This is a genomic window from Nocardia sp. NPDC050717 (genome assembly GCF_040654275.1).
Taxonomy (GTDB): domain Bacteria; phylum Actinomycetota; class Actinomycetes; order Mycobacteriales; family Mycobacteriaceae; genus Nocardia.
The window spans coordinates 1-914032 of sequence record NZ_JBFAHR010000001.1; the positions used below are offsets into that span (position 1 = coordinate 1).

The window sequence follows — 914032 nt, forward strand, 5'->3', positions numbered from 1 at the left end:
CGGCGCATGTCGATGATGTGGTCGACGTGTTCGATGTCGACGGGGCACTGCTCGACGCAGGCGCCGCAGGTGGTGCACGACCACAGGACTTCGGGGTCGATGACGCCGTGGACGTCCTCGGCACCGATCAGGGGACGCTCCGCCTCGGCGCGAGCGGCCTCGGAGATCTTGGCCAGCTTCGCCTCGTCGGGCTTGCCGTCGGCGTCGACCAGACCGATTTCGTCGCCACCGGGATCCTTGCGGCCACCGGCCAGCAGGTACGGGGCGGCGGCGTAACCGTGGTCGCGCAGCGACATGATCAGCAGCTTGGGCGAGAGCGGCTTACCGGTGTTCCAGGCGGGGCACTGCGACTGGCAGCGACCGCACTCGGTGCAGGTGGAGAAGTCCAGCCAGCCCTTCCAGGAGAAGTCCTCCATGCGGCCGACGCCGAGGTTGTCGACATCGGGGTCGACGTTCTCCATGTCCAGGACCTTGCCGTTGGACATCATCGGCTTGGCCGCGCCGAGGGCGACGCCACCGTCGGCCTCGCGCTTGAAGTAGATGTTCGGGAAGGCCGAGAACCGGTGCCAGGCCACGCCCCAGGTGATGTTGCGGCCGACCACGAACAGCCAGACCATGCCGGACATCAGCTTCACGAACGCGAAGATCGAGATCAGCGTGACGTTGGCCGGGATGATCTTGGCGATCTGCCCGGTGATCGGGTCGGTCCAGGTGGAGTGCCCGGTCAGCGACAGCACACCGGCCTTCACCAGCACCATGCCGATGCCCTCGGTGAGCACGACCCACTCGACGAAGTACGCCGGACCGAACTTCGAGCCGCTGAAGCGCGACATGCGCGCGGGCAGGCGCGGGTGGTTCAGCTGGCGGATGATCATCAGCGTCACGATGCCGACGACGGTGCCGACGCCGAGGATCTCGTCACCGAGGTGGAACCACCAGGTGTCGCCGATGAACGGCCACGACCAGGTGGGGTCGAAGGTCTGCCCGTAGGCCATGAACCAGAACTGCGCACCGGCCAGGAAGCCGATCATGACCAGCCAGTGCGCCCAGCCGACGGTGCGGAACTTGTTCATCCGCGTGTGCGCGATGAACTCCACGATCATGGTCTTGAAGCGCGGGAAGAACGGTCGCCACCGGTCCGGCGCGGACTGGCCGATCGTCACGGCCTTGCCGATCTTCCACGCGCCGCTGAGGAACGACGCCCAACACAACAGGCTGAGCACTGCTCCAATCGTGCCCAACGTGATTGTCAGGGCATTCATGTCGCGACCTTTCTTTAGAGGCAACACGAGGGTCGTGGGCGAGAGGACTCACCCAGTTGGCTCGTATCGTAACCGGCGCTAAGTTACCGGCCAGTAACTACCGGTGTCCACCGTAGGATCGGCATTTGTGCTCTGACCTTGTTTACTGGCGCTTGACCTGGGTTTTGCCTGTGAGCAATATCACATAAATGTTTGCTCGAAGGTTCCCATGTCTGCTGGTGAACACCGTAAACCGCGCGTGATCTGCACCGAAGCTAAGGTCAGGCTTACTAGCTCGACCGAGATTCCTTCTGGTCACCCAGGTTTCGGTCCATTAGGCTCCAGCTGTTCTGTCTGCTGTGCCGGTCTTCACACTGCTCGGGGAGAAGTAAGGGACACCTCACGGTGTGTTCCTACTTGACGGGTCTCGCATGTCGAGGATCGCACGCCGCACCACACCTGATGGATTGGAACCCGAATGAACTTCCGTAGGACCACTGCGGCTGCCGCACTGGTTATCGGCGCGATGACCGTGTCGCTGGGGACTGCGCACGCTGAGCCTGTTCCCGCGGCTCAGGACATCAAGTACTCGGTGAAGCTGGTCGACAAGACCATCGTCGCCACCCTGCAGAACGGCACCTTCGCGATCGTCGAGCAGGACGGCGAGACCCCCGAGGCGCCGAAGACCAAGGTCGCCGAGATCAAGGACACCACGGGTGCGACCGTGGTCTCGCTGCCGATCGACTTCACCGTCAACGGCACCGACATCCCGACCAAGTCGGCGGTCACCAAGGACAACACCGTCCTCGAGCTGACCCCGGAGAAGCCGGAAGGCCTCCAGGTCGGCACCGAGCCGGTCGGCGTGAAGCCGGTCCTCAAGGCCGACCCGATCGCCTCCGCGCAGGAGAACCAGAAGGCGATCAACGACTTCTCCAGCAAGTTCAGCATCGGCACCGCCATCGGCACCTTCGTCGGCACCGCCATCGGCGCCGTGGTCGGCTGCGTCTTCGGCCTGCCGCTGTTCGGTGTCGGCTGCCTCGCCGGTCTGCCGCTGGGCGCCGCTGTCGGCGGCATCCTCGGCATGATCGCCATCGGCGGTCCGACCATGCTGGCCGCGGGCATCGAGCTGCTCAACGTCATGCAGGCGCCCGAGGGCACCACCGTGTGGGCCGAGAAGCCGAAGGCTGTCGCCTCGGCGCCGGCGGGTACCCCGGCCAACTGATCCACCACGAAAGGCCCCGCTCCGAGCACGGAGCGGGGCCTTTCGCGTTTCTCAGTCGAGGTCGACGACGCCGGACAGCGATTGCGACCCGCCCACGGCCCCGTACCGGCCGAAGGTGCGCTCGGCCATGGTGAAGTGACCGTCCTCCCGAATCAGTAGCACCGTGCTCGCTCGCGTGCCGTGCAGGTCGTGCGCGACGAAGCGCGCCGACACCGCCCGCTCGAACTCCAGCGGGATGCCGGTGCGCGGCAGGAGATCGTCGGGCGCCTCGGTCCGGTCGGCCAGCAGCGCGAAATAGTCGTCGACGGAATCCGGTGTGTTCGCGACGATCTCGCGTAGCCCGGCCAGCCCGCTCGACACCTTCGGCCACGGTGTCCCCACGCCGCTCGGCTGGGGACGGCTGTGCGCAGATCCCGCCCGCGAGGCCAGCTGCGCGCCGTTCGAGAGCCCGTGCAACCCGGGTGCCAGCTCGGTGGGCCCGACGCCACTGCGATTGGAATGCCACCACAGCGTGCGCAGATCGCTGACCAGCAGGTTGTAGCCGATGTAGGCGTCGGCCGCCGCGGCGGTCGCGGACAGATAGTCGCCTGGCGGCTCGGCGCCGCGGAGGTAGTCCATCAGCAGGGCGCCGCGTGAGCGCGGGTGGGGTGGATTGTCCTGGGGATCACGGACATTGGTGACGGCGGCGAAGCGCGGATCGTCGGTGCGCAAGCCGAGCCAGGTGCCGGGCGCGGCGGCGCCGAGATCGCGCCCGGCCAGCAGCATCTCCCCGGGCCAGGCCCGCAGCGACTCGGTCGCCCGGGTGTAGAACTCGTCCCGATTGGCGGCGACGATCAGCCGGTACTCGGGGTGCGCCCGCCAGGCGAGCAGAACCAAACACATGCCGTCCAGCATGCCCTGCGCACGAAAAAGGCCGGTAGCTCAGTGCTACCGGCCTTTTCCGTGGCTGCTCTGTGCCTGGGATACCGCGATCAGTTGGTGCGGACCGACAGTCCCGGGTTGTCCGACAGGACCACGCTCAGCGGCTGCGCGAACAGCTGCGGCACGTCACCGGTGATGGCGCCGATGATGTTCGGGATCTCGCAGATCGGGTAGTCGGCGACCGACGACGCGCTGGAGATGCCGAGGGCCTGGCGACCGGTCACGATCGCACCGCCCGAGTCGCCGGGCAGGGCGCAGATGTTGGCCGAGAAGCTCTGGGTGAGCTGACGGTCGCCGACCTGCACGGTCTGGTCGACGCCGTTGATGATGCCGCAGCTGAAACCGGTGCGCGAACCCGACTTGCAGACCGGGGCGCCGACCACCGGGGTGGCCACGCCGTCGACCGCGATCGGGGCGTTGCCGGGCACTCGCACCAGGTTGTTCTCGAAGCGGGCACGCGCGTTGTCGTTGACCCGGATGATCGAGTAGTCCTGCTCGCCGAGCACCGACTTCTGGAAGGTGCCGAGCTGCGCGCCCGCGCGGTCGCCGTTGAGCTCGTAGATCGCGGCCGCGTTGCCGGTACCGGCCGAGCCGAGATCCGGGTTGCAGTGACCGGCCGAGATGTTGATGACGTTGCCCGAGCGGTCGGTGCCGTTGAAGCCGAGCGAGCAGCGCAGCGAGCTGCGGCCCATCACCGAGGCGTAGCCGTCGCCACCGGCCAGCGCGCCGTTGCCGTCACCGGCGACGGGGGTGGCGGTCAGGTCGACGCGCTCGCCCGCGACGGGCGGTGCGGTGACGACCACGCGGGACGGGTCGATGAAGCTGGGCAGCGGCAGGCCGGCCTGCTCCACCCGCACGGCGATCGCGTTGTTCACCGGGTCGATGACGACGCCGCGCACGAGTGCGGAGACCTCGGCGGGCGCGGAATCGAGCCAGTTCTCGAACGCGGTCTTCTCGCCGCGCAGCGCGGATTCGCTCTTGGCGACGTTGCGGACCTCGAACCCGGCCGACTCGGCGGCGGTGGCGGCCTCGTCGGCGCCGGGGCCCTGCGCGAGCGCGACGACGGCGTTGCCCGCGTCGTTGAGCCAGGCGCCGGCGAAGGACTGCGGGAACTGGCGCTGCGCGGTGGTGGCGAACGCGGCGACCTGCTGGGCCACCTCGGCGCGGCGCAGGTACTCCTCGGGCGAGATCTTCAGATCGCGGGTGACGGCCTCGACCAGCTGGGCGGGCAGATCAACCGCGGGCGCCGGCTGCGCGTCGGCGACCGCCATCGTGGGGCCGAACAGCAGAATCGCCGCGGACGCGGCGATCACGGACTTCCGAGCTCTTCTCGAGCTTCGCGCGGACGGGGTGCGACCCATACGTGGCAGGAGCATGATCGAACTATATGGGCTCGGACCGGTTATGCCTACTCGTACCGGTCACGAGATTTCCCCCACTCGGCCCGTGCCGCGCGCCTCAGCCCGCGTTCGGCTTGGTGCGCACCGCGATTCCACTGCCGAGGCCCCCACCGGAGCTCGCCTCGATGTCGGCCAGGATGGGCCGGATCGGGACGCCGAGGGAGGCGGTGCCGCCGAACGGCGCCAGCTGGGTGTTGGCTTCGGTGCAGTTGGGCGCCTCGGCGGCGTTGGAGCCGCTGGTGATGCCGAGCGCCAGCGTGCCGGTGACGATTGCGCCGCCGCTGTCGCCGCCGAGGGTGCAGGCGGTGCTGGCGAAGCCGCGGATGGTCTTGCTGACGCCCTCCGCGGTGAACAGCTGGGTCTCCACCCGCTCCGCCGAGACGAAACCACAGGTGAACGTGGACGATTGACCGGTCTTGCACACCGGGGCGCCGGTGACCGGCTCCGCGGTGCCGGTGATGGCCAGCGTCGTGCCGTTGGCGCCACGCACCCGGGGCTGGTCCATGCCCGCGTTCACGGCGCGCTCGTTCAGCTTGATCACCGAGTAGTCCAGCGAGGCCGGACCGCCGAGCACGGCCTTGGCGAAGGACCCGACCTCGGGGCTGTTCGGGATGTCGCGCACGTTCGGCACGTACACCGGGGCGGTGCCGCCGTTGTCGATGTTCGGATTGCAGTGGCCCGCCGAGATGTTGAGCGCATTGCCGGCGGCGTCGGTGCTGTTGAAGCCGAACGAGCACACGTCGACGCCGCGCAGGGTGGTGTCGTGCAGGTCCTTGGTCGCGGTGATGTAGGTGTCGCCGCCCATCGGCTTGTACTCGACCGGACCGCCGCCGCCGGGGGAGAGCACCACCTTGATGGTGGCGATCAGGGTGGGCAGGTTCAGCAGGTGCCCGGTGCCGGTGTTGGCGATGTTGAGCACCAGCTGGCTGTTGAGCGCGTCGATGGCGACCGAGCTGATCGGCTCGGAGATCTCGCGCGGCAGGCTCGCGATCCACTGACTCAGCTGCACCAGCGCGCCTTCCAGGCCGCTGGCCGAGATCGGCGCGACGTGGGTCTGGTACCCGGCGGCCGCGGCGAGCTTGCCCGCCTCGGCGTCGGTGACGGCGACGACGGCCTTACCCTCCGGCGTCATCCACGCGCCGGCGAAGGTGTCGGGGTTCGCGGCGCGGAACTCGGTGGCGTAGTCACGCAGCTGCTGCGCGCGGGCGGCACGGTCGAGATATTCGCTCGGGGTCATGCCGAGGTCGCGCGAGATCGCGGTCGCGAGTTCTGCGGGGAGGGCGTCCGCCGAAAGCTGGGTGGGCGCAGCGGGTTCCGCCGAAGCGATGCCGGAGCCGAGCAGAGGGGCCAGAAGAACAGTCGCGGCAAAACCGGCGGAGGCAGCCTTGACTGCGGCGCGACGCGCCACCAACTTGCGCATGAAATCCCTTCGTCGGCACGAGTGATCGAGACCACCACCGGCGGCAGTGATGTCGGTCAGCGCATCACTCTAGGGCACAGTCGGGCAGCGGGCGCGGTTACCGTACCCCGCACCCGATCAGTTGTAGCCCGGAATGCGCATGGGGGAGGGCAGCGAGCCCGGCGGGACCGTCTGGAACGGCAACAGCGGACGGGTCGTGCTGCGGCCGGGCGTGGTCGGTTCCGGCGTCGGCGACGGTTCCGGCGTGGTCGTCGGCGGCGGTTCGGTGCTGGTCGTCGGCTCGGGTTCCGGTGTCGTGGTGACGACCGGCGGCGGCGTCGTGGTCTCGACGACCGGCGGCGGCGCCGGCACGAACGGCGACGGAGTCGGTGTCGGCGTGAGCGTTTCCGGGCGCGCGTCCGAGATCGGCGGCGGCGCGGTCGGTTCGTCGCCGCGCAGCGCGACCGAGACGCCGACGCCGCCCAGCAGCAGCCCGACCAATGCCGCGGCCGCGATCAGCAGCGGGGTGCGGCTGCGCTCCGGCTTCGGTGGGCCCGCGGGCGACACCACCGGGATCGCCGAGGTCGGGGTCGGTATCGCCTTCGTCGGCTGGACGGTCACCGGCATCGCCGCCGAATACGCCTGCGCGGTCACCGCCGGACGGGCCAGTGCCGGAATCACATCGGTGGCGATGAGGGAGTTCTCGGTGACGAGCGGATCGGGCGGCGTCGCGCCCGCTGGCGTCGCCAGCACCGCGACCAGCGCGGCCTCGGCGGCGGCCTTGGCGTACGCGCCGCCGGGCTCGACGCCGTCCTCGGGCTGGGGCAGTTCGTCCTCGCCGAGCAGCGCCACCGACTTCAGGCCCAGATAGTCCAGTGCCTCGCGCACGCCGCGCACGATCTCCGGGGTCCATCGCGCCGGATGCGTCGCGTAGAACTCGGCCGGGCCGCTGAGGTGCTCGGTGGTGAGGTCGATCAGGCAGAACATGGCGGTGGCCAGCAGGTCCTCGGCGCGGTAGGCCTCGCCGCCGTCGACGTCGACCCCGGACGGGTCGCCGACGGCGCGCACGAAACCGGAGATCGAGTGCGCGTGCCCGGTCGGCGCCGGGCCGCCGAGTGCGGCGTCACCGTCGTCGGACATGTGCAGCACCGCGTCGCGCGCGATGAGCCGCACCGCGCCGTCCTCGGTGACCACGGCGGCGATGCACTCGTCATCGGCCATCCGCAGGCCGACCCCAGTGGCCATCCGATTTACCTCGCTTCGGCGTCGACGTCAGGTTCGCGCCGAGTTACACCAGCAGCGAACCGTGTCCCATGGCGCGAAGCATTGACAATAATTCCGATCGGGACCGCGCGCCTATGCGACGCCGGATCCGCGCGACGTGATGCTCCACGGTCTTGGCGGAAATGTACAGCCGAGCGCCGATCTCCCGGTAGGTCAGACCGAGCAGCACCAGCTCGGCCACCTCGCGTTCGCGCTCGCTGAGGGTGGTGTTGTCGACGGCGCGCGGGGCGGGGTCCTCCCGCGCGGGCGACACCGGCGCGGCCGCGGGGCGTGGCTCGACGGGCTGGGCGCGAGCGCGCACCGAGCGGGCCAGCTTGAGCAGCACGGTCGCGGTCGCGGAATCGTCGACGGCGAGCGCGGCCTCACTGGCCAGCCGGGCGGCGTCCCAGGTGAGGCCGAGTTCCGCGAGCGCCGACACCGCCGCCTGCACGTCGGCCGCGACGACCTGGCCGCGCAGCACGAGCACCCAGGTGCGGCCCGCGTCGGCCAGCGCGGCGGCCTGCTGGTCGCCCGCTTCCGCCGCGGTCTTGAGCGCGTGGGCGTGCGGCAGGAGTTCGCGCGGTGATTCCTCGGCCAGCGCGGCCTGCACGCCGTACCAGTGGAAGGCGTTGGTCCACGCGGGCGCGCGACCCAGCTTGCGCAGCAGCGCGCGCGCCGCGTCGACCAGCGGCTGGATGCGGCGGACCTCGCCGAGCCGGATGCCGGCCAGCCAGAGTTCGCCGATCGGCAGCAGGCTCAGCAGGTCGGCTTCGAGCTCGTCGAACAGCGGGCAGGCGTCCTGCCACGCGTGCGCCAGGGCCGCGTGGTCACCGCCGCGGCGGGCGAGGCCGACGGCGAGGGCGTGCGCGAGCAGTTGGTCGCGGGCGTCGAGGGCGGCGATGTCGAGTTCGGCGAGCAGGCTCGCGGCTCGTCGCTCGTCGCCGCCGAGCAGCGCGGTCCAGGCGCGCAGGACCGCGAGCTGACGGCCGGTCTCGGTGGACCGGCGCAGCGCGTCCTCGGCGCGACGTGGGTCGCCGGTGCCGAGGCACAACAGCGTGGCGACCGAGACCGCGGCGCAGGGCAGGAACCGGCCGTCGCCGGCGTTGCCCGCCTGGATCAGGGCGGAGATCGCCGCGGCCGTGCCGGAGCCGTGCGGGTCGAGGGAGTCGCGCAGGGCGCCCGCGACGAGGCGTGCGCCCGCGTCGGCCTCGGTCGGCGGCCACTGCCGTGCGGTCTCGGACATGTCGGCGGCGCCGGTGATGTCGCCGGTGAGCAGCAGAACCATCGCCGCCGACGCCCAGTCGGCGCCGACCCGGCCGGGGCCGAGCCAGTCGTAGAGTCCGGCCGCCCTGCTCGCCAGGCCGCGCCGGGTGAGCACGCCTGCGCAGATGCGCACGGCGGCGACGAGTTCGGTGGGCTCGATCCCGTCCGCGGTCAGCAGGGGCTCGGCGAGGCGGACGGCGGTGTCGTTGTCGCCCTCGATCGCGGCGGCCTCGGCCCAGCGCACCGCGATCGACTCGACGGGTGCGCCCGCGGCCGCCGCGGCGGCGTAGTAGCGCGCCGCCGTCCCGGACTTGGGGGCGGTGTCGCAGAGGAAGTCGGCCAGACGGGCGTCGACGACACCCGACTCGGCCAGGATCAGCGCGGTGCGGTCACGCAGCAGTCCGGCGTCGATGCGGGCGGTGAGCAGTCCGCGCTGCACGGCGACGTAGCGACGCTCGCCGAGTAGTCGGCGCAGCGGTTCCACGGCGGGAGCCAGGAGCAGGTCGGCGTCGGTGACCAGCGCGCCCGCCCTGGCGCGATCGATCAGCGTGTGCGCGGTGTCGGCGTCGATGCCGAGCACCTCGGTGAGTTCGGTTGCGTCCAAACCGGTTCCGGTGGCCGCGATGACGAGCGTCTCGAGCAGGTCCGGCTCGATCGTGTCCAGCTGGGTGCGCGCCCACGTCGTCACGGCGTGCTCGACGGCGCTCGTGCACGCGTCCAGGGTCGTCGTGCGCGCCGCGCGCAGTGCCGCGACGACACCGCCCGGGATGCCCGCGGTGAGCTGATGGATGTGCAGCGCGAGTGGCTGCGACACCGCCATGCCCAGTTCCCTGGCGAAGGTGGTGATGTCGCCGCTGCCAAGCGCCCGCAGCTCCACCGTGCGGCCGCGCCTGGCCACCGCGTCGGTCAGCGCGCGGAGCCGGGGGTCGTGCGGGCGCGGCTGGGTGGCCAGCACGGCCGGGCGGCCGGATTCGATCGCGGCGCAGAGGGTTTCGAGTTCGGCGTCGCCGCAGCTGTGCACGTTGTCGGCGATGAGCACCGACTCGGTGTCGCCCGTCGCGTCGGCTACCGTGCGGCCCCGGCCGCGCAGATGCGCGCGAACGGCGTTGAGCAGCACCGTCTTCCCGGTTTCGGCGCGGCCGCGGATCAGCAGAACCGGTTGGCGGTCGATCGCGTCGAGCTCACGAAAGACGGTGCGAGCGTTGGGGAAGGTGTCGAGAGCGATCTCAGCCACCGTTTCCTCCGAGGATCTGCCCCGGCAACTGGGTGCCCGTCTCGAGGGTCTCGTCGACCACGCCGCCGAGGTCCTCGATCAGGCCGCCGGGGTTGACCGGGAGCTGCGGCCGCGGCGCGGGGGAGGGTGAGGGAGCCGGAGCAGGCGCTGGGGCGGGGGCGGGCGCCGGGGCTGGTGCGGGAGCCGGTGCCGGAGCGGGGGCCGGGGCCTGCGGTGCAGGCTGCTGGGGTGCGGGGGCCTGCGCGCCGCCCGCGGGTGCGGGGGTCCCACCCCTCGGCGTGTCGGCGGGGGCGGGCGAACCCGCGGTCGCCGTGCCGGGTGCTCCCGCCTCGGTCCCGACCGGTTGTCCATTGGTGGTGCCCGCGGGCTGCGAACCCGCCGGGGCGATCACTCCGGGCGTGCCCGGCTGTGCCGGATCCGCGACGCCCGAACCGGTGGCGGCCGCGGGCGCGGTCCCCTGTCCGGTCGAGGCGCCGTCGACCGCGGGCGCCGTGCTGGCCGGGTCCGGCTTGCTCGGCAGCGGCGACGTGACCCCGCCGATCGCCAGCGTTCCCGTGGCCAGTGCCGCCATCGCCACCGCCGCGACACCGACGAGCGCGGCCCGCTTCGCGGTGAACATCCGGGTCGGCGCGGGCTCCGACGACGACGGCAGCGCGCTCTCTGTGGCGGCCGCGGGCGGCGGCGCGACCACCACGGCGGGAATGGCCTCGGTGGGCACCGACACCGCGGCGACGTCGAGGGCGATCTCCGCCGCGCCGTGTGCCGCAGCGGTGGCCGGGTCGGCGCAGGCGGTGACCGCGAGTCCGAACTCGGTCGAGATCAGCTCGGCGACCAGCGGGATCGCGCCACCGCCGCCGGTGAGCAGGACCCGGCTGATGTCGCCGGTGCCGAGCCCGGCGCGGCGCACCGCGTCGCGGATCAGGTCCATGGAGTCGAGCAGGGCGGGGCGCAGCAGGTCTTCGAGCTCGCCGCGGGTCAGCCGCACCTGTTCGGTGCGGATGTCGGGATGGAGCCTGCCCACCGGAACCACGGTCGCGGTGGACCGGGACAGTTCTTCCTTCGCCGTCGCACTGCGGGCACGCAGTCTCGACAATTCCGCTTCGACGACCGGATCGAACGGATCGATATCGATATCCTCGAGCGCGTTTGCCAGGACGTAGCGCATTGTCAGCAGATCGAATTCCGCGCCTGCGACGGCGGTGCTGTGCAGCGCGGTCCCGAGCAGTCCGGCCTGTTCGCCGGTGCGCAGCACGGTGACGGTGAGCCCGCTCGCGCCGAGGTCGTAGACGACCAGGGCGCCGTCGTCGAGCAGGCCGTTCTCCATCTCGTAGCGGCGCAGGGCGGCCAGCGGCTCGGGGACCACGGTCACATCCGGCAGCCCCGCCCGCGTGAGCGCCGCCCTCGCGGTCTCGACCGTCTGCTCCGGCCACCACGCCGGGTAGCAGGCGACGATGGTGGATTCGGTTGCGGTACCGGACAGTTCGGTGACCAGTGCGTGGGTCGCGGCGGCCACGAGGTCGGCCGCGTCGTGCGTGGAACCGTCCGCTGCCAGCAGGTCTACCGGGTCGCCGACGCGGGACAGGTAGTCGTCGATGACGACGCCGTTGGTGTGGCGTGCGGTGTCGGCGAAGGTCACCGAGCCGTCGGCGTCGAGCAGCAGGGCGCTACGGTGGGTCGCGACGGTGGCATGGGCGCCGTCGGCCTCGGCGGCCGCGGCGACCGAATTCGCCGCGCCGACAGTGAGGCCGAGCGCCAGACGCTCTGTCATTGAACAACCCCGTTCGCAGTACTCCGATGGACCTTGTCGGAGACCGCCGGGTGACCCGGCGTCCCACCCGATCTGTCGGTAGCCAGGGGGCCGCTGTTACCCGCGGTAGGGCAAGTACGGGGAAATTCCCCTAATCGGCATCGAGCCCCTAACGGGGCGCCCCCGGCATGAACTAGGTATTTGCCCCGTTACCTGTAACGACCTGCGGACCTAGCGTGAAAGACATTCCAACGACAACGGATCGGGCGCCGAGCCCTTGATCTGGAGGAGCTGATCTCGATGACACCCAACGCGATTCTGGAGTTCATCCTCAATCTGTTGCGCGACAAGGACGCCGCCGCCACCTACTGCGCCAATCCGTGCGCCGCGCTGGCCGCCGCCGGGCTCGAGGTGACTCCGGAGGACATCTCCGCCTGCGCCCCCATGGTGGCGGAGTCCGCGCTGGTCACCGGCGGCTCCCACCTGCAGTCGATCGTCGCGGCCGGTGCCGCCGCCGGCGCGGGCGCGACCCTCGCCGCCACGGCGACCACCGCCGCCGCTGTCACCGCCGCGACCGAGGTGGACGCCGACATCGACCTCGGCCTCGGCGCCACCGCGTCCGCGGTCGCCGACGTCGCGGCCCAGGTGGGCGCCGCCGTCGACACCGCCATCACCGCGGTCACCAACACGAACATCGACCTCGACGCCGACCTCTCCACCGGCCTCAGCACCGCGATCGGCCTCGGCGGCGACCTGGCCGCCGGTCTCAACGGCGCGGTCGGAATCGGCGGCGATCTGGCAGCCGGTCTGGGTGGTGCGCTGAACGGCGCGGTCGGCGTCGGTGGCGACTTGGCGGCCGGTCTGGGTGGCGCTCTCAACGGCGCGGTCGGCGCCGGTGGCGATCTGGCCGCCGGGCTCGGCGGTGCGCTCAACGGCGCGGTCGGCGTCGGTGGTGACCTGGCCGCCGGGCTCGGCGGTGCGCTCAACGGCGCGGTCGGCGTCGGTGGTGACCTGGCCGCCGGACTCGGCGGTGCGCTGAACGGCGCGGTCGGCGCCGGCGGTGACCTGGCCGCGGGCCTGGACGGTGCGTTGAACGGCGCAGTTGGCCTCGGTGGCGACCTGGCAGCCGGCCTCGACGGCGCCCTGGACGGTGCCGCGGGTATCGGCGCGGGCCTCGATGGCGCCCTGTCCGGCGTCGTCGGTGCGGGCGGCGACCTGACGACCGGCCTCGAAGGCGCGCTGGATGGCGCTGCGGGTATCGGCGGCGCTCTGGATGGCGCGATCGGCGCGGGTGCCGGTCTCGGCGGCGCGCTGGAAGGCGCTGCGGGCATCGGCGCTGGTCTCGACGGCGCGCTGTCTGGTGCCGTGGGCGCGGGCGGCGACCTGGCTGCCGGTCTCGGCGGCGCGCTCGATGGTGCTGCGGGTATCGGCGCGGGCCTCGATGGAGCCCTGTCCGGCGTTGTCGGTGCGGGCGGCGACTTGACGACCGGTCTCGAAGGCGCGCTGGAGGGCGCTGCAGGTATCGGCGCTGGTCTCGACGGCGCGCTGTCCGGTGCCGTGGGTGCGGGCGGTGACTTGGCTGCCGGCCTCGACGGTGCGCTGGACGGCGCCGCCGGTATCGGTGCCGGTCTCGATGGCGCCCTGTCCGGCGCTGTGGGTGCGGGCGGCGACCTGGCTGCCGGCCTCGATGGTGCTCTGGACGGCGCGATCGACGCGGGCGCGGGCCTCGACGGCGCGTTGGACGGAGTCGCGGGCATCGGCGCTGGTCTCGACGGCGCCCTGTCCGGCGCGGTCGGTGCCGGTGGCGACCTGGCCGCCGGACTGGATGGCGCGCTGCACGGTGCCGCCGGTGTAGGCGCTGGTCTCGACGGTGCTCTGTCCGGCGCTGTCGAAGCCGGCACGGATCTCACGGCCGGTCTCGGCGGCGCGCTGGATGGTGCCGCCGGTGTCGGTGCCGGGCTCGAGGGTGCGGTGGATGCGGGCGCAGGCCTCTCCACCGAACTGGGCGGCGCTCTCGACGGTGCGATCGAAACGGGCGCCGGTCTCGGCGGAGCTCTGGGTGGTGCTGCGGGTGCAGGCCTGGACGGTGGGCTGTCCGGCGCTGTCGGAGCGGGAACTGATCTCACGGCCGGTCTCGACGGTGCCATCGGTGGCGCGGTCGACGCCGCTGCGGGTGTGGGCGGTGCGCTGGGCGGTGCCGCGGGCGCCACAGCGGGTCTCGGCGCCGGTCTCGATGGGGCCGTGAACGGTGCGGTAGGCGCCGGGGCCGGGCTGGACGGTGCTCTGACGGGTGCGGTCGGTGCGGGGGCCGGGCTGGGTGGCGATCTCGCCGCTGGTCTCGGTGGGGCTGTCGACGGTGCGGCGGGCCTCGGCCTCGATGGGGCCCTGAACGCGGGCGCCGATCTCACCGGCGGTCTCGGCGGCGCCCTCGACGGTGCGCTCGACGCCGGTGCGGGTCTCGATGGCGCGTTGTCGGGTGCCGCGGACGCGACGGCCGGTCTCGGCGGTGCACTGTCGGGTGCTGCCGGTGCGGCAGGTGGGATCGCGGCTGGTCTCGGCGGTGCGGTGGATGGTGCGGTCGGTGCGGGGGCCGGGCTCGAAGGTGCTGTCGGCGGGACTGCCGGGCTCACCTCGGAACTCGGCGGACAGCTCGGTGGCGGGCTCGAGGCCGGAGCGAACGGTGCGACCTCGGTCGGTGCCGGGCTGGGGGCGGCGGCGAATGCCGGGGCGCAGGCGGCAGGTGGGCTCGGTGCCGCGGTGACCACGACGGCGATCACCGGACTCGACGGTGCGGCCGGCGTCGGCGCCGAACTCGGCACCGGCCTGGAGACCGGGCTCGGCGGCGCGGCTGCCGCGGGCGCCGACCTCACCGGCGGCCTGGGTGGACTGTTCACCGGCGGCGGATCCGCGGAGGTCGGCACCGGTCTCGACACCGCGCTCTCCGGCGCGACCGGCATCGGTCTCGAGACCGGCCTCGCGGGTGACGCGCAGGCGGGCCTCGGTGGCGCGCTGGGCCTCGCAGGCTCGACGGTCGGCGGCGCCCAGGCGGGCCTCGGTGGCGCGGTCGACACCGGCCTCGGCCTGGCAGGCTCCGCCGCCGCAGGTGCCCAAGCGGGCCTCGGCGGTGCGGTGGAATCCGGTGTCGGCCTTGCTGGTTCGACGGCTGCGGGTGCGCAGGCGGGCCTGGGTGGCGCGCTCGACGCGGGCCTCGGCGCCACGGCAGGTGCCCAAGCCGGCCTCGGCGGCGCGGTGGAATCCGGTGTCGGCCTTGCCGGTTCGGCAGCAGGCGGCGCGGAGGCGGGCCTCGGCGGCGTCGCGGGCCTCGGCGGCTCCGCGGGCACCGGCCTCGAAACCGGCCTCGGCGGCGGCCTTTCCGGCGCGCTCACCGGCGAATCGGGCGTCACCGGCGGCACCGGCCTCACCGGTGACCTGGCGGGCACGACCCAAACCACCACCGCCGCGACCGGCGGCCTCACCGGCGACGTGGCGGGCACGACCCAGACCACCACCGCCGCGACCGGCGACCTCACCGGCGGCGCGACGACGCAGGGCGCGGTCACCACGGCCGCCGACACCTGGTCCTCGGTCGACGTGTCGAGCGCGTTCGGTTCCGGCCTGCACGGCTCGAGCCTCGGCGGCGACAGCTCGCTGTTCGGTGAATCGAGTACCGTCACCGGCGCCGGTGCCGATACGCACACCGACGGACTGTTCGACTGAGCGAAACGGACACTGGGATGGGGACTCTCGCACCGAACGCGGTGCCGCTGGCGACGGTGTTGGCCGACACCGTCGCGGCGGCCCGCGCCGCGGGCCGCGCGGACCTGGTCGGCCGCCTGGCGCAGGTCACCGAGCGGGTGCGTGATCCACGCCATCGGATCGTCGTCACGGGCCAGCTCAATCAGGGCAAGAGCCGCTTCGTGAACGCGCTGCTCGGGCTCGACGTGTGCCCGGTCGGCGACGACACCACCACGGTCCTCCCGCTCCACCTGTCCTACGGTGAGCAGCAGCGCGCCCACCTGGTGCTCACCGCTCCCGGCGCCGAGGAGTCGCGGGTGGAGATCCCGTTCGACGAGATCGGCACCATCGATCCGCGCAGCCCGCTGGCGCAGGGCAAGCAGATCGTCCGGATCGATGCCGAGGTGCCGAATCAGCTGCTGGCCGACGGCATCGTCCTGATCGACACCCCCGGTGTCGGCGGACACGGCGGCACCGGCACCGCGAGCATCCTCGGCATGGCCACGGCCGCCGACGCGGTGCTGGTCCTGTCCGACGCGTCCACCGAGCTCACCGAGCCCGAACTCACCTTCGTCCGGCAGGTCCGCGAGCTGTGCCCGGCGGTCGCGGTCCTGCTCACCAAGACGGATCTGTATCCGCACTGGCAGCAGGTGTTCGAGGCGAACCGTGGTCACCTCGGCACGCTCGACGTGGCGGCGATCCCCGTCTCGGCGCTGCTGCGCGCCCACGCGCTGCGCCTGCAGGACGCCGAACTCGGCAGGGAGTCCGGTTTCGGCGTGCTGTTCACCTTCCTCCGCGACCGGGTCGTCGCCCGCGACCACGCCGCGACGCGCCAGGCCGTCTCCCGTGAGTTGCATTCGGCGGCAGAGCATCTGGCGCTGGCATTGGGCAGCGAGCTGGTCGCGTTGCGCGATCCGGCGCTCGGCTCGGCCGCGATCACCGAACTGCAGACGGCGCGCACCGCCGCCGAGGAGCTGCAGCGTCGTACCGCGAGCTGGCAGCAGACCCTCGCCGACGGCATCACCGACCTGGTCGGCGATGTCGACCACGACCTGCGCGAGCGCCTGCGCGGGATCGCCCGAACCGGCCAGGAATGGATCGACGATCACGATCCAGGCCGGCACTGGGGCGCGATCGCCGAGTGGCTCTCCGACGCCGTCGACACCGCCCTCGGCGAGAACCTGCTGCTCACCCACCGCCGCACCGAACTGCTCGCCGAGCGGATCGCGGACCACTTCGCCGAGGTCGGCGCGGTGGAGCTGCCGGAGGTGGGCGACGACCGCGCGGTGACGAGCACCGGTTCACTGGCCGATCTGGAACCGGACATCGGTTTCACCAGCAAGATCCTCGTCGGCATGCGCGGCTCCTACGGCGGTGTGCTGATGGTCGGCCTGGCCACCACGTTCGCTGGTCTCGCGATGCTGAACCCGATCTCCCTCGGCGCCGGGCTGATCGTGGGCGGCAAGGCCTATCGCGACGACAAGACCGCCCGGCTGGCCCGCCGGCGGATCGAAGCGAACGCGGAGGTCCGCCGCTACCTCGACGACGTGGCGTTCCAGGCGGCCAAGGACACCAAGGACCGCCTGCACCGCATCCACCGCGCCCTGCGCGACCATTTCGCCGGCGTGGCCGACCGCAGTCTGCGCTCGATCGACGCGTCATTGCGCGCCGCCCAGGACGCGGCGACGATGGCGGCGACGCAGCGCGCCGAGCGGACCGCCGTGCTGGAACGTCAACTGCACGCCGTCGCCGAGCTGCGCCGGTACGCCGATTCGATGCTGGTCGAGCCGGGGGACAAGCCGTCCGGACGGCACGCGGCCGCCGGTACGGTATCTGGGTGACCTACCGCTTCGACACCGCTCCATCCGGCCACCGGCCCGCACAGGGGATTCTGGCCGAGGCGCGGCAGCTGGTCGGCGCGGCGGCGCGAGCGTTCGATCGCCAGCCGTACGCGCGCGCCGCGCTCGCCGACTGCGAGCACCGTTTACGTGAGCCGCTGCGGGTGGCGTTGGCCGGGTCGATCAAGGCGGGCAAGTCGACGCTGCTGAACGCGCTGGTCGGGCAGAGTGTGGCGCCGACCGACGCGACCGAGTGCACCCGGCTCGTCACCTGGTACCGCGACGGCGCGACACCGTCGGTCACCGCGTTCTCCCCGGAGGGCGCCCGGGCCAATGTGGTGGTGCGGCGCGGCGGCGGCGCGCACGGTCTGGCCTTCGACCTGGACGGCTTGCGCTGGGACGGGCCGCGCGCGAGCGGTGTCGACCATCTCGAGGTGAGCTGGCCGTCGGCGGCCCTTGCCCAGACCACCATCATCGATACGCCGGGCACTTCCTCGCTGTCGCGCGAGGTCTCGCAGCGCACGATCGAGCTGCTCACCCCGGGTGACGCCGCGTTCGACCAGCCCGCGCTGTCCTCGCCGGGCGCCGACGCCGTCGTCTATCTCCTGCGCCGCCTCGACGCCGCCGACGTGCACTTCCTCGAGCAGCTCGGCGCGGGTGGCGCGGACGGCGCGGGCCCGCTCGGTGTGGTCGGTGTGGTGTCCCGGGCCGACGAGATCGGGGCGGGCCGCATCGATGCGCTGCATTCCGCGCGTGACGTCGCCGCCCGTTTCGCGGGCGAGCTGGAGCGAACCGGCCTGTGCCAGGCGGTGATTCCGGTGGCGGGGCTGCTCGCGTTCGCCGCGGTGACGCTGCGTCAGCCCGAGTTCGCCGCCTTCCAGGCGCTGGCCGGTGTACCCGCCGACGACCTCGGCGTGGCGTTGCTGTCGGCGGATCGCTTCGCCCGCGCCGACATCCCGCTGCCGGTGGCGCCGGAGTTGCGCGCCCAGCTGGCCGATCGCTTCGGGTTGTTCGGTATTCGCATGGCCACCACGCTGATCCGGCTCGGCGTGCGCGATTCGGCGACGCTGTCGGCGGAACTGGCCGCGCGCAGCGGCATCGACGAGCTGCGTTCGGTGCTCGACGTCCAATTCGGCCAGCGGGCAGACCAATTGAAGGCCCACTCGGCGCTCACCACCCTGTCCAGGGTGATCGCCGCCCACCCCGGCACCGAGGCCGACCAACTCCTCCCGCGGGTCCGCGCCCGCCTCGCCGACGTGCACGGTTTCGCCGAGCTGCGCCTGCTGGGCCGCCTGCGCACCGACGAACTACCCCTCCCACCGGACGACCTCACCGAGCTCCACCGCCTCCTCGGCGGCGCGGGCATCGCCCCCCACCTCCGCCTCGGCCTCCCCGCCGACGCGCCCGCGCCGGCCATCCACGCCACCGCCCTCACCGCCGTCCGCAAGTGGCGAGCCCGCGCCACCCACCCCCTGGCAGACCAGTCCACCGCCACCGCCTGCCGCACCGCCGCCCGCAGCGCCGAAGGCATCATCGCCGAACTCGGCCCCTAGCCAGACCCGGCGACGTCTCGACCCACCCGGCCGCGCCCCCTGCGCGCGGCCGGAACCGCGATCAGAGGAAGTAGGCGGTGCCCGACGAGCTGCCCGTGCCGTAGCCAAGGCTCTTCGCGAACTCCTTGACGGCGATGAGCGCATGGCCGACCGGGCCCGGGTCGGAGCAGGATCCGCCGACCGAGGAGAAGGTGCAGCCGTCGTCGGCGATCGGCGCCGCCGAGGCGCTGGCCGCCGGTCCGGCGAGCACGGTGCCGAGGACGGCGCCCGCCAGGATCAGCCCGCTGAGCCCGCGTTTGTTCCTGATGCTGTTGTTCATCCCGCCACGGTAGCGGACCACTGCCCTGTTTGCGATACGGAAAGTTCCGTAACCAGGGCGGCGTCACGATGTGGCATCGAACGACACGGTTGAGCCGAGTCGTAGCAAGAATGGCGGCGGGGGTGGGAAATTTTTTCGCGGTCGGGAATGAATCATCGCAGGTGTTGGTTGTGCACATCGACAACCTTGAGCGTGGCTCACTCAAGTTCCAGTTGACTCCCGACGGAACTCGAGGGCAGGATTGAGCTGACCACGCTCAGCGTTGCTGAGGCTGTGCTCCGCGTGATGTGCCTGGGGTTCGGCCTGAGAGCACTCACATACATACGTCAAACAGGAGGAATCACTATGGCTCGTGCGGTCGGAATCGACCTCGGGACCACGAACTCGGTCGTCAGCGTTCTCGAAGGCGGCGAGCCGGTCGTCGTCGCGAACTCGGAAGGCTCGCGCACCACCCCCTCGATCGTCGCGTTCGCGAAGAACGGCGAGGTCCTCGTCGGCCAGCCTGCCAAGAACCAGGCCGTCACCAACGTCGACCGCACCATCCGCTCGGTCAAGCGCCACATCGGCACCGACTGGAACGTGGAGATCGACGGCAAGAAGTACACCCCGCAGGAAATCTCGGCGCGCACGCTGATGAAGCTGAAGCGCGACGCCGAGGCCTACCTCGGTGAGGAGATCACCGACGCGGTCATCACCGTCCCCGCCTACTTCGAGGACGCCCAGCGCCAGGCCACCAAGGAAGCCGGCCAGATCGCCGGCCTGAACGTGCTGCGCATCGTCAACGAGCCCACCGCGGCCGCGCTGGCGTACGGCTTGGACAAGGGCGACAAGGAACAGACCATCCTGGTCTTCGACCTCGGTGGCGGTACCTTCGACGTCTCGCTGCTGGAGATCGGCGAGGGCGTCGTCGAGGTCCGCGCGACCTCCGGTGACAACCACCTCGGTGGCGACGACTGGGACGAGCGCATCGTCACCTGGCTCGTCGACAAGTTCAAGGCCAGCTCGGGCATCGACCTGACCAAGGACAAGATGGCCATGCAGCGTCTGCGCGAGGCCGCCGAGAAGGCGAAGATCGAGCTGTCCTCCAGCCAGAGCACCTCGATCAACCTGCCCTACATCACCGTCGACGCGGACAAGAACCCGCTGTTCCTCGACGAGCAGCTGACCCGCGCCGAGTTCCAGAAGATCACCTCCGATCTGCTGGACCGCACCCGCGCGCCGTTCCAGTCCGTCATCAAGGACGCCGGCATCAACGTGGCCGACATCGACCACGTCGTGCTCGTCGGTGGCTCCACCCGTATGCCCGCCGTCTCCGAGCTGGTCAAGGAACTGACCGGCGGCCGTGAGCCGAACAAGGGCGTGAACCCGGACGAGGTCGTCGCCGTCGGCGCCGCCCTGCAGGCCGGTGTGCTCAAGGGTGAGGTCAAGGACGTCCTGCTGCTCGATGTCACCCCGCTGTCGCTGGGTATCGAGACCAAGGGTGGCGTGATGACCAAGCTCATCGAGCGCAACACCACCATCCCGACCAAGCGCTCGGAGACCTTCACCACGGCCGACGACAACCAGCCGTCGGTGCAGATCCAGGTGTTCCAGGGTGAGCGCGAGATCGCTTCGCACAACAAGCTGCTCGGCTCCTTCGAGCTGACCGGCCTGCCCCCGGCCCCGCGCGGCGTGCCGCAGATCGAGGTCACCTTCGACATCGACGCGAACGGCATCGTCCACGTCACCGCGAAGGACAAGGGCACCGGCAAGGAGAACAAGATCAAGATCCAGGACGGCTCCGGCCTGTCCAAGGAAGAGATCGACCGGATGGTCAAGGACGCCGAGGCGCACGCCGCCGAGGACAAGGCCCGCCGCGAGGAGGCCGAGACCCGCAACCAGGCCGAGTCGCTGGTGCACCAGACCGAGAAGTTCATCAAGGACAACGAGGACAAGGTGCCCGCGGACGTGAAGTCCAAGGTCGAGGCGGCCATCGCCGAGGCCAACACCGCCCTCGCCGGTACCGACATCGCCGCGGTGAAGACCGCCGTGGAGAAGCTGGCCACCGAGTCGCAGGCCCTGGGCCAGGCGCTCTACGAGGCGCAGGCCGCCGACGCCGCCGCCGATGGCAACGGTGCCGGTCCCGCGAACGACGACGACCAGGTCGTCGACGCCGAGGTCGTTGACGAGCCGGTCGACACGGAGAAGAAGTGACCGAGGCCAACTCCGAACAGGAGCTGATCGAGGACATCGTCGAAGACGCCGACTCCGCCGCGCAGGCGACGGAGCCGGACACCGACGGCGAGGCCGAGGCGCCGGTCAGCGACGAGCTGGCCGAGCGCACCGCCGACCTGCAGCGGTTGACCGCGGAATACGCGAACTACCGCCGCCGGGTCGAGCGGGATCGTCAGGCGAACATCGACGCGGCCAAGGCCGCCGTCGTCACCGAGTTGCTCGGTGTGCTCGATGATCTGGACCGGGCCAGGGCGCACGGCGACCTGGAGACCGGCCCGCTCAAGGCCGTCGCCGACAAGCTCGAGACCGCGCTGACCAAGCAGGGTCTCGTCGAGTTCGGTGCGATCGGTGATCCGTTCGACCCCACGCTGCACGAGGCCGTGCAGCACGAGGGCTCGGGCGCCGATCCGGTCATCGGCGTGGTGATGCGCAAGGGCTATCGGTTCGGCGAGCGGGTGCTTCGGCACGCGCTGGTCGGGGTAACCGATGCCGAGGCCACCGAGGCATCGGATCCGGATGCCGACGGCGACACTCAATAGGAACGCGAGAGGAGGAGATGCCCGGTGAGCCAACGGGAGTGGATCGAGAAGGACTTCTACAAGGAGCTGGGCGTCTCCTCCGGCGCCTCGCAGGACGAGATCAAGAAGGCCTACCGCAAGCTGGCCCGCGACCTGCACCCGGATTCCAATCCGGGTGACACCAAGGCCGAGGAGCGGTTCAAGGCGGTCAGCGAGGCCAACGCCGTGCTGTCCGACCCGGCCAAGCGCAAGGAGTACGACGAGACGCGTCGCCTGTTCGCGGGCGGCGGCGGTCGCGGCTACGGCGGTGGCGGGTTCAACCCCGGTGCCGCGGGCGGCTTCTCGCAGGACTTCAACATCGGCGACATCTTCGGTCAGGCCGGTGGCGCGGGCGCTCCCGGTGACGGCGGGCTCGGCGATCTGCTGGGTGGGCTGTTCAACCGGGGTGGCGCGCGCGGCGCGAGCCGTCCGCGCCGTGGCGCCGATGTGGAGACCGAGACGACGCTGGGCTTCCGCGAGGCGGCCCAGGGCGTCACCGTTCCGCTGCGGATGACCAGCCCCTCGCCGTGTACGACCTGTCACGGCAGCGGCGCCAAGCCGGGCACCAGCCCGCGGGTGTGCCCGCACTGCAACGGTTCCGGCGTGGTCAGCCGTAACCAGGGCGCGTTCGGTTTCAGCGAGCCCTGCGACGACTGCCGCGGTACCGGCTCGATCATCGACGACCCGTGCGTCGACTGCTCGGGCACCGGTATCCAGAACCGCACCCGCACCATCACCGTGCGCATCCCGCCCGGTGTCAGTGACGGGCAGAAGATCCGGCTGGCCGGGCAGGGCGAGGCGGGCCTGCGTGGGGCGCCTTCGGGCGATCTCTACGTGACCGTGCACGTCAGCCAGGACAAGGTCTTCGGCCGCCAGGGCGACGACCTCACCCTGGTGCTCCCGGTGAGCTACAGCGAATTGGTACTGGGGACAACTGTTTCCGTGCCGACGCTGGACGGCCGGGTCGGCGTGAAGGTGCCGCCGGGCACCGCCGACGGGCGTATCCTGCGGGTACGCGGTCGCGGTGTGCCCAAGCGCGGCGCGGCGGGCGGCGCCGGTGACCTGCTGGTCACGGTGAAGGTCGCGGTTCCGCAGAACCTGGACTCCGATGCCACCGACGCGCTCAAGCGCTATCAGGAGGCGGAGAAGGCGGGTGGCTTCGATCCGCGTGCGGGATGGGCGGGTGCTTGATGATGTCCGATGATCCGAAGTCCGCGTCGGGTGCGCGTGCCGAGTTCTTCATGATCTCGGTGGCGGCTCAGCTGGCGGGTATGCACGCGCAGACCCTGCGCACCTATGACCGGCTGGGTCTGGTCACCCCCCAACGCACTTCGGGTGGCGGACGCCGGTACTCGGCCCGCGATGTCGAGCTGCTGCGTGAAGTGCAGCGGCTGTCGCAGGACGAGGGTGTCAACCTCGCGGGAATCAAGCGCATCATCGAGCTGACCAACCAGGTCGAGGCGTTGCAGCAGCGCGTCGAGGAGATGAGTGCGGAGCTGGAGCGGTTGCGGGCGGGCTACCGGCCCGACCTGTCGCCGCCGCAGCGCAGTACCGCGCTCGTGGTGTGGCAGCCGAGGCATCGGCGCTAGATTCACGATGACGAGGGCCCCCGGCCCGCGCTCCGCCACGGCGGGCGCGACCGGGGGTTCGTTCGTGTTCGGTCAACCCCCGGCGACCGGCTGGTGATTCTCCAGCAACCTATTTATTCGTGATCTCGACCGCGAATCCCGCCGCCGCAACCCTGTGAGGTGCGGATATATCACAGGACCATCACGAAAGTTTGCTGGCTGGACGCTGAATTCGGGCCGGGCGGAGCCGAATTTCGCGTCCTGTACCAGGCTCTCCGGCGCCGCTTCCCCGCGTGTCGCGGCACGGCGCGTCGGCGGATGAGACGCCCCGCGCGTAGCGGAAAGGTCGCTCTACCAGGCAGGTTGGGTCACGATTGCCGGTTTTGCCGGATCGGCGATAGGGGACTGTGGTCACATTCTGCGGCTTTAGCAGGACTGGCGTATGTTTTCAGGGGGAACTGGCTACAAACCACCTGGTTTTTTCTGAATTACACGTGTGATGTTTAAGAGTACGATTCCTAAGCTGGCAAACCTCGCCTACACTTCTCGCATCGGCTGCTGACGAGTGTCCTCCCAGCCCGTCACTCGCCGGCGCGGCTAGCGTTCGATGGCGAAACGAGGTTGTGACACATATGGATTCGCGGACTGTCGCTTTGATCCGTACTACGTTCAAGGCGGTTGCTGCGGAAGACGGTGGGCCCGAGCGGTTAGCCAGATCGTTCTACTCGATCCTGTTCACGGACTACCCCGGTGTCCGTGACTACTTCCCGGCGGCCATGGACGCCCAGCGCGACCGGCTCGTCAAGGCCATCTCCTACGCACTCGACCGGCTCGAGGAGCCGGACAAGCTGCTGCCGTTCCTGGCTCAGCTCGGGCGCGATCACCGCAAGTACGGTGTGCAGCCCGCCCACTACGTCGCCGTGGCCAACTCGCTCAAGTCGGCCATGCGCCAATTCGCAGGCACCGAGATGTGGACCGACGAGGTCGCCACCGCCTGGGACGAGGGCCTGGCCACCATCAGCGGCGCGATGATCAGCGCCGCCGACAAGGAGACCACCCCGGCGGCCTGGAGCGCGACCGTGGTCGAACGTCGCGAGGTGCTGCGCAATCTCGCGGTCATCCGCGTCCAGCTCGATCAGCCCATGGAGTACGCGGCGGGCCAGTACCTCAGCGTCCAGGTGCCTGCGCGGCCGCGGATGTGGCGGTATCTGTCCCCGGCCAACCCGGCGAACGCCAACGGCGAGATCGAGTTCCACGTGCGCAGCGTGCTCGGCGGCTGGGTGAGCCCGGCCATGGTCTCGCACACCAACGTCGGTGACCAGTGGCTGCTCGGCTCGCCGCTCGGCGGCCTGGGCGTGCCGCGCAACACCAAGCGCAAGATGCTCATGGTCGGTTGCGGCACCGGGATCGCGCCGCTGCGGGCGCAGGTCATGGCGATGGCGCAACGCCGGGTCAACCCGAAGGTGCACCTGTTCGTCGGTGGTCACCACCCGTGCGACCTCTACGACCTGCAGGTTCTCAGCCAGCTCGCCGTCGCCAACAAATGGCTCACCGTCACCCCGGTCACCGAGAACGACGAGAACCCTTGGTGGTACTACGATTCCGGCGAACCGCAGGCCGAACTACCCGGCCTGGAGCCGCGGATGACCGGCCAGATCGGCAAGGTCGTCGCCGCCTACGGCCAGTGGGCCGACCGCGACGTCCAGATCGTCGGCTCCCCCTCGATGGTGCAGACCACCAAGTTCCGCCTGATGGCGGCCGGTACCCAGGCCAAGTCCATCCGCCACGATCCGCTGTTCTGAGCGCGCCGCCCGCTTAGAGTGGTCACGCGAGCGTGATCATGTGAGGGAGGGCGGATCGATGGATGGCGTTGTGCTGGTGATCAATTCCGGGGGTCGCGATGCCGAATGGCTCGACGAGATCACCGGTGAACTGCGGGCCGATCTGGCCGAGATCGGCGGACTGCGCGTCACCCCGGTGACGACGGCCGCGGCGGGCGGCGAGAAGTCCGGCGCGGTCGAACAGATCGGCCAGCTGCTGCTCTCGGGCGGGGCCCTCGGCACCGTGGTGTGGGCCATCCGGGACGTGAGCCTGAAGTTCCTGGAACGCTCGAAGGCGGAGTCGATCACGATCAAGCGGGGCGACCGCGAGGTCACCATCGTCCGGCCCGGCCTGGCCCAGGTGGACAATGTCGTCGAGAAGTTCGGCGACCTGCTGCGTGATGAGTAGCCCGACCGGACGGCGAATCGCGCTCTTCGTAGCCAACGACACCTACCACTTCGACGGCCTGTCGCGGCTCTACGCGCCCATCTCCGATGCCGAGCAGCTCCGGGAACTGCTGCGCGATCCCGAGATCGGTGGCTTCCGGCCGACCGAGCTGCTCATCAACGAGTCCAAGGCCGAGATCGAGCGCAGCATCGAGCGCGTCTTCCGCGGCGCCGAGCCCGACGACGTCATCCTGTTCTACTTCTCCGGCCACGGGCTGCGCACCCGGCAGAATCTGTATCTGGCCGTGGGCAATACCGATCCGCAGCTGCTGAGCAGCACGGCGGTGTCCTCCTCGTTCATCCGCGAGCTGATCCGCGAGTCCCCGGCGGCGGCGAAGATCATCGTGCTCGACTGCTGCTACAGCGGCGCGTTCCTCGGCTCCGAGGTGATCAAGTCCGCGCCCACCATCGACGATGTCGCCCAGCAGCTCGCCGCGGGCGACGGCATCTGCGTGCTCACGGCGTCGAGCGCGGTGGAGACCGCGTCCGAGGGCAGGGCCGACGGCGACTCGGCGCCCCTGTCGGTGTTCACCTCGGCGCTGGTCAAGGGCATCGGCACCGGCCAGGCCGACAACGGCAGCGGCCTGATCGGCACCCACGACCTGTGGACCTTCGTGCACGCCGAGGTGCGCGCCCGCACCACCAGGCAGACCCCGAACCACTACGGCGTCTTCAAGGACGAGGTCTACATCGCCAGGGTCCGGCGCAGGCAGTCCAACCTCATCGAGGTGGGCGACCGCGTGCAGCTCGGCTCGCTCATGGGCAGGCTCGAACAGACGCCCGAGGGTGGGCTGCGGGCCGCGAACTGGTGGGGCACCGGCAGATTGAAGGTGCCCATCGGGCAGGAGCGGCGCACCGACGGCGTGCCGGGGGAGACGGTGTGGCTCGACCTGTCCGGCGCGGATCGCAACCTGCTGATCGTCGGCCGCGCGGGCGCGGGCAAGAGCACCCTGCTGCGCACCCTCACCGGCTCTTTGGCGCTCACCCACTCACCCGACGAGGTGAAACTCTATGTGCTCGAATCGAGCAACCGCCTCGGTTCGATGAGCGCCCTGCCCCATATCGCCAGTGCAGTCGGCGACGACGAACTGGAGAAGGTGGACGCGGTCCTGGACCGGGTGGCCGCCGAGATCCGCGGCCGCAAGCGGCTGTACCGGGAATCCGGCATCGATTCACCGAGCAGCCTGCGCGCCGCGCGACCGACCCTGGCCGCGCCGGTGCCCGATATCTTCCTGCTCGTCGATCGGCTCGGCGATTTCCGCGAGCAGATCGCCGGTTTCGACGCCAGGATCAAGCAGATCGCCAGCGCGGGCCCGGAGTACGGCGTGCACCTGGTGGTGACCGCCCGCGACTGGAACGAGGCGCCCGGCGACCTGGTCGACCTGCTCGCGGCGCACATCGAATTGCGCCTGCACCGACCAGCGGATTCGCGGCTGCACCCCGAACGCGCCGCCCGCCTGCCCGACGGCCCCGGCTGGGCCCTGTTCGGCGAGCGGCCGTTCCGCGTCGCCATGCCGGACCTGCGTGAGCTGGAGCCCGAGTTGCTGAGCGCGGTGGAGATCTCCGACGGCGCCGCCGAACTGGTCGATCTAGTGCGCGGCAACCAGTACGTCCGCGCGCTCGACGGCACCGGCCGGTCACCGCTCGACGGCGAGATCGACCTGCCCGACCTGCTCGGCCTCGGCTCCCGCGATTTCGATGTCGAGGCGCTGTGGCGGGCCCGGGAGGGCCGCGACCGCCTGCGCGTGCCGATCGGGGTGAGCGCCACCGGCGATGTGGTCGAACTGGATCTGAAGGAGTCGGCCGAGCACGGCATGGGGCCGCACGGGCTGTGCATCGGCGCGACCGGATCGGGGAAGTCGGAATTCCTGCGCACCCTCATCCTCGCCCTCGCCACCACCCACTCCCCGGACGCGCTGAACCTGGTGCTGATCGATTTCAAGGGCGGCGCGACCTTCTTCGGCCTGGACTCGTTGCCGCACGTGTCCGCGGTCATCACCAATCTGGAAGAAGATCTCTCGCTGGTCGACCGGATGAAGGCCGCGCTGGCCGGCGAGATCGCCCGCAGACAGGACCTGCTCAGGGCGGGCGGCAATTTCGCCAATGTGGCCGACTACGAACGGGCCAGGGCGGCGGGCGCGCCGCTCGAACCGCTGCCCGCCTTGCTCATCGTGGTCGACGAGTTCTCCGAGTTGCTTTCCCAGAAACCGGATTTCCTCGACGTGTTCGTCATGATCGGCAGGCTCGGCCGCTCGATCCGGGTGCATCAGCTGCTGGCCTCGCAGCGGTTCGACGAGAACATGCTGCGCGGCCTGGAGACGCACCTGTCCTACCGGATCGGCCTGCGCACGTTCTCCGCCAACGAATCCCGAGCGGTCATCGGGACGCCCGACGCCTACCACCTGTCCAGCGATCCCGGCTCCGGCTACCTCCGTGTCGACGCCGCCGATCCGGTGCGGTTCAAGTCGGCCTACGTCGGCCGCAGTGACACCGCCTCGTCGGCCGACGGCGCCGCACAGCGCACGGTGCTGGAGGCGGTGGTGTCCAGGATCATCGGGCACGGCAGGCAGGCCTACCCGGTGTGGCTGCCGCCGCTGTCGGTCTCGCCGACGGTGGATCTGCTGTTGCCCGACCATGATCGGCGCTCGGAGCCCGGCTCGCCCGGCGAGTTGCGCCTGCCCATCGGCATGGTCGACGAACCGGCCGAGCATCGCCGCGGGACCTTCCTGCTCGATCTCACCGGCGCGGGCGGGCATGTCGCCGTGGTCGGTGGTCCGCGCGCGGGCAAGTCGACCACCCTGCAGACGATCGTGCTGGCCGCGGCGGTGACACACAGTCCTGACCAATTGCAGTTCTACTGCCTGGATTTCGGTGGCGGTGGTCTTCTCGGTGTGGCGGAGCTGCCCCATGTCGGCTCGGTGGCGGGCCGCCTCGACACCGATCGGGTCCGGCGCACCCTGGCCGAGCTCAGCACGCTGCTGCGCAGGCGCGAGCAGCGCTTCGCCGAACTGGGCGTCGAGTCGATGGCCGAGTACCGGCGTCGCGGTGCGGCCGAGGGCGAGCAGGCCAGTGCCTCGCCGTCGGACCGCTACGCGCACGTGGTGCTCGTCATCGACGGCTGGCGCGTGATCGCCGACGAGTTCGAGGCGCTCGAACCGCAGATCAACGCCATCGCGACCCGCGGCCTCGCCTACGGCATCCACCTGCTGATCACCGCCACACGCTGGGCCGAGATCCGGTCGATGACGCGGAGTCAGCTCGGTACCAAGATCGAACTGCGGCTCGGCGACCCGATCGAGTCGGAGATCGACCGCAGGGCCGCGAACCAGGTGCCGCCGGATCAGCCCGGTCGCGGGCTCACCGCCGACCACCTGCACATGCTGATCGCGCTGCCCCGCTTGGACTCCGACGCCGACCCCGCGACGCTCAGCCGCGGCCTGAGCACCGCGGTGGCCGAGGTCGCCGCGCAGTACGGCCCGCAGGGCGCGCCCGCCGTGCGCATGTTGCCGCTGGACATCTCCCGCCCCGCGCTGCTCGAGATCGCGAGCGAGCACGGCGTCCGGATGAGCCCGACGTCGGTGGTCGTCGGCCTCTGTGAATCCGAATTGCAGCCGCTGGTCCTGGATTTCGCCACCGAACCGCATTTCATGGCCTTCGCCGACATCGAGTGCGGGAAGACCACGCTGCTGCGCAACATCATCACCGGAATCGTCGAGAACGCCACCCCGGCCCAAGCCGCCATCGTGCTGATCGACTACCGGCGCGGCCTGCTCGGCGAGGTCGAGGGTGGCCACCTGGCGGGCTACGCCAGCTCCGCGACGGCGGCGGCGCCGATCATCGCCGAGGTGGCCAACGTGCTGGCCGGGCGTATCCCCGGCCCCGACACCACCCCGCAGCAGCTGCGCGATCGCGACTGGTGGTCGGGCCCGGAGATCTATGTCGTGGTCGACGACTACGACATCGTGGCCCCGAACTCGATGTCGAATCCCTTCATGGCGCTGGTGGAGTACTTCCCCCTGGCCCGCGACATCGGCCTGCACTTCCTCGTCGCCCGCCGCACCGGCGGAGTCGCGCGCGCACTGTACGACCCGGTGCTCGGCGCGTTGAAGAACCTGTCCGTGGAGACCCTGGTCATGAGCGGTTCCCGGGACGAGGGCCGGATCATCGGCGACGTCCGCCCGACGACCCTGCCACCCGGGCGCGGCATCATGGCCTCGCGCACCCGCGCACACGAGATGGTGCAGATCGCCAATCTGCCCGGCCGCCTGTGATTCAGGCGCCTTCGGCGGTGATGTTCGCCGGGGGAGTACCCGCTTCGACGAGCCGGTCCACGGTCGTGTGGACCATCGCGGGGGAACCGCACACCAGCACCTGGTGCTGGTCGAACGGGCCGTGGGCGGCGGCGACGTCGGCGAGGGTGCCGTGCAGCATCTCCGCGGGGGCGAAGCCGATGTCGACGCGGGAGTGTTCGTGCCACTCGTCACGAATCGACGGGTCGTCGGGGCTCTCGACCACCGGAATCACTGTCAGCCATGGCAATTCGCCCGAGAGCAGGTAGAGCATGTCGGAGGCGTAGAGGTCGCGCGGGGAGCGGCCGCCGAAGAACAGATAGGTGCGCGGCGGGTTCTCGCGGCGCGCCAGGTCGAGGATCTGGGCGCGCAGCGGCGCCAGCCCGGTGCCGCCGGCGATCATCACCACCTCGGTGGTCTCCGGCGCGATGTGGAAGACGCTGTGCGGCGCGTTGATCCGCCACTGGTCTCCGGCCTTGGTGTCGGCCACGATCGAGCTCGAGCACCAGCCACCGGGCACGGTGCGCACATGGAACTCCAGCTTGCCGTCCAGTGAGGGCGGCAGCGCGGGCGACAACCGCCGGCGCACGCCCGGATGCTGGGGCACCTCCACCTCCACCGAGCCGCCCGCCGCGAACGGCACGAAGTCACCGATCAGCCGGATCACGGCGATGTCGTTGCGCAGGCGGTGATGGCCGACGACGGTCGCCGTCCAGGCGGGATCGGGGTGTGCGCTGCTGCTCATCGGCCTCTTTCGTCAAGGGCGGGAAGGGTTCTCAGCTGACGGGGTCGGACGCGATGATCTCGGGCGGCGTGCCTGCCCTGATGAGGGTGCGCCGGGTCTCGGCGATCATCCGCGGCGAGCCCGCGATCTGGATCTGGCGGTCGGCCCACGCACCGAAGCTGGTCACCACCGCGCCCAGGTTACCGACGAGCCGCCGGTACATGCCCATCGGCGGTTCGGCCTGCTTCTGCGGGTACCACCACGGATCGGTGCGTTCCTCGCAGACCGGCACCACCGTCAGCCACGGGTTCGACTGCGAGAGCTGCCACATGTTGTCCACGTCGTAGAGGTCGCCGGGGTAGCGGCCGCCGATGAAGAAGTGCACCCTGGGGTTGATGCCGCGCTGGCTCATCTCGATCAGCTGCGCCCGCAGCGGCGCGATGCCGGTGCCGGAACCGATGAGCAGCACGTCGCGCCCGGATTCGCGATCGACGTGCAGGCCGCCGAGCGGTCCGGCGATCTTCCACCTGTCGCCGACCCTGGTGTCGTTGACGATCGCGGGGCTCACCCAGCCGCCGCTGATGCGCCGCACATGGAATTCGATCTCGCCGTAGGGGTTGGCGGGGATCGCGGGGGAGAAGTAGCGCCACATGTTCGGCCGCTGCGGCACCTGCACCGGCACGTACTGCCCGGCCTTGAACGGGATCGGCCCGTCGGCCTGCAGCCGCACGATGGCCAGGTCGTCGAGGACCTTGCGGTGCCCGACGACGGTCGCGCCCCAGAACGGCTGCGACTTGTCCTCGTTGGCGCCGATCGCCATCGACGCCGACACCAGGATGGTGACGTCGCTCCAGCCCTCGTGCAGTTCCCTGGTCCAGCGATTGCCGTGGAAGGTGCGCAGGGCGGCCAGCAGGGCGCGACCCGCCAGGTCGTAGTGGTCGGCCTCGACCCCGTACTTACGGTGGTCGCGGGCGAGTTGCTCGAGGAACTTCTGCGCGCGCTCGAAGTCCTCCAGGTTGTCCAGGACGTACTGCAGCGCCGTCACCAGACGCTTCGGCATCATGTCCATCGCGGGCGGGAAGAGCTCCCGCAACGCCGGGTTCTGCGCGAACAGGTGACCATAGAAAGCGCTGATCAGCCGCTCTGGACCACCGGGCGTCTCCGACACCCCGCGGAAATCGGCGCGGACCAGCGCAAGCGAACGCGCATCCACGTCGTCTAGCTCCCTTTCCCTGGAATTGCCGCAATGTGGCCCACTCGATGGCGGGCACCCTCTCAAGTATCCACCGAAAACCGCCGCTCGGTGCAGGGATGCTCATCACGCCTCGCCCTCGCCGGAGGGAGTGTATGCCGCCCGCGCCCGCTCGGCGCGCCCTCGCGCCCATCGATACGCGTCGGTGATCTTTCGCGCTCAGGCGGTCAGGATGGAGCGCACCGTCGCGATGACCACGCGGTCGGCGTCGGCGGCGGCCAGGCGGCCGGTGCGCAGGCCCTCGGCGGCGCCGTTGAGTACGTAGTAGACGGTGTCGACCAGCCAGTCCAGCGGCAGGTCGGTGCGGAACGCCCCTTCCTGCTGGCCGCGGTGGATCAGGTCGGCGACCCGGGCCGCCGGGGCGGCGTGCAGTTCGCGCAGGCGCCCGGCGGGTAGGACGCCATCGGCGGCGGCGCGCAGTTTGGCCGCCTCCGCGACCAGCGGCCAGGTCGCCGCGAGCAGCCGCGTCAGCGCGTCGCCCGCGTCGCCGGTGAGGTCGACCGCCGAGAGCGTGGTCTCGCCCTCCCGCAGCGCGTCGACCATCGCCGCCTCGACCAGCTCCGCGCGCGTACGGAAGTGCCCGTAGAGGGTCATCCGCCCGACGCCGGCGACCTTGGCGATCTCCTCGGTGGTGGCGTCGGGATTCGCGCCGAGCGTCGTGCGGGCCGCGGTGACGATGGCGGCGATGCTGCGTTCGGCATCGGCCCGTCGCCGAGGTGCGGGTGACATGGGAAAAGTCTATCTCGTACAAGTGTGTACGTGTTAGGCTGGCTCCACCTTCTCGCACCGACATTCTGAGATCGAGGCGATTCGCATGGGTGAGCTGCACGTCAATATGCACGCCACGCTCGACGGCGTGATCCAGGCCAACGGTGGTCCCACCGAATACGACGGTGACTTCGAGTACGCGGGCTGGGAGTGGCCGTTCAACGACGAGGAGTCCGGCAGGCAGGTGATCGAGGACGTCCGCGCCGCCGACGCGCTGCTCCTCGGCCACACGACCTACAAGATCTTCGCCGCGTACTGGCCGAACCAGTCCGACGAGATCGGTGAGGCGTTCAATCGAGTGCCCAAATACGTCGCGTCCCGGGGCACTCCCGATCTGTCCTGGGACGTGACCACCCAGCTCACCGATGTGGCCACCGAGGTGCGCGCCCTCCGGGAGCGTCATCGGCAGATCCACACCTGGGGCAGCGCCGATCTGCTGCGCACCCTGCTCCGCGAGGGCCTGGTCGACCAGCTGAACCTGTGGGTCTTTCCGATCGTGCTCGGCGTGGGCAAGAAGATCTTCCCCGAGGGCAGCGCGCCCACCCGCTTCGCGCAGATCGAACCCGCGAAGACCTTCCCGGCCGGCGTCCTGCTGACGCGTTACCGCCGCCTCGACGGCGTCCCGGAGACCGGCGGCCCGCCCGCCGCCTGAGTTCACGCGTACGGATCGGTGACGGCCCGCAAGGCCGTGAGCGCCTTGCGCAGTTCGCGCGCGCCGCGTGCGCCGAGGTGGTCGACCCACTCCGATTCCACCTGGGCCGCAGCGTGATTCGCCACCTCGACGGCGCGCTGTCCCTTCTCGGCCAGGCGCAGCAGCCGCGCCCGCCCGTCGGTGGGGTCGGGCTCGCGCCGCAGATACCCGGCGCGCACCAGCTGCTCGACGAGCACGCCCGCGGTCTGCTTGGTGACCTGCGCCTGGGCGGCCAGCTCGGTCAGCCGCGAGCCCTCCGGTCCGAGCCGGGCGACCAGCCGCGCCTGCGCCTGCGTGAGATCCTCGAATCCGGCTGCTGCCAGCGCGACCAGCACCCGCCGCTCCATCTCCCGATACGGGACGAACAGCAGCACGCCGAGGTTGAGTTCGTCGGCCATCCCACTCCTTGATTCGGTCAGCTTCACTGACTATATTAATCAGAAAGGCTGACGAATTGGAGCCGGGCCATGGATATCGATCAGCACTGGCGCACCATCGCTGAGCAGCGCCGCGCCATCGCCGACCTGCTCGCCACCCTCACCCCGGCCGAACTCGACAGTCCCTCCCTCTGCGAGGGTTGGCGCGTGCGCGATGTCGCCGCGCACGTGGCGCTGGCCGCGCAACCGCCGGGCCCCCTCGGCATGCTCCGCGAGGCCGCGCGCGCCCGCGGCAGCTTCCACCGCCTCAATCACGACATCGCCGTCCGCCACGCCGACGCCACCCCCGACCTCGTCGCCGACCTGCGCGCCGTCGCCGACTCGCGCCGCCTCCCCGCGGTCACCAACTACCGCAACATCCACTACGACGTGATCGTCCACGCCCAGGACATCGCCCGCCCACTCGGCCGCGTCATCACCGTCGCCCCCGAGTCGGCAGCCGTTGCGGCCCAACGGGTCTGGACCATGGGCTGGCCATTCTGGGCCAAGCGCCGCTTCGCCGAGGTCACCCTGGTCGCCGAGGATTCGGCCTGGACCGCGGGTTCCGGTCCCGAACTGCGCGGCAGCACCCTCGACCTGCTCATGCTCCTCACCGGCCGCCACCCGGCACTGACCGGGCCCGGCGTCGACCGCCTTTGAGGGGCCCGCGATCAGTTCACCAGCCGAGCTTCTACTCCCGGAAGTTCGTCGAACCTGGCACGTTTGTCCGTCGTCAAGACAGTTCGCCCGGTGGCGCGGGCGGTAGCCGCGATGATCAGGTCGTGCGCACCGCGGGGGGTACTGGTCGATCGGACATAGGTGAGTAGGTCCGCGTGGTGTTCGGCAACAGAATCGTCGTACGGAACGCTGGGGACGATCGCGCGGAACTCACTCAGGAATTTGCGCGCACTGGCCTGTTTCACGGAATTGGTCTGCGCGGCTACGCCGGTCAGGTATTCGGCGATCACGACCGCCGGAACGGCCACATTGTCGTCATCCGCGATCTCGTTCGAAAGATCGAGCGTGCCCCGGTCGATGGCGATCAGGACGCCGGTATCGAAGATCAGCTTTGCCACGGGTCGGTGTCTTCCTCGGCGCGTGCGTAGTCATCGATCGAATCGACAGCGGCTTCGAACTCGGCGTCCAGCCCGATATTGCCCGCCCATCGCCGGGCAAGCCGGTTGACTCCGGCGCCGTTGGATCGCGGAGCGGGGACCAGTCTCGCCACGCAAACGCCCTTGCGGGTGATGACGAACTCCTCGCCCGCTTCCGCCTCGTCCAGCACTCGCGCGAACGCGCGAGCGGCCTCGGTGGCGCTGATCTCCTTCATGAAATCAGATTATCAGATTACATGGCGATCGACTCTGATCAATCCTGACCGGTGATCAGCCGCACCGCCGCCTGCCGCGCCTGCTCGCCGACCTCCCCGATCACGAAGTTCTTGCCGATGATGTGCTGGACCAGTGCGGGTTCCGGCGCAACGCCGTACTTGCGCAGGTAGTGCGGAACCGCGCCGGGCCACACGAACACCCCGTCGGTGTGGAAGTTCATCGGCACATCCCGAACCGACGCGTCGAAGTCGTCGGCCGCGTAGCTGCGGGCGCTCAAAACCACCGGCGCGTGCGCGAGATAGTCGAGCACTCGCTCGCTGACGGCGGGCTCGAGCGCGGGCCGATTCACCACCGGTTTGCCCTCGGCGTCGCGCCCGTCGAACGGCGCCGAAAGTCGAAGTCCACTCATGGTCGACCAACCTACGCGGCCCCGTGCACGCCCGCGTTCCCGTGCTAATGTCCCTGGTCAGAGCAGTGGCCGGGCTGGAAGGGGCGGGATGAAACGCGCAGGTACAGCGTTGCTGGTGGCTGGGCTGGCGGTCGCCGGATTGGCGGGATGCGAGTCGGAACAGACCTCGTCGAAGGGCGCGACCACGACGGCCGCGCCGGCGCTGTGGAATCCGTGCACGGAGATTTCCGATGATGTGCTGCGGAGTGCGGGGGTGGATCCGGGGACGGAGGAGAAGGGTGTCGCGGGGGTGCCGCAGTCCGGGTGGGAGATCTGTGGCTGGGAGGGGCAAACGTACTCGCTCACGATCTACACGACCGACAAGTCCGTGGCCGACTTCGAGCAGAAGCCTGGCAATGTCGACTTCCGCGATGTCACCATCGCCGGTCGCTCCGGTCGAGAGTTCCGGGTGGCGGGGGCATCGAAAGAACTCGACTGTGACGTGGTTTTTCCTGCTGCGCAGGGCGTTGTCCAGTTGCAGGTCCTGAATCGCGCGAGCCTCGACAATCTGACAGATCCGTGCACGACATTGGCGCGGGTGGGGGAGAACCTCGTGCCGATCTTTCCGAGATGACGTGGGGGCGAGAACCATATGTCGGGAGCAACTCCGTACGGCCAGCTGCTCGGGCAGGCGCGAGCGGGCGAGGTTTATCTGAACGACGAGCAGGCCGCGTATCACATGTACAAAGCCTGCGACCAGCGGATTCTTGACCTCGACAACCTGCGCAATGTCACCCGGCGCGCGCAGGCTGTCAGCGGATTCGGCGACTTCCAGATGGGGAAGGATCTCGAGAAGAAATTCCTGCTGCAAGCGACGGGCGATGAGAATTCGATCGACAGCGTCATCATGAAGGACATCGAAGCCGTGAAACAGCTTCGCGAAGTCTTCGCACTGTCCTTCAAACGCATCACCGGCCAAGACATCGAAACCGCGAACGCCCTCGACTACACCTCCGAGCAGGTGAGCTGAGATGTCCGTCCCGAACCTCGCCGGCCTCGACCTCTTCGGCGGCCTGCGCGAACTCATCACCCCGTCCAAGGACCACAGCGAGCTCGATGGTTCCGATATCGCCGATATTCAGGACCAGTACAACACTCAGCGCGACGGCACTCGGCGCAAGGCGAACGAACTGGGTTTCGATGGCGACTACCGCCCGAAGATGGTGATGTCGACCGATCCGTTCACCGGAAGTGTCGCCGATCTGCGCGCCAAGGTCGACAAGATCGATCTCACCGCGGTGAACGATCTGATCAGCGCGTGGAACGAGATCGCCACTCGCAACAGCACTTCGCTCGACGAGTTCCGCAAGCAGATCACCCGCGGGATGTCGCCCGATGTCTGGTCCGGTGCCGCGGCCGCGGCGGCCGCCCAGACGATCGCCGCGTACGACACCACGGGTAAGCGAGTCAGCACCGCGGCGGCGCTCACCAAGACGAAGCTCGACGAACTCCGCACCGGCCTGGAGCCGACCAAGCGTCTCGTACCGTTCGCGCCGGAACACCGCAGCGCTCTGGACAACTTCGGTGGCCTCTTCCAGGGCCGCGCCTGGCGCAATGACGATGTGGCGCAGGAGAACGCGCGGGTCGAGGCGGTGCGCGTGCTGCAAACCGTCTACGCCCCGGTGATTCACGAATCCGACGACCGGGTTCCAGTCATCCCGATCCCGAAGAGTATCGACTCCGGCGACCCCGGCAGCACGGACGGTACAACGAGACCTGTTTCCGGCCAACCGAATTCGACCACACCGGACGCCGGTCAGCCCGCGGCGAATCCGGCGGCCACGGCACCGGCGTCGACCACACCCGCCGACGACGCCTCCACGGACGACACGTCCGACGATGACACGGCGTCCGATGACGACACAGGCACCGCGGACCCGACCACACCGCAGTCGGCCGATCCCGGTGCCACGACGCCCACCGCCGCCGCGCCGGGTTCCGCGGCTCCGGGTTCCGGATCGCCCGGTGGATCATCCGGTGGTGCGGGCGCTCCCGGCTCGGGTGGTGCGGGCACTCCGGCTCCTGGCGGCGCGGTGCCCGGCGGCGGCTCGACGGCGGGCACGTCCGCCGCGGGCGCGCGGGCTTCCGGCGCGACCGGTGGGGCCGCGGGCCGCGCGGGCATGGCGGGCATGGGCGCCCCTGGCGCGCGGGGCGGCGGCAAGGACGACGAGTCCACGAAGGGTGTCCCCGAGTACCTGATCACCCAGGAGCACGGTGACGAGCTCACCGGCCTGCACGACGTGCCCAAGGTCGTCCCGCCCGTTATCGGCGCCGACTGAAACGCCGAATCCGATGAAACAGAGTAGATTTCCCGTGCGTACCTGGCATCTCACCGCGCTCGACTTCCGCACGCTGTGGGAGGCAGCGGGCCGTGATGTGCTTCCCTATCCGCTGCGTCATCAGCACACGAATGTGGAATCGCAGGCGGAGATCCTGCGGCTGCGCCGCAAAGCCGCCGAGAACCTGATGGCCGAGTTCGACAGCGACCTCGACGCCGCGATGGCCGCCCTGCTGGCACCGCACGCCCGTGTGGAGGTGGCGGGCGGCTCCGGCGCCACCCGAACGATCCGCGCGCACGGTGGCACCCGAGAGTCGTACGCCGCCTTGGCCGTTCAAGCCCCCGACGACGGTGCCGAACCCGGCGACATCACGCTCCAATTGCTGCCGCCGGCCGCACTCGCCGCCGCGGTCCTGGCCACCCTCCCCGCCGTCGCCCCCGGCAAAGGCCGCGAAATCAAGGTCACCGCAGCCGAACTCGCGTCCCCCCGCCCGCACGTCCGCGACCCGTGGAATCCCACTCCGCGCGAACGACTCGAAACCTTCCTCGCCACACCCACCGACACCCTCACCCACATCGGCGTCTACGCCCACGCCAGCGTCGACAACCGACACACCGAAGGCCGCGACGACTTCCAGCTCCACGACCTCACCAACGACGGCCGCTACGTCTTCTACGGCGAAACCACCTTCATCGCCAAACCCACCACCCCCACCCGCCTCCGCACCACCCTCACCGACATGCTCACCACCACCGTCACCAAAGCCAAAAACGGCACCTACCGAGCACCCTGACCATCTCGGCGTGTGTTCGCTCAGACCGCCACTACGGTCGGCACGGGGTCGAGGCAATGCGTAGAAGATGTGTTCCACCTCCAACAACCGCTCAGTGCGCAGAGCCAGCCCGCGGCGTTCGCTCATCGGAGACAGTGTCCACTGATTCCTCGATCACTTCGCGGATGAGGATCGCGATGTCCCGCAACCACTCACCGGCGAGGACGTCGCAGGTTTCGTCTTCCAGCACCCAATTGCCGTAGATGGCCGCCATCCCCGACAACGTGCCGGCAGGCTGGGGTGTCTCCAGCAATGTCTCTATCGCTTCCGCATCGCGCCATACGGCTCGTCGATTTCGCGCAGCGAGCCGGGATAAGTGGCGGCGGACTTCGTCCATCCCTTCGCTGTCAGCGACATAGGCAACTAGGAAGAGGCGAACCTGCTCGATCGCCGCTGGCGACGGCTCAGTCATCCGATCCAACAGCGGTGCGGGAATGCGGTTCTCATCCGTTCGGTCGACGGAGAACTCAGACACGGTCGTCATCCGTGCCGGTGCGCAGTTCAATCTGCATCAGTCCAGCGCCTCGAAACCATCGGTCAGTGATGACAGCGGCTTCGGTCCGATCCTTCGAAACATCGCTATTCGACGACGAAACAGCTCCGGATCCGGAGCGATGGACCATTGCGAAACCGCGGGGCTGCAAAGAATCACCTCTTCTCCCTCGGTGATCGGCCATACGGGCGGATCGGGTCGATAGAGATCCGATCCATCGATGACCATATAGCTGTAGGCCTGATGATCGGCGGGTACAAGCATGCCCGACGGGTCGGTCATCTCGCTCTCGCGATTGCGCAAGCACGCGATCGCGCCTGCCTTGGATTCCGGCCGGACTTCCTCTGTGCCGAGTCGGGTGCCGCCTAGCCATGCGCCGTGACGCCTCCCGATCATCCGGAGGACTTCCTTCGCTGCGGCGGGAACCGTGTCAACACCTTGTCGGCCTGCCCAATCCATGATCTCAGCATCGGTGGCACCGACCACAGTGGCAGGTCTCCAGCCTTGCGCGATCACGCGCTGAAAGGTGTTCTGGACTGAGTCGATGGCACGAACCTCATCGGGTGTTCGCGCGACTTCGGTCCACGAGGGTAAGGCGTAGCCGTCCCCACTCATCGCTTGCGGGAATCCCCCCGGCCCGCGTTCCCCATTGGCCAGCGCCGGGCGGCCTCATAGCTGCGCTTGGTGCTCGACGACGGCGAATCCCGCGCTCTCCACCTGTCTGACGGCGCTGGTGATCGCCGAGGCAAGCGAGTCGGTGTGGTGGGGTGTCTCGCGGTAGGGGGTCAACAAGACGGTTGTAGTGCGATGGGTCTGCCGTCGCGGCGCGCGCGGCCGACCTCCAGAACGGCCATCGTCACGGTTGCATCCGATCGGCCCGTACGAGGGATCCTGCCGTGCCCGCCTTCGACGGTGAGCTCCTCCGCGGAGATGACCGTCAGGACGTCGCGCAGGAAGTCGGTGACGGATCCCCAGACTGCTTCTCGGTCGGAACAGCAATCGAAGTCGCAGAAGATGACCTGGCCAATGGCGCCTTTCGCGCCGGGGTGACAATCGACTGCAATCGCGTGCTCGGCTGTGGCGAGCAGGGGGCACCATCGGCGGTCCCACCACACCATGCGAACAGCGCCGTCGGACGAGCCGTCCAGTTCCTCGTACGGCACCCCGAGTCCGCTGGACTCGGCCTCGTCCGCGCGGGCCGCGCGCAGTTGGCCGGCCGATTGGGCGCCCTCGAAGCACATCCCGAGGATGTCGCGGCCACCTAAGACTGCCCACAGTTCGACGACCTCGGTTGGCGCGGGCACGCCGGCGAGTTCCTCATAGCGATCGGGTTTCTGCGATCCTCGCCGTAGGGTCGGCTCGAATCCTCTCGTCTTCAGTACATCCCAGATGCTCCGTGCTGAAGAAGTTACCCTGCCATTTGATGGTTCTTTCGGGTCGGTCACCTGTTGTCGACTATTTCTCCTGTGGCCGAAGAATGTCAACCAATTCGGCCGGCGTGAGTCCGCTGAAGGCCTGAGCGGCCCACTTTATGGCCTTGTCGATGTCGTATGAATACTCGATTCGGAAGGTCCCGGAGCGGGCCACCGTACATTTCATACCAGCCCATTCTGAGCCTTGCACCACGTACAGCTGGTCCGAATATTTGCAGATTCGTCGATCTATATCGGGGTGATCCCAGAGATCGACATCCTGGCCGTCATTTTCGCGATAAGCGACCACGCCCCACGTGCCCACCCCGCGTGCGGTTTGGACATTCGTCGATACCGCGTACGTCCAATCTGGATACACGAGGAATGCAGCCTCGCCGGTAGCCCGTACCAGTTCGGTGATGATCTCGGATTCGTCGATGTCGGTCATAGTTCTCCTGGATCAGGTATCGTCGTGTCGCCTGTAGTCGCCGAGTCGAATGCTGTAGTCCTTGCGGACGAAGGTGTTTCCACCTCGATTGCTGAAATATATTGGTAATTGCTGGAATACATTGCCGCGCGCATCAATCATCGACACCCTTCCGCGGACCGTATCGGGGGTGGCTTCGCCGGGTGGGTCTGTCTCGAACCTGATCCGTGTCTCTCGGCCCGGACCTGACCTCGGCCAGTCAGCAATGGCATTCTCCAAGACACGGAACTCTCGTTGATTGAACTGCCTCTCTTGCGCGAAGAGGTTCACAAGGCCTCTGTCGAGGGTGGTTCGGTAGCTGGATGCGTGTCCGCCATCGTAGTTCAGTCCGGTTCCTGTTGGGTCGACGCCCTCGTGGCCTGTGTTGGTGGCAGCGGTGCTTTCGGCGCTGTCATCGTCGCGCTTGATCTTGTCCGTACCGGAGAAGTCATGGCGGATGACGCCCTCGGTCGATGCATGGCGGCCATTGATGGACTCGGTACGAACCACATTGTCGCCGACTTGAGATCGTGACACCGATCGGACATTGCCGTCCGCGTCGGGCGGGTAGATGACGTGCTGCTCATGACGTAGTGCTGTGAATGTGCCACCTGTGCGGTCGGGGTAGTCCACAGCACGCGGATGATAGTCACGAACTGTTGTGTGATTCGGCGGGTCGCCATAAATGGTGTCTGTGAACGGTGCGCCAGTCGCGGTCGTTCCATGTATGAGTCCGGTGGGTTCCCCTTCTGGAGTTGGTAGCGGGTAGTCATCGGGCCGCAAGGTGCCGCGAATGTTCGCCTGGGTGGGATCGTTCGGATCGAGCAATGGCCCGTTGACAACGCGACGCGGTGGCGTGATTCGTTCGCGGACATCGTCACGGCGGTCGCCAAAAGGAATCTCCTGGCCTGGTTGAGAAGTTGTGGTGGGTACGTTCGGATTCTGGCTCGAAGGGTTCGCTTGCGCCGGTGTCGGTTCTGATCGGTCGACGGCGCTTTCCGCGTCGACCGCGTTCGCCGGTGTTGTTCCGGGGGGATGGTGATCGGTGCCGTGAGGGGTCGCTGTGCGGTCGGGATGGTGTGTCTGCCAGTGCCCATCCGGCGGGATGCGTGGGGTGCGGGTGCCGTCGGGGTTGGTGGTGGCGCTGGTGGAGAAGACGTTTCCGTTGGTGTCGGTCCAGGCGGCTTGGGTGGGGGCCAGGACTTCGACACCGAGGTGTTGGGCGAGGCGGTCGGCGAAGCCGTTGGTGGAGGCGTCGCAGCCGATGAGGCGGATGGGGGAGACGCCGTCCCAGCCGGAGCGGCGGAGAAGGTCGCCGTATTGCTCGGGGGTGAGGGTGTGGGGGCCGATTCGGGCTTGGCCGTCGGGGGTGATGTGGGTGTCGGCGGTGAAGCGGGTGGGGTCGGCGGGGACTCGGTGGGGGAGGTCGCCCATGGTGGGGTCGCCGCGGTGGTGGGAGACGCCGGCGGGGGTGTTCTCGGCGAATTCGTTGTGGATGGAATCGAGGTCGACTGTTGGGTCGGTGTCGGTCTCCGTCGTGGATTCGGTTTCGGGGGTCGGGTCCGTATTCGGTGTCGCGTCGAGTTCGGGGGTCGGGTCCGTGTCAGTGTCCAGCCCCGGCTCGTGGGTGGAGTCCGTGCTCGGCGTCGCGTCGAGTTCGGGAGTGAGAGCGGTGTTCGGCGGCGCGTCGAGTTCGGGAGTGGGAGTCGTATTCGGCGGCGCGTCGAGGTTCGGCGTTGTGTTCGGGTCGGGCGTGGTTTCCGTGTTGGGTGCTGCGTGTTGGGCTGTCCAGGGCGGAACGGTCGCGCGGGCGAGGTCGGCTCGGGAGATGTCGGAGCCGAGTTGCCGGATGTCGTCGGGGGTGAGGGTGGGGTCGGTGGCGGGGGAGAGGCCGAGGGTGGTGCGGACCGAATTGGCGAGGTCGGTGAGGGTGGGATCGGTGTCGGCGTCGATGGTCAGGTCGGCGGTGGTCGGGTCGGTGGTGGGGACCACGTCGACCATGAGCCAGTCGCCGAGGGGGAACTGGTTGCCCTGGTTGAAGGTTGCGTCGGTGGCCAGTTGGGCGCGGTCGGTGACGGTGTCGACGGTGGTGGGTGGGGTTGTGGGGGAGCCGGTTACGGCTGTGGTGATGCGGACGACTCGGACCGGCTCGCCGAGAGCGTTGGGGTAGCTGGCGCTCAGGTAGGGGCGGCCGGTCATCGGGTTGACCTGGAGCGCTTCGTTGTTGGCCGGGGGAACCGGGCGGAGGGATTCGCGGGCTTGGCGGGCGCGGGTGGCGTTGTCCAGCTGCTGGGGGGTGAGGGTGGGTTCCGAGGCCGGGCGAGGTTCGGTCGGCGGTGTGGACTGGCGAGCGGCCGAGTCTGTGGTGGTCGGAACGGTGATGTCGGAGGGCGGGGCCGAAGTGTCTGCGGGAGGGCCGGTCTCGGACGGTGCCTGCTGTGGAATGTGGTTTGAGGTGTTGTTCCTCGGCGTTGATGTGGGGACTGTCTGACCACGTGGGGCATTGCTCGGCTGGCTGCCTGTGGACGGCTGGGGAGAACTCGGTGCTACCTGGTTCGGAGGGGCGCCTGGTGTGGTCGCCGCGGGTCGGGGCGTGCCGATAGGGGTGGTCGTGGTCGGTGGGGCGGTGCCGATCGGGGTGGCCGTGGTCGGTGGGACGGAGCCAGCCGGGATGGTTGTGGTCGGTGGGACGGAGCCGGCCGGCGTGGGCCTGGCGGCTGGGACCGAGCCGATCGGTGTGGTGGCGATCGGCGGGATCGAGTTGTTCGGCGGGGTTGTGATCGGCGGAGTCGACGCCGCTGCGGTGGGGTTCGCCGAAAAAGGCACGGCCGTGGCCGGGGGCGCGGTCGTGGCGGCGGCCGCGGTGGCGCTGTCCTCAGGGGATTGGTTCTGCCGGTGCGTGTCGACAGGCGTCGTGTCTGTGGGGATGACCGGGTTGGCGGCGTGCTGCTGAGTGGGTCCCGGCACGGCCGTCGCCGGGTTGCTGCTCGTGGGATTCGTCTCGGCGGGTGTGTTCGTTGGCGCCGTGGTCTCGGGAGTCGAGTTCGGTCGGGACTCGGCAGGATTCGCCGGTGTGGCTGCGGGGGTTTCGACCGGTGGAAGGTCGAGGGTGGATGGGCTGGGCGTCGATGGATCGGGTCGGGCCGAACCGGGAGGCGAGGTGCCGGGCGCGGTCGCGGGGTTGGTCGGGTTGCCCTCGGTTTCGCTGCTGGGCGAGCTGGGGAGTCCGCTGCTCGGCGCCGACGGGTTCGCCGCTGGTGGAAGGGTGGTCTCCGGCGTGGTGTCGGTTGGTGCGGACGGGTTCGCCGCAGCTGGCGTTGAGCCCGGTGGGGCGGCGGGATCGATATCGCTCGGTGTGGACGGGTTCGTCGCGGCCGGGGTGGAATCCGTGGGTGCGCCTGCTGGGGCGGGCGCGGTCTCGCCGGGTGTGGAATTCGCCGGGGAAGCAGGCGAAGTGGGTCCGGAATCACTCGGCGTATCGGGTGAATTCGGCGCGGGATTGTTCTGAGTCGCGGTGTCAGGTGTTGCCGGTGTGGAATCGGGAGAGATATTCGGCGACGAGTTGGCGGGAGATTCGGCGGCGGGCGTGCTGGGGCTGCCTGTATCCGCGGGGGTGCTGGGACTTCCGGCGTCCGTAGTCGTGCTCGGACTCTCGGCGTCCGCGGGTGTATCGGGCGCGGCCGGACTGTCGGTGCCCGGCGAGTTGACGGCAGGCTGGATGGGCGACGCGGGACTCCCGTCTGATGGTGTCCCGCTGTCGGGGGCGGAAGGGGCTCCCGTATCCGCCGGTGCCTCTGCGCCATTCGCACCCGGCGAGCTGTCACCAGTCGACGCCGATCCTGGATCACCGGTACCGGCTGGGGAGTCAGGAGTATCCGGACTGCCGCTGGCGGCCGGAGCTGTCGGCGCTCCGGCTTCCGGCGTGCCTGTGCCGGCAGGCGTTGCCGGGTCCCCGGCGTCCGGCGCGTTACCGCTCGCAGGTGAGGACGGGTCTCCGGAGCTCGGCGCGTTCGTGCCGGCGGGCGAGGTCGGATTCCCCGAGCCCGGTGCATCCGTACTGGCAGGTGAGGTGGGATCTCCCGAACCCGGCGCATCGGTACTGGCAGGTGAGGTGGGATCCCCCGAACCCGGCGCATCCGCGCTGGCGGGTGAAGCCGGGTCTCCGGAGCTCGGCGCGTCGGTGCCGGCGGGCGAGGTCGGCGCATCATCTCCTCCCGGCGCATCGCCCAACTCGGGCACCGTCGGCGCGGGTGAATTGTGGTTACCACCACCGGATTCCAGCGCGCTCTGCACGCCACCCGCACCGGCGCTGGTGAACGTATCCACCCCGATCTCGAGATTGAAATCCTGACCCATCAGCAAGGACGACGCGCTCGCCGCAGCGACCTGCGCGGACAGATCGGCGCCGAGCTCGGTCGCCGCTCCGGTCGCAGACTTGGCGGCGAGTTTGCCCACCCCGGAGGAGATGTCGTCGCCGACGCCACCGAGTTTGTTGCCGAGCCCGCCGCCGACGGCACCACCCACCGCACCCGCGAAGGTCGCCAAACCCAGGTCGGACCAACCGAATTCGTCCATCGTGCGGTCGCCATTGGCGACCTGGATGGTGCGCGCGATGCCATCGATCCCGCCTTCTTCGAGCGCTTCGAACGCCGCGCCACGTAGGGCCGCGCGCGCCGCCGCCTTCGCGATACCGCGCGCGATCATGCGGGTGAGCAGCGACTTCATCGCGACCCGCACGGCGACCTGGGCGGCGACGCGCGCGGCAACGCCTGCGGCGGCGCCGATTCCGGTCCACGCGGTGGCCAGGGCGACGCCGATCTCGACGGCCGCCACGATCATCGTGCCGATGATCACGAGCTTGGTGTGTTCGATGTCGTTGGCGCCGTCGTCGAGCAGTTCGGCCTGCTTCTCACACCACTTGCGGATCGCGGTGAAGGCGGCTTCGTCGCCGGCGAGGAGCTTGTCGCGGTAGGCGGCGATCGCGTCGTGGGTGACGCCCTCGGAGAGCGCGGTCAGCGCGGAGTTGAGTGCCTTGGCGGCCTCGTCGTCGACCGTGTCGAGGGTTTGCGCCATGGCCGACCAGGCGTCGGCGGCGCGGCGCATCGCGGTCTCGTCGCCTTCGGGCCAATCGCCCGCGCCGAGAATGTATTTCGCGACCCACTGCAGTGAGTCGGGGATCTCGATACCCACCGGGTCAGAGGCCGGTCTGGTTCAGCTGGGCCGCGGTGGCCGTATCCTGCGTGGTGAGTTCGGTGGCGATGGTGACCATGTTCGCGCCGAGCTGGGTCATCGTCTTGGCGAGATTGCCGACGGAGGTCTTGCCCTGCTCCACGCCGGGTGTGTAGTTCTGCGCGAAGGCCTGCCCGATCTCGTCGTTGCCCCAGCATTCGCCCTCGGCGGCCAGCGCCGCGGCGAGCTGGTTGACCGCGGTGGTGAGGGTGGTGGCGATCGAGTCGAACACGGGTTGTGTGCCGCGCAGGGCTTCCGGATCGGCATTGAGTGAGCTCATCGCGCACGCTCGACATCGAGCGATAGGCAGACCGACTGCGCCGGCTGGACTTTCGTCTCCGAGGTCCCACCCCGCCCGTCGATCATCGTCGCGCCCCCACTCCCGGCAATAGTGCTGTCGGAGTATTGGACGATCGAAATCGGGCCGCGGCTCCCGATTGTGCGCTATGTCTCGTTTGCGCACAATCGGCTATCGAGGTGGCGGGATCAGCCCATCTGGATGTCGATGCTCTTGGTTCTGGCCAGTTCGTCGAAGGTCAGTTCGGCGGTGAAACCGGTTGTGGTGACGGTGGATCGGCTGTGGTCGGGCGACCAGGTGATGCCGAGCCCGCGATGGTTGGCGTAGGCGTGCAGCGCTCGGCGGTGGTCGGTCAGGGGGAATTGGGTGAGGCCCTGTTGCAGGACTCTGGCCAGGCGGGGCGCCGTGGGGGCGGGCAGCTGGAAGGACGGGTGTTCGATGAGGAAGGCGGCGCGGGTGCCGCCGCCGACGGGGCCGTTGTAGGCGGTCCAGCGTCCAGACACCGCTTTGCAGGCGTCCATGAAGGTGTTCACCGCGCCCTCGGCGACGGTGGGCGCGCCGGGGAGTGCGGCGAACGGAACCTCGACGTCGGCGAGTTCGCTGATGCGGTAATGGATGCCGAAGTCGCGGGCCGAGCTCGCCAGACCGGTCACGGTGTCGGGGTAGCCTGCCGGGTTGCCCCACGACCACAGCCACGATTGCGGGCCGGGAGCGGCCGAGCCGAGCAGGTGGACGGCGGTGCACTCGATGGGCTGATCGCCGGTGAAGGTGAACCGGCCCGCTCGCAGGTCCACACTCCACGGGCGATCCCCCACCACGTCCGCCAGCCGCAACTGATGCTCGAACGAGAACAACGCCGCGTCGTCGAGCAGATTCGCCAGGGTCACCTCAGACATGCCGGCGACCCTACCGGCCCGGATCAGATTGCCAGGACGGTCTTTCCGCGGGCGCTGCCGGCGCCGAGGACGGCGGGGGCGGCTTCGAGAGGGACGGTGGCTTCGATGGGGACGACGACGTCGCCGGCCGCGACGCGGGTGAGGAGCTGGGTCAGTTCCGGGCCGCGGCCCTTGGATTCGAAGTTGCCGCCGGTGATGTCGTGTTCGCGCAGGGTGATCTCGTCGGCGGCCCAGGTGGTGGAGTAGGCGCGGCCGCCGCGGCGGACGAGGGTGGCGTGCCTGGCGAAATCTATGGGGCCGCTGATCAGGTCGAACAGGACGTCGATGCCGTCGGGGTGGGTGAAGTGGACGGCGTCGGTGACGCTGGAGTCGCGGTAGGCGGCGGGATCCGGGTCGACGACGTTCGGGTCGGCGGGGCGCGGGCGGGTGTAGTCGACGATCTCGTCGGCGCCGAGGCGGGACACCTGATCGGCGGCGTCGCCGCGCGCGGTGGCGATCACGTGCGCGCCGGCGATCGCGGCCAGTTGCACGAGGAACGAGCCGACCCCGCCGGTCGCGCCGACGATCAGCACCGTCTGACCAGGCTGGAGTTCGGCGGCGGCGACGAGATCCTGCGCGGTGACGCCCGCGACGGGCAGGGCGGCCGCCGTCACCGAGGTGACGCCCTCGGGGATCGGCACCAGGGTCGCGTCCTCGGGCAGGGTCGCGTACTGCGCCCAGCTGCCGTGCCCGGCCGGCGCGGTGAGGAACTTGCCGACGACCCGGTCGCCGACGGCGAACGACCGCACGCCGGGGCCGACCGCCGACACGGTGCCCGCGCCGTCGACGCCGAGGATCATCGGGAAATCGGTGGGCATCTTGCCCTCGAGAATGCCGTCGGCCATCTTCAGGTCGAAGGGGTTCACGCCCGCGGCGTCCAGCGCGACCTGCACCTCACCGTGGCCGGGTTCGGGTACCGGCATGTCCGCCAGCTCGGGCGGGGCACCGAACTTCTGGACCACGATCGCGCGCATCGACTGGCTCCTCTTCTCGACTGGCTCGGGCATCGCAATCCTAGGCGGGCGGCCTTGCGACGTGCGGTGATTGATCGTCTTCGGTGGTGTCGCGGCGTAGCGTGAACACCGATTCGGAGGGCGCGGGGAAAATTCTAGAGTTGAGCGGAACAGACTCAAGTTTGTCAGCGTTGAACCAGTCGATACCGCCGAAACACCCGAAGGAGATCTGTGGACCCGATCAATCCCACCACCAAGACCCAAGCGGCGATCACCGCCGCCCTGCAGGCCGCCTCGGCGGCGGGCAATCCGGAGATCCGTCCGGCGCACTTGCTGGTGGCGTTGCTGGATCAGACCGATGGCATCGCCGCCCCGCTGCTCAAGGCCATCGGCATCGACCCGGCGACCGTCGAGCGCGAAGCGGGCGACCTGGTCGACCGTCTGCCGCGCGCGACCGGAGCGACCACCACACCCCAGCTCGGCCGCGAGGGCCTGGCCGCGCTCACCGCTGCCCAGCGCTTGGCCACCGAGCTCGGCGACGAGTACGTCTCGACCGAACACCTGCTGGTCGGCCTGGCCGACGGCGACTCCGAGGTGGCCAAGCTGCTGCGCAGGCACGGTGCCAGCCCGGAGGCGCTGCGCGAGGCGTTCACCAAGGTGCGCGGCAGCGCGCGCGTCACCACACCTGATCCGGAGTCGACCTACCAGGCGCTGGAGAAATACTCCACCGACCTCACCGCGGCCGCCCGCGCGGGCAAACTCGACCCGGTGATCGGTCGCGACACCGAGATCCGCCGCGTCGTGCAGGTGCTCTCGCGGCGCACCAAGAACAACCCGGTGCTCATCGGTGAGCCCGGCGTCGGCAAGACCGCCATCGTGGAGGGTCTGGCGCGCCGGATCGTCGAGGGCGACGTGCCGGAATCGTTGCGGGACAAGAAGGTCATCTCGCTCGACCTCGGTTCGATGGTCGCGGGCGCGAAGTACCGCGGTGAGTTCGAGGAGCGGCTCAAGGCCGTGCTCGACGACATCAAGAACAGCGCTGGCGAGATCATCACCTTCATCGACGAGCTGCACACCATCGTCGGTGCAGGCGCCACCGGCGACTCCGCGATGGACGCGGGCAACATGATCAAGCCGCTGCTCGCCCGCGGTGAGCTGCGACTGGTCGGCGCGACCACCCTCGACGAGTACCGCAAGTACATCGAGAAGGACGCCGCACTCGAGCGCCGCTTCCAGCAGGTTCTGGTCGGCGAGCCCTCGGTCGCCGACACCATCGGCATCCTGCGCGGCATCAAGGAGCGCTACGAGGTGCACCACGGCGTGCGGATCACCGACTCCGCGCTGGTGGCGGCCGCGACCCTGTCGGATCGCTACATCACCTCGCGGTTCCTGCCCGACAAGGCGATCGACCTGATCGACGAGTCGGCCTCGCGCCTGCGCATGGAGATCGACTCCAGGCCGGTCGAGATCGACGAGGTCGAGCGGGCCGTGCGGCGCCTCGAGATCGAGGAGGTCGCGCTGGCCAAGGAGACCGACGAGGGCTCCAAGCAGCGCCTGGAGAAGCTGCGCTCCGAACTGGCCGACGACCGCGAGAAGCTCAGCCAGCTCACCACCCGCTGGCAGAACGAGAAGAAGGCCATCGACTCCGTGCGCGGGCTCAAGGAACAGCTCGAAACCCTGCGCGGCGAGTCCGAGCGCGCCGAACGCGACGGTGATCTGGGCAAGGCCGCCGAGCTGCGGTACGGCCGGATTCCGGCGCTGGAGAAGGAACTCGCGGCGGCCGAGCACGCCAGCGGCGCGGCCGCCGACGGTGACGTGATGCTCAACGAGGAGGTCACCCCCGACGACATCGCCGACGTGGTGTCGTCGTGGACCGGTGTGCCGGTCGGCCGGATGCTCGAGGGCGAGACGGCCAAGCTGCTGCGAATGGAGACCGAGGTCGCCGGACGCGTCATCGGGCAGGAGGAGGCCGTGCGGGCCGTCTCGGACGCGGTGCGCCGCGCGCGGGCTGGCGTCGCCGATCCGAACCGGCCGACGGGATCGTTCATGTTCGTCGGCCCGACCGGCGTCGGCAAGACGGAGCTGGCGAAATCGCTGGCCGACTTCCTGTTCGCCGACGAGCGCGCCATCGTGCGCATCGACATGAGCGAGTACAGCGAGAAGCACTCGGTGGCTCGGCTGGTCGGCGCGCCGCCCGGATACGTCGGCTACGACCAGGGCGGACAGCTGACCGAGGCGGTGCGCAGGCGCCCGTACTCGGTGGTGCTGTTCGACGAGATCGAGAAGGCGCACCCGGACGTGTTCGACATCCTGCTGCAGGTGCTCGACGAGGGCAGGCTCACCGACAGCCAGGGTCGCACGGTCGACTTCCGCAACACCATCCTCATCCTCACCTCGAACCTCGGCGCCGGTGGCGACAAGGAACAGGTGATGGAGGCGGTGCGGCGGGCGTTCAAGCCGGAGTTCATCAACCGGCTCGACGACGTGGTGATGTTCCACGCGCTCGACGCGAAGCAGCTGGAATCCATCGTCGACATCAACCTGCGGCAGCTGCAGAAGCGGCTCGCGCAGCGGCGGCTCACGCTCGATGTCAGCGAGGAGGCCAAGCAGTGGCTGGCGGTGCGCGGCTACGACCCGGCCTACGGCGCGCGGCCGCTGCGCAGGCTGATCCAGCAGGCCATCGGCGACAGCCTGGCCAAGGAACTGCTCGCGGGCGCGGTCGTCGACGGCGACACGGTGCGCGTGCGCGTCGACGACGCCACCGACAAACTCGTCGTCGGGCGCGAGGCTGCGTGAATTGTCCACAGCGCGGTGCGTAGGGACCTCCCAACGCACCGCGCTGACCTACGCTGGGTCTCATGACGAACCCGAACGATCCGTGGGGGCAACGCCCGGAGGATTCGCCGACCGAACGGCTGGGTTCGCCGGGCATGGACTCGACCAAGCCGTACGGCGGCGGCGGGTTCGACGAGTGGGGGCAACCGTCGAACCCGACCATGGCGTTGCCGCCGCACGACGAGCAGTGGGGTGCCTACGAAAGTGGTTATCCCGCAGCGCAGCAGCCCCCACCGCAGCAACCACCGCCGGGGTACGGTGCGCCGCCGCCCGGCTATCCACCGCGTCCGCAGGACGGTGACCAGGGCGAACCGCCCAAACGGAACACCGGATTGTGGATCGCGCTCGGCCTCGGCGTCCTCGCGCTGGTCGCGGTCGGCGGCGTGCTCGCCGGGCTCGTCTTCAGCGGCGGCAAGTCCGGCGAGGACAACTCCGCGGCGGCCCCCACCTCCGAGTTCCTCGCACCACCGACCACCTCGCGGACCGCGCCGATCGTGCCACCGAGCGCGAGCGGTCTGCCCGGCCTGCCGGGCCTCGGCGGGGGCGACGAGGACCTCGGCGCCACCATGGGCAGCATCACCGCCAACACCGGCACCGAGATCACCATGAGCACCCTCGGCGGGTCGACCGTGCGGGTGCTGATCGACGATGCCACCCAGGTGATCTCGCTGACCAGCACGAAGGCGAGCGAGCTGCCCGTCGGCGACATGGTTATGGTGCAGGGCGACAAGAACCCAGACGGGTCGATCCACGCCAAGATCATCATCAGTACGGCGTTGCCAGGCGGCCCCCGATGAGCGACCCGCGCGTCGAAAGCCCGGCACTGCCGGGCGATCACGGCGACGGCTGGATAGGCTAGGCGACGATGACGGCTATGTGGTTCGGGTTGGCGGCGATCGCACTCGTGGGTGCGGTCGTACTGCTCTATTTCGATCGGGTCCAGCGACAGCGGACCGGGCACGCGCGCCAGGTCTGGGCGAAATCCCAGGGCTACACCTACGTCTCGGTCGAGCCGGCGCTCGCCTCGACGTGGCGTCGTGGCGCGCTGGCCAAGCTCGGTTATCTCTCCGCGGTCGACGTGGTCTCCGGCATCCGCAAGGGCGAGAAGTTCGTCCTGTTCGACCTGGAGGACGCGGCGACGCTGGTCGCGGTGCGCCGCCAGATCGGGTCCGAGATCGATGTCGACATGCGGCTCAAGACCGCGTCGCCGCCGAAGGATCACGATCTGGAGCTGCTCGGCGCGATCGGTGACCGGGTCGTGTTCGCGACCGATCCCGAGATCGCCAGGCACGCGGTCGATCAGCGGATGGTCGGCTTCATCGAGTCGCTGTCGGACACCGTGCAGATGCTGTGGAGCGAGGGCAACTGGACCCTCGGCATGCTGCCCGTCGGCAGCGGATCCAAGGACTGGGAGACCGCGATCGACGCGGTGCTGCGGCTGTCCGGGCTGCTGCACGTGCTGCCGCCGGTGGCCGAGCCGAGCGAGTTCACCCGGCCGCGCAGCAACGCCGACGAAACGCTGGCGGCCGCCGATTCGTTCGGCAGCGGCCGCGCCGAGCTCGACGACGATTTCGACGACTACGAGGAACCGGGCCGCGCCCGCTTCCCCGGTCCCGACGATCTCGACGACCACTACGGCACCCCGGCGGGCGACGAGGCGTTCCGCGCCCCGATCGCCGAGCAGCAGGCCCCCGAGCCCGACGACTACGGTCGCCGCGCGCCGGGCCGCCCGCAGGCCTACACCGGCGACGACTACGACCCCGACCTCGACGATCCCGATTTCGAGGACCAGCCGGCTCCCGGTCGTCGCCCGCTCGGCGAGCCGGCCAAGCGGCCGTCGCTGGCCGTCGTCCCCGAACCGCGCCCGCGCGTGGAACCGCCGCAGGGCGAGGGTGACGACGCCGAGCAGCCCGGCGGGCCGTTCCACCCGGGGTTCCGCCCGTACCAGGGGCCGGTACCCAAGTGACCATGGCCGCGGCGATCGGCGCCGCGGCTGCTCCACCCGCTCGACCGGAATCGACCAGCGATGACCGACAGTTCCGCGCGCCTGCCAGGCACGCACCGCCCCGTGGCCATGATCACCGGACCGACCTCCGGGATCGGGCACGGTTTCGCCCACCGCCTCGCCGCGCTCGGCTACGACCTCGTGCTCGTCGCGCGGAACGAGCAGCGGTTGCGGGCACTGGCCGACGAGCTCGGCCGCCGCTACGCCACCTCCGCGGAGGTGCTCGTCGCCGACCTCGCCGATGACGACGACCGCGCCCGGGTCGCCGAGCGCGCCGCCGCCGGGCTCGAATTCCTGGTCAACAACGCGGGATTCGCGCACTCGGGGGAGTTCTGGACGCTCGAACCCGCCGAACTGCAGGCCCAGCTGGATGTGAACGTCACCTCGGTGCTGCAGCTCACCAGGGCCGCGGTGCCCTCGATGATCGCGGCCGCCACCGGCTCGATCGTCAATGTGGCGAGCGTGGCGGGCTTGATCCCCGGACGGGGGTCGACCTACTCGGCCTCGAAGGCCTACGTCGTATCCTTCTCCGAGGGGTTGGCGAATGGACTGGCGGGCACCGGTGTCCGGGTCCAGGCGCTGTGCCCCGGGTTCGTGCGGACCGAGTTCCACGAGCGCGCGGGCATCGCGATGAGTTCGCTGCCGGAGCGGCTGTGGCTCGACGTCGACCAGGTCGTCGACGGCTGCTTGCGAGATCTGGAATCGGGCCGGGTGATCAGCGTGCCCGGTGTGCAGTACAAGGTGCTCACCACGGTGGCGGGTTTCGTCCCGCGCGGCCTGGTGACGCGCCTGAATCGCGGACTCTTCAACGCGCGCGGAAGGACCTAGGGCACGAGCATCGGGCCCGGACGCGACGCGTAGCGTTATCGCCCAGGGCTGCCCATGACCGAAAGGACACGCAAACGATGATCGACCAGGCACGTCAGGCGCTCACGGAGGCAGATCGCGACCGGCTGGCCGCGCTCGTGCGCGAGCTCGCGGTCGTGCACGGCAAGGTGACGCTGTCCTCGGGCAAGGAAGCCGACTACTACGTCGATCTGCGCCGCGCGACGCTGCACCACCAGGCCGCCCCGCTGATCGGTTCGCTGCTGCGTGAGCTGGTCGCGGACTGGGATTTCGCCGCGGTCGGTGGACTCACCATGGGCGCCGATCCGGTCGCGATGGCCGTGATGCACGCGCCGGGCCGCCCGATCGACGCGTTCGTCGTCCGCAAGGCCGCCAAGGCGCACGGCATGCAGCGCCAGATCGAGGGCCCCGACGTCGTCGGCAAGCGTGTGCTGGTCGTCGAGGACACCACCACCACCGGGAATTCGCCGCTCACCGCGGTGCGCGCGCTGCGCGACGCGGGCGCGATCGTGGTGGGCGTGGCCACCGTCGTCGACCGGGAAACCGGCGCTGACCAGGTGATCGCCGCGGAGGGGCTGGAGTATCGGTCCATCCTCGGACTCGGCGATCTTGCCCTGGGTTAGCCTGGACAACGCCGAACCCGGATGACGATGTGGTCGCCCGGAAAGTCTGAAGGACGTGTGAGTCACCTGTGGTGAGCATTGCTGTAAACAAGAGTCGTGACAACGTTGCGATGCTCGGGATCGGTGCGTACCGACCGCAGCGCATCGTCAGCAATGCCGAGGTGTGCGAATTGCTCGATTCGACACCGGAGTGGATCTACGAGCGCACCGGGATCAACAACCGGCGCTGGATCAGCGGCGACGAGACGATCCGTTCGATCGCCGCGGCCGCAGGCGAGCGCGCGCTGAACAACACGCCGATCGAGCGGACCGAGATCGGCGCCGTCATCCTGTGCACCTCGAGCTGGCTCAAGCTCACCCCGCACGGCGCGCCGTCGGTGGCCTCCGATCTGGGGCTCAACGGCGTCGCCGCCTTCGACCTGACCTCCGGCTGCGGTGGCTTCGGCTACGGCTTGGGCGTCGCCGCCGACCTGATCCGCGCGGGCTCGGCCGACTACGTGCTGGTGATCGGCGCCGAGACGATGACCGTCGGCCTCGACCCCACCGACCGCGGCACCGCGATGATCTTCGGTGACGGCGCGGGCGCCGTCGTCGTCGGCCCGGCCGAGGAGAACGGCATCTCGCCGACGGTGTGGGGCAGCGACGGCGAGAACGCCGAGGCCATCGCCCAGGACGTCGACTTCCTCGCCTACATGAACAAGGCCCAGGCCATGCAGGGCACCGACCCGGCGGTCGAGCCGATCGGCCGGATGTCGCTGCACATGGAGGGCCCGAAGGTCTTCCGCTGGGCCGCGGTGACGCTGCCACGCGCGCTGTCCGCGGCGCTCGACGTCTCCGGGGTGGCCAAGGAGGACATCGAGGTCTTCATCCCGCACCAGGCCAACGCGCGCATCAACGAACTGATGAAGAAGAACCTCGGCCTGGCCGAGGGCATCCCCATGGCCAACGACATCGAGAACACCGGCAACACTTCGGCCGCCTCGATCCCGCTGGCCATGGAGGAGATGCTGGTCACCGGCAAGGCGAAGGGTGGTCAGGTGGCGCTGCTGCTCGGCTTCGGCGCCGGGCTCAGCTACGCGGGCCAGGTCGTCGTCCTGCCGCCGGCGCCCAAGGAAGCGAGCTTCTGACGTGCGACCGCTGCGCGCCGGGTATCTCGCGGCGGCGGCGGTCACCGTCTTCGGTGCCGTCACCGGCCGCGAACGCCTGCAATGGCTGACCAAGCCGCTGCTGATGCCGCTGCTGGCGGCCGACACCGTCGCCCGCGACGAGCTCGATCCGGTGGAGCGCCGGATCCTGCTCGGCTCGCTCGCCGCGGCGACCGTCGGTGACGTCCTGCTGATCGACCCCGACGACGACCGGCGCCTGATCGCGGGCGCGTCGTCGTTCGCGGTGATGCAGACCGGTTACTCGGTGCTGTGGTGGCGGCGCGGCGCCCGGCCGCGCGCCGCGATCGCCGCTCCGCGCCTGCTGGCCTGGGCCGGCGCGGCCGGTCTGCTGCGCGCGAAGGCCCCGGTGCTCGCTGTGCCGCTGACCGCCTACGGCGCCACCCTCGGCACCGCGGCCACCCTCGCGTCCGACCCTGCCCTGGCCCCAGGGGCGAAAAACGTTGCGGGACTGAATATCCCGAACAGTGACCCGCGGAGCCGCTACGGCGTCGGCGCGCTGCTGTTCACGGTCTCGGACGGGCTGATCGTGCTGCGCAGGCTCTTCGCCCGCGACGAGCGCACCCGCCGCGTGAGCGAGGGCGTCATCCTCGCGACCTATGCCGCGGCACAGTATGTCCTGACGGAGCCGCCGGCGAAGAAGGCCGGCTGACCGGAACGCGGCCTATGCGCGGCGGACTCCCCGGGCGGAGCGGCCCCATCCGCGAACTCTCCGCACTACGCCGTCGGCACGCTCGAGTCCTGCCGGGCGCGACCCCTGGTCACGCAGCTCTTACCTGCGCGTCGTCCGGAGGCAACACCCGCCGCGCACGCTTCGAAGATGACCGGGCAGGTGCAGTTCATCGAGGTGCACGGGTACCGCCGTGCGTTCCGGATGGCGGGGTCGGGGCCGCCGCTGCTGCTCATCCACGGCATCTCCGACAGCTCGGCGACCTGGGCGCCGGTGTTCGACGCGCTGGCCGAGCACTACACCGTCGTCGCGCCCGACCTGCTCGGCCACGGCGAATCGGCCAAGCCGCGCGCCGACTACGCCATCGCCGCCTACGCGAACGGCATGCGGGACCTGCTCAGCGTGCTCGGGATCGAGCGGGCCACCCTGGTCGGGCATTCGCTCGGCGGCGGGATCGCCATGCAATTCGTCTACCAGTTCCCGGAGCGGGTGCAGCGGGTCGCGCTGGTCTGTCCGGCGGGCATGGGCGCCGGGGTGCACCCCGCGTTCCGGCTGGCCACGCTGCCCGGCGCCGGTCCGGGGCTGATGGCCGTCACCAGCTGGCCGGTGCGCACCGCGGTGCGTGCCGCCATTCCGGTGGTGCGCGAGCTCGGCGGCCTCGGGCTCGGCCCGGACTCCGACTATGTGCTCCGGCTCTACGGCGGACTCTCCGACACCGGCGCGCGCAATGCCTTCCTGCGCACGATCCGCGCCGCCGCCGATCGGCGCGGGCAATCCATCACCATGCTCGACCGCGGCTACCTCGCCGCGCACCTGCCGACGTTGATCGTCGGTGGGACTCGCGACACCGTCATCCCCTCGGTCCACGCCGAGCACGCCCACCGCGCGTTCCCCGGCTCGCTGCTCGAGATCTTCGAGGGCGCGGGCCACTTCCCGCACCACCACGACCCGGACCGCTTCGCGAAGCTGATCCACGCCTTCATCGAGCAGACCGAGCCGGCCGTCTTCGACGCCCAGCGCTGGCAGCGGACGCTGCGCCGCGGCCGTCCGATCGTCGGCCTGCCCGTCCTCGACGCGGCCTCGGCCGACGGTGCGTAGGCGCGGGGCCGCTCACGGGAGACTCCCCGCAAGACGCAGGTCCGCCGCACCGCGATCCCGGGTTCAGCCGGGCTCGCGGTGCGGCGGCATCACCATGATCCGGTCCCGATCGGTCGGGTCGACCCGGATCGGCAGGGTTTCGCCGATCACCATCCGCGGCTTGTCCACGGGCATCACGTCGACCACGATCGTGCCGTGGTAGCTGTCGGAACCGGGCACGGTCAGCTCCACGTCCAGTTCGGTGAGTTCGCTGGCATGGTCGGTGCGCGTCAGCGGCCGGACCCCGTCGATGCGTGCCCAGCCCTCCAGCCCGTGGCGCCGCAACTGCCGCTCGGCCCTGGTCGGCATCGAGGCGAGCGCCATCGCGATGCCGGAACCGGCACCGAACAACCCGACCATGATCAACACCTGATACGGCATCGTCCCCGGTGGCGCGTGCGGGACGAGCCAGCCGAGCCATACCGCGAGCGCGACCAGGTACAGCGCGACGACGCAGGCCATCGCCTGCAGAATGCGTGTGTGCTCCATACCGCAGACCACCCGTGAGCTCTACGTGTCCAGGATAGGTCCGGTGGTGCCCCGACCGCCCGCCGCGCGATTACGATTCGCGCATGAGCACTCCGCCGCCCCCTGGCTACCCCGGCTACGTCCCGCCGCGTGACCACCCGCAGGCGAACCTCGTGCTGATCCTCGGCATCCTCGGACTCGCCTTCTGCGGCCTGTGCGCGCCGTTCGCGTGGCTCAAGGGCCGCGCGGTGCTCGCCGAGATCGACGCCTCGCAGGGCCGCGTCGGCGGACGCTCGGCGGTCTACGCCGGCTACATCTGCGGGCTCATCGGTACGATCTTGCTGGCCGTGATGGTGCTCTTCGGCCTCGGCGGGCTCATCGTCTTCCTGATCGTGGGGGCGGCCGAGTCTTCGGCATGACCCGCCGCGGCCTAGCATTCTCCGGGTGAACGAGTCAGTGTCAGCGCCCGAGGTGGAGGTCGTCGGTCCGACCGAATGGGGCGAGCACCCGCACGGACTCGGCCCGTGGGAGCAGGAGTACGGCACCCCGGCGCCCACCGACCCGCGCTACGACCCGGTGCTGCTCGCCGAGGGCGACCGGCGCAATGTGGTCGACGCCTACCGTTACTGGACGCGCGAGGCCATCGTCGCCGACATCGACGCCCGCCGCTTCCCGTTCCACGTGGCGATCGAGAACTTCGGGCACGACGCCAACATCGGCACGGTGGTCCGCACGGCGAACGCCTTCGCCGCCGCGGCGGTGCACATCGTCGGGCGGCGGCGCTGGAACCGTCGCGGCGCCATGGTCACCGACCGCTACCAGCACCTGATGCACCACAGCGACCTCGCCGAACTGCGTGCCTACGCCGCCGAGGCGGGGCTGACCGTCGTCGCCGTCGACAATGTGCCCGGCGCGGTCCCGCTGGAGACGGCCCAGCTGCCGCGCGAGTGCCTGCTGCTGTTCGGCCAGGAGGGGCCCGGCGTCAGCGCGGACGCGAAAGAAGCTGCCGCCCTGACGGTTTCGATCGCTCAATTCGGTTCGACGCGCAGTATCAATGCCGGCGTCGCGGCCGGAATCGCGATGCATGCCTGGATCCGTCAGCACGCTGACCTGTCGAAAGCCTGGTAGGTAACAATTTGGGCGCGAAACCGGGGAGAAAACTGGCACCATGGTGCTATGACCTCGCGCAGCGGCCGGCGCCCGCAGCCCTCCGATCGCGCCGGAACCGTGCCGACACCGGCGCTGTGGTCCGAGCGTGCCGACATGGCCGAGTCCGCGATCGTCTCGCGGCACCTGCGCACGCTGTGGGGTTGCCCCGGAACGGAATTGGGCGTCGTCGGCTGGCCCGCGACGCGGCGTGAACGCACCTTCGTCGGGTGGCACTACTGGTGGCAGGCGCACCTGCTCGACATCGCGGTCGACGCCGCCAACCGGGTGCCCACCCCCGCGCGGCGCCGCCGGATCGCGGCGATCGCGCGCGGTATCCGCGTCCGCAACATCACCGGCTGGACCAACCGCTACTACGACGACATGGCCTGGCTGGCGATCGCGCTCGAGCGCGCCGAACGCACCCAGGACCTCACCTCGGCCCGCGGCGGTCTGGCCGCGCTCGAACAGCAGCTCTACGGTGCCTGGGAGCCGGAGACCGGCGGCGGCATCCCGTGGCGGCTGCGCTCGGACTTCTTCAACGCGCCAGCCAACGGCCCGGCGGGCATCGCGCTGCTGCGCCTCGGCCGGGTCGAGCGCGCCCAGCAGATGGCCGACTGGCTCGACGCCACCCTGCGCGATCCCGAATCCGGCCTGATCCTCGACGGCATCCACTTACCCTCCGGCGAGATCGAACGCCCGGTGTTCAGCTACTGCCAGGGCGTCGTCCTCGGTCTGGAGACCGAACTCGCCGTGCAGACCGACGACGACCGGCACGCCGAGCGGGTCTGCGCGCTGTTGAACGCGGTCGAGGAACACATGACCACCCGGCTGGTCATCTCCGGTGGCGGCGGTGGCGACGGTGGCCTGTTCAACGGCATCCTGGCCCGCTACCTCGCGGTGGTCGCGCTCATGCTGCCCGGCGAGGGCAAGCACGAGGAGGCCGCGCGGCGGATCGCGGCCGCCATCGTCAAGGCCTCGGCCACGGCCGCCTGGGCCAACCGGCTCGAGGTCGAGGGCGAGCCGCTGTTCGGGCACGACTGGAGCAAACCGGCCCGCCTACCCGGCGGCACGGCGGGCGCGGGCAAGTTCACGCCGGGCGGCTCGGTGACGGCGTCGACGGTGCCGGAGCGGGATCTGTCGGTGCAGCTGTCGGGCTGGATGCTGATGGAAGCGGCGTATCAGGTCACCGCGGCCGGGCTCTGAGCCTCAGCTGTCCAGGTCGGCGTGCTCGCGGTCGAGATCGAACTCCTCGACCGGCTTGGCCATCTCCTGGCGGTAGTGCCGCAGGCCGAGCAGCGTCCCGATGACCAGGCCGACGATCATGATCCCGATCACCGTCGGCATCAGCCACGGCACCTGCTCGAGGAACTCGCCCGCGTAGTAGCCGATCAGCAGCAGCACCGGCGCCCAGATGATCGCGCCGATGGTGCTCGCGATGGTGTAGCGGCGATGGTCCATGCCCGCGGCGCCCGCCACCATCGGGCACAGCGTGCGCACCCACGGAATCCAGCGCGCCACCAGCACGGCGAAGAACCCGTGTTTCTCCAGCAGCGCGGTGACCTTCTCCAGATTCCTGGTGTTGATGTAGCGGCCGTTCTTGCGCGCGACCAGGCGATGCCCGGTGCGCTGGCCGACGACATAGCCGACCTGATTGCCCGCGATCGCCGCGAGCATCGTGCCCAGCGACAACGCCCACACGTGGGCCTCGCCGTTGGCGTGCGAGGCCATCACGATGCCCGCGGTGATGAGCATGGAGTCACCGGGCAGGAACAGCCCGATGATGAACGCGCACTCCAGGAAGACGAAGACCAGGACCACCGTCCAGACCACGGCGGGCCCGGCCGAGATCAGCGGATCGAAGCTGCCCAGAGCGTGAATCGACGGTACCGCGGTCACAGGGATCAGTGCGTCTCGTTCGTCGAAGCTGCCAGCTCGGCGGCGGGCGCGGCCTCGGTGGGGGCCTTGCGGCGGTCGAGCAGCTTCTTACCGACGGTGATGATCGCGGGCAGGATCGAGACGAACACGATCAGCAGGAAGATGGCCTCGATGTGGTCGCGGATGAACGAGACGTTGCCGAGGAAGTAGCCGAGGATCGTGATGCCGCCGCCCCACAGCACGGCGCCGACGATGTCGAACGCCACGTACTTGCGGTAGCTCATCTTCGACACACCGGCCAGCACCGGCATGAAGGTGCGCACGATCGGCACGAACCTGGCCAGGATGATCGTCTTCGGGCCGTGCTTCTCGAAGAACTCGTGCGTCTCGGTGATGTACTGCTTCTTGAAGAAGCGGCTGTCCTCCTTGCGGAAGATGGCCGGACCGATCCGGCGGCCGATCCAGTACGCGCACTGGTCGCCGAGGAACGCGGTCAGCGTCACCAGCGGGACGAGCACCCAGATGTTCGGGCTGCCCTGGGCGGCCAGCATGCCACCGGTGAACAGCAGCGAGTCACCGGGCAGCAACGGGAACAGCAGGCCGGTTTCGATGAAGACGATCACCAGGATGGCAGGGAGAACCGCGTTCTTCAGCCAGGTGTCCTGGAGTAGATACATCGGGTCCAGCAACTGGGTCAACGCGAGGTTGTGCGTCATCACATCGGAAACCGCCAGCAAAGTCACGGCCCCCACAGTACCGGTCGAAACTGTGACACGAGTGTTGTGTAGTCATCGGCGATGGGACAAGCCGGTGAACCAGGCCATCCCTTCCTAACTTAGGGTGTGGCCTGACAGAATTGCTTTTTTTCGCTCCCCACACACGGAGGTCACTGCTGTGCCTATCGCGACTCCGGAGGTCTACGCCGAGATGCTCGGCCGGGCCAAGGCGCACTCGTTCGCATTCCCGGCTATCAACTGCACCTCGTCGGAGACGATCAACGCCGCCATCAAGGGCTTCGCGGAGGCGGGCAGCGACGGCATCATCCAGTTCTCGACCGGTGGTGCGGAATTCGGCTCGGGCCTGGGTGTGAAGGACATGGTCACCGGCGCGGTGGCGCTGGCGGAGTTCGCGCACGTGGTGGCGGCCAAGTACGACGTCACCATCGCGCTGCACACCGACCACTGCCCCAAGGACAAGCTGGACACCTACGTGCGTCCGCTGCTCGCGATCTCCCAGGAGCGCGTGAACAACGGCCGGAACCCGCTGTTCCAGTCGCACATGTGGGACGGCTCGGCCATCCCGATCGACGAGAACCTCGAGATCGGCAAGGAGCTGCTCAAGCTCGCCAAGGCCGCCAACATCATCCTCGAGGTCGAGATCGGTGTCGTCGGTGGTGAGGAAGACGGCGTCGAGGCCGAGATCAACGACAAGCTCTACACCTCACCCGAGGACTTCGAGAAGACCATCGACGCGCTCGGCGCAGGCGAGAACGGCAAGTACCTGCTCGCCGCCACCTTCGGCAACGTGCACGGCGTGTACAAGCCGGGCAACGTGGTGCTCAAGCCCGAGGTGCTGGCCGAGGGCCAGCGGGTCGCGGCCGCCAAGCTGGGCCTGGCCGCCGACGCGCAGCCGTTCGACTTCGTCTTCCACGGCGGTTCGGGCTCGCTGAAGTCCGAGATCGAGGACTCGCTGCGGTTCGGCGTGGTGAAGATGAACGTCGACACCGACACCCAGTACGCCTTCACCCGCCCGGTCGCCGGCCACATGTTCAGCAACTACGACGGTGTGCTGAAGATCGACGGCGAGGTCGGCAACAAGAAGGTCTACGACCCGCGCAGCTACCTGAAGAAGGCCGAGGCCTCGATGGCCGCGCGCGTCGTCGAGGCGTGCAACGACCTGAAGTCGGCCGGTCGGTCCGTCAGCGGTTCCTGATCGGCAGTTCGCAACAATCAAACGGGGCCCGAGCTCATGAGTCTTGATGTCCGTGTGCTCGGGCCCGTTCGACTGCTGGTCGGCGGTGAGCCGGTGGCGGTCGGCGGGCCCAAGCCGCGCGCCCTCCTCGCCGCGCTCACCGTCAACCGACGGCGCGCGGTGTCTTCCGCCGTGCTCGCGGAAATGGTGTGGAACGAGGATCCGCCGGATTCCTATGCCGCCAGCCTGCAGGTGTTCGTCTCCAACATCCGCAAGGCGCTGCGCAACGCCGGTATCGATCCGGCGCAGGTGCTGCGGACCGAGGGCGCGGGCTATCGGCTCGAGATCCCGGACACCGCCTGCGATCTCGGCCGGTTCGAGAACGCGCGCGAGGCGGGAACCCGCTGCCTCGAGGCCGGTGACCATCCGGGCGCGGCCAACCTCTTCGGCGCCGCGCTGCGCGAATGGACCGGCCGCGCCCTATCCGATCTGGCCGGGCTGCAATTCGCCGACGGCTTCGCCACCGCGATGGACGAGGAACGGCTGCTGGCCGTGTCGGCCCGCGTCGACGCCGAGATCGCCTGCGGGCGCGCCTCTTCGGTGATCGGTGAGCTGGTCGCGATGACCAACGAGCACCCGCTGCGCGAGCCGCTGTGGGGTCAGCTGATCACCGCGCTGTACCTGTCCGGCAGGCAGGCCGACGCGCTGGAGGCGTGCCGCCGGGTGCGCAGCGTGCTCGCCGAGGAACTCGGGATCGATCCCGGCGCCGCGCTGATCGACCTGGAACAGCGGGTGCTGCGCCAGGAACCGCTGAATGTGGTGGAGGCCAAGCGATCCGAGCAGCTCGCCGCGGCCATGACCGAGACCGTCACCGAGGTGCCGCGCTCGATCCGCAACGGCAACCTGCGCTTCGCCGACGGCCGCACCATCCCGATTCCGCACGGCGGCATCAGGATCGGCCGGATGACCGACAACGAGCTGGTGCTCGACGACCCGAAGGCCAGCCGCTACCACGCCCACATCATGCCCAGCCGCGCCGGACTGCTGATCAAGGACCTGCACTCGGCCAACGGGGTGTACGTCAACGAACTCCCCATCGACACCGGAGCGCTGCTCGCCGACGGCGACATGATCCGCATCGGGGCGACCGTGCTGACCTTCATCGCGGTCAGCTAGGCCCGGCGGAACAGCCGCCTCAGGTGAGGCGGATGTCTGCGACCGCGCGGCCGAATAGCTTGCGGCCCTCGGAAACTCCGCTCAGCAGCACGGTGGCCGCGCGCCGCTCCGGGTCGATCGACTTGATCTTGCCCGAGAACTCGATGACGCCCGGCTCGGTCGGCGGCACCGGAACGAAGCCGGAGAACCGCACGGCCAGCTTCTCGATCGCGGTGGGATCGCCGAGCCAGTCGGTGAGGTACTGCGCGGTCAGGCCCATGGTGAGCAGGCCGTGGGCCACCACCGTCGGCAGGCCGGCCAGTTCGGCGGCGCGGTCGCTGAAGTGGATCGGGTTCGGGTCACCGGAGACGCCCGCGTAGTTGGCGAGGTCGCCACGGGTCACCCTGGCGACTCCCGACGGGAGTTCGCCGCCCTTGACGAGCGAGTCGAATTCCGGGGTGGTGTTGACCGGCGCGAACTCGCGCTGCGCGGCCTCGGGGGCCGGGCCGGTGCGGCGGATCAGCAGATCGTCGGTGTCGAGGCCGGCCGTTTCGGCCGGACGCGGCTGCATGCTGATGTTCTCGACGGCCTCGACGATGTTCGGGTCCACCTCGACGCCGCGGCGCGCCACGATGGTGGTGGTGCCCTGCACGGCGGTCTGGCCGTCCTGGTTGATCAGCTTGAAGCCGACGTTGACGAAGTCGTTGTCGCCGAACTGGCGGATCGACTCGATCTCGATCTCGGTGCTGATCCGGTCGCCCGCCAGCATCGGGCGGTAGATCTCGAAGACCTGGTCGGTCTGCAGGACCTGCGACAGGTCGTACTCGGTGAGCACGCTGTCGAGCAGCGCCCTGGTGGCGCTCATGCCGATCACCGAGGCGAAGGTCGGCGGCGCGATGATGCCGTCGTAGCCGAGCTTGCGGGCGTCGACTTCCTGGTGATGGGCGGGGTGCAGATTCTGCACGGCCCTGGCGAATTCTCTGATCTTCTCGCGGCCGACTTCGTAGTGGTCGCGGAATCCGAAGCGCTGGCCTGCCAGCGTCGCACCCGGGACCACAGCTTCGGTGCCCGGCGACACTGTCTGTTCCCTGCTCATGATCCGAAAAATGATAATGGAGTACCCAAGTGAATGACCAGTTATGTGTGACCCGTCATAGCAGGCAGGAATGCCTGCTACGACGGGTCGACGGCCGGTTCACGGAGTCGCCGTGGGGTCGCACACCTTCCAGTCGCCATCGGTGAGCTGCAGGTCGAAGGTCCGCGCGGTCTTCTTCGCCGGGTCGGCCGAGGTGTACACGGTGGCCTCGGCGAGCGCGGTGTCACCGGTGATGCGGACCGCGTTCACGCTGTCGACCACCGGGATGGAACCGCGCTCGGTCGAGAGCTGATGCACGCCGGTGAACTGTTCGGCCGTGATGCCCTGATAGAACTCGTGCAGCTCGCCACAGGTGCTCGCGCGCAGGCCATCCAGGTCACCGCTGCGCAGCGCGTCGGCGTAGGTGCCGATCGCGGTCCGCACCTGTCCCTCCGGCGAATTGTCGCCCGACATCAGCGCCACCACGGTCGCGATCAGCGCCACCACCAGCACCGCGGCGCCCGCGGCGGCCAGCAGCCACTTCTTCGAACGGCCCGGAGCCTTGCCATCGGCGGGCTGCGGCGCCTCGATCCGCTGCGGCTGCGCGACCTGCCGTTGACCGTCGGGCGCGCCCTGCTGGGTGCCGCGGGGACCCTGCTGGTCGGCGCCGAGGAGTCCGGCTTGCTGTGCGCCGCCTGGACGGGGTCCGCCCTTCTGGAGGTCTGCGCGTTGGCCCTGCGGGCCTGGTCCGCCTTGCTGGCCCCCCTTGCCTGGTCCGGCCTGCGCCTGACCGGGGCCGCCCTGCTGGCCGGGACGACCGGGTCCGTCCTGTGGATGCCCCTGGCGGTTGCCGTCGGCGAGTTGCTGGGCGGGGCGGGTCGGCTGGATGTCGGCGGGCGAGGGGGCCGACGCCGGCTTGTTGGGCGCGCTCGGTCCACGCGGCGGCGACGGCTGCGTCTCCTCGACACCCGGGCCGTGCGGTCCGTGCTGCTGCCCCGCCTGTCGCGGCCCGGCGGGCCCGCGCGGCGTGTTCGGCGGCGGCGTCACCGCGCGTCCACCCGGCGGCGGCACGACCCGATCGGAGACCCGCTGGATCGGCATGGCGGTGGTCGGCGCGTCGGCCGGGTTCACCACCCGCATGGCGATCGTCTGATCGTCGGCCCCGGCGACCTCGCCCTCCTTCAGCGAAGCAGCGCCACCAGCCACGCCTGCACCATCGGCTCCAGCGTCACCCGGACCGCCGGTCCCGGTCGTGGTCGCACCGCCTGTTCCGGCTGTGCGCGCGTCGCCGGTCCCGGTCGTGGTCGCACCGCCTGTTCCGGCTGTGTGCGCGTCGCCGGTCCCGGTCGTGGTCGCACCGCCTGTTCCGGCTGTGTGCGCGTCGCCGGCTCCGGCTGTGCGCGCGTCGGTGGTTCCGGCCGTGCTCGCGTCGGCCGCTCCGGCTGTGTCTCGCTCCGTGGTGCGCGCCTCGGAGCGAGCGTCCGCGGACTGCGGGTCGGCGGCGTCGTCGGATCCCTTCGCCTGCCCGGCGTCGTCGCCACGCGTCCCGGCGCCGGAATTCCCGCCGCGACTGTCGCTCGCCGCCGCACCCACCGCGGCCGCGCCTACGCCTGCCGCGGCCGCAGCCGCAGCGGCCGCACCGGGGCGCCGCCCCGACCCGCCGGGTTCGCTCGCTTCCGCGGCGCCGGGAGCCTGAGAATCACCGCCACTGCGGTCGGCGGCGCCTGCTTCGCCATCGACGCTCTTCGTCGACTGCGATGTACCGCCGGTCTCGGCCGCGGTCTGGAACTTGTGGGTCGCCTCGACATCAGTGGATCGCGAAGTACCTTGGCCGACAACAGATCCGCTGACAGTGGGCGCGTCGTCGCCGGCGGTGTCCTCCGTGGCGACGGATGTGGTTGCGTCGGTGCCTTCCGACCGGGTGGACGCGCGGTCGCCTTCGGCAGCCGCACGATCCGTCGCCTCGGGCGAGGTCGCGGCGGCGTCAGCGTTCGGCTCACCTGCCGCGTCGTCCGAGCGATCGTCGCGATCCGCGCCCGCCGCCGCGGCGCCGACCACCGCGGCACCGGCTGCCGCCGCGCCCGCTGCCGATTTCGCGCCCGGCTTCGGGTCCGGCGAGGGGCGGTCGACCTCGCTCATGCCCGCGGTCGGCACGTCGGCCTGCGCGGCCTTCGACTGCGCGGTGGAGACCTTCACAGTGCGGTCGTCGACCGAACCACCTTGCGGGGTAGACGATTTCCCGCCCGGAATACGCATCGCCGTGGTCGGCGCGTCCGGACCGGCGAGATCGCCCTGCCGAGCGGCCCGGCCACCGTGGCGGACGGTGTCCTCCGCGTTGTCGCGCCCCGAGTCGCCGCCGGGCAAACCCTTCGACAGTCCAGCCAAAGGAGACGCGGCCGTCGAATCCTGTTCCTGCGCAGCCTGTCCGGTACCGGAATCATCGGGGCCCCGGCGTTCGCCGCCGGCAGCGCCCCCGGTAGGCGCCCCTCCGGTCCGATCCGGACTTTGGGCGGCAGGACGATGACCGCCAAGCTGATCCCGTTGACGCGCAACCCCTTCCGGCCCCTGCGGGCCCCGGGGCGTGTTGCCTGCACCTTCGGCCTGCAGCCCCCGGGGCGTGCCTGCATCTTCGCTCTGCGGACCTCGGGGCGTGTTGCCTGCACCTTCGGCCCGCAGTCCCCGGGGCGTGCCTACACCTTCGCTCTGCAGCCCCCGGGGCGCGTTGCCTGCGCCTTCGGCTTGGGGCTCGCGGGGCGGGTTGCCTGGGACGGTGCCCTGCCCGCCGCGCGGTGCGTTCCCCTGGCTGGAGGACTGGGAGCTTCCGGGTGTGTTGCCGACGCCGGCCGCGTTCGCGGGACCGCCAGGTCCCCCAGGGGCGTTTCCGGAACCGCCGTGTTGCGGCCGTCCGAACCCGCCGCCCTGGGGCCCGCCGGGCGCGTTGCCGGGTCCACCCGGCTGGGGGCGCCCGGGTGTGTGGGCGGGCCCGGCGTTTTCGGGTCCGCCGGACTGTGGGCGGCCGGGTGTGTAGGCGGGGCCGGCGTTTTCGGGACCGCCGGGCTGCGGATGGCTGGGTGTGTTCGCGGGTCCACCGGCACCGGGCGCGTGGCCTGGGCGCTGCGGGCCGGGCGGGTTGCCGCGGCCCGCGCCTCGCGGCGGGACGCCAGGTCCGCCTGGGCGCATGCCGCCGGGGGTGTTGCCGGGCGCGCCTGAAGGCTGTTGTCCGACAGAGCTGTTCCTGCGATTCACCGGCTGAGCGCGGCGAGGCTGCTGCCCCGCTGGGCCGGCGGGCGACGGCTGACCGGGACGGCCGCCGGGTGCATGCCGGCCCGGACCGCCGCCGGACACCTGCTGGCCCGGACCGGCCGGGGACTGCTGGCCATGACCGCCGGGTGCCTGCTGGCCTGGAGCACCGCCGGACACCTGCTGGCCGGGTCCGGCCGGAGACTGCTGGCGAGGGCCGCCGGGTGCCTGCCGACCGGGGCCGCCGGGTGCCTGCCGGCCGGGACCCTCAGGCGCGCCGGGTGCCTGCTGCCCGGAGCCGCCGGGCACCTGCTCACCAGCCGCACGCCCGGGCCCGCCCTGACCCTGCGGACCACCCTGATTCCCGGAGTTGCCGGGACCACGCCCGCCCTGGGCGGAAGGTCCACCGGCGGGGTTGGCGAACTGCGGTCCACCGGGCGGGTTTCCGGGACGTCCTGCGGTCGATCCGGGCCGGATGACCACCGTCTCCGCAGTCCCCTGCGGCACGGTCTCCCTGTCCGGTTCGGTGACCGCCCCCGGGGTCGACTTGGGTGTGGTCCCACCGGGTGCTGTCTTGTCGGTGCTCGACGAATCGGCGCCGCCCTGCCGGGGCGCGCCGGGGTCGGCAGGCCGGGCTGCCGGGTTGTTCTCGTCGGTCGGGTCGGACACCTAGTACCCCTCGCTCAGGCTTGAACGTTCCACTCGCACGTCAGCCTAATGCGCGCCGCGCGGCGGAGTTCGCCGATCGCCCCGTGGCGGGCCGGGCGACGGGCGTTGGCGGCGCGGTGCACAATGAATCCATGACCTCCTTCGGTGACCTGCTCGGACCGCAGCCGGTCCTCCTTCCGGAACTGATCGACGCCGAAGACGCCATCGCGGCGGGCACCGACCCGGTCGAGGTCGCCGCTGCGCACCCGGCCGCGTCGATCGCCTGGGCCCAGCTCGCCGAGAACTCCCTGCAGCGGGCCGACGGCGAGGTGAACCACGATGTGATCGCCGCGTACGCGTTCGCGCGCACCGGCTACCACCGCGGCCTGGACCTGCTGCGCCGCAACGGCTGGAAGGGTTTCGGCCCCGTCCCGTGGAACCACGAGCCCAACCAGGGCTTCCTGCGCAGCGTCGGCGCGCTGGCCAGGGCCGCGAAGGTGATCGGCGAGACCGAGGAATACGCCCGCTGCCTCGACCTGCTCGAGGACTGCGACCCGAGGGCCGCGACCGAACTCGGCCTGGACTGACCCGGCCGGATCCGAGTCGTAGGTGAGCGATTCCCACTCCGTCGTCGCCGCGGCCACCCCGGTAGTCACGGCCGCCAGGGACAGCACCGTCGACCGTTTCAAGCGGTCCTCGGTGCGTTTGCGGCTGTCGGCGATCCCGATCATCCAGTGTTCGCTCGGCGCGGCACTGGCCTGGTTCATCGCGCACAACGTGATCGGCCATCCCGATCCGTTCTTCGCGCCCACCGCCGCGATCGTCTCGATCGGCATCTCCTTCGGCGCCCGGCTGCGCCGCTCGGTGGAGCTGGTGGTCGGCGTCGCGGTCGGCATCGGCATCGGTGACCTGTTCATCGCGCAGGTCGGCACGGGTGTCTGGCAGGTGGGGCTGGTCGTCGCGGTCGCGATGGCGCTGGCGGTGTTCCTCGACGGCGGGTCGATCATCTCGATCCAGGCGGCGGGTTCGGCGGTGCTGGTGTCGACGCTGAGCCAGGCGTCGGCGGCGGGCCCGAGCCGCATGATCGACGCGCTGGTCGGTGGCCTGGTCGGGGTGCTGATGGTGGGCCTGATCCCGCTGCACCCGGTGCGCAGGGCCCGCGAACACGCGGCCGACGTGCTGTCGGTGATGAGCAAATCCATGATCACCTGCGCCGACGGTCTGCTCGAACAGAACTCGGACAAGGTGCACGAGGCGCTGTCCGCGGTGCGCGCGACGCAGTCGCAGATCGATTCGCTGCGCTCGGCGCTGGAGGGCGGACGCGAGGTCAGCCGGATCTCCCCGCTGTACTGGAATTCGCGCCAGCGCCTCGAACGCATCCGCTCGGCGGCCGATCCGCTCGACAACGCCGTCCGCAACACCCGTGTGCTGCTGCGTCGTTCGCTCACCCTGGTCCGTGACGACGAGGTCCTCGATCCGCGCCTGATCGACCTGGTCGACCAGCTCGGCAACGCCACCGACGTGGTCCGCCGGATGATGCTCGCCGATCCCGGCGAACAGCCGGATCAGGCCGAGGCCGCCCGCGCCCTGCGCAGCGTGGCGAAGAAGGCCAGTCCCGATCTGGTGGCGGGCGCAGGCCTTTCGGCGCACGTGGTGTTCGCGCAGATCCGGTCGATCGTGGTGGATCTGATGGTGGTGTGCGGGATGCAGCGCATCTCGGCGATCGCGCTGCTCCCGCCCACCGTGCCCAATCCGTATGTGACGCCGGAGGACTGACCGTCAGTCGCCGACGGGGGAGACCCGCGGCCTGCCCGGACGCAGCGAGAACCGCTTGCGGTCGAAGTCCCATGCCCGGTAGATCGGCCACTGGGAGGTGTGCATCAGCCACGCGCCGGTGATCACTGCCCGGTGGAACGGCACCACGTTGTAGCCCTGGTTGGCGATGGTCTGCAGCCCGCGCAGCTGGTACTTCCACCAGATCGTCGGCGGGGTCTGGCGGCGGCGCGCGGAGATCTCGGCGCGCAGCTGCGGGAGCTGATCGATGCGCAGCTTGGCCTTGGTCAGGCACAGCGCCAGGTCGAGGTCTTCGTGCAGATCGCGCCGGGTGGTGGTGGCCGGGAGCACCTGCTCCCACGCGGAACGGCGGATCGCCATATTGGCGCCGTGCACATTGCCGACGGGCTGGTTCTTGATCAACCCGAGCCGCTGCTGCCCGCCGATGGCCGCGGCGAGGAAGAACCCGATCGGGGAGTCGTGGTAGGTGCTGATGCCGGTGACCGCCACGGTGCCGGGGTGCGCGTCCAGGTGGGCGCGCACGGTGGCGCCCCAGTCGGGCGCGACGAGGGTGTCGGCGTCGATGCGGCCGAGGTAGTCGCCGCGCGCCTTGGCGAAGCCGGCGTTGCGCGCGTGCGCGACGCCGGGCTCGGGCTCGTCGATCAGTTCGATCTTCGGATGTCGGCTCGCCAGTTCGGCGACGATCTCTCTGGTGCCGTCGGTGCTGCCGTTGTCGACGACGATGATCTCGTCGATCGCGTCCTGACCGACCAGGCGCTCGAGGCAGGCGGTGATGCCGGCCGCTTCGTCGAGCGCCGGGATGATGACGGACAGGACAGGGGGCGAGTTTTCAGTGGTGCCCATGCGCGCTTCCGTTCCGGGGTCGTGAAATGCCCGGCTCAGGCTAGTGCACGTCGGGGTGGCTCGCGATGCGAGTCGTGCGGGTCAGCGCCAGAACCGGGTCAATTGGCTGCCGTACGCAGCCCAGACATCAGGTACCCCGGAAAGCCCGAACAATGCGTACACACCGTCGAAGAAAACCCTGCTCAACGGTGTGAAGAAGATGACGGCGAACAGGATCAGCATGCCGTAGGGCTTGATCTGGTCGAGCCCGCGCCGGGTCTCGTAGCTGAGCGAGGGCTCGATGATCCCGTATCCGTCCAGGCCGGGCACGGGCAGGATGTTCAGCAGGAACGCCGTGATCTGCAGGAATGCCAGGAAGCTGAGCCCGAGCCAGAACGCGCCGTGCTCCTGCACCGACCCGAACATCCGGATCACCACCAGCAGCACCACCGCGCACAGCCCGTTCGAGGCCGGTCCGACCGCGCTGACCAGCCGCTGCACCCCCGCGCTGAAGCGGGAGGTGTCCAGGTACACCGCGCCGCCGGGCAGGCCGATGCCGCCGAGCGCGATGAACACCAGCGGCAGCCCGATGGAGAGCACCGGATGGCTGTACTTCAGTGGGTTGAGTGTGAGATATCCCCGCATCTCCACTTCGTGGTCGCCCGCGCGCCACGCGACGTAGGCGTGCGCGAACTCGTGCAGACACAGGCTGACGACCCACCCGGCCACCACCAGGACGAACACGCCGATCTTGGCCCGCACCGAATCGAGGTCGGCGTCCCAGGCCAGGGCGCCACCGGCCACGGTGATCAGCACGATGAGCAGGAAGACCGGGCTCGGACGCACGGCGCTGTGGCCCGTCCGGCGGCCCGGGGTGAACGAGTAGGTCATCGCACCAGCAGCCAGGGTTGTTCGAATCGGTAGAAGGTCGAGCGCGGCACCTTGCGCTCGGTGGTGATGCCGTCGCGGGTGACGATGGCGCCGGGGGTGCCGAGCTGCGCGGCGCGCCCGGACACCCAGGTGCGCTTGCGCAAGCCCTTGCGCACCCGCGCGCGGACGCCGGGCATCGTCATCGTCGGCGAGATCAGCATCGTGTTGACGATGCCGCTGAACAGCAGCGTGTCGTCGACATAGGCCTCACCCTCGAGCTTGGCGCCCTCGAGCCCGGTGATGCTCGCGCGGCCGACCAGCACGGTGCCGGTGTCGTCGCGGATCAGCGGCGTCTCGATGGCGCGGCCTTCCAGCGCGATCTTGGCGGCGGCGTTGCCGGTGGCGGTCTGATAGACCCGCGAGGCGTAGGTCGTCTCGACCGGCACGAAACCCACCTCGACGTGCAGCCGCTCGGTGCGCATCAGATGGGTGAGCACGGCGGCGAGGCTGGCGTCGGAGCCGAGCACGATCAGCCGCGGCAGGCTGTCGGCCGCGAGTACCGGCAGCAGTTCGTCGATCACGGCGGTGTCGGGTAGCTGTTCGGTCTGGGTGGTCGGCACCGAACTGAGCGCGATCGGGACCGGCATGTCACCACATCGGAGAACGTGGGTACTCAAACTGCGGTACACCCTCCTCGGTTCGGCCGACGGTGTGTCGCCCACAAGCACACGGCAATACCCCCTGCCGACAGGTAACCGTAACCGATAGTGGCGTCCGGGGCGGGCGGGGGTGGCGCACCGGGCAGGGCAGGTCGGGTGGCTCTGAGCAGGCGTCGGCTAGAATGTGTCTCCGGCAACCGCCTCAGTGACTGGACGCGCTGCGTCCTACGGCAGGTAGCTGCAGTACGTAGCGTGCTGCCGTCGATCTGTAGGAGACTCCGAAATGCCGGCAATCGTCCTCATCGGTGCCCAATGGGGCGACGAGGGTAAGGGCAAAGCTACCGACCTGCTCGGCGAGCGGCTGCAGTGGGTGGTCCGCTACCAGGGCGGCAACAACGCCGGCCACACGGTCGTCCTCCCCAACGGCGACAAGTTCGCGCTGCACCTGATCCCCTCCGGCATCCTCACCCCCGGGGTGAAGAACGTCATCGGCAACGGTGTCGTGGTCGATCCCGGCGTGCTGCTCGACGAGCTCGCCGGACTGGAGGAGCGCGGTGTCGACACCACCGGCCTGCTGCTCTCCGCCGACGCGCACCTGATCATGCCGTACCACGTGGCCATCGACAAGGTCGCCGAGCGCTTCCTCGGCAGCCGCAAGATCGGCACCACCGGCCGCGGCATCGGCCCCTGCTACCAGGACAAGGTCGCCCGCGTCGGCGTCCGCGTGGCCGACGTGCTCGACGAGAAGATCCTCACCCAGAAGGTCGAGGCCGCCCTGGAGTTCAAGAACCAGGTGCTGGTGAAGATCTACAACCGCCGCGCGCTCGACCCGCAGCAGGTGGTGGACGAGGTGCTCGAGCAGGCCGAGTCGTTCAAGCACCGCATCGCCGACACCCGCCTGGAACTGAACCTGGCGCTCGAGCGTGGCGACACGATCCTGCTGGAGGGCTCGCAGGGCACCCTGCTCGACGTCGACCACGGCACCTACCCGTTCGTCACCTCGTCGAACCCCACCTCGGGTGGCGCGGCGGTCGGCTCCGGCATCGGCCCGAACAAGATCGACACGGTGCTCGGCATCCTCAAGTGCTACACCACCCGCGTCGGCTCCGGCCCCTTCCCGACCGAGCTGTTCGACAACTTCGGCGAGTTCCTGGCCAAGAACGGCGGCGAGGTCGGTGTCACCACCGGACGCGCCCGCCGCTGCGGCTGGTTCGACGCGGTCATCAGCCGCTACGCCACCCGCGTCAACGGCATCACCGACTACTTCCTCACCAAGCTCGACGTGCTCTCGGGTCTGGACACCGTGCCGATCTGCGTCGCCTACGAGATCGACGGCGAGCGGGTCGAGCAGATGCCGACCACCCAGACCGAGTTCCATCACGCCAAGCCCGTCTACGAGGAGATGCCCGGCTGGTGGGAGGACATCTCGCACGCCCGCACCTTCGAGGAGCTGCCTGCCAACGCGCAGGCGTACGTGCTCCGGCTGGAAGAGCTCTCGGGCGCGCGCATCTCGTGCATCGGCGTCGGCCCCGGCCGCGACCAGACCATCGTCCGGCACGACGTGCTCGGCTGAGTTTCCTTCGCGAACAGCCCCTTCCCGTTCTCGGGGAGGGGCTGTTTTCGCAGCTCACTCCCCGACACGCGCGAGTGATGTCGACTCGCTATCGATTTGACAGCATCCGCTCGGCAACCGCTATCGTCGCTGCGCGGCGCGCGGGGACGTGCCGCGTTTTCCTGAGCGTGTGAGTGGGTGTGTGCGGCGTGAACCGTCGGTCCGATGATGTGAACATTTCGACGGTGCGGCGCGTGGCCCGCCCCCTGGTGGGCGTTCTGCCGATGGCGTTGGCCGTCGCCTGCGCCGGTGTCGCGGTGGCGGTACCGCAGCCGGGAGTCACCCAGCCGCCCGTGCAGCCGGGCATCAACACGCCGGCACCGGCCGACGAGGGCCGTTCCGACCTCGGCGATTTCGATGGTCCCGAGACGCTGCAGAAGCTCGCGCCGGAGCGTCCCGAATCCCGCCCGGTGCCCGAGTACACCACCCCGCCCCCGCCGGTCGTCATCGAGGAACTGCACCTCCCCGAACCGGTCGAACCCGTGGCTCCGATCGCCCCGCCCCCGCGCACGCTGCGCGTCGGTGACTTCACCAGCCCGGTCCCGGACGAGGTGCCCGACGACATCCTCGCCGGCGTGAACACCACCGCCGCCGACGCCGAAGCCGCCATCGCGACCCAGGGTCGCTCCATCGGCATCAACCCCAGCCGCTCCGACAAGATCGCCGCCGCGACGGTCGGCGGCGCGCTGGCCGGTGCGGCGATCGCGGGTGTCCCGGCCGCCGCTGTCGGCGCCGTGGGCGGTGGCTTGATCGGCGCCGGAATCGGCGCGGGCGTCGGCTTTGCCGTCGGCGCGGCGGGCACCGCGGGCGCGACCGCGATCCTCGCCGGCGCGGCCGCGATTCCTACCGCGGGCGCCGGCGCCGTCGGCACCATCGTCGGCGGCTTCGTCGCGGCCTGGCCCATCGCCGCGGCGACCACCGGCGCTGGCGCCGCCATCGGCGCCGGAGTCGGCGCCGCCGCGGGAGCCGCGGCCCTCGGCATCCCCGCCGCCGCGGCGGGTGCCGTGGCCGGCGGTGTACTCGGCAGCGGTTACGGCGCAACCCTCTAGCCGCCGACCGGACTACAACCCGTGCAGCCAAGGTCACGCGCAGCCTCGATGCGGCGATCCCAGACGCTGGGAGCCGGCGTCGCTTCGGGAGCCGCTGCCGTGCGAGCCTGCGGCTGAGGCGTCATTCCGGGGCTGGCCGGGCGGTGCAGCAGGCAGTCCACGGCCGTGCGGCCCGAGGTGGCGATCCAGGTGCCCTTGCCGGCGCCGCTGGCCAGTCTCGGAAGCTGTGGGTGCGCTTGTGGCGTGCTCGTCAGTATGGGGGACTGTCGTGGTGAGCGAGGTCGCGGACGTCGTACAACCGCCATCGCCTGGCGGAGGCCGCCTTGTCAGTGGCGAGAACGAGCGAGGTGGATGGTCGACGGTGTGGTTGGCCAGGCGGGGTGCGCCAGGTGGTCGGGTGGCGTCGGGTCGGCGGTAGTAGCGTCGAGGCGGGTCGGGATGGAGGTGGCTGATGTCGGTGCGTGTGGGGTTCGCTCTCGCGGCGTTTGCTGCTGTCGCGGTGTTGCCGGGGTGCGGGGCTTCAGAGGAACCTGCTCCGCCGCCGAGCGCTTCGCCGGTGCGGACGGTGGCGCCGCCCGCGCAGACGCTCGTGCCCTCGCAGCAGCGCAACGAGCGGATCCGCGGGATGCTCTACACGGCGGGCTGCACCAGCAATGCCTGCGTGCAGACCTACTTCGCCTGCATGGACGGCTACCTCACCGGCGAACCGTGCCAGTTCTATCGGGACCATCCACCGCCTCCGTGAACGAACCGCCGAGCGGACCCGGCCGACCTTCCGCTCGGCAGGCGGGCTCAGTGACTCCGCCGCCCGATTGCCGCGTCAGTCGACTCATCGGCCCAGTGGCGAATCGCCTGACCTATCTTGTGCGCGTGAGGAATTCCCCGGCGGCGGGTGCGAGGACGGAGATCTTCGGGGTGTGGCTCATGCCCGGCAGCTCGACGAACTCGGCATTGGGCAGTGCTTCGGCGGCCGCCTTGGCGGCAGTGGCGAGGAGCAGGGCCGTGCGATCGCCCGCGAGGACGAGAACGGGCACTGTGACCCCACTCCAGTCGGCGGGGTCCAGTTTGCGGCCGCGCATGTAGGGCTTCATCACCGCCCAGTCGTGCGCGGTCGAATTCGACGTCGCGGCAAGGGATTTCCAGAACGGCGTGACCCGCATGGCGGTGACCATCAGCCACGGCATGCCCATGGCCTTGCTCATGTAGTACCGCACCGTCTTGTTCCGCTTGCCCGCGGCGATCATCGGATGCAGCTTGGCTTCCAGATCCTGCGGCGGCACATGATGTTTCGGGTCGACGACGAACGGCGGCTCGAACGCGACCACCGCGGTGACACCCGGCACGTTCGCCGCGGCGAGCAGTGCCAGCACGGCACCCGAGGACCAGCCGAACAGCGCCGCCTCGCCACTGGCCACCTCGACCAGCGCCGCGATATCGGCGATCTCGTTGGCCACGTTGTAGACGCCGGGCGAGTCCGCGCTGTCGCCGCGGCCACGCCGGTCGTAGTTGATGACCGTCAGGTCGAAGTCGGAGGCCAGGGTCTGCGCGAGCTCGACCATGGTCGGGAACTCGCGATGGCTGAAGGCGCCACCGATCAGGATGACCGTCCCCGCGGTGCCATCGCCGACCCGATCGTAGGCGATGGTGGTGCCGTCGGCCGACGTCACTGTCTGCATGGTGGTTCCTCTCGATGCCGGGTCAGCACTCGACGGTACGCGACGAGTCCCCGCAGATCAGAACAGCATCGGCTCGCCGAAGCCCGGTGTGCGCTCGATCTCCAGCAGCCGCGCCTTGGTCCCGATCCCGCCCGGCGCCGAGAACCCGTGCAGCGCGTGATCGGCGGCCAGGACCCGATGGCAGGGCACGATCAGGGGAATGGGATTGCGCCCCAGTGCCTGCCCGACGGCCTGGGCCGAGCCGGGCGCGCCGAGGCGGGTGGCGATGTCGCCGTAGCTGAGCGTTCGGCCGGGGTCGATGTCGCGGGTCACCGCGTAGACGGCGCGGTGGAACTCGGGCGTCTCGCGCAGGTCGATCGCGATCCAGCGCAGCGGGTCGAGCGAGCCGGCCAGGTGCGCCCGGATGCCGGCGATCGCGGTGGTGATCGCCGGACCCGGTTCGCCTTCGTCCACCGGCAGGCCGCCGAGTGGCCTGGTGATGCGCGCGAGGGTCTGTTCCTCACTGGCCTCGGGCAACTGGAACCGCACGACGGTGTCGCCGTGCCAGGCGATCGCGCACAGGCCGATCGCCGTGTCGAACAGCGCCGCGGCGACCGGTTCGGTCCTGGTTCCGGAACTCATGCAGGACAGTGTGCGCCGACCCGGTGACAGATTCACGCAGCGAGGGGTCCACGCCGACCGGCCTTGAGAGGTCCAGTTTTCGGCAACTGGACTGGACTGTCCGCGGTGGCCGCGCTCGGCGCGGTGTCGACCGCGCCCTCGTGCACGCGCATGGCATCCAGATCTCGATAAAGGCGCTGGTCATCATAGGTTCCGAAGGCGCGGTCGTGGGGCAGGTACTGGAACGGCCAGAACGGCAGTTCCCCGCGCTTCGGGGAGAAGTGATAGACCGCGAACCCGAAAGCAACGGCGACGGCGAGGGCGAGGAAAGTGGTCATAGCGCAAGAATCCTCCGACTGGCCTTGCCGATAAATATCCACTTACGGAATACTGGACTTCATGGCGACAAGAGTGATCGGCGCGTCGGGCCTGGCCCGCGACCTCGGCCGGTGGCGCGACCCCGAACCCGACGGCGATTCCCCGGAGCGCCGTCCACACCGGCCCGCCTATCTGGCGCTGGCCGAGGCCATCCGGCTGCTGATCCACGACGGTCGCGCCCCGCTCGGCGTCGCGCTGCCCAGCGAACGCGACCTGGCCGCGACGCTCGGTGTCAGCCGCACCACCATCACCTCCACGTACTCGCTGCTGCGCGAGCACGGCTACCTGATCAGCAGGCAGGGTTCGCGCAGCACGGTGGCGCTGCCGCCCGCGGTCGCGCACGACGGCGCCAAGCCGACGCGCGGAATCATGGCGCTGATGGCCCAGCCGGAACTGCCCACCATCGACATGACCTACGCCGCGATGTCGGCACCACCGGAACTGCACGACGCGTATTCCATGGCGCTGCAAGGCATTCCGGCCTACCTCGGCACTCATGGCATGGATCCCGTCGGCGTGCTCGCCCTGCGGGAGGCGCTGGCCCGCCGCTACACCGCGCGCGGCCTGCCCACCGAACCCGACCAGATCCTGGTGACGCTCGGCGCGCAGCACGGCCTGCGGCTGTTGCTCAATGTCCTCACCTCGCCGGCCGCGCGCGTGCTGATCGAGCACCCCAGCTACCCGAACGCCATCGAGGCGATCCGCGATGTCGGCGCCCGCCCGATCCCGGTGCCGCTGCGGCCCGAATTCCCGCAGGCCGGTTGGGATCTCGACGGGTTGCGCAGTACGGCGCGGCAGACCGCGGCGACACTGGCCTACCTCGTCCCCGACTTCAACAACCCGACCGGGCTGTTGCTCGGCGAGGAGGGGCGCGCCGAACTGGCCGCCATCGCCCGCGACACCAGGATGACCATCGTGGTCGACGAGTCGATGAGCGATCTGAACCTGTCCGACGTGCCGATGCCGCCGCCGGTCGCCGCGTTCGCCAAGGGCTCGGAGATCATCACGATCGGCTCGGCCTCGAAGTCGTTCTGGGGTGGTCTGCGGGTCGGCTGGATCCGCACCAATCAGGCGCTGATAACCAAGCTGCTCGGCATCCGCTCCACCGTCGACCTCGGCACGCCCGTGATGGACCAGCTGGCCACGATCCACCTGCTGGAGAACGCCGAACCGATCCTGGATCGGCGCCGCGAGCAACTGCGCGCCCAGCGCGCCACCCTGCTCGACGCCGTCGCCGAGGACCTCCCCGGCTGGCACATCGCGCCGGGCGCGGGCGGCATGTCGGTCTGGGCGCAGCTACCGAGCCCGGTCTCCACCGCGCTGGCGGCCACCGCCCCCAATCACGGCGTATTGCTCGCGGCCGGACCACGTTTCGGTGTCCAGGGCGCCTTCGAGCGGTTCCTGCGCCTGCCGTTCACCCACCCCGAACCCGACCTGCGCCTGGCCGTGAAATCCATCGCCGCGGCCTACGAGGCGCTGACTCCCCGCGCCGCCGACCCACTGCAACCGCTCACCTGCTACTGACCCGCGCGCAGCCTGCCGCGTCCGAGGCGGGCCGCACGCTCTCGTACCCGGCGCCGAGCATGAACAGCGTCGAGACCACGACGGCCACCGTGATCAGCGGGACCGCGACGGCACTGCGGGGCGACGGATGCCGGAACAGCAGCACCAGCAGGGTCAGCAGCGCGAGCGTGCAGGCCAGCAGCAGCCCGGCCGCGAGCCCGCTGAGCGCGCCGACCGCCGCCGGCACCGAGCCGCCGGCGTGACAGGGAGATTCGAGCATCGCCTCGGCCACGGCGAACAGGAGCAGCGCGGCGCCGAAGGTGGTGGCCGCGGTGATCGCGGCGAGCACCTTCGGTGGCCGGCGGCCGGTGCGGATCCGAGCCCTGTCGTCGATAGCTGGTGAGACTACCGACGACAGGTCGGGAAATCAGTCAGCCCAGACCGATTCGATCGGTGTCGTCTCCGACGGCGGCGGCGTCGGGGTGCCGCTCGGCGTGCGCGAGAAGCGCGGCGCGGGCGCGTGCTGGACGACGCCCTCGATGTCGATCAGGCCGGTGCGGGCCACGATGTGCGGGTTCTGCTCGGCCTCGGTGAACGTCAGCACCGGCGTGGTGCAGGCGTCGGTGCCTTCGAAGATCGCGGCCCACTCGTCGCGGGTCTTGGTCTTGAACTTGTCCGCGAACAGCTTGCGCAGCTGTTCCTGCCCGTTCGGGTCGAGCTGCATCGGCAGGCCATCGGGGTCGATCTCCAGACCCGCCAGCAGCTGGGCGTAGAACTGCGGCTCGATCGCGCCGACGGCCATGTACTTGCCGTCGGCGGTCTCGTAGGTGTCGTAGAAGGCCATGCCGGTGTCGAGCAGGTTGGTGCCGCGCTCGTCGGACCACAGGCCCACTCCGCGCATGCCCCAGATCATGTGCGAGAGGGCGAGCGCGCCATCGACCATCGCGGCGTCGATCACCTGACCCTTGCCCGAGGTCTGCCGCTCGACCAGCGCGGCGAGCACGCCGAACACCAGGAACATCGAGCCGCCACCGAAGTCGCCCACCATGTTCAGCGGCGGCACCGGGCGCTCACCCTTGCGGCCGATGGCGTTGAGCACACCGGTCAGCGAGATGTAGTTGATGTCGTGGCCGGCGCGATCGGCGAGCGGACCGTGCTGGCCCCAGCCGGTCATCCGGCCGTAGACCAGGCGCGGATTGCGGGCGAGCGCCTCGTCGGGGCCGAGGCCCATGCGCTCGGTGACGCCGGGGCGGAAGCCCTCGAGCAGCACGTCGGCCTTCTCGACCAGGTCGAGGATCTTGGCGACGTCGGCGGGGTCCTTCAGGTTGGCCTCGACAATGGTCCGGCCACGCCACTGCGGGCGTTCCATGAAGCCGGGCATCATGCCCGCGCGCTGCACGCGGACCACGTCGGCGCCGAGATCGGCCAGCAGCAGCGCGGCATGCGGGCCCGGCCCGATGCCGGCCAGCTCGATGACCTTGACGCCCGCGAGGGGCCCCGTCTTGTCGGTGGTGCTCACACCTGACCTCTGTTCCTCATCGAACGGTATTGACACTCTGACAATAGCGTCGGGATGGCGGGCCCGGTAGGGCATGGGCGAGAATTCCGGTGGCGCGACCCGGCGCCGTAATGGGAGGACCAAGTAGTGAGCGTGTGGGGTGAGGTCATCGTCGGCCTCGTCATTCTGGTCGGTCTCGTCGGCGTGATCGTGCCGATCCTGCCCGGCATCATCCTGATCTTCGCCGCGATCGCGGTGTGGGCCTTCCTGACCGGCGGCACGGCCGCGTGGACGGTGTTCGCGATCGCCACCATCGCGCTGGTCATCTCCGGCGTCGTGAAATACACCTGGCCGGGGCGGCGGATGCGCGAGGCGGGGGTGTCGAACCGGGCGTTGCTCGTCGGCGCGATCCTCGGCGTCGTCGGATTCTTCGTCATCCCGGTCGTCGGCCTGTTCATCGGCTTCGTGCTCGGCGTGTACCTGGCCGAGCTGTACCGCTTGAAGACCAACGAGCTGGCCTGGCCCGCGACGGTGCACGCGCTCAAGGGCGTCGGGCTGTCGATGCTGGTGGAACTGTTCGGCGCGCTGCTCGCGTCCGGCGTCTGGCTCACCGGCGCCATCCTGGCCTGATCACTCGATGATCGGCAGCGGGCGGGTCGGATCGCCCGCACCGGGCAGGTCACCGCGCGGAATCGGCACGGTCGGGTTGTCGGTGCGGGGGATCGGCATCGTCGGCAGCGGGTCGGCGGCCGAGCGCGCCACCGCGGGCAGGCGGTAGGCCGCGCGGGCGTTGTCCTCGAGCACCGCGTGCAGGTCGGCGCCGACGACCTGGCAGATCAGGTCGACGTCGGCGTCCTCGAACGGTCTGCCCGCGCGGGTGCCGGGCAGGTCGGTGCCGAACATGAGCGCACCGGGGTTGACGGCGTGGACGCGGCGCAGCGTCTCGGCCACGTCCATGTCGACCCGGCCGAACCCGGTCGCCTTCACCCTGGCCCCGCGATCGACCAGGTCGAGCAGATACGGCAGGCCCTCCTCGGACATGCCGAGGTGGTCGATGGAGAGCGCGGGCAGTTTCGAGATCACCGGCTGCAGCGAGGCCAGCATCTGGCCGTCGATGTAGAGCTCCACGTGCCAGCCCGCCAGCTCGTGCGCGCGCAGGGCCTGCACGGTCATCTGGGTGATGTCGGCGGCGGCGCGCTTGAGGTTGAACCGCAGCGCGCGCACCCCGGCCCGGTCCAGTTCGAGGATCTCCTCGTCGCTGGCGTCCAGGTCGAGCCGGGTGACCCCGACCCAGCCCTCGCCGAGCGCGGCCAGCGCGGCCTTCAGGTAACTCTGGTCTGTCCCCTGGAACGATGCGCTGACCACCGCACCACCGCGAACATCGAAGTGCGCCATGCGCTTTCGATAGTCCGCGATGGTGTAGGGGTCAGGCAGGTAGCCTTCGTTCTCGATCAGCGGGTACCGCGGATCGATGATGTGGACGTGCGCATCGAACACGTGTATCAGGATGCCTCACCCGACCCCGAACCGGCGAGTCAGGGAGTGCGTCAGACCTTGTTCGGCTCGGACGCGCGCAGCATGTCCTCGCGCTCCACGACCTTCACGCGCTCGCGGCCCTCGGGCTCGCCGAGTGCCCGCTCGTGCGCGTCGAGGCGGTACCAGCCCGCCCACGTGGTGAACGGGATGCCCTTGCCCTCGAGGAACTCGGTGACGGCCTCCGGCTCCGGCTTGGCGGCCGGGGTGAAGTCCTTGGCGTCGTCGAGCAGGCAGGCGATGGTCTCGTTGGCGTCGCCCTTGGTGTGGCCGATGAGGCCGACCGGGCCGCGCTTGATCCAGCCGGTCACGTAGGTGGCCGGCATGAAGCGGGCCGAGCCCTCGGCGGTCTCGTCGGCGAGCACGCGACCGGCCTCGTTCGGCACGGTGCCAGCCTGGTCGTCGAACGGCAGCTGGGTGATGTTCTGCGACAGGTAACCGACGGCGCGGTAGATCGCCTGCACGTCCCACTGCTTGAACTCGCCGGTGCCCTTGACGTTGCCGGAGCCGTCGAGCTGGGTGCGCTCGGTCTTGAGACCGACGACCTTGCCGTCCTCGCCGATGATCTCGGCCGGCGACTCGAAGAAGTGCAGGAACAGCTTGTGCGGGCGGTCGCCCTGGTCGCGGATGGCCCACTGCTCCAGGGTGTTGGCGACCATGTCGACCTGCTTGGAGTTGCGGCGCGCGGCCTCGGAGCCCTCGTCGTAGTCGATGTCCTCGGGATCGACGATGACCTCGATGGTCGGCGAGTGGTCGAGTTCGCGCAGCTCGAGCGGGGTGAACTTGGCCTGCGCCGGGCCACGACGGCCGAACACGTGCACCTCGACGGCCTTGTTGGCCTTGAGGCCCTTGTAGACGTTCGGCGGGATCTCGGTCGGCAGCAGCTCGTCACCGGTCTTGGCCAGCACGCGGGCCACGTCGAGGGCGACGTTGCCGACACCGAGGACGGCGACCTTCTCCGCGTCCAGCGGCCACGAGCGCGGCACGTCCGGGTGGCCGTCGTACCAGGAGACGAAGTCGGCGGCGCCGTAGGAACCGTCCAGGTCGATGCCCGGGATCGGCAGCGCGCGGTCGGCGTTGGCGCCGGTCGAGAAGATCACCGCGTCGTAGAACTGACGCAGGTCGTCGAGGGTGATGTCGGTGCCGTAGTCGATGTTGCCGAGCAGGCGCACCTGGTCCTTGTCGAGGACCTTGTGCAGGGCGGTGATGATGCCCTTGATGCGCGGGTGGTCGGGCGCGACACCGTAGCGGATCAGACCGAACGGGGCGGGCATGCGCTCGTAGAGGTCGATGCTCACGTCGGCATCGGACTTCATCAACGCGTCGGCGGCGTAGATACCGGCCGGTCCTGCGCCCACGATCGCAATGCGGAGCGGGCGGGTGGTCGCGGTGTTCGCGTCAGGCCCGGAGGCGGCAGCCTGCGTACCCACGGAGGGCTCGCGAACATCGCCGGTGGACTCAGCACTCTGTTCGGTCATTTTCTACGCGCACCCTTTGGTCGATAACGTTTGACGGCGTCAACTCAGCCTAGGCTAACTTGACGATCCGGCTGTCGGCAGCTGCCTTCTCCCCGGCAGCGAGCCACACTTCTGGCGATTCTATCTGCGGCATCGTGGCCGTCCGGCGTGCGGTGTGGTCGCCGGCGCCGGGTCTGTCAGGATTACAGCATGAACGAGGAGCAAAAAGGGTCGGACGACCAGCCCATCGTGGTGGATCAGACCGACAAGCGTTCCATCGTCCCGTTCGTCGCGGCCGCGGTGATCGCGATCCTCGTGCTCATCGGCATCGTGCTCGGCGGGCTGCTCTCGCCCGCTGAGAAAAATGTCACAGAGGCCGATCGGCTCACGGCCGCTGTCTCCAACTATATCGACGCGCGCTCGCGCAGCGAGCTGCGTCCGCCGCCCGGTGTCGCCTGCCCCGGCTTCGACGAGGTGAAATCCGGCCTGTCCGAGCGGCTCGGCGGCCCGAAATCGGAAGTGACGGTCGACAAGAAGGGCTTCGACAAGGCGACCGTCAACGGTGACCGCGCCAAGATCGACGCCACCGTCCGGATCGGTGACACGTCCTCGACCAGCACCTGGAACCTGACCCGGGTCGACGGCGCCTGGCTGGTCTGCACGCCGTGACCGTTTGACACGGTGACCTGTGCCGGGGCAATCTCAGATCGCAAGGTCATGAGTGCCAGCGCCAAGCCCCGGCTCGCTGGTCGGCAACCCTCCTCCGCGGTGGGGTGCTCCGGGTGACGACCTGGCCGTGTGCTGGAACAACCACCACGGCAAGAGCGGATTCACGCAGGAGGTTCGACATGACTTACGCCGGCGACATCACCCCTGAGAAGGCGTGGGAGATCCTGACCGAGCATCCCGGCGCGGTGCTCGTCGACGTGCGCACCGAAGGCGAGTGGGCACAGATCGGCATCCCCGACACCAGCTCCATCGAGCGCCCGGCCCACTTCATCGAGTGGGTCGACGGCACCGGCGCCCGCAATCCCGAGTTCGCCGCCCAGCTCGCGCAGGCGCTGGCCGGACGGCCGGACGACGCGCCCGTGGTGTTCCTGTGTCGCTCCGGTCAGCGCTCCATCGGCGCGGCGACCGTGGCGACGGCGGCGGGATTCACCCCGTCCTACAACGTCCTGGACGGTTTCGAGGGCGGCCCCGACGCGTTCGGGCAGCGCGGCAGCGTCGGCTGGCGCGCGGTCGGCCTGCCGTGGCGTCAGGCATAAGGAGAAACGCATGATCACCGGTGGTTCGTTCGACAAGCCACTGCCCGAGGGAGTCGGCCCCGCCACGCTCGGTGTGCGCGGCGGCCTGCGCCGCTCCGGCTTCGAGGAGACCTCCGAGGCGCTGTACCTCACCTCGGGTTTCGTCTACGAGAGCGCCGAGGCGGCCGAGGCGTCCTTCACCGGCGAGGTCGAGCACTTCGTCTACTCCCGCTACGGCAACCCGACGGTCGCCATGTTCGAGGAGCGCATCCGCCTGCTCGACGGTGCCGAGGCCGCGTTCGCGACCGCGTCGGGCATGTCCGCGGTGTTCACCGCGCTGGGCGCGCTGCTGAAGGCGGGCGACCGGCTGGTCGCGGCGCGCAGCCTGTTCGGCTCCTGCTTCGTGGTGTGCAACGAGATCCTGCCGCGCTGGGGCGTCGAGACCGTCTTCGTCGACGGCGACGACCTCGAGCAGTGGGAGCAGGCGCTCTCGGTGCCCACCCAGGCCGTGTTCTTCGAGACCCCGGCCAACCCGATGCAGACCCTGGTCGACGTCCGCAAGGTCACCGAGCTGGCCCATGCCGCGGGCGCGAAGGTGGTGCTGGACAACGTCTTCGCCACCCCGCTGCTGCAGCGCGGCTTCGAACTCGGCGCCGACGTGGTGGTCTACTCCGGCACCAAGCACATCGACGGCCAGGGCCGCGTGCTCGGCGGCGCGATCCTCGGCGCCCAGGACTACATCGACGGCCCGGTCAAGAACCTGATGCGCCACACCGGTCCCGCGCTGAGCCCGTTCAACGCGTGGACCCTGCTCAAGGGTCTCGAGACGATGCCGCTGCGCGTGCGTCAGTCCACCGAGTCGGCGCTGCGGGTCGCCCGGTTCCTCGAGACCAGCAAGTCCGTGAACTGGGTGAAATACCCGTTCCTGGAATCACATCCGCAGTACGACCTCGCCACCGCGCAGATGTCGGGCGGCGGTACGGTGGTCACCTTCGAGCTCGCGGGCGAGGACGGCAAGAAGCGCGCGTTCGAGGTGCTGAACCGCCTGCGCATCATCGACATCTCCAACAACCTCGGCGATGCCAAGACGCTGATCACCCACCCCGCCACCACCACGCACCGCGCGATGGGCCCCGAGGGTCGCGCCACCATCGGCCTGTCCGACGGTGTCGTGCGCATCTCGGTCGGCCTAGAGGACATCGAGGACCTCCTCGGCGATCTCGACCACGCGCTGAGCTAGCTCGCTGAACCGCCGGATGGACTGGCGTGCTGCTAGTTTCGGGTGATGGACGCCGAAGAACTCCGGGCCTACTACGCCGAGAACGATCGACGCAGGCAGCGGGCGAAGGAGCTCTTCGACGAGCGCCCCTGGCTCTTCCCGCTCGCGGGTCCGCTCGAAACCTGGTCCGAGCGGACCATCACCGGCCCCGCCACCACGCTGCCGCTGCGTGAACAACACCGCGGCGCGTGGTCGGCGGAGTTCGGTTTCGCCTCGGCCATCGGCCTGACCGGAATCATGGGCCAGATCCTCGATCGCGCGGCGGCCGACGGCATCATCACCCTGCCCGAACCCGGCCGCATCGACTCGGCCTACTCCACCAGGCACGAGTACTACGAGACCACCGACGGCATCGGCTACGGCTTCTATCCCGCCCGCACGGACGAGTTGATCGTCTACAGCGGTTCCGCGGTGAAGTTCGAGGACATCGAGCACTGGCCGGAAGTCGGCCCGGCAGCGGCCGCGCGGGTGGTACGCACCGTGCTCGCCACCTTCGACACCCCACGCCCAGGCTTCCGGCAGGCGCCGTCGAACTGGCGTGGCTGATCTTTGGGCGGTGAAAGTGGCTGGTGCCGCTCGGCGCGGTGGCCACCGGCCTCCGCGACCCGGAATCCTTCTACGCCCAGAGTTCCTGGTGGGCGCGCCAATTGGCCAAAGCCAACGCCCGCCTCGGCTACGGCGGCCTCAACCTCCCCGAATCCACTCTCGGCGCCTCCGCCGAACACATCCTCGAAGCCCTCCGCCACCACCACCCCGACCTGCCTGTCCATCCCTAGGGGACAGGGTCGAACACCGCGAAGCCGAGCTGCTCGGCCACCGTCGCCATATTTTTGTCATGGGTCACGATGGTGAGGTCTTCCAAACCGCTCCGTAGAGCGGAAGCCAAATGGATCGCATCCAGCGTACGGATGTGCGAAATGATGGCCTCTGCTTCGTTGAGAACAGCGTGATCGATCGGGATGATGTCGATGTAGTCGATGATCCGATCCCGCTCGAGAACCGGCAGCCCCTCGCGACGGAGCACTCTGGTCATCTCGGTACGCAGCAACCGCGAGGAGATCACTCGACTGCCCTCGCCTCCCGCGGCCTCATCGAACCACTCGGCGGCCTCGGGCGAGTGACCGAGAATGATCCGGATCGCCACCGAGGTGTCGAGGTAGAAGGACCTCACCACTCGCCCTTCTCCGACTCCAGCAACTCGTCGATCGAGGCGGCCGTTCGGAGCTCATGACGGCGAATCGCCCTGGTATCGGGCCGCCCTGCCGCCTTGCGCGGAATGATCTGTGTCGACGACACGGCGGGCACGATGTACCCCACCCGATGGTTGTGCCGCGTCAACTCGTAGACCTCGCCCGACTCCACGTCGGCAACCATGGCAGACGGGTTCTGACGCAGCTCGCCGACGCTGATGGACTTCATAGCGCCAGTGTAGGCAGAATTGTCTACTAATGTCTACGAGGTTGGGTCGGGCGCCCCGTAGCGCCCGACCCGATGGCTCAGGCCTTGTCGACCTCGCCGTTGGACAGGGCCTTCTGGAGGGAGTTGAAGACGGTCAGGCCCTGGCCGACCATGCCGTTGACGAGTTCGCCGACGCCGTCGGGGCCGTTCAGGACGGTGAGGTTGGCGTTGGCGAGGCCGGTGGAGGCCTGCTTGACGATCTCGGGCAGCTGCTCGATGAGGAGCTGGTCGAGGGCGATGCGGTTGTTGGAGGCGGCGGCCTCGGCCTGGATGCGGGTGCGGTCGGCTTCGGCCTCGGCGAGGATACGGACGCGTTCCGCTTCGGCCAGTGCGGGTTTCACGACCTCGGCCTGCAGTTCCTGCTCGCGCAGTTCGGCGTTCTTGCGGGCCTGCTCGGCCTGCGCGGTGAGCACCTCCTGGCGGGCGATGGCGTCGGCGAGCGGACCCGCCTGTGCCGCTTCGGCATTGGCCTTGTCGATGTCGCGCTGATACTGCGCCTTGAGGATCGAGGTCTCGCGCTCGTATTCGGCGCGGCGGCGCAGCGACTCCTGCTCGGCCTCGGCGGCGCGTTGCGCGGCCTGGGCCTGGGCGATCTGGGCGTCACGCTGCACGGCCGCATTGTGCGGCGCGGCAAGGGCATTGATGTAGCCGAGATTGCCGTCGTCGATGGACTGGATCTGGAAGGAGTCGACCCACAGGCCGATGTTGCTCATCTCCACCTTCGAGGCGATCAGCACCTCGTCGGCGAGCTTCTGCCGTTCGCGGATGATCTCCTCGACGGTCATCGAGCCGACGATCGAGCGCAGGTGGCCGGAGAAGATGCGGCCGGTGAGCACCGACATCTCCTGCTCCTGCTCGGACAGGAAGCGCTGTGCCGCATTGACGATCGACTGCGTGTCGTTGGCGACCTTGAACGCGATCACCGCGCGCACATCCAGCTGGATGGCCTGCTTGGTGACGCAGCGTTCCCTGATCTCGGACTCGAACATGGCCAGCGAGAGGTAGCGGACCTTGCGGAACAGCGGGATCACCCAGGTGCCGCGGCCGATGACCACCTTGAACGGCGCGTTGTCCTTGGTCTTGGCGCCGCTGACCAGCATCGCCTCGTCGGGATCGGGAACGTGATAGCCCAGCATGTTCAGTTCTCCTTTGTGAGCGGAATCCAGGCGACGACGTCGACCATCCGGCCCGGGTGGACCGCGATGATCAACACGGTGGCTCCGGCCTCGATCGGCTCGTCGGCGCGGGCGAGATAGGTCTCGGTGCCGCCGCGGATCGCGACGAGCACTTCGCCCAGCGCGCCCGCCGCCCGGATCGGCGACGTGATGGTTCCCGTCAGGCCCTGTACGGGGTCGGTCATCGCGCTGAGTCTCCTTGTCTCGCACCGAATGACGTCAGCGTACGGCGAAGGGGCTGTCGGCGGGTTTCGAAATTCTTATTGACAGTATGCTGTCGAACATGACAGCATACTGTCATGACGATGAAGACAGTCCACATGGCCGTGTACGACACCCTCGCCGACTGGGAGGTGGGCGCGGCCACCGCGCACCTCGCCAACAATGGCTGGCATCGCGAGCCGGGAACGTTCCAGGTCGCGACGGTCGGGCTGAGCGTCGAGCCGATCACCACGGCGGGCAGGTTGCGGGTGACGCCGGACCTCGCGCTCGCCGATCTCGACCCGGCCGACAGTGCGATGCTGATCCTGCCCGGCGCCGATCTGTGGGACGGTGACGCGCTGGTGCCGTTCGCGGAGACGGCGCGGCGGTTCGTCGACGCGGGTGTGCCGGTAGCCGCGATCTGTGGCGCCACCTTCGGATTGGCCCGCGCCGGTCTGCTCGACGACCGCGCACACACGTCCAATGCCGCGGAATATCTCACGTACAGCGGATATTCGGGTGGTGAGCACTACGTGGACGCGCCCGCCGTCACTGATCGCGACGTGATCACCGCCGACTCGATGTCGCCGTTCGAGTTCGCCAGGGAGGTCTTCACCCGACTCGAAGTGTCCGAGCCGCGCATCATCGAGGCCTGGTATCAGCTGTTCGCGCACCGCGATCCGGCGGCCTACGCGGTGCTCGCCGAGTACGAGGCCGCCAACGCGCGATGAATGATCAGGAGCTGTTCTCCACCGCCGCCATCACCTCGTTCCGCCTCAACGGCCAATTCCTCTCCATTGCCGAGGAATTGGCCGCGCCGGCCGGTCTCACGGCTGCCTGGTGGCAGGTGCTCGGTGCCGTGCTCGCCGAGCCCCTTCCGGTGGCGGGCATCGCCCGCGCGATGGGCATCACCCGGCAGAGCGTGCAGCGCATCGCCGACCTGCTGGTCGACAAGGGTCTGTGCGAATACCGCCCCAATCCGGCCCACAAACGCGCCAAACTCGTCGCGGCCACCGAGGCGGGGCTGGCGGCGGTGCACCAGATCGGCCCGCAACACGCCCGCTTCGCCCAGCGGCTGGCCGAGGAACTCGGTCCGGCGGAGTTCGCCGCCACCGTGGCCACGCTGACCCGGCTGTCCTCGGTCCTGGACAGGATCGGCGCCGAGGCCGCATCCGGTCAGTGAACTGTGCGGCGCAGGTCAGGGTCGGCCGGTGGTGCCTGTGAGGCGTTGGAGGCGACGGTTTTTGCTGGGGATGGAGAGTTCGAGTAGGAATCCCGCGCTGTCGCGGCTGCGTTCGTCGAGTTCCAGGGTGGCGGCTACCGTGTCGGCGCCCAGGATCTGCGACATGCGCTGGTCGACCCGATAGATGATTCTTCGCGTGTGAACCACGTAGGCGGTGAGAAAGAGGAGAACGCCTCCGATGGTCGCCAAGGTGGCCCGCAGCCACCAGGCCGACGCCGGCAGCAGGCCGGCTTCGGCGGCCTGTCCAGTGATCAGGTAGAGCGCTGCGGTCACCGTAAGGGTGATCATGGCCAACTTGAACTGGCCCGAGATCTGTAGTTTCGAAGACAGAACAGCCTCGGCGAGGGCTCCGCGCCGCTCATCGGGTGTGAGCGCGTCGAACGCCGGTCCGACGACGAGGACGATCTGTGTGTCGATCCACTGTGGATGCACCCCGTCCGCGCACCAGTCGGGTACCTCGCCGAGACGGACCGGTGGGGCTTGCACGTCGAACAGGTCGGCGAGTTCGTCGACCTGGGCCTTGATTCGATCTTGATCCACCGGCACATGATGGATCAAGTCACCGGGTTGTGCCTGTTGGAACGCCCCCGTCGCCAGGGCGACGGGGGCGTGGGAGGGGGTGGGTCAGCTCTGGAGGACGGTCTCGATCTCGAGGGTGAGGGTGATCTTGTCGCCGATGACGGCGCCGCCGTCGGGGAGCGGCATGTCGATGTCGAGGCCGAAGTCGCGGCGGGAGACGACGGTCTTGGCTTCGAAGCCGGCGACCGGGCCGTTGCCCATGCCCGGGTTGACGCCGAGGAACTCGACCTCGAGGGTGACCGGCTTGGTGTTGCCGCGCACGGTGAATTCGCCGTCGACGACGAAATCGTTGCCCTCGCCGCGGAATCCGGTGGACTTGAACGTCATCACCGGGAACTGCTCGGCGTGGAAGAAGTCGGCGGTGCGCAGGTGGCCGTCGCGCTGGGCGTTGTCGGTGGTGAGGGAGTCGACGCGGATCTCGGCGGTGGCCGAGGCGGTGCCGTCCTCGCCGATGACGAGCGCGCCGTCGAAGTCGGTGAAGCGGCCGCGGACCTTGCTCACCATCAGGTGGCGGACCGAGAAGCCGACAGTGGAGTGGCTGGGGTCGATGGCCCAGGTGCCTGCGGTGAGTCCGTTGGTCAGTGCGGTGGTCATGGGAACTCCTTGTGGGGGTCGAGGTTTCAGCGGGTCGAGCCGGCGGCGAGCAGATCTGCGAACGGAGTCGGCTCGTCGTAGGGGTCGGCGGGCACGGCGGTGGGCCTGCCGAGGATCTGGGTGGCGAATTCGCCTGCGGCGCGGTCGATCCGGTTGTTGAGGGACTGGTCGGCGCCGCGTGCGCCCCAGTCCGAGGAGGCGGCGTACACGGCGGTGGGTACGACGACGGAGCGCAGGTAGGCGAACAGCGGACGGACCGCGTGTTCCAGTGCCAGCGAATGGCGTTCGGTCCCGCCCGTGGCGCCGGCCAGGACCGGCTTGCCTGCGAGCGAATCCGGTTCCAGCACATCGAAGAAGGTCTTGAACAGACCGCTGTAGGACGCGCTGAAGATCGGGGTCACCGCGATCAGGCCGTCGGCGCCGACGACCTGGTCGATCGCGGTGCGCAGCGAGGGCGCCGGGAATCCGGTGAGCAGATTGTCGGCGAGGTCGCGGGCGTGGTCGCGCAGGTCGACGACGTCGAGTTCGACCTCGGCGCCCGCGGCGCGCAGTTCGCGGACGGTGGCGGTGGCCAGCCGGTCGGCCAGCAGCCGGGTCGACGAGGGCTGCGAGAGCCCTGCCGACACCACCGCGATGCGGATGGTCATGCGGTCACCTCCGTGGCGTTCTTGGCCGCGAGCAAGGATTCGTGCGTCGGGGCGTCGGGCACATGCGCCGGACGGCCTGCCGCGAACTCCTTGCGCAGCACCGGGACCACTTCCTCGCCGAGCAGGTCGAGCTGCTCGAGCACGGTCTTCAGCGGCAGGCCGGCGTGGTCCATCAGGAACAGCTGGCGCTGGTAGTCGCCGAAGTGCTCGCGGAAGGTGAGCGTCTTCTCGATCACCTGCTGCGGGCTGCCCACGGTGAGCGGGGTCTGCGCGGTGAATTCCTCCAGCGACGGGCCGTGTCCGTAGACGGGCGCGTTGTCGAAGTAGGGGCGGAATTCCCGGACGGCGTCCTGGGAGTTCTTGCGCATGAACACCTGGCCGCCGAGGCCGACGACGGCCTGGTCGGCACTGCCGTGGCCGTAGTGCTCGTAGCGGCGGCGGTACAGCTCGATCAGGCGCTGGAAGTGGTCGGTGGGCCAGAAGATGTGGTTGGCGAAGAAGCCGTCACCGTAGTAGGCGGCCTGCTCGGCGATCTCCGGGCTGCGGATGGAGCCGTGCCAGACGAACGGCGGTACGTCGTCGAGCGGGCGCGGTGTCGAGGTGAACGACTGCAGCGGAGTGCGGAACTTGCCCTCCCAGTCCACGACGTCCTCGCGCCAGAGCCGGTGCAGCAGGTGGTAGTTCTCGATCGCGAGCGGGATGCCGTCGCGGATGTCCTTGCCGAACCACGGGTAGACGGGGCCGGTGTTGCCGCGGCCGAGCATCAGGTCGACGCGGCCGTCGGCCAGGTGCTGCAGCATCGCGAAGTCCTCGGCGATCTTCACCGGGTCGTTCGTGGTGATCAGCGTGGTCGAGGTGGACAGCATGATCTTGTCCGTGCGGCCGGCGATGTAGCCGAGCATGGTGGTCGGCGAGCTCGGCACGAAGGGTGGATTGTGGTGCTCGCCCATCGCGAACACATCGAGCCCCACCTCCTCGGCCTTCTGCGCGATCGCGACCATCGCCTTGATCCGCTCGGCCTCGGTAGGGGTGCGGCCGGTGGTGGGATCGGTGGTCACATCACCGACGGTGAAGATTCCGAACTGCACGTGCCCTCCTTTGGTTGCCATGGCAACTATAACCTAGAGGGGTCGGGGTGTATTCCCGAACTTCGCTCAGGGACGCGCGGCGGGGTTGATCACCCGGTGGAGCGCCTGCAGATCGGACTCGAGGGCGTAGTAGACACGCAGGGCGAGGACGAAGGCGACGAGGCCGCCGACGCAGAGCGCGACGATCGAGGCGAGCACGGCCTGCTGCTGGACGGGGTCGAGGAACACCAGACCCACGGCGACGCCGAGCAGCGGGACCGACGCGGCGATGCCGAGATAGATCCGGCTGCGCCGGGCCAGGCGACGCAGCGGAACGGCTTCGGCCGGGGTTCGGTGCCCGGCGGCGATCAGCGCCGGGTAGTACCAGCGGAGCACGAAGAACGTCACCGGGAAATAGCTGTAGACGACGGCGATCGCCGCGGCGATCATCTGGGACGCGATCAGGTTGACATACAGCCCGGCTGACAGATCGGCGGTCTCACGCAACTGGATCAGGAAGACGACCATGGCGATCATCCACCCGGCGAACGCGACGACGGCGACCCGATCGCCGCACGCGAGCGTGTCCGCGCGAGCCTTGACGAGGGTTCGATCGTCGTAGTGTCTGCCACGCCGGAGTCCCTCGGGGACCAGGAACACCAGCCGACACCAGTACAGCAACAGCGCGACACCCAGTGGATAGCCGATGAGGGCGGCGATCACGGCGAGTCTGGTGATCTGGCTCTGCGCGTCCGCGTCGAGTTCGAGGGACAGCAGCTCGGTGTTGTGCGCCGAGAGGTACAGGGCGCCGAGCACCTGCCCGAGCACGCTCGACAGGGTCACCACCGGCAGCGGCCGGTTGTGCAGCCGTCCGCGCACGCTCTGGGCGGGCGGGTCGACGAGGTCGCGGGCCTTGCGGTCCAACGCGAGGTCGAGGTGCCGGGCGAGGTCGGCGCCGGAGGCGAAGCGGTCGTCGGGATCGGGCGACAGACAGGTCAGCAGGGCATGGCAGAGCACCTGCGGACAGTCCGGCGGCGCGGCGGCCTGCAGGCGCGCGTCGATCGGCTGGCGGCGGCGTTCGATCATCCTGGTGAGCACGCTGTCGGAGTCGCCCGTCGCGACCTCGTCGGCGAACGGATTCCGGCCGGTCAGCAGTTCCCACAGGACCACCGCGAGCGCGTAGAGGTCGCTGCGGGTGTCGAGGTCGGCGGCGGAGGTCGGCAGGCCGGGATCGCACGCTTCCAGCTGTTCCGGCGACATATAGGCCAGCGACCCACCGAAGTACGCGACGGGGCTGGCGCCGGGGATGTGGGTGCTGAAGCTGATGTTGAAGTCCGCGAGTTTCGGTTGGCAATCCGCGGTCAGCAGCACGTTGGCCGGTTTGACGTCGCGGTGCAGCACACCGCACCGGTTGGCGTAGTCCAGCGCGGTCGCGAGCCTGCTGCCCAGCCAGGCCACGGCCTCGGGCCAGCTCAGCCTCGCCAGGGCGGCGCGGGTCGGCGACGCGACCGGCGTGAGCACGCCGTCCGCGGCGATCGCGGCATCCACCGCGTCGAGCAGCAGCTGACCGGTGCGCCGTTCCACCGGCGTGGCCCGAACCAGGCGCAGCACGCCGAGCAGGGTGCCGCCGGGCACGTACTGCATGTACATCAGCTTCAGGTGCTCGTCCGCGCGCTGGCGCTGGTCGAACACGCGCACGATGTGCTCGTGATCGAGTTGGGCCAGGGTCTGCGGTTCGGTGCCGCGATCCTGCGAGATCTTCACCGCGACCAGTCGCTGCATGGACCGTTGCCGAGCGAGGAACACCCGCGCGAACGCACCCTGCCCGAGCCGGAGCAGCAGATCGAAGTCGTCGATGGTGCTGCCCGCGACCAGGTCGTCGAGCGCGTCGACGGTGGCCGGGTCGGCGATGAGCGTGGTCCGGAAGCTGTCGGAGGTGAGGGTCGCGGTGTCGAGCCGCGTCGCGATCTGCGCCATCTGCGGCGCGAACTCCTGCTCGTACTCGCTGAGATCGAGGTCCTGATCGTGCCCGCGGCTGCGCACACTGATCTCCTCGTAGATCAGGTCCGGTGGCAAGGGCGCCGCGTCCAGTTCCGGAAATTGCGCCCGATACTCCGCGAGTCGCTTCCGGGTCCCCGTGCCCCGCCACCGCCGCCGCAGATCAACCTTGATCAGCTCGATCAACGCCGAGCGCCGCAACCCCAGGTCCGCGGGCAGATGAGCGGCCAGATCCGGCGGCTCACCCGAACTCTCCCACGCGCTGTCGAAGCCCGCGACCAGCCGCGTCAACGCGCTCCGCGTCGCCGCTACTCGATCAACACCGCCGTCCGTGTCCATGTGGCCACCCGATCCCCATGCTGTGCCGCGCTCTCCGAGGATATGTGATCAGCATCTCACCGGCTGCCGAATTCTGGGGCGTGCCACCTGCCGCGGCGGCTATACCAGAAACGGCGTGCGGGTGCGATTGAGCAGGTCGGCGACCGAATCGACCACCAGCGTCGGACGGAACGGGTACTGCTCGACCGAACTCTTGGTGGAGATGCCCGAGGTGACCAGGATCGTGCGCATCCCGGCCTCGAGGCCCGAGATCACGTCGGTGTCCATGCGGTCGCCGATCATGACCGTGGACTGGGAGTGCGCGCCGATGCGGCGCAGGGCCGAGCGCATCATCAGCGGGTTCGGTTTGCCGACGTAGTACGGCTCCTTGCCGGTGGCGCGGGTGATGAGGGCGGCGACGGAGCCGGTGGCGGGCAGCACGCCGTCGCGGGACGGGCCGGTCGCGTCGGGGTTGGTGGCGATGAACTTGGCGCCACGGTCGACCAGCCGGATCGCGGTGGTGATCGCCTCGAAGGAGTACGTGCGGGTCTCGCCGAGCACCACGTAGTCGGGGTCGCTGTCGGTGAGCACGTAGCCGATCTCGTGCAGGGCGGTGGTGAGGCCGGACTCGCCCACGACGTACGCGGTGCCGTGCGGGCGCTGGTCGTCGAGGAAGGTGGCGGTGGCCAGCGCCGAGGTCCAGATGGATTCCTCGGGGATGTCCAGGCCGGTGTGGCGCAGGCGCGCCTGCAGGTCGCGCGGGGTGCGGATCGAGTTGTTGGTCAGGACGAGGAAGGGAATCTCGTTCTTCCGCAGCTCGGCCAGGAACTCGTCGGCGCCGGGGATCAGTTGATCCTCGTGCACCAGCACGCCGTCCATGTCGGTCAGATACGACAAGATCTGCTCATCCTTGGCGGTCACCAGCTAATCATCCGTTAAAACCGGCGACCGTGCGACCAGACAGTAGGGATCGGCGTTGGTTAGTGTCGAAGCGGCAGGGGCTGCGACGAAGCGAATGACAGGAGTGGCTGGGATGGTTGATCTCAAGCTCGGATACAAGGCGTCGGCGGAACAGTTCGGGCCGCGTGAGCTCGTCGAGCTGGCAGTGGCCGCCGAGGAGCACGGGCTCGACAGCGCGACCGTCAGCGATCACTTCCAGCCGTGGCGCCACAACGGCGGCCACGCGCCGTTCTCCCTGGCCTGGCTGGCCGCCGCCGGCGAGCGCACCGAACGCATCATGCTCGGCACCTCGGTGCTCACCCCGACCTTCCGCTACAACCCGGCCGTCATCGCGCAGGCCTTCGCCACCTTCGGCTGCCTGTACCCGGGACGGGTGATGCTCGGCGTCGGCACCGGCGAGGCGCTCAACGAGATCGCGACCGGATACAAGGGCGAATGGCCCGATTTCAAGGAGCGTTTCGCGCGCCTGCGCGAGGCGGTGAACCTGATGCGTGAGCTGTGGACCGGCGACCGCGTCGATTTCGACGGCGAGTACTACCACACCGTCGGCGCCTCCATCTACGACGTGCCCAAGGGCGGCATCCCGGTCTACATCGCCGCGGGCGGCCCGGTCGTCGCCCGCTACGCGGGCCGCGCCGGTGACGGCTTCATCTGCACCTCGGGCAAGGGCATGGACCTCTACACCGAAAAGCTGCTGCCCGCGGTCGCCGAGGGCGCCGAGAAGGTGGGCCGCGACGTCGCCGGCATCGACAAGATGATCGAGATCAAGATCTCCTACGACACCGATCCCGAACTGGCGCTGCAGAACACGCGCTTCTGGGCCCCGCTGTCGCTGACCGCGGAACAGAAGCACGACATCACCGACCCGATCGAGATGGAGGCCGCCGCCGACGCGCTGCCGATCGAGCAGGTGGCCAAGCGCTGGATCGTGGCCAGCGACCCGGACGAGGCCGTCGCCCAGATCAAGCCCTACCTGGACGCGGGCCTGAACCACCTGGTCTTCCACGCCCCCGGCCACGACCAGCTGCGCTTCCTGGACCTGTTCAAGCGCGACCTGGCTCCGCGCCTGCGCGCCCTGGGCTGACCGCGAGCACGAACCGCTCGGCGGGTTCCGACCTCTCGTCGAACCGCCGAGCGGCCCACCTCGTCCGGCGACGAAGCGGGCAACCCTTGGGCGACAAGTCCTTCCGGTCGTTTCCCGGCTACGCCCTGCGGAGGGCGAAGATGCGGAGGTCGCGGGTGGTGCGGTCGCGGTAGGCGGCGTAGGCGCCGGTGATCTCGACGAAGCGGGCGAAGACCGCGTCCTTCTCCGCGTCGGGGACGACGGTGGCGGTGACCGGGATGCGCTCGCCCGCGATGGCGACGGTGGCCGAGGGGTCGGCGAGCAGGTTGGCGGTCCACGCGGGGTGGTGGGCCTGGCCGAAGTTGGAGCCGACGACATAGAGGGTGTCGCCGTCGTGCACGTAGAGCAGCGGCTGGGTGCGCGCGACACCGGACTTGCGGCCGGTGGTGGTCAGCAGGATCACCGGCGCGCCGATCGGGCCGAGCACGGTGTACTTGGCGTCGGTGCGCTCGAGCAGGGCCCGGTCCAGCGGCGTCGCGGTGCGGATCAGCCAGGAACCCGGCTTGGTCGCGGCGAAACGATTGGCGGCGCGCGAGAGCAGGGTGGTGCGCGAACCCCACTGCCGATCCGGGAACTGCGATGTCATGGGCCGGACTATAACGCGGCCGATCGCGCCACACCGAACGCCCGAATCGCCGAGAATTCACTAAGCTCGCGGGCATGGTCGAACAAGCGCCGTCCACCGTGTACATCGCCTCACCGGAGGGTGACACCGGAAAATCCACGGTGGCGCTCGGCGTGCTGCAGATGCTGTGCGCGACCACCGCCCGCGTCGGGGTGTTCCGCCCGATCACCCGCTCCACCGACGAACCGGACTACATCCTGGAGCTGCTGCTCGAGCACAGCACCGCCGACATCGGCTACGAGCAGGCCGTCGGCGTCACCTACGAGGACGTGCACCGCGACCCCGACGCCGCGATCAGCGAGATCGTGATGCGGTTCCACGACGTGGCCAAGGCGTGCGACGCGGTGGTGATCGTCGGCAGCGACTACACCGACGTGGCCAGCCCGAGCGAGTTGCGTTTCAACGCTCGCATCGCGGTGAACCTGGGCGCTCCGGTGTTGCTGGTGATACGCGGGGCCGAGCGCAGCCCCGGTGAGGTGAAACAGCTGGCCGAGCTGTGTCGCGGCGAGCTGGTCGCCGAGCACGCGCAGCTGGTCGCGGTGGTGGTGAACCGCTGCGCGCCCGACGAGATCGACGAGATCGGGGCCGCCATCGCCGATTTCGAGGTGCCGTCCTGGACGCTGCCCGAGGTGCCGCTGCTGATGGCGCCAACGATGGGCGAGCTGTGCGCGGCCATCGACGGCGAGATCTACAGCGGCGACCCGGAACTGCTGCAGCGCGAGGCCCTGCGCATCATGGTCGGCGGCATGACGGCCGAGCACATCCTGGAGCGCCTGTCCGACGGTGTGGTCGTGATCGCACCCGGCGACCGCTCCGACGTGCTGCTCTCGGTGGTGAACGCCCATGAGGCGGCGGGCTTTCCGTCGCTGGCAGGCATCATCATGAACGGCGGCATCCGCCCGCACCCGGCGATCGCGCGGCTGATGGACGGCCTGCATCCGAAGCTGCCGATCCTCACCACCGAACTCGGCACCTACGACGCCGCCAGCGCCGTGCACCGCACCAGGGGCCGGATGTGGGCGGGCAGCCCGCTCAAGGTCGACACCGCGCTGGCCCTGATGGAGGAGCGCGTCGACGCGCCGGAGCTGCTCGAACGCATCCAGGTGCCACCGTCGCACGTGGTGACCCCGCAGATGTTCGAATACCAGCTGATCGAGCGGGCGCGCGGCGACCGCAAGCGGATCGTGCTGCCCGAGGGCGACGACGACCGCATACTGCGCGCCGCGGGCCGGGTACTGCAGCGCAAGATCGCCGACCTCACCATCCTCGGCGACGAGACCGCGGTCCGGGCACGCGCCGCCGAACTCGGCGTCGACATCGCCGCCGCGCAGGTGCTCGACCCGCGCACCTCCGGCTACCTCGACGACTTCGCCGCCGAGTACACCGAACTGCGCAAGCACAAGGGCATGACGCTCGAGCGCGCCCGCGAAACCATGGCCGACATCTCGTATTTCGGCACGATGATGGTCTACAAGGGGATCGCCGACGGCATGGTCTCCGGTGCGGCGCACACCACCGCGCACACCATCCGGCCCTCCTTCGAGATCATCAAGACGGTGCCGGGCGTGGCCACCGTCTCCAGCGTCTTCCTGATGTGCCTGGCCGACCGGGTGCTCGCCTACGGCGACTGCGCGGTGGTGCCCGATCCGACCTCGGAACAGCTGGCCGACATCGCCGTGTCCTCGGCGGGCACGGCCGCCAGGTTCGGCATCGAACCGCGGGTGGCGATGCTGTCGTACTCGACGGGCGAGTCGGGCAGCGGCGCCGATGTCGACAAGGTGCGTACCGCCACCGACCTGGTCCGCGAGCGCGCGCCGCAGCTGCCGGTGGAGGGGCCGATCCAGTACGACGCGGCCATCGAGCCCGCCGTGGCCAGCGCCAAGCTGCCCGATTCGGAGGTGGCAGGGCGCGCGACGGTGTTCGTGTTCCCCGACCTCAACACCGGCAACAACACCTACAAGGCGGTGCAGCGCAGCGCGGGCGCCGTCGCGATCGGCCCGGTGCTGCAGGGTCTGCGCAAGCCGGTCAACGATCTGTCGCGCGGCGCCTTGGTCGCCGACATCGTCAACACGGTGGCGATCACCGCCATCCAGGCGCAGGGGGAGCAGGCGTGAGTGACCTGGTACTGGTCCTGAACTGTGGGTCGTCCTCGATCAAATATCAGCTGCTGCACGCTGATTCGGCCGAGGTGCTGGCCTCGGGTCTGGTCGAGAAGATCGGTGAGGCGCACGGCGGCCGGATCGTGCACGAGTGCGGTGACCGGAAGCTGGTGCACGACGGCGAGATCGCCGATCACCGGGCTGGCCTGCGGCAGGCGTTCGAGATGTTCCGCGAGACCGGTATCGACCTCACCACCATCGGGGTCGGCGCGGTCGGGCACCGGGTGGTGCACGGCGGCGAGGTGTTCTGGCAGCCGACGCTGATCACCGACGAGGTCGTGCGCACCATCGACGAGCTGTCGGTCCTCGCGCCGCTGCACAATCCGGCCAATGTGATCGGCATCGAGTCGACCAGGGAACTGCTGCCCGGCATCCCCGAGGTCGCGGTGTTCGACACCGCCTTCTTCCACACCCTGCCCGAGGCGGCCAAGACCTACGCCATCGACGCGAAAATCGCGGCGGCGCACGGTGTTCGCAAGTACGGATTCCACGGCACGTCGCACCAGTACGTGTCGGAGAAGGCGGCGGAGTTCCTCGGCAGGCCGGCGAGCGAGCTCAATCAGATCGTCTTCCATCTGGGCAACGGCGCGTCGGCCTCGGCCGTGCGCGCTGGGGTGGCGGTGGACACCACCATGGGCATGACTCCGCTCGAGGGGCTGGTCATGGGCACGCGCCCCGGCGATCTCGATCCCGGCATCATGCCGCAGCTGATGAACGCCGCCGGGCTCGATCTGCCCGCGGTGGAGCAGCTGCTCAATCGCAATTCCGGGATCAAGGGCCTGTCGGGCGTGAACGACTTCCGCGAACTGCAGCAGCTCATCGACAACGGTGACGCGGCGGCGAAACTGGCCTACGACGTCTACATCCACCGCCTGCGCCGCTACCTCGGCGCCTACCTGGTGGAACTCGGGACCCTCGACACCGTCGTGTTCACCGCGGGCGTCGGCGAGAACAGTGCCGCGGTCCGTGCCGACGCCCTGGCGGGACTCGCCGGACTCGGCATCGAGGTCGACGCGGTGCGCAACGAGACCAGAACGCCTGGCGTGCGGGTGATCTCGCCGGAGTCCGCGCCGGTGACGGTGCTGGTGGTGCCGACCAACGAGGAACTCGCCATCGCGCGGGCCGCGCACCGGCTGGTCGGCACCTAGAACCAGGACTTCGCGCGCAGCGAGTTGGCCAGGTCGACCAGGGCGTAGCGGTGGACCCGGCCCGGGGCGTTGCGCGCGATCGAGCGCAGGCCCGATTCGGTGCCGTCGCGCAGGGACCGCTCGTCGAAGGGATGCCCGAACAGCTTGGCGTCCTTGCGTTTCGGGGTGTTGCCCGACCGCAGCCAGGCCAGCGCGGTGCCCTGGACGAGGGTGCGCATGAGGGTCGAGCGATGCTCGCCCGGCGGGATGGACTGGGCGCGGGAGGCGGCCAGGCGCAGGACCTGCTCGTCGAGGTCGGCGACGGGAGCGCTGGTGAGCAGCAACAGGATCGCGGTGGTCTGCGCGGTGGTGAAGTGCCGCGACGAGGCGGGTACGTCGTCGAGTGCGTGCACCGCCTCGCCGACGCGGCCCGCCACCGCCTGCTGTCTGGCCAGGCCGAAGGCGGCGCTCACCACGGCGCGGTCGGTGCGCCAGACAGTGCCGTAGTAGCGCTCGGCGAAGGCGCGCCACTGCTCGGGCGAATCGGTATCCCAGTGCTGCAGAATCAATTCCGCGGTCGCGGCCAGCGCCAGTTTGGGCGCGATCTCTCCGGGCAGCACCCGCAGCACCGCCTCGAACGCGGCGAAGGCGGACTCGTAGTCGAGCTCGAGCAGACAGGCTTGGCCGGTGAACCAGTCCGCGCGCCAATCGGATTCACCGGAGACGCGGTCGAGCAGGTGCAGCACGGCCGCCGATTCGCCGAGTTCGAGGCGGGCGCGTGCCTCGGCGAAGACCAGCTCACCGGCGAGGGTCTCCGGCGCGTTGTCCGGGTCGGCCTCGGCGCGCTCGCGGGCCTCGTGCAGCGCCTCCAGTACCCGCTCCGGCTCGAGATTGGCCGTGGCGGCCAGCAGCGGCGCCGAGGGATCGGCGGGATCGAGCAGCGGAACGGGCAGCGCGGCGACGACATCGCCGGAGTCGAGCAGCGGCGACCGGCCGACGCCGTCGAGGTAGGCGTCGGTCTGGCTGATCAGTTCCTCGGTACCGAAGCTGCCACGCTGTGGACTGAACACCGTGGACAGCTGGGGATGTTCGGTCTCGGTGTCGTAGGCGAGGATCTCCCGCAGCACGCCGGCGAGCTGGGCCGACATCGCCCGCGCCGACGGGAACCGCAGCGCCGGATCGGTGTCGGTGGCGGTGAGCAGGAACCGGTGGAAGAACTCGTAGCGGGCCAGCAGCGGTTCGGTGGCCGGGTCGGGAATGCCGTCGACGTAGCGGCCGTGCTCGGTGGGCAACGCCAGGGTGAGCGCCGCGAGGGTGCGCCCGACGGTGTACACGTCGGAGGCGGGGGTGGGGCCGGTCCTGGCGATCTCCGGAGCCTGGAAGCCCTTGGTGCCGTAGAGGTTTCCGTACGCCTCGATGGGTGCCACGGCGCCGAGGTCGATGAGCTTCACCTGGTCCTCGGTGACCATCACGTTGTCGGGCTTGAGGTCGTTGTAGGTCAGGCCGATCGAGTGCAGGTGTTCCAGCGCGGGCAGGATCTCCAGCACGTAGGCGATGGCCTCGGCCAGCGGCATCCGTTCGCCGGAGGGCCTGGCGTCGAGGATGTCGCGCAGCGAACGGCCGCCGACGTACTCCATCACGATGTAGCCGATGCTCGAGCCGTCCGGGGCGGTGTGCTCGACGAAGTTGTGGATCTTGACGATGCTCGGGTGCGTCACCTCGGCCAGGAACTGCCGCTCCGCCACGGCCACCGCCTGCGCCTCCGCGTCACCGGCGTGCAGCAGGCCCTTGAGCACCACCCACCGGTCGCTCACGTTGCGGTCGATCGCCAGGTAGATCCAGCCGAGCCCGCCGTGCGCGATACAGCCCTGGATCTCGTACTGCCCGGCGACCATGTCGCCCTCGTGTAGGGAGGGGCGGAAATCGTAGGCGGCGCCGCAGGTCTCGCACACACCGGCCGAGGACGCCGCGCGCGCTGGCGTCGACCGACCCACGGGATTCGCGCATCGCCAGCAGAACCGCCGCCCCTCCGAGACCACCGGATCCGACAGCACGGCCTCGCGCGGATCCGCCGGCGTGACGGTCGGAATCGGCACCAGTCCGGCGCCGAGCCGTCGCGTCGGCCGGGACCGTGCCGTCCGCACACTGCGTCCCGACCGGGCGGTGCTCGGGCCGGTGTGCGGGGTGGAGGTGCCGGGTTCGGCTGTGGTCGCGGAGGTGTCGGGCGGTTCGGTCACCCGCCACGGCGCGTCATCGGCCGGCGCTCCGGCGCGCTGGGTCGCGGGCGCGTCATCCAGCTGCGCCCCCAATGGCAGGTACGGGCGCTGGGCGGCCTGCGTCGCCGGTGGGAGGTCGGTCCGCGGCGTCATCTCGGTGGGCGGTGGAACGTGTGGATGCGGTGTGCCTTCGGCCACGTCGGGGCGGTGGGCAGCTTCGGTCGCCGGCGGCAGGCCGGGCCGCGGGGTCCCCGGTGGGACGTGCGGGTCGACGGGAACCGCGGCCGGGCGGTACGCGACCTGGGTGCCCCGCGGCTGATCTGGCTGCGCGCGCTCGGCGGCGTGGGGCAGCTCACCGGCGTCGGCGTGCGTGTGCGCGACGGGGTGGGGTGTCAGATGCGTGGCAGGCGGGTCTTCGGCCTTCGCGTCGACATCCTCTGCTGCGGTGGGGGTTCGCGAGGGCGCGCCCCATGGCGGGGGCCTGCCGGTGTCGGCTTGCGGTGCCGACTGTGTTGCAGGCGGAACATCTGGATGCGGGACTGCGCGGCTCGCATCGTCGGCAGGCCGGCCGGTCGCATCGGCTTCCGTTGTGGCGGCGCGGTCCTGCCCGTGTTCGGCGCGCGGCTGTTCCGCGCGGGCGCCGACGATGGGGAGGGGGAGGGTTTCGTCGTCGGCGGGGGCGGGGGGCAGGGTCCAGCCGCCGGGGAGCTCGCCTTCGGGGCGGTGGGACAGCTGGGTGCGCTGGGACTCCGGATCGGGCTGGGCCGGAGCGCCTTTCGGTGGCTTCTCGCTCATGGCATCAGTCCCGGTAGGTGGGGGCGGGCGGGCTCGGCGTCTCACCGAGGGAGGCGAGCCAGCGGCGGTGGATGCGGGTCCAGGTGCCGTCGTTGCGGATACGTTCGAGGGTGGCGTTGACGAAACGGACCAGGTCGTCGTCGCCCTTCGGGATGCCGATGCCGTACGGCTCGGCGCTGATGCTCGCGCCGACCACCTCGGTGTAGGGGTCCTGGGCGGCCAGTCCGGCGAGGATCGCGTCGTCGGTGCTCACGGCGTCGACCTGGCGTTGCTGCAGCACCACCAGGCAGTCGGCCCAGGTGGGTACGGTCAGGATGGTGGCGGCGGGCTGATCACGGCGGATGTGGTCGAGCGAGGTGGTGCCGCGCGCCACGCACACCCGCTTGCCCGCCAGGTCGGCCAGGCCGTTGATCCCGGAGTTCTTCACCGCGAGCACCCGCTGATCGGCGCGCAGGTACACGGTCGAGAACGACACCCGCTCCTTGCGTTCACAGGTGATCGTCATCGTCTTGGCGATCAGGTCGACGGTGTGGTCCTGCAGCGCCCGCTCGCGCTCTTCCGAAGCGAGACTGCGGTATTCGATCAGGTCGGGGTTGCCGAGCAGGTCGCGCGCGATCTCGCGGGCGATGTCGGCGTCGAAGCCGACGATCCGGCCGGTGAGCGGATCGCGGAAACTGAACAGGTTGCTCCCGGCGTCCAGTCCGACGATGAGCCTGCCGCGTGCGCGGATGGCGTCGATGGTCGGCCCGCGCGAGGTGCTCGGCCGCAGGCTGGCCGTCGGGTCGCCGCAGTCCACCTCGGTGTGCGCGGGCACCGGCGTATCGGTGCCGATCGGAATCGCCTTGGCGGGCAACGGCGGTTCGGAGTACACGGTGTGTTCGGCGGCGGTCGGGGTGCTGTCGGCACACCCTCCCGCCAGCGCGGCGACCGCGAGCACCAGCGCCGCCGTGGCGCGCCCGGGCCTCACCGGTACTCCCGCAGTCGCGGCCACAGTCCCAGCGCCACGCACACCGCGCCGATGACGCCGAGCACGAACGCGCCGGGCGCCAGGAACGCCAGCACGTCGATGGCCTGGGACACCTTGCTGCGCAGAGTGTCTCGCGCCGAGGCGGCCGCCTTGTCGAGGGCCTTGTCGATCGCGTCGACCTGGGCGGCCGAGTCGGCGACGCTCGCCCCGGTGGCCACCGCCGTCGCGCCGGAGAAATCGCCGCGGGCCAGGGTGTCGTTCATCCGCTGGTGGGCGGCCTGCCAGCGGGTCAGCGCGGCCCGCGCGTCGGCGACCTCGGCGCGGGCGGGCGCGTCCTGCGGGTAGCCGGTGAGCAGCTCGGTGAGCCGGGTGGTGTTGGCGTCGAAGGTGCGGTCGTAGTCGCCGGTGGCGTCGCGGCGCACCAGCTTCACCATCTCCGCTGACCTGGCCTGCTGCACCAGGATTCGGCTCTCGGCCAGCCGGGCCGCTGGCACCGCGCCCTGATCGCGGCAGCGGATCATCGCGACCGCCGACACCGAGCCGGCCGCCACCGTCCACACCAGGGTCAGTGCCAGCGCGCCGGTGCCGATCAGCAGGCCCATGTTGAACACCCGCCGCGAGCGGCGTGCCAGCTCCACCTGGACCCAGAGCAGGGCGCCCAACGTGAGCATCAGCAGCACGATCGCGGGCCACGGCGGCAGCACGTGCCGGTGCTGAGCGGCGGTCACCGCGTCGAGCCGGTGGTTCTCGAGCTCCTCGGCCATCGGCAGCAGCGTGGTCTGCATCTGATGTGAGGCCTCGCTGAGATAGGCCGCGCCGACGGGATAGCCGCTGCGATTGTTGGCGCGCGCGGTCTCGATCAGACCCGTGTAGACCGGCAACCCGGTGGCGATCCCGGTGCGGAGCTTGCGGTCGGTGCCCGAGGGGTCGGCCGCCTCCTCCTCGGACAGGTGGCCGGACTGGGTCACCAGCTCGGCCGCGGCCTCGCCGATCGCCTGGGTGTAGCGGTCGCGCACCGCCACCGGCTCGAGCCCGCCCGCGAGGAACGCGGTGCCCGCGGCGGCGTCGGCGATGGAGAGGGAGGTGTAGAGGTGATTGGCCGAGTGCGCGTCGGGCTCGGTGTCGTCGAGCAGGACGCCGAGAGCTTGCTGACGGTCGCTGACGGTCGTCGAAGTCACCGCGCCCGCCGTCACGCACAGCACCATGAGCACCAGCCCGGCGGCGACGAGCCGCCCCGGCGAGGACCGCACGAACCCGCGCAAACGGGCCGGATGCAGCTGGGCGCGCAGGGCCCGCACATCCGGCGCCGGCGGTCGTTCGGTGACGATCGCCGGGCGGCGCAGCGGCGTGCGCCTGCCCGTCAGCGGCTTGTTCGCGGCGGCGTCGGTGCTGGTGGCACCGGCCGTGGCCTGGGCCGACGAGGCCGAACGGACGGCCGCGACCTCGGTCGAGGCAGTTCTGTTCCCCGAGTCGACCATCGTTCACCTCCCGGTGCTGTCCGCGCACCCATCGTGGTGCGGAGTTTATTGTGGTCTTACTGGTGGCGCAGCCCCTCAGACACCCCCGAAGCGGTTGCTGCTCGGCTGCTACGGAGGAAAGAGTATTGGATGCGCGGTGACGGGGACGGCTGGTCCAACAGCCCGGGTGGTGTTCGGCACTGGGGGAAATTCGGTGCGGCGGGTCTGCTGCTGCGCGCACCGCTGCCCGGCGGCGGCTCGGCGGTGCTGTTGCAGCACCGCGCGCCGTGGAGTCATCAGGGCGGCACCTGGGCGATTCCCGGCGGCGCGCGCGATTCGCACGAGACCGCCGAACACGCCGCGGTGCGGGAAGCCTGGGAGGAAGCGGGCATCACCGCCGACGCGCTGTGCGTGCGAGCCGAACGACTCACGATGACAGCCCCGAGCGGCTGGACCTACACCACCGTCGTCGCCGACGCCGAGAGCCCGCTGGCGACCGTCGCGAACCGGGAGAGCTCCGAGCTGGTCTGGGTGCCGGAGAACGAGGTGAGCGACCTGCCGCTGCATCCCGGCTTCGCCACGGCCTGGCTCGAGCTGCGCGCGGTGCCGGTGCGGGTGCGGTTCGCCGCCGAGCCGACGGGGACGCTCCCACGCACGGTCGAACTTCCCGAGCGCGGCTTCTACTGGTTGCACACGGACGCCGGACCGGGCGACGAGGTGGTGATCGGGGGCGACCCGGCCGACGAGCTCGCCGCCGCCCTGGCTCGCGTGCTGATCTGACCCGGCCCGCGTGCGGCCTCGCGTCCTGCCCGTGCTCGCGCACGACTGGTGGTGAGCCGCCGCGTACGTGGTCTGGTCCCGGCACCCGCGCGCCCTCGTCCGGCCGCGCGACCGATCGAACGGACCGGTTCGTCTACCCGGCCGACGCGGCGACCAATGCCTGCTTGAGCTCCCGCGCCGCCGCCTCCGGATCGGCCGCCTCGGTGATCGCGCGCACCACGACCACCCGCCGCGCCCCCGCGCTCAACACCTCGGGCAGCCGCTCGGCGTCCACGCCGCCGATGGCGAACCACGGCATCGTCGGATGCGCCTCGGCGGTGGAACGCACCAGGTCGATCCCGGCCGCCTGGCGACCCGGCTTCGTCGGCGTGGTCCACACCGGGCCGGTGCAGAAGTAGTCGAGATGGCCCTCGATCGCGGCGAGCCCGGCCTGGGCGCGATTGTGCGTCGAGCGGCCGATCACCACGTCGGGGCCGAGTATGCGACGCGCGTAGGCGGGCGGCAGGTCGCCTTGGCCGAGATGCAGGACGTCGGCGCCCGCGGCCAGCGCGATGTCGGCGCGGTCGTTCACCGCGAGCAACGCGCCGTGCCTGCGGGTCGCGGCCTTGATCTCGGCGAGCGCGCCGAGCTCGGCCTTGGCCTCCAGCGGGCCGAACTCGGCCTCGCCGGGTGACCCCTTGTCTCTGAGCTGCACGATGTCGACACCACCCGCGAGCGCGGCGTCGACGAAGCGGGCCAGATCGCCCTTCTCCCGGCGCGCGTCGGTGCACAGATACAGCAGCGCGTCGGCCAGACGCTCCCTGGGCGGGACGGATCGGTTCGGATGGGAGGGCTGCACCTCCCAAACGGTAGTCGCGCTACCGTTGAGACGCGAACGCCGAGGCGCTCGGCAGGCGGAAAAAGACAGGTGGAACGGTGATGCGAACTCTGGCGGTCGTTGGCGGCGGCGCCGTCGGACTCGCCGTCGCCTGGCAGGCCGCCGAGGCGGGCTGGACCGTCACCGTCTTCGATCCCGCGCCCGGCTCCGGCGCGTCGTATGTGGCGGGCGGGATGCTCGCGCCCCTGTCGGAGGGCTGGCCGGGGGAGGACCGGGTCCTGGAATTCGGCGCCGCCGCGCTCGCCGCCTGGCCCGCGTTCGGCGCCCGGCTGCGCGCGGTGAGCGGTGAGTCGGTGTTCGTCGCCGACGAGACGCTGACCGTCGCCCTCGATGGCGCCGATGCCGCCGACCTGCGCACCGTCGCCGACTGGCTGGCCGGTTTCGGTCACGACCTTCGCGTGCTCGACCGCGCGGGGGTGCGCGCGCTGGAACCCGCGCTGACCCGCACCGTCCGGGCCGGTCTGCTCGCCGACACCGAACCCGCCGTCGACAACCGCCGCGTGCTGCGCGCGCTGCGTGCCTGCTGCGCCGCCGCCGGGGTGGAGATGCGCGCGGAAGCCGTCGCCGCGCTGGACGACCTGCCGCACGACCGGATCGTGCTCGCCGCGGGCGCGCGCTCGGCCGAGCTGTGGCCGGGACTGCCGGTGCGGCCGGTGAAGGGCGAGATCCTGCGGCTGCGGCACCGTCCCGGCGTGCGCCCGGCGCCGAGCCGGGTGATCCGGGCCAGGGTGCACGGCAGGCAGGTCTATCTGGTGCCGCGCGCGGACGGCATCGTCCTCGGCGCGACCCAGTACGAGGCGGGCTTCGACACCACGGTGACCGTCGGCGGGGTTCGCGACCTCATCGTCGACGCCGAGACGATCCTGCCCGGCATCGGCGAATACGAGCTGGCCGAGGCCAACGCGGGCTCGCGGCCAGGTACCCCCGACAACCTGCCGCTGCTCGGCCCGCTCGACGAGCGCGTCGTCGCCGCCACCGGGCACGGGCGCAACGGCATGCTCACCCTCGCCCTCACCGCGACCCTCGTGCCCGCACTGCTCGCCGACGAGGCGCCCGCGCTCGCGGAACTCGCCGCACCGCAACGCTTTCCGGCGTTGCGTCTGTCGTCCTCAGGAGGAGTTCGATGACCTCGACCAGTATTCCGATCGGTGTCACCGTCAACGGTGTCGACCACGAGTTCGCCGAGCCGCTCAGCGTCCGCGACCTGCTGACCAGGCTGGAACTGCCGTGCCAGGGCGTGGCGCTGGCCGTCGACGGCGCGGTGTTCCCGAAGTCGCGCTGGGACGAGCAGGTCGAGCGCGGCTGGACCATCGAGGTGCTGACGGCGGTGCAGGGTGGCTGAGCTCGCGCCGCTGCGGATCGCGGACAGGGAGTTCGGCTCGCGCCTGATCATGGGCACCGGCGGCGCCGAGAACCTGGCCGTGCTCGAGGACGCCCTGGTGGCCTCGGGGACCGAGCTCACCACCGTCGCCATGCGCCGCGTCGACGCGGCGGGCGGCACCGGTGTCCTCGATCTGCTCAAGCGCCTCGACATCACCCTGCTGCCCAACACCGCGGGCTGTCGCAACGCGGCCGAGGCCGTGCTCACCGCCCAGCTGGCGCGCGAGGCGCTCGACACCAACTGGGTCAAGCTCGAGGTCGTCGCCGACGAGCGCACCCTGCTGCCCGACCCGTTCGAGCTGCTCGACGCAGCCGAACAGCTGGTCGACGCCGGTTTCGTCGTGCTGCCCTACACCAACGACGACCCGGTGCTCGCCAAGCGCCTCGAGGACGCGGGCTGCGCCGCCGTGATGCCGCTCGGCGCGCCGATCGGTACGGGCCTCGGCATCGGCAACCCGCACAACATCGAGATGATCGTCGCCGCCGCGGGCGTGCCGGTGATCCTCGACGCGGGCATCGGCACGGCCAGCGACGCCGCCCTGGCGATGGAACTCGGCTGCTCGGCCGTCCTGCTCGCGACCGCCGTCACCAGGGCCCGCGAGCCCGAACTCATGGCCTCCGCCATGGCCGCCGCCGTCCGCGCGGGCCACCTCGCCCGCCAAGCAGGCCGCATCCCCAAACGCTTCTGGGCCCAAGCCTCCTCCCCGGCGAGGTAGTCCTCGTCTCAGGGTCGGGTCATCCTCGAGGATGACCCGACTCGCGACCTCACGGGGACGCGGGGACGGCGGTTCTGCGGCAAGCTGGGGGCATGATCGAGCTGAAGGGCCTGACCAAGCAATTCGGCCAGACCGTCGCGGTGCAGGACCTCACGTTCACCGTCCGTCCTGGACAGGTGACGGGATTCCTCGGCCCGAACGGCGCCGGTAAATCGACGACCATGCGGATGATCCTCGGCCTCGACCGGCCGACCTCGGGCACCGCGCTGATCGACGGCAAGAGCTACCAGGAGCTCGAGCGCCCGCTGACCCAGGTCGGCGCGCTGCTCGATGCCAAATGGGTGCATCCGAACCGGTCGGCGCGCGCGCACCTGGAGTGGCTCGCCGCCTCCAACGACCTGCCCAAGTCGCGGGTCGAGGAGGTGCTGCGCCTCGTCGGCCTCTCCGAGGTGGCGGGCAAGAACGCGGGCGGCTTCTCCCTCGGCATGTCCCAGCGGCTCGGCCTGGCCGGCGCGCTGCTCGGCGACCCGAAGGTGCTGCTGTTCGACGAGCCGGTGAACGGACTCGACCCCGAGGGCATCCTGTGGATCCGCCGCTTCATGCAGCGGCTGGCCGCGGAGGGCCGCACCGTGCTGGTGTCGAGCCACCTGCTCTCGGAGATGGCGCAGACCGCCGAGCACCTGATCGTGATCGGCCGGGGTCAGCTCATCGCCGACACCACCACCAAGGACTTCATCGACCGCGCCTCCGAGCAGTCGGTGCGTGTGCGCAGCCCCCAGCTCGACCAGCTGCGCAGCCTGCTCACCTCGCACGGCATGACCGTGCGCGAGGAGGGCGATTCCGCGCTCCTGGTCGCAGGCGTGTCCAGCGACGAGGTCGGCAAGGTGGCGGGAACCAACAACGTGACCCTCTACGAGCTGGCGCCGCAGCAGGCGTCGCTGGAAGAGGCGTTCATGCGGATGACCGGCGGCGCGGTGGAGTACCACGGCGCCGGCCTCGACCAGGTGATGGGAGGTGCGCTCTGATGGGCGTGCTCGCTGCGGAACGGATCAAGCTCACCTCGACCCGCTCACCCTGGTGGTGCTCGGCGATCGTGGTCCTGCTCAGTGTCGGCCTGGCCGCGCTGATGGCCCTGATCACCAATATCGACGCCGAGCCGGGGCAGGGGCCGCCGCCGCTCACCCCCGCGCTGGCCGCCTCCGGTGTGGCCGGGTTCGGCGTGATGGTGCTGATGATCATGGCCGCGCTCACGGTGACCAGCGAATACCGCTTCGGCGTCATCCGCTCCAGCTTCCTCGCGGTGCCGAACCGGTCGAAGGTGATCGTGTCCAAGGCGGGCCTGGTCGGCGTGTACGCCGCGGTGCTTACCGGGGTGCTGGCGCTGGTCGCCTTCGTGGTGGCCAAGGTGATCGTCGGCGACGAGGCCCCGATGCTGGTGCTCGACGGCAACTGGCGCGCGATCTACGGCATCCCGATCTACGCCTTCCTGTGCGTGCTGCTCGCCATCGGCGTCGGCGTGCTGGTGCGCCAGTCCGCGGCCGCGATCTCGCTGATCGTGCTGTGGCCGCTGCTCATCGAGGGCCTGCTCGGCGCGTTCGGTAGCTTCGGCCGCGCGGTGAACCCGTTCCTGCCCTTCGCCAACGCGAACCGCTTCCTCACCACCGAGGAGGTGTCGGGTAACTGGCACTGGGGCGTGTGGGGCAGCCTGATCTACTTCGCCGTCTTCGTGGCGATCGTGTTCGCGGGCGCGCTCGTGGTGGTCAACCGCCGCGACGCCTGACCTGAGCCAGCCCGGGCTGCCCTCGCAAGTGCCCGGGCCTCGAGGGCCGCGACCTTGTCGGGAGGTCGCGCGACCCGGCCTTCGGCTTCCGCTGCCCGGTCGCCGAAGGTGCAACCGCCGATCCGCTGGACACAAACAGCGGATCGGCGGTTGTCGTTGGATCGGCTAGTCTCGGAGCGTGAGTGAAACGCCTTCTGGCGGGATGGATCCGCGGCGGCGCGACAAGGCCGCGGAGGTGGTGATTCCCTTGGAGCCCACCGTGACCGAGCCCTCGGAGTCGACCTCCGAGGAGTCCGATGCGCGTCCTGGTCGGCGGCGCGCCCAGATCTCGTCGAAGCTGCAGGCGGCCAACCGCCGCGCCGACCTGATCGGCGCCGTGCGCAAGGCCAGGCAGCAGCTGCCCGGCGACCCGTCGTTCGGCGATCCGCTCTCGGTGACCGGCCCCGGTGGCGCCCGCGCCGTCGCCCGCGCCGCGGACAAGTTCGTCGGCGGCACTCCGAGCGCGGCCAGGGAGATCGGTTTCGGCGCGCTGCAGGTGTGGCAGGCCGCGCTGGAGCGGATCGGGCGTGGTCGTGGCACCGAGGAGGTGACCGTCGTGTTCACCGATCTGGTGTCGTTCTCGAGCTGGTCGCTCGCCGCGGGCGACGAACGCACCCTGGAGCTGCTGCGCAAGGTCGCCAGAGCGATCGAGCCGCCCATCGCCGAGCGCGGCGGTCAGGTGGTCAAGCGGATGGGTGACGGCCTGATGGCGGTCTTCTCCTCGCCCGACCGCGCGGTCCGGGCGGCCGTCGCCGCCCGCCGCAACCTCGCCACCGTCGAGGTCGACGGGTACCGGCCCCGCATGCGCGTCGGCCTGCACACCGGGACACCGCGCGAGATCGGCGGTGACTGGCTCGGCGTCGACGTCAACATCGCCGCCCGCATGATGGAGGCAGGCGGCAACGGCAACATGATGCTGTCCAGCACCACCCTCGCCGCGTTGCGCCCGGAAACCCTCGACGAGCTCGGCGCGATCGTCAAGCCCTACAAACGCAATTTCTGGGCCGCTCCACTCAGCGGCATCCCCGAGGACGTGCGCATCTTCAAACTCAGCGTGCCCAGCTGAGGGCCGCCGGGCCTATTGCAGCCAGAGCACCGCGCCAACGGCGGCCATGACGGCGGCCACGAGCAGGCCGATCGACATCGATCGGTTGGTCTTCCAGGTGGTGAAGGCGCCGCCGATGAGGAACCCGGCGAGGGCGAACAGCAGGATGACGGCGGTGGAGGACGACATGCCCCCATCTTGCCTGGTGAATTGCTCGCAATTAACAAGCACGCATGCTTGCTTTTTTCTTGACCCGGTGTGATCCTGGGGTTCATGAGTGCACTCTCGGCGAACCCGGACCTGATCCGGATCGGCAACTGCTCCGGGTTCTACGGCGACCGGCTCAGCGCGATGCGCGAAATGCTGGAAGGCGGCGAGCTCGACGTCCTGACCGGCGACTATCTCGCCGAACTCACCATGCTCATCCTCGGCCGCGACCGGATGAAGGACCCGAGCCTCGGCTACGCCAAGACCTTCGTCAAGCAGATCGAGGACTGCCTCGGCCTCGCGCTCGAGAAGAACGTGCAGATCGTCACCAACGCGGGCGGCCTGAACCCGGCCGGGCTCGCCGAGCGGCTGCGCAAGGTTGCCGCCGACCTGGGGCTGACCGCCAAGATCGCGCACGTCGAGGGTGACGACCTGGTCGCGCGGGCCGGCGAGCTCGGGCTCGGCCAGCCGCTCACCGCCAACGCCTACCTGGGCGCGTGGGGCATCGTCGAGTGCCTGAACTCCGGCGCCGACATCGTCGTCACCGGCCGCGTCACCGACGCCTCGGTGATCGTCGGCCCGGCCGCCGCGCACTTCGGCTGGGCCCGCACCGACTACGACGCGCTGGCAGGCGCCGTGGTGGCCGGGCACGTCATCGAGTGCAGCACCCAGGCCACCGGCGGCAACTTCGCCTTCTTCACCGAACTCGCCGACCTCGGCCGCCCCGGCTTCCCGATCGCCGAGATCCGCCGCGACGGGTCGAGCGTCATCACCAAGCACGACGGCACCGGCGGCGCGGTCACCGTCGACACGGTCGAAGCCCAGCTGATGTACGAGATCCAGAGCGCGCGCTACGCGGGCCCCGATGTCACCACCCGGCTCGACAGCATCACGCTCAGCCAGGAGGGCACGGATCGGGTGCTGATCAGCGGAGTCACCGGCGAGGCGCCGCCGCCGCAGCTCAAGGTCTCGCTGAACACCCTCGGCGGCTTCCGCAACGAGATGTCGTTCATCCTCACCGGCCTCGACATCGAAGCCAAAGCCGCACTGGCGCAACGTCAGCTGGAGGCCTGGCTGCCCGAGAAGCCGGCCGAGCTGAGCTGGACCCTGGCCCGGCTGGACCGGCCCGACGCCGAGACCGAGGAGCAGGCCAGCGCCATCCTGCGCTGCGTGGTCCGCGATGCCGATCCCAACAAGGTCGGGCGCGCGTTCTCCAGTGTCGCGGTGGAATTGGCGCTGGCCAGCTACCCCGGCGCGAGCTTCACCGCGCTGCCGGGCAACGGCTCGCCCTACGGCATCTTCACCCCCGGCTTCGTCGACGCCGACGAGGTGCCGCACACCGCCGTGCTGGCCGACGGCACCCGCGTCGCCATCGAGCCCGCCGCCGAGACCGCCTTCCTCGAACCGGTTTCCGAGCCCGAGCTGCCCGCCGACCTGCCGCCGTCGCCGACCACCCGCCTCCCGCTCGGCACCATCGCCCTGGCGCGCAGCGGCGACAAGGGCGGCGACGCGAACATCGGCGTCTGGGTGCGTACCGACGAGCAGTGGCGCTGGCTGGTGCACACCCTCACGGTCGAGAAGCTGCGCGAATTGCTGCCGGAGACAGCCGAACTCGACGTCACCCGGCATGTGCTGCCCAACCTGCGCGCGGTCAACTTCATCATTTCCGGTCTGCTCGGCAAGGGCGTCGCCTACCAGGCACGTTTCGACCCGCAGGCCAAGGGGCTCGGCGAATGGCTGCGCTCCCGCCACATCGACATGCCGACGGAGCTGCTCGCGTGATCGGTCAGCGCCCGGAGGCGGCAGCGGAGCGTAACCACGGAGGGCGCCCGAGCATGCGACAGGAGACACCAGCATGACATCTGTTTGGGATACGCCGGAACGAAAAGAGCTGCGCGCCACCGTGCGCGGGTTCGTCGAGCGGGAGATCCTGCCCGACCTGGACACCTGGGAGCGCGAGGGTGCCCTGCCGCGTGAGCTGCACAAGAAGGCCGGTGAACTCGGCCTGCTCGGCATCGAGTACCCCGAATTCGCCGGTGGCGAGGGCGGTTCCGCGATCGACGGGGTGATCGTCGGCGAGGAGTTCCACTACGCCGGAGCCTCCGGCGGCACCTGGGCCTCGCTGTTCACCTGCGGAATCTCGTTGCCGCACATCATCGCCTCGGGCAACACCGAGCAGATCGACCGCTGGGTGAAGCCGACCCTGGCCGGTGACCTGATCGGCTCGCTGGCCATCACCGAGCCCGGCGGCGGCTCCGACGTCGGCCACCTCACCACCTCGGCGGTGCGCGACGGCGACGACTTCATCATCAACGGCGCCAAGACCTTCATCACCTCGGCCTGTCGCGCCGACTTCATCGTCACCGCTGTGCGGACCGGCGGGCCCGGCGCCGCCGGTGTCTCGCTGATCATCGTGCCCACCGACACACCGGGTTTCGAGGTCACCCGCAAGCTGGAGAAGATGGGCTGGCTGGCCTCGGACACCGGTGAGCTGTCGTTCACCGATGTGCGGGTGCCCGCGACCAACCTCGTCGGCGCGGAGAACTCCGGGTTCGCGCAGATCGCCAGCGCGTTCGTCAGCGAGCGGGTCGGCCTTGCCGTGCAGGCGTACTCGATGGCCCAGCGCGCCCTCGACCTCACCCTCGAATGGTGCCGCAACCGGGAGACCTTCGGCCGCCCGCTGATCAGCCGCCAGTCGGTGCAGATGACGCTCACCGAGATGGCCCGCCGCATCGATACCTCTCGCGTGTACACCCGCTCGCTGGTCGAGCGCGTGGAGAACGGCGAGCAGGGCCTGATCGCCGAGGTCTGCTTCGCCAAGAACACCGCCGTCGAGACCGTGGAGTGGGTGGCCAACCAGGCCGTCCAGCTGCACGGCGGCATGGGCTACATGCGCGAGTCCGAGGTGGAGCGCATCTACCGCGACATCCGCATCATCGGCATCGGTGGCGGCACCAACGAGATCCTGACCATGCTGGCGTCGAAAGTATTGGGGTACCAGTCGTGACGACCTTCCGTTCCACCCTCGACACCGCGTCCCCGGAGTACACCGCGGCCGCGGAGGCGATGGCGACCAAGCTCACCGAGGTCGAGGCCGAGTTCGCCAAGGCCATCGCCGGTGGCGGCCCCGAGAAGGTGGCCCGTCATCACAAGCGCGGCAAGCTCACCGCGCGCGAGCGCATCGAGCTGCTCCTCGACGAGGACTCGCCGTTCCTCGAGCTGTGCCCGCTTGCGGCCTGGGGCAGTGACTTCCACGTCGGCGCGTCCACGATCGCCGGAATCGGGATCGTGGAGGGCGTCGAGTGCATGATCGTCGCGCCCGATCCGACCGTGCGCGGCGGCACGTCGAACCCGTGGACGTTGCGGAAGACGTTGCGGATCAACGACATCGTGCGGGAGAACCGGCTGCCGGTGATCTCGCTGGTAGAATCCGGCGGCGCGGATCTGCCGACGCAGAAGGAAGTCTTCATCCCGGGTGGCGCGATGTTCCGCGACCTCACCCAGGCCTCGGCCGCCGGAATCCCCACCATCTCCCTGGTTTTCGGCAACTCCACCGCCGGCGGCGCCTACATCCCCGGCATGTCCGACTACGTGGTGATGGTCAAGGAGGGCGCGAAGGTCTTCCTGGCCGGACCGCCGCTGGTGAAGATGGCCACCGGTGAGGACTCCGACGACGAGACCCTCGGCGGCGCCGAGATGCACGCCCGCACCTCGGGTCTGGCCGACTACATGGCAGCCGACGAGCAGGACGCCATCCGCATCGGCCGCGGCATCGTGCGCAGGCTGAACTGGAAGAAGCAGGGCCCCGAGCCGCGCGCGGAGGTCATCTCGCCGCTCTACGATCCCGAGGAACTGCTCGGCATCGTGCCCTCGGATCTGAAGATCCCGTTCGACCCGCGCGAGGTGATCGCCCGCGTCGTCGACGGTTCCGATTTCGACGAGTTCAAGCCGCTCTACGGCTCCAGCCTGGTCACCGGCTGGGCCGAGATCAACGGCTTCCCGATCGGCATCCTGGCCAACGCGCGCGGTGTGCTGTTCTCCGAGGAGTCGCAGAAGGCCACGCAGTTCATCCAGCTGGCGAACAAGAAGAACACGCCACTGCTGTTCCTGCACAACACCACCGGCTACATGGTCGGCAAGGACTACGAGCACGGCGGCATCATCAAGCACGGCGCGATGATGATCAACGCGGTGGCCAACTCGAAGGTCCCGCACATCTCGCTGCTGATCGGCGCGTCCTACGGCGCCGGGCACTACGGCATGTGCGGTCGTGCGTTCAACCCGCGCCTCCTGTTCGCCTGGCCGAGCGCGAAGTCGGCCGTGATGGGCGGCGCGCAGCTGGGCGGCGTGCTCACCATCGTGCAGCGCGGCGCGGCCGAGGCCAAGGGCCTGCCGTTCGACGAGGAGGCCGCTGCCGGTCTGGCCGCCATGGTCGAGGCGCAGATCGAGGCCGAGGCGATGCCGATGTTCCTGTCGGGCAGGCTCTTCGACGACGGCATCATCGACCCCCGTGACACCCGCACCGTGCTGGGGATGGCCCTGTCGGCCATCCACACGGCACCGATCCAGGGCGCCGAGGGCTTCGGCGTCTTCCGAATGTGAGGCGGCCCAACATGGCAATCACCAATGTTCTTGTCGCCAACCGGGGTGAGATCGCGCGCCGCGTGTTCGCCACCTGCCGCCGGATGGGTATCGGTACGACCGCGGTGTACTCGGACGCTGACGCGTCGGCCCCGCATGTGGCCGAGGCCGACGCTGCCGTCCGGCTGCCCGGCAACACCCCCGCCGAGACCTACCTCCGTGGTGAGCTGATCATCGAGGCCGCGCTGTCGGCCGGTGCCGACGCCATCCACCCCGGCTACGGATTCCTCTCCGAGAACGCGGAATTCGCGCGCTCGGTGCTCGACGCCGGCCTGGTGTGGATCGGGCCGCCGGTCGCGGCGATCGAGCAGATGGGCTCGAAGGTCGAGTCGAAGAAGATGATGGACGCCGCCGGTGTCCCCGTCCTCGCCGAGCTCGATCCCGCCGAGGTCACCGAGGCGCATCTGCCGGTGCTGATCAAGGCCTCCGCCGGTGGCGGCGGGCGCGGCATGCGGGTGGTGCGCGAGCTGGGCGAGCTGCAGGACCAGATCGCCGCCGCGCAGCGCGAGGCCGAATCGGCCTTCGGCGATCCGACGGTGTTCTGCGAGCGCTACCTCGAGACCGGCCGGCACATCGAAGTCCAGGTCATGTCCGATACTTTCGGCAAGACCTGGGCCGTCGGCGAGCGTGAGTGCTCCATTCAGCGCCGTCACCAGAAGGTCGTCGAGGAAGCTCCCTCGCCGCTGGTCGAGAAGATCGACGGCATGCGTGATCGGCTTTTCGAGGCCGCGCGCCTGGCCGCCGAGGCGATCGGGTACGAGGGCGCGGGCACCGTCGAGTTTCTCGCCGACGAGAAGGGTGACTTCTTCTTCCTGGAGATGAACACCCGTCTGCAGGTGGAACATCCGGTCACCGAGCAGACCACCGGCCTGGACCTGGTCCGGCTGCAGCTGCAGGTGGCTTCCGGCCTGCCGCTGCCCGCGAACCAGCCCGCCCAGCGCGGTCATTCGATCGAGGTCCGGCTCTACGCCGAGGACCCGGCGCAGGACTGGCAGCCGCAGAGCGGCCCGGTGCACAAGATCGAGATCCCGTTCACCGCAGGTGAGTTCACCGTGCTCGAGCAGTCCGGTGTGCGGCTGGACACCGGTGTGGTCGACGGTTCGGTCGTCGGTGTGCACTACGACCCGATGCTGGCCAAGGTGATCTCCTACGCCGAGACCAGGGCCGAGGCGGCGCATCTGCTCGCCACCGCGCTCCAGCGCGCCAAGCTGCACGGCCTGGTCACCAACCGCGACCTGCTCGTGCGCGTGCTGCGGCACCCCGCGTTCCTCGCCGGTGACACCGACACCGCCTTCTTCGCCACCCACGGACTCGACACGCTGTCCGCGCCGCTGGTGTCCGAGGACGACGAGGCGCTCTCGATCGTCGCCGCCGCCCTGGCGGATTCGGCCGCCAACCATGCCGCCAACCGCTTCGGCAGGCTGGCGCCGAGCGGCTGGCGCAACCTGGCCTCGGAGCCGCAGCGCAAGTCCTACGAGAGCCGCGTCAGCGGGACGCACGAGGTGCGTTACCGGTTCGACCGCGCCGGTGGCGTGACAGTCGAAGGCCATGACGGCCTCGCCCTGCTCTCGGCGACGCCCGAGCGGGTCGTGCTCGCGGTGCCGGGTGAGCGCGGGCCGGTGCGCCGCCAGTTCGAGATCGCCCGCTACGACGATCTGGTGGCTGTCGACTCGCCGCTCGGCCCGGTGACCGTGCGCAGGCTGCCGCGCTTCACCGACCCGTCCGAGCAGGTCGCGGCCGGTTCGCTACTCGCGCCCATGCCCGGCAGCGTGATCCGGCTCGGCGCCGCCGAGGGCGATCACGTCGAACAGGGCCAGCCGATCCTGTGGCTGGAAGCCATGAAGATGGAGCACACCATCGTCGCGCCGGCCACCGGCGTTCTCAGTGCGTTGAACGTGACCGTCGGCCAGCAGGTCGAGGTCGGAACCGTCCTCGCCGTCGTCGAGGAAGAAGAGCAGGAGCAGGCATGAGCTTCCACGAAACCGAAGAGCAGAAGGCGCTGCGCGGGGCGGTCGCGTCCCTGGCGGCCAAGTACAACTACCGCGACTACGTGCTGCCGCTCTCGCGCAAGAACGAGCCGCTGAGCGAACTGTGGGACGAGGCGGGCAAGCTCGGCTTCCTCGGCGTGAACCTGCCCGAGGAGTACGGCGGCGGTGGCGCGGGCATGTACGAGCTGGCGCTGGTGCAGGAGGAGCTCTCGGCGCAGGGCGCGGGCCTGCTGCTGATGGTGGTCTCCCCGGCGATCTGCGGCACCATCATCACCAAGTACGGCACCGACGCGCAGAAGCAGACCTGGCTGCCCAAGCTCGCCGACGGCTCGTCGAAGATGGTCTTCGCGATCACCGAACCCGACGCCGGTTCCAACTCGCACCAGATCACCACCACCGCCCGCCGCGACGGCTCGGACTGGATTCTCAACGGCCGCAAGATCTTCATCTCGGGCGTCGACCAGGCCGAGGCGATCCTGGTGGTCTCGCGCACCGAGGACCACAAGACCGGCAAGCTCAAGCCCGCGCTGTTCATCGTCCCGGTGGACGCGCCCGGCCTGGTGAAGAACGTCCAGGAGATGGATGTCATCGAGCCGGATCATCAGTACACCCTGTTCTTCGACGACGTGCGCTTGCCCGCCGACGCGCTCGTCGGCTCCGAGGACGCGGCCATCGCCCAGCTGTTCGCCGGCCTGAACCCCGAGCGCATCATGGGCTCGGCCATGGCCATCGGCCTCGGCCGCTACGCCATCGACCGCGCGGTGGAGTACGCCAAGGAACGCACCGTCTGGAAGACGCCGATCGGCGCGCACCAGGGCATTTCGCACCCACTGGCCCAGATCAAGATCGAGCTGGAACTGGCCAAGCTGATGATGCAGAAGGCCGCCACCCTCTACGACGCCGGTGACGAGTTCGGCGCCGCCGAAGCCGCGAACATGGCCAAGTACGCGGCCGCCGAGGCCAGCATCAAGGCGCTGGACCAGGCCATCCAGACCCACGGCGGGTCCGGCCTGACCAAGGAGGTCGGGCTGTCGGCAATGCTGCAGGCGGCACGCATCATGCGCATCGCCCCGGTCAGCCGCGAGATGATCCTGAACTTCGTGGCCCAGCACTCCCTCGGCCTTCCGCGCTCGTATTAGTCGGAGCGCTGGCGCGCTCGAGTCGCGACCCGGCCGTGACCGGCCACTTCGTGGCCGCCGCTCCTCGAGGTCGCGGGTGCGTGGCTGGGTGAGCGGGCAGAGTTGACATTCGAATTGAAAGGTTGAGGTGGGTTCGATGAGTGATTCCGAAGCGGGGCCCTATGTGCGTTACGAGGTCGTCGACGGGTTCGCGACGCTGACCTTCGATTCCCCGCACAACCGTAATGCGCTCTCGTCCAAGCTCGTTCGCGAGTTGCTGGCCGGGTTGGCGGCGGCGAACACCGATCCCGCCGTGCGCGGCATCGTGCTCACCCACACCGGTGACACCTTCTGCGCGGGCGCCGACCTGAAAGAGGCGAGCACCGCCGATCCGGCGACCGCGGCCGATCAGCGCACCCGCGTGATGATCGACGTGCTGCGCGGCATCCTCGCCTCGCCCAAGCCGGTCCTCGCGCGGATCGACGGCAATGTCCGCGCGGGCGGCATGGGCATCATCGGCGCCTGCGATCTCGTGGTCGCGGGACCGGAGAGCAGTTTCGCCCTCACCGAGGTGCGGATCGGGATGGCGCCGTTCATGATCTCGCTCACCCTGGTGCCCAGGATGGACCAGCGCTCGGCGAGCCGCTACTTCCTCACCGGCGAGAAGTTCAACGCGGTGACCGCGCAGGAGATCGGCCTGATCACCGTCGCCGCCGCCGACGTCGCCGCCGAGGTGAAACGCCTGTGTGGCGAGCTGCGCAAGGGTTCACCGCAGGGTCTGGCCGAGTCCAAGCGGCTGGTCAACGCCGCCCTGCTGGCCCGCTTCGACGCCGAGGCCGAGGAGCTCGCGCAGCGCTCGGCCGGGTTCTTCGGCACCCCCGAGGTGATCGAGGGCATGACCGCCTTCTTCCAGAAGCGTCCACCCAGCTGGGCACAATAGTCCGATGGCGACACCCCACGAACCCAAGCAGGACCGCAGCCGGGCCACCCGGCTGCGGCTGCTCGAGGCGACCATCGACTGCCTGGCCGAGACCGGCTGGGCCGCCGCCACCGTGTCGGTGGTCGCCGAACGGGCCGGGGTGTCGCGCGGTGCGGCCCAGCACCATTTCCCCACGCGCGAGGATCTGATCACCGCCGCGCTCGAGTACATGTTCGACGTGCGGATGGACCAGTCGACCGTCGAGGACGAGCTGGTGAACGAGGTCGCGCAGGGCGAAGGGCGTACGCGCGCGGTGGTGTCGGCGCTCGTGGAGTCCTACACCTCGCCGCTGTTCAAGGCGGCGCTGCAGGTCTGGACGCACGCCGCTGCCGACCCGGCGCTGCGCGAACGCATCGTCCCGCTGGAGGCCCGCTTCGGCCGCACCGCCCACCGGCGCGCGGTGCAGGCGCTCGGCGTCGACGATTCCGATCCGGTCGCCCATCACCTCGTGCAGGCGACCCTCGATCTGGCCCGCGGGCTCGGCCTCGCCGACGTCCTCACCGACGATTCGGCCCGCCGCAAACAGATCGTCGACCAGTGGGCGGCGACCCTGCACAAGGCCCTGCACGTAGCCGATCGACCCTTGTGACCAGCGCGTTCCCGGTATATATTCTTCGCACGGGGAGTATATCGAAGGGGGCTGTATGAGGGACTTCGAGATGACCAAGCGACTGATCGAGATCGAAGACGAACTACTCGAATCCGCCCGCGAGGCGCTCGGGACGTCGGGCGTCTCCGATACGGTGCGCGCCGCGCTGAATTCCGCGGTCGTGTCCCGCGCGCGGGCTCGCGAAGTCGAGTGGTTGGTCAACGGCGGAATGGCCGAGATGGCCGACAAGGAACGGCGCGATGACGTATGGCGGTGACCGCGCGCTACCTGCTCGATACGAGCGCGGCGGCGCGGATGCCGCACAAGCAGGTCGCCGCTGAACTCGCCCCGCTGATCACGGCGGGGTTGGTCGCCACCTGCGCCCCGCTGGATTCCGAGGCTCTCTACAGTGCTCGCAACCCCACCGAGTACGAGCAGATTCGCTCGCGTAGGCGGGAGGCCTACGAGTACCTCCCCACCAACGACGAGCATTGGCACAGCGCGTTCGTCATCCAACGTGAACTTGCCCGCTCCGGCCGACATCGTGCGGTGGGAATCCACGACCTCCTGGCCGCGGTCGTTGCGGTCGAACACCGCCTGGTGCTCGTCCACTACGACGCCGACTTCGAAGCCGTCGCGTCGATCGTCGATCTCAACCATCGCTGGATCGCACCCCGAGGCACCCTCGGCACCTCCTGATCGCATGCCGCTCTGCGGTGCGAATTCGTGGTGCTCGCCTCCGTTGTGACGGTCGTTCGTGGTGGGAGGATTGCGGCAGGTCGGGTCCCATCTTCCTGGTGAAGGGGTTGTCCATGCCGCAGACGCCGAGGTTGTCAGTCGTCGATTCCGGGCCGGGGAGCGGTCGTCGGAAGCGACTCCGGGTCGCCGCGGTGGCGGTGTTCGGCGTCGGGTGGGTGAAGGCGCAGAGCGTGGGCGCGGTGGCCATGGCCGCGACGACCGCGCTGATCGTGCCCGGCACCGGGACCAGCGATCCGAGCGTCGCGCACAATTTCGAGAGCAACGCCTACCAGCACTTCATCGCGCCCGGGGCGAGCGGCTGTACGGACAACGCGTGCCCCGGTGTCGATTTCGTCCCGGTGCCCTACGACGCCGCGCTGTGGCCGGTCATCTCGTCGAAGGGGCCGGAGGCGTCGTCGGCGAAGTGGGATGCGTCGGTGGCCGACGGGGTGGCCAGTCTGGGAGCGCTGCTCGGCGGGCAGTTGAGCGCGGGGCCGAGCGGCCCCGTTGTCGTCTTCGGCTACTCGCAGGGGTCGACGGTGGCGAGTGCGCAGAAGGTCGCCTCGGCCGGGTTGTCGCAGGCGGACAAGGACCGGCTCTCGTTCGTGCTGATCGCCAATCCCAACCGTCCGAACGGCGGGATCATCGAGCGGCCGGTGCGGTTCGGCGGAATCCCGGTCGCCGACATCACCTTCGGGCCGCCGACGCCCACAGACACCGGCATCGCCACGACCGATATCGCGATGCAGTACGACGGCATCTCCGACTTCCCGGCCTATCCGCTCAATCCGCTCGCGGTGTCGAACGCGCTGCTCGGCACCCTGCTGGTCCACCCCTCGTACCTGCAGCCCAAAGGCAACGGGGCAGGCGGCGAGCCCAAGCCCGGCGCCGCCGTCTACGGCTACCTGGACCCGGCCGACTACCTCGCCCAGCAGGACTGCGACCTGCACCCCGAGAACTGCCAAACGCTCGGCGACACCACCTACGTCACCATCCCGAACCCGGAAGCGACACTGCCCCTGCTGTATCCGCTGCGCGCGGTCGGCCAGCGCACGAACCACACCGTGCTGACCGAACCCGCCGCCGCCCTCGTGGAACCGGCCCTGCGCGTCCTCATCGAAACCGGCTACGACCGCGACAACTACGGCGAGCCGACCCCGCTGCGCTTCGACCAACCACTGAACCCCGAAAAGGTCGCCACCCTCCCTGTCGACCTGCCCACCGCCATCGACCAGGGCATCGCCGCCGCCCGCGCGGAACTCGATCGCCCCTCGGACAAACCCCACCGCATCCTCCCACCCGAAGCCGTCCTCGCGAACCTGGAAGACCTGCTCCCACCCGCACCGTGACACCGACGGTCGTCGACGTCCCCAACAGCACGCAGTTGGTCGCCATCGCCGGGGTGGCGGTGCGCCCGCCAGTGGCCTCGACCGTGAGCATCGAGCCAGGTGTGGTCGACGCCGCGACGGCGGACACCGCGCAGGCCCCGCCTCACCCGCCGTCGACCGCCGCGCGGTGGCGGATCACCAAACACGCGGCGGCCGGTGTCGGCAGCGGCGAGGCTGGAACCCTGAAGAGGTGACCGCGACTCCAGCCTGCGCGTGGTGACGCCGGAACCTGCGGGGCGACAGTCACTTCGGACCGCACGTGATTGAGCCCGGAGATCTAGTGGGTGATTGCGACTTCGGTCTGCGCGTGGTCGCGACTGGAGCCCTGTGGGTTGCTGCGACTTCGGCCCGGGCAGAGTCGCAGTCGGAACCTTGTGGGTGACTGCGACTTCGGTCCGGGCGTGGTCGGGACTGGAGCCTTGTTGGCGACTATGTCTTCGGTTGGGTGAGGTCGTACAGGGTGACGCCGTCGACAGTGGTCGCGGTGTAATTGGCCGTGACCCATGCGGTGATCGCCGAAGCGGTCGACTCGCTGCTGCCGCCGGGGCCACCTCGGCCGCCCGCCACGAAGTAGTGGATCTTGCCTTCGGTGACGTAGCGCTGGAACTGTTCGAGGGTGGGGGACGGGTCGCTGCCGTTGAAGCCGCCGATCGGCATCACCGGGAGTTCGGTGGCCAGTTGGTAGCCGGCGGCGCTGTTGGAGCCGATGGTGGCGGCGACCCAGGTGTAGGAGGTGCCGTTCTGTTCGAGCAGGCCGACGATTCGCTCGCTGGGCCGTGAACCGCTCAGCAGCCCACCGGCTCCGTCCATGGGGCCACCTCCGCGGCCGTCGGCCTGGGTGCGGCCCGCGGTCCCGCTGGAGCTGTCGCTCGCCGCGTTCCCCGTGGTCCCGTCCGTTGACGTGCCGTCCGGAGCGCCATCCACCTGCGCGCCGCCGCGAGTCCCGCCGTCGGGGCCGGAACCCGGTAGCGCGGCCGCGCCGTCGGCTCCCGGACCGCCCGGGATCGCACCCATCGGCCCGTCGCCGGGCCACCCGCCCGGTCCGCCCCTGCCGCGGACGTCCGGTCCGGCGGACGGGATCGCGCCCGCGTGGGCGGAGGCGAGGGTGTCGACGGAGTACGCGACCGGCCCGGCCAGGCCGACGAAGGCGGCGGCCAGCGCGGCGACCAGGGATCGCTTGCGTGCCAGGGGGAAGGCGAGCGCCGCCGTGGTGAGCACGCCGACGACCAGGATCGCCCACCGCAACCAGGGCTGGAAGGAAGCGTTGCGCGACAACAGGATCCACGCGGTGGCGGTGCTCAGCCCGAGGGCGAGGGCGCACGTCAGCCGCACCCACAGCCGGTCGCGCGCACCCCACAGCTGCACCGCGCCGATCCCGACGAGCGCGGCGACGGCGGGGGCCAGGGCCACGGTGTAGTACTGGTGGAAGATCCCGGCCATGTAGCTGAACACCAGGCCGGTGATGAGAAGCCAACCGCCCCAGAGGATCAGCGCGGCGCGACGCTCGTCGGTGCGCGGCGCGCGTCCGCGCAGCACGAGCCCGGCAGCCAGTGCGATCAGCGCGGCGGGCAGCAACCAGGCGATCTGTCCGCCCTGCGCCGGCTCGAACAGCCGGGTGATGCCGGTACTGCCCCATATCCCGTTGCCGCCGGCGGGCAGCTCGCCGCCCGGACCCACGCTGCCGGTCTCGTTGCCGTTCAACCGGCCGAGTCCGTTGTAGCCGAGGGTGAGCTCGATGATCGAATTGTTCTGCGACCCACCGATCCACGGCCGCTCGCCGGCGGGCCACAGCTCGACGGCCAGCAGCCACCAGCCCGCCGCGACGACCATCGCCGCACCGGCCGCGAACAGCTGCGCGATCCGCTTGCCGAGCTTCGGCGGCCCGGCGATCAGGTAGGCGAGTGCCAGCGCCGGGACGACGAGCAGCACCTGCAACTGCTTGGCGAGGAACCCGAAACCGATGAACCCGCCGGTGAGCAGCAGCCACCGCCACCTGCCGTCGGCGACGGCGCGGGTCATCGCCCAGGCGGCCGCCGTCATCAGCAGCACCAGCAGTGCGTCGGGGTTGTTGAACCGGAACATCAGCACCGCGACGGGCGTCACCGCGAGCACCGCGCCCGCGATCAGTCCGGCGGCCGGTCCGAATGCCCGGCGCACCGCCGCCCACAGCGCGGCCACGCTCGCGACGCCGAGCAGGACCTGTGGCACCAGCATGCCCCAGCTGTTGAGCCCGAACAGCCGCACCGACAGCTCCATCACCCACAGCGAGGCGGGCGGCTTGTCCACGGTGATCGAATTGGCCGCGTCGGAGGAGCCGAAGAAGAACGCCTTCCACGACTGCGAACCCGCTTGCACCGCGGCGGCGTAGAAGTCGTTGGCCCACCCGTTGGCGCTGAGATTGATCAGGTAGCAGACGAGGGTGCCGACCAGCAGAACCGCTAAGGCTGGTAGCTCCCAGTTCTTTCGGCGCGCTGCGGCATCGCGGGGCGCGACCGGAGCCGGTGGTGAGATGGTCGTGGTCATCGCGACACCTCCGTCGGCGTCGAGCGGGAGGGGTCCATGGGGGAGTCCGACGACCGCGAGTGGCCGCCGTGCGTGGGGAGGTCACCACCAGGCGTGTGCCGTGCGCCGGCATTGCGGAACACCCACCGCAGCCCGACGAACCGCGCCAGCGTCGCGACGAGATTCGCGGTGATCAGCACGGTCAGCTCCACCGCGACGGGCGCGTCGGGAGCCCAGCGGTGCAGCGCGAACAGCGATCCGCTGGTGACCGCCAGCCCGAAGGCGAAGATGGCCAGACCCTGGAACTGTTGCGCGACAACATCTTCGCGACCACGGACACCGAAGGTGAACGCGCGATTGGCCGCGGTATTGGCCACCGCGGTCACCAGCAGCGCCACCAGATTGGCGCCCTGCCCGCCGAACAGGGGTTGCAGCAGCAGATACAGCGCCACGTAGGCCAGCGTGGACAGCACGCCGACGATCGCGAACCGCACCACCTGGCCCACCATGCCCAGCGGCACCCCGGCGACGAGCGGTTCCCGGCCGACGGCGGCGCGCAGCTCCGGCAGCGGCAGGGCGCCTGTGGCCAAGGCCCTGGTCAGCCGCCAGATCCCGCGCAGATCCTTGCGCGCGGTATCGACGATGTCGACGCGGCTGTCGGGATCGTCGATCCAGTCGACGGGGACCTCGTGGATCCGCAGGCCAGCGCGCTCGGCCAGCACGAGCAGCTCGGTGTCGAAGAACCACTCGCCGTCGCGCACCAGCGGCAGCAGCTCGCGCGCCACCTCGGCGCGGATCGCCTTGAATCCGCACTGCGCGTCCGAGAAGTGCGCGCGCAGTGTGGTTTTCAGCAGCAGGTTGTAGCAGCGGGAGATGATCTCGCGTTTCGGTCCGCGCACCACCCTGGCCGCGGCGTCGAGCCGGGTGCCGATCGCGAGATCGGAATGCCCGGACACCAGCGGCGCGACCAGCGGCAGCAGCGCGTTCAGATCCGTCGAGAGGTCGACGTCCATGTAGGCGACCACCGGGGCGTCCGACTCGGTCCACGCGGTCCGCAGCGCCCGCCCGCGACCCTTGGCGTCCAGGTGCAGCACCCGGACGCCGTCGAGTTCGGCGGCGAGCACCTGCGCCACGGCGAAGGTGGCGTCGGTGCTCGCGTTGTCGGCGATCGTGATCCGGGCGGCGAAGGGGAACCCGGCGCGCAGGTGGGCGTGCAGACGCCGCACGCACAGCCCTAGATCGGTTTCTTCGTTGTAGACGGGGATCACCACGTCGAGCACCGGCGCGCGGGTGCTCGACGTGGGCTGTGGCTCGGTCTGGGTCATGGCACCCACCCTCGACGGCGGCGCTGCCACCGGGCTGGGACCGAGCTGGGAGGTTGCTGGGGATCGTCAGCCGCGGCGCACGCGCAGCACGCTGTCGGCGCGCTCGCCCTCGACGCCCTCGGGGCTGGTCGACGAGCTGTAGACGAGCTCGGCGGTCTCCACCTGCCACTCGGGGCCGAGGGCGAGCTGGTCGAGCACCTGCTCGATGGTGGGGAAGTCGACGTGCTGCGGCGGGGTGGTCACCCAGGTGGGCCAGCCGTGGTGGCCGCCGACCACCAGCACCCCGCCCGGCGCGACGGCGGCCGCGGCCTTGCGCAGGATGACCGCGCGCTCGTCGGGCTGCTCGACCGGCGAGTGCAGGAACTGCGCGGAGACCAGGTCGAAGGTGCCCGCGGGGAAGTCGGCGTGCAGGTCGTGGCGTGCCCAGGTGATCTCCACGCCCGCGGCGGCCGCGTGCTCGGCGCCGCGTGCCATGGCGGTGGTGGAAATGTCGACGGCGGTGACCTGCCAGCCGCGTGCGGCCAGCCAGATGGCGTCGCCGCCCTCGCCGCAGCCGAGGTCGAGCGCGGTGCCGGGGGTGAGCTCGCTGACCTCGCGGACCAGCGTCTTGTTCGGATTACCGGTCCAGACCTGGTCGCGTTCGCGGTAGAAGTCCTCCCAGAACTGCTCGGCGGTCGGTGCGGTCTCGGTCATCGGTACTCCTCGTGGATCGGCGGGATGATTCGATGGTGTGCCACCCCGGCGGAAATGCGCAAGAAAAATTGCCGTTCCGGCAAAGTCTGCCCCGGCAACACCCCAGGTCGACCGCGCCAATAAGCTTCTGGCCGTGACGCGCGGTTACCGGAAGGCAGACGAGGGCCGCCGGGTCGACGCGCGAACCGAACGGTGGCGCGAACACCGGGTGCGGGTTCGGACCGAATTCGTCGACGCCGCGTTCCGCGCGCTCGACCGGGTGGGGCCCGAGGTGAGCATGGGCGATATCGCCAAGGAGGCGGGCGCCGCCAAGCCGAAGCTCTACCGCCATTTCGAGGACAAGACCGACCTCTACAACGCGATCGTCGACCGCGTCCGCGACATGCTGTGGGAACGCATTCTCACCGGCGTGAACCTCACCGACGACTCCGTGGCCGATCTCGTGCACCGGGCCGCCGCCGAGTACGTGGCGGTGGTGTCGGAGCACCCGAACGTCTTCCGCTTCATGCTGCACAGTCATTTCAGCCAGCAGGCCAAGGAGACCGAGCGCGCGCTCGTCGCCGCCAGGCAGTCCGCGCGGCGCGCCGCCGAGTTCTTCGCCGGCCTGCTGCCGACCGAGTCGATCGACGTGGCCGGGATCGAACTGGTGAACTATTCGATTTTCGGCGCGGTGGCCTCGGCCACGGACTGGTGGCTCGGCGCCAATCAGCGCGAGGTCTCGGCGATGCCGGTGGAGCGGTTCATCGACTATCTCGCCGAGAGCATCTCGGCGCTGGCGCGGGCGCACGCGCGGTTCAACGGGGTCGCGATCGACCCGTCGCGGCCGCTGCGCGACGCTTTCGTTGTCGGCTGAAAAACCTCGCGCCCTGCGCGAACTCCGTTGTTCTCCCGGCTACGTCGTTGGAACCGGTGGGGTGCGATGAGTTCAGTATGAACCCGCCCACCGACAAGTTCGCGACGCCACGCTAGGCGTCGGCGCGCAACCGCCACAGCGGCGAAACCGGGCCGTGGCCCGCGCCCAGATCGTAGGAAGCGGCCAGGCAGCGGTAGGTCCACTCCTTGGCGAAGGCGACCGCGTCGGGCACCGAGTAGCCGTTGGCCAGCGCGCTGGCGATGGCCGCGGCGAGGGTGTCGCCGCCGCCGTGGTCGTTGCCGGTGGCGATGCGCGGCGCGGTGAACTCGCGGAAGGTGTCGCCGTCGTAGAGCAGGTCGGTGCTCACCTCCGAGGATCGCAGGTGCCCGCCCTTGACGATCGCCCACTGGGCGCCGAGCGCGTGCAGCGCCTCGGCCGCCTTGCGTGCGGTGGGGTCGTCGACGACCTCGATGCCGGTGATCAGCCGGACCTCGTCGAGATTGGGGGTCACCACCGTCGCCAGCGGGATGAGGGTGTTGCGGACCGCGTCGAGCGCCTCGGCGTGCAGCAGCGGGTCGCCGTGCATGGAGGCGGCGACCGGGTCGACCACGAGCGGCACCGCCGCGTCGCGCCCGATCCCCACCTCGCGGCACACGCCTGCCACGGCCTCGATGATCGCGGTGGAGGCGAGCATCCCGGTCTTGGCCGCCCCGATCCCGATATCGCGCACAACGACCCGCACCTGGTCGGCCACGATGTGCGGCGGGATCTCGTGAAAACCGCTGACGCCCACCGTGTTCTGCACGGTCACCGCGGCCACCGCCACGCACGCGTGCACGCCGCACAGCGCCATCGTGCGCGAGTCGGCCTGGATGCCCGCGCCGCCACCGGAGTCGGTACCCGCGATGGTGAGCGCGCGGACGGGGGTCTGGCCATCGGGGGTCAGCGGCAGCATCTTCACGCTCCAACCCTACGACCGCGTGTCCGATTTCGAGACCCCACCCGCCACTAGCAAATGAAAACCATTATCATTAGTGCGTGACCAACTCCGACGCTCCCGCGAACCTGCCCGTCACCGTGCTGTCCGGCTTCCTCGGCGCGGGCAAGACCACGCTGCTCAACCACATCCTCGCCAACCGGGACGGTCGCCGGGTCGCGGTGATCGTCAACGACATGAGCGAGGTGAACATCGACGCGGCGCTGGTCGCGGGGCAGGGCCACCTGGACCGGACCGAGGAGAAGCTCGTCGAGCTCACCAACGGTTGCATCTGCTGCACCCTGCGCGAGGACCTGATCGAGGCCGTCGCGCGGCTGGCCCGCGACGGCCGGTTCGACCAGCTGGTGATCGAGTCGACCGGGATCTCCGAGCCGATGCCGGTGGCCGCCACCTTCGACTGGGAGTTCGAGGACGGCTTCCGGCTCGGCGACATCGCCCGCCTCGACACCATGGTGACGGTCGTCGACGCCTCGACCTTCCTGGCCGAGCTGGTCAAGGGCCAGGCCCTGGCCGAGCGGGAACTCGAAGCGGGCGAAGGGGATTCGCGCACCATCGCCGACCTGCTGGTCGACCAGGTGGAGTTCGCCGACGTGCTGCTGATCAACAAGACCGACCTGGTGAGCGACAATGCCGCGGCCACCGTGGAGGCGACGATCCGCAGGCTCAATCCCCGCGCCCACATCCTGCGCACCGAACGCGGCGTCGTCGACCTGGGCGAGGTGCTCGGCACCGGCCGCTACAACCCCGTGGTCGCCGCCGAGGCGGAGGGCTGGGCCGAGGAGCTGGCGGGCGGACACACGCCCGAGACCGAGGAATACGGGATCAGCAGCCTCACCTACACCGCCGACCGGCCGTTCCATCCCGAGCGGCTCGGCGACGCGCTGTCCACCCTGCGGGGCATGCTGCGCAGCAAGGGGTTCTGCTGGATCGCCAGCCGTCCCGACCTGGCCGCGATCTGGTCGCAGGCCGGGCCGAATCTGACGTTCGAGCCGGGCGCGTGGTGGTCGTCGCTCGAGGTGCCCGCCGGACAGGAGATCGTGTTCATCGGCGTGCGCCTCGACGCGGCCGCGGTGCGCCGCGAACTCGACGCCGCGCTGCTCACCGACGCCGAGTTCGCCGCGGGGCCGGCGGGCTGGACGGCCTACGCCGATCCCTTCCCCGCCTGGGGTGACCTGCACGAACACCACTGATTGCCCCCTTTGGTGCGCGTATCACCCTGCGCTGGTGCATGATTCGAAAGGGCCGCGACCCACGCGCCGATGAGGGGAGCGTGGGCCGCGGCACCGAGGGCACGCTCAGCGCAGGGCGGCGAAGAACTGGCGGATGTCGCCGACGAGCACCTCGGGCGCCTCGTGCGCGGCGTAGTGCCCGGCCGCGTCGTTCGCGCCGCCGGCGGCCGCCGCGGTGTCGAAGGAATTCCAGCTGACGATATTGCTGTGGTCGCGCTCGGCGAAGCGGCGGATCGACTGGAAGTCGCCGGCGAACATCGCCAGCCCGGTGGGCACCACGGTCGGCTCGGTCGGATGCTCGGCGGCGTGCGCGTCCTCGTAGTAGAAGCGCAGCGAGGAGCCCGCGGTCCGGGTGAGCCAGTACAGCGCCACGTTCGCGACGACGAAGTGCGCGTCGAGCGACTCGCCGAAGAGCTGGGAATTCCAGCCGAGCAGGCCGACCGGCGAATCGGCGAGGGCGTAGGCCAGCGTCTGCGGCTGCTGGCTGTGCAGGGTGTTGAACGACATCTTGTTCTCGTGGAACCACTGCAGGTGCCCCAGCGCGGCCATGTCGGCCTCGGACAGGTTCTCGAATTCGGCCGGGTCGCCGGACGGGAACGAGAACAGCTGGGTGACGTGCACGCCGATCACGTGCTCCGGCGCGATCCGCCCGATCTCCGGCGAGACCATCGAGCCGCCGTCGTTGCCGATGGCGCCGTAGCGCTCATAGCCGAGGCGCGCCATCAGCTCGGCCCAGGCGCGGGCGGTGCGGTAGCGGTTCCAGCCGGTGCTGCGGGTGGGGCCGGAGAAGCCGAAGCCCGGCAGCGACGGGATGACCAGGTGGAAGGCCGGGGCCTCGGCCGATTCCGGCTCGGTCAGCGGGGCGATCACGTCGAGGTATTCCAGGATCGAGCCGGGCCAGCCGTGGGTGAGGATCACCGGCGTCGCGTCGGGGCGCGACGACCGGATGTGCAGGAAGTGGATGTCCTCACCCTCGATCTCGGTGGTGAACTGCGGGTAGGCGTTGAGCTCGGATTCCAGTGCGCGCCAGTCGAATTCCTCGAGCCAGTACTGCGCCAGCGCCCGCACCCGGCCCGCCGGGACGCCGTAGGCGTCGCCGACACCCGGCAGCTCGTCGGGGTAGAGCGCGCCGCGCAGCCGGGCGGCGAGATCGTCGAGCTGGGCCTGCGGGATGTCGATGCGGAAGGGGGTGATGGTGGCCGTGGCGGTCATGGCGAATCCTCTTCGTTGGAGCGGAATGTTTCGTTCTGTTTCAAACGTAGCAGAACGGATTATTCCGTTTCAAGTGGTAGGCTGATATTCATGCCGAACACAGCCGAAACCCCAGCTCAGCCCCGCCTGCCGGGCCGCAAGGCGCAGGCCGCGCGCAACGACGGCCTCATCCTGGAGGCCGCCCGGGCCGTCTTCCTCGACGATCCGGGCGCCCCGATCGCGGCCGTCGCGGCCAGGGCGGGCGTCGGGATCAGCGCCCTCTACCGCCGCTATCCGAGCAAGGAGGTGCTGCTGCGCACGCTGTGCCACGAGGGCCTGCGTCGCTACAACGCCGAAGCCGATGCGGCACTGGAGGACTCGGACGGCTGGCGCGGATTCGTCGGCTTCCTGCGGCGGGTCGTCGAGGCCGACGTGCACTCGCTGACGGTGAAACTCGCGGGAACCTTCCCGCCCGACGAGGCGATGCTGCCGGACGTCACACACTCCGGCGAGGTCACCGCGGAGCTGGTGCGCCGGGCCCACGCCAGCGGTCGGCTGCGGTCCGATGTCGGCCCGCAGGACCTCGGCCTGCTGCTGGAAGCCTGCGCCGCCGTCACCATGCCCGATCCCGCGCGCACCGCGCAGTTGCGTCAGCGGGTGCTGGCCCTGCTGCTCGACGGCATGACCGCCGAGGGCGAGTTACCCGGCCCGCCGCCCGCCGACGGCGAGTACGCGTGGCGGTGGGAATACCGCGGCTGAGCTGGCCGTTCGGCCGACGCGGCGGCCATGCCGGTGGCAGACTCGGACGCGTGAACTGGACCTTGGAAGTGGTGATCGTCCCGGTCTCCGACATCGACCGGGCCAAAGCGTTCTACGCCGACCAGCTCGGCTTCGCCGTCGACCACGACACCGTGCTCGGCGACGACATCCGCATCGTGCAGCTCACCCCGCCGGGGTCGGGCTGTTCGATCGTCATCGGCAAGGGCGCGGTGCCCGAGATGCCGCCCGGCTCGCTGAAGGGGCTGCAGCTGGTGGTCCCCGACATCGAACGGGCGCACGCGGAACTGACGGCGCGTGGCGTCGAGGTCTCCGAGGTGCGCGAGATGGGCGTGAACCCGCGGCCGACCCCGCATCCGCTCGACAATGTCGGCTTCGTGTTCTTCAGCGATCCCGACGGCAACGAGTGGGCGGTGCAGCAGATCTCGAGCCGGGCCGAGTAAGCCTCGAGCTGATTCGAACCCTGTCGGCGGGCGCGGCCGGGCGGGCACCATGCACGCATGCTGTTGGCGAAACCCACCGAAACCGGCGCGCGACGGACCCCGCTGTACCGTCGCGCGGGGTTCCTGCGTGCGATCTCGCCCGTCGCGCTGCTGCTCGTCTGGCAGATCGGCAGCACCAGCGGCTGGATACCGGCCAAGAAGCTGCCCGCACCGTCGGCCGTGTTCGACGCGGGCCTGGAGACCTACCGGTCCGGGCAACTCGGGGAGGCCCTGCTGGTCTCCGGGCAGCGCGCGCTGTACGGCTTCGTGCTCGGCGCGGTGCTCGCGCTCGCGCTCGGTGTGCTCGCCGGACTGAGCCGGATCGGCGAATACGCCGTCGACCCTCCGCTGCAGATGATCCGCACGATTCCGCTGTTCGGGCTGATCCCGCTGTTCATCATCTGGTTCGGGATCGGTGAGGAACCGAAGATCTTCCTCATCGCGCTCGGCGTCTTCTTCCCGCTGTACCTCAACACCTACTCGGGCATCCGCCAGCTCGATCCCAAACTGCTCGAGCTCAGCGACGCGCTGCACCTCGGCCTGGCCGAGCGGCTGCGGCTGCTGATCCTGCCCGGCGCGCTGCCGCAGATCCTGGTGGGCGCGCGGCAGAGCCTCGGCATCGCGTGGCTGTCGCTGATCGTGGCCGAACAGATCAACGCCAGTGCGGGTTTGGGCTTCGTGGTCAACAACGCGCGCGAGTTCCTGCGCACCGACATCGTGGTGTTCGGCCTGGTGATCTACAGCCTGCTCGGCCTGCTCACCGACTCGATCGTGCGCGTGCTCGAGCGCCGGGCACTGCGCTGGCGCCCGCCGGCACTGCGCTGATACCACCCCCGTACCGACTCCATCGAGCCCGGACACACCCCGTCCCGTGCTCGACCGAACAGCCACCCGCCGTCCGATCGTGAGGTCCACACCATGACCGCTGCCGCCGTCACCACCACCCAGACCGAGTCCGAAAGCCTGGCCGCTGCCCGGGTCACCGGTCTGCGCAAGAGCTTCGGTGAGCGCACCGTGCTCGACGGGATCGAGCTCGAGATCGGCGCCGGCGAGATCGTCGCCCTGGTCGGGCGCAGCGGATCCGGGAAGTCCACCCTGCTGCGCATCCTCGGCGGGCTCGACACCGCCACGCGCGGTGAGGTGTCCGTCGACGGCACGCCGACGATCGTCTTCCAGGAACCGCGCCTGATCCCGTGGCAGCCGGTGGCGCGCAATGTCGCTCTCGGCAGGCCGAAGCCGCGCAATCGGCGCGCCGACGACCAGGCCGCGCGCGAACTGCTCGCCGAGGTCGGCCTGGGTGAGCGCGCCGACGCGTGGCCGCTCACCCTCTCCGGCGGCGAGGCGCAGCGCGCGGCGTTGGCCCGCGCCCTGGTCGCCGAGCCGACCCTGCTGCTGCTCGACGAGCCCTTCGGCGCGCTCGACGCGCTGACCCGCCTGAGCATGCACGAGCTGCTGCTCGGCCTGCACGCTCAGCGCGCCTTCGGCGTGCTGCTGGTGACCCACGACGTGCTCGAGGCGATCACCCTGGCCGACCGCGTGCTGGTGCTCGACGACGGCCGCATCGCCGCCGACGTGTCCATCGATCTGCCGCGCCCGCGCACCGCCGCCTCGGGCGAGGTCGCCGGGTACGCGACCCGGCTGCTCGCCCTGCTCGGTGTCACGCACTGAGCGCTCCTGTCCTCCGCTCCGTCGCACGAAAGTTGTCACTGTGAACCGCTCTCCGAAGTCCCGTCTCGCCGGGCTCGCCCTCGCCGTCGTCGCCGCGCTGTCGCTGAGCGCCTGCGGCGACGACGCGGCCACCGAGGCCGCGCCGTCGGGGCCGGTCGACCTGAGCACCGTGACGCTGAAAGTCGGTGACCAGAAGGCGATCTCGATCGAAGTGCTGATGAAGGCCTCCGGCCAGCTGGAGAACCTGCCCTACAAGATCGAGTTCTCCACCTTCACCGCAGGCCTGCCGCTGGTCGAGGCGGCCAGCGCGGGCGGCATCGACATCGCCCAGACCGGCAACACCCCGGTGATCTTCGGCGCGGCGGCCGACGCCGACGTGAAGGTGGTCGGCGCGCTGGCGGCCACGGGCAAGGGTGACGCCATCCTGGTCGGCAAGGACTCGGCGATCGGCTCGGTCGCGGCGTTGAAGGGCAAGAAGGTCGCCGTCTACAAGGGCAGCTCGGCGAATGCGAACCTGCTGCTGCAGCTGCAGAAGGCGGGGCTGTCGCTGCGCGATGTCGAGCCCGTGTACCTCGCCCCCGCCGACGGCTACGCGGCGCTGACCCGCGGTGACGTGGACGCCTGGGCCACCTGGGATCCCTACACGGCCATCGCCGAGAAGGAGATCGGCGCCAAGTCGATCGCCACCGCCGACCAGGCCGCCAACGGCTACAACTTCTGGGCCGCCGGCAACAAGGCGCTCGGCGACGCGAGCAAGTCCGCCGCCATCGCCGACTTCTTCCAGCGCTACGCCGCCGCCACCCGGTGGTCGTCGGAGAATCTCGAGGTGTGGTCGACGAAGTACGCCGAGCTCACCCAGATCAGCGTCGACGCCTCCCGCACCACCTGGACCCGTTCCATCAAGGAGCCGATCAAGCTGGACGACAAGGTGATCGCCTCCGAGCAGCAGATCGCCGACGCGTTCACCGAGGCCAAGGCCATCCCGGGCAAGGTCGACTTCGAGTCCTTCGTCGACACCCGCTTCGACAAGTCCTGATTCACGCCCGGCCGAACGCGAGCGCCACGTTGTGCCCGCCGAAGCCGAAGGAGTTGTTGAGCGCGTAGTCGATGCGCTGCGCCCGCGCCGATCCGGCGACGACATCCAGGTCGATCGCCGGGTCGGCGTTGTCGTGATTCAGCGTCGGCGGCACGAGCTGTTCGCGCAGGCTCAGCACGGTGAGCACCGATTCCAGCGCGCCGACGGCGCCGATCGAATGGCCGAGCGCCGATTTGGGCGCGTAGACCGAGGCGCCAGGGGCGACCGCGGCGATGGCCGCGGCCTCGGAGGCGTCACCGATCGGGGTGGAGGTGGCGTGGGCGTTCACGTGATCGATGTCGGATTCCCGAAGACCCGCTGTGCGAACGGCTTTGCGCATCGCACGGGCCGCGCCGACACCCGCGGGGTCGGAGGCGACGATGTGGAAGGCGTCGGAGGTGATGCCCGCGCCGAGCACCCTGGCGTGCACCCGCGCGCCGCGCGCCCTGGCGTGCCGTTCGGATTCGAGCACGAGCAGCGCGCCCGCCTCGCCGAAGACGAAGCCGTCGCGGTCGCGATCGAAAGGCCGTGAGGCGCGGTCGGGTTCGTCGTTGCGGGTGCTCATCGCCCGCATCATGGCGAAGCCCGCGATCGGCACCGCGTGGATGTGGCCCTCCACGCCGCCGGTCACCACCACGTCGGCCTCGCCGGTGGCGATCAGCCGCCAGGCGTGCGCGATCGCCTCCGAGCCCGAGGAGCAGGCGGACACCGGCGCGAAAACCCCTGCCCGCGCGCCGAGTTCGAGTCCGACCGTGGCTGCGGGACCGTTCGGCATCACCATCGGGACGGCCAGGGGAGACACCTTGCGGTAGCCGCCCGCCCGCATCGCGTCGACCGCGTCGATCAGGGCGTCACCGCCGCCGAGGCCGGTCCCGATGGCGACCGCCAGCCGCTCCGGGTCGACCTCGGGTGCGCCCGCGGCCTGCCAGACGTGGCGGCCGAGCACGAGGGCCATGCGCTCGACGTAGGAGTGCCTGCGCTGTTCGACGCGGGTCAGTTCCGTGTCGGGCGAGCTGACCAGCGGGCCGCCGATCCGCACCGGCAGATCGTGTTCGGCGAAGAATTCCGGGGCCAGCGCACGGATTCCGTTCTCGCCGCGCAGCAGTCGCGTCCAGGTCTCGTCCATGGTGTCGGCCAGGGCGGTGGTCGCCGCGTAGCCCGTCACGACGACGGCGTCAGGCACCGTGCACACCGCCTCGGCCGCTGAGCGCCGGAGTTTCTGAAGCGATAGGTACAGTCATGCCGTCATGAATACCTGTAGCGATCGGTACAGTCAACCCATGGCCCGTCCTCTCGACCACCGAAAACGCGCCGAACTGCTGGCAGGCGTCGTGGCGTACATCGCCGCGCACGGCCTGGCCGAGCTGTCGTTGCGTCCGCTCGCGGCCGCGCTCGGCACCAGCTCGCGCATGCTCATCTACTACTTCGGCACCAAGGAGGAACTGCTGGTCCAGGCCCTGGCCACGCAGCGGCCCGACCTCGCCGCCGTCTTCGCCGACGTACGCGAGGCCGGGCAACTCCGCGAGCGGCTGATCGGCTTCTTCGACCTGAACTCCGTCGGCGTCGAGGCCGACAGCACACGGGTGCTGCTGCAGGTGATCGGCGCCGCGTGCGCCCCCGGCTCGCCGTATCAGGACTACGCGAACGCGGCGATCGCCACCTTCGTCGCCGAGCTCGCCGCGGCGCTGCGCCGCACCGGCCTGGCCGATGACCCCGAGGTGGTCGCCACCCTGCTCGTCTCCGGCCTGCGCGGGATCATCCAGGACCGGGTGATCACCGGCGACCGCGAACGCACGGGCCGGGCCGCGCGCACCCTCATCGACGCGGTGCTGCCCGGACGCTGACGCCACCAGCGACGCTGCCGTCCGAACCGTCCGCGACTGGGTAGGTTGAGCAGCGGATCGAGTGCCACGGATCCGGAAACCGGCCAGGACCAGGAATCGGCGGTGAGGCGACATGGTGGGTGAGACGACCGAGACCTATGGTGCGATCCGCTGGGTGATGCTCGGCGTGCTGTGCGCCAGCCTGTTGCTGGTGGCGATGGACGCCACCATCCTCAATGTCGCGCTGCCCTCGCTGATCGACGATCTCCAGGTGGGCCCGCTCGAGCAGCTGTGGATCATCGACATCTACGGGCTCGTGCTCGGCGGCCTGCTCATCACCACGGGCGCGCTCGGGGACCGGGTGGGGCGAAAGCTGTTGTTCCTGAGCGGTTTCGTGCTGTTCGGCATCGCTTCGGTGATCGCGGCGACGGCGGGCAGCGCGGCCCAGCTGATCGGCGGACGTGTCCTGCTCGGCATCGGCGGCGCGATGGTGATGCCCTCGACGCTCTCGCTGATCCGCAACATCTTCACCGATCCGCGCGAGCGCACCACGGCCATCGGGATCTGGGCGGCCGTGGCCGGTGTCGGCGCGACGGTCGGGCCGATCATCGGCGGATTCCTGGTGGAGCACTTCGGCTGGGCATCGGCGTTCTGGCTCAACGTGCCGGTGGTGCTGGTGACGGTGGTGGTCGGGCTGTGGGTGCTGCCGGAATACCGCGCGCCCCAGGCGGGCGGCCTCGACTGGTTCGCGGCGGTGCTCTCGGTGGCCGGCATCGTCTGCCTGGCCTGGGGCGTCAAGCATCTCGCGAAAGGCGAAGCGGGCGTGGCCGACTGGGTGATCCTGCTGGTCGGCCTCGGCGCGCTGGCCTGGTTCACCCGGCGTCAGCTCACCGCGGCCGACCCGCTGCTCGACGTGCGGCTGTTCCGCAACGGCGCGTTCACCGCGGCCGCCGTCGCGACGCTGCTGGCGATGATGGCTATCGGCGCGGCGATGTTCCTGATCTCGCTGTGGCTGCAGTACGTCCACGGGTACAGCCCGTCGCAGGCGGGCGTGCGGATGCTGCCGGCCGCCCTCACCCTGCTCACCGCCTCGCTGCTCACCCCGATGCTGATGGACAAGCTCGGCGTGCGCACGGTGCTCGGCGTCGGCCTCGGCGCGGTGGCACTGGGCTTTCTGCTGCTCGCGGTGAGCCCGGAGCCGACGACCTATCCGGTGATCGCGCTGGTGCTGGTGTCGTTCGGGATCGGGGACGGCATGGCGGTGACCGCTGCGGCCGCCGTCCTCGTCGGCGCCGTGCCCGCGGATCGGGCCGGGCAGGCCGGTGCGGTGGAGGAGACCAACTACGAGGTCGGCGTCGGGTTCGGGGTGGCGCTGCTCGGCAGCCTGCACGCCCGGATCTTCAGTCAGCACATGGTGGGGCTGCCGGTCCCCGCCGACAAGCTGGATCAGGCGGCGGGCTCCGTCGGCGGCGCGGCGGAGGTGGCCACCGAGCTGCCCGAACCGGCCCGCACGCAACTGCTCGACGCGTCCGAGCACGCCTTCGACACCGCCCTCACCGCGACGTCCTATCTCTCCGCCGCGGCGGTGGCGGTCGTCGCGGTCGGCGCGGTGTGGCTGGTCCCGCGCGGTTTCCGGGTCACCGGCGGACATTGATCCTTGACGCAACCAGTTGGTTGCCATACTGTGAGTTGCAACCAACTGGTTGCTATTAGAGGAGGCGTCATGGGATTCCCCGATCAGATCGTGCGCACCGTCGAGCTCGCGCATCCGCCCGCCAAGGTCTGGGCGGCGATCACCACGGCCGAGGGGCTGGCGAGCTGGTTCGGCAACACCGCGGAGATCGACCTGCGGCCCGGCGGCGACATGCGGATGACCTGGAAGGAAGGGTTCTCGGCCGACATGCGGGTGGAGCGGGTCGAGGAGCCGTCGGTGTTCGGCTACACCTGGCCGATCAACGGACTGCCCGAGGAGGACCCGCGCCGCACGTATGTGGAGTTCACCCTCGAGCCCGTCGGCGAGGGCACCCGGCTGACGGTCGTGGAGACCGGCTTCGCCCAGCTCCCCGAAGACCTGCACAAGGAGGCCTTCGAAGGCAATGTCGGCGGCTGGAAGAGCGAGCTGGGCGAGCTCGTCGAGTACCTCGATGCGGCCTGACCTGGAGGCCACCGCCGAACGGGTCTTCGTCGCGCTGGCCGATCCGAGCAGGCGATCGGTCCTGGCCGTGCTCGCCGCGCGCGGGCCCGCCACCGCGACCGACCTCGCCGATCGCCTGCCCATCAGCAGGCAGGCGATCGCCAAACACCTCGCCCTGCTCGCCGAGGCGGGCCTGGTGATCGCGGAACCGGGCGAACGGCGCCGGGTGCGCTACCGGCTCGATTCCGCGCCGATGCACGTGGCACAACAATTCCTGGCTGCCCTCTCGCGGGACTGGGACAGCCCCCTCGACGCGCTCCGCCGCCACCTGGACGGCTGAGCCGGAAGGACAAGCAATGGGCACCGACGATTACACCGTGACCATCACCGTCGACAAGCCGCCGCTGGAGGTGTTCGCCGCCGTCAACGACGTGTGGGCGTGGTGGTCGGAGACCATCGAAGGCAGCACCGGAAACGTGGGCGACAGTTACCTTTTCGAGGTCCCCGGCATCCACCGCTGCACGATGACGACCACCGAGTCGGTGCCGGGCCGGCGCCTGGTGTGGCACGTGTCCGACTCCTGGCTCTCGTTCGTCACCGACACCGCCGAATGGGAGGACACCGACATCGTCTTCGACCTCACCGAGACCGCCGACGGCACCGAAATGCGTTTCACCCACCGGGGATTGGTGCCCACCGGCGAGTGCTACGAGGTGTGCACCAACGCCTGGGGCGCCTACCTCACCACCAGTCTGCGCGGCCTGCTCACCACCGGCGTCGGTGATCCGTTCCGGCGCACCAGCACCGCCGAGTCCGAGTTGCGCAAGCACGGCAACGCCGACCTCGTCGACCTGGAGGCCATCGGCTGATCAGCCGCGCGGGGCGATCAGCAGGGTCTGGGTGCTGCGGCCGAGCGGGCCGGTCTCGTCGAACAGCGCCGATTCGGCGAGGCCGATGCCGTGCGGCTGCGGGTGGGTCACCGCGTCCAGGCACACCCACTCGCCGACCGGGTACCGGTGCAGGGTGACGGTGAGATCGGTGTTGATGAACAGGTATTTCGACCAGTCGAGCACGGCGCTGACGCCGTTGCCGGAGTCGGCGGCGGCCAGGGTGCGCTCCAGCGGGCTGGGCGTGGTGCCCGCGACGATCGGGTACTTCAGCCGGATCCAGCAGACGGCGGGCCCCGGCGCGGCGAAGGAGCCGCTGGCGAAGCGGTATTCGATGCCGGTGTGGAAGCCGATCTTCTGCTCGGAGGGGAATACCGACGGCTCCTGCGCGGCCGGCATCGTCCGCTCGCCGCTCGGCAGGAACTCCGGCGGAAGGTCCAGCCGCGGCTCGGCCAGCTTGAGCCGCCACGCGTTGGCCTGCATCACCGGCCCGCGCTCGGTGGACAGCGTCGCCTGGATCAGCTCGACACTGCGCCCCGACCGCACCACCCTGGCCTCGGCGGTCAGCGGTGCCAGCGGCACGGGCCCGAGGATCTCCACCGCGACCCGGCCGACCTGGAACCCCGCGCGCGGCTCGCACCGCTCGATGACATGGCCCAGCAGCGCCGACGGCGGCCCGGCATGCTGCGCGTCCGGCGACCACGGCCCCCGGGTCAGCTCGGTCGAGACGAAGCGATTCGGATCCGCCGGGTCGGGCACGTAGAAGGCATCGGTCACGCGCTCGACGGTACCCGGCAGCCATTCCGATCAACAGCGCCTGTGCCGCCGCTCGCCCGGCCCGCGGTCGGCGCTGTGCCGTGGTTCTGTTTGCCGACATCGGTCTTCGACCGGCCCACTCCGCGCGCCGGAAGCGTGCTCTGGGGCGAGACGCGAGGTGTGGGTACGTTGGGCGTATGTCCGACAATGCGGTGGCCACGTATGTCCAGGCGGTCGAGAGTTTCCGGGAGCTTGTTCGGGAGATCGCGCAGGATCGTTGGGACGGGCCGGGATTGGGGGAGTGGGATCTGCGCGCGTTGGTCGGGCACACCTCACGGTCGCTCACCACGGTGACGACCTATCTCGCCGACCCCGCCGAGACCGAGGACATCGCCAGCCCGCAGGAGTACTACGCCTATGTGAAGTCGTATACCGCGCAGGCCGGCGGTGCGGCTGTCGTCGCTCGCGGGCGCGCCGCGGGGCTGGAACTGGGGGCCGAGCCCGCGAAGGCGGTCGACGCCCTCGCGACCGCGGCGATCGGCGCGGTCGGCGCGGTCGGTGCCGCCGAGGATCCGCTGGTCACCGTGATCGGCGGGTTGGGGATGCGCCTGCACGCCTATCTGCCGACCCGCACCTTCGAACTGGCCGTCCACGGGCTGGACATCGCCGCCGCGACCGGCATCCCCTACACCCCGCCCGACGACGTGACCGCGGAAGCCGCCGTTCTGGCCGCGCGCATCGCCGCACGCCTCGGCACGGCTGTGCCGGTGCTCACTGCCCTCACCGGCAGAACCGCTCTGCCCCCTGGCTTCTCGGTGGTCTGATGCCCGGCGCCCGCCGTGACGGCGGGCGCCGGAGTGGTCAGGAGACGACCGGGAGGTAGACCTGGTTGCCGTGGTCGGCGAATTCGGCGGACTTCTCGGCCATGCCTGCTTCGATGGCGGCCACGTCGGTGAGGCCCTGCTTCTCGGCGTATTCGCGCACGTCGGCGGAGATGCGCATGGAGCAGAACTTCGGGCCGCACATGGAGCAGAAGTGGGCGGTCTTGGCGGGCTCGGCCGGCAGCGTCTCGTCGTGGTATTCGCGGGCGGTGTCCGGGTCGAGCGAGAGCGCGAACTGGTCGTGCCAGCGGAATTCGAAACGGGCCTTGGACAATTCGTTGTCGCGGTCCTGCGCGTGCGGGTGCCCCTTGGCGAGGTCGGCGGCGTGCGCGGCGATCTTGTAGGTGATCACGCCGACCTTCACGTCATCGCGGTTGGGCAGACCGAGGTGCTCCTTGGGTGTCACGTAGCAGAGCATCGCGGTGCCGGCCTGGGCGATGATCGCGGCGCCGATCGCGGAGGTGATGTGGTCGTAGGCGGGCGCGATATCGGTGGCCAGCGGGCCGAGGGTGTAGAACGGCGCCTCCTCGCACAGCTCCTCCTCGAGCCGGACGTTCTCGACGATCTTGTGCATCGGCACGTGGCCCGGACCCTCGATCATCACCTGCACGCCATAGGATTTCGCGATCTTGGTGAGCTCGCCGAGGGTGCGCAGCTCGGCGAACTGGGCCTCGTCGTTGGCGTCGGCGATGGAGCCGGGACGTAGGCCGTCGCCGAGGGAGAAGGTCACGTCGTACTTTGCCAGGATCTCGCACAGTTCCCGGAAGTGCGTGTACAGGAACGATTCCTGATGATGCGCCAGACACCACGCCGCCATGATGGACCCACCGCGCGAGACGATGCCGGTGACGCGCTTGGCGGTGAGCGGGATGTAGCGCAGCAGCACGCCGGCGTGCACGGTCATGTAGTCCACGCCCTGCTCGCACTGCTCGATCACGGTGTCGCGGTACAACTCCCAGGTGAGCTTGGTGGGATCGCCGTTGACCTTCTCCAGCGCCTGATAGATCGGCACGGTACCGATCGGCACCGGCGAGTTGCGCAGGATCCACTCGCGGGTCTCGTGGATGTTCTTGCCCGTCGACAGGTCCATGATGGTGTCGGCGCCCCAGCGTGAGGCCCACACCATCTTCTCGACCTCCTCGGCGATCGAGGACGAGACAGCCGAGTTACCGATATTGGCGTTGATCTTCACCAGGAACTTCTTGCCGATGATGGTCGGCTCGAGCTCCGGGTGGTGGTGGTTGGCGGGGATCACCGCCCGCCCGGCGGCGACCTCGTCGCGCACCAGCTCCGGCGCGACGCCTTCGCGGGCGGCGATGAACCGCATCTCTGCGGTGACGATGCCCTGGCGAGCCCAGTGCAGCTGCGTCCGCGGGCCGTCGACCTGCGGCTTCGCCCATTCGTCGCGCAGCTTCGGCAGCCCGGCCTCGAGGTCGATCACCGCGTTCTCGTCGGTGTACGGGCCGGAGGTGTCGTAGACGTCGAAGTGCTCGCCGTTGGTGAGATTGATCCGGCGCACCGGAATGCGCAGGCCGTCGACCTCGGTGTAGTGCTTGACGCTGCCCTCGATCGGGCCGGTGGTGACAGACGTGGCTGTGCCCATGGTGTTTCCTCCCTACGCCGGCATTACCCGGTCAGGTTCATACGGTCGACGGCCCTGATCGCCCATCGAATGGGCTAGCCGTCCTCTCAGCCCGCTGGTGCGAGCCCCCGTTGGCATGTGAAATTTTCCGTCGCCGACCCTACCCCGACACGACGGCGGCCCGCCCGGGAAGTCCGGACGGGCCGCGCGCGTGACTCAGGCCGAGGTGGCCGCGGGCTCCGGCTTCACCGGCTCGGCGGACTCCGGCTCGTCGGCCTCCTTGAGCCCGAACTTGTTGTGCAGCACCACCAGTGGCTTCGGTGACCACCAGTTCCAGGTGCCCATCATCCGCATCAGCGCCGGGGCGAGCAGCCCGCGGATGACGGTCGCGTCGCTGATCACCGCCAGCGCGCAGCCGAGACCGAACAGCTTCATCATCGACACCCCCGAGGTCGCCACGCCGAGGAAGACGATGCTCATGAGCAGCGCGGCGGCGGTGAAGATGCGGCCGGTGCGCGCCACCCCCATGGCGACTGCCTCGGTGTTGCCCGCTGCCGTCTTCGGCCCGGCCAGCCATTCCTCGCGGATGCGCGAGAGCAGGAAGACCTCGTAGTCCATGGACGCGCCGAACGCCAGGCTGAACATCAGGATGGGCATGGCCAGGTTGAGCGTGCCGGTGGCGGTGAAGCCGAGCAGCCCGGACAGGTGCCCGTCCTGGAAGATCCACACCATCGCGCCGAACGTCGCCGCCAGCGACAGCATGTTGAGGATCAGCGCCTTCACCGGCAGCACCACGCTGCCGGTGAACAGGAACAGCAGCACCAGGGTGGCGAGCGCGATCAGGGCGCCGGCCAGCGGTAGCTTGCCGGTGATCGCCTCGACCGAGTCCTGGTTGAGCGCGGCCGGGCCGGTGATCAGGGCCTCGGTGGGCGCGTCGACGGCGCGGATCGCGTCGAGCTGGGCGCGCCCGGCGTCGGAGTACGGATCCAGACTGGTCGCGACCGACAGGTACGCGCCCTTGGCCGGGTCCGACATCTCCGGCACGCCCGCCGCGACCCGCAGGCCGTTGCGGTAGACCGCGGCGCTGCTCAGCACGGCGGGCACATCGGGCACCGTGGACAGCTCACGCGCGTAGGCGTCCAGCTCGGCGGGGGCGCCGCGGAACTCCGGCAGCACGACCGTCGCGCTCGCGGCCATGTCGGCGTCGAATTCGGTGCGCAGCACGTCACCGACATCGCGGCTGGCCACACCGGTGGGCAGCGAGCGGTCGTCGGGGTAGCCGAACTGGACACCGAGGAACGGCGAGCCGAGCAGCAGCAGGAACGCCGTGGTGGCCAGGGCGATGGGCAGCGGCCGCTTCATCACCGCGGTGACGAGGCGATACCAGAACGTCTCGCGCGGTTGCTTCTCCGCGCGCGGCGCGAGCCGGAACAGCCTGCGCAGCGGGGCGCGCAGATCGCCGGCGTCGATCCGGTCGCCGACCAGGATCAGCAGCGCGGGCAGCACGATCACCGCGGCGCCGGCGGCGGCCGCGACCACGGCGATGCCCGCGTAGGCGAAGGACTTGAAGAAGTACTGCGGGAACACCAGCAGCGCCGACAGCGACAGGGCCACCACCAGCGCCGAGTAGACGACCGTGCGGCCTGCGGTCCGGATCGAGCGGTGCACCGCCGCGGCCGGGGTGGCGCCCGCCGCCAGTTCCTCGCGGTACCGGCTGACGATGAACAGGCTGTAGTCGATGGCCAGCGCCAGGCCGAGCGCGGTCGTCATGTTCAGCGCGAAGATCGACACATCGGTGACCGCGGTGAGTACCCGCAGGATGCCCAGCGCGGCGGCGATCGCGAACAGGCCGATGGCGATGGGCAGCGCGGCGGCGACCAGGCTGCCGAACACCAGCGCGAGCAGCAGGCCGGTGATCGGGATCGCGACGGCCTCGGCGATCACCAGGTCCTTGCTGATCTGGGTGTTGATGTCGGAGAAGGAGGCCGCGAGGCCGCCCGGCACGATCGTCACCGGGCCGCTGTCGACCTTCAGTTCCTCGCTGAGCGCGGCCGCGCGCACGGGCAATTCCGCGTCGTCGCCCTCGATGCTGGCCATGATGAGCGCGCGCTTGCCGTCCTTGCTGCGCAGGGCCTGCTTCAGATCGGGCCGCGAGGTCCAGTACGACTGCACGCCGCTGACGATGTCGGAATGGGTGCGCAGCTGGGCGATCGCGCTCTCCGCGGCCGCACGCGCCGCCGGGGAATCGGCGCCCTCGTCCGCGGTGACGAGCAGGACGTAGTTCGGCTCGCTACCGGGGAAGTTCTCGCTGAGGTACTGGCTCGCGCGCACCGAATCGAGGTCGTCGGTGACGAACCCACCCGACTTCATGTGTGAGTGCACCGTGGCGCCGACCGCGCCACACAGGATCATCAACAACAGGGCGACCGCGACCACCAACCGTGGTCTGCCCACGGCGGCGCGGGCGATTCTCGTCAACATCGTCGGGGGCTCTCTCTAGGAAACGTCGAAAGTCACCGTATCCCGCACAGAATCTGGTCGATACCCCCTCGGGGCGGAGATGAGACGAGTAGCATCTCCGCCCCTGGGCGGATGCCGGGACGCTGTCCTCTCACCCGCGCGCGGGCAGGATCCGGCCGCTGACCGAGCCGAGGCCGATCGGCCGTCCCGCGGTTCCCGGTGCGGTCGCGGTGATGGTGACCTCGTCGCCGTCGGCGAGGAAGGACCGCTCCGCGTCGCCGATGGTGATGGGTTCGGTTCCACCCCAGGACAATTCGATGAAGGACCCGCGCTGGTCGCGTTCCGGCCCGGAGATCGTGCCGGAGGCGAACAGATCGCCGGGACGGACCGAGGCGCCGTTGGCCGTGAGATGGGCCAGCATCTGCGCGGGCGACCAGTACATCCGCGCGTAGGGCGGCCGCGTGACCACCTCGCCGTTCCAGGCCACCGCCAGCTCGATGTCGAGGCCGTGATCGTCGGCGCCGCGCAGGTAGGGCAGTGGTTCGGGGGTCTGGACCGGCAGCGGAACCCGGGCCGCGGCCAGCGCGTCCAGCGGCGTGACCCAGGCCGCGAGCGAGGTGCCGAACGATTTCCCGAGGAACGGCCCGAGCGGCTGATACTCCCAGGCCTGGATGTCGCGGGCCGACCAGTCGTTCACCAGCGCGACGCCGAACACGTGCTCGGCGAATTCGTCGACCCCGACCGGCACGCCGAGCGGCGACCCGCCGCCCACCACGAAACCGAGCTCCGCCTCGATGTCCAGCCGCCGCGACGGACCGAAATCCGGTGTCCCCGACTCGGTTCGACGCTGGCCGCACGGCCGGAGCACCGGCGTCCCGGAGACGACGACCGTCCCGGCCCTGCCGTGATAGCCCACCGGCAGATGCCGCCAATTCGGCAGCAGCGGTTCACTGTCCGGCCGGAACAGGCGGCCGAGATTGGTGGCGTGATCGATGCTCGCGTAGAAGTCGACGTAGTCGCCGATGCGCACCGGCAAGGCCAGCTCGACCGCATTGATCGGATGCACCGCCTCAATCGGCAACTCCGCCTCGGCGAGTTCGCGCAGCCGCGCGCGCACGGTGCGCCAGCGGTCGGGTCCGGCGGCGAGCAGGCCGTTGAGATCGGGCCGCGCGAAGATCGGATCACCCAGCAGCGCGACCAGATCGAGCACGGTGTCACCGAGCCGGGTGCCCACCCGGAGCTCGCCACCGGGCGGCGCGAAGACGCCGTACGGCATGTTCTCGGGCCCGAACAGCGAGTCCGGCGCGACCTCGACGCGCAGCAGCCGCCCGCTCATCGCGGCCCCGGCCCGCGACCCGACCAGGTCCAGGCATAGGCCGGATCCTCGCAGGCCAGCGCACCCTCGCCGAGTTGCAGCGGCCGGAAGGTATCGACCATCACCGCCAGTTCGTCGAAGAACTCCGCGCCGATGCTGCGCTCGTAGGCGCCGGGTTGCGGGCCGTGCGCGTAGCCGCCGGGATGCACCGACACCGAACCCTGCGCGATCCCGGAACCCTTGCGCGCCTCGTAGTTTCCGCTGCAGTAGAACATGATCTCGTCGGAGTCCACGTTCGAGTGGTAGTACGGCACCGGGATCGACAGCGGGTGATAATCCACCTTGCGCGGGACGAAATTGCAGATCACGAAGTTGTTCGCCTCGAAGGCCTGATGCACCGGCGGTGGCTGGTGCACCCGGCCGGTGAGCGGCTCGAAGTCGGCGATGTTGAAGGTGTACGGATACAAGCAGCCGTCCCAGCCGACCACGTCGAACGGATGCGTCGCGTAGATCATCCTGGTGCCGACCACCTCGGCGCCGGGCCGGTGCTTCACCAGCACCTCCACCTCGGTGCCCTCGGCGAGCAACGGCGTGGCCGGGCCGTGCAGATCACGCTCGCAGTACGGCGAATTCTCCAGCAGCTGACCGAATTTGGAGAGATACCGCTTGGGCGGCGTGATGTGGCTGGACGCCTCGATCACGTACGCGCGCAACGGTTCCTCGCCCGTGGGCAGCCAGCGATGGGTGGTGGCCCGCGGCATGATCACCTGATCGCCCTGCCGCACCGGCAGCGTGCCGAACACGCTCTCCACCACGGCCGCACCGGATTCCACGTACACCAGCTCGTCGCCGATGGCATTGCGGTACAGGGGCGAGGCGCCCTTGGCGACGACGTAGGAGATCCGCACGTCGGGGTTGCCGAGCAGGAGCCTGCGCCCGGTCACCGGATCGGCCGCGGCCGGGGTGTCACCGGGGAACAGCTCGGGCAGGCGCAGATGCCGGTGGTGCAGTGGATGATTCGGCGTGAGCGTCTGGTCGGGCAGTTCCCAGACCGTCGCGTCGACAATGGCCGGTGGCATGCCGCGGTGATAGAGCAGCGAGGAATCGCCGGAGAACCCCTCCTCGCCCATCAGCTCCTCGTAGTAGAGCTGCCCGTGCTCGTCCCGATGTTGCGTATGCCGCTTCGGGGGCACATTCCCCACCTGCCGATAGAACGCCACAACCACACCTCCCGCTACGTCGCAGGCCGGATGGACCTGCTTCCACGGTACCGCCGACGGCGTGGTCAGTCGGTGAACTCCGCGATGACCGGGGCGTGGTCGCTGGCGCCCTTGCCCTTGCGTTCCTCGCGGTCGATGGACGCGTCCTTGACCTGGTCGGCGAGGGCGGGAGAGGCGAGGACGAAGTCGATGCGCATGCCCTCCTTGCGGGGGAAGCGCAGCTGGGTGTAGTCCCAGTAGGTGAAGGCGCCCGGGGTGAACGGGCGGACCACGTCGCGCAGGCCGGTGTCGAGCATCGCCTGGAAGGCGGCGCGCTCGGGGCCGGAGGTGTGGGTCTTGCCCGCGAAGAACGCCGGCGACCACACGTCCTCGTCGGTGGGGGCGATGTTCCAGTCGCCGACCAGCGCGATCTTGGCGGCCGGGTCCTGCGCCAGCCAGCGCGCGGTGCTGTCGCGCAGGGTCGACAGCCAGCTCAGCTTGTAGGCGTAGTGCGGGTCGTTCAGCGACCGGCCGTTGGGCACGTACAGGCTCCACACCCTGACCCCGCCGCAGGTGGCGCCGAGCGCCCTGGCCTCCACGACCGGCGTCTCGATCAGCGAATCGCCCGCGTTCTTGTCGAAACCGGGCTGATCCGGGAACCCGATCTCGACATCGGTGAGGCCGACCCTGGACACGATGGCCACGCCGTTCCACTGGTTGAGGCCCACGTGGGCGACCTCGTAGCCCGCCTCGTCGAACCGCTCGTACGGGAACTGGTCGTCACGGCACTTGGTCTCCTGCAGCGCCAGCACATCGATGTCGTGGCGGTCCAGGAAGGCGATCACCCGGTCGACGCGGGAGCGCACCGAGTTGACGTTCCAGGTGGCGAGACGCAACGGAGGTCCTTTCTAGACCGCGCTCGGCGGCGCGGCGTAGCGGTAGCTGTGGTGTTCGAGGAAACCGAGCTCGCGGTACAGCGCGAGACCGGCGGCATTACCCACCTCCACCTGCACGTAGGCGTGGGTGGCGCCGTGCTCGGCGCCCCAGCGGATCAGCTCGGCGCACAGCAGTGCGGCCAGTCCGTTGCGGCGGTGCGCGGTCGCGACCGCGACACAGGTCAGGCCGACCCAGCGGCGGCCGTCGGGCGCCGTGGTCACCGCGCCGCGGCCGATGGCCAGCGGGTCGGGCACGCCGAGCGAGGCGAAGCCGAGCGTGCCGTCCAGGACGGCGCCGAGCACGGTCCGGTCCGGCTCGCGCACACCGGGATCCAGCGGGATCTCGCCGCGGTAGCGGTGCACGGCCAGCCAGCCGTCGTCGGGTTCGGCCGCGATGCGCACCATCGACGGGCCCTGCGGCAGAACGAGATTGGTGATGTCGAGGCCGAGCACGACCGTCTCGTTCCAGGTGCTCCAGCCGGGCGGCACCGGGGCGAGCCGATCGGGCAGCTGCAACAGCAGCGGTAGTCCGCGCTCGGTGTACCAGTCCGCGATGCGGTGCATGGTGTCGATCGAAAGCACGGCGGGTGCGCCGGACTCGCCGAGCGGCACGGCGGAATTCGCGCGGCCGGTGTACCCGTTACCCGCGCGGGCCAGCCAGCCGTCGATCCACAGGTGCTCGGCACCCGGCCACGCGCCCGCCGCCGCCGTTTCCAGCGAGCGTATTTCCTTGGTGCGAATCGGCCTCGGCCCCAAAGCTTTCAGCGCGACGACGCGGTCCGGTGCCACCGAGACCAGCTCGCCCTCGGCGGTGCGCACCGACGGCGGATCCACCGAGACCAGCTCACCGATCACATCGGTGAGCGGCTGGGGATAACCCTCCGGCAGTTGGTACCGCATCACCACGCGGCGGCCGAGGGGGATCACAGTTCTCGGCCGCCTCGATCTGGACTGACCAGAGGGTGCGACGAAGGAGTGCCCGGCGGGAGGGAAGATCGAGGGAACAGGCCGAGAACTTGCGGCGCCAGCCGCCGTGATTCAGTCGTCATGGCCGAACGGGTCGGGCACGGTGCCCGGGATCCAGCTCAGACCCGGTGTGCCCCAACCGTTGCGCTTGATCGCCTTCTTCGCCGCGCGGGCGTTGCGGCCGATCAGTACGTCGACGTAGAGGAAGCCGTCGAGGTGGCCCACCTCGTGCTGCAGCATGCGGGCGAAGAAACCGGTGCCCTCGATGTCGACCGGCTCGCCGTGCTCGTCGGTGCCGGTGACCCTGGCCCAGTCGGCCCGGCCGGTCGGGAACTGCTCGCCCGGCACGGACAGGCAGCCCTCCTCGTCGTCATCGGGGTCGGGCATGGTCTCCGGGATCGCGGAGGTCTCCAGCACGGGGTTGATCACCGTGCCCTTGCGGCGCACCGGCTTGCCCGCGGCGTCGACATCGGGGCAGTCGTAGACGAACAGCCGCTTGCCGACGCCGACCTGGTTGGCCGCCAGGCCGACACCCTTGGACTCGGCGAGGGTGTCGTACATGTCCGCGATCAGCTCGGCCAGCTCGGCCGGCGTCTCCGTCACCGGTGCGGTGGGGGTGTGGAGGACGGGGTCGCCGACGATCACGATCGGGAGAATTGCCATGGCCGCCATTATCGCCGGACCCGCGCGCCGGGCAGCGGCGACCCCTGTGGCCGACACGACACCTACTGGCCTGTAGCCAACACGCCGAGACATGGCTCCTACGATCCGCCGCACCCGTGGTTCAATGATCCGCGACGTGCAAGCGTCATTTTCATCTCGTGATACTCGGCGAGGGAGCAAGATGGACGGCGCAGCAGCTCGCAACATCGAAGCTGGGAATTCGCACGACGCGACCATCGACGAGCCCGGCGGCCTGAGTCGCCGTGAGCTCGAGATCCTCGACTTCGAACGAAAATGGTGGAAGTACGCGGGCGCCAAGGAAGACGCGATCCGTGAACTGTTCGCCATGTCGGCCACCAGGTACTACCAGGTGCTCAACGCGGTCGTCGACAAGGAAGAAGCGCTGGCGGCCGACCCGATGCTGGTCAAACGCCTGCGCAGGCTGCGGGCCAGCAGGCAGAAGGCTCGCGCGGCCCGCCGACTCGGTTTCCAGGTCTGACACGCACATGAGAGCCACACTCGACTCGTTGCGACTAGGGTTGCGCGGGTGAGCAACCCGAATCCCACCCCCGGCGGCCCACCGCTGCGCGCGCTGGCGATGGTGTTGATCGCGCTGGCCATCGTCTTCGCCGGCCTGGGTGCGATGTCGCTGTCGAACTCCGGCGCCGAGGCGTCCGACCCGGCCGAACAGACCGAGACCACCAGCTCCAGCGCGGTCGCGCAGGCACCGGCCACCACCGCCGCGCCGACCACGACCAGCGCCGCCGCGGCGCCGACCACCACGACGGTCGCGCCGACCACCACGACCACCACCGCGCCGACGACGACCACCGCGTCCGCGGGCGCCGTGGATCAGAGTGTGCCGGTACGGGTGCTGAACAACAGCCTGGTCGCCGGGCTGGCCGCGCGCACCGCGAGCCAGCTGACCTCCTCGGGCTGGAGCAACGTCAGCACCGGCAACTACTCCGGCGCGAATCTCACCGCGACGACGGTGTTCTACGGCGGCGGCGCGGGCGACAAGGCCGCGGCCACCGAGATCGCCGCGGAGCTCGGCGCGACGGTCGCGCCGAAGACCGGTGACACCTCGCCGGGCGTCGTCGTCGTGCTGACCGGCAGCTGACAGCGGGCGCGGCACGCCGTGCCGTGCGCGGTGAACGCGCTGTGGCATCATCTTGAGCGGTACAGCCCCTGCACTGAAGGAGTTCCCTGATGGCCACGTCGACAACCCGTCGCCCGTCCTGGCGCACCGTCACCCCGGTGCTCGCGGTTGCCGTGTTCGGACTCGCTGCGTGCACCAACAGCCAGGAGTCGAGTGACGTCAAGGGGACCACGCCGCCGGTGTGGACCAGCTCGCCCGCGCCCGGTGGCGAAGGCCACGGTGGCAGCGGCGGCCACGGCGCGCCGACCACCGCCGACAGCCACGGCGGCAGTGGCGATCACGGTACCCCGGCGGCCGGCGGCCTGAAGGCGGAACTGAAGAACGGCTCCGGCGGCGGCGTCGGCACCGCGACCATCGTGTCCGAGGGCGGTCACCTGGTCGTCACCGTCGAGGCGCACGGCCTGACCCCCGGCTTCCACGGCCTGCACTTCCACCAGAACGGCACCTGTGAGGGCGATTTCGCCTCGGCGGGTGGCCACCTGCAGGTCGGTGCCGCCAACGCGCACCCGGCCAGCGGTGATCTCTCCTCGCTGCAGGTCGGCGCCGACGGCACCGCCAAGCTGGTCACCACGACCGACAGCGTGACCCTGGACCAGGTCAAGGGCAAGGCGCTGATCGTGCACTCCGGCGCCGACAACTTCGGCAACATCCCGCCCCGGTACTCGCGCGAGGGCGGCACCGGCCCCGACGAGGCCACGCTGTCCACGGGCGACGCGGGTAGCCGGGTCGCCTGCGGCGTGGTCGGTTAGCGAACGCGCATGGCCGGGGCAGCCCAGTCGGTTCCGTTCCCCGGCTCGCCGCGGCCGACCATCGGTATCGAATGGGAGATCGCGCTCGTCGACAAGGTGACGCGCGATCTCTCCAACACCGCCGCCGCGGTGTTCGACGCCGTCGGTGACCGGCGTGCCCACGACGGCACGCCGCAGGTCACCAAGGAATTGCTGCGCAACACCGTCGAATTGGTGACCGGTGTGCACGACACGGTCGGCGGCGCGGTCGAGGATCTGCGCGGCACCATGGACGCGGTGCGCCGCGCGGCCGATCCGCTCGGCGTCGACCTGTTCTGCGCGGGCACCCACCCGTTCGCCCAGTGGTCGGCCCAACAGCTCACGCGCTCACCGCATTACGACGAGCTGATCGAGCGCACCCAGTGGTGGGGCCGCCAGATGCTGATCTGGGGCGTGCACGTGCACGTCGGAGTCTCGCACCGGGACAAGGTCTTTCCGATCCTGAACTCGCTGCTGCTGTCGTACCCGCATCTGCTCGCGCTCTCGGCGTCCTCGCCGATGTGGTCCGGTGACGACACCGGCTACGCCAGCAACCGGGCGCTGATGTTCCAGCAGCTGCCGACCGCCGGTCTGCCGTTCCAGTTCGAGAACTGGGGCCAGTTCGAGGGTTTCGTGCACGATCAGCTCAAAACCGGTGTGTTCGAACAGCTCGGCGGCATGCACTGGGACATCCGGCCCGCGCCCAAGTGGGGCACGATCGAGATCAGGGTGTGCGACGGGCTGTCCAGCCGGGCCGAGCTGGCCGCGGTGGCCGCGCTGATCCACTGCCTGGTCGTCGACCTCGAACGCAGGCTCGACAACGGCGAGGAACTGCCGACGCTGCCCCCGTGGCACGTGCAGGAGAACAAGTGGCGGGCCGCGCGCTACGGGCTCGACGCGATCGTGATCGTCGACGATGCCAGCAATGAGCGTTTGGTCACAGACGATCTGATGGACCTGCTCAACCGATTGGAGCCGACGGCGGCGCGCCTCGGCTGCGCCGACGAGCTGGCCGCCGTCGCCGAGATTCCCCGGCACGGTGCCTCCTACCAGCGGCAACGCCGGGTGGCCGCGCAATCGCAGGGCGATCTCGTCGCCGTGGTCGACGCCCTGGTGCGCGAGCTGGATCAGTAGCGTTCAGCTGTCCGGCGGGGTGGCGTTCACCCGCCGTTTACGATGTTTGGATGCTTGTCGAACATCCGCGTTCAGCGGCGGGGGGTGTCGCCGTCAGGGACCGCCTCCGCGATCCACGCGTGCTCGCCGCCGTCGCGGTGTCGTCGGTGCTCGTGCTGCTCATCGGGTTGCAGGTGGCGGCCTCGCTCAACGGCTTCGACGGGCCGCTGGCGAGCCTGGCCCGCGACTACATCGGCACTCCGAAATCGATGTCGGTGCCGTGGGCCGGGCTGGTGCTGGCGCTGGTCGGCGTCAACGCGCGCAGGCGGGTGTACGCGGTGTCCGCGGCGGTGGCGATCGACGCGGTGTACGCCGCGCTGCGGATGCTCGACGGCAAGCCGTTCACGGTCGGCAACGGGCCGACGATCGTCCTGACCGCGCTGGCCGTCGTCGCGGTGATGCGCTGGCAGGGGCGCGAGCGCACCGATGCGCTGAAGGCGGCCGCGCTCGGCGCGCTGCTGATCCTGGCCACCAAGGTCGGCGACGTGTGGCTGCACGTCACCTCGGCGGTGCGGCCCGCGGTGTTCGACGAATACCTGCTGCTGGCCGATCACGCCCTCGGTGATCCGTCGTGGGTGCTCGGCCGGGTGGTCGACGCGCTCGGGCCCGAGGTGTACGCGGTGCTGCACTGGGTCTACATCGAACTGCCGGTGGCGGCGATCGTCGTCGCGGTGTGGCAGTTGCGCCGGGTGGTGCCGACCGGGCAGTGGCCCTCGCACTATCTGGTGCGCACCTTCCTGGTGCTCGGGCTGGTCGGGCCCGCCTTCTACGTGCTGTTCCCGGTAGTTGGGCCGATGTTCGCCTACGGCGCCGACGGACACGGCTTCCAGGTGGGCGACTTCTGGCCGATGGCCCTGCCGCCGCTGGACCACAGCCCGGCCGCGCTGCCCTTCGACGAATTCACCCCGCGCAACTGCATGCCCTCGATGCACACCGCGTGGGCGCTGTCGCTGTTCATCCACACCCGCCGCGACGTCGACGGGACGCGCGCGCCCGCGTGGCTGCGCTGGGGCGGCGCGTTCTGGCTGGCCGCGACCGTGGCCGCGACGCTCGGTTTCGGATACCACTACGGCGTCGACCTGCTCGCGGGCGCGGTGCTGTGCCTGACGGTGGAGTCGGCGCTGCGGGCGCCCGAGCGCGGCTGGGGCGCGTTCCGCTGGCGGATGGTCGGTTTCGGCGCGGCCGTGTTCGCCGGCCTGCTGCTCTCGTACCGGTATCTCGCGGTGCCGATGGCCGAGCATCCGGTGCTCGCCGGCGCGCTGCTGATCGGGGCGGCCGCCGGTGTCGCGATCGCGTTCCACGCCACCTGGTTCGCCGCGGCGCCCGCCCGTGTCGCAGCGCCGACGGCGGTCGCCGGTTAGTCGTCGCGGTCGAATTCGTTGACCCGCAGCAGGCCGTCGCGGTGGCGCTGCTCGCGGTAGGCGGTGCGGCCGAGCAGGTGCGCGATGACGGGCGCGGTGATGAGTGTGAACAGCCCGGTGAGCACCAGCATCCACACGTTGACGTCGTGCCTGATGTCGATGCCGGTGCCGATCAGCACCAGGATCAGCCCGACGACCTGCGGTTTGGTCGCCGCGTGCATGCGGGTCAGCGTGTCGGGGAAGCGGACGATGCCCAGCGACGCGGTCAGCGCCAGCGCGCAGCCGGTGAGGATGAGCACCGCGGACACCCACTCCCAGCCGGTCATCGGTCGTCCCGCACGCGGAACCGGGAGACCGCCGCCGAGCCGAGGAAGCCGACGAGGGCCAGCGCGACGATCGCCGGGATGACGGTGGTGTCGCCGCTGTAGGCGGCCCAGACCGCGAGGCCGGAGGCCGCGATGGCCATCAGCGAGTCGATGCCGACGACCCGGTCCAGGGTGCTCGGCCCGGCCAGCACCCGATAGCTGGTGATCACGGCCGCGGCGGTGAGCAGGATGCCGGCGATGACGGCGACGACGGTCACGACAGCGCCTCCGGTTCCCGGCCGAGGCGGCGGCGTTCACTGGGTCGTTCGAAGGCGTTGATCAGCAGGTGCTCCAATCGCCGGGTGGTGGAGTAGAACTTCACCACCGACTTCTCGCTGCCCACGTCGAGCACGTGGACGTAGATGACGCAGCGCGCCCGGTCCACCTCGAGCACCATGGTGCCGGGGATGAGGTTGAAGATGTCGGTCGCCACCACCAGCACCAGGTCGGACTGGATGGCCAGGTGCACCCGCAGCACGCCGGACACCGGCGGCCCGGCGGGCCGGATCGCGAACCAGGCCACCTGCAGACTCGACTCCAGCGCGTAATACGCGCTGGTCGCGATCAACTGGAGGAACGAGAGCGGGTGGAACCGTCCCGCCACCGGAACCAGCGGCAGCGGGAGCGCGAACACAACGATCAGGGCGACGGCGACACCGGCGAGCACGTTCGCGGCGCTGAGGTCACCCCACAGCGCCACCCAGACGGCGGTGAGCCAGCCGAGCACGCTGACCCGGAGCACGTTGTCGCGGTTCACCAGTCGGCTCATCGCGCCTCCGGACCGAGCACCGAGCCGATGTAGACCGCGGGGTCGTCGAGGTCGTCGGCCGCGCGCTCGGCGATCCCGAGGATGGGCCCGGCGAACACGGTGAGCACGAGGCCCGCGACGACGAGGCCGGTGGTGGCGAGCACCATCAGCACCGGCATGCGGCCGGGGTCGGTGCGGTCCTCGTAGTACACGTCGGTCGAATCCTCGACCAGGGTGGGCGGTTTCGCCGCGGTGAGATGGCCCTCCGGCGCGTCCTCGCGCGGCCGCCAGAACGCCTTGCTCCACACCCTGGCCACGGCGTAGAGCGTGAGCAGACTCGTCACCACCGAACCGCCGACGAGCACCCAGGCCAGCACACTGCCGTCCGCGGCGCCCGCCTCCAGCAGCGCGACCTTGCCGATGAAGCCCGAGAAGGGCGGGATGCCGCCGAGATTCAGGGCGGGGACGAGGAACAGGATGGCCAGCAGCGGGCTCGCGGCGGCCAGCCCGCCGAGGCGGCGCAGCGACACCGACCCGGCCTGGCGTTCGACGAGACCGACTGCGAGGAACAGCGCCGTCTGCACCAGGATGTGGTGGGCGACGTAGAAGATCGCGCCGGTGAGCCCCGCCGTGCTGGCCAGGCCGATGCCGAACACCATGTAGCCGATGTGGCTGACAAGGGTGAACGACAGCAGCCGCCGGATGTCGTTCTGCGCGATCGCGCCGAGGATGCCGATCAGCATCGTCGCCAGGCCCGCCACCAGCAGGATGTTGTCGAAGGCGCCGTCGGGGAACCACAGGGTGTGCGTGCGGATGATCGCGTACACGCCGACCTTGGTGAGCAGGCCGGCGAACACGGCCGTCACCGGCGCGGGCGCGGTGGGGTAGGAGTCGGGCAGCCAGCTCGACAGCGGGAAGACCGCCGCCTTGATGCCGAACGCCACCAGCAGCACCGCGTAGCAGGCCGTACGCACCCCACTCGGCGTGGCCTCGAGGCGCACCGCCAGTTGCGCGAGGTTCAGCGTGCCGGTGGCGGCGTAGGTGAGCCCGATGCCGATCAGGAAGATCAGCGACGACACCATCGACACCATCACGTAGGCGATGCCGGTGCGGATGCGTGCCTCGGTGGCGCCGACGGTGAGCAGCACGAACGAGGCGGCCAGCAGGATCTCGAACGCGACGAACAGGTTGAACAGGTCGCCGGCGAGAAACGCGGCCGAGACGCCCGCGGTGAGCACGAGGTAGGTGGGCCGGTAGATCGAGGTGGGCTGGTGCTCGTCGCCGTCGGAGATGTTCTGGCCCGCACCGTAGATCGAGACGACCAGCAGCACGAACGCCGAGACCAGTAGCATCGCGGCGGAGAGCCGGTCGACCACCAGGGTGATCCCGATCGGCGAGGGCCAGCCGCCGACCTGCACCGCGGTGGTGCCGTCGCGGTCGGCCAGGTAGAGCAGGAATCCGCTGATCACCAGCACGGCCGAGAGCGCGGTCAGCGAGATGATCGCCTGGACGCGCGGCCTGCGGCCGAACACCAGCGTGCCCGCGGCGCCGAGCAGCGGGACCAGCACCGGCAGGGCGGCGAGGGCGGGCAGCAGGTCGGGGGACAGGGTCATTCTTCCGGGTCCTCCTGTTCCCTGGTGGCCGCGATCTGCTCGTCCTCGGGGTCGTTGCGCACGTCCTCGGAGGTGGTCAGCATGTACGAGCGATAGGCCAGGGCGAGCACGAAGGCGGCCAGGCCCATGGTGATCACGATGGCCGTGAGCACCATCGCCTGGGCGAGCGGATCGGCCATGCCCTCGGGGGAGGTGTCGGAGCCGCCCAGGATCGGCGGCTTGCCGTCGGGGCCGCCGCCCACGGTGAGGATCAGCAGGTTCACCGCGTTGCTGAGCAGGATCATGCCGAGCAGCATCTTCGAGACGACCCGCTCGAGCAGCAGATACACCCCGCACGCGGTGAGCGCGCCGATGACGATCAACAGGATCAGGTTGGCGCTCATCCGAGTTCCTTGTCCAAGCGGGCGCCCAGGCTGCGCAGCACATCGAGGACCAGGCCGACGACGACCAGGTACACCCCCAGATCGAAGAACAGCGCGGTGACGAGCTTGATGTCGCCGAGGACCGGCAGGGTCACCTCGATGATCGCCGAGGACAGCGGCGGGGCGCCGAGCAGCAGCGAGGCCGTCGCGGTTCCGGCGGCGAGGGTGAGTCCGGCGCCGAGCAGATGTCCCGCGTCCACGGGCAGTGCCTCGCCGAGTTCGTAGCGGCCACCGGCCAGGTAGCGCAGGGTGAGCGCGAGTCCGGCGATCAGGCCTCCGGCGAAGCCGCCGCCGGGGGCGTTGTGGCCGGAGAAGAAGAAATACACCGACAGCATCATGACGGTGGGGAAGATCAGCCTGGTCGTGATCTGCAGGACCATCGAGCGCTCGCGGCGGTCGTCGAGCCGGGCCGCGGGCAGCCAGCTCACCTTGTCGGGGTCGTAGTCCGGCGCGTCGGCGGCCCTGGGCGCGCTGCCGAAGCGGCGACTGCGGAACACCAGCGAGGCGACGCCCGTCGCGGCGACGACGAGCACCGAGATCTCGCCGAGGGTGTCCCACGCGCGGATGTCGACGAGCAGCACGTTGACCGCGTTCTTGCCCGCGCCGATCGTGTAGGCCGCGTCGGGGATGGCCGTCCAGATCGGTTCGCTGTGCCGGGCGGCGCTCGCGAACGCGGCCAGCACCGCGACCGCGACACCGACGCCGACCGCGAGCAGGGCGCGCCGCACCTTGAACGCCGTCGCCTGGTTCTCCGCGATCTCGGCCGGGAAAGCCCGCAGCACCAGCACGAAGATCACCAGCGTCAAGGTCTCGACGAGGAACTGGGTGAGGGCGAGGTCGGGCGCGCCGTGCAGCGCGAAGATCACGCCGCAGCCGTAGCCGGTCACGCCGACGACGAGCACGCTGGCCAGGCGGTTGCGCAGCACCGTCGCCGCCAGCGCCATCGCGACCATGATCGCCCCGATCGCGGCCTGCAGCGGCGAATCCCACAGGCGCAGTTCCACGCCAGTGCGGGTGCCGAACGCGAGCATGACGGTCGGCAGCACGACCAGCGTGCCGAGGATCATGGCCTGGCTGACCGGCAGCGAACCGGACTGCACGGTGCCGGTGATGCGCAGCGAGAGCTTGTCCATCGCGCGCAGGGCCGCGTCGTAGTTGCGATCGGCGTTGCCGAGGCGCGGATGCACCGGCTCGCCGATCCGGCTGCGGATCAGGAACAGCGCGACACCGGCGGCGACGACGAACACGGTGAGCACGAGCGGGCCGTTGACGCCGTGCCAGAGCGCGAGATGGGTGTCCAGGACGCCGGGCAGGGTCGCGGCGTAGGGGCTGAGCCAGCCGTCGACCGACGACGCCCCGAGTCCGCCCGCGAGCCCGGCCACCGCGAGCACCGCGGGCGGCCCGAGCAGCAGCGGACCCGGCGCGTGCCAGCGCATCGACGGATCGGGATTAGCGGTGACGCCGAACGCGCCCCAGACGAAGCGGATGCTGTAGGCCACGGTGAACGCCGACCCGATCGCCACTGCGGCCAGCATCGCCACGCGCACCGGATCAGCGAGTACGTCGGCCGACCACAGCGCGCCCAGCGCCGACTCCTTGCCGACGAATCCGAGCAGCGGCGGCAGCCCGGCCATGCTCAGCGCGGCCGTCACCGCGATCGCGCACAGCCACGGCGCCCGGCGCCCGAGCCCGGACAGCCTGCGCAGGTCCCTGGTGCCTGCGCCGTGGTCGATGATGCCGACGACCATGAACAGGCTCGCCTTGAACAGGCCGTGCGCCACCAGCAGTGCCAACCCGGCCAGTGCCGCGTCCGGGGTGCCCACCGCCATCATCGTGATGAGCAGGCCCAGCTGGCTGACGGTGCCGAAGGCCAACACCAGCTTCAGATCGTGCACCTGCATCGCCCGCCATCCGGCGAGCAGCAGCGTCGCGAGGCCGAGGGGCAGCAGCACGAGGTGCCACGGCGGGGTCTGCGCGAACGCGGGCGCGAGCCGGGCCACCAGGTAGATGCCCGCCTTCACCATCGCTGCGGCGTGCAGGTACGCGCTGACCGGTGTCGGCGCGGCCATGGCGCCGGGGAGCCAGAAGTGCAGCGGCACGATGGCCGACTTGCTGATCGCCCCGACCAGCACGAGTGCGAGGCCGACCGAGACGGCGGTGCCGTCGGGGACCGGGGCAGCGAGGATGTCGGAGAGCAGGAAGCTGTCGTAGCGCAGTCCGAGCACGACGATGCCGACCAGCATCGTCAGCCCGCCCGCGCCGGTCACCAGCAGCGCCTGGATCGCGGCCCGCCTGCTGATCGCGCGCTCGGCGTAGTGCCCGACGAGCAGGAACGACAGCACCGTCGTGATCTCCCAGAACACGAAGAGCAGCAGCGTGTTGTCGCTGGTGACCAGGCCGAACATGGCGCCGGCGAAGGCGATCAGCTCGGCGGCGAAGACCCCGAGCCTGGCCTCACCGCGGTCGAAGTAGCGGCCGCAATAGGCCAGGATCAACGCGCCGACACCGAGGACCAGCACCGACATCACCGCAGCGAGGGAATCGAAACGCAGGTCGATGTCCATCGAGATCTGCGGCGCCCACGCGGTGTGCGAGCGCACGGTCGTGCCCCAGTGCGCGAGCACCCAGCCGAGACTGCCCAGCGGGACGAGCGCGAACAGGTAGAAGGCGTTGCGCCCGAGCAGCCGGACGCCGACGGGCGCCAGGGCGGCGGCCAGCGCGTGGGCGAGGAGGACGGCGAGCACGATCCTCCTTCGTCAGCGCGAGAGCGTTCCGGTCAGGCGCCTGCGATCCTACGGGCGTCGACGGCCCGTTCCCCGGTACCGAGGCTGTCGCGTCGGCCATGTCGACGGGGGCGCGGCTATTGTTCGGCGGCCGTGGCGCGCCGCGGGGGACGGATCCGGTAGAGCAGCGCCAGCGCGAGCGCGGCGCCGATCGTGACGGCCAGTCCGGCGCAGCCCGGCAGGCTTTCCGCCGCCGGGGTACCCGCCGTCGGCCAGTCCCGATGCCGCGTGGGAATCGACCACAGAACCGACGGCAGGTACAGCGCGCCGAGGGCGAACACGGCACTGGGCAGGTACTCGTACCGGATCGACCCGGCGGTGTACCCGGCGAGACAGGCCAGCGCGACGGCGCCGATCGGCCAGGCCAGCGACCACGGCAGGTGCGGCGCGAGCGCGGCGAACACGCACAGCGTGGCGACGGCGAGCATCGCGAGCAGCGGGCTCGACCGGCGCAGCCCGGCCAGGATCGCCACCGCGCCGAGGCCGAGGACCAGGAACAGGTACCAGCCCAGCCGGGCGGCGTCACCGAGCGCGTCACCCGCCGCGGCCACCCCCACCGCGACGAGCAGCCAGGCGCCGTCGCGGCCGGGCAGCAGGGTGGCGGCGACGAACGCCGCGATGACGGTGACGGCCACCGCCACGGCGATCTGCCAGGTACTCCCGTTCCGCCCGTCCCATTCCCGCGCGAGCCATTCGGTGGCGAGCAGCACCGACACCGACAGCACGGTGGCCGCCACGATCGGGCTGATCGGCAGGTCGGCGGCCAGGCGCGGCACCGCGGGCAGCATGATCCCGTGCCGGTGCCGCAGGGCGTTGACGGCCAGCAGGACGACCGCGGTGCCGACCAGCCAGGCGGGCGTGTAGGACGCCTCCAGGCTCGAATCGGTGGCACTGAACACCCCGACGACCTCGCCGTAGACGAACACCAGCACGGTGCCGAGCATGAACCCGACCGCCGACCAGCGCCGCCGCAGCGCGACGATCCCGAGCGCGCCGAACAGCACGCCGCCGCACAGCGAGTCGAGGTAGTTCTGGCTGGTGAGCACGTCGGCCGAACGCATCATGGTGCCGATGAAGTAGTTCAGCGCCAGCGCCGCCGCCCCGCCCGCCGCGGTGAGCCAGATCAGCCCGGGCCGGGTGATCGGCCTGGCCAGCACGGCGACGACCATGGCGACGATGAGCCCGAGCGCCGCCGCGCGCGGCACGCTGTTGAGCAGGCTGGTGACGTGGAACGCCGAATGGACCTCCGACCGAGCGCCGAAGGTGAACGGCAAGAACAGCGCGATCCCCGCCGAAGCGGCCCCGGCGAAGGCCGCGACCGCGTCCAGCAGATCATCGCCGATCCGGGGCACCCTGTCGACGATACTGTGTTTGTTGGAGCGCTGGCGCGACCGCCGCTGCGCGGCGGACCCTCCTCGAGGTCGGGTCGTGCGGGGCTGGGTTTGTTGTCGGGTCGCGTCTCGCGTGGTTCAGGCCCGGCTCTCGGCGTACCGGCGCAGCGACTCGACCTGGGCGGCGTCGAGCGAGGGGCGCACCGTCGCGCGGGCGGTGGCCACGTCGTCGGCGGTGACGTCGGCGGCCGCCATGTCGCGGCGCAGGGCCGTCAGCGCGGCCTCGCGCAGCAGTGCCGCGCAGTCGGCGGCGGAGTAGCCGTCGAGGTCGGCGGCCAGCGCGGCCAGGTCGACGTCATCGGCCAGCGGCACCGAACGGCCCGCCGTGCGCAGGATGTCGAGCCGGGCGTCGGCGTCCGGCGGCGGCACGAACACCAGCCGGTCGAGCCTGCCGGGGCGCAGCAGCGCCGGGTCGATCAGCTCGGGCCGGTTGGTGGCGCCGAGGACGACCACATCGCGCAGCGGCTCCACCCCGTCGAGCTCCGTGAGCAGCGCCGCGACCACGCGGTCCGAGACGCCGGAGTCGCTGCTCTGGCCGCGCCGCGGCGCCAGCGCGTCGACCTCGTCGAGGAAGATCAGCGACGGCGCCGAGTCGCGGGCCCGCTGGAACAGCTCGCGCACCGCCCGCTCGGAGGAGCCGACCCACTTGTCCATCAGCTCGGCGCCTTTCACCGCGTGCACGCTGAGCTGACCGGTGCCGGCGAGCGCGCGCACCAGGAAGGTCTTGCCGCAGCCGGGCGGCCCGTAGAGCAGCACGCCGCGCGGCGGATCGATGCCGAGGCGGGCGAAGGAGTCGGGGTGGCGCAGCGGCCACAGCACCGCCTCGGTGAGCGCCTGCTTGGTCTCCACCATGTCGCCGACATCGTCGAGGTCCAGCGAGCCGATCGCCAATTCCTCTGTCCCCGAACGCGACAGCGGCCGGATGACCTCCAGTGCCCCGACCAGATCGTCCTGGGTGAGCGCCGGCTCGCTCTGCTCGCGACTGGCCCGCCCCGCGGCCCTGACCGCCGCCTCCCGGCACAGCGCCGCGAGATCGGCGACCACGAATCCCGGTGTGCGCGCGGCGATCACGTCGAAGTCGAGCGGACCGGCTGGCACCTTGCGCAACAGCTGTTCCAGCAGGGCGCGCCGGATCGCGGCCGTCGGCAGCGGCAGCGCGAGTTCGCGGTCGCACAGGTCGGGCGCGCGCAGCCGCGAATCCACCTGTGCGGGATGGGCGGTCGTGGCCAGCAAGGCCACGCACGGCGCCTTCATCGCCGCGCGCAGCTGGTCGAGGATGAGGGTGGCCACCGGCTCGGCCTCGGCGGGCAGCAGCGCGTCGACATCGGTGATGAGCAGGACGCCGCCGCGTCCACCGGCCACGTCGCCCACCGCCTCGGCGACCTCGCGCAGCCGCGAACCGCTCTCCATCGCACCGACGCTCGGCCCGTCGAGCTCGACGATCCGGCGCGGCGCGGTCACCGCCCTGGCCATGGTCGTCTTGCCGACCCCGGCCGGTCCGGTGACCAGCACGCCCAGATGCGCGGGCGCGCCGAGGGTTTTCAGCAGCTCGGGTTCGTCGAGTGCCAGGCTCAGCCACTCCGCCAGCTTGGCGGCCTGGGCCTGCACACCCGCCAGGTCCTCGACGGGGATGGCCGCGCTGCCCGAGCTCACCGAGACCGCGCTCTCCGGCGCACCGTTGGCGCCCGCGTCGGTGTCGCGCTCCACCGCGTGCATGATCGCGGCGGGCCCGCGCCCCCAGCCGACGGCCGAATTCGGTTGCACGCTCACCGGTCCCGGCATCGGCTCGATCGCGGTGACGGTGAGCAGCTCGGTCGTCCAGGCGATGCCGAAGGCGCGCGAGAGCGCCTGGGTGGCCGCCGCGGAACTGATGTCGGGGCCGAGATCGCGCGGCAGTAGCGACACCGTGTCGCCGACGGTCACCACCTTGCCGAGCAGCGCCTGGCGCAGCGTGGCCGCGGGGATGCTGGCCGTCGCCTGCGCCGAACCGCTCAGCGAGATCTGCTTGGCGCCGTACACCGTCACCGGGGTGACGGTCACCGCCGCGTTCTCCCGCAGCCCGACATTGGACAGGGTCACGTCGTCGAGCAGGGCCACCCCGGGCGCCGTGCCCGCAGGCGCCTTCGCCACCACCGCGGCGGTGCGGCGCGCGCCGATCAGGGCGATGCCGTCCCATTCGCGCAGGCCGAGCGCGGTGAGCGTCTCGGGGTGCAGACGCACCACCCCGCGCCGGGCATCGGCTGCCGAGGGATTGAGCCGGGCGGTCAGGGAGAGTTCAGCCACCGTGCCATTCTGCCGCGCGTGGCGGCCGATCCGCTCGGGCGATCAGGAATCGTTTGGCGGGCCGCAAGCGCGCGCGGCCACAGTGACTGACATGACACTCCACCGCTACCTGCCGGTACGCTGCATCGGACGCGCCGGAGGTTCCGGCGCCGAGATCCACCGGGGAATGCTGCAGATGAATCGAATCTCCCTCGTCGTCCTGGCCGCCGGCGCGGTCTGCCTGACACTGGCCGGGTGCGGTTCCGACGAGTCCGCCGACGCCAGCGGGCTGCGCAAGGGCACGCCGTCGTCCAGCGCGAGCGCGAGCGCGACCACCACCAAGCCCGCGGCGAGCGCCACGCAGGCCCCGGCCGCCACCGGCGCCGACATCACCTGCGCGCAGTTCAAGACCCTCGACAGCGAGGGTGAGAAGAAGGCGATCGACGAGATCCTCGCGGCCCATCCCGGTGGCCCCTTCGAGGGCAGCCCGAACGTCGCGCTCGGCACCGCCAAGCTGGTGTGCCTCGCGCCGGGCAACGCCGACAAGCCCGTCGCCGAGGCCGCCGGGATCAAGCCGCAGGGCTGATCAGTGGATGTGTGACTGCCAGTCGGCGGGCACCCGGTCGGCCGGGCCCGGCACCGTCTGGCCGATCGGGTGACTCGTCGGCGCGGCGAGCTCGGGACCGCCGCTGTACATCTCCTCGGTCGAGAAGTTGTAGAACCAGTCCTCGCCGGGCTCGTAGCTCTGCATGAACGGGTGCCCGCTCGCCTTGAAGTGCTTCGTGGCGTGCTGGCTCGGCGAGCTGTCACAGCAGCCGATGTGCCCGCATTCGGCGCAGCGGCGCAGATGCACCCACCAGCCGCCCGCGGCGTCGCACTCCACACACCCGGCCCCGCTGGGTGGCACGCTCGGATCGATACCGTCGAACTCCTCCGACATCACTGATCTCCTCCCTGTGGGTCCAGCGGCAGCCGGACGATGAATCGGGTGTCACCAGGCACGGACTCGACCCGGATGTCGCCGTGGTGCTTGTTCACCACGATCCGGAACGAGATGTCGAGGCCGAGCCCGGTGCCGTCGCCGACCGGTTTGGTGGTGAAGAAGGGTTCGAAGATCCGGCCGATGGCCTCGGGCGCGATACCGGGCCCGGTGTCACCGATCTCGACGACGGCGCAGTCGTTCTCCTTGTAGGTCCGCACGGTCAGGGTGCCGGTGCCGCCCATCGCGTACACCGCATTGTCGATCAGATTGGTCCACACCTGGTTGAGCTCGGCCGCGAAACACGGCACCGGCGGCAGCGCGCGGTCGTAGTCCTTGACCACCTCGACGCCGTCGCCGAGCTTGCGGTTGAGCATCACCAGCGTGGAATCGAGCAGTTCGTGCAGGTCGACGACCTGATATGGCGCCCGGTCCATCTGCGAGTACTGCTTGGCCGCGCCGACGAGGGTGGAGATGCGGGTCGTCGAGTCGGCGACCTCGTTCATCAGCAACTCGGTCTCGATGGTGTAGTTCAGCCAGCGGATCGCGCCCTCGAAGACCTGCGCCTGGCACGCCTCCAGGGTGGCGTGCACGCCCTCGAGCCAGTCGACGTCGAGGCCGGCCTGCACGAAGGTCGGCGCGAGGTTCCAGCCGTCGGCCAGGCCGTGCTCGTCGAACCAGTCGGCCAGCGCGTCCTCCCGGTCGGCCGCCTCGAGCGGGGACAGGTCGGGCGCCTTGGCCACCTGCTCGGCGGCCTGTTCCTGCAGTTCCACCAGCTTCACGAACGCCTCGGGCTGGAACTTGCCCTCGGCCATCATCTTCAGCTTGTGCCGCATCCCGGCCACCCGCTCGCGCAGGCCCGCCGTGGCACGCACCGCGGCGGCGGCCGGGTTGTTGAGCTCGTGGGTGAGCCCCGCCGAGAGCGAGCCGAGCGCGAGCAGCCGCTCCCGCTCCGCGATCCGCTGACTCGACTTCTGCCCGCCGTAGAACGCGCCCTCGAGCAGGTGCACGGCCATCGGGAACCAGTCCTTGACCATCCGCGCGAAGTCGGCGGCGGCCAGCACCAGGAACCGGGACCGCCGCTCGACATACATCGACCCGGCGTAGTCCTGGCTCACCTTGTCGCCCAGGTAGGCCATCCAGGCGCCCGCGTAGACCCCGCGCTGGTCGGTGCGGTTGATCTCGATCTCCATCCCGCCCGAGAGCTTGGTGAGCCGCACCTCGCCGTCGATCAGGACGTAGAAGCAGGTCGCCGGATCACCCTCGCGATACACCTGGCCCGCGTCGATGTACTCGATCCGGCCGACCGCGCACAGCTGCGCGAGCTGGTCGTCGTCGAGTTTCTCGAACAGGAACAGCGTGCGCAGTTCGTTCGGATCGCAGATCAGTTCGCTCACAGCCACTCCTAGGACAGATACCGATGGACGAGCATGACGGCCATCGCGCCCTCACCGACCGCGGACGCCACCCGCTTGGCGGATTCGGCGTGCACGTCGCCCGCGACGAAGACGCCGGGGACGCTGGTCTCGAGATGGTGCGGCGGACGGGGCAGTTCCCAGCCCGGTGGCCGGTTGCCGTCCACCATCAGGTCCGGCCCCGCGACGACGTATCCGGCGTCGTCCCTGGTGACGACGCCGTCGAGCCAGCCGGTCTGCGGCGCGGCGCCGATGAACAGGAACAGCCGGTGCGCCTCGACCTTGTCCTCGGTGCCGGCCTTGTTGTCGCGCAGGATGATCCGCTCGAGGTGATCGTCACCGTCGACCCCGACCACCTCGGTCTCGGTGTGCACCACGATGTTCGGGATCTGCGCGATCTGCTGGATCAGGTAGTGCGACATGGACTTCGCCAGTGCGTCGGCCCGCACCACGATGTGCACCCGACGCGCGTTGCGCGACAGGAACACCGCCGCCTGGCCCGCCGAGTTGGCCCCGCCGACGATGTAGACGTCCTGGTCGGCGCACTCGGCCGCCTCGGTCATGGCCGAGCCGTAATACACGCCGCGCCCGGTGAACTCGTCCACGCCCGGCGCCGGATGACGTCGATAGTCCACGCCGGTCGCGATGAGCACGGTGTGCGCGCACAGCCTGCCGCCGTCGGCGAAGCGCACCGTGCGCGCCGAACCGTTGACCTCGAGGCCGACGACGTCGCGGGTGGTGATGATCTCGGCGCCGAACTTGGCCGCCTGCCTGCGCGCGCGGTCGGCCAGCTGCGCGCCGGACAGGCCGTCGGGGAAGCCGAGGTAGTTCTCGATGCGCGAACTCTGCCCGGCCTGGCCGCCGGTGGCGGTGCGCTCGACGAGCACCGTGCGCAAACCCTCCGACGCGCCGTACACGGCGGCGCCGAGTCCGGCCGGTCCGCCGCCGACCACGATCAGGTCGTAGAAGTCGCCGCTGGGTTCCACGGCGAGCCCCACGTTCTCGGCGAGCTCGCTGTCGCTGGGCTGGATCAGCGCCGAGCCCGCGGCGGTGATCACCACCGGACAGCGCAGCGGATCGGCGCCCGCCGCCTCGAGCAGTCGCGCGCCCTCCGGCTCGTCGACCGGGTACCAGCGATAGGGCAACTGGTTGCGCGCCAGGAACTCGCGCACCTGCGAGGACCGCGGCGACCACCGGTCACCGACGACCTTCGTCTCGTGCACGGGCCGGTGCTCGGCGCTGCGCCAGGCGGCGAGCAGCTCGTCCAGCACCGGGTAGAGCTTCTCCTCCGGCGGGTCCCACGGCTTGAGCAGGTAGTGATCGAGGTCGATGACGTTGATCGCGTCGATCGCGGCATTGGTGTCGGCGTAGGCGGTCAGCAGCACGCGCCGCGCGTAGGGGTGCAGGTCCATCGCCTGCTCGAGGAATTCGATGCCGTCCATGCCCGGCATCCGGTAATCGGCGATCAGCACCGCGACGGGCTGTCCGCGCAGCTTCATCTCCCGCAGCGCCTCGAGCGCCTGCTGGCCGGACTCGGCGCGCAGGATCCGGTAGTCGGCGCCGTAGCGGCGGCGCAGATCGCGTACCACGGCCCGGGAGACCCCGGGGTCGTCGTCAACGCTCAGAATGGCCGGTTTGGTTACCGCGGGTGTGCTCACCTGTCGAGTATCCCCCCTCGCCCCCGGTGCGCGCTCAGAGCTGGTTGTGCAGCACCAGGTCGAGTTCGCTGGGTGTCAGCAGGCGTTCGAGGCGTTCGTCGCGTTTGCGGCGGGTGAGGGCGGCGCGCAGTGCGGAGCTGTCGTCCGGCTCGATGGTGGGCAGCAGCGGGATGTCGTTGATGTTCCTGCGTGGCAGGAAGGAGCGCAGTTTCACGGCCGATCACCTCGGTTCGACGACAGGGACGCGGTGGCTGAGCTTCGTCGGTCAGCAACGTCGATTAGCGAAGAGTTTGCCAGCCTGTCCGAGTTGGTGCAAGTGGGACGAGGTGGACACGGCGAGCCCACCGCTCGGCGGTCCGCTCGGGGCGGGCCGCCGCCGCGGTGGGTGGATTTGCTGGCCGGTCAGCGCCAGGCCGGCATGGTGACAACCTGTGCGGCGTAGGAGAGTCCGGCGCCGAAGGCGATCAGCAGCGCGGTGTCGCCCGGCTTCGACTCGCCCTTGCGCAGCAGCGCCTCCATCGCCAGCGGGATCGACGCTGCCGAGGTGTTGCCTGCTTCCTCGATGTCGTTGGCCAGCGCGCAGTCCTCCGGGAGCTTCAGCACCCGCGCCATGATCTCGATGATCCGGCCGTTGGCCTGGTGCGGGACCATGGCGTCGAGGTCGTCGGTGGTGAGCCCGGCCTTGTCGATGGCCTCGCGGCACACCTTCTCCAGCGAATGCGCGGCCCAGCGGAACACCGCGGTGCCCTCCATCGCGAGGTAGGGGCGCACCGCGTCGGTGCCCTTCTCCTCGATCTCGGTGAAGAACTCCATCCAGTCCTTGCTCTGCCGGATGGCGTGGTGCTGGGTGCCGTCCGAACCCCACACGGTCGGGCCGATGCCCTGCTCCTCGGCCGGGCCGACGATCACCGCGCCCGCGCCGTCGGCGAACAGGAACGCCGTGGAGCGGTCGGTGAAGTCGACGGTGTCGGTGAGCTTCTCGACCCCGATCACCAGCACGTTCTTGGACGTGCCCGCCCGTACCAGATCCGAGGCCATGCCCAGGGCATGACAGAACCCGGCGCAGCCCGCCGAGATGTCGAACGCGGCGGCGCCGGTCATGCCGAGATCGGTGGCGATCTGCGGCCCGATGGCGGGAGTGAGCAGCAGGTGGGTCGACGTCGCCACGATGACGCAGTCGACCTGATCGGCGGCGACACCCGCCGAGGCCAACGCGCCCTCGGCGGCGGCGACGCTCATGCTCTTGACGGTCTCCTCGGCCGAGGCGAACCGGCGGGTGTTGATGCCCGATCTGGTGCGGATCCACTCGTCGCTCGAGTTGATCGGCCCAGCCACCTCGTCGTTCGTGACCACCCGGGCGGGGCGGTAGACGCCCAAACCGAGAATCGCGGTGTGCTCAGCCCCAGTCGTCTGGGCGATTCGAGCAGCCATTGTGCGTCTCCTATGTACCTGTCAACCTGCGGTCGCACCGCTGGGTGTACCTGAAGCATCGAAATCTGTCGCTCATCGCCCATGACCCCCGTATGGACAACATGTGAACGGGCAGACATGAGGCTTCCTCATATTAGCGCGTCCGGCCGGCGAATTCGTGGCTTCGGTCACATCGGCCGCGCACCGCCCATCGGGGGCGGACGGCGAGCTCGGCGTAAGGTGTGAACGCTTGTGTTGTCGTCACCCCACGAAAGAGGGAGCCCGTGGCCCGCCGCCCCACTCCGCCCGGCACGCCCGAAACCACCGGCATCGGCCATGTCGTCGACCTGGTCCGGGCCGCCGTCCCACCGCTGCACCCCGCCGGACTGCCGTTCGTCGCGGTCCCGCTGGCGGTCGCGGTCGTCGGCGGCCGGAACAAGTGGGTCCGCCGGGCCGGTCTCGGCGCCGCCGCGGCCTGCGCGGCCTTCTTCCGGCATCCGCATCGCGTGCCGCCGAACCGTCCCGGCATCGTCGTCGCGCCCGCCGACGGTGAGGTCGCCCTGGTCGACACCGCGGTGCCGCCCGCCGAGCTCGGCCTCGGCGATCAGCCGCTGCCGCGCGTCAGCATCTTCCTCTCGGTCCTCGACGTGCACGTGCAGCGCGTGCCCGTGTCCGGCACCGTGCGCGAGGTGCAGCACCAGCCCGGCAAGTTCCTCTCGGCCGACCTGCCCGAGGCCAGCGACGCCAACGAGCGCAACAGCATGGTCATCGACACCGCCGACGGCAAGCAGGTCGTCGTCGTGCAGATCGCCGGGCTGCTGGCGCGCCGCATCGTCTGCGACGCCCGCGCCGGTGACGTGCTCACCATCGGTGACACCTACGGCCTGATCCGCTTCGGCTCCCGCGTCGACACCTACTTCCCGGTCGGCACCGAACTGCTCGTCGCCCCGGGGCAGCGCACGATCGGCGCCGAAACCGTGCTGGCTGTGCTGGGATGATCGAACAGGCCGCCCGCCGCAAGCGCCCACGCTCGGTGCGGCTGCTGCCGAGCGTCGTCACCATCCTCGCCCTGTGCGCCGGCCTGTCCGCGGTGAAGTTCGGCCTCGACGGCGAGCTGGAAGTGGCGCTGGCCATGGTCGGCGCCGCCGCCGTGCTCGACACCCTCGACGGCCGCCTGGCCAGGATGCTCGACGCCACCAGCAAGATGGGCGCCGAACTGGACTCGCTCTCCGACGCGATCTCCTTCGGCGTCGCGCCCGCGCTGGTCCTCTACGTCACCCTGCTCGACGGCTACAGCGCCGGATGGATCGTGGCGCTGCTGTTCGCGGTGAGCCTGGTGCTGCGCCTGGCCAGGTTCAACACCCTGCTCGACGACGACTCCCGCCCGAACTGGGCCCGCGAGTATTTCGTCGGGGTGCCCGCACCCGCTGGCGCGCTGATCGCGCTGGTCCCGATCGCACTGCGGGTGCAATTCGGGGACGGCTGGTGGGACAGCTTCGCCTTCGTCGCCGCGTGGACGATCTTCGCCGCCCTGCTGTGCGTGAGCACCATCCCGACGCTGGCGATGAAGTCGGTGTCGGTGGCTCCCCAGGCGGCGGCCGGTCTGCTGGTGCTGGTGGCCCTGGCGGCGGCCCTGCTGGTGACCTACCCGATTGTCCTGCTACTGATCCTGGTCGGCCTGTACCTCGTGCACATCCCGTTCGCCTGGCGCTCGGCCCGCTGGGTGGCGGCCCGGCCGGAGACCTGGCAGCACAAGCCGTCCGAGCGCCGCGCGCAGCGGCGGGCCCAGCGCAAGATGCCGCAGATCCGCCGCCCGGCGATCCGCGGTTCGGCCCGGCTGCGGCTGCGTCGTCCGCGCGACTGAATCCCGGTTTCGTGAGCGGAGGGGGAGCGGTGGAGTCCGACGGGCTCACGGAGTTTCTCGGGCATCGGCCGCGATTGTTCGCGCTGGCGTATCGGATGTTCGGCGCGGCGAGCGAGGCCGAGGACATCGTCCAGGAGGCCTACCTGCGCTGGGCCGCGGCCGACCGCGCCACGATCGGCAATGCCGAGGCCTGGCTGACCACCGTCACCGTCAATCTCTGCCGCACGGCGCTGGTCTCGGCGCGGGCTCGCCGCGAGACCTATGTCGGGCCCTGGCTGCCCGAGCCGGTGCCGACCGGGGCGGGCGCGCTCGGTCCACTGGAGACCGTCGAGGAGCGCGAGTCGGTGTCGCTCGCGCTGCTCACCGCGATGGAGCGGCTCAATCCGGTGGAGCGCGCGGTCTTCGTGCTGCGCGAGGCGTTCGGGTATCCGCACGCCGAGATCGCCGCGATGCTCGAGCTCTCCGAGGCCAACTCGCAGCAGATCCTGCACCGGGCGAGCAGCCGGGTGCGCGCGGACACACCGCGCTTCACCGTGCCCGCCGACGAGGCGCGCACGCTGATCGAGCGGTTCCTGCTGGCGGCGGCCACCGGCGATCTCGCCGGTCTGCGCGCCCTGTTGGCCGACGACATCGTGTCGATGGCCGACGGCGGCGGCAAGGTCACCGCGGCGCGGCGGCCCGTCACCGGCGCCGACCAGGTGGCCCGCTACCTGCTCGGCCTCACCAAGTTCCTCACGCCGGCGAGCACGTTCGATTTCGCCGAGGTCAACGGTGAGCCGGCGCTGATCGTGCGCGCGGACGGCGTGGTCGCCAGCTCGGTGATGTTCTTCGATGTCGACGGCGCCGGGCTGGTCGACTCGGTGCGCATCGTGGTCAACCCAGACAAGCTCGGTTTCCTGGTCGCCACTGGCGTGTGAGCCGGATCACTCCGTCGCGCTGTCAGTAATCCGGCGGCTGCGCGGTCTGGTCGGTGTCGGCAACGTCGAGAGGAGCCACACATGACCGGGCAGCAGCGAATCGTCGTCCTCGGCGCCGGGTACGCGGGACTCAGCGCCGCACGCCGCTTGGCGAAGGCGCGCGACACCAGGATCACCGTGGTCGACACCCGCGCGGAATTCGTCGAACGGGTGCGCCTGCACCAGGCCGCGGCGGGCGGGCGGATCAGGCGCTGGGACCTGCGGGAGATGCTGGAGCGCAAGGGCATCGAGTACATCCGCGCGCGGGTCACGGCGATCGACCCGGACGCGAAGCGCGTCGACCTCGACGGTGAATGGTCCATCGGCTACGACACCTTGGTCTACGCGCTCGGCAGCGCGGCCGACCGGTCGAGCGTGCCCGGCATCGCAGAGTACGCGCACTCCGTCGCGACCCCCGAAGACCTGCGTGCGCTACCCACCGGCCGGGTGATCGTCGTCGGCGCCGGATCCACCGGCATCGAGCTGGCAGCGGAACTCGCTGAGGCACACAGGGGTTCGGCCGGACCGGCAGTTGGTGAGCGGTCGGCGGGGCGTGCTGCGGGGCGGCTGGGTGCGGCCGTGCCTGATGACGCCGGGCTGTCGGCGAGGCTCGCGGCGGCGGGCCGGGGGCCGGACGGGGTGGGTGATCGCGAGCGGATGGCGGAACACGCGGAGCGGCATCGTGATTCGGGTGGCGCCGACAAGTCGACCCAGGTCACCCTGCTCGGTTCGGAGGAGCCGGGTTCCTGGCTTTCCACGCGAGCCGTCGAGCACATCCGATCCACGTTGACCCGTCTCGGCGTCGAAATCCGGTCCGGAGTCAAGGTCGCCGAAGTGCTGTCCGACGGTGTTCGGCTCGTCGACGGCACCCTGTTGCCTGCCGCCGCTGTCGTCTGGACTGCCGGTTTCACCGTCCCGGACCTCGCCCGCAGCGCCGGTCTCGACGTGGACGAGCAGGGCCGCATCCGCACCGACGACACCCTGCGCTCGCTCTCGCACCCGGATATCTACGCCGCGGGCGACGCCGCCCTGATCGCCGGTCCCGGCGACCGCCCACTCCGAATGGCCTGCGCGACAGCCCTTCCCGCGGGCAGCTACGTCGCCAAGGCGATCCTGGCGCGGGCGACCGGCGCCGAACCGAAGCCGATGACCTTCCGCTACCACCTGCAATGCCTCAGCCTGGGCCGCCGCGACGCCGTCATCCAACTCCTCGACGCCGACGACACCCCGACCCACCGCGTGATCCGCGGCCGAACCGGCGCATGGGTGAAGGAGAACATCGTCCGCTTCGCGGGCAAGGCCGCCGGCCTGCGCTGAGCGGTCAGGTCGCCAGGATCAGGGCGACCAGCGAGCAGATCAGCGCGGCGGTGGTCGCGACGGCGCGCAGGTTGTTCATGGTGGTCCACTTGCTCTCGAAGCGGGCGCGCACCGCCGCCAGCTGATCGGGGATGGTGTCGGGGTGTCCGGCCGCGATGAGTTCGTTGTTCATCGGCACGTTGACGGCAAATGTGATCACCAAGGTGCTCACGTAGAGCAGGAGCGCGGCGCCGGTCGAGGCCAGGACGGCCGCCCCGAGCCCGGCCGGTATCGCCAGCGCCACCGCGGCGGCCGTGGCCAGCAGTGCGAGGTTCGACACGACCAGGAACAGCGGGTTGTCGATGGCGGTGTTGAGTCGTTGGCAGGCGTCGACGAAGGTGCGGTCGTCGGCGTGCCGCAGCCCCGGCATCACCGAGTTGCTGTATGCCAGAACGACCCCGGCGACCAGGCCGAGGGAGAAGACAGCGGCAGCGAGCGCCAGGATCGACAAGGTGTACATGGGTCGGGAATCGCCTTCCGAGAGTGTGTTCGTTCATGCCTGACAGCACGGAAACTCTCGGAAGCGGGCAGCCTGAGTGCCCGGCATCTCGGAATATCACCGTTGGTGAAAACCGACAGTACCCGATCGGCTACCCGCTGAGTGGCCTGCGGTGGCGGGGATCACGGAGGGTGACGAGTCGCCCGACCCACGGGGCAAGGGCGAGCAGGCCGAGCACGGCCAGCCACGGCGCCCGCCACCAGCGGGTCTCCCAGTCGCCCACGGCCGGTTCCGTGGTGAGGAGCCGGGCGGTCGACGACCACACCACGAACGCGTCGCCGATCGGGGCGAGGCCGAAGGCGTACCGCTTGGAACCGGGCAGGTCGACCGGTAGTCCGAGCAGTTCGCCTTCGGCGCCGATCGCCGCCGCCAGGCCGCTGTCGCCGTTCACCCGGGCGGCCCCCAGCCCGACGACCGTGGCCGACAGGCTGATTCCGGCGACCAGCGGCCCCGAATCCACATCGCCGACACCGTCGACACCGTGCGGATACTCGCGTAGCGCCGGTCCGAACCCGCCCGGGTAGGCGAGGTATCGGTCGCGGTACACGGCGTACTGCTCGCGCGCGAAGGCCGCGTCGATCTCCGGCAGGAACCGGTGGATCACCGACTGCGAGGTCGCTCGCGCGCCGTCGAGTTGCGTTCCATCCGGCGAAACCTCGTGCGGCAGTAGGCCAGTAGCCGGATCTAGGCGGGCACGCGCCGCGTCGAGCCACCTCGCTGTCACCGCGGCGTACCGGTCGTCGAGCAGGTGGTCGTGCAACCGCAGCGAGGCCATCGCGACAGTCGAATCGACCGGCCAGGCCTGCCCGCGATAGGCCTGCAGGAACGGTGTTTCCGACGCGGCGAAGGCCTGCGCGATCTCCGCGCTGTGCGCCGAAAACCGCTGTACCTCGGCCCGATCGGACGCGTCGAGCGACAGGATCGCGCCGCGTAACCAGTTGGTCCAGCCCGCCCAGAAGATTCCGTACGCGGGCCGCAAGGCCGGACTGAACGCGGCGCGACCCTGCTCGGACTCCAATCGGTCCAGCGCCCACCGTGATTCCCGCAGGGCCGTGTCCCGCAACGCGGGCTCGGTGTGCGCAGCCTGTACCCACGAGATGCCGTAGAGCGCGTTGAGGAAGAAATGTCCTTCCGGAAACTGCTGCTGGGCAGCGGTATCCGCGCCACTGTCGAGCGCGGCCCGCACGAAGGTCAGCTGTCGCTCGGTCGACCCCGGCTGCTCGGTGATCCCCGGCTGTGGCCACAGGAATCGGCCCGCGCCGACCAGGCACACCAGCGTCACGAAGACCCCCACGCCGCGCAGTGCCCACCGGCCCGCGCTCCGACCTCTCCCCATGCCGACAACTCTGCCACGACATGATCGTCAACTAATGGTTGACGATCATGCGACGTCAACTTAGAGTTGACGCCATGAGCACTCCGAACTTCCGCCTCGACGACCTGATCGACGGCATCAAGAAGGCCCGTCCCGACAATGTTCTCGACCAGCTCTCCGACGCGGTGGTCGCCGCCAACCACCTCGGCGAGACCGCCGACCATCTGATCGGCCACTTCGTCGACCAGGCCCGCCGCGCCGGCGCGTCCTGGACCGACATCGGCGCCAGCATGGGCGTCAGCAAGCAGGCCGTGCAGAAGCGGTTCGTGCCCAAGGGTCCGAGCGACACGGCCGCCATGGATCCGCAGGCCGGCTTCGCCAAGTTCACCCCCCGCGCCCGCCAGGTGGTCGTGGCCGCCCAGGAGGTGGCCCGCGAGGCGAACAACGCCCAGATCTCGCTCGGGCACCTGATCCTCGGGCTGATCGGCCAGGCGGAGGGGCTGGCGGCCCGTGAGATCGTCGCCAGGGGCGTCACGCTCGACGCGGTGCGCGACGCGGTCACCGCCTCGCTGCCCGCCGCCGATGCCGACATCCCCGCCCTGATCCCGTTCGACGGTGACACCAAGAAGGTCCTCGAGCTGACCTTTCGGGAGGCGCTGCGCCTCGGCCACAACTACATCGGCACCGAGCACATCCTGCTCGCGCTGCTGGAGCAGGAGAACGGTACGGGCGTGCTCAGTGGCCTCGGTCTGGACAAGGCTGTCGTAGAGGCCGAACTCGTCGAGTTGCTGAATCAGTTCCTGGCCGCCCAGGAGGAGCAGCCCTGAGGTCCGGGTCGCGCCCGGCCGTGCCGGGCGCGACCTTGCACTCTCACCACCCGAGTGCTAAAAATGGCTTGGCACTCGCATCTGTTGAGTGCCAGGTCGGGACGGTGAGACCGGGTTCCATCGACACCCTCGGTCGTCCGTCGCGGGCACCGCACCTGGCCAGCGTACTTTGGGGCGATCCAACCTGTGGTCGTCTCGTGTGTCAGCCATAGACATGTGGAGGATCTCAACGCAATGGCCAAGACAATTGCGTACGACGAAGAGGCCCGTCGCGGTCTCGAGCGGGGTCTGAACGCCCTCGCCGACGCTGTCAAGGTGACGCTGGGCCCGAAGGGTCGCAACGTCGTGCTCGAGAAGAAGTGGGGCGCCCCCACGATCACCAACGATGGTGTGTCCATCGCCAAGGAGATCGACCTCGAGGACCCGTACGAGAAGATCGGCGCCGAGCTGGTCAAGGAAGTCGCCAAGAAGACCGACGACGTCGCGGGCGACGGCACCACCACCGCCACCGTGCTCGCCCAGGCGCTCGTGCGTGAGGGCCTGCGCAACGTCGCCGCCGGCGCGAACCCGCTCGGCCTGAAGCGCGGCATCGAGAAGGCCGTCGAGGCCGTCACCGCCAAGCTGCTCGACACCGCCAAGGAGGTCGAGACCAAGGAGCAGATCGCCGCCACCGCCGGTATCTCGGCCGGCGACGCGTCCATCGGTGAGCTGATCGCCGAGGCCATGGACAAGGTCGGCAAGGAAGGCGTCATCACCGTCGAGGAGAGCAACACCTTCGGGCTCCAGCTGGAGCTCACCGAGGGCATGCGCTTCGACAAGGGCTACATCTCCGGTTACTTCGTGACCGACCCCGAGCGTCAGGAAGCGGTCCTCGAGGATCCGTACATCCTGCTGGTCTCGTCGAAGATCTCGACCGTCAAGGACCTGCTGCCGCTGCTGGAGAAGGTCATCCAGGCCGGTAAGCCGCTGCTGATCATCGCCGAGGACATCGAGGGCGAAGCCCTGTCGACCCTGGTCGTGAACAAGATCCGTGGCACCTTCAAGTCCGTCGCCGTCAAGGCCCCGGGCTTCGGTGACCGCCGCAAGGCCCAGCTCGCCGATATCGCCATCCTCACCGGTGGCGAGGTCATCAGCGAAGAGGTCGGCCTCTCGCTGGAGACCGCAGGCATCGAGCTGCTCGGCCAGGCGCGCAAGGTCGTCGTCACCAAGGACGAGACCACCATCGTCGAGGGCGCGGGCGACGCGGAGGCCATCAAGGGCCGCGTTGCGCAGATCCGCAGCGAGATCGAGAACTCGGACTCCGACTACGACCGTGAGAAGCTGCAGGAGCGTCTGGCCAAGCTGGCCGGCGGTGTCGCGGTGATCAAGGCGGGTGCGGCGACCGAGGTCGAGCTCAAGGAGCGCAAGCACCGCATCGAGGACGCCGTCCGCAACGCGAAGGCTGCCGTCGAAGAGGGCATCGTCGCCGGTGGTGGCGTGGCCCTGCTGCAGTCGGCCCCCGCGCTGGACGAGCTGAAGCTCGACGGTGACGAGGCCACCGGTGCCAACATCGTCCGCGTGGCGCTGTCGGCTCCGCTGAAGCAGATCGCCTTCAACGCCGGCCTCGAGCCCGGCGTCGTCGCCGAGAAGGTCGCCAACCTCCCCGCGGGCCAGGGCCTCAACGCCCAGACCAACGAGTACGAGGACCTGCTGGCCGCCGGCGTCGCCGACCCGGTCAAGGTCACCCGCTCGGCCCTGCAGAACGCGGCCTCCATCGCGGCCCTGTTCCTCACCACCGAGGCCGTCGTCGCCGACAAGCCGGAGAAGGCCGCCCCCGCGGGCGACCCCACCGGCGGCATGGGCGGCATGGACTTCTGATCCCCCGGATCAGCTAGTCACCCCGCAAGCCCCCGAAGGCCGGTCCACTCCCCGTGGACCGGCCTTCGGTCTATTCGGAATCTCTTGCTTGACCAGCGATCGGTGTCGATTCCCACTAGGTGTATGACATCTGTAAGACAGACTGCCGATGCGGCCGCGACCCGCAAACGGATGGCCGAGAAGAAGAAGGCGGCCGCACGCCGTGAATCGGCGGGATCGCTCGGCGCCAGCCGCCTGGCGCAGGTCCGGCTTCGCAACGACGAGGTGCTGGCTCTGCGGGAGGTCATGCGGACACTGCGCATCGACTCGACCTCTGATGCCCTTCGTGAAGGGCTGCGCCTCCTCGCGCGTGAAGCCGCGGAGGTTGGCGCGGCGGAGGAAATCCGCGCGTTCTACGAGGGCAGCCACGCCCCGCTCCCGGAGGGCGTCGTGGAGCCGGATGAGGACGAACTCGCTGCTGTGGACGAGATGCAGTGGTGAGCGTCGGGACGGCGCTCAGGGGAGAAGTCTGGTCCTGTGCGCTCCCGCAGCCGGTGGGGCCGCATCCCGCTGTCGTTTTGACGGTGAACCGCATCGCGGAACCACTGGCCGCCGTCACTGTGGTTCTGATCACCGGGACTTCTGGTCCCGAGGTGACCCACGTTCCGGTTGGTGCAGACTCGGGTTTGACGAAATGCGCAGAGTCGTATGTGAATTGCGCCGATCTCCACACCGTCGCCAAGGCGCGGCTGCGTCGCAAACTCGGGGTGCTCGCGCCAGGTGAACTTCGGCGAGTGGAGAGTTCGGTCCGGCTGATCCTCGGCCTCCAGCCTTGACCCGCTACCCCACCGGCGTCAACCGCAACCTCTCGGCGAGTTCGTTGAAGATGTAGAAGTTGGGGATGGTGCTCACGGGGGTGAGGGAGAGCCAGGTGCCCGCGTGTTTGACGCGGATGTGGCCGCTGCGGGCGTCGATGAGCTGGATGTTCTCCCAGGGGAAGGATTCGCCGCGCCAGGTGAGGGCGTCCAGGGAGAGGCCGAGGTCGCCGAAGGTGACGGTGTCGCCGTTGTCGATGGCGGCGACGGCGAGGGGGAGTTGTGTTGCGGTGACGGCGGATTGGATGGCCCGGGCCCATTCGCGGGCGCGGGCGAAGCCCTCTTCGTCGATGGTGGTCTCGGCGGTGCCGGGGCCGGTGAGTTCGAGCACGTAGGACACGGCCGCGGTGTCGTGGAAGGGAATCATCTGCTGACGCACTTCGGTGCTGTCCCAACGGAATCCGGCGACCCGCTGGCCGGAACGGTAGACCGTCACCCCGTGGTCGAACAGGTCGATTCGCGCGGCTCGGTTCTGCCGGTTGAGGATTCCGCGGCGCAGCGCGAGCAGGACGGGGACGGCGGCGATCACGAGCAGCGCCACACCGCCCTGCCAGGAGCCGACGGCGGCGGTGATCACGCCGATGGTCGCGATGGTGCCCGCGATGATGCCGCAGCCGCGCACGAAGGTGTCGTCGGCGGGCGTGGCGAGGAAGGTGTCACGGTGTGCGCCGAGCTGCTGATACTCCGCCATGAGGTGTATCAGCTGGGTCAATGGCACGGTATGCCGGGCGTCGGCCCCGTCCTCCGGCCTGTGCGGAGTGATCACTCGTCCCTCCATGAGGCGTCTTCATCCGCGGCGAAGCGTATTCGACGCGCCCCGTTACCGCTACTGCTAGGCGGCGAATGATACCTGCCCGCAGAATATTCGCAGTTGAGCGGCTGTCAATGGGTGTTCAACCGCCGACTGGCCGGCCTCGCCCACCGGCGGCTGGTGCCGCGCATGATGACTCGCGCGCGCCGCCGCATGGCCCGCTGACTCACCCCAGCGCGAAGGCGACGAAGAACCCCGCGGCCGTGGCCATGCCCACCCACCAGCCGCCCTCACGGTAGGCCTCGGGAATGAGCGAATCGGCCAGCACGGCGATGGTCGCCCCACCGGCGAAGGCTTGCACGGCGCCGATCGCGGTGGGCGAGATGTCTTCGGCGAGAACATGTCCGAGCACGGTGACCAGCACGAGCACCGCACCGGTGATCGCCCACAGCGCGAAGATGCGCCCGGTGCCGAAGGCGTGCCGGTCGCGCATCAGGGTGGCGCCGCTGAGCGCCTCGGGCACATTGCCCGCGGCGATCGCCACGACCAGCACCACCCCGCCGCCCTCGGCCAGCGAGACGCCGAGCGCGGTGTTCTCGGGGATCCCGTCGAGGACCGTGCCGAGCAGCAGCGCCCACCCGATCGCGGCGGCGCCGAGCTTCTCCTCGATGAAGTAGTTGGCGACGACGTACACCGCCGCGCCGAGGAACAGCGCGCCACCGGCGACGAGCGCGCCCTGTCCGCGGAAGGCGGGCTCGAACAGCTCCTCCGAGACCGCCGCGATCATCGTGCCCGCGCCGAACGCCATCAGCGCGCCGAGCACGGGTTTCGGCAACGACCACCGCAGACCGATCGCGACGCCGATCAGCAGGGGAACCACGGCACCGAGGCCGTACATCAGGGCGGTGACCATGAGCGACAGCCTAGATCCGGGCCGCGGCACCCACCCTCGGACGCGCGTTAGGGTGAATTGTGCTGTTTGTGGACGAAGGTGAACGGAGCGCTCCGGCGATCGTGTGCGTCCACGGCATCCCCGGCTCGGTCGACTGGTTCGCCGGCGTGGCCGAACGGCTCGCGCGCTCGTTCCGGGTGATCCGCGTCGATGTGCGCGACCAGGGCGCCGAGACGGGCCGGTTCGACGCCGCGTCCCGCAGTGCCCCGATCGCGGCACTGCTCGCCGAACTCGAGCTGACCGAGGTGACCGTTGTCGGTCATTCCTTCGGCGCCGAGATCGCGCTCGAACTCGCGAACACCACCTCGCGGGTGGGGCGGGTGGTCCTGGTCGGCCAGGCGCCGGACTATCGCGCCGCGAACATTCCCGGCGCCGCGCGCTGGGTGGTCCGCCCATCGACGGTGCGGCTGGCGCAGCGCTTCACTCCCGGTGTGCTGATCCGGCTGGCCAACCGCGGCGTCTTCGCGCCCCGTTTCCGCTACGACTCCGCGCCCGGCCTGGCGGAGGCGGTGGTCCGGGACTTCCGTGGCGCCGTGCCCGCCGCCATGGCCTACGCCGTCAGCGGCCGGGCCGACGACCTCGCCGCGCACCCGCTCGACGAGCGCGTCGCCGCCCTCGACCTGCCCGTGCTGGCGATACACGGCAGGCACGACCACCTCTACGACAGCACCGCGACGCTCGCCCGCTTCGCCGCGGCGGGGGCGCGGACCCATCTGGTCGAGCACGCGGGGCATTCCCCGCAGGTCGAGCAGCCGGACGAATTCGTCACGGTACTCGAGGATTTCGTGCGTTCAGAGTCCGTCGACCGCTGACACCACGAAGGTCCCCGGCTTCGCGTCCCCGCCCATCGGCCCGCCCTTGTCGAACTGGGACGACACGATCAGCGCGCGGTCTCCGCGGTGCGCCATCGTGGTGGGGATGCTCAGCGCGGGGTCGTGGAATTCGCGCTCCCGTGTGGCCGTGGCGCCGTCGTCGGTGACGTGCCAGCGGCTGACGGTGTTGTCGGTGTTGTGGACCACCCACAGGGTGTCGTCGCGCAGCTCCATGCCGTCGCCGTGGCGCACATCGCCGCCGTTCAGCGTGACCTTGCGGATCGGCTCGCCGCCCGTGAGGTCGATGCGGTACAGCTCGCCCGCCGACATCGCCACGACCAGCAGGTAGCGCCCGGCCTCGTCGGCCACGATCCCGTTGAGTTCGAAGACCTGCGGCGCGCGCGGGCCGAGCGTCGGCGCGAGGTCGAAGGCGACGCTCAATTCACCTCGGCCCGAGGCGATCCGGTCCGCGGCTGCCCGGTAGACGACATTGCGCACGCTGTCGGTGAGGTAGGCGCTGCCGTCGGCGCCGAAGGCGAGATCGTTGACGAAGCGCGGATCCGTTCCCGGCACGTCGAATCGGGCGAGCAGCGCGCGAGAGCCGGTGTCGTACACCGTGACTCCCGTGGTCGAGTCGATCACCCACAGCCTGCCCTCGCGGTCGACGCGCAGCCCGTTGGTGGTCTTGCGGCCGTCGGCTCCGGCGGGCAGGAACACCTCGGCGCGGGTCGCGGCACCGGCGGCGCGGTACACGGTGCCATCGGCGTAGGAGCCGACGTAGCTGTCGCCGGTGCGGGCGTCCACCGCGATGCCCTCGGGGTAGACGGCGGCGCCTGGGAGTTCGTAGGCGGTGCTCAGGGTGGGCGCGGCGGCGGGCGCGTCGGTGCCGCAGGCGGTGACGGCCAGGCAGGCGATGACTACCGCGACGGTCGTACCGGTCCTGATCATGATGAAGCCTCTCGTTCATGTAATGCCAGACATCATGCAACGAGCAGAAATGTAGATTAGAACCCTAATGATCGTCAAGAGCGTTACTTCGAGTCGGACGGATACCATGCCCCCATGACGTCCATGCCCTCGACCGAGAGGCTGGGCACGTTTCTCAAGCGTGCCGAGCAAGCGATGATCGCGGCGAAGACGGCCGCGCTCAAACCGGCCGGGCTGACGGTTCCGCAGTTCAGCGCGCTGATGTACCTGGCCGAGAACCCCGGCATCTCGGCCGCCGCCCTGGCGCGCCTGGCGGGCGTGACGCCGCCGACCATGAACACCGTCCTGACCAATCTGCAGGAGCGCGGCCTGGTCGAACGCTCACCGCACGAATGGCACAAGAACGTGCTCGAGACGCGGCTGACGGAGCGCGGCAAAGAGTTGACCGCGGCGGCCGACGCGCGCGCGATCGCGGTCGAGCGCGCCGTCGGCGACCGCTTCACCGCCGACGAGTTCGCCACCTTGACCGCGCTGCTGGCCCGGACCGCGCAGGCTTTCGAGGAGGTCAGGCAGGATCTGCTCTAGAAATGCCGAGAGCCCGCCGGAGGGGTCCGACGGGCTCTCGTAGGTCGCTGAGGTCAGCGCTCCGCGGCGGCCTTGACCTTGCGCAGCGTCTCCTGCATGCCCGCGACGAGGTCGGCCTCGAACTTCTCCTCGCCACCCATGGCTACCTTGATGGTCCCGCGCAGCCAGCCGGGCAGGCCCTTGGCGTCGACGGTGCGGGTCTCCACCACGCGGGTGCCGGTGGCGGTGGGCTCGAGGTCGTAGCGCCACACCGTGCGGTTCTCGTTCATCCGGAACGCGAAGGACCGGTTCGGCTCGAAGGTCACGATGCGCGAGGTGGTCGGGTAGACCTTCCAGCCCACCTTGTTGACGTTGACGGTGAACGCGCCGTCCCGGACGCCGCCGAGCGGGATCATCTTGAGCGTCGTCGGGCTGAGCTCGGAGACGCGACGGAGATCGGCCAGGATCGACCACACCTTCTCCGGCGCGGCGGCGATATCGATGCTGGCTTCGAGATTGTTAGGCAACGGTGCCTCCGGGATGTGTGTGACGGTCGGTCGCAGTCAGCATAGGCAGCGCGCCCACGCCCTTCCTCCCCCCAGGGTCGGATTTCATCCTCCCGTCAACCTCCGATCGCCCAGGTCGGCAACTCCTCGCGCGCCGTGAGCCATGCGCGCGGCACACCGCCGTCGCCGGTCCCGGTGCGGGCCGCCACGATCCCGCCGACGATGGCGGCCGTGGTGTCGGCGTCGCCACCGGCCTCGACGCACGCGGTGATCGCGCGCGGATAGTCGTCGAGAAAGCTCGCCGCCGCCCACAGGGTGAACGGGACCGTGTCCTGCGCACTGACCTGCGCGCCGTTGCCGAGTTCGTAGGCGGCCTCGGCCACCGACCGTCCCAGCAGGGTCCGGGCCCGCCGAATGCCGCGCGCGGTCCGTCCGTCGATCAGATAGGGCTCTACGACGTCGAACAGTTCCCCTGGCGCACAGGCGCGCCCGCGCGAATCCGCCGCGTGGCTCGCCGCGACGGCGACGACCATCGCCCCGACGATCGCCTCCGGGTGCGCGTGCGTCACCTCGGCCGACGCCGCTGCCTCCGCCGCCGCACGGTCGAGCTCGCCGGCGAAGAACGCGCCGAGTGGCGCCACGCGCATCGCGGCGCCGTTGCCCCACGAGCCGCGCCCGTCGAACAGGGCCGCGGCGGCCTCCGCCCACGGCCTGCCGTCGCGGATCTGGTGCAGCAGAGCGACTGTGCCACCGCTGTAGCCGCGGTAGGGCTCGCAGCGGTCGGCGAAGACGGCGGCCAGCGCTGTCGGATCGATCCGGCCGCGCGTGCGTAACTCGCTCAGCACCGAGCAGGCCATCTCGGTGTCGTCGGTCCATTCCCACGGACCGGCGGGTGGGCGGCCCGCCAGAAGTTCCGGCACGGAGCGGCCCGGAACGAAGAACTGTGCGCCCAATGCGTCCCCGACCGACAGTCCGTCGAGGCTGTCGTACGCGATATCGATCGTTGTCATGTGGCCGCCATCCTGCCAACCCGTGTCCGGGCCGCACAAGCGGCAAGAAAGTTCTAGGAAATTCCTTTAAAACGACCTCGCTTCACTTTATGGCTGAGTATCGTCCGAGATGGCAAATGGCCAGTGACGGTAACGTCACAAGCATCAACTGGAGTTGCACCATGCTTTACTACATCACCGAAAACAACAGTGGCAGCAGTGGCGACGGCGGCATCCTGAGCCTGCTGCTCGGCTTGCTCAGCAGCTCGATGAGCACCGGCTCGGCGCAGACCTCGGGCAACTGAGCAGACACCAGCCAACTTTCGGCTAACGCGCGGTAAGCCGGGAGGGCAGCCGAAGGGCCCGATCCATGACGAGGGGATCGGGCCCTTCGGTATTGTCAGCGACAATGTCACAGGATGCGAATACGGGACGAATGTATGCCGGGCAGCCCGTAGAGGACCGGCAACGCCAGCGGCGTGCGCGTTTTCTGGAGTCAGGCCTGACGGTCTTCGCGCGCGACGGGTACGCCAACAGTTCGGTCGGTGCCATCTGCAAGGACGCCGGGCTCTCGTCTCGGCAGTTCTACGAGGAGTTCACCGGCCGCGAATCGCTGCTGTTGGAACTGTACGAGCAGATCGATCGGCAATCGCGCGAAGCGGTCGCCACCGCCCTCGAGGCGAAGTCCGACGCCACCGTGCTCGAGTCGATCGACGCGGCCGTGCGCGCCTACGTCGAGACCATCGGCACCGATCCGCGTAAGGCGCGGGTGGCCCTGGTCGAGGTCGTCGGCGCCGGCCCCAAGGTGGAGAAGTACCGGCTCGAACTGCGCCGGGTGTGGGGCTCGCTACTGGCCAGCGCCGCCGAGGACGCGGCCATGCACGGCGAGATCCCCGCGGGCGACTACGAATTGCGGGTGCTCGCGATCATCGGCGCGGTGAACTACGTGGTCGACGGCTGGAGCGGCTCGGACCCGCGGCCGCCGCTCGACGATGTGATCCAGGTGCTGAGCCGGGTGATCCTCGGTGCGGTAGGGGCCTGATGCCCCGGGTCGAGCTCGTCCCGATCCAGGTCCCCGACGGCACGACCCTGCCGGTGCGGCTGATCCCCGCCCGCGGCCCGCATCGCCATACCGTCACCCCGGACGCGCCGCGGCCCGTGGTCGTGATCGTGCCCGGCCTCGCCGTGCCCGGTGAGTTCTACGAGTACTTCGGCGACCGCCTGGCCCAGCGCGGCTTCGACGTGGCCATCGGCGAACTGCGCGGCAACGGCGACAGCACCCACCGCCCCGGCGCCGAGAGCGCCTACGGCTACCACGAATTGGCCTCGGTCGACTTCCCCGCCATGCTCCAGGCGGTGCGTGACCGGTTCCCCGGCAGCACGCCCTACCTGCTCGGTCACAGCATGGGCGGCCAGCTCTCGGTGATGTACGCGGCACGGGCGCGCGGCCGGATCGCGGGGCTCATCCTGATCGCCTCCGGCACACCGTATTTCCGCGGCTACCGGGGCGTGCTCGCGCCGGGCGTGCTGGTCGGCACGGCGGCGGTGGCTGTCGCCTCCAACCTGGCCGGGTTCTGGCCGGGCGACATGCTCGGCCGCCGCGCGTTCGGCAGGCAGTCCAAGGTGCTCATGTCCGACTGGGCCCGCCTGGCAAGGACCGGGCGCTTCGTGCCGGTCGGCGCGGACATCGACTACGAGGAACGGATCTCGCGACTGAAGTTCCCGGTCCTGTCGATCACCATCGCCGGCGACGAGCTCGCGCCGCAGTCCTCGGCCGATCACCTGCTCGGCAAGCTGCCCGCCGCGCAGGTGACCAGGTGGTTCCAGCCGGAGGCCCTCGGGCACAACGGCTGGATCACCAACCCCGACACCAGCGTCGACGCGGTCGAGAAGTGGCTGCGCGACCGCTGAGCGGCTACGCCGAGCGGCGGCCCTCCATCAGCATCTGCGTGAAGAACTCGTAGACCAGCGCCGACAAGTGCGCGGCCTGCTTGTTGTCGGCCGCGCCGCCGTGCCCGCCTTCGATGTTCTCGTAGTACCAGACGGTGCGGTTCTCCGATTCCAGCAGCGCCGCCATCTTGCGCGCGTGCCCGGGGTGCACCCGGTCGTCACGGGTGGAGGTGGCGAGCAGGATCGGCGGGTACTGCCGACCGGGATCGGTGTTCTGATACGGCGAGTACTCGCTGATGTAGGCCCACTCCTCCGGCTTGTCCGGATCGCCGTACTCCGCGACCCAGGACGCGCCGGCCAGCAGCAGGTGGTAGCGCCGCATGTCCAGCAGCGGCACCTGGCAGACGATCGCGCCGAACAGTTCCGGGTAGCGGGTGAGCATCACGCCCATCAGCAGCCCGCCGTTGCTGCCGCCCTTGGCGCCGAGCCGGTCCGGCGTGGTGATCCCGCGGTCGACCAGGTCCCGCGCGACGGCGGCGAAATCCTCGAACGCCCGGTGCCGATGCTCTTTCAGTGCGGCCGTGTGCCATTCGGGCCCGTATTCACCGCCGCCGCGGATGTTGGCCATCACGAAGGTGCCGCCCTTCTCCAGCCAGGCCATGCCCGCCGCACCCAGATACGCCGGGGTGCGGGAGATCTCGAACCCGCCGTAGCCGTCCATGATCGTCGGTCCCGGCGTGCCGCGCCGGTCGCGGTGCCGGATCACGAAGTAGGGCACGGCCGTTCCGTCGTCCGAGGTGGCGAAGAACTGCTCGGCCTCGATGCCTTCGGCGTCGAAATAGCCGGGCGCCTGCTTGAGGATCGTGGCCGACTCGCCGATCGCACTGCTGAGCAGGGTCGTCGGGGTGGTGAAACCCGTGGTGGTGAGCATGAATTCGTCACCGCCCTCGAGCGGGTCCAGGTTGTTCACCGAGGTGCTCGACATGGCGGGGGAGTCGGCGAGTTCGCTGCTCGTCCAGCCGTCCGGGCCGGGGGTGAGCACGCGCAGCCCGGTCTGGACATCGCGCAGGGTGGTGAGGATCAGGTGGTTCTCGGTCCAGCCCCACGACTCCAGCGAGGTGTGTGGGTCGGGAGCGAACAGCACCTCGAATTCCCGCCCGCCGGCGAGGAAGTCGTTGATGTCGGTGACGAGCAGGCTGCCGGGCGCGAAGGTGGTCTGTGCCGGTGTCCACTCGGTCTTCAGGCGCACCAGCAGCCAGTCGCGATACCAGTCGACATCGGCGTCGGTGGGTGTCTCGAGCAGGCGCCACTCGCCGTTGTCGAGCAGGGAGACCTCGGAGTTGTAGAAGTCCGTCGAGCGATGCAGGTAGTGCCGCTCGAAGCCGGGGTGGCGGTCGTAGCCTGCGCCGATCGAGACGTCGCTCGGCTTGCCCTCGAACACGGTCTCCGCGGCGGCGAGCTCGGTGCCGCGCCGCCAGCGCTTGGCGATGCGCGGGTATCCGGAGTCGGTGAGCGAGCCCGGCCCGAAATCGGTGCCGACGTAGACGGTGTCGGCGTCGATCCACCCGATGCGCGACTTCGCCTCAGGCAGGAAGAACCCGCCGTCCTCGGGCGCGATGAATCGCCGTGTGGTCATGTCGAATTCGCGCTCCACGGTGGCATCGGCGCCGCCGCGCGAGAGATGGATGATCGCGCGTTCCTGCGAGGGCCGCAGCACCGCGGCCCCGGACCACACCCAGTTCTCGCCATCGGCCTCGGCGAGGGCGTCGACGTCGATCAGCACATCCCACTCGGGGTCGTCGGTGGCGTAGGACTCGAACGTGGTCCGCCGCCACAGCCCGCGCGGATGCTCGGCGTCGCGCCAGAAGTTGTAGAGCCACTGCCCGCGCCGCCCCGGGTAGGCGATCTTGGTGTCGTCGTCGAGCATCGCGAGGATGCGCCGCTCCAGGTCGGTGAACCGGTCGGTCGTCGCGAACCGGCGCCGCACCACGTCATTGCGGGCGCGCGCCCAGTCCAGCGCCGCCTCGGCGGTCACGTCCTCGAGCCAGAGATAGGGATCGGTCACGTTCTGCTCAACGCCGCTCATCCCCACATTGTTGCCGATGCGGGCGAACGACCGGTGGGCTCCCTCCGGCCGGAGATCGCTCCGGCCTCGATCGGCGCGCGCCCGAGTTCCAGTTCCGGCCCTACATCGTCTACCGCGCCCGCGACAGCGCCAGGGACGGCGAGCTGGTCGGTTCGCGGCCGCAGCGGCGGGGCTGGTGACGGCTCACCAGTGGTGCGCCACGTCGACGACCACGCGGGACGGGCTGTCGAGGGTGAACACCCGGAACGGCAGGCGGGCGCGGACGCCGAGGCCGAGGCTGGACTGACCTTCGAACGAGACCGCCCAGGCGACCTGGCGGAAGGTCCGGTAGCCGGTGACATCGACGAGTTCGGTGCGGTCGGATGGCCGGAAGGTCATGGCGCCCGCATCGTCGTAGGCCGGGGCGTTGACCGTCACCTGCAGGAACGCGCCGCCGCGCAGCGCGACAGGCTTCCCCGAGCCGTCCTCGGTGACAGTGTCGACATAGCGGACCAGATACCCGGCGGGCGCACCGGCGAGGTCGACGACCAGCCGGTCGAAGCAGTCGTGGCGTCCGGCGCGCACGTCGGTGACGGTGGCCCTGGAGTAGGTCGGGTCCTTCTCGTCGAGCGACCCCCAGGTGAGCTCGCAGGAGGACGGGGCGGCCGCGGCGGGGATCGTCCACAGGCCCGCGCAGGCCGCGATCGTGGTGAGGAGGATGAGGAAGCGACGCATGTCGCACCGCCTTACTGGCAGTGGGAGGAAGGTACTGAGTAATCGGGCGCCGTGCGCGCAGCGTTAGCGTCGCTGCGGTTCCGGTCGGGCCGCGAAACGTAGGATCGCAGGTCACGAACAATGACCGGAGGTGACCATGGCGCCGTTCCTGTGGGAGCAGCACTGCTGCCTGCCGTTGCATCACACCGCGCGGATCGACGAGCTCGCCCGGTATCCGCTCGGCTCGTACCTGTCGGTCAATGTCGGGTATTCGGCGCAGACCAAGGCGGATTCGCTGGCCCTGCTGCACCGCTTCCGCGCCGACGCGGCCGCCGACCCGCGCTTCCGGCTCGTCGCCGCGACGACGGATATCGGTGCGCCGGAGGTGATCTCGCTGGCCTTCGACCTGGAGGACTCCGCCCCGCTCGACGGCGACCTCGACAATGTCGAACTGTTCTACGACCTCGGCGTGCGCTCGCTGCTGCCCACCTACAACCACGCCAACCGCGCGGGCTGCGGCTGCCTCGACACCGACGACACCGGGCTCACCGGCTACGGAAAAGACCTGGTGCGCAAGCTGAACGAGGTCGGCATGTTCGCCGACGGCTCGCACTGCTCCCGGCGCACCGGTCTCGACATCGCCACCCACACCGGCGCCCCAATGATCTACAGCCACTCGAATTTCGCCGCGCTGTGGGACCATCCGCGCAACATCACCGACGAGCAGGCCCGCGCCTGCGCCGCGACGGGTGGCGTGATCGGCGTCAACGGCGTCGGAATCTTCCTGGGGCACAACGAGCCTGCCGCGCGCGCCGAACGCGTCGCGGCCATGGCCGACCACATCCGCTACGGCGTCGACCTGGTCGGCATCGAGCACATCGGTGTGAGCTCGGACTACTCGTTCGACGGCGACGAGTTCAACGAGGAGATCCGGGCCAATCCCGGCGCGTTCTCGGAGTCCTACACCAAGTGGGGTCCACTGCACTGGACACCGCCGGAGGACTTCCTCGGCGAATCCGACGTGCCCGGCCTGGACGACCTGCTCGCCGAGCGCGGGTTCACCCCCGACGAACGCGCCGCGATCTTCGGCGGCAACTTCGCCAGGGCGGCGGGCCAGGTCTGGCGTGCGTAGCCCGTTCAGCCGGGCGTGACCAGGCCCGATTCGTAGGCGAAGACGACCAGCTGCGCCCGGTCGCGGGCGTGCAGCTTGGTCATGGCCCGGTTGAGGTGGGTCTTGGCCGTGTGCGGGCTGATCACCATCCGCGCGGCGATCTCGTCGTTGGACAGGCCTCGCGCGGCGAGGGCGACGGCCTCGCGTTCCCGCGTGGTCAGCTCGTCGAGCCCGGGACCCGGCGCCCGCGCGGGCGGCTGGGTGACGAAGCGGGTGATCAGGCGGCGGGTGATCGACGGCGCGAGCAGGGCGTCACCGCGGGCCGCGACCCGGATGGCGTGCAGGAAGTCCTCGGCCTCGATGTCCTTGACCAGGAATCCCGCCGCACCGGCGCGCAGCGCGTCGAAGACGTACTCGTCCAGGCCGTAGTTGGTCAGGATGACGACGTGCACGTCGGCGAGTTCGGGGTCGGCGGCGATGCGGCGGGTCGCCTCGATGCCGTCGAGAACGGGCATCTGGATGTCGACCAGCGCGATGTCGGGCCGATGCCGCCGCGCCAGTTCCACACCGGCGCGACCGTCGGCGGCCTCGGCGACCACCTCGATGTCGTCCTCGATGTCGAGCAGGGCGCGGAACCCGCTGCGGATGAGCGGTTGATCGTCGACGAGGAGCACCCGAATCATGTTCGCTCCAGCGGTAATTCGGCATGCACCGCGAATCCGCCCGCGGCGCGCGGCGCGGCGCGCAGGTGGCCGCCGAGCGCGGTGACCCGTTCGCGCATGCCGAGCAGGCCGACGCCGGGAGCCGGCGCCGCGCCTGCGGTGGCCGTGCCGTCGTCCTCGACGTCGACGACGAGGGCGTCGCGCCCGCAGTCGATGCGCACCGTCGCGGTGGCGGCGCCGGCGTGCCTGGCGATATTGGTGAGCGATTCCTGCACGATGCGGTAGACGGTCCGGCTCACCGCGGCGGGCACATCGGCGCGGTCGCCCTCGATGGTCAGTGTGGTGTGGATGCCCGCGGCGGCGGCCTTGTCCACCAGGTCGGCCACGTGCGCGAGGCCGGGGCGTGGCGCCTCGTCGTCGCGCAGGGCGGCCAGTGTCGCCCGCAGATCGCGGGCGGCCTCGCGCCCCGCCTCCCGGATCGCCAGCAGTGCGGGCGGCACCTCCTCGCCCCGCCTGCGCGCGACGTGCACGGCAGCCTCGGACTGCACCTTGATCACCGAGATCTGATGGGTGAGCGAATCGTGCAGTTCCCTGGCGATGTGCAGGCGTTCCTCGTCGGCGCGGCGCCGCGCGACCTCCTCCCTGGTGCGCTCGGCCTCGTCGGCCCGCCGTTCGGCCTGCCGCAGCGCCTCCCCGGCCGCGCCCGCCGCGATCAGCCAGGCGAGTTCGAGCGCGTCGCGGCCGCGCGCCAGCGCCGCCCCGGTGTCGTCCAGGGTGACCAGCGCGGCGAGCGGGAGCGCGGCGATGAGTGCCACCGCGGCCAGGACGACGACCAGGTGATGTCCGGCCCGGACCGCGAAGTACACCGCGAACAGGAACGCGATGACGGGCACGTCGAAGCCGAGTGCCTGGTAACCCACCGCGCACAGCCCGGTGACCACCAGGACCGCGACCGGCGCCCGCCGTCGCGCGGCCAGGGCAAGGCCCCCGGCCACGAGCAGTGCGTAGCCGAGCCAGCCGGGCCCGATGTGCTCCCGGCCGAGCCCGGTGACCAGCAGGACCGCCGCCACGCCGACGGCGATCACCCAGTCGGTGATCCGTGCCCTGCTCATCTGTGCACAGTATCCCGCTCGGCGCGTGGCCGAATCCCGCACCGGGATGATCCGCCGACTACCACGAGCGCGGTACCTGGCCTCGTCCTACCGCGCCCGGAGTACCGGCTACTGCCGCCGTGTCAGCGCGAATTGTCCACCGGCGCACGATGTCCCGCGCGGTGTTCGCGCCGATGATCGAAAGCGCCAAGTCCTCCGATCTAGGAGCAAGCCATGACACTGCGCCTCCTCGCCCTCACGGAACCCGTCACCGCCGCGTCGGTCTCGACCGCCACCCCCATCGCCGCCGACGTCTACGACCTGAGCGCGGGCCGGCTCGGCGCCTCCTCGGCTGCCGTCCTCGGCCTCGCCGGGGTGGTCATCGGCGGCCTCGCCCTGGCTCGCGCGGGTAGCGCGGGCCGCGCCACCGTCGCGCTGGTCGCGGGCCTGCTCGCCCTGGCTGTCGGCGTCGTCGTCGCGGTCACCGCCGACGGCGGTCTCGGTACCGGCAACGGACTCGGCGGCGCGTTCGTCGCCATCCTGGTCGGCGCGATCGCCGCCGTCCTCGGGGCACTGGCCCTGCGCCGCGCCCGCCGCACCGGGTAGCCGGCTCGTCCGGACGGAATCGGCGGATTCGTCCCGCCGGGCGCGATCCCCGAGCCGCCGCCTGCGGGAGCAGTTCAGGCCAGGCGGACCAGCATCTTGCCCGTGTTGGCGCCGGTGAGGACACCGAGGAAGGCGGCGGGGGCCTGGTCGAGGCCCTCGTAGACCGTCTCGGTGGTGCGCAGGGTGCCGTCGGTGAGCCAAGCGGCGGCCTTGGCGATGTACTCGCCGAAGAGCGGGAAGTAGCTCGTCACGAGCATGCCGCGCAGAGTGAGTTCTTTTGTCGCGGCGAGGTAGAGGTCGGGGGTCTGCTGCGCGGTCGCGCCGTTGTAGCCGCTGATCGCGCCGACCAGGGCGATCCGGCCCTGTGGGTTCATCGTCTCGATCGCCACCTTCAGGTGTTCGCCGCCGACGCTGTCGAGGTACACGTCGATGCCCTCGGGCGCGGCGGCCGCGAGCTGCCCGCCGAGATCGCCGGCGCGGTAGTCGACGGCAGCGTCGAAACCGAACTCGTCGAGCAGCTTTCGCGTCTTCACCGGCCCACCCGCCGAGCCGATCACGCGTTTCGCGCCCAGCGCCTTGGCCAGCTGACCGGCCACGCTGCCGACCGCACCCGCGGCCGCCGACACGAACACGGTGTCGCCGGGGCGGACCGGCGCGATCTCGGTGAGCGCTGCGTAGGCGGTCAGGCCGGTGGTGCCGAGCGCGCCCAGGAAATGGTGCGGGGCAGCCAGTTCCGGGTCGATCGGCGTGGCGGTGGCGGCGTCGACGACCGCGTGCTCACGCCAGCCGGCGAAGTGGGAGACCGTGCTGCCGACAGGGATCTGTGCGGCGCGTGAGGCGATCACCTCACCGATCGCCGAACCGTCCAGTGCCGCACCGAGTTCGAACGGTGGGATGTAGGACTCCTTGTCGTCCATCCGGCCGCGCATGTACGGATCGACCGACATCCAGGTGTTGCGCACCAGGATCTGCCCCTCGGCGAGCTCGGGCAGCGCGCGCTCGACCAGGGCGAAATCGGTGGCGACGGGGGCGCCGTCCGGGCGCGCGGCCAGGTGGATCTCGCGGGTCTGGGTGGGCAGGGTGGTGATGGCCATGGTCACGCCTTCTTTCGAGGTCAACCGGTGTTTTCGCCGGTGATCACCACGTTATGGCCGCCGCGAGCGCGTTCCCAGGTCCGCGCACGCCACCGCCCGGTCCATGCACGACAGGACCGGGCGGCAGTGCCGCGAACTAGTCGGCGACGGGCACCGGCTGCGCCGGGCGCCTACGCGCCAGGAACTTCTCGTACAGGAAGAAGTACCCCTTCACGTACTGCCCGACGAGGATCGCGTTGATGATCGTGCCCTCGCGAATGAAATGCGGTGCGCCGAGGAAGAACAGCCCGATGCAGGCCGACAGCGCGAGCAGCGTGCAGTCGAACACCGTCTTGATGTTGCCCCACTTGCGCCCGGTCTTCTGCTGGATCGTGTTCACGAACAGATCGATCGGCATCAGGATCAGGTTCGCGCGGATCATCAGGAACAATCCGAGTGCCAGCATCGCGTCGGCGAAGACCAGCAACACCAGGTTGGCCGCGTACGGCTCCAGGTGGATCCAGTCGGTGACCCACAGGTTGAAGTCCAGCAGCAGAGCCAGGACCAGCGCCGGGATCATCGAGAGGAAATAGCTCGCCTTGAATGCCTTGGGCCGGACCAGAAAGGTCAGGCCGAGCATGATGACCTCGAGAATGAGGTTGTAATTGCCCTGACTGAGCGGGGTGAACACCAGCGTCATCGTGCGGGTGAGGCTGCTCTGCGGGGAGATCCCGATGCCCGCCCTGATGGCCAGGCTGAGGCCGAGGGTGAGGATGTAGATCCCGGCGACGTAGGTGATCCAGCGGCGCACCTTGTTTCCGTTGTCGATGACTGCCGCGTTCTTGTCGTGCTGCATAATGGTGGATCCCTTGTTCTGGGTAGCCGAGGCTATTTCATGAAGCCGAAGCGGTCGAGCGAGATGAACAGCGTCAGCAATTTGTTGACGACGGGCTCGCCTTCGTTGTGATGGCCCAGCTTCGCCAGGGCGTCGTCGATCGAACGCGTCGCCTCGACGAGCTCGGCCAGGTCCATATCGGCCATCACGCCGTAGAAATCCAGCGGCAGAGCCGCTCTCACCTCGCCGTCCTCGGTGACCACACAGCCGCCGACGAGGCCGTCGAGTTCGCGCAGGGCGGCGCACATCTCGGCACTGTCGGAGCCGACGACCACGAAGTAGGCCGAGGGCGCGGGCCAGAAGGTGGACACCGCGCCGCGATCGATCGAGACGCCCTTGAACAGCCCGTTCACCGTGTGCCGCGCCCCGTCGGCGTAGCGCTGCACGACCGAGATGCGGTTGAGCCGCACCCCGTCGAGCTCGGGGATCACCGCGCCGTCCCGGAACGGCACCCACACCTCCTGCGCGAACTTGAGATGGCCGCGCCCGTACACGTCGAAGAGCAGCACCTTGGCCCGGGTGCCGTCGGTGGAGATCTCGAGCGGGGTGAGGTCGAGCTGTGCGGGCCGCAGGTCACCGAGGCCGGGGCGGGGCTGCTTGGCCAGCACCGAATAGTCGATGCCGACCGGCTCGAGCAGCCGCCGATCCTTGGCAACCAGCTTGCCGCCCTTGAAGACATAGCGCGGGTTGATCTTCGAGAGACTGTCGGTGAGCACGATGTCGGCGAAGCGGCCGGGGCTCAGCGAGCCGAGGTCGCGGTCCTTGTGGAACGACCGCGCGGCGTAGAGGGTGCCCATCTTGATCGCCTGGATCGGCGGCATGCCCATCTCGACGGCCAGGGAGATCACCCAGTCGATGTGGCCCTGCCGCAACACCCGGTCCACCGAGATGTTGTCGGCGCAGAGCTGGAAGTTCTCGGCGGGCCAGCGTCGTTTCACGATGGCGCGCAACATCGTTCGGATCACCTCGGGACTGCCGACACCGAATTTGATCTGGGTGTTCAGCCCGTACCGGATGCTCTTCTCGATGTCGGCTTCGTTCCAGACGTCGTGGTTGTTGTCGACGCCGATCGCCGGCATGTAATTCAGCAGCATGTCCGACAGCGAGGTGACACCCCAGTGGCAGTTCACGAATCCCGCGTTGGCGCGGCCGAGCGCGGATTTGCGGAAATCGTCGGCATTGCCGGTCATGTAGGACAGGTGCGCGAGTTCGCCGAGACCGATCACCGGGTCCATGCCGAGCATCGCCTCGGTGACCTCGGGCGCGGACTTCTTGCCGGGAGCGAAGGCGTAGAGCCGGTACGGCAGTTTGTGGTGATCGGCGAACAGCGCCCGCGCGGCGTCGACGGCCTCCGCGCCCGCCGCGCTGGCGAAATCGAGGGTTTCGCCGAAGACGGTGGTGGTGCCGCTCGGCACGATCGCCTCGCCGAAGGCCGCGGGGTGCGCGAGCTGGGATTCGAAGTGCAGATGCGCGTCGATGAGGCCCGGAATCGCGTAAAGCCCGCCACCGTCGAAAGATTCGCGGTAGCGCACGATGGATTCCTCCGGGCTCAGCGCGATGATGCGCTCGTTGTGCACCAGCAGTGTTCCCGGATAAACGTTTTCGCTGTGCACATCGAGAATGTGCAGATTGCGCAGCAGCAGGTCGGCTTCCTGCTCGCCTTCCAGGATGGCGAAGATCGTGCGGACGTGCTCGTCCTGGGCGGAAACCTCGGTGGTGCCGGTCGTCGAATTCTGTGCGGGCATTGCGGTCCTCATCTCGATATGCGCTGTCGCTGAGCGTGTATCGATTGGACGCGATCCGCACCGTTGCCCACAAGCATTCGTTTTCGTACGAGGCGTGCGCAATTTGCGTACACTCTGCCGAGGAGGTGGCGCGGTGCTCCATTCACGATTGCTGCAGTACATCGACGAGGTGGCCCGCCTCGGGTCCATCCGCGCCGCGGGTGCCCGGCTGCATGTCGCGCCGTCGGCCATCAACCGGCAGATCCTGCTGCTCGAGGCCGAGCTCGACCAGCCGCTGTTCGAACGGCTGCCGCGGGGCATGCGCCTGACCCCGGCCGGTGAGGCGCTGGTCGCGCACATCCGCCAGACGCTGCGGCAGTACCGGGAGACGGTGTCCGACATCCGTGATCTGCGCGCGCTCGGCAGCGGCGAGGTCGTCATCGCCACCATGACCGGGCTGGCCAGCAGCGTCGTCGCCACCGCGGCGTCGACGTTCCGGGCCAGGCATCCCCAGGTGCGGATTTCGATTCGCACCATGTCGACCCTCGATATCGTCGCCGCGATCGAGAACAGCGAGGCCGATCTCGGGCTCGGCTTCAATATCCCGTCCTCGACACAACTCGAGGTGTGCTGGCAGATGAACACCCGGCTCGGAGTCGTTGTCGCCCCGCATCATCCGCTCGCGTCGATGGAGACTGTTCCGCTCACCCAGTGCACGCCGTTTCCGCTGATCTTCGCCGATCGCTCCATGGTGATCCACGGAATCGTGGCCGAGGCCTTCACCAAGGCCGGTCTCGATATCCAGCCGGCGTTCCACACCAATTCGATCGAGACGATGAAACGGCTCGCGATGTCCGGCGAGGCCATCGCCTTCCTCAGCGAATTCGACATCGCCGAGGAACTGCGCGACGGCCGCCTGGTGTTCCGGCCGGTGCGTGACGCGTTCAGCGTCAACATCATCTCCCTCGTGCGCCGCGAGAAGCACGCCCACGGCCTGGCCGGCCTCCTGCTCGCCGACGAGATCGGCACGACTCTGCGCCCCGCCGAGTCACGCCAGCCGCCCCGAGCCGAGGACCCGGGCAGCCGCGCGAACCGTTGAAAACCGCCTGCTCGTCGTGTGGTCGGCCGCGCCGAGGCCGGCCGGAGCGCGGTCGTGCGCTACCGGGTACTAGCCGCGGGCCGCGGTGGGTGGGGTGCCGGTCCAGCGGTGGAAGGCCTTGCGCAGGGCGCGGTCGTCGGTGAAGGCCAGGCGGTGCGCGATGGTCGAGGTGCTGTGGCCCTGGGCGAGCAGGTCTTTCGCGCGTTCGTAGCGGATGGCGTCGAGCTCCGCGCGCCACGTCGTGCCGTGCTCGGCGAGGTGGCGTTGCAAGGTGCGCTCGCTCATCGTCAACGTCTTGGCCACGCGGGCCAGGGCCGGGTCGCCCGCGTCGACGGCGGCGGTCAGCGCGAGGCGGAAGGGGTCGAGCGGGTCGGCGACCGGGCGCGCGGAGGCGAGGACCAACTCCGCGTGGCTGTGCATCAGCTTGGCCAGCACGGGGTCGGCGCGGGGGAGCGGGGCGCGGGCGTCGTCGGCGTGGAAGGTGATGGCATCGGCGGCGGCGTCGAATTCGATGCTGTCGGTACCGAATACGGCGATCAGGCCGCTGCGGTCGGCGGGCGCGGGGTGCCCGAATGTGACCCGCGTGGGCACCAGCGGGCGTCCGGTGGCCTCGCGGGCGCGGCGCAGGTAATAGGCGAGCACGTACTCGTTGACCACCGACGCGACGGCAGGATCGTCGGCCGTGGTGCGGTAGCCGATGGTCAGATCGCTCTCGCCGGACAGGTCGAAGCCCTCGGCGGCCGCGGTCACCAGCCGGTGATACGGCTGTGCCGCGCGCAGCGAGTCCGCCAGCGACGCGCCGGTGGTGACGAGATAGTCCCAGGTGTCGAGCGTGCCCAGCGGCGCGGCGGCGGCGATCGCTGCCCCCGAACCCGCGCCGGGCCGCGCCTGCGCGATCAACTCCCACAGCGTCAGCAGCGAGCGCATCGGCAACCGGTTCAGCTCGCCACCGAGCACCACCGCGTCGGTGCCGGGCACGCGCGCGAGCTGTGCCGGATCGACCCCGGCATCGTGTGCGGCGCGCACCAGCAGCCGCATCAGCTGGACCGAGACGGTGCCGTCGAGTCGTCGGCCGAGGCCCGGCTCCCCGCGCCCGACCGCGCCGGGCTCCGCAGTGCCTCGACCGCCGTGGTCGTCGACTGCCGCACCGGGCTCCCGCTCGCTCACGATCGGGTGCTTCGGCAGGACCCGTGCGCGCGGTGGGTCTCGGCGGGCGCTCACCCTTGGAGACACTACCGATCGGTCACTTCGGCGGCACCCGTCGCGCGGGCCGCGGACGGCCTCACCTATGTGGGGGACGGGTGGGTGAACTCCCCGAAACAGAGTTAGGCTCGGGGTCGTGACTTCCCACTACGATGTCGTCGTTCTCGGCGCTGGTCCCGGCGGATACGTCGCCGCGATCCGCGCCGCTCAACTCGGCCTGCGAACAGCGATTGTCGAGCAGAAATACTGGGGTGGCGTGTGCCTGAACGTGGGCTGCATCCCGTCCAAGGCACTGCTGCGCAACGCCGAGCTGGCCCATATCTTCCACAAGGAGGCCAAGACCTTCGGCATCTCCGGTGAGGTCAGCTTCGACTTCGGCGCCGCCTTCGATCGCAGCCGCAAGGTGGCCGACGGGCGCGTCAAGGGCGTGCACTTCCTGATGAAGAAGAACAAGATCGACGAGTTCGACGGTCTCGGCACCTTCACCGGCCCGAACGCCCTCGATGTGGCCCTCACCAAGGGCGGCACCGAGTCGATCACGTTCGACAACGTCATCATCGCCACGGGCACCACCACCAAGCTGCTGCCGAACACCCAGCTCTCGGCCAATGTGGTGACCTACGAGGAGCAGATCCTCACCCGCGACCTGCCCGGCTCGATCCTCATCGTCGGCGCGGGCGCCATCGGCATGGAGTTCGCCTACGTCCTCAAGAACTACGGCGTGGACGTGCGGATCGTGGAGTTCCTCGACCGCGCGCTGCCGAACGAGGACGTCGACGTCTCCAAGGAGATCACCAAGCAGTACAAGAAGCTCGGCATCACCATCACCACCGGTGCCGCCGTGCAGACGATCGACGACGACGGCTCCAAGGTCACCGTCCAGATCAAGGACAACAAGTCCGGTGCGGTCGAGACCGTCACCGTCGACAAGGTGCTGCAGGCCGTCGGCTTCGCGCCCCGCGTCGACGGCTACGGCCTGGAGAACACCGGTGTCGCGCTCACCGACCGCGGCGCCATCGCGATCGACGACTACATGCGCACCAACGTGCCGCACATCTACGCGATCGGTGACGTCACCGCCAAGCTGCAGCTGGCGCACGTGGCCGAGGCGCAGGGCGTCGTCGCCGCCGAGACGATCGGCGGCGCGGAGACCATGCCGCTGGGCGACTACCGGATGATGCCGCGCGCCACCTTCTGTCAGCCGCAGGTCGCCAGCTTCGGCCTCACCGAGCAGCAGGCCCGCGACGAGGGCTACGACGTGAAGGTCGCGACCTTCCCGTTCACGGCCAACGGCAAGGCGCACGGCCTGGCCGACCCCACCGGCTTCGTGAAGCTGATCTCCGACAACACCCACGGCGAACTGCTCGGCGGCCATCTCATCGGTCCCGACGTCTCCGAGCTGCTGCCGGAGCTGACCCTGGCCCAGAAGTGGGACCTCACGGTCAACGAGCTGGCCCGCAACGTGCACACCCACCCGACTCTGTCGGAGGCACTCCAGGAAGCGATCCACGGCCTCGCCGGCCACATGATCAACTTCTGATTCCACACGGACACGAGGGGCGGTCGCCGGGCGACCGCCCCTCGGTCGTGTCCGGGGCCGGAATTGCGTCTATTTCTTTTCGGCAAAATTCCGGGCGGTGATTTGGTGAATTGCGTTTGTGTGACAGATGATGCGTTGGCACCTCTGGTGACAGTTCTGGCTCGTGTTCGACATGTTTGTGTTCCATGAGATGGTCCCCTCGCCCGAATGCTCGCGGCGGCGGGCACGGTTGAGAGGCAGCGAACCTGTGAAGCGGATTCTCGGTTGGGCAGCACGCGTGACGGCGCTGGTGGCGGTGGCCGGATTCGGCACCATGGCCCCGGCGATGGCCGAACCCCTTTTCCCCGGTGGCCCCGACGTTCCCGGCGTCGGTTCGATCGTGCCGACGGCCTCGCCGTGCCCCGTGGTCGAGGCCAGGGCGTGCATGCGGCTGTCGACGAACGAGGCGTGGCTGGTCGACAACGGCCGCGTGATCTTCGGCCCTACCCCGATCTCGCACGGTATGCCCGGATACGAGACCCCGCCCGCGGTGACCAGGATTTCCTTCAAGCGGGAATTCCACTGGAGCACGATGCACGACGCGCCGATGCGCTGGGCCACCTTCTTCAATGGTGATATGGCATTCCACGTCGGCCCGGTGAACTCGCAGTCGCACGGTTGTGTGCGGATGACCGAGGACGGCGCGCACCGATTCTTCGATTACCTGAACCCGGGCGACATCACCCAGGTGATCGTGTAGGAATCACCGTGTGCGCAAGTGGTTGATCGGCGGGGCCGCTGTCCTCGCGACAGTGCTGGCAGTGGCCGCCGGGCTGTATGTCCTGATGAATTCGCGGACCTATCAGCTGGCGGGCACGCTCGTCGACCGGGTGGACACCGACGAGAAACTCGTGGCGCTCACCTTCGACGACGGCCCCACCGAACGCACCCCCGAGATCCTGCGCATGCTCGCCGAATTGCGGGTCACCGGCACCTTCTATCTGATCGGTGACGATCTGGCCGCCCGCCCGGAGCACGGCGCGGCGATCGCGGCCGCCGGACACGAGATCGGCAATCACACCTACACCCACCGCCGCATGGTGCTGATCTCCGGTGACACCGCGCGCGAAGAGGTCGAACGCACCGACGCCGAGATCCGCCGCACCGGCTACCAGGGCGAGATCACCTTTCGCCCGCCCTACGGCAAGAAGCTGTGGTCGCTGCCGCGCTATCTCTCCGAGCACGACCGCACCACCGTCATGTGGGACGTCGAGCCGGATTCCGCGGGCGGCGCCACCCGCGACGCCATCGTCGCCGACACCCTCGCCCAGACCCGGCCGGGCTCGATCGTCCTGCTGCACGTGATGCACGGCAGCGAATCCGCCGCTGCCTTGCCCGCCATCGTCACCGGCCTGCGCGCCGAGGGCTACCAGTTCACCACCGTCTCCGACCTGCTGAAACGCACGAAGTAGCCGACGCGCGCCGACGGCGCCCAACCTCCCCGATCCGCTGCTGTCAGGTCGTCGGTGTGGCCGCGCGGTGGTAACTCGCCTGGGCCGCGCGGACGGTGTCCATGTTGGTTTCCAGCACCACGATCAGTGATTCCAGGCGCTCGGCCACCTGGGCGCCGAGCTCGGTCAGCGTGTATTCCACGCGCGGCGGGATGGCTTCGAGGACCTCGCGATGGACCATGCCGTCGCGTTCGAGCGTCTGCAGGGTCTGCGACAGCATGCGCTCGCTCACGCCGTCGACGCGCCTGCGGAGCGCGCTGAACCGGTACGGCCCCTCCCGCAGCGCCACCAGCGCGAGCACGCCCCAGCGGCTGGCGACGTTCTGCAGGACCGGTCGCGAGGTGCAGTTCCGTGCGAAGACGTCGGCTTCCAGCGCCTGATCGTCGTCGGTCGACGGTGGCCGCGTGTTCATGCTGCCGATCGTACCCCCCTTGACCAGAGTGCCTACGGAATGCATAGTGCTTACGAATAGTTAGTGCTAGAAAATCGGTACGGACCCTGGAGGAAGAAATCATGACCGTCGCGGTGACCGGAGCGAGTGGACAACTGGGCAGGCTCGTCGTCGAGGCCCTGCTGACGGCCGGTGAGCGGCCGGTGGCGATCGTGCGCGATCCCGCCAAGGTGGCCGACCTGGCCGAACGGGGCGCGCTGGTGCGCCAGGCCTCCTACGACGACCCGGCCGCGCTCGACGCCGCGCTCGCGGGTGTCGACCGGGTGCTGCTGATCTCGGGCAACGAGTTCGGCGCCCGGGTCGCCCAGCACACGAATGTCATCCGGGCCGCCGAGCGCGCGGGCGTCGAACTGCTCGCCTACACCAGCATCCCGGCGGCACAGGACAATCGGATGATCCTGGCGGGCGAACACCGCGGCACCGAAGAGGTGCTCGCCACCGCGACGGTCCCGACGGTCCTGCTGCGCAACAGCTGGTACTGGGAGAACTACGCGGAGGGCGCGGCGCACGCCGTCGAGACCGGCGTGCTGGCGGGCGCCTCGGCCGACGGCAAGGTCTCCGGCGCCCCGCGCGCCGACTACGCCGCGGCGGCCGCCGCCGTGCTCACCACCGACGGCCATGCGGGCCGGGTCTACGAGCTCGGCGGCGACGACGCGCTCACCGGCGCCGGCATCGCCGCGGTGCTCGCCGAGGTCACCGGCAAGCCGGTGCGCTACGAGAACCTGGCCGAAGCCGACTACGCCGCCGTCCTCGGCCGGGCCGGCCTGCCGGAGCCGGTGGCGGCCGCGCTGGCCGACGCCGATTCCGGCATCGCCGAGGGCCTGCTCGAGGTGCGCACCGGCGACCTGGCCAAGCTCATCGGCCGCCCGGTGACCCCGCCCGCCGAGGCGTTCCGCGCGATTCTGGGCTGAGTTCGGGGTGGGTCGTCGGCCGGCGGTGTGGCAGAGTTCGGGTGTGGCTTCCGAAACTCCCCGCCGACGCGCGCACTCCTACCTGAGTGGGCTGCTGTTCGTGATGGGCGCTCTGCACTTCGTCGCGCCCAAGCCGTTCGACGGCATCGTGCCGCCGCAGCTGCCCGGCGACCCGCGGACCTACACCTACGGGTCCGGGGTCGCCGAGCTCGGCGTGGCGACGGCGCTGGCCGTGCCGCGCACCCGCCGTCTCGGCGGGTGGCTGGCGGCGGCGCTGTTCGTCGGGGTGTTCCCGGCGAACATCCAGATGGCGGTCGACGTCGTCAAGAACCCGAAGTCGCCGGGCCTGTTCAAGGCCGGTGTGCTGGCGCGCCTGCCGCTGCAGATCCCGCTGATCGTCGCGGCCCTGCGGATCGCGCGCCGCTGATCACACCCACTGGACGAGCTGGATGACGATTCCGTTCGGGTCGGTCATCTGGAAGTAGCGCTCGCCCCACTCCTCGGTCTCGATCTCGGTCTCGATCGGGACTCCGGCGGCGCGCAGGCGCTCGTACTCGGTGTCGATGTCGTCGACCGTGAACACCACGAGCGTGCCGTCGCCCGCGCTGCCCGCGATGCGCGCCGGTTTGAAGGTGCCGAGGCCGGTGCGCAGGAAGATGACGTTCATTCCGGCGTCCGGCCTGGCCAGGGAGACGAATCCGTCGGCGGCCATCTGCTCGGTGAAGCCGAGATGGTCGACGAGGAACTGTGCCGAGGCCGTCGGGTCGGCGACATTGAGCGAAATGGCTGAGCCGGTGATCTGCATGCGGTCTCCTCGCTGGCGTTAACTCCGTACTTTGTACGCTCTAAACGATGGCGCGAGAACGCCGGTTCCGCTCTATGACCTACGTCACTGAAAAGTGTCGCGGTCCACGCGCAGGGTGGTGATGGTGGCGGCCAGGCCCTCGTACTGGTTGATGAGCAGCACGATCTCGATCAGCAGCCGCTCGTCGAAATGCGCCGCGAGTTCGGCCCAGGCCGCGTCGTCGACGTCCCTGGTGCGCACGAGCTGATCGGTGACGGTGAGCAGGGCGCGCTGGCGCGGCGTCCAGCCCTCGGCCGCGGGCCCGGCGCCGACCCGGTCGATCTCCACCCCGGTGAGCCCGGCCTTGCGGCCGAGACGGCGATGGTGATCGGTCTCGTAGCCGCACTCGCGCAGGTGCGCGACGCGCAGGATCACCAGCTCGGCCTCGGTGCGCGGCAGCCGTCCGCCGGGCATGAGCTTGCCGGAGAAATGCAGCCAGCCGCGGAACAGTCCGCCCGTGCGGCCGAGTGTGCTGAAAAGCTGTGCGTCGGCGGTGCCGGACGCGCGGGAGAGCACCTGCCAGACAACCCAGTTGATCGGCCCGAGCTCGCCGAAGCGTCCCGGTGAAATACGTGGTCGGCCCGCGGACTCCATGCGTCGGAGCGTACTCGCCGGTATCGAATTTCGGAGCGGACTGCCGCAGTCGTGCCGGTTTTCTTGGTTTCCAGTGGTTTTCGCACCGCTGGGGCGTCATGATCGGTGGGTACCGCAGCGCGCAGCGGCGGTGTGAGGACGCAGCACTGGTAGGGGAACACAAGCACATGCTGGTTCGGATCAGGCCGGGGCCGGAGCTCACCGGTGCCGAGCGCGAGTTCGTCGATTGCCTGCGCGCGTATCCGAGCACGGGGCTCGCGCTGGTCGATTGCCGGGTGGGTGATCGGCGGCTCGGGGCGGTGGTGGTGACACCGCGGGGGATCACGGTCATCGAGGTGAAGGGGTTCCGGCGGCGGCAGAGCGGACTGCTCTCGCTGGCCGGGGGAGCGTGGACGATCAGCGACAATCCGCTGGAACTGGCCGGCGATCCGGCGGCCGGGCTCACCGACCAGGTCGAACACGGCGTGCACGCGGTGCGGGTGGCGCTGGAGCAGGCACTGCAGGACAGCAGGCACGTCAGCGGCGCGGTGGTGCTCGTGCCGTATCGGGGCGTGGTGGTGCGTCCGGCGCGCACGGCCCTGCGGCCCGGGCTCGACGTGCTGGTCGCCAACACCGTCGACGCGCACGAACTGCGGGTCTACCTGGAGGGATTCTCCGCGGGCCCGCGCGAATGGACCATCGACCGGGTGCTCAACACCTGCACCGCGCTGGGGGTCGCCGAGCTGGCGCCGTCGAAGGCCGAACTCGCCGAGGACGGATTCGACGGCAACCGCCCCGCCCGCGCGCCCGTCCCGGCGCAGCCGCGCAGGTTCACCGAACCGGTCGCGGCGCCGCCACCGGCCGAGCCGTCGCGGCGCGGGAAACTGGTCGGCCCTGTCGTGTTCGCCGCCGCCCTGCTCGGCGTGTTCGTGGTGTTCCTCGTGGTCGGCCAGGCCCTGCTGCGGGACGCGCCGACCCCGCGTTCCACCACCGAGACCACCACGACCACCCGCGTCATCGTGCCAACGACCCAGCGCCAGGTCGAGTGCTTCCCGTTCCAGACCCAGTGCTGATCAATCCCGCACGGCGCGACCGAGTTTGGTGAAGGCGATGGCCTGCTCCGCGCGGACCCGGACGTGCGCGCGGGAGGAGTCCAGGTGCGCGGTGAGGGTGCGCAGCGCCCGCTCGGGGTCCCCGGCGAGCAGGTGTTCGGCGATGGCGATGTGATCGGCGGTCATCACGGCGATCCGTTCGGCGTTCGCCACGTCCGTGGTGCGGACCGGGCGCACCCGCAGGTGGACCGCGGTCAGTGCCTCGGCGAGGGCTGAATTGCCCGCCGCGAGAAGCAGTTCGGTGTGGAAGCGCTCGTCCGCGGCCACCAGGTCGGGGCCGGGCTCCGGTGGGGTGGCCCGGTATCCGCGCCAGCGATCCAGTTCGGCGCGCACGGCGGACAGGTCGTGTGCGGGGCTCCGGTGAAAGCCGCGCGTTTCCAGGACTGTTCGCAACTCGAAGAGCTCGTCGAGTTCCGCGAGTCGCAGCCGGTAGGGGTAGAGGCCGTCGGTGTGGCGCTGGATCAGCCCGTCGGCCTGGAGCCGGGCCAGCGCCTCGCGCACGGGGGTGCGCGAGACGCCGTACCGCTGGGCCAGCCGCTCGGCGCGCAGCCGTTCGGTGGGCTGGAGCGTGCCGATCGCGAGGTCGTCCCGCAGCGCCAGATAGACGCGCTCGGTCAGTGACACCCGCCCCCGGCGCCTCCGCCCACCAGCGCCTTCGCCCGCCATGCGTCGGCTCGCGTTCAGATCGCCATCGCCGCGCGGACCGCGGATTCCGCGCCTGCACCGCCCTCGCCCGACGAGCCGAGATGGCCGGAGTGCAGCACGTAGTAGTGCTGGGCGGCCTGCAGCGCGAAGCCGATGTGCTGCTCGACCAGCAGCACGCTGAGTCCACCGCGCTTGGTGAGGTCGATGATCGTGCGCTCGATCTCGGCCACCACCGAGGGCTGGATGCCCTCGGTCGGCTCGTCCAGGATCAGCAGTTTCGGCTCGGTGATCAGGGCGCGTGCGATCGCGAGCTGTTGGCGCTGGCCGCCGGAGAGCAGCCCGGCCTTGCGGGTCAGCAGCTCCCGCAGCGCGGGGAAGAGCGTGAGCGATTCCTCGATCAGCGCCTTGCCGCGCTTGCGTCCGTCGGCGACCACCTGCAGGTTCTCTGCGGTGGTCAGCTGCGGGAAGCTCTGCTGCCCCTGCGGCACGTAGGCGATACCGCGCTTCACCCGTTGTGACGGGGCGAGTTTGGTGATGTCGTCGCCGTCGAAGGTGATCGTGCCCGACTTGGTCGGCAGCAGGCCGACCGCGGTGCGCAGCAGGGTGGTCTTGCCCGCGCCGTTGTGGCCCATGATGGCGACCACGCTGTCGTCGGGCACGGTCATGCTCAGCCCGTGGATCACCTCGGTGCGGCCGTAGCCGGACCGGACCTCGTGTAGTTCAAGCATCGGCCGACTCCCTGTCTGTCGTGTCTTCGGCCAGCGCGGCGGTGCCGAGGTAGACCTCCTGCACCTTCGGATCGGCCTGCACCTGTTCGACACTGCCCTCGCTGAGCACCTTGCCGCCCGCGAGGACCGTCACCGAGGTGGCGAACGAACGCATGAAGTCCATGTCGTGTTCCACCACCACGACCACGCGGTCACCGCCGATGCGGCGCAACAGGTTTCCGGTCTCCTCGCGCTCCTCGGCGCTCATGCCGGCGACCGGCTCGTCGAGCAGCAGCACCGAGGCGTTCTGCACCAGCAGCATGCCGATCTCGAGCCACTGCTTCTGTCCGTGCGCGAGCACACCGGCGGGCTTGTCGCGCAGGGCGGTGAGACCCGTTGTCTCCAGCGCCTCTTCGATCGCGGGCAGCACCGACTTGCGCTTGCGCAGCAGGGTCAGCGCCGAACGTCCGGCGCCGGCGGCGATATCGAGGTTCTGCAGCACGGTGAGCTGCTCGAACACGCTCGCCGTCTGGAAGGTGCGGCCCACGCCGAGGCGGGCGATCTGATGCACCTTCTTCCCGATCAGCTCGGTGCCCGACTTCTGCGCCGAGCCGGTGGCCGGGACCAGGCCGGTGATGGCGTCGATGAGCGTGGTCTTGCCCGCGCCGTTGGGACCGATGAGGAACCGCAGGTCGCCCTGCAGCACGGTCAGATCGACCTCGGTGACCGCCTTGAATCCGTCGAAACTGACCGAGAGGCCACGGATTTCGAGGTAGTCGCTGTCCATGCCCGCGTTGCCGCCCGCTTTGGGTTCGTGGGTCATCGCGCTTCCACCTTCTCCTCGAGGACGACCGGCTCCACCGGCGGCGCCGGGGGCGCCTGCTTGCGCCGGTCGTCGAGCCAGCCCTTCAGCAGCGGCCACAGTCCGGCCAGCCCGGCCGGAATGAAGCCGACGACGACGATGAACAGCACGCCCTGCAGGTAGGTCCAGCCCGACGGGAACGACTCCGACAGCGAGGTCTGCGCCCAGGCGACCCCGATCGCGCCGAGGACCGGACCGAGCAGCGTGGTCCGTCCACCGATCGCGACACCGATCAGGAACGCGATCGACGGGACGACGCCGATGTCGGCGGGCGAGATGATCCCGACGATCGGCGTGAACAGCGCCCCCGCGATGCCGGCCAGGAACGCCGCCACCACATACGCGACGATCTTGATATTGGCCGGGTCGTAGCCGAGGAAACGCACCCGCTCCTCCGCGTCCCGCACCGCGACCAGCAATTCGCCGTAGCGGCTGTTGTTGAGCTGGCGGATCAGCGCCACCACCACGAGCAGCGTGCCCGCCGCGATGAAGAACAGCATCTGCCGGTTGGCCGGGTCCGACAGCTTGAAGCCGAAGAACGACCGGAAGTCCGACAGGCCGGTGAAGCCGCCGATGGCCTGCTGACCGGTCAGCAGGATCGCCAGCGCGGCCGCCAGCGCCTGGCTCAGGATCGCGAAGTACGCGCCGCGCACCCGGCGCTTGAACACGCCGTACCCGAGCACCGCCGCGATCAGGCCGGGCAGCACCAGGATGCCGAGAATGGCCACCGGCGCCGAACCGAACGGCTGCCAGAAGGTCGGCAGCTCGCTGATGCCCGAGATCTCCATGAACTCGGGCACGTCGTTGCCGAGGCGGGCAGCGTCGGCGAGCTGCATGTGCATGGCCATGATGTAGGCGCCGATGCCGAAGAACACGCCCTGGCCGAGCGTGAGCATTCCGCCACGGCCCCAAGCCAATCCGATGCCGGCCGCCACGATGGCGAAGCACAGGAACTTGGCGAGCAGGTTGAGCCGGAAGTCGCTGAGTACGGTGGGCGCCACGGCGAACAGCAGGATCGCGGCCACGGCGAACCCGGCCAGCGGGGTCGCCCGCGGATGGGCGCGCAGACGTTCCATGAGTGCGGTCATGACAGTGTCCTTTCTGGCATGCCCGGGCGGCCTGCGTGGTTACGCTGCGCTGCCGCCTCCGGCCGCTGACCGTTCATGCCAAACTCCTCGTCCGCACGGTGAACAGGCCCTGCGGGCGGACCTGCAGGAAGATGACGATCAGCACGAACACGATCACCTTCGCGATGGACGCGGTGGTGGAGTATTCGATGAACGAGTTGAGCAGGCCGAGCGCGAACGCCGCGATCACCGTGCCCTTGATCTGGCCGAGCCCGCCGATCACGACCACCAGGAACGCGTCGATCAGGTAGCTCTGGCCGATGGTCGGGCTGGTCGAGCCGATCAGCGTCAGCGCCACCCCGGCGACGCCGGCGAGTCCGGAGCCGATGAAGAACGTGCTGATGTCGGTGAATCGGGAAGAGATGCCGGAGGTTTCGGCGAGGCCGCGGTTCTGCACGACGGCCCGGATGCGCCGCCCCATCGGGGTGGCCTTGAGCACGGCGGCCAGCGCGGTCACCGCGACCACGGCCAGCACCAGGATGAAGATGCGGGTCTTGGGCACCACCGCGCCCGCGATGGTGATTCCGCCACTGAGCCATTCGGGCACGAGCACGTTCTTGGCGGGCGCGCCGAAGATGTCACGCGCGGCCTGCTGCAGCACCAGCCCGACGCCGAAGGTGACCAGCAGCGTGTCCAGCGGCCGGTCGTACATGTACCGGATCAGCCCCATCTCCAGGGCCGCGCCGAGCAGGCCGCCGATCAGGAAGCCGAGAAGCAGCGAGACGACCAGCGAGACGCCCGCCGACGAGAAGACCTGCTGCACAACGTAGGTGGTGTAGCAACCGGCCATGATGAACTCGCCGTGCGCCATGTTGATGACGCCCATCTGACCGAACGTCAGCGCCAGGCCGAGCGCGGCGAGCAGAAGAATTGATCCGAGGCTCAACCCGGTGAAGAGCTGGCCGATGAGTACATCCATATGAGTTCCCTGCGATCGGTGACCACGAACGGCCGGCCTGGTGGCGGCCCGTTCGCGGCCGGCTCGCCGCCGACCGGCCGAGACGATGCGCTCTGGCGCGGGTATCGACCGGTCGGCGGTGAGCCTTGGGGGCCGCGAACACGTCGCGGCCACGCGACAGCTACTTCAAGCCCTTGGCCCAGTCGTAGGACTTCAGGTACGGGTCGGGGGTGATCGCCTTGCCGGAATCCCAGACCGTGTAGATCAGGCCGTCCGGACGGATCTCACCGATGCGGGCGGTCTTGGTGATGTGGTGGTTGCTGCCGTCGATGGTGACGGTGCCCTCCGGCGCGTCGAAGCTGACGCCGTCGGCCGCGGCCTGCACGTCGGCCACCGCGAACGACTTGGCCTTCTCGACGGTGTTCTTCCACAGGTAGACCGAGGCGTAAGCGGCCTCCATCGGGTCCGAGGTCGGCTTGTCGGCGCCGAAGGCGGCCTTGTAGTCGGCCACGAACTTCTTGTTCGCGGGGGAGTCGACGGTCTGGTAGTAGTTCCAGGCGGTCAGCTGGCCCGCGATGTTCTGCGCGCCGATGCCTGCGACCTCCTCCTCGGCGATCGACACCGAGACCACCGGCATCTCAGTGGCTTTCAGGCCCGCGTTGGTGTATTCGCGGAAGAAGGCCACGTTCGAGTCGCCGTTGAGGGTGTTGAACACCGCCCCCGCCTTGGCGGTACGGACCTTGTTGATGATGGTGGAGAAGTCGGTGGAGCCGAGCGGGGTGTAGTCCTCGCCCTTGATCTCGATGCCGTTGGCCGCGGCGTAGGCCTTGATCTCGCGGTTCGCGGTCTGCGGGAACACGTAGTCCGAGCCGACCAGGTAGAGGGAGGTGATCCCCTTCTGCTTCAGGTAGTCCAGCGCGGGCACGATCTGCTGGTTGGTGGTGGCGCCGGTGTAGAAGATGTTCTTCGAGTCCTCGAGGCCCTCGTACTGCACCGGGTAGTAGAGCAGCGAGTTCAGGCTCTCGAACTTGGGCTTCATCGCCTTGCGGCTCGACGAGGTCCAGCCGCCGAACACCGCGGCCACACAGTCGGAGCTGATCAGCTTCTCCGCCTTCTCGGCGAAGGTCTTCGGATCGGAAGCGCCGTCCTCCTTGATGATCTCGATCTTCTTGCCGAGCACCCCGCCGGCGGCGTTGATCTGGTCGATCGCCAGCTTGGTCGAATTGGCCACGGTCACTTCGGAAATGGCCATGGTGCCGGAGAACGAGTGCAGCGAACCGACCTTGATGGTGTCCTTGGAGGTGTCGAGGCAGGACGCGGCGGTCGAGCCGGACGACGCGTCGTCACGGGCACCGCAACCGGTGAGCAACAGGCCGGCGAGGGCCACCGCGGCGGGCGCGACGAGCGCCTTGACCACACGGGAATCAGACATGGGACGGTTCTCCTCATCAGGTGTTACGGCGGCGCCATGCGCGCCACAACGAACACCACCGCTGCGCCCGTGTACACCGGGTTGTATACAGCGGCTGTATTCGTGAGCGGAACAGTAGAGGGAACATGTTGCACCGGAATATCTCTCGGTCACGTGCCCGTTTCGTCTGTTTCGCCCGTGTGAACAATTGCTCAGCGCCGGGTCCGCCCGTCCGCGCGCCTACGCTTGCGTAGGGAGACCGCGGTGCGGCACGCTTCGAATTCGTACGACGTCGAACAGCCGAATCTCGCGGCGCTCGGGCCGCGGATGGTCAGTCGAGGAGGAGCCCAGTGGGGCACTACAAGGCGAACGTGCGTGACATCGAGTTCAATCTCTTCGAGGTACTGAGCCTGGACAAGCTCCTCGACACCGGCGCCTACGGCGACCTCGATTCCGACACCGTGCGGCAGATTCTCGACGAGGTGAAGCGGCTGGCCGAGGGACCCATCGCGGAGTCCTTCGCCGCCGCCGATCGCGAGCCGGTGGTCTATCGCCCCGACACCTTCGACATCTCGGTGCCGGAGCCGCTGCGCAAGACGGTGGCCGCGGTGCACGAGGCGGGCTGGTACCGGCTCGGCATGCCCGAGGGCATGGACGGCACCCCCGCGCCGAACGTGCTGATGTGGGCGCTCAACGAACTCGTCATCTGCGCCAACCCCTCGGCCAGCTTCTTCAACATGGGCCCGCTGATGGGCTCGGTCCTCTACGAGGTCGGCACCGAGGAGCAGAAGCGCTGGGCGCGCGGCGGTTTCGAGCGTGGCTGGCAGGGGACCATGGTGCTCACCGAGCCCGACGCGGGTTCCGACGTCGGCGCGGGCCGCACCAAGGCCGTGCCGCAGCCGGACGGGTCGTGGCACATCGAGGGCGTGAAGCGGTTCATCTCCGGTGGTGACGTGGGCGAGGTGGCCGAGAACGTCTTCCATCTCGTGCTGGCCAGGCCGGAAGGGGCCGGTCCCGGCACCAAGGGGCTGTCGCTGTTCTACGTGCCCAAGTTCCTCTTCGATCCCGAGACGATGGAGCTCGGCGACCGCAACGGCGTATACGTCACCGGGCTCGAGCACAAGATGGGCATCAAGTCCTCGCCGACCTGCGAGCTCACCTTCGGCGGCACCTCGGTCCCCGCCAAGGGCTGGCTGGTCGGTGACGTGCACAACGGCATCGCGCAGATGTTCAAGGTGATCGAGAACGCGCGCATGACCGTCGGCGTGAAGTCGTCGGGGACGCTCTCCACCGGGTACCTGAACGCGCTCGAATACGCCAAGACGCGGGTGCAGGGCGCGGATCTGACCCAGATGGCCGACAAGGCCGCGCCCCGGGTGACCATCACCCATCACCCCGATGTGCGCCGCTCGCTGGCCATGCAGAAGGCCTACGCCGAGGGGCTGCGCGCGGTGTATCTGTATACCGCCGCGCATCAGAACGCCGACGTGGCGCAGCTCGTGTCCGGCGCCGACGCGGAGCTGGCGCACCGCGTCGACGATCTGCTGCTGCCGATCGTCAAGGGCGTCGGTTCCGAGCGGGCCTACCAGCTGCTCACCGAGTCGCTGCAAACTTTCGGCGGCTCCGGGTATCTGCAGGACTATCCGATCGAGCAGTACATCCGCGACGCCAAGATCGACTCGCTCTACGAGGGCACCACCGCGATCCAGGCCCAGGACTTCTTCTTCCGCAAGATCATTCGTGATCGCGGAACGGCGCTGGCGCACGTCAACGCGCAGATCACCGCGTACCTGGACAACGACTCGGGCCGCTTCGCCACCGAACGCGCCCTGCTGCGCACCGCCCAGTCCGACGTCCAGGCGATGGCCGCCACCCTCACCGGCTACGCCATGGCGGGCCAGACCGACCCGACCGAGCTCTACAAGGTGGGCCTCGGCTCGGTGCGCTTCCTCATGGCGATGGGCGATCTGCTCATCGCCTGGCGCCTGCTCGTCCAGGCCGACGTCGCCGCCGCGGCCCTCACCGCCGAAGCCTCCCCCAAGGACCGCCCCTTCTACCAGGGCAAAGTAGCCGCAGCCACCTTCTTCGCCAAGAACGTCCTCCCCGAACTGTCGGCCACCAAAACCATCCTCGCCACCCTCGACAACGACATCATGTCCATCCCGGAGGAAGCCTTCTGACGGCCTACTTGATCAGGTAGGGGGAGACCGAGCTGCGGTGTTCGCTGATGTCGAGGGCCTTGCCGAGCGGGGGGAAGGCGCGCTGGGGGCAGTTGGAGCGGACGCAGACGCGGCAGCCGGCGCCGATGGGGGTGGCCGAGGCCTCGCCGAGGTCGATGCCGTCGGCGTAGACGACGCGGCCCGCGTGGCGCAGTTCGCAGCCGAGCCCGATGGCGAAGGTCTTGCTGGGCTGGCCGTAGCGGGTGGCGCGGCGTTCGACCGTGCGCGCCACCCAGAGGTATTTGCGGCCGTCGGGCATCTGCGCGATCTGGGTCATGATCTTGCCGGGGTAGGCGAAGGTCTCGTAGACGTTCCACAGCGGGCAGGTGCCGCCGCTGGCGGAGAAGTGGAAACCGGTGGCGGACTGGCGTTTCGACATGTTGCCCGCGCGATCGACACGCACGAACGAGAACGGCACCCCGCGCAGGCTCGGCCGCTGCAGGGTCGAGAGGCGATGGCAGATCGTCTCGTAGCTCTGTGAGAAGAACGCGGACAGCCGCTCGATGTCGTAGCGGAAGTCCTCGGCCACCTCGTGGAAGTGGTTGTAGGGCAACACCGTCGCCGCCGCGAAGTAGTTGGCCAGGCCGAGCATGGCGAGCTTGCGGGCCGCCTCGGAGGCGAAATTGCCCTCCTCGACCAGCTTTTCGAGCAGCGGCCCGCATTCCAGATAGGCGAGCTCGGCGGCCAGCTTGAACGTGCGCTGCCCACCGGAGAGGTGGGGCGAGATCTCGAGCTGCTTGGACTCGGGATCGTAGTGGTGCAGCACGCCCTCGCCGAGGTCGATCCGCTCGACGATCCGCACGTCGTGCGAGCGCAGCAGCCGCACGATCTCGGTGCTCACCTCGCCGCCGTGGAAACGGATGCGCGCGGTGAGTTCCTCGGCCGCGGTGTCGAGTTCGTGGATGTAGTTCTGCCGCTGATAGAAGTAGTCGCGCACCTCCTCGTGCGGCTTGGAGATCGCGGCGCTGCCGGAACCGTCGGAGAAGCGGTCCTCGGTGGCGGCGGCCAGCTGGGCGCTGGTGTTGCGGTACCGGTTGTGCATGGCGACCAGCGCGCGCGCCATGCTCGGATGCGCCGAGACCATGTCGGCGATCTCCTGGGTGTCGGCCTCGATGCCGAGCTCGGCGTCCATGACGACCTCCTGCAGCTCGGCGATGAGCCGGGTGTCGTCCTGGGCGGAGAAGAAGGCGGGGTCGACGCCGAAGACCTCGTTGATCCGCTTGAGCACGGGCACCGTCAGCGGCCGCACATCGTGCTCGATCTGGTTGAGGTAGCTGGCCGAGATCTCCAGTTTCTGGGCCAGGGCGACCTGGCTCAGACCGCGCTCGGTTCGCAGCTGGCGCAGCCGCGCACCGACATAGGTCTTGGCCATGTGTCCAGCTTATGGCCGCTTTCGCAGACTTGCCAACGGAACCTTAACAGCGTGGGGTGAGCGATGTGTCACACCGGCGCGCTACCGTCAGCGGGTGCTGTTCAGCGAAGTGGTCGCGGTCTCGGCGGCCGTGCGCGCGACCAGGTCACGCAAGGCGAAGATCGCCGCGCTGGCCGAGCTGCTCGCGTCCGCCGGGCCCGCGGAGATCGCGACGGTGGTGGCCTGGCTCTCCGGCGAACTGACGCAGGGCCGGATCGGGGCCGGGTGGCGCACGGTCACCGGCCTCGACACCCCGCCCAGCGCGGCGGCGAGCCTCACCGTCGAGGCAGTCGATGCCGTCTTCACGCAGCTCACCGGGCTCAGCGGCACCGGCTCCACCCTGCGCAGGCGCGCACTGCTGACCGAGCTGTTCACCGCCGCCACCGCCGACGAACAATCCTTCCTGTTACGCCTGCTCACCGGCGAACTCCGCCAGGGCGCGCTGACCGCGATCGTCGTCGAAGCACTCGCGCAAGCCACCGGCATCCCTGTCGAGGTGGTGCGCCGCGCGCACATGCTCTCGGGCCAGCTGCCCGCGACCGCCGTCGCCGCGATCACCGGCGGCGAGGCGGCGCTGCGCGCGTTCCGGCTCGAGGTGGGCAGGCCCGTCGCGCCGATGCTGGCCTCGCCGGGCGGCTCGCTCGACGAGGCACTGGCCGAACTCGGCTCGCGGGTGAGCGTGGAACACAAACTCGACGGCGCCCGCATCCAGGTGCACCGACAGGGCGAGCAGGTGTGGATCTTCACCAGGACCCTGCGCGACATCACCGCGGGTGTGCCCGAGCTGGTGCAACTCGTGCGCGGGCTCGCATGTACCAGCGTGGTGCTCGACGGTGAGACCCTCGCCCTCACCGACGCGGGCAGGCCGCGCCCGTTCCAGGAGACGATGAGCCGTTTCGCCACCGTCGCCGACACCACCGAACTGCTGCTGCACCCGTACTTCTTCGACTGCCTGCACCTGGACGGCCGCGACCTGCTCGACGAACCACTGCACGCGCGGCGCACCGCCCTGGAGCTGGTGGCGGGCGAACACGCCATCCCCGCGCTCATCGCCCCCGACGCGGAGGCCGCCGCCGAGTACTACGACGACGCGCTCGCCGTCGGCAACGAGGGCGTGATGATCAAATCGCTCGACGCGCCGTACGCCGCGGGCAGGCGCGGCAAATCCTGGCAGAAGATCAAACCCGCGCACACCCTCGACCTGCTCGTGATCGGCGCCGAATGGGGATACGGCCGCCGCACCGGCTTCCTGTCGAATCTGCACCTGGCCGCGCGCGACGAGGAGACCGGCGAACCGGTGATGGTCGGCAAGACGTTCAAGGGCCTCACCGACGAATTGCTGCGCTGGCAGACCGCGGAATTCCCGCGCTATCAAACCGGCACCGACGGGCACGCGGTATTCCTGCGCCCGGAACTCGTCGTCGAGATCGCGCTCGACGGGGTGCAGACGAGTACGCGATATCCCGGCGGCGTCGCCCTGCGATTCGCGCGGGTCGTGCGATATCGCCCGGACAAGGAGCCGCAGCAGGCCGACACCATCGCCACGGTCCGGGCTCTCGGCTGAACCGGGACCGGCATACGACACACTGTTCGGGTGAGCGCCGAACTAATGGTCCTGTTGATCGTCATCATCACAGCTCTCGTCTTCGACTTCACCAACGGCTTCCACGACGCGGCCAACGCCATGGCGACCTCCATCGCCACCGGTGCGCTGCGGCCGCGGGTGGCGGTGGCGCTGTCGGGCGTGCTGAACCTGATCGGCGCGTTCCTGTCGGTGGCGGTGGCGGCGACGGTCGCCAAGGGCATCGTGAAATTGGACGAAGTGACCGGCCACGACCTGCTGGTGATCGTGTTCGCCGGACTGGTCGGCGGCATTCTGTGGAATCTGCTCACCTGGTTGCTCGGACTGCCGTCGAGTTCCTCGCACGCCCTGTTCGGCGGCATCATCGGCTCGACGATCGCCGCGCTCGGCTGGAGCGGCGTGGTCTGGTCCTCGGATTCGGGCGGCGTGCTGGTCAAGATCGTGCTGCCCGCGCTGCTGGCCCCGGTGATCGCGGCGGGCGTCGCGGCCGTTGCCACTTTTCTCGTCTACCGCATCACCCGTGGCGTCGACACCGACAAGTCGACCCAGGGCTTCCGCTGGGGTCAGATCGGTTCGGCCTCGCTGGTCTCGCTCGCGCACGGCACCAACGACGCGCAGAAGACGATGGGCGTCATATTCCTCGCGCTGGTCGCCCACGGCTCGCTCGACAAGGACGACCACATGCCGCTGTGGGTGATGGCGGTCTGCGCGGTCGCGATCGCGCTGGGCACCTATCTCGGCGGCTGGCGGATCATCCGGACGATGGGCAAGGGGCTGGTCGAGATCGAGTCGCCGCAGGGCATGGCCGCCGAATCGACCTCGGCCGCGATCATCCTCACCTCGGCGCACTTCGGGCTGCCGCTGTCGACCACCCAGACCGCCACCGGCTCGATCCTGGGCACCGGCCTCGGCAAGGGCGCCGAGGTGCGCTGGAATGTGATGGGCCGGATGGCCGTCGCCTGGCTGCTGACCCTGCCGATGGCGGGCATCGTCGGCGCGATCTGCTGGGCCATCGCCCACTTCATCGGCGGCCTGCCCGGCGTGCTGGTGGTGTTCGCGATCCTGATCACCGGTGCGCTCGGCATCTACCTGTGGTCCCGGCGTGACCCGGTGGGGACCCACAATGTGAACGAGTGGCCCGGCGACGCGCCGCGGACCGCGTCCGAACCGAACCACGCCGGCTAGAAGGGAGCGATCGTGCAATCCGTGATCACGAATCTGAGTTCACTGTGGGAAGTGGTGCTGGCCGCCCTCGTCTTCGGCGCCGGGGTGCCCGCCGTGTTCGCCCTCGCGGTGCGCTGGTGGGCCAAGGCGGAAACGGTCGACGCCGACGGCCGCGTGCGCCGGAATTATCCGGCGCTCACCGGCGCGCTGCTGTGCCTGATTCTCATCATCGTGGTGGTGATCACCGGAATCCTGTTCACCGCCAAGGCATTCATCGCCCATCAGTTCGGCATCCAGCTGTTCGGCCAATCATGAGCGAGGAACCGATGACCGATCCGTCACCCACTCCGGCCGTTCGCCGCAATCTGCTCGCGCGCGTGCTCGGCTGGCTGCGCGCGGGATATCCGCAGGGCATTCCGCAGTCCGACTACGTCGCCCTGTACGCGGTGCTGCACCGCCATCTCACCGAGTACGAGGTGCGCGCGATCGGCGCCAGGCTGATCGAGGCCAATCCGGAGCGGGAAGCGATCAGCGAGGCCGAGATCGAAGCGGCCATCGCGGATTTCGCGAAGGAGCAACCGGCGCCCGCCGATGTCGCGCGGGTGGCGTCGCATCTGGCCGCGGGCGGCTGGCCATTGGCCGAACCGCTCGATGACAGTGAGCTTTAACAGTTTTCGATTCCCCGGGCTGTGCCGCGTTCGCGCGCTAGCATGCACGGGTGGTTCGGCGTGCGCAAGAAACCGATAGTGGTCGAAATTATGGTGGATTATCGCGGCAGCAGCGCGTGGCGCTGCGGCGTAATCGTTTGACCGACGCCGCGCTGGAACTATTCGGTACCCAGGGTTATTCGGCGACGTCGATCGAGCGCTTGTGCGCGACGGCGAATGTGTCCACCCGCAGTTTCTACGAGGACGTCGGCAGCCGCGAGGCGCTGCTGATCGCCCTGGTCGACCGGTTGAACACCGCCGCGCTGCGCCGTGTCGACGAGGCGCTGGCCCGCACCAGCGAGGAGCCGCTGGTGGTGCGCGTGGTGGAGAGTTTCCGCGCGTTTCTCGCGGTGACCTGCCGTGATCGCCGTGCCGCCCGCGTGTTCTATGTCGAGGTGGTCGGGGTGAGTCCGGCTGTCGAGGAATGGCGGCGCGCGCAACGTCGCTCGGTGTCCGGACTTCTCACCAGGGAAGCGCAGCGCGCCGCCGAACGCGGCGAAGCCGAATCGCGCAGCGTGCATCTGTTCACGCTCGCGCTGATCGGCGCGGTGAATTCGCTGGCGCAGGAGATGGTGCACGCCACCGTGCCCGGCGACGCGATTTCGGTCGATGAGATCTGTGACGAGATCGCCTATTTCATCCGGTCCGGGCTCTCGGTCCGGCCGAGCGCACTGCCGGGTTGAGCCGACGAAAAACGGGAGGCATCCATTCGGATGCCTCCCGTTTTCGGGTTCAGGTGGGGATCAGATACCCATGCCCTGGGCCAGCAGCGGCCAGGACTCGTGCAGGGCCTGCTCCCAGTACGGCCAGTAGTGGGTGCCCATCGGGGTGAACTGGTAGGTCGCGGGGATGCCCAGCGAGTCCAGCTTGGCCTTCAGGTTCTGGCTGCACGCGTTGGTCGCGGCCTCGATGCCGACACCGAGACCGAGGTTGACCACGCCCATCGGGCCGGGCGAGCCGTTGAGGTAGTAGGCCACGTCGGCGTTGGTGGGCATACCGCTACCGCTGGAGATGTAGAGGTTGGTGCCGCGCAGCTTCTCCGCGTTGATGACCGGGTCGTTCTCGACCCACGCCGGGTCGTTGTCGGCACCGTACATGTTGGCGGTCTTGCCGCCCGCCCAGGTCTCGACCGAGAACTTCACGGCCTGCTTGCCCATCGGGTCGGCGATCTGCGCGCAACCGGAGTAGGCGGCGACGGACTTGAACAGGCCCGGCTTGGCCTCGGCCAGCTGCAGCACCGAGGTGCCGGAGGTGGACAGGCCGGCCAGCGAGTTCAGGCCGGTCGAGCCGAGGGTGGCGTCGAGCAGCGGCGGCAGCTCCTGGGTGAAGAAGGTGGTCCACTTGTTCAGGCCGAGGCGCGGGTCCTCCTGCTTCCAGTCGGTGTAGTAGCTACCGCGACCACCGATCGGCTGGATGACATTGACCTGCTTGTCGGCGAGGAAGCCGAGCGCGTTGGTCTGCGCGGCCCAGCTGGCGGAGCCTTCGCCCGCGTCCAGGCCGTTGAGCATGTAGAAGTTCGGTGCAGGCTTGGACTCGTCGACCGGACGCTGCACGTCGATCGTGATGTCCTTCTTCATCGCCGCCGAGTACACCTTCAGATGCCAGGTGCGTCCGTCCTTGACGACCGATGTCACCGACGAGGACTTCTCGGGTTCGGCCGAGGCGGCGCCGCCACCGGCGATCACCGCCACGGACATCGCGGCGGTCAGAGCCACGGCGGTGGTTCGCAGGGCGGCCACGGTACGTAGTGCAGAGAGCTTCATCGAACAGTCGGTTCCAGTCCACGGGCCCTGTCGGCCCCGTCATCGAGTTGTTTTCCTCCCGCGGCACGAGCGTGCTCGCGGCGCGGAGCTGTCAGATCCTGTCGACACTCTATGTCCTCTCGCGGTCCCGATTCGTTACCGACTCGAAATTGGGGGTGACCTCGAGCACTTAACGACGGCGCAATACAGCCTCCGATTTCGGAAATGCCGCCGCAACCAGCCGCTCTTATGGTGACGAGCATGGCTAAGGGAATCCCCGGCGGCGCGGTGGCCGGGATCGCGATCAGCGGGTTGAGCAAGTCCTTCCGGGTCGGCCGCGGCACCGTCGAGGCGCTCGGTTCGGTCGACCTGAGTACCGGTGCCGGGACGTTCCTGTCGCTGCTCGGACCGTCTGGCTGCGGCAAATCGACGGTGCTGCGGATTCTGGCCGGACTGGAGACGCCGACCTCGGGGACCGCGACGATCAACGGGCAGACGCCGGAGCAGATGCGCAGCGGTCATCAGCTCGGCATCGCCTTCCAGGATTCGGCGCTGCTGCCGTGGCGCAGCGTCGAGTCGAACATCCGGCTGCCGCTGCAGGTGGCCGGGCTGCCCGCCGCGCCGGACCGGATCGCTGAACTCATCGCGCTCGTCGGCCTCGAGGGGTTCGAGAAGGCCAAGCCCGCGCAGCTGTCCGGTGGCATGCGGCAGCGGGTGTCGATCGCGCGGGCGCTGGTGGTACAGCCGTCGGTGCTGCTACTCGACGAACCGTTCGGCGCGCTCGACGACATGACCCGTCAGCGCCTCAACCTGGAGCTGCTGCGGATCTGGACCGAGAAGCCCGCCACCACGCTGATGGTGACCCATGGCATCAGCGAGGCGGTGTTCCTCTCCGATGTCGTCGCGGTGATGAGCCCGCGGCCGGGCCGGGTGGTCGAACTGGTGGAGATCGATCTGCCGCGCCCGCGCACGCCCGAGCTGATGCGGACCCCGGAATTCCACAAATACTGCGACTACCTGTCGGAGCTGCTGTTCGGCCGGGGCGTGGCGGCATGAGCGAGCTCGGGTCGGAGCCGTGGTCATGAGTAGTCAGCAGGCGGTCCTGCGCAGGCCGAGCTCGATGGCCGCAGCGCCGCGCGGTGCCCTGCGGGCGCCGGGCGCGCGGATGTCGGGTGCGCTCGGAATCGTGACGCTGGTGGCACTGTGGTGGGCGCTGGCCGCGGCCGGGGTGGCGGGTGGCACGATCCCGTCGCCCTGGCTGGTGCTGTCGACCATGTGGTCGGACGGTTGGGCGCTCTACGGCCCGAATGTCGAGGTGACGGCGGCGGGTGCGCTCCAGGGATTCCTGTGGGGCAATGGCGTGGCGCTCGCGCTCGCGGCGCTGATCATGCTCGTTCCCCGGATCGAGCCGCTGGCGACCCAGCTGGCGATCCTCAGCTACTGCACTCCGCTGGTGGCGCTCGGCCCGATCATCCTGGTGGTGTTCGGCGGCCGGACGCCGACGGTGTTCCTGGCTGCCATGTACTGCTTCTTCACCACCATGGTCGGTGCGGTCGCGGGCCTGCGCTCGGCGGACCCGACGAGCCTGGACCTGATCCGGGTCTACGGCGGCGGGCGCTGGCAGCAGCTGTACCGGGTGCGGGCCATTGCGGCACTGCCGAACACCTTCGCCGCCTTGAAGATCGCCGCGCCGTCGGCGGTACTCGGCGCGATCATCGGCGAGTACCTCGGTGGTGTCGACAGCGGGATCGGGGTGGCACTGACCGCGGCCCAGACCTCCTACAACGTGCCGCGCACCTGGGGCATGGCGCTGGCCGCGGCCGCGCTGGCCGGGCTCGGCTATCTGCTGGTGGCGCTCGCCGCGCGCGTGCTCACCCCGTGGACCGCGAAGGAGACGCGATGACCGCGCTGCGCCGCATCGGCGGATTCCTCCTGCCGCTTGCCATCTCGCTGGCTCTGCTGGTCGGCATCTGGGCCCTGTTCCTGCGGGCCTTCCCGCAGATCGGGCCCAGGGTCGGCAAGACCCCGTCGGACGTCTGGCGGTACCTGGTGACCGCGCCCGCAGCGCCCGCCGCGCGGCAGGAGATATTCGACGATCTGACGATCACCCTGCGCGACGCCGCGGCCGGCTTCACCGTCGGCATGCTCGGCGCGCTCGTGGTCGCGATGGTCTTCGTGTTGTATTCGACTGTGCGCCAGACCTTCATGCCGGTGGCATTGTTACTGCGTTCGGTTCCGCTGGTGGCGCTGAGCCCCATCGTGGTGCTGGTGTTCGGCCGGGGCACGGCGGGCGTGACCGTGCTGACCGCGATCGTCGTCTTCTTCCCCGCCCTGGTGATCGTGATGACCGGCCTGCGGGAAGCGCCGAGTCAGGCAACGGAAGTGGTGGCCGTCTACGGCGGCACGCGCTGGACCGCGTTGCGGCTGGTCGCGATCCCGGCCGCGCTGCCCGCGGTGTTCACCGCCGCCCGCATCTCGGTGCCCGGCGCGCTGATCGGCGCCCTGCTCGGTGAATGGCTCGGCAGCGGAACCGGATTGGGCGCCAGCCTGGTGCGGGCGATCCCGCTGTTCCAGTACAACCGGCTGTGGGCATCGATCGTGGTCGTCACCGCGGTGTCGGTGCTGCTGTACGCGCTGGTCGGGGTGATCGAGAAACTGGTGCTCACCGGATTCGCGGCAACTGAATAGTCGCGGAACGTCACGGCAAAGAGAACGAAACGCGGCGTATCTACCGTCAGCGCATGAACAGTATCGACCGCCGTTCCTTTCTCCGATATTCCGCGCTGACCGGCGCCGCGCTCGGCGGGGCCGGGCTGCTCGCCGCCTGCGGCAGTGGTTCGGGGAGTTCCGCGAACGGTTCCAGCGCGGACGGCTCGAAATACGGCCGGGTCGCGGTGCAGTTGTCCTGGCTGAAGAACATCGAATTCGCGGGTGAGTACTTCGCGGATTCCCGCGGATATTTCCGGGACGCGGGATTCGGCTCCGTGGATCTCATCGCGGGTGGCGCGGCGAGTACCTCGGTGGAGGCCGGTCTCGACACCGGAAAGGTGTGGATCGGGCTGTCGGCACCGCAGACCACCGCGCCCGCGATCCTGGAGGGCCTGCCCGCCAAGATCGTCGGCGCCACCTTCCAGAAGAATCCCTTCGCCATCGTCTCCTCGGCCGGGAAACCGATCACCTCACCGGCGGAGATGAAGGGCCGCAGGATCGGGGTGCAGGACACCAATCAGCTGATCTTCAACGCCCTGCTCACCGCCAACGGCATGGCCCCCGGCGAGGTGACCGTCGTGCCCGCCCAGTACGACCCGACCCCGCTGGCCAACGGCGAGGTCGACGGCTGGGTCAGCTATGTCACCAACGAGCCGATCACACTGGCCGCCAAGGGTTTCGCGAACAGGCACTTCCTGTTCGCCGATTTCGGGCTGCCGCTGGTCGCCGAGACGCTGACCGTCACCCAGTCGACCATCGACAACGAGCGCGACAAGCTCAAGGCCTTCCTGGTCGCCGAGATCAAGGGATGGCGAGACGCGGTCGCCGATCCGGCCGAGTCGGCGCGGCTCGCCGTCGAGGTGTACGGCAAGGACCAGGGCCTCGAAGTCGCCGAGCAGACCGAGGAGGCGATCGCGCAGAACGGACTGGTGGTCTCGGCCGAGACCGGGGCCAACGGGCTGCTGTCGATGAGCGACGCGCTGATCGAGCAGAACATCGCCGCGCTGCGCACCGCGAAGATCGACATCACCGCCGAGCAGCTGTTCGACCTGTCGATCCTGCGCGAGGTCTATGCCGAGAACCCCGGCTTGATCAGCGGCTAGATGGCCATGCCGACCGTCGCGGCCCCGAAGTCGCGGCGGGCGGCCAGGCGCAGGCCCGCCCGCCAGGCCAGGAAGTCGGCGGTGACGAAGACCGCGGTCTCGGCGGGCGTGCGCGGGCCGGACTCGAGGCCCGCAGGCACGTGCAGGCGGGCCAGGGTCGGCTCGTCGAAGCCGCCGGCGCGCAGGTCGTCGAGGCGACGGGCCTGGTCGGCGGGGGAGCCGAGCGCGGCAAGGTAGCCCAGTTCCGGCAACCGCAGGGCGACGGTGAGCAGCGGGATCTCGAAGCGCGGCTCGTTGGCCAGCACCACGATGCCGGTGCTGCTGTCGATCTCGCCGGCGGCCGAGAGGGTGTTGAGGTAGCGGTGCGGCCAGTCGACGACGACCTCGGCGCCGGGGAACGAGCCCGGGTCGGCGAACTCGGGCCGCGAATCGCAGATGCTGACGCGGTAGCCGATCATCCTGGCCTGCGCGGCGAGGGTGGCGGCGTAGGCGTTCGCGCCGAAGATGATCAGCCGCGGCGGCGGGCAGTAGGAGGCGACGAAGAGATCGGATTCGGGCAGGGCGACGAGTTCGGTGGCGTGCTTGCGATCGGTGACCAGATGCTGACCGATCACATCCGGGTCCTGATTCCACACGACCGTGAATACGGTGACCCGGCGATGGGCCTGGATATCGGCGGCGATGGCCGGGAATTCGGGGAAATCGCGGCAGGAGAACGGCTCGACGAAGATATCGACGAGTTCGCCTTCGTCGGATCCCGATTCCATTCCGGTGATCAGGCTGTAGCGACGTAGTTGCCGGATCCCGGTTTGCGCGGCCTCCATGGCGGCCGCGTACACGGTCTCCTCGAGACGCCCCGACGCGATCGAGCCGAAGACTCCGCCGTTGGGGGTGACCAGCATCCCCGACCCGATCGGCAGCGCGTTCGTGCCGATGGTACGGACCACGGTGGCGAGGCCGCCGGTACGGCCCGAATGCCACACTCGCAGAAGGTCATCAACGATATCGCGCATATCTCAAACTCCGATCACCGTGCGCCGTCTTCCGGGAAATCGCGATCGGTCCCTGTCGCCAAGTCGGCGCACGTGACGCACACCATATCCTGTCTGCTGCCCAAATAGGAACCGGCACCTGAATCCCCACCGACAACAGCGAAAACCGCTTTCCAGTGCTTGTTCTCGATCACAACGGGGTGCCCAGGTGTGTCGAGAAACACAGCACGTGCCAGTCCGCTCTCGCTCGTGACGGCCGCGTCGAGCACGCGGATGACGACCTCGGCGCCGATATCGGGAACGTCGACGGGCAGGAACGCCACATAGCGGGTGTCCGCCTCGGCGGCCGCGCGCAGCCCTTCGCGCACCGTCGCGGACAGGCCCGTCGCCCAGTCGGCGACCCAGCGCCACCGCGTGCCCGGCGGCAGCGCCACCGTCGCGGGATCGGGGCCCGTCGCGCCGAGCAGCGCGATCACCGGGTCGCATCCGCCGTCGCGCAGGGCGGTGACGGCCGCCCGCAGCCAGGCGCCGTCCGCGGCGAGTGCCTTGGGTTTGCCGAACCGTGTCCCAGCGCCCGCCGCCAGCACGATGCCCGTGCACGAGGCACGCGCGGGCGGTGGTGTGCGCGGGGACATGTTCGCGACGCTAATCAGCCCATGTTGCCGGTCGATTACGGCCGGGGAGCGCGAGGGCGACGACACGCCGACGTGACCGACCACACACGCTGGCGGGGCCCCCGAGATGGGGCGATGCTGGATCGATGACGAGCGAAGCGATCGGGCTCGCGGGTTTCAACGAGCTGCCCGCCGAGGCCGCGGAGGCGGCATTGCTTTCCTGTTGCTCGGCGCCACGCTGGGCGCGGGCGGTCGCCGCCGCGCGTCCCTACGCGAGTGCGGACGCCCTGCTGGTCGCCGCCGACGCGGCGCTGGCGGCGCTCGCCGAGGCCGAGATCGACGAGGCGCTGGCCGGGCACCCCCGGATCGGGGACCGGCCGACCTCGGCGGCATCGGCGCGCGAGCAGTCCGGGGTTTCCGGCGCCGCGGTGTTTGCCGCGCTGGCCGAGGGCAATCGCGCCTACGAGGCGAAGTTCGGCCATCTGTACCTGGTCTGCGCGGCGGGGCGAACCGGCGAGGAGTTGCTCGCCGTCCTGCGCGCGCGGCTGGACAACGATCCGACGACCGAGAGGCAGGTCATGCGTACCGAACTGGCGAAGATCAACCGTCTGCGGCTCACCCGGCTGGTGACATCGTGACCAGCCTGAGCACGCACGTCCTCGACGCGGTGCGCGGTGTGCCCGCCGCCGGCGTCGCCGTCTGGCTCACGCGCGGCGACCAGCGGCTCACCGAGGCGCTCACCGACGCCGACGGCCGGGTGAAAGAACTCGCCGCGGGCCTGAATCCCGGTGACTACCGCCTGTTCTTCGACACCGGCGGCTATTTCGCCGCCCAGGGTGTGGAGACCTTCTATCCCGAAATCTGCGTGACGTTCACGGTGGGTGCGCAGCCGCATCTGCATGTGCCGCTGCTGTTGTCGCCGTTCGCCTATTCCACCTACCGAGGAAGCTGAGGACACCGATGGCATTGAGTGGCCCGATCGTGTTGACCGACAATCGCTATGGCAAGGCCGAGAACCGGGTCGTGCGCTTCCACAAGGAGAGCGCGCGGCACGAGATCCGTGATGTGAATGTCTCCACCACGCTGCGTGGGGATTTCGCGGCGGCCTATACCGAGGGTGATCAGCGTCACGTGCTGCCCACCGATACGCAGAAGAACACGGCGTTCGCGTTCGCGAAGCAGCCGGGGCTCGACACCGTCGAGGAGTACGCGATCGCGCTGGCCGCCCATTTCGTCGACACCGTCGAGCCGGTGTCGAGCGCGCGTATCGACGTGGAGTCGTTCGGCTGGCAGCGGGTCTCGATCAACGGCTCCGAGCACGACCACACGTGGAAACGGCAGGGTCCCGAGGTACGCACGGCCGCGGTGACCGTGGCGGGGGCGGGGGCGGATCGGCGGACCTGGGTGCTCGGCGGGATCAAGGATCTCGTCGTCCTCAAGTCCACCGGTTCCGAATTCGCCGACTTCCTCACCGACGGCTACACGACGCTCGCGCCGACGCGCGATCGCGTGCTGGCGACGGAACTCGACGTGCGGTGGCGCTTCGCCGAGATCGCCGGCGTCGACTGGGACGCGGTGTACGCCGGCATCGAGGCCACCTTGCTCGAGCTGTTCGCCACCACCTATTCCAAGGCATTGCAGCAGACCCTGTATGCCATGGGAACCGCTGTGCTGGAACGCTTCCCGATGCTCGCTGAGATCCGGCTGACGGCGCCGAACAAGCATCATTTCGACTACGACCTGGCCAGATTCGGGGTGGAGAACGCCGGTGAGGTGTTCTGGGCGGCCGATCGCCCCTACGGTTCCATCCACGCGACGCTGCAGCGCGCGGACGCGCCGGAGGCGGGACTGGCATGGCTGCCGTGAGCGCGCCGGATCTGGTGATCGACGGGTGCGCGGTCGTGACCGTCGACGGTGCGGGAACCGAACACCGCACCGGCTGGGTCTCGGTGCGGGGCAACAGGATCGACGCGCTCGGCGCGGGCAGGGCGCCCGACTTCGGGCCGGGGGTTCGGCGGATCGACGGACGCGGCTGTCTGCTCACGCCGGGCCTGGTGAACACCCACCACCACCTCTATCAGTGGATCACCCGGGGGCTCGCCGCGGACAACACGCTGTTCGAGTGGTTGCGGAAGCTGTACCCGGTGTGGGCGCGGATCGACGAGAAGTCGGTGCGGGTGGCAGCGACCGGGGCGCTGGTCTCGCTGGCCCGCACCGGCTGCACGACCTCGTCGGATCATCACTACGTCTTTCCGCGCGGTGGCGGCGACCTGCTGGCCGCCGAGATCGGCGCGGCGGCGACGGTGGGGCTGCGGTTCCATCCGGCGCGCGGATCGATGGATCTGGGCCAGAGCCAGGGTGGGCTGCCGCCCGACGAGGTGGTCGAGTCGATCGACGACATCCTCGCCGCGAGCGCCGCCGCGATCGAGCAGTGGCACGATCCCTCGTTCGACGCGATGGTGCGGATCGCCCTCGCGCCGTGCTCGCCGTTCTCGGTGACCGGCGATCTGATGCGCGAATCCGCGGCGCTCGCCAGGTCGGCGGGGGTGCGGCTGCACACCCATCTGGCCGAGACCGTCGACGAGGCGGAGTTCTGCCAGGACAAGTTCGGCTGCACTCCCGCGGAGTACATGGAGCGGCTGGGCTGGCTGGGCGACGACGTCTGGTTCGCCCACGCCGTGCACCTCGACGATCCCGCGATCGCCGCCATGGCCCGCACCGGGACCGGCGTCGCGCACTGCCCGACCTCGAACGGCAGGCTGGGCGCCGGAATCGCGCGGACCGCGGACCTGGTGGCGGCCGGGGTGCCGGTCGGCCTCGGCGTCGACGGCGCCGCGAGCAACGAGTCCAGTTCGATGATCGAGGAGCCGCGCAACGCCCTGCTCTACGCCAGGGCCGCCGGCGGGCCGCGCGCGATGACCGTGCGGACCGCGCTGGAGCTGGCCACCATGGGCGGCGCGCGGGTCCTCGGCCGGGAGTCCGAGATCGGCTCGATCGAGCCGGGCAAGCTGGCCGACCTCGCCCTGTGGCGGCTCGACACCCCCGCGCACGCCGGAATCGACGACCCGGTGGTCGCCCTGATCCTCGGCTCGGCGCCGCCACTGGCCGCGCTGCTGGTGAACGGGCGTGAAGTGGTGCGTGACGGGGTGCTGACGACCGTCGACGAGGAATCCGTCGGTGCCGAGGTGGCCCAGGCGCAGGCCGCGCTGCTCGCGGGTGGGTGACGTTGTCCGTGGGCGCCCTGAGCTGCGGCGATGGCGCGATCGGCGCACACTGGATGGCGTACACCGGGTTAACCGCCCCGCAATCCGCGGCGGGTGTCGCGCAACATCGTGGCAACTCACGGCCCCTACTGTGGCTGGTGAGGTAAGCGAGGTGAACATGGATCTCGAGACAGTCCGGGAGGTGGTTCTCGCCCGCGACCGCGCCGATCTGGCGCAGCTCGACGCGGGCGGCGCCGTCCTGGCGGGCGGGACCTTCCTGTTCTCCGAACCGCACGACCACCTCGACCGCCTGATCGACATCACGACCCTCGGCTGGGCGCCACTGCGCGCACACGCCGACGGTCTCGAGATCGCCGCGACCTGCACCCTCGCCGAACTGGCCGGTGCCGCGCCCGGCCGTGAACTCGGCGCGGCGGTCCTGCGCCCGGAGTGGCCGGGCACCGCGCTGTTCGCGCAGGCCTGCCGGGCGTTGCTGGCCTCGCACAAGATCTGGCGCACCGCGACCGTCGGCGGAAACGTGTGCCTGTCGCTGCCCGCGGGCGCGGTCCTCGGCGCGCTCGTCGCCATGGACGCCACGGTCGTGATCTGGCCACGCGGTGGTGGTGAGCGACGAATCTCCCTGCGCGACTTCGTCACCGGACCCGGCGAGAACATTCTCGCCACCGGCGCGGTGGTCCGCTCGTTCCTGGTTCCCACGGCGAGCCTGCTGGCGCGCACCAGCTTCCGCAAGATCGCCCTGGCCCCCCTCGGCCGTTCCGGCGCGGTGGTGATGGGCCGTCGCACCGCCGACGGACGCTGCGCGATCACCGTGACAGCGGCGACCACCCGCCCCGTCGTGCTCGAATTCGACACCGTACCAACGCCGTTCGAGGTCGCCGCCGCGCTGGCCGATCTCGAGCCGGAACTGTGGTTCGACGACCCGCACGGCGCACCCGACTGGCGCGCGCACGTGACCGGACTGCTCGCCGCCGAGGTGGCGGCCGAACTCGGGGAGGCGGCGTGAACTCAGGCCTGCGCGTCGTAGGCGGCGCGAGCGCTCAGCACCTGGCCCATGTGCTGTTCGGCCCAGCTCTTGATGGCACACATCACCGGCAGCAGTTCCTCGCCCAGCGGGGTCAGCCGGTACTCGACGCGGACCGGGACCTCGGGCAGCACGGTGCGGGTGACCAGTCCGTCGCGTTCGAGATTGCGCAGGGTCTGGGTGAGCATCTTCTGGCTCACGCCGGGCAGCCGCTGGTTGAGCTCGCTGTAACGCAGCGGACCGTCGGCGAGCGCGTTGATCGCCAAGCTCACCCACTTGTCGCCGATGCGGTCGAGCAGTTGCCGTGCCGGGCATTCGGCCAGGTATGCGTTGTAGGCCGCGCCCGCCTCGGCGCGGCGCTCGGCGGCGGTGCGTGTGCTCATCGCTCTCCCTTGCGTGCGGTACGCACTTCACGGTGCGTACTTCCCGATAGAGAGTAGCTCTCCCTAGGTTCGGAAATACCTACGGAAGAGAGAGAAAGCATCATGCGCGCAGTGGTCGTCCACACCTTCGGCGGACCGGAAGCACTCGAGCTCGTCGACGTCGCCGTGCCCGCGCCGGGACCGGGGCAGGTCAGGATCCGGGTGTCGGCGGCGGCGGTGAACCCCGTCGACGCGGTGACCAGGACGGGCGCGCTGGTCGAGGCCGGGCTGATGGCGCCGCGCGCGGTGACCGGGATCGGCTGGGACGTGGCCGGTGAGATCGACGAGCTCGGCGCCGGAGTCGATCGATTCGCGGTGGGGCAGCGGGTGATCGGGCTGCGTGATCTGCTGGACCGGTCGCTCGGCAGCTACGCCGACTATCTGGTGCTCGACGCGTCGGCGGTGGCGCCGGCACCCGCCGGACGTACCGCCGTGGAAGCCGCGACCCTGCCGCTGAACGGGCTCACCGCGATGCAGGCGCTCGACCAGCTCGCGCTCGCCGAGGGCGACACCCTGCTGGTGACCGGCGCGGCGGGGGCGGTCGGCGGGTTCGCGGTCGAGATCGGCGCGCGGTGGCGTGGCCTGCGGGTGATCGCGCAGGCGGGTGCGGCCGATGCCGATCTCGTGCGGGCGCTCGGCGCCGAACGGGTGGTGCCGCGCGATGTCGTCGACCTGGCAGATGCCGTGCGCGCCATGGTGCCGGGTGGCGTCGACGCCGTGCTCGACACCGCCGGGCTCGGCGCCGGGGCGCTGGCGGCCGTGCGCAATCGGGGATCGTTCGTCACCGTCGTCGGCGGGACCGACCCGATCCCGTTGCGCGGCATCCGTGTTCACCACACCTGGATCAGCGCCGACGGCGACGCCCTCGCCACCCTCGCCGGCTACGACCTGACCCTGCGGGTGGCGGGCACCCTGCCCATCGAGCAGGCCGCCACGGCCCACACCCGGCTCGCCCGGGGTGGCCTGCGCGGACGGCTCGTCCTCACCACGGCCCCGGGAGGTGGTTCATGAGGCTCGTCGTCGACGGCCGCGCGGTCGAGGTGACCGCCCGCCCCGGACAGTGCCTGCGCACGCTGCTGCGGGAAGCGGGTGAGCTCGCGGTCAAGAAGGGCTGTGACTCCGGTGATTGCGGCGCCTGCTCGGTCCTGCTAGACGGTGCGCCGGTCCACTCCTGCCTGATCCCCGCCCACCGCGCCGACGGACACGCGGTGACGACCGCGGCCGGGCTCGGCGACGCGGACGGCCCGAACCCGGTGCAGCGAGGTTTCCTCGAACACGCGGGTTTCCAATGTGGTTTCTGCACAGCGGGAATGGTCGTCACCACGTCCGGGCTGGTGGCGGCGCGCACCGCCGAGGGCGGGGACGGCCGGCGGGCGCAGGCCGTCGCCGACGGGGAACTCGCCGAGCTGCTGAAGGGAAACCTCTGCCGCTGCACCGGCTACCGAGCCATCACCGATTCCTGTGCATCCCTGTGGACAACTCCTACCGCCACGAATGCCGATCCCCGGTCGGCGACAATCCCCGTGCCCGGTGACACGAACCCGCCTCGGCGGTGTTCAGGCTCGGTGAACACGGCATGCGGTTCGGCGGCGGACGACGCAGGCGACCGGCGAGGTCAGGCCGAATCGGTCCACGGCGGCGGGGAGGCCGCGGAGAAGCGGCGCCCGGCGAGCGCAGCCGCTTCCGGTGAGCCCGTCGACAGGCGCACGATTGCGGAAGGGCCGGGGGCCCAGTCGTATTCCGAGGGCGAACCCGAGCGGACGACAGTGTCGGTCGGCGACGGTCCCGCGGTGGGGGAGACGGCGCTGGCGACTGTCGCGGCGCGGGTCGCGCGGGACTACGGAATCGGGCAGGTAGGCGACGGTGTGCGTGCGCCCGCCGGTCCGCGGATCGTGCGCGGAGCCGAGCCGTTCACGCTCGATGTGGTGCCCGGTGCCGGTGCGCAGGAACCGCCGGTCGCGCCGTGGCACCTGGCCGTGCTCACCAGCCCGCATCCGCACGCGCGCATCGTGTCCATCGATACCGCTGCGGCACAGGCCGTTCCGGGCGTGCGGGCCGTCTTCACGCACGCCGACGTACCCACCACGGCCTTCTCGACCGCGCGCCACGAGCTGCGGGACGACGATCCGGACGACACCTTCGTCCTCGATCGAACGGTCCGTTTCGCCGGGCAGCGCGTGGCCGCCGTCGTGGGCGACTCCCTCACCGCCGCCCGGGCCGGTGTGCGTGCGCTGCGGATCGAATACCAGGTGCTTCCCGCTGTTTTCGAGCCGGCGGAGGCGCTCGCCGACAGCGCCCCCAAGCTGCACGCCGACAAGCGAACAGCCCGGATCGCCGATCCGGACCGCAACCTCGTCGCCGAGATCCACGGCGGTGTCGGCGAGTTCGACGCGGCGGTCGCGCAATCGGCCGAAGTGGTGCGCGGCGTGTGGCATTCGCCGCGCGTGCAGCACGTCCATCTGGAAACCCACGGCGGCGTCGGCTGGCTCGACGACGCGGGCAGGCTCGTCATCCGGTCGAGCACCCAGGTGCCGTTCCTCGTGCGCGACGAACTGTGTCACGTCTTCGGGCTGGCGCGCGAGCGGGTGCGGGTGTTCGCGACCAGGGTGGGCGGCGGCTTCGGCGCGAAGCAGGAGATGCTGGCCGAGGACCTGATCGCGCTGGCGGTGCTGCGGACCGGGCATCCGGTGCAGTACGAATTCACCCGCACCGACGAGTTCACCTCGGCGACCTGCCGTCACCCGATGCGGGTCGAGGTGACCGCGGCCGCCGACGCGTCGGGTGTACTGACCGCGCTCGGCGTCGACGTGCTCGCCGACGCCGGGGCCTACGGCAATCACAGCGCGGGTGTGCTGTTCCATGCCGTCGGCGAATCGGTGGCTGTCTACCGCTGTGCGAACAAGCGCGTCGACGCGAAAGCGGTGTACACCAACAACGTTCCGTCCGGCGCCTTCCGCGGGTACGGGCTCGGCCAGGTGATCTTCGGCGTCGAATCCGCCATCGACGAATTGGCCCGCAGGCTCGGCATCGATCCGTTCGAGTTCCGCCGCCGCAATGTCGTGGTGCCCGGCGACCGGTTCACCGGCGCCGAGGTCGACGAGAGCGACCTGACCTTCGGCAGCTACGGCCTCGACCAGTGCCTCGACACCGCGCAGCGGGCCCTGCGCCGCGGCAACGGCGCAGGCGCGCCCGGTCCGGATTGGCGGGTCGGCGAGGGCATGGCCGTCGCGATGATCGCCACCGTCCCGCCGCGCGGTCATCATGCCGACGCCACCGCCGCCCTCTGCGCGGACGGCAGCTACGAAATCGGTGTCGGTACAGCGGAATTCGGCAACGGCACCACCACAGTGCACGCGCAGCTGGCGGCGACCGCGCTCGCCACGACCGCGGGCCGGATCCGGATCCGGCAGTCCGACACCGACGTCGTCGGCCACGACACCGGCGCCTTCGGCTCCACCGGCACCATGGTCGCGGGCAAGGCCACCTACGCGGCCGCGCTGGAACTGCACGCCATGCTGCTGGCCAGGGCGGCCAAGGTCTCCGGTCATCCCGAACGCGACTGCGTGCTGGAGGACGCGGGCGTGCGCTGCGGCACCGCGCTGGTCACGCCGGCGCAGCTGCTCGCCGACGGTGAACTCCGCGCGCACGGCACCCACGCGGGCACCCCGAGATCGGTGAGCTTCAATGTGCACGCCTTCCGGGTCGCGGTGCGGCCGAGCACCGGCGAGGTGCGGGTGCTGCAGTCGATCCAGGTGGCCGACGCGGGCACCGTCGTGAACCCGGTGCAGCTGCGTGGCCAGGTGGAAGGCGGCGTCGCCCAGGCCATCGGCACCGCGCTCTATGAAGACATGCGCACCGAGCAGGGTGTGGTGACCACCAGGACCCTGCGCCACTATCACATCCCGCAGGTCGCGGATCTGCCCCGCACCGAGGTCTATTTCGCCGAAACCACTGACGAGTTGGGCCCGCTGGGTGCCAAATCGATGAGTGAGTCCCCGTACAACCCGGTGGCACCGGCACTGGCGAACGCGATCCGCGACGCCGTCGGCGCCCGACCGGACCGATTGCCGATGACCGCCGATCGCGTGTGGCGGCTCATCCAGGAAGGAACCGCCGGGTGAACGCCCATCTTCCCGCGCACATCCACGCCCGCATCGACGCCGTGCTCGACGCTGTCGACGCCGAACTGCGGACGCGCTATCCGGGCGCGGGCGAGCGGGTACAGCCCGTGCACACCGCCTACGTGGCCGCCGACCGCGCCACCGCCGCCACCCCCACCGACTGGGGCGCCGCCGCCCTCGACCTGCTCGACCGGCACGCCGAGTTCCTCGCCGGACTCGACGCGACCGGCAGCATGACCGCGGTCCGGCGCAGGCTCACCGAGCAGCCGATCCAGGACCTGCGCATCGACTTCGAGGACGGCTACGGCTTCCGTGCCGACGACGAGGAAGACGCGGCGGCCATCGCGGCGGGCAAGGTGCTGGCGGGCTGGGCCGGGCAATCGGGCGCGCCGTCCTCGTTCGGCATCCGCACCAAGGGGCTCGCGGCGAACGAGCGCAGGCGTGCCCTGCGCACGCTCGATCTCGTGCTCGACGCGGCGGGCGGCGTCCCGGACGGTTTCGTCTTTACCGTGCCGAAGATCCGTGCGGCTCAACAGGTCTCAGCGATCGTCGACCTGTGCTCCGGGTTGGAGAGCGGATACGGCCTGCCCGACCGGACCCTGCGCTTCGAACTGCAGATCGAGAGCCCGCAGGCGATCATCGCGCCCGACGGCACGGCGCCGATCGCGCGCATGATCCAGCTCGCCGACGGACGTTGCAGCGCACTGCATTTCGGCACCTACGACTACACGGCGGCCTGCGGTATCGCGGCCACCGATCAGGCGCTGGACCACCCGGCGGCCGATCACGCCAAGGCGGTCATGCAGGTCGCCGCCGCCCAGACCGGTGTGTGGATCTGCGACGGCTCCACCCAGATCGTCCCCGACGTCGACCCCGAGGCCGCGTTCGCCAACCATCATCGCCTGGTGGCGCGGGCCCTGCGCCGCGGCTACTACCAGGGCTGGGACATGCACCCAGGCCACCTGATCACTCGCTGGCTGGCGACCTACGACTTCTTCCGCACCGCCACCGACGTCGCGGTCCCGCGGCTGCTGGCGTATCTGGACCGGCGCTCCGGCGGTATGGTCGACGAACCGGCCACCGCCGAAGCGCTCGCCACCACCGTGCTGCGCGGGCTGCGCTGCGGCGCCGTCACCGCGGACGAACTCGCCACCGAACTCGATGTTCCCGTGCTCGAGGCGCTGGCCGCGCGCAAGCCCATGCCGTCGGACGCGCGATGACCCACCGGGGTGTGCCGGGACACCGGCAAGCCAATGCCATGCGGCTCGGTCGATGTCGCCCGCGGCAGACCGCAGCACAACCCCATGGCGGGGCGAGTACCCGCAGCACCTGAGGCATAGGAGACAACGGTGACCACACACCGCGGCGGCGACGATTTCACGCTGCTCCCCGATCTGGCCGTCCGATCGCTCGGCGGCTCGGTGATCTGGGCGAACGACGAGTTCTTCGCCGAGAAGGAGAACCTGATCAAGCCCGGTCCGTCCGAGTATCAGCCCTCGACCTTCGGGCACAAGGGCCAGGTCTACGACGGCTGGGAGACGCACAGACATCGCGGCAGGCCCGGCGACGACAGCGCCGTCGTGCGGCTCGGCGTGCCCGGCGTGATCAGGGGCGTGGTCGTGGACACGGCCTGGTTCAAGGGCAACTATCCGCCCGAGGTGTCGGTGGCTGCGCTGGCCGTCGAGGGCTACCCACCCGCCGAGGAGATCGTCGCGCGCACCGATTGGGTCACCCTGCTCGACCGGGTGAAGGTCGGCGGCGACAGCCGCAACCCCTTCGTCGTCGACGACGAGAACCGCTGGACCCACGTGAAACTCACCATGCACCCCGACGGTGGCGTCGCCCGGCTGCGGGTGCACGGCGAGGGCCGCCCCGACCCCGCCCTGCTCGGCCTCGGACCGCTCGACCTGGCCGCGCTGGAGAACGGCGCCCTCGTGCTCGACTGCTCCAACCGCTTCTACAGCTCACCCAATCAGCTGCTTTACCCCGGCCTGGCCAGGGTGATGGGTGACGGCTGGGAGACCGCGCGCCGCCGTGACGACGGAAACGATTGGGTCCGTATCAAATTGGCAGGTCCCGGCTCGATCCGGCTGGCTGAGATCGACACCTCCTGCTTCCTCGGCAACAGCCCCGGCGCCGCCTCGCTCACCGGATTCACCAGCGACGGAACCGAAGTCGAACTCCTGCCGCGCACCGATCTGCTGCCCGACACGAGGCATCGTTTCCCCCTTAACCCTGCCGCCGCTGCGGTCGAAGAGGTTCGTCTCGACATCTATCCCGACGGTGGCCTGGCCCGCCTGCGCCTCTATGGGGAGCTGCGGTGAAAGGCGCAGCACACGGCGATTCGGTGGGCGGTCGGGCGCCGGACGCGCGCGAGCTTCGCGACTTCGTCGGGTACGGACCGAACCCCCCGGACCCGCGGTGGCCCGGCAGCGCGCGCATCGCCGTGCAGTTCGTGCTGAATTACGAAGAGGGCGGGGAGAACAACGTCCTGGACGGGTCACCGCACTCTGAGACGTTCCTGTCCGAGATCACCCCCGCCGAGGCGTTCCCGAACCGGCACATGAGCATGGAATCGCTCTACGAGTACGGTTCCCGCGCCGGGCTGTGGCGGGTGCTGCGCGCCTTCGAACGCCGCGATCTGCCGCTCACCATCTTCGCGGTCGCCAGGGCGATGCAGCGCAATCCCGAAGCGGTGGCGGCCTTTTCCGAACTCGGCCACGAGATCGCCAGTCACGGGCTGCAATGGAAGTCGTATCAGCTCGTCGACCGCGAGACCGAAAGCGCCGACATGGCCGAGGCGGTCCGCGTCCTCACCGAGCTCACCGGCACCGCACCGCTGGGCTGGTACACCGGCCGCGACTCACCGAACACCCGCGAACTGGTCGTCGAGCACGGCGGTTTCGTCTACGACTCCGATTCCTACGCCGACGACCTGCCGTACTGGACCGAGGTACACGGCCAGAACCACCTGGTCGTGCCCTACACCCTCGACACCAACGACATGCGCTTCGCCTCGCCCGCAGGCTTCCCCAGCGGCGAACAGTTCTTCGCCCACCTCCGCGACGCCTTCGACGTCCTGTACCGCGAAGGCGCCGAAGGCAATCCGAAGATGCTCTCCATCGGCCTGCACTGCCGCCTCGCCGGCCGCCCCGCCCGCACCGCCGCCCTGGAACGCTTCCTCGACCACGTCCAAACCCACGAGGGCGTCTGGATCACCCGCCGCATCGACATCGCCGAACACTGGCGAAAAATGCACCCACCCCAGGTCTGACCCCCGACCGGCCGCGCACCCTGTGCGCGGCCGGTCCTCCGATCAGGCCAGCCCGCAGCGCTCGATATTGCTGATGACGCGACCACCAGCACAGCAGCAAAACGTGGGCGCGAGGCTATTTCGGCTGCGGCGTCAATCACCGCTGAACCACAGGTACCCGTGGCGATCGATTGAGTTGAACATTGTCTCCGCGTAGGCGTGAATCTCGCCGATCATGGTACCCGCCGGTGCTTCCAAGGCCATCTCCGACAGTGTGGTCGCGACTGGTCCGTGGAATACGCGCACCCGCTCATGGATCTGGTTCTGCACAGCGATGGATATTCCCATTCGCACCTCCTATGGAATCGGGAACATATCGACCACAGTTCCCCATTTATCGGTGATCACCTTGTACATGCTGGTTGCCCGCCCGCGGATCCCAGTGGATTTTTTGACCCCTATCGAATCGAAGGCCTGGTCAGGCGTCGATACTGCCACCTGATTCTGTCTGAACCCAAAGCAGATCGTCATTGAGATATACTGCCGCAGCAGCGTTCGTATAATGGGTTCTCGATATCAAACCCCAGCCGTTTGCGAACCAAACACGCAAAGTGCCCGACTTGAACCCGACGGAGGACACAATGCGATCCCGCAAGGCCTCGTCGGCCACGCTCCGCTCCCAGTCACCCAGCGGCTTGGCATCGCGATCGAACGTACTTCCGTTGCCGGGCGTCAGGTGCGCCCCGTAGCCGACCACGATCGTTGCCTGGCTGTCCAAGGTCAAACGAACATCCCGAGGGTCCCAGTCGATATCGACCACCGAGTCCCCCCGCAACGGCAGGATCCATCTATCCTCGAGCTCTCGCACGACCACAGCCCTCCTTCGCTCCCTTTCGCGATTCTCGAATATCAATCGGGCAGGTAATCACGCAAGTTTCCAATACTGTCTTCGGAGCTGACTTTGCCCACAAGGCTCCGTGACGATCAGTCGTCGGTGAGCACTATAACCGTGGCGATTCGGGCAGGTCGGTCGATTGCGATCAATTCATGGAACTCTATATGGAGATTTCCGTAGTCGTTGAAGGCGGATTCGTCAAGTTCTCTCAGTATGTAGACGGATTCGGAGGATGTAATAGGTTCGATGACGTGCGTTTCAAGTTCTGCTTCCAGATTCGCAGGGAGTCGACCGCAGTTGCGCAGCCATGTGTACAGAACTTCCAGCGCATCGCCGGCGCTGGTTGGATCGAAGGAGTCTGGTGAAAGGCTGTGAAGCCAATATGGCCCATGCCGGGAGCCGTCGGGATCTATGCCTCCGCCTACATAATCGTCCCGGTACTCGACTGAGTTGATGACTCGTGTGATCACTTCGGTATCAGAACTGGTGTGATTGGGAAGCTTGAACTTTCGCACGTCTACCCACTGGAAGCAGTGCCGACTGCCCGCTTCAAAATCATAATCCCGGAAGTTGATGAACTTCATACTTTCGAATTTCACGTAGCGTATATCCTTTCGACCGAATCCAGACGTCTAGATGTGCCATCGCTTGACCGATACTCCGGGCACGTTGTTGAAGTCGATTGTCGGGCCACCCGAACGGCTGAAGGGTCGATATGTGACAGTAGACGGCGGATTGCCAGGGATCGTCCAAACCTCAATGTCGCCTTTGGGGGTCGGCTTGACCTCCGGCGCTCCGAGTTTATCAGTGAGTTCTTGCCGAGCCTGTTCGAGTGCTGCTGCGGAGACAATCTGAACATTGGCAGCATCTTCGGTGCCGATCAGCTCCCCGGCTTCGTCAGTGACGACATCGAGCACCTCTGCGGCTTCCTCCGCGCCCTCGTCCGCAGCTTCGTCGACAAGCACCTTCATCGCGATGATCTCAGCGAGGGCGAGCGTCACCTGGCCGGTGTCAGGTACCTTGTCGAAGGCGGTGATGGCGGCGACGGCGCCGCCGAACGCTGCGGTGAAGCCGAGGATTTTGAGGAGCTTTTCGGCGTTGAGGGCGTTGCGGATGCCGGTCATGGCGTTGGTGACGCAGATGCCGATGCGGGCGGCGGCGATGGCGGTGGAGCCGCCCATCGTGAAGAGGAAGCCGACAGCGGCCGCGCCGATCGCTATCGCTACACCGGCGAGTGAGAGGGTGACCTCGCGGTTGATCGCGGCGTTGGTCTCGTGGATCCCGGTGTTGAACTCTGCGATCGGGGCGGCGATGTTCTGCCCCGCCAGGACGATGGTGTCGGCCGAGGTGCTGATCGTGTTGAGGTGTTGCTGGATCACGGCACGGTTTTCGATCCGGTCCAACTTGTCGAACATCTCGGAGATGGTGGTGATCCGGGCCTTCGCTCCCGATAGTGCTTCGCTGGCAGCGAAGGTCGACCATACGGTCGATACCTTGGACAGCGCATCGATGTCGGCGTTGGGGAGCTTCTTGAACTCCTTGGTGATTTCGTCGAGGAGTCTGTTGAAGAACTCCTCGTTTCCGTCGTTACGGACGCCCATGCTGGACGTTGTCGTGGTCGCCGAGGGAAAGTCGACCTTGTACTCGGTCATGGCGGTGATCGTCGGGTACGGCGGTGCGGGATCGCTGTTGTTGCTGATCCCGTAGTTGTAACCGGAGGCATACAGGACGTTGCCGAAGTTGGTGAGGGCGTCGGCCAGATTGGTGCATGCTTGCAGTGTCGAGCGTGCGACACCGTCGTAGGCCTGCGCCCATTCGACGCATCCTGGTGCGTCACCGGCCATTCCGGCGCCGTCACCCTCGAGTGCATCGTGCACGGGTTTGTCCGCGGCGCGGAGGTCGGCGGCTAGATCGTGGCATTTTTTCGCGGCGTCGTAATAAGAGACCCAGTCGACGTACATCGGCTCAGCCGCCTTGCAGCATGCGAAGGTTCAGGTCTGCCGCGTTGGTGTACCGGGTGTGTGCGGTCTTCGCGGCGGTGCTCATGTCGCGAATACCTTCGACGAAGTCGCGTGCGCCGGTCGACCACTGTTGGTGCGCCACTTGGTACGCATCCGCTGCGATGCCTTCCCACCCGGTTCCGACCAGGCCCGCGACGCGATCGTCGATCTCGTCGAGGTGATCGTTGATGAACCCGGCGAACCCGGCGAGCGCGGCAACGAGCTGTTCCAATTCGTCGAGATCGACCGTGAATTCAGAACCCATGACGCACCTACAGATCGAGGGTGTATTGGAGCGCTGCGGCGGTCGCGTCGTCGCGCTGGCTGTAGGTCTCCGCGGTGACGCCTAGCTTCTCCGCCATTTCTGTCAGGGCGGTGATGATCGCCTGCCCGCCGGTGCGGGTCTCGGCCCATCCTGATGCGAAAGCGTTCGCGTAGTCCCCGGTCCAGCTCGCCCCCGCGCAGGCGTCGACTTCTCGGGCAGCGGAGTCGAGTGCCTGGCGCAACGTGTCAGCTAGGCCGTAGACGTAATTGCCGGCATCTCGAACCTGTTCTGGGACAACAGTCAGCGACTGGTTCACACCCCCCGTGGTACTCACGGCGTCGAGCCCAAAGCACCTGGCGCGTCCTTTTTGAACCAGTGTGAGACGCCACAGGGTTCCGCCGAGCGGAGTGGTCCGAATCTCCACGTACCGGCCTGGTCCGAATGGTCTGCGCCTGGAGTTGTCGGATCGTTAGTTGGTAGTACGCAGCTGTGGGAGATAGCTTGTCGCTATGGGGGATTCGCTGCAGCATCCGCACGATGGTCTCGTCAAACACCGCCTCAGATCCGACTGCAACACACGTACTGCGGCCCCCGACTTGCAGAGGCTGGTCGACGACATCGGTCCCGAGGCAAAGGAGGCGTTCATGAGTACAGCGAGCCGGCTCCGCGCCGAAGGGCGTGCCGACGGTCAGGTCAAAGTCCTCCTGCGTTTGATGACGCAGAAGTTCGGCCCGATTCCCGCTCGGGTCGTGACTGCGATGCGTGGGGCGAGTGAGGATCAGATCGATGTCTGGGCCGGGCGCCTGTTGTCGGCCAAGTCTCTTGACGATCTCGGCATCGCCTGATTCATCTTCACCCCCCAACGCTCGCCCAGCACGAGGCGGGGCGAGCGTTGTGCTGTCAGGCGAACAGCCCCTGGACGAAGGGCAGGGAATCGGTGAGGGAGGCGTTGACGGCGCCGTCGTGGTCGGTGGGGTAGGTGTGCAGGGTGACCGGTTCACCGGTGGCGGTGAGGGTGGCCGCGTAGCGGAGGGTTTCGGGGGTGATGACGTCGGTGTCGTAGAGGCCCTGGCCGAGGAACAGGGGGCGGTCGAAGCCGGATTCGGGCAGGCCCATGTAGCGCGCGAGCAGGCCGTGCAGGTCGGGGATGCTCGACAGCGGGCGGGCGAACATGCTGCCGATCGAGGGCTTCGCGACGGCCAGTTCGTCGCCGAGGGAACCGATGCAGCCGGTGGTCGCGCGGTCGAGCCAGGTGCGGCCCGATGCGGTGAGCAGGCCCTCGATGTCCAGGTCGGGGAATGTGGTGCGCAGGCCGTTGAGGATGTAGAGCACATAGGCCGACAGGTGTGAGCTCAGCGCGATCGGCGGCATGCCGGGGCCGATGAGCTGGACGACGTCCTCGATGTAGGCGGGCACGCCGGTGCCGACCGCGCCACGGTAATCGAGGCCGGGACCACCGAATTCGGTGGCGTAGCGGGCGGTGAACACCGCGGCACCGCCGCCCTGCGACTGCCCGACCACGGCCCAGCGGTTGGACAGCTCGCCGTACTGCTCGGTGGCGGCGCGCACCCCGTCGACGACGTTGTGCGCCTCGACGACTCCGTTCAGATACGGATGCTCACCCGGGCCGCCGAGCCCGGCGTAGTCGGCCGCGACGACCGCGTAGCCCTGGCTCAGCCAGGTGCCCAGATAGGCCCAGTCGCGCTCGACGGCCGCCGGACCGGCCACGCTGTAGGCGCAGTCGTCGCCGAGGCCGACGGTGCCGTGCGCCCACGCGATCACCGGCCAGCCGCCCTCGGGCGCGGGTCCGGCCGGGAAGTACACGGCCGCGCTGGTGGTGGTCGGCTGGTCGCCGACGGTGGTCGAGCGGTAGATCAGCCGCTCGGCGCGGGCCGCGCCCGGCGGTGTGGCCACGGCGGCGAGCGCCTCGACGCCGACCACGCTGCCCGCCCCCGGCTGCGCGCTCGCGGCCGTCGGCACCAGACTCACCGCGGCCGTCGCCGCGACCACCGCCAGCGCGGCCTTCGACGTGGCCGCGATCTTCGAAATCCTCATGCGGTCACTTTCGCGCCTTCGCGGACGGGTGTCCAGAACAGCGGGCGCAGTGACGACACGCACACCATTCCCGCCCGGCGTGGTCTGTGAATCAGCTCACAGGGTGGAAGGGTTGGGCGTGTCGAGCGGTACCCGCCGGGTCGGCGTAAACAGTACGGGCGTTATGCTAAAACTCCTGGTCAGCGCTACCGGTCGGTAGGCTCGGTGCTTGCAATCGCAAGGCAAATTTCGCAAAGTTAGCAACAGCGGCGGCAAACCTAGCTGAGATTCACACAAGCAACAGGTAGACGGCTATTTCCAGGTGTGCCATCGTGTGGAAGTACACCCCTCAGGCATTGGCTAGTCCTAGCAAGCCTGCAAATTGCTCCAGCAGTACGAGCCGCGCAACCGAAAGCGTTCAGCCACCGGTTGATTCACGGCCCGCACCGCAGGGCACCGACCACACCGAGGAAGTGGAGTCAGAGATGTCGACTGTCGGCACCCCGAAGACCGCTGCGGAAATCCAGCAGGATTGGGACACCAACCCGCGCTGGAAGGGCATCACCCGCAACTACACCGCCGAGCAGGTCGTCGCCCTGCAGGGCAACGTTGTCGAGGAGCACACCCTCGCCCGTCGCGGCGCGGAGATCCTGTGGGACCTCGTGAACAACGAGGACTACATCAACTCCCTCGGCGCCCTCACCGGCAACCAGGCCGTGCAGCAGGTCCGCGCCGGCCTGAAGGCCATCTACCTGTCGGGTTGGCAGGTCGCCGGTGACGCGAACCTGTCCGGCCACACCTACCCCGACCAGTCGCTGTACCCGGCGAACTCGGTCCCGTCGGTGGTCCGTCGCATCAACAACGCGCTGCTGCGCGCCGACGAGATCTCCAAGGTCGAGGGTGACACCTCGGTCAAGAACTGGCTGGCCCCGATCGTGGCCGACGCCGAGGCCGGCTTCGGTGGCGCGCTGAACGCCTACGAGCTGCAGAAGGCGATGATCGCCGCTGGTGCCGCCGGTGTCCACTGGGAGGACCAGCTGGCCTCGGAGAAGAAGTGCGGCCACCTCGGTGGCAAGGTGCTGATCCCGACCCAGCAGCACATCCGCACCCTGACCTCCGCGCGTCTGGCCGCCGACGTCGCCGACGTGCCGTCGGTGATCATCGCCCGCACCGACGCCGAGGCCGCCACCCTGCTCACCACCGACGTGGACGAGCGCGACCGTGAGTTCCTGGACGGCACCCGTACCGCCGAGGGCTTCTTCGGTGTGAAGAACGGCATCGAGCCCTGCATCGCGCGTGCCAAGGCCTACGCCCCCTACGCCGACCTCATCTGGATGGAGACCGGCGTGCCGGACCTCGAGGTCGCGCGCAAGTTCGCCGAGGCCGTCCGCAGCGAGTTCCCGGACCAGCTGCTGGCCTACAACTGCTCGCCTTCGTTCAACTGGAAGGCGCACCTGGACGACGCGACCATCGCGAAGTTCCAGCGTGAGCTCGGCGCGATGGGCTTCAAGTTCCAGTTCATCACCCTGGCCGGCTTCCACTCGCTGAACTACGGCATGTTCGACCTGGCGCACGGCTACGCTCGCGAGGGCATGACCGCGTTCGTCGACCTGCAGGAGCGCGAGTTCAAGGCCGCCGCCGAGCGTGGCTTCACCGCCATCAAGCACCAGCGTGAGGTCGGTGCCGGCTACTTCGACACCATCGCCACCACCGTGGACCCGAACACCTCGACGGCTGCCCTGAAGGGCTCCACCGAAGAGGGTCAGTTCCACTGATCCCCAGGGGTTGCTTTGAGTAGCAACGTCTTTCCTCCTACCTCGGTAGGGGTGTACGCCCTCCCACGCCGAACAGCCCCGGCGTGGGAGGGCATCCCTATACTTTGGTCGTCATGACCTCCCCAGCCACCCCAGAGCCAGACACACAGCAGGAGCGGGACGTGAGCAGCGAGAAGATTCAGCGCGTCGGCATCATCGGCGCCGGACAGATGGGCGCGGGCATCGCGGAAGTGTGCGCACGCGCGCACGTCGACGTCCTCGTCTACGAGACCACCCGTGAACTCGCCGCCGCCGGTCGTGCGCGGATCCTGCGCTCGCTGGATCGTGGCGTGAGCAGCGGCAAGATCACCGAGCGTGAGCGGGAGCAGGCGGCCTGGCGGCTGCGCTTCACCTCCGACCTCAGTGATTTCGCCGATCGCCAGCTGGTCGTGGAGGCCGTTGTCGAGAACGAAGAGGTCAAGACGGCCATCTTCAGCGAGCTGGACAAGGTGGTCACCGACCCCGACGCCGTGCTCGCCTCCAACACCTCCTCCATCCCGATCATGAAGATCGCGGTGGCCACCGCCAACCCCGAGCGCGTGGTCGGCCTGCACTTCTTCAACCCGGTGCCGGTGCTGCCGCTGGTCGAGCTGGTCACCACGCTCAAGACCAGCGAGCCGGTCGCCCGCCGCGCCGAGCTGTTCGCCGCCGACGTGCTGGGCAAGCAGGTCGTGCGTTCGGCCGACCGCTCCGGTTTCGTCGTCAACGCGCTGCTGGTGCCGTACCTGCTCTCGGCCATCCGGATGGTCGAGTCCGGCTTCGCCACCAAGGAAGACGTCGACAAGGCCATGGTGCTCGGCTGTGCCCACCCGATGGGCCCGCTGGCGCTGACCGACCTCGTCGGCCTCGACACGGTGAAGTCCATCGCGGACTCGATGTACGCCGAGTTCAAGGAGCCGCTGTACTCGGCGCCGCCGCTGCTGATGCGCATGGTCGAGGCGGGCCTGCTCGGTAAGAAGACGGGCGCCGGCTTCTACCAGTACGGCAAATAGGTTTGCTCACCTGAGGCCACCGTCATCACCCCCAGCGCGATGACGGTGGCCTTCGGCCTTTTCGGGGGTGTTTGCAGGGGGAACGGCGAAGGGCCGTGCTCGCGGCCTAAGCTGCTGTAGCCGGAGCTGCTCGCGCGGCCCGGCGCTATGTCGAGCGCAGCGATGCGCGGCAACCGGGCGGAGTCCGGGCGACGCGCAGGTGATCGAAAGGGAGTATCGGCGGTCATGGTCAACGTCACCGATGGATTCGGGTCGAGCGTTCTCGGATACCCGAGGATCGGTCCGCACCGCGAGCTCAAGCGTGCGCTCGAGTCGTACTGGCGCGGGTCGCTCGAGCGCGAGGAACTGCTCGCGGTGGGCCGCGACATCCAGGAGCGCCAGTTCAGCGAGCTGGCCGCGACCGGGCTCACCCAGGTTCCCGGCAACACCTTCTCCTTCTACGACCACATCCTCGACAACGCGCTGCTCTTCGGCGCGATCCCGTCGCGGTTCGCCGAGTACCAGGCGGACATGGACCCGCTGGACTTCTACTTCCTGATGGCCCGCGGCAACCCCGACCTGCCGCCGCTCGAGCTGGTCCGGCTCTTCGGCTCCAACTACCACTATCGCCAGCCCGAACTCGACGCCGACACCACGTTCTCGCTGCACCCGGAGGCCCTGCTCGACGAGTGGGACCGCGCGATGGCGCGCGGCATCGAACTGCGTCCGGTCGTGCTCGGCCCGGTGTCGCTGCTGCTGCTGTCCAAGGCCGGGCACGTGCCCGGCGAGGCCGAATTCGACACGCTGAGCCTGCTCGACAAGCTGCTGCCGTTCTACGAGGAACTCTTCGAGATCCTCGCCAAGCGCGGCTCGACCTGCGTGCAGCTCGACGAGCCCTGCTTCACCGGTGAGCGTTCCGAGGCCGAGCTGGCCGCGTTCGCGAAGGCCTACCAGCGGCTGGCGAAGGCGCCACTGCGCCCGCGCATCCTGGTCACCGGCCAGTACGGCGACTTCGGTGAGGCGCTGCGCATCCTGGCCGCGAGCAATGTCGAGGCCATCGGGCTCGACCTGGCCTCCTACCGGATGACCCCGGAGGAGCTGGCCGCGATCCCCGGGATCAAGCGCAAGCGGATCTACGCAGGCGTCATCAGCGGCACCAATGTGTGGCGCGCGGATCGTTACGTGACGCTGAACTACCTGCACTCGATCGCCGAGGTGTGCCCCGACCTGGTCGTGTCCACCGGCACCACGCTGCTGCACGTGCCCTACGACGTGCTCGCCGAATACGACATCGACGGCAATGTCGCCGACCGGCTCGCCTTCGCCAAGCAGAAGGTGGGCGAGGTGGTCTCGCTGGCCAAGGCGCTCACCGAGGGCCCGTCGGAGAACTGGCGCAAGCGGCCGACCGAGGTGCACTTCAAGCAGAAGCACGCCGTGCGCCAGCGCGTGTACGCGATCACCCCCGACATGCGCGAGCGCGAACCGTACGTGGAGCGCCGCGCCGCGCAGCAGGAACGGCTGAACCTGCCGCTGGTGCCCGCCACCACGCTCGGCTCGTTCCCGCAGAGCGGCAAGCTGCGCCAGGCCCGCCACGAGGTGGACCAGGGCAGGCTGTCCGAGCAGGACTACCGCAAGCAGGTCGAGGCCGAGATCGAGGCGACGATCCGGCTGCAGGAGGACATCGGCCTCGATGTGTTCGTGCACGGCGAGCACGAGCGCAACGACATGATCCAGTTCTTCGCCGAGCAGCTCGACGGCTTCGCCACCACCCGCTTCGGCTGGGTGCAGGTCTACGGTTCGCGCTGTGTGCGGCCGCCGATCATCTACGGCGACGTGTCGCGGCCCGCGCCGATGTCGGTCGACTGGACCACCTACGCGCAGTCGCTCACCGATCGTCCGGTCAAGGGCATGGTCACCGGTCCGGTCACCATGCTGGCCCGCTCCTTCGTGCGCCAGGACCAGCCGCTCTACGAGACGGCCGATCAGGTGGCGCTGGCCATCCGCGACGAGGTGGTCGATCTGGAGAAGGCCGGGATCGCGATCATCCAGGTCGACGAGCCGGCCATCCGCGAGCTGCTCCCCGCCCGTCCGCAGGGACGCGAGGAGTACCTGCGCTGGGCGGTCGGCGCGTTCAAGCTGGCCACCTCCGGCGTGCGTGCCGACACCCAGATCCACACGCACATCGGCTATTCCGGCCGCACCGAGGTGGTCGACGCGATCGAACAGCTCGACGCCGACGTCACCGCGATCGTGGCGACGCGCTCGATCGAATGGGTCATGCAGGCACTCACCGAGGACGTCGCCACCGGCCACGGCCTCAGCCACGGTGTCGGCCCCGGCGTCTACGAGAGCCGCTCGGCCCGCATCCCCGACATCGACGAACTCGACGAACTCCTGACCCAGGCCGCCGAAGCCGTGACCCCCGAACGCCTCTGGGCCAACCCCGACGGCGGCCTCAAAACCCGCCACTACTGGCAGCTCGACCCGTCCCTGCGCAACATGGTCGCCGCCGCCCGCCGAATCCGCCGCCGAGCCCTGGCGGCCAAAGCCGAATCCGCCGCGGCGGAGTAGACCCTCGAACGAAGGGGCGCACCACCCCGGTGCGCCCCTTCGTCGTATCCGGCCCTATGCCGCTCGAATGCTCAACTCGACGTGCATCCCCGCCGCGACAACCATGTTCACCAAAGCGTCCAAGCTGAACAGATCGATCTTCCCGCGCATCAGATCGGAGATCCGCGGCTGCGTGACCCCGAGACGCTCGGCGGCGACAACCTGGGTCCACCCGGCGGCCTCTATGCGCTCGGTCAGCGCGCTCATGAGCCGTGACCGGAGCCGCATGTTCTCGGTCTCCTGCGGGGTGTCCTCGATCGCGTCCCACACACTGTCGAACACCTCGTCCGCCATCAGTGTTCTCCTTTCCTGCTTGCACCACCGAGTCGCTTCGCCGACCAGAATATACAAGTATTTGTATATTTGAGCAGCTTTAATTACGGTACGTACTGTACTGTTTAGGTATGGATGTGATGACGTGGCCGGGTTCGTTGCGGGTGGCGCAGGTTCGGGTGGCGCGGCCTACTGATCGGCTGGAGGAGGTGGTGCGGTTCTATGTCGAGGGGCTCGGGTTGCGGGAGCTTTATCGGTTCGAGAACCATGCTGGGTATGACGGGGTGATGGTCGGGTTGCCGGGGACCGACTATCACCTCGAGTTCACGACGCATGTCGACGGGAGTCCGGGGGCGGCGCCCAGTGCGGAGAATCTGCTCGTGCTGTATTTCGAGGGGGAAGCGGCGATGTTCGAGGTGGTGGGGCGGTTGGGGGAGTTCGGGGTGGAGCCGGTGGCGGCGGAGAATCCGTACTGGGCGGCCAACGGGGGCATGGCTTTTCCCGATCCGGACGGGTGGATCGTGATGCTCGTGCCGCGGCCGGTGTTCTGATGGCGGGACGGGTGCGGGAGGAGCGGATCGACGCGGCGGTGCTGGCCGCGGCGCGAGAAGTGCTCGACGACAACGGGTATGCGGAACTGTCGATCGGGGAGGTGGCCACGCGGTCGGGGGTGCACCGGCCCGCCATCTACCGGCGCTGGCCGTCGAAGCGGCACCTGGTGGTGGCGGTGGTCGCCGAGATGCTGGGAACGCGGCCGACGCCGGACACCGGCGACCTGCGTGCCGACCTCACCTCGGCCCTGCGCGAGCTGGTGGCGGCACTGCGCGACACCTCGCTCGATCGGGTGCTGCCCGCGCTGGTCGCCGATCTCGCCAGCGACCTCGAACTGCGCGAACACTTCCTCGCGAGCGTCTTCGAGCCGCGCAGGGATGCCACGGCGGCGGCGTTGCGGGCCGCGATGATTCGCGGCGAGGTCGACCCGGACGTCGACCTCGACTTCGTCCTGGACACGGTCGCGGCGCCGATCTACTTCCGCGCGCTGTTCGGGCATCTGCCGCTGGACGACGCGCTCGTCGACGCGTCGGTCGCGGCGGTGCTGCGGGTCGCCGCGCCCGTCAGTGGCTGATCGCGGCGACGACGAACATGGCGCACACGCCGAAGACGGTGAGTACCAGGGTAAGCCGCGACGGGTGTTCGGCGTGGGCCTCGGGCAGGATGTCGGCGGTGGCCAGGTAGAGCAGAAAACCGGCGAAATAGCCCAGGTACAGGCCGATCCACTGCTCCGGGACCTTGATGATCGTGCCGAGGATCGCGCCGACCACGGGAGCGATCGCGTCCAGGCCGAGCAGGGTGAAGGCGCGCTTGCGGGCACTGCCGTAGAGGGTGGGGATGGTGAAGGTGTTGAAGCCGTCGGCGAAGTCGTGGCAGATCACCGCGATCGCCACCGAGAGGCCGACGGTCGCGCCGGCCTGGTAGCCGAGGCCGATCCCGAAACCGTCGAGCGTGCTGTGGAAGATCAGACCCGCCGCCGCGAGCAGGCCGACGGACTCGAAACCGTGGTGGTGGGCGCCGAATTCCTGCTCGTGGCCGGTGTGGATGGCGACGGCCCGTTCGATGATGTGCAGGCTCATGAAGCCGACGACCGCCGCGATGAGCACCGCGGGCACCCCGTACACCTCGGCGCTGGACTGCTCGAGTGCCTCGGGGATCAGGTCGAACGCCACCAGGCCGAGCATCACGCCTGCGGCGAGGCCGAGCACCAGGTGCTTGCGGTCGCCGATGCGCATGGCGACGAACCCGCCGAGCAGCGTCGACAGCATCGAGACCAGCGACAGCACGATCGCCATCGGCGGCCTACTCGCTCGGCGATTCGGCGGCGGGCCGCTTGCGTTCCCTGCGCTTCTTCTTCGGCGGCGACTCGGCCTCCTCGGCGACCTCGTAGCGGCGAACATACGCGCCGGCGAAGCCCTGGATCGTGGCGGTGACCGGAATCGCCAGCAGCGCGCCCGTCGGCCCGAGCAGCGCCGCGCCCGCGATCACCGCGCCGAAGGCCACCGCCGGATGCATGTCCAGGGTGGTCGCGGTGATGCGCGGCTGCAGCACGTAGTTCTCGAACTGCTGGTAGGCAACGATGAACAGCAGGATCCACAGCGCCGAGATCGGGTCGTGCACCAGCGCGACCAGCACCGGCAGCGCCCCGGCCAGATAGGTGCCGACGGTCGGGATGAACTGGGAGACGACGCCCACCCACAGCGCCAGCGCGAACGCCGACGGCACGTCGAGCACCCGCAGCGCCACGTAGTGCGCGACCGCCGAACACAGCGCGAGCAGCGCCCGCGAATAGATGTAGCCACCGGTCTTCTCGACCGCGATGTCCCACGCCCGCAGGACGTGTTTCTGCTGCTTGGGCGGCAGCAACGAGCACACCCAGGTGCGGAAGCGCGGACCGTCGGCGGCGAAATAGAACGTGAACAGCAACACGCCGAGCATCTGGAAGATCGCGCCGATCGCGACGGTGCCGATGCCCCAGACGTTTCCGGCCAGGCCGACCAGATAGCCCTCGATCGTGGAACTCCACTCGGAGGCGTACTTGGTGAGGTCGTCGCCGGACAGGTCCTGGTGGAAGGTCGAATTGATCCAGTCGACCACGTCCTGGATGTAGTCCGGCGCGTTCTTCACCAGCATGGTCACCTGGCTGACCAGCAGCGCGCCCAGCGTCCACACGAACGCGACCATGACCACCAGCAGCACGCCGAACACCAGTCCGGTGCCGGCGCCGCGCCGGACACCCCGCGCCGCAAGCCAATTCACCGCCGGCTCGATCGCGAAAGCCAGGAACAGCGAGACCATCAGGACGGTGAGCAGTCCCTGCATCTTCGCCAGCATCCAGAACGCCGTGATCAGCCCGGCCGCCGCCAGTGCCACATAGAGCAGCGCGCGCGGCAGCCACCGCGGTGGCGTGCGCACCGACCAGGTGGGCGGCAGCGCGTTCGCCTGCGGTGCCGCGGGGCCAGAAGTCGATTCGTCGTCGGCAGCCACTCGTCAACGGTACCGAGATCACCCCGCGGAGGCCTTGCGGCGCGCACGATCATGCCTATCGTTGGCAGCGACGGAAGGACCGGCCATGGACCCGCGCCGCATCGCGCTCAACCGCACGCACAGCATCGAGATGGGCCGCCGCTTCGCGCAGTTCACCGACCTGCATCCCGAGATCGAATTCGAAGTCGACGACGCGTCGATGACGGCGGAGCAGGACGCCGCCTGGACCGCCTTCAGTGCCGACCTGCTGGCCAGGCACCAGGCGGAACGTGCGGCCCTGGCCGACGTGCTCGAAGCCGAGCGCGCCGCGGGCCGTCCGCGCGCCGAGGGTTAGATCGTCGCGGTGTCGATGACGAAGCGGTACTGGACGTCGCTGGCGACGACCCGGTCGTACGCGGCGTCGATCTCGTCGGCCGAGATGAGCTCGATCTCGGCGCCGATGCCGTTGGCGGCGCAGAAGTTCAGCATCTCCTGGGTCTGCGCGACGCCGCCGATCATCGAACCGGCCAGCGAGCGCCGGAACGCGGCCAGGTTGCGGCCGGTGACGCTGAGCGGCTGATCGGGCAGGCCGAGGATCACCAGGGTGCCGTCCAGCGCGAGCAGGCGCAGGTAGTTGTCGATCGGCAGGTTGGCCGAGACGGTGTTGATGATCAGGTCGAACGAGCCGCGCAGCTGCCGGAAGGTCTCCTTGTCGCTGGTGGCGTAGTAGTGGTGCGCGCCCATCCGCAGGCCGTCGTCGCGCTTGCGCAGCGACTGGCTGAGCACGGTCACCTCGGCGCCGAGCGCGGCGGCGATCTTCACCCCCACGTGCCCGAGCCCGCCCATCCCGATGATGGCGACCTTCTTGCCCGGCCCGGCGTTCCAGTGCCGCAGCGGCGAGTACAGGGTGATGCCCGCGCACAGCAGGGGCGCGGCGACATCGAGGCCGATGCCCTCGGGAATGGCGACGACGAAGCTCTCGGTCACCACGATCTGGGTGGCGTAGCCGCCCATCGTGTACCCGCCGGGCTGCACGGATTCGGGGACCGGGTTGTTGTAGGTCCAGGTGGCACCCCTGGTGCAGTACTGCTCCTCACCGGCCAGGCACGGCACGCACTTGCCGCACGAATCGACCAGGCAGCCGACGCCGACCCGGTCGCCGACCTGGTACTTGCGCACGTTCGACCCGACCGCCGCGACGAGGCCCGCGATCTCGTGACCGGGCACGCACGGGTATTTCGCGCCGCCCCACTCGTCGCGCGCGGTGTGGATGTCGGAGTGACAGATCCCCGCGTACTTGATGTCGATCAGGACATCGTCGGGACCGAGGTCCCTGCGCTCGATGGTGACCTTCTCGAAGGACCCGTCGGCGGCGGGGAGGGCGTAGGCGGCAGCGGTGCTCATGGAGTCATGCCTACCGTCGCATGCGTCGTTTGCCAACCGGCACGCCCGGAATCGGGACCGGACCGCCCGGATCACGGGTCACAATGGAGGAGTCGGCTCGCGAGAGAGGACTGGCGCGTGCACGCTGTGGGTCGGGTGTTCGTGACGCTCGTCGTCGCGCTGATCGGCGTGTGCGCGTTCCTGGGATATCGCGGCGAGCTGGTGCTGCCGTGGCAGCCGCGGGCCGAGGAGTACCTCGCCGTTGCCGAGCCACCGCCGCCGGTTCCGCTCGATCCGGTGCTGGTCGCGGCGCAGGTGGAGCCCGCGCTGGTCAACATCTCCGTCGACGCCACGCTGTTCGGGGCCGACGCCGCGGGCTCGGGGATCGTGCTCACCGCCGACGGGCAGATCCTGACCAGCCATCACGTGATCAAAGGCGCCGACGAGGTCTCGGTGACCGATGTCGGCAACGGCGCGGTCTACCCGGCCACCGTGCTCGGGTACGACTCGACCGCGGACATCGCCCTGCTGTCGCTGGCGGGCGCGAGCGGTTTGCCCACGGCTCGGCTCGGCACCTCGTCCGAGCTGCGGATCAGGCAGGACGTGCTGGCCATCGGGGACGCGGGCGGCGACGGCGGCGCACCGACCGCGGTCGCCGGGCCGATCACCGATCTGGACGCCAGCATCGTCGCCATGAACTCGGCCGACATGTCGAGGAAGTCGCTGCGCGGGATGGTGCAGATCGCCGCGCCGGTGGTGGGCGGACAGTCCGGTGGCGCCCTGGTCGACGGCGGCGGCGCGGTGGTCGGCGTGATCACCGCGGCCTCGGGGGAGCGGACCCAGGCTCGCCAGCGCGAGACCCCGGCCACCGGCTACGCGGTGCCCATCGACACCGCCATGCGGATCGTCACCCAGATCCGCTCCGGCGTGCCGACCGAGACCGTGCACATCGGCCCGACCGCCACGCTCGGCGTGCAGATCGTGGACGCGCGGCCCTCGGGCGCCGAGGTGAGCTGGGCACTGTACGGTCAGCCCGCCCGCGCGGCGGGGATCACCACCGGCGACGTGATCACCGCCGTCGACGGCGTCGCCATCACCACCGCGAAGGCCCTCAGCGCCGCGATCAACGTACGCAGGCCCGCCGACCGGATCCGGCTCGACATCACCGCCCCCGACGGCAGCACCCGCGTCGTCGAGGTGGTACTCGCCAGGGGCACGCCCAGCTAGACCAGGCTCAGCCAGTAGTCCTGGAACTTCAGGAAGACCAGTAGCAGGACGACTGCGTAGAAGACCACGACCAGGGTCCAGCGCCATTCGGCCAGGATGCCCATGATGCCGCGGGAACGGCCCCAGGTTTCCTGGGTGGTGACCGCGAACAGGATCGGTGTCGCCACCCACACCACCATGCAGTACGGGCACAGCGCGTTGATCCGGTAGAGGCTCTGGAAGATCAGCCAGCAGATCGCGGCGACGCCGAGCACGGTCCCCACCCACAGGCCGCCCCAGATCCAGCGCGGGAAGCCGACGTTGACGACGGCGAGCACGCCGAGCGTCACCACCACGGAGAACCCGACGATGCCGAACAGCGGATTCGGGAAGCCGAACACCGCCGCCTGATCGGTCTTCATGATCGACCCGCACGACAGCACCGAGTTGATGCTGCACGAGGTGACGTAATCCGGGTCCACGAACAGCTTGAACCGCTCGACCGTGAGCGTGAACGACGCCAGCCACCCCGCCAACCCGGCGATCAGCAGCAGCCACGCCGAGCGGGCGGGGGCGGTGATCACTTCGCCGCGTCAGCGATCACGGACGACAGACCGTCCTTGGTGAAGATCGCGTCGGTCTGGTTGAGCTGGCCGTTGATGAACACCGACGGCGTCGACTCCACACCGCTGCTCAGCGTCTGCTGGGTGACCTGGGTGATGTAGTCGTTGTACGGCTTGTCGTTGATGCAGGTGGCCACGGCCGGATCGGTGTAGCCGACCTCGGTCGCGATCTGCACGAGCTGCTCGTTGGACAGGCCGGCGCCGCCCTCCGCTGGCTGCTTGGCGAACATGGTCTGCAGCCAGGTCTGGTACTTGCTCGGATCCGACTTCGCGACACAGAACGAGGCGTTGGCCGCCCGCGAGGAGTACTGGTTCGTCGACGCCTTGTCCAGGAACGAGATCACCTGGTACTCGACGACCGCGGTGCCGTCGGCGGCGGCCTTCGCCAGCGCCTCGCCGTTGGCGGCCTCGAACTGCTTGCAGGCCGGGCACTGCAGGTCGGCGACGACGCGGACCTTCACCTTCGCGTCCGGATTGCCGATGCGGACCGTGCCGGTCTCGGTCACCGAGCCGCCCGTCGCGGGAAGCTGTGCCACCGAACTCGACCCCGACGAATCGTCGTCGGAGCGGTTGACCGCGATCCCGACGCCGATCGCGGCGACCAGCGCGACCAGCACACCGGCCACGCCGATCTGGATCGCGATCTTGCGCCGCTTGTCGGCCGCCTCGGCCGCGGCCAGTGGGTTCTGCTTCCCGGTGCTCACCGTTGTCACACGCCTTTCGTTCGTAGTCTCCCCACCTCGGACATCATGCGGGCCGAACCTGAGAGTTTCTTCAACGATCGAGATCAGGACTCGTCGAGTCGGCGCAGCTGCTCGGCGACGTCGAAATCGGCCTTCGGCCAGTCGAGATCGAGCCCGGTCAGGGCGTCGATCAGCAGTTCGGTGACGGCCAGGCGCGCGTACCACTTGCTGTCGGCGGGCAGCACGTACCAGGGCGCGTAGTCGGTGTTCGTGCGATCGAGCAGCACCTGGTACGCCTTCTGGTACTCGGGCCAGTGGGCGCGTTCGGTGATGTCGGCGGGATTGAACTTCCAGTGTTTGTCGGGGCGTTCCAGCCGTTCGCGCAGCCTGCGCTTCTGCTCGTCGAGGGAGACGAACATGGCGACCTTGATGATCGTGGTGCCCGCGTCGGCCACCTCGCGTTCGAAGGTGTTGATCAGGCCGTAGCGCTTCTCCCATTCCGACGGTGGCACGAGATTGTGCACCCGGACCACCAGCACGTCCTCGTAGTGCGAGCGGTCGAAGACGCCGATCTGGCCCGCCTCGGGCAGCCGCTTGCGGATGCGCCAGAGGAAATCGTGCTGCTTCTCCTCCTCGGTGGGCACGCCGAAGGACGCGTGGTCGACACCCTGCGGGTCGACCGAGCCGATGACGTGGCGCACGATGCCGCCCTTGCCCGCGGTGTCCATGCCCTGCAGCACCAGCAGCACGCTGCGCCGATCGCCGGTGCGCCCGTTCGCGAACAGCCGCTCCTGCAGGTCCGACAGCACCAGGCCGCGCTCGACGAGCAGCTGCTTGCCCAGCTGCTTGTCACCGGTGAAACCGGAGGTGGTCGACGGGTCGAGATCGACGACGCGCTGACCGTCGGCGCGCAGTACGGAGGTGACCGGTTCGGCCCAGTGTTTCGCCATTTCCCATGCCTACCACTAGCGCGTGCGATCGACCGGCAAGCTCGACGGAATCGTTGCCTGCCAGCACGCCACCCCGGCCGGATCGGCGATCTCGGCCCGGTGCACATAGACCGGATCGACGCCGGTGGCCCGCTGCGCGCGATAGTCGGCGAGCAGCCGGAACGCGACGGCGCCGAGCGGGATGATCGCGGCCAGATTCACCAGCGCCATCACGCCCATGAACACATCGGCCAGGTTCCAGATGAGGGCCACCGACCCGAGCGCGCCACCGAACACGGCCACCAGCACCAGCACCCGGAAAGCGGTGAGCGCCTGCGGCTTGTCGGTGATGAACTCGATGTTGGCGCGGCCGTAGTAGAAATTGCCGATCATCGAGCTGAACGCGAGCATGAACACCACCGCGGTGAGTACGTGGCCCGCCCAGGTGCCGAGTTCGGTCCGCAGCGCGGTCTGGGTGAGGTCGGCGCTGCGCCGCTCGGACAGGTCGGGATCGCTGGTCAGGATGATGAACGCGGTGATCGAGCAGATCAGCAGGGTGTCGAAGTACACGCCGAGCGACTGCACGAGGCCCTGCTTGACCGGATGTGAGACATCGGCGGAGGCCGCCGCGTTCGGTGAGGAACCGAGCCCGGCCTCGTTGGAGAACATGCCGCGCCGGATGCCCTGCGCGATGGCCGTGCCGATGCCGCCGCCGACCACCTCGCGCAGCCCGAACGCCCCGCCCACGATATCGGCGACCACGCGCGGGAGATCGCCGATGTTCAGCGCCACCACCGCGATCCCGAGCACCAGGTAGATCACGGCCATCACCGGGACGAGCACCTCGGTGATGTGGCTGATCCGGCGCACCCCGCCGAAGATCACCAGCCCCAGCAGGACGACGAGCCCGAGCCCGACGAGCGGGGCGAACCAGTCACCGTCCAGCGCCGACAGCGAGGCGCGCGAGGTGGCGATGATGGTGTTGGACTGCACCGCGTTGAAGACGAAACCGAACGTCACGGTGATGATGACGGCGAAGGTCAGACCCTGCCAGCGCCTGCGCAGGCCGTGCTCCATGTAGTAGGCGGGCCCGCCGCGGAAGGTGCCCGGTTCGTGTTCGGGACGCTTGTAGAGCTGGGCGAGGGTGGACTCGACGAACGCCGAGGCCGCTCCGACGGTCGCCATCGCCCACATCCAGAACACCGCGCCCGGTCCGCCGACGCTGATCGCGGTGGCGACGCCGGCGATGTTGCCGGTGCCGACCCGCGCCGCGGCCGAGATGCTGAACGCGCCGAACGCCGACACCGACTTCTTGCCGTCGGCGGCCGTCTTCCCCTTCTCGGTGACGGTGCGCACCATCTCCGGCAGCATCCGCAGCTGCACGACACCGCTGCGCACCGTGAAGTAGCACCCGGCGACGATCACCAGCGGGATCAGCAGCCAGTTCCAGAACACGTCGTTGATGTCGACGACCACCGAGTTCACCGCGTCCATGCCGCGAAGGCTACCGCCGGGCTACCCGGCTATCGCTCAGGCGGGCTTGGTGGCGTCGACGTATTGCATGAAACGGTGTACGCGCTGGTCGATCTCGACCAGCCCGGCCTCGGCGAACAGGCGCGGGAACGTGTCGCGATCGAACAGGCGCAGCCCGCTCAGCCCGGCGGCGGCGGTGCTCGCCTTGCCGAACAGGTTGTCCTCGCGGTAGCTGGTGGTGATGGCGATGCGGCCGCCCGGCGCGAGCACCCGGATCATCTCGCGGGTGGCCGCGATCGGATCGGGGATCAGGTACAGCGCGCCGAAACAGCAGACGGCGTCGAAGGTTCCGTCGGCGAAGGGCAGCGTGCGCGCGTCACCGCGGACGTAGCCGACGCGCGGGCCCGCGTTGTCGGCCACGGCCTTGGCCAGCATCGGCTCGGAGTAGTCCAGGCCGGTGACGAAACCGTCACCGGCGAGGAACTCGCTCAGATACCTGGTGAAATTGCCGGGGCCGCAAGCGAGGTCGAGCACCTTCTTGCCGCCACGCAGGCGCAGGGTGTCCACGGCCTCGCGGCGGTCGCTGCCGGTGGTGCGGCCGCTCGCGAGGTAGAACAGGGTGGGTCGCCAGGCGTGCTCGTACACCGCGGCCACCGCGGGCACGTTCATCGCGACACGGGCCAGGTTCACCGCCGCGCGACCTCGATGGTCATGCCTGCGGCGCGCAGCCGCTCGGTGAGCGCCTCGCCCATCGCCGAGGCGGGGGTGAGCACGCCCGCACGCGCGGGGAGTTCGTCGAAGGCCAGGCAGAGCCCGCTCTGGCCGAGCAGCACCGCGGTCGCCTGGTAGCCGGGGTCGCCGGTGCCAGAGAACGTGGCCTGGTACTTGGCGCCGGAACTGGTGCGCGCGAAGGTCTTCATGGTGAACCAGCCGCTGCGCCTGGCCGCTTCGCTGGGGCCCGTGCCCGGCTTGGGCAGGATGCGGTCGAGCAGCTTGCGGCCCAACGGAACTCGCGAGAGCACGGCGCCCGAGGCCATCCCGGCCACGATGCCGCCCGCGATACCCGCCGCGACCAGCGGCGCGGCCACCGAATTGCCCGCGTTCATCACCTCGCGGTAGCGGAACTGCTTGCCGTAGGCCCAGCCGAGCAGGCCGTTGGTACGGCGCACGACCTTGGTGTTGTGCGAGGCCATGATGAAGGTGGTGACCCAGCCGTCGAGGCTGGGATCGATGCTGTCGGCCCTGGCCAGCGCCTGATCGGACTGGCGGCCCACGTCGGGGTCCATGCTGCGGTCCGGGCTCAGCGAGTACGGGTGCGCCAGGATGCGGCCGCGGCTCGAGTCGGCGGCGACGTCCTCCATCATGGCCCGGCCGGAATCGATGGTGCCGCCGCTCATTCCGCCCTTGAGGTAGGCCACCAGAGTGGTGTCCTCGAGCTCGCCGGTGTTGTCGGCGACGCTCGCGCGGTAGAGCTCGTAGACGCTCAGGTCCGACGGGATCGAGTCGTAGCCACAGGAATTCACGATCTTGGCGCCGGTATCGATCGCGGTCTGCTCGTGCTGCTCGATCGCGTCGTGGATGAACAGCGGTTCGCCGGTGAGGTCGGCGTAGTGGGTGCCCGCCGCCGCGCACGCCGCGACCAGCGGCATGCCGTAGCGCAGGTACGGGCCGACGGTGGTGACGACCACCTTGGTGCGCTCGGCCATCGCCGCCAGCGCGGCCGGATCGGTCGAATCGGCCACGACCAGTTCCCAGTTCGCGGCGGCCGGGCCCAGCTCAGCGCGCACGGCGGCGAGCTTGTCGGCCGAGCGGCCCGCCAGCGCGATCCGCGCGTCGGCGGGTGCGGCGGTGAGCAGGTATTCGGCGGTGAGTTTGCCGACGAACCCGGTCGCGCCGAAGAGGGTCAGATCGAACTCACGGTCTTGCGGCATCGAAGCGCCTTTCATCGAGTGCTCGCCTTGCGGGCACGCGGTTTCTTCGCCGGTTTCGGCGGGTGGGTGGTGAGCCAGTCACGGTGGGCCAGGCCGAGTTCGGTGACGGGCGGCTCGTCGTAGAGCCATTCCCTGGCGATCAGGTGCCAGTTGGCGGTGCATTCGAGCTGGCCGAGCATGCCGAAGGTGAGGAAGTCGGCCCGGCGGGAGAACAGATGTTCCGGCGGCAGGTTCTGCTGCTTCATCCCGGTGAACTCGCTGGCCCTGGGGTCGACGGCGAGCAGGAACGCGCCGCTGGCCAGTTCCGGGGTGATCGTGAGGACCTCGTCCACCAGGCACCATTCCGAGGCGGAGAGCACGTACTCGAGACACTCCTCGGCGCCGATCTCCTCCGGCGAGTCGATCACGCCGCGCTCGATCATCAACTGGCGCAGGTCTTCCGCCCGGTCCTCCGCGGCGGCACGCAGGCACAGGATCTCGAAGTGCACCAGCTTGGGGTCCATGCGGTTGAACAGGCCGAAGTCGAGGAAGGCCACCCGGCCGTCGCGGGCAAGCAGCACATTGCCCGGATGCGGGTCGCCGCAGAACTCGTTGAAGGTGAACAGCGAGCCGACGTAGAACCGGTAGATGATCTCGCCGATGCGGTCGCGCTGTTCGGCGGGCAGCGTGCGCAGCTCGTCGAAGCCGGTGCCCTCGACGAACTCGGTGACCAGCACCCTGGTCGTCGACAGCTCGGGCACCGAGTCGGGCACCACGATGAACGGGTGGTCGCGATAGAGCCGGGCGATCTCGGCCTGCGTGACGGCCTCGGCCACGTAGTCGAGCTCGGCCTCCATGTTGAGTTTCAGCTCGTCGAGCACGGCGGGGGTGATCCACGGCATCGCCGAGGCCAGCACCCGGCGGAACATGGTGAGGTTCTTCAGGTCGGCGCGCACCGCGGCGTCGACGCCCGGATACTGCACCTTCACCGCGACCGCGCGGCCGTCGGGCAGCGCGGCCCGATAGACCTGGCCGATCGAGGCGGCCGCGATCGGCTCGGGATCGAACTCGGCGAACACCTCCGACAGCGGGCGGCCGAAGTCTTCCTCGATCACCGCGCGCATGGCCTCGAACGACACCGTCGGGGCGGCGTTGCGCAGCACGGCCAGGCGCTGCTGGAAACGGTCACGATGATCCGGCGGCACCAGGTCCAGATCGAGCACCGACATCATCTGGCCCAGCTTCATGGCCACGCCCTTCATGGTGCCGAGCACCATGACCACCTGTTCGGTGGTGCGGATCATCGACTCCTCGGCCATCTTCGCCCGGACCGCCTCGGACCGCCCGCGCATGGACAGCCTGGTCTTCTTCGAGCGGATCACCGAACTCGCCGCTACCGCCCCCAGCTTCGTCCCACGGGCAAGCCGGGATGTCGGCACGTTCTTCGCCATCGAGGTACCTCCGTTGGTGCCGACGGGCACGGCGGCACGCGGCCGCCCCCGGTGACGCGAGCCACAGCGTCACACTCGGTTCAGCGTAACCAACCGGCCGGTAATGTCGAGCCCGGCTCCACCTTCGGCGACGAAGCGCCAGCTCAGGACGGCAGCGTGGGGATCTCCGGCAGGGCGTGCGGCTGACCGCTGAAATACTCGGGCGAGCCGCCCGCACGGGCGACGCCCTCGATCGCCGACCACGCCATCATCGTGAGGTAGTCGATGACGTCCTGGCGCGGCATCGCCTTGTCGGTGGTCGTCCACCAGTGCGTGGCCAGCTGGATGCCGCCGACCAGCACGTAGGACCACAGCATCGCGCCGTCGGTCCGCACGCCCTTGGCGCCGGCCCGGTCGATGAGCACGGCCGTCACCACCTCGGCGAAGAGGCGCTCGAACTCGGCGAGCGAGGACTTGTCGCCCGCGGAGTTGCTCATGATGAACCGGTAGACCTCGGGATCGTCGTCGACGGTGCCCACGTATTCGGTCATCGCGGCGCGGACCAGCTGGTACTCGTCGGCGTCGAGGTTGATGGCGCCGTACACGCGGGGCAGCAGCGTGGTCTCGATGAACCGCTGCATGGTGGCGTGCACCAGGTCGTTCTTGTCGGCGAAGTAGCGGTACAGCACGGTCTTGGACACGCCGATCTCGGTGGCGATCTCGTCCATGCCCGCCTGGCTGCCGCGGGCGCGGATCGCGTTGAGCGTGCCGTCGACCAGCTCTTCGCGCCGGTCGATCTTGTGCTGCCGCCACCGCCGCTTGCGGCCGTCGACAGGACCGCCGCCGCGAACGCCGGCGGCGCGCCCGGTCTGCTCGCCGATCTCGACAAGGTCTTCGGTGGACAGAACAGCCCCCTTGGCATCGATGTGGCGTCTCTGGTCATACAGCTTAGGCGCGTGTCTGTGTGGTAGCGCTCGTTTGGTCGACGTTGCGGCATTTACCACACTCGCGGCGGCGCGGTCGTGGTACGCACAGCAGAATGGGGGCTATGGAGAAAGCTCCCGGCAACACGGCGGTTCTCGCGCCGCGCACCGAGCCCGCCGCGCAGCCCGCGGGCTTCGCGGTCATGACCGACGAGGCGGGCAAGAAACGTGACCTCTTCAAGATGAAAGCGCTGGCTACCGGGTTTCTGCTGGTGGCCAGCGTGGTGTACCTGCTGTGCCGGTGGCTCGAGTCGCGCGGTGGCGGCGGTGAGTGGGTCGGTTATGTGCGCGCCGCGTCCGAGGCGGGCATGGTCGGCGCGCTCGCCGACTGGTTCGCGGTCACCGCGCTGTTCAAGCACCCACTCGGCCTGCCGATCCCGCACACGGCGATCATCCGCAAGAAGAAGGATCAGCTCGGTTCGAGTCTGGGTGCCTTCGTCGGCACCAACTTCCTCGCGCCCGATGTGGTGTCGGCCCGGCTGGAGTCGGCGCAGATCTCGCTGCGGGTCGGCCGGTGGATGGCCGATCCCGGGCACGCGGCGCGGGTCGCGCAGGAGAGCGCGACCATCCTGACCGCGGTGGTCGGGGTGCTGCGCGACGAGGACGTCGAGCAGATCATCGACAACACGATCGTCAAGCGGATCGCCGAGCCGCTGTGGGGCCCGCCGATCGGGCGGGTGCTCTCGGAATTGATCGCCGACAACCGGCAGCTGCCGCTGATCGATCTGCTGGCCGAGCGCGCGCATCAGTGGGCGCTGGGTTCCCAGGAGACGATCGATCGGATTGTCATGCGCGACGCCCCGCAGTGGGCGCCGAAATTTGTCAACACTTTGCTCTCGGAGCGGATCTACCGGGAACTCGTGGAGTTCACCTGGAAGGTGCGTTCCAATCCCGATCACGAATTGCGCCAGGCCGCGGACCGGTTCCTGCAGGATTTCGCCGACGACCTGCAGCACGACGAGGCGATGATCGCCAAGGCCGAGAAGGTGAAGGCCGAGATCATGGGCCGCGAGCAGATCACCGGAATGGCCGAGGCCACCTGGCGCGCGGCCAAGCGGTTGATTCTCGAGTCGGCCGAGGACCCCGATTCCACGCTGCGCCGCAAGGTGGCCGAGAATGTGCAGCAGCTCGGTGAACGCTTGCGCGACGACCCGGCCATGCGGAGCAAGGTGGACGGGTGGATCGATCGCGGCGCCCGCTATCTGGTCGGTAACTACTCGGCCGAGATCACGACCCTGGTGACCGACACGGTCGCGCGCTGGGACGCGGACGAGGCGAGTAGGAAGATCGAACTGCAGGTCGGTCGCGATCTGCAGTTCATCAGGATCAACGGCACGGTCGTCGGCTCGCTGGCGGGCCTGGCCATCTACACGATCTCGCAGCTGCTGTTCCACTGAGCTGGGAGTGTTAGCCGAACCTGTGCTAACAGAAGTGCTTGCAATTGCTAGCACTCTGACTTAGTATTGACCGTACAACCGCCAGAAGGTGAGTGATGGCAGACCAACCCGAGGGACGTGTAGCGCACGCGGCACAAGACATCGGAGGGTTCATCAGGTCCCAGCGCGAAGCGGCGCAGGTGTCCTTACGTCAGCTCGCCGCACTGGCGGGGGTGAGTAATCCGTATCTCAGCCAGATCGAACGCGGATTGCGCAACCCCTCCGCCGAAGTACTCGCGCAGATCGCGAAGGCACTGCGCGTTTCCTCGGAGGTGTTGTATGTGCGGGCCGGATATCTCGAGCAGCGCCCGCACAGTCCGGTCCGGGACGCCCTGCTCGCTGACACTTCGGTGACCGAGCGGCAGAAACAGGTGTTGCTGGAAATCTATGAGTCGTTTCGCCGGGAAAACGGGGAAGAAGCCGGCTCAGGGGGGATCGAACGGGACAGCGACGTTTCGTTCACGACAACTGACACTCCGCCACACCAGGAGAACGAAGACTGATGACCGAGAAGACCGCTACCGTGACCAAGCCGCTGTTCGCCACCGTCGGCGCCGGTGACGCGATCTACACCGCCGTGAACGAGGTTGTCGCCGACGTCCGCGAGCGCGTCGCGACCGCCGATGCCAAGGCCCGCGTCGAAGAGGCCCGTGAGCGCTTCGCCAACGTGCCCGCCGACGTGCAGGCCCAGTTCGACACCCTGCGCGAGCGCATCGCCGGGCTGCCGTCGGAGCTGCCGGAGGACCTCGCCGAGCTGCGCGAGAAGTTCACCGCCGAGGAGCTGCGCAAGCTGGCCGAGCAGTACTACCGCCAGGCCCTCGACATCTACGCCGACCTCGCCGTCCGCGGTGAGGAGACCGTCGACCGCCTGCGCGCCAACCAGGCCGTCGACGAGCAGATCGGTCGCGTGGAGAGCCTGTACAAGGACGCCTCCGCCCGCGCCGAGGATGCCCTGGCCAAGGTCAACGACCTGCTGGGTCGTGGCAAGGCCGAGGCCGAGGCTGTCGCCGAGCAGGCCGCGGCCGTCGTCGACGCCGAGGTCGTCGCGGTGACCACCGACGAGCCCGCGCCCGCTCCGGCCGCCAAGGCCCCCGCCGCCAAGAAGGCCCCGGCCAAGAAGGCGCCGGCCAAGAAGGCTGCGCCGAAGAAGGCCTGACTTACCGAATAGTTCCCCCTGCAGGCAGCGGCTTCGCACATCTCTGGTGTGCGGAGCCGCTGTTCGTATGATGGGGGTGTGAATATGGTGAACGGTCTGACGTCGCTGATCCTGCTGGTCCTGTGGGTCGCGGCCTTCGGCGCGACGGTGTTCGCGCTCATCCACGCCGTGCGCCAGCGGGCGGAGGCGTTCACGGCCGTGGACAAGATGACCAAGCCGATCTGGCTCGCGATCCTCGGTGGCGCGATGGTGTTCCTGCTGCTCGGCATCGCCGGGTTCGGCATGCTGACCTCGTTCATCGCGATCATCGCGACCGGTGTCTACCTCGCGGACGTGCGGCCGAAGATCGACGAGGTGCAGCGCGGCCCGCGCTGGTAACACTCGCGTTCAGTGGTACACGGTGTTACTGTATCTAGCAGTAACACAAAGGAGTGTGCCGATGCGTGCAAAGTTGCCGACGGCTCTGATCGAACTGGTTGGCTCGGCGTCCACCACGGTCAAGACCGTACTGGCCGCCCACCGGGCCGATCTGCGGACCCGGACCCACGGCCTGGCGGCCTTCGATCCGCCGTCGATCCCCCACGAGGTGATCCCCGTGATCACCGCGGACGGCGCCCGGCTGCGCGTGCACGCCTACGGCCCGGTCGACGCGCCGGTGATCGTGTTCGCGCACGGCTGGACCTGCTCGATCGAATACTGGAACGCCCAGATCAACGCCTTCGCCGGCGAATACCGCGTCATCGCCTACGACCAGCGCGGCCACGGCGAGAGCACCAACGGCTACGCGCGCCCCAGCACCGATCTGCTCGCCGACGACCTGTGCGACGTGCTCGACGCGGCCCTGCTGCCCGGGCAGCGCGCGGTGCTGGTCGGCCACAGCATGGGCGGCATGACGCTCATCGCGTGGGCAGGCCGCTACCCCGAACGCGTCGCCGAACAGGCCGAGGCCGTGCTGCTCACCAACACCGGCGCGCACTCGCTGGTCGAGGTCTCGACCATGGTGCCCGGCCTGAACAAGCCGCTGAAGCTGCTACGCGGCCGCGCGCTGCCCTCGCCGGACTGGCTGGGCAAGCTCATCCTCGGTACGCCCGTCGTCTTCCCGCCGATCGCTCCGGTGCGCTGGATCTTCGCCCGTCAGGTGATGACGCTGGACACCACGCCGGAGAAGCTGAGCTACGCGCTCTCGGTGGTGCGCGGCTGTCCGATGATGACCAGGGCGCGCTACGGGCTGCTGCTCGCCGAACTGCACCTGGGCGATGCCGCGCGCAACTTCACCGTGCCCACCACCGTGCTGGCCGGTGACCGCGACGACATGACCCCGGCCGTACACGCCGAGCGGCTGGCCGAACTGCTGCGCCAGGCGGGCACGCTCGCCGGATTCAAGGTGCTGCCGACCGGGCACCTCGGCAATGTCGAGCGCTTCGACCTGTTCAACGCCGAACTGCGCAAGGTGCTGGCCGCCGTCCGTGAGCCCGCACGCGCGCTCGCTTAGCCGCCTGCGAGGATGGGCGGATGAGTTCCGCCCCGTTGACCTCGGATGACCGCCGGTTCGTGCTGACGCTCGGCTGCCCGGACCGGCCCGGCATCATCGCCAGGATCTCCTCGTTCATCGCCGATTTCGGCGGCTCGATCGTGGAGGCCGGATACCACTCCGACGGCGACACCGGCTGGTTCTTCACCCGGCAGGCGGTGAAGGCCTCGACGGTGCCGTTCGGCATCGACGAGCTGCGCTCCCGCTTCGCCGAGGTCGCCGCCGAATTCGGCCCGGAGACCGACTGGCAGCTGCACGACTCCGGCGCCCCGCGCCGGGCAGTGCTGCTGGTGAGCAAGGACGGGCACTGCCTGCACGACCTGCTCGGGCGCGCGGCGGCGGGCGAGCTGCCCGCCACCATCGAGGCCGTCATCGGCAATCACCCCGACCTGGCCGGGATGACCGAGGCGCACGGCGTGAAGTTCCACTACGTGCCGTTCCCGAAGGACCCGGCCGAACGTGGGCCCGCCTTCGCCCAGGTGCGCGAGCTGGTCGACGCCCACGATCCGCACGCCGTGGTCCTGGCCCGCTTCATGCAGGTGCTGCCCGCCGAGCTGTGCGAGCACTGGGCGGGCCGGGCCATCAACATCCACCACAGCTTCCTGCCCTCGTTCGTCGGCGCCCGCCCGTACCACCAGGCCTACGCGCGCGGCGTGAAGCTGATCGGCGCGACCTGTCACTACGTCACCGCCGAGCTGGACGCGGGACCGATCCTGGAGCAGGACGTGATCCGCGTGGATCACGCCGACGACGTGCGCGACATGGTGCGCCAGGGCCGCGACATCGAGCGCGTGGTGCTGGCCCGTGGCCTGCGCTGGCACCTCGAGGGCCGCATCCTCGTGCACGGCCGCCGCACGGTCGTCTTCGAGTAGCGCTACAGGTCGTAGAACGGCGTGGGATAGCGGAACTCGCCGGTGACGGCCGGGTCGTAGGCCGTCAACGCGCGGACCTGGAAGAACTCGGCCCACTCGGCCTGGTCCGGCACGATGCCGAGCCGGGCGCCCGGCACGAACCCGAAGCGGGAGTAGTACTCGGGGCTGCCCACCAGCCCCACCACCGATTCGTCCAGCGCGTCGGCGGCGCCGAGCGCCGCGTGCATCAGGGCCGAGCCGACACCGGTCTTCTGATGGTCCGGGTCGACCCCGAGTGGCCCGAGCGCCAGCACCGGGAACGGTCCGATGCCTGCTCTGGTGAGGCAGAGATGGCCGACGACGGTGTCGTATTCGAGCGCAACCAGCGACAGGGTCGGCATCCACGACTCGTCGGTGCGCAGCGTCTCGACCAGCGCCGGTTCCGGCGGCTCGGTGACGGCGGGGTCCTCGGCGTAGTGCGGGGCGAAGGCGGCTCGGTGGATCGCGGCGATCGCCGCGGCGTCCGCTGGGGTCTCGCGACGGATCAGCACAATCGTCTCCGTGTCTGTGGCGGCGGTCGGCGAACCACCATGCATAAGTCTCCCGGATATGGGTAGGGCGGCGCAACGATGATTCGGCGGCGGCCTGCGCGTCGGCGGGCGGCGCGCGGTGTGTCATGCTCGGGACCATGACCGTCTCGACGCCGCTGACCCGGGCCGATGTGGCCGCCATGATCGACCACACCCTGCTGGCCCCCGAGGCCACCCCGGCCGAGATCGAGGCCTTGATCGCGGAGGCGCGCCGGCTCGGCGTGTACGCGATCTGCGTGTCGCCGTCGATGCTGCCGGTGCGCGCGCCGGGTCTGGTCGTCGCGACCGTCGCCGGGTTCCCGTCGGGCAAGCACCACTCGCTGGTGAAGGGCGCCGAGGCCCGCCTTGCCGTCGATCAGGGCGCCGCCGAGGTCGACATGGTGATCGACGTGGGCGCCGCGCTGGCCGGCGACTTCAACGCCGTGCTCACCGAGGTCATCACGGTGCGCGAGGCCGTCGAGGACCGGGCGGTGCTCAAGGTGATCATCGAATCGGCCGCGCTCACCGACGAGGCGATCGTCGGCGCGTGCCGGGCCGCCGAACAGGGCGGCGCCGATTTCGTGAAGACCTCCACCGGTTTCCATCCGGCGGGCGGGGCCAGCGTGCACGCGGTGGCGCTGATGGCCAAGACTGTCGGCGGGCGGCTCGGGGTCAAGGCCAGCGGCGGCATCCGCACCGCCGAGGACGCCGCGGCGATGATCGAGGCTGGCGCCACCCGGCTCGGGCTCTCGAAGTCCGCGGCCGTGCTCGACGGCTTCGCCGAGTAGCCGCATCAGCAGGTGAGCTCGGCCTGCCGGCCCGTGGTGTCGGTGGTCTCCAGCGGGGTCTTGCCGCCTTCGAGCCGGACGATCACGCCGTCGTCGGTGACTTCGACCTCCTGCGCGCGCAGGCCGAGCGGGTAGCTCTGCAGGCTCTGGGTGAAGGTCTCCACGATGCCCTGCACCAGGTCGGTGGGCAGGCCGATGCCGAGCAGCTGCGCCGACTTGGTCTCCACGACCACATTGCCGCCGCGCACCATCGGCTGCACCTGCAGCTGCGCCAGCCCGCCGATCACGTCGAGGGTGAGCACGTCGCTGCCCGCCGAGGACTGCACGCCGCTGACCATGCCGCCCAGCGTCTGCTGGATACCGGCGTTGTTCCAGGTGACCTCGGCCGAGGAGCTGCCGATGGTGCCGCCGCCGCGCCCACGGTCGACCAGTTCGATGTCCTCGAACTCGGCGCGCACGTCCATGCCGACGGCGGGACCGAACTCGTTGTTCTCGCTCTCGATGCGCACCGAGCCGACCTTGCCGTCGACATAGGTGAGCAGCATCGGCTTCGGGCCGAAGCTCACGTCGATGCTCGAGCCCATCTGCTGCTCGAAGGAGCTGCTGATGCAGCGCGAGATCTGGTGGCGGGCATAGGCTTCGGTGCTCACGATCGCGGCCACGAGTAGCACGGCGACCACGACCACGGCGATCACCAGCGTGCGCCGACCGACCTTCGGGCGTTGGGGCGTCTGCGTGCTCATGGGTTCGGATTCTTCCGCACGTTTCTGTGTCTGCTCTGAGGACGGAATGAAAGCCGTCGCAGCAAAGTGTGACCTGACGCACTTTCGGCGGCGTAGCCTGAATCCATGACTGGCGAGGGTGTGCGCCGGGTGCAGGGGTCGGCGGACCATCGGTGGCGGGTGCTGCAGCGGCTCGCCGGCAGGCACGCGGGGTTCTTCACGACCCGTCAGGTGTTGCGGACCGGCTGCGAACCGCAGGTCAGGGCCGCGCTGGGGGACGGATCGGTGACCAGGGCCGGGGTCGGGATGATGCGGCTGGCCCGGTGGCGGGCCGGTCCGCTCGACGAGTACGCGATGTGGGCGGCCTGGTTCGACGGTGCCGCGGCGGTGTCGTATCAGAGCGCCGCCGAGCTGCACGGGATCGGCAGGCTGGCGCCGCGGTTCCTGCACCTGTCGGTCTCGGCGGGGCGCCCGCCGGTGACGCCGCGGCTGGTGCTCACCCGGCGCAGACTCGGCGGGCCCGATGTGGAATCGGCGGGACCGTTCCTGGTCACCACGCCGGTGCGGACGGTGCTCGATCTGGCCGAGGCCGAGATCTCGCAGTCGGCGCTGGACGAGGTGGTCGCCGACGCCGTCGCCATCCACCGCTGCGACACCGACGAGATCTGGTGGGGCGGACAGCAACTCGCCCCGCGCGCGGCCGAGCGCGTGCGCCGGGCGCTAACCGGCGTCTGACCAGCCGTTCGGCGCCACCACCCGCCACGGCACCGACAGCACGCAGTCGCGCATCCGGCGCCGGTACTCGCGCACCGGGAAACCGTTGGCGCGCAACATCTGCGCCGCGCCCCGCCAGCGCACCCGCGGCCCGAACGGCGCCAGCGCGGCCGAGCGGTCCCACGCGCGGTCGGCGGCGGTGAGCAGCGCGTGCACGCGCTCGCCCGGAATGTTGCGGTGGATCAACACCTTCGGAAGGCGCTCGGCGATGTCGGAGGGACGCTCGACGGTGAACGGATCCCAGGCCAGGGTCAGCGAGAGCGGGCGCTGCCGGTCCAGCAGCACCCAGGCGCAGCGGCGGCCGAGCTCGTCGCAGGTGCCGTCGACCAGCAGTCCGCCGGGGGCGAGATTGGCCTGGATGCGTGACCACGCGCCGGGCACCGCGTCCTCCGGGTACTGGCGCAGCACGTTGAACGCGCGGACCAGCACCGGGTGCAGCCCGGCCAGTTCGAAGCCGCCACGGGCGAAGCGCACACCGTCGCGGCCGTCGACGACTCTGGCCGGGTCGATCTCCAGGCCGACCACCCGCAGGTCGGGGCGCACGGTGCGCAGGCGGGCGGCGAGTTCGAAGGTGGTCCACGGCGCGGCGCCGTAGCCGAGGTCGACCACCAGCGGATCGGCGGCCTCGCGCAGGCGCGTGGTCACCAGCTCGTCATGGGTGAGCCAGCGGTCGCTGCGGCGCAGCCGGTTGACACCGGTCGTGCCACGGGTGATCGTGCCGACCGGGGTCTCGCGGCCGGCCCGAGGTTCCACCGCGCCGGGTCAGACGGTCTTCTTCGCGGCGGCTTCCTCGAGCCACCGCAGGGTCTCCTCCTGCTCGGCCCGGAACAGGTCGACCAGGTTCACCAGCATCAGCTGCTCGAGCCGGGGGCCGACCATCGGGATGAACACCTTGGCGGTCGGGGAGAAGCGCATGGTGGCGCCGGTCTCGGTGGGGAACAGGCGGATGGTGCCGTTGAGGCTGCCCGGCCCGGCCGGGATGGAGGCGGAGAAGCGGCCCTCGGTCTCGTCGTGGGCGAAGCGGCCCCACCTCTCCTTACGGGTGATGACCATGTCCTTGCGCATCACCGTCTGGGCGATCTCGGGCAGCATCTCCCGCGGCAGGGTGTGGGCCAGCACGACATCGATGCCGTCGTCGGTCACCTCGTGGCTGATCACCTCGTTGTGCGGGGCGTACTTCCGCATCTCGGCGACGCGCGCTTCCCAGTAATCCCTGCTCCGCAGCGCCGCGTAGAGCTCTTCGGTGGTGTGCAGCGGATACCGGGCGGAGTAGTCAAGTCGACGTGCCATGAGCGAACAGTGTATTTGGAGCGCTGGCGCGCTCGAGTCGGCGGCCCCTCCTCGAGGTCGGGCCGTGGGTCGGGAACGCGGTATCAGTGCGCCGCGAGCCACTGGTCGGTGAAGGTGGCCTCGTTGCCGAGCAGCTCGAGCAGGTGCTCGGAGATGGCGGCCTCGATCTTGCCGCCGAACAGCGGGATCTTCACCTCGATGGTGCCGCTGACGGTGGCGACCGAGCCGGTGCCCTCGTCGGTCATGGTGACGGTGGCGTTGACCTTGGCGGGCGCGCCGTCGACGTGCGCCTCCACGGTGCCGGTGGTGCCGCTGTAGGTCTCTGTGCGCGGAATGATCAGGTCACCGGGGCGCACGGCGGTGATGGCGGGCGGCAGCTGGTCGGCCGGGATGGACTGCACCATCTGCACGCGCACCGAGTCGGCGTCGGCGGCGAAGGAGTCGAGGCGGGCGCCGGGGCCGCCGACCTCTTCGATCCGAGCCTTCCAGTACTGCTCGTCGGCGAACGCCGCACGCACGGCCTCGACCGAATGGGAGTAGCGCGCCGTGAACGCCAGAGGTGTAGCCATGCGCGACACGCTACCGTCTCTACCCGTGCGTACAACACGGGTGGTGTCCTCCGATCAGCTGCATGACCTCCTCGCCGGGACCGGCGCGGTGGTGCGGGAATCGGTGCGTCTGGCCGAACTGACGACGCTGCGGGTCGGCGGGCCCGCGCTGGTCGCCGAATGCGGCAGCACCGAGGCGCTGATCGCCACGGTTTCGGCGCTGGACGCGGCGGATGTGCGGGTGTTGCTGATCGCGGGCGGGTCGAACCTGCTCATCGACGATGCCGGGTTCGACGGTGTCGTGGTGCGGGTGGCGAACACGGCCGTCGAGATCGGCGTCGACAGCGTGCACGCGGAAGCGGGCGCCGTGTGGGACGAGGTGGTCGCGGCGACCGTCGCCGCCGGTCTCGGCGGCCTGGAGTGCCTGTCCGGCATCCCCGGCTCGGCGGGGGCGACGCCGGTGCAGAACGTCGGCGCGTACGGCGTCGAGGTGGCCACGCTGCTGCGCCGGGTGCGGCTGCTCGACCGCGCGAGCGGCGAGGTGCGCTGGGCCGAACCGGCCGAACTCGGCTTCGGCTACCGGACCAGCGTGCTCAAGCACAGCGACGCCGCGGTGGTGCTCGCGGTCGAATTCGCGCTCGATCCCTCGGGGCAGAGCGCCCCGCTGCGCTACGGCGAGCTGGCCAGAGCGCTCGACGCCGCCGACGGCGAGACCCGTCCGGCCGCCGCGGTGCGGGCCGAGGTGCTGCGGCTGCGCGCGGGCAAGGGCATGGTGCTCGACCCCGCCGACCACGACACCTGGAGCGCGGGCTCGTTCTTCACCAACCCCGTGGTGAGCGCGGAGCGGCTGCCCGCCGTGCTCGCCGCCGTCACCGCGCACCTCGGCGAGGTGTCGGTGCCGACCTACCCCGCGCCCGACGGCACGAAGCTGTCGGCGGGCTGGTTGATCGAGCGGGCCGGGTTCGCGAAGGGCTTCCCCGGCGAGCAGGCCGCCGCGCGGCTCTCGACCAAGCACACCCTCGCCCTCACCAACCGCGGCGCGGCGAGCGCGACCGACATCGTCGAGCTGGCCCGCACGGTCCGCGCCGGTGTCGAGGAGCGGTTCGGCGTGCGGCTCGAACCGGAACCGGTGACCGTCGGCCTGACCCTGTGAGCCGGATCGGCCGGGCGGAGATCCCGGCGCCGAATGGCGGCGAGGTGGCGACACTGTTTGCGCTGAGTGCGGCTGCTCGACGGCGGCTCAGCGGCTCGGTCGGAACCAGCGCAGTGACAGTGAGCGCCCGCAAGACGCGTGAGTGGCGAGGTGCGCTCGTCGAAGCGGCCTGATTCGGCTTCGGCTACCGATCCGGCGTGGCACGGCGCGGCCGCGGTGGTGTTCGCACTCCGTCGGCGGCCCGCCGCACGGCGGCGCAGGGCACACGGCGGGGCCATTGCGGGGGACCGGTCCGGCGCTGTGAGCTGGGCAGTGGCGTGGGCAGGTCGGTTGCCCGGCGTACATTCGATGCCGTGAGCAAACTTTCGGTAACCACCTCGTTGCGTGCGCGCGGGGCGGCGGTAGGAGCTGTGCGGCGGCGGGTGTCCGCCGACGGGCGTGGCGTCGGTAATCGCCGCGGCCGGTCTGCGGTTGCGGTGATCTTGCTGGCAGTCCTCGTCGTGCTGACGGGCTGCACGATCGACCGCCCCGGCGGCGACGCCGAGCCCGCGGGCCCGGTGGCGCGGGTCGCCATCACCCCGGCGCCGGACGCGACCGAGGTCGCCCCCCGCGCTCCCGTCTCGGTGACGGTGAGCGACGGCCGGATCGACCAGATCGCGCTCACCAACGCCAACGGCAAACAGGTCACCGGCGAGTTCAGCCCCGATCGCGCGACCTACAAGATCACCGAGCCGCTCGGCTACGACGCGTCCTACACCTGGACCGGCACCGCCGTCGGCACCGACGGCAAGCCCGTGCCGATCGACGGCACCTTCACCACCCTGCGCCCGACTTCGACGACCCCGGCCACGCTCAACATCGGCGACGGCCAGGAGGTCGGCATCGCGGCGCCGATCATCCTGAAGTTCACCGGACCGGTGGCGAACAAGGCGGCGGTGGAGAAGGCGCTCACCGTCACCACCGACCCGCCGACCGAGGGCTCGTGGGCGTGGCTGCCCGACGACGGCGGGTCGCGGGCGCACTGGCGCCCGAAGAACTACTGGACGCCGGGCACCACCGTGCATGTCTCGGCCCCGCTGTACGGCGTCGACCTGGGCGGCGGCGCGTACGGCGACTCCGACCTCACCTCCGATTTCAGCATCGGCCGCAGCCAGATCGTGGTCGCGAACGCGCCGAGTCACCGGATGCAGGTCGTGCGGGACGGGGCGACGATCTTCGATTTCGCGGTCTCCTACGGCGAGGGCAACGAGCCGCGCAATGTCACCCGCTCGGGCGTGCACGTGGTCACCGAGAAGTACGAGGACTTCCTGATGTCGAATCCGCCGTACTACACCAATGTGCGCGAGCGCTGGGCCGTGCGCATCTCCAACAACGGCGAATTCATCCACGCCAACCCGGAATCGCTGTCCGCGCAGGGCGCGTCCAATGTCACCAACGGCTGCATCAACCTCTCCCCGTCCGATGCCCAGGCCTACTTCCCGACCGCGCTCTACGGCGACCCGGTCGAGGTCACCGGCACCTCCATCGAGCTCTCCCAGGCCGACGGCGACATCTACGACTGGGCCATCGACTGGCCCACCTGGCAGTCCATGTCGGCGCTGGCGGGTGCCACGACGCCGTCAGGGGCGGCGGCCGGTCCGCGCTAGTCCCTACGACCGGTCGCAGCGCCGCGGGTCGGGCTCGTGTGCCGACTTCGGCGGTCGGCCGGCGCGGTCGACGATTCACGACCACCGCATCGCGAGCCCCGGCGCCGTCGGTGGCGGGGCGTGGACAACCGAACGCCCCACACGGCGTGGACGTGTGGGGCGTTCGGTTGTGCCGATCAGACCAGGGCGGGGGTCCGGCTCGGCCAGCGGGGATGGTTGCGGTCGATGACGTAGGCGTGGGTGTGCTGGTAGAGGCCGGGGCCCACCTGGATCGCGTCGGCGAGGATGGCCGGGTCGACGCTGCCCAGTTCGTGCACGTGGGTGATCTCGGCGGGGTCCCGCCGCGGCCACAGCCGCACCGCCGCGACGACGCCGAGGCCGGCGATGACGGCCAGGGTGACCCAGGTGGTGGTGAAGCCCGCGGTGGTGGCCAGCCAGCCGGTGATCGGGTAGGTGATCAGCCAGGCCACGTGCGAGAGCGAGAACTGGGCGGCGAACAGGGCGGGCCGGTCCTCGGCGCGGGCCGAGCGGCGCAGCACCCGGCCGGTGGGGGTGAGCACCATGGCGGTGCCCGCACCGATGACGGTCCAGGTGGCGAGCGCGCCGGGCCAGCTCCAGGCGCCGGTGGGCGCGGTCGAGAGCGCGATCGCCGCGGCCAGGCCGAGCACCAGGACGGTGGCGCCGGTGAGCATCACCGAGCGCTCGTCGCGCCGGTCCAGGATCTTGGGCAGGGTCAGCGCGACGAACATGGTGCCGAGGCCGTTCGCGGCGAGTAGCACGGCGACGCCGGACTGGTTGCCGCCCAGCACATCCCGCGCGTAGTTGACGGTGTTGACCATGACCACCGAGCCGGCGGCGGCCACCACCAGGTTCAGGCCGAGCAGGCCGCGCAGTCGCGGGGTGGCGGCGAACAGGCGCAGTCCTGCGACCAGGCGTTCGCCGATGGCGCCGTCGCCAACGACCGCGTTCGGGATGCGCGCGGCCAGCACGAGCGCGACCGAGACCGCGAAACCGATGCCGGTGCCGACGAAGAGCCAGTGGAAGCTGAGCACGCTCAGTGCGAGGGCCGCCAGCATCGGGCTGAGCAGTGTCTCCATGGTCGCGGCGAGCTGGGCGGCGGAGAGCGCCTTCGTGTAGTCGCGTTCGTCGGGCAGGATGTCGGGCAGTACGGCCTGGTAGGTGGGGGTGTAGGCGGCCGAGGCGATCTGCAGCAGGGTGATCAGCACGTAGATCTGCCAGATCTGGTCGACGAAGGGCAGCGCGAGCACGATCGCGCCGCGGATTCCGTTGAGCGCCATCAGGAACTGCCTGCGCGGCAGCCGCCCGGCGTAGGCGCCCGCGATGGGGGCGACCGTCACGTAGGCGAGCATCTTCAGCGTCAGCGCGGTGCCGAGCACGATGGCCGCGTTCCCGCCGGCCAGCTCGTAGGCGAGCAGCCCCAGCGCGACGGTGGTGAGGCCGGTGCCGAACAGGGCCGCGACCTGGGCCGTGAACAGCAATCGGTAGTCACGGTGGGCGAACAGCGAGGTGGTCATGATGTCGGCCCTCCTGAGGCGAACTTTATCGCTTATCTGCGTATAGACGCAACTATATACCCCTAGGGGGTATTCCCGTCAAGCGGTCGATGGCGCCGACTTGACCTGAAGAATGGTTGAGGTAGCACCGTGGTGCGCAGCGGCGATCGAGGATCGCCACCGAAGCAAGGGGAAGCGCATGAGCGTCACGGTCGAGCACCGGAGCACCGAGGTCCGTCCGCTGCGGGTCGCCGTCGTCATCGGCAGCACCAGGGAGGGCCGCTTCGGCCCGACCGTCGCCGACTGGTTCATCCGCCAGGCGACACCGCGCGACGCGATCACCGTCGACATCGTCGACACCGGCACGGCCGAACTGCCGCACACGTTCGGCGCCCCCGCCCCCGCGGCGGCCGAGGCGACCGAAAAGCTCGCCGCGGCGGACGCTTTCGTCATCGTGACACCGGAGTACAACCACAGCTACCCGGGCTCGCTCAAGAACCTGATCGACAGCCACCACACCGAATGGCAGGCCAAACCGGTCGGCTTCGTCTCCTACGGCGGCATCTCCGGCGGGTTGCGCGCGGTCGAACACCTGCGCCCGGTCTTCGCCGAACTGCACGCGGTGACGGTGCGCGACTGCGTGGCCCTGCCCAACCCGTGGGGCAGATTCGACGACGCGGGCGCGCTGCGCGACGACTCCGCCGACACCGCCGCCGCGGCCCTGCTCGACCAGCTGATCTGGTGGGGCGAGGCGCTGCGCACCGCCCGCGCCGTCCGCCCGTACGGAAAGTGATCGCCGTGCTCACCCGGACACAGACTCCGCCGGTCACCACCCGGAACCCCATGCGCATCGCGCTGGTGCTGGTGGTCGGCATGATCATGGCGACCCTCGATCAGACGATCGTGAACGTCGCCATCAACAAGCTCTCGGTCGAATTCGACGCGGGCCTGAGCACGATCCAGTGGGTCGCCACCGGCTACTCGCTCGCCCTCGGCGCGGTGGTGCCGACCTCGGCCTGGCTGGTCGGCCGCTTCGGCGCGAAGCGGCTGTACCTGGCCGCGATCACGGCGTTCGCGTTCGGTTCGGTGCTGGCCGGGCTGGCCTGGAACATCGAGTCGCTCATCGCCTTTCGCCTGGTGCAGGGTGCCAGCGGCGGCCTGCTGATGCCCGTCGCCATGACGATCCTGCTGCGTGCGGCCGGACCGGAACGGCTGGGCCGGTTGATGAGCACGCTCGGGCTGGCGATCCTGGTCGGCCCACTGCTCGGCCCGGTGATCGGCGGCTACCTCATCGACGAGGTGTCGTGGCGGTGGATGTTCTTCCTGAACCTGCCGCTGGGCGCGCTGGTGCTGGTGCTGGCCGCGCGGGTGGTCCCCGACGACGCGCCGGAGCCGCCGCGCCCGCTCGACGTCGTCGGCCTGCTGCTCATGTCACCCGGGCTCGCGCTGGTGATCTACGGGGTGACGGCGGCGGGGGAGAGCGCGGGCTTCGCGACCCCGTCGGTGCTGGTGCCGCTGCTGGCAGGCGCCGGGCTCATCGTCGCCTTCGTGCTGCGTTCGCTGCGCACCCCGGTGCCGCTGCTGGACCTGCGGGTCCTCGGCAACCGGACCACAGGCATCTCGGCGGCACTGCTCGCGCTGTTCGCGAGCGGCTACTTCGGCTCGATGCTGTTGCTGCCGTTGTACTTCCAGGTGGTGCGCGGTGAATCCGCCCTGCTGGCGGGCGCGCTCGGCATTCCGTTCGCGCTGGCCTCCGGGGCGACCATGCAGGTGGCGGGCCGCTTGATCGACCGGATTCCGCCCGGTCGCTACCTGCCGGTCTCGATCACGGTGGCGCTCACCGGTTTCGTGTTGTTCGTGATCCAGCTCGACGCCGACGCGCCGTACTGGGCGCTGTGCCTGACCATGCTGCTGATGGGCGCGGGCGGCGGCGGCACGATGATGCCGGTGATCACCACAGCGACCCGTCCGCTGAGCCGCGAACAGCAGCCTGCCGGGTCGACGGTGCTGAACATGATCAGCACCACCGCCATGGCGATCGGCACCGCGGTGAGTTCGGTGACGCTGGGCGCCCTGCTCCCGGTGACGGGCGGGCTCCAGGCCCTGCACGGGTTGGACGCGGCGCAGCGCGCCGCGCTGGCCCCCGCCCTGGCCGAGGCCTTCCAGCACACCTACCTGATCGCGCCGGTCATGATCGCGCTGGCGATGATCCCGGCGCTGCTGTTGCCGCGGCGGTAGGCCAGAGCACGGCCTGGGCGACGATGACGTTCTCGCCGTTGAACGTGACGGCCGGGCCCTCGTGCAGCGTGTAGCCGAGGGCCAGTGCCGCGCTCACGCGGCGGCAGAACGTCTCGTCGTCCGGGCCGGTCAGCACGCGGTAGATCGGCAGGCCGTCGGGTGGTGTGCTCATACGGGCCAGTATCCGCTAGACCGACTCGGCGGCGCGTTCCTTGCTCAGCGTCTCGGCCTGCGCGGTGCTCAGGCCCTGCTGCTTGGCCAGCAGATCGCGGATCTCGATGAGCAGTTCGGTCTCGGTGGGCTCGGCGGCCTTGGTGGTGCCGAACTTGTTCTTCAGCGACTTCATCGGCAGCATCAGCACGAAGTACAGGACCGCCGCCACCATGAAGAAGTTGATGAACGCGGTGATGATCGGGCCGATCTGGATGAAGGTCGCCGGCTTGTCGGCGATCAGCTGGATGCCGAGGCCCAGCTCGTTGGTCGAGCCGAACACCGCGAGCAGCGGGTCGATGAGTCCCTTGGTGAACGAGCTGACGACGGCGGTGAACGCCGTGCCGATCACCACGGCGACCGCGAGGTCGACGACATTGCCTCGCATGAGGAAATCCTTGAACCCGCCGAACACGGACTTGATACTGCGCATCGGTGAACTACTCCTGAGACTGGCTATTGGCAAACGTGGTGATGCTATCGGCCGTCCCACCCGGTAGCGAATTATCGGCTACCTCGGTCGGTGGCTCGAACCGGCCACCGGCAGTATCAATTCCGCGCGCGGCGAGCGCCACCCGGACGTCGCGAGATCCCCGGATTCGGTTGTCCGCTCCGGGGATTGCCCGGCGCGGGTCAGGAGCGGCGCGCGAAGCTGCCCGGTCCGGCCTGGTCGCGGGGCTTGACCACGATCGTGTCCAGGTTCACGTGCGGCGGACGGCTGGCGACGAAACCGACGATCTCGGCGATGTCGGCGGCGTAGAGCGGATCGATGCCCTCGTACACCTTGGCGGCACGGTCGGCGTCACCGTCGAAGCGGACCAGCGAGAACTCCGTCTCCACCGCGCCCGGCGCGATCTCGGTGAGCCGCACCGGCTGACCGAGCAGCTCGTCGCGCAGGGTGCGGTGCAGCACCGCCTGGGCGTGCTTGGCCGAGGTGTAGCCGGAGCCGTTGGGGTAGGCGTGCATGGCGGCGATGGAGGTGACGGTGACGATCAGGCCGTCGCCGGAGGCGATCAGCTTGGGCAGCAGCGCCTTGGTGAGCCGCAGCGTGCCGAGCACGTTGGTCTCCCACATCCAGCGCCAGTCGTCGAGGTCGGCCTCGGCGACGGTGGCCAGGCCCTTGGCGCCGCCCGCGTTGTTCACCAGCACGTCGACGCGGTCGATGGCCTCGGTGAACGCGGCCACCGACTCCTCGGAGGTCACGTCGAGCTCCACGGCGGTGCCGCCGATCTCCTCGGCCAGGCGCTGGACCCGGTCGAACCGCCGGGCGCCCACGTACACGTGGTAGCCCTGCTTGGCGAGTTCCCTGGCGGTGGCTTCCCCGATGCCCGAGCTGGCTCCGGTGACGACAGCGATGCGAGTGCTCATGCGCACCGATCCTATTCGCCGCCGATTCGGCCTCGCCACGGCTCGGATCATCGTGAATCCGGCCGGCGCTAGCCTGTCGGCATGGCTATTCGTGACGCGGTCAGCGCTGAGGGAACCAGGATCGTCTACCGGGTGACCGGACCGGAGGACGGGCGGCCGCTGGTGCTGCTGCACGGCTGGGCAGGGAACCTGCGGTGCTGGGGCGCCGCCGCGGACGAGCTGGCCCAGCGCTACCGCGTGATCGCGGTCGATCTGCGCGGCCACGGCTATTCCGACGATCCCGGCGCGGGCTACGACGATCCGAAGGCCTGGGCCGCCGATGTCGCGGCCGTGCTCGCCGCCGAGCGCGTCGAGTCCGGCGCGGTCCTGCTCGGCTGGTCCTACGGCGGCATCGTCGCCACCGACTATCTCGCCACCGAGGGCACCGCGGCGATCGCGGGCGTCGTCTACTGCGGGGCGCCCGCCCACATCGGCAAGGATGTGCCCGGCGCCGCACCCGGTCCCGCCATGGCGAAGGCGATCCCCGGGGTCTTCGACGAGGCGGCAGGCCGCGCCGTCCGCGCGTTCGCCGTGTTCGGCAACGCCAACACCGGTCCGGGCGAGGACAAGGGCCCGGATGCCCAGCGCCTGTTCGGCGGCAGCCTCGCCACCGCGCCGTCGGTGCGCAAGGCCCTGTTCTATCGCACGGTCGACAACACCGAAACCCTGCGCGCCCTGGACATTCCGGTCCTCGTGCTGCACGGGACGGCGGATCCGGTTGTCCCGGTCGAGAACGGCCGCTACATCGTCGACAACGTTCCCGGCGCCCGCGCCTCCTACTGGGAAGGCGCCCAGCACGGCCTCTTCATCGAGGACCGCGCCCGCTTCGTCGCCGAGGTGGGCGCGTTCCTCGACGCGCTGGACTGAGCTGCGCTTTCGCGCCGAAAACGACCGGTCTATTTCGGTCGAATCAGAACATAATTAGTCGCCGAAGCCGGTGTGATATGACTGTGATTGTTCTCGAGAGCAACGAGCACAATTCACACAGGGCGGCCGAAAATCTTCTGGTAATTGTCACAATCTTTTCGTGAATACGTGTGTAGCGTGCGGGAATGCCGTTTGATGCGAAGGGAAGTGGGTTCGGCGTCGAGAGTGGAGTTCGATGATGTTCGGTCGGGCAGGTGGCGTTCGGATCGCGTTCCTGGCAGTCGCACTGCTGGTCGGCGCGGTGGTGGGAGCGCCATCGGCGAGCGCCGAACACGCGCGGATCGAAGATCAGCGCGTCGAGCCGGACAGCACCATCGATGTCGGCGTGTATTCACCGGCGATGGATATCGTCACCCGGGTGCGGGTGTTGCGGGCCGCCGATCCGGATTCTCCGGCGCCGACGCTGTATCTGCTGAACGGTGTCGGCGGCGGCAGCGACGGGAATTGGCTGGACCGCACCGATGTCGTCGAATTCTTCAAGAACAAGCAGGTGAACGTGGTGATCCCGTTCGGCGGCGCGGGTAGCTACTTCGCCGACTGGCGCGCCGTCGACCCGGTGCTCGGCAAACAGCGCTGGACCACGTTCCTCACCGAGGAACTGCCGCCGGTGATCGACGCCGAGTTCGGCGGCACCGGCGCGAACGCCATCGCGGGCCTGTCGATGGCGGGCACCTCGGTGTTCCAGCTCGCGCTCGCCGCGCCGGGCATGTACCGCGCGATCGGTTCCTACAGCGGCTGCGTGCGCACGAGTGACCCACGCGGACAAGCGATCGTGAGCGCGGTGGTGGGCAGCAGGCTCGGCAACGTGGCCAACATGTGGGGCCCGCCGAGCGATCCCGCGTGGTCGGCGCACGACCCCTATCTGCACGCCGAGGCATTCCGCGGCACCGAGGTGTACGTGTCCTCCGGCAACGGGATTCCGGGTCCGTACGACAATCTCGTGGCGGCGCAGGGCGATCCCGTCCAGCTCACCACCCAGTTGCTGTTCGGCGCCTCGCTCGAGGCCGTCACCGGGCTGTGTACCCGCCAGCTCAGCGACCGGCTGCAGTCGCTCGGCATCCCGGCGACGGTGGATCTGCGGCCCAACGGCACCCACTCGTGGGGCTACTGGGAGCAGGATCTGCACAAGTCGTGGCCGATGTTCGAGGCCGCCCTGGCGCGCGAACGGCAGTGACCGTGATGTCCGAAATTCGCTGGCGCCGCTCGCGCTGGTCCGGCAGGCTCGTCGTGAACTCACTCACGAATACCGTGTGACGACCGTCACCGATCCCGGTAGGGATGTCGGCGGCGGGGTCGCGGCGTGCACACTGGAGTGTGTGAGTCAGCGTCGCCCGGAAATTCTGCCCCACCGCATCGCGGTGCTGTCGGTGCATACCTCGCCGCTGGCGCAGCCCGGAACCGGAGACGCGGGCGGCATGAACGTCTATGTGCTGCAGACCGCCCTCGAGCTGGCCAAACGCGGCACCGAGGTGGAGATCTTCACGCGCGCGACGTCCTCGGATCTGCCGCCGGTGGCCGAGGCGGGGCCGGGCGTGCTGGTCCGCCACGTGGTCGCCGGGCCGTTCGAGGGACTGGACAAGAACGACCTGCCCACCCAGCTCTGTCCGTTCACCGCCGAGGTGCTGCGCCAGGAGGCGCGGCACCTGCCCGGCCACTACGACCTCGTGCACTCGCACTACTGGCTCTCCGGCCAGGTCGGCTGGCTGGCGCGCGACCGCTGGCGGGTGCCGCTGGTGCACACCGCGCACACGCTGGCCGCGGTGAAGAACGCCGCGCTGGCCGAGGGTGACGCCCCCGAACCCGAGACCAGGGTGATCGGCGAGAAGCAGGTGATCGCCGAGTCCGACCGGCTCGTCGCCAACACCGGTGACGAGGCCCGCCAGCTCGTCGACCTCTACGGTGCCGCCCCCGAGCGCATCGACGTGGTGCCGCCCGGCGCCGACCTGACCCGCTACCGGCCTGGCGACAAGCTCGCCGCTCGCGCCGAACTCGGCCTGCGCGCCGACGAGCAGATCGTCGCGTTCGTCGGCCGCATCCAGCCGCTCAAGGCGCCCGACGTGCTCGTCCGCGCCGCCGCCGAGCTGCTGCGCCGCGATCGAAGCCGCAGACTGCGCGTGCTGATCGTCGGCGGCCCCTCCGGCACCGGCCTGGCGCGGCCTGACGCGCTCATCGAGCTGGCCGCCGACCTCGGGATCACCGAGCAGGTCACCTTCCTGCCGCCGCAGCCCGCGGACCGGCTGGTCCAGGTGTATCGCGCGGCCGACGTGGTCGCCGTGCCCAGCTACAACGAATCCTTCGGCCTGGTCGCCATCGAGGCGCAGGCCAGCGGCACCCCGGTGCTCGCCGCCGATGTCGGCGGACTCGGCACGGCCGTGCGGCACCGCGAATCCGGTCTGCTGGTGCCGGGACACCGCACCCCCGACTGGGCCGACGCGCTCGCCGCGCTGCTCGACGACCCCGCGCGGCTGGCCCGGATGGGCGCCACCGCGGTCGAGCACGCGAGCCGGTTCTCCTGGGCGCACACCGCCGAGGGGCTGCTCGACAGCTACGCTGCCGCGATGGCCGGGTTCCGTGCCGAACGCGGCCGGATCGCCCTGCTCGCGGGGGAGACCAGTCAGGCCAGATCGCGGGCGCTGTGGCGGCGCCGGACAGGAGCACGCAGGTGAACGCCGTATCGCAGCTCATCGACGAGACCCTGCGCGATCGCGAGATCGAATACACCCGCCACGCCGAGGACACCTTCATCGTGGTGCTGCCCGGCGAGCGCAAGCTCAAGACGACGGTGATGCTCACCGTCGGCAAGCACGGTGTGCGCATCGAATCGTTCGTCTGCCGCAAGCCCGACGAGAACTTCGAGGGCGTCTACAAGTACCTGCTGCGCCGCAACCGGCGCCTCTACGGCGTGGCCTACACCCTCGACAACGTCGGCGACATCTACCTCGTCGGCCGCACCTCCGTCGAGTCGGTGACCCCCGACGAGCTCGACCGCGTCTTCGGCCAGATCCTCGAGGCCGTCGACACCGACTTCAACGTCCTGCTCGAACTCGGCTTCGCCGAATCCATCCGCAAGGAATGGAAGTGGCGGGTCTCCCGCGGCGAATCCCTCAAGAACCTGCGTGCCTTCGAGCACCTCATCGACGAAGACGACAAGGTCTGACGCCCGGTCGGAACACCACGATCGCCGGACCTCTCGCTCGTCCGCCGATCTTCCCACCTTCCACAACGCACCGCGCGTTTGCCCAGCGCTGTGGGTGGGTAGCCGGTGCCGGGCGAGGGAGCCCGGCACCGGGGTCAGGTCAGCAGTTCGAGGGGACCGGTTCGTTGCGGAAGCGGGACTCGACGTAGTTCCAGGCGTCGACGAAACCGGCGACGGCGGCCGTCATGTGCTCGGAGATCTCGATCGTCGACAGTTGCACCGGGGAACCGGCCGAGCACCAGTGGCCGATGGTCTCGGCGACCGGGCCGTACGGGGTCAGGGTGTCGTACTTGCCCTGCCAGATGTAGGTGGGCGCGGTGGGGGCACCCTGGTAGTGGACGATGCTGTTCTCCCGCAGCACGCCGCGCGCGACCTGGCTCGACATCAGGTCCTTGGAAGCGGCCATCTGCTCGGCGTTGCGGAAGATGCCGTGGAACAGCAGGAAGCGGCGGCACGCGTCCTTGGTGAATTCGCGGAACCACAGGCCGTTCTCGTTGAGCTGATCCGACACCGGCACCTGCTCGGGGTACTCGCGCTCGATGCCCATCGCGGCCGCGAAGGCCAGGCCGAAGCCGGGGTGCGGGGCGAAACCGAGGGCGTCGGCCATCAGCTCGAGATCGGCGGGGATGCCGCCGGAGACCACCGCGGCCAGCTTCAGGTCGGGTGCGTAGGTGGGCTGCAGCGCACCGGCCCACGCGGTGGCCATGCCGCCGCCGGAGTACCCGGCCAGCGCGACCGGCGAATTGCCGACACCCAGCTCGGCGACCTTCTGCACGGCGCGCACGCTGTCCAGGGTGACCATGCCGCTCATCTTTGCCGCGCCGTAGGCGACGGTCGGGCCGAGATAGTCGGGCACCGAGACGGCCCAGCCGCGCCCGATCGGCAGCATCGCGCCGGGCGCGTCCTGCAGCTCGCCGTTGAACAGCGACTTCGACGGATTGCACTGGGTGCCGATGGAGTTGATCAGCGCCTGGTACGACACCAGCGGCGGGTTCTTCACCCCGATCGGCAACAGCACCGTGGTGACGCCCATGATCGGGTTGCCCGCGGAGTTGGTGGAGCGGAACGCGACCTGCCAGCCCTCGGTACCGGGGTAGAGGACGGTGTCGATGCGCCGGCTCCGGACGACGTCACCGGGCGCGAGCGCGCCGATGTCGCTCGGGGCGTGGAAGAACGGGTCCGGATCCGGGGTCGGATACAGCGGGTTCGCGCCCGCCGGCGCGGCGAGGAAGCCCACCGACAGCAGACTCAACACCAGAACAACGAATTTCGACACAGCTATCCTTCATCAGAGTTGTGCTGCCCAACTGACAATCACCCGACCCGGGGTGAAGTATCCAACGAAAATGGGCCACGCGTACCACTCAGTACTCAAAGTGTCGAGTGCCACACTTTGTGAGACCTCACATCGGCGGACCCTGGGCTGGGCCGATGCCGCGAGCAGGGGAGGAGCAGCCGCGATGACGATGCTCGCGCTGGACATCGGAGCGACGAAATTCGCTGCGGGAGTGGTCGATCCGGACTACACCCTGCGCGGCGTGCGGCGCGTGCCCGCGGCGGCCGACGACCCGTGGGCGGCGTGCCGGGAGTTGCTGCGCGCTGTGGCGGCCGACAGCGCGGTGACCGCCGTCGGCATCGGCTCGGCCGGCCCGGTCGACGTGCCCGCGGGCAGCATCGCGCCGCTGAACCTGCCGCCGTGGCGCGATGGGTTCGCGATCGTCGAGCGGGTCCGCGACCTGTTCCCGGGGGCCGTGGTCGACCTGGCGATCGACGGCGCCTGCCTGGTACTGGCCGAGCATCGAATCGGCGGACTACGCGGGGTGGACAACGGGTTGGCGCTGACCGTGTCGTCGGGGGTCGGCGGCGGCATCATCGCCGACGGGCGGGTCGTGATGGGGCGTACCGGCAACGGCGGCCACATCGGCCACCTCGTGGTGCCCGGCGACGAGACGCCCTGCGGCTGCGGCGGATTCGGCTGCGTGGAGGCGGTGGCCAGCGGGATGTCGTCGGTGCGCTGGGCGCGGGCGCGGGGCTGGACCGGCGAGACCGGCATCGAACTGGCCGAGGCGGCACGACAGGGCGAGGCGGTGGCCGTCGCCGCGCTGGCCAGGGCGGGAACCGCACTCGGCCAGGCGGTCTCGTCGGCGGCCGCGCTGCTCGATGTGAACAAGGTCGTGATCGGCGGCGGCTTCGCGCATGCGGGCGAACCACTGTGGGGGCCGCTGCGCGCGGCCGTCGCCCGGCACGCGCGGCTGTCCTTCCTCGACGGTCTCACCGTGGGGCTGTCCACACTGACCGACGGCGCGACTCTGGTCGGTGCGGGCGTGCTCGCGCTCGAAGCCGCGGAGTCCCGATAACGGGCGAACCGGACGCCTCGCCCGGCTGCCGGGCGAGGACAACGGTCGGGGTCGTCGCCGCGCGGGTTCGGCGAGGTGGCGTCCCCGTGCGCGTGGCCCTGATGCCAGAATGACCCCATGACCTACACCCTCGTGCTGCTGCGCCACGGCGAGAGCGAATGGAATGCCCTCAATCTGTTCACCGGCTGGGTGGACGTCCACCTGACCGACAAGGGCATCGCCGAGGGCAAGCGGGCCGGCGAGCTGCTCGCCGAGCACGACGTACTGCCCGACATCGTCTACACCTCGCTGCTGCGTCGCGCGATCAGCACCGCGAACAACGCGCTCGACGCCGCCGACCGGCACTGGATCCCGGTCGTGCGCGACTGGCGCCTCAACGAGCGCCACTACGGCGACCTGCAGGGCAAGAACAAGGAGCAGGTCCGCGAGCAGTACGGCCAGGACCAGTTCATGCTGTGGCGGCGCAGCTACGACACCCCGCCGCCGCCGATCGCCGACGACAACGAGTACAGCCAGGAAGGCGACCCGCGCTACGCGGGCATCGAGGTCCCCAAGACCGAGTGCCTGAAGGATGTCGTCGCCCGGATGATCCCGTACTGGGAGAACACCATCGCCCCGGAGCTGAAGACCGGCAAGACCGTGCTGGTCGCCGCGCACGGCAACTCCCTGCGCGCGCTGGTGAAGCACCTCGACAACATCTCCGACGAGGACATCTCCGGCCTGAACATCCCCACCGGCATCCCGCTGCGCTACGAGCTCGACGAGAACCTGCGCCCGGTCAAGGCCGCCGAGTACCTGGACCCGGAGGCCGCCGCCGCGGGCGCCGCCGCCGTCGCGAACCAGGGCGGCAAGTAGTCGTTGCCGCAGTGCGGCCCCGCATCGTCACCGGCGGTGCGGGGCCGCACCGTCAGATCGACATGTGCGCGGCGAGCATGATGACGCCGTAGTAGACCGGCGCGACACCGACACCGGCCGTGAACAGGCTGTGCCTGGGGTCGCGGGGCTTCCCGTGTGTGCGGAGCACGTAGATCGACGCGCCGACCAGCCAGAGGGTCATCGCCAGGATCGGACCGTAGACCACGGCCCACATCGCCAACGGCCAGAGCGCGAACACGCCGGCGACCAGCAGAACGCACCCGGCCAGCAGACCCGCGGCCAACCAGCCGAGACCATGGAGCCATTGCCCCGGGGTGCAGCGCGAACGCTCGACAGTGGTCATGACTCCCACCCTTTCCGCCGGGTCCGAGCTCAGTGTATGCCGCCGACAGGGCCGCGAACCTGTGATGTCACACTCCCCGGCGCCACGTCGTCACCTCGGCAGAAGCCGCGAGAAGCGCGGCCGCCGAAGGAGACTCGTCATGCACACCGCCTACGTCATCGTCACCGTCGTCGCCGCGCTCTGGGTCGGCTTCTCGGCCGTTTCCCTGCTGCGCCGCGCCCCGTTCGTCGTCGACCCGCTGGTGGACTACGGCGTCCCGACGACCTGGTGGACCCCCCTCGGCCTCGCCAAGGCGGCCGGCGCCCTCGGCCTGCTCCTCGGCCTGTGGATCCCCGCCATCGGCGTAGCCGCCGCGATCGCCCTCATCCTGTACTTCACCGGCGCGGTGGTCACGGTCCTACGCGCCCGCTCCTACAAAACCGTCGCCTTCCCGATCCTCTACCTGACCCCGGTCGCCCTCGCCCTCGGCCTCGGATTCGCGGCCTGACCGCACCCCACCGAACCTCACGATCGCCGCCACCGCGATCCGGGGAGACCTGCCGTTGGTCACTGAAATGGCCGGCTCGCTCCTCCTCCCCGCAGGGAAGATGCGGCCTCTGGCAGGGTGGGGCCATGGGGTTCGAGGAGTTGGTGGAGGAGGCGGCCGCGGTGTCGGTGGCCGGGTGGGATTTCTCGTGGCTCGACGGGCGGGCGAGTGAGGCGCGGCCGTCGTGGGGGTATCAGCGGCTGCTCGGGGAGCGGTTGCGGGGTGTGGGGGCCGCCCTGGATCTGCAGACCGGTGGGGGTGAGGTGCTCGCGGGGGTGCCGGAGTTTCCGCCGACCATGGTCGCCACCGAATCGTGGCCGCCGAATGTCGCGGCCGCGACCGCGCTGCTGCATCCGCGCGGGGCCGTGGTGGTCGCGACGGCCGACGAGCCGCCGTTTCCCTTCGGCGACAACGCCTTCGACCTGGTGACCGCACGGCATCCGGCCACCATCTGGTGGGACGAGATCGCCCGGGTGCTGCGGCCGGGCGGTACCTATTTCGCCCAGCACGTCGGGCCCGCGAGCGTGTTCGAGCTGGTCGAATACTTCCTCGGGCCGCAACCGGAGGCCCGCCGTGGCAGGCACCCCGACGACGAGGCCGCCGCCGCGCGGGCCGCGGGCCTGACGATCGTCGACCTGCGAACCGAGCGGCTGCGGATGGAATTCGGCGACATCGGCGCCGTCGTCTACTTCCTGCGCAAGGTGATCTGGCTGGTCCCCGGCTTCACCGTCGACGCCTACCGGGACCGGCTCCGCGACCTGCACCGGCGCATCGAGTCGGACGGACCCTTCGTCGCCTACTCCTCGCGCACACTCATCGACGCCGTCAAATCCTGACGGCTCCGCGATGCGCCGTCGCTGCGGTGTGCGGATTCCGTTCCGGCGCCACGATTTTCGGGCGGGGTGCTCGGCATCGCCGCGCTGACCAGTCCGAGCACGCAGATCGCGGCGGCGATCACGAACGGGAGCGCCGCCGCGCCGCCGCTGTCTCGCTGGGTCAGCGCGACGCAGGCGACCGCCGCGGCGAGGGTGGCGCCGACCTGACGGGTGGCGTTGAGCACGCCGCCGACCGCGCCCGCGGCCGCGACACCGGCGTGGTCCACCGCGTACCCGACCAGCGCGGGCAGCGTCCAGGACACCCCGAGGCCACACGCCAGCAGTCCGAGACCGAGGACGATCGGCTGTTCCGCTCCCACGGTCGCGACGGCGACCAGGAGCAGGCCGGCCGGGAAGGCGACTAAGCCCATACGGATCGGCAGCAGCGGACCACGGGCGGCGACGAGCCGTCCGGTGACCAGGGGATTCAGCGCGACCAGCACTGTCATCGGCAGCAGCGTCAGGCCCGCTCGCTCGGCGGTCGTGTCGAGCAGCAGCGGAAGGGCGAAGATGACGGTCGTCAGGCCGTAGTTGACCGCCGCGCCCCATCCGAAGGCTTTCCACACGGCGCGCTGACGCCGCACGGCGGCCGGGACGATCGGTGCGGGCGAACCGCGCTCCGCCACGGCCGTGCCGCACCCGCATACCAGGGCGACGAGCCCGCACAGCGCGGCCGACGGCCAGCTCCCCTGACCTGCCTCGGTGATCGCGACAGTGGCCGTGGCCAGCGTCGCCGCCAGCCCGAGGTGCGGCAGCCAGGAGATCCGGCGGGCGTGGCGCGCGCTCACGATCGGGGTCCGGCACAGCAGGAGAACGAGGACTGCCACCGGGACGTTGACGACGAACACCGCGCGCCAGTCGTAGCGGACGATGAGGAACCCGCCGAGTACCGGACCGGCGGCCAGCGCCGCGCCGCTGATCGCCGCCCAGGCGCTGATGGCGCGCCCGCGCGCCCTCGGCTCGGCGTAGAGGGCGGCGATCAGGCCCAGCGAACTGGGCACGATCGCCGCGGCGAAGAGGCCGAGCAGCGCCCGGAACACGAGCAACGATCCCAGGCCGGGCGAGACGGCGCACCCGAGGGACGCGGCCGCGAAGCCGATCACGCCGACGAGGAAGACCGGGTAGGCACCGAGCCGGTCGGCGAGGCTGCCGCCGAGTACCAGCGCCGCCGCCAGCGTCATCGTGTAGATCGTGGTCGTCCAGCCGACGGCGACCACGCCGATCCGGAGCGAGGCCATCAGGCTCGGCTCGGCCACGGCGAGGGCCGTGATGTCGAGCAGCACCATGAAGTAGGCCAGCGAGATGCCGATCAGTTGTGCGGTCGGCCGACGACCGGCCGGGACGGATTGTTCCGCGGACATGAATCTCCTTGGCGCGGAGGGACGGGGACGCCCACAGATTCCGTCGCGAGCCGCCCGGACTCGACCGGGCCCGTCGAACAAGGTATTCGGAATGTCCGAACACCGGCCTAGGGTGAGCGGGTGGACACCGATCAACTGCGGACCGCGATCGCGCTGGTGCGGCATCGGACCGTCAACAACACCGCGGCGGCTCAGGGCCTCGCACCGTCCTCGGTCTCCGATCGGATACGCAGGCTGGAAACCGAGCTCGGCGCACCGCTGTTCACCCGCAGTCGCGCCGGTATGCGCCCCACGGCGGCGGGTCGCGCCTATCTCACCGCCGCGGCCGCCGCGCTGGCGGCGCTCGACGACGCGGCCGAACAGCTCAGCGCGACACCGGATCTCACCGTCGGCGCGCAGGCGTCGATCGTGGCGGAACTGCTCCCGGCCGTCCTGGACGACCTGCATCGCGCGCACCCCGTTCTCCGCGTCCAGTTGCGCCCGGAGGCCGACCGCGATCGTCTCCTCGCCGCGCTCGAACACGGCGAGACCGACGCTGTCGTCCTCCTCGACGCGGGGGAACACGTCGGCGACCTCGGATTCGCCGGCCCCGCACCGGAGCTCGCGCACCTCGACCTGCGCGCGGTCGCCATGGTGGTCGTCGCCCCACCGCGGCATCCGCTGCTCGGGCGCCGGGTGACCATGGCGCAGATCCAGCGCACGGGCGGTCTGATCGGCCGGGAACCGCGGTGTTCCTTCTGGATGGCCACCCGGCGATGGCTCGGACCCGATGTCGATCTCACCGCCGTCGGTGGCCTGGCCCAGGTGCGCGAATGGGTCGCCACGGGCCGCGGCCTCGCGCTGCTGCCCGAGTTCGCGGTGCGGGCCGATCTCGAATCGGGCAGGCTGGCGGCCGTCGACGTCGAGGTGCCGCCCCTGCGATTGCGGCTGCTCTGGCGCGAAGACCAGGACACTTCCGGCAGGCTGCGCCCGCTGCTCTATGCCCTCACCCAGGCCTGATCGGCGCCGTTCAGTCTTCGACGGCGAACGCGGCCGACAGCGGCGGCAGCATCGCGCGGGCATCGGCCCCGGCGAACCACAGGCCGACGGCGAACACCGAGGTGGCTTCCAGATACTTCGCACGGTGCAGCCCGCCCGCCGGGAAGGGTTGTAGCGCAAGGTCTTCGGCGAGCGCAGCGACGGTTCGCACGGCGGCCGGATCGTCGCCGCAGATCGGTACGGCGAGCCGGGCGCCGTCGAAGACGCGGTCCGTCCCGGCCCAGACCTCGGCGGCGAGCAGGTTGAAGGCCTTGACCACGTGCGCTGTCGGCGCGCCCGCCGCGATGCGCTCGGCCACCGCGTCCTCGCTCAGCACGAACGCGGTCGTGCCGTCGGGCGCCGATTCATCGGGCAGGAACGCGTTGGTGCAGTCGATGAGGATCTTGCCCGCCAAGGCCGTGCCGTGCTCGCTCAGCAATTCGGTCAGCGCACCGACCGGGACTGCCATGAGCACGACCTCGGCCCACTCGATCGCCGCACCGATACCGGCCGCGCGCACCGTCCGCGACGCGGTGATTCGATCGGCGAGCACCCGCGCGGCTTCTCCCGAACGCGCCCCGATCTGCACCTCGTGCCCCGCCGAAGCCCAACCGCCGCCCAGCGCGGCCGCCATCGCACCCGCGCCGATGATTCCGATTCGCATGTCAACTCCTGAGTCGCTGTGTGCCGACGATCGCGGCACCACAGACGCTAGGAATTCCGAGAGGCACTCGCGGGTGCCTCACGCCGGTGTCAGGCTGGTCGCATGACCGCCGCACCGGCCGAACGTTCCGAATATCCGCCCTACGGCGACTACGAGGCCGACTGTCCGGCCAGGATGGGCGTCGACTTGTTCGGAAATTCCTGGCTACCCGTGATCGTGTACATGCTGCGGGATGGTCCGCTTCGTCACAGTGACCTTCTGACGGCCATCGGCGGCATCAGCCAGAAGATGCTCACCCAGACGTTGCGCCGCATGGAACGGATGACGCTCGTACGCAGGCGCCGCTACGCCGAAGCGCCGCCGCGGGTGGAATACGAACTCACCGAAGCAGGCCGCGATCTGCTGGGGCCGATTTATGCGCTCGGCGCATGGGTCGAGCGGCACGGGGCCGCCGTGACCACCGCGATGTACGGCGACCCGCCGGATTGACACGCCCGGGACGGCGCCAGGTGCCTACCGGGTGAACGGCGCGAGAACACCACGCCAAGTGCCTGTGACCTGCGCGAAACTTCGCCGACCCGCCACCGTGATGTCCCCGGGCACTCGTACGATCAAAGGCGTGAGTGTTCCGCAGGCCGTGCTGTTGGCAGTCCTCGCGGCTGTCGTCGGACTGGCAGTCGGAGGCCTGCTGATCCCGTTCGTCAACGCCAGGCAGGCCGCCCGCACGCAGGAAGACACCGGACTGACGATGTCGCAGGTGCTCGACCTGATCGTGCTCGCGTCCGAGAGCGGCATCGCCGTCGTCGACGAATACCGCGACGTGGTGCTGGTGAACCCGCGCGCCGAGGAACTCGGCCTCGTCCGCAACCGGTTGCTCGACGAACGCGCGTGGGCGGCGGTGGAGAAGGTGCTGGCGACCGGCGAATCCGCCGAATACGACCTCACCGCCAAGAACCCGCTGCCGGGGCGCGGCCGGATCGCCGTGCGCGGCGTCGCCCGCAAGCTCTCCCGCGAGGAGACCAGCTTCGTCGTGCTGTTCGCCGACGACGACTCCGAGCAGGCGCGCATGGAGGCGACCAGGCGCGATTTCGTCGCCAACGTCAGCCACGAACTCAAGACCCCCGTCGGCGCGATGAGCCTGCTGGCCGAGGCCATGCTGGAATCCGCCGACGATCCCGAGGCCGTCCGCCACTTCGGCTCCCGCGTGCTGGCCGAATCCCGGCGCCTCGGCAAGATGGTGACCGAGCTGATCGCGCTCTCGCGCCTGCAGGGCGCCGAGAAGCTGCCGGATCTGGCCGTCGTCGACGTCGACACCGTGGTGCAGCAGGCCGTCGACCGGTCGCGCACCGCCGCCGAGGCCGCCGGGATCACCGTCAGCACCGACCGGCCGAGCGGGCTGGAAGTGCTCGGCGACGAGACCCTACTGGTCACCGCGCTGTCGAACCTGGTCGAGAACGCCATCGCGTACTCGCCGCAGGGCTCGCACGTGTCGGTGAGCCGGTCGCTGCGCGGCGATCACGTCGCGATGGCCGTCACCGACCGCGGCATCGGCATCGCCAAGGAAGACCAGGTGCGGGTGTTCGAGCGGTTCTTCCGCTCCGACAAGGCCCGCTCCCGCTCGACCGGCGGCACCGGGCTCGGCCTGGCCATCGTGAAACACGTGGCCGCCAACCACAACGGTGAGATCACCCTGTGGAGCAAACTGGGCACCGGCTCGACGTTCACGCTCCGCATCCCCGCCCATCTGGAAGCCGATGGGGACGAGGACGCGGAACCGACCGAGCTCACGACGAGGGAAACCATCGTCCAGCGTCCCCCCGCTGGACGAGCGAACGGTGTGGAGGCACGCAGATGACGAGTGTTCTGATCGTCGAGGACGAGGATTCGCTGGCCGAGCCGCTCGCGTTCCTGCTGCGCAAGGAGGGCTTCGACGTCACCGTCGTCGGTGACGGCCCGTCCGCGCTGGCCGAGTTCGATCGCTCCGGCGCCGACATCGTCCTGCTCGACCTGATGCTGCCCGGCATGAGCGGCACCGATGTGTGCAAGCAGCTGCGCACCCGCAGCGGCGTGCCGGTGATCATGGTGACCGCGCGCGACAGCGAGATCGACAAGGTCGTCGGCCTGGAACTGGGCGCCGACGACTACGTCACCAAGCCGTACTCGGCCCGCGAGCTGATCGCCCGCATCCGCGCCGTGCTGCGCCGCGGCGCGGGCGACGAGCTGGACTCCGGTAGCGAGAACGGCGTGCTCGAGGCCGGCCCGGTGCGGATGGATGTGGACCGGCACACGGTGCACGTCAACGGCGGGCAGGTCACCCTGCCGCTCAAGGAGTTCGACCTGCTCGAGTACCTGCTGCGCAACTCCGGCCGCGTGCTCACCCGCGGTCAGCTGATCGACCGGGTCTGGGGCGCCGACTACGTCGGCGACACGAAGACCCTCGACGTGCATGTCAAGCGGCTGCGCTCCAAGATCGAGGCCGACCCGGCCAAGCCGGAGCACCTGGTCACCGTGCGCGGCCTCGGCTACAAGCTCGAGGCGTAACCGGCGAACAGAAACCCGGCGCCACCGCGAGGGTGGCGCCGGGTTCGCTCGTTCGGGGGGAAACTCAGATCGCGCTCCACGCGGTGCCGAGCGGGGTCTCGATCTTCTTCAGCGAGACCCAGCCGTAGGCGTCTTCCTGCATGCAGTCGTAGATCGGCACGTCGGTGCCGGTGCCGCGGCAGGCGATGGTCGAGGAGGTGCCCATCGTGCTGACGATGATGTACTTGCCGTTCTTGGCCGCATCGATCGCCGCGGGGTCGGTGTAGTTCACGAATTCGGCCGTGAAGTCCGCGAACCGCGTCGGGTCGCCGTTCGGTTCGGCGTTCGCCAGGCCGGTCATGGAGAGGGTGGCGCCGATCACGAGGGTCGCCAGGGAGATCGCTTTCTTGGACATGGTCAGCGATCAAACCGCACGCGGATGACATTTGCACTACCTACGTATGAACGGGCAGGTGGCGAGGATTTCACGCCGACTGATCCGAAATGCGATCCTCGGCACCGATACGCTCGGCCTCCACCGTCGCCGGATGCACCGCGATCAGGCCGAGGCCTTCGCGGCGCCTGCACAGCCGGGCCAGCTCCTCGTAGGCGGGCGCGCCGAGCAGTTCGCGCAGCTCGGGGCCGTAGGACTGCCAGACCGGCCGGGCGCCGACATGCGCGTCGGGCGAGCCGGTGCAGTACCAGTCCAGGTCGAGGCCGCCCGGTCCCCAGCCGCGACGGTCGTACTCGGTCACCACGGTGCGCAGGATCTGCTCGCCGTCGGGCCGCTCCACCCAGTCCTGGGTGCGGCGGATCGGCAGCTGCCAGCACACGTCCGGCTTCACCTCGAGCGGTTCGATGCCCTTGCGCACGGCCATGATGTGCAGCGCGCAGCCGGGGCCGGCGGCGAAGCCGGGCCGGTTGAGGAAGATGCAGGCGCCGTCGAAGCGGCGGGTGCGCAGGGCCGGTTCGTCCTCGAGCTCGTCGAGTTCGAGGTAACCCTTCTTGACCACCTTGCCCTTCTCGGTGGCCTCGCCCATCAGTTGCCAGTCCTCGGCTGTGAGCATCTTCACAGCACCCGCCAGGCGCTTGCGGTCGTCCTTGTCGGCCAGGAAGGCGCCGTGCGAGCAGCAGCCGTCGTCGGGGCGCTCGGCGATGATCCCCTGACAGGCGGGCGTGCCGAACACGCAGGACCACCGCGAGAGCAGCCAGGTCATATCGGCGACGATCTGGTGCTCGTCGTTTGCTGGATCGGTGAACTCGATCCATTCGCGCGGGAAGTCGAGTTCGACCTCGGGGCTCGGATCGATCTTTCGCCCAGGTCGGAGCCCGGTCTCCGGGGCGCCGGATGCGGCTTCGGTCACAACTTGTGACGCTAACAGTTCAGTCGCCTGGCCTGTAGTACCGGATCACCAAGTAACGTATTCGTGTGCGGCTTGGTGTTCTCGATGTCGGAAGCAATACCGTTCACCTGCTCGTGGTGGACGCGCATCGTGGTGGTCACCCGATGCCGATGAGTTCGACGAAGTCGGCGTTACGGCTCTCCGAGAACATGGATGAGCAGGGCCGGATCACCGAGGAGGGCGAGGCGCGGCTGATCGCGACCATCGCCGAATTCGCCGATCTGGCGCGTAATTCCCGCTGCGTGGAGCTGATGCCGTTCGCGACCTCGGCGCTGCGCGAGGCGACCAACTCCGACGAGGTGCTCGCCCGGGTACGCACGATCACCGGCGTCGATCTGCAGGTGCTCTCCGGTGACGACGAGGCCAGGCTGACGTTCCTCGCGGTGCGCCGCTGGTTCGGCTGGAGCGCGGGCCGGATCATCAACCTCGACATCGGCGGCGGGTCGCTGGAACTGTCCAACGGTGGCGACGAGGAGCCCGATGTCGCGCTCTCGCTGCAGCTCGGCGCGGGCAGGCTCACCAGGGAATGGCTGCGCGACGACCCGCCGGGCAAGCGCAAGATCGCGGTGCTGCGGGACTGGCTCGACGCCGAACTGGTCGCCCCGAGCAGGACCATCATCGAAGCGGGCAAACCGGACCTGGCTGTCGGTACGTCGAAGACCTTCCGCTCGCTGGCCAGGCTCACCGGGGCGGCACCCTCGGCCGCGGGCCTGCGGGTGCGCCGTACACTGACCAGCTCCGGTCTGCGCCAGCTGATCGCGTTCATCTCCCGGATGACCGCGGCCGACCGCGCGGAGCTGGAAGGCGTGAGTTCGGACCGGTCCCAGCAGTTGGTGGCCGGCGCACTGGTCGCGGAGGCGAGTATGCGGGCGTTGTCGCTCGACAGCATCGAGATCTGCCCATGGGCGCTGCGCGAAGGCCTGATCCTGCGCAAGCTGGACGCCGAACCCAACGGGAGCTCGACCGCCGTGCCACCGGTCGAGCCGGTGGTGAGAGCGGAGTCGGCATGAGTGGTGAGGATTCCAAGCAGCTATCGGTCGCCGAACTGCTCGCGCGCAACGCCGCGCAGGGCGCCGCGCCGCCGTCCGGTGGCGGTGGCCGCCGCAGACGCAGCGGGCGAGGTCTCTCGGTCACCGATCTGACCGGGGAGAACGCCGCCGTCCGGCCCGCGAGTTCGCACGCGGCCCCCGCGCCGGAGCCGCAGGAGCCGAGCCCCAGCTACGAACCACCCGCGAGTTATGAGCCGGCGCCCTATCCGCCGCCCGGCCCCGCCGAGCCCGCGTACTCGCCGATGTCAGGGCCCATCACCCGCTTCGATCCCCATTCGGGCTTCTCCGCCCCCGATCCGAACGATCCGCTCGGTGTGGCGGGTTCGCGTCCGTCGTCCGATCCGTTCGGCCCGTTCCGGGCCGAGGCCCGCGACACCGCCGCGCCCACCAACGGCCGCGGTCCCGGCAGGCTCGGGGCGCCCGGTCCCGCGCAGCCGGTCGACCCGGGAATCGCCGAGCTGTTCGGCTCCGGCGCGCTGCCCGAGGTGCCGAGCACCGGTGGCGGCCGTCGTCGCAGGGCCGATCCGGAGGAGGCGCAGGAGCCGCCGCAGCCGCCGCCCGTCGCCGGTGGCAGGGCCGCGCGCAGGCGCGCGGCCGAGGCCGCCGAGGAAGCGGCCGCCCCCGCGGCACCGGCAGCCTGGTCGCCGTCGCCGGAGCCGACGGGCTACGCGCCGCCGTCCTTCGAGGCACCGTACGGGCCGGGACCCCAGGCTCCCGCTGCGTTCGGGCAGGAACCGTTCAACCCGGGCTTCGGCACCGGTTTCGACGGTCGGCCCGACGCCGGGTTCGGCGTGCCGCCGGGCTTCAACGACTATCAGGACGGCGGGTTCAAGGGCTACCAGCCGCAGGCCCCGGCCTTCGGCGCGCAGCCGCCGGAACCGGCCCAGGCCTTCGGCTCGGCGCCCGCGGAGGCCACCCAGGCCTTCACCCCCGAGGCCCCGCCCGCGTGGCCGCAGGAGCCCGATCAGCGGCCACAACTGGACCGCCGCCGCGGCGCGCCCGAGGCGGGCAAGTCCGGTGGGCTGCCGTCGTGGTCGGCGCGCCGTCATCGCCCGGATCCGGCGCCGGAGAGCGGTGGATTCCCGACGGCCGCGTGGTCGCCGGTGAGTCAGGAGCAGCCGCTCGTCGCCGGGCAGTCGGTGGCCGGTGACCTGCTGCGTCAGCAGGCCGACCAGGACGCCGACGCGCGCACCGAGGTCTACCGGCTCGGGCCCCACCGTCCCGGCGCCGAGCCGGACACCGACGACTACGCCGAATCCGACTACGTCGACCGCGACTACGCCGACAACGACTACTCCGACGCCGACTACGCCGACGGCGAGTACGACGACGACTACGACGACGACTACGAGCCGGAACCGAAGCGTGCCAAGGGCGGACGGCGGGCGGCCGCCAAGGCGCGGGCTGCCGAAGTGGCCAGCCGGGCCAAGTCCCGCGCGACCAGCCGGATGGCCGCGACCAGGGCCGGCTCGCGCGCGGCGAGCCGGGTCCCCGCGGGCCGGGCGGGCTCGCGCGCTGCCCGCAGCGCCGAGGACGAGAACCGCCGCCAGTGGCTGATCCTGGGCGGACAGAGCCTCGGCGCCGCGGTCGCCGGAATGTTGCTGTTCAAGGGTTTCGAGACGCTGTGGGAGACCATGCACTGGGTGGCACTGGCCCTGGCGATGGTCGTGATCCTCGGTCTCGTCGCGCTGGTCCGGATCCTGCGCCGCACCGACGACATCTACAGCACTGTGATCGCCGTCGTCGTGGGCGTCTTCGTGACGCTGGGACCGCTAGCCTTTCTCCTCAGTACCAGCTGATCGCAGGGAGTGGGCTGTGGGGAACGTGCGGGCGGACATCGGAATCGGGCTCTCGACGGCGTCGGTGTATCCGGAGAACACGCAGGCGGCGTTCCGCTACGCGGCCGAATTGGGTTACGACGGCGTCGAATTGATGGTGTGGGCCGAACCGGCCAGCCAGGACATCGCGACCGTGCAGTCCTACGTCAAGCGCTACGGCGTTCCGGTGCTGGCCGTGCACGCGCCGTGCCTGCTCATCTCGCAGCGGGTGTGGGGCGCCGACCCGGTGGCCAAGCTGGAACGCAGCGTCCGCACCGCGCAGGCGCTCGGTGCCGACACCGTCGTGGTGCACCCGCCGTTCCGCTGGCAGCGTCGCTACGCGCGCGGTTTCGCCGACCAGGTGGGGGAGCTGGAGGCGCACTACCCGGTCAAGGTCGCGGTCGAGAACATGTTCCCGATGCGGGCCGACACCCTGTTCCGCGAGGGCGCGGTCCGCAGGCTGGAGCGCCGGTCCGGGCCTGGCCCGGCGGTGAGCGCGTTCAGCCCCTCGTTCGATCCGACCGACACCGGATTCGAGCACTACACCCTCGACCTGTCGCACACCGCGACCGCGGGCACCGACGCCATCGAGCTGGCGCGCCGGATGGGCGAGGGGCTGGTGCACCTGCATCTGGCCGACGGTCGCGGCGCCGCCCACGACGAGCACCTCGTCCCCGGTGACGGCACCCAGCCGTGCGCGCAGCTGTGCGAGCACCTGGTGCACAGCGGTTTCCAGGGGCACGCGGTCGCCGAGATCAACACCCAGACCGCGCGGACGACGGCGCAGCGCTCGGCGATGCTGGCCCGCACCCTCGATTTCGCCCGCAGACACCTCACCGGCGCGACCCACGCCGACCGCTCCTGAGATCACGCGCACACGGAATAGTTCAGGCCGCTCGCTGCTTGTACGCTGTACGAATTGCTGTGCACCTCGACCAGGAGTGACGATGACGCGAGAACTCGCGACCGACGCGCCGTTCAGTCAGGTCTGCGACCTGACCGAGCTGCCCACCACCACGACCGAGACCGGACGCTACGTCGGCGTCATCGCGCCCACCTGGACCATCGGCCCCAAGGTGCACGGCGGCACCATGGTCGCCGCCAGCGCCGCCGCGGCCACCCGCTGGCTCACCGAGGCCGACGACTCGCTGGCCGGGATGGCGCCGATCGCGGGCAGCTCCGACTTCCTCGGCGCGCCGGAGCCGGGCGAGGTCGAGTACGCGGTGCACATCCGCAAGAAGGGCCGCCAGATCTGCCTGGCCGACGCCGAGCTCATCCAGAACGGCCGCACGCTGGTGCGCACCGCCTTCACCTTCGGCCACCTCGACACCGAGGGCACCCGCTGGAGCGACACCGCGACCGACATGCCCGCCGAGCCCGACGCCACCGCGCACGAATACACCCCCGATTCGCCGATGGGCAAGGTCGTCCACGTCGGCGAGGTGGCCAGGGTCTTCCTCGACGGGAAATGGGCCGACTTCGCGCGCGGCGAGACCGGCGAGCCGAGGGCCCGGCTGTGGATCCGCCCGCTCGACGGCGACGAAGCAGACCCGCGCGTGCGCGCCGCCTTCGCCATGATGGCCGCCGACATGAGCCCGCCGGTGCCGATCAATCTCGGCCACTTCGGCTGGTCGCCGACCGTCCAGATGACCACCTACCTGCGCCGGATCCCCGCGCCGGGCTGGCTGCGCGTCATCGCGACCGCCCGCGAGGTCGGTGAGCGGATGTTCGACGAGGATCAGCTGGTCATCGACTCCACCGGCGCCGTCGTCGCGCAGAGCAGGCAGCTGGCGCTGATACCGGCGGCGCGCTGACCGACCGCGCACCCTAACCTGGACCCATGACGAGAATCGCGGTTGTCGGTGGTGGGCGGATCGGTGAGGCGCTGATCGCCGGGTTGTTGGAATCCGGCCGCGCGACCAAGGATCTCGTGGTCGCCGAGCCGGTGGCCCCGCGCGCGGCGCAGCTGGCCGAGCGGTTCAAGATCCGCGCCACCGGGTCGATCGCGGACGCGGTCGTCGGCGCAGACATCGTGGTGCTCGCGGTCAAGCCGGGCGATGTCGACTCGGTGCTCACCGACCTGTCCAAGGCCGACCTCGAGTCCGGGCACGAACAGGTGCTGGTCTCCCTGGCCGCCGGTGTCACCACCGCGCACCTGGAGTCCCGGCTGCCCGCCGGTTTCGCCGTCGTCCGGGTCATGCCGAACACGCCGATGCTGGTCGGGCAGGGCATGAGCGCCATCGCGCCGGGCCGCTACACCGACGCCGAGCAGCTCGAGCTCGTCGGCGAGATGCTCGAAGCCGTCGGTAAGGTGGTGACGGTGGCCGAATCCCAGATGGATGCGGTCACCGCGGTGTCGGGCTCAGGGCCGGCGTATTTCTTCCTCGTCGTCGAGGCGATGATCGACGCCGGCGTGAGCCTGGGGCTGACGCGCGAGGTGGCCACTCAGCTGGTCGTGCAGACCATGATCGGCTCGGCTGCGCTGCTGGACGAGACCGGCCAGAACGCGGTCGATCTGCGGGCCGCGGTCACCTCTCCCGGTGGGACGACGGCGGCCGCGCTGCGGGTGCTCGAGCGCCATGCGCTGCGCTCGGCGTTCACCGAGGCGCTGCACGCGTCCAAGCAACGCTCCGCCGAACAGGGCGCGTCGAACGAATGACAACCGGGTACCCGGGATGAAAACCGATTTCTCACACCCGTCGCAGTAATCCCACTGGTCCCGCTAAGCTCGTAGAAGCACGTGCGTGTCTGTTCCGCCGGTGGGGAAGCCGGCGGCGCGGACGTGCCGGAGGTCAATGGTGCCATGATGTCTGCGAACAGAATGTCTGCAAGCAATTCACCGGCGTCGGGCGGTGGATCGGGTTCATCCGGTCCACGGGCCACGCAGGGACAACCGGTGATCGGCGGTGGCACTCAATTTCTCACCGTCGCCGAAGTCGCCGATCTCATGCGGGTGTCGAAGATGACGGTCTATCGGCTCGTGCACTCGGGTGAACTGCCCGCGGTGCGGGTCGGTCGCTCGTTCCGGGTGCACGCGAAAGCCGTGCACGATTACCTGGAAACGTCGTACTTCGACGCCGGCTGAGATAGTCAGCCAGGTACAAGGGCGGTTTCGTCGCTGCTCTGGTGTCCCGGTAGGATGAACCCTCGGTTCGTGTCCGCCTGCCGGTGGCACCGCTTCGTGGTGTCCGGTGCGCCCCGGCGGCGCGGATGCCAGACGACGCACGCGACACCGCGTGTGCATGCCGAGTAGAGAAACGCGAGGAAACCCTATGGGTTCTGTGATCAAGAAGCGCCGCAAGCGCATGTCGAAGAAGAAGCACCGCAAGCTGCTTCGCCGCACGCGTGTTCAGCGGCGCAAACTCGGCAAGTAAGCCTGCGTGCCCGCGCGAGCCCGTCACCGTTTCGGTGGCGGGCTCGTGTGTTCTCACAGCGGCCACGTTAAAAGCTTGTTGATCGTGGCGGTGGGTGGCGCGAATGCGGCTACTCTGGTACGCGGAAACATGAGAAGCAGGGGGCTTTGAGTGGGGTCTGGTCCGAGTTCCGACACACGGGAGCGACACGAACCGAAGGTAGTGCTGGTGACCGGAGCCAGCCGCTTCTTCGGTGGCAACGTCGCGTCCCGGCTCGCCGCGGAACCCGGCGTCGAGCGGGTCATCGCCGTCGACACGATGAACCCGAGCCGGGAGCTGCGCCGCCGGATGGGCCGCGCCGAGTTCGTGCGCGCCGACATCAGGAACCCGCTGATCCGCAAGGTCGTCGAGAACAACGGCGTCGACACCGTCGTGCATCCCGCCGTGCTCACCCGCCCGCCCGCCGGTGGCGGCCGCGCGGTGATGAAGGATCTCAACGTGCTCGGCGCGATGCAGTTGCTCGCGGTGTGTCAGAAGGCGCCGTCGGTGCGGCGCGTTGTCGTCCGGTCGTCCTCGGCGGTGTACGGCTGCAGCGCCAAGGACCCGGCGAAATTCACCGAGGAGATGGGCGCGCGCACCCCGCCGAACGGCTGGTTCGCCCGCGACATGATCGATATCGAGGCGCTGGTGCGCGCGATGGCGCGGCGCAGGCCCGACATCTCCGCGTCGATCCTGCGATTCGCGCCGATCGTCGGTCCGCGCCTGGCCGATCGCGGCATGCAGTACCTGCGCTCGCCGATCACCCCGACCGTGCTCGGCCGCGAGGCGCGAATGCAGTTGCTGCACGAGGAAGACGCCGTGGCCGTGCTGGTCCAGGCGGCCTTCCGGGTACACGGTGGCACGGTCAACGTGGCCGGAGACGGCGCGCTGGCCATGTCGCAGGCCATCCGGCGGGCCGGGCGCTTCGCCGCACCGGTGCCGCTGTTCTTCTTCCGCACCATCGGGCGCACACTGATGGGACCGGTGATGCGCGGATTCAGCAGTGAACAACCCGACTACTTCCACTTCGGTTGCGGGCTCGACACCACCCGCATGCGAACCGAACTGGGTTTCACCCCACGCTGGACCACGGTCCAGGCTTTCGACGATTACATCGCGGGCGCAGCGTTGCGGCCCGTCGTCGATCCGGCATGGATCGACGCCGCGGAAACCAAACTGCTCGGCCTCATCAAGGCCGATTCGGGAGCGCACACATGAACGAGGGAGCGAAAGTCATTCGTCTCGACGTGAATGTCGAGGCCCGTCAACGACCTGCGGCCCGCCGCTGGCCGGAGCAGCCGACCCCGGCCACTCCGGTCACGTCGCTGAGCGACCGCAGGCCGGGCATTCCCGCGAAGCCACCGAAGACCCTGGGCGACATCGTCCGCGACGCCGTCGCCGATCAGATCGAGAACGCCGCGGAGTTCGCGCGCCGCCGGCTCACCGGCGACTACCAGATCGACGAGTTCGGCTACGACGAGCACCTGCTCGAGTCGCTCATCCTGCCCGCGCTGCGCCCGCTCTCGGACTACTGGTTCCGGGTGGAGGTCGCCGGGATCGAGAACATCCCGGCCGCGGGCGGCGCCCTCATCGTCGCCAACCACGCGGGCACCGTCCCGCTCGACGGCCTGATGCTTCAGCTGGCCATCCACGACAAGCACCCCCAGCACCGGGCGCTGCGCCTGCTGGCCGCCGACCTGATCTTCGAACTGCCGATGCTCGGCGCCCTGGCACGTAAGGCCGGACACACCCTGGCCTGCCACCCCGACGCCGAACGGCTGCTGCGGTCGGGCCAGATCGCCGGCGTGTTCCCCGAGGGCTTCAAGGGCGTCGGCAAGAACTACGCCGACCGCTACAAGCTGCAGCGATTCGGTCGCGGTGGCTTCGTGTCGGCGGCGGTGCGCACCGGCGTGCCGATCATCCCGTGCTCGATCGTCGGCTCGGAGGAGATCTACCCGAAGCTGGCCGACATCAAGCCGCTGGCCCGCCTGCTCGGCCTGCCGTACTTCCCGGTGACCCCGCTGTTCCCGCATCTGGGCCCGCTGGGCGCCATCCCGATGCCGTCCAAGTGGTACATCGAATTCGGCGAGCCCATCCCTACCTCGGCCTTCGAGCCCGAGGACGCCGACGACCCGATGACCATGTTCGAGGTCACCGACCAGGTCCGCGAGACCATCCAGCAGACGCTCTACAAGCTGCTGGCCAAGCGCCGCAACACCGTCCTGGGCTGAGGACTCAGCCCCGCTTGCGGGTGATGGCGGCGGCCACCGCGCCACCGGCGGCGCCCAGCGCCAGCGCCGTCGGCACGCCGATCTTGGCGGCCTTGCGGCCGGTGCGGAAATCGCGGATCTCCCAGCCCCGGTTCTTGGCCACTTCGCGCAGGTCGGAGTCGGGGTTGATGGCGACCGCGGTGCCGACAAGCGAGAGCATGGGCACGTCGTTGTGGCTGTCGGAGTAGGCCGTGCAGCGCTTGAGGTTGAGGCCCTCGCGAATGGCCAGGGTGCGCACCGCGTGCGCCTTGCCGAGGCCGTGCAGGATGTCGCCGACCAGGCGGCCGGTGAACCTGCCGTCGACGCTCTCGGCGACGGTGCCGAGCGCACCGGTGAGCCCGAGGCGCTTGGCGATCACGTTGGCCAGCTCCACCGGCGTCGCGGTGACCAGCCAGACCTGCTGGCCCGCGTCCAGGTGCATCTGCGCGAGCGCGCGGGTGCCCGGCCAGATCTTGTCGGCGATGATCTCGTCGTAGATCTCCTCGCCGAGCGCGGCCAGTTCGGCGGTGGGGCGGCCCGCGATGAAGCTGAGTGCCTTCTCCCGGCCCGAGGCCATGTCGGAGGAGTTCTCCTTGCCGGTGACCCGGAACTTCACCTGCTTCCAGGCGACATCGACCAGGTCGGAGGTCTTGAAGTACTTGCGTGCGGCCAGCCCGCGGGCGAAGTGCACGATCGAGGCACCCTGGACCAGGGTGTTGTCGACATCGAAGAACGCCGCCGCCGTCAGGTCGCGGGGGACCTCGGGACCGGTGGTCTCGCGCTGTTCGGCGAGTTCGGCGTCGTGCAGGGTGAGCGCGGCGTCGGCGCTGGCCTCACCGGCCAGGTTGGCGCGCAGCTCCTCCTCGCTCGGCCCGAACGGACTGCGCGGCAGCCGTGCGAACTGTTCCTGCAGTTCCTGGCCGAGGCGGCTGGGCTGCCACCGCGCAGGGAACTCCCCGAATCGCCCTGCGACGAATCCGGCCCTAGCCACCTTCGAACGTTCCGGCACCAGTACCCTCCGCTAGTCGCGCGAACCATGTCCACAGTAACCGGATTCACCGACAAGCCGCGGCGGGCTCGGGGATTAAATAGGGCTCATGACCAATCCCACACCCACCGTGACCCTGTTGACTCGCGCCGGCTGCCACCTGTGCACCGTGGCACTGGCGCAATTGGAGACCATTTGTGGTGATTTCGGTCTCCCGGTGGCCACCGTCGACGTCGACGAAGCCGCGGCGACCGACCCCGGATTGCGGGCCGAATACGGCGATCGGCTGCCCGTGGTCCTGTTGGACGGCCGTGAACACAGCTATTTCGACGTCGACGAGCCACGTTTGCGGGCCGACCTGAGCCGTTTCGCTGGTCGCGGCGGAAAATGAGGCCAATTTCACCGACTTTGTGAACGCCTGCACAAGCGGTTACGGTGGTGGCACGCAATCCGCACCGCCGCACCGAGCAGCGGCGGTGACCGGGTTTGTACAGCCCACATGGCACACCGGTCGCTCTCTCGCAACGCGGCGACCCACACCGGTGAACGAACGACAGGAACCGGACCGCGATCAGGCCCGGCACGAGGAGCCGACGACGTGACAGAGCAGCATGAGACGCCAGGTGGCGTCTCCGGCAAGGCTCTTCAGCGGGACATCCCCCAGGCCACGGTGACTCGTCTCGCTACCTATCTCCGGGTTCTCGCCGGGTTGGCCGACGAGGGTGTAGCCATCGTATCGAGTGAGGAACTGGCTGTCGCGGCGGGTGTCAATTCGGCGAAGCTGCGCAAGGATCTTTCCTTCCTCGGACCCAATGGTGTGCGGGGTGTCGGCTATGACGTAGCCAAGTTGCGCACCAGGATCGAAGACGTGCTCGGTCTGTCGCAGGGACATCGGGTGGTGCTGATCGGTGCGGGCAATCTGGGCCGCGCACTGGTCGGCTACGGCGGTTTCGGGGTACGCGGCTTCACCGTGGTCGGGATCTTCGACAACGACCCCGCGGTGATCGGTCAGTCGTACGCCGGACTCGTCGTGCGCGATGTCGACCAGCTCACCGCGCAGATTCCCGCGCTCGCGCCGACCATCGCGGTCCTGGCCGTGCCCGACGAGGCCGCCCAGGAGGTGTGCGACCGTCTCGTCGCCGCCGGGCTGCCGTCGATCCTGAGCTTCGCCCCGTGCGAGCTGGCCGCGCCCGCCCATGTCGAGGTCCGCCGGGTCGACCTGGCGATGGAGCTGCAGATGCTCTCCTTCGACGCCGCGCGCAACGACGCGCCCGCGCTGCCCGAGGTCGCCCAGGCCGGGTCCGGCCGGATCGCGCGCCGGGTGCCGTCGCAGAACCATCCCGCCCTCACGCACCCCGCGCCGGTCGAACCGGCGCGCGGCAGGCCTGCGCGACGCACCGCGCCGCATACGGCCACCCCGCATTCGGCAACGGAGCCAAGCACCAAGGGATCGGTGATCACACCATGAGTGTTCTTCTGGTCGGAATCTCGCACCGGAGTGCACCGGTCTCGGTGCTGGAGAAGATCGCGATCAGCGAGGCCGACCGGCCGAAGCTGGTCGACCGGCTGCTGGCCTCCAGCCACGTCTCCGAAGCGATGATCGTCTCCACCTGCAACCGCGTCGAGGTCTACGCCGTGGTCGACGCCTTCCACGGCGGGCTCGGCGAGGTCAGCGACCTGCTCACCAAGCATTCGGGGCTCCCGCTCGGTGATCTCACCCGACACGCGTACGTGCGCTACAGCGAGGCCGCCGCCGAGCACCTGTTCGCCGTCGCCAGCGGCCTGGACTCGATGGTCGTCGGCGAACAGCAGGTCCTCAGCCAGATCCGCGGCGCCTACGCCAGCGCCGACGGACAGCAGGCGGTCGGGCGCACGCTGCACGAGCTGGCCCAGCACAGTCTGCGGGTCGGCAAACGGGTGCACTCCGAGACCGGCATCGACCGGGCCGGTGCCTCGGTCGTGTCGGTCGCGCTGGATCGGGCGCGCGGCGTGGTCGGTGATCTCGCGGGCCGCTCGGCCGTGGTGCTCGGCGCCGGGGCGATGGGTGGCCTTGCGGTGGCCCATCTTTCGCGCGCCGGAATCGGCAAGATCACCGTCGTCAACCGCACCCTCGACCGCGCGCAGCGCCTCGCCGAGACCGGCCGCACCATGCACGGTGTCGACGCCGAGGCCGTGGAGATGTCGAGTCTCACCGCGGCGATGGCGAGCGCGGACGTGGTGATCACCTGTACCGGCGCGGTCGGTGCGGTCGTCACGCTGGCCGACACCCACCGCGCACTCGCCGACCGCACCCGGACCGAGGCCGCCGAACGGCCGCTGGTCTTCTGCGATCTCGGCCTGCCCCGCGACGTGGAGCACGCCGTGGCCGGTCTGCCCGGCGTCGCCGTCATCGACATCGAGTCGCTGCAGCGCGATCCGGCCGCGGGCGCCGCGGCCGACGACACCGCCGCCGCGCGCCAGATCGTCGCCGACGAACTCGCCAAATACCTTGCCGGGCAACGCATGGCCGAGGTCACGCCCACCGTGGCCGCCCTGCGTCAGCGGGCCGCCGAGGTGGTGGAGGCCGAACTGCTCCGCCTCGATTCCCGCCTGCCCGACCTGGCCGACCCGGCCCGCGACGAGGTGGCGCGCACGGTGCGCCGCGTCGTCGACAAGCTGCTGCACGCGCCCACCGTGCGCGTCAAACAGCTGGCCTCGACGCCGGGTGGCGACAGCTACGCCGAGGCGCTGCGTGAGCTGTTCGAACTGAAACCCGGTGCGGTGCAGGCGGTTGCCGCGCCCATGGAGGTCGCCGCGGCCGAGTCCGCGCTGGCCGACGACTTCACCGCAGGACACCTCGGCGATGCGCAGGTCCGCATGACCGAGTCGAAGCCCGGACCACTCGGGCGTGCGCAGGAGGAATCCGCATGACCACGACAGTGCAGGAAGAGGACACCGTGACCGCAGGCAGCATTCGTGCGCCGTGGCGGATCGGCACACGCGGCAGCCTGCTCGCGCTGACGCAGGCCGGCACCGTCCGTGACTCGCTGATCGCCGCGGGTCAGCCGGCCGAGCTGGTCGTCATCAAGACGCCGGGCGACCTGTCGTCGGATCCCGTGCAGAAGATCGGCGTCGGCGTGTTCACCTCGGCGCTGCGCGACGAGCTGGCCGCGGGCACCATCGACATCGCGGTGCACTCCTACAAGGACCTCCCCACCGCGCAGGACCCGCGCTTCGTCATCCCGGCCATCCCGCCCCGCGAGGACCCGCGCGACGCGCTGGTGGCCCGCGACGGTCTGGTGCTCGGCGAGCTGCCCGCGGGGGCCAAGGTCGGCACCTCGGCCCCGCGCCGCGCCGCCCAGCTGCGCGCCCTCGGCCTCGGCCTCGACATCGTCCCGCTGCGCGGCAACATCGACTCGCGTCTGCGCAAGGTGAGCGAGGGCGAACTCGACGCCATCGTCATCGCCCGCGCCGGGCTGTCCCGCATCGGCCGCACGGACGCGATCACCGAATCGCTCGAGCCGGTGCAGATGCTGCCAGCCCCCTCGCAGGGCGCCCTCGCGGTGGAATGCCGCAGCGACGACCCGGAGCTGATCGAGATCCTCGCCGGTCTCGACGACGCCGCGACCAGGGCCGCGGTCCTGGCCGAGCGCGCGCTGCTCGGCGAGCTCGAGGCGGGCTGCACCGCCCCGATCGGCGCGATCGCCGAGGTCGTCGAGTCGATCGACGAGGACGGGCGGATCTTCGAGGAGCTGTCGCTGCGGGCCTGTGCCGCCGCGATCGACGGCTCCGACGTGCTGCGCGCCTCGATCGTCGGCGCGCCGCGCGATGCCGAGGAGCTCGGCGTCGCCCTCGCGCGCGATCTGCTGGATCTGGGCGCTCGCGCTTTGCTGAGCGTCACGGACGAGCCGGAACCGGAGGTCGGTTCCCCCACACAGGCGGTGAACACCCCCGCCGCAGACTTCACCAATTCCAGCCCGATGGAGAACAACCGATGAGCAGCCGAGCCACCAAGAAGCAACCAGGGCGGATCCTTTTCGTCGGATCCGGCCCCGGCGACCCGGCCCTGCTGACCGTGCGCGCCCGCGAGGTGCTCGAACGGGCGACGCTGGCGTTCACCGACCCCGATGTCGACAAGGGCGTGCTGGCCCTGATCGGCCTCGCCGTCGAGCCGGGCGAGGACGGCGAGCGCGCCGTCGACGTGCGTCCGGCGCTGGGCGAGCCCGCCGAGGTGGCCAAGACGCTGATCGCCGAGGCCCGTGGCGGCCACGATGTGGTGCGCGTCGTCGCCGGCGACCCGTTGACCACCGATTCGGTGATCAACGAGGTCAACGCGGTGACCCGCTCGCACATGGTGTTCGAGGTGCTGCCCGGCCTGCCCAACGGTTCCGCGGTGCCGAGCTACGCGGGCATCGCGCTCGGCTCCGGACACACCGAGGCCGATGTGCGCGGCGAGGTCGACTGGGCGGCGCTGGCCGCCGCTCCCGGCCCGCTGGTGCTCAGCGCCACCTCCGGGCACCTGGCCGAGACCGCGAGCGCGCTCGTCGAGCACGGACTCGCCCCGCAGACCCCGGTCGCGGTGACCGTGCGCGGCACCACCCGCCAGCAGCGCACCATCGAGGCCACTCTCGCCACCTTGAACAACGCGGCCTCGGAGCTGGTCGGCCCGCTGATCGTGACGGTCGGCAAGGAGGTCGACAAGCGGTCGAAGATGTCGTGGTGGGAATCGCGCGCCCTCTACGGCTGGACCGTGCTGGTGCCGCGCACCAAGGACCAGGCCGGCGAGATGAGCGAGCGGCTGGTGACCCACGGCGCCATCCCGATGGAGGTGCCGACCATCGCAGTCGAGCCGCCGCGCAGCCCCGCGCAGATGGAGCGCGCGGTGAAGGGCCTGGTGGACGGCCGCTACCAGTGGGTGGTCTTCACCTCCACCAACGCTGTGCGCGCGGTGTGGGAGAAGTTCGCCGAGTTCGGTCTGGACGCGCGGGCGTTCTCCGGCGTGAAGATCGCCTGCGTCGGCGAGGCCACCGCGGAGAAGGTGCGTTCCTTCGGCATCAACCCCGAACTCGTGCCCAGCGGTGAGCAGTCCTCCGAGGGCCTGCTCGCCGACTTCCCGCCCTACGACGACGTGTTCGACCCGGTGAACCGGGTGCTGCTGCCGCGCGCCGACATCGCCACCGAGACCCTCGCCGAGGGCCTGCGCGAGCGCGGCTGGGAGATCGACGACGTCACCGCCTACCGCACCGTGCGCGCTTCGCCGCCGCCCGCGGAGACCCGCGAGATGATCAAGACCGGCGGTTTCGACGCGGTCCTGTTCACCTCGTCCTCCACGGTCCGCAACCTGGTCGGCATCGCGGGCAAGCCGCACGCGCGCACCATCGTGGCCTGCATCGGCCCGAAGACGGCCGAGACCGCGATCGAGTTCGGCCTGCGCGTGGACGTGCAGCCCGAGACCGCGCAGGTGGGCCCCCTGGTGGAGGCGCTGGCCGAGCACGCCTCGCGTCTGCGGGCCGAGGGCCTGCTGCCGCCGCCGCGGAAGAAGAGCCGCCGCAGCAGCAGCCGCTAGGCGCAGGAGGTACCCCGAAGGCCCGCCCGCCGTGGCGGGCCTTCGGCGTTCCCGAGTCATCGGCTGTAGCGCAGCAGGGTGCGGACCAGCCTGCACGTGGCATCCGACGGCGGGCGCAGTTCGATCTGCTCGGCGGTGCGCCGGATGGTCTCGTTGGTGGCCTGATTCGGCAGGTACACACCGGAATCCAGCAGCGCGATCGTCAACCGCATGGCCTTGAGCCTGCGGTTGTGCGCCACGTACCAGCGCCGCGGCCTGCCCGCGGGCAGCCGCTTCTTCTCCAGTGGCACATACGGTCCCGTGATGAACGTGGACTTCGGTGCGGTGGCAGTGGCGTGCATGGCGTCCTCCCGTCGCGAAGGGGTTCCGTCCCCGGTCGTCGGAACCCTCGAACACGCTTTCGATTGTAGCGAGGGGGTCCGACAAGTTTCGGCGATCTCTCGCGGAAGCCATTGAGCTCCAGTGGGATTCGATGTTATCCACAGGCTGCCCGCGGCCTGTCGCCGGGCACCTGTCGGACCACTGTGATCTAGTGGGCGTCGATGACACGGGAGGAGTCACGATGACGGCGGACGAGATCGGCACGCGCCTCGGCGCTCACGTGGAGGCCGACGAACTGCTCGGCCTGGTCTGGCTCGTCGCGCACGGCGACGAGGTGGCCACGGGCGCGATCGGCCATCGCGACGACGGGCGCGCCACGCCGGTGCGCACCGACACGATCTTCCGCATCTCCTCGATGACCAAGCCGCTCACCGCGGTCGCGGCGGCGATCCTGATCGACGACGGCGTCCTCGACCCCGCCGAGCCCGTCGACCGCCTGCTGCCCGAACTCGCGGGCCTGCGCGTGCTCGCGCACCCGGCCGCCGAGATCACCGACACCGTGCCAGCCCGGCGCTCGATCACGGTCGAGGACCTGCTCACCTTCCGTCTCGGCTGGGGCATGGACTTCGCCGACTTCACGCCGAAGCCGCTCGATGCCGCGTGGAGCGAGCTCGGCCTCGGCTGGGGCCCGCCGACGCCGGCCGAGCTGCCCGATCCGGACACCTGGCTGGCCCGGCTCGGCACCCTGCCGCTGCAGTATCAGCCGGGGGAGCGGTGGCTCTATCACGTGGGCGCGCCGATCCTGGGGTTCCTGGTCGCCCGGGCCGCCGGGAAGCCGCTCTCGGAATTCCTGGCCGAACGAGTCCTGCGGCCGCTCGGCATGGTCGACACCGGCTTTTCCGTCCCCGCGGCCAAGCTCGACCGCTTCGGCCCGCACTATTCCGACAGGGACGGCGCGCGCGTGGTCTTCGATCCGGTCGACGGCCAGTGGAGCACGCCACCGGTGTTCGAGGGCGGCGGCGACGGGCTCGTCTCCACCCTCGCCGACTACCACCGGTTCGCCCGTATGTTGCGCGCGGGCGGTGCGTTCGACGGTGTCCGGATCCTGAGCGAGCGCGCGGTCGCCGCCCTGTCGACGAATCACCTCACCGCCGAGCAGCTCGCCGCGGGCGGGCCGAACGGGGACGGCAGCGCGGGCTGGGGCCACGGCGTCGGTGTGCTGCTCAGCGACCTGCCGGACGGCCCGCGGGCCGGCTCCTACGGGTGGTCGGGCGGGCTCGGGTCCACCTGGTCCAACGACGGCGAGGTGACCGGCATCCTGCTCACCAATCAGACGTGGAGCTCGTCCGGACCGCTCCCGGTGTTTGCCACGTTCGAGTCGATCTTGGGCGAGATCGCCCGCCGCGGCCAGGGCGTGTAGGCGCCGGAGCGAGGCTCCGCGCACAGGCGTATTCTGCGGGCTATGACCGCTTTCGACCGCCCGCGGCGGTTGCGCAGGACCCCCGCGTTACGTCGGCTCGTCGCCGAAACGACCCTGGAGCCGCGCCAGCTGGTACTGCCGATGTTCGTCGCCGACGGCATCGACGAACCGCGCGAGATCAGCTCGATGCCCGGCGTGTACCAGCACTCGCTGGATTCGCTGCGCAAGGCGTCGGTGGAGGCGGCGACCGCCGGTGTCGGCGGCCTGATGCTCTTCGGCGTGCCGCTGCCCGAGGACAAGGACGCCAGCGGCAGCCAGGCCAGCGATCCGAACGGCATCCTCAACCGCGGCCTGCGCGCGCTGGCCGAGGAGGTCGGTGACGCAACGGTCGTGATGGCCGACACCTGCCTCGACGAGTTCACCGATCACGGCCACTGCGGCGTGCTCGGTACCGACGGCGCGGTCGACAACGACGCCACCCTGCACCGCTATGTCGAAATGGCGCTGGCCCAGGCCGAGGCGGGCGCCGACCTGCTCGGCACCAGCGGCATGATGGACGGCCAGGTCGGCGCGATCCGGCGCGGCCTGGACGCGGTCGGGCGCAGCGACACCGCCATCCTCGCCTACGCCGCCAAGTACGCCTCCGCCTTCTACGGCCCGTTCCGGGAGGCCGTCGGCTCCTCACTAGAGGGCGATCGCCGCACGTACCAGCAGGATCCGGCCAACCGTCGCGAATCGCTGCGCGAACTCGACCTTGACCTGGCCGAGGGCGCCGACATCGTGATGGTGAAGCCCGCGATGTCCTACCTCGACATCCTGCGCGATGTCGCCGACCGGTCCACCGTCCCGGTGGCCGCGTACCAGATCTCCGGCGAATACGCGATGATCACCGCCGCCGCCGAGCGCGGCTGGATCGACCGCAGGGCCGCGATCCTGGAGTCGCTGATCGGCATCCGGCGGGCAGGCGCGGACATCGTGCTCACCTACTGGGCGACCGAGGCGGCACACTGGCTGTCGTGATCGTTCCACCGCACAAGCCCGAGACCCCGCCCATGCCCGAAGACGTCGGTACCGCGCGCCAGCTGTGGTGGGCGGTGGCCGGGCTCGGCGTCGTGTACGCCATCGCCACCCTCGTCTCGATGACCGGTCAGCGCGCCGAGTTGAGCAAGCAGTTCCTCGACGAGATGCGCAAGACGGATCCAACCGTCACCGCCGCGACCGTCGACGCGATCGTGTTGGTGGCGTTCGTGTTCACCGCGTTCCTCGCCGTGGTGCTCGCCGGTGTGACGGTGCTGATCGCCCGGCAGCTCGGTCGCGGCAAGCAGTGGGCTCGGACGGTGCTCATGGTCGTCGCCGTCTGGTTGGGGATGGGCGCGATCGCGACGATGTTCTCCTTCTCCGGCGAGGCGGGCGTCGCGACGATGATCGCCGGCGGCACCTCGATCGTGCAGGGCGTGCTCGCGGTCGGCGCCGCGTATCTGAGTTACCGCCCGGAATCGACGAAATACTTCCAGCTGAACCGCCGGTGAACGGGAGGTTGAACGCCGCCGTTTTGGGGGCTCGACCGGCCAGAGTGTATGGTGAGCATGGTCACAGTGATTTTGGGGTACTCACTGTGATGTAGCCGGTAGGGAACCGGTGGAGCGGAGGCAAAGATGCGCGTGGTGATCGAGCAGCCACACAGCCTGCGGCGCGATCTGCTGGTCATCGGTTTGATGGTCCTGCTCGCGCTCGTCACCATCGCACTGGTTCTGCTGCCGAGTCTGGTCGGCTGATCCGCAGGCGCCGAGGCGCCGCGGTATCGCACGCACATGGTGTTGTTCTCCGAGCCCGGCGCGCGCTGGCGCGCGGTCGCCTACGGTCCGCTGCTCTGCGCGGGCATGTTGCTGATCGAATGGCTCTTCGGGAGCACCCTGCACGGGTTCGCGCTCGGCTTCTGCGCCGTGGCCATCGGAGGTTTCACCGTCCTGCAGGTGATCGCCGGACGCACCCACGCCCGGGTGGAGCTGACCGACTCGACCCTGCGTCAAGGCGTGGAGACACTCCCGCTCGCCGACATCGCCGAGGTGCTGGCGCCCGATGACGACGACGTCGCCCAGGCCAGGCCGCTCGGCGCGCTCACCGGGGTCCCGCGCCGCCGCCGCGGCATCGGGCTGCGCCTGGCCGACGGTCGGATCGTGCGGGCATGGGCGATCGACCACGCGGGTCTGCGCGCCGCATTGACCGGGGCCCTGGCAGGATCGCGGGAATGAGACGCTGGATCGCCGCGGCGCTGATCGAACTCGGCCTGGCCGCGCTCTGCCTGGCCGGAGCGGTCTACAGCTGGAGTCACGCGCGCCGCACCACCGAGTTCGTCACCGCCGACGACCATCCCGCTTTCGAGGCCGTGCGTTACGCGCCGCCGATGCTGGTGCTGGCCACGGTGCTGGTGATCGTCGCCGGGGTGCTGGCGATCGACGCGATCGCCCGGATCGTGACCCGATCTGTAGCGCCGGACGCCGTTCGAGCGATGCACTGAGGGAAGTCGAATCTCGATGTGCACGTTGGGATTCGGGACATCTGGACCGGCATCTCACGAAGGAAGACCCGTATGACCAGACTCACCGCTGGATTGTTCACCGCGGTCGCCGCGATCGCGCTCGCCGCAGGCCCCGCCCAGGCCGCGACCGGCCTGCCCCTGACCCCCTACGCCGAGCCGGCCGCCGGTGGCTTCGCCCCGGAGACCGGCTCGAGCGGCATCTACAACGGCATCATGTGTCAGCTGCACACGATCTCGGCCGAAGTCCCCTGCATGTACACCTAACCGGCCCACTGCTGGTAGACGTCGACGACGCGGCCGCCGCGCGCGCCCGGCGCGTTCAGGTAGACGGTGACGGTGCCGTCGGGATGACTCGCCGCCTCCGTCACCACCTGGCGCAGGGTGGCGCGGATGCCGCCGTCGGCGTCGCGGTGCAGATTCGTGTCGCTGTGCAGCCCGGCGCCGATCCGGTTGGCAGGCACGAACATCGCGGTGAGCGCCGGAATCGGCCCGGCGCCGAGCGCGACGGTCTCCTCGTGGTTGAGCTGGGCGCCGATCCGATCCGGCTGCGCCTGGGGCGCGAACGCGGCGGCCGAGCCGGCGCCGAGGATCACTCCGGCGGCGACGAACCCGGTACCGAGGGCAGTGCTGGTGACGCCGAAACGCATGAAATACCCTTCCGCTGATTGCTGATGACGTGCGCGAGCAGCCCGCAGCGTAGCCGCAGGCCAGCGCACCCGGATCGACATCATCGGCCCGCGCGGGCGGCGTGTCGGGCGTGTCGCCGGTGGGTCGCTGCGGTCTGGGTCACTGTGCCCCACCCTGTCGTCCGGCGCGCCGAGGCGAGCTGAGAGACTGGAATCCGTGAGTTCTTCCGCGCGCGCGACCAGGTCATCGGTGCCGGTTTCCGCCCAGCTCTTCGAGCGGGCCGCTTCGGTGATCCCAGGTGGTGTCAATTCCCCGGTCCGCGCGTTCAACTCGGTCGGCGGAACGCCCCGCTTCATGGCCTCGGCCAACGGCTACACCCTCGTCGACGCCGACGGCCACGAGTACGTGGACCTGGTGTGTTCGTGGGGTCCGATGATCCTGGGCCACGCCCATCCCGCCGTCGTCGAGGCGGTGCAGCGGGCCGCCACCGGTGGACTGTCCTTCGGCGCGCCGACCGAGGCCGAGATCGAGCTGGCCGAGGCGATCGCCGCCAGGGTCGAGCCGGTCGACCGGGTGCGCCTGGTCAACTCCGGCACCGAGGCCACCATGAGCGCCGTGCGGCTGGCCCGCGGGTTCACCGGCCGGTCCAAGATCATCAAGTTCTCCGGCTGCTACCACGGCCATGTCGACGCGCTGCTGGCCGACGCGGGTTCCGGTGTCGCCACCCTCGGCCTGCCGACCTCGCCGGGTGTCACGGGCGCGCAGGCCGCCGACACCATCGTGCTGCCCTACAACGATCTGGCCGCCGTGGCCGCCGCGTTCGAGGCGCATCCGGGCCAGATCGCGTGCGTCATCACCGAGGCCGCCGCGGGCAACATGGGCGCGGTCGCGCCGCTGCCCGGGTTCAACGAGGGTCTGCGCACGCTCGCGCACGACAACGGCGCGCTGCTGATCATGGACGAGGTGATGACCGGGTTCCGCGTGAGCGCGGCCGGTTGGTACGGCCGCGAGGGCGTCGCCGGTGACCTCTACACCTTCGGCAAGGTGATGAGCGGTGGCCTGCCCGCCGCCGCGTTCGGCGGCCGCGCCGAGATCATGAACAACCTCGCGCCGCTGGGCCCGGTCTACCAGGCGGGCACGCTCTCGGGGAACCCCGTCGCCGTCGCGGCCGGGCTGGCGACCCTGCGCGCGGCCGACGCCGAGGTGTACGCGGCACTGGACCGCAACGCCGATCGGCTCGGCGCGCTGTTCGCGAAAGCCCTGACAGAAGCGGGTGTCGAGCACCAGGTCCAGTTCGCAGGCAATATGGTGAGCGTGTTCTTCGCCGACCGCCCGGTGACCGACTATGCCGCCGCCAAGGCGAGCCAGACCTGGCGCTACCCAGCCTTCTTCCATGCCCTGCTCGACGCGGGCGTGTACGCGCCGCCGAGCGCGTTCGAGGCCTGGTTCGTCTCCGCGGCGCTCGACGAGGACGCGTTCGACCGTATCGCCGCCGCTCTGCCCGCCGCCGCCCTCGCGGCCGCGGCCGCAACCCCCGAAGGATCCAAAGCGTGAGCTCCGACCAGCCCGACGCAGAACTCGCCGTCGACGAGGCGCCGCATCCGGCGCCCGCCGCCGCACCGCCCGCTCTCGACGACGACCCAGCGACCGTGGAAACCATCGTGCACGTGCTGCGCCACGGCGAGGTGCACAATCCGAACGGCATCCTCTACGGCCGCCTGCCCGGTTTCAGTCTGTCGGTGGCCGGGCGTTCGCAGGCCGCCGCCGTCGCCCGTTCGCTGGCCGACCACGACATCTCCCTGGTGATCGCCTCCCCGCTGCAGCGCGCCCAGGAGACCGCGGCCCCGATCGCCGCCGCCCACGACGTCACCGTGCGCACCGACGAGAACCTGATCGAGGCGGGCAACACCTTCGAGGGCCTGCGCGTCTCGGTGGGCGACGGCGCGCTGCGCAAGCCACGGCACTGGTGGAAGCTGCGCGACCCGTTCACCCCGTCCTGGGGCGAGCCGTACCTGCAGATCGCCCACCGGATGCTGGCCGCGGTCAACAAGGCGCGAGTCGAGGGCGCCGGGCACGAGGTAGTGCTGGTCTCGCATCAGCTGCCCGTGTGGACGCTGCGCCGGTTCCTGCAGGGCCAGCGGCTCTGGCACGACCCGCGCAACCGCCAGTGCTCGCTGGCCTCGCTGACCTCGCTGGTCTACCACGGGGATACGCTGGTCGACATCGTGTACTCCGAGCCGGCAGGCGCCTCCGACCCCTCGGTCCACGGCGCATGACACGCTCCACCGCTTCGGCATCCGTCCGCAGTCACCGGCTGCGGACGGTGACCGCCGTCGTCTCCGCCCTGTTCGTGATCGTCGCGGCCGCGGGCTGTTCGACCGGTACCGACGCGGTGGCCACGGGCGGCGGCACCTTCGAGTTCGTCTCGCCCGGTGGTAAAACCGACATCTTCTACGATCCGCCCGCCCAGCGCGGCACGATCGGCAAGCTGTCCGGACCCGATCTGATGAACGAGGGGAAGACCGTCTCCGTCGCGGATTTCCCGGACCAGATCGTGGTCGTCAATCTGTGGGGGCAATGGTGCGGCCCGTGCCGCGCCGAGGCCCCCGCGCTCGAAAAGGTCTACGCGGCGACCAAAGACAAGGGCGTCGCGTTCCTGGGCATCAACGTCCGCGACCACCAGCGCGACAAAGCTCAGGACTTCGTGGTGGACAACAAGGTCGAGTACCCGTCCATCTACGACCCGTCGATGCGAACTCTGCTCGCACTCGGCGGAAACTTTCCCACCAGTGTCATTCCGACCACGTTGATCCTGGATCGTCAGCACCGGGTCGCCGCGGTCTTCCTTCGCTCGCTACTGGCAGAGGATCTGCAGCCCGTGGTCGAGCGCATCGCCGCCGAGGAGAAGCAGTGAGCCGTCGTCGTCCCGGAAATCTGACCGCGTGTCGCCCCCGCCAGGGTGCCCGCCGCATGGGAGCGGGGTGGACCGTCGATGATCGCTGGGCGGGCATCGCGACCGTCCCGCGCAGCGTGGCCGGTGCGGGCCTGTTCGATTTCGGTCCGGCCGAGCCGGCCGAGACCGAGCGCACCCTGTCGTTGCCCCGCGACGAGCAGCGTGACGAGGACACCACCGAGTGATGGTGCTCGCCGCAGTCGGGGATTCGTTCCAGCAGACCGCGGCATCGGGTCCGTTGCTGTTGGCGCTGGGTGCCTGCCTGCTCGCGGGCCTGGTGTCGTTCGCTTCACCGTGTGTCGTGCCGTTGGTGCCGGGGTATCTGTCGTATCTGGCCGGGCTGGTCGGTGCCGAGGCGCCGCCGGCCTCCGTCGCCCAGGTCGGCACGCTCACCGCGCAGCGCCGTAGCGCCAAGCTGCGGGTCGCCGGTGCCGCCGGACTGTTCGTCGCCGGGTTCACGGTGGTGTTCGTGTTGGCCACGGCCACCGTGTTCGGCCTGATTCAGACCCTCAACGTCAACCGGGAGTTGCTGCAGCGCGTCGGCGGTGTGGTGACGATCCTGATGGGTCTGGTGTTCATCGGCCTGGTGCCCGCGCTGCAGCGCGACACCAGGATGGAGCCGCGCCGGTTCACCAGCATCGTCGGCGCCCCGCTGCTCGGCGGGGTGTTCGCGCTGGGCTGGACGCCGTGCCTGGGCCCCACGCTGTCGGGCGTGATGGCCGTGTCGGCGGGAACCGACGGCACCACCGCGGCGCGTGGCGTCGCCCTGATCGTGGCGTACTGCCTCGGGCTCGGCCTGCCCTTCGTGGTGCTGGCGTTCGGGTCGGCGGGTGCGTTGCGCGGGGTCGGATGGTTGCGGCGCAACTCGCGCACCATCCAGGTAATCGGGGGTGTTCTGCTCGTCGTCGTCGGCATCGCTCTGGTCACGGGGGCCTGGGACCAGTTCGTCAGCTGGGTGCGCGACGGCTTCGTCTCCGAGGTGACTCTCCCGATCTGATGACTGACACACTGACTCCCCCCACCATCCCCGCCCCGCCCGCTCGGCAGTCGCTGCCGGGCCGGGCCTGGGCGCTGGTCCGCAACACCTGGCGCGGGCTCACCAGCATGCGCACCGCGCTGGTGCTGTTGTTCCTGCTGGCCCTGGCCGCGATCCCGGGCGCCCTGTTGCCGCAGCGCAGCCTGAACACGCAGAAGGTCGAGCAGTACATCGCCGACCGGCCGACGCTCGGCCCGTGGATGGACCGATTCGAACTGTTCGACGTGTTCGGCAGCTTCTGGTTCACCGCCATCTACGTGCTGCTGTTCATCTCGCTGGTCGGCTGCATCCTGCCGCGCTGCTGGGACCACTACAGGGCCCTGCGCACGCCGCCCGTCGCGGCGCCGCGCAACCTCGGCCGGTTGCCGCACCACTCCAGCGAGACCGTCGACGGCGACGCGCCGGAGATCGTCGACCGGGTGCGCGGGCAGCTGCGCGGCTGGCGCACCGAGGTGCGCCCCGGCAAGCGCGACGGCGAGGTGACGCTGTCGGCGGAGAAGGGTTACCTGCGCGAGTTCGGCAACCTGGTGTTCCACCTGTCGCTGGTGGGGCTGCTCGCCTCCATCGCGCTCGGCAAGCTGTTCGGCTACGAGGGCAACGTCATCGTGATCGCCGACAGCGGGCCGGGCTTCTGCACCACCTCGCCGGCGGTGTTCGACTCGTTCCGCGCGGGCAATGTCAACGACGGTACCGGGATGACGCCGCTGTGCGTGCGCGTCAAGGACTTCAAGGCCGACTACCTGCCCACCGGCCAGGCCGAGATGTTCACCTCCAACATCGAGTACCAGGCGGGCGAGGACCTCACCACCGACACCTGGCGCGACACCGAGCTGCGCGTCAACCACCCGCTGCGCGTCGAGGGTGACCGCGTCTACCTGCAGGGCCACGGTTTCGCGCCGACCTTCACCGTCACCTTCCCGAACGGCGAGACCCGCACCGAGACCATCCAGTGGCGCCCCGACGACGCCCAGACCTTCCTGTCCAGCGGCGTGCTGCGGATCGACCCGCCCGGCGGCATGTACGCCACCGACGAGGAGCGCCGCCAGAACCAGATCGCCATCGAGGGCCTGTTCGCGCCGACCGCGATGTTCCACGGCAGCCTGCTCACCTCGTCGTTCCCGCGGATGGACGATCCGGCCGTCGCCGTCGACATCTATCGCGGCAACACCGGCCTCGACACCGGTCGCTCGCAGTCGCTGTTCGCGCTGGACTCGGAGATGATCAAGCAGGGCCGCCTCACCAAGGAGGCCCGCGTGAACCTGCGCCCCGGTGAGTCGACGACGCTGCCCAGCGGCGCGAAGGTCACCTTCGACGGCGCGAAGGAATTCGTGAACCTGCAGGTCTCGCACGACCCCGCCCAGCAGTGGGTGCTGGTCTCCGCGCTGACGATGATGGCCGGTCTGCTGGTCTCGCTGCTGGTGAAGCGGCGCCGGATCTGGGTGCGGGCGTATCCGGCCGAGACAGCGGCGGGTACCGTGGATCAACGACGGACCGTAGTAGAGATGGGCGGTCTGGCCAGAAGCGATCAGGCGGGCTGGGGCGGCGAATTCGACCGGCTGCGGGCGCGCCTGCTGGGAACGGAGAACTGATGCCGATCGACGAAACGGTGGCGCGCTACAGCGACTTCGCCTTCATGTCGGCCATGGCGATCTACGCCCTGGCGCTGGTGCTGCTGCTCGTGCAGTACGCCTCGGCGCGGGCCAAGCAGGTCGCGGCGCGCGAGCTCGTGACCGCAGGCGCGCCCGCCGACCCGTCGCTGCCCGGCCGCATCGAGACGCCGGCCAAGCCGACCGCCGACCGGCTCGGCAACATGGCGTTCTCGGTGCTGGTGGTCGGCGCGGTGCTGCACGTCGTCTCGATCGTGCTGCGCGGCTTCGCGACCAATCGTTTCCCGCTGGGCAACATGTACGAGTTCACCACCATGGCCACCGCGGCCGCCGTGGTGATCGGCCTGTGGTTCCTGCGTGAGCAGCGCTACCGGTCCATGTGGGTGTTCCTGCTGGTCCCGGTGCTGATCCTGATGTTCCTGGCAGGCACGGTCCTCTATGCCGACGCCGCGCCCGTGGTGCCCGCGCTGCGCTCGTTCTGGCTGCCGATCCACGTCACCATCGTCAGCGTCGGCAGCGGCGTCTTCCTGGTCTCCGGCGTCGCCAGCCTGCTGTACCTGTACCGCATGCGCCAGCCCGCGGGCGAGGAGTCCAACAGCATCTTCGGCGTCATCGCCCGCCGCCTCCCCGACGCCCGCACCCTCGACCAGCTCGCCTACAAGACCACCATCATCGGCTTCCCCCTCTTCGGCGCAGGCGTCATCCTCGGCGCCATCTGGGCCGAAGCCGCCTGGGGTCGCTTCTGGGGCTGGGACCCCAAGGAAACCTGCTCCTTCATCGCCTGGGTCCTCTACGCGGCCTACCTGCACGCCCGAGCCACCTCGGGGTGGCGCGACACCAAGGCCGCCTGGATCAACATCGCCGGCTTCGTCGCCATGCTCTTCAACCTCTTCATCATCAACATGGTGATCTCGGGGTTGCACAGCTACGCCGGACTGAATTAGCGGTTCCCGCCTAGCCGCCGAGCTTGAGATCTGCGGTCAGGACCGCGCTCCGGTTGGCGATTTCGACGGCTTCGGCCTCGAAATCGAAGTAGGTGTGGAGAGTGGCCGTGATTCTGTTGTCGGAGACGGCCGCGAATTCGATGCGCGTCACGTCGATCGGGCAGTGTCCGCCGCCTAGGTAGATGCTGGCGTCGATGTAGCCGGCTTGCGGGTTGACAGGGAAGTCGAATACGCGTCGGCCCAGGTTGTTCAGGGGCGGGCCCGGCAGTTCGATGAAATCGAGCCGCAGTTCGGTGTCGATGGTTTCCGGGCCGCCCGAGCCCAACCGGAACGTCCGCGGGTCGTACTCGTCGGTTGCGGAGAAGGTCGCCAAAGGGACGGTGATGCTCCAGGTTTCGGCTGCCGTTCCGGTGTGCGAGTACCGGATGGTTCCCGGCCGCGGCACGAGGAAGTCGTCGGAGAATGCGAACACGCTTCTGACATTAGGCCGAGCGATGCGGGCGGGTTCGTAGGAGACTTCCGGTGTGATGATGTTGGGGACAGCCGTGCGTTGGGTGGCGGCTGACAGCACCGCCGGGGGATTGATCGAGGTCCAGTTCACCGATGCCGCCGGGGTCGTGCATTCCATCGTCGACAAGGCGCCGATTTTCGGTGTGCCGGTTGGCGGTCCGTTCCGGCCCGATTCGGCGTACCCGGTTTCGTGCCCGATCGAGGTCGTCATCGTGGAGCAGCTCACCGGGCGGACGGTCGTGGATCTGCGGTGGTCGGTTTCGACCACCGACGAGCGCCGGTTCGTGGTGCCGGCGGCCGCCATCCCGGCCCTGCGGGCCTGGCGGTCCGATTTCCCTGTGATGCCGTGGGAGCAGGTTGCCGGTGCCTGCCGCCGGATGTCGGACCGGTACCCCGAATTCCAGCACATGACCGACATCGTCGACAGCGTGCTGCGTTCGGGCTGTGATCACCTGCTCGTCGGGTCGCTGTCCATGCACGATGTGCTGGTCGCGGCCCGGCCGGTGGCGCGCGGTCCGATCGAAGAGGTCGTGGTGCGCGCGCCGTCGTCGTTGGTACCGGTCGCCGAGGGGACCGTGGTGATCGACTGTCTGTCGGACGTTCGTCCCGACCGTCTCGTGGCTCCGGTTCGCGAGGCCGTTCCGCTGTTCTGGCGGTGTGTGGACCGGATCTTCTCGATCAGCAGTAGTAGCAGATCTTGTTGGCCGGGAGTTCCACGTGGCAGTTGAGGCAGACGGGCTTGCGGACCGGTTCCGGCTTGGGGACGGTGACGCGGGGGGAGGAGGCGGAGGTGCGCTTGGGCTTGGTGGCGGCTTCCGCGGCTTCGGCGGTGGCCAGGGCCTGGGTGGTCTGCTGGCGCAGGGCCGCGACCTTGGGGGTGAGGGTGGGCAGGCCGCCGTCGGCGGGCAGATCGGTGGCGTAGTGCTGGTAGCACTGCCAGCGGGCGGCGGCGGCGTGCATCTCGAGGTCGTCGGGGATGGGGAGGCCGGCGAGTTCGAGGATGTAGCGGTAGCCGGTGCCGACGGTCTGGTTCTTGCGCACGCACAGCGCGCTCAGCGGCGGCTCGTTGTTCTTGTGACAGTGCTCGGCGACCCGGTCGAGCACGACGGGCAGCCAGTGCTGCCACTTGACCTGCGTGCGGATCCCGGATTCCTCCTGGACCAGCTCGGCCAACTCGGTGTTGACGATGAAGTTGTTGAATCGGGTGGCGGTGTCGGCGAGCACCTCGTGTGCCGCGCGAGTCCACGCCGACCTGGCCTCGGTGAACGTCACGGCGCTGCCGTCGGCCGCGCGCCAAGTGGTCGGAATGGAACCCTGCTGCACATCGATCACCGGAATACGTTATCTATTCACGTTTTTCACGGTGCACCGGGGGGTATGTGCCAGAGCTCACGCCTCAGTGGTCGCCGGAGTCGTCCCGGTGCTGCTTGCCGAGGCGCCAGAGGAATTCCGGGTCGTCGTCGGGACCGAGGATGGGTCTGCGGCCGGGGCCGGAATACGGGCGGGGCTTCTCGGGGCCGAACGCCTTCCAGCACAGCACCGCTACGGCCACGATCGCGATGAGTGCCAACAGGTACGTCACGTCGCTCACCTCCTGCTATCGAGGGTAGCCGTGTCCGCGCCGTGTGCACATGAGCAACGGAAGGGAAATTTCCGGCGAACGCGAGCCCATGCGGACTCGCGTCGGCCGGAGGGAGTCAGCGGGGCGCTGCCTCGGTGGTGAGCGATTTGAGCAACTGCAGAACCTCGGACTCACGGAATCGGCGATGTCCGCCCGGCGTGCGCAGCGAACCGAGCCTGCCCGCATGGGCCCACCGAGTGACGGTCTTCGGGTCTACATGGAACATTGCGGCCACTTGGCCTGGTGTCAGCAGAGTGTCCTGGCCGCCGACGGTGATCGCAGTCATAGCTAACCTCTCCCGTTCTCGACAGTTCCCTCATCAGATGGCGTCATCGTCGCACTGCGACCCCCACCTAGTCGAACCACCTACTGTTGGTAAAGGGGAAGTAATAGACAAAAGCCGCGAACAGGGCCTCATCAGTCCAGCTGTGCTGGGGTTAGGCTGTTCTGGTGAGTGAAGCAACTGGTCAGCAAGGTTCTGGCGCGGGGAAGCGGCTGGTCCGCAATCTGGCCCTCTACACGCTGGCCCGGCTCGGGCTCGTCGTGCTGATCGCCGCTGCCATCATGGGTGTGGCGTACCTCATCGGGGTCGAGGTGCCGATCATCGTAGCGGCGTTGTTCGCGTTGCTGGTCGCGATGCCGCTGTCGCTGACTCTGTTCAAGAAGCTGCGCACGCGCGTGAACGAGGACATCGCGATCGTCGACGCGCGCCGCCGTCAGGACAAGGCGCAGCTGCGGGCCCGGCTGCGGGGTGACGACGAGGCGTGAAGTACCTCGACCGCAGCGCGCCGCGGGACTGGGTCGACAACGCCGTGCGGCTGATCGACGCCGACTCCCAACGCTCCGCCGACACCCATCTGCTGCGCTACCCCCTGCCCGCCGACTGGCCGGTGCAGCTGTACCTGAAGGACGAGTCCACCCACATCACCGGCAGCCTCAAGCACCGGCTGGCGCGGTCGCTGTTCCTGTACGCGATCTGCAACGGCTGGGTCACCGAGGGCACGACCGTGGTGGAGGCCTCGTCGGGGTCGACGGCGGTGAGCGAGGCGTACTTCGCCAAGCTGCTCGGCCTGGATTTCGTCGCGGTGATGCCGGCGAGCACCTCGCCGCAGAAGGTCGCCCTGATCGAAGCGCAGGGTGGCCGTTGCCATTTCGTCGAGCGCGCGCCGGAGATGTACACCGAGGCCAAGCGCCTGGCCGCCGAGACCGGCGGGCACTTCATGGACCAGTTCACCCACGCCGAGCGGGCCACCGACTGGCGCGGCAACAACAACATCGCCGAGTCGATCTTCCAGCAGCTGGCGCTGGAGACCCATCCCGTGCCGGAGTGGATCGTGGTCGGCGCGGGCACGGGCGGCACGAGCGCCACGATCGGCCGCTACATCCGCTACCGCAGGCACGCGACCAGGCTGGCCGTCGTCGACCCCGAGCACTCGGCGTTCTTCGGCGGTTTCGAGACCGGTGACGCAGGCTACGAGACGGGCATGCCGTCGCGGATCGAGGGCATCGGCAGGCCCCGGGTCGAGCCGTCGTTCGTCGGCCAGGTGGTCGACCGGATGATCGTGGTGCCGGACGCGGCGTCGGTCGCGACCGCGCGCCACGCCAGCGCCGTCCTCGGCAGGCGCGTCGGCGGGTCGACCGGCACGAATCTGTGGGGCGCGTTCCACCTGGTGTCGGAGCTGCTGCGGGACGGGCGCAGCGGCAGCATCGTCACCCTGCTGTGTGACGGTGGGGATCGCTACGCGGGCACCTATTTCGACGACGCCTGGGTCGAGAGCCAGCAGCTGGATCTCACCGGCCCCACCGCCGTTCTCGCCGAGTTCGCCGCGTCTGGTCGCTGGAAGGGCTGATCTCGCTGCGGAAACCTGACAGTCGGTGTCAGGTTCGGTTGTCAGGATCGTTGCATGACGACTACCTACTACACCGCCACCAGCCTCGACGGTTACATCGCCGATCCTGACAATTCGCTGGACTGGCTGATGGCCGTCCCCGAGGCCGACGGCGCCACCGGCGATGTCGACGAATTCCTGCGCGATGTCGGTGCGATCTGCATGGGGGCGACGACCTACGAGTGGATGGTGGCGAACCACCCGCCGGAGGTCTGGCACGAGCACTACGGCGACCGCCCGGCGTGGGTGTTCACACATCGCAAGCTGCCCGAGATCCCCGGTGCGAACCTGCGTTTCGTGGCGGGCGCGGTCGAGCCGGTGCACCAGCAGATGAGCGCGGCCGCGGGGGATCGCGGTGTGTGGATCGTCGGCGGCGGCGAGCTCGCCGGGCAGTTCGCCGATGCCGGCCTGCTCGACGAGGTGATTCTCGGCGTGGCGCCGGTCGCTCTCGGCGGTGGCGCGCCCGTGTTCCCGCGCCGGATTCTCGCGGACCGCCTGCGGCTGGTGGACGTGGTCCGGTTCGGTCAGTTCGCCAAGCTGGTGTACCACCTGAGCTGAGGTCGTCAATTTTTGTTGACACACATCGGATCGTCAATCAAAATTGACGCCATGACCGATGCAACCACTCTCGCCTCGGCGGCGGGCAATCCCGATCCGGCGGTCGGCCTGCGGGCCGTCCTCGCGCTGCGCAGGCTGGCCGACCGGCTCGAAGCCATCCAGGTCGCCAATGCCAGGGCCAACGGTTGGTCCTGGCAGGCGATCGCGGAGGCGCTCGAGGTGAGCAAGCAGGCGGTCCATCAGAAACACAACCGGAAAGGTGGGACCCGCTGATGTTCGAGAGGTTCGGGCAGCACGCCCGCACGGCCGTGGCGATGGCGCAGGAGGAGGCAAGGGAACTCGGCGCCAAGCGGATCGGGCCGGAGCATCTGCTGATCAGTCTCGTCGGCAACGCCGACCCCGGGCTGGCCGCCGTGCTCGACGCGCGCGGCATCACCGCCGCACAGGTGCGCGCCGGCGTCGCCGAACGCGCGCAGGCCGATCCGCTCGGTATCGACGATGCCGAAGCCCTGCGCTCGATCGGCATCGATCTCGCCGCCGTCCAGGCCAGTGTCGCCGAGAACTTCGGCCCCGACGCCTGGGACAACGCCGAACCCGAGCCGAAGCGCGGCATCCTCGGCCGGTTGCTCGGCGGCAACTGGGGGCACATCCCGTTCACCACCGCCGCCAAGAAGTCACTCGAACTGGCGCTACGGGAGGCCGTGCACCGCAAGGACCGCGAGATCGTCTCGGCGCATTTGGTGCTCGGTGTGCTGCGCGCCGACGAGACCACCACCGAACTGCTCGGCGGCCGTGACGCGGTGACGGCCCTGCGCGCCGACATCACCGGAATGCTCGACCGCGCGGCGTGAATTCTTGCCGCCGGTGTGTGTCACACCCGGTGTGATGTCCGATTTCCGGCCTAGCATGGCTGTATGCAGCTAGCCATTCGATTGGTCATCAACGCCATTGCCATCTGGGCAGCGGTCGCGTGGATCGACAAGATCGACATCCTGACCCCGGCGGACTCGGGAAACTGGGGCAAGGCCCTGGTGATCCTGATCGTCGCGGCGGTGTTCACCGCGGTGAACGCCGTCATCAAGCCGATCGTGAAGCTCCTGTCCCTTCCGTTCGTGATCCTCACGCTCGGCCTGTTCCTGCTGATCGTGAACGCGGGCATGCTCTGGCTGACCGCGAAGATCACCGAACTGTCCGACTACGGCCTTCGCGTCGACGGATTCTGGGCGGCCCTGTGGGGTGGCGTGATCATCTCGCTGGTCAACTGGGTCCTCGGCATCATCGTCCCGGACGGCGACGACTAGCCGAAACCGACGGCCAGCGCGCTGAGCACCGACCACGCCAGCATCGCCAGGCCGCAATCACGCAGGGCGGGAATCAGTTCCAGCCCGCCCTTGCCCGTGCGCACGGGGGCGTTGGCCCGGATCGCGAGCGGTAGCGCGAGCAATCCGGCCAGCGCCAACGGCGTGCGCGCGATCAGCGCGAGACTGATCACGAACGGCACCGCGAGCAGCACCAGGTGCAGGGTGCGGGTGCGCGCGTCGCCGAGTTTCACCGCGAGCGTGACCTTCCCGGCCTCGGTGTCGGTCGGGATGTCGCGCAGATTGTTGGCGACCAGCACTGCGCTGGAGAACGATCCGACGGCGATCGCCAGCAGCAGCCCGACCCAGTCGACGCGCAGCGCCTGCACGTACTGGGTGCCGAGCACGGCGATGAGCCCGAAGAACACGAAGACCGCGATCTCACCGAAACCGCTGTAGCCGTAGGGCTTGCTGCCGCCGGTGTAGAACCAGGCGCCCGCCAGGCACAGGGCGCCGATCAGGACCAGCCACCAGGCGGTTGTCACGGCGAGCACCAGTCCGGCGACGGCGCCGACCGCCAGGCTGAGCACGGCGGCGGTGCGGACGGCGGTGGGGGAGGCCAGCTTCGACCCGACCAGGCGCAGCGGGCCGACGCGCACGTCGTCGGTCCCGCGGATGCCGTCGGAGTAGTCGTTGGCGTAGTTCACCCCGACGATCAGCGCCAGCGAAACCAGCAGCGCCAGCGCCGCTTTCCACCAGACGGCGCCGTCGATGGACGCGGCCGCGCCGGTGCCGGCGATGACCGGCGCGATCGCGTTGGGCAGCGTCCGCGGCCGGGCGCCCTCGATCCATTCCGCAGCTGTAGCCATGGATCGAAGCCTAGCCCCGGCGTCAGGAACCGGCTGCCTCGGCGATGGTCTTGAGCCGGGCCAGGCCCTTGTCGAAGTCCTTGCCGATCATGTTGTCGATCGGGAACACCTTGCCGAGCACGCCCATCAGGCCCGAGTGGGTGCCGGTCATCCGCCAGGTGACCTCGGTGCCGCTACCGCTCGGGGCGAGGGTGAAGGTGACGAAGTTGGTGGCCTTGAACGGCTTCTCGAAAGCCAACTCGATACCGATCTCACGCTCGGCGTCGGCCTTGATCTCCATCGCGCCGGCGCCTGCCTTGCGGTTGCCGCGCCAGGTGTAGCGGGCGCCGACACCGGATTCCGGCCCGGTGTAGGTGCGCGCGAGTTGCGGGTCGGCGTCCTCCCAGGGCGACCACAGGCGCCACTGGCGGAAGTTGTCGATGAAACCGTGGATGCGTGCGGGTTCGGCGGCAATGATCGTGCGCCGGGTCACTTCGAAGTCGCCCATGCGCGACAGCCTAAGCCGCTGCGGTGACAACTTCGCGGTGACGCGGGTGGTGTCGCGGACTCGCCTACGATGTCATTCGGCATGTCTGCACCTCATTCGGGCCCCGACGGGTCCTCGCCCGCCGGACCGGCGACCGCCTCCCGCGTCGTCGTCGGGCTGCTCGGCGTGATCGCGATCCGGCGCGACGACACACTCGTCGCGTTGCCCGGCGCCCGTGCCAGATCCCTGCTCGCCGCGCTCGCGATCCGCCCCGGCCGCGCCCGTGGCGCCCAGGCCCTCGTCGACGACGTCTGGGGCGAGCAGCCCCCGCGCGCCCCGATGAACGCCCTGCACACCCAGGTCTCCCGGTTGCGCGCGCTGCTGCCGGAGGGTGCGCTGGAGATCGGTCCCGCCGGCTACCGGCTGACGCTGCCGGCCGATGCGGTCGACCTCACCGCCGCCGCCGACCTGGCCCGCCGCGCCGACGAGCACCTGATGGCGGGTGACGCTGCCGCGAGCCTCGCCGCGATCACCGCCGCCCGTGCGCTGTGGCGCGGCGAACCCGGCGCCGACCTGCCCGCTTCGGACCAGGCCGAGGACCTGCGCGCCGCCGCCGAACACGTGCTCGGCGACCTGAACCGCATCGAGGTGGCGACCCGTATCGCCCAGGGGGATCCGGCCGCCGCGATCCCCGTCGCCCGCGCGGCCGCCGCAGCGAACCCCCTCGACGAGGGCGCCCACACCACTCTGGTCCGCGTCCTCGCGCTCGCCGACCGCGCCACCGAGGCGCTCGAGGTCTTCGCGGCCTATCGCCTTCGTCTCATCGAGGAATTCGGCGCCGAGCCGGGCCCCACGCTGCTGGCGCTGAACGCGGCGATCCTGCGCGGTGAGCCCATCGCCCCGTCGGGTTACCGGCGCACGCTCGGCACCCGCGCCGCGAGCACCGCCGCGCCCGGCTCGACGACACTGCGCGGCCCGAGCTCCGACAGTCATCCGGCCGCTGCCCCGACCCGACCACACGGCACCGAGGCACCGATCCCCGGCGAACCCCTCGACCCGGCAGCCCCGGACCCGGCCATGGCTGATCATCCGCGCCAACCGGGCCACGCCCCCGCCGCGGCGCCCGGCTCGACGACTCTCCGCGGCTCGGGGTCCGGCGGGCATCCGGCCGCCGCCTCGACCCCACCGCACGGCACCGAGACACAGAGCCCGGGCGAATCACGCGAGGCGACAGCACGGGAAACGGCCGATGATCCGCACCGGCCCGACCACGCGGCCGCAGCGCCTGGCACCGACGAGACAGGTGCCGGGGTAGTGGATGCCGTCCACCGTGGAGCCCGGGATCGAACCGCGACGCTGCCCGGCGATTCGTCGGTCAGGCATGGCGAGGCCGCGCCGGCGCAGCGGTCAGGCACCGACGCGGTAGTGGGGGATGCCGGTGCCCACGATGGCCGTCGGCAGGAGTCCGGTACCGCGCGGCATCCGGTCGCGACCGACGGGCGCCATCCAGGGGCAGACGAAGGCCGGTTGCCGGATTTCCCAACGTCCGCGCGGCCGTGGCCCGGCTCGGCCGACGAGCCACATCAGCGCGTATCGCCGGATGGTCCGCGTGCACGGTCGGCGAGCGGCGACCCCACCGCGTCCGCCCACCACGCCGGGCCCGCGCTGTCCGCGCTCGGATTGCGCGCCGCGCCCAACGAATTGCTCGGCCGGGCAGACGATCTGGACGCCATCGCCGAGCTGACCCGCCGCTCGCGGGTGACCACCGTGCTCGGCCCCGGCGGCACCGGCAAGACCAGGGTGGCCAACGCGGTCGGTGAACGACTCACGGGGACGGTGCCGGTGGTCCTGGTCGAGCTGGCGTCGGTGCAGCCCGAATCGACGGGGGCGAACGCGCGCGTCGACATCGAGGCGGCGATCGGGCATGTCATCGGCCTCGGCGAGGTGATGCGCGAGCCCGGCGGGCTCCGGCCCGGAATGCAGATCGACGCGCGCAGGCGGCTGCGCGAAGCGCTGGCCGCGCGTCCGACGCTGCTGATCCTGGACAACTGCGAGCACGTGATCGAGGCGGCGGCCGAGGTGGTGGCCGATCTGGTCGGCGCCTGCGCGCAGCTCACCGTGCTCACCACCAGCCGCTCGCCGCTGGCGATCACGGCCGAATCCGTCTATCCGCTGGCGCCGTTGGCGATCGACACCGCCGGTTCGCCCGCGACCGACCTGTTCTCGGCGCGCGCCCGCGCGGTGCGGCCGGACGTGCGGCTCGACCCCGAGATCGTGGCCCGCCTGTGCCGCACCCTGGACGGGCTGCCGCTGGCGATCGAACTGGCCGCGGCACGGGTGCGCACCATGAGCGTGGCCGAGATCGAATCCAGGCTCGACCACCGGTTCGCCCTGCTGCGCAGCGGCGATCGCACCGCGCCGCAGCGGCATCGCACCCTGCACGCGGTGATCGCGTGGAGCTGGAATCTACTCGAACCCGAGCAGCGGATCGTGCTGCGCAGGCTGTCGATGTTCCCGGCCGGGTTCACGCTGTCGGCCGCGGAAGTCGTCGCGGCGGGACCCGATGTCGCCGCGGCCATCGACGGCCTGGTGGGGCAATCGCTGCTGACGGTCCTCGACGACCCGGACGGCGCCGGCATCCGGTACCGCATGCTCGAGACGGTGCGTGAATTCGGCGCCGAGCAGCTCGCCGCCGCCGATGCCGACGGTGGTGCCGAGACGGAGCTGGTGCTGGACCGGATGGCCTGCTGGGCAAGGGAATTCTCCCTGTCCGCGGTCGGTGAACACCGCACTGGCGAGCAGGTGCCGATGGTCCTGGCGGTGACCGCCGAGCTGGACAACCTGGTCGCGATCCTGCGCACCGCCACCGCGCGGGTCGACGCCGAGACGGTCTACACGGTGTTCCCGCTGACCGCGACGATGTGGGTGATGCGGGGTTCGCACCTCGAATTCATCGGCTGGGCCGTCCGTCTGGTGGCGATCACGCCGCCGCGCCCGACCTCGGGAGAGGCCGCCGATCTGCAGATGGTGGCGCACATGCTGACCTGCCTGCACCTGATGTTCCACCCCAGCACCGACGTCCGCCCGGTGGCGGTGGCGCGGCTGCGCGCCCGACGGCTGCTCGCGCACCCCGGACTCGACCTCGGGCTGCGCCTGCTGGGCGAGCTGATCTCCGCGCGGGTCAACGGCTTGCGCATCGGCAGACTCTTCGCCGACGGTGTCAGGTCCCCGGCGCGATCGGCCAGAATCGCGGCCCTGGTCGCCCGCGCCAACTTCTGGGAGAACGCCGGCAATGTCTACGGCTCGACCCGCGACTCGCTGCGTGCGCTGGCGGACCTCGGCACCGACGACGTCTGGGGCATTTCGATGGTGTGCCAGCACCTGGCACAGCTGTGCGGTCAATCCGCGCGCTACCCGGCGGCGGTGAGCTACTACCGCAGGGCATTGGCGGAGATGAATCGCCTGCGGGTCTACGACGAGATCCTGGAGAGCAGGTGCTATCTGGTCGCGGCGCTGGTCGGCAGCGGACAGCGCGAACTCGCCGCGGCGGAGCTCGAATTCGTGATCCGCTCCGACGATTCGGGCCTGCGCCAGCTCGACGATCCCACCATTCGCCGCAACCATCGGCTCTCGGCCGTCGCGACCGCCGTCGCCGAACTGGAGCTCGCCGACGGCGACATCGACGCCGGGCTGCGGCATTACCGGCGCGCGCTGGAGCTGCTCGGCTGGCCGGACTACGAGCTGGTGCCCGGTCCCGGCGCGATGATGGTCTCGGCCGCTGCGGTGAGCGCGCACGTGCTGCACGGCCGGGCGGCACACGCGGCGGACCTGGTGGCCCAGATCGTGGAGACCACCGAGGAGCGACTCTCGCAATATCGGGACCTGCCGCAGATCGGCGCGGTGGCCTGCGCCGTCGGGACCTATCTCCTCGCGACCGAGCCCGGCCGCCCCGAGGGGCTCGAATTGCTCACGCTCGCGGTGGCTTCGGTCGCCAGGCAGGACTATCCGTCGATGGAGCTCGCCCGCCACGTCGAGTTGCACAACGCCGTGCTCGACGCGCCCGGATCGGGGTCGACCACCCGCATGCGCAAGCTCGACGCCAGTACCCGCATCGTCGAGATCGTCTCCGGATTGCGCTGACACGCCGGCGGCAGCCGACCCGTACGGATCGGCTGCCGCGTGTGTTCAGGCCCTGCGCATGTAGGCCCGCACGGTGAGCGGGGCGAACACCGCGATCACCACCAGCGAACCGACCAGCGACCAGACCAGGTCACTGCTGTAGATGTTGACGTTCATCAGGTCCCGGCAGGTGTTGACCATGTAGTACACCGGGTTGGCGTGGTTGATCGCCTGCATCCAGCCGGGCATCGTGCTCACCGGGGCGAACGCGCCGGACATGAAGGTCAGCGGGAACATCACCATCATCGAGATGCCCTGGACCGAGGCCGCGCTCTTGCCGGTGACGCCGACCAGCGCCCACACCCAGCTGATCGCGAACGAGCACACCACAACGACCAGGCAGGCCACGACCACACCGGCGAAGCCGCCGCCGGGGCGGTACCCGAGGCACAGGCCGACGATGATCGTCAGGCTGGAGGCGATGCCGTAGCGCACCATGTCGGCCAGCAGCGCGCCGGCCAGCGCCGAAACCCGGGCGATGGGCAGGGATTTGAAGCGGTCGAACACGCCCTTGTCCATGTCCTCACGTAGTTGGGTGCCGGTGACAACCGAGGTGAGCACCACCGTCTGCACGAGGATGCCGGGGATGAGCACGGGCAGGTAGTCCGCGACGCTGCCCGAAATCGCGCCGCCGAAGATGTAGGTGAACAGCGCGGTGAACAGGATCGGCTGCACCGTCACGTCGAAGAGCTGCTCGGGATTGTGCTTGATCTTGAGCAGGCCACGATAGGCCATGGTGAACGAGGTGGAGATCGTCTCGCGCGGGCCCACCCGATCGCTCACCTGGGCGAGGTCGTCGGTGGGTGCGGGAGCGGTGAGGACTGCGGTCATGCCGCGCTCCGTTCGGTGTCGTCGGAATCGGCCGGATGGCCGGTGATGGTGAGGAAGACCTCGTCGAGGGTCGGCTTGGAGACGGTGATCTCCTCGACGCCGATCTCCCAGTCGCGCAGGCGGATCAGCAGTTCGGCGGTGAGGTTCGGATCGGGCAGCGCCGCGGTGAGCCTGCCCGCCTCCGGGCTGATCTGGGCGGCGACGCCGAGGAAGTCGCCGACGATGCGGCGGGCCTCGTCGAGCTGGTCGCGATCGAGCAGCGTCAGGTGCACCGAGGAGCCGCCGATGGAGGCCTTGAGCTCGTCGGCGGTGCCGTCGGCGATCACCCGGCCGTGGTCGATCACGGCGATCCGGTCGGCCAGCTGGTCGGCCTCGTCGAGGTACTGGGTGGTGAGCAGCACGGTCGCGCCCTCGGTCACCAATCTGCGGATGGTGTCCCACATCTGGGCGCGCGTGCGCGGGTCGAGACCGGTGGTCGGCTCGTCGAGGAACAGCAGGGGCGGGGTCGAGATGAGGCTGGCCGCGAGATCCAGGCGCCTGCGCATGCCGCCGGAGAAGTTCTTCAGCGGCTTGTTCGCCGCCTCGGCGAGATCGAACTCCGCCAGCAGTTCGACGGCCTTGCGGCGCGCGTCGGGCCTGCTCAGGCCGAGCAGGCGGCCGAAGATGATCAGGTTCTCGGTGGCGGTCAGCATCTCGTCGACCGAGGCGTACTGCCCGGTGACACCGATCAGCGAGCGCACCGCGTTGGGCCGCTCGACCACGTCGTTGCCGAAGATCCGCGCGCTGCCGCCGTCGGGACGCAGCAGCGTCGCGAGCATCTTGATGGTCGTCGTCTTGCCCGCGCCGTTCGGTCCGAGCACCCCGTAGACCGAGCCGCGCGGCACCGCCAGGCTCACCCCGTCCACGGCGCGCTGCTTGCCGAACACCTTGACCAGATCGTTCGCCTCGACGGCGAGCGCTGAAGTGGGTGTGTAAGTCATGCGACCTACGGTGCCCGGACCGCCTTGCACGGCCCTTGCGTCACGATGGCGCCGGCCACGCAAGGCCGCGCAAGATCAGTGCCGCGAGTTCGCCAGCAGGTGTTCGCGCAGGGCGACCCGGTCGGGTTTGCCCGGGCCACGCAGCGGAATCTCGCTCAGCACCGCGAGCTCACGCGGTGCGGCGATCGAGTCGAGTTCGGCCACCACGTGGGCGCGGATCTCCTCGAGCGTCGGCTCGGCTCCCGGCACCGGCACGATCGCCACCGCCACCCGCTGACCGAGCCGCTCGTCGGGCAGACCGAGCACGACGCACTCGCTGATCCCGGGATGCGTGGCCAGCACGGCCTCGACGACCTGCGGAATCACCAGCAGCCCGCCGGTCATGATCGCCTCGTCCAGGCGTCCGGTGATCGAGAGCACGCCGTTGTCGTAGGTGCCGGCGTCCTCGGTGCGGAACCAGCCCGGTTCGGCGAAGGCCGGATGATCGGGCAGGTTGCGGTAGCCGCGGGCGATCATCGCCCCGCCGAGCAGCACCCGCCCGTCCTCGATGCGGACCTGGGTGCCGTCCAGGGGCACGCCCTCGTAGACGCAGCCGCCGCAGGTCTCGCTCATGCCGTAGGTGCGCACCACGGTGATGCCCGCGTCGCGCGCGCGTTCGAGCACCGGCTGCGGGGTCGCCGCGCCGCCGACGAGCACGCCGTCGAGTTCGGCCAGCGCCTTCGCCGCGATCGGCGAGTCCAGCGACTTGATCAGCTGGGTCGGCACCAGCGCGGTGTAGCGGCGCGGCCCGCGCATGGCCGCGACAGCACCGGCCAGCGCCTCGGGCAGGAATCCACCCGACACGTCGAGCACGGTCGGCTCGGTGCCCGCGAGAATGCTGCGCAGCAACACCTGGATGCCCGCGATGTGGTGGGTCGGCAGCGCCAGCAGCCAGCTCCCCGGCCCGCCGAGCCGGTCGTGGGTGGCGTTGCCGCTGGCCCGCAGGGCCTCCGCGCCGAGCAGGGCGCCCTTGGGGATGCCGGTGGTGCCCGAGGTCGTCACCACCAGGGCCACGTCGTCGTCGATCGGGTCGCCGGGCTTGAGCGCGTCGGAGAGCCTGCGCGCCTCGCGACGATCCGTGGTCGGGATCGGCAGCCAGGCCGGGCCGTTGCCGTCGAGCGCCTGCCGCAGATGGGGAAGTACCTCCCCGACACCGGAACCGGTCGGCATCTGCAGCGTCCGCAGGGTCTTACTCACGCCACAGCCTCGCTAGCGCTCGGCTGCGACGTGTGCATGGCACGCTGGCACATGATTCGCTCGCTGCGCTCCCTCATGTCCGTCACCTCCGGATACAGCTCGCCGCGCGCCCTCACGGCTTCGATCGTGTCATGCGCGCGACATGACCCGGCCAACGGGTCGGTTTGCCGGGGAACGGCTCGGAAATGCCAGGCATAGCGACTGCGATTCAGTAGACGGACAGTTCTCGCACTGCGGTCCGGACGACGGCGGTCGGGCGCTTGCTCGCAGCTATCGTGCGCGGCCGGACCGGGATCGGCAACTCGGCTCGACCGCCCCGACGGCCCGCTCACTCCGGCGACCAGCGCTGATCCCGCCGTATCGGGTGGTCCTCGGGAACCTGAACCAGCACGATCGGGACACCGTCGGGATCACGCACCCACATCTCCCACAGCCCCCACGGTTCGAGCACCGGCGCGCGCTCGATGGCGATGCCCTTCAGCGCCAACTCCGCGGCCGCGTCGGAGATCTCGCGTACCTGCAGCCAGATGGCGCCGTCGAAGGTGCCCGGCTGCCCGCTGCCGCCGTGCGCGGCGACCTCGATCAGCGACTGCCCGGCGTAGAACACCGTGCCGCCCGGGTACTCCCGCGCGATCGCCAGGCCGAGCCCGTCCCGGTAGAACTCCAGCGTCCGCCCGTAGTCGCTGGGGCGCACGATGATCCGGCTGTTGAGAATCTCCATGGCCGTCCTCAGAAGTACCAGGGATAGGGCGTCCAGTCCGGCTCGCGCTTCTCCAGGAAGGAGTCGCGGCCCTCGACCGCCTCGTCGGTCATGTACGCCATCCGGGTCGCCTCGCCCGCGAACAGCTGCTGACCGACCAGACCGTCGTCGAGCAGGTTGAACGCGTACTTCAGCATCCGCTGGGCCTGCGGCGACTTGCCGTTGATGTCGGCGGTCCACTCCAGCGCGACGTTCTCCAGTTCGTCGTGGTCGACGACCTTGTTCACCGCGCCCATCTGGTGCATCTCCTCGGCCGTGTACGGCCTGCCGAGGAAGAAGATCTCCCGCGCGAACTTCTGCCCGACCATCTTGGCCAGATACGCGCTGCCGTAACCGCCGTCGAAGGAGCCGACGTCGGCGTCGGTCTGCTTGAACCGCGCGTGCTCGCGCGAGGCCAGCGTCAGGTCGCAGACCACGTGCAGGCTGTGCCCGCCGCCCGCGGCCCAGCCGTTGACCAGCGCGATGACGACCTTGGGCATGAACCGGATCAGCCGCTGGACCTCGAGGATGTGCAGCCGGCCCGCGCGCGCCTTGTCGACGGTGTCGGCGGTGTCACCGCTGGCGTACTGGTAGCCGTTGCGACCGCGGATGCGCTGGTCACCGCCGGAGCAGAAGGCCCAGCCGCCGTCCTTGGGGCTCGGCCCGTTGCCGGTGAGCAGCACCGCGCCCACATCCGAGGACATCCGCGCGTGATCGAGCGCGCGGTAGAGCTCGTCGACGGTGTGCGGGCGGAACGCGTTGCGCACCTCGGGCCGGTCGAACGCCACCCGCACCGTGCCCTGCTCGATATGCCGGTGGTAGGTGATGTCGGTCAGGTCCTCGAACCCGGGGACGGGCCGCCACAGCTTCGGATCGAAAGTCACGACCACGATATTGCCCTATGCCTCGCGCGTCCGGTACGAGGTCGTGACCCCGCAGGTCGAGCGGTCGCCGAGTATTTGCAAGACCCGGTGCGTATAGTTGCGCGTGCTCGTTCAACGAACCGATCCGGAGGAACCTGAAAGTGGTTGCAGCACTGTCTGAATCCCTGCTCGACGACACCAAGCGTCCGGCTTTCCTTGCTGACGCCGTCGAGGTTCTCGACGCCGAGGTCTCGGACAAAGGTGGTGCGTCCGGCCTGGCCGTGAAGGGTGGCTACGCGGCGGTCAAGAAGATCAGCCCGACCATCGTGCCCGACGCCCTCGCCTCGCTGGCCCCGAAGCTGCTCGATCAGCTCCAGCCGTACTGGGCCGAGTTCACCACGTCCGGCGCGGGCACCTTCGCCGACCTGCTGACCGCCAAGTCCGACGAGGTCGCCGAGTCGCTGCTGGCCGTCACCGACGCCCGTGCCGAGTCGTCGAGCCGTCCGGCCCTGCAGAAGGTGTACTCGTCCATGCGTGGCTCGGCCAAGAAGCATGTCGTCGAGGCCCTGCCGCGGGTGGCCGACCTGGTGCAGAAGCACGCGGGCTGAGCCCATGGCGGGGTGGCCCCCGCCGCGATCGTCCGAGAGGCCGGTGCGAGTTCCGCACCGGCCTCTCGCGTGTCCGGAGTGACCACACTCACGTCCCCGCTCGCCGGGCGGGCGAGGACACACTCTTTCCCGGTCGGCGGTAAATTCCGGCGGCGCGGATGTGAGGCACGGCACCCCCTTCGTGAACAACAGGAAAAGCGCGGGTTGCCACCCATTCCCCCTGTCCTTTGCGATCTCGCGAACGATTGGCTACCGCCATACCCGATCGGTTACGTTGCCCTCGGGCGGATTCGGGAATTGCAATTCTATTGTTGCGAATTGCGGATTCCGCTCGGTACGGATGCACATGACCGCATTGCGCAGGTCGAAAAGGAAGTCAGGGTTTCTCATGATCTCTCGCAAGACCATCGCCACCGCCGGTGCCACCGCGGCCGCCGCCGCGCTCTTCTTCGGCCCGGCCGCCGTCGCCAACGCCGAGGGCTCTGCCAGCGGCTCCGCTGAGCTCGCCGAACTGTCGAGCGGCTCGGCCGACGTGCTGAGCGGTTCGTCCGCCGGTTCGAGCGTGCTGGAGTCGGGCAGCTCCGCCGTCGACAGCGCCACCTCCGCCGTGCTCAACATCATCGAGTCGGTCACCGGCATCCAGGGGCTCACCGCGCCCGCCGAATGAGCTGCTGACCTGCCCCCTTCGGGGCCGGCTTCGGAATCCGGCGGTGGACTCGTTTCCGCCGCCGGATTTCTGTTCTCTTGAATTTCTTTTGCATTCCCATGAATAACGTCGAAGTGATTTCCAGCTACCCGCCGGAAATCTGTTTCGCGCTGTTCGCGTCCGCGCGGTGTCCCGGCGCCGCCCGCGACGGTGACGGAGACAACCCGGGCCGGGGGCAGACGAGGATGCGCCGGTCTGACAGTCTGGGATTGTGAATCCGTCAACTGCGCAGGCACGAGTGGTCGTCGACGAGCTCGTGCGCGGCGGGGTCAGCGAAGTGGTGCTGTGTCCCGGATCGCGCAACGCCCCACTGGCCTTCGCGCTGCAGGCGGCGGACGCGGCCGGGCGACTGCGGCTGCACATGCGCATCGACGAGCGCACCGCGGGCTTCCTCGCCGTCGGGCTCGCGGTGTCGTCCGGGCGGCCGGTGCCGGTCGTGATGACCTCGGGGACCGCCGTGGCCAACCTCGGGCCCGCCGTGCTGGAAGCCAACTACGCGCGCGTTCCGCTGATCGTCGTCAGCGCGAACCGGCCCTACGAGATGCTGGGCACCGGCGCCAACCAGACCGTGGAGCAGCTCGGCCTGTTCGGTAGCCAGGTGCGCGCCACCATCAGCCTCGGACTCGCGGAGGCCGAGGCGGGGGAGTCGGCGTATCCGCGGCAGAACAGCGTCTGGCGCTCGTCGGTGTGCCGGGTGCTCGCCGCCGCGCGCGGAACCCGCTCCGGCAACGCCGGCCCGGTGCAGTTCGACATCCCGCTGCGCGAACCGCTGGTGCCGGAGCTGTCGGACGATCCGCTGCCCGCGGGCCGGGCCGGTGACCAGCCCTGGACGGCCACCCAGTACGCCACCCTCGACGTGCCGCTCGACATCGACCTGACGCCCGACACCGTGGTGATCTCCGGGCACGGGGCGAGGCTGCTGCCCGAGCTGGCCGCGCTGCCTACCGTCGCGGAACCGACCGCGCCGATGCACGGCCCCGCGCTGCATCCGCTCGCGCTGTCGCTGCTGAAGCCGAAGCAGGCGATCATCACCGGGCGCCCCACGCTGCACCGGCAGGTCTCCCGGGTGCTCGCCGATCCCGAGGTCACCGTGTTCGCGCTCACCACCGGTCCGCGCTGGCCCGACGTGTCCGGCAATGTCGTCGGTACCGGCACGCGCGCGGTGACCACCGGCGCGCCCGACCCGGCCTGGCTCGCCCGCTGCGCCGAGCTGAATCGGCAGGCAGGCTCGGTGGTGCGCGCCGAACTCGCGGCGCACCCGAAGGCGACCGGTCTGCACGTGGCCGCCGTGGTGATGGACGCGCTGCGGGAGGGCGATCAGCTGCTGCTCGGCGCCTCGAATCCGGTGCGCGACGCCGCGCTGGTCTCGCATCCGCGACCCGGCGTGCGGGTGCTCTCCAATCGCGGCGTCGCCGGCATCGACGGCACCGTCTCCGGCGCGGTCGGCGCCGCGCTGGCCCACCCCGGCCGCACCATCGCGCTGATGGGCGACCTCACCTTCCTGCACGACGCGTCCGGCCTGCTGATCGGCCGCGGCGAACCGCGCCCCGACAACCTCACGATCGTCGTCGCGAACGACGACGGCGGCGGCATCTTCGAGCTGCTCGAACAGGGCGATCCGCAGTACGCGGGCGTCTTCGAGCGCGTCTTCGGCACTCCGCACGGCATGGACCTGGCCGCCCTGTGCGCGGCCTACCGCATCCCGCACCAGCAGGTCGACCCGGGCGAGCTGGCCTTCGAGCTCGCCGCCGACGCGCACGGCCTGCGGGTACTCGAGGTCGCCACCGAGCGGTCCAGCCTGCGTGAGCTGCACGCGACGGTGCGGGCCAAGATCGCGGGGTAGGCCCTACTCCTCCTCCGTTTCGACGAACTCGTCGTCGAGCGGGACCGGGATGGCCTGCTCGAGCACGTCGGCGGGGTCGGCTTCACGGTCGGAGGTCAGGTAGTCGGCGGCATCGGAGAAGGCCGGGTCGTCGGGATCGTCGGCAAGGAAGGCCGACTGCTCCTGCTCGATCCGATCGGCCTCGGGGACCTCGTCCAGCGGTCGGGCGGACTCGTAGTCGATCATCGGTGCTCCTCGGTCGTCGCCTCGCGTGGTCACTGATCGTTACGCCTTCCAGATTGCGCCGAACCCGGCTGCTCGGCAACCGGTGAGTTCGGCGCGGGCGCGTCGTCTGTACGAGTACGGCAGCCCGATCTCGCTGAGGAGCGTCCATGGAACCGCAGTTCGACTTCGCCCCCGCCGCCCGCACCCTGACCGGGGTGCTCGACGGCATCGCCGATGACCAGCTCGCCGGGCCGACGCCGTGCGGCGACACGACCGTGGGCGGTCTGCTCGCGCACGTCGTCGGGCTCACCGAGGCGTTCCGGCAGGCCGCGACCAAGGAGTCGGTCGGCCGCTCCGCACAGCCCGCACTCGACGACCCCCTCGACCCCGACTGGCGGGCACTGATCCCGCGACAGCTCGACGCGCTGGCGGCGGCCTGGCGCGCTCCCGCCGCATGGGACGGTGACACCGAGGCCGGCGGCGTCGAGATGCCCGCCGCCGTGATGGCGGTCGTCGCGCTGGACGAGGTCACCATTCACGCCTGGGATCTCGCGGTCGCCACCGGGCAGGACGTCGCCGTCGACCCCCGCTACCTGCCGATCCTGCGCGAATTCCTGCGCGAGACCGACCCCGAGGGCACGCCCGGTCTGTTCGGGCCGGTGGTGCCCGTCCCGTCCGACGCCCCCGAATTCGACCAGCTCCTCGGCCGCACCGGCCGCGACCCGGGCTGGCGGCCCGCGATCGGCGCCGACCGGCGCGGATGAGCCTGACACGCCGGTTTCTCGGCGTCTTGATTCCGGGCCCGCCGGATCAGCGGACGAAGGCGCCGCCGAGGGCCGCCAGGGTGGCGGCCCGGGCCGACTGGTCGGCCGCGGCCTCGTCGATGGGGTCGCCGGAGGCGAGTAATCGGTAGTACAGCGGCGCGGAGACCGCGGACAGCACCGCGCGCGGCTCGGTCCCCGGCGGCGCTTCGCCGCGCGCGACGGCGTCCTCCACGCAGGGCGCCCATTCTGTGAGGCGGGTGTCGTAGAAGCGGTGCAGTGCCGTCGCGGTGACCTCGTCGGTGGTCGCCGCCGCGATCACGGCCCGGAAGAGCCTGCCCTGCCTGGGATCGGCCAGAGTCTTCGCCACCAGGCGCGCGTTGGCGGTGAGGTCGTCGAGCAGGGTGCCGGTCTCGACCCGGGGCAGCGACTGTTCGGCCATGTCGACGAGGAGATCGGCGACCAGGCCCGCCGGATTCCGCCACCGGCGATAGACCGTGGTCTTGCCGACGCCGGCGGCGGCGGCCACCGCGGCCAGATCTAGCTGCGCGAAACCGTGTTCGGCGAGCAGATCGCCCGCCACCTGCAATACCGACTCGCGAACGCGGGCGGTGCGCCCACCTGGGCGAACAGAGCCCGGCCAGGCGATGTCGTGATCCATAACGGAACTCCTGTTTCATTTAGCGCGCATCGGGTGTACTGTCGCTGGCGTTAACGGAACTATAGACCCTTTAGGAGTTCTCATGGAGTACCGGCGGCTCGGCGCATCGGGTCTGCACGTTCCCGCACTCGGTTTCGGCGCGGGTACCTTCGGCGGGCGCGGCGCCCTCTTCAGCGCCTGGGGCGATACCGATGCGGCACAGGCCAGGCGCCTGGTCGACATCAGCCTGGAAGCGGGGGTCACCCTGTTCGACACCGCGGATGTGTATTCCGACGGCGCCTCGGAAGAGGTGCTCGGCGCGGCGATCAAGGGCAGGCGCGACCAGGTGCTGCTGTCGACCAAGTCCGCACTGCCCACCGGACCCGGCCCGCACGAGGCCGGTGCCAGTCGCGCCCGCCTGATCCGCGCGGTCGACGCGTCGTTGCGGCGGCTGGGCACCGACTATCTCGATCTGTTCCAGTTACACGCGTTCGACGCGGGCACCCCGCTGGCCGAAACCCTCACGGCGCTGGACGATCTCGTGCGCGCGGGCAAGATCCGCTACCTCGGGGTCTCCAACTTCGCCGGGTGGGAATTGATGAAGACGCTGGCCACGGCCGAGGAACTGGGACTGGAAAGGCCGGTCGCCCACCAGGTCTACTACTCGCTCGTCGGGCGCGACTACGAGTGGGAGTTGATGCCGCTCGGCACGGATCAGGGCGTGGGCGCCGTGGTCTGGAGCCCGCTCGGCTGGGGCAGGCTCACCGGCAAAGTCCGTCGCGGGCAGCCCCTTCCGGTGGGCAGCAGGCTGCACGAGACCGCGCAGGCCGGTCCGCCAGTCGACGACGAACGCCTCTACGACATCGTCGACGTGCTCGACCGGATCGCCGCGGAGACCGGGCGCAGTGTCCCGCAGATCGCCCTCAACTGGCTGCTCACCAGGCCCACGGTCGCGTCCGTGCTGATCGGTGCCCGCAACGAGGAGCAGTTGCGGCAGAACCTCGGAGCCGTCGGCTGGCAGCTCGAGCCGGAGCATCGCGCCGCCCTCGACGCGGCCAGTGCGACGACCCCGCCGTACCCGTACTACCCGTACCACCGCCTGCCCGACTTCACCCGGCTGAATCCGCCCGCGATTCAGGCCGCCTGAATCAGTACACGTCGCGCACGTACCGTTTGTCGGCGACGAGCTGCTTCTTGAAGGCCAGAGCCCCGGCCTCGTCCAGCTTCCCGTGGATCTGGGCGATCCGGAGCAGGGTGTCGTCGACGTCCTTCGCCATTCGTGCCGCGTCGCCGCAGACGTAGAAGTGGGCGCCGTCGCGCAGCCACGCCCACAGCTCGGCGCCGTGCTCGATCATCCGGTGCTGCACGTAGATCCGCTCACGCTGGTCACGGGAGAAGGCGAGGTCGAGGCGGGTGAGGAAGCCCGAGCGGAACATGTCCTCGAGCTCGGTGCGGTAGTAGAAGTTCTGGGTGGCGTGCTGGTCGCCGAAGAACAGCCAATTGCGTCCGGTCGCGCCGACAGCCCGGCGTTCGTGCAGGAACCCACGGAAGGGAGCGATACCGGTACCGGGACCGACCATGATCATCGGCGTGTTCGGGTCGAGCGGTGGTCGGAAATGCGGTGCCCGCTGCAAGAAGATCGGCACTTCGGTGCCCGCCCGGTCGGCCAGGAAGGTCGAGCACACGCCGCCGCGGCGGGCGGTGTCGCCGGTCGGTTCGCCGTAGCGGACCACGCCGACGGTCAGCTGCACCTCGTCCGGGTCGGTCAGCGGGCTGGAGGAGATCGAATACTGGCGCGGCTGCAGCTTTTTCAGGATGCCGAGCCAATCGACCAGATCGGTGCGCACCGGGAAGTCGCGCAGCACGTCGACGACCTGGCGATCCCAGAGATAGCCGGCGAGCTCGTTGCGGTTGTCGCGGCGCAGCAGCTTGGCCAGCTGCGGATGGGGATTGCGCTCGGCGATGAAGCCGAGCAGATCCTGGCTGACCTTGGTGATGTCGTAGTGCGTGCGCAGCGCCTCGGCCAGGGGCAGGTCGCGGTCGTCGAGTTCGACCACGCGGCGTCCCTCCAAGCCGGTCGCGGCGAGCCACTCCTCGACCAGGTCGGGGCAGTTCTCGGGCAGGATGCCGAGCGAGTCACCCACCTCGTAGCTCGCTTCGAGTTCGCGCAGATCGAACCCGAAGCGGCGCACCTCTTTCGGCGAACCCGGTGCGCTCAGGACATCGTTGCGCACGAGCGTCGCCCGGACCGGGGCCTGCCGGGTGAACGGCTGCGGGGCGCCACGCTGTACGCGGCCGGGAGAGGCGGTGGGCACGCGCTGCAGAGTGGTCGCGCCTCCTCGCGCTGCCGCCGGGCCCGGGGAGCCGCCCGCCCACCGTGCGGCCGGGGTGGTGGCGCCACCCCGTACTGCCGCCGAGTCCGGGGCGCCACTCGGCCAGGGTGTGCCGGCCGGCGGCGTGGTGTGTGGCCTGCCTGGGTCGGTCGCCCCGATGGGCCCAGGACCTGTCGGCAGCTGGGACGAGGCCGGGTGGGACGGCGGGGTCCATGCTCCGTCGGCCGGTGCGTTCGTCGATGGCTGTGGAAGACCGTCCTTCGGTGCCGAACCGGTCTGCGCCGGGGCGCCGGGGCCCGGCGTGGCCTGGCTGCTCGGCTCCTGCTCGCTCAGCACGGTGAGTACGTCGTCGAGCCACTGGTCGGCGGCGTCGGCGAAGTCGGGTTCGCAGTCGACGCGGGGGAGCAGGCGGTGCGCGCCGTGCTCGGCGAACAAGCGGTCGAGGGTGCGGCCGTGGCCGCAGAAGTCGTCGTAGGAGGAGTCGCCGAGCGCGAACACCGCGTAGCGGACGGTGGGGAACCGGGCGGCGCTGTCGGCCAGGCGGGTGGCGAAGTCGGCGCCGTTGTCGGGCGGCCCGCCGTCGCCGAAGGTGCTGGTGACGAGGAGGACGTCGCCGGCGAGGGCGGACAGGTCGCAGGAGTCCATGTCCAGCAGGGAAGGGAGGAAGCCGGCCTCGGCCAGCCGGGCCGCGACGGTGGCCGCGAGTTCCTCGGCATTGCCGGTCTGGGAGGCCCACAGCACCGTCACCGGCGGCGCGGGCGGCGTGTCCGCGGCGGCGGGCTCGGCGACGAATCCGGTGGCACGCGAATACATTCCGGCCAGCAGCCCGTCGACCCACAGGCGGGCCTGGGTGGACAGTGGTGCGGTGGCGGGCAGCACCGGCTGCCCGGTCACGGGCAGCGACTGGAGCGCGGCGAGATAGCCGCCCAGGTAGATGCGTTCGGATTCGGCGAGCGTCGGGGAGGCGGCCGCGTCCAGGCCGAGGATCCCGGCCAGCGGGTGCGCGCCCACCGCGACGGGGTGCGCCGGTGCCTGTTCGGGGGTGGGCGCGGGCCCGACCCGGCGCAGCGCCACAGCGCAGGCCTTGAACTCCGGTTGCAGCGAGTGCGGGTCGACGGCGTCGTTGGTCACGGCGTTGATGGTCAGATACTCACCCTGTTCGTCGTTCCAGTGGAAAGGAGCGAAGCAATCGCCGGGTCGCACCCGGTCGCTGATCTGGACCGGCAGCACGGCTCGGCCACGGCGCGAGGCGATCTCGAGTTGATCGCCCTGGCGCAGTTCCAGACGTCGCGCGTCCTCGGGGTGCACCTCGACGAACGGCGCGCCGTTCAGCTTGGTCAGCTTGGCGACCTTGCCGGTCTTGGTCATGGTGTGCCACTGATGTTGCAGGCGGCCGGTATTGAGCAGGAACGGATAGTCGTCGTCGGGGAGTTCGGCGGCGGGCAGGTGCGGGCGGGCGAAGAACACCGCGCGCCTGCTGGGGGTGGCGAACGCCAGCCGCGGCGTGCTGCCGTCGGCGTCGACGTGCAGCGGCTGGTGGACGCCGTCGTTGAGGTAGCGGATCGGGTTGCGCGGTGTGGCGCCGTCGCGGCAGGGCCACTGCATCGGGCCTTCGCGCAGCCGGTCGTAGGTCATGCCGCTGAGGTCGTAGCCGGTCGCGGGATTGGTGAACCGGGTGATCTCGGCGAAAACCTCGGCGCTGGAGGCGAAGTCGAAGCCGGGGAAGCCCATGGCCGTGGCGACCTGGGCGATCAGCAGCCAGTCCGGGCGCGCGTCGCCGACCGGATCGACCGACTGCCGCAGCAGCGTGACGTTGCGCTCCGAGTTCACCATCACCGCGTCGGCCTCGGCCCAGAGCGTGGCGGGCAGCAGCAGATCGGCGTAGGTGTTGGTGGCGGTCTCGCCGTAGGCGTCCTGAACGACCACCAGTTCGGCGGCCTCCAGCCCCGCGATCACCGTCTTGCGATTGGCCACGGTGGCAACGGGATTGGTGCAGATGATCCACGCGGCCTTGATCGCGCCGTCGGCGAGACCGCGGAACATCTCGATGGTGCCCGGTCCGGCCTCGGTGCGCAGGGTGCCCTCGGGCAGGCCCCACGCGGTTTCGACGAAGGAGCGGTCGGCGGGGGAGAGGAGGCTGCGCTGGCCGGGCAGGCCGGGGCCCATGTAGCCCATCTCGCGCCCGCCCATGGCGTTGGGCTGGCCGGTCAGTGAGAACGGGCCGCTGCCGGGGCGGCAGATCGCGCCCGTCGCCAGGTGCAGGTTGATCAGCGCGTTGGTGTTCCAGGTGCCGTGCGTGGACTGGTTGAGCCCCATCGTCCACAGCGACATCCATTCGCCCGCCTCGGCGATCATGCGCGCCGCGGTGCGGATGTCCGCCTCGGCCAGCCCGGTGATCTGGGCGACCCGGTCGGGCGGATAGTCGGCGAGGAACGCGGGCATGGCGTCCCAGCCCTCGGTGTGTTCGGCGATGAAGGCGGGGTCGATCGCGTCCTCGGCGACGAGCAGGTGCAGCAGGCCGTTGAGCAGCGCCAGGTCGGTGCCGGGCGCGATCTGCAGGAACAGGTCGGCGCGGGCCGCGGTCTCGGTGCGCCGCGGGTCGACCACGATGAGCTTGGCGCCGGCCTTGAGGCGCTCGGCCATCCGCAGGTGCAGGATCGGATGGCAGTCGGCCATGTTCGCGCCGGAGACGAAGAACAGGTCGGCGTGCTCGAAGTCGTCGTAGGAGCCGGGCGGGCCGTCGGCGCCGAGCGACTGCTTGTAGCCGGTGCCCGCGCTGGCCATGCACAGCCGCGAGTTGGCCTCGATGTGCTTGGTCCGCAGGTAGCCCTTGGCCAGCTTGGTGGCCAGGTACTGGGCCTCGAGCGACATCTGCCCGGAGACATAGAGGGCGATCGCGTCGGGGCCGTGCTCGTCGAGGATCGCGCGCAACCGCGCGGCGGTCTCGTGCACGGCCTCGTCGACGGGCAGCGGCACGGGCACCTGCCCGCGTTCGGGCCGGTGGTAGGCGGTGTCCATCCGGCCGGGGGCGGCCATCATCTCCGCGTGGGTGGCGCCCTTGGTGCACAGTCTGCCCGCGTTCGCCGGATGCAGCTTGTCCCCGCTGACCTTGGCGATCACCCGGGCATCCGACTGATCAGTCTTGGTCTGGACGTTGATGCCGCAACCGACGCCGCAATACGAGCACTGCGTGCGCACAGTGCCTGAGTCGCGGAAGTCAGCTGTCATGCCACCGATCATCCGCACCCGGCGTTGCGCTCGATTTACCGAACGTTATGTCCAGGTGACAATCGACCTCACCTGTCAGAATTTCCGCGGTGAGGTGAGGCGCAGAATATCTGCCCTGATCAGGGCGCATTCCGCGCCGGAGAACCGGCGCGCGCCGCAGGCGGGGTGACCGTTCTCACCCCGCTCCCCGAGGCGGGGTCAGCCCAGTTTGTAGCCGCGGTGCAGGGCCACCACGCCACCGGTGAGGTCGCGCCACTGCACCGAGTCCCACCCGGCGTCGGCGATCCGCCGGGCCAGCCTGCGCTGGTTCGGCCACGCGCGGATCGATTCCGCCAGGTACACGTAGGCGTCGGGGTTCGAGCTCACCGCTCGCGCCACCTTCGGCAGCGCCTTCATGAGGTACTCCATGTAGACGGTGCGGAAGGGGCCGAACACGGGCGTGGAGAACTCGCAGACCACCACGCGGCCACCCGGCTTGGTGACCCGCAGCATCTCGCGCAGGGCCACATCGATGTCGGCGACATTGCGCAGCCCGAAGGAGATGGTCACCGCGTCGAAGGAGTTGTCGGCGAAGGGCAGGGCCATGGCATCGCCGGCCACCATCGGCACCTGCCGGAACCGGCCTGCCGAGAGCATGCCCTGAGAGAAATCGGCGGCTACGCACCAGGCGCCCGACTTGCCGAGTTCGACGGTCGAGACCCCGGTACCCGCGGCCAGGTCGAGGACCCGTTCGCCGGGGCGCAGGGCGAGCGCGCGCCGCGTCGCCCACCGCCAGTACCGATCCTGGCCACCGGAGATGACCGTGTTGGTGAGGTCGTAGCGCTTCGCCACACCGTCGAACATCGACGCGACCTCGTGGGGTTGCTTGTCCAGCGAAGCCCGAATCGGTTCACGCTGCTCTGTTGTCGCCACGAATCGAGCTTATCCGTCGGTGGGCGCGGCCCTCTAGGCTGAGCGCCGCAACTGCTCGCGCATGCCGGTGACGTCGCCGTAGTGCGTCATCAACTCGGTGCAGATCGCGGGCCAGGTGCGGTGCAGCACCGACTTGCGGGCCGCCGCCGCGAACCGGGCCCGCTGGCCCGCGTCCCGCAGCGCCGACACCGCGCTCGGCAGCAACTCGGCGAACCGGTCGACCGGGAGCAGATAGCCGTTGCGGCAGTGCGCGATCAGATCCCGCGGCCCGCCCGCGTCCGGTCCGATCACGGGCACGCCCGAGGACAGCGCCTCCTGCACGCCCTGGCAGAAGGTCTCGTGCTCGCCGGGATGCACCATCACGTCCAGGCTCGCGTAGTGCGTGGCCAGCTCGCCGCCACCCAGCTCGCCGGTGAACACCGCGTCGGGCATCAGCCTGCTCAGCCGCGCCCGTTCGGGACCGTCGCCCACCACGACCAGCTGGATCGACGGGTCACCGGCCAGCGCGGCCAGCCGCTCGACGTGCTTCTCCGGCGCGAGCCTGCCGACGAACCCGACGACGAGCTTGTCGCCGGAACCCAGCCAGCGCGCGCGCAACTCGTCGCTGCGGGCGCCGGGGTTGAACCGGTCGATGTCGACGCCGCGGCCCCAGCGGTGCACGCGCGGAATGCCGTGGTCGGCCAGGTCCTGCGCGGCCGCCGAGGACGGCGCGAGGGTGCGGGTCGCGCCCTCGTGGATGCGGCGGGTCCAGGCCCACGCCGCCCGCGTGGCCAGCCCGAGCCCATAACTCTTGGCGAATCCCGCCACGTCGGTCTGATAGACCGCGATCGAGGGCAGGTCGAGCCGGGTGGCCGCGGCCAGGCCGCCCGCGCCGAGCAGGAACGGCGAGGCCAGATGCACCACATCAGGATCGAAGGCGGCGATCGCGGCGGTGATGCCCGGCTGGGGCAGCCCGACGGGCAGCGAACTGACCTTGGGCACCATCATCGCGGGCACCCGGTGCACCGGGAATCTGCCGTGGAAACGCGGAGCCGGTGGCACACCGCGCAGGGTGTCGGGCGCCACGATCATCGCGTCGTGCCCGTGCTGATCCAGGTGATCCAGCACCCGCAGCACGGAGTTGACGACGCCGTTCATGTTCGGCAGAAAGGACTCCGCCACGATGGCTACGCGCACGATTCCAGGGTGACCGCCACACCGCGCGACACCCCCACACCGACGTGAAGCCGGGACGAACAGCAGGAGAAGTTACGCCTCGCGCTGCTTGCGCCGGATCAGCCACAGCACCGGCAGGGCCAGCGCCCACGTCACCACGATCACCGAGGCGGCGGGGATGACAGCCACCTGCGCGTCGCGCCCGGCGACCCGGACCAGATCGGGATCGCGGGTGCTGTATTCCACGTTGATCCGCTGACCGGCGGTCAGATTGGTCGGGTACAGGATGCCGACCTTCGGATTGTGCGTCACGCCGTCGGGCGTCACATACATGACGGCCGAACGCAGCCGTCCCGCGGAGAGCACCTCGCCGGAGGTGACACCGCGATGGTGCTCGATCTCGTAGTCGTTGCGCCAGGCCGCGAGCACCAGCAACACCATCAGCACGCTGATCACGGTGGCGATGCCCAGCACCGAGGTGCGCGCCCGTCGCAGGCGCTTGGATCGCCGATCCGACAGGCTCACTTCCGACACCCGGCACACAGTACCGTTGCGCGCATGTCCCGAAAATTCAGCTTCACCGTGCCCTACGCCGTCCCGGTCGAAGATCTTCACCGGGCACTCGTCGACGATGCGGTCTGGCAGGAGCGCTTCGCCGGCGCCGAGACCGCGACCCTCGAACTCTCCCATCCGGACGGGCCGGGTTCGATTCGCCTCCATATGACTGAAAAGCCCGGCCAGGACAAGGTTCCCGGCCTGGTGCGCAAAGTGCTCAAGAGCGATCTGGTGCTCTCGCGCACCGACAACTGGCAGCCGCTGACCGGTGAGGTCGCCAAGGGCAGCTTCACCGGCCACACCGGCGGCATCAACACCGAGATGTCGGGCACCTATGAACTGCGCCCGACCGCCGAGGGCAGCGAGATCGAGGTCGTCGGCACCGTCACCGTGAAGGTGCCGCTGGTCGGCGGGGCGATCGAGCCGCTCGCCGAGCAGCTGCATCAGCGGGTGCTCAACAGCGAACGCAAGTTCATCGAAGGCTGGTTCGCCAAGCTGTAGGCGCCGACGGTGCCGCCGCGTCCGGGCGGCACCGTCTCATTCGCGCGGCTCGACCAGGACCAGCCAGTTGCCGGAGTTGTCGCGGATGACGGCCTCGGTGCCGTACGGGCGCTCGGACGGCGGCTGGATGAACTCGACACCCTTCGCGGTGAGCTCCTCGTAGCTCTTCTGGCAGTCGGCGGTCCGCAGGCCGAGGGCGCCGTGGGTACCGGAGGCCAGGGAGCGGCGGACGGCGTCGGCCATGTCGTCGGTCAGCGGCGGTCCTGGCACCATCAGGGTGACCTCGAGTTCGCGATGATCGGGGTGCGCGACGGTGACCCAGCGGAAGCCGTTGTCGCCCATGCTCACATCCGCGGTCTCCACGAAACCGAGCTTGTCGATGTACCACTGCTTGGCGGCGTCCTGATCGGTGACGTACACGGTGACCAGGGAAACGTTCGTGATCGTTGTCATGATCCGAGGCTATGACCTCGGATCCTCGCCGGGCTTCTCCGAAATTGCGGTGTCGGGCCGCACCCGGTCCGAGAGCCCGTGCATGAAGACGTAGCAGCCGGGAATGTGTGGTGCCCCGTCGGCGAATCTGGCCTGGTATTCGCTCGGCGCGACCCCGACGAGCTGCCGGAACTTGGCGCTGAACGAGCCGAGACTCGAATAGCCGACCATCATGCACACCTCGGTCACCGTGAGGTTGGTGGCCCGTAGCAGGTCCTGGGCCCGTTCTATCCGGCGTTCGGCCAGATACACCGCCGGGGTGCGGCCGTAGACGGCGGCGAAGGCGCGCAGGAAGTGGTACTTGGAAACTCCTGCGGCACCGGCCAATTCGTCGAGATCGAGCGGTTCGGCGTACTTGCGGTCGATCAGATCGCGGGCCGTGCGCAGATGCGGCAGCAAGGCCAGCACCGGACGGCGGGCCGGGCCGCTCACGACGGCACCTCGGCCGTGCCCGGTGGTGCGGCGCGGTGTCTCCGGCCGGCTCGCCGCGGCTCGCTCACGGCCGTGACCCGGCGCCGAGCGGTCCACCCGTTCGTACGGTTGCTCCGAGCGCGTGATCGGCGAGCATGCGCGTCAGCTGAACGGCGGTCGTTCGTCGCCGCGCAGCGAGGCCCGTCCCGCCGCTCGCCAGGCGCGCGCGGTGAAGTCGAGATCCTCGTCGGTCACCAGGTTGCCCATCACCCGAACCGCGGTGCGCTGCAGGTACTTCGACCGCATGACCGGCGGCCCGCCCAGGGGAACCATCTTCGGATGGGTGGCCAGTCCGGCGATGCGGCGGGCCACCGAGAACGTGCGGCCGTACCGCGCGCGCAGCAGCTCCGGCCACACCCTGCTCAGATCCGGTTCGTCGAGCAGGCCGGACAGCATGTGCCCGCCCTCGAGCCCGTAGTCGATGCCCTCACCGTTGAGCGGGTTCACGCATCCCGCGGCGTCGCCGACCAGCACCCAGTTCGGCCCGGCCACACCGGAGACCGCGCCGCCCATCGGCAGCAACGCCGAGGCCACCGCGCGCAGTTCGCCCTCCAGCTGCCATTCCTCGCGGCGCAGGTGGGTGTAGTGCTCGAGCAGTGGCTTGAGCGCGATATGGGAGGGCCGCGCCTCGGTCGCCAGTGAGCCGACGCCGATGTTCACCTCTCCGTTGCCGAGCGGGAAGATCCAGCCGTAGCCGGGCACCAGGGCGTTCTCGGCGTTGCGCAGCTCCAGGTGCGAGGAGATCCACTGGTCGTCGCTGCGCCCCGACTTGATGTAGGCGCGCGCGGCGGTGCCGTAGGCGTAGCGGCGATGCCAGGTGCGGCCGAGCTGCTTGCCGACGGGGGAGCGCACCCCGTCGGCCACCACGAGCGTCCGGCAGCGAACCGTGTGCGTATCCGCGCCGATGCGCACCGACACGCCGGTGACCCGCTCACCGTCGCGCAGCACCTCGGTGACCTTGGCGCCGTCGACCATCCGCGCCCCGGATTTCACCGCGGTCTCGCGCAGCTTGTCGTCGAGTTCGGTTCGGGGGACGGCGCTTCCGTAGGTGGGGAACGACCCGCCCGGCCAGGGAAGCAGCGCCTCGCGCCCGAATCCGGCCATCCGCAGGCCGTGGTTCACGGTGTGCGCCCGCACCCATTCGCCGAGGCCGAGATTCTCCAGTTCGGCGGTGGCACGCGGGGTGAGCCCGTCGCCACAGGTCTTGTCCCGCGGGAACACGGCGGAATCGAGCAGCAGCACATCGCGTCCGGCGCGCGCGGCCCAGGCCGCCGACGCCGAACCGGCCGGCCCGGCCCCGACGACCAGCACCTCGACGGCGCTGGGCAGGACGGCTTGTTCTGCGGGGGCGGAATCCGGTGAACCCATGGCTCAATACTGGCACCCCCGGCCGCTGTGCGAGAGTGTCGGGTACACCGGGAATAGTCACTGTGTGACCGTGTTCATCGGCCCTTGCGCCAGAACACGCTAGGTTGCTACCCGTCGGGGTCGGACGCATCGCTGGGAGAAGATAATGAGCACATCGGCTGTGAGCGACGAGAGCACCGTGGTCGCCGGGGTGGACCTCGTCGATCCCGAACTCGCCGCCACCGTGCGCGACGGCCTGGCCGCGGTCGAGCAGTTGCTCGTCGACGAACTCTCCGACGGCGAGGAATTCCTGCAGGAAGCGGCGCTGCACCTGGCCCGCGCGGGCGGCAAGCGTTTCCGTCCGCTGTTCACCGTGCTGACCGGGCAGCTCGGCCCCAATCCCACCGATCCCGCGCTGGTCACCGCGGGCACCGTGGTGGAACTGGTGCACCTGGCCACCCTGTACCACGACGACGTCATGGACGAGGCCACCCAGCGCCGCGGCGCGGAGAGCGTCAACTCGCGCTGGGGCAACAACATCGCCATCCTGGCAGGCGACTATCTGTTCGCCCACGCCTCCCGGCTCACCTCGACGCTCGGACCCGACGCGGTCCGCATCATCGCCGAGACCTTCGCCGAGCTGGTCACCGGGCAGATGCGGGAAACCATGGGCGCCAAGCAGTCCCAGGACCCGGTGGAGCACTACCTGCGCGTCGTCTGGGAGAAGACGGGCTCGCTGATCGCGGCGGCGGGCCGCTTCGGCGGCACCTTCTCCGGCGCGGGCCCCGAGCACGTCGAGCGGCTGGCGCGCCTCGGCGACGCGGTGGGCACCGCCTTCCAGATCTCCGACGACATCATCGACATCTCGTCCTCGGCCGAACAGTCGGGCAAGACCCCGGGCACCGACCTGCGCGAGGGCGTGCACACCCTGCCGGTCCTCTACGCCCTGCGCGAGTCGGGCGCCGACGGCGACCGCCTGCGCACCCTGCTGGCGAACCCGCTGGAGGCCGACGCCGAGGTGGCGGAGGCGCTGGAGCTGCTGCGCCGTTCTCCCGGCATGGCCAAGGCCAAGGAGAAGCTGCAGGAGTACGCCGACCTGGCCGACGCCGAGCTGGCGGCCCTGCCCGCGGGCCCGGCCAACGACGCCCTCACCCGGCTGGTGAGATACACCATCGAACGGGTCGGCTGACCAGGAACTATTGCCGGGTCAGGCACGTTTTCTCAACATGCCCAATGGGATCAAGACCTTCGGATTGATGGTCGGGCTGTCGGCGTTGATCGTCGCCATCGGGGCGATGTTCCGCAGCCCGGCCATCCTCGTCATCTCGATCGTGCTGGCCGTCGGGATGAACGCGTACGCCTACTTCAACAGCGACAAGCTGGCGTTGAAGGCGATGCACGCGCAACCTGTCAGCGAGCTCGAGGCGCCGGTCATCTACCGGATCGTGCGGGAGCTGGCGACCACGGCCCGCCAGCCCATGCCGCGGCTCTACATCAGCCCGACCAACGCTCCCAACGCGTTCGCGACCGGCCGCAATCCCCGGCACGCGGCCGTCTGCTGTACCAGCGGCATCCTGCAGTTGCTCGACGAGCGGGAGTTGCGCGCGGTGCTGGGCCACGAGCTCTCGCACGTCTACAACCGTGACATCCTGATCTCGTCGGTCGCGGGCGCGATGGCCTCGATCATCACCGGCCTGGCCAACATGGCCTTCTTCGCGAGCTCGTTCGGCAGCAGGGACGGCAACGGTCCGAACGTCATCGGGGTGCTGCTCGTCTCGCTGCTCGGGCCGATCGCGGCGGGCCTGATCAAGATGGCGGTCTCGCGTTCGCGGGAGTACCAGGCCGATCAGTCCGGCGCCGAACTCACCGGCGACCCGCTGGCCCTGGCCTCGGCGCTGCGCAAGATCGAGCGCGGGGTGCAGGTGGCGCCGCTGCCGCCGGATCCCAAGCTCACCAGCGAATCGCACCTGATGATCGCCAACCCGTTCCGCGCGGGCGACCGCATCGCCCGCTGGTACTCCACGCACCCGCCGATGGACGAGCGCATCAAGCGGCTGGAGGAGATGGCGGGCGGCACCCACCGGCACTGAGCGCCGCCGAGCCGACCTACCTGTAGTTCACGAACTGCAGGGCGATGCCGAAGTCCTCGCCCTTGAGCAGGCTGATCACGGCCTGCAGGTCGTCGCGCTTCTTGCTGCTGACCCGCAGCTCCTCGCCCTGGATCTGGGCCTTCACGCCCTTGGGGCCCTCGTCGCGGATCTTCTTGGAGATCTTCTTCGCCTTCTCGGCGTCGATGCCCTGCACCAGCGTGCCGGTGATCTTGAACACCTTGCCGGAGGCCTGCGGCTCGCCCGCGTCGAACGCCTTGAGCGAGATGTCGCGGCGGATCAGCTTCTCCTTGAACACGTCGAGCGCGGCCTTGACCCGCTCCTCGGCGTTGGCGGTGAGCACGATGGCTTCCTCGCCCGACCACGCGATGGCCGCGTCGGTGCCCTTGAAGTCGTAGCGGGAGTTCAGCTCCTTCTCCGCCTGGTGCAGCGCGTTGTCGACCTCCTGCCGATCGACCTTGCTCACCACGTCGAATGACGAATCAGCCACACTGCGCTCCTGTCCATGAAGTCCGGCAAACTCCGGGGCCGGCGGTCTACCGGCCACCGAGACAGTTGTACCCGCACCGGTGCAGCACCACTGCTCGCAGGGGTGCTGTGCAGGCAGTTTGCATTGCCGGGGTGGGTTCGTTGTAAGCTTCTCAGCGCACCGGAGACGGCGCACAAGGCAGATTGCCCGAGCGGCCAATGGGAGCAGACTGTAAATCTGTCGGCGAGAGCCTACGTAGGTTCGAATCCTACATCTGCCACATCGAACCCCGTCGATCATTCGATCGGCGGGGTTCTTTGGTTCCCGGGCACCTGCCTGCCCGCTGGTGCGGGACAAGGCGCTGAAAACCGCCCAAAAACCCACTCTGAACAGGCGATTTGGTGCTCTCGTCGGAGGGTGTGTAATCTCTTTCAGGACGCCGGAGCACGGGGTCGCTCTGATCGGCCCGCCGATCAAGACCTTGTGCCACGTAGTCATGCCCCCTTAGCTCAGTCGGCAGAGCGTTTCCATGGTAAGGAAAAGGTCAACGGTTCGATTCCGTTAGGGGGCTCGCCGGATTGCCGGTGTGGTGACCGACTTTCCCGCCGGCATCCACCGTAATAGGTCCGCCGTGGCGGTGTAGCTCAGTCGGTAGAGCAAACGACTCATAATCGTTGTGTCGCCGGTTCAAGTCCGGCCATCGCTACCAATAACGACTCAGCCCAGACCGGAAAGAAGGCATATCGTGGCCGCGAAGTCCACCGATGTCCGGCCAAAGATCACCTTGGCCTGCGAAGAGTGCAAGCATCGCAACTACATCACCAAGAAGAACCGGCGCAACGACCCGGACCGCCTCGAGCTGAAGAAGTTCTGCCCGAACTGCGGAACCCACCGGGCGCACCGCGAGTCGCGCTGATTCACCAGAACATCTGCCGAAGGCCGGACGAGAGTCCGGCCTTCGTGCTTTTCCGGGGTCGATACGGTACCCCGTCGCGGCGGTGATCACACCCCGGTCGACCTCGTGACCGGCTACGTGTGAGTAAGGTCCAGAGTTGTGACAGTGAACACCGGAACCGACGAAGCGGTGACCGCCGCAGCCGCCGAACCGTTCGATCCCGCCGCGCACGCGGCGGCGATGGTCGGCCACCACTACCGTGTCGACGACTACTACGAGGTCGGCCGCGAGAAGGTGCGCGAATACGCCCGTGCCGTCCAGGACTACCACCCGGTGCACTGGGACGAAGAGGTCGCGCGCGCGAACGGTCACGAGGGTCTGCTCGCCCCGCTCACCTTCATCTCCCTGGTCGGCATCCTCGCCCAGCGCAAGCTGTTCGAGGAGATCGTCACCGGCTACGACCTGAGCCAGATCATGCAGACCGATCAGATCCTGGAATTCCACCGCCCGATCCGCGTGGGCGACCAGCTGACCTGTGACGTGTACCTGCACTCGTTCCGGCAGGCCTTCGGCGGCGACATCATCGTGACGAAGAACATCGTCACCGCGCAGGACGACGAGCTGGTGCTCACCACCTACACCACGCTCATCGGCCGCAGCGGCGGTGACATCGATCCCACGATGTCGGACGCGGTGCGCAACATCCTGATGCACGGCCTCGGCGACGAGGAGCCCGCCCACCACGCCCCGCTCGACGCGCACGCCGAGATCACCCCCGATCCGGTCACCAAGCTGCCCGAGCCCTACGTCAGCACCACCGCGCTGTCCTTCGACAGTGTCTCGGCCGGGGATGAACTGCCGCCGCGCACCGTCCGGCTCACCCGTGGCGATCTGGTGAACTACGCGGGCGTGTCCGGCGACGCCAACCCGATCCACTGGAGCGACGAGATCGTGAAGCTGGTCGGCCTGGACGACGTGGTCGCCCACGGGATGCTCACGATGGGCCTCGGCGGCGGTTTCGTCACCTCCTGGCTCGGTGATCCGGCCGCGGTGAAGGAGTACAACGTCCGCTTCACCAGTCCCGTCTACGTGGGCTCCGACGCGCCGGCCGAGGTCGAGTTCACCGGGAAGGTGAAGTCGGTCGATCCGGCGGCCAGAACCGCGGTCGTCGCCATCACGGCGAAGTCGGCGGGCAAGAAGATCTTCGGGCGGGCCACGGCAACCGTTCAGCTGTCCTGACCTGGTCGCCTGTACCGGATTGGCGAATACCGCACGCGGTGCCGTACACTCGGGACTCTGGGGTCACCGGCTGCTGCGCGCTGATCTTCCCCGGGAGTAGATCTCCCATGGAAGCGGCGCGCATGTTGTGTGACACCAGGGCTCGATAATCGAATATCGACACTGTGGTTGGGCGTCAACAGCTCAGGCTGGTCCAACCGAAGGGGCGTAGCTCAATTGGCAGAGCAGCGGTCTCCAAAACCGCAGGTTGCAGGTTCAAGTCCTGTCGCCCCTGCCCTGAATGCCAGCGACGAGGAAGGATCGACGTGAGCGACGAGCGGGATACTCGCGCCGAAGACGGCGACGACACCGCCGCTGCCACTCGGCCGAGCGGCAAGCGGACAGCTCGCCGTGCGCGCACGTCGGATGCTCCGGCGGACACCGGTTCGGTGGCCACGCTGGACCGGCCCTCCTTGCGCAAGGACAAGGCTGCCGGTAAGGCCAAGACGGGCAACCCGTTCAAGCGGCTGCTCAAGTTCCTGCGAGAGGTCATCGCGGAACTGCGTAAGGTGATCTGGCCCAACCGGAAGCAGATGGTCACCTATACGGCCGTCGTTCTGGTGTTCGTGGTCTTCATGGTCGCGTTCATCGCCGGGATCGACATAGCGTTCGTCAAGGGTGTCGACTGGCTGTTCGGCTGATCGCCGAGCATCGCCGCCGGTAGCCGATCCCGGGCGGAATGGCGGAGTGCGCTCCGCGCCCCGGCCGGGCCCAGAGATGTACGTGACGACACAGGAAGCGAGTGCCTCAGTGAGCACCCCGGAGAACGAAACAAACGCCGAGTTCCCGGTTGACGACACTGTCGTGGCGGAGACCGCCACCGACGAGGTCGAGGCCACCACCGAGCTCGCTGACGCCGACGTGGCCGAAGAGGCCGCTGTCGAAGCCGTCGCCACCGAGGAAGACCCCGACGCCGACCCGGTCGAGTCGATGAAGGCCAAGCTGCGCCGCGTCCCGGGCGACTGGTACGTCGTGCACTCCTACGCCGGCTACGAGAACAAGGTCAAGACCAATCTCGAGACCCGCGTGCAGAACCTCGGCCTCGAGGACTACATCTTCCAGGTCGAGGTGCCGACCGAAGAGGTCACCGAGATCAAGAACGGCCAGCGCAAGCACGTCAACCGCAAGGTGCTACCCGGCTACATCCTGGTCCGCATGGAGCTGAACAACGAGTCGTGGGGCGCGGTGCGCAACACCCCCGGTGTCACCGGCTTCGTCGGCATGACCGGTGGTGGCCCCGGCGCCAAGCCGACCCCGCTGACCATCAACGAGGTCGTGAAGTTCCTGGTCCCGGCCGGTGCGCAGCAGAAGAAGGCCGCCGCGGCCGCCGCGGCGCCCGCCGGTGGCGAGTCGACCGGCGAGGTGTCGGCCAAGCCGATCATCGAGGTCGACTTCGAGGTCGGCGAGTCGGTGACCGTGATGGACGGCCCGTTCGCCACGCTGCCCGCCAGCATCAGCGAGGTCAACGCCGAGCAGCAGAAGCTCAAGGTGCTCGTCTCGATCTTCGGTCGCGAGACCCCGGTGGAGCTGAACTTCACCCAGGTCTCCAAGATCTGATCGACCCCGACCTTCGGAAACGGCACCGCTGCGGCGGTGCCGTTTCCGTTGTCACACCCGCCCCGCTGACGGTGCGCACGACGCGGTTCGGTAGAGTGTGACAGTTCGTGTGTAGACCCGCTCCAGGCGTTTTCCGCCCGGGGTGACGGTCGTGCGCGAATGCCGGGCTTGGACCCGGCGTGGGAGCGATCCCGCAACAGGCTTACGGCAACCGTAAGGAACCGAAACCCAAGGAAGAAAGATGCCCCCCAAGAAGAAGAAGCTCGCCGGGATCATCAAGCTGCAGATCCAGGCCGGCGCCGCGAACCCGGCCCCCCCGGTCGGCCCCGCGCTCGGTCAGCACGGCGTCAACATCATGGAGTTCTGCAAGGCGTACAACGCCGCGACCGAGTCGCAGCGTGGCAACGTCATCCCGGTCGAGATCTCGGTGTACGAGGACCGGACGTTCGACTTCAAGCTGAAGACCCCGCCCGCCGCCAAGCTGCTGCTCAAGGCCGCCGGTGTGCAGAAGGGCTCGGCCGAGCCGCACAAGACCAAGGTCGCCAAGGTCACCATGGACCAGGTCCGGGAGATCGCCAAGACCAAGCAGGAAGACCTGAACGCCAACGACATCGAGCAGGCCGCGAAGATCATCGCCGGTACCGCGCGCTCGATGGGCATCACCGTCGAAGGCTGACAGCTTCCCCCCCGAGTGGGAGGGCCGGCCAGGCCCGACAACCACTTCTGAACCAGATTAAGGACAGACAAACATGGCAAAGCGAAGCAAGGCGTATCTCGCCGCTGCTGAGAAGGTCGATCGCGACAAGCTGTACTCCCCGCTGGCCGCCGCGCGCCTGGCGAAGGAGACCGCCACCACCAAGACCGACGCGACCGTCGAGGTCGCCGTTCGTCTCGGCGTGGATCCCCGCAAGGCCGACCAGATGGTCCGTGGCACCGTCAACCTGCCGCACGGCACCGGTAAGACCGCCCGCGTCATCGTGTTCGCCGCCGGCGAGAAGGCCGCCGAGGCCGAGGCCGCCGGTGCCGACGCCGTGGGCGCCGAGGACCTGATCGAGCGGATCCAGGGCGGCTGGCTCGACTTCGACGCCGCGATCGCCACCCCGGATCAGATGGCCAAGGTCGGCCGCATCGCGCGTGTCCTCGGCCCGCGTGGTCTGATGCCGAACCCGAAGACGGGCACCGTCACCAACGACGTGACCAAGGCCGTCGCGGACATCAAGGGCGGCAAGATCAACTTCCGCGTCGACAAGCAGGCCAACCTGCACTTCGTCATCGGCAAGGCCTCGTTCGACGACGCCAAGCTGGTGGAGAACTACGGCGCCGCGCTGGACGAGATCCTGCGTGTGAAGCCGTCGACCGCCAAGGGTCGCTACGTCAAGAAGATCACGGTTTCGACCAACACCGGCCCGGGCATCCCGGTGGACCCGAACCGCACCCGCAACCTCCTCGACGAGGATGCGTGAGGGAGCGCCAGCGAGCGAACCCATTGACACAGCGCGCCTGAAGCGCACGACGGAACCGAGCGCCAGCGAGGTGGAGTCGTGAGCTTCACTGACAGGTAGCTCCTGATCGACCACGAGGGTGGGAACGCACAGCGTTCCCACCCTCGCGGTTTTCTGGGGACTATTCGATCGGCGATCCCGGTTGCGCACGGGAGTGACCAGGATTCTGCTGATCTCCGGTAGCACCAGAGACGGATCGACCAATACCGCCGCCCTGCGCACGATCGCGGCCGTTGCGCCGCCGTCGGTGCGCGCGGACCTCTATGCAGGACTGCGCGAGCTTCCCGCCTTCGTCCCCGGTGACGATCCTGCCGGCTACCCCGCGGTGACCGCCCTGCGTGCCGACCTCGCCGCCGCCGACGCGGTCCTGATCTGCACCCCCGAATACGCGGGCACACTGCCGGGCAGCATCAAGAACCTGCTGGATTGGACCGTGGGCACGGCCGACCTGTACGAGAAGCCGACCGCGTGGCTGACCGTCGCGGTGCCAGGCCGCGGCGGCGGCGCCGAGACCACCCTGGCGACGGTGCTCGGCTATGTCGGTGCCGAGATCGTCGAATCGGCGTGTCAACGGCTGCCGGTGCTCGGCGCCGATGTCGGTGACGACGGACTGGTCGCCTCACCGGAGTTCCGCAGCGGCGCGCGCCAGGTGCTGGCCGCGCTTGTCGCGCACACAACGGGGGAGTGAAGACGGCGCCGGGCGATGCCGCCCGGCGCGCGTCAGGTCAGTCCGCGCTCTTGTCGGTCTCCCGCCAGGCGAGCAGCACGGACTCGCCGCCGTGTGGTTTCCACGGCAGGAAGATCGCCACGATCACCGCGCAGACGAGGACAGCGCCGGTCGCGACCAGCGACGCGGTGTGCGCGCCCTGGAGCGTCGCCGTCTTCATGGCGACGATGAGGTTCTCGCGCTGGGTCTCGAAGAACGGGGCGAGTTCGCGTTTGCGCAGTTCCAGCACGCTGAGTGGGCTGGCCTTGACCAGGCTCTTCTCGTTGTCGTTCATGATGCCCGCCGGAATGGCGTCGATCCGCGCGCCGATCCGGCTGGTGTAGTACGAGGCGACGATCGAGCCGAGGACCGCGACGCCGAGGGTGCCGCCGATCTCGCGGGTGGTGTCGTTGACCGCCGATCCGGCGCCCGCCTCTTCCAGCGGGAGAGCCGACATGATCGATTCGGTGGCAGGGCCCTGCACGATGCCGAGGCCGAGCGCCATGAACACCATCGAGGGCAGCACGCCGATCAGGTAGCTGCTGTCCACGGTGACCTGCCCGCCCAGGTAGAGCCCGAGCCCGGTGAGCGAAAGACCGATCACCAGGACGGCCGTGGTGCCGACCCGCTGTGCGAGCAGCGTCGCGACCGGCGCGCCGATGGCCACCGAGAATGCGAACGGCAGCGAGGCGATGCCGAATTCGAGCGGCGTGTATTCCCGGACACCCTGGAAGTACTGGGTGATCAGGAACAGGAACCCGAACATGGAGAAGTAGCCGATGGCGATGGCCAAGGCGGGCAACGAGAATCGCCGATTGCGGAACAGGCGCATGTCGAGAATCGGTGCGGGAGTGCGCAATTCCCAGATCACGAAGGCGGCGAGCAGGACCGCGCCCAGCGCGGCGGTGCATAGGGTGGTGAGCGAGAGCCAGCCGTTGTGCGGCGCCTCGATGATCGCCCACACCACCAGCGTGATGCCGACGATCGAGAGCGCGATGCCTGGCAGGTCCAGCCCGCCGACCTGCTCGGCGCGCGATTCCGGCACCCAGAGCAGTGTCGCGATCAGCGCGGCAAGGGCTACCGGCACGTTGATCCAGAACACCGAGTGCCAGCTGAAGTGTTCGAGCAGCCAGCCGCCCGAGATCGGGCCGATGGCGATGGCGAAGCCGGCCATCGCGGTCCAGGCGGCGATGGCGAGCGCGCGTTCGCGCCGGTCGGTGAAGATGTTGATGATCAGGGCGAGGGTGGCGGGGAAGACCGCGGCGGCGAAGACGCCCATCGCCGCGCGAGCTGCGATGACCTGCGTCATCGACTCGGCGAGCGCGCCGCCCACCGACGTCACGGCGATGCCGACCAGGCCGATGATCATGATCCGCCTGCGGCCGTAGCGGTCGCCGAGGTTGCCCGCGGCGAGCAGTAGGCCGGCGAAGGTGAGGGTGTAGGCGTCGACGACCCACTGCAGGCCGGAGACGCCGGTGGCGAGCTGCACGCCGATGGAGGGGAGGGCGACGTTGACGATGGTGTTGTCGAGAACGACCAGCAGTTCGGCCAGACAGATCACGGCGAGTGCGAGGAATCGCCGCGAACGCCGGTCCAGCAACACTGGTGGAGCGACTAGCGAGGTTGTCATAGCCCAGGAGTGAACCAGGTTACTGTCACCGTGCGTAACACCTTCTCGGTGCGATTGCTACCACAGTGTAGGAATGAAGTGACCTGGCTCACTGTGAATTCGGATGAATCCGGCGGCGGTGGCCCGTTTTGGCAGATGGGGGTGGGTCCAGGTACAGTGGACTCCGGTCATCGACCTGTTCGATGACTACCCATTCGTTCTACCGAAGACCGTTGGTCGTCGATGCCGTTTGCGCGGTGTCGATCGAAGGTCCGGCGACATTGCCGGCGGCCCACGCAGGGAGAGCTGAGGCAGAAGAAGTCTATTCTTTCGCGCCCCGGTACGCCTTGCGTCCGGGGCGTTAGTTTTGTCGCCGGCCCCTGAATTCGGTAGTGCGCGTTCACGAACCGACATCAGAGAGGAGGCGAAGTATGGCGAAGCCTGAAAAGGTCACCGCTGTCGCGGAGATCGTGGAGCAGTTCAAGAACTCGACGGCCACTGTGGTCACGGAATACCGTGGCCTGTCGGTCGGCAAGCTCACCGAGCTGCGTCGCGCCCTCGGCGCCGAGGCCACGTACTCCGTCGCCAAGAACACCCTGGTCAAGCGCGCGGCCGCGGAAGCGGGCGTCGAGGGCCTGGACGACTTGTTCGTCGGACCGACCGCCATCACCTTCATCCAGGGTGAGCCGGTCAACGCCGCGAAGGCGCTCAAGACCTTCGCCAAGGACAACAAGGCGCTCGTCATCAAGGGCGGCTACATGGACGGCGCTGCGCTGTCCGTGTCCGAGGTCGAGAAGATCGCCGACCTGGAGACCCGCGAGGTCCTGCTGGCCAAGCTGGCCGGCGCGATGAAGGGCAACATGTCCAAGGCTGCCGGGCTGTTCTCGGCTCCTGCCGGTCAGGTGGCCCGTCTGGCCGCCGCGCTGCAGGAGAAGAAGCAGGCCGAAGGCGCTGCCGAGTAATACCCCCCGCGTGTGGGTGTTACCGCCCGCGCACACAGACATTCACTACCGAAAGGAACAATCATGGCCAAGCTGTCCACCGAAGAGCTGCTCGACGTTTTCTCGGAGATGACCCTCCTGGAGCTGTCCTCCTTCGTGAAGGCGTTCGAGGAGAAGTTCGAGGTCACCGCCGCTGCCCCCGTCGCCGTTGCCGCCGCGGGTGCCGCCCCGGCCGCCGCTGACGCCGCCGAGGAGCAGGACGAGTTCGACGTCATCCTCGAGGGTGCCGGCGACAAGAAGATCCAGGTCATCAAGGTGGTCCGTGAGATCGTCTCCGGCCTGGGCCTGAAGGAAGCCAAGGACCTGGTCGAGGGTGCCCCGAAGCCGATCCTGGAGAAGGTCGCCAAGGAGGCCGCCGAGGCCGCCAAGGCGAAGCTGGAAGAGGCCGGCGCCAAGGTGTCCGTCAAGTAATTCAGCGCTTCGCGTTCGACAGCCGGGCGGTCCCCTTTCGGGGGCCGCCCGTTTGTCATTTGTCCCGACATGGGAAGGTGATACACGCTGTACCCCGAGGTCCGGGTTACTCTTCAGTCATGTAGGGGTGTGCCCCGTCTCACTGATGGGTTACAGTGACCGGACCCACAGAGCCGTGACGCGCCGCCGTGATGTGAGCGTGCGGGAGCGGGGTGGGGTGCTCGCAGGGATCAATGGAGGTAGGCGTGGGCGTCGAGGTCAGGACCGAGGGTGTAACCAAGTCCTTCGGTTCTCAGCGAATTTGGCAGGACGTGTCGATCACGCTTCCCTCGGGTGAGGTGAGCGCGCTACTCGGGCCTTCCGGCACGGGTAAGTCGGTGTTCCTGAAATCGCTCATCGGTCTGCTGCGGCCCGAGCGCGGGTCCATCTTCATCGATGGCACCGATATCACCACCTGCTCCAACAAGGAGCTCTACGAGATCCGCAAACTGTTCGGCGTCCTGTTCCAGGACGGCGCGCTGTTCGGCTCGATGAACCTGTTCGACAACATCGCGTTCCCGCTGCGGGAGCACACGAAGAAGTCGGAATCCGAGATCCGGCAGATTGTGATGGAGAAGCTCGAGCTGACAGGTCTGCTCGGCGCCGAGAACAAGCTGCCCGGCGAGATCTCCGGCGGTATGCGCAAGCGTGCCGGCCTGGCCCGCGCGCTGGTGCTCGACCCGCAGATCATCCTCGTCGACGAGCCCGACTCGGGTCTGGACCCGGTGCGTACCTCGTACCTGGCGCAGCTGCTGCTCAACATCAACGCCCAGATCGACGCCACGATCCTGATCGTGACGCACAACATCAACCTGGCCCGTACCGTGCCCGACAACATCGGCATGCTGTTCCGCCGCCAGCTGGTCATGTTCGGCCCCCGCGAGGTGCTGCTGACCAGCGAGGAGCCGGTGGTCAAGCAGTTCCTCAACGGCCGCATGATCGGTCCGATCGGTATGTCGGAGGAGAAGGACGAGGCGCAGATGGCGCGCGAGCAGGCGCTCGTCGACGCCGGTCACCACCACGGTGGCGCCGAGGAGATCGAGGGCATCATCCCGCAGATGAAGGCGGAGCCGGGCATGCCCGCCCGCCAGGCCGTGTTCCGGCGGCAGGCCAGGGTTCGCGAGATCATGCACACCCTGCCGCACGCCGCTCAGGTCGCGATCCGCGAGTCGCTCGCCGAGTCCGACGACACCCAGGTGATGGCGGCCTACGGCGCCGATCAGCCGACCGAGCAGTTCGACACGAAGACGATTCCGCACGGCCAGATCAACGGCTGAGCGCGCTCCGAGACACCACGAAACCCCGGTCCTCGCGGCCGGGGTTTCGTCATGCCTCGGCCGGAAAATGCCCTCTGAACGGGCGTTTTGCCGGTTGGCGCCGACGGCGTGTCGCGGGTAAAATAGCCGCGGTTCCCGGCGGGGATGTGTAGCGCGCCAGGCGATCTCACTTCTCGGACAGACCCCGCCGCGCCACTTGACGAGCCGGGCGCGAACCGTCACCCTATTCACAGCAGCGTCAGCTGTTACAGGGGCACAGCGCCCAGGGCACCCGACGCGGCCAGCGTCCACGGGAGTTCGGCGCGTTTGCCGTGTGAGCGGTCGCACGGATGGTATGTTGACACCCCCTTATATATGGGTGTAAGTTTGGACGTTGCGCTGGCTGCCTCCTGTCCACACCTTGATTCGCACACGAAAGTTCCACCTTCCGGTGTTACTTCCGCTGCTGCCTGTTCGGGTTTCGTTCGGGTTGTAACCAGCGGAATTCGTAGCAGACAAGCGACGGTCGCGGACCACCACGCGACGCGCGTGAGGTGCTGGAAGGACGCATCTTGGCAGTCTCCACCCAGACCAAGGCTGGAATCCCCGGAGCCCCGTTGAGGGTTTCGTTCGCGAAGATCCGTGAGCCCTTGGAGGTGCCCGGACTTCTCGACCTACAAACGGACTCGTTCGCCTGGTTGGTCGGTACCCCCGACTGGCGTGAGAAGGCGGCCGCACGCGGCGACGTCGGTCTCGCAGGCGGCCTGGAGGAGGTGCTCGAGGAGCTCTCGCCGATCGAGGACTTCTCCGGCTCGATGTCCCTGTCGTTCTCCGACCCGCGCTTCGAAGAGGTCAAGGCCTCCATCGAGGAGTGCAAAGAGAAGGACATGACCTACGCGGCGCCCCTGTTCGTCACCGCGGAGTTCATCAACAACAACACCGGCGAGATCAAGAGCCAGACGGTCTTCATGGGTGACTTCCCGATGATGACCGACAAGGGCACCTTCATCATCAACGGCACCGAGCGTGTCGTCGTCTCGCAGCTGGTGCGTTCCCCCGGCGTCTACTTCGATCACTCGATCGACAAGGGCACCGAGAAGGACCTGCACAGCGTGCGCGTGATCCCCTCGCGCGGCGCGTGGCTGGAGTTCGACGTCGACAAGCGCGACACCGTCGGCGTCCGCATCGACCGCAAGCGTCGTCAGCCGGTCACCGTGCTGCTCAAGGCGCTGGGTTGGACCACCGAGGAGATCGTCGAGCGTTTCGGCTTCTCCGAGATCATGATGTCCACCCTGGAGAAGGACAGCACGCCCGGCCAGGACGAGGCGCTGCTCGACATCTACCGCAAGCTGCGTCCGGGCGAGCCGCCGACCAAGGAGTCCGCGCAGACCCTGCTGGAGAACCTGTTCTTCAAGGAGAAGCGCTACGACCTGGCGCGCGTCGGTCGCTACAAGATCAACAAGAAGCTCGGCATCCACGTGCACGAGCCGGTCACCAGTTCGGTGCTGACGAAGGAAGACATCGTCACCACCATCGAGTACCTGGTGCGTCTGCACGCCGGTGACAAGACGATGACCGCCCCCGGCGGCGAAGAGGTGCCCGTCGAGGTCGACGACATCGACCACTTCGGCAACCGTCGTCTGCGCACCGTCGGCGAGCTCATCCAGAACCAGATCCGTGTCGGCCTGTCCCGCATGGAGCGCGTGGTCCGCGAGCGGATGACGACTCAGGACGTCGAGGCGATCACGCCGCAGACCCTGATCAACATCCGCCCGGTCGTCGCCGCGATCAAGGAGTTCTTCGGAACCTCCCAGCTGTCGCAGTTCATGGACCAGAACAACCCGCTCTCGGGTCTGACCCACAAGCGCCGCCTGTCGGCGCTGGGCCCGGGTGGTCTGTCCCGTGAGCGCGCCGGCCTGGAAGTCCGTGACGTCCACCCGTCGCACTACGGCCGCATGTGCCCGATCGAGACCCCGGAAGGCCCGAACATCGGCCTGATCGGCTCGCTGTCGGTGTACGCGCGGGTCAACCCGTTCGGCTTCATCGAGACCCCGTACCGCCGCGTCGTCGACGGCAAGGTCACCGACGAGGTCAAGTACCTGACCGCCGACGAGGAAGACCGCTACGTCCGCGCGCAGGCCAACTCGCCGGTCGACGCCGAGGGCCGCTTCGTCGAGGAGAAGGTCCTCGTCCGCCGCGCCGGTGAAGAGGTCGAGTTCGTCCACCCGTCGCAGGTCGACTACATGGACATCTCGCCGCGCCAGATGGTGTCGGTCGCGACGGCCATGATCCCGTTCCTCGAGCACGACGACGCCAACCGTGCCCTCATGGGCGCGAACATGCAGCGTCAGGCCGTGCCGCTGATTCGTTCCGAGGCCCCGATCGTGGGCACCGGTATGGAGCTGCGTGCCGCGGTCGACGCCGGCGATGTCGTGGTGAACGAGAAGCCGGGTGTGGTCGAGGAGGTCTCGGCCGACTACGTCACCGTGATGGCCGACGACGGCAGCCGCAAGTCCTACCGGATGCGCAAGTTCAACCGCTCCAACCAGGGCACCTGCTCCAACCAGCGTCCGATCGTGGACGAGGGCCAGCGGGTGGAGAAGGGGCAGGTCCTCGCGGACGGCCCCTGCACCGAGAACGGTGAGATGGCGCTCGGCAAGAACCTTCTTGTCGCCGTCATGCCGTGGGAAGGCCACAACTACGAGGACGCGATCATCCTGTCGCAGCGCCTCGTGGAAGAGGACGTCCTCACCTCGATCCACATCGAAGAGCACGAGATCGACGCCCGCGACACCAAGCTGGGCGCCGAGGAGATCACCCGGGACATCCCGAACGTCTCCGACGAGGTGCTGGCCGACCTGGACGAGCGCGGCATCATCCGCATCGGCGCCGAGGTCCGCGACGGCGACATCCTGGTCGGCAAGGTCACCCCGAAGGGCGAGACCGAGCTGACCCCCGAGGAGCGCCTGCTCCGCGCGATCTTCGGTGAGAAGGCGCGCGAGGTGCGCGACACCTCGCTGAAGGTGCCCCACGGTGAGTCCGGCAAGGTCATCGGCATCCGCGTGTTCTCGCGCGAGGACGACGACGATCTGCCTCCCGGCGTGAACGAGCTGGTCCGCGTGTACGTGGCCCAGAAGCGCAAGATCCAGGACGGCGACAAGCTCGCCGGTCGCCACGGCAACAAGGGCGTCATCGGCAAGATCCTCCCCACCGAGGACATGCCGTTCATGCCCGACGGCACCCCGGTCGACATCATCCTGAACACCCACGGTGTTCCGCGTCGTATGAACATCGGCCAGATCCTGGAGACCCACCTGGGCTGGATCGGCAAGGCCGGCTGGAACGTCGACGTCGCCACCGACGGCACCCGCCCCGAATGGGCGCAGTCGCTGCCAGAGGAGATGCTGGGCGCCCCGGCCGACTCCAACATCGCGACCCCCGTCTTCGACGGCGCGCGCGACGAGGAGCTGACCGGTCTGCTCGGCTCGACCCTGCCGAACCGTGACGGTGAGCGCATGGTCAACGAGAACGGCAAGGCCACGCTGTTCGACGGCCGCTCGGGTGAGCCGTTCCCGTACCCGGTCGCGGTCGGGTACATGTACATCCTGAAGCTGCACCACCTGGTCGACGACAAGATCCACGCCCGTTCGACCGGCCCGTACTCGATGATCACGCAGCAGCCGCTGGGTGGTAAGGCGCAGTTCGGTGGTCAGCGTTTCGGTGAGATGGAGTGCTGGGCCATGCAGGCCTACGGCGCGGCGTACACGCTGCAGGAGCTCCTGACCATCAAGTCCGACGACGTGGTGGGCCGTGTGAAGGTCTACGAGGCGATCGTCAAGGGCGAGAACATTCCGGAGCCGGGCATTCCGGAGTCGTTCAAGGTGCTCCTCAAGGAACTCCAGTCGCTGTGCCTCAACGTGGAAGTGCTGTCCTCGGACGGCGCCGCGATCGAGATGCGCGACGGCGACGACGAGGATCTGGAGCGCGCCGCGGCGAACCTGGGCATCAACCTGTCCAGGAACGAAGCGGCCACCGTCGACGATTTGGCGAACTAGGTGGTGACGCGGGTGGCTGCTCCGGCAGCCACCCGCGGACCCGCGATCGGTAACTAGTGAACTTTTTGCTCGAATTCGACCCGAACAGGGGAAAGGAAGTTACGTGCTAGACGTCAACTTCTTCGATGAACTCCGGATCGGCCTGGCCACCGCTGAAGACATCCGCCAGTGGAGCTATGGCGAGGTCAAGAAGCCGGAGACCATCAACTACCGCACGCTCAAGCCGGAGAAGGACGGGCTCTTCTGCGAGAAGATCTTCGGCCCCACCCGGGACTGGGAGTGCTACTGCGGTAAGTACAAGCGCGTCCGCTTCAAGGGCATCATCTGTGAGCGCTGTGGCGTCGAGGTGACTCGCGCCAAGGTGCGTCGTGAGCGCATGGGCCACATCGAGCTGGCCGCGCCGGTCACCCACATCTGGTACTTCAAGGGCGTCCCGTCGCGTCTTGGCTACCTGCTGGATCTGGCGCCGAAGGATCTCGAGAAGATCATCTACTTCGCCGCCTACGTCATCGTCGGTGTCGACGAGGAGCTGCGCCACAACGAGCTCAGCACCCTCGAGGCCGAGATGGAGGTCGAGAAGAAGGCTGTCGCCGATCAGCGCGACGCCGACCTCGAGGCCCGCGCGCAGAAGCTGGAAGCCGACCTGGCCGAGCTGGAGGCCGAGGGCGCCAAGTCCGACGTCCGCCGCAAGGTCAAGGACGGCGGCGAGCGCGAGATGCGTCAGCTGCGCGACCGCGCCCAGCGTGAGCTGGATCGTCTCGACGAGATCTGGACCACCTTCACCAAGCTGGCCGTCAAGCAGCTCATCGTCGACGAGGTGCTCTACCGCGAGCTCGTCGACCGCTACGGCGAGTACTTCACCGGCGCCATGGGTGCGGAGTCCATCCAGAAGCTGATGGAGAACTTCGACATCGACGCCGAGGCCGAGAGCCTGCGCGAGACCATTCGCTCCGGCAAGGGCCAGAAGAAGCTGCGCGCGCTCAAGCGCCTCAAGGTCGTCGCGGCCTTCCAGGCCAACGGCAACTCGCCCATGGGCATGGTGCTCGACGCCGTTCCGGTGATCCCGCCGGAGCTGCGCCCGATGGTTCAGCTCGACGGTGGCCGTTTCGCCACCTCCGACCTGAACGACCTGTACCGCCGCGTGATCAACCGCAACAACCGCCTCAAGCGACTGATCGATCTGGGCGCGCCCGAGATCATCGTCAACAACGAGAAGCGGATGCTGCAGGAGTCCGTCGACGCGCTGTTCGACAACGGCCGTCGTGGTCGCCCGGTCACCGGTCCGGGTAACCGCCCGCTGAAGTCGCTGAGCGATCTGCTCAAGGGCAAGCAGGGTCGTTTCCGTCAGAACCTGCTCGGCAAGCGTGTCGACTACTCGGGCCGTTCGGTCATCGTGGTCGGCCCGCAGCTGAAGCTGCACCAGTGCGGTCTGCCGAAGCTGATGGCGCTCGAGCTGTTCAAGCCGTTCGTCATGAAGCGTCTGGTGGATCTCAACCACGCGCAGAACATCAAGTCCGCCAAGCGGATGGTCGAGCGTCAGCGTCCCCAGGTGTGGGATGTCCTCGAAGAGGTCATCGCCGAGCACCCGGTGCTGCTGAACCGCGCGCCCACCCTGCACCGCCTGGGTATCCAGGCCTTCGAGCCGCAGCTGGTCGAAGGCAAGGCCATCCAGCTGCACCCGCTCGTGTGTGAGGCGTTCAACGCCGACTTCGACGGTGACCAGATGGCCGTGCACCTGCCGCTGTCGGCGGAGGCGCAGGCCGAGGCGCGCATCCTGATGCTGTCGTCGAACAACATCCTGTCCCCGGCGTCGGGTCGCCCGCTGGCGATGCCGCGTCTGGACATGGTGACCGGCCTGTTCTACCTGACCCGTCTCGACGAGAAGGGTGTCGGCACCTACCGTGCCGCGGGCAAGGACGAGCCGGAGCAGGGCGTGTACTCCTCGCCCGCCGAGGCCCAGATGGCCGTCGACCGCGGTGAGCTCACCGTGCGTTCGATGATCAAGGTGCGGCTCACCGAGCAGCGCCCGCCGAAGGAGATCGAGGCGGAGCTGTTCCCGGACGGTTGGCACCGCGGCGACGCGTGGCTGGCCGAGACCACCCTGGGTCGCGTGCTGTTCAACGATCTGCTCCCGGCGGACTACGCGTTCATCAACGAGCCGATGCCGAAGAAGCGGCAGGCCACGATCATCAACGATCTGGCCGAGCGCTACCCGATGATCGTCGTCGCGCAGACCGTCGACAAGCTCAAGGACGCCGGCTTCTACTGGGCCACGCGTTCGGGTGTCACCGTCTCCATGTCGGACGTGCTCGTTCCGCCGGAGAAGGCCGAGATCATGGAGCGGTACGAGGCCATGGCGGATCAGATCGAGAAGAAGTACCAGCGTGGTGCTCTCGATCACCAGGAGCGCAACAACGCCCTGGTCAAGATCTGGCAGGAAGCGACCGAAGAGGTCGGTACGGCGCTGCGTTCGCACTACCCGGCCGACAACCCGATCATCACGATCGTCGACTCGGGCGCGACCGGTAACTTCACCCAGACCCGTACCCTCGCCGGTATGAAGGGCCTGGTGACGAACCCGAAGGGTGAGTTCATCCCGCGCCCGATCAAGTCCTCCTTCCGTGAGGGCCTGACCGTGCTCGAGTACTTCATCAACACCCACGGTGCTCGTAAGGGTCTGGCCGACACCGCGCTGCGTACCGCCGACTCGGGTTACCTGACCCGTCGTCTGGTGGACGTCTCGCAGGACGTCATCGTGCGCGAGCACGACTGCGGCACCGAGCGCGGCATCGTCGTGCCGATCGCGGAGAAGCAGGCCGACGGCTCGCTCATCCGGGACGCGCACGTCGAGACCTCGACCTACGCGCGCACCCTGGCGACCGACGCGGTCGACGAGAAGGGCAACGTCGTCGTGGCCAAGGGCGCCGATCTCGGCGACCCGGCCCTGGAGGCGCTGCTCGAGGCCGGCATCACCGAGGTGAAGGTCCGCTCCGTGCTGACCTGCACCACCGGTACCGGCGTCTGCGCCACCTGCTACGGCCGCTCGATGGCCACCGGCAAGCTGGTCGACATCGGCGAGGCCGTCGGCATCGTCGCCGCCCAGTCCATCGGTGAGCCGGGTACCCAGCTGACCATGCGTACCTTCCACCAGGGTGGTGTCGCGGGTGACGACATCACCGGTGGTCTGCCGCGTGTCCAGGAGCTCTTCGAAGCCCGTGTCCCCAAGGGCAAGGCGCCGATCGCGGAGGTCTCGGGCCGGGTGCGCCTCGAGGACGACGACCGCTTCTACAAGATCACGATCATCCCTGATGACGGGTCGGACGAGGTCGTCTACGACAAGCTCTCGAAGCGTCAGCGTCTGCGTGTGTTCAAGCACGACGACGGCACCGAGCGCCTGCTGGCCGACGGTGACCACGTGGAGGTGGGTCAGCAGCTGCTCGAGGGCGCTGCCGATCCGCACGAGGTGCTGCGCGTGATGGGTCCCCGTCAGGTGCAGGTGCACCTGGTCCACGAGGTCCAGGAGGTCTACCGCTCGCAGGGTGTGTCGATCCACGACAAGCACATCGAGGTCATCGTGCGCCAGATGCTGCGTCGCGTGACGATCATCGATTCGGGTGCGACCGAGTTCCTGCCCGGTTCGCTGACCGAGCGTGCCGAGTTCGAGGCCTCGAACCGTCGCGTGGTGGCCGAGGGTGGCGAGCCCGCCTCCGGTCGTCCGGTGCTGATGGGTATCACCAAGGCGTCGCTGGCCACCGATTCGTGGCTGTCGGCGGCCTCCTTCCAGGAGACCACCCGAGTGCTGACGGACGCGGCGATCAACTGCCGCTCCGACAAGCTGATCGGCCTGAAGGAGAACGTGATCATCGGTAAGCTCATCCCGGCCGGTACCGGTATCAACCGGTACCGCAACATCCAGGTGCAGCCGACCGAGGAAGCCCGTGCCGCCGCGTACGCGGTGCCGTCTTACGACGACACCTACTACTCGCCGGACAGCTTCGGTTCCTCCACCGGTGCCGCGGTGCCGCTGGACGACTACGGCTTCAGCGACTACCGCTAGTCGATAGCGCGAACGCCCCGCCCCCTTCCGAGGGGGCGGGGCGTTCGTCGTTTCCGGGGTCGAGCCTGTTCGTCAGCCTGCCGAGCCGGTCAGGGCGTCGAGGAGGCCGCCGAGGCCGCCCGAGCCGCTGTCGCCGTCGCCCGGGCCCGGGTTGGTCGGCTTGGGGACGACGGTCACCGTCACCGTCTTGGAGCTCACGAGTTCCTGGACCGCCTTGATCTCGTGGGTGCCGGTGGTCTTCGGGGTCCAGGTGATCGTGGCCTTGCCGTTGGACACCGAGACCGGCTCACCGATCTGGGTGCCGTTGTCGGTGAAGGTCACCTTGAACAGGAACGAGGTCGCGGTGACATCGGCGGTCACGGTGTAGGCCGTGTCGACGTAGTGCGTCGTCCCGCTGACCGCGATCGACTGGACGAGCGCCGAGGCCTGCGGTGCGACGAGCACGGCGGCCGCCGCGACCGCGCCGAAGGCCGTCAGACCGGCGCCTGCCCGCCGGGTGAGGGTGAAGCTCATGAGGTACTCCTGGATTCGCGCTGTCCCACTGCTGTGGGTGAGCCAGAGAGTATCGACCCAGGTCGCCCCTGTTCAGAAAACTGAAATAATCGCGCTTCACCTTGAGGTGGGAGTCGATGTCTAGTCGACGGCCGACTCGGGGCGGCGGGGTGGGGCGGTGCGGGCGTGGGTGGCGTAGAGGGTGAGGCCGACGAAGGTGAGGCCGCCGACGAGGTTGCCGACGACGGTGGGGATTTCGTTCCAGAGGAGATAGTCGCCGAGGGAGAAGTCGCCGCCGAGGAGCAGGCCGGAGGGGAACAGGAACATGTTGACGATGGAGTGCTCGAAGCCCATGTAGAAGAAGAGCATGATGGGCATCCACATCGCGATCACCTTGCCCGACACCGAGGTCGACATCATCGCGGCGACGACGCCGGTGGAGACCATCCAGTTGCACAGGACCGCGCGGATGAACAGGGTGAGCATCCCCGCCCCGCCGTGCTCGGCGTAGCCGACCGTGCGGGATTCGCCGATCTCGCCCAGTTTCTCGCCGACAGCGCTGGGGTCCATCGAGAAGCCCATGGTCAGGATGATCGCCATCATCACGGCGACGGTGAACGCGCCGGCGAAGTTGCCGACGAACACCCACCCCCAGTTGCGCAGCATCGAGCGCACCGTCACCCCGCGCCGCTTGTCCAGCAGGGCCAGCGGCACCAGCGTGAAAACGCCGGTGAGCAAGTCGAATCCGAGCAGGTACAGCATGCAGAAGCCGACCGGGAACAGCACCGCGCCCAGCAGCGGTTCGCCGGTGTTCACGGTGATGGTCACCGCGAAGGCGGCGGCCAGGGCGAGGATGGCGCCCGCCATGTAGGCGCGGATCACGGTGTCGCGGGTGGACATGAACGCTTTGGCCTCGCCCGCGTCGATCATCTTCTCGACGAAGTCGGCCGGTTTCAGATAGGACATGCAACCCCATTCGTAGTGCTTCCAGCACAGTAGTTTTCGCGGCCGAGATTGCCTGCCGATCACTGAAGGTTGCCGCTGCGTAAATAGTGGTATGCCACTATGGCGGGGATGGGTCGGCGGGTGGGAGGCTGGCGGCGTCCCCGATCTCAGGAGCCCGCATGCAACCGATCATGAGCAAGTCCGCCGCCGCCGACCTCGTTGTCGCCGCCCGTATCCGCAAGGAGCTCACCTGGGCCGCCATCGCGGAATCGCTGGGCGCGCCGCTGGTGTGGACGACGGCAGCCCTGCTCGGTCAGCACCCGATGACCGCGGAACAGGCGGCCGCGGTCTGCGCGCTGCTCGACCTCGACGAGACCATCGCCGAGAGCCTGCGCCTGCAGCCCTCGCGCGGCGCCGACCCGGCCCAGCTGGCCGACCCGACGATCTACCGGCTGGTCGAAGCCGTCTCGGTCTACGGTCCCGCGCTCAAGGCCCTGATCCACGAGGAATTCGGCGACGGAATCATGAGCGCCATCAACTTCAACATCGACATCGCCCGCCGCCCGCACCCGGACGGCGACCGCGTGGTGATCACGCTCGACGGGAAGTTCCTCGACTACCGCTGGTGAGTCAGGTGCGCACCTCGGGCTGCACGGGCACCGCGGGATCGCCGATCCCGTGTGGCTCCGGTTCGCCGAGCCGCACGGCGACGACGCCGACGAGAATCAGTGCCCCGCCGAGCAATTGGATCGGCCGGGGTGCCTCGCCGAGCAGCGCCCAGGCGAAGATGAGGGCGGCGAGCACCTCGTTGAGCGCGACGAAGGAGGCCAGGCGCGAACCGAGGCGGCGGGTCGCGGCGATGCCGGTGACGTAGGCGATCGCGGCGGTGACGATGCCGATGAGCAAAATCGGCACCCACCAGGGCGTGCTGAAATCGTCGAACACCACGGTGTCGGTGGTGGCGCGCAGGGGGACGATCCCCGCGACGCCCGCCAGGAGCAGCGCCACCCCGCCGATGAGCAGGCCGCCCGCGGCCAGGACGGTGCCGGGCAGCTCGCCGCCCTCGGCCGAGAGCAGGAAATAGGCGGCGGCGCCGACCATCGAGCCCAGCGCCCACAGGATGCCGATCGGGTCGGCGGAGACGCCGGAGACCACGTCGAGTACCAGGAGCAGGCCGGTGATCCCGAGCAGCGCGCCCGCCACGGTCGCGGCGCCGGGCCGCTGCCGGTGCCGCAACCACAGCCAGCCGACGATCGCGATCGGTGCGGCGAATTCGATGAGCAGCGCGACGCCGACCTCCATGTGCGCGACTGCATTGAAGTAGGCCAGCTGGGTGCCCGCCACCGCGATCAGGCCGTAGGCGACGACGAGAGTCAGGTTCTCCCGCAGCAGGTTCCAGCGCCCGCGCAGCTGCGGAATCGCGAGCGGGAGCAGGACCGCCGCAGCGAGCAGGACGCGCACGGCCACGACGGCGGCCGCGCTCCACCCCGCGTTCATCAGTCCGCGCGCGAGCGAGCCGGACAGCCCGAACGACGCCGCGGAGGCCACCGCGAACAGCAGGCCGGTGCGCATCCGTCGCGCGGTTGCGTCATGAGTCAACGTCGCCATGACTAATGACGGTAAGCACCCTGCGGTAATGTGTCAATGTGGTTTTCGCTCATGACACCGAAGCGGCGTTGCTGGCGGCTGTCGAATTGGTCAACTCCGCCGAGGACCCCGATACGCTCACCGAACCGGCCCAGCTGGCCGAGTTCTTCCACCGGCACGACTACACCGGCGTCCGCTCCGGTGACACCGCGGAACTCGCGGCCGTCCGGGCCCTGCGGCCCGCCCTGCGCGAACTGCTCACCAGTGATCGCGACACCGCCGTCACCCTGGTGAACCGGATCCTGGCCACCCACCGCGCGGTCCCGCAGCTGGTCCGGCACGGCGAGGTCGACTACCACGTGCACGCGGTGCCCGCCTCGGCCGGGCTCGACATCCGCATCGCCGTCGAGACCGCGATGGCGATGATCGATGTGATCCGCGCCGACGACCTGGCCCGGCTCTCGGTGTGCGCCGACGACTCGTGCGCGGGCCTGGTTCTCGACCTGTCACGCAACCGTTCGCGGCGCTACTGCAGCACGGCGTGCGGTAACCGCAACGCGGTCGCCGCCTACCGCGCCAGGCAGCGCTGACCGGTCAGCGCACCTTCGGGCACTTCTTGCCCGCCAGGTGACACTTGTCCTCGAACCCGGCGGGTAGCCACGTCCCCTTCCGCAGCTGGGGATGCTGAGGAAAGTGCTGGAGCGCGGCGGTGGTGAAGATCAGCGGCGCCCACGCGGTGCGGATCTGTAACTGCTGCAGCGTGCCAGCGCGGTCGGGGAACCGGCAGCCGAGCAGATCGGGCGCGGTGAGGTCGACACTCTCCAGCGCCGACCAGTGCAGCGAGCAAAACTGATCCGGATTGGCAAGGTGCACACGATGATTCGAGATCATCGCCGAGCCGGGTCGCTCGGCCACCCAGCGCGGCCGCGCGGCCGCCGCGGCGCGGGATCGCCGCGTCTCGTTGCGGATGCCGTTGCCGAGGTGCGCCGCGGCACCGAGCGGTGTCCGTCCGTCGGCGCGCACCTGGCCGCGCGTCCACCGGCCGTCCCCGAGACCGCGCCAGGTGAACCAGTGGACGCCGCCGTCGGCGAGGCAGGTCTCGCCCGGCTCCAGCCGGACCCGGGTGGGGGTGGACGGGATCTCGGCGCCGCGCCCGGCCGCGAGCAGCGCCACCACCCCGCACGTGTACAGCAGATAGTCGTCGAACCACGTCCAGCCGGCCTGCTCGGCCAGGGCGCGATCGATATCGGCCAGCGGGTCGAACACGTCTCTCACCACCCACTCCCACCGCGCGCGCACGGTCGGCGCGCTGTTCCTGCCTCAACGGTAGCGCCGGCGCGGTGACCGGGGTCAGCGCTCGCTGTCGAGCGCCGCCATCTGCGCCGCGGCGTAGCGCTGCCCGGCGACCGCCGCGGCGGGGGCGGCCGCCTCGATCGCGGCCAGTTCCGCCGGGCTCAGCGTGACGCGCAGGGCGTCGAGCGTCTCGGTGAGCCGGGCGCGGCTGCGCGCGCCGATCACCGGCACGATATCGGTGCCGCGGCTCAGTGCCCAGGCGATGGCGAGCTGGGCGACCGACACCCCCTTGGCGGCGGCGATCTCGGCGAGTGCCTCCACCAGGCGCAAGTTGTGCGTGAGGTTCTCGCCCTGGAAGCGCGGGCTGTGGGTGCGGAAGTCGGCGGCGTCGGCCGGTGCGCCGCCGGTGCGGAAGGTGTCGCTGAGCAGGCCGCGGGAGAGCACGCCGTAGGCGGTGATGCCGACGCCGAGTTCCCTGGCGACGGGCAGGATCTCGCGCTCGATGCCGCGCGAGAGCAGCGAGTACTCGATCTGCAGGTCGACGATGGGATGCACGGCGTGTGCCCGGCGCAGAGTGTCGGCGCCGATCTCGGACAGGCCGATATGGCGCACGTAGCCTGCGTCGACCAGCTCGGCGATGGCGCCGACGGTGTCCTCGATCGGCACGTCCGGGTCGAGCCGGGCCGGACGGTAGATGTCGATGTGGTCGACGCCGAGCCTGGTCAGGCTGTAGGTCAGGAAGTTGCGCACGGCCGCGGGGCGTCCGTCGAAACCGCCCCACGAGCCGTCGGGGCCGCGCAGTCCGCCGAACTTCACGCTCAGGACCACATCGGCCCGCGGCCGCTCGGCGATGGCCTTGCCGATCAGCAGTTCGTTGTGGCCCGCGCCGTAGAAGTCGCCGGTGTCGACGAGGTCGGCGCCCGCGTCGATGGCGGCGTGGATCGTCGCGCGGGATTCGCGGTCGTCGGCGGCGCCGTACATGCCGGACATGCCCATCGCGCCGAGGCCGATGCGGCCGACCCGGGGACCGGTGGCGCCGAGGCCGACGCGAGGAAGGGAGATCGAGTTCGTCATGGCTCCAGCCTGGGCGCCCGGACCGTGGCGCGGCAGAGACCGCTCATCGGGGGACCGCCGATCCCTGGCTGACCCGCCCGTGTGCGCGCACCATGGGAACATGGACCGAGCCGAACTAGCCGACTTCCTGCGCAGGCATCGTGACCAGCTCACGCCCGCCGAGGTCGGCCTGCCGCCCGGCGTGCGCCGGCGGACTCCCGGCCTGCGCCGCGACGAGGTCGCCCTGCTCACCGGGATGTCCACCGACTACTACACCCGGTTGGAGCAGGCGCGTGGGCCGCGACCGTCGACGCAGGTCCTGGCCGCGCTGGCGCGGGCGCTGCGTCTGAGCGCCGACGAACGCGACCACCTGTTCCACCTCTGCGGGCATCAGTCGCCGGATCGGGAGCTGCGCGACAAGCATGTCGGGCCGGGTCTGCTGCACATGCTGGCCAAGCTCGACGACACCCCGGCCGCGGTGGTCACCGAGCTGGGGGAGGTGCTGGTCCAGAACCGCATGCACACCCTGCTGGCGGGTGATCACGGCGATCGGGTCGGTCTCGACCGCTACTACGCGTGGCGGTGGTTCACCGATCCGGCCGCGAGAACGGTGTTCCCGGAAGAGGATTGGGACCGGCTCGGCCGCAGTCACGTGGCTGATCTGCGCGCGACGGCGGCGCGCCGGGCCGACGCCGAGGTGAACACCTTCATCGCCGAATTACGCCGCGCCAGTGCCGAATTCGAGCAGTTGTGGAACGAACACGAAGTGGCGGTGCGGGTCACCGACGTCAAACGGTTCGTGCATCCGGAGATCGGGCTGATCGACACGGTCTGCGAAGTCCTGGTCACCCGCAATGCCGCGCAACGGCTGCTGGTCTATCTGCCGCGGCCGGGTACCGACGCCGCCGAGAAGATGGCGCTGCTGCGGGTGATCGGTACCCAGCGGCTCAGTCCGGCGTGAGGCTCAGGGCGCCCCGGTGACGTACGCGATCGCGGTGTCGATCGCGGGCTGACCACCCGCCATCGCGTACCCGGCCAGCGCGCCGATCGCGGCGCCGGCCACGGTCGCGACCGGCACGGTGATGAAGTCCAGGATGAACAGGCCGAGCGGGAAGCCGAGCACGAATCCGATGGCCGCGCCGATGGCCGCGCCCTGGATGATCTCCGGCTGCAACCGCTGGGTCTCGGCGAAGAAGCGCTCCTGGGCGCTGATGTCGCGCAGCGGCGCGTCCGTGCCGCCCACCGGGGTGAGGGTGAGCCGGGTGCCGTCGGCGTCGATGGCGGGCGTCAGCGGCACGCTGTGCTCGCCGGCGCGCACGACCATCGGCAGCGCGGCGATCACGGCGCCGGACGCGTCGGTGATCGCGACGACCTTCGCGTCGTGGACGAGCTGGAAGCGGCCCGCGTCCAGGGTGGTCACCACCGCGCGCCGGTCCTCAGCCAGTTCGACCTGGTAGTTCACGTCCTTGTCGACGCCGGTCAGCCGGATGCCCGCCGGTGCGGCCTCGACGGACTGCGCGGGCCGGGGTTCCACGGGAGCGGGCTCGGCCGCCCCGATTCCGGTGGCCGACAGGGTGACCCCCACCGCCAGCAGTGCCGCACCGAGCACAGTGCCGATCCTCATTCCGCAAGCCTCCCGCTGCATCGCCTGGGACCGAATCGTCCCGGTTCATCGCGGCAAACCTAACCGTTGCACGGCGATTCGGAAAGTCGTAGCCGAACTGCTCAACCGGCCGCCGTCGAGCGGTCACCGGCGGGCGAACTCGGGCGCGTGTTCCGGGCGCAGACCGATGCCGCCCAGATAGCCGGTGAGCCCGGCCAGCACCGGCACCGCGTCGACGACCCGCAGCGGCAGGGGCGCGGTCCGCAGGGTGCCGCGCAGGGCCGGTGCGATGAGCATCTCGTGTTCGCCGCGCTGGGACCGCTGGGTGAAGCTCGCGGGCAGCATCCGCCTGCGCTGCACCTTCTCCAGCTCGGCGGTGGTGACCGTGCCGTCGAGCAGGGGCGCCGCCAGGATGCGCGCGGCCGCGACCGCGTCCTGCACGGCGAGGTTCACGCCGACGCCGCCGACCGGCGACATCGTGTGCGCGGCGTCGCCGAGGCACAGCAGACCGGGCCGATACCAGCGGTCGAGCATCCCGACGGTCACCTCGAGCAGCTTGACGTCGTCCCAGGAGCGGATCGCCGCGATCGCTGCGGCGGGCCAGCCGAACAGTTCGGTGAGGCGATCGCGCAGCCAGCCGATGTCGTTGGTGGCCCGCAGTCGCGCGTCCTGGCCTTTCTCGATGATGTAGCCGGTCTGGTAGTAGTCGCCGCGATCGAGCGCCACCGCGGAGTTGCCACTGGTGAAGCGGGCCTGGATGGCACCGCTGTCGCTGTCGTCGCGCGCTTTCGGGATGCGCAGGAACCACATGTCCATCGGCACGTCCGCCATCCGCTGACGCAGGCCTGCCGCTTCACGCGTCACGGAATCCCGTCCGTCGCACGCGATCACGAGGTCGGCCTCGACCTCGTGCGGGTCGCCGTCCGCACCGCGGTAGCGCACGCCACGCACCACGCCGCCGTCCTCGATCAGTCCGGTGACGGTCGAGCGCATGCGCAGGGTGAAGCTCGGCTCCGCGGCGGCGGCGCCCGCCAGCAGGTCGAGGAAGTCCCACTGCGGCACCATCGCGATGTGCTTGTACCGCCCGGGGATTCGGGTGAGGTCGGCGGCGACGACCATGCGGTCGCCGGCGTACATGCGCATCTTCGTCAGCGCGGACTGTGGCAGCCGGGCGAAGGCCGGGCCGAGTCCCAGCTCGTCGAGCAGCCGCACCGTGGACGGGTGGACCGTGTCGCCACGGAAGTCCCGCAGGAAGTCGGGGTGTTTCTCGAGCACCGTCACCGCGACGCCGGCGCGCGCCAGCAGCAGGCCCGCCATCATCCCGGCCGGCCCGCCGCCGACGATGCAGCAGGTGGTCTTGTCCATGAGTTCCCCCTCGGAAGGCAATGTCTACTACGAAGCGTAGTAGTCAAAGTGGGGACGGGTCCAGGGTTTTCGGAATTCGGCCCTTGACGCGAAAGCCGGGCGGCGCAATACTGAACTAGATGGTTCAGTATGACTTCCTAGACGCCTCGTTCGGCGCGCTCGCTGACCCCACCAGGCGGGGGATACTCGAGCAGCTCGGACGTGGACCCGCCAGCGTCAGCGAGCTGGCCGAGCGCTTCGAGATGACCCTGACCGGCATCAAGAAGCACATCGGGCTGCTCGAGGACGCGGGCATGGTGGTCACCGAGAAGCGTGGCCGGGTCCGGTACTGCCGGATCGGCGAGCACGTCTTCGATCGGGAGGTGGCGTGGATGCAGGGGTACCGGCAGATGCTCGAGGCCCGCATGGACCGTCTCGGTGAATTCCTCGAACGAACGGAGCCAGAGCGATGAGCACAACCACCAACGACGCGGTCATCACCACCACCTCGGACCGCGAAGTCCACATCGAACGCGATTTCGACGCCCCGCTCGACCGGGTGTGGGACGCCTACAGCCGGATCGAGCAGCTCTCCCGCTGGTGGGGCCGCGGCCACGTGGTCGACGTCGAGCGCTGGGAGTTCCGCAAGGGCGGCCACTGGCGTTTCGTCGAGCACGACGGCGACGAGTCCTACGGCTTCGAAGGCCGTTTTCGCGAGATCACCCCGAAGGAGCGCATCGTGCAGTCCTTCGAATGGGACGGCATGCCCGCCCACATCTCCATCGACGCCACGACCTTCGTCGACCTCGGCAACGGCCGCACCCGGGTCGTCACCGACAGCGTGTTCCACACCGCCGAGGAATGCGCGGGCATGCTCGCCTCCGGCATGGAGGTCGGCCTCAACGACAGCTACCGCGCCCTCGACGCCCTGCTCGCCGGCGGACGCTGAGCCCGCCGGCTGATCCGGCGCCGCGGGGAAGGCGGTGCCGGATCAGTTGTGGGTGCAGCCGGTGGCCCGTTTGCGCGGCTTCAGCCGCAGCGGCGGCAGCGGCGGCGCGGGAATCCGCTCGTCGGGTCCGTGCCCGGCGATGTCACCGAACCGCGTGGTGTCCCTCGCCTCCCAGGCATCGCGGGCCTCGACGATCTCGTCGTGACTGCGGCCGACGAAGTTCCACCACATCACCAGTTCCTCGGTGAACGGCTCGCCACCGAGCAGCGCGAGATGCGCGCCCTCGGAACTCGACAACTCCACCTCGGCGCGATCGGTACCGAGGTAGAGCAGGGGACCCGGGCCGAGCTCGGTGCCGTCCACCACGACCGTCCCGCGCACCACCAGCACCGCGTGCTCGAACGCGCGCTCCACCGGCAGGCGCACCCGCGCCCCCGCGTCGAGCACCACATCGGCGCCGACGATCGGTGTGTAGGCCTTCGCCGGTGCGGTGACCCCGCCGAGCGAGCCGATCAGCACCGTCGCGCGCAGTCCCGGTTCCTCGTAGACGGGCAGCGCGCGATGCTGTTCGAAATGCGGCTCGACGCCGGTGGCCGTGCCGGGCAGGGCGATCCACAGCTGCAGGCCGTTGCCCGCGTGCGCGCCGGGCACCCCGAACTCCGAATGCGCGATACCGCGACCGGAGGTCATCAGGTTCAGCTGGCCCGGTTCGATCTCGACGTCGGAGCCCACCGAATCGCGGTGCCGGATGCGGCCGTCGAACGGCCAGGTCACCGTCTGCAGGCCGATGTGCGGGTGCGGCAGGATGTCGGGGGAGGCGCCGGTCTGCTTCACGGTCGGCGAACCGAATCGATCGAGGAAGCACCAGGCGCCGACGGTCGGCAGATCACGTTGCGGCAGTGTGCGTTCCACGTAGACCCCGCGCACGCCGCCCAGCGGGACCTCGCGAGCCGGATACAGCTCGGCGACCGGGCCCGGACTCGGCGACGGCTCACACAGCGCCTCCGTCGGGTCGGCCTCCAGATCACTCATCGAGCGATGCCCTTGCCGACCACGTGCGCGTCGTACTCGGGGTGCTTGTCGAGCCAGCCGCGGATGAACGGGCAGTGCGCGGTGATGGTGCGCCCGCGGGCGATCACGTCCTCGACGGCGAGCCGGGCCAGCACGCTGCCGATGCCCTTGCCCGCGAAGGCGCCGTCGATCTCGGTGTGGATGAAGTCGGTGTCGTTGTCGCGCTCGATGTATTCGGCGAAGCCGGCCAGCTCACCGCCGTAGAACACGTCGTAGCGGTTCTTCTCCGCGTTGCGTACGACCCGGCGCTCCGGCTCGGTGGAAGTGGACTGGGACGTGGGGGTTGCCTCGGACATCTTGCGCTCCTTCCGCACCCGTACCGGGTGCGCGCTCAGGATCGACACGCGGTTGAACGCGCCGATCGCGATGGCGATCCAGATGATCACCGAGATCTGTTCCTCGGACCAATGCTCGCGCGCGATCGCGTATTCCCGATCGGTCGCCTCCTCGTCGGGCAGCGTGGTGACGGTCTCCGCCAGCCCGAGCGCGGCGCGGTCGGCCGCCGAATACGGGCCGCCCCGGCGCCACGAGGGCAGCACGGCGATCTCCTGCGCGGTCAGCCCGGCGCCCGTCCCGGCGCGCTCGTGCACGTCGAGGCAATACGGGCAGCCGTTGATCTGTGAGACCCGCAGGTTGATCAGCTCGATCAACCGCCGATCTATCCCCGCGGCCGTGGCGGCGGCGCGGATCTCGGCCGCGGTCGCGCTCATCGCCTTGAAAATCGCCGGACTCTGCTTGTCGACCCACACCCGCTCGCGCTGCTCGCTCACCCTTGTGATGCTAGCGCCGGGCGCCACCGGGGCGCCCGGCGCCGACGGTCATTCGCGCCCGGCGGAGGTGAACGTCATGTCCGCGTACCTCGTCCCGGCCACCTGCCCGGCGATCGGTTCCAGGGTCGCCAGTTCCTCGGCGCTCAGGCGGGTGGTCGCCGCGGCCACGTTCTCGGCCAGCCTGCTCCGCCGACGGGTGCCGGGGATCGGCACCACCGCCAGGTCGTGCACGGCCGCCCTGGCATGCACCCAGGCCAGCGCGACCTGGGCCCTGCTGATCCCGTGCGCCTCCGCGATCGCGGCCAGCGGGGCGAGCAGTTCGGCGTTGTGCGCGGCGTTCTCGCCGGTGAAGCGCGGCTGGAACCGGCGGAAGTCGGACCGGTCCAGCTCCCCGGCCGACCGGAACGCGCCCGTGAGGAAGCCACGGCCCAGCGGCGAGTACGGCACGAAGGTCACGCCGAGTTCCGCGGCGGCCGGGACGGCGGTGCGCTCGACATCGCGGGAGAACAGCGACCACTCCGACTGCACCGCCGCGATCGGGTGCACCGCGTGCGCGGCGCGCAGTTCGTCGCCGGTCACCTCGGACAGGCCGAGGGCGCGCACCTTGCCGGCGGCGACGAGTTCGGCCATGACGGCGACGGTCTCTTCGATCGGCACCCGCGGATCGCGGCGGTGCATGTAGTACAGGTCGATGACCTCGACGCCGAGCCTGCGCAGACTGGCGTCGACGGAGGCCCGGATGTAGCCGGGCGAGTTGTCGAAGCCGCGGAAGGCGGGATCGTCGGCCTTGCGGACGATGCCGAACTTGGTGGCGATCAGCAGTTCGTCGCGGTGCGCGCGGACGAAGCCGGACAGGAACTCCTCGTTGTGCCCGGCGCCGTAGACGTCGGCGGTGTCGAACAGCGTGACGCCGAGTTCGAGCGCGCGCTCGAGCGTGGCCCGCGATTCGGCCGGGTCGGACTCGCCGTAGAACTCGCTGATGCCCATGCAACCGAGGCCCTGTGTGCCGATCAGGGGGCCGCCTGCGCCGAGGGTGGTGGTCGGCAGTGACGCGGTGGTGCTCATGTGTCGGATCCTTCGCTCGTGGACGCGATGAGCGTGGCCGGTCGCGCGGCGTCGGATCGGCCCTCGTAGATGGCGATCTTGTAGTCGAGGACGGCCACGGTCTGCTGGAGTTCCGCGATCTTGTCGAGCACGTCGGACCTGGTCTGCCGGAACATCTCCAGCCGGGCCGGGTAGGTGTGTTCCCCGGCCCTGACCAGTTCGGCGTAGCGGATCATGTCGGCCACCGGCATGCCGGTCATGCGCAGCCGGGTGATCAGCGTCAGCCACTCCAGGTCTCGATCGGTGAAGCGGCGGTTGCCGGTGTGGTCGCGGCCGATGTAGCCCATCAGCCCGATCCGCTCGTACCAGCGCAGGGTGTCGCGGCTGAGCCCGGAGCGCTCGGCCACTTCGCCGATCGAGTACCGCGGGCGCGACCGCTCGTCGTCCCCGCTGTCGGTCAGCAGAGCCGTGTCGTGATCCATCGTGCTCGTCCCCTCTCGTGGAACCCCACCGACGCTAGCCACCTGGAGCGCACTCCAAGCAAGACCCATTGTCGCGGGACGAGCGCTGTCAGTTGTAGTTCGGCAGCTCCTGGACGGCCCACTGATTGCCGTCGGGGTCCTTGAAGAAGGTGAACAGGCCCCAGCCCATGTCCTGCACCGGGCTGGCCTCCACCCCGGCGGCCACGAGCTGCTCGTAGGCCTGCTGGGCGCTGGGGACCACCATCTGCATGCCCTCGACGCTGCCCGGCGCGGCGCTGGTCAAGCCGCGGCCGATGCAGATCGAGCAGCCCGAACCCGGCGGGGTGAGCTGGACGAAGCGGATATCCGGGCTCGGGCTGTGATCGTGGTCGGCGTTGAAGCCGATGCTCGTATAGAAATCCTTCGCCCGGTCGACATCGGTGACCGGGATGGCGACGAGTTCGATTTTCCAGTCCATGCGCACAAGCATGGCACCGGTGACCGACAGAAACGTAGTGTGGATCACATGGCTGGTAAGGACATCGACCGGATCAGGGCCCGCTCGGCCTGGGAGACGGTCAAGGAGAGCCCGGTGATCACCGCGATCGCGGTGGCGCCGGTGGTGCTGGTACTCGGCGTGGTCTGGTGGCTGACGAACGGTTTCGTCGCCTTCGTCCTGCTGGTACTGCTCGGGGTCGGCATCGTCATCGGCGGCAAGCTGTTGAAGTAGCCGCCGACGAGTTCATCGGGGGACGTGGAAATGCGTCAGTTCGCCCGTGCCCGGATCGACCTGTGCCCACGGCCGGTCGAACTCGAGCACGGCCAGCGCCGAGGTGGGGAACTTGCGGCTCAGCTCGGTGGCCTGGTCGGACTCCCGGTTGGCAGCCAGTTCCCAAGCGGTCCACGGGATTCCGGGAACGTGCCCGACCACGAGCAACGTGCCGATCGTGTCGTCGGTGAGCTGGATCAGCTCGATGAGCGTGTGCGGGTTCGCCTCGTAGATGTCGTCGGTGTACTCCACTGGCGCGTCGATCCCCGTCGCGGCCAGGGTCTGCCTGGTCCGCGTCGCGGTCGAGCAGCGGACGGCGTCGACGGGCGGTTGGGTGGCGCGCAGCCAGTCGCCGGCCAGGCCTGCCTCGCGTTGGCCGCGCGGCGCCAGCGGCCGGGCGTGATCACCCACGCCGTCGGGGTAGGCCGATTTTCCGTGCCGCATGAGGATGAGGGTCGCCGCCATGGAACCACGGTAATCCCGACCGCCGGTGAGTTGGCGGTCACACTCGAGGCACACTGAAAGCTACGTCACCGTAGATGTGTTCGTGGCACACCCGCCGCGGACCCGCTCGGCCGACGTCTCGAGCCACCGACACACACATTTCGAGGATCTGCACACTATGGCCTACGTCATCACGCAGCGTTGTTGCAACGACGCCAGCTGCGTCACCGAGTGCCCGGTCGACTGCATTCGCCCGACCCCGGACCAGCCGGAGTTCGCGACCGCGGAAATGCTGTACATCGACCCCGACACCTGCATCGACTGCGGCGCCTGTGTCGATGCCTGCCCGGTGGACGCGATCTTCTCCGAGGACGATCTGCTCGCCTCGCTGGCCAGGTACCGCGAGATCAACGCCGCCTACTTCCAGCGCCACCCGCTGGAGTCGAACTTCGACCCGCTGGCCACCCCGACGCGCCCGCCCAAGGATCTGGGCACGCTGCGCGTCGCCATCGTCGGTGCCGGGCCCGCCGCCTGCTACGCCGCCGACGAGCTGCTGCGGCGCAGCGACGTGGAGGTCGAGATGTTCGACCGCCTGCCGACCCCGTGGGGCCTGGTCCGGGCGGGCGTCGCGCCCGACCACGCGGGCACCAAGAACGTGGCGAACATGTTCGACTCGGCCTTCCGCCGCGACACGCTGCAGTACTACCTGAACGTCGAGGTGGGCCGGCACATCGATCACCAGGAACTGCTCGACCACCACCACGCGGTGATCTACGCCGTCGGCGCCTCCAGCGACCGCAAGCTCGGTGTGCCCGGCGAGGACCTGCCCGGCAGCCACTCGGCCACCGAGTTCGTCGCCTGGTACAACGGCCACCCCGATTTCGCCGACCGCGAGTTCGACCTGTCCGGGGAGCGCGCGGTGATCGTCGGCAACGGCAACGTCGCGCTCGACGTGGCCCGCGTGCTCACCGTCGACCCCGACGAGCTGGCCAAGACCGACATCGCCGACCACGCGCTGGACGCGTTGCGCCGCAGCAACATCCGCGAGGTGGTGATCCTGGGCAGGCGCGGTCCGCTGCAGGCGGCCTACAGCACGCCGGAGTTCCTGGCCCTGACGCATCTGAAGAACGTCGACGTGGTCGTCGACGCGGCCGATCTCGAGCTCGACCCGCACAGCAGGGCGCTGCTCGACGACCCGAACATCGAGCCGTCGCTGCGGCTGAAGTACACCCTCGCCGAGGAATACTCGACCGCCGCGCACGACCCGGCGCACAAGCGGATCGTCTTCCGCTACCTGGCGACGCCGACCGCGGTGCACGGCGAGGACCACGTCACCGCGCTCGAACTCGCGCACAACGAATTGTCCGAGGAGAACGGGCAGCTGGTGGCCACCGCCACCGACCGCACCGAGACCATCGCGACCGGCCTGGTGCTGCGCTCGATCGGCTACCGCGGCGTTCCCGTCGCCGGCCTGCCCTTCGACGAGCGGCGCGGCACCGTGCCCAGCGAGCACGGCCGCGTCATCGACGCGACCGAGCCGGTGCCCGGCGTGTACGTCTCGGGCTGGATCAAGCGCGGACCGCGCGGCGTGATCGGCTCCAACCGGGTCGACGCCGAGGAGACGGTGGAGGCGCTGATCGCCGACTTCATCGCGGGCAAGCTGACCGCGCCGACCGGCGACCGCGCCGCGCTGCAGGCCCTGCTGGCTCAGCGCCAGCCTGATCTGGTCGACCGCAAGGGCTGGAAGACCATCGACCAGGCCGAGAAGACCGCGGGCAAGGCGGCGGGCAGGCCACGGGTCAAGTTCACCACCCGCGCCGACCTGCTCAAAGCGGCCAAGGGCTAGCCGTCGGCCCCGGTCCGGTGACGGGCCGGGGCTACTCCGGCAGCGGCATGATCTTGACGACCGTCGTCGTGATCCCGCCGACCACGAACCACAGCCGCAGCACCGGCCGCCCGGTCCGGTCGCCCGGCTCGTGCCGCGCGCGCACCGTGATGTGCTCGCGCGCCAGCACCGGCGCCACGTATTCGATCACCGCGCGATGCGGTCCGGCGACCAGCTTCGGGTAGTCGACCAGGAACTGCTCGGCCGCCTGCCAGTAGCAGGTGTGGTTGACGTGGTTGTACTGGTCGATGTCGGTCGCGCGCACCGGGAAGGGCAGGTCGGTGTCGGACTCGCGCGGGGCCGGATCGGTGAGGTAGGGCCGCCAGCGCAGCCGGTGCTCATCGGTGGATCTGGCCAGGTAGGCCAGGCCCTCGTCGCTGATCCGGGCGGGCAGGTTGCTCGACTCGCTCAGGTTGATCCAGAAACCCTCGGTCTCGATGAGGCCGCCGCCGTCGCTGCTGATCCGCGTGCGCATGTTCGTCCAGCGGGTCGACATGCTCGCGCACCATCGCCGCAGGTGCACCTGGTCGGGCCAGGTGATCGGCCGGATGACATCGATGACCGTGCGTCGCACGATCCAGGTGGGGTCGGTGCGATGCAGTTCGGTCTGGTGCAGTTCGTCCCAGGAGATGTCTTGCAGGTAGCGCGCCACGGCGTCGAAGCGCAGCCGGTGATACGGATCCACGTCGCCAGCCCGGACGGGCCACGCCGCGGCGAAGCCCATGCCCTCCTGGGGAAGCGGGGCCAGTGGCTGATCGAGTGACACTTGTGCTCCTTGCGCGGCGCACCGGGGCACACCGCGACTTCTTGCGTAGTTCTGCAGACGACTTTACGGGTCGTGGATCACACCATGACAGACCTACCCGCTCCCGGTAGCCTGCAGGAATGGTCGCCGGGGCGATGGCGGGCTCGATGTTCGGCCGCTATGAAATGCGTGGACTTCTCGGAGTCGGCGGTATGGGGGAGGTCTACGAGGCGTTCGACACCTCCAAGAATCGCGTTGTCGCGGTGAAGGTGCTCAACCGGGAACTGGCCGCCGACCCGGTCTTCGTGCAGCGATTCCGCCGCGAATCCCAGGCGATGGCGAGCGTGCAGGAACCGCACGTGATCCCCGTGCACGACTGGGGCGAGATCGACGGCGTGCTCTACATCGACATGCGTCTGGTCAGGGGCACCGACCTCAAGGACCGGTTGCAGCGGCACGGCAGGCTCACCCCCGGTGAGTCGGTGCAGGTGATCGAGCAGATCGCCGCGGCGCTGGACGCCGCGCACGAGACCGGTCTCGTCCACCGTGACGTGAAGCCGGCCAACATCCTGCTCACCAGCAATCTGTTCGCCTACCTGGTCGATTTCGGGATCGCGCACACCGCCACCGACCCCGCCCTCACCAGCACCGGCAGCGCCGTCGGCTCGATGGCCTACATGGCCCCGGAACGCTTCGACGAGGCCCCGCTGACCGGCGCGGTCGACACCTACGCGCTGACCTGCGTGCTCTACGAAAGCCTGGTCGGGCGGGTCCCGTACCCGGTGAACAGCCTCGCGGGCGCGATCGGCTCGCATCAGATGGCGCCCCCGCCGCGCCCGAGCGCCGTCGACCCCGCGCTGGCGGCCTTCGACGCGGTGATCGATCGTGGGATGGCCAAGCGACCGCGGGAGCGCTACGCCACCCCGGGCGATCTCGGCCGTGCGGCCAGGTCCGCGCTCGTGCAGACCGAGCGGTCGGCGCCGTCGACCGTGCCGGGGCCACGGGTGTCGGGGCCCGTCACCCGGGTGACCGCCCAGCCGCACTGGTCGGAAGTGCCTCCGCCGCCGACCGTTTCGGGCCCCCAGGTCCTGGTCGACCGCACCGGCCCCGGGCAATCCGAGCGGCCGGCGACCGGTCCGGCGCACCCGGCCACGGTGCGGCAGCCGACGCCCGGCGAGCGTTCGACGACCGGTCCCGCGCACCCGTCGGCGACGGTGCGGCAGCCCGCGCCAGGTGAGCGTTCGGCGTCCGGCCCCGCACACCCGTCGGCCACGGTGCGGCAGCCGGCGACCGGTGCGTGGCAGCCGGCGACCGGTGCGTGGCAGCCGTCCGCCACGGTGCGGCAACCGGCCGGCGCCGAGCGGGCCACCGTCGTCGGTGGGTACACCCACCCGTCCGCCCCGCTCCCGCTTCCGCCGCAACGCAATACGTCGACGCCGCTGCTGGCCGGTGCGCTCGGTGCGTTGATCGTGGTCGCCGCGGTCGGCATCGCGGTGTGGGTGATGCTGGATGTCACCGGCGACAAGGAGACCGTCGCGGGCCCCACCTCGACGATCGGGGCCACGCTCCCGCCGCCGGTGATCGAAACGGTCAGCCAGGACGTGCCGACGAGCCCGTACGTCCAGCCGCCCGCCACGACGACACTGCCGCCGCTGCGGTCGAGCGTGGCCGGCGCCGACGGCCAGGGTTTCCTCACCGGCCCGCGCTGCAACGACAACGACGCCGCGATGTCGATCGCGCGTACCACGGGCTCGAAGGTCGTCATCTGCCACACCGGTGCGGGCCGCTACTACTACAAGGGCGCCAGGGCCAGTGACGGCCTCGGTCTGGAGCTCGACGATCCGGTGCCGACCGGCGGCGGTGGTTTCACCGCGACCAATCCCACCGACGGCACCCGCTACCTGCTCACCGCCACCGGGCTGGTGATCACCAAGGACGGCACCGTGCTCGCGAGCGAGCCCGTGACCGAATTTGCCTACCGCTGAGCCGTCCACCGGGATATGTTCGCGGGGTCGGGTGCCACGAAGAAGAGGTGTCAGGAATGCGCGCAGCACAGGTCGCCACACTGGACGGACCGTCCGCGATCGAGATCGTCGACCTGCCGGAACCGGCGGCCTACCAGGGCGGTGTCCTCATCGACGTGCACGCGGCGGGCATCGCCTTCCCTGACGTGCTGATGACCCGCGGTCTCTACCAGATGAAGCCCGCGCTGCCGTTCGTCGTCGGCGGCGAGGTCGCGGGCGTGGTGCGCAGTGCGCCGGAGGGCTCGGCGCTGCGTCCGGGCGACAGGGTCGCCGCGCTCACCATGCTCGGCAACGCCGTGGCCGAGGTGGCCGTCGCGCCCGAGCACGCCGTGTTCAAGCTCCCGGACAGCGTCTCGCTCGAGGCGGGCGCGGGCATCCTGTTCAACGACCTCACCGTCCACTTCTGCCTCACCAAGCGCGGTCGGCTCGCCCAGGGCGAGACGGTGCTGGTGCACGGCGCCGCGGGCGGCATCGGCACCTCCACCCTGCGCATGGCGAAGGCGCTGGGCGCGGGCCGGGTGATCGCGGTGGTGAGTACCGAGGCCAAAGCCCAGGTGGCCAAGGCCAACGGCGCCACGGACGTGGTGCTCGCCGACGGCTGGCTGGCCGCGGTCAAGGAGCTCACCGAAGGTCGTGGCGTCGACATCGTGCTCGATCCGGTCGGTGGCGACCGTTTCACCGACAGCGTCCGCTCGCTGGCCGGTGGTGGCCGGCTGCTCGTCGTCGGTTTCACCGCGGGCGAGATCCCCACCGTGAAGGTGAACCGGCTGCTGCTCAAGAACGTCGAGGTCGTCGGCGCGGCCTGGGGCGAATGGGTGATGAGCCACCCGACCTACCTCGCCGAACAGTGGGCCGAGGTCGAACCGCTGCTGGCCTCGGGCGCCATCGCGGCGCCGGAGCCGGTGCTGTACCCGTTGGACCGGACCGCCGAAGCGGTTGCGGCGCTGGACAATCGCACCGCCACCGGCAAGGTCGTCGTCCAGCTGCGCTGAGGTGTGACGCGCGGGCGGATCGCCGTCGCCCGCGATCCCGGTAGCGCCGGCGAGACCGGCCGGAGTGTGTCGGAGGCGGGCGGTAACGTCCAGCGGGTCAAGGGAGGGAGCCACATGCCACTGTCGACCCGCGTGCTCAACCGGACGCTGCTCGCGCGTCAGCACCTGCTCGAGCGCTCGACGCTGACAGTCCCGCGGATGTGCGACCACCTGATCGGCCTGCAGGCCCAGGACGTGCCGCCGCCGTTCGTCGGATTGTGGAGTCGCATCAGGGATTTCGACCCGGCGGCGGTGTCGGATGGTCTGGCGGACCGCTCGCTGGTCCGGATCACCTTGATGCGCGGCACCATTCACCTCGTCACCCCGCCCGACGCGCTGCGGATCGCGCCGCTCATCCAGCCGGAACTGGAGAAGGTGCCCGCGCGCAAGGGTTTCAACTACGGGGCCATGGTCGGCCTCGACCTCGACGAGGTCCGCGCGCACGGCGAAGCGGTGCTCGGTGACGAGCCGATGTCCGCGGCCGCGCTGCGCGCCGAGGCGGCCCGGCTCTACCCCGATCGCGACGCCGGCGTCGTCGTGCAGACCTGGCTGTATCAGCTCCCGGTGCTGCAGACTCCGCCGCGCGGCCGCTGGCGCGACAACAGCAAGCCGGTCTGGTCCCGGGTGCAGCCGTGGCTCGGCGCCCCGCTCGACCCCGGCTATCCGGTGGCGGAACTGATCCTGCGCTATCTGCGCGCCTTCGGACCCGCCACCACCATGGACATGCAGACCTGGTCGCGCCTGCCCGCGATGAAACAGGCCGTCGCCGAGCTCGGCGATCGCGTCCGCACCTACACCGACGAGCGCGGCCGCACCCTCTACGACGCCGCCGACCTCGAACTCGCCGACCCCGATCAGCCCGCGCCGGTGCGGCTGCTCGGCTGGTACGACAACGCGCTGCTGTCGCATCAGGACCGCGCGCGGATCACCGGCGACGACTCCGCACCGCCGATGCGCGCCTTCGCCTCCTGGGTGTCGCCGGTGCTCCTCGACGGCTTCCTGGCGGGGATGTACAAGGTGTTCGTGAAGTCGGGCACCGCGCGCCTGCGGATCAGCCCCACCAGGAAGTGGACGAGAGCCGAAGCCGCGCAGGTGGAATCGGAGGCCGCCGCCCTGCTCGCCTTCCTGGAGCCCGAATCGGCGCGGGTGGTGGAGATCCTGGCGCCGGGCGCGGATGTCCGGCCGTGACACGGCTTTAACGTCGAGGCAACACTCGCTTCCTAAGGTCGTCCCCACGACGTTCATGGCTGCAACGGACGACGTGCACCGCTGACCCAGGCGGGCGAACCAGCCGCATCCGAGAGAGGTGCGCGCATGGGTTCTTCCGCGTCCGTGGTCGTCACCGACGTCACCGTCTACACCGAACAGGGCTGGGCCCCCGGCGAAGTCGTCGTCCGCGACGGCGTGGTCGTCGCGCTGGCCGCCGGGCCCGAACACGCCGACCTGCCCCGCTTCGACGGCGGCTCCGGCTACCTGCTCCCCGGCTTCGTCAACACCCACACCCACCTGCAGCAGGCGGTTCTGCGCGGTGTCGGCGAGGGCCTGCCGCTGCTCGAATGGTTGCGCTGCGTCGGCGAACACACCGTCGCCGCGACGCCAGAACAGACCTACCTCTCGGCGCTGGCCGGCGGCCTGGAGCTGTTGCGCAGCGGCGTGACCACGGTCGTCGAACACCTGTGGCCCAACCCGTCCGACGAGATCCACCAGGCCGTGATCCGGGCGCTCGACGAACTCGGCATCCGGGTGGTGCTCGGCCGCGGCATCGCCGATCGTGCCGACAGCACCCGCAAGTGGGGCCTCGACCCGCGCCTGCTGCAACCGCTCGACGAGGCCCTCGCGCACGTCGACGCGCTCGACAAGCAGCTGGTCGGCACCCGGATCACCACGGCACTGGCCGTGCCCAACCCGCGCTGCCTCACTCCCGACGGCATGGCGGCCACCCGCGAATACGCCATGGCCACCGGCAAGATGGTGTCGATCCACCTCCTCGAGACCACCACCGACGAGGACATGTGCCGCCTGCACGCGGGCGCAGGCGCCGTCGACTACCTCGACGCGAGCGGTTTCCTCTGGGACCGCACGCTGGCGGTGCACTGCGTCAACCTCGACGCCGCCGGGCGGGCGGTCCTCGCCGAGCGCGGCGTGACGGTGTCCTACAACCCCGTCTCCAACATGCGGCTCGGCAGCGGCGTTGCCCCCGTGCCCGAGATGCTGGCCGCCGGGATCGAGGTCACCCTCGGCGTCGACGGCGCAGCGAGCAACGACACCCAGGACATGCTGCTGGCCCTGCGTCTCGGCGCGTTCCTGCAGCGCGCGGCGCACCGGCGGGCCGATCTGCTCGACGCCGACCAGATGCTGCGGATGGCGACCGCCGCGGCGGGCCGGGTGCTCGGTGGCCCCACCCACCCCGGCATCGCCGTCGGGGATCGCGCCGACCTCACCTTGGTCCGCTTCGATCGCGACTTCGCCTGCCTGCCCGTCCTCGACCCCGGCGCCACCCTGCTCGCCGCGGCCTCGCCGCGCGTGATCGACACGGTGTGGGTCGACGGTGAGGCCGTCCTGCGCGACGGCCGCAGCACCCGCATCGACGTCGACGACCTCACGCAGCGCCTGATTCGCATGCGCTGATTGTTAATACGCCAGAAACGAACCACACATTGCATGTAATTCGGTGAGTACAGACTGATGTCGACCAAAGGTTGCACGCAATATCGCAGAGAAGGTGAATCACGGTGACGCTCTACGACACGGTGAACGACGCCGACGCGAGGACGCTGCTCTCCGGCCTGGAGGTCTCCTTCGCCGGTGTCGGCAAGCGCTTCGGCGGCGACCAGGGCACGCTCGCGCTGACCGAGATCGACCTCGACCTGCGCGAAGGCGAATTCGTCGCGGTGGTCGGGCCGTCCGGCTGCGGCAAGTCGACGCTGCTGCGCCTGGCCGCGGGCCTGGAACCGGTGAGCACGGGATCGGTCGCGGTGAAGACGAATTCGATCGGCTTCATCTTCCAGGAGGCCACCCTGCTGCCCTGGCGCAAGGTGCGCCGCAATGTCGAACTGTCGGCCGAACTCGCCGGCATCGACCGGGCGGTGCGCCGCGAGCGGGTCGCCAGGGCGATCGAGGCCGTCGGGCTGGCGGATTTCGCGAACAAGCTGCCGCACCAGCTCTCCGGCGGCATGCGCATGCGGGTGTCGCTGGCCAGGGCGCTCACGCTGGAGCCCCGATTGATGCTGCTCGACGAGCCCTTCGGCGCACTCGACGAGATGACCAGGCTGAACATGCAGGAGGAGCTGCTGCGCCTCTATCGCGACAACGCCTTCACCGCGCTGTTCATCACCCATTCGGTGTCCGAGGCGGTGTTCCTCGCCTCCCGCGTGGTGGTGATGTCGGCCAGGCCCGGCCGCGTCCACGAGGTGATCGATGTCGATCTGCCCTACCCGCGGGATCGGGAGCTGCGCTTCCAGCCCGCCTTCACCGCACTCGTCTCGCGCGTCTCGCGCTCGCTGAAAGAGGCTGCCTGATGGTCAGTATCGCGGCCCGCGCCGCCACCCCCGCCGCCGCGCGCCCGAAGCTGCCGACCGCGTCGGCGCGCATGATCGGCAAATCGCTTGTCGCTCCCGCGGTCTCGATCACCCTGGCGCTCGCCGCGTGGTACGCGGTGTCGATGCTGGTGCTCAGCGAGAGCCGCCGGTTCCTGCTGCCGCCGCCGCACGTGGTGTTCCGCGAATCGCTCGCCGACCCCGCCAAGCTCGCGGTGATGGGCGAGGCGCTGGCGGTGACGGCCAGGGTCGCGCTCACCGGCCTGCTGATCTCGGCCGTGCTCGGCGTCGCGATCGCGGTGCTGATGAGCCAGGCCAAGCCGATCGAGCAGGTCGTCTACCCGTATGCCGTGGTTCTGCAGGCCATTCCGGTGCTGGCGGTGGTTCCGCTGATCGGCTTGTGGCTCGGCTACGGCTTCGCCGCGCGCACCACGGTGTGCGTACTGATCGCCATCCATCCGATCATCGCGATGACCCTGTTCGGCATCAAGTCCGTCGACGCGAATCTCCAGGAATTGTTCACGCTCGGTCGCGCGGGACGGTTGCGCCGGTTGTGGTCGCTGCAGCTGCCCGCCGCGCTCCCGTCGACGCTCACCGGATTGCGCACCGCCGCCGGTCTTTCCGTCACCGGCGCGATCATCGGCGACATGTTCTTCGCGCAGGGCAAACCCGGCATCGGCACCCTGCTCGACACCTACCGCGCCCGCCTGCAATCGGAGGACCTGATCGGCGCGCTGCTGCTGGCCGCGCTGTTCGGCGTGCTCGTGTTCACCGTCTTCACCGTGGTGCAGAAGGTCAGCGTCGGCCGCTGGCACAACTCCGCGCACTAGCCGTCACCCCCCGCTACAGAGGATCAACCATGAAGTCATCTCCCGCGCGCCGCCTAGGCCTCGCGACGCTGGCCCTCGCGCTGGCCGCGACCGCGTCGGCCTGTTCCGGCGACATCGCCGAAGGCCCGGCCGTCGCCCTCGAACCGGCCCCGGCCGAGCAGCAGCTCGCCGGCGCCTGCCCCGCCACCGTGGTGGTCCAGTTGCAGTGGGCCCCGGAAACCGATTCCGGGCCGATCTTCGGACTGCTCGGACCCGGCTACCGGGTCGACGCCGACAACAACAAGATCACCGGACCGCTCGTCGCCGACGGCAAGGACACCGGCGTCGAGCTCGAGATCCGGGCCGGCGGCCCGGCCATCGGCTTCCAGACCGTGCCCTCGCAGATGTATGTCGACCAGAGCATCACCCTCGGGCTTGCCCACTCCGAACACGCCGTCGCCGCCGCCGGGCAGCAGCCGATCGTCGCGGTGACCACGCTGCTGCGCAACAGCCCGCAGATGCTGATGTGGGACCCGAAGACCAACCCGGACTGGCGGGGCATCGCCGACATCGGCAGGTCGGGCAAGCCGATCGTGGTGTCCAAGGGCCAGCTGTACCCGAACTGGCTGGTGGCCCGCGGCCTGGTGAAACAGGAGCAGATCGACGCGTCCTACGACAATTCGCCGTCGCGGTTCGTCACCGATCCGTCCTTCGCGCAGCAGGGTTTCGCCAATGCCGAGCCCTACACCTACGAGCACGAGGTCCGCGCCTGGAACAAGCCCGTCGCCTACCAGTTGCTCAAGGACGTCGGCTACGAGGGCTACGCCCGCACGGTGAACGTGCGCGCCGACAAACTCGCCGAACTGCGTCCGTGCCTGCAGAAGCTGGTGCCGATGATCCAGAAGGCCACCGCTCAGTTCCGGGCCGATCCCTCGCACGTCGACGAGGTCGTCGTCGACGTGGTCGAACAGAACCCCAAGCTGAGTCCCTACAGCCCCGAACTGGCCGCGTTCGGCTCGCGGGCCCTGATCGACGGCGGCCTGATCGGCAACGACACCGACGGTGTCCTCGGCAGTTTCGACGAGGCCCGCGTCCAGCGCATCATCGACGAATTCGGACCCATCCTGCGCACCGGCGGTGCGGACGTGCCCGCGGGACTCACCGCGAAGGACCTGGTCACCAAGGAATTCCTCGACCCGAGCATCTCCGTCACCGGATAAGGAGTCACACCAATGACCACCAGCTACGACCTGTCCGAGGTCTCGCGCGAGAAGGCGATGGGCGGACTCGGCAAGGAGACCGACGCCCGCGAGATCCGCGTCATCGACCTCACCGACTTCGACGAGCGGCGCGCCGAGATCACCGACCAGCTGTGGGACGCCGCCACCGAGATCGGCTTCTTCCAGCTCTCCGGCCACGGCATCGCGCAGGACCTGATCGACGAGATGTTCGGCGCCACCGCCGATTTCTTCGCGCTCCCCGAGGCGGTGAAGGGCCGGTATCCGCTGGTCAAGAAGAACAACGCGGGGTGGGAGAGCCTGAGTCAGGTGCGTCCGTCCATCGGTGTGCCGGATCAGAAGGAGTCCTATCAGGTCACCCGGCCGCACATGGCTGAGCTCTGGCCCAGCGAGGACGAGCTGGCCGGATTCCGTTCCCGCGTCCTCGATTTCGAGGCGCGCGCGTGGGCGGTGGCGATGCGGGTGCTGTCGTGCTTCGCGGACCGTCTCGGCCTGCCGCGCGAACACTTCACCGCCGCACACGATCCCGCCTCGCCGGACTACCAGAGCACGCTGCGGCTGCTGCACTACTTCGCCGTGCCCGAGGAACTGCGTGGCGTGCCGGGCCGGTGGCGGGCGGGCGCGCACACCGACTTCGACTGCCTGACCCTGCTGTTCCAGCGCGACGGTCAGGGCGGGCTGCAGGTGTGCCCCGGCAAGGAGATGGCCGAGCAGGAGTGGACCTCCATCACCCCGTCGTCGAGCCTGATCACCTGCAATATCGGCGACATGCTCACCCGCTGGAGCGACGACCTGCTGCCGTCGAACTTCCATCGCGTCCGCAGCCCGGGCGAGGGCGAGTACCAGGGCGAGCGCTACAGCATCGCCTACTTCGCCCAAGCCGACCGCGACGCGATCATCCAGGGGCCCGCGGGCAAATACCCGCCCGTCACCGCCGCCGACTTCCTCGCCCAGCGCGTAGCGGCGAATTATCAGCCCAAGGGATAATCGGCGCAGCACCCGGAAAGGACCATCGTGATGACCGACGAGAGCTCCGCGCTGCTCGGCCGCTCCGTCCATCGGCAGATCCGGCAGATGGTCCTCGCCGGCGAGCTGGCCCCCGGCAGGCCGCTCAGCGTGCCCGCGCTGGCGACCCGGCTCGGGGTCAGCCGCAGTCCCGTCCGCGAGGCGGTGCAGCAGCTGATCTACGAGGGCCTCGCGGTGAGCGCGCCGCACGCGGGGGCCAAGGTCGCCGCGGTCGACGACGCGCAGATCCGCGAGGTCCTCGCGGTCCGCGCCGTCCTCGACGGGCTCGCCGCCGCGGCCGCGGCCACCCGGCTCACCGACGCCGACCTGGACAAGCTCGCGAGCATCCTCGCCGCCCAGTCGGCCAATCTCGACGACGCCACCGACGCGGCCCGCGACGCCCAACTCGACCTGGAATTCCACACCTTCCTGCGCGAGGCCTCCGGCAACAGCTGCCTGAGCGAGGAACTGGCCAGGCTCGAGGCCAAGGCCCACCTCTACCGCGGTGATCTGTGGTGCTCGGCCCGCAACCGCCGCGTCGCCCTGCGCGAGCACCGGAGGATCGTGGAGGCCCTGGAATCGGGGCACGCCGAGTCGGCGCGGGCCGCCGCCGAGGCGCACGTCCACGGTCTGCTGACCCGGCTGGACCGGCAGTAACGGCGCCGCGGCTCAGCGCTGGTCCCGGTACGCGGGCGCCTTCGCGGTGCCCGCCGGGGTGAGCGTGTGCAGCAGCGGCATGGTGCGCCGGGCGATCACCGTCGACAGCACGATCACGCTGTGCGAGCGCACCACCGAGCCGGTCCGGTCGATGCTGAGCAGCACCGCCTGCAAGCCGGCGTGCGAATCGGCGCCGATCCGGCACAGCACGTCACCCGACCCGGTCGTCGCGTAGGCCTCGAGCACGCCGGGGATGGCCTCGAGCTCGGCGCTCACCGTGTCCAGCGCGCCCTGCGCGATCTCGAGCGTCACGAAGGCCTGCACGTCGAAACCGGCCGCGGTGACGTCGATCTGCGGGTCGTAGGAGGCGATCACCCCCGACTCCTCCATCCGGTTGATCCGCGCCTGCACGGTGGCCCGCGCGACCTTCGTGCGGCGCGAGAGCTCGAGGATTCCGGCCTTCTGGTACTCGTGCATCGCGGACAGGATCGCCAGATCGAGTTCGTCCAGTTTCGCGGGCGTGCGCATCGGAAGACCTCCTGCTCGGGTGCTATTCAAATTGTCCACCATCGAGCCGATTCCGGTGGCTTCTCATGCCAGCTTGCCCAGGGTTCGATGGCGTAGTTGCCCAGCTGGGCGATCCCGGGATTTCCTAGGTCATGACCATTGAGCAGCAGCTCGTCGGGCTCATCGAGCACGACGACAGTGTCGATCCGTTTCCGGTGATCGGGTGGGACGCGCTGGTGTGGGTCGTCGGCAACGCGACCCAGTGCGCGCACTACCTGCAGTCCGCGTTCGGGATGCGGCTCGAGGCCTACTCCGGCCCCGAGACCGGCAACCGCGACCACAAGGCGTTCGTGCTGCGCAGCGGCTCGGCGCGGTTCGTCGTCCAGGGCGCCGTCGACCCGGACAGTCCGCTCGTCGCCCATCACGACCGCCACGGTGACGGCATCGTCGACATCGCGCTCGAGGTGCCCGACGTGGACCGCTGCGTCGCCTGGGCCCGCGAACACGGCGCGCGCATCCTCGTCGAACCGCACGACGCGACAGACGAATTCGGCACCGTCCGGTCCGCGGCGCTGGCCACCTACGGCGAGACCAGGCACACGCTGGTCGACCGCTCCGGCTATCACGGGCCGTATCTGCCCGGCTATGTCCCGCGCACCTCCACCCGCGCGCAGCGCACCGGGCGGCTGTTCCAGGCGATCGACCACGTGGTCGGCAATGTCGAGCTCGGCATGATGGATCGCTGGGTCGACTTCTACCGCGACGTCATGGGTTTCACGAACATGGCCGAGTTCGTCGGCGACGACATCGCCACCGAGTACTCCGCGCTGATGAGCAAGGTCGTCGCCAACGGCAACCACCGGGTGAAGTTCCCGCTCAACGAACCGGCCGTGAGCCGCAAGCGTTCTCAGATCGACGAGTACCTCGAGTTCTATCGCGGACCCGGCGTCCAGCACATCGCCCTGGCCACCGGCGACATCCTCGCCACCGTCGACGCGCTGCGCGCCGAGGGCGTCGAATTCCTGGCCACCCCCGACACCTATTACGAGGACCCCGAACTGCGCGCCCGGATCGGGCACGTCCGGGTGCCGGTGGGGGAGTTGCAGCGTCGCGGCATCCTGGTCGACCGCGACGAGGACGGCTACCTGCTGCAGATCTTCACCCGCCCGATCGGCGACCGCCCCACCGTCTTCTTCGAGCTCATCGAGCGACACGGCTCACTCGGCTTCGGAAAAGGCAATTTCAAAGCGCTTTTCCAGGCGATCGAACGGGAACAGGAGGCCCGCGGGAACCTGTAGGCACGGCCCGCATGCGATTAGAGTTCATGGCATGCGGATCCCCTCGGCGATCATCACCGGCATGGCCCTGGTCGTCATGCTGACGTCGTGCGGATCGGGGGGCGACTCCGATACGCCGGCCGGACCGGGCAAACCACCACCGAAGGTGGCCTCGCTGGGGCCGTTCGTCGGCGAGTGCGGCCACGTCACCGACGACGAGGTGCGCACCCTGGCCGGGCTGGGGCAGATCTCGCGGGTCTACAAGAACGCCACCGGCTGCAACTGGCAGGCGGCCGGATTGTCCTCGCCCAGCGTGACGTTCGCCTCCTATCGGGGCAGCCCGATCGAGCGGGAGAAGGCCTGGGTCTCCAGCGTGGGCCGCAACCCGCAGACCATCGACGTCGGCGGCAAGCCCGGCTTCGAGGCGCTCGATCCCCAGGGGACGGTGTGCGACTTCGCCGTGCAGCTCGACGACGACTTCTTCGAATGGTCGATCTCCACCGGCGTGTTCGCCACCGCGGGCAACCCGTGCGAGAAGACCAGGAAGCTGGCCGAGCTCACCGTGGGACGGCTCGGATGAGCGCGCGCCGGATCGTGGTCGCGGCCTCGGCGGCCCTGCTGCTCACCGCGACGCTGGCCGGGTGCGGCGAGAAGGTGCAGGGCAACGCGCAGCCGCTGGGCAGCGGTGGCGGCGGTGAGTCGATCAACACCGACTTCGACAAGCTGCTGCGCGAATGCGACGTGGTCGCCACCGACAAGATCGGCGAGATCATCGGCAACGCCACCTTCGTCAACACCTCCTTCAGCGGCGCGGTGTGCATGTGGGACATCGAGGACGCACCGGGCGGCGGGGCCATGGCCACCCTGAACTGGTACGAGATGGGTACGCTGAACAACGAGAAGGCGACCAACGACAAGTTGGGCTACCTCACCGGCGACATCACGGTGCAGGGCCGCAGGGCCCTGCAGGTGCGCAGGCCGGGCGACAACGACTCCTGCGGCGTCACCGCGCCCGCTGCCGATGTCGGCGTCGTCGGCTGGTGGATCAACTACCGGCCCGGCTCGGCACACCCCGACCCGTGCGTGGGCGCCCAGAAGCTGGTGGAGCTGACCCTGGATCTGGCCCGGTAGAAGCCTTGACGCACGACCCCGCTTTGACCCCGGTTCGGGCGGGCGCGTATCGTGGATCGCTGTGCCCGGATTGCTACGGGCAAGTTCGTGCGTGAACGTAGGCCAGCGAGAGCGGCCGGTACGTTCCAGCGTGCCCGGAAAAAGGGCCCTGAGCTGCGCGCGACACGCCCGACCGCGGGTCAAGCGAAACACGGTCGGACGTGCGAGTGAAAGCTCGATGAACTGAAGACACGTTCCGACAGCCGCAATAACCGATAAGGAAAGCCGGTCTATGCCAACCATCAACCAGCTGGTCCGCAAGGGTCGCCGCGACAAGGTCTCCAAGACCAAGACCGCGGCCCTGAAGGGGAGCCCGCAGCGTCGTGGCGTGTGCACTCGCGTGTACACCACGACCCCGAAGAAGCCGAACTCCGCGCTCCGTAAGGTCGCGCGTGTTCGCCTGACCAGCGCGGTCGAGGTCACGGCTTACATCCCCGGTGAGGGCCACAACCTGCAGGAGCACTCGATGGTGCTCGTGCGTGGCGGTCGTGTGAAGGACCTCCCGGGTGTGCGCTACAAGATCATCCGTGGCTCGCTGGACACCCAGGGTGTGAAGAACCGCAAGCAGGCTCGCAGCCGCTACGGCGCCAAGAAGGAGAAGAGCTGATATGCCACGCAAGGGCCCCGCACCCAAGCGTCCGCTGATCAACGACCCGGTCTACGGGTCGCCGCTGGTCACTCAGCTGGTCAACAAGATCCTGCTGGACGGCAAGAAGTCCACCGCCGAGCGCATCGTCTACGGTGCACTCGAGCAGGCGCGTGAGAAGACCGGCACCGATCCGGTCGTCACCCTCAAGCGCGCGCTGGACAACGTCAAGCCCGCCCTCGAGGTGAAGCCCCGCCGCGTCGGTGGCGCCACCTACCAGGTGCCGGTCGAGGTCCGTCCGGGCCGCGCCAACACCCTGGCGCTGCGCTGGCTGGTCAGCTACTCCCGCGCCCGTCGCGAGAAGACCATGGTCGAGCGTCTCGCCAACGAGCTCCTCGACGCCAGCAACGGCCTCGGCGCTTCGGTGAAGCGTCGCGAGGACACCCACAAGATGGCCGAGTCGAACCGGGCCTTCGCGCACTACCGCTGGTGATTGCCGCCCGGCCCGTCGCTAGTGTCGGCGCCGGAAGGCTTTCAGTCGGGACGCGGCACTTCGGTGCCGCCCCCGGCGTTGACATTGTGACGACCCGAACCAGGGTCGTTCCCGAGAATCCCAACTAGCTAACGAGCGGGGAAGATTTCCGTGGCACAGGACGTGCTCACCGACCTGAACAAGGTCCGCAACATCGGCATCATGGCCCACATCGATGCGGGCAAGACCACCACCACCGAACGCATCCTCTTCTACACGGGTGTCAACTACAAGATCGGTGAGACGCACGACGGCGCGTCGACCACCGACTGGATGGAGCAGGAGCAGGAGCGTGGTATCACCATCACCTCCGCCGCCGTGACCTGCTTCTGGAACCAGAACCAGATCAACATCATCGACACCCCGGGTCACGTGGACTTCACCGTCGAGGTGGAGCGTTCGCTCCGCGTGCTCGACGGCGCCGTCGCCGTCTTCGACGGCAAGGAGGGCGTCGAGCCCCAGTCCGAGCAGGTGTGGCGTCAGGCCGACAAGTACGACGTGCCGCGCATCTGTTTCGTGAACAAGATGGACAAGCTCGGCGCGGACTTCTACTTCACCGTGCAGACCATCAAGGACCGCCTCGGCGCCAAGCCGCTGGTCATCCAGCTGCCGATCGGCGCGGAGGACACCTTCGAGGGCATCGTCGACCTGGTCGAGATGAACGCCAAGGTGTGGACCGGCGAGACCAAGCTGGGCGAGAAGTACGAGGTCCAGGAGATCCCGGCCGACCTCAAGGAGAAGGCCGAGCAGTACCGCCAGGAACTGGTCGAGACCGTCGCCGAGTCGGACGAGGCGCTGCTGGAGAAGTTCTTCGGTGGCGAAGAGCTCACGATCGAGGAGATCAAGGCCGGCATCCGCAAGATGACCGTCGCCTCGGAGCTCTACCCCGTGCTGTGTGGCTCGGCGTTCAAGAACAAGGGCGTGCAGCCCATGCTCGACGCCGTCGTCGACTACCTGCCGTCCCCGCTGGACGTGGAGAACGTCGAGGGCCACGTGCCCGGCAAGGAAGACGAGATCATCACTCGTCAGCCGAGCATCGACGCGCCGTTCTCGGCGCTGGCGTTCAAGATCGCCGTGCACCCGTTCTTCGGTGAGCTCACCTACATCCGCGTGTACTCGGGTTCGGTGGCCTCCGGTGCTCAGGTCGTCAACTCGACCAAGGGCAAGAAGGAGCGTCTGGGCAAGCTGTTCCAGATGCACTCCAACAAGGAGAACCCGGTCCCCGAGGTCACCGCGGGCCACATCTACGCGGTCATCGGCCTGAAGGACACCACCACCGGTGACACCCTCTGCGATCCGCAGAACCAGGTCGTCCTCGAGTCGATGACCTTCCCGGACCCGGTCATCGAGGTCTCCATCGAGCCCAAGACCAAGTCCGACCAGGAGAAGCTCGGCACCGCGATCCAGAAGCTGGCGCGCGAGGATCCGACGTTCTCGGTCAAGCTCGACGCGGAGACCGGCCAGACCGTCATCGGCGGCATGGGCGAGCTCCACCTCGACATCCTCGTCGACCGCATGAAGCGCGAGTTCAAGGTCGAGGCGAACGTCGGCAAGCCGCAGGTGGCCTACCGCGAGACGATCACCAAGCCGGTCGAGAAGCTCGAGTTCACGCACAAGAAGCAGACGGGTGGCTCCGGCCAGTTCGCGAAGGTCATCATCGCGGTCGAGCCCTTCGTCGGCGAAGACGGTGCGCACTACGAGTTCGAGAACAAGGTCTCCGGCGGCCGCGTGCCCCGTGAGTACATCCCTTCGGTCGACGCGGGTGCGCAGGACGCCATGCAGTACGGCGTGCTCGCCGGCTACCCGCTGGTGAACATGAAGGTCATCCTGCTCGACGGCGCGTACCACGACGTCGACTCGTCGGAAATGGCCTTCAAGATCGCGGGCTCGCAGGCCCTCAAGGAAGCGGCCCGCAAGGCCGGTCCGGTGATCCTCGAGCCGCTCATGGCGGTCGAGGTCATCACGCCCGAGGATTACATGGGCGACGTGATCGGCGACCTGAACTCCCGCCGTGGCCAGATCCAGGCCATGGAGGAACGCAGTGGTGCCCGTGTCGTCAAGGCGCTGGTTCCGCTCTCGGAGATGTTCGGCTACATCGGTGACCTGCGGTCGAAGACCCAGGGTCGCGCGAACTACTCCATGGTGTTCGACTCCTACGCTGAGGTTCCGGCCAACGTGTCCAAGGAGATCATCGCCAAGGCGACCGGCGAGTAATTCGCTTGCGGGGGCCAAGTACGCTTGGCCCCGGCAACCGGGCGTCAGCACGACCCCCCTTAATAACCGCACTGCTGCAAAAAAGCACGCACTAACTAGTCCAGGAGGACCACAGTGGCGAAGGCGAAGTTCGAGCGGACGAAGCCCCACGTCAACATCGGCACCATCGGTCACGTCGACCATGGCAAGACCACGCTGACGGCTGCTATCACCAAGGTGCTGGCCGACAAGTACCCGGACCTGAACGAGAGCTTCGCTTTCGACCAGATCGACAAGGCGCCGGAGGAGAAGGCTCGTGGTATCACGATCAACATCTCCCACGTCGAGTACCAGACCGAGAAGCGTCACTACGCGCACGTCGACGCCCCGGGTCACGCCGACTACATCAAGAACATGATCACCGGTGCGGCCCAGATGGACGGCGCCATCCTCGTGGTCGCCGCCACCGACGGCCCGATGCCGCAGACCCGCGAGCACGTGCTGCTCGCCCGTCAGGTCGGCGTGCCCTACATCCTGGTCGCGCTGAACAAGTCGGACATGGTCGACGACGAGGAGATCCTCGAGCTCGTCGAGATGGAGGTCCGCGAGCTGCTGGCTTCGCAGGAGTTCGACGAGGATGCCCCCGTCGTGCGCGTCTCCGGCCTGAAGGCCCTCGAGGGCGACGAGAAGTGGGCCGAGTCGGTCCTCGAGCTCATGGCCGCCGTCGACGAGTCGATCCCGGACCCGGTCCGTGAGACCGAGCTTCCCTTCCTGATGCCGGTCGAGGACGTCTTCACGATCACCGGTCGTGGCACCGTCGTCACCGGTCGTGTCGAGCGCGGCATCATCAACGTGAACGAGGAAGTCGAGATCGTCGGCATCCGTCCGGACAAGACCAAGACCACGGTCACCGGTATCGAGATGTTCCGCAAGCTGCTCGACCAGGGCCAGGCGGGCGACAACGTCGGTCTGCTGGTTCGTGGCATCAAGCGCGAAGATGTCGAGCGTGGCCAGGTCGTCGTGAAGCCGGGCACCACCACCCCGCACACCGAGTTCGAGGGCCAGGCGTACATCCTGTCGAAGGACGAGGGCGGCCGCCACACCCCGTTCTTCAACAACTACCGTCCGCAGTTCTACTTCCGTACGACTGACGTGACGGGCGTTGTGACCCTGCCCGAGGGCACCGAGATGGTCATGCCCGGTGACAACACCGAGATGTCCGTCAAGCTGATCCAGCCGGTCGCCATGGACGAGGGCCTGCGTTTCGCGATCCGTGAGGGTGGCCGCACCGTCGGTGCCGGTCGCGTCACCAAGATCGTCAAGTGATTCGCTGAATCTCTGACACCGTAACGGCGTCGCTCCTCCGGGAGCGGCGCCGTTCGGCGTTTCCGGGGTCCGCCATGACCTCCGAGGTCATCGCGCAGCGGCCGGGGCATGGGTAGCGTTCGGCGGGTAGGTGTGCAGGTCGGATCGGAGGCGGCGTGGGTGTTGTGCAGGGGTTCGAGGTCACCGAAGGGGTGCTGGGGCACGGCATGCCGTACCTGGCGTTCGGTGCGGGGCGACCGCTGGTGTTCCTGCGATGGTTCACTCCGGATCACGCGAATCCGAAGGGGTGGATGCGGAAGTCGGAGGTGAAGACCCTGGCGCCGCTGGCCGGGCACTTCCGGGTGTACGCGGTGAATCGGGCGCCGGGGATGGCGGTGGGGACGACCATGGCCGATATCGCGCGCGAGCACGCGGAGGCGCTGGCGGCCGAGTTCGGGGCGCCGGTGGACGTGCTCGGGATCTCCTCGGGTGGGTCGCTGGCCCTGCAGCTGGCCGCGGATCACCCGGAGGTCGTGCGCAGGCTGGTGATCGCGTCGTCGGGGTATCGGCTCGAGGACGCCGCGCGGGCATCGCAGATGAAATACGCGACGGCGGTGGCGGATGGGCGGCGCGGGCTGCACCACATGGTGACGCAGGGGATCGAGTCACCGCTGAAGGCGCGGCTGGTCGGTGCCGTGGCCTGGCTCGCCGACCCGCTGGTGCGGCCGAAGAATCCGGCCGACACCCTCGCCTTCGTCCGCGCCGAGGACGCGTTCGACCTCGACGGCAGGCTCGCCGACATCACGGCCCCGACCCTGGTGGTCGGCGGCGACCGCGACGAGTTCTACTCCGTCGACACCTTCCGGCACACCGCCGACGGCATCCCCGGCGCCCGCCTGGTCGTCTACCCGGACACCTCGCACCTCGGCGCGGTCAAACACCCGCGCTTCGCGCCCGAGGTCACCGCGTTTCTCGACGAGCAGGCCGACTGACGCGCGTCGAGGATCCGGCTACGCTCACCGCCTGCCGCCCGCACGACGGCAGCGCGCGCACCACCGGCCGTGTCAGGCCGGAGTGAGCCGAACGCGGACGGTGACCCGTCCGCCGTCACGGTGGGTGACCGCGTGACCGGCGTGGTCGACACCGGCGATGCGCAGGGTGACCGGACCGCCCTCGCCGAGGAAGTTGCGCCACCACTTCTTCTTGTCCGGCATGGCCACCCCGATGACGTACTCGTCGTCGCGGCGCACATAGTTGACCGGGGTGCTGAAGGTGCGGCCCGACCGGCGACCGGTGTAGCTGATCTGCGCGAAGGCCTTGCCGAGCAGCTTGCCGACGATCGGCGCCTCGGCCAGCGCGACGACGCCGGCATTGGCGCCCCGTACGCCGCGGCGCAACAACGATTCCCGACTCATGGGCTTTCTCCTGCCTGTGGAAGAACGAGCACGTGCCGCCCACGGTACCGAGCGACCCTGGCAGAGCGCTGAGAGCTGTTGGCGCCCAGCTCGATACGCGGTCAGCGGATCTTGGCCCCGTACACGCGGTCGACGGCCAGCGCCATCAGGACGCGACGGTCGGAGACCATGACCTCGCGATACTCCTGCCAGTCGGGATGCTCGCCCGCGGCCGCGCGGTAGTAGTCGACGAGGGCCTCGACTTCGGGGCCGTTCGGGTCGGTGCCGGGGCCGGTGAGGGTGACGCTGCCCTCGGCGGTCGCCCAGGACCAGCCGTCCGGCGCGGTCACCTCGAGCGCGGCCCTGGGGTCGCGGCGCAGGTTGACGGTCTTGGCGCGGCCCTCGGTCATCGACACGTAGACGATCCCGGCCGCGCGGTCGTAGTACGGGGTGACGGGGGACAGCTGGGGCAGGCCGTCGGACTTGATGGTGGCGAGCACCCCGAGCTTCGCCGTTTCGAGCAGGTCGTGTGGATCGAACGCCGCTGTCATCGGTGCGGTCTCCTCTGTGTGCCGGACGCTGATCGGGGACACGAACCATCCCCTCGTCGTGACGAACCGCCGTCCTCCCGGATTTATGCCCCCGCCGGAAAATCCGTCGACAGCGCGGAGGCGGTGCGCGTAGAACTTGTCGCATGGTTACGGCACGTCCGCAGTCGCGGTTCTAGCTCGCATCGGGTCCTCGGGCGCCGACGCGGCGCCGCGTGATCCGACGCCCGTGCCGTCTTCGGAACGCCCTACCGGCGAGCGTCGATCCATCGACGCGACCAGCTGGGGGATTCCCATCATGACCAGACCACGCACCGACCTCACCCGCCTGCGCAATGTCGGCATCGCCGCCCACATCGACGCGGGCAAGACCACCACCACCGAACGCATCCTGTTCTACACCGGTGTCACGCGCACCCTCGGCGAGGTGGACGAGGGTACCGCCGCCATGGACCGGATGATCCAGGAGCGCGAGCACGGCATCACGATCGCGGCGGTGGCCACCACCTGCACGTGGCGTGACCACGAGATCACCATCATCGACACGCCGGGCCACGTCGACTTCACCGCCGAGGTGGAGCGCTCGCTGCGGGTGCTCGACGGCGCGGTCGCCGTGTTCGATGCCAAGGAGGGCGTCGAGCCGCAGTCGGAGCAGGTGTGGCGGCAGGCCGACAACTACGGCGTGCCGCGGATCTGCTTCGTGAACAAGATGGACAAGCTCGGCGCGGACTTCGCGTTCACCGTGCGGACCATCGCGGAGCGACTCGGCGTGCGGCCGCTGGTGATCCAGTTGCCCATCGGCGCCGAGCGCGAGTTCGAGGGCGTCGTCGACCTGGTCGAGATGAACGCCAAGGTGTGGCGGGGCGACACCGGCGACGGTGCGCGCTACGAGGTGGTGGCGATCCCGGATGCTCTGCGCGTCAAGGCCGAACAGCATCGCGAGGCGCTGGTGGCCGTGCTCGCCGAGGCCGACGAGGAGCTCCAGGACCGCTACCTGCGCGGCCGGGAGATCCCCGTCGACCTGCTGAAGGCGGCCATCCGCACGATGACCGTCGATGCCAGGGCCTATCCGGTGCTGTGTGGTTCGGCGCTGGCGAACATCGGCGTGCAGCCGCTGCTGGACGCTGTCGTCGACTATCTGCCCTCGCCGGTGGATGTGGTTGCCGTGCACGGCTTCTCGCTGGCGGGTGAGCCGATCGAGCGGGCGCCGGAGATCGCGGAGCCCTTCGCGGCGCTGGCCTGCAAGGTCGCGGCGCACCCGTTCTTCGGCTCCCTCGTGTACCTGCGGGTCTACTCCGGTCGGATCGAACCCGGTGCGGTGGTGCTGAATTCGATGAACGGACGAAAGGAGAAGCTGGGCAAGCTGTTCCAGATGCATTCGAGCACGGAGATCCCCGTGGAGCGCGTAGGGGCCGGGCAGATCTGTGCCGTGATCGGCCTGAAGCGGACGCGCACCGGCGACACCCTGTGCGATCCGGCCCAGCCGATCGTGTTGGAGCCGATGAGCTTCCCCGACCCGGTCCTCGCGGTCTCGATCGCCCCGCGGACCCGCGCCGACCAGGACAAGCTGGGCCTCGCCCTGGCTCGCCTGGCCGAGGAGGATCCGACGTTCACCGTGCGGGTCGACGCCGAGACCGGTCAGACGGTGGTCGGCGGCATGGGTGAGCTGCATCTGGAGATCCTGGTCGACCGGATGCGCAGGGAGTTCCGGGTCGAGGCCGAGATCGGCGCGCCACGGGTGGCCTATCGCGAAACCGTCACCGCCGCGGTGGATCTGCTCGAGTACACCCACCGCAAGCAGGTGGGTGGGCGCGGGCAGTTCGCGAAGGTGACGGTCGCGCTGGCGCCGCACGTGGCCGCCGACGGCGCGAGCTACGCGTTCGAGAGCCGGGTGAGCGGCGGGCGGGTGCCGCGGGAGTACGTTCCCGCGGTCGACGCGGGCGCGCGGGACGCGTTGTGTGTCGGCCCGCTGGCCGGGTTCCCGGTCGTGGACGTGAAGGTGACGCTGCTCGACGGCGCCGCCCACGTCCAGGACTCCTCGGAGCTCGCGTTCCGGCTCGCGGGCGCGGCGGCGGTACGCGCCGCTGTCGCGACGGCGAAGCCGGTGCTGCTCGAGCCGGTGATGGCCGTCAAGGTCGTCACGCCGCAGGAGCATCTCGGCGAGGTGATCGGCGACCTCAATGCTCGGCACGGGCGGGTCAACGGTCTCACCGAGCGCCGCGGCGCCCAGGTCGTCCACGCCCTGGTGCCGCTGCGGGAGATGTCCGGCTACATCGGGAACCTGCGGTCCCTGACCCACGGCCGAGGCTATTTCTTCATGACGTTCGACTCCTACGGCCCGGTCCCGCCCGCGCTCGTGGAGTCGATCATCGCGGGCGGCTGAGGTCGTTTCCGGTGGCGTCGCATCCCGGCGCCACCGGAATCCGCGGCGGGTGGATGGAGTGGGCGGTTCGTTTCGCGAGCGACCGGCGCCGGGTCAGGAGGGAGCGTCCGAGTTCGACCGGTCGCCCGGTGCGGTCGTCGGTGCGTCGGTGCCGGTGAGCAGGCGCAGGGCGTCGGCGGAGGCGGCGTCGCGGGGTGTGTAGACCTCGAGGCGGTGGTCGGGGCTGTCGGGTTGCAGCCACACCTGGTAGTCGACGTCGACCCGGCCGACGGTGGGATGGCGCAGGTCCATCGGGCCGACGGTGCAGTCGGCGACGTCGCCGGTCGCCCACAGGGTGGCGAATTCGCTACTGCGCATGGCCAATTCGCCGATCAGCTCCGCGAGATGCGCGTCATCGGGGTAGCGGCCCGCGGTGAGCCGCAGGTAGGCGACGTGAATGCGGGCCAGCTCGGTCCAGTTGCGGTACAGATCGCGGGTGAGCGGATCGAGGAAGAACAGGCGCGGGATCGACGGCCGGCGCTCGGCATCCTCGGGCGCCGCGAAGTCGAGATGTTCGGCGATCAGGGCGTGCCCTGGCCGGTTCCAGGCGAGCACGTCACCGCGGCGGCCGAGGACGACGGCGGGCATGGTGTCGCCGAGCGAGCTGAGCAGGGTGAGCACCCGCGGGTGCGGCTGCTCCGGTTCGCCCCGGACCAGCCGCGTCACGGCGCCGCGGCCCGCGAGATTGCGCAGGTGCGTGGTCTCGGCCGGGTCGAGTTGCAGCACGCGGGCGAGGGCATCGATGACCTGCGGCGACGCGGTGCCCGCCTGGTCCTGTTCGAGCCGGGTGTAGTACCCGGGACTCACGCCGGCGAGCTGGGCGAGTTCCTCCCGGCGTAGGCCGGGCACCCGGCGGGTGACCCCGAAGGTCTTCAGACCGATCCGTTCGGGGGTGATCCGATCGCGCCGGTTCTTGAGGAACGTGCCGAGGGTCTCCAACTCCATGCCCTCGATCGTAGGGACCGCGCGCGGGGCGAGGGTATCCCCGCGAGGTATACCCGCGGCAGGGGTCTGGTCGGCCGGGCCGCGCGGTTCGAGGGTTGGGGTCATGAATCGACTCCAGACGACGTCCACCGAGCTGCGGGCCTGGCTCGGACTCCTGGTCGTGCTCGGGCCCGTCCTGCTCGTCGCGATGGACGGCTCGGTGCTGTTCCTCGCCATGCCCGCCGTCACCGCCGCGCTCGCGCCCACCGCCGACCAATCCCTGTGGATCCTGGACAGTTACGGCTTCGCCGTCGGCTCGCTGCTCATCGCCTTCGGCACCATCGGCGACCGGTACGGCCGCAAGCGGCTGCTGCTGATCGGCACGGCCCTGTTCGGTCTCGGCTCGGTGGGCGCGGCGTTCGCGCCGAGTCCCGAACTGCTCATCGCCTTCCGGGTGCTGATGGGTGTCGCGGGCGCCACGCTGCTGCCCTCAGCGCTGGCGGTGCTCGGCACCCTGTTCACCGATCCGCGCCGGCGGGCGCAGGCCATCGGGATCTTCGCGGCCACCTTCGCCGCCGGCTTCGCCATCGGGCCCGTTGTCGCGGGGCAGCTGCTCAGCCGGTTCTGGTGGGGTTCGGTGCTGTTGATCAACGCACCGGTGGTGCTGTTGTTCCTGGTGTTCGCGCCGATTCTGCTCGGCGAGGTGCGCGCCGAAGGTGTCGGTCGCATCGACGCGGCCAGTGTGCTCACCTCGGCGGCCGGCCTGCTCGCGGTGATGTACGCGGTGAAGCACACCGCGGCGGCGGGGTTCTCGGTGGCCTCGGTGGTGATCGGGCTCGGCGGCGTCGCGCTGCTCGGCTGGTTCGGTCGCAGGCAGGGGCGTATCGAGAACCCGCTCATCGACTTCGGGTTGTTCCGCAATCGGGTGTTCGCCGTCGCCATCGTCACCGGTTTCCTGCCGCTGGCCGCCTGGTCGGCGACGGCCTACCTGGCCGGGACGTACCTGCAGTCGGTGCTCGGTCTCTCCGTTTCCGACGCTGCGCTGCTCGCTGTTCCCGGCGCGCTGGTCCTCACGGTGGCCGCGGTCGTCACCCCGGCGATCGTGACCAGGATCGGGCGCTCGGCCGCGCTGATCACCGCGCACTTCAGCATCGCCATCGGCCTGTTCCTGCTCCTGCCGACCGGCCAGGACGGCGGGATCGGCTGGTACGTGGCCGCGACCGCCGTGGCGGGGATCGGCTACGGCATCTCGTTCAGCGTGGTGGCCGACATCGCGGTCGCCGCCGTCCCGCCGGCACGCGCCGGTTCGGCGGCCGCGCTCGCCGAGACCGGCAACGAACTCGGCAATGCCCTCGGCATCGCGCTGTTCGGTTCGCTCGCCGCGGTGCTCTTCCGCCTGAACGGCCCCGACCTCGCACCGACCCTCGGCGAGACCCTGAGCCTGCCCGGGCTCGTCCCCTCGGTGCTCGAGGACGCACGTGCGGCGTTCGTCGACGGACTGCATGTGGTCGCGCTGGTCGCAGGCGCCCTGCACGCGATCCTGGGCGTGATCGCGCTGCGCGTTCTGCGGGATGGTGCTGTCGCCGTAAGTGATTCGGCGGATGCTGAGCGCGAGCGTCGATCGCCGCGAGGTGATGAGGGTGCCTTTGTGAGCGGTTCGGCGGGTGTTGAGCGCGAGCGCCGATCGTCGCGGGGTGAAGATGGCGCCTTTGTCAGCGGTTCGGTGAGGGTGGCGGAGACCGCTCCGTTCTCGACGCCCTGGTGAAGTCGTGGCCGGTGACGACGCAGTGGCAGTGGCAGTTCGCCGGGTGATCCGCGGCGATGATGTGGCAGCCGTGAGCAATTCACCGAACGCGACCCGAGGCGGTGATCACTGCGCGGGGACGCTGCCGTGGTCGCTATCTCTCCTGGGGGTGCCCACCACGGCGACGTGGGCACAGTCGTCACTTCTCGGCGTGACGACCGTGCCACGGCCTTTGGCGACGCTGTCGCCGAGATCTCAGGGGATCGGTCTACTCGAGGAACGGTGTTCGACCGAGGACACACGAGGTGTGCGGGGCGGGGACCTCCAAGTCGATGAGGTAGCGCTCGCGGAGGGTGGTGACGCAGTCGCCGGTCGGCTGGTGGCCGTAGCCGTCCGTGACGACGACCAGGCGAGCGGTGCCCATCGCGGATGCGGCGCGGCGGGCCGAATCCACCGGGGTGGCCGGGTCGAAGCGGTTGTTGATCAGCAGGGCCGGGGTGGTGGAGTGCTGGGTCCACGGGCCTGGGTAGCGCTGGGGATAGCCGTCGCCGGGGGCCGGCCAGGCGGCGCAGGGCTGGCGCAGGTAGAGCCAGAACGGCCCGAATACCGGTGCGTTAGTTCCGGATTCGCGGGCGAACTCCGGCCAGCGGTGCGGCTCGCGCGGGAAGGTGTTGTCCGCGCACGACATAGCCACGAACGAGGCGAGGAACTCGGGGCTCATCTCGGCGGCCGCGAGAACCTCGCGTACCAGTTCGGGCGACCCGGCCGGGCCTCGCTCCAACTCGGCGAGCAGCGCGGCCAGCGCCGGCCAGCCGCGATCCGGGTCGTACAGCAGGGTGGCGTACGCCTGAACGATCTCGCCGTACGTCACCGCCACGGCGCCGACACCCTCACCGACCCGGATCGGCGCACCGGCAGCCCGTGCCAGCAGCGCGATATCGCGTGCGGCAACCTCCTCGGCCGATTCGCAGTGTTTCAGCCCGGCCGCCGTGCACTGTTCGGCCGGCTCACCCGTGCCGGCGCAGGCCTGTGGCTCGGCTGTGGTGCACTGTTCGGCCGGCTCACCCGTGCCGGCGCAGGCCCGTGGCTCGGCAGTGACGCACTGTTCGGCGGCACCCGCGAAGGCGCAGCGCTGGGGTCCGGCGGCGGCGCACGAGCGGAGGAACTCGGTGCGGACCTCCTCGGTGCCGAGGGCGGTCGTGTCGATGTGTGCGCGGGTGTCGGTGGTGTAGGCGGCGGGGTCGACGATCGAGGAAAGAGCCAGTGCGCGGACCCGGTCGGGGAAAAGGGAGCCGTAGACGATGGCGAGATAACTCGCGTAGGAACCGCCCTCGAAGGTGAGCTGTTCGGCGCCGACCGCGCGGCGCAGGAGGTCGAGGTCGCGGGCCGCGTCCACGGTGGTCAGGTGGGCGAGCAGCTCGCCGCTGTGCTCGGCGCATCCCGCCGCGAGTGCTCGGCTGCTGTCTTCGGCTGCCCGGCGCTGCGCATCGTCGACGGGCGGGACGGTCATGCCGCGCCAGAAGTCGGCGGCTGCGGCCGAGTCCGGGAAGCAGCGCACCGGCGCGCTGCGGCCGACACCGCGCTGATCGAAGGTGACCACGTCGAAGCGTCTGCTCAGCTCACCGGGGAACATCTCGCCCCCGGCGGCCCAGTCGATCCCGGAACCTCCGGGCCCGCCCGCCGCGGTGAACAGGGTCCCGATACGACGGCCTGGGTCGCGGGCGGGCTGACGGATCACCGCGAGCTCGAGCGTCGGTCCGTCCGGGCGGGCGTAGTCCAGCGGCACCGGCACGCGGGCGCACTCGTAGCGGCGCAATTCCGCCTCAGCGCACGGCGCCCACGATGGTCGCGGTGTCGGCACGGCGTCGACCTGTGCGACCAGGTCCGCGACCGGCGGCCGCGGCCCATCGGTCGCCGCGCAGCCGGTCGCGACCAGGCACAGCGCGGCGAGGACGGCACCGGCGAAGGGCTTCATCGACATACGAATGATGCTGTCGCCGAAGGCGCTCGCCGTCGTCCCCCGATCGGTGGACCCGGCACCCGGAGATCGATCAGGGTCAACCGAGCTGGGTCATTCCGGCCGCCACGACCTGGGCGACGTCGAGCAGGTCCTCGGAACTGGGGAACGGGATACCGTCCAGCGCCTGCAGGCGATCGGTGCTGGCGATGGCGAACATGGCCGAGACCCAGGCCGCCGCGCAGGCGTGCAGGGTGCTCGGGCGGATCGGGGTGGGCACACTGGCCTGCAGGACCCGCGCGGTGGCGTCGAGCAGCTGGTCGCGCAGGCCGCGCAGCCTGCGCCGCACATCGGGATGGGTGTCGGCCTCGCGCCACATGATCACCCGCAGCACCGAGGAATGGTTGTCGCGCAGGTTGATCGCGGTGTCGAGGTTGACCAGGCTCGCGGCCGGATCACCGGGCGCCACCACCGCGGCGATGTCGTCGATCGGTTGATCCGGCACCCGCTCGCGCATGAGCGCGGACAGGATCGCGTTCTTGGTGGGGAAGTAGTAGAAGACCAGCCCCTTGGGCACCCCGGCGGCCGCGGCCAGCGCCGCGGTGGGGGTGGCGTCGAAACCCTGCGCGGCGAACAGGTTCTCGGCGGCATCCAGAATGAGTTGCCGGGCGTCGCCATCGCGTCTCGCGTCGCGGCGCCCGGCGCGTCGGCCCGGCATCAGTGATGCGGAGCCATCTTGTGCAGGCGCTCGTTCATCGCGGGCAGCGCGGCGACCGCCACCACCGCCGTGACCACGCCGACGACCCAGGCGGTCCAGGACGCGCCGCGGAAGGCGGTGAAGTCCATCGCCCACGGTGAGATGAACAGCAGCACGCCGAACAGGCCCATCGCGTAGTCGGCGCTGGACATGCTCGCCCTCGCCATCTGGATCAACCCGGTCGCGGCGATGAGAACGCCGAGCACGATGAGGCTCCAGCGGGCGTTGTCATTGGTGTCGACCCACAGGGGTGACAACGCGGTGAATGCGCCGAGCACAACGGCGAGTAAATCCTGTGCGCGGCTGTCGGTGAACATGGGGGATGCCTCCTCGATGAGACGAAAAATACTGCTGACCTCGGTCTACTCCTGATTGACCGCCCGGTCGACATCGGAATCGGCACGGTTGGGTTGCGACGTGGGTATCACTCGTGGCCGGGCGCACTGGTACAAACATCTGGGGGCCGTAGTGGCCCCCGACACAGAGACACAGCATGGGCGGCCGGTCGCCGGCGGCGATGGCTCGCGCGAGCTCGGACGACCCCGCACATGCCGAGAGGACACACGTATGAGCGCGCCCATCGTGATCGTCGGAGCGGGCCTGGCGGGCCTGCGCACGGCGGAGGAGCTTCGCCGAGCCGGGTACGAAGGCGGCGTCGTGCTGCTGGGCGACGAGTCGCGCCCGCCCTACGACCGCCCGCCGCTGTCGAAGCAGTTCGTCCGCGGCGAGACCGACGACACCACGCTGCGCCCGCCGGAGTTCTTCGCGGAGAAGAACATCGAGCTGCGCCTCGGCACCGCCGTCACCGGCGTCGACACCGCCGCGCGCACGATCGCCCTGGCCGACGGTTCCACGCTGGCCTACGACCAGCTGATCATCGCGACCGGTCTGCGGCCGCGCAGACTCCCCGGGCTGCCCGAGGTCGCCGGTCTGCACGTGCTGCGCGCCCACGAGGACGCCGAGACCCTGCGCGCCGAACTCGACGGCGCGGGCCGCGCGCTGATCATCGGCGCGGGTTTCATCGGCTGTGAGCTGGCCGCCAGCTTCCGGGCCGCCGGGATCGCGGTCAGCATGATCGAGCCGCAGCCGACGCCGCTGGCCTCGGTGCTCGGCGAGCGCATCGGTGGCCTGGTGGCCCGGATGCACCGCGACGAAGGGGTCGACCTGCGCTGCGGCGTCGGCGTCGACACCTTGCGCGCCGACGATGCCGGGCATGTGCGCGGCGCGCTGCTCACCGACGGCACCGAGATCGACGCCGACCTGGTGGTCCTCGGGGTCGGCTCGGTCCCGGTCACCGACTGGCTGGCCGGTTCCGGCATCGAACTGGCCGAACCGGCCGACGGCGGCGGTGTGCTCGCCGACGAGGTCGGCCGCACCTCGGCCGAGGGCGTGTGGGCGGTCGGCGACGTCGCCGCCTGGCAGCACGACAGCGGCGAGCGCAAGCGCGTCGAGCACTGGACCAGCGCGGGCGAGCAGGCCAAGCTGCTGGTCACCGCGCTGCTCGGCGGCGCGGCCCCGACCGCGGCCAGGGTGCCGTACTTCTGGAGCGACCAGTACGACGTCAAGATCCAGGCCCTCGGGACCCCCTCGCCCACCGACGACGTCACCGTGGTCACCGACGACGGCCGCAAGTTCCTGGCCTACTACTCCCGCGACGGCATCCTCACCGCCGTCCTCGGCGCCGGTCTGACCGGCCAGGTGATGAAGCTGCGCGCCAAACTGGCCACCGAGACCCCCGTCGCCGACCTCCTCGCCGCGGCGGGCTGACCCCTGCGGCCTGGCCCCGCTCGTTCGACCGCGGGCGAGGCTCGGTGGTGACGGCGGCAGGTTCGCCCGCGCGCGGGCGGGGCGGTGCGTCACGTGGCGATGTGGGCGGGGCCGGGGTGTTCGTCGGGCTGTAATACGGTGGACGGCGTGATCGTCGCGCTTATCGATTCCGGCCTCGGCCTGCTGCCGACGGCCGCCTGGTTGCGCAAGCTGCGGCCCGACGCGGATCTGCTGCTGCTGCTCGACCCCGATGGCGCGCCGTGGGGGCCCAAGCCGGAGGACTGGGTGGTCGACCGGGTGCTGGGGGCGGCGCGACAGGCGCTCGAACTCGGCGCCGAAGTGATTGTGCTGCCCTGCAATACGGCCAGCGTGACCGCGCTCGCGCAGGTGCGTGCCGAGGTGGGTGAGTCGGTGCCGGTGATCGGGACCGTGCCCGCGATCAAGCCCGCGGCGGCGCAGTGCCGGTCGGTGGCGGTCTGGGCGACGGCCGCGACCACGGCCAGCCGCTACCAGGCCGACCTGATCGCCCGCTTCGCCGGTGACGCGAAGGTCGTCGGCGTGGCCTGCCACGGCTTGGCCGACGCCATCGACCGCGGCGACCTGCCCGCCATCACCGACTCCATCGCCGACGCGGCCGCCCGCACCCCCGCCGACGTCGAGGGCGTGGTCCTCGGCTGCACGCACTATCCACTGGTCATCGATGCCATCGTCGCGGCACTGCCCGACGGCGTGCGCCTGTTCGACAGCGCTCAGGCGGTCGCCGCCCAGACGATCCGCAAGATGGACGAACTCGGCCGCCCCACCACGGGTACCGGCACGGTCACGGTCCGCACCAGCGGCAGGCCGGGGGACCTGCCCGCCAGCGCCGCGACATTCGACTCCGGCCGCCTCCTCGGCGCCACCGCCCGATAGCCCCACAGCGGCCAGGCACCGCTTGCAGCGCGACCGAGGCCGTGCGGCCGCGTCCGCCTGGAACTCGTCGACGCGGGCCCGCGCACGCACGTGCCCGGCAGGTCCGGGTCGATCCGGTGAGGGCCGTGTGACCGCATCCGCCGGGGACCCCGTCGACGCCGGCCCCGCACACACGAGTGCGACAGGGCCGGGCAGACCCGGCGCGTGCCATGCGACCCGCATCCGTCGGTACCGCGGTGTTGAATGACACTGCCAGTGCAACTCGTCGATCGGAGGTAGGGCAGTGACCGGGGAACCCACTGCCGCGCAGGTGCGTGCGGCACTCGCCGAACACGCCGACCCGGCCGACGCGATCCATCTACAACGGTTCTTCAAGACCGGCCCCGGTGAATACGGCGAAGGCGATGTCTTCCTCGGTGTCCGCGTGCCCGCCACGCGCAGAGTTGCCAAGCGGTTCACCACCCTGCCGCTGAAGCAGATCGGCGACCTGCTCGACAGCCCGGTCCACGAGGAGCGCCTGGCCGCGCTGTTCATCCTGAACGCCCGCTTCGCCGCCGCGTCGAAGCCGCGCACCAGGGACGAGCGGGCGCGCGCGGAGATGGTGGAGTTCTATCTCGACGCGGTGCGCCGCGGCCGGGTGAACAACTGGGACCTGGTGGATTCCTCCGCCGAGCACGTCGTGGGGGCCTGGCTGCTGGACAAGGACCGCGCGCTGTTGTTCGAACTGGCGCAGCGGGATTCGCTGTGGGAGCGCAGGGTCGCGCTGCTGTCCACCTTCGCCTTCATCAAGGCGGGCGATCCGAGCACGACGCTGGAACTGGCCCTGCTGCTGCTCGACGACCGCCGCGACCTGATCCAGAAGGCACTCGGCTGGATGCTGCGCGAGATCGGCAAGCGCGACGACCCGACGCTGCTCACCGACTTCCTCGACGCGCACGCGCCCGAGCTGGGCCGCACCGCCCTGAGCTACGCCGTCGAACAGCTCACCCCGGAGCAGCGCACCGCCTATCGGGCGATGCGCTGAACCCCGCTCAGAACTGGATCTTCAGGCGATCGGTGACCGGCCGCGCCTGGCAGCCGAGGATGTAGCCGTTCTCGATGTCCTCGGGGTCGAGGATCTCGGCGTTCTCCATCTCGACCTTGCCCTCGAGCACGGTGCACGCGCACGATCCGCACTCGCCCTCCTGGCAGGAGTAGGGCACGTCGAGGCCCTTGTCGAGCATGATGTCGACGAGGGTCTGCTTGCGCGGCCACGACAGCTCGTGCACCTGGCCGTCGAGTTCCACCTCGACGGTGGCGGCGTCGGCGGCCTCCTCGTCGCTGATCTCCACCGGCGCGTGATCGGCGAACGGGTCGCCTGCCAGGGAGTTGAACACTTCGGCGTGGGTGCGGTTGCGCGGCACCTCGAGGGTGGCCAGCGCGTCGTGCACCAGGTCCATGAACGGCTTGGGGCCGCACATGAACGCCTCGAACGAGGAGTAGGGGCGCACCAGGGTGGCCAGCATGTCGGCGGTCGGCAGGCCGAGCAGCGGTTCGAGCCAGTGGATGACACTGAGCCGCTGGGGATGCTTGGCCACCAGTTCGCGCAGTTCCTCGGCGAAGATCACCGAGCCCGCGTCGCGGTTGGCGTAGACGAGCACGATCTTGCCCGAGCCCTGCGACAGCGCCGACTTCAGGATCGACATCACCGGCGTGATCCCGCTGCCCGCGCCGAACAGCAGCAGGTCCTCGTCCAGGTTCTTCGGGGTGAACACGCCCGACGGCGGCAACACCTCGATCTGGTCGCCCGCGGAGATGTTGTCGCACAGCCAGTTCGAGCCGTAGCCGCCCTCGGTGCGCTTGACCGTCACCTTGGGCAGGTCGTCGGTGAACGGCGAGCTGGCCAGTGAGTAGCAGCGGGCGACCGAGCCGGTCTGGTCGCTCGGGATGCGCAGGGTCAGGAACTGGCCCGGCGTGTACTTCATGCGTTCACGGAGGTCGGCGGGCACCTCGAAGACCACGGAGTGGGTGTCGGCCGTTTCGGCGATCACCGCGGCGACCCGCAGCACCACCGAGCGCGAACCGTGCGGAACCTCGACTGTGGTCATGTCGTCCTCTCGAACAAAACTAGAACGTGTTTCAGTTTCATGCTAGGTCGGGACGCGCCTGCAGGGCAAGCTGTGCCTCGAGTCCGGCGACCAGCACCTCCATCCCGAAGTCGTAGGAGTACTTGCCGCGCAGGTCCGCCATGTACTTCGTGGCCCGTGCCACCGCCTCGGGCAACAGCACGTCAGCGGGGGCGGAACGGTCGCGCGGGTTCACCCGGCTGCGGCCGAACAGGTAGGTGTGGATGGTCGCATACGCGGCCAGCACGTTGCGGTCGCTGAACCCCGCGTCGAACAGGATCTCCATCACAGCGTCGATCAGGTCGAGCTGTTTGCCGAGCATCTGTTCCAGCAGGATGTCGCCGAGGCCGGGATGCCTGCGCAGTCTATCGTCGATCTGATCGATCAGATCGCGCAGGCGCTGCTGCCACGGTCCCGACTCGCGCGCCGGCTTGCGCACCCCGACCAGCGCGGCGCTCGCGACCAGGTCGAGCAGTTCGCGCTTGTCGGCGACGTAGTAGTACGGCGCCATCGGCGAGACGCCGAGCTCACGGGAGAGCCGCCGCATCGACAGCTTCTCCACCCCGTCCTCCCGGACGACGCGCAGCGCCGCCTCGACGATCTCCGATTCCGAGAGGGTGGAATTCGCCCCGCTGCCCGCCCCTGCGTGGTTACGCAACCTCTGCCTCACCTCTACTGCCATCTCAGACCGTGTCGGCCCGGTTCCGTCCTGCTCTGGGCAGTCTAGAGGGGCGGCCGACCCGGGCGGGGCGCTGTGCGCCGCCGGACGCGGGAGAGGGAAATTTTCGATTTCGCCCCTTTATGGCAGTCACTGACGTTATGGTCCGAAGTGACCGGCAACACCATGGAGGTAAGTCATGTCAGAGAACCCCACCCGCGCGACCGTCGAAACCGACGAGAACCTGGTCACCGAGACGCTGATCGAAGAGGTCAGCATCGACGGCATGTGCGGCGTGTACTGACGATGGCGGCAGGCGTGCTCGACCTCGACACCCGCTGGGCCCTGCACCCCAGGGTCTCGCTGCGACCGGAATCCTTCGGTGCGCTGCTGTACCACTTCGGCACTCGCAAGCTCTCGTTCCTCAAGAGCCGCGACCTGGTCGACGTGGTGCAGGCGCTGCCGGCCCACACCTCGGTGCGGGAGGCACTGCGCGCCAAGGGCGTCGGCGTGTCCGACGCGCACATCAAGGCGCTGGCCCAGCTGGCCGACACCGACATGATCGTGCCCGCGCCGGGCCCGGTCACCGAGGCGTCACCACTGCGCATGCCTGCCGCCACCGACACCACCCAGGGCGGCAGGCTGATCGACCGCTTCGAATCGGGGCTGGCCGCGCCGATCTGCCTGACCTGGGAACTCACCTACGCGTGCAACCTGTCGTGCGTGCACTGCCTGTCCTCGTCGGGCCGTCGTGACCCGAACGAGCTGACCACCGAGCAGTGCAAGGCGCTCATCGACGAGTTCGAGCGCATGCAGATCTTCTACGTCAACATCGGCGGCGGCGAGCCGACGGTCCGCCCGGACTTCTGGGAACTGGTCGACTACGCGACCGCCCACCACGTGGGAGTCAAGTTCTCCACCAACGGCGTTCGCATCAACGAGGAGGTCGCCGCCCGGCTGGCCGCCAGCGACTACGTCGACGTGCAGATCTCCCTCGACGGCGCCGACGCCGAGGTCAACGACGCGGTCCGCGGGCCCGGTTCCTACGCCACCGCCATCAAGGCGCTGGAGAACCTGGCGAACGCGGGCTTCTCCGACGCCAAGCTCTCCGTCGTGGCGACCCGCCACAACATCGCCCAGCTCGACGAGTTCAAGGCCATCGCCGACCGCTACGGCGCCACCCTGCGGCTGACCAGGCTGCGGCCGTCCGGTCGCGGCGCCGACGTGTGGGACGAGCTGCACCCGCTGCCCGAGCAGCAGCGCGAGCTCTACGAATGGCTGGTCCGCAACGGCGAGGGCGTGCTCACCGGCGACTCCTTCTTCCACCTGTCCGCCTTCGGTTCGGCGCTGCCCGGCCTGAACATGTGCGGCGCGGGCCGGGTCGTGTGCCTGGTCGACCCGGTGGGCGACGTCTACGCCTGCCCGTTCGCCATCCACGACCGGTTCAAGGCCGGAAACATCGTCGCCGACGGTGGTTTCGACGCGGTGTGGACGAACTCGGAGCTGTTCGCCGAACTGCGCGAGCCGGTCGACGGCGGCGCGTGCACCAAGTGCTCGCACTACGACGCCTGCCGCGGCGGCTGCATGGCGGCCAAGTTCTTCACCGGACTGCCCGCCAACGGCCCCGACCCGGAGTGCGTACAGGGCTACGGCGAGGCCGCGCTGGCCATGCCGGGGCGCACGATTCCCCGCCCGGCGGTGGACCATTCGCGGCCGGTGCGGGCGCGCAATCGCGTGTCGCTGCCGCTGACCGTGAAGCGGGCGCCCGCGAAGGCGTGCAACGAGAGTCCGCTCGGGTAGGCCGAGCCGGTTGCCGAAAGTGCGCTGCCGATCTTGTTGACGCGTCCGGTTACCGGTCAGAGCGGCATTTCTAGCGGACTTTCCTCCTTTTTTGTGGGGTGATGATGTCTGCGAGCGCGAGTGCGAATAGCATGCGAGGAATGCGCCATGATCGTCTGCCCGACGGCTTCGGGGTACGGATCGATCCACGGGTACGCGCATTTTCCGGGGGCCGGATCCTGATCGGCGGATCCCCCGCGCGGATGCTGCGCCTGGCCCCGGAGGCCGCCGAACTCATCGGCGACGGGTACCTGGAGGTGACCGATACCAAGTCCGCGATCGTCGCGCGGCGCCTGCTGGATTCGGGCGTCGCGAACCCGCGGCCGCGGCTGTTGCCCTCGCTCGACGACGTCACCGTTGTCATCCCGCTGTACAACAACGCCGACGGGCTGATGCGGCTGCTCGCCACCCTGCGCGGGCACAACGTGATCGTCGTCGACGACGGCTCCGACGAGCCGGTGCGGATCCCGCCCAGGCAGGGCCGCGGACAGGTGACGGTGCTGCGGCACGACACCCCGCTCGGCCCCGCCGCCGCCCGCAACGCCGGATTGCGGGCGGCGACAACGGGCTTCGTCGCCTTCCTCGACTCCGACGTGGTGCCGCGCAGCGGCTGGCTCGAGGTGATGCTCGGGCATTTCAGCGACCCGCAGGTCGCGCTGGTCGCGCCGCGCATCGTCGCGCTCGACAAGGAGTCCAACGCGCTGGCCCGCTACGAACACACGCGGTCCTCGCTGGATCTGGGCAGGCGCGAATCGGCCGTGCACGCGCGCGGGGTGGTCTCGTACGTGCCGAGCGCGGCGCTGCTCGCGCGGCGCGCGGCACTGCAGGGCGAGGGCGGTTTCGACGAGTCGATGCAGGTGGCCGAGGACGTCGACCTGTGCTGGCGGCTGGAACGGGCGGGCTGGCGGCTGCGCTACGAACCGGCCGCGCACGTCGCCCACGACCACCGGGTGGCCTTCCGCGCCTGGTTCGGCCGAAAGCTGTTCTACGGCACCGGCGCCGCGCCGCTGGGCAAGCGGCACGGTGGCATGGTCTCGCCGCTGTCGGTGCCGACCTGGACCGTGCTGGCGAGCCTGCTGTTCGCGACGCTGTCCAAGTGGGGTCTGCTCGGCGGGCTGGTCACCCTGGCCACGGCGCTGGTGCGGATGCGGCGGGTGTTCGCCGAACTCGACAACCCGACCCGCATCGCGGCGGTGTATCTCGCGCGCGGCTACTTCGCCGGAATGTGGCGGCTGGCTTCGGCGATGTGCCGGGACTACTGGCCGGTGACGCTGCTCGCGGTGCTCGCCTCGCGGCGGATCAGGAAGATCGCCGTCACCATGGCCCTTGCCGACGGACTGGCCGACTGGTTCACCCACCGCGATTCCGGCGGCCTCGACCCGCTGCGCTACGTCGCCTACAAGCGGATCGACGACATCGCCTACGGCAGCGGCCTGTGGCTCGGCGTGCTCAGGGCGCGCAGTTTCGAGGCGCTCAAGCCGAACGTGCCGCCGCGCTGAGTTCCCCGCGGTGACCAGCACGCTCGTCGTCGGCGCCGGGTCGGCCGGGTGCGTGGTCGCGGCCCGGCTCAGCGCCGACCCGGCCCACACGGTCCTGGTGCTGGAGGCAGGACCGGTCTGGGCGTCGGTCGCGCGGATCCCGGCGCCGCTGCTCGACCCCGGCCACCTGCCGGTCGGCCCGGAGTCCCCGGTGGTCTGGCGGTACCCGGGAAACCTGGTGCGCGGCAAGCTGATCGGCGGATCCGGTGCCGTGAACGGCAGCTACTTCATCCGCCCACCCGCCGCCGACTTCGCGGCGTGGAGCGCCGCCGCCGACAGCCCGCTCTGGTCGTACGAGGCGGTCCTGCCGTTCTTCGCCGCCCTGGAGACCGACCGTGATTTCGGGGCCGAGCCTGGCCACGGCACCCACGGACCGGTCCCGGTCGAGCGCACCGCCGATCCGGCACCGGTCAGCCGCGCGTTCGCCGACTCCTGCGCGGAAGCGGGTTTCGCGGAGATCGCCGACCTCAACGGGGTTTCCGCTGGTATGGGTCCGTCACATGGATGCGAGGTGCGCGCCGAGCCGCCCGCGCGCGAGGTGGGTCGAGAATTCGGTGCAGCGCCCCCGGAATGGGTGGGGCGTCGTGCCGGTGGCCCATCGACGCCGGGAGCGGGTATCGGTGTCGCTCGCGCGGATGGTTTCGGTCGAGTGCCGCTGGCCGTCGCGGGCGGGCGACGGGCCGGGCCCGCACTCACGCATCTCTATCCCGCCATGGCCCGGTCCAACTTGACCGTGACCGGCGGGACGACGGTGACGCGGCTTCTGCTGCGCGGTTCGCGCGTCGTCGGTGTCGAATGGTCGCGGGGGAGGGAACGGGGGACGACCTTCGCCGACGACGTGATCGTCTGCGCGGGCGCTGTGGAATCCGCGGCGCTGCTGATGCGGTCCGGGATCGGCCCCGAACCGCTGCTGCGTTCGCTCGGCCTTCCCGTGGTCGAGCCCGCGCCGGTCGGCGCCTGGTGCACCGACCATCCGGAGATCGGCATCGAATACCCGGGACCAGCACCGGGCCGGTCGACGGTCGCGCTCGAATACGTCCTGGAGCTGGACGATCTCGAGCTGCGTCCGTACACCGCGATGTTCACCCCGGGCCTGCGCAGGCTGGGCGTCGCGCTGATGACGCCGGACGCACCAGGACAACTGACCCTGGTCTCGGCGGACCCAGCGGTCCCGGCCCGGATCGATCAGGGCTACCTCAGGGCCGCACGGGACCGGGGCCGGCTTCGCGCCGGTGTCCGGACCGCGGCCGAACTCCTGCGTCTACCGCTCGGCGAGATCGACGACGACTGGCTGCGCGCCCATTTGGGGACCTCCCAACACCTTTCGGGCACCTGCCGGATGGGCCCCGCCGACGACCCGCGTGCCGTGGTGGACGCGGGTGGCCGGGTGCACGGCATCGAGGGCCTGACGATCGCCGATCTGTCCGTGCTCCCGGTGCCGATCCGGCGCGGTCCACAGGCCGCGGTGCTGCTGCTGGCTGCGGTGATAGCCGAGCGGCATGCGGTGTGACGACGTGACATCTGCTACCACAATGTGACCTGCCGGACAAACCCGCACTTCTGGGGAGTCGCCCGATAACTCACCGGTACAGTTTGTAGCGGGAAAGAAAGGCAAATGGTCAGCAATCTTGCAGGTGGGCGGCCCCCACGGCAGGTGACGGAGTCGGGCGCACAGCTCGGGGCTCTGGAATCCTATGCCGCACAGGCCCATGGTTTTCTCAGCGCCGGTGGTGAACAGCTGACCCAGCTGGCCGGGCTGTTGCGTCCGCTCGTGCTCGAGTCCTGGTTGCGCAGTGTGCGCGGCGGTATCGATCCGGCGGACGTCCTCGACGGTCGCGGTCTCCGCGGCGCCGATCTGGCACGGTATCGCGATGCTCATCCGCTCGCGGTGCTGATGCCGCTGGTCGACAAACTACTGGTCCAGGACGCGGCGCGGGCGGGACTCATCGTCACCGTCGCCGATCAGTTCGGCCGCGTGCTCTCGGTGCACGGCCATCCCGAACAGGTCGCCGCGGCCGCCGAGATCGGGCTGCGCGAGGGCGACGATCTCAGCGAGCGCCGCATCGGCACCAACGCCGTCGGTCTGGTCGTGCGCACCGGGCGTGCGACCTGGATCCACGGGCCCGAACATTTCCTCCATCGCATGCACCAGATCACGGGTGCGGCGGCGCCGGTGCACGAGCCGGACGGGCGATTGATCGGCGTTCTGATGATTGCCGGCGGTATGCGGGTGGCCAAGCCCGAGATCCTCGCTCTGGTGAAGGCGGCGGCGACCGCCGCCGAGATGGATCTGGTGCTGCGGGCCATGCGCGCGGGCAACAGCGGCGGCTCGGCGCGGTCCGATCGCGCCGATGCCGCCGCCGAACCGGCCAGGCTCGGGCTCGAGGTGCTCGGCCTCGGGCAGCCGCAGCTGAGCGTCGCGGGGGAGCGGGTGTCGCTGTCGCAGCGGCACGCCGAGATCCTGCTGCTGCTCGCCGAACACCCCGAGGGACTCGGCGCCGATCATCTGGCGCTGCTGCTCGACGACACCGATCTGGACAACGGCACGATCCGCGCGGCGATGTCGCGGCTGCGTGCCGTGGTCGGCGCCGCGGCCGTCGGTTCCCGCCCATACCGTCTCCGGGTCCATGTCGCAACCGATGTGGAGGCCCTGCGGGCCGCCCTCGACTCCGGTGATATCGAATCCGCATTGCGCTTGTACGCGGGCCCGGTGCTGCCGCGCTCGTCCGCGCCGGGCATCTGCGACATCCGCGACGAGCTTCGGGTGCGTCTGCGCACCGCCGTGCTCGCCTCCGCCGATCCCGGCGTGCTGCGCCGGTGGACCGCGGGTCCAGAGGGCCGCGACGACGCCGCGGCATGGGCCGCCTACCGCGCCACGGTCGACCGCGATTCGCCCCTGTATGCGCAGATCGAAGCCAAGATCCGGGTGCTCGATCGGCGCCTCGGTGCCGATGCAACGCAGATGCAACGTTTCGGCTCATAGTCTCCGGTTCTGAAAGTGTGGTAGCTCACACATTTGCCGCCGATGTGGTGTGGCACACACTCATGCCCAGGTCGCGAGTTCCGTTCGGAACATACTGGACGCCTGCTCCAATTTTTTAGCGGAAAAAGTTTCTTTTTATTAACCGAGGGCCTAGTGTCTGCATCACATGGACAGCATCCATGTGATGTAAGTGACAACGCCGGGGTGCCGGGTATGCGCCGCGGCCGCGATGTTGGAGGAACGATCAACAGCTAGGCACCGACGGCCCTGCCGGGTCGTCGCTCTCGTCCACATGATCTGTCGGGGATCCTGCGCGAGTGCGGCGTCGCGCCCACTGCGCTCATAGCGAATCTCTCGGACCACGAAGAACTCGAGGTGTCTTCGTGCTGCCCGAAAAACGTTCGCGCTGCTGTTCTTTAGCGATTCGAGGAGGCTCTGGTGCACGGTACGGAGTTGGGTGGGTTCAGCGCGCGACCGCAGGACGCGGAGGTCGCCGACGCGACACCGGTGCCGTTCCCGTTGACCCCCGCCCAGCTGGGTGTCTGGTACGCGCAGCTGCTCGACCCCGAGGTCCCGATCACCATCGCGCAGTACGTCGACATCAGTGGTGAACTGGATGCCGCTGTGCTGCAGCAGGTTACGGCCGAAGCCGCGCACGCCTACGGCTCCCCGCTGGTCCGCATCGGGGAGACCGACGGCGTCCCGTTCCAGGTCGTCGACCACAGCATCCCGGTCGAGACCGAGACACCGCTGATCGACCTGCGCCACCACGACGACCCGATCGCGGCCGCGCACGAATGGATGCGCGCGGAGTTCGGCGCCCCGCTCGACCTGCTCACCGACCGTCTCGTGGCCGGCGCGGTGCTCCGGGTCGGCGAGCGGCGCTGGTTCTGGTACCTGCGCGGACACCACATCGTGCTCGACGGCTACGGCGCCTTCGCCAATTCCCAGCGCATCGCCGAGCTCTACACCGCCCGGGTGCTCGGCACCGAGCCACGCGCGCTCACCCCGGGCGACCTGGCCGAACTGGTCGAGGGGGAACAGCGCTACCGCGAGAGCACCCGCTTCGACAACGACCGCGCGCACTGGGCGCAGCGGATCGCCGGGCTGGACAGCCCGACCAGCCTGGACAGCAGGACCGCACCGCGCGCCGCGATCAACCTGGTGACCGGCGGCAGGCTCTCCGAGCAGCTGGTCGACCGGCTGGAAACCATTGCCGCCAGCGATGATTCGACGATCGCGGCCGTGCTGCTCGCGGCCTTCGCGGCCTACCTGGGCAGGCTCACCGACCGGCCGGACGCGGTACTGAGCCTGCCCGTCACCGCCCGCACCACGGCGGTCATGCGGCGCTCGGCGGGCATGCTGTCCAACATCGTGCCGCTGCGGCTGCCCACCGGCGCGGCAGGCGCGCCGACGACCTGGGGCGAGCTCCTGCGCGCGGCGCGGGTCGAGGTGGCGGGCGCGCTGCGGCATCAGCGCTACCGTGCCGAGGACATCCGCCGCGACGCCGAGGACGACGGCCGCCCGGCCCGGCGCGCGCTGTTCGGCCCACTCGCCAACTTCATGCTGTTCAAGCGCGATCTGACCCTCGGCACCACCACCGGCCGCTACCGCGTGCTCTCGACCGGGCCGATCGAGGACCTGAGCCTCAACGTCTACTACGGCGATCGCGACCGGGTGCACGTCGACTTCGAGGCCAATCCCCACCTCTACGACGCCGACACGCTGGCCCGCCACCACGCCAGGTTCCTCGGTTTCCTGGAACGGCTCGCGGCCGCCGATCTGAGCACGCCGATCGGGTCGATCGAGGTGGCGACCGAGCTGGAACTGCAGGTCAGCACGAAGATCTGGAACGCCACCGGCTTCGATGTCGCCGCCGCGCTCGCCGAGCGCGACGTGGCGGCGGCCACCCTGCCCGCGCTGTTCGAGGCCCAGCTCGCGCGCACCGCCGACGCCGTCGCGGTGCGGATGGCGGGCGACGACGCCGCGACGCTGACCTACCGCGAGCTGGCGCGCCGCGCGCACCGGCTGGCGCGGCGGCTGCGCGCCGACGGCGTCGGCCCGGAAACGCTGGTGGCGCTGAGCATTCGGCGTTCGCCGGAGCTGGTCGTCGCCATGTACGCCGTGCTCGCGGCGGGCGCGGCGTACGTGCCGCTCGACCCGGATCATCCGGCCGAGCGCATCGCCCACATCCTCGACACCGCGGCCCCCGCGGTCGTGCTCACCACCACCGCGGACGGCGCGCCCGGCGCGGGCGCGCTGCCGGTGCTGGCGATCGACGCCGTCGAGCTCGCCGATTTCGCCGACACCCCGCTCACCGACGCCGAGCGCACCGCACCGCTGCGGCCGGGCCACCCGGCCTACGTGATCTTCACCTCCGGCTCCACCGGGCTGCCCAAGGGTGTCGCCGTGGAGCACGCCGCGATCGTCAACCGGCTGGTGTGGATGCAGCGGACCTACCGGCTGCACGGGGTCGACGTGGTGCTGCAGAAGACCCCGATGACCTTCGACGTGTCGGTGTGGGAGTTCTTCTGGCCCTTGCAGATCGGTGCCACGCTGCTGCTCGCCGAGCCCGACGGTCATCGCGATCCCGGGTACCTGCGCCGGGTGATCGCCGAATACGGCGTCACCGTCGCCCATTTCGTGCCGTCGATGCTGGAAGCCTTTCTGGCCCAGCAGGAGATCGCCGAGCGCACCTCGCTGCGGCTGGTCTTCGCCTCCGGTGAGGCACTGCCCGCCGCGTCGGCCCAGCGGTTGCGGCTGTTGACCGGCGCCCGCCTGCACAACCTCTACGGCCCCACCGAGGCCGCGGTCGACGTCACCTTCCATGAGGTGAACGACGCGGATCGGACTACAGTGCCGATCGGTGCGCCGGTGTTCAACACCCGGCTCCATGTTCTCGACTCGCGGCTGCGGCCGGTGCCGGTCGGGGCTCCGGGTGAGCTGTATCTGTCGGGGGTACAGCTCGCCCGGGGTTACGTCGCACGGCCCGAGCTCACCGCGGGGCGTTTCGTCGCCGACCCGAACGCACGGGGCGCGCGGATGTACCGCACCGGCGACCTGGTGCGCTGGACCACCAACGGCGAGCTGGAATACCTGGGGCGCACCGACTTCCAGGTGAAGCTGCGCGGTCTGCGGATCGAGCTCGGCGAGATCGAGGCCGTGCTCGAGGGTGTCGAGGGCGCGGCGCGCGCCGTGGTCGTCGTCCGGGACGACGCGGGCGCGGGCGAGCAGCTCGTCGCCTACGTCGTGGAGTCCGAGCCCGGCGCCGTCGCGGTGGCACGGCTGCGGGAGGCGGCGCTGCGCGCACTGCCCGCGTACATGGTGCCCGCCGCGTTCGTCCTGCTCGACGCGCTCCCGGTGAACGCCTCCGGCAAGCTCGACCGCAAGACGCTGCCCGCGCCCGCGCGCACCGTCGTCGCCTACGCCGCGCCCGCCGGGCCGGTGGAGCAGGCGGTGGCTCGCGTGTTCGGCGAGGTGCTCGGGCTCGACCGGGTCGGCCGCGACGACGACTTCTTCGCCCTCGGCGGCAACAGCCTGGTGGCCACCCAGGTCGCCGCCCGGCTCGGTGCCGACCTCGGCTGCCGGCTCGGGGTCCGCGACCTGTTCGGCGCGACCACCCCCGCCCGGCTGGCCGCCGCGATCGCCGACGGGGCCGGGGCGCCCGCCGCGCTGCCCGTGCTCACCGCGGGGCCGCGTCCCGCGCTCGTCCCGCTTTCGCCCGCGCAGCAACGCATCTGGTTCCTCAACCGGTTCGACCCGACCGCGCCCGGCTACAACATGCCCTTCGTGGTGCGCCTGCCCGGCACCGCCGATGTGCGCGCGCTCGTCGCCGCGCTGGCGGCGGTGGTCGACCGCCACGAGGCGCTGCGCACGGTGTTCCCCGCCGTGGACGGCGCAGGGGGCGAGGTCGCCGAGCAGGTCGTCCGCCCCGCCGGGTCGGTGCAGATCGGCGATCCGACATCGATCGCGGCGGCTGAGCTCGACGCCGCGCTGGCCGAATTCGCCGGTGCTGGTTTCGATCTCGAACACGAGGTACCTTTCCGCGCTCAGCTGTTCGCGGTGCGTGCGGCCGGTTCGGATGCTACCGGCGCCGATGGAGTGGGATCGGCGGGCGATCTCGGCGGCGTCGCGCGCATGGACGCGGGCCGGGCGACCGCTGGAGCCGAGGCGGAGGCGGGCGAAGCCCCCGCGCGGCGGGCCCAGCCGGGCACGGACCTCGCGGGTGTGGCCGAGCCGGGTTCCGGCCCGGTGCGGGAGTACGCGCTCGCCGTCGTCCTGCATCACATCGCCGCCGACGGTGTCTCGCTGCGCGTGCTGATCCGCGACGTGCTCACCGCCTACCAGGCCGCGACGGCGGGGGTCGAACCCGCGTGGGCGCCGCTGCGCGTCCAGTACGCCGATTACGCCCTGTGGCAGCGGGAACTGCTCGGTGCCGACACCGATCCGCGGTCGCTGGCCACGCGGGAGATCGCGTTCTGGGAGCGGACCCTGGCCGGGCTGCCCGACCAGCTCGACCTCCCGTCGGCGCGACCGCGTCCGGTGGTGTCGAGCATGCGGGGCGCGCAGGTCGGCTTCACCGTCGACGCCGCGCTGCACCGGCGGCTGACCGACCTGGCCAACCGCGCGGGCACCTCGCTGTTCATGGTGCTGCACACCGCGCTCGCGGTGCTGCTGTCCCGGCTCAGCGGCACCACCGACATCGCGATCGGTACCGGTGTCGCAGGCCGCGGTGACCGGGCCGTCGACGAGCTGATCGGCATGTTCGTCAACACCCTCGTGCTGCGCACCGAGATCGACCTGGCCGCGAGCTTCGCCGCCACCCTCGAGCACACCCGCGAGGTCGACCTCGCGGCCTTCGCGCACGCCACGGTCCCCTTCGACCGTCTCGTCGAGGTGGTCAACCCGGCGCGCTCGCAGGCCAGGCATCCGCTGTTCCAGGTGGCGCTGAACTTCCAGGCCGCCCTCGACACCACGTTCGACCTCGGCGGCGCGCCGGTGTCGGTGCACGAGCTCGACCTCGACATCGCCAAGTTCGACCTGCAGCTCACGCTCGACGAAAAGCGCGGCGCGGCGGGCGAACCCGCGGGCATCGACGCCGTCACCCGCTATGCCACCGACCTGTTCGACGCCGCCGGGATGGTCGAGTTCGGCGCGCGATTCGTGCGCCTGCTCGCCGCGGCCGTGGCGACGCCGGAGGCACCGGTCGGCGACCTGCCCGTGCTGTCGGCGGCCGAGCACGACCGGCTCACCGATATGCGCGGCGGGCCGGTCACCGCGACCGGTCTGCTGCCCGACCTGCTCGCCGGTGCCGTCGCGGCCGATCCGGAACGGATCGCGGTCACCGACGGCGAGCGCTCGCTCACCTATCGGGAACTCGACCGCGCGTCCTCGCGCCTGGCCCGGGTGCTCATCGACGGTGGCGTCGGTCCCGATGACATTGTCGCGGTGGGTATTCCGCGCTCGGTGGAATCGGTGCTGGCCGTGTGGGCGATCGCCAAGACGGGGGCGGCCTGGCTGCCCGTCGACCCGAGCTACCCGCTCGACCGGATCACCCACATGGTGACCGATTCCGGCGCCCGCGTCGGCCTCACGGTGTCGGCGGCGCAGGCGGCGCTGCCCGGCCCGGCCGAATGGCTGGTGCTCGACGAGCTGAAGCTGATGGCCGAGTGCGCGGCCAGGTCCAGCGATCCGGTCGGTGACGCCGAGCGGGTGCGCCCGCTGCGCGCCCAGCACCTGGCCTACGTCATCTACACCTCCGGCTCCACCGGCCTGCCCAAGGGCGTGCTGGTGACCCAGGCAGGCATCGCCGGATTCGCGGCCGAGGAATCCGCCCGGATGTTCGGCACTCCCGACGCGCGGGTCCTGCAGGTGGGCTCGCCGTCGTTCGACATCTCGGTGATGGAGACGCTGCTCGCGGTGAACTCCGCGGCGACGCTGGTGATCGCGCCGAACGGCCGCAATGTCGGCGCCGAGCTGGCGCGACTGCTCGTCGAGGAGCGGGTGACGCACGCACTGATGACCCCGTCGGGGCTGGCGGTGCTCGACCCCGAACAGCTCACCGACCTGCGCATGGTGATGGTCGGCGGCGAGGCGTGCCCGCCGGAGCTGGTCGCCCGGTGGACCGAGGGCTCGGTGCCGCGCGCGTTCGTCAACGCCTACGGCCCGTCCGAGACGACGGTCGCCACCAATATCAGCGCCCCGCTCGCCGCCGACGGCCCGCTGACGCTCGGCACCCCGCTGCGCGGTATCGCCGAGTGGGTGCTCGACGCGCGCCTGCGCCCGGTGCCCGCCGGTGTCGCCGGTGAGCTCTACGTGGCCGGCGCGCAGGTCGCCCGTGGCTATCACGGTCGCGCCGAGCTCACCGCGGCCCGCTTCGTCGCCTGCCCCTGGGAGCCGGGGGCGCGCATGTACCGCACGGGTGACCTGGTCCGCTGGACCACCGAGGGCACCCTGGAGTACCTGGGCCGCAACGACGACCAGGTGAAGCTGCGCGGCTTCCGCATCGAACTCGGCGAGATCGAGTCCGCCCTGCTGGCCCAGCCGTCGGTGCGTCGTGCCGTGGTCGTGGTGCGGCCCGACGCGCACCGCGGCGACCAACTCGTCGCCTACGTGGTCCCCGCCGCCAGGACACCTCGCCCGGCCGCGGACCCGGATACCTTCGCCGCCACGGCGACCGCCCACGCTGACGGCAACGCTTCGACTCCAGGTGCGGCCCCCATCGGCCACGGGCCCGGCCGGGGCGCCGCCGAGCCGAGCGGCTCGCCAGAGCACGGCGCGGTCGAGATGGATGTCGACGCGCTCGCGGAAAGTCTGCGTGGCACGCTCGCGCCGCACATGGTGCCGTCGGCGTTCGTGGTGCTGGACGCGCTGCCCCTCACGCCCAACGGCAAGCTCGATCGCCGGGCGCTGCCGGAGCCGGTCTTCGCGGCGCGGGAGTTCCGCGCGCCGGCCGAGGGCAACGAAACCGTTGTGGCACGGGTGTTCGGCGAGGTGCTCGGCGTCGAGCGCGTCGGCGCCGATGACGACTTCTTCGCCCTCGGCGGGAACTCGCTGGTCGCCACGCAGGTGGTCGGCAGGCTCGGCGCCGCGCTCGGCGTGACGGTCTCGCTGAAGACGCTCTTCGACGCGTCGACGGTCGCCGGGCTCGCCGAACTCCTCGCTGCGGCCGACGGTGCCGACACCCGCGCGCCGCTGGTGGCAATGCCTCGGCCGCAACGGATTCCGCTCTCGTACGCGCAGCAGCGCATGTGGTTCCTCAACCAGTTCGACGGCGATTCGGTGGCCGACAACATCGCCGCGGCCATCCGGCTGACGGGCGCGCTCGACCACGCCGTTTTCACCGCCGCGGTGTCCGACGTCTTCGCCAGGCACGAGGCGCTGCGCACCCGCTACCCGGCCGTCGACGGCATTCCGTTCCAGCAGGTCCTCGGCACCGAGCAGCTCACGATCACGCTCCAGCCCGAACCCGTCGAGCCGGCCGCGCTCGACGACCGGATCCGGTCCGTCGCCGCCGTGCCCTTCGCCGTCGACCAGGAACCGCCGGTGCGGCTGCGGCTGCTGCGCACCGGCGTCGAGGAGCACGTGCTCGTCCTGGTGGTGCACCACATCGCTGCCGACGGCTGGTCGGTGGCGCCGCTGACCCGTGACCTCATGGTCGCCTATGCCGCGCGCCGCGCGGGCACGTCGCCGGGGTGGGCCCCGCTGCCCGTGCAGTACGCCGACTTCGCCCTGTGGCAGCGTGCGGTCCTTGGCACCGAGGACGAGCCCGAATCGCCGCTGGCGCGCCAGATCGACTTCTGGACAGCCGAACTCGCCGATCTCCCGGATCTCCTCGCGCTGCCTGCCGATCGTCCTCGCCCCGCCGTGGCCTCTGGCCGCGGCGCCAGGCACGCCTTCACCGTGCCCGCCGCGATCAGCGACCGGCTGCGCGCGCTCGCCGCAGGCCACAACGCGTCGCTGTTCATGGTGCTGCACGCCGCCTTTGCCGCCACCCTGGCGAAAATGTCCGGGCAGCAGGACATCTCGGTCGGTACGCCCGTCGCCGGCCGTGGCGACCCGGCGCTGGACGAGCTGGTCGGCATGTTCGTCAACACGCTCGTGCTGCGCGCCGTCGTCGATCCCGCCGCCACCTTCGCCGAACTCTTCGGTGAGGTCCGCGACCGTGACCTGCGCGCCATGGCCAACCCCGAGGTCACCTTCGACCGGCTGGTCGAGGCCGTCGACCCGGTCCGCTCCACCGCGCGGCACCCGCTGTTCCAGGTGATGCTCGACTTCCAGAACAACGCGCCCACCGAACTCGAACTCGCGGGCCTGACCGCGGCCGAGATCGAGATCGACACGCACACAGCCAAGTTCGACCTGCAACTGACGGTCCGCGACACCGTCGACGGCCTGCTCGCCCGGATCGAGTACGCCACCGACCTGTTCGACGCCGCGACCATCACGGATTTCGGTACCCGCCTGGTGCGGGTGCTGGATGCGGTGTCCGCCGATCCCAACGTCGTGATCGGCGACATCGACCTGCTCTCCGCCGCCGAGCGCACCCGGGTGCTGCGCACCTGGAACGACACCGCCTACCCGGTCGGTTCGACCATGACCCTGGCGTCGCTGTTCGCCGCGCAGGCCGCCCGCACCCCCGACGCCGTCGCGCTCGGCTTCGAGGGCGAATCGCTCACCTACGCCGAGTTCGCCGGGCGCGTGAACCGCCTTGCCCGCCTGCTGATCTCGATCGGCGTGCGGGCCGACCGCACGGTCGCGCTCGGCATGCGCCGGTCGGTCGATCTGGTCGTCGCCATGTACGCGGTGCAGGCCGCGGGCGGCGCGTACGTGCCGCTCGATCCGGACCATCCGGCGGAGCGGCTCACCGAGGTCATCACGGCCGCGGCGCCCGTCTGCGTGCTCACCCGCGCGGCCGACGACCTGGACCTGCGCACGACGGTGCCGGTGCTCGAGCTCGAACAGCTCGACACCACCGACTACCCGGCCGACCCGGTCACCGATGCCGACCGGCTCGCCACCCTCACCCCCGCGCACGCCGCCTACCTGATCTTCACCTCCGGTTCGACCGGCAAGCCCAAGGGCGTGGTGGTCTCGCACGGCGCGATCGTCAACCGCCTGGTGTGGATGCAGGACAGCTACCGGCTCACCCCCGCCGACACCGTCCTGCAGAAGACCCCGGCCACCTTCGACGTGTCGGTGTGGGAGTTCTTCTGGCCCTTGCAGATCGGTGCCCGCCTGGTGCTCGCCCGCCCCGACGGGCACCGCGACCCCGCCTACCTCGCCGACCTGATCGACGCCGAGTCGGTGACCGTCGCCCACTTCGTGCCGTCGATGCTCGCGGTGTTCGTCGCCGAGCTGGATCGGCCGGGCGCCGCCGGCGTCGGCACGGGCACTGACGACGGTGCCATCGTGGCCGCGATCGGCGAGGACTCCGGGAACATGCCGGTGGCCACCGAGTCGGCCCGCCGCCGCTGCGCGTCGCTGCGTATGGTGTTCGCCTCCGGCGAGGCGCTGCCGCCCGCGCCCGCGCACCTGCTGCGCGAGCTCACCGGCACGGCTGTGCACAACCTGTACGGCCCCACCGAGGCCGCCGTCGACGTCACCTTCCACGAGGTGCTCGACGCCGATGTGCTCACCGTGCCGATCGGCGCGCCCGTGCACAACACCCGCGTCTACGTGCTCGACGCGCGGCTGCGGCCGGTGCCGGTCGGTGTCCCGGGTGAGCTGTACCTCGCTGGTGCCCAGCTCGCGCGCGGCTATGTGGGCCGTGCGGACCTGACCGCCGACCGGTTCGTCGCCGACCCGTTCGCGGCCGATGCGACGGTCGAATACCCAGGGCCCGACGGGGCTGCCGGCGGACACACCGGTCAGCCCGCCGTTGGCGCCCGGATGTACCGCACCGGCGACCTCGTCGCCTGGAACCGCGACGGGGAACTGGAGTACTTGGGCCGCACCGACTTCCAGGTGAAGCTGCGCGGTCTGCGCATCGAGCTGGGCGAGATCGAGTCCGCACTCACCGCGCTGCCGTCGGTCGCGCAGGCGGTGGTCGTGGTCCGCGCGGACGAGCACCTCGGCGATCAGCTGGTCGCCTATCTGATCCCCGCCGGGATGCGTGCGGAGGCGGGCGGTGACGGTCTCGACGCGGTGCGCAGCGCGCTCGCCGCCACCCTGCCCGGGTACATGGTGCCCACCGCGTTTGTGATCCTGGACGCCCTCCCGCTCAACGCGTCCGGCAAGCTCGACCGAAAGGCATTGCCCGCCCCGGTGTTCGAGGCCGCCGTCTTCCGCGCCCCGGGCACCGAGGTGGAACGCGTGGTGGCCGCCACCTTCGCGGCGGTGCTCGGATTCCCCGCTGATCGCGAGGTGGGTCTCGACGACGACTTCTTCGCCCTCGGCGGCAATTCGCTCACCGCCACCCAGGTAGCGGCCCGCCTCGGCGCCGCGCTGGACACCCACGTGCCGGTGCGGCTGCTCTTCGATGCCCCGACCGTCGCCACCCTCGCGGCACGGTGCGCCGCCCAGCAGGGCGGCGGTCGCGTCGCGCTCACCACTCGCGAACGCCCCCTGCGGATTCCGCTGTCGGCCGCGCAGCGCCGGATGTGGTTCCTCAACCGTTTCCTCGCCGACGCCGACGGTCCGGGCGATGCCGTCGACAACATCCCGATCGCGCTGCGCCTGTCCGGCGACCTCGACCTGGCCGCCCTCGAAGCGGCGCTCGCCGACGTCATCGGCAGGCACGAAACCCTGCGCACCAGCTACCCCGACGGCCCCGACGGCGCCGAGCAGCTGATCGCCGACACCGCCGCCGTGAAGCTGCGTCCCGAGCCCGTCACCGCGGCCGAGCTGCCGTCGGCGCTGCTCGCTCGCGCGGCGGTCCGCTTCGACCTCACCGCCGAGATCCCGCTGCGCGCTGCGCTGTTCGCGGTGGCCGACGAGTACGTGCTGGTCCTTGTCGTCCATCACATCGCCGCCGACGGTTTCTCCCTCGGCCCGCTGGCCGCCGACCTCATGACCGCTTACGCGGCCCGTCGCGACGGTGCCGCTCCGGCATGGAGGCCGCTGCCGGTCCAGTACGCGGACTACACCCTCTGGCAGGACGAGATCCTCGGCGCGGCAGCGGATCCCGCGTCCCTGGCACACGCGCAGCTCGCGTTCTGGCGGCGCGAATTGGCCGGTCTCCCCGAACAACTGGAGCTGCCGACCGATCGGCCGCGGCCGGACGAGTCCAGCTTCCGCGGCGCCGTGCACCGGTTCCAGATCGACTCCGACCTGCACAGCGAGCTGCGAGAACTGGCCCGCAAGCATGAGGCCACCCTGTTCAGCACGGTGCACGCGGCGCTGGCCGTGCTGCTCTCGCGGCTGTCCGGCAGCGGTGACATCGCCATCGGCACTCCGGTCGCCGGCCGCGGTGAGGCCGCCATCGACGGCCTGATCGGCATGTTCGTCAACACCCTGGTGCTGCGGACCCAGATCGACCCGCGCGCCGAGTTCGAGACCACTCTCGACGCGGTGCGCGCGGGCGACCTCGACGCGCTCTCGCACGCCGACATCCCGTTCGAGCAGGTCGTCGAGGCCGTCGACCCGGCACGGGCCCGCAACCGGCACCCCCTGTTCCAGGTGGCGCTGGTCCTGCAGAACTTCACCGTCCCCGCGCTGTCGGCGGCCGGGCTCACCGCGACACCGGTCGACTTCGACGCCCCGGTTGCCAAGTTCGACCTGCAGTTCACCGTCCGCGAGGCCGACGACGTGGACGGTCGCGCCGACGGCATGTCCATCGAGATCGCCTACGCCACCGACCTGTTCGATGCGGGCAGTGTCGCAGTCCTGGCCCGGCGGTTCACCCAGGTGCTCGCCGCCGTGGTGGCCGACCCGACGGTAGTCGTGGGTGACATTCAGCTGCTCAGCGCCGAGGAACAGCAGCGCACGCTGCACGACTGGGCCACGATCGGCGACCCGGCTGCCGTGGGCGCGGAGACGATGCTCGACCGCTTCGCCCGCGTCGCGGCCGCCGCGCCGACGGCCGTCGCGGTGATCGTCGACGACTCCGCGCTCACCTACGGCGAGCTCGACGCCTGGTCCAACCGGCTCGCCCGGCGTCTCGTCGGCGCCGGTGTGGGCCCGGAGAGCCTGGTCGCGGTGGCCCTGCCGCGCACGGCCGAGCTCGTCGTCGCGTTGCTGGCGGTGCTGAAGGCGGGCGGCGGCTACCTCCCGATCGACCCGAACTACCCGGCCGACCGCATCGAATACCTGCTCGACGACGCCCGCCCGCTGTGCGCGATCGCCAACGCCGACACCGGCCTGTCCCGGGACTGGTTCGGCGGCCCGGTCCTCGACCCCGCCGCGGACAACCTGGACGCGTTCGCCGACACCCCGCTGACCGCCGCGGATCGGCGCGCGCCGCTGCGTCCCGCGAACACGGCCTACGTCATCTACACCTCCGGTTCCACCGGCCGCCCCAAGGGCGTGGCGGTGCCGCACACGAATGTGCTCGCGCTGCTGGACAACAGCGCCCGCCACTTCGGCTTCGGGCCCTCGGACGTGTGGACGCTGTTCCACTCCTACGCCTTCGACTTCTCGGTGTGGGAGCTGTGGGGCGCCCTGCTGCACGGCGGTTCGGTCGTCCTGGTCGACTACTTCACCTCGCGCTCGCCCGAGCAGTTCCGCGAGCTGCTCCGCACGCGGCGGGTGACCGTGCTGAACCAGACGCCCTCGGCGTTCTACCAGCTCGTGGCGGCCGACCTCGCCGCCGAACCGGCCGACTTCGCCCTGCGCACCGTGATCTTCGGCGGCGAGGCGCTGGAACCGCAGCGCCTGGCCGGCTGGTTCGCCCGCTACCCGGACTCGCCCCGGCTGGTGAACATGTACGGCATCACCGAGACCACGGTGCACGCCTCCTACCGTGAGATCACCCCGGCGACCGGTTCGGCCAGCGTGATCGGCGGCCCGCTCGCGGGATTGACCGTGCGCGTGCTGGATTCGCGGCTGCGTCCCGTGCCGGTCGGGGTGCCCGGCGAAATCTATGTCTCCGGTGCGCAATTGGCGCGCGGCTACCTGGGTCGTCCGGAGCTGACCGCGAGCCGGTTCGTCGCCGACCCGTACGGCCCGCCCGGCACCCGCACCTACCGCTCCGGCGACCTGGCGCGCTGGACCGCCGACGGCGAGCTCGAATACCTCGGCCGCGCCGATCAGCAGGTCAACCTGCGCGGCTTCCGGATCGAACTCGGCGAGATCGAGGCGGCCCTGCTCGCCAGTTCGGTGGCGCCCCGCGAGGCGGCGGTCCTGGTGCGTACCGACGTGGTCGACGAGCCGCGCATCGTGGCCTACCTGGTCGCCGGGCCGGACACCGTCCGGATCGACACCGCGGCCCTGCGCAAGGAACTGGCCCGCACGCTGCCCGAGCACATGCTGCCCGCCGCGGTGGTGCCCGTCGAGCGCATTCCGCTCACCGTCAACGGCAAGCTGGACCGGGCCGCGCTGCCCGCTCCGATCTTCGAGACCACCACCTACCGCAAGCCCGCCACGGTGACCGAGGAGATCATCGCGGCCGTGTTCGCCGAGGTACTCGGCGTGGGCGAACAGCCCGTCGGCGCCGACGACGACTTCTTCGCGCTCGGTGGCAGCTCGCTGCTGGCCGCTAAGGCGGTCGCCCGGATCGGTACCGCGCTGGACCGGCAGGTCGGGGTGCGCGCCCTGTTCGAGGCGCCGCGGGTGGCCGACCTGGCCGCGGCCGTCGAGACCGCGGCGAAGGCCGATCGCCCGCCGCTGGTCGGCCGGGCCAGGCCCGCCCGGCTGCCGCTCTCGCCCGCGCAGCAGCGGATGTGGTTCCTCAACCGCTTCGACCGCGAATCGGTGGCCTACAACATCCCGTTCGCGCTCCGGCTCTCCGGCGAGCTCGATGTCACGGCACTGCGCTCGGCGGTCGCCGATCTGGTCGCCCGCCACGAGTCCCTCCGCACGGTGTACCCGGTGGTCGATGCCGACGTCACGCAGCTGGACTCGGCGGCGGGCACGGGATCGGCCGAGGAAGGCACTCCGGTTCAGGTGATTCTGCCTGTCGCACAGGCTGTTCCGGCACTCGAGCCGGTAGCGGTCACCGAGGCGGAGCTGCCGGACGCGATCCGGGAACTGGCCGCGACGACCTTCGACGTCACCGTCGAGATCCCGGTGCGGTTGCGGCTGTTCCAGGTGATCGACCGTGCCGAGCCGGGCTCCGCCGATGGCGACGAATTCGTGCTCGCCGCGGTGCTGCACCACATCGCCGCCGACGGCTCCTCGGTGGGCCCGTTCGTCGCCGACCTCATGCGCGCCTACACCGCGCGACTGGCCGACACCGCGCCGTGCTGGGCGCCGCCCGCCGTCCAGTTCGCCGACTACGCGCTGTGGCAGCGTGAACTGCTCGGCGACGAGGCGGACCCGGCATCGCTCGCCGCGCGCCAGGTCGACTACTGGCGCACCCAGCTGGCCGGCCTGCCCGACCAGCTGGCCCTGCCCACCGACCGGCCGCGCCCGGCCCGGCAGAGTCTGCGCGGCGACAAGGTGAGCTTCACCGTCGACGCCGAACTGCACGCCGCGCTGGTCGCTCTCGGGCGCGGAGCGGGTGCCACCCTGTTCATGGTGGTGCACGCGGCCTTCGCCGCCCTGCTGGCCCGCCTCTCCGGCACCGCCGACATCGCCGTCGGCACCCCGGTCGCGGGGCGCGGTGATGCCGAACTCGACGAGGTCATCGGCATGTTCGTCAACACGCTCGTGCTGCGGACCCCGGTCGCGGCCGACGCGCCGTTCACCGAGCTGCTCGGCGCCGCACGGGCCGCGGACATCGCCGCCATCTCCCATGCCGATGTGCCGTTCGAGCGGCTCGTCGAGGTGCTCAACCCGGCACGCTCGACCGCCCGGCATCCGCTGTTCCAGGTGGGCTACTCGTTCCAGAACCACGAGCGCGCCCAGCTCGCGCTGCCCGGCCTGACGGTCACCGATATCGAATTCGATTCCGGCGTCGCCCAATTCGATCTGCACCTGTTCGCACTTGACCACTACGAGGCCGATGGCGCGCCAGCGGGGATCGAGCTGGCGCTGGGCTACGCGACCGATCTGTTCGACGCGGACACCGTCGAACGTTTCGTCGCTCATTTGCGGCGGATCCTCGAATCGGTCACCGCCGCACCGGAAACCGTGATCGGAGACCTGGACCTGCTCGGGCCCGAACGCGCGCTCGTGCTCGAGTCCTGGAATGCCACCGCGCATCCCGTCGCGCCGGCGACCCTGTCGGATCTCGGGGCGCGGCAGGCGGCGCGGACACCCGACGCGCTCGCGCTGGTGGACGCCGAGACCGGCGCCACGCTGGACTACGCGGCGTTCGACGCGCGCGTCAACCGCATCGCGCGGCTGCTGATCGCCGAGGGCGTCGGTCCGGAACGCACCGTCGTGCTGGCCATGCGGCGCGGCCTCGACCTCGTCATCGCGATGCACGCGGTGGTGCGGGCCGGTGGCGCGTACGTGCCGATCGACCCCGACCATCCTGTCGACCGGATCGCCTACATCGTCGCGACGGCCGCGCCGCAGTGCGTGCTCACCACCGCCGCGGACGGGCTCCCGATCACAGTGGACGTGCCCCTGTTCCAGCTGGACCACACAGCGCTGGAAGGGCTCTCCGACGAGCAGGTGACCGATGCGGAACGGCTGGCGCCGCTGCGGCCCGAGCATCCCGCGTACGTGATCTTCACGTCCGGGTCCACCGGCCAGCCGAAGGGCGTCGCCGTGCCGCACTCGGCGATCGTCAACCAGCTGGCCTGGCTGGCCGACCGCTTCACCATGACCGGCGCCGATCGCGTCCTGCTGAAGACGCCGGCGACCTTCGACCTGTCGGTCTGGGAATTCTGGTCGCCGCTGACCTCCGGCGGCGCCCTGATCGTCACGCGGCCCGGCGACGAGCGCGACCCGGACCGCCTGCGTACCATCATGACCCGGCACGGCGTCACCGTGCTGCACGCGGTGCCGTCCCTGATCGGCATGCTGCTCGCCGCCGAAGCGACACCGGCGCTGCCGGATTCGCTGCGCGCGGTGCTGGCCATCGGCGAGGCGCTGCCCGCCGCCACCGCGAACGCGTTCCTCGCCACGGGCACCCGCGCCCGGCTGCACAACCTGTACGGCCCGACCGAGGCGGCGGTCTCGATCACCGAACACGAAGTCGCGCAGGCCGCTACGCACGCGGTGCCGATCGGCGGTCCGGCCTGGAACAGCGCGGTCTACGTTCTCGACGCGCGGCTACGTCCGGTGCCGATCGGCGTGGCGGGAGAGCTGTACCTGGCAGGCGACCAGCTGGCACGCGGCTACCACGGCCGCTACGCCCTCACCGCCGACCGGTTCATCGCCAACCCCTTCGCGTCGACCGAGCCGTCGGTCCCGATCGGATCTCGTGCCGCCACGGCCGGCGGCGTGCGGTCGCCCGTACCCGGTTCGCGGATGTACCGCACGGGCGACATCGTGCGCTGGCGCGCCGACGGGACGCTCGAGTACCTGGAGCGCGCCGACTTCCAGGTGAAGATCGGTGGGTTCCGGATCGAGCTCGGCGAGGTCGAAACGGCTCTGCTGCGCTGCGCGGACGTGCGCGCGGCGGTCGCGATCGCGAAGGTCGACGAGCGAGCTGGCGCGCGACTGATCGCGTACGTGGCGGTCGCCGACCTGACGTCCGGCGCGGAGACGACGATCGCGGACCGGCTGCGCGGTGAACTCGGGCGCGCGCTGCCCGCGTACATGGTGCCCGCCGCGGTGGTCGTGCTGGACGCGTTGCCGCTCAACGCCAACGGCAAGGTCGACCGCGCGCGGTTGCCGGAGCCGGAGTTCGCCGAGGCGACCTTCCGTGCTCCCGTCACCGCCGCCGAACAGCTGGTGGCGCGGACCTTCGCCGAGGTGATCGGCTGCGGGAGCGTCGGCCTGGACGACGACTTCTTCGCCCTCGGCGGCAACTCGCTCATGGCCACCCGCTTGGCCGCTCGGCTCGGCGCCGCGATGCAGGCGCAGGTCCCGGTGGCCGCGGTCTTCGAGGCCCCGACCGTGGGTGCGCTCGCCGAACGTCTCGGCTCGGTGGACCGTTCCAGCGCTCGTCCGCCCCTGACCCGGCGCGCCGGTGCCGGGCCCGCGATCCTGTCACCCGCGCAGCAGCGCATGTGGGTGCTGCACCAGCTCGCACCCCGCTCGGCGGCGTACCACATCCCGGCCGCCCTGCGCCTCACCGGCGACCTCGACCTCCCCGCCCTGCAGGCGGCGGTCGCCGATCTGCTCGCCCGCCACGAGACGCTGCGTACCCGCTACCCCGACACCCCGGCCGGCCCGGTCCAGCAGGTGATGCCCGCCTGGTCGGCGGCGGTCGAGCTCAGCCCGATCCCGGTCGCCCCCGGTGATCTCGAGGCCAGGATCGCGGCCCTGGTCGCCCAGCCCTTCGACATCACCGCGGCACCCCCGGTCCACGTCGCCCTGTACCGCGTCGCCCAGGGGCCCGCGGCGACCGGCGCCGACGAGCATGTCCTCGTCGTCGTCATTCACCACATCAGCGCCGACGGCTACTCGATCGCGCCGCTGACCCGGGACCTCGTGCGCGCCTACACCGATCGGGCCGCGGGCTGCGATCCCGGTTGGGCGCCGTTGGCCATCCAGTACAGCGACTTCAGCGTCTGGCAGCACGAACTGCTCGGCACCCAGGACGATCCGGACAGTGTCCTGAACCGGCAGCTGGCCTACTGGACCCGCGAATTGACCGGCGCGCCGGAGCTGCTCGCACTGCCGACCGATCGCCCCCGGGCCACGCGACGCGAGATGCTCGGCGCCGCAGTCGAATTCGAGATCGACGGCGGCCTGACGCGCCGCCTGAACGAGATCGCCCGCGACAACGGCACCACCCTGTTCACGGTCGTGCACAGCGCGCTGGCCGTCCTGCTGGCCAAGCAGTCCGGCTCCGCCGACATCACCATCGGCGCACCCGTGGCAGGCCGTGGTGTCCGCGAACTCGACGACCTGGTCGGCATGTTCGTCAACACCGTGGCGCTGCGCACCGAGGTCGATTCCCGCGCGCCGTTCACCGACCTGCTCGCCCAGGCCAAGCGCCGCGACCTGGCCGCGCTCGCCCACGCCGACGTCCCGTTCGAGCAGGTCGTCGACGCCATGGGCCTGGCCCGCTCCGGCGCCTACACCCCGCTGTTCCAGGTGATGCTCACCTTCCAGAACATGCCGCCCGGCACCGTCGACCTACCCGGTCTGCGGGTGGGCATCCTGGATCCCGGCCTGACCGAAGCCAAGTTCGACCTGCACCTGACCGCCCTGCAGCGCTACACCGCCGACGGTGGCCTCGACGGGCTCGACCTGCACTTCGGTTACGCCACCGACCTTTTCGACGAGACCACCGTCCGCACGCTGGCCGAGCGGTTCCGCAAGGTCCTCGCGGCCGTCGCGGCCGATCCGGCCGTGGTGGTGCGCGCCATCGACGTACGCACGGACGCGGAACAGACCCCGCGCCCACGCGACTACACCATCGCCGATCTCCCGGGCCTCGTCGGCTCGGCGGCTCGGCTCGCGCCGGCGACCGTGGCCTTCGCCCACGGCGAGCACGCCATCTCGTTCGCGACCCTCGACGCCAAGCTCACCGCGGTGCGCAAGGCGATGGGCGCCGCGATGAAACCCGAAGCGCTGGTGAACGTCGCACTGGCCGGGCTGGTCCCCGGTGTGCTCGCGGCCCTCGGCGCGTCCGGACTCACCACCACTTTGCACACACTGGTGACCGATGCCGCCGCGGTGATCGCCGGGTCGGGGTCGGCTGACGACTCGGAAGGACAACTCTGATGTCGCACACGGATTCGGTCACGGCCGCGGTCTCGATCGACGCGCTGCTGGGTGACCAGGCGAACGAACGCCGGCGTGACCCGGCGACCCTGCTCGCCGCCTTCACCACCCTGGTCCGGCAGGACCCCCAGGCCCTCGCCGTGCGCGACGGCGACACCGAGCTGAGCTACGGCGAACTCGGGGCGCGCGCCGACGCGCTCGCGGTCCGGCTGGTCGCCCGTGGCGTCGGCCCGGAGACCACCGTGGCGGTGTCGCTGCCCCGCTCGGTGGACCTGGTCGTCGCCGTCCACGCGGTGATCACCGCCGGTGGCGCCTTCGTCCTCCTCGACCCCGACGCGCCCGCCGAGGTGCGGCAGCGCACAGTCTCGCTGGCGGCGCCGGTCCTGGTCGTCACCGGGCCGGACGCGCCGCACCCGCACGGCGTTCCGGTGCTGCGCGTCGGCACCGCCGTCGACCTGTCCGCCGACGACCTGCCCGGACCGTCCGCCGACAACCCCGCCTACCTGGTGGTCGACGTGGCAGACGCGAGCGCGGTGGTCGTCGGCCACCGCGCCGCGCAGGCCAACGCGGTGTGGCGGCAACGACTCTGCGGCATCGGCGCGGGCGATTCCGTGCTCTGGCACGCGCCGCTGACCAGCCAGGCCACGGTGGGCGAGCTGCTGCTCGCCCTGCAGACCGGCGCCACCCTCGTACTCCCCACGAGCGACTCGCTCTCGCGCACCATCGCCGAAACCGGCGTCACCGCAGCCTGTTTCGCGCCCGACGAGCTCGCCGAGCTGGTCGAGCTGCCCGACGCAGAGGAGCGCCTCGATTCCCTGCGCGTGGTCCTGAGTTGCGGCGCGACGCTGCCGGCGAAGACCGCGGCGACCCTGCGTTCGGTGAGCGGCGCGACCCTCTGGCACGTCTACGGCAGGCCGGAGACGGCGGGCGAGGTGGTGGCCCACGAGGTGACCGGCGCCGACCTCGAGGTGGTGCCGCTCGGCTGTGCCGCCGACGACGTCGACCTGCTCGTGCTCGACGAACACCTGCGCCCGGTGCCCGACGGGGAAGTCGGCGAACTCTACGTCTCCGGTGTGCAACTCGCGCGCGGCTACCTCGGCAGGCAGGCCACCGCCGCGACCTTCCTGGCCAACCCGATCGGCCCCGTCGACGACCGGATGTTCGCCACCGGCGATCTCGTCCGCCGCCGCCCGCCCGGCGACACCTGGACCGCGGAACTCGAATTCGTCGGCCGCGTCGACGATCGCGCGCCCGCCGAACCACCGCGCCGTGGCGGCCTGCCCGGCGAACTGCTGCTCGACGAATTCGAAGCGCAGGCCGCCGCCACCCCTTTCGATCCGGCGGTCGTGTACGCCCCCGGCGCGGGTGACGCGGCCGCGATCATCACCTACGGCGACCTGGATCGGCGCACCAACCAGCTCGCCCGGCATCTGACCGCGCTCGGCGTCGGGCCGGAATCGGCCGTGCTGGTGGATATTCCGCGCTCGATCGAACAGATCGTCGGCATCTACGCCGTGCTCAAGGCCGGTGGCGCCGTCGTGCCCGTCGACACGCCGGGACCGCTGCCGCCCGTCGCGAACCCCGCGCTGGTGCTCACCCGGCGCGATCACGGCGTCGGCTACGACATTCCCGCGGTCGTCCTCGACACGGTGCGGCTCGCCGACTACTCCGACGAGCCGATCTCCCGCTCGGAACGCCGCGCCCCGGTCCTGCCGCAGCACCCGGCGTTCGTGCTCTATCCGCACGGCGCCACCCACGGCATCACGATCAGCCACGTCGCCGCCGTGCACCGGCTGACCGGCATCCAGGGCAGGCACGGCTTCACCGGCCGCGACGTGTACCTGCACCAGGCCGACATCGGCGCGGTCACCGACTGGCACGGCTATGTGCTGCCGCTGCGGGTGGGCGCCACCGTGGTGCTCACCGAACCTCCCGATGCGGCGCGGTTGACCCGCCTGATCGCCGACTACGGCGTCACCGCCGCCGAATTCACCCCGCCGCGGCTGTCGGCGTTCACCGAATACGTCGACGGCATGGGTCTGCGCGCGGAGATCGCCGCGCTGCGCAGTGTGGTCGTGCTCGGCGCACCGCTCTCGGCCGCCGAGGTCCGCGCGTTCGGCGCGGTGACCGGCGCGCGGCTGCACCATGACTACGGCAGGGCCGAGGCCACCGTCACCCTCACCTATCCCGCCGCGCCACGCACCGACACCCCGGAGCCGCCCGCGGTGCGGGTTCGCGAATGGAACCGGCGCGTCTACGTCCTCGACCCGAACCTGCGGCCCACCAGCCCCGGGGTGGCGGGCGAGCTGTACCTGTCCGGTGCGCAACTGGCCCGCGGATACCGCGACGACCCGGTCACGACCGCCGACTGTTTCGTCGCCAATCCGTTCGGCATTCCCGGCGAGCGCATGTTCCGCACCGGCGAGCGCGCCCGCTGGGAGATCGACGGCACCGCGGCGGCCCTGGTCCGCCTGGGGGCCGACACGGCGCGCGCCGACGCGCGGGCCTCGGTGCTCGGCCGCGGCGCGAGCATGCGGGCCAGGGTCGGCGCCGGGGTCGGCACCCACATCACCGAACTGTCCCGGGTACACGCCGTGCCGCCGTTCGCGGTCGTGCGTGCGGCCATGACGGTGCTGCTGGCCTGGCAGTCCGGCAGTACCGAACTCGGCAGCTCGCTCGCCGAAATCCTCTGTGCCGAGCCCGATCCCATGATCGCCTCGACCGCGGCCGCGACCAGCGAGTCGTGCGCGCTGACCGGTCCGCTCGGCGCGGTGACCCTGAGCTACCTCGACACCGGCGCCGAATCCTTCGGCGTCCCCGGCCTGGAACTCACCCCGATGTACTTCGACGGGCCGGTGGCCGACGGCGTCCACTTCATCGTCACCGGGCACGCCGACGGCCACCTCGGCCTCGAAATCGAATACAGCACCGACAGATTCGACGATCATTCCGCCGCCGCCCTGCTGCGCCGCTACGCCCGCGCCCTCGGTCTGCTCACCGCCTCGCCCGAAACGCCCAGCGGCGCCCTCGATCTCAGTACCCCCGCCGAACGCAGAAAGGCACTCCCATGACGAACCCGTTCGACGACGAGAACGCCCAGTTCTACGTCCTGGTCAACGCCGAGGGCGAACATTCGCTCTGGCCCACCTTCGCCGCGGTCCCCGGCGGGTGGACGGTGGCCTTCGGCGCCGCCACCCGCACCGCCTGTCTGCAGTACGTGGAATCGCACTGGCTCGACATGCGCCCCAACTCCCTGATCGCCGCCATGGCCAACGAACCCTGATCCCGCCGCCGTACATTGGGGTATGCGGACCGTCACGCGTGCTCGGGTGGGAATCGCGGTGGCTCTCGTCCTCGGACTGGTCATCGGCGCGTTCCTGAGTTCCGTCCTCCGCTCGATCGACGTCTTCGATCCGCCGCGCCGCGGCAAGGCCGCCCACGATGTGCCACACGCGGAGCAGGTGTTGTTCGCCGCCGACCGCGGGTTCCCGTCGGTCCGCACCGTGCTGCGTTCGCGCGCCGATGTCACCCAGTTCGCCGGTCGCTTCTTCGACGAGGACACCGCCGACGACATCACCGAAACCCTCTCCGTCCGCGACTTCACGGCCGAGGCCCTGATCGCCTTCGCCTGGGGCGCGGGCTGCGCGCCCGGTGACGGCGCGAAGCTGACCACCACCGGCAACACCGACTACTCCGTCCGCCTCACCGGCGCCGACAACCCGCCCGAGGAATGCGCCGCGCCCTGGGAGATCCTCGCCGTCTTCGCCCTCCCGAAGGCCGAGGTCCCCCCGGAAACCCGCCTCGGCGGGATGCGTCCCGACCCACCCGGGCCCGCCACCCGCGCCCATTTCGCCGCGGTCCCCGACCAGCCCGCACGCGGCATGGAGGTCTCCCAACCGGACCAGCTCGCCGCCTTCCTCGCCGGATTCGAGCCCGTCGCCGCCGACCGGGTGCGCTCGGCCGTGCGCAGCCGCGCCACCGCCGATCGCGCCTTCGCCTTCGTCCTGCTCGGCTGTCACAACGACGGCGCCTACCTGGTGCTGTCGCCGGAGCGGATGGAGCCGGTGCTGACCGCGACCGAACCGGTGGTCTGCGTGAAACCCGACCACTACGTCGCGGTGTTCACGGTCCCGGCCGAGTCCGTCCCGGCCGGCGCGACCATCGGCTGACGGCGTCAGCGGGCGGTCATCGGCGGCGGTTGCCAGTCACCGTCGATCGCCCGCTGGGTGGGCGCGTAGAGGCGGAGCGTGAGGGAGAAGTCGCCGGTGGCCGGGACCGGCAGCCAGTTGCCGGTGGGGACGGCGGGGCGCGGGTCCTCGTGCTGGAGCACGATGTCCACCGCGCCGTCCGGGCCGGGAACCGGCGGTGGGGCGTGGCCGACGGTGTAGATCTCGGCGGAGTTGCGGACGAGGAAGCCGTCCGGGTCGTAGGCGGTGAGGGAGGCGAAGGCATCGGTGGGCGGCCACTGGCCCGGGTCGAAGCGGATGCGATAGGCCAGGGGGCGGCCGGTGTCGTCGGTGGTCGGGGCCCAGAGTTCGGCGTAGAGGATGTCGTGGATCGGGGCCTGGCCGGGCGAGCGCATCGCGGTCGCGGCGCGGCGCAGGTAGTCGGTGCCGCTGGTGCCGCGGTCGACCGGGATCTCCCAGCCGTTGACATGCCGGGCCGTCGGGTCCGTCCATTCCGCGATCTGTCGACGCGCCCGGCGGACCGCTTCGTCGAGCACGTCCATCGACAGGGTGTCGACGTTCCCGCCGGGCCGCACGCCGATCTGGGCGAGTCGCTCCATCAGCGGTTCGTCCGCCGCGGCGGGGGAGTCGGTGACCATCAGCCTGCACAGCCGGTCCAGATAGGTGCGACCGTCGAGGGCGGCGATCCGCTTCACCGGCGGTTCGTTGCCCCGATCGATCTGATGGACCCGGCTGACCGTCCCGTCGTATTCGCGGCGCTGCCACGCGTCGGCGGGGATCAGCCGGATCCGCTCCTGCCAGTGGTTGACCCGCGGCCCGTCCGCCGCGCCGTTGATCTGGATGCGGCCGAGGATCGTGGCCATGTTCGACGGCATGTGCAGCTGGGTGGTGTGCGGCGGCACCGAGCCGGTCCAGTCCGGGCCGACGAGCACGTAGGTGTAGGGCGGGCCCTCGGCGTCGACGGTGGTGCGCGGCTGCTCGCGGGACAGGTCGTGCACGGTGTCGCCCCACCCGTCCAGCAGCTGGAACAGCCAGAACCGGTCGGGCTCCATGCCGGGCAGTTGCAGCACCAGCGGCTGGTCGGACAGGTCGAGCCAGGCCTGGGAATACACCATGTCGTGGCCGAGCCTGGCCACCCCGCGATCCAGCGGATCGGGCAGCACGCTGTGGTCGAAGGTGTTGGTCGGCGCGCTGGCGGCCCGCATCATGTCCAGCATGATCATCGGGTAACCGAAGACGTAGGCCTCGGCGGCGAGCGCGATCCGATCCGGCGGCCCGGTCGTGCGCGCCGGCGACGGCAGCGGCTCCCCACCGCCGCACCCCGGCAGCAACGCCCCCACCCCGGCGGCCACGCCGAGCCCGAGCACGCGCCGCCGACTCAGCCCACCGACATCACCCGCACGACCATCCACGCACCCCTCCATCCGAAGGCCCGAACAGCCAAGCTAACCCCGCCCCCACCACCCGCCCTCACACACCACGGGTGAAATCCGCAGCTCAGCCGAGGAGGGCTCGGTGCATGAGGTGGGTGGCTCTGGCTCGGGAGGCGCGGGGGTCGGCGGGGAAGGCCTGGCCGAGGTCGATGATCATGGCGAAGGCGGCGTGCACGAGGAAGCGGGCCTCAGCGGGGGAGAGGGCGGGGCGGACCTCGCGAACGAGGCGGGCCCATTCCTGGACGCTGAGGCGCTGGATGTTGCGCAGCACCGCGCGTTCCTCGGCGGGCACGTGCCCGAATTCGGCGTAGTAGACGACGGCGAGTGCGCGTTCGTCGAAGGTGTCGGTGACGAACTGGTCGATCAGCACGTCCAGCGCGGCGCTGCTGTCGGCAGTGCCGGCGACGGCGGGACCGATCGCGCCGGAGACGCGGTCGGCCGCGCGTCGGAAGGCGGCGGCGAGGATGTCGCTCTTGCCGCGATAGAAGCGGTACACCGCCGAGGCCGCCGACAACCCGGCCGCCGAGGCGATGTCCTCCACGCTGACGTTCGGGTAGCCGCGCTCGTGGAACAGCTCCACCGCTTTGCGCAGCAGCAGTTCGTGTTTGAACGACTCCGGGATCTCGACCTTGGTCGGCTGTTCGGAAGCCGTTGCCGCGGGCGGCAATCCGGGCTCGGCGAGCGCGAAACAGGCCGCGCTGAGCAGCCTGGTCAGCGTGCGAGCGGGCAGCGCCGCGTGGTGATCGGCGATGCTGGTGATCACGCCGAACATGGCTGTGGAGAGCACCCGCAGATCGGCCGCGGTGAGCTCGGGGCGCAGGACCGCCAGTTGTGTGTCGAGCGCGGCGAGGACCGCGGTGCGCTGCTCGTCGAGCACCTGCCGGTCGGCGGCCTCGAGGTAGCGGCCCTCCCAGCGCACCAGGGTGACGGTGGCGCGGTTCTCCACGGTCGCGCCGATCAGCCCGGTCAGCATGTGGCGCAACCGGTCCGCCGCGGCGGGCGTCGCCTCGGCCGAGACCGACACCGAGGCCGTGAACGCCTCGCCGACCCGCAGCAGCTCCTCCCGGAACAGCGCGTACTTGCTCGGATAGTGCCGGTACAGCGCCGCCGAGCTGATCCCCAGCCCGGCGGCGATGTCCTCCATGCTCACTCCGTGATATCCGGCGGCGCCGAACGCCATCGCCGAGGTGGCCGCGATCTGCGCACGCCGATTCTTCGGCCGCCGCCGCACACCGTCCTTCGCGCCGACAACCGATCCACGTGCTCCACGAGACTCGCCGACATTCATGCCCGAAGTGTATTAGCCCTTGTCGGTCGGGGTGATCCGGGCATACCAGTCGAGCAGGGCCGGGTCGTCGACGGCGCTGCGTTCGACGACGCGGGCGGGGTCGGCGCCCTGGAAGAGCTTCTTGATCGGGACTTCCAGCTTCTTGCCGGTGCGGGTGTGCGGAATGCCGGGGGCCTCGCGGATCTCGTCGGGGACGTGGCGCGGGGAGACCTCGGTGCGAATCGCGGTGCCGATGCGGGTCTTCAGGTCGTCGGTGAGTTCCGCGCCGGGGGCGAGGACGACGAACAGCGGCATCCAGTATCCGCCGTCGGGCTGTTCGGCGCCGATCACCAGGGCCTCGGCGATCTCCGGGAACTGCTCGACCACCTGGTAGATGTCGGCGCTGCCCATCCGGATGCCGTGCCGGTTGAGGGTGGAATCGGAGCGTCCGTGCACCACGACGCTGCCGCGCTCGGTGCGGGTGATCCAGTCACCGTGGCGCCACACGCCGGGGTAGGTGTCGAAATAGGCGTCGTGGTAGCGCTTTCCGTCCTCGTCGCGCCAGAAGCTGACGGGCATCGACGGCATCGGCTGGGTCACCACCAGTTCGCCCACTTCGCCGCGCACCCCCCGGCCCTGCTCGTCGTAGGCGTCGAGGGAGACCCCGAGGTATGGCGCGGACAGCTCGCCCGGCCAGACGGGGACGGTCGGCACGCCGCCGATGAACGCCGACACCACATCGGTGCCACCGCTGATCGAGCTCACCTGCACGTGCTCGCCCGCGTTCTCGTTCAGCCACAGCGCGCTCGACACCGGCAGCGCCGAGCCGGTGATGCCGACGGTGCGCAGGGCCGACAGATCGTGCTCGGCGCGCGGCACCGAACCGGCCTTGACGCACCCGAGCACGTAGCCGGGACTGGTGCCGAGGACGGTGGCGCGTACCTGGGCGGCCAGGCGCCACAGCGCGTCCGGGCCGCCCGCGGTCGGGCTGCCGTCGTAGGTGACGATCGTGGCGCCCGTCAGCAGGCCCGCGACCTGGAAGTTCCACATCATCCAGCTCGGGCTGGTGTACCAGAAGAAGGTGTCCTCGGGTCCGATATCGGACTGCAGCGCAACGGCTTTCAGATGCTCGAGCAGCACGCCGCCGTGCCCGTGCACGATGCCCTTGGGCAGCCCGGTGGTGCCGGAGGAGAACACGATCCACAGCGGATGATCGAACTCGACCGAGGTGGTGTCGATGATGCCGAGCCCCGGATCGCCCACGGCGTCCGACCACGCCAGGCTCTCGGGTACCTCGAGACCCAGCTGCGCGACGACGACGGTCGCGCGCAGCCCGGGCAGCCCCTCGCGCAGCGCGGCGATGTCGGCGCGCTTGTCGTGCTCCTTGCCGCCGAACCGGTAGCCGTCGGCGGTGACCAGCACGGCGGGTTCGAGCTGACCGAGCCGGTCCAGCGCCGCCTTGGCCGAGTAGTCCTGCCCGCAGGCGCTCCATACCGCGCCGATGCTCGCCGTGGCGAGGAAGGCGACGATGGCCTCGGGGATGTTGGGCAGATAGCCGATCACCCGGTCGCCCGCCTCCACGCCCTGTGCGCGCAGCGTGGCCGCGAAAGCGCCGACCTGCTCGATCAATTCGGCCCAGGAGATCTCCCGCGGCTCGGCGTCCTCGCCCAGCGCGATGACGGCGGGCCGATCGGGCCGCGCCTGCCGGATGATCTGGTCGACATAGTTCAGGCGGGTTCCGGGGAACCACTGCGCACCCGGCATCGATCGATCGCCGAGCACGCCGTCGGCGATCGGACCCAGCTCGAAGTACTCCCACAGCGCCTGCCAGAACGCGGCGATGTCGTCGACCGACCACTGCCACAGCGCCTGGTAGTCGGGATACTCCTGGCCGGTCCGTCCGCTGACGAAGGCGGCGAAGTCGGTGATCCGTGCCGACGCGATGTCCTGGGCGGTCGGTTCCCATTGCGGTTGCACCGGAGGTCCTCCTCGTACTGGGGTTGCGCGGGCCGGAACTGCCCGGGGAGATGATTACCCCGGTGCGCGAGCGGTACTCGGCCCACGCATCGGGGCGGTGCTCAGCCGGACAGCTCGGCCCGGCGGACGATCCGCTCCGCGTGCCGCAGCACCGGCGCGTCGACCATGCGGCCCTCGAACGCGAACACGCCCCGGTGGTTCGGCACCTCGGCGAGCACCCTTCGCGCCCAACCGATCTCGTCGGGATCGGGCGCGTAGGCCTCACGGATGACGGCCACCTGGCTCGGGTGGATGGCGACCTTGGCGTCGAAGCCGACGGCCACCGCGTCCAGGGTCTCCACCGCCAGCCCCTCCAGATTCTTGATGTCGAGGAACACCGAATCCAGGGCGAACCGGCCGAAGGCCTTGGCCGCCAGCAGACTCGTCGAGCGCACGTGCCTGGCGACATCGCGGTAGCCGCCGTCGGCGTGCCTGCTGGAGTTGCCGCCGAGCCCTGCGACCAGGTCCTCGGCGCCCCACATGACGCCGATGGCGTTCTCGGCGGCGACCGACTCGGCCACCCGCACCGCGCCGAGCGGCGACTCGACCAGCACGATCACCTCGTAGCCCGCGAGGCTGCGAACCTGTTCGGCCGATTCGCATTTGGGCAGCATCACCCGGCGATAGGCGGTCCGCGCGAGGGCGGTGAGATCGGCCGCGTACTCCTCGGTCTCGACCGCGTTCACCCGCACCACGGTGTGCCGTGGGTCGAGCGGGGTCTCGATCAGCGCCTCGCGCGCCGCGGCCTTGTCGCCCGCGGCGACGCCGTCCTCGAGGTCGAGGATCACCACGTCGGCCACGGCGGCGGCCTTGGCGAAGCGCTCCGGGCGGTCGGCCGGGCAGAACAGCCAGGCCGGTCCGGTCGGCTCCCACGGCGTGGCGCTGTCTCCGGTCATCGTCATGCGGGCGCCTTCCTGACCAGCGTCTGGCGGACCGCCTTCGCCACGATCACGCCGTCCTGGTTGCGGGCGGTGTGGGTCAGGCTGACGATGCCCTCGCCGGGGCGGCTCTTGGACTCGCGCTTGTCGGTGACCAGCGTTTCGGCGTACATCGTGTCGCCGTGGAACAGCGGCGCGGGCAGCGACATCTCGGAGAAGCCGAGATTGGCGACCAGCGTGCCCTGGGTGAGCTGGGCGACCGAGAGCCCGATCAGCGTCGACAGCGTGAACATCGAGTTCACCAGCCGCTGGTTGAACGGCGGCTGCGCGTCGGCGAAGTGCGCGTCCAGGTGCAGTGCCTGGGTGTTCATGGTCAGCGTGGTGAACAGGACGTTGTCGGCCTCGGTGATGGTACGGCCGGGCCGGTGCTCGTAGATCGTGCCGATCTCGAACTCCTCGAACCACAAGCCACGCTGGACGACTCTGCGTTCGGTCACAGACCCAGCTCCCTAGCGATCAGCATCAGCTGCACCTCCGTCGTGCCCTCACCGATTTCCAGGATCTTGCTGTCACGGTAGTGCCTGGACACCGGGTATTCGTTCATGAAGCCGTTGCCGCCGAAGATCTGGGTGGCGTCGCGCGCGTTGTCCATCGCGGCCTCGCTGGCGACCATCTTGGCGATGGAGGCGGCCTTCTTGAACGGCTTGCCCGCCAGCATCAGCGCGGCGGCGTCGTAGTAGGCGGTCCGGGCGACGTGGGCGCGCGCCTCCATCCTGGCGATCTTGAACGCGATGGCCTGATTGCGGCCGATGGCCTGCCCGAACGCCTGCCGCTCGTTGGCGTAGCGCACGCTCTCGTCCACACAGCCCTGTGCGGCGCCCACCGCGAGCGCGGCGATGGCGATGCGGCCCTCGTCGAGGATGCGCAGGAAGTTGGCGTAGCCGCGGCCACGCTCGCCGAGCAGGTTCTCCTTGGGCACCCGCACGTCGGTGAAGCTGAGCGGATGGGTGTCGGAGGCGTTCCAGCCGACCTTGTTGTAGGCAGGTTCGGCGACGAAACCGGGGGTGGAGGTCGGTACCAGGATGGTGGAGATCTCCTTCTTGCCGCCGGTCTGCCCGGTCACCGCCGTGACGGTGACCAGCCGGGTGATGTCGGTGCCGGAGTTGGTGATGAACTGCTTGGCGCCGTTGATCACCCAGCTCTCGCCGTCCTCGACCGCGGTGGTGCGGGTGCCGCCCGCGTCGCTGCCTGCGTCGGGTTCGGTGAGGCCGAAGCCCGCCAGCGCGCGCCCGCTGGTGAGCTGGGGCAGCCACTCGTTCTTCTGCTTGTCGTCGCCGAAGCGGTAGATCGGCATGGCGCCCAGCGAGACACCGGCCTCCAGGGTGATGGCCACGCTCTGGTCGACCTTGCCGAGCTCCTCGAGCGCCAGGCACAGGGCGAAGTAGTCGCCGCCCATGCCGCCGAACTCCTCCGGAAACGGCAGCCCGAACAGGCCCATGTCGGCCATACCCGCGACGACCTCGTACGGGAAGCTGTGCTCGGCATCGTGTTTCGCCGACACCGGCGCGACGACCTGCTGGGCGAAATCGCGCACGGTCAAGGCCAGCTGGCGGTATTCCTCCGGCAGCGAGCCGGTGGACAGGTAGTCGGTCATGCGGGGATTCCTTCGCGTTCGGTCGCCGCGGCGGCGGTGTCGGTGGGATGGGCGACGACGCGGACCAGCACCTGGTCCAGCGTCACCTGCGCACCCGGTTGCGCCAGCACCTCGACGGTGCCCGCGACGGGAGCGGTGAGCGTGTGCTCCATCTTCATGGCCTCGATGACGATCACCGGGTCGCCGACCTCGACGGTCGCGCCGACGGTGACCGGCGCGGCGATCACCGAACCCGGCATGGGACTGCGGATCTCGGCATCGCCGACGTGGGCGGCGTCGCCACGCACGCTCGCCTCGGCGAGTTCGCGCAGCACGGCGAGGCGGCCGTCGCCGCTGATCCACAGCTGACCGTCGGCCTCGGCCACGCGCAGCACGCGGCGCAGGCCGTCGACGGTGACGGCGAGGCCGTCGTCGAGCAGGGTGGCCGTGAGCGTGCTCGGCTCCGGCGACTCGGTCTCGTCGGCCAGCCACACGGTCGCGGATTCCGGTGTGCCCGTGATGAAGACGTGCCGCACCTGCTCGCCCGCCGCGAGGCGCAGGGCGGTCGGTGCCGGGCTGCCGAGCCGCCAGCCCGAGGGGATCGACCAGGGGTCGCCGCCGGTCGCGGGCCAGCGCCGCAGCCAGTGGTAGGTGGCGGCGGCGATGAAGTCCTCGTCGGTGACGGCGGCGGGGACGAAGTCGCCGACGCGGCGGTCGAGCAGGGCGGTGTCCAGGCGGCCCGCCTGCACGTCGTCGTCGGCGAGCAGGAAGCGCAGGAACTCGATATTGCTGGTGACGCCGAGCAGCACGGTCTGTTCCAGCGCGCGATCGAGCGCGGCCAGCGCGTCGGCGCGGGTGGTGCCGCGGGCGATCACCTTCGACAGCATCGGGTCGTAGTCGCTGCCGACCACCGTGCCCGCCGCGAGGCCCGAATCCACCCGGATGCCTTCGCCTTCCGGCTCCGACAGGGCCAGCACGGTGCCGCCGGTGGGCAGGAATCCGCGCCCCGGATCCTCGGCGTAGACGCGGGCCTCGATCGCGTGGCCGACCAGGTGGATCTCCTCCTGGCCGCGGGCCAGCTTCTGACCCGCGGCCACCCGCACCTGGCATTCCACCAGGTCGACGCCGGTGACCATCTCGGTCACCGGATGCTCCACCTGCAGCCGGGTGTTCATCTCCATGAAGAAGAACTCGTCGGGCCGGTCGGCGGAGACGATGAACTCCACCGTGCCCGCGCCCACGTAGTCGACGCTGCGCGCGGTGTTGCAGGCGGCGGTGCCGATCCTGGCCCTGGTCGCGGCGTCGAGCAGCGGCGAGGGGGCCTCCTCGATCACCTTCTGATGCCTGCGCTGCAAGCTGCATTCGCGCTCGCCGAGGTGCACCACATTGCCGTACTTGTCGGCCAGGACCTGCACCTCGATGTGGCGCGGCCGGGTGACGAAGCGTTCCAGGAACAGGGTGTCGTCGCCGAAGGCGGCCGCGGCCTCGCGGCGCGCGGAGACCAGGGCGGCGGGCAGATCCTCGGGCCGGTCGACCCGGCGCATGCCCTTGCCGCCGCCACCGGCCGACGGCTTCACCAGCACCGGGTAGCCGACTTCGGCTGCCGCGTCGATCAATTGGTCGTCGGTGAGGCCGGGCTCGGCGATGCCGGGCACCACCGGCACCCCGAACGCGGTGACGGTCTTCTTCGCGGTGATCTTGTCACCCATCACCTCGATCGCCTTGGCCGGCGGGCCGAGGAATACGATGCCAGCGTCGGCCAGGGCGGCGGCGAAGGCCGAATTCTCCGACAGGAAGCCGTAACCCGGATGCACGGCCTTGGCGCCGGAACGCACCGCCGCGTCGACGACCTTCTCGATCGACAGGTAGCTCTCGCGCGCGGGCGCCGGGCCGAGGCGCACGGCCACATCGGCCTCGCGCACGTGGCGGGCGTTCGCGTCGGCGTCGCTGTACACCGCGACGGAGCGAATGCCCATGGCGCGCAAGGTCTTGATGACCCGCACCGCGATCTCGCCGCGATTGGCGACCAGGACGGTGTCGAAGTCGACGGGGTGGGATTTGTTCAGCATGTCGCTCACATCCGGAAGACGCCGTAGGAAACGGGCTCGAGCGGCGCCTGGGCGCACACCGAGAGGGCAAGTCCGAGCGCGGTTCTGGTGTCGGTGGGCGCGATGACGCCGTCGTCCCAGATCCGCGCGGTCGCGTAGTACGGGTTGCCCTGGGTCTCGTACTGTTCGCGGATCGGGGCCTTGAAGGCCTCCTGGTCCTCCGCCGACCACGGCTTACCCGCGCTGTCGAGCTGATCGCCGCGCACGGTCGCCAGCACCGAGGCCGCCTGCTCGCCGCCCATCACCGAGATCCGCGCGTTCGGCCACATCCACAGGAAGCGCGGCGAATACGCGCGCCCGCACATGGAGTAGTTGCCCGCGCCGTAGGAGCCGCCGATCACCACGGTCAACTTCGGCACCCGGGCGCAGGCCACCGCGGTGACCATCTTGGCGCCGTGCTTGGCGATGCCGCCCGCCTCGTAGTCGCGCCCGACCATGAAGCCGGTGATGTTCTGCAGGAACAGCAGCGGGATCTTGCGCTTGTCGCACAGTTCGATGAAATGCGCGCCCTTCATGGCGGATTCGGCGAACAGCACGCCGTTGTTGGCGACGATGCCGACCGGATGCCCGTGGATGCGGGCGAACCCGGTGACCAGGGTCTTGCCGTACTCGGCCTTGAATTCGTGGAAGCCCGCCTCGCCGTCGACGATCCGGTCGATCACCTCGCGCACGTCGTAGGGGGTGCGCGGGTCGACCGGGACCACGTCGTAGAGCTCGTCCTCCGGCTTGGCGGGCGGCGTGCTCGGCAGTACCTCCCACGGCGCCTCGGGGCGTGGGCCGAGGGTGCCGACGATCTCGCGGACGATGCGCAGCGCGTCGCGATCGTCCTCGGCGAGGTGGTCGGTGACGCCGGAGGTGCGCGAGTGCAGCAGGCCGCCGCCGAGTTCCTCGGCCGTGACGACCTCACCGGTCGCCGCCTTCACCAGCGGCGGACCGCCGAGGAAGATGGTGCCCTGGTCGCGCACGATGACGGCCTCGTCGGCCATCGCGGGCACGTACGCGCCGCCCGCGGTGCACGAGCCCATCACCGCCGCGATCTGGGCGATGCCCTTGGCGCTCATGTTCGCCTGGTTGTAGAAGATGCGGCCGAAGTGCTCGCGATCGGGGAACACCTCGTCCTGGTGCGGCAGGAAGGCGCCGCCGGAGTCCACCAGGTACACGCAGGGCAGGTTGTTCTGCGCGGCCACTTCCTGGGCGCGCAGGTGCTTCTTCACCGAGATCGGGTAGTAGGTGCCGCCCTTGACCGTCGCGTCGTTGGCCAGCACCAGGCACTCGCGGCCCGCGATGCGGCCGATGCCCGCGATCACGCCCGCGCCGGGGCACTCGTCGCCGTACATGCCGTTGCCAGCCAGCGCGGACAGTTCGAGGAAGGGACTGCCGGGGTCGAGCAACTGGTCGACCCGCTCGCGCGGCAGCAGCTTGCCCCTGGCCACGTGCCGTTCGCGCGCCTTCTGCGGACCGCCGAGGGCCGTGGTCGCCAGCCGCTGTCGCAGCTCGCCGACCAGCGCCTCGTGCGCGGCCCGGTTGGTCGTCGCGGCCGCGGTGTCGTTGTCGAGGTCGTGCGTAACCGTCATCACGCCATCCTGCCATCCGGTTAATCGCCAATAACTGGAATTCAGGTTAATCTTGACTAACCGAGTTGTCCAGACCCGGATGAAAGGAGTCGAGGTGGCCACGGTCGAACCCGCCCCGGTGACCCGCCGGGAAGCGTTGAAAGCCCAGCGTCGCGAGCAGTTGCTCGACGCGGGCGCCCGGCTGATCGCCGACCGCGGATTCTTCGGCGTCCGCCTCGACGACCTCGGCGCCGCCGTCGGCATCAGCGGCCCCGCCGTCTACCGGCACTTCGCGAACAAGGAGGCGCTGCTGGTCGAACTGCTGGTCGGCGTCAGTGAGCGGCTGCTCGCAGGCGGCCGCGCGGTCGTGGCCGCGGCGCGCTCCGCCGAGGAAGCGCTCGAGGGCCTGGTGGACTTCCACCTCGACTTCGCCTTCGCCGACCCCGAACTCATCCGCATCCAGGACCGCGACCTCGACAACGTCCCCGCAACCGACCGCCGCACCCTGCGTCGCACCCAGCGCCAGTACGTCGAGATCTGGGTCCAGGTGCTGCGGGAGGTGCATCCCGGGCTGGCTGAGGAGACCGCTCGGATCCAGGCGCACGCGGCCTTCGGGCTGATCAACTCCACCCCGCACAGCGCGACGCCGGCGAGCGCCAGCAAAGCCCGGCCGGTCCTGCGTCGGATGGCATTGGCGGCACTGGCGCAGACGCCGTCGCGGAGGACTCGTGCCCGCATGTCTAAACAGCCTGCGTCGGAACCCATTCGTACCAGCGGCACTGTCTCCGATCTGATAGACGATCAGCGTCGCTGACGAGCCGTCCGGGTCGAACGTACCCTCTGGTGGCCCTCTCGTTCGGGTGTTATAGTTCATCTATACGATCTAGATATACAGTATAGATGGAGTGTCGATGTCCAAGCTCATGATCGACGTCGATGACGAGGCGCTGGCCGAGGCCCAGCGACTTCTTGGGACATCGACCAAGAAAGACACGGTCAACGCCGCGCTCGCGGAGGTGTCGCGTCGGCTCAAGCGCGTCAAGGCGCTGAATGGTCTCGCGGAGATGGCTGAGCAGGGTGACTTCGACGTCCTGCTGGACAAGAGCAACTATCGGCGGTGATCAGCTATCTGATCGACACATCGGCCGCCGCTCGGCTGCTGGCGAATCCCGGCGTCCGGCGGGCCTGGCAGGAGACGGTGACGGCGGGCGTCATCGCCGTGTGTGACGCCGTCGAGCTGGAACTGTTGTTCACGGCGACCTCGCTGGCCGACCGAAGGCGGAAGAAGGAGCTGCTGGACGACTTGTTCGCCTGGGTCCCGACGCCGGACGGGGTGTGGACGCGCGCGCATCAGGTTCAGCTACTGCTCACCGAACAAGGTCATCATCGCAGCGCCGGTGTGGCCGACTTGGTGATCGCGGGCACCGCGGAGGCGAACCGGCTCACGGTCCTGCACTACGACCGTGACTTCGAAACGGTCGCGAAAGCAACCGGCCAGCCGACGCAATGGATCGCGTCACCGGGAACAGTTCCCTGAGTTGTTCGCCGGCCGTGAGCAGGTCGACCTTTACCCGAGCTGGTCTCGGAGCCACGTGGGCCCGACGGTCGCGGCGCCGTGGGCTTCGACTCGGGAGCGGAGTTCGCGGTCGGCGGTGACGACGGTGATGTCGTCGGTGGGCGCGGCGGCCACCACCTCGACGATCGCGTCGTCGCCGGAGCGTTCGGCCAGGACGACCGTCATGCGCGGGGTGCTCGGTTCGGTGCCGTCGACAGCGTGTTTGGCGGCGCCCTCCAGGACGACGGTGAGCGCGGTCGACTCGGGGAGCCGGGCAGTCAGGTCGGCCAGCTCGGCCAGGAGTCGCCGGGCGGCCCCGGCCCGATCCTTCCACCAGCCGTCGGCCCGGGAGCCGACGACATTGGCGGCGTCGACCACGATCACTCGCTGCGCTTCGCCCATCGGTTCAGTCTGCTCGGTAATCACCTCGACGCGGCGGGTGGGTCTGTCGTGTCGACGCGCACGCCACGCGGCGGCGACGGATATCGCGGCGCGCGAGTCGTTCACACCTCCGTGGCGACCGGGGTTTCCACGCGGGACAGCTTGCCGTCGGTCATCCGGTAGACCGCGTCCATGCGGTGCAGGTGGGTGGGGTCGTGGGTGACCAGGATGGTGGCGGCGCGGTGGTCGTGGGCGATGGTGGTGATGAGGTCGATGATCGCGGCGCCGCGTTCGGAATCCAGGGCGCTGGTCGGTTCGTCGACGACGAGCAGGGTGGGATCGTTCATCAGGGCGCGGGCGATGTTGACGCGTTGGCGCTGGCCGCCGGAGAGCTGCGCCGGGCGCTTGTGCGCGTGCGACGGCAGGCCCACCGCGTCGAGCAGTTCCCGTGCGCGCGATCTGGTTTCGGGTCGCGATCGGAAGAACCCACCCCGACCGCCCAGGTGCGCGGTGACCTCCAGCTGTTCGGCCGCGGTCAGCGCGGGAACGAGATTGGGCTGCTGGAAGACGATGCCCATCGTGGTGCGCCGGACAGTGGCTGCCGCCCGCTTGCTCAGCGTGGCGAGATCGACTCGGCCCGTATCGGTTTCGAGGGTCACCGCGCCCGCGTCGGGGCGGATCAGAGTGGCGGCGACGGCGAGCAGGCTCGACTTGCCCGACCCGGACGGGCCGGTGACGGCGGCGATCGTGCCCGCGGGCACGGACAGGTTCACGCGATCGAGCGCGGTGAGCCGGTCCGAGCCGTCGGGGTAGGTGAGGGTGACATCGGTGAGGGTGAGCGCCATGGGAAGTCCTTCAGCGGGTCGCGCCGAGCGCGGTCAGCGGATCGGTGGTGAACAGGAAGCGCAGCGCGAACGCCGCACCGGCGAGACCGAGCGCGATCAGGGCCAGCGCGGGCACCAGGGTGGTGGAGAGCGCGAGCACGAACGGCAGGGCGTCACCGAGGAACAGTGAGGTCACCGCGGTGATGCCGAGGCCGATCGCGACACCGGTGACGAGCACGATCGCCGCCTGCGCCAAGGCGTCGACCACCAGCGAACCGGTGGTCGCGCCGAGTGCCTTCAAGGTGGCGATATCCGGCTGCCGCTGCACCGTCCACACCGTGAAGAAGGCGCCGATCACCAGCGCGGAAATGGCGAACAGCAGCACCGTCATCAGGGTGAGCGAGCTGTTCTCGGCCTGGTAGGAGCCGATCGCCTCGACAGCCTTGCCCGCGGGCACGGTACGGGTGCCCGCTTCGGTGTCGAGATCGCCACGCGGGGCGTTGCCGAGCACGGCCAGGACGGTCGCGGCGCCGGCGCGGGGGCTGGCCGCCTGCCAGTCCGCCAGGCTCGTCCAGACCACCGGGGTGTGGCTGTACCATTCGTCACCGGCGACATCGGCGACGGTGAACTCGTGCCCGGCGAGCACGACGGTGTCGCCGGTGCCCGCGGCCAGCTCGCGCGCGGCCCCGGCGCTGAGCACCACCGCGCCCGGTGCGGTAGCAGGGTGATTGCTGAATGCCGAGGGGTCGCCGCCGAACAGCGCGACCTGTTCTGGGCTCGCGCCCGCGTGTTCGGCGCGGGCCCGCGAGATGCCGATCGGGGTGACCTCGAGCCCGCCCGCCGCCCGCCACCGCGCGATCTGCTCTTCGGTGAGCACCGAGGAGTCGAAGGACGGATCAGCGCCGGTCTCGGCGAAGACCACCTGATCGGCGCGCACGCCCTGGATCGCGGAGATGTTCTGATGCGCCAGCCCGGCGGTGAGTCCGCTGAGGAAACTGACCAGCACCGCGACCAGCAGGACGACCGTGGTGATCAACAGGAACCGCCCGCGGGCGGCCCGCAGATCTCGGAGTGCGACGAACATGGCTCCACTCTCGCCGGGCACGGCCCACCCGGCATCGCACCGGCTGACGAACTCCGGTCCATCCAAGGTCGGCCCGCGTTTACACCTTTCGATGGATGCCGGTCCGTTAGCCGCACATAAGCTGGTCGGGTGCGCTCGTCCCTACTGACCCCGGTCGTCACCACGCTGCGGCTCGGCCTGCATGTGCTGGTGACGGTGCTGGCCGTGGTCGTGGCGGTGCGTTCGCTGCTGCCCGGCGGGGGTGGACACGGCGCGATCGTGGTGGGGCTGACGGTGGTCTGGCTCATCGTCTACTTCGCGGGGACCGAACTGCCTCGGCGCGGGGGAAATCGCCGGGCGTCGGGAGTTCCGGCCGCCGTCGACGAACGGGCCGCGCGTGCGAGCACCGCCGTGCCGGGATCGGGTGGCACGGAGGGGCCGCGTGCCGTGACCGCGAAGCCGGATCGGAGAGGCGAGGCAACGGCGAATCATCCAGCACCGGTGTGGAGTTCGCGTCTCGTCGGGATATGGCTGGCGGCGCTCACCGTGCTGTGGCTGGCCCTGCTCGGGCTCACGCCCGACGCGGTCTATCTCGCCTTCGGCCTGTTCTTCGTCTATCTGCACCTGCTGCCGAGGCCGTGGAGCCTGGTCGCCGTCGTGCTGGCCACGGCGGTCGGGGTGGTCGGGTTCGCGGCCCATCGCGGCTGGTCGGTGGGCGCGGTGGTCGGCCCCGTGCTCGGCGCGGCGGTGGCCATCGGGATCGGGCTCGGGTATCAGGCGCTGTATCGCGAGGCGGTGGAACGGGAGCGGCTGATCGACGAATTACTCAGTACCAGAGCGGTTCTCGCGGAGCGGGAACGCACTGCGGGCAAACTCGCCGAACGCGAGCGGCTGGCCAAGGAGATCCACGACACCGTCGCCCAGGGGCTCAGCAGCATCCAGCTGCTCCTGCACGCCGCCGAACAGGCCGCGCCGGATCACCCCGCGCTGGACCGGATTCAGCTCGCCCGCGAGACCGCCGCGGCCGACCTGGCCGAAACCCGCAGGCTCATCGACGAATTGGCGCCCGCCGCGCTGGACGGGCAGTCGCTGGCCGAAGCGCTCGACCGGATCTGCGAGCGGGCGCGCTCGGCCACCCTGGCGACCCAGCTGCTGGTGGAGGGCGAACCGGAGCGGCTGCCGATGCCGATGGAGGCGGCGCTGGTGCGGATCGCGCAGAGCGCCGTCGCCAATGTGGTGCAGCACGCCGGCGCCGCGCGCATGCGGGTCACCCTCACCTACGACGACACCGATGTGCACCTCGATATCGTCGACGACGGCGTCGGCATCGATGCCGAGATCCTGCGCAGGCCACGCTCCGCGGCATTCGGGCTGGCCGCCATGCGCAGTCGCGTCGAGCAGCAGGGCGGGCGGATGACGATCGAATCGGAACCGGGGCACACGGCCGTCACCGTGTCGTTCCCGCTGGGCGCGGCCACGTGATCCGGCTGCTGCTCGCCGACGACCACGCCATCGTGCGGGCGGGGCTGCGTGCCCTGCTCGAGGCGGCCGAGGACATCACCGTCGTCGGTGATGTCGCTGATGCCGATGCGGCGGTGGCCTTCTGCGCGGCCAACCCCGTCGACCTGGTGCTGATGGACCTGCGCTTCGGCGAGGGCCGCACGGGCGCCTCGGCCACCGCGGGCCTGCGCGCGCTGCCGGGCCCACCGAACGTCCTGGTGGTCACCAACTACGACACCGACGCCGACATCCTCGGCGCCATCGAGGCAGGCGCCGTCGGCTACCTGCTCAAGGACACCCCGCCCGCCGAACTGCTCGCCGCCGTGCGCGCGGCCGCGGCGGGGGAGAGCGTGCTCTCACCCACGGTCGCCTCGCGACTGATGACCAGGGTCCGCCGCGCCGACACCACCCTGAGCCCGCGCGAGGTCGAGGTGCTGCGGCTGGTCGCGGCCGGGTTGTCGAATCGGGAGATCGCCAAACAGTTGTTCCTGAGCGAGACCACGGTGAAATCGCATCTGGTGCACATCTACGCCAAGCTCGGGGTGAAGTCCCGAACCTCGGCCGTCGCCACCGCGCGCGAACAAGGCGCGCTCTGACCCGCGTTGGCGTTTCGGGCCGGGCATCGGGGTGTGGGCGCGCCTACGCTGAGCCGCATGGCATCTCTCTCCGATCCCCGGGTCCGCGAGTTCCTGTCCCACGGCACGCGCACGGCCAAGGTGGCCTATGTCGCCGCCGACGGCCGTCCACTGATCACCCCGGTCTGGTTCATCGTCGAAGGGGAGGAGCTGGTGTTCAACACCGGTAAGACCTCGGCCAAGGCGCGGGCGTTCGCGCGGGATCCGCGCATCGCGGTGTGCGTCGATCTGGAGGAACCGCCGTACGGGCTGGTCACCGTGCAGGGCACGGTGACGGTGTCGGAGGACCTCGACGAGCTCGTGCGCACCGCGACCGAGATCGGCGGCCGCTACATGGGCGCCGACCGCGCCGAGGAGTTCGGCAAGCGGAACGGGGTGCCGGGCGAGCTCGTCGTCCGGGTCCGGCCGACCAAGGTCACCGCCCAGTTCGACATGACCGGCTAGCGCCCGGTCACCTGGGGGTGGGAACGCCGCCCTCGGGGAGACCGGGAAGGCCGCCGTCCGGGATCGTCGTGGCACCGGGGCTGCCGTCGACGGCGCCAGGGCCAGGCGCGCTCGGGTCGTACGGCGGCGGGTTCTGGCGATCGAAGATGGGATTCGAGCACGTCGCGCCCGGTTCCGGTGTGGTGTAGGGGTTTTCGCGCAGCGCGACGATGAACTGGTCGATCCGCGGGTCGTCGGCGCTGTCGAGCTTCAGTTGATGACCCCACGCCTGCAGCGAGATCGGGTCGGCCATGCCGGGGATCGGTGACATCAGGGTGTAGGGCCGATCCAGGACCCGGGCGGCGAGCGCCGCGCGGTCGGCACCGGCGACCCGGTCCGGGTCGTAGGCGATCCACACCGCGCCGTGTTCCAGCGAGTGCACCACGTTCTCGGTGCGGACACCGGTGTCGTACACGACGCCGTCGCAGGCCGCCCACGCGCTGTCGTGTGGACCGCCCAGCGGCGGCACGGTGGGATAGGCGACCCGCTGGGTGCGCGTGACGTGCAGACCGGGCGGGAACTCGGTGATGCTGACGCCGGGGATCTCGCGGGACGGGTCCTGGTTGTCGGCGGACGGGGCGAACGAGTCCAGCGAGCTCGTCGCCGTGCCCTCGACCTTGTCGCCCACCGCGCATCCGGCGGCGAGCGCCGCGACCGCGAAAGCCGTTGCGGCGGTACGTGCCCCTCGTATCGTGCCCCGATCGCGCACCGTGTCCCCTGTCGTCGGGTCGGCCGCGTGCCGACGGATCCGAACTTACTCGGCGCCGCGTCCCGTCACCCCGCGACCGGGAATCTGAACTGGCCACAGCCGCGATGACCTGCAGAAATATGCGCGTCGCTGGCGGGTTGAGGCGACAACCACCGCTACCGTTTCGGCAAGTTTCGTAAGCAACGGCGCTGGCGAACGGAGTTCTGGCATGGCCGGACGGGCTGCGGCTCACGCGTGGATGGCCGCTTTTCTCGGTGTGGTACTGGTCCTCGGCACCGCGACTCTCGCGCGGTCCCAGCCGCCCGGCCCGGCCGCCGCGCGCACATCCGACCATTTCGACGACCCGGAATCCGGCCTGTCGATCGACGTGTTCTATTGCTCCGACCGGACCCAGACCTACCGGGTGCCCGCGGGCACCACGAGTCTCTACATCGAAGCGGTCGGCGGGCAGGGGCAGACGCCGAATCCGAACTTCACCGGCATCGGCGGACTCGGCGGGCAGGTCAGCGGCGGCCTGCGGGTGACCCCGGAGCAGGAGTTCCAGGTGCAGGTCGGGTGCGCGGGTGGCGAGAACGGCGGCTTCTCGCCGTACGCGTCCGGCGGCGCCAGGGGCGAGGCCGTCGATCAGCTGACGAACTTCGGCACGGTCTACTCGAGCGGCTGGGACGGTGGTGGCGGCGGTGGCGCCTCGGCCGTGCTCGGACCCGGCGACGCGCCGGTGCTGGTCGCGGGCGGCGGTGGCGGGGCGGGCGGCAACGCGCCCGACTGCTATTCCGTGTCGCCCGTGCAGGATTCGACCTTCTTCTACTGCGGTGGCGGCTCGCGCCGCGACGGCGGCGACGGTGGCGACGGCAGCGCGGCGGTCGGGTGGCAGGAGGGCCCGCCGTGGACCGGCGGCGCGGGCCAGAACAATCCGGCGGGCACCACGCCGAGCGGGCTCACCTGCGGTGGTCCGCGCACGGGCGGCGCGGGCCACACGTTCGACAAGACCGGCGGCGGTGGTGGCGGTGGCGGTGGTGGCGGCGGCTACCTCGGCGGTGCCGGGCAGGGCGGCGGCTGCGGCGGCGCTGCGGCACCGGAGACGCCGATCTCGCACGGCCCGCACGCGGCGCCCGGCGCCGGTGGCGCGGGCGGCGGCGGAGGCACCTCGTACGCGTCGCCGAGTCTGTCGAAGGCGAGCGTGACCACCGCCTCGGTCTCCGGCGACGGGTACGTCCTGTTCCTCACCTCGGCCGACGGCGTCCGCACCACGACCTTCGGCGTGCACGGCGACTCCGCGCAGTACTACTGCGTCGGCGACGGCGTCGACGAGATCTTCGCCGATGTGCTCGGCGGGTCGGGTGCGGGCGGCGGGCACGACTTCGGCGATGTCGGCACCGGTGGTGCGGGCAGCGGGGTGCAGGCGGTGATCGCCGTGCAGGAGCGCAAACAGCTGAAGATCGATGTCGGCCACTACGGCGGGCCCGACGGCGGCTGGGGCTACGGGGTCGGCGGCGATCGCGGCACCGCCGATTCCGGTGCGTCCTACAGCGGCGCGGGCGGCGGCGGCGCGTCGGCGGTGAGCCAGAACGGCGCCGACTGCGGCACCCGGCCGTCGTCGGAGAACCGGCCGATCGTCGTCGCGGGTGGCGGCGGTGGCGGCGGTGGCAACGGCTTCAGCGCGGGTGGTGGCGACGGCGGCAGCGGCGGACCCCAGCCGGGTGACGGCACCAGCGGCGGCTTCGGTGGTGGCTTCGGTGGCGAGGGCGGCAGCGAGCGCGGCACGCACGGCGGGCACGCCACCGGCAGCTCCACCGGTGGCGGTGGTGGCGGCGGTGGCGGCGGCAGCCACGGCGGCGGCAAGGGCCACGGCGCGCAGGACGGCAACGACGGCGGCGGCGGTGGCGGTGGCGGCGGTGAGTCCGTCGTCGACAGCGTCGCGAACCAGCCGCCGCACTTCTACAACGGGCCCGACGGCAGCCACGGCAATCGGAATCGGCTCAACGAGGGCAAGGTCCAGCTGATCGTGCCGATCCCCTCGAAACGCAGCCGGGTGGAGCTGATCTCGGGCAACAGCCAGAGCGCCTACTCGGGCCAGCCGTTCGCCGAACCGCTGCGCGTGCGGTTCGTCGACGCGATCCACGGACCGCAGGCGGGCAAGTCGATCACCTTCGCCATGCCCGCCGGTCAACCGCCCGCCGCCGTGTTCGACAACGGCAGCGAGACCATCCGGGCGACCACCGACGCCGACGGCTACGCCGAGGTGAACCTGTCCGCGCTGGACGCGACCCGGCAGGGCGAACTGCCCGGCGGATTCCTCGTCGACGCCTCGGCCACCGACGACCCGGCCCACCTGATCGGCGGCGCGGTGTTCCGGCTGCACGACGACCAGGTGCCGACCGAGATCGAGGTGACCACGAGCGCGCCGAACCACCTCGCCCAGGTCGGCGAGCCGGTCAGCTTCAGCGCGAAGGTGAGTCAGAAGCCGGGCACCACCCCCGCGTTCGGGACGCCCGAGGGGCACGTGCGCTTCGAGATCGACGGTGTCGCGACGCCGGGGCCGATCGAACTGGTCGACGGTGTCGCGACGCTGCCCGCGATCGACGGTCTGCGGGCCGGTGCCCACCACGTGCTCGCGACGTATCTGGCCGACGATCCGAGCCGGGTCTTCGCGCCGGTCTTCGGCAGTGTCGGGGTGCTGGTGCAGACGGTGAAGGTGCCCACCGAGGTCCATCTGACCCTGCCACCGCCGCCGGTGCTGGCCGGCGCGGTCGTCGGCGCCACCGTCACCGTGCCTGCACCGAAGCCGGACGCGCCGAACCCCACCGGCGCGATCCAGTTCTCGCAGAACGGTTCCCCGCTGGGCGACCCCGTGGCCATCGGCGCGGACGGCACGGCGAGTTCACCGCCGCTGCGGGCGGGCTCGGGCACGGTCGAGGCGCACTATCTCGGTGACGAGGTCTACGAACAGTCGACCGGCCGCGCCGAACTCACCGTCTACTCCGCCACCTCGACGACGACGGTGAGCGCGAACCACAACCCGGTCACCTACTTCGAACAGCTCGACCTCACCGCCACGGTGACCCGCGACCCCGCCGGCGAGATCGACACCGGCACCGTCCAGTTCTCCGCCGACGGCAAGCCGCTCGGCGCGCCGGTCCCCGTCGACAACGGCATCGCCATCGCCCGCGACGTCGACGTCTCGCACCTCGGGTTCGGCACCCATCTGGTCACCGCCGACTACTCCGGCGACAGCGCTGCGGGCGTGGCGCCGAGCCGCGGCACGATGACGCTGTGGGTGCTGAAGGCGGGCCAGTCACCGGGCGACCATCCGGCCGACGTCGGCGTCCACCTGGACGTGCCGCGCACGGCCGACCCCGGCTCGCGGGTGACGGCGACGGTCACCGTCACCAATGTCGGCGGCAGGCAGGCGAGCGGCGTCGAAGCCAGACTCTCGACCCAGGGTTGGGCCCGGCTGCTCGATCCCGGCGGCGGCGAGACCCGACCGACCCACCTCCGGTTCCGCCTCCCGACCCTGGAAGCGGGCGAGACGAGGACCTACACCGTCGTCTTCGAGGCACCCCGTCGCCTGTCCCTGATCACCTCGTTCCTGCACGCCTCGACCACGAGCACCGACATGAACCCGGCCAACAACCTCCACCTCGCCTCCACCTTCGTGCGCACCGCGATGAGCTGAGGTCCGCTTCGCCGACCTCGAGGCGGCCGCTTCGTCACATATCGCCGGATGCCGGGGCGGCCTCCCAAGGGTTGACCAGTAGAACGTCGAGCGCCGCGAAGTCCTTGGTGTTGCGGGTGACCACCGTCATTTGATGTTCGATCGCGGTCGCGGCGATCATCGCGTCGCGTTCGGGACGCGGATCGGGAACGTGGAATCTCGCCGCGGTACGCGCGGCCGACAGATCGAACGGAAGAATTCGGTTGGTGAATCCGCCGAGTACCGCTTCTTCCAGCCAAGTCCGAAGGCGCTTGCCCTGGGCGGAGTCGCGACGTTCGACTCTCCCGACACCGATCTCGAGCTCGAGGATCGTGATCGCGCTCAGATAGAGCTCGGACGGCCGCCGCGCTCTGATCCAGGCGCGCACGTCGGGGTTCGCGGATCGCTCGGGCTTACGCAGTTCGCTGATGACATTCGTATCGAGTAGATAGGTCACAGGCCGGCATCCCGCAGGCGAATCTCGAGCTGGGGCGGGTCGAATTCGACGTCATCCTCCATGCTCAGCCGCGCGACGAGATCCTGACTGTCTGCTCGCAGCCGGTGATACTCCTCGATCGACAACAGGACGAAGGCCTCCTCGCCTCGATCGGTGATGAAGACGGGACCTTGCAGAGCCGCGCGCTTGGCGGCGCTGACATCACGGTTCAGATCACGTGCGCTCATACGGGTCATGTCGAGCCTCCGTAGGTATGTACCTACATAATGCCAGCGATGCGTGTCACGGTCCAGGAGTGACAGCCGAACCTGCCACGTAGACTCGCGCGTCATGACTGTGCACTTCATCGGGGCCGGCCCCGGCGCGGCCGATCTGCTCACGGTGCGCGCGGTGAATCTGCTGCGGGAGAGCCCGGTCTGTCTGTACGCGGGAACCTATCTCGATCCCGAGGTGCTGACGCATTGCGCGCCCGAGGCGGAGTTGATCGATACCCAGGGTCTGGACCTGGACCAGATCACCGCGCATCTCGTCGGCGCGCACGCGGCCGGCAAGGACGTGGCCCGCCTGTGTTCGGGTGACCCGTCGCTGTACTCGGCCGTCACCGAGCAGACCCGGCGTCTCGACGCGCACGGCATCCCCTGGGACATCACCCCCGGCGTGCCCGCCTACGCGGCCGCGGCGGCCGTTCTCGGCGCCGAACTGACCGTCCCCGAAGTCGTCCAATCGGTGGTCCTGACCCGCACCCAGGCCCGCTCCACCGCCATGCCACCCGGCGAAGCCCTCGCGAATTTCGCCGCCACCGGCGCCACCCTCGCCCTGCACCTGGCGATCACCCGCATCCGCCCCCTGGCCGAGGAACTGTCCGCCGACTACGGTCCCGACTGCCCCGTCGCCGTCGTCTACCGCGCCAGCCAGCCCGAACAACTCGTCCTGCGCGGCACCCTCACCGACATCGCCGACCAGGTCGAGTCCGCCGGCCTCCGCCAGGCCGCGATCGTCCTCGTCGGCCGAGCCATGGCCACCGGAATCCGCTGCGCCCAGTCCCACCTTTACGACCCGGCGCGGGTCCGTCCGCCGATAAGCTGACACCGACCGGTTGGTGTGATCTACGCCTCGATTCCCGTGCTCTCGAATGGGTCGCCGAACGATGTGAGAACACCGACAAGCGTCAGCAAACTGCCGTCGGGGGGCTTACCTGGCCCGATGCGTGACAGCTATGGAGGTGGTTGGTTGCCGGGCGAGCGCACCGGTAGATTGGTGCGATGGTTTGCGACGAGCACACCGGCGCTGCCGGTCCGGCGGTCATGAGCATGGTCTCGGCCATGTAACAAGACCGGACGGCCTGACAGATAGTGCCAATGGACATTTTTTGCCTGATTGATTTCGAGAATTGAACCCGAGACGCAGGCGCCACGCTAGTTCTGGCTGAGGCGCCTGCGTTCCGGTGTCGTCGGGGAGCGCCTGCCCAGGTGTTCCGGAAGCGAGGTTTGGGTTGGACCGGCTGGATTTCGGCGGAAACGGCGAAACTGGTGACGGACGTGGAGACTCTGCGGAGTACTTCCCGCTCTCGCCCGCTCAGCTGGGTATCTGGTACGCGCAGCACGTCGACCCACAGGTGCCGATCAACATCGCCCAGTACGTCGACCTGCGCGGCCCCCTCGACGTGGCGACGCTCGAGCGCGCCAGCTCGGCGGCGGGCGCGGAACAGCAGTCGCCCTTCCTGCGCATCGTCGAGATCGACGGCGAGCCGATGCAGACCGTCGACCTCACCCTCGACGACACCCTGATCTACGTCGACCTGCGCGGCGAGGCCGATCCGGAGGCAGCGGCGGCGGAGTGGATGCGGCGCGAGTACAGCCGTCCGCTCGACATCGTCAACGACCGCCTCGTGCAGGCGGCGGCGCTGCAGCTCGAGGACGAGCGCTGGTACTGGTACGCCCGCGTGCACCACATCGTGCTCGACGGTTTCGGCGCCAACAACTTCGTCAATCGCACGGCACAGCTCTACACCGCGGCCGTCACCGGCACCGAGGCGCCGGCCAGTAAGGCCACCGACCTGCGCACCCTCTACGACTCGGAGATCGCCTACCGCGAGAGCTCCCGGTTCGCGACCGACAAGGCGCACTGGGCCCAGCGCGTCGCCGGACTGGAAGAGGGCAGCAGCCTCACCGGCCGCTCCGCGCCGCCGTCTCCGGTCAACGATGTCACCAGCGCGGCGCTGAGCCCGGCGCAGGACGAGCTGTTCAGCGCGGCCATCGAGCGCCACGACACCACCTCGGCGCCGCTGCTGATCGCGGGCTTCGCCGCGTATCTGGCGCAGATCACCGGCACCTCCGACGTGATCCTGAGCCTGCCCGTCACCGGCCGCACCACGGCCGTGATGCGTCGCTCCGGCGGTGTGACCTCCAACATCGTCCCGCTGCGCCTGCGCGTCGGGCACGACACCACGGTCGCCGAGTTGCTGCGTTCGGTCACCACCGAGGTGTCAGGGGCGCTGCGCCATCAGCGCTACCGGCACGAGGACATCCGCCGTGACGCGGCGGGCGACGGCATGGTCGCCACGGAGTTCTTCGGTCCGTGGGTCAACATCATGCTGTTCGACAACGCGCTTCGCTTCGGCGAGATGGACGGCACCCTCAACGTGCTCTCCACCGGCTCGATCGAAGACCTGGGCGTCAACTTCTATCAGTCGCACGGCGGCACCCGCTCGCACATCGACTTCGAGACCAACCCGAACCTGTACTCGGCGCAGGACGCGCGCACCCACCACGCCCGCTTCCTCGAGTTCTTCGACCGCTTCCTCGCCGCCGCGGCCGAGGCGCCGGTGTGGAGCCTGCCGGTCACCGGCGCCGCCGAGCTGGAGCGCTCGCTGACCGAGTGGAACGACTCGGCGCACGAGGTGCCCGCCACCACGCTGCCCGCGCTGCTGGACGCGCAGATCCCGCGCACCCCGGACAGCATCGCGCTCGACTTCGAGGGCGACACGCTCACCTACGCCGAGTTCGGCGCGAAGGTGAACCGGCTGGCCCGATTCCTGATCGCCGACGGCGTCGGCCCGGAGTCGCTGGTCGCGCTCGGCATGCGCCGCTCGCTGGACCTGGTGATCGGCATGCACGCGGTGCTGAAGGCCGGTGGCGCGTACGTGCCGATCGACCCGGACCATCCGGCCGACCGCACCGCCTACATCCTCGAATCCGCGGCACCGGTCTGCGTGCTCACCACCACCGGTGACGACCTCGACCTGCCCGACACCGTCGCCAGGGTCGAGCTGGACACCCTCGACACCAGCGCGTTCGCCGACACCCCGATCACCGATGCCGAGCGCCTCGCGCCGCTGCGCCCGGACAACACGGCCTACGTGATCTACACCTCGGGCTCGACCGGTCGCCCCAAGGGCGTCGCGGTGACCCATCACGCGATCGTCAACCAAGAGCTGTGGATGCTCGACGAGTACCGGTTGACCGCCGACGACGTCTACCTGCAGAAGACCGCCACCACCTTCGACGTGTCGCTGTGGGGCTACTTCCTGCCGCTCATGGTGGGCGCGAAGCTGGTCATCGCCTCGCCGGACGGCCATCGCGATCCGCTCTACGTCGCGGACATGATCCAGCGGCACGGCGTCACCGTGACGGACTTCGTCCCGTCCATGCTCACGGTGTTCGTCGCGCACGCCACGCAGGCCCAATGCGCAACCCTGCGTGCGGTTTTCGTGATCGGCGAGGCACTGCCGCCGGAGACCGCCGCCGGTCTGCGCGCGATCTCCACCGCCGGTCTGCACAACCTGTACGGCCCGACCGAGGCCGCGGTCTCGGTCACCTACTGGGAGGCCACCGAGGCCGACACCGTGACGGTGCCGATCGGTATCCCCGAGTGGAATGTCGAAGTGTACGTGCTGGATTCGCGGCTGCGCCCCGCCGCGATCGGCGCACCGGGCGAGCTGTATCTGGCGGGCCGTCAGCTGGCCCGATGCTATCGCGGCCGCCCCGACCTGACCTCGGATCGTTTCGTCGCCAACCCGGTCGGCGCGCCGGGCGAACGCATGTACCGCACCGGTGACCTGGTGCGCTGGAACGCCGAGGGCGTCCTAGAGTACATCGGCCGCACCGACTTCCAGGTGAAGTTCCGCGGCCAGCGCATCGAGCTCGGCGAGATCGAGACCGATCTGCTCGCGCATCCCACCCTCAGCCAGGCCGCGGTGCTGGTGGTCGACACCGCCACCGGTCAGCAGCTGGTCGCCTACGTGGTGCCCGCGCCCGGCCAGTCCGCCGATCCGGCGACGCTGACCAGGTTCGTCGCCGAGAAGCTGCCCACCTACATGGTGCCCGCGTCGATCATGGTGCTCGACGCGTTCCCGCTCAACACCTCGGGCAAGCTGGATCGCAAGGCCCTGCCCGAGCCCGTGTTCACCGCCGCCGCAGGCGATTTCCGGGCTCCGCGGACCCCGGCCGAGCAGATCGTGGCAGGCATCTTCGCCGATGTGCTGTCGCAGGAGCGGGTCGGCGCCGACGACAACTTCTTCGAACTCGGCGGCAACTCGCTGGTCGCCACCCAGGTGGTGGCCCGCATCGGCGCCGCCTTCGCCATCCAACTCGGTGTGCGCGCGCTGTTCGAGACCCCGACGGTCGCCGGGCTCGCCGCCCGCGCGGAAGCCGCCGCGCCGTCGGATGTTTCGGCCCGGCCGCCGCTGGTGGCGCTGCCGCATCCGGAGCAGGTGCCGCTGTCGCTGGCGCAGCAGCGGATGTGGTTCATCAACCAGTTCGATCCCACCGCGCCCACCTACAACCTGCCGTTCGTGGTGCGGATGAAGGGCCGCGTCGATGTCGACGCGCTGATCGCCGCGCTCGATGACGTGGTCGTGCGGCAGGAGTCGCTGCGCACGATCTTCCCCGACGCCGACGGCGGCTACCAGCAGGTCCTCGGCGCCGACGAGTTCGATCTCGGCATCACGGTGACCCCGATCGATCAGTCGCTGCTGCACGACGAGCTGATCACCTTCGCCTCCACCGGTTTCGACGTCACCCTGGAACTGCCGATCCGCGTGCGGATCTACCAGGTCACCGGCGGAACCACCAACGGCACACCGGAATTCGCGGTCGCGTTCGTGGTGCACCACATCGCCGCCGACGGCTTCTCCTTCGGGCCGCTGGCCCGCGACGTCGCCACCGCCTACCTGGCCCGCTCGGCCGGCGAGGCGCCGGGCTGGTCGCCGCTGCCGGTGCAGTACCGCGACTACACGCTGTGGCAGCGCGAACTGCTCGGTGCCGAAAGCGATCCGGAGTCGATGGCCGCGCGCCAGCTCGACTACTGGCAGCGCGCGCTGGACGGCCTGCCCGACCAGCTCGACCTGCCCAGCGACCGCCCGCGCCCGCAGCAGCAGAGCTTCCGCGGCGCCCGGGTGGGTTTCGAGATCGACACCGAGACCCACGAGCAGCTGGCCGCGCTGGCCCGCGCGAACGGCGTCACCCTGTTCATGGTCATGCACGCCTCGCTTGCGGTGCTGCTCGCGCGCCTGTCGGGCACCACCGACATCGCCGTCGGCACCCCGATCGCCGGCCGCGGCGAGCAGGCGCTCGACGACCTGATCGGCATGTTCGTCAACACCCTGGTGTTGCGCTCCGACGTCGACCCCACCCAGCCGTTCAGCGAATTCCTCGCCCGCACCCGGGAAACGGACCTGAGCGCGTTCGCCAACGCCGATGTGCCGTTCGAGCGGCTCGTCGACGTGCTCAACCCCTCGCGCTCGCAGGCGCGGCATCCGCTGTTCCAGGTGGTGCTGTCGTTCCAGGAGATGTCGCACGGCACCCTGGAGCTGCCCGGCCTCTCGGTCGACGCGAACGAGGTCGAGGTCGACATGGCCAAGTTCGACCTGCAGTGGACGCTGACCGAGGAGCACACCGGCACCGGCTCGCTGTCGGGCATGACCGGCGTGCTCACCTACGCCGTCGATCTGTTCGACCAGTCGACCGTCGAGGAACTGCTGCTGCGCTGGCGGCGTGTGCTCGACGCGATCCTGGCCGACCCGGCCGTCACCGTCGGCGCCATCGATGTTCTCGACGACGCCGAGCGCGCCGACCTGGTCGCCCGCTACGGCACCCCCGCCGCGGTCGCGCGCACCCTGCCGCAGCTGATGGCCCAGGCCGCCCGCGACACCGAGGCGACCGCCGTCGTGTTCGAGGGGACAGCTGTGTCCTACGGCGAGTTGGATCGCCGCTCGAACCAGTTGGCGCGCTTGCTGATCCAGCAGGGTCTTGGCGCGGAGGACTTCGTCGCCGTCGCGGTGCCGCGCTCGTTCGAGTCGGTGCTTGCGGTGTGGGCGGTGGCCAAGACCGGCGCCGCGTACGTGCCGGTCGACCCGAACTATCCGGCCGACCGCATCGCGCACATGATCACCGATGCCGGTGTTTCCGTTGGTATCACGGTGGCCGCCGAGGCCGCCGAGCTGCCGAACACGGTGAGCTGGCTCGAGATCGACGACATCGACCTGGACCACCTCTCCGACGCCCCGCTGGCGCCGCGCGAGCTGGTGCGCCCGACCGATCCGGCCCAGCCCGCCTACCTGATCTACACCTCCGGTTCCACCGGTGTGCCCAAGGGCGTGGTGGTGACCCATGCCAGCGTCGCCAACTTCTGTGCCGAGCAGATCGACCTGTACTCGCTCGATTCCGACACCCGCGCACTGCATTTCGCCTCGCCGTCGTTCGACGCGTCGGTGCTGGAGATGCTGCTCGCGATCGGTCGCGGCGGCACCCTGGTCGTCGTGCCGCCCGGCGTGTACGGCGGTGAGGAACTGCGCGACATCCTCATCACCGAGGAGGTCACCCACGCCTTCGTCACCCCGGCCGCGCTGGCCACCTTCGACGCGCGCGGCCTCGACCACCTGCGGGTGCTCGCGGCCGGTGGCGAGGCGGTGCCGCCGGAGCTGGTGAGCAAGTGGGCCGTCCCGCTGCCCGACGGCTCGCGCCGCATGCTCGGCAACGTCTACGGTCCGACCGAGACCACCATCGCCTCCAACCTGTCCGAGGGCCTGATCCCCGGCGAGCGGGTCGTCATCGGCGGCCCGATCCGCGGCGTGCACACGCTGATCCTCGACGACCGCCTGCGCCCGGTGCCGGTGGGCGTGGCCGGTGAGCTCTACATCGGCGGCGTCGGCATGGCGCGCGGCTACCACGCCCGCCCCGCGCTCACCTCCGACCGCTTCGTGGCCAACCCGTACGCGCCCGGCCTGCGGATGTACCGCACCGGTGACGTGGTGCGCTGGACCGCCGACCGCAATGTCGAATACGTCGGCCGCTCCGACTTCCAGGTGAAGGTCCGCGGTTTCCGTATCGAGCTGGGCGAGATCGACTCCGCGCTGGCCTCGCACGAGACCGTCGACTTCGCGGTCAGCATCGGGCACAAGAACAAGGGCGGCAGCACCTCGCTGGTGTCCTACGTCGTGGCCGTGCCGGGCCGCTCGATCGACATCGCCGAACTGACCGACCATGTGGCGCAGCGTCTTCCGGCGTACATGGTGCCCTCGTCGATCATGGTGCTCGCCGCTGTCCCGCTGACGGTGAACGGCAAGCTCGATCGCCGCGCGCTGCCCGCGCCGGTGTTCGAGGTACGCGAGTTCCGTGCGCCGACCACCCCGATCGAGCAGATCGTGGCCCAGGTCTTCGCCGACGTGCTCGAGCTCTCGCGCGTCGGTGTCGAGGACGACTTCTTCGAGCTGGGCGGCAACTCGCTGATCGCCACCCAGGTCGCCTCCCGCATCGGCATCGCCCTGGACACCAGGGTTCCGGTGCGCATGCTGTTCGAGGCGCCCACCGTCGCGGCGCTGGCCGCGCGGGTGGAATCGCAGGCCGGTGACGGCGCCCGCAAGGCGCTGGTGGCCAGGGAGCGGCCCGAGCGGGTGCCGCTGTCGCTGGCCCAGCAGCGGATGTGGTTCCTCAACCGCTTCGACACCGCCTCGGCGGTCAACAACATCCCGGTCGCCATCCGCCTGTCCGGCGAGCTCGACGTGGCCGCGCTGCAGGTCGCCGTCATCGACGTGATCGACCGGCACGAGTCGCTGCGCACCGTGTTCCCCGAGTCGGGCAGCGGCCCGGTGCAGGTGGTGCTCGACGCCGCGCAGATCGTCCCCGACCTGACCCCGTACCGGGTCACCGAGGACAACCTCATCGACCACCTGATCGACCTGGCGTCGATGGCCTTCGACGTGACCAGCGAAGTGCCGCTGCACGCACGGCTTTTCGAGATCAGCGAGACCGAGTACGTGCTCGGCATGGTGGTGCACCACATCTCCGCCGACGGCTGGTCGATGGCGCCGCTCTCGCGCGATGTCATCGTCGCCTACGCCGCGCGCACCTCGTGGGAGGCGCCGACCTGGGCAGAATTGCCGGTCCAGTACGCCGATTACGCGCTGTGGCAGCGCGAGGTGCTCGGTTCCGAGGACGACCCGCAGTCGCTGATCTCCTCCGAGATCGACTACTGGACGCGCGAACTCGCCGATCTGCCGGACGAGCTGGTGCTGCCCGCCGATCACCCGCGCCCGCCGGTGGCGACCTACCGCGGCGGCACCTACAGCTTCGTGATCTCCGGTGAGACCCAGCGCGCCCTGGTCGAATTGGGCCGCCGTTACAACGCCTCGCTGTTCATGGTCATGCACAGCGCCCTGGCCGTGCTGCTCGCCAGGGCCAGCGGCACCAGCGACATCGCCATCGGCACCCCGGTCGCAGGCCGCGGTGACCAGGCGCTCGACGACCTGGTCGGCATGTTCGTCAACACCCTGGTGCTGCGTTCGCAGGTCGACGGCGCGACGCCGTTCGCGACCCTGCTCGACCAGGCCCGCGAGACCGACCTGCAGGCGTTCGCGCACGCCGACGTGCCGTTCGAACGGCTCGTCGAGGTGCTCAACCCGCCGCGCTCGCAGGCGCGTCATCCGCTGTTCCAGGTGATGCTGTCGTTCCAGAACAACAAGCAGGCCTCGCTGCAGCTGCCGGGTCTGTCGGTCAGCGGCATCGACTACGACTCCCACCTCGCCAAGTTCGACCTGCAGCTCACGCTCACCGAGGTGCAGGACACCGACGGCGAGGCCGGCGGAATGTCGGCCGAGTTCTCCTACGCGCGTGACCTTTTCGAGGAGTCGACGGTCGCCGCGTTCGCGCGCAGGCTGGACAACATCTTCGCCGCGATCGCCGCCGATCCCGAGGTGGCGGTCGGCGACATCGATCTGCTCGCGCCCGAGGAGCACGCGCAGGTCCTCGTCGACTGGAACGACACCGCGCGTGAGGTGCCGGCGGGCACCCTGGTCTCGCTGTTCGACGCGCAGGTCGAGCGGACCCCCGACGCGGTCGCGCTGGTCTTCGAGCACGAGGAGCTGACCTACCGCGATCTGCAGGAGCGGGCCAACCGCATCGCCCGCAAGCTCATCGCCGACGGCGTCGGCCCCGGCGACCATGTGGCGCTGGCGATCCGGCGTTCCACCGAACTCGTCGTCGCCATGTACGCGGTGCTCCAGACCGGCGCCGCGTACGTGCCGCTGGACCCGGACCAGCCGGCCGACCGCATCGGCCACATCCTCGAGACCGCCGCGCCGAGCCTGGTCCTCACCAGCCGCCGCGACGGGTTCGACGCCGACGGAGTGACCGTCGTCGCGGTCGAGAACATCGAGCTGCCCGCCGATTTCAGCGGCGCGCCGATCGCCGACGCCGACCGGGTCCGTCCGCTGCGGCCCGCCGACACCGCCTACGTGATCTTCACCTCGGGCTCGACCGGCCGGCCCAAGGGCGTGGCCGTCGATCACGCCGCGATCGTCAACCGCCTGCTGTGGATGCAGCACGAGTACCCGATCGACGCCGCCGACGCGGTGCTGCAGAAGACCCCGGCCACCTTCGACGTGTCGGTGTGGGAGTTCTTCTGGCCCTTGCAGACCGGCGCGCGCCTGGTCGTTGCCAAGCCCGACGGCCATCGCGACCCGGTGTACCTGGCGCAGATCATCGCGGAACGCCACATCACCACCGCGCACTTCGTGCCGTCGATGCTGTCGGTGTTCGTGTCCACTCTCGGCAACAACGGCAACGGTGACGCGGTGCGCCTGCGCCAGGTGTTCGCCTCCGGTGAGGCGCTGCCCGCGCCGACCGCGCAGCGCCTGCGCGAACTCACCGGCGCGCGCCTGCACAACCTGTACGGCCCCACCGAGGCCGCGGTCGACGTCACCTACCACGAGGTCGTCGACACCGACGTGGAGTCGGTGCCGATCGGTCGCCCGGTGTGGAACACCAAGGTGTTCGTGCTGGATTCGCGCCTGCACCCGGTGGCCCCCGGGGTCGCGGGTGAGCTGTACCTGGCGGGCGATCAGCTCGCCGTCGGCTACCTGAACCGGGCCGACCTGACCGCCGACCGTTTCGTCGCCAACCCGTACGGCGCCGCCGGTTCGCGCATGTACCGCACCGGTGACCTCGTCACCTGGACCCGCGACGGGGAGCTGAACTACCTGGGCCGCACCGACTTCCAGGTGAAGCTGCGCGGTCTGCGCATCGAGCTCGGCGAGATCGAGGCGACGCTGCTGGCCCAGCCGGGCGTCGCGCAGTCGGTCGTCGTGGTGCGCGGCGACGCGCACGCCGGTGACCAGCTCGTGGGTTATGTGGTGCCCGAAGCGGATTCGAGCATCGACGTCACCGCGGTCAAGGCCGGGCTGGCCGACGAGCTCCCCGCCTACATGGTGCCCGCGGCGCTGGTGGTGCTCGACGAGTTCCCGCTCAACGCCTCCGGCAAGCTCGACCGCAAGGCGCTGCCCGCGCCGGTGTTCGAGGCCAAGGTGTTCCGCGCGCCCTCGACCCCGATCGAGGAGATCGTGGCCGAGATCTTCGCCGATCTGCTCGGCGCCGAGCGCGTCGGCGTCGACGACGACTTCTTCGCCCTCGGCGGCAACTCGCTGGTCGCCACCCAGGTCGCGGCCCGCCTGAGCAAGGCGCTCGACGCCGAGGTCGGCGTGCGCACCCTGTTCGAGGCGCCGACCGTCGGCGCGCTCGCCGCGCGCGTGGAGTCGCACGCGGGCACCGGTGTGCGCGCCGAACTCACCGCACGGCCGCGGCCGGAGCACCCGCCGCTGTCGCTGGCCCAGCAGCGCATGTGGTTCCTCAACCGCTTCGACCTGGGCGACAACGGCGACGCGGGCACCTACAACATCCCGGTCGCGGTCCGCCTGCAGGGCCTGCTCGACCTGCCTGCCCTGCGCGGCGCCGTCGCCGACGTGATCGCCCGGCACGAGTCGCTGCGCACCATCTACCCCTCGCACGACGGCACCGCCTATCAGAAGGTGCTGGCCGCAGCCGTCTCCATTCCCGACGTGGAACTGGTCGAGGCCGACGAGACCGACATGGCGACCTCGCTCTACGAGTTCGCCCGCCGCGGCTTCGACGTCACCGCGCACGCGCCGGTGCGCCTGCGCGTCTACGAGCTGAGCGAGCGCGAACACGTGCTGGTGATGGTGGTCCACCACATCGCCGCCGACGGTTTCTCGCTGCGCCCGCTGGTGCGCGACCTGATGACCGCCTACGTCGCCCGCACCGGCAACGCCGAGCCGGGCTGGCCGCCGCTGGCCATCCAGTACGTCGACTACGCGCTGTGGCAGCGCGAAACCCTCGGCGACGAGACCGATCCCACCTCGCTGATCTCCGAGCAGCTCGACTACTGGCGCGGCGCGCTGGCCGACCTGCCCGACGAGCTGCGCCTCGGCCACAAGTCGCGCCCGGCGCAGGCCACCTACCAGGCGGGCACGCACCGCTTCGAGGTACCGGGCGAGCTGGTCGACGCGCTGAACCGGGTCGCCCACGAGCACGGCACCACGCTGTTCATGGTGGTGCACAGTGCCTTCGCCGCGCTGCTGTCGCGGCTGTCGGGCACCGAGGACATCGCCGTCGGCATCCCGGTGGCCGGTCGTGGCGAGCAGGCACTCGACGACCTGGTCGGCATGTTCGTCAACACCCTGGTGCTGCGCGCGCAGGTCGATCCGGCCGCCCGCTTCACCGAGCTGCTCGGCCGGGTCCGCGAGAACGACCTGGCGGCCTTCGCGCACGCCGACGTGCCGTTCGAACGCCTCGTCGAGGTGCTCAACCCGGCCCGCTCGCAGTCGCGCCACCCGCTGTTCCAGGTGATGCTCTCGTTCCAGAACCTGGGCCGCACCACCCTGGAACTGCCCGGCCTGACCGTCTCCGAGCTCGGCATCGACCAGCACGTGGCCAAGTTCGACCTGCAGCTCGCGCTGAGCGAGGTCCCGGCCGACGACGACAGCCACCTCGACGCCGAACTCGTCTACGCCACCGACCTTTTCGACGCCGGGTACGCCGCGTCCTTCGGCGCGCGCCTGCTGCGCGTGCTGCGGGGCATCGTCGCCGATCCGACGGTCGCCGTCGGTGACATCGAACTGCTCGACGACGCCGAGCGCACCCTCGTGCTCGACCGCTGGAACGACACCGAGTTCGCCGTCGACGCGGCGCTGAGCACCCCGAGCGACGACGATCCGGCCACCCTCAACGCGCTCTTCGAGGCACAGGTCGCGCGCACGCCCGACGCCACCGCGCTCACCTTCGAGGGGACGAGTCTGTCCTATGCCGAGTTCGCGGTCCGCGTGCGCAAGCTGGCGCGCTGGCTCAAGGACGCCGGCGTCGGCCCGGAATCGTATGTGGCCCTTGGTATGCGGCGCTCGATCGACCTGCTGGTCGGTATGTACGCCGTGTCCGCCGCCGGTGGCGCGTACGTGCCGCTGGACCCCGATCACCCGGCCGAGCGCATCGAACACATCCTCGACACCGCACAGCCGGTGTGCGTGCTGACCGCGGGCGAGAGCCTGCCCGCCGCGGGCGGGCGCGAGGTGCGCATCGACCAGCTCGATCTGTCCGGCCAGTCGGCCGAGCCGGTCACCGATGCCGACCGGCATCGCCCGCTGCGTTCGGACAACACCGCCTACGTCATCTTCACCTCGGGTTCGACCGGCCGCCCCAAGGGCGTCGCGGTCAGCCATGCCGCCATCGTCAACCGCCTGGTGTGGATGCACGCCGCCTACGGGCTGGCCGCCGACGACGTGGTGCTGCAGAAGACCCCGGCCACCTTCGACGTGTCGGTGTGGGAGTTCTTCTGGCCGCTGCAGGTCGGTGCGCGCCTGGTGGTGGCCAAGCCGGACGGGCATCGCGACCCGGCCTACCTGGCCCGCCTGATCGCGGCCGAGCAGGTCACCACGGTGCACTTCGTGCCGTCGATGATGGCCGTGTTCGTCACCGAACCCCTTGCCGCCGAATGTGTCTCGCTACGCAACGTGTTCGCCTCCGGCGAGGCGCTGCCCGCGCCGACCGCGCAGCGCCTGCGTGAGCTGACCGGCGCCGCGCTGCACAACCTGTACGGCCCCACCGAGGCCGCCGTCGACGTGACCTACCACGAGGTCACCGACGCCGACACCGACACCGTGCCGATCGGCGCCCCGGTGTTCAACACCCGGCTCTACGTGCTGGACGCGCGCCTGCGGCCCGTTCCGGTGGGTGTCGCGGGTGAGCTGTATCTGGCGGGCGTGCAGCTGGCCCACGGCTACGTCGGCCGCGCCGACCTCACCATGGACCGCTTCGTCGCCGATCCGTTCGCGCCCGGCGAGCGCATGTACCGCACCGGTGACCTCGTCACCTGGACCGCCGACGGCGAGCTGGAATACCTGGGCCGCACCGACTTCCAGGTGAAGCTGCGCGGTCTGCGGATCGAGCTGGGCGAGATCGAGTCCGCGCTCACCGCGCAGCCGTCGATCGCGCAGTCGGTGGTCGTGGTCCGCGCCGACGAGCGCACCGGCGACCAGCTGGTCGCCTACGTCATCCCGGAGTCCGGCGCCACCGTCGACACCGACGCGGTCAAGGCGGCGCTGAGCGCCGAACTGCCGGTGTACATGGTGCCCGCGGCGTTCATGGTGCTGAACGCCTTCCCGCTCAACGCCTCCGGCAAGCTCGACCGCAAGGCGCTGCCCGCGCCGGTGTTCGCCGCGCGCACCTTCCAGGCGCCGGTCACCCCGGTGCAGCAGATCGTCGCCGCCACCTTCGCCGAGGTGCTCGGCGCCGGTCAGGTCGGCCTCGACGACGACTTCTTCGAGCTCGGAGGCAACTCGCTCGTCGCCACCAGGGTCGCCGCGCGCCTGTCCGAGGCGCTCGACACCCAGGTGCCGCTGCGCGCGCTGTTCGAGGCCTCGACCGTGGCCGCGCTCGCCACCCGGGTGGAGACCGCCACCGGCCGCGGCGGGCGCATCCCGCTCGAGCCGCGCCCGCGGCCCGAGCTGGTCCCGCTCTCGCAGGCTCAGCAGCGGATGTGGTTCCTCAACCGCTTCGACCACAACACCGCGGTCAACAACATCCCGGTCGCCATCCGGCTCACCGGTGAACTCGACACGGCCGCACTGGAATCCGCCGTCGCCGACGTGATGGCCAGGCACGAGTCGCTGCGCACCTTCTACCCCGAGGTGGAGGGCGCCGGCTACCAGCAGGTCATGCCGGTCGACGAGGTGCGCTTCGCGCTGCCCCCGCAGCCGGTCGCCGCGAACGAGGTCACCGCGCGGGTCATCGAGCTGGCCACCGTGCATTTCGACGTCACCCGCGAGGTGCCCTTCCGCGCCACCCTGCTCCGCGTGGACGAGCGGACGCATGTGGCCGTGCTGGTCATGCACCACATCAGCGGTGACGGCTTCTCGCTGCGCCCGCTGCTGCGCGACGTGGTGGTGGCCTACACCGAGCGCGTGCGCGGTGAGGTGCCCGCCTGGGCCCCGCTGGAGGTGCAGTACGCCGACTACACGCTGTGGCAGCGCGAGGTCCTCGGCGACGAGTCCGATCCGGAGTCGGTGGCCGCGAGCCAGCTCGGCTACTGGACCGAGCAGCTGCGCGATCTGCCCGATCAGCTCGAGCTGCCCGCCGATCGGCCCCGGCCCGAGATCGCCACCAATGCCGGTGACCTGTACCGCTTCTCGGTCGACGCCCAGCTGCACACGGCGCTGACCGAGATCGCCCGCGCGCACGGCGTCACGCTGTTCATGGTGATGCACGCGGCGCTGGCGACCTGGGCCGCGCGCCTGTCCAACAGCACCGACATCGCGATCGGCACCCCGATCGCGGGCCGTGGCGAGCGCGCGCTCGACGATCTCGTCGGCATGTTCGTCAACACCCTGGTGCTGCGCAGCGAGGTCGATCTCGGCGCGAGCTTCGGCGAGCTGCTCGACCAGGTCCGCAAGGTGGACCTGTCGGCCTTCGCCAACGCCGACGTGCCGTTCGAACGCCTCGTCGACGTGCTCAGCCCCACCCGGTCGCAGGCGCACCACCCGCTGTTCCAGGTGGCGCTGACCTTCGAGGCGGCCACCGCCGCCGACACCGGCACCGTCGCGCTGCCGGGCCTCGACCTCGACGTCGTCGACTTCGACCCGGGCACAGCGAAATTCGACATCCAGCTCACCGTGGGCGAGGCCGCCGACGGCTCGCTGGCCATGTCGTGGAACTACGCCACCGATCTGTTCGACGCCGAGACCGTCGCCGCCTTCGGCGACCGGCTGGTGCGCGTGCTGCGCGGTGTCGCCGAGAACCCGGACGTGATCGTCGGCGACATCGACCTGCTCGGCGAAGCCGAACAGCGCGATGTCGCGCAGCGCTGGGTGTCCTCCGGCGCCGACGCCATCGGCCTGCCGGTGATCCACGACGCCAGCACGCCCGCCGGCTACCGGCGCGGGCTGTTCGGCAACAAGCACACCACGCTCGTCGACCTGTTCGACGCGGCGGCCGCGGCCCACCCGGACCGCATCGCCGCCAAGTTCGGCATGGAGTCGCTGACCTACGCCGAGCTCGACCGGCGCGCGAATGTGCTGGCGCGCAGGCTGATCGCCGACGGCGCCGGACCCGAATCGCTGGTCGCGGTGATCCTGCCGCGCTCGCTCGACCTCGTCGTCGCGCTGCTCGCGGTGGTCAAGACCGGCGCGGGCTACGTGCCCGTCGACCCGACCTACCCGGCCGAGCGCATCGCCTACGTGCTCGAGGACTCCCGGCCGACCAGCGTCGTCCTGGATTCCACGGTGCAGGTGACGGTTCCGGCGCACCTGCCCTCGGTGGTGCTCGACGGCTTCGCCGTGGAAACCGGCAACGTCGAGGACGCCGACGACCTGCCGGTGACCGACGCCGACCGCCTGGCGCCGCTGTCGCCGGACAATGTCGCCTACGTCATCTACACCTCGGGCTCGACCGGCCGCCCCAAGGGCGTCGCGGTGGCGCATCGGAATGTGGTGCGCCTGTTCGCCAACACCGACCGCGACTTCGGCTTCGGCCCGCGCGATGTGTGGACGCTGTTCCACTCCTACGCCTTCGACTTCTCGGTCTGGGAGCTGTGGGGTCCGCTGCTGTTCGGCGGCTCGCTGGTGGTCGTGGACTACTACACCTCGCGCTCGCCCGAGCAGTTCCTGGAACTGCTGCGCGTCGAGCAGGTGACCGTCCTCAACCAGACGCCGTCGGCGTTCTACCAGCTCGCCGAGGCCGACCGGAACGCCGGACCTGGCCTCGCGCCGCTGGCCCTGCGCTACGTGGTCTTCGGTGGTGAGGCGCTCGAGCTGCGCAGGCTGTCGGATTGGGTGGCCAGGCACGGCGACAGCTCGCCGACGCTGGTCAACATGTACGGCATCACCGAGACCACGGTGCATGTGTCGTTCCGGGCGTTGGACGCGAAAACCATTGCCGCCGCGGCCGGTTCGGTCGTCGGCCGGGCCATCGCGGGCCTGAGCGTGTACGTGCTCGACAACCGGCTGCGCCCGGTGCCGGTCGGTGTCGCGGGCGAAATGTACGTCGCCGGACCACAGTTGGCGCGCGGCTACCTCGGCCGCCCCGACCTCACCGCCACCCGCTTCGTCGCCAACCCGCTGGCGGGCCCGAACCAGGCCGGAACCCGGCTGTACCGCTCGGGCGACCTCGCGCGCTGGAACCGCTTCGGCGAACTCGAATACCTCGGCCGCGCCGACGATCAGGTGAAGGTCCGCGGCTTCCGCATCGAGCTCGGTGAGATCGAAGCGGCCGTACTGGCCCAGCCCGGCATCGCCCAGGCCGCGGTCATCGTGCGCGAGGACCAGCCGGGCGATCAGCGCATCGTCGCCTACGTCGTGGCCGACGGCGACGCCCAGCCCGACCTCGAGGTCGTGCGCGCCGGCGCCGCCGAGCAGCTGCCCGCCTACATGGTTCCGGCCGCCCTGGTGCGCCTGGAATGGATCCCGCTGACCGTCAACGGCAAGCTCGACCGCAAGGCGCTGCCCGCGCCCGCGGTGCAGGCCAGGGCCTTCCGCGCGCCGGTCACCCCGGTGCAGGAGACCGTCGCGGCCGTCTTCGCCGATGTGCTCGGCCTGGACCGGGTCGGCGTCGACGACGACTTCTTCGACCTCGGCGGCAACTCGCTCATCGCCACCCGCGTGGTCGCCCGCATCGGCGCCGCGCTCGGCGCCACCGTGCCGGTGCGCGCCCTGTTCGAGGCGTCCTCGGTGGAGGCGCTCGCGGCCAGGGTGGAATCGCACACCGGCGGCACCGCGCGCGCGGCACTGGTCGCCCGCGAGCGCACCGAGGGCGAGCTGGTCCCGCTGTCGTTCGCGCAGCAGCGGATGTGGTTCCTCAACAAGTACGACACCACCTCCGCCGCCTACAACCTGCCGGTCGCGATCCGCCTGACCGGCGACCTCGACACCGAGGCGCTGGCGCTCGCGCTGGCCGACCTGGTGCGCAGGCACGAGTCGCTGCGCACCCGCTACCCCGAGCACGGCGGCACCCCGGTGCAGCAGATCGTTGCCGCCGAACGCATCTCGCTCGACCTGCGCCCGGTCACGGTCGCCACCGACGAGTTGTTCGAGACCGTCACCGAGTTCGTCTCCACCGGTTTCGATGTGGCCGAACAGGTTCCGCTGCGCGCCCGGCTCTTCCGGGTGGACGTGACCGAGCACGTGCTCGTCGTGGTCGTGCACCACATCGCGGCCGACGGCTTCTCGATCGCGCCGCTGACCCGCGACGTGATGCGCGCCTACACCGCGCGGGCCCAGGGCACCGCGCCCGGCTGGGCGCCGCTGCCGGTGCAGTACGCCGACTTCGCCGTCTGGCAGCGCGCCGTCCTCGGCACCGAGGACGACCCGGATTCGCTGATGTCGCGTCAGGTCGGCTACTGGCAGCAGCAGCTGGCCGGCGTCCCCGACGAGCTGACCCTGCCGTTCGACCGGCCCCGCCCGGCCATCGCCTCCCATCGCGGTGCCACCGTGCACCGCGAGCTCGCGCCGGACCTGATCGCCCGGCTCGACGAGGTGGCCCGCCGCCAGGGCGCCTCGCTGTTCATGGTCATGCACACCGCGCTGTCGGTGCTGCTGGCGCGCCTGTCCGGTTCCGACGACATCGCCATCGGCACGCCCATCGCGGGCCGCGGTGAGCAGGCCCTCGACGACCTGGTCGGCATGTTCGTCAACACGCTGGTGCTGCGCACCGGCGTGCGCCCGGCCGAGTCGTTCACCGACCTGCTCGAGCAGACCCGCAAGGCCGACCTCGACGCCTACGGCAATGCCGACGTGCCGTTCGAGCGGCTGGTCGAACTGCTCGCGCCCGAGCGCTCGCAGTCGCGCAACCCGCTGTTCCAGGTGATGCTGGCCTTCCAGAACCTGGACCGCACGACGCTGGAACTGCCTGGCCTGGCCGTGTCGGCGCTCGATCTCGACGAGAGCGTCGCCCGCTTCGACCTGCAGTTCACCCTGTCCGAGCTGGGCGAACCCGGCAGCGGCGGGATGGCGCTTGCCCTGAACTACGCCACCGAACTGTTCGACGAGGCCACCGTCGACGCCATCGCCACCCGCTGGGAGCGGGTGCTCGAGGCCGTCGCCGCCGACGCCTCGGTGCCCGTCGGCGCGATCGACGTCCTCGACTCCGACGAGCGCGCGGATCTGGTGTTCCGGGTCGGCGAGGCGCCGGTGCCCGCGCGCACCCTGCGCTCGTTGCTGGCCGAGGCCGTGGCCCAGAACCCGACCGGCGACGCCGTCGTGTTCCAGGGGACAGCCCTGTCCTACGCCGAGCTCGACGAGCGCTCGAACCGCTTGGCGCGCTTGCTGATCGCCGAGGGCATCGGTGCCGAGGACCTCGTCGCCGTCGGCGTCCCGCGCTCGGCCGACTCGGTGTTCGCCGCCTGGGCCGTCGCCAAGACCGGCGCCGCCTTCGTGCCGGTCGACCCGACCTACCCGGCCGATCGCATCGCGCACATGGTCACCGACTCCGGTTCGCCGCTCGGCCTGACCGTCGCCTCCGTGCGCGCGGGCCTGCCCGAATCGGCGCGCTGGCTGGTGCTCGACGAACTGGATCTGGACGCGTTCGACGGCGGCCCGATCGCGGATTCGGAACTGGTCCGCGCGACCACGCCTGAGCAGCCCGCCTACGTCATCTACACCTCCGGCTCGACCGGCGTGCCCAAGGGCGTCGTCGTCACCCACGCGGGTCTGGCGAACTTCGGCGAGGAGCAGGCCAAGCGCTACGCCCTCGACTCCGACACCCGCGCACTGCATTTCGCCTCGCCCTCGTTCGACGCCTCGATCCTCGAGCTGCTGCTGGCGCTGGCCCGCGGCGGTGCGCTGGTCGTGGTGCCGCCGGGTGTCTACGGCGGTGACGAACTGTCCGAGCTGATCCGCGCCGAGCGGGTCACCCACGCGTTCATCACCCCCGCCGCGCTGGCCACCTTCGACCCGAGCGGCCTGGATTCGCTGCGAGTGCTGGTCGCCGGTGGTGAAGCGGTGCCCGCCGACCTGGTGAGCAAGTGGGCGGTTCCGTTGGCGGACGGCACGACTCGTGCCTTCCACAACGGTTATGGCCCCACCGAGACCACGATCATGACCAACATCAGCACCGCGCTGACGCCGGGCGAGCTGGTCACCATCGGTGGCCCGACCCGCGGCATGCGCTCGCTGATCCTGGACGCCCAGCTCCAGCCCGTCCCGGTGGGTGTCGCGGGTGAGCTCTATCTGTCGGGCATCCAGCTGGCGCGCGGCTACCACGCCCGCGCCGGGCTCACCGCCGACCGGTTCGTCGCCGACCCGTTCGTGCCGGGGGAGCGCATGTACCGCACCGGTGACGTGGTGCGCTGGACCGCCGAGCGCACCGTCGAGTACGTCGGCCGCTCCGACTTCCAGGTGAAGATCCGCGGCTTCCGTATCGAACTGGGCGAGATCGACTCCGCGCTCGCCGCGCACGAGACCGTCGACTTCGCCACCACCCTCGGCCACAAGAGCGCCGCGGGCGCGGTGTCGCTGGTCGCGTATGTGGTCGCGGCGCAGGGCCGTTCGATCGACGTGGCGGAACTGACCGCGCACGTCGAGGATCGTCTGCCCGCCTACATGGTGCCCTCGTCGATCATGGTGATCGACCACGTGCCGCTGACGCCGGTCGGCAAGCTCGACCGCAAGGCGCTGCCGGAACCGGTGTTCGCCACCGAGGTCACCTTCCGCGCCGCGCGCACCTCGCTCGAGCAGACCATCGCCGAGGTCTTCGCCGAGGTCCTCGGCGTGGAGCGGGTCGGCGTCGACGACTCGTTCTTCGCCCTCGGCGGCGACTCGATCGTCTCCATCCAGCTCGTCTCCAGGGCCAAGGCCCGCGGCGTGCTGTTCACCCCGCGCCACGTCTTCGAACAGCGCACCGTCGCCGGCCTGGCAGCGGTCGCCGAAACCGCCGATGTGGCAGCGGCTTCCGCGGTCACCCTGGCCGAGCTGCCCGGCGGCGGCGTCGGTGAGATGCCGCTGACGCCGGTCGTGCGCTTCATGGCCGAGCGGCCCGGCTCGTTCGACCGGTTCAACCAGACCATGGCGCTGGAACTGCCGGTCGGCATCGACCGCGCCGGCATCGCCGCGACGGTCGGCGCGGTCATCGACCGCCACGACATGCTGCGGTCGCGCCTGCGCCGGGTCGACGGCGAGTGGGTCGTCGACACCGCGCCGGTCGGCGCGGTCGACGTCGACGCGCTGATCGACCACAGCACCTTCGACGCGAACGTCACCGATGACGAACTCGTCGAGATCGCCTCCGCCGCACTGGATGCCAGCCTCGACAGGCTCGACCCCGCCACCGGTGTGGTCGTGCGTTTCGTGTGGCTGCAGCCCACCGCGGCCGCCCCCGGCATCTCGCTGCCCGGTGACGACCCGGCCGCCGCCGCCGCGGAATCGCCGGCCGGTGCCAGGTCCGCGCGGGCCGGTCGCCTGATCGTCGTCGCCCACCACCTCGTGGTCGACGGCGTCTCCTGGCGCATCCTGGTGCCGGACTTCGTCGCCGCCTGGGGCCAGCTCTCCGCCGGTCAGCAGCCCGAACTGGTCGCGCCCGCCACCTCGATGCGGGCCTGGGCGCACGCGCTCGCCGACGAGGCCCGCACCCCGGAACGCACCGCCGAACTCGACTTCTGGCGCGAGGTCGTCGCGACCCCGGATCCGCTGCTCACCGAGCGGCCGATGGACCCGGCGGTCGACGTCTCCGGTGTCATCGAGAAGCTGCCGGTCGAGGTGTCCGCCGAGGTCACCAAGGCCCTGCTGACCACTGTCCCGGCGCTGTTCCACGGCGGCGTCAACGACGGCCTGCTCACCGCGCTCGCGCTGGCCGCCGCGAAGTGGCGCGCGACGCGCGCCGCCGGCTCGCCCGGCTCCCGTGGCGCCGCGCGTGCGGACGGCGACGCGTTGCTGGTGCGTCTGGAGGGCCACGGCCGTGAGGAAGAGGTCGCGCCCGGCGCCGATCTCTCCCGCACGGTCGGCTGGTTCACCGCGATCTTCCCGGTCCGGCTCGACCTGGCGGGCATCGACATCGACGCCGCGCTCGCCGGTGGTCCCGCCGTCGGCCAGGCGGTCAAGGCCGTCAAGGAGCAGCTGCTCGCGGTGCCCGACAAGGGCATCGGCTACGGCCTGCTGCGGTACATGAACGCCGACACCGCCGGCGAACTGCCCGCGCTGCTGCCCGGCCAGATCAGCTTCAACTACCTGGGCCGCGTCGCCGACAGCGACGTGCCCGACGCCCTGCGCGGCTTCGGCTGGATCCCCGCGCCCGAGCTGGCCGCCCTCGGCGGCGCCTACGACGCGGACATGCCCGCCATGGCGCCGCTGGACGTGAACGCGATCGTCGTCGGCGACAAGCTCAGCGCCAATATCGGCTACCCGAGCACCCTGCTCGGCGCCGACGAGGTGCGCGAGTTCGCCGACCTGTGGATCGCCGCGCTGGAAGCCGTTGCCCGGCATGCCAACTCGGCCGAGGCGGGCGGGCACACCCCGTCCGACTTCGCGCTGGTGCGCGCCACGCAGCACGACATCGACGGCTGGGAGCGCCGCTACCCCGAGCTGACCCAGGTGTGGCCGCTGGCCGCGCTGCAGGCCGGCCTGTTCTTCCACGCCCGCCTGGCCGCCAGCTCGGTCGACGTCTACACCGCGCAGGCGGTCCTGACGCTGACCGGTCGCGTCGACGCCACTCGTCTGCGCGCCGCCGCCCAGGCCCTGCTCGACCGGCACGAGACCCTGCGCACGGCGTTCGTCACCGACGGTGACGGCAACGCGGTACAGATCGTCCTCGACCACGCCCAGGTCGCCTGGACCGAGCACGATCGCACCGGAACAGGCGAGTTCGCCGACCTCGTCGAGGCCGACCGCAACGCCCGCTTCGACCTGGCCGCGCCGCCGCTGATCCGGTTCACCCTGATCCGGATCGCCGAGCACGAGTGGCGCTTCGTGGTGTCCAACCACCACATCCTGCTCGACGGCTGGTCGACCCCGCTGGTGATGCGCGACCTGCTCGCGCTCTACGCCCTGCACGGCGACGCGAGCGCGCTGCCCGCCGTCCGCTCCTACCGGCACTTCCTGGAATGGGTTGCCCAGCAGGATCATGCGGTGTCGGTGGCGGCGTGGTCCGACGCGCTGCGCGGCGTCACCGAGCCGACCCTGCTGGCCAGGCCCGACGCGAGCCGCGAGATCACGGCCCTGTCCGACGAGTACCTGTTCGACCTGGACGAGCCGACCACGGCCCGCCTGGTCGCGCTGGCCGCCGACCTCGGCGTCACCCCGAACACCGTGCTGCAGGTCGCCTGGTCGATCGTGCTCGGCCGGATGACCGGCCGCGACGACGTGCTGTTCGGCACCACCGTCTCCGGCCGCCCGGCCCAGCTGTCCGGCGTGGAATCCATGGTGGGTCTGTTCATCAACACCGTCCCGGTGCGCGTGCGCTTCGACGCCGCCGAGTCGGTGCGCGAGGTGCTCACCCGCACCCAGGGCGAGCAGGCCGATCTGCTCGACCACCACTACATCGGCCTGGCCGAGATCCAGTCGGCGGCAGGCATCGGTGGCCTGTTCGACTCGCTGGTGGTCTTCGAGTCCTACCCGGTCGACGCCGAGGGCATCAAGGCCCAGGCCGCCGACATCGACGGCATGGCCGTCACCGGCCTGGACGCCGCCGACGCCACGCACTACCCGCTGTCGCTGATCGCCCAGCTCGACACCCAGCTGCGCATCCGCGCCGGCTACCTGAGCGACCTGTTCGACGCCGCCACCGTGCACCGCATCGCCGAGCGCCTGATCCGGGTGCTCACCGCGATCACCGCCGAACCCGGTGTGGCCGTGGGCGATATCGAACTGCTCGACGCCGCCGAGCGCGCGCTCGTCGTGCGCGAGTGGAACGCCACCGCGCACGAGGTGGACCAGCGGGCCACCCTCGTCTCGATGTTCGAGGCGCAGGTGGCGAAGGCTCCGCAGGCCACCGCCCTCTCCTTCGAGGGGACGAGCCTGGCCCACCCGTCGCCCGACCACCACCCCTCATCGAGTCTCCGTGAGACGCTGACGTATTCCGAGTTCGCGCAGCGGGTCTACCAGCTCGCGCGCTGGCTGATCGACCGCGGTGTCGGCCCGGAAACCTATGTGGCCCTCGGCATGCGCCGCTCGATCGACCTGGTTGTCGGCATGTACGCGGTGAGCGTCGCCGGCGGCGCCTACGTGCCGCTCGACCCCGATCATCCGGCCGAGCGCACGGAATACATTCTGGCGACGGCCGATCCGGTGTGTGTGCTCACCTCGGGGACCGATCTCGAGATCGACACCGCCCAGGTCCGCATCGACCTGCTCGATCTGGAGGGTTACGCCGAGACCCGCGTCACCGACGCCGAGCGCATCGCGCCGCTGCGTCCGTCGAACACGGCGTACGTGATCTTCACGTCCGGTTCGACGGGGCGTCCGAAGGGTGTGGCCGTGAGCCACGGCGCGATCGTGAACCGCCTGGTGTGGATGCAGGCGCGGTACGGTCTCACCGCCGACGACGTGGTGTTGCAGAAGACCCCGGCCACCTTCGACGTGTCGGTGTGGGAGTTCTTCTGGCCCTTGCAGATCGGTGCGCGCCTGGTCGTGGCCAAGCCGGACGGCCATCGCGATCCGGCCTACCTCGCGGAGATCATCCACACCGAGGGCGTCACCGTCACCCACTTCGTGCCGTCGATGCTGGCGGTGTTCGTCGCCGACGCCGCGGCCGCGCGCTGCGAGTCGCTGCGGATGGTGTTCGCCTCCGGCGAGGCGCTGCCGCCCAAGCCCGCGCACCGGCTGCGCGAGCTCACCGGCGCCGCGCTGCACAACCTGTACGGCCCCACCGAGGCCGCGGTCGACGTCACCTTCCACGAGGTCGTCGACACCGACACCGACACCGTCCCGATCGGCGCCCCGGTGTTCAACACCGAGGTCTACGTGCTGGATTCGCGGCTGCGGCCGGTTGCGGTGGGTGTCGCGGGTGAGCTGTACCTGGCGGGCACCCAGCTGGCCCGCGGCTACGTCGCCCGACCCGACCTGACCGCCGACCGCTTCGTCGCCAACCCCTTCGAGGACGACGGCGCGCGCATGTACCGCACCGGCGACCTCGTCGCCTGGACCGAGCACGGCGAGCTGGAATACCTGGGCCGCACCGACTTCCAGGTGAAGCTGCGCGGCCTGCGCATCGAGCTGGGCGAGATCGAGTCGGCGCTGACCGGCCTAGACGAGGTTGCCCAGTCGGTGGTGGTGGTCCGCGGTGACCAGCACACCGGCGACCAGCTGGTGGCCTACGTCATCCCCGCGCCGGGCCGCACCGTCGACATCGAGGACGCGCGCGAGCAGCTCGGCGAGAACCTGCCCGCCTACATGGTGCCCGCGGTGCTCGTCGTGCTCGACGAGTTCCCGCTCAACGCCTCCGGCAAGCTCGACCGCAAGGCGCTGCCCGCGCCCGTGTTCGAGGCGGCGGTGTTCCGCGCGCCGACCACGCCGGTCGAGGAGATCGTCGCCGCCACCTTCGCCGAGGTGCTCGGCCTGGAGCGGGTCGGCCTCGACGACGACTTCTTCGCCCTCGGCGGCAACTCGCTGACCGCGACCAGGGTCGCGGCCCGCCTCTCGGCCGCGCTCGAGTCCGACATCGGGGTGCGCGAGCTGTTCGAGTCGGCCACCGTCGCCGCACTCGCCGCGCGCGCCGAGACGCATTCCGGCGCCGACCGCCGGGCCGCGCTGGTCCCGCAGCAGCGCCCCGACCGGGTGCCGCTGTCGCTGGCCCAGCAGCGCATGTGGTTCCTCAACCGCTTCGACCCGGAGTCCGCGGTCGACAACATCCCGGCCGCCGTGCGGCTGTCGGGCCTGCTCGACCGGCAGGCGCTGCAGGTGGCCGTGGCCGACGTGCTCGCCCGCCACGAGTCGCTGCGCACCTACTACCCCGAGGTTTCGGGCGCCGCGCACCAGGTGATCGTGCCGACCGGCAAGGTCATCCCCGATCTCGCGCCGATCGACACCACGGCCGCCGAACTGCCGCAACGACTCTCGGATCTGGTCCGCACCGCGTTCGACGTCACCGCCGAGGTGCCGTTCCGGGCCGCGCTGTTCGAGCTGAGCCCCACCGAGCACGTGCTGGCCCTTGTGGTGCACCACATCTCGGCCGACGGCTTCTCCATGGGCCCGCTCACCCGCGACGTGATGACCGCCTACAGCGCCCGCGTCGAGGGCGCCGAGCCGGCCTGGCGTCCGCTCGAGGTGCAGTACGCCGACTTCGCGCTGTGGCAGCGCGCCGTGCTCGGCGACGAGGACGACGCCAAGTCCGTGATCTCCCAGCAGATCTCGTTCTGGGCCGAGCAGCTGCGCGGCCTGCCCGAGCAGCTCGACCTGCCCGCCGACCGGCCGCGTCCCGCGGTCGCCAGCGGTCGCGGCGCCACCCACACCTTCGAGATCGACGCCGAGACCCACGCGGCGCTGACCGAACTGGCCCGCACCCGCGGCGCGACGCTGTTCATGGTCGCCCACGCGGCGCTGGCCGTCCTGCTGTCCCGCCTGTCCGGTGAGACCGACATCGCGATCGGCACCCCGATCGCGGGTCGCGGCGAGCGCGCGCTCGACGACCTGATCGGCATGTTCGTCAACACCCTGGTGCTGCGCACCGAGGTCGACGGCGACGCCGGCTTCACCGAACTGCTCGGCGAGGTCCGCGCGCGCGACATCGCCGCGTTCGGGCACGCCGACCTGCCGTTCGAGCGCCTGGTCGAGATCATCAACCCGGCCCGTTCGCAGGCGCGCCACCCGCTGTTCCAGGTGATGCTGTCGTTCCAGAACACCGGCCAGACCAGCCTGGAACTGCCCGGCCTCACGGTCAGCGGCGTCGACCTCGCGGTCGACGTGGCCAAGTTCGACCTGCAGGTCGTGCTCACCGAGAAGCCCGCCGACGCACCGTCTGGCATCGTCGCCGAGCTGATCTACGCCACCGATCTGTTCGACGCGGCCACCATGGACCGCTTCGGCGCCCGGTTCGCCCGCCTGCTCGCCGAGCTCGCGGCCGACCCGCACCGCGCCGTCGGCGACATCGCACTGCTCGATGCCACCGAGACCGCGCTGGCCGTGCGCGGGTGGAACGACACCGCGCGCGAGCTGCCCGCCGCGGGCACCCTCGTCGAGGAGTTCGCGCGCCAGGCCGCAGCCACCCCGGACGCGGTCGCCCTCGTCGATCCCGGCACCGGCGCCACCCTGACCTACGCCGAATTCGCTTCGCGCGTACACCGTTTGGCGCATCGCCTGATCGAGGCCGGGGTCGGCCCGGAGACACTGGTCGCGCTCGGCCTGCGCCGGAGCATCGATCTGGTCGTCGCCGCGTACGCGGTGCAGGAAGCGGGCGGCGGTTACGTGCCGCTCGACCTCGACCAGCCCGCCGATCGCATCGCCTACGTGCTGGAGACGGCCGCCCCCGTGGTCGTCCTCACCACGGGCCGTGAGGCTTTCGACGCGGGCGAGCTGCCGACCCTGGCCATCGACACCCTCGAGGTGGCGGCCTACTCCGACGCGCCGGTGACCGATGCCGAGCGCCTCGCGCCGCTGCGCCCGCAGCACCCGGCCTACGTCATCTTCACCTCGGGTTCGACCGGCCGACCCAAGGGTGTGGCCGTGCCGCACGCCGCCGTGGTCAACCAGATCCGCTGGATCACCGGCGAATACGGCATCGGCGCCGACGACGTGGTGCTGTTCAAGACCCCCGCCACCTTCGACGTGTCGGTGTGGGAGCTGTTCGGTCCGCTCAGCACCGGCGGCCGGATCGTCGTGGCGAGCCCGGACGGTCATCGTGACCCGCAGTACCTGGCCGATGTCATCGCCGCCCAGCGCGTCACGATGACCTCCTTCGTGCCGTCGATGCTGACCGTTTTCGCGGGCAGTGTGGATACCGAGGGCGGAGCTCTGTCCTCGCTGCGCGCCCTGCTGATCGCCGGTGAGGCGTTCACCGGTGACGCGGTCGCCGCGTTCCGGCGGGTCAGCGACGCCGCGCTGTTCAACCTGTACGGCCCCACCGAGTTCACCGTCCACGCGACGCACGGCCCGGTCGCCGACCAGGTCGACGGCGCCGTCCCGATCGGCGCGCCGGTCTGGAATTCCGCTGCGTACGTGCTGGATTCGCGCCTGCATCCGGTCGCCGCCGGGGTCGCCGGTGAGCTGTACCTGGCCGGCGCCCAGCTGGCGCGCGGCTACTTCGGCCGTGCCGATCTCACCGCCGATCGTTTCGTCGCCGACCCGTTCGGTGCTGACGGCGCCCGTATGTACCGCACCGGTGACCTCGTGCGCCGCGACGCGGACGGCGTCATCACCTACCTCGGCCGCACCGACTTCCAGGTGAAGCTGCGTGGTCTGCGCATCGAGCTCGGCGAGATCGAAGCCGCGCTCACCGCGCACGAGACCGTCGCGCAGGCCGTGGTGGTCGTGCGCTCGGACGCCCGCACCGGCGACCAGCTCGTCGGCTACGTGGTGCCCGCCGCCGGCTCCACCGCCGAGATCGAGGCGCTGCGTACGCATGTGGCCGCACAGCTGCCGAGCTACATGGTGCCCGCCGCGTTCGTCGTGCTCGACGAGATGCCGCTGAGCGCCAACGGCAAGCTGGATCGCCGCGCCCTGCCCGACCCGGTGTTCGAGGCCCGCGAGTTCCGCGCGCCGAGCACGCCGATCGAGGAGATCGTCGCCGCCACCTTCGCCGAGGTGCTCGGCCTGTCCGGTGACCGCGCCGTCGGCCTGGACGACGACTTCTTCGACCTGGGCGGCAACTCGCTGATCGCCACCCAGGTGGTCGCCCGCCTCGGCGCCGCCCTGGACACCCGCGTCCCCGTGCGCGTGCTGTTCGAGGCGCCCTCGGTCGCCGCGCTGGCCGCCAAGGTGGAATCGCACGCGGGCAGCGGCAGCCGCCGCGAGCTCGTCGCCGGACCGCGCCCGGAGCAGATCCCGCTCTCGCTGGCCCAGCAGCGCATGTGGTTCCTCAACCGCTTCGACAGCACGACCGCGGTCAACAACATCCCGCTGGCCGTGCGCCTGACCGGTGACCTCGATGTCGAGGCGCTGCGCCAGGCCGTGGCCGATGTGGTCGAGCGGCACGAGGTGCTGCGCACGGTCTACCCCGAGACCGCCGACGGCCAGGGCGTGCAGGTCGTGCTGCCCGCCGCCCAGGCGCCGATCTCGCTGACCCCGGTCACCGTCGACGAGGGCGAGCTGCACGCGCGTATCAGCGCCGAGGTGCTCACCGCCTTCGACGTCACCGCCGAGGTCCCGGTGCACGCGGCCCTGTTCCGCATCGCCGGTTCGATGGACGGCTCCCAGCCCGACACCCACGTGCTGGTGTTCGTGGTGCACCACATCTCCGGCGACGGCTGGTCGGTGCGTCCGCTGGCCCGCGACGTGATGATCGCCTACGCGGCGCGCTCGCGCGGCGAGGCGCCCGGCTGGGCGCCGCTGCCGGTGCAGTACGCCGACTTCGCGCTGTGGCAGCGCGAAACTCTGGGCGCCGAGGACGATTCGTCGTCGATGATCGCCCAGCAGGTCGCCTACTGGTCGGCGCATCTGGCCGGGCTGCCCGATCAGCTCGACCTGCCCACCGACCGGCCGCGTCCGGCCGTGGCCTCCAACCGCGGTGGCGTGCACGAGTTCTCGATCGATCCGGCGCTCACCGCGAGCCTGAACGCGCTGGCCCGCGACCACGGCGCCAGCTTGTTCATGGTGGTGCACGCCGCGTTCGCCGCCCTGCTCGGCCGCCTGTCCGGCACCGACGACATCGCCATCGGCACCGCCGTCGCGGGCCGCGGTGAGGCCGTGCTCGACGACGCGATCGGCATGTTCGTCAACACCCTCGTGCTGCGCAGCGCGGTCGACCCGGCCCAGCCGTTCACCGACCTGCTCGCCCAGACCAGGGAGAACGACCTGGCCGCGTTCGGCCACGCCGACCTGCCGTTCGAGCGCCTGGTCGAGATCCTCAACCCGGCCCGTTCGCAGGCGCGGCATCCGCTCGTCCAGGTGATGCTGTCGTTCCAGAACACCGGCGAGGCCTCGTTCGAACTGCCCGGCCTCGAGGTCGCGGGCGTGCCGCTGGATGTGGTGACCGCCAAGTTCGACCTGCACCTGAACCTGACCGACCGCTACCGCGACGACGGTTCGGCCGACGGCATGTCCGCCGAATTCGCCTACGCCACCGACATGTTCGACGCCGATACCATCGCCGCGCTCGCGCAGCGACTGGTGCGGATGCTCACCGCGGTCGTGGCGGCGCCCGCCACGGCGATCGGCGAGGTCGACCTGCTCGACCAGGCCGAACGTCGCCGCGTGCTCACCGAATGGAACGCCACCGCGCACCCGGTCGACGAGACCGCGACGCTGGTGTCGATGTTCGAGGCACAGGCCGCGACCAGCCCGGACGCGATCGCCCTCAGCTTCGAGGGGACGGGTCTCTCCTACGCCGAGTTCACCGCACGGGTGAACCGCCTGGCCCGCCACCTGATCGCCCAGGGTGTCGGCCCCGACACCATGGTCGCGCTCGGCATGCGCCGCTCGCTCGAGCTGGTGATCGGCATGTACGCGGTGAGCGTGGCCGGTGGCGCCTACGTGCCGCTGGACCCCGACCACCCGGCCGAGCGCACCCACTACGTGCTCGAGACCGCCGCGCCGGTGTGCGTGCTGACCACGGCGGGCGACCAGTTCGACGCGGGCACCACCGCCGCGCTGAACATCGAGAGCCTCGACCTGTCCGGCTACGCCGCGACGCCGGTCACCGACGCCGAGCGCATCGCGCCGCTGCGTCCGTCGAACACCGCGTACGTGATCTTCACGTCCGGCTCGACCGGCCGCCCGAAGGGTGTGGCGGTCAGTCAGGGCGCGATCGTGAACCGCCTCGTGTGGATGCAGCAGCAGTACGGCCTGACCCGGGACGACGTGGTGCTGCAGAAGACCCCCGCCACCTTCGACGTGTCGGTGTGGGAGTTCTTCTGGCCCTTGCAGATCGGGGCGCGCCTGGTCGTGGCCAAGCCGGACGGGCATCGCGATCCGGCCTACCTGGCGGAGGTCATCCGCACCGAGGGCGTCACCACCGCGCACTTCGTGCCGTCGATGATGTCGGTGTTCGTCGCCGAACTCGCCGAGTCGGCCGCCGTCGCGCCGGCCGACGGTCGCGCGACCGGCAGCAGCCTGCGGCTGGTCTTCGCCTCCGGTGAGGCGCTGCCCGCGCCCACCGCCCAGCGGCTGCGCGCGCTCACCGGCGCGGCGCTGCACAACCTGTACGGCCCCACCGAGGCCGCCGTCGACGTCACCTTCCACGAGGTCACCGATGCCGACACCACCTCGGTGCCGATCGGCGCGCCGGTGTTCAACACCCAGGTGTACGTGCTGGATTCGCGCCTGCATCCGGTGCCCGTCGGTGTCCCCGGCGAGCTGTACCTGGCCGGTGTCCAGCTGGCGCGCGGCTATGTCGCCCGCCCGGATCTCACCGCCGACCGCTTCGTCGCCGACCCCTTCGGAGACGACGGTCAACGCATGTACCGCACCGGTGACCTCGTCACCTGGACCGCCGACGGCGAGCTGGAATACCTGGGCCGCACCGACTTCCAGGTGAAGCTGCGCGGTCTGCGGATCGAGCTGGGCGAGATCGAGTCCGCGCTCACCGCGCTGCCGTCGATCGCGCAGTCGGTGGTCGTGGTCCGCTCGGACGAGCGCCTCGGCGACCAGCTGGTCGGCTACCTGATCCCGGCCGCCGGGCAGAGCGTCGACCTCGACGCCGTGCGCACCGAACTCGGCGGCGCGCTGCCGGGGTACATGGTGCCGACCGCGTTCGTGGTCCTGGACGCCTTCCCGCTCAACGCCTCCGGCAAGCTCGACCGCAAGGCGCTGCCGGCGCCGGTGTTCGAAGCCAAGGTCTTCCGCGCGCCCTCGACCCCGATCGAGGAGATCGTGGCAGGCACCTTCGGTGACGTGCTCGGGGTGACCCGCGTCGGCGCCGACGACGACTTCTTCGAACTCGGCGGCAACTCGCTGCTGGCCACCCAGGTCACCGCCCGCATCGGCGCTGCCCTGGACACCCAGCTGTCGGTGCGCGACCTGTTCGAGGCGTCCACGGTGTCTGCGCTGGCGGCCACCGTCGAGCGCAATGCCGGTTCCGGCCGCGCCCGCCCGCGCCTGACGGCGGGGGAGCGGCCCGCCCGCGTCCCGCTCTCGCCCGCCCAGCAGCGGTACTGGTTCCTCAACCAGTTCGACACCTCCACCTCGGCGGTGGACAACATCCCGCTGGCGGTTCGCCTGACCGGCGAGCTCGACGTGCCCGCGCTCGAGCAGGCCATCGGTGACGTGTTCGCCAGGCACGAGATGCTGCGCACCACCTACCCGGCCTCGCCCGACGGCCCGCACCAGGTGATCCTGCCGATCGCGCAGAGCCGTGCCGTGGTGCACCACATCGCGGTCGACGAGGCCGAATTGCTCGGCGCCGTCATCGAATTCGCGATGACCACCTTCGACGTCACCCGCGAGGTGCCGCTCAAGGTGGCGCTGTTCGAACTCAGCGAGACCGACCGGGTGCTCGCCTTCACCGTGCACCACGTCTCCGCCGACGGCTCCTCCATGGGCCCGCTGGCGCGCGACATCATGGCCGCCTACGTGGCCCGCGTGCAGGGCGAGGCGCCGCAGTGGGCGCCGCTGCCGGTGCAGTACGCCGACTACGCGCTGTGGCAGCGCGAGGTGCTCGGCGACGAGACCGACCCGGCCTCGCTCGCGGCCAAACAGGTCGCCTACTGGACCGAGGCGCTGGCCGGGCTGCCCGACCAGCTCGAGCTGCCCGCCGACCGCCCGCGCCCGCCCGCGCAGTCGTTCCAGGGCAAGGCGATCCGCTTCGAGATCGACCCGGCCCGGCACGCGGCCCTGCACGAGCTGGCCCGCGCCAACAACGCCTCGCTGTTCATGGTCGTGCACGCCGCGCTGGCGGTGCTGCTGGCCCGCCTGTCCGGCACCGACGACATCGCGGTCGGCACGCCGATCGCGGGCCGTGGTGAGCGCGAACTCGACGACCTGATCGGCATGTTCGTCAACACCCTGGTGTTCCGCACGGCCATCGACCCGGCGGCCTCGTTCGCCGACCTGCTCGCCGACGTGCGCGAACGCGACCTCGAGGCCTTCGCCAACGCCGACGTGCCGTTCGAGCGCCTGGTCGAGGTGCTCAACCCGGTGCGCTCGACCGCGCGCAACCCGCTGTTCCAGGTGGGCCTGTCGTTCCAGAACCTGGCCGACACCACCTTCGAGCTGCCGGGCCTGACCGTCAGCGCCGTGGACTACGACTCGCAGCTGGCCAAGACCGACCTGCACGTCACCCTGTACGACCGCTACACCGACGACGGCGCACCGGCCCAGCTGGTCACCGAATTCGGTTACGCCATCGACCTGTTCGACGAGTCGACGGTCCAGAGCTTCGCCGACCGCTTCCTGCTGGTGCTCGACGCGGTCGCCGCCGACGCGACCGTCCCGGTGGGCGATATCGACCTGCTCACCGCGCCGGAGTCCGAGCGCATCGTCACCGCGTGGAACGACACCGCGCACGCGATCGACACCGAGGCCACCCTGGTGTCGCTGCTCGACGCGACCGTCGCGGCGACGCCGGACGCGATCGCACTGGTCGTCGACGGCGCGGAATCCGACACTCTCGCCCTGCGCGGCGATGACGCGGACGCCGTCGGCGGTAGTGCCGGCGCGAAGGCCCCGGTCGAGGCTGCCGGTTCGTCGGCGGGCGCGGGTGCCGCTACTGTCTCCGGTCGTCGCGAGGTGACCTATGCCGAACTCGACGCCGAGGTCAACCGCCTCGCGCGGCACCTGATCGAGCGTGGGATCGGCACCGAGGACCGGGTGGCGCTGGCCATCCGCCGTTCCGCCGAGCTGATCATCGCCATGTACGCGGTGGCCCGCACGGGCGCGGCCTACGTGCCGATCGACCCCGACCAGCCCGCCGAGCGCACCGACTACATCCTCGAGACGGCCGCGCCCGCGGTCGTGCTGACGACGGCGAACGCCGAATTCCGCACGGCGGCAGCCGACGTGGTCGTCCTCGACGAGCTCGACCTGAGTGCTGTCAGCCCGGCGGCGATCACCGAGCGTCGCGGGGAGCTGCTGCCCGCGAACACCGCGTACGTGATCTTCACGTCCGGCTCGACCGGCAAGCCCAAGGGCGTCGCCGTCCCGCACGGCGCGATCGTCAACCAGTTGCTGTGGGAGAAAGCCGAATTCGGCATCGGCGCCGACGACGCGGTGCTGCTCAAGACCGCGGCCACCTTCGACCTCTCGGTCTGGGAGTTCTGGACGGCCGCCGTCGCGGGCGCCCGCCTGGTGGTCGCCACGGCCGACGGCCACCGCGACCCGGCCTACCTGAACGACCTGATGCGGGCCACCGGCGTCACCACGCTGCACGTGGTGCCCTCGATGCTCGACGCGCTGCTCACCGAGTCCGGTGCGGCGCTGCCGCGCACGCTGCGCCGGGTGCTCGCCATCGGTGAGGCGCTGCCCGCGTCCACCGCGCAGCGCTTCCGCGGCGGCAACACCGCGGCGCTGTTCAACCTGTACGGCCCGACCGAGGCCGCGGTCTCGATCACCAGCCACGCCGTGACCGACGCCGACCAGGTGTCGGTGTCGATCGGCGCGCCGGAGTGGAACAGCCGTGTCTACGTGCTGGATTCGCGCCTGCGCCCGGTGCCGGTCGGTGTCTCGGGTGAGCTGTACCTGGCCGGCGCCCAGCTGGCGCGCGGCTACTACGGCCGTGCCGATCTGACCGCCGACCGCTTCGTCGCCGATCCGTTCTCCGCCGCCGGCGAGCGGATGTACCGCACCGGTGACCTGGTGGCCTGGAACGCCGACGGCGAACTGGACTACCGGGGCCGCACCGACTTCCAGGTGAAGATCCGCGGCTTCCGTATCGAGCTCGGCGAGATCGAGGCCGCGCTGCTGCGTCAGCCCGGCATCACCGCCGCGGCGGTGCTCGCCCACACCGACCCGGTGGTCGGTGACCGCCTGGTCGCCTACGTCGTCGCCGACGCCGCCGACATCGACAAGCTGGCGCTGCGCGCCGCCCTGGCCGCCGAACTGCCGTCGTACATGGTGCCGACCGTGTTCCTGCAGCTCGACGCGCTGCCGCTGAACGCCAACGGCAAGCTGGACCGCAAGGCGCTGCCGGAGCCCGAGGTCGAGAAGGCCGTGTTCCGCGCGCCGGTGAGCCCGAGCGAGCAGCTCGTCGCCGCCACGTTCGCCGAGGTTCTGCGGCTGGACGGCGACAAGCGGTTCGGTCTCGACGACGACTTCTTCGCCTGGGGCGGCAACTCACTGCTGGCCACGCAGGTCGCCGCGCGCCTCGGCGAGGCGCTCGACACCCGCATCCCGGTGCGCCTGCTGTTCGAGGCGTCGACGGTGTCGGCGCTGGCCCACCGCATCGAGCAGCACGCCGAGACCGGCGATCGAAAGGCGCTCACCGCCGGTCCGCGCCCGGAGCACATCCCGCTCTCGCTGGCCCAGCAGCGCATGTGGTTCCTCAACCGCTTCGACACCCAGTCGGCGGCCTACAACGTGCCCGTCGCGGTCCGCCTCACCGGTGACCTCGACGTGGCCGCGCTGCGCGCCGCGATCATCGACCTGGTGTCGCGTCACGAGATCCTGCGCACGGTCTACCCGCAGACCGAAGCCGGTGCGGCACAGGTGATCCTGTCGCCCGCGCAGGCCGCGCCGGAACTGCTGGAACACACCGTGGCCGCCGACGAGATGGAATCGGCTGTCGCGGAACTGATGTCGACCGTCTTCGACGTCACCGTCGAGGTGCCGCTGCGGGTGGCGCTGTTCCGCGTCGAGAACACCGACGCCGCACCGGCGGCCGCCGAGTTCGGTCCCGCCCGCGTGGTCTCCGGCGATTTCGTGCTCGCCATGGTCGTGCACCACATCTCCGGTGACGGATCCTCGGTCGCCCCGCTGACCCGCGACCTGATGACCGCCTACGCGGCCCGCTCGGCCGGTCAGGAGCCGGGCTGGTCCCCGCTGGCCGTCCAATACGCGGACTACAGCATCTGGCAGCGCGAGCTGCTCGGCAGCGAGGACGATCCGGACTCGATGGCGGCCAAGCAGGTCGCGCACTGGAAGCAGGCCCTGGCCGACCTGCCCGATCAGCTCGACCTGCCCGCCGACCGGCCGCGCCCCGCGGTGCAGACCTTCGCGGGCAGCAAGGTCGACGTCCAGATCGACGCCGACACCCATCGCGCGCTGGTCGAACTGGCCCGCGCCGAGGGCGCGACGCTGTTCATGGTCGTGCACACGGCGCTGGCGGTGCTGCTGGCCCGCCTCTCGGGCACCGACGACATCGCCATCGGCACCCCGATGGCCGGTCGCGGCGAGGCCGTCCTCGACGACATGATCGGCATGTTCGTCAACACCCTGGTGTTCCGCACCAAGGTCGACGGCGGCGAGGCCTTCACCGAGCTGCTGGCCCGCCAGCGCGAGGACGACATCGCGGCCTTCGCCAACGCCGATGTGCCGTTCGAGCGCCTGGTCGAGGTCCTCAACCCGGTCCGCTCGACCGCGCGGCACCCGCTGTTCCAGGTGGGTCTGTCGTTCCAGAACCTCAGCCGCGCCACCCTGGAGCTGCCGGGCCTGACGGTGTCCGGTCTCGACATCGACTCCCAGCTGTCGCAGTTCGACCTGCACCTGATCGCCACCGACCGCTACGGCGACGCCGGTGAGCCAGAAGGCATCTCGGGCATCTTCACCTACGCGACCGACCTGTTCGACCACGCCACGGTCGAAGGGTTCGTCGAGCGGTTCGTCCGCCTGCTCGGTGCGATCGTCGAGACCCCGCGTACCGCGGTCGGCGACATCGACCTGCTGGCGCAGGCCGAGCGCACCCAGGTGCTGACGGCGCGCAACGCCACCGCGTACACCGTCGACACCGAGGCCACCCTGGTCTCGCTGCTCGACGCGACCGTGGCGGCCGATCCCAAGTCGACCGCGCTGGTCACCGACGACGGCGCGCAGCTCACCTACGCCGAGCTCGACGCCAGGGTGAACCGCCTCGCCCGCCACCTGATCTCGCTGGGTGTGGGCCCGGAGGCCAGGGTCGCGCTGGCCCTGCGCCGCTCGGTGGACCTGGTCGTCGCGATGTACGCGGTGGCCAAGTCCGGCGGCGCCTACGTGCCGGTCGACCCGGATCAGGCGGCCGAGCGCACCGGCTACATCCTCGAGACGGCGGCGCCGGTCTGCGTGCTGACCAACGCCGACGCCGAGTTCGCGACCGACGTCGCGCCCGTGCTGCGCATCGACGAACTCGACCTCGAAGATCTCAGCGCCGCACCGATTTCCGACGCGGAGCGCACCGAGCCGCTGCGCCCGGCGCACACCGCGTACGTGATCTTCACCTCCGGTTCCACCGGCAGGCCGAAGGGCGTGGCGGTGCCGCACGGCGCCATCGCCAACCAGTTGCAGTGGAAGCTGGTCGAATTCGGCATGGACGCCGCCGACGCGGTGCTGCTCAAGACCGCCGCGACCTTCGACCTCTCGGTCTGGGAGTTCTGGTCGGCCGCCGTCTGCGGCGGTCGTCTGGTGATCGCCGCGGCCGACGGTCATCGCGATCCGGCCTACCTGAACGAGCTGATGTCGCGCGAGTGGGTCACCACGCTGCACGTGGTGCCCTCGATGCTCGACGCGCTGCTGGCCTCGGGCATGCCCGATTCGCTGTGGCGGGTGCTTGCCATCGGTGAGGCGCTGCCCGGTTCGCTGGCACAGCGGTTCCGCACCGCGTTCCCGCGCACCGAGCTGTTCAACCTGTACGGCCCCACCGAGGCCGCGGTCTCGATCACCTCGCATCGGGTGAGCGCGGCCGACCAGGGTTCGGTCTCCATCGGCGCGCCCGAGTGGAACAGCCAGGTGTACGTGCTGGATTCGCGCCTGCACCCGGTGCCCGACGGTGTCGCCGGTGAGCTGTACCTGGCCGGCGCGCAGCTGGCCCGCGGCTACTTCGGCCGCGCCGACCTGACCGCCGACCGCTTCGTCGCCAACCCGTTCACCCCCGGCACCCGGATGTACCGCACCGGTGACCTGGTGGCCTGGGCCGACGGCGAGCTCGACTACCGGGGCCGCACCGACTTCCAGGTGAAGATCCGCGGCTTCCGCATCGAGCTCGGCGAGATCGAGGCCGCGTTGCTCGCACTGCCCGAGATCGCGCAGGCCGCCGTCATCGCCAAGTCCGATCCGCGTACCGGCGACCGCCTGGTGGCCTACGTCGTCGGCACGGATATCGATGTGGCGCAGGTGAAGTCGACGCTGGCCGAGGGTCTGCCGTCGTATATGGTTCCGGCCGCGTTCGTCGTGCTCGACGCGCTGCCGCTCAATGTCAACGGCAAGCTCGACCGCAAGGCGCTGCCGGAGCCGGAGTTCGAGGCTCAGGCCTTCCGCGCGCCGTCCACCCCGATCGAGGAGATCGTGGCGGGCGTGTTCGCCGACGTGCTCGGCACCGACCGCGTCGGCGCCGACGACGACTTCTTCGCCCTCGGCGGCAACTCGCTGCTGGCCACCCAGGTCGCGGCCCGTCTCGGCGCCGCGCTCGACAGCCGGGTGCCCGTGCGCCTGCTGTTCGAGGCCTCGACCGTGGCCGGCCTCGCGGTGAAGGTCGAGCAGGGCGCGGGCGCCGGTGGGCGGCGCGCGCTGGTCGCCGGGCCGCGCCCGGAGCGGGTGCCGCTCTCGCTCGCGCAGCAGCGCATGTGGTTCCTGAACCAGTTCGACACCAGCTCGGCCGTCAACAACATCCCGGTCGCCGTCCGCCTGACGGGCGACCTGGATGTCGAGGCGCTGCAGCTGGCCGTCGGCGACGTGCTGGCCAGGCACGAGACCCTGCGCACGGTGTACCCGTCGACCGACGGCACCCCGCATCAGGTGATCCTGCCGGTCGAGGGCAACGTCCCCGACCTGACGCCGGAGACCGTCGCCCCCGATGAGGTCCCCGACCGGATTGCGGCGCTGATCTCCACCGGTTTCGACGTACTCGACGAAGTTCCGTTGCGCGCCAAGCTGCTGCGCGTCGCGGATCACGAATACGTCCTCGTCTTCGTCGCCCACCACATCAGCGCCGACGGCTGGTCCATGGGCCCGCTGACGCGCGACGTGATGATCGCCTACGCCGCCCGCGCGGCCGGCGAAGCCCCCGGCTGGGCGCCGATGCCGGTGCAGTACGCCGACTTCAGCATCTGGCAGCGCGAGGTGCTCGGCGCCGAGACCGACGAGACCAGCCTGATCTCCCAGCAGGCCGACTACTGGAAGCGCGCGCTCGCCGGCGTGCCGGACGAGCTCAACCTGCCACTGGACCGGCCGCGTCCGAGCACGCAGTCCTTCGCCGGTGGCCGGGTGCTGTTCCCGATCGACACCGAGATCCACGCCGGACTCTCGGCCATCGCCAGGGAGCAGAACGCGACGCTGTTCATGGTCGTGCACACCGCGCTGGCGGTGTTCCTGGCGCGCATGTCGGGCACCGAGGACATCGTCATCGGCACCCCGATCGCCGGGCGCGGCGAGGCCGAACTCGACGATGTGATCGGCATGTTCGTCAACACGCTGGCCCTGCGCACGCAGGTCGGCGCCCAGCTCGGCTTCACCGAGCTGCTGACCCAGGCCAAGGAAGCCGACCTGGCCGCCTTCGCCCACGCCGACATCCCGTTCGAGCGTCTGGTGGAACTGCTCAACCCCGAGCGCTCCACCGCGCGGCACCCGCTGTTCCAGGTGGCGCTGTCGTTCGAGAACCTGCCCGACGCCGGCTTCGAACTGCCCGGGCTGTCGGTCTCGGCCGTCGACTTCGACGTCGACACCGCCAAGTTCGACCTGCTCCTCACCGTTCGTGAGGCGCAGCCCGACGACGACGCGGGCGCCTACGCCGAGTTCTCCTACGCCACCGATCTTTTCGATCGGTCGACGGTGGAGACGTTCGCGCAGCGCTTCCAGCGCCTGCTCGCCGAGGTCGTCGCCGACACCACCACCCCGGTCGGTGACCTCGAACTTCTCGACACGGTCGAACGGACCGAGCTGCTCACCCGCACCGGCGGTCGCGCGGCCTCGACGAAGACCATGCCCGAGCTGCTGGCGCAGGCCGTCGCGACCAACCCGGAGGGTCAGGCGATCGTCGCGCCGGGCGATTCGGTCGACACCGGACTGGTCGACGCGCTCCTCGTGCTGGACGCCGACGAAGCGCAGCGTGCGGGCGAGTCCGGTGGGCTCGCGGCGCGGTCGGGTCGCTCGCTGACCTATGCCCAGCTCGACGCGGTCTCCTCGCGCCTGGCCCGGGTCCTGATCGCGCGCGGCGCCGCACCGGAGACGGTCGTCGCCATCGCCATGCAGCGCTCGCTGGAGACCACGCTCGCCATCTGGGCCGTGATCAAGTCGGGTGCCGCGTTCCTGCCGGTCGATCCGAAGTACCCGGCCGAGCGCATCGCGCACATGATGTCGGATTCGGGTGCGGCACTGGGCATCACGGTGTCGTCCGAGGTCGGTCACCTGCCCGCGCCCGCGCTGGACGACTGGCTGGTCCTCGACGACGCGGTGCTGCGCGCCGAGGTCGAACGGCAGTCCGAGGCACCCGTCACCGACGCGGACCGCCGCGGCGCCGTCCGCGCCGGCAACACGGCCTACATGATCTACACCTCGGGCTCGACCGGCCTGCCCAAGGGCGTCGTCGTGAGCCACACCGGTGTGGCCAACTTCGCCGCCGCCCAGGTGGCGCAGTTCGGTCTCGGCAAGGACGCGCGCACCCTGGCGTTCGCTTCCCCGTCGTTCGACGCGTCGATCCTCGAGTTCCTGCTCGCGGTCGGCTCGGCGGGCACGCTCGTCATCACGCCGGTCGGCGTGGTCGGCGGCGAGGAGCTGGCCGAGATCATCGTCGGCCAGGAACTCACCCACGTGTTCCTGACCCCGCTGGTCGCGGCGTCGATGGAGCCCGCGGCGCTGGCCGGACTGGAGGCGCTCATCGTCGGTGGCGACAAGGCCCCCGTCGACCTGGTCGCCAACTGGCACAGCGTGGGTGCCGACCCGGCCCGCCATCGGTTCTACAACGCCTACGGTCCGACCGAGGCGACCATCGCCACCAATATGTCCGACGCGCTGCTGCCCGGCGACACCATGAACATCGGTGGGCCGATCGCGGGCGCCACCGTCTACGTGCTCGACAACCGGCTGCGGCCGGTGCCCGAGGGCGTCGCCGGTGAGCTGTACCTGGGCGGCGTCGCCCTGGCCCGCGGGTACCACGCGCGCCACGGCCTCACCGCCGAGCGCTTCGTGGCCGACCCGTACGCCGACGGCGAGCGTCTGTACCGCACCGGTGACGTCGTCGCCTGGCGCACCGTCAACGGCAAGCCGGTCGTGGAGTACGTGGGCCGCAACGACTTCCAGGTGAAGATCCGCGGCTTCCGCATCGAACTGGGCGAGATCGACGCGGTCCTCACCGCGCACGACGACGTCGAGTTCGCCGCCACGATCGGGCGCACCACCGACGCGGGCGCCACCATCCTGGTGTCCTATGTGCGGGCCACCCCGGGTGCGGCCGCCGATCCGGCCGCCCTGGTCGAGTACGCGGCGCAGCAGCTGCCCGCGCACATGGTGCCCGCCGCCGTCATGGTGCTCGACGAGATCCCGCTGACCCCCGCGGGCAAGCTGGATCGTCGCGCGCTGCCCGAGCCGGTGCTCGCCCCGCGCGAGTTCCGCACGCCGACAAGTGAAGTCGAGGCGATCATCGCCACCGTCTTCGCCGAGGTGCTCGGCGTCGACGCGGTCGGCCTGGACGATTCGTTCTTCGCCCTCGGCGGTGACTCGATCCTGTCCATCCAGCTGGTCTCGCGGGCCAAGGACCGCGGCGTGCTGTTCAAGCCGCGCGACGTGTTCGAGAAGCGCAGCGTGGCGGGCCTGGCCGAGATCGCCGTGCTCGCGGGCGATTCCGAGCAGATCGTGCTCGAGGAGCTGCCCGGCGGCGGTGTCGGCGACATCCCGATGCTGCCGATCATGCGCCAGATCCTCAGCAGTGGCTCCACCTACGACCGGTTCTCCCAGTCGATGGTGCTGCGCCTGCCGGAGAACATCACCGACGAGGTGCTGCACGCCACGATCGGCGCGGTCTTCGACCACCACGACGTGCTCCGTTCGCGGGTGGCGCGGGTCGTAGCGGAGCGACCGGCGGGCACGGAGGCGGTAGCGGAGCGTCACCACGCAGGGCCTTCGGGAGCGGAGCAGTCAGACGCGGGCGAGTGGGTCTTCGAGGCGCTGGCGCCGGGCGAGGTCGACGTGGCCGCGCTGGTGCGGCGGGTCGAGGTGCCGGGCGAGATCGGTGACGAGGAGCTGTCCAAGCTGGCCAGTGTCGAATACGACGCGGCCATGGGCAGGCTCGATCCCGCGAACGCGGCCATGGTGCAGTTCGTCCGGTTCGCCTTCGGCGAGAACGCCGACGGCCCGCGCAGGCGCGACGCGCTGCTCATCGTGGGTCACCACTTCGTGATCGATGGTGTGTCCTGGCGCATCCTGATCCCGGACCTCGGCATGGCCTGGGGTCAGATCGCGGCCGGTCAGCCGGTGGCGCTGCCCGCCAACGGCACCTCGATGCGGCGCTGGGCGCACAGCCTGGTGGAGCAGGCGAGCGAGCGGCGCGCGGAACTGCCGTTCTGGCGCGAGGTCTCCACCACCGCCGATCCGCAGCTGGGCGCGCGGGCGTTCGACCCGAAGGTCGACACCTTCGCCACCGTCGACCGGGTGCAGGTCACCCTCTCGCCGGAGGTCACCGACGCGGTGCTCACCGCGATCCCCGGCCTGTACCACGGCGGGGTCAACGACGGCCTGCTCACCGCCCTCGCGCTGGCCGTATCCCGGTGGCGCGGTGACGAATCCGGTACGGCGGCGCTGATCAAGCTGGAGGGCCACGGCCGCCAGGAGGAGATCGTCGCCGGTGCCGACCTCTCGCGCACCGTCGGCTGGTTCACCACCGCCTTCCCGGTCCGGCTCGACCTGGCGGGCGCCGACCTCGACGACGCCTTCGCGGGCGGCGCCGTGCTCGGTGACGTGATCAAGTCGGTCAAGGAGCAGATGCTCGCCGTGCCCGACAAGGGCATCGGCTACGGCATGCTCAAGTACCTGACCGCCGAGGGCGCCGAACTGCCGAGCGTCGGCCAGATCAGCTTCAACTACCTCGGTCGCGCCACGGCGGGCGAGATCCCGGCCGAACTCGCCGAACTCGGCTGGGTGCCGGTCGCGGATCTGGGCCAGCTCGACGCCGAGATGGACCTGGACATGCCCGCCAACGCGACGCTGGACATCAACGCCATCGTCAACGACGGCGAGGACGGCCCGCAGCTGGGCGCGAACATCGCGTTCCCGACCGGGCTGCTCACCGCCGAGCAGGCGCGGGAGTTCGCCGACCTGTTCGTGGCCGCGCTCACCGCGCTCGCCACGCACGCGCGCCGCGGCGACGCGGGCGGCTTCACGCCGTCCGACATGCCGCTGGTGCGGGTCGAGCAGTCCGACATCGAGCTGTGGGAGACGAACTACCCGGCCATGGCCGAGGTGTGGCCGCTCTCGCCGCTGCAGGCCGGCCTGATGTTCCACGCCATGCTCAGCTCGGCGACCTTCGACGTGTACACCGTGCAGGCCGTGCTCGACCTGACCGGCACACTCGATGTCGACCGGCTGCGCGGCGCGGCCCAGGCCGTGCTCGACCGGTACCCGAACCTGCGGACCGCCTTCGTCACCGATTCGGCCGGTCAGCCGGTGCAGGTGGTGCTGTCCGAGCTCGAGGTGCCCTGGCGCGAGGTCGATCTCACCGATCTGCCCGCCGACGAGCGCCTGCCGCGGATGCAGCAGCTGCTGCGCGCCGACCAGGCCAACCAGTTCGACATGGCGACCGCGCCGCTGATCCGCTTCGGCCTCTACAAGACCGAGGAGGAGAAGGCGCACCTGGCGATCACGGTGCACCACATCCTGCTCGACGGCTGGTCGATGCCGCTGCTCATGCGCGACCTGCTGGTGCTCTACGCGGTGCACGGTGACCTCACCGCGCTGCCGCGCGTGGCCTCCTACCGCAACTTCCTGTCCTGGCTCTCGGGCTGGGACCGGGAAGAGTCGCTGCGGGCCTGGTCCGACGCGCTGGCCGGGGTCGAAGGCCCCACCCAGCTGGCGCCGGCGCCGCGCACCGAGGAGCGCTACGAGCTCGACAAGATCATCGTCGAGATCGACAGCGACCGCACCAGGTCGCTGAGCAAGCACGCGGGCGAACTCGGCGTCACCGTGAACACGCTGCTGCAGACCGCGTGGGGCATCGTGGTCGGTCGCCTCACCGGCCGCGACGACGTGGTGTTCGGCGCGACCGTCTCCGGTCGCCCGGCCGAGCTGCCCGGCGTGGAGTCCATGGTCGGCCTGTTCATCAACACCCTGCCGGTGCGGATCCAGATCGACGACCGGATCAGCGCGGAGGAACTGACCAAGCGGGTGCAGTCCGAGCAGGCCGAACTGCTCAGCCATCACTTCGTCGGCCTCTCCGACATCCAGCGGGTGGCCGGCGTCGGCTCGCAGTTCGACACGCTGCTGGTGTTCGAGTCCTACCCGATGGACAAGGACGCCGTCACCGCGGCGAGCTCGATCGACGGCATGCAGGTCACCGGTGTCGGCCTCGACGACGCGACACACTACCCGCTCACGCTGGTGGTGATGGCCGAGTCGACCATCGAGATCACCATGAAGTACCTGACGAGTACCTTCACCGCCGACGAGATCCGCACGCTGTCGCAGCGCCTGCTGCGCGTGCTCGACGAACTGCTCGACAACCCGACCGGCCTGGTCGGCGACATCGACATCCTCGACGCGGGCGAACGCGCCCAGCTGCTCGCCGAATCCGGCGTGACCGCGGCCGCCGCGGCACCGATCGCCACGAGCGGGGTCGGCGCGCAGACGGTGGCCAAGGTGCTCGGTGAGGTCGTCGAGGCCGATCCGCAGGCGCCCGCGCTGTTGCGCGGGGACAGCGAGATCGCCTACAGCGCACTGGATCGCAAGTCCTCGCAGCTGGCCCGCGTGCTCATCGCGCGCGGTGCGGGCCCGGGCGACGTGGTCGCGATCTCGCTGCCGCGCGGCGTGGATTCGGTGCTGGCCGCCTGGGCGGTCCACAAGGCGGGCGCCGCGGTGCTGTTCGCCGGTGCGCTCACCGGCGTCGAGATCGCCGCGGCCGGCGCGACCTTCGGCATCAGCGACGCGCCCGTCGCCGGTGTCGCGGGCGAATGGCTGGTGCTGGCCGACGTGGACGCCGAGATCGCCGCCGCCGCGGCGCATCCCGTCTCCTATGCCGACCGCGCCCGCCCGCTGTCCGAGGACGATCCGGCCTTCGTGACGGTCACCGACGGCGAGACCACGACGCTCACCCAGAGCGCCGCGATCACCCTCGCCGAACGCCTGCGCACCACCCACGGCGTCGACTATGAATCCACCACCTACACCACCCACGCCTCCGGCCCGGCCGCCGTCCAGGAATTCCTGGTCGCGGCCACCGCGGGCGCCCTGTCGGTGCTGCCCGACGGCTCGGTCGAAGACGACCTGGCCGACGGCGAGGTGACCCACTGGTTCGTGGTCCCGGGTGATGCCACCGACGCCGCCGACGGCGAGGTCACGGTGATCGTGGCGGAGTAGTCCCGCCCGCTCGCCTACCGGGACTGCCCCGGTAGGCGAGCGAAGGGTGGATCACTCCGGCAGCGGTTAGACTCGACAGGGCCGACGCGGGCGGCGCGCGGTGCATTCGACGAGGTCGGAGGTGGGTGTATGGCAATGCCATTGCCTCGTGCCGACCGCTGGACAGCCGCGGATCTCGATCAGATGCCCGATGACGGTCTGCGATATGAGGTGCTGAATGGTCAGCTGGTCGTGAACGCCGCACCCAAGCCGAAGCATCGGTGGCTGATCAAACGGCTGAGCCGGGTTCTCGATGCGGCAGTACCCGACGGGTACGTCGTTCTGGACGGTGTGGGCGTGCTCATCGGCGACGACGAGCCGATTCCCGACCTGATGGTGGCCAAGGGCCCGATCGACTGGGAAGGGCGCGGAGTTCCGGTCGACCAGGTCGAATTGGCCGTCGAGGTCGTGTCGACGTCCACCACCTTGCAGGACCGCATGGTGAAACCCGTGCTTTATGCCCAGGCAGGCATCCCGGCCTACTGGCGTTTCGAGATCAACCCCTTCAAGAACCAGCTCGTCGCAGAGCAACTGCCGGTGTTGTTCGCCTACGCGCGGGACACCGACGATGAATACGCGCTGACTCGCCGCGCGTCGGCGGGAGCGCCGATCACACTGCACACACCGTTCGAGGTGGCCTTCGACCCGGGAGAGCTGCTTCCTCGCTAGGGCTGTTCCGCTCGGCGTGGCAGTGCGGCGAGGCCGTCGAGGAGCAGGTCGAGGCCGAAGGTGAAATCGGCGGTGCCGGTGTGGGTTCCGGCGATCACCTGGGTGGCCAGGGTGTGCATGTGCGGGTGGGTTTCCTCGGGGATGAGGGGGAGGAATCGGGTTGCGGCCGAGGCGTATTCGGTGGGGTCGAGGGGGAAGTTGATGGCCTGCAGGGTGAAGCCGTAGATGTGGGAGTCCATGGCGTTCCAGGCGCGGTCGGCCTGCTCGTAACTGAAGCCCGCGGTGATCAGGCAGCCGAGGGTGGCGTCGATGTAGCGGAGCATGGCCGGGCCGACATTGACGCGCGAGCCGAGCAGTCCGGTGGCCCAGCGGTGCCGGAGCAGGACCTCGTGCGCCGAGGTGGCGCGATGCCGGAGTTCGGCGCGCCAGTCACCGCCGGCCTCGGGCACGTAGATCTCGGCGACGACCAGATCGACGATGCCGTCGAGCAGATCGTCCTTGTTGGCGACATGGTTGTACAGCGACATCGCCTCCACCCCGACCGCCTTGGCGAGCTTGCGCATCGACAGCGCGTCCAGCCCCTCCGCATCGGCGAGGTCGACCGCGGTGCGCAGCACCCGGTCCCTGGTGAGCGGTGTGCGCGCGGCCATGTCGTTTCCTCCCTTGACTTACTTACGGCGTAAGCCTACCGTCGTGCCATCGACACTTACGCTGTAAGTGCCCGGCTGACGAGGATCGCTCATGACCGACGTGCACACCGCTTCGATGACCGCGTGGACCGCACCCCGCTACGGCGGCAGCGAGGTGCTGCGCACCGAGACCGTGCCGCGCCCGGTGCCGGGGGAGGGGGAGGTGGTGGTGCGGGTGCGCGCGGCATCGCTGTGCAGCGGCGATCTGCACCTGCTCACCGGCACGCCGTATCTGCTGCGCCTCGGTTTCGGCCTGCGCAGACCCAAGCGGCCGATGATCGGCCAGAACCTCGCGGGCGAAGTCGTGGCGGTCGGCGCCGGGGTGTCGGAATTCGGCGTCGGCGACCGGGTGTTCGGGGTGGTACCCGGCGGCGCCTTCGCCGAGTACGCCCGCGCGGCGGTGCGTTCCCTCGCGCGGATCCCCGATGGGCTCGAGATGGAGGTGGCCGCGGCGATCCCGGATTCGGGGATGACGGCGTTGCAGGGCCTGCGCGACATCGGCGAAGTGTCACCGGGACAGCGGGTCCTGATCAACGGTGCCTCCGGTGGTGTCGGCACCTTCGCGGTGCAGCTCGCCAAGATCCTCGGGGCGGAGGTGACCGCCGTCTGCGGTACCAGGCACCTCGAGACCGTCCGCGCGATCGGCGCCGACACCGTCATCGACTACACCGCCGACGATTTCACGCGCACCGGCATCCGGTACGACATCGTCTTCGACCTCGCGGGCAACCGCACATTGCGCGAGTATCGCCGGGTGCTCACCCGCGGTGGTGTGTACATCTCCTCCGCCGGCGCTCCCGGCGACAACTGGTTCGGCCCGGTTCGCTGGCTCGGCGCGGTCGCGCTGACCGACCTGTTCGTCGGTCAGACTCTGAAAGCGTTGCTCATGCGCCCGGCGGCGGCCGATCTCGAGTACCTGGCCGCCCTGGCGGCCGAGGGCAGGCTGCGACCGGTGATCGAACGCCGCCTCCCCCTGGCCGAGACCGCTACCGCCATCGGCGCTTTCGCGCGGGGGCACGCCTCGGGAAAGACTGTGCTCACCGCGCCGTGAACCGCGGCCGCGGCTCGTGCGCGGGACGCCGACTCAACCGAAGAGCTTGGTGAGGTCGACGGTGGCCGCCATGGCCGCGGCGCCCGCGTCATTGAGGTGCATCCCGTCGCCGCTGTCGAATTCGGGGCGGATGTAGTCGGGTCGCGCCGGATCCGCGACCGCGCGGTCGACATCGAAGACCGAGTCGAAAACCTCGGTGGTACGCAGCCATTCGTTCACCGCGTGGCGGGTCGGCTGGGTTTCCAGCAGGGGCATGCCGGGGTAGACGCAGCCCGCGTACGGGCCGATGGTGGCGGCGTGGACGCGGAGTCCGGCGGAGTGCGCGCGGGTGGCGAGCTCGGTGAAGCCGGCGATCAGTTCCGGTGCGGTCGCCGACGGCTGCCCGCCCATCGCGCCGAGGATGAGATCGTTGATGCCGAAGTTCACCAGGACATCGGTGACGCCGGGAACGCGCAAGGCGTCGGAATCGAAACGGCCGAGCCCGGATTCGCCGATCTGCTCGGCGGTGAGGCGATTGCCCGCGATGCCGTTGTTGACCACCCAGCCCCGGGTGAGCCGGGAGTTGAGCACATCGACCGAGCGCCGATTGGCGCTCGGTGTGGTGCCGACGCCCTCGAACCAGGAGTCGCCGAAGGCCACCGCGATCGGCGGCGCGTCGGTCACCAGCACGTCGATGCCGGTGACGAAGAAGCGGAACGGAAGTTCCCGCGCGTCGGTGAGTTCCACGTCGGCCGTGTGCTCGCCGTCGACGACGTAGGCGATCTCGGCCGGCTGGTGGGCGAAGGTCGCGAGCCCGGTGGCGGTGGGCAGGTACAGGCTGAGCAGCAGATGCTCGCCCGCGGTGACCGCGAGGTCGACCGGATCGCTCACCAACTCCGCGCCCGGATCGATGGTGAACGTGGCTTCGCCGCCCGCGGTGATGGCGTGCTCGGTATCGGCGACGAGCGCCGAACCCTCCTTGCGGCGCGCGATCCGGGCCGACCCGATCCGCAGGGGAGCGGTGCCGTAGCGGTTGGTCAGCCGCACGCGCAGTGCGTCACCACCACCGGCCAGGTGGACGACGTGGCGCACGGTCTCGTCGTTGAACTCGCGCGATTCGGCGAGCTTGATCTGCTCGTTCGGGTCGATGACACCGGTCCGGAATCCGGCCACCCACGTGTTGTCCTGCATGATCACTCCAGTATTTGCTGTGAGGAATATTGCGTATGCATAGGTCTACGCCAAGGTATTCCTCCTGTCAACTATCCGCGTAGCAAATATCGGCTAGGGTGAGTGTCATGTCCGCGCACGAACTGTTCGACGACCACCGGCTGACGATCTCCGGCCTGCTCTTCGAGGCGCACAGCGGCCTGCTCGCCAAGCTCGAGCCCACGTGGAAGGCGCACGGGTTGTCCGGTCTCGATCTGAACGCGCTCCTGCGGGTGAGCCGGTCGCCGCAGCGGCGGCTGCGCATGACCGACCTGGCGACGCAGACCGACCTGTCCACCAGCGGTGTCACCCGGCTGGTGGACCGGCTGGCGGCGGCGGGCCTGGTCGAGCGCGTGCTCGATCCCGCCGACCGGCGCAGTTCCTACGCGGCGCTGACCGGCGCGGGCGCCCAGCGGCTCGAGGAAGTCCTCCCCGACTACCTCGACGCCCTGGAGCGCTGGCTCACCGGGCTGCTGACTCCCGGGCAACTCGACGGCCTGGTCACCGGGCTCCGGGTCATCCGCGACGCCACCAATCCGTCGGCGACCGCGATCGCCGAGTCGCCCTGATCCGCTAGGTCTCGCGGTACTTGCGGACCTTGGCGATATTGCCGCAGCGGTCCATGGAGCACCAGCGGCGCTTGCCGGGACGCGACGCGTCGACGAACAGGAGCCCGCAGGTCTCCGAGGCGCACACGCGGATGCGCGTGGCGAGCGGGCCGCTGAACAGGTCGATGGCGTCGCGGGCGAGGGTGGACAGGGCGCCCCTGGCGGTGGCGGCGGGATAGTCGCGGGTGCCGTCGGTGCGGAGGTGGGGGATCAGGGGAGGTTCCGTCGCGGCCGTGTTGATCGCGTCGATATCGCTGGGCGCCAACGGGATCGCGGCGGCGGCGCCGAATGCCGCGCGGGAGAGCGCGTTGCGGAGGCGGCGGAACGCGGCGAGGTCTTCGTCGTCCGCGGCGAGGTCGGGCAGCTCGAGGATGACGCCGAGCCAGTGGCCCAGGTCCTCCGCGGTGTGCACGATCTCCCACACCGCGAGCTCGCCCTCGCCGCCGGTGTGCACGAGGTCGAGTGAGACGCGTCCGGTCTGGAACCGTCGCCGTACCGCCGGTGGCAGAGATTTTCGCCCTTGCATGACACCAGTTTAACCGGTTACGGTACAGCCATGGCAATCGCGACCTATCTCAATCCCGAATCCCTGCACTCCAACCCGGCCTTCTCCCAGGTGGTCCGGGTCCCGGCGGGTGCCGACCTCGTCTACATCGGCGGTCAGAACGGCGTCGACGCCACCGGGCGCGTCGTCGGCCCCGACCTCGCCTCCCAGGTGAAACAGACCCTCGACAACCTGCGTGCCTGCCTCGCCGCCGCGGGCGCCGAGCCCGGCGACGTGGTCAAGTGGAACCTGCTCATCAAGGAGGGTGAAAGCCTGCAGGAGGGCTTCGCCGCGTTCGGTGCCGCCTGGGGCCGCATGCCCAACCCGCCCGCGATCACCTTCGCCTTCGTCTCCGGTCTCGCCGTCGAGGGCGCGCTCATCGAGATCGAGGCCGTCGCCGCGGTCGCGGGCTGACCCTAGCGACTGTCCGTCTCCCCGGTGGCCTCGGCGAACCTGGCCGCCAGCGTGCGCAGCCGCGCGACGAGTTCCGGTGGTTCCCGCACGCGGAACGGAATGTCGAAGGCGGCGACGTAGATCGCCAGCTCGGTCAGATCGTGGGAGCCCGTGTGGAGCAGGCAGGTCTCGTCGTCGATCGCCTCGATGACGCCGACGGTGGGCGCGATGCGGTCGGCGGCCACGGCCGCGGGCGCTGAAAGGACGATCGTCGCCTGATGGCGATAGGGCGAGGTGCTGACACCACGGGTGACGTAGCCGGCCAGATCCTCCGGATCCGCGCGCGGGGTGAAGCGTGGACCGGTGGGCGTGCGCGGTGCCAGCCGGTCGGCCCGATACGTCCGCCAGTCGCCGCGATCGACATCCCAGGCCACCAGGTACCAGTGCCGCCCGGTGTGGACCAGCCGGTGCGGCTCGACGGTTCGTGAAGACGTTGTGCCGCTGTGGGTTCGGTAGTCGAAGCGGATACGGTGACTGTCGCGGATGGCGGCGGCGACGGCGGTGAGCACCTCGGGATCGACGGGGCCCGCCGCCGAGGGAACCGAGACCGTCGCCGCGTGCAACAGACTCACGCGGTGGCGCAGCCGGGAGGGCAGTACCTGCTCCAGCTTCGTCAGCGCGCGCAGCGAACTGTCCTCGATCCCGGCCACACTGCCGCCCGCCGCCGTGCGCAGGCCGATCGCCACCGCGACGGCCTCGTCGTCGTCGAGCAGCAGCGGCGGCAGTTTCGCGCCTGCGCCCAGGCGATAGCCGGCGACGCCGGGTGTCGCGTCGACCGGGTAGCCGAGGGTCCGCAGCTTCTCGATGTCGCGGCGCACCGTGCGCGCGTCGACCTCGAGGCGCCGGGCCAGTTCGGCGCCCGTCCACTCGCGTGGAGTCTGGAGCAGCGAGAGCAGGCGGAGCAGCCGTGCCGAGGTTTCCAACATGCCGAAATTCTGCCGGACACTTAGGACCGAAGCTGTCCTAAGTGGCTCCTATCGTGGAATTCATGAGCGACGACATCCAGCGTTTCCGTCTCGACATCCCGCAACAGCAGCTCGATGACCTGCGCTATCGCCTCGACAACGCGCGCTGGCCCGCCGCGCTGCCCGGCGACGACTGGGACACCGGCGTGCCCATCGGCTACCTGCGCGAGCTCGTCGACTACTGGCGCACCGGCTACGACTGGCGCGCGCAGGAGGCGAAACTCAACGCGCTCGGGCAGTTCACCACCGTCATCGACGGCCAGACCGTCTATTTCCTGCACGTGCGCTCCGCCGAGCCCGACGCGGTGCCGCTGCTGCTCACCCACGGCTGGCCGGGTTCGGTGGTGGAATTCCTCGATCTCATCGGTCCGCTCACCGATCCGGCCGCGCACGGCGGCGATCCGGGCGACGCCTTCCACGTCGTGATCCCCGCCCTGCCCGGGTTCGGCTTCTCCGGCCCTGTCACCGAGGCCGGGTGGACCGTGCGGCGGATCGCCGAGACGTGGGTCGAACTGATGTCGCGACTCGGCTACGACCGATTCGGAGTGCAGGGCGGTGACATCGGTGCGGCGGTGAGCCCGGAGGTCGGCCGGGTGGCACCGGACCGCGTGATCGGCGTGCACGTCAACGGCGGCGGTGGATCGTTTCCGCAGTTGCCGTTGCCCGCGGAGGTGATGGCGAGTCTCACCGACCTCGAGCGCGACCGCATCCGCCGCATCGAGGCGTTCATGAACGAGGAGTTCGGCTACATCGCCATCCAGTCGACCCGCCCGCAGACCCTCGCCTACGGGCTGGTCGACTCGCCGATCGGGCAACTGGCATGGATCCTGGACAAGTTCCGGGAGTGGACCCATCCCCGGGCGACCGTGCCGGACAAAATCGTCGACCGCGACCGGCTGCTCACCAACGCGATGATCTACTGGCTCACCGCCACACCGGGTTCGGCCGCCTACGTCGGCTACGCCCAACCGGCGCAGTGGGGTGCGGTGGCCGAGAACTCGGGCGTGCCCACCGGGGTGATCGTGTTCGCCCACGATGTGGCGATCCGCCGCTTCGACGAGGCGGAGAACACCATCGTGCGCTGGACCGATGTCGACCGCGGTGGGCACTTCGCCGCGCTGGAGGAACCGGAACTGCTCACCGCCGATGTGCGCGAGTTCTTCCGTGCGCTGCGCTGATCAGTCGGTGAGTTCGCCCGCCGAACGCCAGGATTGGCGTTCGGCGGCGAAGGCTTCGGCCTGGACGGCGCGGAAGTCCGCGATGGACGCGGCGTTGTCGGCGAGGAAGCGGCGGTAGTCGGCGAGGCGGAATTCGCCCTCCTCGGTGGTGATGTCGACCTTGCCCGCCGCGAAATCGGCGCGCAGGTCGAGGAGTTCGCCCGCCTCGACCGGATGCCAGCGGATGCGGTCGAAATAGCGCAGGAGCCAAGGGGTTTCCGCGTCGGTGGCGAAGCGGTCGACGCCGGGACCCGCGGTGCCGCTCGGCCTGGCGCGGTGGTTCCACACCTGGGTGGTGCGGCCGACGAACTGGTACCCGCCGGGGCCCTCCATCCCGTAGATGCACAGATACGCGCCGCCGATGCCGACGGCGTTCTCGGGCGTCCAGGTGCGCGCGGGGTTGTACTTGGTGGTGACCAGGCGATGGCGGGGATCGGTGGGCGTGGCGACGGGCGCGCCGAGATAGACGTCGCCCAGGCCGAGCACCAGGTACTCGGCGTCGAAGACCGTGCGGTAGACGTCCTCGACGGCATCCAGGCCGTTCATGCGGCGGATGAACTCGATGTTCCACGGGCACCACGGCGCGTCGGCGCGGACACCGTGCATGTAGCGCGTGATCGCCTCGCGGGTGGAGGGGTCGTCCCAGGACAGCGGCAGGTGGACCGTCCGGCTCGGCACCACCAGCTGATCGGAATCCGGCAGTTGCGCTTCGGCTTCGGCGAGCAGATCGAGCAGCTGGGGGACCGGCAGGACGGCCGGGTCGACCCGGATCTGCAGGGACCGGATGCCCGGCGTGAGTTCGATGACGCCGCGCTGGCCCCTGGCGATCAGGTGCTGGTGCAGGGCGTGCACGCGGGCACGGAGCCCGAGATCCAGGGTGAGCGTGCCGTATTCGACCAGGACGCCGTCGTCGCCCTGCCTGCGGTAGTTGACGCCGGTTTCGTCGTCGACCGCGGTGCGGCGCAGGACGCCGTCGTCGGCGTCACGTCCCGCGGACAAAACGGTGCCGAGCGACGCGCGCCGCAGCGGACCGAGTTCCCCCGCGGGAGCGGCGTGTTCGGAACGCACGGGGACGAACCGGACCTTGTCGCCCGGCGCGAGCTGACCCAGCTTCCAGCGCTCGGCCGCGACCACCGTCACCGGGCAGACGAATCCGCCCAGGCTGGGACCGTCGGGGCCGAGCAGGATCGGGGTGTCGCCGGTGAAGTCGAGCGCGCCGATCGAATAGGCGTTGTCGTGGATGTTCGACGGATGCAGGCCCGCCTCGCCGCCATCGGTGCGCGCCCACTCCGGTTTCGGGCCGATCAGCCGCACGCCGGTGCGGTCGGAGTTGAAGTGGACCTCGTAGTCGGTGCCGATGATGGTGTCGAAGTCCCTGCGGGTGAAGAACTCCGGTGCGCCGTGCGGCCCCTCGGTGACGGCGAGTTCCCAGCGGCGGCTGAACGCCGGGATGTCGGCCATCGGGACGGCGGCCGCCAGGCGGGTCGTCGGGGCACCGAGCGTCAGCGAGTCGCCCGCGCGCAGCGCCGCCCCGGTACCGCCACCGAATCTGCCCAGCGTGAACGTGGCGGCGCTGCCGAGGAACCGCTCGACGTCGATGCCGCCGGAGACGAGGATGTAGGTACGCATCCCCGGCCCGCGGATCGCGCCCACCTCGAGGACGCCGCCGGCCGGAACCTCGACGGTGCGCCACTGCTCCACCGGCATGCTGTCGACCCGCACGTCGGCGACCGCGCCGGTGACGCACACCCAGGCCGACTCCCCGAACCGCAGCGCCGGACCACCCAGCGTGCACTCGAGTCCCGCCGCGCCCTCCGGGTTACCGAGTATCCGGTTGCCCAGGCGGAACGACAGATCGTCCATCGGGCCCGACGGTGGAACACCGATGTGCCAGTAGCCGATTCGGCCGGGCCAGTCCTGCACGGTCGTCTGCATTCCCGGGCGCGTGACCTCGACGGAACGCGCGGTGGCACCGACCTCGGGAGTATCCACGGTGGGCGGAGCCTTGGCCGTGCCGGTCACCGATTCGGCCGCAACCACAGCGGTGACCTGCACGTCGACGCCGGTCGAACCGACCGGCGTGCGGTCGCGGCCGGGAGCGGGCTGTGGGCGGTCGGCTGTCGTACCCGATCGGCCTTCCGGCCGCGCGGTGTCGACGACGGGTGTGTCCACGAGGCTCATCGCGTCACCACCATGCGCACGGGCGTCGGATCGAAACCGTTGCACGGGTTGTTGATCTGCGGGCAGTTGGACACCAGCACGAGCGTGTCGATCTCGGCGCGCAAGGTGACCTTCTTGCCCGGCGCGGACAGCCCGTCGACGATGCCGAGCGTGCCGTCGGCCTCCACCGGCACGTTCATGAACCAGTTGATGTTCGACACGAGATCCCGCTTGCCCAAACCCCATTCGAGCGCGGCGGTGAGGAAGTTCTCCACGCACGCGTGCTGATGGCGGGTGTGGTGGCCGTAGCGCAGGGTGTTCGACTCCTGCGAGCAGGCTCCGGCGATGGTGTCGTGGTTGCCGACCTCGTCGGCGACGACCGTCATCAGCGGGGTGCCCGCCTCGGTGCGCAAGACGCTGCCGGTGGTGAGGAAGATGCTGCGCTGGGCGGCGACGGTGGCCTGCGCGCTGTAGCGGTCGGTGTGGTCGGCGGCGGAGTAGAGCAGGCAGTCGACGGCCTGGTTGCCGTGCAGGTCGATGATCTCGAGTTGATCGCCCGCGCGCACGACGGCCGACCACGGCGCGTTGGCGGGGACGGTCTCGTCGAGGACGACGGTGCGGGTGGTCGCCGTGGTCATGCCAGAACCTCCGTGGTCTGCGCGGCCGCCCAGGCGGCTTCGGTGTTGTCCAGTGCGCGTCGGTATTCGGGATCGTCGTTGGCGGCGCGCTCGGTGGGCGCCGACCAGGCGAGCAGGTCGAGATCGCCGGTGGGGCGGTCGTCGAGCGGATGCGCCGCATTGGCGACCAGCAGCGTCACCGGCAGGTGGATCAGCAGGTCGACAGCGGATCCGGCGGGGGCGTTGCCGGTGGGAGTGAGCGTGCCGTCCGGCTCCACCCTGACCCCCCGGAACAATCCGATCGACGGACCGATGTCGCGCGGTTCCAGCCCCTGCTTGGCGCCCGCCAGGTGCAGTTGCCCGCGACCGGCGGCCGTCGGCCCGCACAGGGCGTCGTGCCGCCCGGACGAATCGGCCACGACCGTCGCCATCACCCGGCCCTGATCCGAGAGCAGCGGATGACCGACGCCGAGATACGCCTGCCACGGCACCTTCACCGTGTCGGCGACATTCAGCCGCTCCCAAGGAGATTCGGCCCGGAGCAGGAAGAGATGCGCGCAGGTGCCGCCGGTGGGGTCGGCCAGCCGCACCCGGGTGCCGCGTCCCAGCACCACGTTCGCGTACCCGCCCGCCGGAATCCGTTGCGCGAACCGGATCGCGGCGGGATCGACATCCGCCGGCGTCTCGGGGCGGACGACCGTGGCGGTCGCGGCTTGGGCGCGCGCGTGTGCGCGGGCGCCGTTGGTGGACTGGGTACTCGTCATCGGTATCTCCTCGGGCGAGTGGTGGATCGGGGGCGATGCCCGGCCCGGCTGCGAGCCGGGTGCGGTCGCCGGGCGCGGTCGCGCGGGGTGCGGACCGGTTCGTTTCGGCGACCGAGGGCTTGGTCGAGGGTGTTCGGGAGACCTGGCGGGGGCGCCGTGGTGCGCCCCCGCATCGGTCTCACGCCGCGGCGGGCTCCATGGCTGCCGGTTCGGTGATTCGCGGGCGGGCGACCACGACGCGGTAGACGATCGCGCCCGCGGTCAGGATCACCGCGACCGACAGCGGACCGGCCCACAGCTGCCACCAGCTCCCGCCCGCCGGGGTGTACACCTCCGGGCGCGGCCAGGCCAGGTTGATCACCATCGCGATGCCCCACACCACGGCGAGGGCGTTGACCGGAATGCCCCAGCGGCCGAGGGTGAACAGCGAGGCGTCCTCCGGCGCGGGCAGTCCCTGGATCCTGCGCACCAGCAGCGGCACGGTGACCAGCAGATACGCCAGGTACAGGCTGACGATGCAGACACTGGCCAGCGTGGCGAAGATGGCCGGGTTGCCCAGGTTGAGCACGAGCAGCCCGATCCCGAGCGCGCCGATCACCACGGCGGGCCACACCGGCGTGCCGAAACGCGGATGCACGGTCGAGAGCGCCTTCGCGAACGGCAGCTTGCCGTCGCGCGCCATCGAGAACATCAGGCGCGAGCCCGCGGTCTGGATGGCCAGCGTGCACACGATCACCGCCACCGCGACGCAGCCGAGCAGCACCGAACCGGCGGGACTGTTCAGCTTCGCCATGATCACGTAAGCCAGTCCGCCCGAGGCCAATTCGCCGTCGGACAGGCTGGGTGCGGCCATCAGCGCGCCGATCAGCATGAGGCCGCCACCCAGCGCCGACACCGACAGCGCCAGCAGGATGGTGCGCGGCGCCACCCGGCGCGGATTCTTGGTCTCCTCGGAAAGCTCACCGGCGGAATCGAATCCGACCATCACGTACGCGGCCATCAGACCGGACACCAGGAACGCCGCCCAGTACGGGCCCGGCGTGGCCTGCTCGGTGTTCAGCACCACGTCGGGGCCGCGCTCGGCGCCGGTGAAGAACAGCGCGATGATCGCCAGCACGCCGATGATCTCGATGGTGACGCCGATCGAGTTGATCCGCGCCATCAGATCGATGCCGATCACATTGATCGTGGTGGTCACGACGAGCAACAGACTGCCGAGCAGGACCGCGTTCATCGCGCCGTCGCGGGAGGTGAGCGCGGTGTCGGTGCCGATGACCTGGAAACCGCTCCAGATCGTCGGCAGCACCACCTGCAGGGCGATGGCCGCCGCGGCGGCGGTGACGATCTGCGCGATCACCATCATCCACCCGGCGAACCAGCCGATCAGGCCGCCCGCCAGGCGCCGTGACCACTGGTAGATACAGCCCGAGATCGGGTACCGGGCGGCCAGTTCCGCGAAGTTGAGCGCGACGAGGAACTGTCCGGCGAAGACCAGCGGCCAGGTCCAGAAGAACGCGGCGCCGCCGAACGAATAGCCGAATCCGAAGAACTGGAAGATCGTGGTGAGGATGGAGACGAACGAGAAGCCCGCCGCGAACGAGGCGTAGCGGCCCAGTTTGCGATGCAGGACCGGCTGGTAGCCGAAGGCGGCCAGATCGGCGCTGTCGCGGGCGGTGTCGGGGGGAGCTGCGGGGGAATCGAGAGTCGCGGCCATGTCGGTGTCCTTCGGCGGTGCGGCCAAATATCTATCAGTCGATAGTTTTGCGCTCGCGATCGCTCGAACGGTGTCCTGTGTGTATCGAGTGTGGGACCCGCGGTAACTTCTGCGTTGCCGACGTTTCTATCAAGTGACAGGAATGCGACCGCGCGGCATCCGCGCTGGTGAGCCGCCCGCTTCGGGCCTGGTCGGAGTCCGATGACAGAATCAGGGCGTGGCAAACCTCGGGCCCGGGCGTCCCCGGCTGACACAGCGGCGCAGGCAGGGGACCACGCCGCGCGCGGAGATCCTCGACGCGGCGGCGGAACTGTTCACCACCAAGGGCTACGCCAACACCTCCACCCGCGCGGTGGCCGACGCGGTCGGCATAAGGCAGGCCTCGCTGTATCACCACTTCGCCGCCAAGGACGACATCCTCGACGCGTTACTGGCCCAGACCATCGCGGGCCCGGCCGCGCTGGCGAACCGCATGACCGGCGAGCCCGAGGCCGCCGTCACCAAGCTCTACGCGCTGGCCCTGTTCGACGTCCGCCAGCTGCGCGCCGCCCGCTGGAACCTCGGCGCGCTCTACCTGCTGCCCGAACTGCGCACCGAACGCTTCGCCGCCTTCCGCCGCCACCGCGACGAGCTGCGCGAGCACTACGAGCGCCTCGCCGCCGAATCCGCCACCGCGGCAGGCCGATCCGACGACGCGCGGATCCTGCCATTCCGCCTGGTCGAGACGGTGATCGGCATCCGCTCCGACGCGGGCTCCGCGGGCCCCGACACCGAGCACCTGATCCCGGACGCGATCCTGCGCATCGTCGGCCACCCCGGCGACCCCGGCGAGATACGCGCCGAGGCCGAGGCGCTGCTCGCCCGGCTGGGGGAGCTCCCCGAATCCGCGTGAGCAGCGCCGTCGTGCGCGATCAGTCCGCGATGAACGCGAGAATGTCGGCGATGAGTTCCCGCTGGTAGGCGCCGAAGATGCCGTGCGGGGCGCCCGGATACACCTTCAGCGTCCCGTCCTTGACGAGCTCGATCGACTTCAGCGCCGAATCCGCGATCGGCACGATCTGGTCGTCGTCGCCGTGGGCGATGAAGATCGGCACCTCGAGCGCCCGCAGATCCTCGGTGAAATCGGTCGCCGAGAACGCGGCGACGCACTCGTAGGCGGCCTGGATCCCCGCGAGCATGCCCTGGCGCCAGAAATCTTCCTGCGCGCCCTGGGAGACCGTGGCGCCCTCGCGGTTGAAGCCGAAGAACGACGGGGCGAGCTCTCGGTAGAAGTTCGAGCGGTCGGCCAGCACACCGGCGCGGATGTTGTCGAACACTTCCATCGGCAGCCCGTCCGGGTTGGCCTCGGTCGCGACCATGATCGGCGGCACCGCGCCGATGGTGACGACCTTCGCTACCCGGTCCCTGCCGTGCCGAGCGGCGTAGCGAACGACCTCGCCGCCGCCGGTCGAGTGGCCGATCACGACGACATCGCGCAGGTCGAGCGCTTCGATGAGCTCGGCGAGGTCGCGCGCGTAGGTGTCCATGTCGTTGCCCTGCCACGGCTGCGACGAGCGCCCGTGACCACGGCGGTCGTGGGCGATGACGCGGTAGCCGGCGTCGGCGAGGGTCTTGCGCTCCAACGCCCAGGCGTCGGAACTGAGCGGCCAGCCGTGGCTGAAGACAACAGGCCGGCCGGTGCCCCAATCGGAGTAGTAGATCTCGGTGCCGTCGGAGGTGGTGAAGAAGGACATGGCGCTCCTGTCGAAAAGCGAACGGATAGGTTGCCCATAGTTGTCGGGCGCGCGTTCGCTGTCGCCTACCGGAACGGCCGCGCATCCCGCCATTTCGGACAAGCAGTAGATTTGGCGGCATGTCTGCCACCCCGGATCGATTCCGCCACACCGCATCCAGTGCGACACGGCGTATCGGGTTTCTCCTGTTCGACCGGGTCAAAGCGCTCGACTACGTGGGTCCGGCGGAGGTCTTCATCGAAGCCAACCAATTCGCCGACGCCTACGAGGTGATGCTGTTCTCGCCGACCGGTTCGCCCGTCCACAGCTCGGTGGGCCCCGGGGTTGCCGTGACCGCGGCGGCGGCCGACGCGCCCCCGTTGGACACCCTCGTCGTCCCGGGCAGCGAGGTGTGCCCCAGCGACTTCGTCCAGCCGGATCTGGTCGAGTCCGCGCGCCTGCTGGCGGCGCGCAGCCGGCGGGTCGTCTCCATCTGCAGCGGCGCCTTCGTGCTCGCCGAGCTGGGCATGCTGGACGGTCGCAGCGCGACCACGCACTGGAAGTTCGCGGCCGAACTCGCGCGCCGGTATCCGCGGGTCGACGTGCAGGCCGACCGGATCTTCGTGCGGGACAGCGATATCGCGACGTCGGCGGGCGTGGCGGCGGGGATCGACCTCGCGCTCGCCTTGGTGGCCGAGGATCTGGGCAGCTCCCTCGCGCGTCAGGTCGCCCAGGGCCTGCTGGTCTACCTGCAGCGTTCCGGCGGCCAGACGCAGTTCTCCACCCCGCTGCGCGCCGCCGCCTTGCCGCCGGGTCCGGTGCGCGCGGTGACCGATCTGATCGCCACGGACCCGGCGAAGCGCTACAGCGTGCAAGAACTCGCGCGGCACGTGAACGTGAGCCCACGCCACCTCACCCGGCTCTTCGCCGAGGAAGTAGGCCTGAGCCCGGCCGAATACGCGGCGGGCGTGCGCTTCGATCTGGCCCGCACCGCGCTGGAGGCGGGCAGCTCGGTCAGCCGGGCGGCCGCCGAGGCCGGGTTCGCCAGCGCCGAGGCGCTGCGCCGGACCTTCATCGCGCGGCTCGGGGTCTCACCCTCCGACTACCGGCGCGGTTTCCGGACCGAGTCGAGCGTGCAGCGCGTCTCAGCGTGATGTCGGTGGGGCGATCTGCCAGTGCTGGTTCAGCGCGCCCGCGATCTCGGGGAGCACGGTGATCGGGATTCGCTTGGCGCGCAGCATTTCCCGGATCTCGCTCACCTGTTCGCGTTTGCGCATGTCGTAGGCGCCCGAGACCGGGCGCACCACCGGGGGAATCGAGAGCAGGACCAGTTCGTCGGCACCCGCGCCGGTCAGGTCGAGGGCGAGGGACCAGCGGGAGCGCTCGTCGAGGGTGAAGCGGCCCGCGACGACGCTGTCCCACGGCACGGTCGCGGCCCGGAACGGGGTTCTGGCGTAGATGGCGTGCTCGGTGAGCTCGACGACATCGCGCACGAACAGCGCCACACCGGCCGCGACCCCCGCGATCGCGCCCACCAGGAACCCGGTGACGACCCGGTTCACCCCGAACATCGCCAGGAACAACCCGACGATGCCCGTGGTGACCAGCACGCCGATCAGGCAGTAGAACAGGCTGCGGGCAGCGGGCACGACACCGGCGCGCACGGTGGCCATGCGGACCTCCTTCTCGACGACTCGCGGCCCACCTTAACGGTTACGACCCGAGCGATACCGCCGCCTCGGAGGTCTCCACCAGGAAGGTGAAGGTCTCCTGGAAGTACAGCTTGACGGTGTCGGCGTCGTGGCTGAGGTAACCGATCGACAGGTCCTGCCCCACCGCGAGCTCGAAATCGCCGCCGCGGGTGGTGAGCGCGAACCCGCCGGTGATCGCGGGCGCCCAGATGATCTCCCCGTCGATCAGCCGCTCGATGTGGGTGCGGATCGGGTGGCCGTGGTCGGAGGTCTCGCTGACCTGGGTGTACAGCTCGGCGCTGAGCACCACCGAGTACGGACCTTGCACGCCGGCCAGCCGCAGGCCGGTCAGCGCGTGCGAGATGGCGTCGGGGATGTCGACGACATTGCTCGGCAGCTCGACCGGGGCGTTGGAGGCCGCGGCGCGGATACCGGTGATGCCCGCGGCCGCGTAGCTCTCGAAGATCGCGCGGTCCTCGGCGAAGGCGATCTTCTGGGCCGCGTCCTTGAGGTTGTCCAGATCGGCATCGGGCGCGCCGCGCTCGATGTCGTCGAGTTCGGAGCGTTTCAGCGTGAACGGCACGCGGAGTTCGACCAGCGGCTGCACCACGCGCTGATGGGCGACGACGCCCTCGTCGGGTGAGGAGATCGAGGTGAGCCTGCCGCGGTTGAGCGCCGAGTAGGCGACGCCGTGTGGGCCGGACAGGTCGACGACACGACGGCCCGCGATGTTGCGCTTGAACGTGCGGGTGGCCTCCTCCTCGATCTGGGCCCAGGCCTCGCCGCTGATCGGCGCGAGTTCGCGATGCAGGTTGTTCATTCACATACTCCTTTTCATCGTGCCGATGGCGAGTGAGCCGTCGGAGTCGGCCGCCGCGGCGTTCGCCTGCTCCACCGGGGCGAATTCGGGCAGGGAATCGGACTCTTCTTCGGTGGCGACGGATTCGGGTGCGTCGGGCAGGTCGTCGAGGAAATCGACGGTGGGGGTGAAGAACAGGGTGCCGGTGACCGCGAAGGAGAAGTCGAGGATGCGGTCGTAGGCGGCCTCCTCGGTACCGAGGAACATGCGCTCGAGCATGCGCTCGGTGACGCTCGGGGTGGCGGCGTAGGCGATGTAGTAGGTGCCGAACTCGCCGGTGCCGATGGTGCCGAAGGGCATGTTGGCGCGCATGATCTGACGCTCGGTGCCGTCGGGGTCGACCATGGTGTTGACGGCGACGTGTGAGTCGGCAGGCTTCACGTCGTCGGGCAGTTCGTAGTCGGCGAGCTTGGTGCGGCCGATCACCCGCTCCTGCTCCTCGATCGACAGCGCGTTCCACTGGTCGAGCGGGTGCGTGTACTTCTGCACGATCACGTAGCTGCCGCCGGTGAATTCGGGATCCTCGTCGCCGATCAGGGCCGCCGAGGCCGCGGCCTTGCCCTCGGGATTCTCGGTGCCGTCGACGAAACCGAGCAGATCGCGCTGCTCGAAATAGCGGAAGCCGACCGTCTCGTCGACGATCGTGGCCGCGCCGCGCAGCCGCTCACCGATCACCATGGCCAGCTCGAAGCACGGGCCCTGGGTCTCGCCCCTGATGTGGAAGAGCAGGTCGCCGGGGGTGGCCGGCGCGCTGTGGATGGGGCCGCTGTAGCCCGGGAACTCGTGCAGCTCAGCGGGTTTGGGCCCGACGAAGAGCCTGTCCCAGGCCGCGGAGCCGATCGAGGTGACGCAGGTCAGGCCCTCACCGGGCACCCGGAAGCCGATGGACCGGCGCAGGCCGGAGATGTCGGCGAGCAGGTCGCGGACCGTCGCCTCACCGCCCTCGTCGATGGTGGCGACCAGGAAGATGGCGGCGGGCGTGAGTGGATCGAGGATCGGCTGTGGCTCACCCATGGCGTCCAGAGTAGAGCGCCGCACCGACACGGTCGCGGCACACCGGGCGTGTCAGCGACCGAGTGACCCTTCCTACTTCGCGACGCTCAGCAGAAACGCGACGTCGTCGAGCGCCTTGACGCTGTGCCGGGCGCGCGGGACGACGATGAGATCGCCCGCCGAACCCTTCCACTCGTCGGTGCCCGCGATCAGCACCAGGGTGCCGCTGAGGACCTGGATCGTGGCGTCGCCGTTGTTGTCGTGCTCGGCCAGGCTCTGTCCCTCGGTGAGCGCGACGACGGTCTGGCGCAGCGCATGGGTGTGGCCGCCGATCACGGTCTGCGAACTCCGGCCGCTCGTGGAGGTGGCCGCCAGCTTCAGCTGTTGACGGGCCACCGCGGTCAGCGATTTCTTGTCCATGACATCGCGCCTTTCGCAGGCTTCTCGCGGGGCTGGTATCGGTGAGTATGCCCGAGACCCCGCCCGCGGTCGGGCGTTTTGCCCCGACCGTTAGCCAGGCGTTGTCAGGCCCTGACGTAGCGGCGAATGCGGTAGCGGAGGCCGGTTTTCGACTCGCGCCACGGCGTGTCGCCCGCCTGCCACTCCGGCCCGATCGGCGGTGCGAACGCGTCGCCCGCGACGGTCGTGTCGACCTCGGTGACCAGCAGTGTTGTCGCCAGCGGCAGGGCTTCGCGGTAGATCTGGCCGCCGCCGGCGATCCACACGTCGACCTCGCCGGCGAGGGTCAGCGCGTCGGGCAGCGACGCGGCACGCTCGGCGCCGTCGGCGGACCAATCAGGCTGCCGGGTGACCACGATGTTGCGGCGGCCGACCAGCGGCCGGAACGACGTGGGCAGCGAGTCCCAGGTGCGCCTGCCCATGATCACCGGGTGACCGATGGTCACGTCCTTGAAGTTGGCCATGTCCTCGGGGACACGCCAGGGGATCGTGTTGTCGACCCCGATGACCCCATTCGCGGCCTGCGCCCAGATCAGGCCGATCTCGCGACTCACACCGCCACCGGCGCCTTGATGCCGGGGTGGTGCCGGTAGCCGCTGATCTCGACGTCTTCGTAGACGTAGTCGAACAGGCTCGTCGCCGGGCGCAGGTGCAGCGTCGGGAACGGGTACGGCTCGCGGCCGAGCTGCTCGCGCACCTGGTCGACGTGGTTGTCGTAGATGTGCACGTCACCGCCGGTCCAGATGAACTCGCCCGGTTCCAGCTCGGTCTGCTGGGCCACCATCAGGGTGAGCAGGGCGTAGCTGGCGATGTTGAACGGCACGCCGAGGAACAGGTCCGCGCTGCGCTGGTAGAGCTGGCAGGAGAGCTTGCCGTCGGCCACGTAGAACTGGAAGAAGGCGTGGCACGGGGCGAGCGCCATCTTGTCCAGATCGGCCACGTTCCAGGCCGAGACGATCATCCGGCGCGAATCCGGGTCGGTGCGCAGGGTGTGCAGGACCTGGGCGATCTGGTCGACATGGGTGCCGTCGGGGGTGGGCCACGAACGCCACTGCACGCCGTAGACCGGACCGAGCTCGCCGTGCTGATCGGCCCACTCGTCCCAGATGGTGACCCCGTGCTCGCGCAGCCAGGACACGTTGGAATCGCCGCGCAGGAACCACAGCAGCTCGTAGACGATGGACTTGAGATGGACCCGCTTGGTGGTGATCAGCGGGAAGCTCTCGGCCAGGTCGTAGCGCAGCTGGTGGCCGAAGATGCTGCGGGTTCCGGTGCCGGTGCGATCGGCTTTGGGCGTGCCGCGTTCGAGCACGGTCCGGAGCAGATCCTCGTACTGCGTATCAGGGGTGGCCACGCCTGGCGATTCTACGGTGCGCGGCACCTGGCAAGCTCTCCGCGTATGCGCAAGCTCTACGTGATCGGCATCGGTGCGGGCGACCCCGACCAGGTGACGATGCAGGCAGTCAAGGCCATGCGAGAGGCCGACGCCTTCTTCGTCATCGGCAAGGGCGACGAGAAGCGGGAACTCGTCGAGGTGCGCACCGCGATCCTGGCCGAGCACGTCGCGGGGCCGCACCGGATCATCGAGATCACCGATCCGCCGCGCGAGCGCACCCCCGACGACTACACGGGCGTGGTGCGGGACTGGCACGAACGCCGCGCCGAACTGCTCGGCGCCGCCTTCGACGAGGTCGACGGGGTCGGCGCGATCCTGGTGTGGGGTGATCCGGCGCTCTACGACAGCACGCTGCGGATGGTCGAGCTGGTGCTGGCGGGCGGGCGCGCGTTCGACTACGAGGTGATCCCCGGTGTCACCAGCGTCGCCGCGCTGGCCGCCCGGCACCGCATGGTGCTGCACCGGATCGGTGAGCCGGTGCACGTCACCACCGGCCGCAGGCTGCGCGAGGACGGGCTCGGCGCGGGATCGACCGTGGTGATGCTCGACGGCGACTGCGCGTTCACCGACCTCCCCGCCGACGGCGTGCACATCTGGTGGGGTGCCTACCTCGGCATGCCCGACGAGACCCTCATCGAGGGCCCACTCGCCGAGGTGGGCGAGCGAATCGTCACCCGCCGCGCGGAACTGCGGGCCGCCAAGGGCTGGATCATGGACGTCTACCTGCTGCGTCGACGCTGACCCGGCGGCGCGCGGGCCGCTAAACTGGCGCTGTGCCCGAGCTACCCGAGGTGGAGGCGCTGGCGCAGTTCCTGCGGGATCATGCGGTCGGCGCGGTGGTGGGGCGAGTCGACGTGGCCGCGTTGAGCGCGGTGAAGACGTTCGACCCGCCGGTCACGGCGCTGTCCGGGCGCGATGTCACCGGCGCGGGGCGCTGGGGCAAGTTCCTCGGGATGGACTGCGGCGGCCTGTGGTTGATCACGCATCTGTCCCGCGGCGGCTGGTTGCGCTGGGTCGACGAGCCGAATCCGTTGCCGCCCAAGCCGGGTGGCAAGTCGCCGCTGGCCCTGCGGGTGCACTTCTTCACCCCGGAGGGCGCGACGCCCGCGATCGATCTGACCGAGGCGGGGACCAAGAAGCGGCTCGCGGTGTACGTCGTCGACGATCCGAAGCTGGTGCCCGGCATCGCCCGGCTCGGGCCGGACGCGCTGGCCGTCACCGAGGACGAGTTCGCGGCGTTGCTGAAAGGCACCTCCCAGCGGATCAAGACCGCCATCGTCGATCAGACGCTGCTCGCGGGCATCGGCAACGCCTACTCCGACGAGATCCTGCACACCGCCAAGATCTCCCCGTTCGCCAATACGAAAACGATGTCGGCGGAGACGGTTTCGCGACTGTACGCCGCGATGCGCGAGGTTCTGCTCGACGCGGTGGAACGCTCCGTCGGCCAGGACGCCGCCCGGCTCAAGGGCGAGAAGCGTTCCGGCATGCGGGTACACGCGCGGACCGGGCAGAAGTGCCCGGTCTGCGGTGACATCGTGCGCGAGGTGTCCTACGCGGAGCGCTCGTTCCAGTACTGCCCGACCTGTCAGACCGGCGGCAAGATCCTCGCCGACCGGCGCATGTCGCGGCTGCTCAAGTAGCGCGCCGCTCGCGCCAGGCCTCCAGCAGGCGCAGCCAGAACTCGCTGACGGCGGGAAACGCCGGGACGGCGTGCCACAGCGTGTCGAGCGGGACCCGGCCGACCACCGCGATGGTCGCCGCGTGCAGCTGCTCACCCATGTCGGGGCCGACGAAGGTCGCGCCGAGCAGCCGGTTCTCGGCGGTGTCGACGACGAGTTTCGCGTGCCCGGTGAAATCGTCACGCGACAGCGCCGAACCGGCCACGGCGACATCGAGTTCGACGGTGTCGACGGCGTAGCCCGCGGCCCGCGCGTCGTGTTCGGTGAGGCCGATCGAGGCGTGCTCCGGCGAGGTGTACACGACCTGCGGGACCTGCTGATGATCGGCGCTCGCGGCGAAGCGCGCGCCGTCGAGGGGCCTGCCCTCGGCCCTGGCGGCGATCACGTCACCGCAGACCCTGGCCTGGTACTTGCCCATGTGCGTCAGCGCGGCCCGGTGATTCACGTCGCCGACGGCGTAGAGCCACGCACCGGGGACGTCGCGGGCGGTCAGCTGATCGTCGACCTCGACATAGCCGGGCGGCAGGCCGACCGCGTCCAGGCCGAGGTGCTCGGTGGCGGGGGCGCGGCCGGTGGCGACGATAAGCTCGTCGACTTCGAGTTCGCCGTCGTCGAGCACGAGGGTCACGGGTCCGCCGTGGATGCGGCCGATCCCGGTGTCCGCCGGATCGCGCCGGGAGACCAGGCTCGGTTCGGTGTGCAGCCGCACGGTGACGGCGCCGGTGTCGCGCAGTCCGGCCAGCACCATGTCGGAGGCGAAGCGTTCGGCCCTCGGCAGCAGGCGGTCGCCGCGGACCAGCACGGTGACCTCGGCGGCGCCGAGTTCGGCCAGCCAGGTCGCGGTCTCGCAGGCGACCACACCGCCGCCGATGATCGCGACGCGGCGGGGGACGACGGTCAGGTTGGTGGCGTCGCGCGAGGTCCACGGCAGTGCCTCGCGGAGGCCGGGGACATCGGGAACGACGGCCGTGGTTCCGGTGGCGAGCACGACCGCGTGCCTGGCCCGCAGGACGCGCACGCCGTCGTCGGTGGCGACCTCGACGAGCCGCTCACCGACGAGTCTGCCCGCACCGCGGATCGGCTCGATCTTGGCCGATTTCGCCCAGTCGACCTGCGACGAGTCGTCGCGATCGTGCACGAACTGGTCGCGCCGCGCGAGCACGTCGGCGACCTGGGGCCCGCTCACGCTCACGCCGGGCATCGCCTTGCCCAGACCGAGCACGGCACCCGGGCGCAGCAACGCCTTGCTGGGGATACACGCCCAGTAGCTGCATTCGCCGCCGAACAGCTCCCGCTCGACCAGCGCGGCGGTGCGGTCGCTGCCTGCGATGGCGTAGGCGGCCGCGTTCTCTCCCGCGGGGCCACCGCCGATGACGATGACGTCGTATTCGGCCTCGCTCACTGCAGGTAGCCCTCGACTTCACGGGGCGAGCGCAGTCCGGTGTCGTCGGCCGATTCGTCGGCGCCGGCGCGAGCGCGCCGCTGCCGCAACAGATCCCACGCCTGGTCGAGCATCACTTCCAGCTCGGCCAGCTGCTGCCGTTCGGCGACGGGGTCGATCTCGCCCGCCGTGGCCTTGGCGCGCAGCGCGTGCTCGTCGTCGACCAGCTGCTTGATCCGCGCGAGGATGTCCTGATCGTTCATCTGCTCACCGCTTCCATACTCGGAGGGGTCGTGCCGAACCGTGACTCCCGGTCCATGCTACGACCGCGCGGGCGTGCTCAGGTGAGGCAATCCGCGGCGATCGGTACCGCGGTGGCCAGCTCGGTGGTGCTCGGCGCGGTGTAGCCGATGGCGACGCCGAAGCGGTGCGGTTCGCCCAGGTGGTTGTCGGCGAGGCCGTTGAGCAGCACGCCGCGAGCGTGCGCGGCGGCGATCGCGGCACGTTCGGCGGCGGCGTCGGGGAGCTGGACGACCACGTGCGAGCCCGCGTCGTCGCCGAGGACGGGCAGGCCACGCTCGACGAGCGCGCCGACGACGAGTGCCCGGCGCGGCGGCACCACGCGGCGCAGGCGGCGCAGGTGCCGGGCCAGGTCGCCGTGCCTGGCGAACTCGCTGAGCACCCGCTGGCCCGCCGGGCTCGGGCCGGTGCCGGTCTCGGTGCGGTAGGCCAGCACGGCGTCGGTGATGTCCGGGCGGGCGACGAGCCAGCCGACGCCGAGGGAGGTGGTGAGGATCTTGCTGGTGGTGCCCAGGTGCACGACCACGTCGGGCGCCATGGCCGCCAGCAGCGGCAGCGGCGCGGTGTCGTAGCGCAATTCGCCGTCGTAGTCGTCCTCGATGACGAAGACGCCCGCCGCCCGCGCGTATTCGATCAGCGCCACCCGGCGCGCGGCGGGCATGCGCGCGCCCAGCGGAAACTGGTGTGCCGGTGTGCAATACACCGCGCGGACGCCGGGCGGGATCAGGTCGACGCGCATGCCGTCGTCGTCGACGGGCACCGGGAGCACGCGCACGCCCGCGGCACGGAAGGCGCCGACCGCGCGCTGGTAGCCGGGGTCCTCGAAGGCGACGCTGTCGCCGGGGCGCAGCAGCGCGGCGGCCAGCTCGGCCACCGCCGCGCTGGTGCCCGCCGTGGCCAGCACCGATGCCGGTTCGGCGACGAGGCCGCGGTGCCGGAGCAGGTGCTCGGCCACGGTCACCCGGAATTCCGGTTCGCCGGCGCGGTCCTTGCGGGCCGCCGCAGGGAGATCGCCCGCGGCCCGCCAGGCGCGGCGCCAGGCCGCCGGGTCGACGGCGTCGGTGCAGGGCGCGCCGGGCCGGAGGTCGAGCAGACCGGTCTCGGGGACGGCGCCGGGGCCCGGCGCGGTGCGCGGTGGGGCCGCCGCGGGCGCGGTGCGCAGGTAGGTGCCGGAGCCGCGGCGTCCGGCGATCCAGCCCTCGGCGTGCAGCTGGTCGTAGGCGGTCGAGACCACCGCGCGGCTCACCCCGAGTCGTTGCGCGAGCGCCCGCGAGGACGGCAACCGGTCGCTGACCCGCAGCACGCCGCCGGTCGCCGCGGCGCGCAGGGCATCGGCCACCTGCACCGACAGTGGTTCGGAGGCGGATCGGTCGAGCGGGATCGGCAGTTCGTCGAGCATCGGCGGCACCTCGAATTGGCCTGTTGATCTACTGTCGAATTGGACCTGTGCGCGGTCCACTCTACCGGCGAGGCTGGAAGACATGACCACGCACGACACCCACCGCCCGCCCCTGTCGCCGACCCCGCGCAGCACCATCACCCGGTACCGGGAGCGCGGCAGCTCCGATCGCGCCGACCTCGACGCGGTGCTCGACGCGGGCATCGTCTGCCACCTCGGTGTGCTGCTCGGCGGCTCGCCGGTCGTACTGCCGACCATCTACGGCCGCTCCGGCGACACGCTCTACCTGCACGGCTCCACCGGCGCGGGCAACATGCGCGCCGCGATCGACACCGACATCTCGTTGACGGTGACGCATGTCGACGGTCTGGTGTACGCCCGCTCGGCCATGCACTTCTCGATGAACTTCCGTTCCGCCGTCGTCCGCGGCAAGGCGGTGCTGGTCACCGACGAGGCCGAACGGCTCGAGGCGCTGCGGCTGATCGTCGAGCAGGCGGCGCCGGGCGCCTGGGACCGGGTGCGTCCGCCGAACCGCAAGGAGATGGCGGCCACCATGGTCCTCGCGCTCGACCTGACCGAGGCGTCGGTGAAGGTCCGCACCGGCGGCCCCGGTGACGACGAGGCCGATATCGCCGCCGGTGGCGTCTGGGCCGGTGTGTTGCCGCTGCGCCAGGTGTGGGGCGAGCCCATCGGCGCGGACAACCTCGAGCCGGGGGTGGACGTGCCCGCCGACGTCGCCGCCAGGGTCGCGCCAAGCGCCGTCCCCGCGTGAGCAACCGCGCCGGTCCGGCTTTGGTCCACCGGTCGACCGGCGCGCCGCCCGGCGATGAGCCCCGGTCGAGGTGCCGGGGATCGGCGGCGGGGCCGGGTACGGTCCGTCGCATGGCCGACGGGAAGACAGGGGAACGACCGACGCGGCGGTCCTTCACCGCGGAGCGGGTGGTGGACGCCGCGCTCGGGCTGCTCGACGAGGGCGGGCCGGGCGCGCTGTCGGTTCGCGCGGTCGCCGCGCGGCTCGGCGTGCGTCCGAACGCCGTGTACACCTACGTCGCCAGCCGGGCGGAGCTGGAACGCGCGGTGACCGAACGGGTCCTCGCGACGGTGCCGCTGAGCCCACTCACCGACCCCGGCGTGGAGTGGACGGCCGCGGTGATCCAGTTCGCCCTCGGCCTGCGCGATCAACTGCGCGCGCACCCCGCCGTCGCGACGCTGATGATGGCGGGCCCGCTGGACGGACCCGCCGCGCGCGATGTCGGCGAGGCCATGTTCACCTGCCTGGCCCGCGGTGGTCTGCCTGCCCAGACCAGGGCGCACGGCGTCCACGCGGTGATCGTCCAGGTGCTGGGCGCGATCGCGCTGGACGTGGCCGAGACCGACGGAAAGCCGCCACTCCCCGCCGATTCCGAGCGTCTCGCGCAGCGCAGGGCCCGAATGGGCGATGTCGACCCGCACCGGTGGCCCCGCACCGCGGCCCACCTGGACGAGATGGCGGCGTGGAACTCCGTCGACCAATTCGTCTGGGGGCTGCGAACTCTGCTCGTGGGCATGACCGCGGCCTGATCGTCGGGCGCCGCTGGTGGAACTTCGCGGCGCTGTGGTCTGCGCCCTGCGCGGTGCGACCGCCGGGCCTGTGCGGCGTACCGGGATTCCATGGCCCCTCCGCCTTGGGGCGCGCCGATCACCAGTGCGTCGGTTGTACTCCTGTCTCCGAGCAGGCGTGATCGATGGCGTGGTCGAGTGTTTCGGGGTAGCCGGAGAGGCTGACCAGGGCCAACGTGTACGTGTCGCCAAGGCGGGACAGATATCCGGAGAGCTGAGTGCGCGGAAATTCGGTGAGCCCGGGGTGGATGGCGCGGGCGGCCACCCGGTCGCAGTGGTGGGCGCCGACCGTACGCAGGGCGTCGGGGAGCGTTCCGATATTGGAGCACAGGATGTCTCGCTCGCCCGCGCCCTTGCTGAGCGCGTAGGCCCAGCGGTCGGGTAGCACCTGCAGGATTTCCTCCGGCAGTCCCGCGGGGCTGGACATGCGGCGCTGATACGCGTCCCGGGCCTTGTCCCGGATCGTGGCCGGGGTGTCGGCGCGGTCGATCGCGATCTCGGTGACGGCGAGGTCGTTGTCCACGCGCGGCTCGTCGCGGGTGTCCACCGGCAGGCTCGCGGCGATCGTCGGTGCGGGGAAACCGTTCGCCCACAGGATGTTCGCCACCAGATGGATGAACAGGCTGTTCGGTGTCGCTCCGGTAGCGGCGGCGATGGCGTCCCACTCGGCGGCGTCGAAAGTGAGCACTGTGCTGTGGACCGCGCGCCCGGGCGACGGCGCGGACGGGTGGGTCGCGGGAGGTCGCGGCAGGCCCTGGCGCAGGGCGCGGGCCGTACCGGCGAGGATGGTCGTCCACTGCGCGCGGGCATCGGCCCAGTCGGAATCGTTGCGACGGAGCGCTCGGAGGTGCGACGGTGTTTTCCCGAGCCGCGGACCCCGGGCTGTGACGAGGTCTGGAACGGCATGTCTCGTAAGCGCACTGGTGTTTCGTGGCGGTGTTTCGATGGAGGTATCCGCGTACGCGCAGGCGGGAACGGGCGGTTCCGATGGTGGATCCGGTAGTCGCGATGCGTCGTCCGTCGGTGTTCGCGGCCTGCCGGCTGGCTGACCCGTGAGTTCGGCCAGGGCGGTGGCGACCGCGTGGATCAGGCCGCGCGCATCGGCCAGTACGTGCGAACACGTCAGGGCGACAACGGTTCCCCCTGTTCGCAGCGGTGCTGCCGAGAGTCGCCAGCCGGGCCCGAACTCAGGGTCGAGGTTGGTGCCGAGGGTGTCGGCCCAGTGGAGGATCGCGGGTTCGGCGAGCGGGGCGCCGAGGTCGAGCGGATGGGCGGCGGTGGTGGCCTGCCAGCCACGCCGGGCGCCGGGAACGCGCGCGCCGACCACCCGGCGACCCAGCGCACCGACCCGAAGCCGATCGTGAATCGACCGCAGCAGCGCGGGTTCCAGCGCATCATCGGTCCGCCACAGTCCCTGCAGGGCGATCGGCGTGCCCATCCCGCGATGGGTGCGCAGGAAGATCTCGTCGACGACCGTGAGCCGGTCCATCACCGCGGTTCGGGGCTGCCGTGCCTGCCCGCGCCCGCGGCGAAGCGGGCGGCGCCGTCGAGCGCGCCGTCGGCCAGCGCCTTCAGCCCGTGCTGGAACTCGATCCGGAGCGCCTCGTCCTCGGTGTGGCCGTGCTGGTCGTAGAGGGCGGCGCGGTCCGAGCGCAGGCAGGTCTGCGGCAGGGCGGCCAGCTGCGCGGCCAGTTCCTCGGCCGCCCGGCGGGCCTCGCCGGGGGGAACGACCCGCGTCACCAGGCCCATCTGCAAAGCCTCCGGCGCGCTCACCGCACGTCCGGTGAGGATCATGTCCAGCGCGCGGCCCTCGCCGACGACGCGCGGCAGCCGCACCGTGCCGCCGTCGATGAGCGGCACGCCCCAGCGGCGGCAGAACACGCCGAAGGTCGCGTCCTGTTCGGCGACCCGCAGATCGCACCACAGCGCCAGTTCCAGCCCGCCCGCCACGGCGTACCCGGCGACCGCGGCGATCACCGGCTTGGACAGCCGCAGCCGCGTGGGGCCCATCGGGCCGTCGCCGTCCTCGGTGACCTGGTTGCTGTTCTCGGTGCCGAGCGATTTCAGGTCGGCGCCGGCGCAGAAGGTGCCGTGTTCGCCCCACAGCACCGCGACCGAGGCCGCCGGGTCGGCGTCGAAGGCGCGGAACGCGTCGGCCAGCGCCAGCGCGGTCGGGCCGTCGACGGCGTTGCGGGCGTGTGGCCTGCTCAGGATCACGGTGGTGACCGGCCCCTGGTGCTCGACGCGGACCGGGGGCGATGAACCGTCGGACATCCCTCGACCATACGGCCACGGCCTTGCGTGAAGCAGTGAATCAGTGGTTCACTTCTTGCGTGGTGTACCGCAGGACCCCGGCCGTGCAGGCCCGGCTCGACGCGCAACGCGCGCTGATCGTGCAGGGCGCCACCGGCGTGCTCTCGCGCGACGGGTTCGCCGGGCTCTCGATGGCCGCCGTGGCCGCCGAGGCGGGAATCGCCACGGGCACGGTCTACAAGCAGTTCGAGAACAAGGCCGAACTGGTGGCCGCCGTCTTCGAGACCGTGGTCGCCCGCGAGGTCGAGGCGGTGCGGGCCGCGGCCGTCGGCGGCGATGTGATCCAGCGGGTCACCGCGGCCGTGGAGACCTTCGCCGGGCGGGCGCTCAAGAACCCGAAACTGGCCTATGTGCTGCTCGCCGAGCCGGTCGACACGGCGGTCGACGCGCAACGGCTGGAGTTCCGGCGCGCTTTCGCCGCGGTCTTCGAGACCGCGATCTCGCACGGCATCGCCGAGGACGGGCTGCCCGCCCAGGACGCGGCGCTCAGCGCGGCCGCCCTGGTCGGGTCGATCGGCGAGGTGCTGGTCGGGCCGCTGGTGGCCGCCCCGCACGCCGAGTCCGTCGTCCCCGAATTGGTGGCTTTCGCCGTGCGCGCGCTCGGTGCGCGCACGGAATCGTCGTAGTCGAAGGAGTTTCCGGCCATGCAGACCCATGAAGTGTTCAACCAGGTGCCCCCGCTGGTCCCCTTCGACGCCGCGCGCAATCCCGCGCTGCTCGAGGGGCTGCACCGCGAAGGCGCGGGCTGGGCCGAGGCCGAGGTGCGTGAACTCGGCAGGCTCGCCGGTGAGGTCGCCGCGCAGGAGTGGGGCAGGCTCGCCAACGAGTACCCGCCGGTGCTGCACACCCACGACCGCTGGGGCCATCGGGTCGACGAGGTGGAGTTCCACCCGCACTGGCACGACCTGATGAATGTCGCTGTCGCCCATGGCCTGCACGGCTCGCCGTGGCTGGACGAACGGCCCGGCGCGCACACCGCGCGCGCCGCCAAGTTCTACACCTGGGGCGTCGCCGACGCCGGGCACATGTGTCCGATCTCGATGACCTACGCCGTGGTGCCCGCGCTGCGCCACAACCCCGAACTCGCCGCCCGCTACGAGCCGCTGCTCGGTTCGCGCACCTACGATTTCGGCCTCCGCGAGCCCTCGACCAAGGCCGGTCTGATCGCGGGCATGTCGATGACCGAGAAGCAGGGCGGCTCGGACGTGCGCGCCAACACCACCACCGCCGCGCCGCAGCCGGACGGCTCGTACCGGATCGTCGGGCACAAGTGGTTCACCTCAGCGCCCATGTCGGACATGTTCCTGACGCTGGCCCAGGCGCCCGGTGGGCTCTCGTGCTTCCTGCTGCCGCGCGTGCTGCCCGACGGCACCCGCAATCCGATCCGCATCCAGCGGCTCAAGGACAAGCTGGGCAACAAGTCCAACGCCTCCTCCGAGATCGAGTACGAGAACGCCACCGGCTGGCTGGTCGGTGCCGAGGGCGCCGGGGTGAAGACGATCATCGAGATGGTCAACATGACCCGCCTCGACTGCGTGATCGGCTCGGCCACCGGCATGCGGATGGGCGCCGTCGCCGCGGTGCACCACGCCCGCCATCGGGAAGCGTTCGGCGCCAAGCTGATCGATCAGCCCGCGATGCGCAATGTGCTGGCCGACCTGGTGATCGAGTCCGACGCCGCGACCACGGTGATGATGCGGCTGGCCGGCGCCACCGACCGCGCAGGCAGCGACCCGGCCGAGGCGGCGCTACGCCGGATCGCGCTCGCCGTCACCAAGTACTGGGTGTGCAAGCGGGCGCCGATGCACGCCGCCGAAGCGCTGGAATGCCTGGGCGGCAACGGTTATGCCGAGGAGTCGGGCATGCCGCGGCTGTACCGGGAGGCGCCGCTGATGTCGATCTGGGAGGGCTCGGGCAACGTCGCTGCGCTGGACGCCTTGCGCGCCATGGGCCGTCAGCCCGAGAGCGTGGAGGCCTACTTCGCCGAGGTGTCCCTGGCGCGTGGCGCGAATCCGCGCCTGGACGACGCGATCGACCGGGTGGGCAAGGAACTCACCGACCTGTCCGACATCGAGTACCGCGCGCGCCGCGTCGTGGAACTGATGGCGCTGGTCCTGCAGGGTGCCCAGCTCGTGCGCCACGGTCACCCGGCCGTCGCCGACGCCTTCTGCGCCACCCGCCTCGGCGACGACTGGGGCATCGCCTTCGGCACCCTGCCCGTCGGCGTCGACACCGGCGCGATCGTCGAACGCGCCTTCGCCGACGTGCAGTAGCGAGCCGGTCTTGCCACGGTGATCGTCTGGCGGCGCGTGTCGTGTGTGGCGATCGTCGGGCGCTGGTAGGTGGCGCGCGTGGTTCGCGGCGATCGTCGGTGGCGTCTGATCGCGCCTGTCGTGGGCGCAATCGTCAGGCGCCGGTCGGTCGCGCGCGCCGTGCGCGGCAATCATCGCGCGCCGGTCGGTCGGTCGCGCTTGTCGTGTGTGGTGGTCGTCAGTGGCCGGGTCGGTCGCGCCTGTCGTGCGCGGCGACCGCTGCCGCAGTTCGGCCCGCCGCTCGAACTGGGGCGGGTTCGGCGAACGGCTAGGAGTCGGTGGGATCGCTAGGGTTGCGCGGGTGATCTCCGACAGCCTCTCGGTGCGTGCGCTGGCCCGGCGGATTCCGGTCGGCCGGGCGCCGGGACAGCGCTTCCTGCTCGGCCTCGCCGGGCCGCCGGGGGCGGGCAAATCGACCCTCGCCCAGCGGATGCGCGATGAGCTCACCGTGGCGGGACACACTGCCGCGGTCGCGCCGATGGACGGCTACCACCTGCGCAACGAGATCCTGCGGGCGCGCGGGGCACTGGCCCGCAAGGGCGAACCCGACACCTTCGACGCGGCGGGATTCGTCACCGATCTGCGGACGCTGCGGCAGGCGCCGATCGGTGAGCCTATCCCGTGGCCGCTGTTCGACCGGGCCATCGATGAACCCACCGCGGGCGGCCTGATCGTGCGCGACGAACAGATCGTGATCGTCGAGGGCAACTACCTGCTGCTCACCGATGCCGAGGCGCCCGGCTGGGCCGAGGTGCGCGGCCTGCTCGACGCGTGCTGGTACCTCGACGCCCCGCGCGAGACCCTCACCGAGCGTCTCGTCCACAGACACATCGTGGGCGGCCGAACCCCCGAGGCCGCCGACATGAAGGTCCGCGACAGCGACCTGCGCAATGCCGACCTCATCGCCGCGAGCAGGGAACGGGCCGACCTGATCCTGTCGGCGGCCGGAACCGGCTACCGGATCGGCTAACCGACCGAAGCCGAGCCGCGACCGAACGCCGATGGCGAGCATGGTCGAGGACAGCCCGGTGGCGGGCATGGTCGAAGGGCAGCTCGAGGGTCGTGCGTAGCCGCTGGCCTGCCTGGGAGGGCGGTGGCCGAACGTCGACCGCGGAAACGAATCAGCTCGGTGCCCGCTGAGCGGCCGAACCGGGCGGCAAGCCGGCACCGAATCGGGTTCGTGGTCGGCGCGTGTGCCCCGTATCCGGCGACGTGCGAGCAATCATGGACCGATGACGCGAGGACGGCGGGTCGGTGTCCCGGTGCACGCGCTGCGCAACGCCGCGGCGGCGGCCTTCGCGCTGCTGCTCTATTACAGCGTGCCGACCGGCGTGTTCTTCGAGCTCGACGCGTGGCCGGGGCGGTTGCTGGGCGTGGTCGGGTTCATCGCGGGGGTCGCAGGCCTGGGCTGGCTGGTGTGGCGGCGGATCGATCACTTCCTGAAAGAACCGGTCACGGCGGGTGGGCGCGTCGACGGGGTGCTGCTGGTGGTGTGCATCGTCTGCGTGGTCTTCTCGATGTTCTACTACCGCTTGGAGCTGCTGCACCAGGACCAGTTCGACGGCCTGGTGACGCGCACCGACGCGCTGTACTACACCCTGGTCACGCTCGGCACCGTCGGCTACGGCGACGTGCACGCGACCGGGCAGGCCGCGCGGATCGTGACGATGGTGCAGATCGTGTTCGACCTCGTGGTCCTCGGCACCCTCATCCACATCGTCACGGCCGGCGTCGGCACCCGCCTCGGCCGGGCCGAGCAGGCCCGTGCCGAGGCCCGCCGCGCGCGCGAGGTCAGCGACGATGGGCCCGATACCACCCGATGAGCTCATCGGTCGACGAATCACCCTGCGACACCGGCTGGTCCGGCTCGCTGAGCAGCGGCGCCAGCGCCAGCGCCTGCTGCTTGCCGAGTTCCACACCCCACTGATCGAAGCTGTCGATGCCCCAGATCGTGCCCTCCACGAACACCTGGTGCTCGTAGAGCGCGATCAGCTGACCCACCGTCGACGGCGTGAGCTCCGGCGCGAGGACCGTGGTGCTCGGCCGGTTGCCGGGCATCACCTTGTGCGGCACCAGCTTCGGGTCGGTGCCCTCGGCGGCGATCTCCTCGGCGGTCTTGCCGAAGGCCAGCACCTTGCTCTGCGCGAACAGGTTGCTCATCAGGATGTCGTGCATGCTGCCGGTGCCGTCGCGGGTCGGCAGGTCGTCGGTGGACCTGGCGAAGCCGAGGAAGTCGGCAGGGATCAGCCGGGTGCCTTGGTGCAGCAACTGATAGAAGGCGTGCTGGCCGTTGGTGCCCGGCTCGCCCCAGAAGATCTCGCCGGTCGAGGTGGTCACGGGAGTGCCGTCGGCGCGCACCGACTTGCCGTTGGACTCCATCGTCAGCTGCTGCAGATACGCGGGGAAGCGCGCCAGATCGTTCGAATACGGCAGCACCGCGCGCGATTCGGCACCGAAGAAGTTCGAGTACCAGACCCCGAGCATGCCGAGCAGCACCGGACCGTTCTGGTCCAGCGGCGCGGTCGCGAAATGCCGATCGACGGCGTGCATTCCGTCGAGGAACTCGGCGAACCGCTCCTTGCCGATCGCCACCATCACCGCGAGGCCGATGGCCGAGTCGACCGAATAGCGCCCGCCGACCCAGTCCCAGAATCCGAACATGTGCGCGGGGTCGATACCGAACTCGGCGACGCGTTCGGCATTGGTGGAGACCGCGACGAAATGCTTGGCGACGGCGTCCTCGCCGAGCGCGTCGACCAGCCAGCGGCGCGCCGCCGTCGCGTTGGTGAGCGTCTCGAGGGTGGAGAAGGTCTTGGAGGCGACGATGAACAGGGTGCTCGCCGGATCGAGCCCGGCGAGCTTGGCGACCAGATCGCACGGGTCGACATTGGAGACGAACCGCGCCGAGAGGCCGGGCTGCACATAGTGGCGCAGCGCGCGATACACCATGTCGGGCCCGAGGTCGGAGCCGCCGATGCCGATGTTGACCACCGTGGTGATGCGTTCCCCGGTCGCGCCGCGCCACTGCCCCGAGCGCACCGAATCGGCGAATTCGCCCATCCTGTCGAGCACTTCGTGCACCTCGGTGCTCGCTTCGGCGCCGTCGATGATGACCTGTTCGCCGCGCGGTAGCCGCAGCGCGATGTGCCCGACGGCGCGGTCCTCGGAGGTGTTGATGTGGGTGCCGGAGAACATCGCGTCGCGCCGCTCGGGGACACCGGCGGTGCGGGCGAGATCGACCAGTAGTCGCAGGGTTTCGCGGGTCACGCGATGTTTGCTGTAGTCGATGTGCAGGTCGGCCACCCGCAGGGTCATGTCTTTGCCGCGCGCCGGATCCTCGGCGAACAGCTCGCGCAGGTGCACTGGTGCGACGCTGCGGTGATTGTCGTGCAGTGCCTGCCAGGCCGCCGACGCGGTGATGTCGCTGCTCACGACAGCCGACATTACAGCGTCGGCCAGGCCGGGCGCGGGTATGTCGACGAGCCGGACCGGCACCCGGTACGGTCGAAACGACCGGGCGGGAGGCGATGAGATGATCGAGCGAGCACATGGGTAACTCCCCGGCCACCTCCCAGCATCACGAATCCCGACGGAAGACCGAGAGCCGACGGTCGAGCTCCCGGACGACACGCTGAGTACGCGGAGAGGCGGAACAGTGTCCGAACGTGAAGTACTCGAATTCGTACCGAAGGGTTTGTGGATCGGCTCCGGGCCGGTCGAGGCGACCGGCGGCGGCACCTTCGCGGTGCGCAATCCCGCCGACGACTCGGTGCTCGCCGAGGTCGCCGACGCGACGCCCGAGGACGCGATGCGCGCGCTCGACGCGGCCGTCGCCGCGGGCGCGTCGTGGGCGGCGACCCCGGCCAGGGAGCGCGGCGAGATCCTGCGCGCCGTGTTCGAGCAGCTCACGGCACGCGCCGAGGAGTTCGCGCTGCTGATGACGCTCGAGATGGGCAAAGCGCTGCAGGAGAGCCGCAACGAGGTGCGCTACGGCGCCGAGTTCTTCCGCTGGTTCAGCGAGGAGGCGGTGCGCGTCCACGGCCGCTACCTGCACGCGCCATCGGGCGCGGGGCGGATCATGGTGACCAAGCAGCCGGTCGGCCCGTGTCTGGCGATCACGCCGTGGAACTTCCCGCTCGCCATGGGCACCCGCAAGATCGGGCCCGCGCTGGCGGCCGGGTGCACGATGGTCGTCAAGCCCGCCTCGGCGACCCCGCTGACCATGCTGGCGCTGGCGAAACTGTGCAGCGAGGCCGGTTTGCCCGACGGCGTCCTCTCGGTGGTCACGACGCGGCGTTCCGGTGCCGTCACCGGCCCGCTGATCGACGATCCGCGCCTGCGCAAGCTCACCTTCACCGGCTCGACCGAGGTCGGTAAGAAGCTCGTCGCGGCCTCGGCGAACCGTCTGCTGCGCACCTCGATGGAACTGGGTGGCAACGCGCCGTTCGTCGTGTTCGACGACGCCGACATCGACGCCGCGGTCGCCGGCGCGATGCAGGCCAAGCTGCGCAACGGCGGCGAGGCGTGCACCGCGGCCAACCGCTTCCACGTCCAGCGCGGCGTGCTCGAGGAGTTCACCACCAAGCTGGTCGCGGCGATGACCGACAGCGTGGTGCTCGGCCCCGGCACCGACCCGGACAGCACTCTCGGCCCGCTGGTGAGCGAGGACCAGCTCGGGATCGTCAGCGAGCTGGTGGACGACGCCGTCGGCAAGGGCGCGCGGGTGCTGCTCGGTGGCAAGGCGCCCGGCGGTCCCGGCTGGTTCTACCCGGCCACCGTCCTCGCCGATGTCCCGTCCTCGGCCCGCATCGTGCACGAGGAGGTGTTCGGGCCGGTGGCGCCGATCGTCGCGTTCGACACCGAGGAGGAGGGTCTCGCTGCGGCGAACAACACCGAATATGGCCTGGTCAGCTACGTCTACACGCGTGATCTCGAGCGGGCGCTCCGGGTGTCGGAGGCGGTCGAGACGGGCATGGTCGGCGTCAATCGCGGCGTCATCTCCGACCCGGCGGCCCCGTTCGGCGGGGTGAAGGAATCGGGCTTCGGCCGCGAGGGCGGCATCGAGGGCATCGAGGAATACCTGAACACGAAGTACATCGCGCTGACCTGAGACGCGAAACCGCCCCGGGGATGGTGTAGCACCCGGGGCGGCTTTGTGGCGGCGGCGCGCTGGATGGCGCGCCGCGTGGCGTGGGGGGTCTCAGCGACCGAGGCGGCCTCGACCGAGACGCAGCAGCAGCATGGCGAGGGTGTGACCCTCCTGGCCGAGCTCGCTGAAGCGCTCGAGCACCTTCATCTCCCGGCTGTGGACCAGGCGAGGTCCGCCGGAGGCCATCCGGGTACGTCCGATGATCCGCGAGATCTCGCTGCGGCGTTTGATCGCGGCGAGGATCGTGGCGTCGAGCTGGTCGATCTCGAGGCGGAGCTTCTCGATCTCCGCTTCGGATTGCGGCAGCGCCGAATCGGACCCGGTGGTCGTAGCAGGGGTGCTCATCATTCATCTCCTCGTGTCAGAACTTGGATCGGTTCGGCCCGACGGCCCGTTACCCGATCTGTTCCTTCACCCTGAAACTTTCCCGATGGGCGGTACCTGATCCCCCCGGGAGTACGCAAAAAGTCGCGCTCATCGCAACGATATCGGATCGGTTGCCGATCCGGGCGCGCGGCGAAGCACTGACCATGAAGCCCAGTGTGCCACGGGCCCATACCTATGCAAAACAGCTGCGTTTGTGAATCTGCTGAGAACCCGGCGGTTCGCGACCTGTCGGTGCCCGCCGGTAGCGTGGACAGACGATGGATATCACGGTCGCTCCCCACGCCTCAGCCGCCGATCCCAGCGAACCCGCGCCCGCGGTGCTATCGCGTCGGGACGGCGGTGATTCCGGTGCGTCCGGTGGCGGCCTGGCCGAGGCGGCGGCCCGGCACAGCGCCGAGCAGGAGCAGCGCCGCAAGGAGCGGGCCCAGCGTCGCGCGGAGGAGACAGAGCGCCTGCTCGACGGGCTCAATCCGCAGCAGCGCGCCGCCGTGGTGCACGCGGGCTCGCCGCTGTTGATCGTCGCGGGCGCCGGCTCGGGCAAGACGGCCGTGCTCACCCGGCGCATCGCCTACCTGCTCGCCGCCCGCGGCGTGCAGACCGGGCAGATCCTCGCCATCACCTTCACCAACAAGGCCGCCGCCGAGATGCGCGAGCGGGTGGCCGGGCTGGTCGGCCCCCGCGCGGCCAGCATGTGGGTCTCGACGTTCCATTCCAGCTGTGTCCGGATTCTGCGGATGCAGGCCGCGTTGCTGCCGGGGCTGAATTCGAATTTCTCCATCTACGATGCCGACGATTCGCGCCGGCTGCTCACGATGATCAGCCGCGATTTCGACATCGACACCAAAAAATATTCGGCGCGATTGCTGGCGACCGCGATTTCCAACCTGAAGAACGAGCTGATCGGGCCCGAGCAGGCCGCGGCCGACGCCGAGGCCGACGAGACCGAGCTGCCCGCGCTGGTCGCCCGCGTCTACGCCGAGTACCAGAAGCGGCTGCGCGCGGCCAACGCCCTGGATTTCGACGATCTGATCGGCGAGACGGTGGCCCTGTTGCAGAACCACCCGCAGGTGGCCGAGTACTACCGGCGCCGGTTCCGGCACGTGCTCGTCGACGAGTACCAGGACACCAACCACGCCCAGTACGTGCTGGTGCGCGAGCTCGTCGGGCACCACACCGAGGGCGAGGCGGAGGGCGTCGAGCCCAGCGAGCTGTGCGTCGTCGGTGACGCCGACCAGTCGATCTACGCCTTCCGCGGCGCGACCATCCGCAACATCGAGGAATTCGAACGCGATTTCCCCGACGCGGAAACCATTCTGCTGGAACAGAACTACCGCTCCACCCAGCACATCCTCTCCGCGGCCAACGCGGTGATCTCGCGCAACGAGGGCAGGCGCGAGAAGACGCTGTGGACCGATTCCGGTGAGGGCGAACTGATCACCGGCTATGTCGCCGACAACGAACACGACGAGGCCGCCTTCGTCGCCAAGGAGATCGACAAGCTCGTCGACGCGGGCGAGGCCACCTACGGCGATGTGGCGGTGTTCTATCGCACCAACAACAATTCGCGCGCGCTGGAAGAGATCTTCATCCGCATGGGCCTGCCGTACAAGGTGGTCGGCGGCGTCCGATTCTACGAGCGCAAAGAGGTCCGCGACGTGGTCGCGTATCTGCGCGTGCTGGAGAATCCCGACGACGCGGTGAGCCTGCGCCGCATTCTCAATACGCCGCGCCGTGGCATCGGCGACCGCGCCGAAGCCTGTGTCGCGGTGCATGCCGAACAGCGCGATATCGGTTTCGCCGCCGCGCTGCGCGATGCCGCCGACGGGAAAGTCGCGTTGCTGAACACGCGGGCGCAGCGGGCGATCGCCGGCTTCCTCGAGCTGCTCGACGAGATCCGCGCGGCCGGAAAACGCGCCGACAGCGAATATCCCGATGTCGGCAATGTCGTCGACGCGGTGCTCGACCGCACCGGATACCGCGCCGAACTGGAGTCCTCCGACGATCCGCAGGACGGCGCCAGGCTCGACAATCTCAACGAACTCGTCAGCGTGGCACGCGAATTCAGTTCCGAGGCGTTCAACAACGCGGAGGCCGCGCGCGAGGAGGGGCTGTTGCCCGAGGTGGGCGACGGTGAACCCGAACCCGGCTCGCTGGCGGCCTTCCTGGAGCGGGTCTCGCTCGTCGCCGATACCGACCAGATCCCGGACGAGGGCTCGGGTGTCGTCACGATGATGACGCTGCACACCGCGAAGGGCCTGGAATTCCCCGTCGTGTTCGTCACCGGCTGGGAAGACGGGCAGTTCCCGCACATGCGCGCTCTCGGCGATCCCACCGAGCTGGCCGAGGAGCGCAGGCTCGCCTACGTGGGCATCACCCGCGCGCGTCAGCGGCTGTATCTGTCGCGCGCCGTGGTGCGCTCGGGCTGGGGGCAGCCCGTGTCGAATCCGGAATCCCGCTTCCTGCAGGAGATTCCGCAGCATCTGCTGGATTGGCGCCGGCTGGAGCCGGTGGTGTCGCCGGTGCAGCGCGGCCGCCGCCGCGGCGAGGACAGCGGCTTCGAGCGCGATTGGACGCGCGGCGACGGCTGGGATCAGCGCCCCGGCGTGCGTGGCGGGTCCGGGCAGCGCAGGCCGGCGCCGGGCGGCGGGATCAAGCGCAACAACACCGATCTCGTGCTCGCGGTGGGCGACCGGGTCAGCGACGACAAGTACGGTCTCGGCCGCGTGGTCGCCGCCGACGGCGTCGGCCCGCTGGCGACCGTCACCATCGACTTCGGCACCGCGGGGAAGATCCGGCTGATCCCCCAGTACAGCCGGACCATCGTCAAGCTCTAGTGCGGTAAGAGGTCGGTCAGGGCCTCGTCCAAGGTGGGGTAGCGGAAGGTGAAGCCCACCTTGGGCAGGATCTCCGAGGTGGCGTGGCGCCCGGTGAGGCCGAGCGCGGCATCGGAGCGCAGGACCACGGCACCCACCTTCAGTATGGCCGACGGGGTCGGCGGGGACGGCGGCCGGTGCAGGTGGCGGCGCAGGCTCGCCATGAGTTCGGTGTTGCGCACCGGGTTCTCGGTGGCGGCCACGAGAATGCCGTCGGGGAGGGCGATCTCGGGGTCGAGGCCGAGCGCGGCGCGCACGATGGCCAGCCAGTCCTCGATGTGGATCCAGCTGAACCACTGGTCGCCGGGGCCGACACGGCCGCCGAGTCCCGCCTTGGTGAGCTGGGTGAGGCGTTTGAGCGCCGGCGCGTCGGGTTCGAGGACGATGGAGGTGCGCAGGATCGTCCAGTGTTCGGCCCGCGCCGGGTCGAAGGCGTCCTCCCACGGCTGAGCGACGCCGGTCATCTGCGGCAGGCCGACCGGCAGGGGAGTGGTTTCGGTGCAGCGGGTTTCGCCCGCGTCGGACCAGATGGCGGTGGTGCTCGCCTGCACCCAGTAGTCGACGGGCTTGTCGCGGAGCCCGGCGGCAGCGACCAGCGCCGTGGTGGAATCCACCCGGCTGGAACGCAATTCGGCGATATTGCGCTCGGTGGGCCGCACGTCGACGAGTTTGCCCGCCAGGTTGATCACGGCCAGCGGTCCGGGTTCGCGCAGTTCGGCGGCCCAGGCACCGACCGAGCGGCCGTCCCATTCGGTCTGCCGGAACGGCAGTGAGCGGTCCCGGCGCCGGGTGAGCAGGGTGACGTGCAGCCCGCGGCAGATCAGGTCGGCGGCGATCTGGGTGCCGAGTGCACCGGTGCCGCCCGCGATGACCACGGTGAGCGCGTCCTCGGCGGGGACGAGTCCGGCCAGCCGGGCCAGCCGCGAGAAGTTCACCCGCACATCGGTTTCGATGTAGGGGCGGACGACGGCGCGCATCGCCGCGGCGGAGGGCCCGCTGAAGCGCAGTTCCTGGGTGATCTCGGTGCCGCCGTCGCGGGGCGTCAGCCGCCAGGTGAGCCGCATCGTGCCCGCGGGTTCGGGCTGCTCGATGGTCAGCTCCCGCTCCGGCGTCAGCGTGGTGACGGTGAAAGGTTTGCCGAATCGGTCGTGCACCCGTGCCGAGAGTTTGCCGTTGGGCACGTAATCGCCGGTGGCACCCACCTCTACGGGCCCGTGCATCCACACGTCCCGCACGCCCGGATTCCATTCCGGCCACTGCGAGATGTCCCCGAGCACGCTCCACACCAATTCCGGTGCCAGTGCGATGAACTGCGTGTACCGCGTTGTACCACCCATAACTCCCCCGCCTCTCCGCGACTTCAGGCCAGACTCAGATGCCAGCCACGATACGTCGGCGGCCGGCGGTTGGTCCACGGCGCGGGTTTGCTGTGGTCGGTGAGTTACCCATGTCCTCGCGAGGGCGGGTACTCACCGGGTCGTACGCGAATTCCTAGTCGCGCTGGGCGCCCAGGCTGATGCCTCGGGTGGCGAGCCACGGAACCGGGTCGATCTTGTCGGTGCCGTTGAGCCAGACCTCGAAGTGGCAGTGCGGGCCGGTGGAGAAGCCGCGGTTGCCCATGGTGGCGATCTGGTCACCGGCCAGCACGCGCTCGCCCTGCGAGACCGTCGCGGTGTCGATGTGGCCGTAGATGGTGACCGTGCCGTCGTCGTGCAGGACGCGGACCCACATGCCGAAGCCGGAGGCCGGGCCCGCCTCGATGACCGTGCCGTCGGCGACGGAGTAGATCGGGGTGCCGATCGGGCCGGCGACGTCGATGCCCAGGTGCTGCACGCCCCAGCGGGCGCCGAAACCGGAGGTGTAGTTGCCGGTGGTGAACTTGGCGAACAGCGGGCGCAGCTTGGCCGATTCCTGCGCGGCGAGGTCTTCGGCGAACTTCTGGCCCTTGGCGAGGATGTCGTCGAAGTGGCTCTTGTCGGCGATCGCGGAGGCTTCCAGCACCGTGGCGCCGGTGGCGCTCGCCGGATCGGCCTCGGCGGTGTTCATCGACTGCGCGGCGATCTCGTGGATCTGGCCGGCGGCTTCGTAGTCGACGCCGCTGTGCGGCTGGGCGGGCTCGGCCATCGCGGCCTGTCCGGCGGCGACGACGGCGCCCGCGGCGACGGCGATGACCGCGGCGCGGCCCTTCAGCGCGGTCGGCGGTGCGGGCACGCGGTGCGCGCCACCGCGGCGTTCGACGCGCTGCGGTTCGGGCTCGGTGGGCGCCGGAGCCCAGGCGGCGGCGCTGTAGCCGCCGGTGTTGTACGTGCCCGTGTTGTACGAGCCGGAGTCATAGGTGTCGGACTCGTCCGGGGTCCACTCGTCCTCGGCAGGCGTCCAGGCGTTGTCACCGGACCAGTCCTGCCGGTCGTTCCAGATGTCCTGCTGCGGCCACGCGGTCTCGGGCGCCGCGGCGGGAGCGCGACGGGCCTGCGGGTGCGAGGTGTACTCGTCGGCGTACCGGTAACGGTGTCCGGAAGTGGGGCGATGTTCGACTGTGAAGGTGGAGCGGTGGTTCATCGGCTGCGCCGAATCGCCGACGGCTGTACCAAGCGAGTGCTGACGTGCCTCAAGCTTGTCGTCCTCCTCAGTCCTGACTTGCCAGTCGTGACCTGGTTGTCGTGACCTGGTTGTGACTTCGACCGCTCTGACGGTAACGAAGCGATTGCAGAGTGGCAAGCGCTGGCCGGAAACCTACACGCCCGTGTGAGATTCGTCACCGTAACACAACGGAATATCTCACCATTTTCGGGCGTCCCGGGTGAGGTCCATCGACGACATTACGTAGTAGATCGCGGGGCGTCCCGACTTTTGGTGTCCCGACCTGCCACAGCGTTCGGGAGCGCGCGAAAACTACTCACCAGTAGCCTTGGCCAGCGGTTTTCCTGACCTCTCCTGACACGTCGTGACCTGCGCCACTTAGGATGAACGTGGCCGATTGGCACTCCATGTGACTGGTTAGAGTCCGACCCGACCCGCTACCGACGTCGGGCCGCCAACAAAGACGTTGTCATAGCAACGCAGACGAGACGGTGAGTACATGGATCTCTTCGAATATCAGGCGAAGGAGCTCTTCGTTAAGCACGGAGTGCCTTCGTCGGAGGGCCGCGTTTGCGACACGGCCGAAGAAGCACGCGCCATTGCCGAGGAAATCGGCAAGCCTGTGATGGTCAAGGCGCAGGTCAAGGTGGGCGGTCGCGGTAAGGCGGGTGGCGTCAAGTACGCCGCCACCCCGGAGGACGCGTTCACGCACGCGCAGAACATTCTCGGCCTGGACATCAAGGGCCACATCGTCAAGAAGCTCCTTGTCGCCGAGGCCAAGGACATCGCGGAGGAGTACTACATCTCCTTCCTGCTCGATCGCTCCAACCGCACCTACCTGGCCATGTGTTCGGTCGAGGGCGGCATGGAGATCGAAGAGGTCGCCGAGAAGACCCCCGAGCGCCTGGCCAAGATCCCGGTGGACGCCGTCAAGGGTGTCGACCTGGCCTTCGCCCGCGAGATCGCCGAGAAGGGCCACCTGCCCGCCGAGGTGCTCGACGCCGCGGCCGTGACCATCCAGAAGCTGTGGGAGGTCTTCACCAAGGAAGACACCACCCTGGTCGAGGTCAACCCGCTGGTGCGCACCCCCGGCGACGAGATCCTCGCCCTCGACGGCAAGGTCACCCTGGACGAGAACGCCGAGTTCCGTCAGCCCGGCCACCTCGAGTTCGCCGACGTCGACGCGACCGACCCGCTCGAGCTCAAGGCCAAGGAGAACGACCTCAACTACGTCAAGCTCGACGGCGAGGTCGGCATCATCGGCAACGGCGCGGGTCTGGTCATGTCGACCCTGGACGTCGTCGCCTACGCGGGCGAGAACCACGGCGGCGTGAAGCCGGCCAACTTCCTCGACATCGGCGGCGGCGCCTCGGCGGCCGTGATGGCCGCCGGCCTGGACGTCATCCTGGGCGACGCGCAGGTCAAGAGCGTGTTCGTCAACGTCTTCGGTGGCATCACCGCGTGCGACGCGGTCGCCAACGGCATCGTGGGCGCGCTCGAGGTGCTCGGTGACGCGGCCACCAAGCCGCTGGTCGTCCGTCTCGACGGCAACAAGGTCGAGGAGGGCCGCAAGATCCTCGCCGAGGCCAACCACCCGCTGGTGACGCTGGCCCAGACCATGGACGAAGGCGCCGACAAGGCCGCCGAACTCGCCGCAGCCAAGTAAGGAACCGCAAACATGTCCATCTTCCTGAACAAGGACAACAAGGTCATCGTCCAGGGCATCACCGGCGGCGAGGGCACCAAGCACACCGCGCTGATGCTGAAGGCGGGCACCAACATCGTCGGCGGCGTCAACGCCCGTAAGGCCGGCACCACCGTCAAGCACACCGACAAGGACGGCAACGAGGTCGAGCTGCCCGTGTTCGGTTCCGTGGCCGAGGCCATGGAGAAGACCGGCGCCGACACCTCGATCGCGTTCGTGCCCCCGGCCTTCTCCAAGGACGCCATCATCGAGGCCATCGACGCGGAGATCCCGCTGCTCGTGGTCATCACCGAGGGCATCCCGGTGCAGGACTCCGCCTACGCGTGGGCCTACAACGTCGAAAAGGGCGAGAAGACCCGCATCATCGGCCCGAACTGCCCCGGCATCATCACCCCGGGCGAGGCGCTGGTCGGCATCACCCCGAACAACATCACCGGCAAGGGCCCGGTCGGCCTGGTGTCGAAGTCGGGCACCCTGACCTACCAGATGATGTACGAGCTGCGCGATTTCGGTTTCTCGACCGCGATCGGCATCGGCGGCGACCCGGTCATCGGCACCACCCACATCGACGCCATCGAGGCGTTCGAGAAGGACCCCGAGACCAAGATCATCGTGATGATCGGCGAGATCGGTGGTGACGCCGAGGAGCGTGCCGCGGCCTACATCAAGGCCAACGTGACCAAGCCGGTCGTCGGCTACGTCGCCGGTTTCACCGCGCCCGAGGGCAAGACCATGGGCCACGCCGGCGCCATCGTCTCCAGCGGCGGCGGTACCGCGCAGGCCAAGCAGGAGGCCCTCGAGGCTGCCGGTGTGAAGGTCGGCAAGACGCCGTCCGCCACCGCCGCGCTGGCCCGCGAGATCCTGGAGAAGGCGTCCATCGCGTCTGCCTGATCCGCTCAGGGCCCGGAGGCGGTAGCTTGCGTGACCACGAAGGGCCCCGGGGATCAGGCCGATTGGATACAGCCTGATCTGAATCTCACATCGACCTAGGCCGTCTTCCGGGTTTGCCGGAGGCGGCCTTTGTCGATTCATCCACAGGCGGTGGGTTGTCCACAGCCCGCTCGGTAGGTGATGACCGGGAACGTGGCGTGCAGTAGCGTCAAGACCGGACCAGCAGCAGTCAGTTCGACGCGACCGATGCGCACGACTCGATCAAGGAGACGACGACATGTCATACCCGACCGGGGGCTCCGGGTACAACACACCCGCGGCGCCCGCCGCGCCCAGCCAGGGTCCGAGCACCGGAGCCGCCGCGGCATCGCCATCCACCGCCGCCGGCTCCGAAGGCAAAGGCCTGCCGTTCATTCTGACCGCGGCGACCGCCGGTCTCGGCGTGCTGACCTTCCTGCTCGGCTTCCTGCCCTACATCGGCTCCAAGCCGACCACCATCGGCGGCACCACCATCGGTTCCGACATCACGTTCAACCTGTTCGAGTGGTCGGGTGGCGCGACCGCCGCGCTGCTGCTGCTCGCGGGTCTGCTCGCCGGTGTCTCGTTGCTGCCCAAGCAGGATCTGCTCGGCGCGGCCGCCGCGTCCGCGGTGGCCGGATTCCTCGCGCTGGTGATCTCGACCTTCGTCGGCGCCCCCGAGGGTTCCGAGCTCGAGATCGGCGCCTTCCTGGTGCTGGTGCTCGCGTTCGCGACCGCCGCGGTCGCGGTGGTGGCGCTGCTGTTCACGCTGGGGATCATCAAGGCGCCTGCGCCCAAGCCCGCGCAGCCGCAGCAGCAGCCGGGTCAGTACGGGCAGCAGGGCTACGGCCAGCAGGGTTACGGACAGCAGTCCGGCTACGGTCAGCAGCCGTCGTACGGCCAGCAGGCCGGTTACGGCCAGGGCCAGACCGGCGGTCAGTACCCCGCCCAGTCGCCGTACGGCCAGCAGAGCCAGCCGTCGGTGCCGCAGCCGTCCTACGGTCAGCCGGGGCAGGCGCAGCCGGGTCAGCAGCCGTCCTACGGCCAGCAGCCGGGTCAGCAGTCGCCGTACGGTCAGCAGTACGGCGCGCCGCAGCAGCAGTCGCCCTACGGCGGCGCCCCGCAGCAGCCGCGGCCCGACGAGAGCGCGACCCAGCACTTCGGCGGCGCCCAGCCGCAGGGTGGTCAGCCGTTCGGCGCCCCGAACTACGGTGGCGCGCAGCAGGGTTCGCAGCCGCAGCCGGGTCAGGCGCAGCCGTTCGGCGGCGAACAGGCCTCCGACCCGGCGGCCGACGCCACCACGGCGTTCCGCCCGAACGACGAGAACAAGTAGAAAACCGACGGCCGCCGCGCGTGGCACGGTGCGATCGCGAGCCCACAGGTGTGCCTGTGGGCTCGCGGCGCGCCTGCCCCGCGCCCGCCGGGGAAGCTGCCACGCTGAATTGTCATGAGCTCCCGTAACGCCCTCGTGCGCCGGACCTCCGGGTCACGCGGCGTCGGGGAGACCACCGCAGCGTCCGCCGGGCACGAGCACGAGCACGAGCCGCCCTGGTGGTCGCTGTCGCCGGAACGGGCGCGGACCCTGCTGCTCGTCGCGGCCCGGCCGACGATCTGCGCGCTGGCGGCGACCGTGGTGCTGGTGCTGGTGGTCATGCTCACCACCGGTACCGATCTGACCAGCGCGCCCGGCGCGGTCGCGGCGACCTGGCTCGCCGCCCATCAGATTCCGCTCACCGTAGGGCGCACCACGCTCGGCCTGCTGCCGCTGGTGCCGACCGCCGTCCTGGTCTGGGCAGCGGCCCGCGAATGCGCGCGGGCGATACCGAGCCGTCCCACCCCGATCGACCTGGGCTGGCTCGCCGCGTCGGTGCTGGCCGGACCGCTGCTGCTGACCGCCGTCTGCCTCGCCGTCACCGGTGACGCGGCGGGCGTCACCCCACTCGAACCGCCTGGCCCGCTGACCGCGTTCGGCTGGGTGATCCTGCTGTACCTCGGCGCCGCGGCGGCCGGAATCGGCAGCCGCTCCTGGCGTTCACTGTGCGCGCTGGTGCCGGTCGAGATCCCGGAGTGGGCGGTGCTCGGCGCCCGCGCCGCGCGCCGCACCATGCTGCGGATGCTCGGCTGCGCCGCGCTGGCGACGGTCGTCTCGTTCTTCGCTCATCTGTCCCGGCTCGACGGCGCGTATCAGCAGGCGGAGAACGTCACCGACGTCCTCGGGATGACGCTGCTCTCGCTGCTCTACCTGCCCAATGTGGTGATCGCCGCCGCCGGGCTGCTCAGCGGCGCGGCCGTGCAGTTCGGCGCCGGCTCGGTGGGCCTTTTCGGCGTCACCACCGCGCAGGTGCCCGCGCTGCCCGCGCTCGTCCCGGTGCCCGAGGGCCCGGCCGCGGCCTGGTGGCCGGTGTTGTTGCTGGTGCCGATCGCGATCGGTGTCCTCGCCGGCATCGAGCTGGGCCGCACCAGCGACGACCGGCCCGGCGCGCCGTGGGCGACGCTCACCTGCGCCGCCCTGTCCACCCTGACGATGCTGCTGCTCGCCATCGTGGGTGGCGGGCAACTCGGCGCGGTCGGCCGGGTCGGGGTCGACCTGCTGATGCTGGTGGTGCTGATGATCACCTGGTTCGGCGTCGGCGGCTTCGTCGGCATGGTCTTCGCCCGTCGCTTCCTCGCGCCCGCCGCACCGGCCGAGCCCGAGGATGACGCCGACTACGACGACGCGGACTACGACTACGCCTACGCGGACGACGATTACGACGAGGACGACGACTACTACTACGAGGACGACGAGGACGAGCACGACGACACCGACGACTACGACGACGATCCCGCCGTCGAGGTCGACGCCGAGGTGCTCGAAGACATCGACGACGACGTCGAGGTGAGCATCGCCGCGCCCGGCTCGGTGACCCCGCCCGCCGACGACATCGTCGACGCGGAGGTCGTCGAGCCGGACCTGCCGGAAGGTGACAGGGACACCGGTCGTTAAGCTCGACCCGGCGGTATCGCCGATCGCCGCCCCCCGACCAACGCAGGAGTAGAGCGCTGACGTCCTCGTTTGCCCAGTGGAAGCCCGCAGGGACACCGGCCACCGTCGTCGTCCTCGCCTCGGGCACCGGCTCGCTGCTCAACGCGCTGCTGGCCGCCGCCCGCGAGCCCGGATTCCCCGCGAAGATCGTCGCCGTCGGCGTCGACCGCGTGTGCCAGGCCACCGACCACGCCGAGGCGGCGGGCGTCGAGCACTTCCGGGTGGCGCTCAAAGACTTTCCCGACCGGTCCGCCTGGGATCAGGCGCTGGCCGACGCGGTCGGCGCGCATCGGCCCGATCTGGTGGTCTCGGCCGGCTTCATGAAGATCGTCGGCCCCCGGTTCCTTGAACGCTTCGGCGGCCGGTTCATCAACACCCATCCCGCGCTGCTGCCCGCGTTCCCCGGCGCGCACGGCGTGCGGGACGCGCTGGCCTACGGCGCGAAGGTCACCGGCTGCACCGTGCACCTGGTCGACGGCGGCGTCGACACCGGCCCGATCCTGGCGCAGGAGGCGGTCGACGTGCTGCCCGGCGACGACGAGGCCACGCTGCACGAGCGCATCAAGATTGTCGAGCGACGGCTGCTGGCGGAGGTCATCGCCGCCGTCGCGACGCGAGGCATTGTCTCCGACGGACGAAAGGCAGAAATTCCAGATGAGCGAGCACACCGGTGAGTGAACGTAAGGCGATCCGCAGGGCGCTGGTGAGCGTCTACGACAAGACCGGGCTCATCGAGCTGGCCACCGGGCTGCACGCCGCCGGCGTGGAGCTGGTGTCGACCGGCTCGACCGCGGGCAAGATCGCCGAGGCGGGCATCCCGGTCACCAAGGTCGAGGACCTGACCGGTTTCCCGGAGACCCTCGACGGCCGGGTCAAGACGCTGCACCCCCGCGTGCACGCGGGCATCCTCGCCGACACCCGTCGTCCCGAACACGTCGATCAGCTGGGCGAGCTCGGGGTGGAGGCCTTCCAGCTGGTGGTGGTGAACCTCTACCCGTTCACCCAGACCGTGGCCGGCGGCGCGAGCATCGACGAGTGCGTCGAGCAGATCGACATCGGCGGTCCGTCGATGGTGCGCGCGGCCGCGAAGAACCATCCGTCGGTGGGCGTCGTCGTCGATGTCACCGATTACGACGACGTGCTGACCGCGGTGAAGTCCGGTGGGTTCACCCTCGCCGAGCGGACCGCGCTGGCCGCCAAGGCCTTCCAGCACACCGCGAGCTACGACGTGGCCGTCGCGAGCTGGATGGGTTCGGTCGCCGTACCCGCCGTGGTGCCCGAGACCGAGCAGTTCCCCGGCTGGGTCGCCGGTTCGTGGGAGCGGGCCGCGGTGCTGCGCTACGGCGAGAACCCGCACCAGGCGGCCGCGCTGTACACGGCCAACGACGGCACCGTGGGGATCGCGCAGGCCGAGCAGTTGCACGGCAAGGAGATGTCGTACAACAACTACACCGACGGTGACGCTGCCTGGCGCGCCGCCTTCGACTTCGACGAGCCCGCCGTCGCGGTGATCAAGCACGCCAACCCGTGCGGCATCGCCGTCGGCGCCGACATCGCCGAGGCGCACCGCAAGGCCCACGCGACCGACCCCGTCAGCGCCTACGGCGGCGTGATCGCGGCCAACCGCGAGGTCAGCGTGGAGATGGCCGAGCAGGTCGCCGAGATCTTCACCGAGGTCATCGTGGCCCCCGGCTACGCGCCCGGTGCGGTCGAGGTGCTGCAGCGCAAGAAGAACGTGCGCGTGCTCGTCGCCGAGCCGCCGCGGCGCAAGGGCGTGGAGCTGCGCCCGATCAGCGGCGGCGCGCTGCTGCAGGACCGCGACGTGCTCGACGCCGACGGTGACGACCCGGCCAACTGGACACTCGCCGCCGGCGACCCGGCCGACGCCGCCACCCTGGCCGATCTCGAATTCGCTTGGCGCGCTTGCCGTGCCGTGAAGTCGAACGCGATCCTGCTGGCCGATGACGGCGCCGCGGTCGGCGTGGGCATGGGTCAGGTCAACCGTGTCGATTCGTGCAAGCTCGCCGTCGAGCGCGCGGGGGAGCGGGCCAAGGGCTCGGTCGCCGCGTCGGACGCGTTCTTCCCGTTCTCCGACGGCCCGCAGATCCTGGTGGCCGCCGGTGTGCGCGCCATCGTGCACCCCGGTGGCTCGATCCGCGACAAGGACACCGTCGAGCTCTGCAAGGAAGCCGGTGTCACCCTGTACCTGACCGGAGCGCGCCACTTCGCGCACTGAGTCATCGCGTACCCGAACCGGGTGTCGCGCCGAATCTCTCGGCGCGGCACCCGTTTTCGTTATCCGGCGTCGACGACCTCGCGGCTGCCGAGCGGGGCGTCGAGGGTGATCTCGACGGTACCGAAGACGGCGTTCATGGTGCACATCTTGCCGACCGCGTCGGCCCGGGTCCCACCGCGCAACGCGACCTGCACCTGCTCGGCGGTCTCGGTGACGGTGACGTCGACGCCGACGCATTCCGGGTTGCCGGTCTGGAAGTTGACGCCGATCCTGTTGTCGCCCAGCCGAGTCCAGGAGGAGAACGCGATCGGGTGCGGATCCACGATGGTCGGATCGGGGGTGAACCGGTGTCCGATGGCCGCGTTGCCGTCCTCCGGGCGCGCGCTCGCAGTGGACGACGAACTCGGCTGGGGCGCAGCGTCATCGGTGCTGGAGCAGGCCATGAGCGGGCTCATCAGCACTGCGATGACGGCCGTGGCGGCGGTGAAACGCGACGTCGTTCGCATGCCCGCCACCCTAGCCGGACCGGGGCCGCGGACGGCGTCGGCGGGCGGCGCGATCCGAAGATGGTCCACCTCACAGTGAACTTTCCGCGAACCCTGCGCGTAACTCGCCCATTTCCGCTCCGCGCGGGCTACATTCGCTTCCGATGCGCCGCCGTGGCACACGGCGAGCATCTTTTCATCGGTGCTCTGCAACTGGATCTTCGAAAGGACGAACGTGGGCGACACGCTGCGCGTAGGCGAAGAACTGGGACTGGGACAGTCCCTGACCGGCGGTGCGTACACCCTGGCCCTGCAGCCGGACGGCAACCTGGTGCTGACCGAGCCCGACGGCAACGTCGTGTGGGCCGCTATGACTCATGGGCAGGACGTGCAGCGCGCGGCCCTGCAGAACGACGGCAACTTCGTCGTCTACAAGGGCGACGGCTCGGCCGCCTGGTCGACCGAGACCAACGGCAAGAACGTCGAGCGCCTCGTGGTGCAGCCCGACCGCAACGTGGTGCTGTACGGCACCGACGGCTCGGTCGCGTGGGCCACCGCCACCAACACCGACAACCCGCTGCCCGCCCCGGCTCCCGAGCCGGAGCCGGTCGCGGCCGCCCCGGTCGCCGAAGAGGTGCCCCCGCCGCCGCCCGCCGCGCAGACCTACACGGTCGAGCCGGGCGACACCCTGTGGGCCATCTCCGAGCGCTTCTACGGCGACGGCAACCGCTACCAGGAGATCGCGGCGGCGTCCGGTATCGACAACCCGGACCTGATCAACGCGGGCCAGGTCCTCACCATCCCGTGACGACCCGGCCGCGGCGCTGATATCGCCTACGCACACGAGAATGGCCCCGAGGCAACAGCTTCGGGGCCATTCTTCGCTCTGCGTCCTAGCGGCTGGTGAAGGGCAGCAGCGCCATCTCGCGCGCGTTCTTCACCGCGACGGCGACCTGACGCTGCTGCTGCGGGGTCAGGCCGGTGACCCGGCGGCTGCGGATCTTGCCGCGGTCGGAGATGAAGGTGCGCAGCAGGTTGACGTCTTTGTAGTCGACGACCTCGATACCCGCGGCGATCAGCGGGTTCTTCTTCGGCTTGCGGCCCTGCTCGGCGCGTGCCTTCTTGGACGGTGCTCGCTTCACTGCCATGTGATGTTCCTTCTCACGAGTTCAGTGGGTCTCTACCAGCTCGATTTGTGGACCCCGGGGAGCTCGCCCCGGTGGGCCATCTCGCGCACTCGAACACGGGAGAGGCCGAACTTCCGGAGATGACCGCGTGGTCGGCCATCGGCTGCATCCCGATTGCGCAATCGTACCGGACTCGCGTCGCGTGGCTGTTTGCGCAGTTCGGCCTGGGCGGCCGCGCGCTCGTCGTCGCCGGTGCCCGGCCTGCGGATCAGTTCCTTGAGCTCGGCGCGCCGCGCCGCGTACCGCTCGACGATCGCGCGGCGCTGCTCGTTACGGGCGATCTTGGACTTCTTCGCCATATCTATCGGCTCCCTTCACTGGGCCTACGTGGTTATGCTGCGCGGCCGCCTCCGGCCCCTGGGCTTCAGGAAGCGTCAGCGCTCCTCGCGGAAGTCGACGTGCTTGCGCACGACGGGGTCGTACTTGCGCAGGACCAGCCGGTCGGGGTCGTTGCGGCGGTTCTTGCGGGTGACGTAGGTGTAGCCGGTGCCCGCGGTGGACTTGAGCTTGACGATCGGCCGGATATCGGTGGTCTTCGAGGCCATGGGTGCTCCTAGATCTTGTCGCCGCGGGCGCGGATGCGGGCCACCACGGCCTCGATCCCGTCCCGGTCGATGGTCTTGATGCCCTTGGCGGAGACCGTCAGCGTGATGCGGCGGCCCTCGCTGGGCAGGTAGTAGGTCTTGCGCTGGATGTTGGGGTTCCAGCGCCGGTTGGTGCGCCGGTGCGAATGCGAGACGGCTTTTCCGAAGCCGGGCTTGCGGCCGGTGACCTGGCAGTGGGCCGACATGCGACCTCCCTCCATGGATATGACAACCATTTTCGACAATGGATATTCCAGACTGTACCGTTGCCCCTACGTCTAATGAAAATCGTTATCGAAAGGGGTATCGGGTGCTGGACCAGTCCGACCGGAGAACGCCCGTCGTGCTGCTCGCCGGTTTCGCCGGACCCGCCATGGCCGGCGTCGAGCACATCGCGGCGACGCTGAGCGAGGATCCGGGCACCGTCGTGGTGTACCACGACCTCGCCGAACTGCGCGAAGGCGTGGTGCGCCGCACGGTGCGCACCGCGGGCGCCGTCACGACCACCGTGCTGGAGCTGGCGCACGGCTGCGTGTCGTGCACGCTGCGCGCCGACCTGCTGCCGATGCTGTGCACGCTGGCCGCGCGCGAGCACGTCCACCGCATCGTGCTCGCGCTCGACCCGGCCATCGAGGCCGAGGCGCTGTGCCACGCGATCGAGACCGTCGAGGTGAGCGGGGTCGCCGACCGGGTCGACGGACCAGCGGGCCGCGGCGTCCGCATCGAGGCCGTGCTGACCTGCCTCGACGGGCAGAACTGGCTGGCCGACGCGACCGGCGACGAGGCGCTGGCCGACCGCGGCCTCGCCGCGGCCGACGACGAGCGCACCGTCGCCCAGGTGGCCGTCGGCCAGGTCGACTTCGCCGACGCCCTGGTGGTGCTGACCGCCGAGGTCGACGCCATGGAGCGCGAGCGCCTCGACGCCGTGCTCGCCAGGATGGCGCCGGGCGCGCCGATCGCCTGGCTCGACGATCCCGCCGCCCTCGACGCGGTGGAAGTCGGCGCCCTGCTGACCAGGATCCCCGCCGACGCGCGCCGCGGCCGGATCTTCGACGCGCACGCCCCGCTGCTGCGTGGTCAGCCGCCGCTGACCACCGATCACGGCGTCACGCTCATCGAATTCGCCGCGCGCAGGCCGTTCCATCCGCTGCGGCTGCACGACGCGCTCGACGTGTTGTTCGACGGCGTCGTCAGCGCGCGGGGCCGGATCTGGCTGGCCACCCAGCCGGATCAGGTGGTGCGGCTCGAATCGGCGGGCGGTGGCCTGCGGGTCGGCGGCGCGGGCCGCTGGCTGGCCGCCATGAGTGCCGAGGAGCAGGCCGACGCGGATCCGGACCGGCGGGCGATGGCCGCCCTGCGCTGGGACGAGCGCTTCGGCGATCGCGACGTGTCGCTGGTGATCCTGGCGCACGACGCCGACCCGGCCGAGATCCGGCATGCCCTGCACTGGGCGCTGGTGGAGGACGACGAGCTGCTGCTGGTCGACCGGGCGCCGGAGCGAGTCGCGCTGTGGGAGGACCCCTTCGGCGACTGGCACGAAGACCCCTGCGCCGATCCCGCCGAGGCCCCCGCCGCGGCGAGCGAGCGCACCAACCGAAAAGGAGATTCGGCATGAAAGCGGGCATCCACCCCGACTACCACCCCGTCGTGTTCGAGGACGCGAGCACCGGCAAGCAGTTCCTGACCAGGTCGACCGCGACCAGCGACCGCACCGTCGAATGGTCGGACGGCAACACCTATCCGCTGCTGATGGTCGACGTCACCGCGGATTCGCACCCGTTCTGGACCGGCGCGCATCGCGTGCTCGACGCCCAGGGCCGGGTCGAGAAGTTCGAGCGCAAGTACGGCAAGCGCACCCGCGCGGGCAAGGAGGGCTGACCGGTGGCTGTTCCGAAGCGCAGGATGTCGCGGTCGAACACCCGCAGCAGGCGCTCACAGTGGAAAGCGGAAGTGCCGCAGCTGGTTCCGGTGACGGTCGGCGGCGTGGAGTACAAGGTGCCGCGCCGCATCATCGGCGCGGTCCGAAAAGGCTTGATAGATCCAGCGAAAATCTGAGTGGACGGGCCGGACCGGCAATTACGCCGATCCGGCCCGCAACCACCACGGTTTGCGGCACAAGGGGGCCGCAAACCCGCGGCGCCAGCCGCCAAATTTTCAGCCTTCGCGCTCGGCCAATTCGACCAGGGTGGCGGCGAGCTGGAAGAACTTGTTGCTGCCGAGGTCGGCGATGGTCTTGATCTTGAGCGCCTCGAGCAGCTGCTTGTCGTGCGCCTCGGTGAGGCCGGCCAGGGCCGACGGCGGCGCGGCGAGGATTTCCTTCAGCGTCTTGCTCTCGAATTCCTTGTCGAGAACTTTGTCGAGCACCACGTTGACGGCCATGCGAACTCCTTCGAACGAACCTCTTGGATGTGCCGGGCGAGACGGAAAGCGCCCTGGGCGACGATAACCCGCGCGACCGCGGTGTGGGGGCCGAACGCGCCGTGGGCGCCGGGTTCGGCGGCCACGGCTGTCCAGGGGCCTTGCGTCGGCCGGATCGTGCCTGTTCAGGGCGCTGTGGCCCGAGCGCGGCAATCGTGTGGTTACTGGTGTGACACGAGCCACTTGGGGCTAATCGGCCGCCGTGCTTGCGGAGGGATTGCTGATCGCCGAGTAACAGACCTGTGGTTTGTTTTGTAGCACAAGAAAATTCCAGAACGCCTGATGCGGAGTCCTTGCCGGGTATGTACTCTCGTGCACGAGGGCGGGTTCTCCGGTAAGGAGAACCCGCTCATCGCCACTTCAGGGCCTGTTTCCGGCGCCGAAATCCCCGATGTTTCCGGGCAAACCGGACGTTAGCTGATCAGCGCGCGCCGACGGTCCGCGGGCGGGGCAGGCGTCTCGGCCGTGTCGCGGCGATCCGGTGCGATGAGCACCGCGGTGATCGGCACCGTCAGGCCCATCGAGCCGATGACGAACATCGGGAACACGAGGTCGAACAGCGGCAGCCCGGACGGGATCCGGCCGCCCGCGTCGAGCGTGAACTCCAGCGCGGCGACAGCGGTGTAGTACACGGCGCCGACGCCGATGCCGAACAGCAACGACGCCACCACCCGCAGCCACACCGGGCGCACCACCTGGGCGGCCCACAGCGTCGCCGTGGACAGCGCCATCGACAGCAGCACCGAAACCCCGATGAGGCCGAGCGTTTCGTCGACCGAACCCTGCACGGTGAGCGCGTCCAGCGTCAGATACGTGGACAGGCCGACGCTCAGGCCCGTCGTCAGCCCGCCGACCACCAGGCGTGGCAGCTGCGGTGTCCGCCCGCTGATCAGCAGGCCGGCGAGTACCCCGACCACGGCGATGGCCAATGCCGACGCGCCGAGCGCCACGTTGTATCGCATCGTCGTGTCGTGCACGCGGATGCCGAGCAGGGCCACCGAATTCGCCAGCCAGATCCCGACTCCGCCGAGGGAGACCGCGGCCATCGCCAGCCAGATCATCCGGAATCGCAGCGAATACTTCGCATGCCGTATGCAGGCGAACGCCACCAGCGCACCGAGCGCCGACAGGTCGTACGCGAGCCAGGCGACGCCGGTACCGCGGCCGAACGTCTCGGCGTCGGCCCCGGCGAGCAGCTCAACCACGCCGCCCTGCCTCCTCGAACTGCTGGGGCTCGAGCTGAGCGATGGCGTACTCGGTCACCGCGGCCAGCGCCTGCCGCACCTCGACGGCGTTGCGCGCGTCGATGTCGACGATCGGGATGCCCTCGCGCACCGAAAGCGCCTCGCGCAGTTCCGCGATCGGGAAGCGCGGCGCATTCGGGAACCGGTTGACCGCGATCAGGAACGGCAGGCCGCGCGCCTCGAAGAAGTCGACCGCCGCGAAACTGTCCTCCAGCCTGCGGGTATCGATCAGCACCACCGCGCCGATGGCGCCGCGGATGAGGTCGTCCCACATGAACCAGAACCGCTTCTGGCCCGGCGTGCCGAACAGGTACAGCACCAGGTTGCCGGGCAGCACGATGCGGCCGAAGTCCATGGCGACGGTGGTCGTCTCCTTCTCCGGCGTCTCGGCGAGATCGTCGATGCCGTCGGAGAAGTGGGTCACCATCGCCTCGGTGCGCAGCGGAACGATCTCCGACACCGCCCCGACGAATGTGGTTTTGCCCGCGCCGAATCCACCGGCCACGACGATCTTGGTCGACGCGACCCGCTGATCGGGTGCCGGGGGTCGCATGCCCTCAGAGGCCACGGAGTCCACGCAAAGTCCTCTCCATCAGTGATCGGCGTTCGTCGTAGCTCGCCTGCTCGGTCAGCGTCGAATGCATTCGGAGAATCCCGCCGACAACGAGATCGCCGATCATCACCCGGACCATACCCAGTGGGCGTCCGAGGTATGCCGCGATTTCGGCGACAGAGAGCCGATGTGTGCCAAGACGCACGATTTCGGTGCGCAGATCCCCTGCGGGCCACTCCAGGTGCGCGGTGTAGGAGACCGTTTCGACGACTGCCTCGAGCGGCAGCGCGATCGCGGGCTCGGTCCGGCCGGAGGTCAGGGCGTAGGGCCTGACCCGGGTAGTCGGCCGGTGTTCTGATCCGTACGGGCTCGACATCTCACCTCAGCCGGCGGTGCGGGCGGTGGCGGTGACCGCCGAGCCCACCCGGTCGACGAGCAACGCCATCTCGTAGCCGATGCGGCCGATGTCGTGGCTCTTGTTGGCCAGAACCGCCAGGTGCGAGCCGTTTCCGACGCTCATCACCAGCAGGTACCCGCGCTGCATCTCGACGATCGACTGCATCACCTTGCCGCCGTCGAACAGGTGCGCCGCACCCGCCGACAGGCTCGCCAGGCCCGCGGTGACCGCGGCCAGCTGCTCGGCCCGGTCCGCGGGTAGATGCGGACTCGTCGCCTGCAGCAGGCCGTCGGCCGAGACCAGGACCGCGTGCGAGACGCCCGGCACGTCCCGGGTGAAGCGGGCGACCAGCCAGTTCAGATTCTCGTCCGTAGGGTGCGCGTTGCTCATTCGTGGCCTCCGTCGTTGTACTGGATCTCGGCACGGCCACTGCGAACGCCGCTGAGATGTCTGGTCAAGTTGTTTCGGATCTCCTCGGGATCGCGGGGGCCCGCTTCCTCGGCGGGGGTGAGCCCGCCGGGGACGAGCTGAGCGCCCGGTTTACGGATCGGCAGCCCGCCGACGGTGCGCGAGGACGTCGGCGGATTACCCGCGCTGGCCGCTGCCGACCAACCCGCGTCGCCGGGGGAACTCCATGATGCTCCGTTGCCACCGGAATCGGCACCGGCGGAAGCGGGTTCGACGAGCCATTCCGAGACCATCCGCTGGTAGATGGGGGTCGGCGCCTCGCCGGTGACCGGCTGCAGGCGCTGATTCGCCTGCGGTTTCGGCTCTGCGGCCGGGGCGGGCGCCAGTGTGCGCGGCGGCTCGGGCACGCGGCCAGCTTCGGTGAGTTCGGTCAGCGCCGAGGCGGGGACACGCTGGGGCAGGCCGATGGACCGCGGCTCGGCGTCGTCCGTGGTCGACGTGCCGTTCGAGACCGGGCCGTTCGCGGTCGATCCGGTGGTGGCGAAGCCGTTCGACGACGACCCGCTCGACTCGGGGACGCTCGGGAAGCCGTTCGACGGCGTGTCGTCCGACCCGCCGACAGCTGGGAAGCCCTTGGAGGCCGTGTCGTTCGACCGGGCGGTCGGGTAGCCGGTCGGGGTGGGGTCCGGCGCGAAGCCGGCCGGTGCGGTGTTGTTCGCCGGGGCGTCGGTCGCCCGGACCGGCAGGTCGTCGGTGTCGTGCTCGTGCTCGGCCCACAGGCCGGTCGGCTCGTCGGACTCGGCCGGCTCGGTGGGCGGGGGCACGGGCAGCGGGGTCGGCGCCGGAGGAGGCGCGGGCACCGCGGCCGGGCGACGTTGCGGCAGCCCGGCACTGGTCAGCGGGGCCATGTTCGGCTCCGGCCGGTCGTCGCCGAAGCCCGGCGCGACCGGGCCGGTCGGCACCAGCGGCGTCGCGCCGTTGAGCGCGGGCAGCACGAGCGGTTCGGGACCGCCAGGGGCGGTGATCGGGTTGGGCCCGGTGATGTCGGCGGGAGTCAGCGCGTGCGGACCGGTCGCCAGCGCGTGCGAGCCGGTCGAGACGATCGGGTTCGGCCCGGTCACCGGACCGGCGGCCGCGGCGGGCGCGGGGGCGACCAGCGCGCTCGGCAGATGCACGCTCGCGGTGATGCCCGGCTGTGGCGCCTGTCCGGAGGTGCGCCGCAGGCTGACGGTGATGGTGTGCCGCTTGGCGAGCCTGCCGACCACGAAAAGACCCATGCGACGTGCGGTTTCGATGGTGACCTCGCCACCGGAGGCGAGCCGGTCGTTGGTGGTCTGCAGGTCTTCGGCCGACATGCCGAGGCCGCGGTCGGTGATCTCGATGAGATAGCCGCCGTCGACCGCGCGGCCGACGATCACCGCCACCGAGGTGCTCGGCGGGGAGTATCGCAGCGCGTTGTCGATCAGCTCGGCGAGCAGGTGCTCGATGTCGACCGCGGATTCACCGGCGACCACGCCGTCGGGCACGTTGCCGATCTCGACGCGCTGGTAGTCCTCCACCTGCGAGACCGCGCTCCAGAGCATGTCCGACAGCGGCACCGGGGGCAGGTGGCCGCGGCGCAGCACGGTGCCCGCGAGCACGAGCAGGTTGTCGCCGTTGCGGCGCATGCGGGTGGCGAGGTGGTCGAGGCGGAACAGCGTCTGCAGCCGCGACGGGTTGTCCTCGTCGTGCTCGAGCTCCTCGATGAGCGCGAGCTGCTGCTCGACCAGCGACTGGCTGCGCCGCGAGAGCGTCTCGAACATGTTGCCGATCTGCAGGCGCAGGCGGGCCTGGTCGGCGGCCAGGTTGAGGGCCTGCTCGTGGATCTCGTCGACGGCGCGGGCGAGCTGGCCGACCTCGTCGGTGGAATGGACGCCGACCGGCGCGATCTCGGGCGTCGCGCCGCCGCTGCGGACCACGGCCAGCTCGTCGGGCAGCTTCACGTGCGCCACCTCGAGCGCGTCGCGGCGCAGCCTGCGCACCGGCACGACGAGTGTGCGGGCCACGGCCAGCGCCAGCGCGAGGCCTGCGAGCAGCATGCCGAGCACGAGGGTGGTCTCGCGCAGCGCGCCGGTCTGCGCGGTCGCGGTGTTCTCGTCGAGGGTGTGGTCGATGAGGTCGAGCAGCGAGGCGATGCTCGAGGCGTAGGTGTCGGCGCTCACCTGCAGGGTGTTGAGCACCGCGGCGTTGGTGGTCGGGTCGCCGTTGTTCTGGCTGAACACGCTGATCCTGGTCTGCACCGCGTCCAGCAGCGAGGCCATGGCGCCCGCGTTCTGCGGCAGGATCATGCCGTAGGTCTTGATCATGGTCGACTCGGAACCGAGCTCGACGAGCATCTGCGCGCGGGCGCTCTGGCTGCGGCCCGCGTCGGGGGAGACCACCAGGGTGCGCTCGCGGGTGAGCACCCGGCGGGCCTGGTGCAGCGCGGTCAGCTGGAGGAAGTAGCGCTGCACGATGAAGTCGTCGACCTGTGGGGTCTTCGACAGCGCGTTGCCGATCCGCTCACCGATCTCGTCGGTCTGTTCACCGACCATCGCGGGCGATCCGCCGCGCACCGTGTTGCGCAGGGTGGCGCCGGTGGCGGTGGCCGCGGTCAGCTCACTGGCGACCTCGGGGTCGATCGTCGCCGAGCGCAGCGCGTTCTGGACCTCCGCCAGCGCCTGGTCGTAGGTGGTGAGCGCGGCGTCGGTCTGCGGGTCGGCGATCGCGCCCCAGTTGGCCGTCGCGGCGACGGCGAGTTGTTCGGTCGCGGTGGCGAATTTGACGACCGGCCGGATGACGGTGGCTTGCTCGGTGGCGGCGCCGAGCTGGGTCATCGTCTGCAGCTCGTTGTTGATACGCAGGACGGCGAAGGTGGTCGCCAGCATCACCGGCAGCACCAGCACGACGCCGACCTTGCGGGTGACGGACCAGTTCGACAGGCTGAATTGCCAGGAGCGCGATGCAGGTTCCATCCGCGTGCGTTGCCTCTGCTTCCACGTGTGACCCCGGCCCGCGCGGGGAGGTCGCGGAGCGATGCAGCGCAGAACCAACTGGAGGTCTTCTTTTTCCGCAGGAAAGATACCGTGCTGGGTAGGGATCGGCAATCCGGGCCACGCCGTGGGAAATTCGCCGAATATGCGCTGCCACAATGATGCTCCGCGACACCTGTGACTGGCAACGCGCCGCCCCCTCTCAGTGCGTTCTCAGTCGGCCACGGCAAACTGGGCACATGCGCATTCTGGTAGTCGACGACGATCGCGCCGTGCGGGAATCACTGCGCCGGTCGCTGAGCTTCAACGGCTACACCGTCGACCTGGCGGTGGACGGCATGGACGCGTTGGAAAAAGTGGCCGCTGCCAGGCCCGACGCCCTCGTCCTCGACGTGATGATGCCGCGCCTGGACGGCCTGGAAGTGTGCCGCAGGCTGCGCAGCACCGGCGACGATCTGCCGATTCTCGTTTTGACCGCGCGCGATTCGGTCTCCGAACGGGTGGCCGGGCTCGACGCGGGCGCCGACGATTATTTGCCGAAACCTTTCGCGTTGGAGGAATTGCTGGCGCGTTTACGCGCGCTGCTGCGCCGTCGCGCGCCCGATCCGGGTGAGGCGTCGGAGGCGATGGTGTTCGCTGACTTGTCGCTGGATCCGGTGACACGCGAGGTCTCGCGCGGCGAACGCGCCATCAGTCTCACCCGCACCGAGTTCTCGCTGCTGGAGATGTTGATGGCCAATCCACGCCGGGTGCTCACCCGCGGGCGGATCCTCGAGGAGGTCTGGGGCTACGACTTTCCCACCTCCGGCAACGCGCTCGAGGTCTACATCGGCTATCTGCGCCGCAAGACCGAGGCCGACGGCGAGGAACGTCTGATCCACACCGTGCGTGGCGTCGGCTACGTACTGCGCGAGACCCCTCCGTAGGCGGCGGGGAATGGCACACAAGGAGCCGGCCGTCGCGGTCCTGCGCCCTCCCGACACGGGGGAGATGCGACCGCCGATGCCGCTGACCCGCTCGGTCTCGCTGCGCTGGCGGGTGACGCTGCTGGCGGCGTCGGTGGTGCTCATCGCCGTCGCGGTCACCTCGATCGCGGCCTACGCGATGGTGGCGCGCGCGCTCTACGCCGACGTCGACGCCCAGCTGGAGGCGCGCGCGGCGACCATGATCAACAACAATTTCGAGACGCTCGGCTTCCAGTCGATCGTGCTGGCCGGGCTGTTCTCCAACGACGTCGGTGTCGCGCTGATCTACGCCGACCACAAGCCGTACATGCCGCCGCAGCAGACGATCCCGCCCGTGGGCGTCCAGGAGCTCGCCGTCGCCGACGGCAAGCTCAACTCCTCGCTGCGCACCGTCGGTGATCAGCGCGTGCTCGCCGTGCGCACCCACAGCGGCGCGACGCTGATCATCTCGCAGAAGCTCTACCGCACCCGCGAGGTCCTCGACCGGCTGGCCTGGCTGCTGTTCGTCGTCGGCGCCTGCGGCGTGGTGCTCGCCGCCGCGGCCGGTACCGCCGTCGGCCGGACGGGCCTGCGCCCCATCGCGCGGCTCACCGCCGCCACCGAACGCGTCGCCCGCACCGACGACCTCACCCCGATCCCCGTCACCGGTGACGACGAATTGGCAAGGCTCACCGAGAGTTTCAACACGATGCTGCGCGCGCTGGCCGAGTCGCGCGACCGGCAGCGCAGGCTCGTCGCCGACGCCGGCCACGAGCTGCGCACGCCGCTCACCTCGCTGCGCACCAACATGGAGCTGCTCATCGCCTCCGGCCGTCCCGGCGCGCCGCAGCTGCCCGACGAGGACATGGCCGAGCTGCGCGCCGATGTCGTCGCGCAGATCGAGGAGCTGTCCACCCTGGTCGGCGACCTGGTCGACCTGGCCCGCGAGGACGCGCCGGAAACCGTCTACGAGCGCGTCGATCTGGGCGAGGTGGCCGAGCGCGCGCTGGAACGGGCACGCCGCCGCGGCACCGGCATCACCTTCGCCGCCGAGCTGCGTCCGTGGTTCGTCTACGGGCACGAGGCCGGGCTCGAACGCGCGGTCCTCAACGTCCTCGACAACGCGGCCAAGTGGAGCCCGCCCGACGCCGAGGTCCGGATCAGCATGCGCCCGGCCGGTCCCGGTCTGCTCGAACTCGCGGTCGCCGACGCGGGCCCCGGCATCCCGCCGGGGGAACGCGAACTGGTCTTCGAGCGCTTCTACCGGACCACGGCGTCGCGCTCGATGCCCGGCTCCGGGCTGGGGCTGGCGATCGTCAAGCAGGTCGTCACCAAGCACGGCGGCACGATCGCGGTCGACACCTCCGACCGCGGTGGCACGCTGGTCCGCATCGTGCTGCCCGGCGAGGCGCCGGTGCCGGAGGACGCGGGAACGATCTGATCGGGGCCGGGAGTCTCGGCGAACTGACGGCCCGATCTCAGCCGCTTCTCAGTACCCGTCAGGAAGCTGGTCAGCAAGCGTGAGGAGACAGCAACCATGACCGACGATCCCCAGCAGCGCCCCGCTGATCAGTCCGGCGATCCCGCGGCGGGCGGCACGGATCAACCGTTCCCGGCACCGGGACAGCCTGCCCCCGAGACCGGAGCAGCCGCGCCGACCCACGGCAGCGCGCATCCCGATGCCACCGCCCCGCTTCCCGGCGGCGGGCAGCCCGGCGCGCCGGTGCCGCCCTACGACGCGACGACCGACCGCTCCCAACATCACGGAGCCGGTCAGTCCTACGGCGCGCCGCAGCACCAGGGCGCAGCACAGCACGAGGGCGCAGCACCGCACCAGGGCGGCGCGCAGTACCAGGGTGCGGCGCAGCACGAGCGCATCGCGCAGCACCAGGGCGTGGCGCAGCAGAGCGGGGCGCAGCATTTCGGGACGGCGGAGGCGCAGCACACCGCGCCCATGCCCGGCTACGGATACCCGCCGCAGGGTGGTCAAGCCGGTCCCTATGTCGCCCAGGCGCCCGCACCGCAACGCAAGCCGCTGCGCCTCGGCCTCGTCGCGGGGGCGACCGCGCTGGCCCTCGTCAGCGGTGGCATCGGCGGTGTCGTCGGAGCGCTCGCGACCGGCTCGGAGTCGGCGCCGGTGACCAACGCGCTCGACGCGCCCAAGCCCAACGTCAACAACGTCGCCAACGCGCCCGCCGGGTCCACCCAGGCGGTTGCCCAGCGGGTGCTGCCGAGCGTGGTGATGATCAAGGTGGCCGGGGCGCGCGCCTCGGGGGAGGGCTCCGGCGTCGTGCTGTCCTCCGACGGCCTGATCCTCACCAACAACCACGTCGCGGCCGGGGCCGGCTCCGCGGCGAAGATGGAAGTGGTGTTCAGCGACGGGAGTTCCGCGCCCGCGACCATGATCGGCGCCGACCCGGTCTCCGATCTGGCCGTGATCAAGGTGAGCGGCAAGACCGGTCTCACCCCGATCGAACTCGGCACCTCCGACGGTCTCGCGGTGGGTCAGCCGGTGATCGCCATCGGTTCGCCGCTCGGCCTCGCGGGCACGGTCACCACCGGCATCGTGTCGGCGATGAACCGCCCGGTCTCCACCAGTGGCGAGGGCGCGCCGAGCCAGGTGAATCCGGTGATCGACGCGATCCAGACCGACGCCGCGATCAACCCGGGCAACTCCGGCGGCGCGCTGGTCGACGCTCAGGGCAAGCTGATCGGCATCAACACCGCCATCGCCAGCCTCGGCGGCGAGGCGACCGGCGCGCAGAGCGGCTCGATCGGCCTCGGCTTCGCGATCCCGGTGGACCAGGCTCGCCGGGTCGCCGACGAACTGATCAAGACCGGCCACGCCACCTACGCCCAGATCGGCATCAAACTGCGGCCCCAGGACACCGCGGCCCGCGTACTCGAGGTGACGCCGGGCAGTCCGGCCGACAAGGCGGGTGTGCCCGCGGGCGCGGTGGTCACCAGGCTCGACGATCGGCCCATCGATTCCGGCGACGCGCTGATCGCGGCGGTCCGCTCGCATCAGCCGGGCGACAAGGTGAAGCTCACCTACACCGACGAGCAGGGCGGCAACGCCAAGACCGTCGAGGTCACCCTGACGGGCGCGGCGGCGGAGGGCGGCCGATGATGCGTTCGAGCGCGGCACTGTCGTGCGTAGGCGCTACGGTGATGAGCATGGACATCGATGCTCCCGTGGCAGGGCGTGCACTGGTTGTTGTCGTCGACGATCGGACGGCGCACGGCGGAGTGGATTCACTCGGCCCGCTCGTCACCGAGTTGCTCAGCGAAGCGGGCTTCCTCGTCGACGCGTCGGTGACGGTGCAGGCCGAGGAGGTCGAGATCCGCAACGCGCTCAACACCGCGGTGATCGGCGGCGTCGATCTGGTGATCTCGGTCGGCGGCACCGGGATGTCGCCGCGCGATGTCACCCCGGAGGCCACCACCGAGGTGCTCGACCGGGAACTGCCCGGCATCACCGAGGCGCTGCGCGCGTCCGGCCGGGTGGCCGGTTCGCTCGACGCCGGTCTCTCGCGCGGTGTCGCGGGCATCTCCGGCAGCACCCTGGTGGTGAACCTGCCGGGCACCCGCTCGGCGATCCGCGACGGCATGGCCACCCTCGGCCCGCTCGCGAGCCGGGTGATCGGCGAGCTCTCCGGATTGGACGAATGAGGCCGATGGCCATGTCGGACAGCACGTCCCCGCGGGATCCCGAGGCGGCCCGCCGCAAGGCCGCCGAGGCCGCGCGGCTGGCCAGAATCTTCGGTGACGTGCTGCCCGAGACCACCGGTGACGAGCGCGGCGACGCCGCGGGCGCCCCGGACAACGACGAATGGTTACGATCCCAGGTTCCCCCGCACCACGGGTGACCGCACCGTTACCCACGGGGTCTCCGGGTAAAACACCCGGACCGAAATGCCGGTTTCTGTACCGGTGAGTAACCGAGGCAATTTCCCAGGACCACGCGAAAGCGTGGTCCTTTGTCGTGTTCGGGATCCCAACCTGCGTACCGGCGGTACCGGTCAATCGGCCTTAACACACCGGCTGCCGAATGCATAAATGCACGTCAAAGCATGTGACGATGTCCGGCTGTGTGGTGGGGGTCACTATGAAATTTACGAACTGTTTCGTTGCCTGAACATCATCTGAGCGTTTAATGTTCGCCATCGAGCCATCAACTATCGGTCCCCGCAGTACCCCACTTCTATGCGTTGAACCACCCGGTGGAACCCTGGCTCGGGTTCGTCACACCGGCCCCGGCCGTATCGTCGAAATAACAGTTGGTTACGTAACGGCAACAAAGGGGCGACACACTGAGCTGGGCCTGTGAGGTCCACCCGTCCGGTCTCGAAAGTCGAGACCGGCTGTTAGACACCTGATGAGGGGAAGTATGAGCGAGAACCGCACCACCGGTGTGCGCCGCGGCGCCCGTGCCGCGGGCGTCGGCGCTGCCGCGGCCGCCGTGGCTTTCGGCCTGCTGTCGACCGGTGCCGCCAATGCCGACACCTTCGTGCCGTTGCCGGACGGACAGAAGGTCGGTCCGAATGTGACCATCACCCGCACGCACGAGAGCGCTCTGATCTCGCCGTCGTTGGCCGCCAACGGTGCGGGTCGCGTCGTCTGGGTCTCCGGCTCCGCGATCGCCGAGGTCGCCGCCACCCCCGAGGGCGAGGTCGGCCCCTGGAACGGTCCGTCCGGCCGCCCCGGCTCCAACAACTCCTCCACCCACGGCACCTCCCAGCTGAACACCGGCTACATCGTCGGTTGCCAGGTGAGCATCGCCGATGACGCCATCGGCGCCGGTGTCTCCGGCGGCGTGAGCACCGGCGGCGTGAGCGCCGGCGGCTCGATCGGTGTCAACCTGGGCCCGGGCGAGGTCAAGTTCGTCCAGATCAGCTCGAAGGACATCCAGAAGGCCGGCACCTACGCCATCGATTACCAGGACGCGGAAATCGAGATCCAGGGCTGCGCCGGCTACGCGCAGGCCCGGGCGTACACCGTGGTCGAGATCATCGGCGACCACTACTCGAAGACCACCCTCTACGGCATGCCGTTCAGCATCGGCTGACGTCTTTCGAATCTGACGAATCTTCTTCTCGCTGCGGCGAACTCAATCCTCGAGGGACAAATCCTATGATCAACCGTAAGTTCATGGCGCGGATGGCGGGCCTCAGCGCCGCGGCCACCGTGGCTGTCGGCCTGTTCTCCACGGGCGCGGCCAACGCCGACACCTTCGTTCCGCTGCCGGGCGGCCACATCACCAAGACCCTGTCCGACGGCACCGTCGTCGACATCAGCCTGGTGGGCGAGTCGGCTCTCATCAGCCCGTCGATGGGCTCCACTCCGGTGCACCGCAACTCGTGGGTCTCCGGCACCGCGCAGGTCACCGTCTCCGACGGCGGCAGCGGCAAGATCTACCCGGGCTACACCGTGGGTTGCCAGGTGAACATCGCCGGTGGCGGTGTCTCCGGTGAGGGCAACGTCGAGAGCGACTGGGAGGGCAACGCGGCCGGCGGCATCGGCACCGGCGGCGAGCTCTCGCTCGGCCCCGGCCAGGCGAAGTCGTTCTACATCCTCGACCGCGAGGTCGCTGACGACTACGGCAACGAGTCGCACAGCAAGAACAACAAGTTCAAGAACGGCTCCGGCTCGGTGACCTGGCAGGACTCCACCATCGGCCTGAGCGGCTGCGCCGGCTACGCCCAGGCGCGCGCCTTCGTCAGCGTCGAGGTCGAGACCGACAACGTCATCAGCTGGGTGACGCTGTGGGGCCAGCCCTTCAGCCTCGGCTGATAGTTCGAATCCCCGGAAACGGGCCGGTCGCGTTTGCGACCGGCCCGTTTTTGTTGCGTCAACGATTCGCTTGCGCTGGACATTGCCGGGCCGCCTCATTATGTTTGTGGCGAATTGACTGCCTCGCAGTCAGTATCACGCGAAGTTTTCTGACTTTCAGCTTTCTCGATAGACCTCCCGGCTGGGCGAATCCGCCCTGTTGCCAGCGGCGCCGTCTGCGGACGCGCCTGGGCTGGGTCCGGGCGCAGCACAGATATCGGCCTCGACGGTCGAGGTCGATTTTGCGTACACCTCGAGGGGAAGTATGAGCGAGAACCGCACCAACCGCGTGCGTCGCGGCGCCTGGAGCGCGGGCGCCGCTGTGGCCGTGACGATGGGCCTCCTGTCGGCCGGTGCAGCCAACGCGGACACCTTCGTGCCGCTGCCGGACGGCCACAAGCAGGGCCCCGGCGTCACCCTGAGCAGGACCGGCGAGCATGCGCTCGTCTCCCCGTCGCTGGCCGCCAACGGCGCCGGACGCGTGGTCTGGGTATCGGGCAACGCGCGCGCCGACGTCACGGAGACGCCGGAGGGCGAGGTCGGCCCGTACAACGGTCCGTCCAACCGGCCCGGCTCCAACAACTCGTCGACGCACGGCGCGTCGAACCTGAACACGGGCTACATCGTCGGTTGCCAGGTGAGCATCGCCGACGACGCGATCGGCGCCGGGCTCTCGGGCGGCGTCTCCAGTGGTGGCGTCAGCGCGGGTGGCTCCATCGGCCTGAACCTCGGCCCCGGTGAGGTGGCCTTCGTGCAGATCGACGCCAAGGACATCCTGAAGCCGGGCGTCTACTCGGTCGAGTACCAGGACGCCGAGATCCAGATCCAGGGCTGCGCCGGGTACGCACAGGCCCGCTCCTACACCGTCGTCGAGATCATCGGCGACCACTACTCCAAGACCAGCCTGTACGGCCAGCCGTTCAGCATCGGCTGACCGCGCGACCACACCAAACTTTCGCTCGTTCACACGAATTCACCCTCGAGGGGTCAACTGTGATGATCAACCGTAAGAGCATGGCGCGCGCGGCCGGTTTCACGGCCGCCGCGACCGTGGCGTTGGGTTTGCTCTCCACGGGTGCGGCCAATGCCGACACCTTCGTTCCGCTGCCGGGCGGGCACATCACCAAGACGCTGTCCGACGGCACCGTCGTCGACATCAGCCTGGTGGGCGAATCGGCCAATATCAATCCGTCGCTCGGCTCCACACCCGCGCACCGCAATGCCTGGGTGTCGGGTAGCGCGCAGGTGAGCGTGTCCGGTGACGGTGGCGGGAAGATCTTCCCGGGCTACACCGTGGGCTGCCAGGTGAACATCTCCGGCGGCGGCGTCGAGGGCGGCGCGGAGGGCGAGCAGCCTTACGAAGGCGAAGCCTCCGGCGGCGTCACCACCGGTGGCGAACTGTCCCTCGGCCCCGGCCAGGCGAAGTCGTTCTACGTGCTCGACCTGGAGCAGGCCGACGACTACGGCAACGAGTCGCACAAGACCCGCAATTCCTTCAAGGGCGGCAGCGGCTCGGTGACCTGGGCCGACGAGACCATCGGCCTGAGCGGCTGCGGCGGCTACGCCCAGGCGCGCTCGTTCGTCAGCGTCGAGGTCGAGACCGACAACGTGATCAGCTGGGTCACGCTGTGGGGCCAGCCGTTCAGCCTCGGCTGAGTTTTCACGACGCGGGAATTCTCGGGCCCTCGGCATCCGCCGGGGGCCCGATCCCTGGGTCCCCGATCAGAATTCGTGCTTACCGCCCGCACTGTTGTGCTGATCGGCGAGCAGGTCGCGAATCTGCAGCAAAACCTCGCTGTCGCTGAGCTTCTCGTCCTCTTTGGAGAATCGCTTCTTCGCCGAGGCTGCGGGGAGCACCAGGACGAAGTACAGAATGGCGGCGATCAGCAGGAAATTGATTCCGGCGGTGATGATCGGACCCACCTCGATGAACGTGGCCGGCTTGTCGGCGACCAGCTGGAAACCGAGTCCTACCTCGTTGGACCCGCCGAACACCGCCAGCAATGGGTTGACGATCCCGTTGGTGAACGCGGTGACGATGGCGACGAACGCGGTACCCATGACGACGGCGACCGCCAGGTCGATCACGTTGCCACGGAGCAGGAAATCCTTGAAACCCTTGAGCATGCGTTGCGCTCCATTCTCGTAAAGCTGCGAACGATCGTGCTGGTTCGTCCTGATGTTAATCAGGGTTGCGGCAAATCGCGCGCTAACCGGAATTTGGAGTCGCGGACATTCCTCGCCGCGGCCTCAGTGGAAGACGACGGTGAGCGCCGTCCGTAGCGAGGCGCCCGCGACGGCCGCGGCGTACTCGGCGTCGAGCGCGACCAGGACCACCCGTTCCGTGCCGGAGCGTCGCTCGCCGGGCGCGGTGACCAGGACGACGGCCGCGTCGGTGGCCAGGGTGCGCGCCGGTCTGCTCGCGCCGGGCGCACCGGCGTCCTCGACGCCGACGACGTCCACCCGGTCGCCCGCCCGCAATACCTCGGCGACCGCGGAATCGGCGAGCCGGATGGGCACGATCCTGGCGTCGGCGCTGCCCGCGGCGGCCGCGGCCAGGCGTGGGCCGACGACGCGCAGATCGGTGAAGGCCTCGCCGGTGCGCATCGCGCCGGCGAGGGTGGCGCCGAGCAGTGTGGTGGTCTCGGCGACGGAACCGGAAGGGAGCGAACGGGATTCGTAGCGCTCGACGCGCAGATCGTCGGCGGTGAGCAGCCTGCCCGGCACCAGGTCGCGAGCGGCGACGACGACCTCGCGACGGGTGGCGCCCGGGTCGCCGCGGACGAACAGCACCAGCGCCGTGAGCGCCAGCGCACCGGCAAGGACGCGGCGCGCCAGCAGGGCATCGGCCCAGGCCGGGCGGTTACCCAGGGCGAAGCGCCAGGAGCTGCCACGCCCCAGATCGGCAAGACTGCGAGTCATGTCGCGAGCCTAGGAGCGCGGCGACGGGGGACAGCCCCGGAAAGTCCTGGTTGTGGACAACTACGGGGCTGTGGATAACTCCGGAGGGATCAGCTCGCGGCGGCGGGCGCGGTGCTCGCGCTCGGCGCGGGGGTGCTGCTGCCGTTGGACTCCGAGGACGACTTCGCGGGCTCGCTCGCGGTGGACGCGCCACCACGGCTGTCGGTGCGGTAGAAGCCGCTTCCCTTGAAGACGATGCCGACCGAGTTGAACAGCTTCCGCAGCTTTCCGGAACACTGCGGGCATTCCGTCAGCGTGTCGTCGGAGAAGGACTGAACGATGTCGAAGCGGTTGTCACACTCGGTGCACGCGTACGAATAAGTTGGCACAGGATCCTCCGCAGGTCTCGTCGATCTAGCACTCTACCGCCGACAGTGCCAACCTCGCCAATCGCCGTTTCATTCCGGGGAAAGCCCCAGCTCGCGCAATCCGCCGCCGGGCGTCAACGCCCAGCCCATCCGCAGGTCGTGCGGCTCCTCCGGCAGGCGCTCGACCAGCTCGGTGTCCCGGACCACCGCGATCAGGCGCGCGGCGGGATCGGCCGCGTCGAGTGTGCGGTCGTAGTAGCCGGCGCCGCGGCCGAGCCGCACCCCGCGCAGGTCCACCGCCAGCGCGGGGACCAGGATCGTCGCGGCCTCGGCCACGGTCGAGGGCGGCAGCGTCGGGGTGGTCGGTTCGAGCAGGCCGAAGCGGGCCTTGCGCAGCGAGTCCGGTCCCTCGTAGCGCGCCCAGCTCAGCGGTCCCGGTTCGCCGGTCACCGGCAGCAACACCGTGGCTTCGTGCTCGCGCAGCGCGTCGAGCATGCGCAGATCGCCGGGTTCGCGCCGGATCGGGACGTAGGCGCACACCACGACGTCGGGCCCGGCCAGCGCGGCGATCCGGGCGGCAAGCGCCGCCGCTTCCGCGGCGTGCTCGGCGGCCCCGAGCTGGGCACGTTCGGCCAGGATGTGATCGCGCCACGCATATTTGGTGCGCTCACCGGGCATCTCCACAGCGACCACCCTAAGCTCTTGCCGACGCCGGATCGTCGCGACAAGGCGATCGGACGCCCACGCAGAATGGATAGGGTATACGCATGACAGACAAGACTTCCGGTTTCCGCACTGCGGTGGTCCCCGCGGCCGGACTCGGAACCCGGTTTCTGCCTGCCACCAAGACGGTGCCCAAGGAATTGCTGCCGGTGGTCGACACCCCCGGCATCGAACTGGTCGCCGCCGAGGCCGCCGACTCCGGCGCAGACCGGCTGGTGATCGTCACCTCGCCGGGCAAGGACGGCGTGGTCGCGCACTTCGTCGAGGACCTGGTGCTGGAGAGCACACTGGCCGAGCGCGGCAAGTTCGCGCTGCTCGAGAAGGTCCGCAAGGCCCCGGCGCTGCTCGATGTGACCTCGGTCGTGCAGGAGGAGCCGCTGGGTCTCGGCCACGCGGTCGCCCAGGCCGAGGCAGTCCTCGACGACGACGAGGACGCCATCGCGGTCCTGCTGCCCGACGACCTGGTGCTGCCGTGCGGTGTGCTGGAGACGATGAGCCGGGTGCGCCGGGAGCGCGGCGGCTCGGTGCTGTGTGCCATCGACGTGCCGAAGTCGCAGGTCAGCGCGTACGGCGTCTTCGACGTGGAAGACCTCACCGAGGGCGCGGAGGCCGATGTGCTGCGCGTGCGCGGCATGGTCGAGAAGCCCGAACTGGCCGACGCGCCGTCGACCCTGGCCGCCGCCGGACGCTACCTGCTCGACCGCGTGATCTTCGACGCACTGCGCCGCATCGAGCCGGGCGCGGGCGGAGAACTGCAGATCACCGATGCCATCGCGCTGCTGATCGCCGAGGGGCACCCGGTCCATGTGGTCGTGCACCGTGGGTCGCGCCATGATTTGGGCAACCCGGGCGGCTATCTTCGAGCTGCCGTGGATTTCGCCCTCGAGCGGGAGGAATACGGTCCGCAACTGCGTGAGTGGCTGAACTTCCGGCTGAGCCCGGAATGGGACCCCCAGGCCCCGAACGCGTAGCGACAAGCACAACAGGCAGGCAGACGCCGATAGACACAGGAGCTCGATGCGCTCGGTTGAGGATCAGCTGATCAAGGTCACCGCGGCCGCGGTCGCGCCAAGGCCGGTCCGGGTCGCGATATCCGAGGCCCAGGGTTTGCTGTGCGCGGAGGACGTCGTCACCGAACGACCGCTGCCCGGCTTCGATCAGGCCGCCATCGACGGCTACGCCGTGCGCAGCGTCGATGTCGCCGCCGCGGGCACCGACGTGCGCGACGAGGAGGGCGAGCTCATCGACCTCACCCTGCCGGTGGTCGGCGAGGTGGTCGCCGGGTCGCGTCAGCCCATCCGGTTGCAGCCGCGCCAGACGGTGCGCGTCGACACCGGCGCGCCGCTGCCGACCCTCGCCGACGCGGTGCTGCCGCTGGACTTCACCGACGGCGGCCGCGCCAGGATCAAGGTCTTCGAGCCGGTCCGCTCGGGCGACTACGTCCGCCGGATCGGCGACGACGTGCAGCCCGGTGACGTGGCGGTGCGCGCGGGCACCATCATCGGCGCCGCGCAGGTGGGTCTGCTCGCCGCGGTCGGCCAGGACAAGGTGCTGGTCCATCCGCGGCCGCGGCTGTCGGTGATCTCCATCGGCGGCGAGCTGATCGACATCGACCGCACCCCGGGGCCGGGTCAGGTCTACGACGTGAACTCCTACGCGCTGGCCGCGGCCGCGCGTGACGCGGGCGCCGACGTCAACCGGGTCGGCATCGTCAGCGCCGATCCGCGCAGGCTGCGCGATGTGGTCGAGGGCCAGCTGGTGCGCTCGGAGGTCGTGGTGATCGCGGGCGCGGTCGGTGGCTGGGCCTCGGAGCAGGTGCGCGAGGCGCTGGACGGGCTCGGCGAACTCGAGGTCGACCGGGTGGCGATGCATCCCGGCTCGGTGCAGGGCTTCGGGCGGCTCGGCCGCGACGAGGTGCCCACCTTCCTGCTGCCGTCGAATCCGGTGAGCGCGCTGGTGGTCTTCGAGGTGATGGTGCGTCCGCTGATCCGGATCGCGCTGGGCCGCAGGCAGCCGATGCGCCGAATCGTCAACGCCCGCACGATCACTCCGATCACCTCGATGCCGGGCCGCAAGGGGTACCTGCGCGCGCAGCTGCTGCGCGACGAGGCCACCGGTGACTACCTGGTGCAGCCGCTGGGCAACGGCAACGGCGGGTCCTCGCACCTGCTGGCGACGCTGGCCGAGGCGAACAGCCTGATCGTGGTCGACCCCGACGACACCGAGTTCCGCACCGGCGACGAGGTTCGAGTGGCGTTCCTGGCGCAGCGCGGCTGAAACGTGGAGTCGATGAACGTATTCCGGTCGGGTCAGCATCCCGGCTGGCCCGCACGGCTCGGCCCGGTGAACGTGGCGGCGGGCCAGGTGACCCTGCGCCCGGTGCGCTTTCGCGACGCCGCGGCCTGGAGCCGCATCCGGCTGCGCGACCGCGACCACCTGGAACGCTGGGAGCCGACCGGGCGCGGCAGCTGGGAGGCGCGCAACCACGCGTCGAACTGGCCGTCGCTGTGGACGAGCCTGAAGGCCGAGGCGCGGCGCGGCGCGATGATCCCGTTGGTCATCGAGGTCGACGGGCAGTTCAGCGGACAGCTGACCGTGGGCAACATCGTGCGCGGCGCGCTGCGTTCGGCCTGGATCGGCTACTGGGTGGCCAAGGATCTCGGCGGGCAGGGCGTGGCGACCGCCGCGCTCGCGCTCGGCCTCGACCACTGCTTCGGGCCGGTCGGCCTGCACCGCGTGGAGGCGACGGTGCGGCCGGAGAACCTGGCCAGCCAGGCGGTCCTGCGCAATGTCGGGTTCCGGGAAGAGGGCATGCTGCGCCGCTACCTCGATGTGGACGGCGAATGGCGCGATCACCTGCTGGTGGGCTTGACGGTCGAGGAAGTCCTGAGCACGGTGGTGGACCGCCTGGTCAGGGAGGGTAGAGCGGCGCTGCCGTGAAATTTCTGTTACTCATGTGGCAGGTGTGCACGGCGCGCCTGCCGCGCGGGCAGGCATGCCCGAATTAACCTACGGACGTCGGTAGTGCGTCCACAGACGGACAACACGCAGGCGGGGACGGGAGGTGAAGACCGCGATGCCGAATTCGATCTTGTGGATCGGGCTTGTCGTGCTGTGGGTCTTCGTCCTGTTCCCCATCCTGGCGGACCGGCATCCCCGGATCCGCCGCACCACCGATGCCGCACTCGCCACGCGCGTGCTGCACCGTGGCGGGGCTGAACGACGAATTCGCATCGGGGCTGCGGGCGGTCACGACAGTGACCCCGACTACCGCCCCCGTGTGCTCACCAAGCGCCCCCACCGTACTGATTCGGAGGATCGGATGACGACATCGGCCGACGAGCCCGTCACCGAAGCTGACGACGAGTTGCTCACCCCCGCACCGGAACTCGAAGCCGCGTCCGAGGCGGACCGCGACGACGCCGAGGACCGAGCCGAAGACCGTTCCACGGTAGACGATTCCGCGGCCGAGGCCGTCGAAGAGGCCGCGACCGAACCCGATTCGACCGGCGACGAGGAGGAGGCCGCCGACCCGGCAGTCGCCGCCCGGATACCGCCCGCCCCGCCCGCCCGGCTCGAAGACGTCCCCGCCCCCGAGGACGACGCCGACGACGAGGACTTCGTGCCCAACCGACGCGGTCGCGGCGGCTACGACCCCGAGGCCGACGCCATCGCCCGCGCCGCCCGCTACAGCTTCCGGCAGCGCGCCGTGCTCGGCCTCATCATCGCCACCATCCTGTTCGCCGCGTTCGGCCTGCTGCTGAACTCGATGTTCTGGTGGGCGTGTGGCCTGTCCACGGCCGTGCTCGTCGGCTACCTGGCCTACCTGCGCAAGCAGGTCCACGTGGAAGAGGAGATCCGTCGTCGGCGCGCGGCCCGCCTCACCCGCGGCAAGCGCCGCGAGGAAACCGCCACCCCCGAAGCCGCCACCACCCGCCGCACCATGGACCGCGACACCGCGCGCGCCCTGCGCCGGCGCTCCAGCCTGCTCGACACCGACGACGAGGACCCGATGTTCGAGCACCTGGAAACCTTCGACCCAGCCACCGCGCGCGCCCTCCGCACCCGGGTCGAAGACCTCGGCAGGGCAGTCGGCGAGTAACTGGTGGAACCACGCTAAAACGGCAGGTCAGAGTACCGATTCGGTATCCGGGCGCAACGCCTGATACAGTGTCACAGCGCGGTTCGCCAGAGCCGCACGGGGCTATAGCGCAGTTGGTAGCGCGTCTCGTTCGCATCGAGAAGGTCAGGGGTTCGATTCCCCTTAGCTCCACAATATGTACGGGTCAGGCCGGATTCCGAGAAGTCATCGGAGTCCGGCCTGATTCGTTTCCGGGCGATATGTCGAACAGCGAGCAGGGTGTGATAATCGCCCGATGGACGACTACACCACCCACAAGCAGAGGGCCGAGGCGCTGCTGGAGGAGCTCACCGCCGGGGCGGAGGTCAGCGAAGCGGAGCGACGGAACGTGATCGCGCAGGCGCAGGCGCACGCCGCTCTCGCGCAGGCGGAAGCCCAACGGGAGACCGCGGCGGCGATCCGTGCGATCGGGGCGTTGTCGGCGCCGCACGTGTAATCAGATTGCCGGCCAGGCGACTTCGTCGATCGCAAGCCATGGTGCTCTGGCCACGCCGGTGGGGGTCAGATCGACAATCGACTTGATTCGACGGTGCAGATGGGACTGGTCGGCGTAGCCCGCCTCGGCGGCCACATCCGCGGGCGGGCGTCCGGCCGCCAGGAGGTGGGCGGCGTGATCGAAGCGTACGAGTTCGCACGCACGCTTGGGCGAAACCCCGAGATGCGCGCGGAAGCGCGACCACAGGCGCTGGCGCGTCCAGCCGGTCTCCAGGGAAAGGTCCTCGACGCGGAGTAGCCCTCTGGCGCTGACGGTCTGATTCCAGGCGTACGCGATCTCGGGCGCGACACCGAATCGGCGGGCCGCCCGCCCGTGCAGGAACTCCGCGGCCAGTGCGAACCGATCGTCCCATGACGGCGTCGCACGCAGTCGTTCGCTCAGGGCCGCCGCGCAGCTGCCCCACAGTTCCCGCATCGGTGTCACCGCACCGCCGATGACGTCGGTGTCGCGCAGAATCGCCGCGGCGACGACGGGAGACATGCGGATCTGCAGGACCTCGCCGACGCCCGCGCCGGCAACGCGTACGGCACCCGCGTCGAGACCGACGATCGTGTCACCCGTGACCGAGCGCCCGAGCGGGTCGTAGACGACTACCTGCTCGCTGAGATCGAACAGGAGGGTGACCATCGGATGCGGGATCATCGTGATGTCGACCGAGGCATCGTCGTGGTATCGGAAACCCGCCATCCAAACCCCCGGAGCAGGGCGTCGGACCGGAACCGCGACATCGACCCGGCTCCAGTCCAATCTGCCGGTTGCGGTCATGCCTCGAGATTAGACGGTCTTTCGGATGATCAGCAGACGTGCGGACCGCGGCCGCGAGCGTGACATTCGTTCAATACGGCGTGGCCGCCTGCGACGATGCTTTCGGGTATGACCAAATCTACTCCAGACCAGGCGCGACTCTCGACGACAGTGCGCGGGTTGCACATCGTCATCGACGGGAGCCCGGCGGCGCCGCCCTTGTTGCTCATCCACGGCTCGGGCGCGACCGGTTCCACGTGGGCAGGGGTGGTGCCGACCCTGGCCAGGGGACATCGAGTGATCACGGTCGACCTCCCCGGATGCGGCCGGTCCGAGTCGGCTTCGACGTATGCCGTTGCGGAGCAGGCGGATCGGATAGCCGCCGTAGTGGACGAACTCGGTATCCGAAAACTGGACGTCGTCGGTCACTCCAGCGGAGGCTATGTCGGCACCGCTCTTGTAGAGCGTCGTCCCGACCTGGTCGGCAGGTTGATCCTGGTGAGCACCGGGCCGAGCCCCGCGGCCCTTCTCCCCGAACCGGCCATCCTGAGGGTGCTCGTCGCCCCACCGATCGGGCCGCTCATCTGGTCGATCCGTAACGACTCGATGATCCGCCGCGGACTGGCGGCGACCGCGGCGGCCCCGATCACGGTGCCCGACGAGGTGGTCGCCGACTTGCGGCGGACACCGTATCGAGCTTTCCGCGCGATTCTCGCCGCCAACATCGACTACATCGCCGCTCGGTCGGTACCACAGCGCCTCATCGACGCCGGAAAGCCCGTCTCCGTGATCTTCGGAGACTCCGACCCACGTTGGGACCCGGCTTCGGCGCGCCAGTACACAGCGGTGCCGGGCGCCGAGCTGGAATACCTCCCCGGAGTCGGGCACCTCGCGATGCTCGAGGACTGCGATGCGTTGAGCCTGAGTCTCGCCCGCGCACTCGAATAGACGACACGTCGGCCGGAATGCACGCCTTATGGGCCGATCGCGGTGTCGTCGAGGATCTTCCGGCCGGCCGGTCGCACGGGGTTGCCCCGAATCGCATTGTTGCGGGGTTGCCGATGAATTTCGGAGGGGGCTGCCGTCGGTATTCCTGGAGCCGATGGACAGGAGTTCTGGATGGTTGGGGTAGTGGGTTCGGTGCGGGTGAATGGGGTCGAGCTCGGGGTCGAGAGTTTTGGGCGGGGGGATGATCCGCTGGTGTTGCTTGTCGGGGGGACCACGATGTTGTCGTGGCCGGATGCGTTGTGTGAGCGGGTCGCTGCGGGCGGGCGGCGGGTGGTTCGGTACGACCTGCGGGACTCGGGGGCGTCGACGACGGTCGATCCGGAGCATCCGGAGTACGGCCTGCGTGATCTCGCAGCGGATGCGGCGGGGCTGGTCGATGCGCTCGGGGTGGGGCGTGCGCACCTCGGTGGGGTCGGGGTCGGGGGGATGGTGGCGCAGGTGGCGGCGCTGGATCATCCGGGGGTGGTGTCGGCGCTGACGCTCGTCGGTACCAGGGCGGTGGCGCCGGGGCCGGTCGACGCGGATCTGCCCGATCATGATCACGCGGTCATGGGGGCGCTGTTCTCGCAGCCGATGCCGGATTGGGCGGATCGGGCGGCCGTCGCGGAGTTCGCGGCGTCGGGAGCCGAACTGCTGGGCAACGATCCGGTGCAGGCGCGGGAGACGGCGGCGCGGATCTGGGATCGCACGCCGTCGAGCGATCCGGCGGTGCATGAGGCGAACCAGCTGGGGATGGTGTTTTCCAGGATCGACTGTCGACCGCGCTGGCGGGAACGGCTCGGCGAGCTCGACATCCCGACCCTCGTGGTGCACGGGCGCGCCGACCCGTTCTTCCCCGTCGGCAACGGCGAGGCCCTCGCCGCCGAGATCCCGGGCGCGCGACTGCTCATCATCAACGACATGGGCACCGCCCTGCGCGATGCCTCAGCCGATCGAATCGCCGCTGCGATGCTCGCCTTGTGACCGTGGTCGTCAGCGGGAAACGGTAGCGAGCACGCCGCCCGCGCCAGCCCCGGTCCCACCACTCACCGCGCTGCCTGGTGCGACCGTGTGGGTCATCGCCGTGTGACCCGCGCTGCCTGGTGTGATCGTGTGGGTCATCGCCGTGTCACCCGCGCTGCCTGGTGCGATCGTGCGGATCGTCGCCGTGTCACCCGCGCTGCCTGGTGCGACCGCGGGGGTCATCGCCGTGTCACCCGCGTTCCCTGGTGCGATCGCGCGGGTCGCCGTCGTGCGATCCGCGCACCTCGGTGAGACCGGGATGTCACTGCCGTGCCACCCGCACTCGGAGGCGACTGGCGTACGCACCGAGGCGGGTGGCGACGCTACGTCCGGCCAGCCCGAAAATCGTGCGGCCTTCCCCGGCCGTCGAGTCCTTGTCGATGGCGAACCAGGGCTGGAAGTTCTTCGGGCTGATGGGCAGGGAGATGTGTTCGTGGGTGATCGACCACTGACCGTTCGTGCGGCGCAGGCAGACGGTTTCGCGGACCCAGATCGACAGTTCGATGCCACCCCGGTGGGTGCCGGAGTCCAGGTGGAGCATGTGGGCGAAGGCGATGTCGCCTGCGGTGACGACGGTCAGGTCGTGGGTCTCCAGACCGATGGGGCCGTCGTAGCCGTCGAACCAGCGCAGGAAGTTGCTGCGTACCTCGGCGGTGCCGGTGAACCGGAGGGGTGCGACGGCGTCGTAGTAGACGATGCCGGGTGCGTAGCAGGACATCAGACGGTCGATGTCCTTCGATCGCTGCGCCTCGGTGCGGCTCGCCAGCAGGGCTCTGATCGCGGGCTCGTGCGATGTCATCGTGTCTCCGTTCCGAGAGGTTCGGTAGTTCGACGACGCGGCGCGGGCGAATGTCAGGCGACGGTCAGGTCGTGTTGCGTGGCGAAGGCGTTTCGGCAACCGCGTGAACAGAAGCCGATGGTTTCGCCGGCGTGGTCGAGGGTGATCGCGTGTGGGCCGATGGTGACTGTCATGCCGCAGATCGGGTCGAGGAGTTTGCCCTCGGGGACGGTGTATTCGCCCGTGGCGAGCAGGGCCTGGAAGTCGGCGGTGAGGTAAGCCATCACGCCGTCGCCGTCGGTGGGCTTGCCGTCGAGGCCGATGCGGCCGTTGGGGACGCCGACGACGTTCACCCACAGGTCGCCGCCCGCGCGGGTCCAGCCACGGGCGCGGTCGACGCGGCGGACGGCGGCGCGGACGGTGCCCATCATGTGCGGACCCGATTCGTCGCACCAGTCCTCGGGCAGGGTGATGGTGGCGAGCACGGGCGGCGCCGACGACGTGTCGATCGGGCCGTCGCCGGTGTGCCAGTCGCGCAGCTCACGGAACGCGACGTGGGTCATCCGCCGGGCGCGCCGCATGGTCGCCTCGGGAGCGTCGTCGGTGCTGGTCATCGCCTTGACGATGGCGGCGGCGATGGCGGCGTGGTCGTCGGCGGTGTAGGTGCCGGCCGGGTGCGAGATCTCGATGAGGAACATGGTTCCATCGTGGATTCGCGCGGGCGCGCAGTCGATTACGCCGGAGGTAAGGTGGCGAACCCTAGAGTGGCTGGCATGGGTGAGCAGCCGACGGTGGGACCGCTGGTACGGCAATGGCGCGAGCGTCGGCGACGCACCCAGCTCGAGTTGTCCCTGGCCGCCGGGCTGTCGGCGCGCCACCTCAGCTTCATCGAAACCGGCAGGGCCGTACCGAGCCGCGACATGATCGAGCGCCTGTGCGACGAACTCGACGTGCCGTTGCGCGCCAGGAACCAGCTCTACCTGCGCGCCGGATACGCGCCGGTGCACACCGAACGCCCACTGCGCGACCTCGGGCGGGTGCGCACAGCGGTCGAGGCCGTGCTCGCCGGCCACGAGCCGAATCCGGCCGTGGTGGTCGACGCGCGCTGGGACCTGTTGTCCGCCAACCGAACCATGGCGGGATTTCTGGCCGTCGTGCCGGCGCACCTGCGCGCACCGCGCACCAACATGCTGCGCGCCACCCTGCATCCGGACGGTCTGGCCGGGCAGATCCGCAACCACGCGCAGTGGCGCCGACACACGCTTCGGCGGGTACGCCGCCAGCTCGACCGCACCGCCGACCCGGCCCTGGCCGACCTGCTCGCGGAACTGGAGAGCTACCCGGCCGCCGCGGATCCGGGCGAACTCGTCGGCGAATTCGACGCCGACCTGTGCACCCCGATGCTCCTCGACACCGAGGCAGGCCCGATGTCGCTGCTCTACGCGGTCACCGTCTTCGGCTCCCCGCGCGACGTGACTCTGGACGAGATCGCCGTCGAGATGTTCTTCCCCGCCGACGAGCGCACCCGCCGGATTCTGGTCGAGATGTCCGAGGCCAAGGACGTGGAAGGGCAACGGCTTTCGCGCGCGGGAAGGAACGACCGCAGGTGACCCCTTGCCCGCGTGGGCATGGCGCAGTCGGCCCGCTTCCGGATCACGCGTCTCGCGCGGAGCGCACCCTGGCGGCCTCGCGGGTCAGGTGATCGCGTTCGGGAACGCTCGTGGCCTCCCTGGCCGCCAACGCGTACAGTTCGGCGGCGCGATCCAGGTCACCCGCGCGTTCGAGGAGGTAGGCGTGAACGGCATTGTGGCGCGGGATGTTCGGGTCCACTTTGGCCAGTTCGGCCAGTCCCGCCTGCGGCCCGTCGGCCTCACCCACCGCCACCGCGCGATTGAGCCGCACGACCGGGCTGTCGGTGCGGGCGAGGAGTTCGTCGTACCACTCCACGATCTGGACCCAGTCGGTGTCGGCGGCGGTCGGCGCGTCGGCGTGCAGGGCGGCGATCGCGGCCTGGGCCTGGTATTCGCCGAGGCGGTCGCGGGCCAGGGCTGCTTGCAGGATCGCCACGCCCTCGGCGATCAGCCCGGTGTCCCAGCGGGATCGGTCCTGCTCGGCGAGGGGGATCAGGCGCCCACCCGGTCCGGTGCGGGACGCGCGACGGGCATGGTGCAGCAGCATCAGGGCGAGCAGGCCGTCGACTTCGGGATCGTCGCTCGCGGAGGCCAATTGGCGGGTGAGGCGGATCGCCTCGGCCGCCAGGTCGAGATCGCCGCTGTAGCCCTCGTTGAAGACGAGGTAGAGCACGCGCAGGACCGTGGACAAGTCGCCGGGCCGATCGAGCGGGAGTCCCTCGATGCGGCGCTTGGCCCGGCTGATGCGTTGCGCCATGGTCGCTTCGGGCACCAGGTACGCGGTCGCGATCTGGCGGGTGGTCAGGCCGCCGACAGCGCGCAGCGTCAGTGCCACCGCCGAACCGGGCGACAGCGAGGGGTGCGCGCACAGGAAGAACAGCCACAGCGAGTCGTCGGTGCCGGGCACCGGGCCGCGGGGTGGTTCGTACTCGACGGTGAGTTCCCTACCCCGCCGGGCACTCTCGGCCCGCACGGCATCGACGAACTTGTGCCAGGCGGCCGCGACGAGCCACGCCTTCGGGTCGCGCGGCGGCTCGTCGGGCCAGCTCTCCAAGGCGCGGATCAGGGCCTCCTGCACGGCATCCTCGGCCGCCGCGAACTCCGCTCCGCGCCGGACGAGGATGCCGATCACCGCGGGCACGAGCTCCCGCAGCAGCGACTCGTTCACTCGGTGGTCGTCGGCGTCGCGGTGAGGAACGGGCGCAGCTCCAGCCATTCCTGCACCGGTTTCCCGCCCGCGCCGGGCGCGGCCGACAGCTCCGCGGCCAGTTCGAGCGCGCGCTCGTAGGTGTCGACGTCGATGATCATCCAGCCGGCGATCAGGTCCTTGGTCTCGGCGAACGGACCGTCGGTGACCGGCGGGCGGCCCGCGCCGTCCGAGCGGACGAAGGTGCCCTGCGGCGAGAGCGCCTGACTGTCGACGTACTCGCCGGTGGACTCCAGCTTGTCGGCGAAGTCCTGCATGTACTGCACGTGCGCGGTGACCTGCTCGGGGGTCCACCGGTCCATCGGCACGTCGTTGACCGACGCCGGTGCGCCGCGGTAGTGCTTGAGCAGCAGATATTTGGCCATGATCGTCGCCTTTCGACTGTGGTCGGTGTGTGCGAGCGGGCCGTTCCCGGCTGCTCGTACCCCTGGGACGGAGCCGCGTCGCCGTTCTCGACATCCCCGACGACAATTCTCGAGAATTATTTCTGGCGGCCCGTGGCGCGGTCGCGGTCGAGGCGGTCGCCGAAGTGCTCGAGCAGCCTGCGGAGCTCGCCGGTGAGGCGCTGGTAGTCCTCGGGCGAGTAGTCCGGGAGTAGTTGGGCCTCCTTCGCCAGGTGCTCCCGGAACACCAGGTCGACCACCTCGAGGCCGTGCGGAGTGAGCCGGACGCGGATCGAGCGGCGGTCGTTGGTGTCGCGGACCCGTTCGACCAGATCCTTGGCCTCCATCCGGTCGATGCGGTTGGTGACCGTGCTCGAGGTGATCATCGCCGCCTCGAGCAGCGCGCCGGGAGTCAGTTCGTACGGCGGGCCGGACCGGCGCAGCGTGGTGAGGACGTCGAACTCCCACACCTCGAGGCTGTGCGCGGCGTAGACCTCCTTGAGCGCGCGGTCCAGCAGCCGCGAGAGCCGCTGCACCCGGCCGACGATCGCGACCGGCCACAGGTCCTCGCCCAGCTCGGGCGCCTCCTGCCGCCACAGCTCCATGATCACATCGACGGTATCGGTCATCTGTCCTCCCTCACGGTCTGCGCCGAGCGTATCTCGATGTCGAGAATTCGCCCGGGTCCGGCTCAGCGGCGGGCACGCAGGACCGTCAGCGCGATGACGGTGCTGAGCGCGGCGGCCACGGCACAGGCCAGACCCACGGCGTTGAGGCCGCTGGTATAGGCCTGCCGCGCGGCGTCGAGGACAGCGCCCGCGATGTCGGCGGGCAGGGAGCGCGCTGCGACACTGGCGTTCTCGATGCTGGTGGCCGCCGTCCCCGTGACCTCGGCCGGCAGACCGGCCGGCGGGTCGAAGGCACTGGTGTAGACCGCCGAGCCGAGGCTGCCCAGGGTGGCGATGCCGAGCGCGATGCCGAGATCGCCGCTGATCGAGGCGAGCGCGGCCGCCGAGCCGCTGCGCTCCGGTGGCACCGCGCCGACGACGAGGTTGGTGCCGAGCGCGCTGAAGGCGCCGACGCTGGTGAAGATCAGGACGAAACCCGCGATCAGCACCGGCAGTCCACCCACCGGTTCGACCTGGGTGAGCAGCAGATATCCCACCGCGCCGATGAGTAGCGCGGCAGCGAGCACCGCGCCGGGAGGAAACCGCCTGGTCAGCACCGGGGCCAGTTGGGCCGCCAGGATCGAGGCCAGCACCGCGGGAATCATCCACAGCCCCGCGGTCAGCGGCGACAGACCGTGGACGAACTGCAGGAATCCGGTGATGAACAGGTAGGCGCCGCCGTTGCCGAACATCGAGACGAGCTGGATCACCAGCGCCGCCGTGAACGCCGCGATGCCGAACAGCCGCAGATCCAGCAGGGGGCTGACCAGCCGGCGCTGCCGCCGCACGAACACCGCGCCGAGGCCGAGACCGAGCACGACGGCCAGGACCGGCCCGGCCCCGAGACCGTCTCTGGCCGCCTCCTTCACCCCGAATACCAGCGAGAGGACCGCGACCAGGGACAGGGCCGCGCTGGGCAGGTCGATGCGCCCGGCGGCCGGATCGCGGTACTCGGGCAGCACCAGCGGACCCGCGATCAACAGCACGAGCATCACCGGTACGCCGAGCAGGAAGACCGAACCCCACCAGAAGTGTTCGAGGAGCACGCCGCTGACGACCGGCCCCAGCGCGGTGCCGCCCATGAAGCAGCCCGCCCACACCGCGATGGCGCCCGCCCGCTGGTTCGGGTCGCGGAACAAGGTACTGATCAGCGCGAGGGTCGAGGGCATCAGCGTGGTGGCCGCGACGCCGAGCAGGGCCCTGGCCAGGATCAATGCCTCCGCGCTCGGCGCGAAGGCCGCCGCGATCGAGGTGAGGACGACGGCGACCGCGCCGATGTGCAGCAGTCTGCGGCGCCCGATCCGGTCACCGAGGGTGCCCATCGTGATGAGGAAGCCGGCGATCATGAAGCCGTAGATGTCCATGATCCACAGCGTCTGGGTTCCGGTGGGCCGCAATCCTTCCGCGAGGTGCGGGAGCGCGAGGTACAGCACGCTCTGGTCGATCGCGATCAGCAGGGTCGGCAGGGCGAGTACGGCGAGGCCGAGCCACTGTCTGGCTCCGGCCCTGGCCGAGCTGGGTTCGATGATGCTGGTGGACATGGCGATTCCTCACTGGCGCCGGGAGGCGATCCGGCGGGTCAGCGCGCCGGTCAGCTCGATCAGCAGGGTCTCGGTGTAGTCGTCGGTCAGGGTGCCCGCGTCGTCGAAGCGCTCGTGCGCCTGGAAGACGATGACCTCGGGTTTGGCGAGCACGTCGGCGCCGACGCTGCCGAGAATCTGGCGCAGCGCGAGCTGCGCGCGGACCGAACCGAGCGGGCCGGGCGAGGCGCCGACGATGGCGGTGGGCTTGCCGGCGATCCGGGCGCCGTCGGGCATCCGGCTCATCCAGTCGATCGCGTTCTTCAACGCGGCCGGAATCGAGGCATTGTGTTCGGGAGTGGCGATCAGCAGCGCGTCGGCGCGCAGCACGCGCTGATGCAGTTCGCGCACCGCCGCGGGCAGCTCGCCGGCCTCGAGATCCTGGTTGTAGAGCGGCAAGTCGCCGAGGCCGGGATGCAGGTCGATATGCACCGTGCCCGCGCTGAGCTTGGCGGCGGCCCGCAGCAGCGCGGTGTTGTAGGAGTCGGCGCGCAGGCTGCCCGAGAGGGCGAGGACGCGGAATTCCGGTGCGGTGGTGGTCATGTGGTGCTCCTGTTCATCGATTGGCCCACGACGAGCGCGACGAGGGCGATGGCGAAACCCGTGATCTGCCACGGGCCCAGGGTCTGGCGGAAGAGCAGAAAGCCGACGACGGTGGCCACCAGCGGATTGACGGCGGTCAGCAGCGAGACCGAGGTGGCGGGTAGCCGCTGCACGCCGCGGAACCACAGCGCGTAGGCGAGGGCGGTGGCGACGAGGCCGATGTAGGCGTAGCCGAGCAGGTTGGTCGCGGTGATCGTGGGCGGGCGGCCTTCGACGACGAGGGTCAGCGGCAGCAGCATCAACCCGCCGAGGGTGAGTTGCCAGCCCGCCATGGTCAGCGCGGGGACCGGCGGTCCCCACTTCTTGCCGAGCACGATCGCGGTGCCGATCAGCGCGGTCGCGGCCAGCATGGCGGCGATGCCGAGCGGGTCGGGCAGGACCGGCCCCGCACCCGCCATCACTGTTACCCCGAGGGCGACGGCCACGCTGGCCAGCACGACCGCGCGCGGCGTGCGCACCCCCAGCAGCGGCACAGACAGCACCGCGACGATGAGCGGCTGTACCGAACCGAGTGCGGCGGCGATCCCGCCCGGCAGCCGGTAGGCCGCCACGAACACCAGCGGGAAGAACGCGCCGAAGTTGAGCACGGCCAGCACGGTGGTCTTCCACCACCACGCGCCGCGGGGCAGCGTCCTGACGAACGCCACGATCAGCAGTCCCGCGGGCAGCGCCCGCACGGTGGCCGCGAGCAGCGGACGATCGGGCGGCAGCAAAGTCGTTGCGGCGTAGACGGTTCCGAAGCTCGCCGGGGCGACGGCGGTGAGCAGCGCGTCGCGCACCAGTCCGCCCCGGACGACCGGGGTGACCGGCTTCGTAGCGATGGTGGCCATGTCCCTCCCTTCCATTAATCTCGACATCGAGATAGTTGCAAATCAACAATGGCGATGTCAAGTATCTTGATATCGAGACAGATGGGAGGGGCATGTCAGGCCGATGTCAGCCCGGTGTCAGGTGCTCCGGCGACGGTCGTCACCATGAACAGCACAGCAATCGCGGCCTCGGGGCTGCGGAAGGCCTACGGGGACAAGACGATCCTCGACGGCATCGACCTCACCGTCGACGCGGGCGCCATCTTCGCGCTGCTCGGTCCCAACGGCGCGGGCAAGACCACCACCGTGAACGTCCTGACCACCCTGCTGAAACCCGACGGCGGCACCGTCCGCGTGGCAGGCCACGATCTCGCCACCGAGACCAAGGCGGTCCGCGCCGCGATCGGCGTCACCGGCCAGTTCGCCGCCGTGGACGCCCTGCTCACGGGCGAGGAGAACCTGCGCCTGATGGCCGACCTGCACCGCCTGCGCGGCCGCGACGGCAAGCGGGTGGTCGCCGAACTGCTGGAACGATTCGACCTGGTCGAGTCGGCGCGCAAGCAGGCCGCGAGCTACTCCGGCGGCATGCGCCGCAAGCTCGATCTGGCGATGACCCTGGTGACCAAGCCGCAGATCGTGTTCCTCGACGAACCGACCACCGGGCTCGATCCACGCAGCCGCCGCACCATGTGGGAGATCGTGCGGGAACTCACCGCCGACGGCGTCACCATCTTCCTCACCACCCAGTACCTCGAGGAAGCCGATCAGCTCGCCGACAAGATCGCGGTCCTCGACCAGGGCCGCATCGTCGCCGAGGGCACCGCCGAGGAGCTCAAGCGCCGCGTGCCCGGCAGCCACCTGCGGTTGCGGTTCACCGACGCCGCCGCCGTCGCCGCGGCGGCCGCGATCCTGCCCGGCGCGACCGCCGACGCGGAGTCGCTGACGGTCCGGGTGCCCGGTGACGGCGGCACGAAAACCCTGCGCGCCCTGCTGGATCGGCTCTACGCGCACTCGATCGAGGCCGACGAGGTCTCGATCCACACCCCCGATCTCGACGACGTCTTTCTCGCCCTGACCGGGCACGCCACCACGGAGGCCGAAGCACGATGAGCACCACCACGACCCTGTCCGCCGCGCTGGTCGACTCCTCGATCATGTTGCGCCGCAACTTCACCCACATCACCCGCAGCCCGATCACCATCTTCAACGCCGCGCTGATGCCCGTGGTGATGATGCTGATCTTCGTCTACGTCTTCGGTGACGCGTTCGACGTCGGCGAGAACTACATCGACTACGCGGTACCCGGCATGCTCATGCTCGCGGTGAGCTACGGCCTGTCCGGGACCGCGGTCGCGGTGAGCTCGGACATGACCACCGGGGTGATCAACCGGTTCAAGGTCATGGACGTCTCCCGGGGCGCCGTGCTCACCGGGCACGTCGTGGCGGGCATGTTGACCAACGTCGTCGCCATCGCCGCCGTCATCGGCGTCGGCTTCGCGCTGGGCTTCCGCTCGCCCGCGACCGCGCTGGATTGGTTCGGCGCCCTCGGTGTCCTGGTGGCGACGGCCTTCGCGGCCGCCTGGCTCACCGTCGCCCTCGGGATGTCGGCGAAGACGCCCGAGGCGGCGGGGATGTCGGTGGTGCCGCTGATCATGCTGCCCTTCCTGAGCAGCGCGATCGTGCCCGCCGAGAAGATGGGTCCCGGCGTGCGCCAGTTCGCCGAGTACCAGCCGTTCACGCCGATTATCGAATCGGTCCGCGGCTTCCTCGCCGGAAACCCGTCCGGCGGGCACACGGCGGCGGCGCTGGCCTGGTGCGCCGGGTTCGCCGTCCTCGGTTACCTGTGGTCGCGCGCCACGTTCACCCGGCGAGCGTGAGTGCGGCCAGCTCAGGTCCGTTCGTCCGCGTCCCCGCCCGCAGCGCCTCGGTGAAGTCCGCTTCGCCGAGGCGTTCTCGTGTCCGCGCTTCGATGCGGGTCGCGTCCGGGAGCGAGAGGTCCGGCAGCCCGCGCGTCGCGTTGCCCGCCGCGAGCAGGCCGGCGGCCCGCTCGTACTCCCCGGCGCGCAGGGCCAGATCGGCGATGCCGACGAGGATCTGGGCAAGCAGCGGCGCGTGACCCGCCGCCGAGGCCGCGCGGAAGGCGACGCCGTGGTGTTCGCGCGCCTCGTCGAGATCGTCGGCGAGGTAGCCGAGCAGGTCGTGCACCATGGCGGTGACGGTCGGCTGCTCGGCATCGGCGCCGAGGAGTGTGCGGGCGAGGTCGATCCGCTCGCGCGCCACGTCGGTGTCACCGTTCCACCTGGCCAGTTCCGCACCGACCAGGGCCACCTCGGCCAGCGAGGTGGGCCAGCCCGACTGATCGGCGCACCGCTGCGCTTCCGCCAGCGCCGCGGCGGCGGCCGCCGGGTCGTCGAGCAGCCAGTACAGCTGGGCCTGCCGCGCGCGCATCCGGACCAGGTCCTCCACCGCGCCGACCTCGGTGACCACCGCGATGGCCTCCTCGAAAAGTTCCACCGCCGTCGCGAATTCGCCGCGCATGGCCGTACGGTTCGCCAGTTCGGTGAGCGCGAAGGACATGCCCCAGCGTTCGCCGATGGCGCGGAACTCGGTGAGCGCCTGCTCGAGATGCTCGTCGGCCGCCGACCCGTCATGGCCGAGCACGGTGCGCAGCTTCCCCAGTTGCAGCCGGGCCAGGGCACGCACCCACGGATCCTCGTCGGTGAGCAGCGATTCGAACGCGGGCAGGTACTCGTCCGGGCCGCGCAGCATCCGTTCCAGCGCGACGCTGAACCGCAGCGTCGGATGGCCGCCCCCGGCGTCGCGGCCGTGGTGATACGCCCGGTGGATCCAGTCCTCGACCCGGTGTTCGTCATTGCGGCCCGCGGTGAGGAAGTGCACGATCAGGCCGTACACCGTCGCCCGGGTCGCGTCGTCCACCTCGCCGGGCACCGCCGCGGCGGCGAGCACGAATTCGGTGCCCTCGGCCTTGTAGCCGGCCAGCCACCAGTACCAGCCCGCGGCGGCCGCCAGCCGCATCGCCGCGGCGGCGTCGGCGCCCGCGAGCGCCCCGCGCATGGCCGTGGCGATGTTGTCGTGTTCGGCACCGAGCACGCCCAGCCAGGTCAGCTGCTCGGCCCGGCGCAGGTGCGGCTCGGCGGTGGCGGCCAGTTCGGTGAAGTACGTCAGGTGCGCGCGGCGGGTGGCATCGGTCTCGCCGGCCTCGTCGAGCCGGGCGGCCGCGTACTGCTTGATGGTCTCGAGCATGCGATAGCGCGGGTTCTCGTCCTCGGTCACCACCAGCAGCGACTTCTCGGCCAGCGCGGTGAGCAGGTCGAGCACCTCCCACTCCTCGACCACGGTGCTGTCGGCGCAGACCCGTTCGGCTGCTTCGAGATTCGCGCCGCCCGCGCACACCGAGAGTCTGCGCAGCACCGCTTTCTCGGCGTCGGTGAGCAGTTCCCAGCTCCAGTCGACCACCGCGCGCAGCGTGCGATGCTGCGGGATCGCGGTGCGGCTGCCGCCGGTGAGCAGGCGGAACCGGTCGTCGAGGCGGTGCGCGAGCTGATCCGGCGACAGCGTGCGCAGGCGGGCCGCGGCCAGTTCGATCGCCAGCGGGATCCCGTCCAGCGCCCGGCAGATCCGGGCCATGGTGGCCAGCGTGGCGGCGTCGGTCGCGAGATCCTTGCGGACCGCGCCCGCCCGGTCGCGCAGCAGGGCGACGGCGGGCGAGGACTCGATCGCGGCCGGGTCGGCGTCCGCGGCGGGCACCGTCAGCGGTTCGACCTGCCACAGCGCCTCCCCGGTGATGCCGAGCGGCTCCCGGCTGGTGGCGAGGATCCGCAGGCGCCTGCACTCGCCGAGCAGGCGGTGGGCGAACGCGGCCACGGTGTCGATGACGTGCTCGCAGTTGTCCAGGATCAGCAGCGTCTCGCGATCGCGGATCGCGGCGACGAGCCGGTCCATCGGATCGGTGTTCGGGGCGTCGCCGAGCAGCGCGTCGCGCAGGCCGAGGGCGGCGAAGGCGGTCTGGGCCAGGTCGCCGCCGCCGTCGGTGGCCGCCAGTTCCACCAGCCAGGCGCCGTCGGGCAGGTCGGCGAGCATGGTCCGGGCGGTCTCCACCGCGAGGCGGGTCTTGCCGGAGCCGCCGGGCCCGGTGACGGTGGTGAGCCGGTGCGCGGCGATGAGTTCGCGGACGGCGGCGATGTCGGCGCGCTTGCCGACATAGCTGGTCAGTTCCGCGCGCAGGTTCGTCGTGCGCTCGGTCGGGCGCGCGCCGATCTCCCCGCGCAGCAGCGCCACGTGCAGCTCGGACAGCTCCGGTGACGGGTCGACGCCCAGTTCGTCGGCCAGCGCCTCCCGCGCGTTCTGGTACACCACCAGCGCCTCGGCACCGCGCCCCGCGGCGCCCAGCGCCCGCATCAGCGCGCCGACCAGTCGTTCCCGCACCGGGTGCTCGGCCACGAGATCGGTGAGCTCGGCGACCAGCCCGGCGCCGCGGCCGAGGCGGATCTCGGCCTCGTAGCAGTCCTCGGTGGCGGCCAGGCGCAGCGCGTCGAAGCGCGCGATGACCGCGCCGAAGGTCTCGTTCTCGCCCACGTCCGGCAGCGGCGCGCCGCGCCACAGCCCGATGGCCTCGCGCAGCAGCTCGGCCTGGCGCGCGTCGTCGCCGCCGCGAGCCCGGTCCAGGAGCTGTTCGAAGCGCACCGCGTCGACCGCGTCGGGCGCGACGGCCAGCTGGTAGCCGCCTGCCCGCACCTCGATCGCGCCGTCGGGCAGCAGCCTGCGCAGCCGGGAGACCAGGGCCTGCAGGGCATTCGCCGCGTCGGCGGGTGGCTGTTCGCCCCAGATCAGGTCGACCAGTCGCGACTTCGCGATCGCGCGGCCCGGCTCGAGCGCCAGGGCGATCAGCAGCGTGCGCAGGCGAGCGCCCGGTATCGCTATCGACCCACCGTCCTGCGTTCGGATCTCCAGCGGTCCAAGCATTCCGATCTGCACCCGGCCCATTGTGCCCTGCACGTCAACGGCACGCCCGCCGTGGTGGACAGCTGTCCGAGTTCGGCCGCGCCGGTGTCAGCGCGGGCGTCAGGTTCGTGTCAGGCCGGTATCAGCGGGGCCCGCGACAGTAGTGCCATCAACCGAACAGCACCCACCGAGGAGCCCACGATGTACACCTTCCCGACCGCCGCCCCGATCGCCGTCGCCATCGATGTCCTGTCCGCGGGCGTCACGGTGATCGCCTCCGATCGGGCCGACGCCGTCGTCCAGGTCGCGCCCGCCGATCCCGGCAAGAAGGCCGACGTGCGCGCCGCCGAGCAGACCGTGGTCGACTTCGCCGACGGCGTCCTCACGGTCGTGACCCCGAAGTCCTGGCGCACCAGCACCCCGTTCGGCGGCAATCCGTCGATCGAGGTCAGCATCGCCGTCCCCACCGGCTCCCGGCTGACCGGCACGGTCGGCGTCGGCCAGGTGCTCGGCATGGGCGAGCTCGGCGCGTGCGACCTGTCGGTCTCCCTCGGTGACATCGTCATCGAGCGCCCGCTGGGCTCGGTGACCGCCAAGACCGCCAAGGGCGACATCCGCATCGGCGAGGCGGCGCGCGGCGAACTGCGGCTGGAAGCGGCCGCGGGTGAGCTCGAAGTGGGCATCCGCCCCGGCAGCTCGGTGCGCCTGGAGACCACCACCACGCTCGGCACCGTGCGCAACCTGATGGACGCTGTCGTCGCCGCGCCCTCTGACGACCTGGTGCGCGTCATCGCGCGAACCTCCTCGGGCGACATCACCATCCGGCACACCGTCGCCGCGTGAGCGTGACCGCCACGGGCCGCGCCCGATCCGCGCGCGGCCCGTGCTTTCGCCGGACCCGATGTCAGCGCCGTATCAGGTCGGTGTCAGCCACGCGGGCCACAGTTCTCGACAACACACCGCGACTCCTCTCGGCAAAGGACCACTCATGAACGCCACACACCCTGTCCCGCAAGGCCTTCCGCAGGATCGCGACGCCGGACCGTTCGACCCGCCCCGCGCGATCACCGCATTGCGCGAGGCTCGCCCCGTCAGTCCGCTGCGTTTCCCCGACGGGCACGAGGGCTGGCTCGTCACCGGCTACGAGGCGGTGCGCACGCTGATGGCCGACACCCGATTCAGTTCGCGCCAGGACCTCGGCATCGTCCACGTGCCCTACGAGACGCCGGGCATGCCCGCGCAGACCGAGCCGTCGCCGCAGATCCCCGGCCTGTTCATCGCCATGGACCCGCCGGACCACACCCGGCTGCGGCGCAAGCTCACCGGCACCTTCACCGTCCGGCGGATGCGCCAGCTCGAGGAGCACATCGCCGAGGTCGTCGAACGCCAGCTCGACGAGATGGCCGCGATGGCGCCGCCGGTCGACCTGGTCACCGCGTTCGCGCTGCCGGTGCCCTCGCTGGTGATCTGCGAATTGCTCGGTGTCCCTTACGAAGACCGCGCCACCTTCCAGGACAACACCGCCAAGTTCCTGGTCCGGGACCAGGAACTGGACGAGAAGATGGCCGCCTACGGCGCGATGACCACCTACCTGGCCGGCCTGGTCACCCACAAACGCGCCGAACCGACCGAGGACATCCTGTCCGATCTGGCCCGTGACGAGGACCTGGGCATCGAGGAACTGGTCGGCATCGCCTTCCTGCTCTTGCTGGCCGGCCACGAGACCACCGCGAACATGTTGGCGCTCGGCACTTTCGCGCTGCTCGAGCACCCCGACCAGCTGGCCGCCCTGCGCGCCGACGCCGAGCTGATGCCGGGCGCCGTCGAGGAGCTCATGCGCTACCTCTCGGTCGCCGACATCTTCTACCGCTACGCCACCGAGGACATCGGACTGTGCGGCGAGACGATCACCGCGGGCTCGACTGTCGTCGTCTCCCTGCTGGCCGCAAATCGCGACCCGCTGCGCTTCGACGACCCCGACGCCCTCGACGTGCGCCGCACCGCCCGCGGCCACGTCTCGTTCGGCCACGGCGTGCACCAGTGCCTCGGCCAGCAGCTGGCCCGCATCGAGATGCGCGCCGGTTTCGCCGGCCTGCTGCGCCGCTTCCCGACCCTCGAGCTGGCCGTGCTCGCCGACGAGGTGCCGCTGCGCTCCGACATGAACATCTACGGCGTCCACGAACTGCCCGTCACCTGGGAGGTTCAGCCGTGACCACGATCCGCGTCACGGCCGACCGGGACCGCTGCATCGCCGCGGGCATGTGCGCCCTGCTCGCGGGCACGGTCTTCGACCAGGACGACACCGACGGCAGAGTGCTCCTGCTCGACCCCACCCCGGCTACGGACCACGCCGCGGTCCGCGAAGCGGTGGAAACCTGCCCGTCAGGGGCCCTCACCCTCGACGAGTCCTGACCCTCACCACTCGGCCGGTTCGGCTTCGCGCAGGCGGCGGTGGGTGCGGTCGATCCAGCCGGTGAAGCCGGCCGTGAGATCGGGGGTGGTGGCGGGGCGGACCTTGACCCGTTCAGGAGTGCGGACTCGTCGCGGCGGGCGCGTCGCCACCTTGTCGACCGTCAGGTTGGTCGTGGTGATGCCTGCCGTGTAGCCGTTCGACATCACCCAACTGCACCCGCGCCATTTGGTCCCGCCCGCGCCGTCATAGTCCGCGTTGTTGTTCGAGCTGGCCTTGTGCAACCCCTCCGAATCCAGCACCGACTTCGGATTGTCCTTGCACGGATCGAACCCTGCGGGCACCTCGGAAGCCGTCGCCTGCCCACTCGCCGTGCTGGTTCCCGACGCACCTTCCCCGTCGGACGTCCCGCATCCGGTCGCCGGGATCAGGCGGTTCCATTTACATCTACTTAGGGCTAACGTTCAGCTCTTCCAACACGCGCTCATAACTATCGATATACACCATATACGAATTTTCGTTTGGGTTCCCGAACAATGCCATCAGATCAGCCAGCGCATCACGCTCGGTCGGACTGATAGAAATTTTGTCCTTCACCAGGCTGGCGCATAGATTGTCAATCAGTAATGTCCACTCACCAACTTCGCTGTAAGTTTGGCACTGCGCCAAAACTTCGGGCCGCAGACGGTTCGCGAACCGTTCTAGTAGGGCCGTGGAATCGTTGCCCATCTTCACATATCGGGCCTTCTGCTCCGGAGTGAGTTGTTGCCTCATACGCCTCGCGCTCGGCCTATCATCGGAATCCGGTTGTCGCCTAACTTTACTTGATCGGGTTGCCATTTTCGTCGTTCTTATTTACGCCCGGAGCGTTTTCCGAATACCCTGTGACGATGCTACCCGACTGATCCACGATAACCTCGATAAGAACGCCATCTCGCGACCCGGTAGAACCGGCGCTGGAAGATATAGCTTCAATTTGGCTAGCTGAACATCCCGCGATCTCACTCTCTGACGCGTCTCGACGTCACCAATTCTGTCGCAGTCGCTTCAGGTCTCCTACATTTCTGTCATTACTCATGGCTTACGTCCGGGGAGGAACCGCCGCCCCGGACTACGCATGCGGAGCAAGGGGTGCAAAAGTCCCCTGGTCACCGCGAGTGACCAGGGGACTTCCGATCCAGGCGTCAGCTCTTGACGAGCTCAGGGGCCGACGGCTCTTCGGCGTCCTGGGCGCCGTGCGCTCCGTGGGGGTTGGCGGAGCGGTTGGGGAGCAGGATGGCCATGGCGATGACGATCAGGGCCAGGGCGGCCGAGACCAGGAAGGCCAGGCGCATACCGTCGAGGGCGGCGGTCGTCGGGTCGGTGCCCTCGTCGATGAGCGAGGTGCTGCGGGCGGACATGACCGTCACCACCAGCGCGGTGCCGAAGGCCGCCGCGACCTGCTGCAGGGTGCCCAGCATCGAGCTGCCGTGCGAGTACAGGTGCATCGGCAGGGCGCCGAGGCCGAGGGTGAACACCGGGGTGAACGCCGCGGCCAGGGAGACCATCAGCAGGATGTGCAGGCCGAGCAGCTGCCAGTACGGCATGGACAGCGAGATCTGGGTGAATCCGGCCAGCGAGACCGCGATGCCGATGGAACCGGGGATCACCAGCACGCGGCCGCCGAACTTGTCGAACAGTTTGCCGACGGTCGGGCCGAGCAGACCCATCGCCAGACCACCGGGCATCACGAGCAGGCCGGTCTCCAGCGGGCTCAGCTGCCGCAGGTTCTGCAGGTACAGCGGCAGCAGGATCATCGACCCCATCATCGCCAGGAACGCGACGGCCATCAGCACCAGCGCCTTGGCGTAGGTGCCCGACAGGAACACCCGCAGGTCGAGCAGCGGAGTGCCGTTGCGCTGCAACTGGAGCTGGCGCAGGGCGAACGCGGCCACCAGCACCACACCGCCCGCGACGATCAGGCTCGCGGTGGTGTAGCTGCCGCCGTGGAACTGGCTCAGGCCGTAGACGAGTCCGCCGAAGCCGAGCGCGGCCAGCGCGACGCTGAGCACGTCGATCGAACCGGCCTCCGGCTCACCGACGTTCTCCAGCTGCCGCAGGCCCAGCCAGGTGACCACCCCGGCGATCGGCAGCATGATCACGAACAGCCAGCGCCACGAGGCGACCTGCAGGATCAGGCCGGAGATGACCGGGCCCATCGCCGGGGCGACCGAGATGGCCAGGGTGACGTTGCCCATCACCTTGCCGCGGTCCTGCTCGGCGACCACGGTCATCAGCGTGGTCATCAGCAGCGGCATCATCACCGCGGTGCCACCGGCCTGGATGATCCGGCCGATCAGCAGCACGGCGAAGGTCGGGGCCAGCGCCGAGATGACGGTGCCCGCGATGAACACGCCCATCGCGGTCGCGTAGGCCTGCCTGGTGCTGACCCGCTGCAGGAACCAGCCGGTGGTGGGGATGATGGCGGCCATCGTGAGCATGAACGCGGTGGAGACCCACTGCGCGGCCACCTCGGTGACGTGCAGATCGGCCATCAACCGGGGGATGGCGTTGATCATGATGGTCTCGTTGAGGATCACCACGAAGGTCGCGAGGACGAGTACCCGGATGACGAGCGGTGTCCCACCCTTCTTCGGTGTGGAGAGATCGGCTGGCATCGGGGGTACCTCCATGGGCAACGATTGGGGCGGGGCGCGTGGCGGCCCGATGCCGAGTCACAGACGGTGGGTCCTCGGCACCTCATGAGCAGAGACGGGGTTCGTCGTTCCAACTCATCGGGCGCGGGCCAGTATTCCGGTCCCCACCGACAGGAATCACCTCATTTTCGATCCGGGTATCTGTGACGCATGACCGATATCCGCAGGTGGTGTACGTCATTGTCCGTGTCTCGAATCCGTCGGTGACCCTGGTCACCCTCGGTGTCGAAGCCGTAGAGCCGGGGCGTGGCGGGGTGTCCGCACCCACGTCGCGGGGTATACCGGGGTGGTGACTGCATCGAGACTGTGGCTTGCTGTGGTGTGTGCTCTCGTCGCCGTGCTCGGCGGCGCCAACGCGAATGCCGATCCCGGCGCGCGGGTCGCGGGAGAGGTGCCGTTGGGCGGCCGCGCGGTCCAGCTCGATGTGTACTCCCCGGCGATGGGCCGGGTGATCCAGAACCGGGTGATCAAGGCGGCGGGCGCCGGCGCGCCGACGGTGTATCTGCTCACCGGCGCCGGGGGCGGCGCCGACGGGATCTCCTGGTGGGACGACACCGACGTGCGTGGCTTCTTCGCCGACAAGTTCGTCAACGTGGTGATGCCGGTGGGCGGCGCGTTCACCCTCTACACCGACTGGATCTCCGAGGATCCGAGCCTCGGCCGCCCGCGCTGGGAGACCTACCTGACCCAGGAACTGCCCGAGGTGATCGACGGCGCGCTCGGTGCCAGCGGTCGCAACGCCATCGTCGGGGTGTCGATGAGCGCGGCCTCCGCGCTGGACCTGACCATCCAGGGCGGCCCGCGCTTCGACGCGGTCGCGGCGCTGAGCGGCTGCCCCTGGTCGGCGGATCCGGCCGGGATCGGGCTGGCCAGCGCCGTCGCCGTTCGCGGCGGTGGCAACCCGGGCAACATGTGGGGCCTGCCCGGCGGACCGGGCTGGCGCGCCCACGACGTGTTCGCCAACGCGGGCAGGCTCGCGGGCAAGACGATCTTCCTCGCCGCGGCCACCGGCATTCCCGGCCCCAACGATCACGGCCTGCCGATGCCGCCGGTGGAGGCCATCGCGGGCGCCTGCACCGCCGCCTTCGCCGGCCGCCTCGCCCAGCTCGGCATTCCCGCCACGCACGTCCACCGGCCCACCGGTTCGCACACCTGGGGGCAGTTCGAGACCGACCTGCACGAGGCGTGGCCGCACCTGGCCGCGCGCATCGGCGCCTGAATCAGGCCGCGCGCGTTCAGGATTCGACGGCGACCGGCGCGGGCTGAGCCACCGGCTCGGCGCCGCGCCGTTCGTCGCGTCCGCTGCGCCGGAACCACCACTGCAGCAGGGCGATTCCGACGAGCGCGAGCACCGCGCTCGGCAGGCTGATCGACAGGCCGGGCGGGCGCCACGTGACGACCAGCTCGGCATTGCGCTTGCCCGGCGGGATGTCGACCGCGACGAAGGTCCCGGCGACGGCGCGCACCGGGATCTCCTGGCCGCCGAGCGTCGCGTGGTAGCCCGGCCAGGCCAAGCGGGACAGCACGATTCGGCCGCCGGTGCCCGAGGAGACCGTGGCGCGGTTGGTCAGCCCGCCCTCGGCCATCACGGTGGCGTGCACGCCCGACTCGTGGGCGATCAGGTCACCGGGGGAGGGCAGCGGGTTCACTCGCTCGAGCACCCAGATCTGGTGTTCGTGGCACGGATAGTTGACGAACTTCCAGCCCGCGGGCGCGGGCTTCTGACCGGCGTCGGGGTACTGGGCGCGTTGCAGGACAACACGATCCAGGCGCATCAGGTCGACGATCGGTGTATCGGTCGACGGTTCGACCGCGAAGACCCTGCGGTAGGCGTCGGGGCAGGTGCCGCCGTCCCACGCCATGCAGAGCAGGCCGGCGAAGGCCGCGTGGCCGACGGGTGTGTAGCCGTTGACGTACTGCAGGCCGAGGTTCTTGGCATAGCTGCCGAGCGCGATCGACCCGTAGGTGCCCGCCAGCGTGCGCTCGTCGTCGCGCACCGCGATCCGGTCCGCCAATTGCAGTGTGCGGCCGCCGAAATCGGGGAAGGCGGCGGTCATCTCCGAACGACGCTCGGGGAAGCCGTAGGACAGCGGGGTCGTCGGCGCCGCCGCCACCTGCGCGAAGGCGATGGGTCCGGTGGCGACGATGGTCAGCGCGGCGGCCGCGGCGACGCCGCGCGTGCGCGCCAGCCACAGCGCGGCCGCACCGAGCGCGACCACGACCGCGACGCCGAGCACATGCCGGTCGAGGAGTTTCGGTGCGGCGGAGAAGGATCGCAGGAACAGCAGGCCGATCAGCACGCCCGCCGCCGCGTAGCGCCGCCGCGAGGAATCGAACACGCCGTAGCGGCTGAGCAGCACACACACCAGCACCAGCAGCGCGATCGCCAGCATCGGCAGCACTCGCGCGGGCCAGCGCAGCGGGCCGATCGCGCCGGGGCCCGCCGTCCACATCAGCGTGGCGACGGCGAACAGCGCGATGCCGCTCCATTCGGCGGCCGCGCGGGCGGCGGCCTTCCAGTCGATGAAGGCCAGCGCCGGGATCACGAACCAGGCGATGTAGACCATCGGCAACGGCTGCACATGGCCCCACCAGGCGGTGAACGCGGGCACCGTGCTCGGCAGGCTGGCATTGAGCGATTCCGACCAGGGCACGGTCAGGAAGGGGTCGTTGTGGATGGTCGACACGTCGCCGCGCCAGGTGGCCTGGGAGGACAGCAGGATCGGCAGGTTGGCGACCAGCGAGGCCAGCGCGGCGAGACCGGACGCGGTGAGCACCCGCAGCACCGGCGCCCACCGGCGCTGGTACAGGTACTCACCCGCGGCGACGGCGGCGATCATGAGCCCGGATTCGACGGCGGGGAAGGCGTATTGGATGGTCAGCGCCAGGTACAGGAACACGAACAGCGGGATCGGGCCGCTGTATCCGATGCGGCTGCCCGGGCGGCCTGCGTGGTCACACTCCGCTACCGCCTCCGGCCGCTGACCGCGCAGCCGGGGCCCGCGCGCGTAGAGCACGGCCGAGGCCCAGGCGTGTACGAGCCAGGCGGTGCCGGTCTGCGAGGTGAACCAGCTGGCCTCGTCGAAGAACAGGAACCAGCCGCTGAACGGGAACGCCACGCCTGCCACCGCCGCCAGCGGCGCCTTGGCGCCGTAGGCCAGGCAGATCCGGAACACGCCGAGCGCGGCGATCGCGGAGAACACGAACTTCACCGCGGTCGCGTAGAGGGCGAGATCGTCGAACGAGGGGGCGAGCAGGTAGACGAGCAGCTGCGCCGGGTTGTAGAGCCCGGCCTCCTCGAGGCTGTAGTTGCCCGCCATCCATTCCCACGGCACCATCGCCGGGAAGCGGCCCGCCCGCAGTTCGTTGCCGAGCAGCTGCCACATCGGCACGTACTGCGCCTCGGTGTCGTCGGTGTAGAAGTGCCGATGATCGCCGAGCAGCACCGCGAGATACCCGGCCAGGACGGCGATCACGACGATGATCGCCCACCGCACGACTTCTTTTCGCGGCTCTGCTACCGCGCGTATCCACACGAGCGCGGGAGCCTAGGGCATGGAGGTGAATCGGACAATACCAAGCGGTGTCGCCGCGTGGTGGTGGACGTTTGTCCAGCTCAGATGTGGTTAGGTGGGACTCAGTACAACTCGGTGTGTCACCACTGTCGGGGATCGTGATTGATAGCATGGCGCAACCGAGCCGACCCTTCGAGAGAGTCATCAATGCAGTTCGAAATCGTCGAGCGGGACGAAACCTGGGTGGCCGGTCTGCCGGTCCGCAGTCCCAAGCGCGCGCTCGGTGAGCTGCGCGACCGTGATCTCGAAGCCGCCTGGTCCGCGGTGCTCCACCAGGACCTCGGCGGCCCGCTCGCCAGTGCCTATACCGATTTCTCCGGGGAACTCGGCACCTACAACACCCAGATCGTCGGCTACCGGTGCGATTCGTTCGAGCAGGTCACCCGCGGGCATCTGGCGGCGCGGCTGCCGCGCGGCACCTACGCCAGATTCTCCTCGGTCGGTAACTTTCCGCAGGTGATGACGGATCTGTGGACCCAGATCGCCTACGCCGAGGAACACAACCAGATCAAGCGCACGCACACCGGTGATTTCGAGTGCTATCCGCACGCCTACAAGATCGATCTGTACCTGGCGGTAGATCCGCGATGAGTTACACGATCGTCGTGCGCGCGGGCGCACTCTACGGTGGCCTGGCGGTACCGCGCGTGCATCCGAGCTTCAAGGTGAGCAACAGCGACCTGATCGAGTTCCTCAAGGACCGCCTGCGCGACCGGCCCGAGGGCGGCGAGCCGCTGCACACGGTCTACGTACCGGATCCGGCGGGCAACTGGAACGCGCTGGTCGCGCGGCAATTCGCGGCGCCGGACGAGGTGCCGGTCGGTGACCTCATGGTGTACGTCCCCAAGGGCGTCTACGCCCGCTTCGCGCCCAACGGTGACTACCACGATCCGGTGGAGGACGTCTGGGCGCAGGTCGACGACGCCACGGCCTCGGCGGAGATCTCGCGCGCCTATCGCGAGGAGATCGAGGTCTGGCACGGTCCCGACACGGTCGAACTGTTCGTCTCCATCACAGTTGATAACTGATTATTAGCTGATTTCGAACCGTCCGGTCTGGATTTTCACCCCTACCTTCGCCTTACCGGTTCTGACCTGCGAATACTCCACATCGCCCGAGATGTTTCCGGAAAATTAGCCACTCCTGTGGTGCAAACCCATCGCATAGCGGATACTGCACCTGTCGGCATCGGTAGGACGCGGACCGCGCGCGGGCGCGTAGCACGGAGTAGGAACACGATGGCTGTCGAAGCAGCGCGCGACGGCGCGGGGTTGCGGTGGGTTCACCCGACCGACGGACGGGTCGCGGTGGCGCGGTTCCTTGGTCGGGCCCGTCGATGATCGAACAGGATTCACCGGACAACGCCTACCGCCCACTCGTGCTCGATCCGGCCGATCGTGCCGACGCGGCAACCCTGCGGCAGCTGACCGACGCGGCCGGCGTCCGCGTCGTCGACCTGCGCGCCGGGCTGCGCACCGAGCTGTCCGAACTCACGGGCCCGCCGCCGGACCTGGACCCGGACGAGGAGCGCTGGGTCTACTACCCGTGGCGGCACACGCTCGTCGCCCTCCTCGGGCCGGCCGCCTTCCACGCGATCCGGCTCGACCGCAATCGCAACAAACTCACCCGCGACGAACAGCGGCGACTGGCCGGGCTCACGGTCGGCGTCGTCGGGCAGAGCGTCGGCCATTCGGTGGCCTTCACCCTCGCGCTCGAGGCCTCCTGCGGACGGCTGCGGCTGGCCGACTTCGACACCATCGAGCTGTCGAATCTGAACCGGGTGCCCGGCGGGCTGTTCGACGTGGGCGTCAACAAATCCGTGGTGACCGCCCGCCGGATCGCCGAGCTCGATCCGTACCTGCCCGTCGAGATCTGGACCGCGGGCGTGCTCAGCGAGACCGTCGACGCGTTCGTGGACGGCCTCTCGATCGTGGTCGAGGAATGCGATTCGCTCGACATCAAATTCGCGGTCCGCGAGGCGGCGCGGCGGCGCCGGATCCCGCTGCTCATGGACACCAGCGACCGCGGCCTGTTCGACGTCGAACGCTACGACCTCGAACCCGGCCGGGTGCCCTTCCACGGCCTGCTCGGCGACACCACCGGCGCCGACCTCGCCGACCTCGACACCAGGGCCAAGGCGCCGCACGTGCTGCGCATCCTCGACCCCGGCCAGCTGTCGGCGCGGATGGCGGCGAGCCTGGCCGAGGTCGGCGAAACCGTCACCACCTGGCCGCAACTCGGCAGCGACGTGCAACTGGGCGCGGCCATCGTGAGCGCCGCGGTGCGCCGGATCGGGCTCGGCGCCAAGCTGTCCTCCGGCCGCACCAGGGTCGATCTGGAGGCGGCGCTGGATTCGCTCGCCGAGCCGGGCCACCCCGAGGAGTGCGTGGACGCTCCCGAGGACCCGGTCGAGGCCCCGCCCACCGAGCCGCTGGCGGCCATCCTGTCCTGCGCGCAGCGGGCGCCCTCCGGCGGCAACACGCAACCGTGGCGGTTGCGCGGCACGGACCGGCTGGTGGAGATCGCGCTCGAGCCCGGCGCGACGACCGCGCTGGATGTCGGGTTGCGTGGCAGCGCCGTCGCCGTCGGCGCCGCACTGCACAACGCCAGGGTCGCCGCGGCGGCCTTCGGGCTGCTCGGGACGCCGGAACTGCGCGTCGACGATCCCGCGACGCCGCTGCTCGCCCGCCTGCGGCTCGCCGAGGGCACCGACAACGACCTGGCCGCCGACTATCCCCTCGCGCTGAGCCGGCAGACCAACCGCAGGCTCGGCTCGGCGGCGCCGCTGTCGGGGACCGTGCTGCCCGCGCTGCGCTCCGCCGCGGCAGCCGAGGACGCCACCGTGCGCGCCGTCACCGGGGTCGACGGGTTGGCCGAGGCAGCCGAACTGCTCGGATCCAGCGACCGCGTCCGCTATCTGACCCCGCAACTGCACGCAGAGCTCTACGCCGAATTGCGCTGGCCGGGTGAGGATCCGCGCACCGGCATCGACGTGCGCACCCTCGACCCGGCCCCGGACGAACTGGCCAAGCTCCAGGTCGGCCGCCGCACCGATGTGATGGACCGGTTGCGTGAGTGGTCGGCGGGCTCGGCGCTGGGCGAATTCACCGTCGACCGGGTGCGGTCCAGCTCGGCGCTTGTCGCGATCTGCGTCCGGGCGCGGGCCGGTGAGGCCCCGGATCTGGCCGACTACGCGCGCGCGGGCGCCGCGGTGGAACGGGTGTGGTTGCGGGCGCAACTGCTGGGGCTCGCGGTGCAGCCGGTGTCTCCGGTGTTCCTCTATGCGCGCGGGTGGGAGGATTTGCGCAGCGTTTCTCCCGAGTTCACAGATACACTTGCCGGGATTCAGAGGCATTTCCACAACCTGCTGGGGATACCCGATGATGAGAACGTGGCATTGGTTCTTCGTCTGAGCTACGCCGCGGCTGCGAGTGTTCGCAGTCGACGGTTGCCGGTGCCCGGCAGTAGGAACGACGGATAGCGCGGATCGGAGACAATGTGCCTCGGCGAACGCTCGACTCACTGGTGACCCAGGTCGCCTCCGAGTTGATGGGTGTCGACGCCACGACCATGGTGGCGGCGAGCGAGCGGGTGCTCGCCGAGCTGGTCGATCACTTCGACGTCGACTTCAGCTACCTGCGCCACACCGACCGCGTCAAGCGGGCCACGGTGCTGGTCGCCGAATGGCCGCATCGCGACGACGCCCCCGATCCCGACCCGCTGCACACGGTCGAGTTCGAGCACGCCGACTCCGTCTTCGCCGCCCTCGAATACGCCACCGAGCCGCTGATCGTGCGGCCGAGCCGCGACAGCGCCGACTACCAGGAGACGATCCGCAAGTCCTCGGGTATCCCCGAGGTGGCCATGGCCTGCGTGCCGCTGGTCTCGCGCGGCGAGTCGACCGGTGTCCTCGGGTTCGTGAAGATGGGCGACCGCGAGTGGACCAAGCGCGAACTCAACGTCCTCAAGGCTATCGCGGCGCTGTTCGCCCAGTTACAGGCGCGCGTGGTGGCCGAGGAACGGTTGCGCTACATCGCCTTACACGACGATCTCACCGGCCTGGCCAACCGCCGCGCGCTGCTCGAGTACATGGAGGAGCGGCTGCGTCCCGGCGAGGCGGGCCCGGTCGCCACCTTCTTCCTCGATCTCGACCGCCTCAAGGCGCTCAACGACTTCCTCGGCCACAGCGCGGGGGACAACTTCATCCGCACGCTGGCGCGCAGGCTCGAACAGAACCTCGAACCCGGCGACATGATCGCCCGCCTCGGCGGCGACGAATTCGTCATCGTGCCCGCGGCGACCATGGACGCGGTCGCGGCCGAGCTGGAGGCCACCCGGATCCAGCAGGTCATCGGCCGCCGCGTCTCGGTCGGCCAGGAGTCGGTGAGCCGGGGTGTGAGTGTCGGCGTCGCGCTCGGCATTCCGGGCGAGACCTCGGTGTCGGACGTGCTGCGCCGCGCCGACCACGCGCTGCTGTCGGCGAAGTCCGGCGGCGGCAACGGCGTCGCGGTGTTCACCGACGCCATGCGCGCGCAGTTCGAACTCCAGGACGACGTGGAGCTCAACCTGCGCAGCGCGGTGTCGGACGGCTCGCTGATCCTGCACTACCAGCCCGAGGTCGACCTGCGCACCGGCCGGATCGTGGCGCTGGAGGCGCTGGTGCGCTGGCAGCACCCCACGCGCGGGCTGTTGCCGCCCGGCGCGTTCGTCTCGGTGGCCGAGGCCACCAATCTGGCCGGTGAGCTCGGCCGCTGGGTCATCCGCTCGGCCTGCTCCCAGTTCGCCGACTGGCGCAGGCGCGGGCTGGCCGCCAATGTGGTGATGCGGATCAACGTGTCGCCGGTGCAGCTGGTCAGCGCCGACTTCGTGGAGCGGATCGACGACATCCTGCGCCTGTTCGGCATCGACGGCAGCTCGGTGTGCCTCGAGATCACCGAGCACGTCGTCGTGCAGGACCTCGTGCGCACCCGGCTCACCCTGCGCGGGCTCAAGCGGATGGGCGTGCAGATCGCCATCGACGACTTCGGCACCGGCTACAGCTCGCTGTCGCACCTCAAGGCCCTGCCCGTCGACGCGGTGAAGATCGATCGCGGTTTCGTGCAGCGTCTCGGCGACAGCAACGACGACCTGGCCATCGTGAAATCGATCATCGGCCTCGCCGGGTCCTTCGGGCTCGGCGTCGTCGGCGAGGGCGTCGAGACGCCGATGGCGGCCAGGACGCTGGTCGGGCTCGGCTGCTACCGCGCGCAGGGTTTCCTCATCGCGCGCCCGATGCCCGCCGAGGAAGTCGAAGCGCAGCTGCGGCAGGGACGCATCCCGCTCGACCTCGATCTCCCACGCGCGGGTCGCGGCGTGGCCCCGAGTTGACCGCGCCGGCGGCGACGGGCGACTGGCTGCTGCTGGAGACCCTCGTCGACGACCTCGCGCCGACCGTCGTCGCGGAGGGCGCGCAGGCACGGCAGTGGGTGGGGCCGATCTGGTTGCATCGCAAGCTCGGGAAGCAGCGGGCGGAACTCGCGTTCGACGCCGTGCTCCGGTGCCGGGCGGAGCGGGTGTCCGTGCGCGAGGTGGTCGATGGGCAGCTCGTCGTGGCCGAGCCGGTCCGCTGCGCGTTCGACGGAGTGCACGGTGTCCAGGTGTGGATCGGCGACGCCGAGGCCACGGTGCCGCCGCGTCGTCGCGTCGGCGCGTGGGACTGGGCCGCCGACTCCGAGCTCGCCTATCACGGGCCCGGGCTGGAGGAGCTGATCTTCGCCCGCGATCCGGCCGAGGTCAAAGTGGTGCGTACGCCCCCGGACGCCTTCGGGCGGATGGTCGGCTTCGACGGCCGGGTCGAGTACTTCGCGATGGCCACGGCGCTCGAGCCGGGTGGCTGCTGGCAGGGCGTGGTCGACATGCTCGGCGACGACGACGTGCTGCGCGGCTTCCAGATGGTCGCCAGGGCGGCGCCGCGGGTGCGCCGGGTGAGCGGGTTGATGCACGCGCTGCCCGAACACGGCTGGGAGACGACGGTCTCGGATCCCGAGCTGGCGATGCTGCGCGCGGTCTCCCAGCGGGTGGACGTCGGGGTCGGCGTCATCACCCTGTCCAGCGCCATCATCTACGAATGGGTCGTCGAGCCGCCGCCTCCGCTGGCGCCGTGGGCGGTGGAGCGGCCGATCATCGACGCGGGCGACCTGGCCGCGTTGCGCGCCGCCTGCGCGGTGGTCGCGCGCGATCCCGGCGCGATCGAGCGGCTCACCCTGCGGGTGCGCTTCGCGGGCGGCGACTGGATTCTCGCCATGGCCGAACTCGTGTCGCTGGCCACGGCGGCCTCCGGGCACGGCCTGCTGCGGGTGTGGACCGAGGACCCCGGTGCCGGTTAGCCGCATCTTTCGCCGCTGTTCACCCCGTGTTGTCCGGGCCGGTTCCGGGGTGCACCCGCGTCGTTGAAGCATCGGGGGAGTGCGCATCGTGCAGCTCGCCAACTTCTACGGTCCGCGCTCGGGTGGCCTGCGCACGGCGCTGCATCACCTCGGCGAGGGGTATGTCGCCGCCGGGCACGAGGTGGTGCTGATCGTCCCCGGCCCGCGCCGCAGCGAGGAAGTGCTGCCCACCGGCGCCCTGCGGATCACCCTGCCCGCGCTGGCGATCCCGTGCACCGGCGGCTACCGGGCCGCCGACCCGCGTCGCGTCGCCGATGTGCTCGGCGGGCTGCGGCCCGACGTGCTCGAGGTCTCCGACCGGCTCACCCTGCGCGGCTTCGGGCGCTGGGCCGGGCGGCGCGGGGTGACCAGCGTGATGATCTCGCACGAACGGCTCGACCGGCTGCTCGGCCAGTTCCTGCCCGGCCCGGCCGCGCGCCGCTGCGCCGACGTCGCCAACCGGCGCACCGCCGACGACTACGACATGGTCGTGTGCACCACCGATTTCGCGCGCGAGGAATTCCAGCGGATCGGCGCGCCCAATGTGGAGCTGGTGCCGCTGGGCGTCGACCTCGACCTGTTCAGTCCACGCCGCCGCGATCGGCGCCTGCGTGCCGACCTCGGGGTCGCGGGGCATCCGATGCTGGTGCACTGCGGGCGGCTGTCGGTGGAGAAGCGGGTCGACCGAAGCATCGAGGCGGTCGGGGCGCTGCATCGGGCCGGGGTGCCCGCGCGCCTGGTGGTCGCCGGTGACGGGCCCCGCCGCGAATCGCTGGAGCGCAGGGCACGCACACTGCCCGCTCTGCCCGGCGGCGCGCCCGCGGTGCATTTCACCGGGTTCATCAGCGACCGCGCCATGGTCGCGAAACTCCTTGCCACCGCGGATGTCTCACTCGCGCCCGGCCCACACGAGACGTTCGGCCTCGCCGCGCTGGAAGCCCTGGCCGCCGGGACCCCCGTGGTCGCCAGCCGGTCCTCGGCGCTGGCCGACATCGTCACCGCCGAATGCGGTGCCATCGCCGCCGACCGCCCCCGCGCCTTCGCCCGCGCCGTCACCGATGTTCTCGCCATGCCCACCTCGGGCCGCCGCCGCGCCGCCCGCACCCGGGCCGAACAGTTCACCTGGCCCCGCGCGGTCGCGGGCATGCTCGCCGTCCTCGACCGCTGAACTACTCGCAGACCTGCCGGGTGGGGCAGTTGAGCTGCACGTCGAGGACGCGGGCGCCGGGGCCCTCCGCGCCGAGGCGGTCGTGCTCGTTGACGAGCTTGCAGGAACCGAGGGACAGGCAGCCGCAGCCGATGCAGCCGGTGAGGTTGTCGCGCAGCCGGGTGAGCTGGACGATGCGGTCGTCGAGGTCCTCGCGCCAGGTCGTCGACAGGGTCTCCCAGTCGCGGCGGGTGGGCGTGCGGCCCTCGGGGAGGCGGTCCAGGGCGGAGCGGATCTCGCTCAGCGGGATGCCAACGCGCTGGCTGATGCGGATGAAGGCGACGCGACGCAGGGTCTCGCGTGCGTAGCGGCGTTGATTACCGCTGGTCCGACGGCTCGATATGAGACCTTCACGTTCGTAGAAGTGCAACGCGGACACTGCAACTCCACTACGCTCGGAGAGCTGCCCGGGGGTCAGCTCCTTCGTTTGCCAATCGGCCGTCGTCATCTGCGCTCCTCCCGTTTTCGCCCTCAACAATACTTGAGGTTTTTTCGGTGTGGACGAAAACGGCCCGACTGGCTCCGGCGGGTCTGCGGGTCTTCCGTGCCGAGGGGCGCTCCGCGGATTACGGTTTTCGCATGGGAACCGCCCCCGAATCGCGTCTGGCCGTCACCTCCGAGGTCGGCACCCTGCGGACGGTGCTGCTGCACCGGCCCGGCGACGAGCTGCGCAGGCTCACCCCGAGCAACAACGATCAACTGCTCTTCGACGGCATCCCGTGGGTGGAACGCGCCCAGGCCGAGCACGACGCCTTCGCCGCGCTGCTGCGCGACCGCGGCGTGGAGGTGCTGTTGCTGTCGGACCTGCTGGCCGAGACCCTCGAGGTGAGCGGCGCGGCCAGGATCCAGGGTATCTCGGCCGCCGTCGACGCCCGCAGGCTCGGGCACGGCCTCGCCGACCAGCTCGCCGCCGAACTGCGCAAGGTCGAGGCGCCCGCGCTGGCCGACATCCTGATGGCCGGGATGACCTTCGACGAGCTGCCCTTCGGGCCCGACACCACCTCCCTGGTGCGCCGCATGCACCACGGCGGCGACTTCGTCATCGACCCGCTGCCGAACCTGCTGTTCACCCGCGACTCGTCGTTCTGGGTCGGCCCGAAGGTGGCGATCACCTCACTCGCCCTGCCCGCCCGCATCCGCGAGACCTCGATCACCGACCTCGTCTACGCGTTCCACCCGCGCTTCCTCGGCGTGCGCCGGGCCTACGAATCGCACACGGCGCCGATCGAGGGCGGTGACGTGCTGCTGCTCGCGCCCGGCGTCGTCGCGGTCGGCGTCGGCGAGCGGACGACTCCGGCGGGCGCGGAAGCCTTGGCGCGCAGCCTCTTCGACGACGACCTGGCCCACACCGTCCTGGTGGTGCCGATCGCGCAGAACCGGGCCACCATGCACCTGGACACCGTGTGCACCATGGTCGACACCGACGCGGTGGTGATGTATCCGGGCGTGCGGGACACCCTGCGGGCGTTCACCATTCGCCGCGAAGACGGCTTCTCCGGGCGCGGCGACCTGGACCGCATCAGCATCAGCGGCCCTGAACCGTTCCTGCCCGCCGCCGCGGCCGCCATGGGCATCCCGCGCCTGCGGGTGATCGACACCGGCCGCGACGGGCCGACCGCCGAACGCGAGCAGTGGGACGACGGCAACAACACCCTGGCGCTGGCGCCCGGCGTCGTCGTGGCCTACGAACGCAACGAGATGACCAATTCACGGCTCACCGACGCCGGGGTGGAGGTTCTCACCATCCAGGGTTCGGAGCTCGGCTCGGGCCGGGGTGGTCCGCGCTGCATGTCCTGTCCGCTGGCCCGAGACGAGGTGTGAGTGTTCCACGTCGAGCTGTCCACCGATTCCACCCAGCCGCCCTACGAGCAGCTGCGCATGGCCGTGATCGAGCAGGTCCGCGCCGGCACGCTCACCGCGGGCACCAAGATCCCCACCGTCCGCGCCCTGGCCGCCGACCTCGGTATCGCTCCCAACACCGTCGCCCGCGCCTACCGGGAACTCGAGGCCGACGGCGTGCTCGAAACCCGGGGCCGTCAGGGTTCTTTCATCGCCTCCTCCGGCGATCCGACGCGCGACATCGCGGGCCGCGCCGCCGTCGACTACGTGGCGACCGTCCGGCGCCTCGGCCTACCCGACTCCGACGCGCTCGAGTTCGTGCGCCGCGCGCTGGACAGCTAGCGCCAGCTCGGTAGCCAGAGATGGTCCTGCCAGCTGGCAGGCGTGATGGGCTGGGCGGTGAGGATAGGCCAGAGCCAGACGAAGTTGGCGATGACCACGCCCAGGTAGATGCTCACGATCAGCAGGCCGAGGGCGTAGCGCTCGTTGACGGGGGCAGGCAGGTAGGTCCCCGTGGGGCTGCGCGGTATCCCGGCGGGTCGGGCCGAGCCGAGGATGTCGCCGAGGACCAGCGCGACACCCATCGCGAGGAAGGGCGCGAGCACGACCGCGTAGAAGAAGTACATCTGCCGGTCCAGGGTGAGGAACCAGGGCAGCAGGCCGGCGCCGTAGCCGACCAGGACGGCGGCGTAGCGCCAGTCCTTGCGCACCACCGAGCGCCACAGCATCCACCCCAGGGCCGGCAGCGCGAGCCACCACAGCGCCGGGGTGCCGACGGCCATCATGGCCTTCACACACTGCGCTTCGCCGCAGCCGGTCACGGTGCCCTCGGCGTAGTAGTAGAGCATCGGACGCAAGCCCATCGGCCAGGTCCACGGCTTGGACTCCCACGGGTGGTGATTGCCCGCCGAATTGGTGAGACTCGAATGGAAGTCCAGGGTTTCGCCCTGGTAGTACCAGAGCGAGCGCAGCGCGTCGGGCAGGAACGAGAACGCCCCGCCCGCGCCGACCTGGTTGCCCACCGCGTACCGGTACACGCCGGTCTCGCTGGCGAACCACGCCCAGTACGAGGACAGGTACACCACCAGCGGGATCGCCACCAGCGCGTACAGCGCCGGTCCCACATCCCGGATCAGCGTGCCCAGCCACGGCTTGCGCACCCCGTACGCGCGCCGCGCGCTCACGTCGAAGGCCACGCTGAGCAGGCCGAAGAACATGATGTAGTAGATGCCCGACCACTTGGTGCCGCACGCCAGCCCGAGCAGCACGCCCGCGCCGAAGCGCCACCAGCGCACGCCGAGCCGCGGTCCCCAGTCGGTGATGCCGATGCGCCCGGCCAGGTCGGCGGCGGCCATGCGCTCGCGGACCTCGTCGCGGTCGACGATCAGGCAGCCGAACGCGGCCGTCACCAGCAGGGCCATGAAGATGTCGAGCATGCCGATGCGGGAGGAGACGAAGGTGAGCCCGTCGGCGATGAGCAGGATGCCGGCGAACGCGCCGATCAACGTCGAACGCGCCATGCGCCGCACGATCCGGATCACCAGCAGCACCAGTACTGTGCCCGCCAGCGCCGCCGTGCCGCGCCAGCCCCACGCGTTGTAGCCGAACAGGGCCTCGCTGATCGCGATGAACTGCTTGCCGACCGGCGGATGCACCACCAGCCCGTAGGCCGGGTTGTCCTCCACGCCACCACCGGTGACCATCTGCCAGGCCTGTGGCGCGTAGTGCTTCTCGTCGAAAACCGGGGTGCGGGCGTCGGTGGGGTAGTTCAGATTCACGAACCGGGTGATCGCCGCGATCAGGGTGAGCACGCCGGTGACCGCCCAGCCGCGCGCGGTGTCGAGCGGTCCGAAATCGGGGGCGGGGCGCAGCGGCGCCGGGGAGACCACTGCCGACACATGGCGCGTCGCGCGAGTTTCGCTCACCGGGATCACGCCCCGATCGTAGGCGGTGGCCCCGCCGATGTCCGAGCCGACACCATCGCGTCAGCTCGGCCGGGCCAGCCCGGCGACGAGCAGGGCGACCAGCGGGCGCGGGTCGTAGCGGGTGTCGGACTCGGCGCCGATGCACAGGTTTCCGATGCCGCGCAGCAGTTGATAGGGATCGAGGCCGGAGTCGATCTCACCCGCCGCGACGGCCGCGTCGAGCAACTCGGCGCAGACCGGGAGCAGGCGGTCCAGGAAGTAGGCGTGCAGGGTCTCGAAGCTGCCGGTGTCGTTGTGCAGGGCGGCGGCGAGACCGTGCTTGGTGACCAGGAAGTCGACGAACAGGTCGACCCAGCGGCCCAGCGCGGCGTGCGGGGTGGGGCCTTCGGCGAGCAGGGTGGGCCCGGCCTCGGCGCAGGCGTCGACCTGGTGCCGGTAGACCGCGATGACGAGGTCGGCCCTGGTGGGGAAGTGGCGGTAGATCGTGCCCATCCCCACGCCCGCCTCGGCGGCGATCTCGCGGACGGGCGCGTCGACACCGGCGCGGACGAAGACCGCCGCGGCGGCGTCGAGCAGGGCCTGCTGATTGCGGCGGGCGTCCTTGCGTTTGGGGGCGGGGTCGGTCACCACGGTCCTTTCGGTTGCAAAGCGGAACAGTGCTCCGTATTGTTAGCGGAGCGTTGTTCCGGTTTGTTCATCATGGCAGATCCGGCGGCGCCCGACGAAAGGCACACGCATGTCCGCCACGGTCATCTCCGTCAAACCCGTCGTCCTGTCCGCGCCGGGGCGCGGCACCGAGCTCGCGGTCCGGGTCAACGCGCCCGTGACCGGTACCGGACTGCCGGTCATCGTGTTCTCGCACGGTTACGGCTGGTCGATGGACGGGTACGCGCCCCTGGTTGATCACTGGGCGGCCAACGGCTTCGTCGTCGTCCAGCCGACGCACCTGGATTCCAGGCGGTTCGGCATTCCGGCCGAAGATCCACGCACGCCGGACATCTGGCGCATCCGCGTCGACGATCTGCGCTGGGTGCTCGACGGACTCGACGAGGTCGAAGCAGCCGTCCCCGGCTTGCGCGGCCGGGTCGACCACGAGCGCGTCGCCGTGGCGGGCCATTCCTGGGGCGCGCAGTCGGCGAGCACGCTGCTCGGCGCGCGGGTCCTCGACGCGAACGGTGAGCCCGGCGAGGACCTGTCCGATCCGCGCGTCCGGGCCGGCGTGCTGCTCGCGGTGACCGGCCTCGGCGACCAGCTCAGTCCCTTCGCCGCCGAGCACTTCCCGTTCATGCGGCCGTCCTTCGCCGCCATGACCACCCCGGCACTCGTCGTGGCCGGCGACAACGACCACTCCCACCTCTCCACCCGCGGCCCCGACTGGTTCACCGACGCCTACACCCACAGCCCCGGCGAGAAGTCGCTGCTCACCGTCTTCGGCGGCGAACACTCCCTCGGCGGCATCGTCGGCCACGAGGTCGCCGAGACCACCGACGAGAACCCGGCCCGAGTGGCCATGATCCAGCGGGTGACCTGCGCCTACCTGCGCAGCGCGCTCGACCTGGACGACACGGCCTGGAAAGGGGCGCTGGCCGCCCTCGACCAGGACCCGGCTGCGCTGGGTGCGGTGCGCGGCAAGTAGGTGGGGGATGAGTGGCGCTTCCGGCCTCGATGACGCCGCGGGGCTGGTGCGCGGCGGGGTGCGGGGTGGAGTCGGGTGGGCTGACAGAATGGGCGGGCGCCATTATGTGGCAACCCGGCCGCACGCATCGGTGCGGCCGAACTCTCGGAGAGGCGGAACCCCACCGTGTTGGTCCTGGCGGCAACCCCGATGGGCGATATCGGCGACGCGTCCCAGCGTCTGCGTGATGCGCTCGGCTCGGCCGATGTGGTCGCCGCGGAGGACACCCGGCGGACCAAGTCGCTCGCCAAGGCGCTCGGGGTCGAGATCACCGGACGGGTCGTGAGTTTCTACGACCACGTCGAGACGGCGCGGATCCCCGCCCTGCTCGACGACATCGCGAGCGGGCTGACCGTGCTCCTGGTGACCGACGCGGGCATGCCGTCGGTCAGCGATCCCGGCTATCGCCTGGTCGCGGCGGCCGTCGAGCGCGATCTCCCGGTCACCTGCCTGCCGGGGCCGTCGGCCGTCACCACCGCGCTCGCCCTGTCCGGCCTGCCGGTCGAACGCTTCTGCTTCGACGGCTTCGCCCCGCGCAAGGGCGGCCCGCGCCGGGAATGGTTGCGCACCTTGGCTTCCGAACAGCGCGCCTGTGTCTTCTTCGAGGCGCCGCACCGCCTCGCCGACTGCCTCGCCGACGCGGTCACCGTGCTCGGCCCCGATCGCCGCGCCGCCGTCTGCCGCGAGCTCACCAAGACCTACGAGGAGGTCGTGCGCGGCACTCTCGCCGAACTCGCCGCCTGGTCCGTGGAGGGCGCCCGCGGCGAGATCACCGTGGTTCTCGAAGGCGCCCAACCGGTTTCGGCCGACGCCGAAGATTTGGTCGGCGAGGTGGAAGCTCTGGTCACCAGCGGCATGCGCCTCAAGGACGCCTGCGCCGAGGTCTCCGCCGCCCGCGGTGCCTCTCGCAAAGACCTCTACGAAGCGGTCCTGGCAGCCCGCTCGGCCGAGTAGCGCCCCCGGGGCCTGCGACGATATCGGTACAGGCCTGTCCGTCCAACGGGAGCGAGCACCTCATGCGCACGTCCTCGATCGTCGTCTTCGGCATATGCGCGGCCGTCCTGGCTATCGTCGGCGCGTCCGCTGTCTACTGGATCATCTGGGCCGTCGTGGTCTGCCTCGCGACCGGCCTCTGGATCGTGCGGCGCTGACGCGGCACCGCAACCGCGTTCATGGCACCGGTCCCCGTCGTGGGGCATCATCGCGGGTATGACCTCTTTGGACGCGAAGGCGAAGACTCTGCTCGAACTGCATCGGCCGGGTGACCCGGTGGTGCTGCCGACCGTGTGGGACGCGTGGTCGGCGAATATCGCTGTGGCCGCGGGCTTTTCGGGGCTCACCCTGGGTTCGCACCCGGTGGCCGACTCGGTGGGGCGCAGCGACGGGGAGGGGATGACGTTCGAGGAGCTGCTCGCGCGCGTCACTCAGGTGACCGGCGCCGTCGACGTGCCGGTGTCGGTCGACATCGAATCCGGGTACGGGCAGGAGCCCGCGCGGCTCATCGAGGGCCTGCTCGCGGCCGGCGCGGTCGGCCTCAATATCGAGGACACCGTGCACAGCGAGGGCAAGCGCCTGCGGAGCGCCGAGGAGCACGCCGAGCTGGTGCGCGGGCTGCGCGCGGCGGCCGACGCGGCCGGTGTGCACGTGGTCGTCAACGCGCGCACCGATCTGTTCCTGCGCCAGGACGGCGACGAGGCCGATCGCGTGGATCGCGCGATCGCCCGGCTCACCCTCGCCGCCGAGGCGGGCGCCGATGTCCTGTACCCGGTGGGCAGGCACACCGACGAGGTCCAGCTCAGGCTCACCGCCGAACTGCCGCTGCCGGTCAACGCGATCGGTCAGCCGGGCACGCCGGCCAAGGAGCACTTCGCCGGTCTCGGCGTCGCCCGGATCAGCTTCGGCCCGTTCCTCCAAGCCGCCCTGGCCACCGAGGCGAACGGGTTGCTCGAAGCCTGGAAGTAGCGAAAACGACGGCGGGCGCCCCGCGAAGGGACGCCCGCCGCTCGCCGCAGCGTTACTCCTTGGGCTCGACGTAACGCGGGAACACCGGCTCCGGCGCGGGCAGCGCGATGCCGGGGACCAGCGGAGTCGCGATGTCGGCGAAGGTCCGGCCCTCCTGGGCGAGCAGATCCAGGATCTTGGCCGCCGACCCCGGCATCACCGGCTGCACCAGGATCGCGACGATGCGCACCACCTCGAGGGTGACGTAGAGGACCGTGGCCATGCGGGCCAGGTCTTCCTCGGTGCCCGACTTGCGCAGCGCCCACGGCGCGTTGGCGGAGAAGTACCGGTTCGTCTCGCCGAGGGTCAGCCAGATGGCTTCCAGCGCGAGATGCATCTGCTGGGCGTCGAACTCGGCGCGGCACCGGTCGAGCAGGGCGTTGGCGCGGTCGAGCAGGGCGCGGTCGTCCTCGGTGAACTCGCCGGGAGCAGGCGCCTTGGCCTCGCAGTTCTTGTTGACCATGGTGAGGCTGCGCTGCACCAGGTTGCCGAACTCGTTGGCCAGGTCGGCGTTGATCCGGCCCGCGATCGCGTCGTTGCTGTAGCTGCCGTCCTGGCCGTAGGAGATCTCCCGGAGCAGGAAGAAGCGCACCTGGTCGAGGCCGTAGGTGGACACCAGCGCGAGCGGGTCGACGACATTGCCCGTCGACTTCGACATCTTCTCGCCCTTGTTGTACAGGAACCCGTGCACGAACACGCGCTGTGGCAGCTCGATGCCCGCCGACATCAGGAACGCGGGCCAGTACACCGTGTGGAACCGGGTGATGTCCTTGCCGATGATGTGCACGTTCGCCGGCCAGAACTTCCGGAACTTCGCCGAGTCGGTGTCGGGGAAACCGACGCCGGTCAGGTAGTTGGTGAGCGCGTCGACCCACACGTACATGACGTGATCGGGATGGCCGGGCACCGGCACGCCCCAGTCGAAGGTGGTGCGCGAGATCGAGAGGTCCTTCAGCCCGGCCTTGACGTAGCTGACGATCTCGTTGCGCCGGGTCGCCGGCGCGATGAAATCGGGGTGTTCCTCGTAGAGGGCGAGCAGCTTGTCCTGGTACTCCGAGAGTTTGAAGAAGTAGTTCGACTCCTCGGTCCAGGTGACCGGGGTCTGCGATTCGGTGGACACGCGGGTGCCGTCGTCGAGGAGGGTGGTCTCCTCCTCGGTGTAGAACGCCTCGTCGCGCACCGAGTACCAGCCGGAGTAGTTGCCCAGGTAGATGTCGCCGTTGGCGAGCATCCGTTCCCAGATGGCGACGCTGGCGGCCTTGTGATCCTCGTCGGTGGTGCGGATGAAGCGGTCGAAGGAGATGTCGAGCGCCTTGTCCATCGCCTCGAACACGTCGGAGTTGCGCGCCGCGAGTTCCTGCACCGGGATGCCCTCGGTGGCCGCGGTCTGCTGCATCTTCTGGCCGTGCTCGTCGGTGCCGGTCATGAAGAACACGTCGTAGCCGTCGAGCCGCTTGAACCGGGCCAGCGCGTCGGTCGAGATGTACTCGTACGCGTGACCGATGTGCGGCGCACCGTTCGGGTACGCGATGGCCGTCGTGATGTAGAAGGCGGGCGCCTCGGCGCCGTCAGGTCGCTCGCTCATGATGGTCACTACTGTAATCCGCGTGGCAAACCAGAATCGTCCGGCTCCGCCCCTTCCGTCGCCGCTCACGCCGCTGATCGACGCGCACACCCATCTCGACGCCTGCGGCGCGACCGACGCCGCCTCGACCACCGCGATCGTCGACCGCGCCGCGTCGGTGGGCGTCGGGCACGTGGTGACGGTGGCCGACGACCTCGCCGCCGCGCAGTGGGCGGTCGAGGCCGCGCACTGGGATCCGCGCGTGTACGCGGCCGTCGCCCTGCACCCGACCAGGGCGAACGCGCTGGACGACAAGGCGAAGGACGAGCTGGAGCGGCTGGCCGCCGATCCGCGCGTGGTCGCGGTCGGTGAGACCGGCCTCGACTACTACTGGCCCGGCAAACTCGACGGCTGCGCGGATGTCGAAACCCAGATCGAGGGCTTCCGCTGGCACATCGACCTGGCCAAACGCGTCCGCAAGCCGCTGATGATCCACAACCGCGAGGCCGACCACGACCTGCTCACGGTCCTGCTCGACGAGGGCGCGCCGGACACGGTGATCTTCCACTGCTTCTCCTCCGACGCGACCATGGCGCAGGCGTGCGTGGCCGAGGGCTACGTGCTCAGCTTCTCCGGCACGGTGAGCTTCAAGAACGCGCACGAACTGCGCGAGGCGGCCCAGCTGGTGCCCGACGACCAGATCCTGGTGGAGACCGACGCGCCGTATCTGACCCCGCACCCGTATCGGGGCGCGCCGAACGAGTCGTACTGCCTGCCGTACACCGTGCGCGCGCTGGCCGAGGTGCGCGAGCAGGACCCGGTGGAGCTGGCCGAGATCACCACCGCCAACGCGCGACGGCTGTACCGCATCCGGTAGTCCGTTTCGTCCGATCGGCAGGGGGCTGGACGCTAAACGTGTTTCGGCTCACATTCGGCCGCCCGGTCCGTTATCTACCAGCGATGTCTATATCGAATCGTGACCTGCGATCCCGCTGATCGGGCGCATCGGTGTTGTCTGGCGCAAACCTTGTCGTTATCGTTCTGTAACCATGTCGGCTTTCGCGCGGATCAACTCGTCTCGCTCGCCGCTGCTGTACGCGGCGGTGGCGGCCATGCTGCTGATTCTCCTGGTCGGTGCCTCGCTGGCGATCACGAACCACAAGACGGTCGCGCTGGTCGTCGACGGTGAGCGGATCGAGCACAGCACCATGTCCCTCGACGTTCGCGCCATCCTGGCCGACGCGGGCTACGAGCTCTCCGAGCACGACGAGGTGAGCCCGGCCGCGGGCGCCAAGGTCGGCGACGGCGCGACCATCACCCTCAACCGCGGTCGCGAGATCACGATCACCGTCGACGGCCAGGAACGCAAGGTGTGGACCACCGGCATCACCGCCGGCGACGCGCTCGCGCAGATGCAGATCCCGGCCGACACCCACGTCGTGCCGACCCGCACCGAGAAGCTGCCGCTGGCCGGCGCCGCGCTCAGCGTCTACACCCCGCGCACCATCACCCTGGTCGACGGCGGCGCCGCCCCCGTCGACGTGCGGCTCGCCGCGCCGACTGTCGGCGAATTCCTCACCGCGGCGGGCATTCCGCTGAAGGATCAGGACTTCGCCGAGCCGGCCGCGAGCACGCCGCTGACCGGTGACATGCAGGTCACCGTCACCCGGCAGCGGATCGAGCAGCGCACCGAGACGCTGCCGCTCGAGCCCACCGAGCAGGTGATCGAGGACGTCACCATGAACATGAGCCGCACCGTGGTCGAGAACCCGGGCGCACCCGGTCTGCACGAGGCCACCTTCGCCGTCACCATCACCAACGGCGTGGAGTCCAGCCGGGTGCAGACCAACTCCAACGTCATCACGCCCGCCCAGCCCAAGACCATCCGCAAGGGAGCCAAGCCCGGCACCGAGGTGCCGCCGGTCCGCGACGGCGCGATCTGGGACGCCCTGGCCAAGTGCGAGTCGACCGGCAACTGGGCGATCAACACCGGCAACGGCTACTACGGCGGCATCCAGTTCGATCAGAGCACCTGGGAGCGCCAGGGCGGCCTGAAGTACGCGCCCCGCGCCGACCTGGCCACCCGCGAGGAACAGATCGCCATCGCCGAGGTCACCCGCGCCCGTCAGGGCTGGGGCGCCTGGCCGGCCTGCACCGGCCGCCTCGGGCTCTAGAGTTCGGACGCGCTCGGCGGGTTCCGGTCGCCGGCGGGAGTTCGCGCGGTAGTTTGCTCTCGTTTCGCCGAGTCCGCTGTGCTCGTGCGGTCTCGGCTCGGTGACGAGTCGACGGGTGGTTGTTGATGCGTGCGGTATCGGCCTGGCGGATGGTGGCCGCGGCGGTGGCGGTGTCGGCGGGGATCGGCGTCGCGGCGCCGACCGTGGTGGCGCAGGACCCGGTGCCGGGCGCGGTGACCTCGGTGGTTCCGCAGGCCGACGGCTTTCACGGCATGTCCGGCGCGCAGGTCATCGAGTACTGGACCCGCGGTGTCGGCGGCGTGACCCAGCCCGCCAGCGGCGCGCTGTATCTGCCGAGCGGGGACGCGCCGGCGGGCGGCTGGCCGGTGATCACCTACGACCACGGCACGACCGGGCTCGGCGCCGGGTGCGGCGGGCAGTCCGATCCGGCGGGCGCGCCCTGGCCGGAATCGCAGGCGCCGCAGGACGTGTTCCTGCGCCATCTCGTGTCGAAGGGCTTCGCCGTCGTCGCACCGGACTACCTGGGTCTCGGCCGCTTCGACACAGGCCCGCACCCGTATCTCGACATCGACACCGAGGCCACCGCCACCCTGGACATGCTGCGTGCCGCGCGCTCGGTGCGCGACGATTTGTCCCCGGTGTGGCTGGCGGCGGGCATGTCCCAGGGCGGGCACGCCGCGCTCGCGACGGCGCACCGGCAGCCGGGTTACGCGCCCGAGCTGGACTTCCGTGGCACCATCGCGATCGACCCCGCCTCGGATGTGGAGAAGGTGGCGCCACTGCTCGGCCCCGGCAACCCGGATCGGGTCCGCGGGGGCGTGCTCGGTTTCTCGTCGAGCATCCTGGCCGGTCTGCGGGCGGCCAGGCCCGAGGCGCGGGTCGACTCCTACCTGACGCCCGTCGGCCGCGCGGTCCTCGACGACATCGGCACCCTGTGCCAGGACGCCATCGACGAGCGGGTCGCCGACCTCACCCTCGGCGCCATGCTCACCCGCTCGCTCGGCGAGGAGCCGCTGCGCACGGCGATGGCCGACTACATGACGGTGCCGACCAGCGGCTACGACGCCCCGATCCTGCTGCTGGTCAACGCCACCGACCGCACGGTGCCCTCGCCCCTGCACGCCGCGCTGGCCGCGCAGTTCGCCGCGGGTGGGGTGGGCTTCCAGCCGGTCGTCGGCACCGGCAGTCACTGCGAGCTGAATCCGGCGATGTGGGCGGCGATCGACGAGTTCCTCGACCGGTCCGACTGACCGGCGCGCGATTAGCTGGACGTGCTGGATCCGGGCGTTACACCTGGTGAGAAGAACCACGAATCGGGTTGCCGACCGGTTGCGGATACCTGTCGAGTGATCGGCCTACTGTACGTTTGTCCAGGAACAAGCGCCGATCGGCCCGAAAGGTTATCCCCGCAATGCCGAAGACCATGAGCCGCGCTGCGATCGCAGCCGCCGTCACCGCCGCCGCCCTGGTGGCCGCCGCCCACGCGCCCGCGAGCGCGGCACCGGGCGAGGTGATCACCACCGAGACCCGGCCGTCGGGCTGGCACGGGATGACCGGCGGTGGCTCGGTCGTGGAGTACACGACGCTGGACTCCGCGGGCGTCGAACGCCCGGTCAGCGGCGCGCTGTTCGTCCCGGCCGGCGACGCCCCCGAGGGCGGCTGGCCGATCATCGCCTACGACCACGGCACCCTCGGCAGCGGACCGGGCTGCGGCGGCCAGGCCGACCCCGAGCTGGCCCCGCTGCCCGTGAACCGCGAGTCCGAAGACGCGCTCATGGCCCGGCTGGTCGACCAGGGCTTCGCCGTCGTCGCCCCCGACTACCTCGGCCTGGGCCGCTTCGACACCGGCCCGCACCCCTATCTCGAGGTGCGTTCCGAGGCGACCGCCACCATCGACCTCGTGCGCGCGGCCCGCGCCACGAACCCGGAGCTGTCGCGCACCTGGAGCGTCATCGGCGCCTCGCAGGGCGGGCACGCCGCGCTCAGCGCCGCGCACGTCCAGGCCGACTACGCTCCCGAACTCGATTTCCGCGGCACCGTCGCACTCGACCCGGCCTCCGACGTGGAGAAGGTGCTGCCGCTGCTGCTCGGTCCCGATGTCCCCGCGCTCGACGGCACCGCGGGCATCACCAGCTTCACCCTGAGCATCCTCGCTGGCCTGCGCGCCACCCATCCCGAGGCCGAGGTGGACTCCTACCTCTCGCCGCTGGGCAAGGAGCTGGTCGACGCGGTCGGTGCCGAGTGCATCGACCAGACGGCGCGCAAGGTCAAGGACCTGGCCATGGGGGAGATGTTCGTCCGCCCGCTGTCCGAGGGTCCGCTGCGCGCCGCGCTCACCACGTACATGACCCTGCCGACCAGCGGTTACGACGCGCCGATCCTGTTGTTGCTCAACGCGACCGACATGGTCGTGCCCTCGCCGCTGCACGCGGCGCTGGTCGGTCAGTTCGCCGCGGGTGGCGTCGACTTCCAGACCGTCACCGGCTTCGGGCAGCACACGGTGATGACCCAGCAGATGCACGACGCGCTCGACGCCTTCGTCGCCCGCGTGCACGCCGCCCCGCCGCAGCGCTGAGCTGCTCGATCGGCGCGGTTGGTAGGTTCTAGCGGTGCCCGAACCTGAGATTCCCGCTCGCGGTAGCGCCGCGCTGCTCGGTCCCGCCGAAGTGCGGACCCTGGCCGAACGCTTCGGCGTGCGGCCGACCAAGCAGCTCGGGCAGAACTTCGTGCACGACGCGAACACGGTGCGCCGCATCGTCGCGGCGGCCGGTGTCGGCGCCGAGGACATCGTGCTCGAGGTCGGGCCGGGTCTGGGTTCGCTGACGCTGGCCCTGCTCGACGTGGTCGACCGGGTGGTCGCCGTGGAGATCGATCCGGTGCTGGCCAACTTCCTGCCGGAGACCGTCGCCGATCGGGCTCCCGGCCTGGTCGACCGGTTGCAGGTGGTCGAGGCCGACGCCCTGCGGGTACGCCCGGAGCAACTGCCCGCCGCGCCGACGGCGCTGGTGGCGAACCTGCCGTACAACGTGGCCGTGCCGGTGCTGCTGCATCTGCTCGCGATCCTGCCGAGCATCACGGTGTCGCTGGTGATGGTGCAGGCCGAGGTGGCCGACCGGCTGGCCGCCGAACCGGGCAGCCGGGTGTACGGGGTGCCGAGCGTCAAGGCGGGGTTCTTCGGAAAGGTGCGGCGCGCGGGCGCGGTGGGCACGCAGGTGTTCTGGCCGGTGCCGCGCGTCGAATCGGGCCTGGTGCGGATCGACCGGTACGCCGAGCCGCCGTGGCCGATGGACGAGGCGCATCGCCGCCGGGTGTTCGAGGTGATCGACGCCGCGTTCGCGCAGCGCCGAAAGACGTTGCGCGCGGCCCTGTCCGGCTGGGCCGGCTCGCCCGCCGAAGCCGAGCGCAGGCTGGTGGCGGCCGGGATCGATCCGACCGCGCGCGGGGAGACGCTGGAGACGGCGGCGTTCGTGCGCCTCGCCGCCCAGGGCTGAACCCGCGGTACACGTACCGTTCACCGAGTGCCCCTGTGAAAGCAATTGTGGACAACCGGTTTTCGCAGGTCGCGGAGTTGATCATGATGCGCGGGCCGCGAACCCGGCTGCTTGGGAAAACCGGCGGGAAGCCGGGATGACCACAGATGTGGATGACGCTGTGGATGATTCTCCGCGCACACGCGGTGAATGAATTGCCGGTGAACGCGATCCGGTACCACCGCGCTGTTCGCCGCGGCGGTGGTACCGGATCGCCCCGCCTCACTTCAGGGCGTAGCCCGCTTCGTCGACGGCGGCCGCGACATCGGCGTCGGCCAGCTCGCCCGCGCTGTCGACGCGCACGAGACCGCTCGCGAGGTCGACGTCCACGCTGGTGACACCGTCGATCTTGCCGATCTCCTGCTTGACCGAGCTCACGCAGTGTCCGCAGGTCATCCCCGTGACGGTGTAGGTGGTGGTGGCCATGGCCGACTCCTTCGCTGTTCGCTCATACGGTCCTGGGGTATGTCCCCGACAATAACGAACATACCCCCCACGGGTACCTGGCGCAAGCCCTCGGCCGGTCCGGGGCCGGAGCGGGTGATTCGGCATGCGTACTCGTCGGTCTCACCCGTTACGCTTGGTGATCGTGCTGTCAGTTGTGCCCAGCCCGGTCGTCGTGCGCGCTCCTTCGAAGGTGAACCTGCATCTCGGAGTCGGTGATCTGCGTCCGGACGGATACCACGACCTGACCACGGTCTTCCAGGCACTGTCGCTCAGCGACGAACTCGAACTCGCTCCCGCTGCCTCGCTCACCGTGCGGGTGAGCGGCGAAGGCGCCGCCGAGGTGCCCACCGACCGGACCAATCTGGTCTGGAAGGCCGCGGTGCGCCTGGCCCACCTGGCCGGTCGCGCGCCGCTGGTGGAGATCGCGATCGCCAAGGGTATCCCGGTGGCGGGCGGCATGGCGGGCGGCAGCGCCGACGCCGCCGCGGCGCTGGTCGGCCTCAACGAACTCTGGGACCTCGGCCTCGGCCGCGACGAGCTGAGCGCCGTGGCCGCCGAACTCGGCAGCGACGTGCCGTTCGCCCTGCACGGCGGCACCGCGCTCGGCACCGGCCGGGGCGAACGTCTGCTCCCGGTGTTGTCGCGCAACACCTTTCACTGGGTCCTCGCGCTGGCCAAGGACGGCCTGTCCACGCCGTCGGTGTTCCGTGAGCTGGACCGGCTGCGCGCCGAAGGCGAGCCGCCGCGACTCGGCGACCCCCAACAGCTCATGCAGGCGCTGGCCGCGGGCGACCCGCACACCCTGGCGCCCCTGCTCGGCAACGACCTGCAGGCCGCGGCCCTCTCGCTGAAGCCGGAGCTGCGGCGCACCCTGCGCGCGGGCGTCGGCGCGGGCGCCCTGGCCGGCCTCGTCTCCGGCTCGGGCCCCACCTGCGCGTTCCTCTGCGAGACCGAGGAGGCGGCGATCGCGGTGGCGGCCGAGCTGGCGGGCGCGGGCGTGTGCCGCAGCGTTCGCACCGCGAGCGGCCCGGTACCGGGGGCGCGGATCCTGGACACCGAGCCCCACGGCAAACACTGAGCCGGCCCGCCTCGACAGGGTCACCGAGGTCGTCGAGCCGGCGCGGCCCGCGGGGAGGGCGCCGAATGTGGGGGTCAGAACGGTCGGTGGCCGGTCCTCTATGATCGTTTTCAACAGATTTCGCATGGACATGGGGAACTCGCCGGGGACGGGCCAACTGATCCAGCAATCCAACGCATGCCGCCGACGCGCCGCCTCCCCGCGCCTGGGCCCGGCCCGAAGTCCGCGGGGAGGCGGAACAGCGAGTTGCCACCTATGTCGAACCTGATCAACCTCGAGCAGGTCTCCAAGAGCTTCGGCGTCAAGCCGTTGCTGGACGAGGTCTCCCTCGGCGTGCACGCGGGGGAGCGGATCGGGGTGGTCGGTCTCAACGGCGGCGGCAAGACGACGCTGCTCGAGGTGCTGACCGGCCTGGAGGCGCCGGACAGTGGCCGCGTGAGCCGGGTCGGTGGGCTGCGGATGGCCGTGGTCACCCAGCGTGGGGTGCTGCCCGACGACGCCACGATCGGCTCGGTCGTGCTGGCCGGGCTGTCCGACGACCTGTCGACGGCCGACATCGCCGAGCACGAATGGGCCGCCGACGCCCGCATCCGCTCGGTCCTCGACGGCATCGGCATCGCCGACCTCGGCCTCGACACCCCGGTCACCAACCTGTCCGGTGGCGAGCGCCGCCGCGTCGCGCTCGCCGCGGCCCTTGTCCGCGATCTGGATCTGCTCGTCCTCGACGAGCCGACCAACCACCTCGACATCGAGGGCGTGCAGTGGCTGGCCAGGCACCTGGTCGACCGGCGGACCGCGCTCGTCGTCGTCACCCACGATCGCTGGTTCCTCGACACCGTCGCCACCCGCACCTGGGAGGTCGTCGGCGGCAAGGTGGAGACCTACGAGGGCGGCTACGGCGACTGGATCTTCGCCCGCGCCGAACGCGCCCGCCAGGCCGACGCCTCCGAGGCCCGCCGCCAGAACCTGGCGCGCAAGGAACTGGCCTGGCTGCGCCGCGGCGCCAAGGCCCGCACCTCCAAACCGCGCTACCGGGTGGAGGCCGCCGAGGCTCTGATCGCCGACGTGCCGCCGCCGCGCGACTCGGTGTCGCTGGCCGCGTTCGCGCGCAAGCGGCTGGGCCGCGTGGTGATCGAACTCGAGGACGCCACCCTGACCACGCCCGACGGCCGCGAGCTGGTCGGCGACCTGACCTGGCGGCTGGCACCGGGCGAGCGCGTCGGTCTGGTCGGCGTGAACGGCTCCGGCAAGACCACGCTGCTGCGCGCGCTGGCCGGTGACGTGGAACCCGCCGCGGGCAAGCGGATCCAGGGCCAGACCGTGCAGATCGGCTGGCTGCGGCAGGAACTCGACGACCTGCCCACCGACATGCGCGTGCTCGAGGCCGTGCAGCAGGTCGCCCAGCGAATCATGCTCGGCGACAAGGAGATCTCGGCGGGTCAGCTGGCCGAGCGGCTCGGCTTCACCCCGGCCAGGCAGCGCACGCCGGTCGGCGACCTGTCCGGCGGCGAGCGCCGCCGCCTGCAGCTCACCCGCATCCTGATGGCGGAGCCGAACGTGCTGCTGCTCGACGAGCCGACCAACGACCTCGACATCGACACCCTGCAGCAGCTCGAAGACCTGCTCGACAACTGGGCGGGCACCCTCGTGGTCATCAGTCACGACCGCTACCTGGTCGAACGCATCTGTGACTCCACCTGGGCGCTGTTCGGCGACGGTAAACTCACCAACCTGCCCGGCGGCATCGACCAGTACCTCGCCAAGCGCGCCGACCAGGCCGCGGCCGCCAAGCCCGCCGCCGCGAAACCGGCCGCCGCGTCGACGAGTTCGGCCGACCACCGCGCCGCCCGCAAGGAACTCGGGCGCCTGGAACGCACCATCGCCAAGCTCGACGAGCGCGAACAGAAACTGCACACCGCGCTCGCCGAGGCCGCCACCGACCCGGACAAGCTGGTCTCCCTCGGCGCCGAACTCAAAGAGGTCGTCGCCGAGAAGGAAGCGGCCGAGGAACGCTGGATGGAACTGGCCGAGCTGGCCGAGGGCTAGGTCGCGGTTTCCCGGCCGTCGCCGATGACGACCGGTAAACAGGTCTGGACGAAATCCGCGCCGAACTCGGTGAGGATGATGCTGCGGTAGCTCACCTTGGTGCCGAAGCCGCGCTTCATCGCGTCCCGCACCTGTTCCTGCGCCTCGATCAGCTGATACCGGCTCGGATTGCCGACCGGTTCCCTGGTGAACTCGATGAGGCCGAGCCTGCGCAGATTCGGCAGGTACTGCGGCACCCGGTTCGGAAAGCGCAGCCCGGCGTGCTCGCCGAGCAGCGTGAGCCCGCTGACCAGGCGCTCGCCGCCGAATGCGCGCTGGCGGCCGGTGCGCACGTCGATCGCGGGCTGTGGCCCGTCGACGTGCACGAATCGCAGGATCCGCGCCTCGTCGGGGGTGATCTCCGCGAGAATCCCTGGGTAGGCCGGATGTGTATCCGGTTGGGCGGCATGGGTACTGGCCGACAGGCGCAGCAGTTCGGCGCCCTGCTCGCGCAGTGTCGGCATGCCCGCTTCGCCGTACTGATCGGCGCTGGTCGGCAGGCCGAGCGCGTGCCGAAGCCGGTCGCGCACTTCGCCTTCGGCCTCCGCGAGCACGTCCTTGGGCGCGGTGCCCGCGATGCTGCCGCGCAGCACGGTGACGGTCACGCCGAGCGCGGTGTCCAGCGTCCACAGCGTCATTCCGGAGGCCGCGGTCAGCGCGACGCGCGCGACGCCGGTGGCGGCCCGCACGGTCCGCACCGGTGAAACCGGCAGCACCCCACGGCGTTCGCCGGAGGGCGCGGGCGGGCGCCCGGGTTGTCGGACCACCTCGGTGGACGGGCTCGGGTCTACATCCATGTGGTCGCCACTCCTGTTCCGAAGACCAGGATATGAGCGTATCCGGCGAGGAGCCCCAACACGCCGCCATGGACGAAAAGCAACCATTCGTCCTGTTTGATGGCCGATCGCAGCATGTCCACGAAGTCGTGCGGGGAAAGCGCGGACATTTGCCGGGCGATGTATTCGTTGACCTGTCTGCCCTGTTGGACGTTGAACTCGGGATCGGCGAAGGCCATCGGCGCGATCGTCATCGCCTCGGCGGTGATCGTCGACTGCAGCGAGTCGTACTCCCGGCTGCCGAGCATGAACTTCACGGCGGGCCGCGCCGGGCCGAGGGCGCGGTCGGCGGCGGGGCGGAGGGTGTCCTCGAGCATCTGCAGCGTGCGGTCCGAGCGCGGGCCGTTGAGCAGTTCGTCGCCGATGTTGGCGACGGTCACGACCTCGGTGGAGACCAGCGCCGCGTAGCCGGCGGTGATCTCGGGCTGACGCTTGATCAGCAGACCCTGCCGCCACGGGCACCACCACTTGGGCGTGGCGGGCGCGAAGATCATATTGATGCCGACCCAGTTCACCACCCAGCCGATGATGATGCCGCCGATCGGCAGCACGATCAGCGGCGAGAGGCCGGTGGTGTGCAGCGCGAGCACCAGCAGCAGACCGCAGGGCGCGCCGAAATAGAAACCGAAGTTCTGCATGAATCGCAGTTCCTTGGCGCCGAGCACCTGGAACAGCTGGTTCAGCAATTGCGGGCGGGCCTGGAAATAGCGGATGACCATCTGCTTCACGTCCAGCAGCTGATCGATATTGGTGCCGAGTTCGATGGTGAGTTCGCGCAGGATCTCCGGCAGCTGGGAACGCACGCGCTGATGCACCATCTCGCGAACCTGGGTGGGCAGGTTGTACCAGAGCTGGGGATGCTCGCGCCGCAGGATCACCTCGACGATGTCGCTGATCTGCGCGTCGGCCACCTCGGCCAGATGTTCGGCGAGCTTCTCCGGATCGAGCTCGCGATAGAAGTCGGAGACGCTGCCCAATTTCGACAGGCCCTTGTCGACGGCGATGCTGGCCATCTTGTCGGCGCGCGAGGGCACGATGCCCTGCCAGCCGATCCGGCCGTCGTAGCTGAGCAGGGGCAGCACTTGAATCCGCTTGGGCAGGTAGGGAAAAACCGCCCGCAGGCCGGGGAGCCGGATGCCGTAGAACTTGATCGGCTGGAACAGCATCAGGATGCCGGTCCAGTTGGTGATGTAACCGATGACCCCTGTGAAAAGCGGAATGGTCAAAATTTCGAGCAGGAGTGTCGGATGTAAACCGAACACACTCTCCAACACGACACCCTCCTGCCGTTACCCGGTGCCCACCGCCTCACCGGAAACCAAAATTAGCACCCCCGCGGCGAGGTGACCCTACTGTGAGGTGCGGAACCTGGTCCATTCGTCGTGCCCCAGGCCACAGGGTAGTGTCTGAGACATCAGTCACAGAACGTGTCCCGAATGCCGTACTCGCCCTGTTGAGTCGGAACAATGAGCACCACCACATCGTGGTGACGGGACACAACCGGCGCGGACAGGGGCGCGCCGCGTACGCACTGTGCCTGGAGCGTGGTCGGGCAATAATCTGTGGGCGAGCAGTTCACCTGGCGAGACTTCGGAGTAGGACGTGACAGACGACAGGACCGGACAGGACCTGGCCCGTGCCGGTACCCGCGCCGTCGAGCGCAGCTCGGATGTCGAGCAGCGACAGATCAGCAACGAAGCCCGGTTGATCCGCGGTGTGTTCCGCGCGGCCGGGCTGGCCGCCGGCACCGCCGTGCGCGGCAGCCAGTGGGCCGTCGGCACCACCTATGAGGTGACCAAGGAACTGGCCCAGGCGGCGCTGGACGGCGAGTCCTCGGCCGACATCGCCGAGCGCACCGGCAACGCGCTGCGCTCGATCGCGCGCAGCGCGCTCGGCGTCACCGAGGGGTCGGTGCGCGAGATCGTCAGCTACGTGCCGACGCCCAACGGGTCCACCCAGCAGGCCATCACCGTCGGGCCCTACCTGCGCTCGGCGACCACCGACGACCTGCGCCGCCGCGGTGACGCGCTGCTCGCCCGCTCGGCCGACGTCTACTTCACCGAGGACGTGCACCCGGCCTACGACCGCATCCTCGACGAGATCGCGCCGGACGAGGCCCGCATCCTGCGGTTCATGGCCCTCAACGGGCCGCAGCCGTCGGTCGACGTGCGCACCAATCGCCCGCTCGGCATCGGCTCGGAGCTGGTCCAGGGCGACCTCACCTCGGTGCCGGAGCAGGCGGGCGTGCGGTACCCGGATCGGGCCCGCTCGTACCTGATCAACCTCAACCGGCTCGGCCTCACCTTCACCTCCGACGACCCGGTCGTCCTGAGCCGCTACATGGTGCTCGAGGTGCAGCCGGTCGTCGAGGACGCGCTCAAGAAGGCGGGCCGCGCGCCCAAGATCGTCCGCAAGAGCCTGCGGCTGTCGGAGTTCGGTGAGGACTTCTGCCGCACCTGCTTCACCATCGGCTAGTAGCTGAGACAGCGCCGGGCCGGGAGCCGCGAGGTCACGCTCAGGTGTCGGCAGTGATAGCGATCTGATACAGATCCGGCACTACCGTCGTTTCAGTGGGATCGTGGAGACATGGAGCAGGTGCCCGGCCCCCCGGACGTGCGGCCCGATGACGAGGTCGCGCGCGCCTGGGTGCGCCCGGGGCCGGTGCTCCCCGGCGAGGAGGAACCGCTCGTCGCCGGCCCGGAGGCAGGGGAGGGCTGGGTGACCGAAGAGCCGGAGCACGACGAGCCGGAGCCGATCACGCGCCCGCCCGATCACCCCGACGACATCATCGCGCTCAGCAGGCTCAAGTTCCGCTACCTGCGCACGCTCGACACCAAGAGCTGGGACGAGTTCGCGGACACCATGATTCCCGAGGCGACCGCCACCTACAGCGAATACCTGCAGTTCGAGTCGCGCGAAGCGTTCCTCGCCTTCCTGCGCAACACCCTCGGCCCGCACGTGATCACCGAGCATCGCTGCGATCATCCCGAGATCGACGTCGACGGCGACACCGCCACCGGCACCTGGTACCTCGCCGACACGGTGATCATCCCCGAGCACAACATGTGCCTGCGCGGCGCCGCCTTCTACACCGACCGCTACGTCCGCTGCGAGGACGGGCACTGGCGCATCGCGCACACCGGATACGAGCGCACCTACGAGGTGGTGCTCTCGCTCAGCGACCTGCCCAGCCTGCGCCTGACGGCGAGCCGCTGGGGCATGATCGCGCAGGAGAACCACATCTCCTCCGTCGAACGCAACCCCGGACCTGCTGCCTGAGGCCGACTCAGACAGTTGACCAGTTAGTCGGCGGTCGCGACGAGCGGCTCGAGCGTGAGCTTCGGATGCTCCTTCTCGATGTACTGCAGCCGCCATTTGTCGCTGAACAGCGCCAGGATCGCCCCGTCGGAGCGGGTGAACACCTCCACGCCGCGCTGCCGGTCCAGCTCCGGCGCCGACTCGGCGTCGGTGCGCCGCGCCAGGGTGAAGGGCAGGAAGTCCAGCTGGGTTTCCACATTGAACTCCGCCTGCATGCGGGCGGTGACCACCTCGAACTGCATCGGGCCGACCGCGGCGAGCACCGGGGACGCGTCACCACGGGCGTCGTTGCGCAGGACCTGCACCACGCCCTCGGAATCGAGCTGGTCGATGGCCTTGCGGAACTGCTTGTACTTGCCCGCGCTCTGCGCCCGCAGCGTCGCGAAGTGCTCGGGGGCGAAGCTCGGGATCGGCGGGAACTCCACCTTCTTGTCCACGAACAGGGTGTGGCCCGGCGCGAGCGCGGTCGCGTTCACCAGGCCGACCACGTCACCGGGGTAGGCGGTGTCGACGGTCGTGCGCTCGCGGCCGAACACGGTCAGCGCGTACTTGGTGGCGAACGGGCGACCGGTCTGCGCGTGCGTGACCACCATGCCGCGCTCGAACTCGCCGGACACGATCCGCATGAACGCCAGCCGGTCGCGGTGCGCGGTGTCCATGCCCGCCTGCACCTTGAACACCACGGCGCTGAACGGATCGCCGGTGACGCGGTCCTTGCCCGCCACATCGGCGCGCGGGCCGGGCGCCGGCGCCAGCGCGACCAGTGTCTCCAGCAGCTGGCGCACGCCGAAGTTCAGCATCGCCGAGGCGTAGATGACCGGCGAGGTCTGCCCGGCCAGGAACAGCTCCTGGTCGTGGTCCTGCCCGGTCGCCGAGAGCAGCTCGCTCTCCTCGGCGGCGGTCGTCCACGCCTCGCCCTCGCGCGCCTCGGCCTCGGCGGGAGTCAACGACTCCTCCGGCGCGATCGTCGCGCCGCCGGCGGTGCGGGTGAAGTGGATGTACTCGGTGGCCTCGCCCTCGGGGCCGCGGCGCAGCAGTCCGCGGAAATCGCCCGCGATGCCGACCGGCAGGAACAGCGGGGTCGGCGTGAGCCCGATCCGCTCGCTGATCTCGTCGAGCAGTTCCAGCGGGGCCTGGCCGGGGCGGTCCCACTTGTTGATGACGGTGATCACCGGGATGCCGCGATGGCGGCAGACCTGGAACAGCTTCAGCGTCTGCGGCTCGAGACCCTTGGCCGCGTCGATGAGCATCACCGCGGCGTCGACCGCGGTGAGCACGCGGTAGGTGTCCTCGGAGAAATCGGAGTGGCCGGGGGTGTCGACGAGGTTGATCACGTTGTCGACGTCGGAGCCGGCGGCCCGGTAGTTGAACTGCAGCGCGGTCGAGCTCACCGAGATGCCGCGCGCCTTCTCCATCTCCATCCAGTCCGACACGGTCGACTTGCGACCGGCCTTGCCGTGGATGGCGCCCGCCTCGGAGATCATCCTGGCGTGCAGCGCCAGTGCCTCGGTCAGCGTCGACTTACCGGCGTCGGGATGCGAGATCACCGCGAACGTGCGGCGGCGCGCGACCTCGGCGGGAAGTCCGCGCGGAGTGGGGGCGGCGCTATCTCCGGACTCGGTCAACGCGGAACCTTTCGCAGGTGGTCGGGCAACTTATCCAGGGTAGAGGGCGCCGGTCCCGCGCGCGGTCGGCGGGGTGTTCACCGGGGTCGGCCCAGTTTTTCCGGGCGATGCGCATGCGGTATGGTTGTCGGGTTGTCTCGGCGAGGGTGATGCGCGCAAGCGTTCACCGTGATCGACGCGGCTCGGCTTTCCGGCCGTCCTCGTTCGTTCTTCGTCCGACGAGTAGACATTGACCCCGCAGATGGGTCGCCCAAATGACCAGCCCGGAAGAGCCGTAGGAGCGCATTCAGTCATGTCCGACGTGAACCAGATCGAAGCCGCCGTCCGCACCGAATTCGGTAAGGGCGCCGCTCGCCGTACCCGTCGCGACGGCAACGTGCCCGCCGTGCTGTACGGCCACCAGGCCGAGCCGCAGCACCTGAGCCTGAACGCCAAGGCCTTCGCCGCCATCCTGCGCTCGCACGGCACCAACGCCATCCTGAACCTCGTCGTCGACGGCAAGCAGCAGCTCGCGATGACCAAGTCGGTCGTGGTCCACCCGATCCGCCGCTACATCGAGCACGCCGACCTGCTGATCGTCAAGCGCGGTGAGCGCGTCGTCACCGACGTGAACGTCGTCGTCACCGGCGATGCCGCCGCGGGCACCCTGGTCACCCAGGAAGCCACCACCCTGTCCATCGAGGCCGACGCGCTGAAGCTGCCCGAGTCGATCGAGGTCTCGGTCGAGGGCGTCGAGGCGGGCACGCAGATCCTGGCCGGCGCCATCGAGCTGCCCGCCGGTGTCACCCTGGCCGGTGACGCGGAGGCGCTGATCGTCAACGTCATCGCCGCGCCGTCCGCCGAAGCGCTGGACGAAGAGGGCGAAGGCACCGCCGAGCCGGAGGCCGCGGAAGAGTCCGAGTAGGACTCCCGCACTGAATCGTCTGCGCCTGTTCCGGGGCACTGCGTGGTGACGCGAGCTACCGCCTCCGTGCCCTGACGGACCAGGCGCTACGATTCGGCCGATGACCGAATCCACCGGGCCCGCACTCGTGATCGGGCTGGGCAACCGCGGCCCCGAATACGAGCGCACCCGCCACAATGTGGGCTTCCTGGTCGCCGACGTGCTCGCCGAGCGCGTCGGCGGCCGTTTTGCCGTTCACAAGAAGTCCGGCGCCGACCTGCTGCAGGCGCGCCTGGACGGCAGGCAGATCCTGATCGCGAAGCCGCGCACCTACATGAACCTGTCCGGCAGGCCGGTGGCCGCGCTGGCCAAGTTCTTCTCGGTGCCCGCCGATCAGGTGATCGTCGTCCACGACGAGCTCGATCTGCCCTTCGGTACGATCCGGCTCAAGCAGGGCGGCGGCGAGGGCGGCCACAACGGCCTTCGCTCGATCTCGCAGGCGCTGACCACCAAGGACTACCTGCGCACCCGCATCGGCATCGGCCGTCCGCCCGGTCGCCAGGACCCGGCCGACTACGTGCTCAAGCCGTTCGCGGCACCCGAGCGCAAGGAGGTGCCGGTGATCGTCGAGCAGGCCGCCGACGCCGTCGAGCTGCTGCTGAAGGTCGGTCTGGAGACCGCCCAGAACTCGTTACATTGAGCCGAACACCCGGCGCGCCCAGGCGAATCCGCCGGGGCGCGCCGCGTGCGTTTCAGCGCAGGTGGACCGCCGTGGCCGCGCGGCGCAGCTTGCCCGACGAGGTCTTGGGCAGGGCGCCGGGGCCGAGGATGGCGACGGTGCGTGGGCGCGCGCCGACCTCGGTGAACACCTCGTGCACGATCTCGCGCTCCATCCGCTTCACCTCGTCGGGATCCTGATGATCGTTGGATTCCACGACCACCGCGAAGCTTTCGCGCTTCTCACCCGCGTCCAGGCGTACCGCCACCGCGTTGCCGGGACGGACCCCGGTCACCCGCATCGCGGCCCGCTCGATATCGGTGGGGTAGATGTTGCGGCCGCCCATGATGATGACGTCCTTCATCCGGCCGCACACCACGATCATGCCCGCGTCGGTGAAGTAGCCGATGTCGCCGGTGTCGAGCCAGCCGTCCTCGTCCTGCGCGGGCAGGAACCCGTCGACGGTGACGTACCCCGAAGTCACGGCGGGCCCGCGTAATTCGATGACGCCGACCGTGCGGACCGGCAGCGGCTGCCGCTCGGTGTCGACGACCCGGCCCTCCAGGTCGTCGACCAGGTGGCCCAGCGTCGGCAGCCGCCGCGGCGTGCCGTGATGGCCGTCCTCGGCGACCGGCACCGCCTTGCCGACGGCCTCGAGCAGATCGGCGTCGATCACGTCGAGCACCATGCCGTGGCCGGGGTCGGGAATGGAGACGGCCAGCGTGGTCTCGGCCATGCCGTACACCGGCGTGAGCGCCATCGGGTTGAGGCCGAAGTGCTGGCCCGCGTCCGCGAGGGCGATCATCGTGTCCGGGTCGACCGGTTCGGCGCCGTTCCACATGTAGCGCACGCTCGACAGATCCATCGAGCCCGGCTCGGCCTGGCGCAACCGCCTGGCCAGCAGCGAGTAGGCGAAGTTCGGTGCCGCCGTGACGGTTCCGCGGTACTTGTCGATCAGCTCGGCCCACAGCAGCGGCCTGGCCAGGAAGTCCAGCGGGGTCACGCACACCACTTCGGCGCCGAATTGCATGGGCACGCTGAGGAACCCGACCATGCCCATGTCGTGGAACAGCGGCAGCCAGCTGATCATCACGTCGTCGTCGAGCTGGAACTTCACGCGGTTGAACATCGCGTGCGCGTTGGTGTTGAAGTTCCCGTGGGTGATCCGGACGGCCTTGGGCGATCCGGTCGACCCAGAGGTCAACTGCTGCAGCGCGATATCGGATTCGGCGGTCGGTACCGGGTCGGTGTCGGCGCCGTGGTGCAGCTCTTCGATCTTGACCACGGTGATCCCGCGCTCGATCAGCACCGGCTCGGCCGCGGCGAACGGCGCGCCGAGCACCACCGCCTTCGCCTCGATCATGTCGAGCACGGTCTCGGTGTCGCGCACCCAGACCGCGAGATCGGTGCGCGGTGTCGGCTGATGCAGCATCGTGATCGAGGCGCCGCGCATCCAGATGGCCTGGCAGGCCGGGGCGATGTCGACGGGCAGCCCGGCGAGTACGCCCACCGCGTCACCGTGGCCGATCCCGGCGGCCGCGAGGCCACCCGCCATCCTGCGCGCGGTGCGGTGGATATCCCCCCAGGTCTGCCGCACCGGCGCCTCCGGTTCCCCGGTGACCAGCCCCCGCGGGGTGGTCAGCGCTGTGGCAAACATTTCGTCGGTGAACCTGCTCAACGTCGGACTCCCTTTACGCCAACGATCGGTTTCGGCCCTGCTCTCCCAACAGAAAATCCCCGCCCGCCAACCCGGCGTTAACCCCGACTGACACCGAGTTCCCCGCCGAGCTCAGCGACGAAGGTGGCAGCGTAGCGGTCCACATATGGTCTACCCGATGCCGCGGCAATTTCCCGCATCAGCCGAGCGGATACCCCGCCGACCTGGCCCGATGAACCACTACCGGGCGCCGCTGTCGCCGGTGGACGTGGCGACCCGAGGCACCCGGGTCCGACAACGATAGCCGCTGGCCCGCGGCCGCGAGCAGCAGACCGGCTAACCCGTGATCCGGGCGAGCGCGGCGGTGAAGCGGTCGAGGTCGTCGGTGCTCACGAAGTAGTGCGGTGAGGCGCGCACGATCGCGGGCAGGGCTCGTTCGGTCATGTCGAACAGGGTCGAACCCGCGTGGCTGACCGTAACCGTGACGGCGTGCTCGGCCAGGCGATCGCGCAGTTCGACCGGATCGTGGCCGTCGACGGTGAAGGAGACGATGCCGCTGTGCTCGGTGCCGAGATCGCGCACGGTGACGCCGGGCAGCTCGGGCAGGGTTTTGCGCAGGTGGTTCGCGCGCGCGGCCACGCCGGCGTAGACCTCCTCGGGGCCGAGCGTCAGCAGGTAGTCGACGGCGGCGCCGAGTCCGAGGCGAGCGGCCACGTCGCACTCCCAGAACTCGAAGCGGCTCGCGTCGGGAGCGAGCCGGTACTCGGTCGGGCTCACCCAGGACGCGCTGTGCAGGTCGAGCCTGGCCGGTTCCATGGTCCGCGCCAATTCTTCGCGCAGGTAAAGGAATCCGGTGCCGCGCGGTCCGCGCAGCCACTTGCGTCCGGTCGCCGAGAGCGCGTCGACGCCGAGTTCGGCGACATCGATCGGCAGCTGACCGATCGATTGGCAGGCGTCGAGCAGCACCAGCGCGCCCGCTTCGTGCGCGATTCTCGTGGCCTCGGCGACCGGGTTCACGAGCCCGCCGTTGGTCGGCGCGTGCTGCAGGGAGATCCATCGGACGCGCTCGTCGAGCATGGCCGCGAGCGCGTCGGTGTCGAGGCGTCCGGTGGCGTCGCTGGGAATGCGCTCGACCACCGCGCCGGTCTGCTCGGCACGCTGGAGCGCCGCGATCGCGTTGCTGGCGTAGTCGGCGCCGGAGAGGAGGATCCGGTCGCCGGGCCGCAGGGGGATCGAGTACGCGAAATCGGCCCATGACCGGGTCGCACTGTCGCTGAGCGCGATGGTGTCGGCGGTCGCGCCGATCAGTCGCGCGATCGAGGTCTTCACCGCGGCGAGATCGTCGAGACGCTCGTTCGCCGCGCGGTAGCCACCGATCTCCGCCTCCCGTCGGAGATGGCCGATCACGGTGTCGGTGACCACCGTCGGCGGCAGCGATGACCCGGCGCTGTCGAGGAACACCTGCCCGCTCGCGAGTCCTGGCGTGGCGGCTCTGATCGCGTCGAGATCCATCATGGCGACGACCATACCGGCGCACAGCTGTTCCCCATTTCGTCACTTTTTCTGTCGGTGCCCGTCGCTACTCTGGAATGACCCGGTTGCACGAGCACGCGGATTTCCCGGCGGTACCCAGTACGCGGAGGTTGGTATGGCGGTCACCCTCGAACGTTCTTCGTGGCCCGATTCCGCCGCCGACCAGGGCGAACTCTCGTCCAGAGCGGCGGCGGAGGCCTATGTCGGTGGGGTCTGTTTCAAAGTGGGCCCCCCGGCGCTCATCGGCGCCGAACTGGAGTGGCTCACCGCCGATCCACTCGGTGCGCGCCCCGCCCTCGAGACGCTGGCGCTGGCCCTCGGGCCGCACGCCCCCACCTCGATCGCTCCGGCCTCGGCCGCGGCCGCCCTGCCAGGCGGGAGCAGGGTCACCATCGAACCCGGTGGTCAGATAGAACTTTCCAGCGCCCCGTTCGCCGATCCGGCGGTGCTGACGCAGAGCCTGCGCGCTGATGCGGCCCGTTTGCGGGACCTGCTCGCCGCCCACGGAATCGGCATGCGCGCCGCCGCGGCAGATCCGGATCGCCCCGCCCGACGAGTCCTGCGCCTGCCGCGCTACGCCGCCATGGAACGCCGGTTCGACGGCGTCGGCCCGTTCGGCACCCTCATGATGTGCAACACCGCAGCCACCCAGGTCAGCGTCGACGCCGGCGCCGACCCCGAGGAGGTGCGGGCGCGGTGGACCGCCCTCTACGTACTCGGTCCCGCGCTGATCGCCGCGTTCGCCTGCTCGCCCCGGCTGCACGGCGCGCCGCCGGGTGAGTGGGCGTCGCAGCGGATGCGCACCTGGCTGCGGCTCGATCCCTCGCGTACCCGTCCGCCGGTGGCCGACTGGGCCGATCCGATCACCGCCTACGCGCACTGGGCGCTGGACGTGCCGCTGCTGTGTGTGCGCTGCACCGATCACGACGCCGACTGGTCGCCCCCGCCCGGCGCCACCTTCGCCGACTGGCTGGACGGCGCACTCGACGACGAGGTCGGCCGCCGTCCCACCCACGCCGATCTCGACTACCACCTCACCACCCTGTTCCCGCCGGTGCGCGCCTCGGGTCATCTGGAGGTGCGCTACCTCGACACCCAGCCCGACGACACCTGGACAACCCCGATCCATCTGTTCGACGCGCTGCTGTCGACACCCGCGGTCGTCGCCGAGGCCACCGCCCTCGCGGCTCCCGTCGCCGGCGAGTGGCTACTCGCCGCCCGCTGCGGGCTCACCGATCCGGCGCTGCGTACCGCCGCGGTCAGCCTGCTCGACCTGGGCGCCGAACATGCCCGATCAGACGCCGCCGCAGAGGAATTGGCCGCTGCCGCGCGCCGATGTCGCGTCGGCCGCGCACCCGGGACCGAGCCGCGGCGCAACGGGAACGGTGCCGCATGACCGCGCGGAAGTGCCGAGCGGTCATCGAGCGAGGGGTGGACACGGCCCGCCGGCGAACGGCCGGTCCGGGGTCCGCCGATGGCCGCCGCCGCACTCGACAGCCGACACCGGCCCCGCCCCACACACTTTCGGAGCTGAACTCATGACCCCAACCCCAGCGACCGACCATCGCGACCGCGACCGCGCGCGGGAGCGCATCGCCGAGGTCCTAGGGCGGGCGCGTGCCCGCACGACCGCGCTGACCGATGCCGTGGACGAGCGAGATCTCATCGCCCAGCATTCACCGCTGATGAGCCCGCTCGTCTGGGATCTCGCGCACATCGGCAATCAGGAGGAGCTGTGGCTCGTGCGCGATGTCGGCGGCCGTGAGGCGGTCCGCGCCGACATCGACGAGCTCTACGACGCGTTCAAGCACGCCAGGGCGAATCGCCCCGCGCTGCCGCTGCTGAATCCCGAGCAGGCGCGCGGGTATGTCGGCACGGTGCGCGAGAAGGTCTGGGACGTCCTCGGTTCCAGTGATCTGTCCGGTGATCCGCTGGTGGACAACGGTTTCGCGTTCGGCATGATCGCCCAGCACGAACAGCAGCACGACGAGACCATGCTCGCCACGCATCAGCTGCGGCTCGGCGCGCCCGTGCTGTCGGCGCCGCCCGCGCCGTCCTCGCCCGTGCCGGTCGGCGGCGAAGTCGTCATTCCGGCGGGTGAGTTCCTGATGGGCACCTCCGCCGACCCGTGGGCCCTGGACAACGAGCGACCGGCGCACCCGGTGCACGTACCCGGCTTCGCCATCGACGTGGCGCCGGTGACCAACGCGCAGTACCTGGCGTTCCTCGACGACGGCGGCTACGAGCGTCCCGAGCTGTGGTCGGAGCGCGGCTGGGCGCATCGGCAGGAAGCGGGCCTCGTGGCACCGCAGTTCTGGGAGCGCGACGGCGAACGGTGGACCCGCCGCGCGTTCGGGGTCCGCGCACCGCTGCGGCCGAATCAGCCCGTGGTGCACGTGTGCTGGTTCGAGGCCGAGGCCTACGCGTGCTGGGCGGGCAAGCGGCTGCCCACCGAGGCCGAGTGGGAGAAGGCCGCCCGGTTCGATCCCGCCACCGGCGCGTCCCGGCGCTATCCCTGGGGCGAGAACACTCCCGACGACCTGCTGGCCAACCTGGGCCAGCGCCACCTCGAACCCGCCGACGTGGGCGCCTACCCGGCGGGTGCGTCGGCCACCGGCGTCCACCAGCTCATCGGCGACGTCTGGGAGTGGTGCTCCTCGGGTTTCGAGGCCTACCCCGGGTTCCGCGCGTTCCCGTACCGCGAATACTCCGAGGTCTTCTTCGGCGGCGACTATCGCATCCTGCGCGGCGGCTCCTTCGGCACCGACGAGGTCGCCTGCCGCGGCACTTTCCGCAACTGGGACCACCCGATCCGCAGGCAGATCTTCGCCGGATTCCGCCTCGCGCGCGACCTGCGACCGGAGGAGATCCGATGAGGAGGCCTGTGCACAGCCGCGCGGCCGGTCCCCGATGGTCGGCGTGCCGGGGCGCCCGCGCGGGCGACGCTCGGGGGCGGGTGGTCGGCTGATGTGCCGTCATCTGGGGTACGTCGGCCCGCCGGTCGCGGTCGGTGAGCTGGTCGTGCGCGGCCCGCACTCGCTGTACTCCCAATCCTGGGCGCCTCGGGAGATGCGCCGGGGCGGCACGATCAATGCCGACGGGTTCGGCGTCGCCTGGTGGTGCCGGGCGGAGGTGGGCATCGACGGCGCGCGCGAGGCCGCCACCCGCTACCGCAATGCCGCCCCGATCTGGACCGATCCGGCCGTCGCCGAGGTCCTCGGCCAGCTGGAATCGCGCGCGGTCGTGGCCGCCGTGCGCTCGGCGACGGTCGGCATGCCGATCGAGCGAGCCGCCTGCGCCCCGTTCATCGACGAGCACTGGGCCTTCAGCCACAACGGCGTCGTCCCCGAGTGGCGCACCACCCTGCCCCTCGTCCTCGCCGACCTGGACGAAATCCTCACCTCCACTGCATCACCCAGCGCACCGCGCGGCACGGGCGACATCGACGCCGACCAGCCGGCCGAGCCGCTGCACACCGACCCGGAGACCGCCGCGTCGGTCGATTCGCAAGGCGCCGACGTCGCGGCCCGGCAGGCACCCGGCAGCTCGCCGATGGCGTGGTCGCCGGATCGCGGCGGACCGCCCAACCCGTCAACACCGCCGCGGGACCAGCTCACCCGGCCGCCGTATCGGAATGGGGCGCCCGCCGGGGTCGGCCAGACGCCCGACCGAGTCGCGGGGGCGCTGACCGATGGCGGTCACCCGCCGAATTCACCCGGGCGGCAGGATCTTCCCGCCACCGGAGCGGTGTTCGGCTCGCCCGCGGCGCTCCTGCGGGCCGAATCGCTCACCGATTCCGCCGCACTGTGGGTCCTGCTGCGCGGACTGCTCGGCGCCATCACGCCGGACGGACCGGTCCGCTCGCCGGCCGACGCGCTGCGCCTGCTCGTCGACGCCGTGCTGCGGTACCAGCCGACCGCGCGCCTGAATCTGTTGCTCGGCAACGGCGCCGAGCTGTGGGCCACCACCTGTTGGCATTCGTTGTCGGTGCTGGTCGGCGACGACTACACCGTGCTCTCCTCCGAACCGTACGACGACGATCCGCGGTGGCAGCCGGTCGACGATCGCCAGCTGGTGATCGCGGGCCCCGGCCACTGCACCGTCACCGCGCTCGCGCTTCCCACCACCGAAAGGGTCCGTTCATGACCGCGCCGCTGCTGGACATCCACCTGACCGACGACGATCTCGCCGCGGCCCTGCGCGCCGACGCCCGCACCGGCCTCACCGCCACCCCGAAGTCGTTGCCGCCCAAGTGGTTCTACGACGCGCGCGGCAGCGAGCTGTTCGAGCGGATCACCGAGCTGCCCGAGTACTACCCGACGCGCACCGAGCGGGCCCTGTTGCAGCGGGTCGTCGCCGAGATCGCCGCGGCCGCCCGCCCCGAGGTGCTGGTCGAACTCGGGTCGGGCTCGGCCGCCAAGACCCGGCTGCTGCTGGACGCGCTCACCGCCGAGGGCTCGCTGAAAACCTATGTACCGCAGGATGTCTCCGCGTCGGCGCTGCGTGGCGCGGCGACCGAGATCGCGCGCGAGTATCCGCAGCTGGGCGTGCACGGCGTGGTCAGCGACTTCACCGACACCCTGCACAACCTGCCCAGGGGCGGTCGCCGGATGATCGCCTTCCTCGGCGGCACCATCGGCAACCTGGTGCCCGCCGAACGCACGGAGTTCCTCGCCGGGATCCACGAGGTGCTCGAACCCGGTGAGCTGCTGCTGCTCGGCGCCGGACTGGTCATCGACCCGGCCGTGCTCGTCCCGGCCTACGACGACGCGCAGGGCGTCACCGCCGAGTTCAACCGCAACGTCCTGCACGTGCTCAACCACCGCCTCGGCGCCGACTTCGAGCCCGACCGGTTCGAGCACGTCGCCCTGTGGGACGCCGAGAACGAGTGGATCGAGATGCGGTTGCGCGCCACCGCGCCGATGACCGCCACCATCGCCGAGCTGGACCTGACCGTCGACTTCGCCGAGGGCGAGCAGATGCGCACCGAGATCTCCGCCAAGTTCCGGCCGGAGGGTCTACGCGCCGAGCTGGCCGGGGCGGGTTTCGTGACGGCACACACCTGGACCGACCAGGACGATCGCTTCGCCCTGGTCCTGGCCGAACGTCGCTGAGCGCTACCCGTCGAGTTCGTCGGCGAGATATTCGCCGTCGATGAGGTCTTCGTCGCCCTCTTCGCCGTCGACCGCGTCGTTGTCGTAGAGGTCGCCGTCGACGCCGTCGTCGCCGACCACCCGGACGGCGGAGACCTCGGCGGGGCGCTCGTCCTCCGCGACGGCCTCGCGCGCGGCGCCGCGTTCGGACCACTCCTCGCCGATCTCCTCGGTGATGCCGAGGAAGCCGTCGTCGTCCGCCTCGTGGTTGCGGATCACGTAGTCCTCGGGCGGGTCCTCGACGTACCGCTCGTATTCGACGATGTCGTCGGCCTGATCGTCATCGCCCATGTCCATGTCCAGCGGTTCACGGCTCATGACCCCAGTATCGGCCTCCAGCCGTGGTCCGTCACGGACGCAACGCCAGCACTCAGTCGACTCCGCCCAGAACGGCGGTGAACCATTCCACGAGCGGCCGCAGCTCCGACCACGCGCGCCGGACCTCGTCGGCGGCCGCCGGGGTGGTCAGCCAGTCGGGCGCGCCGAACTCCCGGCTCGCGGTGAGCGACTTGTGTCGCAGCAGGTCGATGCGGGGGTGGTCGGCCGGGTAGCCCTTGGGCTTGGTCTTGAGCCGGTCGCCGCCGATGGTGTAGCCGGCCGCGGTCGTCTCGGCCAGGATCGCCTCGAGTTCCGCGCCGCGCACATCGTCGTCGATCGTGGCCCGCAGGGTCGCCAGGCCGGCGGGCGTCATCATGTAGCAGCCGCCGGCGACGAACAGGCCCGCCGCGCCGATCTGCACGTACCAGCCGACCCCTGGCGCCGTACCGGCCACCGCGCCCTGATGGTTCTTGTACGGCGACTTGTCCGCGGAGAACCGCACATCACGATACGGCCGAAAGATCTTGGCCTGCCCGAACTCCGGCTCGAGTGCGGCGGCCAGCGCCGCCATCGGCGCGCGCACCGCCTCGTCGTAGGTGCGCTTGTGCGCGGTCCAGAAGGCCTTCGAATTGTCGGCTTCCAGGTCCTCGTAGAAGTCGAGCGCGGCGAGCGGAAAACCCGGGAAAGTGTCCATGGTCAGCGGTGCTTCTCGATTCTGGGTAGGGGATCCGGTGGCTGTCGCCTCCAGTATCGCCCGGCGCCGCTCACTCGATGTTGACCAAGGCGATGAACAGCACCACGAGGAGCACGGCCACGGCGGCGACGACAGCGTTGGCGATCGCCGCCCACTTACCCATCTGCTCGCCCTTGTGATGGCCGATGACGCCCAGCACGATGCCGGTCGGGGCGGTGAGCAGGACCGGCAGGCCACACAGCATCGCCCCGCCGAGAACCGACGCCGCGACACAGCAGAAGCTCAGGATCGACATGATCGGGGTGTTGTCGGCGTAGCCGTACCGCGGCTGCGGGCCGGGCGGGTGGGGGACCGGCCCCGGATAGCGGTGTGCCCCGTAGCCCACCGGGCCCGCGACCGGATAGACGGGCGGATACGCGGGTGGCGGCGGCGGATACGGCGGCAGCTCGACCGGCGGCGCGGGCCGCTCGATCCCGGCCCACGGCACGTCGGCCCTGGCCGGACCCGGCTGGGGCGCGGACGACGGCGGCTCGACCGGCGGCGGCAGCTCACGCGGCGGCAGATCGTCGGTCCACATCTTCTGCGTCTGCTGCACCGGCGCCGGCGCGTCCTGCGGCCGCCCCTTACCCAGCTCGACCGGCTGTTCCGGTTCGGTACTCATGCTCCCCCTACGATGTCCCGCCTACAGGACCACCATGCCCGAAGACCAATCAGCGCGCCACGTCCGAAGACGTAGCGCGCCGACCGATCACGCAAGAAAGCTCAGGCGTTGCCGTTGAACAGCCCGGTCACCGAGCCGTTCTCGAAGACCTCGCGGATGGTGCGCGCCAGCAGCGGCGCGATCGACAGCACGGTCAGCGTGGGGAACTTCTTCTCCTCGCTGATCGGCAGGGTGTTGGTGATGACGACCTCGCGCGCGCCGCAGTTGGCCAGGCGCTCGGCGGCCGGGTCGCTCAGCACGCCGTGGGTGGCGGCGATGATGACATCACCGGCGCCGGCCTCCTTGAGGACCTTCACCGCGCCTGCGATGGTGCCACCGGTGTCGATCATGTCGTCGATCAGCACGCAGGTGCGGCCCTCGACGTCACCGACGACGCGGTTGGACTTCACCTGGTTGGGCACCAGCGGGTCGCGGGTCTTGTGGATGAACGCCAGCGGCGTGCCGCCCAGCGAGTCGGCCCACTTCTCGGCGACCTTCACGCGGCCGGCGTCGGGGGAGACGACGGCCAGGTTGTCCGAGGGGTAGTTGGTGCGGATGTACTCCGAGAGCTGCACCAGCGCGTGCATGTGATCGACCGGGCCGTCGAAGAAGCCCTGGATCTGGTCGGTGTGCAGGTCGACGGTGATGATGCGGTCGGCGCCCGCGGTCTTGAGCAGGTCGGCGACGAGGCGGGCGGAGATCGGCTCGCGGCCGCGGTGCTTCTTGTCCTGGCGCGCGTACGGGTAGAACGGCAGCACGGCGGTGATGCGCTTGGCCGAACCGCGCTTGAGCGCGTCGATCATGATGAGCTGTTCCATCAGCCACTGGTTCAGCGGGGCGGGGAAGCTCTGCAGCACGAAGGCGTCGGAACCGCGCACCGACTCCTCGAACCGCACGAAGATCTCGCCGTTGGCGAAGTCACGCGCGGTCTGCGGGGTGATGTCGACGTCCAGTTCCTTGGCGACCTGCTCGGCCAGCTCGGGATGTGACCGGCCGGCGAAGAGCATCAAGTTCTTCTGGTTGTCGATCGAGAACGCGGTCACTGCTGGTTGCCATCCTTTTGCTCGATTGTCTGATCAGACGTCTCGTTTGCCGCGATGGCGTCCGCCGCCGCGCGCGCCGCAGCGGTTCCTGGACGGTAACGCTGCACCCAGTTCTCAATGATGCGCTGTGGCCCACCTGACACCGCCAGTGCCCCCGGTGGAACGCTCCTACGCAGTACAGTACCCGCCCCGGTATAGGCGCCGTCACCCACGGTGACCGGGGCGATGAACATGGTGTCGCTACCGGTCCGCACATGGGAACCGACCACGGTGTGGTGCTTGTTCACACCGTCATAGTTGACGAAAACACTGGAAGCGCCGATGTTGCTGTACTCGCCGATCGTCGCGTCACCGACATAGGTCAGGTGCGGAACCTTCGAGTGCGCGCCGATCGAGGCGTTCTTGGTTTCGACGAAGGCGCCGAGTTTGCCCTCGTCACCGACCACGGTGCCGGGGCGCAGATAACTGAACGGGCCGATGGTCGCGCCGTCACCGATCTCGGCGCGCTCGCCGTGCGTGCGGACGACGCTCGCGCCGGCCCCGACGACCACGTCGGTGAGCGTGGTGTCCGGCCCGATCTCCGCGTCCTCGCCGATGTGGGTCTCGCCGAACAGCTGGGTGCCCGGCCGCAGCACCGCGTCGCGGCCGATCCGCACGCTCGCGTCGATCCAGGTGGTCGCCGGGTCGATGATGGTGACCCCGGCGCGCATGTGCCGCTCGAGGATGTACCGGTTGAGAGTGGCGCCGGCCTGGGACAGCTGCACCCGGTCGTTGACGCCGGTCACCTTGTTGGAGTCGATCAGCCGCGCGCCGTGCACCGGATGCCCGGCCTCGCGGGCCAGTCGCAGCACATCGGTCAGGTACAGCTCGTGCTGGGCGTTGGCGGTGGACAGCCGCCCGATCATGGTGCGCAGGACCGAGGCGTCGAAGGCGTAGACGCCGGAGTTGACCTCTTTGATCTTGGCCTGGGCCGGGGTGGCGTCGGCGTGTTCGACGATCTCGGCGACCTGGCCGTCGTCGTCGCGCACGATCCGGCCGTAGCCGTTGGCGTCGTCGGGGACGAAGGTCAGCACGGTGACGGCGGGCCGCTCGGAATAGCTGCGGTGCTCGTCGAGCAGGGCCGCGAGGGTGTGCCCGTCGAGCAGCGGCACATCGGCCGAGGTGACGAGCAGGTCGCCGTCGAAGTCCGTGGGCACCGAGCCGAGTGCGCACTGCACGGCGTGGCCGGTACCGAGCTGCTCCTCCTGGACCGCGCAGACGATCTCGCGGCCGAGTTCCTTGCCCACCTCGCCGACCGCGGCGGTGACCTTCTCGCGGTCGTGGCCGACGACGGTGATCAGGTGCGTCGGATCGATCTCCGCGGCGGCGTGCAGCGCGTGCGAGAGCATCGAGCGACCGGCCAGGGGGTGCAGCACTTTCGGAGTCTTCGACCGCATTCGCGTCCCAGCACCTGCTGCGAGAACGACGACGGCGGTCTGCGGTGGCATGGATCTCCCTCGGCTGCCTGTCAGCGAGTGTGCTGTGGCGGGTTCGGTCGGTGATGGTGCGGGCCGACGATACGTCACTGTGTGTCCGTGTGCTCCGCCGCCAGGACTCGAACCTGAACTATCTGAACCAAAATCAGAGGTGCTGCCATTACACTACGGCGGATCGCCACACCAGTGGGCCGTCAGAGCCCACCACTGTGCTACGGCACGGCCATGATCCTCGCACACGATCCACCGAAGCGGCGAATCTTGCCGCTGCCTGTCGCGGCCGCCGTCAGGGCCCGTTGTTAGCCTTCTGGAACGCACGTACAGATCTCGTGAACCGAATCGTGGAGAGGCGGGGGACTACATGTCGTCTACGGAGTCCGGGCGGACCAGTAGGCCGAGGATGACGGGTACGCAGCGGCGGCAGCAGCTGATCGAGATCGGTCGCGCGTTGTTCGCCGAGCGGGGCTATGACGCGACATCGATCGAGGAGATCGCGCAGCGCGCCCAGGTCTCCAAGCCGGTGGTCTACGAGCACTTCGGCGGCAAGGAGGGCCTCTACGCGGTGGTCGTCGACCGCGAGATGTCGATGCTGCTGGACATGATCACCTCCTCGCTCACCCGCAATCGCTCGCGGGTGCGGCTCGAGCAGGTGGCGCTGGCGCTGCTCACCTACATCGAGGAGCGCACCGACGGCTTCCGCATCCTGGTCCGCGACCAGCCGGCCGTGAACGCCGACGGACGGTATTCGAGCCTGCTCAACGAGGCCGTCAACCAGGTCGCGCATCTGCTCGCCGGTGATTTCGCGCGCCGTGATCTGGACACCGAACTCGCCCCGCTCTACGCCCAGGCGCTCGTCGGCATGGTCTCGACCGCCGCGACGTGGTGGCTCGACGAGCGCACACCGCCGAAAGAAGTGGTCGCGGCGCATCTGGTGAATCTGTGCTGGAACGGATTGAGCCACTTGGAAGCCGAACCGGGTCTCAGCTCCGAATGGAATACCGGGCAGTCGGGCGCGTCGACGGGGTAACCGGACGATTGCGTCCGCTGCCTCGGCGAATCCAGGATTCGGCTGCCGTGTGTCGGCCTGGTGGTACGGTTCACCCATCCTTTTGGGTGCTGCCGGGCGGTATGTCGATCAAACTTCTTCGATGTCGGTCTACTTCAGGATGGCTGGATTTTGGATGACAGGCGGATCTGATGGCTAGGCAAGCGCGCGCGGAGATCACCCGCGACTCGGTTCTCGCAGGCGCTGCCGATGTCTTTCTCCGTTTGGGCTACGCCAACGCGAGCCTCAGCGAAATCATCGCGCAGTCCAATGTGACCAAGGGCGCCTTGTACTTTCACTTCGGCTCCAAGGAGGAGCTGGCGCGGGCGGTGGTCGATCAGGGCAACGAGCGCCTCGTCGGTTCCTGCCAGGGATTCTTCGATTCCCGGGTGCCCGCGCTCGAGGCGTGCATCGGCATCACCTACGTGGTCGCCGACCTGTCGATGAACGATCCGATGGTCGGGGCGATGCTCAAGCTCACCCACCAGATCGGTGACTACCGCGGCGCCGGGGGCGACAACATCGCCAAGGTGTGGAGCGAGACGTACCGGGTGCTGGCCGAGCGGGCGATCGCGCAGGGCGATCTGCACGCCGACCTCGATGCCGAGATGGTCGGCCTGCTGCTGCACGAGCTCACCGCGGGCGTGCACATCGTGGCCGTCGGCACCGAGTCGATGGATCAGATGGCGGCCAGGATGGAACGTGCCTGGTTCTTCCTGCTGCCCTCGATCGTGCCGACGGAGAAGCTGTCGTACTTCCGCGAGTTCGCGGCACGCCGCCTGCGCCGCTACGTGGTCTAGCCGGTCAGACGCTGCGGTCGGTGGCGAGCACGGCGCGCACGTCGGCGTCGGCGCCGCTCGCCTCGATCCGCACCTCGTCGCGTCCGAACGCGTGCAGCAGCAGCTCGGAGGGCTTGCCGGTGAGCACCACCGGCTCGCCCGCCCCGCGACGGGCGGTGATCCGCTCGCCCGCCGGGTTCGCCAGCACCAGGGCGGTCGGCGACTTGCGATAGGACCCGCGCGCGATCGCGCGCAGCGCCGACCACAGCCGCGCCTCGTCGGCTGGCGCCAATTCCCGTGGCTCCCAGCCCGGTTCGGCCCTGCGGACGTCCTCGTGATGGACGAACATCTCGGTGAGATTGGCGAACGCGTCCACCGGGCGCAGCGGCGACCACCACGGCGGGCCGGTGCGGACGAGCTCGGCGAGCTCGGCGAACGGCCGCTGCGCGATCTTGTCCTGCGCCGCCGCGAGGTAGCCGGCCAGCGGCTTGACCAGGATGCCCAGCGAGGCGTCGGGGCGGCGTTCCCGCACCACCAGGTGCGCGGCCAGGTCGTGCACCGTCCACGTACCGCACAGGGTGGGCGCCGATGGCCCCGCCTCGATCATCGTCGCCACCAGGGCGTGGCGTTCCCGCTGAGCCATACTCACGACCTCGACGGTACGCGTGCTCGGCGGTGATCGCCGCCCTGAGGTGGGGAAGGAGGCGTGCGGAGAGGTGTCGGAGCCGGTGGATAGACTTCGACGCGGAACATCCCGTCTGCGTATCAGGAGCGTTCATGTCCTCCCTTCGTCCTCCGCTCGCCGGTCTGGCCGAGGCGGCTGGGGGTGACGCCGCGCTGCGGACGGTTGCCGACCTGGTCGGCAAGTCCGGGGTGGAGCTGGTCGCTCCCTCGGCGGTCCGGCCGTTCGTCGCCCAGACCATCGCGGCGCAGCAGCCGCTGGTCGTCGTCACCGCCACCGGGCGCGAGGCCGACGATCTGACGATCGAGCTGGCCGAGATGCTCGGCCCGTCGGTGGCGCAGTTCCCGTCCTGGGAGACGCTGCCGCACGAGCGGCTCTCGCCCGGCGCCGACACCGTCGGCCGCAGGCTCGAGGTGCTGCGCAGGCTCGCCCACCCCGAGGACCCGGTGTACCCGGAGCCGCTGCGGGTGGTGGTCACCACCGTGCGCTCGCTGATGCAGCCGATGACCGCCGGCCTCGGCGACATCGAACCGATCGTGCTGCGGGTCGGCGCGGAATCCGACTTCGACGAATTGCTCGCCCGCCTGGTCGAATTCGCGTACACCCGGGTCGACATGGTCGGCAAGCGCGGTGAGTTCGCGGTGCGCGGCGGCATTCTCGACCTGTTCCCGCCGACCGCCGATCATCCGGTGCGCGTGGAGTTCTGGGGCGACGAGGTCACCGAGCTGCGCCCGTTCTCGGTGGCCGATCAGCGCTCGCTGGGCGAGCAGACCGTCGAGACGCTCGTCGCGCCGCCGTGTCGCGAGCTGCTGCTCACCGAGCCGGTCCGCGAACGCGCCGCCGCCGTGGCCGCCGACAACGCGGCCGACGCCGCCCTGGTCGAGATGCTCGACAAGATCGCCGAGGGCATCCCCGTCGACGGCATGGAGGCCCTGCTCCCGGTCCTCGCCCCCGGCAAGCTGAGTCTGCTCACCGAGGCGCTGCCCACCGGCACGCATCTGCTGCTGTGCGATCCGGAGAAGATCCGTACCCGCGCCGCCGATCTCGTGCGCACCGGCGAGGAGTTCCTCGAGGCCTCCTGGACCGCCGCCTCGTTCGGCAGCGACGCGCCGCTGGGCGCGCACGGTCTCGACCTGGCCGCCTCCGGATATCGCAACCTGCCCGAATTGCACACCAGCGCCGACGAACTCGGGTTGCCGTGGTGGACGCTGAGCCCGCTCAGCTCCGGCGACCCCGTGGAGGTGAACCTGCCGGTGCTGGCCGGTCCCACCGCGCGCGGGTCCGAGGAGCTGGTGGCCACCATCTTCGCCTCGCTGCGCGCGCACGTGGCGACGGGCGGGCGCGCGGTCGTCGTCGTCACCGGTCACGGTACGGCGCAGCGTGTGCTGGAGCGGCTCGCCGACGCCGAGGTGCCCGCCGCGGCGCTCGACGCGGGCGCCGTGCCCGAGGCGGGCGTGGTCGGCGTGCTCTGCGGCTCCCTGCACGACGGTCTGGTCTTCGACGACGCGGGCCTGGTCGTCGTCGCCGAATCCGACCTCACCGGCAACCGGGTCACCGCGCCCACCGAGGGCAAGCGGCTGCCCGCCAAGCGCCGCAACCAGGTCGACCCGCTGGCCCTGTCCGCGGGCGACATGGTGGTGCACGACCAGCACGGCATCGGCCGCTTCGTGGAGATGATCGAGCGCACCGTCGGCGGCGCCCGCCGCGAGTACCTGGTGATCGAATACGCGCCGAGCAAGCGTGGGCAGCCGGGCGACCGGCTGTTCGTGCCGATGGAGTCGCTGGACCAGCTCTCCCGCTATGTCGGCGGTGAGCTGCCCAGCCTGTCCAAGCTCGGCGGCTCCGACTGGGCGAACACGAAACGCAAGGCGCGCAAGGCCGTTCGTGAGATCGCGGGCGAGCTGGTCCAGCTCTACGCCGCCCGGCAGGCGGCGCCGGGCCACGCCTTCGCCCCGGACACCCCGTGGCAGCAGGAGATGGAGGACGCGTTCGCGTTCACCGAGACCGTCGACCAGATGACCGCCATCACCGAGGTCAAGGCCGACATGGAGAAGGCCGTCCCGATGGACCGGGTGGTCTGCGGCGACGTCGGCTACGGCAAGACCGAGATCGCCGTGCGCGCCGCGTTCAAGGCCGTGCAGGACGGCAAGCAGGTCGTGGTGCTGGTGCCGACGACCCTGCTGGCCCAGCAGCATCTGCAGACCTTCACCGAGCGGGTCGCCGGCTTCCCGGTGACGGTGAAGGGGCTCTCGCGGTTCACCGACGCGGCCGAGTCCAAGGAGATCATGGCCGGGATGGCCGACGGCTCCGTCGACATCGTGGTCGGCACCCACCGGCTGCTGCAGACCGGCGTGCGCTGGAAGGATCTCGGCCTGGTCATCGTCGACGAGGAGCAGCGCTTCGGCGTCGAGCACAAGGAGCACATCAAGGCGTTGCGCACGCACGTCGACGTGCTCACCATGTCGGCCACCCCGATCCCGCGCACCCTGGAGATGAGCCTGGCGGGTATCCGCGAGATGTCGACCATCCTCACCCCGCCCGAGGAGCGCCACCCGGTGCTCACCTACGTGGGCGCCTACAACGACAAGCAGGTCACCGCCGCGATCCGGCGCGAGCTGATGCGCGACGGTCAGGTGTTCTACGTGCACAACCGGGTGTCCTCGATCGACAAGGCCGCCAAGCGGATTCGCGACCTGGTCCCCGAGGCCAGGGTGGTCGTGGCGCACGGCCAGATGAACGAGGACCAGCTCGAGCGCACGGTGCAGGGCTTCTGGCAGCGCGAATTCGACGTCCTGGTGTGCACCACGATCATCGAGACCGGCCTCGACATCTCCAACGCCAACACCCTGATCGTGGAACGCGCCGATTCCCTCGGCCTTTCGCAGCTGCACCAGCTGCGCGGCAGGGTCGGCCGTTCGCGCGAGCGCGGCTACGCCTACTTCCTGTATCCGCCGGAGAAGCCGCTCACCGAGACCGCCTACGACCGGCTGGCCACCATCGCCCAGAACTCCGATCTCGGTGCCGGTATGGCCGTGGCCATGAAGGACCTCGAGATCCGCGGCGCGGGCAATGTGCTCGGCGCCGAGCAGTCCGGGCATGTCGCCGGGGTCGGGTTCGACCTGTACGTGCGGCTGGTCGGTGAGGCCGTCGAGGCGTATCGGGCCGCGGCCGACGGCAAGCCGATCGTCACCGAGGAGACCAAGGAGGTGCGCATCGACCTGCCGGTGGACGCGCACATCCCGCCCGACTACATCGCCAGCGACCGGCTGCGCCTCGAGGCCTACCGCAAGCTGGCCGCCGCGCACGACGACACCGAGCTGGCCGCCGTGGTGGAGGAGCTCGTCGACCGCTACGGTCCGCTGCCGGTGGAGGTGGGCAGGCTGGTGTCGGTGGCGAAGCTGCGCCTGCTCGCCCGGTCCTACGACATCGCCGAGATCGTGGTCACCGGAACGACGCTCAAGCTCGCGCCGCTGTCGCTGCCCGACTCCAAGCAGCTGCGGCTCAAGCGGCTCTACCCCAGCGCCACCTACCGCGCCGCCAGCGGTTTGGTGCAGCTGCCGCTGCCGCGCGTCACCGACAGCGTCGGCGCCGACCGGGTCCGCGATGTCGCCGTGCTGCAGTTCGTCGCCGACCTGCTGCTGGCGCTGGACGGCAAACCGCAAGGGCTGGTGGATCTCTCGGTGGCGACGGAAGCGACGCCGGTCTGATGGGCGAGGCGAGCGAGGCCGCCGACACCGCCGTGGTCGCCGCCGGCCTGGCGGGCGCGGTCGAGGTGATGGACCGGCTGTGGAACTTCGGTGGCTGGGAGACCACCCAGACCCACGATTCGCTGCGCCCCTACCTGCTCGAGGAGACCTACGAGCTGCTCGACGCGATCCAGTCCGGCGACTACGAGACGATCAAGGAGGAACTGGGCGACCTGCTGCTGCAGGTGCTGTTCCATTCCCGGATCGCCGAGGCGGCAGGCGAATTCACCGTCGAGGAGGTGGCGGCGACGCTGGTGGACAAGCTCGTGCACCGCAGCCCGCACCTCGTCGCCGCCGACCTGCCCGCGGGCACCTCGGTGGCGGACAAGATCGCCGCGCAGGAAAAGGCTTGGGAGGAGCGCAAATCCGCCGAGAAGTCGCGCCGCTCGTGCCTGGACGGCATCGCCATGGCCCAGCCCGCCCTCGCCCTGGCGGAGAAGGTGCGTGCGCGCAGTGCGCGCGCCGGTCTGCCCGACGACCTGATTCCCGACACCCTGCGCGTGGTCGAGCTGGGCGGACCGGATTCCGCCGAGGAACGGCTGCGCAAGGCGACCCTGGACTTCGCGGCCGCGATCCGGGCGGCCGAGGACGCCGCGGAAACCGCACGTGGGGAGCGGCTCCCGCTGTCGGCGCGGGAGTGGCGCGAGTTTTGGTTACCGGTCAGCTAACCGTCGGCCCGCGGCTGAGACGTTGCTGAGATCTGGCGGACAATCGTGCGCGAGCCAGCGGGCAAGTGGCACACCGCTTTAGACTCGGGGTGGGCCCGCCGTCCGACGGCGGGCGCATGATGTCCGACGATCGTCGAGGTGAGGTAGATGGCAACAGAAGTCGAACCGGCAGGGCAGGCGAACATGACTGATCATCCCGAGCTCGACGTGTTGCCGGTGTGGCCGCAGGAGACCATCGCGGTGCTGGTGACGACCGATCCGGCCCCGCACGCCATCCCCGTGTCGTGGCCGGTGCGCGCGGGCGACCGGCGCATCCTGATCAGCCTGAAGTCCGACCGCGGCTCGCTGGCCCGGTTGCGGGCGCGGCCGGAGGTGGCGCTGCTGATCCTGGGCGGCGGCAATGTCGCGCTGTGTGCCCGGGGCCGGGCGAAGGTGATCGCCGAGCAGATGCCCGACGCGGAGGACTACACCGCGGTACAGCTGGACGTCGACGTGATCGACGACCACCGGCAGTCGGCCTTCGCGGTGGATCGTGGAATCCAGCGCACGGTGCTCGACGACACCGAACTGCGTGCGCTCGAAGGTCGCGTCGAGACGCTGCGCGCCTGGACAGAGAAAGGAAACTGAACACATGACCGTCACCCTCGCCAAGGGCGGCAACGTCTCGCTGTCGAAGCAGACCGACAATCTCACCAAGGTGGCTGTCGGGCTGGGCTGGGACGTGCGCACCACGACCGGCGCCGACCACGACCTCGACGCCAGCGCGCTGGCGACCGGCGCGAACCTGAAGGTGCTCTCCGACCAGCACTTCGTCTTCTACAACAACCTGCGCTCGCCGGAGGGCACCATCGAGCACACCGGTGACAACCTCACCGGCGCGGGCGACGGTGACGACGAGGTGATCAACGTCGACCTCGCGGCCACGCCGCCGACGATCACCAACATCTTCTTCCCGGTGTCGATCCACGACGCGCAGGCCCGCGGCCAGTCCTTCGGACAGATCCGCAACGCCTACATCCGCGTCACCGACGCGAACACCGGCGTCGAACTGGCCCGCTACGACCTGTCCGAGGACGCGTCCACCGAGACCGCGATGGTCTTCGGCGAGCTCTACCGGCACAACAACGAGTGGAAGTTCCGCGCCATCGGCCAGGGCTACGCCTCCGGCCTGGCCGGCATCGCCAGAGACTACGGCGTCAACATCTGACGGCACGTTCGACCGGAATTCGCCGCGGCGAATTCCGGTTCGGCGGCGAAAGTCGGTGGTTCGCGGCGACAGCCGCGCTGTACGCTGCCCGGCGTGAACGGTAGGGGGAAGCGGCTACTCGCCGATGTAGCGGAACTCTCGGTGCCCGAGCGGCTGGCGATATTCGCGCGCACGGCACGGGAACTGGCGGGGACGTCCGAGCTGACGGGTCTGCTCGGCGAGCTGACCGCGGAGGGTCGGTACGGGCGGCTCACGGCGCTCGGGATGGCCGCCGTCGCCGGCGACCGGGCCCATCTGCTGGCCCAGCTGGATTCCCCGGATCCCGAGTGCGCCGGGTCGGCGCTGAGCGCGCTGGTCCGGTTGGGCACCGAACCCGACGTCGTGCTGCCGCGGTTGCCACACCTGTCGCAACGGATGCGGCGGCGCCTGTGGCGCGCGCTCGCCCACGGCAGTCGTGAACGTCTCGCCGACGCCGTGCTCCCGGTGGTACGGGCGCGGTTCGGGGACGCCGAAGCGGCCCGGGTGCTGCCGTCCTGCTCGGCCGACGTGGTCGCCGAGGCGCTGCCCGAGCTCGCCTACGCGGTGCCGAGCTGGTCGCGGCTGTGCCGTCGGCACACCGCCCTCGTCTTCGACCGGATCGCCGCGCTCGAACCGGACGCGGGACCGAACGAGTGGCGGCAGTGGTGGGCCCGGCTCACAGCGAATGTCACCGTCGCGGCGCACCACGACCCGGCCCGGTTGCTCGATCTCGCCGAGCGGGCCATCGAACACGTGCCCATCGTCGGACTGCGGCCGGTGGCAGGCGCGTTGGCACGGCATGACGCCGATGCGGTGCGCCGCCTGATCCTGCACCCGAGCGGGCGTGGCCGCGACCTCGCCGGGCCTGCCGCCGTGCGAGCGCTGCGCGGTCTCCCGGACGCCCCGCTGCGCGAACTCTTCGAAGCCTGCCCCGCGGCCGCGCGACCTCGGTTCCTGCGCGCCGTGCCGCCCGCGCGCCGGGCGGCACTCGCCGAGCGGCTGCTGCTCCGGCCCGGGACCGCCCCGGCGGACGTCGACACGGCCGTGCTCGACGCGCTGCCACGGACCGCACGCGCCGCGGTGGCCCGCGAACTCCTCAGCCGCCCCGGCGGCGCCGATGTGCCCGCCGTCGCCGACTCGTTGAGCGCCAGGCTGCCGTGGCCGGAGGCCGAGTCGTCGCTGCGGCACGCGGTGCGGCGGCCCGCCGCGGAGGACCGGGCGCGCGCCTACCCGCTACTGGTGACCGCGGCCGCCGGTGCGCGCGATCCCGCCGTCCTCGGTGCCCTGCTCGCGTCGCTGACCCGCCTCCGGAACGAGCAGGATCCGGTGCGTTCCAGCGCCTTGCGCGCGGTCGCGTCCGTGCCCGCGTCGCTGCTGACCACGGCGCATCTGCCCGCGCTCGAACAGCTGGCCACCGACGCGTTAGAGGCCAGGGACCGCTCGTATCAGACCTCGCGCGCGGTCGAGACGCTGGCGCACATCATGCTGACCAGAGCCGCGCACACCGGCGAGCAGGCCTTCACCGACAGCGCGCTGCGCGTGGTCGGTGGGCTCGCCGAAGCCGGCTGGTACCCGAGCTTCACCGGCATGCACCACAATCTTGCGCGCGGCGCCGAGCGGCGGCTGGTCGCGACCCTGCATCGGAGACTGTCCGACGACGCCGACCGCGACCGGTGGTACCTCACGCTCGCCCTCGCCGCCGGACTGGCCGAACGCGCCTACGGCGTCCCCGAATTGCAGGACCTGCTGCTACGCGCCTGCACCGCCGCCGACGATCGCACGGTGCGGGCGGCGGTCCCGCTCGCGCTGGCCGATCGGGCCACCCGTGACGCGCACCTCGACGACATCCTGCACCGCGACCGCTCCCTCATCACGCTGTCCGAGGTGCAGCACATCGTCGGCCGCCGCCGCACCGACCTGCTGGACACGCTGCTGAACCGGTCGACGCCGGGTCGGTTCCTGCCCGCCCAGACCCGGGTCGTCCCGATGTTCCTCGCCGGCTGTGACCGCTGGTCGCCGCATCAGGTCGAGCACTACGCGCGGCTGCTCGACAGCTACGCCCGGCATGAGAAGGCCTCGATCGCCGAACGCGCGTCCGCCGTCCGCAAGCTGGGCACGCTGCCCGGCAGTTTCGACCGGCTGAGCCGCTATGTCGACGCCACCGACCTCGTCGTCGCCGAGGCCGCGCTCACCGCGCTGGGCGGCAGCGACGAACCGCGACGGGCACTGTCGGTGCTGACGCGGCATGTCGCCGACGACCGCGCCCGCGTGGCCGTCAGCGGCGTCGCGGCGTGCGCACGCGGTGTCCCGTCGGATGAGCTCGGCGCCGCGTTGGCGCCGCTGCTCGCGTCACCGAAGGTCACCGCGGTGAAGGAAGGCGTCCGCCTGCTCGCCACGCTGCCCGCACCGGATGCGACACAGGTGATCGGCACGCTGTGGGACCGGCCCGATGTGCACCGCGATGTCCGGCGGGCCGTCGTCGCGGTTCTGCCGTTGCTGCTCCGGGACCCGGGAATGTGGCGGCTCCTCGACGCGGCCGCGGCCGACCCGGAGGTGGCCGACGCGGTCACCGCCGTCTCGCCGTACGCGCTGCCCGAGCAGTGGCGGCACCGGTTCGCTGCCCTGGTCTGCGATCTCGCCACCCGGGCCGATCACCGGATCGCCGCACCGGCGCTGCAGGCCCTGGTCAGCTGGTACCCCTGGGCGCCGCCGACCATGGCGGACATCCTGGTCGACCGGCTGACCGATCGCACCGAGGTCGGCCTCTGGCCCGCGGCGCTACGGGCGCTGATGAGCGCTGCCACCGGTGCCGCCGACCCGACCGCGGTGCTCGCCGCCGTCGACCGGCTCCGGCGCGACGAGGACACGCTCGTTGGCCGTGACCTCCCCGCCCGTCAGCGGCTCGAGGCGATGGTGCGTTGGCTGATGCTCGCCCTCCGAACCGGCGACACCGCCCGTCCGATCGCGACTCGGGTCGCCGGACGGCTCGTGGCCGACCCGCTGTGGCACGAGCAGGTCATCGCGTTGACCTCGGCCGCGGTGCGCTGGACCGAGCCCGAACGCACGGTCGACGCGATCGAATCGCTGTCGCCGATTGCGGTGGGTGCCCTCCTCACCCGGCCCGCTCACCACCTGACCGAACGCCTCGGCCACGATGCGCACCGGGTCGCGACCGCGCGGCTGGTCCCGACCGCCACCGGCTTGGTGGCCGCATCCGGCCTGAGCACCACGTTGGCCGCGGTCGCGCTGATCGCCGTCGCCGGCGCCCGGTCCGGTTGGGAGGCGCCGTGGCCGGACCTGCTCGCCGGCCTGCGCGCACACCCCGACATCGATGTCCGTCGCGCCGCGCATGCCGTGTTCACCGCGCCCGAATGACCCGGGTTCCGCGTCAGTGGGCCTGGGTGGCGGGTACCCGGACCTTCGGGGTGGCGCTCGCCCGGGTGAGCAGGGCGAAGTACTTGCGCAGCATGAGGGCCGCGGTGGTGGCCAGGCCCGCGGTGAGGCCCCACCACACGCCCGCCGCCTCCAGTCCGAGCGGGAAGGCGAACAGCAGGGCCGCGGGCAGGCCGACACCCCAGTAGCCGACCAGCGACAGCCGGAAGCCCGCCGAGGTCTCCTTGAGTCCGCGCAGCAGGCCGGTGCCGATGTTCTGCGCGGCGTCGAAGAACTGCAGGACGATGCCGATCAGCAGCAGGGTGTGCGCGATGGCGATCGTGTCGGTGTCGCCGGAATCGAGGAACGGCGCGAGCACCAGGTCCGGCGCGGCCACGTAGACCACGCCGGTGACCGCCGCGACGATGCCCGCGTGCCGCAGCGCGACCCAGGCCAGGTTCTTGGCGTGGCTGTACTCGTCGCGCGAGACCGCGTGGCTGACCAGGATCGACGCGCCGTGCGAGATGCCGATCGCCACCTGGAACACGATGTAGATGATCTGGTAGACCACGTTGTGCGCGGCCAGCGCGGCGGGCCCGAAGCTGCCCATCACCAGCGCAAGCACCGAGAACATGCCAGCTTCCGACCCGTAGGTGAGCGCGATCGGGGTGCCGAGGCGCAGCTCCTCGCGCACGACCGACCAGCGCACCGGCCACGGCGTCGATGGCAGCGTGCGCCCGAGCTGCTCGTCGCGGCGGACCATCACCCAGAACACGCCGAAGGTGATGAGGAAGACCAGCGAGGTCGCGATGCCGACACCGGTCAGCCCGCAGGCGGGCAGGCCCGCCCAGCCGTGGATGAAGGTGAGCGCGAGCACCATGTTCAACGCGACCGAGCCCAGGGTGACGAGCAGCAGCGCCTGTGGTCGCTGCATCCCGACGGTGTATTGCCGCAGCACCTGGAACCACAGGCACGGCAGCAGACCGGGCGCGAGCGCGATCATCATCGGCCGCGCCAGCTCGAGTACGGCCACGTCCTGGCCCAGCCAGGCCAGCGCCCAGCCGAGCCCGATCAGCACGGCCCCGCCGAGCAGGCCGGCGATGGTCGCGATGACGAAGGCCGCGCGGACCACGCCGCGCACCTCGTCGTCGGCCGAGTCGCCGCGCTTGCCCGCCGCGCCGAGCGCGCCGGCGATCTGGTTGCCGGTGCCGGTGATCAGCCCGACACACATCGTGCGGATCTGGTTGAACAGCACCAGCGCCAGCCCGCCCGCGGCGACCTCGGCCACGCCGAGGGTGCCCATCAGGGCGAGGTTGGTGGTCGAGACCGCGATCTGCGCCAGCTGGGTCAACGCGATCGGCGTCGCCAGCTTGGCCAGCGCGGCGCTGTCGGCCCTGGTCCCGCTCACTCGCTCGCTCCGCGGCGTCGGCGCGGGCAGCTGTTCGTGTAGCGCGCGTTCGCGCTCACCTGACCTCCATCAGTTCGTCGGTGCGCCGCAGCGGCGAATAGCGGCGCAGCAGCGTGGTGATCTCGCATTCGGCGGCGGGATCGAGCAGGTCGCGCGCGGCCATCCACTCGTCGTCGAACACGGTGTCGAGATACTTCTCGCCACCGTCGCACACGATGGTGACCACGGTCGACCCGGCCGGGAACTCCTCGAGCCGCGTCAAGGCATTGTGCACCGAACCGCCCGCCGAGCCACCGATCAGCAGACCGTGTGTTCTGGCGACGGCGCGCGCGGTGGCGAAGGCGTCGACATCGCTCACCTTCACACCCTCGTCGAGCTGCGAGTAGTCGACGGCGGTGCCGATGGTCGCGCCGGGCGGGGTGCCGGTGCCGGACTGCCAGTACGGGCCGCCCTCGCCGCCGAAAGCGATCGAGCCGACCGGCTCCACGCCGATGACCCGGGCGGGCAGACCGAGTTCGCGCAACCGGGTCGCGGTGCCGAACAGGGAGCCGCCGGTGCCGACCGCCGAGAGCAGGATGTCGACCCGCTCGACGTCGGCGAGCAATTCCTCGGCCACCGCGTAGTAGCCGACGGCGTTGGCGTCGTTGTTGTGCTGCTCGGTGAAGTAGGCGTCGTCGCGGGCGGCCGCCATCGCCTCGGCGAGGTCCTCCCGTGCCGAGGTGGCGAGCTCGTCGTCACCGTCGTCGGCGACGAACACCAGGTCGGTGCCCATGGCCTTCATCGCGCGCAGTTTGTCCTTACAGGCGTGGTTGTCGACCACGGCGGTGAATCGATAGCCACGTTCGGCCGCGACCACCGCCAAGCCGAGCCCGGTGTTCCCGGACGTCGACTCGATGATATGCCCGCCATCGCGCAGCAAACCCCGCCGCTCCGCGTCGAGCACCATCGAGCGGGCCATTCTGATCTTGGCGGCGCCGGTGGGGTTGAACTGTTCGAGCTTGAGTAGCAACCGGGTTCCGGAGTCGGTGACGGCGAGTTCGAACAGCGGGGTGCGGCCGATCAGATCCGTCACGCGCGTGACGAGAGCCATGGGGTGTTCCTCCATCGGGAGTTCGGGGGGATCAGCGGGCGGTGGCGTCGAGGGTCCAGCGCAGCCGGTCGCCGCGCTCGTGGAGCACGACCTTGGGCGGCAGCGGGAGTTCGTGGAACGGTGATTCGTTGGAGTCCATCTGGTACCCGGCGGTGTTCGGGTAGACGAGCAGGTCGCCGACGCGGGCGCGGCGGGGCAGCGGGATCCGCCGCCTGCTCAACAGGTCGGATTCCAGGCAGGTGGTGGCGCCGACACAGGTGGGGGTCTGCTGGCCCGCCCGGTGCGGCCAGAGCACCGGGTCGGGCAGGTATTCGCTGTCGAACCACTGCTCCGACAGGCTCAGGCTGGTGCCGTCGACGGTGAGGATGTCGTACGGTTCGCCGTGCGCGGTCCGGGTTTTCACGCCCTGCACCCGGAACACCGAACTGCCCGCGCGATCGAGGAGCGCGCGACCGGGTTCGACCGCCAGCCGGATCGTGTTGGACCGCAACAGGCCGGCGAGATCGTTGTGCGCCAGGACGGCGGACAGCATGGCGGCGCCGGGTATCGGGAAGTGGTAGGGGTAGTAGCCGTCACCGGGCGCGCTGCCGTGGAACCACTTCTCGCTCAGGCCGTCCCGGAATCGCGACCAGGATTCCGCGTCGAGGTAGTCGACGCCGAATCCGCCGCCGATCGAGATGGTGTCGGCGGGATGCCCGTCGGCCCGCGCCCGCAGGCAGTGCCCCACCAGGGCGGCGGCCTGGTCGGCGCGGGCGACGGCGTCGTAGCCGGACAGATGGAAACTGAAGCCCGACAGCGTGATCGGCGCGCGCACCGCCTGGATGGCCTGCTCCAGTTCCACCGGGTCGAGCCCGAACCGGCTCGCCGAACCGTCCGGCAGCACCCGCAGGACGATGCGGGCTGGCAGGTCGAGGGCGGTGAGCCGGTCGAGTTCGTCGAGCGCGTCGATCGCGATGAGGGCGTCGTGCCGGGCCGCCAACCACAACAGCTCGCCGGACTTGGCGGGCCCGGTCACCATCAGGTCGGTACCGCGTACGCCCTGCGCCAGCGCGGCGATCAGCTCGCCGGTGCTGGCGACATCGACACCGGCCCCGCTCTCCGCGCAGGCCCGCGCCACGCACGCCGCCTTGTTCGCCTTCTTCCCGAAGTACACGAACCCGTCGACCCCGGCCGCGCGGAATGCCGAGTGAAAGGCGTTGACGTTAAACGTGACTCGCTCCGGAAACAGGACATGGAACGGCCCTCCGACGGCGTCGGCGATCTCGTCGAGCACCTGCGGATCGTCGAGCAGGCGCCGCTCGAGCGCGTCGACCTCGGCGCCCATCGGGGGAGCGCAGTGCGCCGGAACGCGCGTCGCCGCGACGCTCAGTCCCATAGCGGCACCTCGACGCCCCGTCCCTCGGCGATGGCCCTGGCCGCCAGCGCGTGCGCGACCGCGATATCGGTGAGCACCAGCCCGCTGTTGTAGACGAAGATCTTCTCGTCGTCGGAGCGGCGGGCTTGGGCGCCACGGGTGAGGATCTGCGGCAGTTCGGCGTCGACCGAGCGCAGGGTGCCGTCCGGCCCGGCCATGTCGGTGCCGGTGAGCGCCATCTGCGCGGCACTCGTCGCGACCACCCGGTCGGCGTCGACCAGGGTCGACGGCGCCAGCCCGTACCCGACGAGCACCGCCACCGAACCCGGTGCGAGATGGCTGGATTCGAGCGCGACCTCCGTGCCGGGCCCCGCGGTGGCCAGCACCACGTCGGCCGTGGCGGCCGCCGCGTACGGATCGTCGACCACCTCCAGCACGGCGTGCGGCACCGCGTCGGCGAGGTGGCTCTGCACCGCGGCGAGCCCCTCGGGGTGCGTGCCGTACACCGCCAGCTTGCGCAGCTGGGGATTCGCCGCGAGCAGATGCGGTAACGCGTTGCGTCCCTGGGTACCGGTGCCGATGAGCAGCGCGCTCTCGGCGCCGGGCCGCGCGGTCTCGCGCACCAGCAGTGCCGACACCGCGGGCGTGCGCAGCGCGCCCACCCTGGCGCAGTCCATCATCGCGATGGGCGCGCCGGTGGTGTCGTCGTAGAGGGTGATGGTGGTGTAATACCGCTTGGTGCTGCGGTCGTGGCCGGGATCGAACTTGTAGGAGGTCTTCATGGCCACCACCCGGCGCCGTCCGTCGCGGCCGAGCATCGCGTAGGACACCGAGGAGCCGCCGGGATCGGCGACGCTCAGCTTGCGCGGGTTGTCGGATTCGCCCGCCGCGAAGGCGAGATAGGCCTGTTCCACCGCCCGCACCACCTCCGCGGGCGTGATCGGCACGTCGGCCAGGTCGCTGCGCGAGAGCACCCGCAGCGGGGTGCTCTTGTCACGGTTGTTCAACGGATCCTCGTTCGTCTGCGCGTTCATCTGTACTGCCCCGCTCTGCTGTCCGATCGGTGCTCGCCCGGAACGGCGCGATCACCCGTTGCCCATACCCATTCTCGGACGATTCCAGCGCGCGCCGGCGACGTTCGGGCAACCGGATGTTCACGCGCTTGAGCCAGCGGTCGGTGCCGTCGTACCTGGCGCGGAACGGGACCCGGCCGTGTACGGCCACGTCGTTGTCCACCAGCAGCAGTTCGCCCGGCGCCAGCGCGGGCGCGTGGCAGACCCGCGCGAATTCGGCGGTGAGGCGGGCATAGGCCGCCCGGAAGGCCGGATCGGCGTCGTCGAGCGGGGTGTAGGCGGGGTCGTAACGCAGTGTGGCGCTGTCGGTGTCGTCGAACCAGATGGTCGGCAGCGCGGGCGCGGGCTGATCGAAACCGGTGCCGTAGGAGACGTCGGGCAGGATCGGCACCGTGGGCACCGTGAGTGCCTTCAGATCCGCTTCCGGCAGCCGCACCTCGCGCACCGAGGACACCGTGGTGGCGACCCGGTCGGGATTGCGCACGCACGCCAGCATCAGCAGATTCGCGCGCGCGGCGTGGAAGGCGTCCTCGGTGTGCGGGGTGAGCAGGGTGGAGCTGCTCGCGCCGGACTGCTCGTCCTCGTGGCCCGCGGCGGGCACGATGTTGTTGATCAGCCTGCCGTTCTGCTGCCCCTGCCAGCCGAAAGGCTCACCCGCGCAGCGGGCGAGCAGCAGCATGGCGATGTCGAGGTCGAGTGAACCGGTGTGCCGGGGATCGGCGGCCTCGGTGGCCGCAGCCTGCCAGTCCCGGGGTGTCGGGCCGAAATCCGCGTCGTCGACGGGCAGCCCGCGGACCACGGTCGCGCCCGCCGGGGTGGCGGGTGGGCGCACGGCGTGGCGTACGGCGACGGGGAGTTCGGTGGCACGCTGTTCGATCTGGGCCAGCAGCGCCGGATCGTGCAGCGTCTCGGTATGTGGTCGGTCACCTAATCGGTGCCGGATGTCGGTGGCGAGCGCGCGGACGGCGACTGCGGCGCCGTGCGGGAGCTCGCGATGTTCGATGTCGTGCAGGTGAATCGTCATACGTTCTGGGAGAACGCTTTTCACCGGCCTTCCCTTCTTCGCATCGGTCGATCGCGGGTGGAGTGGAGACTCGATGCGAAGGTAGTGCCTGCCATGTATTTAGGCAAGACTTACCTAAGGGTTTCGCGCTGGAAATAGCGTATTCGTATAACAGCATGTCTACCCCAGGCCGCTGACCGGGGTGGATCCGGGGTGGGTGAGGAGACTTGCGATTCGATGCCGAGGCGAGGAAAGGTCACCAACGGGGCCAGCGTTTAGGCTAGCCTCGCCTGGTTTGCGGCGCCAGGCAGCGCGGTGCCTCGCGCGGTTCGAGGGAGAAGAGACGATGGCTTTCACACGTAGGCAGCTTCTGCAGTCCGGGCTCGGTGTCACCGCACTCCTGCTGGTGGCCGCGTGCTCACGCGATGAGGACTCGGACGGACCGGCCGAGCGGGGCGGCACCCTGCGGGTCGGCGCACTCGGGACCGCGGCGCGCAGCGAGCGAGATCCGCACGCCAACCTCAGCAACGACAGCGATTTCCTGATCGCCTCGCTCGTCTACGACGCGCTCACCGTCCCCGGCGCCGATCCGACGGTCGCGCCGCGGCTGGCCTCGCGCTGGGAGGCCGACGCCGAGAACAAGCGCTGGACGTTCACGATCGCCGAGGGCGCGAAGTTCCACAACGGCGCGCCGGTCACCGCCGAGGACGTGGTGTGGTCGATGAAGCGGCTGCGGCAGGTCGGCGGCGCGTCGAAGATGCCGGTGGCCGAGAACGACATCGCCGCCGACGGGCCGAACCGGGTCGTGTTCACCGTGCCCGCGCCCAATACCCAACTGCCGCTGCTGCTTCGGCTGATGACGTTCACCGTGCCGCAGGGCACCACCGACTTCACCGCCGCCGTCGGCACCGGGCCGTTCAAGCTCGAGTCCTACCAGGGCGGCAACGCCCGCCTGGTCCGCAACGAGCAGTGGCACGGCACCCCGCCGCTGCTCGACGCGATCGAGGTGACGATGTTCGACAGCACCACCGCGCTGAGCAACGCGGTGCTCGGCGGGCAGATCGACCTCGCGTCCAACGTCGGCGCGATCGCCGGGCGCACGGCGGCGGGCCGCGGCGACTTGCAGGTGGTCCGGCGCGCGAACGACACCATGCTCGGTGTGGCCATGCGCGTCGCCGACGGCCCGTTCGCCGATGTTCGCGTGCGCACCGCGCTGCGGCTTGGCGTCGACCGGAACGCGCTGGTGAACCAGGTGCATTCCGGATTCGGTACCGTCGCGGCCGACGTGCTCGGCACCGCCGACCCGCTCTACGACGCGGCGCGGCGCCGCGACCGCGATGTCGAGCGCGCGAAAACCCTGCTGCGCGAGGCGAATTTCGACACCGGGCGCAGCTACCCGTTCGTCACCAAGGCCGAGGCGCCGGGAGAGGTCGAGTCGGCCAAGGTGATCGCCGCGCAACTGGCCGAGATCGGCGTGAAGCTCGACGTGCAGGTGGTCGAGTCTGCCGCGTTCTACGACCAGACCTGGCTCAACGCGCCGCTGTACACCGTGTCCTGGGGCACCAACGACTCGGTGCTCTTCTACGCCGACAAGCTGCTCACCTCCGGCTCCAACCGCAATGAGACCGCCTTCCGCGACCCGGAATTCGACGCGGCCACCGCCAAGGCGCTGGCGGCCGACGGTGACGAGCACACCAAGGCCGTCGCCGACATCCAGCGCATCGAATTCGACCGCGGCGGCTACCTGGTGTGGGGCATGGCCGACGGCATCGACGTCGCCGCGGCACAGGTGCGGGGGCTGCCGACCCTCGGCGGCTTCGCGCGCGTCCAGCTGGAACGTGCCTGGTTGGCGTGATCGCCGTGAAAGCGTTCGCCCTGCTCGTGCTCCGGCGCGTCGCGCTGCTGCTGGCCCTGCTGGCCATCGTGTTCGTCGCGGTGGACCTGCTGCCGGGCAGCGCGGCCAGCTCGACGCTCGGCCGCGACGCGAACCGGGCCGAGCTCGCCGCCAAGGAACACGAGCTCGGCCTGGATCGGGCGCTGCCGGTGCAGTTCTGGCACTGGCTCTCCGGTGTGCTCACCGGAGATTTCGGGCAGACCTCCCGCGGGAACTCCGTCGGCGCGTTGCTGGCCGACAAGTTCCCGCAGACCCTGCTGCTCGGCGGCATCGCCCTGCTGCTGACCGTGCTGGTCTCGCTGGCGCTGGGCTGCTGGTGGGCGGTGCGGCCCGAGGCCTTCGGCGCGCGGCTGCTGCAACCGGCCAGCACGATCGCCGTCGCGGTGCCCGAATTCGTCTGCGGCACACTGCTGATCCTGGTGTTCTCGCTGGCGACCGGATTGCTGCCCGCCGTCACCATCACCGACCGCTCCGGTTTCCCGGCCAGTCCCGACATGCTGATCCTGCCCGTCCTCGCCCTGGCCATCCCGCAGATCGGCTGGAACGCCAGGGTGGTGCGCTCGGCGCTGCAGGACGTGGCCACCACACCACACGTGGAAAGCGCCGTCCTGGACGGACTTCCGACCCGCACCGTGCTGCTGCGGCACATGCTGCCCTTCGCCGCGCCCACCATCGTCGTCGGCTACGCGACCACCGTCGGCATGATGTTCGGCGGCGCCCTGGTCGTGGAGACGCTGTTCAACTATCCGGGAGTCGGTGCGGTGCTGGCGGGTTCGGTCGCCGACCGCGACACCGCGACGGTCGCCGCCGTCGTGGCGCTGACGGCCATCGTCACGATGGTGCTGCTCGCTGTGGCGGATGTGGTCCGTCGATGGGCTGCGGAGGGCGCGCGATGACGGGCGACCTTTCTTCGCGCACCGAGGACGCGCCTGCCCGTCCTCACCGGCCCGCTCGTGGTGCGCGTCAGCCGGCTGGCGTGTTCGAGGTGCGGGCGAGTTGTCGGCGGGTCTTCGCCGTGTTGGGGCGTGCGATCAGTGGCCGCTCGTTCGCGGGATCGCCGCAGGGTGTGGGTGGCGGGCCGGGCGGCCGAGCCGGACTGTCACGGGGATTCGGGGTGAGCGGTGAGTAGCGTGTCGGTGTCGTCGCGCCGCGGTGGTGGCGTGGCCAAGTGGTGGCGCTGGTCGGTCGGTGCCGGGGTGTCGCTGGTGGTGCTGCTCGCGATCGTCGGGCCGGTGCTCGCGCCGTACCCCGCGGAGCGGGCGGTCGGGATGCCGTTCGCGGGGCCGGGCGGGGGAGCGGTGCTCGGGACCGATCGGCTCGGGCGGGATGTGCTGAGCCATCTGCTCACCGGTGGGTTCGAGCTGCTCGTGGTGTCGGCGGTGATCGCGGTCGTGGTGACTGTGCTGTCGGCGCTGCTCGGGGCGGTCGCCGCGGTCCGGCCGCGCGCGGCGACGGTGATCGCGCTCGGCGGCGACCTGCTGATCCTGCTGCCCGCGGTCCTCGGCATCCTGCTCGTGCTCACCGCGTGGCCGCAGGGCGGGGTGTTCGCGCTGATCGCGGTGTCGCTGCTGTTCGGCGTGCCCTACTGCGCCAGGATCTTCGCCTCCGCGGCGGCCGGTATCGCGGCCACCGGCTACGTGGAGGCCGCGATCGCCAGCGGTGAATCGCTGACGCACCTGGTCTTCCGGGAGATCCTGCCCAATCTGCGCTCGGTCTTCACCACCCAGCTCGGCCTGCGCTTCGTCGTCGCGGTCTACCTCGTGAGCACCGTCGCCTTCCTCGGCGTCTCGGCCCTCGACGACGACAACTGGGCGAACATGGTCCGCGACAACGCCTCCGGCCTCCTCCTCAACCCCTGGGCAACCCTCGCCCCCAGCGCCGCCATCGCCATCGTCGCCGTCGGCATCAACCTGGTGGTCACCGCTGGACCCACACGGATGTCGCCCGGTAGCGCGACCATCCCGGGTTCCACCGGTGATACGGCGTCAGGTCGTGAAGCGGCTTCATCCACCGTCGACGCGGTGGCCAGCCGTGAGGCGGGCGCATCCGTCAGCGACCTGCCGGTGACCGGCGGTCGCGCAGGGACGTTGCCCGATGGCGCGAGCGTCCCGGTGTCTTCCGGTGACGCGGTGTCTGGCCGTGAAGCGGAGCCATCTTCCGGTGATGCGGTGTCTGGCCGTGGAACGGAGCTGTCCGCCGGTGATGCGGTGTCTGGCCGTGAAACCAGGGCGTCCGCCGCCGATCTGCTGGCGACCGGCGATTCCGCGAGAACCTCGCCGGGTAGCGCGGGCATCCCGGGTTCCGCCGGTGATGCGACTTCTGGTCGTGAAGCGGCATCGTCCGGGGGTGATACGGTGTCTGGCCGTGTAGCGGAGCTGTCCGCCGCCGATCTGCTGGTGACCGGCGACCCCGTGAGGGCCTCGGCCGGTGGCGCGAGCACTCCGGGTTCTGCCGGTGATGCGGTGCCTAGCCGCGAGGCGGAGCCATCCGTGCCGGTCATGGCCGCCGAGTCGCCCGTCGGCGGCTCTGTGGCGGATGGTGGAGACCACGGCAGTCGAGGGGGAGCCGGTTCGGCTGCGGGTCCGAAGCAATCAGGGGGCGCCCCGTCCCTGGACGACGGGGCGGCGGTTGTCGTCGAGGACTTGACAGTTGTCGCCCATTCGGGGGCTGTTCTGTTGGCGCCGTTGTCCTTTCGGTTGAAGCCGGGCACCGTCACCGCGCTGACCGGTGCGTCGGGCGCGGGCAAATCGACCGCCATGCGGGCCTTGCTCGGGCACGTCCCGCCCGGGGTGACGAGAACGGGCGCGGTGCGGGTCGCCGGACAGGATGTGTTCGCGCTGGATTCGGTGGCGCTGCGGACCTTTCGGCGCACCAGGATCGCCTACGTCGGCCAGGACCCCGGCTCCGAACTCAACCCGCTGCTGCGCGTACGCACCCTGCTCGCCGAGGCGGCACCCACCGCGTCCGACGCCGACCGCCTCGCCGCACTGGAAACCGTCGGGCTCGACGCCACCCACCTGCGCCGCCGCTGCGGACGCCTCTCCGGCGGACAGCAGCGCCGCGTCGCCCTGGCCCGCGCCCTGCTCCGCCGCCCGGACGTCGTGGTCCTCGACGAACCACTGGCCGGCCTGCACGGCGCGCTCCGCACCGAGATCGCCCACCTCATCGCCGGCCTCGCCACCGACGGCTCCACGGCCGTCCTGCTCTCCGGCCACGACACGAAGACCATCCACGCCATCGCCGACACGGTGCTAGAGGTCCACCCACCCGGTGGATCCACCACGGTCGACAGTGGCCCGACCGCGCCGCATCGCACCGACCTCCCCGAGCACGATGCGGGCAGCGCGGAGCTAGACCGTGAGGGGCTGGCCGATCGGCCGACAGCGTTGCGCGCCAAGACGATCCGCGCCAGCGCGAACGGTGAGGACCTCCTCCACGACATCGCCTTCGCTGTCGGCGCCGGCGAAGCGCTGGCCGTTGTCGGCCCTTCCGGAGCGGGCAAGACGACCCTGGCCCGGGTGATCGCGGGACTGCACCGCACCGCCACCGGCACCCTCGAAGTGCGCGGCACCGCGATCCGGGTCGGCCGCAGGCGGCGAATCCGGGCAGGCGCCAACGGAATCCAGCTCGTCACCCAGAACCCGCTCGGCGCGCTCAACCCACGGCGCACGGTCGAACAAACCCTGGCCCGTCCGCTGCGGCGCATCGCGGGGGTGCCGAAGGCCGAGCTGGGCGCACGCATTCAGTCCCTGCTCACCGCGGTCGAACTCCCCGCCGACATCGCGACCAGGCATCCGGCCGAACTCTCCGGCGGCCAACGTCAGCGCGTCGCCCTGGCCAGGGCATTGGCCGCCGATCCCGCCGTCCTGATCTGCGACGAGATCACCACCGCCCTCGATCCCGCCACCGCCGCCGCGATCATGACCCTGCTCGACGACCTGCGCGCCACCCGCGCCACCGCCGTCGTGCTGATCAGCCACGACATGGCCTTGGTCACCGCGCACTGCACCGAACTGCTCGTCCTCGACCACGGCCGCGTCGTCGAATCCGGCGCCACCGCAACCGTGCTGGCCGCCCCCACCCACCAGGCCACCGCCGCCCTGCTCGGCTGACCCGCACTCTGAGAACTCGCTGTGAGAGATGCCGACGAGCCCACGGATCTGGATGATTGATTACGTGTCTGTGAAGAAAGCCGGCGTCTTCGCCGCGGTGGCGGTGATCGCCTTGCTCGCGGGGTGCAGCTCGCTCGCGTCGATTCCCGGCGACATGCCACCGGGTCCCGGCGCCGCGCTGCCCGCGATCGACGTCGACGCGCCGGGGCGGGCGGCGGAGCAGTTGCGGGCGTGGGCCGACGAGCAGTCCGAGGCGGTCGGCATCGAGCCGGTGGCGCTCGAGGCGTACGGGTACGCGGCGGCGGTGCTGGCGAAGTCCCGGCCCGAATGCGGGATCGCCTGGACCACCCTGGCCGGCATCGCCAGCGTGGAGAGCGGCCACGGCACCCATCGCGGCGCGGGTGTCGACGCCGACGGCACGGTGCGGCCCGCGATCATCGGCGTCGCCCTCGACGGCACCAAGGGCAACGCCACCATCGGCGACACCGACGGCGGCAGCCTCGACGGCGACACCACCTACGACCGGGCCGTCGGCCCGCTGCAGTTCATCCCCGAGACCTGGCGGCGCTGGGCGGTCGACGCCAACGGCGACGGCGTGCTCGACCCGCAGAACATCGACGACGCGTCCCTCACCGCGGCCAGGTACCTGTGCACCCGCGGCGGCGACCTGACCTCGGCCGACGGCTGGCAGCGCGCCCTGTTCGCCTACAACCAGTCGAACAAGTACATGCGGGTCGTGCGCGACCGGGCCGCGACCTACAGCATCGGCCGCCGGGTGTAGTTACCGGCCGGCCGGAGTGCCGGTTACTCCACGTCACGCCGAGACGATAGGCTCGGCACCGCACGGACCATCCCGTGAGACCTACCGTGCCTTTCAGTCGTAAGGAGTCGTTTTCGTGGCCATCATCGAACAGGTCGGAGCTCGCGAGATTCTGGATTCGCGCGGCAATCCCACTGTCGAGGTCGAGATCGCCCTCGACGACGGCACCCTGACCAGGGCGGACGTTCCGTCCGGCGCGTCCACCGGCGAGCACGAGGCCGTCGAGCTGCGTGACGGCGGCGACCGGTACAACGGCAAGGGTGTCACCAAGGCCGTCGAGGGTGTCCTCGACGAGATCGCGCCCGCCATCATCGGTCTCGACGCCGTCGAGCAGCGCACCGTCGACCAGGTCCTGCTCGACCTGGACGGCACCCCCGACAAGTCCCGCCTCGGCGCGAACGCCCTGCTCGGCGTGTCGCTGGCCGTGGCGCGCGGCGCGGCCGAGTCCTCGGGCCTCGAGCTGTTCCGCTACCTGGGCGGCCCGAACGCCCACGTGCTGCCCGTGCCGATGATGAACATCCTCAACGGTGGCGCGCACGCCGACACCGGCGTCGACGTCCAGGAGTTCATGGTCGCCCCGATCGGCGCCCCCACCTTCCGTGAGGCGCTCCGCTGGGGCACCGAGGTGTACCACTCGCTCAAGGCCGTGCTCAAGGAGAAGGGCCTGTCGACCGGCCTGGGTGACGAGGGTGGCTTCGCCCCCGACGTCGCGGGCACCGTCGAGGCGCTCGACCTGATCAGCCTGGCCATCCAGCGCGCGGGCTACAAGCTCGGTACCGACGTCGCGCTCGCGCTCGACGTGGCCGCCACCGAGTTCTACACCGCGGGCGAGGGCTACAAGTTCGAGGGCAAGGTCCGCACCGCCGCCGAGATGGGCGAGTTCTACGCCGACCTGCTGACCCGCTACCCGCTGGTCTCCATCGAGGACCCGCTGTCGGAGGACGACTGGGACGGCTGGGTCGCGCTCACCGACTCGATCGGCGACAAGGTGCAGCTGGTCGGCGACGACCTGTTCGTCACCAACCCCGAGCGCCTGGAAGAGGGCATCGCCAAGGGCGCGGCCAACGCGCTGCTGGTGAAGGTCAACCAGATCGGCACCCTGACCGAGACCCTCGACGCCGTCGAGCTCGCGCACCGCAACGGCTACAAGACCATGATGTCGCACCGTTCGGGCGAGACCGAGGACACCACCATCGCCGACCTCGCGGTCGCCGTCGGTTCGGGTCAGATCAAGACCGGCGCCCCCGCCCGTTCCGAGCGGGTCGCCAAGTACAACCAGCTGCTGCGCATCGAGGATGCCCTCGGTGATTCGGCACGCTACGCCGGTGACGTGGCCTTCCCGCGTTTCACCGGCGAGTTCTAGAAGCAGTACAGCGATGAGATGACGGGGTAGGGAGCGAATGACCGATCGACGTGCGCGTGGGACCAGTCCGGCCGGACGAGGCGACCGCCGCACGTCGCGGGCGGCGCGCTCCCGCCCCAGTCATCTCGACTCGCCCGGCCGCCCCGCCGCGGCCAAACGCACCACCAGGCGCCGCCCCGAGTCCACCGCGGGCGCCAAGCGCAAGCCCAGCGGCAAGCTCACCCGCAACGAGCACACCATCCTCGGTCTCTCGACCGGCAAGGCGGTGATCCTCGCGGCGGTGCTGTGCGGGCTGGCGCTCACGCTGGCCGTCCCGACCCGCACCTACTTCAGCCAGCGCGCCGAAGCGGCCGCGCTGGCCGAGCAGCGCGCGGAACTGGACGCCGATCTCGCCGCCCTGCGCGATCGCCGCGCCCAGCAGCAGGATCCGGCCTACATCCGCACCGAGGCCCGCGACCGGTTGCGGCTGGTGATGCCCGGCGAAACCCCCTACATCGTGCAGATTCCCGGCATCGAAGCGCCTGCGCCGCCGCCGATGAGCACCCGCGAAGCGGCGCCCGACCCCTGGTACACCGACCTGTGGCGCAGCATCTCCGAACCGGCCCCGGAAGGACCAAGGTGACAGCACCCGACGAGCGCGACCTCGAGATCATCGCCCAGCAGCTGGGCCGCGAGCCGCGCGGTGTGCTCGCCGTCGCCTACCGCACCCCGGACGGCCTGCCCGCCGTGGTGAAGACCGCGCCGCGGCTGCCCGACGGCACCCCGTTCCCCACCCTGTACTACCTGACCGACCCCCGGCTCACCGCCGAGGCGAGCAGGCAGGAGTCGGCCGGGGTGATGCGGGAGATGACCGAACGGCTCGCCGCCGACCCCGAGCTGGCGGCCGCCTACCGCGCCGCGCACGAGAGCTACCTCGCCGAACGGAACGAGATCGAGTCGCTCGGCACCGATTTCACCGGCGGCGGCATGCCCGACCGGGTGAAGTGCCTGCACGTGCTGATCGCGCACTCGCTGGCCAAGGGCCCCGGCGTGAACCCGTTCGGTGACGAGGCCGTGGCACTGGCGGCCGACGCCGGATTGCGCGGCACCGCCATCCCGGCCGACTGGCCGGCGGCACGCAAGTCCGAAGAATCGGCATAATCGCGAAGGAGCGCCGGTCCGTCTCCGGCCCGGCGCCCGCGCCGACCAGGAGGAACATCATGACCGAGCGCATCGCCGCGGTGGACTGCGGCACGAATTCGATCCGTCTGCTGATCTCCGAGGTGGGCGCCGACGGCACCCTCACCGACGTGCACCGGGAGATGCGCATCGTCCGGCTCGGCCAGGGCGTCGACGCGTCGGGCCGATTGGCGCCCGAGGCGATCGAACGCACCAGGGTGGCGCTGACCGCCTACGTCGATGAGATGCTCGCGCAAGAGGTTTCGCGCGTCCGCATGGTGGCCACCTCGGCCACCCGCGACGCCGCCAACCGGGACGACTTCTTCGACATGACCCGCGCCGAGCTCGGCCGGGTGGTGCCGGGCGCGGTCGCCGAGGTGATCACCGGTGACGAGGAGGCGCGGCTGTCCTTCGCCGGCGCCGTCGGCGAATTGTCCACCGACGCGGGGCCTTTCGTCGTGGTCGACCTCGGCGGCGGCTCCACCGAACTGGTGGTCGGCGACAGCGCGGGCGTGCAGGCGGCGCACTCGGCCGACATCGGTTGCGTGCGGATCACCGAACGCTGCCTGCCCGGCAACCCGCCGACCGCCGATCAGGTCACCGCCGCCCGCGAATTCGCGCAGCGCAAGCTCGACGAGGCCTTCGCGAAGGTCCCGGTCGACGAGGTGCGCACCTGGGTCGGCGTCGCCGGCACCATGACCACCATCACCGCCGTCGCCCTCGACCTCCCCGAATACGATTCCAGCCGAGTCCATCTCACCCGCCTGAGCCTGGCCGAGGTGCACGAGGTGTGCGACCGCCTGATCGCCATGGATCACGACCAGCGCGCCGCCCTCGGCCCCATGCACCCCGGCCGGGTCGACGTCATCGGTGGCGGCGCCGTGATCACCGAGGTCCTGGCCGACGAATTGGCCCAGCGCGCAGGCATCACCGAGCTCGTGGTCAGCGAACACGACATCCTCGACGGCATCGCCATGTCGATCCTGGCCTGACCGTGAAAAGGCCTCGCCGCGCACCATGACCGATCCGGTGCGCGGCGAGGAGAGCTCAGGATCAGGGCAGGACCTGGGGGATGACGTCCGGGGCGACGGCGCCGACGGCCGCGCCGATCAGCGCGCCGACGAGCGCGTTGGGCAGGCCGATCAGGCCGACGCACGGCAGGTACAGGATCATCGTGGTGATCATCGGGACGCAGACCACCGCGGCGGCGATCAGGCCGACGCCCGCCCCGATCGCGGCGGCATTGTGCACCGGGTCGGAGTTCTGCGCGGCCGGGTTGGTGGCGATGGTCTTCAGCTCGGCGGCTGCCGCCGGGGAGATCTGCGGCGTCGCCGTGACGGTGCGCCCGTCGGCGGAGATCTCGGTGGCCACGGTGATGGTGTTGCCGCCGACCGTGCCGAAGCTGGTCGGCACCTGGGCGATCGGGCTGCCCGTCGCCGATTCGACGGTCAGCGTGCCGTCCTCGGCGCGCACGAAGCGCCCGTCGTCCACCGACGCGGTGACGGTGCGCAGGTCGGGCGCGACGGCGGTGCGGTAGCCGATGTTCTCGGCCTGCCCCGCCGACGCGAGGCCCGCGACGTAGCGCGCCTGCTGATCGGCGGTGACCTCGGCGGACGCGGGCCCGGCGATGGCGACCGCGACGGCCAGCGGAAGTGCGGCGGCGAGCACGCGTCGTCCCGCGCGGAAACTCGAGTTCTGGAACATGGTGGAGAAACTCCCTCACCGAACCCGCCCGAAGAATTCGCCTGCCCCGGGTGAATCCGAATTTTCGTGGTCGATGACGCAGAATATTCGGAGCGCACCGGGTGGCCGGATGGGGGTTCTCGCCCCGGTCAGCGCCGAATCGGACGAATCGGCGCGCGATGTCGGCGGCGCGGACGGGATTTCGGTTCCGGGTCAGGGCCGAGTTCGGCCAGCAAGGCGCGCCGCCGGTCCTGGTCGATCGAGCGCCGGTCGCGACCGGTCAGCGCACCCTCGATGGCCCACAGCATCTCGAGCGTCAGCCCGGGTGCCTCGGCCGCGCGCAGTCGCCGGTAGGTCTCGACGGCGCCGAGTTCGGCGAGGTCGTCCAGGGAGCGCACCTCGGCACGCGCCAGCATGTCCGCGGCGGCCGCGCCGAGGACCTGCTCGGCGCCGCGCCATTCCCTGATCCGCAGATGCGCCTCGCCCCTGACCTTTTCGGCCTCGTCCCACACCGCGACCCGCACCGCTTCCGGATCGGTCGGCGCGTCCGCGCGGCCGAGCACCTGGGCCCTGGCCTGCCGCGCGACGGAGGTCATTTCACGGAATCGGCGGAAGATCTGAATCTCCCCGTCGTGCCCGTGATCCCATTCGTCGAGATAGGTGTGGTCGGTGCCGTAACCGCTGTCGGAGGAATCGAGGCGGGCGGCGTCGAGCGCCCATCGCCGCGCGTCGTCGGGGGTCGCGGGACTGAGCACGAGAAGCCCGCGGCGCCGGGAGATGTCGCCGCGAACCCGCTGGTATCCGGTCGCCGGCTCCGTGGCCGTGAGCGCCTGCTCCAGGCCGAACGTGTGCCACCGCACGGTGGCCGAATCATCGCTGCGGACAACCCTTTTCAGTTGCGCGGCCGCCTGGTCGTCGAACCGGGTGCACCAACCGGGCGCGAGCACGATCGGATCGGCGGGGTCGGCGTCGAACGGTGTCGGTGTCAGGAATTCCCGATCGAGGAGCACCACGGTTCCCGGCCGGGCCTGGAAGGACAGACCCCACAGCAGTCGCGCCAGCATCCGCGCGCCGCGGTCGTCGGAGAGCACGTGCCAGGTGTCGTGGAACCGATTCGTGCTGAAGCGCGCGTGCGTGCCCGGCCGCGGCGTGATCACCGTCCGGACACCGCGAACTCCCCGCACCGCGTGCCGGTGCAGTTTCATGCGGTCGCCGATATCCCGGGCGTTCCCCGGTCGCTGTCGTTTCATCCCCACAAGAAGGCCACATCGGCGCGCGGTCGGGCAATCGCTTTTCCGCAGATCATGAGACATATGACGCCAGATGTCTTACATTATGGGCATGAGCACAATGACGTCTCACGAGGCCCGGTTCGAACTGCGCTCCGGGGAGACCTGGCGTAACCCCTGGTCGATGTACTCCGCGCTGCGTGACCACGATCCGGTCCACCGGGTGATCCCCGCCGGGCGGCCGGCCGACGACTTCTATGTCCTGTCCCGGCATGCCGATGTGTGGGCCGCGGCCCGCGACCCCGAAACCTTCTCCTCCGCGGCGGGATTGACGGTCGACTATGTCGACCTGGCGGCCGCGGGGTTCGGTGCCGTGAAGCCGTTCGTCTTCATGGACCCGCCCGAGCACACCGACTTCCGGCGTCGCGTCGCGCCGGGATTCACGCCGCGCCAGGTGAATTCGGTGGAGCCTGCGGTGCGGCGCTTCGTGGTCGAGCGCATCGAGCGGCTGCGCGCGGAGGGCTCGGGTGACATCGTCGCTGACCTGTTCAAACCGCTGCCGACCATGGTGGTCGCGCACTATCTCGGTGTGCCGGAACGCGATCACGGCAAGTTCGACGCGTGGACCGAGAACATCGTCGGCGGCGCCGTGGCCGGAGCCGGGCTGGCCGCCGGCGACCAGCACGCCTTCACCGCCGTCGGCGAGCTCGTCGGCTACTTCGGCGAGCTGATCGCCCGGCGCCGCGTCGAGCCGGGCGACGACACCATCTCGCATCTGCTGGCCTCCGGCCTCGGCGCCGACGGCGACAACGAGGGCCTGATCGCCATCCTCGGTTTCGCGTTCACCATGATCACCGGCGGCAACGACACCACCACCGGCAATCTCGGCGGTGCCGTCCAGCTCCTCACCGAGTACCCGGATCAGCGTCGGCTGCTCGTGGACGACCCGTCGCTCATCCCCGTCGCAGTGGAGGAATTCCTCCGGACGACCTCACCCGTGCAGGGGCTGGCCCGCACCACGACCCGCGATGTCGAACTGCATGACATCACCATCCCGGCGGGCCGCCGCGTGCTGCTGCTGTACGGGTCCGCCAATCGCGACGAACGTGAATTCGGGCCCACCGCGGGCGAACTCGATGTCCGGCGCGACCCCAAGCGCATCCTCACCTTCAGCCACGGACATCACCACTGCCTCGGCGCGGCCGCCGCCCGTATGCAGGCCAGGGTGGCGTTGGAGGAACTGCTCGCCCGCTGCCCCGACTTCACCGTCGACCTCGACGCGGTGCGCTGGTCGCAGGGCAACTATGTGCGCTGGCCGGTATCGGTGCCGTTCCGCCCGACGGCATGAGTGCCGTGGATCGGCGTGACCGTCGAGACGTAGCATGAGCGGTCAGCGCCTTGGGTAGCCCGAGTCGAGCATGCCAGGAGGACACAGCATGAGCGGTCGTCGGCCGACGCCGGTGCGGCGCGATCACGGCGGCCGCCCGAGCACGGCAGGGGACAGGATATGAGCGGCGACTGGCTCGCCACCGACCGCGCCGACCTGGCCGCCGAGCGCATCCTCGACGCGGCGGCCCGGCTGTTCGCCGAACGGGGCGTGGCTGCGGTCGGCATGCGCGATATCGCCACGGCCGCCGGCTGTTCCCGCGCGACGCTCTACCGCTACTTCGAGAACCGGCAGGCCGTGCGGGTGGCCTTCGTGCACCGCGAGACCCGCCGCATCGTCGCCGACCTGGCCGAACAATTTCGCGATGTCGCCGATCCGGGGGAGCGGGTCGTCGCCACCATGCTCGGCGCGATCGCCGCGGTCCGCGCCGATCCACTGCTCATCGCCTGGTTCCGCCCCGGCGACTCGGACACCGCCGGCCGGATCAGCCAGGATTCCGACGTCATCGAATCACTGGTCGCCGCCATGTTCGCCGACGCCGACCTCAGTGACCCCGAGCGCAGCAGGCTGGCCCGCTGGCTCACCCGGATGATCGTCTCGTTCCTGGCCATCCCGGGCCGCGACGCCGCCGACGAGCGCGCCATGCTCGCGGAGTTCGTCGCCCCGATCGTCACCCGCTCCGCGCCCACCTGGGTGGACGGCTGAGGGTCAGCCTTCGGTCGGCCGGGCCAGGTGCGCCGACCGCGGTTCCGGCATCGCGCACACCAGGCCGTCCGACATCCCGGTCGGCCGCACGCCGAGGCCCTGGTTGAGCCGTGCGCGCTGGTTCTCCCACGCGATGGCGGCGGCGAGCTCGGTGAGCTGGGCCTTCGTCAGGTGGGTGAGCAGGGACGCGCGCAGCTCGTCGAGGTCGACCGCCGGGGTCGCCGTCATCGCCTCGGCGAAGGCGATCACCAGCCGCTCCAGCTCGGTATAGGCGTCGCTGGTCCGGTACCGGGGCAGGTCGACGAGCTGCTCCCGGGTGAGCCCCGAGGTGTGTGCCAGCGCGGAGGCGATGTCGAGACAGAACTGGCAGGCCACCAGGCCCGCCGTCTTGAGCTCGGCGAGTTCCTTGAGCCGGGGATCGAGGCGGTTGCTGAACAGCAGCGCCGTCTCGTAGGTGACGGTCGCCGCCGCGATCTGCGGCCGTCTGCCGAGCCAGCCGACCAGGTCACCGCGATGGCGCCGGGCCTGCCCGATGACCGTGGCGTATCCCCTGATTCGCTGGATCACCCGCATCGCTACCACCTCTTCGGTTCGACGACTGGTTCACGTATGAACCTACGCCTCGGCGATCCAGGGGTGAACCGGCGCAGAAATTAGAACGTGTTCTATATTTGAGGGAAAGTTCCGGCGATCCCTCGGGAGTGCACAGATGTACCAGTGGTCCGACGAAGACCTGATGTTCCGCGACGCCGTGCGCGGGTTCATCGCCAAGGAAATCACCCCGCACGTCGACCAGCTGGAAAGCGGCGCGCTGCCGCCGTTCGACATCATCCGCAAGCTCTACGCCACCTTCGGCCTGGACGAGATGGCGCGCGAGGGGCTGGCCAAGGCGCTCGCGCGCGAGGAGTCGGGGACCACCGGTTCGGGCAAGCCGGGTGGCGGTTTCAGTGGCGCGGGCAGCATGGGCGTCATCCTGAACAGTGAGCTGGCCGGCGTCAGCCTGGGGCTGGTGGCGTCGATGGGCGTGAGCCTCGGGCTCACCGCGGCCACCCTCCGCAGCCGCGGCACGCTCGCGCAGAAGAAGCGCTGGCTGCCCGAGCTGGTCACCATGGAGAAGGTCGGCGCCTGGGCCATCACGGAACCGGATTCGGGCTCGGACGCGTTCGGCGGCATGAAGTCCTACGTTCGTCGCGACGGCGCGGACTACATCCTCAACGGCCGCAAGACCTTCATCACCAACGGCCCGTACGCCGATGTCACCATCGTCTACGCGAAGCTGGACGAGGAGGACGGCACCGACCGCCGCGACCGCAAGGTGCTGGCCTTCGTGCTGGACAAGGGCATGCCCGGTTTCGTGCAGAGCGCCCCGTTCAAGAAGATGGGCATGAACTCCTCGCCCACCGGCGAACTGTTCTTCGAGAACGTCCGCATCACCCCCGACCGGCTGCTCGGCGAGACCGAGAACCCGGCCAAGGGCGACGGCAAGGACAGCGCCAAGGAGTCCTTCGCGGCCGAACGCATCGGCATCGCCTCGCTGGCGCTGGGCATCATCAACGAATGCCACCGCCTGTGCGTCGACTACGCCAAGTCGCGCAAGCTGTGGGGCAAGGAGATCGCGCACTTCCAGCTCATCCAGCTGAAACTGGCCGAGATGGAGATCGCGCGGATCAACGTGCAGAACATGGTCTTCAACGCCATCGAGCGCACCGCCGCAGGCGACAAGGTCACCCTCGCCGAGGCCTCCGCCATGAAGCTCTACTCCTCCCGCGCCGCCACCGAGGTCGCCATGGAGGCCGTGCAGCTGTTCGGCGGCAACGGCTACATGGCCGAATACAAGGTCGAACAGCTCGCCCGCGACGCCAAGTCCCTGATGATCTACGCGGGCAGCAACGAAATCCAGGTGACCCACATCGCCAAGGGCCTGACCAGCGGCTAGGCGCGGACAGCCTGCCGCAACGCAACATCGCGGGGGCGATGCGACACGGTGCACCTGCGCACCCCGTCAGCCTGCGCGTATCGAGCGTCCAACCGCAGGAAGGTACGCAATCCAGTACCGAATTAGGTACAATGGGCGGATGCAGGCCATGCACCAGAGCTCCGCACGGGAGAACTTCACCGCGGTCCTCGACGCGGCGACCGAAGACAACGACGAGGTGATCATCACCCGATCCGGCGGCAAAGGATCCGCGGTCGTGATCTCACTCGCCGAATACAACGCGATGAAGGAAACGGCATACCTGCTCGGAAACCCCGCCAATGCCGCCTGGCTGGCTAGGGGGATCGAACAGGACAGGGCGGGCGCTGCCGTCGCCCACGAACTCATCGAGGTGGATGTGGAGGAAGCCGACGAATGAGCCGCAAGGTGACGTTCGTCGAAACCGGCTGGACCGACTACACCTCCTGGCTCGCCGATGATCGCCGGATACTCGGCAAGATCAACCGGCTGATCAACGATGTCGTCCGCAACGGCCAATCCGAGGGCACCGGCAAGCCCGAACCGCTGCGGGCGAATCTCGCAGGATACTGGTCGCGACGCATCGACCAGGAACATCGGCTGGTGTATCGCGCAACCGATGACGAGGTCGTCATCATCGCTTGTCGTGGCCATTACGAATGAGACCGCGGCGGCCTGCGGACCATCCACTGAGCGTTTCACTCTGCCGCGAAGCAACATCGCCTTGCCACGGGCGCGAACGCGGAGATATGGCTGAAATCGGGTTCGCGCCAAGGGTCTGACCAGCGGCTAGGCCCCCGTTCGCGCGCGGTGCTTGCACCCGGGCCAGCAGCACGGCCTCCGCTGGCCCTCCGCGAGCTCCTCCCGCGTCCGCCGAATCCGCCGCTCCCTGGTGGCGGACTGCTTGGCGTCCTCCACCCAGCAGATGAACTCGTTGCGCGCCAGCGGCGTGATATCCCGCCACGCCGCCAGCGCGACCGAGTCCCCGACCAGCGCCGCGCGCAGGTCACCCGGCAACTCGTGCACCACCCCACCCGGCACCGGTTCGCTCATGGTTCCACGGTAGTCAGGCCACCGTGGGTTTCTGTCGAGGATCGCCACGCGCTTCGACCGGATCCCGGCCGCCACCTTCTGACGTGGGTGTGGGCCGCCGAACCGAGGTCGTCCACTTTGCGGGGTCGGCGATCACTGGATACGGTGACGCCGTGATTCTTTCAACTCAGAAGGGCGTCGTGCGCCTCAGCCGGTGATCCCCGGAAAGACACGGACTTCCCGCGCGGGTCGCCGTGTTGGTGCGGTGGGGTCGACACCCCGAGAGCGCTCGCATCGCCGCCGTCCGAGGACCACGAGCGAAATCGAGTTCGACTATCGACCGGGACCGCCTTGGCGCACCGACGTCCATCAGATCATGCCCCGCATCGACACCATCCCGCTGACAGATCTCATCGACACCTTCGAAATATGCGCAGGTATGGAGCCCGCGGGTGATGCGTATGGTGGCCTCGTTCCCCAGTTCTTCCGGTTCGGTTCGGCCATGGATCATTTCCAGGGGTCCTCGTTCCGTCTGAGGCAGAGGACCCCCGTACTCGCATGCAGTTGTGGCGAGTTGGGCTGCTGGCCACTGCTCACCCGGATAACCCGCACCGGCGACCTCGTCGTCTGGGACCAGTTCGAACAGCCCCATCGCCCCATGCGTGACTACACGACCTTCGGTCCGTTTCTGTTCGACCGCAACCGGTACGACGAAGCCGTCGAGGCGCTCGAGGACGCGATAGCCGGCACAACGCACCAGGATGTGTGGGCGGCTACGGACTGACCGGGCCAGTCGACGAGGGGTAACAGCGCTGGTAGGGGCAGCCATCAGCGCTGGTGGAGTGCCCCCACAGGGACTCGAACCCTGACTTGGCGGATTTTAAGTCCGCTGCCTCTGCCAATTGGGCTATAGGGGCGTCTCGGACAGCCTAGCGACTCGTACGGGTGTACCGGAATTTTGGCAGGGAACCCGGTCGGTCCGGCGTGTCGTGAGGGACCACGCCGGACCGACCGGGCGGTACTAGTCGGTGGTGCGCTTGCCGAGGAGGGAGTGGCGGCGGCCGTAGGCGAAGTAGACGGCGATGCCGATGGCCATCCAGACGATGAAGCGGATCCAGGTGTCGACCGAGAGGTTCACCATCAGCCACAGGCAGGCCAGCACGGCCAGGATCGGGATGACCGGGACCCACGGCACGCGGAAACCGCGGGGCAGGTCGGGGCGGGTGCGACGCAGCACGAGCACGCCCACCGAGACCAGCACGAAGGCGAACAGGGTGCCGATGTTCACCATCTCCTCGAGCGTGCCGAAGTCGACGAAACCGGCCAGCACGCAGCAGATCACGCCGACGATGGCGGTGAGCCGCACGGGGGTGCCGCGCTTGCCGGTGTGCGCCAGCCAGCGTGGCAGCAGCCCGTCGCGCGACATCGCGAACAGCACGCGGGTCTGGCCGAGGAACAGCACCATCACGACCGTGGTGAGGCCGGCCAGCGCGCCGATGGAGATGATGTTCTTGGCCCAGTGCACGCCGTGCAGCTCGAAAGCTGTTGCCAGCGTCGCGTTCTCACCGGCCAGATCGGTGTAGGGCACCATGCCGGTGAGGACCAGGGTCACCGCGACGTAGAGCACGGTGACGATGAGCAGCGAACCGAGGATGCCGCGCGGCACCGCCTTCTGCGGGTTCTTGGTCTCCTCGGCGGCGGTGGCGACGACGTCGAAACCGATGAACGCGAAGAACACCAGGCTCGCCGCGGCGAGCAGGCCGTACCAGCCGAAGTTGGTGTCGCCTGCGCCGGTGACGAACGAGAACAGCGACTGGTGCAGGCCGCTGGCGCCGTCCTCGGCGGGCTGCGACGGCGGGATGTAGGGGCTCAGGTTCGACGCCTTGAAGTAGGTGATGCCCAGCACCAGCACCAGCGCGATGACGCCGAGCTTGATCGCCACCGCGATCGCCGACACCCGCGAGGACACCTTGGTGCCGATCGCCAGCAGCACACCGAGGACGGCGAGCAGGGTGACCGCGCCCCAGTCGAAGGTCACCGAGCCGAGCTGCACGGTGGCCGTCTCGAACCCGAAGACCGTGCCGAGGTACTGCGACCAGCCCTTGGCCACCACCGAGGCGGCGAGCGCGAATTCGAGGATGAGGTCCCAGCCGATGATCCAGGCCACCAGCTCGCCGAAGGTCGCGTAGGAGTAGGTGTAGGCGCTACCGGCCACCGGCACGGTCGAGGCGAACTCGGCGTAGCAGACCGCGGTGAGACCGCAGGCGATGGCGGCGAACACGAACGCCAGCGAGACCGAAGGGCCGGCCACATTGCCCGCGGTGCGCGCGGTGAGGGTGAAGATGCCCGCGCCGACGACCACCGCGACGCCGAAGATCGTGAGATCCCAGGCCGTCAGATCCTTGCGGAGTTTGGAGTCTGGCTCGTCGGTGTCGAGGATGGATTGCTCGACGGATTTCGTACGGAACAACCCGCTTCCGCGGGTCGATGTGCGACCCACCCCAGGTGTGGCTTCCGGTGCCGGCACGGTCTTTCTCCTTCTGTGCGAACGTCTTCGGGGAGTACCCGGACGCAGGTCAGTGCACGCCCTGCATGTGGCGCTTGATCCAGGGGGCGCACGCGACCACGACGAGGCCCGCCGCGATGGCGGCGGCGCCACTGATGCCGAAGTAGGCGCTCTCGTTGTCGGGGTTGTAGTAGCGGGCCAGGGTGCCCGCCATCGAGGTGCCGATGCCCACCGAGAAGAAGTACAGCGCCATCATCTGCGAGCGGAACGCGGCGGGCGCGAGGTGGGTGGTGACGGCGAGGCCGATGGGCGAGAGCAGCAGTTCCGAGACCGCGAAGCCGCCGAGGATGGCGAACACCGCGAGCACCGGCACCGTCTTGCCGTCGAAGCCGCTCAGCAGCGCGAACAGCCAGAAGGCGATACCCATGCCGATGACGCCGAGCGCGAACTTGATCGGCGTGCTCGGCGCCCGGTTGCCCAGCTTGGTCCACATCAGCGCGAACAGCGGCGAGAGCGCGATGATCCAGACCGGCTCCACCGAGCCGATCCAGCTGGCCGGCGCCTCCCAGCCGAAGATGCGCCAGTCGACGCGCTCGTCGGAGTACACCGCGAGCATGGTGAACATCTGCTGGAACAGCGACCAGAACACCGCGTTGGCGATGAACAGCGGGATGAACGCGTGCACCCGCGTGCGTTCGAGCTGGCTCACCTTGGCGCTGGTGAGCATCACGGCGAAGTACACGATCGAGGCGACGACGATGACGCCGGTGGTGACGTCGGAGAGGTTGTCCAGGGTGATCAGCTCGGCGAGCGCGGCGACCACCACGACGACCGCGGCAACGGCGACGCCGATCAGCACCGGCGTCAGCTCGCGCCGGGTGATCGGATTGGGCACCTCGCGCCCGTGCGTGCCGAGATTGCGCCGGAAGACCGCGTACTGGGTGAGCCCGAGCGCCATGCCGACGGCGGCGGCGCCGAAGCCGACATGGAAGCCCCATTCGCGCTGCAACAGACCGGTCAGCAGCGGGCCGACGAACGCGCCGAGATTGATGCCGAGATAGAACAGCGTGAACCCGCCGTCGACGCGCGCGTCCGAGGGCGCGTAGAGCGTGCCGAGCAGCGAGGAGGCATTGGCCTTCAGCGCGCCGCTGCCGAACGCGACGAGCACGAGGCCGACTCCGACGCCGACCAGCCCGGGCAGGATCGCCAGCGCGAGGTGACCGGCCATCACCACGACACCGCCGTAGAAGACGGTGCGCTCCATGCCCAGCACCCGGTCGGCAATCCAGCCGCCGACCACGGTGGACAGATACACCAGGCCGCCGTAGGCGCCGACGATGCCGAGCGCGGTGCTCTGCTCGAGGCCGAGCCCGCCGTCGGTGGTGGAGTAGTAGAGGTAGTAGCCCAGGATCGTGAGCATGCCGTAGAAGGAGAAACGCTCCCACAGCTCGACGCCGAACAGGTTGGTCAAACCGATCGGGTGGCCGAAGAAGGTGTGTTCGGCCGCCCTGTCGGCGGGGCCGGGCGGGTCGCCCAGCCGCGTTTCTTCCGTGGACATAGGGGAACGATCCCACGTCGGCTCGGTGTACAGCAATTTTCCCGCATCTTGACGATGTCGGCGTGCCGTGTCGCTCACCCCGGGCGCGCGCGCCGCGCGCGGGTGGCACGCGCCGATTACGCTGGAGTGGCCGCACTTCCGCGACCGACGAGGATTCAGACATGCTGACTGCCGAGGTCACCGTGCCGGTGGACCCGTCGGCCGCGTTCGCCACGCTGGCCGACGGGTGGCTCTACGCGAGCTGGGTCGTCGGCGCCTCGCACATCGGCGAAGTGGACCCGGACTGGCCCGCGGTGGGCAGCCGGATCCACTATCGCTTCGGCCTCTGGCCGGTGCTGATCAGCGACACCACGGTGGTGCGCGCGGTCGACCCGCCGCACCGGCTCGAGCTGGAGGCGCGGCTGTGGTCGGTGGGGTCGGCCTGGATCCGGCTCACCCTCACCGAGTGCGCGCCGGGGCGCACCACCATCAGGATGACCGAGCGCGCGTCCGGAGGACCAGCTCAGCTGATCCCCGGACTGGCCCAGGACCTCGTCTTCGCCGCCCGCAACCAGGAGTCGCTGGACCGGCTGGCGAATCTGATCAGGGCCCGCGCCCAGTGACCTACTGGCTCGGCTCCGGCAGCGCGCAGTCGTCCACCTTGGGATTGACGCCCATATAGTTCAGCGGACCGGCGATGACCGTCACCGCGATGGTGCCGAGCGTCGCGCAGTTCTGCTCCCGATCGGTGTAGTAGCCGCGCTGCCCACCGGCGACGACGCCGATGACCAGCCACAGCAGCACGAGGATCGAGACTATTCGGGGCACATTCGCCGTCATGACACTTCCTCCTGGAGACGAGCTGGGTCAGAAGTAGTGGCGGCGGCCGCCGACCGGACGCCCCACGCTGCCCGCCAGGGCCAGGACGACACCGATCACCAGCAGGATCACGCCCACGGTGGAGAGCAAGGAGATGCCGAAAACGAGTCCGGCGATGAGGAGTACTGCGCCGAGAAGGATCATGGAACTCACCTGTTCGCTATGGGATCTACGTCGAGATCGCGGCGGAACCTCCGTCGCATGGTGCGTATGCCCCGTAATTCCGGCGGGAAACAGGTATCGGTTGCGCGGGAACGGATGTCAGCGCCCGCCGCGGCGGGCGGCGGTCGCGTTGTCGGCGGTCATCCGGTAGGCCGTGCGCTCCATCGTGGAGCGGATCTCGGTGATCGGCAGGGTGCCCGCGGCGAACCGGCCGATCAGCGCCAGCGCCATGTTGCCCATGATCAGGCCCAGGTCGGCGAGGTAGTCGGGGTCGAGGCCGCGCAGCGCGGCTTCGGCGGCCGGGAGCACCGCGAGCAGACCCTGGGTGTCGAGGCGCTCGCCGCCGGGGCCGGTGCGCGCGTGGTGGTAGGCCTCGAGCATCTTGGGATTGCGCTCCCACGGCTCGAAAACGCTGCGCAGCACGCGGATCAGGGTCTCGCGCACCGATTCGCCGGGCTCGGGCGGTGCCACGTCGGCGTAGGCGTTGGCGTCCATCCACTGGGCGAGCGCGGTGATGATCAGCTCGTCCCTGGTGCGGAAGAGCCGGTAGATCTTGGCCAGCGACACGTGGGCGCGCGCGGCGACGGTGCGCAGCTGGACCGCCTCGTACCCCTCGGTGTTCAGCAGGTCCAGCACCACCGCGACGATCTTCGCCGATGCGTCGGAATCGGTCTCCCTGGCCACCGGTGAATGGTAACGTCGCCGACCGGTAACACGGTTACCACTCCTCTGATGAAGGTTTCCCGCATGTCGAAATTGAGCCGCCGCGCCCTGCTGACCGGCGCGGCCGCCGCCGGTCTGACCCTCGCCGCCACCCGCACCGCCGCCGCGCGCGTCCCGAGCACCACCGAGGAGCACCGCGTCGTGGTGATCGGCTCCGGCTTCGGCGGCGGCGTCACCGCCCTGCGCCTGGCCGAGGCCGGCGTGCCGGTGCTGCTGCTCGAGCGCGGCAGGCGCTGGCCGACCGGCCCGAACTCCCAGACCTTCCCCCTGGCCACCAACCCCGACAAGCGCATGCTCTGGTACCGCTCCGACCCGATGGTGTTCGGCCGCCCGCTGGTCTTCGAGCCGTATGCCGGTCTGGTGGAAGCGGTTCCGGGCGCCGGGATGACCGCGCTGTGCGCCGCCGGGCTCGGCGGCGGCTCGCTGATCTACCAGGGCATGTCGCTGCAACCGACGCGCGAGGTGTTCGAGACACACTTCCCGTCCGGCCTGGACTGGGACCGAATGGACCGGGTGCACTACCCGCGCGTGGCCCGCATGCTCGGACTGGCCACCGCCCCCGACGAGCTGGTGAACCACGAGAACTACACCGCGGCACGCGTTTTCGCCGAGCGCGTGCGCGCCGCTGGACTGCCGCTCGACAAGATCCCGATGCCGATCGACTGGAACTACGCGCTGGCCGAACTGCGCGGGGAGATGACGCCGTCCTACACCAACGGCGACGGCGCGTTGGGTGTGAACAACGGCGGCAAGCACTCCGTCGACGTCACCTATATCGCCGCCGCCGAGGCGACCGGCCGCGTCGAGGTGCGCACGTTGCACGAGGTGACCGACATCGAGCGTGCCGCCGACGGCCGCTGGGTCGTGCGCGTCGACCGCGTCGACACGGCCGGAAATGTGCTGGAGCACAAGGTGATCACCACCGGGGCGCTGGTCCTCGCGGCGGGCAGCCTCAACACCACCCGGCTCCTCGTGCGCGCCGGCGCCACCGGCCAGATCCCCGACCTGCCCGACGAACTCGGCCGCGGCTGGGGCACCAACGCCGACCGGATCTACGTCTGGCGCGACCCCGCCGCCGGATTCGGGGAGGCACAGGGCGGCCCTGTCGTGTACGGCAGCAAGAACTGGGACGACCCGAACGCCGCCTTCACTGTCATCCAGGCGTCGATTCCATCGCTACCGGTCGACCCCGGCGCCACCATGCTCGTCGGCTACGGAGTCAGTTCCAGCCGCGGCGAATTCGTCTACGACTCGGGCAGCGACGCCGTCACCCTGCGTTGGCCCGGCGACGGCGACCGCGCCATCCAGGACAACCACATCGACCCCACCGTCCGCCGGATCGCCGGCCCCGGCAGCACCCTGATCGACACCAACACCCTGTTCCCCTCCACCTGGCACCCCCTCGGCGGCGCCAACATGGGCACCGTCTGTGACCTCGACGGCCGAGTCCTCGGCCAACGCGGCCTCTACGTCCTCGACGGCGCTCTCATGCCCGGCAACACCGCCGCCTGCAACCCGTCGATGACCATCGCCGCCATCGCCGAACGCGCCCTGGAGAATCTGGTCCGCACCGACGTGGGCACCCTCATCTGACTAATCGATAGGCTGGCGGGCATGAATCCGGGTCCGCGCTCACCATTGACTCGCGATGAAGCGCTGCGGATCGCGCGCGAAAACGCGAACGATCCCGACTCCCTCATCCCCTACCCGCACCCAGGGCTCGAAACCGCCCGCCACGGCGGCGGTTTCGCGTACCTGCAAACGATCCGAAGCGACGACGGCGACCTCGACGGCTACGTCCTGGTGACAACGGAAGGTCGCGGCAGCGGACTGTTGTCGCGGGCCGGACGCACCATCGACATGGTGATCGACGAACATCTGGCGCGCGCCGAACACGCCAACAGATACATCCCCGACAGCGAACTCTCTGCGGCACACCACGCGGCGATGGCGGCCTACGACGCCGGGCTCACCCGCATCGACGAGTTGGCGGGGCGAGCCGCGCTCGACGCCGAGAGCGCGGACTACGCCGAATACCTCCTCATCGCCCTGCGCCGGTACAAGATCACCCGCCCCGCACGTACTCTCCTGGCCCGCAGCGATGCCCTGATGAGCGCCCGCGATCCCGGACGTCGCTACACGCAACCCTGCCCGAGTTGCGAGCAGCCGGCGATCTACGACCAGCGATACCCGCGCTCGGTCTGCGACCGCTGCCGAGCCCGCACCACCGACCGTGCCGGTCGACGGGTGATCGGCTACAACGTCGACTTCTACGGAGGAATGATCGCCTACTACGCCGACGTGTCCGAGAGCGCCGACGACGTCAATGCCCAGCGCGAAGAATGCGTCGAGGTCACCCGCTCCGGGGTGTGCTTCATCGATGGACGCCGGGCGACCATGCGGGAGGGTCGTTTCGGGGGAATCGTCGTCGAATTGGCGACCTAGAAACCCGGCAGGGCCGAGGGGTTGCCGCGGCGCGCAGCACCTGCGCGCCGCGGCTGTTGATCAGCCCGCCGAACCGGGGAACAGGGGTGGGAAGGCGGCTGAGCCGGTGCCGGGGAGGGGCTGGGGGGACGAGGAGCCGAGGTCGGCGTCGAAGGAGCCGGTGCCGCTGCCAAGGTCGAGGTCGAACGAACCCATGGAACTGCCGGTGGGCGGGCCGATCTGGACCGAACCCGAGGGGAGCAGGTCCCAGTCGAGGCCGCCGACGGCGTTGGCGGTGCCTGCGGCACCGAGGACGGCCGTGGCGGCGAGCAGGGCCGAAAGCCCGGCGCGCGTGGTGGATCTGGGGATGGACATGGGGGGATACCTCCGAGCACTTCGCTGTGATAGCGCCCATACAGTATCTGAAATATAGCTATTTCATACCGGTGATCGCTCACCGACTTCCATCTGCACGCGATAGCGATCGGCGCGATACCAGCTGTGGGTGTGTTCGATCGGCACCTCGGCGCTGAACGAGACCCGGTCGAAATGCAGGACAGGCGCGCCTTTGCGTACGCCGAGCAGCATCGCGACGCCGGCCTCGGCGGCCTGGGCGTCCACGGTCTGGACGGCGCGTTCGATCGGTCTGCCGTAGCGGTCGGCGGTGGTGCGGTAGATCGAACTCGTGAGGTCGTGCGAGATCAGGCCGGGCAGCAGCTCGGGGTTGAACCAGGCGTCGTCGACGCTCACCGGTTCCTCGTCGGCCAGGCGGAGCCTGCGCACGTGGTAAGCGGTCGTCTCGGCGGGCAGCCGCAGCGCGCGGGCGGTGGCCTCCGGCGGCACCGCCTCCTCGGCGACCAGAACGAGCGTGGTCGGGGTGTGGCCGAGCGCCCGCATCTCCTCGGTGAACGAGGCCAGATGCAGTCGGGACTGCACCGGCCGATGCGCCACGAAGGTGCCCTTACCGCGCACCCGGACCAGGTAGCCCTCGTTGACCAGCTGGCCGATCGCCTCGCGCACGGTGATCCGGCTGACGCCGTAGTCCTGCATCAGATTGCGCTCGCTGGTCATGAGGTCGCCCGGCTGGAGCTCGCGCGTGCACTTCTGCAGCAGGATCGCGCGCAGCTGTTCGTGTTTGGGCACTGCGCTGTCGCGCAGCGGTGCGGGCATGAGGGCGGCTCCTTCTCGCGAGCGGTGCACCGGTCCCTACTGGTCCTGTCCGGTTGCTTCGAGAATACGCGAAGGGGAGGCACCCGCCCAGGGCCTTTTCCCTGGCGAACGAGGAAGGCCCCGCGCACCGAGGGTAATGGTGGGCGAGGCCTTCGCGGGAACGGGATCAGGCGAGCGCTTTGGTCTTCAACTGCTCGAACTCGGCCTGCGTGATGGAGCCCTCCTCCAGCAGCTTCTTGGCGTCCGCGATCTGGGCGGCCGGGCTGGTCCCCGCGGTCTCCCTGATGTAGGAGTCCTGCGCCTGCTTGATCTGTTTCGCCTCGGCGCTCGACCGCTCCGCCATGCCCTGACCACGCGCGATCAGGTACACCAGCGCGGTGATGAGCGGGAAGAAGACCAGGCAGATGATCCAGATCGCCTTCACCCAGCCCGAGGTGTTCTTGTCCCGGAACAGGTCTCCGACGATCATGAACAGCATCATCAGATAGGCGACAAAAGCGAAGCTCACAATGATGAGCCAGAGCACTTCCCAGAATGACATGACGACACACCTCGCGTTCGGGCACTCGATCGATTCGCCCCGGGTCGGGCGATCGATTGAAACACGCGTATTGCTGGAAACTTGCCGATCTTCGGCATGTTTCACCCACCCTGTTCAGGGTGGGTACCTGTCAGCCGGGGTACGCGGTGGTGCCGGGCGAGATGGGCGCGCCGTAGCTCAGCGGATGCCGGGTGTCGCCGGATTCGTGCCGACGCAGCCAAGGACGACGCAGCCGGGCGGCCAGTCGGAGAACGGCGGTTTCGGCGTCTCGCCGAGGCAGTCGACGAAGCTGCAGCCGGGGTAGGCGTACGGTCCGATGCCGAAGGTGCCGAGCAGGGCGTCGGGGCGCGCGATCATCGGATCGGTGACGCTCACGTCCGGCCGCTCCTGGTACGGGCCGGGATCGGGCACGGGCGTGTCGAGGAAGGCCGAGCCGAGCGTGCGCATCACGTTGTGGGTGTAGGTGGAGGAGCCGGGCGTCGCGACGCCGGTCCAGTTCACCATCAGGCCGAGGCTGGGCACGATGTAGCTGTCGTTGCGCAGCATGCCCGAGATCTTCACCGCGTCGTAGGGCAGGCCGGGGAACTCCAGCCGGCACGGTTCGCCGTTGATCACGAACAGGAAGCCGTAGCAGGGCATGCTCGCCGACGGCGACAGGGCCGCGCGCATGTAGTCGTCCGAGATCACCTGCAGGTCGTTCCACCTGCCCCGATTGCCCACCAGCAGGCCGATTTTCGCGAAGTCGTCCGGTGGCAGGATGAGATGCGCGTGGCCGTAGGTGTTTCCGGCGCGGTCGCGGGCCCAGAAGTAGTCGCTGCGCGGGATGCCCAAGGGGTCGAACAGCTTTCGCTGGGCGTAATCCTGGAAGTCCTCGCCGATGGCCTGCTGGATCACGTAGACCAGCAGGTCGACGGCGCGCTGGCTGTAGCGGAACATGGTGCCCTGCGGGCGCTCGATCGGCATGGCCAGCGCCTGGGCGACGACATTGGGATCCAGCGCGGCCAGCCCGGTCGCGCCCTCGGCGGCGACCGCCACCTCCATCCCGGAGGACTCCGTGAGCAGGTTGCGCACGGTGATCGCCCGGTGCGCCTCGTCGCCGAGACCCGCGGGCAGATAGGCGCCGATCGGTTCGTCGACGCGCAGGCGGCCGTCGTCCACCGCGAGGCCGGCGACGAGCGCGACCACGCTCTTGGTGCCGCTCCACAGATTCCAGGCCACGCCGCCGGATTCGGCATTGCGCGGGCCGACGCCGACGAGGCAGTTGTTGCGGTAGATCTGGATGTTGAAGCGGGTGGCGTTCGTCGCCAGGTGCATCGCGGCGTCGAGACGATCGGGATCGAGCGCGGCCTCGGCGGGCGTCGCCGACTGGGGCGTGCGCCCCGAACTGACCTCGCACTGCTTGGCGGTGCCGGGTTCGGCCAGCGCCTGCCCGGGCAGCAGGGCGCCCGACGAGAGCGCCAGCGCGGTAACCGCCGCTGCCACAAGGTATTTCAGATAGCCGTGCACGTCGCCCTCCAGAAAGTGTTTCCGGCAGGGAATCGTGAACGGTCACGTTCTTGTTACGGCGGGGTCAGTTGCCGTAGGGCTCGCAGACGTCGATCGCGGTGTCCTTGGCCGCGTTGAAGGTGTCGATCACGCCGTTGAGCTCGTCGGTGGGCGCGCGGCGCTCGAGCGTGTCGGCGAGGGTGTTGGTGTTGTCGCGGTAGGAGCGCAACGGCTCCGAGAGCGCGGGGATCACGTCGTTGGTGAGCTTGCGGGCGAAGTCCTTGGCGTTGTTGCGCAAGGTCGTCACGGCCTCGTTCGCCTTGGTGTCGGTGTCGGGCGCCCGGTTGTTGCTGGCCTCGATGTAGGCGTTGAACGAGGCGACCGAGCTCTTGTTGGCCGCGCGCAGGCCGTCGCAGGCGTCGTCGTTGGCCTTCTGCACCCGCGCCGCCGACGAGGCCGCCACCTCGGAGGTGTAGGACGCGAGGTCGGATTGGTTGGCCTGGGCGTCACCGGGTACCTGCTTGGTGCAGGCCCCGATCAGCACCATGCCGGTGGCCGCGGCCGCGAGTGCGGTGGCGACCCCCACTCGGTCCCGTTGTCTCATGTCTGTCTCCTCCCTCACCGACAGCCGACGCCGGTGTGCGCCCGACGCCGAACATATCGACCGTACTGGCTGCGCGCCGGTGGCGTCAGCTCGCGGCGGCGATTTCGATGATCAACCGAGACGTGGGGAGCGGCGCCGGAACCGTGGTCCCGGCGCCGCGCGCGATCAGTTCTGGCCGAGCATGCCGCCCATCGTGGCGATCTCGGCCTCCTGAGCGGTCACGATCGCCGTCGCGAGCTGCTTGGACTCGGGGTTGACGCCGCCGGCCAGCTCGGTGTTCGCCATGTCGACCGCGCCCTCGTGGTGCTCGATCATCATCTCCAGCCACTGCCGGTCGAACTCGGCGCCGGTCGCAGCCTCCAGCGCCGACATCTGCTCGGCGCTCATCATGCCGGACATGCCGTGGCCCTCGTGCCCACCGCCCGTGGTCGGCGCGGGCTTGCCGAAGCCGGCCAGCAGGGTGGTGATCTGCTGCATCTCCGGCGCCTGGGCCTGCTCGACCTGCGCGGCGAGCGCGATGAGCTGCTGGTTCTGGGAACGGCTCGGCACCATCTTCGCCATCTCGACGGCCTGCGCGTGATGCGGGTACATCATCTGCAGGAAGGTCACGTCGGCGTCGTTGAAGTCGGTGCGGGCACCGGCCGTCGCGCTGGTCGCGCTCGCCGAGGTCGTGGTCGAGGAGTGGTGGGCGGTCGAGTCGGAGTTGTCGTCGCTACAGCCCGCAGCGAGCAGCAGCGAGCTCGCGGCGGCGAGGGCGACGACGGTGGCACGGGTACGGGTGATGAACATGGTGATCCTCCTGGGGATGCTGGGATGAGGTGACGAGAACTGGCCGCCCGCCGGGGACACCGGTGGGCGGCTGACCTGTCAGATCCGCAGGATCGCCAGTTGCGCGAGGGAGAGCACCGTCCACGGCGGCGGACGTTCGCGCCTGCCGCGCCAGGGGCGCGCGGCCGCGGCGACGATCGCGGCGAGGTCGTCGGTGAGTCGGTAGAGCAGCACGAGCGCCATGGCGGCGGCCAGCGCGACCAGCACGAAGACGCACGAATGCACGGCGGCGTGTTCGTCGCAGCCCGCCGCGCCGCAACCGGCACCCGCGTGCGGGTCCTCGGCGGGTGCGGTTGTGCTCGGGACGGCTACCGGAACCACTCCAGCGGCCGTCAGCGCAGTGGGCTCGGCCGATCTCGATGCGGCGGTGGGTCCGCTCATGGCGGTGCCGGTGCTGTCGGCGGAGTGTTCCAGCCGGGTGGCAGTCAGGTCGGCGGAGTGTTCCAGTGGGGTGGCAGTCATGTCGGCGACGTGCGCCGGCTGGACGGCGTTCATGCGCGTCGGCTCGGTGTCGGTCCGCACGGATGCGGTCTGAGGCGCCGATTCGGAATGCGGCTGGTGCTCGGCGGGGGCCATCGACTCGATCCCGGGCAGCGGCTCGGATTCGGCGGTGCGGGCGGATTCGGCTGTGAGGGCGGTCTCGGCTGTGCGCGCGGCCGGGTTGGTGTCCGTGGCGGGTGTCGCTCCCGCGGCGTGATCCACATGGGCGCTCTCCGCGTGGGCGGTGCCGAAGACCGCCGAGTGCATGGCGACGATTCCGGCCATCAGCACCAGCACCGTGAGCGCCCAGGCGACGCCCGAGGCGCGGAGATGGTGAGGCCGGTTGGTCACGGCGACCAGTCTAACCAGCGCGATCACGGCGGTCGCAATACCCTCACGCCGTACGGGTAGTTACCCGTTGGCGATGTCGACGACCAGGCGGGTGGGGTTGGTCAGCGTGGTGACGGCGAACGCGGGCTCGGCGGCGGTGACGCCGACGAACGACTGCGTGCTGCCCTCGTAGACCAGGGCCTTGTAGACGCCGGTGATGCCGGGCACGCTCGGATCGGTCACCGGGTCGGGCCCCGCGTACGGCGCAACGGTCGAGTCGAACGGGTATGCGGAGCCGAGGATGCGCACCTCGAGGATGGAATTGCCGTCCACCTCGACCGGCTTGCCGCTGCCGTCCTGGACCGCGCTGCCGGTGTACTCGACCTGCCAGCCGGGGGTCCCGGTGCCGCCGAGGGTGAAGACCACCCGGTCGAACCCCTCGTGACGGCCGAGCCGGATATCGGTGACGGTCAGCGCCGCGCCCGCCGACGCGTCGCCGGACTTGGGCGTGTTGTCGCGTGGCGCCGCGCCGGTGGCGTCGGTGAAGGTGCTGGTCGTGCTGGTCGGCGGTGGGGTGGCGGCGGGCGCGCCGTCGGTACCGCAGCCGGACAGCGTCAACGCGGCGATGGCGACGAGGCCGAGCACTGGAGCGTTACGCATGTGACTGATGGTACTCAGCGAGTCGGCTCGGGTGGCCGAGCGATGCGGGGCGTGTTCGGGCTACGGCGAGTTTGCTGGCGGCCGGGCTGGTGGCCTGGGGCGTGCTGTGGGCTCCGGCGCGCCCGGCGCCCGCCGCTGATGCGTGCGTTCCGGGCGATGTGATCCAGGTCGCGACGGCGCGGGGGACCGCCGGTGCCGGTGACTCGGCAGCCGAAGTGCTGGGAACCAACGGGATTGGCGTGATCTGCGGATTCGGGCGCATCTGCAAGGGTGTCGCAAATCGATGGAAGCTGTTCGTGCCCATCGGAATACATGCCACGACTACCCACTGTGAGCAAGGCCACCGCCCGATCTCAGGGCCGGATGTGACGGTGGGGCAACGATCTAGCACACTTGTCGCGTGGACAGAGTCGAGGACGTACTCACCCGGCTGCGCCGGTATCCGGACGTGGAGGCGCCGAACCTCTATGCCGTCGACGCGGCCGACCGATTACTCCTCGACACCGCCGTCGACGCGCTGGCGGCGGCGGGTAGCGGTGAGGTTGCGGTGATCGGTGACGCGTACGGCGCGCTGACCCTCGGCGCCGCCACCCGCCACGATCTCGCCGGCCTGCGCGTGCATCAGGACCTGCTCACCGGCGAACTCGCGCTGGCGGGCAACGCCAAGAACCTCGGTCTCACCGATCGCTACACCGCGCACGGTCTCGACGCCGAGTTGCTGGGCGGCGCGCGGGTCGTGCTGATGCGACTACCGCGGATGCTGTCCGGCCTGGCCGAGACGGCCGAGGCGATCGCGCGCTACGCCGCGCCGGACGTCGTGGTGTTCGCCGGCGGACGCGACAAATACCTGACGCCCGCCATGAACGAGGTGCTCGCCGAATCCTTCGGCAGCGTGCGCGCGGGCCGGGGCAGGCAGAAGTCGCGGGTGCTGGTCGTCGGTGAGCCGCTGCCGGTCGGTGAATCCCGATTCCCCGTGGCCGAGCGGATCGAGGAGATCGACGGTGACGTGGTGGCCTACGGCGCCGCGTTCTCCGGCCCGCGCCTCGACATCGGCACCCGCTTCCTGCTCGAACACCTGGACCGGATGAAGCCCGACGCCCGCGAGGCCATCGATCTCGGCTGCGGCACCGGCATCCTCGCGGTGGCGCTGGCCAAGTCGCGCCCGCACCTCCGCGTCGTCGGCACCGATCAGTCGGCCGCGGCGGTCGCCTCGGCCAGGGCCACCGCGGCCGCCAACGGCGTCGCCGACCGGGTGACCGTGGTGCGCGACGACGCGATGTCCTCGGCCGCCGACAACAGCGCCGACCTGGTGCTGTGTAATCCACCGTTCCATGTCGGCGCCGCCGTGCACACCGGATCGGCGATCAAGATGTTCGCCGAGACCGGGCGGGTGTTGCGGCCCGGCGGCGAACTGTGGACGGTGTACAACTCGCACCTGAACTATCGCGGCGTCGTCGAGCGGATGGTCGGGCGCACCGACGTTATCGGGCGGAACAAGAAGTTCACGGTCACGAGGTCTGTTCGTGGTCTGCGCGACGTACAACGATAGGGGCCGCCGAAGGCGGTAGAGTCCGATTTGTCCGACCGGACACGATCTCGGCGACGGGAACTTTGTCCGGTCACGGCACGTTGAACAGGGCAAGTTGGAGCTGTGGCCCGCCGTCAGGCGTACAGCGACTATCACTCCAAGAAAGGCGCACGGTGCGTACCTCATCGAATCCGGTGTTCAAGAACTTACCTCGCCAGGAGGGTGTCGGCGGTTACGCGAACTTCGGTTCGGGCGTCGCCGGCGCCGGACAGCTGGGCAACCAGCAGTACGGCGAATACGGGCAGCAGTACGGCCAGCAGTTCCAGCAGGCCCCCGCCACCCGCGCGATGACCATCGACGACGTGGTCACCAAGACCGGCATCACCCTCGCGGTGCTGACCGTCACGGCGATCATCTCGTTCGCGCTGTCCTCGGCGAACCCCTCGCTCGCCCCGCTGTTCGTCATCGGCGGCGGCCTGATCGGCCTGGTGCTGGTCCTGGTGGCGAGCTTCGGCAACAAGATGGACAACCCGGCCATCGTCCTGTCCTACGCGGCGTTCGAGGGCCTGTTCCTCGGCGCGCTGTCGCTGATGTTCACCGACGTCACCTTCGGCGGTGTGGGCGGTAGCGCCCTGATCGGCCAGGCGGTGCTCGGCACGTTCGGCGTGTTCTTCGGCATGCTCGTCGTCTACAAGACCGGCGCGATCCGGGTCACCCCGCGCTTCACCCGCATGCTGCTGGGCGCGATGGTCGGTGTGTTGGTCCTGATGGTCGGCAACCTGATCGCGAGCTTCTTCACCGACGGCGGCTTCGGCCTGCGCGACGGTGGCGTCCTGGCGATCGTGTTCAGCCTTGTCTGCATCGCCATCGCCGCGTTCAGCTTCCTGCTTGACTTCGACGCCGCCGATCAGCTGATCCGCGCCCAGGCCCCGGCGAAGGCCGCGTGGGGCGTCGCCCTCGGCCTGACCGTCACCCTGGTCTGGCTCTACGTCGAGATCCTGCGCCTGCTGAGCTACTTCCAGCGCGACTGATCACCAAGACATAAAAGAGCGGCCCACCGAATTCGGTGGGCCGCTCTCGTCGTTCTGGCTCAGCTCAGCCGCTCGATGACCAGCGCCATGCCCTGGCCGCCGCCGACGCACATGGTCTCCACGCCGAACTGCTTGTCGTAGGTCTGCAGGTTGTTCAGCAGGGTCGCGGTGATCCGGGCACCGGTCATGCCGAACGGGTGGCCCAGCGCGATCGCGCCGCCGGAGACGTTGAGCTTGTCCTCGTCGATCTTCAGCTCGCGGGCCGAGCCGAGCACCTGCACCGCGAAGGCCTCGTTGATCTCGAACAGGTCGATGTCGGAGACCGACTTGCCCGCCAGGGCCAGCGCCCGGGTGACGGCCTCGACCGGGCCGAGGCCCATGATCTCCGGCGACAGGCCGGACACGCCGGTGGAGACGATGCGGGCCAGCGGGGTCAGGCCGAGCTCCTTGGCCTTGGTGTCGCTCATGATGACCAGCGCGGCCGCGCCGTCGTTGAGCGGGCAGCAGTTGCCCGCCGTGACGGTGCCGTCGGGGCGGAACACCGGCTTGAGCTGGCTGACCGCCTCGTAGGTGACGCCGGCGCGCGGGCCGTCGTCCTTGCTGACGACGGTGCCGTCGGGCAGGGTCACCGGGGTGATCTCCCGCTCGAAGAAGCCGTTCTTGATGGCCTCCTCGGCGCGGTTCTGCGAGCGCACGCCCCAGTGGTCCTGGTCCTCGCGCGAGATGCCGGTCAGCGTCGCGACGTTCTCGGCGGTCTGGCCCATCGGGATGTAGACGTCGGGCAGCAGGCCGTCCTCGCGCGGGTCGTGCCACTGGCCCTTGCCGCCCTCGGCGGTCTCCTTGGTGCGGGCCTCGGCCTGCGCGAACTCGGGGTTCTTGGTGTCGGGCCAGCTGTCGGCCGAACCCTTGGCGTAGCGCGAGACGGTCTCCACACCGGCGGAGATGAACACGTCGCCCTCGCCGGCCTTGATCGCGTGGAAGGCCATCCGGGTGGTCTGCAGCGACGACGCACAGTAGCGCTGGACGGTGGTGCCGGGCACAGTGTCGAGGCCCAGCTGGACGGCGACGTTGCGGGCCATGCCGAAGCCGCCCTCACCCGCCGGGGAGCCGGTGCCGAGCATGATGTCGTTGATCGTGCTCGCGTCCAGCGCGGGGACCTTGGCCAGCGCCGCGCGCACCATCTGTGCGGTCAGGTCGTCCGGACGCATACCCGCCAGGGACCCCTTCACGGCACGGCCGATGGGAGAGCGGGCAACGGAGACGATTACGGCCTCGGGCATGAGGACTCCTTTTCGGATGGTTCAGTGAACGGCGTTCACAAGCCGGTCATTCTGGAATCTACGTCTCGCCGTGCGCGACCGGAAGACCAGGGCGGGTCTGCACCGCTTCGACGAGGACGGGCAGCAGCTGCGCCGCGGCCAATTCGTACCCCGCCGCGGACGGATGGAATCCGTCGGTCGCGAAGAGGATCTCGGGGGCGGCGCGGAACTCGGAGGCGACCAGCGGCGAGCCCATCGGCACCGGGATCCCGCCTGCGATGGTGGTCGCCACGGTCTGCGCCTTGGCCAGGCGCACGCTCCAGTTCGCGACCACCGTCCGCAGGGGCTGCGGAATCGCGGTGACGGTGCCCAGGTTCGGGCACGTCCCGACGACGACGAGCGCGTCGGCCTCGCGCAGCCGCGAGACCGCGGCCGCCAGCCTGCGCGCCGAGGCGCGGATGGAGTGCTTCTTGGTGATGTCGTTCCCGCCGACCAGGATCACCGCGGCGTCCGGCGGCGGCCCGGCGACGAACATCGCGTCGACCTGCCCGGCCAGCCCCTTGGAGGTGGCGCCGGAGATCGCCTTGGTGCTGAGCCGGATTCGCAGCCCGGTGGCATCGGCGAGGCCTCTGGCCACCCGCACGCCCGGCACATCGGACGCGCTCAGGCAGCCGAGCCCGGCGGCGGTGGAGTCGCCGAAGATCATCAGATGCAGGTCGCTCGGCACGCCCTTGCGCCACGGTTCGGGGATCTGCGCGCCCGGCGCGTACACGCCGTCGGCTTCCGGCGGTTTCGAGGTGTCGCGTCCGATGACGGCTCTGGCCGCCCCGGCCTGCGTCATCAGTAACCGATACGTGGCCCACGAGACGGTGCCGGCACCCGATCCGGCGAGCACGGTGGTGGCGCCGGTGACCACGGCGGTTCGCCAGCTGATTCGAGGTGCGCTCACATCCGAAAATTCTACGACGCGAATCGGCACGACAGCAGGCACCGGACCGGTGAGCGGGCAGTCGGCGGCGGTGCCACTGCTCACAGGATCCGACCAGGTCGTGCCGCCGAGCTACGCCTCTGCAACGATGGACCCTATGCGCATCGCGGATCATGTCGTCGACCTCATCGGCAACACGCCCCTGGTTCGGCTGAACTCGGTGGTCGGCCCGAACGCGGGCCTGGTCGCCGCGAAGATCGAATACCTCAACCCCGGCGGCAGCTCCAAGGACCGCATCGCGGTCAAGATGATCGACGCCGCCGAAGAGGAAGGGCTGCTCAAGCCGGGCGGCACCATCGTCGAGCCGACCTCGGGGAACACCGGCGTCGGCCTCGCGCTGGTCGCCCAGCAGCGTGGCTACAAGTGCGTGTTCGTCTGCCCGGACAAGGTCAGCGAGGACAAGCGCAACGTGCTGCGTGCCTACGGCGCCGAGGTCGTGGTGTGCCCGACCGCCGTGCCGCCGGAGCACCCGGACAGCTACTACAACGTCTCCGATCGCCTGGTCCGCGAGATCGACGGCGCCTGGAAGCCGAACCAGTACGCCAACCCCGGCGGCCCGGACAGCCACTACGAGACCACCGGTCCCGAGATCTGGGCCGACACCGAGGGCAAGATCACCCACTTCGTCGCGGGTGTCGGTACCGGCGGCACCATCACCGGCACCGGCCGCTACCTCAAGGAGGTCTCGGGCGGGAAGGTGAAGATCGTCGGCGCCGACCCCGAGGGCTCGGTGTACTCCGGCGGCACCGGTCGTCCGTATCTGGTCGAGGGTGTCGGCGAGGACTTCTGGCCCTCGGCCTACGACCCGAGCGTGCCCGACGAGATCATCGCCGTCTCCGACGCCGACTCCTTCGAGATGACCCGGCGCCTGGCCCGCGAGGAGGGCCTGCTGGTCGGCGGCTCCTGCGGCATGGCCGTGGTGGCGGCGATCGAGGTGGCCCGGCGCGATCCCGACGCCGTGGTCGTGGTGCTGCTGCCCGACGGTGGCCGCGGCTACCTGTCGAAGATCTTCAACGACAAGTGGATGAGCTCCTACGGCTTCCTCACCACCCCGCTCGAGGCCGGGCCGGAGCCGCTGGTCGGTGACGTGCTGCGCGGCAAGTCCGGCGCCCTGCCCGACCTGGTGCACACCCACCCGTCGGAGACCCTGCGCGACGCCATCGAGATTCTGCGCGAATACGGCGTCTCGCAGATGCCGGTCGTCGGTGCCGAGCCGCCGGTGATGGCGGGCGAGGTCGCGGGCAGCGTCACCGAGCGCGATCTGCTCTCGGCCGTCTTCGAGGGCCGCGCCCAGCTCACCGACTCGGTGGCCCAGCACATGAGCCCGTCCTTCCCGCTGATCGGCTCCGGCGAGCCCCTCTCCACAGCCACCAAGGCCCTCTCGGACTCCGACGCCCTGATGGTCGTCGAAGACGGCAAGCCCGTCGGCGTCATCACCCGCCACGACCTCCTCGGCTTCCTCAGCACCGGCTCGATCTGAGGAGACTGATCCCTGATTCGCGTGGGGGATTCGGAATTCGGTTCGGTTTCCGACGAAGACATGCGCTATGCCGGATTCACATTTGATGAACTCGACTGGATCGCGGGCGTCCGGCAAGAAACTGCGTGACGCGGTGCCAGCCTCCACGGCGCACAGCCCGGCAGTCGCTAGCTGGCGGATGCCCACTTTGCCGAGTCGTGTGCCCGGTACGGCGGCGGTCCGGTGATCACCACTGACCTGGACGACGTCCGCCACCTGGCAGTAGCTGTCCACTCCGCGCGAATCACCGTCCGCCCTCCGGACCGAGCTCCCTGAGCGAACGAGCTGGCAGCTCTCGGCAGTCGCTGGCGCGCAGCCGTTTCCGAGACGTTGCCGGCCGATGTCCAGGAGTTGACAACATGCCCGGACGTCCGAGAAGGTGGGGTCGAAACTCTACGGAGAAGATGGGGACAAGCGGGGGATTATTGATGGCGATTCGATTCATGATGCTGACATCGTGCGGAACCGTTGAGGTTTGGTGATGGCTACTGGCGGCTGGTTCAACCACTATGACGATCCGGACGAATTCTGGGATGACGAGCCTCTGACAAGGCCTCAGGCCACCCGAAACACACAAACGCCGGATCGTCAGCACGACTCCTACCGAGGTGAGCAGGTTTATCGATCGGAGCCAGGTGCCGGTCCTGGCGATGACCATCGGTACCAGGGAGCGGACCCATCGGTATCGAGCGCTGGCGCCAGCGACCTTGGTTTTTCGCCCCGGCGTAGACTCCAGCGACTACCAGGGGTCTTCCTTCGCGACGATTGAAGTCGACCTGGGGCTCTTGCCGTCTCGTGTGGAATTGAGCCGCCAGTGGAACCGGTACGTGAATCCGGCTGATGCCGGCGATGAGCTGATGCGCGCCTACAAAAGGGCTGTGGCCGATCACGTTGGACGGAGCGCCGCGGCTGGAAAACTTCTGACAGGTGAGTTCCGGCACGCGTGCCCGGCCCCGGATAGGCGCACAGTCATGATGCTCCTACTTGAATCCCAAAGCTGGGCTGATTATCGAGAAACTCAGACCCGGATTTTCACGCGAGGTGTCTTCGACGTTCATGGTCGAGCGCTAATTGACTATAGGCCGATCGTGTCGATGACGGCGGACTGCTTTCAGGTGAGGTCTATGCATGTTTGGGTCGGGTGGGGGCAGCAAGTCGACCCGATTCAGATCAGTGACGAAGTTCTGAGCTGCGCCGATCGTGTGCGCACCCTCCGCCCAACCTTCAAGGTCGAGGGGGACTACTCGCGGTACGCGGATGAGGATCTTGAGTATCAACTTGTTCGCCATCGAGACAATTTGATTCGAGAGTTGGGAAGATAAGAATATGGGTGCGCCATCGCAACAAGCAATCTCGGTCGCCGTCAGCGCTGTGCGGACCGCCGCAAACAACTGGGACGACGCAATTGGAGAACTGGAGACTGCAAGGCTAGCTGCGGAAAAGGCCAAGTTCACTGACCTTGAAGCTGGTGTCTTCATCCTTGCGTACGAAAAGTACAAAGATGTTCCAGACTTCTTTGCCAGCAGAATGGCCGAGGGAAAACTAGTGTTCGCTGAGATCGCAAGTACCTTGCGTTATGTCGCGGATACATACGAGGCGGAGGATGCCCGCCAAGAGCATGCGATCCGCAATCTTTACTAATCGGGGGGCGACAGGGTGGCAGAAGATAAAAATCCGCAGACTCGAATAAGCTTGAACGAGAATGCCGAAACAATAAAGACCAAAATGGCGGAGTTGGAAAAGAAGCCCGATGAGGTAAACGATGCCTTTGGTGACATCGTAATGGCGGTTCGCATGACCGGCTGGGTGGGCGGAGGTGTGCTTGGACCTATTGGTAACCTCGCGGGAGGGCTGGCTGCCGAAGATACTATCGACAGGCTTTGGGAAGAACGTGATAAGGTTCTCGACTGCATAAGTAAGGCAGTCGCAAAGCTGAAGGAGCTAATAAAGGGAATACTCGTACCTGTAACCTTTATTGATTATGCCAATTCATGGCGAGATGTCGCCAGTGCTGTCACCAATGCTGGAACTCAGATTGACGAGACCAAGCTGAATGCCAATTGGTCCGGTATCGCGGCAGAATCATATGAAAACTCTCGACAGCGGCAAGCGAAACCGTGCTCGCAGCTGGCGATTCCAGCTTCATGCGAGACCATAGCGCTGGCCCTCGAGGCGGTCGCGGTTAAGACTTTGGAGCTTTACCGGGAAATTGTTGAAGCCATTCTCTCGTTCATTTCAAGTATCGCCGAGATCGTCGCTGCCGCTGCCACCGGACCCATCGCAGCGGCGCAGACCGCAGACATTGTTGCCAGTATCGGAAATATGTACAACGCGATCGCCTTGGCGATTGGAAGCATTGCGTCATCTGCGCAGGAAACCATTATTGGCGGGAATCAGATCGCGCAAGCAAGCTCGGATATCGACGGTCTGCCGGAAAACAAATGGCCGTCTATGGTTGTGGACGGGACCGAGAAGTTTGATGACGCGACGGTTACTGATGGCACAAATAATTGGTCGGTAAATACTGACAGGCGAACACAGTGAGTATATTTACAGGACGCGCCGTCGGCACTGCGGTAGCAGCAATCTCAGTTTCGCTCTTGGCGTCCTGCGGGCTGGATTCTTCGGAAAGCCCTGTGATGACAGAGTCGAGTCATGCTCGTCGTGAGCAGTGCGATCGGACGTTGGCCTTCTTTTCGAAGGATCTCGGAATATCCTCTGCGAGTATCGAATACGGATCCGGCGCGCCTGATGAGAAGATTGAGCTGGGGGCCCACTGCACCATTACTCAGGATTCTCTGGCAGTGGGTCAGACGCGCCTACGGGCAATGTTGCCGAGCGAGTCGGAGCCCGCCCTGCTGAAGGATGACCTGGGTTACATCCCGCAATCCGGGAGCGACGAGAAGGTTTGGATAAAGTCTGCGGCCGACGCTGTGTACATAGTTACCCAGGTTGATGGTTGGCAGGGCAATCTCCATATCGAGACGGCCCAGATCAACAGCGGTCGAACCAAGTTCGAGATATCGGACTCGCAGATCCGAACCGCGTCTCAGTTCCTGATCGCCTTGACCAAAGAACTCGGGGCACAGGGCTGAGCGAAGGCACGCTCCGGTCGCACAGTCGTCCCTCAGTCGTCGCCGAGATAACGGGAAGCCTTCTCGGCTTCCTCGACACCGGCTCGATCTAGCGACCGACCCGCGGCGCCGCCCGGGGTGGGCGGCACCGCGGGACCGCTACGCGACCAGCACCGAGTGCAGGTCCACCCACTGTTCCGGGTGGACGTAGGCGACCACGGTGTCCTCGGGGATGCCCGCCGCGCGCAATGCTTCGTCCACGCCCTGGTAGCGGGTGCGCAGGGAGGCGCGGACGGTGCCGCCGATGCCGGAGAATCCGGTGCGGACCAGTTCCGCGTACGAATCCCGGTGGGTGACCAGGGGATTCGGGCGGCGGTCGATTCGCAGGACGGCCGAGTCGACCGAGGGGATCGGGCGGAAACTCGTCCGGGGGACCTGGCCGCGCAGGTGCCAGTCGAACCACGGCCAGTGCAGCACCGTGGTCAGGCTCCAGCGGCCGTAGTCGCCGGTGCGTTTGCGCGCGTACTCACGCTGGGTGAGCAGGGTGGCCGAGGTGAGCGCCGGTGCGTTCAAGCACCAGGCGACGATGTCCGAGGTGGCCGAGTACGGGATGTTCCCGACCACCGCGAACGGTTCTCGCGGCGCCCTGGCTTTGGTGAAATCGCCACGCACCACCTGGATTCCGGCCTCGTTCCTGGTCCGCGCCGAGAGCTTGGCCGCCAGCAGCGGATCGATCTCGTACGCGGTGACCCGCGCGCCGCGTGCGGCCAGCGCCCGCGTCAGCACGCCCTCGCCCGCGCCGGGTTCGAGCACGACACCGGCCGGATCGGCGACGGTCATCAGCAGGTCGACAGCGTGCCGATCCACCAGGAAGTTCTGGGAGAGGGTTCGTCGCGCCTGGTCACGCGCGGTGCGGGGACCGCGGCTTCCGGTGACCTTGCGCTGGGTGTGCGAATAGTTCTTGTGTGAATGATCCTGCGCCACAGCAGTTGCCCCTTCGGGTCATCGAGTCGAGTGAAGCTCGATGGGCCCTGGGCACGCCGGTGGACGCCGACGATGAGATCCGCGTCCGCTAGCGGGCCAGAGCCCGGGCGTGGCGGAGACGAATGAACATGCAGCACGACATGCGGATCACCTTAGAAACCGGCTCGCCGCCCGCGCAACCGAATTTCGGGCCCGCGGTCGGCGGAGCGAACCTCGCGTGCCGGCTCGCGACCGGACCGCGTGATCGACACCGGGGCGCGATCGCGCGGTCGGGCATCGCCTACGCCGGCCCGGTGCGCGCTCCGGCGGTCTTGCGCACCGCGGCCACGGCCCCCGCGGCGGCGGTGATCGCGCTGTTGATGGAGATCTCCCCGCGCATCCCTGGCGCGGCGACCATGTCACCGGCCAGGAAGACCCCGTCGCCACGGTCGATCGCCGGATGATCCCGCCAGGTGGTGCCGGGCAGGTCGAGCGCACCGGTCCGCTTCTTGGCGGTCGAGGTGCGGTGGAAGGTCTTGCGGGAAGACCAGTCCGGGACGGCGAGGTCGGCGAAGCGGCTCAGGCGGGCATGGGCGGCGTCGCGGGTCTCGCCCGCGCGCACCGGCATCTGGAGCTGGAACAGCGACTCACCCGCCGGGGCGACGGAATCGTCCTGCGCGGAATAGCATTCGTGGAATCCGCCCTCGTCCAGGTCGAACACGAGGAACCGGTCACGCCGGTCGCGGGGGACGGCGATGTCGAGCAGTGCGGCGAAACCGCTTGTCCCCTGCAGGGAGTCGTCGCCGAGTAGACGACGCGCGGAGTCCAGATCGGTCGCCACGACGACCGGGCCGTCGGAGGGCAGGGTCTCCACGCGCACGCCGGTCTCGACGACGACGCCGAGTTCCCGTGCGCGGTCGGCCATCCGGTCGATCGTGCGCTGCCAGCCGCCCCGCACCCAGCGCACCGCGGGTACATTCGGTCCGAGCACCCGCTGGAACAGCTCCCAGACGTAGGCGGCCGAGAGCCTGCCGGTGTCGGCGTCGTAGGTGACCACGCTGATCGCGTTGGCCATCTGCGTGGCGGTGTGCTCGCCCCAGTGCCCGGCGGCCCAGGTGTGGAAGTCGAGGTCGACGGGTGCCGTCAGCCGCGCGCGCACCTGGGCCCGCAGCATGCCGATCGGCGGGAGCCGCCGCAGCTCGCCGTCGGCGCGGAAGCGCAGCGTCATCGCGTCGCCGAGGCCGGGCCAGCCGAGGCCCGCCACGAAACCGCGCTCCTTCAGCCAGGTGTAGTGCGGCCCGTCGGCGTAGAACACGTGCGCGCCCTCGTGCGCGACGTGTGGCGGCTGCGTCGCGCGGCCACGTCCGCCCAGGGTCTGGTGTGCCTCGTGCAGCCGCACCGGCACGCCGACCTCGGCGGCGGCGATGGCGGCCGTGAGCCCGGCCAGCCCGCCGCCGATGACGGTGATGGGTGTGTTCATCGTCGGTCCTCTCCCTCGGGATCCGCCCAGTCCAGCCGGGCGGCGATCATCTGCGCGGTCGCGATGAGATAGCGGTCGGTGTCGACGTCGGCGGGGTGGCCGCCGTCGAAGATGTCGCGCATCATCCAGAAGTGCGCGAGCGCGCCGACGAGCACCGCGGCCGTGGCGTCCCAGTCCTGGGTGGGCGCGTGCGGCCCGGCGAGTTCGCGCAGGCCCTTGGTGACGGCCGCCATGACCACCGCGTACTCCTGCTCGCGGAAGACCTCGAGCAGGGCGGCGGGAATCGAATTGTCCCGCAGCAGGATCCGGGTCACGTCGCGATCGTGGTCGAGGCGCGTCAGGCCGATCCGGCACAGCGCGACGAGCTTGGCGACGAGGTCGCCGTCGGGGGTGACCGAGTCCAGCGCCGCGGCGATGGAGAACTCCGGCGCCATGAACTGATCCCACTCGCCGCGGTCGACCAGCCGCGTCGCCACGGCCTGCACCAGGAGTTCGTCCTTGGACTTGAAGTGCCGGTAGAGCGCGCCGGACCCGCCGGAGAGGCCGGCCGCCTGCTCGATCTGCGCGATCGAGGTCTTCGCGTAGCCCTGCTCGCCGAACAGGCGCAGCGCCTCGGTGATGATCCGGTCGCGGGAGGAGGCCGGCGGCCCGCTGGCGTAAGTAACCACTTACTTACCGTGCCTCGAGTCCCGCCGAAAGGCAAGACCCGCCGGTCAGCGCGCCCTAAGCAAATCCTTCGCTAATTTCCGATTCAGTCGCCGATTACGGGGGAACACCGCTACATAGACGCTTCGGCTAATCGGCCGCAGCCGGAACGAGCGAAAGGAAAGTGCTGTGGATACCTCCGTCGTGGCGATAGATTTCCAGCAGGGCTTGACCGACGCGTGGAGTTCGGTCGCACAATTCCTTCCCAAAGCGGCCGCGTTCCTCGTCATCCTGATCGTCGGCTGGATCATCGCGAAGGTCGTCGCCAAGATCGTGAACGCGGTGCTCGAGCGGGTCGGCTTCGATCGGCTGGTCGAACGCGGGCAGCTGAAGCAGATGATGTCGCGCAGCAAATACGACGCGTCCGACCTGTTGGCGAAGCTCGCCTACTACGCGATCCTGCTGATCGCGCTGCAGCTGGGTTTCGGCGTGTTCGGCCCGAACCCGGTCAGTGACCTGCTCAACGGCATCGTGGCTTGGCTGCCCAAGGCGGCCGTGGCGATCATCATCGTGGTGATCGCGGCTGCCATCGCCTCGGCGGTGAGCGACCTGGTCAGCAACATGCTGGGCGGGATGTCCTACGGGCCGATGCTCGGCCGCATCGCCGCGGTGTTCATCTGGGGTATCGGCATCATCGCCGCGCTGAACCAGATCGGCGTCGCCACCTCGGTGACCACTCCCGTCCTGATCGCGGTGCTCGCCACCATCGGCGGCATCCTGGTCGTCGGTGTCGGCGGTGGCCTGGTCCGGCCGATGGAGCAGCGCTGGAACAACTGGCTCGGCAACCTGGAGGCGGAGATGCCCGCCATGAAGGGACAGGCCGAGGCCTACCAGCGCGGCCGTGAGGACGCCGCGCGCGTGAGCGGCCAGGGGCAGGCCGTCCCCGGTGCGCACGCCGAGAACGCCCAGCAGTGGGTCACGCCGGGCGCGGGGTACCCCGAACCGGGTCGCCCGGAGTGGGGCGGTGACACGCCTCGTTGACCAACCGGCGCCGGCGCTTCGTCACCGTTTCGGAGGCGAAGCGCCGATTCCGGTGTTCAGGCCGCGACGGCGTGGCGGCAGACCGCGGCCAGCCGTAGCTGCAGCCAATCGGCCTCGAGCCACGAGGAGGGCGCGCCCACCCGCAGGCCGCCCGCGAATTCGGCGACCTGATCGAGCAGGCCGCGCGCGTAACCGGCGAGCAGCACGGTGAGCGGGATGCCCGTCGATTCGCCGACGCCGAACGCGAGAATGTCGCGCACCGCCGCCGCGTGCTGATCGAGCTCGGCGCAGAGCCCAGGATTTTCCGCGGCGGCCAGCGCGGCGGGAATTCCGTACATCGTATTCAGTTTGTGCATGTGACGTCGTGCCGAGATTTCGAGCAACGCGGGGCCGGGCGATAACACCACCAGATGGTAGCAACACGGTCGCAACGTCCCGTCGGCGAACTCCGCGCAACCACGCATTCCGCTCGAATTATGTTGAGCGCAACCATGGTCGGCCGCGCGGCGCCTTGCTGGACTGAGGGGTATGGCCACCGAACGCCGCAGATTGAAGACCGTCACCGGGGTGAGCGGCTCGCCCGATGTGTACGCCGCCGCGCTGGACCCCACCCGATCGACCCTGGACGAGGCGGTGCGCGTCGCCCGGATCGCCGAGGAGCACAAGATCGGCGCCGTGTTCGCCGCCGACCTGCTCGCCTTCGGGGCCCAGGGGGCGATCGGCGCGCAGGAACCGATCGTGCAGCTGGCCGCGCTGAGCGCGGTGACCAGCCACGTCGGCCTCATCGCGACGGTCACCACCACCTTCCACCACCCGTTCAACCTGGCCCGTCTCTTCGGCACCCTCGACCACGTGAGCAACGGGCGCGCGGCCTGGAACGCGGTGACCTCCTCGCTCGGCGAGGAGAACTACGGCGCGGGCGAGCTGCCGAGTCCCGAAGAGCGCTACGCCCGCGCGACCGAGGCGCTCACCGTCGTCAACGCGCTGTTCGACAGCTGGCAGCCGGGCGCGCTGCGGCCCGACGGCCGGGGCGGTGCCGTCCTCGACCCGTCGCGCGTGCGGCCCATCGACCATGCGGGCGAACACTTCTCGGTGCGCGGACCGCTGAACATCCCGCCCCTGCCGCAGGGGCGGCCGGTGCAGTTCCAGGCGGGCCAATCCGCGGGTGGTCTCGAGCTCGGCGCCCGGTTCGCCGAGGTCGTCTTCACCTCCTTGCCGACGCTCGAGGACGCGGTCACCTACACGAAGCGGATCAGGACCAGGGCGGCCGAACTGGGCAGGGCCGACGGGCTGCCGCTGATCTTCAGTTCCTTCCACGCCACCTACGGCGCGACCGAGGCCGAGGCGTGTCGACTGGTCAGGGAGGCGGCCGAGGCCACCGACTTCGTGGCGGGCCGGGCGCAACTGGCCGACATGCTCGGCGGCGGGCTCGACCTGTCCGAGCTGCCACTGGACAAGCCGCTCCCGGAAACCCTGCTGCCCCAGCTCGATTCGGTGCATCGACGGCGCGGCCGGGTCGAGATCTTCAGTAAACTGGCCGCCACCGGCGCCACCCTGCGCGAGCTGATCGTGGCCGCCAAGGACACCGGCCACTGGGCCGCCGCGGGCACACCGGAGCAGCTCGCAGACGCCATCGAGGAGCGCTACCGGGCGAACGTGCTCGACGTGATCACCCTCGGCGGGCTCACCGACGCGCGCACCAGCGACTTCGTGCTCAACGGCCTGCTGCCCGAGCTGCGCCGCCGCGGCCTGGTCGACACCGATTATCTGGGCGGGACCTACCGCGAGAACCTGGAACTGCCCGCGCCGCGCTGACCACTCAGAACGGCACCTCCGTGCGCAGCAGACCGGTACCGCTCGCGCGGCCGGACAGGATGCGGCAGAACTCCACCGCGTCCAGCTCCAGCGCCGGGCCGTCACCCTCGGCCCAGGTGCCGCCCGCCGGGCCGTGCAGCGTCAGCCGGTAGGGGCTGCCGTGGCGCTGCGCCCATTCGCGTACCACGCCGTCGACGATGCGGCCGTCGTGCTCAGCGGTGAGTTCGTGCGGCGTGCCGGTGGCCCGGCTCAGGTCGATCCGGTGCATCCACGGGTCGCGGGTGAGGATCACGTCGGTCAGGAAACCCACCGTCCAGCGCTCGTCGGCGCCGTTGACCTCCTCGGTGCCCGGCATCACCAGTCTGCGCGCGAAGGCGGGGACGCGGCGACGGGCGGCGGTGGCGCGCGGGGCGAGGCGCGCGATCATGGCGCGCAGTTCCTCGGGGGAGTGGACGCCGTAGCGGGCGACCTGGTGGGCGGTGAGCGCGTCGACGCGGCGTTGCTCGCCGCCGGGGCGGCGTTCGGCGATCCGGTTCTGGCGGATCATCTCGGGGATCGAGGCGGTCATCGCCATCATGCCGACCATGTGCGCGATGAGCTGACGCACAGTCCAATCCGTGCAGTCGGTGGGTCGCTGCCAGTCCTCGGGCGCGAGCGCGGCGACGGCGCGCCCGACGCGTTCGTATTCGGTCGCGGCCAGGGCGACCGCTTCGGCGTGTGGTGTCGCGCTACGGCGCGGCTCCGTCGGTGTCGGGGTTGAGGTGGTCATCGGGGTGCCTCGGTTCAGGGGGCAGGCCGACGCTGTCGGCCCACATGGTCATCGCCCGTTCGAGCAGCCGGCGTCTGCTGTCGCCGGTGGGATCGTTGGCGAGTTGTTGATTGATGAGGCCGCCGATCAGGCTGAACCAGATCTCGATGTCACCGCGATCGGTGACACCTGCCTCGGCGAACAGGGCGAGCGTGGCGCGCATGACGCGCAGTGACGGCTCGTAGGACTCGGGGGAAGGCTCGAATCCGGCCACCATGCGCTGGTTCATCAGCTGGTAGCGGGCCAGATCGGCGACCGCGAAATCGAAGAATCCGTACGCGACCGCGAGCAGCCGGGCTCGCGGCGCGGAGGGCGGGCTCGCGGTCACCCGGGCCGAGTAGGTCTCGAATTCGGACCAGGCCTGCCCGAACATCGCGTCGTAGATCGCGTTCTTGGACGCGAAGTGTGTGTAGAGCGAAGGCGCCCGCATGCCGACCCTGGTGGCGACATCGCGCAGGGTGATCTGCGTCAGCCCGTGCTCCCTGGCCAGCTCCCACGCGACCTGCAGGATCTCCTGCCGCGTCGCCTCACGGCGTTCGGCTTGCCTATCGCGAGTAGTTTCACCTAACACGATTAGATTGTGACGCACATCACTTGTCGAGTCAAGGGGATATCGCGGGATGTGGGGCGCGGCGGAGTTGCGTGAACCCGGCGCCAGGGGGATTCTGAGTGGGCAGTACCGACTCGAGACAACGTTCGGCTAATCGGCACGGCGAGCGGAGGGGCCCGTAGTGAATGTCACCGAACCGGCTATCCAGCTGCTCGGCGCGATCCCGGTGATCCCCGCTGCCGCAGGATATCTGGCGCGCGAGGGTGTCGGCCGGACGTTGCGCCGGTGGCCGTACGCCCCGCTGTTCGGCCGGCTGGTGGCCGTGTTCGTCTGGGGCGCCGGTGGATTGGCGACGCTGACCGTGCTCGGCATCCCGACAGCGATCACGATTCCGCTCGCGATCGCGGTGGCCGCCGTGGTGCTCGGGACGCTCGCCGTCGCCTTCGCGGGCGGACTGATCCGCCCGGCGCCCGTGCCCGAGAACGTGCCCGTCGGCTGAAGCGACGGGCTACCGGAACGCGTCGGCGTCGGTGAGCGCCTTGCCCAGGATCAGCTGGTGCACCTCGGCCGTGCCCTCGTAGGTGAGTACCGACTCCAGGTTGTTGGCGTGCCGAAGCACCGGGTAGTCGAGGGTGATCCCGTTGGCGCCCAGGATGGTTCGGCACTCGCGGGCGATCGCGATGGCCTCGCGGGTGCTGTTGAGCTTGCCCGCGCTGATCTGCTCGCCGGTGATCTCGTGCCGGTCCTTCAACCGGCCCAGGTGCAGCGCGAGCAACTGGCCCTTGCCGAGCTCGAGGGCCATGTCGGCGAGTTTGGCCTGGGTGAGCTGGTAGCCGGCCAGCGGCTTGTCGAACACCTCGCGGGTGCGGGCGTAGTCGATCGCGGCGGCCAGGCAGTCACGGGCGGCGCCGAGCGCGCCGAAGACGATGCCGAAGCGCGCCTCACTCAGACACGCCAACGGTGAACTCAGGCCACGGGATTCGGGCAGCACCGCGTCGGCGGGCAGGCGTACGTCGTCGAAATCCAGTGCGGCCGTGAGGGACGCGCGCAGCGAGAGCTTGCGATGGATCTCCCTGGTGCTGAAGCCGGGCGTGCCCGCGGGCACCAGGAAGCCGCGCACCCGCGGCCGGTCCTGGCCGGGCTCCTCGGCGTAGGCCCAGACCACGGCCACATCGGCGACCGCGCCGTTGGTGATCCACATCTTCGAGCCGTTGAGCACCCAGTCGACGCCGTCGCGCCTGGCCCTGGTGCGCATCCCGCCGGGGTTGGAGCCGTAGTCGGGCTCGGTGAGACCGAAGCAGCCGATCGTCTCGCCCGCCGCCATCGCGGGCAGGTACCGCTGCTTCTGTTCCTCCGACCCGTAGAAGTGGATCGCGGTCATCGCCAGCGAGCCCTGCACCGACACCATGCTGCGCACGCCGGAGTCGACGGCCTCGAGTTCCTGGCAGGCCAGGCCGTAGGCGGTGGCCGAGGCGCCCGCGCAGCCGTAGCCCTCCAGGTGCATGCCGAGCAGACCAAGCTTGCCGAGTTCGGGGGCGATCTCCCTGGCCGGGAAGGTGCCTTCCTCGAACCAGTCCGCGATGTGCGGGCGCAGCCTGCGCTCGCCGAACGCGGCCACGGTGTCGCGGATCTCCCGCTCCTCCGGCGAGAGCAGCGGATCGATCGCGAACAGCTCTTCCACAGTCACCATGGCGTCAGCCTAACCGCCGCCCGCGCGCCGAATCCGGCACTTCACGCACGGCCCATACCCCAGCATCGGGCCACGGAACGAGCCAACTAGTCTGAGCCCATGAGTGAGCTGGGATTCTCGACCAGGGCCATCCACGCCGGATATGAACCCGATCCTCAGACGGGCGCGGTCAACGTCCCCATCTACGCGAGCTCCACCTTCGCCCAGGACGGCGTCGGCGGGATGCGCAGCGGTTACGAATACGCGCGCACCGGCAACCCGACCCGCACCGCGCTCGAAGCCAACCTCGCCGCCCTCGAATCGGGCACCTACGGCCGGGCTTTCGCCTCCGGTATGGCCGCGACCGACTGCGCGCTGCGCGCGGTGCTGCGGCCCGGCGACCACATCGTCATCCCCGACGACGCCTACGGCGGCACCTTCCGCCTCATCGACAAGGTGTTCACGCAGTGGGGCATCGAGCACTCGCCCGCCCACATCGCCGACCTCGACGCGGTCCGCGCGGCCATCCGCCCCAACACCAAGCTGGTGTGGATCGAGACGCCGACCAACCCGCTGCTCAGCATCGGTGACATCCCGGCGCTGGCCGACATCGCGCACGAGGCCGACGCCAAGCTCGTCGTCGACAACACCTTCGCCACCCCCTACCTGCAGCAGCCGCTGCTGCTCGGGGCCGACATCGTGGTGCACTCGACCACCAAGTACCTGGGCGGGCACTCCGATGTCGTCGGTGGCGCGCTGATCACCAACAGCGAGGAACTCGACAAGGCGTTCGCGTTCCTGCAGAACGGCGCGGGCGCCGTGCCGGGTCCGTTCGACGCGTTCCTCACCCTGCGCGGCATCAAGACCCTGGCCGTGCGGATGGAGAAGCACTGCGACAACGCCGAGGTGATCGCGGAGTTCCTCACCAACCACCCGGCCATCTCGCAGGTCATCTACCCCGGCCTGCCCACCCACCCCGGCTACGAGATCGCGCAGAAGCAGATGCGCCGCAGCGGCGGCATGATCTCGGTGCGCCTGGCGGGCGGCCGGGAGGCGGCGCTGAAGTTCTGCTCGCGCACCGAGATCTTCACCCTGGCCGAGTCGCTGGGCGGCATCGAGTCGCTGATCGAGCACCCGGGAGCCATGACCCACGCCAGCACCGAGGGTTCGGAGCTGGAGGTGCCCGCCGATCTGGTCCGGCTCTCGGTCGGGATCGAGGACATCAGCGATCTGCTCGCCGATGTCGAGCAGGCCCTGAGCTGACGGGCACCCACAGATGACGAAGCGGCCGCATCCGGGATTCGGATGCGGCCGCTCGCGTTCGGGTTCGGGTGGGCCGGGCTCTGGCTCAGCCGTGGTACGGCTCGGCGCTGACCAGCGTCACCTTCATGGTGTTGCCGTTGGGCAGCGTGTACTCGCGGGTCTCGCCCACCTTGGCGTCGATCAGCGCGCCGCCGAGCGGCGAGTTCGGCGAGTAGGTCTCGAGGTTGGTGGCGCCGAGGCCCTCTTCGCGGGTCGCGATGAGGAAGGTCTCGGTGTCGTCCTCGTCGCCGTCGTAGTACACGGTGACGACCGAGCCGGGCAGGGCAACGCCGGATTTGGTGGGGGCGACGCCGACCTTCGCGTTGTTCAGCAGTTCCTGCAGCTGGCGGATGCGCGCCTCCTGCTGGCCCTGCTCTTCGCGCGCGGCGTGGTAGCCGCCGTTCTCCTTGAGGTCGCCTTCTTCGCGGCGCTCGTTGATCTCGGCGGCAATGACCGGACGATTGGCAATGAGCGAGTCCAGCTCGCCCTTGAGCCTGTCGTGCGACTCCTGGGTAAGCCAGGTCACATTCTCGGTCATCTCGATCACTCCCTAGTAGTTGTTCCCGGCGCACCGGGATTCCCTGAAACCCGCGCGTTACCGACGAGGCGAAGGCATGCGCGGGCCCGACGGCTGGAGCGATCCTGGGGGTGAACCCGTAACCCGGAACAGCATCGCTGGCCGCCAATGCAGCAAACACGGCTCCGAGCCCCGGAACCGTGTATCAGGCCATTTTAGCATGTCTCATAAATATGCAGGTCAGGCTAGGCGAGGCCGCTATCCGAGGCGCAAATAGCCTGGCACATCCTCGGTGCAGCCGTAGATGTCGCCCGCCGAGGCCCTGGACGAGGACTTGACCGTGGTGGTCACCTCGAGGCTGGTGTGTTCGGAGCCGGGCACCAGCACTTCGCGCCTGCCGACCTCGGCGGTGTCGCGGTCCATCGCCCGGACGATGCAGACCACGTCACGCTGCGGTTCGTCGCGGGTGATCTTCATCCGCACGGTCAGGGTGGAGTCGTCGACGACCACGTAACCGAGCTGCTCGGTCTCGATCGCCTTCGGGCCGTACTTCTGGAAACCGAGAAAGGCCACGCCGAGGCCCGCGACCAGCACGCCGACGCCGAGCAGAGCCAGCAGCCAGACCCGACGCGCCGGGGGTTTGGTGCCGTAACGGTCGGCGTGTCGCGCTGCGGCGGCCGCCGAGGCCGCGGTGGTGTCCGGTGCGGGCTCGGTCATCGGTTTCTCGCTCACGGGGGTGGTCGGAACAAACAGGGGGTCGGATGGAACTATAGGGAACGAAGTTCTGACACCCGCGAGCGAGAGCGATGGTGAACGAGACGTGAGTGGCCTTCGCCTCATGGCGGTGCACGCACACCCCGACGACGAATCGAGCAAGGGCGCCGCGACCATGGCCAGGTACGCGGCCGAGGGCGTCGACGTCCTGGTCGTGACGTTGACCGGTGGTGAACGCGGCAGCATCCTGAACCCGGCTATGGACACCCCCGGTGTGCTCGACCGGATCGAGGAGGTCCGGCGCGAGGAGATGGCCGCCGCCGCGCACGCGCTCGGCGTGCGCCAGCACTGGCTCGGCTTCGTCGACTCGGGTCTGCCCGAGGGTGACCCGCTGCCCCCGCTGCCGGAGGGCTGCTTCGCGCTGGTGCCGCTGGAGGAGTCCACCGAGGCGCTGGTGAAGGTGGTGCGCGAGTTCAGGCCGCACGTCATCACCACCTACGACGAGAACGGTGGATACCCGCATCCGGATCACATCCGGTGCCACGAGGTGTCGGTGGCTGCCTACGAGACGGCAGGTGACCCGACGAAGTTCCCCGACGCGGGCGAACCTTGGACGCCGTCGAAGCTGTACTACGACCACGGCTTCAGCATGAAGCGCCTGGAGACCTTCGCCGAGGAGTACGAGCGCATCGGCGAGAAGTTCCCGCTGCAGGAGTGGCTGGACCGGATGCGCGAGTACCGGCGCGGCGACACCTGGAGCCGGGTGACCACCCAGATCGAGTGCTCGAAATATTTCCCCCAGCGTGACGACGCCCTGCGCGCGCACGCGACTCAGATCGATCCGAACGGGGCGTTCTTCGCGATCCCGTTGGAGATGCAGCAGCGGCTCTGGCCGACCGAGGAGTTCGAATTGGCCAAGACGAGGGTGCGCACCGCCATCCCGGAGACCGACCTGTTCGCCGGCATCGAGGACGCCGACCGGTGATGTTGGTTCTCCTCGCGCAAAATCCCGGTACCCCCACCGGTCCCGAGTTCGGCAAGGCGTCGCCGCTGGGCCTGCTGGTGATCTTGATCCTGCTGGCGGGCACCGTGCTGCTGGTCCGCTCGATGAACAAGCACCTCAAGGGGCTGCCCGAAACCTTCGAACCCGAGCATCCCGAGCCGGATCAGAAGGCCGACGAGGGCACCGAACCCGGCGCCATCCCGGCCGAGAACGAGGGCTCCGACCCGCCGAAGCCCACGGCGACCTAGCGGGCCGCGGCCAGATCGGCGACGAGTTCGCCCACCAGATCGCGTGCGGCGGTGGCGTGTTCGGCCACCGACCGCGGCGCGCCCTGGGTGCTCAGTTCGATCATCGTGTTCATCAGGCCGAACAGCGCGACTAGTCGGCGCAGCGCGGCCTTGCGCTCGGCAACGGTCATCGGGGCGGTGGTGATCGGCACATTCACAGCTGTACCATCGGCCCCTCCGGTCCGTTCGTTTCTCGGTACACCAAATCGTTGCCCAGGCGAACGACCTCGGCTACCAGTCGATGAGATCAAGGGCGTGCAGCCGCTGGAAGACCATCAGCGAACCGGGCGCGACCTGCGGCATCGCCGCGTATTCGGCGCCGGTGAAGTAGCGGAATTCGGCGATCTCGCCGGTCGCGCGCGGTTCGCCGGTGAAGTCGGCGAGGAAACAGGTCATGTGCAGCGGGGTGTTCTTGCCGTGGCCGAAGGCCTCGGCCTCGAAGATGCCCAGTTCGGCGACGCCGGACAGGCCGACGCCGAGTTCTTCCTCGATCTCGCGATGTAGCGCCTGTAAGGGTGTCTCGCCCGGGTCGATCTTGCCGCCCGCCATGTAGAAGACGTCCTTGCCCTCCGGGCGCGTCTGGATGAGCCTGCGGTCGCGGACATGGGCGAGGGCGGCGGTGCGGATCATGGGCATCACTCTATGGAGCGATCGCCGCGGGCTCATGTCGAACCGCTGGTGGGCTGGATCGCACCCGCGCCGCACCGGGCCTGTCCGGGGATCACCCGAACACGAGGTCCTGCGGGTCCGGGACCACGCTGCCGTCGGGGCGGCGCAACGGCGCGCCGCTGCCGGACGGGGTGATGAAACCGGCTGTCGCGCAGGGGTACGGATCGGACCTGCGTGGCTTGGGGTCGAGGAACATCGGGTTCACCACCCACGTGCCGTCGTCTGAGCCGTAGGCGTTGCACATCAGTTCGGTCTTGTTGCGGTTGATCACCAGGCGCAGGCCGGTGGCGTCGCCGAGGAACACCACATCGGTGTCGGAATCGCCCGCGTCGAAGGCGGCGCGGCGGTCGGCGGGCAGCTGCTGGAAGGCCGCGGCGCCCCGCACGCCGAACACCTGCTCGTTGATCCGGCACCGCTTGCCGTCGATGTAGGTGATCACCTGGTCGGTCCCGGCATCGCCGCAGCCGGGGAGGTGCCCGGTGTAGACGCCGTTGTCGGCCAGTAGGGGAACGCCCATCACCCGGTCACCGGTGATGCCGAGTTCCTCGGCCCACACCCGGACCACCGGCTCGGCCGAGGCCGAGATGATGCGCACGTCGAATCCGTTGTCCCGCAACACCCGGACGAGATCCGTCATCTGGGGGTAGTAGCGCACCCAGCCGTCCACCTCCGTGGTGCCGACGGTCTGCTCGGTGCCCTCGGCCGCGGCCAGGTTCTGCGCGCGGGCGGCGCGCGCGAAATCGGTGATCTGGGCCTCGGTGTAGCCGCGCATCAGCTGGACCACGAACGCGTAGCCGGGTTCGGTGCGGCGGTGGTCGTACCCGGTGAAGGCGGCCTTGCCCGCCGTGGTCTTCGCGCTGTCGGCCACCGCGACCAGCTCGTCGGCGCAGGCCGCGTTCCGCGAGGTGGGCAGGGGCGTGTTCGGGTCGGCGGCACCGCAGGCGGCGGCGAGCGTGTCGGCAGCGTCGCGGGTGAGGTGCGCGCCGACAGTGGTCCAGTCCCGGTCGAGCGGCTGCAGGACCTTGTCGTTGGCCAGCATCCAGTAGAACGTGGCGACGCCGATGTCGTTCTTCACGATCGTGTTGTCCCAGTCGAACAGCGCCAGGGGCGCCGCGCCGGAACCCGTGGCGCCGCAACGCCCGGTCTCCTCGATGAATCGTGCGAGGCGGTCCCTGTTGTCGCCGTGCCAGGGCAGGCTCGCGTCGAGGGTCGAACAGCTCTCGGACGCCGCGCGTGGTTCGCCGGTTCCGCAGGCGGTCGACGTCATCAGGGCAGCCGTCATCGCCACCGCCGCGAGGGCGGAGATCTTCTTCATGTCAGTGGTCCTGGTTCTCCAGCGCCGCAGCGATGGCCGAGGTGTCGGCGGTGAGGCCGACGGCACGGGAGGTGTCCTTGAGGTCGACGCCGGAGCGGCCGAGCTTGCGCGCGCCCGCCACCAGTCCGGCGACCACGCGGGCGGCATCGGTGTAGGTGAGGCCGTCGGGGGGATGGATGTTGGAGATGCAGTTGCGTTCGGCGTCGGTGCGGCCGGGGCGCGGCTCGTGGGTGAGGTAGATGCCCAGGCTGTCGGCCACCGAGAGGCCGGGACGTTCGCCGATGATCACCAGCACGGTCCGCACGCCCAGCGCCGCGGCGATGTGGTCGCCCAGCGCGACGCGCGCCTGGGTGGCGATCACCGGCGGCGCCAGGGTGTACCGGTCGCCGAGTTCCTCGGCCAGTGCGGCGAGCAGGCCCGCGCCGTGGTCGGTGAGCGCGCGGGGTGACAGGCCGTCGGCGAGCACGAATCCGATGTCGGCGCCGCGGTTCTCGATGCCGGACAGGTCGGCGGGCAGCCTGCCGAGATCGGGGCGGCGCAGGTATTCCGAGCGGTCGGCGGCCTTGCTCGTCACCGTCACGGGGTCGCCGAGGCCCATGCTCGTGATCTGTTCGGCGAAGATGTCGACCTCGAGCGGGACGTGCACCGCGTCGCGCGCGGCGGCGTGCGCGGCGCGCAGGGCGAGCACCTCGCTGGTCGGCAGCGCGTCACCGGTGCGGCCGAGGCCGATCCTGGCCTGGGTGTTGCGCCGCAGATCGCGCCAGAACTCCTGGGCCACCGCGTCTTCGGCACGTTCGTCGGGTGTCCGCTCGCTCACCGTGGCTCCGTTCCGGTCGGTCGATCGCACCAGGTGCAGTCCCGGCCTCATCGGTTCGCCGCCAGGGCGCGCAGGGGCGACGACAACGGCGGCACCTGGCGCACCCGGCCCTTCGCGTCGAGCATGCCGAGCCCCGCCAGCCACGCCTCGAATTCCGGTGCGGGGCGCAGGTTCAGGACCTGGCGGGCATAGAGCGCGTCGTGGAAGGCCAGGCTCTGGTAGCCGAGCATCACGTCGTCGGCGCCGGGCACCGCGATGACGAAGGCGCAGCCTGCCGCGCCGAGCAGGGTGAGCAGGGTGTCCATATCGTCCTGGTCGGCCTCGGCGTGGTTGGTGTAGCACACGTCGACGCCCATCGGCAGGCCGAGCAGCTTGCCGCAGAAGTGGTCCTCGAGCCCGGCGCGGATGATCTGCTTGCCGTCGTAGAGGTATTCGGGCCCGATGAACCCGACCACGGTGTTGACCAGCAGTGGGCTCAGCTCCCTGGCGACGGCGTAGGCCCTGGTCTCCAGGGTCTGCTGGTCCACCGGCCGATCGCCAACGCCCAGATGGGCATTCGCGCTCAGCGCCGATCCCTGACCGGTCTCGAGATACATCACGTTGTCGCCGACGGTGCCGCGCGCGAGCGAGCGACCGGCCTCGTTGCCCTCGCGCAGCAGCGAAAGGTTCACGCCGAAGCCGGAATTGGCGCCCTCGGTGCCCGCCACGGACTGGAACACCAGGTCCACCGGCGCGCCGGCCTCGATCAGGTCGATGGTGGTGGTGACGTGCGACAGCACGCAGGACTGGGTCGGGATGTCGAAGCGCAGGCGCACCTCGTCGAGCAGGTGCAGCAGGTCGGCGGTGGCCTGGGGTGAATCGGTGGCCGGGTTGATGCCGATCACCGCGTCACCGCAGCCGAGCAGCAGCCCGTCGAGGGTCGCGGCGGCGATCCCGCGGGGATCGTCGGTCGGGTGGTTGGGCTGCAGGCGGGTGCTCAGCCTGCCGGGCAGGCCGATGGTGGTGCGGAAGCCCGCGGTCACCACGGTCGCCTTGGCCACGGCGATGAGGTCCTGGTTGCGCATGATCTTGCTGACCGCGGCCACCATCTCGGGGGTGAGTCCCGGCGCGACGGCCGCCAGCGTCGCCGCCGCCTCGTCGGTGGCGGCGACCGCGAGCAGCCAGTCGCGCAGCCCGCCGACGGTGAGGTGCGCGATCGGCCCGAAGGCGGCTCGGTCGTGGCTGTCGATGATCAGCCGGGTGACCTCGTCGGTCTCGTAGGGCACGACCACCTCGTCGAGGAAGGTGGTCAGCGGAACGTCGGCCAGCGCCCACTGCGCGGCCGCCCGCTCGGCGTCGGTCGCCGCGGCGCAACCGGCCAGCTGGTCGCCGCTGCGTTCGGGCGTGGCCTTGGCCAGCAGATCGACCAGGCCGTCGAACAGATAGGTCGTGACGCCGACGGAACTGCGGTACACGGTCATCGGGTGCCGCCTCCTTTCTCGGTTCGGTGCGTCCGGCGGCGGGTGGTCGCCGCCGGACGTCTGGCTGCGGCTACTCGAGTTCTTGTTCGGCCTTGGCCAGCGCCGCGAACTCCTCGTCGGGCGACTTGGCGACCAGGTGATGGCGACTGTAGAGGCCGAAGTAGGCCATGAAGGCGCAGAACACACCGAGGGTGAACAGCGCCGCCTTCGGGTCGACCAGGAAGGTCGCCGCCACCGACGCCGCCGCGATGACCAGCGCGAACGCGGTGGTCGCGATGCCGCCCGGGGTGCGGTAGGGGCGCGGCATGTTCGGCTCGCGGACCCGGAGCACGATGTGGCTCACCATCATCAGCACATAGCTCACGGCGGCGCCGAACACCGCCATGTTCAGCAGCATGGCGCCCTCGCCGGTGAGCGAGAGGGCGAAGCCGATGAGGCCGGGCACGATCAGCGCCAGCACCGGCGCCTTGCGGGAGTTGGTCACCGAGAGGCTGGTCGGCAGGTAGCCGGCACGCGAGAGGGCGAAGGTCTGCCGCGAGTAGGCGTAGACGATGGAGAAGAAGCTGGCGACCAGGCCTGCCAGGCCGATGTAGTTGACCACCTTGGCCACCGGGCTGTCGCCGAGCGCCTCGACCAGCGGGTTGCCGGAGGACGACGCGTCCTGGGCGCCGAGCGCGCCGGTGACCAGGAACAGCACCACCGCGCCGGTCACCACCAGCAGCAGCATGGCGACGATGATGCCCTTGGGCACGTTCTTCTCCGGCTCGGTGGCCTCCTCGGCGGCCAGCGGCACACCCTCGACGGCGAGGAAGAACCAGATGGCGAACGGGATCGCGGCCCAGATGCCCATGTACCCGAACGGCAGGAACGACGACGCGCCGGTGGCGTCCGGGTCCGGTGCGACGTTGGTCAGATTGGCGACATCGAACTTGCCGAGCGCGGCCACGGCGAAGATCGCCAGACCCACCAGCGCGATCGCGGTGATCACGAACATCGCCTTGAGCGCCTCGCCCGCGCCACCGAGGTGGATGCCGATGAACAGCGCGTACACCGCCAGATACACCCACCAGCCGTCGGTGATCCCGAACAGGTTCAGCGACTCCACGTACGCGCCGATGAAGGTGGCGATGGCGGCTGGGGCGATCGCGTACTCGATGAGAACCGCTGTGCCGGTGGCGAATCCGCCCCACGGTCCGAGCGCACGCCGGGCGAAGGTGTAGCCGCCGCCCGCGGCGGGCAGCGCCGAGGACAGTTCGGCCATGCCGAGGACCATGGCCAGATACATTCCGGCGATGACGATCGCGGCGATCAGCAGGCCGCCGAAGCCGCCTTCGGCGAGGCCGAAGTTCCAGCCGGAGTAGTCGCCGGAGATCACATAGCTCACGCCGAGGCCGGCCAGCAGGACCCAGCCCGCCGAGCCGGAGCGCAGGGTGCGTTTGGCGAGATAGTCGTCGCCGGGGGTGTCCGCGCCCGTGGCGGGGATCGCGTCGGTACTCACAGGGGTAGCTCCTCATCAACAAACAAGCGCGTAGCGACGGCAACGGTGATCGTCGAGGGTTGAAGAATGGTTGACGACTGTTACGGCCGTGGATCCCGCAGGTCAGCGGCGCGTATCGAGCGCCGCCGACCTGCGGGAACAGTGTGATGGTTGGTGTTTCACATCACTGGGGAACGGTGTCACCGGTGGGTGGCGGAGGCTGGGATTCCAGCTCGGCCACCTCCTCGTCGGTGAGCAGGCGGGAGCGGATCAGGAACCGCACGCCTTCGGGGGCTTCCAGCGAGAAGCCGCTGCCCCGGCCGGGCACCACGTCGACGGTGAGATGGGTGTGCTTCCAGTATTCGAACTGGTCGGCACTCATCCAGAACGGGGTGTCGTCGGGCAGATGGCCCAGCAGCACGTCCGAGCGACCCACGCGGAATTCACCGCGTGGGTAGCACATGGGGGAGCTGCCGTCGCAGCAGCCGCCGGACTGGTGGAACATGACCGGGCCGTGCCGCCCGGTCAGGTCCCGCAGCAGCGTCGCCGCCTGTTCGGTGAGGTCGACGCGCTGCCCCATCAGAAGAAGCCGAGCTTCTGCGGCGAGTAGCTGACCAGCAGGTTCTTGGTCTGCTGGTAGTGCTCGAGCATCATCTTGTGGTTCTCGCGGCCGATGCCGGACTTCTTGTACCCGCCGAAGGCCGCGTGCGCGGGGTAGGCGTGGTAGCAGTTGGTCCAGACCCGGCCCGCTTTGATCCCGCGGCCGAGGCGGTAGGCGGTGTTCATGTCGCGCGTCCACACACCGGCGCCGAGGCCGTAGAGGGTGTCGTTGGCGATCTTCAGCGCCTCGTCGGTGGAGTCGAAGGTGGTCACCGCGACGACCGGGCCGAAGATCTCCTCCTGGAACACGCGCATGTCGTTGCTGCCCTTGAAGATCGTCGGCTCGATGTAGAAGCCGTCGCCAAGACCGTCGACGTTGCGGACCGCGCCGCCGGTGAGCACCTCGGCGCCTTCCTTCTTGCCGATGTCGATGTAGGACAGGATCTTCTCGAACTGGTCGTTGCTGGCCTGCGCGCCGATCATGGTGGCCTCGTCGAGCGGGTTGCCGCTGACGATCGCCTTGGTGCGCTCCACACAGCGGGCCATGAACTCGTCGTAGATCGACGACGCGATCAGCGCGCGCGACGGACAGGTGCACACCTCGCCCTGGTTGAGCGCGAACATCACGAAGCCCTCGATCGCCTTGTCGAGGAAATCGTCGTCGGCGGCCATCACGTCGGGCAGGAAGATGTTGGGGCTCTTGCCGCCCAGCTCCAGCGTCACCGGGATGATGTTCTCGCTGGCGTACTGCATGATCAGGCGGCCGGTGGTGGTCTCGCCGGTGAAGGCGACCTTGGCCACCCGCGGGCTCGACGCCAGCGGCTTGCCCGCCTCCACGCCGAAACCGTTGACCACGTTGAGAACTCCCGGCGGCAGCAGATCCGCGACGAGCTCGACGACCTTCATGATCGAGGCCGGGGTCTGCTCGGCGGGCTTGAGTACCACCGCGTTGCCGGCGGCCAGCGCGGGCGCCAGCTTCCAGGTGGCCATCAGGATGGGGAAGTTCCACGGAATGATCTGGGCGACAACGCCGAGCGGCTCGTGGAAGTGGTAGGCGATGGTGTCGTTGTCGACCTCGCTGATCCCGCCCTCCTGGGCGCGCAGCACGCCGGCGAAGTAGCGGAAGTGGTCGACCGCCAGCGGCAGGTCGGCGGCCAGGGTCTCGCGGACCGGCTTGCCGTTGTCCCAGGTCTCGGCGACGGCGAGGGCCTCGAGGTTGGCCTCGATCCGGTCGGCGATCTTGTTCAGGATGTTGGCGCGCTCGGCCGCCGAGGTGGCGCCCCAGGCGTCGGCGGCGCGGTGGGCGGCGTCGAGCGCCAGTTCGACGTCGGCGGCGGTCGATCGCGCGATCTCGCAGAAGGGCTGTCCGTCGACCGGGGAGGTGTTCTCGAAGTACCGGCCCTCGACCGGCGGAACCCACTTCCCGTCGATGAAGTTGTCGTACCGCTTGGCGTAGCTGACGATGCTGCCCTCGGTGCCCGGCTTGGCGTAGATCATGTGCGGAGGCTCCTCGCTGATTCCGGTGAAGCGTGACGCCCATCACTATCCGCCGCGAGGGTTGATGAAACGTTGAAGCCGACCGATCAGGCGCGAAGTGCGCTGTGGAGGCGGGCGGCGGCGACCGCGCGCCGCGTGTCGCGCGGGGGCAGCAGTGTCATGGCGTGTTCGTGGACGGCGATGTCGTCGGGGGCGGCTTCGCCGTAGGTCAGCGCGTGGTCGGCGTCGGTGCTGGCCAGGACCGCGTTGCGCATGGCGACCGCGAGGTAGTCGCGCCATTCGCTGATGCCGGGCGTATCCGAATCAGGAAGCAGCGGACCGTGATACAGCCGCACTGCGGTGTCGACGTCGCCGGATTCCAGGGCGCGCAGCACGTCGACGGCGTCGCAGGACAGGGCGGTGGTGAAGCGGTAGACGCGGCTGGTGATGTCGCCGCCGGTGGCCCGGCGCAGATACGACATCTCCGACTTCAGGGTGCTCGCGCCGACCGCGCGGTCGCCGTAGACGGCGTAGTGCAGGCGTTCGTGGCTGTAGCCGTCGTCGTCGAGGGCGAGCAGGGTGAGGATCTCGAGCTGGCGGGGGCGCAGCCGGATCGGGACGCCGTCGCGCACCAGGCGCCCGGTGCCGAGGCAGGTCAGCCGCATGCCCGCCGGTGCGGGCGCGGCCGCGTGCAGCTTGGCCTCGATCGCGCTGGTCATGGTGCGCACGGTGGCCATGGCCAGCGGGTGGGAGCGCTTCCAGGTGGTCGACAGGTCGAGTACGCCGAGCAGGGTGCCGTCGGCCGCGCGGATCGGCGCGCAGTAGCAGACCCAGCCGTGCAGCGCCGCGACCAGGTGCTCGGCGGAGAACACGGTGTGCGGTTGATCGGTGCGCAGCGCCAACGAGAGCGCGTTGGTGCCCATGTGCGCCTCGTCCCACCGCCCGCCCGGCGCGAAGTTCACCTGCTCGGCCCTGCGCCGCATGACCGGGCCGCCGTAGGTCCACAGGATCGTGCCGGAGGCGTCGGTCACCGCGGCGACGTAGCCCGCGTCGTCGGCGACGCTGTGCAGTTGATCCTGCAACTCGGTGACCGGCCCGCGCAGCGGTGACTCCGCCCAGCGCGGACCGATGTCGCCGGCTTCGCTCTCCGGCGCGTGATCGCGGGCCGGATCGACCGTGCGCAACGAGCGCAGCCACGACTGCGCCACCTCGGTGCGGACCGACGAACTGCGCCCGAGCGCGGACTGCCCCGCGGGCACCCACTGCGCCCACTCCCGCTCCAGCGCCGCGCGCTGGGCCGAGAGCGTCAGCTGCGGTGCCATGGTGTTCCTGTTCGGTCTCGATCCGGGGATTTCACCTCCAATCATGCCCCACCCGCGCGTGCTCAACGGCGGTTTCGGTAGCCGTGGGCCCCGCTGCTCACGGCCGGGGCTACCGTGACCCGATGACATGGATCGGCGGGCGGGTCACGACGACGGCGCGGCGGTGCGGGTGAAGGTCGACGAACTGGACCTTGCGCTGATCACCGCACTGCAGGTCGCCCCGCGCGCGTCGTGGGCCAGGCTGGCCGGACCGCTCGGGGTGGACGCGGCGACGCTGTCGCGGCGCTGGTCGGCGCTGCGCGAGAGCGGGACGGCCTGGCTGACCTGCTATCCGGGGTCGGGCTTCGCCGCGGTCGGAGTGCTGGCGTTCGTGCAGGTCGACTGCGAGCCGAGCGAGCTCGCGGCGGTGGCCGCGGCGCTCGCCGGGCTGCCCGCGGTCGTCAGCGTCGAGCTGGTCGCGGGCGCGCATCCGTTGCTGCTCACCGTCGGCTCCGCGTCGGCGGCGCTGTTCACCGAGCAGCTGCTGGCCTTCGGCCGGGTTCCGGGGGTGCGCGGGCTGCGGACCCACCCGGTCCGGCGGTTGCACCGGGAGGGCAGCCGGTGGCGATTCGACGCGCTCTCACCGGGACAGCAGCGCGAACTGGCCGTGGACACGGCGCCCGGAGCCGAGGAGCCCGCACCCCTGTCCGCCGAGGAACGCGCGCTCATCCTGGCCCTCGGCGTCGACGGCAGGCGGACCGTCGCCGCGCTGGCCGCGGAGCTGGGCCGCCCGGAGGCCACGGTGCGCAGGCTGCTCGGCAAGATGCTCGACGGTGGCAGGGCGGTGCTGCGCTGCGAGGCCGCGTTGCCGGTGACCGGCTGGCGGGCCACGGCCACGCTCTGGCTGAACATGCCTGCCGCCGAACGTATTCCGGTGCTGGAGGCGATCGAGGGGATGCGCGACACCCGGCTGTGCGCGGCCACCGTCACCGACGCCGACGCGATCGCGGTGACGTGCTTCCGCGGGCTGGACGGTCTCGCCGACTACGAGGCGCGGCTCGGCGCGGTCGCGCCGGGGCTGCGGGTCCTCGACCGCGCGGTGACGCTGCGCTGGGTGAAGCGGATGGGCAGACTGCTCGGCGAAGACGGTCGCGCCACCGGGTACGTGCCGATGGATCTGTGGGCGGCGGCGCCCACCTGACGGATCCGTGCACGACGACCCCGGAATTCGCCGGAATCCCGCGTTTGCGCGGAGTGGCATCCGGCCGCGAGTACGACAGAGCCATGTTTGCCACGAAGACCTCCCGCCCCACCGCTCTCGGCGCCGCGGCGCTGCTCGCCGCCGGTTCCCTGCTGCTCGGCTGCTCCTCCGCCGACACCGTCGCGGCGCCGCAGGCACCGGCCGGACTCGACTTCTACACGCCAACGGCCGACACGGTCGCGGGCGAGCACGGCTCGGTGATCTGGTCGCGGCCGCTGTCGGGCATCCCCGGACTGGCGAACGCCGACAACCATCTGGTGCTGTACCGCTCGGTCGACCCGAAGGGCGAGACGGTCGCGGTGTCGGGCGTGGTCGCCGTGCCGCGCGGCGAGGCGCCCGCAGGCGGCTGGCCACTCATCTCCTGGGCCCACGGAACCACCGGCATCGCCGACGCCTGTGCCCCTTCCCGCGACACCGACGAGAACTACCCCGCGCACGCCTACATCTCGCGCACCCGGGTCGTCCAGCAGCGTCTGCTCGACGCCGGCTACGCCGTCGCCATGACCGACTACCAGGGCCTGGGCACTCCGGGCAGGCACGGCTATCTCATCGGCGAAGCGCAGGCGCGAGCCGTCACCGACATCGCGCGCGCCGCTCGTGAACTCGCGCCGAGCATCGGCACCCGCTGGGCCACCATCGGCCATTCCCAGGGCGGCCAGGCCGCGATCTTCACCACGGCGGTCGGGCCGGCCTGGGCACCGGAGCTGCAACTGGTCGGCGCGGCCGCGCTGGCACCCGCCAACAACAACGGATCGCGCCTGGCGCTGCTGCGCGCCGCCGCGGAGATCGGCCCCGCCGCCGACATGACCGAACGGCGCGCGGCGCTACCGTTCGCCCCGCTGGTGATCGCGGGCGCCGAGACAGCGGGTGGATTCGATCCCGCCGCCTTCCTGACTCCCCAGGCCGCAGGCAAGCTGAAGCTCGTCGACGACAACTGCATTCCGGCGCTGTCCACCCCTGAGCAGTGGACCGGGCTCGGTGTGCACGAGGTGGTCGAGCCCACCGGCGACCTCTCGGGTATCCGCGCCGTCCTCGACGCGAACGAGCCGACCACCGTCCGCTCCGCCCTGCCGCTGCTGGTCATTCAGGGCAGGCGCGATGTCATCGTGGTCCCCGAGGGCACCGACGCCATGGTCGCCCAGCTTCGCGCCGCCGGCACCCCGGTGGACTACCGAACCGACGAATACGCCGACGCCGACCACCGCGCCATCCTCGAATCCGGCCTGAACACCCTCCTCACCTGGACCGACACCCACTTCGACCAGGCATGACACCTACGCCGACCTCGACCTCGGCTCGCTCGATCGGGGCGCCCTGCCGGCGATCACGCTCGCCCAGATGAACCGGCGCCGCCGAATTCTTACCGATCGGTCGTGCATTCCGGGTGAGGATCGACGCCGCTGTCGAGCCGGTATCGGATTCCAGTGCGACAAGCAGGTCTCGCGGCTGCACAGCTGGATCGGTGCGAGTGCACGACGTCGTCGCCACTTCCCGCGATGCATGCGCACTCCGTGACGACGCCGCTATTGCGACCGATCGGTCAAATATGCGACGCTTCCTTCGTCAACCATGACGAAGCAGGAGATCTGATGAAGCTCAAGGCAATTCGCGTCGGGGTCGGTGCCGCGGCGTCGGTGGTCGCCGTCGCGTTGGCGCCGTCCGCCTCGGCCACCGTCACCGGTGTCACGATCGAGTCGGGAACCACCCTGGGGACCCACAGCCAGGGCACCGGCTGTTCCTACACCGTGACCGCCACGGTGGACGACGACACCAAGACGGTCTACTTCTTCGAAGAAGGGCAGGGCCCCACCGGTTTCGCCGGCGCGAAGCCAGTGGACGGGGTCGCCGAAGTGACCTGGACGCCTTCCAAGGCGGGCATCTCCTACATCTACGCGGTCCAGCCCGACGCCTGGCCCGAGACCCGGCTCCCGGTCGACGTCGGCACCGGCGTCAACCTCGGCTCGGCCTGTCTCGCTGTCTGATCCCTCCCCACCCTCCAGGAGTTCGACCATGACCACTCTGCGTGGAATCGCCCTCGCCGCCCTGCTCGGCGCGGCCACCATGATGGGCGCCGGCTCGGCTGTCGCCGAACCCGCCGCGCCCGCGGTGCCGCGGGCCGGGTTGATCGGCCCGCCGATTCCGTCGCTGTGCGAAGGGCACCCGCTGCTCGCGGCCTGGTGCTTGATCGCCAGCGGCTCGTAGCGGTCACGGCCGGGCTACCCTCCGTGAGGGTGGGCTCGGCCGTGAGGTCGGCCGCCGGTGGCATCGGAAGACGGCTGCCGAAAAGATGTCAATGATACTGCGGTACAAGGTTTCTACGAGACCGCAGGGGGATGCGCGGGGTGGTGTCACGCGGCCACAGTGGGCGGGTGAGTACGGCTGATGCGAACACGACCGAGTCCGGCCGGGCGTACGCGGGCGGGGTGGGACAGGCGGAGTCCGCCGACAGCGCCGCGCCCGGCCGAGTCGCCGCGGCGCGGCCACCGACGGCCGCGCGGGTGTGGTTCGCCCTGTGCGTGTATGTGCTTGTCACGCTGATCGCTTCAGGGATTCTCCTTGCGGTGCAGCCGCATTCGGGCATTGCTCCTGCGGCGTTGTCGCTGGTCCAATTCGGTCCGGCGGCGGGTGCCCTGGTGACGTGGCTGATGTGCCGGCGAACGGTCTCGGGAGTACTTCCGGGAGCGGTCTCCGTGCGGCGGGTGGGGGTGAACGTCGCGGCGATCGTCGCGGTGTGCGTGACGTACTGGTCGCTGATCACGCTCGCCGCGGTCGTGTCGGGCACGGCCACCGTCGGTCCCGCGGCGGTCGGCGGTGTGCCTTTCGCGGCGTTCCTGGTGCTGCAGGTCGTCGGAGCCGGTGGTGAGGAGATCGGGTGGCGGGGACTGATGCAGCCGATGCTGGAATCGCGCATGGCGAAGGTCGCCGCGGTGTCGGTGACCGGGGCGGGCTGGGCGCTGTGGCATGTGCAGGCCTTCACCGCGGGCCCGGTGATCGCCGTTTGCTTCTTCGTCGCGACGATGGCGTTCGCCGTGGTGCTCGGCTACCTGGGCACCGGCAGCTTCTGGCAGCGTGTGCTGGTCGCGGCGGTCGGGCACTGGCTGATCAATGTCGCTGGGTATCTGCTGGCCGGTGACAGCACGCTGGACCGGCCACAGATCGTGTTCGTCGCGGTGGCCGCCGTGCTGATCGCCGCGGCCGTGATGGGGCTCCGGGCACTGGGGCGTTCGCGAACCTGGGCGTGATCCATCGCTGAATCACCGGATCGGGATGGGCCGATCACGCACCGCCGACCGACTCGGGCAGACGCGGCACCGAGGCGACCAGGCGGCGGGTGTACTCGTGCTCGGGCGCGCGCAGCACCGTGTCCGCCTCGCCGGATTCGACGACGCGACCGTCCTTCATCACCAGGACCCGATCGGCGAGGTGCGCGACGACGCCGAGGTCGTGCGAGATGAGCAGCAGGGCGGTGCCGAAGTCGGCGCGGAGGTCGGCGAGCAGGTCGAGGATCTGGGCCTGGACCGAGACGTCGAGGGCGGAGACCGGCTCGTCGGCGACGAGCAGCGCGGGGTTGGGGGCGAGCGCGCGGGCGATGGCGACCCGTTGACGTTGCCCGCCGGAGAGGGTGCGCGGGTGCCGGTCGAGCACCTCGCGGGCGAGGCCGACGGCGTCGAGGATTTCCCGGACCCGTTTCGCTCGGGCGGCGCCGCGCACGTCGACGGTGTCCAGGCTCTCGCCGATCACCCGCTCGACGGTGTAGCGCGGATCGAACGAGCTGAGTGGGTCCTGCGCGATCAGCTGCGCCGCGCCGCGCAGGGGCCGCAGCTCGCGCTCGGCGAGTTCGCTCCACGGCTTGCCGTCGACGATCACGCGCCCGGAACTCGGCGCCACCAACCGCAGGGCCAGCCGCGCGGTCGTGGTCTTGCCCGACCCGGATTCGCCGACGATGCCGAGGGTTTCGCCCGCGAACAGATCGAAGTCGACCGCGTCGACGACCGTGCGCGCGGCCGCACCCGATCCGTAGGTCTTGCGCAGATCCCGGACCGAGAGCACCACGCGGCTCGCGTCCACCGAGTGCGGACGGTCGGCTCCGTGCGCGGTGGGTGAGTCCGGCGCCGGGAGCCGCGGCCCTGCCGGCGCCTGCTGTTTCGCTGTTCGCGCTGGTTCGGGGGATGTTCGCGGCCCTGCCGGCGCTGGTCCCGCCGCCTGCCTTTTCGCGGTCCACGTTGGTTCGGGGGGTGCGGTCCGTGCCGGCTGATCTGGGGCGGGTGAGGACGGTTCGACGGGGGGATCGGCCGGAACCGAGAGCCTCGATCCCCGCGACGCGGCCGACGGCACCGCCGCGAGCAGCTTCTTCGTGTACGGGTGGGTCGGCCGGGTGAGCACCTCGAGCGTGGGGCCCTGTTCGACCACCTCACCCGCGCGCATCACCAGTACCCGATCGGCCACCTCGGCCACCACCGCCAGATCATGGCTGATCAGAAGCAGCGCGGTGCCCTCGGCCTTGCGGGCGCGCAGCAGCTCCAGAATCTGTTGCTGCACAGTCACATCGAGCGCGGTGGTCGGCTCGTCGGCGATGATGAGGTCGGGATCGCCCGCGATGGCCGTCGCGATGAGCACCCGCTGACGGAGCCCGCCGGACAGCTCGTGCGGATACTGGCGCAGGCGGCGTTCCGGCTCGGGCACCCCGACGGCGGTGAGCAGTTCGATGCTTCGCGCGGTGCTCGCCCGCCCGGTCACCGCGCGCTGGACCTCGGCCAGCTGCGCGCCGACCGAGCCGAGCGGGTCGAGGGAGACGAGCGCGTCTTGGAGCACGAATCCGATGGCGCTGCCGCGGATCCGGCGCCACTGTCGTTCCCGATGACCGCGGGCGTCCTGACCGAACAGGTCGAACGTGTCGGCACCGACCCGCGCGCCCGCACCGGCGAGACCGACCAGCGCGCGCGCCGTCACCGACTTACCCGAGCCCGACTCGCCGACCAGGGCGACCGCCTCGCCCGGCTCGATCCGCAGGTCGACGCCGTGAACCACCTCGCGCACACCATCTTTCGACGGGAAGCTGATCCGCAGATTCTCGATCGCGAGCAGACTCATACCGAGGGCCTTCCGTCGTAGTGCCGTTGCCAGTGCCGCCCCAGCGAGCTCACCGCGATCACCGTCGCCGTCACCGCCACCCCGGGCAGGACGCCGATCCACCAGGCGTTGCGCAGATAGTTGCGGCCCTCGGCGAGCATGGCGCCCCATTCCGGTTCCGGCGGTTGCGGTCCCATGCCGAGGAAGCTCAGACCGGCCGCGCCGAGAATGGCGGTGCCGAGGCCGATGGTGGCCAGGATCGGGACCTGTGCCACCGCGTGGGGCAGGACGTGCCGCCACACCAACGTGGCTCTGGTGAGCCCGAAAGTCCGTGCCTGCTCGACATATCCGGATTCCTGCACGACGAGGGTCTGCGCACGCACCACCCGCGCGAACCTGGGGATCGAGGCGATGCCGAGCGCGAAGATCAGGTTGGTGGTGCCGGGCCCGGTGAACGAGATCAGCACCAATGCCAGCAGCAGGTCGGGGAACGAGGAGACCACATCGAGGAATCGGGTGATCAGCTCGTCGAGCCGCCCGCGTGCCAGCCCGGCCAGCAGCCCGAGGAGAGAACCGGCCACCACCGCGAGTGCGACCGCTGTGACCCCGATGAGCAGCGAATACCGCGCACCGTGCACGACCCGGCTGAACACGTCACGCCCCAGATGATCGGTGCCGAACCAGTGCTGCGCGCTCGGCGCGAGCTGGGCGGCGAGTGGATCGGCGGCGAGCGGATCGCTCCCGGCGAGTACGCCTGGCGCGACCACCGCGATCGCGACCAGCCCGATCGTCAACCCGGCGACAGCGACGCCGGGCGTGATACCGAATCCGTTCGCCTGGTCGGCGATCCGGGCTCGCAGCGAAAGAGCTGTCGTCATGACGCACCTCCGGAGATCTGGCGAGCACGCCGGTCACCTCGACCACCGGACGCTCTCCGCTCGGCCGGGTCGCCCGCACCAAGGGTGAAGCCCAGCGGTTTCCTGCGCAGGCCCGTCACGCCGACAGCCGAGCCCGTCCGCCCTCTGCTGACGGACGCCCGTGCGCACGGCCGGGTTGCCGGTGGGCGCATAGCCACGGCGAGAAGTGAAGTCCACGTGTTGATCTCGTGAGAAATCGAGGCGATCACGCGCCATCACCGCCCGCCGAGTCGCGGCGCAGTCGGGGATCGAGGACCAGGTACAGCAGGTCGACCGCCGTACTGATCACCACGTACACGAAGGCCGACAGGATCGCTACGGCCAGCACGACCGGAAGGTCCTGGGCCAGTACCGCTTCCACGGTGATGCGACCCAACCCGGGGCGGCCGAAGACCTCCTCGATGATCACCGCTCCACCCAGCAGTCCGCCGACGAGCCAGCCGGTCAGGGTGACGGCGGGCAGGGCGGCGTGGCGCAGGCCGTGCCGAACGCGCAGCTGCGTCTCGCTCACCGACCAGGAGCGCACCGTCACCGCGAACGGCTCGTCGAGGGCCCGTTCGAGCCCGTCGCGCAGCACCTGCGAGATCACCGCGCCGAGCGACAGGCCGAGCGCGAGCGCGGGCAGCACCAGGGCGGCGAGTCCCTTGTTCGCCGCCACCGGGAAGATCTTCAGCTGGAAGCTGAACACCGCCAGCAGCACGATGCCGAGCCAGAACGCCGGCGTCGAGACCAGCGCCAGCTCAACGGCATTGGCGACGGCTCGCGCTCGGCGCCGCCGCGCGGTGGTCGTCGCGACCGCGACGGCGAACACCAGCGCGACGAGCAACGCGGCGCCGGTGAGCGCGAGCGTCGGACCGGCCTGCGAGCCGATGACCTCGGCCACCGGCCGCTGCAACACATACGACCGCCCGAAATCGCCCTGCGCCACGTGCCACAGGTAGCGGAAGTACTGCACGATCGCCGGACTGTCGAGGCCCCACTCGGCGCGGATGGCGGCCTCCACCTCCGGCGTGCGCGGCTGCTCGCCGAGCAGCACGTCGACCGTGTCACCGGGTGCGAGCCGCACGCCGAGGAACGAGAGCGTGATCGCGCCCCACAGCACACCGACGCCGGTGGCCACACGCAGCGCGATCCGGGTGACGGCGCCGGCCCGCGCACCGCGTCTCGCGGTGTCGGCCGGTGCCGTCACTTCCGGCGCCAGCGCTTCGGCCGTCATGACCGGCGCACCGATCCCGTACATCCGCTCGCGGCGGTGCGCCTCGTCCCGGTAGTCGGTGCTCCGTGGCGAGCGCCGTCGTCGCGGTGACCGGTGCGTGCCGTCCGGGCCCGGCCGCACACCGGCACGCGCCCGGCCCGCCGGCGGTGGAGCCCGTTATCCACGGTCGACCCAGATGTCGTAGGCGTTCTCCGGAAGCTGCTTGTACGGGCGGTATCCCGCGCCGTACACGTGGGCGCCGGTCGCGATCTGGTTCTCGGGGATGTAGAGCGGCAGGCCGTAGGCCTTGTCGACGAGCGCGAACCGCTGCAGCTGCCCGTACTGCTTCGCCCGCTCGGCGTTGTCGGTGGTCGAGGCGGCGGCCTTCAGCCACGCGGACAGTTCGGGATCGGTGGCGCGGCTGTAGTTGAGCGTGCCCAGCGGTGTCGGCGGGTACCAGTGGTTCTCGATATCGATGCCGCCGGTGATGGTGTCGGAGTTGGCGATCGCGCCGAAAGCGTTCTTCTTGCGCAGCTCGCTGTAGGTGCCCAGATCGACGTACGACAGCTTCAGGTCGATGCCCGCGTTCTGCTTGGCCTGCGCCTGCACCGCCTGCAACAGCACCTCGCGCTGGTCGCGGAGCGTCGACTGCGCCTGCACCAGCTCGATGGTCAGCCGCTGACCGTCCTTGGTCCGGTAGCCGTCGGCGTCCTTCGCGGTCCACCCGGCCTCGTCGAGGAGCCGGTTGGCGGCCGCCTTGTCGGCGCCGTAGGTGCCTTCGACGCTCTTGTCGTAGAACAGCGTGTCGACGCTGGAGGCGATGCCCCAGCCGCGGGTGCGCTGGCCACGGTAGATCGATTCCAGCACGGCGTTCACATCGACGGAGTTGTTGAGCGCCTTGCGAACTCGTTCATCGGTGGTCGGGCCGAAGGTCGAGTTCCAGTACAGCGTGTAGGGGCTGCCGTTGTTCAGCGCGGTCGCGTAGGTGAAGTCAGAATTGTCGCGGAACAGCGAGGCGTCGTTGCCGGACACGCCCTCGATCAGGTCGACCTGGCCGGAGGTGAGCGCGCCGGTGCGCACCGACGACTCGGGCAGGAACCGGTAGGTCACCTCGTCGAGGTAGGCGGGCCCCTGGTGCTTGGCGTTCTGCGGCGCCCAGTTGTAGTCCGGGTTCTTGCGGAAGTGCAGCTCCTGACCCTTCACATAGCGGTCCAGGATGAACGGACCGGTGCCCGCGATCTCCGGGCCACCGGCCTTGAGCTGCGGCTTGTCCCACGCGGCCGGGGAGATGATGGGGAATCCGGCGGCGAAGTCGAGGAACGGGGCGTACGGGTCCTTCAGGGTGAACACCACGGTGCGCTCGTCGCGGGCGGTCACCGCGGCCAGGTGCGACAGCGGCCCGGCCGACCAGCCGCCGGAGTACGACACGTCCTGCATCGTGGTGAAGTTGCGCGCCACGGCGCTCGCGGTGAGCGGCGAGCCGTCGGTGAACTTCACGCCCTCGCGCAGCGGGAATGTGTAGGTGAGCCCGTCGGGGGAGATCTCGTGGCCGGTGGCCAGCCAGGCGACGAAGCCGCCGTCGGTGGTCCTGGCCAGCAGCGACTCGAAGACGTTGCGCAGCATCAGGTGGGTGTTGCTCTGCCCGTTGAGGTGGGGGTTGAGCGTGGTCGGCTCGGTCTCCACACCCCAGGTCAGCGAGCCACCGCTGACGGGTTGCGCGGATTCGCGTGCGGCGGTGTCGGTTCCGCTGCACGCGGTCACCAGCACGGCCGTCGCCGCGACCAGTGCTGTCAGTAGTCGGCGTGTCCGCATCACAGCGCGGCGCCCCTCTCCTCGATGAGAAACAATGGTTGATCCGTGGTGACCACCGCGCCTTCCGCGGCGTTCACCGTGACGATTCCGGCGTGCGAGGCCGTGAGTTCGTGCTCGAGCTTCATGGCCTCCACCACGCCGAGCAGCTGTCCTTCCTCGACGGGTGCGCCCGACTCGACATGCAGCCGTACGAGCGTTCCCGGCATGGGCGAACGGATTTCGGGTCCGGCGGCCGCGCCGCCGAGCGCGCGGTACTCGGCGTAGCGCACCTCCCTGGTGACGCCGGCGACCTGGCACTCCCAGCCCGCGCCCCGCCTGCGGACGACGACCGCGTTCTCGTCGACAGTGACGTCGTCTCCGTCGGCGAGAACCCGGTGCGTCGAATCGCCGTCCCCGGCCGGGACGCGCAGCAGCACGGTGTCGCCGTCGTAGCCGCGCACCCGCACGGTGAACGGGCGTCCGTCGACGGTGAGGTCGATGCCGCCGAGATCACCGTCGTCGGGATCGAGCCAGCTCCGGTCGCCGGTGGGCGCGCCGGGTGACCACGGCGTCACCGGGGCCGGCGCGCTGAGCAGGCCGCCGACGGCGAGCGCCGCGACCTCGTCCGGGTCGCCGAATTCGGTGACGGGGTCGATCCGATCGAGATAGGCCGTGTCGTGTTCGGCCGCGGCGACGATCGGCGCCGCCAGCACCCGGGCGGCGAAGCCGAGGTTGGTCGAGATGCCGGTCCAGCGCAGGTCCAGGCTCGCCCGCCGGGCCGTGGCCAGCGCCTCTTCCCTGGTGGCGCCGGTCGCGACGAGCTTGGCGATCATCGGGTCGAAACCGCCGGTGACCCGCAGCTTTCGGGTGAAGGCCCGCTCGGCGCGCACTGCGGGCCAGTGCGTCACCTCGAGCTCGCCTGGGCACGGCAGGAAGGCGCGGAACGGGTCCTCGGCGTACATCCGCACCTGCACCGACGCGCCGGTGTAGCTGATCTGGTCCTGTGTGGCGGGCAGCGATTCGCCTGCGGCCACCCGCAACTGCCATTCCACCAGGTCGATGCCGGTGATCTCCTCGGTGACCGTGTGCTCCACCTGCAGGCGGGTGTTCATCTCGATGAAGAAGAACTCGTCGCCGACCAGCAGGAACTCGAAGGTGCCCGCACCCACGTACTGCAACGCCTTCGTGCCCTGCACGGCCGCGTGGAACATCGCCGCGCGCACCGGCTCCGGGATGCGCGGCGCCGGGGCCTCCTCGATCACCTTCTGATGCCTGCGCTGCAGCGAGCAGTCGCGGTCGAAAAGATGGACGGCGCCGCCGAATTCGTCACCGAACACCTGCACCTCGATGTGGCGCGCCTGCTCCACATAGCGTTCCAGGTGCAGCCGGCCGTCGGCGAAGGCCGCGATCGCGGTGCGCGAGGCCGAGGCGAGCGCCTCGCGCAAACCGTTGGGGGAGTACAGCACCGACATGCCCTTGCCGCCGCCGCCACCCGCCGGCTTGATGATCAGCGGATAGCCGATGCCTGCCGCCGACTCGACCAGCGCGTCGATGTCGGCACTGGCGTGCGCGGTTCCGGGCAGCACGGGCACCCCGGCCTCGGCCATCACCCGCCGCGCCGAGGCCTTGTCGGCCATGGACTCGATCACCCGGGAACTGGGCCCGACGAAGACCAGCCCGGCCGCCCGCACCGCCCGCGCGAACTCGGCGTTCTCGGACAGGAATCCGTAGCCGGGATGCACGGCGTCGCAGCCTGTTTCGGTGGCCGCGCGAATCAGCGCCTGCGCGTCGAGGTGGCCGCCGGTGGGCAGTTCCACCGTCGACACCGCCGCGGCGTGATAGGTGAGGTCGCGGTCCTCGGCCACGGTCACCGTCGCGTACTCGATGCCGAGCCGGTCGCAGGTGCGCGCGATCCGGGCGGCGACCTCGCCCCTGTTCGCGATGAGCAGACGTGCGATCACAGCCGGAACACCCCGAACTTCGCTGCCGCCGGCGCGGGCCGGTCCCAGCGTTCGTGCGACAGCGACAGGCACCGGGCCAGCCAGTCCCGCGTGTCCTCCGGCTCGACTACCGCGTCGATCCACATGCGCGCGGCGATGTAGGTGGGCAGCGACTGGCGTTCGAAGCTGTCGATGATCGGCTGCTTGATGGCGGCCTCGGCGGCGGGGCTGAGTTCCTTGCCCTCGCGGCGCAGCCGGTCGCGCTTGAGGATCGCCATCACCGCGGCCGCCTGCTCGCCGCCGACACCGGTGGAGCGGGCATTGGGCCACATCGCCATGAACTGCCCGCCCATCGACCGCCCCGACATCGCGAAATTGGCGGCGCCGAAACTGCCGCCGATCACCAGCGAGATCTTGGGCACGCTCGCGCAGGAGACGGCGTTGACCATCTTCGCCCCGTGCTTGGCGATCCCGGCCCGCTCGTACTGCTCGCCGACCATGAACCCACTCACGTTGTGCACGAACAACAGTGGGATGCGCCGCTGGTCGCAGATCTGGATGAAGTTGGTGGCCTTGAGCGCGCTGTCGGGGAAGATCACGCCCTGGTTGGCGATGATGCCCACCTCGTACCCCGCGATCCGCGCGGTGGCGCACACGATGGTGATGCCGTAGTCGCGGCGGTACTCGACCCAGGAGCCCGCGTCGACGACGCAGCGCAGGATCGCCCGGACGTCCATCTCCTTCTTGGTGGTCGCCGGAATCAGGCTGGGCAGGCGCGCAGGGTCGTCGGCGGGTTCGAGGGCGGCGAAGGCGGGCGGCAAGACCGCGTCACCCGGCGTGCGGGCGACGATGTCGCGCACCATCGCCAGCGCCTCGACCTCGTTGACCGCGAGATGATCGGCCACCGCCGTCTCCCGCACGTGCAGGTCGGCGCCGCCGAGGGTCTGCGCGTCGACGCGCACGCCGGTCGCGGCCTCCACCAGCTGCGGGCCGCCGAGGAACACCGTGCTCAGGCCCTGCACCATCACGGTCTCGTCGCTCATCGCCGGGATGTAGGCCCCGCCCGCGGTGCAGATACCGAGGACCGCCGAGATCTGCGGCAGACCCATCGCCGACATCTCTGCGATATTGCGGAACATCTTCCCGAGGTGTTCCTCGTCCGGGAAGATCTCCTCCTGCAGTGGCAGATAGATGCCCCCGGAATCGGCGAGATACACGCACGGCAAGCGGTATTCGCGCGCCAGCTTCTGCCCGCGCAGCTGCTTCTTGATGGTGAGCGGATAGTAGGTGCCGCCCTTGACGTGCGGATCGTTGGCGAAGATCATGCACGGCCTGCCGTGGATGGCGCCGATGCCGACGACCAGCGCCGCGGCGGGCAGATCGGTGTCGTACACCTCGTGCGCGGCCAGCCTGCCGATCTCCAGGAACGGCGTGCCCGGATCGAGCACCCGGTCGACTCGTTCGCGCACGGACAGTTTCGTGTCGTCGGGCCGACGGCGTGAGGTGACGATCCCGGCCGTGTGCTCGCGCAGCAGCGTGCGCTGGGCCTCGAAACCGAGGGTGTTCTCGATGGTGACGGTCATACCGGCAGCTCCTCGCGATGCGCGGCCAGGCTCGCGGCGAGGGTGTCGGCGAACCGGCGGATGGTGTCGGGATCGAGGTCGGCGCGCAGCATCAGGCGCAGGCCCGCGCTGCCGCGGCGGATGATCGGGAAGAAGATGGGGGAGGTGTAGAACCCGGCGTCGAGCATGTCGCGGGCCACCGCCACGGTGACGTCCTCGCGGCCGAGCTCGACGAAGCGGATGGGCAGGCCGTCCCCGGCCAGTTCCGTGTCGACGAGTGCGTCGAACAGCCGGACCCGTTCACGCAGGTCGGCTTGCAACCGGTCGACGGTGCCGTCGTCGTGCAGGTCGCACGCGGCGACGATCGCGCCCAGGCCCGCGGTGTTCACCCGCTGCGACCACATCAGCGGGCCGCTGGTGCGCAGCAGGGTGGCCTTGCGGGAGTCGTCGTCGGCGGCGCCGAAGAAGATCACGCCGCCGCTGGCGCCGAATCCCTTGTTGAGCGAGGCGATCACGAGCGTGCGCTCGCGCCAGCCCTCGTAGGCGCCGAGCACATAGCCGCGCCCGCCCCGGCCGAGTGTCGAGATGCCGTGCGCCTCATCGAAATACAGGAACAGACCGTAGGTGTCCTGGAGGCGGTGCAGGTCGGCCAGCGGTGCGCCGCCACCGGTGCTGTAGACGCCGTCGGCGACGTAGGCGACCACGGGGTGCTCACGGCACAGCTTCTCCAGCGCCTCGATGTCGTTGTGCGCGATGGTGACCAGCTCGGTCTCGTCGGCCACCAGGGGTTTCATCGCGTTCAGGCAGAAGTGCGCGTTCTTGTCGAACACCATCAGCGGCGCCTGGCCGCCGGTGAGTTCGCCGGAGGCGAGCAGCGGCAGGGTCGCCCAGGCGGCCGCCGCACAGGACGACACGGTGACGGCGCTGGCGCCGAAGGTCCGCGTCAGGCGCTGCTCGGCCTCCTCCAGCAGGCTGAGCCGAATGCGCATGCGGGAGATGGAGGAATTGAGCGTCGCGGTCTCGTCGAGGCCGCGGTGCGCGCCCGCGACGATGCGCGGGTCGCTGTCGAGGCCGAGGTAGGAGTAGGAGGAGAAGTTGACGATGGCGCGGCCGTCGCGGTCGTGCACCGTGCCGTCGCGCATGTCGGTCGCGACGATGTCGACCAGACCGTGCGCGGTGCTGTCGTCCCAGAAGGTGTTACTCGTGTGCAGCTGCCTACGGATATTGGCGAAGTGATGACTGACCACTGGCGTTGTTCCTTTGCTGGCGAGGTACGTCAGGGAGTGGATTCGGGGGCCCGCACGAGCGCGATGTTCACGACGGCGAGCAGGGTGAGGACGAGGGACCAGGCGAGCAGCCCGGACAGCGCGGGCCCGGCCAGCGAGGCGATGCCCGCCAGGCCCTGCTGGATCAGCGCGCACCAGGAGACCGCGATCGCGGCGCCCGCGGTGAGGTGGCTGACGGCGTGCGCGGCGCTGTTCGGGAACAGCGTCGCCTGTCCGAAGGTCGTGGTGATGTAGCCGGCCAGGAACAGCGGCAGCGCGAGCGCCCTCGGCAGCTCGACCACCCAGGCGGCGGCGATCAGCGCGCAGCCGGCCACCATGATCCAGGCGCCGTGGCGCATCATGGCGCGCGCGCCGAGCCTGCGCACCGAGCGGCGCACATAGGTCGCGCCGCCGAGGTAGGCGGCGCCGTAGAGCACGCCGAACAGGCCGAAGACCCAGGGCGGCAGCGCGAACACGCCCGCGAAGACGAAGGCGGACTTCTGCTGGATCAGCACCACGATCGCGAAGCCGATCCCGCCGGCCACCGCGCTGGTGCGGAAAACGCGGTCACCGAGGAAACGCCGGGCCGGGATCCGCTGCGCCGGTGGTGGTTTCGGTAGCGAGATGCGCAGCGTGAACAGCACCGGGATCGCCGCGAGCACGGCCAGCACGGCGAATCCGTAGCGCCAGCCGACCGTCGAGGTGACGATGCCGCCGATCACCTGCCCGCCGCCGAGCGCGACGACGAAGGCCATCGACAGCAGCGCGAGCTGGCGGGCGAGGTCGGCACCCGCGAACAGGTCCTTGACCATGACCCGTCCGATGACGGCGATGCCACCCGCCCCGATCGCCTGCGCCACGCGCAGCCCGAGCAGCTCCGGCGCGTTCGTGATGAACGCCAGGGCCGCGCTGGCCAGCACGAACAAGGCGCCCGCCGCGACGAACGCGGGCACGCGCCCGAACCGCTCGGCGGCCCTGCCCCACGCGACGACCGGCAGCGCGGCGAACACCACGAACACCGCCACCGACAGCTGCAGCACGCCCTCGTCGGCGCCGATGTCCGCGCCGAGTGCCGGCATGCCGGGGAGGTAGATCGTCGTCGCCATCTGGGCGGCGACCACGGCGCCGCACGCGGCGGTGACGACGGCCCGCTGCGTCGCTGTCGACGCCTCGCCCGTCTCCAGTCCCACGGTCACTGCGCCCCCTCAGCTGAACCGCGCCGCGGCGCGGCGCGTGCATTCCGGGTTACAGATATACGGACCGCGGACAGCGCCGGACATGGTTGCGATCACGCTGATTTCGCGTGCGACAAGACCTTTCGGCGCGCGGTATCACGCGATCTCCGCGGCGACACCGTTGAGGATGAGGTCAAGGCCGAAGACGTAGTCGGCGTCGTCCGGGCTCTCGGGCGGCGTCTGGAACACCGGGGCGGCCAGGAGCTGGGCCACCTCGGGGAAGCGGCCCGGATCGACGAGTTCGGCCAGTGCCCTGCCGTAGTTCGCGTTGACCTGTGCCTCGTCCAGGCCGGTGCCCTGCCGCCCGTCGGTCAGCTGCTGGGTGAGCAGGCTCGATTGCCGCACGTGCATGCTCACCAGCATCACGATGCCCAGCTTGGTGCCCCAGTCCAGGCCGGTCGCGGCGAGGGTGCGCAGTCCGGCGTCGAGCCAGCCGATCGCGTGCGGTCCGCGCGGCGGTCCGGTGATCGGCAGTTGCGGTACCCAGGGGTGTTCGGCGAAGCCGGCCCGCAGTGCGTCGGCCCACCGGCGCAGCCCCTCGCGCCACCGGCCCGGTTCGGTGGTGATCTCCGGCGCGGGGCCGAGCGCCAGATCCGACATCAGCTCGAACAGTTCGTTCTTCGAGCCCACATAGCGGTAGAGGGCCATCTTCGTGAAGCCGAGGGCCGCGGCGACTTTCGGCAGGGTCACCTCGTCGAGTCCGTCCCGGTCGGCCAGTTCGACGGCCGTGCGGACGACGGTGTCGACGTCGAGTTCGGCCCGCCGCCCGAGCTTGGCCGGGGCGGGAATCCGCCAGAGCCTGCCCAGGTCGGTGGGCACCGCCTCGTCGGCCGTCACGGTCACTCCCTCCTCACGGTTCGGCGAATACTATCGCCCTTATTAGTATCTCTTAGATAGTATCCAACGGATAGTAATTGTTCGCGCAGGTAGAGGCAGGCAACGGCATGACCGATCAGCAGGTGGTTTCGGGAGCTCGGGTGCACGACGTGGACGCGCTGCGCGGCTTCGCGTTGCTCGGGATCCTGCTCGTCAACATCACGTTCATGGCCTCGGGCTACCCGGGGAATCTGGTGATCGACCCGGCCTACACCTCGCCCGTCGACGACCTCGTCCGCGGCCTGTCGTCGGTCCTGGTCGACATGAAGTTCTACGTGCTGTTCTCGTTCCTGTTCGGCTACAGCTTCACCCTGCAGATGACCTCGGCCGCGGCGGCCGGTGCCGCGTTCGCCCCGCGCATGCTGCGGCGCGTGGCCGGGCTGTTCGTCCTCGGCGTGCTGCACATCGTGTTCCTCTACGGCGGCGACATCCTCACCACCTACGCGCTGGTCTGCCTGGTGCTGTTCTGGATGCGGGGATGCCGGGACCGCACCGCGCTGCGGGTGGCCGCCGCCCTCTACGGCGTCGTGCTGCTGAGTCTGGTGCTGAGCGGGCTGTTCCTCGACGCGTCGGCCGTGCTGCCCTCGGCCGAGGAGGCGCTGGCCGCCGCGGAGCGGTCCACCGCGGCGATGCTCGGGGGCTGGCCGGAGGTCATCGGCCACAATCTGGACGGTGTCGGACTGCTCGTCCTGCAGGCTGTCAGCATGCAGGGACCGACCGCGCTCGCGATGTTCCTGCTCGGCATGGTCGCGGGACGGCGGCGGCTGCTGGCGGGGATCACCGGGGACGAACCGATCCTGCGGCGGATCCAGTGGATCGGCTTCCCGGTGGGCCTGACCGGCGGACTGCTTTACGCCCTCGGCGGCGGAAACGGGCAGCCGCTCGCCGTCGCCGCCGGCGTGGCCACCGCGCCGCTGCTCGCCGCCGCCTATGTCGCCACCCTGCTGCGGCTGATGCACAGCCCGCGCACGGCCTGGCTGCGCTCGGCGCTCGCGCCCGCGGGGCGCATCGCCCTGACCAACTACCTGGGGCAGTCCGCGATCGGGCTGCTGATCTTCACCGGTGTCGGATTCGGTGCGGCAGGACGTCTTTCGCCGGGTGAGACCCTGCTCGTGGCCGTGCTGATATTCGCCGCGCAGCTGGGCGCGAGCGCGCTGTGGTTGCGATGGTTCCGGTACGGCCCGGCGGAGTACGCCCTGCGCTGGATGACGATCGGCCACCGCCCCGCGTGGCGGGCCGCGCCGGACCGGGTCGGGTGAGGTTGTCCGGACTCGGCGGCGCGCGGTCCATGGGGTGTCGCAGGGGTCTCGGCGGTTGTGGCACGCTGGCAGCGTGAACCGGTTGGGTAGCGCGACTTCACCGTATCTGCGTCAGCACGCCGACAACCCGGTGCATTGGCGGGAGTGGGACGCCGATGCGCTGGCCGAGGCGGCCGCGCGGGATGTGCCGATCCTGCTGTCGGTCGGGTACGCGTCGTGTCACTGGTGCCACGTGATGGCGCACGAGTCGTTCGAGGACGCCGCGACCGCCGAGCAGATGAACGCCGGATTCGTGTGCGTGAAGGTCGACCGGGAGGAACGACCCGACCTGGACGCGGTGTACATGAACGCGACCGTCGCCATGACCGGCCAGGGCGGCTGGCCGATGACCTGCTTCCTCACCCCGGACGGCGCCCCCTTCTACTGCGGCACCTACTACCCGAAGCAGCCGCGGGGCGGGATGCCCTCGTTCACCCAGCTGCTCAGCGCGATCACCGACACCTGGACCACCCGGCGCGCGGATGTCGACCAGGCCGCCGACCAGGTCACCGAGGCGCTGCGCGGACAGGCCACCGGTCTGCCCGACGCCGAATTCGCCGTGGTGCCAGAGCTTCTCGAACGCGCCGTGCAGGCGATCGCCGCCGACGAGGACCGCGAGCACGGCGGTTTCGGTGGGGCGCCGAAGTTCCCGCCCTCGGCCATGCTGGAGGGGTTGCTGCGGCACTGGGAGCGCACCGGCGACCAGGCGGTGTTCGACCTCGTGGAGCGCACCGCGGAGGCGATGGCCCGCGGCGGCATCTATGACCAGTTGCGTGGCGGTTTCGCCCGCTATTCCGTCGACGCGGGCTGGCTGATCCCGCACTTCGAGAAGATGCTCTACGACAACGCCCTGCTGCTGCGCGCCTACGCGCACCTGGCCCGGCGCGTGCCCGCGACGCCGCTGGAATCGTTGCCGCACCGGGTCTCTCGTGAGACCGTCGAATTCCTGCTGGCCGACCTGGCGACCGCCGAGGGCGCCTTCGCCTCGGCCCTGGACGCCGACACCCAGCTCGAACCCGGCGGCCCCGGTGTCGAAGGCGCCACCTATGTGTGGACGCCCGCCGAGCTCATCGGCGACCTCGGCCCGCTCGACGGTGTCTGGGCCGCCGAGGCCTTCGGGGTCAGCACCGGCGGCAACTTCGAACAGGGCACCTCGGTGCTCACCCGGCGCAGCGACCCGGTCGACGTCGAACAGTCGGCCCGCTTCGACCGGCTCCGTACCCGGCTGCGGGAACTGCGCGACCAGCGTCCACAGCCCGCCCGCGACGACAAGGTGGTCACCGCCTGGAACGGCATGGTGGTCACCGCCCTCGCCGAAGCCGGTGCGGCACTGGAGGAACCGTCGTGGGTGGCGGCCGCCGTGCGCTGCGCCCGCTTCCTGCTCGACGTCCACCTGGTCGACGGTCGCCTGCGCCGCGCCTCCCTCGACGGCGTGGCAGGCGCCCCGCCCGGTGTGCTCGAGGACTACGCCTGGCTCGCCACCGGCCTGCTCGCGCTGTACCAGGCCACCGGCGAGGCCGACTGGCTCGCCGCCGCACAGGTGTTGCTGGACAGCGTGATCGAGCACTTCGCCGATCCCGAACGGCCGGGCAGCTGGTTCGACACCGCCGACGACGCCGAGACCCTGGTGGCCCGTCCGCGCGACCCCGTCGACGGTGCCACCCCGGCCGGCGCCTCCGCCCTGGCCGAGGCCCTGCTCACCGCCTCGGCCGTGGCCGAGACCGAACGCGCCGTCCACTACCGCGAACTCGCCGACCAGACCCTCGCCCGCGGCGCCGTCCTGCTCGCCCGCGCCCCGCGCACGGCGGGTCACTGGCTCGCCGTGGCCGAGGCCTCGGTCCGCGGCCCGCTCCAGGTGGCCATCACCGCCACCGAGAAGTCCTCCGCCGCCACCGAACTCCTCGCCACCGCCCGCACCAACGCCCCCGGCGGCGCCATCGTCCTGGCGGGCCCCCCGAACACGGCCCCGCTGCTGACCGACCGCCCTCTGGTCAACGACGCCCCCGCCGCCTACGTCTGCCGAGGCTCGGTCTGCGACCTCCCGGTCACCGACCCGACCGCCCTGGCCACGGCGCTGGGCGCGTGAGCCCGCTCGAGCCCGGTCGGCTGGTCACGCCGCTGGGCGCGTGAGCCCGCTCGAGCCCGGTCGGCTGGCGACAGTGCCGCGGTCCTGCCGCGACAGCGCCGCGGTCCTGAGTGCGGCTGGGCTCGTGGCGGTGCTGCGGCCCGAGCGCTGCCCGGGCTCGTCGGGTGCGAGCCCGCGCGGCGGCGCTGTCCCGGCCTCGGCTCGCGCGCCGGTCAGCGTTCGCGGCCCGGTCTGATGTCGGTCCAGGTGCGGGTGCGGCCGGGGATGCCGCGCAGGCGTAGGTCCTTGTGGCGTTGCCAGTGGGCGCGCTCGGCGGCGGTCGCCGCCTGGATGACCGAGTCGCTCACCAGGACTCGGCGCGTCACCTCCTTGGCGACCGTGGTGAGGCGGGCGGCCTCGTTGACGGCGTCGCCGATGACGGTGAACTCCAGGCGGGTGTCGGCGCCGACGTCACCGGCGAAGACCTGGCCGCGGGCGACGCCGATGCCCACGTCGAGTTCGCCGGTGGCGACCACCTCGTCGCGGATGCGGCGCGCGGCGCGCAGGGCGGGGGTGGCGTCGTCGGCCAGCGCCGACGGCGCGCCGAAGACGCACAGGGCGGCGTCGCCCGCGAACTTGTTGACCAGGCCGCCGTTGTCCTCGGTGGCCGCGACCACGGTCGCCAGCAACCGGTTCAGCTTGTGCACGAACTGGTCCGGCGCCATCTCGGCCGACAGCTGCACCGACCCGGTGACGTCGACGAACAGCGCCGAGACGATCCGCACGTCACCGGTGAGATCGCTGCCGCGGGAGAGCGCGCGCTCGGCCACGGTCGAACCGACGTGCCTGCCGAACACGTCCTCGGTGTGCGCCTGCTCGCGCAGCGTCGCCGCTAGCTCGTTGACTGAATGTTCCAGCCGCCCGATCTCGCTCGCGCTGCCGACCGGCACGCGCACGTCGAGCTCGCCGCGGGTGATCCGCTCCAGCGCCCGGTACATCGCCCGCATGGGCGTCGCGACCGAGCGGGCCAGCAGCGCCGTGGCGAGCGCGCCGACGCACAGGGCGACGATCGAGAAGATCCAGGCCGCGCGCACCCGGTCCTCGGCGGGCGTGGCCCGGTCGCTGAGCACGACGATGATGATGAGCCCGGGCAGCGCCGCCGACACCGCCCAGGTGACCAGCACGCGCACGAGCACCGTGGCGGTGGGATGCACGGTGGGCCCGAGGACCGCGGTGATGATCGGGACGGCGGGCCGGATGAGCCGGTCCAGGATCAGATAGGTGGTGCCCGCCGATTCGAGGGCGCCGAGGGCGAATCCGGCGATCACCACCGCGTCGTTGTCGTAGTCGGTGAACCGGTCGACCAGCCACACCGTCAGCGCGATGCCGGGGATCCACAGCACGATCGCGCGCAGGGTGATGGCGGCGGGCAGGGCGAGCAGCCTGCGCGCCTCTTCGGTCGTCGGTTTGCGTCCGGCGTCGAGCCAGCCCAGGTAGCGCCGGCGGTCGTAGATGGCCATGGCGATGCCGAGGCCGACGGCGAAGGCCGGATAGATCCCGAGCAGCGACGCGGCTTCACGCCAGTTCGGGCCGACCCGGCCGAAGACGCCGTCGGCCCAGGCGACGAGGAAGATCGCGCCGAGCCCGATGAGATTGGCGGTGATCACCACCAGGGCGAGTCCCCAATAGCTGCGCAGCGCCCAGCGGAGCAGCGCGTTCACCGCGCGCGCCCCGGCCACCGGCAGGGAGGCGCCGTGGTATCGCTGTCTGCGCTGACGGGTGACACGAATATCGAGCATAGAAGGCCGTGCCGACGCCGCGGCGCGCACGCGCCGGTCAGCCGAGCAGCACGAACCAGATCGCGATGTAGTGGCAGACCGCCGCGACCACCGTCGCCGCGTGGAAGAACTCGTGATGGCCGAAGTGCTCGGGCCACGGATTGGGCCACTTCGTCGCGTAGAGAATCGCGCCGACGCTGTAGATGACACCACCCACCGCGAGCAGGACCAGCGGCCACACCCCGACATTGCGCAGCAGTTCCGGCGCGACGGGCACGATCGCCCAGCCGAGCAGCAGATAGAGCGGGACGCCGACCCAGCGCGGCGCGGTCGGCCACAGCATCTTCAGCGCCACCCCGGCCAGCGCGCCGGCCCACACCACGATCAGCAGCGTGCGACCGGTCGGGCCGGGCAGCCCCAGCAGCGCGAAGGGCGTGTAGCTGCCCGCGATGAACAGGAAGATCATCGAGTGATCCGCCCGCTTCATCCGCACCCGCGCGCGCACGCTGCGCCAGGTCACCCGGTGATACACGGCACTGATCCCGAACAGCGCGATCACCGACACCCCGTACACCAGCGTCGACCAGCCCGCCGTCGCCGATTCCGAGAACCCCACGCCGACGAGCACCGCCACCGCGACGGCGGCGACCCCGACGGCCCAGGTGTGGATCCACCCGCGAAACCGCGGCTTCCCCAGGCCGACAGCCTCGCCGATCCCCACGGTGACAGCCTCCACGAAACCCTCCAAGGATTGAAACCTACGGTACCGTAGGTTGCGGTCCTACTTTACGTGAGAACGCCCCGCCACCACCAGGAACGTGCCGACAGCCACACCAGGGCGCCCCGCTGATCTCGTGGGCACATGGGTAACTCCCCATCCACCTCCCGCCCGGGACGCACCTGACCGGATGCCCGATGCGCAACTTCCCACCCACTCAATACCGGCCAAGTCGCGGAGAGGCGGGGGAGGCTAGGGTGCGTGGGTGGAGTTCTTTGGTCGGGTGCGTGGACTGCCGTATCGCATCTACGAAGCCAGACTGTCCAAGCAGCTGGCCGACAAGCAGCATCCCCGCCATGTGGCGGTGATGTGTGACGGCAATCGCCGCTGGGCGCGCGAGAACGGCTTCACCGACGTCAGCCACGGCCACCGGGTCGGCGCGCTGAAGATCGCCGAACTGGTCGGCTGGTGCGCCGACGCGGGCATCGACATGGTGACCGTCTACCTGCTCTCCACCGAGAACCTGCGCCGCGACCCCGACGAGCTGGAGACGCTGTTCGAAGTCATCACCGATGTGGTGGAGGAACTGTCGGCGCCGGAGCAGAACTGGAGCGTGCGGATCGTCGGCTCGCTGGCCGGTTTCCCCGAGCTGATCGCCAAGCGGCTGCGCACGGCGGCCGAGCGGACCAGCGGCCGCGACGGGGTGCACGTGAACGTGGCGGTCGGCTACGGCGGCAGGCAGGAGATCACCGACGCGGTGCGTTCCCTGGTGCGCCAGGAGATCGCCGCGGGCGAGTCGGGTGAGGACCTGGTGCAGTCGATCACCGTCGACGCGATCGGTCAGCACCTCTACACCTCGGGCCAGCCCGACCCCGACCTGGTGATCAGAACCTCTGGCGAGCAACGGCTTTCGGGATTCCTGCTGTGGCAGAGCGCCTACTCCGAGATCTGGTTCACCGAGGCGTACTGGCCGGAGTTCCGGCGCGTCGACTTCCTGCGCGCACTGCGCGACTACGCCGCACGGCACCGCCGTTTCGGCGTGTGATGTCACCGGGCTCGCGTACTCTGCGGGCAGTGGAGCCCGATCAGTCTTCTTACATCAGCTACGAGGAATTCGGCAGGCGTTTCCTGGAATACGCCGTATCCGAGCAGCGGATCGCCGAGGCTTTCGGTGAACTCACCGGCGCCGCTTTCGATTTCGGCCCGATCGGGGTCGGCCCCGGCCGCCTGGCGAAGGTGACCGCGCAGGTCGAGCTGGGGCAGCCGCGCATTCTGCGTTTCGTCGACGCCTACATCTCCTTCGAGCTCACCATCCCGCTGCACGTCGATCTGGTGGTCGACCTCGCGGTGGACCGGTCGCGGTTCCAGGTGGACGGCACCGTGCACCTGCACCTGACCGCGCGCACCGCCGACCCGCTGCGCGTGGTCATCGACATCGCCGAACCGCGCCCGAGCGACGTGCGGGTCAACGTCGCCAGCGCGACCAAGCGCGGGCAGCTGCTGCGCGTACTGGCCAGCGTCGACCACGAGATCCGCCGCTTCGTCGCCCGCTACATCGCCCAGGAGATCAGGAAGCCCGAGATCGCGGCGGTCCGCAACATCGACGTGGCCACCAGGTTGGACGCGGCCTGGAAGTTGTAGGTGAGTCGCCGCGGTCGCGGACCGGCGCGCAGTAGGCTGCTGCGCGAGACGAGCCCGACGACACGTGCAGGGGTGAGCTGTGGGAGTTGCGATCGAGCCGGGGCGGGGCAGGCGCGCGGTGTTCGCCGCGCTCGCAGCGGTGTTGCTGGCCGCGGGATGTGGTGCCGACCCGACCGCGCTGCCCGCGATGACACCGGCCGAGCAGCCGGACGCCGCCGGCGCGGTGTTCGCCTACCGCACCGCCGGTGAGCTGGCCGTCGTGCGCGGCACCGAGACCGTCCGCGCGCCCGGCGGTTTCGGTTACTCCTCGGCGGCGGTGAACTTCACCCGCGACGGCCGGTACGCCTTCGCGGTCGAGACCGATGCGAAGACCCTGGTGGCGCTGCGGGTCAGCGACGGCGCGGTGACGCGCACCGAATGCGACTGCACCGACGCGGTGGCCCTGCGCGACGCGGTGGTCGCCTGGTGGCGCGAGCCGGGCCAGATCATGACCATCGATTTGGCGGGCACCACACCCGCGGAACCGCGCCGCGATGTCGACCTGCCGGAGTCGCCGACGCCGCGCACCGGCGGCGGCTGGGACGGCGCCCGGCTGGTCGCGGCCACCGACGAGTACCTGCTGCTGGCCAGGGTCGAGTCGCGGGGGCTGTGGTGGGAGAAGACGCACCTCTACGCGATCGCCGACGACGTCATCCTGCCGCTCGGCCGGGTACCCGGGCTCGGCGCCGAACTCTCCGCGGCCGCCGGACCCGACGGGCACACCTTCGTGCTCGCGGGCTCGACCGCGCGCAGCGCCTCCTGCGGGACCGGTCATGTCGCGACGATCGACGTCCGCACCAACGCCGTCACCGAACTGCCGGCGCTGCCGGGCGAATGCTCGGTCGCCTACAGCCCGCGCTGGGGCGCGGACGGCACCATCACCGTCACCACCAGGAAGTGGGCCGATCAGCCCGGCGCGCCCAGCGCGGTCGACCGGTTGCAGTCGGCGGCGCAGGGCTGGGCGCCGGTCGCTGAGCAGCCGGTCGTCGACATGCTGCCCCGGGTGCGGGAATCGGTCGTCCAGGTCGTCGCCGGCGACCCGGCCGACGCCCGCGACACTCCGCGCGGGGTGCTCGTCGTCGAGAAGGACGGCACCCGAACGGAATTGGCCACCCAGGTGGTCTCCCTCGGCGCCCCGGTGGCCCGCGCAGGTTAGAGCTTGCGCAGGCGCAGCCGGTTGATGGTGTGGTCGGAGTCCTTGCGCAGCACCAGGGTCGCGCGCGGGCGCGTCGGCAGGATGTTCTCCACCAGGTTGGGCCGGTTGGTGGAGTTCCAGATGTCGCGCGCGGCCGCCGTGGCCTGCTCGTCGTTGAGCGCGGAGTAGTGGTGGAAGTGCGCCTCGGGATCGGCGAAGCCGGTCTTGCGCAGCGCGAGAAAGCGCTGCACATACCAGTTCTCGATGTCCTCGATCCTGGCGTCGACGTAGATGGAGAAGTCGAACAGGTCCGAGACCATCAGCCGCGGACCGGTCTGCAGCACGTTGAGACCCTCGACGATGAGGATGTCGGGCTGGCGCACGCAGTGCTTCTCGTCGGGCACGATGTCGTAGGAGATGTGTGAATACACCGGCGCGCACACCTCTTCGGCGCCCGATTTCACCTCGGTGACGAAGCGCAGCAGCTTGCGGCGGTCGTAGCTCTCCGGAAAACCCTTGCGGTGCATGATGCCGCGGCGGGTGAGCTCGGCGGTGGGGTAGAGGAATCCGTCGGTGGTCACGAGGTCGACCCGCGGATGGTGGTCCCAGCGGGCCAGCAGCGCCTGCAGCACGCGCGCGGTGGTCGACTTGCCGACCGCCACGCTGCCCGCGACGCCGATCACGAACGGCACCTGCTTGTCCGGGTGCTTCTCCCCGAGGAAGGTCGCGGTGGCGGCGAAGAGCCGCTGCCGCGCGGCCACCTGCAGGTGGATGAGCCGGGCGAGCGGCAGGTAGACCTCGGCGACTTCCTCGAGATCGATCTGCTCGCCGAGACCGCGCAGTCCGGTGAGTTCCTCCTCGGTCAGGACCAGGGGAGTCGACTTGCGCAGGGTGCGCCACTGCTTCCGGTCGAACTCCACATACGGGCTCGGCTCGCTCATCCGTGCCACTTACCCGACGCTCCGTCCGGGCGCACACGCACAGCTCGGCTGCCCGTCCAGTGAGATCCGGGATAACTCTGACCGCATGCCGCGATTGTGCTCCGTCCCGGCCATCCGCGCGCAACAGGGGGTTTGGCTACCGGTCGGTAACGAGTCACAACGCCGAGGTAGGGCCCGCTTTTCGGATTCACCCCGTAAGGTCGGACGGCATGGGGTCTCATCCACTTGTCACTGAATACCTGCGGCTCGGACTGGCTTTCGACCGGCTCGAGGAGGGCTTCGTCGACGCCTACACCGGCGACCCGCAGCTGCGCCGCGACAGCGAGAACGCGCCTGCCCCCGAGCCCCCCGAGCTGGCGCGGCGCGCGGCGGGTCTGCGGGCCGAGCTGCCCGACGCCGGGCTGTCGGCGCGGCGCACCGAGTTCCTCGACGCCCACCTGGTGGCGATGGAGTGCTCGGCCCGCAAGTTCGCGGGTGAGGACATCGGTTTCGTCGACGAGGTCCGCGCCTACTTCGATGTCGACATCGCCCCCGGCGACCCCGACGACTACCGCGAGGCGCACCGGCAGATGGACGAGGTGCTCGGCGGCGACGGGCCACTGGCCGAGCGGGCCGCCGCCTACCGGCGCGGTGACGAGATCCCGCCGGAGCGGCTCGCGGTGTGCGTCGAGGCGTTCTCCAGCGCGCTGCGCGAGCGGGTGCGGGCGCGCTACCCGCTACCCGACATCGAGACCGTCACCTACGAGGTGGTCGGTGACAAGCCCTGGTCCGGCTTCAACTACTACCTGGGCAACTACCACTCCAAGGTCGCGATCAACTCCGACCTCAAGCAGCACATGGGGCATCTGCCCGCGCTCATCGCGCACGAGGCCTACCCCGGCCACCACACCGAGCACTGCCGCAAGGAGGCCGGGCTGGTCGCGGCGGGCGAGGACGAGCAGACGCTGTTCCTGGTCAACACCCCGCAGTGCCTGATGGCCGAGGGCCTGGCCGACCTGGCGCTGCAGTCGATCATCGGTCCGGGCTGGGGTGTGTGGGCGCAGGAGATCTACGCCGATCTCGGCCTGCGCTTCGACGGCGAACGAGCCGAACGGTTCTCGACCGCCTCGGCGAAGCTGCTCAGCGTGCGCCAGGACGCGGCGCTGCTGCTGCACGATCAGCATCGCGGCGAAGACGAGGTCGCCGCGTTCCTGCAGCGCTGGAGCCTGGCCACGCCGGAGCGGGCGCGCCAGTCGCTGCGGTTCCTGTCCTCGCCGCTGTGGCGGGCCTACATCAGCACCTACGTGGAGGGCTACCGCCTGCTCGGCGGCTGGCTCGACCAGGCGATCGACCCGCAGGACCGGGTCGAGCGGTTCGGCAGGCTGCTCGACGAGCCGCTCACGCCGGGGGCGATCCGGCGCATGCCGGTGTGACCTACATGATGATGGCGCAGCCGCCCGGGTTGAACAGCGAGCAGACGATGTACTGGAGCTGGAGCAGCAGCGCCTCGATGGGGTTGGACGGTGCGATGGCCGGTGTGACGGGCAGGGAGTTCATGCCTGTGTCATCGGTCACCCGCGCAGGCGCTGTTACGGGTTCCGGCTCTGCCCGACCGGCTCGGCGAGCCTGTGAGCTGCGTCTCCCGGGTGGCGGTGGCGGCCGGGTTGCGCTATCCCCCTGCTCGGGCGTTCGCGCGCGGCCCATAGACTGAGGGTCGTGACGCAGACGACCGCTTCGGTGAATACCCAGTCTCTCGGTGAGCTCGATCCCGAGTTGGCCGCCGCGATGGCGGGCGAGCTCGCCCGCGAGCGCGACACCCTCGAGATGATCGCCTCGGAGAACTTCGTGCCGCGCGCGGTCCTGCAGGCGCAGGGCTCCGTGCTCACCAACAAGTACGCCGAGGGCTACCCGGGCCGTCGCTACTACGGTGGCTGCGAGGCCGTCGACGTGGTGGAGACCCTGGCCCGCGACCGCGCCAAGGAGCTGTTCGGCGCCGAATTCGCCAATGTGCAGCCGCATTCCGGCGCGCAGGCCAACGCCGCGGTGCTGATGGCGCTGATGAACCCGGGCGAGACCCTGCTCGGCCTCGACCTCGCGCACGGCGGTCACCTCACCCACGGCATGCGCCTGAACTTCTCGGGCAAGCTCTACGACGTCCACTCCTACGGTGTGTCGAAGGAAGACCACCGCATCGACATGGACGAGGTGCGCGACATCGCGCTGAAGGCCAAGCCGAAGGTGATCGTCGCCGGCTGGTCGGCCTACCCGCGCCACCAGGACTTCGCCAAGTTCCGCGAGATCGCCGACGAGGTCGGCGCCTACCTGTGGGTCGACATGGCGCACTTCGCCGGTCTGGTCGCCGCCGGTCTGCACCCCTCGCCGGTGCCGTATGCCGACGTGGTGTCTTCCACGGTGCACAAGACCCTCGGTGGTCCGCGCTCCGGCCTGATCCTGGCCAAGCAGGAGTTCGCCAAGAAGCTGAACTCGGCGGTGTTCCCCGGTCAGCAGGGTGGCCCGTTGATGCATGTGATCGCCGCCAAGGCTGCCGCGTTCAAGATCGCCGCGACCGAGGAGTTCAAGGACCGTCAGGTGCGCACGCTGTCGGGTTCGCGGATCCTGGCTGAGCGTTTGACCGGTGCCGATGTGAAGGACAAGGGCGTTTCGGTGCTGACCGGTGGCACCGACGTGCACCTGGTCCTGGTGGATCTGCGCAATTCCGAGCTCGACGGTCAGCAGGCCGAGGACCTCCTGCACGAGGTAGGTATCACCGTCAACCGCAACGCGGTGCCGTTCGATCCGCGTCCCCCGATGGTCACCTCCGGCCTGCGCATCGGCACCGCCGCGCTGGCCACCCGTGGCTTCGGCGACGCCGAGTTCACCGAGGTCGCCGACATCATCGCCGCCGCCCTCGCAGGCACCTCGGACACCGAGACCCTGCGCGCCCGCGTCGCCAAGCTGGCCCAGAGCGTCCCGCTCTACCAAGGCCTCGAGGACTGGCGCCTGCTCGGCTGAGCCCGAAATCGCACCGCAGGCCCCGTCGACCCAGTGTCGGCGGGACCTGCGGCTTTTCGGCCCGCGGGCACCTGTCGCGGCCTGGTCAGCCGAGCAGTTCGGACACCTGACCGCTCAGGGCCGCGGCGTGCTTGCGACACGCGGATTCGTCGGTGCCCGCGGCGGCTGTCCAGACAACGTCGATGTAGAAGATGCCCTGGATGGCGATCAGGTTGCAGGCCGGGGCGATCTTGCGGGCGCACCAGGCGGACCGGTCGGAGACGCCGACGGGGTCGAACTCCTCTCCGGGGCACAGCATCAGCATGTTGGTGAAACTGGCATTGGCGAGCGGTGGCTTCGCGTACTCCCACACGCTGATCTGCGCACCCGTGTCGCCGCCGCGCCATTCGCATTTCACGGGGTTGTCCTTGGTCTCGGGCGCAGGCACCGCCGCCGCGCCCGTCGGCAAGCCGGGCAGCGCGCCGAGTTCGGCGCAGGTCGGCAACACCTCGCTCGTGTCCGGCCCCAGCGTGATCACGCTCGAGCTGGTGGTCGGCGCCGCGGTCGACGTCGGCGCGGGCACCGGCACCTTCCGGTCCGGCACACAGCCCGCCACCGCCATCGCGATCATGACCCCGGCGACACCCGCCGACAACCCCCGCATGAAACCCTCCCCAATACGTCGAACGCGCCCCCGAATTCGGCTACGGGGGGCGCGTACAACCTAGCCCGATGGGCTTGTCCGCCGGTGGCGGGGCTGCCGATTCCGGCTCGGCGGGCTAGCCGACCAGGGGCTTCAGTGCGCGGCCCGCGGCCTCGATGACGCGGGCTGTCCGAGCACCCGTCGGGCATCGGTGCGACGCACCGCCGGGAGCAGATAGCGCTCGGGGCGTTCCGGCACGGAACTGTCGCCGAGGAGCAGCAGCGGCATGATCACCCCGATCAGCCAGGCCGCGAACAGCCGGCGCGCGCGGGGATAGCGGCCCGTCTCGCGGTCGATGACGACCAGGCCGAACACGGCTTTGCCCAGCGTTGTTTTCGTCACGGATTGGAGGACGGCCCGGTCGATGAACGACGCGAGCAAGAAATATCCGATCACCGTCCACCACGCGAGCTGGGGACTGTTCCATTCCCGATGCGTCGCGGCATGCCGCGTCGCCTCGTCGCTGAGGAACACGACACCGATACCGATCGCCAGATGGAGGGCGATGTCGAGCGCGTAGGCCAGTGTTCGACGAAGCTTGCGCGGTGAAGGGAATGCGGAATCGTCCAATCCGCCGTGCTTACAGGGAGGTTCGGAGGTTGTCGCCGAAGAAGAGTCGCGCGGCCGCGCAGACGGAGCAGAAGGGTCGCTCTTGACGAACAGCGAGGTGCCGAAGCGCGGCGGCGTGTAGAAGAGTGAACGGTAAGCCAGCTGGGTGCCGGCTCCGCCCGGTTTCGCGATGAGGCCCGCCTTGTTCGGCACCCCGGCGAACCACACCAACCTGTCGTCGCCGCTGAACGTGCGCGATGTCCACTTCCGCAGCACCACCGTGCCTGCGATGGTCCCCTGGTCATCGATCAGGTGGACCCATTCCTGGATTCCGGTTCGAAGTGACTCGATGTGCCATACCTGCCATCGATGCCGGGCCGACAACCACCGCCGAATCGCGGTTCGGGTCATGACGATTCCCGTCACGGTGAGCGGCAAGACCGCGAAGAAGCACAGCAGCGCCAGCCGGTCGGCATCCTGCGCCGTCTGCCCGGTCGCTGTCTGCGACACGTCGACGAAGTAGACGAACGCCACCGCGCATCCCACGCCGAGCCCGAGCACGGCCAGCGCACGCACGGTGGTCCAGAGGAGTGTCGAGCGGGTTCGCGGCGTGCTCCAGGCCCGCGCCACGCGAACGTCGGTTCCGGTCACAGCGCGAGCGTGAATTGTTGATGGACAACGGTGTCGAAGGTGATCGAGCCTGCGAGCAACACCATCATCGCCCCGAAATCGGTTCCGTACTCCGCGTCGGCGGTCGACAGCACGGCGACGGCGATGCGGGCACCGTCATCGGCGACGACGATCGCCTCGATCTGATGGACGGCCCGACCAGGAGGCTGCGCCTGCGCGGAATCGTCAACGACGGCATAGGTTGTCATCGACTCGACGAACAGGACTGTGCGCCCGCCGAGTTCGACCGGCTCGATATGCGCGCCGCGGCCGTCGGCTGCCTTCTCCGCGGCCAGTTCGGCGACAGTCATCCGCGGGTTCTGGGCGCGGCCGCGATCCAGCAGCGAGATGGTCAGCCACGATGTCACCAGTGTGCCGTCGGCGGCGGCGTGCTGACCAATCGCGCAATAGCGGGCGTTGTTGGTGCGCAGGACGGTCAGTAGGTCGGCGATGGCCGTTGCCACTTCCGGAAAAACGTTGGCGACCTCGGCCGGCAGGAACTCGACAATGCTCTCGGCCGACTCGACCGCTTCGTGAATCGTGTCCAACGGCAATTCGTAGTAGCCGCGCGGCAGGACGACCGAGAGCGACGTGGTCGACCCGCCAGGCGTGGTGTGGGCTGTCAATCTCCAACTCCCTGGGACAGATCGATCGTCTTGTACGAGGCGCCGGTCATCCGCTGCAGCACCGCCAGCGCGGTCGCCGGACTCTCCTGCATGAAGTGCTTGCCCTCGACTCCGGTGAGCTGCAGCAGCGAATGCACACCCGTGGTCGCGCCGGAGGAGGCGAGCTGGTCGGTGACGCCGAATGCGTTCCTGTCGGTGAGGACCCGGGCCACGAGACCCGGGTCGTTCGCCGCTTCACCCCAGGTCTGCGCGATCATCCCGAATCTGCCGAGATCATCGGCGCCGCCGCCCATGAGTGCCACCTTGCCCGCCTTGAACACCCCCGAGGCGCCGGGCACCACGCTCAGCAGATCACCGCCGACGGTCGCGCCGGCGCCGAGCTTCTCGGTCCAGCTGCCGTTGACGAGGTCGTCGCGCAATTCGTCGTTGGTGGCGGTCAGGGCCAGCGCGCCCGCGCCGGCGGCCAGGGAGATGCCCAACGCGATCGCGCTGATCGGTGGCGGGGTGACCAGTGCCAGGATGCCGCCGATCGCGGAGGTGGTCGACAGCACCTCGTGAATCGCATCGCGGTTCTCATCGATCCACTCGGTGAGCCTGTCCCACCAGCTCTTGTCCGGTTCGCTCGGCGCGAAGTTCGCGGCGGACTCCAGCTCGGTCGCCGTGGCGGCGGCCTTGGCATTGTGCGCGATCTCGAGGTCTTTCGCGCGGGCGATGATCGCGTCGATCGCCGCCTGGCAGTTGTCGACCGCGGTCGAGGCCGAGGTCACCTGGGCATTGGCGGCGTTCAGCCGGGACTGGGCGTCGGCCAGCTCGGACACGTCGGAAAAGGTCTTGTTGGCCAGGCCCAAATCGGGATTGGCCTTGGCCTGCTGGAGCGCGGTGACCGCTTGGGCGTGATTGGACCTGGCGGTGGCGGCCTCGGTCTCCAGGCCTTTCGCGGTGTCCTGGAAAGCCACGAGAGCGGTATACCACGCCGCGATCGCGGTGTCGGCCTGCTGCAGTGAGGATTGCGCGAGACCGAGGTCCTGGGCGAGGGTGGCGTCGAAGCCGGCGCGGAAGGCATCGCCCGCCTTGCCTTTCCACACTTCCTCGTTGCTGTTGCGAATGCTGGTGAGCAGCGCGTTGGTCTCGGTGACGGCGTCAGCCGCGGTCTTGACCTTCGTGCTGAGGGTGGCGACTTCGGTGGCGTCCCCGGGGGCGGGGTTGAACCCGAGATTCGGGTAGGGGTTCTCGGTCAATTCGAGGCCCCCGGAGTGACCGCCTGTGGATCGGTCTGCGTGCCCGCCTGGGCGAGTGCCTGCGCCACCGCCGTATCGAGCTGCTGGTAGGCGGTGTGGCACTGCGCGATTCCGTCGGCGGTAGCGGTCGCGGACTCACAGATCCGTTCGATGCCGTACTTCCACTTGCTCTGAAAGTTGTCGGCGGCGTCGTTCAGCTTGGCGGTACCGATGTCGGCATTCCCGTTCTCGGACATCGCGTTCATGGCGTCGGTGAGTACCTGCTCCGTTCCCCGCAGCAACTGGACGGTCTTGCCCAGGACATCGATGTCGACCTGGAGAATCCCGGTCATCTACCCTCCCCGTTTTCTCGTTCTGTTGGTTGGACGCACGAATCGCCTCTTCGGTTCCCTCGCGTTGTGGCGACGGACCGAAGGGTCGTGTGATCCAGGGAGCCAACATAGCGGGAACCCGCGATACCGGCTGCCGGTACCGCGGGTGGACAGCCCTCGGAACGAGAAGGAAAGGTCAGCCGACCAGGGGCTTCAGTGCGCGGCCCGCGGCCTCGATGACGCCGGGCTCGTGGCCGTTGGCGATCATGTTGACGATCACGCCGTCGATGCCGTGGTCGAGCACGCGCTGCTGGATCTGCTCGGCGACCTCGTCGGGCGTGCCGACGAACTGGCGGTCGGCGGGGGTGTTGCGGATCTCCTCCGGTGAGAGGGTGGACAGATCGATGCCCGCGCGGGCGAGCATGTCGGACTGCAGCTTTCGGGCGCGGTCGCCGTCCTCGTCGGCGATGACGAAGGCCAGGAAGCTGGTCTCGAGGGTGGCCGGGTCGCGATCCACTTCGGCGCAGCGCTGGTGCAGTGCCTCGATCTTGCGCGGCAGTTCGGAGGCGTTGCTGATGATGTTGAGGTGGTCGCCGAAGCGGGCGGCCAGGCCGAACGTCTTCTTCTCCCCGCCGCCACCGAGCATGATCGGCAGGTCGTCGCGCACGCGCGGCTCGTTCATCGCGTTCTCGGTGTGGTACCAGCGGCCGTCGAAGGTGGGACGCTGTCCGTGCAGCATCGGGGCGATGATCTCGAGCGCCTCTTCCAGCCGCTGGAACCGCTCGGTGAAGGTGCCGAACTCGAACCCGTACTGCTGATGTTCGAGCTCGAACCAGCCCGCGCCGATGCCGAGCACGGCCCGCCCACCGCTGACCACGTCGAGCGTGGTGACGGTCTTGGCCAGCAGCGCCGGATTGCGATAGGTGTTGCCGGTGACCAAGGCGGACAACTGGATTCGCTCGGTCGCGGTGGCCAGCCCGCCGAGCGCGGTGTAGGCCTCCAGCATCGGCTCGTCCGGCTGCCCGATCCCCGGCAGCTGATAGAAGTGATCCATCACGAAGGCGGCGTCGAATCCCGCCGCCTCCGCGGCTCTGGCCTGCGCGATCACCGTGGGAAACAGCTCACGCACCGAGTCCGTGTTACTGAAGTTGGGCATCTGGTAGCCGAGGCGAATGCTCATGCGAAAAGCGTATGACTTGGAGTGCACTCCAGGTCAAGCGTGGATCAATGACGGGTAGTCGACGAGGTCGATGTCGTTGGCGGCCTTGTCGCCGTATTTCAGCATGAGGGTGAACAGGCGGGAGCCGAGGAACCAGTTGCGCGCCCGGATGCCGAGCGCGGTCTTCGGGGCGAGGAACGGGCCCGCGTTGGAGTTGCCCGCGATCTTGGCGTAGCGGCGCATGATGCGCTCGTAGGCGGCGAAGGCGGTGACGTGATCGCCTGCGGCGGTGGCCAGTTCGCCCGCGAGGACGTAGGCGCCGACGACGGCGAGGCCGGTGCCGAAGCCGGCCAGGGTGTTGCCGTAGGCGGAGTCGCCGACCAGGGCGACGCGGCCACGGGTGTATTCGCCGCGCATCCGGACCTGGCTGATCGAGTCGAGGTAGATGTCGTCGCATTCGGCCAGTTCGGCGAGCATGCGCGGGGCGTGCCAGCCCATGTCGGCGAAGGTGGTCTCGATGATCCGGCGGGCCGCTGCGGTGTCCTCGCGCGCGTAATCCAGTGGGGGACTGGTGAACATGTACATCTGCTGCGCCTTGGACCCGCCGTCGACGGCGAGCTTGCCCGGGGTGTTGTGTGCGAAACCGCGGGCGCGTTCGCGCGGCAGGCTCGTATCGGTCCATCGGCTGGCACCGGCCACGCAGTAGTAGCGGCCGAGGTGATGGACGAAGTCCGCTTCCGGTCCGAACGCGAGTTTCCTGACCCGCGAATGGATTCCGTCCGCGCCGAGTACCAGATCGAAGGTGTGCGGCCGCCCGTGCTCGAACTCGACGCGCACCTCGTCGCCGGTGTCGGTGAGCGCAGTGATGGTGTCGCCGAAGACGTAGTCGACGGAGCCCGCGGTGCGCTCGTACAGGATCTCGGCGAGGTCGCCGCGCAGGATCTCGACGTCACCGCCGGTGAATTCGCCCGACATCACCGCGAGCTCGCGGCCCGCCTCGTCGACGAACACCATGTCGGTGGTGCCGGTGCGCCGGGTGCGGACCGCGTCGAGCACGCCCATGCGCTCGAGCACCGTCAGATGCGTGCGGCCCTTGAAGTCGACGGCCTGGCCGCCCGGCCGCAGCGCGGGCGCGCGTTCGACCACGGTGACCTCGAAGCCGTACCGATGCAGCCAGTAGGCCAGGGCCGGGCCCGCGATGCTCGCGCCGGAAATGAGTACGCGCATGATCTTCTCCTCATGATCTGTGTCCGATAGAATCTGTATCCGACGGACACGGATTAGAGTATGGTAGACACAGTTCGAGTGTCAATCGGGGATTTTTCGAGAGGACCGACGATGCCGACCACCGTCGAACTGCTGTGGGGGACCGCCCAGCGCCCCACCCGCGGCCCCAAACCGGCCCTCACCCTGGACGGGATCGTGGCGTCCGCGATCGCGCTCGCCGACGCCGAAGGGCTCGCGGGGCTGTCGATGCAGCGCCTGGCCCAGGGCCTCGGCTTCACCAAGATGTCGCTGTACCGGTACGTCCCCGGCAAGGAACAACTGACCGCGCTCATGCTCGACGCCGCGATGGGCACGCCGCCCGAGCCCGGCGGCAAGGGCTGGCGGGCCGACCTGCGGGCCTGGGTCGAGGCCATCTTCGCGCGCTACCGGACCCACCCGTGGACCATCGAACTGACCCTCGGCCTGCGCCCGATCGGCCCCAACGAGCTGAGCTGGACCGAGGCCGCGCTCGCCGCCACCGCGGGCACCGGCCTCACCGGCCCCGAGCGGCTCGACACGATCGTGCTGCTCAACGGCCACGCGCGCAGCCTCGCCCAGCAGGTCGATTCGGTGGGCGACGGCGCGAACGACCAGGTCGTCGAGCAGTTCACCGCGATGATGAGCGCGGCGGGCGACCGGTTCCCCGCGGTCAGCGCGGCCTTCGCCGAGGAGGCCGCCTCGACCAGCGGGGCGAACGACGCGTTCGACTTCGGCGTGGAGCGGATCCTCGACGGACTGGCCGTGCTGATCGAGCGGCGGGGTCTGGTCTCTAGCCCGCGAACGCCCTAGGCTCGCAGCATGAACGACCAGCCGGAGCTGCCGGAGAACGCCGTCACCGTCGTCCGCGAGTTCTTCGCCGCCATGGAGGTCGGCGCCGTCGACGAGGCGCTGGAGCTGCTCGACCCGGAGATCGTCTGGAAGAACGCAGGCCTGCCGAGCGTGCGCGGCAAGGACCGCGTCGCCGGCCTGCTGCGCGGCCTGAACCGGCCGCAGCTCGCCTTCTCCGCCGACATGCACCACATCGCCGGCGACGGTGACATCGTGCTCACCGACCGCACCGATCACCTGCGTCTCGGACCGGTGACGATCTCGTTCTGGGTCACCGGCACCTTCGAACTGCGCGCGGGCCGAATCGTGCTGTGGGACGACCGGTTCAGCATGGGCAACGTGCTGCGCGGCACCGTCGTCGGCGCCGCCCGCGCGGTCCTGCGCCGCTGACCTACCTGTGCTTGTTCAGGTACTCCAGATAGGTCGGCCGTAGGACGTCGGCGAGTTTGCCGTCGCCCGCGTGGAAGTAGTCGTCGATCATCGGCAGCACGTACCTGATGTCGGCCTCGCTCTCGCCGAGGTCGCCCGCCTCGGCCTGGGCGGCCGGGATCGATTTGAGCAGCTCCCACAGGAAGCGCACGTCACCGTGCCGAACGGCCGTCTTCACCGCCCGGTCGTGCAGTTCCTTCGACGACAGTTTCTCCAGATCCTGCTCCTGCGTCATGGTCCGACTCTAGCGCTCGCCGGTGACATCGCGCCGGATCCGGGGCGACGGCGCCGGTTAACGACAAATTCACGGACACGTCCGGCTGTCCGGCAGCGCGCACGGGGTGTCGACCGGTAGCGTCGGTGATGCGGGTCGCGTCGGTGTGACTCGTACGGGAGGTCCTGACCGTGACTGAGCTACTCAGTGCGAGAGGGCCGGCACCCGGCCCTAGAGGTGGCTGACCAGCCACCTACAGGACGGACCGGTCCAGCGAGATCGTTCGCGCGGGTGCCGTGCGAACACATAAGGAGCCCACCGTGACTGCTGCACGCTCCGTTTCCGCCCCCGCGATGCACACGGCCTCGGCCTCGAAGAAGGGGGCAAGCCCCTCGCGTTCCGGTCGCAAGACTTTCATCGTCGACACCTCGGTCCTGCTCTCGGATCCCTGGGCTGTCACCAGGTTCGGCGAACACAAGGTGGTACTGCCGCTGGTCGTCATCAGCGAGCTGGAGGCCAAACGGCACCACCACGAACTCGGCTGGTTCGCCAGGGAAGCCCTGCGCATGCTCGACGACCTGCGTGTCAAGCACGGCAGGCTCGATCAGGCGCTGCCGATCGGCACCGAGGGCGGCACCTTGCAGGTGGAGCTCAACCACACCGATCCGTCGGTGTTGCCCGCCGGATTCCGTTCGGAGACCAACGATTCCCGCATCCTCGCCTGTGCGCTGAACTTCTCGGCCGAGGGCGAGGAGGTGGTGCTGGTGTCCAAGGACATCCCGCTGCGGGTCAAGGCGAGCGCGGTCGGCCTGGCCGCCGACGAGTACCACGCCCAGGACGTGGTGACCTCCGGCTGGAGCGGCATGGTCGAACTCGATGTCGCGAGCGCCCAGATCGACCAGCTCTACACCGATTCGGTGATCGACCTGGACGAGGCGCGGGAACTGCCCTGCCACACCGGCATCCGGCTGCTCGGCAGCAGCTCGAGCGCGCTGGGCCGGGTCACCCCGGACAAGCGGGTCCAGCTGGTGCGGGAGCGGGAGGCCTTCGGCCTGCACGGCCGCTCGGCCGAGCAGCGCATCGCGCTCGATCTGCTGCTCGACGAGAGCATCGGCATCGTCTCGATGGGCGGTCGCGCCGGTACCGGCAAGTCGGCGCTCGCGCTGACCGCCGGACTGGAGGCCGTGCTGGAGCGGCGGACCCAGCGCAAGGTGGTCGTGTTCCGGCCGCTGTACGCGGTGGGCGGCCAGGAACTGGGTTACCTCCCGGGTTCGGAGAGCGAGAAGATGGGCCCGTGGGCGCAGGCCGTCTTCGACACGCTCGACGGGCTGGCCAGCCGCGAGGTGATGGAGGAGGTGCTCAGCCGCGACATGCTCGAAGTGCTGCCGCTGACCCACATCCGCGGTCGCTCGCTGCACGATTCGTTCGTGATCGTCGACGAGGCGCAGTCGCTCGAACGCAATGTGCTGCTCACGGTGCTGAGCCGGCTCGGCACCGGATCGCGCGTGGTACTCACCCACGATGTCGCCCAGCGCGACAATCTGCGGGTCGGCAGGCACGACGGCGTGGCCGCGGTGATCGAGAAGCTCAAGGGTCACCCGCTGTTCGCGCACATCACGCTCACCCGTTCCGAGCGCTCGCCGATCGCGGCGCTGGTGACCGAGATGCTCGAGGAGTACGGACCGAACGCGTAATCACGGCAATCGGGTCGCGTCGCGGCCCGTAATCCGTTTGATTACCGTGAACTGTGGGTATTATCCGCGGCGACACCAATCCAGCAACGGCTCGGCGAACAACGTTCCGCCGGGCCGTTGCGGATGTCGGCCAGGCTCCATTCCGGGGTGTGCCCCGGGGGGCTACTCGCGAGAGGATGGATATGAACCACTTCGCTCGACGTACTGCCGCCGGAGGCGCCGCCGTGTTCGCCGCCGCCGCACTGCTGCTCGCCGCGGGCTGCAGCGACGAGGATCAGGACAAGGCCAAAGACACCATCGCCAGCGTCACCTCCAACATGAGCGGGCCCGACGCCACCACCACCGCTCCCGGCGGCGCGGACGGCTCCTCGACCGAGACCACCGAGCCGGGCGGCGCGGAGGGCTCCGGCACGGCCACCCCGTCCGGCACCGCGGGCGCTGGCGCGGGTGACTCGACCACCATCAACACGCCCAACGGTGAGGTCACCGTCTCCGGCGAGGTCTACAAGAAGTACGTCGCCGCCGGTGGCGCGTCCAGCCCGCTGGGCGCCCCCGAGGAGGCGCAGGAGTCCGGCCCCAACGGCGGCCAGTACCAGGACTTCGAGGGCGGCACCATCTACTGGAGCAGCGATTCGGGCGCCCACATCGTCTGGGGCGACATCCGCGAGGCGTGGGAGGAGAACGGCGGCGCCAACGGCACCCTCGGCTACCCCACCAGCGACGAGAAGGACATCCCCGGCGGTAAGCAGAGCGACTTCACCGGCGGCACCATCACCTGGGTCAACGGCCAGACGACCGTCACCCCGAAGTAGTTCGACGACGTGCCCGGCGTGGGGACCCGAAGGTCCCCGCGCCGGCGGTCGAGGGACTAGGTTGTCCTCGTGCAGAAAACTTTGACCGACCGCGAGTTGCTGGATTCGCTCGCGGACGTGGTGGAAACCAACCTGGCCAGGCACATCGAGGCCGCCGAGGGCTGGCAGCCGCACGATTTCGTGCCGTGGTCCGACGGCCGCAACTTCGCCTTCCTCGGCGGCGCCGACTGGACCCCGGAACAGTCCGAGCTGAGCGAGACCGCCAAGCTCGCGCTCACCGTGAGCGTGCTGGTCGCCGACAACCTGCCGTCCTACCATCGGGAACTCGGCAAGCATCTGCGCACCGGTCCGTGGTGGCGCTGGGTCGGCCGGTGGACGGCGGAGGAGAACCGCCACGAGATCATGATCCGCAACTACCTCATGGTGACTCGCGCGGTCGACCCGGTCGCGCTCGAGCGGGCCCGCATGGCCCACATGACCGCCGGTTTCAACCGGCCCTCGCTGCACCTGATCGACGTCCTGGCCACCTGCGCCTTCGAGGAGCTGGCCGCCGCCATCCGCCACCGCAACACCGCCGCGCTCGGCGAGAACCCGGTCGTCACCGCGATCGCGGAGAAGCTGGCCGCCGACGACGAGCTGCAGGCCGAGTTCTTCGCTGTGCTGGTCGAGGCCGCCCTCGAGCTGGTGCCCGACCAGGGCGTCCGCGCCATCGCCGATCAGGTCGCCGCTTTCCGTGTCCCGCAGGTCGAGCTGCCCGGCGGCGGTTCCAGCGACGAGGCACTGGCCGAGGCGGGCATCTACGACCCCGCACGCGAAGGTGAGCTGGTGTTCAAGCCGCTGCTGCAGCGCTGGAACATCTTCACCCGCACCGATTTCAGCGAAGAGGGCGAGAAGGCGCGCGCCGAACTGGCGCACCTGGCCTGAGTCCCGCGCGAACGGCCGTCACCTCCCGCGAGGTGACGGCCGTTCGGCGTTTGTCAGGATTCGCGATCGACGTTGGCCATCGCGAGCACGTCGAGCTTCTGATCGAGTTCCTCGACGGAGAGCTTGTCCGGGGTGAGCCCGCGGTCGATCACGGTCTGGCGGATCGTCTTCTTCTCCCGCAGCGCCTGCTTGGCGACCGCGGCCGCCTCCTCGTAGCCGATGGCCGAGTTGAGGGGGGTGACGATCGACGGCGAGGACTCGGCGAGGGTGCGCAGATGCTCCTCGTTGGCGACCAGCCCGGTGACGCACTTGTCGGCGAAGAGCCGGGACACATTGGCCAGCAACCGAATCGACTCGAGCAGGTTGCGCGCCATCACGGGAATGTAGACGTTGAGCTCGAACGCGCCACTCGCACCGCCGAACGCGATCGCGGCATCGTTGCCGACCACCTGCACCGCCACCTGCGTCACCGCTTCGGGCAGAACCGGATTCACCTTGCCCGGCATGATCGAGCTACCCGGCTGCAGATCCGGCAGCTGCAGTTCGCCGAGGCCGGTGAGCGGGCCCGACCCCATCCAGCGGATGTCGTTGGCGATCTTGGTCAGGCTCACCGCGATGGTGCGCAGCGCGCCGGAGGCCTCGACCAGACCGTCGCGCGCGGCCTGCGCTTCGAAGTGGTCGCTGGCCTCGCGCAGCGCGTCGATTCCGGTGGCGCGCACCAGTTCCTCGACGACCTTGGCGCCGAATCCCGCTGGCGCGTTGAGTCCGGTGCCGACCGCGGTGCCGCCGATCGGCAGCTCGCCGAGCCGCGGCAGGGTTGCCAGCGCCCGCTCCATACCCGCGGCGATCTGGCGGGTGTAGCCGCCGAACTCCTGGCCGAGGGTCACCGGTACCGCGTCCATCAGGTGCGTGCGGCCGGACTTCACGACGGTGCGCCACTGCTGCGACTTGTCCAGCAGCGCCAGCCGCAGATGTTCCAGCGCGGGAACGAGATCGGTGACCACGGCCTCGGTGGCGGCCAGGTGCGTCGCGGTGGGGAAGGTGTCGTTCGACGACTGCGACATGTTCACGTCGTCGTTGGGGTGCACGGTCACGCCGTCGCGTGCCGCGATCGAGGCGATCACCTCGTTGGCGTTCATGTTCGAACTGGTGCCCGAGCCGGTCTGGAACACGTCGATCGGGAACTGATCGTCGTGCAGCCCGGCGGCGATCTCGTTCGCCGCCGCGATGATCGCGTCGGCCTTGCCGGGATCGAGCAGGCCCAGGTCCTTGTTGACCTGGGCGCACGCGGCCTTCAGCAAGCCGAGCGCCCGGATCTGGGCGCGCTCCAGCCCGCGCCCGCTGATCGGGAAGTTCTCCACTGCCCGCTGCGTCTGCGCGCGCCACAACGCGTCGACCGGAACCCGAACCTCACCCATCGTGTCGTGCTCGATGCGGTACTGCACGTCGTCATCAGCCATGCCTCGACCCTAGGACGAGATCGCGGCGAATGGGGTCGCGCCGCCAGCGGAAAATCCCACACCCCGGTGGGGAATAGGACGGTGTCCCCTTCGTCCGGATCGGCACTGCTATGGTCGGTCACGGACACGGGGTGCTCCGCCGACGCGGAGCTGAGAACACACCCGCGGAACCTGCTCAGGTAATGCTGACGAAGGGATGTCACGGCGTTGAGCGCGCACACCACCACGACGGGTCGGTTCACCGACCAGCTCTGGGACCAGACGAAGGTCCTGCGGGTCGCGATCGACGACCTCGAATTCCTGCGACGGCTCGGTGACGGCACACTGCCGCCCGAGGTGTTCGCCACCTACATCGAGCAGGACTCGCTGTACCTGACCGGCTACGCGAAGGCCCTGGCCATCCTGGCCTCGAAGTCGCCCGATCCGCAGACCGCGGCGTTCTGGGCGAACTCCGCCGCCAACGCGGCCGCCGTCGAGTCCGCGATGCACGCCGAGCTGCTGGCCAGTGGCGCGCTGCCGCCGCGCACCGCCGCCCCGGAGCATTCGCAGACCTGCCTGGCGTACGTCTCGTACCTGATCGCCGCCGCCGCGACCGAGTCGTACGCCGTGGCCGCCGCCGCGGTCCTGCCGTGCTTCTGGATCTACGCCGAAGTGGGCCGCGACCTGGCCGCGAGCGCTGAGCAGGTCGTGGCCGCCGACCCGGACCATCCGTACGCGCGCTGGGTCACCACCTACGGCGCCGAGGACTTCCAGCAGACCGCCGCCACCGCGCGGACCCTGGTCGACCAGGCCGCTGACGCGGCGACCGAGGCCGAGCGCGCGGCGATGTCGAGCGCGTTCACGCTGGCGACGCGCTACGAGTTGCTGTTCTGGGACACCGCCCTGCACCCGCAGCCTTGGCCCGCGGCATGAGCGGCCGTCTGCGCCGCGCGCTCGCGGTTGTCGTCACCTCGGTCGCCCTGCTGTCGGCGCTCACCGCCTGCGCGTCGGGCGGCGACTCGGGCGACAAGATCCGCTTCGCGCTGGACTGGACACCGAACACCAACCACACCGGCCTCTACGTCGCGATGCAGCAGGGCTTCTTCGCCGACGCGGGCCTTGACGTGGAGATCCTGCCGTACAACAACACCTCGGTCGACACGGTGATCGACGCCGGGAACGCGGAATTCGGTATCAGCACCCACAATTCGGCGACCTTCGCCCGCGCCGCGGGCGCGCACACCAAGTCGGTGCTCGCGCCGCTGCAGCACTGGGCAACCGGGATCGGCGTGCGCGCCGACCGGGCCGACCTCGCGAGCCCGAAGGACCTGGACGGCAAGACCTACGCCGGATTCGGCGACCCGGGTGAGAAGGAAGCCTTGCAGCAGGTGATCCGGAATGCCGGTGGCACCGGCGATTTCACCTCCGTGACCCTCGGCTCGTCGGCATACGAGGCGGTCTACTCGGGCAAGGCCGACTTCACCGTCTCCTACCTGGCGTGGGAGGGCATCGAAGCCGAACACCACGGCACGCCCATGAAGTACTTCCGCTACACCGATTTCGGCTTCCCCGACGCCTACGCCATCCTGATCAACGCCAACGAGGACTGGCTCACCGCGAACCCCGACCGAGCCCGCAAGTTCGTGCAGGCACTGCAGCGCGGCTACCAGGTCGCCGCCGACGACCCGGACGCGGCGGCCCGCGATCTCCTCGCCGCCAACCCCGGCGCCTTCAACGACGAGAAGCTGGTCTTCGAGAGCCAGCGCATGCTGGCCGAACAGTTCATGAAGGGCCCCGACGGCCGCGTCGGCGGCCAGACCCGCGAGCAGTGGGCGGCCAACTCCGGCTTCCTGTTCCGCGGTGGCCTGCTCAGCGGGCCCGACGGCGCCGCCCTGTCCGCCGAACCGGACTGGTCGACCTACTTCACCAATGAGTACCTCACCAACCCGTGAGGTGGGTTCGCGCCTCCGGTGGGTGCTGCCCGCCGCGGTGACGGTGGCCGCTCTGGTCGTGGTCTGGCAGGTCTATGTCACCGTCAGCGGCATCCGTCCACAGGTGCTGCCGTCGCCGCTGCGGGTGCTGCGGCAAGGGTGGGCGCATCGCGAGGAGATCGGCGCGCACGCCGCCGCCACCCTGCAGGTGACGCTGCTCGGGTTCGCCGTCTCGCTGACCCTGGCCTGGTTGCTGGCGATCGTCGTCGACTTCTCCCCGTGGTTGCGTCGCGCGTTCGTCCCGTTGTTCGTCGCCTCACAGACCCTGCCGATCGTGGCGATCGCGCCGCTGATGATCATCTGGTTCGGCTTCGGGCTGCTGCCCAAGATCCTGGTGGTCTCCCTGGTGACCTTCTTCCCGATGGTGATCGGCCTCATCGAGGGCTTCGCGGCGGCCGACCGGGAAGCCGGCGCGCTGCTGCGCAGCATGGGCGCGTCCCGCACGCAGGAGTTCCGGTACGTGCGCCTGCCGTCGGCGGTGCCGCGGTTCTTCACGGCCCTGCGCATCGGCATCACCTACGCGGTGGTCGGCGCGGTGTTCGCCGAATACGTGGGCGCGAGTAAGGGTTTGGGCATCTACATGAGCCTGCAGAAGAACTCCTTCCGCACCGACCTCGTCCTGGCCGCGGTGCTCGTGACCGCCCTGCTGAGCATCACGCTGTACCTGGCCACCTTCGTGGTCGAACGTCTCGTCGCGCCGTGGGCGCTCGCCGAGGGGAGGAGCGGCCGTGCCTGAGGACCGCCTGGTCGTCGACCAGCTGCGCAAGTCGTACCCCCGCCGGGGCCGCCGCACCCCGGACCTGGACGTGCTCGGCGGGGTCTCGTTCACCGTCCGCCCCGGCGAGTTCGTCAGCGTGATCGGCCCCAGCGGCTGCGGCAAGAGCACCGTCTTCAACATGCTCGCCGGCCTGGAAACCCCCGACTCCGGCACCGCCGAATTCCGCGGCACGGCCCCCGCCGCGCACTGCGCCTACATGCCCCAGCGCGACCTGCTGTTCCCCTGGCGCACCATCCTCGACAACACCATCCTCGGCCTCCAGGTCCAGGGCGTCCCCCGCGCCGAGGCCCGCCGCCGCGCCGGCGAACTGTTCCCCGTCTTCGGCCTCGCCGGCTTCGAGCACGCCCGCCCCGCCCACCTCTCCGGCGGCATGCGCCAACGCGCCGCCCTCCTGCGCACCGTCGTCCAGGACCGCGAACTCCTCCTCCTCGACGAACCCTTCGGCGCCCTCGACTCTCTCACCCGCACCGAAATGCAAACCTGGTTGCAAGAGGTGTGGCAGCGGTACCGCTGGACCGTCCTCATGATCACCCACGACATCCGCGAGGCCGTTTATCTCTCGGACCGAGTCCTCGTCCTCTCCGCCCGACCCGCGGTCGTCCGCCACGATCTGACCATCGACCTACCGCGCCCGCGAGATTTGTCGATCATCACGAGCCCTGAATTCGCGGCTCTGGAGCAGGAGCTTCTGGAGATCCTGCACGAGGAGTCGCGCCGGGCGATGGAGGAACAGCAGGTCTCGTGACGTATTGACGTAATGATTGCGTCAATACGCCACGAGGACCCTCCGTGCTTCTGCGACAGGCTCTACAGCTCTGCCGCCACCTCGGGGTACTCGGTCGTGATCAAGCGATACACGGCCCGCTCGACGGAAGGGAGATCAACCTCGGCCACTTCGCGGACGATCTCCCAGTCGAGACTGAAGTAGGCGTGCACTGCGTGGTTGCGAAAGCCCCTGATCTGACGCCACGGAAGCTCGGACAGTTTTTCTCTGACGTCGTCGGTGACACACGAAGCTGCCTCCCCGATGACGAGGAGCTGGCGAAGCACAGCGTTTTGGAGGATCTCGTCCGTTGCCCAGTCGCCATCCCTTCCGTCGATCCAGCGGAGCACAGTTCGGGAGGCGATAACGATGTCAGCGAGGAATAAGGCGTTGCTGCGGCGATCACGCGGCGGCATACAGCACCCGGGCTTCGGCCAGGACGCGCTCACGGATCACTCTGTTGAGGCCGGCTTTCGGTACCAGGTCGACGGGTGTCCCCAGCAGTTCGGTCAACCGATCGGCGAGCTCGAAGAACGCCAGACCACGCACCGCATGAGGACCGCGAACGTAGAGCAGGTCGACGTCACTCGACTCGGTGTCGTCACCACGAGCGACCGAGCCGAAGACCGCGAGCTCTGTGACGCCGTACTCGGCACACAGCTCGCGTATCGCCGGAAGGAGGGGGATCAGCTCCTCACGCTTCATACCGCCATGATGTCAAATCCGGACGGTAGATGCACCAGGCGCAAACAGGATTCCTGCACCTCGGGCGGGTCGATCGTGGTCCTGCATGCCATCGCCGGTCTGCCACCCGGTCGATCGTTTGGAGTACGCGCCAGAGACCGGGACCCGATGACCAGATCAACTCCGCTCTCCAGGACGTGGCGATGGCCGGGCGGGTTCGCCGGTCACGATATGGAGCCAGTGAAGGGCTGAGCATCCAGCAGGCACAACGAGATCTGAAAGTCTTGGCCCAACGCGGCATCTTGAAATCTGTCGGCCGAACGCCGACTGGCCTGATGGGTCCATATCGTTTCAGCTTATAGAAGGAACTCTAAGGCGATTCAGTTCTGTCGGTCTATCAGCAATGAATCAACGATTCGCACGGGATACAACCCCAGCGTCAGCTCACCGACTAGTCCATGGCCACCGGTGTGTATCGAAATAAAGCCACGTTCATCCGCGACTATCGCTTGCACCGACTCGCGGCTTATGTCGAAAATGCACGCCCCGTCTCGAATCCAGCGTATGCGTGCATCGCGATAGAGTGGATTGTACTGCAATACTACCGATTCGCCATTATCGAGGGGTATCCGCACCTCGGTCGCTTCATCTGTTGAAGTCGTCACGTCAGCACCGAAAGACTCGATCAACTGGGCATGATTGGGTTGGTCAAATTCTCCCGATGTCACCAATGTTCTCGTATCTGAAGCTGTCCAGGGTTTGGTGGTGCTGGAAGTTTATGAACATTAGCATCTGGTGGGGTCATATCGTCAGCGTTATCCAATGTTTCGCTTGGCGTCCTGCCGACCGAACATTCGCATCCAATGCAGGATCTCGGAGGTCTCGAGGTCTGCGAGCAAGAAGGTGCAATAGCGGCCGGGACCGGAGATGGAGATCATGCTCAGATGTTCGCGTTCGCAGGTGTCGAGGAAATCGACCAGGTCTTGCGTCATCGCAAGTAGTGACATGTCACCTCCGGTGTACCGGAGTCGACGGCGGTAAGTCCTGAGCAAGCTGTCGACGAATGTTCTTCCTGCACGTATCGTAGTCGCATTTCGAATCTTTGGGATCAGCGACTGGTCGGCGATACCTCGCGCCACCGCAGCCTCAACAAGATCTTCCAACCGCTGTCGATCCATCGATTGCGGCACCTCCATCCATGAGCGAGTACTCGCCCGCCTCACTGTTCCAAGTCGCTCGAAGCCTTCCACGCGCTTGCCGCCTCCGTCCGTAGCGGTTCGACCAGCGATGCACCTGCGACGTATAGTGCCCACACCAACTCTTCATGGGGAATGTGTCCCTCGCCCTGGGTGTCGATCCATACGGCCGCTCCACCTGGAAAACGAGTGAGGTCCCACCAGATCCATGCGCGAAGGTCGGAGTCGAAGCAATAGATCCATTCTTCCTTGTCCCAGGGATCACCCTTTCCCACTTCTGCATAGCTGTTTGCCCCAGACCGGCTAGGCGTGTCCGATAAATCTTGAAACCATTCAGGCAAGAGGGAAGTTGATACCTCCTCTTCCGCCTCGAAGTCTGCGCTAACAGAAATTTCTACAGCCTTGCCAATCAGCCCCCTGAGTCTTTGGGAGTAGGCTTCATATGCAACAGAGGGATGGACAACGAGCAAGCCTAGTGTGGCGGTCGGCTCGGCGGTCGGGCTGACTCTGGTGCGCGCCAACTCATTCGAAGTTTCATTCTTACTCAAGGATGCTCCAGTCATATGACTCTGGCCCGCGGTCGCTCGCCATGATCTGGCTCTGTCAGATGTTGGTTGGGAAAATCTGGATCTGAGCAGGGGAGATGAACGCTCTTCGTGCTGAATCCCTATCTGGCGCAGGGAATCTTGAGTCCAGGAGCACAATTCCGGGTTCGAGGTCCAGAGCCGCGGCCCCGTCGTCGAATACCAAGAGCATGCCGCAGACGATCAGGCGACCCTCGACTACTGATATGCCCTTTCGGAGGTGCGTCGCCAGAGGGGCTGCCGTCCTGGACGATATGCAGCTCAGGGGAATCGTCATCGACCTCGAGCTCGACGTCACAGGATTGTCCACTTCTGACGATGCTGCGCCCACGCCAAACCACGGGCCATTCTCCCGTGGCCGATCGGACAATCCCACGGACTCCCGGAACCAGGTCGGTGACAGCAGTGACCAGCATCGGACACCTAGCCGTCGGCCGCATAGGGGAGCTTGACGCGAGCGCTTGACATCATTACCTCATATGCCTTCTGAATGCTGGTCATACGGTTCAGCAGCTCGTCCGTCGCAAGCAGCGCCTCGTCGACATCGCGCGCATTCAACAGGTCCCGGACCTCGCGAAGATCCGATACGAGAATGCTCAGCGTGTCCCCCTGGATGAGCAGCCCGGGGAATCGGCGCCCTCCCATTTGATCAGGGAGTAGTCGCCTGGTGTGCCCAGCAATTCAGCTGAGTGATTCATGTGGTCCGCCGTTCGGATGTATCGGCCAGGTGTAGAGATGCATCCCCACTTTTATCGCGGATGTTTCCGTGCCCCGAAATGCAGCTCTCCTCGATGTGGTTCACTCTCCAGTTTGGTGTCATACCACTGGTTAAGGTGAGAGTGTCTTGTAGAAACCGAGAATTCGATACTCATCTTCGAAGGTTGCGGCGACGGATCCTTCGTCATAGGCAACAAGGTCCAGGTAGTCGCCGAAATGCTTTCGGAGCGACTCGATCCACGCATCGCCAGTGATCAGACATTCGATGAATGGAAAATTCTCCATTGCAGTCGAACACCAGAAGTTGCTTCTGATTCCCGCACTGGCGAACAATGTTCGGTACCAGTCCGTGACTTCATGCTCATCCGCTGAATCCGCGATAGTGAGATCCGGAGCATGTGACGACCGGTTGAACTCACGGAGAGCATTCTGGGCAGCGGGAGAGAAGGATTCTCGCGCCCGGTGACCATTGACAAGAATGCCATGTAGGTCGTCGGTCAACTGCCTCAACTTCTCCTTCTCGCGGTGAAGAAGAAGCTTCTTTCGCAGATGTTCGCCAGCCATTTCCTCCCGTTCCGGACGCTGTGCGAGCCACGTTAGCGAAGCGCTAGGTGGTCGGCAACGCGGAAGGCCGCGCACCGAAGGGGTGCGCGGCCCGGGGCGTCAGGGGAGGGGCGGGTTGGCGGAATCGTCGCCGTCGAAGTCCACCGAGGAGTACTCGCGGAGCTTGGTGAGGCGGTGGTAGGCGTCGATCATGCGGACGGTGCCGGACTTGGAGCGCATCACGATGGACTGGGTGGAGGCGCCGCCGCCGAAGTAGCGGACGCCGCGCAGCAGGTCACCGTCGGTGACGCCGGTGGCGCAGAAGAAGACGTTCTCGCCGGCGACGAGGTCGGTGGTGGACAGGACGCGGTCCAGGTCGTGGCCTGCGTCGATGGCCTTCTGGCGCTCCTCGTCGTCCTTGGGGGCGAGCATGCCCTGCAACTCGCCGCCGAGGCAGCGCAGCGCGGCGGCGGCGATGATGCCCTCGGGGGTGCCGCCGATGCCGACCAGGATGTCGACGCCGGACTCGGGGCGGGCGGCGGCGATGGCGCCTGCCACGTCGCCGTCGGAGATGAGCCGGATGCGGGCGCCCGCGTCGCGGGTCTGCTGGATGATGTCGGCGTGGCGGGGGCGGTCTAGGATACAGACCGTGAGGTCGGACACCGAGGACTGCTTGGCCTTGGCGACGCGGCGGATGTTCTCGCCGATCGGGGCGGTGATGTCGATCGAACCGGCGGCGTCGGGGCCGACGGCGATCTTGTGCATGTAGAACACGGCCGAGGGATCGAACATCGCGCCGCGCTCGGCGACCGCGAGCACCGAGATGGCGCCGGGGGAGCCCTTCGACATCAGCGTGGTGCCGTCGATCGGGTCGACCGCGAAGTCGACCTCGGGACCGGTGCCGTCACCGACCGCCTCGCCGTTGTAGAGCATCGGCGCTTCGTCCTTCTCGCCCTCGCCGATGACGACGACGCCGCGCATGGACACGGAGCTGACGAGCTGACGCATGGCGTCGACGGCGGCGCCGTCCCCGCCTTCCTTGTCACCACGGCCGACCCAACGGCCCGCTGCCATCGCTCCTGCCTCGGTGACACGCACCAGTTCCAGCGCGAGGTTACGGTCGGGTGCCTCGCGGCGGCTGGGGGCGGGCGATGATGCCGTCATTGCGGAGTGCCTCCTTGGCGTTGGTGTACGGGGGCAATTGTCGCATTACGAATCGGCACGGTCGTGCACGACTCCTGCGATGCCCCGTGGACGCCCCGGTCCGGCCCGAGTGGATACTGGTAGCCGTGGCCCAGCAGAAACACCGGATCTTCAACGACTACCGCGACCTGTTCTGGTCGCTGATCCCGTTGGTGCTGATCGCGGTGGTGCTGGCGGGCGCGGCGAGCCAGTGCACGGTGGCGACCAATGGTCCGACCCAGGGGCAGATCCCGCATTTCGACGCCGACGCCGCCCTGAAGTCCGACGCGAAGTCGCTGCCGTTCCCGATCCGCAAGCCGGAGCTGCCGCAGGGCTGGGTCTCGAACTCGGGCAGCCGCGACACGGTCGTCGCCGCGGGCGGCGGGCCGGTCAGCACGGTCGGCTACATCACCCCGCAGGGCACCTACATGCGGTACTCGCAGTCATCGGCCACCGAGGAATCGCTGGCCAGGCACGTGCTCGGCTCGCGCTACGCGACCGGGACCCAGGACGTCGCCGGGCAGAAGTGGGTGCTCTACACCGATCCCACCGAGGAAGCGGCCTGGATCGCCGACCTGGGTGGCGTGCGGGTCCTGATCACCGGCGCGGGTAACGAGGCGGCGTTCACCACGCTGGCCGAGGCGGTCACCACCGCGACCCCGCTGGCCAAGTAGTCCAGCCCGCAGAACTGGCGGGTTCCTTCGGCCGGCGACGGCGCCTAACGTCGCGGTCAGCGTCGTCCGGAGGAGTTCGCATGAAGAAGACCATCGCCGTCCTGGCCGTGACGGCCGCCGCCCTGCTCGCACCCGCCGGTGTCGCCACCGCGGCGGCGCTGGAGGCCGCCCCCGTGGCGAGTGTCGACGAGGCGCTGTGCCGATTGATCCAGATGCTGAAGGCCGGATACGTGGACAGTTCCGGTGGCGGGCCGTGCGGCCTCGCCTCCGGCTCGGCCTAGGGCCGTCACCTGTCAGAGCCGGTCAACCGATAGGACCAGCCGTTGTTGGGCAGAGCGGTCGACAGGAGGAGATCGCCGGCGACGGCGTCGTCGAGCTTGCCCTGGGCGAGCAGGCCGTAGGGATCGAATTCCTGTTTGAAGCTCGCCTCCTTCGGCCCCCACGGCTTCATGCCGCCAGCGCCGAGCACCGGGGTGTGCGGACTGGCGATCGACAGTCCGGCGGCTTGCAGCCGCTCGGTGACCTCCGCCAGGTGCGCGCGGCCCTGAAAAGCGAAGACCGGCGACCCCTGACAGGACAGACCGCCGTCGATCCGCTTCATCTCCACATGTAGCGGACCGAGGTCGGCGAACTCGCGGTGCACCCGCACGATCGACTCGTAGAGATCACCGGTCGGGTACAACGCCATCAGCCCGACGAGGTTCTCGTCGTGCCGCTGATAGTGCAGCAGCGAATGGCCCCAGGTGAATTCGTACAGCGGAACGCCGTAGGCGCCCTTGCCCTCCAGACAGCGATAGCGGACCTGCCCACCGTTCGCGCGTACCAGATCCTCCACCTCGGTCACCGACTGCACGGCCACCATCACCAGCGCCATCGACTCGCCGTCGGGCACCAGGCCGGACAGGCCGGAGAAGTAGCGCGGTAGCGGGTGCGCGTGCGGGGACACCACCTTCTTGAGCACGCCGTCGCTGTGGCAGACGTCGACCGAGAAGCGGGCCGCCTGCTCGAATTCCGGGAACGAGATCACCAGCTCGTGCCACTCCCAGGCAGGCGCGACCGGCAGTTCGACCTCGGTGATGATGCCGTTGGCGCCGTAGGCGTGGTGCACGCTGTTGACATCGCGACCGCGCACCTCGATCAGACGCGGATGCTCTTCCACCGTCATCACTTCCAGCGCGGTGATATTGCCGGTGTCGCGCAGGATGCCCCACTGACAGCTGCCGACACCGGCGTGCCCGCCCGCGATGTAGCCGCCGATGGTGGCCTTCTGCGCGGACGACGGATGCATGCGCAGTTCCCAGCCGGACGGACGGATCGCCGCGTCGATATCGGCGACCACGGTGCCGGTGCGCGCGCGGACGGTGGTCGGCAGCCGACGGCCACGGACGCCGTGCCAGCCGATGACCCCGGCCAGCGCGGTGACATCGATCACCGCGCCCCCGTTCAGCGGCACACCCTGGCCGAACTGCCCGGAGCCCGCGCCGCGCACGGTGATCGGGACGCGGTGCCGGGCGCAGGCCGCGACCGCGGAGCGCAGCTCGTCCTTGTCGCGCGGGGCGATGAAGATCTCGGCGTTGCGGCCGCGCAGCAGGTCACGCAGCATCGGGTTCTGGACGAACCGATCGCGGCTCTTGGTGCGCAGCCTGCGGGTGTCGGTGGAATGGGCGATCGCGCCCAGTTCCGCGCACAGTCGGGCGATCGCCCCGGCCTCCCGGTCGACGAGAACTGGCACGGCGCCTCCACGACTGCTCGATATCCGACGGCACCAGCGTGCCCGGCCGGTGTTTCGGCGTCGTAAAGGCGGAATTGGCCCCGGGTAACGGGGCCGGTCAGTCCTCGGTGGGTTCGGCGTGCGACAGGGCCGCCTCGACCCGTTGCCGCGCACCGGCCAGGTGCTGCTCGCAGCGGGTGGCCAGCGCCTCGCCGCGCTCCCACAGGGCCAGCGAGTCGTCGAGGTCGAGGCCGCCCTGCTCGAGCATCTTGACCACGTTCACGAGTTCGTCGCGCGCGCGTTCGTAGCCGAAACCGGCGATCTCGGCGAGGGTGTCGGTGTCGGAACCGGCGTCGGGCACGGTCAATTCCCCTTGTCGTCGGTGGCGGGTGTCAGGCGCTGGGTGCCGAGCGCGGCGGCGCTCACCGCGCCGTCGGCCACCCGGATGCGGAGCTGGCTGCCCGCGGGCGCGTCGTCGATGGTGCGGACGACGTGCCGTTCGGGACCGGCCACGCGTTGCACGACAGCGTAACCACGCGCCAGCGTGGCGGCGGGACCCACGGCGGTGAGCTTCTCGCGCAGGTGCGCGGCGGCGGTCGACTCGGTGCGCAGCGTCTGCTCGACGGTGCGCCGGGCCGCCAGCCGCAGCCGCTCCACCTCCTCGTGCCGATGCCGCAGCTCACGCAGCGGGTCGGCGAGGACCGGGCGCGAGCGCAATTGGGCGATGATGTGGGTCTCCCGCTGCACCCAGCCGCGCAGCGCGGCGGCCGAGCGGGCGCGCATCTCGCGCACCCCCGCGAGTTCGGCGGCGGCGTCGGGGACGATCCGTTTGGCGGCGTCGGTCGGGGTCGCGGCGCGCAGGTCGGCGACGAGATCGCTCAGCGGTGAGTCGGGTTCGTGGCCGATCGCGCTGACGATCGGCGTGGTCGCGGCCGCGATGGCGCGGCACAGCGCCTCGTCGGAGAACGCGAGCAGGTCCTCGGTGCTGCCGCCGCCGCGGGCGAGCACGATCACGTCGACGGTCGGGTCGCGGTCGAGCGCGGCCAGGGCCTCCAGCATCTGCGGCACCGCGGTCGGGCCCTGGGTGGCGGTGTTCTTGACGACGAAACGCACTGCGGGCCAACGGCTCTGGGCGACACTGAGCACATCGCGTTCGGCGGCGCTCGCCCGTCCGGTGATCAGCCCGACGGTGCCGGGCAGGAACGGCAGCGGCCGCTTGCGCCGCTCGTCGAACAGGCCCTCCGCCGCCAGCAGGGCCTTGAGCCGTTCGATGCGCGCGAGCAGTTCGCCGATGCCGACCGGGCGGATCTCGGTGACCCGCAGCGACAGCGTGCCGCGCCCGGTGAAGAACTGCAGCTTGCCGTAGACCACCACCCGGCTGCCCTCGGTGAGCGGAACGGGGCTGCGCCGCAACAACTCCGGATCGCACGTCACCGACAGCGACATGTCCGCGGAGGTGTCACGCAGGACCAGGAACGCCGTGCGCGTGCCGGGACGCAGATTGATCTGGGTGACCTGCCCCTCCACCCACACGCTGCCGAGCCGATCGATCCACTGCGCCACCTTCACCGCGACCGAGCGCACCGGCCACGGCTGATCCGCCGAACTGCCCGGTGCGCCGGCCTGCGCGGCAGCGCCGGAGCCGTCCTCAGTCATGCCTGTAGGTATACGCGGCGGTACCGACACAAACAAAAGTGACCGCAACCGGCGGCGATTGCGGTCACTTCGTGACGGGGGAGGCTACTGGGCCTGAACGGTGGCGATCCGGTTGGTCAGCATGGTGACGAACGGCGCGCGGGCGCGGGTCTGCTGCTCGAAGGCCAGCAGCTGCGCCAGCTCCTCGACGGTCAGCATCCGCAGCCGGGCACGCAGCTGGGCCAGCGTCATCGACGGGTAGTCGTAGCGGATGGCGACCTCGGGGGCCTGCACCTCCGCCGGCTCGGCGGCGGGCTCCTCGGCCTCGTCCTCGAGCACCAGCAGCGACGCGGGCGCCGCCTTGCCGTTGTGCTGCTCGACCGCCGCGTCCTCGGTGTACAGGTCGAAGCGGCTGGCGTGGCCGTTGGTGGCCGCCGCGGGCTCGGGCGCGAGATCCTCGTCGAAGGTGGCCCACTCCGGCTGTTCCTGCGGAGCGGAACCGAGACGTTCGAAGACGAGATCGCCCTTGAGCGCGAGACTGGTCACGAACTGCTGCACGTGCATGGTGGTCTGCAGCACGCGGCTGATCGCGGTGATCGGGAAATTGACCGCGGCGACGGGTAACCGCCTGGTCTCTTCTAAGGCATAGACCGCGGCGCCTGCGGCGACCCTGGCCAGGAACGGAGGACGGAACATGGTCCCAGCCTGCCGCAATTCGCGTGTGATGCAAAGGTCCACACCGCCGTGATGTGACCTATGCCCCTTGATCCGCCCCGATAGCGTCCATCCGGCGCACGTAAGCTGTGGGGCATGACCTCGGCAATCCCCTTGAACGTCGGTATCGCGCGCTCACCTGGCGCGTCCGCTGCCGGTGGCAAGCGCGTGCTGCTGGCCGAGCCGCGCGGCTACTGCGCAGGCGTCGATCGTGCGGTCGAGACGGTGGAGAAGGCGCTGGAGAAGCACGGCGCCCCCATCTATGTCCGCAAGGAGATCGTGCACAACCGGCACGTGGTGGAGACGCTACGGGAGCGCGGCGTGATCTTCGTCGACGAGACCGACGAGGTGCCGGAAGGCGCGCTCGTCGTGTTCTCCGCGCACGGCGTCGCGCCGATCGTGCACGAGACCGCCGCCGAACGGAACCTGCGCACCATCGACGCGACCTGCCCGCTGGTCACCAAGGTGCACCAGGAAGCCAAGCGCTTCGCCCGCGACGACTACGACATCCTGCTCATCGGCCACGAGGGCCACGAGGAAGTCGAGGGCACGGCGGGCGAGGCGCCCGAACACGTGCAGCTGGTCGACGGGCCCGACTCGGTGGACAAGGTGACCGTCCGCGACCCGTCGAAGGTGATCTGGCTGTCGCAGACCACGCTCTCGGTCGACGAGACCATGGAGACGGTGAACCGGCTGCGCGAGCGCTTCCCGACGCTGCAGGATCCGCCCAGCGACGACATCTGCTACGCCACCTCCAACCGCCAGACCGCGGTGAAGGCGATGGCGCCCGAATGCGATCTGGTGATCGTGGTCGGCTCGCGCAACTCGTCGAACTCGGTGCGGCTGGTCGAGGTGGCCCTCGGCGCGGGCGCTCGCGCCGCCTACTTGGTCGACTACGCCCGCGAGGTCGACCTGGCCTGGCTCGACGGGGTCCAGACCATCGGCATCACCTCGGGCGCTTCGGTGCCGGAGATCCTGGTGACCGGTGTGCTCGACCTGCTCGCCGAGCACGGCTTCGGCGAGGTGCAGCCGGTGACCACGGCCAACGAGACCCTGGTGTTCGCACTGCCGCGCGAGCTGCGCGCCTCGCGGCGCAACGCCTGACCCACCGACGAAGAATCCCCGTCGCGATCGCGACGGGGATCTGTCGTCTTCACACGGTGTCGGGCCTGCGGCGCTCGGTGCGGCCGGTGTCGGCGCGGTCGCGGTAGCGCACGTTGGGCTGCGGGTGCGGCGGCGCGTCCGGGCGACGGCGTGGCGTGCGCACCGGCTCCGGCTCGCGCGGGGCGGCCGCCCTGCCGCCGCGTGGGGCGCGGGCGGCGGCGGGTGCGCGCCGTGGCTCGGCGGCGGCTGCGCGCTTGGACTCGGCGGCCGGGGCGCGCTTGGGATCGGCCGCGGGCGCGCGCTTGGGCTGGCGCTGCGGGCGGCGGGCCGGGCTGGCCATGTCCACGGCGGTGTCGAGGTCGTCCAGGACGGCGGCGCCGCGGCGACCGCGCCCGCGCCCGGTGTCGGCGAGATCGGCGGCGGTCCGGCGCCGCCGGGTGGGCTTGCGTTCGCTCCTGCGCTCCGCGCGGCGCTCGGCGGAGGCGGTGGCGGGGGCCCGCTTGGCGATCGCGATCCTGGCGCCGCCGATCGCGAGCACGAGCACGGTGGCCAGCATCATCGTGGGGAAGCGCTCCACCAGCGGGATGACCAGGTTCATCAGCACGTCTTTGATGGAGGTGGTCGCGCGGCCACCCAGCATCTGGCAGGCCACCGGCACCGCGACGAACAGCAGCAGCGGCGGGAGCACCATGGCCGAGAACAGGCCGCGGAAGCGCACCGCGCAGACGGCGAGCACACAGCCGAGCACGTACAGCGCCGAGAAGGTGCCGGTCGGGTAGGTCTCACCACCGAGCGCGTCGATCAGGAACCCCAGCAGCGTCATGCCGGCGGCGAGCGCAATCGCGGCCCAGGCGGGGATGCCGGGCACCGAGGGCACGATCGAACGTTGCGGCGCGGGCACCCGGGGTCGCGCACGTTGGGAAGCAGCCACCCTATGACACTAACCGCACATCGCTCCCGCAGGTGTTACGGCACGGGATCTCAAAGTCGATCCTCGGCGTCGGCGAACGCGACGACGCGCGGTCTGGTCTCGGTCAGCCGGATTGCCGGAAGCTCCTGATCGGCGATCCCGAGATCGTGCATCCGGCGTGCGGTGACCAGCACCCGCGACTCCACCGAGCCGACCGTCGCGTTGAAAGCGGCAACGGCCTTACCGAGATTCACGCCGAGGTTGTCCAGATGCTCGGCCACCTTGCCGACCCGGGTGTAGAGCTCCTTGCCCAATTGCTGCACCGTTGCCATGTCGCGGGTCAGCGCTTCCTGGCGCCAGCTGAACGCGACGGTGCGCAACAGGGCGATCAGCGTGGTGGGAGTCGCGAGGATCACGTTCCGGCCGAACGCGTACTCGAGCAGACCCGCGTCGGTGGTGAGCGCGGCGTCGAGAAACGGGTCGCCCGGCACGAACAGGACGACGAACTCCGGCGCCGGGTCGAACGCCGTCCAATAGGCCTTGTCGGCGAGCTGGTCGACATGGGCGCGCAGGTGCTTGGCGTGCCGGGCCAGCAGTCGCTCGCGCGCGGTGGGATCGTCGGTGGTCGCGGCGTCCAGATAGGCGGTGAACGGGACTTTCGCGTCGACCACGATGTGCCGTCCGCCCGCCAGCCGGACCACCAGGTCGGGCCGAACGCCGCGCTCGTCGCCGCCGGAGCGGTGCACTTGGGTGTCGAAATCACAGTGCCGCGTCATGCCCGCCAGCTCGACCACGCGTTCCAGCTGGATCTCGCCCCAGCGCCCGCGGACCTGCGGCGCGCGCAGCGCCGCGACCAGCTGACCGGTCTGGTCGGAGAGCTGATGCGAGGTGCGCTGCATCCCCGCGACCTGCTCGCGGAGACTGGAGTAGGCGTCGATCCGGTGGTGCTCGACCTGGCGGATGTGCTGTTCCAGCGCGCCGACCGCATCGCGCAACGGGTCGACCAGCGCGCCGACCGCGGCCGAATGCCTGCGCGCCGCGTCCTCGTTCGCCGCCTGCAGGGAGCGCTGCAGCAACCGCTGATTGTCGTCGGCAGCGGCGAGCCTGGCCTCCGCCACGGCGGCCCGTTGCCCGCCGCGGGCGGAATGGCCCAACCAGCCGAGACCGAATCCGGCGGCGAATACCAGGACGAGCGCGACGAGCATCGAGGCGGTCATAGCGGCGATAGTGCCCCAGAGCACCGACAAACTCGCAATCGCCGGGCAACCCGGGCGTGGTGCGCGACACCCGCGAAGTGCGTCGATTGAATTCTGTCGGTGGTGTGGCCTAAGTTTCGCGGCATGCGGATCCTGCACACCTCCGACTGGCACATCGGGCGCACCTTCCACGGTGTCGACCTCCTTGCCGATCAGGCACGGGTGCTGGCCGCGATCGCCGAGCTGGTCGCGGCCGAATCCGTCGACGTGGTCGTCGTTCCCGGCGATGTCTACGACCGGTCCATACCGAACGCCGACGCCATCGCGGTCTGCAACAGCGGTTTCGAGGCGATCAGGGCCGCGGGCGCGCGGATCGTCGCCACCTCGGGCAATCACGATTCCCCCGCCCGGCTCGGCGCGGGCGCCAGTTTCGCCGCGGCGGGCGGGCTGCACCTGTGCACTCGGGTGGCCGACGCCGATCGGCCGGTCCTGCTGCCCGACGCGCACGGCGACGTGGCCTTCTACGGGATCCCCTACCTGGAACCGGAGATCACCCGCGTCGAACTCGGGGTGCCGCAGGCCCGTTCGCACGCGGAGATCCTCGACGCCGCGATGAGCCGCATCCGCGCCGATCTCGCGGCCAGGCCTGGCACGCGTTCGGTGGTGCTGGCCCACGCGTTCGTCGTCGGCGGGGAGGCCACCGGCTCGGAGCGGTCCATCTCGGTCGGCGGGGTGGAGACGGTGCCGATGTCGTCGTTCGACGGCATCGACTACGTGGCCCTCGGTCACCTGCACTCACCGCAGACGCTGTCGGAGTCGGTGCGCTACAGCGGTTCTCCGCTGCCGTACTCGTTCGCCGAGAACTCCCACCGCAAGGCGGTCTGGATTCTCGACCTCGACGCCGAAGGGCTGGGCAAGGTGCGCAGGCACGAGCTGCCGCTGGTGCGCGGATTGAGCAGGCTCACCGGCACTCTCGACGAACTACTCGCCGACGCCGGATTCGCCGAGGCCGAACAGCATTACGTCTCTGCCACTCTCACCGACAGCGCGCGCCCGGTGGACCCGATGCGTAAGCTGCGCGAGCGGTTCCCGCACGCGGTTCACGTGGAATGGGCGCGCCCGGAAGGCAATCCGGAGCTGCGCTATCGCGAGCGGGTGCACGGCCGCCGTGATGTGGAGGTGGCGGCGAGCTTCCTGACCGACGTGCGCGGCGCACCGACCGAGGGGGAGATGACATGGGTGGAGCGGGCGCTCGCCGCCGCGGTCCGCGAATCCGACGCGGCCCGTGTGTCCCCCGCGTCCGACACCGACCTGACGGAAGCGATCGCGTGAGCGCCCCGCACGGTGGATCCGGGCGGGTACAGATCGACGGCGGTGCGGCGTGAGGCTGCACCGGCTGGAGATGGTCGCGTTCGGCCCGTTCGCCGAGGCCACCGTCGTCGATTTCGACGCGCTCGGCACCGATGGGCTGTTCCTGCTGCACGGGCACACCGGCGCGGGCAAGACCACCGTGCTCGACGCGATCGCGTTCGCCCTCTACGGCCGTGTTCCCGGCGCGCGGGGCGAGACCAAGCGGCTGCACTCCGACCACGCCGACCCGCAGACCCCGCCGCTGGTCACCCTGGAGGCGACACTGGGCGGTCGGCACCTGCGGCTCACCCGCAGCCCGGCCTTCGAACGACCGAGCCTGCGCGACAGCGGCAAGACCCGCGAGGTCCAGGCCAAGGCCACCCTCGAGTGGCTCGACGGGTCGGGCGAGAATCTGTCGCGGATCACCGACGTGGGTGAGGAGGTGTTGCGGCTGCTCGGCATGAGCGCCGAGCAGTTCTTCCAGGTGGTGTTGCTGCCGCAGGGCGATTTCGCCAGGTTCCTCTGCGCCGAGAACGAAGAACGCGAGAAGCTGCTCGAAAAGCTCTTCGACACCCAGCGTTTCGGTACGGCGGAGCAGTGGCTCGCCGATCGCCGCCGCGCCGCCGCCGCCGAGCTGGACACCCGCAAACAGGGCATCGATCGATTGATCACCAAGGTCGGCATGGCCGCCGGCTACGGCGGCGCCGAGTCGATCGGCGTGGCCGATGCGGTGACCTGGTCGCAGGAGCTGCTGGCGAAGGCGCGCACCGAACTGGCCGAGGCGAACACGAACGCCGAACTGCGCCACAAGGAGTCGGCCGAGGCGCGCACCGAGGCGGAGGAGCAGCGGCGCGTCGCCGAACTGCACGCCAGGATGACGGCCGCCCGCGCGGAACTCGCCGCCCACGCCGCAGGCGCGGCGCGCCGCGCTGAACTGGCGAACGAACTCGACCAGGCGCGCCGCGCGGAGCCGGTCGTCCAGGCGATCGACGAGGCGCGTTCGGTCGTGCGCCAGCTGCGCCGCGCCGAGACCGCCACCCGAGCGGTCGCCGGTGACCTGGCGGCACAACTCAGCGTCGACGAGGCCGCGGACATCGCGGGCGTCGACCTGCTGCGGATCGTGTACGAGGACCAGGTGGCCGATCTCGCCGCGGGCGAGCAGCAGCCCGATTCGCCGGGCCCACGTGACCCCGACGGCACGCAGTCCGTGGAGGACACGCGGTGCGTGGGTGACGCGTCTTCTTCGCACGACACGCGGAGTCCACGCGATTCGGATACGGCTCGATTGTCCGATGCGGGTGCGCCTCGTTCGCGGAGATCCCCTGCGGGACAAGGTCGATCGACAGCCGATCGGGTGGTTCGTGAGGTCGAGGGCGATCTCGATGCCGCGGTGAGTCAGTGGAACGCGCAGCTCGGTGTGCTCGGTGATGTGCGGGTGGAGGTCGACCTCGCGGTACAGCTGGGTGCCGATCTCGCGGCGCACGAATCGGAGGCGGCCCGGCTCGGCGAGCAAGCGGGCGCGCTGGCGCGACGGCGGGGCGAGCTGCCCGCCGCCATCGCCGCCGCGGGGGAGCAACTGCGGGAGGCCACGGATGCGGCCGCCGCCCTGCCGGGGCTGCGGACCGAGCTGGGCAAGTGGCAGGAGTCGGCGGCAGCCGCGGTCGAATTGGCCAGGCAGCGACCGGCTCTGGATCGGGCGCGGGCAGAGTTCGATGCCGCGCGCGCGACCCATCTCGACGCGCGGGAACGAGTCCTCGACCTGCGCAAGCGGCGCCTGGCCGGCATGGCCGCCGAACTCGCGGGCGCGCTCGCCGAGGGCGCGCCGTGCGCGGTGTGCGGGTCCGCCGAGCATCCCGAGCCCGCGCGGCCGACCGACGATGCCGTCTCGAAGGACGCCGAAGACGCCGCCACCGCCGACGAACGGGCCGCCGAGGCCGCGCGCGACCGGATCGCCGAGCGGATCGGCACACTCGAACGCGAGATCGAGGCGCTCACCGCGCGGGGTGGCGACGCCGACCCGGTGGTCCTGGCCGACGCCGTCCGCACCGCCACCCACCGTTTCGACGACGCCGCCGAAACGGCGGACCGCGTCCCGGCGCTGACGACCGGCCTCGAAACGCTGCGCGCCGAGGAAACGGCGCTGCACGAGCGGTCCCGCGACCTCGACGCCCGCCTCGGCACCGTCACCGCGAACATCGCCACGACCCGTGCCCGCCTCGACGAACTCACCCTCCGTCTGCGCACCGCCGCGGGCGCCGACCACACCGTCGACGCCCGCACCGCCCGCCTCGAATCCCTGATCGCGGCCGCCACCGCGCTGCGCACGGCCCGCACCGACGAATCCGCCGCCCGCGAGGCCGTCCGCCAGATCGCCACCCGCGTGGAAAACCTGGCCCGCACAGCTGGTTTCGTGCCGGAAGGCTACGAACGTGCGGACAGCCTGGTAGGCACACCCCCCGCGACCGAGGCGCAGGACGCTACGACTGCCACACCCACGGTCGCCGCGGACGCACGTGCCGGCGAGGCAACCCCCGCGAGCGGTGATGCGGCCTCCGCGCCCACCGCCGACACCGCTCCGGCCGGCAGACATTCCGGCGACGTAGCGGCCTCGCATGGCGGCACGACCGGTGAAACCGCGGCGCGCACGTCCACCGGAACTCCGGCCGACGGACGTTCCGGCGACGTAGTGGTCTCGCATGGCGGCACGGCCGGGGGAGTCGCGGCGGGCACGTCCACCGGAACTCCGGCCGCTGAGAACAGCAGCGCGCCAAGGGCCGGTGAGCCTTCCGCCGCTGGACGCTCCACCGCCGACAGCGAGTCCGGTACGCGAACCGAAGAGGGTTCGGCGACAGACGTGCTCGGCGTTTCGCAGTCGCCGATGGGCCGTTCCTCTACAAGCGGTTCGCTCCGTGCCGACGCCGAAAGAGCCTCGGCGGCAGACGTGTCCGGCCTTGGTGAGCAGTCTTCCGACAGTCGCGCGTCGGCTGACGAAGACTCCGAAGCGCTCGACACATCTCCCGGCGATGGCCTGGCCGCGAGGAAGACCAGCGCCACGGCTTCCGCCGAAGCCGCCGGCGACTCCGAAGCACTCGCTGGCGATTCGGCCGCGACGAAAGCCGGGGGACCGGACGGAGCCGACGGCGTGCCGAAGCCTCGGTCTGGGCGAGGTGCGCGCACCGTTCGGGTGGAGCCCGAGATGCCCACTCTCTTCGACCTTTTCGACGAGGAACCGCTCGACGACGAACCGGAACCCGAGGCCGAACCCGTGCCCCCGCGCGATGACATCGCGCTGCTCACCGCGTACGCCAAGGTCGTCACCGCGCTGGCACGCACCGCGCGGCAACAGGCGGCGCTCGAGGCCGAGCTCACCGCGGCGGACCGGGCGCGTGCCCATGCCGAGGCGGTGCTGGCGGAACCGGGGATCCGCGCGGTCGCCGAGCAGACGCCCGGCGACCTCGACGCGATGGAGCAGCGGTTCGCGCAGGCGCAGCAGGCCCTGACCGCGGCGGTGGCCGCGCAGTCGGCGGCGACGGAGCGGGTGGCCCAGCTCGAACAGCTCGGCACCCAGTTGTGGGCCGAGGTCGAGCGGATCGCGCCCAAGCAGCGTGACTTCGACGAACTGGCCACGCTCGCCGAGGTGGTCGCCGGGCGCGGCGAGAACAACCGCCGGATGTCGTTGCGCTCCTATGTGCTCGCCGCGCGGCTCGAGGAGGTCGCGGTCGCGGGTTCGCTGCGGTTGCGTCGGATGTCGGGCGGCCGTTACGAATTCGTCCACTCGGACAAGGCGGGCCCGCGCGGCAGGCGCGGCGGCCTCGGCCTCGATGTCCTCGACGACTACACCGGCGCGGTCCGCTCCGCCAAGACCCTCTCCGGCGGCGAGACCTTCATGGCCTCGCTGGCGCTGGCCCTCGGCCTGGCCGATGTCGTGGCGGCCGAGAGCGGCGGCCTGGTCCTGGACACGCTGTTCATCGACGAGGGCTTCGGCAGTCTCGACGCCGACACCCTCGACGCGGTGATGGGCGTTCTCGACGAACTCCGCGCGGGCGGTCGCGTGGTCGGGGTGGTCAGTCACGTCGACGAGATGCGCCAGCGGATTCCGAGCCGCCTGCATGTCGTCCGCGGTCGCACGGGCTCGCACCTGAAAGCCACGGTCGCCTGACCCGGCTACTCCGGCGTCCGAAATGCGTGCAGGGCGGGTGCGACCCAGGTGGTGAGGTACGCGCGGAGTTCGGCACCGTGCCGGGGCGGCCGTCCCGGATCGAGAACGAACGATTGGACGATGCGCAGCATGTGCTCGACCAGCTCGTCGAGCCGAGCGCTGTCGATTCCGGCGCCGTCCCAGTCGACGGCGAAGCGCTCGAGGATCGACCGGCCGAAGGCTTGTGCGGTGTCGGACGTGACGCCCGCCGAGAGGGTGCCCGCGCGTCCCGGAGTCAGCAGGAGGCCGAGATACCGATCCTCGGGCAGACATTCGAGGGTGTAGGCGATGCCTTCGACCACCGCGGCGGCCGGGTCCGGGATCTGGTCGAGATGGGCGGCGAGCACATCGAGAAATCGCCCGGTCTCGGCCAGCGCGGTGGCGGCCAGCAGCGCGTCGGCGTTGGCGAAGTAGCGGTAGACCGTCTGCCGCGTGACACCGAGGTCCCGGGCGATCTCGGCCATGGTGAACTCCCCGCCGGAACGCTGGACGGCAGTGCGGGCGGCAGCCAGAATCCGCTCGCGCGCTTCGTCGTCATCCCCCGGAGTGGTGCCCGACCATCCGTGCGTCCGCATCCGGCCCCTCCTCTGAACGATGATGCCAGCCGACCCTAGCTGGCCCTGGACCGGCGGGAGTGCGTCGCGCGGCAACTGTCGAGTCGGTGCGGGCGGGCGTATGGCGAGGCCGGCAGCTCTGTAATTCAGGTCGTCGGCTCCGGTACCTGGTCGGCACTCGGCGTGCGGTCGGCGGGCTGCTCGAACCCGGGCAGCCACCCGTCGAGGTACGGGATCATCAGCTGGATCAGTGGACCGATGCCGAAGGCGTAGACGAGGGTGCCGATGCCGACGCTGCCGCCGAGCAGCCAGCCGGTGGTCAGCACGGTGGCCTCGATGCCGGTGCGCACCGACCAGACCGGCCATCCGGTGCGGGCGACCAGTCCAGTCATCAGGCCATCGCGGGGGCCTGGACCCATTCCGGCGCCGATGTAGAGCACGGTGGCGGCAGCGTTGACGACGACCGCGACGACCATCGCCAGCACCCGCAGCCACATCGCCTCGGCAGTCGGGATCAGCCACAACCCCACGTCCACCGCGATGGCGATCACGACGACGTTGCTGATCGTGCCGAGCCCGGGGCGCTGCCGCAGCGGGATCCACGCGAGCAGGACGGCGACGCCGGTCAGCGCCGTCACCGCGCCGAAACTCAGCGGGACGTGCGCGGCGACGCCCTGATGGAAGACGTCCCACGGATCGAGCCCGAGCCCGGCCCGGATCATCACCGCCATCGACGTCCCGTACAACCAGAGACCGACGTAGAGCGCGACCAGGCGACGAGTGAGCATGGATCTCAGGATCCGCAAAACTGGACCCGAGCGAAAGAGCCAGCTGTCCATTACTGGCCTGGTACCCGCTGTGGCGCCAGTCGACAGTCCGCGCGCCAGTGGATATCTACCCCTCGTGGTCGAGCAACCACCGCTTCACCGGCAGCCCCCAGCGAAATCCGCCGAGCGCCCCACCGATGCGCAACACCCGGTGGCACGGCACGAACAAGGCCGCCGCATTGCGCGCACAGGCATTGGCGGCCGCCCGCGTCGCCGCGGGCCGACCGGACAGGCCGGCGAACTCGGTATAGGTCACCGGTTCGCCCGCGGGCACCTTGCGCAGCACGTCCCACGCGTGGAGCAGGAACTCGCCCGAGTGCTGACGGACCGGAATCGCGTCGATGGCGGTCAGGTCACCGGCGTGATAGTCGAGGATCGCGCGCGTGACGGCGCCGAGCGAAGCCCGCTGACGCAGGTCACCCGGCCGCAGCGAGGGGTGGACGACGCGAGTCAATTCGCCGGGCTCGGCGGTCCAGCCCGAGGCCAAGACCGCGCCGTCGGCGTCGACGATCGCCGTGAACGGGCCGATCAACGTATCGACGGTCGCGACGTCGGCGAGTCGAGTCGTGGTGGAGGTCATGGTGATTCGCTTCCGGGGAGAGGGTCAGGCGGGGAGGGCGCCGCGCTGGACGAGCGCGATCTTCCACAGGTGCATCGAGAGGTAAGAACGCCACGGCGCCCAGCGCGCGGAATCCGCGAGGTCGATCCCGGCGTGTGCCGCACCCTGGCGCACCACCAGATCGGTGCCGAGCAGGATGTCGGGATCGGCCAGCGAGCGCATGGTGACGTAGTCGGCCGTCCACGGGCCGACGCCGTCCAGCGCGAGCAGATCGCGGCGCAGGTCGGCGGCGGTGCGTCCGGCGTGCATCACCACCTCGCCGTCCGCGATGGCACGAGCCGCGGACACGATGGCCGCGACGCGGCGGGCCGGTCCGGTCAGTACCTCGGCACCGTGCTCGGCGACCGCCTCGGGCGTCGGGAACAGCACCGCTCCGTCCACCCGCTCACCGAGCGCTTCGACCAGCCTCGCGGTGTGTGTGGCGGCTGCCCGTACCGAGATCTGTTGCCCGATCATGGTGCGCAACAACAACTCCGGTCCATCGAGGCATCCGGGAACCCTGATCCCCGGCGTGCACCCCGGTACGGGATCAAGCGTTCGGTGCGCACGGACGATGGCGGGCAAGCCCGGAGACGAGGCCGGCGCGGCAATACCCGGCGCGGGTTGCGCCGAATCGCCGGATCGGGCGGCCTGCACCTCTGAGGCCACGTGCTGCCCAGCCTCCTCTGTGTCGTCAGCTCGGTTACCGGAAAGCGCGGCTGGCTGGACGCACCGAATCCCCAGCCCCTCATCGATTCCCACCGGATCGGCGTCCAGATCCAGCAGATGGCGCACCCGCGCCACCGTCGGCGCCAGGTCACGCATGTCCCGCAGCGCCAGCTCGGCCCGCACGTGACCAGGCTGGAACGACAGCCGAACAGTGGCGTGCCCGTGCGGAGTTCGCAGAGCGCGCGTGTACACGCCGTCCTCCCACAGCTCCAGCCCCGGCACCGTGTGCGACGACAGGAACCAGGCGAGCCAGCCGGTGTCGAGCGGCTCGCGATAGGGAAGGCGCAGGGTCAGAACCCCTGGTGTCGCGGGCGCGACGACATCGGCGCGCGAGGATCGCCGCGTCTCGGTGCGCATCGCGGTCGGGCTCACCGCGAACACCTCGCGCACGGTGTCGTTGAACTGGCGAATGCTGGTGAAGCCGGCCGCGAACGCGATGTCCGACATCGACATGTCGGTGGTCTGGATGAGCAGCCGCGCGGTGTGCGCGCGATGGGCCCTGGCCAGTGCGAGCGGACCGGCGCCGAGTTCGGTGGTGAGCACCCGCGTGAGCTGCCGCGGCGAATAGCCCAGCGTCGCCGCCAGCGCGGGCACGCCACCGCGCTCGATCACCCCGTCACCGATCAGCCGCATGGCCCGCGCGGCCAGATCGGCGCGCACGTTCCACAGCGGCGAGCCGGGCGCGGCATCGGGCAGACAGCGACGACAGGCCCGGTATCCCGCCTGCTGCGCCGCGGCAGCCGTGGGCAGGAACGACACATTGGCGCGCTTGGGGGTGATGGCGGGACAGGAGGGACGGCAGTAGATCCCGGTCGTGCGCACCGCCGTGAAGAACTGTCCGTCGAACCGGGAGTCCCTGGTGGAAACCGCCCGGTAGCAGCGCTCGAAGTCCATCGCGGTGATCGTCACGAGGTCAACGATGCCCCGACCGCGGCCACGAAGCTAGCGGAAATCGGCCACGATCGCCCCGCCTTGGATCGCGGTCGCGAACCCCACCGTTTCAGCAGCAGCGGGTGGTCGGGTTGCGTTCTGCTTCGTCGTAGCGGTCGCGCCAGTACTGCTTCTCGCTCGGCACCGGGCAGCCGGGATGGTTGCGGCGCAAATGGTCGACGTAGCGCTGGTAGTCCTGACCGCCGTTGATCGCGCTGTACCACCGCGCGACCCCGCGCACGCCGCCCCACACCCGGGTCAACAGTGCGCGGGACGGCGAATCGGGACGGGAGCGGACGGCCGGTCCGACGAACCGGCCCTCCGCGTCCCGCGTGACACTCACGACACGTGCGCCGATCCGGGCGCGCTCACCTTGCCCTCGGCGATGAGCACGTCCCACTCCTTCTGCACGTCCTTCTCCGCCGCGGTCGCGAGGAAACCGCTGGGCGAGAAGATCTTCGACGGCTGTTCCTCGGTCTCGCTGCTCGTCACGGTGCCCGAGCGGATGGCCTTCGCGCACACGATCGCGCCGACCACGGCCACGATCAGCACCAGCACCGCGAACACGATCGAGAGCGTGCCCTGGATGAAGGTGTTGCGGATCGCGATGTCGACCTGTTCCGGAGTCTTGGCCGTCAGGCAGCCCTTCCCGGCGTCCTTGGCCGCCTGGCACAGGCTGTGCTGCTTCCAGTAGCCGAGCTTGGGATCGGCGGAGAAGATCTTCTGCCACGACGCCGTCATCGTGACGATCAGATCCCAGGCCAGCGGAAGGCCCGGGATCCAGGCCCACTTCCACTGTCCGCGCTTGACGATGATCGTCAGCACGACCGTCAGCGCGATCGCGGCGAGCAGCTGGTTGGCGATGCCGAACAGCGGGTAGAGCGCGTTGATGCCGCCGAACGGATCGTTGACACCCATCAGCAGCACGCTGCCCCAACCGGCGACGACCAGCACCGAGCACAGCCACGCGCCGACCCGCCAGGACGGATCACGGAACTTCTTGAAGCCGCCGCCGAAGTTGCCCAGCGCGTCCGAGACCAGGAACCGCGCGACACGGGTGCCCGCGTCGATGGTGGTGAGGATGAACAGCGCCTCGAACATGATCGCGAAGTGGTACCAGAACGCCTTCATCGACTCGCCGCCGAGGAACTGGTGGAACACCTCGGAGATGCCGACCGCCAGCGTCGGCGCGCCACCGGTGCGCGAGACGATCGAGTTCTCGCCCACGTCGGAGGCCGCGTCGGCGAACAGCTCCGGCGTCGCGGGCGGGCCCGACAGACCGAGCGAATTGGTGAACTTGGCGGCGCCCTCCGCGGTGCCGCCGGTGAGCCCGGCCGAGGCGTTCATGCCGAAGTACAGGTGCTGATCGATGATCGAGGCCGTGATGATCGCCATCACCGCGACGAACGACTCCATCAGCATGCCGCCGTAGCCGATCATCTTGGCGTTGGATTCCTTGGCCAGCAGCTTCGGTGTGGTCCCCGAGGAGACCAGCGCGTGGAAACCGGACAGCGCGCCACAGGCGATGGTGATGAACAGGAACGGGAAAAGGCTGCCCGCGAAGGCCGGACCCGTACCGCTCGAGGCGAATTCGGAGATCGCGGGCGCCTTCAGCACCGGCATCGTGATCAGGATGCCCGCGGCCAGCAGCACGATGGTGCCGACCTTCATGAACGTCGACAGGTAGTCGCGCGGGGCGAGCAGCAGCCACACCGGCAGCACCGAGGCGAAGAAGCCGTAGGCGATCAGGCACCAGGCGATGGTGGTCCGCGAGAGGGTGAACCAGTCGGCGCCCCACTCGGTCTCCGAGACCCAGCCGCCGCCGATGATCGCGGCCAGCAGCAGCACGATGCCGATCGCGGAGACCTCGCCGACCTTGCCGGGCCGCAGGAACCGCAGGTAGACGCCCATGAACAGGGCGATCGGGATGGTCATCGCGATGGAGAAGACGCCCCACGGGCTCTCCCCGAGCGCGTTGACCACGACCAGCGCGAGCACCGCGAGCAGGATGGTCATGATGGCCAGGATCGCCACGATCGCGGCCACGCCGCCGACGGCGCCGAGCTCGTCGCGCGCCATCTGCCCGAGGCTGCGGCCGCGACGGCGGGTCGAGGCCCACAGCACCAGGTAGTCCTGCACCGCGCCGGCGAGCACCACGCCGACCACGATCCAGATGGTGCCCGGCAGATAACCCATCTGCGCGGCCAGCACCGGGCCGACCAGCGGACCGGCGCCGGCGATCGCCGCGAAGTGATGGCCGTAGAGCACCCGGCGATCCATCGGCATGAAGTCTTTGCCGTTGTCGTAGATCTCGGCCGGGGTGGCGACGTCGTCGCGCGGCTTGGTGATCTTCCATTCGATGAACCGCGCGTAGAAGCGGTACGCGATGATGTAGGTGCTGACCGCCGCGATGACGATCCACACCGCGTTGACCGACTCGCCGCGGACGAACGCGAGGATCGCCCAGGCGATGGCGCCGAGTACGGCGATCCCCGCGAACACGGCCTTCTTCGCGGGCGTGATCGGCGTGCGATCGACGACACCGACCGGAGGCAAATCCGGGTCGGTCCGCAGATATTCGATGGTCGCCATGACTCAACTCTCCTGGTATAAGGCGCAGAGCCTCGGGTGAAACATCGAACAACGTAGCCGATGCCCGATCCGCGCCGGAGAGATTCAGGCCCCATCGTGCGCAAGATGAAATTTTGTTCAGGAACTCACTCGCCGGCGTAGGTGCCGAAGCTCCACAGGTTGCCTTCGGGGTCGGCGACGGTGAACCCGCGTGAGCCGTAGTCTTCGTCGCGGAGCCCGCGGATGAGCGTCGCGCCCGCGGCGATGGCGCGGTCGTGCAGGGCATCGGGTTCGGTGGTCACCAGGTAGAGGGAGACCGCGCCGGCCGGGCGGGTGCCGAAGGGGCTGTCGTCGCGGCCGGTGGAGCCGAACATGATGCCGCCGCCGCCCGGCCAGCGCAGTTCGCCGTGCTCGACGACCGAGGCGTCGTCCTCGCGGGCATACAGCGCGACCTGCTCGAAACCGAAAGCGTTGGTGAGGAATTCGACCATGGCGCGGGCGTCGTCGAAGGCGAGGCACGGCCAGATCGTGGTCTGGGTGTTCGTTGAAGTAGCCATGTCCTCAGCCTCGCGTTTCCCTGGTGTCCGGGTCTTGGACGGATGGAATCTCCTCCGCGAGCCAGGTGGTGGGGGCGCAACCGGCCAGTTCGGCGAAGTCCCGGTTCAGGTGAGCCTGGTCGTAGTAGCCGCACGTCGCGGCGACCTGGGCGATGGAGACATAGGAAGGAGTGCTCGTCAGCATCCGCCTGGCCCGCTCGAAACGGATGATCCTGGCCGCCAGTTTCGGGCTCGCGCCGAACTCGGCGGTGAACTTGCGGGTCAGGTGCTGGCGGCTCCAGCCGATCCGGTCGGCCAGCGGGGTGATCTCGCAGGTGCCGCCGCTGCCGACGAGAGCGCGCCAGGCCCAGGTGATCTCGGGTCCGGCGAGGCTGTCCGTCCGCGCGGCCGCGGTGAGCGCCCGGTCGCAGGCGGCAAACCGGGCGGGCCAATCCGGTTGTGACTGCACGGCATCGGCGAGCTGGTCGCCGAGATGGCGGTGGGCGTCGGTGCATTCGATCGAGACGTCCCACAGCTCGCTGGCAGGCATCCCGAACAGGACGCGGCTGCCCAGCGGGGTCAGCTCGATCGCGACGCCTTCCTGAAAGCCGGTGTGCGCGATCATCGCCGGGCTAGCCTGCAGGCCGCTGAGCACGCATCGGTAGCTGCCGGGGGCCTGATGGGGGTCGGTGTGCTCGATGACGTCGATGGTGGGCCCGACGGCGACGATGAAGGTCATGTGGCGTGAGGGCAGGCCGCGGTGCAGGCCGGGCTCGAAGCCGGTCAACCGGTAGCCGACGTAGCGGTCGATGAACGCGCGCAGCACCGGCGCCGGAGCAGCGGTCACCACCTCCGTGGACGCCTCCATAGCGCCACGCTACGCCGCGGATCGCCCCGATGACCAGCGCCGCCTCGACTTCGTGCGACCACGCCGCGCGCCGGTCGGGCCGGGGCGGTGGAGGCGCTGTGGCGTGCCCCACGCGTCCGGCCGGGGAAGGGCGGGTAACCAAGGGGAGAAGGTGCTCTCCGCGCTCGAAACGCGGCGGTGAGATGTAGCACTCACGGCCCCAGGAGCTGTGGGAACGCGCACTCCGCCGGTTACCGTTGCGCCTTCGTCCCAATCTCAGGAGGTGTCATGCGGCGAGTTCGGTACGAGCGCAGCGGTGGTCCGGAGGTGCTCGAGGTCGTCGCGGCCGAGATGCCCGTGGCGGGGCCCGGTGAGCTGCTGGTCAAGGTCGAGGCGATCGGCGTCACCCTGTCGGCGATCCGGCGGATCAGCGCCGAGGTGCCCCAGCAGCTGCGGGCCGAGGTGGCCGGTGAGGTCGTCGCGGTCGGTGACGGCGTCGACGGCTACGCCCCCGGCTACCGCGTCGTCGGCCTGTGCGCCGACGCCTACGCCGAATACGTCGTGCTGCCCGCCGATCAGGCGTCCGCGATTCCCGACGGCGCCTCCGCCGTCGACGCCGTCGCGCTGATGCGCAGCGGTCTGGTCGCGCTCGGCGCGCTCGACACCGCTGCGCCCCGCGAAGGCGAGACCGCGCTGGTCACCGCCGCCGCCGGTGGTGTCGGCCACCTCGCCGTGCAGCTCGCCCGCGTCCGCGGGGCGGGCTGGGTCGTCGCCGCGGTGTCCGACGATGCCAAGGCCGATTTCGTGCGCGGCCTCGGCGCCGACGAGGTCGTCACCTACGACCAGCTGCTCACCGCCAAGCAGGCCGACCTCGCCCTCGACGGCGTCGGCGGCATCGGCCTCGGCGCCACCTTCGGCGCACTCGCCGAGGGCGGCCGCGTGGTCACCTACGGCACCGGCGGCGGGCTCATCGACACCGAGGACCTGCTCGCGGGCGGCAAGACCCTGTCCGGCTTCCGCATCGGCCGCCTCGCCCAGCGCGACCCCGCCCGCTACGAGGACCTGCGCCAGGAGGTGTGGCAGTACTACGCCTCCGGCCTGCTGCACCCCGTCGTACACGCCGAGTTCGCCCTCGACGACGCGGCCGCCGCGCACGCCGTCATCGAGCAGCGCGCCAACCTGGGCAAGGTCGTCCTGGTCCCGTGATCGCCGTCGACCCGCTCCGCGCGTGCGGGGCGGGTTCCGGTGGTCTCGTGACCGTGCGCACCGCGTAGACTCTGATCCTCGTGAGCCTCACCCTCGGAATCGTCGGCCTGCCCAACGTCGGAAAGTCGACGCTGTTCAACGCGCTGACCAAGAACGACGTGCTGGCCGCGAACTACCCGTTCGCGACCATCGAGCCCAACGTCGGCGTGGTCCCGCTGCCGGACCCGCGCCTGGACAAGCTGGCCGAGATCTTCGGTTCCGAGAAGATCGTCCCCGCCGTCGTGTCGTTCGTCGACATCGCGGGCATCGTGAAGGGCGCCTCCGAGGGCGCGGGCCTGGGCAACAAGTTCCTGGCCAACATCCGTGAGGCCGATGCCATCTGCCAGGTGGTGCGCGTGTTCGCCGACGACGACGTGGTGCACGTCGACGGTCGCGTCGATCCCACCGCCGACATCGAGGTCATCGAGACCGAGCTCATCCTCGCCGACCTGCAGACCCTCGAGAAGGCCATCCCGCGCCTCGAGAAGGAAGCCAAGGTCAAGAAGGACCGCAAGCCGCTGCTCGACGCCGCCAAGACGGCCCAGGAGTTCCTGAACGAGGGCACCACCCTGTTCGCGGCGGGCAAGAAGGTCGACGGCGAGCTGCTGCGCGAACTGTCGCTGCTCACCATCAAGCCGTTCCTCTACGTCTTCAACGCCGACGAATCCGTGCTCACCGACGAGGCCAAGGTCGCCGAACTGAAGGCCTCCGTCGCCCCCGCCGACGCCGTCTTCCTCGACGCCAAGGTCGAAGCCGAGCTCCTCGAACTCGACGACGAGTCCGCCCTCGAACTGCTCGAGTCCATCGGCCAGACCGAGCCCGGCCTGCACGCCCTGGCCCGCGCCGGCTTCCACACCCTCGGCCTGCAGACCTACCTCACCGCGGGCCCCAAGGAATCCCGGGCCTGGACCATCCACCAGGGCGACACGGCCCCCAAGGCCGCGGGTGTCATCCACACCGACTTCGAACGCGGCTTCATCAAGGCCGAACTCGTCGCCTTCGACGATTTGGTCGAAGCGGGTTCCATGGCCGCTGCCAAGGCCGCGGGCAAGGTCCGCATGGAGGGCAAGGACTACGTCATGGCCGACGGCGACGTCGTCGAGTTCCGAAGCGGACTACAGTCAGGGAAGAAGTAGGCCTGTCCTCTATTGCTGCAGGTAGGGTCTCCCATAGCGTGGCGTTTCCTCACGATCTGCTGACTTCGAGATGCAGCGACGGCATCCTAATTCGGTCGAGGGTCGATCTCGCTGTCGGTGTGCGCGGCTACGGTGTTGGCTATGTTCGACACGGTGGCCTTCGAGGACCTGACAACCTCAGGTCTCACCCTTGAAACGGTGTATCTGGGTGGCGCGCAGGGGAATGCGGGAGATGATGCTCTGGCCAAACTGGTCCCTGTGGGCAATCAGGGTGGGTTCCGGTACAAGGGCTCACCGACGCAGAACACAGTCTCCCTCGTAACCTTGTTCACCAGTGGGACAGAATCTGACTGGCCCGACGAGCTCGACCCACAGACCGGCATCTTCACCTACTACGGGGACAACCGGAAGCCCGGAAACCCCGATCTGCACTCCACGCCGCGGAACGGCAACTATCTGCTCCGCAACGTCTTTGATGCCATGCATGCGACCGCGGCGGAACGCGCCCAGGTCCCACCGTTTCTACTGTTCGAAAAGGCAACGCCGGGCCGCGCCGTGCGCTTCCGCGGTCTACTCGCCCCCGGCGCAGAGAGCGTGACCGCTGACGATGACCTCGTAGCGATATGGCGTAGCAAGAACAAAGTCCGCTTCCAGAACTACAGAGCAAAGTTCAGCGTGCTCGATGTTGGGAAGGTCGAGCGTGCATGGATCAATGATCTCGCCGCTGGCATGCCCTCGGTGGAGAGCCCGCACTGTCCTCCGGCGTGGCAGTCGTGGGTGCAGAGCCGCAGCTACGAAACCCTCCGTGCTCCCTCGACGACCATCATCCGCAGCAAAGCCGACCAGCTGCCGTCCGACACAACAGGTCAGAAGGTCCTGGCCGCGATCCACCAGCATTTCGATGGGCGCCCCCACGATTTCGAGAAGTGCGCGGTCGAGATCTGGCGGATGATTGCCCCCGCAACCGCGGTCTGCGACCTCACCCGCCCGAGCCGTGACGGCGGCCGCGATGCCGTCGGCCAATACCAGCTCGGGCCAGCCGCGGATCCGGTCCTTATCGACTTCGCACTGGAGGCCAAGTGCTACCAGGCATCGAACTCGGTCGGAGTTCGGGAGATGAGCCGATTGATCTCCCGGCTGCGCCACCGGAACTTCGGTGTATTCGTCACGCTGTCCTACTTCAACCCCCAGGTGTACGACGAGGTGCGCAGCGACCGTCACCCCATCGTCTTGATCTGCGGCGGGGATGTCGTGAACACGCTGAAGAACAACGGATACGGTGATCTTCTTGCAGTCAAGAGCTGGCTGGACACCCTCTTCCCGAACCCCAACTGACTTCTCATACGGCGCACCTCGGACGCAGCGCGTTCAAGATCACAATCGACACCTTTGGCCCACTCGACGAGGACCCCACAGTGATCGCGTCACCGATCCGAGGAATGCCGCGATCGCAGCACGGCAATACCGGAGCCAGCGAGCGTCCGATTGGTCAGGGCCTGATCCGGTAGCCTTTTGACCGGACTTGCCCGATCGTCACGTCACGGATCTCCTCCATCATGGCTATGACGTTGCGGTGTAGCTCTAGAATTTCATTGGGGTCAGGAAAATTCGCGCGCCCGTGGGCAATTTCATTTCGTGTATCACACAGTTGGGTGTCTATCATATTCTTCTTTGTGATCAGGTTCGTAATTGGAATACCAAGCGAAGACGTGATGCTCTCTAAAGTGTGAAATCGCAAATTAGATTTCGTGTCGACAACCTTATCCTGATTTAGACGAAGGCGTTGAGTTGAAGTGCCTCTGGCTATGGCAACTAGCTCTGTCAGCGCCTCGGAATCTCCAGAATCTATCCGGCGAAGTATCTGTTGCGTGTGCGCCAGGATGAGTCGGTCTGCAGCCTCAGATACCCGCGGTTTTCTTTTTAGGATTAGCTTTATATAGGCTTCGAATACTGCTTTGCAGTAGCCTTCCCAGTGTGCATAAAGAAGCGTCGCCATTCCCCGCGTGAGGGCGCGGGCGGTTGGGCCCGTGGAATGTCCCTTCGTTGCGCGCTCAAGTTCTTTCGCGAAAGCATGAAGTTCGATCCGTCTCCAGCCGAGCTCGCCGTCGGCTAGGGTTTCAAAATCGTCATCGGTGACGGCAGTCACTACTATACTCCGAAGTATTCGCGACTTGCAGCGACGATGCGAGGAACCCTCCGCCTGGGACTGACTCCCGTACCGGAGTTCGAGCGGAAGGCTGATGCAGTCCAGATGCTTTGGATTCTTTCTTTCAGTTGGTCGGTTCCTCGTTCTTTCCATGTGGCCAGATTCCTAGCAACGCCTGTGGTTACGAATTCGAAGGCGGAAATCGAGAACGGTCCAAGATGCTTATTTCCGTCAAATCGCCTGAATACGTCCTCGCCGAGTGTGTTGTCGAGTAGTTCGAAGGTCTCGTTAAACAAGCGCTGGTTCAATTTCTCGCCGCGCTCGGCGGTTGTTTTCATCCAATCTGTCAGGTATTCGCCGTATTCTTTCTGTAGTTCGGTAACGCCGCCCGTAAACTCCTCTTGGCAGAAGAATCTGAGAACTAGCTCATTTCCGTAAGATTGCTCCTCCTGCCGTTCGGTGAGTGGGATGCAATTGAGAAAATTTGTATTCGACGATAGTTCGGTGGTAGTGTGAAAAAGTTCGCGATTGATCATCACCAAGAGACAGTTCCGTGCCTCTTGTGGCGACAGGACTGAGCCGGAGTTTAGTCGTTGGAATAGATCGTATTTTGCATTCTGGTCCGACTCTTTGGTGATGATGCTGAATTCCAGCTTGGAACGTTTAAAGTCGCGGCGCAGGGCATCGTCGAACTGTTTGGCATCCGCGGCGCCTTGGGGGGTCGAATAAGTGTAACCTTCCAATTCCGTGAGGTACTCGCCCTTGCGGAGTATGAGCGGGGGGTGCACAATCTGCTCCTCGTCGCGGTACTCGCCGGTGAACTCAAGGATGGTGGAGATTCGCTGCACTCCGTCGATGACATCCCATACACCATCTCTCCGCTGCGAGACGAATATTGGAGGAACTGGGATGCCAAGCAGGATTGATTCAATAAGGCGCGATTTTTGATCATCGTTCCATCGGAAGATGCGCTGAAACTCTGGATGGATTTCTATGTCGCCGTCGCGGTAGAGGGACAGCACCTCCCCGATCGACATCGAGTATCCGTCAGTACGGATCTCCTTGGCGCGGGCACTGATCTGGTCCGTGAGCTTCTTGAGGTCAGTCACGGCCCGGACTTTACGTGCTTGTAAGGAGCGTGTGCTGTAGACGCCTCCGTTTGGGGCAAAGACGAGGCTAGCGTCGGTGGCCAGTGCGCGGTTTCGCCAGATGGATCTGCCCACCTCGCATAGCTTGGCGGGGGCCGATCAATATGCATGCAGGCCTGCTACTTTGAGCCACTCTGTGTCGCCGCTGGCGGCACAATTGTGTGATGACTGCCTTCACGCTGTCCCCAGATCGTCGCGACCAACTAGCCACGCTCCTTGCGGATGAGGTGAGGTTGCAGACCGAGTATCCGAAGGTCGCCGAGTACCTGGATACGGCTGCCAGGTTGCCTGGTGGTCCGGACCCGGAACAGGACCGGCTGCTTGACCTTCGGATGTTGCACTTCCTGTCAGGTGGTGAGAGCGCGAATCCGTACTGGGACATCGTGGAGCCGCTGGTAGGCAAGAGTGCAGAGGGCCGTCGAGTGCCTGGAGACGGCGCGGGAACGGCCCGGATGGGGTACGCGCAGACGGTTCTGCAGGAGACGTATGCATATGCGATCCCTTCGCCGGGCACGCTCGACTGGATGGTCGATGTCGCCGGCGGCCGCGCGATTTGTGAGGTCGGCGCCGGGCGCGGTTACTGGGCGGCGATGCTGGCCGACCGCGGCGTTGAGGTCGCGGCGTACGACTCCGAGCCGCCTGAGGCTGCAGCGAATCCGTCGTTCCCGAACGCGGCTGGGCGCCGCGCCGAGTGGTACACGGTAGCCAGCCTTCCGGATCTCGAAGCGGCCGGATTCGGCGATCGCGTTCTGTTCCTGTGCTGGCCGCCAGGATGGGGCGATCCGATGTCGGCCCGCATGCTACAGGACTACGTCGGAGCCGGCGGCGATCGGCTGATCTTCGTGGGCGAGCCGAAGGGCGGCAAGACCGGCTGCGACGAGTTCTTCGACGAGCTGTCGGCACGGTGGACGCTCGACTCCGTTGACGGCTCGTTTGTCTCCTGGTGGAACCTGGGCGACGTCGCCCAGTGTTGGCAACTGCGCTGACGACGTACGACATGGCCGATGTCATAGCGCTATCGGTGTGTCGCCGTAACCGGGGTACATTCTCTGCGTATACGCAGGTAGTTGCCTGCGTTCAGTGAACGAGAGGGGTGCTCGATGTCGGAACCCAAATACGTGGCTATCGCGAACAAGTACGCCGGCGACATCCGGAAGGGAGTGATCCCACCGAACGTCTGGCTACCCAGCCATGCCGAGATCGCCCGGGAGTTCGGAGTGTCCGAGATCGTGGCGAGGAAGGCGACGGGGCAGCTGCGGCGGTGGGGGCTCGTCAAGACTGTTGAGCGCCGCGGCACGTTGGTGCTCGCGCAGTCGGACGACACCCGGATCTCGCCCGAGCGGCAAATGGAAAGCCCTGAGACGACGTACAACACGGAGGCGAGCCAGGGGGAGAAGGTGGTGGTCGACCGTGAGGTCCACGAGATCGCGGCGGATGAGGAACTCGCCGACGCCTTCGGCCTCGACGTTGGGGCGCCGCTCGTGCACGTCGTCACCAGGGCGTCCGAGGGCGGGCGACCGATTTCGATCTCCGACACCTACCATCTCCCGGGACAGTCGCCGCCCGAGGCGGACTTCCTCGAGGAGGAGCTAGCCGAACGCGTGCCGTCCGACGACCATGCCGAATGGCTGGGGACTCCGGCGGGGGAGCCCTTGATCACCATCAAGCAGCGTTACGTCACGTCGGGCGACAAGCTCCTCATGGTCTCCGACGTGTCGTACATCCCGGGCCGCTATCGGGCCTTCTCGTTCCGGATGGCGTTGAACACCCAGTAGTTCGCCGGCGGACCGTGTGGTCCTAAGCGTCTGTCAAGAGCCCTGATCAGTCCGCTGATCAGGGCTTTTTCATGCCTTCAGCAGGTTGCGTATACGCAACGCTTGTTCGTATACGCAGCTGCGTATACGCTCGTGTGTATACACAAACCGCACGAGCTGAAGGAGTTGCACAGATGCACACCGGAGATTCCTCAACTACCGCGCACGACCTGATCGGGCTGCGCGATGCCGGCGTTCTCGCCGGTGGTGTTCACCCGACCACCGTCCGACGGTGGATCCGGGCAGGGCTGCTGGAGGCGTTTCAGATCGGCCCCCGACTGATCAAGGTCGACCGCAACCAGGTGTTGGCGCTCAGGCGCCCGCTGACCGAGGGCGGTGTCAAGTGAGCGCGCCGATTCGACAGAAGCAGCGGAAAGTCACCGGTTCTACACGGCCGCAGGGCGTTGCCCGTTGCGCGGGCAGCGTCGACGAGGGCGATGGTCCGACCCGGCGCAAGCCGCGAGAGGTGACGCTGGCGCCAGAGGTTGCCGACTACCTCGACGAAATCGTCGCCCAGGCGCCCCCGATGTCGGCCCATGCGCGAGCGCAGCTCGCTGCTCTGCTCGGCCGCTCGGTCCGGAGGGCGGCCTGATGCGTGGAAACAGTTTCCTGACGGCGGTTGCAGTGCTGTCGGTCGGCTCGATGATTCTGATCGCGCCCGATGTCCTCGGTTTCGTCTTGATGGTCGTCGCCGCGGTGTGGTTGTGGCGCTCGTCGAAGCGGGCGGGGGTGCGGCGATGATCACCCACGAGGTCAACGAACGGCTCTACGAGCCCGCCGAGTTGGTGGCTGAGCTGGACAGCCTGCATCGCGATCAGGCCGCGCTGCGTCAGCGTGCGAAGGCGTTGCACGCCAAGCTCGTTGGACTGCGAGCGAACAGTGCCCAGTGCTTCGACGGGTACGACCGTGAAGCAGGCGAATTCGTCGCGAGTTCCGTGTACATCGAGTACGCGGGACGCAACCTCGGTGCCTGGATCAGGGGTTCGGTACAGGGCCAGGCTTGGCTCGCCCTCGCGGATGATTGCGCAGGGAAGATCCGGAAAGCGCCGCGAACTGAGCAGGCGGCATCTGTCCTGGAGTCGGGCAACGCGATCGCGCACGCTATGGCTCGCAGCGTTGATCGCGACGGTGTCGACCGATGAACGGCCGGGAAGGCGTTCCGCATCATCGCGCCCGCAGTGCTGAGCGTGACCAGGTCGGGCGCAGCACGTTCTCGTCGATGGGCGGGCAAGAGTTCACCGGTGTCGGTGCGGTCTACGCCCCGCTGAACTACCTGCCTGCCGGTCTCCGTCTGATCGCGCTGGTGGTGCTGGTGTTCGTCGGGATGGTCGGCTGCTCGGTCGCCTGGATTGACCAGCAGTCCTACGTCGAGTCCCCGAACATCTGCCGGGCACATGAGGTGCACCGCACCGATTGCGTGCACGTGCAGCGGGTTCAGCCGACGCAGGTGCCGCGATGAGCGAGGGCATTCCGACCTACGACTGGCGGACCGCGCCCGCTCATCTGCGGACTCGCCGCCAGCTCGCGGCCGAAGGTCTGCGCCCGAACGGCCAGGACATCGCTGGACGGGTCGTCCGCTCGCGCGGCTCGCGCCGAGAGCCGTTGGTGGCTCACCTGTTCGACATCAATCAGGCCGCGCCGAAGCGGACCCCGACCCCGGCTCAGCTGGCCGCATTGGCGAAGGCGACTCGCGCTCACCAGGAGCGCGCCGCCGAGCGTCACGGCGTCGATATCGACCAGACCCCCGGCGATCCGGGCCCGGCCTGGACCAGCGCCGAGCCCGTCAACGCATTCAGTACCCCGGTCCCGGAGTTCTCCGGTGTCGCCGAGCGCACCAGCGCCCTGGCCGCCTACTCCGAGTCCGGCAATGCCGTGGCCGATGCGCTGGCGTGCCAGGCCGAGCGAGAAGGGATGGAGCTGTGAGTGTTCGACTCTCTCCGCGCGACATGGTCGCGCTGACGATCCTGGCCGAGATGTACGGCGCGCCCCTGGATGTGGTGGCCGAACTGCTCGGTGTGAGCGTCAACCGCGCCTACCGGATCACTGCGAAGTGGGCCACAGCCCGCATGATCAGCGACCGCCGGATTCGCCCGGTGCCGGGACCGTCGTGGGTGGTGCCGACGAAGGCGACTGCGGAGTCCCTGGTCGGTCAGTCGGTGCGGTTCTGGGTGCCGAGCCCGAAGATGGCCGCTCACACCAAGGCGGTGCTGCAGCTGCGTCTGGCGCTGGTCGGCCTGGACCTGGCGCGCTGGGTTTCCGAGCGTCAGCTGCGTGCCGGGCAAGGCCCGGTCAGGGCCGGGGAGACCCGCCCGCACATCCACGATGGTCGCTACTTCACCGAGGCCGGCGATCTGATCGCGGTCGAGGTCGAGATGACCGCGAAGAACGAGGCGCAGGCGAAATCGGCGATGTGGCAAGCACATCGGGCCGCGGCCGCCGCCGGATGCGCCGAGCTGCACTACTTCTCCAAGACCCCGGCGATCTCGACCGTGCTGCGCAAGGTTGCTGGCGCGCTGGATCTTTCGTCGCCCACGGCGCGACTTTTCGAACTCGACAAGGTCCTCGGTGCCACCACCACCGATTCCGATACCGATACCGCCGCTGGTGAGCGTGCGGGGCTGCGGGTGATCACCGGCGGCATCTCCACTGCGACCGGAAAGGCCGTCTGATCATGTGCAAGGCAATCATCACTCCGCAGGACTGCGCGCCGTACGCGCCGACTCCGGTGCTGTCGGCCCAGCCGACCCCGGCCGAAGATCCGCAGATCCAGGTCGACCCGACCATGCCGCCGGTCGGCCTGGACCACGACCCGATCGGCTGGTTGCCGAAGGTCTCGGAGATCTCCCTCGACGGTGTCGCCGACGCCGGTCTGCTGCTGGCGACTGTGGTGGTCGCGGTGCTGGTGATGACGATCATGATCCTCATCCCGGCGACCGCGTTGGCGTGGAAGCCGGTCAAGCTGCGCAACTGGCTGATCGGCTCGCTGATCGCGTTGCCGGGTGTGACCGCGCTGTGGGCGTGGGATGTGCTGGCGCCGGGCAAGATCGCCACCGCGGCGTCGCAGCAGTTCATGGACGGCCAGTACACGGCCGGTCTGCTCGGCATGGCCGTGGTGCTGGTCCCGGCGGCGTGGCTGACTGCGACGCTCGCCCACACCAACCGGCGCGTGCAGCTGGCCACGGTCGGGCTCAAGTCGCCGGCGGCGACCGAGCGCGCCCTGTGGGCCCAGGCCCAGCGCGAGCAGCGCGCCGCGGCTCGCCTGTCGCGGCGCCGCCTGCCCTTCACCTCGGGCTGGATGAGCCCGCAGCTGGTGATCGGGCGCCTGTCGTCGGAGACCGACCAGGCCCCGACCAAGTCGGTGCTGCGGATGCTGCTGGGCCGCAACGAAACCCGCCTGCTGCTGCCGTGGATCAACGTCGCCGAGCACATGACCTCGGTCGCATCGAGCGGTTCGGGCAAGACCACGCTGATGCTGCGTGTCCTGGTCAGCTGGTTCGTCACGACCTGGACCCGGCATCGGCAGTGGTGGCGCGCTGATCGTCCCGGCCGTCCGTTGGCGATCATCGTCGACTGCAACGGCGGTCCCGAGAGCCGCAAGGTCGCCAAGCGGGTCAAGACGTGGTTCACCGCGCTGGGTGTGCGTCCGGAGCGGATCGGTACCTTCCCCGAGGACGTGTCGCTGGCGATGTGGCCGGGCAAGGACTTCGACTCGCTCACGCCCGAGCAGCAGCGCCAGATCGTCGATGACCTGCGCTCGATCCTGTCGGCGATGATCTCCGGCGGTTCCACGCCGACGACCGACACCGAGAAGTACTTCCACGAGATCCGCGAGACCCTGATCCACCTGATCGTGGACGCTCCGGCGCGGGTCGAGCTGATCGACGGCGTGCAGACCCCGATCGGGCACAACCCACCGCGGACGTGGATCGAGTTCCTGTCGCGGTTCGACACCGCGAAGCTGTCGAAGCTGTGGGGCGGCGAGGTCGGGGTGGTGCCGTGGCCGGGCGTGCTGGGCATCGACAAGGAGATCAGCTCGACGATCGACGGCAAGCAGCCGGTGCTCAACTCCGCGCGGGCGGAGTTCGCGAACCTGTACCGCTCGCTCGGTGCGGCGTTCGACGGCGACAAGGCGCTGACCGACTTCGATGTCATCTACATCGTCCTCGAGGGCGTGAAGGCCCCCGACCGTGCCCGTAGCCAGTTCGGTGCGCTGGGAACGATGTTCGAGCAGCTCGCCGACAAGCAGCACGGCCGCACCTCGCTGATGGTCGTCGACGAGTTCTCGGCGGTGTCGGACGGCAAGACCCGCGCGGTGAAGTGGGTCGAGCGCCTGCGCAAGGCCGGGATCGGGTCGTGGTGGATCGCGCAGTCCTGGCAGGGACTGGGCCACGACGACGACAACCGCAACGCCCTGATCGCCGCGGCGTCGGGTGGTTCGCTGCTCGGTCGGTCCACCAATCCGGAGACGCTGTCGAAGATCTACGGCACCCGCCCGAAGTTCGAGCTGTCGCGCAAGTTGATCGGCGGCACCGCCAACGGCGACGAGGGCAACGTCCAGAGCAGTGACCAGTTCCTGGTTCCGCCGAACCGGCTGCGCGCCATGCAGAAGGGCGATGTGGTGCAGGTCGCCGGCGGGCGTGCCCGCTGGGGCCGGGTGTCCCCGCTCGATGACGCCGACCTGGCGCGCCTGCGCCCGCTGCCCGGCATCGCGAAGCTCACCGGCCCGGCCGTGGCCGACGACGACGGCGAGAGCGCCCAGGTGATCCCCATGCCCAAGCGCCGTCCGGCCTGAAACCACCTCACCTGCAAGGAGTCCTGATCATGGCTGTTCCGAATCCCCTACCCGATCCCGAAGACCACGGCGAAGTCCTGGGTGGCCGCGGTGAGTCTGCCCACGAGCAGTCGGTGCTCAACGCCCTGGCGACCGACATGGTCGGCAGCGCCGCCGAGAAGCTCGCCGCCCAGCTGGTGCCCGTCGTCCAGGACGGCGGCCAGCTCGGCCGCACCGTCAAGCCGCACGTCGACCGCGCCACCCGGGCCCGGGACTGGGTCCGGATCTGGGGTCCGGCCATCGCCGGGACCGGTGTCGCGGTCACCGCGGTGACCGTGCTGCCGCTGCCGGGCCCGCTGTCGCTGTACGTGCTGGCCGTCGCGGCTTTCGGGTGGTGGCACTGCGCCGGTCGTCCCGGCGCGATCGAGACCGTCCATATGGCCTACTACGCCGTCCTCGACGCCGGGTCCTGGATTCGCCGCCACGTCGAAACCCTGTCCCGTCGCCGGGCCCGCTACGAGATTCGCCGTACCACCAACAACCCGAAGAAGAAGGAGAAGTAGCCATGTCCCACAACACCATTCGATCCGTAGCGACGGGGGTGGCCGCTGGTGCCGCTGTCGTGGCGGCCGCGGTCGCGGTCGACATCTGGCAGATCCGCCGCGCCCGCGCCGAGTTCCCGTCGCTCACCCATGGCGAGGTCGATCCGGAGCTGGCGGCCCTGGACGCCGAGCTCGCGGCCCGGCACGAGAAGACCACCGCCGCGCTGCGCGCCAGCCGGGCGGACGCGCTGTCGAAGTTTCGGACCGACCTGCTGTTCGCGGTCGATCCGGACTACGTCGTGTGGCCGGCGGATCTGTCGGAGGCCCAGCTGCTCAACGAGATCAAGGTGGTCAAGGCCCACCTGCTGGACGTGCGGGTCACGGCCAACATCAACCGCGAGCACACGGAATCGGCGCGAGAGACCGAACTCGCCACCCAGCTGCGGGCCCTGACCGCCGAGTACGACGGCCGCCACATGCCGAACGTGTACGGCCGTGAGCCGGTCTCCGCGGTCGATCAGCGCCGCTACGCCCTCGCCCACGAGCAGGTCTACGACGGCCGCGAGTGGCCCCACAACACCGAGTACGCCGAGGTCGACTCGCTGGAAGACCTCACCGGCCGCAACGCCCTCTGATTTCGATACTCACACAAGGAGATTCGAATGTTCACCTTCACCGACACCAACACCACCAACAACGGCGGCGGCGCGGCCGCCGAGGACGAGATCGTCCGCGACACCGGCCGCGCGATGGGCCAGATCCTCGCCGCCGCCCGAGCGTTCATCCAGTCCCGCGCCAACCGCGGCAGCAAGAAGCGCCTGCCGAAGCTCTCGCGGCAGGAACGCAAGGATCTGGCCGAGGCGATCCGTGTGCAGGTCGGCGAGCAGAAGATCGCCGCGGCGTGGTTCACCAAGCGCGTCAACGACTACCACGCCGAGGTCGTCGCTGCCGGACTGCGCAGCCAGCAGCCCGGATTCACCGCCCAGGACGCCGAGCTGGACCGGGAGCGGCTGGCCGGTATCCGGTACTCGATCGAGTCGACCCTGCACGAGCAGTCGCTGCCGCTGGAGCGCCGCGGCCAGGTCGCCCTGGCCCTGAGCGAGGCCGACCGCAACCCCGACAAGCCCTACGGCGCGATCTTCAAGACAATGGACGCCCAGCAGGCCCGTGTCGCCCGCCAGGTCGCGGTCATGTCGGAGGGCTGGGTCGCCGAGCGGCGCGAGCACAACGAGCGCCTGGTCGCCGAGCACCGCGCCCAGGTCGCCAAGCGGGCCGAAGCCCGCCGTGAGGCGCGCCCGCCCCGCGGCTACGACGAGCTCGACCAGCGCCAGCGCATCGCGGTGCAGCGGCTGCGTAGCGCGCATCTGGGCGTGGACCGCGCCGGTCGAGCCTTGGCCCCCGAGGTAGCGGATACCGCGGTCGAGGCGGCCGAGCGGGCGGCGTTGTCGGCGGGGCTGACCCGACATGAGGTCGCCCACGAGATCGACTACATGGCCGAAAACACCTGCTACACCGCGACCTACGGCGTGCCCGGCGGTGCCCAGGTCCGCAACCACTACCTGGACCGCGCCGAAGCGCTCAATGAGACCAGCCGGGGTGTGGAGGGGGACCCGCGCCTGCCCAAGGACAGGGACGCGACGGTGTTCGCCGAGGTGTCGGCCCGCGCCGGCGGGCTCGCCGCCAGCGATGTGGAACGGCTCAGTGTGATGGCGCCGCGCGGTGAAGCGCTCAGCGCGATCGCGCGCTGGTCGAGTGAGCCCAAGCAGCTGCTGGAGTACGCCGGGACGCCACACGAGGTCGCGGTGGCCCGGATCGAGCCGGGTACCGGCAGGGTGCTGGCCAGCGAGGTGGCCACGCTGTCGAGCGAGCAGGCCGCGGTCGACTTCGCGCACAGCGTCACCTCGAGCGCGTCTTCGGAGGTGGCTCGGATGCGGGTGGAGATCACCGATCCGGCGCGGCCGGAGTCCCCGCGCTACGCCGATTACGGGCTGCCCAAGACGCTGACCGACTCGCTGTCGGATCTGCGGGTGTCCTCGCGTGAGCAGCTGCTTGATGGCGCCGAGGCGTACGCGCGCGACCGCGAAGAGGAGTTGTCGAGTCTGCGCCAGCGCCACGGCCTCTCGATCGAGCACAACGGCGAGCTGACCGACCGCAACGCGGATCTGACGCGGCAGCTGGCCACGATGATCGCCGAGCGCGACCAGGCCCTGGCCGAGGCGAAGACGCTGCGGGGCGAGCGGGACGAGGCGGTGCGCAAGCTCGCCGAGCGCACGCCGGCGGAGAAGCGGTACGGCAGCGCCGAACGCCAGGCCGCGCAGGCCCGCGAGACGGCGGCGCGGCCGGATCAGGCAGAGAAGGACCTCGCCGACATCATGGCCACCGCGCGCGGCGCGAGCGCCCTCGACGGCGTGCTGCAGCGTCTGGGCGTTTCGGCGGAGACGCGCGGCCGGGTGGCCGAGGCGGCGTATCGGCTGGACCAGTCTGTGGAGTCGCCCGCGGCGGTGCCGGAGTCCTCCGGTGTCGCGGCCGAGTCCAGCGGGGTGGCCGCTGATTCCGGCAACGCCCTGGCCGACGCGATGGCGCGGCAGTCCGAGCGAGACGGGATGGAGCGGTGAACTCCGGCGCCGATGATCTCGACGATCCGTTCATCGCTCGCTACGCCGAGCGGGTGACCGACGAGGTCGAGGTGCTGTGGCGGGCCGACTTCGCTCGCGTGATCGACATGCGGGAGCGGGCTTTCGACGAGGACGCCTCGCTGTTGCCACAGGCCGACGAGATCGAGGCGTATTGGCTGTCCGACCCGCAGGTCGACCCGCAGTGGTCGCATCTGAACGAGATCCATTCGGCCTGGCTGCACGCGCCGGAAGCGATGCGCCGAGCCCACGAGGTGACCATGCCGGGCGGATTACGGCCGCCCGGCATGGACCAGCCGCTGTGGTCCTCCCACATGCAGGCACGCGAGATGACCGGTCACGGCTACTGGCCCGGCTTCGAACCCACCCACTCCATGAGCAGCAACGAAAGGCACGAACCGATGAACGACACTACCGCCCAGCACGTCCTGGACTCCGAGGCCGAGAGCGAGACCGAGGCGCGCATGCGCGCCGACTACGAGCGGGCGCGGACCTGCCACAGCAACGATCCGGCCGAGTACGACCCGGCCGATCAGGTCGAGGCCTACGAGTACTCGTCGCCGTGGCTCAACCACTCCGATGTCCGTTTCCTCGATGAGTGGGTCAACCTCGGCGACGCCGAGGAGCTGTGGCGCCGCGACCCGGAGGCGGCTGCCGCTCAGCTGGCCGATCAGAACACGCCCGCGTTGCAGCGCCGCCACCTCGAGCAGGGCCGCGACATCGCCCGCGGGATCTACACCCGCGGGGCCAAGGAAGTCGGCTACGTCGCGACCACCGACAGCAGCGACTCGGCCCCGGCCGCGCCGCCGGTGTCGGATCCGTGGGCCCTGGACCAGAACGGGCTACCGAGCTGGGATGCCTCCCGCAACGATCCAGCACGCCCCGTCCCGGAGTTCTCCGGTGTCGCCGAACGCACCAGCGCCCTGGCGGCCTACTCCGAGTCCGGCAATGCCGTGGCCGACGCGCTGGCGCGTCAGTCCGAGCGCGAAGGAGCGGAGCGGTGATCCCGGCCGCGGTCGAGCAGACCATGCCCGCGCTCGCCGGCGAACCGGAACAGGCCAACGGACTGGCGCCGGTGATCCCGCTGCACCCGGCCCGCACCGCCACGACCGCCGCGGCGAGCGATCCGGCCGCCCGGATCGCGGAGCTGGAGGCCCTGGTCGCCGACCTGCAGGACCGTAACCGGGAGCTTGCCAGCGACCTGGACAACGCCCTGGATCAGCTGGCCGGGCACGCCCTGCATTCCGAGCAGGAACGTCTCGTCAACTTCGACACGTGGAGCCCGTGGCCCGCGTCCACCCGAGAGGGGTACGAACGATGACCACCCGTACAGCCGCTGCACGCGGCGTCAAGCGCCTGTCTACCGGCGGGATCGACTGGGCCGAAGGCACCGCCTTGGCGATGACAATCGTTATCGCTCTGGGTGCGTTCGCGTGGAGCTTCGCGGCCCTGTCGGATCTGGCTGTCATGGCCGGGATCGACCCGCGTCTAGCGTGGGTCGGCCCGATTTTCATCGACGGCGCGATCGTCCAGTCCGCTGTCGCGCTGGTTTCGCTGCAGCGCCGCGCCGCCAACAACATCGATGTCCCGACCGCGACGAAGGTGTTCTTCTGGGCCGAGCTGTTCGCTGCCGAGCTGATCAGCGTGGTCGGAAATGGCTTCCACGCTGCGGAATCCGACCAGCGCACCATCCCCGCCGTGATCGCGGCGGCGGTGGCCGGCGCCGCCCCGCTGGCCGGTCTGGCCGCCACCCACGGCCTGACCGCCCTGATCGAGGTTCCCCGGACCGCGCCGAGGCCGGTAGACGGCTCCGCGCCTGGACTGGACAGCAGCTTGACGCCGGTAGACGCCGAGTGGACAGCGCTGGACGCGGACCGCACAGCGCTGGACAGCGGCTTGACGACCGGCCAGCCCGCGCTGGACAGCGCCCCGCCGGCGGACCCGCTCGCCGAGCGCGATGCGGAGATCCGACGCCGCGCCGCCGCGGGCGAGTCGTACCGCCAGATCGCTGACTCGGTCGGTCTGTCGAAGGCGCGAGTCGGCCAGATCCTGGCGCCCGCCGAGCCGGTGGACACCGGAGCGGAGGTGCTGACCTTCATTCGCTGACCAATTGCTGACGGGGCGGGCTAGAGCGTCCGCCCCGTCGAACCCCCTACTTCTCAACCAACACGCACCATCTGAAGGAGAACATTATGACCAGCACGCTGACCGACCTGGACCAGATCAACGCCGAGATCATGTCGCAGGGCGCGACCAACCCGTTCGGCCGCGACATCGAGCCGGGCACCGGGGTGTCGGGCGAGATCATCGCCGTGATCCGCCGTCACCGCCGCAACAGCAAAGGCGCCCCGCTGTACTGGGTCGACCGCAAGCCGATGGCCGTGGAGGCCGGCGACCCGGTGATCGACTCGCAGCTGGTCGTCGAGGTCGACCAGGCCGCGCTCGTCGACGACCAGGACGAAGGCCTGCGCCTGATCACCCTGGACCGCGATATCCAGCGCGCTCTGCGCGTGGGCCTGCGCCGGGCGCGGGTGGCCGGTGTCGCGGTCGGCGGCCGGATCGAAGAGCTGCTCTACGTGGCCCCGGTCGAAGGTGGTGGCTACGGCCGCGTCTACGACCTGGGCGCCTACATTCCGCCTGCCGCCTAACAGCGGCCCCTTCGAGGAAGCCCCTGACCCGCTGGGTTGGGGGCTTTTTCGTGTCCGGAGTCCGTCGGCAGTCGTGGAACTGCCATCGGTGTGCGTTCTCCATGACCGTTCCCCGGCCCTTCCTCCGAAGGCTTCATCAGCCCGGCGCCCGGGTCGGTCAAGGGTGGCCGCAGGCCATCGGCGTAGCCGACGCGCAGCGCCCTTGAGGGGCCCGGGAGTCGGGCGCACAATGTCCGGCCGAGGAAGGGTCGTCCTTGTCGTTTCGGCGGCGATCGGAGTCGATCTTGTCGGCTATCGGGGTGCAAGAAACGCGCAACTTTCTGGCGAATCAGGCATACAAGTTGGTGCGGGGTTTTCGCGTCTCTCCTCCACCCCTCAAACCGGGGCTGAGCTGGGCTTTAAGGGCGGGATTTCTGCTCACTCCCTCCCCCTCCCCAGTTCCACATCTCATCTCCCACTGCGTGAACAGAAGATGAGATGTGGAACTGGGGAGGGGGAGGGAGCAATCAGAAATCAAAAATGGTTGGGGTTTGGGAGGTGGAGGAGAGAGAAAAGAAAAGACATTGGTTGCGTTGGGAGTACCTCGGAAAGTTGGGTGCGTGGTGCTTTGGGCAACGGTGGCGGTGGTGGCGTCATGCGCGTGGCTGCGGTCTAGAGCCGCGGCTGTCGTGGTGGATGGTGGCGTAACGCGTGTGCCGGTGGGTGCGTGGTGCGCGGGCTCGTGCAGCTGCTCGGCGAGCTGGCGCGAGCTGCGTTCGGGAGCGGGTATCGCGAGCTGCGCTCGCGCTGATCTTCGCGGGGGCGTGGTGTCTGTCCCTCTCGGTGTGGCCCGATCTGAGGGCTATCACCTCGCCGCTCTCCAGCAAGGGCGCCTGCGGCGTCGCTACGCGATGGCTGCGCCACCCTTGCCTCCGGTTGGCGAGGTGATCGAGTCGCCCTCAGGCCACACCGAGAGGGACAGACACCACACAGGCCGGACCGCCGCTCAGACCCGGGGATCGCGCCCGAGGGCGCGGAAGGGCATTCCGCTCGCCGCGGGGGCAGGCCGCCCAAAAGGGTAGGCAGGGCAAGGATTGGCAGGTCTGCCGCGGCCACAAGCAGGCGGCCCGAGTCGTCGCCGGGCGGGGGCGGGAGCCCGACAGCAACCTTGCAGCGTCGGCAACAGCCACCAGTGAGCGCAATGACTTTTGCCAAAGCCAGGAACGCATGGCGCGCCTAGCGCATGTCGAGCTCGGTGCGTACCCAGCCCGTGACCCGTCATCCGCCGCGCGGGCTGGACCTTCCTGCGTGGTGGCGAGTGGTTGGCGCTGTGCCGCAAAGTGATGGGCCGCCGCGGTGAGCCGTTGGCGCGCATCGTCGATGTCGAAGTTCTCAACGTCCGGCGCGAGCGCCTGGTCAGCGCACATCGAGATCGGTACGTACCCAGGTGGCGCGTGGTACGCCGCCTCGCCGCGTACGGCCGGGTGGTCCCCCAATAAACCCGTAATCCCGTACCATAGGGGCGTTGAGCAGGAATGTTCTGAGTAAACGCAGGTACGTTCCTGGTCGAACAGGCAGGAAACCCCCGGCCCGTCTTTGCAGAGACGGAACGCGGGGGCATCCTCATCCAGGGCTTGATCCTGTCAGTTGATCAGACAGGCCAGGATCTCTCCCGAATAGCGAACGATCGCCGTCAGCACGGTAACTACCGGGTTGGCGGCGTCGTCGTTTCCGACGACTTGCGCAGCCCAGTAGACCGTGCGGATCGTGCGCAGGTGCTCCAGGAGCGGCTGCGCGCCTGCTCGAGTGATGGTCACGCCCTTGCGGACGATGGCCATTCCCTTGCGGGCGGCGATCGTGGTGGCCTTGCGGCCGTTTTTCTTGTGCGCCGTGGCGGGGTCCATCGGGGCCCACCCTTCACGCTCAGGGCCCGAGGGCCTGTTGGTGTCCGGGCGATTGCGGCGGACGGGCAGTCTCGATACGAGCGGATCGAGACTCCCCATCCGCCACACTCTTTGCGGAACGCAGGTCCGGGAGAGCGGGCGAACAAGACGGCGAACCCGCCGCGGGGGCCGGGCGGATTCGTCGTGTAGGAGTCTACTGGTAAGCCCAACTTGCAGTGCCCCTACAACACCCCGTGGTCGTGTTGTCTGAGCATGTGTCAGAACGCCATTCGGTGATTCTCGATGATCCCCATTGATCCCCATTGATCCCCATTGATCCTCGGTGCGCTTTCGGCACCGGCCAGCGCATGTATGTGTCGTTCGTCACACATGTCCTTCTGGTGGATCTAGTTGTCGTTGACCACCGCGAAGTAGATGCCCGTCGGCGCCGATACTGCTGTCGTGCTGGGCATCCCGCGTTCCGGTTGTGGTGCTCAGTGCTCGCAGTCGATGTGGACGGGCGGGCTGTAGACGGTGGCGCCGCACGCGAGGCAGGTGTGCGCGCGGTGGTGCCCGCCGACACGGCGGCACGGCATCGCGGCGACGAGCACGCGCCCGGCGCCGAGCCGGTGCCCGTTCGGACAGAACCGCGGCGAGGGCTCCGTCCACACTCCGAGCCGCAGATAGGGCCGCGTCGACTCGCACACCGATACGAACATATGTTCGACTATAGTATCGATTATGCAGGTAGGAGACTTAGTCCGCATCGGTACGAACGGCGTCAGCCAGTTCAGGATCCTCGAGATCGACGACACCTCCGCCCGGATCGAGCCGACCCTGGACGCCCCCGGCGCGTACCCGTTCTCGATGCGGCTGATCGACCTGACCCCCTGGACCGAGTGAGCCCGATGAGCGGCGCTGGGGACGAGTCGAGCGGGGTCGCGCGGACCGAGGGAACGTCCCCGCGGCCGTTGTACCCGCAGGTGCAAGGGCACTTCGCGCGGACCGTGGTGGAGGCGCCGAAGCCGGTGTGGGTGCGGCTGGACGCCATCGTGATCCGCGATCCCGGCACGCCCCGGCACGTCAACGGCGCCGGGCTGGACATGACCGGAGAGCGTCCGGGGCTGCTCACCCACTGGGTCCCGACCTATGCCGGCGAGTGGCTGGGCCGGGTCACCTACTCGATCGGCTACGCCGACGGGCGCCCGGACCTGCAGCTGACCGACCAGCTCGTGCCCGCCTACGCCCTGCGGCCGCGCGCAGCCGATCCGGCTGGGCGTCGGCATTCGTCGGGCTGACCCCGGCTCGACCGCGTCTCCCCGCTGGTGGTCGTCAGTCGGTTTGGGCCAGGACCCATTCGCGGTAGCCGTCGTGCGCCTCGACGATGGGCACCGCCAGCACCTGGGGTGTGTCGTAGGGGTGTTCGACCGAGGCGCGCCGGATGATCTCGTCGACCGAGGACGCGCGGGTGTGGATCAGCACGAGCGCTTCGGCATCGTCTTCGATCTTGTCCTCCCAGGCATAGATCGACCGCACGGCGGGGATGATGTTGCCGCACGCGGCCAGCCGGTCGGCGACGAGGCGCCGGGTGAATTCGGCGAGCCAGTCGGTGGATTCGGCGGTGATCGTGATGGTGACTAGAGACTCTTCGGCCATGTGTGCAAGTTTCCACCGCTGGCGCGCAGCAGGTCCACCAGCGGCTCGGCCAGCTCGCCGCGGCGGGTGATCGCGCCCCATCCCCGGATCACCAGGCCGGCCGCGGACTGCCCGACCCACGCACCGGCCATGGCAAGTCCCTGTGGGTGCAGGGCCAGATACAGCGAACCCTTGGACCGCACAGCGCCTTCGGTTGCGGTGTACCAGCCGATCAGCGATTCGTTGTCGAACAGGCGTAGCTCCCCGGTCCAGGTGTAGGAGCCTTCCTCGACCGGGCGGGCGCGGGCGCCGTCGAGGAACAGGAACAGCCCGTCCTGGGTGATGTCGAGTGGATGCGTGTCGACGCGCTCGCCGGTCTCGCCCCAGGTCTGCCAGGCCGCGGTCCACTCCCCTGCCAGCTCGAGGGTGCGCGCGCGTCGTCCGGCCAGTTCGTAGACCGAGACGCCGAGGACTTCGGCGAGCTGGGTGCCGGTGGTGATGTCGACGGTCGCCTCGCCGGATTCGTAGCGGGAGATCGTCTTCTGGTCGGTGCCGATGAGCTCGCCGAGGGCGGCCTGGGACAGCTTGAGCTGCTTGCGTCGGCGCCGGATCACCTCGCCCGTGGATTCCATCCACCCAGCCTATTTCAGACGAAATCGTCTGACGTAGACGGCTGCGACTTTCTCGGAGCAGAATCGTCGCCATGTTCAACGCCGCGACCCGGGAACGACTCGACGCCCTGATCGCGCGCGCCGAACGCCGCTCCCTGGGGATCCGGACCGCGAACGAACCGCCGTACGGGTGGGAGCTCTACAGCCCGTTCCGGGTCGTGTGCCACGGCAGCCTGGACAACCTCGACAGCTGGCTGACCGCGGCGGAAAGCCGCGACCGGTGATCCTCGCCGGATGGGCACTGGCCGTGCTGGTCCCGCTCTCGGTCCTGATCGGCACGATCGCGTGGCCGTCCACGAGCGCGCCTTCCGGCACCGAGGAGGTCCACCCCGAGAGAATGCGGGGCGCGAGGCCCACCGGTTGAGCTACAGGAGGCCTCGCCGGCCGGTGATCAACACGATGAACAGTGGCACCTCGAGGTGGCGGGGCCAGTCGATCTCGGTCATCTCCGGGTCGGCGGTCAACAGCAGCAGCGAGTCGAGCTGGCCGGTTTCGGCGTAGCGGACGAGCTGGTCCTGGACCACGTCCACGGCCCACCATCCGGCGCCTTTGACCTCGACCCCGGCGCGGTGCTCGTCGTCGAAGGTGGCTAGGAAGTCGATCCGGCAGCCCTTGGCGGCCGCGGTGCCCACCGACAGGTCCAGCTCGTGGTCGATGCTGACGTCGTTGTCGACGCCGGCGTCGGACCAGGTCTCCCGGATCAGTTCGTGGAGCTCGTCCTCGTCGCAGTACCGGCGATCGACGCCCTCGTCGGCGAACGGGTCGGTCAGCAGCTTGAAGTAGTTGTTCCAGATCGGCGAGCTGTGCGCTTGGCCTGGCCGCAGGCACGCCCGGTGGATGTAGTGATCGTCGAAGTCGCCCGCGCTGGCACCGCGCATAGCCGCCCCCTGGATGCTCGTTCGTACGGCAACAGGATGGACTGGGGCACCGACAGATTCGGCCCAGATAGATGTTTGAGTTGCGGTCCCCGAATTTCGTACCGTCCGTCGCATGAACGTTCGACTGCCTGCTGCTCGCCGGTATCCCGTGCCAGGGTTCTGCAAACTCCGTGAAACAACGCGTCGCGAAACACCGTTCCCGTCACCGACAACGACGAGCAGAGCCGCTCTACCTGGCACTTCGGTTCAGGACGGGCGACCCAGGGGCGCCGAAACCCGCTCGGGCAGGACCCATTCGGCATCGCTGGCGGGGTGGGTACCGTTTGCCTGTCGAATCGGCCGGATACGATGCGTACTGTTCGGCGAAACCGAGCACGGACGAAAGTCTGCACCACCCCCAGCTAACGGACACACCCAGTTTGAGCACGGGAGGAGGTGAAGATTTTCAGATGCGCAAGGATGATCTGGACGGGCCCCTGGGCCCCAACGAGGACCACCCGCACCGGCAGTTTGTGAAGTGGCTGATGCGGTTCGGCGAGGCTGTCGTCGTGGCTTGTCTGCCGGTACTGCTGACCGCATGGTTGCAGGGACCGCAGGCGTGCACCGACCCGACCAGTCCGGCCGAATCGGTGCACGTTGAACACTGCGTGTGACGTCGACCCTGGTAAGTAGTCGTCACCGTGCCCTGAACCTCGGCCGCCAAGCTCTTGGCGGCCGGGGTTCTTCCTTTTCGAGACTTGTCGATTGACAAGGCCCTCGCGTTCGAGGACTTGTCAATCGACAAGGGTCTCGCGCTATCAGAGATTACAAGCAGCGATACGTCCCCAGCGTAGGGGAGGGTCCGAATTCGGACCATGCCCAGATCGGGATCCACCGGGCCTCATCCGAAATACCCCGGGATTCACCGGGAGCCAGCGATCCGTAGCCGCGGAAAACCAGGCGGCGCAGCACAGGCGGCTACGACCGGCAATCAAGCAGGTAGGCCGACCTCGTCGGGGCTCTTGTCGGTGCGGATCCCGCGGAAGCTCGGGTGCCGCAGCAGCCCGTCGCCGCTGACCTCCCGGTACTCGATGTCGGCGACCAGCACCGGCTCGACCCACCACGCCGCCCGCCGCACCGACGCCGGCGCCGGGTCAGCCAGCGGACTGGTGTCGCGCCGGATCTCCTCGAGAGCGGCGCGCAGGCTGCGGCGGGTCTCGGTGGTGAAACCGGTGCCGACGCCGCCGATGCAGTGCAGGCGGCCCTCGGGGGTGTGCCCGGCCAGGACCAGGCCGCCGAAGGTGGCCGCGTTGGGGCCGGTGCCGGGGACGGCGCCGACGATGATCGCCTCGGTCGTGAGCCGCAGGACCACCTTCGTCCAGGCCGAGGAGCGCCGCCCCGGCTCGTAGATCGAGTCGCCCTTCTTGCAGACGATGCCCTCCAGGCCGGTGTCGGCCGCAGTATGCAGCAGCTGCTCGGCGTCGTGGTCGGCCAACGACCAGTTCGGCGGAACCCGCACGCGCGCACCGTCGTCGAGGCGCAGGTCGCTCAGCTCGGTCCGCCGCGAGGTGTAGGGGTCGTCGAGCAGGATGTCGGCGTCGAGGGCGAGCACGTCGAAGGCAAGGTAGTCGACACGGACCTGCTCGATCAGCGCGGGCGCGGGGCGCTGGACGTGCATGCGCCGCTGCAGCCGGGAGAACGACGGGGCGCCGCGGGCGTCGGGGGCGACGAGCTCGCCGTCGAGCAGCATGGTCCGCCCCGCGGTGATCTCGACCAGGGCGGCGACGACTTCGGGGTAGGAGGCGCTGATGTCGCGCAGGTTCCGGCTCCACAAGCTCACGGCCTCGGTGGTGCTGCGGGCGATCGCGCGGACGCCGTCGAACTTCATCTCCGCGTACCAGCCGGCGGGCGGCCGCGGGGGCCGCCCGGGTTTGGCCAGCATCGGTGCTGGCACCGCCAGACCCATACCCGGCACCGTATGCCCCGGTCGCGCAGATCCTGGGCAGGGCAAGGTCGCGGCGGCGCGGCGGCGCGGGCCCGACCCGGCGCCGGATCTATCCTGCGGTGATCGAGGCGTTCTTCTTCAACGTGAGGTAGGTGCGCGATGGCGGGCAAGTTCGAGATCTTCGCCGATCAGGGCGGCAAGTTCCGGTGGAGGCTCAAGGCCGGCAACGGCGAGACCATCGCCGCGAGCCAGGCCTATGAGTCCAAGGACGGCGCGAAGAAGGGCATCGCCTCGGTGCAGAACAGCGCCGCGGGCGCGGAGATCGTCGACCTCACCACGGCCGGAAAATAGGCCCGGTCCACGCCCGAGGCTTTCTCACTTTCGGCGCTGCGCGAGCCACGCTTCCAGGGCGGCGGTGGCAACTTCGGCGCGGGTGAGCCCGTCCTCAAGCGCAGCCTGTTCCACTCGTGAGGCCAGGTCGTCGTCGATGCTCGTTGCGAAGTTCGCCTTGCCCGCCGGCGCTGGTGTTGGACACGTGGCGAGTTCGAGCCAGGGGAACTTCTCGACGATTTCCCTGAAGTGGGTGTGGTCCAACACGATCGGGTCGCCGTTTTCGAACCACTGCAGGATCTCGCAGGTCGCCGCGCCGTCGGCGCGCGCGACGCCACCGCGGTGGGCGACGTCGTTGCGCAGCTTGCGGAGGTCGCCGAAGAAGGGGATCTGGAAGTCGCGGGGCTTGCACCCGTGCGCCTCGGCGAGTCGGTGCCGGTACTCCTCCTCCCAGCGGGAGTAGAACGTCGGCAACCACATCCGCCCACCCCAAGCATGGTGCTCGCTGCCGTAGGCGAGGGCGTCGAGCAGCAGATCGGCCGCGATGGTCGTCGGCGATCCCTTCCAAACAGGTTGCAACCCAGCCGGGTCCCAGACGTCGAAACCCGCAGGGGTGCGGCCCTTCGTCACGCTGTAGTGGTGGGTCCGTCCGAGGATCGGAAAATCGATGCCTCTGATCAGCTGAACGGCCGTCGTGCCAGCTCGGGGCGCCATGCGCGCCACCGCGATTGTGAGCAGCAGCTCGGTTCGCATCTCTTCGAGGATCGCGACGACGGCATCGCTGCCGATCAGGTCTGTGCCTTCATCGGTGTTCACGATGGTGATGCTCCCACCCGGCACCGACGCCGAGGCTGAAGCACAAGGCCGCGCTGAGGAGCGCGCACCGATAGCAGCCCACGTGCGGCAGGTCGTCGTCGATCCCCCGCCAGGCGGCGGCCGGGGTGGTCTGCTCGTCGACGCCGATAGCGGCGACCGGGGTACGGCAACGCGGTCACCCCGCCGGCGGCCGAAGTTCTCGGATGCGCGCTGGCCGAAGCGATCACCGGCGAGCCGATCGAACGCTTCGCCGCGGCCATGCCCTTGCCGAGGTGCGGCGGGCACCGACCAGTGCCGAGAAGCGGCCGGGCCGCTGACCCCGGCTTCCGGCGCGCAACGCTCCGAACCGGTAGATCGTCGGGGAAGGCGTCGGGATCGCGGACCGATGGGTGTGGGCGGGAGCGCCGCCCACACCCATCAGCGCAGTACTGCGATGGTTCCCAGCACTGCGCAGCCGATGAGCACCGTGGTGCCGGCAGCGGTAAAACCTGCCTGCACCGCGGTGACGATGTCGTGGCCCTGCCGCATCTCAAGGATGACCGTGCCCAGACCGAAGACAGCGGCGACCAACAGGATCACAGCGATCGACAAGACCATGACGGTCTTCGCGAGCTTCATCTCGACACCGCCTCAATACCCGATCTGACCAGGGGAAACAGTACGTATCTCATAAACCCCGAAGATAGGCGCGAGGGGTGCAGCACGTTGGTACGTGACATGGACATGATCCGTGGGGCGGCATAGATTTCGCGTATGGCCGTTGCATCTAGTCCTCGTATCGACCTGGATCGCGATCAGGTTCTGTCGGTTCCAGGTTTCGATGACACGATCACCGTGATCGCCGACATCGAGTACGACGCGGCCTTCGAAGGGGACCCTCCCGACATCGTGCGCGGCACGCTGATGATGCTCACCGCCCACGGGCGCGGAACTGCCCCGAAGGTTGCCGCGACGACCACTACCTCGTTTGGCCACCATTCTGGGGGCGAGATGAACCATTTCGCCCTGATTGGCGGTTTCAGCAGCCACATTGTGGCGGTCGAGGGCGTTTTCGACCCAGCTGCCACCTACAGCGTCCTGGTCGACACTCTGCGCGCGGAGCGGGTTTACAACCGGATCATCGGTGAACGTCGTGAGCTGGCCATCGCGCTGCTACGGGAGGCGCGTAAGAGCTACACCGACCTCGACGAGAGGGCCCGGTGGCGTGTCCGAAGCTCAGGTAGAGGCCCGTACAACAACTTGCTTCTGGTCGCCGTGCGCGTCGGCCTGTGGCATGGCGTCGACCTGTCCCTTGTCAGGTCCGAATCCGGCCTCGACAAGGAAGAGATGGCGCGCGTCGAGCAGTGGATCGAGGAGGACGCGACCTACACGCCGATCTTCCTCGACGTCACCGCGGTCGCCGAACGGGTCAACGTAGACCCCGCCACCATTCGCAGCTACCTCCACCGCGGCCGCTTGCCCCCTCCTGCTCCGATCACTCCAGACAAACCCGTGTGGGAATGGCGTGTGATCGAACGGTGGCACCGGTCACGCCGAGGTCAGGGGTGGGCAAGAAGACGACCCCTGGACACAGCATGGGCGCCGACCTGAGTTCAAGACCTGACGCCGCCACTGGACATGAAGGCGAATAGGGTAGGGGAGCATCGAGCGGAAATCCGGCGCTAGTGTCGCCGGTTCGGTGAGCGGGGTTGGGCTACCGGCTCGGAACCACCATGTGCCGCAGAGCGTTCGGAAAACGACCATTTGCTGAACACTCCGCTGACGGCCGAGTTCGACGGCGGACTCGCAGGAGTGGATGTTCGGAAACCGTTGAGAAACCGACTGCCTCATCCGAGGTTGTCGAACACGTTTCCCGAACGGGCGGAGCATGCCGCTGGTGGTCTGGTCCGGGATCAGCTTGGCCGTCGTGCTCGGCCACGCCTCCACGCTGTCTTCCTGACTGGCTCCGTTTCGTGTCAGAGACGCCGCGAATTGGCCGCCAAAAACCGGCACATCTAACGAGGTAAACGCGCTGTCCAGCATATGAATCTGACTGCGCTGTACACGGCTAGCGTGGTGTGATTATCACAGTCTGAGGATCGAACGTCTTCCGTCCGCGAGGGTGGGGGAGTAGTCGCACGGTGCACAGCAGATCGATAATCGCGCGCTGTGCGGCAAGGTCGGCGTCATCGAACGCATCAACCGGGGACGGCGCCAGCAGGATTGCTGCTGCTGACGGCCCCGCAGCGAGATTCGCTTGTTTCGTATCGAGTTCGGCAAGTGTGGCGTTTGCTTCGTCGCGGATCTCGGCATACAGAGCGCCGTCGATCAGTTCGGCTTTGTAATCGGCCCTGGCGCGGTTGATTCGATCGCGCAGCTCTTGCTGTTGCTGGGCCACGCGAGCGGCATTCTCGTTGTTCTCGGGTACGAGCAGGTCGGACAGGTCCGATTGCCGTAGCCGACGATGTACGAATCCCTCGACAAACTTGTCGACCTGCTGGCGCGACCTCATTACGTGGCCCGCGCACCGGTACCGCGTGCCGTGTGCGCGTACAGGCCTGTCGCAGCCTTCTATGCCACAAAGGTAAAGGCCGGAGCCGAGGTGGCGGCGCTCAGTTCCCTTTCGGTTCGACGCGCGTTCGGGATCGTCGAGGCGCTGCTGGACCGCGAGCCACAGCCCGTCGGGCACGATTGCCGGCCACTCGCCCCGAACTGGTGCGCCCGCGGCGTCGCGGACGATTTCGCCCTCGAACATGCTCCACCCGGCGTAACGCGGATTGCGGAGGATGCCGAGCACCGAGGTGGGGTTCCACGGCCGACCGGATCGCGTTGGGAGCGCTGGCACAGAGGGCGGGAGGATCTGCAGGTGAGTCCGGTCTCCCGCCTCGCGCACGACCTGTTGGGCGCCTGAAAGGGCGGCCGCGAGGGCCTTCAGTGACGTGCCGGTCGCGAAGGCTTCGTAGACCTCGCGAACTGCAGTGGCCTCATGCTCGATCACCTCGCCGTCCAGGGTGTACCCCGTGGCGCGGATCCCGCGTGGTGGCCGGCCTTTGCCTGCGCGCTGCTGCTGTGCACGACTTTGCCGGGCGCCTTTTCGTTCCATTTCGGCGCGAGCGACAGCCGCCTTGATCCGGGCGTACATCCGACCGCCATCGGTCTGCAGATCGGCCTCGCCGTTGGCGGTTACCATCCGCAGGCCCCGGCTCTCCGCCGCATCAATCCAGTCCTCGAGCTGGCGCGGCTGCCGGGTAAGGCGGTCGAGGTCCCAAGTAATCAGCGCGTCGAAGTGGCCGGACTTGAAGTCCTCCACCATCCGGTCGTAGGCGGGGCGCTTCTTGACCTTGCTGAACGCGGATACGCTGTTGTCGGTGTAGACCTCGACGACGTTCCAGCCGCGGTCACGAGCGATCTTCTCGCAGTCCTCGCGCTGGCGTTCAACCGCGAGCCCCTCGCCGGTCTGATCGAGGCTCACGCGCAGGTAGATGACGGCACGGACGGTGTCAAAAGGCACACGTTATTCTACTACGGAACGCCGTGGAGTTCAGATTCAACGTGTAAGTGGGCTGGTAGCCCGCGGGACTGACGAGGTCACTCGGCATCGTCGGCTGGTGTGCTGAGTTGTTCGGCTAGGCCGAGGAGGATGCCTTCGGGGCCTCGGAGGTAGCAGAGGCGGTAGGCGTCTTCGAATCGGACCACCTCGTCGCTGACCAGTTCCGCGCCGTGGGCGCGGAGGCGGGTGAGGGTGTCGTCGAGGTCGTCGACCGCGAACATCACCCGGAGGTAGCCGAGGGCGTTCACCGGTGCTCGGCGGTGATCGGCGATGACATCCGGTTCGATGAAGCGTGACAGTTCGAGGCGGCTGTGGCCGTCCGGGGTGCGCAGCGTGGCGACCTCGATGTGTTGATCGCCCAGCCCGGAGACCCGGCCTGCCCACTCGCCCGCCACGAAACCTTGGCCCTCGAGCTCGAGGCCGAGCTCACGGAAGAACTCGATCATCGCGGCGAGATTCTCGACGACGATGCCGACGTTGTCCATCCTGACCGTCATGGCGCGAGTCTATGCCGATCACCACGTCACGAAGATCCACAGGAAGAAACCCGAGGTCGTCACCGCGGCGACGGCGGCCGAGACAAGGGCGATCCTGAGCTTCGGCAAGGTGACCCAGGCGACGGCGAGTAGGCCGACCGTCACGGCGACGGGGACCAGCCAGGTATCCATCAGCCAGGGCAGTGTCCACCCGGTGGCGATCTCGAGCTGGAGTACCGCGATCATGGTGCCCCAGGTGAGCAGATAGCCCGCGACGACACCGAGAACGATCTGCGCCGCGGCGGCGGCAATCCGGAATCCTTTGGAGCGCGACAGCCCTGCGGGCGCGGACGCTTTCATGATGCCGACCTCCAGTTCTCGCGGTCCGTGTTCGCGGCGAAGCGGTCGGCTCCGACGTGTGATCCATTGTGCCTGAGGTGAATCGGCGTCACCTCAGCGGCGTTCGTCGATGTGATCACCGGTATTCGTGGAACGCTGATCTACTGTGAACTCCCGGACGGAATTCTTGTCGAAGTGAATGCGCGTTCCGTGAATTAGCGCCACGGCCAGGCGACATTCCTGCTTCGAGATTGTTCATGATGGCTGTTCTGCGACGTACAGTTGCGGACGTTCCTCTGTTCGACTTCGGCCGGTTCTACGAGAGCGAGGTTGTCATGAGCGAGAAATCGGGTGTGTTGGCAGCGGCACTGGCGATCGCCTGCGTCCTCACCGGCGGGGCGGGTGTGGCCGCGGCCGAACCGGCGGCTGCCCCCGCCGCGGAACATCGGCACGAAGCCATGGCGGGTTTCTCCGCGGTGCCCTGCCTGCCCTGGATTCTTCCGCCCAGCGTCAATGTCAGGGATTTCCTCATCTGCCTCGCGTGACCGGCCCGGGTCCACCTGGTCCAGGGCGGCGCCGCTTCATCAGACCGCACACCAGGGTGGGGTTTCGTGCACCCTGCGGGGGTGGGGCTCGAGCACTCGGGGATCTGATGGGGGCGGGCGATTCGGGGGAGAGTTGATCCTGTCAGCGCACGTGGACAGGAGGCTCCGATGTCGAAGATCAGCACGATCGGCCGTACGGCGGAGCGGCGCGTGTCGGTGGCGACCGAGGACGGGGTGGAGCTGGCGGTGCGGGAGTACGGTGCGCGGCGGGCGGAGCTGACGGTGGTGCTGATTCACGGGCACTGCCTGCGGACCGAGTCGTGGACCGATGTGCGGGACGCGCTGCTGCGCGAGCACACGGGCGCCAAGGTGGTCTGCTACGACCATCGTGGGCACGGGGAGTCGGCGGTGGCGCCGCGGGAGACCTACAACCTGGAGCAGCTCGGGCGGGATCTGCACGCGGTGCTCGAGGTGGTCGCCCCGACCGGGCCGGTGGTGCTCGTCGGGCATTCGATGGGTGGCATGACGGTGCTGACCTACGTCAACCGGTACCGGCACGAGGTGGGCAACCGGATCATCGGTGTCGGCCTGGTCGCGACGGCGGCGAACGGGCTGGCCGACGCGGGCTTCGGGCGGCTGCTGCGCAACCCGATCATCTCGGTGTTCCAGGCGGCTGTCCGCACCGCGCCGCGGCTGATGCAGCGGGCGAAGATGCTGGCCTGCAAGGTGTTCGCGCCGGTCGTGCGCGCCGCCGAGTTCGGTGATCGCACGGTGAGCCCGCGGGTGCTGGCGCTGTCGGAGGCGATGCACAACGCGACCTCGATCGTCACCATGGCCACCTTCCTGAGTGCTTTCAAGACCTTCGACCGCACCGACGCGCTGCCCGTACTCTCGCGCATCCCCACCCTGATCCTGTGCGGTTCGGCCGACCTGATGACGCCCCCGTCGCACTCGATCGTCATGGCCGCCGCCGTCGACTACGCCGACTTCGTGATGATCGAAGGCGCAGGCCACTCGGTGATCCTCGAGCAGCCCGCCCAGGTCGCCGACGCCATCGCCCGCCTGGTCAACCGGGCGGACTCCGCCCAGGTCGGGACCACCGGGCTCGCGCTAGCGGCCTGAGCCGACGCCATCGCCCGCCTGGTCCGCCGGGCCGACGCCGCCGACCGGGTCGAGAGCTCCGGACTCGCCCTCGCCGCCTGCGCCTTCCAGGTCGCCGAAGCAGGACACGAGCAGGGACGGTAGGGCAACGAGCGGGGGAGGTAGGGCAGCGAGCACGGACGACAGGGCAACGAGCACGGCGCGTCGTTCACGTCGACAGCGCACCGGGCTCGCTGCCGCTCGAGTCGTCTGCGGCTGGCTGCCTGGCTGCGCAGAGGCAGTGGTTCGGAGAACGCGTCGCGCGATCCGCGAAAGCTGCGACCCGCGAGAGCTGCGACGCGCCGAGCGTTGAGTCTACCTACGGGGCCGCGCCGGCCGTCCCCTGCCACGACCGGCCGAACCGGCCGACCCCCTGCCACGACCGAGGGGCCCGCGCACTTCGATGGTGGCCTACCTACTCCCGATTCCGCTCGACGGCGAGCACTGCGTACGTTCGCGCCTCACCCACCCGCGGCCGCCGGCACCGCTCGAGCTCGGTGAATCCGGCGGCGCCGAGCAGGTCGGACAGGTCGTCGACCGGCCAGCGGTAGGCATCTGTCACCTTGTGGGGGAACAGCTCGACCTGCTCATCGGAGTCGAAGAAGCCGAGGACGAGGCGGCCGCTCGGGGCCAGGACACGGTGGAACTCGGCCAGGATCGCGGGCAATTCCGCGGGGGTGAAATGGATGAGGGAGAACCAGGCGAGCAGGCCGCCGATCGACGCGGGCGGGGCGTCGATGGCGCGGAGCGAGTCGATGCGGAACGGGATGTCGGGGTACCGGGAGCGGGCGTGCGCGACGAATTCGGGGACGAGGTCGATACCGGTGGCCGCGAGGCCGGAGGCGTGCAGGACCTGGGTGAAATGGCCTGGGCCGCAGCCCAGGTCGAGGACGGGGCCGTCGGTGAGGTGGCGCAGGACGAAGGCGGTGTCGTCGGGGTCGATATCGCTCGGCGAACCGAACAGGTCGATGTAGAGCTCGTGGATCGCGCCGTAGGCGGAGCGGACAGTGGTGTCGGACATCGGATCGACGGTAGCGGCTGTTTGTGCGCGCGGGGACAGGGTAGGCGAGAAGGGGAGCCGTTTTCCCAGGTCGTGGACGAAAGGGAGCTGACGATGCCGATCAAACCTCTCCGGCGGGTCGCCCGCACACTGCTGGCCACCACGTTCGTGGCGGGCGGGGTGAACGGGTTGATGAATCCGAAACCGCGGTTCGCGGCGGCGAACGCGCTGGCCGATCAGGGCCGCGAGCACCTGCCGGACGCGCTGGCCGCGAAAGTGCCCGAGGATCCGAGCCGGTTCGTGCAGATCAACTCCGTCGCGCAGATCGCCGGGGGATTGTTGCTGCTCAGCGGGCGCGCGCCGCGACCGGCCGCGTTCGTGCTGGCCGCGACCGTGGTGCCGGGTACCGTCACCGAACAGGATTTCTGGGCCGAGACCGATCCGGACCGGAAGGCGGCCAAGCGGGTCGGCTTCCTCAAGGACCTCGGCCTGCTCGGCGGGTTGCTGATCGCCGCCGCCGACACCGAGGGCAAGCCGTCGCTGGGCTGGCGGGGCAGGCGCGCGGTGCATTCGCTGGTCGACCGCAGCCCGAGCCTGGCCGAGCAGGCCCGTGACGAAGGCACCGTGCTGCTCGAGGCCGCGAAGTCGCGTGGGGCGCAGTTGGCCGAGGTCGTCAAGGAGCGTGGCCCGCAGCTGGGCGAAGCGGTGCGGGAGCGCGGGGCGCACGTGGCGGAGGTCGCCAAAGAGCGCGGCCCGCAGCTGAGCGAGGCCGTGCGGGAACGCGGCGCGCACCTGGCCGACATCGCGCGTGACCGTGGGCCGGAGCTCGGCGAAGCGGTGCGCGAGCGTGGCTCCCACCTGGCCGAGATCGCCAAGGACCGTGGCCCGGAGCTGGGGGAAGCGGTGCGCGAGCGGGGTTCACGCCTGGCCGAAGTCGCGAAGGAACGCGGCCCGGAGCTGGGCGAGGCGGTGCGCGAGCGTGGTGCGCGGCTGGCCGACATCGCGCGCGACCGCGGCCCGGAACTGAGCGACGCTGTGCGGGACCGTAGTTCGCATCTGGCCGCGGTCGCCAAGGACCGTGGACCGCGCCTCGGCGACGCCACGCGCGAGACCAGCGCTCGGCTGGCCGAACTCGCCCGCGAGAACGGACTCGCCCGCGACCGCGGCCACACCGTCCGCGATCGCGGCACCCACCTCGTCGAGACGGCCCTCGACCGCGGCGCCCACCTCGCCGAATCGGCGCGCGACCACCTGTCCGACGCCGCCCGCGAGACCCGCCGCCGTCGCTGACCCGCTGCGGCTCCGGAGGCATTGGTCTGCCGGTACCCCGTCGCTGCTGACCCGCCGACAACCGGTCGCGTCGACCCGCTGCGACATTCGCCGCCGCTGGTCTGCCGCGACCCGACACTCGCCCGACTACGGGCGCGGTGACGGTGGCCAATCCCGGTGTCACCGTCGCACCTGACGCCGGGCCGAGACGATCACGTCACGGCCCGGCGTTTCGGTGTGTGGACAGCATGCCACCGTGTCCCGCAACGCGTTCCACGCTGTGGGCCCCGCGAACCTCTACCGTTCGGGCCGAATCGAACAGTCGTCTCGGATGCCGCCACCGACGAAACTCGTCATATGCGTGCGACACCTCGGCCGGACGCGACCGCCGCAGTGACACCTCCCCGGTGCCCCGAGATCCGCGGTCTGTCGCACCATCCCCGGCCCGGCGGAGAATGAACACGGGTCGGGACGGTTCGCCGAACAATTCACCACGAGAAACCCGCGCGACGGTCAATCCGTGCGAATCGGGCGCATTGGGTACTGTCGGCGTGAATACTGCGTATTCGCAGTGCTTTTCGGAGAGTGGGTCGTTACTGATGTTGTCGGGTCGTGAGACGTCCAAGCCATTTGCCGTGCGGGTTGCCCTGATCGGGGTCGCGATGACGATCGGTCTGCTGGGTGCGGCGGCGCCCGCCGCCGCGCTTCCCGGCGTGCCGGGTTCGGGGTCGGCCTCCGGGTCGGCCGATCTGGCGACGGGATCGGCGTCCGGCTCCGCCTCCGGTTCCTCGGCCGCCGGTGCCGCTGGCGCGGCGGGTGCCTACCTGAGCTGGCAGTCCTCGCAGTTCATCCAGAAGGCGATCCAGATGCTGCTCGCGGTGCCACGCAACCAGATCTAGCTCTTCTTCCAGGCCTTTTCCCAGCGCTCGGCGGCCCAGTCGCGCACATCGGCGCTCACCAGGATCGCGGGCAGCAGCAGGGTGAAGCCGAGCGCGAGCAGCACCAGCCGCAGCAGGACCTCGAGCTCGGCCAGCGCGCGCAGCAACGCGGGCAGCACGCAGAGCCCCGCGAGCACGACGAGGGCGATCGCCGCGAGATTGCGGCCGGGGCCCGCGATCAGCGCCGCGCAGACACCGAAGCACAGGCCGAGGACCAAGCCGCCGACGCCGACGAAGTAGTTGTCCCAGGCGAGCCAGCTCGGCCGGGAAGACCGTTGAGTGACCACGCGGCGCAGCTTAGCGCGCCTCGTGGTCCCTTCGGGGCGGTCTCGGCCAGGGATTTCGCTCGATGCGCTCGACCGAGCGATTGAATTTGCCCATCAGTCTGCTGAATTCGGCGACGTCGTCGGTGTCCCAGTCGGCCACGACCCTGCCGATCCCGGCGGCGCGGTGGCGCTGATCGGCGGCGAGCGCGGCCCTGCCCTGGGCGGTCGCCCGGACTTTGCGGGCGACCCCGCCGTCGGGATCCGGCACCCGCTCCACCAGATCCTGTTTGAGCATCGCGCCCACCTGGCGGTTGATCGTGGAGATGTCGAGCTGGAACGCCTCGGACAGTTCACGCAGGCTCAGCGGCTCGTCGAGTTCCAGGCGCGTGAGGATGAGGAACGCCGAGCGGTCGAGCTGGAAACCGGGGCGGCGCGGGGCGGTCGGGAGGTGGCGCGCGATCAGGTTCAGCTCGAACACCAGGCGGGTGAACGGGGTGTCGTCGTCGAGGCCGGAATCGGACATGCGCCAACTATGTCGGGTGCGTTACCTCGACGCCAAATTGTGCACCATACACACGGTATGTACTGTACATATTCGTGTCTGTATCCACCGCCGACGTCACGCCGGCCACCCCTGAAACGCGCGGCGTCACCCCGGCCGTGCTCATCGCGGTGCTCAGCACCGTCGGTGTCGTCGTCTCGCTCATGCAGACGCTCGTCATCCCGATCATCCCGTCGCTGCCGACGCTGCTGAACACCTCGGCCTCCAACGCCTCCTGGGTGGTCACCGCGACGCTGCTGGCCGGCGCGGTCTCCACCCCGATCGCGGGCAAGCTCGGCGACATGTTCGGCAAGCGGCTGGTGCTCGTCGCCAACCTCGGCTTCATGATCGCCGGCTCGGTGATCTGCGCGAGCTTCTCCTCGCTGCTGCCCGAGATCGTGGGCCGCTCGCTGCAGGGCGCCGCGGTGGGCGCGATTCCGCTGGGCATCAGCATCATGCGCGACGAGCTGCCCGCCGGGAAGGTCGGCGGCGCGATGGCCGTGATGAGCGCGACGCTCGGCGTCGGCGGCGCGGTCGGCATGCCGTTCGCCGCGGTGATCGCGCAGAACGCGGACTGGCACATGCTGTTCTGGACCGCGGCCGGGCTCGGTGTGGTGTGCGCGGTGCTGGTGTTCGTGTTCGTGCCGGAGTCGCCGGTGCGCACGCCGTCGCGCTTCGATTTCGGTGGCGCCCTCGGGCTCTCGATCGCGCTGCTCACGCTGCTGATCGGCATCACCAAGGGCGCGGACTGGGGCTGGGGCAGCCCGTCGATCCTCGGGTTGTTCGCCGCCTCGCTCGTCAGCTTCCTGCTCTGGGGCTTCTACGAACTGCGCCAGTCGGCGCCGCTGGTGGACCTGCGGGTCTCGGCGCGCCCGCGCGTGCTGTTCACCAACATGGCCTCCATCGCCGTCGGTTTCGCGCTCTACGGCATGTCGCTGACCTTCCCGCAGCTGCTGATGGCGCCGAAGGAGACCGGCTACGGCTTCGGTCTGTCGATGGTCGTCGCCGGTCTGGCGATGGCGCCGGGCGGTCTGGTGATGATGCTGCTCTCGCCCGTCTCGGCGCGGCTGTCGGCGGCGAAGGGGCCCAAGCTCACGCTCGCGCTCGGCTCGGCCGTGATCGGCCTCGGCTACCTCTTCGCGGTGGTGCTCATGGACAGTGTCTGGCAGATCGTGGTGGCCGGGATCATCGTGGCGGGCGGCGTCGGCCTCGCCTACGCGGCGATGCCCGCGCTGATCATGGGCGCGGTGCCGATCACCGAGACCGCCGCCGCGAACGGCCTGAACTCGCTGATGCGCTCGGTGGGCACCTCCACCTCGGCCGCCGTGATGGGCGTGGTCCTCGCGCACATGACGATGCAGCTCGGGTCGCACACCCTGCCCTCGCGCGAGGGCTTCCACACCGCCTTCTACATCGCGATCGCGGGCGCGGTCGTCGCCATCGCGCTCACCCTCTGCATTCCGGCCCGCAAGGCCGAGTAGCCGTCAGCCCTGCTCCCGATGGCCGACGTGCCCGGGCCGGGAATCGGCGCCGAGCATTGCCGAAAGATGCCGCAGGAGAAGCCGCAACGTGTCTTCGAGGTGCGCAGCTCGCACTCACGGGTGAGGACGGCGGTAACGAGATCGTCGACGGCGGCGTGCCCGAGTGGCGTGAGCTCGACGTCGACGGTGCGTGAGTCCGGACGGCCGGCCCGCACGACGAGTCCCATCGGCTCGATCGCCGCGGACAAGGGGGCTGGTTCGTACGGCGCCGCCAAGGCGGCCGTCGCGTCGTGGAATGTCGACCTGGCCCGGCAGGTCGGGGCCAGGGGCATCACCGCGAACATCGTCTCGCCGGGCTATATCGCCGACACGGAGTTCTTCCGGGACAAGCTCACCGCCGAACGCCGAGCGGCCCTGCTCGACGCGGCGATGACCAAGCGCGCCGGAGCGCCCGCCGACATCGCCGCCACCGTGCGCTTCCTGGCCTCACCCGGCGCCCGTCAGATCACCGGACAGACCGTCGCCGTCAACGGCGGCGAATGGACGACCCGCTGACCCGGGGGATCAGTCCTCGATCCGCTTCGGCGCGTAGACGACCAGCGACCACTCGCGGCGCGGAATCAGGGACGCGCCGAGGGAGTGCACCGTCATGGCGGTGGTCGCACCGGTGAGTGGATCGCGGAAGTACATCAGCGGGTCGTCGGTGGAGCCGGGAAAGGCCGGTTCGCTCGTCCAGAACTTCGTCCACTCCGGGGCGCGTTCGCAGGACTCGATGATCTCGTCGAGCCGCTGCTGCGTGGCCAGGCCGGGACCCATCAGCCGGAAGGCGTACACGCACATGTGCACCTGCTGCTCCCAGTCGATCAGCGCGATCTTGGCGCGCGGGTCGAGCAGCATCCACTCGAGCATCGACATCCCGGTGTCGAGGCCGGGGAACAGCAGCCGCCAGGCGGCGTTGGTGGCCACCACGTCGAAGGTCGGGTGCATCTGCAGGCTGGCCGGGTGGGTGATCCCGTCGAGCAGCACCTGATCGGCGGGACGGACCAGCGGGGCCGCCGCCGGGTCGTAGCGGCTGCTGATCGACAGTGAGACGAGATGATCGCGCATCGCCTCGGGCACGCTCAGCGCGTCGAACAGCGCGCCGAGCGCCTCCAGGGTGGGGGTGCGGGTGCCCTGTTCGATCTTCTGGATGAGCCCGGGTGAGATCCCGGCCGCGGCACTGAGCGCGGCGCGGGTCAGCCCGGCCGACTCACGGCGCTCGCGCAGGTAGCGCGCGATGGGCGGGTGTGGATTCTCCACGTGGCGATGATCCTCTTTCTCGGTCGATGCGGGAAGGGGTCCGGTCTCAGGCGCCGGGTCGCGGCACCATGAGGACCAGGGCCCACGGGCGCCGCGGCAGCCCGAAGTCCAGGTTGTGCAGGGCGAGCGCGGTCGGCTCGCCGGTGTCGACGTGGCGGACGAGCAGTTCGGGGTTGTCCATGCCGTGCGGTGGAGGCGGCTCGGTCGTCCACAGCCGGTCCCACTCCGGTGCGCGCGAGCAGGACGCGACGAGTTCCTCGATGCGCGCCTTCGGCACGAGGCCGGGGCCGATCACCCGGAAGCTGTAGACGCTGGCGTGGATCTGGCGTTCCCACTCCACGACAACCGTGCGGGCCACCGGATCCAGGAGCATCCATTCGAGCAGGGTCGTGCCGGGGACCAAACCGGGGAACTGCCGGGTCCAGGCGTGATTGACCGCGTAGACGTCGAAGGTGGGGAAGGACTGCAGACTCGCCGGATGGGCGAAGCTGTCGAGCAGCAGCTGATCGGTCGCGGGCACCGGGAGCGCGGGCGGGGCCGGTTTGCCGTACCGGTCCGCCAGCGACAGCGACACCAGGTGGTCCCGGAAGGGGTCGGGGATCTGCAGGGCGGCACACAGCGCGAGCAGCGCCTCCAGGGTCGGCGCGCGGGTGCCCTGCTCGATCTTCTGGATCAGACCGGGCGAGACCCCGGCGATCGCGCTCAGCGCCGCCCTCGTCAGACCCAGCGATTCGCGGCGTTCGCGCAGGTAGCGCGCGATCGGCGGATGCGGGTCTGCCATCACACGCTCCTCGTTCGCGTCGCTGGGACAAATTGGGACAGTCGTCTAGCTTGACCGACAGTAAAGCGTTAGCAAAAATTCTCACAGCCGGGCGGATGATCGCACGGCAACCGGTTCGGCGCAGGGTGACCGTGCGCGGGCCGGGTCAGTGTGTTCCGGAGCGGTACGTGTTCGAGACCACGTCCGCGCCCCGTGCGTGGACGTCGCCGGAGGGGACGGCACGCACGCAGTGCGCGCCGAGAGCGCGGTAGCGAACCGATGCCCGGGTGGCGCAGGGGTCCACCCGGTACTCGAAAGCCCACCCGGCCCGCTCCGGAGCACACTCGTCGGGAACCACGGACGCTTCCGGTTCGTCTTAGAGTGCAGTAGACAGATCGAAAGCGGGGGGCGATGACGCAACTTCAGGAACCTACCGGCCGGCTCGGCCGCTGGGTGCTCGGCATCTCGGGATTCCTCGCGGCGACTGCGGTAGTCGTCGTCGGGCTGGTCTGGTGGCAGCACGACTGGGGCGAGCCGTTCCCCGCGCTGGACTCCGAACACCTCGACGAACAGCAACTCTCCCTGGTCGAGGTGCTGCGCAGGGAGTACGAGAATCCCGGCGCCGGGACGAAGTACGCCGAGGGCGTCGACGAGGCCTGGTGCGCCGATTTCGTCAGCTGGACCATGCGTGAGGCGGGGCGCCCGCTGGCCAATCCGAACTCCGGCTCCTGGCGGATTCCCGGCGTCTACACGCTCACCGAGTACTACCAGCAGGTCGGCCGATTCACGCCCGGCGACGTCGGCTACCGGCCCCGCCTCGGCGATGTCGTGCTGTACGGACCGTCGAGTCCGCTGGGTCAGCACACCAACATCGTGTTGAAGGCCGAGGGCGACGAAATCACCACGATCGGCGGCAACGAGATGGGTGCCGTGCGGGTCCGCACCATCAACGTGTCGGAGACCACTGATCTCGTCGGCTACGGGCGTTTCTGAAATCGATTGTCGCTCAAGACAACTGCCCAGCTCCTGGACGGCGGTACCAGGGCGATGCCCGTACCATGGAGTTGGTGGCGCCCGGCAGCGCCACCGGCGCGCCTCCGTCCTGCTTCCCCCTCATCGGCAGGACGGAGGCGTTGTGCCACGATGGCTGGGTGCACGCGAAGGTGACCGAGGAAGCGCGGCGAGACCCGATGTGGATCGAGTATGCCGATTTCGGCGAACGTTTCGTCACCTACGCCGTCACCGAGGAGCGGATCGCGGCGGCCGTGTCGGGGATGACCGGGCGCGGCGTGCAGATCGGCCCGTTCTCGCTGGGCCCGGCCGGGCTGGCCGGATTCGCGGCCGAGGGCGCGCTCGGCACCCCGGTGGTCACCCGCAACCCCGGTGACGCGCTGGCCTTCGGCGTCCGCATCCCGCTCACCCTGGCCGTGAAACTCGTGCTCGGCGGGCGCAAGCTGAAGCTGGCCGCGGTGGTGGAGATCGGGCTCACGCTGCACGCGCGCACGGCCGAACCCCTGCTGGTGGTGATCGATGTGGCCCCGGTGACAGCCAAGGACGTCAGCTTCACGCTGCGCGCCGAGGCCATCGACACCGCCTGGGAGATGCTGCTCGATCCGATCGCCGGACTGGTGCAGCGCGAGGTCGCCAACCGCGTCAACGCCATCGTCGGCGACCCCAAGGTCCGTTCCGAGCGGGTCTTCGACATCGAGGCGATCCTGGACGGATACCGCTCGCCGCACCGCAACGACACCGTCTTCGAGTGGATCGACTTCCGCGAATTCGGCCTCCGGTTCTTCACCAGGATCGTCACCAGGGAACGGGTGCACGACGTGGTCGCGCAGATGGCGGGCAGCGAGATCGCGGTGGGACCGCTGTCCGAGGGCCCGCGCGGCGCGGCGACCGTGACCGTGCGCGGCGCCATCGAGCAGCCGCGGGTCACCGACCGTGGTCTGGGCGAGCCGGGCGCGCCGCGGATCTTCGACATGACCTTGCCCGTCGGGCTCGACATCACCGTCGATGTGCTCAAGGCCAACCACTACCGTGCCGACCTGCGGATTCCGCTGGTCCTCACGGCCAGGGCGGCCGAGCCGCTGCAGATCGTGATCGATGTGCCGCCGCCCGCGCTCGAGGACATCTCCCTGGAGTTCACCGCGAAGGGCCTGCGCGCGGCGACCCTGGCCCGGCTGGCCGGGATCAAGAAGCAGGTGGTGGCGCAGGTCGTCGCCGTGGTCAGCACCGAGCTGGCCGATCCGACCGGCCGCACCATCGACGTGGGCGCCGCGATCGACGGCGCCACCTGACCCGTGTGACCACTGGGACGAATGTGACCTTTGGTTCTAGCGGTTCCTGTGTGGTTGTGGTGCAATGAGTGAACGTTCGAGGCTCCCGGCGCGCGGGATCGGGGAAGGCGCGCCGGGCACGCTGCCGGTTGCAGGTCGGGTTGCGCGAAGGAGTCCTTAGATGCGTTCTGTTCCGGTGACCCGGCGCGGGTTCTTCGGCTTCGCGGCCGCCGCGGCCACGGTCGGCCTCGGGCTGTCCAGCGCGCCTGCCGCCGCGCAATCCCTCGGCACCCTCATCGATTACGCCGCGGGTGTGCCGTCGGCCGCCGCCATCAAGGCCGCCGGGCACATCGGCGTGATCCGCTACGTCTCCGATCGCCGTCCCGGCGCGGAATGGATGGCGGGCAAGCCGCTGCTGGCCGCCGAGGTCGAGGATCTGTGGCGGCACGGGCTCTCGATCGTGTCGAACTACCAGTTCGGGAAGGGGCCGACGGCCGACTGGCGCGGCGGCCTCGAAGCGGGCAAGCAGCACGCCGAACGCGGCTGGGCCCTGCACTCCGCCGCGGGCGGCCCCGACACCGCGCCGATCTACGCCTCCATCGACGACAACCCGAGCGAGCAGGAGTTCGAGGAGATGATCGCGCCCTACATCGAGGGCTGGCAGGCGGTCCTCGGCCCCGACCTCGTCGGCATCTACGCCAACACCCCGACCATCGACCGCGCCATCGACGCGGGCCTGGGTTCCTGGTTCTGGCAACACGATTGGGGCACGCCGGACGGCTACGTGCACCCGAGCGCGCACCTGCACCAGTTCGAGATCGATGAGCGCGCCATCGACGGTGTCGGCATCGATCTGAACAACGCCCTGGCCGAGGACTACGGCCAGTGGTGACCCGCTAGGTCTGGCAGTGGCAGGTCGCCCCGGCGACCCGCATGTCCGGCTCGTCGTCCGGGACGACCCGCAGTGTGGGCCGCTCGCCGGGCTCGGCGAGCACCCCGCGCCACGACAGCAGCGACCAGCGGGACAGGCCCGACAGCGCCGAGCCGATGCTCGCGAACGAGCCGGACGAGATCAGCGACCCGAACGAGCCGACCGAGCCGACCGACAGCACCGAGCCCACGCTGCCGATCGAGAGAACGGAATAGGCCGAGCCGATCGAGAGAATCGACCCTTCGGACCGATACGACAGGATGGAACGGTTCGACCGCCTGCTCCGAATCGACCGAGTATCGCGGGGTGAAACTCGTGTGGTCGCCATGGTTCTCGGTCTACCACATCGCCGGTCCCGCGTGAACCCGTGAACGACAAGAGCCCGGTCCCCCTGACGGGTGGACCGGGCTCGGCGTGTCGGCGGGCCTAGACGGTGAAGAAGCCGAGGGTCGGCAGGAAGTTGCAGGTGCGCGGGGCGGCGCCCTCGGCCTGCGTGGTCAGTGAACCGGAGACGACCGCGACGACCCGGCCGTGGCCGGTGTTGGCGATGGCCGACAGGGTGGCCGGGCCGCCGGGGTTGATCTTGGCCTCGTCGGTGAGCGTCTGCACGGCCGACTGACGGGTGTCGATGTTGAGCCACTGCACCGTCATGGGCGGGTTCTGGTTCGGGGTCGGCGCCTTGGTGCCGAGAGCGGTGAACACGAAACCGGCCTGTCCGGCGGCGGGGCCGGGCGGGGGCAGCTGCGCGGGACCGGCGACGGCCAGAGCGGTGCCGACCGAGTCGGCGCCGTCACCGATGCAGCCCTTGCCGATGGTGGGGTAGAGGAACTGCGCGATGACGGGCCCGTCCTCCGGGATCTCCGGGCCACCGCCGCCGCTGCCGTCGAGGAAGGTGATGATCCGCTCCAGCGTCGCCTTGATGGCGGGCGGCAGGTTCAGGGTGGCCAGCAGCGCGCGCGCCTGATCGAGCAGGGCGGTCTGCGGGCTGGCGACGTCGGCGGGGCCTGCGATCAGGCCCGCGACGGCGGGCGCGAACGCGGCGAGTGCGTCGACGGGGACGCCCTCGGGCACCATCGGAACGCTGATCGGGGCTGCCTGCGGCGCGGGCGCCGGAGCGGCGATGGTCGACGCCGGCGCGACGAGCATGACGCCGGCCGCCATGGCGAATGCGGTCGTTGCGATCCGCGATCCTCGGCTACGAAGCACTTGTCCAGCCGTCCTTACCTCGGTGTTGCCAATGGGGCGAGGGTGTCGAGCCCTTCGATGTCGGGGTCACTCTAAGGACATCGCCGCCGTGTTGTACAGCCGCCCGGCCCGTGGCGGCGAACAACAGGCGAACCGTGTTCATCGACGCTAGCCCCGACCGGTGTTACAGCTGGGGATGTTGATGCAAATGTTACCGATGGTGTCGCGCGCCACCCCGTCAACCCGTGCGCGCGGGCGTGCGCCGCCACCCGGTTAAGGTGATCGAAGCAACGCGACGCGGCGCTGACGCCACCCACACGACCGAAAGTCTGGCATTGAACCGACACCTCCGATGGGCTCTCGCGCTGCTCGGATTGTCCGTGCTGGCGCGGTTGGCCTGGATGCTGTTCGCCGAGAACGGGCTCAATGTCGTCGATCTGCACGTCTATGTGGACGGGTCGGCGTCGCTGCTCACCGATCGCCTCTACGACTTCACCTACGCGGAGGAGACTCCGGACTTCCCGCTGCCGTTCACCTATCCGCCGTTCGCGGCGCTGGTGTTCTTCCCGCTGCACTATCTGCCGTTCACCGCGGTCGCGGTGGGCTGGATGCTGGCGACTGTCGCCGCGCTCTACGGCGTCATCCGGATCAGCTTCGAACTGCTGCTCGGGGCCGAGCGGGCCCGGCGGACGCGCTGGATCACCGCGGCGGTCGCCTGGACCGCGCTGGGCGTCTGGCTCGAGCCGGTCCGCACGACCATCGACTACGGCCAGGTCAATGTGTTCCTGGTGTTCGGGGCGATGCTGGCGGTGCGCAGCGCGCGGTGGTGGATCTCGGGCACGCTCGTCGGCGTGATCGCAGGCATCAAGCTGACCCCCGCGATCACCGGCCTCTACTTCGTGGCCCGCCGCCGCTGGGCGACGGTGCTGTGGTCGGCGGCGGCGTTCGGGCTGACCGTGGCTGTGAGCTTCCTCATCAACGCGCGCGAGGCGAAGCGCTACTTCGGCACGCTGCTCGGCGACGCCGACCGGATCGGCCCTGTGGGTTCGGTGTGGAACCAGTCGCTGCGCGGCGCGCTGAGCCGGATTCTCGGCCACGACGTGCAGTCCGGGCCGTGGTGGATCGCCGCGGTGCTGGTCACCGCCGTGCTGGCGTTCCTGGCCTGGCGCACCCTGGACGCCGACGACCGGCTCGGCACGCTGGTGCTGGTGCAGCTGTTCGGGCTGATGATCTCGCCGATTTCCTGGTCGCACCACTGGGTGTGGTTGATCCCGACCGTGCTGTGGCTGTTCTACGGTCCGCTGCGCGGCGAGCGCACCGCCCGGCTGATCGCCGGATTCTGGGTGGTCACGATGGTGATCGGCGTGCCGTGGGTGCTGTCGTTCGCCCAGCCGACGATCTGGACGATTCCGCGCCCGTGGCCGCTGGCCTGGCTCGGCGCGGTGGACGTGCTCGTCGTGTTCACGCTGCTCGGCTGGCTGGTCTGGCGTGGCCGCGACACCCTGCGGGCGCAGGCGCGCGGCCTGACCCGCGGGCGCGCGGTGGAGGTTTCGGCCTGACGCTCAGCCGATGATCTCGTCGATGGTGTGCGCGAGCGTGGTGTCGTTCGCGGTGAGCCCACCGGCCGAATGCGTGCTGAGGGTGAAACGCACTGTGCGCCATCGGATGTCGATGTCGGGATGATGGTCGGCGGCCTCGGCCTCCGCGGCGACCTTGCGGACGATCTCGATGCCGTCCAGGAAGGTGGGGGCTTTGACCGTGCGGGTGATCGCGTCGCCCTCGCGGGACCATTCCGGCAGCGTGGCCAGGGCGATGGTGATCTCGGGGTCGGAGAGCAGTGCCGGTTTCGGAGTACCCATACCCGCAGTTCTACGCCTGCCGCGGGCAGCGCGCATCGCCCGTCGTCGCCGCGCCTAGGCGGCTCGTGCGTGCTTGAGGGCCTTCTTGAGATCTTTACCGCACACTCCGGCGGCCTCGGCCTTCTTCATCCGCATGATGACGACGGGGCATTTGAAGCACCGGGTCTTCTTCCTGCAGCACTTTTTCTTCGGCTTCAGGCTCGACACCTTCTTCGCCTTCACCTTGCCCATGGGAGTTAGCGTAGCCTAAGTACAAAGCCTGACACGTGCGTGCCACTCCGGTACCGGTAGGGTGTAACAGGCCGCGATGCCAGTTGAATGCGCGCCAATACACCAACAGCAGGAGGATTGAGGCGTGTCGTCTACACGCGATTTTCGCAACGTCGCCATCGTGGCCCACGTCGACCACGGCAAGACGACGCTGGTCGACGCCATGCTTCGTCAGTCGGGCGCGTTCGCCGAGCGAGCCGAGCTGGTCGACCGAGTCATGGACTCCGGTGACCTGGAGCGCGAGAAGGGCATCACCATTCTCGCGAAGAACACCGCCGTGCACCGGCACCATCCCGACGGTTCCGTCACCGTCATCAACGTGATCGACACCCCCGGCCACGCCGACTTCGGTGGCGAGGTCGAGCGCGGCCTGTCCATGGTCGACGGTGTCGTCCTGCTCGTCGACGCCTCCGAGGGCCCGCTGCCGCAGACCCGGTTCGTGCTGCGCAAGGCGCTGGCGGCCAAGCTGCCGGTGATCCTGGTCGTGAACAAGACCGACCGCCCGGACGCCCGGATCGAAGAGGTCGTCGAGGAGTCGCACGACCTGCTCCTCGACCTGGCCTCCGACCTGGACGACGAGGCCGCCGAAGCCGCCGAGCTGGCGCTGGACCTGCCGGTCCTCTACGCCTCCGGCCGCGAGGGCAAGGCCTCCAAGGAGCGCCCCGAGAACGGGCAGGCGCCCGACGCCGAGAACCTCGACGCGCTGTTCGAGGTCCTCATGAACAACATCCCGGCGCCCAAGGGCAACCCGGAGGCCCCGCTGCAGGCCCACGTCACCAACCTCGACGCCTCGGCCTTCCTCGGCCGTCTCGCCCTGGTTCGCGTGCACAACGGCGAGCTGCGCAAGGGCCAGAACGTCACCTGGATCAACGCCGACGGCGCCAAGCAGGTCAAGATCACCGAGCTGCTGCAGACCATCGGTGTCGAGCGTCAGCCCGGCGAGGTCGCCGTGGCCGGTGACATCGTCGCCATCGCGGGCATCCCGGACATCATGATCGGTGACACCCTCGCCGACATCGAGAACCCGGTCGCGCTGCCGCGCATCTCCGTCGACGAGCCCGCCATCTCGGTGGTCATCGGCACCAACACCTCGCCGCTGGTCGGCCGGGTGCAGGGGCACAAGCTCACCGCCCGCATGGTGAAGTCGCGCCTGGACCAGGAACTGATCGGCAACGTGTCGCTGCGCGTGCTCGACATCGGCCGCCCCGACGCCTGGGAGGTGCAGGGCCGCGGCGAGCTGGCGCTGGCCATCCTGGTCGAGCAGATGCGCCGCGAGGGCTTCGAGCTCACCGTCGGCAAGCCGCAGGTGGTCACCAAGACCGTCGACGGCAAGGTGCACGAGCCCTTCGAAGAGCTCACCATCGACTGCCCCGACGAGTACCTGGGCGCCATCACCCAGCTGCTGGCCGCCCGCAAGGGCAAGATGGTGCAGATGAGCAACCACGCCGCAGGCTGGGTGCGCATGGAGTTCATCGTCCCCTCGCGTGGCCTGATCGGCTTCCGCACCGTGTTCCTCACCGAGACCCGCGGCACCGGCATCGCCAACGCCGTCTCGCACGGCTACGCGCCGTGGGCCGGTGAGATCCGCGCCCGCCACACCGGTTCGCTGGTGTCGGACCGCGCGGGCACGGTCACCCCGTTCGCGATGATCCAGCTGGCCGACCGCGGTCAGTTCTTCGTCGAGCCGGGTGCCGACACCTACGAGGGCATGGTCGTCGGCATCAACCCGCGTGCCGAGGATCTCGACATCAACGTCACCCGCGAGAAGAAGCTGACGAACATGCGCAGCGCGACCGCCGACGTGATGGAGACCCTGGCCAAGCCGCTGGCGCTGGATCTGGAGCTGGCGATGGAGTTCTGCGCCGCCGACGAGTGCGTCGAGGTCACCCCCGAGGTGGTCCGGGTGCGCAAGGTGGTGCTCGGCGCCAACGAGCGTGCGCGCGAGCTGTCGCGCCGCAAGGCCCGCGACCGCGCGGTGAGCAACTCCTGATCGAGTTCTGACAGTGGGACGGTGCTTCGGTACCGTCCCACTGTCGTTTTCCACGGAGTCCGGTGCCGGGCTCCGCACAGATGGGCGAGGTAGGGTGCCAGAGTGAGCTCGGGGGTCAGACGCGCGAGGTGGCGCGTGGCGGTGATGGCGATGACGGCCTCGACGGCGGTCCTCGCCGGTTGCACCGCGAATCCACCACCGCCGATCGAGAGCACCGATTCGCCCAAGACCACCCAGGCCAAGCCGGGCAAGAACACCGTCGTGGTGGCGATCGACGACATCGGCATCGGCTTCAACCCGCATCTGCGCTCGGATCAGTCGCCCGCCACCAACGCGGTGAGTTCGATGGTGCTGCCGAGTCCCTTCCGCCCGGTGCCGAATCCGGCGCAGCCGGGTGTGGTGGACCGGGTGCCCGACGCCTCGCTCATCGAGTCCGCGGACGTGACGGCGCAGGAGCCGTTCACGATCACCTACACGCTGCGCAATCAGGCCAACTGGTCCGACGGCGCCCCGATCGCGGCCGAGGACTTCCGGTTCCTGTGGCAGCAGATGACGACTCAGCCCGGCGTGGTGGATCCGGCCGGGTACCGGCTGATCTCGGACGTGGCGTCCTCCGGCGGCGGCAAGACGGTCACCGTCACGCTGACCCAGCCGTATCCCGCGTGGCGCGAACTGTTCTCGAATCTGCTGCCCTCGCACCTGGTGAAGGATTCGCCGGGCGGGTTCACCAGCGGGCTCGTCGACCGGATCCCGGTCTCTGGCGGCAACTTCACGATCAAGTCGGTCGACCGCGGCCGCGACGAGATCCTGCTCGAACGCAACGACCGTTTCTGGGGCACGCCTGCCGCGCCGGACCAGATCCTGTTCCGCCGCGGCGGAACCCCCTCGCAGCTGGCCGAATCGTTGCGCACCGGTGACGCGCAGATGGCGCTGGTGCACGGCGGCGTGGCGACGCAGGCGCAACTGGCCGCCATCCCGTCGGTGCGCACCACGATCATGCCGCAGGCGCGCGAGCTGCAACTGGCGCTCAACGGACGCTCCGGCGACCTCGCCGACGCGCGGGTGCGCAAGGCGGTGCTCGCCCTGCTCGATCCCGCGCTGCTGGCCACCGTCGGCGCGCAGACCGGCGGCTGGGTGGAACCCGCACGCGCGCAGGTACTTCCGCCGTCGAGTCCGGGCTATGTGCCGACCGCTCCGCCGCGCCCGAGTACCGACGAGGCCTTCGCCCTGCTGGCCGAGGCCGGATTCGGCCGTGCGCCCGAGGCTCCCAAGACCGGCTCGCCCACGTCGCCCGCGCCGCAACCACGTTCGGTCGCCCGCAACGGCAAGGGCCTGTCGGTGCGGATCGGCGCCGTCGCCGAGGACACGACGGCGCTGGCCGTGGCCAACACCGCCGCCGACCAATTGCGCAGTGCCGGTATCGATGCCACCGTGCGCGGTCTGGCTGCCGACGAGCTCTACGGCAAGGACCTCACCGAATCGAGCGTCGACGCGATCGTCGGCTGGGAACTGGCCGGTGACGATCCGGCCACGGTGCTGGCCTCGCGCTACGGCTGCCCGCCGCCGGAGATTCCCGGCGCCGACGGCAAGGTGCTCGCCGCCGCCGAGGCCTACCGCCAGGCGCCGAGCAATCTCGGCGGCGTCTGCGATCCCGGCCTGCAACCCTCGATCGACGAGGCGCTGCGCGGGGTCGACGTGCCGCGGGTGCTGGCCGAGGCCGAACCCCGGCTGTGGGAACTCTCGACGGTGCTGCCGATCGTGCAGGACAACGTCGTCGCCGCCGCGGGCCCCCGGGTCGACGGCGTCTCGCTCTCCGGCGCGATCCAGGTCGGCATCTTCGGTGACACGGCGCAATGGCGGAGGCTCCCATGACCGATCGCGAGACCGGCGGACTGCTGCTGGTGCACGCGCACCCCGACGACGAAACCCTCACCACCGGCGGCACCATCGCGCACTACCGCCGTCGTGGCGTGCCGGTCACCGTGGTGACCTGCACGCTCGGCGAGGAAGGTGAGGTCATCGGCGAGCGCTGGGCGGGGCTGATCGCCGGCGAGGCCGATCAGCTCGGTGGCTATCGCATCGCCGAACTCACCGCCGCGCTGGCGGCGCTGGACGCCGGCGAGCCGTACTTCCTCGGCGGCGCGGGCCGCTGGCGCGATTCGGGCATGGCGGGCACACCGTCGGCGCGGAATCCCAGGGCCTTCGTGAATTCCGGTGCCGCAGCGGTCGAGGAGCTCGTCGCGGTGCTGCTGGAGCTGCGCCCTCGGGTCGTGGTGACCTACGACCCGCGCGGCGGATACGGCCATCCCGATCACATCCGCGCGCACGAGATCACCACCGCTGCCGTGGCGGCGGCCGCCGAGCGGGGCTGGGACGTGCCGAAGTTCTACTGGACCGTCACCGACGGCGACCTGCTGCGCCAGCACACCGCCGCCCTGGCCCGCCGCACCGTCGACGAGCTGCCCGGCGCGCTGCCCGCGGGCTGGCGGCTGCCGGTGGAGGCGGAGCTGGCGGCCATGTCGACGACGGGGGTGACCACCGTGGTCGACGTCTCCGACGCGCTCGCGGCCAAGCGCGCGGCCATGCGCGCGCACGCCACCCAGGTCACCGTCGCGCCGAGCGGCCGGGAGTTCGCGCTGTCCAACAACATCGCGCTGCCGGTGCTGCCCGAGGAGCACTTCACCCTGGTGCGCGGTGCGCGCGGGGAGGTCGGCGCGGACGGGTTCGAACACGACCTGTTCGCCGGCCTCGACTGACCCGCCCGGCGACACGGCCGCCCGGGTCGCCACGCGCCGCCGAATACACTCGCCCCATGGTGACCGACTCCGATCAGCCCGCGCCGACCGCCGTCCTGCGGATGCGGGTGCCGTCTCGCCTGGAACCGGTGATCACGGCGCTGATCGTCACGTTGCTGTTCGTCGACGCGTTGATCACCCTGGCGGTGGAGGTGCTGTTCCTGCCGCTGTACGTCGGCGCGGTGGCGGTGCCGGTGGCCGCGCTGCTGGCGGCGCCGATCAATGTGGCGCTGGTGTACGGCATGGAGTCGGTGACCGACCGGATGGGCTTCACCTTCGCCCCGATCGTGGTGTGGGTCTTCGGTTTTCTTGTCTGCTCCTCGCGGGGGCCCGGCGGTGACGTGATGCTCGCCAGTGACGGGCGCACCCTGCTACTGCTGGCCTGCGGGGTGCTCGCGCCCATGGCCTATCTCTACTACCGCGCCAACTCCGGTGCGGCGCGGTCGAACTGAGCCGCGTCAGGCGCGGCGGGTCTCCGCGCCGTCCAGAATCAGGTCGATCGACTGGGTGAACAGACTCAGCTGTCCGGCCGCCGCCTCCGCCACCACCTGCGGACGCTGCTCGACGTAGCGGCGGTGCAGTCGGGGGTAGGCGGCCGACGCGGCGATGCTGGCGGTCATCACCTTGTCGACCCACTGCTCGGGCGGTAGGCCGCTGCGCGCGACTGTCACCAGCATCGCGGCATCGTTGGTCGTGGAGCCCATGATGAACCGGAACAGCGTGTTCGTCGTGACATCGACGGTCTCGTCGTCGAAGCCACCCGCCTCCACGATGGCCAGCATCGAATCGGTGAGCCGCATCATGTTCGGGCCGAGATAGGTCAGTGCCGCGTTGCTGAACACGATGCTGATCCACGGGTGCGCCAGGAGCGTCGCGCGCAGTCCGTCGGCCTGCTCGTGCGCGCGGTCGCGCCAGCGGGCGGGATCGGGCTCCGGGCACGGCACCTCACGGATGACGTGGTCGACGACCAGTTCGAGCAGCTCGTCCTTGTTCGCGACGTGGGTGTAGAGCGAAGTCGCGCCCGCGCCGAGCCGGGCTCCCAGCTTGCGCATGCTCAGGGCGTCGAAGCCCTCGGCGTCGAGGAGGGCGATCGCCTCGGCCACGATCTGGTCCCGGCTCAGCGCGGGCTGATCGCGCCGCTCCCGCGCAGGCCTGGTCCATACCGATGCGATCTCCATCCGCTGCCTCCTGTGCTGGGTCGTGTCCGCACAGCATAACCCCTGAATGAACACTGTACGGGTGCCGAACACCGTTCCTATTGCGTACGACGTTCGGTGACCGTACAGTGTTCGACAACGCCGCACAGCGTGCGGAGAACCTCGAAAGGAGACCGAGATGGACGCGACTTCCGTGGGCCGAGCGCCCCGCGATCCACGCCGCTGGCTGATCCTGATCGTGCTGTGCCTGAGCTCGCTCGTACTGGTCGTGGACAACATGGTCCTCACCGTCGCGATCCCGCAGATCGCCACCGATCTCGGCGCGAGTTCCCAGCAGATCCAGTGGATCATCGACGCCTACCTGCTGGTCTTCGCCGGCTTGCTGCTCACCTCGGGCAGCCTGTCCGACCGTTTCGGCCGCAGGCTGGTGATGGTGATCGGCCTGGTGCTCTTCGGCGCCGCGTCGCTGCTGGCCGCCTACGCGAGCAGCCCGGAGCTGCTGATCGCGGGCCGGGCCCTGATGGGCATCGGTGGCGTGCTGATCATGCCGAGCACGCTCTCGATCCTGATCACCGTGTTCGACGACGAGGAGCGCCCCAAGGCGATCGGCGCGTGGAGTGCCGTGGCGACGGTGGGCATGGTCGGCGGGCCGGTCATCGGCGGTGTGCTGCTCGACCACTTCTGGTGGGGCTCGGTGTTCGTGCTGAACGTGCCGATCGTGGTGGTCGCGATCATCGCGGCGCTGGTGCTGATGCCCGAGTCCAAGGGGCCGTGGCGCAAGCCCGACTTCCCCGGCATGCTGACCTCGATCCTCGGCATGACCGCCCTGGTGTGGACCATCATCTCCGTGCCGCACTCGGGCTGGACCGATCGCGGGGTGCTGGCCGGATTCGCGGTCACCCTGCTCGCGCTGGGCGCCTTCGTGATTCGCGAGCGGCGCACCGACGAGCCGATGGTCCCGCTGCAGCTGTTCGGCAACCGCACCTTCACCGGTTCGAGCTTCTCGCTGGTCCTGGTGACCTTCGCCAACGGCGGTCTGGTGCTCGTGCTCACCCAGTACCTGCAGTTCGTGCTCGACTACTCGCCGATGCGGACCGCGCTCGCCTTCACCCCGATGGCGGTCACCCTGCTCATCGCCAATGCCTGCGGCGCGCTGCTGGTGGGCAAGGTCGGGCCGCGGCTGGTCACCATCGCCGGGCTGATCGTCATCGCGGGTGGGTTCGCGGTGCTGGCCACCCTCGACGCCGGGGCGAGCTTCACCCTGCCCGCCGTGGCGATGGCGCTGCTCGGCGCCGGTGGCGGTCTGGCCATGCCCGCCGCGATCGGTGCGCTGATGAGCGCGGTGCCGGGGGACCACGCGGGTGTCGGCTCGGCGCTCAACGACACGATCCAGCAGGCCGGTGCCGCACTCGGCGTCGCGGTGCTCGGCGCCATCCTGGCCGGCACCTTCGCCGGTGCCATGCCGGACTCGGCGCCCGCCCCGGCCAGGGAGTCGATCGCGGGCGCGATCGGCACCGGCGACGAGACCGTCATCGGCCTGGCTCGTGACGCGTTCTGCACCGCCATGCAGGTGACCTTCGGCGTCGGCGCCCTGGCCTCGGTGGCGGCGGCCGTGCTCGCGGTGATCCTCATGCGGGACGCGAAAGTGGTTGCGGACGAGGCGGAACCGGAGCTGGAGGAGGCGGCCGTCTGAGCCGTGGCGGCAAACCGGATCGGGCCGGGTCGAGGTGGCGTGACGCGCCACTCGACCCGCCCCGATGCGTTGTCGGACGCTGGATCGGGGTCGGCGGGTCGGGCATGATGACGGCATGAAGTACGTGTTGTTGATCTGCGACGACGAGACGACTTCGCCGACCATGGAGGAGATCGCCGCCGATCCGGCGTATCAGGAGTTCTCGGACGAGGTGGCCCGGCGCGGGGCCGGTCTCGGCGGCGCGCGCCTGCGTCCGGTGGCGGCCGCGACGACCGTGCGCGTGCGCGACGGCGAGACGCTCGTTTCCGACGGGCCGTTCGCGGAGACCAAGGACTTCGTCGGCGGTATCGACATCATCGACTGCGCGAATCTGGACGACGCGATCGCCATCGCGGCGCGCCATCCGTACGCGCGCCGGGGTTGCGTCGAGATCCGCCCCGTCTGGGAATGACCGCGCCGCAGGACGTTCGCGCGGCGGTGGCCGCGGCGTATCGCGACGAGTGGGGACAGGTGGTCGCGACCCTGATCGGGTACACCGGCGAGTGGGATCTCGCGGAGGACTGCGCGCAGGAGGCGTTCGCCGCGGCACTGACCACGTGGCCGCGCGACGGTGTCCCGAGCCGTCCCGGGGCATGGCTCACGACGACCGCGCGCCACCGCGCGATCGATCGGCTCCGCCGGGACACGGCCGCGGCCGCGAAGCTGCGCCAGCTCGCCGTGCTGGTACGGGACCCGATCGAGCCGCGGGCCGACAGCATTCCGGACGAGCGGTTGCGGCTGATCTTCACCTGCTGCCATCCGGCGCTGCCGTTCCCGGCCCGGGTCGCCCTCACGTTGCGCACGCTGGCGGGGCTCAGCACCGCCGAGATCGCGAAGGCGTTCCTGACGGCCGAGTCCACGATGGCGCAGCGCCTGGTACGCGCGAAACGCAAGATCACCGAGGCGGGCATCCCGTACCGCGTGCCACCCGCCGAACTGCTGCCGGAACGGCTCCACTCCGTCCTGGCGGTGCTCTATCTGATCTTCAACCAGGGCTACGACGACGAGGACGGAACGCGGGGACTGGCCGCCGAGGGAATCCATCTCGCGCGCGTCCTGGTCGGGCTGCTGCCCACCGAGCCGGAGGCACGCGGTCTGCTGGCCCTGATGCTGCTGCTCGAGTCCCGCCGCGCGCACCGCACCGACCGCGGTGTCCTCGTGACGCTGGAGCACCAGGACCGCTCCCGCTGGGATCGCGCGCTGATCGCCGAAGGCGTGCGGACGCTCGACGACGCCCTCGGCATGGGCCGCCCAGGCCCGTATCAGGTGCAGGCCGCGATCGCCGCCTGTCACGCCACCGCGCCCGACGCGGCGGCCACGGACTGGGCGCAGATCGCCGTGCTCTACGGCGAACTCGCGCGAGTGGCTCCGTCGCCGGTGGTCGACCTCAATCGGGCCGTGGCGGTCGCGATGGCCGACGGGATCTCCGCCGGGCTCGCCCTCGTCGACGAGCTGGCCGCGTCCGGGCGCCTCGACGGCTACTACCTGTTGCCCGCGACCAGGGGTGATCTCCTCCGCCGCGACGGCAGGCGCGCCGAAGCCGCCGCGTCGTACGAGGCGGCGCTGGAACTCGCGCCCACCGCTGCCGAGCGCCGCTACCTGGAAGAACGCCTCCGCGAATGCTGAGGAAAATCTCGCGGAAGTTTTTTCGCGCCGATGTCGATCGCGCGCCCGCTCCTTCGTCGGTGGGGCAAAACCACCCGACACGGAGAGGCGAGACGATGACCAACACCGAGTACCTGAACGCGACGATGACGGTGAGCAATCCGCCGGCGGAGGTCTTCGCGGCCGTCACCGATGTGCGCGGCTGGTGGAACCGCAACATCATCGGCGACACCGCCGCCGTCGGCGACGAATTCGTCTTCACCGACGACATCCACTACGCGGGCGAGACGGCGCGGACGAAAAAGGAAGGCATCCGGTTCAGCCGGTTCCGGATCACCGAGGTGGTGCCGGGCGAGCGCGTGGTCTGGCACGTCGTCGACTCCGACCTCAGCTTCGTCGCCGACCGCGACGAGTGGACCGGCACCGACGTCGTCTTCGACATCACGGCGGACGAGACGGGCACCACCCTGCACTTCACGCACAGGGGCCTGACCGCCGCGGAATCGGAGTGCTTCGACGCGTGCTCGCGCGGCTGGACCTACTACATCACCGAGAGCCTGCCGCGATTGATCACCACCGGCACCGGCCTGCCGTTCGCGAAGTACGCCGCCTGATCAGCGGTGCCCCTGCAGGCCGGGGGCGACGGCCTCGATGAGGGCGACGGCCTGGTCGAACGGGATGTCGTCGACCAGGTACGCCTTCTTGCCTGCCGCGGTGGCGGCGACCACGCTCGCCAGGCCCGCCCGCCGCTGCCAGAAGGTGCGGCGGATGGTCCAGCCGATGATGCCCGGGGATTCCAGGCAGTCGCGATGGCGATCGAGGCTGCCGCGGCGGGTGATCAGCCAGGTCGGTCCGGTGCTGCCGGGCAGAACGCGATGGCCGAGACTGCGGTACCTGTCCTCGGCCAGCGCGGCCATGGCCACGGCGAACACCACCGGGATCGCCCACACCCCCACCGGCAGCGGCCCCCGGACCACCGCGAGCACCACCAGCGCCACGACCACGCCACCCACCGGCCACGCGGCCTTGGTGAACCGCCTGCGATGCGCGGCCGGGCCGTGCCGAACCAGCTCGATCATCCCCAGCGTCGCACCGGTGATCGGTTGTGGCGCAGCATGATTCGCTGGCTCGCCACCCTCCGTCGCCGCGTACCCCTTGGTCAGCCGCCGTTCCTCGGGCGTGGCCGATGCCGTGGGCCCGCGTTGTCCGGCCTCGTGTGCCGGCTGGACCGGCACGGCGGCGTTCGCCGCGTCGTACCCCTCGGCGCCCCGTGACCACGGGCTCGGCGCCGATGACGGCGGCTCGTGGTGTCCGGTGTCGGGTGTCGGCTGGGCCGGCGCCGCGGTGTCGTGCTGCGCGGTGTTCAGTGCCCACTGGCCCGGCGCGGCGGATGACTTCGGCTCGGGGTGGATCGGCTCGCCAGGGCGGCGGCGGGTGCGCAGGAGTTCGTCGAGGGTGCGTTCGACGGCGGCGCGCGGGGCCTGGGGGAGGATCTTCTGGCGCGGGTTCTCGCCGGTCATGATCATCTCCAGCTGGGCGGCCTTGGCGGCGCGCAGCAGGAGGGGATCGTTGAGGGTGGCGCCGCGGAAGCGGGCCAGGTCGAGGGTGATCTGGCGGGTGGTGAACAGGCCGTGGCGCAGGTGCAGGGTGGCGCCGTTGTCGATCACCCGCAGGCCGAACCAGGTCGCGAGGTACTGAGCGCACGCGGCCAAACTCACCAGTGTCAGCGACAGCAGCAGCAATCCGACGATCACGATCAGCACGATCGGGGCACTGTCGTCGCCGAGCCCGCGCACCGGCGCCGAATCCGACACCACGTCGATGAGCCCGTACTGGGCGCCGAGGCCCGCGATGGGCGCGACGACGGCGAGCCCGGTCAGCGACAGCGGCGCGTAGCGGACCCAGGCGGCGCGCCAGTGCCCGATCTCGCGTCCCGATTCCGTCGCGGCGTCGGGCCGCGTCACGTGCGGCGCCGCGTCCTCGGCGGACCTGCCCGGCGCGAATTGGCCGGTGTGGGAGAGTAATTCGGCACGCAGCGCGGGAATCCGGCTGGTGTCCAGCGCGTCGAGCTTGAAGCCCTCGCCCTTGTCGGCCTGGGCGCCGGTACCGATCTCGAGCACCGCCAAGCCGAGTACCCGGTGCAGCAGGTCGGCCTCGACGTCCACCGAACGGATCCGGGGCCGTGGCACCGACAGGGTCTTGCGCTGGATGATGCCGGTGCGCAGGCGCACATGATCGGCGTCGACGCGATAGGAGGTGGTGAAGTACCTGGCCACACCGGCCGCGGCGACGAACACGACCGGGATCAGGCCCCACAGCGGATTGCCGCTGGTGGTGCCGAGGATGATCGAACCGAGCAGCACCGGAATGTATTTCACGACCTCGGTCACCGGATACACCAGCAGCATGCGCGGATCGAGACGCTGCCACTCGAGCTGCTCGGTGCTCGGTGCGCTCACGTGGCGTCTCCGCGATGCTGGGCGGCGATGGCGGCCAGTCGGGCGACGGCCTGTTCGGCGACGGGCAGATCCAGCGCGCTGATCTTCACCGCGCCCGCCGAGGACGCGGTGGTGACGGTGACCGTCGCCAGCCCCAGCATCCGCTCCAGCGGCCCGCGCTCGGTGTCGACGGTCTGCACCCGCGAGATCGGCGCGACCCGCGACTCCTGATCCAGCCACCCGACCCGCGTGTACACGGCCTCGTCGGTGACCTCCCACCGATGCACGGCGTAGCGCCACAGCGGCACCACGACCACCCCGCCCACCGCGAGCACGATCAGCGCCAGTGCCGCGGCCACCTGCCAGCCGCGGTGGTCGGTGTCGAGCACGAACCACACCACGAGCAGCGCGCACAGCACGAGAACCGCGATCGCGTTCTCCACCGCCCACAGCAGCTTGGCCTTGGAACTCGGACGCCAGGCCGGTTCGGCCAGGATGGTGGAGCGCGGCAACGACATGGATCCATCGTGGCATGCGGGCGGGTCGAGTTCTCCCCGCTCGGGAATACGCGTGGTCGTCCAGTGGGTTGTGGTGGCGACGGGGACGTCCGCCGCACGCCCATCCACGGGTCCGTGACCAGCCGACCGCACGTTCCGGAAAGAAGTAGCGCATGATCGACGGGGTGACCGACCTTCCGCTGCCGAGCGTTCCACTGCCGCCGCCGACGCCCGCCGCCCTGCGCCGGGCCCTGCGCCGGGCCCGTGACGGCGTCACCCTGAATGTCGACGAGGCCACCGTCCTGTTGCACGCCACCGGCGACGATCTCGCCGACCTGTGCGCCAGCGCGGCCAGGGTCCGTGACGCCGGTCTGGAATCCGCGGGCCGTCCACGCACCATCAGCTACTCGCGCAACGTGTTCATCCCGCTGACCCGCCTGTGTCGCGACAAATGCCACTACTGCACGTTCGTGACGGTGCCGGGCAAGCTGCGCGCCGAGGGCCACGGCATGTTCCTCGAACCGGACGAGGTGCTCGAGATCGCCAGGCAGGGCGCGGCACTGGGCTGCAAGGAAGCCCTGTTCACCCTGGGCGACCGGCCGGAGGACCGCTGGCCCGAGGCCGCGCAGTGGCTCGACGAGCGCGGCTACGACTCCACCCTGGACTACCTGCGCGCCGTCTCCATCCTGGTGCTCGAGGAGACCGGGCTGCTGCCGCATCTGAACCCCGGCGTGATGAGCTGGGCCGAGATCGCGCGGCTCAAGCCGGTCGCGCAGTCGATGGGCATGATGCTCGAGACCACTTCGACCCGGCTGTTCACCGAGAAGGGTCAGTGCCACTACGGCAGCCCCGACAAGGACCCGGCCGTGCGGCTGCGCGCGATCACCGACGCGGGCAGGCTTTCGGTGCCCTACACCACCGGCATCCTGGTCGGCATCGGCGAGACCATGGCCGAGCGCGCCGAGTCGATCATGGCGATCCGCCGCCAGCACCGCGAGTTCGGGCACATCCAGGAAGTGATCGTGCAGAACTTCCGCGCCAAGGACGACACGGCCATGCGCGATACACCCGACGCCGGGGTCGAGGAGTTCCTGGCCGCCGTCGCGGTGACGCGTCTGCTGCTCGGGCCCGACGTGCCGGTACAGGCGCCGCCGAACCTGGTCTCGCACAGCGATTGCCGTGCGCTGATCGACGCGGGCATCGACGACTGGGGCGGGGTCTCCCCGGTCACCGTCGACCACGTCAACCCGGAACGTCCGTGGCCGAACCTGGACACCCTGCGCGAGATCACCGAGGCCGCGGGCTACACCCTGGTCGAGCGCACCTCCGCGCATCCGAAGTACGTGCGCGCCGGGCATCCGTGGATCGACCCGCGCATCGGCGCGCACGTCGCCGCGCTCACCGACCCGGCGACCGGGCTGGCGAACCCCGACGCGCTCCCGGTGGGCCTGCCGTGGCAGGAGCCCGACGAGTCGTGGGACTCGGTGGGCCGCGTCGACCTGAACACCGCCATCGACACCGAGGGCCGCAACACCGACAGCCGCAGCGACTCCGGGCTCGGCCAGGAGGTGGTCGGCGCGTTCGGCGACTGGGAGACCATCCGCGAACACGCCCGCGACCTGGCCACCACCGCGCCCGAGCGGCTCGACTCCGAGGTGCTCGAGGCGCTGCGCGCGGCCGAGCGCGACCCGGCCGGGCTCACCGACGACCAGTACCTGACGCTGGCCACCGCCGACGGGGTGAACCTGGACGCCATTGCGGCGCTGGCGGATTCGCTGCGCCGCGAGGTCAACGGGGACGACGTCACCTACGTGGTGAACCGCAACATCAACTTCACCAACATCTGCTACACCGGCTGCCGGTTCTGCGCGTTCGCCCAGCGCAAGGGTGACGCCGACGCGTTCACCCTCAGCACCGACGAGGTCGCCGACCGGGCCTGGGAGGCCCACGTCGACGGCGCCACCGAGATCTGCATGCAGGGTGGCATCGATCCCGAACTGCCGGTGACGGGATACGCCGATCTGGTGCGGGCGATCAAGGCCCGCGTCCCCGGGATGCACGTGCACGCGTTCAGCCCGATGGAGATCGTCAACGGCGCCTCGCGGGGTGGCCAGAGCATCCGCGACTGGCTCTCGGCGCTGAAGGAGGCCGGACTCGACTCGATTCCCGGCACCGCCGCGGAGATCCTCGACGACGAGGTGCGCTGGGTCCTCACCAAGGGCAAGCTGCCCACCTCGGCCTGGATCGAGGTGATCACCACCGCGCACCAGCTGGGCATCCCGTCGAGCTCGACGATGATGTACGGCCACGTGGACAATCCGAAGCACTGGGTGGGCCACCTGCGGGTGCTGCGCGGTATCCAGGACGAGACCGGTGGGTTCACCGAGTTCGTGCCGCTGCCGTTCGTGCACCAGAGCGCCCCGCTGTACCTGGCGGGCGCGGCGCGGCCGGGCCCGACCAACCGGGACAACCGCGCGGTGCACGCCCTCGCGCGCATCATGCTGCACGGCCGCATCGACAACATCCAGACCAGCTGGGTGAAACTCGGCACGGTGGGCACCCAGGTGATGCTCACCGGCGGCGCCAACGATCTGGGTGGCACCCTGATGGAGGAGACCATCTCCCGGATGGCCGGTTCCCAGCACGGCTCCGCCAAGACCGTGGCCGAACTGGCCGAGGTCGCTCACGGGATCGGTCGCCCGGTGCGCCAGCGCACCACCGTCTACGGCCGGGTGGACGCGGCACCGTCGCCGCTGCCGCTCTCGATCGGCTGATCGAGAGTGTGAGTTAGGGCAGGCTGACCTGGGACTGAGGTGTGGTCTCGGGATAGGGTTTCGGGTGGCGGAGTACCACCGCAGGTGAGGACAGACTAGGAGAACGGCAGTGCCGTACATCATCGCTGAACCGTGCGTTGACGTGAAGGACAAGGCGTGCATCGAGGAATGCCCCGTGGATTGCATCTACGAGGGTGGCCGCATGCTGTACATCCAACCCGACGAGTGCGTTGACTGTGGTGCGTGTGAGCCGGTCTGCCCCGTGGAGGCGATCTTCTACGAGGACGACACCCCGGATCAGTGGAGCGGCTACATCAACGCCAACGTCGACTTCTTCGACGAGCTCGGTTCGCCCGGTGGCGCCACCAAGGTCGGTGTGGTCGACTACGACCCGCCGTTCATCAAGGCGCTGCCCCCCATGGCCGAAGAATGAGGGTCAGCTCACTGCTGCCCGATTTTCCCTGGGACACCATCGCCGCGGTCAAGCAGAAGGCGGCCGCGCACCCCGGTGGGCTGGTCGACCTGTCGGTCGGCACGCCCGTCGACCCGGTCGACCCGCTGATCCAGGTGGCGTTGAACTCGGTCGCCGAGGTGCCCGGTTACCCGACCACACACGGCACCCCTGAACTGCGCGCCGCGGCCGTGGCCGCGATGGCGCGCAGGTTCGGGATCACCGGTGTCGATCCGGCGGCGGTGCTGCCGGTGATCGGCACCAAGGAGCTCATCGCCGGGCTGCCGCGCCTGCTCGGGCTCGGTGCCGACGATCTGGTCGTGATCCCCGAGATCGCGTACCCGACCTACGAGGTCGGCGCCCTGCTGGCAGGCGCGAAGCCGTGGCGGGCCGACGGTCTCACCCAGATCGGGCCGCAGAATCCGGCCCTGATCTTCGTGAACTCGCCGTCGAACCCCACCGGCAAGGTGCTCGGGCTCGAGCATCTGCGCAAGGTTGTCGCGTTCGCGCGCGAGCGCGGGGCCATCGTCGCCTCCGACGAGTGCTACCTGGGCCTGACCTGGGAGGGCGAGGCGCTCTCGATCCTCGACCCGCGCGTGTGCGACGGCGACCACACCGGTCTGCTGGCGATCCACTCGCTGTCGAAGACCTCGAACCTGGCCAGCTACCGCGCCGGTTTCGTCGCCGGCGACCCGGAACTGGTCGCCGAACTGCTCGAGGTGCGCAAGCACTCGGGCATGATGCTGCCGTTCCCGATCCAGGCCGCGATGACCGCGGCCCTGAACGACGACGAGCACGAGGCCCGGCAGCGCGAACGGTACCGCGCGCGCCGCGACATCCTGCGAAAGGCGTTGCTGCAGGCCGGTTTCCGCATCGATCACTCCGACGCGGGACTGTACCTGTGGGCCACCCGCGGCGAGGCGTGCCGGCGCACCCTCGACTGGCTCGCCGACCGCGGAATCCTCGCCGCCCCCGGCGATTTCTACGGCCCCCGCTCGCCGGAGCACGTGCGCATCGCCCTCACCGCGACCGATGAGAGAGTGGCCGCCGCGGCCGAACGTCTCGTCTGAGCCACCACTTCCGCAAACCCCGGGCATCGCGATGCCCGGGGTTTCGTTTGTCCGAAACGTGTTTGTTTCACTGCAAGTCTCGGTATAACAGGTTCTCATTGCTGTCTCGATGAGGAGCCGCACGTTGCGTGAATTCTTGTATGAAAAGCCAGGTAGTAGCCGCTACACCGGGGGGCTGTCGCGCCGCGGGTTCCTAGCTGCAACAGGTTTCACGCTGGGTGCGGCAGCGCTGGGCAGTCGTGCGGTTGCCGCCGCGGCGCCCGCGGCCGACGGCGACACCGTGCCCGCCCTGGTGATCGGCAGCGGCTACGGCGGCTCGGTCGCCGCGCTGCGCCTGGCCCAGGCCGGCGTCGACGTCCTGGTCGCCGAGATGGGCATGTCCTGGACGAAGCCGGGGCCCGACGGCGACATCTTCTGTCCCGTACTGGAACCCGACGGCCGGTCCTACTGGCTGCGCGACACCACCGATCAGCCGGTGGGCTACTTCATGGGCGGCTCCTACAACAAGGACATCGACCGGTACACCGGCGTGCTCGACTCCGAGGGCTTCGGTGGCATCCGGGTCTACCAGGGGCGCGGCGTCGGCGGCGGATCGCTGGTCAACGGCGGGATGGCGGTGACGCCGAAGCGGGAGAACTTCGCCGCGATCCTGCCCTCGGTGAACGCCGACGAGATGTACGCCACCTACTACCCGCGCGCCAACAGCGCGCTCGGCGTGAACCACATCGACAAGAACTGGTTCGAATCGGCGGAGTGCTACCAATTCGCGCGCGTCGGCCGCAAGCATGCCGAAAGATCCGGCTTCGGATGGACTTTCGTGCCCAACGTCTACGACTTCGAGTACATGAAGAAGGAGCAGGCGAACGCGGTGCGCCGCTCGGCGCTGGCCGGTGAGGTGATCTACGGCAACAACGCGGGCAAGCGGTCCCTCGACAAGACCTACCTGGCCGCGGCCACCGGCACCGGCAGGGTGACCATCGCGGCCCAGCACATGGTCACCGCCGTCACGCCCAGCGGCAGCGGCTACGAGGTGGAGATGGCCCAGATCGACACCCAGGGCCGCACCACCGCCACCAAAAAGGTTGTCGCGGACCGGGTCTTCTTCGCCGCGGGCAGTGTCGGCACCAGCAAGCTGCTGGTGGCCATGAAGGCCAAGGGGAACCTGCGCGACCTGTCCGACGCGGTCGGCCAGAAGTGGGGCAACAACGGCAATGTGATGGTCGGGCGCGCCAATCACATGTGGGACGCCACCGGCAGCCTGCAGTCGTCGATGCCGTGCCTGGGCATCGACAACTGGGCCGACGCGGGCGGGCCCGCCTTCGCCGAGGTCGCGCCGTTCCCGGCCGGTCTGGAGACGTACGTGAGCCTGTACCTGGCGATCACCAAGAACCCGAACCGCGCGAAGTTCACGTTCAACTCCGGCACCGGCAAGGTGGATCTGAACTGGCAGACCTCCTGGAACCAGTCCTCGATCAACGCGGCCAAGCGCATCTTCGACAAGATCAACAGCAAGGAGGGCACGATCTACCGGACCGACCTGTTCGGCGTCTACAAGACCTGGGGTGACGACTTCACCTATCACCCGCTGGGCGGCTGCGTGCTCAACGAGGCCACCGACAACTACGGCCGTCTGCACGGGTACCGGGGCCTCTACGTCATCGACGGCGCCCTCATCCCGGGCAACACCAGCGTGAACCCGTTCGTCACCATCACCGCACTGGCCGAACGCAATATCGAACGCATCATCGCCGACGACCTGAGCTGACCTCGCGCTCCGGCTGCCGGATCGGCTAGGGTCCGGCAGTCGGAGCGGTACAGGATCGAAAGGCTCGTCACGGATGCACGGGGTGGAGTTCGGCGCGGGCACGGTGTTCGCCGGGTATCGGATCGACCGGCGGCTCGGCCGAGGGGGCATGGGCACCGTCTATCTGGCCGCGCACCCGCGGCTGCCGCGGCAGGTGGGCCTGCCGAATTCGCCACTACGGCCGAACGCCTGGCATAGTCGGGAAGGGTTCGAGCTACTGGTCTTGCTGCTAGTGCGGCCTGACGCCATGGCCGAGTTGACGGGGGTGGGAAACACGCTGGGGAAGAGGTCTTGTACGGCAGTGTGCCGCGAGTGGCACGAATCTGGAGCTGTGTCACTCCAATGGACGACCATCGCGAAAACTGAAGATAGAGGCATCGGGTTCGTTGTTGGGCAGATGGGGGTAACTTCACGATGACCGAAGAGCAGATCACGATCAGTCAGATAATGGGCTGGAATCTAGCACCGGCATCGGGTCTTCCTGGCGCTCTGACCGGCGCCGCGACACAGATAGAACAGAATATCGAGGCCGCCAACCGTTCGGTGCAGGAGTCTGGGCCCTACTTTGAGGGTGCGGCGGGCGACGCGCTGCGTACGACGTTCGGGGATGACCGAAAGGACTGTCTGATTACCGTGGATATCCTCAACGATCTTTCCGTTCAGGTTGCTGGCGTCACTAGTGTGTTCCTGGCTGCTCAGGACGAGCTTAAAGACATAATCGGAGACATAGAAGACTCAGACTATGATCTATTCCATACCGATGATGGAGACGTAGAGTCGCGTAAATCGAACTGGGAGTTGCTCTTCTTTCAGGGGCCGGGCGCTGTTGCAGCGAAAACGGTAGCTGCACAGTATTATCAGTCAAAACTTCGAATCGTGACGAGCCGGGTCATCGAAGCGGACCAAATGATGCAAGCCGAGATGAGTCGCCTGCTGGAGCGGCTTCCGGAATCGGTGCGGACTGCGTTGGTTTCGAAACCGACTGATCCGACTTTGGCTGGAATTATGTCCGAGTATCAGGTCGACGGCAGCGATGAAATGGTCGTGTTCCCAAGTGGTGCTCTCTTGGAGGCTTTGCGCACCGTCGATCCGAGTATTGAACCGAAGGCCATGTCGGCAGGAGAAGCCGCTGCTCTTGCTGCGCTATCATCGCAGCCGGGCGGTTTGATGAACTTGAAGACCTTCTACGATATACAGGCCGAGGCGACGGCTGCCGCTGAGACGGCGTATGAGAACGATCCTCGTGCCTTGAATGACGGGCATGGTGACGCGTACAGACATATGTACTGGAATGCGCGAATGACCCAGGAATTCGGCTCGGAATGGACTTCCTCATTTGCTTCCGCGCACGAGCAGGTAGGTGGAAATCCCGCTGCCCGCGAAGCGATGGATCTGTACAACAACAAACTCGGTCGAACGATCGGGACCGAAAATATGAATGCCTCACCGGCGGAGCTCGGCTCTGCAGTGCAGGCGGCAATCGATGACAACAAGGCGATTGTGTTGGTGGGGCCGGACGATAACGCACAGATCGGTTTCAGTAACAGTGTTCAAGTGGGCGGAACTGCATGGCAGCCGGGGGCTGAAGTGCCAGCGCCAAAGGGGAAGTGAAATGAGAAAATCCGCTATCTGTGCTGCGACGCTCCTGGTATCGGCAGCAATTGCGCTGAGTGTCACGTCATGTGACTCTGCCTCTGTTGAGGCGAGTTGTGCATCGGAGGCTTTCGATCTCAACGGTCGCGAGGAACCGCTGGGCTCGAGCGATCGCCTATCTGCTGAGTTTGCTGCTGCAGTGGAGCGCAAGACTGTGTCGGTCTCGATGCGTCAATTGACTGAAAATGCTGGATGGACTGGCGAGTGGGACCGGGCGATATACGTGGGGGCATCCACGACTGTTCAGAAGATCAACGAAAACGGGGGGATGAGTCTGGACGAAAAGTGCATCACGGGGATTCCGGACAAGGGAGGTTCGGATGGGTCTTACATGGGCTATATGGTCTTTATAAAGAACCGTGAGCCCGTGCAATCGGTGGGCTGGCAGGAATCGGGATCGGATGTTCGATTCAAATTCGGCACGCGATTCATCACTCCAGACGCAGAATTGACTTATGTCGAGTCTGCTGACGCCATGTTTACAAAGTAGGCTCGGATCGCGAAGGGATGACTATTTCTATGTCTTCGGATGATCGAAGTCGTGATCGATTGATCTCTGAGGTGCGTGGCAGTTGCTCCTCATTCGATGGCTCTGTTGCGATCGAAGTTGATATATCCGGCGCAATTTGCAGCCTCCGACTCGCAGACTTTGCAATGGATGACGGACCCGATCGTCTGGCAGCGACGATCGCCGACCGACACAGGGTCGCCATGGGCGACGCGACCGGACAAGTTGAAAGTTTGCTCCACTCGAATCGGCCTGTCCGATCTGTTGCATCGTCGACTGAGGGTGAACATGATGAGATGGAGGACTTCGTGTATGTGCCATCGCATCTTCGGCGAGGTTGACGTCAATGATTGAGGAACCTCGTAGGCTAGCGCGCCGAGTGCGTGCGCTCAATGAAGCAACTGATAACGCGCGCGGGAGCGCCTATTCTCAAGACGGGACTGTGTTTCTCGAGGTGAACACTCTGGGGGCCATAACTTCGATCTGGCTCGCTGATCATGCCAATGAGAGAGGCATGGATGTGCTCGCAGATTTGATTATCGCCACCCATCAGAAGGCTCGGAAGGCTGCGATAGCTGAAGGGCAACGAATATACGATCGATTTGTGGCCGAGGGTTCAGCTGGAGGACTCAAATGAACATCGTGCCGGCGAGGCTCCGTGAATTGGCAGGCGGCCTTCGCTGGCGCGCGGGTTTAATCGTGGTGAAGAAGCCAGTGGCAAAGACGGAACGCGAAGCTACTCGGCAGGGCGCGATCCACCCCAAGTCCTTCGCGCGAGCAGAGGAAGTGCTTCAGGCAATGGACAAGGTGGTTCAGTACCACGTAGATCGTTTGCAGGCCGTTGCAACAACACTCGACACTTCAGCGCGAGAATACGAGGAGAAGGATCAAGGATTCGCTGACGATCTGAAGAAGGCTATGCCGCGGTGATTGTCAAGGTTCGAACACGGTAGGTACACATGGACCCTCGCGAGCCTGGAAGGTTTGCGTCTCCTCTGATGTTCGGCGATGGAACCCAGCCGGCACACGCGGGGGTGGTCGGTCCGGGCGATCATGGCGGATCGGCGATAGCCTCGGGGTATGGACGCTGTCTCCGAGGTTCCGGTGCCGGTGAACGAGCCCGCGCAGTCGTATGCGCCGGGCACGGCGGGGCGGGAGCGGTTGCGGAAGAAGCTGGCGGAGGTCGCGGGGGAGTGTGTGGACGTGCCGCTGGTGATCGGGGGTGAGCAGCGGAGTGGGGCGGGGGAGCGGCATGCGATCGTCGCGCCGCATCAGCGGTCGCTGGTGCTGGGGACCTGCACCGACGCCACACACGAGGAGGCGAGCGACGCGATCGAGGCGGCCTGCGCGGCCGCCCCGATGTGGCGGGAGCTGTCGTTCGACGCGCGGGCCGCGGTGCTGCTGCGCGCCGCCGATCTGATGGCGGGGCCGTGGCGGGAGACGATCGCGGCGGCGACGATGCTCGGGCAGTCGAAGTCGGCGGTGCAGGCCGAGATCGACGCACCGTGCGAGCTGATCGACTTCTGGCGGTTCAACGTGGCCTACGCGCGCCAGATCCTCGAGGGGCAACCGCAGTCGAGCCGCGGGGTCTGGAACCGGATGGACTACCGCCCGCTGGAGGGCTTCGTCTACGCGATCACCCCGTTCAACTTCAGCGCCATCGCGGGCAACCTGCCCACCGCGCCCGCCCTGATGGGCAACACGGTGATCTGGAAGCCTTCGCCCACACAGACTCTGGCGGCCTGGGTGACGATGCGGATCCTGCTCGAGGCGGGCCTGCCGCCCGGGGTGATCAACCTCGTCACCGGGGACGGCAGGAACCTGTCGGAGGTCGCGCTGGCCGACCCACGCCTGGCCGGCATCCATTTCACCGGGTCGACGCGAACCTTCCAGCACCTGTGGCGACAGGTGGGCGCGAATATCGGTGAGTACCACGGCTATCCGCGTCTGGTCGGCGAGACCGGCGGCAAGGACTTCATCCTGGCCCACCCCTCCGCCGACCCGGATGCGTTGTCCACGGCCATGATTCGCGGCGCTTTCGAATACCAGGGCCAGAAGTGTTCGGCCGCCTCCCGCGCCTACGTGCCGCGGTCGCTGTGGCGGACGATGGGCGAGCGGTTCCTGGCCACCGTCGATCGACTCGCCTATGGCGACGTCGCCGATCTCGCGAATTTCGGTGGCGCCCTGATCGATCAGCGCGCCTACGACAAAGGCGTGGCCGCTATCGAACGCGCCAGGGATGCCGGTATCACGATCGCGGCGGGCGGTACCTACGACGACAGCGTGGGCTGGTTCGTCCGCCCGACCGTGCTGCTGCCCGACGACCCGCGCGACGAGGCGTTCCGCACCGAGTACTTCGCCCCCATCCTGACCGTCTACGTCTACGACGACAACGCGCCCGACGCCTTCGACGTGCTGCTCGGCGAGGTCGACACGGCGTCCCCGTACGCCCTCACCGGCGCGGTCTTCGCCAGGGACCGCGCCGTGATCGAGAAGTCCGCCGCCGCACTGCGTTTCGCGGCGGGCAACTTCTACGTCAACGACAAGCCGACGGGTGCGGTCGTCGGCCAGCAGCCCTTCGGCGGGGCGAGGGCGTCGGGCACCGACGACAAGGCGGGCTCGCCGACCAACCTGCTGCGCTGGGTCGCGCCGCGCGTGCTCAAGGAGACCTTCGTCCCGCCGACCGACTACCGCTACCCGCACATGGACTAGATCAGCGGCGTGCCCCTGCGCTGCCTGCGGCGCATGTCGGCCAGGGTGGCGTTGAACGGGAAGTTGCGGATCACCCGCGGCATCCGCTCCGACACCCGGCCGGTGGCGCGCATCAGGCGGTTGAGCCTGCGCTCGTCGCGTTCGGTCCAGGTCATGCCCATCTCGTCGCGCAGGTGCTGCGGGAGCAGGCCGGTGGTGAACCAGCGGTGGAACCGGGCGAAGGGCACGCGCAGCGGCGGGCTGATCATCTTCAGGTCGAGCAGATCGTCGAAGTAGGCCTTGATGGTGGCGTCGATGCTGGTCTTGGGCAGGTTCTCGGCCCAGTAGGCGGCGAAGGCGGCGCGGTCGGCGGGCCACATCTCGCGCGGGACCTGCAGGGTGGTGCCGAGGTGGTGGGCGAAGGAGTAGAAGGTGTCGGCGATCTCGTCGTCGACGGGACCGTAGAGCCGGTTCATCACGTCGATCGAGCCCCAGTAGAGACAGGCTGCCACCCACATCTGCAGGTTCCGGTCGAAGGCGTTGTACTTCACCGGGCTGTCGGCCGTGGAGTGGACGTATTTGTGGGCGCCGTTGACGGCGGTGCGGAAGGCGGCGCGATCGGCGTCGTCGCCCATCAGCGCCACCGACAGATAGGTGAGGGTCGTGCGCGTTCGCTTCACCGGATGACGCATGATGCTGCCGCTGTGCACACGCGATTCCGCGACGCCGTAACCGACCGGGGCCAGGCTCAGCTGCATGATCACGTTGGCGGTCGCGCCGTAGAAGGCGGCGGCCCCGTCGATGTAGTCCCGGATGTCGAAGTCCGCCGGATCGTTCTGACGCGAACGTGAGCGAGCGAGGATGGTCATCGTTGACCCCATTTTCATCGGTGAGAGAACTATACGAAGAATGTCTCATCACGTCGACGGGGGTGTCAACGGACGGCGGCGCGGCGCGGGAGAACCTCGTCGCGTTAGCGTGGACGGATGTCCTACGGTCCGCCGCTGCTGCTCGCCTCGCTGAATCCGATCGCCGTCGCCGCCGGGGCCGACATCCCCGACGCCGTCACCATCGATGATGCCACGCTCTCGCGCTCCGATCTGCTGGGTGCGGCGACCTCGGTGGCCGAGCGGATCGCCCGCGCCGACCGCGTGGCGGTGCTGGCCGAGCCGACCGTGCGCACGGTGCTCGCGGTGGTCGGCTGCCTGATCGCCGGGGTCACGGTCGTGCCGGTGCCGCCGGATTCCGGCGCCGCCGAGCTCGCGCACATCCTGCGCGATTCCGGCGCCCAGGCCTGGCTCGGCGCGGCGCCGGAGGAGACGACGCTGCCCGTGGTTCCGGTGCGGCTGCACGCGCGGTCCTGGCACAGCTACCCCGAACCCGATCCGGCCTCGACCGCCTTCATCCTCTACACCTCGGGCACCACCGGCGCGCCCAAGGGCGTGATGCTCAGCCGCGCCGCGATCGCTGCCGGTCTCGACGCGCTCGCCGAGGCGTGGGACTGGACCTGGAAAGACACACTGGTGCACGGACTTCCGCTGTTCCACGTGCACGGCCTGATCCTCGGGCTGCTCGGCCCGCTGCGGGTGGGCAGCCCGGTGATCCACACCGGCAAGCCGACGCCGGAGGCGTACGCGGCGGCCGGGGGCAGCCTGTACTTCGGGGTGCCGACGGTGTGGTCGCGGATGGTCGAGAAGCCGGAGCTGGCACGGGAATTGGGCAAGGCGCGCCTGCTGGTGTCGGGCAGCGCGCCGCTGCCGGTCCCGGTGTTCGAGCAGCTGGCCGAGCTCACCGGGCAGCCGCCGGTGGAGCGCTACGGGATGAGCGAAACGATGATCACCCTCTCGACCAGGGCCGACGGCGAACGTAGGCCGGGTTGGGTCGGCACGCCGGTGCGCGGGGTGGAGACGCGGCTGCGGGACGAGTCCGGTGCGCCCGTCCCGCACGACGGCGAGAGCATCGGCGGACTGCAGGTGCGCGGCCCGATGCTGTTCAGCGGCTACCTGAATCGGCCCGACGCCACCGCCGCCGACTGGACCGAGGACGGCTGGTTCCGCACCGGTGACGTGGCCGTCATCGACCCCGACGGCTTCCACCGCATCGTCGGCCGCGAATCCATCGACCTGATCAAATCCGGCGGCTACCGCGTCGGCGCGGGCGAGATCGAGACCGCGCTGCTCGGGCATCCGGCCGTGGCCGAGGTGGCCGTGGTCGGCCTGCCTGACGACGACCTCGGCCAGCGCATCGTGGCCTTCGTCGTCGCCAGGGACGGCGCGGTCGACGCCGCCGAGTTGATCGCCCATGTCGGCGCCCAGGTGTCGGCGCACAAGCGCCCGCGCGAGGTCCGCTTCGTCGACACCCTGCCGCGCAACGCGATGGGCAAGGTGCAGAAGAAGCTGCTCGGCTGATCAGGACGCGGTGCTGCCCTTGGCGCTCGCCCGCCGGATCGGCTCGATCAGGCGGTGGTAGATCGGCCGCACCAGGCGACCGGGCAGGTAGCGGTGTCGCTCCTCCTCCCATACCCGGGCTCGGCGATGCCCGGCCAGCGGGGAGAACCGATCGGGGTCGTGCGGTTGGCTGGTGTGGAATGCGATGCGGCACAGGTGTTTCGTATTGATGAACCCGTACTGGCTCGGGCTCACCAGCCGGATCGGCGCGCCGTGGTCGCTGTCGAGCGGTTGCCCGTCGAGCCGGTCGGCGATGAGCACGTCCTCGCCGAGGGCGTCCTCGAGCAGGACGACCGACTGGAATCCGTCGAGTCCCTCGAACACCACGTGGCTGATCGCGCCGGTGCGCATCGGCTCGATCCGCGCGCGGTAGAGCTCCGCGAACGGCACCCCGGCCCAGCGCAGGCCGGTGGCCGACCAGCCCGCTACGCAGTGGAAGTCGGCGACGAGCTCACGCCGCGGCAGCGTCGCGAGCTCGTCGAGGGTGAAGGTGAGCGGCTCGGCCACCGCGCCGCCGAGTTCCAGCGTCGGCTCGGCCGGGACCGGCGGCGGTGGATGATGCAGGTGTGTGCCGAAGCGGGGAAATCCGTCGATGGCTCGCTGACCGGGGGGAAGTGCCATGCCGATCCTCCAATTATACGGCTCCGTATAACTATGAGCGTAGCCCCCGGGCGGAGCCGAGTCGAGGGTTCGGCCGACGAGGTGAGCGCGATCTCAGGTCGGGATCCGGACCGCCCCGAGCTTGTCCGGATTGCGGACGCAGTAGACCGCGGTGACCAGCTCGCCCGTGACCTCGATCGAGGTCACCTGGTCGAGGACGCCGTCGACGGTCGCGGCGACCGTGGGCATGGCGTTGTAGACACCGAAGTGCACCCCGAGCTCGCCGAGGCGCGCGCCCTTGCGGAACAGGCCGATGAGCAGCCGGGCGACCTTGTCCGGACCAACGACCGGCCTGCGGACCGCGCTGACCACACCGCCGCCGTCGGCGAGGTAGACCACGTCGGGCGCCAGCACGTCCATCAGCGCCTGCACGTCGCCGGTCGCCGCCGCGACCGAGAACCGCTCGACCACCGAGCGTGCCTGCTCCGGCGTGGCGACGGCGGCGTGCCGCTTCTCGTGCACCCGCGCCCTGGCGCGCTGATTGAGTTGCCGCACCGCGGTTTCGGACTTGCCGACCGCCTCGGCGATCTCGGCGTAGCTGAACGCGAAGACCTCGCGGAGCACGAACACCGCGCGCTGGACCGGCGTCAGGGTCTCGAGGACCAGCAGCATCGCGGTGGTCACCGCCTCGCCGGTGAGCACGTGCTCGACCCCGCCGTCCGACGGCGCCGCGAGCGGTTCGGGCAGCCACGGCCCGATGTACTCCTCGCGGCGCCGCGCGGCCGTGCGCAGCACGCCGATCGCCTGCCTGGTGACGATCTGGGCGAGGTAGGCGCGCGGATGCTCGACCCGCGCGTGGTCGACGGCGGACCAGTGCAGGTAGCTGTCGTGCAGCACGTCCTCGGCGTCGACGACCGAGCCGAGGATCTCGTAGGCGATCGAGAACAGCAGGCCGCGATTGTCGGCGAACTCGTCGGCCGCTGTCATGCCCGCGGGCCCGGCAGCCAGACGCTGACGCCCGAGCGCGCGCTCCACGCCGCGTACCGGACGACGCGTTCCTTGGTGAACGCCGCCACCCGGCCCGCGTAGGAGATCGGCAGCGGCGAGTCGTCCCGGCGGGAGGTCTGCACCAGCGCGTTCCGCCTGCCCAGGCTCAGTGCCTGACCGCTGTATCCCATGGAGTAGGGCCGTGGTTCGCGTCCCGCGATCATCCTGACGAGGGTGTCCGCGGCGTGCGCGCCCTGCGGTGCGGCGGTCGCGCAGGCCATCCGGGCGCCGGGGACCGCCGCGCAGTCGCCGATGGCGAACACGCGCGGATCGCTCACGCTGCGCAGAGAGGGGTCGACGACCGCCCTGCCGTCGGCGTCGACGGCGAGACCGCTGCGCGCGGCGAGCGGGGGCACGGCACCGATGACAGCCCACAGCGTCAGCGCGGTGTCGAGAACGGCACCCGAGCGCAGCAGCACCCGTCCGTCCTCGACCGCGTCGACCGCGTCGGTGACGACCTGCACCCCGAGCCGGTCGAGCACCGTGCGCACCCGCCGGCGTCCACCGGCGGACAGGCTGGCCCCGATCTCGTTGCCCACCAAGCGGACTCGCAGCTCCGGCCGGGCCTCGGCGACCTCCGCGGCGGTCTCGATGCCGGTGAGTCCGCCGCCGATCACCGTCACCGCGGCGCCGCCGGACAGGCCGCCCAGCGCCGCGCGGGCCTGTTCGGCGCCCTCCCAGGTGCCCACCCCGATCGTGCCGGCCAGCGGGTCGACCGTGCTGCCCACCGCGAGGAAGAGGTGATCGAAGTCGAGGCTGTCGCCGTCGTCGAGGGTGACGACGCCGTCACCGATCTTGTCCACTCCGGCCACCCTGGCCGTGATGCCCGCGCCGAGCACCCGGCTCAGCGGAGTGGCCGCGGCACCGGTCCCGGCGAGCTGCTCGTGCAGGCGCACCCGCTCCACGAAATCCGGTCGCGGATTCACCACGGTGATCCGCGCGTCGGTCACCTTCTTCGCCAGCCGGTTGGCCGCCACCGCACCCGCATAACCCGCTCCGACCACCACGATGTTCATCTCAGCCTCCTGCTGTGGATTCCGCGTCTCGATCATGGGATGCGCCGGCGCGACGATTCGTGATGGTGAGCTGAATCACAGCGGCCCCGCACTCGACGAGTGCGGGGCCGCCGGGGAAGTACGACTCAGTCGTTGGCGTGCAGCGCGGCGTTGAGCTCGATGCCGGTGCCCGCGCGCGGGACCACCTCGACGGCGCCGGTGGTGGAGTTGCGCCGGAACAGCAGATTGTTCCGGCCCGCCAGGGTCGCGGCCTTGACGACGGTGCCGTCCGGCGCGGTGACCTTGGTGCCCGCGGTCAGGTACAGGCCGGCCTCGAGGACGCAGTCGTCGCCGAGCGGGATGCCGAGGCCGGCGTTGGCGCCGAGCAGCGAACGCTCACCGACCGAGATGACCGTGGTGCCGCCGCCGGACAGGGTGCCCATGGTCGAGGCGCCGCCGCCGATGTCGGAGCCGTCGCCGACCACGACGCCTGCCGAGATGCGGCCCTCCACCATCGAGTTGCCCAGGGTGCCCGCGTTGAAGTTCACGAAGCCCTCGTGCATGACGGTGGTGCCGGAGGCCAGGTGCGCGCCGAGGCGGACGCGGTCGGCGTCGCCGATGCGCACGCCGGTGGGCACCACGTAGTCGACCATGCGGGGGAACTTGTCCACGCTGAGAACCGTCACCGGGCCGCGGGCGCGCAGCTTCAGCCGGGTCTGCTCGAAGCCCTCCACCGCGCACGGGCCGTGGTTGGTCCACACGACATTGCTGAGCAGGCCGAACTGGCCGTCGAGGTTCACCCCGTGCGGCTGGACCAGCCGGTGCGAGAGCAGGTGCAGGCGCAGGTACACGTCGTGCGCGTCGACCGGAGCGGCCGACAGGTCGGCGATCGTGGTGCGCACCGCGATCACCTCGACGCCGCGCGCCGCGTCGGCGCCGAGGAGCTCGGCGAAATCGCCCGCCTCGGCCGCGTCGACGCGCTTGGAGCCGGTCTCGGTGAATTCGCCCAGCTCGGGGCTGGGGTACCAGGTGTCGAGGACGGTGCCGTCCGAGGTCACGTTGGCGATTCCGACTGCGGTTGCTCCCTGAATACTCACATCGCTCATTTTGCCGGGTGCGCGCGCGATTGTGTCGGCCACCCCCGGACAGCGCACGGGTGCGCGAGCGAGAATCGCCCGCGCACCCGTGCGGTACAGCTGTTCGCCGATCAGGGCTGGCCGGTGGCGAACGCGATCACGGAGTCCAGGAATTCCTGGCCACCCATCACGTAGCCGCCGATCAGCATCCCGGCGGGGATGGTGATCAGCCACAGGAACGGGATGAACGCGCCGATGATGCCACCGATGACGATGCCGGGCAGGTTCTTGTTGACCTGCTCCATCAGCCGGTCGTAGGAGCTGATGTCCTTGGCGCCCGCGATGCTCTGCAGCTTCGCGGTGTCCTCCTGCGTCATCGACGCGGCCAGCTTGACGGTCTTGCCGTCCTCGCTGATCTGCTGGTTCACCGCGATCGGCAGGCCGGCGACCTCGGAGCGCAGCGGCGCCTGGTCGACGGTGACGCCGTCAGCGGTCTTGAGCAGCACGGCGCTGCCGTCGGCCGCGACCTCGAACCGGCCGCTGTCGACGGCCCAGGTGATGGTCTTGTCCGCCGGCGAGACCGAGGTGGTGTAGTTGATGCCGTTGTTGGTCCCCGAAGTCGCGCCCCCCGAAGCCACTACAGCGGGCTGCTCGGTCGCCACGGCGGGCTGACCGTTGGCGGTGGCCGCGGAAATCCCCATCGCGGTGATCGCCATGACTGCAGCGGTAGTGATCTTTCCGAACTTCATTTCTGTGTATCCCCTTCGTTTCGCATGCCCTCGGAAATGGGCAGCGCCAGAACGCTAGCGCGACGGAAATGCACTGCCGCGCAAGGGGGTTCATCGTCAAACAATCGTAATATTTGCTGATCGGATGCTTGGCGATGGCGCGCCGCCCGGTGAACGACAGAGCCGGTGCGCGGTCCGTACTACTGTCGAGATGTGACTCTCGATTTGCATGCCGACCCCATTCAGCTCACGGCCGCCCTCGTCGATGTGCCCAGTGTGTCGCGCGACGAGGCCAAGATCGCGGACCTGGTAGAGCAGGCATTACGGGAGCAGACCACCGGGTTCGAAGTGCTGCGGCACGGCAATGTGGTGCTCGCGCGCACCCACCGCGGCCTGCCGACCCGGGTGATCCTGGCCGGTCATCTGGACACCGTGCCGATCGCCGACAACGTCCCGAGCCGCCCGGCGGAGGTCGACGGCGAGCCGGTGCTGTTCGGTTGCGGCACCGTCGACATGAAATCCGGTGACGCGGTGTTCCTGCATCTGGCCGCCACCATCGCCGACCCGGCGCACGACCTCACGCTGATCTTCTACGACGGTGAGGAGATCGCCGCCGAATTCAACGGCCTCGGCCACATCGAACGCGAATTGCCGGAATGGCTCGAGGGCGATCTGGCCGTGCTCGGCGAACCCTCCGGCGGCTGGATCGAGGCCGGTTGCCAGGGCACGCTGCGGGTGCGGCTGAGCACCTCGGGGGTGCGCGCGCATTCGGCGCGGGCCTGGCTCGGCGTGAACGCGATCCACGGGCTGGCCCCGGTGCTGGCCCGGCTCGGCGCCTACGAGGCGCGCGAGGTCGACATCGACGGCTGCGTGTACCGCGAGGGGCTGTCCGCGGTGCGGGTCTCCGGCGGGGTGGCGGGCAATGTGGTGCCCGACGTCGCCGAGGTGGATGTGAATTTCCGTTTCGCGCCGGACCGGACCGTCGAGCAGGCCGTCGAGCACGTGCGCGAGGTCTTCGCCGGCCTCGACGTCGACTTCGTGGTCACCGACTCCTCGCCGGGCGCGCTACCCGGGCTCACCGCACCGGCCGCGCGCACCCTGATCGACTCGGTCAACGCTCACGGCGGCGGTGGCGTGCGCGCCAAGTACGGCTGGACCGACGTCTCGCGCTTCGCCGCCCGCGGCATCCCGGCCGTCAACTTCGGGCCCGGCGACCCCAATCTCGCCCACAAGCGCGACGAGCACGTCCCGCTCGCCCAGATCACGGCCGTCACCGCGATGCTGCGCACCTACCTGTCAGCCCGCTGACGACTGCCGGTAAATCGGGCACAGTAGCGTGGTGGGCATGTCTACCGATTCCGCTGACCAGGCCGGGAAGGTCAAACCGACGGCGAAATTCCGGGGGCCGGTGATGTTCCGGCGCGATCGCAAGCCGGGCGTGCGGACCGCGGATCGAAACCTGCTCGACTCCCGGCAGGACAGCGACTGGGTGCACACCGATCCGTGGCGGGTGCTGCGGATCCAGGCCGAATTCGTGGAGGGCTTCGGCGCGCTGGCCGAGGTGCCGCCCGCGGTCACCGTCTTCGGTTCGGCGCGCACGTCGAGCGCCGATCCCGAATACGCGGCGGGCCGGGCGATCGGCGCCGCGCTCAGTGAGGCGGGCTTCGCGGTGATCACCGGCGGTGGTCCCGGCGCGATGGAGGCCGCCAACCGCGGATCCTCGGAGGCGGGCGGCTATTCGATCGGGCTCGGCATTGAGCTGCCGTTCGAGCAGGGCCTCAACGACTGGGTCGACCTCGGGATCAACTTCCGGTACTTCTTCGTCCGCAAGACGATGTTCGTGAAGTATTCGCAGGCCTTCGTCTGTCTGCCCGGCGGTTTCGGCACCCTCGACGAGCTGTTCGAGGCGCTCACCCTGGTGCAGACCCGCAAGATCACCCGCTTCCCGATCATCCTGTTCGGCACCGCGTACTGGTCCGGGCTCGTCGACTGGCTGCGTGACTCGATGGCCGCGGCGGGCAAGATCTCGCCGGAGGATCTGGACCTGATCCAGCTCACCGACAGCGTCGACGAGGTGGTGGCGATCGTCAAGGGCGTCACCGGAGATCACGCCGACATCGAGCGGCTCGGCACCGAGGACAAGTGGTGAGCTACTCCGTCTGCGTCTACTGCTCCGCCAGCACCACCGATCCCGACCTGCTGAGCCTGGCCGCGCGCACCGGCACCGAGATCGCCCGGCGCGGTTGGCAGTTGGTTTCCGGCGGCGGACACGTGTCGATGATGGGCGCGGTCGCCACCGCGGCCCGCGCCGGTGGCGCGCACACCATCGGCGTGATCCCGAAACACCTGGTGCACAAGGAAGTCGCCGACGTCGACTCCGACGAACTGCTCGTCACCGACACCATGCGCCAGCGCAAGAAGCTGATGGAGGACCGCGCCGACGCCTTCCTCGCGCTGCCCGGCGGCATCGGCACGCTCGAGGAGTTCTTCGAGACGTGGACCGGCGGCTACCTCGGCGAACACACCAAACCCGTGGTGGTGCTCGACGCGGACGGCTTCTACAGCGGCCTGTTCCGCTGGATCGGTGAACTGTCCGAGCGCGGTATGGTGCCCGGCCCCGCGCTCGACCGCATCATCGTCGCCACCGACCTCCCCGCGGCCTTCGCCGCACTCGAACCGGCCGCGGCCCAAGGCTAGGAGTATTTCGACGTGAGCAACGACGCCCGCTCGACCGTCAGCGTGTTCGACCTCGCCAAGGCGCTGCCCGGCATGGCACTGGACGCCCCCGGCATGTTGCGCAACGCGCGCGGAATGCTGGTGGGGCCCAAGGACAAAGCCTCCATCGGCCTGTACTTCCAGCGGGTCGCGCACCGCAGGCCCGATCGCCAGTTCCTGCGGTTCGAGGGCCGCGCCTACACCTACCGCGCCGCCAACAGCGAGGTGAACCGGTACGCGGCAGTGCTTTCCGAGCGCGGCGTGCGGCGCGGCCAGGTGGTCGGCGTGCTGATGACCAACCGGCCCGAGACCCTGTTCACCGTGCTGGCCGTGCTCAAACTGGGCGCCACCGTCGGCCTGCTCAACTACAACCAGCGCGACGAGGTGCTCGCGCACAGCATCGGCCTGCTCGACAGCGTGCTGCTGGTGGCGGGCGCCGAGTGCGCCGAGGCGCTGGACTCGCTGTCGGCGCCGGTGGCGAACGTGCTGCCCGCCGAGGAACTGGCCGAATCCGCCCGCACCGCACCGGATGCCGACCCCGCCGTCTGCGCGCAGGTCACCGCGGGCGAGCGGGCGTTCCTCATCTTCACCTCCGGCACCACCGGCATGCCCAAGGCCAGCGTGATGACCCACCACCGCTGGACCAAGAGCATGGCCGGACTCGGCGGACTCGGAATCCGCCTGCGCGGCAACGACGCGCTGTACTGCTGCCTGCCGCTCTACCACAACAACGCGCTCACGGTCGCGCTGTCGGCGGTGCTGTCCGGCGAGGCCACCTATGTGCTCAGCCGCAAGTTCTCGGCGTCGAAGTTCTGGGACGAGATCGACCGCGAACGCGCCACCGCGTTCATCTACATCGGCGAGCTGTGCCGGTATCTGCTCAACCAGCCGCCGCAGCCCGCCGAGCGCGGCAACCGGGTCCGGCTCGCCGTCGGCAACGGGCTGCGGCCCGAACTGTGGGACGAGTTCCGCAGCCGCTTCGGCATCGGCCGGGTGGTGGAGTTCTACGGGTCGAGCGAGGCGCCGCTGGCCTTCGTCAACGCGTTCGGCGTCGACCGCACCGCGGGCTTCGGGCCGCTGCCCTACGCCGTCGTCGAATACGACGACGAGACCGGCAAAGCCAGGCGCGGCGCCGACGGCAAGCTGCGCAAGGTGCGCTCCGGCGGGGTCGGGCTGCTGCTGGCCAAGGTCAACGATCGGCAGCCCTTCGACGGCTACACCGACAAGAAGGCCTCCGAGGCCAAGCTGGTCCGCGACGGCTTCAAGAAGGGCGACTGCTGGTTCGACACCGGCGACCTGGTCCGCGACCAGCACTTCTGGCACATCGCCTTCGTCGACCGGCTCGGCGACACCTTCCGCTGGAAGGGCGAGAACGTCGCGACCACCGAGGTCGAGGCGGCGCTCGACCACGACGCGAGCATCGAGCAGGCCGTCGTCTACGGCGTCGACATCCCCGGCACCGACGGCAAGGCGGGCATGGCCGCGGTCACCCTGCACCCGGACACCACGTTCGACGGCAAGTCCCTCGCCGCCACCGTCTACCAGCGGCTGCCGGTGTACGCGATCCCGCTGTTCGTGCGGGTCGTGGCCGAACTCGAGCAGACCTCGACGTTCAAGAGCCGCAAGGTGGAGCTGCGCAAGCAGGGGTACGAGCCCGACGCCGAGAGCGAGCTCTATGTGCTCGCCGGCCCCGACACGGGGTACGTCCCCGCCTACGACGGGTACGCCGCCGACGTCGCGGCCGGTAAGGCGCCGCGCTAGCAAGGTAACGTCTGATTCCGCATGAACATCGGTAACTCGTCGGGCGCGCCCGAACCCCGGCCCGCCGTACAACCGCCTGCCTCGCCCCCAAGCAGCCGCGGTGCCGAGTCGTCGGCCGTGGACGTCTCGCCGACCTTCTGCGGCCGTCCGGTCGCCACCGATCGGGCGCTCGTGATGGCGATCGTGAACCGCACCCCCGACTCCTTCTACGACCGCGGCGCCACCTTCAGTGACGAGGCCGCGATGGACCGGGTGGCGCGAGCCGTCGACGAGGGCGCCGATCTGGTCGATATCGGCGGGGTGAAGGCCGGTCCGGGCGAGACGGTCGACGCGGCCGAGGAAACGCGGCGGGTGGTGCCGTTCGTCGCGGCGATCCGCGCGAAGTATCCCGACCTGTTGATCAGTGTGGACACCTGGCGCGGCGGAGTCGCCCGGTCGGCCGTCGCGGCGGGCGCCGACCTGATCAACGACACCTGGGCGGGCGCCGACCTCGAGCTGGTGCACGTGGCCGCGGAGCTGGGCGCGGGCATCGTGTGCAGCCACACCGGCGGCGCCGTCCCACGGACCAGGCCGCACCGGGTGCGCTACGCCGACGTGGTGGCCGAGGTGACCGCGACGGTGGTCGCGGCGGCCGAGCGGGCCGCGGCGGCGGGGGTGCGGCGCGACGGCATCGTGATCGATCCCACCCACGATTTCGGGAAAAACACCTATCACGGGCTCGAGTTGTTGCGCGGAATCGACGGTCTTGTAAAAACCGGATGGCCAGTCTTGATGGCGCTGAGCAACAAGGACTTTATCGGGGAGACTCTAGGTGTCGGTCTGACCGAGAGGGTCGAGGGCACACTGGCGGCAACCGCGTGGTCGGCCGCCGCGGGCGCTCGGATCTTCCGGGTTCACGAAGTCGCCGAAACCCGGCGGGTCGTGGACATGATCGCCGCGATCCAGGGCATCCGGCCCCCCGCACGAACTCTGCGAGGTCTGGCATGAAAATCCAACACCGCGAGCCCGCCTGGGCCACCACCCACACCTGGGACACCCCTGACTGGACGGTCGGCGAACTCGTCGCCGCCAAGGCCGGCCGCACCGTCTCCGTGGTGCTGCCCGCGCTGAACGAGGAAGACACCGTCGCCGACGTGGTGGCCAGCATCCGGCCGCTGCTCGGCACCCTCGTCGACGAGCTGATCGTGCTCGACTCCGGCTCCACCGACGCCACCGCCGCCCGCGCCCGCGCGGCCGGCGCCGAGGTGATCACCCGCGAGGAAGCCGTGCCCGAACTCGAGCCGGTGCCGGGCAAGGGCGAAGTGCTGTGGCGGTCGCTGGCCTGCACCAGCGGCGACCTGATCGCCTTCGTCGACTCCGACCTGATCGACCCCGATCCGGCCTTCGTGCCCAAGCTGCTCGGCCCGCTGCTGACGATGCCGGACACCCACCTGTCCAAGGCCTACTACCGGCGCCCGCTGCGCCAGGGCGAGTCCGTCGACGCCAACGGCGGTGGCCGCGTCACCGAGCTGGTCGCCCGCCCGCTGCTGGCCGCCCTGCGGCCCGACCTGGCCCAGGTCCTGCAGCCGCTCGGCGGGGAGTACGCGGGCACCCGCGAACTGCTCACCGCGGTGCCCTTCGCGCCCGGCTACGGCGTGGAGATCGGGCTACTGCTCGACACCTACGACCGCCTCGGCCTCGACGCCATCACCCAGGTGAATCTCGGCGTCCGCACCCACCGCAACCGCCCGCTCTCGGACCTCGGCGTGATGAGCCGTCAGATTCTCGGAACCGCCCTGCGCCGCAGCGGAGTTCCCGATTCCGGCGCTGCCCTCACCCAGTTTCCGATGATCGGCGGCGAATTCATTCCGCACACCACCGAGGTCTCCCTCGAGGACCGTCCGCCGATGAACACTCTTCGGCCGGAACAGGTCGCGGCTTAGCGGACATCCACAGGGCGCCTTGCCACGTCGGCGAGGCGCCCTCTCCGTGCGCGGGGCGACCGTGCTGGCATGGGGTCCTGCGCGAGCCGGAGATCGGGGCCGTGGGTGGCCGCGACGGCACGGCAGGGTTCGAGTCCCCTCCCCGTGCGGGTGCGTCAGCCACTGTTCGGCGAGCAGGTTCCGGCGGCCGGGGCGGTGCTTCGGCCCTTCGCGCGTGTCCGGCGCAGAGTCGTGTGGTCGAGACCGCTGTGCTGGGGTCGCGGCACAGCAACCCCACCACCTACGTGCGTTCGGCTGGTGCGGCGCGGATCGCGCGGGCGGCCCGCGGCTACGGGCGGTGTATCGGGCCGTCGAGCGTGTCCAGCGGGTGGCCGGTCGCCCCGGCGCGGTCGGCGAGGATCTGGGCGAGGATCGAGATGGCGGTCTCGTCCGGGGTGTGGGCACCGAGGTCGAGGCCGAGTGGACTTCGGATGCGCGCGGTCTCGGCATCAGTCAGGCCCGCCTCGCGCAGGCGGCGGGTGCGGTCGTCGTGGGCGCGACGGGAACCCAGCGCGCCGACGAAGGCGACCGGCAGGCGCACGGCGGTAACCAGCGCCGGGACGTCGAACTTGGGGTCGTGGGTGAGCACGCAGACCACGGTGCGGTCATCGATCCGGCCCGCGCGGAACTCGGTGTCGAGATAGCGGTGCGGCCAGTCGACGACCACCGCGTCGGCGGCGGGGAAACGGGCCGGGGTGGTGAAGGTTTCGCGGGCGTCGACGACGGTGACGTGATAGCCGAGACGGCCCGCGGCGACGGTGAGGGCGCGGGTGTAGTCGTTGGCGCCCGCCAGGATCAGACGGGCGGGGGAGCGGAAGACCTGCACGAAGGTGCGCGGGCGCGCGGTCACGGCGGGCGTGCCGTCCTGACCGCCGATCAGCCCGTTGCGCCCGGTGCCGAGGAGCGCGGCGACGTCCTTGTCGAGCGCTCGCCACGGTGCGATCCGGCCGAGATACACCAGCTGCCGATCCGGCGCAGGCTCGCGGGCGACCGCCGCTTCGCCGCGCGGTGGGCCGGCGTCCCGGCCGAGCCCTCGCCGGGGTTCGACCCGGTCGGCGTACAGCAGTGCCCGATCCGGCGCCGACTCCAGCGTCGTCGCGTAGGCGACCGCCTGCCCGGCCCGCAGTGCGGTGGACAGCGCGTGCAGCAGCGGCAGTGCGGTCCGGTCGAGCCGCTCGACGAACACCTCGATCTCGCCGCCGCAGGGCAGCCCGACCGCGAGTTCGTCGGCGGCCGCGAAGCGTTCGATGCTCGCCACACCGTCGCGCAGGACGACACCGGCCGTGTCCACGATCGAGGATTCGACGCATCCGCCGGAGAGCGAGCCGATGACCCGGCCGTCCGCGGTCACCGCCATCGCCGCACCGGTCTCGCGCGGTCCGGCGCCGGTCCGGTCGACGATCCTGGCCAGCGCGACCGGCTCGTGGGCGAGCACCCCGAGTACCTGTTCCAGCAGCTCGCGCATCGCACACCGGCCTTCCCGGCCACCGTGAACGGTTTGTGACCGTGCAGTCCAGCCTAGCTATCGCACAGCATTCACGCGCGGCGAGAGCTCAGTCGAGGATCTCGCGCTGCTGCAGTTCGACGGGGACGACGCCGCCGTGGAAGAAGTCGCGGAAGATCGGCGCCGCCTGCTCGGCGGTGAACACCTCGTCAGGGTAGACGTAGGTGTCGTCCTCGCCGTGCGGCAGGTAGACCGTCGGTAGGCCGAGCCTGCTGCCGGGCAGGCCGAGGGTGAAGCGGTGCGCGACGTGGTCGACGGTCCGGCGCAGTTGCAGCGTCATCGCGTCGGCGGATCCGGCGCACCACAGCGCGAGTTCGCCGCGCGCGGCGCTCACCGCGGCGGTGATCTCGGTGGCGGGCATCGGCTCGGGCAGCACCGTCAGATCCAGCGCGTAGCGCTGGCGGCCGTCCAGGCGGCGCAGCGGGCGCAGGAAGCTGTCCACATCCTCCTGCGGGCCGATGAAGACCTTCAGGCGGTCGCTGTAGGTCAGCCGATGGGTCGCGACGATCGGGTCGCCCGGTGTGGGATCGGGGGAGCCTGCCGCGCGAACGGGCAGCACCCGGCACGCGCTGGCCTCGGGAGACGAGAACATGTGAAGCTCACCTACTCACACTCGGTTACTCGCTAGCAATCTAACCATCGTTGTCGCTCTGTGAACAATAACAGTAGCGTGATCGAAGTCACAAAAGATGGCGAGTTTAATTTCAGCTATGGACGAGCCCGGGTCGTAGCCAACCTCGGGTCTGTTTCGTGCCGATAGACCGGGGTGAGAAGGTCCGCATCCACTGGTTCTCCGGTAGCGCGGTCATAGCGGACGGCAATGAGAACCGAGAACAAATGGCTGCTGGCCCGCTCGTGCAGGGTGGCCAGACGGGTCGCCAGCAACCGGATCGCACCCAGCGAGCCGGGTGGGTGCAGACCGTCGATGAGCATCACGCTGCCGCGCCGGTCCGGCCGGGGCAGCCGGGCCAGGTACGCGATGTCGTGCGGTTCGGTGCCGCCGGGCCGGTAGACACGCCGCGCGGCCCTGTCCTCGATCCCGCGCCGGGTATCGCCCGCCCTGGTGACGGTCCGGCGCAGCCGGGGATCGGCCACCACCAGCTGACGCAGGCTGGGGGAGAGCTCGGGGCCGCCGAGCACGACCAGCCCGTCGCGATTGAGATCCACGGGCCTGCCGGGCAGGAAGGTCTCCACCGACGCCACGAAACCCAGCTGCCGGAGCAGCTCGGCCAGCCGCTGCGCCGCGGCCGGATCGGGGGCGCCGAGGAGCCTGCCCGCGCGGACCTCCGGCGCGAGCACGGTCAGCGCGCCGTGCCCGAAGAAGAGTCCCTCCGGCACCGGGCCCTGCGTGCTGACCTGATGGATCCGCGCGCGGGAGAGTCCGGCGGCGGCGCCGATCCTGGCGAAGGTCCAGCCCTCGGCATGGAGTTCCCGGATCACGGCTCGCCGGATCCTGGTGAGTTCGTTGATGGTCTGCTGGGCAGCCGCCACCCCGTCGGTGGCTGCTTTGAGTCTTTCGACCTTGTCTTCGATCGCGAAGACTCGTGCCACGTCATCGGCCGACATGTGCGAAGTCTAGACAGCTCGACAGCATTCCGTGTCTATATCGGTTGACATCGAACTGTCTTGCGGCACAAGGGCAGTCATGCCCGGATTGTCGGCAATCACAGTCTGTCGAGGTAGCCGAGGCCCTGTCGGTGCCGCGCGACTTCGTGGCAAATGCCGACCGTGCGGTGTGCTCAGGTGGCGTCGAAGTCGATCGGGGGCCGCTCGTTCGGAGTGAGCGGCTTCGACAGCGACGGCGTCGAGGAGGGGGCGCCCGGCATGCCGCTGCTCGTGCCGAACAGTTCCTTCTTGTCGGGCACCGCGCTCTCCAGATCGCGCAGGATCTTGTCGTCCCCGCCCAGCAGGTGCTTGGTGACCGCGGCGCGCGGGGTCATCCCGCGCAGTTCGTTCAGCTCGGCCAGCGGCTTGCGCAGCTCGTCGAACTCCGGCCCCAGCTCCTGCTTCAGCTGCGTGGTGGCGCCGCTGGCGTAGTCGCGCACCTGGCGCAGGGACTGCGTGGTCCAGCGGACGGCGCCGGGCAGGCGCTCCGGGCCGAGGATCACGAGGGCGGCGACGAGCAGGATCATCATCTCGCTCCACCCGATGTTGCTGAACACGGATCCAGGTTACCCGGCGCGCGGCGCCTCAGCTCAGTCGGATTCCAGCGTCACAGGCACGTCCACCTGCCTGCCATCGCGGATCAACTGCACGTTCACCGTCTCGCCGATCTTGCGCGCCTGCACGGCGACGACCAGCTCGTCCGGGTTGGTGACCTCCCGATCGCCGATCTTGACGATCACATCGCCCTCGACGATCCCCGCCTTGGCGGCCGGACTGCCCGGGGCGACATCGGCCACGGCCGCGCCGCTCATCACCTCGTTGGCGACGGTCTTGGTGCGCGCGCTCAGACCGATCACCGGGTGGTGCATCTGGCCCTCGCGGATCAGGGTCTGGGTGACGGTGGTCATCACGTCGACCGGGATGGCGAAGCCGAGGCCCACCGAACCGCCGGTCTCGCTGCGGATGGCGGTGTTGATGCCGACGACGCGGCCCTCCATGTCGACCAGCGCGCCACCGGAGTTACCCGGGTTGATCGCCGCGTCGGTCTGCACGGCGTCGATCACCGCGTTGGTGTCGCTGCCCTCGCCCGCCAGCTTCACCGGTCGGTGCAGGGCACTGACGATGCCGGAGGTGACGGTCTTGCTCAGGCCCAGCGGCGAGCCGACCGCGAGCACGTCGTCGCCGACCTGCACGTCGGCGGACTTGCCGAGGGTGGCCACGGTCAGGTTCTTGGCCTCGACCTTGAGCACGGCCAGGTCGGTCTTGGGGTCGCGGCCGACGATCTCGGCGGGGACCCTGGTGCCGTCGGAGAACTGCACCTGGATGGCGGCCCGGTCGGACTTGTCGGTCGCGGCCATCGAGATGACGTGGTTGTTGGTGACCACGTATCCGCCGCCGTCGATGACGACACCGGAGCCGGTCGCGCCGTTGTCACCGACGGTGACCCGGATCGAGACCACCGACGGCAGCACGGCGTTGGCGACCGCTGCGATGCGGCTGTGCGGCTCCTCGATCCCGGCGCTCTGATCGAGGGTCACCTTGCGCGAGGTCAGCGTGGACGCGGTCTCGGCGGTGATCCGCCCGACCAGGCCGCCGAGCACGGCGATGCCGAGCGCGAGCGCGGCGAGCACGGCCAGCGCCTTGGGCGCGACGCGCGAGCCGAACAGGACCTCGCGGGCGGACAGCTTCGGGGCGACGGGCAGCCGTTCGGTGGCGGGAGTGGGCACGGCGGGGGCACCGAGCCGGGCGCCCGCGGCCGGATCGCGCCAGGGATCGACCGGACCGGCGATGACGGTGCTCGGCTCGTCCGAGCCGGGCTCGCGCTGCAGCAGCTCGTCGGAGCCGACGGGGCGGGCGAAGGCCTCGGCCAGCACGCCGTCCGGCGGGCGCTGGGTGACCAGCTGATCGGCGTCGTCCCGTTTGTCGGGCACCGTCGTCTCGTGCGGCGCGAACGAGCCGGTCTGACCGTTCGGGCGGCGGAACGCGCGCGCGGTATGGCTGTCGATGTGCGGCCGGTACACCGGACGCGGGCCCAGGTTCGGCGCGTCCGACGGCCGCAGGTTCCCCCGGTCGGCCGCCGAATCCGCGTGTTCGGTCGATCCGGAATTCGTCGATTCGCCTGTCACGTCCGAGACTCTACTTGCGCCGCCAGGTTGTCCACCGGGTCGCGGTGAAGGAATCGGTGATGAATCCGAGAAATGCCTCGTTACGGCGCGGCGGTTCGGGTGCGGTGCCGGGCAGTTCGGCCAGCGGGATCCGGGTCAGGCTGTCGTGCAGGCTGCGCGGCACGGCCACCTCGGCGGCCTTGCGCAGCGCGATGCGCGCCTGCTGCTGGGCGTCGACCTCGGCCGCGCATTCGGGGCAGACCGAAAGGTGCTGAGCGGCACGCAGATACGCGTTCATCCGCAGCTCACCGTCGACATAGGCCGCGATCGCCTCACTGGCCAGGTGCTCGGTGGGCTGGAAACGCGGGCGACGACCGGACGTATTGGGGTCCACACTCATGCGGAGTTCTTCCTTCCGACCGACATCAACCGAGTGCCCGGTGACGCCGCGAACGGCGTCACTCTGCGTAGGCGTCAGCGGAGTACCGCTGCTCAGTTCCATTATGCGCAAGGTACTCGCGCAGTGCCTGACGCCCACGGTGGATGCGGCTGCGCACGGTGCCGAGCTTGACGCCGAGCGTCGCGCCGATCTCCTCGTAGGACAGGCCCTCGATATCACACAGGACCACGGCGGCGCGGAACTCCGGTGCCAGCGCGTCCAGCGCTTTCTGCAGGTCGGGGTCCAGGCGCGCGTCGTGGTAGGACTCCTCGGGAGTCGGACCCTCGGCGGGCACGCGGTCGTAGTCCTCGGGCAGCGCCTCCATGCGGATGCGGTTGCGGCGGCGGACCATGTCCAGGAACAGGTTGGTGGTGATGCGGTGCAGCCAGCCCTCGAAGGTGCCCGGCTGGTAGTTCTGCAGCGAGCGGAAGACCCGGATGAAGGTTTCCTGGGTGAGGTCCTCGGCGTCCTGCGCGTCGCCGGAGAGGCGATAGGCCAGGCGGTACACCCGGTCGGCGTGCTCGCGGACCAGTTCGTCCCAGGACGGCATCACAGTGCGATCGCCGGTCGCGTCGAAGGCCGCGGTGCCGGTGAGTTCGGCCTCGATCTCGTCACCGTCGACGGCGGAGAGTGGCTGTTCGGGCAGTGTGGCGTGACGCGCCGTGTCTACCATCGGGATGGGACACCTCCTACTCGGGACCGCTGGCACGAAACCATGCCGGTCCGGGTCAGCGAACCTTGCAACCGGAATCAACCAGCAACTGTCTGTGGTTGTTCCCGGGTCTCGTACCCGCCGCGATCGGCTGGTCTTGCGTAGGGCAACTATTTCCTGCCCCGATATGGGCCAGGTGTGGAGATCCTGAGTGTGACCTGAGAATCCGTGCCGGACCCGACCCTAACCCCGCCCGCACCGGAAAAGCAGCAGTTCGGAGCCCTTCGTGACCGTTCCGCAAACCTTCGGCAATTGCCGGGCTCCTGGGCGACACCCACCGGCACCGCCGCTTTCGCTGAATACACAGACCCCTCCCGTGACATAGCCTCTTAGCTGTGGCATCGAACGTGGAGCGCAACCTGACTTATGTGGAGGAGTCCGTCGTCGAGGACGAAGTCCTGCTCGACGCGCGCGAACGGGCCACCGAGCTGGGCGCGGCACCCGTGCCCGCCTCCGTCGGCGCCCTGCTGAGCATGTACGCGCAGATGCTCGGCGCCCGCGCGGTCGTCGAGATCGGCACCGGCGCCGGGATCAGCGGATTGTGGCTGCTCGACGGCATGCGCGAGGACGGCACCCTCACCACGATCGACTCCGAGCCCGAGCATCAGCGCGCCGCCAAGGAGGCCTTCCGCACCGCCGAGATCGCCCCGGCCAGGACCCGGCTGATCAACGGCCGCGCGCTCGACGT

Annotated in this window: 856 protein-coding genes, 7 tRNA genes, 3 pseudogenes and 3 riboswitches (1 of these 869 cut by a window edge); of the genes and pseudogenes, 466 read left to right on the forward strand and 400 right to left on the reverse strand. The window is 69.8% G+C overall.

Annotation, left to right across the window (positions count from 1 at the left end; genetic code table 11):
- The coding region (locus AB0H56_RS00005) for a (Fe-S)-binding protein (protein ID WP_357155678.1) at positions 1-1262 on the reverse strand (1262 nt) is incomplete at its 3' end.
- A 505-nt stretch (positions 1263-1767) separates the two neighbouring features.
- Here AB0H56_RS00005 and AB0H56_RS00010 point away from each other — a divergent pair.
- On the forward strand, positions 1768-2463 hold the full coding sequence (locus tag AB0H56_RS00010) for a hypothetical protein (protein ID WP_110037660.1): 696 nt from the start codon (positions 1768-1770) through the stop codon (positions 2461-2463).
- 51 nt (positions 2464-2514) lie between these two features.
- Here the strand turns inward: AB0H56_RS00010 and AB0H56_RS00015 are convergent, their stop codons facing one another.
- The 6 genes from AB0H56_RS00015 to AB0H56_RS00040 all read right to left on the reverse strand — a co-directional run bounded on the left by AB0H56_RS00015 (position 2515) and on the right by AB0H56_RS00040 (position 11711).
- Positions 2515-3345 carry an NRDE family protein gene (locus AB0H56_RS00015; RefSeq protein ID WP_357155682.1) on the reverse strand — a complete coding sequence of 277 codons (831 nt, stop codon included), beginning with the start codon at positions 3343-3345 and terminating at the stop codon, positions 2515-2517.
- A gap of 89 nt (positions 3346-3434) precedes the next feature.
- Positions 3435-4697, reverse strand: coding sequence for a S1 family peptidase (locus tag AB0H56_RS00020; protein ID WP_357155685.1), 1263 nt, complete (start codon positions 4695-4697; stop codon positions 3435-3437).
- Positions 4698-4842: 145 nt separating this feature from the next.
- Entirely contained in the window at positions 4843-6204 is a 1362-nt protein-coding gene (locus AB0H56_RS00025; protein ID WP_357155688.1) for a S1 family peptidase, read from the reverse strand.
- A 117-nt stretch (positions 6205-6321) separates the two neighbouring features.
- Positions 6322-7428 carry a hypothetical protein gene (locus tag AB0H56_RS00030; protein WP_357155691.1) on the reverse strand — a complete coding sequence of 369 codons (1107 nt, stop codon included), beginning with the start codon at positions 7426-7428 and terminating at the stop codon, positions 6322-6324.
- A gap of 43 nt (positions 7429-7471) precedes the next feature.
- Positions 7472-9943: a LuxR C-terminal-related transcriptional regulator gene (locus tag AB0H56_RS00035; RefSeq protein ID WP_357155694.1), complete on the reverse strand. Its 2472-nt coding sequence runs from the start codon at positions 9941-9943 to the stop codon at positions 7472-7474.
- Positions 9936-11711: an Hsp70 family protein gene (locus tag AB0H56_RS00040; RefSeq protein WP_357155697.1), complete on the reverse strand. Its 1776-nt coding sequence runs from the start codon at positions 11709-11711 to the stop codon at positions 9936-9938. The genes AB0H56_RS00035 and AB0H56_RS00040 overlap by 8 nt, the downstream gene beginning before the upstream one ends.
- A gap of 279 nt (positions 11712-11990) precedes the next feature.
- Between AB0H56_RS00040 and AB0H56_RS00045 the strand changes: the two genes are divergently transcribed.
- From AB0H56_RS00045 to AB0H56_RS00055, 3 genes are read left to right on the forward strand one after another with little or no spacing between them, the layout of a single operon-like run.
- Complete coding sequence (locus tag AB0H56_RS00045) at positions 11991-15407, forward strand: IniB N-terminal domain-containing protein (protein WP_357155699.1); 3417 nt, start codon at positions 11991-11993, stop codon at positions 15405-15407.
- 17 nt (positions 15408-15424) lie between these two features.
- Positions 15425-17266 carry a dynamin family protein gene (locus AB0H56_RS00050; protein WP_357155702.1) on the forward strand — a complete coding sequence of 614 codons (1842 nt, stop codon included), beginning with the start codon at positions 15425-15427 and terminating at the stop codon, positions 17264-17266.
- A 50-nt stretch (positions 17267-17316) separates the two neighbouring features.
- Positions 17317-18816: a dynamin family protein gene (locus AB0H56_RS00055; RefSeq protein ID WP_357157757.1), complete on the forward strand. Its 1500-nt coding sequence runs from the start codon at positions 17317-17319 to the stop codon at positions 18814-18816.
- Between the two features lie 61 nt (positions 18817-18877).
- On the opposite strand, the gene AB0H56_RS00060 is transcribed toward AB0H56_RS00055, so the two are convergent.
- Positions 18878-19135, reverse strand: a complete 258-nt coding sequence (locus AB0H56_RS00060) for a hypothetical protein (protein ID WP_357155704.1) — start codon at positions 19133-19135, stop codon at positions 18878-18880.
- A 345-nt stretch (positions 19136-19480) separates the two neighbouring features.
- On the opposite strand from AB0H56_RS00060, the gene dnaK reads away from it, so the two are divergent.
- The 7 genes from dnaK (at position 19481) to eccCb (ending at position 30012) form a co-directional block, all read left to right on the forward strand.
- The gene (gene dnaK / locus AB0H56_RS00065; protein ID WP_110037649.1) at positions 19481-21328 is read left to right on the forward strand and encodes a molecular chaperone DnaK; all 1848 of its coding nucleotides are present in this window, start codon (positions 19481-19483) and stop codon (positions 21326-21328) included.
- A gap of 35 nt (positions 21329-21363) precedes the next feature.
- Positions 21364-21888, forward strand: coding sequence for a nucleotide exchange factor GrpE (grpE, locus tag AB0H56_RS00070; protein WP_357157760.1), 525 nt, complete (start codon positions 21364-21366; stop codon positions 21886-21888).
- Positions 21889-21912: 24 nt separating this feature from the next.
- On the forward strand, positions 21913-23097 hold the full coding sequence (gene dnaJ, locus AB0H56_RS00075; RefSeq protein WP_357155707.1) for a molecular chaperone DnaJ: 1185 nt from the start codon (positions 21913-21915) through the stop codon (positions 23095-23097).
- A 2-nt stretch (positions 23098-23099) separates the two neighbouring features.
- Positions 23100-23495, forward strand: a complete 396-nt coding sequence (locus AB0H56_RS00080; protein WP_280218694.1) for a helix-turn-helix transcriptional regulator — start codon at positions 23100-23102, stop codon at positions 23493-23495.
- Between the two features lie 611 nt (positions 23496-24106).
- The gene (locus AB0H56_RS00085; protein WP_357155710.1) at positions 24107-25276 is read left to right on the forward strand and encodes a globin domain-containing protein; all 1170 of its coding nucleotides are present in this window, start codon (positions 24107-24109) and stop codon (positions 25274-25276) included.
- Positions 25277-25334: 58 nt separating this feature from the next.
- Complete coding sequence (locus AB0H56_RS00090) at positions 25335-25703, forward strand: hypothetical protein (protein WP_357155713.1); 369 nt, start codon at positions 25335-25337, stop codon at positions 25701-25703.
- Positions 25696-30012, forward strand: coding sequence for a type VII secretion protein EccCb (gene eccCb, locus AB0H56_RS00095; protein WP_357155716.1), 4317 nt, complete (start codon positions 25696-25698; stop codon positions 30010-30012). The genes AB0H56_RS00090 and eccCb overlap by 8 nt, the downstream gene beginning before the upstream one ends.
- A gap of 1 nt (position 30013) precedes the next feature.
- Here eccCb and AB0H56_RS00100 read toward each other — a convergent pair whose 3' ends face one another.
- From AB0H56_RS00100 to AB0H56_RS00110, 3 genes are all read right to left on the reverse strand, one after another.
- Complete coding sequence (locus AB0H56_RS00100; protein WP_357155719.1) at positions 30014-30775, reverse strand: FAD-binding oxidoreductase; 762 nt, start codon at positions 30773-30775, stop codon at positions 30014-30016.
- A 31-nt stretch (positions 30776-30806) separates the two neighbouring features.
- Positions 30807-31967, reverse strand: a complete 1161-nt coding sequence (locus AB0H56_RS00105; protein WP_357155722.1) for an FAD-binding oxidoreductase — start codon at positions 31965-31967, stop codon at positions 30807-30809.
- 198 nt (positions 31968-32165) lie between these two features.
- The gene (locus AB0H56_RS00110) at positions 32166-32735 is read right to left on the reverse strand and encodes a TetR/AcrR family transcriptional regulator (RefSeq protein WP_357155724.1); all 570 of its coding nucleotides are present in this window, start codon (positions 32733-32735) and stop codon (positions 32166-32168) included.
- An 85-nt stretch (positions 32736-32820) separates the two neighbouring features.
- On the opposite strand from AB0H56_RS00110, the gene AB0H56_RS00115 reads away from it, so the two are divergent.
- Positions 32821-33426, forward strand: a complete 606-nt coding sequence (locus AB0H56_RS00115) for a dihydrofolate reductase family protein (RefSeq protein WP_357155727.1) — start codon at positions 32821-32823, stop codon at positions 33424-33426.
- Between the two features lie 2 nt (positions 33427-33428).
- Here the strand turns inward: AB0H56_RS00115 and AB0H56_RS00120 are convergent, their stop codons facing one another.
- Positions 33429-33863, reverse strand: a complete 435-nt coding sequence (locus tag AB0H56_RS00120; RefSeq protein WP_357155730.1) for a MarR family transcriptional regulator — start codon at positions 33861-33863, stop codon at positions 33429-33431.
- Between the two features lie 69 nt (positions 33864-33932).
- Between AB0H56_RS00120 and AB0H56_RS00125 the strand changes: the two genes are divergently transcribed.
- Positions 33933-34541: a maleylpyruvate isomerase family mycothiol-dependent enzyme gene (locus AB0H56_RS00125; RefSeq protein WP_357155732.1), complete on the forward strand. Its 609-nt coding sequence runs from the start codon at positions 33933-33935 to the stop codon at positions 34539-34541.
- Between the two features lie 11 nt (positions 34542-34552).
- On the opposite strand, the gene AB0H56_RS00130 is transcribed toward AB0H56_RS00125, so the two are convergent.
- Genes AB0H56_RS00130 through AB0H56_RS00140 form a run of 3 tightly spaced genes read right to left on the reverse strand, consistent with a single transcriptional unit; the run spans position 34553 to position 35621 of the window.
- Positions 34553-34957 carry a PIN domain-containing protein gene (locus AB0H56_RS00130; RefSeq protein ID WP_357155735.1) on the reverse strand — a complete coding sequence of 135 codons (405 nt, stop codon included), beginning with the start codon at positions 34955-34957 and terminating at the stop codon, positions 34553-34555.
- On the reverse strand, positions 34945-35211 hold the full coding sequence (locus tag AB0H56_RS00135; RefSeq protein WP_167456247.1) for a type II toxin-antitoxin system prevent-host-death family antitoxin: 267 nt from the start codon (positions 35209-35211) through the stop codon (positions 34945-34947). Before AB0H56_RS00135 ends, AB0H56_RS00130 begins: the two co-directional genes overlap by 13 nt.
- A gap of 38 nt (positions 35212-35249) precedes the next feature.
- A complete protein-coding gene (locus tag AB0H56_RS00140) occupies positions 35250-35621 on the reverse strand; it encodes a hypothetical protein (RefSeq protein ID WP_357155738.1) in 372 nt (123 codons plus the stop codon).
- Positions 35622-35709: 88 nt separating this feature from the next.
- On the opposite strand from AB0H56_RS00140, the gene AB0H56_RS00145 reads away from it, so the two are divergent.
- From AB0H56_RS00145 to AB0H56_RS00160, 4 genes are read left to right on the forward strand one after another with little or no spacing between them, the layout of a single operon-like run.
- Positions 35710-36234 (forward strand): DUF3558 domain-containing protein, encoded by a 525-nt coding sequence (locus tag AB0H56_RS00145; protein ID WP_357155741.1) that lies wholly within the window; start codon positions 35710-35712, stop codon positions 36232-36234.
- An 18-nt stretch (positions 36235-36252) separates the two neighbouring features.
- Complete coding sequence (locus AB0H56_RS00150; RefSeq protein WP_357155743.1) at positions 36253-36630, forward strand: hypothetical protein; 378 nt, start codon at positions 36253-36255, stop codon at positions 36628-36630.
- A 1-nt stretch (position 36631) separates the two neighbouring features.
- Positions 36632-37939 (forward strand): hypothetical protein, encoded by a 1308-nt coding sequence (locus AB0H56_RS00155; RefSeq protein WP_357155745.1) that lies wholly within the window; start codon positions 36632-36634, stop codon positions 37937-37939.
- A gap of 34 nt (positions 37940-37973) precedes the next feature.
- A complete protein-coding gene (locus AB0H56_RS00160) occupies positions 37974-38732 on the forward strand; it encodes an ESX secretion-associated protein EspG (protein ID WP_357155747.1) in 759 nt (252 codons plus the stop codon).
- A 91-nt stretch (positions 38733-38823) separates the two neighbouring features.
- On the opposite strand, the gene AB0H56_RS00165 is transcribed toward AB0H56_RS00160, so the two are convergent.
- From AB0H56_RS00165 to AB0H56_RS00200, 8 genes are all read right to left on the reverse strand, one after another.
- Positions 38824-39246, reverse strand: coding sequence for a hypothetical protein (locus AB0H56_RS00165; RefSeq protein WP_357155749.1), 423 nt, complete (start codon positions 39244-39246; stop codon positions 38824-38826).
- A 36-nt stretch (positions 39247-39282) separates the two neighbouring features.
- Complete coding sequence (locus tag AB0H56_RS00170; RefSeq protein WP_357155751.1) at positions 39283-39879, reverse strand: hypothetical protein; 597 nt, start codon at positions 39877-39879, stop codon at positions 39283-39285.
- Positions 39880-40049: 170 nt separating this feature from the next.
- On the reverse strand, positions 40050-40709 hold the full coding sequence (locus AB0H56_RS00175; protein WP_357155753.1) for a hypothetical protein: 660 nt from the start codon (positions 40707-40709) through the stop codon (positions 40050-40052).
- Positions 40710-40719: 10 nt separating this feature from the next.
- On the reverse strand, positions 40720-41124 hold the full coding sequence (locus AB0H56_RS00180) for a hypothetical protein (RefSeq protein ID WP_357155755.1): 405 nt from the start codon (positions 41122-41124) through the stop codon (positions 40720-40722).
- A 12-nt stretch (positions 41125-41136) separates the two neighbouring features.
- Positions 41137-46332 carry a hypothetical protein gene (locus AB0H56_RS00185; protein ID WP_357155757.1) on the reverse strand — a complete coding sequence of 1732 codons (5196 nt, stop codon included), beginning with the start codon at positions 46330-46332 and terminating at the stop codon, positions 41137-41139.
- 4 nt (positions 46333-46336) lie between these two features.
- Positions 46337-46651 (reverse strand): hypothetical protein, encoded by a 315-nt coding sequence (locus AB0H56_RS00190; RefSeq protein ID WP_357155759.1) that lies wholly within the window; start codon positions 46649-46651, stop codon positions 46337-46339.
- 206 nt (positions 46652-46857) lie between these two features.
- The gene (locus tag AB0H56_RS00195; RefSeq protein WP_357155761.1) at positions 46858-47565 is read right to left on the reverse strand and encodes a DUF6882 domain-containing protein; all 708 of its coding nucleotides are present in this window, start codon (positions 47563-47565) and stop codon (positions 46858-46860) included.
- A gap of 23 nt (positions 47566-47588) precedes the next feature.
- Positions 47589-48578 carry an NADP-dependent oxidoreductase gene (locus AB0H56_RS00200; protein WP_357155763.1) on the reverse strand — a complete coding sequence of 330 codons (990 nt, stop codon included), beginning with the start codon at positions 48576-48578 and terminating at the stop codon, positions 47589-47591.
- A gap of 210 nt (positions 48579-48788) precedes the next feature.
- Here AB0H56_RS00200 and clpB point away from each other — a divergent pair, with 210 nt between their 5' ends.
- The 8 genes from clpB (at position 48789) to AB0H56_RS00240 (ending at position 57797) form a co-directional block, all read left to right on the forward strand.
- A complete protein-coding gene (gene clpB, locus AB0H56_RS00205; RefSeq protein ID WP_357155765.1) occupies positions 48789-51353 on the forward strand; it encodes an ATP-dependent chaperone ClpB in 2565 nt (854 codons plus the stop codon).
- A gap of 62 nt (positions 51354-51415) precedes the next feature.
- Positions 51416-52189 (forward strand): DUF5666 domain-containing protein, encoded by a 774-nt coding sequence (locus AB0H56_RS00210; RefSeq protein ID WP_357155767.1) that lies wholly within the window; start codon positions 51416-51418, stop codon positions 52187-52189.
- A gap of 68 nt (positions 52190-52257) precedes the next feature.
- Positions 52258-53358: a hypothetical protein gene (locus tag AB0H56_RS00215; protein ID WP_357155768.1), complete on the forward strand. Its 1101-nt coding sequence runs from the start codon at positions 52258-52260 to the stop codon at positions 53356-53358.
- A gap of 60 nt (positions 53359-53418) precedes the next feature.
- Complete coding sequence (locus AB0H56_RS00220; protein ID WP_357155770.1) at positions 53419-54225, forward strand: SDR family NAD(P)-dependent oxidoreductase; 807 nt, start codon at positions 53419-53421, stop codon at positions 54223-54225.
- Positions 54226-54302: 77 nt separating this feature from the next.
- Complete coding sequence (gene pyrE, locus AB0H56_RS00225) at positions 54303-54866, forward strand: orotate phosphoribosyltransferase (RefSeq protein ID WP_357155772.1); 564 nt, start codon at positions 54303-54305, stop codon at positions 54864-54866.
- Positions 54867-54934: 68 nt separating this feature from the next.
- Positions 54935-55993 (forward strand): beta-ketoacyl-ACP synthase 3, encoded by a 1059-nt coding sequence (locus tag AB0H56_RS00230; RefSeq protein WP_357155774.1) that lies wholly within the window; start codon positions 54935-54937, stop codon positions 55991-55993.
- A 1-nt stretch (position 55994) separates the two neighbouring features.
- Positions 55995-56681: a lysoplasmalogenase gene (locus AB0H56_RS00235; RefSeq protein WP_357155776.1), complete on the forward strand. Its 687-nt coding sequence runs from the start codon at positions 55995-55997 to the stop codon at positions 56679-56681.
- A 168-nt stretch (positions 56682-56849) separates the two neighbouring features.
- Positions 56850-57797, forward strand: a complete 948-nt coding sequence (locus tag AB0H56_RS00240) for an alpha/beta fold hydrolase (RefSeq protein WP_357155778.1) — start codon at positions 56850-56852, stop codon at positions 57795-57797.
- A gap of 63 nt (positions 57798-57860) precedes the next feature.
- On the opposite strand, the gene AB0H56_RS00245 is transcribed toward AB0H56_RS00240, so the two are convergent.
- A complete protein-coding gene (locus tag AB0H56_RS00245; RefSeq protein WP_357155780.1) occupies positions 57861-58325 on the reverse strand; it encodes a hypothetical protein in 465 nt (154 codons plus the stop codon).
- Between the two features lie 83 nt (positions 58326-58408).
- On the opposite strand from AB0H56_RS00245, the gene AB0H56_RS00250 reads away from it, so the two are divergent.
- The 3 genes from AB0H56_RS00250 to AB0H56_RS00260 all read left to right on the forward strand — a co-directional run bounded on the left by AB0H56_RS00250 (position 58409) and on the right by AB0H56_RS00260 (position 60656).
- A complete protein-coding gene (locus AB0H56_RS00250) occupies positions 58409-58723 on the forward strand; it encodes a DUF4190 domain-containing protein (RefSeq protein WP_357155782.1) in 315 nt (104 codons plus the stop codon).
- 25 nt (positions 58724-58748) lie between these two features.
- Positions 58749-59432, forward strand: coding sequence for an RNA methyltransferase (locus AB0H56_RS00255; protein ID WP_357155784.1), 684 nt, complete (start codon positions 58749-58751; stop codon positions 59430-59432).
- 135 nt (positions 59433-59567) lie between these two features.
- Entirely contained in the window at positions 59568-60656 is a 1089-nt protein-coding gene (locus AB0H56_RS00260; RefSeq protein WP_357157763.1) for a glycoside hydrolase family 76 protein, read from the forward strand.
- Between the two features lie 3 nt (positions 60657-60659).
- Here AB0H56_RS00260 and AB0H56_RS00265 read toward each other — a convergent pair whose 3' ends face one another.
- Complete coding sequence (locus AB0H56_RS00265) at positions 60660-61349, reverse strand: DedA family protein (RefSeq protein ID WP_233001163.1); 690 nt, start codon at positions 61347-61349, stop codon at positions 60660-60662.
- Between the two features lie 5 nt (positions 61350-61354).
- Positions 61355-62044, reverse strand: a complete 690-nt coding sequence (locus AB0H56_RS00270; RefSeq protein WP_357157765.1) for a DedA family protein — start codon at positions 62042-62044, stop codon at positions 61355-61357.
- Positions 62045-62222: 178 nt separating this feature from the next.
- On the opposite strand from AB0H56_RS00270, the gene fbaA reads away from it, so the two are divergent.
- Together fbaA and AB0H56_RS00280 are read left to right on the forward strand one after the other, a co-directional pair.
- Entirely contained in the window at positions 62223-63260 is a 1038-nt protein-coding gene (gene fbaA / locus AB0H56_RS00275) for a class II fructose-bisphosphate aldolase (RefSeq protein WP_357155786.1), read from the forward strand.
- 36 nt (positions 63261-63296) lie between these two features.
- Positions 63297-64415: a BTAD domain-containing putative transcriptional regulator gene (locus tag AB0H56_RS00280; protein WP_357155788.1), complete on the forward strand. Its 1119-nt coding sequence runs from the start codon at positions 63297-63299 to the stop codon at positions 64413-64415.
- Positions 64416-64434: 19 nt separating this feature from the next.
- On the opposite strand, the gene AB0H56_RS00285 is transcribed toward AB0H56_RS00280, so the two are convergent.
- On the reverse strand, positions 64435-65490 hold the full coding sequence (locus AB0H56_RS00285) for a fused (3R)-hydroxyacyl-ACP dehydratase subunits HadA/HadB (RefSeq protein ID WP_357155790.1): 1056 nt from the start codon (positions 65488-65490) through the stop codon (positions 64435-64437).
- A gap of 99 nt (positions 65491-65589) precedes the next feature.
- Positions 65590-67854, reverse strand: a complete 2265-nt coding sequence (locus AB0H56_RS00290) for a hypothetical protein (RefSeq protein ID WP_357155792.1) — start codon at positions 67852-67854, stop codon at positions 65590-65592.
- A gap of 1655 nt (positions 67855-69509) precedes the next feature.
- Between AB0H56_RS00290 and AB0H56_RS00295 the strand changes: the two genes are divergently transcribed.
- Together AB0H56_RS00295 and AB0H56_RS00300 are read left to right on the forward strand one after the other, a co-directional pair.
- The gene (locus tag AB0H56_RS00295; RefSeq protein WP_357155794.1) at positions 69510-69944 is read left to right on the forward strand and encodes a DUF3151 domain-containing protein; all 435 of its coding nucleotides are present in this window, start codon (positions 69510-69512) and stop codon (positions 69942-69944) included.
- Between the two features lie 22 nt (positions 69945-69966).
- Positions 69967-71133 (forward strand): FUSC family protein, encoded by a 1167-nt coding sequence (locus AB0H56_RS00300; protein ID WP_233001158.1) that lies wholly within the window; start codon positions 69967-69969, stop codon positions 71131-71133.
- A 3-nt stretch (positions 71134-71136) separates the two neighbouring features.
- Here AB0H56_RS00300 and AB0H56_RS00305 read toward each other — a convergent pair whose 3' ends face one another.
- The 3 genes from AB0H56_RS00305 to AB0H56_RS00315 all read right to left on the reverse strand — a co-directional run bounded on the left by AB0H56_RS00305 (position 71137) and on the right by AB0H56_RS00315 (position 73490).
- Positions 71137-71994, reverse strand: coding sequence for a glycosyltransferase (locus AB0H56_RS00305; protein ID WP_357155796.1), 858 nt, complete (start codon positions 71992-71994; stop codon positions 71137-71139).
- An 81-nt stretch (positions 71995-72075) separates the two neighbouring features.
- Entirely contained in the window at positions 72076-72864 is a 789-nt protein-coding gene (locus AB0H56_RS00310) for a site-2 protease family protein (protein ID WP_110037609.1), read from the reverse strand.
- Entirely contained in the window at positions 72861-73490 is a 630-nt protein-coding gene (locus AB0H56_RS00315) for a hypothetical protein (protein ID WP_357155798.1), read from the reverse strand. The genes AB0H56_RS00310 and AB0H56_RS00315 overlap by 4 nt, the downstream gene beginning before the upstream one ends.
- Positions 73491-73785: 295 nt before the next feature.
- Between AB0H56_RS00315 and AB0H56_RS00320 the strand changes: the two genes are divergently transcribed.
- The 3 genes from AB0H56_RS00320 to AB0H56_RS00330 all read left to right on the forward strand — a co-directional run bounded on the left by AB0H56_RS00320 (position 73786) and on the right by AB0H56_RS00330 (position 76908).
- The gene (locus AB0H56_RS00320) at positions 73786-75075 is read left to right on the forward strand and encodes an adenylosuccinate synthase (RefSeq protein ID WP_233001154.1); all 1290 of its coding nucleotides are present in this window, start codon (positions 73786-73788) and stop codon (positions 75073-75075) included.
- A 233-nt stretch (positions 75076-75308) separates the two neighbouring features.
- Positions 75309-76163 carry a hypothetical protein gene (locus tag AB0H56_RS00325; protein ID WP_357155800.1) on the forward strand — a complete coding sequence of 285 codons (855 nt, stop codon included), beginning with the start codon at positions 75309-75311 and terminating at the stop codon, positions 76161-76163.
- A 556-nt stretch (positions 76164-76719) separates the two neighbouring features.
- Positions 76720-76908: a hypothetical protein gene (locus AB0H56_RS00330; protein WP_357155802.1), complete on the forward strand. Its 189-nt coding sequence runs from the start codon at positions 76720-76722 to the stop codon at positions 76906-76908.
- 112 nt (positions 76909-77020) lie between these two features.
- On the opposite strand, the gene AB0H56_RS00335 is transcribed toward AB0H56_RS00330, so the two are convergent.
- From AB0H56_RS00335 to AB0H56_RS00345, 3 genes are read right to left on the reverse strand one after another with little or no spacing between them, the layout of a single operon-like run.
- The gene (locus AB0H56_RS00335) at positions 77021-77839 is read right to left on the reverse strand and encodes an alpha/beta hydrolase (RefSeq protein ID WP_357155804.1); all 819 of its coding nucleotides are present in this window, start codon (positions 77837-77839) and stop codon (positions 77021-77023) included.
- A gap of 57 nt (positions 77840-77896) precedes the next feature.
- The gene (locus tag AB0H56_RS00340) at positions 77897-78460 is read right to left on the reverse strand and encodes an MGMT family protein (protein ID WP_357155805.1); all 564 of its coding nucleotides are present in this window, start codon (positions 78458-78460) and stop codon (positions 77897-77899) included.
- A gap of 32 nt (positions 78461-78492) precedes the next feature.
- The gene (locus AB0H56_RS00345) at positions 78493-78777 is read right to left on the reverse strand and encodes a hypothetical protein (RefSeq protein WP_357155807.1); all 285 of its coding nucleotides are present in this window, start codon (positions 78775-78777) and stop codon (positions 78493-78495) included.
- Between the two features lie 61 nt (positions 78778-78838).
- Here AB0H56_RS00345 and AB0H56_RS00350 point away from each other — a divergent pair, with 61 nt between their 5' ends.
- Entirely contained in the window at positions 78839-80341 is a 1503-nt protein-coding gene (locus tag AB0H56_RS00350; protein WP_357155808.1) for a PLP-dependent aminotransferase family protein, read from the forward strand.
- Here the strand turns inward: AB0H56_RS00350 and AB0H56_RS00355 are convergent.
- Together AB0H56_RS00355 and AB0H56_RS00360 are read right to left on the reverse strand one after the other, a co-directional pair.
- Positions 80328-80669, reverse strand: a complete 342-nt coding sequence (locus AB0H56_RS00355; protein WP_357155810.1) for a hypothetical protein — start codon at positions 80667-80669, stop codon at positions 80328-80330. The two genes, AB0H56_RS00350 and AB0H56_RS00355, sit on opposite strands and share 14 nt — an antisense overlap.
- Before the next feature lie 78 nt (positions 80670-80747).
- Positions 80748-81839, reverse strand: a complete 1092-nt coding sequence (locus AB0H56_RS00360; RefSeq protein WP_357155811.1) for a CaiB/BaiF CoA-transferase family protein — start codon at positions 81837-81839, stop codon at positions 80748-80750.
- A 126-nt stretch (positions 81840-81965) separates the two neighbouring features.
- Between AB0H56_RS00360 and AB0H56_RS00365 the strand changes: the two genes are divergently transcribed.
- Positions 81966-82448, forward strand: coding sequence for a DUF456 domain-containing protein (locus AB0H56_RS00365; RefSeq protein ID WP_357155813.1), 483 nt, complete (start codon positions 81966-81968; stop codon positions 82446-82448).
- Here the strand turns inward: AB0H56_RS00365 and AB0H56_RS00370 are convergent, their stop codons facing one another.
- Positions 82449-83315, reverse strand: a complete 867-nt coding sequence (locus tag AB0H56_RS00370; RefSeq protein ID WP_110037598.1) for an amidohydrolase family protein — start codon at positions 83313-83315, stop codon at positions 82449-82451.
- 50 nt (positions 83316-83365) lie between these two features.
- On the reverse strand, positions 83366-84718 hold the full coding sequence (locus AB0H56_RS00375) for an FAD-dependent oxidoreductase (RefSeq protein ID WP_357157768.1): 1353 nt from the start codon (positions 84716-84718) through the stop codon (positions 83366-83368).
- A gap of 300 nt (positions 84719-85018) precedes the next feature.
- Here AB0H56_RS00375 and AB0H56_RS00380 point away from each other — a divergent pair, with 300 nt between their 5' ends.
- From AB0H56_RS00380 to AB0H56_RS00400, 5 genes are all read left to right on the forward strand, one after another.
- Positions 85019-85477, forward strand: coding sequence for a hypothetical protein (locus tag AB0H56_RS00380; RefSeq protein ID WP_357155815.1), 459 nt, complete (start codon positions 85019-85021; stop codon positions 85475-85477).
- A 44-nt stretch (positions 85478-85521) separates the two neighbouring features.
- Positions 85522-85639: riboswitch (SAM riboswitch) on the forward strand.
- A gap of 17 nt (positions 85640-85656) precedes the next feature.
- Positions 85657-86073, forward strand: a complete 417-nt coding sequence (locus AB0H56_RS00385; RefSeq protein ID WP_357155816.1) for a rhodanese-like domain-containing protein — start codon at positions 85657-85659, stop codon at positions 86071-86073.
- A 10-nt stretch (positions 86074-86083) separates the two neighbouring features.
- Positions 86084-87292, forward strand: a complete 1209-nt coding sequence (locus tag AB0H56_RS00390; RefSeq protein WP_357155818.1) for an O-succinylhomoserine sulfhydrylase — start codon at positions 86084-86086, stop codon at positions 87290-87292.
- 45 nt (positions 87293-87337) lie between these two features.
- A complete protein-coding gene (locus AB0H56_RS00395) occupies positions 87338-87877 on the forward strand; it encodes a hypothetical protein (protein ID WP_357155819.1) in 540 nt (179 codons plus the stop codon).
- 23 nt (positions 87878-87900) lie between these two features.
- Positions 87901-88107 carry a hypothetical protein gene (locus AB0H56_RS00400; protein WP_357155821.1) on the forward strand — a complete coding sequence of 69 codons (207 nt, stop codon included), beginning with the start codon at positions 87901-87903 and terminating at the stop codon, positions 88105-88107.
- On the opposite strand, the gene AB0H56_RS00405 is transcribed toward AB0H56_RS00400, so the two are convergent.
- From AB0H56_RS00405 to AB0H56_RS00420, 4 genes and pseudogenes are all read right to left on the reverse strand, one after another.
- Positions 88104-88502, reverse strand: coding sequence for a type II toxin-antitoxin system VapC family toxin (locus AB0H56_RS00405; protein WP_357155822.1), 399 nt, complete (start codon positions 88500-88502; stop codon positions 88104-88106). The genes AB0H56_RS00400 and AB0H56_RS00405 overlap by 4 nt on opposite strands.
- Positions 88503-88594: 92 nt before the next feature.
- Positions 88595-88750 (reverse strand): annotated as a pseudogene (locus tag AB0H56_RS00410) (type II toxin-antitoxin system prevent-host-death family antitoxin); the annotation flags it as partial.
- A gap of 77 nt (positions 88751-88827) precedes the next feature.
- On the reverse strand, positions 88828-89925 hold the full coding sequence (locus AB0H56_RS00415) for an SPFH domain-containing protein (RefSeq protein WP_357155824.1): 1098 nt from the start codon (positions 89923-89925) through the stop codon (positions 88828-88830).
- Between the two features lie 2 nt (positions 89926-89927).
- Positions 89928-90149 (reverse strand): hypothetical protein, encoded by a 222-nt coding sequence (locus AB0H56_RS00420; RefSeq protein WP_280348102.1) that lies wholly within the window; start codon positions 90147-90149, stop codon positions 89928-89930.
- A gap of 114 nt (positions 90150-90263) precedes the next feature.
- On the opposite strand from AB0H56_RS00420, the gene AB0H56_RS00425 reads away from it, so the two are divergent.
- Entirely contained in the window at positions 90264-90896 is a 633-nt protein-coding gene (locus tag AB0H56_RS00425; RefSeq protein WP_357155825.1) for a DJ-1/PfpI family protein, read from the forward strand.
- Positions 90893-91348 carry a MarR family transcriptional regulator gene (locus AB0H56_RS00430; protein ID WP_357155827.1) on the forward strand — a complete coding sequence of 152 codons (456 nt, stop codon included), beginning with the start codon at positions 90893-90895 and terminating at the stop codon, positions 91346-91348. Before AB0H56_RS00425 ends, AB0H56_RS00430 begins: the two co-directional genes overlap by 4 nt.
- 15 nt (positions 91349-91363) lie before the next feature.
- Here the strand turns inward: AB0H56_RS00430 and AB0H56_RS00435 are convergent, their stop codons facing one another.
- The 6 genes from AB0H56_RS00435 to AB0H56_RS00460 all read right to left on the reverse strand — a co-directional run bounded on the left by AB0H56_RS00435 (position 91364) and on the right by AB0H56_RS00460 (position 97532).
- Positions 91364-91948, reverse strand: a complete 585-nt coding sequence (locus AB0H56_RS00435) for a hypothetical protein (RefSeq protein ID WP_357155828.1) — start codon at positions 91946-91948, stop codon at positions 91364-91366.
- 84 nt (positions 91949-92032) lie between these two features.
- Positions 92033-92581, reverse strand: a complete 549-nt coding sequence (locus AB0H56_RS00440) for a YceI family protein (protein ID WP_357155830.1) — start codon at positions 92579-92581, stop codon at positions 92033-92035.
- Positions 92582-92607: 26 nt separating this feature from the next.
- Positions 92608-93228 carry an FMN reductase gene (locus tag AB0H56_RS00445; protein ID WP_357155831.1) on the reverse strand — a complete coding sequence of 207 codons (621 nt, stop codon included), beginning with the start codon at positions 93226-93228 and terminating at the stop codon, positions 92608-92610.
- Positions 93225-94316, reverse strand: coding sequence for an LLM class flavin-dependent oxidoreductase (locus AB0H56_RS00450; RefSeq protein ID WP_357155833.1), 1092 nt, complete (start codon positions 94314-94316; stop codon positions 93225-93227). The genes AB0H56_RS00445 and AB0H56_RS00450 overlap by 4 nt, the downstream gene beginning before the upstream one ends.
- Positions 94317-94382: 66 nt before the next feature.
- Positions 94383-96584, reverse strand: a complete 2202-nt coding sequence (locus tag AB0H56_RS00455; protein WP_357155834.1) for a serine/threonine-protein kinase — start codon at positions 96582-96584, stop codon at positions 94383-94385.
- A 147-nt stretch (positions 96585-96731) separates the two neighbouring features.
- A complete protein-coding gene (locus AB0H56_RS00460; RefSeq protein ID WP_357155836.1) occupies positions 96732-97532 on the reverse strand; it encodes an HAD-IIA family hydrolase in 801 nt (266 codons plus the stop codon).
- Between the two features lie 112 nt (positions 97533-97644).
- Here AB0H56_RS00460 and fgd point away from each other — a divergent pair, with 112 nt between their 5' ends.
- Entirely contained in the window at positions 97645-98655 is a 1011-nt protein-coding gene (gene fgd, locus AB0H56_RS00465; protein WP_357155837.1) for a glucose-6-phosphate dehydrogenase (coenzyme-F420), read from the forward strand.
- A 118-nt stretch (positions 98656-98773) separates the two neighbouring features.
- Here fgd and AB0H56_RS00470 read toward each other — a convergent pair whose 3' ends face one another.
- Positions 98774-99280 (reverse strand): nitroreductase family deazaflavin-dependent oxidoreductase, encoded by a 507-nt coding sequence (locus AB0H56_RS00470; RefSeq protein WP_357155839.1) that lies wholly within the window; start codon positions 99278-99280, stop codon positions 98774-98776.
- 74 nt (positions 99281-99354) lie between these two features.
- On the opposite strand from AB0H56_RS00470, the gene pta reads away from it, so the two are divergent.
- Together pta and AB0H56_RS00480 are read left to right on the forward strand one after the other, a co-directional pair.
- Positions 99355-101433, forward strand: coding sequence for a phosphate acetyltransferase (pta, locus tag AB0H56_RS00475; RefSeq protein ID WP_357155840.1), 2079 nt, complete (start codon positions 99355-99357; stop codon positions 101431-101433).
- Positions 101430-102626, forward strand: a complete 1197-nt coding sequence (locus tag AB0H56_RS00480) for an acetate kinase (protein ID WP_357155841.1) — start codon at positions 101430-101432, stop codon at positions 102624-102626. The genes pta and AB0H56_RS00480 overlap by 4 nt, the downstream gene beginning before the upstream one ends.
- Here AB0H56_RS00480 and AB0H56_RS00485 read toward each other — a convergent pair.
- From AB0H56_RS00485 to AB0H56_RS00495, 3 genes are all read right to left on the reverse strand, one after another.
- Complete coding sequence (locus AB0H56_RS00485) at positions 102623-104974, reverse strand: serine/threonine-protein kinase PknG (protein WP_357157770.1); 2352 nt, start codon at positions 104972-104974, stop codon at positions 102623-102625. The genes AB0H56_RS00480 and AB0H56_RS00485 overlap by 4 nt on opposite strands.
- 646 nt (positions 104975-105620) lie before the next feature.
- Positions 105621-106583 carry a glutamate ABC transporter substrate-binding protein gene (locus tag AB0H56_RS00490; RefSeq protein ID WP_357155843.1) on the reverse strand — a complete coding sequence of 321 codons (963 nt, stop codon included), beginning with the start codon at positions 106581-106583 and terminating at the stop codon, positions 105621-105623.
- A complete protein-coding gene (locus AB0H56_RS00495) occupies positions 106580-108061 on the reverse strand; it encodes a hypothetical protein (RefSeq protein ID WP_357155844.1) in 1482 nt (493 codons plus the stop codon). Before AB0H56_RS00495 ends, AB0H56_RS00490 begins: the two co-directional genes overlap by 4 nt.
- Before the next feature lie 129 nt (positions 108062-108190).
- Here AB0H56_RS00495 and AB0H56_RS00500 point away from each other — a divergent pair, with 129 nt between their 5' ends.
- Entirely contained in the window at positions 108191-108820 is a 630-nt protein-coding gene (locus AB0H56_RS00500; protein WP_357155845.1) for an NUDIX hydrolase, read from the forward strand.
- Positions 108821-108953: 133 nt separating this feature from the next.
- On the opposite strand, the gene thiE is transcribed toward AB0H56_RS00500, so the two are convergent.
- A complete protein-coding gene (gene thiE / locus AB0H56_RS00505) occupies positions 108954-109658 on the reverse strand; it encodes a thiamine phosphate synthase (RefSeq protein WP_357155847.1) in 705 nt (234 codons plus the stop codon).
- Between the two features lie 80 nt (positions 109659-109738).
- Between thiE and thiO the strand changes: the two genes are divergently transcribed.
- The 6 genes from thiO (at position 109739) to AB0H56_RS00535 (ending at position 114678) form a co-directional block, all read left to right on the forward strand.
- On the forward strand, positions 109739-110824 hold the full coding sequence (gene thiO, locus AB0H56_RS00510; RefSeq protein ID WP_357155848.1) for a glycine oxidase ThiO: 1086 nt from the start codon (positions 109739-109741) through the stop codon (positions 110822-110824).
- Positions 110821-111039 carry a sulfur carrier protein ThiS gene (gene thiS, locus AB0H56_RS00515; protein WP_357155850.1) on the forward strand — a complete coding sequence of 73 codons (219 nt, stop codon included), beginning with the start codon at positions 110821-110823 and terminating at the stop codon, positions 111037-111039. Before thiO ends, thiS begins: the two co-directional genes overlap by 4 nt.
- Positions 111032-111793, forward strand: a complete 762-nt coding sequence (locus AB0H56_RS00520) for a thiazole synthase (RefSeq protein WP_357155851.1) — start codon at positions 111032-111034, stop codon at positions 111791-111793. Before thiS ends, AB0H56_RS00520 begins: the two co-directional genes overlap by 8 nt.
- A 92-nt stretch (positions 111794-111885) precedes the next feature.
- Positions 111886-112818 carry an ABC transporter ATP-binding protein gene (locus tag AB0H56_RS00525; RefSeq protein ID WP_357155852.1) on the forward strand — a complete coding sequence of 311 codons (933 nt, stop codon included), beginning with the start codon at positions 111886-111888 and terminating at the stop codon, positions 112816-112818.
- The gene (locus tag AB0H56_RS00530; RefSeq protein ID WP_280219156.1) at positions 112818-113573 is read left to right on the forward strand and encodes an ABC transporter permease; all 756 of its coding nucleotides are present in this window, start codon (positions 112818-112820) and stop codon (positions 113571-113573) included. Before AB0H56_RS00525 ends, AB0H56_RS00530 begins: the two co-directional genes overlap by 1 nt.
- 178 nt (positions 113574-113751) lie before the next feature.
- Positions 113752-114678, forward strand: a complete 927-nt coding sequence (locus AB0H56_RS00535) for an adenylate/guanylate cyclase domain-containing protein (RefSeq protein ID WP_357155854.1) — start codon at positions 113752-113754, stop codon at positions 114676-114678.
- A 12-nt stretch (positions 114679-114690) separates the two neighbouring features.
- Here the strand turns inward: AB0H56_RS00535 and AB0H56_RS00540 are convergent, their stop codons facing one another.
- Positions 114691-114846, reverse strand: coding sequence for a hypothetical protein (locus tag AB0H56_RS00540; RefSeq protein ID WP_167456334.1), 156 nt, complete (start codon positions 114844-114846; stop codon positions 114691-114693).
- Positions 114847-114930: 84 nt separating this feature from the next.
- Between AB0H56_RS00540 and AB0H56_RS00545 the strand changes: the two genes are divergently transcribed.
- The 11 genes from AB0H56_RS00545 to AB0H56_RS00595 all read left to right on the forward strand — a co-directional run bounded on the left by AB0H56_RS00545 (position 114931) and on the right by AB0H56_RS00595 (position 126499).
- Positions 114931-116646 carry an acyclic terpene utilization AtuA family protein gene (locus tag AB0H56_RS00545; protein ID WP_357155855.1) on the forward strand — a complete coding sequence of 572 codons (1716 nt, stop codon included), beginning with the start codon at positions 114931-114933 and terminating at the stop codon, positions 116644-116646.
- Positions 116647-116719: 73 nt separating this feature from the next.
- Positions 116720-117871: an acyl-CoA dehydrogenase family protein gene (locus AB0H56_RS00550; RefSeq protein WP_357155857.1), complete on the forward strand. Its 1152-nt coding sequence runs from the start codon at positions 116720-116722 to the stop codon at positions 117869-117871.
- Entirely contained in the window at positions 117868-119466 is a 1599-nt protein-coding gene (locus tag AB0H56_RS00555) for a carboxyl transferase domain-containing protein (protein ID WP_357155858.1), read from the forward strand. The genes AB0H56_RS00550 and AB0H56_RS00555 overlap by 4 nt, the downstream gene beginning before the upstream one ends.
- Positions 119467-119477: 11 nt before the next feature.
- Positions 119478-121475: a biotin carboxylase N-terminal domain-containing protein gene (locus AB0H56_RS00560; RefSeq protein ID WP_357155860.1), complete on the forward strand. Its 1998-nt coding sequence runs from the start codon at positions 119478-119480 to the stop codon at positions 121473-121475.
- Positions 121472-122632, forward strand: a complete 1161-nt coding sequence (locus AB0H56_RS00565) for an acyl-CoA dehydrogenase family protein (RefSeq protein ID WP_280348030.1) — start codon at positions 121472-121474, stop codon at positions 122630-122632. Before AB0H56_RS00560 ends, AB0H56_RS00565 begins: the two co-directional genes overlap by 4 nt.
- Positions 122633-122768: 136 nt before the next feature.
- On the forward strand, positions 122769-123551 hold the full coding sequence (locus tag AB0H56_RS00570) for an enoyl-CoA hydratase family protein (protein ID WP_357155861.1): 783 nt from the start codon (positions 122769-122771) through the stop codon (positions 123549-123551).
- Positions 123552-123555: 4 nt separating this feature from the next.
- Complete coding sequence (locus AB0H56_RS00575; RefSeq protein WP_357155862.1) at positions 123556-124179, forward strand: TetR/AcrR family transcriptional regulator; 624 nt, start codon at positions 123556-123558, stop codon at positions 124177-124179.
- 70 nt (positions 124180-124249) lie between these two features.
- The gene (locus AB0H56_RS00580; RefSeq protein WP_357155864.1) at positions 124250-124456 is read left to right on the forward strand and encodes a DUF2191 domain-containing protein; all 207 of its coding nucleotides are present in this window, start codon (positions 124250-124252) and stop codon (positions 124454-124456) included.
- Positions 124447-124878, forward strand: coding sequence for a PIN domain-containing protein (locus AB0H56_RS00585; RefSeq protein WP_357155865.1), 432 nt, complete (start codon positions 124447-124449; stop codon positions 124876-124878). The genes AB0H56_RS00580 and AB0H56_RS00585 overlap by 10 nt, the downstream gene beginning before the upstream one ends.
- A gap of 215 nt (positions 124879-125093) precedes the next feature.
- Positions 125094-126266 (forward strand): PE-PPE domain-containing protein, encoded by a 1173-nt coding sequence (locus AB0H56_RS00590; protein WP_357155866.1) that lies wholly within the window; start codon positions 125094-125096, stop codon positions 126264-126266.
- Entirely contained in the window at positions 126263-126499 is a 237-nt protein-coding gene (locus AB0H56_RS00595; protein ID WP_357155868.1) for a hypothetical protein, read from the forward strand. The genes AB0H56_RS00590 and AB0H56_RS00595 overlap by 4 nt, the downstream gene beginning before the upstream one ends.
- 235 nt (positions 126500-126734) lie before the next feature.
- On the opposite strand, the gene AB0H56_RS00600 is transcribed toward AB0H56_RS00595, so the two are convergent.
- From AB0H56_RS00600 to AB0H56_RS00610, 3 genes are all read right to left on the reverse strand, one after another.
- A complete protein-coding gene (locus AB0H56_RS00600; RefSeq protein ID WP_357155869.1) occupies positions 126735-128828 on the reverse strand; it encodes a glycosyltransferase family 39 protein in 2094 nt (697 codons plus the stop codon).
- Positions 128825-130132, reverse strand: a complete 1308-nt coding sequence (locus tag AB0H56_RS00605) for a bifunctional glycosyltransferase family 2/GtrA family protein (RefSeq protein ID WP_357155870.1) — start codon at positions 130130-130132, stop codon at positions 128825-128827. Before AB0H56_RS00605 ends, AB0H56_RS00600 begins: the two co-directional genes overlap by 4 nt.
- Positions 130133-130198: 66 nt before the next feature.
- Positions 130199-130825: a class I SAM-dependent methyltransferase gene (locus AB0H56_RS00610; RefSeq protein WP_357155871.1), complete on the reverse strand. Its 627-nt coding sequence runs from the start codon at positions 130823-130825 to the stop codon at positions 130199-130201.
- Positions 130826-130958: 133 nt separating this feature from the next.
- On the opposite strand from AB0H56_RS00610, the gene AB0H56_RS00615 reads away from it, so the two are divergent.
- The gene (locus tag AB0H56_RS00615; protein ID WP_110039033.1) at positions 130959-131678 is read left to right on the forward strand and encodes a TetR/AcrR family transcriptional regulator; all 720 of its coding nucleotides are present in this window, start codon (positions 130959-130961) and stop codon (positions 131676-131678) included.
- A gap of 112 nt (positions 131679-131790) precedes the next feature.
- Here AB0H56_RS00615 and thiD read toward each other — a convergent pair whose 3' ends face one another.
- Entirely contained in the window at positions 131791-132639 is an 849-nt protein-coding gene (thiD, locus tag AB0H56_RS00620; protein ID WP_280348935.1) for a bifunctional hydroxymethylpyrimidine kinase/phosphomethylpyrimidine kinase, read from the reverse strand.
- Positions 132640-132716: 77 nt separating this feature from the next.
- Between thiD and AB0H56_RS00625 the strand changes: the two genes are divergently transcribed.
- Positions 132717-133865: a GTP-binding protein gene (locus AB0H56_RS00625; RefSeq protein ID WP_357155873.1), complete on the forward strand. Its 1149-nt coding sequence runs from the start codon at positions 132717-132719 to the stop codon at positions 133863-133865.
- 105 nt (positions 133866-133970) lie between these two features.
- On the opposite strand, the gene AB0H56_RS00630 is transcribed toward AB0H56_RS00625, so the two are convergent.
- Entirely contained in the window at positions 133971-135116 is a 1146-nt protein-coding gene (locus tag AB0H56_RS00630) for an epoxide hydrolase family protein (RefSeq protein ID WP_357155874.1), read from the reverse strand.
- Between the two features lie 90 nt (positions 135117-135206).
- Between AB0H56_RS00630 and AB0H56_RS00635 the strand changes: the two genes are divergently transcribed.
- The 5 genes from AB0H56_RS00635 to AB0H56_RS00655 all read left to right on the forward strand — a co-directional run bounded on the left by AB0H56_RS00635 (position 135207) and on the right by AB0H56_RS00655 (position 139058).
- Positions 135207-135854, forward strand: a complete 648-nt coding sequence (locus tag AB0H56_RS00635) for a TetR family transcriptional regulator (RefSeq protein ID WP_357155876.1) — start codon at positions 135207-135209, stop codon at positions 135852-135854.
- 50 nt (positions 135855-135904) lie between these two features.
- A complete protein-coding gene (locus AB0H56_RS00640) occupies positions 135905-136315 on the forward strand; it encodes a VOC family protein (RefSeq protein WP_357155877.1) in 411 nt (136 codons plus the stop codon).
- Between the two features lie 57 nt (positions 136316-136372).
- Positions 136373-137179: an ABC transporter permease gene (locus AB0H56_RS00645; RefSeq protein WP_357155879.1), complete on the forward strand. Its 807-nt coding sequence runs from the start codon at positions 136373-136375 to the stop codon at positions 137177-137179.
- 93 nt (positions 137180-137272) lie between these two features.
- Positions 137273-138022, forward strand: coding sequence for an ABC transporter ATP-binding protein (locus AB0H56_RS00650; RefSeq protein WP_357155880.1), 750 nt, complete (start codon positions 137273-137275; stop codon positions 138020-138022).
- Between the two features lie 40 nt (positions 138023-138062).
- Positions 138063-139058, forward strand: a complete 996-nt coding sequence (locus AB0H56_RS00655; RefSeq protein WP_357155881.1) for an ABC transporter substrate-binding protein — start codon at positions 138063-138065, stop codon at positions 139056-139058.
- Between the two features lies 1 nt (position 139059).
- Here AB0H56_RS00655 and AB0H56_RS00660 read toward each other — a convergent pair whose 3' ends face one another.
- A complete protein-coding gene (locus tag AB0H56_RS00660; protein WP_357155883.1) occupies positions 139060-140280 on the reverse strand; it encodes a KasA/KasB family beta-ketoacyl-ACP synthase in 1221 nt (406 codons plus the stop codon).
- 97 nt (positions 140281-140377) lie between these two features.
- Between AB0H56_RS00660 and AB0H56_RS00665 the strand changes: the two genes are divergently transcribed.
- From AB0H56_RS00665 to AB0H56_RS00685, 5 genes are all read left to right on the forward strand, one after another.
- The gene (locus AB0H56_RS00665; RefSeq protein WP_357155884.1) at positions 140378-140941 is read left to right on the forward strand and encodes a TetR/AcrR family transcriptional regulator; all 564 of its coding nucleotides are present in this window, start codon (positions 140378-140380) and stop codon (positions 140939-140941) included.
- 112 nt (positions 140942-141053) lie between these two features.
- The gene (locus AB0H56_RS00670) at positions 141054-142574 is read left to right on the forward strand and encodes an MFS transporter (RefSeq protein ID WP_357155886.1); all 1521 of its coding nucleotides are present in this window, start codon (positions 141054-141056) and stop codon (positions 142572-142574) included.
- A gap of 69 nt (positions 142575-142643) precedes the next feature.
- Positions 142644-143075: an SRPBCC domain-containing protein gene (locus AB0H56_RS00675; RefSeq protein ID WP_357155887.1), complete on the forward strand. Its 432-nt coding sequence runs from the start codon at positions 142644-142646 to the stop codon at positions 143073-143075.
- A complete protein-coding gene (locus tag AB0H56_RS00680; RefSeq protein WP_357155889.1) occupies positions 143065-143394 on the forward strand; it encodes a metalloregulator ArsR/SmtB family transcription factor in 330 nt (109 codons plus the stop codon). The genes AB0H56_RS00675 and AB0H56_RS00680 overlap by 11 nt, the downstream gene beginning before the upstream one ends.
- Before the next feature lie 16 nt (positions 143395-143410).
- A complete protein-coding gene (locus AB0H56_RS00685) occupies positions 143411-143923 on the forward strand; it encodes an SRPBCC domain-containing protein (protein ID WP_357155890.1) in 513 nt (170 codons plus the stop codon).
- Here the strand turns inward: AB0H56_RS00685 and AB0H56_RS00690 are convergent, their stop codons facing one another.
- A complete protein-coding gene (locus AB0H56_RS00690) occupies positions 143924-144718 on the reverse strand; it encodes a thioesterase family protein (RefSeq protein WP_357155892.1) in 795 nt (264 codons plus the stop codon). It abuts the gene before it with no gap.
- A 176-nt stretch (positions 144719-144894) separates the two neighbouring features.
- Between AB0H56_RS00690 and AB0H56_RS00695 the strand changes: the two genes are divergently transcribed.
- The gene (locus AB0H56_RS00695; protein ID WP_357155893.1) at positions 144895-145521 is read left to right on the forward strand and encodes a maleylpyruvate isomerase N-terminal domain-containing protein; all 627 of its coding nucleotides are present in this window, start codon (positions 144895-144897) and stop codon (positions 145519-145521) included.
- 37 nt (positions 145522-145558) lie between these two features.
- Here the strand turns inward: AB0H56_RS00695 and thiC are convergent, their stop codons facing one another.
- The 7 genes from thiC to AB0H56_RS00730 all read right to left on the reverse strand — a co-directional run bounded on the left by thiC (position 145559) and on the right by AB0H56_RS00730 (position 154698).
- On the reverse strand, positions 145559-147181 hold the full coding sequence (gene thiC / locus AB0H56_RS00700) for a phosphomethylpyrimidine synthase ThiC (protein ID WP_357155895.1): 1623 nt from the start codon (positions 147179-147181) through the stop codon (positions 145559-145561).
- A riboswitch (TPP riboswitch) is annotated at positions 147174-147302 on the reverse strand. Its footprint overlaps the gene before it by 8 nt.
- A 74-nt stretch (positions 147303-147376) precedes the next feature.
- Complete coding sequence (locus tag AB0H56_RS00705; protein WP_357155896.1) at positions 147377-149641, reverse strand: MMPL family transporter; 2265 nt, start codon at positions 149639-149641, stop codon at positions 147377-147379.
- Positions 149642-149771: 130 nt separating this feature from the next.
- The gene (gene fahA / locus AB0H56_RS00710; RefSeq protein WP_357155897.1) at positions 149772-150956 is read right to left on the reverse strand and encodes a fumarylacetoacetase; all 1185 of its coding nucleotides are present in this window, start codon (positions 150954-150956) and stop codon (positions 149772-149774) included.
- Positions 150953-152155, reverse strand: a complete 1203-nt coding sequence (locus AB0H56_RS00715) for a homogentisate 1,2-dioxygenase domain-containing protein (protein WP_357155899.1) — start codon at positions 152153-152155, stop codon at positions 150953-150955. The genes fahA and AB0H56_RS00715 overlap by 4 nt, the downstream gene beginning before the upstream one ends.
- Positions 152156-152220: 65 nt before the next feature.
- Positions 152221-153030 carry an exodeoxyribonuclease III gene (locus tag AB0H56_RS00720; protein ID WP_357155900.1) on the reverse strand — a complete coding sequence of 270 codons (810 nt, stop codon included), beginning with the start codon at positions 153028-153030 and terminating at the stop codon, positions 152221-152223.
- Positions 153031-153042: 12 nt separating this feature from the next.
- Complete coding sequence (locus AB0H56_RS00725) at positions 153043-153969, reverse strand: GNAT family N-acetyltransferase (protein ID WP_357157773.1); 927 nt, start codon at positions 153967-153969, stop codon at positions 153043-153045.
- A 138-nt stretch (positions 153970-154107) separates the two neighbouring features.
- Positions 154108-154698 (reverse strand): peptide deformylase, encoded by a 591-nt coding sequence (locus tag AB0H56_RS00730; protein ID WP_280304149.1) that lies wholly within the window; start codon positions 154696-154698, stop codon positions 154108-154110.
- Positions 154699-154879: 181 nt separating this feature from the next.
- Between AB0H56_RS00730 and AB0H56_RS00735 the strand changes: the two genes are divergently transcribed.
- The 5 genes from AB0H56_RS00735 (at position 154880) to AB0H56_RS00755 (ending at position 159158) form a co-directional block, all read left to right on the forward strand.
- Positions 154880-155197: a DUF3263 domain-containing protein gene (locus AB0H56_RS00735; protein ID WP_110039056.1), complete on the forward strand. Its 318-nt coding sequence runs from the start codon at positions 154880-154882 to the stop codon at positions 155195-155197.
- A gap of 48 nt (positions 155198-155245) precedes the next feature.
- Positions 155246-155818, forward strand: coding sequence for a LytR C-terminal domain-containing protein (locus tag AB0H56_RS00740; protein WP_357155902.1), 573 nt, complete (start codon positions 155246-155248; stop codon positions 155816-155818).
- A gap of 89 nt (positions 155819-155907) precedes the next feature.
- Positions 155908-156606, forward strand: coding sequence for a superoxide dismutase family protein (locus AB0H56_RS00745; RefSeq protein ID WP_357155903.1), 699 nt, complete (start codon positions 155908-155910; stop codon positions 156604-156606).
- A gap of 9 nt (positions 156607-156615) precedes the next feature.
- A complete protein-coding gene (locus AB0H56_RS00750; RefSeq protein WP_280222549.1) occupies positions 156616-157758 on the forward strand; it encodes a glutamate--cysteine ligase in 1143 nt (380 codons plus the stop codon).
- A gap of 50 nt (positions 157759-157808) precedes the next feature.
- The gene (locus AB0H56_RS00755; protein WP_357155905.1) at positions 157809-159158 is read left to right on the forward strand and encodes a DUF5933 domain-containing protein; all 1350 of its coding nucleotides are present in this window, start codon (positions 157809-157811) and stop codon (positions 159156-159158) included.
- On the opposite strand, the gene mnhG is transcribed toward AB0H56_RS00755, so the two are convergent.
- From mnhG to AB0H56_RS00795, 8 genes are all read right to left on the reverse strand, one after another.
- The gene (gene mnhG, locus AB0H56_RS00760) at positions 159155-159484 is read right to left on the reverse strand and encodes a monovalent cation/H(+) antiporter subunit G (RefSeq protein WP_357155906.1); all 330 of its coding nucleotides are present in this window, start codon (positions 159482-159484) and stop codon (positions 159155-159157) included. The genes AB0H56_RS00755 and mnhG overlap by 4 nt on opposite strands.
- The gene (locus tag AB0H56_RS00765) at positions 159481-159741 is read right to left on the reverse strand and encodes a monovalent cation/H+ antiporter complex subunit F (RefSeq protein WP_233001074.1); all 261 of its coding nucleotides are present in this window, start codon (positions 159739-159741) and stop codon (positions 159481-159483) included. Before AB0H56_RS00765 ends, mnhG begins: the two co-directional genes overlap by 4 nt.
- Positions 159738-160292, reverse strand: coding sequence for a Na+/H+ antiporter subunit E (locus AB0H56_RS00770; RefSeq protein WP_357155908.1), 555 nt, complete (start codon positions 160290-160292; stop codon positions 159738-159740). The genes AB0H56_RS00765 and AB0H56_RS00770 overlap by 4 nt, the downstream gene beginning before the upstream one ends.
- Positions 160289-161884: a Na+/H+ antiporter subunit D gene (locus AB0H56_RS00775; RefSeq protein WP_357155909.1), complete on the reverse strand. Its 1596-nt coding sequence runs from the start codon at positions 161882-161884 to the stop codon at positions 160289-160291. The genes AB0H56_RS00770 and AB0H56_RS00775 overlap by 4 nt, the downstream gene beginning before the upstream one ends.
- Positions 161881-162267 carry a Na(+)/H(+) antiporter subunit C gene (locus AB0H56_RS00780; protein WP_357155911.1) on the reverse strand — a complete coding sequence of 129 codons (387 nt, stop codon included), beginning with the start codon at positions 162265-162267 and terminating at the stop codon, positions 161881-161883. The genes AB0H56_RS00775 and AB0H56_RS00780 overlap by 4 nt, the downstream gene beginning before the upstream one ends.
- On the reverse strand, positions 162264-165050 hold the full coding sequence (locus AB0H56_RS00785; protein ID WP_357155912.1) for a Na+/H+ antiporter subunit A: 2787 nt from the start codon (positions 165048-165050) through the stop codon (positions 162264-162266). Before AB0H56_RS00785 ends, AB0H56_RS00780 begins: the two co-directional genes overlap by 4 nt.
- 116 nt (positions 165051-165166) lie before the next feature.
- Positions 165167-166441 (reverse strand): hypothetical protein, encoded by a 1275-nt coding sequence (locus tag AB0H56_RS00790; RefSeq protein ID WP_357155913.1) that lies wholly within the window; start codon positions 166439-166441, stop codon positions 165167-165169.
- A gap of 117 nt (positions 166442-166558) precedes the next feature.
- Positions 166559-168763: an AAA family ATPase gene (locus AB0H56_RS00795; RefSeq protein WP_357155915.1), complete on the reverse strand. Its 2205-nt coding sequence runs from the start codon at positions 168761-168763 to the stop codon at positions 166559-166561.
- A 175-nt stretch (positions 168764-168938) separates the two neighbouring features.
- Between AB0H56_RS00795 and AB0H56_RS00800 the strand changes: the two genes are divergently transcribed.
- Complete coding sequence (locus AB0H56_RS00800; RefSeq protein WP_357155916.1) at positions 168939-169328, forward strand: hypothetical protein; 390 nt, start codon at positions 168939-168941, stop codon at positions 169326-169328.
- Here AB0H56_RS00800 and AB0H56_RS00805 read toward each other — a convergent pair whose 3' ends face one another.
- From AB0H56_RS00805 to AB0H56_RS00825, 5 genes are all read right to left on the reverse strand, one after another.
- A complete protein-coding gene (locus AB0H56_RS00805) occupies positions 169329-169682 on the reverse strand; it encodes a UBP-type zinc finger domain-containing protein (protein ID WP_110039322.1) in 354 nt (117 codons plus the stop codon).
- Complete coding sequence (locus tag AB0H56_RS00810) at positions 169682-171118, reverse strand: ATP-binding protein (protein ID WP_357155917.1); 1437 nt, start codon at positions 171116-171118, stop codon at positions 169682-169684. The genes AB0H56_RS00805 and AB0H56_RS00810 overlap by 1 nt, the downstream gene beginning before the upstream one ends.
- Before the next feature lie 8 nt (positions 171119-171126).
- A complete protein-coding gene (locus tag AB0H56_RS00815; RefSeq protein ID WP_357155919.1) occupies positions 171127-172794 on the reverse strand; it encodes an FAD-dependent oxidoreductase in 1668 nt (555 codons plus the stop codon).
- Between the two features lie 34 nt (positions 172795-172828).
- A complete protein-coding gene (locus AB0H56_RS00820; RefSeq protein ID WP_357155920.1) occupies positions 172829-173008 on the reverse strand; it encodes a hypothetical protein in 180 nt (59 codons plus the stop codon).
- A gap of 188 nt (positions 173009-173196) precedes the next feature.
- Complete coding sequence (locus AB0H56_RS00825; RefSeq protein ID WP_357155921.1) at positions 173197-174225, reverse strand: beta-ketoacyl-ACP synthase III; 1029 nt, start codon at positions 174223-174225, stop codon at positions 173197-173199.
- Positions 174226-174488: 263 nt separating this feature from the next.
- Between AB0H56_RS00825 and AB0H56_RS00830 the strand changes: the two genes are divergently transcribed.
- The 4 genes from AB0H56_RS00830 to AB0H56_RS00845 all read left to right on the forward strand — a co-directional run bounded on the left by AB0H56_RS00830 (position 174489) and on the right by AB0H56_RS00845 (position 178341).
- A complete protein-coding gene (locus AB0H56_RS00830; protein WP_110039072.1) occupies positions 174489-175202 on the forward strand; it encodes a phosphatidylserine decarboxylase in 714 nt (237 codons plus the stop codon).
- A complete protein-coding gene (locus AB0H56_RS00835) occupies positions 175199-176068 on the forward strand; it encodes a phosphatidylcholine/phosphatidylserine synthase (protein ID WP_357155923.1) in 870 nt (289 codons plus the stop codon). Before AB0H56_RS00830 ends, AB0H56_RS00835 begins: the two co-directional genes overlap by 4 nt.
- 11 nt (positions 176069-176079) lie before the next feature.
- Complete coding sequence (locus AB0H56_RS00840) at positions 176080-176985, forward strand: RNA polymerase sigma-70 factor (RefSeq protein WP_357155924.1); 906 nt, start codon at positions 176080-176082, stop codon at positions 176983-176985.
- Between the two features lie 81 nt (positions 176986-177066).
- Positions 177067-178341, forward strand: a complete 1275-nt coding sequence (locus AB0H56_RS00845) for an FAD-dependent oxidoreductase (protein ID WP_357155926.1) — start codon at positions 177067-177069, stop codon at positions 178339-178341.
- Between the two features lie 4 nt (positions 178342-178345).
- Here AB0H56_RS00845 and AB0H56_RS00850 read toward each other — a convergent pair whose 3' ends face one another.
- Positions 178346-178840, reverse strand: coding sequence for a DUF1772 domain-containing protein (locus tag AB0H56_RS00850; RefSeq protein ID WP_357155927.1), 495 nt, complete (start codon positions 178838-178840; stop codon positions 178346-178348).
- A 130-nt stretch (positions 178841-178970) separates the two neighbouring features.
- Positions 178971-180215 (reverse strand): hypothetical protein, encoded by a 1245-nt coding sequence (locus AB0H56_RS00855; RefSeq protein ID WP_357155929.1) that lies wholly within the window; start codon positions 180213-180215, stop codon positions 178971-178973.
- A 74-nt stretch (positions 180216-180289) separates the two neighbouring features.
- On the opposite strand from AB0H56_RS00855, the gene AB0H56_RS00860 reads away from it, so the two are divergent.
- From AB0H56_RS00860 to AB0H56_RS00875, 4 genes are all read left to right on the forward strand, one after another.
- Positions 180290-181021: a Clp protease N-terminal domain-containing protein gene (locus tag AB0H56_RS00860; RefSeq protein ID WP_357155930.1), complete on the forward strand. Its 732-nt coding sequence runs from the start codon at positions 180290-180292 to the stop codon at positions 181019-181021.
- A 234-nt stretch (positions 181022-181255) separates the two neighbouring features.
- Entirely contained in the window at positions 181256-182878 is a 1623-nt protein-coding gene (groL, locus tag AB0H56_RS00865) for a chaperonin GroEL (RefSeq protein WP_110039323.1), read from the forward strand.
- Positions 182879-183049: 171 nt separating this feature from the next.
- Positions 183050-183358: a hypothetical protein gene (locus AB0H56_RS00870; RefSeq protein ID WP_357155932.1), complete on the forward strand. Its 309-nt coding sequence runs from the start codon at positions 183050-183052 to the stop codon at positions 183356-183358.
- Positions 183355-183693: a type II toxin-antitoxin system PemK/MazF family toxin gene (locus AB0H56_RS00875; RefSeq protein ID WP_357155933.1), complete on the forward strand. Its 339-nt coding sequence runs from the start codon at positions 183355-183357 to the stop codon at positions 183691-183693. The genes AB0H56_RS00870 and AB0H56_RS00875 overlap by 4 nt, the downstream gene beginning before the upstream one ends.
- Before the next feature lie 4 nt (positions 183694-183697).
- On the opposite strand, the gene AB0H56_RS00880 is transcribed toward AB0H56_RS00875, so the two are convergent.
- Both AB0H56_RS00880 and AB0H56_RS00885 read right to left on the reverse strand, forming a co-directional pair.
- Positions 183698-184423: a DUF6585 family protein gene (locus AB0H56_RS00880; protein WP_357155934.1), complete on the reverse strand. Its 726-nt coding sequence runs from the start codon at positions 184421-184423 to the stop codon at positions 183698-183700.
- Between the two features lie 286 nt (positions 184424-184709).
- On the reverse strand, positions 184710-185396 hold the full coding sequence (locus AB0H56_RS00885) for a ZIP family metal transporter (protein WP_357155936.1): 687 nt from the start codon (positions 185394-185396) through the stop codon (positions 184710-184712).
- Between the two features lie 68 nt (positions 185397-185464).
- Between AB0H56_RS00885 and AB0H56_RS00890 the strand changes: the two genes are divergently transcribed.
- The gene (locus AB0H56_RS00890) at positions 185465-186247 is read left to right on the forward strand and encodes an alpha/beta hydrolase (protein WP_357155937.1); all 783 of its coding nucleotides are present in this window, start codon (positions 185465-185467) and stop codon (positions 186245-186247) included.
- Here the strand turns inward: AB0H56_RS00890 and AB0H56_RS00895 are convergent.
- A complete protein-coding gene (locus tag AB0H56_RS00895) occupies positions 186227-187195 on the reverse strand; it encodes a superoxide dismutase (RefSeq protein ID WP_357155939.1) in 969 nt (322 codons plus the stop codon). The two genes, AB0H56_RS00890 and AB0H56_RS00895, sit on opposite strands and share 21 nt — an antisense overlap.
- 114 nt (positions 187196-187309) lie before the next feature.
- Here AB0H56_RS00895 and AB0H56_RS00900 point away from each other — a divergent pair, with 114 nt between their 5' ends.
- Positions 187310-187759 (forward strand): MarR family transcriptional regulator, encoded by a 450-nt coding sequence (locus AB0H56_RS00900; protein WP_357155940.1) that lies wholly within the window; start codon positions 187310-187312, stop codon positions 187757-187759.
- Between the two features lie 53 nt (positions 187760-187812).
- Here the strand turns inward: AB0H56_RS00900 and AB0H56_RS00905 are convergent, their stop codons facing one another.
- Positions 187813-188265 (reverse strand): SRPBCC family protein, encoded by a 453-nt coding sequence (locus AB0H56_RS00905; protein WP_357155942.1) that lies wholly within the window; start codon positions 188263-188265, stop codon positions 187813-187815.
- 95 nt (positions 188266-188360) lie between these two features.
- Positions 188361-189254, reverse strand: a complete 894-nt coding sequence (locus AB0H56_RS00910; protein ID WP_357155943.1) for an ADP-ribosylglycohydrolase family protein — start codon at positions 189252-189254, stop codon at positions 188361-188363.
- Positions 189255-189415: 161 nt separating this feature from the next.
- On the opposite strand from AB0H56_RS00910, the gene AB0H56_RS00915 reads away from it, so the two are divergent.
- The 3 genes from AB0H56_RS00915 (at position 189416) to AB0H56_RS00925 (ending at position 191144) form a co-directional block, all read left to right on the forward strand.
- Entirely contained in the window at positions 189416-189538 is a 123-nt protein-coding gene (locus AB0H56_RS00915) for a hypothetical protein (protein WP_261774368.1), read from the forward strand.
- Between the two features lie 131 nt (positions 189539-189669).
- Complete coding sequence (locus tag AB0H56_RS00920; protein WP_110039087.1) at positions 189670-190275, forward strand: TetR/AcrR family transcriptional regulator; 606 nt, start codon at positions 189670-189672, stop codon at positions 190273-190275.
- A complete protein-coding gene (locus AB0H56_RS00925) occupies positions 190275-191144 on the forward strand; it encodes an alpha/beta fold hydrolase (RefSeq protein WP_357155945.1) in 870 nt (289 codons plus the stop codon). Before AB0H56_RS00920 ends, AB0H56_RS00925 begins: the two co-directional genes overlap by 1 nt.
- Positions 191145-191148: 4 nt before the next feature.
- Here the strand turns inward: AB0H56_RS00925 and AB0H56_RS00930 are convergent, their stop codons facing one another.
- A complete protein-coding gene (locus AB0H56_RS00930) occupies positions 191149-193209 on the reverse strand; it encodes a prolyl oligopeptidase family serine peptidase (protein WP_357155946.1) in 2061 nt (686 codons plus the stop codon).
- A gap of 86 nt (positions 193210-193295) precedes the next feature.
- Between AB0H56_RS00930 and AB0H56_RS00935 the strand changes: the two are divergent.
- A pseudogene (locus AB0H56_RS00935) lies at positions 193296-193388 on the forward strand (respiratory nitrate reductase subunit gamma); the annotation flags it as partial.
- A 4-nt stretch (positions 193389-193392) separates the two neighbouring features.
- Here the strand turns inward: AB0H56_RS00935 and AB0H56_RS00940 are convergent.
- On the reverse strand, positions 193393-193923 hold the full coding sequence (locus tag AB0H56_RS00940) for a hypothetical protein (protein ID WP_357155948.1): 531 nt from the start codon (positions 193921-193923) through the stop codon (positions 193393-193395).
- 136 nt (positions 193924-194059) lie between these two features.
- On the opposite strand from AB0H56_RS00940, the gene AB0H56_RS00945 reads away from it, so the two are divergent.
- Positions 194060-195034 (forward strand): membrane dipeptidase, encoded by a 975-nt coding sequence (locus AB0H56_RS00945; protein WP_357157776.1) that lies wholly within the window; start codon positions 194060-194062, stop codon positions 195032-195034.
- A gap of 5 nt (positions 195035-195039) precedes the next feature.
- Here the strand turns inward: AB0H56_RS00945 and AB0H56_RS00950 are convergent, their stop codons facing one another.
- Together AB0H56_RS00950 and AB0H56_RS00955 are read right to left on the reverse strand one after the other, a co-directional pair.
- The gene (locus AB0H56_RS00950; RefSeq protein WP_357155949.1) at positions 195040-195696 is read right to left on the reverse strand and encodes a response regulator transcription factor; all 657 of its coding nucleotides are present in this window, start codon (positions 195694-195696) and stop codon (positions 195040-195042) included.
- The gene (locus tag AB0H56_RS00955; protein WP_357155950.1) at positions 195693-196787 is read right to left on the reverse strand and encodes a histidine kinase; all 1095 of its coding nucleotides are present in this window, start codon (positions 196785-196787) and stop codon (positions 195693-195695) included. Before AB0H56_RS00955 ends, AB0H56_RS00950 begins: the two co-directional genes overlap by 4 nt.
- Positions 196788-197000: 213 nt before the next feature.
- Between AB0H56_RS00955 and AB0H56_RS00960 the strand changes: the two genes are divergently transcribed.
- The gene (locus tag AB0H56_RS00960; protein ID WP_357155952.1) at positions 197001-197372 is read left to right on the forward strand and encodes a DUF6223 family protein; all 372 of its coding nucleotides are present in this window, start codon (positions 197001-197003) and stop codon (positions 197370-197372) included.
- Positions 197373-197446: 74 nt separating this feature from the next.
- Here AB0H56_RS00960 and AB0H56_RS00965 read toward each other — a convergent pair whose 3' ends face one another.
- From AB0H56_RS00965 to AB0H56_RS00975, 3 genes are all read right to left on the reverse strand, one after another.
- The gene (locus AB0H56_RS00965) at positions 197447-198466 is read right to left on the reverse strand and encodes an NADP-dependent oxidoreductase (RefSeq protein ID WP_357155953.1); all 1020 of its coding nucleotides are present in this window, start codon (positions 198464-198466) and stop codon (positions 197447-197449) included.
- A gap of 136 nt (positions 198467-198602) precedes the next feature.
- A complete protein-coding gene (locus tag AB0H56_RS00970; protein ID WP_357155954.1) occupies positions 198603-199301 on the reverse strand; it encodes a DUF6198 family protein in 699 nt (232 codons plus the stop codon).
- A 32-nt stretch (positions 199302-199333) separates the two neighbouring features.
- Positions 199334-201085 carry an adenine deaminase C-terminal domain-containing protein gene (locus tag AB0H56_RS00975; protein WP_357155956.1) on the reverse strand — a complete coding sequence of 584 codons (1752 nt, stop codon included), beginning with the start codon at positions 201083-201085 and terminating at the stop codon, positions 199334-199336.
- A 133-nt stretch (positions 201086-201218) separates the two neighbouring features.
- On the opposite strand from AB0H56_RS00975, the gene AB0H56_RS00980 reads away from it, so the two are divergent.
- Positions 201219-202163, forward strand: coding sequence for a LysR family transcriptional regulator (locus AB0H56_RS00980; RefSeq protein ID WP_357155957.1), 945 nt, complete (start codon positions 201219-201221; stop codon positions 202161-202163).
- Between the two features lie 69 nt (positions 202164-202232).
- Here AB0H56_RS00980 and AB0H56_RS00985 read toward each other — a convergent pair whose 3' ends face one another.
- Positions 202233-203330: an AraC family transcriptional regulator ligand-binding domain-containing protein gene (locus AB0H56_RS00985; protein ID WP_357155959.1), complete on the reverse strand. Its 1098-nt coding sequence runs from the start codon at positions 203328-203330 to the stop codon at positions 202233-202235.
- A 172-nt stretch (positions 203331-203502) separates the two neighbouring features.
- On the opposite strand from AB0H56_RS00985, the gene lpdA reads away from it, so the two are divergent.
- From lpdA to AB0H56_RS01000, 3 genes are all read left to right on the forward strand, one after another.
- On the forward strand, positions 203503-204906 hold the full coding sequence (gene lpdA, locus AB0H56_RS00990; RefSeq protein WP_357155960.1) for a dihydrolipoyl dehydrogenase: 1404 nt from the start codon (positions 203503-203505) through the stop codon (positions 204904-204906).
- Between the two features lie 277 nt (positions 204907-205183).
- Entirely contained in the window at positions 205184-205645 is a 462-nt protein-coding gene (locus AB0H56_RS00995; RefSeq protein WP_357155961.1) for a L,D-transpeptidase, read from the forward strand.
- 10 nt (positions 205646-205655) lie between these two features.
- A complete protein-coding gene (locus tag AB0H56_RS01000; RefSeq protein WP_357155963.1) occupies positions 205656-206357 on the forward strand; it encodes a polysaccharide deacetylase family protein in 702 nt (233 codons plus the stop codon).
- A 43-nt stretch (positions 206358-206400) separates the two neighbouring features.
- Here AB0H56_RS01000 and AB0H56_RS01005 read toward each other — a convergent pair whose 3' ends face one another.
- Positions 206401-206808 (reverse strand): helix-turn-helix domain-containing protein, encoded by a 408-nt coding sequence (locus tag AB0H56_RS01005; RefSeq protein WP_357155964.1) that lies wholly within the window; start codon positions 206806-206808, stop codon positions 206401-206403.
- A 101-nt stretch (positions 206809-206909) separates the two neighbouring features.
- On the opposite strand from AB0H56_RS01005, the gene AB0H56_RS01010 reads away from it, so the two are divergent.
- Together AB0H56_RS01010 and AB0H56_RS01015 are read left to right on the forward strand one after the other, a co-directional pair.
- Positions 206910-207758, forward strand: a complete 849-nt coding sequence (locus AB0H56_RS01010) for an SDR family oxidoreductase (protein ID WP_357155965.1) — start codon at positions 206910-206912, stop codon at positions 207756-207758.
- 103 nt (positions 207759-207861) lie between these two features.
- Positions 207862-208185, forward strand: coding sequence for a hypothetical protein (locus AB0H56_RS01015; RefSeq protein WP_233001596.1), 324 nt, complete (start codon positions 207862-207864; stop codon positions 208183-208185).
- On the opposite strand, the gene AB0H56_RS01020 is transcribed toward AB0H56_RS01015, so the two are convergent.
- Together AB0H56_RS01020 and AB0H56_RS01025 are read right to left on the reverse strand one after the other, a co-directional pair.
- Positions 208186-208563 carry a VOC family protein gene (locus AB0H56_RS01020; RefSeq protein ID WP_357155967.1) on the reverse strand — a complete coding sequence of 126 codons (378 nt, stop codon included), beginning with the start codon at positions 208561-208563 and terminating at the stop codon, positions 208186-208188.
- Between the two features lie 84 nt (positions 208564-208647).
- Positions 208648-209196, reverse strand: a complete 549-nt coding sequence (locus AB0H56_RS01025) for a carboxymuconolactone decarboxylase family protein (RefSeq protein WP_357155968.1) — start codon at positions 209194-209196, stop codon at positions 208648-208650.
- Between the two features lie 167 nt (positions 209197-209363).
- On the opposite strand from AB0H56_RS01025, the gene AB0H56_RS01030 reads away from it, so the two are divergent.
- The gene (locus tag AB0H56_RS01030; RefSeq protein ID WP_357155970.1) at positions 209364-210248 is read left to right on the forward strand and encodes an NERD domain-containing protein; all 885 of its coding nucleotides are present in this window, start codon (positions 209364-209366) and stop codon (positions 210246-210248) included.
- On the opposite strand, the gene AB0H56_RS01035 is transcribed toward AB0H56_RS01030, so the two are convergent.
- The 6 genes from AB0H56_RS01035 to urtA all read right to left on the reverse strand — a co-directional run bounded on the left by AB0H56_RS01035 (position 210249) and on the right by urtA (position 215958).
- Positions 210249-210953: a GntR family transcriptional regulator gene (locus AB0H56_RS01035; RefSeq protein WP_357155971.1), complete on the reverse strand. Its 705-nt coding sequence runs from the start codon at positions 210951-210953 to the stop codon at positions 210249-210251.
- A 14-nt stretch (positions 210954-210967) separates the two neighbouring features.
- Positions 210968-211660 (reverse strand): urea ABC transporter ATP-binding subunit UrtE, encoded by a 693-nt coding sequence (gene urtE, locus AB0H56_RS01040; RefSeq protein WP_357155973.1) that lies wholly within the window; start codon positions 211658-211660, stop codon positions 210968-210970.
- Positions 211653-212462 carry an urea ABC transporter ATP-binding protein UrtD gene (gene urtD, locus AB0H56_RS01045; RefSeq protein WP_233001025.1) on the reverse strand — a complete coding sequence of 270 codons (810 nt, stop codon included), beginning with the start codon at positions 212460-212462 and terminating at the stop codon, positions 211653-211655. Before urtD ends, urtE begins: the two co-directional genes overlap by 8 nt.
- Entirely contained in the window at positions 212459-213589 is a 1131-nt protein-coding gene (urtC, locus tag AB0H56_RS01050) for an urea ABC transporter permease subunit UrtC (RefSeq protein ID WP_357155974.1), read from the reverse strand. The genes urtD and urtC overlap by 4 nt, the downstream gene beginning before the upstream one ends.
- Before the next feature lie 73 nt (positions 213590-213662).
- Positions 213663-214547, reverse strand: coding sequence for an urea ABC transporter permease subunit UrtB (urtB, locus tag AB0H56_RS01055; RefSeq protein ID WP_110039106.1), 885 nt, complete (start codon positions 214545-214547; stop codon positions 213663-213665).
- 160 nt (positions 214548-214707) lie between these two features.
- Positions 214708-215958 (reverse strand): urea ABC transporter substrate-binding protein, encoded by a 1251-nt coding sequence (urtA, locus tag AB0H56_RS01060; RefSeq protein ID WP_357155976.1) that lies wholly within the window; start codon positions 215956-215958, stop codon positions 214708-214710.
- A 329-nt stretch (positions 215959-216287) separates the two neighbouring features.
- Here urtA and AB0H56_RS01065 point away from each other — a divergent pair, with 329 nt between their 5' ends.
- On the forward strand, positions 216288-218117 hold the full coding sequence (locus AB0H56_RS01065) for an acyl-CoA dehydrogenase (RefSeq protein ID WP_357155977.1): 1830 nt from the start codon (positions 216288-216290) through the stop codon (positions 218115-218117).
- Positions 218118-218121: 4 nt separating this feature from the next.
- Here AB0H56_RS01065 and ramB read toward each other — a convergent pair whose 3' ends face one another.
- Positions 218122-219528, reverse strand: a complete 1407-nt coding sequence (gene ramB, locus AB0H56_RS01070; protein ID WP_110039109.1) for an acetate metabolism transcriptional regulator RamB — start codon at positions 219526-219528, stop codon at positions 218122-218124.
- A 94-nt stretch (positions 219529-219622) separates the two neighbouring features.
- Here ramB and AB0H56_RS01075 point away from each other — a divergent pair, with 94 nt between their 5' ends.
- From AB0H56_RS01075 to AB0H56_RS01095, 5 genes are all read left to right on the forward strand, one after another.
- Positions 219623-221131, forward strand: a complete 1509-nt coding sequence (locus tag AB0H56_RS01075; RefSeq protein ID WP_357155979.1) for an ATP-dependent DNA ligase — start codon at positions 219623-219625, stop codon at positions 221129-221131.
- Between the two features lie 30 nt (positions 221132-221161).
- Positions 221162-222334, forward strand: coding sequence for an inorganic phosphate transporter (locus AB0H56_RS01080; RefSeq protein ID WP_357155980.1), 1173 nt, complete (start codon positions 221162-221164; stop codon positions 222332-222334).
- A 12-nt stretch (positions 222335-222346) separates the two neighbouring features.
- Positions 222347-222628 carry a hypothetical protein gene (locus tag AB0H56_RS01085; protein ID WP_357155982.1) on the forward strand — a complete coding sequence of 94 codons (282 nt, stop codon included), beginning with the start codon at positions 222347-222349 and terminating at the stop codon, positions 222626-222628.
- On the forward strand, positions 222625-222981 hold the full coding sequence (locus AB0H56_RS01090) for a DUF3349 domain-containing protein (protein WP_357155983.1): 357 nt from the start codon (positions 222625-222627) through the stop codon (positions 222979-222981). Before AB0H56_RS01085 ends, AB0H56_RS01090 begins: the two co-directional genes overlap by 4 nt.
- A gap of 116 nt (positions 222982-223097) precedes the next feature.
- A complete protein-coding gene (locus tag AB0H56_RS01095) occupies positions 223098-223703 on the forward strand; it encodes a TetR/AcrR family transcriptional regulator (protein ID WP_357155985.1) in 606 nt (201 codons plus the stop codon).
- A 60-nt stretch (positions 223704-223763) separates the two neighbouring features.
- On the opposite strand, the gene AB0H56_RS01100 is transcribed toward AB0H56_RS01095, so the two are convergent.
- Positions 223764-224783 (reverse strand): alpha/beta hydrolase family protein, encoded by a 1020-nt coding sequence (locus tag AB0H56_RS01100; protein WP_233001019.1) that lies wholly within the window; start codon positions 224781-224783, stop codon positions 223764-223766.
- Positions 224784-225023: 240 nt separating this feature from the next.
- Between AB0H56_RS01100 and AB0H56_RS01105 the strand changes: the two genes are divergently transcribed.
- The 4 genes from AB0H56_RS01105 to AB0H56_RS01120 all read left to right on the forward strand — a co-directional run bounded on the left by AB0H56_RS01105 (position 225024) and on the right by AB0H56_RS01120 (position 228574).
- Positions 225024-225818: an ABC transporter ATP-binding protein gene (locus AB0H56_RS01105; protein WP_357155986.1), complete on the forward strand. Its 795-nt coding sequence runs from the start codon at positions 225024-225026 to the stop codon at positions 225816-225818.
- Positions 225819-225882: 64 nt separating this feature from the next.
- Complete coding sequence (locus AB0H56_RS01110; RefSeq protein ID WP_357157780.1) at positions 225883-226665, forward strand: ABC transporter permease subunit; 783 nt, start codon at positions 225883-225885, stop codon at positions 226663-226665.
- A complete protein-coding gene (locus AB0H56_RS01115) occupies positions 226662-227450 on the forward strand; it encodes an ABC transporter permease subunit (RefSeq protein ID WP_357155987.1) in 789 nt (262 codons plus the stop codon). The genes AB0H56_RS01110 and AB0H56_RS01115 overlap by 4 nt, the downstream gene beginning before the upstream one ends.
- 53 nt (positions 227451-227503) lie before the next feature.
- Positions 227504-228574, forward strand: coding sequence for an ABC transporter substrate-binding protein (locus AB0H56_RS01120; RefSeq protein WP_357155988.1), 1071 nt, complete (start codon positions 227504-227506; stop codon positions 228572-228574).
- Here AB0H56_RS01120 and AB0H56_RS01125 read toward each other — a convergent pair.
- Together AB0H56_RS01125 and AB0H56_RS01130 are read right to left on the reverse strand one after the other, a co-directional pair.
- Entirely contained in the window at positions 228571-229587 is a 1017-nt protein-coding gene (locus AB0H56_RS01125; RefSeq protein ID WP_357155989.1) for an XdhC family protein, read from the reverse strand. The two genes, AB0H56_RS01120 and AB0H56_RS01125, sit on opposite strands and share 4 nt — an antisense overlap.
- 14 nt (positions 229588-229601) lie before the next feature.
- Positions 229602-230201 (reverse strand): nucleotidyltransferase family protein, encoded by a 600-nt coding sequence (locus tag AB0H56_RS01130; protein WP_357157783.1) that lies wholly within the window; start codon positions 230199-230201, stop codon positions 229602-229604.
- Between the two features lie 125 nt (positions 230202-230326).
- On the opposite strand from AB0H56_RS01130, the gene uraD reads away from it, so the two are divergent.
- From uraD to AB0H56_RS01155, 5 genes are all read left to right on the forward strand, one after another.
- Positions 230327-230818, forward strand: coding sequence for a 2-oxo-4-hydroxy-4-carboxy-5-ureidoimidazoline decarboxylase (gene uraD / locus AB0H56_RS01135; RefSeq protein ID WP_357155990.1), 492 nt, complete (start codon positions 230327-230329; stop codon positions 230816-230818).
- Positions 230815-231132 carry a hydroxyisourate hydrolase gene (gene uraH / locus AB0H56_RS01140; RefSeq protein ID WP_357155991.1) on the forward strand — a complete coding sequence of 106 codons (318 nt, stop codon included), beginning with the start codon at positions 230815-230817 and terminating at the stop codon, positions 231130-231132. The genes uraD and uraH overlap by 4 nt, the downstream gene beginning before the upstream one ends.
- An 8-nt stretch (positions 231133-231140) precedes the next feature.
- Complete coding sequence (gene pucL / locus AB0H56_RS01145) at positions 231141-232046, forward strand: factor-independent urate hydroxylase (RefSeq protein WP_357155992.1); 906 nt, start codon at positions 231141-231143, stop codon at positions 232044-232046.
- Positions 232034-233404, forward strand: coding sequence for an 8-oxoguanine deaminase (locus tag AB0H56_RS01150; RefSeq protein ID WP_357155993.1), 1371 nt, complete (start codon positions 232034-232036; stop codon positions 233402-233404). Before pucL ends, AB0H56_RS01150 begins: the two co-directional genes overlap by 13 nt.
- 157 nt (positions 233405-233561) lie before the next feature.
- Complete coding sequence (locus AB0H56_RS01155; protein ID WP_357155994.1) at positions 233562-234407, forward strand: FAD binding domain-containing protein; 846 nt, start codon at positions 233562-233564, stop codon at positions 234405-234407.
- A gap of 2 nt (positions 234408-234409) precedes the next feature.
- Here the strand turns inward: AB0H56_RS01155 and AB0H56_RS01160 are convergent, their stop codons facing one another.
- Complete coding sequence (locus AB0H56_RS01160; protein ID WP_357155995.1) at positions 234410-234808, reverse strand: helix-turn-helix domain-containing protein; 399 nt, start codon at positions 234806-234808, stop codon at positions 234410-234412.
- Positions 234809-234910: 102 nt separating this feature from the next.
- On the opposite strand from AB0H56_RS01160, the gene AB0H56_RS01165 reads away from it, so the two are divergent.
- The 5 genes from AB0H56_RS01165 (at position 234911) to puuE (ending at position 242242) form a co-directional block, all read left to right on the forward strand.
- Entirely contained in the window at positions 234911-235858 is a 948-nt protein-coding gene (locus tag AB0H56_RS01165) for an NADP-dependent oxidoreductase (protein WP_357155996.1), read from the forward strand.
- Positions 235855-238968: a molybdopterin cofactor-binding domain-containing protein gene (locus AB0H56_RS01170; protein ID WP_357155998.1), complete on the forward strand. Its 3114-nt coding sequence runs from the start codon at positions 235855-235857 to the stop codon at positions 238966-238968. Before AB0H56_RS01165 ends, AB0H56_RS01170 begins: the two co-directional genes overlap by 4 nt.
- Positions 238965-240188 (forward strand): aldolase, encoded by a 1224-nt coding sequence (locus tag AB0H56_RS01175; RefSeq protein ID WP_357155999.1) that lies wholly within the window; start codon positions 238965-238967, stop codon positions 240186-240188. Before AB0H56_RS01170 ends, AB0H56_RS01175 begins: the two co-directional genes overlap by 4 nt.
- Positions 240189-240317: 129 nt before the next feature.
- Entirely contained in the window at positions 240318-241292 is a 975-nt protein-coding gene (gene alc, locus AB0H56_RS01180; RefSeq protein ID WP_357156000.1) for an allantoicase, read from the forward strand.
- Complete coding sequence (gene puuE, locus AB0H56_RS01185; protein ID WP_357156002.1) at positions 241289-242242, forward strand: allantoinase PuuE; 954 nt, start codon at positions 241289-241291, stop codon at positions 242240-242242. The genes alc and puuE overlap by 4 nt, the downstream gene beginning before the upstream one ends.
- A 132-nt stretch (positions 242243-242374) precedes the next feature.
- Here puuE and AB0H56_RS01190 read toward each other — a convergent pair whose 3' ends face one another.
- The 6 genes from AB0H56_RS01190 to AB0H56_RS01215 form a co-directional block, all read right to left on the reverse strand.
- Positions 242375-242569, reverse strand: coding sequence for a hypothetical protein (locus AB0H56_RS01190; protein WP_357156003.1), 195 nt, complete (start codon positions 242567-242569; stop codon positions 242375-242377).
- Between the two features lie 130 nt (positions 242570-242699).
- Complete coding sequence (locus tag AB0H56_RS01195) at positions 242700-243089, reverse strand: hypothetical protein (protein WP_357156004.1); 390 nt, start codon at positions 243087-243089, stop codon at positions 242700-242702.
- 116 nt (positions 243090-243205) lie between these two features.
- Entirely contained in the window at positions 243206-243700 is a 495-nt protein-coding gene (locus tag AB0H56_RS01200; protein WP_357156006.1) for a hypothetical protein, read from the reverse strand.
- A gap of 48 nt (positions 243701-243748) precedes the next feature.
- The gene (locus tag AB0H56_RS01205; protein WP_357156007.1) at positions 243749-245077 is read right to left on the reverse strand and encodes a hypothetical protein; all 1329 of its coding nucleotides are present in this window, start codon (positions 245075-245077) and stop codon (positions 243749-243751) included.
- A 4-nt stretch (positions 245078-245081) separates the two neighbouring features.
- Entirely contained in the window at positions 245082-245381 is a 300-nt protein-coding gene (locus tag AB0H56_RS01210; protein ID WP_357156008.1) for a WXG100 family type VII secretion target, read from the reverse strand.
- 7 nt (positions 245382-245388) lie between these two features.
- Entirely contained in the window at positions 245389-245697 is a 309-nt protein-coding gene (locus AB0H56_RS01215) for a WXG100 family type VII secretion target (RefSeq protein WP_357156010.1), read from the reverse strand.
- A 193-nt stretch (positions 245698-245890) separates the two neighbouring features.
- On the opposite strand from AB0H56_RS01215, the gene AB0H56_RS01220 reads away from it, so the two are divergent.
- On the forward strand, positions 245891-246226 hold the full coding sequence (locus tag AB0H56_RS01220; RefSeq protein ID WP_357156011.1) for a DUF4351 domain-containing protein: 336 nt from the start codon (positions 245891-245893) through the stop codon (positions 246224-246226).
- Positions 246227-246281: 55 nt separating this feature from the next.
- On the opposite strand, the gene AB0H56_RS01225 is transcribed toward AB0H56_RS01220, so the two are convergent.
- Complete coding sequence (locus tag AB0H56_RS01225; RefSeq protein WP_357156013.1) at positions 246282-247436, reverse strand: alpha/beta hydrolase; 1155 nt, start codon at positions 247434-247436, stop codon at positions 246282-246284.
- Between the two features lie 464 nt (positions 247437-247900).
- On the opposite strand from AB0H56_RS01225, the gene aceA reads away from it, so the two are divergent.
- The 3 genes from aceA (at position 247901) to metE (ending at position 252771) form a co-directional block, all read left to right on the forward strand.
- Positions 247901-249190, forward strand: coding sequence for an isocitrate lyase (gene aceA, locus AB0H56_RS01230; protein ID WP_280338563.1), 1290 nt, complete (start codon positions 247901-247903; stop codon positions 249188-249190).
- A gap of 161 nt (positions 249191-249351) precedes the next feature.
- Positions 249352-250221, forward strand: coding sequence for a 3-hydroxybutyryl-CoA dehydrogenase (locus AB0H56_RS01235; RefSeq protein ID WP_110039131.1), 870 nt, complete (start codon positions 249352-249354; stop codon positions 250219-250221).
- A 225-nt stretch (positions 250222-250446) separates the two neighbouring features.
- Positions 250447-252771 carry a 5-methyltetrahydropteroyltriglutamate--homocysteine S-methyltransferase gene (metE, locus tag AB0H56_RS01240; protein ID WP_357156014.1) on the forward strand — a complete coding sequence of 775 codons (2325 nt, stop codon included), beginning with the start codon at positions 250447-250449 and terminating at the stop codon, positions 252769-252771.
- A 54-nt stretch (positions 252772-252825) separates the two neighbouring features.
- On the opposite strand, the gene AB0H56_RS01245 is transcribed toward metE, so the two are convergent.
- A complete protein-coding gene (locus tag AB0H56_RS01245) occupies positions 252826-253104 on the reverse strand; it encodes an XRE family transcriptional regulator (RefSeq protein WP_357156016.1) in 279 nt (92 codons plus the stop codon).
- A 110-nt stretch (positions 253105-253214) separates the two neighbouring features.
- On the opposite strand from AB0H56_RS01245, the gene AB0H56_RS01250 reads away from it, so the two are divergent.
- Positions 253215-253634: a VOC family protein gene (locus tag AB0H56_RS01250; protein WP_357156017.1), complete on the forward strand. Its 420-nt coding sequence runs from the start codon at positions 253215-253217 to the stop codon at positions 253632-253634.
- Complete coding sequence (locus AB0H56_RS01255; protein ID WP_357156019.1) at positions 253634-254209, forward strand: TetR/AcrR family transcriptional regulator; 576 nt, start codon at positions 253634-253636, stop codon at positions 254207-254209. Before AB0H56_RS01250 ends, AB0H56_RS01255 begins: the two co-directional genes overlap by 1 nt.
- On the opposite strand, the gene AB0H56_RS01260 is transcribed toward AB0H56_RS01255, so the two are convergent.
- Both AB0H56_RS01260 and AB0H56_RS01265 read right to left on the reverse strand, forming a co-directional pair.
- Complete coding sequence (locus AB0H56_RS01260) at positions 254199-254930, reverse strand: ZIP family metal transporter (RefSeq protein ID WP_357156020.1); 732 nt, start codon at positions 254928-254930, stop codon at positions 254199-254201. The two genes, AB0H56_RS01255 and AB0H56_RS01260, sit on opposite strands and share 11 nt — an antisense overlap.
- Positions 254931-254937: 7 nt before the next feature.
- Positions 254938-256122 carry an AI-2E family transporter gene (locus AB0H56_RS01265; RefSeq protein ID WP_357156021.1) on the reverse strand — a complete coding sequence of 395 codons (1185 nt, stop codon included), beginning with the start codon at positions 256120-256122 and terminating at the stop codon, positions 254938-254940.
- A gap of 61 nt (positions 256123-256183) precedes the next feature.
- Between AB0H56_RS01265 and AB0H56_RS01270 the strand changes: the two genes are divergently transcribed.
- Complete coding sequence (locus AB0H56_RS01270; RefSeq protein ID WP_357156023.1) at positions 256184-256456, forward strand: hypothetical protein; 273 nt, start codon at positions 256184-256186, stop codon at positions 256454-256456.
- Here AB0H56_RS01270 and AB0H56_RS01275 read toward each other — a convergent pair.
- Complete coding sequence (locus tag AB0H56_RS01275) at positions 256453-257505, reverse strand: NAD(P)-dependent alcohol dehydrogenase (RefSeq protein ID WP_357156024.1); 1053 nt, start codon at positions 257503-257505, stop codon at positions 256453-256455. The genes AB0H56_RS01270 and AB0H56_RS01275 overlap by 4 nt on opposite strands.
- Positions 257506-257622: 117 nt before the next feature.
- On the opposite strand from AB0H56_RS01275, the gene AB0H56_RS01280 reads away from it, so the two are divergent.
- On the forward strand, positions 257623-258711 hold the full coding sequence (locus AB0H56_RS01280; protein ID WP_357156026.1) for a trypsin-like peptidase domain-containing protein: 1089 nt from the start codon (positions 257623-257625) through the stop codon (positions 258709-258711).
- Here AB0H56_RS01280 and AB0H56_RS01285 read toward each other — a convergent pair.
- The 7 genes from AB0H56_RS01285 to AB0H56_RS01315 form a co-directional block, all read right to left on the reverse strand.
- Positions 258708-259274 carry a vitamin K epoxide reductase family protein gene (locus AB0H56_RS01285; protein ID WP_357156027.1) on the reverse strand — a complete coding sequence of 189 codons (567 nt, stop codon included), beginning with the start codon at positions 259272-259274 and terminating at the stop codon, positions 258708-258710. The genes AB0H56_RS01280 and AB0H56_RS01285 overlap by 4 nt on opposite strands.
- Positions 259271-260017, reverse strand: a complete 747-nt coding sequence (locus tag AB0H56_RS01290) for a DsbA family protein (RefSeq protein ID WP_357156028.1) — start codon at positions 260015-260017, stop codon at positions 259271-259273. The genes AB0H56_RS01285 and AB0H56_RS01290 overlap by 4 nt, the downstream gene beginning before the upstream one ends.
- 83 nt (positions 260018-260100) lie before the next feature.
- Positions 260101-260946, reverse strand: a complete 846-nt coding sequence (locus AB0H56_RS01295; protein WP_357156030.1) for a PPK2 family polyphosphate kinase — start codon at positions 260944-260946, stop codon at positions 260101-260103.
- 15 nt (positions 260947-260961) lie between these two features.
- Positions 260962-262419, reverse strand: coding sequence for an alanine/glycine:cation symporter family protein (locus AB0H56_RS01300; protein WP_357156031.1), 1458 nt, complete (start codon positions 262417-262419; stop codon positions 260962-260964).
- A 36-nt stretch (positions 262420-262455) separates the two neighbouring features.
- Positions 262456-263088: a class I SAM-dependent methyltransferase gene (locus tag AB0H56_RS01305; RefSeq protein ID WP_357156032.1), complete on the reverse strand. Its 633-nt coding sequence runs from the start codon at positions 263086-263088 to the stop codon at positions 262456-262458.
- On the reverse strand, positions 263085-264329 hold the full coding sequence (locus AB0H56_RS01310) for a saccharopine dehydrogenase NADP-binding domain-containing protein (protein ID WP_357156034.1): 1245 nt from the start codon (positions 264327-264329) through the stop codon (positions 263085-263087). Before AB0H56_RS01310 ends, AB0H56_RS01305 begins: the two co-directional genes overlap by 4 nt.
- 11 nt (positions 264330-264340) lie before the next feature.
- Positions 264341-265612, reverse strand: a complete 1272-nt coding sequence (locus AB0H56_RS01315) for an AarF/ABC1/UbiB kinase family protein (RefSeq protein ID WP_357156035.1) — start codon at positions 265610-265612, stop codon at positions 264341-264343.
- Here AB0H56_RS01315 and AB0H56_RS01320 point away from each other — a divergent pair.
- Positions 265584-265814 (forward strand): hypothetical protein, encoded by a 231-nt coding sequence (locus AB0H56_RS01320; RefSeq protein ID WP_233000983.1) that lies wholly within the window; start codon positions 265584-265586, stop codon positions 265812-265814. The two genes, AB0H56_RS01315 and AB0H56_RS01320, sit on opposite strands and share 29 nt — an antisense overlap.
- 88 nt (positions 265815-265902) lie before the next feature.
- Here AB0H56_RS01320 and AB0H56_RS01325 read toward each other — a convergent pair whose 3' ends face one another.
- A complete protein-coding gene (locus AB0H56_RS01325; RefSeq protein ID WP_357156037.1) occupies positions 265903-266466 on the reverse strand; it encodes a TetR/AcrR family transcriptional regulator in 564 nt (187 codons plus the stop codon).
- A gap of 398 nt (positions 266467-266864) precedes the next feature.
- Between AB0H56_RS01325 and AB0H56_RS01330 the strand changes: the two genes are divergently transcribed.
- The 6 genes from AB0H56_RS01330 (at position 266865) to purU (ending at position 271716) form a co-directional block, all read left to right on the forward strand.
- Positions 266865-268118 carry a DUF445 family protein gene (locus AB0H56_RS01330; protein WP_280221186.1) on the forward strand — a complete coding sequence of 418 codons (1254 nt, stop codon included), beginning with the start codon at positions 266865-266867 and terminating at the stop codon, positions 268116-268118.
- A 95-nt stretch (positions 268119-268213) separates the two neighbouring features.
- Positions 268214-268660, forward strand: coding sequence for a helix-turn-helix transcriptional regulator (locus tag AB0H56_RS01335; protein ID WP_110039146.1), 447 nt, complete (start codon positions 268214-268216; stop codon positions 268658-268660).
- Entirely contained in the window at positions 268660-269313 is a 654-nt protein-coding gene (locus tag AB0H56_RS01340; RefSeq protein WP_357156038.1) for a heparin-binding hemagglutinin, read from the forward strand. Before AB0H56_RS01335 ends, AB0H56_RS01340 begins: the two co-directional genes overlap by 1 nt.
- Positions 269314-269397: 84 nt before the next feature.
- The gene (locus AB0H56_RS01345; RefSeq protein ID WP_233001593.1) at positions 269398-269691 is read left to right on the forward strand and encodes a DUF2516 family protein; all 294 of its coding nucleotides are present in this window, start codon (positions 269398-269400) and stop codon (positions 269689-269691) included.
- Between the two features lie 61 nt (positions 269692-269752).
- Positions 269753-270805 (forward strand): alpha/beta hydrolase, encoded by a 1053-nt coding sequence (locus AB0H56_RS01350; protein WP_357156039.1) that lies wholly within the window; start codon positions 269753-269755, stop codon positions 270803-270805.
- A 20-nt stretch (positions 270806-270825) separates the two neighbouring features.
- Positions 270826-271716, forward strand: coding sequence for a formyltetrahydrofolate deformylase (gene purU / locus AB0H56_RS01355; protein ID WP_357156041.1), 891 nt, complete (start codon positions 270826-270828; stop codon positions 271714-271716).
- A 2-nt stretch (positions 271717-271718) separates the two neighbouring features.
- Here the strand turns inward: purU and AB0H56_RS01360 are convergent, their stop codons facing one another.
- Complete coding sequence (locus tag AB0H56_RS01360) at positions 271719-272246, reverse strand: N-acetyltransferase (RefSeq protein ID WP_357156042.1); 528 nt, start codon at positions 272244-272246, stop codon at positions 271719-271721.
- A 137-nt stretch (positions 272247-272383) separates the two neighbouring features.
- Between AB0H56_RS01360 and deoC the strand changes: the two genes are divergently transcribed.
- Complete coding sequence (gene deoC / locus AB0H56_RS01365) at positions 272384-273052, forward strand: deoxyribose-phosphate aldolase (RefSeq protein WP_357156044.1); 669 nt, start codon at positions 272384-272386, stop codon at positions 273050-273052.
- 5 nt (positions 273053-273057) lie between these two features.
- Here deoC and AB0H56_RS01370 read toward each other — a convergent pair whose 3' ends face one another.
- The gene (locus tag AB0H56_RS01370) at positions 273058-273795 is read right to left on the reverse strand and encodes a DUF2993 domain-containing protein (RefSeq protein ID WP_357156045.1); all 738 of its coding nucleotides are present in this window, start codon (positions 273793-273795) and stop codon (positions 273058-273060) included.
- 105 nt (positions 273796-273900) lie between these two features.
- Between AB0H56_RS01370 and AB0H56_RS01375 the strand changes: the two genes are divergently transcribed.
- Positions 273901-274509, forward strand: coding sequence for a hypothetical protein (locus tag AB0H56_RS01375; protein ID WP_357156047.1), 609 nt, complete (start codon positions 273901-273903; stop codon positions 274507-274509).
- Here the strand turns inward: AB0H56_RS01375 and AB0H56_RS01380 are convergent.
- The 3 genes from AB0H56_RS01380 to AB0H56_RS01390 all read right to left on the reverse strand — a co-directional run bounded on the left by AB0H56_RS01380 (position 274495) and on the right by AB0H56_RS01390 (position 276407).
- Positions 274495-275301, reverse strand: coding sequence for a class I SAM-dependent methyltransferase (locus AB0H56_RS01380; protein ID WP_357156048.1), 807 nt, complete (start codon positions 275299-275301; stop codon positions 274495-274497). The genes AB0H56_RS01375 and AB0H56_RS01380 overlap by 15 nt on opposite strands.
- Before the next feature lie 9 nt (positions 275302-275310).
- The gene (locus AB0H56_RS01385) at positions 275311-275838 is read right to left on the reverse strand and encodes a DUF2505 domain-containing protein (RefSeq protein ID WP_357156050.1); all 528 of its coding nucleotides are present in this window, start codon (positions 275836-275838) and stop codon (positions 275311-275313) included.
- An 83-nt stretch (positions 275839-275921) separates the two neighbouring features.
- Positions 275922-276407, reverse strand: coding sequence for a DUF2505 domain-containing protein (locus tag AB0H56_RS01390; RefSeq protein ID WP_357156051.1), 486 nt, complete (start codon positions 276405-276407; stop codon positions 275922-275924).
- Positions 276408-276447: 40 nt separating this feature from the next.
- Here AB0H56_RS01390 and AB0H56_RS01395 point away from each other — a divergent pair, with 40 nt between their 5' ends.
- Together AB0H56_RS01395 and AB0H56_RS01400 are read left to right on the forward strand one after the other, a co-directional pair.
- Positions 276448-277539 carry a UDP-N-acetylmuramate dehydrogenase gene (locus tag AB0H56_RS01395; RefSeq protein ID WP_357157786.1) on the forward strand — a complete coding sequence of 364 codons (1092 nt, stop codon included), beginning with the start codon at positions 276448-276450 and terminating at the stop codon, positions 277537-277539.
- 476 nt (positions 277540-278015) lie between these two features.
- Positions 278016-279185, forward strand: coding sequence for an Ig-like domain-containing protein (locus tag AB0H56_RS01400; protein ID WP_357156053.1), 1170 nt, complete (start codon positions 278016-278018; stop codon positions 279183-279185).
- A gap of 176 nt (positions 279186-279361) precedes the next feature.
- On the opposite strand, the gene AB0H56_RS01405 is transcribed toward AB0H56_RS01400, so the two are convergent.
- Positions 279362-280720 (reverse strand): MFS transporter, encoded by a 1359-nt coding sequence (locus AB0H56_RS01405; RefSeq protein WP_357156054.1) that lies wholly within the window; start codon positions 280718-280720, stop codon positions 279362-279364.
- A gap of 178 nt (positions 280721-280898) precedes the next feature.
- On the opposite strand from AB0H56_RS01405, the gene AB0H56_RS01410 reads away from it, so the two are divergent.
- Both AB0H56_RS01410 and AB0H56_RS01415 read left to right on the forward strand, forming a co-directional pair.
- Positions 280899-281492 (forward strand): NAD(P)H-dependent oxidoreductase, encoded by a 594-nt coding sequence (locus AB0H56_RS01410; protein WP_357156056.1) that lies wholly within the window; start codon positions 280899-280901, stop codon positions 281490-281492.
- 5 nt (positions 281493-281497) lie between these two features.
- On the forward strand, positions 281498-282937 hold the full coding sequence (locus AB0H56_RS01415; RefSeq protein WP_357156057.1) for a DHA2 family efflux MFS transporter permease subunit: 1440 nt from the start codon (positions 281498-281500) through the stop codon (positions 282935-282937).
- On the opposite strand, the gene AB0H56_RS01420 is transcribed toward AB0H56_RS01415, so the two are convergent.
- The 3 genes from AB0H56_RS01420 to AB0H56_RS01430 all read right to left on the reverse strand — a co-directional run bounded on the left by AB0H56_RS01420 (position 282888) and on the right by AB0H56_RS01430 (position 284515).
- The gene (locus tag AB0H56_RS01420) at positions 282888-283109 is read right to left on the reverse strand and encodes a DUF1737 domain-containing protein (RefSeq protein WP_357156058.1); all 222 of its coding nucleotides are present in this window, start codon (positions 283107-283109) and stop codon (positions 282888-282890) included. The two genes, AB0H56_RS01415 and AB0H56_RS01420, sit on opposite strands and share 50 nt — an antisense overlap.
- Before the next feature lie 15 nt (positions 283110-283124).
- Positions 283125-283562 (reverse strand): large conductance mechanosensitive channel protein MscL, encoded by a 438-nt coding sequence (gene mscL, locus AB0H56_RS01425; protein WP_357157789.1) that lies wholly within the window; start codon positions 283560-283562, stop codon positions 283125-283127.
- A 218-nt stretch (positions 283563-283780) separates the two neighbouring features.
- Positions 283781-284515 carry an SDR family NAD(P)-dependent oxidoreductase gene (locus AB0H56_RS01430; RefSeq protein WP_357156060.1) on the reverse strand — a complete coding sequence of 245 codons (735 nt, stop codon included), beginning with the start codon at positions 284513-284515 and terminating at the stop codon, positions 283781-283783.
- Positions 284516-284596: 81 nt separating this feature from the next.
- Here AB0H56_RS01430 and AB0H56_RS01435 point away from each other — a divergent pair, with 81 nt between their 5' ends.
- The 4 genes from AB0H56_RS01435 (at position 284597) to AB0H56_RS01450 (ending at position 288638) form a co-directional block, all read left to right on the forward strand.
- On the forward strand, positions 284597-285421 hold the full coding sequence (locus AB0H56_RS01435; protein WP_357156061.1) for an alpha/beta hydrolase: 825 nt from the start codon (positions 284597-284599) through the stop codon (positions 285419-285421).
- 238 nt (positions 285422-285659) lie between these two features.
- On the forward strand, positions 285660-286655 hold the full coding sequence (locus tag AB0H56_RS01440; RefSeq protein ID WP_357156062.1) for an alpha/beta hydrolase family protein: 996 nt from the start codon (positions 285660-285662) through the stop codon (positions 286653-286655).
- 133 nt (positions 286656-286788) lie between these two features.
- Positions 286789-288147 (forward strand): D-inositol-3-phosphate glycosyltransferase, encoded by a 1359-nt coding sequence (gene mshA / locus AB0H56_RS01445; protein ID WP_357157792.1) that lies wholly within the window; start codon positions 286789-286791, stop codon positions 288145-288147.
- Positions 288144-288638 carry a YbjN domain-containing protein gene (locus AB0H56_RS01450; protein ID WP_357156064.1) on the forward strand — a complete coding sequence of 165 codons (495 nt, stop codon included), beginning with the start codon at positions 288144-288146 and terminating at the stop codon, positions 288636-288638. The genes mshA and AB0H56_RS01450 overlap by 4 nt, the downstream gene beginning before the upstream one ends.
- A 139-nt stretch (positions 288639-288777) precedes the next feature.
- Here AB0H56_RS01450 and AB0H56_RS01455 read toward each other — a convergent pair whose 3' ends face one another.
- Positions 288778-289953 (reverse strand): lipase family protein, encoded by a 1176-nt coding sequence (locus AB0H56_RS01455; RefSeq protein ID WP_357156065.1) that lies wholly within the window; start codon positions 289951-289953, stop codon positions 288778-288780.
- 184 nt (positions 289954-290137) lie between these two features.
- Here AB0H56_RS01455 and AB0H56_RS01460 point away from each other — a divergent pair, with 184 nt between their 5' ends.
- Both AB0H56_RS01460 and AB0H56_RS01465 read left to right on the forward strand, forming a co-directional pair.
- Positions 290138-291034 carry an ROK family protein gene (locus AB0H56_RS01460; protein ID WP_357156067.1) on the forward strand — a complete coding sequence of 299 codons (897 nt, stop codon included), beginning with the start codon at positions 290138-290140 and terminating at the stop codon, positions 291032-291034.
- Between the two features lie 117 nt (positions 291035-291151).
- Positions 291152-291889: a phosphoglyceromutase gene (locus AB0H56_RS01465; protein WP_110039168.1), complete on the forward strand. Its 738-nt coding sequence runs from the start codon at positions 291152-291154 to the stop codon at positions 291887-291889.
- A 52-nt stretch (positions 291890-291941) separates the two neighbouring features.
- Here the strand turns inward: AB0H56_RS01465 and AB0H56_RS01470 are convergent, their stop codons facing one another.
- Entirely contained in the window at positions 291942-292253 is a 312-nt protein-coding gene (locus AB0H56_RS01470; RefSeq protein ID WP_357156068.1) for a hypothetical protein, read from the reverse strand.
- 139 nt (positions 292254-292392) lie between these two features.
- Between AB0H56_RS01470 and AB0H56_RS01475 the strand changes: the two genes are divergently transcribed.
- Entirely contained in the window at positions 292393-292740 is a 348-nt protein-coding gene (locus AB0H56_RS01475) for a DoxX family protein (protein WP_357156070.1), read from the forward strand.
- Positions 292741-292865: 125 nt separating this feature from the next.
- Complete coding sequence (locus AB0H56_RS01480; protein ID WP_357156071.1) at positions 292866-293615, forward strand: class I SAM-dependent methyltransferase; 750 nt, start codon at positions 292866-292868, stop codon at positions 293613-293615.
- Here the strand turns inward: AB0H56_RS01480 and AB0H56_RS01485 are convergent.
- On the reverse strand, positions 293576-295015 hold the full coding sequence (locus AB0H56_RS01485) for an MFS transporter (protein WP_357156072.1): 1440 nt from the start codon (positions 295013-295015) through the stop codon (positions 293576-293578). The two genes, AB0H56_RS01480 and AB0H56_RS01485, sit on opposite strands and share 40 nt — an antisense overlap.
- 120 nt (positions 295016-295135) lie before the next feature.
- Between AB0H56_RS01485 and AB0H56_RS01490 the strand changes: the two genes are divergently transcribed.
- Positions 295136-296014: a LysR family transcriptional regulator gene (locus tag AB0H56_RS01490; RefSeq protein ID WP_357156074.1), complete on the forward strand. Its 879-nt coding sequence runs from the start codon at positions 295136-295138 to the stop codon at positions 296012-296014.
- A gap of 10 nt (positions 296015-296024) precedes the next feature.
- Here the strand turns inward: AB0H56_RS01490 and AB0H56_RS01495 are convergent, their stop codons facing one another.
- Positions 296025-296696, reverse strand: coding sequence for an NAD(P)-binding domain-containing protein (locus AB0H56_RS01495; protein WP_357156075.1), 672 nt, complete (start codon positions 296694-296696; stop codon positions 296025-296027).
- 102 nt (positions 296697-296798) lie between these two features.
- Between AB0H56_RS01495 and AB0H56_RS01500 the strand changes: the two genes are divergently transcribed.
- From AB0H56_RS01500 to AB0H56_RS01510, 3 genes are all read left to right on the forward strand, one after another.
- On the forward strand, positions 296799-297185 hold the full coding sequence (locus AB0H56_RS01500; RefSeq protein ID WP_357156077.1) for a helix-turn-helix domain-containing protein: 387 nt from the start codon (positions 296799-296801) through the stop codon (positions 297183-297185).
- A 130-nt stretch (positions 297186-297315) separates the two neighbouring features.
- Positions 297316-298551, forward strand: a complete 1236-nt coding sequence (locus AB0H56_RS01505) for an ATP-binding protein (protein ID WP_357156078.1) — start codon at positions 297316-297318, stop codon at positions 298549-298551.
- Entirely contained in the window at positions 298548-299237 is a 690-nt protein-coding gene (locus AB0H56_RS01510; RefSeq protein WP_056814516.1) for a response regulator transcription factor, read from the forward strand. Before AB0H56_RS01505 ends, AB0H56_RS01510 begins: the two co-directional genes overlap by 4 nt.
- Positions 299238-299301: 64 nt before the next feature.
- Here AB0H56_RS01510 and AB0H56_RS01515 read toward each other — a convergent pair whose 3' ends face one another.
- Positions 299302-299631 carry a hypothetical protein gene (locus AB0H56_RS01515; protein ID WP_357156080.1) on the reverse strand — a complete coding sequence of 110 codons (330 nt, stop codon included), beginning with the start codon at positions 299629-299631 and terminating at the stop codon, positions 299302-299304.
- A 70-nt stretch (positions 299632-299701) separates the two neighbouring features.
- Positions 299702-300526: a hypothetical protein gene (locus tag AB0H56_RS01520; protein WP_110039347.1), complete on the reverse strand. Its 825-nt coding sequence runs from the start codon at positions 300524-300526 to the stop codon at positions 299702-299704.
- 119 nt (positions 300527-300645) lie between these two features.
- Between AB0H56_RS01520 and AB0H56_RS01525 the strand changes: the two genes are divergently transcribed.
- The 9 genes from AB0H56_RS01525 (at position 300646) to AB0H56_RS01565 (ending at position 309108) form a co-directional block, all read left to right on the forward strand.
- Positions 300646-301629 (forward strand): Ppx/GppA phosphatase family protein, encoded by a 984-nt coding sequence (locus AB0H56_RS01525; protein WP_357156081.1) that lies wholly within the window; start codon positions 300646-300648, stop codon positions 301627-301629.
- The gene (locus AB0H56_RS01530; RefSeq protein ID WP_357156083.1) at positions 301626-303467 is read left to right on the forward strand and encodes a hypothetical protein; all 1842 of its coding nucleotides are present in this window, start codon (positions 301626-301628) and stop codon (positions 303465-303467) included. Before AB0H56_RS01525 ends, AB0H56_RS01530 begins: the two co-directional genes overlap by 4 nt.
- A gap of 16 nt (positions 303468-303483) precedes the next feature.
- The gene (locus AB0H56_RS01535) at positions 303484-304350 is read left to right on the forward strand and encodes a sugar phosphate isomerase/epimerase (RefSeq protein ID WP_357156084.1); all 867 of its coding nucleotides are present in this window, start codon (positions 303484-303486) and stop codon (positions 304348-304350) included.
- Positions 304351-304432: 82 nt separating this feature from the next.
- The gene (locus AB0H56_RS01540) at positions 304433-305299 is read left to right on the forward strand and encodes a thioesterase family protein (RefSeq protein ID WP_357156086.1); all 867 of its coding nucleotides are present in this window, start codon (positions 304433-304435) and stop codon (positions 305297-305299) included.
- 26 nt (positions 305300-305325) lie between these two features.
- Positions 305326-306144 (forward strand): pyrroline-5-carboxylate reductase, encoded by an 819-nt coding sequence (gene proC / locus AB0H56_RS01545; RefSeq protein WP_357156087.1) that lies wholly within the window; start codon positions 305326-305328, stop codon positions 306142-306144.
- A 162-nt stretch (positions 306145-306306) separates the two neighbouring features.
- Positions 306307-306570 (forward strand): helix-turn-helix domain-containing protein, encoded by a 264-nt coding sequence (locus AB0H56_RS01550; protein WP_233001589.1) that lies wholly within the window; start codon positions 306307-306309, stop codon positions 306568-306570.
- Between the two features lie 187 nt (positions 306571-306757).
- Positions 306758-306859 (forward strand): AURKAIP1/COX24 domain-containing protein, encoded by a 102-nt coding sequence (locus tag AB0H56_RS01555; RefSeq protein WP_003402602.1) that lies wholly within the window; start codon positions 306758-306760, stop codon positions 306857-306859.
- A 201-nt stretch (positions 306860-307060) separates the two neighbouring features.
- Entirely contained in the window at positions 307061-308095 is a 1035-nt protein-coding gene (locus AB0H56_RS01560) for an NAD-dependent epimerase/dehydratase family protein (RefSeq protein ID WP_110039188.1), read from the forward strand.
- Positions 308092-309108: a lysophospholipid acyltransferase family protein gene (locus tag AB0H56_RS01565; protein WP_357156089.1), complete on the forward strand. Its 1017-nt coding sequence runs from the start codon at positions 308092-308094 to the stop codon at positions 309106-309108. The genes AB0H56_RS01560 and AB0H56_RS01565 overlap by 4 nt, the downstream gene beginning before the upstream one ends.
- A gap of 4 nt (positions 309109-309112) precedes the next feature.
- Here AB0H56_RS01565 and AB0H56_RS01570 read toward each other — a convergent pair whose 3' ends face one another.
- Positions 309113-310039, reverse strand: a complete 927-nt coding sequence (locus tag AB0H56_RS01570) for an HAD-IB family hydrolase (protein ID WP_357157796.1) — start codon at positions 310037-310039, stop codon at positions 309113-309115.
- A 184-nt stretch (positions 310040-310223) separates the two neighbouring features.
- Here AB0H56_RS01570 and AB0H56_RS01575 point away from each other — a divergent pair, with 184 nt between their 5' ends.
- From AB0H56_RS01575 to AB0H56_RS01595, 5 genes are all read left to right on the forward strand, one after another.
- Entirely contained in the window at positions 310224-310505 is a 282-nt protein-coding gene (locus AB0H56_RS01575; protein WP_110039192.1) for a glutaredoxin family protein, read from the forward strand.
- 207 nt (positions 310506-310712) lie between these two features.
- Positions 310713-311582 carry a redox-sensing transcriptional repressor Rex gene (locus AB0H56_RS01580; protein WP_357156090.1) on the forward strand — a complete coding sequence of 290 codons (870 nt, stop codon included), beginning with the start codon at positions 310713-310715 and terminating at the stop codon, positions 311580-311582.
- Complete coding sequence (locus AB0H56_RS01585; RefSeq protein ID WP_357156092.1) at positions 311579-313024, forward strand: glutamyl-tRNA reductase; 1446 nt, start codon at positions 311579-311581, stop codon at positions 313022-313024. The genes AB0H56_RS01580 and AB0H56_RS01585 overlap by 4 nt, the downstream gene beginning before the upstream one ends.
- Positions 313021-314091, forward strand: a complete 1071-nt coding sequence (hemC, locus tag AB0H56_RS01590; protein ID WP_357156093.1) for a hydroxymethylbilane synthase — start codon at positions 313021-313023, stop codon at positions 314089-314091. Before AB0H56_RS01585 ends, hemC begins: the two co-directional genes overlap by 4 nt.
- A complete protein-coding gene (locus AB0H56_RS01595; RefSeq protein ID WP_110039196.1) occupies positions 314088-315659 on the forward strand; it encodes a bifunctional uroporphyrinogen-III C-methyltransferase/uroporphyrinogen-III synthase in 1572 nt (523 codons plus the stop codon). The genes hemC and AB0H56_RS01595 overlap by 4 nt, the downstream gene beginning before the upstream one ends.
- A 56-nt stretch (positions 315660-315715) precedes the next feature.
- On the opposite strand, the gene AB0H56_RS01600 is transcribed toward AB0H56_RS01595, so the two are convergent.
- Entirely contained in the window at positions 315716-316000 is a 285-nt protein-coding gene (locus tag AB0H56_RS01600; RefSeq protein WP_357156095.1) for a hypothetical protein, read from the reverse strand.
- Positions 316001-316221: 221 nt separating this feature from the next.
- On the opposite strand from AB0H56_RS01600, the gene AB0H56_RS01605 reads away from it, so the two are divergent.
- The 6 genes from AB0H56_RS01605 to AB0H56_RS01630 all read left to right on the forward strand — a co-directional run bounded on the left by AB0H56_RS01605 (position 316222) and on the right by AB0H56_RS01630 (position 320203).
- Entirely contained in the window at positions 316222-317400 is a 1179-nt protein-coding gene (locus tag AB0H56_RS01605; RefSeq protein ID WP_357156096.1) for a serine hydrolase domain-containing protein, read from the forward strand.
- 42 nt (positions 317401-317442) lie between these two features.
- Positions 317443-318420 (forward strand): porphobilinogen synthase, encoded by a 978-nt coding sequence (hemB, locus tag AB0H56_RS01610; protein WP_357156097.1) that lies wholly within the window; start codon positions 317443-317445, stop codon positions 318418-318420.
- Positions 318417-318929, forward strand: coding sequence for a hypothetical protein (locus AB0H56_RS01615; protein ID WP_357156099.1), 513 nt, complete (start codon positions 318417-318419; stop codon positions 318927-318929). The genes hemB and AB0H56_RS01615 overlap by 4 nt, the downstream gene beginning before the upstream one ends.
- A gap of 282 nt (positions 318930-319211) precedes the next feature.
- Entirely contained in the window at positions 319212-319652 is a 441-nt protein-coding gene (locus tag AB0H56_RS01620; protein WP_357156100.1) for a hypothetical protein, read from the forward strand.
- Positions 319649-319918 (forward strand): hypothetical protein, encoded by a 270-nt coding sequence (locus AB0H56_RS01625; protein ID WP_357156101.1) that lies wholly within the window; start codon positions 319649-319651, stop codon positions 319916-319918. Before AB0H56_RS01620 ends, AB0H56_RS01625 begins: the two co-directional genes overlap by 4 nt.
- Before the next feature lie 72 nt (positions 319919-319990).
- Positions 319991-320203 carry a hypothetical protein gene (locus AB0H56_RS01630; protein WP_357156103.1) on the forward strand — a complete coding sequence of 71 codons (213 nt, stop codon included), beginning with the start codon at positions 319991-319993 and terminating at the stop codon, positions 320201-320203.
- Here AB0H56_RS01630 and AB0H56_RS01635 read toward each other — a convergent pair.
- Positions 320200-320586, reverse strand: coding sequence for a hypothetical protein (locus AB0H56_RS01635; protein WP_357156104.1), 387 nt, complete (start codon positions 320584-320586; stop codon positions 320200-320202). The two genes, AB0H56_RS01630 and AB0H56_RS01635, sit on opposite strands and share 4 nt — an antisense overlap.
- A 196-nt stretch (positions 320587-320782) precedes the next feature.
- Between AB0H56_RS01635 and hemL the strand changes: the two genes are divergently transcribed.
- From hemL to ccsB, 7 genes are all read left to right on the forward strand, one after another.
- Positions 320783-322120: a glutamate-1-semialdehyde 2,1-aminomutase gene (gene hemL, locus AB0H56_RS01640; RefSeq protein WP_357156105.1), complete on the forward strand. Its 1338-nt coding sequence runs from the start codon at positions 320783-320785 to the stop codon at positions 322118-322120.
- 95 nt (positions 322121-322215) lie between these two features.
- Positions 322216-322842 (forward strand): histidine phosphatase family protein, encoded by a 627-nt coding sequence (locus AB0H56_RS01645; RefSeq protein ID WP_357157799.1) that lies wholly within the window; start codon positions 322216-322218, stop codon positions 322840-322842.
- Complete coding sequence (locus AB0H56_RS01650; RefSeq protein ID WP_357156107.1) at positions 322839-323480, forward strand: TlpA disulfide reductase family protein; 642 nt, start codon at positions 322839-322841, stop codon at positions 323478-323480. Before AB0H56_RS01645 ends, AB0H56_RS01650 begins: the two co-directional genes overlap by 4 nt.
- A gap of 56 nt (positions 323481-323536) precedes the next feature.
- Entirely contained in the window at positions 323537-323704 is a 168-nt protein-coding gene (locus tag AB0H56_RS01655) for a hypothetical protein (protein ID WP_167456343.1), read from the forward strand.
- Positions 323704-324516 carry a cytochrome c biogenesis CcdA family protein gene (locus tag AB0H56_RS01660; protein WP_233000939.1) on the forward strand — a complete coding sequence of 271 codons (813 nt, stop codon included), beginning with the start codon at positions 323704-323706 and terminating at the stop codon, positions 324514-324516. The genes AB0H56_RS01655 and AB0H56_RS01660 overlap by 1 nt, the downstream gene beginning before the upstream one ends.
- Entirely contained in the window at positions 324516-326144 is a 1629-nt protein-coding gene (locus AB0H56_RS01665; protein WP_357156108.1) for a cytochrome c biogenesis protein ResB, read from the forward strand. Before AB0H56_RS01660 ends, AB0H56_RS01665 begins: the two co-directional genes overlap by 1 nt.
- Complete coding sequence (gene ccsB / locus AB0H56_RS01670) at positions 326144-327106, forward strand: c-type cytochrome biogenesis protein CcsB (RefSeq protein ID WP_357156110.1); 963 nt, start codon at positions 326144-326146, stop codon at positions 327104-327106. Before AB0H56_RS01665 ends, ccsB begins: the two co-directional genes overlap by 1 nt.
- A 10-nt stretch (positions 327107-327116) precedes the next feature.
- On the opposite strand, the gene AB0H56_RS01675 is transcribed toward ccsB, so the two are convergent.
- On the reverse strand, positions 327117-327827 hold the full coding sequence (locus tag AB0H56_RS01675; protein ID WP_357156111.1) for a hypothetical protein: 711 nt from the start codon (positions 327825-327827) through the stop codon (positions 327117-327119).
- Between the two features lies 1 nt (position 327828).
- Here AB0H56_RS01675 and AB0H56_RS01680 point away from each other — a divergent pair, with 1 nt between their 5' ends.
- The gene (locus AB0H56_RS01680) at positions 327829-328344 is read left to right on the forward strand and encodes a hypothetical protein (RefSeq protein ID WP_357156112.1); all 516 of its coding nucleotides are present in this window, start codon (positions 327829-327831) and stop codon (positions 328342-328344) included.
- On the opposite strand, the gene AB0H56_RS01685 is transcribed toward AB0H56_RS01680, so the two are convergent.
- The 3 genes from AB0H56_RS01685 to AB0H56_RS01695 all read right to left on the reverse strand — a co-directional run bounded on the left by AB0H56_RS01685 (position 328295) and on the right by AB0H56_RS01695 (position 329523).
- Positions 328295-328948 (reverse strand): hypothetical protein, encoded by a 654-nt coding sequence (locus AB0H56_RS01685; protein ID WP_233000933.1) that lies wholly within the window; start codon positions 328946-328948, stop codon positions 328295-328297. The two genes, AB0H56_RS01680 and AB0H56_RS01685, sit on opposite strands and share 50 nt — an antisense overlap.
- A 64-nt stretch (positions 328949-329012) precedes the next feature.
- Positions 329013-329198 carry a hypothetical protein gene (locus tag AB0H56_RS01690; RefSeq protein WP_233000932.1) on the reverse strand — a complete coding sequence of 62 codons (186 nt, stop codon included), beginning with the start codon at positions 329196-329198 and terminating at the stop codon, positions 329013-329015.
- 115 nt (positions 329199-329313) lie between these two features.
- On the reverse strand, positions 329314-329523 hold the full coding sequence (locus AB0H56_RS01695) for a BldC family transcriptional regulator (RefSeq protein WP_019049435.1): 210 nt from the start codon (positions 329521-329523) through the stop codon (positions 329314-329316).
- 164 nt (positions 329524-329687) lie between these two features.
- On the opposite strand from AB0H56_RS01695, the gene AB0H56_RS01700 reads away from it, so the two are divergent.
- The 6 genes from AB0H56_RS01700 (at position 329688) to AB0H56_RS01725 (ending at position 332985) form a co-directional block, all read left to right on the forward strand.
- Positions 329688-330005: a DUF4229 domain-containing protein gene (locus AB0H56_RS01700; RefSeq protein WP_110039213.1), complete on the forward strand. Its 318-nt coding sequence runs from the start codon at positions 329688-329690 to the stop codon at positions 330003-330005.
- Positions 330002-331087: a PLP-dependent cysteine synthase family protein gene (locus AB0H56_RS01705; RefSeq protein ID WP_357156114.1), complete on the forward strand. Its 1086-nt coding sequence runs from the start codon at positions 330002-330004 to the stop codon at positions 331085-331087. Before AB0H56_RS01700 ends, AB0H56_RS01705 begins: the two co-directional genes overlap by 4 nt.
- Before the next feature lie 54 nt (positions 331088-331141).
- The gene (locus AB0H56_RS01710; RefSeq protein WP_357156115.1) at positions 331142-331684 is read left to right on the forward strand and encodes a dihydrofolate reductase family protein; all 543 of its coding nucleotides are present in this window, start codon (positions 331142-331144) and stop codon (positions 331682-331684) included.
- 51 nt (positions 331685-331735) lie between these two features.
- The gene (locus AB0H56_RS01715; protein ID WP_110039216.1) at positions 331736-331957 is read left to right on the forward strand and encodes a helix-turn-helix domain-containing protein; all 222 of its coding nucleotides are present in this window, start codon (positions 331736-331738) and stop codon (positions 331955-331957) included.
- Positions 331957-332535 carry a Clp protease N-terminal domain-containing protein gene (locus AB0H56_RS01720; RefSeq protein ID WP_357156117.1) on the forward strand — a complete coding sequence of 193 codons (579 nt, stop codon included), beginning with the start codon at positions 331957-331959 and terminating at the stop codon, positions 332533-332535. Before AB0H56_RS01715 ends, AB0H56_RS01720 begins: the two co-directional genes overlap by 1 nt.
- 63 nt (positions 332536-332598) lie before the next feature.
- Complete coding sequence (locus AB0H56_RS01725) at positions 332599-332985, forward strand: phage holin family protein (protein WP_233000928.1); 387 nt, start codon at positions 332599-332601, stop codon at positions 332983-332985.
- Here AB0H56_RS01725 and AB0H56_RS01730 read toward each other — a convergent pair.
- Positions 332982-333851 (reverse strand): 1,4-dihydroxy-2-naphthoate polyprenyltransferase, encoded by an 870-nt coding sequence (locus tag AB0H56_RS01730; RefSeq protein WP_357156118.1) that lies wholly within the window; start codon positions 333849-333851, stop codon positions 332982-332984. The two genes, AB0H56_RS01725 and AB0H56_RS01730, sit on opposite strands and share 4 nt — an antisense overlap.
- Before the next feature lie 22 nt (positions 333852-333873).
- Positions 333874-334338, reverse strand: coding sequence for an SRPBCC family protein (locus tag AB0H56_RS01735; RefSeq protein ID WP_357156119.1), 465 nt, complete (start codon positions 334336-334338; stop codon positions 333874-333876).
- Between the two features lie 81 nt (positions 334339-334419).
- Here AB0H56_RS01735 and AB0H56_RS01740 point away from each other — a divergent pair, with 81 nt between their 5' ends.
- Positions 334420-338457 carry a BTAD domain-containing putative transcriptional regulator gene (locus AB0H56_RS01740; protein ID WP_357156121.1) on the forward strand — a complete coding sequence of 1346 codons (4038 nt, stop codon included), beginning with the start codon at positions 334420-334422 and terminating at the stop codon, positions 338455-338457.
- Between the two features lie 45 nt (positions 338458-338502).
- On the opposite strand, the gene AB0H56_RS01745 is transcribed toward AB0H56_RS01740, so the two are convergent.
- The 5 genes from AB0H56_RS01745 to AB0H56_RS01765 form a co-directional block, all read right to left on the reverse strand.
- Positions 338503-339327, reverse strand: coding sequence for an ABC transporter permease (locus AB0H56_RS01745; RefSeq protein WP_357156122.1), 825 nt, complete (start codon positions 339325-339327; stop codon positions 338503-338505).
- A complete protein-coding gene (locus AB0H56_RS01750) occupies positions 339324-340307 on the reverse strand; it encodes an ATP-binding cassette domain-containing protein (protein WP_357156123.1) in 984 nt (327 codons plus the stop codon). Before AB0H56_RS01750 ends, AB0H56_RS01745 begins: the two co-directional genes overlap by 4 nt.
- A 75-nt stretch (positions 340308-340382) precedes the next feature.
- The gene (gene menE / locus AB0H56_RS01755) at positions 340383-341516 is read right to left on the reverse strand and encodes an o-succinylbenzoate--CoA ligase (protein WP_357157802.1); all 1134 of its coding nucleotides are present in this window, start codon (positions 341514-341516) and stop codon (positions 340383-340385) included.
- Between the two features lie 355 nt (positions 341517-341871).
- A complete protein-coding gene (locus AB0H56_RS01760) occupies positions 341872-342264 on the reverse strand; it encodes a VOC family protein (protein ID WP_357156125.1) in 393 nt (130 codons plus the stop codon).
- Positions 342265-342272: 8 nt separating this feature from the next.
- Positions 342273-343166 carry a 1,4-dihydroxy-2-naphthoyl-CoA synthase gene (locus AB0H56_RS01765; RefSeq protein WP_357156126.1) on the reverse strand — a complete coding sequence of 298 codons (894 nt, stop codon included), beginning with the start codon at positions 343164-343166 and terminating at the stop codon, positions 342273-342275.
- Between the two features lie 140 nt (positions 343167-343306).
- Between AB0H56_RS01765 and AB0H56_RS01770 the strand changes: the two genes are divergently transcribed.
- The 3 genes from AB0H56_RS01770 (at position 343307) to menD (ending at position 346302) form a co-directional block, all read left to right on the forward strand.
- Positions 343307-343753, forward strand: coding sequence for a hypothetical protein (locus AB0H56_RS01770; protein ID WP_357156127.1), 447 nt, complete (start codon positions 343307-343309; stop codon positions 343751-343753).
- Between the two features lie 388 nt (positions 343754-344141).
- Positions 344142-344420 carry a hypothetical protein gene (locus AB0H56_RS01775; protein WP_357156129.1) on the forward strand — a complete coding sequence of 93 codons (279 nt, stop codon included), beginning with the start codon at positions 344142-344144 and terminating at the stop codon, positions 344418-344420.
- 250 nt (positions 344421-344670) lie between these two features.
- Positions 344671-346302, forward strand: a complete 1632-nt coding sequence (gene menD / locus AB0H56_RS01780) for a 2-succinyl-5-enolpyruvyl-6-hydroxy-3-cyclohexene-1-carboxylic-acid synthase (RefSeq protein ID WP_357156130.1) — start codon at positions 344671-344673, stop codon at positions 346300-346302.
- A 3-nt stretch (positions 346303-346305) separates the two neighbouring features.
- Here menD and AB0H56_RS01785 read toward each other — a convergent pair whose 3' ends face one another.
- Complete coding sequence (locus AB0H56_RS01785) at positions 346306-346527, reverse strand: hypothetical protein (protein WP_357156131.1); 222 nt, start codon at positions 346525-346527, stop codon at positions 346306-346308.
- 146 nt (positions 346528-346673) lie between these two features.
- Here AB0H56_RS01785 and AB0H56_RS01790 point away from each other — a divergent pair, with 146 nt between their 5' ends.
- Complete coding sequence (locus AB0H56_RS01790; protein ID WP_357156133.1) at positions 346674-347270, forward strand: TIGR03086 family metal-binding protein; 597 nt, start codon at positions 346674-346676, stop codon at positions 347268-347270.
- Positions 347271-347316: 46 nt separating this feature from the next.
- Here AB0H56_RS01790 and AB0H56_RS01795 read toward each other — a convergent pair whose 3' ends face one another.
- Positions 347317-347928: a TetR-like C-terminal domain-containing protein gene (locus AB0H56_RS01795; protein ID WP_357156134.1), complete on the reverse strand. Its 612-nt coding sequence runs from the start codon at positions 347926-347928 to the stop codon at positions 347317-347319.
- Positions 347929-348010: 82 nt separating this feature from the next.
- Between AB0H56_RS01795 and AB0H56_RS01800 the strand changes: the two genes are divergently transcribed.
- Positions 348011-349054 carry an aldo/keto reductase gene (locus tag AB0H56_RS01800; RefSeq protein ID WP_357156136.1) on the forward strand — a complete coding sequence of 348 codons (1044 nt, stop codon included), beginning with the start codon at positions 348011-348013 and terminating at the stop codon, positions 349052-349054.
- A gap of 1 nt (position 349055) precedes the next feature.
- On the opposite strand, the gene AB0H56_RS01805 is transcribed toward AB0H56_RS01800, so the two are convergent.
- The 4 genes from AB0H56_RS01805 to AB0H56_RS01820 form a co-directional block, all read right to left on the reverse strand.
- The gene (locus tag AB0H56_RS01805; protein WP_357156137.1) at positions 349056-353480 is read right to left on the reverse strand and encodes a molybdopterin-dependent oxidoreductase; all 4425 of its coding nucleotides are present in this window, start codon (positions 353478-353480) and stop codon (positions 349056-349058) included.
- Between the two features lie 186 nt (positions 353481-353666).
- Positions 353667-354380 carry a demethylmenaquinone methyltransferase gene (locus tag AB0H56_RS01810; RefSeq protein WP_280216902.1) on the reverse strand — a complete coding sequence of 238 codons (714 nt, stop codon included), beginning with the start codon at positions 354378-354380 and terminating at the stop codon, positions 353667-353669.
- A gap of 33 nt (positions 354381-354413) precedes the next feature.
- A complete protein-coding gene (locus tag AB0H56_RS01815; protein ID WP_357156139.1) occupies positions 354414-355556 on the reverse strand; it encodes a glycosyltransferase family 1 protein in 1143 nt (380 codons plus the stop codon).
- Between the two features lie 72 nt (positions 355557-355628).
- Positions 355629-356030 (reverse strand): DUF3592 domain-containing protein, encoded by a 402-nt coding sequence (locus AB0H56_RS01820; RefSeq protein WP_357157805.1) that lies wholly within the window; start codon positions 356028-356030, stop codon positions 355629-355631.
- Between the two features lie 63 nt (positions 356031-356093).
- Between AB0H56_RS01820 and AB0H56_RS01825 the strand changes: the two genes are divergently transcribed.
- Positions 356094-356591, forward strand: a complete 498-nt coding sequence (locus AB0H56_RS01825) for a DUF2505 domain-containing protein (RefSeq protein WP_110039234.1) — start codon at positions 356094-356096, stop codon at positions 356589-356591.
- Between the two features lie 36 nt (positions 356592-356627).
- Here AB0H56_RS01825 and AB0H56_RS01830 read toward each other — a convergent pair whose 3' ends face one another.
- From AB0H56_RS01830 to AB0H56_RS01840, 3 genes are all read right to left on the reverse strand, one after another.
- A complete protein-coding gene (locus tag AB0H56_RS01830; RefSeq protein ID WP_357156141.1) occupies positions 356628-357044 on the reverse strand; it encodes a VOC family protein in 417 nt (138 codons plus the stop codon).
- Between the two features lie 9 nt (positions 357045-357053).
- Positions 357054-357515, reverse strand: coding sequence for an AraC family transcriptional regulator (locus AB0H56_RS01835; RefSeq protein WP_357156142.1), 462 nt, complete (start codon positions 357513-357515; stop codon positions 357054-357056).
- A 141-nt stretch (positions 357516-357656) separates the two neighbouring features.
- The gene (locus AB0H56_RS01840) at positions 357657-358922 is read right to left on the reverse strand and encodes a geranylgeranyl reductase family protein (RefSeq protein WP_357156144.1); all 1266 of its coding nucleotides are present in this window, start codon (positions 358920-358922) and stop codon (positions 357657-357659) included.
- A 145-nt stretch (positions 358923-359067) separates the two neighbouring features.
- Here AB0H56_RS01840 and AB0H56_RS01845 point away from each other — a divergent pair, with 145 nt between their 5' ends.
- Entirely contained in the window at positions 359068-360090 is a 1023-nt protein-coding gene (locus tag AB0H56_RS01845) for a polyprenyl synthetase family protein (RefSeq protein ID WP_357156145.1), read from the forward strand.
- A 37-nt stretch (positions 360091-360127) separates the two neighbouring features.
- Positions 360128-360991 (forward strand): zinc metalloprotease HtpX, encoded by an 864-nt coding sequence (gene htpX / locus AB0H56_RS01850; protein WP_357156147.1) that lies wholly within the window; start codon positions 360128-360130, stop codon positions 360989-360991.
- A 16-nt stretch (positions 360992-361007) separates the two neighbouring features.
- Here htpX and AB0H56_RS01855 read toward each other — a convergent pair whose 3' ends face one another.
- A complete protein-coding gene (locus AB0H56_RS01855) occupies positions 361008-361499 on the reverse strand; it encodes a YajQ family cyclic di-GMP-binding protein (RefSeq protein ID WP_110039237.1) in 492 nt (163 codons plus the stop codon).
- A gap of 176 nt (positions 361500-361675) precedes the next feature.
- Between AB0H56_RS01855 and AB0H56_RS01860 the strand changes: the two genes are divergently transcribed.
- From AB0H56_RS01860 to AB0H56_RS01910, 11 genes are all read left to right on the forward strand, one after another.
- Positions 361676-361758, forward strand: a tRNA-Tyr gene (locus tag AB0H56_RS01860).
- A gap of 218 nt (positions 361759-361976) precedes the next feature.
- A tRNA-Thr gene (locus AB0H56_RS01865) sits at positions 361977-362049 on the forward strand.
- 62 nt (positions 362050-362111) lie between these two features.
- A tRNA-Met gene (locus AB0H56_RS01870) sits at positions 362112-362187 on the forward strand.
- A 36-nt stretch (positions 362188-362223) separates the two neighbouring features.
- The gene (rpmG, locus tag AB0H56_RS01875; protein WP_019049401.1) at positions 362224-362394 is read left to right on the forward strand and encodes a 50S ribosomal protein L33; all 171 of its coding nucleotides are present in this window, start codon (positions 362224-362226) and stop codon (positions 362392-362394) included.
- Between the two features lie 144 nt (positions 362395-362538).
- The gene (locus AB0H56_RS01880; RefSeq protein ID WP_357156148.1) at positions 362539-363612 is read left to right on the forward strand and encodes a fused (3R)-hydroxyacyl-ACP dehydratase subunits HadA/HadB; all 1074 of its coding nucleotides are present in this window, start codon (positions 362539-362541) and stop codon (positions 363610-363612) included.
- A gap of 201 nt (positions 363613-363813) precedes the next feature.
- A tRNA-Trp gene (locus AB0H56_RS01885) sits at positions 363814-363886 on the forward strand.
- A gap of 31 nt (positions 363887-363917) precedes the next feature.
- Positions 363918-364292, forward strand: a complete 375-nt coding sequence (secE, locus tag AB0H56_RS01890) for a preprotein translocase subunit SecE (protein WP_233000907.1) — start codon at positions 363918-363920, stop codon at positions 364290-364292.
- A gap of 109 nt (positions 364293-364401) precedes the next feature.
- Positions 364402-365208 carry a transcription termination/antitermination protein NusG gene (nusG, locus tag AB0H56_RS01895; protein WP_280221299.1) on the forward strand — a complete coding sequence of 269 codons (807 nt, stop codon included), beginning with the start codon at positions 364402-364404 and terminating at the stop codon, positions 365206-365208.
- Between the two features lie 241 nt (positions 365209-365449).
- On the forward strand, positions 365450-365884 hold the full coding sequence (rplK, locus tag AB0H56_RS01900) for a 50S ribosomal protein L11 (protein ID WP_110039241.1): 435 nt from the start codon (positions 365450-365452) through the stop codon (positions 365882-365884).
- A gap of 73 nt (positions 365885-365957) precedes the next feature.
- Positions 365958-366671, forward strand: a complete 714-nt coding sequence (gene rplA / locus AB0H56_RS01905) for a 50S ribosomal protein L1 (RefSeq protein WP_110039242.1) — start codon at positions 365958-365960, stop codon at positions 366669-366671.
- 193 nt (positions 366672-366864) lie between these two features.
- The gene (locus AB0H56_RS01910) at positions 366865-367398 is read left to right on the forward strand and encodes an NADPH-dependent FMN reductase (RefSeq protein ID WP_357156150.1); all 534 of its coding nucleotides are present in this window, start codon (positions 366865-366867) and stop codon (positions 367396-367398) included.
- 37 nt (positions 367399-367435) lie between these two features.
- On the opposite strand, the gene AB0H56_RS01915 is transcribed toward AB0H56_RS01910, so the two are convergent.
- Entirely contained in the window at positions 367436-369046 is a 1611-nt protein-coding gene (locus AB0H56_RS01915) for an MFS transporter (RefSeq protein WP_357156151.1), read from the reverse strand.
- 410 nt (positions 369047-369456) lie between these two features.
- Here AB0H56_RS01915 and rplJ point away from each other — a divergent pair, with 410 nt between their 5' ends.
- From rplJ to AB0H56_RS01940, 5 genes are all read left to right on the forward strand, one after another.
- Positions 369457-369987: a 50S ribosomal protein L10 gene (rplJ, locus tag AB0H56_RS01920; RefSeq protein ID WP_110039245.1), complete on the forward strand. Its 531-nt coding sequence runs from the start codon at positions 369457-369459 to the stop codon at positions 369985-369987.
- Positions 369988-370050: 63 nt separating this feature from the next.
- Positions 370051-370437, forward strand: coding sequence for a 50S ribosomal protein L7/L12 (gene rplL / locus AB0H56_RS01925; protein WP_110039246.1), 387 nt, complete (start codon positions 370051-370053; stop codon positions 370435-370437).
- A gap of 245 nt (positions 370438-370682) precedes the next feature.
- The gene (locus AB0H56_RS01930) at positions 370683-371753 is read left to right on the forward strand and encodes an ABC transporter ATP-binding protein (protein WP_233000903.1); all 1071 of its coding nucleotides are present in this window, start codon (positions 370683-370685) and stop codon (positions 371751-371753) included.
- Positions 371754-372286: 533 nt separating this feature from the next.
- Complete coding sequence (locus AB0H56_RS01935; protein ID WP_233000902.1) at positions 372287-375787, forward strand: DNA-directed RNA polymerase subunit beta; 3501 nt, start codon at positions 372287-372289, stop codon at positions 375785-375787.
- A 103-nt stretch (positions 375788-375890) separates the two neighbouring features.
- Positions 375891-379844 (forward strand): DNA-directed RNA polymerase subunit beta', encoded by a 3954-nt coding sequence (locus AB0H56_RS01940; RefSeq protein ID WP_280216440.1) that lies wholly within the window; start codon positions 375891-375893, stop codon positions 379842-379844.
- Positions 379845-379916: 72 nt separating this feature from the next.
- Here AB0H56_RS01940 and AB0H56_RS01945 read toward each other — a convergent pair whose 3' ends face one another.
- Positions 379917-380357: a hypothetical protein gene (locus AB0H56_RS01945; RefSeq protein ID WP_357156153.1), complete on the reverse strand. Its 441-nt coding sequence runs from the start codon at positions 380355-380357 to the stop codon at positions 379917-379919.
- Between the two features lie 120 nt (positions 380358-380477).
- Positions 380478-381302, reverse strand: a complete 825-nt coding sequence (locus AB0H56_RS01950; protein WP_357156155.1) for a formate/nitrite transporter family protein — start codon at positions 381300-381302, stop codon at positions 380478-380480.
- A gap of 158 nt (positions 381303-381460) precedes the next feature.
- Here AB0H56_RS01950 and cynS point away from each other — a divergent pair, with 158 nt between their 5' ends.
- Positions 381461-381910 carry a cyanase gene (gene cynS / locus AB0H56_RS01955; RefSeq protein ID WP_357156156.1) on the forward strand — a complete coding sequence of 150 codons (450 nt, stop codon included), beginning with the start codon at positions 381461-381463 and terminating at the stop codon, positions 381908-381910.
- Between the two features lies 1 nt (position 381911).
- Here cynS and AB0H56_RS01960 read toward each other — a convergent pair whose 3' ends face one another.
- Positions 381912-382889 (reverse strand): DMT family transporter, encoded by a 978-nt coding sequence (locus AB0H56_RS01960; RefSeq protein WP_357156158.1) that lies wholly within the window; start codon positions 382887-382889, stop codon positions 381912-381914.
- A 38-nt stretch (positions 382890-382927) separates the two neighbouring features.
- Here AB0H56_RS01960 and AB0H56_RS01965 point away from each other — a divergent pair, with 38 nt between their 5' ends.
- A complete protein-coding gene (locus AB0H56_RS01965) occupies positions 382928-383458 on the forward strand; it encodes a CGNR zinc finger domain-containing protein (RefSeq protein ID WP_357156159.1) in 531 nt (176 codons plus the stop codon).
- Between the two features lie 4 nt (positions 383459-383462).
- Here AB0H56_RS01965 and AB0H56_RS01970 read toward each other — a convergent pair whose 3' ends face one another.
- Positions 383463-384143 (reverse strand): hypothetical protein, encoded by a 681-nt coding sequence (locus AB0H56_RS01970; protein ID WP_357156160.1) that lies wholly within the window; start codon positions 384141-384143, stop codon positions 383463-383465.
- A gap of 75 nt (positions 384144-384218) precedes the next feature.
- Entirely contained in the window at positions 384219-385235 is a 1017-nt protein-coding gene (locus AB0H56_RS01975; protein ID WP_357156162.1) for an aldo/keto reductase, read from the reverse strand.
- Between the two features lie 100 nt (positions 385236-385335).
- Between AB0H56_RS01975 and AB0H56_RS01980 the strand changes: the two genes are divergently transcribed.
- Positions 385336-386175: a helix-turn-helix transcriptional regulator gene (locus AB0H56_RS01980; protein WP_357156163.1), complete on the forward strand. Its 840-nt coding sequence runs from the start codon at positions 385336-385338 to the stop codon at positions 386173-386175.
- Between the two features lie 3 nt (positions 386176-386178).
- On the opposite strand, the gene AB0H56_RS01985 is transcribed toward AB0H56_RS01980, so the two are convergent.
- Positions 386179-386838 (reverse strand): hypothetical protein, encoded by a 660-nt coding sequence (locus AB0H56_RS01985; protein ID WP_357156165.1) that lies wholly within the window; start codon positions 386836-386838, stop codon positions 386179-386181.
- Between the two features lie 123 nt (positions 386839-386961).
- Entirely contained in the window at positions 386962-388182 is a 1221-nt protein-coding gene (locus AB0H56_RS01990; RefSeq protein ID WP_357156166.1) for an FAD-dependent oxidoreductase, read from the reverse strand.
- Positions 388183-388301: 119 nt separating this feature from the next.
- Between AB0H56_RS01990 and AB0H56_RS01995 the strand changes: the two genes are divergently transcribed.
- Complete coding sequence (locus AB0H56_RS01995; protein WP_357156168.1) at positions 388302-388634, forward strand: metalloregulator ArsR/SmtB family transcription factor; 333 nt, start codon at positions 388302-388304, stop codon at positions 388632-388634.
- A complete protein-coding gene (locus AB0H56_RS02000) occupies positions 388631-389110 on the forward strand; it encodes an SRPBCC family protein (protein WP_233000890.1) in 480 nt (159 codons plus the stop codon). The genes AB0H56_RS01995 and AB0H56_RS02000 overlap by 4 nt, the downstream gene beginning before the upstream one ends.
- Before the next feature lie 42 nt (positions 389111-389152).
- Here the strand turns inward: AB0H56_RS02000 and AB0H56_RS02005 are convergent, their stop codons facing one another.
- From AB0H56_RS02005 to AB0H56_RS02025, 5 genes are all read right to left on the reverse strand, one after another.
- Complete coding sequence (locus AB0H56_RS02005) at positions 389153-390142, reverse strand: pirin family protein (protein WP_357156169.1); 990 nt, start codon at positions 390140-390142, stop codon at positions 389153-389155.
- The gene (locus AB0H56_RS02010) at positions 390139-390951 is read right to left on the reverse strand and encodes a GNAT family N-acetyltransferase (protein ID WP_357156171.1); all 813 of its coding nucleotides are present in this window, start codon (positions 390949-390951) and stop codon (positions 390139-390141) included. Before AB0H56_RS02010 ends, AB0H56_RS02005 begins: the two co-directional genes overlap by 4 nt.
- 48 nt (positions 390952-390999) lie before the next feature.
- Positions 391000-392016, reverse strand: a complete 1017-nt coding sequence (locus AB0H56_RS02015; protein ID WP_357156172.1) for an aldo/keto reductase — start codon at positions 392014-392016, stop codon at positions 391000-391002.
- Positions 392013-392477, reverse strand: coding sequence for a MerR family transcriptional regulator (locus AB0H56_RS02020; protein WP_357156174.1), 465 nt, complete (start codon positions 392475-392477; stop codon positions 392013-392015). The genes AB0H56_RS02015 and AB0H56_RS02020 overlap by 4 nt, the downstream gene beginning before the upstream one ends.
- A gap of 88 nt (positions 392478-392565) precedes the next feature.
- A complete protein-coding gene (locus tag AB0H56_RS02025) occupies positions 392566-392934 on the reverse strand; it encodes a VOC family protein (protein WP_357156175.1) in 369 nt (122 codons plus the stop codon).
- A 48-nt stretch (positions 392935-392982) separates the two neighbouring features.
- Between AB0H56_RS02025 and AB0H56_RS02030 the strand changes: the two genes are divergently transcribed.
- Positions 392983-393186: a hypothetical protein gene (locus tag AB0H56_RS02030; RefSeq protein WP_110039266.1), complete on the forward strand. Its 204-nt coding sequence runs from the start codon at positions 392983-392985 to the stop codon at positions 393184-393186.
- Between the two features lie 12 nt (positions 393187-393198).
- On the opposite strand, the gene AB0H56_RS02035 is transcribed toward AB0H56_RS02030, so the two are convergent.
- Positions 393199-393690: a histidine phosphatase family protein gene (locus AB0H56_RS02035; protein ID WP_357156177.1), complete on the reverse strand. Its 492-nt coding sequence runs from the start codon at positions 393688-393690 to the stop codon at positions 393199-393201.
- 157 nt (positions 393691-393847) lie between these two features.
- On the opposite strand from AB0H56_RS02035, the gene AB0H56_RS02040 reads away from it, so the two are divergent.
- Entirely contained in the window at positions 393848-395515 is a 1668-nt protein-coding gene (locus tag AB0H56_RS02040) for an FAD-dependent oxidoreductase (protein ID WP_357156178.1), read from the forward strand.
- Between the two features lie 31 nt (positions 395516-395546).
- On the opposite strand, the gene AB0H56_RS02045 is transcribed toward AB0H56_RS02040, so the two are convergent.
- Positions 395547-396320, reverse strand: a complete 774-nt coding sequence (locus AB0H56_RS02045; protein WP_357156180.1) for an acyl-ACP thioesterase domain-containing protein — start codon at positions 396318-396320, stop codon at positions 395547-395549.
- Positions 396321-396439: 119 nt separating this feature from the next.
- Between AB0H56_RS02045 and AB0H56_RS02050 the strand changes: the two genes are divergently transcribed.
- The 9 genes from AB0H56_RS02050 (at position 396440) to AB0H56_RS02090 (ending at position 406599) form a co-directional block, all read left to right on the forward strand.
- Positions 396440-398284, forward strand: a complete 1845-nt coding sequence (locus AB0H56_RS02050) for a protein kinase (protein ID WP_357156181.1) — start codon at positions 396440-396442, stop codon at positions 398282-398284.
- 56 nt (positions 398285-398340) lie between these two features.
- Positions 398341-399315, forward strand: a complete 975-nt coding sequence (locus tag AB0H56_RS02055) for an NADPH:quinone oxidoreductase family protein (protein WP_357156183.1) — start codon at positions 398341-398343, stop codon at positions 399313-399315.
- 114 nt (positions 399316-399429) lie between these two features.
- Positions 399430-400542 (forward strand): winged helix DNA-binding domain-containing protein, encoded by a 1113-nt coding sequence (locus AB0H56_RS02060; RefSeq protein ID WP_357156184.1) that lies wholly within the window; start codon positions 399430-399432, stop codon positions 400540-400542.
- A gap of 126 nt (positions 400543-400668) precedes the next feature.
- The gene (locus AB0H56_RS02065) at positions 400669-401982 is read left to right on the forward strand and encodes an amidohydrolase family protein (protein WP_357156185.1); all 1314 of its coding nucleotides are present in this window, start codon (positions 400669-400671) and stop codon (positions 401980-401982) included.
- Positions 401983-402086: 104 nt separating this feature from the next.
- Positions 402087-402872 carry an ABC transporter ATP-binding protein gene (locus AB0H56_RS02070; protein WP_357156187.1) on the forward strand — a complete coding sequence of 262 codons (786 nt, stop codon included), beginning with the start codon at positions 402087-402089 and terminating at the stop codon, positions 402870-402872.
- A 71-nt stretch (positions 402873-402943) separates the two neighbouring features.
- Complete coding sequence (locus AB0H56_RS02075; RefSeq protein WP_357157808.1) at positions 402944-403720, forward strand: ABC transporter permease subunit; 777 nt, start codon at positions 402944-402946, stop codon at positions 403718-403720.
- Between the two features lie 29 nt (positions 403721-403749).
- Positions 403750-404919 (forward strand): ABC transporter substrate-binding protein, encoded by a 1170-nt coding sequence (locus AB0H56_RS02080; RefSeq protein WP_357156188.1) that lies wholly within the window; start codon positions 403750-403752, stop codon positions 404917-404919.
- 12 nt (positions 404920-404931) lie between these two features.
- Entirely contained in the window at positions 404932-405924 is a 993-nt protein-coding gene (locus AB0H56_RS02085) for a 2-oxoglutarate and iron-dependent oxygenase domain-containing protein (RefSeq protein ID WP_357156190.1), read from the forward strand.
- A gap of 30 nt (positions 405925-405954) precedes the next feature.
- A complete protein-coding gene (locus tag AB0H56_RS02090; protein ID WP_357156192.1) occupies positions 405955-406599 on the forward strand; it encodes a GntR family transcriptional regulator in 645 nt (214 codons plus the stop codon).
- A 12-nt stretch (positions 406600-406611) separates the two neighbouring features.
- Here the strand turns inward: AB0H56_RS02090 and AB0H56_RS02095 are convergent, their stop codons facing one another.
- Positions 406612-407127: an Lrp/AsnC ligand binding domain-containing protein gene (locus AB0H56_RS02095; RefSeq protein ID WP_110039279.1), complete on the reverse strand. Its 516-nt coding sequence runs from the start codon at positions 407125-407127 to the stop codon at positions 406612-406614.
- Between the two features lie 131 nt (positions 407128-407258).
- On the opposite strand from AB0H56_RS02095, the gene hppD reads away from it, so the two are divergent.
- The 8 genes from hppD (at position 407259) to AB0H56_RS02135 (ending at position 415161) form a co-directional block, all read left to right on the forward strand.
- The gene (hppD, locus tag AB0H56_RS02100; protein WP_357156193.1) at positions 407259-408404 is read left to right on the forward strand and encodes a 4-hydroxyphenylpyruvate dioxygenase; all 1146 of its coding nucleotides are present in this window, start codon (positions 407259-407261) and stop codon (positions 408402-408404) included.
- A gap of 31 nt (positions 408405-408435) precedes the next feature.
- Positions 408436-408963, forward strand: a complete 528-nt coding sequence (locus tag AB0H56_RS02105; RefSeq protein ID WP_357156195.1) for a DUF3558 domain-containing protein — start codon at positions 408436-408438, stop codon at positions 408961-408963.
- Positions 408960-409514 carry a DUF3558 domain-containing protein gene (locus AB0H56_RS02110; RefSeq protein ID WP_357156196.1) on the forward strand — a complete coding sequence of 185 codons (555 nt, stop codon included), beginning with the start codon at positions 408960-408962 and terminating at the stop codon, positions 409512-409514. Before AB0H56_RS02105 ends, AB0H56_RS02110 begins: the two co-directional genes overlap by 4 nt.
- Positions 409515-409785: 271 nt before the next feature.
- Positions 409786-410160, forward strand: coding sequence for a 30S ribosomal protein S12 (gene rpsL, locus AB0H56_RS02115; protein WP_019049359.1), 375 nt, complete (start codon positions 409786-409788; stop codon positions 410158-410160).
- A 1-nt stretch (position 410161) separates the two neighbouring features.
- Positions 410162-410632, forward strand: coding sequence for a 30S ribosomal protein S7 (gene rpsG, locus AB0H56_RS02120; protein WP_019049358.1), 471 nt, complete (start codon positions 410162-410164; stop codon positions 410630-410632).
- A gap of 150 nt (positions 410633-410782) precedes the next feature.
- On the forward strand, positions 410783-412885 hold the full coding sequence (gene fusA, locus AB0H56_RS02125) for an elongation factor G (RefSeq protein WP_110039283.1): 2103 nt from the start codon (positions 410783-410785) through the stop codon (positions 412883-412885).
- 114 nt (positions 412886-412999) lie between these two features.
- Entirely contained in the window at positions 413000-414190 is a 1191-nt protein-coding gene (gene tuf / locus AB0H56_RS02130) for an elongation factor Tu (RefSeq protein WP_110039284.1), read from the forward strand.
- A gap of 155 nt (positions 414191-414345) precedes the next feature.
- Positions 414346-415161 (forward strand): alpha/beta hydrolase, encoded by an 816-nt coding sequence (locus AB0H56_RS02135; RefSeq protein WP_357156198.1) that lies wholly within the window; start codon positions 414346-414348, stop codon positions 415159-415161.
- Between the two features lie 72 nt (positions 415162-415233).
- Here AB0H56_RS02135 and AB0H56_RS02140 read toward each other — a convergent pair whose 3' ends face one another.
- Both AB0H56_RS02140 and AB0H56_RS02145 read right to left on the reverse strand, forming a co-directional pair.
- Positions 415234-415584 (reverse strand): nitroreductase/quinone reductase family protein, encoded by a 351-nt coding sequence (locus tag AB0H56_RS02140; protein ID WP_357156199.1) that lies wholly within the window; start codon positions 415582-415584, stop codon positions 415234-415236.
- A 101-nt stretch (positions 415585-415685) separates the two neighbouring features.
- Positions 415686-416114, reverse strand: a complete 429-nt coding sequence (locus tag AB0H56_RS02145; RefSeq protein ID WP_357156201.1) for a PPOX class F420-dependent oxidoreductase — start codon at positions 416112-416114, stop codon at positions 415686-415688.
- 295 nt (positions 416115-416409) lie between these two features.
- Between AB0H56_RS02145 and fusA (AB0H56_RS02150) the strand changes: the two genes are divergently transcribed.
- Positions 416410-418494 carry an elongation factor G gene (fusA, locus tag AB0H56_RS02150; RefSeq protein WP_357156202.1) on the forward strand — a complete coding sequence of 695 codons (2085 nt, stop codon included), beginning with the start codon at positions 416410-416412 and terminating at the stop codon, positions 418492-418494.
- A 93-nt stretch (positions 418495-418587) separates the two neighbouring features.
- On the opposite strand, the gene AB0H56_RS02155 is transcribed toward fusA (AB0H56_RS02150), so the two are convergent.
- A complete protein-coding gene (locus AB0H56_RS02155) occupies positions 418588-419478 on the reverse strand; it encodes a helix-turn-helix transcriptional regulator (protein ID WP_357156203.1) in 891 nt (296 codons plus the stop codon).
- 103 nt (positions 419479-419581) lie between these two features.
- Between AB0H56_RS02155 and AB0H56_RS02160 the strand changes: the two genes are divergently transcribed.
- Positions 419582-421222: an MFS transporter gene (locus AB0H56_RS02160; protein WP_357156205.1), complete on the forward strand. Its 1641-nt coding sequence runs from the start codon at positions 419582-419584 to the stop codon at positions 421220-421222.
- Positions 421223-421469: 247 nt separating this feature from the next.
- Here AB0H56_RS02160 and AB0H56_RS02165 read toward each other — a convergent pair whose 3' ends face one another.
- The 3 genes from AB0H56_RS02165 to AB0H56_RS02175 form a co-directional block, all read right to left on the reverse strand.
- Entirely contained in the window at positions 421470-423182 is a 1713-nt protein-coding gene (locus tag AB0H56_RS02165) for an alpha/beta hydrolase (protein ID WP_357156206.1), read from the reverse strand.
- 76 nt (positions 423183-423258) lie between these two features.
- On the reverse strand, positions 423259-423876 hold the full coding sequence (locus tag AB0H56_RS02170; protein WP_357156208.1) for a TetR/AcrR family transcriptional regulator: 618 nt from the start codon (positions 423874-423876) through the stop codon (positions 423259-423261).
- Complete coding sequence (locus tag AB0H56_RS02175) at positions 423876-424232, reverse strand: SPW repeat protein (RefSeq protein WP_110039301.1); 357 nt, start codon at positions 424230-424232, stop codon at positions 423876-423878. The genes AB0H56_RS02170 and AB0H56_RS02175 overlap by 1 nt, the downstream gene beginning before the upstream one ends.
- Before the next feature lie 250 nt (positions 424233-424482).
- Here AB0H56_RS02175 and AB0H56_RS02180 point away from each other — a divergent pair, with 250 nt between their 5' ends.
- The 3 genes from AB0H56_RS02180 to AB0H56_RS02190 all read left to right on the forward strand — a co-directional run bounded on the left by AB0H56_RS02180 (position 424483) and on the right by AB0H56_RS02190 (position 427618).
- On the forward strand, positions 424483-425682 hold the full coding sequence (locus AB0H56_RS02180) for an FAD-dependent oxidoreductase (RefSeq protein ID WP_357156209.1): 1200 nt from the start codon (positions 424483-424485) through the stop codon (positions 425680-425682).
- A 147-nt stretch (positions 425683-425829) separates the two neighbouring features.
- Positions 425830-426594 (forward strand): aspartate/glutamate racemase family protein, encoded by a 765-nt coding sequence (locus AB0H56_RS02185; RefSeq protein WP_357156211.1) that lies wholly within the window; start codon positions 425830-425832, stop codon positions 426592-426594.
- Between the two features lie 283 nt (positions 426595-426877).
- Positions 426878-427618 carry a DNA alkylation repair protein gene (locus tag AB0H56_RS02190; RefSeq protein ID WP_357156212.1) on the forward strand — a complete coding sequence of 247 codons (741 nt, stop codon included), beginning with the start codon at positions 426878-426880 and terminating at the stop codon, positions 427616-427618.
- Positions 427619-427625: 7 nt separating this feature from the next.
- Here AB0H56_RS02190 and AB0H56_RS02195 read toward each other — a convergent pair whose 3' ends face one another.
- Positions 427626-428681 carry a ferredoxin--NADP reductase gene (locus AB0H56_RS02195; protein WP_357156214.1) on the reverse strand — a complete coding sequence of 352 codons (1056 nt, stop codon included), beginning with the start codon at positions 428679-428681 and terminating at the stop codon, positions 427626-427628.
- A gap of 37 nt (positions 428682-428718) precedes the next feature.
- Positions 428719-429357, reverse strand: coding sequence for a mycofactocin system transcriptional regulator MftR2 (gene mftR2 / locus AB0H56_RS02200; RefSeq protein WP_233000858.1), 639 nt, complete (start codon positions 429355-429357; stop codon positions 428719-428721).
- Between the two features lie 199 nt (positions 429358-429556).
- Between mftR2 and mftA the strand changes: the two genes are divergently transcribed.
- From mftA to AB0H56_RS02245, 9 genes are all read left to right on the forward strand, one after another.
- Positions 429557-429661, forward strand: a complete 105-nt coding sequence (gene mftA, locus AB0H56_RS02205) for a mycofactocin precursor MftA (protein ID WP_110039645.1) — start codon at positions 429557-429559, stop codon at positions 429659-429661.
- A 2-nt stretch (positions 429662-429663) separates the two neighbouring features.
- The gene (mftC, locus tag AB0H56_RS02210; protein WP_357157811.1) at positions 429664-431157 is read left to right on the forward strand and encodes a mycofactocin radical SAM maturase; all 1494 of its coding nucleotides are present in this window, start codon (positions 429664-429666) and stop codon (positions 431155-431157) included.
- Positions 431158-431297: 140 nt separating this feature from the next.
- Positions 431298-432695 (forward strand): mycofactocin biosynthesis glycosyltransferase MftF, encoded by a 1398-nt coding sequence (gene mftF / locus AB0H56_RS02215; protein WP_357156215.1) that lies wholly within the window; start codon positions 431298-431300, stop codon positions 432693-432695.
- A gap of 10 nt (positions 432696-432705) precedes the next feature.
- Complete coding sequence (locus AB0H56_RS02220) at positions 432706-434244, forward strand: GMC family oxidoreductase N-terminal domain-containing protein (RefSeq protein WP_357156217.1); 1539 nt, start codon at positions 432706-432708, stop codon at positions 434242-434244.
- Positions 434245-434349: 105 nt separating this feature from the next.
- The gene (locus AB0H56_RS02225) at positions 434350-435717 is read left to right on the forward strand and encodes a GAF domain-containing protein (protein WP_357156218.1); all 1368 of its coding nucleotides are present in this window, start codon (positions 434350-434352) and stop codon (positions 435715-435717) included.
- Between the two features lie 438 nt (positions 435718-436155).
- Positions 436156-454548, forward strand: coding sequence for a non-ribosomal peptide synthase/polyketide synthase (locus tag AB0H56_RS02230; RefSeq protein WP_357156220.1), 18393 nt, complete (start codon positions 436156-436158; stop codon positions 454546-454548).
- On the forward strand, positions 454548-457619 hold the full coding sequence (locus AB0H56_RS02235; protein ID WP_357156221.1) for an AMP-binding protein: 3072 nt from the start codon (positions 454548-454550) through the stop codon (positions 457617-457619). Before AB0H56_RS02230 ends, AB0H56_RS02235 begins: the two co-directional genes overlap by 1 nt.
- Positions 457616-457831, forward strand: a complete 216-nt coding sequence (locus AB0H56_RS02240; RefSeq protein WP_110039650.1) for an MbtH family protein — start codon at positions 457616-457618, stop codon at positions 457829-457831. The genes AB0H56_RS02235 and AB0H56_RS02240 overlap by 4 nt, the downstream gene beginning before the upstream one ends.
- A 58-nt stretch (positions 457832-457889) precedes the next feature.
- Positions 457890-458717, forward strand: a complete 828-nt coding sequence (locus AB0H56_RS02245) for a hypothetical protein (RefSeq protein ID WP_357156222.1) — start codon at positions 457890-457892, stop codon at positions 458715-458717.
- 5 nt (positions 458718-458722) lie between these two features.
- Here AB0H56_RS02245 and AB0H56_RS02250 read toward each other — a convergent pair whose 3' ends face one another.
- The 8 genes from AB0H56_RS02250 to AB0H56_RS02285 all read right to left on the reverse strand — a co-directional run bounded on the left by AB0H56_RS02250 (position 458723) and on the right by AB0H56_RS02285 (position 469644).
- Positions 458723-460147 carry a DUF1254 domain-containing protein gene (locus tag AB0H56_RS02250; RefSeq protein ID WP_357156224.1) on the reverse strand — a complete coding sequence of 475 codons (1425 nt, stop codon included), beginning with the start codon at positions 460145-460147 and terminating at the stop codon, positions 458723-458725.
- 85 nt (positions 460148-460232) lie between these two features.
- Positions 460233-461456, reverse strand: a complete 1224-nt coding sequence (locus AB0H56_RS02255) for a TetR/AcrR family transcriptional regulator (protein WP_357156225.1) — start codon at positions 461454-461456, stop codon at positions 460233-460235.
- 12 nt (positions 461457-461468) lie between these two features.
- A complete protein-coding gene (locus tag AB0H56_RS02260) occupies positions 461469-463412 on the reverse strand; it encodes an acetoacetate--CoA ligase (protein WP_357156226.1) in 1944 nt (647 codons plus the stop codon).
- Between the two features lie 101 nt (positions 463413-463513).
- Entirely contained in the window at positions 463514-464347 is an 834-nt protein-coding gene (locus AB0H56_RS02265; RefSeq protein ID WP_357157814.1) for a CoA ester lyase, read from the reverse strand.
- Positions 464348-464349: 2 nt separating this feature from the next.
- A complete protein-coding gene (locus AB0H56_RS02270; protein WP_357156228.1) occupies positions 464350-464826 on the reverse strand; it encodes a MaoC family dehydratase in 477 nt (158 codons plus the stop codon).
- Positions 464823-465983, reverse strand: coding sequence for an acyl-CoA dehydrogenase family protein (locus tag AB0H56_RS02275; RefSeq protein WP_357156229.1), 1161 nt, complete (start codon positions 465981-465983; stop codon positions 464823-464825). The genes AB0H56_RS02270 and AB0H56_RS02275 overlap by 4 nt, the downstream gene beginning before the upstream one ends.
- Positions 465980-468031, reverse strand: coding sequence for a biotin carboxylase N-terminal domain-containing protein (locus AB0H56_RS02280; RefSeq protein WP_357156231.1), 2052 nt, complete (start codon positions 468029-468031; stop codon positions 465980-465982). Before AB0H56_RS02280 ends, AB0H56_RS02275 begins: the two co-directional genes overlap by 4 nt.
- Before the next feature lie 5 nt (positions 468032-468036).
- A complete protein-coding gene (locus tag AB0H56_RS02285) occupies positions 468037-469644 on the reverse strand; it encodes a carboxyl transferase domain-containing protein (protein WP_357156233.1) in 1608 nt (535 codons plus the stop codon).
- A 79-nt stretch (positions 469645-469723) separates the two neighbouring features.
- Here AB0H56_RS02285 and AB0H56_RS02290 point away from each other — a divergent pair, with 79 nt between their 5' ends.
- The 3 genes from AB0H56_RS02290 (at position 469724) to AB0H56_RS02300 (ending at position 471160) form a co-directional block, all read left to right on the forward strand.
- Entirely contained in the window at positions 469724-470437 is a 714-nt protein-coding gene (locus AB0H56_RS02290; protein ID WP_357156234.1) for a helix-turn-helix domain-containing protein, read from the forward strand.
- A gap of 97 nt (positions 470438-470534) precedes the next feature.
- Positions 470535-470744 carry a type II toxin-antitoxin system VapB family antitoxin gene (locus AB0H56_RS02295; protein ID WP_357156235.1) on the forward strand — a complete coding sequence of 70 codons (210 nt, stop codon included), beginning with the start codon at positions 470535-470537 and terminating at the stop codon, positions 470742-470744.
- Complete coding sequence (locus tag AB0H56_RS02300) at positions 470741-471160, forward strand: PIN domain nuclease (protein ID WP_357156237.1); 420 nt, start codon at positions 470741-470743, stop codon at positions 471158-471160. Before AB0H56_RS02295 ends, AB0H56_RS02300 begins: the two co-directional genes overlap by 4 nt.
- Positions 471161-471190: 30 nt before the next feature.
- Here the strand turns inward: AB0H56_RS02300 and AB0H56_RS02305 are convergent, their stop codons facing one another.
- From AB0H56_RS02305 to AB0H56_RS02315, 3 genes are all read right to left on the reverse strand, one after another.
- On the reverse strand, positions 471191-471580 hold the full coding sequence (locus tag AB0H56_RS02305) for an NYN domain-containing protein (protein ID WP_357156239.1): 390 nt from the start codon (positions 471578-471580) through the stop codon (positions 471191-471193).
- 101 nt (positions 471581-471681) lie between these two features.
- Entirely contained in the window at positions 471682-472404 is a 723-nt protein-coding gene (locus AB0H56_RS02310) for an ABC transporter ATP-binding protein (protein WP_357156240.1), read from the reverse strand.
- 10 nt (positions 472405-472414) lie between these two features.
- On the reverse strand, positions 472415-473467 hold the full coding sequence (locus AB0H56_RS02315; protein WP_357156242.1) for an ABC transporter permease: 1053 nt from the start codon (positions 473465-473467) through the stop codon (positions 472415-472417).
- 129 nt (positions 473468-473596) lie between these two features.
- On the opposite strand from AB0H56_RS02315, the gene AB0H56_RS02320 reads away from it, so the two are divergent.
- Genes AB0H56_RS02320 through AB0H56_RS02330 form a run of 3 tightly spaced genes read left to right on the forward strand, consistent with a single transcriptional unit; the run spans position 473597 to position 476025 of the window.
- Positions 473597-474928 (forward strand): sensor histidine kinase, encoded by a 1332-nt coding sequence (locus tag AB0H56_RS02320; protein ID WP_357156243.1) that lies wholly within the window; start codon positions 473597-473599, stop codon positions 474926-474928.
- The gene (locus tag AB0H56_RS02325; protein WP_357156244.1) at positions 474925-475542 is read left to right on the forward strand and encodes a response regulator transcription factor; all 618 of its coding nucleotides are present in this window, start codon (positions 474925-474927) and stop codon (positions 475540-475542) included. Before AB0H56_RS02320 ends, AB0H56_RS02325 begins: the two co-directional genes overlap by 4 nt.
- Positions 475543-475599: 57 nt before the next feature.
- Complete coding sequence (locus AB0H56_RS02330; protein ID WP_357156246.1) at positions 475600-476025, forward strand: PPOX class F420-dependent oxidoreductase; 426 nt, start codon at positions 475600-475602, stop codon at positions 476023-476025.
- A gap of 7 nt (positions 476026-476032) precedes the next feature.
- Here the strand turns inward: AB0H56_RS02330 and AB0H56_RS02335 are convergent, their stop codons facing one another.
- Positions 476033-476692 carry a DUF3105 domain-containing protein gene (locus tag AB0H56_RS02335; RefSeq protein ID WP_357156247.1) on the reverse strand — a complete coding sequence of 220 codons (660 nt, stop codon included), beginning with the start codon at positions 476690-476692 and terminating at the stop codon, positions 476033-476035.
- Between the two features lie 289 nt (positions 476693-476981).
- Here AB0H56_RS02335 and AB0H56_RS02340 point away from each other — a divergent pair, with 289 nt between their 5' ends.
- Entirely contained in the window at positions 476982-480449 is a 3468-nt protein-coding gene (locus AB0H56_RS02340; protein WP_357156249.1) for an Ig-like domain-containing protein, read from the forward strand.
- Positions 480450-480483: 34 nt separating this feature from the next.
- Here the strand turns inward: AB0H56_RS02340 and AB0H56_RS02345 are convergent, their stop codons facing one another.
- Positions 480484-480924, reverse strand: coding sequence for a type II toxin-antitoxin system VapC family toxin (locus AB0H56_RS02345; RefSeq protein WP_357156250.1), 441 nt, complete (start codon positions 480922-480924; stop codon positions 480484-480486).
- Positions 480921-481160, reverse strand: coding sequence for a type II toxin-antitoxin system prevent-host-death family antitoxin (locus AB0H56_RS02350; protein ID WP_357156252.1), 240 nt, complete (start codon positions 481158-481160; stop codon positions 480921-480923). Before AB0H56_RS02350 ends, AB0H56_RS02345 begins: the two co-directional genes overlap by 4 nt.
- A gap of 94 nt (positions 481161-481254) precedes the next feature.
- On the opposite strand from AB0H56_RS02350, the gene cobM reads away from it, so the two are divergent.
- The 3 genes from cobM (at position 481255) to AB0H56_RS02365 (ending at position 527098) form a co-directional block, all read left to right on the forward strand.
- Positions 481255-482010 carry a precorrin-4 C(11)-methyltransferase gene (gene cobM, locus AB0H56_RS02355; RefSeq protein WP_357156253.1) on the forward strand — a complete coding sequence of 252 codons (756 nt, stop codon included), beginning with the start codon at positions 481255-481257 and terminating at the stop codon, positions 482008-482010.
- 406 nt (positions 482011-482416) lie between these two features.
- Positions 482417-526390 (forward strand): non-ribosomal peptide synthase/polyketide synthase, encoded by a 43974-nt coding sequence (locus AB0H56_RS02360; protein ID WP_357156255.1) that lies wholly within the window; start codon positions 482417-482419, stop codon positions 526388-526390.
- A gap of 135 nt (positions 526391-526525) precedes the next feature.
- Positions 526526-527098 (forward strand): Uma2 family endonuclease, encoded by a 573-nt coding sequence (locus AB0H56_RS02365; RefSeq protein WP_357156256.1) that lies wholly within the window; start codon positions 526526-526528, stop codon positions 527096-527098.
- On the opposite strand, the gene AB0H56_RS02370 is transcribed toward AB0H56_RS02365, so the two are convergent.
- Positions 527095-527748: a TetR/AcrR family transcriptional regulator C-terminal domain-containing protein gene (locus tag AB0H56_RS02370; protein WP_357156257.1), complete on the reverse strand. Its 654-nt coding sequence runs from the start codon at positions 527746-527748 to the stop codon at positions 527095-527097. The genes AB0H56_RS02365 and AB0H56_RS02370 overlap by 4 nt on opposite strands.
- A 91-nt stretch (positions 527749-527839) precedes the next feature.
- Here AB0H56_RS02370 and AB0H56_RS02375 point away from each other — a divergent pair, with 91 nt between their 5' ends.
- The gene (locus AB0H56_RS02375) at positions 527840-528838 is read left to right on the forward strand and encodes an NAD(P)-dependent alcohol dehydrogenase (protein ID WP_357156259.1); all 999 of its coding nucleotides are present in this window, start codon (positions 527840-527842) and stop codon (positions 528836-528838) included.
- 33 nt (positions 528839-528871) lie between these two features.
- Here AB0H56_RS02375 and AB0H56_RS02380 read toward each other — a convergent pair whose 3' ends face one another.
- Positions 528872-530008 carry a GDSL-type esterase/lipase family protein gene (locus AB0H56_RS02380; RefSeq protein ID WP_357156260.1) on the reverse strand — a complete coding sequence of 379 codons (1137 nt, stop codon included), beginning with the start codon at positions 530006-530008 and terminating at the stop codon, positions 528872-528874.
- Between the two features lie 107 nt (positions 530009-530115).
- Here AB0H56_RS02380 and AB0H56_RS02385 point away from each other — a divergent pair, with 107 nt between their 5' ends.
- The gene (locus AB0H56_RS02385) at positions 530116-530595 is read left to right on the forward strand and encodes a MarR family transcriptional regulator (protein WP_357156262.1); all 480 of its coding nucleotides are present in this window, start codon (positions 530116-530118) and stop codon (positions 530593-530595) included.
- Positions 530596-530599: 4 nt separating this feature from the next.
- Here AB0H56_RS02385 and AB0H56_RS02390 read toward each other — a convergent pair whose 3' ends face one another.
- On the reverse strand, positions 530600-531160 hold the full coding sequence (locus AB0H56_RS02390) for a CGNR zinc finger domain-containing protein (protein WP_357156264.1): 561 nt from the start codon (positions 531158-531160) through the stop codon (positions 530600-530602).
- 30 nt (positions 531161-531190) lie between these two features.
- Here AB0H56_RS02390 and AB0H56_RS02395 point away from each other — a divergent pair, with 30 nt between their 5' ends.
- On the forward strand, positions 531191-531592 hold the full coding sequence (locus tag AB0H56_RS02395) for a RidA family protein (protein WP_357156266.1): 402 nt from the start codon (positions 531191-531193) through the stop codon (positions 531590-531592).
- A gap of 2 nt (positions 531593-531594) precedes the next feature.
- Here the strand turns inward: AB0H56_RS02395 and AB0H56_RS02400 are convergent, their stop codons facing one another.
- Positions 531595-532557 (reverse strand): YafY family protein, encoded by a 963-nt coding sequence (locus AB0H56_RS02400; RefSeq protein ID WP_357156268.1) that lies wholly within the window; start codon positions 532555-532557, stop codon positions 531595-531597.
- Between the two features lie 62 nt (positions 532558-532619).
- Here AB0H56_RS02400 and AB0H56_RS02405 point away from each other — a divergent pair, with 62 nt between their 5' ends.
- Positions 532620-533774: an epoxide hydrolase family protein gene (locus AB0H56_RS02405; protein WP_357156270.1), complete on the forward strand. Its 1155-nt coding sequence runs from the start codon at positions 532620-532622 to the stop codon at positions 533772-533774.
- Here the strand turns inward: AB0H56_RS02405 and AB0H56_RS02410 are convergent, their stop codons facing one another.
- The 4 genes from AB0H56_RS02410 to AB0H56_RS02425 all read right to left on the reverse strand — a co-directional run bounded on the left by AB0H56_RS02410 (position 533775) and on the right by AB0H56_RS02425 (position 539068).
- Positions 533775-535994, reverse strand: a complete 2220-nt coding sequence (locus AB0H56_RS02410) for a 5-oxoprolinase/urea amidolyase family protein (RefSeq protein ID WP_357156272.1) — start codon at positions 535992-535994, stop codon at positions 533775-533777.
- The gene (locus AB0H56_RS02415; RefSeq protein WP_357156274.1) at positions 535991-536611 is read right to left on the reverse strand and encodes an urea amidolyase associated protein UAAP2; all 621 of its coding nucleotides are present in this window, start codon (positions 536609-536611) and stop codon (positions 535991-535993) included. Before AB0H56_RS02415 ends, AB0H56_RS02410 begins: the two co-directional genes overlap by 4 nt.
- Positions 536608-537354 carry a DUF1989 domain-containing protein gene (locus tag AB0H56_RS02420; RefSeq protein WP_357156276.1) on the reverse strand — a complete coding sequence of 249 codons (747 nt, stop codon included), beginning with the start codon at positions 537352-537354 and terminating at the stop codon, positions 536608-536610. The genes AB0H56_RS02415 and AB0H56_RS02420 overlap by 4 nt, the downstream gene beginning before the upstream one ends.
- A 178-nt stretch (positions 537355-537532) precedes the next feature.
- The gene (locus AB0H56_RS02425; protein ID WP_357156278.1) at positions 537533-539068 is read right to left on the reverse strand and encodes an amino acid permease; all 1536 of its coding nucleotides are present in this window, start codon (positions 539066-539068) and stop codon (positions 537533-537535) included.
- Between the two features lie 217 nt (positions 539069-539285).
- Between AB0H56_RS02425 and AB0H56_RS02430 the strand changes: the two genes are divergently transcribed.
- Complete coding sequence (locus AB0H56_RS02430; protein ID WP_357156280.1) at positions 539286-539960, forward strand: helix-turn-helix domain-containing protein; 675 nt, start codon at positions 539286-539288, stop codon at positions 539958-539960.
- A 19-nt stretch (positions 539961-539979) separates the two neighbouring features.
- Here AB0H56_RS02430 and AB0H56_RS02435 read toward each other — a convergent pair whose 3' ends face one another.
- Positions 539980-540801, reverse strand: a complete 822-nt coding sequence (locus AB0H56_RS02435; protein WP_357156282.1) for an alpha/beta hydrolase — start codon at positions 540799-540801, stop codon at positions 539980-539982.
- Positions 540802-540920: 119 nt separating this feature from the next.
- Here AB0H56_RS02435 and AB0H56_RS02440 point away from each other — a divergent pair, with 119 nt between their 5' ends.
- The gene (locus AB0H56_RS02440; RefSeq protein WP_357156284.1) at positions 540921-541934 is read left to right on the forward strand and encodes a DJ-1/PfpI family protein; all 1014 of its coding nucleotides are present in this window, start codon (positions 540921-540923) and stop codon (positions 541932-541934) included.
- Here AB0H56_RS02440 and AB0H56_RS02445 read toward each other — a convergent pair.
- The 6 genes from AB0H56_RS02445 to AB0H56_RS02470 form a co-directional block, all read right to left on the reverse strand.
- Positions 541926-542453 (reverse strand): hypothetical protein, encoded by a 528-nt coding sequence (locus AB0H56_RS02445; RefSeq protein WP_280220961.1) that lies wholly within the window; start codon positions 542451-542453, stop codon positions 541926-541928. The genes AB0H56_RS02440 and AB0H56_RS02445 overlap by 9 nt on opposite strands.
- 40 nt (positions 542454-542493) lie before the next feature.
- Positions 542494-543291: a family 1 encapsulin nanocompartment shell protein gene (locus tag AB0H56_RS02450; protein ID WP_110039682.1), complete on the reverse strand. Its 798-nt coding sequence runs from the start codon at positions 543289-543291 to the stop codon at positions 542494-542496.
- On the reverse strand, positions 543292-544344 hold the full coding sequence (locus tag AB0H56_RS02455; RefSeq protein WP_357156287.1) for a Dyp-type peroxidase: 1053 nt from the start codon (positions 544342-544344) through the stop codon (positions 543292-543294).
- 72 nt (positions 544345-544416) lie between these two features.
- Entirely contained in the window at positions 544417-544743 is a 327-nt protein-coding gene (locus tag AB0H56_RS02460; protein ID WP_110039684.1) for a cupin domain-containing protein, read from the reverse strand.
- A gap of 104 nt (positions 544744-544847) precedes the next feature.
- Positions 544848-545336 carry a dihydrofolate reductase gene (locus AB0H56_RS02465; protein ID WP_357156289.1) on the reverse strand — a complete coding sequence of 163 codons (489 nt, stop codon included), beginning with the start codon at positions 545334-545336 and terminating at the stop codon, positions 544848-544850.
- Positions 545333-546136, reverse strand: a complete 804-nt coding sequence (locus AB0H56_RS02470) for a thymidylate synthase (RefSeq protein WP_357156291.1) — start codon at positions 546134-546136, stop codon at positions 545333-545335. The genes AB0H56_RS02465 and AB0H56_RS02470 overlap by 4 nt, the downstream gene beginning before the upstream one ends.
- Before the next feature lie 45 nt (positions 546137-546181).
- Between AB0H56_RS02470 and cobF the strand changes: the two genes are divergently transcribed.
- Positions 546182-546919, forward strand: a complete 738-nt coding sequence (cobF, locus tag AB0H56_RS02475) for a precorrin-6A synthase (deacetylating) (protein ID WP_357156293.1) — start codon at positions 546182-546184, stop codon at positions 546917-546919.
- A gap of 32 nt (positions 546920-546951) precedes the next feature.
- Positions 546952-547821 (forward strand): DNA-formamidopyrimidine glycosylase family protein, encoded by an 870-nt coding sequence (locus AB0H56_RS02480; RefSeq protein ID WP_357156295.1) that lies wholly within the window; start codon positions 546952-546954, stop codon positions 547819-547821.
- Here the strand turns inward: AB0H56_RS02480 and AB0H56_RS02485 are convergent.
- From AB0H56_RS02485 to AB0H56_RS02495, 3 genes are all read right to left on the reverse strand, one after another.
- Positions 547814-549262 carry an NAD(P)/FAD-dependent oxidoreductase gene (locus AB0H56_RS02485; protein ID WP_357156297.1) on the reverse strand — a complete coding sequence of 483 codons (1449 nt, stop codon included), beginning with the start codon at positions 549260-549262 and terminating at the stop codon, positions 547814-547816. The genes AB0H56_RS02480 and AB0H56_RS02485 overlap by 8 nt on opposite strands.
- Positions 549259-549504 (reverse strand): DUF2630 family protein, encoded by a 246-nt coding sequence (locus tag AB0H56_RS02490; RefSeq protein ID WP_357156298.1) that lies wholly within the window; start codon positions 549502-549504, stop codon positions 549259-549261. Before AB0H56_RS02490 ends, AB0H56_RS02485 begins: the two co-directional genes overlap by 4 nt.
- Positions 549505-549581: 77 nt before the next feature.
- Positions 549582-550940, reverse strand: a complete 1359-nt coding sequence (locus AB0H56_RS02495) for a PLP-dependent aminotransferase family protein (RefSeq protein ID WP_357156300.1) — start codon at positions 550938-550940, stop codon at positions 549582-549584.
- An 82-nt stretch (positions 550941-551022) separates the two neighbouring features.
- Here AB0H56_RS02495 and AB0H56_RS02500 point away from each other — a divergent pair, with 82 nt between their 5' ends.
- Positions 551023-551712: a pyridoxamine 5'-phosphate oxidase family protein gene (locus tag AB0H56_RS02500; protein ID WP_357156302.1), complete on the forward strand. Its 690-nt coding sequence runs from the start codon at positions 551023-551025 to the stop codon at positions 551710-551712.
- A 110-nt stretch (positions 551713-551822) separates the two neighbouring features.
- Positions 551823-552500 (forward strand): TetR/AcrR family transcriptional regulator, encoded by a 678-nt coding sequence (locus AB0H56_RS02505; protein ID WP_357156304.1) that lies wholly within the window; start codon positions 551823-551825, stop codon positions 552498-552500.
- A 118-nt stretch (positions 552501-552618) separates the two neighbouring features.
- Here the strand turns inward: AB0H56_RS02505 and AB0H56_RS02510 are convergent, their stop codons facing one another.
- Together AB0H56_RS02510 and AB0H56_RS02515 are read right to left on the reverse strand one after the other, a co-directional pair.
- Positions 552619-554028 carry a hypothetical protein gene (locus tag AB0H56_RS02510; RefSeq protein ID WP_357156306.1) on the reverse strand — a complete coding sequence of 470 codons (1410 nt, stop codon included), beginning with the start codon at positions 554026-554028 and terminating at the stop codon, positions 552619-552621.
- On the reverse strand, positions 554028-554813 hold the full coding sequence (locus AB0H56_RS02515; RefSeq protein ID WP_357156308.1) for a crotonase/enoyl-CoA hydratase family protein: 786 nt from the start codon (positions 554811-554813) through the stop codon (positions 554028-554030). The genes AB0H56_RS02510 and AB0H56_RS02515 overlap by 1 nt, the downstream gene beginning before the upstream one ends.
- Before the next feature lie 59 nt (positions 554814-554872).
- Here AB0H56_RS02515 and AB0H56_RS02520 point away from each other — a divergent pair, with 59 nt between their 5' ends.
- From AB0H56_RS02520 to AB0H56_RS02535, 4 genes are all read left to right on the forward strand, one after another.
- Complete coding sequence (locus AB0H56_RS02520; RefSeq protein ID WP_357156310.1) at positions 554873-555478, forward strand: TetR/AcrR family transcriptional regulator; 606 nt, start codon at positions 554873-554875, stop codon at positions 555476-555478.
- An 18-nt stretch (positions 555479-555496) separates the two neighbouring features.
- Positions 555497-557125, forward strand: coding sequence for an acyl-CoA dehydrogenase family protein (locus tag AB0H56_RS02525; protein WP_357156312.1), 1629 nt, complete (start codon positions 555497-555499; stop codon positions 557123-557125).
- Between the two features lie 340 nt (positions 557126-557465).
- On the forward strand, positions 557466-558134 hold the full coding sequence (locus AB0H56_RS02530; protein ID WP_357156314.1) for a nucleoside/nucleotide kinase family protein: 669 nt from the start codon (positions 557466-557468) through the stop codon (positions 558132-558134).
- Positions 558135-558396: 262 nt separating this feature from the next.
- Positions 558397-558987: a potassium channel family protein gene (locus AB0H56_RS02535; protein ID WP_357156316.1), complete on the forward strand. Its 591-nt coding sequence runs from the start codon at positions 558397-558399 to the stop codon at positions 558985-558987.
- Here the strand turns inward: AB0H56_RS02535 and pgi are convergent.
- Positions 558956-560596, reverse strand: coding sequence for a glucose-6-phosphate isomerase (gene pgi / locus AB0H56_RS02540; protein ID WP_357156318.1), 1641 nt, complete (start codon positions 560594-560596; stop codon positions 558956-558958). The genes AB0H56_RS02535 and pgi overlap by 32 nt on opposite strands.
- Before the next feature lie 223 nt (positions 560597-560819).
- On the opposite strand from pgi, the gene AB0H56_RS02545 reads away from it, so the two are divergent.
- Positions 560820-562274: an NAD-dependent succinate-semialdehyde dehydrogenase gene (locus tag AB0H56_RS02545; RefSeq protein ID WP_357156320.1), complete on the forward strand. Its 1455-nt coding sequence runs from the start codon at positions 560820-560822 to the stop codon at positions 562272-562274.
- 90 nt (positions 562275-562364) lie between these two features.
- Here the strand turns inward: AB0H56_RS02545 and AB0H56_RS02550 are convergent, their stop codons facing one another.
- The gene (locus AB0H56_RS02550) at positions 562365-562658 is read right to left on the reverse strand and encodes a chorismate mutase (protein WP_022566231.1); all 294 of its coding nucleotides are present in this window, start codon (positions 562656-562658) and stop codon (positions 562365-562367) included.
- Positions 562659-562957: 299 nt separating this feature from the next.
- Here AB0H56_RS02550 and pcrA point away from each other — a divergent pair, with 299 nt between their 5' ends.
- Positions 562958-565534, forward strand: a complete 2577-nt coding sequence (gene pcrA / locus AB0H56_RS02555) for a DNA helicase PcrA (RefSeq protein ID WP_357156322.1) — start codon at positions 562958-562960, stop codon at positions 565532-565534.
- Here pcrA and AB0H56_RS02560 read toward each other — a convergent pair.
- Together AB0H56_RS02560 and AB0H56_RS02565 are read right to left on the reverse strand one after the other, a co-directional pair.
- A complete protein-coding gene (locus AB0H56_RS02560) occupies positions 565531-566910 on the reverse strand; it encodes a DUF1731 domain-containing protein (protein WP_357156324.1) in 1380 nt (459 codons plus the stop codon). The two genes, pcrA and AB0H56_RS02560, sit on opposite strands and share 4 nt — an antisense overlap.
- A gap of 154 nt (positions 566911-567064) precedes the next feature.
- Positions 567065-568132 carry a M23 family metallopeptidase gene (locus AB0H56_RS02565; protein ID WP_357156326.1) on the reverse strand — a complete coding sequence of 356 codons (1068 nt, stop codon included), beginning with the start codon at positions 568130-568132 and terminating at the stop codon, positions 567065-567067.
- Between the two features lie 520 nt (positions 568133-568652).
- Between AB0H56_RS02565 and sucC the strand changes: the two genes are divergently transcribed.
- The 6 genes from sucC to purH all read left to right on the forward strand — a co-directional run bounded on the left by sucC (position 568653) and on the right by purH (position 576028).
- Entirely contained in the window at positions 568653-569819 is a 1167-nt protein-coding gene (gene sucC / locus AB0H56_RS02570) for an ADP-forming succinate--CoA ligase subunit beta (protein WP_067979973.1), read from the forward strand.
- Positions 569820-569831: 12 nt separating this feature from the next.
- Entirely contained in the window at positions 569832-570749 is a 918-nt protein-coding gene (sucD, locus tag AB0H56_RS02575) for a succinate--CoA ligase subunit alpha (RefSeq protein WP_357156328.1), read from the forward strand.
- 277 nt (positions 570750-571026) lie between these two features.
- Positions 571027-572100, forward strand: coding sequence for a DUF5336 domain-containing protein (locus AB0H56_RS02580; RefSeq protein WP_357156330.1), 1074 nt, complete (start codon positions 571027-571029; stop codon positions 572098-572100).
- A 114-nt stretch (positions 572101-572214) separates the two neighbouring features.
- The gene (locus AB0H56_RS02585) at positions 572215-573753 is read left to right on the forward strand and encodes a DUF6350 family protein (RefSeq protein ID WP_357156332.1); all 1539 of its coding nucleotides are present in this window, start codon (positions 572215-572217) and stop codon (positions 573751-573753) included.
- Positions 573754-573809: 56 nt separating this feature from the next.
- Positions 573810-574466: a phosphoribosylglycinamide formyltransferase gene (gene purN / locus AB0H56_RS02590; protein WP_357157817.1), complete on the forward strand. Its 657-nt coding sequence runs from the start codon at positions 573810-573812 to the stop codon at positions 574464-574466.
- On the forward strand, positions 574463-576028 hold the full coding sequence (purH, locus tag AB0H56_RS02595; RefSeq protein WP_357156334.1) for a bifunctional phosphoribosylaminoimidazolecarboxamide formyltransferase/IMP cyclohydrolase: 1566 nt from the start codon (positions 574463-574465) through the stop codon (positions 576026-576028). Before purN ends, purH begins: the two co-directional genes overlap by 4 nt.
- A gap of 59 nt (positions 576029-576087) precedes the next feature.
- On the opposite strand, the gene AB0H56_RS02600 is transcribed toward purH, so the two are convergent.
- A complete protein-coding gene (locus AB0H56_RS02600; protein ID WP_357156335.1) occupies positions 576088-576534 on the reverse strand; it encodes a hypothetical protein in 447 nt (148 codons plus the stop codon).
- A gap of 214 nt (positions 576535-576748) precedes the next feature.
- Between AB0H56_RS02600 and AB0H56_RS02605 the strand changes: the two genes are divergently transcribed.
- Complete coding sequence (locus AB0H56_RS02605) at positions 576749-577321, forward strand: LysM peptidoglycan-binding domain-containing protein (protein WP_233000783.1); 573 nt, start codon at positions 576749-576751, stop codon at positions 577319-577321.
- 85 nt (positions 577322-577406) lie between these two features.
- On the opposite strand, the gene rpsR is transcribed toward AB0H56_RS02605, so the two are convergent.
- From rpsR to rpmB, 4 genes are all read right to left on the reverse strand, one after another.
- Positions 577407-577661 (reverse strand): 30S ribosomal protein S18, encoded by a 255-nt coding sequence (rpsR, locus tag AB0H56_RS02610; RefSeq protein ID WP_022566236.1) that lies wholly within the window; start codon positions 577659-577661, stop codon positions 577407-577409.
- A 32-nt stretch (positions 577662-577693) separates the two neighbouring features.
- Positions 577694-577999, reverse strand: a complete 306-nt coding sequence (rpsN, locus tag AB0H56_RS02615; protein ID WP_110039711.1) for a 30S ribosomal protein S14 — start codon at positions 577997-577999, stop codon at positions 577694-577696.
- Between the two features lie 75 nt (positions 578000-578074).
- Positions 578075-578245 carry a 50S ribosomal protein L33 gene (rpmG, locus tag AB0H56_RS02620; RefSeq protein ID WP_233000782.1) on the reverse strand — a complete coding sequence of 57 codons (171 nt, stop codon included), beginning with the start codon at positions 578243-578245 and terminating at the stop codon, positions 578075-578077.
- An 8-nt stretch (positions 578246-578253) separates the two neighbouring features.
- On the reverse strand, positions 578254-578490 hold the full coding sequence (gene rpmB, locus AB0H56_RS02625; RefSeq protein WP_019049258.1) for a 50S ribosomal protein L28: 237 nt from the start codon (positions 578488-578490) through the stop codon (positions 578254-578256).
- Between the two features lie 104 nt (positions 578491-578594).
- On the opposite strand from rpmB, the gene AB0H56_RS02630 reads away from it, so the two are divergent.
- The 3 genes from AB0H56_RS02630 to rpmF are packed head-to-tail and all read left to right on the forward strand — an operon-like array spanning position 578595 to position 580339.
- Positions 578595-579899 (forward strand): GTP-binding protein, encoded by a 1305-nt coding sequence (locus AB0H56_RS02630; protein ID WP_357156339.1) that lies wholly within the window; start codon positions 578595-578597, stop codon positions 579897-579899.
- Positions 579896-580162, forward strand: a complete 267-nt coding sequence (locus tag AB0H56_RS02635; RefSeq protein ID WP_110039713.1) for a type B 50S ribosomal protein L31 — start codon at positions 579896-579898, stop codon at positions 580160-580162. The genes AB0H56_RS02630 and AB0H56_RS02635 overlap by 4 nt, the downstream gene beginning before the upstream one ends.
- Positions 580163-580165: 3 nt before the next feature.
- On the forward strand, positions 580166-580339 hold the full coding sequence (gene rpmF / locus AB0H56_RS02640) for a 50S ribosomal protein L32 (protein ID WP_110039714.1): 174 nt from the start codon (positions 580166-580168) through the stop codon (positions 580337-580339).
- Positions 580340-580438: 99 nt separating this feature from the next.
- Here rpmF and AB0H56_RS02645 read toward each other — a convergent pair whose 3' ends face one another.
- The 6 genes from AB0H56_RS02645 to AB0H56_RS02670 form a co-directional block, all read right to left on the reverse strand.
- The gene (locus AB0H56_RS02645) at positions 580439-580663 is read right to left on the reverse strand and encodes a hypothetical protein (protein WP_280222447.1); all 225 of its coding nucleotides are present in this window, start codon (positions 580661-580663) and stop codon (positions 580439-580441) included.
- 452 nt (positions 580664-581115) lie between these two features.
- Entirely contained in the window at positions 581116-581907 is a 792-nt protein-coding gene (locus AB0H56_RS02650; protein ID WP_357156341.1) for an MHYT domain-containing protein, read from the reverse strand.
- A complete protein-coding gene (locus AB0H56_RS02655; RefSeq protein ID WP_110039847.1) occupies positions 581900-582499 on the reverse strand; it encodes an ATP/GTP-binding protein in 600 nt (199 codons plus the stop codon). Before AB0H56_RS02655 ends, AB0H56_RS02650 begins: the two co-directional genes overlap by 8 nt.
- Before the next feature lie 4 nt (positions 582500-582503).
- On the reverse strand, positions 582504-582875 hold the full coding sequence (locus tag AB0H56_RS02660; protein ID WP_110039717.1) for a DUF742 domain-containing protein: 372 nt from the start codon (positions 582873-582875) through the stop codon (positions 582504-582506).
- 6 nt (positions 582876-582881) lie between these two features.
- Positions 582882-583286 (reverse strand): roadblock/LC7 domain-containing protein, encoded by a 405-nt coding sequence (locus tag AB0H56_RS02665; protein ID WP_110039718.1) that lies wholly within the window; start codon positions 583284-583286, stop codon positions 582882-582884.
- Positions 583283-586297 (reverse strand): sensor histidine kinase, encoded by a 3015-nt coding sequence (locus AB0H56_RS02670; RefSeq protein WP_357156344.1) that lies wholly within the window; start codon positions 586295-586297, stop codon positions 583283-583285. The genes AB0H56_RS02665 and AB0H56_RS02670 overlap by 4 nt, the downstream gene beginning before the upstream one ends.
- A 257-nt stretch (positions 586298-586554) precedes the next feature.
- Here AB0H56_RS02670 and AB0H56_RS02675 point away from each other — a divergent pair, with 257 nt between their 5' ends.
- From AB0H56_RS02675 to AB0H56_RS02715, 9 genes are all read left to right on the forward strand, one after another.
- On the forward strand, positions 586555-587241 hold the full coding sequence (locus AB0H56_RS02675) for a response regulator transcription factor (RefSeq protein ID WP_110039720.1): 687 nt from the start codon (positions 586555-586557) through the stop codon (positions 587239-587241).
- Positions 587242-587251: 10 nt separating this feature from the next.
- Positions 587252-588700, forward strand: coding sequence for a HAMP domain-containing sensor histidine kinase (locus tag AB0H56_RS02680; RefSeq protein WP_357156346.1), 1449 nt, complete (start codon positions 587252-587254; stop codon positions 588698-588700).
- A 96-nt stretch (positions 588701-588796) separates the two neighbouring features.
- Entirely contained in the window at positions 588797-590389 is a 1593-nt protein-coding gene (locus AB0H56_RS02685; protein WP_357156348.1) for a trypsin-like peptidase domain-containing protein, read from the forward strand.
- Entirely contained in the window at positions 590389-590931 is a 543-nt protein-coding gene (locus AB0H56_RS02690; protein ID WP_357157820.1) for a MogA/MoaB family molybdenum cofactor biosynthesis protein, read from the forward strand. The genes AB0H56_RS02685 and AB0H56_RS02690 overlap by 1 nt, the downstream gene beginning before the upstream one ends.
- A gap of 11 nt (positions 590932-590942) precedes the next feature.
- Positions 590943-591128, forward strand: a complete 186-nt coding sequence (locus AB0H56_RS02695; protein WP_357156350.1) for a hypothetical protein — start codon at positions 590943-590945, stop codon at positions 591126-591128.
- A 521-nt stretch (positions 591129-591649) separates the two neighbouring features.
- A complete protein-coding gene (locus AB0H56_RS02700; RefSeq protein WP_357156352.1) occupies positions 591650-592327 on the forward strand; it encodes an MspA family porin in 678 nt (225 codons plus the stop codon).
- Positions 592328-592392: 65 nt separating this feature from the next.
- Positions 592393-593052 carry an MspA family porin gene (locus tag AB0H56_RS02705; protein ID WP_233000773.1) on the forward strand — a complete coding sequence of 220 codons (660 nt, stop codon included), beginning with the start codon at positions 592393-592395 and terminating at the stop codon, positions 593050-593052.
- Between the two features lie 304 nt (positions 593053-593356).
- Positions 593357-594025, forward strand: a complete 669-nt coding sequence (locus tag AB0H56_RS02710) for an MspA family porin (RefSeq protein WP_357156354.1) — start codon at positions 593357-593359, stop codon at positions 594023-594025.
- A 62-nt stretch (positions 594026-594087) separates the two neighbouring features.
- Complete coding sequence (locus AB0H56_RS02715) at positions 594088-594747, forward strand: MspA family porin (RefSeq protein WP_357156356.1); 660 nt, start codon at positions 594088-594090, stop codon at positions 594745-594747.
- Between the two features lie 66 nt (positions 594748-594813).
- Here AB0H56_RS02715 and mscL (AB0H56_RS02720) read toward each other — a convergent pair whose 3' ends face one another.
- The 4 genes from mscL (AB0H56_RS02720) to AB0H56_RS02735 form a co-directional block, all read right to left on the reverse strand.
- The gene (gene mscL / locus AB0H56_RS02720; RefSeq protein ID WP_357156358.1) at positions 594814-595218 is read right to left on the reverse strand and encodes a large conductance mechanosensitive channel protein MscL; all 405 of its coding nucleotides are present in this window, start codon (positions 595216-595218) and stop codon (positions 594814-594816) included.
- Positions 595219-595341: 123 nt separating this feature from the next.
- A complete protein-coding gene (locus tag AB0H56_RS02725; protein ID WP_357156360.1) occupies positions 595342-596013 on the reverse strand; it encodes an SAF domain-containing protein in 672 nt (223 codons plus the stop codon).
- A gap of 89 nt (positions 596014-596102) precedes the next feature.
- On the reverse strand, positions 596103-596381 hold the full coding sequence (locus AB0H56_RS02730; protein WP_357156362.1) for an FmdB family zinc ribbon protein: 279 nt from the start codon (positions 596379-596381) through the stop codon (positions 596103-596105).
- A gap of 69 nt (positions 596382-596450) precedes the next feature.
- Positions 596451-597038 carry a 5-formyltetrahydrofolate cyclo-ligase gene (locus tag AB0H56_RS02735; protein WP_357157823.1) on the reverse strand — a complete coding sequence of 196 codons (588 nt, stop codon included), beginning with the start codon at positions 597036-597038 and terminating at the stop codon, positions 596451-596453.
- An 89-nt stretch (positions 597039-597127) separates the two neighbouring features.
- On the opposite strand from AB0H56_RS02735, the gene AB0H56_RS02740 reads away from it, so the two are divergent.
- The 6 genes from AB0H56_RS02740 (at position 597128) to AB0H56_RS02765 (ending at position 601660) form a co-directional block, all read left to right on the forward strand.
- A complete protein-coding gene (locus AB0H56_RS02740; protein ID WP_233000767.1) occupies positions 597128-598054 on the forward strand; it encodes a UTP--glucose-1-phosphate uridylyltransferase in 927 nt (308 codons plus the stop codon).
- Between the two features lie 46 nt (positions 598055-598100).
- Positions 598101-599360 carry a gephyrin-like molybdotransferase Glp gene (glp, locus tag AB0H56_RS02745; protein WP_110039732.1) on the forward strand — a complete coding sequence of 420 codons (1260 nt, stop codon included), beginning with the start codon at positions 598101-598103 and terminating at the stop codon, positions 599358-599360.
- 12 nt (positions 599361-599372) lie between these two features.
- Positions 599373-600023: a GNAT family protein gene (locus tag AB0H56_RS02750; RefSeq protein ID WP_357156365.1), complete on the forward strand. Its 651-nt coding sequence runs from the start codon at positions 599373-599375 to the stop codon at positions 600021-600023.
- Positions 600024-600159: 136 nt separating this feature from the next.
- On the forward strand, positions 600160-601185 hold the full coding sequence (glpR, locus tag AB0H56_RS02755) for a gephyrin-like molybdotransferase receptor GlpR (protein WP_357156366.1): 1026 nt from the start codon (positions 600160-600162) through the stop codon (positions 601183-601185).
- 98 nt (positions 601186-601283) lie between these two features.
- Positions 601284-601356: transfer RNA gene (locus tag AB0H56_RS02760), tRNA-Ala, on the forward strand.
- 103 nt (positions 601357-601459) lie between these two features.
- Positions 601460-601660 carry a hypothetical protein gene (locus AB0H56_RS02765; RefSeq protein WP_357156368.1) on the forward strand — a complete coding sequence of 67 codons (201 nt, stop codon included), beginning with the start codon at positions 601460-601462 and terminating at the stop codon, positions 601658-601660.
- On the opposite strand, the gene AB0H56_RS02770 is transcribed toward AB0H56_RS02765, so the two are convergent.
- On the reverse strand, positions 601661-602407 hold the full coding sequence (locus tag AB0H56_RS02770; protein ID WP_357156370.1) for an AraC family transcriptional regulator: 747 nt from the start codon (positions 602405-602407) through the stop codon (positions 601661-601663).
- A 186-nt stretch (positions 602408-602593) separates the two neighbouring features.
- Here AB0H56_RS02770 and AB0H56_RS02775 point away from each other — a divergent pair, with 186 nt between their 5' ends.
- Both AB0H56_RS02775 and AB0H56_RS02780 read left to right on the forward strand, forming a co-directional pair.
- Entirely contained in the window at positions 602594-603412 is an 819-nt protein-coding gene (locus AB0H56_RS02775; RefSeq protein ID WP_357157826.1) for an alpha/beta hydrolase, read from the forward strand.
- A 171-nt stretch (positions 603413-603583) separates the two neighbouring features.
- Positions 603584-604435, forward strand: coding sequence for an alpha/beta hydrolase (locus tag AB0H56_RS02780; RefSeq protein ID WP_357156372.1), 852 nt, complete (start codon positions 603584-603586; stop codon positions 604433-604435).
- 301 nt (positions 604436-604736) lie between these two features.
- Here the strand turns inward: AB0H56_RS02780 and AB0H56_RS02785 are convergent, their stop codons facing one another.
- Complete coding sequence (locus tag AB0H56_RS02785) at positions 604737-605273, reverse strand: nuclear transport factor 2 family protein (RefSeq protein ID WP_357156374.1); 537 nt, start codon at positions 605271-605273, stop codon at positions 604737-604739.
- Between the two features lie 53 nt (positions 605274-605326).
- Positions 605327-605950 carry a hypothetical protein gene (locus AB0H56_RS02790; protein WP_357156376.1) on the reverse strand — a complete coding sequence of 208 codons (624 nt, stop codon included), beginning with the start codon at positions 605948-605950 and terminating at the stop codon, positions 605327-605329.
- Between the two features lie 75 nt (positions 605951-606025).
- Here AB0H56_RS02790 and AB0H56_RS02795 point away from each other — a divergent pair, with 75 nt between their 5' ends.
- Positions 606026-606862, forward strand: coding sequence for a helix-turn-helix transcriptional regulator (locus tag AB0H56_RS02795; protein WP_357156378.1), 837 nt, complete (start codon positions 606026-606028; stop codon positions 606860-606862).
- A gap of 43 nt (positions 606863-606905) precedes the next feature.
- Here the strand turns inward: AB0H56_RS02795 and AB0H56_RS02800 are convergent, their stop codons facing one another.
- The 6 genes from AB0H56_RS02800 to AB0H56_RS02825 form a co-directional block, all read right to left on the reverse strand.
- Entirely contained in the window at positions 606906-608051 is a 1146-nt protein-coding gene (locus AB0H56_RS02800; RefSeq protein ID WP_357156380.1) for a DUF6596 domain-containing protein, read from the reverse strand.
- Positions 608048-608455 carry a YciI family protein gene (locus AB0H56_RS02805; protein ID WP_357156382.1) on the reverse strand — a complete coding sequence of 136 codons (408 nt, stop codon included), beginning with the start codon at positions 608453-608455 and terminating at the stop codon, positions 608048-608050. The genes AB0H56_RS02800 and AB0H56_RS02805 overlap by 4 nt, the downstream gene beginning before the upstream one ends.
- A gap of 116 nt (positions 608456-608571) precedes the next feature.
- The gene (locus AB0H56_RS02810; protein WP_357156384.1) at positions 608572-609102 is read right to left on the reverse strand and encodes a MarR family transcriptional regulator; all 531 of its coding nucleotides are present in this window, start codon (positions 609100-609102) and stop codon (positions 608572-608574) included.
- A gap of 62 nt (positions 609103-609164) precedes the next feature.
- Positions 609165-610682, reverse strand: coding sequence for an MFS transporter (locus AB0H56_RS02815; protein WP_357156386.1), 1518 nt, complete (start codon positions 610680-610682; stop codon positions 609165-609167).
- 9 nt (positions 610683-610691) lie between these two features.
- On the reverse strand, positions 610692-611264 hold the full coding sequence (locus tag AB0H56_RS02820) for an NADPH-dependent FMN reductase (protein WP_357156388.1): 573 nt from the start codon (positions 611262-611264) through the stop codon (positions 610692-610694).
- Positions 611261-612154, reverse strand: coding sequence for an EamA family transporter (locus AB0H56_RS02825; RefSeq protein WP_357156390.1), 894 nt, complete (start codon positions 612152-612154; stop codon positions 611261-611263). The genes AB0H56_RS02820 and AB0H56_RS02825 overlap by 4 nt, the downstream gene beginning before the upstream one ends.
- A 144-nt stretch (positions 612155-612298) precedes the next feature.
- Here AB0H56_RS02825 and AB0H56_RS02830 point away from each other — a divergent pair, with 144 nt between their 5' ends.
- Positions 612299-613243: an ATP-binding cassette domain-containing protein gene (locus tag AB0H56_RS02830; protein ID WP_357156392.1), complete on the forward strand. Its 945-nt coding sequence runs from the start codon at positions 612299-612301 to the stop codon at positions 613241-613243.
- Positions 613240-614010, forward strand: a complete 771-nt coding sequence (locus tag AB0H56_RS02835) for an ABC transporter permease (RefSeq protein WP_357156394.1) — start codon at positions 613240-613242, stop codon at positions 614008-614010. Before AB0H56_RS02830 ends, AB0H56_RS02835 begins: the two co-directional genes overlap by 4 nt.
- Here AB0H56_RS02835 and AB0H56_RS02840 read toward each other — a convergent pair.
- Positions 613994-617137, reverse strand: a complete 3144-nt coding sequence (locus AB0H56_RS02840; protein ID WP_357157829.1) for a BTAD domain-containing putative transcriptional regulator — start codon at positions 617135-617137, stop codon at positions 613994-613996. The genes AB0H56_RS02835 and AB0H56_RS02840 overlap by 17 nt on opposite strands.
- Before the next feature lie 159 nt (positions 617138-617296).
- Here AB0H56_RS02840 and AB0H56_RS02845 point away from each other — a divergent pair, with 159 nt between their 5' ends.
- The 3 genes from AB0H56_RS02845 (at position 617297) to AB0H56_RS02855 (ending at position 619507) form a co-directional block, all read left to right on the forward strand.
- Positions 617297-617938 (forward strand): hypothetical protein, encoded by a 642-nt coding sequence (locus AB0H56_RS02845; RefSeq protein ID WP_357156396.1) that lies wholly within the window; start codon positions 617297-617299, stop codon positions 617936-617938.
- Positions 617939-618083: 145 nt separating this feature from the next.
- Positions 618084-619307, forward strand: a complete 1224-nt coding sequence (locus AB0H56_RS02850) for a cytochrome P450 (RefSeq protein WP_357156398.1) — start codon at positions 618084-618086, stop codon at positions 619305-619307.
- Positions 619304-619507 carry a ferredoxin gene (locus AB0H56_RS02855; protein WP_357156399.1) on the forward strand — a complete coding sequence of 68 codons (204 nt, stop codon included), beginning with the start codon at positions 619304-619306 and terminating at the stop codon, positions 619505-619507. The genes AB0H56_RS02850 and AB0H56_RS02855 overlap by 4 nt, the downstream gene beginning before the upstream one ends.
- Positions 619508-619510: 3 nt before the next feature.
- Here AB0H56_RS02855 and AB0H56_RS02860 read toward each other — a convergent pair whose 3' ends face one another.
- The 3 genes from AB0H56_RS02860 to AB0H56_RS02870 all read right to left on the reverse strand — a co-directional run bounded on the left by AB0H56_RS02860 (position 619511) and on the right by AB0H56_RS02870 (position 622162).
- The gene (locus tag AB0H56_RS02860; RefSeq protein WP_357157832.1) at positions 619511-619936 is read right to left on the reverse strand and encodes a DUF3558 family protein; all 426 of its coding nucleotides are present in this window, start codon (positions 619934-619936) and stop codon (positions 619511-619513) included.
- Between the two features lie 16 nt (positions 619937-619952).
- Positions 619953-620234, reverse strand: coding sequence for a MafI family immunity protein (locus AB0H56_RS02865; protein ID WP_357157835.1), 282 nt, complete (start codon positions 620232-620234; stop codon positions 619953-619955).
- Positions 620235-620689: 455 nt separating this feature from the next.
- Complete coding sequence (locus tag AB0H56_RS02870; RefSeq protein WP_357156401.1) at positions 620690-622162, reverse strand: MDR family MFS transporter; 1473 nt, start codon at positions 622160-622162, stop codon at positions 620690-620692.
- Positions 622163-622490: 328 nt separating this feature from the next.
- On the opposite strand from AB0H56_RS02870, the gene AB0H56_RS02875 reads away from it, so the two are divergent.
- On the forward strand, positions 622491-623420 hold the full coding sequence (locus AB0H56_RS02875) for an alpha/beta hydrolase family protein (protein WP_244198416.1): 930 nt from the start codon (positions 622491-622493) through the stop codon (positions 623418-623420).
- Between the two features lie 16 nt (positions 623421-623436).
- Here the strand turns inward: AB0H56_RS02875 and AB0H56_RS02880 are convergent, their stop codons facing one another.
- Positions 623437-625698, reverse strand: coding sequence for a hypothetical protein (locus tag AB0H56_RS02880; RefSeq protein ID WP_357156403.1), 2262 nt, complete (start codon positions 625696-625698; stop codon positions 623437-623439).
- Positions 625699-625923: 225 nt separating this feature from the next.
- On the opposite strand from AB0H56_RS02880, the gene AB0H56_RS02885 reads away from it, so the two are divergent.
- The 6 genes from AB0H56_RS02885 to AB0H56_RS02910 all read left to right on the forward strand — a co-directional run bounded on the left by AB0H56_RS02885 (position 625924) and on the right by AB0H56_RS02910 (position 633348).
- Positions 625924-626367 carry a GyrI-like domain-containing protein gene (locus tag AB0H56_RS02885; protein ID WP_357156405.1) on the forward strand — a complete coding sequence of 148 codons (444 nt, stop codon included), beginning with the start codon at positions 625924-625926 and terminating at the stop codon, positions 626365-626367.
- Positions 626364-626804, forward strand: coding sequence for an AraC family transcriptional regulator (locus tag AB0H56_RS02890; protein WP_357156407.1), 441 nt, complete (start codon positions 626364-626366; stop codon positions 626802-626804). Before AB0H56_RS02885 ends, AB0H56_RS02890 begins: the two co-directional genes overlap by 4 nt.
- 308 nt (positions 626805-627112) lie before the next feature.
- Positions 627113-629257 carry an Rv1355c family protein gene (locus AB0H56_RS02895; RefSeq protein ID WP_357156409.1) on the forward strand — a complete coding sequence of 715 codons (2145 nt, stop codon included), beginning with the start codon at positions 627113-627115 and terminating at the stop codon, positions 629255-629257.
- Positions 629258-629325: 68 nt separating this feature from the next.
- Positions 629326-631143, forward strand: coding sequence for an EAL domain-containing protein (locus tag AB0H56_RS02900; protein ID WP_110039855.1), 1818 nt, complete (start codon positions 629326-629328; stop codon positions 631141-631143).
- On the forward strand, positions 631140-632141 hold the full coding sequence (locus AB0H56_RS02905) for a GAF domain-containing protein (RefSeq protein ID WP_357156411.1): 1002 nt from the start codon (positions 631140-631142) through the stop codon (positions 632139-632141). Before AB0H56_RS02900 ends, AB0H56_RS02905 begins: the two co-directional genes overlap by 4 nt.
- A gap of 79 nt (positions 632142-632220) precedes the next feature.
- On the forward strand, positions 632221-633348 hold the full coding sequence (locus AB0H56_RS02910) for a glycosyltransferase (protein WP_357156413.1): 1128 nt from the start codon (positions 632221-632223) through the stop codon (positions 633346-633348).
- 1 nt (position 633349) lies between these two features.
- On the opposite strand, the gene soxR is transcribed toward AB0H56_RS02910, so the two are convergent.
- A complete protein-coding gene (gene soxR / locus AB0H56_RS02915) occupies positions 633350-633835 on the reverse strand; it encodes a redox-sensitive transcriptional activator SoxR (protein ID WP_110039761.1) in 486 nt (161 codons plus the stop codon).
- Between the two features lie 131 nt (positions 633836-633966).
- Here soxR and arcA point away from each other — a divergent pair, with 131 nt between their 5' ends.
- Positions 633967-635208 (forward strand): arginine deiminase, encoded by a 1242-nt coding sequence (gene arcA, locus AB0H56_RS02920; RefSeq protein WP_280307697.1) that lies wholly within the window; start codon positions 633967-633969, stop codon positions 635206-635208.
- A complete protein-coding gene (locus AB0H56_RS02925) occupies positions 635209-635568 on the forward strand; it encodes a GntR family transcriptional regulator (protein WP_110039763.1) in 360 nt (119 codons plus the stop codon).
- Here AB0H56_RS02925 and AB0H56_RS02930 read toward each other — a convergent pair.
- Complete coding sequence (locus AB0H56_RS02930; RefSeq protein WP_357156416.1) at positions 635565-637160, reverse strand: phospholipid carrier-dependent glycosyltransferase; 1596 nt, start codon at positions 637158-637160, stop codon at positions 635565-635567. The two genes, AB0H56_RS02925 and AB0H56_RS02930, sit on opposite strands and share 4 nt — an antisense overlap.
- 51 nt (positions 637161-637211) lie before the next feature.
- Positions 637212-637778, reverse strand: coding sequence for a TetR/AcrR family transcriptional regulator (locus AB0H56_RS02935; protein ID WP_357156418.1), 567 nt, complete (start codon positions 637776-637778; stop codon positions 637212-637214).
- A gap of 109 nt (positions 637779-637887) precedes the next feature.
- Between AB0H56_RS02935 and AB0H56_RS02940 the strand changes: the two genes are divergently transcribed.
- From AB0H56_RS02940 to AB0H56_RS02955, 4 genes are all read left to right on the forward strand, one after another.
- Positions 637888-638787 (forward strand): chlorophyllase, encoded by a 900-nt coding sequence (locus tag AB0H56_RS02940; RefSeq protein ID WP_357156420.1) that lies wholly within the window; start codon positions 637888-637890, stop codon positions 638785-638787.
- Between the two features lie 165 nt (positions 638788-638952).
- Positions 638953-639780: a 16S rRNA (cytidine(1402)-2'-O)-methyltransferase gene (gene rsmI, locus AB0H56_RS02945; RefSeq protein ID WP_357156422.1), complete on the forward strand. Its 828-nt coding sequence runs from the start codon at positions 638953-638955 to the stop codon at positions 639778-639780.
- A gap of 62 nt (positions 639781-639842) precedes the next feature.
- Entirely contained in the window at positions 639843-639977 is a 135-nt protein-coding gene (locus tag AB0H56_RS02950) for a hypothetical protein (RefSeq protein WP_357156424.1), read from the forward strand.
- Between the two features lie 58 nt (positions 639978-640035).
- A complete protein-coding gene (locus AB0H56_RS02955) occupies positions 640036-640788 on the forward strand; it encodes an isocitrate lyase/phosphoenolpyruvate mutase family protein (RefSeq protein WP_357156426.1) in 753 nt (250 codons plus the stop codon).
- Between the two features lie 52 nt (positions 640789-640840).
- On the opposite strand, the gene metG is transcribed toward AB0H56_RS02955, so the two are convergent.
- Positions 640841-642412, reverse strand: a complete 1572-nt coding sequence (metG, locus tag AB0H56_RS02960; protein WP_357156428.1) for a methionine--tRNA ligase — start codon at positions 642410-642412, stop codon at positions 640841-640843.
- Between the two features lies 1 nt (position 642413).
- On the opposite strand from metG, the gene AB0H56_RS02965 reads away from it, so the two are divergent.
- The 5 genes from AB0H56_RS02965 to rsmA all read left to right on the forward strand — a co-directional run bounded on the left by AB0H56_RS02965 (position 642414) and on the right by rsmA (position 648077).
- A complete protein-coding gene (locus AB0H56_RS02965) occupies positions 642414-643268 on the forward strand; it encodes a TatD family hydrolase (protein WP_357156430.1) in 855 nt (284 codons plus the stop codon).
- 172 nt (positions 643269-643440) lie between these two features.
- A complete protein-coding gene (locus AB0H56_RS02970; RefSeq protein ID WP_357156432.1) occupies positions 643441-644565 on the forward strand; it encodes a transglycosylase family protein in 1125 nt (374 codons plus the stop codon).
- Between the two features lie 125 nt (positions 644566-644690).
- Positions 644691-645836 carry an alpha/beta fold hydrolase gene (locus tag AB0H56_RS02975; RefSeq protein WP_357156434.1) on the forward strand — a complete coding sequence of 382 codons (1146 nt, stop codon included), beginning with the start codon at positions 644691-644693 and terminating at the stop codon, positions 645834-645836.
- Positions 645837-645997: 161 nt separating this feature from the next.
- Positions 645998-647161, forward strand: a complete 1164-nt coding sequence (locus tag AB0H56_RS02980; RefSeq protein ID WP_357156436.1) for a lipase family protein — start codon at positions 645998-646000, stop codon at positions 647159-647161.
- 34 nt (positions 647162-647195) lie between these two features.
- Positions 647196-648077, forward strand: a complete 882-nt coding sequence (rsmA, locus tag AB0H56_RS02985; protein ID WP_357156438.1) for a 16S rRNA (adenine(1518)-N(6)/adenine(1519)-N(6))-dimethyltransferase RsmA — start codon at positions 647196-647198, stop codon at positions 648075-648077.
- Positions 648078-648338: 261 nt separating this feature from the next.
- On the opposite strand, the gene AB0H56_RS02990 is transcribed toward rsmA, so the two are convergent.
- The gene (locus tag AB0H56_RS02990; RefSeq protein ID WP_233000725.1) at positions 648339-648542 is read right to left on the reverse strand and encodes a cation transporter; all 204 of its coding nucleotides are present in this window, start codon (positions 648540-648542) and stop codon (positions 648339-648341) included.
- 163 nt (positions 648543-648705) lie between these two features.
- Here AB0H56_RS02990 and AB0H56_RS02995 point away from each other — a divergent pair, with 163 nt between their 5' ends.
- Together AB0H56_RS02995 and AB0H56_RS03000 are read left to right on the forward strand one after the other, a co-directional pair.
- Positions 648706-649641, forward strand: a complete 936-nt coding sequence (locus tag AB0H56_RS02995; RefSeq protein ID WP_357156440.1) for a 4-(cytidine 5'-diphospho)-2-C-methyl-D-erythritol kinase — start codon at positions 648706-648708, stop codon at positions 649639-649641.
- Positions 649642-649896: 255 nt separating this feature from the next.
- Positions 649897-651687: an ABC-F family ATP-binding cassette domain-containing protein gene (locus AB0H56_RS03000; protein WP_357156442.1), complete on the forward strand. Its 1791-nt coding sequence runs from the start codon at positions 649897-649899 to the stop codon at positions 651685-651687.
- Here the strand turns inward: AB0H56_RS03000 and AB0H56_RS03005 are convergent.
- The gene (locus AB0H56_RS03005) at positions 651684-652523 is read right to left on the reverse strand and encodes an Abi-alpha family protein (RefSeq protein WP_357156444.1); all 840 of its coding nucleotides are present in this window, start codon (positions 652521-652523) and stop codon (positions 651684-651686) included. The two genes, AB0H56_RS03000 and AB0H56_RS03005, sit on opposite strands and share 4 nt — an antisense overlap.
- Positions 652514-653836, reverse strand: a complete 1323-nt coding sequence (locus tag AB0H56_RS03010; protein WP_357156446.1) for a hypothetical protein — start codon at positions 653834-653836, stop codon at positions 652514-652516. The genes AB0H56_RS03005 and AB0H56_RS03010 overlap by 10 nt, the downstream gene beginning before the upstream one ends.
- 328 nt (positions 653837-654164) lie before the next feature.
- On the opposite strand from AB0H56_RS03010, the gene AB0H56_RS03015 reads away from it, so the two are divergent.
- Both AB0H56_RS03015 and AB0H56_RS03020 read left to right on the forward strand, forming a co-directional pair.
- Positions 654165-655037, forward strand: coding sequence for an Abi-alpha family protein (locus tag AB0H56_RS03015; protein WP_233000721.1), 873 nt, complete (start codon positions 654165-654167; stop codon positions 655035-655037).
- A gap of 279 nt (positions 655038-655316) precedes the next feature.
- Positions 655317-655841, forward strand: coding sequence for a nuclear transport factor 2 family protein (locus AB0H56_RS03020; RefSeq protein ID WP_357157838.1), 525 nt, complete (start codon positions 655317-655319; stop codon positions 655839-655841).
- A gap of 23 nt (positions 655842-655864) precedes the next feature.
- On the opposite strand, the gene AB0H56_RS03025 is transcribed toward AB0H56_RS03020, so the two are convergent.
- Entirely contained in the window at positions 655865-657505 is a 1641-nt protein-coding gene (locus tag AB0H56_RS03025; protein WP_357156448.1) for a peptide chain release factor 3, read from the reverse strand.
- A 292-nt stretch (positions 657506-657797) separates the two neighbouring features.
- Here AB0H56_RS03025 and AB0H56_RS03030 point away from each other — a divergent pair, with 292 nt between their 5' ends.
- Together AB0H56_RS03030 and pth are read left to right on the forward strand one after the other, a co-directional pair.
- Positions 657798-658409 (forward strand): 50S ribosomal protein L25/general stress protein Ctc, encoded by a 612-nt coding sequence (locus AB0H56_RS03030; RefSeq protein WP_357156450.1) that lies wholly within the window; start codon positions 657798-657800, stop codon positions 658407-658409.
- Between the two features lie 100 nt (positions 658410-658509).
- Entirely contained in the window at positions 658510-659088 is a 579-nt protein-coding gene (gene pth / locus AB0H56_RS03035; protein ID WP_357156452.1) for an aminoacyl-tRNA hydrolase, read from the forward strand.
- Between the two features lie 52 nt (positions 659089-659140).
- Here the strand turns inward: pth and AB0H56_RS03040 are convergent, their stop codons facing one another.
- Positions 659141-660784, reverse strand: a complete 1644-nt coding sequence (locus AB0H56_RS03040) for a fatty acyl-AMP ligase (protein ID WP_357156454.1) — start codon at positions 660782-660784, stop codon at positions 659141-659143.
- A gap of 315 nt (positions 660785-661099) precedes the next feature.
- Entirely contained in the window at positions 661100-662278 is a 1179-nt protein-coding gene (locus AB0H56_RS03045) for an aminotransferase class V-fold PLP-dependent enzyme (RefSeq protein ID WP_357156456.1), read from the reverse strand.
- Between the two features lie 133 nt (positions 662279-662411).
- Between AB0H56_RS03045 and egtA the strand changes: the two genes are divergently transcribed.
- The 4 genes and pseudogenes from egtA (at position 662412) to egtD (ending at position 667410) form a co-directional block, all read left to right on the forward strand.
- The gene (gene egtA / locus AB0H56_RS03050) at positions 662412-663692 is read left to right on the forward strand and encodes an ergothioneine biosynthesis glutamate--cysteine ligase EgtA (protein WP_357156458.1); all 1281 of its coding nucleotides are present in this window, start codon (positions 662412-662414) and stop codon (positions 663690-663692) included.
- 142 nt (positions 663693-663834) lie between these two features.
- A complete protein-coding gene (egtB, locus tag AB0H56_RS03055; RefSeq protein WP_357156460.1) occupies positions 663835-665172 on the forward strand; it encodes an ergothioneine biosynthesis protein EgtB in 1338 nt (445 codons plus the stop codon).
- Positions 665173-665263: 91 nt separating this feature from the next.
- Positions 665264-665683: pseudogene (locus AB0H56_RS03060) on the forward strand (class II glutamine amidotransferase); the annotation flags it as partial.
- 755 nt (positions 665684-666438) lie between these two features.
- Positions 666439-667410: an L-histidine N(alpha)-methyltransferase gene (gene egtD / locus AB0H56_RS03065; RefSeq protein ID WP_357156462.1), complete on the forward strand. Its 972-nt coding sequence runs from the start codon at positions 666439-666441 to the stop codon at positions 667408-667410.
- A gap of 3 nt (positions 667411-667413) precedes the next feature.
- Here the strand turns inward: egtD and AB0H56_RS03070 are convergent, their stop codons facing one another.
- The 6 genes from AB0H56_RS03070 to AB0H56_RS03095 form a co-directional block, all read right to left on the reverse strand.
- Positions 667414-667767: a hypothetical protein gene (locus AB0H56_RS03070; protein ID WP_357156464.1), complete on the reverse strand. Its 354-nt coding sequence runs from the start codon at positions 667765-667767 to the stop codon at positions 667414-667416.
- Positions 667768-667819: 52 nt separating this feature from the next.
- Entirely contained in the window at positions 667820-668461 is a 642-nt protein-coding gene (locus AB0H56_RS03075; protein ID WP_357156466.1) for a DUF2461 domain-containing protein, read from the reverse strand.
- Between the two features lie 70 nt (positions 668462-668531).
- Complete coding sequence (locus AB0H56_RS03080) at positions 668532-669122, reverse strand: hypothetical protein (RefSeq protein ID WP_357156468.1); 591 nt, start codon at positions 669120-669122, stop codon at positions 668532-668534.
- 101 nt (positions 669123-669223) lie between these two features.
- Complete coding sequence (locus AB0H56_RS03085; RefSeq protein ID WP_110039788.1) at positions 669224-670204, reverse strand: ribose-phosphate diphosphokinase; 981 nt, start codon at positions 670202-670204, stop codon at positions 669224-669226.
- A complete protein-coding gene (gene glmU, locus AB0H56_RS03090; RefSeq protein ID WP_280221087.1) occupies positions 670201-671691 on the reverse strand; it encodes a bifunctional UDP-N-acetylglucosamine diphosphorylase/glucosamine-1-phosphate N-acetyltransferase GlmU in 1491 nt (496 codons plus the stop codon). The genes AB0H56_RS03085 and glmU overlap by 4 nt, the downstream gene beginning before the upstream one ends.
- 92 nt (positions 671692-671783) lie before the next feature.
- A tRNA-Gln gene (locus AB0H56_RS03095) sits at positions 671784-671854 on the reverse strand.
- Positions 671855-672079: 225 nt separating this feature from the next.
- Between AB0H56_RS03095 and AB0H56_RS03100 the strand changes: the two genes are divergently transcribed.
- A complete protein-coding gene (locus AB0H56_RS03100; protein WP_186817386.1) occupies positions 672080-672706 on the forward strand; it encodes a TetR/AcrR family transcriptional regulator in 627 nt (208 codons plus the stop codon).
- A 170-nt stretch (positions 672707-672876) separates the two neighbouring features.
- The gene (locus tag AB0H56_RS03105) at positions 672877-673524 is read left to right on the forward strand and encodes a TetR/AcrR family transcriptional regulator (protein ID WP_357156471.1); all 648 of its coding nucleotides are present in this window, start codon (positions 672877-672879) and stop codon (positions 673522-673524) included.
- Between the two features lie 4 nt (positions 673525-673528).
- Here AB0H56_RS03105 and AB0H56_RS03110 read toward each other — a convergent pair whose 3' ends face one another.
- Positions 673529-674152, reverse strand: a complete 624-nt coding sequence (locus AB0H56_RS03110; protein ID WP_357156473.1) for a TIGR03085 family metal-binding protein — start codon at positions 674150-674152, stop codon at positions 673529-673531.
- Positions 674153-674280: 128 nt separating this feature from the next.
- Between AB0H56_RS03110 and mfd the strand changes: the two genes are divergently transcribed.
- From mfd to AB0H56_RS03135, 5 genes are all read left to right on the forward strand, one after another.
- A complete protein-coding gene (gene mfd / locus AB0H56_RS03115) occupies positions 674281-677892 on the forward strand; it encodes a transcription-repair coupling factor (RefSeq protein WP_357156475.1) in 3612 nt (1203 codons plus the stop codon).
- Positions 677892-678599 carry a MazG family protein gene (locus AB0H56_RS03120; RefSeq protein WP_357156477.1) on the forward strand — a complete coding sequence of 236 codons (708 nt, stop codon included), beginning with the start codon at positions 677892-677894 and terminating at the stop codon, positions 678597-678599. The genes mfd and AB0H56_RS03120 overlap by 1 nt, the downstream gene beginning before the upstream one ends.
- 147 nt (positions 678600-678746) lie before the next feature.
- Positions 678747-679226 carry a hypothetical protein gene (locus tag AB0H56_RS03125; protein ID WP_357156479.1) on the forward strand — a complete coding sequence of 160 codons (480 nt, stop codon included), beginning with the start codon at positions 678747-678749 and terminating at the stop codon, positions 679224-679226.
- Between the two features lie 4 nt (positions 679227-679230).
- Positions 679231-679806: a TerD family protein gene (locus tag AB0H56_RS03130; protein ID WP_110039796.1), complete on the forward strand. Its 576-nt coding sequence runs from the start codon at positions 679231-679233 to the stop codon at positions 679804-679806.
- Between the two features lie 93 nt (positions 679807-679899).
- The gene (locus AB0H56_RS03135; RefSeq protein ID WP_357156481.1) at positions 679900-683199 is read left to right on the forward strand and encodes a hypothetical protein; all 3300 of its coding nucleotides are present in this window, start codon (positions 679900-679902) and stop codon (positions 683197-683199) included.
- A 13-nt stretch (positions 683200-683212) separates the two neighbouring features.
- On the opposite strand, the gene AB0H56_RS03140 is transcribed toward AB0H56_RS03135, so the two are convergent.
- Genes AB0H56_RS03140 through AB0H56_RS03160 form a run of 5 tightly spaced genes read right to left on the reverse strand, consistent with a single transcriptional unit; the run spans position 683213 to position 689145 of the window.
- Positions 683213-684604, reverse strand: coding sequence for an MATE family efflux transporter (locus AB0H56_RS03140; RefSeq protein ID WP_357156483.1), 1392 nt, complete (start codon positions 684602-684604; stop codon positions 683213-683215).
- 55 nt (positions 684605-684659) lie between these two features.
- Positions 684660-685694: a cysteine synthase family protein gene (locus AB0H56_RS03145; RefSeq protein WP_357156485.1), complete on the reverse strand. Its 1035-nt coding sequence runs from the start codon at positions 685692-685694 to the stop codon at positions 684660-684662.
- A 31-nt stretch (positions 685695-685725) separates the two neighbouring features.
- Positions 685726-687069: a Y4yA family PLP-dependent enzyme gene (locus AB0H56_RS03150; protein ID WP_357156487.1), complete on the reverse strand. Its 1344-nt coding sequence runs from the start codon at positions 687067-687069 to the stop codon at positions 685726-685728.
- A complete protein-coding gene (locus AB0H56_RS03155) occupies positions 687060-688082 on the reverse strand; it encodes an ornithine cyclodeaminase family protein (protein WP_357156488.1) in 1023 nt (340 codons plus the stop codon). Before AB0H56_RS03155 ends, AB0H56_RS03150 begins: the two co-directional genes overlap by 10 nt.
- Complete coding sequence (locus AB0H56_RS03160; protein WP_357156490.1) at positions 688042-689145, reverse strand: TauD/TfdA family dioxygenase; 1104 nt, start codon at positions 689143-689145, stop codon at positions 688042-688044. Before AB0H56_RS03160 ends, AB0H56_RS03155 begins: the two co-directional genes overlap by 41 nt.
- A gap of 325 nt (positions 689146-689470) precedes the next feature.
- On the opposite strand from AB0H56_RS03160, the gene AB0H56_RS03165 reads away from it, so the two are divergent.
- The 8 genes from AB0H56_RS03165 to AB0H56_RS03200 all read left to right on the forward strand — a co-directional run bounded on the left by AB0H56_RS03165 (position 689471) and on the right by AB0H56_RS03200 (position 699463).
- On the forward strand, positions 689471-690979 hold the full coding sequence (locus tag AB0H56_RS03165; protein WP_357156492.1) for an ABC transporter substrate-binding protein: 1509 nt from the start codon (positions 689471-689473) through the stop codon (positions 690977-690979).
- Positions 690976-691914 (forward strand): ABC transporter permease, encoded by a 939-nt coding sequence (locus AB0H56_RS03170; protein WP_357156494.1) that lies wholly within the window; start codon positions 690976-690978, stop codon positions 691912-691914. The genes AB0H56_RS03165 and AB0H56_RS03170 overlap by 4 nt, the downstream gene beginning before the upstream one ends.
- 225 nt (positions 691915-692139) lie before the next feature.
- Entirely contained in the window at positions 692140-695130 is a 2991-nt protein-coding gene (locus tag AB0H56_RS03175; RefSeq protein WP_357156496.1) for an ATP-binding cassette domain-containing protein, read from the forward strand.
- A gap of 70 nt (positions 695131-695200) precedes the next feature.
- Entirely contained in the window at positions 695201-695911 is a 711-nt protein-coding gene (locus AB0H56_RS03180; protein ID WP_357157841.1) for a lytic murein transglycosylase, read from the forward strand.
- A gap of 115 nt (positions 695912-696026) precedes the next feature.
- Positions 696027-697313 carry a phosphopyruvate hydratase gene (eno, locus tag AB0H56_RS03185; RefSeq protein ID WP_019049143.1) on the forward strand — a complete coding sequence of 429 codons (1287 nt, stop codon included), beginning with the start codon at positions 696027-696029 and terminating at the stop codon, positions 697311-697313.
- Between the two features lie 37 nt (positions 697314-697350).
- The gene (locus AB0H56_RS03190) at positions 697351-697935 is read left to right on the forward strand and encodes a septum formation initiator family protein (RefSeq protein ID WP_357156498.1); all 585 of its coding nucleotides are present in this window, start codon (positions 697351-697353) and stop codon (positions 697933-697935) included.
- Positions 697932-698453 carry a DUF501 domain-containing protein gene (locus AB0H56_RS03195; protein WP_357156500.1) on the forward strand — a complete coding sequence of 174 codons (522 nt, stop codon included), beginning with the start codon at positions 697932-697934 and terminating at the stop codon, positions 698451-698453. Before AB0H56_RS03190 ends, AB0H56_RS03195 begins: the two co-directional genes overlap by 4 nt.
- 59 nt (positions 698454-698512) lie before the next feature.
- On the forward strand, positions 698513-699463 hold the full coding sequence (locus AB0H56_RS03200; protein WP_357156502.1) for a Ppx/GppA phosphatase family protein: 951 nt from the start codon (positions 698513-698515) through the stop codon (positions 699461-699463).
- Between the two features lie 61 nt (positions 699464-699524).
- On the opposite strand, the gene AB0H56_RS03205 is transcribed toward AB0H56_RS03200, so the two are convergent.
- Positions 699525-700175: a hypothetical protein gene (locus AB0H56_RS03205; RefSeq protein ID WP_357156504.1), complete on the reverse strand. Its 651-nt coding sequence runs from the start codon at positions 700173-700175 to the stop codon at positions 699525-699527.
- A 128-nt stretch (positions 700176-700303) separates the two neighbouring features.
- Positions 700304-701359 carry a TfoX/Sxy family DNA transformation protein gene (locus tag AB0H56_RS03210; protein WP_357156506.1) on the reverse strand — a complete coding sequence of 352 codons (1056 nt, stop codon included), beginning with the start codon at positions 701357-701359 and terminating at the stop codon, positions 700304-700306.
- Between the two features lie 136 nt (positions 701360-701495).
- Here AB0H56_RS03210 and AB0H56_RS03215 point away from each other — a divergent pair, with 136 nt between their 5' ends.
- Together AB0H56_RS03215 and AB0H56_RS03220 are read left to right on the forward strand one after the other, a co-directional pair.
- Entirely contained in the window at positions 701496-702731 is a 1236-nt protein-coding gene (locus AB0H56_RS03215; RefSeq protein ID WP_357156508.1) for a cytochrome P450, read from the forward strand.
- A gap of 159 nt (positions 702732-702890) precedes the next feature.
- Complete coding sequence (locus AB0H56_RS03220; RefSeq protein ID WP_357156510.1) at positions 702891-703475, forward strand: helix-turn-helix domain-containing protein; 585 nt, start codon at positions 702891-702893, stop codon at positions 703473-703475.
- A gap of 3 nt (positions 703476-703478) precedes the next feature.
- Here the strand turns inward: AB0H56_RS03220 and AB0H56_RS03225 are convergent, their stop codons facing one another.
- On the reverse strand, positions 703479-704048 hold the full coding sequence (locus tag AB0H56_RS03225) for a carboxymuconolactone decarboxylase family protein (RefSeq protein ID WP_357156512.1): 570 nt from the start codon (positions 704046-704048) through the stop codon (positions 703479-703481).
- Positions 704049-704184: 136 nt separating this feature from the next.
- Here AB0H56_RS03225 and AB0H56_RS03230 point away from each other — a divergent pair, with 136 nt between their 5' ends.
- The 3 genes from AB0H56_RS03230 to AB0H56_RS03240 all read left to right on the forward strand — a co-directional run bounded on the left by AB0H56_RS03230 (position 704185) and on the right by AB0H56_RS03240 (position 706092).
- Positions 704185-705411: an acyl-CoA dehydrogenase family protein gene (locus AB0H56_RS03230; protein ID WP_357156514.1), complete on the forward strand. Its 1227-nt coding sequence runs from the start codon at positions 704185-704187 to the stop codon at positions 705409-705411.
- 139 nt (positions 705412-705550) lie between these two features.
- Positions 705551-705829: a type II toxin-antitoxin system prevent-host-death family antitoxin gene (locus tag AB0H56_RS03235; protein WP_357156516.1), complete on the forward strand. Its 279-nt coding sequence runs from the start codon at positions 705551-705553 to the stop codon at positions 705827-705829.
- Positions 705826-706092 (forward strand): Txe/YoeB family addiction module toxin, encoded by a 267-nt coding sequence (locus tag AB0H56_RS03240; RefSeq protein ID WP_357156518.1) that lies wholly within the window; start codon positions 705826-705828, stop codon positions 706090-706092. Before AB0H56_RS03235 ends, AB0H56_RS03240 begins: the two co-directional genes overlap by 4 nt.
- Before the next feature lie 126 nt (positions 706093-706218).
- Here the strand turns inward: AB0H56_RS03240 and AB0H56_RS03245 are convergent, their stop codons facing one another.
- A complete protein-coding gene (locus AB0H56_RS03245; RefSeq protein ID WP_357156520.1) occupies positions 706219-706482 on the reverse strand; it encodes a YdeI/OmpD-associated family protein in 264 nt (87 codons plus the stop codon).
- Positions 706483-706837: 355 nt separating this feature from the next.
- Between AB0H56_RS03245 and AB0H56_RS03250 the strand changes: the two genes are divergently transcribed.
- Positions 706838-707245, forward strand: a complete 408-nt coding sequence (locus AB0H56_RS03250; protein ID WP_357156522.1) for a hypothetical protein — start codon at positions 706838-706840, stop codon at positions 707243-707245.
- 59 nt (positions 707246-707304) lie between these two features.
- Here the strand turns inward: AB0H56_RS03250 and AB0H56_RS03255 are convergent.
- From AB0H56_RS03255 to AB0H56_RS03265, 3 genes are all read right to left on the reverse strand, one after another.
- A tRNA-Leu gene (locus AB0H56_RS03255) sits at positions 707305-707378 on the reverse strand.
- A 104-nt stretch (positions 707379-707482) separates the two neighbouring features.
- Positions 707483-708931 (reverse strand): amino acid permease, encoded by a 1449-nt coding sequence (locus AB0H56_RS03260; protein ID WP_357156524.1) that lies wholly within the window; start codon positions 708929-708931, stop codon positions 707483-707485.
- A gap of 106 nt (positions 708932-709037) precedes the next feature.
- The gene (locus AB0H56_RS03265; protein WP_357156526.1) at positions 709038-710525 is read right to left on the reverse strand and encodes an oligopeptide:H+ symporter; all 1488 of its coding nucleotides are present in this window, start codon (positions 710523-710525) and stop codon (positions 709038-709040) included.
- A 161-nt stretch (positions 710526-710686) separates the two neighbouring features.
- Between AB0H56_RS03265 and AB0H56_RS03270 the strand changes: the two genes are divergently transcribed.
- Positions 710687-711127: an SRPBCC family protein gene (locus AB0H56_RS03270; protein WP_357156528.1), complete on the forward strand. Its 441-nt coding sequence runs from the start codon at positions 710687-710689 to the stop codon at positions 711125-711127.
- A gap of 1 nt (position 711128) precedes the next feature.
- Here the strand turns inward: AB0H56_RS03270 and AB0H56_RS03275 are convergent, their stop codons facing one another.
- The 3 genes from AB0H56_RS03275 to AB0H56_RS03285 form a co-directional block, all read right to left on the reverse strand.
- On the reverse strand, positions 711129-711344 hold the full coding sequence (locus tag AB0H56_RS03275; RefSeq protein ID WP_357156530.1) for a hypothetical protein: 216 nt from the start codon (positions 711342-711344) through the stop codon (positions 711129-711131).
- Positions 711345-711371: 27 nt separating this feature from the next.
- Positions 711372-711527, reverse strand: coding sequence for a DUF6131 family protein (locus AB0H56_RS03280; RefSeq protein WP_167456187.1), 156 nt, complete (start codon positions 711525-711527; stop codon positions 711372-711374).
- A gap of 117 nt (positions 711528-711644) precedes the next feature.
- Positions 711645-712229: a TetR family transcriptional regulator gene (locus AB0H56_RS03285; RefSeq protein WP_357156532.1), complete on the reverse strand. Its 585-nt coding sequence runs from the start codon at positions 712227-712229 to the stop codon at positions 711645-711647.
- Between the two features lie 63 nt (positions 712230-712292).
- Between AB0H56_RS03285 and AB0H56_RS03290 the strand changes: the two genes are divergently transcribed.
- Both AB0H56_RS03290 and AB0H56_RS03295 read left to right on the forward strand, forming a co-directional pair.
- Positions 712293-713861 carry a GMC family oxidoreductase gene (locus AB0H56_RS03290; RefSeq protein ID WP_357156534.1) on the forward strand — a complete coding sequence of 523 codons (1569 nt, stop codon included), beginning with the start codon at positions 712293-712295 and terminating at the stop codon, positions 713859-713861.
- A gap of 21 nt (positions 713862-713882) precedes the next feature.
- Complete coding sequence (locus tag AB0H56_RS03295) at positions 713883-714713, forward strand: hypothetical protein (protein ID WP_357156536.1); 831 nt, start codon at positions 713883-713885, stop codon at positions 714711-714713.
- A gap of 60 nt (positions 714714-714773) precedes the next feature.
- Here the strand turns inward: AB0H56_RS03295 and AB0H56_RS03300 are convergent, their stop codons facing one another.
- From AB0H56_RS03300 to AB0H56_RS03335, 8 genes are all read right to left on the reverse strand, one after another.
- Positions 714774-715067, reverse strand: coding sequence for a hypothetical protein (locus AB0H56_RS03300; RefSeq protein ID WP_357156538.1), 294 nt, complete (start codon positions 715065-715067; stop codon positions 714774-714776).
- A 63-nt stretch (positions 715068-715130) separates the two neighbouring features.
- Positions 715131-715862 (reverse strand): GntR family transcriptional regulator, encoded by a 732-nt coding sequence (locus AB0H56_RS03305; protein WP_357156540.1) that lies wholly within the window; start codon positions 715860-715862, stop codon positions 715131-715133.
- A gap of 166 nt (positions 715863-716028) precedes the next feature.
- Positions 716029-716403, reverse strand: coding sequence for an SHOCT domain-containing protein (locus tag AB0H56_RS03310; RefSeq protein WP_357156541.1), 375 nt, complete (start codon positions 716401-716403; stop codon positions 716029-716031).
- Between the two features lie 177 nt (positions 716404-716580).
- Complete coding sequence (locus tag AB0H56_RS03315; RefSeq protein WP_357156543.1) at positions 716581-717885, reverse strand: serine hydrolase; 1305 nt, start codon at positions 717883-717885, stop codon at positions 716581-716583.
- Between the two features lie 88 nt (positions 717886-717973).
- Positions 717974-718492, reverse strand: a complete 519-nt coding sequence (locus AB0H56_RS03320) for a hypothetical protein (protein ID WP_357156545.1) — start codon at positions 718490-718492, stop codon at positions 717974-717976.
- Between the two features lie 165 nt (positions 718493-718657).
- Positions 718658-719281 (reverse strand): DUF305 domain-containing protein, encoded by a 624-nt coding sequence (locus tag AB0H56_RS03325; RefSeq protein ID WP_357156547.1) that lies wholly within the window; start codon positions 719279-719281, stop codon positions 718658-718660.
- 78 nt (positions 719282-719359) lie between these two features.
- Positions 719360-720151, reverse strand: coding sequence for a hypothetical protein (locus AB0H56_RS03330; protein ID WP_357156549.1), 792 nt, complete (start codon positions 720149-720151; stop codon positions 719360-719362).
- Between the two features lie 60 nt (positions 720152-720211).
- Positions 720212-720790: a hypothetical protein gene (locus AB0H56_RS03335; RefSeq protein ID WP_357156551.1), complete on the reverse strand. Its 579-nt coding sequence runs from the start codon at positions 720788-720790 to the stop codon at positions 720212-720214.
- A 400-nt stretch (positions 720791-721190) separates the two neighbouring features.
- Here AB0H56_RS03335 and AB0H56_RS03340 point away from each other — a divergent pair, with 400 nt between their 5' ends.
- Both AB0H56_RS03340 and AB0H56_RS03345 read left to right on the forward strand, forming a co-directional pair.
- Positions 721191-722339, forward strand: coding sequence for a methyltransferase (locus tag AB0H56_RS03340; protein WP_357156553.1), 1149 nt, complete (start codon positions 721191-721193; stop codon positions 722337-722339).
- Between the two features lie 152 nt (positions 722340-722491).
- Positions 722492-723349: a Bax inhibitor-1/YccA family protein gene (locus AB0H56_RS03345; protein WP_357156555.1), complete on the forward strand. Its 858-nt coding sequence runs from the start codon at positions 722492-722494 to the stop codon at positions 723347-723349.
- 59 nt (positions 723350-723408) lie between these two features.
- On the opposite strand, the gene AB0H56_RS03350 is transcribed toward AB0H56_RS03345, so the two are convergent.
- The gene (locus AB0H56_RS03350; protein ID WP_357156557.1) at positions 723409-724629 is read right to left on the reverse strand and encodes an acetyl-CoA C-acetyltransferase; all 1221 of its coding nucleotides are present in this window, start codon (positions 724627-724629) and stop codon (positions 723409-723411) included.
- 58 nt (positions 724630-724687) lie between these two features.
- Complete coding sequence (locus AB0H56_RS03355; protein ID WP_357156559.1) at positions 724688-725557, reverse strand: SGNH/GDSL hydrolase family protein; 870 nt, start codon at positions 725555-725557, stop codon at positions 724688-724690.
- A gap of 136 nt (positions 725558-725693) precedes the next feature.
- On the opposite strand from AB0H56_RS03355, the gene AB0H56_RS03360 reads away from it, so the two are divergent.
- The 4 genes from AB0H56_RS03360 to AB0H56_RS03375 all read left to right on the forward strand — a co-directional run bounded on the left by AB0H56_RS03360 (position 725694) and on the right by AB0H56_RS03375 (position 730210).
- Positions 725694-727076, forward strand: a complete 1383-nt coding sequence (locus tag AB0H56_RS03360) for a cystathionine beta-synthase (protein ID WP_110036729.1) — start codon at positions 725694-725696, stop codon at positions 727074-727076.
- 1365 nt (positions 727077-728441) lie between these two features.
- Positions 728442-728756, forward strand: a complete 315-nt coding sequence (locus AB0H56_RS03365; RefSeq protein WP_357156561.1) for a hypothetical protein — start codon at positions 728442-728444, stop codon at positions 728754-728756.
- Positions 728757-728771: 15 nt separating this feature from the next.
- Entirely contained in the window at positions 728772-729659 is an 888-nt protein-coding gene (locus AB0H56_RS03370; RefSeq protein WP_357156563.1) for a hypothetical protein, read from the forward strand.
- 95 nt (positions 729660-729754) lie between these two features.
- Positions 729755-730210: a hypothetical protein gene (locus AB0H56_RS03375; RefSeq protein WP_357156565.1), complete on the forward strand. Its 456-nt coding sequence runs from the start codon at positions 729755-729757 to the stop codon at positions 730208-730210.
- Positions 730211-730348: 138 nt separating this feature from the next.
- Here the strand turns inward: AB0H56_RS03375 and erm are convergent, their stop codons facing one another.
- The 3 genes from erm to AB0H56_RS03390 form a co-directional block, all read right to left on the reverse strand.
- The gene (gene erm, locus AB0H56_RS03380; protein ID WP_357156567.1) at positions 730349-731173 is read right to left on the reverse strand and encodes an ErmE/ErmH/ErmO/ErmR family 23S rRNA (adenine(2058)-N(6))-methyltransferase; all 825 of its coding nucleotides are present in this window, start codon (positions 731171-731173) and stop codon (positions 730349-730351) included.
- Between the two features lie 280 nt (positions 731174-731453).
- Positions 731454-732632, reverse strand: coding sequence for an NAD(P)-binding protein (locus AB0H56_RS03385; RefSeq protein ID WP_357156569.1), 1179 nt, complete (start codon positions 732630-732632; stop codon positions 731454-731456).
- Positions 732629-733300, reverse strand: coding sequence for a helix-turn-helix domain-containing protein (locus tag AB0H56_RS03390; RefSeq protein WP_357156571.1), 672 nt, complete (start codon positions 733298-733300; stop codon positions 732629-732631). Before AB0H56_RS03390 ends, AB0H56_RS03385 begins: the two co-directional genes overlap by 4 nt.
- 166 nt (positions 733301-733466) lie before the next feature.
- Between AB0H56_RS03390 and AB0H56_RS03395 the strand changes: the two genes are divergently transcribed.
- Positions 733467-734318 (forward strand): hypothetical protein, encoded by an 852-nt coding sequence (locus AB0H56_RS03395; RefSeq protein ID WP_357156573.1) that lies wholly within the window; start codon positions 733467-733469, stop codon positions 734316-734318.
- A 56-nt stretch (positions 734319-734374) separates the two neighbouring features.
- On the opposite strand, the gene AB0H56_RS03400 is transcribed toward AB0H56_RS03395, so the two are convergent.
- Positions 734375-734656 carry a DUF6401 family natural product biosynthesis protein gene (locus tag AB0H56_RS03400; RefSeq protein ID WP_357156575.1) on the reverse strand — a complete coding sequence of 94 codons (282 nt, stop codon included), beginning with the start codon at positions 734654-734656 and terminating at the stop codon, positions 734375-734377.
- Positions 734657-734846: 190 nt separating this feature from the next.
- On the opposite strand from AB0H56_RS03400, the gene AB0H56_RS03405 reads away from it, so the two are divergent.
- Complete coding sequence (locus AB0H56_RS03405) at positions 734847-736133, forward strand: NtaA/DmoA family FMN-dependent monooxygenase (protein ID WP_357156577.1); 1287 nt, start codon at positions 734847-734849, stop codon at positions 736131-736133.
- A gap of 4 nt (positions 736134-736137) precedes the next feature.
- On the opposite strand, the gene AB0H56_RS03410 is transcribed toward AB0H56_RS03405, so the two are convergent.
- Together AB0H56_RS03410 and AB0H56_RS03415 are read right to left on the reverse strand one after the other, a co-directional pair.
- The gene (locus tag AB0H56_RS03410) at positions 736138-736902 is read right to left on the reverse strand and encodes a maleylpyruvate isomerase family mycothiol-dependent enzyme (protein WP_357156579.1); all 765 of its coding nucleotides are present in this window, start codon (positions 736900-736902) and stop codon (positions 736138-736140) included.
- A complete protein-coding gene (locus AB0H56_RS03415; RefSeq protein WP_357156581.1) occupies positions 736862-737512 on the reverse strand; it encodes a TetR/AcrR family transcriptional regulator in 651 nt (216 codons plus the stop codon). The genes AB0H56_RS03410 and AB0H56_RS03415 overlap by 41 nt, the downstream gene beginning before the upstream one ends.
- 160 nt (positions 737513-737672) lie before the next feature.
- On the opposite strand from AB0H56_RS03415, the gene AB0H56_RS03420 reads away from it, so the two are divergent.
- On the forward strand, positions 737673-737990 hold the full coding sequence (locus AB0H56_RS03420) for a hypothetical protein (protein ID WP_110036720.1): 318 nt from the start codon (positions 737673-737675) through the stop codon (positions 737988-737990).
- Positions 737991-737999: 9 nt separating this feature from the next.
- Here the strand turns inward: AB0H56_RS03420 and AB0H56_RS03425 are convergent, their stop codons facing one another.
- Positions 738000-739181, reverse strand: a complete 1182-nt coding sequence (locus AB0H56_RS03425) for an acyl-CoA dehydrogenase family protein (RefSeq protein ID WP_357156583.1) — start codon at positions 739179-739181, stop codon at positions 738000-738002.
- A 99-nt stretch (positions 739182-739280) separates the two neighbouring features.
- Here AB0H56_RS03425 and AB0H56_RS03430 point away from each other — a divergent pair, with 99 nt between their 5' ends.
- On the forward strand, positions 739281-740423 hold the full coding sequence (locus AB0H56_RS03430) for a cystathionine gamma-synthase (RefSeq protein WP_357156585.1): 1143 nt from the start codon (positions 739281-739283) through the stop codon (positions 740421-740423).
- An 85-nt stretch (positions 740424-740508) separates the two neighbouring features.
- Here AB0H56_RS03430 and greA read toward each other — a convergent pair whose 3' ends face one another.
- Positions 740509-741000: a transcription elongation factor GreA gene (gene greA, locus AB0H56_RS03435; protein ID WP_218719513.1), complete on the reverse strand. Its 492-nt coding sequence runs from the start codon at positions 740998-741000 to the stop codon at positions 740509-740511.
- A 237-nt stretch (positions 741001-741237) separates the two neighbouring features.
- Positions 741238-741696, reverse strand: a complete 459-nt coding sequence (locus tag AB0H56_RS03440) for a DUF4307 domain-containing protein (RefSeq protein ID WP_357156587.1) — start codon at positions 741694-741696, stop codon at positions 741238-741240.
- Positions 741697-741817: 121 nt separating this feature from the next.
- On the opposite strand from AB0H56_RS03440, the gene mca reads away from it, so the two are divergent.
- Positions 741818-742678: a mycothiol conjugate amidase Mca gene (gene mca / locus AB0H56_RS03445; protein WP_357156589.1), complete on the forward strand. Its 861-nt coding sequence runs from the start codon at positions 741818-741820 to the stop codon at positions 742676-742678.
- Positions 742678-742944, forward strand: coding sequence for a hypothetical protein (locus AB0H56_RS03450; protein WP_110036714.1), 267 nt, complete (start codon positions 742678-742680; stop codon positions 742942-742944). Before mca ends, AB0H56_RS03450 begins: the two co-directional genes overlap by 1 nt.
- Here AB0H56_RS03450 and AB0H56_RS03455 read toward each other — a convergent pair.
- The 9 genes from AB0H56_RS03455 to AB0H56_RS03495 form a co-directional block, all read right to left on the reverse strand.
- Entirely contained in the window at positions 742941-743141 is a 201-nt protein-coding gene (locus AB0H56_RS03455) for a hypothetical protein (RefSeq protein WP_357156591.1), read from the reverse strand. The two genes, AB0H56_RS03450 and AB0H56_RS03455, sit on opposite strands and share 4 nt — an antisense overlap.
- A gap of 73 nt (positions 743142-743214) precedes the next feature.
- Positions 743215-743619 (reverse strand): NUDIX domain-containing protein, encoded by a 405-nt coding sequence (locus AB0H56_RS03460; protein ID WP_280345185.1) that lies wholly within the window; start codon positions 743617-743619, stop codon positions 743215-743217.
- Between the two features lie 85 nt (positions 743620-743704).
- On the reverse strand, positions 743705-744967 hold the full coding sequence (locus tag AB0H56_RS03465; RefSeq protein ID WP_357156593.1) for a haloacid dehalogenase-like hydrolase: 1263 nt from the start codon (positions 744965-744967) through the stop codon (positions 743705-743707).
- Position 744968: 1 nt separating this feature from the next.
- Positions 744969-745745, reverse strand: coding sequence for an ethanolamine ammonia-lyase subunit EutC (eutC, locus tag AB0H56_RS03470; RefSeq protein WP_357157844.1), 777 nt, complete (start codon positions 745743-745745; stop codon positions 744969-744971).
- Between the two features lie 86 nt (positions 745746-745831).
- Positions 745832-747244: an ethanolamine ammonia-lyase subunit EutB gene (locus AB0H56_RS03475; RefSeq protein ID WP_357156595.1), complete on the reverse strand. Its 1413-nt coding sequence runs from the start codon at positions 747242-747244 to the stop codon at positions 745832-745834.
- A 70-nt stretch (positions 747245-747314) separates the two neighbouring features.
- A complete protein-coding gene (gene eat / locus AB0H56_RS03480; RefSeq protein ID WP_357156597.1) occupies positions 747315-748742 on the reverse strand; it encodes an ethanolamine permease in 1428 nt (475 codons plus the stop codon).
- A 163-nt stretch (positions 748743-748905) separates the two neighbouring features.
- Complete coding sequence (locus tag AB0H56_RS03485; protein WP_357156599.1) at positions 748906-749301, reverse strand: DUF779 domain-containing protein; 396 nt, start codon at positions 749299-749301, stop codon at positions 748906-748908.
- On the reverse strand, positions 749301-750818 hold the full coding sequence (gene adh / locus AB0H56_RS03490; RefSeq protein WP_357156601.1) for an aldehyde dehydrogenase: 1518 nt from the start codon (positions 750816-750818) through the stop codon (positions 749301-749303). The genes AB0H56_RS03485 and adh overlap by 1 nt, the downstream gene beginning before the upstream one ends.
- Before the next feature lie 86 nt (positions 750819-750904).
- Entirely contained in the window at positions 750905-752119 is a 1215-nt protein-coding gene (locus AB0H56_RS03495) for a transcriptional regulator (protein ID WP_357156603.1), read from the reverse strand.
- Positions 752120-752246: 127 nt separating this feature from the next.
- Between AB0H56_RS03495 and AB0H56_RS03500 the strand changes: the two genes are divergently transcribed.
- From AB0H56_RS03500 to AB0H56_RS03520, 5 genes are all read left to right on the forward strand, one after another.
- Entirely contained in the window at positions 752247-753299 is a 1053-nt protein-coding gene (locus tag AB0H56_RS03500) for an Lrp/AsnC family transcriptional regulator (RefSeq protein ID WP_357156605.1), read from the forward strand.
- Between the two features lie 83 nt (positions 753300-753382).
- Positions 753383-754630: a lipase family protein gene (locus AB0H56_RS03505; protein ID WP_357156607.1), complete on the forward strand. Its 1248-nt coding sequence runs from the start codon at positions 753383-753385 to the stop codon at positions 754628-754630.
- Between the two features lie 318 nt (positions 754631-754948).
- Positions 754949-755341 carry a hypothetical protein gene (locus AB0H56_RS03510; RefSeq protein WP_357156609.1) on the forward strand — a complete coding sequence of 131 codons (393 nt, stop codon included), beginning with the start codon at positions 754949-754951 and terminating at the stop codon, positions 755339-755341.
- Between the two features lie 28 nt (positions 755342-755369).
- Positions 755370-755561, forward strand: a complete 192-nt coding sequence (locus AB0H56_RS03515; protein ID WP_357156611.1) for a hypothetical protein — start codon at positions 755370-755372, stop codon at positions 755559-755561.
- A gap of 167 nt (positions 755562-755728) precedes the next feature.
- Positions 755729-756601, forward strand: coding sequence for a type II CAAX endopeptidase family protein (locus tag AB0H56_RS03520; protein ID WP_357156613.1), 873 nt, complete (start codon positions 755729-755731; stop codon positions 756599-756601).
- A gap of 34 nt (positions 756602-756635) precedes the next feature.
- Here AB0H56_RS03520 and AB0H56_RS03525 read toward each other — a convergent pair whose 3' ends face one another.
- The 9 genes from AB0H56_RS03525 to AB0H56_RS03565 all read right to left on the reverse strand — a co-directional run bounded on the left by AB0H56_RS03525 (position 756636) and on the right by AB0H56_RS03565 (position 769171).
- Positions 756636-758450 (reverse strand): dipeptide ABC transporter ATP-binding protein, encoded by a 1815-nt coding sequence (locus tag AB0H56_RS03525; RefSeq protein WP_357156615.1) that lies wholly within the window; start codon positions 758448-758450, stop codon positions 756636-756638.
- Complete coding sequence (locus AB0H56_RS03530) at positions 758447-759307, reverse strand: ABC transporter permease (RefSeq protein WP_357156617.1); 861 nt, start codon at positions 759305-759307, stop codon at positions 758447-758449. Before AB0H56_RS03530 ends, AB0H56_RS03525 begins: the two co-directional genes overlap by 4 nt.
- 244 nt (positions 759308-759551) lie before the next feature.
- Positions 759552-760562 carry an ABC transporter permease gene (locus AB0H56_RS03535; protein WP_357156619.1) on the reverse strand — a complete coding sequence of 337 codons (1011 nt, stop codon included), beginning with the start codon at positions 760560-760562 and terminating at the stop codon, positions 759552-759554.
- 156 nt (positions 760563-760718) lie between these two features.
- On the reverse strand, positions 760719-762353 hold the full coding sequence (locus AB0H56_RS03540; protein ID WP_357157847.1) for an ABC transporter substrate-binding protein: 1635 nt from the start codon (positions 762351-762353) through the stop codon (positions 760719-760721).
- The gene (locus AB0H56_RS03545; protein WP_357156621.1) at positions 762353-764293 is read right to left on the reverse strand and encodes a biotin carboxylase N-terminal domain-containing protein; all 1941 of its coding nucleotides are present in this window, start codon (positions 764291-764293) and stop codon (positions 762353-762355) included. Before AB0H56_RS03545 ends, AB0H56_RS03540 begins: the two co-directional genes overlap by 1 nt.
- A complete protein-coding gene (locus AB0H56_RS03550; RefSeq protein ID WP_357156623.1) occupies positions 764290-765855 on the reverse strand; it encodes a carboxyl transferase domain-containing protein in 1566 nt (521 codons plus the stop codon). Before AB0H56_RS03550 ends, AB0H56_RS03545 begins: the two co-directional genes overlap by 4 nt.
- A complete protein-coding gene (locus AB0H56_RS03555) occupies positions 765852-767081 on the reverse strand; it encodes an aminotransferase class I/II-fold pyridoxal phosphate-dependent enzyme (RefSeq protein WP_357156625.1) in 1230 nt (409 codons plus the stop codon). The genes AB0H56_RS03550 and AB0H56_RS03555 overlap by 4 nt, the downstream gene beginning before the upstream one ends.
- 29 nt (positions 767082-767110) lie before the next feature.
- Positions 767111-768295 carry an MFS transporter gene (locus AB0H56_RS03560; RefSeq protein WP_357156627.1) on the reverse strand — a complete coding sequence of 395 codons (1185 nt, stop codon included), beginning with the start codon at positions 768293-768295 and terminating at the stop codon, positions 767111-767113.
- A gap of 135 nt (positions 768296-768430) precedes the next feature.
- A complete protein-coding gene (locus AB0H56_RS03565; protein WP_357156629.1) occupies positions 768431-769171 on the reverse strand; it encodes a TetR/AcrR family transcriptional regulator in 741 nt (246 codons plus the stop codon).
- A 77-nt stretch (positions 769172-769248) separates the two neighbouring features.
- On the opposite strand from AB0H56_RS03565, the gene AB0H56_RS03570 reads away from it, so the two are divergent.
- Both AB0H56_RS03570 and AB0H56_RS03575 read left to right on the forward strand, forming a co-directional pair.
- Positions 769249-770469 carry a DUF418 domain-containing protein gene (locus AB0H56_RS03570; protein ID WP_357156631.1) on the forward strand — a complete coding sequence of 407 codons (1221 nt, stop codon included), beginning with the start codon at positions 769249-769251 and terminating at the stop codon, positions 770467-770469.
- Between the two features lie 73 nt (positions 770470-770542).
- Positions 770543-772594, forward strand: coding sequence for a thioredoxin domain-containing protein (locus AB0H56_RS03575; protein ID WP_357156633.1), 2052 nt, complete (start codon positions 770543-770545; stop codon positions 772592-772594).
- Between the two features lie 212 nt (positions 772595-772806).
- On the opposite strand, the gene AB0H56_RS03580 is transcribed toward AB0H56_RS03575, so the two are convergent.
- Together AB0H56_RS03580 and AB0H56_RS03585 are read right to left on the reverse strand one after the other, a co-directional pair.
- On the reverse strand, positions 772807-774372 hold the full coding sequence (locus AB0H56_RS03580) for an adenylate/guanylate cyclase domain-containing protein (protein WP_357156635.1): 1566 nt from the start codon (positions 774370-774372) through the stop codon (positions 772807-772809).
- A 37-nt stretch (positions 774373-774409) separates the two neighbouring features.
- Complete coding sequence (locus AB0H56_RS03585) at positions 774410-775087, reverse strand: hemolysin III family protein (RefSeq protein ID WP_357156637.1); 678 nt, start codon at positions 775085-775087, stop codon at positions 774410-774412.
- Positions 775088-775334: 247 nt separating this feature from the next.
- On the opposite strand from AB0H56_RS03585, the gene AB0H56_RS03590 reads away from it, so the two are divergent.
- From AB0H56_RS03590 to AB0H56_RS03600, 3 genes are all read left to right on the forward strand, one after another.
- Positions 775335-776114, forward strand: a complete 780-nt coding sequence (locus AB0H56_RS03590) for an isoprenyl transferase (RefSeq protein ID WP_110036690.1) — start codon at positions 775335-775337, stop codon at positions 776112-776114.
- Positions 776114-776710: a hypothetical protein gene (locus AB0H56_RS03595; protein ID WP_233000637.1), complete on the forward strand. Its 597-nt coding sequence runs from the start codon at positions 776114-776116 to the stop codon at positions 776708-776710. The genes AB0H56_RS03590 and AB0H56_RS03595 overlap by 1 nt, the downstream gene beginning before the upstream one ends.
- A gap of 79 nt (positions 776711-776789) precedes the next feature.
- Entirely contained in the window at positions 776790-777905 is a 1116-nt protein-coding gene (locus AB0H56_RS03600; RefSeq protein WP_357156639.1) for a hypothetical protein, read from the forward strand.
- Here AB0H56_RS03600 and coaA read toward each other — a convergent pair.
- Positions 777902-778834, reverse strand: a complete 933-nt coding sequence (gene coaA, locus AB0H56_RS03605) for a type I pantothenate kinase (protein ID WP_110036687.1) — start codon at positions 778832-778834, stop codon at positions 777902-777904. The genes AB0H56_RS03600 and coaA overlap by 4 nt on opposite strands.
- A gap of 200 nt (positions 778835-779034) precedes the next feature.
- Here coaA and AB0H56_RS03610 point away from each other — a divergent pair, with 200 nt between their 5' ends.
- The gene (locus AB0H56_RS03610) at positions 779035-780237 is read left to right on the forward strand and encodes a DUF885 domain-containing protein (protein ID WP_357156641.1); all 1203 of its coding nucleotides are present in this window, start codon (positions 779035-779037) and stop codon (positions 780235-780237) included.
- Between the two features lies 1 nt (position 780238).
- Here the strand turns inward: AB0H56_RS03610 and AB0H56_RS03615 are convergent, their stop codons facing one another.
- Complete coding sequence (locus tag AB0H56_RS03615) at positions 780239-780379, reverse strand: hypothetical protein (protein WP_357156643.1); 141 nt, start codon at positions 780377-780379, stop codon at positions 780239-780241.
- Positions 780380-780520: 141 nt separating this feature from the next.
- On the opposite strand from AB0H56_RS03615, the gene glyA reads away from it, so the two are divergent.
- The gene (gene glyA / locus AB0H56_RS03620; RefSeq protein ID WP_280302687.1) at positions 780521-781816 is read left to right on the forward strand and encodes a serine hydroxymethyltransferase; all 1296 of its coding nucleotides are present in this window, start codon (positions 780521-780523) and stop codon (positions 781814-781816) included.
- Between the two features lie 85 nt (positions 781817-781901).
- Here the strand turns inward: glyA and AB0H56_RS03625 are convergent, their stop codons facing one another.
- The 7 genes from AB0H56_RS03625 to AB0H56_RS03655 all read right to left on the reverse strand — a co-directional run bounded on the left by AB0H56_RS03625 (position 781902) and on the right by AB0H56_RS03655 (position 788277).
- The gene (locus AB0H56_RS03625) at positions 781902-782459 is read right to left on the reverse strand and encodes a hypothetical protein (protein WP_357156645.1); all 558 of its coding nucleotides are present in this window, start codon (positions 782457-782459) and stop codon (positions 781902-781904) included.
- Between the two features lie 132 nt (positions 782460-782591).
- Positions 782592-783698, reverse strand: coding sequence for an RDD family protein (locus tag AB0H56_RS03630; RefSeq protein ID WP_357156647.1), 1107 nt, complete (start codon positions 783696-783698; stop codon positions 782592-782594).
- Positions 783695-784342: a hypothetical protein gene (locus AB0H56_RS03635; RefSeq protein WP_357156649.1), complete on the reverse strand. Its 648-nt coding sequence runs from the start codon at positions 784340-784342 to the stop codon at positions 783695-783697. Before AB0H56_RS03635 ends, AB0H56_RS03630 begins: the two co-directional genes overlap by 4 nt.
- A complete protein-coding gene (locus AB0H56_RS03640; RefSeq protein WP_357156651.1) occupies positions 784339-785580 on the reverse strand; it encodes a hypothetical protein in 1242 nt (413 codons plus the stop codon). The genes AB0H56_RS03635 and AB0H56_RS03640 overlap by 4 nt, the downstream gene beginning before the upstream one ends.
- Complete coding sequence (locus tag AB0H56_RS03645) at positions 785577-785912, reverse strand: hypothetical protein (RefSeq protein ID WP_357156652.1); 336 nt, start codon at positions 785910-785912, stop codon at positions 785577-785579. Before AB0H56_RS03645 ends, AB0H56_RS03640 begins: the two co-directional genes overlap by 4 nt.
- Positions 785913-786087: 175 nt before the next feature.
- A complete protein-coding gene (locus AB0H56_RS03650) occupies positions 786088-787071 on the reverse strand; it encodes an LLM class F420-dependent oxidoreductase (protein ID WP_357156654.1) in 984 nt (327 codons plus the stop codon).
- A gap of 33 nt (positions 787072-787104) precedes the next feature.
- Positions 787105-788277: an FAD-dependent monooxygenase gene (locus AB0H56_RS03655; protein ID WP_357156655.1), complete on the reverse strand. Its 1173-nt coding sequence runs from the start codon at positions 788275-788277 to the stop codon at positions 787105-787107.
- Between the two features lie 111 nt (positions 788278-788388).
- Here AB0H56_RS03655 and AB0H56_RS03660 point away from each other — a divergent pair, with 111 nt between their 5' ends.
- Positions 788389-789105, forward strand: coding sequence for a TetR/AcrR family transcriptional regulator (locus tag AB0H56_RS03660; RefSeq protein ID WP_357156657.1), 717 nt, complete (start codon positions 788389-788391; stop codon positions 789103-789105).
- Positions 789106-789114: 9 nt separating this feature from the next.
- Entirely contained in the window at positions 789115-789534 is a 420-nt protein-coding gene (locus AB0H56_RS03665; protein WP_357156659.1) for a limonene-1,2-epoxide hydrolase family protein, read from the forward strand.
- A 1-nt stretch (position 789535) separates the two neighbouring features.
- On the opposite strand, the gene AB0H56_RS03670 is transcribed toward AB0H56_RS03665, so the two are convergent.
- The gene (locus tag AB0H56_RS03670; RefSeq protein WP_110036676.1) at positions 789536-789808 is read right to left on the reverse strand and encodes a hypothetical protein; all 273 of its coding nucleotides are present in this window, start codon (positions 789806-789808) and stop codon (positions 789536-789538) included.
- A 299-nt stretch (positions 789809-790107) separates the two neighbouring features.
- On the opposite strand from AB0H56_RS03670, the gene AB0H56_RS03675 reads away from it, so the two are divergent.
- From AB0H56_RS03675 to AB0H56_RS03685, 3 genes are all read left to right on the forward strand, one after another.
- The gene (locus AB0H56_RS03675) at positions 790108-791481 is read left to right on the forward strand and encodes a PhoH family protein (protein ID WP_357156661.1); all 1374 of its coding nucleotides are present in this window, start codon (positions 790108-790110) and stop codon (positions 791479-791481) included.
- Between the two features lie 182 nt (positions 791482-791663).
- Positions 791664-792293: an esterase gene (locus AB0H56_RS03680; protein ID WP_357156663.1), complete on the forward strand. Its 630-nt coding sequence runs from the start codon at positions 791664-791666 to the stop codon at positions 792291-792293.
- A 69-nt stretch (positions 792294-792362) separates the two neighbouring features.
- A complete protein-coding gene (locus tag AB0H56_RS03685; RefSeq protein ID WP_357156665.1) occupies positions 792363-793217 on the forward strand; it encodes an acyl-ACP desaturase in 855 nt (284 codons plus the stop codon).
- Positions 793218-793270: 53 nt separating this feature from the next.
- Here AB0H56_RS03685 and AB0H56_RS03690 read toward each other — a convergent pair whose 3' ends face one another.
- The gene (locus AB0H56_RS03690; RefSeq protein ID WP_357156667.1) at positions 793271-794677 is read right to left on the reverse strand and encodes a class II fumarate hydratase; all 1407 of its coding nucleotides are present in this window, start codon (positions 794675-794677) and stop codon (positions 793271-793273) included.
- A gap of 117 nt (positions 794678-794794) precedes the next feature.
- A riboswitch (TPP riboswitch) is annotated at positions 794795-794891 on the forward strand.
- Between AB0H56_RS03690 and AB0H56_RS03695 the strand changes: the two genes are divergently transcribed.
- The 4 genes from AB0H56_RS03695 (at position 794885) to AB0H56_RS03710 (ending at position 798170) form a co-directional block, all read left to right on the forward strand.
- Positions 794885-795589 carry a TenA family protein gene (locus AB0H56_RS03695; RefSeq protein WP_357156669.1) on the forward strand — a complete coding sequence of 235 codons (705 nt, stop codon included), beginning with the start codon at positions 794885-794887 and terminating at the stop codon, positions 795587-795589. (Overlaps the previous riboswitch by 7 nt.)
- Positions 795586-796608, forward strand: a complete 1023-nt coding sequence (locus tag AB0H56_RS03700; protein ID WP_357156671.1) for an ABC transporter substrate-binding protein — start codon at positions 795586-795588, stop codon at positions 796606-796608. The genes AB0H56_RS03695 and AB0H56_RS03700 overlap by 4 nt, the downstream gene beginning before the upstream one ends.
- Positions 796586-797383 carry an ABC transporter permease gene (locus AB0H56_RS03705; RefSeq protein WP_357156673.1) on the forward strand — a complete coding sequence of 266 codons (798 nt, stop codon included), beginning with the start codon at positions 796586-796588 and terminating at the stop codon, positions 797381-797383. Before AB0H56_RS03700 ends, AB0H56_RS03705 begins: the two co-directional genes overlap by 23 nt.
- Positions 797376-798170: an ABC transporter ATP-binding protein gene (locus AB0H56_RS03710; protein WP_357156675.1), complete on the forward strand. Its 795-nt coding sequence runs from the start codon at positions 797376-797378 to the stop codon at positions 798168-798170. Before AB0H56_RS03705 ends, AB0H56_RS03710 begins: the two co-directional genes overlap by 8 nt.
- A gap of 62 nt (positions 798171-798232) precedes the next feature.
- On the opposite strand, the gene AB0H56_RS03715 is transcribed toward AB0H56_RS03710, so the two are convergent.
- The 7 genes from AB0H56_RS03715 to glpX form a co-directional block, all read right to left on the reverse strand.
- Positions 798233-798604 carry a HepT-like ribonuclease domain-containing protein gene (locus AB0H56_RS03715; RefSeq protein ID WP_280304170.1) on the reverse strand — a complete coding sequence of 124 codons (372 nt, stop codon included), beginning with the start codon at positions 798602-798604 and terminating at the stop codon, positions 798233-798235.
- Positions 798591-798893 carry a nucleotidyltransferase family protein gene (locus AB0H56_RS03720; RefSeq protein ID WP_357156677.1) on the reverse strand — a complete coding sequence of 101 codons (303 nt, stop codon included), beginning with the start codon at positions 798891-798893 and terminating at the stop codon, positions 798591-798593. Before AB0H56_RS03720 ends, AB0H56_RS03715 begins: the two co-directional genes overlap by 14 nt.
- Before the next feature lie 359 nt (positions 798894-799252).
- Positions 799253-799600: a hypothetical protein gene (locus AB0H56_RS03725; RefSeq protein ID WP_357156679.1), complete on the reverse strand. Its 348-nt coding sequence runs from the start codon at positions 799598-799600 to the stop codon at positions 799253-799255.
- A gap of 87 nt (positions 799601-799687) precedes the next feature.
- Entirely contained in the window at positions 799688-800068 is a 381-nt protein-coding gene (locus tag AB0H56_RS03730) for a hypothetical protein (protein WP_357156681.1), read from the reverse strand.
- Positions 800069-800091: 23 nt separating this feature from the next.
- Complete coding sequence (locus AB0H56_RS03735; RefSeq protein ID WP_357156683.1) at positions 800092-800616, reverse strand: hypothetical protein; 525 nt, start codon at positions 800614-800616, stop codon at positions 800092-800094.
- Positions 800617-801480: 864 nt separating this feature from the next.
- Positions 801481-801933, reverse strand: a complete 453-nt coding sequence (locus tag AB0H56_RS03740) for a hypothetical protein (RefSeq protein ID WP_357156685.1) — start codon at positions 801931-801933, stop codon at positions 801481-801483.
- Positions 801934-802032: 99 nt separating this feature from the next.
- A complete protein-coding gene (gene glpX / locus AB0H56_RS03745) occupies positions 802033-803076 on the reverse strand; it encodes a class II fructose-bisphosphatase (protein ID WP_110036666.1) in 1044 nt (347 codons plus the stop codon).
- Between the two features lie 125 nt (positions 803077-803201).
- Between glpX and AB0H56_RS03750 the strand changes: the two genes are divergently transcribed.
- Complete coding sequence (locus tag AB0H56_RS03750) at positions 803202-803768, forward strand: DUF4245 domain-containing protein (RefSeq protein ID WP_110036897.1); 567 nt, start codon at positions 803202-803204, stop codon at positions 803766-803768.
- An 80-nt stretch (positions 803769-803848) separates the two neighbouring features.
- Positions 803849-804049 (forward strand): hypothetical protein, encoded by a 201-nt coding sequence (locus AB0H56_RS03755; RefSeq protein WP_357156688.1) that lies wholly within the window; start codon positions 803849-803851, stop codon positions 804047-804049.
- Positions 804050-804054: 5 nt separating this feature from the next.
- On the opposite strand, the gene AB0H56_RS03760 is transcribed toward AB0H56_RS03755, so the two are convergent.
- From AB0H56_RS03760 to AB0H56_RS03775, 4 genes are all read right to left on the reverse strand, one after another.
- Entirely contained in the window at positions 804055-805500 is a 1446-nt protein-coding gene (locus tag AB0H56_RS03760; protein ID WP_357156690.1) for an FAD-binding oxidoreductase, read from the reverse strand.
- A gap of 97 nt (positions 805501-805597) precedes the next feature.
- On the reverse strand, positions 805598-805840 hold the full coding sequence (locus AB0H56_RS03765; RefSeq protein ID WP_233000613.1) for an exodeoxyribonuclease VII small subunit: 243 nt from the start codon (positions 805838-805840) through the stop codon (positions 805598-805600).
- Positions 805841-805842: 2 nt separating this feature from the next.
- Positions 805843-807135: an exodeoxyribonuclease VII large subunit gene (gene xseA, locus AB0H56_RS03770; RefSeq protein ID WP_357156692.1), complete on the reverse strand. Its 1293-nt coding sequence runs from the start codon at positions 807133-807135 to the stop codon at positions 805843-805845.
- Positions 807136-807219: 84 nt separating this feature from the next.
- Positions 807220-807810 carry a lipid droplet-associated protein gene (locus AB0H56_RS03775; protein ID WP_357156694.1) on the reverse strand — a complete coding sequence of 197 codons (591 nt, stop codon included), beginning with the start codon at positions 807808-807810 and terminating at the stop codon, positions 807220-807222.
- 114 nt (positions 807811-807924) lie between these two features.
- On the opposite strand from AB0H56_RS03775, the gene AB0H56_RS03780 reads away from it, so the two are divergent.
- On the forward strand, positions 807925-808932 hold the full coding sequence (locus tag AB0H56_RS03780; protein ID WP_357156696.1) for a 4-hydroxy-3-methylbut-2-enyl diphosphate reductase: 1008 nt from the start codon (positions 807925-807927) through the stop codon (positions 808930-808932).
- Between the two features lie 49 nt (positions 808933-808981).
- On the opposite strand, the gene AB0H56_RS03785 is transcribed toward AB0H56_RS03780, so the two are convergent.
- Both AB0H56_RS03785 and AB0H56_RS03790 read right to left on the reverse strand, forming a co-directional pair.
- Entirely contained in the window at positions 808982-809863 is an 882-nt protein-coding gene (locus tag AB0H56_RS03785) for a DUF6542 domain-containing protein (RefSeq protein WP_357156698.1), read from the reverse strand.
- Positions 809864-809913: 50 nt separating this feature from the next.
- Positions 809914-811059, reverse strand: a complete 1146-nt coding sequence (locus AB0H56_RS03790) for a DNA recombination protein RmuC (protein WP_357156700.1) — start codon at positions 811057-811059, stop codon at positions 809914-809916.
- Positions 811060-811182: 123 nt separating this feature from the next.
- Between AB0H56_RS03790 and AB0H56_RS03795 the strand changes: the two genes are divergently transcribed.
- Positions 811183-812370: an exonuclease SbcCD subunit D gene (locus AB0H56_RS03795; RefSeq protein WP_357156702.1), complete on the forward strand. Its 1188-nt coding sequence runs from the start codon at positions 811183-811185 to the stop codon at positions 812368-812370.
- A gap of 49 nt (positions 812371-812419) precedes the next feature.
- On the forward strand, positions 812420-816547 hold the full coding sequence (locus AB0H56_RS03800) for an AAA family ATPase (protein WP_357156704.1): 4128 nt from the start codon (positions 812420-812422) through the stop codon (positions 816545-816547).
- A 5-nt stretch (positions 816548-816552) separates the two neighbouring features.
- Here AB0H56_RS03800 and AB0H56_RS03805 read toward each other — a convergent pair whose 3' ends face one another.
- The 8 genes from AB0H56_RS03805 to AB0H56_RS03840 form a co-directional block, all read right to left on the reverse strand.
- Positions 816553-817161 (reverse strand): TetR family transcriptional regulator, encoded by a 609-nt coding sequence (locus AB0H56_RS03805; protein WP_357156706.1) that lies wholly within the window; start codon positions 817159-817161, stop codon positions 816553-816555.
- Between the two features lie 125 nt (positions 817162-817286).
- The gene (locus AB0H56_RS03810) at positions 817287-817928 is read right to left on the reverse strand and encodes a hypothetical protein (RefSeq protein WP_357156708.1); all 642 of its coding nucleotides are present in this window, start codon (positions 817926-817928) and stop codon (positions 817287-817289) included.
- 106 nt (positions 817929-818034) lie between these two features.
- On the reverse strand, positions 818035-818547 hold the full coding sequence (locus AB0H56_RS03815; RefSeq protein ID WP_357156710.1) for a methylated-DNA--[protein]-cysteine S-methyltransferase: 513 nt from the start codon (positions 818545-818547) through the stop codon (positions 818035-818037).
- Positions 818548-818571: 24 nt separating this feature from the next.
- The gene (locus tag AB0H56_RS03820; protein ID WP_357157850.1) at positions 818572-820188 is read right to left on the reverse strand and encodes an Ada metal-binding domain-containing protein; all 1617 of its coding nucleotides are present in this window, start codon (positions 820186-820188) and stop codon (positions 818572-818574) included.
- Positions 820189-820294: 106 nt separating this feature from the next.
- A complete protein-coding gene (locus tag AB0H56_RS03825; RefSeq protein WP_110036894.1) occupies positions 820295-820465 on the reverse strand; it encodes a YbdD/YjiX family protein in 171 nt (56 codons plus the stop codon).
- 98 nt (positions 820466-820563) lie between these two features.
- Positions 820564-822816 carry a carbon starvation CstA family protein gene (locus tag AB0H56_RS03830; protein ID WP_357156712.1) on the reverse strand — a complete coding sequence of 751 codons (2253 nt, stop codon included), beginning with the start codon at positions 822814-822816 and terminating at the stop codon, positions 820564-820566.
- A 125-nt stretch (positions 822817-822941) separates the two neighbouring features.
- On the reverse strand, positions 822942-823352 hold the full coding sequence (locus tag AB0H56_RS03835) for a VOC family protein (protein ID WP_357156714.1): 411 nt from the start codon (positions 823350-823352) through the stop codon (positions 822942-822944).
- Positions 823353-823356: 4 nt separating this feature from the next.
- Positions 823357-824199: a helix-turn-helix domain-containing protein gene (locus AB0H56_RS03840; RefSeq protein ID WP_357156716.1), complete on the reverse strand. Its 843-nt coding sequence runs from the start codon at positions 824197-824199 to the stop codon at positions 823357-823359.
- Between the two features lie 267 nt (positions 824200-824466).
- On the opposite strand from AB0H56_RS03840, the gene AB0H56_RS03845 reads away from it, so the two are divergent.
- From AB0H56_RS03845 to AB0H56_RS03855, 3 genes are all read left to right on the forward strand, one after another.
- Positions 824467-825384: a zinc-binding dehydrogenase gene (locus AB0H56_RS03845; RefSeq protein WP_357156718.1), complete on the forward strand. Its 918-nt coding sequence runs from the start codon at positions 824467-824469 to the stop codon at positions 825382-825384.
- Positions 825385-825464: 80 nt separating this feature from the next.
- Positions 825465-826559, forward strand: a complete 1095-nt coding sequence (gene ychF, locus AB0H56_RS03850) for a redox-regulated ATPase YchF (protein ID WP_357156720.1) — start codon at positions 825465-825467, stop codon at positions 826557-826559.
- Positions 826560-826700: 141 nt separating this feature from the next.
- Positions 826701-827894, forward strand: a complete 1194-nt coding sequence (locus tag AB0H56_RS03855; protein ID WP_357156722.1) for a restriction endonuclease — start codon at positions 826701-826703, stop codon at positions 827892-827894.
- A gap of 154 nt (positions 827895-828048) precedes the next feature.
- On the opposite strand, the gene AB0H56_RS03860 is transcribed toward AB0H56_RS03855, so the two are convergent.
- Both AB0H56_RS03860 and AB0H56_RS03865 read right to left on the reverse strand, forming a co-directional pair.
- On the reverse strand, positions 828049-828705 hold the full coding sequence (locus AB0H56_RS03860) for an MAE_28990/MAE_18760 family HEPN-like nuclease (protein ID WP_357156724.1): 657 nt from the start codon (positions 828703-828705) through the stop codon (positions 828049-828051).
- A gap of 2 nt (positions 828706-828707) precedes the next feature.
- Positions 828708-829814: a DUF262 domain-containing protein gene (locus AB0H56_RS03865; protein WP_357156726.1), complete on the reverse strand. Its 1107-nt coding sequence runs from the start codon at positions 829812-829814 to the stop codon at positions 828708-828710.
- Between the two features lie 203 nt (positions 829815-830017).
- Between AB0H56_RS03865 and AB0H56_RS03870 the strand changes: the two genes are divergently transcribed.
- The 16 genes from AB0H56_RS03870 to AB0H56_RS03945 all read left to right on the forward strand — a co-directional run bounded on the left by AB0H56_RS03870 (position 830018) and on the right by AB0H56_RS03945 (position 842261).
- On the forward strand, positions 830018-830839 hold the full coding sequence (locus tag AB0H56_RS03870) for a hypothetical protein (protein ID WP_357156728.1): 822 nt from the start codon (positions 830018-830020) through the stop codon (positions 830837-830839).
- A gap of 114 nt (positions 830840-830953) precedes the next feature.
- Complete coding sequence (locus AB0H56_RS03875) at positions 830954-831628, forward strand: GntR family transcriptional regulator (protein WP_357156730.1); 675 nt, start codon at positions 830954-830956, stop codon at positions 831626-831628.
- A 173-nt stretch (positions 831629-831801) separates the two neighbouring features.
- Positions 831802-832014, forward strand: a complete 213-nt coding sequence (locus tag AB0H56_RS03880) for a hypothetical protein (protein ID WP_357156732.1) — start codon at positions 831802-831804, stop codon at positions 832012-832014.
- Positions 832015-832258: 244 nt separating this feature from the next.
- Positions 832259-832408, forward strand: coding sequence for a hypothetical protein (locus AB0H56_RS03885; RefSeq protein WP_357156734.1), 150 nt, complete (start codon positions 832259-832261; stop codon positions 832406-832408).
- Positions 832405-832809 (forward strand): hypothetical protein, encoded by a 405-nt coding sequence (locus AB0H56_RS03890; protein ID WP_357156736.1) that lies wholly within the window; start codon positions 832405-832407, stop codon positions 832807-832809. Before AB0H56_RS03885 ends, AB0H56_RS03890 begins: the two co-directional genes overlap by 4 nt.
- Complete coding sequence (locus AB0H56_RS03895; RefSeq protein ID WP_357156738.1) at positions 832806-833126, forward strand: hypothetical protein; 321 nt, start codon at positions 832806-832808, stop codon at positions 833124-833126. Before AB0H56_RS03890 ends, AB0H56_RS03895 begins: the two co-directional genes overlap by 4 nt.
- Positions 833123-833590, forward strand: a complete 468-nt coding sequence (locus AB0H56_RS03900; protein ID WP_357156740.1) for an RRQRL motif-containing zinc-binding protein — start codon at positions 833123-833125, stop codon at positions 833588-833590. The genes AB0H56_RS03895 and AB0H56_RS03900 overlap by 4 nt, the downstream gene beginning before the upstream one ends.
- A complete protein-coding gene (locus AB0H56_RS03905; protein WP_357156742.1) occupies positions 833587-834336 on the forward strand; it encodes a hypothetical protein in 750 nt (249 codons plus the stop codon). The genes AB0H56_RS03900 and AB0H56_RS03905 overlap by 4 nt, the downstream gene beginning before the upstream one ends.
- 2 nt (positions 834337-834338) lie before the next feature.
- Positions 834339-836459: a hypothetical protein gene (locus tag AB0H56_RS03910; protein WP_357156744.1), complete on the forward strand. Its 2121-nt coding sequence runs from the start codon at positions 834339-834341 to the stop codon at positions 836457-836459.
- 29 nt (positions 836460-836488) lie between these two features.
- A complete protein-coding gene (locus AB0H56_RS03915; protein ID WP_357156746.1) occupies positions 836489-837001 on the forward strand; it encodes a hypothetical protein in 513 nt (170 codons plus the stop codon).
- A 2-nt stretch (positions 837002-837003) separates the two neighbouring features.
- Positions 837004-837615: a hypothetical protein gene (locus tag AB0H56_RS03920; protein WP_357156748.1), complete on the forward strand. Its 612-nt coding sequence runs from the start codon at positions 837004-837006 to the stop codon at positions 837613-837615.
- Positions 837616-837642: 27 nt separating this feature from the next.
- A complete protein-coding gene (locus tag AB0H56_RS03925) occupies positions 837643-839595 on the forward strand; it encodes a hypothetical protein (RefSeq protein WP_357156750.1) in 1953 nt (650 codons plus the stop codon).
- A complete protein-coding gene (locus tag AB0H56_RS03930; protein WP_357156752.1) occupies positions 839592-840617 on the forward strand; it encodes a hypothetical protein in 1026 nt (341 codons plus the stop codon). Before AB0H56_RS03925 ends, AB0H56_RS03930 begins: the two co-directional genes overlap by 4 nt.
- Positions 840614-840934, forward strand: a complete 321-nt coding sequence (locus AB0H56_RS03935; protein ID WP_357156754.1) for a hypothetical protein — start codon at positions 840614-840616, stop codon at positions 840932-840934. Before AB0H56_RS03930 ends, AB0H56_RS03935 begins: the two co-directional genes overlap by 4 nt.
- Entirely contained in the window at positions 840931-841719 is a 789-nt protein-coding gene (locus tag AB0H56_RS03940) for a DUF2637 domain-containing protein (protein WP_357156755.1), read from the forward strand. Before AB0H56_RS03935 ends, AB0H56_RS03940 begins: the two co-directional genes overlap by 4 nt.
- 86 nt (positions 841720-841805) lie before the next feature.
- The gene (locus AB0H56_RS03945) at positions 841806-842261 is read left to right on the forward strand and encodes a hypothetical protein (protein ID WP_357156757.1); all 456 of its coding nucleotides are present in this window, start codon (positions 841806-841808) and stop codon (positions 842259-842261) included.
- 1622 nt (positions 842262-843883) lie between these two features.
- Here AB0H56_RS03945 and AB0H56_RS03950 read toward each other — a convergent pair.
- Positions 843884-844144 (reverse strand): hypothetical protein, encoded by a 261-nt coding sequence (locus tag AB0H56_RS03950; protein WP_357156759.1) that lies wholly within the window; start codon positions 844142-844144, stop codon positions 843884-843886.
- 473 nt (positions 844145-844617) lie between these two features.
- Positions 844618-844842: a hypothetical protein gene (locus tag AB0H56_RS03955; protein WP_357156761.1), complete on the reverse strand. Its 225-nt coding sequence runs from the start codon at positions 844840-844842 to the stop codon at positions 844618-844620.
- 22 nt (positions 844843-844864) lie between these two features.
- Between AB0H56_RS03955 and AB0H56_RS03960 the strand changes: the two genes are divergently transcribed.
- Entirely contained in the window at positions 844865-845026 is a 162-nt protein-coding gene (locus tag AB0H56_RS03960) for a hypothetical protein (protein WP_357156763.1), read from the forward strand.
- Positions 845027-845031: 5 nt separating this feature from the next.
- Complete coding sequence (locus AB0H56_RS03965) at positions 845032-845421, forward strand: hypothetical protein (RefSeq protein ID WP_357156765.1); 390 nt, start codon at positions 845032-845034, stop codon at positions 845419-845421.
- Positions 845422-845455: 34 nt separating this feature from the next.
- On the opposite strand, the gene cutA is transcribed toward AB0H56_RS03965, so the two are convergent.
- Positions 845456-845779 (reverse strand): divalent-cation tolerance protein CutA, encoded by a 324-nt coding sequence (gene cutA, locus AB0H56_RS03970; protein WP_357156767.1) that lies wholly within the window; start codon positions 845777-845779, stop codon positions 845456-845458.
- A complete protein-coding gene (locus tag AB0H56_RS03975) occupies positions 845761-846390 on the reverse strand; it encodes a helix-turn-helix transcriptional regulator (RefSeq protein ID WP_357156769.1) in 630 nt (209 codons plus the stop codon). Before AB0H56_RS03975 ends, cutA begins: the two co-directional genes overlap by 19 nt.
- Positions 846391-846461: 71 nt before the next feature.
- Between AB0H56_RS03975 and AB0H56_RS03980 the strand changes: the two genes are divergently transcribed.
- Positions 846462-846653, forward strand: a complete 192-nt coding sequence (locus AB0H56_RS03980) for a hypothetical protein (RefSeq protein WP_357156771.1) — start codon at positions 846462-846464, stop codon at positions 846651-846653.
- A 141-nt stretch (positions 846654-846794) separates the two neighbouring features.
- On the opposite strand, the gene AB0H56_RS03985 is transcribed toward AB0H56_RS03980, so the two are convergent.
- Positions 846795-847307 (reverse strand): hypothetical protein, encoded by a 513-nt coding sequence (locus AB0H56_RS03985; RefSeq protein WP_357156773.1) that lies wholly within the window; start codon positions 847305-847307, stop codon positions 846795-846797.
- A gap of 449 nt (positions 847308-847756) precedes the next feature.
- Between AB0H56_RS03985 and AB0H56_RS03990 the strand changes: the two genes are divergently transcribed.
- Positions 847757-847960, forward strand: a complete 204-nt coding sequence (locus AB0H56_RS03990; protein WP_357156775.1) for a hypothetical protein — start codon at positions 847757-847759, stop codon at positions 847958-847960.
- A 317-nt stretch (positions 847961-848277) separates the two neighbouring features.
- Here the strand turns inward: AB0H56_RS03990 and ligD are convergent, their stop codons facing one another.
- Positions 848278-849252 (reverse strand): non-homologous end-joining DNA ligase, encoded by a 975-nt coding sequence (gene ligD, locus AB0H56_RS03995; protein WP_357156777.1) that lies wholly within the window; start codon positions 849250-849252, stop codon positions 848278-848280.
- Between the two features lie 138 nt (positions 849253-849390).
- On the opposite strand from ligD, the gene AB0H56_RS04000 reads away from it, so the two are divergent.
- Entirely contained in the window at positions 849391-849582 is a 192-nt protein-coding gene (locus AB0H56_RS04000) for a DUF1508 domain-containing protein (protein WP_357156779.1), read from the forward strand.
- A gap of 24 nt (positions 849583-849606) precedes the next feature.
- Here the strand turns inward: AB0H56_RS04000 and AB0H56_RS04005 are convergent, their stop codons facing one another.
- Together AB0H56_RS04005 and AB0H56_RS04010 are read right to left on the reverse strand one after the other, a co-directional pair.
- Entirely contained in the window at positions 849607-850377 is a 771-nt protein-coding gene (locus tag AB0H56_RS04005; protein WP_357156781.1) for a hypothetical protein, read from the reverse strand.
- A gap of 417 nt (positions 850378-850794) precedes the next feature.
- On the reverse strand, positions 850795-850995 hold the full coding sequence (locus tag AB0H56_RS04010; RefSeq protein WP_357156783.1) for a hypothetical protein: 201 nt from the start codon (positions 850993-850995) through the stop codon (positions 850795-850797).
- Positions 850996-851130: 135 nt separating this feature from the next.
- Between AB0H56_RS04010 and AB0H56_RS04015 the strand changes: the two genes are divergently transcribed.
- Positions 851131-851967: a hypothetical protein gene (locus AB0H56_RS04015; protein ID WP_357156785.1), complete on the forward strand. Its 837-nt coding sequence runs from the start codon at positions 851131-851133 to the stop codon at positions 851965-851967.
- A gap of 457 nt (positions 851968-852424) precedes the next feature.
- On the opposite strand, the gene AB0H56_RS04020 is transcribed toward AB0H56_RS04015, so the two are convergent.
- The 3 genes from AB0H56_RS04020 to AB0H56_RS04030 all read right to left on the reverse strand — a co-directional run bounded on the left by AB0H56_RS04020 (position 852425) and on the right by AB0H56_RS04030 (position 854742).
- Positions 852425-853867 carry a recombinase family protein gene (locus tag AB0H56_RS04020; RefSeq protein ID WP_357156787.1) on the reverse strand — a complete coding sequence of 481 codons (1443 nt, stop codon included), beginning with the start codon at positions 853865-853867 and terminating at the stop codon, positions 852425-852427.
- A 77-nt stretch (positions 853868-853944) separates the two neighbouring features.
- Complete coding sequence (locus AB0H56_RS04025; RefSeq protein ID WP_357156789.1) at positions 853945-854403, reverse strand: VOC family protein; 459 nt, start codon at positions 854401-854403, stop codon at positions 853945-853947.
- 18 nt (positions 854404-854421) lie between these two features.
- On the reverse strand, positions 854422-854742 hold the full coding sequence (locus AB0H56_RS04030) for a hypothetical protein (protein WP_357156791.1): 321 nt from the start codon (positions 854740-854742) through the stop codon (positions 854422-854424).
- 236 nt (positions 854743-854978) lie between these two features.
- On the opposite strand from AB0H56_RS04030, the gene AB0H56_RS04035 reads away from it, so the two are divergent.
- Both AB0H56_RS04035 and AB0H56_RS04040 read left to right on the forward strand, forming a co-directional pair.
- On the forward strand, positions 854979-855266 hold the full coding sequence (locus AB0H56_RS04035) for a hypothetical protein (protein ID WP_357156793.1): 288 nt from the start codon (positions 854979-854981) through the stop codon (positions 855264-855266).
- A gap of 168 nt (positions 855267-855434) precedes the next feature.
- Entirely contained in the window at positions 855435-856388 is a 954-nt protein-coding gene (locus tag AB0H56_RS04040) for an alpha/beta hydrolase (protein WP_357156794.1), read from the forward strand.
- 433 nt (positions 856389-856821) lie between these two features.
- On the opposite strand, the gene AB0H56_RS04045 is transcribed toward AB0H56_RS04040, so the two are convergent.
- Positions 856822-857427 carry a class I SAM-dependent methyltransferase gene (locus AB0H56_RS04045; protein ID WP_357156796.1) on the reverse strand — a complete coding sequence of 202 codons (606 nt, stop codon included), beginning with the start codon at positions 857425-857427 and terminating at the stop codon, positions 856822-856824.
- A 93-nt stretch (positions 857428-857520) separates the two neighbouring features.
- Between AB0H56_RS04045 and AB0H56_RS04050 the strand changes: the two genes are divergently transcribed.
- Positions 857521-858696 (forward strand): DoxX family membrane protein, encoded by a 1176-nt coding sequence (locus tag AB0H56_RS04050; RefSeq protein ID WP_357156798.1) that lies wholly within the window; start codon positions 857521-857523, stop codon positions 858694-858696.
- A 641-nt stretch (positions 858697-859337) separates the two neighbouring features.
- Positions 859338-859574 (forward strand): hypothetical protein, encoded by a 237-nt coding sequence (locus AB0H56_RS04055; RefSeq protein ID WP_357156800.1) that lies wholly within the window; start codon positions 859338-859340, stop codon positions 859572-859574.
- Here the strand turns inward: AB0H56_RS04055 and AB0H56_RS04060 are convergent.
- Positions 859571-859900: a hypothetical protein gene (locus tag AB0H56_RS04060; RefSeq protein ID WP_357156802.1), complete on the reverse strand. Its 330-nt coding sequence runs from the start codon at positions 859898-859900 to the stop codon at positions 859571-859573. The two genes, AB0H56_RS04055 and AB0H56_RS04060, sit on opposite strands and share 4 nt — an antisense overlap.
- Before the next feature lie 10 nt (positions 859901-859910).
- A complete protein-coding gene (locus tag AB0H56_RS04065; RefSeq protein WP_357156804.1) occupies positions 859911-860402 on the reverse strand; it encodes a MarR family transcriptional regulator in 492 nt (163 codons plus the stop codon).
- A 137-nt stretch (positions 860403-860539) separates the two neighbouring features.
- Here AB0H56_RS04065 and AB0H56_RS04070 point away from each other — a divergent pair, with 137 nt between their 5' ends.
- Together AB0H56_RS04070 and AB0H56_RS04075 are read left to right on the forward strand one after the other, a co-directional pair.
- Positions 860540-861901 (forward strand): MFS transporter, encoded by a 1362-nt coding sequence (locus AB0H56_RS04070; RefSeq protein WP_357157854.1) that lies wholly within the window; start codon positions 860540-860542, stop codon positions 861899-861901.
- A gap of 168 nt (positions 861902-862069) precedes the next feature.
- The gene (locus AB0H56_RS04075) at positions 862070-862456 is read left to right on the forward strand and encodes an SDR family oxidoreductase (RefSeq protein ID WP_357156806.1); all 387 of its coding nucleotides are present in this window, start codon (positions 862070-862072) and stop codon (positions 862454-862456) included.
- Between the two features lie 9 nt (positions 862457-862465).
- Here the strand turns inward: AB0H56_RS04075 and AB0H56_RS04080 are convergent, their stop codons facing one another.
- Positions 862466-863200: a helix-turn-helix domain-containing protein gene (locus AB0H56_RS04080; RefSeq protein ID WP_357156807.1), complete on the reverse strand. Its 735-nt coding sequence runs from the start codon at positions 863198-863200 to the stop codon at positions 862466-862468.
- 46 nt (positions 863201-863246) lie between these two features.
- Positions 863247-863981 (reverse strand): helix-turn-helix domain-containing protein, encoded by a 735-nt coding sequence (locus AB0H56_RS04085; protein WP_357156809.1) that lies wholly within the window; start codon positions 863979-863981, stop codon positions 863247-863249.
- Positions 863982-864371: 390 nt separating this feature from the next.
- Between AB0H56_RS04085 and AB0H56_RS04090 the strand changes: the two genes are divergently transcribed.
- From AB0H56_RS04090 to AB0H56_RS04100, 3 genes are all read left to right on the forward strand, one after another.
- Positions 864372-864953, forward strand: a complete 582-nt coding sequence (locus AB0H56_RS04090) for a CHAP domain-containing protein (protein ID WP_357156811.1) — start codon at positions 864372-864374, stop codon at positions 864951-864953.
- A gap of 158 nt (positions 864954-865111) precedes the next feature.
- Positions 865112-866260: a hypothetical protein gene (locus AB0H56_RS04095; protein ID WP_357156813.1), complete on the forward strand. Its 1149-nt coding sequence runs from the start codon at positions 865112-865114 to the stop codon at positions 866258-866260.
- Between the two features lie 160 nt (positions 866261-866420).
- Entirely contained in the window at positions 866421-867131 is a 711-nt protein-coding gene (locus AB0H56_RS04100; RefSeq protein ID WP_357156815.1) for a DUF1906 domain-containing protein, read from the forward strand.
- Positions 867132-867135: 4 nt separating this feature from the next.
- On the opposite strand, the gene AB0H56_RS04105 is transcribed toward AB0H56_RS04100, so the two are convergent.
- Together AB0H56_RS04105 and AB0H56_RS04110 are read right to left on the reverse strand one after the other, a co-directional pair.
- Positions 867136-867498 carry a hypothetical protein gene (locus AB0H56_RS04105; protein WP_357156817.1) on the reverse strand — a complete coding sequence of 121 codons (363 nt, stop codon included), beginning with the start codon at positions 867496-867498 and terminating at the stop codon, positions 867136-867138.
- Positions 867499-867596: 98 nt separating this feature from the next.
- Positions 867597-868331, reverse strand: coding sequence for a hypothetical protein (locus AB0H56_RS04110; RefSeq protein WP_357156819.1), 735 nt, complete (start codon positions 868329-868331; stop codon positions 867597-867599).
- Between the two features lie 305 nt (positions 868332-868636).
- Between AB0H56_RS04110 and AB0H56_RS04115 the strand changes: the two genes are divergently transcribed.
- Entirely contained in the window at positions 868637-869914 is a 1278-nt protein-coding gene (locus AB0H56_RS04115; protein WP_357157857.1) for a mannosyltransferase, read from the forward strand.
- Between the two features lie 3 nt (positions 869915-869917).
- On the opposite strand, the gene AB0H56_RS04120 is transcribed toward AB0H56_RS04115, so the two are convergent.
- Both AB0H56_RS04120 and AB0H56_RS04125 read right to left on the reverse strand, forming a co-directional pair.
- On the reverse strand, positions 869918-870214 hold the full coding sequence (locus AB0H56_RS04120) for a 4a-hydroxytetrahydrobiopterin dehydratase (protein WP_357156821.1): 297 nt from the start codon (positions 870212-870214) through the stop codon (positions 869918-869920).
- A gap of 54 nt (positions 870215-870268) precedes the next feature.
- Positions 870269-870445, reverse strand: a complete 177-nt coding sequence (locus AB0H56_RS04125) for a hypothetical protein (protein ID WP_167456179.1) — start codon at positions 870443-870445, stop codon at positions 870269-870271.
- A gap of 124 nt (positions 870446-870569) precedes the next feature.
- Between AB0H56_RS04125 and typA the strand changes: the two genes are divergently transcribed.
- The 4 genes from typA to AB0H56_RS04145 all read left to right on the forward strand — a co-directional run bounded on the left by typA (position 870570) and on the right by AB0H56_RS04145 (position 875721).
- Positions 870570-872474: a translational GTPase TypA gene (gene typA, locus AB0H56_RS04130; protein WP_357156823.1), complete on the forward strand. Its 1905-nt coding sequence runs from the start codon at positions 870570-870572 to the stop codon at positions 872472-872474.
- Between the two features lie 150 nt (positions 872475-872624).
- Positions 872625-874346, forward strand: a complete 1722-nt coding sequence (locus AB0H56_RS04135; RefSeq protein WP_357156825.1) for an ABC transporter family substrate-binding protein — start codon at positions 872625-872627, stop codon at positions 874344-874346.
- On the forward strand, positions 874343-875230 hold the full coding sequence (mshB, locus tag AB0H56_RS04140) for an N-acetyl-1-D-myo-inositol-2-amino-2-deoxy-alpha-D-glucopyranoside deacetylase (protein WP_357156827.1): 888 nt from the start codon (positions 874343-874345) through the stop codon (positions 875228-875230). Before AB0H56_RS04135 ends, mshB begins: the two co-directional genes overlap by 4 nt.
- A 56-nt stretch (positions 875231-875286) precedes the next feature.
- Entirely contained in the window at positions 875287-875721 is a 435-nt protein-coding gene (locus tag AB0H56_RS04145) for a hypothetical protein (protein ID WP_357156830.1), read from the forward strand.
- 6 nt (positions 875722-875727) lie between these two features.
- On the opposite strand, the gene AB0H56_RS04150 is transcribed toward AB0H56_RS04145, so the two are convergent.
- Positions 875728-876447, reverse strand: a complete 720-nt coding sequence (locus AB0H56_RS04150; RefSeq protein ID WP_357156833.1) for a TetR/AcrR family transcriptional regulator C-terminal domain-containing protein — start codon at positions 876445-876447, stop codon at positions 875728-875730.
- 157 nt (positions 876448-876604) lie between these two features.
- On the opposite strand from AB0H56_RS04150, the gene AB0H56_RS04155 reads away from it, so the two are divergent.
- The 4 genes from AB0H56_RS04155 to AB0H56_RS04170 all read left to right on the forward strand — a co-directional run bounded on the left by AB0H56_RS04155 (position 876605) and on the right by AB0H56_RS04170 (position 880377).
- Entirely contained in the window at positions 876605-878119 is a 1515-nt protein-coding gene (locus AB0H56_RS04155) for an MFS transporter (protein ID WP_357156836.1), read from the forward strand.
- 115 nt (positions 878120-878234) lie between these two features.
- Positions 878235-878570 (forward strand): YciI family protein, encoded by a 336-nt coding sequence (locus tag AB0H56_RS04160; protein WP_357156839.1) that lies wholly within the window; start codon positions 878235-878237, stop codon positions 878568-878570.
- Entirely contained in the window at positions 878567-879784 is a 1218-nt protein-coding gene (locus tag AB0H56_RS04165; protein WP_357156842.1) for a sigma-70 family RNA polymerase sigma factor, read from the forward strand. Before AB0H56_RS04160 ends, AB0H56_RS04165 begins: the two co-directional genes overlap by 4 nt.
- 95 nt (positions 879785-879879) lie before the next feature.
- Positions 879880-880377: an SRPBCC domain-containing protein gene (locus AB0H56_RS04170; protein ID WP_357156845.1), complete on the forward strand. Its 498-nt coding sequence runs from the start codon at positions 879880-879882 to the stop codon at positions 880375-880377.
- Here AB0H56_RS04170 and AB0H56_RS04175 read toward each other — a convergent pair whose 3' ends face one another.
- Positions 880378-882222, reverse strand: a complete 1845-nt coding sequence (locus tag AB0H56_RS04175) for a PH domain-containing protein (protein WP_357156848.1) — start codon at positions 882220-882222, stop codon at positions 880378-880380.
- Positions 882219-882719 (reverse strand): PH domain-containing protein, encoded by a 501-nt coding sequence (locus AB0H56_RS04180; protein WP_357156851.1) that lies wholly within the window; start codon positions 882717-882719, stop codon positions 882219-882221. Before AB0H56_RS04180 ends, AB0H56_RS04175 begins: the two co-directional genes overlap by 4 nt.
- Positions 882720-882871: 152 nt before the next feature.
- Between AB0H56_RS04180 and AB0H56_RS04185 the strand changes: the two genes are divergently transcribed.
- The 9 genes from AB0H56_RS04185 (at position 882872) to pruA (ending at position 893670) form a co-directional block, all read left to right on the forward strand.
- The gene (locus AB0H56_RS04185) at positions 882872-885472 is read left to right on the forward strand and encodes a bifunctional FO biosynthesis protein CofGH (protein WP_357156854.1); all 2601 of its coding nucleotides are present in this window, start codon (positions 882872-882874) and stop codon (positions 885470-885472) included.
- Positions 885473-885581: 109 nt separating this feature from the next.
- Positions 885582-885905 carry a ferredoxin gene (fdxA, locus tag AB0H56_RS04190; RefSeq protein ID WP_110036615.1) on the forward strand — a complete coding sequence of 108 codons (324 nt, stop codon included), beginning with the start codon at positions 885582-885584 and terminating at the stop codon, positions 885903-885905.
- Positions 885902-886993, forward strand: coding sequence for a succinyldiaminopimelate transaminase (dapC, locus tag AB0H56_RS04195; protein WP_233000558.1), 1092 nt, complete (start codon positions 885902-885904; stop codon positions 886991-886993). The genes fdxA and dapC overlap by 4 nt, the downstream gene beginning before the upstream one ends.
- A gap of 124 nt (positions 886994-887117) precedes the next feature.
- The gene (locus AB0H56_RS04200) at positions 887118-888758 is read left to right on the forward strand and encodes a GMC oxidoreductase (RefSeq protein WP_357156859.1); all 1641 of its coding nucleotides are present in this window, start codon (positions 887118-887120) and stop codon (positions 888756-888758) included.
- 453 nt (positions 888759-889211) lie between these two features.
- Positions 889212-890408 carry a hypothetical protein gene (locus AB0H56_RS04205; RefSeq protein ID WP_357156862.1) on the forward strand — a complete coding sequence of 399 codons (1197 nt, stop codon included), beginning with the start codon at positions 889212-889214 and terminating at the stop codon, positions 890406-890408.
- A 1-nt stretch (position 890409) separates the two neighbouring features.
- The gene (locus AB0H56_RS04210) at positions 890410-890940 is read left to right on the forward strand and encodes a hypothetical protein (protein WP_357156865.1); all 531 of its coding nucleotides are present in this window, start codon (positions 890410-890412) and stop codon (positions 890938-890940) included.
- Positions 890941-891304: 364 nt separating this feature from the next.
- Entirely contained in the window at positions 891305-891595 is a 291-nt protein-coding gene (locus tag AB0H56_RS04215) for a YbaB/EbfC family nucleoid-associated protein (protein WP_357156868.1), read from the forward strand.
- The gene (locus tag AB0H56_RS04220; protein WP_357156871.1) at positions 891592-891888 is read left to right on the forward strand and encodes a type VII secretion target; all 297 of its coding nucleotides are present in this window, start codon (positions 891592-891594) and stop codon (positions 891886-891888) included. The genes AB0H56_RS04215 and AB0H56_RS04220 overlap by 4 nt, the downstream gene beginning before the upstream one ends.
- Before the next feature lie 150 nt (positions 891889-892038).
- Entirely contained in the window at positions 892039-893670 is a 1632-nt protein-coding gene (gene pruA / locus AB0H56_RS04225; RefSeq protein WP_357156874.1) for an L-glutamate gamma-semialdehyde dehydrogenase, read from the forward strand.
- Here pruA and AB0H56_RS04230 read toward each other — a convergent pair.
- The gene (locus AB0H56_RS04230) at positions 893667-894518 is read right to left on the reverse strand and encodes an oxygenase MpaB family protein (RefSeq protein ID WP_357156877.1); all 852 of its coding nucleotides are present in this window, start codon (positions 894516-894518) and stop codon (positions 893667-893669) included. The genes pruA and AB0H56_RS04230 overlap by 4 nt on opposite strands.
- Positions 894519-894635: 117 nt before the next feature.
- On the opposite strand from AB0H56_RS04230, the gene AB0H56_RS04235 reads away from it, so the two are divergent.
- The gene (locus AB0H56_RS04235) at positions 894636-896057 is read left to right on the forward strand and encodes an acyl-CoA synthetase (protein WP_357156880.1); all 1422 of its coding nucleotides are present in this window, start codon (positions 894636-894638) and stop codon (positions 896055-896057) included.
- Here the strand turns inward: AB0H56_RS04235 and AB0H56_RS04240 are convergent, their stop codons facing one another.
- The 5 genes from AB0H56_RS04240 to AB0H56_RS04260 form a co-directional block, all read right to left on the reverse strand.
- Positions 896058-896717 carry a molybdopterin-dependent oxidoreductase gene (locus AB0H56_RS04240; protein ID WP_357156883.1) on the reverse strand — a complete coding sequence of 220 codons (660 nt, stop codon included), beginning with the start codon at positions 896715-896717 and terminating at the stop codon, positions 896058-896060.
- A 93-nt stretch (positions 896718-896810) separates the two neighbouring features.
- Positions 896811-897683, reverse strand: a complete 873-nt coding sequence (locus AB0H56_RS04245) for an RNA polymerase sigma-70 factor (RefSeq protein ID WP_357157860.1) — start codon at positions 897681-897683, stop codon at positions 896811-896813.
- Positions 897680-898759 carry an FAD-dependent oxidoreductase gene (locus tag AB0H56_RS04250; protein WP_357156885.1) on the reverse strand — a complete coding sequence of 360 codons (1080 nt, stop codon included), beginning with the start codon at positions 898757-898759 and terminating at the stop codon, positions 897680-897682. Before AB0H56_RS04250 ends, AB0H56_RS04245 begins: the two co-directional genes overlap by 4 nt.
- A gap of 125 nt (positions 898760-898884) precedes the next feature.
- Positions 898885-899835 carry a 2,3,4,5-tetrahydropyridine-2,6-dicarboxylate N-succinyltransferase gene (dapD, locus tag AB0H56_RS04255; protein WP_357156888.1) on the reverse strand — a complete coding sequence of 317 codons (951 nt, stop codon included), beginning with the start codon at positions 899833-899835 and terminating at the stop codon, positions 898885-898887.
- A 110-nt stretch (positions 899836-899945) separates the two neighbouring features.
- Complete coding sequence (locus AB0H56_RS04260; protein ID WP_233000546.1) at positions 899946-900530, reverse strand: hypothetical protein; 585 nt, start codon at positions 900528-900530, stop codon at positions 899946-899948.
- Positions 900531-900755: 225 nt separating this feature from the next.
- Here AB0H56_RS04260 and dapE point away from each other — a divergent pair, with 225 nt between their 5' ends.
- From dapE to AB0H56_RS04290, 6 genes are all read left to right on the forward strand, one after another.
- Positions 900756-901850 carry a succinyl-diaminopimelate desuccinylase gene (dapE, locus tag AB0H56_RS04265; protein WP_357156891.1) on the forward strand — a complete coding sequence of 365 codons (1095 nt, stop codon included), beginning with the start codon at positions 900756-900758 and terminating at the stop codon, positions 901848-901850.
- 37 nt (positions 901851-901887) lie between these two features.
- Positions 901888-902691 (forward strand): TIGR00730 family Rossman fold protein, encoded by an 804-nt coding sequence (locus tag AB0H56_RS04270; protein WP_357156894.1) that lies wholly within the window; start codon positions 901888-901890, stop codon positions 902689-902691.
- Positions 902685-903239 carry a TIGR00730 family Rossman fold protein gene (locus AB0H56_RS04275; RefSeq protein WP_357156897.1) on the forward strand — a complete coding sequence of 185 codons (555 nt, stop codon included), beginning with the start codon at positions 902685-902687 and terminating at the stop codon, positions 903237-903239. Before AB0H56_RS04270 ends, AB0H56_RS04275 begins: the two co-directional genes overlap by 7 nt.
- A 12-nt stretch (positions 903240-903251) precedes the next feature.
- Positions 903252-905018: a long-chain-acyl-CoA synthetase gene (locus AB0H56_RS04280; protein WP_357156900.1), complete on the forward strand. Its 1767-nt coding sequence runs from the start codon at positions 903252-903254 to the stop codon at positions 905016-905018.
- A gap of 117 nt (positions 905019-905135) precedes the next feature.
- The gene (folP, locus tag AB0H56_RS04285) at positions 905136-906005 is read left to right on the forward strand and encodes a dihydropteroate synthase (RefSeq protein ID WP_357156903.1); all 870 of its coding nucleotides are present in this window, start codon (positions 905136-905138) and stop codon (positions 906003-906005) included.
- Positions 906002-906940 (forward strand): glucosyl-3-phosphoglycerate synthase, encoded by a 939-nt coding sequence (locus AB0H56_RS04290; protein ID WP_280339229.1) that lies wholly within the window; start codon positions 906002-906004, stop codon positions 906938-906940. Before folP ends, AB0H56_RS04290 begins: the two co-directional genes overlap by 4 nt.
- Before the next feature lie 328 nt (positions 906941-907268).
- Here AB0H56_RS04290 and AB0H56_RS04295 read toward each other — a convergent pair whose 3' ends face one another.
- From AB0H56_RS04295 to sigE, 7 genes are all read right to left on the reverse strand, one after another.
- A complete protein-coding gene (locus tag AB0H56_RS04295) occupies positions 907269-908444 on the reverse strand; it encodes an XdhC family protein (protein WP_357156906.1) in 1176 nt (391 codons plus the stop codon).
- A gap of 88 nt (positions 908445-908532) precedes the next feature.
- Positions 908533-909075, reverse strand: a complete 543-nt coding sequence (locus AB0H56_RS04300) for a hypothetical protein (protein WP_357156909.1) — start codon at positions 909073-909075, stop codon at positions 908533-908535.
- 116 nt (positions 909076-909191) lie between these two features.
- Positions 909192-910049 (reverse strand): hypothetical protein, encoded by an 858-nt coding sequence (locus AB0H56_RS04305; RefSeq protein ID WP_110036601.1) that lies wholly within the window; start codon positions 910047-910049, stop codon positions 909192-909194.
- A 173-nt stretch (positions 910050-910222) separates the two neighbouring features.
- Positions 910223-910645, reverse strand: coding sequence for a Sec-independent protein translocase protein TatB (tatB, locus tag AB0H56_RS04310; RefSeq protein WP_357156913.1), 423 nt, complete (start codon positions 910643-910645; stop codon positions 910223-910225).
- A 33-nt stretch (positions 910646-910678) separates the two neighbouring features.
- Positions 910679-912214 carry a trypsin-like peptidase domain-containing protein gene (locus tag AB0H56_RS04315; protein WP_357156916.1) on the reverse strand — a complete coding sequence of 512 codons (1536 nt, stop codon included), beginning with the start codon at positions 912212-912214 and terminating at the stop codon, positions 910679-910681.
- Positions 912215-912224: 10 nt separating this feature from the next.
- Complete coding sequence (locus tag AB0H56_RS04320; protein ID WP_357156918.1) at positions 912225-912593, reverse strand: hypothetical protein; 369 nt, start codon at positions 912591-912593, stop codon at positions 912225-912227.
- 58 nt (positions 912594-912651) lie between these two features.
- On the reverse strand, positions 912652-913305 hold the full coding sequence (gene sigE / locus AB0H56_RS04325; RefSeq protein WP_357156921.1) for an RNA polymerase sigma factor SigE: 654 nt from the start codon (positions 913303-913305) through the stop codon (positions 912652-912654).
- Positions 913306-913679: 374 nt separating this feature from the next.
- Here sigE and AB0H56_RS04330 point away from each other — a divergent pair, with 374 nt between their 5' ends.
- On the forward strand, positions 913680-914032 hold the 5' portion of the coding sequence (locus AB0H56_RS04330; protein WP_110036597.1) for an O-methyltransferase. It continues 280 nt past the right edge of the window; the window shows 353 of its 633 coding nt (coding positions 1-353); its start codon is at positions 913680-913682; the stop codon falls past the right edge of the window.

Coding starts and splice junctions, on each gene's coding strand:
- AB0H56_RS00010 (WP_110037660.1), top strand. CDS start 1,768: ATGACCGTGTCGCTGGGGACTGCGCACGCTGAGCCTGTTCCCGCGGCT.
- AB0H56_RS00015 (WP_357155682.1), bottom strand. CDS start 3,345: ATGTGTTTGGTTCTGCTCGCCTGGCGGGCGCACCCCGAGTACCGGCTG.
- AB0H56_RS00025 (WP_357155688.1), bottom strand. CDS start 6,204: ATGCGCAAGTTGGTGGCGCGTCGCGCCGCAGTCAAGGCTGCCTCCGCC.
- AB0H56_RS00030 (WP_357155691.1), bottom strand. CDS start 7,428: ATGGCCACTGGGGTCGGCCTGCGGATGGCCGATGACGAGTGCATCGCC.
- AB0H56_RS00040 (WP_357155697.1), bottom strand. CDS start 11,711: ATGACAGAGCGTCTGGCGCTCGGCCTCACTGTCGGCGCGGCGAATTCG.
- AB0H56_RS00045 (WP_357155699.1), top strand. CDS start 11,991: ATGACACCCAACGCGATTCTGGAGTTCATCCTCAATCTGTTGCGCGAC.
- AB0H56_RS00050 (WP_357155702.1), top strand. CDS start 15,425: ATGGGGACTCTCGCACCGAACGCGGTGCCGCTGGCGACGGTGTTGGCC.
- AB0H56_RS00060 (WP_357155704.1), bottom strand. CDS start 19,135: ATGAACAACAGCATCAGGAACAAACGCGGGCTCAGCGGGCTGATCCTG.
- dnaK (WP_110037649.1), top strand. CDS start 19,481: ATGGCTCGTGCGGTCGGAATCGACCTCGGGACCACGAACTCGGTCGTC.
- AB0H56_RS00080 (WP_280218694.1), top strand. CDS start 23,100: ATGTCCGATGATCCGAAGTCCGCGTCGGGTGCGCGTGCCGAGTTCTTC.
- AB0H56_RS00085 (WP_357155710.1), top strand. CDS start 24,107: ATGGATTCGCGGACTGTCGCTTTGATCCGTACTACGTTCAAGGCGGTT.
- AB0H56_RS00090 (WP_357155713.1), top strand. CDS start 25,335: ATGGATGGCGTTGTGCTGGTGATCAATTCCGGGGGTCGCGATGCCGAA.
- eccCb (WP_357155716.1), top strand. CDS start 25,696: ATGAGTAGCCCGACCGGACGGCGAATCGCGCTCTTCGTAGCCAACGAC.
- AB0H56_RS00100 (WP_357155719.1), bottom strand. CDS start 30,775: ATGAGCAGCAGCGCACACCCCGATCCCGCCTGGACGGCGACCGTCGTC.
- AB0H56_RS00110 (WP_357155724.1), bottom strand. CDS start 32,735: ATGTCACCCGCACCTCGGCGACGGGCCGATGCCGAACGCAGCATCGCC.
- AB0H56_RS00115 (WP_357155727.1), top strand. CDS start 32,821: ATGGGTGAGCTGCACGTCAATATGCACGCCACGCTCGACGGCGTGATC.
- AB0H56_RS00120 (WP_357155730.1), bottom strand. CDS start 33,863: ATGGCCGACGAACTCAACCTCGGCGTGCTGCTGTTCGTCCCGTATCGG.
- AB0H56_RS00125 (WP_357155732.1), top strand. CDS start 33,933: ATGGATATCGATCAGCACTGGCGCACCATCGCTGAGCAGCGCCGCGCC.
- AB0H56_RS00135 (WP_167456247.1), bottom strand. CDS start 35,211: ATGAAGGAGATCAGCGCCACCGAGGCCGCTCGCGCGTTCGCGCGAGTG.
- AB0H56_RS00140 (WP_357155738.1), bottom strand. CDS start 35,621: ATGAGTGGACTTCGACTTTCGGCGCCGTTCGACGGGCGCGACGCCGAG.
- AB0H56_RS00145 (WP_357155741.1), top strand. CDS start 35,710: ATGAAACGCGCAGGTACAGCGTTGCTGGTGGCTGGGCTGGCGGTCGCC.
- AB0H56_RS00150 (WP_357155743.1), top strand. CDS start 36,253: ATGTCGGGAGCAACTCCGTACGGCCAGCTGCTCGGGCAGGCGCGAGCG.
- AB0H56_RS00155 (WP_357155745.1), top strand. CDS start 36,632: ATGTCCGTCCCGAACCTCGCCGGCCTCGACCTCTTCGGCGGCCTGCGC.
- AB0H56_RS00170 (WP_357155751.1), bottom strand. CDS start 39,879: ATGAGTGGGGACGGCTACGCCTTACCCTCGTGGACCGAAGTCGCGCGA.
- AB0H56_RS00180 (WP_357155755.1), bottom strand. CDS start 41,124: ATGACCGACATCGACGAATCCGAGATCATCACCGAACTGGTACGGGCT.
- AB0H56_RS00190 (WP_357155759.1), bottom strand. CDS start 46,651: ATGAGCTCACTCAATGCCGATCCGGAAGCCCTGCGCGGCACACAACCC.
- AB0H56_RS00195 (WP_357155761.1), bottom strand. CDS start 47,565: ATGTCTGAGGTGACCCTGGCGAATCTGCTCGACGACGCGGCGTTGTTC.
- AB0H56_RS00200 (WP_357155763.1), bottom strand. CDS start 48,578: ATGCGCGCGATCGTGGTCCAGAAGTTCGGTGCCCCGCCCGAGCTGGCG.
- AB0H56_RS00210 (WP_357155767.1), top strand. CDS start 51,416: ATGACGAACCCGAACGATCCGTGGGGGCAACGCCCGGAGGATTCGCCG.
- AB0H56_RS00215 (WP_357155768.1), top strand. CDS start 52,258: ATGACGGCTATGTGGTTCGGGTTGGCGGCGATCGCACTCGTGGGTGCG.
- AB0H56_RS00220 (WP_357155770.1), top strand. CDS start 53,419: ATGACCGACAGTTCCGCGCGCCTGCCAGGCACGCACCGCCCCGTGGCC.
- pyrE (WP_357155772.1), top strand. CDS start 54,303: ATGATCGACCAGGCACGTCAGGCGCTCACGGAGGCAGATCGCGACCGG.
- AB0H56_RS00240 (WP_357155778.1), top strand. CDS start 56,850: ATGACCGGGCAGGTGCAGTTCATCGAGGTGCACGGGTACCGCCGTGCG.
- AB0H56_RS00245 (WP_357155780.1), bottom strand. CDS start 58,325: ATGGAGCACACACGCATTCTGCAGGCGATGGCCTGCGTCGTCGCGCTG.
- AB0H56_RS00250 (WP_357155782.1), top strand. CDS start 58,409: ATGAGCACTCCGCCGCCCCCTGGCTACCCCGGCTACGTCCCGCCGCGT.
- AB0H56_RS00260 (WP_357157763.1), top strand. CDS start 59,568: ATGGCCGAGTCCGCGATCGTCTCGCGGCACCTGCGCACGCTGTGGGGT.
- AB0H56_RS00270 (WP_357157765.1), bottom strand. CDS start 62,044: ATGACGCACAACCTCGCGTTGACCCAGTTGCTGGACCCGATGTATCTA.
- AB0H56_RS00280 (WP_357155788.1), top strand. CDS start 63,297: ATGAGTCTTGATGTCCGTGTGCTCGGGCCCGTTCGACTGCTGGTCGGC.
- AB0H56_RS00285 (WP_357155790.1), bottom strand. CDS start 65,490: ATGAGCAGGGAACAGACAGTGTCGCCGGGCACCGAAGCTGTGGTCCCG.
- AB0H56_RS00295 (WP_357155794.1), top strand. CDS start 69,510: ATGACCTCCTTCGGTGACCTGCTCGGACCGCAGCCGGTCCTCCTTCCG.
- AB0H56_RS00305 (WP_357155796.1), bottom strand. CDS start 71,994: ATGGGCACCACTGAAAACTCGCCCCCTGTCCTGTCCGTCATCATCCCG.
- AB0H56_RS00310 (WP_110037609.1), bottom strand. CDS start 72,864: ATGACCTACTCGTTCACCCCGGGCCGCCGGACGGGCCACAGCGCCGTG.
- AB0H56_RS00315 (WP_357155798.1), bottom strand. CDS start 73,490: ATGCCGGTCCCGATCGCGCTCAGTTCGGTGCCGACCACCCAGACCGAA.
- AB0H56_RS00320 (WP_233001154.1), top strand. CDS start 73,786: ATGCCGGCAATCGTCCTCATCGGTGCCCAATGGGGCGACGAGGGTAAG.
- AB0H56_RS00335 (WP_357155804.1), bottom strand. CDS start 77,839: ATGCAGACAGTGACGTCGGCCGACGGCACCACCATCGCCTACGATCGG.
- AB0H56_RS00340 (WP_357155805.1), bottom strand. CDS start 78,460: ATGAGTTCCGGAACCAGGACCGAACCGGTCGCCGCGGCGCTGTTCGAC.
- AB0H56_RS00345 (WP_357155807.1), bottom strand. CDS start 78,777: ATGACCACTTTCCTCGCCCTCGCCGTCGCCGTTGCTTTCGGGTTCGCG.
- AB0H56_RS00350 (WP_357155808.1), top strand. CDS start 78,839: ATGGCGACAAGAGTGATCGGCGCGTCGGGCCTGGCCCGCGACCTCGGC.
- AB0H56_RS00380 (WP_357155815.1), top strand. CDS start 85,019: ATGAACGAGGAGCAAAAAGGGTCGGACGACCAGCCCATCGTGGTGGAT.
- AB0H56_RS00385 (WP_357155816.1), top strand. CDS start 85,657: ATGACTTACGCCGGCGACATCACCCCTGAGAAGGCGTGGGAGATCCTG.
- AB0H56_RS00390 (WP_357155818.1), top strand. CDS start 86,084: ATGATCACCGGTGGTTCGTTCGACAAGCCACTGCCCGAGGGAGTCGGC.
- AB0H56_RS00395 (WP_357155819.1), top strand. CDS start 87,338: ATGGACGCCGAAGAACTCCGGGCCTACTACGCCGAGAACGATCGACGC.
- AB0H56_RS00415 (WP_357155824.1), bottom strand. CDS start 89,925: ATGCTGGGCTATCACGTTCCCGATCCCGACGAGGCGATGCTGGTCAGC.
- AB0H56_RS00420 (WP_280348102.1), bottom strand. CDS start 90,149: ATGACCGACCCCGTACAGGGCCTGACGGGAACCATCACGTCGCCGATC.
- AB0H56_RS00425 (WP_357155825.1), top strand. CDS start 90,264: ATGACGATGAAGACAGTCCACATGGCCGTGTACGACACCCTCGCCGAC.
- AB0H56_RS00430 (WP_357155827.1), top strand. CDS start 90,893: ATGAATGATCAGGAGCTGTTCTCCACCGCCGCCATCACCTCGTTCCGC.
- AB0H56_RS00440 (WP_357155830.1), bottom strand. CDS start 92,581: ATGACCACCGCACTGACCAACGGACTCACCGCAGGCACCTGGGCCATC.
- AB0H56_RS00445 (WP_357155831.1), bottom strand. CDS start 93,228: ATGACCATCCGCATCGCGGTGGTGTCGGCAGGGCTCTCGCAGCCCTCG.
- fgd (WP_357155837.1), top strand. CDS start 97,645: ATGGTTGATCTCAAGCTCGGATACAAGGCGTCGGCGGAACAGTTCGGG.
- AB0H56_RS00470 (WP_357155839.1), bottom strand. CDS start 99,280: ATGACATCGCAGTTCCCGGATCGGCAGTGGGGTTCGCGCACCACCCTG.
- pta (WP_357155840.1), top strand. CDS start 99,355: ATGGTCGAACAAGCGCCGTCCACCGTGTACATCGCCTCACCGGAGGGT.
- AB0H56_RS00485 (WP_357157770.1), bottom strand. CDS start 104,974: ATGACGCCGCGGACCGACCTCCCACCGGCGACGCAGGCCGCCCAGCGC.
- AB0H56_RS00495 (WP_357155844.1), bottom strand. CDS start 108,061: ATGGTCGACTCGGGGAACAGAACTGCCTCGACCGAGGTCGCGGCCGTC.
- AB0H56_RS00500 (WP_357155845.1), top strand. CDS start 108,191: ATGCGCGGTGACGGGGACGGCTGGTCCAACAGCCCGGGTGGTGTTCGG.
- thiO (WP_357155848.1), top strand. CDS start 109,739: ATGCGAACTCTGGCGGTCGTTGGCGGCGGCGCCGTCGGACTCGCCGTC.
- thiS (WP_357155850.1), top strand. CDS start 110,821: ATGACCTCGACCAGTATTCCGATCGGTGTCACCGTCAACGGTGTCGAC.
- AB0H56_RS00525 (WP_357155852.1), top strand. CDS start 111,886: ATGATCGAGCTGAAGGGCCTGACCAAGCAATTCGGCCAGACCGTCGCG.
- AB0H56_RS00530 (WP_280219156.1), top strand. CDS start 112,818: ATGGGCGTGCTCGCTGCGGAACGGATCAAGCTCACCTCGACCCGCTCA.
- AB0H56_RS00540 (WP_167456334.1), bottom strand. CDS start 114,846: ATGTCGTCCTCCACCGCCGTCATCCTGCTGTTCGCCCTCGCCGGGTTC.
- AB0H56_RS00545 (WP_357155855.1), top strand. CDS start 114,931: ATGAGTGCACTCTCGGCGAACCCGGACCTGATCCGGATCGGCAACTGC.
- AB0H56_RS00550 (WP_357155857.1), top strand. CDS start 116,720: ATGACATCTGTTTGGGATACGCCGGAACGAAAAGAGCTGCGCGCCACC.
- AB0H56_RS00560 (WP_357155860.1), top strand. CDS start 119,478: ATGGCAATCACCAATGTTCTTGTCGCCAACCGGGGTGAGATCGCGCGC.
- AB0H56_RS00565 (WP_280348030.1), top strand. CDS start 121,472: ATGAGCTTCCACGAAACCGAAGAGCAGAAGGCGCTGCGCGGGGCGGTC.
- AB0H56_RS00570 (WP_357155861.1), top strand. CDS start 122,769: ATGAGTGATTCCGAAGCGGGGCCCTATGTGCGTTACGAGGTCGTCGAC.
- AB0H56_RS00575 (WP_357155862.1), top strand. CDS start 123,556: ATGGCGACACCCCACGAACCCAAGCAGGACCGCAGCCGGGCCACCCGG.
- AB0H56_RS00580 (WP_357155864.1), top strand. CDS start 124,250: ATGACCAAGCGACTGATCGAGATCGAAGACGAACTACTCGAATCCGCC.
- AB0H56_RS00585 (WP_357155865.1), top strand. CDS start 124,447: ATGGCGGTGACCGCGCGCTACCTGCTCGATACGAGCGCGGCGGCGCGG.
- AB0H56_RS00600 (WP_357155869.1), bottom strand. CDS start 128,828: ATGACCACGACCATCTCACCACCGGCTCCGGTCGCGCCCCGCGATGCC.
- AB0H56_RS00605 (WP_357155870.1), bottom strand. CDS start 130,132: ATGACCCAGACCGAGCCACAGCCCACGTCGAGCACCCGCGCGCCGGTG.
- AB0H56_RS00610 (WP_357155871.1), bottom strand. CDS start 130,825: ATGACCGAGACCGCACCGACCGCCGAGCAGTTCTGGGAGGACTTCTAC.
- AB0H56_RS00630 (WP_357155874.1), bottom strand. CDS start 135,116: ATGACCGCCACGGCCACCATCACCCCCTTCCGCATCGACATCCCGCAG.
- AB0H56_RS00635 (WP_357155876.1), top strand. CDS start 135,207: ATGCCGAACACAGCCGAAACCCCAGCTCAGCCCCGCCTGCCGGGCCGC.
- AB0H56_RS00645 (WP_357155879.1), top strand. CDS start 136,373: ATGCTGTTGGCGAAACCCACCGAAACCGGCGCGCGACGGACCCCGCTG.
- AB0H56_RS00650 (WP_357155880.1), top strand. CDS start 137,273: ATGACCGCTGCCGCCGTCACCACCACCCAGACCGAGTCCGAAAGCCTG.
- AB0H56_RS00665 (WP_357155884.1), top strand. CDS start 140,378: ATGGCCCGTCCTCTCGACCACCGAAAACGCGCCGAACTGCTGGCAGGC.
- AB0H56_RS00670 (WP_357155886.1), top strand. CDS start 141,054: ATGGTGGGTGAGACGACCGAGACCTATGGTGCGATCCGCTGGGTGATG.
- AB0H56_RS00675 (WP_357155887.1), top strand. CDS start 142,644: ATGGGATTCCCCGATCAGATCGTGCGCACCGTCGAGCTCGCGCATCCG.
- AB0H56_RS00680 (WP_357155889.1), top strand. CDS start 143,065: ATGCGGCCTGACCTGGAGGCCACCGCCGAACGGGTCTTCGTCGCGCTG.
- AB0H56_RS00685 (WP_357155890.1), top strand. CDS start 143,411: ATGGGCACCGACGATTACACCGTGACCATCACCGTCGACAAGCCGCCG.
- AB0H56_RS00695 (WP_357155893.1), top strand. CDS start 144,895: ATGTCCGACAATGCGGTGGCCACGTATGTCCAGGCGGTCGAGAGTTTC.
- thiC (WP_357155895.1), bottom strand. CDS start 147,181: ATGGGCACAGCCACGTCTGTCACCACCGGCCCGATCGAGGGCAGCGTC.
- AB0H56_RS00705 (WP_357155896.1), bottom strand. CDS start 149,641: ATGTTGACGAGAATCGCCCGCGCCGCCGTGGGCAGACCACGGTTGGTG.
- fahA (WP_357155897.1), bottom strand. CDS start 150,956: ATGAGCGGGCGGCTGCTGCGCGTCGAGGTCGCGCCGGACTCGCTGTTC.
- AB0H56_RS00725 (WP_357157773.1), bottom strand. CDS start 153,969: ATGCGGTACCAACTGCCGGAGGGTTATCCCCAGCCGCTCACCGATGTG.
- AB0H56_RS00730 (WP_280304149.1), bottom strand. CDS start 154,698: ATGGCAATTCTCCCGATCGTGATCGTCGGCGACCCCGTCCTCCACACC.
- AB0H56_RS00735 (WP_110039056.1), top strand. CDS start 154,880: ATGGACGGCGCAGCAGCTCGCAACATCGAAGCTGGGAATTCGCACGAC.
- AB0H56_RS00745 (WP_357155903.1), top strand. CDS start 155,908: ATGGCCACGTCGACAACCCGTCGCCCGTCCTGGCGCACCGTCACCCCG.
- AB0H56_RS00750 (WP_280222549.1), top strand. CDS start 156,616: ATGGCCGGGGCAGCCCAGTCGGTTCCGTTCCCCGGCTCGCCGCGGCCG.
- AB0H56_RS00755 (WP_357155905.1), top strand. CDS start 157,809: ATGCTTGTCGAACATCCGCGTTCAGCGGCGGGGGGTGTCGCCGTCAGG.
- mnhG (WP_357155906.1), bottom strand. CDS start 159,484: ATGACCGGCTGGGAGTGGGTGTCCGCGGTGCTCATCCTCACCGGCTGC.
- AB0H56_RS00770 (WP_357155908.1), bottom strand. CDS start 160,292: ATGAGCCGACTGGTGAACCGCGACAACGTGCTCCGGGTCAGCGTGCTC.
- AB0H56_RS00775 (WP_357155909.1), bottom strand. CDS start 161,884: ATGACCCTGTCCCCCGACCTGCTGCCCGCCCTCGCCGCCCTGCCGGTG.
- AB0H56_RS00780 (WP_357155911.1), bottom strand. CDS start 162,267: ATGAGCGCCAACCTGATCCTGTTGATCGTCATCGGCGCGCTCACCGCG.
- AB0H56_RS00800 (WP_357155916.1), top strand. CDS start 168,939: ATGAATCGAATCTCCCTCGTCGTCCTGGCCGCCGGCGCGGTCTGCCTG.
- AB0H56_RS00805 (WP_110039322.1), bottom strand. CDS start 169,682: ATGTCGGAGGAGTTCGACGGTATCGATCCGAGCGTGCCACCCAGCGGG.
- AB0H56_RS00825 (WP_357155921.1), bottom strand. CDS start 174,225: ATGGCTGCTCGAATCGCCCAGACGACTGGGGCTGAGCACACCGCGATT.
- AB0H56_RS00835 (WP_357155923.1), top strand. CDS start 175,199: ATGATCGAACAGGCCGCCCGCCGCAAGCGCCCACGCTCGGTGCGGCTG.
- AB0H56_RS00845 (WP_357155926.1), top strand. CDS start 177,067: ATGACCGGGCAGCAGCGAATCGTCGTCCTCGGCGCCGGGTACGCGGGA.
- AB0H56_RS00850 (WP_357155927.1), bottom strand. CDS start 178,840: ATGTACACCTTGTCGATCCTGGCGCTCGCTGCCGCTGTCTTCTCCCTC.
- AB0H56_RS00855 (WP_357155929.1), bottom strand. CDS start 180,215: ATGGGGAGAGGTCGGAGCGCGGGCCGGTGGGCACTGCGCGGCGTGGGG.
- AB0H56_RS00860 (WP_357155930.1), top strand. CDS start 180,290: ATGAGCACTCCGAACTTCCGCCTCGACGACCTGATCGACGGCATCAAG.
- groL (WP_110039323.1), top strand. CDS start 181,256: ATGGCCAAGACAATTGCGTACGACGAAGAGGCCCGTCGCGGTCTCGAG.
- AB0H56_RS00870 (WP_357155932.1), top strand. CDS start 183,050: ATGGCCGAGAAGAAGAAGGCGGCCGCACGCCGTGAATCGGCGGGATCG.
- AB0H56_RS00880 (WP_357155934.1), bottom strand. CDS start 184,423: ATGGCGGAGTATCAGCAGCTCGGCGCACACCGTGACACCTTCCTCGCC.
- AB0H56_RS00885 (WP_357155936.1), bottom strand. CDS start 185,396: ATGGTCACCGCCCTGATGTACGGCCTCGGTGCCGTGGTTCCCCTGCTG.
- AB0H56_RS00895 (WP_357155939.1), bottom strand. CDS start 187,195: ATGATCAGGACCGGTACGACCGTCGCGGTAGTCATCGCCTGCCTGGCC.
- AB0H56_RS00900 (WP_357155940.1), top strand. CDS start 187,310: ATGACGTCCATGCCCTCGACCGAGAGGCTGGGCACGTTTCTCAAGCGT.
- AB0H56_RS00910 (WP_357155943.1), bottom strand. CDS start 189,254: ATGACAACGATCGATATCGCGTACGACAGCCTCGACGGACTGTCGGTC.
- AB0H56_RS00915 (WP_261774368.1), top strand. CDS start 189,416: ATGCTTTACTACATCACCGAAAACAACAGTGGCAGCAGTGGCGACGGC.
- AB0H56_RS00920 (WP_110039087.1), top strand. CDS start 189,670: ATGTATGCCGGGCAGCCCGTAGAGGACCGGCAACGCCAGCGGCGTGCG.
- AB0H56_RS00925 (WP_357155945.1), top strand. CDS start 190,275: ATGCCCCGGGTCGAGCTCGTCCCGATCCAGGTCCCCGACGGCACGACC.
- AB0H56_RS00930 (WP_357155946.1), bottom strand. CDS start 193,209: ATGAGCGGCGTTGAGCAGAACGTGACCGATCCCTATCTCTGGCTCGAG.
- AB0H56_RS00940 (WP_357155948.1), bottom strand. CDS start 193,923: ATGCGTCGCTTCCTCATCCTCCTCACCACGATCGCGGCCTGCGCGGGC.
- AB0H56_RS00945 (WP_357157776.1), top strand. CDS start 194,060: ATGGCGCCGTTCCTGTGGGAGCAGCACTGCTGCCTGCCGTTGCATCAC.
- AB0H56_RS00950 (WP_357155949.1), bottom strand. CDS start 195,696: ATGATTCGGGTGCTCCTCGTCGACGATCAACCGCTCATCCGCAGCGGG.
- AB0H56_RS00955 (WP_357155950.1), bottom strand. CDS start 196,787: ATGAGCAGGGCACGGATCACCGACTGGGTGATCGCCGTCGGCGTGGCG.
- AB0H56_RS00960 (WP_357155952.1), top strand. CDS start 197,001: ATGACACTGCGCCTCCTCGCCCTCACGGAACCCGTCACCGCCGCGTCG.
- AB0H56_RS00965 (WP_357155953.1), bottom strand. CDS start 198,466: ATGGCCATCACCACCCTGCCCACCCAGACCCGCGAGATCCACCTGGCC.
- AB0H56_RS00970 (WP_357155954.1), bottom strand. CDS start 199,301: ATGCAGCACGACAAGAACGCGGCAGTCATCGACAACGGAAACAAGGTG.
- AB0H56_RS00975 (WP_357155956.1), bottom strand. CDS start 201,085: ATGCCCGCACAGAATTCGACGACCGGCACCACCGAGGTTTCCGCCCAG.
- AB0H56_RS01005 (WP_357155964.1), bottom strand. CDS start 206,808: ATGAACACGCGGCCACCGTCGACCGACGACGATCAGGCGCTGGAAGCC.
- AB0H56_RS01010 (WP_357155965.1), top strand. CDS start 206,910: ATGACCGTCGCGGTGACCGGAGCGAGTGGACAACTGGGCAGGCTCGTC.
- AB0H56_RS01015 (WP_233001596.1), top strand. CDS start 207,862: ATGGGCGCTCTGCACTTCGTCGCGCCCAAGCCGTTCGACGGCATCGTG.
- AB0H56_RS01020 (WP_357155967.1), bottom strand. CDS start 208,563: ATGCAGATCACCGGCTCAGCCATTTCGCTCAATGTCGCCGACCCGACG.
- AB0H56_RS01025 (WP_357155968.1), bottom strand. CDS start 209,196: ATGGAGTCCGCGGGCCGACCACGTATTTCACCGGGACGCTTCGGCGAG.
- AB0H56_RS01030 (WP_357155970.1), top strand. CDS start 209,364: ATGCTGGTTCGGATCAGGCCGGGGCCGGAGCTCACCGGTGCCGAGCGC.
- AB0H56_RS01035 (WP_357155971.1), bottom strand. CDS start 210,953: ATGGCGGGCGAAGGCGCTGGTGGGCGGAGGCGCCGGGGGCGGGTGTCA.
- urtE (WP_357155973.1), bottom strand. CDS start 211,660: ATGCTTGAACTACACGAGGTCCGGTCCGGCTACGGCCGCACCGAGGTG.
- urtD (WP_233001025.1), bottom strand. CDS start 212,462: ATGACCCACGAACCCAAAGCGGGCGGCAACGCGGGCATGGACAGCGAC.
- urtC (WP_357155974.1), bottom strand. CDS start 213,589: ATGACCGCACTCATGGAACGTCTGCGCGCCCATCCGCGGGCGACCCCG.
- urtB (WP_110039106.1), bottom strand. CDS start 214,547: ATGGATGTACTCATCGGCCAGCTCTTCACCGGGTTGAGCCTCGGATCA.
- urtA (WP_357155976.1), bottom strand. CDS start 215,958: ATGTCTGATTCCCGTGTGGTCAAGGCGCTCGTCGCGCCCGCCGCGGTG.
- ramB (WP_110039109.1), bottom strand. CDS start 219,528: ATGGCCAAGACCTATGTCGGTGCGCGGCTGCGCCAGCTGCGAACCGAG.
- AB0H56_RS01090 (WP_357155983.1), top strand. CDS start 222,625: ATGAGCGAGGAACCGATGACCGATCCGTCACCCACTCCGGCCGTTCGC.
- AB0H56_RS01100 (WP_233001019.1), bottom strand. CDS start 224,783: ATGAAGCTCTCTGCACTACGTACCGTGGCCGCCCTGCGAACCACCGCC.
- AB0H56_RS01105 (WP_357155986.1), top strand. CDS start 225,024: ATGGCTAAGGGAATCCCCGGCGGCGCGGTGGCCGGGATCGCGATCAGC.
- AB0H56_RS01110 (WP_357157780.1), top strand. CDS start 225,883: ATGGCCGCAGCGCCGCGCGGTGCCCTGCGGGCGCCGGGCGCGCGGATG.
- AB0H56_RS01115 (WP_357155987.1), top strand. CDS start 226,662: ATGACCGCGCTGCGCCGCATCGGCGGATTCCTCCTGCCGCTTGCCATC.
- AB0H56_RS01120 (WP_357155988.1), top strand. CDS start 227,504: ATGAACAGTATCGACCGCCGTTCCTTTCTCCGATATTCCGCGCTGACC.
- AB0H56_RS01125 (WP_357155989.1), bottom strand. CDS start 229,587: ATGCGCGATATCGTTGATGACCTTCTGCGAGTGTGGCATTCGGGCCGT.
- AB0H56_RS01130 (WP_357157783.1), bottom strand. CDS start 230,201: ATGTCCCCGCGCACACCACCGCCCGCGCGTGCCTCGTGCACGGGCATC.
- uraD (WP_357155990.1), top strand. CDS start 230,327: ATGACGAGCGAAGCGATCGGGCTCGCGGGTTTCAACGAGCTGCCCGCC.
- pucL (WP_357155992.1), top strand. CDS start 231,141: ATGGCATTGAGTGGCCCGATCGTGTTGACCGACAATCGCTATGGCAAG.
- AB0H56_RS01150 (WP_357155993.1), top strand. CDS start 232,034: ATGGCTGCCGTGAGCGCGCCGGATCTGGTGATCGACGGGTGCGCGGTC.
- AB0H56_RS01155 (WP_357155994.1), top strand. CDS start 233,562: ATGGATCTCGAGACAGTCCGGGAGGTGGTTCTCGCCCGCGACCGCGCC.
- AB0H56_RS01160 (WP_357155995.1), bottom strand. CDS start 234,808: ATGAGCACACGCACCGCCGCCGAGCGCCGCGCCGAGGCGGGCGCGGCC.
- AB0H56_RS01165 (WP_357155996.1), top strand. CDS start 234,911: ATGCGCGCAGTGGTCGTCCACACCTTCGGCGGACCGGAAGCACTCGAG.
- AB0H56_RS01170 (WP_357155998.1), top strand. CDS start 235,855: ATGAGGCTCGTCGTCGACGGCCGCGCGGTCGAGGTGACCGCCCGCCCC.
- AB0H56_RS01190 (WP_357156003.1), bottom strand. CDS start 242,569: ATGGGAATATCCATCGCTGTGCAGAACCAGATCCATGAGCGGGTGCGC.
- AB0H56_RS01200 (WP_357156006.1), bottom strand. CDS start 243,700: ATGAAGTTCATCAACTTCCGGGATTATGATTTTGAAGCGGGCAGTCGG.
- AB0H56_RS01205 (WP_357156007.1), bottom strand. CDS start 245,077: ATGTACGTCGACTGGGTCTCTTATTACGACGCCGCGAAAAAATGCCAC.
- AB0H56_RS01210 (WP_357156008.1), bottom strand. CDS start 245,381: ATGGGTTCTGAATTCACGGTCGATCTCGACGAATTGGAACAGCTCGTT.
- AB0H56_RS01220 (WP_357156011.1), top strand. CDS start 245,891: ATGGGGGATTCGCTGCAGCATCCGCACGATGGTCTCGTCAAACACCGC.
- AB0H56_RS01225 (WP_357156013.1), bottom strand. CDS start 247,436: ATGAGGATTTCGAAGATCGCGGCCACGTCGAAGGCCGCGCTGGCGGTG.
- aceA (WP_280338563.1), top strand. CDS start 247,901: ATGTCGACTGTCGGCACCCCGAAGACCGCTGCGGAAATCCAGCAGGAT.
- metE (WP_357156014.1), top strand. CDS start 250,447: ATGGTCAACGTCACCGATGGATTCGGGTCGAGCGTTCTCGGATACCCG.
- AB0H56_RS01245 (WP_357156016.1), bottom strand. CDS start 253,104: ATGGCGGACGAGGTGTTCGACAGTGTGTGGGACGCGATCGAGGACACC.
- AB0H56_RS01250 (WP_357156017.1), top strand. CDS start 253,215: ATGGATGTGATGACGTGGCCGGGTTCGTTGCGGGTGGCGCAGGTTCGG.
- AB0H56_RS01255 (WP_357156019.1), top strand. CDS start 253,634: ATGGCGGGACGGGTGCGGGAGGAGCGGATCGACGCGGCGGTGCTGGCC.
- AB0H56_RS01260 (WP_357156020.1), bottom strand. CDS start 254,930: ATGGCGATCGTGCTGTCGCTGGTCTCGATGCTGTCGACGCTGCTCGGC.
- AB0H56_RS01275 (WP_357156024.1), bottom strand. CDS start 257,505: ATGAGCACCGCTGCCGCCTACGCCCTCCCCGCCGCCGACGGGTCCTTC.
- AB0H56_RS01295 (WP_357156030.1), bottom strand. CDS start 260,946: ATGGCGAAACACTGGGCCGAACCGGTCACCTCCGTACTGCGCGCCGAC.
- AB0H56_RS01300 (WP_357156031.1), bottom strand. CDS start 262,419: ATGGACGCGGTGAACTCGGTGGTCGTCGACATCAACGACGTGTTCTGG.
- AB0H56_RS01310 (WP_357156034.1), bottom strand. CDS start 264,329: ATGCCGCAAGACCGTGAGTTCGATCTGACCCTCTTCGGCGCGACCGGG.
- AB0H56_RS01320 (WP_233000983.1), top strand. CDS start 265,584: ATGACCACCTGTTCGGTGGTGCGGATCATCGACTCCTCGGCCATCTTC.
- AB0H56_RS01315 (WP_357156035.1), bottom strand. CDS start 265,612: ATGATCCGCACCACCGAACAGGTGGTCATGGTGCTCGGCACCATGAAG.
- AB0H56_RS01325 (WP_357156037.1), bottom strand. CDS start 266,466: ATGGACGAGATCGCCACCGAGATCGGCGTGTCCAAGACCGTGCTGTAC.
- AB0H56_RS01330 (WP_280221186.1), top strand. CDS start 266,865: ATGACCGACGAGGCGGGCAAGAAACGTGACCTCTTCAAGATGAAAGCG.
- AB0H56_RS01335 (WP_110039146.1), top strand. CDS start 268,214: ATGGCAGACCAACCCGAGGGACGTGTAGCGCACGCGGCACAAGACATC.
- AB0H56_RS01340 (WP_357156038.1), top strand. CDS start 268,660: ATGACCGAGAAGACCGCTACCGTGACCAAGCCGCTGTTCGCCACCGTC.
- AB0H56_RS01345 (WP_233001593.1), top strand. CDS start 269,398: ATGGTGAACGGTCTGACGTCGCTGATCCTGCTGGTCCTGTGGGTCGCG.
- AB0H56_RS01350 (WP_357156039.1), top strand. CDS start 269,753: ATGCGTGCAAAGTTGCCGACGGCTCTGATCGAACTGGTTGGCTCGGCG.
- purU (WP_357156041.1), top strand. CDS start 270,826: ATGAGTTCCGCCCCGTTGACCTCGGATGACCGCCGGTTCGTGCTGACG.
- deoC (WP_357156044.1), top strand. CDS start 272,384: ATGACCGTCTCGACGCCGCTGACCCGGGCCGATGTGGCCGCCATGATC.
- AB0H56_RS01370 (WP_357156045.1), bottom strand. CDS start 273,795: ATGAGCACGCAGACGCCCCAACGCCCGAAGGTCGGTCGGCGCACGCTG.
- AB0H56_RS01375 (WP_357156047.1), top strand. CDS start 273,901: ATGACTGGCGAGGGTGTGCGCCGGGTGCAGGGGTCGGCGGACCATCGG.
- AB0H56_RS01385 (WP_357156050.1), bottom strand. CDS start 275,838: ATGGCACGTCGACTTGACTACTCCGCCCGGTATCCGCTGCACACCACC.
- AB0H56_RS01390 (WP_357156051.1), bottom strand. CDS start 276,407: ATGGCTACACCTCTGGCGTTCACGGCGCGCTACTCCCATTCGGTCGAG.
- AB0H56_RS01405 (WP_357156054.1), bottom strand. CDS start 280,720: ATGACCACCTCGCTGTTCGCCCACCGTGACTACCGATTGCTGTTCACG.
- AB0H56_RS01410 (WP_357156056.1), top strand. CDS start 280,899: ATGAGCGTCACGGTCGAGCACCGGAGCACCGAGGTCCGTCCGCTGCGG.
- AB0H56_RS01420 (WP_357156058.1), bottom strand. CDS start 283,109: ATGAGCACACCACCCGACGGCCTGCCGATCTACCGCGTGCTGACCGGC.
- AB0H56_RS01430 (WP_357156060.1), bottom strand. CDS start 284,515: ATGAGCACTCGCATCGCTGTCGTCACCGGAGCCAGCTCGGGCATCGGG.
- AB0H56_RS01435 (WP_357156061.1), top strand. CDS start 284,597: ATGGCTATTCGTGACGCGGTCAGCGCTGAGGGAACCAGGATCGTCTAC.
- AB0H56_RS01440 (WP_357156062.1), top strand. CDS start 285,660: ATGTTCGGTCGGGCAGGTGGCGTTCGGATCGCGTTCCTGGCAGTCGCA.
- AB0H56_RS01460 (WP_357156067.1), top strand. CDS start 290,138: ATGACGATGCTCGCGCTGGACATCGGAGCGACGAAATTCGCTGCGGGA.
- AB0H56_RS01465 (WP_110039168.1), top strand. CDS start 291,152: ATGACCTACACCCTCGTGCTGCTGCGCCACGGCGAGAGCGAATGGAAT.
- AB0H56_RS01470 (WP_357156068.1), bottom strand. CDS start 292,253: ATGACCACTGTCGAGCGTTCGCGCTGCACCCCGGGGCAATGGCTCCAT.
- AB0H56_RS01475 (WP_357156070.1), top strand. CDS start 292,393: ATGCACACCGCCTACGTCATCGTCACCGTCGTCGCCGCGCTCTGGGTC.
- AB0H56_RS01480 (WP_357156071.1), top strand. CDS start 292,866: ATGGGGTTCGAGGAGTTGGTGGAGGAGGCGGCCGCGGTGTCGGTGGCC.
- AB0H56_RS01485 (WP_357156072.1), bottom strand. CDS start 295,015: ATGTCCGCGGAACAATCCGTCCCGGCCGGTCGTCGGCCGACCGCACAA.
- AB0H56_RS01495 (WP_357156075.1), bottom strand. CDS start 296,696: ATGCGAATCGGAATCATCGGCGCGGGTGCGATGGCGGCCGCGCTGGGC.
- AB0H56_RS01500 (WP_357156077.1), top strand. CDS start 296,799: ATGACCGCCGCACCGGCCGAACGTTCCGAATATCCGCCCTACGGCGAC.
- AB0H56_RS01510 (WP_056814516.1), top strand. CDS start 298,548: ATGACGAGTGTTCTGATCGTCGAGGACGAGGATTCGCTGGCCGAGCCG.
- AB0H56_RS01515 (WP_357156080.1), bottom strand. CDS start 299,631: ATGTCCAAGAAAGCGATCTCCCTGGCGACCCTCGTGATCGGCGCCACC.
- AB0H56_RS01530 (WP_357156083.1), top strand. CDS start 301,626: ATGAGTGGTGAGGATTCCAAGCAGCTATCGGTCGCCGAACTGCTCGCG.
- AB0H56_RS01540 (WP_357156086.1), top strand. CDS start 304,433: ATGACGCGAGAACTCGCGACCGACGCGCCGTTCAGTCAGGTCTGCGAC.
- proC (WP_357156087.1), top strand. CDS start 305,326: ATGACGAGAATCGCGGTTGTCGGTGGTGGGCGGATCGGTGAGGCGCTG.
- AB0H56_RS01550 (WP_233001589.1), top strand. CDS start 306,307: ATGTCTGCAAGCAATTCACCGGCGTCGGGCGGTGGATCGGGTTCATCC.
- AB0H56_RS01555 (WP_003402602.1), top strand. CDS start 306,758: ATGGGTTCTGTGATCAAGAAGCGCCGCAAGCGCATGTCGAAGAAGAAG.
- AB0H56_RS01565 (WP_357156089.1), top strand. CDS start 308,092: ATGAACGAGGGAGCGAAAGTCATTCGTCTCGACGTGAATGTCGAGGCC.
- AB0H56_RS01575 (WP_110039192.1), top strand. CDS start 310,224: ATGACCAATCCCACACCCACCGTGACCCTGTTGACTCGCGCCGGCTGC.
- AB0H56_RS01585 (WP_357156092.1), top strand. CDS start 311,579: ATGAGTGTTCTTCTGGTCGGAATCTCGCACCGGAGTGCACCGGTCTCG.
- hemC (WP_357156093.1), top strand. CDS start 313,021: ATGACCACGACAGTGCAGGAAGAGGACACCGTGACCGCAGGCAGCATT.
- AB0H56_RS01595 (WP_110039196.1), top strand. CDS start 314,088: ATGAGCAGCCGAGCCACCAAGAAGCAACCAGGGCGGATCCTTTTCGTC.
- AB0H56_RS01600 (WP_357156095.1), bottom strand. CDS start 316,000: ATGCACGCCACTGCCACCGCACCGAAGTCCACGTTCATCACGGGACCG.
- AB0H56_RS01605 (WP_357156096.1), top strand. CDS start 316,222: ATGACGGCGGACGAGATCGGCACGCGCCTCGGCGCTCACGTGGAGGCC.
- hemB (WP_357156097.1), top strand. CDS start 317,443: ATGACCGCTTTCGACCGCCCGCGGCGGTTGCGCAGGACCCCCGCGTTA.
- AB0H56_RS01620 (WP_357156100.1), top strand. CDS start 319,212: ATGGTGTTGTTCTCCGAGCCCGGCGCGCGCTGGCGCGCGGTCGCCTAC.
- AB0H56_RS01625 (WP_357156101.1), top strand. CDS start 319,649: ATGAGACGCTGGATCGCCGCGGCGCTGATCGAACTCGGCCTGGCCGCG.
- AB0H56_RS01630 (WP_357156103.1), top strand. CDS start 319,991: ATGACCAGACTCACCGCTGGATTGTTCACCGCGGTCGCCGCGATCGCG.
- AB0H56_RS01635 (WP_357156104.1), bottom strand. CDS start 320,586: ATGCGTTTCGGCGTCACCAGCACTGCCCTCGGTACCGGGTTCGTCGCC.
- AB0H56_RS01650 (WP_357156107.1), top strand. CDS start 322,839: ATGACACGCTCCACCGCTTCGGCATCCGTCCGCAGTCACCGGCTGCGG.
- AB0H56_RS01655 (WP_167456343.1), top strand. CDS start 323,537: ATGGGAGCGGGGTGGACCGTCGATGATCGCTGGGCGGGCATCGCGACC.
- AB0H56_RS01660 (WP_233000939.1), top strand. CDS start 323,704: ATGGTGCTCGCCGCAGTCGGGGATTCGTTCCAGCAGACCGCGGCATCG.
- AB0H56_RS01665 (WP_357156108.1), top strand. CDS start 324,516: ATGACTGACACACTGACTCCCCCCACCATCCCCGCCCCGCCCGCTCGG.
- ccsB (WP_357156110.1), top strand. CDS start 326,144: ATGCCGATCGACGAAACGGTGGCGCGCTACAGCGACTTCGCCTTCATG.
- AB0H56_RS01675 (WP_357156111.1), bottom strand. CDS start 327,827: ATGACGACCTCGATCGGGCACGAAACCGGGTACGCCGAATCGGGCCGG.
- AB0H56_RS01695 (WP_019049435.1), bottom strand. CDS start 329,523: ATGACTGCGATCACCGTCGGCGGCCAGGACACTCTGCTGACACCAGGC.
- AB0H56_RS01710 (WP_357156115.1), top strand. CDS start 331,142: ATGACGACTACCTACTACACCGCCACCAGCCTCGACGGTTACATCGCC.
- AB0H56_RS01715 (WP_110039216.1), top strand. CDS start 331,736: ATGACCGATGCAACCACTCTCGCCTCGGCGGCGGGCAATCCCGATCCG.
- AB0H56_RS01720 (WP_357156117.1), top strand. CDS start 331,957: ATGTTCGAGAGGTTCGGGCAGCACGCCCGCACGGCCGTGGCGATGGCG.
- AB0H56_RS01725 (WP_233000928.1), top strand. CDS start 332,599: ATGCAGCTAGCCATTCGATTGGTCATCAACGCCATTGCCATCTGGGCA.
- AB0H56_RS01730 (WP_357156118.1), bottom strand. CDS start 333,851: ATGGCTACAGCTGCGGAATGGATCGAGGGCGCCCGGCCGCGGACGCTG.
- AB0H56_RS01735 (WP_357156119.1), bottom strand. CDS start 334,338: ATGGGCGACTTCGAAGTGACCCGGCGCACGATCATTGCCGCCGAACCC.
- AB0H56_RS01740 (WP_357156121.1), top strand. CDS start 334,420: ATGTCTGCACCTCATTCGGGCCCCGACGGGTCCTCGCCCGCCGGACCG.
- AB0H56_RS01745 (WP_357156122.1), bottom strand. CDS start 339,327: ATGACCGCAGTCCTCACCGCTCCCGCACCCACCGACGACCTCGCCCAG.
- AB0H56_RS01750 (WP_357156123.1), bottom strand. CDS start 340,307: ATGACTTACACACCCACTTCAGCGCTCGCCGTCGAGGCGAACGATCTG.
- menE (WP_357157802.1), bottom strand. CDS start 341,516: ATGCCGACCGGTTCCGGTGTCGGGGAGGTACTTCCCCATCTGCGGCAG.
- AB0H56_RS01760 (WP_357156125.1), bottom strand. CDS start 342,264: ATGGAGATTCTCAACAGCCGGATCATCGTGCGCCCCAGCGACTACGGG.
- AB0H56_RS01775 (WP_357156129.1), top strand. CDS start 344,142: ATGATCTCTCGCAAGACCATCGCCACCGCCGGTGCCACCGCGGCCGCC.
- AB0H56_RS01785 (WP_357156131.1), bottom strand. CDS start 346,527: ATGATCGACTACGAGTCCGCCCGACCGCTGGACGAGGTCCCCGAGGCC.
- AB0H56_RS01790 (WP_357156133.1), top strand. CDS start 346,674: ATGGAACCGCAGTTCGACTTCGCCCCCGCCGCCCGCACCCTGACCGGG.
- AB0H56_RS01795 (WP_357156134.1), bottom strand. CDS start 347,928: ATGGATCACGACATCGCCTGGCCGGGCTCTGTTCGCCCAGGTGGGCGC.
- AB0H56_RS01800 (WP_357156136.1), top strand. CDS start 348,011: ATGGAGTACCGGCGGCTCGGCGCATCGGGTCTGCACGTTCCCGCACTC.
- AB0H56_RS01805 (WP_357156137.1), bottom strand. CDS start 353,480: ATGATCGGTGGCATGACAGCTGACTTCCGCGACTCAGGCACTGTGCGC.
- AB0H56_RS01825 (WP_110039234.1), top strand. CDS start 356,094: ATGTCCCGAAAATTCAGCTTCACCGTGCCCTACGCCGTCCCGGTCGAA.
- AB0H56_RS01830 (WP_357156141.1), bottom strand. CDS start 357,044: ATGACAACGATCACGAACGTTTCCCTGGTCACCGTGTACGTCACCGAT.
- AB0H56_RS01840 (WP_357156144.1), bottom strand. CDS start 358,922: ATGGGTTCACCGGATTCCGCCCCCGCAGAACAAGCCGTCCTGCCCAGC.
- AB0H56_RS01845 (WP_357156145.1), top strand. CDS start 359,068: ATGAGCACATCGGCTGTGAGCGACGAGAGCACCGTGGTCGCCGGGGTG.
- htpX (WP_357156147.1), top strand. CDS start 360,128: ATGCCCAATGGGATCAAGACCTTCGGATTGATGGTCGGGCTGTCGGCG.
- rplK (WP_110039241.1), top strand. CDS start 365,450: ATGCCCCCCAAGAAGAAGAAGCTCGCCGGGATCATCAAGCTGCAGATC.
- rplA (WP_110039242.1), top strand. CDS start 365,958: ATGGCAAAGCGAAGCAAGGCGTATCTCGCCGCTGCTGAGAAGGTCGAT.
- AB0H56_RS01915 (WP_357156151.1), bottom strand. CDS start 369,046: ATGACAACCTCGCTAGTCGCTCCACCAGTGTTGCTGGACCGGCGTTCG.
- rplJ (WP_110039245.1), top strand. CDS start 369,457: ATGGCGAAGCCTGAAAAGGTCACCGCTGTCGCGGAGATCGTGGAGCAG.
- rplL (WP_110039246.1), top strand. CDS start 370,051: ATGGCCAAGCTGTCCACCGAAGAGCTGCTCGACGTTTTCTCGGAGATG.
- AB0H56_RS01945 (WP_357156153.1), bottom strand. CDS start 380,357: ATGAGCTTCACCCTCACCCGGCGGGCAGGCGCCGGTCTGACGGCCTTC.
- AB0H56_RS01950 (WP_357156155.1), bottom strand. CDS start 381,302: ATGTCCTATCTGAAACCGGCCGACTTCGTCGAGAAGATGATCGACGCG.
- cynS (WP_357156156.1), top strand. CDS start 381,461: ATGCAACCGATCATGAGCAAGTCCGCCGCCGCCGACCTCGTTGTCGCC.
- AB0H56_RS01960 (WP_357156158.1), bottom strand. CDS start 382,889: ATGGCGACGTTGACTCATGACGCAACCGCGCGACGGATGCGCACCGGC.
- AB0H56_RS01975 (WP_357156162.1), bottom strand. CDS start 385,235: ATGACGAACTCGATCTCCCTTCCTCGCGTCGGCCTCGGCGCCACCGGT.
- AB0H56_RS01980 (WP_357156163.1), top strand. CDS start 385,336: ATGGACCGAGCCGAACTAGCCGACTTCCTGCGCAGGCATCGTGACCAG.
- AB0H56_RS01985 (WP_357156165.1), bottom strand. CDS start 386,838: ATGAGGATCGGCACTGTGCTCGGTGCGGCACTGCTGGCGGTGGGGGTC.
- AB0H56_RS01990 (WP_357156166.1), bottom strand. CDS start 388,182: ATGGACAAGACCACCTGCTGCATCGTCGGCGGCGGGCCGGCCGGGATG.
- AB0H56_RS01995 (WP_357156168.1), top strand. CDS start 388,302: ATGGTTCAGTATGACTTCCTAGACGCCTCGTTCGGCGCGCTCGCTGAC.
- AB0H56_RS02000 (WP_233000890.1), top strand. CDS start 388,631: ATGAGCACAACCACCAACGACGCGGTCATCACCACCACCTCGGACCGC.
- AB0H56_RS02005 (WP_357156169.1), bottom strand. CDS start 390,142: ATGAGTGATCTGGAGGCCGACCCGACGGAGGCGCTGTGTGAGCCGTCG.
- AB0H56_RS02015 (WP_357156172.1), bottom strand. CDS start 392,016: ATGAGCACCACCGCGTCACTGCCGACCACCACCCTCGGCGCAGGCGGC.
- AB0H56_RS02020 (WP_357156174.1), bottom strand. CDS start 392,477: ATGGATCACGACACGGCTCTGCTGACCGACAGCGGGGACGACGAGCGG.
- AB0H56_RS02025 (WP_357156175.1), bottom strand. CDS start 392,934: ATGGACTGGAAAATCGAACTCGTCGCCATCCCGGTCACCGATGTCGAC.
- AB0H56_RS02030 (WP_110039266.1), top strand. CDS start 392,983: ATGGCTGGTAAGGACATCGACCGGATCAGGGCCCGCTCGGCCTGGGAG.
- AB0H56_RS02035 (WP_357156177.1), bottom strand. CDS start 393,690: ATGGCGGCGACCCTCATCCTCATGCGGCACGGAAAATCGGCCTACCCC.
- AB0H56_RS02040 (WP_357156178.1), top strand. CDS start 393,848: ATGGCCTACGTCATCACGCAGCGTTGTTGCAACGACGCCAGCTGCGTC.
- AB0H56_RS02050 (WP_357156181.1), top strand. CDS start 396,440: ATGGTCGCCGGGGCGATGGCGGGCTCGATGTTCGGCCGCTATGAAATG.
- AB0H56_RS02055 (WP_357156183.1), top strand. CDS start 398,341: ATGCGCGCAGCACAGGTCGCCACACTGGACGGACCGTCCGCGATCGAG.
- AB0H56_RS02060 (WP_357156184.1), top strand. CDS start 399,430: ATGCCACTGTCGACCCGCGTGCTCAACCGGACGCTGCTCGCGCGTCAG.
- AB0H56_RS02065 (WP_357156185.1), top strand. CDS start 400,669: ATGGGTTCTTCCGCGTCCGTGGTCGTCACCGACGTCACCGTCTACACC.
- AB0H56_RS02075 (WP_357157808.1), top strand. CDS start 402,944: ATGATCGGCAAATCGCTTGTCGCTCCCGCGGTCTCGATCACCCTGGCG.
- AB0H56_RS02080 (WP_357156188.1), top strand. CDS start 403,750: ATGAAGTCATCTCCCGCGCGCCGCCTAGGCCTCGCGACGCTGGCCCTC.
- AB0H56_RS02085 (WP_357156190.1), top strand. CDS start 404,932: ATGACCACCAGCTACGACCTGTCCGAGGTCTCGCGCGAGAAGGCGATG.
- AB0H56_RS02090 (WP_357156192.1), top strand. CDS start 405,955: ATGACCGACGAGAGCTCCGCGCTGCTCGGCCGCTCCGTCCATCGGCAG.
- AB0H56_RS02095 (WP_110039279.1), bottom strand. CDS start 407,127: ATGCGCACGCCCGCGAAACTGGACGAACTCGATCTGGCGATCCTGTCC.
- hppD (WP_357156193.1), top strand. CDS start 407,259: ATGACCATTGAGCAGCAGCTCGTCGGGCTCATCGAGCACGACGACAGT.
- AB0H56_RS02105 (WP_357156195.1), top strand. CDS start 408,436: ATGCGGATCCCCTCGGCGATCATCACCGGCATGGCCCTGGTCGTCATG.
- AB0H56_RS02110 (WP_357156196.1), top strand. CDS start 408,960: ATGAGCGCGCGCCGGATCGTGGTCGCGGCCTCGGCGGCCCTGCTGCTC.
- rpsL (WP_019049359.1), top strand. CDS start 409,786: ATGCCAACCATCAACCAGCTGGTCCGCAAGGGTCGCCGCGACAAGGTC.
- rpsG (WP_019049358.1), top strand. CDS start 410,162: ATGCCACGCAAGGGCCCCGCACCCAAGCGTCCGCTGATCAACGACCCG.
- AB0H56_RS02140 (WP_357156199.1), bottom strand. CDS start 415,584: ATGAGTCGGGAATCGTTGTTGCGCCGCGGCGTACGGGGCGCCAATGCC.
- AB0H56_RS02145 (WP_357156201.1), bottom strand. CDS start 416,114: ATGACAGCGGCGTTCGATCCACACGACCTGCTCGAAACGGCGAAGCTC.
- fusA (WP_357156202.1), top strand. CDS start 416,410: ATGACCAGACCACGCACCGACCTCACCCGCCTGCGCAATGTCGGCATC.
- AB0H56_RS02155 (WP_357156203.1), bottom strand. CDS start 419,478: ATGGAGTTGGAGACCCTCGGCACGTTCCTCAAGAACCGGCGCGATCGG.
- AB0H56_RS02160 (WP_357156205.1), top strand. CDS start 419,582: ATGAATCGACTCCAGACGACGTCCACCGAGCTGCGGGCCTGGCTCGGA.
- AB0H56_RS02165 (WP_357156206.1), bottom strand. CDS start 423,182: ATGTCGATGAAGCCCTTCGCCGGTGCCGTCCTCGCCGCGCTGTGCCTG.
- AB0H56_RS02170 (WP_357156208.1), bottom strand. CDS start 423,876: ATGCCGGGCCGACGCGCCGGGCGCCGCGACGCGAGACGCGATGGCGAC.
- AB0H56_RS02175 (WP_110039301.1), bottom strand. CDS start 424,232: ATGTTCACCGACAGCCGCGCACAGGATTTACTCGCCGTTGTGCTCGGC.
- AB0H56_RS02180 (WP_357156209.1), top strand. CDS start 424,483: ATGAGCGCGCCCATCGTGATCGTCGGAGCGGGCCTGGCGGGCCTGCGC.
- AB0H56_RS02195 (WP_357156214.1), bottom strand. CDS start 428,681: ATGACCACAGTCGAGGTTCCGCACGGTTCGCGCTCGGTGGTGCTGCGG.
- mftA (WP_110039645.1), top strand. CDS start 429,557: ATGTCAGAGAACCCCACCCGCGCGACCGTCGAAACCGACGAGAACCTG.
- mftC (WP_357157811.1), top strand. CDS start 429,664: ATGGCGGCAGGCGTGCTCGACCTCGACACCCGCTGGGCCCTGCACCCC.
- mftF (WP_357156215.1), top strand. CDS start 431,298: ATGCGCCATGATCGTCTGCCCGACGGCTTCGGGGTACGGATCGATCCA.
- AB0H56_RS02225 (WP_357156218.1), top strand. CDS start 434,350: ATGGTCAGCAATCTTGCAGGTGGGCGGCCCCCACGGCAGGTGACGGAG.
- AB0H56_RS02235 (WP_357156221.1), top strand. CDS start 454,548: ATGTCGCACACGGATTCGGTCACGGCCGCGGTCTCGATCGACGCGCTG.
- AB0H56_RS02240 (WP_110039650.1), top strand. CDS start 457,616: ATGACGAACCCGTTCGACGACGAGAACGCCCAGTTCTACGTCCTGGTC.
- AB0H56_RS02255 (WP_357156225.1), bottom strand. CDS start 461,456: ATGAATGTCGGCGAGTCTCGTGGAGCACGTGGATCGGTTGTCGGCGCG.
- AB0H56_RS02265 (WP_357157814.1), bottom strand. CDS start 464,347: ATGACCGGAGACAGCGCCACGCCGTGGGAGCCGACCGGACCGGCCTGG.
- AB0H56_RS02275 (WP_357156229.1), bottom strand. CDS start 465,983: ATGACCGACTACCTGTCCACCGGCTCGCTGCCGGAGGAATACCGCCAG.
- AB0H56_RS02280 (WP_357156231.1), bottom strand. CDS start 468,031: ATGCTGAACAAATCCCACCCCGTCGACTTCGACACCGTCCTGGTCGCC.
- AB0H56_RS02285 (WP_357156233.1), bottom strand. CDS start 469,644: ATGACGGTTACGCACGACCTCGACAACGACACCGCGGCCGCGACGACC.
- AB0H56_RS02290 (WP_357156234.1), top strand. CDS start 469,724: ATGAAAGGAGTCGAGGTGGCCACGGTCGAACCCGCCCCGGTGACCCGC.
- AB0H56_RS02295 (WP_357156235.1), top strand. CDS start 470,535: ATGTCCAAGCTCATGATCGACGTCGATGACGAGGCGCTGGCCGAGGCC.
- AB0H56_RS02305 (WP_357156239.1), bottom strand. CDS start 471,580: ATGGGCGAAGCGCAGCGAGTGATCGTGGTCGACGCCGCCAATGTCGTC.
- AB0H56_RS02310 (WP_357156240.1), bottom strand. CDS start 472,404: ATGGCGCTCACCCTCACCGATGTCACCCTCACCTACCCCGACGGCTCG.
- AB0H56_RS02315 (WP_357156242.1), bottom strand. CDS start 473,467: ATGTTCGTCGCACTCCGAGATCTGCGGGCCGCCCGCGGGCGGTTCCTG.
- AB0H56_RS02330 (WP_357156246.1), top strand. CDS start 475,600: ATGGCATCTCTCTCCGATCCCCGGGTCCGCGAGTTCCTGTCCCACGGC.
- AB0H56_RS02340 (WP_357156249.1), top strand. CDS start 476,982: ATGGCCGGACGGGCTGCGGCTCACGCGTGGATGGCCGCTTTTCTCGGT.
- AB0H56_RS02350 (WP_357156252.1), bottom strand. CDS start 481,160: ATGACCCGTATGAGCGCACGTGATCTGAACCGTGATGTCAGCGCCGCC.
- cobM (WP_357156253.1), top strand. CDS start 481,255: ATGACTGTGCACTTCATCGGGGCCGGCCCCGGCGCGGCCGATCTGCTC.
- AB0H56_RS02365 (WP_357156256.1), top strand. CDS start 526,526: ATGCCATTGCCTCGTGCCGACCGCTGGACAGCCGCGGATCTCGATCAG.
- AB0H56_RS02370 (WP_357156257.1), bottom strand. CDS start 527,748: ATGGCCGCGCGCACACCGCTCACCAGGGACCGGGTGCTGCGCACCGCG.
- AB0H56_RS02375 (WP_357156259.1), top strand. CDS start 527,840: ATGACCGACGTGCACACCGCTTCGATGACCGCGTGGACCGCACCCCGC.
- AB0H56_RS02380 (WP_357156260.1), bottom strand. CDS start 530,008: ATGCAGGACAACACGTGGGTGGCCGGATTCCGGACCGGTGTCATCGAC.
- AB0H56_RS02385 (WP_357156262.1), top strand. CDS start 530,116: ATGTCCGCGCACGAACTGTTCGACGACCACCGGCTGACGATCTCCGGC.
- AB0H56_RS02390 (WP_357156264.1), bottom strand. CDS start 531,160: ATGCAAGGGCGAAAATCTCTGCCACCGGCGGTACGGCGACGGTTCCAG.
- AB0H56_RS02395 (WP_357156266.1), top strand. CDS start 531,191: ATGGCAATCGCGACCTATCTCAATCCCGAATCCCTGCACTCCAACCCG.
- AB0H56_RS02400 (WP_357156268.1), bottom strand. CDS start 532,557: ATGTTGGAAACCTCGGCACGGCTGCTCCGCCTGCTCTCGCTGCTCCAG.
- AB0H56_RS02405 (WP_357156270.1), top strand. CDS start 532,620: ATGAGCGACGACATCCAGCGTTTCCGTCTCGACATCCCGCAACAGCAG.
- AB0H56_RS02410 (WP_357156272.1), bottom strand. CDS start 535,994: ATGAGCCTCGTGGACACACCCGTCGTCGACACCGCGCGGCCGGAAGGC.
- AB0H56_RS02415 (WP_357156274.1), bottom strand. CDS start 536,611: ATGACCACGGCGACCACCCGCACCGTCGTCCTCGACGAGACCGTCCCC.
- AB0H56_RS02420 (WP_357156276.1), bottom strand. CDS start 537,354: ATGACGAGTACCCAGTCCACCAACGGCGCCCGCGCACACGCGCGCGCC.
- AB0H56_RS02425 (WP_357156278.1), bottom strand. CDS start 539,068: ATGGCCGCGACTCTCGATTCCCCCGCAGCTCCCCCCGACACCGCCCGC.
- AB0H56_RS02435 (WP_357156282.1), bottom strand. CDS start 540,801: ATGTCCTTCTTCACCACCTCCGACGGCACCGAGATCTACTACTCCGAT.
- AB0H56_RS02440 (WP_357156284.1), top strand. CDS start 540,921: ATGTCTGCCACCCCGGATCGATTCCGCCACACCGCATCCAGTGCGACA.
- AB0H56_RS02445 (WP_280220961.1), bottom strand. CDS start 542,453: ATGGCCACCGTGCGCGCCGGTGTCGTGCCCGCTGCCCGCAGCCTGTTC.
- AB0H56_RS02450 (WP_110039682.1), bottom strand. CDS start 543,291: ATGAACAACCTGCATCGCGAACTCGCGCCGATCAGCGGCGAGGCCTGG.
- AB0H56_RS02455 (WP_357156287.1), bottom strand. CDS start 544,344: ATGGGTGAGCCACAGCCGATCCTCGATCCACTCACGCCCGCCGCCATC.
- AB0H56_RS02460 (WP_110039684.1), bottom strand. CDS start 544,743: ATGGACAAGAAATCGCTGACCGCGGTGGCCCGTCAACAGCTGAAGCTG.
- cobF (WP_357156293.1), top strand. CDS start 546,182: ATGCGCAAGCTCTACGTGATCGGCATCGGTGCGGGCGACCCCGACCAG.
- AB0H56_RS02490 (WP_357156298.1), bottom strand. CDS start 549,504: ATGAACGATCAGGACATCCTCGCGCGGATCAAGCAGCTGGTCGACGAC.
- AB0H56_RS02495 (WP_357156300.1), bottom strand. CDS start 550,940: ATGCTCGACGAACTGCCGATCCCGCTCGACCGATCCGCCTCCGAACCA.
- AB0H56_RS02500 (WP_357156302.1), top strand. CDS start 551,023: ATGACCACGCACGACACCCACCGCCCGCCCCTGTCGCCGACCCCGCGC.
- AB0H56_RS02505 (WP_357156304.1), top strand. CDS start 551,823: ATGGCCGACGGGAAGACAGGGGAACGACCGACGCGGCGGTCCTTCACC.
- AB0H56_RS02510 (WP_357156306.1), bottom strand. CDS start 554,028: ATGGACCGGCTCACGGTCGTCGACGAGATCTTCCTGCGCACCCATCGC.
- AB0H56_RS02515 (WP_357156308.1), bottom strand. CDS start 554,813: ATGTCCGACGGTTCATCGCCCCCGGTCCGCGTCGAGCACCAGGGGCCG.
- AB0H56_RS02525 (WP_357156312.1), top strand. CDS start 555,497: ATGCAGACCCATGAAGTGTTCAACCAGGTGCCCCCGCTGGTCCCCTTC.
- AB0H56_RS02535 (WP_357156316.1), top strand. CDS start 558,397: ATGACGCGAGGACGGCGGGTCGGTGTCCCGGTGCACGCGCTGCGCAAC.
- AB0H56_RS02550 (WP_022566231.1), bottom strand. CDS start 562,658: ATGAGCACCCCTGCTACGACCACCGGGTCCGATTCGGCGCTGCCGCAA.
- pcrA (WP_357156322.1), top strand. CDS start 562,958: ATGGATATCACGGTCGCTCCCCACGCCTCAGCCGCCGATCCCAGCGAA.
- AB0H56_RS02560 (WP_357156324.1), bottom strand. CDS start 566,910: ATGGGTGGTACAACGCGGTACACGCAGTTCATCGCACTGGCACCGGAA.
- AB0H56_RS02565 (WP_357156326.1), bottom strand. CDS start 568,132: ATGAACCACCGCTCCACCTTCACAGTCGAACATCGCCCCACTTCCGGA.
- sucC (WP_067979973.1), top strand. CDS start 568,653: ATGGATCTCTTCGAATATCAGGCGAAGGAGCTCTTCGTTAAGCACGGA.
- sucD (WP_357156328.1), top strand. CDS start 569,832: ATGTCCATCTTCCTGAACAAGGACAACAAGGTCATCGTCCAGGGCATC.
- AB0H56_RS02580 (WP_357156330.1), top strand. CDS start 571,027: ATGTCATACCCGACCGGGGGCTCCGGGTACAACACACCCGCGGCGCCC.
- AB0H56_RS02585 (WP_357156332.1), top strand. CDS start 572,215: ATGAGCTCCCGTAACGCCCTCGTGCGCCGGACCTCCGGGTCACGCGGC.
- AB0H56_RS02600 (WP_357156335.1), bottom strand. CDS start 576,534: ATGCGAACGACGTCGCGTTTCACCGCCGCCACGGCCGTCATCGCAGTG.
- rpsR (WP_022566236.1), bottom strand. CDS start 577,661: ATGGCAGTGAAGCGAGCACCGTCCAAGAAGGCACGCGCCGAGCAGGGC.
- rpsN (WP_110039711.1), bottom strand. CDS start 577,999: ATGGCGAAGAAGTCCAAGATCGCCCGTAACGAGCAGCGCCGCGCGATC.
- rpmG (WP_233000782.1), bottom strand. CDS start 578,245: ATGGCCTCGAAGACCACCGATATCCGGCCGATCGTCAAGCTCAAGTCC.
- rpmB (WP_019049258.1), bottom strand. CDS start 578,490: ATGTCGGCCCACTGCCAGGTCACCGGCCGCAAGCCCGGCTTCGGAAAA.
- AB0H56_RS02635 (WP_110039713.1), top strand. CDS start 579,896: ATGAAAGCGGGCATCCACCCCGACTACCACCCCGTCGTGTTCGAGGAC.
- AB0H56_RS02645 (WP_280222447.1), bottom strand. CDS start 580,663: ATGGCCGTCAACGTGGTGCTCGACAAAGTTCTCGACAAGGAATTCGAG.
- AB0H56_RS02655 (WP_110039847.1), bottom strand. CDS start 582,499: ATGCGACCCCCGGCACCCGATCAGCGGGTCGCGTCGACCAAGATCGTC.
- AB0H56_RS02660 (WP_110039717.1), bottom strand. CDS start 582,875: ATGTCGAGCCCGTACGGATCAGAACACCGGCCGACTACCCGGGTCAGG.
- AB0H56_RS02665 (WP_110039718.1), bottom strand. CDS start 583,286: ATGAGCAACGCGCACCCTACGGACGAGAATCTGAACTGGCTGGTCGCC.
- AB0H56_RS02670 (WP_357156344.1), bottom strand. CDS start 586,297: ATGGAACCTGCATCGCGCTCCTGGCAATTCAGCCTGTCGAACTGGTCC.
- AB0H56_RS02675 (WP_110039720.1), top strand. CDS start 586,555: ATGCGCATTCTGGTAGTCGACGACGATCGCGCCGTGCGGGAATCACTG.
- AB0H56_RS02680 (WP_357156346.1), top strand. CDS start 587,252: ATGGCACACAAGGAGCCGGCCGTCGCGGTCCTGCGCCCTCCCGACACG.
- AB0H56_RS02685 (WP_357156348.1), top strand. CDS start 588,797: ATGACCGACGATCCCCAGCAGCGCCCCGCTGATCAGTCCGGCGATCCC.
- AB0H56_RS02690 (WP_357157820.1), top strand. CDS start 590,389: ATGCGTTCGAGCGCGGCACTGTCGTGCGTAGGCGCTACGGTGATGAGC.
- AB0H56_RS02695 (WP_357156350.1), top strand. CDS start 590,943: ATGTCGGACAGCACGTCCCCGCGGGATCCCGAGGCGGCCCGCCGCAAG.
- AB0H56_RS02700 (WP_357156352.1), top strand. CDS start 591,650: ATGAGCGAGAACCGCACCACCGGTGTGCGCCGCGGCGCCCGTGCCGCG.
- AB0H56_RS02705 (WP_233000773.1), top strand. CDS start 592,393: ATGATCAACCGTAAGTTCATGGCGCGGATGGCGGGCCTCAGCGCCGCG.
- AB0H56_RS02710 (WP_357156354.1), top strand. CDS start 593,357: ATGAGCGAGAACCGCACCAACCGCGTGCGTCGCGGCGCCTGGAGCGCG.
- AB0H56_RS02715 (WP_357156356.1), top strand. CDS start 594,088: ATGATCAACCGTAAGAGCATGGCGCGCGCGGCCGGTTTCACGGCCGCC.
- mscL (WP_357156358.1), bottom strand. CDS start 595,218: ATGCTCAAGGGTTTCAAGGATTTCCTGCTCCGTGGCAACGTGATCGAC.
- AB0H56_RS02725 (WP_357156360.1), bottom strand. CDS start 596,013: ATGACTCGCAGTCTTGCCGATCTGGGGCGTGGCAGCTCCTGGCGCTTC.
- AB0H56_RS02735 (WP_357157823.1), bottom strand. CDS start 597,038: ATGCCCGGTGAGCGCACCAAATATGCGTGGCGCGATCACATCCTGGCC.
- AB0H56_RS02740 (WP_233000767.1), top strand. CDS start 597,128: ATGACAGACAAGACTTCCGGTTTCCGCACTGCGGTGGTCCCCGCGGCC.
- glp (WP_110039732.1), top strand. CDS start 598,101: ATGCGCTCGGTTGAGGATCAGCTGATCAAGGTCACCGCGGCCGCGGTC.
- AB0H56_RS02750 (WP_357156365.1), top strand. CDS start 599,373: ATGAACGTATTCCGGTCGGGTCAGCATCCCGGCTGGCCCGCACGGCTC.
- glpR (WP_357156366.1), top strand. CDS start 600,160: ATGCCGAATTCGATCTTGTGGATCGGGCTTGTCGTGCTGTGGGTCTTC.
- AB0H56_RS02765 (WP_357156368.1), top strand. CDS start 601,460: ATGGACGACTACACCACCCACAAGCAGAGGGCCGAGGCGCTGCTGGAG.
- AB0H56_RS02770 (WP_357156370.1), bottom strand. CDS start 602,407: ATGGCGGGTTTCCGATACCACGACGATGCCTCGGTCGACATCACGATG.
- AB0H56_RS02775 (WP_357157826.1), top strand. CDS start 602,594: ATGACCAAATCTACTCCAGACCAGGCGCGACTCTCGACGACAGTGCGC.
- AB0H56_RS02780 (WP_357156372.1), top strand. CDS start 603,584: ATGGTTGGGGTAGTGGGTTCGGTGCGGGTGAATGGGGTCGAGCTCGGG.
- AB0H56_RS02785 (WP_357156374.1), bottom strand. CDS start 605,273: ATGACATCGCACGAGCCCGCGATCAGAGCCCTGCTGGCGAGCCGCACC.
- AB0H56_RS02790 (WP_357156376.1), bottom strand. CDS start 605,950: ATGTTCCTCATCGAGATCTCGCACCCGGCCGGCACCTACACCGCCGAC.
- AB0H56_RS02795 (WP_357156378.1), top strand. CDS start 606,026: ATGGGTGAGCAGCCGACGGTGGGACCGCTGGTACGGCAATGGCGCGAG.
- AB0H56_RS02805 (WP_357156382.1), bottom strand. CDS start 608,455: ATGGCCAAATATCTGCTGCTCAAGCACTACCGCGGCGCACCGGCGTCG.
- AB0H56_RS02810 (WP_357156384.1), bottom strand. CDS start 609,102: ATGACCGATACCGTCGATGTGATCATGGAGCTGTGGCGGCAGGAGGCG.
- AB0H56_RS02815 (WP_357156386.1), bottom strand. CDS start 610,682: ATGTCCACCAGCATCATCGAACCCAGCTCGGCCAGGGCCGGAGCCAGA.
- AB0H56_RS02820 (WP_357156388.1), bottom strand. CDS start 611,264: ATGACCACCACCGCACCGGAATTCCGCGTCCTCGCCCTCTCGGGCAGC.
- AB0H56_RS02825 (WP_357156390.1), bottom strand. CDS start 612,154: ATGGCCACCATCGCTACGAAGCCGGTCACCCCGGTCGTCCGGGGCGGA.
- AB0H56_RS02830 (WP_357156392.1), top strand. CDS start 612,299: ATGAACAGCACAGCAATCGCGGCCTCGGGGCTGCGGAAGGCCTACGGG.
- AB0H56_RS02835 (WP_357156394.1), top strand. CDS start 613,240: ATGAGCACCACCACGACCCTGTCCGCCGCGCTGGTCGACTCCTCGATC.
- AB0H56_RS02840 (WP_357157829.1), bottom strand. CDS start 617,137: ATGGGCCGGGTGCAGATCGGAATGCTTGGACCGCTGGAGATCCGAACG.
- AB0H56_RS02845 (WP_357156396.1), top strand. CDS start 617,297: ATGTACACCTTCCCGACCGCCGCCCCGATCGCCGTCGCCATCGATGTC.
- AB0H56_RS02850 (WP_357156398.1), top strand. CDS start 618,084: ATGAACGCCACACACCCTGTCCCGCAAGGCCTTCCGCAGGATCGCGAC.
- AB0H56_RS02865 (WP_357157835.1), bottom strand. CDS start 620,234: ATGGGCAACGATTCCACGGCCCTACTAGAACGGTTCGCGAACCGTCTG.
- AB0H56_RS02870 (WP_357156401.1), bottom strand. CDS start 622,162: ATGCCAGCCGATCTCTCCACACCGAAGAAGGGTGGGACACCGCTCGTC.
- AB0H56_RS02885 (WP_357156405.1), top strand. CDS start 625,924: ATGCAGTTCGAAATCGTCGAGCGGGACGAAACCTGGGTGGCCGGTCTG.
- AB0H56_RS02890 (WP_357156407.1), top strand. CDS start 626,364: ATGAGTTACACGATCGTCGTGCGCGCGGGCGCACTCTACGGTGGCCTG.
- AB0H56_RS02895 (WP_357156409.1), top strand. CDS start 627,113: ATGATCGAACAGGATTCACCGGACAACGCCTACCGCCCACTCGTGCTC.
- AB0H56_RS02900 (WP_110039855.1), top strand. CDS start 629,326: ATGGGTGTCGACGCCACGACCATGGTGGCGGCGAGCGAGCGGGTGCTC.
- soxR (WP_110039761.1), bottom strand. CDS start 633,835: ATGACGACGGCCGATTGGCAAACGAAGGAGCTGACCCCCGGGCAGCTC.
- arcA (WP_280307697.1), top strand. CDS start 633,967: ATGGGAACCGCCCCCGAATCGCGTCTGGCCGTCACCTCCGAGGTCGGC.
- AB0H56_RS02940 (WP_357156420.1), top strand. CDS start 637,888: ATGTCCGCCACGGTCATCTCCGTCAAACCCGTCGTCCTGTCCGCGCCG.
- AB0H56_RS02950 (WP_357156424.1), top strand. CDS start 639,843: ATGCGCACGTCCTCGATCGTCGTCTTCGGCATATGCGCGGCCGTCCTG.
- AB0H56_RS02955 (WP_357156426.1), top strand. CDS start 640,036: ATGACCTCTTTGGACGCGAAGGCGAAGACTCTGCTCGAACTGCATCGG.
- metG (WP_357156428.1), bottom strand. CDS start 642,412: ATGAGCGAGCGACCTGACGGCGCCGAGGCGCCCGCCTTCTACATCACG.
- AB0H56_RS02965 (WP_357156430.1), top strand. CDS start 642,414: ATGGTCACTACTGTAATCCGCGTGGCAAACCAGAATCGTCCGGCTCCG.
- AB0H56_RS02970 (WP_357156432.1), top strand. CDS start 643,441: ATGTCGGCTTTCGCGCGGATCAACTCGTCTCGCTCGCCGCTGCTGTAC.
- AB0H56_RS02975 (WP_357156434.1), top strand. CDS start 644,691: ATGCGTGCGGTATCGGCCTGGCGGATGGTGGCCGCGGCGGTGGCGGTG.
- AB0H56_RS02980 (WP_357156436.1), top strand. CDS start 645,998: ATGCCGAAGACCATGAGCCGCGCTGCGATCGCAGCCGCCGTCACCGCC.
- AB0H56_RS02990 (WP_233000725.1), bottom strand. CDS start 648,542: ATGGCCACCACCACCTACACCGTCACGGGGATGACCTGCGGACACTGC.
- AB0H56_RS03000 (WP_357156442.1), top strand. CDS start 649,897: ATGTCGAACCTGATCAACCTCGAGCAGGTCTCCAAGAGCTTCGGCGTC.
- AB0H56_RS03005 (WP_357156444.1), bottom strand. CDS start 652,523: ATGGATGTAGACCCGAGCCCGTCCACCGAGGTGGTCCGACAACCCGGG.
- AB0H56_RS03030 (WP_357156450.1), top strand. CDS start 657,798: ATGTCCGACGTGAACCAGATCGAAGCCGCCGTCCGCACCGAATTCGGT.
- pth (WP_357156452.1), top strand. CDS start 658,510: ATGACCGAATCCACCGGGCCCGCACTCGTGATCGGGCTGGGCAACCGC.
- AB0H56_RS03045 (WP_357156456.1), bottom strand. CDS start 662,278: ATGATGGATCTCGACGCGATCAGAGCCGCCACGCCAGGACTCGCGAGC.
- egtA (WP_357156458.1), top strand. CDS start 662,412: ATGGCGGTCACCCTCGAACGTTCTTCGTGGCCCGATTCCGCCGCCGAC.
- egtB (WP_357156460.1), top strand. CDS start 663,835: ATGACCCCAACCCCAGCGACCGACCATCGCGACCGCGACCGCGCGCGG.
- egtD (WP_357156462.1), top strand. CDS start 666,439: ATGACCGCGCCGCTGCTGGACATCCACCTGACCGACGACGATCTCGCC.
- AB0H56_RS03070 (WP_357156464.1), bottom strand. CDS start 667,767: ATGAGCCGTGAACCGCTGGACATGGACATGGGCGATGACGATCAGGCC.
- AB0H56_RS03075 (WP_357156466.1), bottom strand. CDS start 668,461: ATGGACACTTTCCCGGGTTTTCCGCTCGCCGCGCTCGACTTCTACGAG.
- AB0H56_RS03080 (WP_357156468.1), bottom strand. CDS start 669,122: ATGAGTACCGAACCGGAACAGCCGGTCGAGCTGGGTAAGGGGCGGCCG.
- glmU (WP_280221087.1), bottom strand. CDS start 671,691: ATGCCACCGCAGACCGCCGTCGTCGTTCTCGCAGCAGGTGCTGGGACG.
- AB0H56_RS03100 (WP_186817386.1), top strand. CDS start 672,080: ATGACGGGTACGCAGCGGCGGCAGCAGCTGATCGAGATCGGTCGCGCG.
- AB0H56_RS03105 (WP_357156471.1), top strand. CDS start 672,877: ATGGCTAGGCAAGCGCGCGCGGAGATCACCCGCGACTCGGTTCTCGCA.
- mfd (WP_357156475.1), top strand. CDS start 674,281: ATGTCCTCCCTTCGTCCTCCGCTCGCCGGTCTGGCCGAGGCGGCTGGG.
- AB0H56_RS03120 (WP_357156477.1), top strand. CDS start 677,892: ATGGGCGAGGCGAGCGAGGCCGCCGACACCGCCGTGGTCGCCGCCGGC.
- AB0H56_RS03125 (WP_357156479.1), top strand. CDS start 678,747: ATGGCAACAGAAGTCGAACCGGCAGGGCAGGCGAACATGACTGATCAT.
- AB0H56_RS03130 (WP_110039796.1), top strand. CDS start 679,231: ATGACCGTCACCCTCGCCAAGGGCGGCAACGTCTCGCTGTCGAAGCAG.
- AB0H56_RS03145 (WP_357156485.1), bottom strand. CDS start 685,694: ATGGCTCTCGTCACGCGCGTGACGGATCTGATCGGCCGCACCCCGCTG.
- AB0H56_RS03150 (WP_357156487.1), bottom strand. CDS start 687,069: ATGGGACTGAGCGTCGCGGCGACGCGCGTTCCGGCGCACTGCGCTCCC.
- AB0H56_RS03155 (WP_357156488.1), bottom strand. CDS start 688,082: ATGAACGCGCAGACGAACGAGGATCCGTTGAACAACCGTGACAAGAGC.
- AB0H56_RS03160 (WP_357156490.1), bottom strand. CDS start 689,145: ATGACGATTCACCTGCACGACATCGAACATCGCGAGCTCCCGCACGGC.
- AB0H56_RS03165 (WP_357156492.1), top strand. CDS start 689,471: ATGGCTTTCACACGTAGGCAGCTTCTGCAGTCCGGGCTCGGTGTCACC.
- AB0H56_RS03190 (WP_357156498.1), top strand. CDS start 697,351: ATGACCGATCGACGTGCGCGTGGGACCAGTCCGGCCGGACGAGGCGAC.
- AB0H56_RS03200 (WP_357156502.1), top strand. CDS start 698,513: ATGACCGAGCGCATCGCCGCGGTGGACTGCGGCACGAATTCGATCCGT.
- AB0H56_RS03205 (WP_357156504.1), bottom strand. CDS start 700,175: ATGTTCCAGAACTCGAGTTTCCGCGCGGGACGACGCGTGCTCGCCGCC.
- AB0H56_RS03210 (WP_357156506.1), bottom strand. CDS start 701,359: ATGAAACTGCACCGGCACGCGGTGCGGGGAGTTCGCGGTGTCCGGACG.
- AB0H56_RS03215 (WP_357156508.1), top strand. CDS start 701,496: ATGAGCACAATGACGTCTCACGAGGCCCGGTTCGAACTGCGCTCCGGG.
- AB0H56_RS03220 (WP_357156510.1), top strand. CDS start 702,891: ATGAGCGGCGACTGGCTCGCCACCGACCGCGCCGACCTGGCCGCCGAG.
- AB0H56_RS03225 (WP_357156512.1), bottom strand. CDS start 704,048: ATGCGGGTGATCCAGCGAATCAGGGGATACGCCACGGTCATCGGGCAG.
- AB0H56_RS03230 (WP_357156514.1), top strand. CDS start 704,185: ATGTACCAGTGGTCCGACGAAGACCTGATGTTCCGCGACGCCGTGCGC.
- AB0H56_RS03235 (WP_357156516.1), top strand. CDS start 705,551: ATGCAGGCCATGCACCAGAGCTCCGCACGGGAGAACTTCACCGCGGTC.
- AB0H56_RS03240 (WP_357156518.1), top strand. CDS start 705,826: ATGAGCCGCAAGGTGACGTTCGTCGAAACCGGCTGGACCGACTACACC.
- AB0H56_RS03245 (WP_357156520.1), bottom strand. CDS start 706,482: ATGAGCGAACCGGTGCCGGGTGGGGTGGTGCACGAGTTGCCGGGTGAC.
- AB0H56_RS03250 (WP_357156522.1), top strand. CDS start 706,838: ATGCCCCGCATCGACACCATCCCGCTGACAGATCTCATCGACACCTTC.
- AB0H56_RS03265 (WP_357156526.1), bottom strand. CDS start 710,525: ATGTCCACGGAAGAAACGCGGCTGGGCGACCCGCCCGGCCCCGCCGAC.
- AB0H56_RS03270 (WP_357156528.1), top strand. CDS start 710,687: ATGCTGACTGCCGAGGTCACCGTGCCGGTGGACCCGTCGGCCGCGTTC.
- AB0H56_RS03275 (WP_357156530.1), bottom strand. CDS start 711,344: ATGACGGCGAATGTGCCCCGAATAGTCTCGATCCTCGTGCTGCTGTGG.
- AB0H56_RS03280 (WP_167456187.1), bottom strand. CDS start 711,527: ATGATCCTTCTCGGCGCAGTACTCCTCATCGCCGGACTCGTTTTCGGC.
- AB0H56_RS03290 (WP_357156534.1), top strand. CDS start 712,293: ATGTCGAAATTGAGCCGCCGCGCCCTGCTGACCGGCGCGGCCGCCGCC.
- AB0H56_RS03295 (WP_357156536.1), top strand. CDS start 713,883: ATGAATCCGGGTCCGCGCTCACCATTGACTCGCGATGAAGCGCTGCGG.
- AB0H56_RS03300 (WP_357156538.1), bottom strand. CDS start 715,067: ATGTCCATCCCCAGATCCACCACGCGCGCCGGGCTTTCGGCCCTGCTC.
- AB0H56_RS03305 (WP_357156540.1), bottom strand. CDS start 715,862: ATGCCCGCACCGCTGCGCGACAGCGCAGTGCCCAAACACGAACAGCTG.
- AB0H56_RS03310 (WP_357156541.1), bottom strand. CDS start 716,403: ATGTCATTCTGGGAAGTGCTCTGGCTCATCATTGTGAGCTTCGCTTTT.
- AB0H56_RS03320 (WP_357156545.1), bottom strand. CDS start 718,492: ATGAGACAACGGGACCGAGTGGGGGTCGCCACCGCACTCGCGGCCGCG.
- AB0H56_RS03325 (WP_357156547.1), bottom strand. CDS start 719,281: ATGTTCATCACCCGTACCCGTGCCACCGTCGTCGCCCTCGCCGCCGCG.
- AB0H56_RS03335 (WP_357156551.1), bottom strand. CDS start 720,790: ATGCGTAACGCTCCAGTGCTCGGCCTCGTCGCCATCGCCGCGTTGACG.
- AB0H56_RS03350 (WP_357156557.1), bottom strand. CDS start 724,629: ATGCCCGAGGCCGTAATCGTCTCCGTTGCCCGCTCTCCCATCGGCCGT.
- AB0H56_RS03360 (WP_110036729.1), top strand. CDS start 725,694: ATGCGCATCGCGGATCATGTCGTCGACCTCATCGGCAACACGCCCCTG.
- AB0H56_RS03365 (WP_357156561.1), top strand. CDS start 728,442: ATGGGTGCGCCATCGCAACAAGCAATCTCGGTCGCCGTCAGCGCTGTG.
- AB0H56_RS03375 (WP_357156565.1), top strand. CDS start 729,755: ATGACAGAGTCGAGTCATGCTCGTCGTGAGCAGTGCGATCGGACGTTG.
- AB0H56_RS03385 (WP_357156569.1), bottom strand. CDS start 732,632: ATGAACACACCCATCACCGTCATCGGCGGCGGGCTGGCCGGGCTCACG.
- AB0H56_RS03400 (WP_357156575.1), bottom strand. CDS start 734,656: ATGTACGGAATTCCCGCCGCGCTGGCCGCCGCGGAAAATCCTGGGCTC.
- AB0H56_RS03405 (WP_357156577.1), top strand. CDS start 734,847: ATGGCCACCGAACGCCGCAGATTGAAGACCGTCACCGGGGTGAGCGGC.
- AB0H56_RS03410 (WP_357156579.1), bottom strand. CDS start 736,902: ATGACCACCTCAACCCCGACACCGACGGAGCCGCGCCGTAGCGCGACA.
- AB0H56_RS03425 (WP_357156583.1), bottom strand. CDS start 739,181: ATGGTGACTGTGGAAGAGCTGTTCGCGATCGATCCGCTGCTCTCGCCG.
- AB0H56_RS03430 (WP_357156585.1), top strand. CDS start 739,281: ATGAGTGAGCTGGGATTCTCGACCAGGGCCATCCACGCCGGATATGAA.
- greA (WP_218719513.1), bottom strand. CDS start 741,000: ATGACCGAGAATGTGACCTGGCTTACCCAGGAGTCGCACGACAGGCTC.
- AB0H56_RS03440 (WP_357156587.1), bottom strand. CDS start 741,696: ATGACCGAGCCCGCACCGGACACCACCGCGGCCTCGGCGGCCGCCGCA.
- mca (WP_357156589.1), top strand. CDS start 741,818: ATGGCGGTGCACGCACACCCCGACGACGAATCGAGCAAGGGCGCCGCG.
- AB0H56_RS03450 (WP_110036714.1), top strand. CDS start 742,678: ATGTTGGTTCTCCTCGCGCAAAATCCCGGTACCCCCACCGGTCCCGAG.
- AB0H56_RS03460 (WP_280345185.1), bottom strand. CDS start 743,619: ATGCCCATGATCCGCACCGCCGCCCTCGCCCATGTCCGCGACCGCAGG.
- AB0H56_RS03465 (WP_357156593.1), bottom strand. CDS start 744,967: ATGAAGAAGATCTCCGCCCTCGCGGCGGTGGCGATGACGGCTGCCCTG.
- AB0H56_RS03475 (WP_357156595.1), bottom strand. CDS start 747,244: ATGACCGTGTACCGCAGTTCCGTCGGCGTCACGACCTATCTGTTCGAC.
- AB0H56_RS03485 (WP_357156599.1), bottom strand. CDS start 749,301: ATGGGGCAGCGCGTCGACCTCACCGAACAGGCGGCGACGCTGCTGCGG.
- adh (WP_357156601.1), bottom strand. CDS start 750,818: ATGATCTACGCCAAGCCGGGCACCGAGGGCAGCATCGTCAGCTACGCC.
- AB0H56_RS03495 (WP_357156603.1), bottom strand. CDS start 752,119: ATGGCACCGCAGCTGACGCTCTCGGCCCAGCGCGCGGCGCTGGAGCGG.
- AB0H56_RS03500 (WP_357156605.1), top strand. CDS start 752,247: ATGGATCGGCGGGCGGGTCACGACGACGGCGCGGCGGTGCGGGTGAAG.
- AB0H56_RS03505 (WP_357156607.1), top strand. CDS start 753,383: ATGTTTGCCACGAAGACCTCCCGCCCCACCGCTCTCGGCGCCGCGGCG.
- AB0H56_RS03510 (WP_357156609.1), top strand. CDS start 754,949: ATGAAGCTCAAGGCAATTCGCGTCGGGGTCGGTGCCGCGGCGTCGGTG.
- AB0H56_RS03515 (WP_357156611.1), top strand. CDS start 755,370: ATGACCACTCTGCGTGGAATCGCCCTCGCCGCCCTGCTCGGCGCGGCC.
- AB0H56_RS03525 (WP_357156615.1), bottom strand. CDS start 758,450: ATGAGTCTGCTCGCGATCGAGAATCTGCGGATCAGCTTCCCGTCGAAA.
- AB0H56_RS03530 (WP_357156617.1), bottom strand. CDS start 759,307: ATGACGACAGCTCTTTCGCTGCGAGCCCGGATCGCCGACCAGGCGAAC.
- AB0H56_RS03535 (WP_357156619.1), bottom strand. CDS start 760,562: ATGACGGCCGAAGCGCTGGCGCCGGAAGTGACGGCACCGGCCGACACC.
- AB0H56_RS03540 (WP_357157847.1), bottom strand. CDS start 762,353: ATGCGGACACGCCGACTACTGACAGCACTGGTCGCGGCGACGGCCGTG.
- AB0H56_RS03550 (WP_357156623.1), bottom strand. CDS start 765,855: ATGACCGTCACCATCGAGAACACCCTCGGTTTCGAGGCCCAGCGCACG.
- AB0H56_RS03580 (WP_357156635.1), bottom strand. CDS start 774,372: ATGCTCGATATTCGTGTCACCCGTCAGCGCAGACAGCGATACCACGGC.
- AB0H56_RS03595 (WP_233000637.1), top strand. CDS start 776,114: ATGTCACCGGGCTCGCGTACTCTGCGGGCAGTGGAGCCCGATCAGTCT.
- AB0H56_RS03610 (WP_357156641.1), top strand. CDS start 779,035: ATGGGGTCTCATCCACTTGTCACTGAATACCTGCGGCTCGGACTGGCT.
- AB0H56_RS03625 (WP_357156645.1), bottom strand. CDS start 782,459: ATGCGGGGGTTGTCGGCGGGTGTCGCCGGGGTCATGATCGCGATGGCG.
- AB0H56_RS03645 (WP_357156652.1), bottom strand. CDS start 785,912: ATGACCGGGATTCTCCAGGTCGACATCGATGTCCTGGGCAAGACCGTC.
- AB0H56_RS03650 (WP_357156654.1), bottom strand. CDS start 787,071: ATGAGCATTCGCCTCGGCTACCAGATGCCCAACTTCAGTAACACGGAC.
- AB0H56_RS03655 (WP_357156655.1), bottom strand. CDS start 788,277: ATGCGCGTACTCATTTCCGGCGCGAGCATCGCGGGCCCGGCCCTGGCC.
- AB0H56_RS03660 (WP_357156657.1), top strand. CDS start 788,389: ATGCCGACCACCGTCGAACTGCTGTGGGGGACCGCCCAGCGCCCCACC.
- AB0H56_RS03665 (WP_357156659.1), top strand. CDS start 789,115: ATGAACGACCAGCCGGAGCTGCCGGAGAACGCCGTCACCGTCGTCCGC.
- AB0H56_RS03670 (WP_110036676.1), bottom strand. CDS start 789,808: ATGACGCAGGAGCAGGATCTGGAGAAACTGTCGTCGAAGGAACTGCAC.
- AB0H56_RS03680 (WP_357156663.1), top strand. CDS start 791,664: ATGAACCACTTCGCTCGACGTACTGCCGCCGGAGGCGCCGCCGTGTTC.
- AB0H56_RS03690 (WP_357156667.1), bottom strand. CDS start 794,677: ATGGCTGATGACGACGTGCAGTACCGCATCGAGCACGACACGATGGGT.
- AB0H56_RS03700 (WP_357156671.1), top strand. CDS start 795,586: ATGAGCGGCCGTCTGCGCCGCGCGCTCGCGGTTGTCGTCACCTCGGTC.
- AB0H56_RS03705 (WP_357156673.1), top strand. CDS start 796,586: ATGAGTACCTCACCAACCCGTGAGGTGGGTTCGCGCCTCCGGTGGGTG.
- AB0H56_RS03715 (WP_280304170.1), bottom strand. CDS start 798,604: ATGCCGCCGCGTGATCGCCGCAGCAACGCCTTATTCCTCGCTGACATC.
- AB0H56_RS03720 (WP_357156677.1), bottom strand. CDS start 798,893: ATGAAGCGTGAGGAGCTGATCCCCCTCCTTCCGGCGATACGCGAGCTG.
- AB0H56_RS03730 (WP_357156681.1), bottom strand. CDS start 800,068: ATGGAGGTGCCGCAATCGATGGATCGACAGCGGTTGGAAGATCTTGTT.
- AB0H56_RS03740 (WP_357156685.1), bottom strand. CDS start 801,933: ATGGCTGGCGAACATCTGCGAAAGAAGCTTCTTCTTCACCGCGAGAAG.
- glpX (WP_110036666.1), bottom strand. CDS start 803,076: ATGACGGCATCATCGCCCGCCCCCAGCCGCCGCGAGGCACCCGACCGT.
- AB0H56_RS03755 (WP_357156688.1), top strand. CDS start 803,849: ATGAAGAAGACCATCGCCGTCCTGGCCGTGACGGCCGCCGCCCTGCTC.
- xseA (WP_357156692.1), bottom strand. CDS start 807,135: ATGACTGAGGACGGCTCCGGCGCTGCCGCGCAGGCCGGCGCACCGGGC.
- AB0H56_RS03775 (WP_357156694.1), bottom strand. CDS start 807,810: ATGTTCCGTCCTCCGTTCCTGGCCAGGGTCGCCGCAGGCGCCGCGGTC.
- AB0H56_RS03780 (WP_357156696.1), top strand. CDS start 807,925: ATGACCTCGGCAATCCCCTTGAACGTCGGTATCGCGCGCTCACCTGGC.
- AB0H56_RS03790 (WP_357156700.1), bottom strand. CDS start 811,059: ATGACCGCCTCGATGCTCGTCGCGCTCGTCCTGGTATTCGCCGCCGGA.
- AB0H56_RS03795 (WP_357156702.1), top strand. CDS start 811,183: ATGCGGATCCTGCACACCTCCGACTGGCACATCGGGCGCACCTTCCAC.
- AB0H56_RS03805 (WP_357156706.1), bottom strand. CDS start 817,161: ATGCGGACGCACGGATGGTCGGGCACCACTCCGGGGGATGACGACGAA.
- AB0H56_RS03810 (WP_357156708.1), bottom strand. CDS start 817,928: ATGCTCACTCGTCGCCTGGTCGCGCTCTACGTCGGTCTCTGGTTGTAC.
- AB0H56_RS03815 (WP_357156710.1), bottom strand. CDS start 818,547: ATGACCTCCACCACGACTCGACTCGCCGACGTCGCGACCGTCGATACG.
- AB0H56_RS03820 (WP_357157850.1), bottom strand. CDS start 820,188: ATGGACTTCGAGCGCTGCTACCGGGCGGTTTCCACCAGGGACTCCCGG.
- AB0H56_RS03830 (WP_357156712.1), bottom strand. CDS start 822,816: ATGGCGACCATCGAATATCTGCGGACCGACCCGGATTTGCCTCCGGTC.
- AB0H56_RS03835 (WP_357156714.1), bottom strand. CDS start 823,352: ATGGCTACTTCAACGAACACCCAGACCACGATCTGGCCGTGCCTCGCC.
- AB0H56_RS03840 (WP_357156716.1), bottom strand. CDS start 824,199: ATGGAGGCGTCCACGGAGGTGGTGACCGCTGCTCCGGCGCCGGTGCTG.
- AB0H56_RS03845 (WP_357156718.1), top strand. CDS start 824,467: ATGCGGCGAGTTCGGTACGAGCGCAGCGGTGGTCCGGAGGTGCTCGAG.
- AB0H56_RS03855 (WP_357156722.1), top strand. CDS start 826,701: ATGTTCGACACGGTGGCCTTCGAGGACCTGACAACCTCAGGTCTCACC.
- AB0H56_RS03870 (WP_357156728.1), top strand. CDS start 830,018: ATGACTGCCTTCACGCTGTCCCCAGATCGTCGCGACCAACTAGCCACG.
- AB0H56_RS03875 (WP_357156730.1), top strand. CDS start 830,954: ATGTCGGAACCCAAATACGTGGCTATCGCGAACAAGTACGCCGGCGAC.
- AB0H56_RS03880 (WP_357156732.1), top strand. CDS start 831,802: ATGCACACCGGAGATTCCTCAACTACCGCGCACGACCTGATCGGGCTG.
- AB0H56_RS03885 (WP_357156734.1), top strand. CDS start 832,259: ATGCGTGGAAACAGTTTCCTGACGGCGGTTGCAGTGCTGTCGGTCGGC.
- AB0H56_RS03890 (WP_357156736.1), top strand. CDS start 832,405: ATGATCACCCACGAGGTCAACGAACGGCTCTACGAGCCCGCCGAGTTG.
- AB0H56_RS03895 (WP_357156738.1), top strand. CDS start 832,806: ATGAACGGCCGGGAAGGCGTTCCGCATCATCGCGCCCGCAGTGCTGAG.
- AB0H56_RS03900 (WP_357156740.1), top strand. CDS start 833,123: ATGAGCGAGGGCATTCCGACCTACGACTGGCGGACCGCGCCCGCTCAT.
- AB0H56_RS03910 (WP_357156744.1), top strand. CDS start 834,339: ATGTGCAAGGCAATCATCACTCCGCAGGACTGCGCGCCGTACGCGCCG.
- AB0H56_RS03915 (WP_357156746.1), top strand. CDS start 836,489: ATGGCTGTTCCGAATCCCCTACCCGATCCCGAAGACCACGGCGAAGTC.
- AB0H56_RS03920 (WP_357156748.1), top strand. CDS start 837,004: ATGTCCCACAACACCATTCGATCCGTAGCGACGGGGGTGGCCGCTGGT.
- AB0H56_RS03925 (WP_357156750.1), top strand. CDS start 837,643: ATGTTCACCTTCACCGACACCAACACCACCAACAACGGCGGCGGCGCG.
- AB0H56_RS03940 (WP_357156755.1), top strand. CDS start 840,931: ATGACCACCCGTACAGCCGCTGCACGCGGCGTCAAGCGCCTGTCTACC.
- AB0H56_RS03945 (WP_357156757.1), top strand. CDS start 841,806: ATGACCAGCACGCTGACCGACCTGGACCAGATCAACGCCGAGATCATG.
- AB0H56_RS03950 (WP_357156759.1), bottom strand. CDS start 844,144: ATGGACCCCGCCACGGCGCACAAGAAAAACGGCCGCAAGGCCACCACG.
- AB0H56_RS03955 (WP_357156761.1), bottom strand. CDS start 844,842: ATGTTCGTATCGGTGTGCGAGTCGACGCGGCCCTATCTGCGGCTCGGA.
- AB0H56_RS03960 (WP_357156763.1), top strand. CDS start 844,865: ATGCAGGTAGGAGACTTAGTCCGCATCGGTACGAACGGCGTCAGCCAG.
- AB0H56_RS03965 (WP_357156765.1), top strand. CDS start 845,032: ATGAGCGGCGCTGGGGACGAGTCGAGCGGGGTCGCGCGGACCGAGGGA.
- cutA (WP_357156767.1), bottom strand. CDS start 845,779: ATGGCCGAAGAGTCTCTAGTCACCATCACGATCACCGCCGAATCCACC.
- AB0H56_RS03975 (WP_357156769.1), bottom strand. CDS start 846,390: ATGGAATCCACGGGCGAGGTGATCCGGCGCCGACGCAAGCAGCTCAAG.
- AB0H56_RS03980 (WP_357156771.1), top strand. CDS start 846,462: ATGTTCAACGCCGCGACCCGGGAACGACTCGACGCCCTGATCGCGCGC.
- AB0H56_RS03985 (WP_357156773.1), bottom strand. CDS start 847,307: ATGCGCGGTGCCAGCGCGGGCGACTTCGACGATCACTACATCCACCGG.
- AB0H56_RS03990 (WP_357156775.1), top strand. CDS start 847,757: ATGCGCAAGGATGATCTGGACGGGCCCCTGGGCCCCAACGAGGACCAC.
- ligD (WP_357156777.1), bottom strand. CDS start 849,252: ATGGGTCTGGCGGTGCCAGCACCGATGCTGGCCAAACCCGGGCGGCCC.
- AB0H56_RS04000 (WP_357156779.1), top strand. CDS start 849,391: ATGGCGGGCAAGTTCGAGATCTTCGCCGATCAGGGCGGCAAGTTCCGG.
- AB0H56_RS04010 (WP_357156783.1), bottom strand. CDS start 850,995: ATGAAGCTCGCGAAGACCGTCATGGTCTTGTCGATCGCTGTGATCCTG.
- AB0H56_RS04015 (WP_357156785.1), top strand. CDS start 851,131: ATGGCCGTTGCATCTAGTCCTCGTATCGACCTGGATCGCGATCAGGTT.
- AB0H56_RS04025 (WP_357156789.1), bottom strand. CDS start 854,403: ATGACGGTCAGGATGGACAACGTCGGCATCGTCGTCGAGAATCTCGCC.
- AB0H56_RS04030 (WP_357156791.1), bottom strand. CDS start 854,742: ATGAAAGCGTCCGCGCCCGCAGGGCTGTCGCGCTCCAAAGGATTCCGG.
- AB0H56_RS04035 (WP_357156793.1), top strand. CDS start 854,979: ATGATGGCTGTTCTGCGACGTACAGTTGCGGACGTTCCTCTGTTCGAC.
- AB0H56_RS04040 (WP_357156794.1), top strand. CDS start 855,435: ATGTCGAAGATCAGCACGATCGGCCGTACGGCGGAGCGGCGCGTGTCG.
- AB0H56_RS04045 (WP_357156796.1), bottom strand. CDS start 857,427: ATGTCCGACACCACTGTCCGCTCCGCCTACGGCGCGATCCACGAGCTC.
- AB0H56_RS04050 (WP_357156798.1), top strand. CDS start 857,521: ATGCCGATCAAACCTCTCCGGCGGGTCGCCCGCACACTGCTGGCCACC.
- AB0H56_RS04055 (WP_357156800.1), top strand. CDS start 859,338: ATGACGATCGGTCTGCTGGGTGCGGCGGCGCCCGCCGCCGCGCTTCCC.
- AB0H56_RS04065 (WP_357156804.1), bottom strand. CDS start 860,402: ATGTCCGATTCCGGCCTCGACGACGACACCCCGTTCACCCGCCTGGTG.
- AB0H56_RS04085 (WP_357156809.1), bottom strand. CDS start 863,981: ATGGCAGACCCGCATCCGCCGATCGCGCGCTACCTGCGCGAACGCCGC.
- AB0H56_RS04090 (WP_357156811.1), top strand. CDS start 864,372: ATGACGCAACTTCAGGAACCTACCGGCCGGCTCGGCCGCTGGGTGCTC.
- AB0H56_RS04100 (WP_357156815.1), top strand. CDS start 866,421: ATGCGTTCTGTTCCGGTGACCCGGCGCGGGTTCTTCGGCTTCGCGGCC.
- AB0H56_RS04105 (WP_357156817.1), bottom strand. CDS start 867,498: ATGGCGACCACACGAGTTTCACCCCGCGATACTCGGTCGATTCGGAGC.
- AB0H56_RS04110 (WP_357156819.1), bottom strand. CDS start 868,331: ATGGCGGCCGGCGTCATGCTCGTCGCGCCGGCGTCGACCATCGCCGCT.
- AB0H56_RS04120 (WP_357156821.1), bottom strand. CDS start 870,214: ATGGGTACTCCGAAACCGGCACTGCTCTCCGACCCCGAGATCACCATC.
- AB0H56_RS04125 (WP_167456179.1), bottom strand. CDS start 870,445: ATGGGCAAGGTGAAGGCGAAGAAGGTGTCGAGCCTGAAGCCGAAGAAA.
- AB0H56_RS04135 (WP_357156825.1), top strand. CDS start 872,625: ATGACGGCCTCGACGGCGGTCCTCGCCGGTTGCACCGCGAATCCACCA.
- mshB (WP_357156827.1), top strand. CDS start 874,343: ATGACCGATCGCGAGACCGGCGGACTGCTGCTGGTGCACGCGCACCCC.
- AB0H56_RS04145 (WP_357156830.1), top strand. CDS start 875,287: ATGGTGACCGACTCCGATCAGCCCGCGCCGACCGCCGTCCTGCGGATG.
- AB0H56_RS04150 (WP_357156833.1), bottom strand. CDS start 876,447: ATGGAGATCGCATCGGTATGGACCAGGCCTGCGCGGGAGCGGCGCGAT.
- AB0H56_RS04155 (WP_357156836.1), top strand. CDS start 876,605: ATGGACGCGACTTCCGTGGGCCGAGCGCCCCGCGATCCACGCCGCTGG.
- AB0H56_RS04160 (WP_357156839.1), top strand. CDS start 878,235: ATGAAGTACGTGTTGTTGATCTGCGACGACGAGACGACTTCGCCGACC.
- AB0H56_RS04165 (WP_357156842.1), top strand. CDS start 878,567: ATGACCGCGCCGCAGGACGTTCGCGCGGCGGTGGCCGCGGCGTATCGC.
- AB0H56_RS04170 (WP_357156845.1), top strand. CDS start 879,880: ATGACCAACACCGAGTACCTGAACGCGACGATGACGGTGAGCAATCCG.
- AB0H56_RS04180 (WP_357156851.1), bottom strand. CDS start 882,719: ATGTCGTTGCCGCGCTCCACCATCCTGGCCGAACCGGCCTGGCGTCCG.
- AB0H56_RS04185 (WP_357156854.1), top strand. CDS start 882,872: ATGATCGACGGGGTGACCGACCTTCCGCTGCCGAGCGTTCCACTGCCG.
- dapC (WP_233000558.1), top strand. CDS start 885,902: ATGAGGGTCAGCTCACTGCTGCCCGATTTTCCCTGGGACACCATCGCC.
- AB0H56_RS04205 (WP_357156862.1), top strand. CDS start 889,212: ATGACCGAAGAGCAGATCACGATCAGTCAGATAATGGGCTGGAATCTA.
- AB0H56_RS04210 (WP_357156865.1), top strand. CDS start 890,410: ATGAGAAAATCCGCTATCTGTGCTGCGACGCTCCTGGTATCGGCAGCA.
- AB0H56_RS04215 (WP_357156868.1), top strand. CDS start 891,305: ATGATTGAGGAACCTCGTAGGCTAGCGCGCCGAGTGCGTGCGCTCAAT.
- AB0H56_RS04220 (WP_357156871.1), top strand. CDS start 891,592: ATGAACATCGTGCCGGCGAGGCTCCGTGAATTGGCAGGCGGCCTTCGC.
- pruA (WP_357156874.1), top strand. CDS start 892,039: ATGGACGCTGTCTCCGAGGTTCCGGTGCCGGTGAACGAGCCCGCGCAG.
- AB0H56_RS04230 (WP_357156877.1), bottom strand. CDS start 894,518: ATGACCATCCTCGCTCGCTCACGTTCGCGTCAGAACGATCCGGCGGAC.
- AB0H56_RS04235 (WP_357156880.1), top strand. CDS start 894,636: ATGTCCTACGGTCCGCCGCTGCTGCTCGCCTCGCTGAATCCGATCGCC.
- AB0H56_RS04240 (WP_357156883.1), bottom strand. CDS start 896,717: ATGGCACTTCCCCCCGGTCAGCGAGCCATCGACGGATTTCCCCGCTTC.
- AB0H56_RS04245 (WP_357157860.1), bottom strand. CDS start 897,683: ATGACAGCGGCCGACGAGTTCGCCGACAATCGCGGCCTGCTGTTCTCG.
- AB0H56_RS04250 (WP_357156885.1), bottom strand. CDS start 898,759: ATGAACATCGTGGTGGTCGGAGCGGGTTATGCGGGTGCGGTGGCGGCC.
- AB0H56_RS04260 (WP_233000546.1), bottom strand. CDS start 900,530: ATGGCGATCACCGCGATGGGGATTTCCGCGGCCACCGCCAACGGTCAG.
- AB0H56_RS04270 (WP_357156894.1), top strand. CDS start 901,888: ATGTCTACCGATTCCGCTGACCAGGCCGGGAAGGTCAAACCGACGGCG.
- AB0H56_RS04290 (WP_280339229.1), top strand. CDS start 906,002: ATGAAAATCCAACACCGCGAGCCCGCCTGGGCCACCACCCACACCTGG.
- AB0H56_RS04295 (WP_357156906.1), bottom strand. CDS start 908,444: ATGCGCGAGCTGCTGGAACAGGTACTCGGGGTGCTCGCCCACGAGCCG.
- AB0H56_RS04300 (WP_357156909.1), bottom strand. CDS start 909,075: ATGTTCTCGTCTCCCGAGGCCAGCGCGTGCCGGGTGCTGCCCGTTCGC.
- AB0H56_RS04305 (WP_110036601.1), bottom strand. CDS start 910,049: ATGTCGGCCGATGACGTGGCACGAGTCTTCGCGATCGAAGACAAGGTC.
- AB0H56_RS04320 (WP_357156918.1), bottom strand. CDS start 912,593: ATGAGTGTGGACCCCAATACGTCCGGTCGTCGCCCGCGTTTCCAGCCC.
- sigE (WP_357156921.1), bottom strand. CDS start 913,305: ATGGTAGACACGGCGCGTCACGCCACACTGCCCGAACAGCCACTCTCC.